This window comes from Aquabacterium sp. A3, from assembly GCF_038069945.1.
Taxonomy (GTDB): Bacteria; Pseudomonadota; Gammaproteobacteria; order Burkholderiales; family Burkholderiaceae_C; genus Aquabacterium.
In genome coordinates this window covers 172203-1081267 of the sequence record NZ_JBBPEV010000001.1, presented here as the reverse complement: position 1 = coordinate 1081267, position 909065 = coordinate 172203, and the positions used below count along the sequence as shown (strand labels likewise).

Annotated in this window: 793 protein-coding genes, 16 tRNA genes, 1 other RNA gene, 1 pseudogene and 2 riboswitches (2 of these 813 cut by a window edge); of the genes and pseudogenes, 441 read left to right on the top strand and 370 right to left on the bottom strand. The window is 64.2% G+C overall.

Annotated elements, in window-relative coordinates; translation table 11 throughout:
* From WNB94_RS04775 to WNB94_RS04750, 6 genes are all read left to right on the top strand, one after another.
* Nucleotides 1-87 carry the 3' end of a hypothetical protein gene (locus WNB94_RS04775; RefSeq protein ID WP_341388741.1) on the top strand. It extends 1764 nt beyond the left edge of the window, so the window shows 87 of its 1851 coding nt (coding positions 1765-1851); its start codon lies beyond the left edge, outside the window; the stop codon is at nucleotides 85-87.
* Nucleotides 84-1106, top strand: coding sequence for a glycosyltransferase family 2 protein (locus WNB94_RS04770; RefSeq protein WP_341388740.1), 1023 nt, complete (start codon nucleotides 84-86; stop codon nucleotides 1104-1106). The genes WNB94_RS04775 and WNB94_RS04770 overlap by 4 nt, the downstream gene beginning before the upstream one ends.
* Nucleotides 1076-2206 carry an ATP-grasp domain-containing protein gene (locus WNB94_RS04765; RefSeq protein ID WP_341388738.1) on the top strand — a complete coding sequence of 377 codons (1131 nt, stop codon included), beginning with the start codon at nucleotides 1076-1078 and terminating at the stop codon, nucleotides 2204-2206. Before WNB94_RS04770 ends, WNB94_RS04765 begins: the two co-directional genes overlap by 31 nt.
* Nucleotides 2203-3078 (top strand): NAD-dependent epimerase/dehydratase family protein, encoded by an 876-nt coding sequence (locus tag WNB94_RS04760; protein WP_341388737.1) that lies wholly within the window; start codon nucleotides 2203-2205, stop codon nucleotides 3076-3078. The genes WNB94_RS04765 and WNB94_RS04760 overlap by 4 nt, the downstream gene beginning before the upstream one ends.
* A gap of 200 nt (nucleotides 3079-3278) precedes the next feature.
* On the top strand, nucleotides 3279-3764 hold the full coding sequence (locus tag WNB94_RS04755; RefSeq protein WP_341388735.1) for a CatB-related O-acetyltransferase: 486 nt from the start codon (nucleotides 3279-3281) through the stop codon (nucleotides 3762-3764).
* Nucleotides 3764-4750: a lysylphosphatidylglycerol synthase transmembrane domain-containing protein gene (locus tag WNB94_RS04750; protein WP_341389952.1), complete on the top strand. Its 987-nt coding sequence runs from the start codon at nucleotides 3764-3766 to the stop codon at nucleotides 4748-4750. Before WNB94_RS04755 ends, WNB94_RS04750 begins: the two co-directional genes overlap by 1 nt.
* On the opposite strand, the gene WNB94_RS04745 is transcribed toward WNB94_RS04750, so the two are convergent.
* The 3 genes from WNB94_RS04745 to WNB94_RS04740 are packed head-to-tail and all read right to left on the bottom strand — an operon-like array spanning nucleotide 4706 to nucleotide 6150.
* Nucleotides 4706-5242: a beta-1,6-N-acetylglucosaminyltransferase gene (locus tag WNB94_RS04745; RefSeq protein ID WP_341388734.1), complete on the bottom strand. Its 537-nt coding sequence runs from the start codon at nucleotides 5240-5242 to the stop codon at nucleotides 4706-4708. The two genes, WNB94_RS04750 and WNB94_RS04745, sit on opposite strands and share 45 nt — an antisense overlap.
* A complete protein-coding gene (locus tag WNB94_RS17190; protein WP_445819020.1) occupies nucleotides 5212-5598 on the bottom strand; it encodes a beta-1,6-N-acetylglucosaminyltransferase in 387 nt (128 codons plus the stop codon). The genes WNB94_RS04745 and WNB94_RS17190 overlap by 31 nt, the downstream gene beginning before the upstream one ends.
* 18 nt (nucleotides 5599-5616) lie before the next feature.
* On the bottom strand, nucleotides 5617-6150 hold the full coding sequence (locus WNB94_RS04740; protein WP_341388733.1) for an alpha-1,2-fucosyltransferase: 534 nt from the start codon (nucleotides 6148-6150) through the stop codon (nucleotides 5617-5619).
* A gap of 520 nt (nucleotides 6151-6670) precedes the next feature.
* Between WNB94_RS04740 and rffA the strand changes: the two genes are divergently transcribed.
* Complete coding sequence (rffA, locus tag WNB94_RS04735; protein ID WP_341388731.1) at nucleotides 6671-7846, top strand: dTDP-4-amino-4,6-dideoxygalactose transaminase; 1176 nt, start codon at nucleotides 6671-6673, stop codon at nucleotides 7844-7846.
* A gap of 31 nt (nucleotides 7847-7877) precedes the next feature.
* On the top strand, nucleotides 7878-8951 hold the full coding sequence (locus WNB94_RS04730) for an acyltransferase family protein (RefSeq protein ID WP_341388729.1): 1074 nt from the start codon (nucleotides 7878-7880) through the stop codon (nucleotides 8949-8951).
* A gap of 10 nt (nucleotides 8952-8961) precedes the next feature.
* Here the strand turns inward: WNB94_RS04730 and WNB94_RS04725 are convergent, their stop codons facing one another.
* A complete protein-coding gene (locus WNB94_RS04725; RefSeq protein ID WP_341389951.1) occupies nucleotides 8962-10614 on the bottom strand; it encodes an ABC transporter ATP-binding protein in 1653 nt (550 codons plus the stop codon).
* 168 nt (nucleotides 10615-10782) lie between these two features.
* Here WNB94_RS04725 and WNB94_RS04720 point away from each other — a divergent pair, with 168 nt between their 5' ends.
* Nucleotides 10783-11652 carry a glycosyltransferase gene (locus WNB94_RS04720; protein ID WP_341388728.1) on the top strand — a complete coding sequence of 290 codons (870 nt, stop codon included), beginning with the start codon at nucleotides 10783-10785 and terminating at the stop codon, nucleotides 11650-11652.
* A gap of 13 nt (nucleotides 11653-11665) precedes the next feature.
* Here WNB94_RS04720 and WNB94_RS04715 read toward each other — a convergent pair whose 3' ends face one another.
* The 4 genes from WNB94_RS04715 to WNB94_RS04700 form a co-directional block, all read right to left on the bottom strand.
* Nucleotides 11666-12415, bottom strand: a complete 750-nt coding sequence (locus WNB94_RS04715; protein ID WP_341388727.1) for a DUF5672 family protein — start codon at nucleotides 12413-12415, stop codon at nucleotides 11666-11668.
* Nucleotides 12416-12526: 111 nt separating this feature from the next.
* Complete coding sequence (locus WNB94_RS04710) at nucleotides 12527-13561, bottom strand: glycosyltransferase family 2 protein (RefSeq protein ID WP_341388726.1); 1035 nt, start codon at nucleotides 13559-13561, stop codon at nucleotides 12527-12529.
* Nucleotides 13562-13564: 3 nt separating this feature from the next.
* A complete protein-coding gene (gene rfaD, locus WNB94_RS04705) occupies nucleotides 13565-14545 on the bottom strand; it encodes an ADP-glyceromanno-heptose 6-epimerase (protein WP_341388725.1) in 981 nt (326 codons plus the stop codon).
* Between the two features lie 21 nt (nucleotides 14546-14566).
* Nucleotides 14567-15580 carry a glycosyltransferase family 9 protein gene (locus WNB94_RS04700; RefSeq protein WP_341388723.1) on the bottom strand — a complete coding sequence of 338 codons (1014 nt, stop codon included), beginning with the start codon at nucleotides 15578-15580 and terminating at the stop codon, nucleotides 14567-14569.
* Between the two features lie 89 nt (nucleotides 15581-15669).
* Between WNB94_RS04700 and WNB94_RS04695 the strand changes: the two genes are divergently transcribed.
* The 4 genes and pseudogenes from WNB94_RS04695 (at nucleotide 15670) to gmhB (WNB94_RS04680) (ending at nucleotide 18225) form a co-directional block, all read left to right on the top strand.
* Nucleotides 15670-16239: a D-sedoheptulose-7-phosphate isomerase gene (locus WNB94_RS04695; RefSeq protein ID WP_341388722.1), complete on the top strand. Its 570-nt coding sequence runs from the start codon at nucleotides 15670-15672 to the stop codon at nucleotides 16237-16239.
* Between the two features lie 4 nt (nucleotides 16240-16243).
* The gene (gene rfaE1, locus WNB94_RS04690; RefSeq protein ID WP_341388721.1) at nucleotides 16244-17179 is read left to right on the top strand and encodes a D-glycero-beta-D-manno-heptose-7-phosphate kinase; all 936 of its coding nucleotides are present in this window, start codon (nucleotides 16244-16246) and stop codon (nucleotides 17177-17179) included.
* Between the two features lie 53 nt (nucleotides 17180-17232).
* Nucleotides 17233-17652: pseudogene (gene rfaE2 / locus WNB94_RS04685) on the top strand (D-glycero-beta-D-manno-heptose 1-phosphate adenylyltransferase); the annotation flags it as partial.
* A complete protein-coding gene (gene gmhB / locus WNB94_RS04680) occupies nucleotides 17635-18225 on the top strand; it encodes a D-glycero-beta-D-manno-heptose 1,7-bisphosphate 7-phosphatase (protein ID WP_341389949.1) in 591 nt (196 codons plus the stop codon). The pseudogene rfaE2 and the gene gmhB (WNB94_RS04680), both read left to right, overlap by 18 nt.
* 23 nt (nucleotides 18226-18248) lie before the next feature.
* Here gmhB (WNB94_RS04680) and WNB94_RS04675 read toward each other — a convergent pair whose 3' ends face one another.
* The 11 genes from WNB94_RS04675 to WNB94_RS04625 all read right to left on the bottom strand — a co-directional run bounded on the left by WNB94_RS04675 (nucleotide 18249) and on the right by WNB94_RS04625 (nucleotide 29854).
* Nucleotides 18249-19349 (bottom strand): glycosyltransferase family 4 protein, encoded by a 1101-nt coding sequence (locus WNB94_RS04675; RefSeq protein WP_341388720.1) that lies wholly within the window; start codon nucleotides 19347-19349, stop codon nucleotides 18249-18251.
* Nucleotides 19346-20428 (bottom strand): glycosyltransferase family 9 protein, encoded by a 1083-nt coding sequence (locus WNB94_RS04670; RefSeq protein WP_341388719.1) that lies wholly within the window; start codon nucleotides 20426-20428, stop codon nucleotides 19346-19348. Before WNB94_RS04670 ends, WNB94_RS04675 begins: the two co-directional genes overlap by 4 nt.
* A 12-nt stretch (nucleotides 20429-20440) precedes the next feature.
* Nucleotides 20441-21517: a glycosyltransferase family 4 protein gene (locus WNB94_RS04665; protein WP_341388718.1), complete on the bottom strand. Its 1077-nt coding sequence runs from the start codon at nucleotides 21515-21517 to the stop codon at nucleotides 20441-20443.
* A gap of 14 nt (nucleotides 21518-21531) precedes the next feature.
* Nucleotides 21532-22296 carry a polysaccharide deacetylase family protein gene (locus WNB94_RS04660; RefSeq protein WP_341388716.1) on the bottom strand — a complete coding sequence of 255 codons (765 nt, stop codon included), beginning with the start codon at nucleotides 22294-22296 and terminating at the stop codon, nucleotides 21532-21534.
* Between the two features lie 73 nt (nucleotides 22297-22369).
* Nucleotides 22370-23620, bottom strand: coding sequence for an MFS transporter (locus tag WNB94_RS04655; protein WP_341388715.1), 1251 nt, complete (start codon nucleotides 23618-23620; stop codon nucleotides 22370-22372).
* Nucleotides 23621-23720: 100 nt separating this feature from the next.
* Nucleotides 23721-23796: transfer RNA gene (locus WNB94_RS04650), tRNA-Phe, on the bottom strand.
* 53 nt (nucleotides 23797-23849) lie between these two features.
* The gene (locus tag WNB94_RS04645; protein ID WP_341388714.1) at nucleotides 23850-24728 is read right to left on the bottom strand and encodes a response regulator; all 879 of its coding nucleotides are present in this window, start codon (nucleotides 24726-24728) and stop codon (nucleotides 23850-23852) included.
* Between the two features lie 18 nt (nucleotides 24729-24746).
* Nucleotides 24747-27053: a sensor histidine kinase gene (locus WNB94_RS04640; RefSeq protein ID WP_341388712.1), complete on the bottom strand. Its 2307-nt coding sequence runs from the start codon at nucleotides 27051-27053 to the stop codon at nucleotides 24747-24749.
* A 6-nt stretch (nucleotides 27054-27059) separates the two neighbouring features.
* Nucleotides 27060-27638, bottom strand: a complete 579-nt coding sequence (locus tag WNB94_RS04635; protein WP_341388710.1) for a DUF4390 domain-containing protein — start codon at nucleotides 27636-27638, stop codon at nucleotides 27060-27062.
* An 8-nt stretch (nucleotides 27639-27646) separates the two neighbouring features.
* Nucleotides 27647-28981, bottom strand: a complete 1335-nt coding sequence (gene rsmB, locus WNB94_RS04630; RefSeq protein WP_341388709.1) for a 16S rRNA (cytosine(967)-C(5))-methyltransferase RsmB — start codon at nucleotides 28979-28981, stop codon at nucleotides 27647-27649.
* A 15-nt stretch (nucleotides 28982-28996) separates the two neighbouring features.
* Nucleotides 28997-29854: a GNAT family N-acetyltransferase gene (locus WNB94_RS04625; protein WP_341388707.1), complete on the bottom strand. Its 858-nt coding sequence runs from the start codon at nucleotides 29852-29854 to the stop codon at nucleotides 28997-28999.
* A gap of 156 nt (nucleotides 29855-30010) precedes the next feature.
* On the opposite strand from WNB94_RS04625, the gene ptsP reads away from it, so the two are divergent.
* The gene (ptsP, locus tag WNB94_RS04620) at nucleotides 30011-31816 is read left to right on the top strand and encodes a phosphoenolpyruvate--protein phosphotransferase (protein ID WP_341388705.1); all 1806 of its coding nucleotides are present in this window, start codon (nucleotides 30011-30013) and stop codon (nucleotides 31814-31816) included.
* Here the strand turns inward: ptsP and WNB94_RS04615 are convergent.
* On the bottom strand, nucleotides 31806-33695 hold the full coding sequence (locus WNB94_RS04615; RefSeq protein WP_341388704.1) for an ATP-binding cassette domain-containing protein: 1890 nt from the start codon (nucleotides 33693-33695) through the stop codon (nucleotides 31806-31808). The genes ptsP and WNB94_RS04615 overlap by 11 nt on opposite strands.
* Before the next feature lie 112 nt (nucleotides 33696-33807).
* Between WNB94_RS04615 and WNB94_RS04610 the strand changes: the two genes are divergently transcribed.
* Nucleotides 33808-35715: a sensor histidine kinase gene (locus WNB94_RS04610; RefSeq protein WP_341388703.1), complete on the top strand. Its 1908-nt coding sequence runs from the start codon at nucleotides 33808-33810 to the stop codon at nucleotides 35713-35715.
* Nucleotides 35712-36449 carry a response regulator gene (locus WNB94_RS04605; RefSeq protein WP_341388702.1) on the top strand — a complete coding sequence of 246 codons (738 nt, stop codon included), beginning with the start codon at nucleotides 35712-35714 and terminating at the stop codon, nucleotides 36447-36449. The genes WNB94_RS04610 and WNB94_RS04605 overlap by 4 nt, the downstream gene beginning before the upstream one ends.
* Here the strand turns inward: WNB94_RS04605 and gshB are convergent.
* The 6 genes from gshB to glnK form a co-directional block, all read right to left on the bottom strand.
* Entirely contained in the window at nucleotides 36434-37399 is a 966-nt protein-coding gene (gene gshB / locus WNB94_RS04600; protein WP_341388701.1) for a glutathione synthase, read from the bottom strand. The genes WNB94_RS04605 and gshB overlap by 16 nt on opposite strands.
* Nucleotides 37400-37405: 6 nt before the next feature.
* Nucleotides 37406-38569 (bottom strand): benzoate/H(+) symporter BenE family transporter, encoded by a 1164-nt coding sequence (locus WNB94_RS04595; protein WP_341389947.1) that lies wholly within the window; start codon nucleotides 38567-38569, stop codon nucleotides 37406-37408.
* A gap of 52 nt (nucleotides 38570-38621) precedes the next feature.
* Complete coding sequence (locus WNB94_RS04590; protein WP_341388700.1) at nucleotides 38622-40523, bottom strand: potassium transporter Kup; 1902 nt, start codon at nucleotides 40521-40523, stop codon at nucleotides 38622-38624.
* An 89-nt stretch (nucleotides 40524-40612) separates the two neighbouring features.
* Nucleotides 40613-41908, bottom strand: coding sequence for a glutamate--cysteine ligase (gene gshA, locus WNB94_RS04585; RefSeq protein ID WP_341388699.1), 1296 nt, complete (start codon nucleotides 41906-41908; stop codon nucleotides 40613-40615).
* A 156-nt stretch (nucleotides 41909-42064) separates the two neighbouring features.
* The gene (locus WNB94_RS04580) at nucleotides 42065-43468 is read right to left on the bottom strand and encodes an ammonium transporter (protein ID WP_341388698.1); all 1404 of its coding nucleotides are present in this window, start codon (nucleotides 43466-43468) and stop codon (nucleotides 42065-42067) included.
* A gap of 87 nt (nucleotides 43469-43555) precedes the next feature.
* Nucleotides 43556-43894, bottom strand: coding sequence for a P-II family nitrogen regulator (gene glnK / locus WNB94_RS04575; protein ID WP_341388696.1), 339 nt, complete (start codon nucleotides 43892-43894; stop codon nucleotides 43556-43558).
* Between the two features lie 397 nt (nucleotides 43895-44291).
* Here glnK and WNB94_RS04570 point away from each other — a divergent pair, with 397 nt between their 5' ends.
* Both WNB94_RS04570 and WNB94_RS04565 read left to right on the top strand, forming a co-directional pair.
* On the top strand, nucleotides 44292-45818 hold the full coding sequence (locus tag WNB94_RS04570; RefSeq protein ID WP_341388694.1) for a YifB family Mg chelatase-like AAA ATPase: 1527 nt from the start codon (nucleotides 44292-44294) through the stop codon (nucleotides 45816-45818).
* A gap of 60 nt (nucleotides 45819-45878) precedes the next feature.
* Nucleotides 45879-46445 (top strand): copper chaperone PCu(A)C, encoded by a 567-nt coding sequence (locus tag WNB94_RS04565; RefSeq protein WP_341388693.1) that lies wholly within the window; start codon nucleotides 45879-45881, stop codon nucleotides 46443-46445.
* Here the strand turns inward: WNB94_RS04565 and lapB are convergent, their stop codons facing one another.
* From lapB to gyrA, 10 genes are all read right to left on the bottom strand, one after another.
* The gene (gene lapB / locus WNB94_RS04560) at nucleotides 46446-47603 is read right to left on the bottom strand and encodes a lipopolysaccharide assembly protein LapB (RefSeq protein ID WP_341388692.1); all 1158 of its coding nucleotides are present in this window, start codon (nucleotides 47601-47603) and stop codon (nucleotides 46446-46448) included.
* A gap of 9 nt (nucleotides 47604-47612) precedes the next feature.
* Nucleotides 47613-47984 carry a LapA family protein gene (locus tag WNB94_RS04555; RefSeq protein WP_341388691.1) on the bottom strand — a complete coding sequence of 124 codons (372 nt, stop codon included), beginning with the start codon at nucleotides 47982-47984 and terminating at the stop codon, nucleotides 47613-47615.
* Nucleotides 47985-47988: 4 nt separating this feature from the next.
* Nucleotides 47989-48297, bottom strand: coding sequence for an integration host factor subunit beta (locus WNB94_RS04550; RefSeq protein ID WP_341388689.1), 309 nt, complete (start codon nucleotides 48295-48297; stop codon nucleotides 47989-47991).
* 128 nt (nucleotides 48298-48425) lie between these two features.
* Nucleotides 48426-50111, bottom strand: coding sequence for a 30S ribosomal protein S1 (gene rpsA / locus WNB94_RS04545; RefSeq protein ID WP_341388688.1), 1686 nt, complete (start codon nucleotides 50109-50111; stop codon nucleotides 48426-48428).
* Nucleotides 50112-50311: 200 nt separating this feature from the next.
* Nucleotides 50312-52378 carry a bifunctional 3-phosphoshikimate 1-carboxyvinyltransferase/cytidylate kinase gene (locus WNB94_RS04540; RefSeq protein ID WP_341388687.1) on the bottom strand — a complete coding sequence of 689 codons (2067 nt, stop codon included), beginning with the start codon at nucleotides 52376-52378 and terminating at the stop codon, nucleotides 50312-50314.
* Nucleotides 52379-52408: 30 nt separating this feature from the next.
* Complete coding sequence (locus tag WNB94_RS04535; RefSeq protein ID WP_341388686.1) at nucleotides 52409-53290, bottom strand: prephenate dehydrogenase; 882 nt, start codon at nucleotides 53288-53290, stop codon at nucleotides 52409-52411.
* A gap of 1 nt (nucleotide 53291) precedes the next feature.
* Entirely contained in the window at nucleotides 53292-54428 is a 1137-nt protein-coding gene (gene pheA, locus WNB94_RS04530) for a prephenate dehydratase (protein WP_341388685.1), read from the bottom strand.
* On the bottom strand, nucleotides 54421-55539 hold the full coding sequence (gene serC / locus WNB94_RS04525) for a 3-phosphoserine/phosphohydroxythreonine transaminase (RefSeq protein ID WP_341388684.1): 1119 nt from the start codon (nucleotides 55537-55539) through the stop codon (nucleotides 54421-54423). The genes pheA and serC overlap by 8 nt, the downstream gene beginning before the upstream one ends.
* 52 nt (nucleotides 55540-55591) lie before the next feature.
* Nucleotides 55592-56188 carry a DUF2059 domain-containing protein gene (locus WNB94_RS04520; RefSeq protein ID WP_341388683.1) on the bottom strand — a complete coding sequence of 199 codons (597 nt, stop codon included), beginning with the start codon at nucleotides 56186-56188 and terminating at the stop codon, nucleotides 55592-55594.
* A gap of 75 nt (nucleotides 56189-56263) precedes the next feature.
* The gene (gene gyrA / locus WNB94_RS04515; protein WP_341388681.1) at nucleotides 56264-58915 is read right to left on the bottom strand and encodes a DNA gyrase subunit A; all 2652 of its coding nucleotides are present in this window, start codon (nucleotides 58913-58915) and stop codon (nucleotides 56264-56266) included.
* 263 nt (nucleotides 58916-59178) lie between these two features.
* Here gyrA and ompA point away from each other — a divergent pair, with 263 nt between their 5' ends.
* A complete protein-coding gene (gene ompA, locus WNB94_RS04510) occupies nucleotides 59179-59823 on the top strand; it encodes an outer membrane protein OmpA (RefSeq protein ID WP_341388680.1) in 645 nt (214 codons plus the stop codon).
* An 85-nt stretch (nucleotides 59824-59908) separates the two neighbouring features.
* On the opposite strand, the gene WNB94_RS04505 is transcribed toward ompA, so the two are convergent.
* Both WNB94_RS04505 and WNB94_RS04500 read right to left on the bottom strand, forming a co-directional pair.
* Nucleotides 59909-61522, bottom strand: a complete 1614-nt coding sequence (locus tag WNB94_RS04505; protein WP_341388679.1) for a GMC family oxidoreductase — start codon at nucleotides 61520-61522, stop codon at nucleotides 59909-59911.
* Nucleotides 61519-62055, bottom strand: coding sequence for a hypothetical protein (locus WNB94_RS04500; protein ID WP_341388678.1), 537 nt, complete (start codon nucleotides 62053-62055; stop codon nucleotides 61519-61521). The genes WNB94_RS04505 and WNB94_RS04500 overlap by 4 nt, the downstream gene beginning before the upstream one ends.
* Before the next feature lie 293 nt (nucleotides 62056-62348).
* On the opposite strand from WNB94_RS04500, the gene WNB94_RS04495 reads away from it, so the two are divergent.
* Complete coding sequence (locus tag WNB94_RS04495) at nucleotides 62349-64049, top strand: long-chain-fatty-acid--CoA ligase (RefSeq protein ID WP_341388676.1); 1701 nt, start codon at nucleotides 62349-62351, stop codon at nucleotides 64047-64049.
* Here WNB94_RS04495 and WNB94_RS04490 read toward each other — a convergent pair whose 3' ends face one another.
* The 6 genes from WNB94_RS04490 to WNB94_RS04465 all read right to left on the bottom strand — a co-directional run bounded on the left by WNB94_RS04490 (nucleotide 64050) and on the right by WNB94_RS04465 (nucleotide 70612).
* Nucleotides 64050-65831, bottom strand: coding sequence for an ATP-binding protein (locus WNB94_RS04490; protein WP_341388675.1), 1782 nt, complete (start codon nucleotides 65829-65831; stop codon nucleotides 64050-64052).
* A gap of 135 nt (nucleotides 65832-65966) precedes the next feature.
* On the bottom strand, nucleotides 65967-67178 hold the full coding sequence (gene hemW, locus WNB94_RS04485) for a radical SAM family heme chaperone HemW (RefSeq protein WP_341388673.1): 1212 nt from the start codon (nucleotides 67176-67178) through the stop codon (nucleotides 65967-65969).
* Nucleotides 67175-67843: an RdgB/HAM1 family non-canonical purine NTP pyrophosphatase gene (gene rdgB / locus WNB94_RS04480; protein WP_341388672.1), complete on the bottom strand. Its 669-nt coding sequence runs from the start codon at nucleotides 67841-67843 to the stop codon at nucleotides 67175-67177. Before rdgB ends, hemW begins: the two co-directional genes overlap by 4 nt.
* Nucleotides 67844-67868: 25 nt before the next feature.
* A complete protein-coding gene (gene rph / locus WNB94_RS04475; RefSeq protein WP_341388670.1) occupies nucleotides 67869-68609 on the bottom strand; it encodes a ribonuclease PH in 741 nt (246 codons plus the stop codon).
* An 80-nt stretch (nucleotides 68610-68689) separates the two neighbouring features.
* Nucleotides 68690-69625: a PP2C family protein-serine/threonine phosphatase gene (locus WNB94_RS04470; RefSeq protein WP_341388669.1), complete on the bottom strand. Its 936-nt coding sequence runs from the start codon at nucleotides 69623-69625 to the stop codon at nucleotides 68690-68692.
* An 18-nt stretch (nucleotides 69626-69643) separates the two neighbouring features.
* A complete protein-coding gene (locus WNB94_RS04465; RefSeq protein WP_341388668.1) occupies nucleotides 69644-70612 on the bottom strand; it encodes a serine/threonine protein kinase in 969 nt (322 codons plus the stop codon).
* 29 nt (nucleotides 70613-70641) lie between these two features.
* On the opposite strand from WNB94_RS04465, the gene WNB94_RS04460 reads away from it, so the two are divergent.
* The 5 genes from WNB94_RS04460 to WNB94_RS04440 all read left to right on the top strand — a co-directional run bounded on the left by WNB94_RS04460 (nucleotide 70642) and on the right by WNB94_RS04440 (nucleotide 77094).
* Nucleotides 70642-71580: a YicC/YloC family endoribonuclease gene (locus WNB94_RS04460; protein WP_341388666.1), complete on the top strand. Its 939-nt coding sequence runs from the start codon at nucleotides 70642-70644 to the stop codon at nucleotides 71578-71580.
* A 71-nt stretch (nucleotides 71581-71651) separates the two neighbouring features.
* A complete protein-coding gene (locus tag WNB94_RS04455) occupies nucleotides 71652-73799 on the top strand; it encodes a hypothetical protein (protein WP_341388665.1) in 2148 nt (715 codons plus the stop codon).
* An 87-nt stretch (nucleotides 73800-73886) separates the two neighbouring features.
* The gene (gmk, locus tag WNB94_RS04450) at nucleotides 73887-74507 is read left to right on the top strand and encodes a guanylate kinase (RefSeq protein WP_341388663.1); all 621 of its coding nucleotides are present in this window, start codon (nucleotides 73887-73889) and stop codon (nucleotides 74505-74507) included.
* A gap of 28 nt (nucleotides 74508-74535) precedes the next feature.
* On the top strand, nucleotides 74536-74739 hold the full coding sequence (gene rpoZ / locus WNB94_RS04445; protein ID WP_341388662.1) for a DNA-directed RNA polymerase subunit omega: 204 nt from the start codon (nucleotides 74536-74538) through the stop codon (nucleotides 74737-74739).
* A gap of 150 nt (nucleotides 74740-74889) precedes the next feature.
* Nucleotides 74890-77094 carry a RelA/SpoT family protein gene (locus tag WNB94_RS04440; protein ID WP_341388660.1) on the top strand — a complete coding sequence of 735 codons (2205 nt, stop codon included), beginning with the start codon at nucleotides 74890-74892 and terminating at the stop codon, nucleotides 77092-77094.
* Between the two features lie 2 nt (nucleotides 77095-77096).
* On the opposite strand, the gene greB is transcribed toward WNB94_RS04440, so the two are convergent.
* A complete protein-coding gene (gene greB / locus WNB94_RS04435) occupies nucleotides 77097-77663 on the bottom strand; it encodes a transcription elongation factor GreB (RefSeq protein ID WP_341388658.1) in 567 nt (188 codons plus the stop codon).
* Nucleotides 77664-77883: 220 nt separating this feature from the next.
* On the opposite strand from greB, the gene WNB94_RS04430 reads away from it, so the two are divergent.
* From WNB94_RS04430 to WNB94_RS04415, 4 genes are read left to right on the top strand one after another with little or no spacing between them, the layout of a single operon-like run.
* On the top strand, nucleotides 77884-78489 hold the full coding sequence (locus WNB94_RS04430) for an excisionase family DNA-binding protein (RefSeq protein ID WP_341388657.1): 606 nt from the start codon (nucleotides 77884-77886) through the stop codon (nucleotides 78487-78489).
* Between the two features lie 10 nt (nucleotides 78490-78499).
* The gene (locus tag WNB94_RS04425) at nucleotides 78500-79615 is read left to right on the top strand and encodes an ATP-binding protein (RefSeq protein ID WP_341388656.1); all 1116 of its coding nucleotides are present in this window, start codon (nucleotides 78500-78502) and stop codon (nucleotides 79613-79615) included.
* Entirely contained in the window at nucleotides 79612-79989 is a 378-nt protein-coding gene (locus WNB94_RS04420) for a response regulator transcription factor (protein WP_341388655.1), read from the top strand. Before WNB94_RS04425 ends, WNB94_RS04420 begins: the two co-directional genes overlap by 4 nt.
* Before the next feature lie 5 nt (nucleotides 79990-79994).
* The gene (locus WNB94_RS04415) at nucleotides 79995-82745 is read left to right on the top strand and encodes a PAS domain S-box protein (protein WP_341388654.1); all 2751 of its coding nucleotides are present in this window, start codon (nucleotides 79995-79997) and stop codon (nucleotides 82743-82745) included.
* A gap of 6 nt (nucleotides 82746-82751) precedes the next feature.
* Here the strand turns inward: WNB94_RS04415 and WNB94_RS04410 are convergent.
* The 11 genes from WNB94_RS04410 to WNB94_RS04360 all read right to left on the bottom strand — a co-directional run bounded on the left by WNB94_RS04410 (nucleotide 82752) and on the right by WNB94_RS04360 (nucleotide 91554).
* Nucleotides 82752-82828: transfer RNA gene (locus WNB94_RS04410), tRNA-Arg, on the bottom strand.
* A 65-nt stretch (nucleotides 82829-82893) separates the two neighbouring features.
* Nucleotides 82894-82970, bottom strand: a tRNA-Arg gene (locus WNB94_RS04405).
* 31 nt (nucleotides 82971-83001) lie between these two features.
* Nucleotides 83002-84276 (bottom strand): heme biosynthesis HemY N-terminal domain-containing protein, encoded by a 1275-nt coding sequence (locus WNB94_RS04400; RefSeq protein WP_341388653.1) that lies wholly within the window; start codon nucleotides 84274-84276, stop codon nucleotides 83002-83004.
* Nucleotides 84277-84290: 14 nt separating this feature from the next.
* Nucleotides 84291-85424, bottom strand: coding sequence for a uroporphyrinogen-III C-methyltransferase (locus tag WNB94_RS04395; RefSeq protein WP_341388652.1), 1134 nt, complete (start codon nucleotides 85422-85424; stop codon nucleotides 84291-84293).
* On the bottom strand, nucleotides 85421-86284 hold the full coding sequence (locus WNB94_RS04390; protein WP_341388651.1) for a uroporphyrinogen-III synthase: 864 nt from the start codon (nucleotides 86282-86284) through the stop codon (nucleotides 85421-85423). Before WNB94_RS04390 ends, WNB94_RS04395 begins: the two co-directional genes overlap by 4 nt.
* Nucleotides 86285-86299: 15 nt before the next feature.
* A complete protein-coding gene (gene hemC / locus WNB94_RS04385; RefSeq protein WP_341388650.1) occupies nucleotides 86300-87289 on the bottom strand; it encodes a hydroxymethylbilane synthase in 990 nt (329 codons plus the stop codon).
* A 21-nt stretch (nucleotides 87290-87310) separates the two neighbouring features.
* Nucleotides 87311-88036, bottom strand: coding sequence for a flagellar brake protein (locus WNB94_RS04380; protein ID WP_341388648.1), 726 nt, complete (start codon nucleotides 88034-88036; stop codon nucleotides 87311-87313).
* Between the two features lie 6 nt (nucleotides 88037-88042).
* Entirely contained in the window at nucleotides 88043-88393 is a 351-nt protein-coding gene (locus tag WNB94_RS04375) for a flagellar protein FliT (RefSeq protein ID WP_341388647.1), read from the bottom strand.
* Complete coding sequence (gene fliS, locus WNB94_RS04370) at nucleotides 88390-88872, bottom strand: flagellar export chaperone FliS (protein ID WP_341388645.1); 483 nt, start codon at nucleotides 88870-88872, stop codon at nucleotides 88390-88392. Before fliS ends, WNB94_RS04375 begins: the two co-directional genes overlap by 4 nt.
* 114 nt (nucleotides 88873-88986) lie before the next feature.
* Nucleotides 88987-90429, bottom strand: a complete 1443-nt coding sequence (gene fliD / locus WNB94_RS04365) for a flagellar filament capping protein FliD (RefSeq protein ID WP_341388644.1) — start codon at nucleotides 90427-90429, stop codon at nucleotides 88987-88989.
* A gap of 123 nt (nucleotides 90430-90552) precedes the next feature.
* Nucleotides 90553-91554 carry a flagellin N-terminal helical domain-containing protein gene (locus WNB94_RS04360; protein WP_341388642.1) on the bottom strand — a complete coding sequence of 334 codons (1002 nt, stop codon included), beginning with the start codon at nucleotides 91552-91554 and terminating at the stop codon, nucleotides 90553-90555.
* A gap of 51 nt (nucleotides 91555-91605) precedes the next feature.
* Here WNB94_RS04360 and WNB94_RS04355 point away from each other — a divergent pair, with 51 nt between their 5' ends.
* On the top strand, nucleotides 91606-91755 hold the full coding sequence (locus WNB94_RS04355; RefSeq protein ID WP_341388641.1) for a hypothetical protein: 150 nt from the start codon (nucleotides 91606-91608) through the stop codon (nucleotides 91753-91755).
* Nucleotides 91756-91797: 42 nt separating this feature from the next.
* On the opposite strand, the gene WNB94_RS04350 is transcribed toward WNB94_RS04355, so the two are convergent.
* From WNB94_RS04350 to WNB94_RS04320, 7 genes are all read right to left on the bottom strand, one after another.
* Nucleotides 91798-92760, bottom strand: coding sequence for a flagellin N-terminal helical domain-containing protein (locus WNB94_RS04350; RefSeq protein ID WP_341388640.1), 963 nt, complete (start codon nucleotides 92758-92760; stop codon nucleotides 91798-91800).
* A 300-nt stretch (nucleotides 92761-93060) separates the two neighbouring features.
* Nucleotides 93061-94113, bottom strand: coding sequence for a glycosyltransferase family 2 protein (locus WNB94_RS04345; protein WP_341388639.1), 1053 nt, complete (start codon nucleotides 94111-94113; stop codon nucleotides 93061-93063).
* A 3-nt stretch (nucleotides 94114-94116) separates the two neighbouring features.
* Complete coding sequence (locus tag WNB94_RS04340) at nucleotides 94117-95253, bottom strand: deoxyguanosinetriphosphate triphosphohydrolase (RefSeq protein ID WP_341388638.1); 1137 nt, start codon at nucleotides 95251-95253, stop codon at nucleotides 94117-94119.
* 24 nt (nucleotides 95254-95277) lie between these two features.
* The gene (gene aroB, locus WNB94_RS04335) at nucleotides 95278-96402 is read right to left on the bottom strand and encodes a 3-dehydroquinate synthase (protein ID WP_341388637.1); all 1125 of its coding nucleotides are present in this window, start codon (nucleotides 96400-96402) and stop codon (nucleotides 95278-95280) included.
* A 110-nt stretch (nucleotides 96403-96512) separates the two neighbouring features.
* Nucleotides 96513-96611: signal recognition particle sRNA small type (ffs, locus tag WNB94_RS04330), an RNA gene on the bottom strand.
* Nucleotides 96612-96656: 45 nt separating this feature from the next.
* Nucleotides 96657-97784 (bottom strand): AIR synthase-related protein, encoded by a 1128-nt coding sequence (locus WNB94_RS04325; protein ID WP_341388636.1) that lies wholly within the window; start codon nucleotides 97782-97784, stop codon nucleotides 96657-96659.
* 85 nt (nucleotides 97785-97869) lie between these two features.
* The gene (locus WNB94_RS04320) at nucleotides 97870-98334 is read right to left on the bottom strand and encodes a hypothetical protein (protein ID WP_341388634.1); all 465 of its coding nucleotides are present in this window, start codon (nucleotides 98332-98334) and stop codon (nucleotides 97870-97872) included.
* 265 nt (nucleotides 98335-98599) lie between these two features.
* Between WNB94_RS04320 and rpsP the strand changes: the two genes are divergently transcribed.
* The 6 genes from rpsP to WNB94_RS04290 all read left to right on the top strand — a co-directional run bounded on the left by rpsP (nucleotide 98600) and on the right by WNB94_RS04290 (nucleotide 102692).
* Entirely contained in the window at nucleotides 98600-98857 is a 258-nt protein-coding gene (rpsP, locus tag WNB94_RS04315; protein ID WP_341388633.1) for a 30S ribosomal protein S16, read from the top strand.
* 35 nt (nucleotides 98858-98892) lie between these two features.
* Nucleotides 98893-99507 carry a ribosome maturation factor RimM gene (rimM, locus tag WNB94_RS04310; RefSeq protein WP_341388631.1) on the top strand — a complete coding sequence of 205 codons (615 nt, stop codon included), beginning with the start codon at nucleotides 98893-98895 and terminating at the stop codon, nucleotides 99505-99507.
* A gap of 17 nt (nucleotides 99508-99524) precedes the next feature.
* Nucleotides 99525-100319: a tRNA (guanosine(37)-N1)-methyltransferase TrmD gene (gene trmD, locus WNB94_RS04305; protein WP_341388630.1), complete on the top strand. Its 795-nt coding sequence runs from the start codon at nucleotides 99525-99527 to the stop codon at nucleotides 100317-100319.
* Between the two features lie 117 nt (nucleotides 100320-100436).
* On the top strand, nucleotides 100437-100793 hold the full coding sequence (rplS, locus tag WNB94_RS04300) for a 50S ribosomal protein L19 (RefSeq protein WP_341388629.1): 357 nt from the start codon (nucleotides 100437-100439) through the stop codon (nucleotides 100791-100793).
* A 155-nt stretch (nucleotides 100794-100948) separates the two neighbouring features.
* Nucleotides 100949-101638 carry a CoA pyrophosphatase gene (locus WNB94_RS04295; RefSeq protein WP_341388628.1) on the top strand — a complete coding sequence of 230 codons (690 nt, stop codon included), beginning with the start codon at nucleotides 100949-100951 and terminating at the stop codon, nucleotides 101636-101638.
* Nucleotides 101639-101693: 55 nt separating this feature from the next.
* Nucleotides 101694-102692 carry a CobD/CbiB family protein gene (locus tag WNB94_RS04290; RefSeq protein WP_341388626.1) on the top strand — a complete coding sequence of 333 codons (999 nt, stop codon included), beginning with the start codon at nucleotides 101694-101696 and terminating at the stop codon, nucleotides 102690-102692.
* 27 nt (nucleotides 102693-102719) lie between these two features.
* On the opposite strand, the gene WNB94_RS04285 is transcribed toward WNB94_RS04290, so the two are convergent.
* From WNB94_RS04285 to WNB94_RS04270, 4 genes are read right to left on the bottom strand one after another with little or no spacing between them, the layout of a single operon-like run.
* Nucleotides 102720-102983 carry a hypothetical protein gene (locus tag WNB94_RS04285; RefSeq protein WP_341388625.1) on the bottom strand — a complete coding sequence of 88 codons (264 nt, stop codon included), beginning with the start codon at nucleotides 102981-102983 and terminating at the stop codon, nucleotides 102720-102722.
* Between the two features lie 18 nt (nucleotides 102984-103001).
* Nucleotides 103002-103976: a ribosome small subunit-dependent GTPase A gene (gene rsgA, locus WNB94_RS04280; RefSeq protein WP_341388624.1), complete on the bottom strand. Its 975-nt coding sequence runs from the start codon at nucleotides 103974-103976 to the stop codon at nucleotides 103002-103004.
* The gene (locus tag WNB94_RS04275; protein ID WP_341388623.1) at nucleotides 103973-104311 is read right to left on the bottom strand and encodes a 4a-hydroxytetrahydrobiopterin dehydratase; all 339 of its coding nucleotides are present in this window, start codon (nucleotides 104309-104311) and stop codon (nucleotides 103973-103975) included. Before WNB94_RS04275 ends, rsgA begins: the two co-directional genes overlap by 4 nt.
* Complete coding sequence (locus tag WNB94_RS04270) at nucleotides 104308-105600, bottom strand: M48 family metallopeptidase (RefSeq protein ID WP_341388622.1); 1293 nt, start codon at nucleotides 105598-105600, stop codon at nucleotides 104308-104310. Before WNB94_RS04270 ends, WNB94_RS04275 begins: the two co-directional genes overlap by 4 nt.
* A 26-nt stretch (nucleotides 105601-105626) precedes the next feature.
* On the opposite strand from WNB94_RS04270, the gene orn reads away from it, so the two are divergent.
* Entirely contained in the window at nucleotides 105627-106232 is a 606-nt protein-coding gene (orn, locus tag WNB94_RS04265) for an oligoribonuclease (protein WP_341388620.1), read from the top strand.
* Nucleotides 106233-106262: 30 nt separating this feature from the next.
* Complete coding sequence (locus WNB94_RS04260; protein WP_341388619.1) at nucleotides 106263-106619, top strand: cupin domain-containing protein; 357 nt, start codon at nucleotides 106263-106265, stop codon at nucleotides 106617-106619.
* Nucleotides 106620-106740: 121 nt separating this feature from the next.
* Here WNB94_RS04260 and gluQRS read toward each other — a convergent pair whose 3' ends face one another.
* Both gluQRS and WNB94_RS04250 read right to left on the bottom strand, forming a co-directional pair.
* Complete coding sequence (gene gluQRS / locus WNB94_RS04255) at nucleotides 106741-107628, bottom strand: tRNA glutamyl-Q(34) synthetase GluQRS (RefSeq protein WP_341388618.1); 888 nt, start codon at nucleotides 107626-107628, stop codon at nucleotides 106741-106743.
* A complete protein-coding gene (locus tag WNB94_RS04250; RefSeq protein ID WP_341388617.1) occupies nucleotides 107625-108572 on the bottom strand; it encodes a LysR family transcriptional regulator in 948 nt (315 codons plus the stop codon). The genes gluQRS and WNB94_RS04250 overlap by 4 nt, the downstream gene beginning before the upstream one ends.
* Nucleotides 108573-108736: 164 nt before the next feature.
* Between WNB94_RS04250 and WNB94_RS04245 the strand changes: the two genes are divergently transcribed.
* Nucleotides 108737-109438 carry a pirin family protein gene (locus WNB94_RS04245; protein ID WP_341388616.1) on the top strand — a complete coding sequence of 234 codons (702 nt, stop codon included), beginning with the start codon at nucleotides 108737-108739 and terminating at the stop codon, nucleotides 109436-109438.
* Between the two features lie 30 nt (nucleotides 109439-109468).
* On the opposite strand, the gene WNB94_RS04240 is transcribed toward WNB94_RS04245, so the two are convergent.
* Nucleotides 109469-110335, bottom strand: coding sequence for a 23S rRNA (adenine(2030)-N(6))-methyltransferase RlmJ (locus WNB94_RS04240; RefSeq protein ID WP_341388615.1), 867 nt, complete (start codon nucleotides 110333-110335; stop codon nucleotides 109469-109471).
* A 58-nt stretch (nucleotides 110336-110393) separates the two neighbouring features.
* Between WNB94_RS04240 and WNB94_RS04235 the strand changes: the two genes are divergently transcribed.
* Nucleotides 110394-110951 (top strand): flavodoxin family protein, encoded by a 558-nt coding sequence (locus WNB94_RS04235; RefSeq protein WP_341388614.1) that lies wholly within the window; start codon nucleotides 110394-110396, stop codon nucleotides 110949-110951.
* A gap of 3 nt (nucleotides 110952-110954) precedes the next feature.
* Nucleotides 110955-111557, top strand: a complete 603-nt coding sequence (locus WNB94_RS04230) for an NADPH-dependent FMN reductase (RefSeq protein WP_341388613.1) — start codon at nucleotides 110955-110957, stop codon at nucleotides 111555-111557.
* Here WNB94_RS04230 and WNB94_RS04225 read toward each other — a convergent pair.
* Genes WNB94_RS04225 through WNB94_RS04210 form a run of 4 tightly spaced genes read right to left on the bottom strand, consistent with a single transcriptional unit; the run spans nucleotide 111545 to nucleotide 115867 of the window.
* The gene (locus WNB94_RS04225; protein ID WP_341388612.1) at nucleotides 111545-112519 is read right to left on the bottom strand and encodes an alpha/beta fold hydrolase; all 975 of its coding nucleotides are present in this window, start codon (nucleotides 112517-112519) and stop codon (nucleotides 111545-111547) included. The two genes, WNB94_RS04230 and WNB94_RS04225, sit on opposite strands and share 13 nt — an antisense overlap.
* Nucleotides 112520-112543: 24 nt before the next feature.
* Nucleotides 112544-113410, bottom strand: a complete 867-nt coding sequence (locus WNB94_RS04220; RefSeq protein WP_341388611.1) for an SDR family NAD(P)-dependent oxidoreductase — start codon at nucleotides 113408-113410, stop codon at nucleotides 112544-112546.
* Nucleotides 113411-113453: 43 nt separating this feature from the next.
* A complete protein-coding gene (locus tag WNB94_RS04215; RefSeq protein WP_341388610.1) occupies nucleotides 113454-114356 on the bottom strand; it encodes an alpha/beta hydrolase in 903 nt (300 codons plus the stop codon).
* Nucleotides 114353-115867, bottom strand: coding sequence for a flavin-containing monooxygenase (locus tag WNB94_RS04210; RefSeq protein WP_341388609.1), 1515 nt, complete (start codon nucleotides 115865-115867; stop codon nucleotides 114353-114355). The genes WNB94_RS04215 and WNB94_RS04210 overlap by 4 nt, the downstream gene beginning before the upstream one ends.
* Before the next feature lie 90 nt (nucleotides 115868-115957).
* Here WNB94_RS04210 and WNB94_RS04205 point away from each other — a divergent pair, with 90 nt between their 5' ends.
* On the top strand, nucleotides 115958-116608 hold the full coding sequence (locus tag WNB94_RS04205) for a TetR/AcrR family transcriptional regulator (RefSeq protein ID WP_341388608.1): 651 nt from the start codon (nucleotides 115958-115960) through the stop codon (nucleotides 116606-116608).
* Nucleotides 116609-116991: 383 nt separating this feature from the next.
* Here the strand turns inward: WNB94_RS04205 and WNB94_RS04200 are convergent, their stop codons facing one another.
* From WNB94_RS04200 to WNB94_RS04185, 4 genes are read right to left on the bottom strand one after another with little or no spacing between them, the layout of a single operon-like run.
* A complete protein-coding gene (locus tag WNB94_RS04200; RefSeq protein ID WP_341388607.1) occupies nucleotides 116992-117912 on the bottom strand; it encodes a hypothetical protein in 921 nt (306 codons plus the stop codon).
* A 50-nt stretch (nucleotides 117913-117962) separates the two neighbouring features.
* The gene (locus tag WNB94_RS04195) at nucleotides 117963-119006 is read right to left on the bottom strand and encodes a restriction endonuclease (RefSeq protein WP_341388605.1); all 1044 of its coding nucleotides are present in this window, start codon (nucleotides 119004-119006) and stop codon (nucleotides 117963-117965) included.
* Nucleotides 118982-119557 carry a PIN domain-containing protein gene (locus tag WNB94_RS04190; RefSeq protein ID WP_341388603.1) on the bottom strand — a complete coding sequence of 192 codons (576 nt, stop codon included), beginning with the start codon at nucleotides 119555-119557 and terminating at the stop codon, nucleotides 118982-118984. The genes WNB94_RS04195 and WNB94_RS04190 overlap by 25 nt, the downstream gene beginning before the upstream one ends.
* Nucleotides 119547-120689, bottom strand: coding sequence for an ImmA/IrrE family metallo-endopeptidase (locus WNB94_RS04185; protein ID WP_341388602.1), 1143 nt, complete (start codon nucleotides 120687-120689; stop codon nucleotides 119547-119549). The genes WNB94_RS04190 and WNB94_RS04185 overlap by 11 nt, the downstream gene beginning before the upstream one ends.
* 187 nt (nucleotides 120690-120876) lie before the next feature.
* On the opposite strand from WNB94_RS04185, the gene WNB94_RS04180 reads away from it, so the two are divergent.
* From WNB94_RS04180 to ppnP, 6 genes are all read left to right on the top strand, one after another.
* Nucleotides 120877-121536: a glutathione S-transferase gene (locus WNB94_RS04180; RefSeq protein ID WP_341388600.1), complete on the top strand. Its 660-nt coding sequence runs from the start codon at nucleotides 120877-120879 to the stop codon at nucleotides 121534-121536.
* 72 nt (nucleotides 121537-121608) lie between these two features.
* Nucleotides 121609-122544: a GSU2403 family nucleotidyltransferase fold protein gene (locus tag WNB94_RS04175; protein WP_341388598.1), complete on the top strand. Its 936-nt coding sequence runs from the start codon at nucleotides 121609-121611 to the stop codon at nucleotides 122542-122544.
* Nucleotides 122545-122595: 51 nt separating this feature from the next.
* A complete protein-coding gene (dnaE, locus tag WNB94_RS04170) occupies nucleotides 122596-126135 on the top strand; it encodes a DNA polymerase III subunit alpha (RefSeq protein ID WP_341388597.1) in 3540 nt (1179 codons plus the stop codon).
* A gap of 42 nt (nucleotides 126136-126177) precedes the next feature.
* Nucleotides 126178-127329: a PA0069 family radical SAM protein gene (locus WNB94_RS04165; protein ID WP_341388596.1), complete on the top strand. Its 1152-nt coding sequence runs from the start codon at nucleotides 126178-126180 to the stop codon at nucleotides 127327-127329.
* A gap of 67 nt (nucleotides 127330-127396) precedes the next feature.
* Nucleotides 127397-128803: an argininosuccinate synthase gene (locus WNB94_RS04160; protein ID WP_341388595.1), complete on the top strand. Its 1407-nt coding sequence runs from the start codon at nucleotides 127397-127399 to the stop codon at nucleotides 128801-128803.
* Nucleotides 128804-128825: 22 nt separating this feature from the next.
* On the top strand, nucleotides 128826-129143 hold the full coding sequence (gene ppnP, locus WNB94_RS04155) for a pyrimidine/purine nucleoside phosphorylase (RefSeq protein ID WP_341388593.1): 318 nt from the start codon (nucleotides 128826-128828) through the stop codon (nucleotides 129141-129143).
* Between the two features lie 21 nt (nucleotides 129144-129164).
* Here ppnP and murB read toward each other — a convergent pair whose 3' ends face one another.
* Nucleotides 129165-130226 (bottom strand): UDP-N-acetylmuramate dehydrogenase, encoded by a 1062-nt coding sequence (gene murB / locus WNB94_RS04150; RefSeq protein WP_445819019.1) that lies wholly within the window; start codon nucleotides 130224-130226, stop codon nucleotides 129165-129167.
* A gap of 30 nt (nucleotides 130227-130256) precedes the next feature.
* On the opposite strand from murB, the gene WNB94_RS04145 reads away from it, so the two are divergent.
* The 12 genes from WNB94_RS04145 to WNB94_RS04090 all read left to right on the top strand — a co-directional run bounded on the left by WNB94_RS04145 (nucleotide 130257) and on the right by WNB94_RS04090 (nucleotide 145662).
* A complete protein-coding gene (locus WNB94_RS04145) occupies nucleotides 130257-130748 on the top strand; it encodes a YajQ family cyclic di-GMP-binding protein (protein WP_341388592.1) in 492 nt (163 codons plus the stop codon).
* 7 nt (nucleotides 130749-130755) lie between these two features.
* Entirely contained in the window at nucleotides 130756-131418 is a 663-nt protein-coding gene (locus WNB94_RS04140; RefSeq protein ID WP_341388590.1) for a retropepsin-like aspartic protease family protein, read from the top strand.
* A 10-nt stretch (nucleotides 131419-131428) separates the two neighbouring features.
* Complete coding sequence (locus WNB94_RS04135; RefSeq protein WP_341388588.1) at nucleotides 131429-132154, top strand: pseudouridine synthase; 726 nt, start codon at nucleotides 131429-131431, stop codon at nucleotides 132152-132154.
* Between the two features lie 38 nt (nucleotides 132155-132192).
* Nucleotides 132193-133179 carry a bifunctional riboflavin kinase/FAD synthetase gene (locus tag WNB94_RS04130; protein WP_341388587.1) on the top strand — a complete coding sequence of 329 codons (987 nt, stop codon included), beginning with the start codon at nucleotides 132193-132195 and terminating at the stop codon, nucleotides 133177-133179.
* 143 nt (nucleotides 133180-133322) lie between these two features.
* Complete coding sequence (gene ileS / locus WNB94_RS04125) at nucleotides 133323-136247, top strand: isoleucine--tRNA ligase (protein WP_341388585.1); 2925 nt, start codon at nucleotides 133323-133325, stop codon at nucleotides 136245-136247.
* 2 nt (nucleotides 136248-136249) lie between these two features.
* On the top strand, nucleotides 136250-136780 hold the full coding sequence (gene lspA / locus WNB94_RS04120) for a signal peptidase II (protein ID WP_341388583.1): 531 nt from the start codon (nucleotides 136250-136252) through the stop codon (nucleotides 136778-136780).
* Nucleotides 136781-136889: 109 nt separating this feature from the next.
* Nucleotides 136890-138056 carry an aminotransferase class V-fold PLP-dependent enzyme gene (locus WNB94_RS04115; protein WP_341388582.1) on the top strand — a complete coding sequence of 389 codons (1167 nt, stop codon included), beginning with the start codon at nucleotides 136890-136892 and terminating at the stop codon, nucleotides 138054-138056.
* 111 nt (nucleotides 138057-138167) lie between these two features.
* Nucleotides 138168-139367 carry an efflux RND transporter periplasmic adaptor subunit gene (locus WNB94_RS04110; RefSeq protein ID WP_341388580.1) on the top strand — a complete coding sequence of 400 codons (1200 nt, stop codon included), beginning with the start codon at nucleotides 138168-138170 and terminating at the stop codon, nucleotides 139365-139367.
* A complete protein-coding gene (locus tag WNB94_RS04105; RefSeq protein WP_341388578.1) occupies nucleotides 139367-142447 on the top strand; it encodes an efflux RND transporter permease subunit in 3081 nt (1026 codons plus the stop codon). The genes WNB94_RS04110 and WNB94_RS04105 overlap by 1 nt, the downstream gene beginning before the upstream one ends.
* 54 nt (nucleotides 142448-142501) lie before the next feature.
* Nucleotides 142502-143518 (top strand): DUF2189 domain-containing protein, encoded by a 1017-nt coding sequence (locus WNB94_RS04100; RefSeq protein ID WP_341388576.1) that lies wholly within the window; start codon nucleotides 142502-142504, stop codon nucleotides 143516-143518.
* A 110-nt stretch (nucleotides 143519-143628) separates the two neighbouring features.
* Entirely contained in the window at nucleotides 143629-144564 is a 936-nt protein-coding gene (locus WNB94_RS04095) for a DUF4394 domain-containing protein (RefSeq protein WP_341388575.1), read from the top strand.
* Between the two features lie 111 nt (nucleotides 144565-144675).
* Nucleotides 144676-145662: a DMT family transporter gene (locus WNB94_RS04090; protein WP_341388574.1), complete on the top strand. Its 987-nt coding sequence runs from the start codon at nucleotides 144676-144678 to the stop codon at nucleotides 145660-145662.
* On the opposite strand, the gene WNB94_RS04085 is transcribed toward WNB94_RS04090, so the two are convergent.
* Complete coding sequence (locus WNB94_RS04085) at nucleotides 145623-146231, bottom strand: rhomboid family intramembrane serine protease (protein ID WP_341388573.1); 609 nt, start codon at nucleotides 146229-146231, stop codon at nucleotides 145623-145625. The genes WNB94_RS04090 and WNB94_RS04085 overlap by 40 nt on opposite strands.
* A gap of 133 nt (nucleotides 146232-146364) precedes the next feature.
* Between WNB94_RS04085 and upp the strand changes: the two genes are divergently transcribed.
* From upp to WNB94_RS04060, 5 genes are all read left to right on the top strand, one after another.
* The gene (upp, locus tag WNB94_RS04080) at nucleotides 146365-147021 is read left to right on the top strand and encodes a uracil phosphoribosyltransferase (protein WP_341388571.1); all 657 of its coding nucleotides are present in this window, start codon (nucleotides 146365-146367) and stop codon (nucleotides 147019-147021) included.
* A gap of 14 nt (nucleotides 147022-147035) precedes the next feature.
* Nucleotides 147036-148307, top strand: coding sequence for an amidohydrolase family protein (locus WNB94_RS04075; RefSeq protein WP_341388569.1), 1272 nt, complete (start codon nucleotides 147036-147038; stop codon nucleotides 148305-148307).
* A gap of 30 nt (nucleotides 148308-148337) precedes the next feature.
* Nucleotides 148338-148422, top strand: a tRNA-Leu gene (locus WNB94_RS04070).
* Nucleotides 148423-148436: 14 nt separating this feature from the next.
* Nucleotides 148437-149339 (top strand): cysteine synthase CysM, encoded by a 903-nt coding sequence (gene cysM / locus WNB94_RS04065; RefSeq protein ID WP_341388568.1) that lies wholly within the window; start codon nucleotides 148437-148439, stop codon nucleotides 149337-149339.
* Between the two features lie 55 nt (nucleotides 149340-149394).
* Nucleotides 149395-149634: a sulfurtransferase TusA family protein gene (locus WNB94_RS04060; RefSeq protein WP_341388567.1), complete on the top strand. Its 240-nt coding sequence runs from the start codon at nucleotides 149395-149397 to the stop codon at nucleotides 149632-149634.
* A 3-nt stretch (nucleotides 149635-149637) separates the two neighbouring features.
* Here the strand turns inward: WNB94_RS04060 and ruvB are convergent, their stop codons facing one another.
* Nucleotides 149638-150726 carry a Holliday junction branch migration DNA helicase RuvB gene (ruvB, locus tag WNB94_RS04055; RefSeq protein WP_341388566.1) on the bottom strand — a complete coding sequence of 363 codons (1089 nt, stop codon included), beginning with the start codon at nucleotides 150724-150726 and terminating at the stop codon, nucleotides 149638-149640.
* A gap of 181 nt (nucleotides 150727-150907) precedes the next feature.
* On the opposite strand from ruvB, the gene WNB94_RS04050 reads away from it, so the two are divergent.
* Nucleotides 150908-151921, top strand: coding sequence for a porin (locus tag WNB94_RS04050; protein ID WP_341388565.1), 1014 nt, complete (start codon nucleotides 150908-150910; stop codon nucleotides 151919-151921).
* A gap of 195 nt (nucleotides 151922-152116) precedes the next feature.
* The gene (locus WNB94_RS04045; RefSeq protein ID WP_341388564.1) at nucleotides 152117-153400 is read left to right on the top strand and encodes a porin; all 1284 of its coding nucleotides are present in this window, start codon (nucleotides 152117-152119) and stop codon (nucleotides 153398-153400) included.
* An 80-nt stretch (nucleotides 153401-153480) separates the two neighbouring features.
* Here the strand turns inward: WNB94_RS04045 and lysA are convergent, their stop codons facing one another.
* Nucleotides 153481-154749, bottom strand: a complete 1269-nt coding sequence (lysA, locus tag WNB94_RS04040) for a diaminopimelate decarboxylase (RefSeq protein WP_341388562.1) — start codon at nucleotides 154747-154749, stop codon at nucleotides 153481-153483.
* Nucleotides 154746-154904 carry an LPS translocon maturation chaperone LptM gene (lptM, locus tag WNB94_RS04035; RefSeq protein WP_341389944.1) on the bottom strand — a complete coding sequence of 53 codons (159 nt, stop codon included), beginning with the start codon at nucleotides 154902-154904 and terminating at the stop codon, nucleotides 154746-154748. Before lptM ends, lysA begins: the two co-directional genes overlap by 4 nt.
* A gap of 62 nt (nucleotides 154905-154966) precedes the next feature.
* Between lptM and cyaY the strand changes: the two genes are divergently transcribed.
* A complete protein-coding gene (gene cyaY, locus WNB94_RS04030) occupies nucleotides 154967-155320 on the top strand; it encodes an iron donor protein CyaY (protein ID WP_341388561.1) in 354 nt (117 codons plus the stop codon).
* Here cyaY and WNB94_RS04025 read toward each other — a convergent pair.
* Nucleotides 155273-157720, bottom strand: a complete 2448-nt coding sequence (locus WNB94_RS04025; protein WP_445819018.1) for a penicillin-binding protein 1A — start codon at nucleotides 157718-157720, stop codon at nucleotides 155273-155275. The genes cyaY and WNB94_RS04025 overlap by 48 nt on opposite strands.
* 287 nt (nucleotides 157721-158007) lie before the next feature.
* On the opposite strand from WNB94_RS04025, the gene WNB94_RS04020 reads away from it, so the two are divergent.
* From WNB94_RS04020 to WNB94_RS03995, 6 genes are read left to right on the top strand one after another with little or no spacing between them, the layout of a single operon-like run.
* Nucleotides 158008-159045, top strand: coding sequence for a pilus assembly protein PilM (locus WNB94_RS04020; RefSeq protein WP_445819040.1), 1038 nt, complete (start codon nucleotides 158008-158010; stop codon nucleotides 159043-159045).
* Nucleotides 159042-159668, top strand: coding sequence for a PilN domain-containing protein (locus WNB94_RS04015; RefSeq protein WP_341388557.1), 627 nt, complete (start codon nucleotides 159042-159044; stop codon nucleotides 159666-159668). Before WNB94_RS04020 ends, WNB94_RS04015 begins: the two co-directional genes overlap by 4 nt.
* Nucleotides 159669-159671: 3 nt before the next feature.
* Nucleotides 159672-160367 (top strand): type IV pilus inner membrane component PilO, encoded by a 696-nt coding sequence (locus WNB94_RS04010; RefSeq protein ID WP_341388556.1) that lies wholly within the window; start codon nucleotides 159672-159674, stop codon nucleotides 160365-160367.
* Nucleotides 160364-160900, top strand: a complete 537-nt coding sequence (locus WNB94_RS04005) for a pilus assembly protein PilP (protein WP_341388555.1) — start codon at nucleotides 160364-160366, stop codon at nucleotides 160898-160900. The genes WNB94_RS04010 and WNB94_RS04005 overlap by 4 nt, the downstream gene beginning before the upstream one ends.
* Before the next feature lie 26 nt (nucleotides 160901-160926).
* On the top strand, nucleotides 160927-163122 hold the full coding sequence (locus tag WNB94_RS04000; RefSeq protein WP_445819017.1) for a type IV pilus secretin PilQ: 2196 nt from the start codon (nucleotides 160927-160929) through the stop codon (nucleotides 163120-163122).
* 9 nt (nucleotides 163123-163131) lie between these two features.
* Nucleotides 163132-163713: a shikimate kinase gene (locus WNB94_RS03995; protein WP_341388554.1), complete on the top strand. Its 582-nt coding sequence runs from the start codon at nucleotides 163132-163134 to the stop codon at nucleotides 163711-163713.
* On the opposite strand, the gene galU is transcribed toward WNB94_RS03995, so the two are convergent.
* Nucleotides 163694-164581: a UTP--glucose-1-phosphate uridylyltransferase GalU gene (gene galU / locus WNB94_RS03990; protein WP_341388553.1), complete on the bottom strand. Its 888-nt coding sequence runs from the start codon at nucleotides 164579-164581 to the stop codon at nucleotides 163694-163696. The genes WNB94_RS03995 and galU overlap by 20 nt on opposite strands.
* A gap of 29 nt (nucleotides 164582-164610) precedes the next feature.
* Entirely contained in the window at nucleotides 164611-167469 is a 2859-nt protein-coding gene (locus tag WNB94_RS03985) for a valine--tRNA ligase (protein WP_341388552.1), read from the bottom strand.
* A 213-nt stretch (nucleotides 167470-167682) separates the two neighbouring features.
* On the opposite strand from WNB94_RS03985, the gene WNB94_RS03980 reads away from it, so the two are divergent.
* Genes WNB94_RS03980 through WNB94_RS03960 form a run of 5 tightly spaced genes read left to right on the top strand, consistent with a single transcriptional unit; the run spans nucleotide 167683 to nucleotide 170657 of the window.
* On the top strand, nucleotides 167683-168129 hold the full coding sequence (locus WNB94_RS03980; protein WP_341388551.1) for a universal stress protein: 447 nt from the start codon (nucleotides 167683-167685) through the stop codon (nucleotides 168127-168129).
* A 26-nt stretch (nucleotides 168130-168155) separates the two neighbouring features.
* Complete coding sequence (locus tag WNB94_RS03975; protein ID WP_341388549.1) at nucleotides 168156-168467, top strand: ElaB/YgaM/YqjD family protein; 312 nt, start codon at nucleotides 168156-168158, stop codon at nucleotides 168465-168467.
* Nucleotides 168468-168477: 10 nt separating this feature from the next.
* A complete protein-coding gene (locus tag WNB94_RS03970; RefSeq protein WP_341388548.1) occupies nucleotides 168478-168945 on the top strand; it encodes a phage holin family protein in 468 nt (155 codons plus the stop codon).
* Nucleotides 168935-169297 (top strand): YqjK family protein, encoded by a 363-nt coding sequence (locus tag WNB94_RS03965; RefSeq protein WP_341388547.1) that lies wholly within the window; start codon nucleotides 168935-168937, stop codon nucleotides 169295-169297. The genes WNB94_RS03970 and WNB94_RS03965 overlap by 11 nt, the downstream gene beginning before the upstream one ends.
* A 1-nt stretch (nucleotide 169298) precedes the next feature.
* A complete protein-coding gene (locus WNB94_RS03960) occupies nucleotides 169299-170657 on the top strand; it encodes an MBL fold metallo-hydrolase RNA specificity domain-containing protein (RefSeq protein WP_341388546.1) in 1359 nt (452 codons plus the stop codon).
* A 7-nt stretch (nucleotides 170658-170664) separates the two neighbouring features.
* On the opposite strand, the gene WNB94_RS03955 is transcribed toward WNB94_RS03960, so the two are convergent.
* Nucleotides 170665-171744 (bottom strand): M48 family metallopeptidase, encoded by a 1080-nt coding sequence (locus tag WNB94_RS03955; protein ID WP_341388544.1) that lies wholly within the window; start codon nucleotides 171742-171744, stop codon nucleotides 170665-170667.
* Nucleotides 171741-173042 (bottom strand): YjgN family protein, encoded by a 1302-nt coding sequence (locus tag WNB94_RS03950; RefSeq protein ID WP_341388543.1) that lies wholly within the window; start codon nucleotides 173040-173042, stop codon nucleotides 171741-171743. Before WNB94_RS03950 ends, WNB94_RS03955 begins: the two co-directional genes overlap by 4 nt.
* 95 nt (nucleotides 173043-173137) lie before the next feature.
* Between WNB94_RS03950 and WNB94_RS03945 the strand changes: the two genes are divergently transcribed.
* Entirely contained in the window at nucleotides 173138-175615 is a 2478-nt protein-coding gene (locus tag WNB94_RS03945; RefSeq protein WP_341388542.1) for a UvrD-helicase domain-containing protein, read from the top strand.
* Between the two features lie 129 nt (nucleotides 175616-175744).
* Nucleotides 175745-176293, top strand: a complete 549-nt coding sequence (locus WNB94_RS03940; protein WP_445819016.1) for a Dps family protein — start codon at nucleotides 175745-175747, stop codon at nucleotides 176291-176293.
* A gap of 3 nt (nucleotides 176294-176296) precedes the next feature.
* Here WNB94_RS03940 and WNB94_RS03935 read toward each other — a convergent pair whose 3' ends face one another.
* Both WNB94_RS03935 and WNB94_RS03930 read right to left on the bottom strand, forming a co-directional pair.
* On the bottom strand, nucleotides 176297-176926 hold the full coding sequence (locus WNB94_RS03935) for a response regulator (protein WP_341388540.1): 630 nt from the start codon (nucleotides 176924-176926) through the stop codon (nucleotides 176297-176299).
* Nucleotides 176923-178131 (bottom strand): ATP-binding response regulator, encoded by a 1209-nt coding sequence (locus tag WNB94_RS03930; RefSeq protein WP_445819015.1) that lies wholly within the window; start codon nucleotides 178129-178131, stop codon nucleotides 176923-176925. Before WNB94_RS03930 ends, WNB94_RS03935 begins: the two co-directional genes overlap by 4 nt.
* A 216-nt stretch (nucleotides 178132-178347) precedes the next feature.
* Here WNB94_RS03930 and WNB94_RS03925 point away from each other — a divergent pair, with 216 nt between their 5' ends.
* The 5 genes from WNB94_RS03925 (at nucleotide 178348) to WNB94_RS03905 (ending at nucleotide 182543) form a co-directional block, all read left to right on the top strand.
* On the top strand, nucleotides 178348-178800 hold the full coding sequence (locus WNB94_RS03925) for a hypothetical protein (RefSeq protein WP_341388539.1): 453 nt from the start codon (nucleotides 178348-178350) through the stop codon (nucleotides 178798-178800).
* A gap of 66 nt (nucleotides 178801-178866) precedes the next feature.
* Complete coding sequence (locus tag WNB94_RS03920) at nucleotides 178867-179229, top strand: response regulator (protein WP_161649114.1); 363 nt, start codon at nucleotides 178867-178869, stop codon at nucleotides 179227-179229.
* Between the two features lie 74 nt (nucleotides 179230-179303).
* Complete coding sequence (locus tag WNB94_RS03915) at nucleotides 179304-181487, top strand: chemotaxis protein CheA (RefSeq protein ID WP_341388537.1); 2184 nt, start codon at nucleotides 179304-179306, stop codon at nucleotides 181485-181487.
* A gap of 30 nt (nucleotides 181488-181517) precedes the next feature.
* Nucleotides 181518-181994, top strand: a complete 477-nt coding sequence (locus WNB94_RS03910; protein WP_341388535.1) for a chemotaxis protein CheW — start codon at nucleotides 181518-181520, stop codon at nucleotides 181992-181994.
* A gap of 87 nt (nucleotides 181995-182081) precedes the next feature.
* On the top strand, nucleotides 182082-182543 hold the full coding sequence (locus WNB94_RS03905; RefSeq protein WP_341388533.1) for a cache domain-containing protein: 462 nt from the start codon (nucleotides 182082-182084) through the stop codon (nucleotides 182541-182543).
* A 26-nt stretch (nucleotides 182544-182569) separates the two neighbouring features.
* Here WNB94_RS03905 and WNB94_RS03900 read toward each other — a convergent pair whose 3' ends face one another.
* Nucleotides 182570-183013, bottom strand: a complete 444-nt coding sequence (locus WNB94_RS03900; RefSeq protein WP_341388531.1) for an HIT family protein — start codon at nucleotides 183011-183013, stop codon at nucleotides 182570-182572.
* Nucleotides 183010-187029 (bottom strand): DUF3683 domain-containing protein, encoded by a 4020-nt coding sequence (locus WNB94_RS03895; protein ID WP_341388529.1) that lies wholly within the window; start codon nucleotides 187027-187029, stop codon nucleotides 183010-183012. The genes WNB94_RS03900 and WNB94_RS03895 overlap by 4 nt, the downstream gene beginning before the upstream one ends.
* A gap of 246 nt (nucleotides 187030-187275) precedes the next feature.
* Between WNB94_RS03895 and ugpQ the strand changes: the two genes are divergently transcribed.
* Nucleotides 187276-188076, top strand: a complete 801-nt coding sequence (gene ugpQ, locus WNB94_RS03890) for a glycerophosphodiester phosphodiesterase (RefSeq protein ID WP_341388528.1) — start codon at nucleotides 187276-187278, stop codon at nucleotides 188074-188076.
* Between the two features lie 31 nt (nucleotides 188077-188107).
* Here ugpQ and mpl read toward each other — a convergent pair whose 3' ends face one another.
* From mpl to thiD, 3 genes are read right to left on the bottom strand one after another with little or no spacing between them, the layout of a single operon-like run.
* Nucleotides 188108-189496, bottom strand: a complete 1389-nt coding sequence (gene mpl / locus WNB94_RS03885) for a UDP-N-acetylmuramate:L-alanyl-gamma-D-glutamyl-meso-diaminopimelate ligase (RefSeq protein ID WP_341388527.1) — start codon at nucleotides 189494-189496, stop codon at nucleotides 188108-188110.
* Between the two features lie 4 nt (nucleotides 189497-189500).
* The gene (hemL, locus tag WNB94_RS03880; protein WP_341388526.1) at nucleotides 189501-190793 is read right to left on the bottom strand and encodes a glutamate-1-semialdehyde 2,1-aminomutase; all 1293 of its coding nucleotides are present in this window, start codon (nucleotides 190791-190793) and stop codon (nucleotides 189501-189503) included.
* Nucleotide 190794: 1 nt separating this feature from the next.
* Entirely contained in the window at nucleotides 190795-191751 is a 957-nt protein-coding gene (thiD, locus tag WNB94_RS03875) for a bifunctional hydroxymethylpyrimidine kinase/phosphomethylpyrimidine kinase (protein ID WP_341388524.1), read from the bottom strand.
* A gap of 165 nt (nucleotides 191752-191916) precedes the next feature.
* Here thiD and WNB94_RS03870 point away from each other — a divergent pair, with 165 nt between their 5' ends.
* From WNB94_RS03870 to WNB94_RS03840, 7 genes are all read left to right on the top strand, one after another.
* Nucleotides 191917-192069 carry a rubredoxin gene (locus WNB94_RS03870; RefSeq protein WP_341389937.1) on the top strand — a complete coding sequence of 51 codons (153 nt, stop codon included), beginning with the start codon at nucleotides 191917-191919 and terminating at the stop codon, nucleotides 192067-192069.
* Nucleotides 192070-192123: 54 nt separating this feature from the next.
* Complete coding sequence (locus WNB94_RS03865) at nucleotides 192124-192534, top strand: response regulator (RefSeq protein ID WP_341388523.1); 411 nt, start codon at nucleotides 192124-192126, stop codon at nucleotides 192532-192534.
* A 56-nt stretch (nucleotides 192535-192590) separates the two neighbouring features.
* Nucleotides 192591-192956, top strand: coding sequence for a response regulator (locus WNB94_RS03860; protein ID WP_341388522.1), 366 nt, complete (start codon nucleotides 192591-192593; stop codon nucleotides 192954-192956).
* A gap of 10 nt (nucleotides 192957-192966) precedes the next feature.
* Complete coding sequence (locus tag WNB94_RS03855; RefSeq protein ID WP_341388521.1) at nucleotides 192967-193512, top strand: chemotaxis protein CheW; 546 nt, start codon at nucleotides 192967-192969, stop codon at nucleotides 193510-193512.
* 48 nt (nucleotides 193513-193560) lie between these two features.
* A complete protein-coding gene (locus WNB94_RS03850) occupies nucleotides 193561-195900 on the top strand; it encodes a methyl-accepting chemotaxis protein (RefSeq protein ID WP_341388520.1) in 2340 nt (779 codons plus the stop codon).
* Nucleotides 195901-195903: 3 nt separating this feature from the next.
* The gene (locus WNB94_RS03845) at nucleotides 195904-201918 is read left to right on the top strand and encodes a hybrid sensor histidine kinase/response regulator (protein ID WP_341388519.1); all 6015 of its coding nucleotides are present in this window, start codon (nucleotides 195904-195906) and stop codon (nucleotides 201916-201918) included.
* Between the two features lie 70 nt (nucleotides 201919-201988).
* The gene (locus tag WNB94_RS03840; protein ID WP_341388518.1) at nucleotides 201989-203026 is read left to right on the top strand and encodes a GGDEF domain-containing protein; all 1038 of its coding nucleotides are present in this window, start codon (nucleotides 201989-201991) and stop codon (nucleotides 203024-203026) included.
* On the opposite strand, the gene WNB94_RS03835 is transcribed toward WNB94_RS03840, so the two are convergent.
* Nucleotides 203023-204555: a cryptochrome/photolyase family protein gene (locus WNB94_RS03835; protein WP_341388517.1), complete on the bottom strand. Its 1533-nt coding sequence runs from the start codon at nucleotides 204553-204555 to the stop codon at nucleotides 203023-203025. The genes WNB94_RS03840 and WNB94_RS03835 overlap by 4 nt on opposite strands.
* A gap of 53 nt (nucleotides 204556-204608) precedes the next feature.
* Between WNB94_RS03835 and WNB94_RS03830 the strand changes: the two genes are divergently transcribed.
* The 9 genes from WNB94_RS03830 to WNB94_RS03790 all read left to right on the top strand — a co-directional run bounded on the left by WNB94_RS03830 (nucleotide 204609) and on the right by WNB94_RS03790 (nucleotide 212591).
* Entirely contained in the window at nucleotides 204609-205196 is a 588-nt protein-coding gene (locus WNB94_RS03830) for a YqgE/AlgH family protein (RefSeq protein WP_341388516.1), read from the top strand.
* On the top strand, nucleotides 205193-205630 hold the full coding sequence (gene ruvX, locus WNB94_RS03825) for a Holliday junction resolvase RuvX (RefSeq protein ID WP_341388514.1): 438 nt from the start codon (nucleotides 205193-205195) through the stop codon (nucleotides 205628-205630). Before WNB94_RS03830 ends, ruvX begins: the two co-directional genes overlap by 4 nt.
* On the top strand, nucleotides 205631-206140 hold the full coding sequence (gene pyrR / locus WNB94_RS03820) for a bifunctional pyr operon transcriptional regulator/uracil phosphoribosyltransferase PyrR (protein WP_341388513.1): 510 nt from the start codon (nucleotides 205631-205633) through the stop codon (nucleotides 206138-206140).
* A complete protein-coding gene (locus tag WNB94_RS03815; RefSeq protein WP_341388512.1) occupies nucleotides 206140-207123 on the top strand; it encodes an aspartate carbamoyltransferase catalytic subunit in 984 nt (327 codons plus the stop codon). Before pyrR ends, WNB94_RS03815 begins: the two co-directional genes overlap by 1 nt.
* On the top strand, nucleotides 207120-208463 hold the full coding sequence (locus WNB94_RS03810; protein WP_341388511.1) for a dihydroorotase: 1344 nt from the start codon (nucleotides 207120-207122) through the stop codon (nucleotides 208461-208463). Before WNB94_RS03815 ends, WNB94_RS03810 begins: the two co-directional genes overlap by 4 nt.
* Nucleotides 208439-209257, top strand: a complete 819-nt coding sequence (locus WNB94_RS03805; protein ID WP_341388510.1) for a lysophospholipid acyltransferase family protein — start codon at nucleotides 208439-208441, stop codon at nucleotides 209255-209257. The genes WNB94_RS03810 and WNB94_RS03805 overlap by 25 nt, the downstream gene beginning before the upstream one ends.
* A gap of 205 nt (nucleotides 209258-209462) precedes the next feature.
* Nucleotides 209463-210791, top strand: coding sequence for a hypothetical protein (locus tag WNB94_RS03800; protein ID WP_341388509.1), 1329 nt, complete (start codon nucleotides 209463-209465; stop codon nucleotides 210789-210791).
* Between the two features lie 19 nt (nucleotides 210792-210810).
* A complete protein-coding gene (locus WNB94_RS03795; RefSeq protein WP_341388507.1) occupies nucleotides 210811-211242 on the top strand; it encodes a type 2 periplasmic-binding domain-containing protein in 432 nt (143 codons plus the stop codon).
* Nucleotides 211243-211364: 122 nt separating this feature from the next.
* Nucleotides 211365-212591: a DesA family fatty acid desaturase gene (locus tag WNB94_RS03790; protein WP_341388506.1), complete on the top strand. Its 1227-nt coding sequence runs from the start codon at nucleotides 211365-211367 to the stop codon at nucleotides 212589-212591.
* A 146-nt stretch (nucleotides 212592-212737) separates the two neighbouring features.
* On the opposite strand, the gene rpmG is transcribed toward WNB94_RS03790, so the two are convergent.
* The 3 genes from rpmG to trxB all read right to left on the bottom strand — a co-directional run bounded on the left by rpmG (nucleotide 212738) and on the right by trxB (nucleotide 214360).
* A complete protein-coding gene (gene rpmG, locus WNB94_RS03785) occupies nucleotides 212738-212908 on the bottom strand; it encodes a 50S ribosomal protein L33 (protein ID WP_109037199.1) in 171 nt (56 codons plus the stop codon).
* Between the two features lie 16 nt (nucleotides 212909-212924).
* Complete coding sequence (gene rpmB, locus WNB94_RS03780) at nucleotides 212925-213158, bottom strand: 50S ribosomal protein L28 (RefSeq protein ID WP_341388503.1); 234 nt, start codon at nucleotides 213156-213158, stop codon at nucleotides 212925-212927.
* Nucleotides 213159-213403: 245 nt separating this feature from the next.
* Complete coding sequence (gene trxB / locus WNB94_RS03775; protein WP_341388502.1) at nucleotides 213404-214360, bottom strand: thioredoxin-disulfide reductase; 957 nt, start codon at nucleotides 214358-214360, stop codon at nucleotides 213404-213406.
* A gap of 235 nt (nucleotides 214361-214595) precedes the next feature.
* Between trxB and WNB94_RS03770 the strand changes: the two genes are divergently transcribed.
* The 3 genes from WNB94_RS03770 (at nucleotide 214596) to lolA (ending at nucleotide 218687) form a co-directional block, all read left to right on the top strand.
* Nucleotides 214596-215267, top strand: a complete 672-nt coding sequence (locus WNB94_RS03770) for a Crp/Fnr family transcriptional regulator (protein WP_341388501.1) — start codon at nucleotides 214596-214598, stop codon at nucleotides 215265-215267.
* Nucleotides 215268-215372: 105 nt separating this feature from the next.
* Nucleotides 215373-217841, top strand: a complete 2469-nt coding sequence (locus tag WNB94_RS03765) for a DNA translocase FtsK 4TM domain-containing protein (RefSeq protein WP_341388499.1) — start codon at nucleotides 215373-215375, stop codon at nucleotides 217839-217841.
* Nucleotides 217842-217955: 114 nt separating this feature from the next.
* The gene (gene lolA, locus WNB94_RS03760) at nucleotides 217956-218687 is read left to right on the top strand and encodes an outer membrane lipoprotein periplasmic chaperone LolA (RefSeq protein WP_341388498.1); all 732 of its coding nucleotides are present in this window, start codon (nucleotides 217956-217958) and stop codon (nucleotides 218685-218687) included.
* Between the two features lie 19 nt (nucleotides 218688-218706).
* Here the strand turns inward: lolA and WNB94_RS03755 are convergent, their stop codons facing one another.
* A complete protein-coding gene (locus tag WNB94_RS03755; protein WP_510166941.1) occupies nucleotides 218707-220740 on the bottom strand; it encodes a DEAD/DEAH box helicase in 2034 nt (677 codons plus the stop codon).
* 466 nt (nucleotides 220741-221206) lie between these two features.
* On the opposite strand from WNB94_RS03755, the gene WNB94_RS03750 reads away from it, so the two are divergent.
* Nucleotides 221207-222535, top strand: a complete 1329-nt coding sequence (locus WNB94_RS03750) for a replication-associated recombination protein A (protein ID WP_341388497.1) — start codon at nucleotides 221207-221209, stop codon at nucleotides 222533-222535.
* Between the two features lie 14 nt (nucleotides 222536-222549).
* Here the strand turns inward: WNB94_RS03750 and icmH are convergent, their stop codons facing one another.
* From icmH to tssJ, 3 genes are read right to left on the bottom strand one after another with little or no spacing between them, the layout of a single operon-like run.
* On the bottom strand, nucleotides 222550-223335 hold the full coding sequence (gene icmH, locus WNB94_RS03745; protein ID WP_341388496.1) for a type IVB secretion system protein IcmH/DotU: 786 nt from the start codon (nucleotides 223333-223335) through the stop codon (nucleotides 222550-222552).
* Nucleotides 223336-223347: 12 nt separating this feature from the next.
* Complete coding sequence (gene tssK, locus WNB94_RS03740) at nucleotides 223348-224706, bottom strand: type VI secretion system baseplate subunit TssK (RefSeq protein ID WP_341388495.1); 1359 nt, start codon at nucleotides 224704-224706, stop codon at nucleotides 223348-223350.
* A gap of 1 nt (nucleotide 224707) precedes the next feature.
* Nucleotides 224708-225469, bottom strand: coding sequence for a type VI secretion system lipoprotein TssJ (gene tssJ / locus WNB94_RS03735; RefSeq protein WP_341388494.1), 762 nt, complete (start codon nucleotides 225467-225469; stop codon nucleotides 224708-224710).
* Between the two features lie 384 nt (nucleotides 225470-225853).
* On the opposite strand from tssJ, the gene WNB94_RS03730 reads away from it, so the two are divergent.
* From WNB94_RS03730 to tssH, 8 genes are read left to right on the top strand one after another with little or no spacing between them, the layout of a single operon-like run.
* Nucleotides 225854-226468 carry a hypothetical protein gene (locus tag WNB94_RS03730; RefSeq protein WP_341388492.1) on the top strand — a complete coding sequence of 205 codons (615 nt, stop codon included), beginning with the start codon at nucleotides 225854-225856 and terminating at the stop codon, nucleotides 226466-226468.
* Between the two features lie 22 nt (nucleotides 226469-226490).
* Nucleotides 226491-227009: a type VI secretion system contractile sheath small subunit gene (gene tssB, locus WNB94_RS03725; protein WP_341388491.1), complete on the top strand. Its 519-nt coding sequence runs from the start codon at nucleotides 226491-226493 to the stop codon at nucleotides 227007-227009.
* A 4-nt stretch (nucleotides 227010-227013) separates the two neighbouring features.
* The gene (gene tssC, locus WNB94_RS03720; RefSeq protein WP_341388490.1) at nucleotides 227014-228495 is read left to right on the top strand and encodes a type VI secretion system contractile sheath large subunit; all 1482 of its coding nucleotides are present in this window, start codon (nucleotides 227014-227016) and stop codon (nucleotides 228493-228495) included.
* Between the two features lie 58 nt (nucleotides 228496-228553).
* Complete coding sequence (locus WNB94_RS03715; protein ID WP_341388489.1) at nucleotides 228554-229060, top strand: Hcp family type VI secretion system effector; 507 nt, start codon at nucleotides 228554-228556, stop codon at nucleotides 229058-229060.
* A 58-nt stretch (nucleotides 229061-229118) separates the two neighbouring features.
* Nucleotides 229119-229601, top strand: a complete 483-nt coding sequence (gene tssE, locus WNB94_RS03710) for a type VI secretion system baseplate subunit TssE (protein WP_341388488.1) — start codon at nucleotides 229119-229121, stop codon at nucleotides 229599-229601.
* A 12-nt stretch (nucleotides 229602-229613) separates the two neighbouring features.
* Nucleotides 229614-231554, top strand: a complete 1941-nt coding sequence (tssF, locus tag WNB94_RS03705; protein ID WP_341388487.1) for a type VI secretion system baseplate subunit TssF — start codon at nucleotides 229614-229616, stop codon at nucleotides 231552-231554.
* Nucleotides 231518-232642, top strand: coding sequence for a type VI secretion system baseplate subunit TssG (gene tssG, locus WNB94_RS03700; protein WP_341388486.1), 1125 nt, complete (start codon nucleotides 231518-231520; stop codon nucleotides 232640-232642). The genes tssF and tssG overlap by 37 nt, the downstream gene beginning before the upstream one ends.
* A gap of 37 nt (nucleotides 232643-232679) precedes the next feature.
* Nucleotides 232680-235352 (top strand): type VI secretion system ATPase TssH, encoded by a 2673-nt coding sequence (gene tssH / locus WNB94_RS03695; RefSeq protein WP_341388484.1) that lies wholly within the window; start codon nucleotides 232680-232682, stop codon nucleotides 235350-235352.
* Between the two features lie 24 nt (nucleotides 235353-235376).
* On the opposite strand, the gene WNB94_RS03690 is transcribed toward tssH, so the two are convergent.
* On the bottom strand, nucleotides 235377-235640 hold the full coding sequence (locus WNB94_RS03690) for an oxidoreductase-like domain-containing protein (protein WP_341388482.1): 264 nt from the start codon (nucleotides 235638-235640) through the stop codon (nucleotides 235377-235379).
* Nucleotides 235641-235713: 73 nt separating this feature from the next.
* On the opposite strand from WNB94_RS03690, the gene WNB94_RS03685 reads away from it, so the two are divergent.
* The 4 genes from WNB94_RS03685 to WNB94_RS03670 all read left to right on the top strand — a co-directional run bounded on the left by WNB94_RS03685 (nucleotide 235714) and on the right by WNB94_RS03670 (nucleotide 240024).
* The gene (locus WNB94_RS03685; protein WP_341388481.1) at nucleotides 235714-236550 is read left to right on the top strand and encodes a hypothetical protein; all 837 of its coding nucleotides are present in this window, start codon (nucleotides 235714-235716) and stop codon (nucleotides 236548-236550) included.
* Nucleotides 236550-237263: a hypothetical protein gene (locus WNB94_RS03680; RefSeq protein ID WP_341388480.1), complete on the top strand. Its 714-nt coding sequence runs from the start codon at nucleotides 236550-236552 to the stop codon at nucleotides 237261-237263. The genes WNB94_RS03685 and WNB94_RS03680 overlap by 1 nt, the downstream gene beginning before the upstream one ends.
* Nucleotides 237264-237547: 284 nt before the next feature.
* Entirely contained in the window at nucleotides 237548-238786 is a 1239-nt protein-coding gene (locus tag WNB94_RS03675) for a GGDEF domain-containing protein (RefSeq protein WP_341388479.1), read from the top strand.
* Entirely contained in the window at nucleotides 238783-240024 is a 1242-nt protein-coding gene (locus tag WNB94_RS03670; RefSeq protein ID WP_341388477.1) for a GGDEF domain-containing protein, read from the top strand. The genes WNB94_RS03675 and WNB94_RS03670 overlap by 4 nt, the downstream gene beginning before the upstream one ends.
* Here WNB94_RS03670 and WNB94_RS03665 read toward each other — a convergent pair.
* On the bottom strand, nucleotides 240006-240575 hold the full coding sequence (locus WNB94_RS03665) for a PadR family transcriptional regulator (RefSeq protein ID WP_341388476.1): 570 nt from the start codon (nucleotides 240573-240575) through the stop codon (nucleotides 240006-240008). The genes WNB94_RS03670 and WNB94_RS03665 overlap by 19 nt on opposite strands.
* Before the next feature lie 175 nt (nucleotides 240576-240750).
* On the opposite strand from WNB94_RS03665, the gene WNB94_RS03660 reads away from it, so the two are divergent.
* Both WNB94_RS03660 and WNB94_RS03655 read left to right on the top strand, forming a co-directional pair.
* Nucleotides 240751-242772, top strand: coding sequence for an oxidoreductase (locus WNB94_RS03660; RefSeq protein WP_341388475.1), 2022 nt, complete (start codon nucleotides 240751-240753; stop codon nucleotides 242770-242772).
* 28 nt (nucleotides 242773-242800) lie between these two features.
* On the top strand, nucleotides 242801-243643 hold the full coding sequence (locus tag WNB94_RS03655) for a crotonase/enoyl-CoA hydratase family protein (protein WP_341388473.1): 843 nt from the start codon (nucleotides 242801-242803) through the stop codon (nucleotides 243641-243643).
* On the opposite strand, the gene WNB94_RS03650 is transcribed toward WNB94_RS03655, so the two are convergent.
* The gene (locus WNB94_RS03650) at nucleotides 243644-244693 is read right to left on the bottom strand and encodes an AraC family transcriptional regulator (RefSeq protein ID WP_341388472.1); all 1050 of its coding nucleotides are present in this window, start codon (nucleotides 244691-244693) and stop codon (nucleotides 243644-243646) included.
* A gap of 96 nt (nucleotides 244694-244789) precedes the next feature.
* On the opposite strand from WNB94_RS03650, the gene WNB94_RS03645 reads away from it, so the two are divergent.
* Nucleotides 244790-246301, top strand: coding sequence for a cytochrome P450 (locus tag WNB94_RS03645; RefSeq protein ID WP_341388470.1), 1512 nt, complete (start codon nucleotides 244790-244792; stop codon nucleotides 246299-246301).
* Here WNB94_RS03645 and WNB94_RS03640 read toward each other — a convergent pair whose 3' ends face one another.
* On the bottom strand, nucleotides 246302-246889 hold the full coding sequence (locus WNB94_RS03640; protein WP_341388469.1) for a histidine phosphatase family protein: 588 nt from the start codon (nucleotides 246887-246889) through the stop codon (nucleotides 246302-246304).
* A 120-nt stretch (nucleotides 246890-247009) separates the two neighbouring features.
* On the opposite strand from WNB94_RS03640, the gene WNB94_RS03635 reads away from it, so the two are divergent.
* Nucleotides 247010-248140: a metal-dependent hydrolase gene (locus WNB94_RS03635; RefSeq protein ID WP_341388468.1), complete on the top strand. Its 1131-nt coding sequence runs from the start codon at nucleotides 247010-247012 to the stop codon at nucleotides 248138-248140.
* Nucleotides 248141-248147: 7 nt separating this feature from the next.
* Here WNB94_RS03635 and dmeF read toward each other — a convergent pair whose 3' ends face one another.
* From dmeF to flgB, 23 genes are all read right to left on the bottom strand, one after another.
* Nucleotides 248148-249113: a CDF family Co(II)/Ni(II) efflux transporter DmeF gene (dmeF, locus tag WNB94_RS03630; protein ID WP_341388467.1), complete on the bottom strand. Its 966-nt coding sequence runs from the start codon at nucleotides 249111-249113 to the stop codon at nucleotides 248148-248150.
* A 71-nt stretch (nucleotides 249114-249184) separates the two neighbouring features.
* Nucleotides 249185-252304 carry an efflux RND transporter permease subunit gene (locus WNB94_RS03625; RefSeq protein WP_341388466.1) on the bottom strand — a complete coding sequence of 1040 codons (3120 nt, stop codon included), beginning with the start codon at nucleotides 252302-252304 and terminating at the stop codon, nucleotides 249185-249187.
* 11 nt (nucleotides 252305-252315) lie between these two features.
* Nucleotides 252316-253464 (bottom strand): efflux RND transporter periplasmic adaptor subunit, encoded by a 1149-nt coding sequence (locus tag WNB94_RS03620; protein WP_341388465.1) that lies wholly within the window; start codon nucleotides 253462-253464, stop codon nucleotides 252316-252318.
* 8 nt (nucleotides 253465-253472) lie between these two features.
* Nucleotides 253473-254711, bottom strand: a complete 1239-nt coding sequence (locus WNB94_RS03615; RefSeq protein ID WP_341388464.1) for a TolC family protein — start codon at nucleotides 254709-254711, stop codon at nucleotides 253473-253475.
* A 298-nt stretch (nucleotides 254712-255009) separates the two neighbouring features.
* On the bottom strand, nucleotides 255010-255378 hold the full coding sequence (locus tag WNB94_RS03610) for a hypothetical protein (RefSeq protein WP_341388463.1): 369 nt from the start codon (nucleotides 255376-255378) through the stop codon (nucleotides 255010-255012).
* Nucleotides 255379-255423: 45 nt separating this feature from the next.
* Complete coding sequence (locus WNB94_RS03605; protein WP_341388462.1) at nucleotides 255424-256050, bottom strand: class I SAM-dependent methyltransferase; 627 nt, start codon at nucleotides 256048-256050, stop codon at nucleotides 255424-255426.
* A gap of 25 nt (nucleotides 256051-256075) precedes the next feature.
* Entirely contained in the window at nucleotides 256076-256618 is a 543-nt protein-coding gene (locus tag WNB94_RS03600; RefSeq protein WP_341388461.1) for an OsmC family protein, read from the bottom strand.
* 30 nt (nucleotides 256619-256648) lie between these two features.
* Nucleotides 256649-258016, bottom strand: coding sequence for a CmpA/NrtA family ABC transporter substrate-binding protein (locus WNB94_RS03595; protein ID WP_341388459.1), 1368 nt, complete (start codon nucleotides 258014-258016; stop codon nucleotides 256649-256651).
* A 36-nt stretch (nucleotides 258017-258052) separates the two neighbouring features.
* On the bottom strand, nucleotides 258053-259255 hold the full coding sequence (locus WNB94_RS03590; RefSeq protein WP_341388458.1) for an acyl-CoA dehydrogenase family protein: 1203 nt from the start codon (nucleotides 259253-259255) through the stop codon (nucleotides 258053-258055).
* 126 nt (nucleotides 259256-259381) lie between these two features.
* On the bottom strand, nucleotides 259382-261001 hold the full coding sequence (locus WNB94_RS03585) for a sigma-54 interaction domain-containing protein (protein WP_341388457.1): 1620 nt from the start codon (nucleotides 260999-261001) through the stop codon (nucleotides 259382-259384).
* 69 nt (nucleotides 261002-261070) lie between these two features.
* The gene (locus WNB94_RS03580) at nucleotides 261071-262096 is read right to left on the bottom strand and encodes a serine/threonine protein kinase (protein WP_341388456.1); all 1026 of its coding nucleotides are present in this window, start codon (nucleotides 262094-262096) and stop codon (nucleotides 261071-261073) included.
* A 39-nt stretch (nucleotides 262097-262135) separates the two neighbouring features.
* Nucleotides 262136-263341, bottom strand: a complete 1206-nt coding sequence (locus tag WNB94_RS03575) for an EAL and HDOD domain-containing protein (RefSeq protein ID WP_341388454.1) — start codon at nucleotides 263339-263341, stop codon at nucleotides 262136-262138.
* Nucleotides 263342-263354: 13 nt separating this feature from the next.
* Complete coding sequence (flgL, locus tag WNB94_RS03570; RefSeq protein ID WP_341388453.1) at nucleotides 263355-264593, bottom strand: flagellar hook-associated protein FlgL; 1239 nt, start codon at nucleotides 264591-264593, stop codon at nucleotides 263355-263357.
* Nucleotides 264594-264615: 22 nt separating this feature from the next.
* A complete protein-coding gene (flgK, locus tag WNB94_RS03565; RefSeq protein WP_341388452.1) occupies nucleotides 264616-266334 on the bottom strand; it encodes a flagellar hook-associated protein FlgK in 1719 nt (572 codons plus the stop codon).
* A gap of 19 nt (nucleotides 266335-266353) precedes the next feature.
* Nucleotides 266354-267226: a flagellar assembly peptidoglycan hydrolase FlgJ gene (gene flgJ / locus WNB94_RS03560; protein ID WP_341388451.1), complete on the bottom strand. Its 873-nt coding sequence runs from the start codon at nucleotides 267224-267226 to the stop codon at nucleotides 266354-266356.
* Nucleotides 267226-268356: a flagellar basal body P-ring protein FlgI gene (locus tag WNB94_RS03555; protein WP_341388449.1), complete on the bottom strand. Its 1131-nt coding sequence runs from the start codon at nucleotides 268354-268356 to the stop codon at nucleotides 267226-267228. Before WNB94_RS03555 ends, flgJ begins: the two co-directional genes overlap by 1 nt.
* A gap of 42 nt (nucleotides 268357-268398) precedes the next feature.
* The gene (locus WNB94_RS03550) at nucleotides 268399-269073 is read right to left on the bottom strand and encodes a flagellar basal body L-ring protein FlgH (protein WP_341388448.1); all 675 of its coding nucleotides are present in this window, start codon (nucleotides 269071-269073) and stop codon (nucleotides 268399-268401) included.
* On the bottom strand, nucleotides 269073-269855 hold the full coding sequence (gene flgG, locus WNB94_RS03545; protein WP_341388447.1) for a flagellar basal-body rod protein FlgG: 783 nt from the start codon (nucleotides 269853-269855) through the stop codon (nucleotides 269073-269075). Before flgG ends, WNB94_RS03550 begins: the two co-directional genes overlap by 1 nt.
* Before the next feature lie 44 nt (nucleotides 269856-269899).
* Nucleotides 269900-270631: a flagellar basal-body rod protein FlgF gene (flgF, locus tag WNB94_RS03540; protein WP_341388445.1), complete on the bottom strand. Its 732-nt coding sequence runs from the start codon at nucleotides 270629-270631 to the stop codon at nucleotides 269900-269902.
* A gap of 40 nt (nucleotides 270632-270671) precedes the next feature.
* Nucleotides 270672-271934 (bottom strand): flagellar hook protein FlgE, encoded by a 1263-nt coding sequence (gene flgE, locus WNB94_RS03535; protein ID WP_341388444.1) that lies wholly within the window; start codon nucleotides 271932-271934, stop codon nucleotides 270672-270674.
* A 33-nt stretch (nucleotides 271935-271967) separates the two neighbouring features.
* Complete coding sequence (locus WNB94_RS03530; protein ID WP_341388442.1) at nucleotides 271968-272618, bottom strand: flagellar hook assembly protein FlgD; 651 nt, start codon at nucleotides 272616-272618, stop codon at nucleotides 271968-271970.
* Between the two features lie 31 nt (nucleotides 272619-272649).
* Complete coding sequence (gene flgC / locus WNB94_RS03525; RefSeq protein ID WP_341388441.1) at nucleotides 272650-273060, bottom strand: flagellar basal body rod protein FlgC; 411 nt, start codon at nucleotides 273058-273060, stop codon at nucleotides 272650-272652.
* A 26-nt stretch (nucleotides 273061-273086) separates the two neighbouring features.
* The gene (flgB, locus tag WNB94_RS03520; protein ID WP_341388439.1) at nucleotides 273087-273521 is read right to left on the bottom strand and encodes a flagellar basal body rod protein FlgB; all 435 of its coding nucleotides are present in this window, start codon (nucleotides 273519-273521) and stop codon (nucleotides 273087-273089) included.
* A gap of 138 nt (nucleotides 273522-273659) precedes the next feature.
* Between flgB and flgA the strand changes: the two genes are divergently transcribed.
* The 3 genes from flgA to WNB94_RS03505 all read left to right on the top strand — a co-directional run bounded on the left by flgA (nucleotide 273660) and on the right by WNB94_RS03505 (nucleotide 275277).
* Entirely contained in the window at nucleotides 273660-274469 is an 810-nt protein-coding gene (flgA, locus tag WNB94_RS03515) for a flagellar basal body P-ring formation chaperone FlgA (RefSeq protein WP_341388438.1), read from the top strand.
* Nucleotides 274470-274598: 129 nt separating this feature from the next.
* Nucleotides 274599-274898, top strand: coding sequence for a flagellar biosynthesis anti-sigma factor FlgM (gene flgM, locus WNB94_RS03510; protein ID WP_341388436.1), 300 nt, complete (start codon nucleotides 274599-274601; stop codon nucleotides 274896-274898).
* A gap of 25 nt (nucleotides 274899-274923) precedes the next feature.
* Nucleotides 274924-275277, top strand: a complete 354-nt coding sequence (locus WNB94_RS03505; RefSeq protein ID WP_341388434.1) for a hypothetical protein — start codon at nucleotides 274924-274926, stop codon at nucleotides 275275-275277.
* On the opposite strand, the gene recJ is transcribed toward WNB94_RS03505, so the two are convergent.
* Both recJ and WNB94_RS03495 read right to left on the bottom strand, forming a co-directional pair.
* Complete coding sequence (gene recJ / locus WNB94_RS03500; protein WP_341388432.1) at nucleotides 275268-277013, bottom strand: single-stranded-DNA-specific exonuclease RecJ; 1746 nt, start codon at nucleotides 277011-277013, stop codon at nucleotides 275268-275270. The two genes, WNB94_RS03505 and recJ, sit on opposite strands and share 10 nt — an antisense overlap.
* A 35-nt stretch (nucleotides 277014-277048) precedes the next feature.
* A complete protein-coding gene (locus tag WNB94_RS03495; RefSeq protein ID WP_341388431.1) occupies nucleotides 277049-277957 on the bottom strand; it encodes a hypothetical protein in 909 nt (302 codons plus the stop codon).
* Nucleotides 277958-278103: 146 nt separating this feature from the next.
* On the opposite strand from WNB94_RS03495, the gene WNB94_RS03490 reads away from it, so the two are divergent.
* The 5 genes from WNB94_RS03490 to WNB94_RS03470 are packed head-to-tail and all read left to right on the top strand — an operon-like array spanning nucleotide 278104 to nucleotide 281890.
* Entirely contained in the window at nucleotides 278104-279357 is a 1254-nt protein-coding gene (locus WNB94_RS03490) for a lipoprotein-releasing ABC transporter permease subunit (RefSeq protein ID WP_341388429.1), read from the top strand.
* Nucleotides 279350-280117, top strand: a complete 768-nt coding sequence (locus WNB94_RS03485) for a DUF2189 domain-containing protein (protein ID WP_341388428.1) — start codon at nucleotides 279350-279352, stop codon at nucleotides 280115-280117. The genes WNB94_RS03490 and WNB94_RS03485 overlap by 8 nt, the downstream gene beginning before the upstream one ends.
* A gap of 1 nt (nucleotide 280118) precedes the next feature.
* Entirely contained in the window at nucleotides 280119-280328 is a 210-nt protein-coding gene (locus tag WNB94_RS03480) for a DUF2788 domain-containing protein (RefSeq protein WP_341388426.1), read from the top strand.
* A gap of 15 nt (nucleotides 280329-280343) precedes the next feature.
* Complete coding sequence (locus WNB94_RS03475) at nucleotides 280344-281036, top strand: ABC transporter ATP-binding protein (RefSeq protein ID WP_341388425.1); 693 nt, start codon at nucleotides 280344-280346, stop codon at nucleotides 281034-281036.
* Entirely contained in the window at nucleotides 281033-281890 is an 858-nt protein-coding gene (locus WNB94_RS03470) for a TatD family hydrolase (RefSeq protein WP_341388423.1), read from the top strand. Before WNB94_RS03475 ends, WNB94_RS03470 begins: the two co-directional genes overlap by 4 nt.
* A gap of 20 nt (nucleotides 281891-281910) precedes the next feature.
* On the opposite strand, the gene WNB94_RS03465 is transcribed toward WNB94_RS03470, so the two are convergent.
* Complete coding sequence (locus WNB94_RS03465; protein WP_341388422.1) at nucleotides 281911-282471, bottom strand: DNA-deoxyinosine glycosylase; 561 nt, start codon at nucleotides 282469-282471, stop codon at nucleotides 281911-281913.
* Between the two features lie 27 nt (nucleotides 282472-282498).
* Between WNB94_RS03465 and WNB94_RS03460 the strand changes: the two genes are divergently transcribed.
* Complete coding sequence (locus tag WNB94_RS03460) at nucleotides 282499-283353, top strand: spermine/spermidine synthase domain-containing protein (protein ID WP_341388420.1); 855 nt, start codon at nucleotides 282499-282501, stop codon at nucleotides 283351-283353.
* Nucleotides 283350-285164: a type IV pilus assembly ATPase TfpB gene (tfpB, locus tag WNB94_RS03455; RefSeq protein ID WP_341388418.1), complete on the top strand. Its 1815-nt coding sequence runs from the start codon at nucleotides 283350-283352 to the stop codon at nucleotides 285162-285164. The genes WNB94_RS03460 and tfpB overlap by 4 nt, the downstream gene beginning before the upstream one ends.
* 7 nt (nucleotides 285165-285171) lie before the next feature.
* Here the strand turns inward: tfpB and WNB94_RS03450 are convergent, their stop codons facing one another.
* Entirely contained in the window at nucleotides 285172-287448 is a 2277-nt protein-coding gene (locus WNB94_RS03450; protein WP_341388417.1) for an ATP-binding protein, read from the bottom strand.
* An 8-nt stretch (nucleotides 287449-287456) separates the two neighbouring features.
* A complete protein-coding gene (locus WNB94_RS03445; RefSeq protein ID WP_341388416.1) occupies nucleotides 287457-288161 on the bottom strand; it encodes a LuxR C-terminal-related transcriptional regulator in 705 nt (234 codons plus the stop codon).
* 174 nt (nucleotides 288162-288335) lie between these two features.
* On the opposite strand from WNB94_RS03445, the gene surE reads away from it, so the two are divergent.
* The 4 genes from surE to rlmD are packed head-to-tail and all read left to right on the top strand — an operon-like array spanning nucleotide 288336 to nucleotide 292351.
* Nucleotides 288336-289085, top strand: a complete 750-nt coding sequence (gene surE / locus WNB94_RS03440) for a 5'/3'-nucleotidase SurE (RefSeq protein WP_341388415.1) — start codon at nucleotides 288336-288338, stop codon at nucleotides 289083-289085.
* Entirely contained in the window at nucleotides 289082-289936 is an 855-nt protein-coding gene (locus WNB94_RS03435) for a protein-L-isoaspartate O-methyltransferase family protein (protein ID WP_341388413.1), read from the top strand. The genes surE and WNB94_RS03435 overlap by 4 nt, the downstream gene beginning before the upstream one ends.
* Before the next feature lie 47 nt (nucleotides 289937-289983).
* Nucleotides 289984-290883, top strand: coding sequence for a peptidoglycan DD-metalloendopeptidase family protein (locus WNB94_RS03430; RefSeq protein WP_341388411.1), 900 nt, complete (start codon nucleotides 289984-289986; stop codon nucleotides 290881-290883).
* Nucleotides 290884-290914: 31 nt separating this feature from the next.
* On the top strand, nucleotides 290915-292351 hold the full coding sequence (gene rlmD / locus WNB94_RS03425; protein WP_341388410.1) for a 23S rRNA (uracil(1939)-C(5))-methyltransferase RlmD: 1437 nt from the start codon (nucleotides 290915-290917) through the stop codon (nucleotides 292349-292351).
* On the opposite strand, the gene WNB94_RS03420 is transcribed toward rlmD, so the two are convergent.
* The 4 genes from WNB94_RS03420 to WNB94_RS03405 all read right to left on the bottom strand — a co-directional run bounded on the left by WNB94_RS03420 (nucleotide 292342) and on the right by WNB94_RS03405 (nucleotide 296798).
* Nucleotides 292342-293643: a GGDEF domain-containing protein gene (locus WNB94_RS03420; protein ID WP_341388409.1), complete on the bottom strand. Its 1302-nt coding sequence runs from the start codon at nucleotides 293641-293643 to the stop codon at nucleotides 292342-292344. The two genes, rlmD and WNB94_RS03420, sit on opposite strands and share 10 nt — an antisense overlap.
* A 152-nt stretch (nucleotides 293644-293795) precedes the next feature.
* On the bottom strand, nucleotides 293796-295541 hold the full coding sequence (locus tag WNB94_RS03415; RefSeq protein WP_341388408.1) for a PhoH family protein: 1746 nt from the start codon (nucleotides 295539-295541) through the stop codon (nucleotides 293796-293798).
* Nucleotides 295542-295807: 266 nt separating this feature from the next.
* Complete coding sequence (locus WNB94_RS03410; protein WP_341389935.1) at nucleotides 295808-296287, bottom strand: peroxiredoxin; 480 nt, start codon at nucleotides 296285-296287, stop codon at nucleotides 295808-295810.
* Between the two features lie 133 nt (nucleotides 296288-296420).
* Nucleotides 296421-296798, bottom strand: a complete 378-nt coding sequence (locus WNB94_RS03405; RefSeq protein WP_341388407.1) for an Mth938-like domain-containing protein — start codon at nucleotides 296796-296798, stop codon at nucleotides 296421-296423.
* A gap of 105 nt (nucleotides 296799-296903) precedes the next feature.
* On the opposite strand from WNB94_RS03405, the gene WNB94_RS03400 reads away from it, so the two are divergent.
* From WNB94_RS03400 to WNB94_RS03385, 4 genes are all read left to right on the top strand, one after another.
* Nucleotides 296904-298127: a pyridoxal phosphate-dependent aminotransferase gene (locus WNB94_RS03400; RefSeq protein ID WP_341388405.1), complete on the top strand. Its 1224-nt coding sequence runs from the start codon at nucleotides 296904-296906 to the stop codon at nucleotides 298125-298127.
* 111 nt (nucleotides 298128-298238) lie between these two features.
* Nucleotides 298239-299555 carry a homoserine dehydrogenase gene (locus tag WNB94_RS03395; RefSeq protein ID WP_341389933.1) on the top strand — a complete coding sequence of 439 codons (1317 nt, stop codon included), beginning with the start codon at nucleotides 298239-298241 and terminating at the stop codon, nucleotides 299553-299555.
* Nucleotides 299552-300973, top strand: a complete 1422-nt coding sequence (thrC, locus tag WNB94_RS03390; protein WP_341388403.1) for a threonine synthase — start codon at nucleotides 299552-299554, stop codon at nucleotides 300971-300973. Before WNB94_RS03395 ends, thrC begins: the two co-directional genes overlap by 4 nt.
* A gap of 70 nt (nucleotides 300974-301043) precedes the next feature.
* Entirely contained in the window at nucleotides 301044-302198 is a 1155-nt protein-coding gene (locus tag WNB94_RS03385) for an HPP family protein (RefSeq protein WP_341388402.1), read from the top strand.
* A gap of 99 nt (nucleotides 302199-302297) precedes the next feature.
* Here the strand turns inward: WNB94_RS03385 and WNB94_RS03380 are convergent, their stop codons facing one another.
* A complete protein-coding gene (locus WNB94_RS03380; RefSeq protein WP_341388400.1) occupies nucleotides 302298-304595 on the bottom strand; it encodes a nitric-oxide reductase large subunit in 2298 nt (765 codons plus the stop codon).
* Nucleotides 304596-304640: 45 nt separating this feature from the next.
* Nucleotides 304641-305294 carry an iron-sulfur cluster repair protein YtfE gene (ytfE, locus tag WNB94_RS03375; RefSeq protein WP_341388398.1) on the bottom strand — a complete coding sequence of 218 codons (654 nt, stop codon included), beginning with the start codon at nucleotides 305292-305294 and terminating at the stop codon, nucleotides 304641-304643.
* A gap of 177 nt (nucleotides 305295-305471) precedes the next feature.
* Between ytfE and norR the strand changes: the two genes are divergently transcribed.
* On the top strand, nucleotides 305472-307025 hold the full coding sequence (gene norR / locus WNB94_RS03370) for a nitric oxide reductase transcriptional regulator NorR (protein WP_341389930.1): 1554 nt from the start codon (nucleotides 305472-305474) through the stop codon (nucleotides 307023-307025).
* Between the two features lie 308 nt (nucleotides 307026-307333).
* On the opposite strand, the gene WNB94_RS03365 is transcribed toward norR, so the two are convergent.
* The gene (locus WNB94_RS03365) at nucleotides 307334-308782 is read right to left on the bottom strand and encodes an IS1182 family transposase (protein ID WP_341388396.1); all 1449 of its coding nucleotides are present in this window, start codon (nucleotides 308780-308782) and stop codon (nucleotides 307334-307336) included.
* A gap of 500 nt (nucleotides 308783-309282) precedes the next feature.
* Here WNB94_RS03365 and WNB94_RS03360 point away from each other — a divergent pair, with 500 nt between their 5' ends.
* The 14 genes from WNB94_RS03360 (at nucleotide 309283) to ubiT (ending at nucleotide 325752) form a co-directional block, all read left to right on the top strand.
* Nucleotides 309283-309885, top strand: a complete 603-nt coding sequence (locus tag WNB94_RS03360; RefSeq protein ID WP_341388395.1) for a TetR/AcrR family transcriptional regulator — start codon at nucleotides 309283-309285, stop codon at nucleotides 309883-309885.
* Nucleotides 309882-311033 (top strand): efflux RND transporter periplasmic adaptor subunit, encoded by a 1152-nt coding sequence (locus WNB94_RS03355; protein WP_341388393.1) that lies wholly within the window; start codon nucleotides 309882-309884, stop codon nucleotides 311031-311033. The genes WNB94_RS03360 and WNB94_RS03355 overlap by 4 nt, the downstream gene beginning before the upstream one ends.
* Nucleotides 311030-312232, top strand: a complete 1203-nt coding sequence (locus tag WNB94_RS03350; protein ID WP_341388392.1) for an ABC transporter permease — start codon at nucleotides 311030-311032, stop codon at nucleotides 312230-312232. The genes WNB94_RS03355 and WNB94_RS03350 overlap by 4 nt, the downstream gene beginning before the upstream one ends.
* Before the next feature lie 2 nt (nucleotides 312233-312234).
* The gene (locus WNB94_RS03345; protein WP_341388390.1) at nucleotides 312235-312945 is read left to right on the top strand and encodes an ABC transporter ATP-binding protein; all 711 of its coding nucleotides are present in this window, start codon (nucleotides 312235-312237) and stop codon (nucleotides 312943-312945) included.
* Between the two features lie 633 nt (nucleotides 312946-313578).
* Entirely contained in the window at nucleotides 313579-315618 is a 2040-nt protein-coding gene (locus WNB94_RS03340; RefSeq protein ID WP_341388389.1) for a ribonucleoside triphosphate reductase, read from the top strand.
* 10 nt (nucleotides 315619-315628) lie between these two features.
* Nucleotides 315629-315829 carry an anaerobic ribonucleoside-triphosphate reductase gene (nrdD, locus tag WNB94_RS03335; RefSeq protein ID WP_341388388.1) on the top strand — a complete coding sequence of 67 codons (201 nt, stop codon included), beginning with the start codon at nucleotides 315629-315631 and terminating at the stop codon, nucleotides 315827-315829.
* On the top strand, nucleotides 315771-316532 hold the full coding sequence (locus tag WNB94_RS03330) for an anaerobic ribonucleoside-triphosphate reductase activating protein (protein ID WP_341388385.1): 762 nt from the start codon (nucleotides 315771-315773) through the stop codon (nucleotides 316530-316532). Before nrdD ends, WNB94_RS03330 begins: the two co-directional genes overlap by 59 nt.
* Nucleotides 316533-316738: 206 nt before the next feature.
* A complete protein-coding gene (locus WNB94_RS03325) occupies nucleotides 316739-317758 on the top strand; it encodes an HlyD family secretion protein (RefSeq protein ID WP_341388383.1) in 1020 nt (339 codons plus the stop codon).
* A 10-nt stretch (nucleotides 317759-317768) separates the two neighbouring features.
* Nucleotides 317769-320519, top strand: a complete 2751-nt coding sequence (gene rbbA, locus WNB94_RS03320; protein WP_341388381.1) for a ribosome-associated ATPase/putative transporter RbbA — start codon at nucleotides 317769-317771, stop codon at nucleotides 320517-320519.
* A gap of 1 nt (nucleotide 320520) precedes the next feature.
* Nucleotides 320521-321648: an ABC transporter permease gene (locus WNB94_RS03315; RefSeq protein ID WP_341388379.1), complete on the top strand. Its 1128-nt coding sequence runs from the start codon at nucleotides 320521-320523 to the stop codon at nucleotides 321646-321648.
* 56 nt (nucleotides 321649-321704) lie between these two features.
* Complete coding sequence (locus WNB94_RS03310; protein ID WP_341389929.1) at nucleotides 321705-323249, top strand: TolC family protein; 1545 nt, start codon at nucleotides 321705-321707, stop codon at nucleotides 323247-323249.
* Nucleotides 323250-323333: 84 nt separating this feature from the next.
* Entirely contained in the window at nucleotides 323334-324347 is a 1014-nt protein-coding gene (gene ubiU, locus WNB94_RS03305; RefSeq protein WP_341388378.1) for a ubiquinone anaerobic biosynthesis protein UbiU, read from the top strand.
* A 14-nt stretch (nucleotides 324348-324361) separates the two neighbouring features.
* Entirely contained in the window at nucleotides 324362-325270 is a 909-nt protein-coding gene (locus WNB94_RS03300; protein WP_341388377.1) for a U32 family peptidase, read from the top strand.
* Entirely contained in the window at nucleotides 325267-325752 is a 486-nt protein-coding gene (gene ubiT / locus WNB94_RS03295; RefSeq protein ID WP_341388375.1) for a ubiquinone anaerobic biosynthesis accessory factor UbiT, read from the top strand. The genes WNB94_RS03300 and ubiT overlap by 4 nt, the downstream gene beginning before the upstream one ends.
* Here ubiT and WNB94_RS03290 read toward each other — a convergent pair.
* From WNB94_RS03290 to WNB94_RS03240, 11 genes are all read right to left on the bottom strand, one after another.
* Nucleotides 325723-326937 carry an NnrS family protein gene (locus WNB94_RS03290; protein ID WP_341388374.1) on the bottom strand — a complete coding sequence of 405 codons (1215 nt, stop codon included), beginning with the start codon at nucleotides 326935-326937 and terminating at the stop codon, nucleotides 325723-325725. The two genes, ubiT and WNB94_RS03290, sit on opposite strands and share 30 nt — an antisense overlap.
* The gene (locus WNB94_RS03285; protein ID WP_341388373.1) at nucleotides 326934-327641 is read right to left on the bottom strand and encodes a Crp/Fnr family transcriptional regulator; all 708 of its coding nucleotides are present in this window, start codon (nucleotides 327639-327641) and stop codon (nucleotides 326934-326936) included. Before WNB94_RS03285 ends, WNB94_RS03290 begins: the two co-directional genes overlap by 4 nt.
* 77 nt (nucleotides 327642-327718) lie before the next feature.
* Complete coding sequence (locus WNB94_RS03280) at nucleotides 327719-328414, bottom strand: carbonic anhydrase (RefSeq protein WP_341388371.1); 696 nt, start codon at nucleotides 328412-328414, stop codon at nucleotides 327719-327721.
* Between the two features lie 22 nt (nucleotides 328415-328436).
* Nucleotides 328437-329219, bottom strand: a complete 783-nt coding sequence (locus tag WNB94_RS03275) for a peptidylprolyl isomerase (protein WP_341388370.1) — start codon at nucleotides 329217-329219, stop codon at nucleotides 328437-328439.
* Nucleotides 329220-329248: 29 nt separating this feature from the next.
* Nucleotides 329249-329950 (bottom strand): respiratory nitrate reductase subunit gamma, encoded by a 702-nt coding sequence (narI, locus tag WNB94_RS03270; RefSeq protein ID WP_341388368.1) that lies wholly within the window; start codon nucleotides 329948-329950, stop codon nucleotides 329249-329251.
* On the bottom strand, nucleotides 329947-330678 hold the full coding sequence (gene narJ, locus WNB94_RS03265) for a nitrate reductase molybdenum cofactor assembly chaperone (RefSeq protein ID WP_341388367.1): 732 nt from the start codon (nucleotides 330676-330678) through the stop codon (nucleotides 329947-329949). The genes narI and narJ overlap by 4 nt, the downstream gene beginning before the upstream one ends.
* Nucleotides 330679-330681: 3 nt before the next feature.
* Complete coding sequence (narH, locus tag WNB94_RS03260; RefSeq protein WP_341388365.1) at nucleotides 330682-332205, bottom strand: nitrate reductase subunit beta; 1524 nt, start codon at nucleotides 332203-332205, stop codon at nucleotides 330682-330684.
* Nucleotides 332206-332224: 19 nt separating this feature from the next.
* Nucleotides 332225-336040: a nitrate reductase subunit alpha gene (locus tag WNB94_RS03255; RefSeq protein WP_341388364.1), complete on the bottom strand. Its 3816-nt coding sequence runs from the start codon at nucleotides 336038-336040 to the stop codon at nucleotides 332225-332227.
* A 26-nt stretch (nucleotides 336041-336066) separates the two neighbouring features.
* Nucleotides 336067-337518, bottom strand: coding sequence for a NarK family nitrate/nitrite MFS transporter (locus WNB94_RS03250; RefSeq protein WP_341388362.1), 1452 nt, complete (start codon nucleotides 337516-337518; stop codon nucleotides 336067-336069).
* Between the two features lie 19 nt (nucleotides 337519-337537).
* Nucleotides 337538-338809: an MFS transporter gene (locus tag WNB94_RS03245; RefSeq protein WP_341388361.1), complete on the bottom strand. Its 1272-nt coding sequence runs from the start codon at nucleotides 338807-338809 to the stop codon at nucleotides 337538-337540.
* Nucleotides 338810-338910: 101 nt separating this feature from the next.
* The gene (locus WNB94_RS03240) at nucleotides 338911-339615 is read right to left on the bottom strand and encodes a response regulator (RefSeq protein WP_341388360.1); all 705 of its coding nucleotides are present in this window, start codon (nucleotides 339613-339615) and stop codon (nucleotides 338911-338913) included.
* Between the two features lie 148 nt (nucleotides 339616-339763).
* Between WNB94_RS03240 and WNB94_RS03235 the strand changes: the two genes are divergently transcribed.
* Nucleotides 339764-340912 carry an NAD(P)H-dependent flavin oxidoreductase gene (locus WNB94_RS03235; RefSeq protein WP_341388359.1) on the top strand — a complete coding sequence of 383 codons (1149 nt, stop codon included), beginning with the start codon at nucleotides 339764-339766 and terminating at the stop codon, nucleotides 340910-340912.
* On the opposite strand, the gene WNB94_RS03230 is transcribed toward WNB94_RS03235, so the two are convergent.
* The gene (locus WNB94_RS03230; RefSeq protein WP_341388358.1) at nucleotides 340913-341458 is read right to left on the bottom strand and encodes a hemerythrin domain-containing protein; all 546 of its coding nucleotides are present in this window, start codon (nucleotides 341456-341458) and stop codon (nucleotides 340913-340915) included.
* A 138-nt stretch (nucleotides 341459-341596) separates the two neighbouring features.
* Here WNB94_RS03230 and moaA (WNB94_RS03225) point away from each other — a divergent pair, with 138 nt between their 5' ends.
* The 9 genes from moaA (WNB94_RS03225) (at nucleotide 341597) to WNB94_RS03185 (ending at nucleotide 352201) form a co-directional block, all read left to right on the top strand.
* Complete coding sequence (moaA, locus tag WNB94_RS03225) at nucleotides 341597-342577, top strand: GTP 3',8-cyclase MoaA (RefSeq protein WP_341388357.1); 981 nt, start codon at nucleotides 341597-341599, stop codon at nucleotides 342575-342577.
* A gap of 27 nt (nucleotides 342578-342604) precedes the next feature.
* Nucleotides 342605-344587 (top strand): type IV pili methyl-accepting chemotaxis transducer N-terminal domain-containing protein, encoded by a 1983-nt coding sequence (locus WNB94_RS03220; protein ID WP_341388355.1) that lies wholly within the window; start codon nucleotides 342605-342607, stop codon nucleotides 344585-344587.
* A 33-nt stretch (nucleotides 344588-344620) separates the two neighbouring features.
* Nucleotides 344621-345901, top strand: a complete 1281-nt coding sequence (locus WNB94_RS03215; RefSeq protein ID WP_341388354.1) for a molybdopterin molybdotransferase MoeA — start codon at nucleotides 344621-344623, stop codon at nucleotides 345899-345901.
* Nucleotides 345898-346155, top strand: coding sequence for a molybdopterin converting factor subunit 1 (moaD, locus tag WNB94_RS03210; protein ID WP_341388353.1), 258 nt, complete (start codon nucleotides 345898-345900; stop codon nucleotides 346153-346155). Before WNB94_RS03215 ends, moaD begins: the two co-directional genes overlap by 4 nt.
* 3 nt (nucleotides 346156-346158) lie before the next feature.
* Entirely contained in the window at nucleotides 346159-346695 is a 537-nt protein-coding gene (locus tag WNB94_RS03205) for a molybdenum cofactor biosynthesis protein MoaE (protein ID WP_341388352.1), read from the top strand.
* Entirely contained in the window at nucleotides 346689-347072 is a 384-nt protein-coding gene (gene crcB / locus WNB94_RS03200; RefSeq protein ID WP_341388351.1) for a fluoride efflux transporter CrcB, read from the top strand. The genes WNB94_RS03205 and crcB overlap by 7 nt, the downstream gene beginning before the upstream one ends.
* Nucleotides 347073-347168: 96 nt before the next feature.
* A complete protein-coding gene (locus WNB94_RS03195; protein WP_341388349.1) occupies nucleotides 347169-348359 on the top strand; it encodes a GGDEF domain-containing protein in 1191 nt (396 codons plus the stop codon).
* Between the two features lie 91 nt (nucleotides 348360-348450).
* Nucleotides 348451-351045: an ATP-dependent chaperone ClpB gene (gene clpB, locus WNB94_RS03190; RefSeq protein ID WP_341388348.1), complete on the top strand. Its 2595-nt coding sequence runs from the start codon at nucleotides 348451-348453 to the stop codon at nucleotides 351043-351045.
* 205 nt (nucleotides 351046-351250) lie between these two features.
* Nucleotides 351251-352201 carry a hypothetical protein gene (locus tag WNB94_RS03185; protein WP_341388347.1) on the top strand — a complete coding sequence of 317 codons (951 nt, stop codon included), beginning with the start codon at nucleotides 351251-351253 and terminating at the stop codon, nucleotides 352199-352201.
* Here WNB94_RS03185 and WNB94_RS03180 read toward each other — a convergent pair.
* Both WNB94_RS03180 and WNB94_RS03175 read right to left on the bottom strand, forming a co-directional pair.
* On the bottom strand, nucleotides 352198-353265 hold the full coding sequence (locus WNB94_RS03180; RefSeq protein WP_341388346.1) for an MBL fold metallo-hydrolase: 1068 nt from the start codon (nucleotides 353263-353265) through the stop codon (nucleotides 352198-352200). The two genes, WNB94_RS03185 and WNB94_RS03180, sit on opposite strands and share 4 nt — an antisense overlap.
* Nucleotides 353266-353277: 12 nt before the next feature.
* Complete coding sequence (locus WNB94_RS03175) at nucleotides 353278-354804, bottom strand: fumarate hydratase (RefSeq protein ID WP_341388344.1); 1527 nt, start codon at nucleotides 354802-354804, stop codon at nucleotides 353278-353280.
* A gap of 111 nt (nucleotides 354805-354915) precedes the next feature.
* Here WNB94_RS03175 and WNB94_RS03170 point away from each other — a divergent pair, with 111 nt between their 5' ends.
* The 11 genes from WNB94_RS03170 to WNB94_RS03120 all read left to right on the top strand — a co-directional run bounded on the left by WNB94_RS03170 (nucleotide 354916) and on the right by WNB94_RS03120 (nucleotide 366659).
* A complete protein-coding gene (locus WNB94_RS03170; RefSeq protein ID WP_341388342.1) occupies nucleotides 354916-355461 on the top strand; it encodes a DUF2062 domain-containing protein in 546 nt (181 codons plus the stop codon).
* 84 nt (nucleotides 355462-355545) lie between these two features.
* Nucleotides 355546-358386, top strand: coding sequence for a monovalent cation/H+ antiporter subunit A (locus tag WNB94_RS03165; protein ID WP_341388340.1), 2841 nt, complete (start codon nucleotides 355546-355548; stop codon nucleotides 358384-358386).
* A gap of 2 nt (nucleotides 358387-358388) precedes the next feature.
* Nucleotides 358389-358730: a Na+/H+ antiporter subunit C gene (locus WNB94_RS03160; protein ID WP_341388339.1), complete on the top strand. Its 342-nt coding sequence runs from the start codon at nucleotides 358389-358391 to the stop codon at nucleotides 358728-358730.
* The gene (locus WNB94_RS03155; RefSeq protein ID WP_341388338.1) at nucleotides 358727-360355 is read left to right on the top strand and encodes a monovalent cation/H+ antiporter subunit D; all 1629 of its coding nucleotides are present in this window, start codon (nucleotides 358727-358729) and stop codon (nucleotides 360353-360355) included. Before WNB94_RS03160 ends, WNB94_RS03155 begins: the two co-directional genes overlap by 4 nt.
* Nucleotides 360352-360864: a Na+/H+ antiporter subunit E gene (locus WNB94_RS03150; protein ID WP_341388337.1), complete on the top strand. Its 513-nt coding sequence runs from the start codon at nucleotides 360352-360354 to the stop codon at nucleotides 360862-360864. The genes WNB94_RS03155 and WNB94_RS03150 overlap by 4 nt, the downstream gene beginning before the upstream one ends.
* Nucleotides 360861-361130 carry a K+/H+ antiporter subunit F gene (locus tag WNB94_RS03145; RefSeq protein ID WP_341388335.1) on the top strand — a complete coding sequence of 90 codons (270 nt, stop codon included), beginning with the start codon at nucleotides 360861-360863 and terminating at the stop codon, nucleotides 361128-361130. The genes WNB94_RS03150 and WNB94_RS03145 overlap by 4 nt, the downstream gene beginning before the upstream one ends.
* On the top strand, nucleotides 361127-361480 hold the full coding sequence (locus WNB94_RS03140) for a Na+/H+ antiporter subunit G (protein ID WP_341388334.1): 354 nt from the start codon (nucleotides 361127-361129) through the stop codon (nucleotides 361478-361480). The genes WNB94_RS03145 and WNB94_RS03140 overlap by 4 nt, the downstream gene beginning before the upstream one ends.
* A gap of 215 nt (nucleotides 361481-361695) precedes the next feature.
* Nucleotides 361696-363675 carry an acetate--CoA ligase gene (gene acs, locus WNB94_RS03135; protein WP_341389927.1) on the top strand — a complete coding sequence of 660 codons (1980 nt, stop codon included), beginning with the start codon at nucleotides 361696-361698 and terminating at the stop codon, nucleotides 363673-363675.
* Between the two features lie 399 nt (nucleotides 363676-364074).
* Nucleotides 364075-364335 (top strand): DUF4212 domain-containing protein, encoded by a 261-nt coding sequence (locus WNB94_RS03130; protein ID WP_341388333.1) that lies wholly within the window; start codon nucleotides 364075-364077, stop codon nucleotides 364333-364335.
* A gap of 14 nt (nucleotides 364336-364349) precedes the next feature.
* Nucleotides 364350-366203 (top strand): sodium:solute symporter family protein, encoded by a 1854-nt coding sequence (locus tag WNB94_RS03125; RefSeq protein WP_341388332.1) that lies wholly within the window; start codon nucleotides 364350-364352, stop codon nucleotides 366201-366203.
* 69 nt (nucleotides 366204-366272) lie between these two features.
* Nucleotides 366273-366659, top strand: a complete 387-nt coding sequence (locus WNB94_RS03120; RefSeq protein WP_341388331.1) for a hypothetical protein — start codon at nucleotides 366273-366275, stop codon at nucleotides 366657-366659.
* A gap of 54 nt (nucleotides 366660-366713) precedes the next feature.
* On the opposite strand, the gene WNB94_RS03115 is transcribed toward WNB94_RS03120, so the two are convergent.
* Entirely contained in the window at nucleotides 366714-367034 is a 321-nt protein-coding gene (locus tag WNB94_RS03115; protein WP_341388330.1) for a c-type cytochrome, read from the bottom strand.
* A gap of 117 nt (nucleotides 367035-367151) precedes the next feature.
* Here WNB94_RS03115 and WNB94_RS03110 point away from each other — a divergent pair, with 117 nt between their 5' ends.
* Together WNB94_RS03110 and ilvD are read left to right on the top strand one after the other, a co-directional pair.
* Nucleotides 367152-367418, top strand: a complete 267-nt coding sequence (locus WNB94_RS03110; protein WP_341388328.1) for a TIGR04438 family Trp-rich protein — start codon at nucleotides 367152-367154, stop codon at nucleotides 367416-367418.
* 59 nt (nucleotides 367419-367477) lie between these two features.
* On the top strand, nucleotides 367478-369328 hold the full coding sequence (ilvD, locus tag WNB94_RS03105; RefSeq protein ID WP_341388326.1) for a dihydroxy-acid dehydratase: 1851 nt from the start codon (nucleotides 367478-367480) through the stop codon (nucleotides 369326-369328).
* Here the strand turns inward: ilvD and WNB94_RS03100 are convergent.
* Nucleotides 369319-370251, bottom strand: coding sequence for a mechanosensitive ion channel family protein (locus WNB94_RS03100; RefSeq protein ID WP_341388325.1), 933 nt, complete (start codon nucleotides 370249-370251; stop codon nucleotides 369319-369321). The two genes, ilvD and WNB94_RS03100, sit on opposite strands and share 10 nt — an antisense overlap.
* Nucleotides 370252-370361: 110 nt before the next feature.
* Here WNB94_RS03100 and otsB point away from each other — a divergent pair, with 110 nt between their 5' ends.
* Nucleotides 370362-371165, top strand: a complete 804-nt coding sequence (otsB, locus tag WNB94_RS03095) for a trehalose-phosphatase (RefSeq protein WP_341388323.1) — start codon at nucleotides 370362-370364, stop codon at nucleotides 371163-371165.
* Here the strand turns inward: otsB and WNB94_RS03090 are convergent.
* Nucleotides 371047-372498 (bottom strand): chloride channel protein, encoded by a 1452-nt coding sequence (locus WNB94_RS03090; protein WP_341388321.1) that lies wholly within the window; start codon nucleotides 372496-372498, stop codon nucleotides 371047-371049. The two genes, otsB and WNB94_RS03090, sit on opposite strands and share 119 nt — an antisense overlap.
* Nucleotides 372499-372565: 67 nt before the next feature.
* Between WNB94_RS03090 and WNB94_RS03085 the strand changes: the two genes are divergently transcribed.
* On the top strand, nucleotides 372566-373045 hold the full coding sequence (locus tag WNB94_RS03085; protein ID WP_341388320.1) for a MarR family winged helix-turn-helix transcriptional regulator: 480 nt from the start codon (nucleotides 372566-372568) through the stop codon (nucleotides 373043-373045).
* A gap of 165 nt (nucleotides 373046-373210) precedes the next feature.
* Nucleotides 373211-374014: a prolipoprotein diacylglyceryl transferase gene (gene lgt / locus WNB94_RS03080; RefSeq protein ID WP_341388319.1), complete on the top strand. Its 804-nt coding sequence runs from the start codon at nucleotides 373211-373213 to the stop codon at nucleotides 374012-374014.
* Between the two features lie 134 nt (nucleotides 374015-374148).
* On the opposite strand, the gene WNB94_RS03075 is transcribed toward lgt, so the two are convergent.
* Genes WNB94_RS03075 through WNB94_RS03065 form a run of 3 tightly spaced genes read right to left on the bottom strand, consistent with a single transcriptional unit; the run spans nucleotide 374149 to nucleotide 378427 of the window.
* Nucleotides 374149-376029 carry an ABC transporter ATP-binding protein gene (locus WNB94_RS03075; RefSeq protein ID WP_341388318.1) on the bottom strand — a complete coding sequence of 627 codons (1881 nt, stop codon included), beginning with the start codon at nucleotides 376027-376029 and terminating at the stop codon, nucleotides 374149-374151.
* Between the two features lie 12 nt (nucleotides 376030-376041).
* Nucleotides 376042-377004, bottom strand: coding sequence for an ABC transporter permease (locus WNB94_RS03070; protein WP_341388317.1), 963 nt, complete (start codon nucleotides 377002-377004; stop codon nucleotides 376042-376044).
* Nucleotides 377005-377056: 52 nt separating this feature from the next.
* Nucleotides 377057-378427 carry a CmpA/NrtA family ABC transporter substrate-binding protein gene (locus WNB94_RS03065; RefSeq protein WP_341388316.1) on the bottom strand — a complete coding sequence of 457 codons (1371 nt, stop codon included), beginning with the start codon at nucleotides 378425-378427 and terminating at the stop codon, nucleotides 377057-377059.
* A 265-nt stretch (nucleotides 378428-378692) separates the two neighbouring features.
* On the opposite strand from WNB94_RS03065, the gene tsaD reads away from it, so the two are divergent.
* The 22 genes from tsaD to WNB94_RS02955 all read left to right on the top strand — a co-directional run bounded on the left by tsaD (nucleotide 378693) and on the right by WNB94_RS02955 (nucleotide 399941).
* Nucleotides 378693-379778 (top strand): tRNA (adenosine(37)-N6)-threonylcarbamoyltransferase complex transferase subunit TsaD, encoded by a 1086-nt coding sequence (tsaD, locus tag WNB94_RS03060; RefSeq protein WP_341388315.1) that lies wholly within the window; start codon nucleotides 378693-378695, stop codon nucleotides 379776-379778.
* 171 nt (nucleotides 379779-379949) lie between these two features.
* Nucleotides 379950-380219 carry a 30S ribosomal protein S15 gene (gene rpsO, locus WNB94_RS03055; RefSeq protein WP_341388314.1) on the top strand — a complete coding sequence of 90 codons (270 nt, stop codon included), beginning with the start codon at nucleotides 379950-379952 and terminating at the stop codon, nucleotides 380217-380219.
* Nucleotides 380220-380433: 214 nt separating this feature from the next.
* Nucleotides 380434-382713 carry a polyribonucleotide nucleotidyltransferase gene (gene pnp / locus WNB94_RS03050; RefSeq protein ID WP_341388312.1) on the top strand — a complete coding sequence of 760 codons (2280 nt, stop codon included), beginning with the start codon at nucleotides 380434-380436 and terminating at the stop codon, nucleotides 382711-382713.
* Nucleotides 382710-383480 (top strand): triose-phosphate isomerase, encoded by a 771-nt coding sequence (gene tpiA / locus WNB94_RS03045; protein WP_341388310.1) that lies wholly within the window; start codon nucleotides 382710-382712, stop codon nucleotides 383478-383480. Before pnp ends, tpiA begins: the two co-directional genes overlap by 4 nt.
* A gap of 38 nt (nucleotides 383481-383518) precedes the next feature.
* Nucleotides 383519-383872 carry a preprotein translocase subunit SecG gene (gene secG, locus WNB94_RS03040; protein WP_341388308.1) on the top strand — a complete coding sequence of 118 codons (354 nt, stop codon included), beginning with the start codon at nucleotides 383519-383521 and terminating at the stop codon, nucleotides 383870-383872.
* A gap of 175 nt (nucleotides 383873-384047) precedes the next feature.
* Nucleotides 384048-384132, top strand: a tRNA-Leu gene (locus WNB94_RS03035).
* A 249-nt stretch (nucleotides 384133-384381) separates the two neighbouring features.
* Nucleotides 384382-384741: an NADH-quinone oxidoreductase subunit A gene (locus tag WNB94_RS03030; protein ID WP_341389926.1), complete on the top strand. Its 360-nt coding sequence runs from the start codon at nucleotides 384382-384384 to the stop codon at nucleotides 384739-384741.
* 43 nt (nucleotides 384742-384784) lie between these two features.
* The gene (locus WNB94_RS03025; RefSeq protein WP_341388307.1) at nucleotides 384785-385261 is read left to right on the top strand and encodes a NuoB/complex I 20 kDa subunit family protein; all 477 of its coding nucleotides are present in this window, start codon (nucleotides 384785-384787) and stop codon (nucleotides 385259-385261) included.
* A gap of 18 nt (nucleotides 385262-385279) precedes the next feature.
* Nucleotides 385280-385891 carry an NADH-quinone oxidoreductase subunit C gene (locus tag WNB94_RS03020; RefSeq protein ID WP_341388306.1) on the top strand — a complete coding sequence of 204 codons (612 nt, stop codon included), beginning with the start codon at nucleotides 385280-385282 and terminating at the stop codon, nucleotides 385889-385891.
* Between the two features lie 18 nt (nucleotides 385892-385909).
* A complete protein-coding gene (locus tag WNB94_RS03015; RefSeq protein ID WP_341388305.1) occupies nucleotides 385910-387163 on the top strand; it encodes an NADH-quinone oxidoreductase subunit D in 1254 nt (417 codons plus the stop codon).
* Between the two features lie 37 nt (nucleotides 387164-387200).
* Nucleotides 387201-387686, top strand: a complete 486-nt coding sequence (gene nuoE / locus WNB94_RS03010; protein ID WP_341388304.1) for an NADH-quinone oxidoreductase subunit NuoE — start codon at nucleotides 387201-387203, stop codon at nucleotides 387684-387686.
* A 10-nt stretch (nucleotides 387687-387696) separates the two neighbouring features.
* Nucleotides 387697-389040 (top strand): NADH-quinone oxidoreductase subunit NuoF, encoded by a 1344-nt coding sequence (nuoF, locus tag WNB94_RS03005; RefSeq protein ID WP_341388303.1) that lies wholly within the window; start codon nucleotides 387697-387699, stop codon nucleotides 389038-389040.
* 14 nt (nucleotides 389041-389054) lie between these two features.
* Complete coding sequence (gene nuoG / locus WNB94_RS03000; RefSeq protein WP_341388302.1) at nucleotides 389055-391373, top strand: NADH-quinone oxidoreductase subunit NuoG; 2319 nt, start codon at nucleotides 389055-389057, stop codon at nucleotides 391371-391373.
* A gap of 18 nt (nucleotides 391374-391391) precedes the next feature.
* Nucleotides 391392-392450, top strand: coding sequence for an NADH-quinone oxidoreductase subunit NuoH (gene nuoH / locus WNB94_RS02995; RefSeq protein ID WP_341388301.1), 1059 nt, complete (start codon nucleotides 391392-391394; stop codon nucleotides 392448-392450).
* Between the two features lie 9 nt (nucleotides 392451-392459).
* A complete protein-coding gene (nuoI, locus tag WNB94_RS02990) occupies nucleotides 392460-392954 on the top strand; it encodes an NADH-quinone oxidoreductase subunit NuoI (protein WP_341388300.1) in 495 nt (164 codons plus the stop codon).
* Between the two features lie 3 nt (nucleotides 392955-392957).
* Nucleotides 392958-393599 carry an NADH-quinone oxidoreductase subunit J gene (locus WNB94_RS02985; protein ID WP_341388299.1) on the top strand — a complete coding sequence of 214 codons (642 nt, stop codon included), beginning with the start codon at nucleotides 392958-392960 and terminating at the stop codon, nucleotides 393597-393599.
* Nucleotides 393596-393907 carry an NADH-quinone oxidoreductase subunit NuoK gene (gene nuoK / locus WNB94_RS02980; RefSeq protein ID WP_341388298.1) on the top strand — a complete coding sequence of 104 codons (312 nt, stop codon included), beginning with the start codon at nucleotides 393596-393598 and terminating at the stop codon, nucleotides 393905-393907. Before WNB94_RS02985 ends, nuoK begins: the two co-directional genes overlap by 4 nt.
* A 28-nt stretch (nucleotides 393908-393935) precedes the next feature.
* Nucleotides 393936-395933 (top strand): NADH-quinone oxidoreductase subunit L, encoded by a 1998-nt coding sequence (gene nuoL / locus WNB94_RS02975; RefSeq protein ID WP_341388296.1) that lies wholly within the window; start codon nucleotides 393936-393938, stop codon nucleotides 395931-395933.
* A gap of 24 nt (nucleotides 395934-395957) precedes the next feature.
* Entirely contained in the window at nucleotides 395958-397436 is a 1479-nt protein-coding gene (locus WNB94_RS02970) for an NADH-quinone oxidoreductase subunit M (RefSeq protein WP_341388294.1), read from the top strand.
* A 13-nt stretch (nucleotides 397437-397449) separates the two neighbouring features.
* Nucleotides 397450-398931 carry an NADH-quinone oxidoreductase subunit NuoN gene (gene nuoN / locus WNB94_RS02965; protein ID WP_341388292.1) on the top strand — a complete coding sequence of 494 codons (1482 nt, stop codon included), beginning with the start codon at nucleotides 397450-397452 and terminating at the stop codon, nucleotides 398929-398931.
* A 5-nt stretch (nucleotides 398932-398936) separates the two neighbouring features.
* Nucleotides 398937-399248 carry a DUF2818 family protein gene (locus tag WNB94_RS02960; protein ID WP_341388291.1) on the top strand — a complete coding sequence of 104 codons (312 nt, stop codon included), beginning with the start codon at nucleotides 398937-398939 and terminating at the stop codon, nucleotides 399246-399248.
* A gap of 24 nt (nucleotides 399249-399272) precedes the next feature.
* Entirely contained in the window at nucleotides 399273-399941 is a 669-nt protein-coding gene (locus tag WNB94_RS02955) for an NUDIX domain-containing protein (RefSeq protein WP_341388290.1), read from the top strand.
* Here the strand turns inward: WNB94_RS02955 and WNB94_RS02950 are convergent.
* Both WNB94_RS02950 and WNB94_RS02945 read right to left on the bottom strand, forming a co-directional pair.
* Nucleotides 399886-401355, bottom strand: a complete 1470-nt coding sequence (locus WNB94_RS02950; protein ID WP_341388288.1) for an FAD-binding oxidoreductase — start codon at nucleotides 401353-401355, stop codon at nucleotides 399886-399888. The two genes, WNB94_RS02955 and WNB94_RS02950, sit on opposite strands and share 56 nt — an antisense overlap.
* A complete protein-coding gene (locus WNB94_RS02945; RefSeq protein WP_341388286.1) occupies nucleotides 401352-401801 on the bottom strand; it encodes a DUF2069 domain-containing protein in 450 nt (149 codons plus the stop codon). The genes WNB94_RS02950 and WNB94_RS02945 overlap by 4 nt, the downstream gene beginning before the upstream one ends.
* Nucleotides 401802-401820: 19 nt before the next feature.
* On the opposite strand from WNB94_RS02945, the gene WNB94_RS02940 reads away from it, so the two are divergent.
* From WNB94_RS02940 to aroC, 3 genes are all read left to right on the top strand, one after another.
* A complete protein-coding gene (locus tag WNB94_RS02940) occupies nucleotides 401821-403062 on the top strand; it encodes a YihY family inner membrane protein (RefSeq protein ID WP_341388284.1) in 1242 nt (413 codons plus the stop codon).
* 136 nt (nucleotides 403063-403198) lie between these two features.
* Entirely contained in the window at nucleotides 403199-403666 is a 468-nt protein-coding gene (locus WNB94_RS02935) for a CBS domain-containing protein (protein WP_341388283.1), read from the top strand.
* A gap of 68 nt (nucleotides 403667-403734) precedes the next feature.
* A complete protein-coding gene (gene aroC, locus WNB94_RS02930) occupies nucleotides 403735-404838 on the top strand; it encodes a chorismate synthase (RefSeq protein ID WP_341388280.1) in 1104 nt (367 codons plus the stop codon).
* A 17-nt stretch (nucleotides 404839-404855) separates the two neighbouring features.
* On the opposite strand, the gene gloA is transcribed toward aroC, so the two are convergent.
* The 5 genes from gloA to WNB94_RS02905 all read right to left on the bottom strand — a co-directional run bounded on the left by gloA (nucleotide 404856) and on the right by WNB94_RS02905 (nucleotide 408835).
* Nucleotides 404856-405260 carry a lactoylglutathione lyase gene (gloA, locus tag WNB94_RS02925; RefSeq protein WP_341388279.1) on the bottom strand — a complete coding sequence of 135 codons (405 nt, stop codon included), beginning with the start codon at nucleotides 405258-405260 and terminating at the stop codon, nucleotides 404856-404858.
* A 74-nt stretch (nucleotides 405261-405334) separates the two neighbouring features.
* Nucleotides 405335-405889: a fasciclin domain-containing protein gene (locus WNB94_RS02920; RefSeq protein WP_341388278.1), complete on the bottom strand. Its 555-nt coding sequence runs from the start codon at nucleotides 405887-405889 to the stop codon at nucleotides 405335-405337.
* Nucleotides 405890-406027: 138 nt separating this feature from the next.
* Complete coding sequence (locus tag WNB94_RS02915; protein ID WP_341388277.1) at nucleotides 406028-407896, bottom strand: chorismate-binding protein; 1869 nt, start codon at nucleotides 407894-407896, stop codon at nucleotides 406028-406030.
* Nucleotides 407889-408371, bottom strand: coding sequence for a disulfide bond formation protein B (locus tag WNB94_RS02910; RefSeq protein ID WP_341388275.1), 483 nt, complete (start codon nucleotides 408369-408371; stop codon nucleotides 407889-407891). The genes WNB94_RS02915 and WNB94_RS02910 overlap by 8 nt, the downstream gene beginning before the upstream one ends.
* Before the next feature lie 5 nt (nucleotides 408372-408376).
* On the bottom strand, nucleotides 408377-408835 hold the full coding sequence (locus WNB94_RS02905; protein WP_341388273.1) for a RidA family protein: 459 nt from the start codon (nucleotides 408833-408835) through the stop codon (nucleotides 408377-408379).
* A gap of 145 nt (nucleotides 408836-408980) precedes the next feature.
* On the opposite strand from WNB94_RS02905, the gene WNB94_RS02900 reads away from it, so the two are divergent.
* Nucleotides 408981-411587, top strand: coding sequence for a DNA internalization-related competence protein ComEC/Rec2 (locus WNB94_RS02900; RefSeq protein ID WP_341388272.1), 2607 nt, complete (start codon nucleotides 408981-408983; stop codon nucleotides 411585-411587).
* On the opposite strand, the gene WNB94_RS02895 is transcribed toward WNB94_RS02900, so the two are convergent.
* Together WNB94_RS02895 and WNB94_RS02890 are read right to left on the bottom strand one after the other, a co-directional pair.
* Entirely contained in the window at nucleotides 411541-412848 is a 1308-nt protein-coding gene (locus WNB94_RS02895) for a hemolysin family protein (protein ID WP_341388270.1), read from the bottom strand. The two genes, WNB94_RS02900 and WNB94_RS02895, sit on opposite strands and share 47 nt — an antisense overlap.
* Nucleotides 412849-412889: 41 nt before the next feature.
* The gene (locus tag WNB94_RS02890) at nucleotides 412890-414512 is read right to left on the bottom strand and encodes a GMC family oxidoreductase (protein WP_341388269.1); all 1623 of its coding nucleotides are present in this window, start codon (nucleotides 414510-414512) and stop codon (nucleotides 412890-412892) included.
* Between the two features lie 62 nt (nucleotides 414513-414574).
* On the opposite strand from WNB94_RS02890, the gene WNB94_RS02885 reads away from it, so the two are divergent.
* The 5 genes from WNB94_RS02885 to WNB94_RS02865 all read left to right on the top strand — a co-directional run bounded on the left by WNB94_RS02885 (nucleotide 414575) and on the right by WNB94_RS02865 (nucleotide 419107).
* Nucleotides 414575-415249 (top strand): TetR/AcrR family transcriptional regulator, encoded by a 675-nt coding sequence (locus WNB94_RS02885; RefSeq protein WP_341388268.1) that lies wholly within the window; start codon nucleotides 414575-414577, stop codon nucleotides 415247-415249.
* A gap of 18 nt (nucleotides 415250-415267) precedes the next feature.
* Nucleotides 415268-416095 (top strand): symmetrical bis(5'-nucleosyl)-tetraphosphatase, encoded by an 828-nt coding sequence (locus WNB94_RS02880; protein ID WP_341388266.1) that lies wholly within the window; start codon nucleotides 415268-415270, stop codon nucleotides 416093-416095.
* Between the two features lie 24 nt (nucleotides 416096-416119).
* Nucleotides 416120-416209 (top strand) — tRNA-Ser (locus WNB94_RS02875).
* Between the two features lie 171 nt (nucleotides 416210-416380).
* A complete protein-coding gene (locus tag WNB94_RS02870) occupies nucleotides 416381-417109 on the top strand; it encodes a PEP-CTERM sorting domain-containing protein (RefSeq protein WP_341388264.1) in 729 nt (242 codons plus the stop codon).
* Nucleotides 417110-417559: 450 nt separating this feature from the next.
* Nucleotides 417560-419107, top strand: coding sequence for an NAD(P)H-hydrate dehydratase (locus tag WNB94_RS02865; protein ID WP_341388262.1), 1548 nt, complete (start codon nucleotides 417560-417562; stop codon nucleotides 419105-419107).
* 9 nt (nucleotides 419108-419116) lie between these two features.
* Here WNB94_RS02865 and WNB94_RS02860 read toward each other — a convergent pair whose 3' ends face one another.
* The 3 genes from WNB94_RS02860 to WNB94_RS02850 are packed head-to-tail and all read right to left on the bottom strand — an operon-like array spanning nucleotide 419117 to nucleotide 427139.
* Nucleotides 419117-420898, bottom strand: coding sequence for a GGDEF domain-containing protein (locus WNB94_RS02860; protein ID WP_341388260.1), 1782 nt, complete (start codon nucleotides 420896-420898; stop codon nucleotides 419117-419119).
* 8 nt (nucleotides 420899-420906) lie between these two features.
* Nucleotides 420907-423132: a putative bifunctional diguanylate cyclase/phosphodiesterase gene (locus tag WNB94_RS02855; RefSeq protein WP_341388258.1), complete on the bottom strand. Its 2226-nt coding sequence runs from the start codon at nucleotides 423130-423132 to the stop codon at nucleotides 420907-420909.
* Nucleotides 423129-427139: a response regulator gene (locus WNB94_RS02850; protein WP_341388256.1), complete on the bottom strand. Its 4011-nt coding sequence runs from the start codon at nucleotides 427137-427139 to the stop codon at nucleotides 423129-423131. The genes WNB94_RS02855 and WNB94_RS02850 overlap by 4 nt, the downstream gene beginning before the upstream one ends.
* 291 nt (nucleotides 427140-427430) lie before the next feature.
* Here WNB94_RS02850 and WNB94_RS02845 point away from each other — a divergent pair, with 291 nt between their 5' ends.
* Nucleotides 427431-428576: a sensor histidine kinase gene (locus tag WNB94_RS02845; RefSeq protein ID WP_341388254.1), complete on the top strand. Its 1146-nt coding sequence runs from the start codon at nucleotides 427431-427433 to the stop codon at nucleotides 428574-428576.
* Between the two features lie 26 nt (nucleotides 428577-428602).
* Here the strand turns inward: WNB94_RS02845 and WNB94_RS02840 are convergent, their stop codons facing one another.
* From WNB94_RS02840 to apbC, 3 genes are read right to left on the bottom strand one after another with little or no spacing between them, the layout of a single operon-like run.
* Nucleotides 428603-429307 (bottom strand): response regulator, encoded by a 705-nt coding sequence (locus WNB94_RS02840; protein ID WP_341388253.1) that lies wholly within the window; start codon nucleotides 429305-429307, stop codon nucleotides 428603-428605.
* A gap of 12 nt (nucleotides 429308-429319) precedes the next feature.
* Nucleotides 429320-431923: a PAS domain S-box protein gene (locus WNB94_RS02835; RefSeq protein WP_341388251.1), complete on the bottom strand. Its 2604-nt coding sequence runs from the start codon at nucleotides 431921-431923 to the stop codon at nucleotides 429320-429322.
* 39 nt (nucleotides 431924-431962) lie between these two features.
* Entirely contained in the window at nucleotides 431963-433084 is a 1122-nt protein-coding gene (apbC, locus tag WNB94_RS02830) for an iron-sulfur cluster carrier protein ApbC (RefSeq protein ID WP_341388249.1), read from the bottom strand.
* A 122-nt stretch (nucleotides 433085-433206) separates the two neighbouring features.
* Between apbC and metG the strand changes: the two genes are divergently transcribed.
* A complete protein-coding gene (gene metG, locus WNB94_RS02825; protein ID WP_341388247.1) occupies nucleotides 433207-435282 on the top strand; it encodes a methionine--tRNA ligase in 2076 nt (691 codons plus the stop codon).
* A gap of 69 nt (nucleotides 435283-435351) precedes the next feature.
* The gene (locus tag WNB94_RS02820) at nucleotides 435352-437139 is read left to right on the top strand and encodes a SulP family inorganic anion transporter (RefSeq protein ID WP_341388246.1); all 1788 of its coding nucleotides are present in this window, start codon (nucleotides 435352-435354) and stop codon (nucleotides 437137-437139) included.
* Here the strand turns inward: WNB94_RS02820 and WNB94_RS02815 are convergent.
* Nucleotides 437117-438172, bottom strand: coding sequence for a CYTH domain-containing protein (locus WNB94_RS02815; RefSeq protein WP_341388245.1), 1056 nt, complete (start codon nucleotides 438170-438172; stop codon nucleotides 437117-437119). The two genes, WNB94_RS02820 and WNB94_RS02815, sit on opposite strands and share 23 nt — an antisense overlap.
* Before the next feature lie 87 nt (nucleotides 438173-438259).
* Between WNB94_RS02815 and WNB94_RS02810 the strand changes: the two genes are divergently transcribed.
* Together WNB94_RS02810 and WNB94_RS02805 are read left to right on the top strand one after the other, a co-directional pair.
* Nucleotides 438260-438463 carry a DUF3460 family protein gene (locus WNB94_RS02810; protein WP_341388244.1) on the top strand — a complete coding sequence of 68 codons (204 nt, stop codon included), beginning with the start codon at nucleotides 438260-438262 and terminating at the stop codon, nucleotides 438461-438463.
* Between the two features lie 32 nt (nucleotides 438464-438495).
* Nucleotides 438496-439329 carry a segregation and condensation protein A gene (locus WNB94_RS02805; RefSeq protein ID WP_341388243.1) on the top strand — a complete coding sequence of 278 codons (834 nt, stop codon included), beginning with the start codon at nucleotides 438496-438498 and terminating at the stop codon, nucleotides 439327-439329.
* Between the two features lie 3 nt (nucleotides 439330-439332).
* On the opposite strand, the gene WNB94_RS02800 is transcribed toward WNB94_RS02805, so the two are convergent.
* On the bottom strand, nucleotides 439333-440583 hold the full coding sequence (locus tag WNB94_RS02800) for a PQQ-dependent sugar dehydrogenase (protein WP_341388242.1): 1251 nt from the start codon (nucleotides 440581-440583) through the stop codon (nucleotides 439333-439335).
* Between the two features lie 83 nt (nucleotides 440584-440666).
* Here WNB94_RS02800 and panB point away from each other — a divergent pair, with 83 nt between their 5' ends.
* Both panB and panC read left to right on the top strand, forming a co-directional pair.
* A complete protein-coding gene (gene panB / locus WNB94_RS02795; protein WP_341388241.1) occupies nucleotides 440667-441491 on the top strand; it encodes a 3-methyl-2-oxobutanoate hydroxymethyltransferase in 825 nt (274 codons plus the stop codon).
* A gap of 30 nt (nucleotides 441492-441521) precedes the next feature.
* Nucleotides 441522-442406: a pantoate--beta-alanine ligase gene (gene panC, locus WNB94_RS02790; RefSeq protein ID WP_341388240.1), complete on the top strand. Its 885-nt coding sequence runs from the start codon at nucleotides 441522-441524 to the stop codon at nucleotides 442404-442406.
* Nucleotides 442407-442431: 25 nt separating this feature from the next.
* Here the strand turns inward: panC and WNB94_RS02785 are convergent, their stop codons facing one another.
* The 14 genes from WNB94_RS02785 to WNB94_RS02720 all read right to left on the bottom strand — a co-directional run bounded on the left by WNB94_RS02785 (nucleotide 442432) and on the right by WNB94_RS02720 (nucleotide 462010).
* On the bottom strand, nucleotides 442432-444564 hold the full coding sequence (locus WNB94_RS02785; RefSeq protein ID WP_341388239.1) for an ATP-dependent DNA helicase: 2133 nt from the start codon (nucleotides 444562-444564) through the stop codon (nucleotides 442432-442434).
* Nucleotides 444565-444786: 222 nt separating this feature from the next.
* The gene (locus tag WNB94_RS02780; RefSeq protein ID WP_341388238.1) at nucleotides 444787-446937 is read right to left on the bottom strand and encodes a TRAP transporter large permease subunit; all 2151 of its coding nucleotides are present in this window, start codon (nucleotides 446935-446937) and stop codon (nucleotides 444787-444789) included.
* A gap of 100 nt (nucleotides 446938-447037) precedes the next feature.
* Nucleotides 447038-448087, bottom strand: coding sequence for a putative solute-binding protein (locus WNB94_RS02775; RefSeq protein ID WP_341388236.1), 1050 nt, complete (start codon nucleotides 448085-448087; stop codon nucleotides 447038-447040).
* A gap of 213 nt (nucleotides 448088-448300) precedes the next feature.
* Nucleotides 448301-449326, bottom strand: a complete 1026-nt coding sequence (locus WNB94_RS02770; protein WP_341388235.1) for a hypothetical protein — start codon at nucleotides 449324-449326, stop codon at nucleotides 448301-448303.
* A 237-nt stretch (nucleotides 449327-449563) separates the two neighbouring features.
* Entirely contained in the window at nucleotides 449564-451228 is a 1665-nt protein-coding gene (gene ettA / locus WNB94_RS02765) for an energy-dependent translational throttle protein EttA (protein WP_341388233.1), read from the bottom strand.
* A gap of 118 nt (nucleotides 451229-451346) precedes the next feature.
* Nucleotides 451347-451538, bottom strand: coding sequence for a hypothetical protein (locus tag WNB94_RS02760; RefSeq protein WP_341388232.1), 192 nt, complete (start codon nucleotides 451536-451538; stop codon nucleotides 451347-451349).
* A gap of 210 nt (nucleotides 451539-451748) precedes the next feature.
* Entirely contained in the window at nucleotides 451749-452246 is a 498-nt protein-coding gene (locus WNB94_RS02755; RefSeq protein WP_341388230.1) for a histone, read from the bottom strand.
* Between the two features lie 156 nt (nucleotides 452247-452402).
* Nucleotides 452403-453551 (bottom strand): ribonucleotide-diphosphate reductase subunit beta, encoded by a 1149-nt coding sequence (locus WNB94_RS02750; RefSeq protein WP_341389923.1) that lies wholly within the window; start codon nucleotides 453549-453551, stop codon nucleotides 452403-452405.
* Between the two features lie 216 nt (nucleotides 453552-453767).
* A complete protein-coding gene (locus WNB94_RS02745) occupies nucleotides 453768-456659 on the bottom strand; it encodes a ribonucleoside-diphosphate reductase subunit alpha (protein WP_341388228.1) in 2892 nt (963 codons plus the stop codon).
* A 253-nt stretch (nucleotides 456660-456912) separates the two neighbouring features.
* The gene (gene ampD, locus WNB94_RS02740; RefSeq protein WP_341388227.1) at nucleotides 456913-457488 is read right to left on the bottom strand and encodes a 1,6-anhydro-N-acetylmuramyl-L-alanine amidase AmpD; all 576 of its coding nucleotides are present in this window, start codon (nucleotides 457486-457488) and stop codon (nucleotides 456913-456915) included.
* Entirely contained in the window at nucleotides 457481-459037 is a 1557-nt protein-coding gene (locus WNB94_RS02735; RefSeq protein ID WP_341388225.1) for a sigma-54-dependent transcriptional regulator, read from the bottom strand. The genes ampD and WNB94_RS02735 overlap by 8 nt, the downstream gene beginning before the upstream one ends.
* Nucleotides 459034-460881 carry a sensor histidine kinase gene (locus WNB94_RS02730; RefSeq protein ID WP_341388224.1) on the bottom strand — a complete coding sequence of 616 codons (1848 nt, stop codon included), beginning with the start codon at nucleotides 460879-460881 and terminating at the stop codon, nucleotides 459034-459036. Before WNB94_RS02730 ends, WNB94_RS02735 begins: the two co-directional genes overlap by 4 nt.
* Nucleotides 460874-461149, bottom strand: coding sequence for a PP0621 family protein (locus tag WNB94_RS02725; RefSeq protein ID WP_341388223.1), 276 nt, complete (start codon nucleotides 461147-461149; stop codon nucleotides 460874-460876). Before WNB94_RS02725 ends, WNB94_RS02730 begins: the two co-directional genes overlap by 8 nt.
* 3 nt (nucleotides 461150-461152) lie before the next feature.
* Nucleotides 461153-462010 carry a cytochrome C assembly family protein gene (locus WNB94_RS02720; protein WP_341388222.1) on the bottom strand — a complete coding sequence of 286 codons (858 nt, stop codon included), beginning with the start codon at nucleotides 462008-462010 and terminating at the stop codon, nucleotides 461153-461155.
* Between the two features lie 34 nt (nucleotides 462011-462044).
* On the opposite strand from WNB94_RS02720, the gene ffh reads away from it, so the two are divergent.
* Together ffh and WNB94_RS02710 are read left to right on the top strand one after the other, a co-directional pair.
* Nucleotides 462045-463424, top strand: a complete 1380-nt coding sequence (gene ffh / locus WNB94_RS02715; RefSeq protein ID WP_341388221.1) for a signal recognition particle protein — start codon at nucleotides 462045-462047, stop codon at nucleotides 463422-463424.
* Nucleotides 463425-463661: 237 nt separating this feature from the next.
* Nucleotides 463662-464651, top strand: a complete 990-nt coding sequence (locus tag WNB94_RS02710; RefSeq protein ID WP_341388220.1) for a DUF2726 domain-containing protein — start codon at nucleotides 463662-463664, stop codon at nucleotides 464649-464651.
* On the opposite strand, the gene ftsY is transcribed toward WNB94_RS02710, so the two are convergent.
* The gene (gene ftsY, locus WNB94_RS02705) at nucleotides 464633-465751 is read right to left on the bottom strand and encodes a signal recognition particle-docking protein FtsY (RefSeq protein WP_341388218.1); all 1119 of its coding nucleotides are present in this window, start codon (nucleotides 465749-465751) and stop codon (nucleotides 464633-464635) included. The two genes, WNB94_RS02710 and ftsY, sit on opposite strands and share 19 nt — an antisense overlap.
* Nucleotides 465752-465797: 46 nt before the next feature.
* On the opposite strand from ftsY, the gene rsmD reads away from it, so the two are divergent.
* The 3 genes from rsmD to WNB94_RS02690 all read left to right on the top strand — a co-directional run bounded on the left by rsmD (nucleotide 465798) and on the right by WNB94_RS02690 (nucleotide 467238).
* Nucleotides 465798-466394, top strand: coding sequence for a 16S rRNA (guanine(966)-N(2))-methyltransferase RsmD (gene rsmD / locus WNB94_RS02700; RefSeq protein ID WP_341388216.1), 597 nt, complete (start codon nucleotides 465798-465800; stop codon nucleotides 466392-466394).
* A 71-nt stretch (nucleotides 466395-466465) separates the two neighbouring features.
* Nucleotides 466466-466969: a pantetheine-phosphate adenylyltransferase gene (coaD, locus tag WNB94_RS02695; RefSeq protein WP_341388214.1), complete on the top strand. Its 504-nt coding sequence runs from the start codon at nucleotides 466466-466468 to the stop codon at nucleotides 466967-466969.
* 17 nt (nucleotides 466970-466986) lie between these two features.
* Complete coding sequence (locus WNB94_RS02690; protein ID WP_341388213.1) at nucleotides 466987-467238, top strand: YfhL family 4Fe-4S dicluster ferredoxin; 252 nt, start codon at nucleotides 466987-466989, stop codon at nucleotides 467236-467238.
* A gap of 24 nt (nucleotides 467239-467262) precedes the next feature.
* On the opposite strand, the gene WNB94_RS02685 is transcribed toward WNB94_RS02690, so the two are convergent.
* The 8 genes from WNB94_RS02685 to WNB94_RS02650 form a co-directional block, all read right to left on the bottom strand.
* Nucleotides 467263-467709, bottom strand: a complete 447-nt coding sequence (locus tag WNB94_RS02685; RefSeq protein WP_341388212.1) for a hypothetical protein — start codon at nucleotides 467707-467709, stop codon at nucleotides 467263-467265.
* Nucleotides 467710-467724: 15 nt separating this feature from the next.
* Nucleotides 467725-468330, bottom strand: a complete 606-nt coding sequence (pth, locus tag WNB94_RS02680; protein ID WP_341388211.1) for an aminoacyl-tRNA hydrolase — start codon at nucleotides 468328-468330, stop codon at nucleotides 467725-467727.
* A gap of 117 nt (nucleotides 468331-468447) precedes the next feature.
* On the bottom strand, nucleotides 468448-469071 hold the full coding sequence (locus WNB94_RS02675; protein ID WP_341388210.1) for a 50S ribosomal protein L25/general stress protein Ctc: 624 nt from the start codon (nucleotides 469069-469071) through the stop codon (nucleotides 468448-468450).
* 85 nt (nucleotides 469072-469156) lie between these two features.
* Nucleotides 469157-470119, bottom strand: a complete 963-nt coding sequence (locus WNB94_RS02670; protein WP_341388209.1) for a ribose-phosphate pyrophosphokinase — start codon at nucleotides 470117-470119, stop codon at nucleotides 469157-469159.
* 147 nt (nucleotides 470120-470266) lie between these two features.
* A tRNA-Gln gene (locus tag WNB94_RS02665) sits at nucleotides 470267-470343 on the bottom strand.
* A 136-nt stretch (nucleotides 470344-470479) separates the two neighbouring features.
* Nucleotides 470480-471424: a 4-(cytidine 5'-diphospho)-2-C-methyl-D-erythritol kinase gene (ispE, locus tag WNB94_RS02660; RefSeq protein WP_341388208.1), complete on the bottom strand. Its 945-nt coding sequence runs from the start codon at nucleotides 471422-471424 to the stop codon at nucleotides 470480-470482.
* Between the two features lie 28 nt (nucleotides 471425-471452).
* Entirely contained in the window at nucleotides 471453-471884 is a 432-nt protein-coding gene (locus tag WNB94_RS02655; protein WP_341388207.1) for a lipoprotein insertase outer membrane protein LolB, read from the bottom strand.
* Nucleotides 471885-472065: 181 nt separating this feature from the next.
* Nucleotides 472066-473901, bottom strand: a complete 1836-nt coding sequence (locus tag WNB94_RS02650) for a tetratricopeptide repeat protein (RefSeq protein WP_341388206.1) — start codon at nucleotides 473899-473901, stop codon at nucleotides 472066-472068.
* Nucleotides 473902-473956: 55 nt separating this feature from the next.
* On the opposite strand from WNB94_RS02650, the gene mutM reads away from it, so the two are divergent.
* The 3 genes from mutM to mutY all read left to right on the top strand — a co-directional run bounded on the left by mutM (nucleotide 473957) and on the right by mutY (nucleotide 477974).
* The gene (gene mutM, locus WNB94_RS02645; protein WP_341388204.1) at nucleotides 473957-474784 is read left to right on the top strand and encodes a bifunctional DNA-formamidopyrimidine glycosylase/DNA-(apurinic or apyrimidinic site) lyase; all 828 of its coding nucleotides are present in this window, start codon (nucleotides 473957-473959) and stop codon (nucleotides 474782-474784) included.
* Between the two features lie 71 nt (nucleotides 474785-474855).
* Nucleotides 474856-476856, top strand: coding sequence for a dynamin family protein (locus WNB94_RS02640; protein ID WP_341388202.1), 2001 nt, complete (start codon nucleotides 474856-474858; stop codon nucleotides 476854-476856).
* Nucleotides 476853-477974 carry an A/G-specific adenine glycosylase gene (mutY, locus tag WNB94_RS02635; RefSeq protein WP_341388201.1) on the top strand — a complete coding sequence of 374 codons (1122 nt, stop codon included), beginning with the start codon at nucleotides 476853-476855 and terminating at the stop codon, nucleotides 477972-477974. The genes WNB94_RS02640 and mutY overlap by 4 nt, the downstream gene beginning before the upstream one ends.
* Here the strand turns inward: mutY and WNB94_RS02630 are convergent.
* From WNB94_RS02630 to tsaE, 13 genes are all read right to left on the bottom strand, one after another.
* On the bottom strand, nucleotides 477943-478311 hold the full coding sequence (locus tag WNB94_RS02630) for a chorismate mutase (RefSeq protein ID WP_341388200.1): 369 nt from the start codon (nucleotides 478309-478311) through the stop codon (nucleotides 477943-477945). The genes mutY and WNB94_RS02630 overlap by 32 nt on opposite strands.
* Nucleotides 478312-478525: 214 nt before the next feature.
* Entirely contained in the window at nucleotides 478526-479305 is a 780-nt protein-coding gene (locus tag WNB94_RS02625) for an exodeoxyribonuclease III (RefSeq protein WP_341388198.1), read from the bottom strand.
* A gap of 11 nt (nucleotides 479306-479316) precedes the next feature.
* Nucleotides 479317-479835, bottom strand: a complete 519-nt coding sequence (locus WNB94_RS02620; protein ID WP_341388197.1) for a dihydrofolate reductase — start codon at nucleotides 479833-479835, stop codon at nucleotides 479317-479319.
* Nucleotides 479836-479837: 2 nt separating this feature from the next.
* Entirely contained in the window at nucleotides 479838-480668 is an 831-nt protein-coding gene (locus WNB94_RS02615; RefSeq protein WP_341388196.1) for a thymidylate synthase, read from the bottom strand.
* Nucleotides 480669-480774: 106 nt separating this feature from the next.
* Nucleotides 480775-481458 (bottom strand): YiaD family glycine zipper/OmpA-like lipoprotein, encoded by a 684-nt coding sequence (locus WNB94_RS02610; protein WP_445819014.1) that lies wholly within the window; start codon nucleotides 481456-481458, stop codon nucleotides 480775-480777.
* Nucleotides 481459-481568: 110 nt separating this feature from the next.
* Entirely contained in the window at nucleotides 481569-483386 is a 1818-nt protein-coding gene (locus WNB94_RS02605; RefSeq protein ID WP_341388195.1) for an ABC transporter transmembrane domain-containing protein, read from the bottom strand.
* A gap of 79 nt (nucleotides 483387-483465) precedes the next feature.
* Complete coding sequence (locus WNB94_RS02600) at nucleotides 483466-484236, bottom strand: oxygen-binding di-iron domain-containing protein (RefSeq protein ID WP_341388194.1); 771 nt, start codon at nucleotides 484234-484236, stop codon at nucleotides 483466-483468.
* A 77-nt stretch (nucleotides 484237-484313) separates the two neighbouring features.
* Nucleotides 484314-485300 (bottom strand): tRNA (adenosine(37)-N6)-dimethylallyltransferase MiaA, encoded by a 987-nt coding sequence (miaA, locus tag WNB94_RS02595; protein ID WP_341388193.1) that lies wholly within the window; start codon nucleotides 485298-485300, stop codon nucleotides 484314-484316.
* Nucleotides 485297-486565: a multidrug effflux MFS transporter gene (locus WNB94_RS02590; RefSeq protein WP_341388191.1), complete on the bottom strand. Its 1269-nt coding sequence runs from the start codon at nucleotides 486563-486565 to the stop codon at nucleotides 485297-485299. Before WNB94_RS02590 ends, miaA begins: the two co-directional genes overlap by 4 nt.
* Nucleotides 486552-487622: a pseudouridine synthase gene (locus WNB94_RS02585; protein WP_341388190.1), complete on the bottom strand. Its 1071-nt coding sequence runs from the start codon at nucleotides 487620-487622 to the stop codon at nucleotides 486552-486554. Before WNB94_RS02585 ends, WNB94_RS02590 begins: the two co-directional genes overlap by 14 nt.
* Nucleotides 487623-487632: 10 nt before the next feature.
* The gene (gene mutL / locus WNB94_RS02580) at nucleotides 487633-489570 is read right to left on the bottom strand and encodes a DNA mismatch repair endonuclease MutL (RefSeq protein ID WP_341388189.1); all 1938 of its coding nucleotides are present in this window, start codon (nucleotides 489568-489570) and stop codon (nucleotides 487633-487635) included.
* Between the two features lie 37 nt (nucleotides 489571-489607).
* The gene (locus WNB94_RS02575; protein WP_341388188.1) at nucleotides 489608-491095 is read right to left on the bottom strand and encodes an N-acetylmuramoyl-L-alanine amidase; all 1488 of its coding nucleotides are present in this window, start codon (nucleotides 491093-491095) and stop codon (nucleotides 489608-489610) included.
* Nucleotides 491092-491652 (bottom strand): tRNA (adenosine(37)-N6)-threonylcarbamoyltransferase complex ATPase subunit type 1 TsaE, encoded by a 561-nt coding sequence (gene tsaE, locus WNB94_RS02570; protein WP_341388187.1) that lies wholly within the window; start codon nucleotides 491650-491652, stop codon nucleotides 491092-491094. The genes WNB94_RS02575 and tsaE overlap by 4 nt, the downstream gene beginning before the upstream one ends.
* Between tsaE and queG the strand changes: the two genes are divergently transcribed.
* Nucleotides 491647-492834: a tRNA epoxyqueuosine(34) reductase QueG gene (gene queG, locus WNB94_RS02565; protein ID WP_341388186.1), complete on the top strand. Its 1188-nt coding sequence runs from the start codon at nucleotides 491647-491649 to the stop codon at nucleotides 492832-492834. The two genes, tsaE and queG, sit on opposite strands and share 6 nt — an antisense overlap.
* Nucleotides 492835-492858: 24 nt before the next feature.
* Here the strand turns inward: queG and WNB94_RS02560 are convergent, their stop codons facing one another.
* Nucleotides 492859-493836 carry an NADPH:quinone oxidoreductase family protein gene (locus WNB94_RS02560; RefSeq protein ID WP_341388185.1) on the bottom strand — a complete coding sequence of 326 codons (978 nt, stop codon included), beginning with the start codon at nucleotides 493834-493836 and terminating at the stop codon, nucleotides 492859-492861.
* 113 nt (nucleotides 493837-493949) lie between these two features.
* Between WNB94_RS02560 and WNB94_RS02555 the strand changes: the two genes are divergently transcribed.
* Nucleotides 493950-495536 (top strand): glycosyltransferase family 39 protein, encoded by a 1587-nt coding sequence (locus WNB94_RS02555; protein ID WP_341388183.1) that lies wholly within the window; start codon nucleotides 493950-493952, stop codon nucleotides 495534-495536.
* Nucleotides 495537-495583: 47 nt separating this feature from the next.
* Entirely contained in the window at nucleotides 495584-497236 is a 1653-nt protein-coding gene (nadB, locus tag WNB94_RS02550; protein WP_341388182.1) for an L-aspartate oxidase, read from the top strand.
* 31 nt (nucleotides 497237-497267) lie between these two features.
* On the opposite strand, the gene WNB94_RS02545 is transcribed toward nadB, so the two are convergent.
* Complete coding sequence (locus WNB94_RS02545; protein ID WP_341388181.1) at nucleotides 497268-497552, bottom strand: late competence development ComFB family protein; 285 nt, start codon at nucleotides 497550-497552, stop codon at nucleotides 497268-497270.
* A 172-nt stretch (nucleotides 497553-497724) separates the two neighbouring features.
* On the opposite strand from WNB94_RS02545, the gene WNB94_RS02540 reads away from it, so the two are divergent.
* Together WNB94_RS02540 and WNB94_RS02535 are read left to right on the top strand one after the other, a co-directional pair.
* Nucleotides 497725-498819 carry an amidohydrolase family protein gene (locus WNB94_RS02540; RefSeq protein ID WP_341388180.1) on the top strand — a complete coding sequence of 365 codons (1095 nt, stop codon included), beginning with the start codon at nucleotides 497725-497727 and terminating at the stop codon, nucleotides 498817-498819.
* Nucleotides 498820-498859: 40 nt separating this feature from the next.
* On the top strand, nucleotides 498860-500062 hold the full coding sequence (locus WNB94_RS02535; protein ID WP_341388177.1) for a serine hydrolase domain-containing protein: 1203 nt from the start codon (nucleotides 498860-498862) through the stop codon (nucleotides 500060-500062).
* Here the strand turns inward: WNB94_RS02535 and WNB94_RS02530 are convergent.
* From WNB94_RS02530 to WNB94_RS02510, 5 genes are read right to left on the bottom strand one after another with little or no spacing between them, the layout of a single operon-like run.
* Entirely contained in the window at nucleotides 500022-500654 is a 633-nt protein-coding gene (locus tag WNB94_RS02530) for a TetR/AcrR family transcriptional regulator (RefSeq protein ID WP_341388176.1), read from the bottom strand. The two genes, WNB94_RS02535 and WNB94_RS02530, sit on opposite strands and share 41 nt — an antisense overlap.
* Nucleotides 500655-500679: 25 nt before the next feature.
* Nucleotides 500680-501585 (bottom strand): carboxylating nicotinate-nucleotide diphosphorylase, encoded by a 906-nt coding sequence (gene nadC / locus WNB94_RS02525; protein WP_341388174.1) that lies wholly within the window; start codon nucleotides 501583-501585, stop codon nucleotides 500680-500682.
* Nucleotides 501586-501610: 25 nt separating this feature from the next.
* A complete protein-coding gene (gene nadA, locus WNB94_RS02520) occupies nucleotides 501611-502732 on the bottom strand; it encodes a quinolinate synthase NadA (protein ID WP_341388172.1) in 1122 nt (373 codons plus the stop codon).
* 3 nt (nucleotides 502733-502735) lie between these two features.
* A complete protein-coding gene (locus tag WNB94_RS02515; RefSeq protein WP_341388170.1) occupies nucleotides 502736-503482 on the bottom strand; it encodes a phosphatase PAP2 family protein in 747 nt (248 codons plus the stop codon).
* On the bottom strand, nucleotides 503475-505277 hold the full coding sequence (locus WNB94_RS02510; RefSeq protein WP_341388168.1) for an ArnT family glycosyltransferase: 1803 nt from the start codon (nucleotides 505275-505277) through the stop codon (nucleotides 503475-503477). The genes WNB94_RS02515 and WNB94_RS02510 overlap by 8 nt, the downstream gene beginning before the upstream one ends.
* Before the next feature lie 217 nt (nucleotides 505278-505494).
* On the opposite strand from WNB94_RS02510, the gene rraA reads away from it, so the two are divergent.
* Entirely contained in the window at nucleotides 505495-505992 is a 498-nt protein-coding gene (rraA, locus tag WNB94_RS02505; protein ID WP_341388167.1) for a ribonuclease E activity regulator RraA, read from the top strand.
* Between the two features lies 1 nt (nucleotide 505993).
* Here rraA and serB read toward each other — a convergent pair whose 3' ends face one another.
* Nucleotides 505994-506689, bottom strand: a complete 696-nt coding sequence (serB, locus tag WNB94_RS02500; protein ID WP_341388165.1) for a phosphoserine phosphatase SerB — start codon at nucleotides 506687-506689, stop codon at nucleotides 505994-505996.
* A gap of 65 nt (nucleotides 506690-506754) precedes the next feature.
* On the opposite strand from serB, the gene WNB94_RS02495 reads away from it, so the two are divergent.
* Complete coding sequence (locus WNB94_RS02495; RefSeq protein WP_341388163.1) at nucleotides 506755-507423, top strand: TfoX/Sxy family DNA transformation protein; 669 nt, start codon at nucleotides 506755-506757, stop codon at nucleotides 507421-507423.
* A 2-nt stretch (nucleotides 507424-507425) separates the two neighbouring features.
* Here WNB94_RS02495 and mfd read toward each other — a convergent pair whose 3' ends face one another.
* A complete protein-coding gene (gene mfd, locus WNB94_RS02490; protein WP_341388161.1) occupies nucleotides 507426-510920 on the bottom strand; it encodes a transcription-repair coupling factor in 3495 nt (1164 codons plus the stop codon).
* 92 nt (nucleotides 510921-511012) lie between these two features.
* Between mfd and ispD the strand changes: the two genes are divergently transcribed.
* A complete protein-coding gene (gene ispD, locus WNB94_RS02485) occupies nucleotides 511013-511765 on the top strand; it encodes a 2-C-methyl-D-erythritol 4-phosphate cytidylyltransferase (RefSeq protein ID WP_341388160.1) in 753 nt (250 codons plus the stop codon).
* On the opposite strand, the gene WNB94_RS02480 is transcribed toward ispD, so the two are convergent.
* From WNB94_RS02480 to WNB94_RS02470, 3 genes are all read right to left on the bottom strand, one after another.
* Nucleotides 511710-512399: an ATPase gene (locus tag WNB94_RS02480; protein WP_341388158.1), complete on the bottom strand. Its 690-nt coding sequence runs from the start codon at nucleotides 512397-512399 to the stop codon at nucleotides 511710-511712. The genes ispD and WNB94_RS02480 overlap by 56 nt on opposite strands.
* 131 nt (nucleotides 512400-512530) lie before the next feature.
* Nucleotides 512531-512869 (bottom strand): type II toxin-antitoxin system Phd/YefM family antitoxin, encoded by a 339-nt coding sequence (locus WNB94_RS02475; protein ID WP_341388157.1) that lies wholly within the window; start codon nucleotides 512867-512869, stop codon nucleotides 512531-512533.
* Nucleotides 512870-512935: 66 nt separating this feature from the next.
* The gene (locus WNB94_RS02470; RefSeq protein WP_341388156.1) at nucleotides 512936-514138 is read right to left on the bottom strand and encodes an ammonium transporter; all 1203 of its coding nucleotides are present in this window, start codon (nucleotides 514136-514138) and stop codon (nucleotides 512936-512938) included.
* Between the two features lie 269 nt (nucleotides 514139-514407).
* On the opposite strand from WNB94_RS02470, the gene WNB94_RS02465 reads away from it, so the two are divergent.
* Together WNB94_RS02465 and ispF are read left to right on the top strand one after the other, a co-directional pair.
* Entirely contained in the window at nucleotides 514408-515769 is a 1362-nt protein-coding gene (locus WNB94_RS02465; RefSeq protein WP_341388155.1) for a hypothetical protein, read from the top strand.
* A gap of 68 nt (nucleotides 515770-515837) precedes the next feature.
* On the top strand, nucleotides 515838-516326 hold the full coding sequence (gene ispF, locus WNB94_RS02460; RefSeq protein ID WP_341388154.1) for a 2-C-methyl-D-erythritol 2,4-cyclodiphosphate synthase: 489 nt from the start codon (nucleotides 515838-515840) through the stop codon (nucleotides 516324-516326).
* Nucleotides 516327-516344: 18 nt separating this feature from the next.
* Here ispF and WNB94_RS02455 read toward each other — a convergent pair whose 3' ends face one another.
* Nucleotides 516345-517673 (bottom strand): sensor histidine kinase family protein, encoded by a 1329-nt coding sequence (locus WNB94_RS02455; protein ID WP_341388153.1) that lies wholly within the window; start codon nucleotides 517671-517673, stop codon nucleotides 516345-516347.
* Between the two features lie 3 nt (nucleotides 517674-517676).
* Nucleotides 517677-518414, bottom strand: a complete 738-nt coding sequence (gene ompR / locus WNB94_RS02450) for an osmolarity response regulator transcription factor OmpR (protein ID WP_341388151.1) — start codon at nucleotides 518412-518414, stop codon at nucleotides 517677-517679.
* A gap of 306 nt (nucleotides 518415-518720) precedes the next feature.
* Here ompR and WNB94_RS02445 point away from each other — a divergent pair, with 306 nt between their 5' ends.
* Nucleotides 518721-519356, top strand: coding sequence for an SIMPL domain-containing protein (locus tag WNB94_RS02445; protein WP_341388149.1), 636 nt, complete (start codon nucleotides 518721-518723; stop codon nucleotides 519354-519356).
* A gap of 38 nt (nucleotides 519357-519394) precedes the next feature.
* Here the strand turns inward: WNB94_RS02445 and WNB94_RS02440 are convergent, their stop codons facing one another.
* From WNB94_RS02440 to WNB94_RS02430, 3 genes are all read right to left on the bottom strand, one after another.
* Nucleotides 519395-520162, bottom strand: coding sequence for an arginyltransferase (locus WNB94_RS02440; protein WP_341388147.1), 768 nt, complete (start codon nucleotides 520160-520162; stop codon nucleotides 519395-519397).
* Nucleotides 520163-520184: 22 nt separating this feature from the next.
* Complete coding sequence (gene aat / locus WNB94_RS02435; protein WP_341388145.1) at nucleotides 520185-520934, bottom strand: leucyl/phenylalanyl-tRNA--protein transferase; 750 nt, start codon at nucleotides 520932-520934, stop codon at nucleotides 520185-520187.
* Nucleotides 520935-521149: 215 nt separating this feature from the next.
* Nucleotides 521150-521698, bottom strand: coding sequence for a phasin family protein (locus tag WNB94_RS02430; protein ID WP_341388144.1), 549 nt, complete (start codon nucleotides 521696-521698; stop codon nucleotides 521150-521152).
* Between the two features lie 246 nt (nucleotides 521699-521944).
* Here WNB94_RS02430 and ppa point away from each other — a divergent pair, with 246 nt between their 5' ends.
* Nucleotides 521945-522481: an inorganic diphosphatase gene (gene ppa, locus WNB94_RS02425; RefSeq protein WP_341388143.1), complete on the top strand. Its 537-nt coding sequence runs from the start codon at nucleotides 521945-521947 to the stop codon at nucleotides 522479-522481.
* A gap of 83 nt (nucleotides 522482-522564) precedes the next feature.
* Here the strand turns inward: ppa and WNB94_RS02420 are convergent, their stop codons facing one another.
* Complete coding sequence (locus WNB94_RS02420; RefSeq protein ID WP_341388141.1) at nucleotides 522565-523365, bottom strand: PEP-CTERM sorting domain-containing protein; 801 nt, start codon at nucleotides 523363-523365, stop codon at nucleotides 522565-522567.
* A 123-nt stretch (nucleotides 523366-523488) separates the two neighbouring features.
* A complete protein-coding gene (gene prsT / locus WNB94_RS02415) occupies nucleotides 523489-526296 on the bottom strand; it encodes an XrtA/PEP-CTERM system TPR-repeat protein PrsT (RefSeq protein WP_341388140.1) in 2808 nt (935 codons plus the stop codon).
* Between the two features lie 159 nt (nucleotides 526297-526455).
* Here prsT and aceA point away from each other — a divergent pair, with 159 nt between their 5' ends.
* The 11 genes from aceA to WNB94_RS02360 all read left to right on the top strand — a co-directional run bounded on the left by aceA (nucleotide 526456) and on the right by WNB94_RS02360 (nucleotide 537231).
* Nucleotides 526456-527772, top strand: a complete 1317-nt coding sequence (gene aceA, locus WNB94_RS02410; protein ID WP_341388139.1) for an isocitrate lyase — start codon at nucleotides 526456-526458, stop codon at nucleotides 527770-527772.
* Nucleotides 527773-528061: 289 nt separating this feature from the next.
* Nucleotides 528062-529981, top strand: coding sequence for a threonine--tRNA ligase (gene thrS, locus WNB94_RS02405; RefSeq protein WP_341388138.1), 1920 nt, complete (start codon nucleotides 528062-528064; stop codon nucleotides 529979-529981).
* A gap of 108 nt (nucleotides 529982-530089) precedes the next feature.
* Entirely contained in the window at nucleotides 530090-530638 is a 549-nt protein-coding gene (gene infC / locus WNB94_RS02400) for a translation initiation factor IF-3 (RefSeq protein WP_341389920.1), read from the top strand.
* A 146-nt stretch (nucleotides 530639-530784) separates the two neighbouring features.
* Nucleotides 530785-530988 carry a 50S ribosomal protein L35 gene (rpmI, locus tag WNB94_RS02395; RefSeq protein WP_161650429.1) on the top strand — a complete coding sequence of 68 codons (204 nt, stop codon included), beginning with the start codon at nucleotides 530785-530787 and terminating at the stop codon, nucleotides 530986-530988.
* Nucleotides 530989-531042: 54 nt separating this feature from the next.
* On the top strand, nucleotides 531043-531402 hold the full coding sequence (rplT, locus tag WNB94_RS02390) for a 50S ribosomal protein L20 (RefSeq protein ID WP_341388136.1): 360 nt from the start codon (nucleotides 531043-531045) through the stop codon (nucleotides 531400-531402).
* A 121-nt stretch (nucleotides 531403-531523) separates the two neighbouring features.
* A complete protein-coding gene (locus tag WNB94_RS02385) occupies nucleotides 531524-532561 on the top strand; it encodes a phenylalanine--tRNA ligase subunit alpha (protein WP_341388135.1) in 1038 nt (345 codons plus the stop codon).
* A gap of 10 nt (nucleotides 532562-532571) precedes the next feature.
* Nucleotides 532572-533615 carry an NADPH-dependent aldehyde reductase Ahr gene (ahr, locus tag WNB94_RS02380; RefSeq protein WP_341388133.1) on the top strand — a complete coding sequence of 348 codons (1044 nt, stop codon included), beginning with the start codon at nucleotides 532572-532574 and terminating at the stop codon, nucleotides 533613-533615.
* Nucleotides 533616-533661: 46 nt separating this feature from the next.
* Nucleotides 533662-536091, top strand: a complete 2430-nt coding sequence (gene pheT / locus WNB94_RS02375; RefSeq protein WP_341388131.1) for a phenylalanine--tRNA ligase subunit beta — start codon at nucleotides 533662-533664, stop codon at nucleotides 536089-536091.
* Between the two features lie 19 nt (nucleotides 536092-536110).
* A complete protein-coding gene (locus WNB94_RS02370; RefSeq protein ID WP_341388130.1) occupies nucleotides 536111-536470 on the top strand; it encodes an integration host factor subunit alpha in 360 nt (119 codons plus the stop codon).
* Between the two features lie 68 nt (nucleotides 536471-536538).
* Nucleotides 536539-537090, top strand: a complete 552-nt coding sequence (locus tag WNB94_RS02365) for a MerR family transcriptional regulator (protein ID WP_341388128.1) — start codon at nucleotides 536539-536541, stop codon at nucleotides 537088-537090.
* A 64-nt stretch (nucleotides 537091-537154) separates the two neighbouring features.
* Nucleotides 537155-537231, top strand: a tRNA-Pro gene (locus tag WNB94_RS02360).
* A 74-nt stretch (nucleotides 537232-537305) separates the two neighbouring features.
* On the opposite strand, the gene WNB94_RS02355 is transcribed toward WNB94_RS02360, so the two are convergent.
* The 3 genes from WNB94_RS02355 to WNB94_RS02345 are packed head-to-tail and all read right to left on the bottom strand — an operon-like array spanning nucleotide 537306 to nucleotide 540236.
* Complete coding sequence (locus tag WNB94_RS02355; RefSeq protein WP_341388126.1) at nucleotides 537306-538139, bottom strand: MerR family transcriptional regulator; 834 nt, start codon at nucleotides 538137-538139, stop codon at nucleotides 537306-537308.
* A gap of 39 nt (nucleotides 538140-538178) precedes the next feature.
* Complete coding sequence (ubiE, locus tag WNB94_RS02350) at nucleotides 538179-538910, bottom strand: bifunctional demethylmenaquinone methyltransferase/2-methoxy-6-polyprenyl-1,4-benzoquinol methylase UbiE (protein WP_341388125.1); 732 nt, start codon at nucleotides 538908-538910, stop codon at nucleotides 538179-538181.
* A gap of 36 nt (nucleotides 538911-538946) precedes the next feature.
* Nucleotides 538947-540236: a BaiN/RdsA family NAD(P)/FAD-dependent oxidoreductase gene (locus WNB94_RS02345; protein WP_341388123.1), complete on the bottom strand. Its 1290-nt coding sequence runs from the start codon at nucleotides 540234-540236 to the stop codon at nucleotides 538947-538949.
* Nucleotides 540237-540381: 145 nt separating this feature from the next.
* Between WNB94_RS02345 and WNB94_RS02340 the strand changes: the two genes are divergently transcribed.
* From WNB94_RS02340 to WNB94_RS02300, 9 genes are all read left to right on the top strand, one after another.
* The gene (locus WNB94_RS02340) at nucleotides 540382-541197 is read left to right on the top strand and encodes a TIGR00266 family protein (RefSeq protein ID WP_341388122.1); all 816 of its coding nucleotides are present in this window, start codon (nucleotides 540382-540384) and stop codon (nucleotides 541195-541197) included.
* Nucleotides 541194-542051, top strand: coding sequence for an EI24 domain-containing protein (locus WNB94_RS02335; RefSeq protein WP_341388121.1), 858 nt, complete (start codon nucleotides 541194-541196; stop codon nucleotides 542049-542051). The genes WNB94_RS02340 and WNB94_RS02335 overlap by 4 nt, the downstream gene beginning before the upstream one ends.
* Nucleotides 542039-542836: a competence/damage-inducible protein A gene (locus tag WNB94_RS02330; protein WP_341388119.1), complete on the top strand. Its 798-nt coding sequence runs from the start codon at nucleotides 542039-542041 to the stop codon at nucleotides 542834-542836. The genes WNB94_RS02335 and WNB94_RS02330 overlap by 13 nt, the downstream gene beginning before the upstream one ends.
* A 295-nt stretch (nucleotides 542837-543131) precedes the next feature.
* A complete protein-coding gene (gene glnA, locus WNB94_RS02325; RefSeq protein WP_341388118.1) occupies nucleotides 543132-544550 on the top strand; it encodes a type I glutamate--ammonia ligase in 1419 nt (472 codons plus the stop codon).
* 149 nt (nucleotides 544551-544699) lie between these two features.
* Nucleotides 544700-545236 carry a hypothetical protein gene (locus WNB94_RS02320; protein WP_341388117.1) on the top strand — a complete coding sequence of 179 codons (537 nt, stop codon included), beginning with the start codon at nucleotides 544700-544702 and terminating at the stop codon, nucleotides 545234-545236.
* 58 nt (nucleotides 545237-545294) lie between these two features.
* On the top strand, nucleotides 545295-546392 hold the full coding sequence (gene glnL, locus WNB94_RS02315; protein ID WP_445819039.1) for a nitrogen regulation protein NR(II): 1098 nt from the start codon (nucleotides 545295-545297) through the stop codon (nucleotides 546390-546392).
* Nucleotides 546393-546437: 45 nt separating this feature from the next.
* Nucleotides 546438-548042, top strand: a complete 1605-nt coding sequence (ntrC, locus tag WNB94_RS02310) for a nitrogen regulation protein NR(I) (RefSeq protein ID WP_341388116.1) — start codon at nucleotides 546438-546440, stop codon at nucleotides 548040-548042.
* A 107-nt stretch (nucleotides 548043-548149) separates the two neighbouring features.
* Nucleotides 548150-548653: a glycine zipper 2TM domain-containing protein gene (locus WNB94_RS02305; RefSeq protein ID WP_341388115.1), complete on the top strand. Its 504-nt coding sequence runs from the start codon at nucleotides 548150-548152 to the stop codon at nucleotides 548651-548653.
* Complete coding sequence (locus WNB94_RS02300) at nucleotides 548653-551412, top strand: M16 family metallopeptidase (protein WP_341388114.1); 2760 nt, start codon at nucleotides 548653-548655, stop codon at nucleotides 551410-551412. Before WNB94_RS02305 ends, WNB94_RS02300 begins: the two co-directional genes overlap by 1 nt.
* A 74-nt stretch (nucleotides 551413-551486) precedes the next feature.
* Here the strand turns inward: WNB94_RS02300 and WNB94_RS02295 are convergent, their stop codons facing one another.
* The 4 genes from WNB94_RS02295 to WNB94_RS02280 form a co-directional block, all read right to left on the bottom strand.
* Nucleotides 551487-551825, bottom strand: coding sequence for an H-NS histone family protein (locus tag WNB94_RS02295; RefSeq protein ID WP_341388113.1), 339 nt, complete (start codon nucleotides 551823-551825; stop codon nucleotides 551487-551489).
* A gap of 197 nt (nucleotides 551826-552022) precedes the next feature.
* Nucleotides 552023-554176: a transglutaminase TgpA family protein gene (locus WNB94_RS02290; protein WP_341388112.1), complete on the bottom strand. Its 2154-nt coding sequence runs from the start codon at nucleotides 554174-554176 to the stop codon at nucleotides 552023-552025.
* Entirely contained in the window at nucleotides 554173-555201 is a 1029-nt protein-coding gene (locus tag WNB94_RS02285; protein WP_341388111.1) for a DUF58 domain-containing protein, read from the bottom strand. Before WNB94_RS02285 ends, WNB94_RS02290 begins: the two co-directional genes overlap by 4 nt.
* Nucleotides 555198-556148, bottom strand: coding sequence for an AAA family ATPase (locus WNB94_RS02280; RefSeq protein ID WP_341388110.1), 951 nt, complete (start codon nucleotides 556146-556148; stop codon nucleotides 555198-555200). The genes WNB94_RS02285 and WNB94_RS02280 overlap by 4 nt, the downstream gene beginning before the upstream one ends.
* Nucleotides 556149-556217: 69 nt before the next feature.
* Here WNB94_RS02280 and WNB94_RS02275 point away from each other — a divergent pair, with 69 nt between their 5' ends.
* The 6 genes from WNB94_RS02275 (at nucleotide 556218) to WNB94_RS02250 (ending at nucleotide 563293) form a co-directional block, all read left to right on the top strand.
* Complete coding sequence (locus WNB94_RS02275; protein WP_341388109.1) at nucleotides 556218-557153, top strand: histone deacetylase family protein; 936 nt, start codon at nucleotides 556218-556220, stop codon at nucleotides 557151-557153.
* 35 nt (nucleotides 557154-557188) lie between these two features.
* Nucleotides 557189-558535 carry a mechanosensitive ion channel family protein gene (locus tag WNB94_RS02270; RefSeq protein ID WP_341388107.1) on the top strand — a complete coding sequence of 449 codons (1347 nt, stop codon included), beginning with the start codon at nucleotides 557189-557191 and terminating at the stop codon, nucleotides 558533-558535.
* A gap of 38 nt (nucleotides 558536-558573) precedes the next feature.
* On the top strand, nucleotides 558574-559179 hold the full coding sequence (locus tag WNB94_RS02265; protein WP_445819038.1) for a phosphatidylserine decarboxylase: 606 nt from the start codon (nucleotides 558574-558576) through the stop codon (nucleotides 559177-559179).
* A gap of 59 nt (nucleotides 559180-559238) precedes the next feature.
* Nucleotides 559239-560018 carry a CDP-diacylglycerol--serine O-phosphatidyltransferase gene (gene pssA / locus WNB94_RS02260; RefSeq protein WP_341389918.1) on the top strand — a complete coding sequence of 260 codons (780 nt, stop codon included), beginning with the start codon at nucleotides 559239-559241 and terminating at the stop codon, nucleotides 560016-560018.
* Between the two features lie 284 nt (nucleotides 560019-560302).
* Entirely contained in the window at nucleotides 560303-561844 is a 1542-nt protein-coding gene (locus WNB94_RS02255) for a 2-isopropylmalate synthase (RefSeq protein WP_341388105.1), read from the top strand.
* Between the two features lie 108 nt (nucleotides 561845-561952).
* Entirely contained in the window at nucleotides 561953-563293 is a 1341-nt protein-coding gene (locus WNB94_RS02250; protein WP_341388104.1) for a serine hydrolase, read from the top strand.
* Between the two features lie 33 nt (nucleotides 563294-563326).
* Here WNB94_RS02250 and WNB94_RS02245 read toward each other — a convergent pair whose 3' ends face one another.
* Nucleotides 563327-564031 (bottom strand): IclR family transcriptional regulator, encoded by a 705-nt coding sequence (locus WNB94_RS02245; RefSeq protein WP_341389917.1) that lies wholly within the window; start codon nucleotides 564029-564031, stop codon nucleotides 563327-563329.
* Between the two features lie 171 nt (nucleotides 564032-564202).
* Between WNB94_RS02245 and WNB94_RS02240 the strand changes: the two genes are divergently transcribed.
* Nucleotides 564203-565447, top strand: coding sequence for a TIGR03790 family protein (locus tag WNB94_RS02240; protein ID WP_341388103.1), 1245 nt, complete (start codon nucleotides 564203-564205; stop codon nucleotides 565445-565447).
* A gap of 9 nt (nucleotides 565448-565456) precedes the next feature.
* Here WNB94_RS02240 and WNB94_RS02235 read toward each other — a convergent pair whose 3' ends face one another.
* Nucleotides 565457-566347 carry a phytoene/squalene synthase family protein gene (locus tag WNB94_RS02235; RefSeq protein WP_341388100.1) on the bottom strand — a complete coding sequence of 297 codons (891 nt, stop codon included), beginning with the start codon at nucleotides 566345-566347 and terminating at the stop codon, nucleotides 565457-565459.
* Between the two features lie 112 nt (nucleotides 566348-566459).
* Between WNB94_RS02235 and WNB94_RS02230 the strand changes: the two genes are divergently transcribed.
* From WNB94_RS02230 to WNB94_RS02185, 10 genes are all read left to right on the top strand, one after another.
* A complete protein-coding gene (locus WNB94_RS02230; RefSeq protein ID WP_341388099.1) occupies nucleotides 566460-567593 on the top strand; it encodes an efflux RND transporter periplasmic adaptor subunit in 1134 nt (377 codons plus the stop codon).
* A 36-nt stretch (nucleotides 567594-567629) separates the two neighbouring features.
* Complete coding sequence (locus WNB94_RS02225; RefSeq protein WP_341389916.1) at nucleotides 567630-570782, top strand: efflux RND transporter permease subunit; 3153 nt, start codon at nucleotides 567630-567632, stop codon at nucleotides 570780-570782.
* 88 nt (nucleotides 570783-570870) lie between these two features.
* Nucleotides 570871-570957, top strand: a tRNA-Leu gene (locus WNB94_RS02220).
* Between the two features lie 38 nt (nucleotides 570958-570995).
* On the top strand, nucleotides 570996-572312 hold the full coding sequence (gene tig, locus WNB94_RS02215; RefSeq protein ID WP_341388098.1) for a trigger factor: 1317 nt from the start codon (nucleotides 570996-570998) through the stop codon (nucleotides 572310-572312).
* Between the two features lie 233 nt (nucleotides 572313-572545).
* Nucleotides 572546-573154: an ATP-dependent Clp endopeptidase proteolytic subunit ClpP gene (gene clpP / locus WNB94_RS02210; protein ID WP_341388097.1), complete on the top strand. Its 609-nt coding sequence runs from the start codon at nucleotides 572546-572548 to the stop codon at nucleotides 573152-573154.
* Nucleotides 573155-573288: 134 nt separating this feature from the next.
* On the top strand, nucleotides 573289-574566 hold the full coding sequence (gene clpX, locus WNB94_RS02205) for an ATP-dependent Clp protease ATP-binding subunit ClpX (protein ID WP_341388096.1): 1278 nt from the start codon (nucleotides 573289-573291) through the stop codon (nucleotides 574564-574566).
* A gap of 113 nt (nucleotides 574567-574679) precedes the next feature.
* Entirely contained in the window at nucleotides 574680-577103 is a 2424-nt protein-coding gene (gene lon, locus WNB94_RS02200) for an endopeptidase La (RefSeq protein ID WP_341388095.1), read from the top strand.
* A 100-nt stretch (nucleotides 577104-577203) separates the two neighbouring features.
* Nucleotides 577204-577279, top strand: a tRNA-Gly gene (locus tag WNB94_RS02195).
* A 110-nt stretch (nucleotides 577280-577389) separates the two neighbouring features.
* Nucleotides 577390-577463, top strand: a tRNA-Cys gene (locus tag WNB94_RS02190).
* Between the two features lie 129 nt (nucleotides 577464-577592).
* Nucleotides 577593-578393: a class I SAM-dependent methyltransferase gene (locus WNB94_RS02185; protein ID WP_341388094.1), complete on the top strand. Its 801-nt coding sequence runs from the start codon at nucleotides 577593-577595 to the stop codon at nucleotides 578391-578393.
* Here WNB94_RS02185 and WNB94_RS02180 read toward each other — a convergent pair.
* Nucleotides 578394-578485, bottom strand: a tRNA-Leu gene (locus tag WNB94_RS02180).
* A gap of 165 nt (nucleotides 578486-578650) precedes the next feature.
* On the opposite strand from WNB94_RS02180, the gene WNB94_RS02175 reads away from it, so the two are divergent.
* The 4 genes from WNB94_RS02175 (at nucleotide 578651) to WNB94_RS02160 (ending at nucleotide 583760) form a co-directional block, all read left to right on the top strand.
* A tRNA-Gly gene (locus WNB94_RS02175) sits at nucleotides 578651-578726 on the top strand.
* 143 nt (nucleotides 578727-578869) lie between these two features.
* A complete protein-coding gene (locus tag WNB94_RS02170; protein WP_341388092.1) occupies nucleotides 578870-581152 on the top strand; it encodes a type I secretion system permease/ATPase in 2283 nt (760 codons plus the stop codon).
* A 9-nt stretch (nucleotides 581153-581161) separates the two neighbouring features.
* On the top strand, nucleotides 581162-582385 hold the full coding sequence (locus tag WNB94_RS02165) for an HlyD family type I secretion periplasmic adaptor subunit (protein ID WP_341388090.1): 1224 nt from the start codon (nucleotides 581162-581164) through the stop codon (nucleotides 582383-582385).
* A gap of 7 nt (nucleotides 582386-582392) precedes the next feature.
* Nucleotides 582393-583760 (top strand): TolC family protein, encoded by a 1368-nt coding sequence (locus WNB94_RS02160; protein WP_341388089.1) that lies wholly within the window; start codon nucleotides 582393-582395, stop codon nucleotides 583758-583760.
* A gap of 38 nt (nucleotides 583761-583798) precedes the next feature.
* Here WNB94_RS02160 and WNB94_RS02155 read toward each other — a convergent pair whose 3' ends face one another.
* From WNB94_RS02155 to WNB94_RS02140, 4 genes are read right to left on the bottom strand one after another with little or no spacing between them, the layout of a single operon-like run.
* The gene (locus WNB94_RS02155) at nucleotides 583799-584593 is read right to left on the bottom strand and encodes a glycosyltransferase family 2 protein (protein WP_341388087.1); all 795 of its coding nucleotides are present in this window, start codon (nucleotides 584591-584593) and stop codon (nucleotides 583799-583801) included.
* Nucleotides 584590-586503, bottom strand: a complete 1914-nt coding sequence (locus tag WNB94_RS02150) for a glycosyltransferase family 4 protein (protein ID WP_341388086.1) — start codon at nucleotides 586501-586503, stop codon at nucleotides 584590-584592. Before WNB94_RS02150 ends, WNB94_RS02155 begins: the two co-directional genes overlap by 4 nt.
* 5 nt (nucleotides 586504-586508) lie before the next feature.
* Nucleotides 586509-587627 (bottom strand): O-fucosyltransferase family protein, encoded by a 1119-nt coding sequence (locus WNB94_RS02145; RefSeq protein WP_341388084.1) that lies wholly within the window; start codon nucleotides 587625-587627, stop codon nucleotides 586509-586511.
* Nucleotides 587628-587630: 3 nt separating this feature from the next.
* Nucleotides 587631-589526 carry an O-linked N-acetylglucosamine transferase, SPINDLY family protein gene (locus WNB94_RS02140; protein WP_341388082.1) on the bottom strand — a complete coding sequence of 632 codons (1896 nt, stop codon included), beginning with the start codon at nucleotides 589524-589526 and terminating at the stop codon, nucleotides 587631-587633.
* Between the two features lie 373 nt (nucleotides 589527-589899).
* On the opposite strand from WNB94_RS02140, the gene WNB94_RS02135 reads away from it, so the two are divergent.
* Nucleotides 589900-598812, top strand: a complete 8913-nt coding sequence (locus WNB94_RS02135; RefSeq protein WP_341388080.1) for an SPM autocatalytic domain-containing protein — start codon at nucleotides 589900-589902, stop codon at nucleotides 598810-598812.
* Between the two features lie 20 nt (nucleotides 598813-598832).
* On the opposite strand, the gene murI is transcribed toward WNB94_RS02135, so the two are convergent.
* Nucleotides 598833-599678, bottom strand: a complete 846-nt coding sequence (gene murI / locus WNB94_RS02130) for a glutamate racemase (RefSeq protein WP_341388078.1) — start codon at nucleotides 599676-599678, stop codon at nucleotides 598833-598835.
* A 147-nt stretch (nucleotides 599679-599825) separates the two neighbouring features.
* Here murI and WNB94_RS02125 point away from each other — a divergent pair, with 147 nt between their 5' ends.
* From WNB94_RS02125 to WNB94_RS02110, 4 genes are all read left to right on the top strand, one after another.
* Nucleotides 599826-600575, top strand: coding sequence for an electron transfer flavoprotein subunit beta/FixA family protein (locus WNB94_RS02125; protein ID WP_341388076.1), 750 nt, complete (start codon nucleotides 599826-599828; stop codon nucleotides 600573-600575).
* Nucleotides 600576-600588: 13 nt separating this feature from the next.
* Nucleotides 600589-601521: an electron transfer flavoprotein subunit alpha/FixB family protein gene (locus WNB94_RS02120; protein WP_341388074.1), complete on the top strand. Its 933-nt coding sequence runs from the start codon at nucleotides 600589-600591 to the stop codon at nucleotides 601519-601521.
* Nucleotides 601522-601652: 131 nt separating this feature from the next.
* Nucleotides 601653-603458, top strand: a complete 1806-nt coding sequence (locus tag WNB94_RS02115; RefSeq protein ID WP_341388072.1) for an acyl-CoA dehydrogenase — start codon at nucleotides 601653-601655, stop codon at nucleotides 603456-603458.
* Entirely contained in the window at nucleotides 603458-604414 is a 957-nt protein-coding gene (locus WNB94_RS02110) for an NAD(P)H-dependent flavin oxidoreductase (RefSeq protein WP_341389915.1), read from the top strand. Before WNB94_RS02115 ends, WNB94_RS02110 begins: the two co-directional genes overlap by 1 nt.
* Before the next feature lie 31 nt (nucleotides 604415-604445).
* Here WNB94_RS02110 and WNB94_RS02105 read toward each other — a convergent pair whose 3' ends face one another.
* Both WNB94_RS02105 and WNB94_RS02100 read right to left on the bottom strand, forming a co-directional pair.
* Complete coding sequence (locus WNB94_RS02105; RefSeq protein WP_341388070.1) at nucleotides 604446-605153, bottom strand: response regulator; 708 nt, start codon at nucleotides 605151-605153, stop codon at nucleotides 604446-604448.
* Between the two features lie 172 nt (nucleotides 605154-605325).
* A complete protein-coding gene (locus tag WNB94_RS02100; RefSeq protein ID WP_341388069.1) occupies nucleotides 605326-606171 on the bottom strand; it encodes an urease accessory protein UreD in 846 nt (281 codons plus the stop codon).
* Between the two features lie 239 nt (nucleotides 606172-606410).
* Here WNB94_RS02100 and WNB94_RS02095 point away from each other — a divergent pair, with 239 nt between their 5' ends.
* The 3 genes from WNB94_RS02095 to WNB94_RS02085 all read left to right on the top strand — a co-directional run bounded on the left by WNB94_RS02095 (nucleotide 606411) and on the right by WNB94_RS02085 (nucleotide 609029).
* Nucleotides 606411-607472: an aromatic ring-hydroxylating dioxygenase subunit alpha gene (locus WNB94_RS02095; RefSeq protein WP_341389914.1), complete on the top strand. Its 1062-nt coding sequence runs from the start codon at nucleotides 606411-606413 to the stop codon at nucleotides 607470-607472.
* A 64-nt stretch (nucleotides 607473-607536) separates the two neighbouring features.
* Complete coding sequence (locus WNB94_RS02090) at nucleotides 607537-608082, top strand: DUF1415 domain-containing protein (protein WP_341388068.1); 546 nt, start codon at nucleotides 607537-607539, stop codon at nucleotides 608080-608082.
* Complete coding sequence (locus tag WNB94_RS02085) at nucleotides 608079-609029, top strand: prenyltransferase (RefSeq protein WP_341388067.1); 951 nt, start codon at nucleotides 608079-608081, stop codon at nucleotides 609027-609029. Before WNB94_RS02090 ends, WNB94_RS02085 begins: the two co-directional genes overlap by 4 nt.
* Here the strand turns inward: WNB94_RS02085 and WNB94_RS02080 are convergent.
* The 10 genes from WNB94_RS02080 to WNB94_RS02035 form a co-directional block, all read right to left on the bottom strand.
* Nucleotides 609015-609524, bottom strand: coding sequence for a nucleoside deaminase (locus tag WNB94_RS02080; RefSeq protein ID WP_341388066.1), 510 nt, complete (start codon nucleotides 609522-609524; stop codon nucleotides 609015-609017). The two genes, WNB94_RS02085 and WNB94_RS02080, sit on opposite strands and share 15 nt — an antisense overlap.
* A gap of 34 nt (nucleotides 609525-609558) precedes the next feature.
* Nucleotides 609559-610941, bottom strand: coding sequence for an amidohydrolase family protein (locus tag WNB94_RS02075; RefSeq protein WP_341388065.1), 1383 nt, complete (start codon nucleotides 610939-610941; stop codon nucleotides 609559-609561).
* Nucleotides 610938-611747 (bottom strand): ABC transporter permease, encoded by an 810-nt coding sequence (locus WNB94_RS02070; protein ID WP_341388064.1) that lies wholly within the window; start codon nucleotides 611745-611747, stop codon nucleotides 610938-610940. Before WNB94_RS02070 ends, WNB94_RS02075 begins: the two co-directional genes overlap by 4 nt.
* A complete protein-coding gene (locus tag WNB94_RS02065) occupies nucleotides 611744-612574 on the bottom strand; it encodes an ABC transporter ATP-binding protein (RefSeq protein ID WP_341388062.1) in 831 nt (276 codons plus the stop codon). The genes WNB94_RS02070 and WNB94_RS02065 overlap by 4 nt, the downstream gene beginning before the upstream one ends.
* Nucleotides 612549-613496, bottom strand: coding sequence for an isopenicillin N synthase family dioxygenase (locus WNB94_RS02060; RefSeq protein WP_341388060.1), 948 nt, complete (start codon nucleotides 613494-613496; stop codon nucleotides 612549-612551). Before WNB94_RS02060 ends, WNB94_RS02065 begins: the two co-directional genes overlap by 26 nt.
* Nucleotides 613493-614509 carry an ABC transporter substrate-binding protein gene (locus tag WNB94_RS02055; RefSeq protein ID WP_341388058.1) on the bottom strand — a complete coding sequence of 339 codons (1017 nt, stop codon included), beginning with the start codon at nucleotides 614507-614509 and terminating at the stop codon, nucleotides 613493-613495. Before WNB94_RS02055 ends, WNB94_RS02060 begins: the two co-directional genes overlap by 4 nt.
* 34 nt (nucleotides 614510-614543) lie before the next feature.
* A complete protein-coding gene (locus WNB94_RS02050) occupies nucleotides 614544-615140 on the bottom strand; it encodes an NAD(P)H-dependent oxidoreductase (RefSeq protein WP_341388057.1) in 597 nt (198 codons plus the stop codon).
* A 188-nt stretch (nucleotides 615141-615328) separates the two neighbouring features.
* Nucleotides 615329-616102, bottom strand: a complete 774-nt coding sequence (locus WNB94_RS02045) for an ABC transporter permease (RefSeq protein WP_341388056.1) — start codon at nucleotides 616100-616102, stop codon at nucleotides 615329-615331.
* A complete protein-coding gene (locus WNB94_RS02040; protein WP_341388055.1) occupies nucleotides 616099-616926 on the bottom strand; it encodes an ABC transporter ATP-binding protein in 828 nt (275 codons plus the stop codon). Before WNB94_RS02040 ends, WNB94_RS02045 begins: the two co-directional genes overlap by 4 nt.
* A 67-nt stretch (nucleotides 616927-616993) precedes the next feature.
* Nucleotides 616994-618046, bottom strand: coding sequence for an ABC transporter substrate-binding protein (locus tag WNB94_RS02035; RefSeq protein ID WP_341388053.1), 1053 nt, complete (start codon nucleotides 618044-618046; stop codon nucleotides 616994-616996).
* Between the two features lie 104 nt (nucleotides 618047-618150).
* Between WNB94_RS02035 and asd the strand changes: the two genes are divergently transcribed.
* Nucleotides 618151-618996 carry an archaetidylserine decarboxylase gene (gene asd, locus WNB94_RS02030; protein ID WP_341388051.1) on the top strand — a complete coding sequence of 282 codons (846 nt, stop codon included), beginning with the start codon at nucleotides 618151-618153 and terminating at the stop codon, nucleotides 618994-618996.
* 41 nt (nucleotides 618997-619037) lie between these two features.
* Complete coding sequence (locus tag WNB94_RS02025) at nucleotides 619038-619904, top strand: c-type heme family protein (protein ID WP_341388049.1); 867 nt, start codon at nucleotides 619038-619040, stop codon at nucleotides 619902-619904.
* On the opposite strand, the gene WNB94_RS02020 is transcribed toward WNB94_RS02025, so the two are convergent.
* Genes WNB94_RS02020 through WNB94_RS01995 form a run of 6 tightly spaced genes read right to left on the bottom strand, consistent with a single transcriptional unit; the run spans nucleotide 619905 to nucleotide 626467 of the window.
* Nucleotides 619905-620822, bottom strand: coding sequence for a pseudouridine synthase (locus tag WNB94_RS02020; protein ID WP_341388048.1), 918 nt, complete (start codon nucleotides 620820-620822; stop codon nucleotides 619905-619907). It abuts the gene before it with no gap.
* Between the two features lie 40 nt (nucleotides 620823-620862).
* Nucleotides 620863-621720: a CHAD domain-containing protein gene (locus WNB94_RS02015; protein ID WP_341388047.1), complete on the bottom strand. Its 858-nt coding sequence runs from the start codon at nucleotides 621718-621720 to the stop codon at nucleotides 620863-620865.
* Nucleotides 621721-621749: 29 nt separating this feature from the next.
* Nucleotides 621750-623012 (bottom strand): M20 family metallopeptidase, encoded by a 1263-nt coding sequence (locus tag WNB94_RS02010; RefSeq protein ID WP_341388046.1) that lies wholly within the window; start codon nucleotides 623010-623012, stop codon nucleotides 621750-621752.
* On the bottom strand, nucleotides 623009-624787 hold the full coding sequence (gene uraD / locus WNB94_RS02005) for a 2-oxo-4-hydroxy-4-carboxy-5-ureidoimidazoline decarboxylase (protein ID WP_341388045.1): 1779 nt from the start codon (nucleotides 624785-624787) through the stop codon (nucleotides 623009-623011). The genes WNB94_RS02010 and uraD overlap by 4 nt, the downstream gene beginning before the upstream one ends.
* Nucleotides 624788-624803: 16 nt before the next feature.
* Complete coding sequence (puuE, locus tag WNB94_RS02000; RefSeq protein WP_341388043.1) at nucleotides 624804-625769, bottom strand: allantoinase PuuE; 966 nt, start codon at nucleotides 625767-625769, stop codon at nucleotides 624804-624806.
* Between the two features lie 11 nt (nucleotides 625770-625780).
* Nucleotides 625781-626467, bottom strand: coding sequence for a GntR family transcriptional regulator (locus WNB94_RS01995; protein ID WP_341389913.1), 687 nt, complete (start codon nucleotides 626465-626467; stop codon nucleotides 625781-625783).
* A gap of 253 nt (nucleotides 626468-626720) precedes the next feature.
* On the opposite strand from WNB94_RS01995, the gene uraH reads away from it, so the two are divergent.
* From uraH to WNB94_RS01975, 4 genes are all read left to right on the top strand, one after another.
* Nucleotides 626721-627143, top strand: a complete 423-nt coding sequence (gene uraH / locus WNB94_RS01990; RefSeq protein ID WP_341388042.1) for a hydroxyisourate hydrolase — start codon at nucleotides 626721-626723, stop codon at nucleotides 627141-627143.
* Between the two features lie 10 nt (nucleotides 627144-627153).
* Entirely contained in the window at nucleotides 627154-628398 is a 1245-nt protein-coding gene (locus WNB94_RS01985) for a urate hydroxylase PuuD (protein ID WP_341388040.1), read from the top strand.
* A gap of 74 nt (nucleotides 628399-628472) precedes the next feature.
* The gene (locus WNB94_RS01980) at nucleotides 628473-629657 is read left to right on the top strand and encodes a serine hydrolase domain-containing protein (RefSeq protein WP_341388038.1); all 1185 of its coding nucleotides are present in this window, start codon (nucleotides 628473-628475) and stop codon (nucleotides 629655-629657) included.
* 443 nt (nucleotides 629658-630100) lie between these two features.
* Complete coding sequence (locus tag WNB94_RS01975) at nucleotides 630101-632101, top strand: tetratricopeptide repeat protein (protein WP_341388037.1); 2001 nt, start codon at nucleotides 630101-630103, stop codon at nucleotides 632099-632101.
* 51 nt (nucleotides 632102-632152) lie between these two features.
* Here WNB94_RS01975 and WNB94_RS01970 read toward each other — a convergent pair whose 3' ends face one another.
* From WNB94_RS01970 to xdhA, 4 genes are read right to left on the bottom strand one after another with little or no spacing between them, the layout of a single operon-like run.
* Complete coding sequence (locus WNB94_RS01970) at nucleotides 632153-633559, bottom strand: 8-oxoguanine deaminase (RefSeq protein WP_341388035.1); 1407 nt, start codon at nucleotides 633557-633559, stop codon at nucleotides 632153-632155.
* Nucleotides 633556-634512: a xanthine dehydrogenase accessory protein XdhC gene (gene xdhC / locus WNB94_RS01965; RefSeq protein WP_341388034.1), complete on the bottom strand. Its 957-nt coding sequence runs from the start codon at nucleotides 634510-634512 to the stop codon at nucleotides 633556-633558. The genes WNB94_RS01970 and xdhC overlap by 4 nt, the downstream gene beginning before the upstream one ends.
* Nucleotides 634512-636845, bottom strand: a complete 2334-nt coding sequence (gene xdhB, locus WNB94_RS01960; protein WP_341389912.1) for a xanthine dehydrogenase molybdopterin binding subunit — start codon at nucleotides 636843-636845, stop codon at nucleotides 634512-634514. Before xdhB ends, xdhC begins: the two co-directional genes overlap by 1 nt.
* 57 nt (nucleotides 636846-636902) lie before the next feature.
* On the bottom strand, nucleotides 636903-638423 hold the full coding sequence (gene xdhA / locus WNB94_RS01955) for a xanthine dehydrogenase small subunit (RefSeq protein WP_341388033.1): 1521 nt from the start codon (nucleotides 638421-638423) through the stop codon (nucleotides 636903-636905).
* Nucleotides 638424-638540: 117 nt separating this feature from the next.
* Between xdhA and WNB94_RS01950 the strand changes: the two genes are divergently transcribed.
* From WNB94_RS01950 to WNB94_RS01920, 7 genes are all read left to right on the top strand, one after another.
* Nucleotides 638541-639530: a LysR family transcriptional regulator gene (locus tag WNB94_RS01950; RefSeq protein WP_341388032.1), complete on the top strand. Its 990-nt coding sequence runs from the start codon at nucleotides 638541-638543 to the stop codon at nucleotides 639528-639530.
* Nucleotides 639527-640879: a guanine deaminase gene (gene guaD, locus WNB94_RS01945; protein ID WP_341388031.1), complete on the top strand. Its 1353-nt coding sequence runs from the start codon at nucleotides 639527-639529 to the stop codon at nucleotides 640877-640879. The genes WNB94_RS01950 and guaD overlap by 4 nt, the downstream gene beginning before the upstream one ends.
* Nucleotides 640880-640946: 67 nt before the next feature.
* Entirely contained in the window at nucleotides 640947-642467 is a 1521-nt protein-coding gene (locus tag WNB94_RS01940) for an ABC transporter ATP-binding protein (RefSeq protein ID WP_341388030.1), read from the top strand.
* Nucleotides 642454-643527 carry an ABC transporter permease gene (locus WNB94_RS01935; protein WP_341388028.1) on the top strand — a complete coding sequence of 358 codons (1074 nt, stop codon included), beginning with the start codon at nucleotides 642454-642456 and terminating at the stop codon, nucleotides 643525-643527. The genes WNB94_RS01940 and WNB94_RS01935 overlap by 14 nt, the downstream gene beginning before the upstream one ends.
* The gene (locus WNB94_RS01930; protein ID WP_341388027.1) at nucleotides 643524-644471 is read left to right on the top strand and encodes an ABC transporter permease; all 948 of its coding nucleotides are present in this window, start codon (nucleotides 643524-643526) and stop codon (nucleotides 644469-644471) included. Before WNB94_RS01935 ends, WNB94_RS01930 begins: the two co-directional genes overlap by 4 nt.
* Nucleotides 644472-644541: 70 nt before the next feature.
* A complete protein-coding gene (locus tag WNB94_RS01925; RefSeq protein ID WP_341388025.1) occupies nucleotides 644542-645699 on the top strand; it encodes a BMP family ABC transporter substrate-binding protein in 1158 nt (385 codons plus the stop codon).
* A gap of 88 nt (nucleotides 645700-645787) precedes the next feature.
* The gene (locus tag WNB94_RS01920; RefSeq protein ID WP_341388023.1) at nucleotides 645788-646831 is read left to right on the top strand and encodes an adenosine deaminase; all 1044 of its coding nucleotides are present in this window, start codon (nucleotides 645788-645790) and stop codon (nucleotides 646829-646831) included.
* On the opposite strand, the gene WNB94_RS01915 is transcribed toward WNB94_RS01920, so the two are convergent.
* The gene (locus WNB94_RS01915; protein WP_341388021.1) at nucleotides 646794-647546 is read right to left on the bottom strand and encodes a YoaK family protein; all 753 of its coding nucleotides are present in this window, start codon (nucleotides 647544-647546) and stop codon (nucleotides 646794-646796) included. The two genes, WNB94_RS01920 and WNB94_RS01915, sit on opposite strands and share 38 nt — an antisense overlap.
* An 82-nt stretch (nucleotides 647547-647628) precedes the next feature.
* On the opposite strand from WNB94_RS01915, the gene WNB94_RS01910 reads away from it, so the two are divergent.
* Entirely contained in the window at nucleotides 647629-650256 is a 2628-nt protein-coding gene (locus tag WNB94_RS01910; RefSeq protein WP_341388019.1) for an ABC transporter permease, read from the top strand.
* 21 nt (nucleotides 650257-650277) lie between these two features.
* On the opposite strand, the gene WNB94_RS01905 is transcribed toward WNB94_RS01910, so the two are convergent.
* The 3 genes from WNB94_RS01905 to WNB94_RS01895 all read right to left on the bottom strand — a co-directional run bounded on the left by WNB94_RS01905 (nucleotide 650278) and on the right by WNB94_RS01895 (nucleotide 653212).
* Nucleotides 650278-650790: a chemotaxis protein CheW gene (locus tag WNB94_RS01905; protein WP_341389911.1), complete on the bottom strand. Its 513-nt coding sequence runs from the start codon at nucleotides 650788-650790 to the stop codon at nucleotides 650278-650280.
* 159 nt (nucleotides 650791-650949) lie between these two features.
* On the bottom strand, nucleotides 650950-651636 hold the full coding sequence (locus WNB94_RS01900) for a PA4824 family protein (protein ID WP_341388018.1): 687 nt from the start codon (nucleotides 651634-651636) through the stop codon (nucleotides 650950-650952).
* A gap of 10 nt (nucleotides 651637-651646) precedes the next feature.
* Complete coding sequence (locus tag WNB94_RS01895; RefSeq protein WP_341388017.1) at nucleotides 651647-653212, bottom strand: methyl-accepting chemotaxis protein; 1566 nt, start codon at nucleotides 653210-653212, stop codon at nucleotides 651647-651649.
* Nucleotides 653213-653420: 208 nt separating this feature from the next.
* Here WNB94_RS01895 and WNB94_RS01890 point away from each other — a divergent pair, with 208 nt between their 5' ends.
* A complete protein-coding gene (locus WNB94_RS01890) occupies nucleotides 653421-655157 on the top strand; it encodes an AMP-binding protein (RefSeq protein WP_341388015.1) in 1737 nt (578 codons plus the stop codon).
* Nucleotides 655158-655160: 3 nt separating this feature from the next.
* Complete coding sequence (locus WNB94_RS01885; RefSeq protein ID WP_341388013.1) at nucleotides 655161-656066, top strand: bile acid:sodium symporter family protein; 906 nt, start codon at nucleotides 655161-655163, stop codon at nucleotides 656064-656066.
* A 7-nt stretch (nucleotides 656067-656073) separates the two neighbouring features.
* Here WNB94_RS01885 and ychF read toward each other — a convergent pair whose 3' ends face one another.
* Nucleotides 656074-657168 (bottom strand): redox-regulated ATPase YchF, encoded by a 1095-nt coding sequence (gene ychF, locus WNB94_RS01880; protein ID WP_341388012.1) that lies wholly within the window; start codon nucleotides 657166-657168, stop codon nucleotides 656074-656076.
* Nucleotides 657169-657312: 144 nt separating this feature from the next.
* Here ychF and WNB94_RS01875 point away from each other — a divergent pair, with 144 nt between their 5' ends.
* The gene (locus tag WNB94_RS01875) at nucleotides 657313-658470 is read left to right on the top strand and encodes an FAD-dependent monooxygenase (RefSeq protein WP_341388011.1); all 1158 of its coding nucleotides are present in this window, start codon (nucleotides 657313-657315) and stop codon (nucleotides 658468-658470) included.
* A 38-nt stretch (nucleotides 658471-658508) separates the two neighbouring features.
* Nucleotides 658509-659306 carry a DsbC family protein gene (locus WNB94_RS01870; protein WP_341388010.1) on the top strand — a complete coding sequence of 266 codons (798 nt, stop codon included), beginning with the start codon at nucleotides 658509-658511 and terminating at the stop codon, nucleotides 659304-659306.
* A gap of 14 nt (nucleotides 659307-659320) precedes the next feature.
* On the opposite strand, the gene WNB94_RS01865 is transcribed toward WNB94_RS01870, so the two are convergent.
* Genes WNB94_RS01865 through WNB94_RS01845 form a run of 5 tightly spaced genes read right to left on the bottom strand, consistent with a single transcriptional unit; the run spans nucleotide 659321 to nucleotide 664353 of the window.
* Entirely contained in the window at nucleotides 659321-660520 is a 1200-nt protein-coding gene (locus WNB94_RS01865) for a DUF3108 domain-containing protein (protein ID WP_341388008.1), read from the bottom strand.
* A 1-nt stretch (nucleotide 660521) separates the two neighbouring features.
* On the bottom strand, nucleotides 660522-662336 hold the full coding sequence (locus tag WNB94_RS01860; protein ID WP_341388007.1) for a M61 family metallopeptidase: 1815 nt from the start codon (nucleotides 662334-662336) through the stop codon (nucleotides 660522-660524).
* A gap of 36 nt (nucleotides 662337-662372) precedes the next feature.
* Nucleotides 662373-662888 carry a DUF3429 domain-containing protein gene (locus WNB94_RS01855; protein WP_341388006.1) on the bottom strand — a complete coding sequence of 172 codons (516 nt, stop codon included), beginning with the start codon at nucleotides 662886-662888 and terminating at the stop codon, nucleotides 662373-662375.
* Nucleotides 662889-662933: 45 nt separating this feature from the next.
* Nucleotides 662934-663737, bottom strand: a complete 804-nt coding sequence (locus WNB94_RS01850; RefSeq protein WP_341388005.1) for an SAM-dependent methyltransferase — start codon at nucleotides 663735-663737, stop codon at nucleotides 662934-662936.
* Nucleotides 663727-664353 (bottom strand): Maf family nucleotide pyrophosphatase, encoded by a 627-nt coding sequence (locus WNB94_RS01845; RefSeq protein WP_341388004.1) that lies wholly within the window; start codon nucleotides 664351-664353, stop codon nucleotides 663727-663729. Before WNB94_RS01845 ends, WNB94_RS01850 begins: the two co-directional genes overlap by 11 nt.
* Nucleotides 664354-664411: 58 nt before the next feature.
* On the opposite strand from WNB94_RS01845, the gene WNB94_RS01840 reads away from it, so the two are divergent.
* The 21 genes from WNB94_RS01840 (at nucleotide 664412) to nagZ (ending at nucleotide 683722) form a co-directional block, all read left to right on the top strand.
* On the top strand, nucleotides 664412-665035 hold the full coding sequence (locus WNB94_RS01840; protein WP_341388003.1) for a YceD family protein: 624 nt from the start codon (nucleotides 664412-664414) through the stop codon (nucleotides 665033-665035).
* 202 nt (nucleotides 665036-665237) lie between these two features.
* The gene (rpmF, locus tag WNB94_RS01835; RefSeq protein WP_341388002.1) at nucleotides 665238-665420 is read left to right on the top strand and encodes a 50S ribosomal protein L32; all 183 of its coding nucleotides are present in this window, start codon (nucleotides 665238-665240) and stop codon (nucleotides 665418-665420) included.
* A 156-nt stretch (nucleotides 665421-665576) separates the two neighbouring features.
* The gene (plsX, locus tag WNB94_RS01830; protein WP_341388001.1) at nucleotides 665577-666695 is read left to right on the top strand and encodes a phosphate acyltransferase PlsX; all 1119 of its coding nucleotides are present in this window, start codon (nucleotides 665577-665579) and stop codon (nucleotides 666693-666695) included.
* A gap of 12 nt (nucleotides 666696-666707) precedes the next feature.
* Nucleotides 666708-667754 carry a beta-ketoacyl-ACP synthase III gene (locus tag WNB94_RS01825; RefSeq protein WP_341387999.1) on the top strand — a complete coding sequence of 349 codons (1047 nt, stop codon included), beginning with the start codon at nucleotides 666708-666710 and terminating at the stop codon, nucleotides 667752-667754.
* A 22-nt stretch (nucleotides 667755-667776) separates the two neighbouring features.
* Nucleotides 667777-668712, top strand: a complete 936-nt coding sequence (gene fabD / locus WNB94_RS01820; protein WP_341387997.1) for an ACP S-malonyltransferase — start codon at nucleotides 667777-667779, stop codon at nucleotides 668710-668712.
* The gene (fabG, locus tag WNB94_RS01815; RefSeq protein ID WP_341387995.1) at nucleotides 668712-669479 is read left to right on the top strand and encodes a 3-oxoacyl-ACP reductase FabG; all 768 of its coding nucleotides are present in this window, start codon (nucleotides 668712-668714) and stop codon (nucleotides 669477-669479) included. The genes fabD and fabG overlap by 1 nt, the downstream gene beginning before the upstream one ends.
* Before the next feature lie 117 nt (nucleotides 669480-669596).
* Entirely contained in the window at nucleotides 669597-669836 is a 240-nt protein-coding gene (gene acpP, locus WNB94_RS01810) for an acyl carrier protein (RefSeq protein WP_341387994.1), read from the top strand.
* Nucleotides 669837-669911: 75 nt separating this feature from the next.
* Nucleotides 669912-671156, top strand: a complete 1245-nt coding sequence (gene fabF / locus WNB94_RS01805) for a beta-ketoacyl-ACP synthase II (RefSeq protein ID WP_341387992.1) — start codon at nucleotides 669912-669914, stop codon at nucleotides 671154-671156.
* Nucleotides 671157-671195: 39 nt separating this feature from the next.
* On the top strand, nucleotides 671196-671927 hold the full coding sequence (locus WNB94_RS01800) for a hypothetical protein (protein ID WP_341387990.1): 732 nt from the start codon (nucleotides 671196-671198) through the stop codon (nucleotides 671925-671927).
* The gene (gene rpoE, locus WNB94_RS01795) at nucleotides 671924-672610 is read left to right on the top strand and encodes an RNA polymerase sigma factor RpoE (RefSeq protein ID WP_341387988.1); all 687 of its coding nucleotides are present in this window, start codon (nucleotides 671924-671926) and stop codon (nucleotides 672608-672610) included. The genes WNB94_RS01800 and rpoE overlap by 4 nt, the downstream gene beginning before the upstream one ends.
* Before the next feature lie 119 nt (nucleotides 672611-672729).
* Complete coding sequence (locus WNB94_RS01790; RefSeq protein ID WP_341387987.1) at nucleotides 672730-673407, top strand: sigma-E factor negative regulatory protein; 678 nt, start codon at nucleotides 672730-672732, stop codon at nucleotides 673405-673407.
* 188 nt (nucleotides 673408-673595) lie between these two features.
* A complete protein-coding gene (locus WNB94_RS01785; protein ID WP_445819037.1) occupies nucleotides 673596-675101 on the top strand; it encodes a DegQ family serine endoprotease in 1506 nt (501 codons plus the stop codon).
* Nucleotides 675102-675454: 353 nt separating this feature from the next.
* Entirely contained in the window at nucleotides 675455-677263 is a 1809-nt protein-coding gene (gene lepA / locus WNB94_RS01780) for a translation elongation factor 4 (protein WP_341387986.1), read from the top strand.
* 15 nt (nucleotides 677264-677278) lie between these two features.
* On the top strand, nucleotides 677279-678250 hold the full coding sequence (gene lepB, locus WNB94_RS01775; protein ID WP_341387984.1) for a signal peptidase I: 972 nt from the start codon (nucleotides 677279-677281) through the stop codon (nucleotides 678248-678250).
* An 18-nt stretch (nucleotides 678251-678268) separates the two neighbouring features.
* A complete protein-coding gene (locus tag WNB94_RS01770) occupies nucleotides 678269-678649 on the top strand; it encodes a DUF4845 domain-containing protein (RefSeq protein WP_341387983.1) in 381 nt (126 codons plus the stop codon).
* 35 nt (nucleotides 678650-678684) lie between these two features.
* Nucleotides 678685-679422 (top strand): ribonuclease III, encoded by a 738-nt coding sequence (gene rnc / locus WNB94_RS01765; RefSeq protein ID WP_341387981.1) that lies wholly within the window; start codon nucleotides 678685-678687, stop codon nucleotides 679420-679422.
* Between the two features lie 18 nt (nucleotides 679423-679440).
* Complete coding sequence (era, locus tag WNB94_RS01760; protein WP_445819013.1) at nucleotides 679441-680502, top strand: GTPase Era; 1062 nt, start codon at nucleotides 679441-679443, stop codon at nucleotides 680500-680502.
* 25 nt (nucleotides 680503-680527) lie between these two features.
* On the top strand, nucleotides 680528-681334 hold the full coding sequence (gene recO / locus WNB94_RS01755) for a DNA repair protein RecO (RefSeq protein WP_341387980.1): 807 nt from the start codon (nucleotides 680528-680530) through the stop codon (nucleotides 681332-681334).
* Complete coding sequence (locus WNB94_RS01750) at nucleotides 681331-682182, top strand: pyridoxine 5'-phosphate synthase (RefSeq protein ID WP_341387979.1); 852 nt, start codon at nucleotides 681331-681333, stop codon at nucleotides 682180-682182. Before recO ends, WNB94_RS01750 begins: the two co-directional genes overlap by 4 nt.
* A complete protein-coding gene (gene acpS, locus WNB94_RS01745; protein WP_341387977.1) occupies nucleotides 682179-682586 on the top strand; it encodes a holo-ACP synthase in 408 nt (135 codons plus the stop codon). Before WNB94_RS01750 ends, acpS begins: the two co-directional genes overlap by 4 nt.
* Entirely contained in the window at nucleotides 682583-683722 is a 1140-nt protein-coding gene (gene nagZ / locus WNB94_RS01740) for a beta-N-acetylhexosaminidase (RefSeq protein ID WP_341387976.1), read from the top strand. The genes acpS and nagZ overlap by 4 nt, the downstream gene beginning before the upstream one ends.
* Before the next feature lie 8 nt (nucleotides 683723-683730).
* Here nagZ and WNB94_RS01735 read toward each other — a convergent pair whose 3' ends face one another.
* The gene (locus WNB94_RS01735) at nucleotides 683731-685587 is read right to left on the bottom strand and encodes an AMP-dependent synthetase/ligase (protein WP_341387975.1); all 1857 of its coding nucleotides are present in this window, start codon (nucleotides 685585-685587) and stop codon (nucleotides 683731-683733) included.
* Between the two features lie 161 nt (nucleotides 685588-685748).
* Nucleotides 685749-688619 (bottom strand): Rne/Rng family ribonuclease, encoded by a 2871-nt coding sequence (locus tag WNB94_RS01730; RefSeq protein ID WP_341387973.1) that lies wholly within the window; start codon nucleotides 688617-688619, stop codon nucleotides 685749-685751.
* Between the two features lie 800 nt (nucleotides 688620-689419).
* Between WNB94_RS01730 and WNB94_RS01725 the strand changes: the two genes are divergently transcribed.
* The 4 genes from WNB94_RS01725 (at nucleotide 689420) to WNB94_RS01710 (ending at nucleotide 692514) form a co-directional block, all read left to right on the top strand.
* The gene (locus tag WNB94_RS01725; protein ID WP_341389908.1) at nucleotides 689420-690394 is read left to right on the top strand and encodes an RluA family pseudouridine synthase; all 975 of its coding nucleotides are present in this window, start codon (nucleotides 689420-689422) and stop codon (nucleotides 690392-690394) included.
* 67 nt (nucleotides 690395-690461) lie between these two features.
* A complete protein-coding gene (locus tag WNB94_RS01720) occupies nucleotides 690462-691136 on the top strand; it encodes an HAD-IA family hydrolase (protein ID WP_341387972.1) in 675 nt (224 codons plus the stop codon).
* Nucleotides 691129-691509, top strand: a complete 381-nt coding sequence (locus WNB94_RS01715; RefSeq protein ID WP_341387970.1) for a Rieske (2Fe-2S) protein — start codon at nucleotides 691129-691131, stop codon at nucleotides 691507-691509. Before WNB94_RS01720 ends, WNB94_RS01715 begins: the two co-directional genes overlap by 8 nt.
* A gap of 48 nt (nucleotides 691510-691557) precedes the next feature.
* Nucleotides 691558-692514 carry a S49 family peptidase gene (locus WNB94_RS01710; RefSeq protein WP_341387968.1) on the top strand — a complete coding sequence of 319 codons (957 nt, stop codon included), beginning with the start codon at nucleotides 691558-691560 and terminating at the stop codon, nucleotides 692512-692514.
* 9 nt (nucleotides 692515-692523) lie between these two features.
* On the opposite strand, the gene WNB94_RS01705 is transcribed toward WNB94_RS01710, so the two are convergent.
* Entirely contained in the window at nucleotides 692524-693366 is an 843-nt protein-coding gene (locus tag WNB94_RS01705; protein ID WP_341387966.1) for an HDOD domain-containing protein, read from the bottom strand.
* A gap of 116 nt (nucleotides 693367-693482) precedes the next feature.
* Nucleotides 693483-694064, bottom strand: a complete 582-nt coding sequence (locus tag WNB94_RS01700) for a chalcone isomerase family protein (protein WP_341387965.1) — start codon at nucleotides 694062-694064, stop codon at nucleotides 693483-693485.
* A gap of 146 nt (nucleotides 694065-694210) precedes the next feature.
* Between WNB94_RS01700 and WNB94_RS01695 the strand changes: the two genes are divergently transcribed.
* A complete protein-coding gene (locus tag WNB94_RS01695; protein ID WP_341387963.1) occupies nucleotides 694211-694990 on the top strand; it encodes a type III pantothenate kinase in 780 nt (259 codons plus the stop codon).
* Here the strand turns inward: WNB94_RS01695 and hslU are convergent.
* The 5 genes from hslU to WNB94_RS01670 form a co-directional block, all read right to left on the bottom strand.
* Nucleotides 694980-696311 (bottom strand): ATP-dependent protease ATPase subunit HslU, encoded by a 1332-nt coding sequence (gene hslU, locus WNB94_RS01690; protein ID WP_341387961.1) that lies wholly within the window; start codon nucleotides 696309-696311, stop codon nucleotides 694980-694982. The genes WNB94_RS01695 and hslU overlap by 11 nt on opposite strands.
* A 25-nt stretch (nucleotides 696312-696336) precedes the next feature.
* On the bottom strand, nucleotides 696337-696885 hold the full coding sequence (hslV, locus tag WNB94_RS01685; protein WP_341387960.1) for an ATP-dependent protease subunit HslV: 549 nt from the start codon (nucleotides 696883-696885) through the stop codon (nucleotides 696337-696339).
* A gap of 68 nt (nucleotides 696886-696953) precedes the next feature.
* Complete coding sequence (locus WNB94_RS01680) at nucleotides 696954-698660, bottom strand: STAS domain-containing protein (RefSeq protein WP_341387959.1); 1707 nt, start codon at nucleotides 698658-698660, stop codon at nucleotides 696954-696956.
* A gap of 42 nt (nucleotides 698661-698702) precedes the next feature.
* Complete coding sequence (gene dksA / locus WNB94_RS01675; protein WP_341387958.1) at nucleotides 698703-699371, bottom strand: RNA polymerase-binding protein DksA; 669 nt, start codon at nucleotides 699369-699371, stop codon at nucleotides 698703-698705.
* Between the two features lie 187 nt (nucleotides 699372-699558).
* Nucleotides 699559-700620 carry a CobW family GTP-binding protein gene (locus tag WNB94_RS01670; protein WP_341387957.1) on the bottom strand — a complete coding sequence of 354 codons (1062 nt, stop codon included), beginning with the start codon at nucleotides 700618-700620 and terminating at the stop codon, nucleotides 699559-699561.
* A gap of 102 nt (nucleotides 700621-700722) precedes the next feature.
* Here WNB94_RS01670 and WNB94_RS01665 point away from each other — a divergent pair, with 102 nt between their 5' ends.
* From WNB94_RS01665 to WNB94_RS01640, 6 genes are all read left to right on the top strand, one after another.
* Nucleotides 700723-701631, top strand: a complete 909-nt coding sequence (locus WNB94_RS01665) for a CorC family transporter (protein WP_445819012.1) — start codon at nucleotides 700723-700725, stop codon at nucleotides 701629-701631.
* A gap of 7 nt (nucleotides 701632-701638) precedes the next feature.
* Entirely contained in the window at nucleotides 701639-703210 is a 1572-nt protein-coding gene (lnt, locus tag WNB94_RS01660) for an apolipoprotein N-acyltransferase (RefSeq protein ID WP_341387955.1), read from the top strand.
* Nucleotides 703211-703287: 77 nt separating this feature from the next.
* A complete protein-coding gene (glyQ, locus tag WNB94_RS01655) occupies nucleotides 703288-704208 on the top strand; it encodes a glycine--tRNA ligase subunit alpha (RefSeq protein WP_341387954.1) in 921 nt (306 codons plus the stop codon).
* 2 nt (nucleotides 704209-704210) lie between these two features.
* Entirely contained in the window at nucleotides 704211-706394 is a 2184-nt protein-coding gene (gene glyS, locus WNB94_RS01650; protein ID WP_341387953.1) for a glycine--tRNA ligase subunit beta, read from the top strand.
* 33 nt (nucleotides 706395-706427) lie between these two features.
* Nucleotides 706428-707045: a D-glycero-beta-D-manno-heptose 1,7-bisphosphate 7-phosphatase gene (gene gmhB / locus WNB94_RS01645; protein ID WP_341387952.1), complete on the top strand. Its 618-nt coding sequence runs from the start codon at nucleotides 706428-706430 to the stop codon at nucleotides 707043-707045.
* Nucleotides 707046-707188: 143 nt separating this feature from the next.
* Nucleotides 707189-707929 (top strand): M48 family metallopeptidase, encoded by a 741-nt coding sequence (locus WNB94_RS01640; protein WP_341387950.1) that lies wholly within the window; start codon nucleotides 707189-707191, stop codon nucleotides 707927-707929.
* Here the strand turns inward: WNB94_RS01640 and WNB94_RS01635 are convergent.
* Nucleotides 707913-708989 (bottom strand): MBL fold metallo-hydrolase, encoded by a 1077-nt coding sequence (locus tag WNB94_RS01635; protein WP_341387949.1) that lies wholly within the window; start codon nucleotides 708987-708989, stop codon nucleotides 707913-707915. The genes WNB94_RS01640 and WNB94_RS01635 overlap by 17 nt on opposite strands.
* 80 nt (nucleotides 708990-709069) lie before the next feature.
* Here WNB94_RS01635 and can point away from each other — a divergent pair, with 80 nt between their 5' ends.
* A complete protein-coding gene (gene can, locus WNB94_RS01630; RefSeq protein WP_341387948.1) occupies nucleotides 709070-709729 on the top strand; it encodes a carbonate dehydratase in 660 nt (219 codons plus the stop codon).
* 44 nt (nucleotides 709730-709773) lie between these two features.
* Nucleotides 709774-711672 (top strand): bifunctional isocitrate dehydrogenase kinase/phosphatase, encoded by a 1899-nt coding sequence (aceK, locus tag WNB94_RS01625; protein WP_341387947.1) that lies wholly within the window; start codon nucleotides 709774-709776, stop codon nucleotides 711670-711672.
* A gap of 10 nt (nucleotides 711673-711682) precedes the next feature.
* Here the strand turns inward: aceK and WNB94_RS01620 are convergent, their stop codons facing one another.
* On the bottom strand, nucleotides 711683-712498 hold the full coding sequence (locus WNB94_RS01620) for an outer membrane protein assembly factor BamD (RefSeq protein ID WP_341389906.1): 816 nt from the start codon (nucleotides 712496-712498) through the stop codon (nucleotides 711683-711685).
* A gap of 134 nt (nucleotides 712499-712632) precedes the next feature.
* Here WNB94_RS01620 and WNB94_RS01615 point away from each other — a divergent pair, with 134 nt between their 5' ends.
* The 20 genes from WNB94_RS01615 to WNB94_RS01520 all read left to right on the top strand — a co-directional run bounded on the left by WNB94_RS01615 (nucleotide 712633) and on the right by WNB94_RS01520 (nucleotide 733462).
* Entirely contained in the window at nucleotides 712633-713760 is a 1128-nt protein-coding gene (locus tag WNB94_RS01615; RefSeq protein ID WP_341387945.1) for an RluA family pseudouridine synthase, read from the top strand.
* 298 nt (nucleotides 713761-714058) lie between these two features.
* Complete coding sequence (scpB, locus tag WNB94_RS01610) at nucleotides 714059-714757, top strand: SMC-Scp complex subunit ScpB (protein WP_341387943.1); 699 nt, start codon at nucleotides 714059-714061, stop codon at nucleotides 714755-714757.
* A gap of 17 nt (nucleotides 714758-714774) precedes the next feature.
* Entirely contained in the window at nucleotides 714775-716664 is a 1890-nt protein-coding gene (gene rluB / locus WNB94_RS01605; protein ID WP_341387942.1) for a 23S rRNA pseudouridine(2605) synthase RluB, read from the top strand.
* Between the two features lie 113 nt (nucleotides 716665-716777).
* The gene (gene ndk, locus WNB94_RS01600) at nucleotides 716778-717203 is read left to right on the top strand and encodes a nucleoside-diphosphate kinase (RefSeq protein ID WP_341387941.1); all 426 of its coding nucleotides are present in this window, start codon (nucleotides 716778-716780) and stop codon (nucleotides 717201-717203) included.
* A gap of 24 nt (nucleotides 717204-717227) precedes the next feature.
* Nucleotides 717228-718370 carry a dual-specificity RNA methyltransferase RlmN gene (gene rlmN, locus WNB94_RS01595; RefSeq protein ID WP_341387939.1) on the top strand — a complete coding sequence of 381 codons (1143 nt, stop codon included), beginning with the start codon at nucleotides 717228-717230 and terminating at the stop codon, nucleotides 718368-718370.
* A 56-nt stretch (nucleotides 718371-718426) separates the two neighbouring features.
* Nucleotides 718427-719278: a type IV pilus biogenesis/stability protein PilW gene (gene pilW / locus WNB94_RS01590; protein ID WP_341387938.1), complete on the top strand. Its 852-nt coding sequence runs from the start codon at nucleotides 718427-718429 to the stop codon at nucleotides 719276-719278.
* Complete coding sequence (locus WNB94_RS01585; RefSeq protein WP_341387936.1) at nucleotides 719271-720218, top strand: helix-turn-helix domain-containing protein; 948 nt, start codon at nucleotides 719271-719273, stop codon at nucleotides 720216-720218. Before pilW ends, WNB94_RS01585 begins: the two co-directional genes overlap by 8 nt.
* 2 nt (nucleotides 720219-720220) lie before the next feature.
* A complete protein-coding gene (ispG, locus tag WNB94_RS01580; protein ID WP_341387935.1) occupies nucleotides 720221-721492 on the top strand; it encodes a flavodoxin-dependent (E)-4-hydroxy-3-methylbut-2-enyl-diphosphate synthase in 1272 nt (423 codons plus the stop codon).
* A gap of 17 nt (nucleotides 721493-721509) precedes the next feature.
* Nucleotides 721510-722811, top strand: coding sequence for a histidine--tRNA ligase (gene hisS, locus WNB94_RS01575; protein ID WP_341387934.1), 1302 nt, complete (start codon nucleotides 721510-721512; stop codon nucleotides 722809-722811).
* A 45-nt stretch (nucleotides 722812-722856) separates the two neighbouring features.
* Entirely contained in the window at nucleotides 722857-723525 is a 669-nt protein-coding gene (locus WNB94_RS01570; RefSeq protein WP_341387933.1) for a YfgM family protein, read from the top strand.
* Between the two features lie 12 nt (nucleotides 723526-723537).
* Nucleotides 723538-724680, top strand: coding sequence for an outer membrane protein assembly factor BamB (locus WNB94_RS01565; protein ID WP_341387932.1), 1143 nt, complete (start codon nucleotides 723538-723540; stop codon nucleotides 724678-724680).
* A gap of 26 nt (nucleotides 724681-724706) precedes the next feature.
* Nucleotides 724707-726047 (top strand): ribosome biogenesis GTPase Der, encoded by a 1341-nt coding sequence (der, locus tag WNB94_RS01560; RefSeq protein WP_341387930.1) that lies wholly within the window; start codon nucleotides 724707-724709, stop codon nucleotides 726045-726047.
* Between the two features lie 114 nt (nucleotides 726048-726161).
* Nucleotides 726162-726401 carry an RNA chaperone Hfq gene (hfq, locus tag WNB94_RS01555; RefSeq protein WP_341387929.1) on the top strand — a complete coding sequence of 80 codons (240 nt, stop codon included), beginning with the start codon at nucleotides 726162-726164 and terminating at the stop codon, nucleotides 726399-726401.
* A 71-nt stretch (nucleotides 726402-726472) separates the two neighbouring features.
* The gene (gene hflX, locus WNB94_RS01550; RefSeq protein ID WP_341387928.1) at nucleotides 726473-727693 is read left to right on the top strand and encodes a GTPase HflX; all 1221 of its coding nucleotides are present in this window, start codon (nucleotides 726473-726475) and stop codon (nucleotides 727691-727693) included.
* 95 nt (nucleotides 727694-727788) lie between these two features.
* The gene (hflK, locus tag WNB94_RS01545) at nucleotides 727789-729042 is read left to right on the top strand and encodes an FtsH protease activity modulator HflK (RefSeq protein WP_445819036.1); all 1254 of its coding nucleotides are present in this window, start codon (nucleotides 727789-727791) and stop codon (nucleotides 729040-729042) included.
* A gap of 25 nt (nucleotides 729043-729067) precedes the next feature.
* Complete coding sequence (hflC, locus tag WNB94_RS01540; protein ID WP_341387926.1) at nucleotides 729068-729943, top strand: protease modulator HflC; 876 nt, start codon at nucleotides 729068-729070, stop codon at nucleotides 729941-729943.
* A 108-nt stretch (nucleotides 729944-730051) separates the two neighbouring features.
* Nucleotides 730052-730222: a DUF2065 domain-containing protein gene (locus tag WNB94_RS01535; protein WP_341387925.1), complete on the top strand. Its 171-nt coding sequence runs from the start codon at nucleotides 730052-730054 to the stop codon at nucleotides 730220-730222.
* 109 nt (nucleotides 730223-730331) lie between these two features.
* Nucleotides 730332-731528: an ATP phosphoribosyltransferase regulatory subunit gene (locus tag WNB94_RS01530; RefSeq protein ID WP_341387924.1), complete on the top strand. Its 1197-nt coding sequence runs from the start codon at nucleotides 730332-730334 to the stop codon at nucleotides 731526-731528.
* Between the two features lie 34 nt (nucleotides 731529-731562).
* On the top strand, nucleotides 731563-732918 hold the full coding sequence (locus tag WNB94_RS01525; RefSeq protein WP_341387923.1) for an adenylosuccinate synthase: 1356 nt from the start codon (nucleotides 731563-731565) through the stop codon (nucleotides 732916-732918).
* A gap of 19 nt (nucleotides 732919-732937) precedes the next feature.
* The gene (locus tag WNB94_RS01520; RefSeq protein ID WP_341387922.1) at nucleotides 732938-733462 is read left to right on the top strand and encodes a phosphoribosyltransferase; all 525 of its coding nucleotides are present in this window, start codon (nucleotides 732938-732940) and stop codon (nucleotides 733460-733462) included.
* Nucleotides 733463-733582: 120 nt separating this feature from the next.
* On the opposite strand, the gene WNB94_RS01515 is transcribed toward WNB94_RS01520, so the two are convergent.
* Nucleotides 733583-733667, bottom strand: a tRNA-Leu gene (locus tag WNB94_RS01515).
* A gap of 291 nt (nucleotides 733668-733958) precedes the next feature.
* Nucleotides 733959-734043: transfer RNA gene (locus tag WNB94_RS01510), tRNA-Leu, on the bottom strand.
* A gap of 197 nt (nucleotides 734044-734240) precedes the next feature.
* On the opposite strand from WNB94_RS01510, the gene rnr reads away from it, so the two are divergent.
* The 19 genes from rnr to trxC all read left to right on the top strand — a co-directional run bounded on the left by rnr (nucleotide 734241) and on the right by trxC (nucleotide 753563).
* Complete coding sequence (rnr, locus tag WNB94_RS01505) at nucleotides 734241-736556, top strand: ribonuclease R (protein WP_445819011.1); 2316 nt, start codon at nucleotides 734241-734243, stop codon at nucleotides 736554-736556.
* A gap of 156 nt (nucleotides 736557-736712) precedes the next feature.
* Nucleotides 736713-737456, top strand: coding sequence for a 30S ribosomal protein S2 (gene rpsB, locus WNB94_RS01500; protein WP_341387918.1), 744 nt, complete (start codon nucleotides 736713-736715; stop codon nucleotides 737454-737456).
* Between the two features lie 106 nt (nucleotides 737457-737562).
* Nucleotides 737563-738459: a translation elongation factor Ts gene (tsf, locus tag WNB94_RS01495; RefSeq protein WP_341387917.1), complete on the top strand. Its 897-nt coding sequence runs from the start codon at nucleotides 737563-737565 to the stop codon at nucleotides 738457-738459.
* Between the two features lie 126 nt (nucleotides 738460-738585).
* Nucleotides 738586-739296 carry a UMP kinase gene (gene pyrH, locus WNB94_RS01490; RefSeq protein WP_341387915.1) on the top strand — a complete coding sequence of 237 codons (711 nt, stop codon included), beginning with the start codon at nucleotides 738586-738588 and terminating at the stop codon, nucleotides 739294-739296.
* 74 nt (nucleotides 739297-739370) lie between these two features.
* Nucleotides 739371-739931, top strand: a complete 561-nt coding sequence (gene frr, locus WNB94_RS01485; RefSeq protein WP_341387914.1) for a ribosome recycling factor — start codon at nucleotides 739371-739373, stop codon at nucleotides 739929-739931.
* A gap of 90 nt (nucleotides 739932-740021) precedes the next feature.
* Complete coding sequence (gene uppS, locus WNB94_RS01480) at nucleotides 740022-740801, top strand: polyprenyl diphosphate synthase (protein WP_341387912.1); 780 nt, start codon at nucleotides 740022-740024, stop codon at nucleotides 740799-740801.
* A complete protein-coding gene (locus WNB94_RS01475) occupies nucleotides 740801-741727 on the top strand; it encodes a phosphatidate cytidylyltransferase (RefSeq protein ID WP_341387910.1) in 927 nt (308 codons plus the stop codon). Before uppS ends, WNB94_RS01475 begins: the two co-directional genes overlap by 1 nt.
* 8 nt (nucleotides 741728-741735) lie before the next feature.
* Nucleotides 741736-742923, top strand: a complete 1188-nt coding sequence (locus WNB94_RS01470) for a 1-deoxy-D-xylulose-5-phosphate reductoisomerase (RefSeq protein ID WP_341387909.1) — start codon at nucleotides 741736-741738, stop codon at nucleotides 742921-742923.
* A 41-nt stretch (nucleotides 742924-742964) separates the two neighbouring features.
* Nucleotides 742965-744359, top strand: coding sequence for an RIP metalloprotease RseP (gene rseP, locus WNB94_RS01465; protein ID WP_341387908.1), 1395 nt, complete (start codon nucleotides 742965-742967; stop codon nucleotides 744357-744359).
* A gap of 11 nt (nucleotides 744360-744370) precedes the next feature.
* Nucleotides 744371-746674: an outer membrane protein assembly factor BamA gene (bamA, locus tag WNB94_RS01460; protein ID WP_341387907.1), complete on the top strand. Its 2304-nt coding sequence runs from the start codon at nucleotides 744371-744373 to the stop codon at nucleotides 746672-746674.
* A 2-nt stretch (nucleotides 746675-746676) separates the two neighbouring features.
* Entirely contained in the window at nucleotides 746677-747189 is a 513-nt protein-coding gene (locus WNB94_RS01455) for an OmpH/Skp family outer membrane protein (RefSeq protein ID WP_341389905.1), read from the top strand.
* A 20-nt stretch (nucleotides 747190-747209) separates the two neighbouring features.
* Nucleotides 747210-748256: a UDP-3-O-(3-hydroxymyristoyl)glucosamine N-acyltransferase gene (gene lpxD, locus WNB94_RS01450; RefSeq protein WP_341387905.1), complete on the top strand. Its 1047-nt coding sequence runs from the start codon at nucleotides 747210-747212 to the stop codon at nucleotides 748254-748256.
* Nucleotides 748256-748693, top strand: coding sequence for a 3-hydroxyacyl-ACP dehydratase FabZ (gene fabZ, locus WNB94_RS01445; protein WP_341387904.1), 438 nt, complete (start codon nucleotides 748256-748258; stop codon nucleotides 748691-748693). The genes lpxD and fabZ overlap by 1 nt, the downstream gene beginning before the upstream one ends.
* A 4-nt stretch (nucleotides 748694-748697) precedes the next feature.
* Nucleotides 748698-749486 carry an acyl-ACP--UDP-N-acetylglucosamine O-acyltransferase gene (lpxA, locus tag WNB94_RS01440; protein ID WP_341387902.1) on the top strand — a complete coding sequence of 263 codons (789 nt, stop codon included), beginning with the start codon at nucleotides 748698-748700 and terminating at the stop codon, nucleotides 749484-749486.
* A gap of 43 nt (nucleotides 749487-749529) precedes the next feature.
* Nucleotides 749530-750684, top strand: a complete 1155-nt coding sequence (gene lpxB, locus WNB94_RS01435; protein WP_341387901.1) for a lipid-A-disaccharide synthase — start codon at nucleotides 749530-749532, stop codon at nucleotides 750682-750684.
* Between the two features lie 13 nt (nucleotides 750685-750697).
* Nucleotides 750698-751348 (top strand): ribonuclease HII, encoded by a 651-nt coding sequence (rnhB, locus tag WNB94_RS01430; RefSeq protein WP_341389904.1) that lies wholly within the window; start codon nucleotides 750698-750700, stop codon nucleotides 751346-751348.
* Nucleotides 751345-752214, top strand: coding sequence for a TrmH family RNA methyltransferase (locus WNB94_RS01425; protein WP_341387899.1), 870 nt, complete (start codon nucleotides 751345-751347; stop codon nucleotides 752212-752214). The genes rnhB and WNB94_RS01425 overlap by 4 nt, the downstream gene beginning before the upstream one ends.
* An 81-nt stretch (nucleotides 752215-752295) precedes the next feature.
* Complete coding sequence (locus WNB94_RS01420) at nucleotides 752296-752994, top strand: Bax inhibitor-1/YccA family protein (protein WP_341387897.1); 699 nt, start codon at nucleotides 752296-752298, stop codon at nucleotides 752992-752994.
* A 131-nt stretch (nucleotides 752995-753125) separates the two neighbouring features.
* The gene (gene trxC / locus WNB94_RS01415) at nucleotides 753126-753563 is read left to right on the top strand and encodes a thioredoxin TrxC (RefSeq protein WP_341387895.1); all 438 of its coding nucleotides are present in this window, start codon (nucleotides 753126-753128) and stop codon (nucleotides 753561-753563) included.
* Here trxC and dnaB read toward each other — a convergent pair whose 3' ends face one another.
* The 6 genes from dnaB to ppsA all read right to left on the bottom strand — a co-directional run bounded on the left by dnaB (nucleotide 753564) and on the right by ppsA (nucleotide 759232).
* On the bottom strand, nucleotides 753564-754997 hold the full coding sequence (gene dnaB, locus WNB94_RS01410) for a replicative DNA helicase (RefSeq protein WP_341387894.1): 1434 nt from the start codon (nucleotides 754995-754997) through the stop codon (nucleotides 753564-753566).
* 183 nt (nucleotides 754998-755180) lie between these two features.
* Nucleotides 755181-755633, bottom strand: a complete 453-nt coding sequence (gene rplI, locus WNB94_RS01405) for a 50S ribosomal protein L9 (RefSeq protein WP_341387892.1) — start codon at nucleotides 755631-755633, stop codon at nucleotides 755181-755183.
* A 12-nt stretch (nucleotides 755634-755645) separates the two neighbouring features.
* Entirely contained in the window at nucleotides 755646-755939 is a 294-nt protein-coding gene (gene rpsR / locus WNB94_RS01400; RefSeq protein WP_161650976.1) for a 30S ribosomal protein S18, read from the bottom strand.
* 21 nt (nucleotides 755940-755960) lie between these two features.
* Nucleotides 755961-756251: a primosomal replication protein N gene (gene priB, locus WNB94_RS01395; protein ID WP_341387888.1), complete on the bottom strand. Its 291-nt coding sequence runs from the start codon at nucleotides 756249-756251 to the stop codon at nucleotides 755961-755963.
* 22 nt (nucleotides 756252-756273) lie between these two features.
* Entirely contained in the window at nucleotides 756274-756639 is a 366-nt protein-coding gene (gene rpsF / locus WNB94_RS01390; protein ID WP_341387887.1) for a 30S ribosomal protein S6, read from the bottom strand.
* Nucleotides 756640-756826: 187 nt separating this feature from the next.
* Nucleotides 756827-759232, bottom strand: coding sequence for a phosphoenolpyruvate synthase (gene ppsA, locus WNB94_RS01385; protein ID WP_341387886.1), 2406 nt, complete (start codon nucleotides 759230-759232; stop codon nucleotides 756827-756829).
* Between the two features lie 205 nt (nucleotides 759233-759437).
* Here ppsA and ppsR point away from each other — a divergent pair, with 205 nt between their 5' ends.
* Both ppsR and WNB94_RS01375 read left to right on the top strand, forming a co-directional pair.
* Entirely contained in the window at nucleotides 759438-760256 is an 819-nt protein-coding gene (ppsR, locus tag WNB94_RS01380) for a posphoenolpyruvate synthetase regulatory kinase/phosphorylase PpsR (RefSeq protein ID WP_341389903.1), read from the top strand.
* Between the two features lie 5 nt (nucleotides 760257-760261).
* A complete protein-coding gene (locus tag WNB94_RS01375) occupies nucleotides 760262-761089 on the top strand; it encodes a fused MFS/spermidine synthase (protein WP_341387885.1) in 828 nt (275 codons plus the stop codon).
* On the opposite strand, the gene gcvP is transcribed toward WNB94_RS01375, so the two are convergent.
* The 6 genes from gcvP to WNB94_RS01345 all read right to left on the bottom strand — a co-directional run bounded on the left by gcvP (nucleotide 761090) and on the right by WNB94_RS01345 (nucleotide 769103).
* Entirely contained in the window at nucleotides 761090-763990 is a 2901-nt protein-coding gene (gcvP, locus tag WNB94_RS01370) for an aminomethyl-transferring glycine dehydrogenase (protein WP_341387883.1), read from the bottom strand.
* 61 nt (nucleotides 763991-764051) lie between these two features.
* Nucleotides 764052-764426: a glycine cleavage system protein GcvH gene (gene gcvH / locus WNB94_RS01365; RefSeq protein WP_341387881.1), complete on the bottom strand. Its 375-nt coding sequence runs from the start codon at nucleotides 764424-764426 to the stop codon at nucleotides 764052-764054.
* 66 nt (nucleotides 764427-764492) lie between these two features.
* On the bottom strand, nucleotides 764493-765620 hold the full coding sequence (gcvT, locus tag WNB94_RS01360; RefSeq protein WP_341387879.1) for a glycine cleavage system aminomethyltransferase GcvT: 1128 nt from the start codon (nucleotides 765618-765620) through the stop codon (nucleotides 764493-764495).
* Between the two features lie 89 nt (nucleotides 765621-765709).
* Nucleotides 765710-765847, bottom strand: a riboswitch (glycine riboswitch).
* Nucleotides 765848-765855: 8 nt separating this feature from the next.
* Nucleotides 765856-765976: riboswitch (glycine riboswitch) on the bottom strand.
* A gap of 120 nt (nucleotides 765977-766096) precedes the next feature.
* Nucleotides 766097-767377, bottom strand: a complete 1281-nt coding sequence (locus tag WNB94_RS01355; RefSeq protein WP_341387878.1) for a TRAP transporter large permease — start codon at nucleotides 767375-767377, stop codon at nucleotides 766097-766099.
* Between the two features lie 11 nt (nucleotides 767378-767388).
* Complete coding sequence (locus WNB94_RS01350; protein ID WP_341387876.1) at nucleotides 767389-767994, bottom strand: TRAP transporter small permease; 606 nt, start codon at nucleotides 767992-767994, stop codon at nucleotides 767389-767391.
* Nucleotides 767995-768077: 83 nt separating this feature from the next.
* Nucleotides 768078-769103 carry a TRAP transporter substrate-binding protein gene (locus tag WNB94_RS01345; RefSeq protein ID WP_445819010.1) on the bottom strand — a complete coding sequence of 342 codons (1026 nt, stop codon included), beginning with the start codon at nucleotides 769101-769103 and terminating at the stop codon, nucleotides 768078-768080.
* Nucleotides 769104-769293: 190 nt separating this feature from the next.
* Between WNB94_RS01345 and WNB94_RS01340 the strand changes: the two genes are divergently transcribed.
* The gene (locus tag WNB94_RS01340; RefSeq protein ID WP_341387874.1) at nucleotides 769294-771252 is read left to right on the top strand and encodes a sensor histidine kinase; all 1959 of its coding nucleotides are present in this window, start codon (nucleotides 769294-769296) and stop codon (nucleotides 771250-771252) included.
* On the top strand, nucleotides 771249-771884 hold the full coding sequence (locus WNB94_RS01335) for a response regulator transcription factor (RefSeq protein ID WP_341387872.1): 636 nt from the start codon (nucleotides 771249-771251) through the stop codon (nucleotides 771882-771884). The genes WNB94_RS01340 and WNB94_RS01335 overlap by 4 nt, the downstream gene beginning before the upstream one ends.
* A gap of 5 nt (nucleotides 771885-771889) precedes the next feature.
* Here the strand turns inward: WNB94_RS01335 and WNB94_RS01330 are convergent, their stop codons facing one another.
* The 3 genes from WNB94_RS01330 to pmbA are packed head-to-tail and all read right to left on the bottom strand — an operon-like array spanning nucleotide 771890 to nucleotide 774700.
* Nucleotides 771890-772156, bottom strand: coding sequence for an SWEET family transporter (locus WNB94_RS01330; protein WP_341387870.1), 267 nt, complete (start codon nucleotides 772154-772156; stop codon nucleotides 771890-771892).
* 29 nt (nucleotides 772157-772185) lie between these two features.
* Nucleotides 772186-773268, bottom strand: a complete 1083-nt coding sequence (locus WNB94_RS01325; protein WP_341387869.1) for a TRAP transporter substrate-binding protein — start codon at nucleotides 773266-773268, stop codon at nucleotides 772186-772188.
* A gap of 25 nt (nucleotides 773269-773293) precedes the next feature.
* Nucleotides 773294-774700, bottom strand: coding sequence for a metalloprotease PmbA (pmbA, locus tag WNB94_RS01320; RefSeq protein WP_341387868.1), 1407 nt, complete (start codon nucleotides 774698-774700; stop codon nucleotides 773294-773296).
* 66 nt (nucleotides 774701-774766) lie between these two features.
* On the opposite strand from pmbA, the gene yjgA reads away from it, so the two are divergent.
* From yjgA to WNB94_RS01300, 4 genes are all read left to right on the top strand, one after another.
* Nucleotides 774767-775363, top strand: coding sequence for a ribosome biogenesis factor YjgA (gene yjgA / locus WNB94_RS01315; protein ID WP_341387866.1), 597 nt, complete (start codon nucleotides 774767-774769; stop codon nucleotides 775361-775363).
* Nucleotides 775360-775959 carry a molybdopterin adenylyltransferase gene (gene mog, locus WNB94_RS01310; RefSeq protein ID WP_341387865.1) on the top strand — a complete coding sequence of 200 codons (600 nt, stop codon included), beginning with the start codon at nucleotides 775360-775362 and terminating at the stop codon, nucleotides 775957-775959. The genes yjgA and mog overlap by 4 nt, the downstream gene beginning before the upstream one ends.
* A gap of 141 nt (nucleotides 775960-776100) precedes the next feature.
* The gene (locus WNB94_RS01305; RefSeq protein WP_341387864.1) at nucleotides 776101-777186 is read left to right on the top strand and encodes a phosphotransferase family protein; all 1086 of its coding nucleotides are present in this window, start codon (nucleotides 776101-776103) and stop codon (nucleotides 777184-777186) included.
* A 23-nt stretch (nucleotides 777187-777209) separates the two neighbouring features.
* The gene (locus tag WNB94_RS01300) at nucleotides 777210-777992 is read left to right on the top strand and encodes an SDR family oxidoreductase (RefSeq protein WP_341387862.1); all 783 of its coding nucleotides are present in this window, start codon (nucleotides 777210-777212) and stop codon (nucleotides 777990-777992) included.
* Between the two features lie 28 nt (nucleotides 777993-778020).
* Here the strand turns inward: WNB94_RS01300 and WNB94_RS01295 are convergent, their stop codons facing one another.
* The 3 genes from WNB94_RS01295 to WNB94_RS01285 all read right to left on the bottom strand — a co-directional run bounded on the left by WNB94_RS01295 (nucleotide 778021) and on the right by WNB94_RS01285 (nucleotide 780255).
* On the bottom strand, nucleotides 778021-778536 hold the full coding sequence (locus WNB94_RS01295; protein ID WP_341387861.1) for an SH3 domain-containing protein: 516 nt from the start codon (nucleotides 778534-778536) through the stop codon (nucleotides 778021-778023).
* Between the two features lie 77 nt (nucleotides 778537-778613).
* Nucleotides 778614-779414 (bottom strand): serine O-acetyltransferase, encoded by an 801-nt coding sequence (cysE, locus tag WNB94_RS01290; RefSeq protein WP_341387860.1) that lies wholly within the window; start codon nucleotides 779412-779414, stop codon nucleotides 778614-778616.
* A 67-nt stretch (nucleotides 779415-779481) separates the two neighbouring features.
* Nucleotides 779482-780255 (bottom strand): RNA methyltransferase, encoded by a 774-nt coding sequence (locus WNB94_RS01285; RefSeq protein WP_341387859.1) that lies wholly within the window; start codon nucleotides 780253-780255, stop codon nucleotides 779482-779484.
* Nucleotides 780256-780447: 192 nt separating this feature from the next.
* Here WNB94_RS01285 and WNB94_RS01280 point away from each other — a divergent pair, with 192 nt between their 5' ends.
* The 4 genes from WNB94_RS01280 to WNB94_RS01265 all read left to right on the top strand — a co-directional run bounded on the left by WNB94_RS01280 (nucleotide 780448) and on the right by WNB94_RS01265 (nucleotide 785688).
* Nucleotides 780448-781407, top strand: a complete 960-nt coding sequence (locus WNB94_RS01280) for an inositol monophosphatase family protein (protein WP_341387858.1) — start codon at nucleotides 780448-780450, stop codon at nucleotides 781405-781407.
* Nucleotides 781408-781599: 192 nt separating this feature from the next.
* A complete protein-coding gene (locus WNB94_RS01275) occupies nucleotides 781600-782649 on the top strand; it encodes a UDP-glucuronic acid decarboxylase family protein (RefSeq protein ID WP_341387856.1) in 1050 nt (349 codons plus the stop codon).
* Between the two features lie 20 nt (nucleotides 782650-782669).
* Nucleotides 782670-783563, top strand: coding sequence for an FkbM family methyltransferase (locus tag WNB94_RS01270; RefSeq protein ID WP_341387855.1), 894 nt, complete (start codon nucleotides 782670-782672; stop codon nucleotides 783561-783563).
* Nucleotides 783556-785688, top strand: a complete 2133-nt coding sequence (locus WNB94_RS01265) for a family 43 glycosylhydrolase (protein ID WP_341387854.1) — start codon at nucleotides 783556-783558, stop codon at nucleotides 785686-785688. The genes WNB94_RS01270 and WNB94_RS01265 overlap by 8 nt, the downstream gene beginning before the upstream one ends.
* A gap of 7 nt (nucleotides 785689-785695) precedes the next feature.
* Here WNB94_RS01265 and WNB94_RS01260 read toward each other — a convergent pair whose 3' ends face one another.
* The 10 genes from WNB94_RS01260 to WNB94_RS01215 are packed head-to-tail and all read right to left on the bottom strand — an operon-like array spanning nucleotide 785696 to nucleotide 797261.
* Nucleotides 785696-786940, bottom strand: a complete 1245-nt coding sequence (locus WNB94_RS01260; protein WP_341387853.1) for a WcaI family glycosyltransferase — start codon at nucleotides 786938-786940, stop codon at nucleotides 785696-785698.
* A gap of 3 nt (nucleotides 786941-786943) precedes the next feature.
* Nucleotides 786944-787915 carry an NAD-dependent epimerase/dehydratase family protein gene (locus WNB94_RS01255; protein ID WP_341387852.1) on the bottom strand — a complete coding sequence of 324 codons (972 nt, stop codon included), beginning with the start codon at nucleotides 787913-787915 and terminating at the stop codon, nucleotides 786944-786946.
* Nucleotides 787912-789165 carry a glycosyltransferase family 4 protein gene (locus WNB94_RS01250; protein WP_341387850.1) on the bottom strand — a complete coding sequence of 418 codons (1254 nt, stop codon included), beginning with the start codon at nucleotides 789163-789165 and terminating at the stop codon, nucleotides 787912-787914. Before WNB94_RS01250 ends, WNB94_RS01255 begins: the two co-directional genes overlap by 4 nt.
* Entirely contained in the window at nucleotides 789162-790706 is a 1545-nt protein-coding gene (locus tag WNB94_RS01245; protein WP_341387848.1) for a lipopolysaccharide biosynthesis protein, read from the bottom strand. The genes WNB94_RS01250 and WNB94_RS01245 overlap by 4 nt, the downstream gene beginning before the upstream one ends.
* Nucleotides 790707-790711: 5 nt before the next feature.
* Complete coding sequence (locus tag WNB94_RS01240; protein ID WP_341387846.1) at nucleotides 790712-791821, bottom strand: FAD-dependent oxidoreductase; 1110 nt, start codon at nucleotides 791819-791821, stop codon at nucleotides 790712-790714.
* Nucleotides 791814-792554, bottom strand: a complete 741-nt coding sequence (locus tag WNB94_RS01235; RefSeq protein WP_341387845.1) for an SDR family NAD(P)-dependent oxidoreductase — start codon at nucleotides 792552-792554, stop codon at nucleotides 791814-791816. Before WNB94_RS01235 ends, WNB94_RS01240 begins: the two co-directional genes overlap by 8 nt.
* Complete coding sequence (locus WNB94_RS01230; RefSeq protein WP_341387843.1) at nucleotides 792538-793950, bottom strand: undecaprenyl-phosphate glucose phosphotransferase; 1413 nt, start codon at nucleotides 793948-793950, stop codon at nucleotides 792538-792540. Before WNB94_RS01230 ends, WNB94_RS01235 begins: the two co-directional genes overlap by 17 nt.
* The gene (locus WNB94_RS01225) at nucleotides 793947-794987 is read right to left on the bottom strand and encodes a class I SAM-dependent methyltransferase (protein WP_341387842.1); all 1041 of its coding nucleotides are present in this window, start codon (nucleotides 794985-794987) and stop codon (nucleotides 793947-793949) included. The genes WNB94_RS01230 and WNB94_RS01225 overlap by 4 nt, the downstream gene beginning before the upstream one ends.
* Complete coding sequence (locus WNB94_RS01220; protein ID WP_341387840.1) at nucleotides 794984-796150, bottom strand: glycosyltransferase family 9 protein; 1167 nt, start codon at nucleotides 796148-796150, stop codon at nucleotides 794984-794986. The genes WNB94_RS01225 and WNB94_RS01220 overlap by 4 nt, the downstream gene beginning before the upstream one ends.
* A 4-nt stretch (nucleotides 796151-796154) precedes the next feature.
* On the bottom strand, nucleotides 796155-797261 hold the full coding sequence (locus WNB94_RS01215; protein ID WP_341387839.1) for an acyltransferase family protein: 1107 nt from the start codon (nucleotides 797259-797261) through the stop codon (nucleotides 796155-796157).
* 342 nt (nucleotides 797262-797603) lie between these two features.
* On the opposite strand from WNB94_RS01215, the gene WNB94_RS01210 reads away from it, so the two are divergent.
* Genes WNB94_RS01210 through WNB94_RS01200 form a run of 3 tightly spaced genes read left to right on the top strand, consistent with a single transcriptional unit; the run spans nucleotide 797604 to nucleotide 801181 of the window.
* On the top strand, nucleotides 797604-799103 hold the full coding sequence (locus tag WNB94_RS01210; RefSeq protein ID WP_341387837.1) for a GumC family protein: 1500 nt from the start codon (nucleotides 797604-797606) through the stop codon (nucleotides 799101-799103).
* Between the two features lie 2 nt (nucleotides 799104-799105).
* Nucleotides 799106-799762: a P-loop NTPase family protein gene (locus WNB94_RS01205; RefSeq protein WP_341387835.1), complete on the top strand. Its 657-nt coding sequence runs from the start codon at nucleotides 799106-799108 to the stop codon at nucleotides 799760-799762.
* A gap of 9 nt (nucleotides 799763-799771) precedes the next feature.
* A complete protein-coding gene (locus tag WNB94_RS01200) occupies nucleotides 799772-801181 on the top strand; it encodes an O-antigen ligase family protein (protein ID WP_341387834.1) in 1410 nt (469 codons plus the stop codon).
* Between the two features lie 4 nt (nucleotides 801182-801185).
* Here the strand turns inward: WNB94_RS01200 and WNB94_RS01195 are convergent, their stop codons facing one another.
* Nucleotides 801186-802064 carry a polysaccharide biosynthesis/export family protein gene (locus WNB94_RS01195; RefSeq protein ID WP_341387832.1) on the bottom strand — a complete coding sequence of 293 codons (879 nt, stop codon included), beginning with the start codon at nucleotides 802062-802064 and terminating at the stop codon, nucleotides 801186-801188.
* A gap of 202 nt (nucleotides 802065-802266) precedes the next feature.
* On the opposite strand from WNB94_RS01195, the gene mutS reads away from it, so the two are divergent.
* Both mutS and WNB94_RS01185 read left to right on the top strand, forming a co-directional pair.
* The gene (gene mutS / locus WNB94_RS01190; protein ID WP_341387830.1) at nucleotides 802267-804993 is read left to right on the top strand and encodes a DNA mismatch repair protein MutS; all 2727 of its coding nucleotides are present in this window, start codon (nucleotides 802267-802269) and stop codon (nucleotides 804991-804993) included.
* Complete coding sequence (locus WNB94_RS01185; protein WP_341387828.1) at nucleotides 804990-805814, top strand: proteasome-type protease; 825 nt, start codon at nucleotides 804990-804992, stop codon at nucleotides 805812-805814. The genes mutS and WNB94_RS01185 overlap by 4 nt, the downstream gene beginning before the upstream one ends.
* 2 nt (nucleotides 805815-805816) lie before the next feature.
* Here WNB94_RS01185 and WNB94_RS01180 read toward each other — a convergent pair whose 3' ends face one another.
* Both WNB94_RS01180 and WNB94_RS01175 read right to left on the bottom strand, forming a co-directional pair.
* Nucleotides 805817-807070 carry an MFS transporter gene (locus WNB94_RS01180; protein WP_341387826.1) on the bottom strand — a complete coding sequence of 418 codons (1254 nt, stop codon included), beginning with the start codon at nucleotides 807068-807070 and terminating at the stop codon, nucleotides 805817-805819.
* A gap of 22 nt (nucleotides 807071-807092) precedes the next feature.
* Nucleotides 807093-807830 carry a lysophospholipid acyltransferase family protein gene (locus WNB94_RS01175; protein WP_341387824.1) on the bottom strand — a complete coding sequence of 246 codons (738 nt, stop codon included), beginning with the start codon at nucleotides 807828-807830 and terminating at the stop codon, nucleotides 807093-807095.
* A 132-nt stretch (nucleotides 807831-807962) separates the two neighbouring features.
* Between WNB94_RS01175 and pyrG the strand changes: the two genes are divergently transcribed.
* The 3 genes from pyrG to eno all read left to right on the top strand — a co-directional run bounded on the left by pyrG (nucleotide 807963) and on the right by eno (nucleotide 811845).
* Nucleotides 807963-809621 (top strand): CTP synthase, encoded by a 1659-nt coding sequence (pyrG, locus tag WNB94_RS01170; protein WP_341387823.1) that lies wholly within the window; start codon nucleotides 807963-807965, stop codon nucleotides 809619-809621.
* Nucleotides 809622-809626: 5 nt separating this feature from the next.
* Nucleotides 809627-810481 carry a 3-deoxy-8-phosphooctulonate synthase gene (gene kdsA, locus WNB94_RS01165; protein ID WP_341387822.1) on the top strand — a complete coding sequence of 285 codons (855 nt, stop codon included), beginning with the start codon at nucleotides 809627-809629 and terminating at the stop codon, nucleotides 810479-810481.
* 80 nt (nucleotides 810482-810561) lie between these two features.
* On the top strand, nucleotides 810562-811845 hold the full coding sequence (gene eno, locus WNB94_RS01160; protein WP_341387821.1) for a phosphopyruvate hydratase: 1284 nt from the start codon (nucleotides 810562-810564) through the stop codon (nucleotides 811843-811845).
* Nucleotides 811846-811912: 67 nt separating this feature from the next.
* Here the strand turns inward: eno and ggpS are convergent, their stop codons facing one another.
* Nucleotides 811913-814141, bottom strand: a complete 2229-nt coding sequence (gene ggpS, locus WNB94_RS01155) for a glucosylglycerol-phosphate synthase (RefSeq protein WP_341387820.1) — start codon at nucleotides 814139-814141, stop codon at nucleotides 811913-811915.
* A gap of 156 nt (nucleotides 814142-814297) precedes the next feature.
* Between ggpS and ftsB the strand changes: the two genes are divergently transcribed.
* From ftsB to WNB94_RS01135, 4 genes are read left to right on the top strand one after another with little or no spacing between them, the layout of a single operon-like run.
* Nucleotides 814298-814630 carry a cell division protein FtsB gene (gene ftsB, locus WNB94_RS01150; RefSeq protein WP_341387819.1) on the top strand — a complete coding sequence of 111 codons (333 nt, stop codon included), beginning with the start codon at nucleotides 814298-814300 and terminating at the stop codon, nucleotides 814628-814630.
* A complete protein-coding gene (pnuC, locus tag WNB94_RS01145; protein WP_341387817.1) occupies nucleotides 814627-815268 on the top strand; it encodes a nicotinamide riboside transporter PnuC in 642 nt (213 codons plus the stop codon). Before ftsB ends, pnuC begins: the two co-directional genes overlap by 4 nt.
* 1 nt (nucleotide 815269) lies before the next feature.
* Nucleotides 815270-815902 carry an AAA family ATPase gene (locus WNB94_RS01140; RefSeq protein ID WP_341387816.1) on the top strand — a complete coding sequence of 211 codons (633 nt, stop codon included), beginning with the start codon at nucleotides 815270-815272 and terminating at the stop codon, nucleotides 815900-815902.
* Entirely contained in the window at nucleotides 815899-816690 is a 792-nt protein-coding gene (locus WNB94_RS01135) for a pseudouridine synthase (RefSeq protein WP_341387814.1), read from the top strand. Before WNB94_RS01140 ends, WNB94_RS01135 begins: the two co-directional genes overlap by 4 nt.
* On the opposite strand, the gene hslO is transcribed toward WNB94_RS01135, so the two are convergent.
* Nucleotides 816673-817650 (bottom strand): Hsp33 family molecular chaperone HslO, encoded by a 978-nt coding sequence (gene hslO, locus WNB94_RS01130; protein WP_341387813.1) that lies wholly within the window; start codon nucleotides 817648-817650, stop codon nucleotides 816673-816675. The genes WNB94_RS01135 and hslO overlap by 18 nt on opposite strands.
* Nucleotides 817643-818191: a gamma carbonic anhydrase family protein gene (locus tag WNB94_RS01125; RefSeq protein ID WP_341387811.1), complete on the bottom strand. Its 549-nt coding sequence runs from the start codon at nucleotides 818189-818191 to the stop codon at nucleotides 817643-817645. The genes hslO and WNB94_RS01125 overlap by 8 nt, the downstream gene beginning before the upstream one ends.
* 114 nt (nucleotides 818192-818305) lie before the next feature.
* Between WNB94_RS01125 and yaaA the strand changes: the two genes are divergently transcribed.
* Both yaaA and WNB94_RS01115 read left to right on the top strand, forming a co-directional pair.
* Nucleotides 818306-819082 (top strand): peroxide stress protein YaaA, encoded by a 777-nt coding sequence (gene yaaA, locus WNB94_RS01120; RefSeq protein ID WP_341387810.1) that lies wholly within the window; start codon nucleotides 818306-818308, stop codon nucleotides 819080-819082.
* A complete protein-coding gene (locus WNB94_RS01115; protein ID WP_341387809.1) occupies nucleotides 819082-819747 on the top strand; it encodes a 2OG-Fe(II) oxygenase in 666 nt (221 codons plus the stop codon). Before yaaA ends, WNB94_RS01115 begins: the two co-directional genes overlap by 1 nt.
* Nucleotides 819748-819805: 58 nt before the next feature.
* Here the strand turns inward: WNB94_RS01115 and WNB94_RS01110 are convergent, their stop codons facing one another.
* Nucleotides 819806-821110, bottom strand: coding sequence for a DEAD/DEAH box helicase (locus WNB94_RS01110; RefSeq protein WP_341387807.1), 1305 nt, complete (start codon nucleotides 821108-821110; stop codon nucleotides 819806-819808).
* Between the two features lie 277 nt (nucleotides 821111-821387).
* Between WNB94_RS01110 and dnaX the strand changes: the two genes are divergently transcribed.
* The 3 genes from dnaX (at nucleotide 821388) to recR (ending at nucleotide 824256) form a co-directional block, all read left to right on the top strand.
* Nucleotides 821388-823256 carry a DNA polymerase III subunit gamma/tau gene (gene dnaX / locus WNB94_RS01105; protein WP_341387806.1) on the top strand — a complete coding sequence of 623 codons (1869 nt, stop codon included), beginning with the start codon at nucleotides 821388-821390 and terminating at the stop codon, nucleotides 823254-823256.
* A gap of 79 nt (nucleotides 823257-823335) precedes the next feature.
* A complete protein-coding gene (locus WNB94_RS01100; protein ID WP_341387805.1) occupies nucleotides 823336-823662 on the top strand; it encodes a YbaB/EbfC family nucleoid-associated protein in 327 nt (108 codons plus the stop codon).
* A 6-nt stretch (nucleotides 823663-823668) separates the two neighbouring features.
* On the top strand, nucleotides 823669-824256 hold the full coding sequence (recR, locus tag WNB94_RS01095) for a recombination mediator RecR (protein ID WP_341387803.1): 588 nt from the start codon (nucleotides 823669-823671) through the stop codon (nucleotides 824254-824256).
* A 20-nt stretch (nucleotides 824257-824276) separates the two neighbouring features.
* Here the strand turns inward: recR and WNB94_RS01090 are convergent, their stop codons facing one another.
* Both WNB94_RS01090 and gloB read right to left on the bottom strand, forming a co-directional pair.
* Complete coding sequence (locus WNB94_RS01090; protein ID WP_341387802.1) at nucleotides 824277-825941, bottom strand: transglycosylase SLT domain-containing protein; 1665 nt, start codon at nucleotides 825939-825941, stop codon at nucleotides 824277-824279.
* Nucleotides 825941-826720 (bottom strand): hydroxyacylglutathione hydrolase, encoded by a 780-nt coding sequence (gene gloB, locus WNB94_RS01085; protein ID WP_341387797.1) that lies wholly within the window; start codon nucleotides 826718-826720, stop codon nucleotides 825941-825943. Before gloB ends, WNB94_RS01090 begins: the two co-directional genes overlap by 1 nt.
* Here gloB and WNB94_RS01080 point away from each other — a divergent pair.
* Together WNB94_RS01080 and rnhA are read left to right on the top strand one after the other, a co-directional pair.
* Complete coding sequence (locus WNB94_RS01080; protein ID WP_341387796.1) at nucleotides 826719-827549, top strand: class I SAM-dependent methyltransferase; 831 nt, start codon at nucleotides 826719-826721, stop codon at nucleotides 827547-827549. The two genes, gloB and WNB94_RS01080, sit on opposite strands and share 2 nt — an antisense overlap.
* Nucleotides 827546-827995, top strand: a complete 450-nt coding sequence (gene rnhA / locus WNB94_RS01075; protein WP_445819009.1) for a ribonuclease HI — start codon at nucleotides 827546-827548, stop codon at nucleotides 827993-827995. The genes WNB94_RS01080 and rnhA overlap by 4 nt, the downstream gene beginning before the upstream one ends.
* 24 nt (nucleotides 827996-828019) lie before the next feature.
* Here the strand turns inward: rnhA and WNB94_RS01070 are convergent, their stop codons facing one another.
* From WNB94_RS01070 to queF, 15 genes are all read right to left on the bottom strand, one after another.
* Nucleotides 828020-828565, bottom strand: a complete 546-nt coding sequence (locus tag WNB94_RS01070; protein WP_341387794.1) for a GNAT family N-acetyltransferase — start codon at nucleotides 828563-828565, stop codon at nucleotides 828020-828022.
* Nucleotides 828552-829187, bottom strand: coding sequence for a molybdenum cofactor guanylyltransferase MobA (mobA, locus tag WNB94_RS01065; protein ID WP_341387793.1), 636 nt, complete (start codon nucleotides 829185-829187; stop codon nucleotides 828552-828554). Before mobA ends, WNB94_RS01070 begins: the two co-directional genes overlap by 14 nt.
* On the bottom strand, nucleotides 829180-830250 hold the full coding sequence (gene moaA / locus WNB94_RS01060; RefSeq protein ID WP_341387791.1) for a GTP 3',8-cyclase MoaA: 1071 nt from the start codon (nucleotides 830248-830250) through the stop codon (nucleotides 829180-829182). Before moaA (WNB94_RS01060) ends, mobA begins: the two co-directional genes overlap by 8 nt.
* 170 nt (nucleotides 830251-830420) lie before the next feature.
* Nucleotides 830421-831224, bottom strand: a complete 804-nt coding sequence (locus WNB94_RS01055; RefSeq protein WP_341387790.1) for a C40 family peptidase — start codon at nucleotides 831222-831224, stop codon at nucleotides 830421-830423.
* Between the two features lie 73 nt (nucleotides 831225-831297).
* A complete protein-coding gene (locus tag WNB94_RS01050) occupies nucleotides 831298-831720 on the bottom strand; it encodes an organic hydroperoxide resistance protein (RefSeq protein ID WP_341387788.1) in 423 nt (140 codons plus the stop codon).
* 129 nt (nucleotides 831721-831849) lie between these two features.
* Nucleotides 831850-833817 carry an ABC-F family ATP-binding cassette domain-containing protein gene (locus WNB94_RS01045; RefSeq protein ID WP_341387786.1) on the bottom strand — a complete coding sequence of 656 codons (1968 nt, stop codon included), beginning with the start codon at nucleotides 833815-833817 and terminating at the stop codon, nucleotides 831850-831852.
* A 22-nt stretch (nucleotides 833818-833839) separates the two neighbouring features.
* Nucleotides 833840-834721: a 50S ribosomal protein L3 N(5)-glutamine methyltransferase gene (gene prmB / locus WNB94_RS01040; protein WP_341387784.1), complete on the bottom strand. Its 882-nt coding sequence runs from the start codon at nucleotides 834719-834721 to the stop codon at nucleotides 833840-833842.
* Nucleotides 834718-835866: a succinyl-diaminopimelate desuccinylase gene (dapE, locus tag WNB94_RS01035; RefSeq protein ID WP_341387783.1), complete on the bottom strand. Its 1149-nt coding sequence runs from the start codon at nucleotides 835864-835866 to the stop codon at nucleotides 834718-834720. Before dapE ends, prmB begins: the two co-directional genes overlap by 4 nt.
* A gap of 18 nt (nucleotides 835867-835884) precedes the next feature.
* Nucleotides 835885-837063, bottom strand: a complete 1179-nt coding sequence (locus WNB94_RS01030) for a PilT/PilU family type 4a pilus ATPase (protein WP_341387781.1) — start codon at nucleotides 837061-837063, stop codon at nucleotides 835885-835887.
* A 60-nt stretch (nucleotides 837064-837123) separates the two neighbouring features.
* Nucleotides 837124-837948 carry a 2,3,4,5-tetrahydropyridine-2,6-dicarboxylate N-succinyltransferase gene (gene dapD / locus WNB94_RS01025; RefSeq protein WP_341387779.1) on the bottom strand — a complete coding sequence of 275 codons (825 nt, stop codon included), beginning with the start codon at nucleotides 837946-837948 and terminating at the stop codon, nucleotides 837124-837126.
* Nucleotides 837949-837990: 42 nt separating this feature from the next.
* Entirely contained in the window at nucleotides 837991-839217 is a 1227-nt protein-coding gene (dapC, locus tag WNB94_RS01020) for a succinyldiaminopimelate transaminase (protein WP_341387778.1), read from the bottom strand.
* A gap of 51 nt (nucleotides 839218-839268) precedes the next feature.
* Nucleotides 839269-840540 (bottom strand): GGDEF domain-containing protein, encoded by a 1272-nt coding sequence (locus tag WNB94_RS01015; RefSeq protein ID WP_341387776.1) that lies wholly within the window; start codon nucleotides 840538-840540, stop codon nucleotides 839269-839271.
* Nucleotides 840459-841634 (bottom strand): GGDEF domain-containing protein, encoded by a 1176-nt coding sequence (locus tag WNB94_RS01010; RefSeq protein WP_341387775.1) that lies wholly within the window; start codon nucleotides 841632-841634, stop codon nucleotides 840459-840461. Before WNB94_RS01010 ends, WNB94_RS01015 begins: the two co-directional genes overlap by 82 nt.
* 89 nt (nucleotides 841635-841723) lie before the next feature.
* Entirely contained in the window at nucleotides 841724-842380 is a 657-nt protein-coding gene (locus WNB94_RS01005) for an energy-coupling factor ABC transporter permease (RefSeq protein ID WP_341387774.1), read from the bottom strand.
* A gap of 56 nt (nucleotides 842381-842436) precedes the next feature.
* Nucleotides 842437-842859 (bottom strand): preQ(1) synthase, encoded by a 423-nt coding sequence (queF, locus tag WNB94_RS01000; RefSeq protein WP_341389900.1) that lies wholly within the window; start codon nucleotides 842857-842859, stop codon nucleotides 842437-842439.
* Nucleotides 842860-843129: 270 nt separating this feature from the next.
* Between queF and smc the strand changes: the two genes are divergently transcribed.
* From smc to ligA, 3 genes are read left to right on the top strand one after another with little or no spacing between them, the layout of a single operon-like run.
* Entirely contained in the window at nucleotides 843130-846645 is a 3516-nt protein-coding gene (gene smc, locus WNB94_RS00995) for a chromosome segregation protein SMC (RefSeq protein ID WP_341387773.1), read from the top strand.
* A 12-nt stretch (nucleotides 846646-846657) separates the two neighbouring features.
* The gene (locus WNB94_RS00990) at nucleotides 846658-847713 is read left to right on the top strand and encodes a cell division protein FtsZ (protein ID WP_341387772.1); all 1056 of its coding nucleotides are present in this window, start codon (nucleotides 846658-846660) and stop codon (nucleotides 847711-847713) included.
* 7 nt (nucleotides 847714-847720) lie between these two features.
* Entirely contained in the window at nucleotides 847721-849802 is a 2082-nt protein-coding gene (gene ligA, locus WNB94_RS00985; RefSeq protein ID WP_341387771.1) for an NAD-dependent DNA ligase LigA, read from the top strand.
* Here ligA and WNB94_RS00980 read toward each other — a convergent pair.
* Genes WNB94_RS00980 through WNB94_RS00970 form a run of 3 tightly spaced genes read right to left on the bottom strand, consistent with a single transcriptional unit; the run spans nucleotide 849788 to nucleotide 851590 of the window.
* Nucleotides 849788-850180: a DUF2237 family protein gene (locus WNB94_RS00980; protein WP_341387770.1), complete on the bottom strand. Its 393-nt coding sequence runs from the start codon at nucleotides 850178-850180 to the stop codon at nucleotides 849788-849790. The two genes, ligA and WNB94_RS00980, sit on opposite strands and share 15 nt — an antisense overlap.
* Nucleotides 850181-850201: 21 nt before the next feature.
* A complete protein-coding gene (locus WNB94_RS00975) occupies nucleotides 850202-851116 on the bottom strand; it encodes an SPFH domain-containing protein (RefSeq protein ID WP_341387769.1) in 915 nt (304 codons plus the stop codon).
* Nucleotides 851117-851152: 36 nt separating this feature from the next.
* Complete coding sequence (locus WNB94_RS00970) at nucleotides 851153-851590, bottom strand: NfeD family protein (protein WP_341387768.1); 438 nt, start codon at nucleotides 851588-851590, stop codon at nucleotides 851153-851155.
* A gap of 175 nt (nucleotides 851591-851765) precedes the next feature.
* Here WNB94_RS00970 and WNB94_RS00965 point away from each other — a divergent pair, with 175 nt between their 5' ends.
* Nucleotides 851766-854051, top strand: coding sequence for an Orn/Lys/Arg family decarboxylase (locus WNB94_RS00965; RefSeq protein ID WP_341387767.1), 2286 nt, complete (start codon nucleotides 851766-851768; stop codon nucleotides 854049-854051).
* Here the strand turns inward: WNB94_RS00965 and WNB94_RS00960 are convergent.
* The 8 genes from WNB94_RS00960 to WNB94_RS00925 all read right to left on the bottom strand — a co-directional run bounded on the left by WNB94_RS00960 (nucleotide 854032) and on the right by WNB94_RS00925 (nucleotide 863744).
* Nucleotides 854032-854655 (bottom strand): sensor histidine kinase, encoded by a 624-nt coding sequence (locus WNB94_RS00960; RefSeq protein ID WP_341387766.1) that lies wholly within the window; start codon nucleotides 854653-854655, stop codon nucleotides 854032-854034. The two genes, WNB94_RS00965 and WNB94_RS00960, sit on opposite strands and share 20 nt — an antisense overlap.
* Nucleotide 854656: 1 nt before the next feature.
* The gene (locus WNB94_RS00955; protein ID WP_341387765.1) at nucleotides 854657-856297 is read right to left on the bottom strand and encodes a tetratricopeptide repeat protein; all 1641 of its coding nucleotides are present in this window, start codon (nucleotides 856295-856297) and stop codon (nucleotides 854657-854659) included.
* A 201-nt stretch (nucleotides 856298-856498) separates the two neighbouring features.
* A complete protein-coding gene (gene dnaJ / locus WNB94_RS00950; RefSeq protein WP_341387764.1) occupies nucleotides 856499-857641 on the bottom strand; it encodes a molecular chaperone DnaJ in 1143 nt (380 codons plus the stop codon).
* A gap of 100 nt (nucleotides 857642-857741) precedes the next feature.
* Nucleotides 857742-859688: a molecular chaperone DnaK gene (dnaK, locus tag WNB94_RS00945; protein ID WP_341387763.1), complete on the bottom strand. Its 1947-nt coding sequence runs from the start codon at nucleotides 859686-859688 to the stop codon at nucleotides 857742-857744.
* Nucleotides 859689-859798: 110 nt separating this feature from the next.
* Entirely contained in the window at nucleotides 859799-860344 is a 546-nt protein-coding gene (gene grpE, locus WNB94_RS00940) for a nucleotide exchange factor GrpE (RefSeq protein WP_341387762.1), read from the bottom strand.
* A gap of 92 nt (nucleotides 860345-860436) precedes the next feature.
* A complete protein-coding gene (locus WNB94_RS00935; protein ID WP_341387761.1) occupies nucleotides 860437-860883 on the bottom strand; it encodes an Hsp15 family ribosome-associated heat shock protein in 447 nt (148 codons plus the stop codon).
* 12 nt (nucleotides 860884-860895) lie between these two features.
* Nucleotides 860896-862965 carry a bifunctional tRNA (5-methylaminomethyl-2-thiouridine)(34)-methyltransferase MnmC2/FAD-dependent 5-carboxymethylaminomethyl-2-thiouridine(34) oxidoreductase MnmC1 gene (gene mnmC, locus WNB94_RS00930; protein WP_341387760.1) on the bottom strand — a complete coding sequence of 690 codons (2070 nt, stop codon included), beginning with the start codon at nucleotides 862963-862965 and terminating at the stop codon, nucleotides 860896-860898.
* Nucleotides 862962-863744, bottom strand: coding sequence for a 3-hydroxybutyrate dehydrogenase (locus WNB94_RS00925; protein ID WP_341387758.1), 783 nt, complete (start codon nucleotides 863742-863744; stop codon nucleotides 862962-862964). The genes mnmC and WNB94_RS00925 overlap by 4 nt, the downstream gene beginning before the upstream one ends.
* 76 nt (nucleotides 863745-863820) lie before the next feature.
* Here WNB94_RS00925 and WNB94_RS00920 point away from each other — a divergent pair, with 76 nt between their 5' ends.
* The 5 genes from WNB94_RS00920 to phaR all read left to right on the top strand — a co-directional run bounded on the left by WNB94_RS00920 (nucleotide 863821) and on the right by phaR (nucleotide 868882).
* Nucleotides 863821-864756, top strand: a complete 936-nt coding sequence (locus WNB94_RS00920) for an alpha/beta fold hydrolase (protein ID WP_341387757.1) — start codon at nucleotides 863821-863823, stop codon at nucleotides 864754-864756.
* Nucleotides 864753-867008 carry a RelA/SpoT family protein gene (locus WNB94_RS00915; protein WP_341387756.1) on the top strand — a complete coding sequence of 752 codons (2256 nt, stop codon included), beginning with the start codon at nucleotides 864753-864755 and terminating at the stop codon, nucleotides 867006-867008. The genes WNB94_RS00920 and WNB94_RS00915 overlap by 4 nt, the downstream gene beginning before the upstream one ends.
* A gap of 20 nt (nucleotides 867009-867028) precedes the next feature.
* Nucleotides 867029-867105, top strand: a tRNA-Val gene (locus tag WNB94_RS00910).
* Nucleotides 867106-867431: 326 nt separating this feature from the next.
* Complete coding sequence (locus WNB94_RS00905) at nucleotides 867432-868259, top strand: hypothetical protein (protein WP_341387754.1); 828 nt, start codon at nucleotides 867432-867434, stop codon at nucleotides 868257-868259.
* A gap of 59 nt (nucleotides 868260-868318) precedes the next feature.
* Entirely contained in the window at nucleotides 868319-868882 is a 564-nt protein-coding gene (gene phaR / locus WNB94_RS00900; RefSeq protein WP_341387752.1) for a polyhydroxyalkanoate synthesis repressor PhaR, read from the top strand.
* A 6-nt stretch (nucleotides 868883-868888) separates the two neighbouring features.
* Here phaR and WNB94_RS00895 read toward each other — a convergent pair whose 3' ends face one another.
* Nucleotides 868889-869578, bottom strand: coding sequence for an arylesterase (locus WNB94_RS00895; protein ID WP_341387750.1), 690 nt, complete (start codon nucleotides 869576-869578; stop codon nucleotides 868889-868891).
* Nucleotides 869579-869611: 33 nt separating this feature from the next.
* Between WNB94_RS00895 and WNB94_RS00890 the strand changes: the two genes are divergently transcribed.
* Entirely contained in the window at nucleotides 869612-870337 is a 726-nt protein-coding gene (locus WNB94_RS00890; protein WP_341387748.1) for an ABC transporter ATP-binding protein, read from the top strand.
* 10 nt (nucleotides 870338-870347) lie between these two features.
* Entirely contained in the window at nucleotides 870348-871097 is a 750-nt protein-coding gene (gene rlmB, locus WNB94_RS00885; protein ID WP_341387746.1) for a 23S rRNA (guanosine(2251)-2'-O)-methyltransferase RlmB, read from the top strand.
* Here rlmB and WNB94_RS00880 read toward each other — a convergent pair.
* The 5 genes from WNB94_RS00880 to bfr form a co-directional block, all read right to left on the bottom strand.
* Nucleotides 871067-872224 (bottom strand): MFS transporter, encoded by a 1158-nt coding sequence (locus WNB94_RS00880; protein ID WP_341387745.1) that lies wholly within the window; start codon nucleotides 872222-872224, stop codon nucleotides 871067-871069. The genes rlmB and WNB94_RS00880 overlap by 31 nt on opposite strands.
* A gap of 51 nt (nucleotides 872225-872275) precedes the next feature.
* Complete coding sequence (locus WNB94_RS00875) at nucleotides 872276-873283, bottom strand: D-2-hydroxyacid dehydrogenase family protein (RefSeq protein WP_341387744.1); 1008 nt, start codon at nucleotides 873281-873283, stop codon at nucleotides 872276-872278.
* A gap of 61 nt (nucleotides 873284-873344) precedes the next feature.
* Nucleotides 873345-873827, bottom strand: a complete 483-nt coding sequence (locus WNB94_RS00870) for a hypothetical protein (RefSeq protein WP_341387742.1) — start codon at nucleotides 873825-873827, stop codon at nucleotides 873345-873347.
* A 103-nt stretch (nucleotides 873828-873930) separates the two neighbouring features.
* Nucleotides 873931-874152 carry a (2Fe-2S)-binding protein gene (locus WNB94_RS00865; RefSeq protein ID WP_341387741.1) on the bottom strand — a complete coding sequence of 74 codons (222 nt, stop codon included), beginning with the start codon at nucleotides 874150-874152 and terminating at the stop codon, nucleotides 873931-873933.
* 110 nt (nucleotides 874153-874262) lie between these two features.
* Nucleotides 874263-874742, bottom strand: coding sequence for a bacterioferritin (gene bfr / locus WNB94_RS00860; RefSeq protein ID WP_341387740.1), 480 nt, complete (start codon nucleotides 874740-874742; stop codon nucleotides 874263-874265).
* 267 nt (nucleotides 874743-875009) lie between these two features.
* Between bfr and carA the strand changes: the two genes are divergently transcribed.
* The 4 genes from carA to WNB94_RS00840 all read left to right on the top strand — a co-directional run bounded on the left by carA (nucleotide 875010) and on the right by WNB94_RS00840 (nucleotide 880548).
* Nucleotides 875010-876188, top strand: coding sequence for a glutamine-hydrolyzing carbamoyl-phosphate synthase small subunit (carA, locus tag WNB94_RS00855; RefSeq protein ID WP_341387738.1), 1179 nt, complete (start codon nucleotides 875010-875012; stop codon nucleotides 876186-876188).
* Nucleotides 876181-879456, top strand: a complete 3276-nt coding sequence (gene carB, locus WNB94_RS00850; protein ID WP_341387737.1) for a carbamoyl-phosphate synthase large subunit — start codon at nucleotides 876181-876183, stop codon at nucleotides 879454-879456. Before carA ends, carB begins: the two co-directional genes overlap by 8 nt.
* Nucleotides 879457-879593: 137 nt before the next feature.
* Complete coding sequence (gene greA / locus WNB94_RS00845) at nucleotides 879594-880070, top strand: transcription elongation factor GreA (RefSeq protein WP_341387736.1); 477 nt, start codon at nucleotides 879594-879596, stop codon at nucleotides 880068-880070.
* A 10-nt stretch (nucleotides 880071-880080) separates the two neighbouring features.
* Nucleotides 880081-880548 carry a DUF4149 domain-containing protein gene (locus WNB94_RS00840; protein WP_341387735.1) on the top strand — a complete coding sequence of 156 codons (468 nt, stop codon included), beginning with the start codon at nucleotides 880081-880083 and terminating at the stop codon, nucleotides 880546-880548.
* Nucleotides 880549-880555: 7 nt separating this feature from the next.
* Here WNB94_RS00840 and WNB94_RS00835 read toward each other — a convergent pair whose 3' ends face one another.
* A complete protein-coding gene (locus WNB94_RS00835; protein WP_341387734.1) occupies nucleotides 880556-881026 on the bottom strand; it encodes a YhbY family RNA-binding protein in 471 nt (156 codons plus the stop codon).
* A 17-nt stretch (nucleotides 881027-881043) separates the two neighbouring features.
* Here WNB94_RS00835 and WNB94_RS00830 point away from each other — a divergent pair, with 17 nt between their 5' ends.
* The 4 genes from WNB94_RS00830 (at nucleotide 881044) to glmM (ending at nucleotide 886150) form a co-directional block, all read left to right on the top strand.
* The gene (locus WNB94_RS00830) at nucleotides 881044-881727 is read left to right on the top strand and encodes an RlmE family RNA methyltransferase (RefSeq protein WP_341387733.1); all 684 of its coding nucleotides are present in this window, start codon (nucleotides 881044-881046) and stop codon (nucleotides 881725-881727) included.
* A 224-nt stretch (nucleotides 881728-881951) separates the two neighbouring features.
* Nucleotides 881952-883856, top strand: a complete 1905-nt coding sequence (gene ftsH / locus WNB94_RS00825) for an ATP-dependent zinc metalloprotease FtsH (protein ID WP_341387731.1) — start codon at nucleotides 881952-881954, stop codon at nucleotides 883854-883856.
* A gap of 73 nt (nucleotides 883857-883929) precedes the next feature.
* The gene (gene folP / locus WNB94_RS00820; protein WP_341387730.1) at nucleotides 883930-884769 is read left to right on the top strand and encodes a dihydropteroate synthase; all 840 of its coding nucleotides are present in this window, start codon (nucleotides 883930-883932) and stop codon (nucleotides 884767-884769) included.
* Between the two features lie 46 nt (nucleotides 884770-884815).
* Nucleotides 884816-886150 (top strand): phosphoglucosamine mutase, encoded by a 1335-nt coding sequence (gene glmM, locus WNB94_RS00815; RefSeq protein ID WP_341387729.1) that lies wholly within the window; start codon nucleotides 884816-884818, stop codon nucleotides 886148-886150.
* Nucleotides 886151-886164: 14 nt separating this feature from the next.
* Here glmM and WNB94_RS00810 read toward each other — a convergent pair whose 3' ends face one another.
* Entirely contained in the window at nucleotides 886165-886680 is a 516-nt protein-coding gene (locus tag WNB94_RS00810; RefSeq protein WP_341387728.1) for a fasciclin domain-containing protein, read from the bottom strand.
* A gap of 225 nt (nucleotides 886681-886905) precedes the next feature.
* On the opposite strand from WNB94_RS00810, the gene pstS reads away from it, so the two are divergent.
* From pstS to phoR, 7 genes are all read left to right on the top strand, one after another.
* Nucleotides 886906-887943 (top strand): phosphate ABC transporter substrate-binding protein PstS, encoded by a 1038-nt coding sequence (gene pstS / locus WNB94_RS00805; protein ID WP_445819008.1) that lies wholly within the window; start codon nucleotides 886906-886908, stop codon nucleotides 887941-887943.
* Between the two features lie 184 nt (nucleotides 887944-888127).
* Entirely contained in the window at nucleotides 888128-889087 is a 960-nt protein-coding gene (gene pstC / locus WNB94_RS00800; RefSeq protein ID WP_341389898.1) for a phosphate ABC transporter permease PstC, read from the top strand.
* On the top strand, nucleotides 889084-889941 hold the full coding sequence (gene pstA, locus WNB94_RS00795) for a phosphate ABC transporter permease PstA (RefSeq protein ID WP_341387727.1): 858 nt from the start codon (nucleotides 889084-889086) through the stop codon (nucleotides 889939-889941). Before pstC ends, pstA begins: the two co-directional genes overlap by 4 nt.
* A gap of 36 nt (nucleotides 889942-889977) precedes the next feature.
* Complete coding sequence (gene pstB / locus WNB94_RS00790; RefSeq protein WP_341387726.1) at nucleotides 889978-890763, top strand: phosphate ABC transporter ATP-binding protein PstB; 786 nt, start codon at nucleotides 889978-889980, stop codon at nucleotides 890761-890763.
* Nucleotides 890764-890819: 56 nt separating this feature from the next.
* A complete protein-coding gene (phoU, locus tag WNB94_RS00785) occupies nucleotides 890820-891527 on the top strand; it encodes a phosphate signaling complex protein PhoU (protein ID WP_341387725.1) in 708 nt (235 codons plus the stop codon).
* 17 nt (nucleotides 891528-891544) lie between these two features.
* Entirely contained in the window at nucleotides 891545-892246 is a 702-nt protein-coding gene (gene phoB / locus WNB94_RS00780; RefSeq protein ID WP_341387724.1) for a phosphate regulon transcriptional regulator PhoB, read from the top strand.
* 94 nt (nucleotides 892247-892340) lie between these two features.
* Nucleotides 892341-893660: a phosphate regulon sensor histidine kinase PhoR gene (gene phoR / locus WNB94_RS00775; protein WP_341387723.1), complete on the top strand. Its 1320-nt coding sequence runs from the start codon at nucleotides 892341-892343 to the stop codon at nucleotides 893658-893660.
* Nucleotides 893661-893672: 12 nt separating this feature from the next.
* Here the strand turns inward: phoR and WNB94_RS00770 are convergent, their stop codons facing one another.
* The 4 genes from WNB94_RS00770 to trxA all read right to left on the bottom strand — a co-directional run bounded on the left by WNB94_RS00770 (nucleotide 893673) and on the right by trxA (nucleotide 897740).
* Complete coding sequence (locus tag WNB94_RS00770; RefSeq protein WP_341387722.1) at nucleotides 893673-895361, bottom strand: hypothetical protein; 1689 nt, start codon at nucleotides 895359-895361, stop codon at nucleotides 893673-893675.
* A 98-nt stretch (nucleotides 895362-895459) separates the two neighbouring features.
* The gene (locus tag WNB94_RS00765; protein ID WP_341387721.1) at nucleotides 895460-895717 is read right to left on the bottom strand and encodes a type B 50S ribosomal protein L31; all 258 of its coding nucleotides are present in this window, start codon (nucleotides 895715-895717) and stop codon (nucleotides 895460-895462) included.
* Between the two features lie 156 nt (nucleotides 895718-895873).
* A complete protein-coding gene (rho, locus tag WNB94_RS00760; protein ID WP_341387720.1) occupies nucleotides 895874-897142 on the bottom strand; it encodes a transcription termination factor Rho in 1269 nt (422 codons plus the stop codon).
* Nucleotides 897143-897410: 268 nt separating this feature from the next.
* Nucleotides 897411-897740 (bottom strand): thioredoxin TrxA, encoded by a 330-nt coding sequence (trxA, locus tag WNB94_RS00755; RefSeq protein WP_341387718.1) that lies wholly within the window; start codon nucleotides 897738-897740, stop codon nucleotides 897411-897413.
* A 116-nt stretch (nucleotides 897741-897856) separates the two neighbouring features.
* Here trxA and WNB94_RS00750 point away from each other — a divergent pair, with 116 nt between their 5' ends.
* From WNB94_RS00750 to WNB94_RS00740, 3 genes are all read left to right on the top strand, one after another.
* Nucleotides 897857-900745 (top strand): PD-(D/E)XK nuclease family protein, encoded by a 2889-nt coding sequence (locus tag WNB94_RS00750; protein ID WP_341387716.1) that lies wholly within the window; start codon nucleotides 897857-897859, stop codon nucleotides 900743-900745.
* A complete protein-coding gene (locus WNB94_RS00745) occupies nucleotides 900742-904140 on the top strand; it encodes a UvrD-helicase domain-containing protein (RefSeq protein WP_341387715.1) in 3399 nt (1132 codons plus the stop codon). Before WNB94_RS00750 ends, WNB94_RS00745 begins: the two co-directional genes overlap by 4 nt.
* Before the next feature lie 152 nt (nucleotides 904141-904292).
* On the top strand, nucleotides 904293-906143 hold the full coding sequence (locus WNB94_RS00740; RefSeq protein ID WP_341387714.1) for a serine/threonine protein kinase: 1851 nt from the start codon (nucleotides 904293-904295) through the stop codon (nucleotides 906141-906143).
* Here the strand turns inward: WNB94_RS00740 and WNB94_RS00735 are convergent.
* Nucleotides 906133-907167 (bottom strand): quinone-dependent dihydroorotate dehydrogenase, encoded by a 1035-nt coding sequence (locus tag WNB94_RS00735; protein WP_341387712.1) that lies wholly within the window; start codon nucleotides 907165-907167, stop codon nucleotides 906133-906135. The two genes, WNB94_RS00740 and WNB94_RS00735, sit on opposite strands and share 11 nt — an antisense overlap.
* Nucleotides 907168-907280: 113 nt before the next feature.
* Between WNB94_RS00735 and WNB94_RS00730 the strand changes: the two genes are divergently transcribed.
* A protein-coding gene (locus tag WNB94_RS00730; RefSeq protein WP_341387710.1) for a Tex family protein crosses the window boundary here: on the top strand, nucleotides 907281-909065 show its 5' portion. 564 nt of this gene lie beyond the right edge of the window; the window shows 1785 of its 2349 coding nt (coding positions 1-1785); it begins with the start codon at nucleotides 907281-907283; its stop codon lies beyond the right edge, outside the window.

Below are 909065 nucleotides of genomic sequence, written 5' to 3'. Positions count from 1 at the left end.
CAGGCGTCCCGGGCTTGTGAGTTGGCCAGGGCATCGCAAGCCATTCAAGGCGTCAGCGAACCCGAGCTGGAAAGGTATATGAAATGACGGCAAGGCATTTGATCCGGCCAGAGGAGCGGCGCAGGCCCCAGCCAACTGATGCTGAACTGGGTGAGGGCAGCCTGAGTGTGGTCGTGCCAGTCTATGGTTCTGCACGCATCCTGCCTTTGCTGCATGAGCGTTTGTCCACGGTGCTCAAATCCATGAACTGTCCTTACGAGATCATCTTTGTGGATGACTGCGGGCCGGGTGAAACATGGTCTGTTTTGAAGGACTTGTCTGCCCGTGATCCTGCTGTTGTCGCGGTTCAGTTGATGAAGAATGTGGGCCAGAGCAGTGCGACGTTGTGCGGATTGGCGCATGCCAGAGGTTCCACGCTGATCACCATGGACGACGACTTGCAGCACCTTCCCGAGACTCTGCCGGGGCTTGTGCAGGCCTTGAACGACGACACGGATGTGGTCATGGGCGTGCCTGAGCGACCTCGTCACAGTTGGTTTCGCAGGCTTGGTAGTGATGCAATTCACCACCTGAATGCGCTCATGCTGGGCCGCGACTCGGACCTTCGTTTTTCAAGCCTCAGGGTGATGCGCCGCGAGGTTGCTCAGGCCCTCTTGGGCATGAGTACGCTGAATCCAGCGTTGGGTATGTTGATCGATACCGTCACCCATCGCATTGTCAATGTTCAGGTGGCACATGCAGATCGTCATGAAGGGCGCAGTGGCTATACCTTGCGCAAGTTGTTGTCGATGACCATGAGCAATCTGGTCGGGCAGTCGATGTTGCCCCTGCGTTTTTTGGCACTCATTGGTGGGCTCGGGATCGTCCTTAGCGTGGTCTTTACCATTGTCTTGCTGTTGCGTTATTTTTTGGGGGGTATCGGCGTGCCAGGTTGGACCTCCACGGTGCTGTTGATCTTGTTTTTGTCTGGCTTCAATTTTTTTGCATTTGCGGTGTTGGGCGAGTACGTGCTGCGCATCTTGCAGCAATCCAATCACACCCCGCAGTACACGGTTCGTGATCTCAGGCAAGCGCAGTGCGGACAACAATCGGAGCGATCGACATGACAACACTGCGGTTTTTGGTGTTGGGCATTGGCCATGCTCAGGTCGATCTGCTGCGCCATCTGCAGGGCCGCTGTGAACTGCACGCCGTGAGCAACAGTCGTCATGGTCGCGGATTTCCGCTGGTTGATCGTTTTGCAGAAATTGACATCACCGACCAACAGGCAGTTTTGAGCTACGCGCGAGCGAATCACATCGATCAGATATACACCGTTGGCTCGGATGTGGCCATGCCCACCGTCGCACATGTGGCGTCAGAAATGGGTCTGAGTTTCCTGGTTGCGCCCAGTGTGGCGGCGACGTGCAACCACAAAGTGGCCATGAGAACGGCCCTCAAGGAGGTCTATGGTGCTGTGCCTTTCGAACTGGTGGCTGGTCCAGGTTCCGACGTGACGCTGGGGTGGCCGGTGGTTGTCAAGCCGGTGGACAGCCAGGGGCAGAGGGGCGTGTCCATGATCGGCGACCCCCAGGTCTTTGATGCTGCAGTGGTGGCCGCGATCGCCCATTCTCGGGCTGGTCAGGCCATTGTCGAACCATTGATAGATGGACCAGAGATTTCCGTGAACGCGTATCTGCGCGATGGCGAGTTGATTTTCTTTCTGCCTTCGGCAAGAGTGTCCTGGCCTGACTTTGACGGTGGCCTCATCCATCAGCACCTGCTGCCAGCCTCATTGACGGACACGGAGGTGGCTCGTGTTCGACGCTTGGTGGTCGAAACACTGAACACGCTGGGGCTGCGGCAAGGTCCTGCTTACTTCCAGATCAAGATGTCTGGGGGGCACCCGTGGCTGATCGAGGTCACACCAAGGCTGGATGGTTGCCACATGTGGCGTTTGATCGAAGCCGCCACGGGGGTGAATCTGCTGAGCATGGCCGTTTCGCACCTGCTGGGTCATGCCCCGGATGAGGTGCAGGCTTTCACGACTCGGTCGGCTCGGCTGGAGTTCTTCTGTCAGCCACCTGATACGTTGGTGCACCATGTTGAGCCGCATCCGTCCGCTGTTCACGTCGAGTGGTACTACGAGCCTGGGGAACGGGTGCGGCGCATGAACGGCAAGATGGAGAAGTGTGGGTATCAGATCATTCTCGAGGGCACGCCATGAAGATTGCGATCACGGGTGCCAACGGATTCCTGGGGCGGCACCTGCTTCGGTGCTGGGTTGACCGATTTGAGTTGGTTGCGATCAGTCGCCATGCAGCGTCACTGAGGGTGCCGTGCCGCATCTCTGACTACACATCTGACAGCCTTACACCGCTGATGGAAGGCTGTCAGGCGGTTGTGCACCTGGCCGCCCGCCGCCCCCTCGGCCTCAATGGTGCAGAGGTGATGCCCAACGTCTTGCTGGATCAGTGTGTATTTGAGGCGGCTGAGCGCGCCGGGGTGCGCCATGTGGTCTTGGCGTCGACCCGAGGCGTGTACGGAGGTATGCCTGCGCCGTGGTGTGAGTCCATGCAGCCTGAGCCGCTCACCTTGTATGCCTTGGCCAAGCTCCAGTCTGAGCAATTGGCGGCCTTCTATCGCCGGAGGGGCATCACTGCGACGGTGTTGAGGCTGTCGCAGTTGTTTGGTGAAGGCGAATATGAGGGCGGTGCGGTGAATACGTTCATCACCCATGCGCAACACAAGCGCACGGTTCGCATCAGCGTGACCGGACTGAGGCGAGAGTACACCTACGTGGACGATGTCGCGCAAGCCATCGGTCGTGTGCTGGACAGTCCTGCTGACGGTGTATTCAACCTGGGCAGTGGCGAGGTGGTGAGCATGCTGGACATGGCCACCCAGGTGTTTGAGGCATTTGGGCGACCTTCGGCCGATGTGGTGGTGGCCGACGATGCCAGTGTATCGACCGAGTTCTCTTTGATGGACAGCAGCCGCTTCAGGCGGGCGTTCGACTGGCGGCCTCAATTCACTTTGCGCCAAGGAGCTCTGGCCGTGGCGGCGCGGATGGGGCATGCAACGTCGGGGGTGTCATGAGCTATCAGCAGATCGACAGTGAAGTACCTGATACGGTTTCTGTGTACCCCGGCGCTCGCGTGCTCCGGTCTAGGCTGGGTGCCCATTGCGTTGTGGGTAACCACAGCCGTGTGGACGATTCTGTGCTGGGTGCCCACGCTCGCATTGATCGCAACAATCACTTGACGCACGCCGCAGTCGGAGCACACTCGTATACAGGCATGGACACGGTGATCATGCATGCCACGTTGGGTGCTTTTTGCGCGGTCTCGTGGCATGTGTCGATTGGGGGCGCTGATCATGATGTCAGCCGAATCGCGCAGCATTCGTTTCTGTATAACCACCATGATGGATTGCGCCCTGCAGAAGCCGACATTCCGTATGACCGATTTGCCCCGCCTGTACTGATTGGCTCTGATGTTTGGCTGGGGTCTGGTACAGCGGTCTGTCGCGGCCTCACCATCGGACACGGCGTGGCGGTTGGCGCCAATTCGGTTGTGACTCGCGATGTGCCTGATTTCGCTGTGGTGGTGGGCGCACCTGCGCGAGTGATTCGAATGAGGTTTACCGACGCAGTGATCGAGTTGTTGCTGCGGCTGCGGTGGTGGGACTGGGATGACGGCTTGATTCGCCAGCACTTTGCCGTACTTTCGTCTCAACCTGACGTCGGTCGGTTGAGGGAGTTGGTGGCGGAGTTGAGGGCTTGATGGCGCGGCTGCCTTTCACATGGCCCCGGCTGCTCAAGGCGCTTGTATCGCTGTGCCTGCTGGCTTATGTGGTGTGGCTGGTGGATTGGCACCAGGTTGCAGCACTTTGGCGGGACGGCCGCTTGTACCAGTTGTGGCCTGGACCGTTGCTCTTGACCCTTGGCTTGTGGGTGGCTGCTGCGCGCTGGCGGCTGATGCTGGCGGCTCAGGGGGTCGAGATTTCCCATCGCCAGGCCCTGACCCTTTATTGGCGAGCAACCTTCTTTGGGGTGTTTTTGCCCGGGGTGATTGGTGGTGATGTGGTTCGTGCCGTGCTGTGTCAGCGAGCCACGGGTGCCAACCCCGCTGTCATTGCGTTCGGCATCGCCGCCGAACGGCTGGCCGGGATGTGGTGCTTGGCAGCCATCGGCACCATTGGGGTCTTGTTGTTGCCAGACGCCCTGAAGTCGGCCTTCAGTGTTTCATTGATCGGTCTGACCCCCGCCATGGCCTTGCTGATACCGCTGCTGGTGTGGGCAGCGTTGTGTGGTCGTCATGTGCTGGCCAAGTTGACCCGGCCTCTCTGGGTGGCGACTCTGTCGGCAGCCGTCGTGAGGATGATGGATTCGCTCGCACGAGTGCCGGCTGGCGTCTTCTCGAAAGTGCTGGTTGCGGGCCTGGTGTTTCAGTTCAGCGAAATTCTCGTGTTTGCCTTGTTTGGGCACATCCTTGGCTTGACCGTTCCCTGGCACGTCTGGATGTTTGTCGTGCCTTTGGTTTATCTGGCCACGGTACTGCCAGTCTCCGTTGGTGGGTTGGGTGTGCGAGAGGGGGCCCTGGTGTGGTTGCTGGCACAGGCCGGTGTTGTCAGTGCTTCGGCGGCCTTGCTGGCATTGTTGATCTACTTGAATCGTGTTGTCACGGCGAGTGTCGGGGCCGTGCTAGATGGCACAGATGAGCGATTAACTCTCAAACCCCCGCCGCTCTTTGATCAGCTCGATAAGTGACTCGGAGTCATCTTCGAACTTGCGGCAGAAGAGGGCCTCGCCTGGGCCATAAAAGTCGCTGACAACGCTTGTGGATTGTGCGGTAAGGTCTTGTACGTGTTTCATTGTGATCACAGCCGGATTCGCGCCGCCTTGGGACCAGTCTGTGTATGTCAGGTTGCGTTTGATTCGGTCACTGAACCGCGAGTTGGATATGATGGTGTGGAAGAATGATTCGTCCGGGCATTGAGTATTTTCAAAGAAGCGCACAATTTTCTTCTCACGCTCGGTGAATCTAACAATGTGCTCGGCAGATTGGCGGGTCAGGCACCACCAGGTGCTGCCTCCATAAGGTTTTATTTCTCCAAGGTGTTGGTGTACGCTTCGGGTTTTTGGTGTCATTCCAATAAATAGCTTTATTCTCTCTGGAACAGTTTCAAGAGGGTTGCGTCCTGGCCTTTTTTTGTATTTTTCAAGCCGGCTCAACGGTTTTCCTGCCTGCTCTGATGGCATGGCAACGGTGTTAATAAACTCGGCCCCTGCATTTTTTTCAAAAAGCTTCTGATGTATGTCTGCGACTGAAGCGGGTAGTCTGCCCCGCTCAAAAGACAGAGGTAATCGGCTGCAGGGTTTTTGTCCAGCGCGGTGCGAATCAATTCTAGACAGGCCTCTACTTGGGAGAAATCTCCCCAATATACTTTATATCTATTTTTCGTGGCCATATCTCCAAGCCACGAAAACTCATGCGTGATGACTTTCGCGTCGAGGTGGACGTGGCACGATGAGTGATCGGATTGTAATGCATTTAAAAGTCTGCGTAGATGGTTTGGATTTTGGTGTGCAAGAATGAGGTAGGCTATTTTTAGCATATTTAATTCGTGTTTGGCTTAAATGCATTCCCATTGCTGCGGTGCAATTTTTGGGCGCTGAACACTGGCGTCTTGTTTTCTGGTCCATTGTTTAGGGCATATAGTCATCCCTGCTCGCGTTGAAAGCCACGCTGCCCACCAACTGAATGTGCTGTTGGCAATAATGTGGTGATGACAAAGGGACATTAGCCAAAGGTCATGTGCGGGTATGCTTGCGTCGGATTTGACTGCTGTATAATCAAATCCAAGATCTAGGTTTTGAGTGACCCAATCTGGGTCGTCAGAAAAAACAAGACAAGTTGTTATTTCTGTTTTCGATCTTATTATTTCTGCCGCATTCTTGTAGAAGAGGGCGTCACATGTGCCGTGATGCGCATTGGCGTTTGGGTTGCTTACGTAATCTCCTCGCCTTACATGTAAGCCAAGGCTGTTTGGTTTTTGGGCTTCTGATACCAGTTCGTTGGGGAATTTGATGGTTGATTTTGGCGAGAACTCTTTGAGTAATTCATTTCGAATATCGCGGAAGATATTTGGGTCTTGCCAAAAGCCCATGAGTCTGCCACTTTTTTTGTGGATTTATTGCTAATGAAGGGGTCTTCGTTGGTGCCTTCTCTTAGCCATGGTTGGCGTTTTAATATGATTCTTGGTATTTTGTCCACGCCTGCCGTGATGTTCCATGCGTTGAGTTCGAATGCGCGCTGTGTGTAACCTGATGCTTTGCGACTCAGGAAAGATGTATCTAAGTTGAGTCGCATGTCAAATTTTCGGGCCAAGGTCAAGCCGGCAGCATATTGGAACATCTGGTTGCCAAGTCCTCCTTGTAGCTCAACTGAAATTGTCCGGCTGTATGGGAGTTGGGGTAAATGCATTTTGTTTCAAAAGTTGCGTTATGTTGCGTGGTCGTGCGCTGCCTTAGCTTTTGCTTCTTGCCTGTTGATCTTGCGTGCTGTGCCTGTTGTGGGCAGCACGGCCCCTCATTGTTCAGATCAGAAGCATACAGACGATGTGAATTGCTTGGCCATAAACTTTTTCTTTAAGGCGGTCTTAAGGTGGATGCACTTATAGTGCTGTCATGTTGGAGTTTAAAATGATGAGCATTCAGCAACAGAGCTTTGATCAGCATATTCCCTTCAACCGGCCGTACATGACCGGGAAAGAACTGCATTACATAGCAGAAGCCAAGTTTGGGAATATGCTGGCGGGCGATGGGCGGTTCACCCAGGTTTGTCATGGCTGGTTTGAGCAGCGCACAGGGTGTGACAAGGCCTTGCTGACTCATTCGTGCACGGCGGCGCTTGAAATGGCAGCCCTGCTGCTTGATCTTGAGCCAGGTGATGAGGTCATCATGCCTTCGTACACCTTCGTGTCGACCGCCAATGCGTTCGTGCTTCGTGGTGCGGTCCCAGTGTTTGTGGATGTGCGTGAAGACACGTTGAACATCGACGAAACGTTGATCGAACAGGCGATCACATCGCGAACCAAGGCCATTGTGCCGGTTCATTATGCGGGGGTGGCCTGTGAGATGGACGCCATCATGGCGATCGCACAGCGGCATGGGCTCAAGGTGGTCGAGGATGCTGCCCAGGGTGTGATGTCTAAGTACAAAGGCCGCGCCTTGGGGACCATCGGGCACCTGGGAGCGTACAGCTTCCATGAGACCAAGAACGTGATCTCGGGGGAAGGTGGTGCGCTGCTGGTGAATGAGCCGACACTGGCGCTGCGGGCCGAGATCATTCGTGAAAAGGGTACCGATCGCAGTCGATTTTTTCGGGGTGAAGTAGACAAATACACCTGGCAAGAGGTGGGATCGTCTTTCTTGCCTGGCGAGATCATTGCCGCATTTTTGTGGGCGCAATTGCAGGAGGCAGACGACATCACTCGTCAGCGACTGAAGCTGTGGTCTGGGTATCATGCGGCGCTTGAGCCTTTGGAGCGGCAGGGGCTTTTGCGTCGGCCTGTGGTGCCGGTCAGCTGCCAGCACAACGCCCACATGTACTACGTGTGCATCAATCCGAAGCTGGACCGGCAGGAGGTGCTTAGCCTAATGAAATCGCACGGCGTGCATGCCGTATTTCATTATGTGCCATTGCACAACGCCCCTGCGGCACAGCGCTATGCACGGGTTGCTGGCAGCATGTCAGTAACAGATCGACAGGCGGCTTGTTTGATCAGGCTGCCCTTGTGGATTGGGATGTCTGAGGCTCAGCAGCAGCGTGTGGTCGCCGCGCTCAGGTGCTCTATCCAATGATCGGCGATATCGCAAAGACGACCGAGTGGATATGTTGACCGCAGATCAGGGTAGTGCGGTCAAGTCTGCTGCAACCAATGTCAAGCCTGGGTTTGAGCTTGACGCCACCAATGCCTGCAAGGGGGTGGCTTTGCTGCTGCTGCTATGGCATCACCTGTTCTATAAACATCCAGAATATGGTGTGTGGGTTTACCAAAGCGCGTTGTTCGCCAAAGTATGTGTGGCCATTTTTGTGCTGTTGAGCGGTTACGGCTTTTCCAGGTCAGTCAGTGCCGCTCCAGCAGGCGTTGCGCACTTCTATAGAACCCGACTTGTCCCCCTGTACATGAACTACTGGTTTGTGGCGCTGATCTTTGTGACGATCGGTGTCTGTGCGGTGGGAGTGAGCCTGCAGGGCGCCTACAACGGGCAGCCGTACCTGAAGTTCCTTGTGCAGATGACGGGGCTGCATCGCTACGTCTATCCAGAGTATGGCTACAACGCGACCTGGTGGTACATGAGTGTGATCATTCCGCTCACGTTGTTGTTTCCACTCTTGCATCCACTGATGAAGGGGCACGGCGCCAAGGTGCTGACCGTGTTGCTGTTGCTCCTGCTGATCAAGAGACCCGTTGTACCGGTGCTTAACGAGTGGCTGTTTCCCTTCGCGTTAGGCATTTACATGGCGCAGCGCGAGACGATTTCCTTGATCGCCGCATACCTGCAGCGTCTGGGGCCGACCCGCTTTGCTGTTTTGTTCCTTGGGCTGGCGTTTGTGATGCTGTTCAGAACTTACAGCCCTGTGCTGTCAGGCACACGAATAGATTGGCTGTTCGCAGTCCTGATCATCGTGTTGACCTACGAGGTTGGGCGCCTCAGCAGGTTGCTTCAGCGTTCATTGGCTTACCTGGGCGGCCATCTCTTCAACATTTTCCTGTTTCACACATTCGTCTATGCGTACTTCTGGCGCGACTTCATTTATGCGTCGGGTCACCCAGCAGCCATTTTCGTGACCTTGCTGCTCGTCTGTTTGGCGGTGTCTGAAGTGCTGGAGAGAATCAAGCAGGCCATCGGATTTCACGTTGCAGTCCGCCGCCTCAGAGGACGGCCCGCAACAGAGTCTTGAATGCACTTGATCAGGTCGTGGCCTGGAGTCGTACCAGGCTGGCGTACAGTCCGTTGCGCTCTACAAGGGCGTCGTGGGGGCCCTGCTCGGCAATGCGGCCTTCCGACATCACGCAGATCTGATCTGCGTTTCGGATGGTGCTCAGGCGATGAGCGATCAGGATGAGTGTCTTGCTGCCGCGTAACGATTGAATCGAGCGCTGGATGACAGCCTCTGATTCTGAGTCGAGGGCCGAGGTGGCCTCGTCGAATATCCACACCGCAGCGTCACGATAGAGGGCGCGTGCGATGGCCAGCCGTTGGCGTTGGCCCCCGGAGAGTTTGCTGCCGTTGGTGCCGATCTCCGTGTCCAGGCCTGAGGGTTGCTCGGATACGAATGTCCACAAATTGGCGGCTCGCAGGCATTCTTCCACCCGGCGGCGGTCAACCGGTGTTTTGCTGGCGTACGCCACGTTCTCCGCGACCGTACCGTCAAACAGGATGATGTCTTGTGATACCACCGCGAAGTGCTGGCGAAGGCTGGCCAGTTTCAGTTCCGTGATGGGCGTACCGTCAAGCTCTATCCGTCCTTGAGACAACTCCGAAAAGCGCAGAAGCGTGTTGACCACGGTGGACTTGCCCGCCCCCGAGGCCCCTACCAACGCGATGGTTTGCCCAGGTGCGATGCGGAGGTTGAAGCCTTGCAGGGCAGGCGAAGGGGCGCCTTCGTAATGCACCCACGCATCCTTGAAGTCGATGCCGCCTTGACACGTTTGCATGATGCGCTGGCCATCGTCTCGTTCAAGTTTGGCGTCGAACAACTGAAAAGCCCCGGTGAGCGTGATCATGGCGCTGTTGAGTGGCTGAATGACATCGGTCAGATGGCGCAACGGCGAAATGGTCATCAACAAGGCGGTGAGGAACGAAACGAATTCGCCTACCGTGGCACCTCCTTGGGAGGCCTGGTGCAACGCGAGCATCAGAATGAAGGACACGCCAATGGCTGCGATGACCTGGGTGGTTGGCGTGATCAGGGAGCTGGCTGACACCTGTTTCATCAGCATGCGGCGCTGATGAAGGGCTTGCTCATCAAACCGGCGCATCTCAAAATCTGCTGCGTCAAAGGTTCTCACCACACGCCAGGCCCTGGCGTTGTCGTCGACGGTTCTGACCAGACGCTGGTTGCCGTGGTAAGCGGCATGGCCGATGCGTTGTAGCCGCTTTCTGATGAGCCGCACTGAAATGGCCAACAAGGGCATGCTGATGAACGCCAGCAGCGTGAGTTGCCAGTTCAGATAAAACAGGTAGGCCACCAGGAAGACCAGCGTGAAAAAGTCCCGTATGACACCAATGGCTGTGCTGCCAAGGATGCTGGAGGCAGATTGCGGTTCATTGACCACCTTGGCCACAAGCTGCCCTGAGCTCAGTCGTGTGAAAACGCTGGCATCGGCATGAACCAAAGCACGCATGAGGTCTTGTCGCATTGACAACACCACGGCACTGGTGGCGTAGTTCATGGTGAAGTTGCCCGCGTAATTGGCCAGACCTCGCACCAGAAACAGGCCAATCACCACCACTGGCACCATCCACAGTGGGTAATCGAGGCCATCCTGAAACCCAGAATCCAGCAGTTTTTTGAACAGCCATGGCACGACAGGCTCAACTGCGGAGCCAATGATGAACATGCCGATGGCAGCTCCAAACAACTGCCAGTGTTGCTTGGCGTAGGTAAGAATGCGTTGCCGGGTGGCTTTGAAATCTGAGTCGGTCATCTGATGGAAGCCTTAAGGCCAGCATGCGAGTTTAGCTGCTGAGGGATAATTTCCATGGGTGATCCGCACCTGAGAACGTCTGTGACCATCAAGCTTCCACTGATCTCTGTTTACATCGCAACGCGCAATCGTGAGTCGTTGCTGCAGCGTGCGATGTCATCTGTGTTGTCTCAGTCCTATCCGAACCTGGAGTTGCTGGTGGTGGACGACGCATCGACCGACGGTACATCCCGGGTGTTGGCAAATTGGTCGGAGCGTGATCCGCGTGTTCGCTTCAGCGTGCTCAGCGCTCCGGCTGGCGCTCCGTTCGCCAGAAACCAGGCCATCCGAATGGCCACTGGAGACTTCGTCACTGGCCTCGACGATGACGACATCTTTCTGCCCCAGCGCCTCGAGCTCTTCTTGAGCCATTGGCAAACCTTGAAGCCAGATCAAGACAAGGCATTTCTTTACTCTCAGACCCGGGCGGTCGGCCCTGGAGGGGCCGTGGAATCGCGGATGCCTGCCCAGGCGACCGTAGATTTGCTTTGCGTGAGCAATTGCATTGGGAATCAGGTATTTGCCCCTCGTGAGGCATTTTTGTCGGCAGGGGGCTTCACCGAGGGGCTTCCAGCCTGGCAAGACCTTGATTTGTGGCTGTCCATGATGCGTTTGGGTCTCAAGGGCCATCTTGTTGATGAGGTGACGATGGAGCTGGACGCGTCGCCTCGTGGGGACCGGATTTCAGACCAGGCCAGGACCCGCATTGAGGCAGCCCGTGACGCCTTGTTGGCCCGCCATGTGTGGCTCAGCCATGCTCAACGCCGAGATCTGTACCTTCAGTCCTTGTCCAGGCATTACAACTTCGACATTCGGTGGCGTGATGTCGCTACGGTCTGGCGCCTCGACCCCACTCGTCAGACCACCCGACGGGTACTCAGTCTCTGGTGGCGGAGACTGAGAGGGCGATGACGTCTCCCCATGGTCAGTTTGGATGGCGCCGACGCAGAGCGCTTGCGAGCGCGCGGGCCTTCAGAACATAGTGATCTCGGTGCCGTCCCAAGATCTTCTTGCGCAGATGAATGAGGTGCAAGGCGTCAGCTGCGCGGCCTGCAGCCATGAGGCTTTTGATCAGCTTTCTGGCATGCTGGCCAGCGATGATTTCAGCAGGGGCTTCATCAAGCCAGGCGCGAAGCTCGGCAGGCTCCATGGCGTGTGCGAAGTTGTGCATGCCATGAAATCCAAAGCTGCGGCGATAAGGACCGTATTCACAGGCGAAGGCTTGGGCCATAGGCAATGGGGCCAGTCTGATGCCATGCTTGGTTTCAAGTGCGTGCCGCTGATGCACACAGATGGTCATGTCTTCGGGCTCGCCAGCAGGGCTGGGCAGGTGCCGGCTTGCGTCCAGCAGCTTTCGTGATCGAAGAGAGAAGCCGCCGTTTCCGACCAGTCCAGGGTGACCTCCGTGGTACCAAGGTGCACCGATGTAATCTACCGTCAGATATTCGTCGCGCCACAGTTCTGGATGGGAGATGAACCCGTCCCATTGAATGACGAGCACATGTTCAGTGTGTACGTGCGCGTGAAGCTCATGCAACATGAATCGGGAGTAGTCATCAATGTTGCGCAGGGCAGGGATGGCGCCAAATCTGATTCCAGTGTGTTGAAGGTCTGGATGGTGGCTGAAACCGACATCGCCCAGAAACAGCACGTCACCGAAGTCAATGAAGCGCATGCTGTGCTTCAAAGCGTGGATGGCTTGCGCCGCCGCACGGGTATCCACACAGCAAAGTGTGACCCCCGAGAGATTCAACCTTGATGACGACATGGCGTGACGATGGCTCTCTCAGGTTCGGAGAGTTGGCTGGCGCATTTGTTTCCACCTGGCCATCAGCCAGCGTGCCAGCACGTAGCGCTTGGGATGCAGCAGCATGCCCCGGGCATGCTTGCTCAGTTTGGCGTGCCTGGTGTCAGCTTGTTGTGCCGCTGCCAGCAGGGCAGGAGTGTTCATGGTGAGCGAAGACAAGCCGGCAGCAAGAAGGGCTTCCAAGTCAGCCCGACTCACCCGTGGAATGGCCCCGGCATGGCGAATGGCAATCACCACGTTCGACAGCACGGCCACGTTGGCTTGTTGCTCGAGCTCTTGACTTTCGTTCAGCATCTTGATGGCACGCAGCGGAGAAGCCAGGGAGGTGGCCTGATCCATGCAGCGAGAGAACGTCTGGTGTCTGGTGATGCTGCCAGGCCGCACCCGGTACCGAAAAAGTGCATGTGGCACATACATGATCGTGCTTGCTTTGGCGATCAGCAAAGGGACCGTGATGTTGTCTTCATAGCACCGTCCTGGAGGAAAGATCTGAGGAGCCATGCTCTCAAGCAGCGAGCGACGAAATATTCGACAGCATGAGGACATGAAGTTGTCTCGGAATGCGGCGATGAGGGCGTGTTGCGCCGAGACAGTTTGCAGCGCAGGCAGAGAATGACGCAGGGGCTCGTCATGCTCGCCGGAGCGCCACAAGATGGCATCCATCGTGAGAATGTCAGGCTGACGTTCGCGAAGATGTTGTCTCGCGACGGCGATGGCCTCGCTGCACAACACATCGTCAGAATCGATGAAGCATACGTAGTCGCCGTGGCAGTGCGCATAGGCCACGTTGCGCGCCACGGAGAGTCCCTGGTTCGGTTGATGCACCACTTGGATCAAGTCAGGGTAACGCGCCGCCCATTTGTCGCACACGCTCCCTGACTCATCCGTGCTGCCGTCGTTGATCAAAATGATTTGATCGGTGTTTGCGCAGGCCGTCACCACGCTGGCAAGGCAGTCGTCCAGAAAGCTCTGGACGTTGTAAACCGGGATCAGGAACGAAATGTTGGGCAGCATGTGTCAGCGGAATGGGTCGGGCTGAGCCAAGTGCTGCTGCACATAGTCCGCCACGCCCTCATCCAGGGAGTGAAATTTCTCGCTGAAACCTGCTTGTCGCAGCTTGTCCATCCGCGCCTCTGTGAAATATTGATAATTGGGCCTGATGCTCTCAGGCATATCGATGTACTCGATGCTCACAGGTTTGGCCAATGCCTTGCCAATGGCTTGCACCAAGTCCACGAAGCTACGCGCCTGCCCCGTTCCCAGGTTGAATATCCCGGATGCCTTTGGATTGTCCAGCAGCCACATCATGACATTGCAGCAGTCTTTGACATAGACAAAGTCTCGCAGTTGGCCGCCGTCCTCATAGCCCTCCTTGTGAGACTTGAAAAGGCGAATCGTCTCGCCACGTGCCACCAGCGCCGTGTTCTTGGCCACCAGGCTTTTCATGTCCCCCTTGTGGTATTCATTGGGGCCATACACATTGAAGAACTTCAGGCCAGCCCATTGAGGTGGGGCTTTTCCTTCGGCCGCCCGTTCAACTGCCCACTTGTCAAACTGGTGTTTTGACCATCCATAAAGATTCAAGGGGGACAGCTTGTCAAGCGCGTCGGGATTCTGGTTGTCCGCGAAGCCTTGCGCGCCGTCACCATAGGTTGCAGCCGACGATGCATAGATGAACGGCGTGCCGTGGAGCGTGCACCATCGCCACCAGGCCATCGTGGCGTGCAGATTCACGTGGAGAATCTCGTCGCCATCGGTGGAAGTGGTGGAAGAGTTGGCCCCCATGTGAAAGACCGCGTCGGCTCGCTCGAGTTTGGGCAGCAGTTGGTCCAACGACCGATAGTCCACCAAGTCCAAGAAGCGCCGTTTGGCGATGTTCTTCCACTTACCTTGGGTACCAAGATCGTCCACCAGGAGCAAGTCGGTACGGCCTCGGGCGTTGAGGTCGGCCACGATGTTCGACCCGATGAAGCCTGTGGCGCCTGTGATGATGATCATGGTGGCAGGCCCTTCAAAAGTTCAATGGTGAATGAGCGGTGACAGCAGCCCCACCACCTCATCCACCGAGATGGCGGCAAGGCTGGTGGCCTTCACGTTGTGCAGTGTGGCCGGATCATGATCCAGCGTGGCGCGTGCGCCGATGATCACATGGGTGGGTGTGCCCACTGCGGCCGATACGTTGACCATGCCGGTGTCGTTGCCCACGCAGTGGTCACAGAGCTTCAATGCGGCGGCGCTGCCCATCACGGGCGCGTCGGTGATCACCATGAAGCCGGCCTTGAGGTCGTTGGGCACTTGCGCGGCCAGGTCTTGCGCCATGGCTTTTTCGGCGGGGCCGCCCAGCACCAGCACGCCACAGCCGGCCTTCAACAAGCGGCAGGCCAGTTGCGCATAGCGATCGATGCCCCACTGCTTGTGGGTTTCGCTGGTGCCGATGGCCAGTGCCACCCGCGGGCGGGGCAGCGACGCCAGACGTGCTTGCATCGTGGTCATGGCACTGTCAGGCACGTCCATCTTCGGCGCAAATGGCGCCGGGATGAAGCCATGCGCCAGCATGAAGGCCTCCGACTCTGGAAACACTGCCAGCGACGGGCCCTGGTACGGCTGGATGTAGGGCCCTTGCGTGAGAAAGACGCGCTGCAGCCAGCGGTAGCCAAAACCCAGGCGCACCGGGATACCGCTCAGCCCGGCGATGAGGCCCCGGCTGGCCCGGCCAGAAAACAAGACGAGCCGGTCATAGCGACCGGCTTTGAGTTCTTGGGCCATGCGCCACATGCCGCGCAGGCCAGCATGGCGCCCTCGGCGCTTTTCGCCCCGGCGTGGACGGTGGTCGTGGTCGATCACGGCCTCCACCCAGGGCTCGTGGCCAATGAAATGCTTGGCCAGGGTGGAGGGTTGCGCCACCACGGTGACCTTGCCGTTGGCGCTGAGCTCGGCCAGGCGCTTGAAATAGGGGATGTGCCACACCAGATCGCCAATGCCGGTGTATTGCAGCAGGACGACGGTGCGTGGTGGGTGCTGGGGGGAACTCATGAGTCAGGGCAGCGTGAAGCCGCTATTGTGCCAAGCGTTGCGGGTGTTCTATTTCGTTGGACAATCCGGGTTGGATTTGTGGAGCGCCCATGTCAACCCTGTTTCTGGACAATCTCAAGGAGCACGCGGCCGTGTTCGAGGCCCTGCCGGCCCTCTTGCCCCTGGTGAACGAAGCGGGGGCGCTGATGGCGCAGGCGGTCAAGGCCGGGGGCAAGGTGATGTTTTGCGGCAATGGTGGGTCTGCCGCAGATTCGCAGCATCTGGCTGCCGAGTTCACCGGGCGCTTCATCAAAGACCGTGCGCCGCTGGCCGGTCTGGCCCTGTCCACGGATTCGTCGGCGCTCACCTGCATCGGCAACGATTACAGCTTTGACGAGGTGTTTGCCCGTCAGGTGTTGGGCTTGGGTCGCGCCGGGGATGTGCTGGTGGCGATTTCCACCTCGGGCAACTCGCGCAATGTGTTGCGTGCGGTGGATGAGGCCCGTGCCTTGGGCATCAAGGTGGTGGGTTTTCTGGGGCGCGATGGCGGCGCGCTGAAGCCGCTGTGCGACGTGGCCATCGTGGTGCCCAGCCAGGTCACCGCGCGCATCCAGGAGGCACACATCCTGATCGGCCACACCTTGTGCGGCCTTGTTGAACAACACCTGGACCTGGCCTGAGCCCATGCCGATCATCGTGAACAAAGACCTCTTGGGGGCCCGCCGTGTGCTGGTGGTGGGCGATGTGATGCTGGACCGCTACTGGTTTGGCGCGGTTGAGCGCATCTCGCCCGAGGCACCGGTGCCGGTGGTGCGCGTGGCCCAAGAGCAAGAGCGCGTGGGCGGCGCGGCCAACGTGGCCTTGAACATCAAGACGCTGGGCGGGCAGGTGACGCTGTTGAGCGTGGTGGGGCAAGACGAGCCTGCGCGCCGCCTGCAGCAGTTGCTGGAGGGGCATGGCGTGGCCACCGTGCTGGGCCAAGACCCTCGCATGCAGACCATCGTCAAGCTGCGCGTGATCGGGCGCAATCAGCAGCTGCTGCGCGTCGATTTTGAGCGCGAGCCCGACCACGAGGTGCTGGGGCAGATGCTGGGCGATTTCGAGCGCGAACTGGCCAGCCATGACGTGGTGCTGTTTTCGGACTACGGCAAAGGCGGGCTGGCCCACATTCCGCGCATGATCGAGCTGGCCCGTCAGGCCGGCAAGGCCGTGCTGATCGACCCCAAGGGCAGCGATTACAGCCGCTACGCGGGGGCCACCGTCATCACCCCCAACCGGGCCGAGCTGCAGCAGGTGATTGGCGCCTGGAAGGACGAGGCCGAACTGGTGGCCAAGGCCCAGGCCTTGCGCGCCCAGTTGAACCTGCAGGCCCTGCTGCTGACCCGGTCCGAAGAGGGCATGACCCTATTTGAAGCCGATCACGTGGCCACGGTGCAGGCCCAGGCCCGTGAGGTGGCTGATGTGACCGGTGCGGGCGACACCGTGATCGGCACCCTGGCCCTGATGCTGGCCTGCGGCCTGTCGCTGGAAGACGCCATGGGCCACGCCAACCGCGCTGGCGGCCTGGTGGTGGCCAAGTTCGGCACGGCCACGCTCACGTACGAGGAGTTGTTTGCGTGAGCGACCATGACTTGATCGACAAAATCTGCGCCCGCGAACACATCGCCGCGCGCATGGCCGAGCTGCCCAAGCCGGTGGTCTTCACCAACGGCGTGTTTGATGTGCTGCACCGGGGCCATGTGAGCTACCTGCATGCCGCCCGCCAGCTGGGCGGCTCGCTGGTGGTGGCGGTCAACAGTGATGCCTCTGCGCGCCTGCTGGGCAAGGGACCTGACCGCCCGCTGAACAAGGACATCGACCGCGCGGCCGTGCTGGCCGGGCTGGCGTCGGTGTCGCTGGTCACGTTCTTCGATGAGCGCACCCCCGTCGATTTGATCAAGGAGGCGCGCCCCGACATCTACGTCAAGGGCGGCGACTACGACATGGAAACGCTGGAGGAGACCCGCGTGGTGCGCTCGTGGGGTGGTGAGGCCCTGGCGATTCCGTTTGTGGACGGTTTCTCCACGACCTCGCTGGTGCAGCGCATCCGTGCCGGACAGTCAGCGCCGGCGGCGCGCAAGGCCGCCTTTCTGGACCGCGACGGCGTCATCAACCTGGATCGGGCCTATGTGCACCAGTGGGACGAGTTCGAGTTCGTGCCCGGGGCCGTGGACGCCATGCGCCGCCTGCGCGAGGCCGGCTATGCGCTCATCGTGGTCACCAACCAGTCTGGCCTGGCGCGCGGCATGTACACCGAGGCGCAGTTTCAGACGCTGACCGCGCGCATGTGCGAAGCGCTGGCCGCCGCTGGCGCGCAGGTCGAGGCGGTGTACCACTGCCCGCATCACCCCAAAGGCAAGGTGCCCGAGCTGGCGGTGGACTGCGACTGCCGCAAGCCCGAACCCGGCATGATCTTGCGGGCGGTGCGCGAGCACGGCCTGTCGCTTGAGCAATCGTTCATGGTGGGCGACAAGCCATCAGACATCGAGGCTGCGCGCGCTGCGGGCCTGGGGCGCGCTTACATCGTCCAGTCTGACAATGCCGAGTCAACCGACGGGCTGGCCGGGGCCGACGCGGCTTATGCAGATTTGGCCAGCTGCGTGGATGCGTTGCTGAAGTCGGCCTGAACCTGAAGCAGCGGCATCTGGCATCAAGCCGCGCGGCGCTTGCCGGTGGCCCGCTGATACACCCCCAGGTTGCCCTCAACCATCGCGTCCACCGAGAAGCGATCGATCACCCACTGGCGGCCAGCCGCCCCGTAGCGTTGGCGCAACTCGGCCGAGCCCAGCACCTTGTTGAGTTCGTGCACCAGCGCGGCGGTGTCTCCCGGCGTGATCAGCTCGCCATTGAGCCCAGGCTGGATGATTTCAGGGATGCCACCTGCCCGCCCGCCCACAAGCGGCACCCCGCAGGCGGCGGCCTGCAGCAGCGACACGCCCAGGCCCTCCATGTGGGCCGGGTGGGCCAGCACATCCAGGCAGGGCAGGATGCGGTCGAGGTCTTTGCGAAAGCCCGGCAACTGCACGTGCTTGGCCAGCAAGGGGTCGGATTGCACCCGCGTGTGGATCTCGTCCCACAGCGGCCCTTGGCCGAACAGGATCACCTTGAGGTGAGGGTGCTGGGTCAGCACCTCGGGCAGGGCGTCCAGCAGCGTGACATGCCCCTTGCGGGCGATGAACTGCGCCACCATGCCGATGGTCAACTCGTGGTCGGCCACACCGAAGGTCTGGCGGAACCAGGCCAGGTGCGAGCGATCGGGTCGGTAGCGCTCGGTGTCGACCGCGCTGAGCACGCAGTGCACCTTGGCGGGCGGCACACCTTCGGACAGCAGCACCTGGCGGATGCCGTCCGAGATGGTCACCACCTCGTCATAGAGGCGGTATTTCAGGCTCACCACCCAGCGCGCCTCTGGGTTATCAACCCGGCGGCTGAGCACCACGGGCACGCCTTCAAGCCGGCCGGCCAGCGCGCCCCACAGGTCGCTGCCACGCCGACTGTGCAGGTGCACAACATCGGGCTTCACGGCGCGGATCAGCCTGCGCAGGCGACCCGTGAGGCCCATGTCGGCATCGCCGCGCATCGTCATCTCGACCACCTGGGCGTGTGGTGCGGCCTCAGCGGCGATGGCGCTGCCGGTGGGGCAGGCCAGTACGCAGTCAATGCCACGGGCTTTGAGGCCGCGCAACAAAAAGACCACCTGCAGCGCACCGCCATACAGGTGCATGCCGGCTTCGACGTGCAGCACCTTCATGACTGCGTCTCCAGCTGAACGATGGCCGCTTGCAGCACGCGCTCGGTGGTCAGCCCCGTCATGCAGGTGAAGGCGCCGTTGCAGGTGGGGCGACGGCGGCAGGGTGAGCAGGGCAGGGCGTCGTACAGGATGCGTGTTCGGGCGGTCGGGCCCTCCCGATAGGGACGCGTCGAGCCGAAGAGCGCCACGGTCGGGATGCGCAGCGCCGAGCCCATGTGTGTCAGGCCCGTGTCCACCCCCACCAGCAGCTGCGCGTCGGCGATCAGCGCCACGCTTTCATCGAGCTTCAAGGCGCCGGCCAGGTTCAGCAACTGCGGTTGGCCCGCGCAGATGCGTTCGGCCGCTTCGCGGTCGGCGGGGCCGCCCAGCACCACGGGTTGCAGCCCACGCGCCAGCATCTGCCGGCCGAGTTCGGACCAGTTGGCTTCCACCCAATGCTTTTGCGGGCGGGTGGTGAAGGGGGCCAACACCACCAAGGGCCTGGCGCCCGGGGCGTTCTCCCCAGCCGCCTGCAGGCGCTCACGCAGCACCTCGCGAGCGCGCGCGCGCTGCGCTTCACCCACGGCCAGGTCGTGCACAAAACTGCCCTGTGGCGCGCCCAGGTAATGGGCCACGTAGCGGTACTCCGAGCCCATCACCGGGTCGGCCCCAGGCGGTGGCGTGACCACCTCGTGAACCAGCCGGTGGCTGCCCTCTCGGGCGATGATGCTGACGCGCCGGGGCGCGCCGGTGAACCAGGCCACCAGGCCGCTCTTGAGCAGGCCCTGGCCATCGAGCACGAGGTCGAATTGCTCGGCCTTCAGTTGGGCCCGGAAGGTGCGGATGGCGCGCCACAGCGCCAGGTAGCGCCTGGCCTTGAGCAAGGCTTGCCACTCGCCACGCGGCCAGATGATGACCTGCTTGAGGCGCGGGTTGTGCTTGAGCAGCGGTGCGCACACCGGTTCGCACACCCAGGACACCTCGGCCCGAGGAAACCGCGCTTTCAGGGCGGGGATGAGGCCCGAGGCCATGACGATGTCGCCCAGGGCCGAGAGGCGGACGACAAGGATGCGACGGGGCTCGGGGTGCTTGGTGCTCATGGCATCAATGCCTCAGCGGGTGCTGGTCAGGCAGCGCTGATACAGCGCCAGCGTGTGGTTGAGCATGCTCTGTGCGGTGAGCTGTTCACGGTAGAGTCGCCCGCCTTGGGCCACCAGGTGGGCGCGCAAGGGCGCATCGGCCTGCAACCGATGGATGCCGCCTGCCAGGGCGGTGGCGTTCTCGGTGGGCACGAGCAGCCCTGTGTCTTCGTGGCGCACGATTTCTGGCACACCGCCCACATCGGTGGCCACCACGGGCAGGCCTGCCGCAAAGGCTTCGATCACGGCGATGGACAGGGCCTCGCGGCGAGATGCCAGTGCAAACGCATCAAAGGCGGGCAACAGTTGGGGTACGTCTGGGCGAAAGCCCAGGCTGTGCACGCGGGCGGCCAAGGCAGGCTGGCTGGACAGTGCCGTCAGCACGTTTCTGCCGTAGTCGGTGTCAGGGTCGCCCACCAGGTAGAGGTGCACGTCTGCGGGCAGGGAGTTCATGGCCTCGATCAGCAGATCCTGGCCTTTGTCGCGCACGAATCGCCCCACGTGGACCACCGCAAACGCCCCATCAGGGATGCCCAGCGCCCGCCTGAGGGTTTGCCGTTGTTCGGCGCTTGGCGATGGCGGCGCCTCGGGCACGCCGTTGTAGATGAGGCTGACGTCGTCTGGCGCATAGCCTGCCTTCAGCAGGCCATCGCGCACGGCACCCGACACCGCGATGATGTGCGCACAGCGCTGCATGTGCGTGCGCGCCGTGGTGGCGTGGGCGGTGCAGAGGGCCACCGGGGCGCGGTGGCGGTGACCCGCGCGACCGGCATACATGGCGCCACGGATGAGGTGGCCGTGCACGATGTCTGCACGAAAGCGTTTGAGCAAGGCCCGAAGCTTGTAGTGTGACCACAGATCGAACAACCCATGCATGGGAATGTGTTCGCTGGGGATGCCGGCTGCCTCGCATTCACGGCCCAGCCACGAGTCCAGCGGTCCTGCATAACAAACATCGTGCCCTGTCTGGCGCTGCAGGGTCATCATCAGCAAGGCGTGGTTTTCAGCGCCACCGTAGCCATGGCTGTGCAGGACGTGGACGATGCGCATGCTTTCGTCAAGCTTCACGCGGCGACGCGGTCGGGCAGTGCGGCCTGGCCCTTGCGCGCGTGTTTGGCATGCAACTTCCACGCGAACCCGACGAGGTTGTCGCCATATGAAATGGCTTTGCGCGTCAGCTCGTACGGGTTGTCTGAAAAGTTGGCAGCGCCACGGATGCAGGTGGTGGCCGTGCGGTAGCCGGCTTCTTGCACCATGTCGCGTGAGCGTTCGGTGTAGTCACCAAAGGGATAGCAGAAGTGCTCAACGCCTTCGCCCAGCAGGTCTTCGAGGGCTTGCTTGCTGCCCATGATCTCCTGGCGTTGCTGGCCCGCGCTGAGTGTGGACAGGCGCGGGTGCGTCATCGCGTGCGAGCCGAAATCGCAGCCTTCTCGCCGCAATTGCCTGATGGCCCCCGCGTCCATGAGGCGAGGCAATTCAGGGCGGTCTGACAACCAGTCGGCCTGTTTGCCCACCAGCGCGCTCACCAAATAGACCATCGCCGGAAATCCATGGGCTTTCAGGGCAGGCCAGGCGTGCTCTCGAAAGTCGTCATAACCGTCATCCACCGTGATGACCACAGCACGGCGTTTCAGTGGCCGCCCCTCGAACAAGCAGGCGTGGGCCTGGTCCATGGACAGCACGTCCACGCCCATCCATTTGAAATAGCTCAGTTGGGCCTTGAACCGATCGATGTGGCAAAACAGCGCGCGATGTGCCGACGGGCGCGGGTAGCGACCAATCTGGTGGTACATCAAGATCGACAGGGGGGGCGCGGCGGGTGGGCGCATGGACGAGGATCGTTCGGGCACGGCCGGCGGATGTTAACAGAGCGCAGCGTTGGCCTGGGGCGGGCTGGGGTGGTCAGGCCGATGGTTTGCCTGCCCCGGCGTCCTGGGCGGCGGGCTCCAGCATTTCCATGGCCGTGGGGGAGGTTCTGAACATGGGCGTGAACGCCGTTTGATGGCCGATGTCGGCAGGCACGCGGCGTGACAGGTACCAGGCCGACAAGCCCAGCAGCAACTCCACCCCGGTGAACCACGCGGTGAGTGCGGGTGGGCCAAACTGTTGCATGAGCCCGCCCGCCACGATGGGGCCGATGGCCGCACCCACGCCGTGCATGAGCAGCAAGCTGGTGCAGCCGGCCAGGATTTCGGTGGGCTGCAGGCGGTCCATCATCCGGGCCATGGCCATGGGGTAGAGCGCGAAGGCAAACCCCCCATACAGAAAAGCAACCGCCAGGACAGCGTTCAGCCCATGGGGGCTGGCCAGTTGCAGCAGTGCCGCACACAGGGCGGCCCCCACGGCCACGAAGGTGATCACGTGGCCACGGTCCAGCCGATTGGTGATCTGCCCGATGGGCCACTGCAGCAGCGCGCCGCCCACGATGACCGCGGTCATGAACCAGGCCACCCCGGTGGTACCCAAGCCGCTTTTGTCGGCCCACACCGCGCCCAGCCCCCAGAACGCACCTTGAGAGAAACCGGACAGGAAGCTGGCCGAGCAGGCCACGGGCGCCTTGGCGTACAGTGATTTCAAGCCCAGGCCGGCAATGCCTTCGATGGCCGGTTGCGCCAGACGGGTGGCGGCCAGCGGCATGATGGCTGCGCAGATGCTCAAGGCGGCAATCGAAAACAGCACGTGGCCGCCCGGGTTGCTCCAGTGCAGCATTTGTTGCGACAGCGCCAGGGCGCCCAGGTTGACGGCCATGTAGACGGCAAAGACCCGGCTGCGGTGTTCAGGCAGGGCATGGCTGTTGAGCCAGCTTTCGACGATGGTGTAGAAGCCCACCATGGACATGCCGGTGAGCAGCCTCAGCACAAGCCACATCACGGCGGTGGGCACCAGCTCGTGCAGCAAGGCCGAACAGGCCACCAGCGCCGTGAAGAAGGCGAATGCCCGCACGTGCCCGACGCGCTGGATCATCCGGGGCGCCAGGTAGGTGCCCACCAGGAAGCCCACGAAGTACATGGCGCCGATGGCGCCCAGCGTCTGGCTGCCAAAGCCCTCCAGCCCGCCGCGCACGGCCAGCACGGTGCCCAGCAGGCCATGGCCCAGCATCAGCAGGGCCACGCCGGCCAGCAGCGCAGCCAGGGGTTCAAACGTTCTCAGCATCAGACAGGTGACAGGTTGAGGTCATCCTAGCAGCCTGCGAATCACCTGACGCCGTTGGGGGCAGAAATGAAAAACGCCCAGCGGTGCTGGGCGTCGAATTTGGTGGCCAAGGGCGGAATCGAACCACCGACACGCGGATTTTCAATCCGCTGCTCTACCAACTGAGCTACTTGGCCTGTTTCGTTGATGTGCCTGAAGGGCAGTGATCAGCGAAGACCTAGACTATACATCAATTTGAAGCCGATTTTTTGGCGCGTCCCAGATCAACGCCCAACTGTTTCAATTTTCGATACAGGTGGGTGCGCTCCAGGCCGGTCTTCTCGGCCACACGGGTCATGCTGCCGCCTTCGCGCGCCAGATGGAACTCGAAGTACGCGCGCTCGAAGTCGTCACGCGCTTCGCGCAAGGGGCGGTCCAGCTGGAACAGCTGCTCGTGAGAGGGCCCGGTGCTGACATGCAGGGGCGCGTGGTGCATGGCCGGCGTGGCCGCGCCCATGGCGTGGGGGTGGGCCGATGCATGGTGTGCTGGCGCGCCATAGGCATAGGCTGGTTGTGGCGCCACAGGTGCATGGTGAGCTGCGGGGTGGGCGTGGGCCACTTCGGCAGCCACCATCGGGGCCACCATCTCGGTGCGCAGGGGGCTGGCGTGCTGGGTGGCCAGGCCCTGGCTGTACGAGGAGGCGGCCGTGATGGGCGTGACGGTGGCCAGATGCACCGGGGCCTGACCACGTGCAGCCGGCGTGGCCGGTTTGCTCAGGGCCTGTTCGACCGTGCGCAGCAGTTTCTGCATGGTGATCGGCTTCTCGAGGAACGAGTGGGCCCCAAATTTGGTGGCCTCGACGGCGGTGTCGATCGTGCCGTGGCCGGACATCATGATGACCGGCATCGTCAGTTGACCGCCCGCTGACCACTCTTTGAGCAGCGTGACGCCATCGACATCGGGCATCCAGATGTCGAGCAAGACGAGGTCGGGCTTGACCCGCTCGCGCTGGATGCGGGCCGTGGCCGCGTTTTCAGCGACTTCGACCGTGTGGCCTTCGTCGCTCAGGATTTCGCTCAGGAGGGCGCGGATGCCCAGCTCGTCGTCTACTACAAGAATGGTGGCCATGAAATGTCGGTACGCCAGTCAGGCATGTTCGTCGTGTGTGCCCGATGGTAAATGGGATTCTGATGACAGCACCGAAAATGATAACGAAACTTGCGCCCCGATCACCGGCTGGCCGTCGGAGGGATACCCTAGGGCGGCGTTCGATTCGGTGGCGTGGCGGTTGCGGAGCTTGACCAGGGCGTGGTGCTCGTCGGCCACTTTCTTGACCACGGCCAGGCCCAGGCCGGTGCCTTTGGCTTTGGTGGTGAGGTAGGGCTCGAAGGCGCGTTTGAGCACCTTGTCTGTGAAGCCTGGGCCGTTGTCGCGCACGCGCAGGCGCACGGCGCGCACCGTGCCTTGCTCATTGAGGGGGGCATCGGTGATCAGCTCCACCCGGGCGGGTGACTCGGGGGTGGCGTTTTCGGTCGTGGCATCCAGCGCGTTTTGAACCAGGTTGTGCACCACTTGCCGCAGCAGCGTGGCGTCGCCCTGGATGGGCGGCAGGTTGGGGCTGAGCTGCAGCACAAGCCGCCCTTGTTCCAGTGCATCGCCGTACAGTGCGGTCACCTCGTGCACCAGCTCATTGAGGTCCAGCGGGGCGAGCTGGGCCGTGGGCAGCCGGGCAAAGTCCCTGAATTCATTGATCAGGGTCTTGAGCGCCTGAACCTGCGTGACGATGGTGTTGACCGAGCGGTTGAGCAGTTGCTGCCCAGGCTCGGGCAATTGGGATTCCAGCTTCATCTGCAGTCGCTCGGCAGACAGCTGGATGGGGGTCAAGGGGTTCTTGATCTCGTGGGCCACGCGTCTTGCCACCTCGCTCCAGGCCTGGGCGCGCTGGGCAGACACGACCTCGGTGAGGTCATCGAACACGATCAGTCGTTCGTCTGGCGGCAGGTCGGCGCCGCGCACCAGCAGGGGCAGCGGTTCGCTTTGCTGGGGCAATTGCAGGGTGTAGGGCTGCTGCCATTGTTGGCGCTCGCCGGGGGTTGGGTCGCGGGCGAGGTCGTCGAACCGCAGCTGGATGTCGCGCGCAAATTCCTGCAGCTCGGCGACGTCGGTCAGCGGGCGGCCGATGTAGGCCGACATGGGCAGCCGCAAGATGCGGGTGGCACCGGGGTTGACCAGCACGAGGCGCCCGGCGGCGTCCAGCACGAGCACGCCAGCGCTGAGGTTGTCCAGCACGGTTTGCAGGTGGGCGCGGGCACTGTCGAGCTCTTGCACGCTGTCGTCGGCCAGCTGTCTGGCATCGGCCAGTTGCTGGGTCATGGCGGCGAACGCGCGCGTGAGGCCGCCCAGCTCATCTTGGGAGGTGAAGATCGTTTTGGGCCGCAGGTCGCCGCGGGCCACTTCTTCGACGCCTTCGGCCAGCAAGAGCAGGGGCCGGGCCAGTTGCTGCCCCAGGATCGCGGCCAGCAAGAAGGCGCCAAACACCGCCAGCACCAGCGTGAGGGTGAGGATGCCGATGTACATGCTGCGCAGGCCTGCGCGCCCCAGGGCGCGTTGCTGGTAGTCGCGGTAGGCGGTCTGCACCTCCAGGGCGTGGCGCACGATGTCGGGGGGCAGGTTCTGGCTGACCAGCAGGTAGCGTTGCTGCTGCTGCAAGGCAAAGCCCTGTTCGGGGATCCAGGCCAGTGCCACGATGCGGGCGGTGGTGCCAGGGTCGTCCAGGCCCTCGATTTCAACCGTCACGCGGTCTTGGCGGGCGCGGTCGCGCAGCGTGGTGCCGATGCGCTCGGTGCGCAGCGCCGACGCCCCCATGGCCTCGGCACTGAGGATGAGCTGCCCGTGTTCGTTGACGACGGCGGCGTATTCGGCGCGCACGCGCTCGCGCAGCATTTCCAGCTCCAGCAGGCTGGGCGTGCGCTCGCCTGTGCGGTCGTTGAGCACGTGCTGCTCAGCCGCCAGGCGGGTGGATTTGGCCAGGTCGGTGCTCAGGGTGTCGAGGGTGCCTTGTGCCAGGCTCAGGCCGGCGTCCAGCGCGCCTTCAACCCGCACGTCAAACCAGGTCTCGATGCTGCGTGACACGAATTGGTACGACACGGTGTAGATCAGCACGCCTGGCACCAGGGCCACCAGCGCAAAGATGCCGGCCAGCTTGAGCAGCAACTGGCTGCCGAACTTGCGGCGGCGCAGGCGCAAGGCCAGCCGGCCCAGGGCCAGCAGGATGACCAGGCTGAGCAGGGCGGCAATGGCGATGTTGCTCCACCACAGCCAGCCGAAGTAGGGCTCGAACCGCTCCTGGTTCTGCGTGGTGAGCACCAGCAGAAAGCCCAGCACCAGTCCGCCACCCAGCAAGGCGATGCTGGCGATGATCCAGGCCCAGCGGTTGAGTTTGATCGGGCCCATCGTGGCTCAGTTCCGAAGCTGCACTTGCCGCTCCAGTTCCAGGTCCCAGGTGTCCTGATTGCCCATGCCGATTTGCAGCGGGCGGGGCAACTCTTTGGTGTCCAGGCGGAATCCGAAGTCAACGTAGTGCTGGTCAGCGTCTCCGCTGGGGCGATCACCGATGCGCCAGCGGGTGCTGCGTCTCAGAACGTCCAGGGTTTCTTCCAGCGAGGCGTAATTCCGGGTGAAGGCCCCGATGCTGAGCCGCCATTGGCGGGTCAGGGGCTGGTAGGTCACGCGCCAGCGGCGAGTGGCCTGGGCACGCAGTCGGTCTGTCCAGTACCAGCGCTGCTCAAGCAGCCGCGCCTCGGCCACAAACACCACCGACACGCCGCGCTGCAGTGCGTTTTTGAGGTCGTCGGACAGGCCGACCTCGATGTCGTAGTCGAGATAAGCCCCGTCGTCGTCCACATGGGCCTGCAGGGTTTGCAGGCTGAGCCCGGCTCGCGTCTCATTGGCCCAGCTCAACGACGGCACCCCGGCGGTGAGGGCCAGGGCAGCCATCACGGCCGAGGCGCTGCGGGTGAGCAGGTCTCGTCGGCGCATGGGGTGTGTCAAGCCGGATCGGTGTGACGGGTCAGGAGTGCATAGTAAAAGCCGTCCCCCCTCTCATGGGGGGCAGTGTCGGGGTATTCGACCACAGGCAGCAGGTGCCCGGGGGCGGCTTGCCGACAGGCCTGGGCTTGTCGTTGCAAAAATGCGTCGATGCGCTCCTGCCCTTCTTGCTTGAAGACCGAGCAGGTGCAATACAGCAGCCGACCACCCGGTGCCAGCAGGGGCCACAGGGTGTCCAGCAGGCGGTCCTGGGTGCGCTGAAGGGCGTCGAGGTCGCTTTCTCTTCGCAGCCAACGCACGTCAGGGTGTCGCCGCACGATGCCCGAGGCGCTGCAGGGGGCGTCCAGCAAGATGGCGTCGAAGGGGCGGCCATCCCACCAGGTGTCGGGCTGGCCCGCATCCCCCACGCTCACGTCGGCATGCAGCTTGAGTCGCGCCAAGGTGTCATGGATGCGCGCGGCGCGCTGCGGGTCGATCTCCAGCGCCTGGAGCGACAAGTCTGCATGCTCCAGCAGGTGGGCCGTTTTGCCGCCGGGGGCGGCGCAGGCGTCCAGCACGCGGGCCCCGGCAGGCAGGGGGGGCAGGCCCGGCGGATGCAGCAGCCAGGTGGCGGCCTGTTGTGCCGAGAGGTCTTGCACCGACACATCGCCATCGGCCCAGCCGGGCAACTGGTCTACAGGGGCCGCCTGTGGCAGCACGATGGCATCACCCTGGGCGGGGGGAACGCCTTGCCATCCGGCCGCCAGCAGCCGCTGCCGATACGCCTCGGCGCTGCCATGGCGGCGGTTGACGCGCAAGGTCATGGGGGCGGGGCGCTGGTTGGCGGCCAGCAAGGCCTCCCACTGGTCGGGCCAGTCGCGTTGCAGGCGCTGGACCCACCAGGCGGGGTGGTTGAAGCGACCTGCCAGGTCGTTGTCGGCCAGTGCCGGCAGGGCCTGCGGCTCACGCAGCACCCGTCGCAACACGGCATTGACCAGGCCGCTGGCGGGACGGGCGCGTCGCTTGCAGGCTTCGACAGCCTGGCTGACCAGGGTGTGGGCCGGATAGCGTGGGCCGGGCAGCAGCGCCAGACAGGTGAGCAGCAGCGATTCAACCCAGGGCGCTGGCTTGCGCGGCACCAGGGCCGCCATTTGGGATTGGGCGCGGCCCAACTCACGCAGGGTGTCAGAGGCCAGCGCTTGCACGCCAGGCCTCAGCGAGGCGGGCACCTCGCCCAGGGCGTCAGGCAACGACCGCCCCTGACGCACCAGCCCGATCACCTCGGCGGTGGCTTCAAGCTGGCGATGCAGGGCGGGGGTTTGCGGGTGGGATGAGGGGGGCGTGGCGCGCGTCATGGCGCGCCGATTATGTCAGTCACCCAGGAAATGACGGCGGTAGCGGGCGGGCAGGTCGTCGATGCGCATGAGCATGGGCAGGTCGGCGGTGTTGAAGTCGGGGTCCCAGGCGGGGGCGCCCAGCACCTTGGCGCCCACACGCAGGTAGCCCTTGATCAGGGCCGGGGCCTCGACCTGAAGGTGGCGATCCAGTTCGTCCACCGGCAGGGGCAGGCGCGGGCGCACCTGCAAGTCGATGGGCGCCAGGTGGCTGTGGCGCAGTTGCTCCCACAGGCTGGCGGCCACATGGCCACCGTCGCGCATGCTGATGCTGGCGCAGCCGATCATGGTGTCAAGCTGGTTGCGCACCATGAATTCGGCCAGGGCCCCCCACAGGGCCATGATGGCCCCACCCGTGCGGTGATCGGGGTGCACGCAAGAGCGCCCCAGCTCAACCATCTTGCCGCGCAGGTGGCGCAGCCGCGTGAGGTCGAATTCGGTTTCGCTGTAGAGGCCCCCCACGCGCCGCGCGGCGTCCGGCGTCAGAACGCGGTAGGTGCCAATGACCTCGCCAGGCTCGCCGTCGGCCCCTTCCAGTCGCACCAGCAGGTGCTCGCAGTAGGGGTCGAACAGGTCGATGTCGTGCCCGGCGGGGCTGCCATGAGGCACGCTCAGGCGCGCCCCCATCTCTTCAGCGAAAACTTCGTGTCTCAGGCGTTGCGCAGCGCGAACATCTTCTTCAGTGCGAGCCCAAACGACTTGAAAACCGGTGCGCGATCGTTCGCGAGTCCCGTCCGAGCCCGGATGAAGTGACCTCCGTGCGGCGCGCGGGGCGACCGAAGGGGTGGCAGGCAGGTCGGCCAGAGGCATGGTCGGCAAGGGCAGCTCGCGCATCGCGGTCTCCGTGCAGTGGTTGTTCGATGCCTGCCAGTCTGGTCTGAAGGGGTGACGTCCCGGTGACGGGTGCGTGACAGTCTTGTGACGCCAAGCAGCCGGCCCCTGGCAAATCCGTACGCCGCTCATGGGCTCTCGCTGGTAGCATCGCAGGGTATGAGCATTCAGGTTTTCGGCTTGCCGGTGTCGCGTGGGGTGGCCATAGGCCGCGCCGTGCTGGTGGCATCCAGCCGGGTGGACGTGCCCCACGTCTTTGTCGATCCCGACGACCTCGAAGCCGAAGTGGCGCGCCTGCACGCCGCGCGCGACCACGTCTCCACCGAGTTCGACAACCTCAAGCGCGATTTGCCGGCCGATGCGCCAGCTGAACTGGCCGCCCTGCTGGACGTGCACCAGATGCTCTTGCAGGACGAAGCCCTGATCGGCGCGGCCGGAGAATGGGTGCGCACGCGCCACTACAACGCGGAGTGGGCCTTGTCGGCGCAGCTGGAAGTGCTGGCCCGCCAGTTCGACGAGATGGAAGACGCCTACATCCGTGAGCGCAAGGCCGATCTGGAGCAGGTGGTGGAGCGCCTGCTGCGCCAACTGGCCCAGGCCGATGCCTCGCGGGTGCCCGATGCCCAGCGGCATCCCCGCGATTTTGGTGGTGAAGAGCCCCTGGTGCTGGTGGCCAGCGACATCGCCCCCGCCGACATGCTGAGCTTCAAGCGCAGCGTGTTCACCGGCTTCGTGACGGACGTGGGTGGCAAGACCTCGCACACGGCCATCGTGGCACGCAGCATGGACATCCCGGCCGTGGTGGGCGCTCGCCAGGCCAGCAGCCTGATCCGTCAGGACGACTACATCATCGTGGACGGCGACGCCGGGCTGGTCATCGTGGACCCGTCTCCCATCGTGCTGGAGGAGTACCGCTTTCGCCAGCGCCAAAGCGAGCTGGAGCGCGGGCGCCTGGCCCGCCTGCGGCACACCCCGGCGGTCACCCTGGACGGCGAGCGCGTGGAGTTGCTGGCCAACATCGAGATGCCCGACGATGGCCAGGCGGCCCTGGAAGCCGGCGCCGTGGGCGTGGGGCTGTTCCGCAGCGAATTCCTGTTCATGAACCGGGGCGGCAAGCTGCCTGACGAAGAAGAGCAGTACGAGGCTTATCGTCGCGCGGTCGAGGTGATGAAAGGCATGCCCGTGACCATCCGCACGGTGGACATCGGTGCCGACAAACCGCTGGATGGCCTGTCAACCTCCGAGCTGCGACACGAGTCGGTGCTGAACCCTGCCCTGGGGCTGCGTGCCATCCGCTGGAGCCTGTCAGAGCCCAGCATGTTCCGCAAGCAGTTGCGCGCCTTGTTCAGGGCGGCGCACCATGGGCCGGTCAAGGTGCTCATTCCCATGCTGGCCAGTCAGCGCGAGATTCGCCAGACGCTGGACAACATCGCCCATGTGCAGCGGCAATTGACTGACGCGGGCAAGCCTTATGGCCAGGTCGAGCTGGGGGCGATGATCGAGGTGCCAGCCGCGGCGCTGACCCTGCCGATTTTTTTGCAGCACTTCGATTTCATCTCGATCGGCACCAACGACCTCATTCAGTACACCCTGGCCATCGACCGTGCCGACGAGGCCGTGGCGCACCTCTACGATCCCTGGCATCCGGCGGTGTTGTCCCTCATTCGTTCGTGCATCGAGCAGGCCCGGGCCGCAGGCAAGGGGGTGAGCGTGTGCGGTGAGATGGCGGGTGATCCGGCCTTCACCGAGCTCTTGCTGGCCATGGGGCTGCGCAGCTTTTCGATGCATCCCACCCAGGTGGCGTCCGTGAAACAGCGGGTACTGCGGGCCGACACGCGGCGTTTGCTGCCCCTGGCCAACGTCGTGATGCAAGCCGCCGATCCCGAGCAGGCTTGCGCCGACTGGCTGTTGTCCGGCGGCGCCCCGCCCGCCAGCGTGGCGGGGCCGGTGGTCGTCAACGGCTGAGCGTTTCCCAGCGCTCCAGCAAGGTCATCAGCTCGGTGTCGATGGCCTGCACGCGCTCGTGCAGCTCAGCCACCTTCGAGCCCTCTTTGCGGTAGGCCTCCGGGTCGGCCAGTCGGGCGTTCAGCGCGCTTTGCTCGGCCTCCAGGGCCTCGATCCGCGAGGGCAGCTCGTCGAGTTCTCGCTGTTCTTTGTAGCTCAGCTTGCGCGGCTTGGCCGGTGTGGCCGCAGCGGCGCCTTGGCTTGCGGCGGCAGGCGGGGCCATGTCCGTGGCCGATGGCTTGGCGTTGTCCTTTTTGCCGGCCAGCGCCTGGGCACGGCGCGACTGCGTCAGCCAGTCTTCCACGCTGCCTTCGTACTCGCGCCAACGCCCCTGGCCTTCGGCCACGATGGTGCTGGTGACCACGTTGTCCAGAAAGCGCCGGTCGTGGCTGACCAGGAAGACCGTGCCAGCGAAATCGGCCAGCAGGTCTTCGAGCAGGTCCAGTGTTTCAATGTCGAGGTCGTTGGTGGGTTCGTCCAGCACCAGCACATTGGCGGGCCGGGCAAACAGGCGGGCCAGCAGCAGGCGGTTGCGCTCGCCACCGCTCAAGGTGCGCACCGGCGAGTTGGCCCGCTGGGGTGAAAACAGGAAGTCGCCCAGGTAGCCCATCACGTGCTTGCGCGCGCCGTTGATCTCGATCCACTCGCTGCCCGGGCTGATGAAGTCGGCCAGCGTGGCGTCGAGGTTCAGGTTGTCTCGCATCTGGTCAAAGTAGGCCACCTGCAGGTTGGTGCCCAGTTTGACGGTGCCCTCGTCGGGCGTCAGCTCGCCCAGGATGAGCTTGAGCAGGGTGGTCTTGCCCGCGCCATTGGGGCCGATCAGGCCCACCTTGTCGCCGCGCAAGATGGTGGCGCTGAAGTCCTTGACGATGTCGCGCTCGCCATAGCGCTTGTGCACATGCTCCAGCTCGGCCACGATCTTGCCGCCGCGCTCGCCCTGGGCCACGTCCAGTTTGGCGCGGCCCACCACATCGCGGCGGGCGGCCCGCGCCTCGCGCAGGCCTTCCAGGCGCTTGATGCGGGCCACGCTGCGCGTGCGGCGGGCCTCCACGCCCTTGCGGATCCACACCTCTTCCTGGGCCAGCAGCTTGTCAAAGCGGGCGTTGTTGAGCGCTTCGTCTTGCAGTTGCTGGGCCTTGAGGGTTTCGTAGGCGGCAAAGTTGCCGGGGTAGCTGCGCAGCACGCCTCGGTCCAACTCGACGATGCGCGTGCACACCACGTCCAGAAAGGCTCGGTCGTGCGAGATCAGCATGACGCTGCCCTTGAAGCCTTTGAGCAAATCTTCCAGCCACGCGATCGAATCCAGGTCCAGGTGGTTGGTGGGCTCGTCCAGCAGCAGCACGTCGGGCGCGGCCACCAGCGCGCGCGCCAGGGCCACCCGCTTGCGCAGGCCGCCCGACAGGCGCTCCACCAGCACGTCGGCGTCCAGCTGAAGCCGCTGCAGCGTTTCCTGAACGCGTTGCTCCCAGGTCCAGCCGTCGCGGGCTTCGATGGCGGTCTGCAGGGCGTCCAGGTCGTCACCGTCGGCGTGCGCCTCAAAGCGCGCCCGCAGGGCCCTGACGTCGGCGAGGCCATCGCTGACGGCTTCGAACACCGTGGCCCCGGGCACGAAGCTCGGCTCTTGGGCGACGTAGTCCAGTCGCAAGCCGTTCTGGCATTGCAGTTCGCCGTCATCGGGCTTCTCCAGCCCCGCCACAATCTTGAGCAGGGACGACTTGCCCGTGCCATTGCGGCCAATCAGTCCGACGCGTTCGCCGGCCTCCAGCGTCAGATCGGTGTGGTCCAGAAGGGCCACATGGCCGAAAGCCAGGCAAGCGTTGGACAGGGTGAGCAAAGACATTTTGCTGGATGAAAAGATGCGGGGTGCAGGGCCTTGATTGTCGCCCAGTCTCACCCGGTCTCAGGGAGTGTCATTCCAGGGCCGCGCAGCGACAATCCACGCCATGACTTGGATGCGACGGATTGCATGGGGGGTGTTGGCCCTGCTGTGGTGCTGCCTGGGCGGGCTGAGGCCGGCATGGGCGGGAGCCACCCCTCAGGCGTTGGAGGCCGCCGCCGCACCCACGGTGTGGTTGCCCTTGCATGAGGTGACCACCCTGGATGCGGCCTGCCTGGTGGTGGGCGCAGGTGCGCGCCCCCCTGATGACGATGCGGCGTGGTTGCATGCGCGCCTGCCTCACCTCTGGTCGCGAACGCACCCTGGTTTTCAGGGCACCATGTGGTATCGATTCAAGGTGCGATTGCCGTCCACACCCACGGACACGTGGGCGGTCCACCTGCCTCGCGTCGTGATGAACGCCCAGGTGTGGGTGAACGGCACGGCCATGGCCTACACCGGCTCCCTGGTTGATCCTGTCACTCGCAACTGGTACACGCCTTTGCTGGTCAATGTGCCGTCCAGTGCGTGGGTGCCCGGAGACAACGTCATCCACGTGCGCGTGGTCAGTGGGCAGTTGCGTCGTCACGGGCTGGCGCCCATCCAGGTGGGGCCTGCAGCGCAGCTTGCCCAGGTGCATGATCACCGCCGCTGGTTGCAGGCAGACGGTGTCACGGTGGCCAACATCGCCTTGTTTGCGCTGGGTGTGGTGATGGCCATCATCTGGCTGCGAGATCGGGCTCAGGTGTCGGTGGGCTACATCAGCGCGGCCGCGCTGATGTGGAGTACAGGCACTTCGGTGATGGTGGCGCCCAACCCATTGAGCCCGGTGGTGTTGTGGGAGAACCTGGCTTTTTTCCTCACGGCGTGGTCCTTGTTGTTGATCTGCATGTACTACTACCGCTATGGTGGCGGCCGCGTGGTCTGGCCGGAGCGCCTGGCGTGGATCATGATCGTGGTGTCACCGGCGGCGCTGCTGATGTCGCCCACCACGCGCACCCAGACCATCATCTATGGCGCCATCTACCTGCTGGCGTTGGGCGGGGTGGCACGGGCGATCTATTCGATCGTTCGACAAAAGCAGGCCGAGGGCCTGTGGCTGCTGCTGGGCATTGGCCTGATGATGGCCGCCGCCAGCCACGACCTGTCGATCGAGCTGGGTTGGCTGGGGTTTGACGAGATTTACATCCTGCCCTTCATCGCGCCGGTCAATGTCTGCCTCATCTTTGTGCTGCTGGCCGGCGAATTCGGCCGCTCCAGGCGGGCCCTGCATGAACTCAACCGCACCTTGTCGGCCCGTGTGGCCCAGCGCGAACGAGAGTTGCGCGACAGCTTTGCCAAGCTGGCGGCCATGGAGCGCAGCCAGGCCGTGTCGGCGGAGCGAAGCCGCATCTTGCAGGACATGCACGACGGCGTGGGGGCTCACCTCAGCTCGGCCCTGCGGCAACTGCAGGTGTCTGCGCACGATGATGTGGATTTGCCCTTGGTGACTCAAACCTTGCGTGACTCGCTGGACCAGCTGAAGCTGTCGGTCGATGCCATGCAACTGCAACCCGGCGACATGGTGGGCCTGCTGGCCAGCCTACGCTACCGCATGGCCCCCAGGCTGAAGGCCTCGGGCATTGAGCTGGTCTGGGACGTGCCTGAGCTGTCGTCGTGGCCGCTGGGCGCGCCCCCCGCGTTGCGGCAGGTTCAGTACATTTTGTTCGAGGCCATGTCCAATGCCTTGCAGCACGGTGGTGCCACCCGCCTGGTGCTGATGGCCAGACAGGATGCAGACCACCTGGTGCTGAGCCTCATCGACAACGGCCGTGGGCTGAGCGCTGAGCATGTGCCCGGACAAGGCCTGCAAAGCATGCAAGGGCGGGCGGCCGTCCTCGGTGCCGAACTCTCGTTTCTGCCTCTGGCCCAAGGCGGGTTGGAGGTTCGGTTGAGCCTGCCCTGGGAGTTCGCGGGGCAGAGTGGTTTATCCTCCGCAGCATGAGCGATTTTGCTGGCCAGACGTGGCGGGTGGTCATCGTTGAAGACAATGCCCACACCCGTCATCACCTGGAACAATGCGTCCGGCACAACCCCCAACTCGTGCTGGCCGCCTCGTTCGGCACCTTGTCACCTGCCCTGACCTGGTTTGGGCGGCAGGGCGCTGATCTGTTGTTGGTGGACCTGGGCTTGCCAGACGGCAGCGGGCTGAGCTTGCTGCAGCACGTGCGAGACCGGTGGCCAGGCTGCGACATGCTGGTCGTGTCCATGTTCGGCGATGAAGCCAGTGCCGTGGCCAGCATCGAGGCCGGTGCCGTGGGCTATGTGCACAAGGATGACGACGCCACCGACATTGCGGAAACCTTGTTGGCTGTGAAGCGAGGCGCCTCACCCATTTCGCCCATGATCGCCAGGCACCTGTTGCGGCGCATGCAGCCCCAGCAGACCTTGGCCGGTGCCACGGGCTCGGCGACCCCACCAAACAAGTCCTCGTCAACGGGGGCGGGGCAAGAAGACCCCCACGTTGCACTCAGCCCGCGCGAGCACGAGGTGCTGGGCTACATTGCGCGCGGCTTTTCGTATGCCGAGATTGCCCGTCAGCAAGGCATCACCGTGCACACGGTGCAGACCTACATCAAGAAGCTGTACGGCAAGCTGGCCGTGCATTCGCGCGGGCAGGCCGTTTACGAGGCCAGTCGGCGAGGCTTGCTGGGGGCGCTGGATCAACCGCCCGCCTGAGCCCCCGCTGCCAGCTGTTGTTCGAGTGCGTCCACGAACCGCTGGGCCACGTTGTAGCCCGTCTGATCGGTGATTTCCTGAAAGCACGTGGGGCTGGTGACGTTGATTTCGGTCAGGCGGTCGCCGATGATGTCCAGGCCCACCAGCAGCAAACCACGCGCCGCCAGGATGGGGCCCAAGTGCCTGGCCAGCGCCCAGTCGCTGTCGCTCAGGGCCTGGGCCACGCCTTTGCCGCCAGCGGCCAGGTTGCCGCGCACCTCGCCGCCTTGCGGTATGCGGGCCAGCGCGTAGGGCACGGGTTCGCCGTCAATCAGCAGCACGCGTTTGTCGCCGGCGGCGATGGCGGGCAGAAAGGCCTGCACCATGATGGTCTGGCGGCCATCCCGTGTGAGGGTCTCGGCGATGCTGCCCAGGTTGAGCCCATCGTCTTTCACCCGAAAGATGCCCATGCCGCCCATGCCATCCAGCGGCTTGAGGATGACATCGCGGTGTTGCGCGTGGAAGGCCCGAACCGCGTTGATGTCGCGGGTCACCAGCGTGGGTGCGATGTGCTGCGGAAATTCCAGGATGGCGAGCTTTTCAGGGTGGGCGCGCAAGGCGTCCGGGCGGTTGAACACCCGCGCACCTTCTCGTTGTGCCTGCGTCAGCAGGTGCGTGGCGTAGACGTATTCAGCGTCAAAGGGCGGGTCTTTGCGCATCAACACGGCGCCCACCTCATGCAGTGACAGCACGCGCGTGTCTTGCACCGTGAACCACTCGGGCGCCTGCCCCGTCAGCCGGATTTCGCGTGCCTGGGCCTGTACCGTCGAGCCCTTCTGCCACACCAGATCCTGCGGCTCGCAGGCCCACAGCGTGTGTCCGCGCGAGGCTGCTTCGCGCATCATCGCGAACGTGCTGTCCTTGTGGATCTTGAATGTATCGAGGGGGTCGGCAACAAAGAGCAGTTTCATGGCGTTTCAGGGCATGTTGTCCAGCGCGTCCGGACGGCTTCGATAGTGTTCCACGAACAGCGTCAGGCCACCGGCCACCAGCCCCCAGAATGCCGAGCCCACGCCCAGCAGCGTCACGCCCGACAAGGTGACCAGGAAGGTGATGATGGCCGCCTCACGGCTGCGGGGTTCGGCCAGCGCAGAAGCCATCCCGTTGGCGATCGTGCCCAGCAAGGCCAGGCCCGCCACCCCCAGGATGAGTGCGGCCGGGAAGGCGGCCAGCAAGCCTGCCACTGCACCACCCAGCAAGCCCATGCCAATGTAGAACAAGCCTGCCCAGACGGCGGCGGTGTAGCGCTGGTGGGTTTGTGGGTGTGCATGGGGGTTGAGCACGATGGCAGCGGTGATGGCCGCCAGGTTGAAGGCGTAGCCACCCAATGGGGCCAGCAGCACCGTGGTGATGCCAGACCAGCTCATCAGTGACGACACGGGCGGACGGTACCCCGAGACGCGGATCGCCGAGACCCCTGGTACTGCTTGCGACGCCATGGTGACGATGAACAGGGGCAAGCCCATGCCCAACATCGCCTGCCATGACCAGGCTGGGGTGACCCACACGGGTTGAGCCAGCTGCAGCGTCATCTGGCGCGTGTCCAGCAGCCCTTGGAGGCCGGCCACCACACTGCCCCCGATCAACACACCCAGCACCGCGTAGCGCGGCCACCACCGTTTGCCCACCAGGTAAATGAGCAGCATGCTGATGATCATCAGGGGTTGCGCCGTGGCTGCGGCGAAGGACATCAAGGCAAATTTGGCCAGAATGCCCGCCAACAGGCTGGAGGCCAGGGCCAGGGGGATGCGGTTCATCAGGCGCTCGAACCACCCCGTCATGCCACTGAGCGCCATCAGCACGCCACACAGCACGAACGCTCCCACCGCTTCAGGCAGACTCACGCCGGCCGCAGCACTGGCGATCACGGCCGCACCAGGCGTGGACCAGGTGATCAGTATGGGGATGCGTGTCCACAGGGACAAGCCGATGGTGGCCACGCCCATGCCCACACCCAGCGCCAGCACCCATGAGGTGATCTGATCGGCCGAGGCACCCAGCGCGCTGGCGGCATGAAAGATCAGGGCGATCGTGCTGGTGAAGCCCACCAGGGTGGCCACAAAGCCCGCCGACACGGCCATGGGATGGCTGTCTCGCCAGGCCTGGTGCAGTGGGCCGGTGCCAGCCAAGGTGTCAGAGCTCCACCTTGGAGCCCAACTCGACCACGCGGTTGGTGGGCAGGCTCAGGAAATCAGCCACGCCAGACGCGTTGCGGTGCATGCTGGCAAACAGCTTTTCGCGCCACGGGGCCATGCCACTGCCGATCGTGGGGATCACGATGTCACGAGACAGGAAGTAGCTGGTCTCCATGTCGTCGAGCTGGATGCCTTGGTGCTTGAGCAACTTCAGCGCCTCGGGCACGTCGGGTTCATTCTTGAAGCCGAAGTGCAGCATCACCTGCCAGCAGTTGTGCCCCAGCGACTCCACCTCCACGCGCTTGTTGAACCCGATCCATGGCACCTCGTGGGATCGCACGGTCACGAACAGGTTTTGCTGGTGCAGCACCTTGTTGTGCTTCAGGTTGTGCAGCAGCGCATTCGGGGTGGTGCCTGCGTCGGCATTGAGGAACACCGCCGTGCCGGCCACCCGTTGCGGCGGGCTGATGAACACGGCCTCCAGAAACGATTTCAACTCGATCGCGTCACTGCGCAGGCGTTCACTGAGCAGGTGCCGTCCGTCGCGCCACGTGGTCATGAGGGCGAACATGATCACGCCGATCATCAGCGGGAACCAGCCACCATCGGCGATCTTCAGCACGTTCGCAGAGAAGAACAGCAGGTCGATCACGAAAAAGAAGCCCGTGGCACCGATGCAAAGCCACAAGGACATCTTCCAGGCATGACGAATCACGAAGAAGGTCATGACCGTGGTGATGAGCATGTCGATCGTCACGGTGATGCCGTAAGCCGCGGCCAGCTTGGTGCTGGAGCCGAAGAAGCCCACGGCCAGCACGATGCAGCCATACAGCGCCCAGTTCACGAAGGGGATGTAGACCTGTCCGGCGGCATTCACCGAGGTGTGCAGCACGCGCAGCCGGGGCATGTAGCCCAGCTGGATCACCTGTTTGGTCACCGAGAAGGCCGCCGAGATCAGTGCCTGAGAGGCGATCACGGTGGCGCAGGTGGCCAGCCCGACCAGCGGGTACAGCGCCCAGTGCGGCGCCATCTCGTAAAACGGGTTGCTGACGTTCTCGGGGTGGGCCAGCAGCATGGCCCCTTGTCCGAAGTAGTTCAGCAGCAGGGCGGGCATCACCAGGCTGAACCACGCCAGGCGGATGGGCTTCTTGCCGAAATGGCCCATGTCGGCGTACAGCGCCTCAGCACCGGTAGCGCACAGGATGAGGGCGCCCAGCGCCAGGAACGCCAGCCCGGGATGATCGAGGATGAAGCCCAGCGCATAGTGCGGGCTGACCGCCACCAGCACGGCCGGGTTCTTGGCCACATGAACCAGCCCCAACACCGCCAGCACCAGGAACCACACCAGGGTGATGGGGCCGAAGAACTTGCCGATGCCACCGGTGCCATGCCGTTGCACCACAAACAAGGCGGTCAACACTACCAGGGTCACCGGCACCACGAATCGTTCAAGGCCCGGCGCGGCCACTTCCAGCCCTTCCACGGCCGACAGCACCGAAATGGCGGGGGTGATCACCCCATCGCCAAAGAAAATGGCCGTGCCGAAGATGCCCAGCAACAGCAGCTTGCTGCGCAGGGCGGGCTTGTCGGCCACGGCCGTGGAGGCCAGCGCCAGCATGGCGATCAAGCCCCCTTCGCCGTTGTTGTCGGCACGCAGGATCAAGGTCACGTATTTCAGTGACACGATGATGGTCAGCGTCCAGAACATCAAGGACAAGATGCCCATGATGTTCTCGGGATTCAGTGGCAGCCGACCATGTGCAAACACCTCTTTGAGTGCATACAGGGGGCTGGTGCCGATGTCGCCATAAACGACGCCGATGGCGCCCAGGGTCAGGGCGGCCAGCTGTTTGCCGCTCAGTGAGGCCTGATCAGGATGCTGCACGGACGTGAACCACAAGTCTTCAAGCCTGCCATTGTGCGCGCGAACGGCCCTGAATCTCACCCGGAGTGAGGGGTTGTCAGGTACAAAGCACGCAGGCAGACACCTCAGGTGTAGGTTTCGGCGTCGGGGTCGGTCGCCTCCAGCTCGTAGCTGGCCGCCAGCATCGCCAGCCGCCCGATCACGCCGTACATGTAGAAGCGATTGGGTGCACTGGCGCCGGGCTTGACCCCAGGGCGCGGCAGGTGGCTGGGCTCGGCGAAGGCCAGAGGCACAAAGCTCGATCCTGGTGCGTTCAGGTTCTCGTCCACACCCCGTTCGGCGTGCACGCGGTAGAAGCCGCCCACCACGTAGCGGTCGATCATGTAGACCACCGGTTCGGCCACCGCATCGTTCATCTGCTCGTAGGTGGGCACGCCTTCCTGGATCAGCACCTTGCTGACCGCCTGCCCATCCTTGACCACCGACATCTTGTTGCGCGTGCGGCGGTTCAGGTCCACCACCTCCTTGGCGTCGCGCACCGTCATGATGCCCATGCCATACGTGCCATTGTCGGCCTTGACCACCACGAACGGCTTTTCATTGATGCCGTATTCCTTGTACTTGCGCCGCACCTTGCCCAGCAAGGTGTCCACCTGGGTCTGCAGGCACTCCATGCCCGTGCCTTCCTGAAAATCAACCTCGTCGCACACGGCATACATGGGGTTGATCAGCCAGGGGTCCATGCCCATGAGCTTGGCAAACTTTTTGGCCACTTCTTCGTAGGCCGCAAAGTGCTGGCTCTTGCGGCGCACGGCCCAACCGGCATGCAGCGGTGGCAGCAGGTATTGCTCGTGCAGGCCTTTGAGCACCTCGGGGATGCCGGCAGACAGATCGTTGTTCAACAAGATCGTGCAGGGGTCGAAGTGTTTCAGGCCCAGGCGGTGGCGCGTGCGGATCAGGGGCTCCAGGGTCAGCACCTGCCCCTCGGGCAAGGTGATGTCCATGGGCTCGGTGATCGCTTCATCCAGCGTGCCCAGGCGCACGTTGAGTCCGGCCTGCGTGAAGATTTCCATCAGCCGCGCCACGTTCGTCAGGTAGAAGGTGTTGCGCGTGTGTCGCTCGGGAATGAGCAGGAGGTTCTTGGCCTCAGGACAGATTTTTTCGATGGCCGCCATGGCCGCCTGGACGGCCAGGGGCATCATTTCCTGGGTGAGGTTGTTGAAGCCACCCGGAAACAGGTTGGTGTCCACCGGTGCCAGTTTGAAGCCCGCGTTGCGCACGTCCACCGAGGTGTAGAACGGCGGCGTGTGCTCCATCCACTCCAGCCTGAACCACCGTTCGATGGCCGGCACCGATTCCAGCATGCGCTGTTCCAGTTCGTTGATGGGACCGGTGAGGGCGGTGATGAGATGGGGAACCATGGATGAGGGCTGTGCTGAAGTCGGTTGCCCATTCTAGATAAAGCCTGCCGTTGCTGCAGGACGGCGTGCGTTGCCAGTGGCCTCGCCATGAAAAAGGCCACCCGAAGGTGGCCTTTGGAGGGTGTCTGTCAGCCGGCGGGCCGGCCGACAGGCGCATCACTTGTGATACGCAGTTTCGCCGTGCGAGGTGATGTCCAGACCTTCGCGCTCTTCTTCTTCAGAGACGCGCAGGCCGATGACCAGGTCGGTGATCTTGTAGGCGATGGCAGCCACCACGCCCGACCAGATGATCGTGATCACGACACCTTCAGCCTGCACCAGCAGTTGAGAGCCGATCGAGAAGTCTTCGGCGCCGGTGCCACCCAGGCCAGGGGCAGCGAACACGCCCACCAGCAAGGCACCCACGATGCCGCCCACGCCGTGGACGCCGAACACGTCCAGCGAATCATCGGCACCCAGCATCTTCTTCAGACCGCTCACGCCCCACAGGCACAGGAAGCCCGAAGCCAGACCGATCACGATGCCGCCCATCGGGCCCACCGAGCCGCAAGCCGGGGTGATGGCCACCAGACCAGCCACAGCACCCGAAGCGGCGCCCAGCATCGAAGCCTTGCCCTTGAGCAGCAGCTCACCCACAGACCAGGCCAGCACAGCAGCGGCGGTGGCGAACAGCGTGTTGGCGAAGGCCAGACCGGCGCCGCCGTTGGCTTCCAGGTTGGAGCCGGCGTTGAAGCCGAACCAGCCCACCCACAGCAGGGCAGCGCCCACCATGGTCAGCGTCAGCGAGTGAGGCGTGAAGGCCTCTTTGCCGTAACCGATGCGCTTGCCCACCATGTAGGCGCCCACCAGACCGGCCATCGCGGCGTTGATGTGCACCACGGTACCGCCGGCGAAGTCCAGCGCGCCCTTGTCGAGCAGGTAGCCGCCCACGCCCCACACCATGTGAGCGATGGGGATGTAGCTGAAGGTGAACCACAGCACCGAGAACAGCAGCACGGCACCAAACTTGATGCGCTCGGCGAACGAGCCGACGATCAGGGCGCAGGTCAGACCGGCGAAGGTGCACTGGAAGGCGATGAAGATGAACTCGGGGATCTTCACGTTGTCGGTGAAGGTGTCGGCCAGCGAGTCAGCGGTCACGCCACTGAGGAAGACCTTCGACAGGTCGCCGATGATCAGGCCCTCGCCACCAAACGCCAGGCTGTAGCCGTAAACAGCCCACAGCACCGAGATCAGCGAGAACACCGTCAGCACCTGCATCAGCACCGACAGCATGTTCTTGCTGCGCACCAGGCCGCCGTAGAACAGGGCCAGGCCCGGCACCATCAGCATGACCAGCACGGTCGAGACCATCATCCAGGTGACGTCGCCTTTGACGACGATGGGGGCGGCAGCTTCTTCAGCCGCTGGTGCGGCCTCAGCCGGGGCAGCTTCGACAACGGTTGTTTCCACGGCGATGGCCGCGGCGGGCTCGGCGACAGCAGCATCTTGAGCGTGCGAAGTGCTCAGGAAACCGAAGGCGGCAAGTCCCAGTGCGATGGACGCAATGAGCTTTCTCATGTAAGGCCTCTTGGAAGGACAGAAAGTTGGGTGACAGCACTCACACCAAAACGGTGTGGGCCACAGGGTACGAAGGCGTGCGCTGGATCAGAGCGCATCCTTGCCGGTCTCGCCGGTGCGGATGCGGATGACCTGTTCCAGTTCAGTGACGAAGATCTTGCCGTCGCCGATCTTGCCGGTGCGGGCAGACGACTCGATGGCTTCCACCACGCGGTCGAGGATGGACTCGTCCACAGCGGCTTCGATCTTCACTTTGGGCAGGAAATCGACCACGTACTCCGCGCCACGGTAAAGCTCGGTGTGGCCCTTCTGGCGACCGAAGCCCTTGACTTCGGTCACGGTGATGCCCTGAACGCCGATGGCAGACAGGGCCTCACGCACTTCATCAAGCTTGAATGGCTTGACGATGGCGGTCACCATTTTCATGGTTGTTTCTCCGGTGAGGTTGGCAAAAAAATCGGACGAAGCGTTTACTGCATGAACCATGCCAGGGCCGCTGACCCAGGGGCACGCCGAGGAAATGACCACCTTGCCGCGCGACTGGCTGCATTGAGCGTCAAGCTGGTGCAGGCGCACTAAATTGGTGCAAAAGTGTGTCTGTGTGCTACCCGGTGCAGCGCAGACGCTCAGAAACGCAGCGTTGCACAGATGTTGTGCGTTGCGCATGGCGGTAAACGCCCAGGTCACTGTTGCGGTGCACGTTGGTGGGCGTGCTGGCCGGCGTGTGGGTGCCTGAGGCGCCGGTGTCGCCGTTGTTGCCATGGGGGCACACGCCCTTCAGGGGGCTGTCCGGGCAAAGGGGCACTGACTAGCATGCGGCAGCATGTCTTTAGCGATTGTTCACAGTTGTGCCCTGGATGGGCTGCATGCTCCGCGTGTGACGGTCGAGGTGCACCTGGCCAACGGCCTGCCCTCATTCACCCTGGTGGGGCTGGCCGACACCGAGGTCAAGGAGGCGCGTGAGCGTGTGCGTGCGGCCCTGAGCAATTGCGGGCTGTCGTTTCCCTTCAATCAGCGCATCACGGTCAACCTGGCGCCGGCAGACCTGCCCAAGGAGTCTGGTCGCTTTGACCTGCCGATCGCCGTGGGCATCCTGGCGGCGATGGGCGAACTCGATGCCGCACGCCTGCAGGGTCTGGTCTTGGCCGGTGAGCTGTCGCTGGGTGGTGAGCTGCGCGCCATCCGGGGCGGCTTGCCCATGGCCCTGGGCCTGAGCCGTGGCGAGCCGGCGCGTGCGCTGGTGCTGCCCATGGCCAGTGCCCAGGAGGCCGCACTGGTCGATGGTGTGACCGTGTACGGTGCGAGCCACCTGGCCGATGTGGTCGCGGCCCTCAAGCCCGGCGATGCCGGCGGGGCTCAGGGCTGGGTGCGTGTGGCGCCCGCCGCGCGCCCGCCTGCGGCGGCCAGCGGCCCTGATTGGCGAGACGTGCGCGGGCAGGGGGCTGCCAAGCGCGCGCTGGAGGTGGCTGCCGCGGGCGGACATTCGGCCCTGCTCGTGGGGCCACCAGGCACGGGCAAGTCGATGCTGGCCCAGCGACTGGCCAGCATCTTGCCCCCGTTGTCATCACAAGAGGCGCTGGAGTCGGCGGCCGTGCTCAGTCTGGCGGGTCAGTTTGACGCGGCCGCCTGGCAACGACGCGTGGTGCGCAGCCCCCATCATTCGGCCTCGGCGGCGGCCTTGGTGGGGGGCGGTGCGCCGCCGCGACCCGGCGAGATCTCGCTGGCGCACCACGGAGTGCTCTTCCTGGACGAGTTGCCCGAGTTTCCCCGTCCGGCCCTGGAGGCCTTGCGTGAGCCCCTTGAAACCGGTCACATCGCCATCGTGCGTGCTGCGCGTCGTCAAACCTTTCCGGCGCGGTTTCAGCTGGTGGCGGCCATGAATCCCTGCCCCTGTGGCCACCATGGCAACCCCCTGAAGGCCTGCCGCTGCACGCCCGAGCAGGTGGGGCGTTACCAGTCCCGGTTGAGTGGGCCGCTGCTGGATCGCATCGATGTGCAGGTGGAGGTGCCGGTGCTGCCGCCTGCCGTGCTGGCCGCCGCACCCGATGGCGACACCACCGAGACCGTGGCGGCGCGCGTGAAGTCCGCCCGTGAGCGGCAGTGGCGACGCCAGTCGTGCCTCAACACCGATCTGGCTGGAGAGGCGCTGGACACCCATGCTGGCCTGACCGAGCCCGCCCGGGCGCTGCTGGCCAAGGCGTGCGAGCGGATGGGGTGGTCGGGCCGGGCTTACCACCGCGTCATGCGACTGGCGCGCACGATCGCCGACCTGACGGCCGACGATCAGGTGCAGCCGGCGCACGTGGCAGAGGCCGTTCAGTACCGTCGCAGCCTCGGTGTGAGCCCCTGACGCCTGGTGCCACGTGCACTAAACTTATCGGGCAATTCGCGTCAAGAATGGAGACTGATCATGCGTGGTGTGCGTCGTGTGTCTGCGGTGGTGGTTCGCCCTGTGGTGATGGGGCTGTTGATGGCCTCAGCGGGGCTGTTGGTGCCGTGCTCGGTGGCGCGTGCCCACGATGGCCATCACCCCGAGGCGTCCGCCACCGAGGCGGCGCCCGTGTTGGTGCAAGGGGCCTGGATCCGGGCCACGGTGCCTGGCCAGACGGCCACGGGCGGGTTCATGACCTTGCGCGCCCAGCGCGACCTCACGCTGGTGGGCTTTCGCAGCCCGGCAGCGCCTCATGCCGAACTGCATGAAATGGCCATGGACGGCGACGTGATGCGCATGCGGGCGGTGGCCCAACTGCCTTTGCCTGCTGGCAAGGACGTGGCCTTGCGTCCTGGCGGGCATCACCTGATGTTGATGGGTTTGACCCAGGCGCTGCCTGCCGGTCAGGATGTGACCCTGGAGCTGCTACTGAAAGACGCCCAAGGCAAGACCGTGGTGCAGTCGGTGAAGGTGCCGGTGAGCGGCAAGATGCCTGCGCCGCAACCTGGTGGCGCCTCGGACGGTGCGCACATGCACCATCACTGATCACTGTTCTTCAAGGCGTCTGGGGGGGTAGGTGTCCCAGCCGTGGCACCCCGGGCATTGCCAGAAGTGGTGCTGGCTTTCAAACCCGCAAGCCGCGCAACGGTAGCGTTGCAGGGGCTTGGCTGCTGTGGCCAGGGCTTGCTGCAGGCGTTCGATTTCGGGCTCGTCCAGCGGCACGTGGGTCAGCAGGCGTTCCCGGATCAGCTCTTGCGCCGCAGACAGTGACGGTTGCTGGCTGATGTGCGCCATCAGGGCTTGTCGCCGCTGCAAGGCATCGTCTTGCAGGCTGTTCATGGCGTTCAGCACCGACACGGACGGTGCACGTTGGTACAGGGCGGTCAGGCGGGTCAGGGCGCGATCCACCTGACCTTGTTCGCGTGCCACCTGTGCGTAGTCGTGGGCCACCAGCGCAAAACTGTCGGGCTGCACGGCCATCAGGTCTTCCCAGACCTGCAGGGCCTGGGCCGCTTGTTGCAGGCGCATGAGGCGCTGCCCCATCATCACCATGGGCCGCGCGGCGTGCGGCTCGGCCTGCCTGGCCTGCTGCAGGGCCTGTTCGGCACGTTCGTCCTGGCCTCGGGCTTCGGCTTCCTGGGCGATCTCGCACCAGTGGTGCGCCATGCGGCGTGCAAACGATCCGCGGCCAGCGGCTTCCAACTGGCGGGCCACCTCGATGGCCGGCAGCCAGTTGCGCGAACGCTCGTACAGCGACAGCAGTGCCAGTCGTGCGTCGGTGGCGAAAGCCGTGCCGTCCAGCGCCTTGAATGCTTCTTCGGCCCGATCGAACAGCCCGGCCTTCATGAAGTCCTGGGCCAAGGCGTGTTGCGCACGCTCCCGGGCGTCGCGACTGATGTCTGCACGTGCCAGCAGGTGCTCGTGCACCCGGATGGCCCGCTCGTACTCGCCACGGCGTCGAAACAGGTTGCCCAGCGCGAAGTGCAGGTCTGAGGCCTGTGGGTCGTGCTGTACCGCTTCAATGAAGGCGTCGATGGCGCGGTCCTGCTGTTCGTTGAGCAGCAGGTTCAGCCCCTTGAAATAAGCCTGAGGAGACGCCGATTCGTCCCGCCGCAATTGCCTCAGGTCCAGCCGAGAGGCGGCCCATCCCATGAAGAAGACGGCGGGCAGGGCCAGGAGCAGCCACTGGTAGTCAAGATCCATGGTGCGGTGTCAGCGAGCGGGCTTGCGGGGCGCCGGCATGTCCGGTGGGAAGGGCAGCGAGGTCAGACCTTCGGCCGCAGCGGCTGCGTTGGACGAGCCGCTCGACGATGGCGTGCTGTTCGAAGGCTCCGGGCTGACCGGGTCAGGCAGGAGCATCTCACGTTGTCGCGCGCCCCGACGATGCCGCCACCAACTGGGCAACATGGCGAGCACGCCCGTGGCACAGCCCAGGGTGAACACGATCAGCACGACGTACACCATGGGGGCCCGCCATTGATGCCCGAAGAACCAGCGCAGCTCGACCACATGCTGGTTGTTCAAAGCGAAGGCAAACAGCACGAAAAACAGAGCGGCTCGCCACAACCAGTTGAACACGCGCATGGGCTCAGCTTTCCGGTGTGGGGGTGGCTGGCGGCGACTGGTCCACGCCTTCGCGCAGTGCCTTGCCTGGTTTGAAGTGGGGCACCAGCTTTTCAGGGATCAACACCTGCTCGCCCGAGCGCGGATTGCGCCCCATTCGAGGCGGCCGTCGGTTGATCGAAAAACTGCCAAAGCCACGGATCTCGATGCGGTGCCCGCGCGCCAGCGCATCGGACATGGCATCCAGGATGGTCTTGACGGCGAATTCGGCGTCACGTTGCGTCAACTGGCCAAATCGTTCGGCCAGTCGGGCCACGAGGTCGGATCGGGTCATGTCGGGTGATGCTGGCAGAGGCTGTGATCAGGTGTCGGTGTGGTCACCGGCGTGACAAGGGACAGCTGATCACAGCCCCTGCGGGCCGTTCGGCTCAGTGCCGAACAGTCGCAGGGGAGGCAACGGCATCAGCCGTTGTTCTGGTCGAGCTTGGCCTTCAACAGGGCGCCCAGGCTGGTGGTGCCGGAGCCTTCCTTGGTGGTGTCGGCGCGCAGCGACTGGATGGCTTCTTGCTGTTCGGCGCTGTCCTTGGCCTTGATCGACAACTGGATCGAACGCGACTTGCGGTCGATGTTGGTGATCAGGGCGGTGACTTCGTCGCCTTCCTTCAGCACGTTGCGAGCGTCTTCCACGCGGTCGGTGCTGATTTCGGAAGCACGCAGGTAGCCGGTGATGTCGTCACCCAGGGAGATTTCAGCACCCTTGGCGTCCACGGTCTTGACGGTGCCGGTGACGGTGGCGCCACGGTCGTTCAGGGTCGTGAAGTTGGTGAAGGGATCAGAATCCAGCTGCTTGATGCCCAGCGAGATGCGCTCGCGCTCGACATCGATGCCCAACACGATGGCTTCGACTTCCTGGCCCTTCTTGTAGTTGCGCACGGCGGCTTCGCCAGGCTCGTTCCAAGACAGGTCGGACAGGTGCACCAGGCCGTCGATGCCGGCCGTCAGGCCCACGAACACGCCGAAGTCGGTGATCGACTTGATGGGGCCCTTGACCTTGTCGCCACGGTTGAAGTTCTGAGCGAACTCGTCCCAGGGGTTCGGCTTGCACTGCTTCATGCCCAGCGAGATGCGACGCTTGTCTTCGTCGATCTCCAGGACCATCACTTCCACTTCGTCGCCCAGGTTGACGATCTTGTTGGGCGCGATGTTCTTGTTGGTCCAGTCCATCTCGGAGACGTGCACCAGGCCTTCGATGCCGGGTTCGATCTCGACGAACGCACCGTAGTCAGCGATGTTGGTGACCTTGCCGAACAGGCGGGTGCCCGAGGGGTAGCGGCGCGAGACGCCCACCCAGGGATCGTCGCCCATTTGCTTCAGGCCCAGCGAGACGCGGTTCTTCTCGGCGTCGAACTTCAGGACCTTGGCGGTCAGCTCTTGACCCACGGTCACCACTTCAGACGGGTGACGGACACGGCGCCATGCCATGTCGGTGATGTGCAGCAGGCCGTCGATGCCGCCGAGGTCCACGAAGGCACCGTATTCGGTGATGTTCTTGACCACGCCGTTGACGATCGCGCCTTCGCGCAGGGTTTCCATCAGCTTGGCGCGTTCTTCGCCCATCGAGGCTTCGACCACAGCGCGGCGCGACAGCACCACGTTGTTGCGCTTGCGGTCCAGCTTGATGACCTTGAACTCCATGGTCTTGCCTTCGAACGGCGACATGTCCTTGACAGGGCGCGTATCGAGCAGCGAGCCGGGCAGGAAGGCGCGGATGCCGTTGACCAGGACGGTCAGGCCGCCCTTGACCTTGCCATTGACGGTACCGGTCACGAAGTCGCCAGACTCCAGAGCGGTTTCCAGCGACAGCCACGAGGCCAGACGCTTGGCCTTGTCGCGCGACAGGATGGTGTCGCCGTAGCCGTTTTCGATGGCGTCCACGGCCACCGAGACGAAGTCGCCCACTTGGACTTCGATTTCGCCCTGGTCGTTCTTGAATTCCTCGATGGGCACATAGGCCTCGGACTTCAGGCCGGCGTTGACGACCACGAAATTGTGGTCGAGGGCCACCACCTCGGCGGTGATGACTTCGCCGGTGCGCATGTTGGCGCGCTGCAACGACTCTTCAAAAAGGGCGGCAAAAGATTCAGACATGGAGTTTCCTGTGCCGGGATGAGCCGGCGGTGACGCCCAGGCCGACAGGAACGACCGGGGCGGGTAGGGTTGAAGAACATGACGCCCGAACCGGCTTGGGGCCGGTCTGAATGCTCATGTCCTTGCCTGGCAGCAAGGACCGAACGTCACAGCCTTGGTGGTTGGCTTGGGTGAAAGTGCATCGCCGAGGCTCTGGGCCTTCAGGGGCGCGCCATCACGTGCGGCCAGCCCGCATCCCACCACGCCAGCACCGTGTCCACCGATTGTTCGATGGTCAGTGCCGAATTGTCGAGGCTGCGGGCATCTGCAGCAGGCTTCAGCGGGGCCACCACCCGGTTCATGTCCCGGTGGTCGCGCGCCTCCAAATCTGCGCAAATCTCTTCTAGGGTAACAGAAAACCCCTTGGAAATCAATTGTTTATGTCGCCGCTCGGCGCGCTGTGCCACGGTGGCGGTCAGAAACACCTTCAGTGCCGCGTCCGGAAAGACCACGGTGCCCATGTCCCGGCCGTCGGCCACGAGGCCTGGCAGCCCCCGAAAGTTCTTCTGCAGGTCCATGAGCGCCTGCCGCACCCCGGGGTGGGCTGAAATCCTGGAGGCGGTTTGGCCCACATCCTCTTGCCGCAGGTCGGCGCTCACCTCTCGCTGATCGACCCAGATGTGCTCACCGTCAAAGCGCAACGGCGTGGTTTCGCCCAATTCCCGCGCCAGTTGTTCCAGTGCGGGGGCATCGTCGGGCGCGATCTCGTGTTCGATGGCCAGCAGGGCCGTGATGCGGTAGAGCGAGCCCGAGTCCAGAAAGCGGTAGCCCAGGCGGGTGGCCAGCGCGCTGGCCAGGGTGCCCTTGCCCGAGGCGGTGGGACCATCCACCGTGATCACCGGGATCCAGTCGGCCAGGGTGTCGGCCACCTGGAAGAGACACTCGAAGTAGTCGGGGAAGGTTTTGCCCACGCAGCGGGGGTCTTCGATGCGCACCGAAATGGGCTGCCCTGCATGGCCACGCGGCTGACCGGCTGCCGCCGTGGGGGCCAGCGGGTTGAACGCCGCCAGCGAAAAGCACATGGCCATGCGGTGGTCGTCGTAGGTGTGGATGCTGGCGTGCTGCCAGCACCCCACCGCGGGCGCCGTGACTTCGATGATGTCATCACCTTCGACCACCGTGGCGCCCAGCTTGCGCAGTTCGCAGGCCATGGCCGCGATGCGGTCGGTTTCTTTCACCCGCCAGCTGGCGATGTTACGCAGGCGGGTGGTGCCTTGGGCATACAGCGCCATCACCGCCAGGGTCATGGCCGCATCGGGGATGTGGTTGCAGTCCAGGTCAACGGCCTTCAGGGGCCAGTCACCGCGACGCACCTCCAGCCAGTTCGGGCCGGACACCACGTGTGCGCCCATGGCCTGGGCGGCCTCGATGAAGCGGATGTCACCCTGGATGGACTGCGCGCCCACGCCCTCGATGCGCACGGGCTCGTCGATGCCGGCGATGGCCCCGGCCGCGATGAAGTACGAGGCCGACGAGGCATCGGCCTCGACGTGGATGACCCCCGGCGACCGGTACTGGCTGCCCTGGGGGATGGTGAAGCGCTGCCAGCCCTCGCGCTGCACCTGGATGCCAAAGCGGGCCAGCAGGTTCAGCGTGATGTCGATGTAGGGCTTGGAGATCAGCTCGCCCACCACCTCGATGGTCAGGGCCTGGGCTTGAGACACCAGGGGCAGGGCCAGCAGCAGGGCGGTCAGGAACTGGCTGGAGACATCGCCGCGCACCTGGATCGGCCGGCTCAGGTCGAGCTGGCCACCGGCCAGGCGCAAGGGTGGATAGCCTTCGTTGCCTGTGCATTCGATGGTGCAGCCCAGCGGGCGCAGGGCGTTCACCAGATCGCCGATGGGGCGCTCGTGCATGCGCGGCACCCCACTGAGCGTGAAGACGCCGCCTTGCGTGGCCGACAGCAGGGCCAGTGCGGCCGTCAGGGGGCGCATGGCGGTGCCGGCATTGCCCAAAAACAGATCGGCCTGCAGCACCTTGAGTTGCCCGCCCAGGCCGGTGATGTGCACGGTATCGCCGTCCTGGTGCAGGTCGCAGCCCAGGGCGCGCAGGGCGTCCAGCATCACGCGGGTGTCGTCAGACGCCAGCAGGTCATGCACGACGGTGGTGCCTTCGCTCAAGCCGGCCAGCAGCAGCACCCGGTTGGAGATGCTCTTGGAGCCCGGCAGGCGCACGGTGCCTCCGGCAGACAGCAGGGGCGGGAGGTCAAGGAAGGCGGTGGTGTACATGTGGCGGTCGGTGCGGCCCAGGCCGCAGTCTCAGCGAGCAGCGTTTGGCTTGCCGCCCAGGCTCCATTGGCTGCGGGCATCCGAAGCCGATCGGATCTGCTCTTGCAGGGCGGGGCCGTTCCATTCACGCATGTGTCGCTCCATCTGCTCCAGCGCATGACGGAACGCCTCTGATTGTTTCAGGATTTCTTCGCGATTGGACAGCAGGATGTCACGCCACACGGTGGGGTCGCTGGCGGCAATGCGTGTGAAATCGCGAAACCCGGGGCCGGCCAGCGTCAGGTACTCCTGACCCCGTGGCTGGTCGGCCATGGCGTTGATGTAGGCGAAGGCCAGCAGGTGCGGCAGGTGGCTGACGGCGGCAAACGCCGCATCGTGGTGCTCGGGCGTCATCTTGAGCACCTGACAGCCGATGGCCGCCCACACGTCGGTGGCTTTTTGCACCAGGGTGGCGTCGGTTTGAGGCAGGGGCGTCAGGATGACCTTGCGGCCCTGGTACAGCCCCGCGTCGGCATGCTCGATGCCCGCCACCTCGCGCCCGGCGATGGGGTGGGCCGGCACGAACGAAGGCAGTCGCTCTTTGAGCACGCGGCGCGCCGCATCGACCACGTCGCGTTTGGTCGAGCCCACGTCCATGAAAAGCACCCCGGGGTCGACCAGATGGCGGATGGCCTTGAAGGTGTTTTCACTGGCGGCCACCGGCACGGCCATGAGCACGATGTCAGAGCCAGAGACGGCCAGCAGGGCCGACTCGGCCATGACGTCGATCACGCCCAGCCGCCTGGCCTTCTCCACCGTGGAGGGTGACTTGCTGTAGCCCACCACGCGGCGCACCAGCCCCGCCTTTTTGAGGGCCAGGGCAAATGAGCCGCCCATGAGGCCGCAGCCAATCAGTCCGAGCTGGTTGAACATGTCAGAGGGGGTCCACAGGGAAGGTGCCCAGCACCTTGACGAAGCTGCACAGCGCTTGCAGCTCGGCCAGGGCCGCTGCCACCGGGGCATCGTCCAGGTGGCCGGCCAGGTCAATGAAGAAGACGTATTCCCACTGGCCAGAGCGGGCAGGGCGCGATTCAAAGCGGGTCATGGACACCCCATGGCGCTTGAGGGGCGCGAGCAGGTCGTGCACGGCACCGGGTCGGTTGTCCACCGACACGATCAGGCTGGTGCAGTCATGGCCGGTGCGTTGCGATGGTGTGTGATGCTCGGGGCGGGTCAGCACCACGAACAGGGTGCGATTGTGTGCCTCGTCCTGCACGGCGTGGCGCACCACGTGCAGCCCAAAAATCGACGCTGCACGTTCGCTGGCCAGCGCGGCGATGCCAGCGTCCTGTGCCGCCAGCCGCGCGCCTTCTGCATTGCTGGCCACCGGCCGGCGTTCGGCCTGGGGCAGGTGCTGGCTGAGCCACTGATGGCATTGAGCCAGGGCCTGTGGGTGCGCGCACACCGCCTGGATGTCGCTCAGGGCGGGTGTTTGACGCAGCAGGTTGTGGGTGATCAGCAGGCTGGTTTCGCCCACGATGGTGAGGTCGGATGCCAGCAGCAGGTCCAGGGACCGGGCCACCACCCCCTCGGTGGAGTTTTCAACGGGCGCCACCCCGAAATCAGCCGTGCCGGACAAGGTGGCGCGAAAAACTTCATCGATGCTGGCGCAGGCGATGGGCTCGATGGACGAGCCGAAGAACTTCAAGGCGGCTTGTTCGCTGAAGGTGCCTTCCGGGCCCAGGAAGGCGACCCGCTGGCGGGCTTCCAGTGCGCGGCAGGCCGACATGATCTCGCGCCAGATGGGGCCGATGCTCTCGGGCATCAGGGGGCCGGGATTGGCGGCCTTGACCCGTTCGATGACCTGAACCTCACGGTCAGGACGGAACACCGGCGAGCCATCGATCTTTTTGACCTCGCCCACGGCATGCGCCAGCCGGGCCCGCTCGCTCATGAGCGCCAGCAGTTGCCGGTCGACCGAGTCGATCCGCACCCGCAGGTCGGCCAACTGCTCGTCGACCGGACGATCGTCGGGCTGGTAGGCGTGAGGGGCTTGAGGGGTGTCAGCCATGGCGCAAGGCAAAGTCTTTCAGGTAGCCGACCAAGGCCTCCACGCCGGCCAGTGGCATGGCGTTGTAGATAGAGGCCCGCATGCCGCCCACGCTCTTGTGGCCCTTGAGTTGCAGCAGTCCTGCCTCTTTGGCGCCAGACAGGAAGGCCTCGTTCAGCGCGTCGTCAGGCAAAAAGAAAGGCACGTTCATGCGAGAACGGCAATCGGCCTGCACCTTGGTGCGGTAAAAGCCCGACTGGTCCAGGTAGCCGTAGAGCAACTCGGCCTTGGCGATGTTGCGCGCCTCGATGGCCGCCAGGCCTGTCAGCTCACCGGCCGGTGTCACTTCACGCTGGCGTTTGATCCACTGAAACACCAACCCGGCGATGTACCACGCGTACGTGGGGGGGGTGTTGTACATCGACTCGTTGTCAGCCACCGTTTGGTAGTTGAACCCCGAGGGGGTGATGGGCAGGGCGTGGCCGAGCAGGTCTTCGCGCACGATGACCAGGGTCAGCCCCGACGGACCGATATTTTTCTGGGCGCCACCGTAGGCCACCCCCACGCGCGTCCAGTCGATGGGCCGCGAGGCGATGTGGGACGAACAATCGATCACCAGCGGTGCGTCGCAGCCCAGGGCCCGCAGGTCCGGCAGCTCGTGCATCTCTACGCCATGGATGGTTTCGTTGCTGCACACGTGCACGTAAGCCGGGCGCTCACTGAGCTGCCAGCCGCCGTAGGCAGGCAGGCTGGTGTGGCCATCGGCTTCGTTGGTGGCCGCCACATGCACGTCACAGTACCTGCGTGCTTCCTTGGCCGATTTTTGTGACCACGATCCGGTGACCACGTAATCGGCGCGCGCCCCGCGAGACAGGTTCATGGGCAGGATGGCGTTTTCGCCAATGGCACCGCCTTGCATGAACAGCACCTTGAAGTGCGCAGGGATGGACAGGATGTCGCGCAGGTCGGCTTCGGCCTGATGCGCAATCGACAGGAATTCCTTGCCCCGGTGGCTCATCTCCATGACGCCCATGCCCGAGCCGCGCCAGTCAAGCATCTCTCGCGCGGCCTGTGCCAGCACGTCTTCGGGCAAGGTGGCCGGGCCGGCAGAAAAATTGAACGGACGGGACATGGTGGGTCAGCCGGGACAACAGGGAACGCCGGGCACCTGGCCCGGCCACGAATCACTTCTTGGAGGCGGGTTTGGCTGCGGGCTTGGCCTCGCCATTGCCACTCAGCTTGCCGCCGGTTGCCTTGTCGAGGATGTTGCGGATGTTGGTTTCAGCCGTTTGCAGCTTGGGTTGCACCTGGGGGCGGGCGTCTGCCACCACCTTCTCCAGCATGGTGTTGCTCATCTCGGGCAGCAGGCCCTGGTACTTCTTGAGCACGGGGGAGTCCAGCATGGCCACCAGATCTTTCAGTTCGTCTTCAGTGAACTTTTCTTCCAGCAGCGGTGCCAGGGTGGATTGGCTGAGCTTGGTGGCGCTGGCACGAACCGCCGGCACGGCGGCGTCCAGGTACTTCTTGATCTCGGCATCGATCTGCTTGGCCGTGGCTTCGCGTTTGTCGTCCGGCACGGCCTGGGCCATGATCTGGCGCACGCTGGCGGCCATCTGCAGGGCAGGACGCTCGGCCACCGAGCGCGCCATGTCTTCCAGCGCAGGCTGCTGCAAGGTCAGGATCTTCTGCACATCGGCCTTCTTGTCGGCGTGGGCAGCCAGGCTGGTGAGCATCAGGGCCGTTGCCACGGCGGTGGCCAGGGTGTTGCGAATCAGGGTCATGTACTTTCCTTGCGTCCTAGGGTGAGCGAACCCGCCTGCCTCGGCGGTCGGGTGTGTCAACTTGGTGTCCGATGATCAGGATTCGGTTCCACCCAGCTCGTCAGGGCTGTCAGCGGCTCCGGCGCCCGTTCCGGCATCGTCCTCATCGGCGGGGGCGTTGGCGTCATTTTCGACGATGCGCTGCAGGCCGATCAGCTTGGCGCCTTCGTCCAGCGCGATCAGGGTCACGCCCTGCGTGGCGCGGCCCAGTTCACGGATTTCGGCCACCCGGGTGCGCACCAGCACACCCTTGTCGGTGATCAGCATGATCTCGTCTTCCGGGCGCACCAGGGTGGCCGCGACCACCTTGCCATTGCGCTCGGATTGCTGGATGGCGATCATGCCCTTGGTGCCACGGCCGTGGCGGGTGTACTCGACGATGCTGGTGCGCTTGCCGTAGCCGTTTTCGGTGGCGGTGAGCACACTTTGCGATTCGTCTTCGGCCACCAGCATGGCGATGACCGACTGGCCTTCTTCCAGCATCATGCCGCGCACGCCACGGGCCGAGCGGCCCATGGGGCGAACGTCTTCTTCGTCGAAGCGCACCGCCTTGCCGCCATCGCTGAACAGCATCACGTCGTGCTTGCCATCGGTCAGGGCGGCGCCCACCAGCACGTCGCCCTCGTCCAGGCCCACGGCGATGATGCCGGCCTTGCGGGGGTTGCTGAAGTCGGTGAGCGGGGTTTTCTTCACGGTGCCCAGGCGGGTGGCCATGAAGATGTAGTGGTCTTCAGGGAAGGTGCGGAACTCGCCGGTCAGCGGCAGCACCACGTTGACCTTCTCGTCCTTGTCCAGCGGGAACATGTTGACGATGGGCTTGCCGCGCGAGTTGCGCGAGCCTTGCGGCACTTCCCACACCTTCAGCCAGTACACGCGGCCCCGGTTGCTGAAGCACAGGATGTAGTCGTGCGTGTTGGCGATGAAGAGCTGGTCGATCCAGTCGTCTTCTTTGGTGGCGGTGGCCTGCTTGCCGCGGCCGCCGCGCTTTTGGGCGCGGTACTCGCTCAGCGGCTGGCTCTTGATGTAGCCGGTGTGGCTGAGAGTGACCACCATGTCGGTGGGCGTGATCAGGTCTTCGGTGCCCAGCTCTTGCGCGTTGTGCTCGATGGTGGAGCGGCGGGCGCCCAGCTTGGTCTGGCCGAACTCGGTGCGGATGGCTGTGAGTTCGTCGCCGATGATGGTGGACACGCGCTCGGGCTTGGCCAGGATGTCCAGCAGATCGGCGATCTGGGCCATCACGTCCTTGTACTCACCAATGATCTTGTCTTGCTCCAGGCCCGTCAGGCGTTGCAGGCGCATCTGCAGGATTTCGCCGGCCTGGTCTTCGCTCAGGCGGTACAGGCCATCGGGCTGCATGCCGTAGTTGGGCGACAGGCTCTCGGGGCGGTACAGCTGCGGGTCACCCTCGACGCGCGAGAGCATTTCGCGCACCAGCGACGAATCCCAGCTCTTGCTCATCAGGGCCTGCTTGGCCACCGGGGGCGTGGGCGAGGTCTTGATGGTTTCGATGAACTCGTCGATGTTGGCCAGCGCCACGGCCAGGCCTTCGAGCACATGGCCACGCTCGCGCGCCTTGCGCAGCTCATACACTGTGCGGCGGGTCACCACCTCGCGGCGGTGCTCCAGGAAGACCGTGACCAGGTCCTTCAGGTTGCACAACTTGGGCTGACCGTCGATCAGCGCCACCATGTTGATGCCGAAGGTGTCCTGCAGCTGCGTCTGCTTGTACAGGTTGTTGAGCACCACCTCGGGCACTTCACCGCGCTTGAGCTCGATCACCACGCGCATGCCGGACTTGTCGGACTCGTCCTGGATGTGGCTGATGCCTTCGATCTTCTTCTCATTGACCAGCTCGGCGATGCGCTCGAGCAGGTTCTTCTTGTTGACCTGGTAGGGGATCTCGTCGACGATGATGGCCTGGCGGTCGCCCTTGCCGATGTCTTCGAAGTGCACGCGGGCGCGCATGACCACGCGGCCACGGCCGGTGCGGTAGCCTTCACGCACGCCGCTCAAGCCGTAGATGATGCCGGCGGTGGGGAAGTCGGGCGCAGGGATGATCTCCATGAGTTCATCGACCGAGCACTCGGGGTTCTTCAGCGCATGCAGGCAGGCATCCACCACCTCGTTGAGGTTGTGCGGCGGGATGTTGGTGGCCATGCCGACTGCGATGCCGGCCGAGCCGTTGATCAGCAGGTTGGGCAGGCGCGCGGGCAGCACCAAAGGCTCTTTTTCGGAGCCGTCGTAATTGGGGCCGAAGTCGACGGTTTCCTTGTCGATGTCGGCCAACATCTCGTGGGCGATCTTGGCCAGGCGGATTTCCGTGTACCGCATGGCAGCGGCGTTGTCACCATCGACCGAACCGAAGTTGCCCTGGCCGTCGACCAGCATGTGGCGCAGCGAGAAATCTTGCGCCATGCGCACGATGGTGTCGTACACCGCCGAGTCACCGTGCGGGTGGTACTTACCGATGACGTCGCCGACGATGCGAGCGGACTTCTTGTAAGGCCGGTTCCAGTCGTTGTTGAGCTCGTGCATTGCGAAGAGCACGCGCCGGTGCACGGGCTTGAGGCCGTCACGGGCATCGGGCAGGGCACGGCCCACGATCACGCTCATCGCGTAATCGAGGTACGAACGCCGCATCTCCTCTTCGAGGCTGATGGGCAGGGTTTCCTTGGCGAATTGAGTCATGCGCTGTGTGGCGGTGGTACCGAACCAAAGCGAGATTGTAATTGGCCCGACCTTGTCGCCCTACAGCAACATACTTGAGCGTGTTGGCCGCCGGCGATCACGCCCGCCCTCGACAAACTTGAGCATTCGGGTGGCTATGGCACAATGTTTCACGTCTGAGGCCCTGGGGTGAACCCTGATCAACAGGTCAGTCTTTACATCAGTGCTCTGCCTTCGGGCTTGTTGCGGCCCTTTTGCCGCGCCTTACACATGCGAGGATCTAGATGAACAAATTGAATCGAGTGGCCGCCCTGTTCGCCTCTGCTGCCATGGTGACCGGCGCTTTCGCCCAGAACGTTGACAACTGGCGCGGCACCGATGGCACCGTGTGGAAGAACGGCACCAATGAATACTGCTGGCGCGACAACTTCTTCACGCCCGAAACCGGCGTGCAAGGTTGTGATGGCGTGCCTGCTCCTGCCGCTCCGGCGCCTGCGCCTGTGGCTGCGCCTGCTGCGCCGGCTCCGGCACCTGCTCCCGCCCCTGTGGTGGTGCCTGCAGCCCCGACCACTGAAAAGGTCAGCTTCGCGGCCGACGCCTTCTTTGACTTTGACAAGGCCGTGCTGAAGGCCGAAGGCAAGGCCAAGCTGGACGACCTGGCCGAGAAGGTCAAGGACCTGACCCTGGAGGTCATCATCGCCGTGGGTCACACCGACTCGGTCGGTCCTGACGAGTACAACCAGAAGCTGTCGATCCGTCGCTCGGAAGCCGTCAAGGCCTATCTGGTCGACAAGGGCATCGACGCTGCCCGCGTGTACACCGAAGGCAAGGGCGAGAAGCAGCCCGTGGCCGACAACAAGACATCCGATGGCCGCGCTCAAAACCGCCGCGTGGAAATCGAAGTGGTGGGCACCCGCACCGTCAAGTGAGTTCCGGGCCAGCGCTTCAGCGCTGGTTGAGAACACAAAAAACCCGCCAGCTGGCGGGTTTTTTCATGGGTGGCCGGGGCGTGGCTCAGGCCAGCAGCACGTCCTTGCCGCTGAGTCGTTTGCTCAGCTGCGCTGCCATGCGGTTGACGATGCCGTAGATGGACAACTGCGGGTTGGCGCCGATGCTGGTGGGGAACACCGAGCCGTCGTGCACCGAGAGGTTCTCGACCTGCCAGTGCACGCCATCAGGGCGAACCACCCCTTGCCGCTCGCTGCCGCCCATGTGGCAACCGCCCATGACGTGGGCACTGCCGGCGCCCGTCAGGTAGGGTTTCATGTCAAAGCGCTCGATGGCTTCTTTGGCGGCGGCCCAGGTGCTGTAACTTTGCCCTTGCTCGTGCCATGGGGTGACGGTCTTGGCGCCAGCGGCGAACTGGATTTCGGCCATCGTGAGGTACGACCGGCGGAACCCGTCCAGCAGGTAATCGCTCATGGGGTAGTGCAGCAGTGGCGAGCCGTCCAGGTTCAGCATCACCGTACCGCCCTCCGATTCCGGGTGGAATCCATCGCGCATCAGGGCCAGCATCATCTGCGTGTTGGGGTACTGCGCAAACCGCTCGGCCAGGGTGCTGCCGAACCCGCCCAGCAGAATGGAGGCCAGTCCAGGGTGGATCGGGGTGGCTTCCAGCTTGTAACCGATGGGGCCGTTCAGGGGCGAATGTTCGATGAAGTGGTCGGAGTAAATGGACTGGGGAGCGCCCGCCCAGCCTTCGATGCGCTGGTCGAACACGCCACTGGAGAAGGCCACTGGGTGCAGGAAGGTGCGCTTGCCCAGCAGATCGTGTGGGTCGGGGGCCTTGGAGCGCTTGAGCAGGGCAGGCGAGTTGATGGCGCCGCCCGACACCACAAAGTGCCGAGCTTTCACGCGCATCACCTGATCGCTGGTCTTGCCTCCGTTGACCCGGATGGGGACGCACACCAACTCTTGGACCTGACCCTTGTGGATCACGAGCTCCTGGGCGCGGGTTTGGTAAAACAGGCGCGCACCAGCGTCCAGTGCCGCCGGGATGGTGGTCACCAGCATGGACTGCTTGGCGTTGGTGGGGCAACCCAGTCCGCATGAGCCCAGGTTCCAGCAGCCGCGCACATTGCGCGGAATCACTTCGGCCGAGATGCCCAGTTTGTGCGCGCCCGTGCGCAGCAGTTCGTTGTTGGGGTTGGGGGGCACGGGCCAGGCATGGATGCCCAGGCGACGCTCGGCCTGTTCGAACCAGGGGTCGAGGGCATCGCGGGTGAAGTCGTTCAGACCGTACACCTCACGCCAATGGCCGAGGGTGGCTGAGGGCGTGCGAAACGAACTGGTCCAGTTGATGACCGTGGTGCCACCCACGCAGCGGCCTTGCAGGATCGTGATGGCACCGTCCATGGTGCGGCGTCCGGCGCCATCCTGGTACAAATCGGCATAGGCCTCGGACTCGCGCTGATTGAAGTCTTTGCTGGTGCGCAGGGGGCCCTCTTCAATCAGGACGACGTCCAGCCCGGCCTTGGTCAGCAACTCGGCCGTGATGCCCGCGCCCGCGCCGGTTCCGATGATGGCCACGTCGCAGCTGACGGATTCAGGCAGGCCTTGCTCGCCACCGTTGGTGGCTTTCCAGCCTCGCGCCAGGCCGTCACGGAAAGGATCAGGTAATTTGCTCATATGGCGATGGGGCCCGGGTAGCCGGTCAGGCTCCAGTTGTCTTGTTGTGTGAAGAACGACATCAGGGTGATGCTGCGCATCACCTGGTAGCTCAGACGGTGGCTGGGCAGGTCATTGAGTTGCATGTAGGCCAGCGCTTGCGCCACGTCCTGATCGGTGGCTTCTTTCCAGTTGCTGCTCAAGCCCGTGACGAGGTAACGGGTGGGCTTGTTGCCCAGCAGCCCCACCAGGGCGCTGACCTGGATTCGCAAGGCATCAGGCAAGGTGTTGAGGAAACCTTCTAGCCGCTCGATGTGAAGCGAGAGGTAGCGTTCACGCGCCGCAGGATCGGCGGGCAGCATCGCGCCCAGGAAACCCCGCGCCAGGCCATGAAAGACGTCTTTGCCGGCGTCGGTGAGGCGGCCGTCACTCATGCCGCGATTCCAGTACACCAGCCCGCCCAGGGCCGAGCCCAAAGCGCCCAGGGCCACGGCGGTCTTGAGGAACCAGCGGCGCTTGGGGGTCAGGGGGTGATTGATTGCAGGATCTGCCATGTCGTTGGTGGGGGGTGAGACACCCGTCGAAGCAGGAAACAATGAGACTCACATTTTCCTTCGATTTCGACTGGGGGCAGGATGGGGTGTCTCCCTTGACGGCGGCGTGAACCGAGTCCTGGGCGCTTTCTGGCGTTTTGCTGGGGCGATCCGGCGTTGCGCTCGATCGGGAATACCCTTGGTCGCGAATGTTGCAGAATGCATGCAGCGAATGACGCTATTTCACCCTATCCGTGTGACGCACCCGACCTGCCATGGGTGCGTCAATCGACGTTGATGAGAGGACGATCAAGATGACCACATCCAAGCCATGGCTGGCGAATTACGAACCGGGCGTTCCGGCCGAGATCAATGCCGACGAATACAACTCGTTGGTGGACTTGCTGGAGCAGGCGTTCAAACAGCATGCCCGTCGCAACATGGCCGCTTTCATGGGCGCGCACTGGACGTTCGAGCAAGTGGATGAGCTGTCGCGTTCTCTGGCCGGTTATTTCCAGTCATTGGGCTTGGCCAAGGGGGCCCGCGTGGCCTTGATGATGCCCAACGTGCCGCAGTACGTGGTGGCCATTGCCGCTGTCTTGCGCGCCGGTTATGTGGTGGTCAACGTCAATCCGCTGTACACACCCCGTGAGCTGGAGCACCAGCTGAAGGATGCTGGCGCCGAGGCCATCGTCATCCTCGAGAATTTTGCAGTGACGCTGCAGGAGGTGGTGTCGCGCACCCCGGTCAAGCACATCGTCGTGGCCGCCATGGGGGACATGCTGCCGTTCGTCAAGGGCGCGCTGGTGAACTTTGTGGTGCGCAACGTCAAGAAGATGGTGCCGGCCTACACGCTGCCCAACACAGACAAGTGCCGCACGGTGAGCTTCAAGGATGCGCTGGCCAAGGGGGCGTCGGCCAAGTACAGCCGCCCCAGCCTCAAGGCGGACGACGTGGCCTTCTTGCAGTACACCGGCGGCACCACGGGCGTGTCGAAGGGGGCCACCCTGTTGCACCGCAATGTGGTGGCCAACATCCTGCAAAACGAGGCGTGGTTCAAGCCGCAGCTCAGCAAGCTGGGCAACGAGCCCCTGGTGGCTGTGTGCGCCTTGCCGCTGTATCACATCTTCGCGTTGACGGTGTGTTACTTCATGGGCGCACGCATGGGCTCGATGAACATCCTCATCCCCAATCCGCGTGACCTGCCTGCGGTGATCAAGACCCTGAGCGCGTACAAGATCAACCAGTTCCCAGCCGTGAACACCTTGTTCAATGCCCTGGCCAACCACCCTGACTTTGCCAAGCTTGATTTCTCGGGCTTGAAAGTCTCGATGGGCGGGGGCATGGCGGTTCAGCAAGCGACCGCCGAGAAGTGGCTGAAGTTGACGGGGTGCCCGATCGTGGAAGGCTATGGCTTGTCGGAGACCTCGCCGGTGGCCACGGCCAACCGCCTGGACAACCAGACCTTCAATGGTTCGATCGGCTATCCGGTGCCGTCCACTGAAGTGGCCATCCTGGATGACGATGGCAACCAGCTGGACATCGGTGGCGTGGGTGAAATCGCCATCCGCGGTCCTCAGGTGATGGCCGGCTACTGGAACCGCCCTGATGAAACGGCCAAGGTGATGACCAGCGATGGGTTCTTCCGCACCGGCGACATCGGGGTGATGGACGCCACCGGGCAGGTCAAGATCGTGGACCGCAAGAAGGACATGATCCTGGTGTCGGGCTTCAACGTGTACCCCAACGAGGTGGAGCAGGTGGTGAACCTGCACCCGGGCGTGCTGGAGTGCGCCGCCGTGGGCGTGCCGGACGAGAAGTCGGGCGAAGCTGTCAAGCTGTTCGTGGTGCGCAAGGATGCCACTTTGACCGAGGCCCAGTTGAAGGCCTATTGCCACGAGCAACTGACCGGCTACAAGTGCCCGAAGTACGTGGAGTTCCGCAACGACCTGCCCAAGACCAACGTGGGCAAGATTCTGCGCCGCGAACTGCGCGACGAGAAGAAGGCCGCCTGATCAGGCCGGTGCTGAAGCGATCTCTCTGGAGCTGAACTTCAGCACCACCGCCCTGAGGTCGGCCCTGTCGAAAGGTTTGGCCAGGTAATCGTTCATGCCGGCGGGCTGACAGCGCTGGTCATAGGCATCGCGCCCGTTGGCGGTCAGTGCCACGATGGGCACCGGCTGGTGCCCCAGCCGTCGCTCACGGGAGCGAATGGCTTGCGTGGCGGCAACGCCGTCCATGCCCGGCATCTCGCAGTCCATGAGGATGAGGTCGGTGCGGCGGTGCTCCAGCCAGTCCAGCGCGCTTTGGCCGCTGCTGGCGGTGTTCACGTCCAGTCCAAGCAATCGCAGCTCGGCTTCAGCCACCAGCGTATTGACCGGATTGTCGTCCACCAGCAGCACGTGCGAGATCCCTGAGACAGATGCGACGCTGTCGCTCTGAAGGTCGACCTGGGCCTGGTGGTGGGGGATGTGCGCGGACCCGAGCCTGCTTGGCTCGGTGCCTGGCAGCGGCAATGTGCACTTGAACACCGATCCTTGTCCCGGCGCACTCTGACAAGTCAGGGCGCCCCTCATCGCGCCACAGAGTTCTCGCGAGATGGTCAGGCCCAGCCCGCTGCCGCCAAAGCGTCGTTCGTAGGTGCCTTCGGCTTGCTGAAATGGCTGAAAGATGCGGTCGATGTCGTCGGCCGGGATGCCGACGCCCGTGTCTTGCACGCTGAGCTCGGTTCGCCCGGTGATTTCGTCGCGTGTGACCTTCAGGCGCACTTCGCCGTTTTGGGTGAACTTGATCGCATTGCCCATCAGATTGAGCAGGACCTGGCGAATCCGGGTGATGTCACCCATCACCCACGTGTCGGCAGGCAGGGCCGAGTCCAGCGCCAGCGTGAGCCCTTTGGCCTCTGCGTTGAAGCGGATGGTGTCCACCAGCTCGTCGAGCATGGTGTTGAGGCAGAACGGCGCAGGAGCAATCGGCAGGCCCGTGGTTTCCAGCTTGGCGAAGTCCAGCACGTCGTTGATGACCTGCACCAGGTGTTCACCCGCGTGGTGCATCAGCATGAGGTGTCTTGGGTCAGGCGGTCGGTCGGCGTGCTCTCGAACCAGCCGCAACAGCCCCAGCATGCCGTGCAGTGGCGTGCGCATTTCATGGCTGATCGTGGCCACGAAACGGCTGCGCATGTCGGCCAGCTCCTGCACCTTCTGCAAGGCTCTTTTCTCGGCCTCGTGGGCCAACTCGCTTTCGAAGCGCAGCCGCAAGGTGGTCATGAATCGACGGTTCAGCCGCTGTCCTTCGAACAGCAGGATGCCGGTCAAGCCCAGGAACCCGGCGAAGCAGAAGTAGCCCAGGTCATCTCCTCGCTGAAGGGCGTAAACCGCGTTGGGGACCAGCCCGGCCACCACAAATGTCCAGTTGGCTGTCGAGTGGATGTGCAGCATGATCACGCCCAGGCTGGCCGCCGAGATGCCCACGCTGATCGTGACGATGGCCACACTGAGGTCCATGACCGGCGTCAGTCCCCAACCCATGGCGCCCCATAGCATGCCGTCCACCACGGCCAGCCCCACGTAGGCCTGATCTGTGTGTCGTGTCGGCTGCCGAACACAGGCTTGGGAGTACCAAATCCGGGTCAGGCTGATGGCCAGGCGCGCCGCCAACCAGGGCAGCAAGGCAGCAAGGTCAACGCGTTGCCACAAAACGATCGCGACCGCCAAGGCGCACACCAGCGAGGCGCATTGCGCCAATGGCATGACCTCGTGCATGGCCAGCACCTGGGCGTGACGAATGCGCGTGTCCACGCCAGCGTGGTGATGGGACGCAGAGGATACCCCGGTGGATGACGGCATCCCAGGACTATCGGCCGCGATGGGCGGGGTGAACAGGGGGCCACCCCCGGGGGCGGCAGACCGAACCGTGACGGATTGCTGGTCGGCTCAGTCTTTGAGGAACAGGCCTTGCAGATCGCTGAGGAAGTCAAAGCCCTTGTCGGTGGGCCAGGCGCGCACCAGATCGCGCGCCAGCAGGCCCTTGGTTTCTGCCTCGGTCAGGGCGGTCTGGATGCTGGCCAGGGTGAGGCCCGTGCGCTCGGTGAACCTCGCCAGCTCGAAACCGTCCTTCAGGCGCAGCGCGTTCATCATGAACTCGAACGCCCGGTTGGGGAGATCGATCTCGTGTTCGTTCGAGCAGGCTTGTCCTGCCAAGGCGTGCGCCATGTAGCTGCGGGGCTCGCGCCAGCGCACCTGCCGCACGATGCGGTCAGGAAAGCTGATCTTGCCGTGGGCGCCTGCGCCGATGCCGATGTAGTCGCCAAACATCCAGTAGTTGAGGTTGTGGCGGCTTTGGTGACCCGGTCGGGCGTAGGCCGAGACCTCATAGCGTTGCAGGCCGGCCTGCGCGGTGACCGCCACGAGGTGATCCAGCATGTCGAAGGCCGTGTCGTCGTCGGGCAGGCCCGCGGGCGGCTGGGTGGCAAAACGCGTGTTGGGCTCCATCGTCAGGTGATAGAGCGACAGGTGAGGGGGCTGGAATGACAAGGCCGTGGCCAGGTCGCGCTGCAGATCGGCCAGGCTTTGGCCTGGCAGCGCATACATCAGGTCGATGTTGAAGGTGTCAAAGCAACTGGCCGCCTCGGCGACGGCGGCACGGGCCTGGGCGCCATCGTGAACGCGCCCCAACGCCTTGAGTTTGGCGTCATCGAAGCTTTGAACGCCAATGGACAGGCGATTGACACCGGCTTCACGGAAGGCGCGGAATCGGTCTTTTTCAAACGTCCCCGGGTTGGCCTCCAGCGTGATTTCTGCGTCGGCCTCCAGAGGCAGGCGGGCGCGAACGTCGGCCAGCAGTCGGTCGATGCCTTCGGGCGAGAACAGACTGGGCGTGCCCCCGCCGATGAACACCGTGTACACACGGCGCCCCCAGACCTGCGGCAGCACCGACTCGAGGTCGGCCCGCAAGGCGTCCAGGTAGCGGCCCTCCACATCGGGTGGGAGGTGCGCACTGCCGCCCAGGGCCGACCGCTGAGGCGCGTTGACTTCATGCGAGTTGAAGTCGCAATACGGGCATTTCTTGAGGCACCACGGCAGGTGCACATACAGCGACAGCGGTGGCAGCGTCTGCAGGCTGCCGGGGCGGCTCAGGGTGATCATGGGCGTTGCCAGGGCCAGTGGTGTTCGGCGCTCTGCAAGGGGCCCCACTGCTGGCTGATCAGTTCGCGCAGGCGCACGCAGGCCTGGGCGCGGTGGCTGATGTCGTTCTTCACTTCGGGGGGCAGTTCGGCGGCGCTGGCACCATGGGTGTCGATCCACAACAGCGGGTCGTAGCCAAAACCATGCTCGCCACGGGGTGCCGCCAGCAGGGTGCCGGCCCAGTGGCCCACGGCCACCAGGGGCTCGGGGTCATCTGCGTGTCGCACGGCCACCAGCACCGAAATGAAATGGGCGCGGCGGTCGCTTTGCCCCTTCATCACCTCCAGCAGCCACGCGTTGTTGGCGGCATCGATCTGTTCGCGGGGCAGGCCTTCGGCGATGCGCCCGGCGTCCACGGCGTAGCGCGCCGATCGCACGCCCGGCGCGCCACCCAGCGCGGCCACGCACAAGCCCGAGTCGTCGGCGACGGCCGGGCCTCGACCTTCTCGCGCCGCATGGCGGGCTTTCGCCAGGGCGTTTTCAACGAAGGTGATGTGGGGCTCTTCAGCCTCCGGGATGCCCAGGCTGCCCTGGGTCACCAGGGCGATGTCCAGGGGCTGCAGCAGCGCCTGCAGCTCTTTGAGCTTTTTGGCGTTGTTGGAGGCGAGGATGAGGGTCTTGCTCATGATGGCCGTGGGTCGTTCAAACGATTCAGCCCTTGTTCAGCGGCAGCGCCAGGGCGGCAGCCTGGGCCGCAATCAGTTCGCGAATGCCCTTGTCGGCCAGGGCCAGCAACTGGTCCATCTCGGTGCGCGTGAAGGCCACGCCTTCGGCCGTGCCCTGCACCTCCACGAAGTGCCCGGCGCCCGTCATCACCACGTTCATGTCGGTGTCGCAGGCCGAGTCTTCGGTGTATTCCAGGTCCAGCAAGGGCGTGCCTTCGACAATGCCCACGCTGATGGCGGCCACCGGGTGCAGGATGGGGCTGCTGCTGATCTTGCCGCTGGCCAGCAGGCCGTTGATGGCGTCCACCAGAGCCACATAGGCGCCGGTGATGGCCGCGGTGCGGGTGCCGCCGTCGGCCTGGATGACGTCGCAGTCGATGACGATGGAGCGCTCGCCCAGCTTGGCCAGGTCAACCACGGCGCGCAGGCTGCGGCCGATCAGGCGCTGGATTTCTTGTGTGCGGCCGCTTTGTTTGCCACGGGCGGCTTCTCGGTCGCTGCGGGTGTGGGTGGAGCGGGGCAGCATGCCGTATTCGGCCGTGACCCAGCCTTCGCCGCTGCCGCGCTTGTGGGGCGGCACCTTTTCTTCGACCGAGGCCGTGCAGAGCACTTTGGTGTTGCCAAAGCAGATCAGCACCGAGCCCTCGGCGTGGATGGTGTAGCCACGGCTGATGGTCAGCGGGCGCAGGGCATCGGCGGCGCGGGCGTGGGAGCGTTGGTAGGCCATGGGGCTTCTCCGAGGTCAAAAAGGAAACAAGGCAGACCGACGTGGGCCGGTCTGCCGCGCAGCGTCCCGAGGGGACGGGATCAGCTTTTTCGGGCTGCGTTGGCCGATCGCCGGATCGCTTCGTTGATCTCGCGGATGGAGCGCTCGATCTCGGCTTCGTCCAGCTCGTCGGCACCCACGCTCTGTCCGGGCGTTCCGGTGTTGCCCATGCTGGCCTGGATGGTGGACGCAAACACCTCTTCGCCCAGGGTCTCGGTCAGCACCGAGCTTTGTTCGTCGTGGCCCGTGCCTTCCCATTCCATGGCCAGCACGGTCACGTTGTCGCACTTGGGGCCACCATTGCGCAGGGCCACCTCCACCAGTTCGGGCACAGCATCTGAAATGGAGCGCGTGGCCAGGTGGTTGGTGATGAGTTCATCTTCCACCGTGCCCCACAAGCCGTCCGAGCACAGCAGCAGGCGGTCGCCTTCTTGCAGCAGCAACGGGCCGGCGGTGTCGACCACCGGCTTGCCGGGGCTGCCCAGGCAGGTGAACAGCACGTTGCGGTTGTAGCGCTCGTTGACCGGCACGACCGACGACAGCGAGCTTTGCAACTCGGAGTAGGAGTGATCGCGCGTGCGGGCAATCAGTTTTTCGCCCCGCACGAAGTACAGCCGGGAGTCCCCGCAGTGAGCCCAGTAGGCCGTGTTGCCCTGCAGGATGCAGGCCACGATGGTGGTGCGGGGGGTGTCGATCAGGCCTTTTTCGCTGGCATAGCGCAGCAACTGGTGATGACCTGCCATCACGGCGTCTTGCAAAAAGCGCAGGGGGTCGGCCAGTTTGGGGCGGGCGTCACGCTGAAACAGCGCCGCCATCGTTTGCAGCGCCAGTTGCGAGGCCATCTCGCCTTCCGGGTGGCCGCCCATGCCGTCCGCCAGGGCAAACAGGCCGGAATCCCGCGTGTAGCAATAGCCCATGCGGTCTTCGTTCTTTTCGCGGCCGCCCTTGCGGCTGATCTGATAAACAGAGAATCTCATGCCAGTGCAGTGCCTTCCTTATGCCTTGGCTCCGGACTTGAGGTTTTCAAGTTGCAGGCGCACGCGCTCGCTCAGCGTGAGCTTGGAGTAGCGACGCTCGGTTTCGCGGGCGAGCTCTTTTTGCAGCGCAAAGACGCTTTGCGGGCGGGCCAGCGGATCCAGCGACATGCACCACTCGGTCACTTCCAGCAGGTTGTCTGAATAGACGTTGCGCAGCCTGGACAGCGACAGGTTGAGGCGGTCTTTTTCAAGCCGCTGGGGTGCGTCATTGGGTGGGTAGCCTTGCATGCACGCATAGATGCACGCGCCGATGGCGTAGATGTCCGTCCAGGGGCCCAGCGAGCCGTCGCGGCGGTACATCTCGGGGGCGGCAAAGCCCGGTGTGTACATCGGGCGGATGAAGTTGCCCTCTTTGCTCAGCACCTCGCGCGCCGCGCCAAAGTCCAGCAGCACCGCCTTGTTGTCGTTGGTGATGAAGATGTTGGCCGGCTTGATGTCCAGGTGCAGCATCTTGTGCTGGTGCACGATGCGCAGGCCGCGCAGGATCTCGTCGAAGAGGCTGCGGATGGTGGACTCGCGGAAGACCTTGTCGCGCTTGAGGTCGCGCGCGGTGACGATGAAATCCTGCAGGGTGTCGCCTTGCAGGTAATTCATCACCATGTAGACGGTTTCGTTTTCGCGGAAGAAGTTCAGCACCGACACCACCGACGGGTGGGCGATCTGGGCCAGCGAGCGACCTTCTTCGAAAAAACTCTTCAACCCCAGGCGGTACAAGGGTTGTTTGTCGGGTTTGACGCGGGGGATGAGCTCGCCAGGCGAACGCTCTGCCAGCGAAGCGGGCAGATATTCTTTGAGCGCCACCAGGTGTTTGTCGGGGTCTTCGGCCAGGTAAACCACCCCGAACCCCCCTGCGGCCAGCTTCTTGACCACCTGATAGCCGCCCACGACGGTGCCCGGAGGCAACGGAGCGGGTTTGGGCTTTGACATAATCGGATTTTGTCTGGTGTCAAGTAACCATGTCAGTCTACTCCATGACCGGCTTTGCCAGTGCCGTCTCGTCGGCTCCCGACCACGCCGGGGAAAACACTGAAGCGGCTGAATCGTCCACTGGTTCACGCCGCCAGGCCTCCGGTGCGGTCGGCGCCGAACTGCGATCGGTGAACAGCCGCTTCCTGGACTTGAGCTTCAAGCTGGCCGATGAGTTCAGGGCGCTGGAGCCCGCCCTGCGTGAGTTGCTGACGGCGGCCTTCAAGCGCGGCAAGATCGAGATCCGCCTTCAGCCTCAGCGCGCCTCGGACGCCGGCTGGCCGCAGCCCCAGCCCGAGCAGTTGCACACCCTGGCCCGGCTGGAAAGCACGGTTCAGAACTGGTTGCCCAAGGCGGGCGCATTGTCGGTCAACGAAGTGCTTCACTGGTGTCGCGCGGCGGCGCCGGCCGTGCGCCTGGAAGACGCCGCCTTGCAGGCCGCGCGGGATTGCGTCGAGGCGCTGAAAGAGGCCCGGCAGCGCGAGGGCGCCCGCCTGGTGGCGGTGCTGCAAGACAAGCTCAAGGCCTTGCGGGCCCTGGCCGATCAGGCCGAGCCGCTGGTGCCTGCGGCGGTGCAGCGGCAGCAAGAGCGGTTTGTTCAGAAGTTCCAGGAGGCCCTGCAGGCCGTGGGCGGCACCGTGACCCCGGAAGCCGCCCAGGATCGGGCCGTCAATGAAGCGGCCGCCTACGCGCTGCGCATTGACGTGGACGAAGAACTGCAGCGCCTGAAGGCCCACCTCGATGAGATCGGCCGCCTGCTCAAAAAAGGAGGCGAAGTGGGCAAACGACTGGACTTTCTGATCCAGGAACTGCACCGCGAGGCCAACACCCTGGGTTCCAAGGCTGCGGCGTTGGAGTTGACGCAGATCTCGGTGGACATGAAGGTGCTCATTGAGCAGATGCGCGAGCAGGTTCAGAACATCGAGTGAATCTCTGAGGGGCAAGTCCCCAGCGTCATGGTGGACAATCCGTGGCATCCGTCACAGCCCAACACCCCACCATGACGAGTTCTTCTGCACGCTCTGCACACCAGTGGCGCTTTTTCCGCGCTGGCGGTTTTGACCAGGTCCACCTGCAAACCGGCGCTGACCTGGCCCACCTGGCCGACCTGGACCAAAAGCTCTGGGTCGCGCTGTCGTGCCCCACGAAGGGTGTCGAGTTTGACCGTGCGACCCTTGCGCTGGTGGACACCGATGCGGATGGGCACGTGCGTGCGCCAGAGTTGCTGGCGGCCCTGTCGTGGGCATTCACACGGCTGACCTCGCCAGATGTGCTGATGCGAGGCGGTGAGCTGGCCTTGTCTGACATCTCTGCGCAGAGCGAAGAGGGCGCGCGGCTGCGGGCTGCGGCCCAGCGCATCCTGGCCAGTCTGGGCAAGCCCGAAGCCACCCACATCAGTGTGGCCGACGCCGCCGACAGCGGGCGCATCTTCAGCGGCATGCCTTGCAACGGCGATGGCGTGATCACGGCCGCCGCGCTGGACGAGCGGGCCGCAGGGGTGTTTGCCTTGATCGCCAGCACCCTGGGCACCGTGCCCGAACGCTGCGGCGAGCCAGGGCTCAACCGTGCCCTGATTGAGCGCTTCTTTGCCGAGGGCGCCGCACTGCGCGCCTGGCGCCAGGATGGTCGCGCCACCGTGGAAGGGCTGGATGGGCAAGAGGCCTCGGCCTACGAGGCCCTCATCGCCGTCAAGGATAAGGTGGACGATTACTTCAGACGCTGTCGCCTGGCAGAGTTTGACCCCAGGGCCGCGGGGCTGCTCAATGGCAGCGAAGATGATTTGCGCCGCATCGGTGCCCAACTGCTCACCCAGGCCCTGGATGGTGAGGTGGGCGCCTTGCCCTTGGCCTATGTGCGCAGCGGCGCCAGCCTGCCGCTGACCGAGCAGCTGAACCCGGCATGGGCCCCGGCGGTGCAGGCCTTGCGTGATCGGGTGGTTCAGCCGATCTTGGGCGAGCGCGCCGAGTTGTCCGAGGCTGAATGGACGGCGCTGCAGTCGCGTTTCGAGGCCTACGGGGCCTGGCGTGCCGCGCAGCCCGACACCCCGCTGCACGATGTGCCGGTCGAGACCCTGGACGCCGCCCTCGACGGTGGTGCGCAAGAGCCCCTGCTGGCACAGGTGGCGCAAGACGAAGCGGCCGCCGAAGAGGCCGCCTTGATCGGTGACGTGGAGCGCCTGACGCGCTATGTGCGTGATCTGGCGGCCTTGTGCAACAACTTCGTGGCGTTCAAGGATTTCTACACCCGCCAGGGCAAGGCCACCTTCCAGGCAGGCACCTTGTACATGGACGGGCGCAGCTGCGAGCTGACCGTCAAGGTGCTGGACCCGGCCCGACATGCTGCCCTGGCGGGGCTGTCTGGTGCGTTCCTGGCCTACTGTGACTGCGTTCGCAAAGGCGAGAAGATGACCATCGCCGCCGCCTTCACGGCGGGCGATTCCGAGCAGTTGATGGTGGGCCGCAATGGCGTGTTCTACGACCGGGACGGGCGCGACTGGGACGCCACCATCGTCAAGGTGGTGGACCACCCGATCAGCATCCGCCAGGCGTTCTGGACGCCTTATCGCAAGGTGGCCCGCCTGATTGGCGAGCAAATCGAGAAGTTCACCGCCTCGAAGGCCCAGGCCTCCACCGACTTCACCACCCAGGCGGTCACCAAGGCGGGCGACAAGGTGACCACCGCTCCGGCCGCGGGGGCCCCGGCTGCAGCCCCGGCCCCGGTGGATGCCGCCCGGTTCGCGGGTATTTTTGCCGCGGTGGGCCTGGCCATCGGCGCCATTGGCACAGCCCTGGCAGCGCTCGTCACGGGCTTTCTGGGCTTGCAGGCCTGGCAAATGCCGCTGGCCCTGCTGGGCCTGATCGCCCTGATCTCCGGCCCGTCGATGCTGATGGCGTATTTCAAGCTGCGCAAGCGCAACCTCGGCCCCATCCTGGACGCCAATGGCTGGGCCGTGAACACCCGCGCGCGCATCAACATCGCCTTCGGCACGGCGCTGACCCAGCGTGCCGAACTGCCCGAAGGGGCCGAGCGCTCGGTGGTTGACCCGTTCGCCGACCAGCGCACCCCGTGGAAGCGCTACGTGCTGCTGGTGTCCGTGGTGGCCGGCGGGCTGGCCTGGGCCTGGTGGTCCGGAAACTTGATGGGTTAAATTCCGCGCTTCGCGCTTTTTTTGATTCAAAACGCCCGCATGAACGCCGATACGACTTCTCAACACCCGTCCACGGAGGTGGCAGACATGGATCACCCTGGGAACCTGTTCGTCGTTTCGGCGCCCAGTGGCACGGGCAAGTCCAGCCTGGTCAAGGCCTTGCTCGAACTGGACTCGCGGCTGCAAGTCAGCATCTCGCACACCACCCGCCCCCCCCGGGGACAGGAGCAACATGGCCGCGAGTACTGGTTTGTCGGCAAGGACGATTTCCAGTCCATGATCGATCGCGGCGAGTTTTTCGAGCACGCCGAGGTGCATGGCAACTGCTACGGCACGTCGCGCAAGGCCATCGAGGAGCGCATGCAGCGCGGCGAGGATGTGGTGCTGGAGATCGACTGGCAGGGGGCCTTGCAGATCAAGAAGATCTTTCCCAACGCCGTGCTCATCTTCATCTTGCCGCCCAGTTATGAAGAGCTGTTGCAGCGCCTGAACCGCCGTGGCGAAGACAGCCCGGAGGTGATCGAAACCCGCATGCGCAATGCGCGCATCGAAGTGGCCCAGGCCCGATTTTTTGATTTTGTGGTGGTCAATGCCCTGTTTGAGTCGGCTTTGTTCGATTTGAAAGCCATTGTTCACTCGCAGCGGTTAAAATACGCTGCTCAGCTGAGAAACAAGGCGGCGGTGTTCCGTGCCCTTGACCTGTGCTGATCCCATCCTGACCCTTTCGGAGCGTTTCATGGCCCGTATCACCGTTGAAGACTGCCTGCAGAAGATCCCCAACCGCTTCCAGCTGGTGCTGTGTGCCACTTACCGCGCCCGCATGCTGAGCCAAGGCCACGCTCCCAAGATCGAAACCCGCAACAAGCCCAGCGTGACGGCCCTGCGCGAGATCGCTGGTGGCCACGTGGGCACCGAGATGCTGCGCAAGGTGCCGACCTGAGCCACGGCTCGCGGAGCCCGGTGCGCGCCTGAGCGCGCGTCCCGCCTCCAACTGGTTTGCTGCCCAAGGCCCGTCAGTGACGGGCCTTTGCCATTTGTTTGAACGATCCATGCCATGACGAGGGCATGGCAGTCGCGGTAAAGTGTCTACATGACCCTGGTGACCGATGCGGCGGCGGCGTCCTTTGCTGCCCTGACCCACAAGCTCGATTACATGGACGAGGCGGACATCCGCCGTGTCCGCGATGCCTATCGTTTTGCAGACGAGGCTCACCTGGGGCAGTTTCGCGCCAGTGGCGAGCCCTACATCACCCACCCGATCGCGGTGGCGGGTCTGTGCGCCGACTGGAAGCTCGATGCCCAGGCCATCATGGCCGCGCTCATGCACGACGCCATGGAAGACTGTGGCGTCACCAAGATCGAGCTGATCGAGCGATTCGGGGCGCCCACCGCCGAGATCGTCGATGGACTGACCAAGCTGGACAAGCTGCAGTTCTCGACCAAGGAAGAGTCTCAGGCCGAGTCGTTTCGCAAGATGCTGCTGGCCATGGCGCGCGATGTGCGAGTCATCCTCATCAAGCTGGCCGATCGCTTGCACAACATGCGCACCATGGACGCCATGGCCGCGCACAAACAGGCCCGCATCGCCCGCGAGACCCTCGACATCTATGTGCCCATCGCCCACCGGCTGGGCCTGAACCAGACCTACCGCGAGCTGCAGGAGCTGTCCTTCCAGTACATCAAGCCCTGGCGCTACGGGGTGCTGGCCAAGGCGGTGAAAAAAACCCGCGGCAACCGGCGTGACCTGGTCGAACGCATCCAGACCGAGGTCGAGAAGGCTTTTGGCGCCGCCGACATGCAGGTCGAGGTGTACGGTCGCGAAAAAACCATCTACTCGATTTATCACAAGATGGTTGAAAAGAACCTGAGCTTTGCCCAGGTCAGCGACATCTTCGGTTTTCGCATCGTCACGCAAGAGTTGCTGGACTGCTACCGTGCGCTGGGCGTGCTGCACCAGCTCTACAAGCCCTTGCCCGGACGCTTCAAGGATTACATCGCCATCCCGAAAGCCAATGGCTACCAGTCCCTGCACACCACCTTGGTGAACCCGGTGGGCACGGCCGTCGAGTTTCAGATCCGTTCGCAGGCCATGCACGCGGTGGCCGAAAAGGGCATTGCCGCCCACTGGATGTACAAGGAGAACGACCACTCCGAGCCCGGCACCTCGCCTCAGGAAGGGGCCGTGTGGCTGCAGTCGCTGATCGACATTCAGCAGGAAACCCGAGACTCAGCCGAGTTTCTGGAGCACCTCAAGATCGACCTGTTCCCGGAGTCGGTGTATGTCCTGACGCCCAAGTCGCGCATCGTGGCCTTGCCCAAAGGCGCCACGCCGGTGGATTTTGCCTACGCCATCCACTCGGGCGTGGGCGATCGCTGCGTCTCGGCGAAGGTCAACGGCGAGCCCGCGCCCCTGCGCACCGAGTTGCGCAGTGGTGACGTGGTCGAGATCGTGACGGCCGCCAGTGCCCGCCCCAATCCCAACTGGCTGAATTTCGTGCGTACCGGACGGGCGCGCTCGAAGATCCGCAGCTATCTCAAGAACATGGAGACCGAGGAGTCGCTGGCCCTGGGCCTCAAGCTGCTGAGCCAGGCCTTGCGCGCCGAGGGCATGGCCTTGCCGGCGGGCGCCGAAGACAGCCCTGGCCGCGACGGTGCGCTGTGGCAATCGCTGGTTCGCTGGGGTGGCAATCGCACGCGCGACGAACTGCTGGTGGACATCGGGCTGGGCCGAAAGATCGCCACGATGGTGGCCAAACGGCTGGCGCAGTTCATGGCCGAGTCTGGCGAGCGCCCTGACGCACTCACCCTGACCCTGGGCCGATTCTCTGACGACGCACCCACGCAAGGTGCCGTGGTGCTCGATGGCAGCGAGGGCGCCACCGTGCAACTGGCGGCGTGCTGCACGCCAGTGCCGGGCGATCACATTGCCGGTTACCTGGGCCGTGGCGAGGGCCTGGTGGTGCACCGCCACACCTGTGGCGTGGGGCAACGCCTGTTCGAGCGCGACCCGGATCGCTGGATCGAGGTGAGCTGGTCCGAAGAGCCCACCCGCCTGTTCGAGACGGTGCTGCGCATTCTTGTGAACAACGGCAAGGGCGTGTTGGCCCAGGTGGCTGCCGCCGTGAGCCGCGCCGAAACCGACATCACCCACATCGAGATGGGCAATGAACGCTTGGGCGAAACCGCCGAGTTGCGCCTGACGGTGTCGGTGCGGGACCGACTGCACCTGGCCGAGGTGATGCGCATGCTCAAGCGCTGCGCCGTGGTTCTGCGCGTGGAGCGCGCCTGCGCCTGAGCTCAGTGCCCCACCGGTCGCGGTGGGTAACGCACGGCCAGGACTTCCAGCCGGTCCAGTCCGCCGGGGGTCATCAGGCTGACCTCATCGCCCTCGCGCGCCCGCAGCAGTGCGCGCGCAATCGGTGACACCCAGCTCACCTCGCCACGCAAGTTGTCGACCTCGTCGATGCCCTTGATGGTGATGGTCCGTTGCTCGCCCTGCTGGTTTTCGTAGGTGACGGTGGCCCCGAAGAACACCTGGTCATTGCCATGGTGCAGGCTGGGGTCCACCACCTCGGCCACGTCCAGCCGTTTGGTGAGGTAGCGGATGCGCCGGTCGATCTCGCGCAGACGCTTCTTGCCGTAAAGGTAGTCGCCGTTTTCAGAGCGGTCACCGTTGGAGGCCGCCCAACTCACGATATCGACCACCTTGGGGCGCTCCACATCGATGAGGTGGAGCAACTCGGTGCGCAGGCGATGGTAGCCATCCGGGGTCATGTAGTTTTTGCCACCGGCAGGCAAGGGCGGCAGTCCCGCGCCCTCATCGTCGTCGTCGTGCTCGTTTTCCTTGGTGAAGGCCTTGCTCATGGACGGATTGTGCCCAATTCCCGAGGGCATGGTGACTGGCCAGGAAAGCGGGACAAGTTCACGCCTGCACCAATTTTTGCACCGAATCTGGTCACACAGGGATGGTGGTATCTCGCAAAAATGAAATACCTGCCGATAACCCAGTCATGTGGTTGGTTGTATCAGGCAGTAGGAGATGTTGGCCATGTCTCGTGTGATCCCTCTGGGCCCAGGGTCCCGCATGCTGACTACCCGTGAGGCGGCTCAACGCCTGGGGGTGTCGCTCAGAACCGTGCAGTTGTGGGTGGAGGCAGACATCCTGCCGGCCGCGCGCACGCCCGGTGGGCACCGCCGGATTCCCTACAACGCCGTGGAAGCGCTGGCACTGAGCACCGGGCTGGGCGGCGATCCTGCGGCCATGGGCGGCATGGTGGCCGAGCCGCCGCCGGCCGACACCCATGCCGCCATGGACGTGCTGCTGGTGGCCGACGACGCCAACTGGCAGGTGCAGTGCGAGCAGGCCTTGTCGCCCTTTGGCGGGGCGGTGAACTTGCGCTTTGCAGAAACAGGCTACCTGGCCTTGCTGCAGATCGGCCAGCAGGCGCCCGACCTGCTCATCACCCACCTGGACCTGCCCGGCATGGATGGCGTGGCCATGCTCCGCACCCTGGAGCGGTGCGAGAACCTGACCGGTCTTCGCGTGCTGGTGCTGACACCCCAAAACGAGCACGAAGTGGCCCGCCGAGGGGGCCTGCCCCCCTCCGTGGAGATGATGCCCTGGCCGGTCTCGGCCGAGGCTGTGGCCGTTCGAGTCGGTCGATTGCTGTTGGGGCAGCGGGTGTCCTGAGGAGAATCGCATGAACGAAGCCTTCAAGTTGCTGTTTGACCAGGTGAAAAGCGGCATCGTGTGGGTGCAGCGCAATGGCGCCGTTCGCTACGCCAACAAGGCGGCCGTGCAAATGACGCCGGTCATGTTGGGTCAGGCGATGATGGACCCGGTGGCAGAGCGCACGGTCAAGGCGGCAGGGCAGGGCATGTTGAACCTGCCGTTTTCGTTCGAGCTGACCACGCAGGAAGCTCACCCGGACACCATCCGTGCCGTGCTGATTCCTGCGCCGGTCGGGCAGGACCTGATGGTGGTGCTCAACAACGTCTCTGAAGAGCGCTGGTATTCGCAGGCCCTTGAAAACCTGATCGGCTACATCGAGGCGGAGATGGCCGCGCCCATTGAACAGCTGGCCAGGCGCCTGCCCGACATGGAGCGCGTGGTTCGACAACCCACGCCGCAGGACGTGGAATGGCTGACCAAGGACGCCCGCGCCCTGTCGGTCAAGCTGGGCAAACTGAGAGACCTGGTGGCGGTGTTTGGTGAAAGCGCCATTCAGCGCGATGAACGCATCCTGGTCAATGAGTTGCTGCAAGAGGCACTGGCCAACGTGATCGGGCAGGCCAAAGGCCGCAACATCACCGTGGCCACGCAGGGCCTGGACGCCGAGCTGCCCGTCGTCTATGGCAGCAGGCATTGGCTGTCGATCGCCGTGGCCGAGTATCTGGAGCAATCCATCCGCAGTGCGCGGCCTGGCGGCCTGATCGAGTTGTCGGTGCAGGCGGTGGGCACGCGCGTGATCGTGCGGGCGCGCAACCAAGGCCTGTTCGTCTCCAACCACGAGCGGCGCAGCGCCTTCGTGCCGTTTGGTGTTGGCGACTCTGCCCGCACCACCGATGAGCGCACCAGCATCGGCCTGGCCCTGAGTGAGCGCATCGTGGCCCAGCACGGCGGCACGGTACGCATCGAAGACGAGTTTGATGCCGTGGATTTCGTGCTGGAAATACCGGCTGGTGCGCCCGCCAGCCAGGATGCCCAGTTGTCGGTTGAGCAGGCTCAGCGATACGCCCGAGACATGGCACAGCTCATGGCACGCAGCATGAGCAAGCGCGTGGCCCCCAGCGGGGCCGACAGGAGTGAATCATGACCCATCGCATTCTGATCGTGGAGGACCAGCCTGACATCTGCAAGCTGATCCGCATGACCCTCGAGTTCGGTGACTTTGAAATCCATGAGGCCCACGATGGCGAGACGGGGTTGAACATGGCCCGCGCCATCAAGCCGACCGTGATGCTGCTGGACGTGATGATGCCTGGCTTGCTGGACGGCTACCAGGTGTGCAGTCGCATCAAGGCCGACCCCGAGCTCAGCAAGATCCGGGTGGTCATGCTGACCGCCAGAGGGCAGGTGACCGACATCGCGGCGGGAGAGGCGGCAGGCGCCGATGCCTACCTGGTCAAGCCCTTCAGTCCGCTGGAGTTGATCGAGCGCGTTGAGTCCATTGCAGCTGAGGCTGCCTGACGCCCATGGCCGACCGCCAGCCTCTCGAGGACGTGCCCGAGCAGGTGCTGCGACTGATGGGGCGCCTGGAGCGCTTCACAGGCCGCATGCCGATGGGGCAGGTGGTGTCGGCCATCGTGGTGCTGGGCGTCTTGCTCACGGCACTGATGACGGGGGCCGTCTGGTGGGCCGAGCGGTACCGGCAAGGTCAGGCCTTCCGTGCTGAAGCACGGTCGGTGCAGGCGCAGGTGCAGGATCGCTTGTCCCACCGGCTGCTGCAGTTGCATCAGATGAGCGCCCTGAGCTGGATGGGCGGTGGCACCCAGGCCGAGCTGGCATGGCTGCCCGACGATGTGATCCGACTGGTGGTCCATCAGGCGTCGGCACGCCAATCGCATTCCTTGTTGCTGCAGTGCCTGGCCAGACAACAGGCTGGCGAGCAAACGCGCTTTTGCCCCACGGTGGTCAGATCGTCTGACGTGATCGGCGCACTGGCTGCGCCCGTGCCAGGCAAAGAGGGCGAATGGCTGGTGTGGTCGATCAAGGCCTCGGCCTTGTGGCCACCGTCTCGCGCTGACAGCGCCTGGCAGATCGCCGGGCGTTTTCTGCTGAACGGCGACCAGGGCAGCGACTCGGTCACCGATCAGGCCATCACCTTGAACGTGAGCCTGGCAGGGCGCCAATTGCCCTTGCAGATCACGGGACGCTATGCCCCGCGCGATTGGATGGGTGCCGTGTCCACGTGGGCCGGGGTGGCCGTGGCGGCCACCGCAGGCCTGCTGTTCACCGCCGCCGGTCTGCACGTGTACTTGCTGTTGATCTCCACCCGGCGCCGCGCTCGGGAGATGGCGCGGGAAATGAACTCCGCCCTGCAGCGCACGCAATCGCGCAACCAGGTCGTCATGGATGCCGCCCCGGATGCGATCGTGATGACCGACGCCCATGGTGTGGTGCAGTGGTGCAATCAGGCCTGTTCCAGCATTTTCGGGCGCCCGCCAGAGGCCATGATGGGCCACGGGCTGGCCGAGGTGCTGCCGGTCTTGGGCGAGGCGCCCTTGCAATCATGGTTCGATCAGCATGGATTTTCCAACCGGGTGATCGGCTACGAGGCCTTTGGCCGACGCAACGAAGGCACCGCGTTTCCGGTCACCGTGTCGGCCAGTCGGGCCGAGCTCGAGGGTGAGTGGATCATCACCTTCATCGTGCGCGACACCACGGACGCCAAGTGGGCCGAGCAGGAGTTGCTCTTGCGCGATCGCGCGATCGCCTCGTCGGCCGAAGGTGTGGTGATCTCGTCCATGACCCTGCCCAACCAGCCCATCATTTATGCCAACCCGGCGTTCGAGCGCATCACGGGTTACGAAGGCCACGAGGTGCTGGGCATGAACTGCCGCCTCTTGCAAGGCCCCGAGCATGAGCAGCCCGCCGTGGAGGTCATGAGGCAGGCGATCGCCCGCGGCGAGGCCTGTCATGTGGTGCTGCGCAACTTCCGCAAGGACGGCAGCCTTTTTTACAACGAGCTGGCGCTGTCGCCCGTGAGCAATGCCGACGGGCAGGTCACCCACTACGTGGGGGTGCAAAAGGACATCACCGAGCGCATGGCCGCCGAGCAGGTGCTGCAGTTACGAACCGAGCGGCTCAATGCGGTTTTCGAGCTCAGTCCCGACGGCTTTGTCGTGCTCGACAAGCGCGGTGAGGTCAGCATCGTCAATCCATCGTTTGAGCGCATGACGGGCTTGCTGGCGGCCGATCTCGTGGGGCTCAGCGGCGAGGCCTTCGACGAGCTGCTGTGGACGCGCTCCGAGTCGGTCGAGTCATCGGCCGTCAAAGCCGGAGGCATGCTGGGTGCCCGCGATGAGGGCGATGACCCGGCAGGCATGCAGCGCAGTGTTTTGCAGCTGCACACGCCCAAGCCCCGCACCCTGGTGCGCATCGTGCGGCAGGGCGGGCAAGACAGCGAGACGGTGATGTACTTCCGGGACATCACCCACGAGCTGGAGGTGGACCGCATGAAGAGCGAGTTCCTGGCAATGGCCGCGCACGAACTGCGCACGCCCATGGTGAGCATCTTCGGTTTCACCGAGCTGTTGCTCAAGCGCAGCTTCTCAGATGAGCGCCGTGCCGACATGCTGGGCACCATCCATCGGCAAGCGTCGGTGCTCATCAACCTGGTCAACGAGCTGTTGGACCTGGCCCGCATCGAGTCGCGGCAAGGCAAGGATTTCAAGCGGGCGCGTCAGCACCTTCAGCCACTGGTCGCCTCGGTGCTGGACAGTCTGTTGGTGCACAACGATCCGCGAAAGGTGCGCTGCGAGTTACCCGGCGAAGCCGTGTGGGTGGATGCCGATGCTGAAAAGCTGTCGCTGGCCTTGACCAACGTGCTGTCGAATGCCTACAAATACTCGCCCGAGGGTGGCGACATCGAGCTGGACCTGGTGTGGCGCCTGCATGAGCAGCGTGATCAGGTGGGCATCCGCGTGACCGACCACGGCATCGGCATGACGCCTGAGCAACAAGAGCGTTTGTTCGAGCGCTTCTACCGCGCCGACACGTCGGGCAACATCCCAGGCACCGGGCTGGGCATGACGATCGTCAAGGAGATCATCGAGTTGCACGGCGGCCAGGTGACGGTGCTGAGTGCGTTCGAGGTGGGCACCACGGTGACCTTGTGGCTGCCAGCGCAGGCGGGGGCAGAGCCAGGCTCGCCCGCTGGAGATGACCACGAACACGCCGGCGATGCCCAAATAAAAAGCCGCAGTCCGGAGACTGCGGCTTGACATGGTTGGTGCGGCTGGCAGGATTCGAACCCACGACCCCTTGGTTCGTAGCCAAGTACTCTATCCAACTGAGCTACAGCCGCATACCTTGGTGATGTCGATCACCACAGCACGGTGGCCGGTGTGTCGATGCATCTCCGAAATGATCTGGTGCGGCTGGCAGGATTCGAACCCACGACCCCTTGGTTCGTAGCCAAGTACTCTATCCAACTGAGCTACAGCCGCAACGACAGAAGACCAAGACTATAGCACGAATTCAGTGGTCGTGCGCGGAATGACGTGTGTCGGACACGGTGGCGGCCTGACGGTAGCACCGTGCGGCCTCGTCGACCTGCTGGTTTTGTTCCGCCAGCCGTCCGAGCGCAGCCCATGCCTGGCGCCGGGCCTGAGGCGCCAGCCCATCGTGGTGAACCGCCGACATCAACAGGGTGCGCGCCTTGCCCCACAGCTGGCGCTCCATCAGGGCCAGGCCCACGCTGAGCGCCAGCCTGGGGTGGCGCAGCGCCAGGGTGTGGGCCGCATCCAGCCGGGGCAGCCAGTGGCTTTCCAGGCCGGTGCGTGATTCGGCCAGGGCATCGGCCAGGGCGTCCACCGCCTCGCCTGACACCTTGTCCAGCTTGTCCCACCAGGGGGCCAGCCATTGACGGGCTTCGTCGGCCTGACCAAGGCGGGCCATGCGCACCGCAGCATGGGCGGTGACCAGCGCGTCTTGCCGATCCTGGTGATCGAGTTCGTGCCATCGGGCCCGAAGCTGATCAACGTCCCGCGCGTCGTTCAGGGCGTCCAGCGCGAGCGTGCGCAGCAGGCCTTCGGCCGCTCCCAAGGTGAAGCCTTGGTGCTTGGCCAGCAGGCGGGCGGTTCGCAGGGCTTCCATGGGCTGTCTGGCCAGTCGCGAGGCTTGCAACTTCAGCCTCAGGGCCTGCGTGCGCCGAGACACGCCTGGCGGCAAGTCGGCCAGATCGCGCAGGGCCCGCTCGGCATCCCGGTCGTCCAGCGCGCACTCTGCCGCCAGCAGGCGCGCGCCTTCTTCTGCGGCTCGGGTGCCTTTGGTCAGGCGCCCCAGCTCGATGGCCCGCTGCAGGTGGTCATCGCGCCTGGTGCGGTCTTGCAGCCGGTGCAGGCTGCCCGCCGACAGCATGTGGGCCAGGGCGGTGAATTCGGGGTCCAGTTTGAGCTCGGGCGTGTCGGCCTGGATGGCGATGGCACGCTGGCAGGCTTTGTGCGCGCGGGTGTACCGGCCCGCCATGTACAAGGCCAAGCCATCGCGCAGCGCCGATTGGGCCTGCCGGTCGCGCTGATTGAGTCTCCAGCGTCGCGCCTTGTCCGGCAGGTTGAACAGGCCGTCCAGCCCCTGGATGAGCGAGTAGGTGGCCACAAACGCCACGGCCAGCAGGAGCAGGAACAGGTTGAACGAAATGTCGGCGCGCCAGCCCAGCCAGTGGATGCTGACCACGCCATCGTTGTGGCCCAGCACCGTGGCCGCCACCACCGCCAGGGCGGCGAGGAAAATCAACCAGATCACGGCACGCATGAGGGTGATCTCCGTCAGCGCAGGCCGCCAACCGCAGCCAGTGCGGCCAGCGTGTCGTCAGGGCGAGGTACGGCCGTTTTCTGGGCTTGGGTGCTGGTGTCCTGGATCAGCTGAGTCAGGCGCTGGGCCTTGCCAGAGCGCATGTCGAAGTACCGGGGCAAGGTGCTCTGAACCTGCCGCAGGTCGTTGAGCGCCGTGGGTGTTTGCCTGCTGAGTAAGGCCAGCCTGGCATTGAGCAGCCGGAGTTTGAGGTTTTCGCGCAGAAAGAAGCTTTCTTCAGGGGCCACGAGCATGCTTTCGGGGTGCTCGATGCGGCTGAGCCGGATCAGGCCACGCGTTTCATGCCAGGCCGCCCGCGCCCATTGGCGAGACCACTGCCACGCCTGGTCTGACCAGGTGCCGTCAGAAGGGGCTGTTGGCGTGCTGCTGGCCGCAGCATCGCCTGGCGTGGCCTGCTCCTGGGTGCGGGGCTGGGCGCTGCGACCGGGGGGCGCGCTGGCGGCAGCCCGCGTGTCCGAGGGCGTGTTGAGCAGCGGCACCTCGTCGATCAAGCGGATGGCGTCATCCAGGCGGCCGCTCAACACGGCCAGATCGGCCACCCGCGTGCCTCTGAGGCGGTCAAGGTCTTTGCCCACCGCGCGCTTGACGTTTTCCAGGCCGGGCAGTTGCACCCGATCCAGCCGTTCTTGCGCCGATGTCAGTGCCAGGATCATGGGCTCGGCACTGCCCGTCAGCGTGGTTTGCTGACTGGCCACGCGCAGGGCCGCCTCGATCTCTGCCACGACGCTTTCGTCTCGCGAGAGGTTGACCGAACGGATGAGCTCTTCCACCTGGCTGCGCTGCAGGGCCACTTCGGCCACTCGCGCCTCCAGCAAAGAGGCGCGGGCCGCCGCATCGCGTGACAACTCCTGGGCCTGACGGGCGGCCACCTTGGCTTCCAGCACCTCAGCCTGGCTGTCTTGCTGGCGACGCACCAGTTCTTGTTCCAGCGTCTGGGTGCGGTGGTGTGTTTGCCAGGCGGTCCAGGCGCTGACGGCGCTCAGCAGTGCGGCGCCAACCAGCGTCGGCGCCATCCAGCGGGGCGCGGAGCGGGCGCCAGCGTCGGTGGCGTTCGCGGTGATGGGGGCGGGGGCGGTGGGCTCGGTCACGGTGAAACGATTGTATCGGGCGTCGGCCCGCCCGCCTGGATGATGCGCCATTGCGCCAGCACCGCAGGCAGCGTGGGCTTGCAGGTCCAGCAGCGGCTCACACCGGCCTGCTGGGCCTGATGTGCCACGCGAGGATGGGTGCACAAGGCCTGCAGGTGGCTCAGTGTGTGTGCTGGCTGCGGGAGCTCGTCGGACAGGCGGGGCAGGTGGTGGCGCAACAGCAGGTCGATGGCTTCCGAGGCGCTGAACATCCACAGGTGGCGATCGGGCTGGTGCAAGGCCGTGACCGCCAGCGCGCGTTCAGCGGCGGACCAGGAGGCTGCGCCCCGTTGGTAGCACACCAGTGCGCGCACGGTCGCCCCGTGCTCCCGCCACCGCTGCGCCAGCCACTGTCGTCCCCGGGCTTGCTCGCCCTGCCCGCCACTGGCGATCACCACCTGCTGGCCAGCCCAGGCCAGGTGCTGCATCACGGGCCACAGGTGTTCAGAGTCAAATTGTTCGGCGTCTGCGGCGGGGCTGAGCACTTGGGCGGTGTGCAGTCCTGCTGGTGCACCCAGCAGCAGCAACTGGCTGGCGGTACCAGGGCCCGGTGCCGCAGCCAGGGTGTGGGCCGGCCAGCTCAGACCGGGGGGGCGCGCATCGAAAAATTGCTGCACAGCCGCCGGGCTGACAAACATCACCAGCCGCACGGTGTGCAGCGTGTGCCACAGGGCTTGAACGGCGCTCGGGTTCGCTGGTGGTGTGGTGCTGATCAATGGCAGCGCCAGCGCCTGAACGCCGTGCTGCCGCAACTGATCAACCCACGCATCCGCCTGAGGCTGCGGGCGCGTGACCAACAAGAATGAGGGGGCAGCGTGCACGATGGGGCGACGGCCTCACTGCTGCAGGGCGGCCAACCAGTCCGGGCCGGCCTGGTCTTTCAAGGCCTGGGCCACCGAGGTGCCCAGCGCCTGCGCCTGGTCGGTGTGCGTGACGGTGGCGGTGGCTTCGGCCTCGACCCAGCGGTCTTGCACAGGATGACCCAGCAGGGCGCGCAAGTGCAGGGTGCCGGCCGTGCCAGGCAGCCATTGTGCGTGCGCGGCCAGGGGCATGGAGCAACTGCCGCCCATGGCCCGTGACACGGCCCGTTCCGCCTGGCACGACAGCCATGTGGCGGGGTGGTTCAGGCGCGCGAGCGCCTGGGTCCAGAGGGCCTGGTCGGGGCGGTCACTGCGTATCTCCAGGCCCAGGGCTCCTTGGCCCGCGGCGGGCAGCATCTGGTCGGTGGGCAGGCTGCACCGAATGCGGCCTTCCAGCCCCAGGCGTTTCAGCCCGGCGGTGGCCAGCACGATGGCGTCGTAGTCGCCCTCATCCAGCTTGCGCAGGCGGGTGTCAAGGTTGCCTCGCAGGGGCTCGATGCGCAGGTCTGGCCGCCAGCGCCGAATCTGCACCATGCGCCGCAGGCTGGAGGTGCCCACCACCGCGCCATCGGGCAGGCTGCTCAGGTCGGCGTGGTGGTTTGACACGAAGGCGTCCCGTGGGTCTTCGCGTTCCAGGATCGCCGCCAGGGTGAATCCGGCCGGCAGGTCCATCGGCACGTCCTTCAGCGAGTGCACCGCCAGGTCGGCCCGCCCGTCTTCCAGTGCCATCTCCAGTTCTTTGACGAACAGCCCCTTGCCGCCCACCTTGGACAAGGTGCGGTCCAGGATCTGGTCGCCCCGGGTGGTCATGCCCAGCAATTCGATGCGGGCCCCCCAACGTTCGCTCAGCAGGTCGCTGACATGGTGGGCCTGCCACAGCGCCAGGCGGCTTTCTCGCGTGGCAATGACGCAGTGGGCAGGGTGGGGTTGACCGGGGGCGGCGAGGTCTTCTTCAAATCGGCTCATGTGCCGATGCTAACCCGGATGTCACGGGCGCACGGCCAGTGTCAGCTGCCGTTTCTGTGTTTGGTGGATGTAGCTTTGCAGCGTCCGTTCGTCAGCGCCCAGCCGCACGAATTCGCACCCCAGGCGGGCGCCTGCGGGGGTGGCGTTCAGCGGCGTCACGTGCAGCACCCGCACGGCGGTTTCCAGCTCCGTGGTGTCGTCCAGCCGGATCTGGCAGCGGTCGAGTTGCAGGCCGGGCTCGACCCCCTGCATGTTGGCGGGCAGCCACAGGCCCACCCCCGTCAGGCTGATGTCCAGGATGCGCAGGCTGATCGCGTCGTCTGGCGACGCTGGGGTCGTGAACGTGGCGCAGGGTGACTGGGTGACGAAGGGGCGAACACGGAACGCCTCGCGCCGCTGGAATCGATACACGACCTTGGGCAACCGTGCGTGCAGCACGGCATCGTGGCCGTGCTGGACCAGCATGGGCGATTCCACCTCGAACTGCAGCTTGATGCTGTCGAGGTACGCCACGGCCTGCACTTCGCCAGAGGCCTGGGATTGCTCCAGTGACAGGCGGTCCAGTGGCGCGTCCAGCACGATGATGCCGCGAGCCCGGTCGGTCGCCCTCAGCAGGGTGGCGCAATGCTGCCCCTGCGGGTTGCTCAGACTGACCAACGCCCGCTCTGACAGCAGGCGTTGGAGCAGTTCGTCAATCTCGGCCTCGGAAGTCAGCCGAAAGTCGTCTTGCATCGCTGCGGCTGCCATGAGGCCTCAATGCATTTTGCCGGGATCGGTCTGGCCGTCGATCATGCGGCTCAGGTCGTTCAGCCAGGGCTCGGCCAGGTTACGGATCTCGGCATCGTTGAGCAAGATGCGCTGCATGATGCGGCTCTTGAGCGCCAGTTCATCGGTGTTCAGCGGGTGCTCGTTGGCGGCGTGCTTGAGTTGCGAGATCAGCACGGCGCAGGCGCCTTCCAGCTTCACCACCGTGTCCCAGTCGCCTGCACGGGCTGCGTGCAGCATGTCGTGGCTGGCGTGTTCGATGGCTTCGTAGTAGGTGATCAAGTTGGCGGCTCCCAACAGTTCTTCTTCGGGTGCGGTGAGTGTTTCGGGGGCGTTCATGCTTTCACCTCCATACCGCCTTGCGCGGCCTGGGCACTTGCGGCGGGCTTGATGGCCAGCCAGGCCTCGCGCACCGGCTGAATCAGCTGGGTGCATTCGTCCAGCGCCTGGTGGTCGTTGCGCAGGTTGGCCTGGGTCAGGCGCAGGCTGATGTAGGTGTACAGGTCACGCAGGTTCAGCGCCAGTTCGCCGCCGGCCTCGACGTTGAGGCAGGCCTTGAGGCCTTCATCGACGATGCGGATGGCGCGAGACAGTGCGCGTGCTTTGGCGGCCATGTCCTTGGCCAGCAAGGCGCCGCGTGCTTCGGTCAATGCATCCAGGAAGCCATCGAACAGCAGCGTGACCAGGTGATGCGACGAGGCGCCGGTGACACTGGTTTCAAGACCGACCTGGCGGTACATGCCCGACAGGGCATTGGCGCCTGCGGGAATGGGGCGGGAGAAGGGGCTGGCAGGTGCGTACATCGGTGTGCTCTGCATGGTGACGTTGATGTATGTGTTATCGGCTGCCGCCTGTGCCACTTGAACCGGTTGCCTGTTGAACAGGGCCTGCTTGCCTGCGCATTTTGTTCAACCCGCAGGCCGCTGAACGGCTCAAGAAGATGAGTTGTTGGTCAGTGCTGCCAGTTGGGCCGTGACGTAGCTCTGAAGCGCTGTGAGGTTGCCCATGCTGGTGTCGAGCGCGGTGTACTGCTTGCGCAGTCGCGCTTCGACCAAGGCCACACGGTCTTCCAGGCGCTCGATCTTTTCGTCGTTTCGCTTGATCGACGCCTTGATGCCTTCCTGGCGCGAACTGATGATGCCGTCGGTGTCCACAATCTGCGCCGCCAGCGACTGGAAGCGCTGCGCAATGCCTTGGGCCGCCACATCTTCACTGTCATTGGCAAAGAGCTTTTGCAGCTCTGGCAGGTTGTCCATGGCGTCATCGAGCTTGCTGCTGTTGATGGACAAGGTGCCATCGGTGCCGATGTCAAAGCCCACGGCCGACAGCCGGTTGAAGGTGGATGAAGCCGAGGTGGTGGTGCTGGCGAGGCTGCGAATCTGCCTCAGCAGCCCGTTGGCGGTCGAGTCGCCCTGCAGCGGCCCGGCGGTCTTGCTGTCGGCGTCGTACAGCGTCTGCACACGGATCAGCCCGACCAGGTCGTTGTAGGCGGTTTTGAAGGCCTCGATGCCCGTTCGGATGCTGGCCTTGTCTTCGCTGACAGAGATGTCCACCGACGATGTGGTGACCTTGTTGAGTTGCAGGGTCAGGCCATCGAGCACATTGCTCAGGGTGTTGCTTTCCGAGGAAATCTCGATGCCATTGATGGTGGCCTTGGCATTGGCGGCCATCTGGTTGTTGGTCATGCTGCTGGTCGCGCCCGTGCTGGCGTCAAAAGCCAGCGCCGACAGACCGGGCGTGGTGCCCTCTGCGACATCCACCTTGAAGCCGTTGCTCTCTCCGTTGGGGCCGCGCATCACCAGGCGCGTGCCGGCAGCGTCGGTGACCAGTGAGGCCGTCACGCCCGCGTTGGCGGCGTTGATGCGGTCTCGGATCTTCTCCAGCGTGTTGTCGCCAGGGCCGATGGGGATGTCGATGGCCGCCGCCGCCGCCTTGGCCGCGAACGTGATGGCAGGGGGCTCGCCCCCGTCGGATTCGTAGGTGCCAAAGGTGATGGTCAGCGTGCCGTCGCCCACCACGGCGGTTTTGTCAGCGTAAGCGTTGGAGCTGATGAACTGGGCCGTGGCCAGGGAAGTGACATTCACCGAGTAGGCGCCCGAAGGGGTACCGGCGCTGGTGGTCACAGACACCGATGCGCTGTCGCTGCTGGTGGCCGTGGTGGCGTTCCAGAAGCTGTCTTTGTTGAGCGCCGATGCGGCGTCTTTCAGGGCAGAGAAGGAGCTTTGCACGCGGCCCCAGGTCGACAGCTTCGTGTTGAGCTTCGTGGTTTCGCTCAGGATCTTTTCTGCGGGAGCTTTCTCCAACGACACCAACTTGGTGACGAGAGACTCCGTGTCAAATCCGGCGCCAACGCCCAGTGAACTCAGTGTGGCCATGATGGGTACCTCCAATGCACATTCGTCCAGGGCTCATTCGAGACACCTGGACGACGGGAGAATCGGCTGCATCGGCAGAAACTTGAGCGGAGATCTTCGCCGTCCGCTGACTGCCGTGCGTATTTATCGGCCCAGCAAGCTCAGCACCTGCTGTGGCAACTGGTTGGCCTGAGACACCATGGCGGTGCCCGCCTGCTGCAGGATCTGGGCACGCGACAGGTTGGCGGTTTCGGCCGCGAAGTCCGCGTCCATGATCCGGCCGCGGGCGGCGGCCTGGTTCTCGACGTTGATCTGCAGGTTGGCGATCACGGCCTCGAAGCGGTTCTGCGCAGCACCAAAGGTGGCCCGGGCATCGTTGATCTTGTCCAGTGCGCCATCGATCATGCGGATGCTCTGGTCGATGATGTCACCATCCACCGGGGTGGTGTCGTCGGCCTGATAGCCGCCGATGGCCAGGCCTTCCGCGTCGCCTGCGTCGGCGCCATCGGTGCCCAGGTTCTTCACCACCGTTTGCATCACATCGGCGATGCTGGCGGCGGCAATCGGGGGCGGATCGGTCAGGTTGTCGCTCAAGGTGGTGCGAGCCGCGGCGACCGGGGTGGTGTCGCCTGCGGTGTTGCTCACCATGTTGATCGACCCCAGGTCGATGCGATCGTATTCGGTGGTGCCGGCGCCGACCTGGAAGGACATCGTTTCTTCAGCCGAGCCATCAAACAGGGGCTTGGCGTTGAACGATGTGCTGTTGATCGTGCGGCTGATTTCTTTTTGCAGCTCGCGGAATTCTTTCTGCAGGTTGGCTCGGTCGCCGTCACTGTTGGTGGCGTTGCGCGACTGGATGGCCAACTCGCGCATGCGCTGCAGGTTGTCGCCGATCTTGCCCAGTGCACCTTCTGCCGTCTGTGCCAGCGAGATGGCGTCGTTGGCGTTGCGGATGGCGACATTCATCCCACGCACCTGGCTGTTCATGCGCTCGGCAATCGCCAGGCCGGCCGCGTCGTCCTTGGCCGAGTTCACCCGCAAGCCTGAAGACAGGCGTTGCATCGACGTCGCCAGCGACGTCTGCGAGGTGTTCAGGTTGCGCTGAGCATTCAGCGAGATGATGTTGGTGTTGATCGTCTGGGGCATGGTGCACTCCTAAGAACTCATGACTCCCGGCCGAGAAGGCCGGCCTGCGGTATGCAGGCCAAAGTCGTCATGAACCGTTGCTTCGACCTGTTGTCATCAGTATTCGGCAACTTCGAGGGGTGCAATGCGGCGATGAAAAGCCCTTTCTCCGCCCAATTCTCAACTGATCAAAATGAAAAAGCCGACCCGGAGGTCGGCTGAGTGACGCCACCGCAGGGTGGCGTTCGAGGGCTTGAGCCGTGCTCAGCGCAGCAGGGACAGAACCTGCTGGGGCAGCTGGTTGGCCTGGGCCACCATGGCGCCGCCAGCCTGCTGCAGGATCTGCGAGCGAGACAGGTTCGAGGTTTCGGTGGCGAAGTCGGCATCCATGATGCGACCGCGGGCAGCCGACTGGTTCTCGATGTTGACCTGCAAGTTCGAGATCACGGCTTCGAAGCGGTTCTGGGCCGCACCGAAGGAGGCGCGCTTGTCGTTGACGATGTCCAGGGCCTTGTCGATCACGTTGATGGCGTCATCGATGTCTTGCATGGAGGCATCAGCGCCGGTGCTGTCCACACCGCCGATGCCGATGCCGGTGGCGCCGGTGGCCCACGCGGTGTCGATGACGGAGGCCATGATGTCGACCACCGCCGTTTGACGGCTGGCGTCATCGGTGGCGTTGTCGTAGGCATCGATCACGGTCTGGGCCGCGCCGGTGGTGCCGCCGTTCAGGGTGGCGCCGGTCACGGTGATCTTGTCCTGGGCGGTGGTGCCTGCACCCACCTGGAATTCCAGGTCGGCGCCTTCACCAGCGAACAGGGCCTTGCCGTTGAACTTGGTGCCTTCGATCGTGCGGCCGATTTCTTCCTGCAGTTGCAGGAATTCCTTTTGCAGGTTGGCGCGGTCGCCGGTGCTGTTGGTGGCGTTGCGGGACTGCACCGCCAGTTCACGCATGCGCTGCATGTTGTCACCGATCTTGCCGAGGGCGCCTTCAGCGGTTTGCGTCAGCGAGATGGCGTCGTTGGCGTTGCGCACAGCGACGTTCATGCCGCGAACCTGGGCGCTCATGCGCTCGGCAATGGCCAGACCGGCGGCGTCGTCCTTGGCAGAGTTGACGCGCAGACCCGAGGACAGGCGTTGCATCGAGGTGGCCAGAGAAGACTGGGAGGTGCTGAGGTTGCGCTGGGCATTCAGCGAGATGATGTTGGTGTTGACTGACTGTGCCATGGTGGACTCCTATTTCGTAAACCAAACTGCAAGATGACTGCGTCTAAGAACAGCTTGCCCGACGCTAGTCATCCAGTGCTTCTTGCATCGCTGCCCGAAACGTCTGGCCGGCTAACCGGACCCCGGTGCCTTGTCAAGCACCGTTGGTTTGGTTATCGATCAAAGTGGCGCTGACTTAAGTGCTTTATTTCTCGAATTGCCCGGGATCTTGATCTGGCTGACGCAAGACGCGAGGCCCGGTCTGATGTTGTCGGCCACTCGGGCAGGGACTTGAGGCTGCCGGCCTCCAGGCCCCTCAAATCAGCGGGTGTTGGCGGAGGCTGCCACGATGCGCCAGGGTTCGGCGCGCTCGGGCAGCCCCAGGCTTTCGTAGAACACCACCAGGTTGTGTGCAGCCAGGTGGCTGCCACGTCCCTTCACGGCACCCTCAAGGGTGAGGGTGTCACCCAGCTCCATGCAGCGCAGCCAACAGGCTTCGATCAGCGGCAGCACCTCCTGGGCCTCTTCGGGCGGCAGGCTCACCGCATGACTCAAGAGCACATCGCCCACCGTGAAGTGAAAGTCGGCAGAGTGTGACCAGTGCGGCATCTCTTGCTGGGCCAGGTCGATGGCCTCTGGCAGGCGGTTCAACTGCTTGAGCGCGTGCAAGGTGCGCAGCACCAGGTCATGGCGGTAAGGCGCCTGCGCGGGGCAGAAGGCCAAGGCCTTCAGCAATGCGTCGCAGGCCGGTGCGTAGCGGCCATGCACATCGTGGTCTTTGCCCAACTGGTAGAGCAGATAGTCGTCATCGGGCGTGTCGCGCAAGGCCTGCGCCAGCAATCGCTGGTTGCGCTCACCTTTGCGGGCCATGGGCTCAGGCAGGTAACCATCGTGTCCCACCACGATGGGCACATGACGAACGGGCAGTTGGTGCGCTGGCTGCTCGTGGATGCGGCCGGTGTAGCGAACCGTGCCTGGCAGCACCCGTGACTGGTGCGAGGGCGACCAGCTTTGTGGCCCGATCGCCTGCTCGAAGACGCTGTCCACGGTGAGCGTGCCCACGAACTCCGGCGGCTGTTCGCGCAGCGCGGCCAGCGCCTCGCCGCCTGATATCAACCACTCATCTGCATCCAGCACCAGATGCCAGTCACACCCGCCCAGCGCCAGTGCCTGGTTGCGTGCGGCAGAAAAATCGTCTGACCAGGCGGCCTCATGAACCTCTGCCCCGCATGCGCGGGCGATCGCCATCGTGTCATCGGACGATCCGGTGTCCAGCACCACCATGCGGTCCACCCAGGTGCGCACGCTGTTGAGGCAACGCGCGATGCAGCGGGCCTCGTTGCGCGCAATCATCACCAGGGCAACGGTGGGCATGGGTCAGTGGTCCTGAAACAGGCGTTGCCCCGTGAGTCGCTCGTGCTCGCGGATGGCGAATCGGTCGGTCATGCCCGCGATGTAGTCGGCCACCGCGCGATGCCGGTCACCACGCTGGGCAAAGTCGTCTGGCATGTCCTGGGGGCGATCGACGTACACCTCGAACAACTCGACCACCACCTGTTTGGCGCGCGCTGTGGTGTCGTTGACCTGTTCGTGGCGGTACAGCGCCTTGAAGAGGAAGCGCTTGAGCTGGGTGCTGGCATCGCGCATCTCGGCGGTGAAGCGCACCAGGGGCGGGCAGGTTCGTGCCTCATCGGCCGTCAGCGGCATGTATTCGGCAATGCGTGCCTGCGTGGCGTCGATGACGTCGTACACCTGCTGGGACAGCATGCGCCGGATGGCATCGAACAACAGGCGGCGGCCCTGCACGTGCGGAAATTCCTTCAGCGACTCGTCACGGAAGCGTGTGAACAGCGGCACCACATCCAACTGCTCCAGGGTGATCAGTCCCGAGCGCACACCGTCGTCGATGTCGTGGGCGTTGTAGGCGATCTCATCGGCCAGGTTGCACAACTGTGCCTCCAGGCTGGGTTGCGTGCCTTGCAGAAAACGCTGGCCGACCCCACCCGGCTCGTGGGCCTCCAGCATCTCTGCGTGCTGGCGAGAGCAGTGCTTGAGGATGCCCTCACGCGTTTCGAAGCTGAGGTTCAGACCGTTGTAAGCCGGGTAGCGCTCTTCCAGCTCATCAACCACGCGCAGCGACTGCAGATTGTGTTCGAAGCCGCCATGCGGCCTCATGCAATCGTTCAGGGCATCCTGCCCGGCGTGACCGAAGGGGGTGTGCCCCAGATCGTGGGCCAGTGCAATGGCTTCGACCAGGTCTTCATTGAGGCCCAAAGAGCGAGCGATGGAGCGCCCCAGCTGGGCCACCTCCAGTGAATGCGTCAGCCGCGTGCGAAACAGATCGCCCTCGTGGTTCAGGAACACCTGCGTCTTGTACACCAGGCGCCTGAAGGCCGTGCTGTGCACGATGCGGTCGCGGTCGCGCTGAAAATCGCTCCGGGTGGGCGCGGGCGCTTCCGCATGGCGGCGCCCCTTGGTCTTCTCAGGATGACTGGCGTAGGGGGCGAGCCACATGGTGCGTGCCTGCTTGGTGCGGTGTCAGCACGTGTGCGCCGCAATGACCTCGCGCACGAGGCGCTCGGGCGCGGGACGCATGCCGGCGGTGCCCAGCGGGCCGATCACCACAAAACGGATTTCGCCACCCTCGGCTTTTTTGTCCACCTGCATCAGCTCCAGGTAGCGGTCGGCACTCAGGGCCGGGCCCTTGACGGGCAACCCGGTGCGCGCGATCAAGGCCTGGATGCGCTGTGAGGTGGTCTCGTCGATCAGGCCCAATCGGGCCGACAGGTCGGCCGCCATCACCATGCCACAGCCCACGGCCTCGCCGTGCAGCCATTCGCCGTAGCCCAGGCCCGCCTCGATGGCGTGGCCGAACGTGTGGCCGTAGTTGAGGATGGCGCGCAGGCCAGACTCTTTTTCGTCTTGCCCCACCACCCAGGCCTTGATCTCGCACGAGCGCTGCACGGCGTACTTCAGGGCCTGCCGGTCACGCGCCAGCAGGGCGTCCATGTGCGCTTCCAGCCAAGCCAGAAACTCCGCATCGGCGATGGGGCCGTACTTGATGACTTCGGCCAGGCCGGCCAGCAACTCGCGCTGCGGCAAGGTGTCCAGCGTGGCGAGGTCGCACACCACGCGCAGGGGCTGGTAGAAGGCCCCGATCATGTTCTTGCCGGCCGGGTGGTTGATGGCGGTCTTGCCGCCCACGCTCGAATCCACCTGGGCCAGCAAGGTGGTGGGCACCTGCACGAAGGGCACGCCGCGCATGTAGCACGCGGCGGCAAAACCGGTCATGTCGCCCACCACGCCGCCCCCCAGGGCATACAGCACGGTCTTGCGGTCGGCGGCTTCTTCCAGCAGGCGGGTGAAGACCTGGTTCAGCGCGGGCCAGTCTTTGTACTGCTCGCCGTCGGGCAGCTCCACATCCAGCACCTGCTGGTAGAGCGGTGCGATGGCCTGGCGCAGGCGCGCTGTGTACAGCGGGCCCACCGTGGTGTTGGTCACGATCAGCGCCTTGCTGGCGCGCGGCAGGCCAGCGAAGGTGTCGGCCGCCTCCAGCAAACCCTCGCCGATGAGGATGTCGTAGCTTCGGTCGCCCAGGTCGATGGACACCGTGCTGGTGCCTTCAGGGGCGGGGCGTGCTGCAGAGAGGGTGGTCGTTGCCATGAATGCCGTCAGCTGAGGGACGGATGGCCCGACCAGACGGCGCACCGTGTCGCGGTGGCAGGCATCCAGACCCGAATGAATCAGGAGGAAGAATCGGGGAAAAGAGAGGGGGTGACGAGCCTTAACCCCGGCACTGAAGGCAAACGGTTAGGGCTGCTTCGTTCCCGATCTGACCCGGTTGGCCGCGCCCCCATGCGGGGAGGCCCGTCACCGTGGATTGTAGGCGATCCCGAGCGCCCGCCTTGTCAATGTGGTCAGCGCAGTTGCAATTCATCCGCACCGTAGGTGACGCCCAGCGGTTCGATGATCACCTGTTTGGGGCCGTCTTCCACGCGGCCCGCCACCCAGGCGTCGATGCCCAGGCCCTTGGCCACGGCCACCACGCGCTCGGCGTGCTCGGGCTTGACGTACAGCGCAAAGCCGGCGCCCATGTTCAGCGTGCCATAGGCCTCGTGGTCGTCCAGGCCGCATTCCTTCTGCATGAAGGCCAGCACCGGGGTTTTGGGCGGCACCTGGGTGATGCGGTAGGTGAGTTGCTTGGGGTGGCGCAGCAGCTTGCGCCAGCCGTGGCCGGTGACGTTGGCGCAGTAGTTGGGGATGATGCCTTCTTTGGCCAGCGCTTCGGTGACGGGCGAGTACAGCACGGTGGGCGCCAGCAGGGCCTCGCCGTAGCTTTGGCCGTTGCCGATGTCGGTGAGGTAGCCCTGGGGCAGGCGCTCGGCCAGCTTGCGCGCCAGCGACAGGCCGTTGGCGTGGATGCCGCTGGAGGCCAGGAAGACGATGGCGTCGCCGGCGCCCAGTGCATCGCCCACCGACAAGCGGGTCTTGGGGCTGATGATGCCGGTGCAGGATGCCGCCAGATCAACCCGGCCATCGGCCACGATGCCGGCCAGGGCAGGCGTTTCGCCGCCGCCCCAGGCCACGTTGCAGACCTCGCAGGCCTTTTTCCAGCCGGCCACCAGGGCGTTGGCGCGCACCTTGTCGCCAAACCAGTCCGAGCCACCGGCGGCCCAGTAGGCCTGCACCACCAGGGGCGTGGCGCCCACGGTGATCAGGTCGTTCACCGCCATGGCGATGGTGTCTTGCGCGATGCTGTCGTAGTAGCTCTTGCCCGTCAGGGTGGCCATCTCGTCGGCCACCAGGGTCTTGGTGCCCAGGCATTCCACGATCGAGGCCAGGTACATCGGGCCCACATCGACCACATAGGCCGATTCGCCGCGGGATGCCAGCACCTCGCTGAAGCCATGGCTGGCCAGGTGCGAGCCCGTGGCGGCGGCAGCACGCTGTGCGGCCACCTTCAGCGGGTCGATCAGGTCGTAGTTGACGCCGGCCTGGTCGTAGGTGAGGGGGGCATTCTGGTTCGGGGGCGTGGCGGCGGTCATGGGCGGTCAGCGTCGGGGTGCAGAAAACCCGTGATTATCCTGCACACCGTCGCCGTGTGGCGCCGCACGATGCCGTGGCGGTGTGTCATTGGCTGATCTTCAGGGCCTCTTCAATCTGGTATTCGAAGTAGCGCTGTCCCGAGTAGGCGATGGTCGACATCAACACGGTGGCCCCCACCAGCAAGGCCGTCACGATGCCAATGACCACGCCCCAGCCGCTGGCAGGACGCTGTGCGGGCGGCACCAGGCGGTTGTGGCGTGCGTGCCAGGCCTCGTCTGGCGTGAGCCCGTAGATGATGGCCTGCAACATGCACGCCGCCACCATGAAGCCCAACACCGGCAGCAGCACCCAGGCCAGTTGGTCGTTTTGGCCCAGCTCAAACACCCGGCGCACGCCCCAGGCCCCGGCCAGTGTCGGGATGGGGCACAGCCAACCCAGGCGGTCATTCAGCCCATACAGGTAAAAACGGTGCAGGCCGAAGGGGCCGCCCAGGACGGCGGCCCAGGTGGCCAGCGCCTTGGACTTGATGGAAGACGAGCTGGAAGACATGGCAGGGGCAGGGCGTCAAGAAATCGAACAAGAGATCGAAAAAGGGGAATGTGGGCCGCGCGGGACGAGGGACTACCCAAATCGCCGGTTGCTGACTATAATGCGCGGTTTTCCGGCCTACGTGGGGTGAATGCCCTGCGCGTATCTAAGTGGGCTGAAAACCTGTGGTGTGCGGCGAGGCCTGGGCCTTGTGTGCACCGCCTGGCCTGATCGCCCGAGTGTCTCCCGGCGGGATGGTCGATTGAACCCAACTGAAGGACACATCATGGTCGTGATTCGACTCTCGCGCGGCGGCTCCAAGAAGCGCCCGTTCTACAACATCGTGGCTGCTGACAGCCGTTGCCGCCGTGACGGCCGCTTCCTGGAGCGCGTGGGTTTCTACAACCCCGTGGCATCTGGCCAGGCTGAAACCCTGCGTGTCTCCACCGACCGCATCGAACACTGGGTGAGCAATGGCGCCCAGATGTCCGACACCGTGGCTCGCCTGCTGCGCGAAGCCAAGGCCAAGGCCGCTGCGGCCTGATCGACGTTCGTCGATCGCCTTGCCTGCCCTGCCGCATGAGTGAGCCCACCACCGCCAAAGCCCCTGTGCTGATCGATGGCGAGGTGTGGCCCGACGATGCGGTCGAGGTGGGGCGTGTGCTGGACGCCTGGGGCATCAAGGGTGGCTTCAAGGTTCTGCCTTTTTCGCCCGATCCCCAGGCCCTGTTCTGCACCAAGCGCTGGTTTCTGAAACCGGCCGAATTTCCGGGTGGCGTCAAGCGGCCGGCGGTACCCAACTTGCTTGGCCAGCCCAGGTTTCTTCAGGTGCGCCAAGCCCGAGAGCAGGGTGACGCCATCGTGGTGACCGCCCAAGGGGTGGACGATCGCAGCACCGCCGAGTCGCTCAAAGGCGCTCGCGTGTTCGTGTCGAGATCCGCGTTCCCAACCCCCGACGATGACGAGTTTTACTGGATCGACCTGATCGGTCTGGACGTGCTCAACCGTGAGGGTGAGGCCCTGGGCCGTGTGGCTGGTTTGATTGAAACCGGGCCGCATTGTGTGCTGCGCTGCGAGGCCCAAGCCGCAGACGGCAGCGCGATCGAGCGTCTGATCCCCTTTGTTTCGGCCTACATCGACAGCGTCAGCCTGGCGGAGCGTCGCATCGTGGCCGACTGGGGACTGGACTACTGAGTCCGGTGACAGGCGCCGTGCGCTTCGACATCATCACCCTGTTTCCTGAGCTGTTCGGGCCCTTCCAGCAGGTGGGCGTGACCCGCCGCGCCTTTGAGCAGCGCCTGGTCGAGTTGCACCTGTGGCCCTTGCGCGATCACGCCGAGGGCGCCTATCGGCGGGTGGATGACCGGCCCTTTGGCGGCGGCCCCGGCATGGTCATGCTGGTGGAGCCCCTGGTGCGTTGCCTGCAGGCGATTCGCCAGCACCAGGCCCAGGCGGGGCTGGGGCCTTTGCCGGTGATCTTGTTCAGTCCAGCCGGACGGCCCCTGACCCAGGCGCGCGTCGCCGAGTTGGCGGCCTCTCCCGGCTGTGTGTTGTTGTGCGGGCGCTATGAAGGCGTGGACCAGCGCTTCATTGACGCCTTTGTGGACGAAGAGATCAGCCTGGGTGACTATGTGCTGTCCGGCGGAGAGTTGCCCGCCTTGACCCTGGTGGATGCGGTGGCACGCCTGCAGCCCGGCGTTCTGCATGACGCCGCATCGCACGAGCAGGACAGTTTTTCCAACGGCCTGCTGGATTGCCCTCATTACAGCCGGCCAGAGGTCTTGACCCTGGGTGGGCCGCAGGTCGGTGGCGAGCAGGCGCACCCCCTGGACATGTCGGTGCCTGCCGTGTTGATGTCGGGGCACCATGCAGAGATCGCGCGGTGGCGCCGGCAGCAGCAATTGGCGATCACCGCCCGCCGCCGCCCCGAGCTGATCGAGGCCGCGCGGGCCCGCGGAGAGCTGTCCAAAAAGGATGAAGACTTTTTGCGCGGACTTGCGCTATAATCTTGGGTTTTCCGATCCTCTACCCGACCGCATCGGTCTGGAAGCCCAGGGCGCTGCCCTGTAGCCGCCAGCCCACCATTCATCAAGGTGCGGGCAAGATCATCTAGGAGCCCATTGATGTCCAACATCATCCAGCAACTCGAGCAAGAAGAAATTGCTCGTCTGAACAAGACCATTCCTTCGTTCGCCCCTGGCGACACCGTGATCGTCAGCGTCAAGGTGGTTGAAGGTACCCGCAAGCGTCTGCAAGCCTATGAAGGCGTCGTGATTGCCAAGCGCAACCGCGGCCTCAACAGCAGCTTCATCGTGCGCAAGATCTCCAGCGGCGAAGGCGTGGAGCGTACGTTCCAGCTGTACAGCCCTCTGATCGCCAACATCGAAGTCAAGCGCCGTGGTGATGTGCGCCGCGCCAAGCTGTACTACCTGCGTCAGCGTTCCGGCAAGTCCGCACGCATCAAGGAAAAGCTGGCCTGAGCGAAGCGAAGCCACTCAGCGTCAGGCTGAGTGGTGCCATGCACCGCATGGCAAACCGGCTTTCGCCCAAGGCAAAAGCTGGCCTGAGCCGATATCACCGCTCGGATATTTCAAGCCGCCCTCGCACTCGCGTCGGCGGCTTTTATCATTGACGCATGGCGCTGACCATTGACCCTCGTCTGGCCGAACTGCTCGGCCACGATCTCCACCTCCCCGCCCTGGATGCGGCACGCTGGAGCCGACCGGCGCTGGCCGAGCGTTTTCGCACGCCGCCCATCTGGCAGCCCGACATCGAGGTCGAGCGGTGGTACCAGGCCCCGGATCCGGTGGCGGCTGCCGTGCTGGTGCCGCTGGTGATGCGGCAGCAGCCAGCGGTGCTGCTCACCCAGCGCACCGCCCACTTGAAAAAACACGGCGGCCAGATCAGTTTTCCTGGCGGGCGCAGCGAGCCCTCTGACCTGACCCCGGTGGCCACGGCGCTGCGGGAGGCCCAGGAAGAGGTGGGCCTGGCGCCAGAGCGGGTGGAAGTGCTGGGCACCTTGCCCACCTACACCACGGGCACGGGGTTTGTGGTCACGCCGGTGGTGGGGCTCATCGATCCGGTGCCTGATGAGCTGGACCGGCTGAACCTGGTGCACGACCCCAACGAGGTCGACGAGGTCTTCGAGGTGCCGATGTCGTTCCTGATGGACCCACGCCATCACCAGCGGCGGGCGTTCGACCTGGCAGGCACCAAACTCGAGTTTTATTCCATGCCCTGGCAGTCCTCGCCCGACAAGGAGTATTTCATCTGGGGTGCGACCGCCGCGATGTTGCGCAATCTCTACCGTTTCCTGTCGGCGTGAGCTCGGGCGGTGGTTCACTGCATGGCGGCTCGGGCGGGGCCGCTATGATGCGTTCATGAGCTTTTTTGCCGTGTTGTTTGCGCTGTTGGCCGAACAACTCAAGCCCTTGTCCAACCTCAATCCCATCCACCACGCGTTGGTGGGGTGGGTGCGCTGGGCTGGCCGCAATTTTGACGCCGGTGATGCGGTCCATGCCAAGGTGGTCTGGGCCATCACCGTGATCGTGCCGGCCGCGCTGACGGGCGTGCTGTTCATGGTGGTTGACCGCTACAGCACCGTGCTGGCGCTCGTGTTCAACGTGGTGGTGCTGTATTTCATGCTCGGTTTTCGGCAGTTCAGCCACCACTTCACGGCCATCCGTGATGCCATCGAGCAGGGGCGGGAAGACCGCGCCCGTGAATTGCTGGCCCAGTGGCAGAGTGTGGATGCCTCGGAGTTGCCCCGCACCGAAATCCTGCGCCACGTGCTGGAGTACTCGCTGCTGGCGGCGCATCGCCATGTGTTTGGCGTGTTCTTCTGGTTTGTGGCGCTCTCCACCCTTGGCCTGGGCCCGGCTGGTGCCGTGCTGTTTCGCATGGCCGAGTTTGCCAGCCGCTATTGGTCTTACAAGAGCCAGGTCACGGGCACGCCCACGCACGATCGTTTGATGGGCCTGTCGCAAGACCTGTTTGCCGTGCTGGACCACGTGCCCGCCCGACTGACCGCGTTTGGCTTTGCGGTGGTGGGCAATTTTGAGGATGCCGTGGATGCCTGGCGCCGTCATGCGGTGCTGTGGGTGCGGCCCAACGAGGGCATCATCCTGGCCGCCGCGTCGGGGGCCCTGGGGGTGCGTCTGGGGGGCCAGGTGGCGCCGGCCGTCAGCGAGGTGACCCGGGACGTCAGCCGCACCATGACCCAGGGCGATTCACCCGATGTGATCATGGCCCAGGGCAGCACACAGGGAGCCGACCCACAACCGGCGCACTTGCGCAGCGTGGTGGGCCTGATCTGGCGTTCGGTGGTGCTGTGGATGTTGCTGCTGGCGCTGCTGTCGCTGGCCAACCTGATCGGCTGAGCCCTTCGTGTCAGCGCCTGGCGGGCCTCACAGGGCCTGCGCGCGTGCCAGCCAGTCCCGCAGGGCGCCGATCATGTCGCCCTGGCTGAACGAGCAGCTTTCTTCGGTGAACAGTGCCGCGCTTTCCAGTTGGTTCAACACGCGCTCCAGCACTTCCAGGTAACGCGCGGGCAGCGCTGGCTGGTGGGCCTGGGCGGCGTCTCGCCAGGTGCGTGCCAGTGCGTGCAGGGGCATGTCGCCACGGGCGTAGGCGTCCAGGGTGGGGGCCAAAGGGCTGAGGTGGTCGCTCATCGGAAACTCGTGTGGGGCTCACCAGCGGGGCTGGCTCAGTTCTTCAAACAGGTCGGCGTACAGGCGCAAGCGCAGTGGGCTGATCTCGCCGCGCTCGGTGGCGGCGCGCACGGCACAGCCCGGTTCTTGCCGGTGCGTGCAGTTGTGAAACCGGCACTCGCCCAGGTGCGGCGCCAGATCGGGCATGAGGCTGGCCAGGGCCATGGGCTCGATGTGGTGCAGGCCGAATTCCTGAAAGCCCGGTGAATCGATCACGGCGGTGGCGCGGGCGTCGTCCAGCCAGTACCACAGCGAGCTGGTGGTGGTGTGGCGCCCCGAGTTCAGGGCTTGCGAGATCTCGCCCACCTGGGCCCGTGCTTCGGGCAACAGGGTGTTGATCAGCGTGCTCTTGCCCGCGCCGGAGGGGCCCAGCACCAGGCTGGCCTGGTTTTGCAGCAGAGGCATGACCTGGGCGCGGGCCGCTTCGGCCTCGTGTTTCAGCGACAACTCCACCACCGGGTAGCCCATGGCCCGGTAGGGCGCCAGGCGTTCGCGGGCGGCGGGGGTGCCGGGCAGATCGACCTTGTTGAGCACGATGGTGACCGGGATGTCGGCCGCCTTGGCCGCGATCAGCGCACGCGTGAGCTGCACCTCGCTGAACACGGGTTCGACCGCGATCCACATCAGCAACTGATCGAGGTTGGCCGCGAAGGATTTGCTGCGCCATTCGTCCTGCCGGTACAGCAGGTTGCGGCGTTCATCCACGGACAGGATCACGCCCTCGTCGCCACCCTCCAGGGTGGGCTCCCAGCGCACGCGGTCGCCCACCACGGCCTCGGATTTTTTGCCCCGGGGGTGGCAGATCAGGCGCGGGCCCTCGGCGGGCTCCACCACGAGGTGGCGGCCATGGGTGGCCACGACCAGCCCCGATCGCCCGGCGGGCTCACCCGAGTCCTTGGGCCGACGATCTGGACGGCGATCCGGACGGCCTGAAGCCCCTTGCGAGCGCTTCATTGCGCCAGGGCATCTACCCGGGCGGCGCAGATGAAGTCGTTGATCGACAGGCCGCCCACCGAGTGGGTGGACCAGCGCAGGGTGCAGGTCTTGTAGCCCACGAGCATGTCGGGGTGATGGTCTTGCTGGTGCGCCACCCAGGCCACCGCGTTCACGAAGGCCATGGTGTGGTGGAAGTCTTTGCACTCCACGGTGCGGGTCAGCACGGCTTGAGCGCCAGCGCCCTCGACACGCCAGCCGGGCAGTTCGGCCAGCAAGGCGGGCAGGGCGTCGGCCGACAGGGCCGGGCCACTTTGGTGGCTGCAGTGTTGTTGGGCCAGTGGCTGGGTGCTCATGGGTGGGCAGGCGTGGGTTGGGGAGACAAGGCGCGCATGGCCGCCAGCCGCTCGGTGGCCGGTGGGTGCGAGTAGTGGAAGCGCACGTACAGCGGGTCGGGCGTCAGTGTGGATGAATTGTCTTTGTACAGCTTGATCAAGGCCTGGGCCAGGTCATGGCCGCTGGCCTGGGCACAGGCGTAGGCATCGGCCTGGTATTCGTCACGACGCGAGAAGTGCGAAAACACCGGCGCCACGAAGAACATCACCGGGGGCAGGGCCAGCATGAACAGCAGCAGGGCCAGGGCGTCGTTGGGGGCTTGCAGGTTGGGCATGACGCCCAGACCCTGGTAGAACGCCACCTGGGTGGTCAGCCAGCCCAGCAAGGCAAAACCCAGCAGGCTGATGATGAACATCGTCACCATGCGCTTGAGCACGTGCTTGTGCTTGAAATGCCCCAGCTCGTGGGCCAGCACGGCTTCAACCTCGCCATGGCTGAGCTTGTTCAGCAGGGTGTCGTAAAACACCACGCGCTTGGATTGCCCCAGGCCGGTGAAGTAGGCGTTGGCGTGCGCCGAACGGCGGCTGCCGTCCATCACGAACAGGCCCTTGGCCTGAAAACCGCAACGCTGCATGAGTTGCTGAACACGCTCGGCCAAGGACATGTCCTTGAGCGGCTCGAACTTGTTGAACAAGGGGGCGATGAACAAGGGGAAGATGACCATGAGCAGCAGGCTGAAGCCCACCCAGGCCCCCCAGGCCCACAGCCACCACATCTGGCCGGCGGCACCCATCAGCCACAAGATCAGGGCCAGGATGGGCGCGCCCAGCAGCACACCCACCAGCACGCTTTTGAGCTGGTCACCCAGCCACATGCCCCAGCCCATGCGGTTGAAGCCGTGGCGTTGTTCGATGCGGAAGGTGTTCCACGCCTCCAGTGGCAGGTCGATCAGGCCGCTGACGAGCATGAAGGCGCCAAACAGCGCCAGCTGGTAGGCCATGGGGCCCCAGCTGTCCAGTGTCCATTCGCGCACCACCACATTGAGCAGGCCCAGGCCACCCAGCAGCGTCCAGCCGATCAGCACGGCCGTCGACACGGTGGCCGACACCAGGCCGAAGCGGAGTTTGTCCAGGGTGTAGCGGGCGGCGCGCTGGTGGCTGTCCAGGCTCACGTCACGTGCGAAGGCCTCGGGCACGGCGTGCTGGTGTTGGGCCACATGGCGGCCCTGCCGCGCATCCAGCCACAAACGCGTCAGCAGTGAGGCCACGACGAAGAACGCAAAAATGAGGGTCAGGGCAAGGGCATCCATAGGGCAGGAGTGTACGATTCGGTCCCATGAGCGACACGTCCCTGCCCCAAAACCCTGCCGACGCCTCTGCCGCCGTGGTCCCCACCTTGGCCAAGAGCGAGAACAACCTCATCTGGATCGACCTGGAGATGACCGGCCTGAAGCCGGAGAGCGACCGCATCATCGAGATTGCGGTGGTGGTGACCGACCCGCACCTGGGCGTGCGGGTGGAGGGGCCGGTGTTTGCCGTGCACCAGAGCGACGCTGCGCTCAACGCCATGGACGCCTGGAACAAGGGCACGCACGGCCGCAGTGGCCTGATTGACCGCGTGAAGGCCTCGACCGTGGATGAGGATGCTGCGGCCGATGCGGTGATCGCCTTCCTGAAGCAGTATGTGCCGGCGGGCAAGTCGCCCATGTGCGGCAACTCGATCTGTCAGGATCGCCGGTTTTTGGCCAATTACATGCCCAAGCTGGAAGCCTTCTTCCACTACCGCAACCTGGACGTCAGCACCTTGAAGGAGCTGGCCAAGCGCTGGAAGCCGGGCCTGGCCGAGGGCTTCAAGAAGGCCCAGAAGCACACGGCCATGGCCGACATCCACGAGTCCATCGACGAGCTGGCGTACTACCGCGAGCACTTCCTGGTGAAGTGATGCGGGTGAGCGTTGGTTGTTGAGGTGCTGGTGCCCCACATTGTGCGACTGGATGCGCCGGCCACGCCGGGGGTGATCGACCATCCTCGGCCCGATCGGCTGGAGTCGGGCAACCCGCGACGCGAGACCTGGACGCTGTACGAGTCGGCCGATAGGCAGATGAGCGCGGGCATCTGGGCTTGCGAGGTGGGGCGCTGGCGCATTGTGTTTCCGCCTGGCAAGGACGAGTACTTTTTTGTGCTGGAAGGCTGGGTGCGTTTGCACGACCGCGATGGCGGGTACACCGATGTGCGGGCGGGGCAGGGCGCAGTCATTCCGGGTGGCTTTGAAGGCGCGTTTGAGGTGCTGGAGGCGGTGCGCAAGCACTTTGTGGTGGTGGAGCGCTGATACCGAGCGGGCTCAGCCTCGCCGCGCGACCCACGCCGCTCATGTCCCCCGGGCCGTTGGCCCTCCTCCTTGACTTCGCTGTGTGGGTCGCACGGCGAGGCTGGCTGGCAAGGTGGCTGTTCTAGCGCCAGTGCCAGGCTTGTGTGGCTTGCGATAACGCCTCGCCCAGTGTCTGGCCCTCGACTTTCAATCCAAGTGCCTGGGCGGCCTGGGTGACGGCGGCCACGGGGTCGTCCAGGTTCAGGGGCTCTGCGCCGTTCTGTTTGGAGAGTTTTTCGCCGTTGGCGCCCATCACCAAGGGGGTGTGCAGGTAGTGCGGGGTGGGCAGGCCCAGGGCCTGTTGCAGCCAGATCTGGCGGGGGGTGTTGTCGCTCAGGTCTTCGCCGCGCACCACGTGGGTGATGCCCTGGGCGGCGTCGTCCACCACCACGGCCAGCTGGTAGGCCCACAGGCCGTCGGCGCGGCGCACCACGAAGTCGCCCACGGCCTCGCCCAGGTCTTGCTGTTGCGGGCCCAGGCGGCGGTCGTGCCAGTGGATGAGGCCGTCGGGCTGGCCTGCATCGGGCACGCGCAGGCGCCAGGCGCGGCCTTCGCGTCCGTTCAAACCGCCGCGCTCGGGGCGGCAGGTGCCGGGGTAGCTCAGCTCGCCATGGCGCGGTTTGACGCGGCCCAGGGCCTCGTTGGTGCGGGCGATGTCGGCCCGCGTGCAGGCGCAGGGGTAGGCGTGGCCGGCGGCGATCAACTGGTCCAGCGCAGTCTGGTAGGCGGCTACGCGCTGGCTTTGCCACCACACCTCGCCATCAGGCGCCAGACCGCATTGCGCCAGTTGCGCCAGGATGCGCTGGTCGGCCCCGGCGATGCAGCGCGGGGTGTCCACGTCTTCGATGCGCACCCGCCACTGGCCGCCGTGTGCGCGGGCGTCCAGCCAGCTGGCCAGTGCCGCCACCAGTGAGCCCGCGTGCAGCGGGCCGGTGGGTGAGGGTGCAAAGCGGCCGATGTAGGCGCTCACAGCATCAGGCCCTCATGCAGGTCGAGCAGGGCACAGCGCGTGGCGGCGCTGCTGAGCTGATGCAGCCACCAGCTGAGGGCCTTGCCCGGTGGCAGCTCGCCTTGGCGCCAGGCGTAGTGCGGATGGGCCACGCGGGCTGGCCCTTCGGCCTGCCGGGCCACCAGGCGGCCGGCCTGGATGTGGGGCCGCACCATGGGTTCGGGCAGAAAGCCACACCCCAGCCCCCGCAGCTGGGCTTCCAGCTTGGCGGGCATGGAGGGCACGGTCAGCACGTCCTGGCCGGGCAGGATGCCCACGGTGGTGGGCTCCAGCCCCCGCGCCGTGTCGGCCACCGCCACCACCCGGTGGCGTGCCAGTTCGGCCATGCTCAGCGGCTCTGGCTGCTGGGCCAGGGGGTGGTGCGGGGCCACCGTCAACATGAAGGGCAAGGGGCCGATCGCCTCGCTGCGGATGCCCGGCATGGCAGTCCGCTCGCCTACCACGCCAATGGCCAGGTCGGCCTCTCCAGAGGCCAGGGCCTCCCAAGTGCCTGTGAGCACCTCGCTGCGCAGTTTGAGCCTGGTGGGCGGCGTCAAGGCATAAAAGGCCTCGATCAGGTCAAAGACGGCGTGTGGCGCGATGGCCTTGTCCACCGCGATGGTCAGCTCCGACTCCCAGCCCGAGGCCACTCGGCGCACCCGGTTGGCCACGGCATCCATCTGCTGCAACAGCAAACGACCTTCTCGCAGCAGCTCTTCGCCGGCGGTGGTCAGGCGGGCCTGTCGGCTGCTGCGGTCAAACAGCAGCACGTCCAGGGCGTCTTCCAGTTGGCGCACGCTGTAGGTCAGGGCTGAGGGCACCTTGCCCAGTTCGCGCGCGGCAGCGGCAAAGCTGCCCGTGCGCGCGATGGTCACCATCATCTGCAGGGCCTCGGGGGTGAGCACGTGGTGGCGGTCGGTGGGCATGTCGGGCGCGTCAGAAAGGTGGGTTCGTTCAATTCATTTGAATGATGCCGTCAGTGTGCCTCAGCCTCAAGAGGGGCATGGTTCCATACAGTGGAATCCATGGCGGAGACGTCAGCCCCGATGGATGGGCTGGCGCCAGACCCCGCCCACGAAAGGAGCCCACCATGATGACCCTGCGCCGCGCTGACGACCGAGGCCATGCCGACCACGGCTGGTTGCAGAGCCACCACAGCTTCTCGTTTGCCGAGTACCAGGACCCGGCCCACGTGTCGTTTGGGCCGCTGCGCGTGATCAACGACGACATCATTGCCCCTGGCGCCGGTTTTGGCATGCATGGCCACCGCGACATGGAGATCGTCACCTATGTGCTGGAGGGCGCCATCGCCCACAAGGACAGCCTGGGCAATGGTGCTACCGTGCGGCCCGGCGAGGTGCAGCGCATGTCGGCGGGCCGCGGCATCCTGCACAGTGAGTTCAACCCCTCGGTGAACGAGCGTACCCGGCTGTTGCAGATCTGGATTCACCCCATCGAAACCGGGCTGCGCGCCAGTTACGAGCAAAAGCACTTTGACGACGCCGACAAGCGCGGGCGACTGCGCGTGGTGGCCTCACCGGATGGCCGGGAGGGCTCGGTGTCGTTCCATGCCGATGCCGTGATGTACGCCGGCTTGTTTGATGGCGATGAGGCGTTCGAGCTGGCGCTGGACAGCGCGCGCAAGGTGTATGTGCACGTGGCCCGCGGCGAGCTGCAGGTCAATGGGCAGACGCTGCGCGATGGCGACGCCCTGAAGCTGGAGGCCGAAAGCCAACTGCACCTGGGCCAGGGCCGTCAGGCCGAGGTGCTGGTGTTTGACCTGGCGGCCTGATCCGCCACTCCCGAGCAGGCGCCGACCATGTCAGTTCTGCTGCGCTTCCAGGCTGTAGGCGGCATGGTCGTCCTGCCCCAGGTGCTCCACCAGCCAGGGCAGGGCTTCATTCAGGCGGTCGTACAGCGTGTACGGCGGGTTGATGATGAACATGCCGCTGCCAAACAGGCCCCGGCCGCTGGGGTCGGCGCGCTTGACGCGCAGCGTGGCGTGCAGCCAGTCCACCTTGTCGAGCTGACCCGCCAGGGCCTTGAGCTGGTTGGGCAGCTGTTGCGATTCGTGGCGCGCCACCTGGGGGTACCAGATGGCGTAGGTGCCGGTGACAAAGCGCGGCAGCATCTCGCGCAGCGTTTGCACCACGCGGCGGTAGTCGTCCTTCATTTCATAGGGCGGGTCGATGTGCACCAGCCCACGGCGAGGCGGGGGCGGCAGGCAGGACTTCAGGCCCGCAAAGCCGTCTTCGGCGTGGATGGTCACGCCCCGCTTGACGTCACCAAAGTGCCGGCCCAGCAGGCCCAGTTCGGTGGGGTGCAGCTCGAACAGCCGCAGGTGGTCGCCTTCGCGCAGCATCTGGGCGGCCAGTTGTGGCGAGCCGGGGTACCAGGCCAGGTCGTCACCATGGTTGATGTGGGCCACCTGCTCCAGCAGGGCGCGCACGGCGGTGGGCAATTGCGTGTCTTGTCGATGCGGCCAGAGCTGGGCGATGCCGCTGACAGCCTCGCCGCTGGTGCTGGCGTGCTTGCCGCCCAGGTCGTACAGGCCGCTGCCCGCGTGCGTGTCGATCACCCAGAAGGGTTTTTCTTTGTGCAGCAGGTGCTTGATGACCTGCACCAGCACCATGTGCTTGAGCACATCGGCGTGGTTGCCCGCGTGGAAGCTGTGTCGGTAACTGAACATCGCGCAAGGGTAGCCTGATTTTTTCTCTCTGACCTCTTACTTCGAAAGGAAATTCACCATGAGCAAGAAGATCGTGATCGTGTACTTCAGCGGCTACGGCCACACCCGCCGCATGGCTGAATCCGTGGCCCAGGGCGCGGGCGGCACCTTGTTGGAAGTGGACCAGGAGGGGCAACTGCCTGAGGGCGGCTGGGACACCCTGGCCGCGGCCGATGCCATCATTTTTGGCGCACCCACCTACATGGGCAGCGTGCCCTGGCAGTTCAAGCGGTTTCTGGATGCCAGCTCCAAGCCCTGGTACACCCAGGCCTGGAAGAACAAGATCGCGGCGGGGTTCACCAACTCGGCGTCGATGAACGGCGACAAGCTGTCCACCCTGCACTACCTGTTCACCGTGTCCATGCAGCACAGCATGATCTGGGTGGGCACCGGCATCATGCCCAGCAACAGCAAGGCCGCCACGCGCAATGACGTGAACTATGTGGCCTCGTTCAGCGGCGCCATGGCCTCCACCCCGTCGGATGCCAGCGTGGATGAGATGCTGCCGGGTGATCTGGAGACCGCCCGCCTGTTTGGTGAGCGCGTGGCCCAGGTGGCCCAACGTTTTCAGGGGTAAGGCATGAGCAGCACCACCCCTCGTTTGTTGGTGATCGCGGGCAGCGCCCGTGAGGGCTCATTCAATGGGCAGTTGGCGGCGATTGCTGCGCACAAGGCGCAAGCGCTGGGCGCTGAAACCACCACCGTGGACCTGCGAGAGCTGACCCTGCCGGTGTACGACCAGGATCTTTTGCAGTCCCAGGGCATGCCCGAAGGCGCTCGTCGCCTGCGTCAGCTCTTTGCCGAGCACGACGGCCTGCTCTTGAGCAGCCCCGAGTACAACGCCCTGCCCACGCCGCTGTTCATCAATGCCTTCGACTGGATGTCGGTGGTGCAGGCCGAGGGCGATCTGCCCTCGGGCACGGGCGCCACGGAGGGCAAGCCGGTGGGCTTGATGGCGGCATCGCCCGGCGCGCTGGGTGGCATCCGTGCGCTGCCCATCGTGCGCACCTACCTGAGCACCAACTTTGCGATGGTGGTGGTGCCCGAGCAGCTGGCCTTGTCGGCCGCCGACAAACAGCTGGGTGGGCCCCACGCGCTCAAGGATGAGCGCATGGACCAGATGCTCGACAAGCTGGTGGCCTCGGTGGTGCGCCAGGCGCGTTGGCGTCGTCAAGAGGGCTGATCAGCGGGCCTGCGGCCCGGTCGTGCCAGAAACTCGCGCAGCGGCAACAGCGTCGCGCGCGGGTCTTCTTCTTGAGGCAGGTGCCCCAAGCCGGGCAGCATCACCAGGGTGCAGTCGGCAATGTCGCGGCAAAACAATTGCCCCTGATCGGGCGAAATCATCTCGTCTTTGTCACCCCACAGCACCAGGGTGGGCTGTTGCACGCGCCGGATCAAGGCCGCGTTGCTGCCAAACTGAGCCTGATCCATGCGCTGAAACAGCGCGCGGCGGTTGCCCACGCGCAATGCCAGCTCGAAGTATCGGTCGATCTTGTCCGGGGTGGCGCGCTTGGGGTCACCAAACACGCTGCGCACGCTCGCGGCCACCAGCGATTTGGGCAAGATGCGTTCGGACACCCAGCGCAGCCAGCGCGAACTGGCCACCTGGAACGCAATCGGCATGGACAGCACCGAAGGCTGGTAGCCATCGGAGTCGATCAACACCAGCCGCTCGACGCGGTCGGGGGCCAGCACGGCCGTCTGCCACGCGACTTCGCCACCCAGCGCATTACCCACCAGCACCACCTGCTTGAGTTGCAGCGCGTCCAGCAGCCGCAGCACAAAGCGGGTGTAGGCATCGATGCGGTAATCACCTTGCGGGCTGGGGCCGGTGAGCCCGAAGCCCGGCAGATCGACGCTGATCACCCTGCGCTCGGTCTGCAGCGATTGCTGCCAGCCTTCATAGGTGTGCAGGCTGGACGACATGCCGTGCAGCAGCACCAGGGGGTGAGGATCGTCTCGGGGGCCGGTGTCGCGCACATGCACCTGCATGCCATCCATTTCCAGGAAGGTGGACGGGTCGGCACCCCAGCGCGCCACCAGGGCGCCCAGTTGGCGGTCAGGCTCCCAGGTGGTGAACACCACCGCGGCCAGGCCAATGGCAAACAGCACCGCCGTCCACCACAGACGTTTGAACCATTTCATGTCGTCGTGCAGGCGCGAGGCGGCTCAGGCAGCGGTGCGTGCGCGCGTGCGCGGCTTGCTCATCTTGCGCATCTGGCGAATGATCAGCACCTGGTAGCTGGCACCCAGCAGGCGTACCACCTTGTCCAGGAACTTGGCGTCCGGCCCCACCAGCACGCGGCGGGCGTTTTTCTCAACCGCCGACAAAATCTGCAGCGCAGCCGATTCGGCCGTGGTGGTGCTGATCATCTTGTTGGCCCGGCGCTTTTGCTGCTCTTCGGTCACGCCGGTGAGCTTCTCCATCACCGGGTCCACCTTGCCGGCCATGGCGATGTTGGTGGCGATGCCGCCCGGGTGCACGCAGGTGGCGCTGACACAGGCGCCTTCCAGCTCCAGCTCCATGCGCAGGGCTTCGGTGTAGCCGCGCACCGCGAACTTGGTGGCGTTGTAGCAGCCCTGGGTGGGCACCGACATCAGGCCGAACAGGCTGGAGGTGTTGACGATGTGGCCATCGCCCGAGGCCTTCAAGTGCGGCAAGAAGGCCTGGGTGCCGTAGACCACGCCCCAGAAGTTGATGCCCACGATCCACTCGAAGTCACTGTGCTTGACGTGCTCCAGCGGGGCCGTGAGGGCCACGCCCGCGTTGTTGAAGATCAGGTTGACCTTGCCGTGGTCGCGCGCCACCTGGTCGGCCCAGGCGTACACGGCCTCCTTGTCGGCCACGTCCAGGCGGGTGATGGTGACTTTCACGCCATGGCGGCCCGCCAGTTCGGCGGTCTTCACCAGTTCGGTTTCATTCACGTCGCTCAGGGCCAGGTGGCAGCCCCGTTTGGCCAGTTCCACCGCCAGGGTGCGGCCCATGCCCGATGCGGCGCCGGTGATGGCCGCCACCTTGTTCTTGAAGTCTTTCACGCGTGTCTCCGGTGTGGTTGTTCGACAAGGGGCCGACCTGGGGTCAGCGTGTGCGCGCAGCGATGAATTCGCCGCAGGCCTTGAGCGTTGCGCGCGCCTCGGGCAGCATCAGCATGGTGGGCCACACATGCGGCATCTTGGGCTTGAGGTGCAAGGTGCTTTGTACACCTTGGGCCTTGGCGCGTTCGTGAAGGCGGGTGGAGTCCGACAGCAAGATCTCGTGCTCGCTGGCGTAGATCAGCAAGGGGGGCAGGCCCGCCAGATCGCCAAACAGGGGCGATGCCAAAGGCGTGTTGGCCGGTTGGCCGGCCAGGTACAGGGCCGCCGCCTCGGGCAGGGATTCGGGGTTGAACATCACGTCGGCGTCGGCCTGGGTCTTCATGGTCTCGCCCGAGCAGCTCAGGTCCGTCCACGGAGAGAACAGCACCGCGCCTGCAGGCAGCGGCAGGCCTTCGGCCTTGGCCGCCAGCATGCAGGCCAGCGTCAAGCCGCCACCGGCCGAATCACCGGCAAACACCACCGTTTTGGGATCGATGCCTTGGGCCAGCAAGGCCTTCCACCAGGCCAGGGCATCGTCCACCGCCGCCGGGAACACGTTCTCGGGCGCCAGGCGGTAATCCACCGACAGCACCTGGGCCTCGGCCGTGCGCGCCAGGTAGGCGCAGGTGGGGCGGTGGGTTTCCAGGCCGCAGAAAAAATAGCCGCCGCCATGGAAGTACACCACCGTGCGCTTCGGGTTGGCCACGCTCAGCCATTCGGCCGGGCACAGGCCCTTGTCTGGCTGGGCCGCCACCGGCGTGTGGCGAATGCTCTTGGGCGGCGGCGGGTACCGCTTGGCCAGGTGGTTGATCTTGCTGCGCGCTTTTTGCACATTCAGCGGGCCACGCCCAGCGCGCTTGAACTGCCAGCGCAAGACGAGGTTGGTGATGACGGCCTGGATGCTCATGCGCGTTCAGTCTGATAGGGGTTGAGCCGGAAGCGGCGGGTCTTGAGGCGGTATGCAAATGTAAAGCCTGGCCAGGCTGCGGTGTTGCGGCCCTGCTCGTTGAGGTACCAGCTCTTGCAGCCCGAGTTCCACACCGTGCCCGTCAGGGCTTGCTGCACCTGGCCCACGAATCGCTTCTGAGCCTCTGGCTTGACCTCGATCGTGCGCAGCCGCTGTTCTTTCATGGCCTTGAGCGCCTCCACGATGTAGTGGGCCTGCGACTCGATCATGTAGACCATCGAGTTGTGGCCCAGGCCCGTGTTGGGGCCCATCAGGATGAAGAAGTTGGGAAAGCCCGCCACCGTGATGCCCAGGAAGGCCTCGGGGCCCTGGCGCCACAGGTCGACCAGGTCGGTGCCGCCCTTGCCAAAGATGGCGCCCTTGGGGATCGGATCCTGCACCTTGAAGCCGGTGCCGTAAATGATCACATCCACCGGGTGCTCGCGGCCATCGTTGGTGACCACGCCGCGCGCCGTCACCTCGCGGATGCCCTCGGTGACGACCTCGACGTTGGTGCGCGCCAGGGCCGGGTAGTAATCGTTGGAGATCAGCAAGCGTTTGCAGCCCGGCGTGTAGCTGGGCGTGAGCTTGGCTTGCAGGGCCGGATCTTTGATGTGCTTGCGGATGCGGTGCTTGCCCACCTTGGCCACCAGGTTCATCCACTCGGGCTTGTACTTGAAGGCTAGGAAGCGCGCCTCCAGCATCCAGTAAAGCTTGTTGCGCGCCATGCGCTGGCGCCAGGGGTTGGCCAGAAAGTCCGCGCGCTCGCGCGTCGTCACGGGCCGGTCCATCTTGGGCACCACCCACGGCGGCGTGCGCTGAAAGTAGCTCAGGTGCGCCACCTTGGGCGCGATCTGCGGCACAAACTGGATGGCGCTGGCGCCGCTGCCAATCACCGCCACGCGCTTGTCGTTCAGGTCCACATCGTGGCGCCAGGTGGCCGAGTGGAACTGAGGCCCTTCAAAGCGGTTCAGCCCGGGGATGTTGGGGTAGGCCGGGTTGCTCAAGCCACCCATGCCCGACACCAGCACCTCGCCCTCGAACACCCGGCCGTCTTCGGCCTTCACCACCCACAGCTTGCGCGCTTCGTCCCAGCGGGCGCCCACCAGGTTGGTGTTGAAGCGGGCGTGCCGCATCAGGTCGTACTTGCGGGCCACGTGGCGCAGGTAGGCAAAAATCTCGGGTTGCGGCGCATACAGCCGCGACCAGTTCGGGTTGGGCTCGAACGAGAACGAATACAGGTGCGATTCGACATCGCAGGCGCAGCCCGGGTAGGTGTTGTCGCGCCAGGTGCCGCCCACCTCGCTGGCGCGCTCCAGCAGCACGAAGTCTTCCTCGCCTTGCTCTCGCAGTTTCACGCCCATGCACAGGCCCGAGAACCCGGTGCCGACGATGATGATGCGGTGGCGCTCGATGCCATCGGGGGCCGGGGCAGGGCGATGGGGGGCAGCCTGAGGGTGGTGCGCTGTCATGTGAGGGGATTCCCAGGAGGAGCTTGACTTTTGACAAAGAATCTTGTCAGAATAACTTTGACAATGATCCATGTCAATATAGGGATCTCCATGAACGCCTTGACGTCTGCCCCCACGCCTTCACCGCGCCGCCGGTATGGCGGCGTGCTGCCTGAAGAGCGGCAACGCCTGCGCCGCGCCAAGCTGATCGAGGGCGCCATCGAGGTGTTCGGCACCAAGGGCTTTCATGCGGCCACGGTGCGCGAGGTGTGCGTGGCCGCCCACCTGACCGAGCGCTATTTTTACGAATCGTTCAAGACCCTGCCGCAGCTGTTCATGGCCACCTATGGCGAGCTGCGCGACCAGCTCATGGCCCGCACGCTGGCCGTGCTCAAAGAGGCCGAGCCCACGCCTTTGGGCATGCTGGAGCCGGCCATCCGCGTGTTTCTGGAATTCATTCGCGACGACCCCCGGCGCGGCCGCATCATGCTGGTGGATTCGCTGGGCGTGAACGACGAGGTGGCCGCGCTGAGCGGCGCCACCGCACGCGACTACTCCAACATGATGCGCCAGCACCTGCACCTGCTGGTGCCCGACGCCCGGGCCGATGAGGTGAACCTGGACCTGCTGGCCGACGGCATGATCGGCCTGAACGTGCTGCTGGCGGCGCGGTGGATGCAGGATGGGTTTGCCGAGCCGCTGGACAAGGTGGTGCGGACCAATTTGTTGCCGTATCAGGGCTTGTTGACGCTGATGGCGTGAGGGCCACTGCCCTTCGGTGCGCTGTGCGGGCCACGGACGCCGGGTAGACAACTACGCTCGTTGCCTGGGGGCAGAGCCCCAGGCGCTCGCCATGCACAAACAGTCCTCAGGACTGTTTGTGTCAGGGCTCTCTCCCCCGGGGCGGACTGCGTCCCCCCCTCCTCCTTTACCTCGCTGCGTTGTTTACCCGACATCCGCGGGCTGAAACATGGGTGGCGTGCGACGGGCGGCTTTGCAGCGGTTGCCGCCATTAGTGACCCGCGCCTGAAAGCTCGCTCTAGGCCGGATTTCCGTCATTGGACAGATGGGGCTGTAGCAGGAGTTCATCCCCCCGTACAGCCCGGAGCACAACTGTACAGTCGCACGCAGATGGGATGCCTGAACTAGTCCTCTATCCCAGCGGGAACCACTTCATCCGCTTGCTGCGCCGCCTCTTGCTCGTCGGGGCGCGGCGGCTGGGTGTCGGGTGACTCCGGCAGGATGGCCAGACGTGCTGCCAAGAATGCGGCAATCTCGGCTAGACCATCCTCCGATTGAGTGATCGTTCGGTCGGCATCAATCGACACTGTGTGCCGCGCAAGACTTGCGTCGACCTTATCGATACGGGTGAGCCAACACCAATAGACCGGACGATGCTGAACGTGTAGCGGACCTGCGTGAAAGTTTGTGACCTTGAGCCTCACATCAAGGCCGGGAAGGTCACCGATTAGTCTCTTGACTGCTGCAGGCTCATCTTCCAATCCGGATACATGGATTTCCTGCTCTCCGACACTTACCAAGGACTTGCACCAAGGGCGGCCGCGGAAGGTTAGGTAGAACTTCGGGTCGGCGTCATAGACATGCAGAAAGTAGCGGCTGCTGTGGGTCTTGTTCGCTGTCTCCGGAATGAGCAGAGCCAATCGAAGTAAGTCTGCCAATATCGAACCCGTAGCTGGGGACTTGTTCCCTGCATGCTGGTTCCCCTCCGCGCCCGCCTGACCTCGAAGGAACTTGCATTCGAGCCACAGATGATGACGCCAGCCGTATTGGCTCAGCCGCTTGTTTGCAACAAATAGGCGATTTATATCGGCGAACAAGTCTGCACGCAGATATCGTGGATTCCCTCCCTGCTGATAAATTCCATCAGAGCGATATAGCCGCTCGCTTTGCAAGCAACCAATGGGGTTCGGAACATTGCGCCCGTTCAAGACCTGGAGGAGTGAAAGGGTTAGCGCGGAAACAATCCCAGATTCATAGCTTTGTGACTGGTAGCCAGTTCCGTGGAGGACCTCTGGCAGTGAAAAGAAGGCCTGTTCAATAAGCACTCGTCAAATCCCCCTCAAAAACTAAGTTGGTTGATGCTACTCATCGAAGCCTACGCCGATGGCTGCAAGAATTCTGGCATAGCATGGGGCTGAAAGTGGAAGATGTGGGACACCACCTTCTGCCGGAAGGCCGCATCTAGCGCAGCAGAGAAGCTGGCGACGTTGGCGGTGATCTGCTCCTTCCGCAGGATTCCGCGCCAGTGCGGTCTGTCATCGTGGGGTGACTCCCAGCTCAGCAAGTGGATCAAGGCCGTATGGGCAAACTGCACACCTTCGGCCCCGGCTACAAAGTGTAGATTGATGTGGGAGTCGGTGTGCTCCTCCTTCTCCGCCAAGTCCCACGCGGTGAACAACGACTGGACCTCGTCGTCGAGGTCCGTGCGACGCGCTCCTTCGCGATCTGTGAAGCTCACGTCGTCGATTGTCATCATCCATTGCTCCGCGTACCCCTCATTGGTCTTCTCGGTGCCAAGCAGTTTGTCCTTTCGAATGCGTAGGTGTATGCCTGCGCCAGCGCCGATTTTGTAGGCGACGTCGCCAGCCATGACGCCTAGGAGGTTCTCCCGCAACGCCGTCTCCAGATTAATGTTGAAGTTCTTGTCGGCCTTCTTCATATGCCTTGCCTCGAACAGCGTCCAGAGGCTGTGGAACTTCCACGCTACCAGCAATGGCATGCCCACCAGATCGGCGTAGTTCTGCAGGCGGCCCATGTATTCGGCCTTGAATGACAAGACCTTTTCTTTCTTCGACTTCACCTCGATCAGCACAGGGGACTTGCTGGTCTGGGTAGAGAATTTCGCCAGCAAGTCGGGGACTTGAAACTCCTGCCTGGAGGCAATGGGCACCTGATGCTGGTCCAGCTTGTGAAGTAGCTGGCACTTCCCGAGCCAGGCGCATACGACCGAGAACTCGTCCTCAACCGGCAGGCCAATGTCCAGACGGCGAACTCGCTCGGCCACTGCCGCGGCATCCGCGTCATATCCCAGCTCTGCCAGAGCGTCCTGGATGAGCCTCGGCAGGTCAGGCGGCGCAACGTCCCTCATTGTCGGCTTAGTTTCCACGGTGCGCCTCACGGCATCGAATTGAGCCTGCATTGCAGCGCAATCTCGTAGGCCTTCTCGAAATGCGGGGCGAGCGGGCGCTCCATCGACTGATGCTGCGCTATGACGGTCGCCTTGTCTGAGTCGCCAAGGCGTCCTTTGAATATCAGCCATGAAAACAGATGCGAAGTGGTTTGCGCGAGGGCATGGCCTGAATCTTCAGCCAGCTTGCGCGCCTTCATGTCGTCGGTGATAACGGCTTGACCGATCTTCATGGCGAAAGCGATAGATGACAGCTCACCCTTGCCCAGCTTTTTCCTGCTTTCAAGGAGCTTGATGGCTTGTAGGTCACCGATGTCGCAGGAATGGGCGGCAAAGCCGCCTCGAGCTTGCTCTTGGTTAAGCCGTCGCATAAGCTCGGTCTCCGCTTGAGTCGGGGCTTTCCGCGGCTTAATCAGGCATTCGTAACGCACGAAGCTGGTCATGCAGAATTCGCAATGCGCTTCGTTGGCGGCCGAATGCAGACGAGCTGACGACAACACGTTCCACACCGAGCAGGTGTCGGCAACATTGATTAGATGAAACTTTGATGGATCAATGGCCATGGAGGGTCCGGCCATAGAGGTTTGCAAGTTCGAAGAGCTCGCCGTGGCTGCAAAGCAGGGCTTCAGCCAAACGACCGATGCTGATCACCCCGGCGCTAAAGCCCTCGAAGCACAGACCCACGTAGAAATCCGAGAGCCCGAGCTCCAGCAGGTGTGCCTTGCGTTGGCGCTGCGTGGGATTGAGGCTGTCGGGCAATTCGGGGTCGATCTTGGCTTCGCGCGGCACGCGCAATCGGCGGATACGGTCGTAGTTGGCCTGTTCGATGAGCTTGGCCTCTTTGAGAGCGATGGCAAGCGCAACGCAACTCACTCGCAAATCGTTGGCCCACCTCTGTGCATCCGCGTCGCTCCACTGGCTGGGCGACGGCAGTTTCTTCAAGAAGGCGGGTGGCATCAAAAAGCACGATGCAAATCGATTGGCGCGAAGCTCCAAATAATCCGCCCCACTGGGGCGATCAAAACTGACGCTAGCGCCTTGCGCAGAGTCGAAGATGGCGTGGGCCATTTCGTGAGCAGCGCTGAATCGCTGGCGGTAAATGTCCTCGCTGTGGTTGACCAAGGCGCACTTTCCAGCAACCGGATGCATGATGAAAAGGCCGGAGATGTTCGAGTTGCCTAACTTGTGGCGGAAGACATGGACGCCAACGCTGCGAAATTCCGCGTAGACATCGCGTGGGACCACGCGGTCGTCATGTCCCAGAGCGGCGCGCAGTCGCGCTGCAGCGCTCTCTCCGTGGCCTTTAAAGAAATCCCCGCTTGGCGAAAAGAAAAAGTCCTTGGGCGGACGCCCCAACTCCCTCATCAGGAAGTCTTCGGTCTCGCACAGGTATAGAAAGTCTTGGATGGCCCGGCGATCTTCCTTCGTAAAGTCGTTGCCATGGGCTCGGTAGAGCGTCTCGGTTTGCTCGAACGGCGCAACCTGTTCGTTTGAGATGAAGAACTTGAAGTCGCAGCGATAGTGGTCGGCCAGGATCAGCACGTCGTCGCCCGTCGGTTCGACCAGGCCCGCTTCGATATCCTTTAGACGCGCTGCGTCAATGCCAGTCGCGGACGCGACCTCAACGATGGACTCTTTGAGCTGTCCTCGGTATTTGGCGAGTTTGGATCCTAAGGTTTTCAGGTCGATGGCCATGGCACTACATCATAGGCGGACTGGCGCTTGTATCAACCTCAGCGGTCACCTGCTCGCCAAAGCTGACCGGCTGCTATCAGCCTAAACCAGCCCATCCAACAAAGATCAGTCGCTCGCCATCAAGTGGCGCCTAACCCCCCCACCAGCGCATACTGCCCCTCGTCACGCCCAGTCCAGGAGCCCGCCCATGCCCCCCTTCCGCCTCATCGGCATGCTCGATTCGCCCTATGTGCGTCGTGTGGCCATCTCTCTGCATTGCCTGGGTGTACCGTTCGAGCACGAGGCCGTGTCCGTCGTCAGCACCTTTGCGCAGTTTCAGCGCATCAACCCTGTGGTCAAGGCGCCCACCCTGGTCTGCCCTGATGGCGAGGCGCTGATGGATTCGTCGCTCATCCTGCAGTTCATCGAGGCGGCGCACAGCCAGGGGCGCCATCTGTGGCCCACCGATGCCCAGGCACTGCAGCACGACTTCCGCGTGCTGAGCCTGGCCCTGGCCGCGTGCGAGAAGGGGGTGCAGTCCATCTACGAGCGCAATCTGCGCCCGGCCGACAAGCAGCACGGCCCCTGGCTGGCGCGTGTGCAGGGGCAATTGGTGGCCGCGCTGGCGGGGCTGGAGCACGCAGTGGCCTCCCGGCCCGAGGCGCTGGCGCCATCCCAGGGGCAACCCACCCGGCAGGCGGGCATCACCGCCGCCATCGCCTGGCGGTTTGTGGGCGAGGTGGAGCCCGCGCTGGCCCAGGCGGCCCAGCACCCGGCGCTGGCAGCCCTGGCTGCACAGATGGAATCCACCGAGGCCTTCCGGCGCTTTCCGCCCGTGGGGCCGGGGGTGAACCCACCTGCGGCGTGACTGTTTGTTCTCTTAAGTCATTGATTTAATTTGATTCACCGTACAAAATGCAAAAACAATATTTGTACGGTGATGAATTACTTACCCCTCTCTGACAATGCTGCTCGGCAGGCCATCGATGGCGAGGCCATTCATCAAGAATGGCTGCGCGCCGCGCAATCGGCCCGGCAAGTGGCAGGGGGCATGTACTTCAAGCGCGAAGGCGATTACGAGTACCTGGTCAAAACCTTGCCAGACAATCGGCAGCAGCGCCTGGGGCGCCGCACCCCTGATACCGAGGCCACCTACCAGGCCTTCATGCAGGCCAAGCACCAGGCGGAGGCGCGCAAGCGCTCACTGGACGACGCCCTGCGTGAGGCCGAGCGCCTGAACAAGGCCCTCAAGGTGGGGCGCGTTCCCAATGTGGTGGTCAGCGTGCTCAACACGCTGGAGGCGGCGGGGCTGGGCGAGCACTTCACGGTGGTCGGCACGCATGCCTTGTACGCGTACGAAATGGCGGCGTCGGTGCGCATCCAGGCCGGCGCCCTGGCGACGCAAGACGTCGATTTGCTGTGGGATGCCCGCAAGCGGGTGCAGTTCATTGGCCGCATGAATCGGCTGGACGGCTCCATGCTCAAGGTGCTGCAAGGGGCTGACCGCTCTTTCAGGCGCATGGACAACCAACTGGAATCGGCCATCAACGACAAGGGGTTCATGGTGGACTTTCTGCGTCGGGTGGCCGTGGACGGCGACCCTCATCCGTTTCGGTTCACCGACGATGAGGACGACATCTGGCCAGTGCAGGCCCAGCGGGCCGAGATGTTTCTTCAAGTGGCGCGGTTTGAGCAGACCGTGGTGTCGGTCACCGGCCGCATGGCCTTGATGCGCACCATTGCGCCGTCGGTGTTTGTGGAGTTCAAGCGGTGGATGGCCGGGCTGGCATCGCGCCCGGCCGCCAAGCGCCGCCGGGACGTGCTGCAGGCCAACATCGTTCAGCAGATGCTGGATGAGGGCTTGCTGGTGGCCTGATTGCCAGACCTTCCCCGGCGATCCCCCCAGCGGCTTCTTACAATCCTGCCCATGGCCTTTGTTCACCTGCGATCCCACTCCGAGTATTCCGTCGTTGACGGCACCCTGCGCATCGACGACCTTGTCAAGGCGGCGGCCAAGGACGGCCAGCCGGCGGTGGCGGTCACCGACCTGAGCAACCTGTTCGGGGCTGTCAAGCTCTACAGCGGGGCGCGCAAGAAGGGCGTGCAGCCCATCATCGGGGCCGATGTGTGGCTGGAGCCGGAAGAGGGCGCCAAAGCGCCCACGCGCCTGCTGCTGCTCATCCAGAACCGCCAGGGCTACCTGCGCCTGTGCGAGCTGCTGGGCGAGGCCTGGACGGCCCCCGGGCAACGCACCCACGCCTGGGTGTTCTGGCAGTCGCTGGTGGCCAACAACGACGGCCTGATTTGCTTGAGCGGCGCCGACCTGGGCCCCGTGGGCCAGGCCCTGCTGATGGGCGATGCGGGCAAGGCCGAGGCCTGGGCGCGCAAGCTGGCCGAGGCCTTTCCGGGCCGCTTCTACATCGAGCTTCAACGCGGCGGACACGCCACCAACGAGCCCCACATCCGGGGTGTGGTGCCGCTGGCGGCCAAGCTGCAGTTGCCCGTGGTGGCCACCCACCCCATCCAGTTTCTGGAGCCCGACGACTTCGAGGCCCACGAGGCCCGCGTGTGCGTGGCCGAAGGCGAAACCTTGGGCAACCCCAAGCGTATCAAGCGCTTCACCAAAGAGCAGCACTTCAAAACGGCCGCGCAGATGGAGGCCCTGTTCGCCGACATCCCCTCGGCGATTGCCAACACGGTGGCCATTGCCCGGCGCTGCTCGCTGACGCTGGTGCTGGGCAAGCCGCAGCTGCCCGACTTCCCCACGCCGATCATGCCCGACGGCCAGCCTCAGCCCATGGAAGACTACTTCCGCGAGCTGTCGCACCAGGGGCTGGAAGAACGGCTGCTGCACCTGTTCCCCGATGCGGCCCAGCGCGATGCCGAGCGCCCGCGTTATGTGGAGCGCCTGGACTTCGAGATCAACACGATCCTGAAGATGGGCTTTCCGGGCTACTTCCTCATCGTGCAGGACTTCATCAACTGGGCCAAGAACAACGGCTGCCCGGTGGGGCCGGGCCGGGGCTCGGGGGCGGGCTCGCTGGTGGCTTATGCGCTCAAGATCACCGACCTCGACCCGCTCAAGTACAACTTGCTGTTCGAGCGCTTCCTGAACCCCGAGCGGGTGTCCATGCCCGACTTCGACATCGACTTCTGCCAGGGCAACCGCGACCGCGTCATCGACTACGTGAAAGACCGCTACGGCCGCGATGCCGTCAGCCAGATCGCCACCTTTGGCACCATGGCCGCCAAGGCCGCGCTGCGCGACGTGGGCCGGGTGCTGGGCATGGGCTATGGCCATGTGGACAGCATCGCCAAGCTGATCCCGGCGCCACCGGGCAAGACGGTGACGCTGGCCAAGCTGCCGCCCGACTTCGACCCCGACAAGGCCAAGGTCATCTACGCCCGCCACGAGGCCCCCGAGCTCAACGAGCGCGAAAAGGCCGAAGAAGAAGTGGCCGCGCTGCTGGAGCTGGCCGAGCGCGTCGAGGGCATGGTGCGCAACATCGGCATGCACGCGGGCGGCGTGCTGATCGCGCCCGGCAAGATCACCGACTTCTGCCCGCTCTACCAGCAGCCGGGCAGTGACTCGGCCGTGAGCCAGTACGACAAGGACGACGTCGAGCAGATCGGCCTGGTGAAGTTCGACTTCCTGGGCCTGGCCACGCTGACCATCCTGGAGACGGCCAAAGAGTTCATCATGGCCCGCCACCCGGACCAGAAGGACTTCGACTTCGCCAAGATCCCGCTGGACGACGCGGCCACCTACCGGCTGCTGTCCGAGGGCAAGACCGTGGCCGTGTTCCAGCTGGAATCCCGTGGCATGCAGGGCATGCTGCGCGACGCCAAGCCCAGCGTCTTCGAGGACATCATCGCGCTGGTGGCGCTGTACCGTCCGGGCCCCATGGACCTGATCCCCTCGTTCTGCGCCCGCAAGCACGGCAAGGAAGAGGTCACCTACCCGCACCCGCTGATGGAGACGGTGCTCAAGGAGACCTACGGGATCATGGTCTACCAGGAGCAGGTGATGCAGGTGGCCCAGATCGTGGGGGGCTACTCGCTGGGCGGCGCCGACCTGCTGCGCCGCGCCATGGGCAAGAAGAAGGTCGAGGAGATGCAGCACCACCGCGGCTTGTTTGCCGAAGGTGCGGCCAAGAACGGCATCAGCGAACAACTGGCCAACGAGATCTTCGACTTGATGGAGAAGTTCGCGGGCTACGGCTTCAACAAGTCGCACGCGGCCGCGTATGCCTTGCTGGCGTACCACACGGCCTGGCTGAAGCAGCACTACACCGCCGAGTTCTTCGCAGGCAACATGACGATTGCCAGCGACGACACCGACAAGCTCAAGATCTTCCACGACGACGCCACGCAGAACTTCGGCATCCGCTTCACGCCGCCCGATGTGAACCAGGGCCAGTGGCGCTTCATCCCGATCGACAGCAAAACCATCTGCTACGCGCTGGGCGCCGTCAAGGGCACGGGGCAGGGCGCCATCGAGGCCATCGTGCGCGAGCGCGAGGCCAACGGCCCATTCAAGAGCTTCTTTGATTTCTGCTGCCGGGTGGACCGCAAGCTGGTCAACAAGCGCGTGGTCGAGGCCCTGATCAAGGCCGGCGCCTTTGACAACCTGGTGCCCCACCGCGCCGGTTTGCTGGCCAGCGTGGGCCTGGCGTTTGAATACGCCGACACCCTGGCCGCCAACGCCGACCAGGGCGGCCTGTTCGACTTTGGTGACAGCCACGCAGCATCCACCAACGAGCCCGACCTGGTGCCCACCGAGCCCTGGTCCACCAAAGAGCAGCTGACGCTGGAAAAAACCGCCATCGGCTTCTACCTGACGGGCCACTTGTTTGACGAGCACGAGCGCGAGGTGCGCCGCTTTGCCAAGCGCATCAGCGACCTGCAAGACAGCCGCGAGCCGCAGATGGTGGCCGGCATCGTCAGCGAGATGCGCATCATCAACGGCCAGCGCGGCCGCGTGGCCATCTTCAAGCTGGACGACAAGAGCGAATCCATCGAGGCCGTGGCCAACCAGGACACGCTGGACGCCAACAAGGACACCCTGAAAGACGACGAGCTGCTCATCATCCAGGGCAAGGTGCAAACCGACCGATTCTCAGGCGGCTTGCGCCTGAACGTGCAGCAGGTGATGAGCCTGGCCGCGGCCCGGTGTCGTCATGCCCGCTTTGTGCGCCTGGTGGCGCGCGACCAGGCCCTGCCCATCGACACGCTGCTGCAAGAGTTCCCGGCCAAGCGCGTGCCTGCGGCTGAGCCCGACCTGCCCGACGCCGTGCAGGGCCTGCCCCTGCGCGTCATCGTCGAGCGCCACACGCCCGAGATCTCGGCCCGGGGCGAGCTCGACCTGGGCGACCGCGCCCGCGTCTTCCCCAGCGATCAGGCGCTCAAGCGCCTCAAAGAGCTGATGCCCCAGGCCGAGCCGACGGTGGTGTACGGGGAGGGGTGAGCAGGGCTTGCTGATCGGCTGCATACTGTATAAAAATACAGTATGCAGCCAGATGACCATGACCCACCCCTTGCCTGGCCCGACCTGAGGCAGCGGGCCCAGCCCAGCAAAGGCCGAGGCACGGCCACGCGCCTGCCACATCGCTTCATGGGCGATGCCCGCGAGGCCGAGGGCGATGGCTGGCCGGTCGATGGGCGCGATGGGAGCGATGCCGAGGATGCACCCTCGGGGGCGCGCTGGCTCACCGAGGTCGTGCCCGAGCAAGCGCGCAGCATTTTGTCGCGCAACGACTCGCCCGACATCCCCTTCGAGTGGTCGCTCAACCCCTACCGGGGCTGTGAACACGGTTGCATCTACTGCTACGCCCGCCCCACACACAGCTACCTCAACCTGTCGCCAGGGCTGGACTTCGAAACCCGCCTGACGGCCAAAGTCAACGCGGCCGAGTTGCTGCAGCGCGAGCTGTCTCGGCCTTCGCATCGCTGCTCGCCCATCGCCATCGGCGCAGCCACCGACTGCTACCAGCCCATCGAGCGCGAATGGGGCATCACGCGGGCCGTGTTGTCCGTGCTGCAGGCCTGTGGTCACCCCTACACGCTGGTCACCAAGTCTGCCGGGGTGGAGCGTGATCTGGACATCCTGGCCCGCTCGGCGGCGGCGCAGCAAACCTACGTCATGGTCAGCCTCACCACGCTCGAATCGGGGCTGTCTCGCATTCTGGAGCCCCGGGCTGCTGCGCCACATCGGCGCTTGCGCACCGTGCAACGGCTGCGTGAGGCGGGCGTGCCCGTGGGCGTCAATGTGGCCCCCATCATCCCCTTCCTCAATGAGCCCGAAATCGAGCGCCTGATCGAGGCGGCCGCCCAGGCGGGGGCCCAGGCCATCCACTACACCATCGTGCGCCTGCCCTGGGAGGTTGAGCCCCTGTTCACCGAGTGGCTGCAGCACCATGTGCCACTCAAGGCCGAGCGCATCCTGGCCCGCATCCGCGACCTGCGTGGTGGCAAGGTCTACGAGTCGTCGTTTGGATTGCGCATGAAGGGGCAGGGCGTCTGGGGCGAACTGATACGGCAGCGGGTGCGCAAGGCGGCCGCCCGCCACGGTCTGGGGCACGCCGGCCCCATGCTGGACACCAGCGGCTTTGATCCTTCGGTGTGGCGTCCGGCGTCTGCCCAGGGTGAGCTGTTTGGGTGAGTGAGGCGCGGCAGCCCACCACAGCGAGACTAGAATTCGGGGTTTCGTTCTTCACTTCTGCCTGACCATGTCCAAATCCACGAAGGCCTCTCCAGTCACCAAGGCCACCAAGCCTGTCAAGGTCGCCGCTGCGGCGCCTGTTGCTGCCCCTGCCGTGGCCCAGAAGGCCGCCTCCGGCGTGAAGAAGGTCGTGCTGGCCTACTCTGGCGGCCTGGACACCTCCATCATCCTGAAGTGGCTGCAAGACGAGTACGGCTGCGAGGTCGTCACCTTCACCGCCGACATCGGCCAGGGTGAAGAGATCGAACCCGCGCGCGCCAAGGCGCTGAAGATGGGCATCAAGCCCGAGAACATCCACATCGAAGACCTGCGCGAAGAGTTCGTGCGCGACTTCGTGTTCCCCATGTTCCGCGCCAACGCGCTGTACGAAGGCGAATACCTGCTGGGCACCTCGATTGCCCGTCCGCTGATCGCCAAGCGCCTGGTCGAGATCGCCAAAAAGAGCAAGGCCGACGCCATCTCGCACGGCGCCACCGGCAAGGGCAACGACCAGGTCCGCTTCGAGCTGGGCGCCTACGCGCTGCTGCCCGGCGTGAAGGTGATCGCCCCCTGGCGCGAGTGGGACCTGCTCTCGCGCGAGAAGCTGCTGGCCTACGCCGACAAGCACGGCATCCCGGTGGAATTCAAGAAGCGCAAGGGCGGCGCCCCGTACTCGATGGACGCCAACCTGCTGCACATCAGCTACGAAGGCGGCGTGCTGGAAGACCCGAACTTCGAGCCCGAAGCCAATATGTGGCGCCTGACCGTGTCGCCCGAGAAGGCGCCCAACAAGGCCGAAACCATCGAGCTGACCTACGCCAAGGGTGACGTGGTCGCCATCAACGGCGTGAAGATGACCCCCGCGCAAGTGCTGACCAAGCTCAACGAGCTGGGCGGCAAGCACGGCATCGGCCGCCTGGACAAGGTCGAGAACCGCTACGTGGGCATGAAGAGCCGCGGCTGCTACGAAACCCCCGGTGGCACCATCTTGCTGACCGGCCACCGCGCCATCGAGTCCATCACGCTGGACCGCGAAGTGCTGGCGCTCAAGGACGACCTGATGCCGCGCTACGCCCGTCTGGTCTACAACGGCTACTGGTTCAGCCCCGAGCGCGAACTGCTGCAAGGCCTGATCGACAAGAGCCAGGAAACCGTCAACGGCACCGTCAAGCTCAAGCTGTACAAGGGCACCATCATGTGCACCGGCCGTGATTCCAAGACCGACAGCCTGTTCGACGCCAAGATTTCAACCTTTGACGACGACGGCGGCGCCTACAACCAGGCCGATGCCGCTGGCTTCATCAAGCTGAATGCCCTGCGCCTGCGCATCGGTGCCAACGTGAAGGCCAAGCGCGCGGCCTCGGTTCGCGCCAAGCCTGCCGCCAAGAAGCCTGCCGCCAAGAAGGCCGCCCCCAAGGCCGCCAAGGCCAAGTGATCGATTTCAAGGAGTTTCAAGCATGAGCACCACCACCCTGGCCGGCACCGTCAACACGCAGGCCAATGTGTACTTCGATGGCAAGTGCGTGTCGCACACCGTCACCCTGGCCGATGGCACCCGCAAATCCGTGGGCGTCATCCTGCCCGCCAGCCTGACGTTCAACACCGGCGCGCCCGAGATCATGGAAACCGTGGCCGGCCAGTGCACCGTCAAGATGGCGGGCTCGGACGAATGGAAGACCTACGGCCCGGGCGAAAGCTACAACGTGCCTGGCAATTCGTCGTTCGAGATCAAGGTGGAGGGCGAGCCCTACCACTACATCTGCCACTTTGGCTGAGCAAGGCCTGAGGCGACGGCCTCACACCACCACCGGCTCCGGCTCCAGCCGGATGCCGAAGCGGCCGTACACGCTTTCTTGAATGGCCCTGGCCAGGGTCACCACCTCGGCGCCGCTGGCGCCGCCTCGGTTGACCAGCACCAGGGCCTGCTTCTCATACACACCCGCACGCCCGATGGATTTGCCCTTCCATCCACAGGCGTCGATCAGCCAGCCTGCTGCCAGTTTGAAGCTGCCATCGTCCAGAGGGTAGTGCACCACGTGCGGGTCGCGTCCGATGATGTCACGGCATTGTTCGGCCGTCACCACGGGGTTCTTGAAGAAGCTGCCCGCATTGCCGATGACGGCAGGGTCTGGCAATTTGGCCCGCCGGATGGCGCACACCCAATCGAAGATCTGGCGTGCATCGGGCGCCGAGATGCCGGTCTCCAGCACCTTGCGCTCCAGTTCCAGGTAGCCCAGCATGGGCGTCCAGGGTCTGGGCAGGCGCAGCCTCACGGTCGTGATCACGCTCTTGCCCGCCAGCCCTTGCTTGAAAATGCTGTCGCGGTAGCCAAAGCGGCACTGGGCAGCGTCCAGGGTCACGGTGCGGCCTGTGACGAGGTCCACGGCGTCGAGCGACTCGAAGCGGTCCTTGAGCTCGACCCCATAAGCACCGATGTTCTGCACCGGAGCGGCGCCCACCGTGCCCGGAATCAGGGCCATGTTCTCCAGTCCTGGCAGCCCGTGGTCCAGGCACCAGGCCACCAGATCGTGCCAGACCACCCCCGCACCGGCCTCCACCACCCAGGCGTCCTCATGGGTGTGCAGCAGCCGGATGCCTTCGATCTCCATCTTCAGCACACAGGCCGGCACGTCACGGGTCAAGACCAGGTTGCTGCCACCGCCCAGGACGAATTTGGGCGCACGGCCCAGCTCGGGGTGGTCCACCACGCGACGCACGTCCGCCGTCGATCGAATCCGCACCAGCGTCTGGGCGTTGGATGGCAGGCCGAAACTGTTGAAACTGCGCAGGCTGGCGCCTCGTTCCATCGGTAATTCGACAGAAACAGCGGTGGCTGGGGTGGACGGCGACAGGGACATGGCAGAATTTTCGCAGACAAAGGAGAACCCATGCCCAGCTTTGACACCAAACTCGACCCCAATCTTGAATCCGTTGGCAATGCGGTGGACACCGCCATGAAGGAAATCGGCACCCGATTCGACTTCAAGGGCACCAGCGCCGCGCTGGAGTTCAAGAAGAAGGAAAAGCAGGTGATTGTTTACGGCGACAGTGATTTCCAGATCGACCAGGTTCGTGACGTGCTGTACAACAAGCTCACCAAGCAAAAGGTGGACATTCGGTTCATGGACGTGGGCAAGGTCGAAAAGATCGGCGGCGACAAGGTCAAGCAGATCGTCACGATCAAGGCCGGCATCGAGTCCGAGTTGGCCAAAAAAATCGTCAAGGTGATCAAGGACAGCAAGATGAAGGTCAATGCCAGCATCCAGGGCGAAGATGTGCGCATTCAGGGCAACAAGCGCGATGACCTGCAGGCGGCCATGGCCCTGATCCGCAAGGAGTTGCCAGATCATCCCTTCTCGTTTGACAACTTCCGGGATTGAGCCCCGCATGGCGATGCCCCTCTCGTGCCTTCGGGTGACATGCCTTTTGACCGCCCTGGTGCTGGGCGCAGGTGCCCAGGCGGCCAGCGTGGCCATGACGGGCCACATGGGCGGCAAGGCCCTGCTGGTCATCAATGGTGGTGCGCCGAAGGCCTTGGCCGCAGGCCAGTCCCACCAGGGCGTGAAGGTCGTCAGTGTTCAGAGCGACCAGACCGTGATCGAGGTCGATGGCCAGCGTGACACCATCACCCTGGGTGGTGTGCCCACCATCATCATGGGCCAGGGTGGCGGCGGTGGTGGCGCGCGCGAGATCGTGCTGATGGCCGGCACTGGCGGGCACTACTTTGCACAGGGCGCCATCAACGGGCGCAGCGTGCGCTTTGTGGTCGACACCGGGGCCACGTCGGTGGCCATGGGCGCTGAAGAGGCCCGGCGCCTGGGCATCAAGTTCGAGAATGGCACCCCCATCCAGATGGGCACAGCCAACGGCGTGGTCCGGGCTTACCGTGTCAACTTGCGTTCGGTGCGCATCCAGAACGTCGAGGTGTTTGATGTCGAGGCCTCGGTGGTGCCGATGGCCATGCCCGTGGTTTTGCTGGGCAATTCCTTCCTCGGTCGATTCCAGATGAACCAGACCAACGAAACATTGCGGCTGACGCGCCGCTATTGACGACGATCTCGTGGCCAAAAAACAAAGACTTCCTGCCGGGCACCAGCACCTGTGCGACATCCTGTTCGATCAGGGTTTTGGCGAGCGCCGCACCTGCGATGGCCTCATCCTCCATGGCCTGGTGCAGGTCAACGGCCAGACGGTCGATGACCCCGAGGCGGTGTTCCCCGCCGACGGGCTGGACATGGTGGTGGAGGGGCAGCCCTGGGTCAGCCACGTGCGTGCCCTGATCATGCTGCACAAGCCGGCGGGCTACGAGTGCTCGCTCAAGCCCGGGGCCTGGCCGGGCGTGCACAACCTGCTGCCGCCGCCGCTGCGCCGCCGGGGCCTGCAGCCCGTGGGCCGGCTGGATCAAGACACCACCGGCCTGCTGCTGATGACCGACGATGGCCCTTTGCTGCACCAGCTCACTTCGCCCAAGAAGAACGTGCCCAAGGTGTACGAGGTGGGCTGCAAGCACCCGGTGACCCAGGCCATGTGCGACAAGCTGCTCAAGGGCGTGGTGCTGGACGACGACCCCGAGCCGGTGGCGGCCGCGGCCGCCGAGGCCGACACCCTGCACCTGCGCCTGACCCTGCTGCAGGGCAAGTACCACCAGGTCAAGCGCATGGTGGCGGCGGTGGGCAACCGGGTCGAGACCCTGCACCGCAGCCAGATTGGCCGCCTGACCCTGCCAGACGATATGCCCGCCGGGCAATGGCGCTGGATTGACGATCCCGCCATCGTGCTGCCTTGAGCGCTCAGGGGCTGGTTCCGGTCGATAATTCGCGCACCATGCAAGTCTTTCGCGGTTTCCACCATGCGGCATTGGCGCCGACCTGTGCCCTGACGATCGGCAATTTCGACGGCGTTCACCGTGGGCACCAGGCCATGCTGGCCCTTTTGCGCAACGAGGCGCTGCACCGGGGCGTGCCCGCCACCGTGCTCACCTTCGAGCCCCACCCACGCGATTACTTCGCGGCCCTGGCCGACAAGCCCGAGCTCGCACCAGCCCGCATCGCCACGCTGCGCGACAAGCTGTCCGAGCTGGAGCGCTGCGGGGTCGATCAGGTGGTCATCCTGCCCTTTGACGCACGCCTGGCGGCCCTCAGCCCCGAGGCGTTTGTGCAGCAGGTCATCGTCGACGGCCTGCGTGCCCGCTACGTGCTGGTGGGCGATGACTTCCGTTTTGGCGCCAAGCGGGCCGGCGACTACGCCATGCTGGACGCCGCCGGGCAGGCCCAGGGCTTTGAGGTGGCCCGCATGATGAGCTACGAGGTGCGCGGCTTGAGGGTGTCGTCGTCGGTGGTGCGTGAAGCGCTGACCGCGGGCGACATGGCCCAGGTGGCCACCCTGCTGGGGCGCCCGTACACCGTGAGCGGTCACGTGGTGCACGGCCAGAAACTGGGGCGCAGCCTGGATTGCCGCACGCTCAACGTGCGCTTTGGGCACGAGAAGCCCGCCACCACCGGCATCTTCGTGGTGCGCACCCACGGGCTGGCCGATGAGCCTCTGGAGGGCGTGGCCAGCCTGGGTGTGCGCCCCACGGTGACCGAAACCGGTCGCGTGCTGCTGGAAGTGCATTGCTTTGATTGGCCGGCCCACCTCGGCCTCGAAGGGGGCTACGGTAAAATCGTGCGCGTGGAACTGCTGCACAAACTCCGAGACGAAGCCCGCTACGACGGGCTGGAGGCGTTGCAGGCCGCCATTCACAAGGACATCGCTGACGCGAAGGCCTTTTTCCAGGCGCAGCGCCGCCAGACCACGCGCGACCGAATTTGACGCTCGCACGATGCTCGGCCGCTGCATGGCGCCCGTGCTGCCCTTGCCACCGGGCCTGTGTGCCTGCCCGGCGGCCTGCCTCCTGACCGCACCCCCCAATCCCTGAAGTCCGGCGCCCGAGCCGGTCTTTGTCGAGAACTGCCATGAGCCAAGACCCACAAGCCAACCCCAAGAAGGGCGGCGCCAAGCCTGCCGACGCGGCCCCCGAGTCCAAGTACCGGGCCACGCTGAACATGCCCGACACCCCCTTCCCGATGCGCGGCGACCTGCCCAAGCGCGAGCCGGGCTGGGTGGCCGATTGGGAGTCCCAGGGCCTGTACGGCCAACTGCGCGCCGCGCGCCAGGGCGCCAGGAAGTTCGTGCTGCACGATGGCCCCCCCTACGCCAACGGCAACATCCACATCGGTCACGCCGTCAACAAGGTGCTCAAGGACATGATCGTCAAGGCCCGCCAGCTGGCCGGTTTTGACGCCATCTACGTGCCCGGCTGGGACTGCCACGGCCTGCCCATCGAAAACCAGATCGAGAAGACCTTTGGCCGCAACCTGAGCCGCGACGACGTGCAGGCCAAGGCCCGCGTCTATGCCGCCGAGCAGATCGACGGCCAGCGGGTGGACTTCAAGCGCCTGGGCGTGCTGGGCGACTGGTCGCATCCGTACCGCACCATGGACTTCGGCAACGAGGCCAATGAAATCCGCGCCCTGAAGAAGATCATGGAGCGTGGCTTCGTGTACCGGGGCCTCAAGCCCGTGTACTGGTGCTTCGACTGTGGCTCATCGCTGGCCGAGTTCGAGATCGAGTACATGGACAAGAAGTCCAGCACGCTGGACGTGGCTTTCTTGTGCGCCGAGCCCGAGAAGCTGGCCGCCGCCTTCGGCGTGGGCAGCCTCGCCAAAGAGGCATTCACCGTGATCTGGACCACCACCGCGTGGACGATCCCTGCCAACCAGGCGCTGAACATGCACGCCGAGTTGAGCTACGCCCTGGTCGACACGCCCAAGGGCCTGCTGGTGCTGGCCGAAAGCCTGGTCGAGAAGGCGACGCAACGCTACGGCTTCGAGCCCGATCAGATCAAGGTGCTGGCCACCACCCCCGGCGCCAAGCTGGAGGGCCTGAAGTTCAAGCACCCCCTGGCCCATGTGGATGCTGGTTACGATCGCCTGAGCCCGGTTTATCTTGCCGACTACGTCAGCGCTGAAGACGGCACGGGTATCGTGCACGCCGCGCCCGCCTACGGCGTGGACGACTTCAACAGCTGCATCTCCCACGGCCTGAAGTTCGACGACATCCTCAACCCGGTGCAGGGCAACGGCGTCTACGAAGCCGATCTGCCCCTGTTCGGCGGCCAGCACATCTGGAAGGCCGTGCCGGTCATCCTGGAGGCGCTGAACAACGCCGGCCGCCTGCTGGCCACCAAAGAGATCACCCACAGCTACCCGCACTGCTGGCGCCACAAAACGCCGGTGATCTACCGTGCGGCGGCGCAGTGGTTTGTGCGCATGGACGAAGGTGAGGGCGTGTTCACCGCCGACAAGGCGCCCAAGACCTTGCGCCAGACGGCACTGGACGCCATCGACCAGACCACCTTCTACCCCGAGAACGGCCGCGCCCGCCTGCGCGACATGATCGCCAACCGGCCCGACTGGTGCATCAGCCGCCAGCGCAACTGGGGCGTGCCGCTGCCCTTCTTCCTGCACAAGGTGACGGGTGAGCTGCACCCCGACACGCCGGCGCTCATGGACCGCGCCGCCGCGCTGGTGGAGCAGGGCGGCGTCGAGGCCTGGGCCAAGCTGGACCCGGCTGAGTGGCTGGGTGAGCAAGCCAGCGAGTACAGCAAGTCCACCGACATCCTGGATGTGTGGTTCGACTCGGGCACCACCTTCTTCCACGTGCTCAACAGCGAGCGCGGCAGCCACGCCCTGGCTGGCCACGCCGATGGCCCCGAGGCCGATCTGTACCTGGAAGGCCACGACCAGCACCGAGGCTGGTTCCACAGCTCGCTGCTGGCCGCGTGTGCCATCTATGGTCGCGCGCCTTACAAGGGCCTGCTCACCCACGGCTTCACCGTGGACGGCCAGGGCCGCAAGATGTCGAAGTCGGTCGGCAACGTGGTGGCGCCGCAAGAGATCAGCAACAAGATGGGCGCCGAGATCATCCGCCTGTGGGCGGCCTCGACCGACTACTCGGGCGACCTGGGCATCGACGACAAGATCCTGGCCCGCGTGGTGGACGGCTACCGCCGCATCCGCAACACCCTGCGCTTTTTGCTGGCCAACACGTCGGACTTCAACCCGAAGACCGACGCCGTGCCACTGAGCGAGCTGCTGGAAATCGACCGCTACGCCCTGGCCCGCGCCTCGCAGCTGCAGGAAGACATCCTGGCCCACTACGAGCGTTACGAGTTCCACCCCGTGGTGGCCAAGCTGCAGGTCTACTGCTCGGAAGACCTGGGGGCCTTCTACCTGGATGTGCTGAAAGACCGGCTCTACACCAGCGCCGCCAAGAGCCACGCCCGCCGCGCCGCGCAAACCGCGCTGTGGCACATCACGAACGGCATGCTGCGCTGGATGGCGCCCTTCCTGAGCTTCACGGCCGAAGAGGCCTGGAAGATCTTCAACGCGGGCCACGGTCAGACCGACACCATCTTCACCGAAACCTACTGGGATTTCCACGAGGCCGACAAAGACACCGAGCTGTTGGCCAAGTGGTCGCGCATCCGCGCCTTCCGTGAAGAGGTCAACCGCCAGATCGAAGACGTGCGCACCCGTGGTGAGGTGGGCGCTTCGTTGCAGGCCAATCTGTTCGTCACCATCAACGCCGACGACCAGCGCCTGCTGGCCGACCTGCGCAGCCTGGGCGATGACCTGAAGTTCGTGCTCATCGTCTCCAGCGTCGAGTTGGCCGAGGGGCATTCCACCCAGATCGAGGTCAATCCCTCCAAGGCCGTGAAGTGCGAGCGCTGCTGGCACTACCGCGACGACGTGGGCGTCAACCCCGAGCACCCGACGATCTGCGGCCGTTGCAACAGCAACCTGCACGGCGCCGGCGAACACCGCGAGCACGCTTGATCATGGCTGGCAAGAAGTCATCGCCGTCTTCATCGGCTTCCCATGGCCTGCTGCCCTGGCTGGGCATCGCGGTCATCATCATCTTGCTGGACCAGTTCACCAAGACGCTGATCGTGGGCTACTTCCAGTTGGGCGACAGCCGCGAGGTGTTCTCGTTCTTCAACGTGGTGCGGGTGCACAACCACGGCGCCGCGTTTTCGATGCTGGCCACGGCGGGGGGCTGGCAGCGCTGGTTCTTCATCGGGCTGGGCTTCGTGGCGGTGGGCTTCATGCTCTACATGCTGCGCCAGCATGGCGGGCAACGCCTGTTTGCCTGGGCGCTCACGCTCATCATCGGCGGGGCCCTGGGCAACGTGATCGATCGCCTCATCCACGGCTACGTGGTGGATTTTCTGGATTTCCACTTCCGCTTCCTGGCGCCGATGTTCCACGGCGGGCATTTCCCCTCGTTCAACATCGCCGATGTGGCCATCTCGGTGGGGGCGGCGCTGCTGATCCTCGACGAGATCCTGCGCGTGCGGCGCGGGGGCTGAACACCGCACCGGGCAGGGGATAGCCTGCAATGCAGGCGTCAAGGGCCTGTGCTAGGCTGAAGGTCAACCTTAGACCTTCCGCTCAGGCCCTGACCTGAGCCTTGCTGCCATGCCCGGACTGCTCTCCAACATCGACCCTGACGGCCTGCTCGAATTCTCGGTGGTCTACACCGACCGCGCCCTGAACCACATGTCCAAGCGCTTTCAGGGCGTGATGACCGACATCTCGGCCATGCTCAAGCGCGTGTACAACGCCCACTCGGCCGTGCTGGTGCCGGGCAGCGGCACCTTCGGCATGGAATCGGTGGCGCGCCAGTTTGCCCAAGACCAGCACGTGCTGGTCATCCGCAACGGCTGGTTCAGCTACCGCTGGACGCAGATCTTCGACATGGGCCGCATCCCGGCCAGCCACACCGTGCTCAAGGCCCGCCGCATCGCCGAGGGTGCTCAGGCGCCTTGGGCCCCTGCGCCCATCGACGAGGTGGTGGCCACCATCGCCCGCGAAAAGCCCGCCCTGGTATTTGCGCCTCACGTGGAAACCGCCGCTGGCATGATCCTGCCCGACGACTACCTGAAGGCCGTGGCCGACGCCGTGCACGCCGTGGGCGGCCTGTTCGTGCTGGACTGCATCGCCTCGGGCGCCATGTGGGTGGACATGAAAGCCACGGGTGTGGACGTGCTGATCAGCGCGCCGCAAAAGGGCTGGAGCAGCTCACCTTGCTGTGCCATGGTCATGCTCAGCGAGCGCGCCCGCCAGGCGATTGACGCCACCCAAAGCAGCACTTTTGCCATGGACCTGAAGAAGTGGCTGCAGATCATGGAAACCTACGAAGGTGGCGGTCACGCCTACCACTCCACCATGCCCACCGATGCCCTGGTGCGTCTGCGCGAGGCCATGGCCGAAACCGAAGCCTACGGCTACGACAAGGTGCGACAAGAGCAGGTCAATCTGGGCGCCGAGGTGCGCGCCCTGATGGTTCAGCACGGCTACCCCAGCGTGGCGGCTGAAGGCTTCCAGGCCCCGGGTGTGGTGGTGAGCTACACCACCGACCCCGACATCCAGAACAGCAAGAAGTTCCTGGCCCTCGGCCTGCAAACCGCAGCGGGCGTGCCCCTGCAGTGCGACGAGCCGGCCGACTTCCGCACCTTCCGCGTGGGGTTGTTTGGCCTGGAGAAGTGGCACAACGTGCAGCGCTCGGTGCAGCAGCTGGCCCAGGCGCTGGACGCCCTGGACGCGCCTCAGGCCAGCGAAGTCACCGCGTCGCGAGCGGCCTGAACGGGGGCGTGGGGCCTGTGCATGGCCCCCGACGCCGCCCGGGAATAAAACGCATCGCCTCGCAACCGGGCCGATGGCCGTTAGCATGAACCGCTCAACGTGGAGCATGCGATGGCCTTGAGGCACCCCCGATCTTTCTTTCACCGACGGCTGACCTGGCTGGGGCTCGGGGCCCTGGGCCTGGTCGCGCTGGCCTGGTTGATGACCGATCGCGAGGCCCGTGCCACCTCGGGTGAGCGCAAGTCGGCGCCGGCCGTGGTGGTGCGGGTGGCCGAGGTCGTGCAGGACGACGTGTCCATCGACGTGCAGGCCGTGGGCATGGTGCAGGCGTCGGCGCAGGCGATCGTGCGCGCCCGGGTGGCGGGCCAGCTTCAAGCGGTCAAGTTCCAGGAGGGCGCCCGGGTGCGTACGGGGCAGGTGCTGGCGCAACTGGATGACCGGGAAGCGCGTGCCGAACTGGCGCGCTGGTCGGCCACCGTTGACCAGTTGGCTGCCCAGTGGCGGCAGGCCCGTGACGATCTGCAGCGCTACGAGGACCTGGCCCGGCAATCGGCCATCTCGGTTCAGCAAAGAGACCAGCAGGCCAGCCAGGCCAGCCAACTGGAGGCCCAGTGGCGCGCGGCGCAAGCCAGCCGGGATGCCGCCCGCGTGCAACTTGAGCACACCGTGGTGCGGGCACCACTGGACGGACGCGCCGGCTTGCGACAAGTCGATGCCGGCAACCTGGTGGGGCCGGCAGACGAGCAGGGCCTGGTCACCATCACCCGCCTGGACCCGATCCACGTGGTGTTTGCCGTGCCCCAGGCGCGTTGGGCGGACGTGCGCGAGGCCCTCCAGGCCCGGCCGGACACCCCGGTCACTTTGCTGGAGTCAGCGCCCCTCGCGCCGCAGGGCGCCCGCCAGCCGCTGCAGGGCAAGGTGCTCACCCGCGACAATCAGATTGACCCAGCCTCGGGCACCTTGAAGCTCAAAGCCGCGTTTGCCAATGGCGACGATCGTCTGCTGCCTGGGCAGGCTGTCAGCGTCCGTTTGCCTGTGCGTCAGCTGGCGGGGGCCTTGGTGCTGCCAGCCACCGCCGTCCAGGCCGGGCTGCGTGGTGACATGGTCTGGCGCCTCACGCCCGCCAGTCCCGCCAGTCCCGCCCAGGTCGAGCCCGTGTGGATCGAGGTGATCTGGCGCGACGAACAGCGGGTGGCGATCAAAAGCGGGCTGGCCTCGGGCGACCGCGTGGTGGTTGACGGCCACGCGCGCTTGAAGCCGGGGGCCAGCGTGCGCGTGCTGCCGGCCGCCGACGCCGGGGAGGCCGGTTGATGACCCGTTGGTCTCAGTGGTGTGTGTCTCACCCGGTGGCCACCACGCTGCTGACGCTGGCCGTGGCCATCCTGGGGGTGCTGGCCTTTCCCCGCCTGCCGGTGGCGCCGTTGCCGCAGGCAGAGTTTCCCACCATCCGCGTGAGCGCCAGCCTGCCGGGTGCCAGCCCCGACACCATGGCGTCGGCCGTGGCAACCCCGCTGGAGGTGGCGCTCAGCGCGGTGCCGGGCATCACCGAGATGACTTCATCGAGCAGCCAGGGCCGCGTGAGCATCACCTTGCAGTTCTCGCTCGACAAGGACATCGATGTGGCCGCACAAGAAGTGCAGGCCGAGCTGGCGGGTGTTCAGCGCCGATTGCCTGAGGCCATGACCTCGCCGCCCTCGTGGCGCAAGGTCAATCCGGCCGACAGCCCGATCCTGGTGCTGAAGGTTCAGTCCGAGGTCTTGCCCATGACCGAGTTGAGCGATCTGGCAGAAACCGTGATCGCGCGACAGATCACGCAAATCGATGGCGTGTCCGAAGTGGGCATCACCGGCCAGAAGCGACCGGCCATCCGCATCCGGGCCGAGCCCTCCGTTCTGGCGGCCCAGGGGCTCACGCTGGCCGACATCCGGGAGGCCGTCAGCCGCACCACCCTCAACCAGCCCTCAGGCACCTTGATGGGCGCTGACCGGGCGGCCACGCTCCAGGTCAATCAACAACTGCTTGACCCCCAGCCCTATGCGGACCTGGTGTTGCGCAGTGCATCCGGTCTGCCCGTTCGCCTGGGCGACGTGGCTCAGGTGAGCTGGGGCGCAGAAAACGACCATGTGCAGGCCTGGCAGGATGGCCGAGAGGGCCTGAACCTCATCATTCGACGGCAGCCCGACGCCAACATCGTGGCCACCGTGGACCGCATCCTGGCGGCCTTGCCTGATCTGGCCAACCGGCTGCCTGCCAGCGTCGAGGTCAATGTGCTCAATGACCGCACCCGCACCATCCGGTCGTCGCTGCATGAGGTCGAGATCACCCTGGCCCTGACCGTGGTGCTGGTGGTGGCGGTCATGGGCGCCTTTTTGCGGCAGTGGTCCGCCACGGTGATCGTGGCCACCGTGCTGGGCGTGTCGCTGACGGCCACCGTCGGGTTCATGTACCTGCTGGGCTTCAGCCTGAACAACCTCACCTTGGTGGCCCTGATCATCGCCGTCGGCTTTGTGGTGGACGACGCCATCGTGGTCGTCGAGAACATCCACCGTCAGATGGAGCGTGGCCTGGGCATGCCCCAGGCGGCCATCGCCGGGGCCGGAGAGATCGGGTTCACGGTCGTGTCCATCAGCCTGTCGCTGGTGGCCGCCTTCATTCCTTTGCTGTTCATGGACGGCGTCGTGGGCAGGCTCTTCTTCGAGTTTGCCGTCACCGTGGCCCTGGCGGTGCTGTTGTCGGTGCTGGCCGCCTTGACGCTGGCGCCCATGATGGCGGCCTACATGATGAAGGGCGTGCCGTCTCATGAGGACTCGGGCTGGGTGAACCGGCTGGTGGCGGCGTACGGGCGCAGTCTGGCCTGGTCATTGCGCCATCCGCGCACCTTGATGAGCGTGTTTGTGCTGGGCGTGGCCGCGGCGGTCTGGGGCTATGTGGTCATTCCCAAGGGGTTTTTCCCGCTGCAGGACACGGCGTTCGTGTTCGGCACCACCCAGGGGCCGCAAGACGCTTCGTTCGACGACATGAAAGCCCGCCACGCGGCGTTGGCCAAGGTCGTGGCGCAAGACCCGGCGGTGCAGTCTTATGCGCATGCGGTGGGGGCCACGGGGGGCAGCACGGACATGTCCAGCGGCCGGTTCTGGATCGTGCTCAAAGACCGCTCAGACCGGGACGTGTCGGCCCAGCAGTTCATCGATCGGTTGCGCCCTCAGTTGGCTCAGGTGCCCGGGGTGACCCTGTTCCTGCGGGCCGCCCAGGACATCAATCTGGGCACGGGCCCCGCTCGCACGCAGTACCAGTATGTTTTGCGTGCCGCCGACAGCGGCGTGCTGGGCGCCTGGACGCAGCGCCTCACCGATCGGCTGGCGGCCTTGCCCGCCTTGCGTGACGTGTCCAACGATTTGCAGATGGGCGCCGGGCTGGTGCGCATCGAGATCGATCGGGATGCCGCCGCTCGCCACGGTTTGACGGTCGATGACGTCAATCAGGCCTTGTACAGCGCCTATGGGCAGCGTCAGATTGCCGAGGTTCAGACCGAGGTGAATCAGTACCCGGTCTTGCTGGACATCGACGCCGGCTTGCGTGGCCGGATCGACAGCCTGGAGTGGCTGCACCTGCGATCTCCCACCACCGGGGCCATGGTGCCCTTGCTGTCGGTGGCCCGCGTGTTGCCCCGCAGCACCGGGCCCGTGAGCATCGGCCGCGACGGCATGCAACCAGCGGTCACCATCGCGTTCAACCTCGCCGAGGGCGTGTCCCTGGGAGAGGCCGTCGAGTTGATCGAGCGCGCGCGGCAGCAAGAGGGGCTGCCTGCCGACGTTTCTGGCGAGTTCAGGGGCGCAGCGCAGGCCTTCCAGGATGCCTTGCAAAGCCAGCCCTGGCTGATCCTGGCGGCGCTGGTGGCCGTCTACATCATTCTTGGCGTGCTGTACGAGAGCTTCGTGCATCCGCTCACCATCCTGTCCACGCTGCCGTCGGCCGGGGTGGGGGCCTTGGCCATGTTGTGGCTTGTTGATGAGCCCTTTTCAGTGATGGCACTGATCGGCGTGGTGTTGCTCATCGGCATCGTCAAGAAGAACGGCATCTTGCTGGTGGACTTTGCCTTGACCGCCCAGCGGCGGCAGGGCGTCGATGCGTCCCAGGCCATGCAGGCTGCGGGCGTGGCACGGGTGCGCCCGATCATGATGACCACGCTGGCGGCCTTGCTGGCGGCCATCCCGCTGATGATCGGCCTGGGCACCGGCGCCGAGCTGCGCCAGCCGCTGGGTTATGCCGTGGTGGGGGGCTTGCTGGTCAGCCAGTTGCTGACCCTGTACACCACCCCCGTCGTGTACGTGATGCTGGACCGGTTCGTGCGGCGCCCGGACCACCCCCCCGCAGTTCCACCAATGACGTGAATCCGTCACAGGTATACCTTGTGAGACACCGCAACGCTCCGGAGGAGTCGTCTCATGGGTACTGCAAGCAGATTGCCCCAGCATGTCGTGGTGTCGCGGCGGCGCAGCCCGCGGCGGCGCACATCGTTGCGACGTCCGCCAGACTGGCCGGCGCTGGCCCAGGTCAGAGAGGCTGCTGACCCCTTGCCATCGGCTTTTGTGACGCCGCTGGCCGAAGCCCCCATGAAGCCCTCGATGGCGCTGGCCCACACCGCCGGCCAGGTGGCCTTGTCGGGCGTGATCGAAGCCGATGGCGATCCGCAGGGCGGCCCAAGCGTGCTCGACATGCCCCTGGCCCCATTGAGCTGGCGGGACCCATTCCGCTGGGTGGCCCTGGGTTGGCAAGACTTCGCGCGCGCGCCCTTCATCGGCTTGTTCTACGGCCTGTGCTTTGTGCTGATGGGCTGGGGTTTGCTGGCCACCTTCAATTACGCGCCTGAATACACCCTGGCCTTGTCTGCCGGCTTCTTGTTGATGGGGCCGTTCTTGTGCCTGGGGCTTTACCAGGCCAGTCGAAGCCTGGGGCAGGGACGGCAGCCACGCCTGTGGACCTCTCTGACGGCGTGGCGGTTCAGCAGTGCACAGCTCGGCATCTTTGCCGGGGTCTTGCTGGTGCTCGAAATGCTCTGGGGGCGGGCCGCCATGATCGTGTTCGCCGTCAGTTTTTCAGGCGTGCCTGATTTCAGCGTTCCGCTGGCCGAACTCATGACCGAAGAGTACCTGGTCTTCTTCGTCAGTTACCTGGCGGTGGGCGCCGTTTTTGCGGGCCTCATCTACGCCATCAGCGTCATCAGCATGCCCATGATCATGGACCGGGCCGTCGATGCGATCTCGGCCGGTCTGGCCAGCCTCAGGCTGGTCACCACCCAACCCGGGGTCATGATGCTGTGGGGGGCGCTCATCACGGTGTCGATCGGGCTGGCCATGCTGCCAGGCTTCCTGGGCCTGCTGGTCGTGGCGCCGGTGTTGGGGCACGCCTCCTGGCACGCCTACGCAGCCGCCACCCTCCGCGCCCCCGATGAGCATGGTTAAAACCTTTTGATGGATGGGGTTTTTGCGCATCCAGTGTGAATTCCTGCACGTAGGGCTTGATGGCAGCGAGCTTTCGCTGTCATCAACCACACACCAGCTAGGAGTTCACCATGTCTCGACCCTTTGCGGCCCTGTCCGCCGCGTGCATCGCCGGCCTGTTCATGGCTTCCCAGGCCCATGCCGAGAACCTCATCGGCCTGACCACCACCAACCAACTGGTTCAGTTCGACAGCGCCAACCCCACCATGGGCTATGCCGCGGTCAGCGTGTCGGGCCTGGCACTCAACGAGCGCTTGCTGGGCATGGACCGTCGGCCCTCCGATGGCATGCTTTACACCCTCAGCGATGCCGGTCGCCTCTACACCCTTGACAGCCAGACCGGTGCTGCCAGCCTGGTGGGGGTCCTGTCGGCCGGGGCGCCCGCCACGGCCAATGGCGCTTACACCGGCCTGATGGGCTCGGCGTTTGGGGTGGACTTCAATCCCGTGCCTGATGCCGGCATGAGCGCGCCGTCCCTGCGTGTCGTCAGCAACGCTGGACAAAACCTCCGCGTCAACGTCAATGCAGCCAACGCCGGCCAGGTGTTTGTGGACGGCCCGCTCAATGGGGCCACCATGACCATCGTGGCATCGGCCTATACCAACAACGACACCGATCCGGCCACCGGCACCATGTTGTACGGCATCGACAGCAATGCGGACGCGCTCTATGTGTCGTCGTCCCCGAACGCCGGCACCATGCTGAAGGTGGGCGACCTGGGGGTCAATGCCCTGGGCATCACGGGCTTCGATGTTTCTGGTGCCGGCATGGCTTATGCGGCCCTGACCGATGGCGACACGGGTCTGAGTGCCCTGTACTCGATCAACCTGAGCACGGGCGCAGCCATGAGCCTGGGCGCGTTCGGTGTTCAGGGCAACGCCTTGCAGGCGCCGCTGATTGGCCTGACCGCGATCCCCGCCGTGCCTGAGCCAGGCACCTGGGCGATGATGCTGTCAGGGCTGGTGCTGGCCGTGGGCGCCGCCCATCGCCGCCGCCGCGCCGCCTGACGCCAACGCCTGACGCCAACGCCGTTGATCGGCGAGACCAGCCCCGCGCGCCAGCATCCGGTGCGCGGGGCTGGTCTAATGCAGCCTGCTCTCTCCTCCTGCAGGTTGACCGTGCCCCTCACTTTGCCGCTGTCCCATCGCCTGACCTGGCGCGTGCTGGCCTTCCTGCTGCTGCCGCCCATCCTGTGGTCGGCCAATGCGGTGGTGGGGCGCCTGATGGTCGGCATCCTGCCGCCTGTCACCATGAACGCGGTGCGCTGGTTGCTGGTGGGCTTGATCCTGCTCCCGCTGGCCCGCCGCGCGTGGCGCCATCCGGGCGAGTGGCTCAAGCGTTGGCGGCACCTCATCTGGCTGGGGGGCTTGGGGGTGGGCTGTTACAACGCCATGCAGTACCTGGCCTTGCACACGGCGTCGCCCGTCAATGTCACGCTGATTGGCGCCAGCGTTCCGGTGTGGATGATGCTGGTGGGCCGGCTGGCCTACGGGCAAGTGCTGCAAACGCGCCAACTGGTCGGCGCCGCGTTCTCGATCGCCGGGGTGATGCTGGTGATGTCCCAGGGCGCCTGGGCCACCTTCGCACACTGGCAATGGGTGCCCGGCGACCTCTACATGCTGGCCGCCAGCCTGGCCTGGGCGGTGTACAGCTGGATGCTGGCCAAACCCCCAGCCGACATGGTGGGGCCCCAGCGGCCAGCCTGGACCTGGGCTGATTTTTTGTGGGTGCAGATCGTTTTTGGCCTGCTCTGGGGGGGCTTTGGCACCGCGCTCGAGCACACCCTGGGCGACCACGTGCTGGGTTGGGCCTGGCTGGCCGACCCGTGGGCCTGGGCTGCGCTGATTTTCGTGGCCATTGGCCCCTCCATCGTTGCGTACCAGTGTTGGGGCCAGGCCGTTCAGGCCGTGGGGCCCACCATGTCGGCGTTTTTTGGCAACCTCACGCCCTTGTTCGCCGCCCTGTGGTCATTGGCTCTGCTGGGCGAGTGGCCCCGCTGGTACCACCCCGTGGCCCTGGTGATGATCCTGGCAGGCATTGCCCTGTCATCGGGGTTGGTTCGCCTTCAGCGTCGTGGCCCCTTGAGGCCGCCAAAGGGCGGTTGACCGCGCCAGTAGCGCAGCATCAACCAGCCGCCCAGCATGCCGCCCAGGTGGGCAAAGTGGGCCACGCCAGACTGCGTGCCCGTGACCCCGAAAAACAGCTCCAGGCCGCCATACACCGCCACAAAGACTTTGGCCTTCATGGGAATGGGCGGGAACAGCGGCATGATGGTTCGGTTGGGAAACATCATGCCGAACGCCAGCAGCAAGCCGAACAGGCCCCCAGAGGCGCCCACCGTGGGGCTGGGCGAGCCTGCGAGCGCCGAAATCACCAACTGGGCCAGGGCGGCCGTCAGGATGCTGGCGGCGTAAAACTGCATGTAACGCTTGGGCCCCCAGATGCGCTCCAGTTCGGAGCCAAACATCCACAGGCCAAACATGTTGAAGAAGATGTGCGTGAACGAGCCATGCAGGAAGGCATAGCTGACCACCTGCCAGGGCAGGAAGAACTGGCTCTGAACCGGCCACAGGGCAAAGTAGGCCGACAGCATCTTGTTGAGGGCGATGTCCAGGCAGAACACCGCCACATTGATGAGGATCAGGGCCTGGGTGATCGGGGGCATTGGAGGCATGCGTGCACTGTCTACAACGTGGCTGGGCCGTTTCCGGTTCGAGACTGCATCATAGGGGCATCGCAAGCTGGCATGCATTTCGCAGGTCATCGGCGAAGATGAGTCCGGGCACGCTGTCACACGAAAGGTTTGCATGAACGCCACGTTCCCCAACGCCGAGTTCCCTCAGCTCACCGTGGTCACGCACCCACTGGTCCAGCACAAGCTGACCTGGTTGCGCCATGAAGACACCAACACCGAGCAGTTTCGCAACCTGCTGCGCGAAGTCAGTCAGTTGCTTGCCTATGAGGCCACCCGTGGCTTGCCCACCGAGCTGATGCGCATCCGCACCCCGGTCACCGAGATGCAGTCGCCCGTCATCAGTGGCAAGAAACCCTGCCTGGTGTCCATCCTGCGCGCCGGCAATGGCATGCTGGATGGGGTGCTGTCGGTGCTGCCCCTGGCGAAGGTGGGCCACATCGGCCTGTACCGCGACCACGACACCCTGCAACCGGTCGAGTACTACCTCAAGCTGCCCACCGACATCGCCGAGCGCCACGTCATCGTGGTGGACCCCATGCTGGCCACCGGCAATTCGGCCGTGGCCGCCATCGACCACGTCAAAGAAACCGGGTGCACCCAGATCACCCTGCTGTGTCTGTTGGCCGCCCCGGAAGGTGTGCGCAACATGCAGGCCCACCACCCCGATGTGCCCATCGTGACGGCGGCGCTGGACAGCCACCTCAATGAGCACGGCTACATCGTGCCTGGCCTGGGCGACGCGGGCGACCGCATCTTTGGCACCATGTGAGCCCGGGAGTCGCCATGCTCGACCTCATCATCCGCCACGCCAACCTGCCCGACGGTCGGCAGGATGTGGACGTGGGCATTCAGCAAGGTCGCATCGTGGCGGTCGAGCCTGGCCTGGCCGCCCAGGCTGCCGAAGAGCTGGACGCCGCCGGCCAGTTGCTCAGCCCGCCCTTCGTGGACGCCCACTTCCACATGGACGCCACGCTCAGCCACGGCCTGCCTCGCGTCAACCAGTCCGGCACCCTGTTGGAGGGCATCGCCCTGTGGGGCGAGCTCAAACCCCTGCTCACGCAAGAGGCGTTGGTGGAGCGTGCCCTGGCCTACTGCGACTGGGCGGTGGCCAAAGGCCTGCTGGCCATCCGCACCCATGTGGACGTGTGCGACCCGCGCCTGCTGGCCGTCGAGGCCTTGCTGCACGTGCGCGAGCGCGTCAAACCGTACCTTGATCTGCAACTGGTGGCCTTCCCGCAAGACGGTGTGCTGCGCTCGCCCGGGGCCTGGCAGCACCTGCAACGCGCGCTCGACATGGGCGTGGACGTGGTGGGTGGCATCCCGCACTTCGAGCGCACGATGGAGCAGGGCGCCGAATCGGTGCGCCTGCTGTGCGAACTGGCCGCCGAGCGCGGCCTGCGGGTGGACATGCACTGCGATGAAACCGACGACCCGCTGTCGCGACACATCGAAACCCTGGCCTTCCACACCCAGCGCCTGGGCCTGCAGGGCAGGGTGGCCGGTTCGCACCTCACGTCCATGCACAGCATGGACAACTATTACGTCAGCAAGCTCTTGCTGCTGATGAAAGAAGCCGGTGTGGCCGCCATCGCCAACCCGCTGATCAACATCACCCTGCAGGGACGCCACGACACCTACCCCAAGCGCCGCGGCATGACCCGCGTGCCCGAGTTGCTGGCGGCCGGGGTGCCCGTGGCCTTTGGCCACGACTGCGTGATGGACCCCTGGTACAGCCTGGGCAGTGCCGACATGCTGGAGGTGGCCCACATGGGCCTGCACGTGGCTCAGATGACCAGCCAGGCCGCCATGCGCCAATGCTTCGAGGCCGTCACCACCACGCCGGCCACCATCCTGGGCCTGGACGGCTACGGCATCGCCCCCGGTTGCCGGGCTGATTTGGTGCTGCTGCAGGCGCGCGACCCCATCGAGGCCATCCGCCTGCGCGCCACCCGCCTGGCGGTCTTCCGCCGTGGCCGTTGTGTTGCCCGCACACCGGCGGCCATCAGCCAGCTCTCATTGCCCGGTCGGCCCGCCCAGACCGGCTTCCAGCCCTGAGCTGTGCTATCCTTTCAGGCTGACTGCTGTGCCCTGGTGGTGAAATTGGTAGACGCGCCGGATTCAAAATCCGGTTCCGCAAGGAGTGCCGGTTCGAGTCCGGCCCGGGGCACCACGCAACAAGTCAACATGAACTACCCCACCCTCGAAGACGCCATCGGCAAAACCCCACTCGTGCGATTGCAGCGCGTGCCTGGGGCCGACAACGAGGCGCGTGGCAACGTCATCCTTGCCAAGCTTGAGGGCAACAACCCGGCCGGCTCGGTCAAAGACCGCCCCGCCATCAACATGATCCGCCGCGCCGAAGAGCGCGGCCAGATCAAGCCCGGCGACACCCTGATCGAAGCCACCTCCGGCAACACCGGCATCGCGCTGGCCATGGCCGCCGCCATCCGCGGCTACCGCATGGTGCTGATCATGCCGGAAGACCTCTCCATCGAGCGCGCCCAGACCATGAAGGCCTTCGGCGCCGAGCTCATCCTCACGCCCAAAAGCGGCGGCATGGAGTACGCCCGCGATCTGGCCGACCAGATGGTGCGCGAAGGCAAGGGCGTGGTGCTGGATCAATTTGCCAACCCCGACAACCCGGCGGTGCACTACGACACCACCGGCCCCGAGATCTGGGCTGACACCCAGGGTCGTGTCACCCACTTTGTGAGTGCCATGGGCACCACGGGCACCATCACCGGCGTGTCGCACTACCTGAAAGAGCAAAACCCCGAGGTGCGCATCGTGGGTGCCCAGCCTCAGGAAGGCTCACGCATCCCCGGCATCCGCAAGTGGCCCGAGGCCTACCTGCCCAAGATCTACGACGCCACCCGGGTCGACGAGATCATCCATGTCAGCCAGGCCGAGGCCGAAGACATGGCCCGCCGCCTGGCGCGCGAAGAAGGCTTGTTCTGCGGCATCTCGGCCGCCGGCGCTTGCTGGACCGCCCTGCAACTGGCGCAGCATGTGCGCAACGCCACCATCGTGTTTGTGGTGTGCGACCGAGGCGATCGCTACCTGTCCACAGGCGTCTTCCCCGCATGATTCTCCCCGCCTGATGCGCTAAGCTGAGCCACGCACACCTCTGCCGGACTGCAAGATGGACATCCACAAGGAAATCGACACCCGCGGCCTGACCTGCCCGCTGCCCATCCTCAAGGCCAAAAAAGCCCTGGCCGACATGCACAGCGGTGAGGTGCTCAAGGTGTGGGCCACCGACCCCAGTTCGGTGCGCGACTTCCAGGCCTTTGCCCGCCAGACGGGCAATGAGCTTGTGGGTCAGGAAACCCTGCCCACGGCCCAGGCCGAAGAGTACGTGCACCTCTTGCGTCGTCGCTGAGCCTCACTCACTCAACAAGTTGCCGCCCTGAAGCGATTGCGGGGCCAGCAGCCCCAGGTGTCGGTACGCGGCGGCCGTTGCCGTGCGTCCCCGAGGGGTGCGCTGCAGGTAGCCCTGCTGAATCAGGTACGGCTCGATCACGTCTTCGATCGTTTCCCGCTCTTCGCCAATGGCGGCCGCCAGGTTGTCCAGGCCCACGGGCCCGCCGTCGAAACGGTGAATGATGGCCTCCAGCAGCTTGCGGTCCATCACATCCAGGCCCAGTGGGTCCACGTCCAGCATGGCCAGGGCCTTGTCGGCCATCGTGCGGGTGATGTGGCCATCGCCCTTCACCTCGGCATAGTCGCGCACCCGGCGCAGCAATCGGTTGGCGATCCGGGGGGTGCCGCGAGATCGACGCGCCACCTCCATGGCGCCATCCGGGTCGATCGGGGCGCCCAGCAAGCCCGCCGAGCGCGTCACGATGCGCTGCAATTCGGGCGCGGTGTAGAACTCCAGGCGCGCCACGATGCCAAAGCGATCGCGCAGCGGGTTGGTCAGCATGCCCGCGCGCGTGGTGGCGCCCACCAGGGTGAAGGGCTGCAAATCCAGCTTGATGGACCGGGCCGCCGGCCCCTCGCCAATCATGATGTCGATCTGATAGTCCTCCAGCGCGGGGTAGAGGATTTCCTCCACCACCGGGCTCAGGCGGTGGATCTCGTCAATGAACAGCACATCGTGCCGCTCCAGGTTGGTCAGGATGGCGGCCAGGTCCTTGGGCTTTTCCAGCACGGGGCCAGAGGTTTGCCGCAGGTTCACGCCCAGCTCGGTGGCGATGATGTGGCTCAGTGTGGTCTTGCCCAGCCCGGGGGGGCCAAACAGCAGCACATGGTCCAGCGCCTCCTGACGTTTGCGGGCCGCCCCGATGAAGATCTCCAGCTGCTCTCGCGCCTTGGCCTGGCCCACATATTCATCGAGGTCCTTGGGGCGCAAGGCGCGCTCCAGCGCCTCTTCGCCACCAGACGCTGGCGCACCGCTCACCACCCGGGGTGGTGTCCGATTTTCTTTGTCCTCACGGTCAAAGGGCGCCAGGTCGTCGGTGTGGATGCTCATGTTTTGATTATCACCGCCCCGAATGTGTTGCCTTTGGGCAACGCTGATCCGTGTGGATCGCCGTATGTGACAGGGTTGTCATCAATCAACGCAGAAAAGTCTGTTGGAATACATGCAGTTTCATACGGACCCACCCCGCTGAGGGTCTGCTGAAGCCTCTGAACCAACTTTGGAGAAGTCTATGAAAAAGACCCTGATTGCTCTGGCTGCCGTGGCTGCTTCGTCTGCCGCTTTTGCTCAATCGTCCGTGACCCTGTACGGTTCGCTGGACCTGTCCGTTGAAAGCGTGAAGGGCGAGAAGTCCGTCACCCGCGTGACCTCCGGTAACCACACCACTTCGCGTTTCGGCGTGAAGGGTACCGAAGATCTGGGCGGTGGTCTGAAGGCCAAGTTCAACTTGGAAGCTCCTGTGAGCGCTGACACCGGTGCCGTCTCCGGCAACTTCTGGAACCGCCAAGCCTGGTTGGGCCTGCAAGGTGGTTTCGGTGAACTGCGTCTGGGCCGTCAAGACACCCCGATCGGCGCCATCGCCGGCAACACCTCGCTGCTGGGTGGCCAGGCTTATGACGACTTCAAGATCGCTGGCACCCTGGCCGGCAACGACGCTCGTCGCACCGACAACGCCATCACCTACATCCTGCCGAAGCTGGCCGATGGCCTGACCGCTACGCTGCAGTACAGCACCAAGCTGAGCGGCGCTGAGGCTGCCAACGACGACGAAGGCAAGCACTACGGCCTGAGCGTGCAATACGCTGCCAACGGTTTCGGCGCTGGCCTGGGTTACGTGAACGCCAAGGCTGACACCACCGGTGACACCAAGGCCAAGGGCGTGCTGGTTTACGCTTCGTACGACTTCGGCATGGCCAAGCTGACCGGTTACTACAACCGTGACAGCGTGTCCGGTGCTGCTGAAGACCTGAAGCTGTACGGCGTGCGCGTGGACGTGCCTGTGAGCGACACGTTCGCTCTGCAAGCTTCGCTGTCGCAAGCCAAGGACGTCGACATGGACGGTTCTGACGACAACGACGCCACCATCGTTGCTCTGAAGGGTACCTACAGCCTGTCGAAGCGTACTGCTGTGTACGGTCTGCTGACCAATGTGTCGAACGACAAGGGTGCTGGCATCGGCATCGTGTCGACCCCGACCGACAAGACCTCGCGCGGCCTGGCCGTGGGCGTCGTCCACAAGTTCTGATCTGCCTCGCAGACCAGCAAGAAAAGGGCCTTCGGGCCCTTTTTTCATGGGCCTTCGTCACGAACTGCTTGAGCCGGAACAATCGCCAATGTCGTCATTTCACGACAGATCAGGTCAAACCCGGTGCGGGCTGTCACCCCAGCATCAGACAATCTCCTGACCCCCTCACTCAAGGGGTAACCAAGGAGATACTTCATGCAAAAGACCGTCCTGACCCAAGCCGTCGCGGTGGCCCTGGCCACCCTCGGTGCGGGCGCTGCATTCGCTCAATCCAGTCTCACGCTGTACGGCAACGCCGATGTGAGCGTGGACCATGTCAAAGGCACTGCCGGCACGGCATTGGTTCCTGCCCTGGGTGCTGCAACTGAAAAGCTGTTCAACAAAGGTGGCGTGACTCGAGTCTCCCCGAGCGCGACATCTCAAACGTCTTATGGCATCAAGGGCACCGAAGACCTCGGCGGTGGCTACAAAGCTTCGTTTGTCCTGGAGGGGCAACTCTCGCACGACACTGGCGCCTTGTCCCAGGATGGCCGATTCTTTGGTCGTCAGAGCTACGTCGGCCTGACCACGCCGTTTGGTGAAGTGCGACTGGGTCGCCAGTACGCTCCGATCTTCTACTCCACCGCATTCATCACCGGTGAACGTTTTGGTGCCACAGACCTGTTCATTGAGGGCGGTGCCACCAACAACCTGATGGTCCGTCAGGACAATCAGGTGAGCTATTGGCTCAAAGCTGGCGGCTTGACCGCGTCTGTCGCTTACTCGCCCAATGCGGGCTCATACCGCACCGTCACCTTTGCTCGCGGTGGTAACGCCAACTCCACCACCGGTGGCATTCTGGGCGCTGCAGGCGCCGGTTCCGAGTCGGCCGAGAATGACACTGGCGAGTCGGTGGGTCTGTTTGCCAACTATGCATTCAGCCCCGCTTTGAATGCCACGTTCGGCTATCACCAGAACAAGTTTGATGGTGCTGGCTTTGCTGTGTTGACCAATCCTTCGTCCTTCACGCTGGATGACTACACCGCCTACAACCTCGGTGTGAAGTACATCGTGCCAACCAGCAACATCATGCTGAGCGCCACTTATGGCACGGGCAAGTACGACATGGAAGATGGCAACGGCAGTCTCAAACTGCAATTCGCCGCCGCTGGCATCCGGGTGCCTGTGGATGCCTGGACCATTTCGGCGCAAGTGTCTCAGGTGAAGTTCAAGAACTTCACCGAAGGTAAGGACACAGGGTTTGGCCTGGGTCTGGAGTACGCATTGTCCAAGCGCACCGTGTTGTACACCCGTTGGGTGCAGATCAAGGACGACGAAGGCACGGCGGCCGATGCCGGTCTTGGGGTGCCCGTGGTTGGTGGTCCTGACGTGATTTCGTTTGCCACCGGCTTCCGCGAAACCCCGATCTTTGCCGGCGCGGGCATCAACCCCGGCGGCAAGACTACCTACATCGGCGCCGGCGTCCGCCACACGTTCTGATTCACGTCGAATCAGCCCGAAAAGAAAACCGCCCTCGGGCGGTTTTCTTGTTTTCAGCCCCAGCGTGGCCCATCAACCCATCAACCCATCAACCGCTCCATCTTGAACAGGTCTTCCACCCGCTCACGCTCGCGCACCACACTCACCTGGGCGCCGTCCACCATCACTTCGGCCGCGCGGCCTCGGGTGTTGTAGTTGCTGGCCATGGTCATGCCGTAGGCGCCGGCCGACAGCACCGCCAGCACATCGCCGGGCTTGACCGCCAGAGATCGATCACGGCCCAGCCAGTCGCCAGATTCGCACACCGGGCCCACCACGTCCCAGGTGTCCGTGGGTTCATCGGTGCCTTGCGTGTTGACGATGCCCATGTAGGCTTCGTACAGGGCAGGGCGCATCAGGTCGTTCATCGCGGCATCGACGATGCAGAAGTTCTTGTGTTCGCCACGCTTCAGGTACATCACCTCCGTCAGCAGCACGCCGGCGTTGCCCACCAGCGAGCGCCCCGGCTCAAACAGCAGTTCGCGATGGCCATGTCCGCGCGCGTCGATGCGGGCCAGCAGCGCGGCGATCAGGGCATCTGCCGCTGGCGGTGTTTCGTCGGTGTAGGTGATTCCCAGCCCGCCACCCAGGTCCATGTGGTGCAGGGTGATGCCTTCGGCCTCGATGGCTTCGACCAGGTCAAGCACCCGGTCCAGGGCGTCCAGGTAGGGCGCCACCTCGGTGATCTGCGAGCCAATGTGGCAGTCGATGCCCACCACCCGGATGCCCGGCAGGCTGGCGGCCCGTCGGTAGCTGGCCAGGGCCTGTTCGTGGGCCACCCCAAACTTGTTGCCTTTCAACCCGGTGGAGATGTAGGGGTGGGTGCCGGCGTCCACATCGGGGTTGACGCGCAGGCTCACCGGGGCCCGGAGGCCCAGGCCGGCCGCCACGTCGGACAGCACTTCCAGTTCGGCCGTGCTTTCGACGTTGAAGCAGCGCACGCCGGCTTGCAGGGCTTGGGCCATTTCGGCCCGACTCTTGCCCACACCCGAGAACACCACCTTGGCGGCATCGCCGCCTGCGGCCAGCACACGGGCCAGTTCACCGGCAGACACGATGTCGAAACCGCAACCCGCCTGGGCAAAGGTTTGCAGCACCGCCAGGTTCGAGTTGGCCTTCACGGCATAACACACCAGGTGAGCCCGCCCGACCAGGGCGCGCTGGTAGGGCGCCAGGGCGCTCAACATGGCCTGGCGCGAATAAACGTACAAGGGCGTTGCATGCTGGTGAGCCAGTTGAGTCAGGTCGTGGCCATCCAGGCACAGGCGACCGTCTTGGACGGCCAGAAAAGGTGAGCCGGGCAGGTTCATGGGGCGGTACTGGGTTGGGGTAGGGGGGCAGAGGCAGCCGGGGCACTTGGTGTCGCCGCAGGGGCCGATTCGGGGCCTGGAAGGTACAGGGGGCCTTTGAGCCCACATGCCGACAGGGTTGTCAGGCCCACGGCCAGGGCGGCAGCGGTGCCCATCCTTACAATGGAGCGGCTTTGATCAAGGCTTTTGTTCATTCGCCTATTCTAAGGAAGCCCACATGTCCGCCGCAGCCACCTCTACAGGCTTGTCCGATGCGCAATACGATGAGGCGGTCCGCTCCATGTTGGCGCACCTGGAGCGCACCGCCGACACCTGGTTGCAAGACGACATCATCGACATCGATACCGCCCGGACGGGCCAGATGCTCACGATGACCCTGCCCAATCGCAGTCAGTTGATTGTCAACGCGCAGCCGCCTTTGCACGAGCTGTGGCTGGCAGCCCGGCAAGGTGGCTTTCATTTTCGACTCACACCCGAGGGCCACTGGGTAGACACCCGCTCGGGAGAGCACTTCCTCGCGGTCTTATCGAGGTGTGCCACCGAGCAGGCTGGCTGCCCGCTGAGCTTCTGAGGCGGGCTGTGCTGCGCCCTTGAACAGGTCGAGGATGTTCTGTTTTTCTTCCTCGGTGCTGGGCTCCATGCCTTCTTCGGGCAAATCTTCTGGCAACACCAGTTCGCGCACGCCTGTGGCGGGCGTGTACTCTTCGTAGTACCACTCGCCGTCGATGTTGACCACGCCCTCCGGTGGGGTCATCTCTTGCACTGGCGCCCCCTTGAGTGCTTCGCGCATGTAGTCAATCCACACGGGCAGCGACAGGCCGCCGCCGGTTTCGCGGTCTCCCAGTTTTCTGGGCTTGTCGTAGCCGATCCACACGACGGCCACCTGGTGGTCCGAGTAGCCGGCAAACCAGGCGTCCATTGAATCGTTGGTGGTCCCCGTCTTGCCGTACACATCGGGACGTTTCAGCAAGGCCTGCGCGCGTGCAGCGGTGCCCGAGCGGGTGACCTCCTGCAGCAAGCTGCTGGTGATGTAGGCATTGCGCGCATCGATCACGCGCATGCGCTCATCCTTGGTTTGCTCACGGCGTTCGGCCAGCACCCGTCCGGCGCTGTCGGTGATCTTCACGATCAGCTCGGGGTTCAAACGATAGCCACCGTTGGCAAATACCGCATAGCCCGTGGCCAGTTGCAGCGGCGTGACCGTGCCCGCACCCAAGGCCATGGTCAGGTAAGCGGGGTGTCGCTCGGGTTCGAAGCCGAAGCGGCTGATCCATTCCTGGCCGTACTCCGGGCCGATCGAGTGCAGCAGGCGGATGGAGATCAGGTTCTTGGACTTCGCCAGTGCCCGACGCATGGTCATGGGGCCTTCGAACTTGCCATCGTAGTTCTTTGGCTCCCAGGGCGTGCTTCCCGTGGCGCTGCCAGGGAAAAACAAAGGGGCGTCGTTGATCAGGCTGGAAGGCGTGAAGCCCTTCTCCAGCGCTGCCGAGTAGATGAAGGGCTTGAAGCTGGACCCCGGCTGACGCCAGGCTTGCGTCACCCGGTTGAACTGCGCGCGGTCAAACTCGAAGCCACCCACCATGGCAGTGATCATGCCCGTGTCAGGGTTGAGCGACACCAGCGCCCCTTCGACCGCCGGCATTTGCACCACCGACCAGTTGGCTTTGTCGCCCGGCATGACCCGGATGATGGCGCCTGCGCGCACCTGGGTTTTGGGGTTGGCCTTGTCGGTCAGGGCATTGCCCAGCGCGCGCAGGGCCTCGCCCGTCAGGGTCAGGTGTTCGCCCGACTGCAGTGCCACCTTCAGTTTTTTAGGGTCGGCTTCCAGCACCACGGCGGCCTGGATCTCGCCACTGGCAGGATGCTCCTCCAGCGCCTCGGCGATCGCCGTGTCCCATTGCCGCGCATCTGCCGGCAGGTTCAGATGTCCTTCAGGACCCCGCCAGGCTTGCCGCCTGTCAAAGGCCAGCAGCCCCTTGCGCAGCGCGTTGTACGCCGCCACCTGGTCGGCCAGCGGCACCGAGGTGGTCACGTTCAGTCCGCGTGTGTAGGCGTCTGCGCCATAACGGTCATGCATCAGCTGCCGGACCGATTCAGCCACATAACGAGCCTCTTCCGGCACGCTGGTCTTGCGCCGGTAGGTGAGGGGCTGCGCCTTGGCTTCGTCGCGCTCCTGAGGGGTGATGAAGCCGTTTTCGACCATCCGATCCAGGATGTACTTCTGGCGGATGGTGGCGCGCTGCGGGTTGCGGATCGGGTTGTAGGCCGAGGGTGCCTTGGGCAGGCCGGCCAGCATGGCCGCCTCGGCGATGCTGATGTTCTGAAGCGGTTTGCCAAAGTAGATCTCGCTGGCCGCCGCAAAGCCGTAGGCGCGTTGCCCCAGGAAGATGTGGTTCATGTAGAGCTCGAGGATCTGATCCTTGCTCAGCTGGCTCTCGATCTTCAGGGCCAGCAAAATCTCGTAGATCTTGCGGGTGAAGGTCTTTTCGGTGGGCAGGTAGAAGTTACGGGCCACCTGCATGGTGATGGTCGATGCGCCCTGGCTACGCGCTTCTCCGAAGTTGGCCAGCCCGGCACGAAGCACGCCGATGTAGTCGACGCCATGGTGTTCGTAAAAGCGTGCGTCTTCGACCGCCAGCACGGCGTTGCGCATGATCTTCGGGATCTGATGGATGCGCACAAAGTGGCGTTTTTCTTCGCCAAATTCGCCAATCAGCACGCCATCGGCCGAGAACACGCGCAGCGGCTGCACCGGACGGTAGGCGCTGAGGCTGTTCAGGGGCGGCAGTTGGGGGTAGGCGATGCTCAGGCCAATGCCCACCAGCATGGCGCCAGCCAGCACACCCGCCATGCCAAGGGCCACGACGGCCAGCACAGGGCGCAACAAGAGGCGCCACCACCAGGCGGCGCGCAGGCGCCGGAGGGCGCTTGTGGCGCCAGAAGCGCCTTGGGAGGTCTCGGGGGAGGTCATGGGTTCGACGTCACTGCAGAACGGCGATTATAGAAATGCCCCCGAAAACCGATTTGTAAAGTGACGGACCAGGCTTTGGCCGGGTTTGACTGCATGCTTTGAAACTGTTTGTAAGGCGTGTGCATCGCGCAACGAGCGCGGGGTTTCACCTGCTTTCTCCGCGTTCATGCACATTTTTTTTGCTGATAGCATTCAAAGGGTTTCTTTAACGTTCCTGCGCCATTGGTTGGCGCATGGAGGATGGTGTGAGTTTTCTTGACACGCTCCTGGGCCGCAAACACCCGCCCATGATCGGTTTGGACATCAGTTCGTCCGGCGTCAAGCTGGTCGAGTTGAGTCAGGCGGCGTCCGGCGAGTACATGCTGGAGCGGTTCGCGTCCGAATCGTTTGAAAAAGGGTGGATCGCCGATGGCCAGATCGAGAAGTTCGATGAGGTCGCCGAGGCGGTGCGCAAGGTCGTGACCAAGAGCGGCACACGCACCAAGCACGTGGCGATGGCCATGCCCCAGTCGGCCGTGATCACCAAAAAGATCATGCTGCCGGCCGGCTTGCGCGAAGAAGAAATGGAAATGCAGGTTGAGGCTGAAGCCAACCAGTACATCCCTTTCAGTCTGGACGAAGTGAGTCTGGACTTCTGCGTCATCGGCCCCAGCCCCACGTCCGCTGGCGATGTCGAGGTGATGATCGCCGCGTCGCGCAAAGACCGGGTTCAGGACCGTCAAGGGCTGGCCGAGGCCGCCGGGCTGAAGCCGGCTGTGCTGGACATCGAGTCGTATGCTTCGCGTCTGGCCATGCAGCGCCTCACCGATGCGCTGCCAGGGCAAGGCAAGGATGCCTTGGTCGCCTTGTTCGAGATCGGTGCGGAAAACACCAGCCTGAAGGTGCTGCGAGACAATGAGTTGCTGTACGACCGCGATCAGGCCTTTGGTGGCGCGCAACTGACGCAACTGATCTCGCGTCAGTATGGGTTCTCGTTCGAAGAGGCCGAGCAAAAGAAGCTCTCCGGTGACCTGCCTGAGGACTATCAAAGTTCACTGCTGTCACCCTTCGTCGACAGCCTGTCCCAAGAGATTGGCCGAGCCTTGCAGTATTTCTTCACCAGCACGCCGCATCACAAGGTGCACTACGTGATGCTGGCAGGGGGCACAGCCGCCTTGCCCGGGCTGAAAGACCGCGTCACGGAGTTGACCGGGTTTGCCTCCATGGTGGTCAACCCCTTCGATGGCATGAAGCTGGGCTCTGCAGTGCGTGAGAGCAAGCTGCGTCGAGAGGCCCCGTCCTACCTCACGGCCTGTGGCCTCGCGATGCGGAGGTTCCTGGCATGATTCTCATCAACCTACTGCCTCACCGCGAAGAAAAGCGCCGTTTGCGCAAGCAGGCGTTTTTCGCCGGCCTGGGGCTGTCTGCTGCTGCAGGCCTCGCGATGGTGGTGCTCTGGTACGGCGTGCAGATGCAGATGATCAGCAGCCAGCAGGCCCGCAACGGCGTCCTCAAGGACGCCATCGCCAAGCTGGACGTTGAAATCCGTGACGTGGCCACCCTCAAGGGCGAGATCGAGGCCTTGAAGGCCCGCCAGCGCGCCGTTGAAAACCTGCAGAGCGACCGCAATGCGCCCGTCCACCTGCTCAATGAGCTGGTGGCTCAGACGCCCGAAGGCATTTACCTCACCAGTGTTCGTCACTCCGGCCAGAATGTGCTGGTCACCGGCCTGGCCCAGAGCAATGAGCGGGTGTCCGAGTTCTTGCGCAACACCAATGGGCCATCGCCCTGGTTCGAGCGCCCCGAACTGGTCGAGATCAAGGCCTCTGGGCGCCCTGGCGCACGCGATGCGGGCAATGCCCAGCGTCTGTTCGAGTTCTCCATGCGCCTGTCGCTGAAGCGGCCCCAGGAATCCCTTCCTGAGGTCGAGCAAGGCAAGCCCGCCGCCAAGCGCGCTGCAAAGGGGTGATGGATGGCCAAGATGAATGCCAATGTCGACCTGAACGCGTTCTTCCAGGACGCGCAGGATCAGTTCCGTGGCCTGAACGTCAACGAGCCCGGTCAGTGGCCGCTGCTGCCCAAGCTCGCGGCGTTTCTGGCAACGGGGGCCGTGGTGGTGCTGTTGGGCTGGCTGGGCTTGCTGTCCGGGCAGCGGGAAGAGTTGCAGCGAGAGCGCGACCGCGAACCTGCCCTGAAGCAGGATTACCAGAACAAGGTGGCTCAGGCGGTCAACCTGGACGCGTTGCGCAAGCAGCGCATCCAGGTAGAGGAGTACGTCAAGCAGATGGAAAAGCAGCTGCCGGGCAAGGCTGAGATGGATGCGCTCTTGTCAGACATCAACCAGGCGGGCCTGGGGCGCGGCCTCGATTTCGAGCTGTTCCGCCCGGGGCAGGTGGTCGTCAAGGACTACTACGCCGAGCTGCCCATCGCCATCCGCGTGACCGGCGCCTACCATGACATTGGCGCATTCACCGCCGACGTGGCCAACCTCTCGCGCATCGTGACCCTGCACGACGTGGTGATCGGCAACGTGTCCGGCAAGGACGGCGGTGGCGGCAAGCTGTACATGGAGGCCAAGGCCCGAACGTACCGCTACCTCGATCCCGCTGAAATGCAGGCCAATCGCGATCAGCAGAAGAAGAAAAAGGCGGGGGGCAAGAAGAAATGAGCACACGCATCGTTTTGAGCTCTGCCCTGGTGCTGATGGCGGCCGCATCGCTGACCGCATGCAGCGGACCGGAAGACGAGCTGCAATCGTGGATGAATCAGCAGCGGCAGCAAGTGCGGCCCAATGTGCAGCCCTTGTCGGCGCCCATGACCTTCACGCCAGAGCCTTATTCGGGCATGGAGGGCACCGAGCCCTTCAGCCCACGCAAGCTCACGGGCGCCCTCAAGCAAGAGGCCGCACAGCCGAATTCACTGGTGGCGTCTGAGTTGAACCGCCGCAAGGAGCCTCTGGAGGCCTTCCCCCTGGACAGCATGTCCATGGTGGGCAGCGTGAACCGGCGAGGTGTGCCTCACGCCCTCCTGAAGGTGGACAACCTGCTCTACCAGGTCAAGGTGGGTGAGTACATCGGCCAGAACTACGGGAAGATCATGAAGATCACCGAGACCGACATCGAATTGAGAGAGATCGTGCAGGACGCCGCAGGCGAGTGGATTGAACGCACCGCCACCCTGCAATTGCAGGAGACACGGTAATGAGCACCAAGCTGGAGAACCGACACATGACCCATCGTACAAACTGGCTTGCCGGTCGTGGCTGGCGCCTTTCGATGGCGGCGGCTTCGCTGGCCCTGGTCTCGCCCCTGACCTGGGCAGCCTCGGCCATTCAGGCCATCACCAGCACGCAGCAAGCCGGCTCGGACGTGATCCGGGTTGAGCTGTCCGAACCCCTGGCATCGTTGCCCGCCGGCTTCGTGGTGCAAGCGCCCCCCCGGGTGGCCATTGACCTGCCGGGGGTGACCAACGGCCTGGCGCGCAATGTGGTCGAGATCAATCAGGGCAATGTGCGTTCGGTGAACGTGGCCCAGGCCGGCGAGCGCACGCGCTTGGTCCTCAACCTGCGCCAGCCCACGACCTACCGGGCACAGGTGCAGGGCAAGACCTTGCTGCTGATGCTGGACCCGTCGGCATCGGCGGCGCCTGAGCCTGCGCCGGCGGTGCAGGCCTCTGCCGAGGCCGCACCGGTGGCCGAGGCCACGCCGGTCAAGGACAGTGCGGTTCACTTTGCCGACAACCACAACGCCATGCCGCTGGCCTTGAAGGACATCGATTTCCGTCGTGGCACGGACGGCGCTGGTCGCGTGCTGGTGGAGTTGCCCAACAACCAGGTGGGTGTGGACATCCGCCAGCAAGGCAAGAGCCTGGTGGTGGAGTTCACGGGCGCCAACCTGCCTGAGCGACTGCGTCGCAAGTTCGATGTGGCCGATTTCGGCACCCCGGTGCAGGACATGACCGCCACGCAACTGGGTGATCGCATCCGCCTGAACGTCACGCCCACCGGCGACTGGGAGCACTCTGCTTACCAGAGCGACAACCAGTTTGTCCTGGAGGTGCGTCCCCGCAAGGTGGACCCCAACAAGCTGACGCAGGGGCCGGGTTATGCGGGCGAAAAGCTCTCGCTGAACTTCCAGAACATCGAAGTTCGTGCCCTGCTGCAGGTGATCGCCGATTTCACCAACTTCAACGTGGTGACCAGCGATACCGTGACAGGCAATGTCACCTTGCGCCTGAAAGACGTGCCATGGGACCAGGCGCTGGACATCATCCTGCAGGCCAAGGGCCTGGGGGTGCGCAAGTCGGGTAATGTGCTGTGGATCGCCCCCAAGGACGAGATCAACGCCAAGGAAAAGATGGACCTGGAGGCCCAGGCTCAGATCGCCGCGCTGGAGCCCCTGCGCACCCAGTCGTTCCAGCTGAACTACACCAAGGCCGAAGAGATCGCCAAGGGCCTGACGGGCAGAAATACGTCGGGCGGCGGTGGCAACAACAACAGCACCCGCATCCTGTCGCCCCGTGGTAGTGTGATTTTCGAAACGCGCACCAATCAGCTGTTCGTCAGCGACATCCCCAGCAAGCTGGAAGAAATCCAGCAGATGATCAGCAAGATCGACGTGCCGGCCCGCCAGGTGCTGATCGAGGCGCGCATCGTCGAGGCCGATGACTCGTTTGGCAAGACCCTGGGGGTTCGTTTGGGCACCTCCAACCGCACGGCGGTGGCCACGTCTGGCCGACTCAACCTGGGCCTGTCTGGCAGCTACTCTGGTGTGGCGGCCCAAACGGGCCAGGGTCTGACCGGGGCAGCCGCCACGGTGGCCAACAGCTACTTCGTGAACCTGCCGGCCAACGGCCTCAACGGGTTTTCGGCCGCCACGATGGGCGTGTCGCTCTTCTCGTCCAGCGTCAACCACGCGCTGAACCTGGAGATCTCGGCCCTGGAAGCCGATGGCCGGGGCAAGATCGTCTCCAGCCCACGGGTCATCACCGCAGACCAGGTCCAGGCCTTGATCGAGCAGGGTACCGAGTTGCCGTACCAGGTGGCCACCTCCAGTGGTGCGACGTCCATTGCGTTCCGCAAGGCCAATCTGAAGCTGGAAGTCACGCCGCAGATCACCCCCGAGGGCAACATCATCCTGGATGTGGACGTGAACAAGGACAGCGTCGGGCAGATCACCACCGCGGGTTTCGCCATCGACACGAAGCACGTGAAGACCCAGGTGCTGGTTGAAAACGGTGGCACCGTGGTGATCGGTGGCATCTTCCAGCAGCAGGAATCCGTGACACAGCAAAAAGTGCCGCTGCTGGGCGACATCCCGGGTGTGGGCGTTCTGTTCCGCAACCAGGAGCGCAGCAGCCGTCGCTCCGAGCTCCTGATCTTCCTCACGCCCAAGGTGGTGTCTGACCGTTCTGGCCTGCGCTGAGAGCACACCTTGACCCAGGTCCCAGACAAAGTGATTGCCCTGGTGGGTTTGCCCGGTGGTGGCAAATCCACGGTGGGTCGTCAACTGGCGAGGCGGATCGGGGCCAGGTTCATCGATGCAGATGCCGAACTGGAAACCCGATTCGGCATGCCCATCAAGGCATTTTTTGCCGAGTTCGGTGAGTCGGCCTTCCGTGACCAGGAAGAGCAGGTGCTGGAGCAACTCACGGCAGCGGGCAGCGAGCCGGTGGTGCTGGCCACGGGAGGTGGCGCGGTGCTTCGCCCCGCCAACCGGTCGCGTCTGAAAGACCGCTGTACCGTGGTGTACCTCCGGTCGACGCCGGATGAGCTGTTTCGGCGCCTCAAGCACGACACCCAACGGCCGTTGCTTCAGGTGGCAGACCCGAAAGCCAAGCTCAAGGCCCTGTACGACGAGCGCCATCCTTTGTACGAGGAGGTGGCTCACTACAGCATTGACACGGGGCGGCCGTCGGTGGCCACCTTGGTGAACATGATCACCATGCAGCTGGAAATGGCCGGTTTGTTGCCCCTGGCGAACGCCTCGGCGCCGCTCAATCCGTCTGCTGCATGAGTTGACGCAGGTAGGCGCTGAAGCCAGGGCCGATCTGTGGGTGCTTCAAGGCCAACTCCACGTTGGCCTCCAGAAAGCCTTCCTTACTGCCACAGTCATGGCGTTTGCCCACGTAGCGGTAGGCGTAAACCGGCTCGGTTTTCAGCAGGCCCGCGATGCCATCGGTGAGCTGAATTTCGTTGCCCACACCGCGTGGCTGTCGCCGGATCTGCTCGAACACCGCGGGGCTGAGAATGTATCGCCCTGCCACGCCCAGCAGAGAGGGCGCCTGGTCGGGGGAGGGCTTCTCGACGATGCGATTCACGGCCATCACGCGCTCTGACACGGGGCTGCCCGCCACGATGCCATAGCGTCGGGTGTGTTCGGCAGGCACCTCTTGAACGGCCAGGATGGAGCCCCGCCACTCGCGGTACTGTTCCACCATCTGCGCCAGCACGGGGGGCTCTCCCACCATCAGGTCGTCGGCCAGCAGCACGGCGAAGGGTTCGCCGCGCACCAGTCGCTCGCCGCACAGCACGGCGTGCCCCAGGCCCAGGCTCTTGGGCTGGCGCACGAAGACGCATTCCATGTCCTCTGGTTTGATGGACTGCACGGTGCGCAGCAGTTCGTGCTTGCCTGCCAGCTCCAGTTCGTGCTCCAGCTCGAACGCCATGTCAAAGTGGTCTTCGATGGGGCGCTTGTGGCGGCCCGTCACGAAGATCATTTCGCGGATGCCGGCGGCATAGGCCTCCTCGACCGCGTACTGGATCAGGGGCTTGTCCACAACCGGCAGCATCTCTTTGGGCTGGGCCTTGGTGGCGGGCAAGAAGCGCGTGCCCAGCCCAGCCACCGGAAAGATGGCTTTGGTGATCTCCGGGGGACTGCTCATGATGGTGTGTTCCTGACGTGCTGCCGTGATCAGCCCAGGCGGGCCAGTTGTCCCTGGATGCGCTCCAGCGTGGCGGTGAACTCGGCCACGCGCTGCTTTTCCTGGTCCACCACGGCCGCTGGCGCGCGGGCCACGAAGCTCTCGTTGCCGAGCTTGGCCTGGGCCTTGGCGATCTCGCCTTGCAGCCGCGCCACTTCTTTGCCCAGACGGGCCTTCTCGGCCTCGACGTCGATCTCCACGTGCAGGGCCAGACGGGCTGCGCCTTGCACGGCCACAGGCGCCATCTGGGTGGCGGCGGCGAAGGCGGCCTCATCCAGCAGCTTGACCTCGCTGAGCTTGGCCAGGGCCTGGATGACCGGGGCCGCCTGCTGCATGAACTCGGCATCGCCCGTGGTCAGCAGCGGCATGCGCTCGGCGGGCGAGAGGTTCATCTCGCTGCGCAGGTTGCGCGTGGTGCCCACGACGGCCTTGAGCTTGGCCACCCAGGCATCGGACTCGGCGCAGACGCGGCCCAGGTCTGCACGGGGGTAGGCGGCCGTCACCAGGGTCTCGTCGCCACCCGGCTGTTTGCGGCCGGCCACGGGGGCCACCACCTGCCACAGCTCTTCGGTGATGAAGGGCGTGATGGGGTGCAGCAGGCGCAGCACGGTCTCCAGCACGCGAATCAGCGTGCGGCGTGTGGCCCTTGCAGCGGCTTCGTTGCCCGATGCCTTGGCGGCGTTGAGCTGGGCCTTGGCGATCTCGATGTACCAGTCGCAGTACTCGTCCCAGACGAACTGGTAGATGGCGTTGGCCACGTTGTCCAGGCGGAAGTCGGTGAAGCCTTGCTCCACGGCGGCTTCGACGCGCTGCAGTTCGCTCACGATCCACTTGTCAGCGGGGCTGAAGTCCAGGTAGCCACCGGCGGCGCACACGCCCGGCTCGTGCGTCTTGAGGCCACAGTCCTGGCCCTCGGTGTTCATCAGCACGAACTTGGTCGCGTTCCAGAGCTTGTTGCAGAAGTTGCGGTAGCCCTCGCAGCGCTTGGAGTCGAAGTTGATGGCGCGGCCCAGGCTGGCCAGCGCGGCGAAGGTGAAGCGCAGCGCGTCGGCGCCGTAACCTGGGATGCCTTCGGGGAATTCCTTCTCGGTGGCCTTGCGCACCTTGGGCGCGGTCTCGGGTTTGCGCAGGCCGGTGGTGCGCTTTTCCAGCAGGGGGCTGAGTTCGATGCCGTCGATCAGGTCGACCGGGTCGAGCACGTTGCCTTCGGACTTCGACATCTTGTTGCCCTGCGCGTCACGCACCAGGCCGTGGATGTAGACGTGCTTGAAGGGCACCTTGCCGGTGAAGTGCTTGGTCATCATGATCATCCGGGCGACCCAGAAGAAGATGATGTCGTAGCCGGTCACCAGCACGGACGAAGGCAGGAACAGGTCCATCTCCTTGGTCTGCTCGGGCCAGCCGAGGGTGGAGAAGGGCACCAGGGCCGACGAGTACCAGGTGTCGAGCACGTCGGCGTCGCGGGTGAGCTCGCCGGTGTAGCCTGCGGCGGTGGCCTTGGCGCGGGCGTCGGCCTCGCAGCGGGCGACGAAGATCTCGCCGTTGCTGCCATACCAGGCCGGGATCTGGTGGCCCCACCACAGCTGGCGGCTGATGCACCAGTCCTGGATGTTGTTCATCCACTGGTTGTAGGTGTTGACCCAGTTCTCGGGCACGAACTTGACGTCGCCGGAATCGACCGCCTCGATGGCCTGCTCGGCGATGGATTTGCCGCCAGCGCCGGGCTTGGTCATGGCCACGAACCATTGGTCGGTCAGCATGGGCTCGATGACCTGGCCGGTGCGGGCGCAGCGCGGCACCATCAGCTTGTGCTTCTTGACCTCGACGAGCTGACCGTCGGCTTCGAGCTGGGCGACGATCTGCTTGCGGGCCACGAAGCGGTCCAGGCCGACGTATTCGGCGGGGATGTCGGTGGCCTCGTGCGCGCTGACCTTGGCCTCCAGGTCGAAGATGGTCAGCATGGGCAGGCCGTGGCGCAGGCCGACCTGGTAGTCGTTGGTGTCGTGCGCCGGCGTGACCTTGACGACGCCGGTGCCAAATTCTTTGTCCACGTGCTCGTCGGCGATCACGGGCACCAGTCGGCCGGTGATGGGCAGGCGCACCTGCTTGCCGATCAGGTGCGTGTAGCGCTCGTCTTCGGGGTGCACCATGACGGCGGTGTCGCCCAGCAGGGTCTCGGGCCGGGTGGTGGCCACGACCAGGGTTTCATCGCTGCCCTGGTCATCCGAAACAACGGGATAGCGGATGTGCCACATCGAGCCGTCTTCTTCTGCGCTCTCGACTTCCAGGTCAGAGACGGCGGATTTCAGGATCGGGTCCCAGCTCACCAGGCGCTTGCCACGGTAGATCAGGCCTTCTTCGTGCAGGCGCACAAAGGTCTCGACCACCACCTTGGAGAGCTTGTCGTCCATGGTGAAGTACTCGTGCTCCCAACTGACCGAGTCGCCCATGCGGCGCATCTGCTGGGTGATGGTGGAGCCGGACTTCTCTTTCCATTCCCACACCTTGGCCACAAACGCCTCGCGGCCAAGATCGTGGCGGCTTTGACCTTTTTCCTGCAGCTGGCGCTCCACCACGATCTGCGTGGCGATGCCGGCGTGATCGGTGCCGGGGATCCACAGGGTGTTGTGGCCCAGCATGCGGTGGTAGCGCGTCAACGAGTCCATGATGGTCTGGTTGAAGGCGTGGCCCATGTGCAGGGTGCCCGTCACGTTGGGCGGGGGCAGCTGGATGCAGAACGAGGGCTTGGCCGCGTCCAGGGTGGGCTGGTAGAGGCCACGTTGCTCCCACAGCGGGCCATACTTGGCTTCGATGGGGCCGGGTTCGAAGGATTTGGCGAGTTCGGTCATCCGGGTATTTTAGGCGGCGGCGCTCCCCATCACGCGTGGTGGTGTCGGGCGACACACCCGGCCGGCGGGAACTTGCTTTCCTGATGTGAATCAAAAGGCCTTGTGTCACAGACGGGCTTGTGCCACGAGCGGCTTGGCGCGGCCCGCAGGTCGACGTACGATGAAACTGGTCCGTCGCAAGGCGGTGATGAAACCCTGGTCGAGGAGGACGCCATGTACGAACACTTGCTGGTGCCGGTAGACGGTGGAGATCTGTCGCAAAAATCCATGGACCATGCGATTGGTTTGGCCAAGATGCTGGGGGCGCGCATCACGGGCTTCACGGCCGAGCCACCGTTGCCGGTGATGGTGGTGGAGACGGCCGCCGTGGCCTATGACGTTGAAACGTTCCAGGAGCACGAACGGCGCTGTGAAGAGCATGCGCGTGAGTTGCTGGGGGGCTTTGCCGAGCAGGCCCGCCACGCGGGGGTCGAATTCGATGGCCAGTTCGTGATCACGGACAACGTGGAGCAGGCCATTGTCGACGCCGCACAGGAGCATGGCTGTGATCTCATCGTGATGGCCACACATGGCCGCCACGGACTGGACGCACTGATCCATGGCTCGCTCACCAAAAGCGTGCTCGCCCACAGCGAAGTGCCCTTGCTGGTCTTGCATTGATGGCTTTTTTTGATGGAGAGTTGCAAATGAGTGAGCTGACCACCGCCCAAAAAGAAAAGCTGATGGCCGACCTCAAGCTGGTCATGGCCGACGCCGAAGCCTTGTTGGCCGCCACATCGGACGATGCCAGTGCCAGCATGGCGCAACTGCGCACCCGGGTCACCGAGACGCTGTCGAAGGCGAAAGACGGATTGATCGAGGCGCAGGAGTTGGTGTCCGATCGCGCTCGTGCGGCGGCCAAGGCCACCGACCATTACGTGCACGATCACCCCTGGAAGGCGGTGGGCATCGCTGCGGGTGTGGGTTTGGTGCTGGGCATGCTGATCAGCCGTCGCTGAGCACGGCGGCATGAGCGCCGGTGAACCCGACGCCACTGACCGGCCAGCGGCTGGCGCGGCCTTGCAATCGTCCTTGCGCGCCTTGGGCGGTACCCTGCTGAGCATGGCTCACACGCGGCTGGAGCTGCTGGCCATCGAGCTGGAGGATGAGAAGCGCCGTCTGCTGGGCGTGCTGGCCTGGGGGGCCCTGGCCATCCTGATGGGGGGCTTCGGCCTGATGTTCATGGCCGTCTGGCTGACGGTCATGCTGTGGGACACCCACCGTCTGTTGGCCCTGGGGATGTTCGCCCTGTCGTTTCTGGGCTTGGCCGCGTGGTCAATCTGGCGTGCGCAGTCCCTGTTGAAAGGCTCTCAAGGTTGGATGTCGGCCACGCTGAACGAGCTGGAGGCTGATCGGCAGGCCCTGACAGGGAGCTCGCCAGCGGTGGCCAGCGCGACGTCCCGGCCTCCTGCCCACGGAGCACCTCATGATTCATGATGAGGCCGAACGCGCCGCGCGCAAGCGCTTGTTGTTGGCGCGATCAGCCGTGTTGCGGCTGAGTTTGAGTCAACAACTACACCAGGGCTTGCAGCCCGCCTGGCGCACGCTGGACCGTGCTGACCAGGGGTGGCGGTGGCTGCGCGCCCACCCTTGGGTGTGGGCCGGGGCCGCTGCCGTGTTGCTGGTCTGGCGACCCAAAGCGGCGCCAGCGGTTGCGAGCCGGGCCTGGGGTGTCTGGCGGTGGTGGCGTCGCATGTCGCCCGTGGCCATGCCTGTGTTGCTCAAGTTGGTGAAGGCGTTGCCCGCCACACCCGTTTCCCAGACTGGTGACCGCACCACCAAGGAGTGAGATGGACCTGACCTTTTATGGCGCCACCGGCACCGTCACCGGCTCCAAGAGCCTGCTCGACATCGATGGTCTGCGCATCCTGGTGGATTGCGGGCTCTTCCAGGGCTTCAAGACCCTGCGCGAACGCAACTGGGCACCTTTGCCATTCGATCCCGCATCTCTGGACGCGGTCTTGTTGACCCATGCCCACATTGATCACAGCGGGTGTTTGCCGTTGCTGACGCGCCATGGCTTCAGGGGCACCATCTGGACGTCGGCTGCTTCGGCCGACCTTTGCGACATCTTGTTGCAAGACACGGCCCATCTGCAAGAAGAAGAGGCGCGCTACCGCAACCGGCACAAGGCCACGCGCCATGACCCGGCCGAGCCCTTGTACACCGTGCGCGATGCGGAGGCCTGCCTCAAGCACATCAAGGCCGTGCCCGCCCATGGTGAGCTGGAATTGGCGCAGGGTGTGGTGGCCCGGTTCAGCGGTGCGGGGCACATCCTGGGCGCCTCCAGCATCCAGGTGCGGTCAGATGCCCGCTCGGTGCTGTTTTCGGGCGATCTGGGGCGTGATGATGACCTGGTGATGTGGCCGCCAGCCGCCCCACCAGCGTCGGATTGGGTGGTGATCGAATCCACCTACGGCGACCGATTGCACCCAGAGGTGGACCCGATCGAGCGCTTGGGCGACGTGGTGCGACGCACGGCAGCCCGCGGTGGGGTGGTCATCATCCCCGCTTTTGCCGTGGGACGCACCCAGGGGCTGCTGTACGCACTGTACCGACTCCTGCAGGCGCAGGCCATTCCCGCCTTGCCGGTGGTGCTGGACAGCCCCATGGGCATCTCTGCCACGCAGTTGTACCTGAAGCACCATGACGGACACCGGCTCACGCAAGCGGAGTGCGAGGGCATTGCCCACATGACCCGTTTCGTGCGCAGTGTGGAAGAGTCCAAAGCCTTGCTGCAGCAGCGGTATCCGATGGTGATCGTCGCGGGCAGCGGCATGGTGACGGGCGGGCGGGTCTTGCATCACATCCTCCACCACGGGCCACACCCCCGAAACAGCATCGTGCTGGGCGGCTTCCAGGCGGGCGGCACCCGTGGTGCCGCGCTGGCCGGTGGAACAACCTCGTTGAAGATGTTCGGCGAGTACGTGCCCATCCGCGCAGAGGTGAGCCAGATCGAGGGCTTGTCAGCTCACGCCGATCAGCAAGGCTTGCTGGATTGGCTGGGGCAGATGCCCACCGCGCCAAGGCAGGTGATGGTCACCCACGGAGAGCCCGCCGCGGCGGACACCTTGCGCTTGCGCATCGAAGAGCGCCTGGGCTGGCCTGCCAGGGTGCCCGACTATCGCGAGACCCTGCGCCTGGGTTGACGACCCTTCAAGGGCCAAGCCCCTGGCTTGCCTCGCGGAAGCGGGCCATGCGCTCTTCATCGGCCGGGTGGCTGCTCAGGGCGATGCCCAAGCCACCTTCGTCCTGGTCAGGTGGCCGTGACGGGTCATCGTCTCGCAGCCGTTCGAACAGCGTCACCATGATGCTGGGAGGCATGCCGTTGGCCTTCAAGAAGCGAATGGCCGTGTCGTCGGCCTCACGCTCCATTTGCCGCGAGTAATGCAGGTGGCCCAGCACCGCAGGGGCACTGACCAACAAGCCGCTCATGTCGCCCAGGGCCAAGGTGGTGACGGCACCCAGCAAGGTGGATTGCACCACGGCACGCATGCCATGCCGCGCCTCAACATGCCCGAGTTCGTGGCCCAGCACCCCGATGAGGACGTCTTCCCGGTCGTCAAGCAAGGCCACCAGCTCGTCGGTCAAGACCAGGCTGCCGCCGGGCAAGGCAAAGGCGTTGGGCCCCAGTTTGGAGGCGCGAAAGTACACGCGCACGGCCGGTGGGGCTTGATGCGGCGATGGATGGGCTTGGCGGTAACGTTGAACAGCTTGTTCGAAGCCCTGCGCAATGCGCCGCTGGGTGTCGTGTGGCAAACGGCTGGGGTGCAGCCATTGGCCGTCCATGCTGTCAAGCGCACGTTGTCCGATCTGGGCGTCCACCGTGATGGGCACCCAGTGCAGCACGCCTGAGGTGGCCCAGGGGAGCCCCCATCGGTACATGACGGCCCCCATGGCCACCAGCATGACCACGGCCAGCAGGGTGGCGCGCCAGCTTTGCTGGGCGCGCACCACCCAGCTTTCGCTCACCTGGTGTGCACGCAGCCAGGCGTCCCATGCCGGGCCATCGGCACTGTGCAGACTGCCGCCCGATGCCAGGTGGGCGGTGCGGCCGCCGTGCCGAGTCCGTTCAGGCCACTCGATGTCCTGCCAGGGCAGGCGCAGTTCACCTTCTGGCGTGGTCAATACCGCCTGATCGCCTTCACGGCGCAGGGTGGATGTCAAGGGTTTGGCGCGCCGCCCGTCAAAGTAATCGACGCACAAGCCTTGGGGGGTGTTTTTGTCTGGACTCACAGCCCCACGTCCAGGCCCATCAGGTCGCCAGCCATGTCGCCCGCGGCGTCTTTGTAGGTGTGCTGCGCATGAACGATGAGTTCATCGGGGTGCTGACGGGTGTGGACCTGGATGGCTTCCAGCTTCAGTTTGGCCATGGCCACGGCCGCAAAAGGCCAATACAGCCCCAGGGTCAGGCCCGTGAGCACCATGTTCTTGAGCATCAGTGTCATCAGGCGCCAATGCGAAAGCTCGCTCTTGAACCGGATCTGCCGGTTGCCGGTGCGTGTCCAGACCAGGTTTTGCAAAGAGGCGGTCAGGTGGGCACTGTAGAGCAGCTGCACCAGAAAAAAGCCCACGAACATCACGGGCAACATCCTGATCAAGGCGCCTTTGGTGCCCGCAGATGTGTCCGTGTCCATGCTGCCAGAAAGCCATGACCACACGCCGGCCAGCGCCACCACCAGGACGCCACCGGCCAGCAGCACCATGCTGGAGCGAAGGAATACACGCCACATCTCGCCGAAGGTGGCCGTGAAGGTGGTCTGCCAGGGGCCCAGCGCGTAGTGGCGATGCTGATACGCCTTGAGCCGCCACAGGAGGTAGGGCATCAGGCTCATGAAGGCCGCCAGCAGCAACAGCGAGAGCAACCCGGCCATGCCCAGTTGGTGCGGCGCCATGGGGCCCTGGGCGGCGCGCCCCGGCAGCAGCACGACCATCAGGATGCCGAAGACCACGAGCGCCCCCACCATCATCAGCCCCGGCACCAGGAAGACCATGTAAGCATCCTTCATGGAGCCCCGGAAGCTGAAGCGAAGCCCGCGCCAACTGGTTTGAGCCAGCCTGAATTGCAAGGAGGCGCGCAACAGGGCTGGCCACACCAGTGCCAGGATCAAACCAGCGATGGCTCCGGCCGTTTCGCTCACGTTACCGGCCAAGCCATACGCCAGCAGCAGGGCCGCCATCAGCAAAAAACCCCGCAGCATCTGGCGCGGGTTGCCATGAAAATCAAAGGGGTGGCCAGCGACCTCGGTGTGGTTGTAGAAGTAGCGCAGCTTGCGCACTTTGGCCCAGGGGTAATACAGGCCGAACGTGACGATCAGCAGCAGCAGGTTGACGATCCAGATGCGGAAGTATTCGCTGCCTGAGCCGCTGAAGTTCACGCCAAAACGATGCACCTTGGCGGCCTCACGGGCGTGTCGACCCACGTGGGCCCCCGTCATCATGGACTGGTCGGAGACGTAGTCGTACGAGGACGCCATCCCCGAATCGGCGTGGGTGGAGTCGGGTTGAGTGGAGGGGTGACTGGACGGTGTCATGGGGTTCCCTGATGCTGTTGTGGCGGTCGACCAAGGGTGACAAGAGCGACGGCCCGTGTTTTTGATGGTGCGCAGCCTACAATTTTCACATGACCATGTCCGCACCCCCGCCCGCCATCTTTTCTCATCCCGCTGCTGGCGGCAACTCCCCCTTGCTGGTGGGGCTCAACCCTGAGCAACTGGCTGCGGTCACGGCCCCGGCCGCGCCGGTGCTCATCCTGGCAGGCGCCGGCTCGGGCAAGACGCGGGTGCTCACCACCCGCATCGCCTGGCTGCTGCAGACGGGCCAGGTCTCGCCCGCCGGCATCATGGCGGTCACCTTCACCAACAAGGCGGCCAAAGAGATGCAGGCCCGCCTGACGGCCATGCTTCCCGTCAACACCCGCAGCATGTGGATCGGCACCTTCCACGGCCTGTGCAACCGTTTTTTGCGGGCCCACGCGCGCCTGGCGGGCTTGCCACAGGCCTTTCAGATCCTGGACACGCAAGACCAACTCTCTGCCGTCAAGCGGGTGATCAAGGGTTTGGGGCTGAACGAAGAAAAGTGCGTGCCCAAGCAGACCACCTGGTTCATCGCCAACGCCAAGGAAGACGGCCTGCGCCCCAAGGACATCCAGCCACGCGATGAGCTGGGCCGCATGCAACTGGCCGTGTACCAGGCCTATGAAGACCAATGTACGCGCGAAGGCGTGGTGGACTTTGCCGAGCTGATGCTGCGCAGCTATGAGCTGATGCGCGACCACCCCGAGGTGCGCGAGCACTACCAGCGCCGCTTCAGGCACATCCTGGTTGATGAGTTTCAAGACACCAACCGCCTGCAGTACCTGTGGCTGAAGATGTTCGCGGGCGACCCTGGGCGCAGCGGCAACAGCGTATTTGCGGTGGGGGACGACGACCAGAGCATCTACGCCTTCCGAGGCGCCCGGGTGGGCAACATGAGCGACTTCGAGCGCGAGTTCGGCGTGCAGCAGGTCATCAAGCTGGAGCAGAACTACCGCAGCCACGGCCACATCCTGGACGCGGCCAATCAGCTGATCGCCCAGAACAGCCGCCGCCTGGGCAAGAACCTGCGCACCGACGCGGGCCTGGGCGAGCCCATCCGCGTGTACGAATCGGCCACTGATTACGCCGAAGCGCAGTGGATGGTCGATGAGATCAAGAACCTGCGCCGCGAAGGCTGCGACCTGCACGAGATCGCGGTGCTGTACCGCAGCAACGCGCAGTCGCGGGTGATCGAGTCGGCGCTGTTCAACGCGGGGGTGTCGTACAAGGTGTATGGCGGCCTGCGCTTCTTCGAGCGGGCTGAAGTGAAGCACGCGCTGGCCTATCTGCGCCTGCTGGAGAACCCCAACGACGACACCAGCTTTTTGCGGGTGGTGAACTTTCCGGCGCGGGGCATTGGTGCGCGCACCATCGAACAATTGCAGGATGCCGCCCGTCAGAGCGGGCGCAGCCTGTCGCAAAGCGTGACGGCCGTGCCGGGCAAGGCGGGCGCCAACCTGGGCGCCTTCGTGGCCCTGATCGACGCCATGCGCGAGGCCACCACCGGCCTGACGCTGCGCCAGATCATCGAGCACGTGGTGGAGACCTCCGGCCTGGCCGACTTCTACCGCAACGAGAAAGACGGGCAGGAGCGGGTGGAGAACCTGGCCGAACTGGTGAACGCGGCCGAGGCCTTCGTGACCCAAGAAGGCTTTGGCAAGGACGCCGTGGCCCTGCCAGCCGACGACACGCCTGTGGGCAGCCTGGCGCCCGGCCTGCCGGCGGCCGTGGCCACGGTGGACGTGCTGCCCGATGCCGAGACGGGCGAGATCATCTCGCCGCTGCTGGCCTTCTTGACCCACGCCTCGCTGGAGGCGGGCGACAACCAGGCCCAGGCCGGGCAGGACGCCGTGCAGCTGATGACCATCCACGCGGCCAAGGGCCTGGAGTTCATCAATGTGTTCTTGACCGGGCTGGAAGAGGGGCTCTTTCCGCACGAGAACGCCATGAGCGACGCCGATGGCCTGGAAGAAGAGCGCCGGCTGATGTACGTGGCCATCACCCGCGCACGCCAGCGCCTGTACCTGACGTTCAGCCAAACGCGCATGCTGCACGGCCAGACGCGGTACCACATCAAGAGCCGCTTCCTGGACGAACTGCCCGAAGAGGCCTTGAAGTGGCTGACCCCGCGCAACCAGGCCTTTGGGTCGGGCTTTGCGGGCGCCTACCAGGATGCCTGGGCCAGCGGGCGCGGCATGGGCTCGATGGTGGGGGCGGGGGCGCAGCCTTATCGTTCGGGGGGCTATGGTGGTGGCCAGGGCAGTGGCCGCACCGCGCCCGCCTGGCGTGGCGGCGCCCGTGCTGAAGACGCCTTCAAGGACCTGACCGCGCCCCTGCCCAAGGCCATGAGCGAGTCTCGAAGCGAGGCCGGCCTGCGGGTGGGCCAAAGCGTGTTCCACAACAAGTTTGGCGAAGGCCTGGTGCTGACGCTGGAAGGCTCGGGCAACGATGCTCGGGTGCAGGTCAACTTCGGCCGGCATGGCACCAAGTGGCTGATGTTGAGCGTGGCCAAGCTCACGCCGATCGAATGAGACCTGATGCCCATGGAATGGATGGAAGACTGTGATCGTCAGGATTCATCGCCCGTCATCACTGGGCCATGTCAATGGGGGTACAGTGCTTGTACCGAATGACACACCCACGCATCAGGAGTGCGCCTCATGACCAAAGCCGACAAAAAGACCACCAAGACTGCAGCCCCCAAGACAGCCACCAAGGCGCTGGCCGCCAAAGGCATGCCCATCGACATCGGCATGTCGGCCAAACACCGTGAGGCCATCGCCAAGGGCCTGAATGGTTTGTTGGCCGACACCTTCACCTTGTACCTGACCACCCACAACTTCCACTGGAACGTGACGGGCCCGATGTTCAACTCCCTGCACACCATGTTCATGGACCAGTACACCGAGCTGTGGAATGCGGTGGACCCGATCGCCGAGCGCGTCCGTGCACTGGGCTATCCCGCCATGGGTTCGTTCGCCGACTACGTCAAGGCCTCGACCGTGGCCGATGCGCCCACCCAGCCGCCCAAGGCGAAAGAGATGATCCGCATCCTGGTGGCAGGGCATGAAGCTGTGGCCCGCACGGCCCGCTCGCTGTACCCCCTGGTGGACGAGGCCTCGGACGAGCCCACGGCCGACCTGCTCACCCAGCGCCTGGACATCCACGAGAAGACCGCGTGGATGCTGCGTTCGTTGCTGGAAGAGTGAGCCTTACACCAAGCCATTACGGATGGCGTACACCGTCAGCTCGGAGTTGTTGCTCAAGCCCAGCTTCTCCAGCACCCGGGCGCGGTAGACGCTGACCGTTTTGGGGCTGAGCAGCAATTGCTCGGCGATGTCCGACAGGCGCTTGCCTGACGCAATCATCACGAGCGTTTGCAGCTCGCGGTCTGACAGCTTCTGGTGCGCCTCTTCGGGCGCGGGGGCGGTCAGGTTGTCCACCAGCATCTGCGCCATCTCGGGCGTGACGTACTTCTTGCCCTGAGACACGGTGCGCACCGCCTGCACGATCTGGGCGGCGTCGCTGCCCTTGTTCAGGTAGCCGCTGGCGCCGGCCTTCAGGGCCCGCATGGCGTACTGGTCTTCGGGGTACATCGACACCACCAGCACCTTCACCGGGTTGCCTTCTTCCTTGAGCACGTGCAGCACGTCCAGGCCGCTGCGGCCCGGCAGGTTGATGTCCAGCACCAGCACGTCGCAGCGTTTGTCGCGCATCAGGGTGCGCAGCTCGCCGTAGTCGCCAGCTTCGCCCACCACCTCGATGTCGTCGGCGTCGGCCAGGGTGTCTCGAATGCCACGCCGAATCAGCGCGTGGTCGTCACACAACATCACTTGGATCATAGTTTGCCCCAGGCGGTGGGGTCGTCTCGGTCGTCGTCTTGCGTGGGCTCGGCGTCCAGGTCGGGCAGAAGCCGGTCGATGAAACCATTTTCAGGGCCGGACAAGGGCACTGACAAGATCAGGGTTGTCCCATGCGGGTTGCTGGAAATGTCCACCCAGCCCCCCACGGTCTCGGCCCGTTCGTGCAGGCCCCGGATGCCAAACGATCGGGCCTTGGCCAGATCTTCGGTGCTCAGTCCTCGGCCATTGTCGGTCACTTCGATGGACAACACCCCGCCGGCCTGCGTCACGTCCACGCTGACGCGGCTGGCCTGGGCGTGTTTGGACACATTGGTCAGCGCCTCTTGCGCAAAACGGTAGGCCACCAGGGGCACGCCCGGTGGCAATACGATCTTTTCCTGGCTGGTGCGGAAGGCCACCTGCAGGCCTGTGCGCTTGGCAAAGCGGTCGGTCATCCACTGCAGCGCGGCCACCAGGCCCTGCTCCAGGATGGCCGGGCGCAGGTTGTGCATGATGCGCTGGCTGGCTTCGTGGGCGTGGTTCACGGCCTCCAGGGCCTGTTGCACCCGCTCGGCGATCTGGGGTGAGCCCGCGTGGCGTGCGATCCACGCCAAGTCGAACTTGACGGCGGTGAGTGCGCCGCCCACGTCGTCGTGGATTTCACGGGCGATGGCGGCCCGCTCTTGCTCGATGCTGGTTTGCAGGTGTTGCGCCAATTCACGCAATTGCTGGCGTGAGCGGCTCAGGGCGTGGTCGGCCCGCTGTTTGGCGATGCGGGTGCGGTTGGCTTCGATGGCCAGCAGGGCGGCGGGGGCCAGGCGGGCCAGGTTGCTTTTGAGCAGGTAGTCGTTGGCGCCGTTGCGCATGGCTTGCACGGCGATGTCTTCGCCGATCTCGCCAGAGACCAGGATGAAAGGCACCAGCTTGCCCATGGCGCGCACCTTGTCCAGGGCAGCCAGGCCCGAGTAGCCCGGCAGGTTGTAGTCGGACAGGATCAGATCCCATTCCTGCTGAAGCGCGTCGGCGAACGCCGCCTCGGTGTCCACCCGCTGGATGTCGGCACGGATGCCGCCACGGTGCAGGTGAATGGCGACCAGTTCGTGGTCTTCCTCGTTGTCTTCGAGGTGCAGCACCCGCAATCGAACCCCATGACTCGACGCCGATGGCTGGCTGTGAAGGGGGGCAGAGGCAGAGGGCTGCGACACGTGTGAGCTTTCAATCTGGCGATTTACGCCAAGTTTTACCGCGTCATCACCAACCAGAAGCTGGTGAAAGTGGAAAAAATTCTAACAAGTGCTGATTCGACACCTGACCGGGGCGGGAAGTATTAAGGAATTCTCTCGGTGTGCCGAAACCAACCCTGTGATCTGGCGAGGCGTTGTGCCGACCCGATTCAACAGAACCGCTTGAGTGGAGTCAAGATGAGCCACGACGAAATCGTCGATTCACCGCCGCCGCCAGAGCTCTCCCTGCTGCTTGCGGCGGAGCTTCAGGACCACTTGATGACCGCCACCAATGATCTGGAGCGTCTTCAGCGTTTGCTGGACGATGCCTGCGTGGCCCTGATGGATGGGTTCCACACCTCGGCGGGCGCCCTGGGCGAGGTGATAGACCAGGGCCACACGATCACCCCCAGCCTGATGGCGGTGCGTCAGGAGCTGTTCAAGACCGTCACGGCCTTGCAGTTCCAGGACATGGCCACCCAGTTGATCGCCCACACCAACCAACGCTTGCGCAGTTGCGCAGACCAGATTGCCAGAGACGCCCTGGGGGACGACGATCCCGATGGCGCTGCCGTGGTGGATGAGGGCCCGCTGAAGCCCAACCCCGTCACTCAAGATGAGATGGATGCCGGCTCTGTCGAGCTGTTTTAAAGATTCCATCCCATCTGCCGAAAACCAGTCCGACACCTGCACCTCATTGAAGCCCCGGAGAGCGACATGCACTCGATCCTCGCTGTTGACGATTCCGCATCCATGCGTCAAATGGTCTCCTTCACGCTGAAAAGCGCCGGCTACAACGTCGTTGAAGCCGTGGACGGGCAGGATGCCTGGGAGAAGGCCGGCAGCCGCAGCTTCGACCTGGTGCTGACCGACCAGAACATGCCGCGCATGGACGGCATCAGCCTGACCAAGAAGCTGCGCGAGAGCCCCCAGTTCAAGAGCACGCCGATCCTCATCCTGACCACCGAGTCCAGTGACCAGATGAAGCAGGCGGGACGCGCGGCCGGCGCCACGGGGTGGCTGGTCAAGCCCTTTGATCCCAACAAGCTCATTGAAGTGATCCAGAAGGTGATTCGCTGAGGCCCAGGGCCCGCTTCACCGCCTTTCTCACAGCCTTCCCCGTTTGAGCGAACCACCACGATCAGGAGCCTCTCATGGCAGAGACCAGCACCGACGCCAGCGCCGCAGCCGGCATAGACCTCAGCCAGTTCTACCAGGTCTTCTTTGAAGAGGCGGGTGAGAACCTTCAAAACATGGAGCAGTTGCTGCTCGAACTGGACATCGAGGCGGCTGACGACGAAGAGCTCAACGCCATCTTCCGGTGTGCGCACTCCATCAAGGGGGGGGCGGCCACTTTTGGTTTCTCGGATGTGGCCGAGCTGACCCACCAGATGGAGACGCTGCTGGACAAGCTGCGCCGCCACGAGTTGACGCCGACCGCGCCCATGGTGGATGTGCTGCTGCAGTCCGGCGATGCGCTCAAGGCCATGCTGGCGCGCCACCAGGGCGCCGGCGGCGAGGTGGTCGACACCACCGAGCTGTTGTTCAACATCCGGGCCATGTCTGATGGGCAGGCGCCGGTGACGCCGGTCACGGCAGCCACCGCCCCGGCCAACACAGCGGCCACCACACCGGTCGCTGTACCGGTTGTTGCCACCGCCAGCATGGCCTGCGCACCCAAGTCCGGCAAGCGCACGGTGGAGCTGCGTGTGGGCCCGTTGAACGATCCTGCGCAGGCCGACAACCTGGTTGATCTGTTCAAGGAAATCGCCGACCTGGGCACGATCGAAGCCCTGCCCGACATGGCGTCGCTGGCGGGCGTTCGCCGGTTCAAGGTCAGCACCAGCACGGACGAGTCCGAGCTGATGGACCTGTTTACTTTCCATGTCGCACGTGAGCAAGTGAGCTTCGTGGCCATGGAAGGCGAGACCGGGGCCACAGAGCCCGCCAAAGATCCTGGCTACGGCTTCTTCAACGACGCAGCCGCCACGCCGCCTGCCGCTGCAGCGGCGCCCGAGCCCAAGGGCTACGGCTTCTTTGACGATGCGCCTGGCGCGCCGCAGGCGCCGACGGCGCAGCCGGCCGCCGTGACCGAGACCGTCAGCGCCCCCAAACCGGTGCCGGTGGCCAAGCCCGTGGCGCCCAAGGCGGACAAGCCTGCCGCTGCAGGTCTGGAAGCCTCGACCATCCGGGTGTCCGTCGAGAAGGTGGACCAGCTCATCAACCTGGTGGGCGAACTGGTCATCACGCAGGCCATGCTGGCCCAAAACAGCCGTGGACTGGATCCGGTGCTGTACCAGCAACTGGTGTCAGGGTTGACCGATCTGGACCGCAACACCCGCGACCTCCAGGAGGCGGTGATGTCGATCCGGATGATTCCGATGTCGACGGTGTTCAGCCGCTTCCCGCGCATGCTGCGCGACCTGGCCAACAAGCTGGGCAAGAAGGTGGAACTTGTCACCCTGGGTGAAGCCACCGAGTTGGACAAAGGCCTGGTCGAAAAGATCACTGATCCGCTGACCCACCTGGTGCGCAACAGCTGTGATCACGGCATCGAAATGCCTTCAGATCGGATCGCTGCCGGCAAGCCCGAGGTCGGCACCATCACCCTGGCGGCATCGCACCAAGGTGGCTCCATCGTCATTGAGGTGCGCGATGACGGCAAAGGCTTGTCTCGTGAGAAGCTGCTCAGGAAGGCCCGAGAGAAGGGCATTGACGCACCCGACACCCTGACTGATCAGGAGGTCTGGAACCTGATCTTCGCGCCAGGCTTCTCGACCGCCGAAGAAGTGACCGATGTGTCTGGCCGCGGCGTGGGCATGGACGTGGTCAAGAAGAACATCACCTCGCTGGGTGGAACGGTCGAGATCGATTCGGCCGAAGGCTATGGCATGCGGGTGGCGGTTCGCCTGCCCCTGACCCTGGCCATCATGGATGGCATGAGCGTGGGCGTGGGCGAAGAGGTCTACATCCTGCCCTTGTCGTCGGTGGTCGAGTCGTTCCAGGTCACGACCGAAATGATCAAGACCGTGGGCGGCTCTGGCCGCGTGGTCGAAGTGCGGGATGAGTACATGCCCGTCATCGAGCTGGAGAAGGTGTTCAATGTGCCCCGGTTTGACTGGGAGCACAACAGCGGGATCATGGTGGTGGTCGAGGCCGAGAGTGGGCGTGTGGCCCTGCTCGTTGATGAACTGCTGGGGCAACAGCAGGTGGTCGTGAAGAACCTCGAGAGCAATTACCGCAAGGTCAACGATGTGTCTGGCGCCACGATCATGGGCGATGGCCGTGTGGCGCTGATTCTGGATGTGGGCAGCCTGGTGCGCCGGTCGCGTCACTGAACCTGCCATCCACCACTGGAGCGAAGAATCATGGGCATGATGGAAAAACTGGACGTTCAGACCGAGCTGGCGAGGGAGTACCTCACCTTCCGTCTGGGCAACGAAGAGTACGGCATCGACATCCTCAAGGTGCAAGAGATCCGTGGGTACGAAAACCCCACCCGCATCGCCAACGCGCCGCATTTCCTCAAAGGGGTGGTCAACCTGCGAGGCACCATCGTGCCCATCGTGGACCTGCGCTTGCGGTTTGGTTGCGAGTCTGCCGAGTACAACGATTTCACCGTCTCCATCGTCTTGCACATCGGCAACCGCACGGTGGGCACGGTGGTGGATTCGGTCAGCGACGTGATGGAAATTCCGGTGGAGGCCGTTCGCAACGCGCCCGACCTCAACTCGGCCATCGACGCCACCTACATCCGTGGTTTGGCACAGGTGGGTGAGCGCATGGTGATCCTGCTGGACATTGAAAGCATGTTGTTGAGTCCAGACATGTGTCTGATCGATTGAGCACCACCCGTTGGGCGGGTGTCTCATGTCCAGGTCTGTGCTGCGTTTTCCAGCGAGCAGACCACCACTTCTGCATGGAGCAATGCAATGAGCAAGATGATCAAGTCGGTGTGTGTGGGCGCGGTGCTGGCCCTGTGTGGTTCGGCCGCGATGGCCGATGGCGGCGCCAACAAGGACGAAGCCGTGGCGATGGTCAAGAAGGGCGTGGCCCACGTCAAGAGCGCAGGGGCTGCCACGGCGTATGCCGAGTTCAGTGACAAGGGCAACGCCGCCTGGCGTGACCGCGACCTGTACCTGGTGGTCTATGGCCTGGATGGCACCGTGCACGCGCATGGTGCCAATGGCAAGATGATCGGCAAGAACCTGATCGACCTCAAGGACATCGACGGCAAGCTGTTCATCAAGGAACGGGTGGAGCTGGCCCAGGCCAAGCCCAATTTCTGGCAAGACTACAAGTTCACCAACCCGACCACCAAGAAGATCGAGCCCAAGACGATGTACTGCGAGCGACTGGAGCAGACCGTGGTGTGCGGCGGCGTCTACAAGTGAGCCATCGCCTCACGGCGTGAGCGAGGTCAGCGGGCCTTCACTGCGAAGGCAATGCGCTGATCCAGTTCCTTCAAGGGCAGGGCCAGACGCTGTGCGGCGTCGGGCACCTGCCTTTGTTTTGGTGCCCACACAGGTGCAGGCCACCGGGCATCCCAGTCAAAGCGCGCAATCACGTGCCAGTGCAGGTGCGGCACCACGTTGCCCAGGCTGGCCAGGTTCACCTTGGTGGGTTTGAGGCAATTGCGCAGCACCGTCTCCACCTTGGCCACGGTCTGCATCAGGCGGCTGCGGTCAACGGGGGGCAGATCGGTCCATTCGGCCACGTGCGCATTCCAGATCACTCGGTAAAAGGCCGGGTGGTCAGCGCTTTGTTCATCCCCTGTCGCGCGGATCACGCGCAGCACCTCGTCACGAAAGACGAGGGTGCCGCCATCATGCTCGCACAACTCGCACGCTGCGTGCGCCGTCACACCAGCACCCGTTCGATGCCGCCGTTGTTGGCCCGGTCCACATACTCGCGCATCCAGTTCTTGCCCAGGATCTGGTTGGCCATCTCCACCACGATGTAGTCGGCTTCCAGCAGTCCGTTCTGCGTGTCTTCGCCATAGCGGCTCAAACCCTGCAGGCAGGCCGGGCAGGACGTCAGGATCTTGACGTTGTCCTTCTCGCCCAGCAGGCCCTGACCGCGCAGCGCGGCCTCGCCCTTGCGGATTTCTTCTTCCTTGCGGAAGCGGACCTGGGTAGAGATGTCAGGCCGGTTGACGGCCAGCGTGCCGGCCTCGCCGCAGCAGCGCTCGGACTTGACGACGCCGTCGCCCACCAGGGCCTTGACGGTCTTCATCGGGTCTTGCAGCTTCATGGGCGTGTGGCAGGGGTCGTGGTACAGGAAGGCGCCTTTGCCTTGCAGCGTCACGCCCTTTTCCAGCAGGTACTCGTGGATGTCAATGATGCGGCAGCCCGGGAAGATCTTGTCGAACTGGTAGCCCTGCAGCTGGTCATAGCAGGTGCCGCAGCTGACCACCACCGTCTTGATGTCCAGGTAGTTCAGCGTGTTGGCCACGCGGTGGAACAGCACCCGGTTGTCGGTGATCATCTTCTCGGCCTTGTCGAACTGGCCGGCACCGCGTTGCGGGTAGCCGCAGCACAGGTAGCCCGGTGGCAGCACGGTCTGCACACCGGCGTGCCACAGCATGGCCTGCGTGGCCAGGCCCACCTGGCTGAACAGGCGCTCCGAGCCGCAGCCGGGGAAATAGAACACCGCCTCGGTATCGGCCGTCGTCTGCTTGGGGTCGCGGATGATGGGGACGTAGTCCTTGTCCTCGATGTCCAGCAGCGCGCGCGCCGTTTTCTTGGGCAGGCCGCCCGGCATCTTCTTGTTGATGAAGTGGATGATCTCTTCTTTGAGCGGCGCCTTGCCCACCGTGGCGGGCGGTGCGCTGGTCTGCTTGCGGGCCACCACCTTCATCACGTCGTTGGCCACGCGCTGCAGCGGCATGGCCACGTCCACCAAGGCTGTGCGGATCAGCTTGATGGTTTGCGGGTTGTTGGTGTTGAGCATGGCCATGCCCGCCGCGCCCGCAGGGCGGAAGCTCTTCTTGCCCATTTTGTTGAGCAAGTTGCGCATGTTCATCGACACGTCGCCGAAGTCGATCTTGACCGGGCAGGGCGTCAGGCACTTGTGGCAGACCGTGCAGTGGTCGGCCACGTCCTCGAACTCGGACCAATGCTGGATGGACACGCCACGGCGCGTCTGCTCTTCGTACAGGAAGGCTTCGACCAGCAGCGAGGTGGCCAGGATCTTGTTGCGCGGGCTGTAGAGCAGGTTGGCGCGCGGCACGTGGGTGGCGCACACGGGCTTGCACTTGCCGCAGCGCAGGCAGTCCTTGACCGACGCAGCGATGTCGCCGATGTCCGACTGCTGCATGATCAGCGACTCGTGCCCCATCAGGCCGAACGAAGGCGTGTAGGCCTCGGTCAGGTCGGCGGCGTGCACGTCGTCGCCCAGGGCCTTCAAGGCGGCGCCGCGCAGCAGCTTGCCCTTGTTGAAGCGGCCTTCCGGGTCCACTTTCAGCTTGTAGGCCGTGAAGTTGGCGATCTCTTCGTCGGTCAGGAACTCGAGCTTGGTGATGCCGATGCCGTGTTCGCCCGAGATCACGCCGTCGAGCGACCGCGCCAGCTTCATGATGCGGGCCACGGCTTCGTGCGCCGTCTGCAGCATCTCGTAGTTGTCGCTGTTGACGGGGATGTTGGTGTGCACGTTGCCGTCGCCGGCGTGCATGTGCAGGGCCACCCACACGCGGCCGCGCAGCACCTGCTTGTGGATGCGCTTGAGCTCGTCGATGACGGGGCTGAGTGCCGCGCCGTTGAACACCTTGGCCAGCGGCTCGCGGATCTCCTTCTTCCAGCCGGCGCGGATGGACCACGTCTGCAGCAGGTTGAAAACCGTGTCTCGGCCAGCGGTGACCTCGTCGGGCACGTAGGTGCCGTCCTGGTGCTGGGTGTAGCCCAGGGCCACCAGATCACCGCTGACATCGGTCAGCGGGGTGTCGAGGTGCTGGTACAGGAAGCCCCAGCGGGCGCGCGTCTGGGCCAGCAGGCTTTGAGCAGCCTGCACCTTCTCGGTGAGCTGTTCGTCGCTGGGCAGCTCCGACGGGTCGTCCGCCTTGCCCATGAAGGCGGCGATGGCCGCGTTGCCGCCCTTGAAGAAGGCGTCGAACGCATCCAGCAGGGCCAGCTTGTTGCGCAGGCTCAGCTCGATGTTGATGCGCTCGATGCCCAGGGTGTACTCGCCCATGCGCGGCAGCGGGATCACCACGTCTTCATTCACCTTGAAGGCGTTGGTGTGCTTGGCGATGGCGGCGGTGCGCTTGCGGTCGGCCCAGAACTTCTTGCGAGCATCGGCGCTCACGGCCACGAAGCCTTCGCCATTGCGGCCGTTGGCCAGGCGAATGACCTCGCTGGTGGCGCGGGCCACGCGGTCCTCATCGTCGCCGACGATGTCACCGATGAGGACCATCTTGGGCAGGCCGTTGCCACCGACTGTGCGCTTGCTCTTGGTGGCGTAGCCCACGGCCTTCAGGTAGCGGTCATCCAGGTGCTCCAGGCCGGCCAGGATGGCGCCGCCCGGTTGCGCCATCTCGGCGAACATGAAGTCCTTGATCTCGACGATCGATGGCACGCACAGGGTCGGGTTGCCGAAGAACTCCAGGCACACCGTGCGGGTGTGCTTGGGCATGCGGTGCACCACCCAGCGGCAGCTGGTGATCAGGCCGTCGCAGCCTTCCTTCTGGATGCCGGGCAGGCCCGCCAGGAACTTGTCGGTGACATCTTTCCCCAAGCCTTCCTTGCGGAAGATGCGGCCGGGGATGTCGAGCTTTTCGGTGCGCAGGTGGGTCTTGCCGTCTGCTGCGTAGTAGTGCAGCTCGAAATTGGCCACCTCCACATCGTGGATCTTGCCCAGGTTGTGGTTGATGCGAACCACTTCCAGCCATTCGGCGTTGGGCGTGACCATGCGCCAGCTGGCCAGGTTGTCCAGCGCGGTGCCCCACAGCACGGCCTTCTTGCCGCCGGCGTTCATGGCGACGTTGCCGCCCACGCACGAGGCCTCGGCCGAGGTCGGGTCCACGGCGAACACATAACCCGCGCGCTCGGCCGCATCGGCCACGCGTTGGGTGACCACGCCGGCGCCCGTCCAGACGGTGGGCACCTTATGCTGCACCCCCGGCAGGTCGACCAGCTCGACCTCGGTCATGGCTTCGAGCTTTTCGGTGTTGATCACCGCGCTCTTCCAGGTCAGGGGCACGGCGCCGCCCGTGTAGCCGGTGCCGCCTCCGCGCGGGATGATGGTCAGGCCCAGCTCGACGCAGCCTTTGACCAGGCCGGCCATCTCTTCTTCGGTGTCCGGGGTGAGGACGACGAACGGGTACTCGACGCGCCAGTCGGTGGCGTCGGTCACGTGGGCGACGCGGCTCAGGCCGTCGAACTTGATGTTGTCGGCGCGGGTGACGCGGCCCAGGGCCTCGGCGGCGCGCTTGCGCAGGGCGGCCATCTGGTCGAAGGCTTTGGCAAAGCGGTGCACGGCCTGGCGGGCGGCCTCCAGGAGTTCAGCCACCAGTTTGTCGCGGCTGGCGTCGCTGCTCGGGGTGCGGCGCTTGTCCACTTCAGCCAGTCGGTGATGCAGCGCATCGATCAACTGGGTGCGCCGCTTGGGTGTGTTCAGCAGGTCATCCTGCAGGTACGGATTGCGCTGCACCACCCAGACGTCGCCCAGGACTTCGTACAGCATGCGGGCAGAGCGGCCCGTTTGCCGTTCGGTGCGCAGCAGGCTGAGCACCTCCCAGGCGCGCTGGCCCAGCAATCGCTGAACGATCTCGCGGTCGGAGAACGAGGTGTAGTTGTAGGGAATCTCGCGCAGGCGGGGCTGGCCGTCGGCATGGACGTCGGCGGCCTGGGCGGTCATGTGGGTCAGCTCGGTGGGTGCGTTCATGAGGGCGCCAGTCGCACAAGCACATCGGCTTTGGGGCAGGATCAACGAGAAAAGGCGCCGTCTCCGCAGAGAGACGCCGCTTGGGGGAGACGGTTGTCGCGACTGAGGCGAGATGGTACCGCACCCGCCCCACCCCTTCCTCGGAAAAGGGCTCTTCTGGTGGGCTTGTGTGGGCGTTATTCAATGCGTTGCCTTGCTATGCTGAGCGCCTGAACTAACGCTGAACGAACCGGACTGGTGATCTCGATGTCGGAATGGCCCTATCCCTGCTGGATTGCGCATCGTGGTGCGGGCACCCTCGCGCCTGAAAACACCCTGGCCGCGTTTCGTCTGGGGGCCGACCATGGCTTCGCCATGTTCGAATGTGACGTCAAACTGAGCGCAGATGGCGAGCCCTTCTTGCTGCACGACGATGAGCTGGACCGCACCACCAACGGCCAGGGGGCCGCGCGGGTGCAGAGCTGGGATGCCTTGTCACGCCTTGACGCTGGCAGCTGGCACGGTCGCATCTACGCGGGTGAGTCGCTGCTGCGTCTGGAGGCACTGTCGCGTTGGCTGCAGGCCCTGGGGCTGATGGTGAACCTGGAGCTCAAGCCGGCCATGGGCGAGGAACGCCGAACCGGCCAGGTGGTGGCCCAGCGGGTGGCCCAGTGGTGGCGCGACAGCGAGGTCAAGCCCCTGTTGAGCTCTTTCAGCGTTGAGGCGCTGGAGGCTGCGCGTGACGCTGCCCCCGCCTTGCCGCGCGCGCTGCTGTTGGACCGCTGGCAAATCGATGGGGTTCAGCAGGCGGTTCAACTGGGTTGCGTCGCCATGGTGGTTCACCACAGCTTTCTGGACGCCCGGCGCATCGACGCCATCCACGAGATGGGGCTCAAAGCACTGGCGTACACCGTCAACGAGCTCGATCGGGCCGAGGCCTTGTGGGCCGCTGGACTGGACGGGCTCATCACCGACGAGGTCGAAACGTTCGAGCCTCAGGCTCGTTTGGGCGTGAACCCGGGGCGTTTGCTGGACGTTTCCGCCCTGGTGGCCGACCTGGATGTGTGACGCGCCCGCTGGCCAGCGCGCCCGGGTTGGCTCAGCCCAGTGCGCTCAGCAGCTTGGCATGAATGCCGCCAAACCCGCCGTTGCTCATGCACAGGATGTGGTCGCCAGGGCGGGCCGCTTTGACCACCTTGCTCACCAGGTTGTCGATCGCATCGACCACCACCGCGCGCTCGCCCATTTCGGCCAGCGCGTCGTTGGCATCCCAGCCCAGCCCTCCCGAGTGGCAGAAGGCCAGGTCGGCCTCTTCGAGTGACCAGGGCAGTTGCGCCTTCATCGTGCCCAGTTTCATGGTGTTGGAGCGGGGTTCGAACACCGCCAGGATGCGGGCGTCGGGCCCGATTTTCTGGCGCAAACCGTCCACCGTGGTGCGGATGGCGGTGGGGTGGTGTGCGAAGTCGTCGTACACGGTGATGCCGCGCACCTCGCCTTTGATCTCCATGCGGCGTTTGACGTTGGCAAAACGGCACAGGGCCTCGCAGGCCTGCTGCGGCGACACGCCCACGTGCTCGGCGGCGGCGATGGCGGCCAGGGCATTCATCTGATTGTGCTCACCCAGCAGCGCCCACTCCACACGCCCCACCAGCACGCCGGCCTTCAGCACGTCAAAGGCGTGCGGCTCGCCACGGGCGCGGAAGCCCGGGGTGTCACCGCGCACACCAAAGCGCGCCACATCGCTCCAGCAACCGCGTGTCAGCACGCGCTCCAGGGCCTCTTCGCGGGCGTTGACCACGAGGCGGCCCGAGGCTGGCACCGTGCGCACCAGGTGGTGGAACTGGGTCTCAATCGCCGCCAGGTCGGCAAAGATGTCGGCGTGGTCAAACTCGAGGTTGTTCAGCACCGCCGTGCGGGGGCGGTAGTGGACGAACTTGCTGCGCTTGTCGAAAAACGCGGTGTCGTACTCGTCGGCCTCGATCACGAAGGGGAAACCGCTGGCGGGGCGCGAGGCCCCATCACCTGACGCCTCGGTGCGTCCCAAGCGGGCTGACACGCCAAAGTTCTCGGGCACGCCCCCCACCAGGAAGCCCGGCTCAAGCCCTGCGGCTTCCAGAATCCAGGTCAGCATCGAGGTGGTGGTGGTCTTGCCGTGGGTGCCTGCCACGGCCAGCACATGCCGCCCTCGCAGCACGTGCTCGCTCAGCCATTGCGGGCCGCTGGTGTAAGGCAGGCCGGCATCCAGGATGGCCTCCATCAGCGGGTTACCCCGGCTGACCACGTTGCCGATGACGAAGAGGTCGGGCTTCAGCTCAAGCTGGTCGGCGGTGTAGCCCTCGATCAGGTCGATGCCCAGGGCCCGCAACTGGTCGGACATGGGTGGGTAGACACCCGCATCGCAGCCGGTGACCCGGTGGCCCGCCTCACGGGCCAGAGCCGCGAGGCCCCCCATGAAGGTGCCGCAGATGCCAAGAATGTGGATGTGCATGAGCTCAGAGCTTTCGGAAGGCGTTCGCCGCAGCCGCGAGGGTGTCGGCGATGTCCTGTTCGGTGTGGGCGGCGCTCACGAAGCCGGCTTCGTACATGGCGGGCGCCAGGTACACGCCCTGGTCCAGCATCAGGTGGAAGAAGCGATTGAAGGTGTCCGTGCCCTTGGCCATGACCTGCTGGTAGTTTTGCGGCAGCTCGCCGGCAAAGAAAAAGCCGAACATGCCGCCTTCGCTGTCGGCCGTCAGTGTCACGCCGGCGTCAGCCGCCACGCGCACGAAGCCGTTCATCAGTTGCTGGGTGCGGGCGGCCAGTTGTTCGAAGAAGCCAGGCCGCTGGATCAGCTTGAGCGTGGTCAGGCCACAGGCGGTGGCCACCGGATTGCCCGACAGGGTGCCGGCCTGGTAGACCGGGCCCAGCGGCGCCAGCTTGGACATGACCTCGCGGCTGGACGCGAAGGCCGCCAGCGGCATGCCGCCGCCGATCACCTTGCCGAACACGCTGAGGTCGGGCGCAAAGCCCGGGATCAGCTTGGCATAAAGACCCTGGGCGCTGCCCAGACCCACCCGGAAGCCGCTCATCACCTCGTCAAACACCAGCATGGCGCCGTGCTGCGAACACAGCTCGCGCACCCGCTTCATGAAGGGCACGCTGGCGCGCACGAAGTTCATGTTGCCGGCGATGGGCTCGATCATCACGCAAGCAATGTCGCTGCCCTGGGTGGCAAACGCCTGCTCGATCTGCTCGATGTCGTTGTAGGTCAGCACCAGGGTGTGCTGCACCACCTCGGCCGGCACGCCGGCACTGGTGGGGTGGCCGAAGGTGGCCAGGCCCGAGCCGGCCTTGACCAGCAGGGCGTCGGCGTGGCCGTGGTAGCAGCCCTCGAACTTGATGATCTTGTTGCGGCCCGTGGCGCCCCGCGCCAGGCGGATGGCGCTCATGCCCGCTTCGGTGCCCGAGCTGACCAGGCGCACCTGCTCGGCGCTGGGCACCAGCTTCAGGATTTCTTCGGCCAGTTCGATTTCGCGCTCGGTGGGCGCACCGAACGAGAAGCCGTCCAGGGCCGCTTTCTGCACGGCCTCGACCACCTCGGGGTGGCCGTGTCCCAGGATCATCGGCCCCCAGGAGCCGATGTAGTCGATGTAGCGCTGGCCATCGGCATCCCAGATGTAAGGGCCCTGGGCGCGCTGGATGAAGCGGGGCGTGCCGCCGACGGCCTTGAAGGCGCGCACGGGCGAGTTCACACCGCCCGGGATGACGCGCTGGGCGCGCTCGAACAGCTGATCGTTGCGGGACATGTCAGTGGATGTGTCGGGTGGGGGTGGGCGGATGTTTGCCGTCGGCAGGATGGCCATCGTCGGTGTCCGCTTCGGCCGGGGCGGCCTCGCCATCGGCTTCGCCAGGTGGCAGCGCCCAAAAGAAGCGGTCGGGCACCACACTGCCCATGCCCGGGCGGAAGCCCGCATCCAGGGATTGATCCAGGAAGCTCAGGGCTTCGGACACGGCTGCGTCAAGCGGGGTGCCGCTGGACAGTGTGGCCGCCAGTGCAGCGGACAGGGTGTCGCCGGCGCCCACAAAAGCGGCCTCGAAGCGCTCGAACCGTTCTCCGGCAATGGCACCTTCTGGCGACGCCAGCACGTTGTCGATGAACTGGTCTGGCAGGTGGATGCCCGTCACGAACACATAGCTGGCGCCATGCTCTGCCGCGGCCACGGCCAACTCGCGCGCCGAGGGTTGGCGCTCGGCATCCCACTCGGGCAGCAGGAAATCGGTGAGTGTCTTGTGGTTGCCCGACAACACCAGCGTGCCCGGAAGGATCAATTCACGGAAGGCGTCCAGGTAGGCCATCTGCTCGTCGTCGTTCAGCCACGACAGGCTGGGCAGGTGGGCCACCAGGGGGATGTCGGCGTAATCCGAGACGATTTCTGCGACGGCGCTGATCACATCGGCGCTGCCCAGAAAGCCCAGCTTCCAGGCCATCGGGCTGGCGTCTTCCAGGACGGCGCGGGCCTGCTCGACCACGAGGTCCGGGTCTAGCGCCTGGGACTCGAACACCTCGGCGGTATCGCGCACGATCACCCCGGTGCACACGGGCAGGGCATGCGCGCCCATGGCTGAGATGGTGGCGATGTCTGCGCCCAGCCCGGCCGCGCCGGTGGGTTCACTGGCGTTGAAGCACAGCACGCAGGCGGGGGCGCCGCCGTCCTGCTCGGTGGCGGCGGATGCGTCGTCTGGTGCGGAGTGGAGTTCTGTCATGCGCAGTGGCCTTGCGGGCCTTCAGTGAATGACCCATGCGGGTCGATCTAGGGGGTAACCTTGCCCACAAACCCTTGCATTTGGGCAGATGAGGGCTGGCTACAATGGATTCATTGCATTGTATTCAAGCCGGTTCGAGACAAGGTGAGCGATTTGAAGACTTGGATGTGTCTGATTTGCGGGTGGATTTACGATGAGGCTGCGGGTTTGCCCGAGGAGGGCATCCCGGCCGGGACCCGGTGGGAAGATGTGCCCATGAACTGGGTCTGTCCTGAATGTGGCGCACGCAAGGACGATTTCGAGATGGTGCCCGTTTGAACGGGTGCCCGCCCATGAACCGGCGTGAACGCCGCCACGAGGAGGACTCTGTCCGTGTCAGAAGCCGTACAAGTTGACGCTGAAGGTGCCGTGCAGGCGGTCACGAAGGTGCTCGTGATCGACGACAGCAACACCATCCGCCGCAGCGCCGAGATATTCCTGAAGCAGGGTGGCTACGACGTGGTGTTGGCCGAAGATGGCTTCGATGCGCTGTCGAAGGTCAATGACCATGCCCCGCACATCATCTTTTGCGACATCCTCATGCCGCGACTGGACGGTTACCAGACCTGCGCCATCATCAAGCGCAACCCGCGTTTTGCGCGCACGCCGGTGATCATGCTGTCGTCCAAGGACGGTTTGTTCGACAAGGCCCGCGGACGCATGGTGGGCTCTCAGGATTACCTGACCAAGCCCTTCACCAAAGATCAGTTGTTGCAGGCCGTGGCTCAGCACGCGCTTGCGTGAGTTGCGACGCCTCGTGCGCTCCCCCCTGGGTGAGCGCCAAGTTATGTGAGTCAGCCATGCCCATTCACAAGATATTGCTCGTTGACGACTCCAAAACCGAACTGCACGTTCTGTCGGAGTTGCTGACCAAAAAAGGATTCCAGGTCCGAACCGCCGAAAATGGCGAAGAGGCTTTGCGCCGCCTGCAGGAAGAGACACCGGACTTGATCCTCATGGATGTCGTGATGCCTGGGCAAAACGGTTTCCAGTTGACCCGAACCATCACGCGCGATCCGCGATTCACCAATGTGCCGGTGATCATCTGCACCAGCAAGAACCAGGAGACAGACCGCGTCTGGGGCATGCGCCAGGGGGCCCGCGACTACGTGGTCAAGCCCGTCAACCCTGACGAACTGCTCTCCAAGATCAAGGCCTTCGGCTGAGCGCACCACCATGGCAAACAAGGAAGCGCTGAAAGCCCTCCAGGAGCGACTGGCGCAACGCCTGCAAGATGCGCGGCAACAGGCGCCGGCGCGGAGCTGGCTGGCCGTCGACATCGCCGGACAGGGGTTTTTGTTGCCCCTCGATCAGGCCGGCGAGATTTTTTCCCCGGGCGCCTTGCAAAACGTGCCTCACAGTCAGCCGTGGTTTCTGGGTGTGGCCAACCTGCGGGGGCAACTTCACGGGGTGGTGGACCTGGCCCGTTTCCTGTCCATGCCGCGGGCGGTGCCTGCGGGGGCTCAGTTGTCCGAAGGCGTTCGTGACGCATCGCGGCTGGTGGCCTTCAACGCGGCCCTTCAGGTCAATGCCGCCCTGTGGGTGGACCGCTTGATGGGCTTGCGCAACGCCTCGGCGCTGCAGTTGATGCCCCCGGTTGCCGGTGAAGGCAAGCCTGCTTTTGTGGGGCAGTGTATGCGTGACGAGCAAGGCCGCAGCTGGTATGAGTTGAATCTGGCCGCCCTGGCGGCCGATGAGTCTTTTCTGAAAATCGATGCGTGATCGGACCGGTCGGTTCCGACGCGCACAACCGTCTGTTTGGAGTGGGACATGAGCTTCCTGAGTCGCATCAAGGAACTGGGTAAAAAGCACGACGACGACGAAGTGCAACCCGAGGCGCTGAGCACCGAAGGCCTGGTCACGGTCAACGGGCCACAGGCGGTTGACACCCAGACCCAGGCTGGCAGCTCGACCCTGCAGTCGCCAACGACCACGGCGTCTCACAGCGAATCGATCATCTCGGAATCGGCCCCGTCCGAGTTCCCGCCCGACTACCTCGATGCGCGCAACGAGATGCCCGGGGATGTCACCCTCTCGGAGCCCCGCACCGGCCTGCCCCTGATCGGCCACCTCCGGCTGGATCGGCAGCAGCGCACGCTGGCGACCCTGGTGGGCGTGGGGGTGCTGGGCCTGGTGCTGGGGGCGTTTCTCTCGGTCAACGCCGCCGACCGTCGTGCCGCGCAGGCCGGTGCCACCGGTCAGGCGCTGATGCAGTCGCAGCGACTGGCCAAATCGGTGTCGCAGGCCTTGATCGGTCGCGAACAGGCCTTCCAGGAGGTGCAGGAAAGCTCGTCGGTGCTGGCCAGCAACGTTCGCGGCCTGTCGCAGGGTGATCGCGAGATGGGCATCGCCAAGCTGGGTGCCGAGGCTTCAGAGGCCCTGGCGCCCTTGCTGCCCCTGGTTGACCGCGCCGAAAAGAACGCCAAGTTCGTGCTGGAGCAAAAGCAGACGCTGACCCAGGTGAGCGCGGCCCTGCGCGAAGTGAACACCCAGTCCTCCGAGTTGCTGGACCTGGCCGAAGGCATCGCCACCTCGCGCATCGAAAGCGGCGCGCTGACGGCGGCTGAGGCCTCGGCATTGAATCAGCTTGTGATGCTCACGCAGCGCATCGGCAAATCAGCCAACGAGTTCCTGACCGTGGAAGGCGTGTCCACCGAGGCCGTGTTCTTGCTGGGCAAAGACCTCAATGCCTTCAAGGAACTGGCCGAGGGCTTGCTCAACGGCAACGCCGACCTGGGCTTGTCGCCTGCCCGCAATCCGGACATCAAGGCCCAGTTGGATGACCTGCTGAAGATTTTTGAAGACACCCGCGCGCAGTCGTCGTTCATTCTGGGCTCCTTGCAGGGGCTGGTGGCGGCCCGCGACGCCCAGGTGGCGGTGATCGATGACAGCGAACCACTGCGCAAGGGCCTGGAGACGGTGCAGCAACGCCTGGCCGATGGTGCTGGCATCGGTGGCCTGAACGTGGCCATCATCTTGGTGTTCCTGCTGCTCACCGCCGGTGCCTCTTACGGTCTGCTGCGGGTCTTCCTGACGGACCAACGGCACCGCGCCCAGGTGGCCGAGTTCCAGCGTCAGGAAGCCGAACGCCAGGAGCGTGAGGCCAAGCGCGTGAACGACGCCAACCAGGCGGCCATTCTGCGCCTCATGAACGAACTGCAGATGGTGGCTGAAGGTGACTTGACCCAACAGGCCACCGTGACCGAAGACATCACCGGCGCCATCGCCGACTCGGTGAACTTCACCGTGGAAGAGCTGCGTACCCTGGTGGCCCAGGTGCAAAGCACGGTGTCCCGGGTGACGGACACGACAGGGCAGGTGGAATCCACCTCGACCGAACTGCTGGCCGCGTCTGACGAACAACTGCGCGAGATCCGCGAAACGGGCGAGTCGGTGCTGCGCATGGCCGGCCGAATCAACGACGTGTCCGGTCAGGCCCAGGAATCGGCCGAGGTGGCCCGTCAATCGCTGAGCGCGGCCGATCAGGGCCTGAAGGCGGTGCAGGATGCCATCGGCGGCATGAACACCATCCGCGAGCAGATCCAGGAAACCTCCAAGCGCATCAAGCGGCTGGGCGAATCGTCACAAGAGATCGGCGAAATCACCGAGCTGATTTCCGACATCACCGAGCAGACCAACGTGCTGGCCTTGAACGCCGCCATCCAGGCCGCATCCGCTGGTGAAGCAGGCCGGGGCTTCTCGGTGGTGGCCGAAGAAGTTCAGCGACTGGCCGAACGCTCGGCCGACGCCACCCGCGAGATCGCGGCGCTGGTGCGCACCATTCAGACCGACACCCAGGATGCCGTGGCCGCCATGGAGCGCTCCACGCAAGGGGTGGTGGAAGGGGCCCGCCTGTCTGACGCGGCGGGTACAGCCCTGAACGACATCGACCGCGTGTCTCGCCGACTGGCCGAACTGATTGAAGAAATTTCGTCGCAGGCGCTCAAGGAAGCCGAAAGCGCCAACGTGGTGGTCTCCAACATCCAGCACATCTTTGCCGTGACGGAACAGACCGGTGAGGGCACGCGCTCGACCACGCAGTTGGTGCGAGAGTTGTCCAAGACCGCCCAGGAATTGCAACAGTCGGTGGCCCGATTCAAGATTGCCTGATCCATGGACAGCCTGCACCAAGACCCCGCAGCCCCGTCGGCCGACGACCTCAGCGCCCTGGCCTGGGTGCAAGAGGAACTGCGCCGCTCGCTGGACGCCACCCACAAGGCCCTTCAGCGCTGTCTGAAGGATTTGACGGCCACCCAGGTGTCCGATCTGGATGCCCTCGATCCGTCCGTGCTGCGCACGGCCCGCCAGCAACTGCATCAAAGTGCCGGTGCGCTGGAGTTGGCCGGGCTGACGGCGGGCGCCACCTTGTTGCGCGCCAGCGAAAGCCTGGTGCAGAAGTGGGTGTCTCGCCCGCAGTCCATGGATGCTGCGGCCGTGCACGACATCGAGCGGGCGTCTTTCGCCCTGATGGACTACATCGGCCGCAAGCTGGCGGGCAAGGCCGTCACGGCCGTGGCCTTGTTCCCCCAGTACGAGGCGTTGATGAATCGCCTGGGGCAGGGGCTGCCCCGTCCGTCCGACCTTTGGAGCCAGGACTGGCCCACGCTGTCCCTGGAGTCCGTGCTGGCGCCACCCGATACGGTGGCCGCCAGGGCGCCCGATGCCATCACGATCGACGACTTTGAGCGCGATCTGCTGAGCCTGCTCAAACGCAATCAGCCTCAGGATGCAGACAATCTGGCTGCCCTGTGCGGTGCGCTGGCCAAAGACGCCGATGGGCGCCGCGCACACCGTGAGTGCGCCACCTGGATGCTCGCGGCCGGGTTCCTGGAGGGGTTGGCTCAACGTCAGGTGCCCCTGGGCGTGCACGCCAAGCGGGTGTTGTCGTCCTTGCTGAGTCAGTTGCGGCAATTGGCGCGGGGGCAGGGCGGCCCATCTGACCGTTTGGCCAACGAGTTGCTGTTCTTTTGCGCGCAGGCGGCCAGCTCGCCGGACGAGGCCCCGGACTCCATCCTGGCCAAGGTGCGTCAGACCTTCGGGCTCGCGCGCCACCGTCCCGTCGATCTGTCCCAATCTGCGCTGGGCCGACACGATCCCGGCGTCATCCAGCAAGCCATCAAGCGCGTCGCGGGTGCCAAGGAGGGGTGGTCCGCTGTGTGCGCTGGCGAACTGCTGCGCATCGGTGGCTTGAACGAACAGTTCAGTCTCGTGGGTGACTCGCTGCAGCGTCTCTACCCTGATGGCGTGGTGCTGGCAGACAGTCTGGCGGGGGCGGTCACACAGACGGTGGCGTCTGCCAAAGCGCCAGACACCACCCTGGCCATGGAGGTGGCCACCGCCATCTTGTACCTGGAGGCCAGCCTCGAAGACGGCGAGTTCGACCACCCTGAACAGCAGGCACGTGTTCGGCGCCTGGCCGAGCGCATCACCCAGGCCCGATCGGGCGCCGATGCAGCGCCCCTGGAAGGCTGGATGGAAGACCTCTACCGCCGGGTGTCTGATCGCCAGACCATCGGCAGTGTGGTGCAGGAGTTGCGCAGCAGCCTGTCCGACTGCGAAAAACAGATCGACCAGTTCTTCCGTGACCCCGGCGACCGCTCACCCCTGGTGCCGGTGCCGGCGCAACTGCAAAGCATGCGTGGCGTGCTGGCGGTGTTGGGCCTGGACATGGCCGAGCATGCGGCCGTGCGCATGCGTGAAGATGTGGACCATCTGCTGCGGGACGACCTTGACGTGGACGCCGCCGGGCAGGCAGGCGTGTTCGACCGACTGGCCAACAACCTGGGCGCCTTGGGGTTCCTGGTGGACATGATGGGCGTGCAGCCCGCATTGACCCGACACCTCTTCACGTTTGACAGCGCCTCGGGCCTGTTGTCGCCATTGATGGGGCGCGAAAAAAAAGGCCGCCCAGTCAGCCTTGACGACCCTGTCGAGGCGGCGGTTCAGCATGTGCACGCGGTCAACCTCAACGAGGCACAGGCCGTGGCCGAAGACCTCTCTCAGGCACTGCAGCAAGATGCGCCGGCCGAACTGCTGGGGCAAGAACTGCAGCGACTGGCCGACACCGAGCTGGTGCAGGATCAGCCCGAGTTGGCCGGGGTCCTGACCCAGGCGCAGGAGACCTTGACGGCGGGAGACGACCCCGAGGCCATGGCGCAGGCCCGCGAGCAGATTGAACAGGTGATCGCCGGCATCACGGCAGAGCCCGAAGCCGAGCCCGAGCCTGAGGCGCCGGTATTGGCCCCCTTGGTGCCCGAGGCGCCTGAACCGGCGCAGCCCACCGGCCTGGAAGACGACCATGAGATGCGGTCCATCTTCCTGGAGGAGGCGCACGAGGTGCTGCACGATGCGCATGGGGTGCTGTCACAGCTGCAGGCCGCGCCCGATGACCTGGCCGCCATGACGGCCATCCGACGAGCGTTCCACACCCTCAAAGGCAGTTCCCGCATGGTGGGCCTGAGCGCTTATGGCGAAGCCGCCTGGGCGTGTGAGCAGCTCTACAACGCCACGTTGGCGGCGCAAGACCCTGCATCGCCTGATTTGCTGGCCCTGACGGTCGACCTCTTGGGCGCCTTCTCGGCGTGGACGGCCGACATCGCAGCCGGCCAGCCAGGTGACTGGCGTTCAGTGCCCGTCACGGAGGCCGCCAACGCCTTGCGAGAACGAGGGGAGCGGCTGCCCTTGGGGGAGTCCTGGCCGGTGACTCCGTCGGCGGAGGCTGAAGCTCCGACGACAGAGGCACCGGTTGACGCCTTGCCGACCGCGATTGAAGTGGCCCCAGTGGCCCCAGTTGAGCCTGAGGACCAGCCCGTGGACCAGCCTGAGGACCAGCCCGTGGACCTGGTGTTGGACCTCAAGGAGCTGGGCGGTGAGCCTGAACCGGCGCCCGACGAGGATGGCCCTCAAACAGAGGCCGCCGAGCTGCTGGAGGTTTTGCCCGAGCATGAGCGCATCGTGCTGGCACTTGAGCCTGAACCTGAGCCCGAGCCTCAAGACGAGCCCGAAACCGTACCAGAGCCCGAAACCGAACCCGAACCGCTGGATGAGCAGGTGAAGGTGATCGGCGATCTGCGCATCAGCATTCCTTTGTTCAACATCTACCTCAACGAGGCAGATGAACAATCGCGTCGCCTGTGCACCGCCCTGAGCGAGTGGTCTGTGGAGCCTCACCAGCCCGTGTCTGACGAGATGGTGGCCCTGGCCCACTCCTTGGCGGGCAACTCTGCCACGGTCGGCTACACCGACCTGTCGCAACTGGCGCGCCTGCTGGAGCACACCTTGTCGCATTGCCAGCCCCTGGGGCAGGTGCTGCCTGACGAGTTGGCGCTGTTCAATGAGGCTGCTGAAGAGGTGCGCCGCTTGCTGCACCAGTTTGCAGCCGGTTTCCTCAAATCGGCCCCCGAAGACCTGCTGACCCGCCTGAGCGAGGCCAATCAGGCCGCCGCGCGCCGGATCGAGGCCCAAAGCCTGGCGGCCCAGCCCACCGACGATGTCGAGCCGCCTTCGGTTCAGCGCGGGCACCTGTCGCTGGTGCATGACGCCCAGGCCCTGCCGGCCGACGACCTTGATCAGGCCATGGCGCCGGTCGAGCCTCCCCGGCCCTTGTCGGCCCTGTTGCCTTCGGCGCAGTGGGACGATGACAGTGACATCGATGCCCAGGATGCGGTTGACCAGGACCTCTTCCCCATTTTCGAGGAAGAGGCTCAGGAGCTTTTGCCTCAACTGGCCGTGCAGGCGCGGCAGTGGCTGGACATGCCCGACCATCCTGCGGCCGCCACGGCGTGCATGCGCACGTTGCACACCTTCAAGGGTGGCGCGCGCCTGGCCGGCGCCATGCGCCTGGGTGAGATGGCCCACCGCATGGAGTCTGCCATCGAGCGCTTGCTGGCGCAGCCCGAAGTTCTGGCCGATGACCTGGCGCCCCTCGAGACCCGTGTGGATCAACTGATCGAGGTGTTCGAGGCCTTGCGCCGTCAACAGGCGGAGTTGGCCAGCGCGCCTGTGGCCACGCCGGCAGCGCCCGAGCTGTCGCCTGAGGAGATGTCGGCATCGTTGCCTGACGTGCAGCAGCACCCTGTTGATGGATTCTCGGCGGTCGAGGTCATCGATGGCACGGTGCCGACAGGCCCCGAGTCCGGCCCCGAGTCAGGCGCTGATGCCGGTCACACCGTGCCGTGGGCTCGGTATGAAGCCCCGGTGACCGATGGGGCCGTGGCCTTGTCGTCTGCCCATAAAGAGCCCGCGGTGGCGCAGGCTGCCGTGCGGGTGCGCCCCCAGCTGCTGGACCGCCTCGTGAACCACGCCGGTGAGGTGGCGATCACGCGCACACGACTGCAGTCCCAGGTCGAGCACATCCGTGGTTCGCTCACGGACCTGACCGATAACCTGGATCGTCTGCGGCACCACCTGCGCGACATCGAGTTGCAGGCAGAAACCGAAATGAGCACGAAGATGGAAGCCGCTCGTGCTGCGCGCCAGGATTTTGACCCACTGGAGTTCGACCGCTATACCCGGTTCCAGGAGCTCACCCGCATGATGGCCGAGTCGGTCAACGACGTGGCCACCGTGCAGCGAACGCTGCAGCGCAACCTGGAAACGGCCGAAGACCAACTCGCGGCGCAAGCGCGGCTCACGCGTGACCTGCAAGACGATCTGTTGCGCACCCGCATGGTCGAGTTCGAGAGCCTGTCGGATCGCCTGTACCGTGTGGTGCGCCTGGCGGGCAAGGAAACCGGCAAGCAGGTTCGGCTGGACATCGTGGGCGGCAACACCGAGATCGACCGCGGCGTGCTGGAGCGCATGGTCGGGGCCTTCGAGCACCTGCTGCGCAACTGCGTCACGCACGGCATCGAGCTGCCAGACGCTCGTCAGGCCGCGGGCAAGGACGCCAGCGGCCAGATCACGGTCACCTTGCGCCAGGAGGGCAACGAGGTCGGCATCGAAGTGCGCGACGATGGCGCGGGGCTTGATTTGCTGCGCATCCGTGAGCGCGCACAACGATTGGGCCTGCTGGCCCCGGGCAGCGTGCCCTCAGACCGCGAGTTGATGCAGTTCATCTTCACGCCCGGGTTTTCGACGGCCGAGCAGGTCACGGAGCTGGCCGGTCGGGGCATTGGCATGGACGTGGTGCGCTCAGAGGTCAATGCCATGGGTGGACGCATCGAGACCCAGACGTCGATCGGCGAAGGCACCTGTTTCACCCTGATCCTGCCGCTGACCACGGCGGTCACCAAGGTCGTGATGCTGCGATGTGGTGGCGTCAACCTGGCCGTGCCCACCCATCTCATCGAGATCGTGCGACGGGCCAGACCGGCCGAGGTCGAGCAGGCCTATCGTCAGGGCTGGATGCCATTCGGTGATCAGCAGTTGCCGTTCCATTGGGTGGGGGCCTTGCTGGACCACAGCCCCTTGGGCCTGGAGTCGGGGCGCAGCTTGCCCGTGGTCATCGTGCGCTCGGCGCAGCAACGCATCGCCATGCACGTCGACGAAGTCCTGGGCAACCAGGAAGTCGTGGTCAAGAACCTGGGGCCGCAGTTGTCGCGCATGCCAGGCCTGGCCGGCATGACCTTGCTGGCGTCCGGGGCGGTGGCGCTCATCTACAACCCGGTGGCCCTGGCCACGGTGTATGGCGAGGCCTCGCGCGCGGCCACCTCGCTGGCCTTGCAGGCCCAAGGGGATGCATCGTGGCTGTCGCCCGGCATGGCTTCAGCGGTGGTGGCCGACCCCCATGAAGCCGCGGCATCCAAGGTGCCTGCGGTGCTGGTGGTGGATGATTCGCTGACAGTGCGCAAGGTCACTCAGCGCTTGCTGGTGCGTGAGGGCTATCGCGTGGTGCTCGCCAAGGATGGCCTGGAAGCCCTGGAGTGGCTGGCCAAAGAGGTGCCGGCACTGGTGCTGTCCGACATCGAAATGCCCCGCATGGATGGCTTCGATCTGGTCCGCAATGTGCGTGCCGATGCGCGATTGGCCGGCCTGCCGGTGATCATGATCACCTCACGCATTGCCCAGAAGCACCGAGACTACGCGCAGCAACTGGGCGTGAACCACTACCTGGGCAAGCCCTACAGCGAAGAAGAGCTGCTGGCCCTGGTGGCGCGCTACGCGGCGGTGAACGCGTCCACGACCTGATTCCATGGCCCAGCAGCAGTCCCGCGCCCACTCGCCGCTCCCGGGGGATGAGGCCTCTGCGGGCGATGCCATGTCTCATCTGGCCGCGTTGACGGCCCAGCGTGATCGCGAGATGCTGGATGTATCGTTGGCGCAGGGCGTTCAAGATTTGCTGGGCGCGCTCAGTGCGGGCGTGCACCGGCTGGTGGGCCGGGAGGATGAGCCCCGGCACTGGTTTCGTTGTGGGGTGGCCCGCCGGGGAGAGCTCACCTTGAGCGACCCGCCCTGGGCGGACCTGCACCAGCTCCCGGCCGAGTCAGCCTGCCCTTTGCGCGTGCAGGTCATGCGCTCGCGTGCGTGGGGGCATCAGGCTTTGCCGAGTGCCGAAGGGGCAATGCAGTGGGTCACGGTCATGCCACTGGACGTGGAAATCGGCATGCCCGGGGTGCTGGAGGTACACACCGACGAGCCATTGCCACCCTCTGCGCTGCGCTCCATCCAGACCTTGCTCAAGGTGTTCGGTAATTTCCAGAATCTGCTGGAGTCCAGCCAGCGTGACACGCTGACCGGCTTGCTCAACAGGCAGACCTTTGACGCCACCTTTCTCAAGACCTCGATGCCGATGGCCGCTGCATCGTCGGTGGTTCAGCAAGGCGAGCGACGCACCTGTGCGGCCACCACCCACTGGCTGGGTGTGGTCGACATTGATCATTTCAAGCAGGTCAATGACCGCTTCGGGCACCTGATCGGCGACGAGGTGCTGGTGCTGGTGGCGCGAATCATGCGCCAGTCTTTCCGGCATTACGATCGTCTGTACCGATTTGGTGGCGAGGAGTTCGTGGTGCTCTTGAGGGGCGGCACCGAAGAGGAGGCTGGCCGTGCCTTTGATCGATTCCGCGCCAACGTGGCCAGCTACCCGTTTCCGCGGGTGGGGCAGATCACGGTCAGTGTGGGCTACACCGGCGTGCGCCCTCAGGACACGCCCAACGAGGCCTTCAAGCGTGCCGACGAGGGCGTGTACACCGCCAAGCACCTCGGGCGTGATCAGGTGCAGTGCCATGAGGCCTTGGTGCGTCAGGGCCGCCTTCAGGCCGATGACGCGGTGGCCGGCGACATCGAGCTTTTTTAGCCTTTGGCGTCGCGCTGGCTGTCACCCTTGGCGGCCTTGACCACCGAGAAGCGCTGCAGGGTTTCTGCGCGGGCCTCGTCGTGCTGCACGATGGGGGCCGGGTAGTCGCGGCCAAGCACCACATCGTCGCTGGCGGCCAGGTCGGCCGGGCGCGCCAGCCAGGGGGCGTGGAGGGCTTTGTCGGGCAGGCTGGCCAGTTCGGGCACGTAACGGCGGATGAACTTGCCCTGCGGGTCGAACTTCTCGCTTTGGTTGATGGGGTTGAAGATGCGGAAGTAAGGCTGTGCATCACACCCGGTGGAGGCGGCCCATTGCCAGCCTCCGTTGTTGGCCGCGAGGTCAAAGTCCAGCAGCTTTTCGGCGAAGTAGGCCTCCCCCCATCGCCAGTCCACGCCCAAGTCCTTCGTGAGGAAGCTGGCCGTCACCATGCGCAGTCGGTTGTGCATGTAGCCGGTCTGATTGAGCTGCCGCATGGCGGCGTCCACCAGCGGGTAGCCGGTACGACCCTCACACCAGGCCTGGAACCAGGCCTTGGCCCGGGTGCCATGCGCCCACTTGATGAGGTCGTATTCGCGCTTGAACGCGTGGCCCACGACATGGGGGTGGTGGTGCAGGATCTGGTGATAAAAGTCGCGCCAGATCAGCTCGGACAGCCAGGTCTCGGCGCCTTCGGAGCCGGCTTGCATGCGGGCCCACGCCAGGCTCGCCAGGTGCCGAACCGACACCGTACCGAACCGCAGGTGGGGTGACAGGTAGCTCGGTCCCTTGGTGCCCGGAAAGTCGCGCGTCTCGCGGTAGCGGTCCAGCCGGGGCAAAAAGTCGTCCAGCAAGGCCTGGGCACCAGACATCCCCGGGGGCACCTTCAGGTCCGTCACGGGTTCGAAGTCCATGTCGGGCAGGGTGGGGACGGCGGGCGCGTCGAGGGCCCCGGCGGGCCGCACGTCAGGCGGGGTGGGCGCCAGGTGCCGGGCGTAGCGGTCCACCGGGTAGGCTTTCAGGTAAAACGGCTCCAGCTTTTTCAGCCAGGCGCGTTTGTAGGGCGAAAACACGCTGTAGGGCGTGTCGTTGCCCGTCATCACCTCGCTGCGCTCAAAGATCACGTGGTCTTTGAAGGTGTAAAGCATGATGCCGTCGTCACTCAGGCGCCCCCGCACGGCGGCATCCCGGGCCAGGGCGTCAGGCTCGTCGTCGTGGTTGGCATAGACGTTTTGCACGCCCAGTTGTGCGGCCAGCTTCGGTATCTCCACCCGACTGGCCCCATGGCGCACGATCAGCCCCACCTGCTCGGGGTGAGGCACGCCGGCTGCCAGTGCCAGCTCGCGCAGCGCCTGGTCCAGCTCCACCAGCGATTCGCGGATGAAGGCCACCCGCCGATCCTGGCGGGGCAGGGCGTCCAGGATCTCGGTGTCGAACACGAACGCACACCACACCTTGCGGCAGCCTTTCAAGGCGTGGAAAAGGGCGGCGTGGTCGGTGTGACGCAAATCACGCCGAAACCACACCAGACCAGACAGCATCGGTTCGCTCATGGTGTTGTGATCATGTTCGTGGCGAAAGAGGGCAGGGCGACTAAAATCGGGGGATGTCTGCCGGCTCATCACATCCCATCGACCTGACCAATCAGTTTCTCATTGCCATGCCCAGCATGCGCGATGACCATTTTGCCGGCACCGTGGTGTACCTGTGTGAACACAATGAGCGAGGCGCTTTGGGCCTCGTCATCAATCGTCCCACGGAGATCGCGCTGACCAAGCTCTTCGAGAAGGTTGACCTCAAACTGGCGCGAGACGACCTCAACGAGGCCCCGGTGTTTTACGGAGGGCCCGTGCAGACCGAACGTGGTTTCGTGCTGCACGAGCGGCTGGACGAAGAAGGCGGGCACTACGCGTCCACCCTCAAGATTGACGGTGGCCTGGAGATGACCACCTCGCGCGATGTGCTGGAGGCCTTGTCGCACGGCGCAGGGCCCCGCAAGGTGTTTGTGGCCCTGGGGTACTCGGGCTGGAGTGCGGGGCAGCTGGAAGAGGAAATCGGCCGCAATGGCTGGCTGACCGTCGCGGCGCAACCCGAACTGATCTTTGACACGCCGATCGAGCAACGCTATGACCAGGCGCTGTCACTGCTGGGGGTTGATCGGAGCTTTCTGATGGGTGAGGCGGGCCACGCATGAGCCTGGCCAGCACCGGACCGGTCCAGACATTCCTGGCGTTTGACTTCGGGCTCAAGCGGGTGGGGGTGGCCACGGGCAACAGCTTGATGCGTCAGGCCCAGCCTTTGCGTACGATCGCCGTCGAGGGCGATGCACGCTTCAAGGCCATCGGCCAGTTGATAGCCGAGTGGTGTCCGGATGCGCTGGTGGTGGGGGTGCCTTTTCACCCCGATGGCGCCGAGCACGACAACACGGTTCGCGCGCGCAAGTTTGGCCGCCAACTGGCCGGGCGTTTTCAACGTCCCGTCATCGAAGTCGACGAACGTTACTCCACCACCGAGGCACAGGCCGGTGGCGCCCGTGATCTGGATGCGGCCTCGGCGGCCATCATCCTGCAACAGTATTTCAACGCGCTGTCCGCCCCAGGGTCCGGCAGCCCGCAAGGAGAGGCTTGAGTGAACACCCCCCACACCCTGCGCCTGGACGCCGAGGCGCTTTACACCAACCTGCTGGCCGGCGTGCGTCGCCTGGTCACGCCCGACACCGTGCTGGTGGGCGTGTGGTCGGGGGGCGCCTGGTTGGCCGAGCGCCTCAATCAGGACCTGGGCCTGAGCACCCCGCATGGTGTGATTTCGTCGGCCCTTCACCGCGATGATTTCAGCTCTCGTGGCATGGTGGCCAGCAAGGACGCCACGCAGTTGCCTTTTGAGGTGGAAGGTCAGCGCATCTTGCTGATCGACGATGTGCTTTACACGGGACGCACCACGCGGGCCGTGATCAATGAATTGTTCGATTTTGGTCGGCCAGCCAGTGTGACCCTGGCGGTGCTGGTCGATCGCGGTGGTCGTGAACTGCCCATCGAGCCTGCTTACTCTGCCGCCCGCATCACCCTGCCTGCTGAAGAGCGCGTGTCGCTCGACCGGGCCGAGGACGGCCGCTTCCAGTTCCATTTCGAGAGGGTGTGATGACCACCTCCCTGCCCATCAGAAAGCCCCAGCGCAATCCCCAACTCAACAAGAACGGTGAGTTGATTCACCTGCTCTCCACCGAGGGCCTGCCCAAGGCCATCATCCATCAGATCCTGGACACGGCCGAGCAGTTCGTCAGCGTCAACGAGCGCGAAGTCAAAAAGGTGCCCTTGCTGCGCGGCAAGAGCGTGTTCAATCTGTTCTTCGAGAACAGCACCCGCACCCGCACCACCTTCGAGATCGCGGCCAAGCGCCTGAGCGCCGACGTCATCAACCTGGACATCGCGCGTTCGTCGGCCTCCAAGGGCGAGAGCCTGCTCGACACCATCGCCAACCTCAGCGCCATGAGCGCCGACATGTTCGTGGTGCGCCATAGCGAATCGGGCGCGCCTTACCTGATCGCTCAGCATGTGGCGCCCCACGTGCACGTGGTCAACGCCGGTGACGGTCGCCATGCGCACCCCACCCAGGCCTTGCTGGACATGTACACCATCCGGCATTACAAAAAAGACTTCACCAACCTGACGGTGGCCGTGGTGGGGGACATCGTTCACTCGCGCGTGGCGCGCTCCAACATCCACGCGCTGACCACCCTGGGTGTGCCCGAGGTGCGCGTGGTCGGCCCTCGCACCCTGGTGCCGGGCGATCTGCGCGAGATGGGCGTGCGCGTGTGCCACAGCATGGAAGAGGGCATCCGCGATGCCGACGTCATCATCATGTTGCGCCTGCAAAACGAGCGCATGAGCGGCGGCATGCTGCCCAGTTCGGGCGAGTTCTTCAAGGCCTTTGGCCTCACGGAAGACAAGCTGGCCCTGGCCAAGCCTGACGCCATCGTCATGCACCCCGGGCCCATCAACCGGGGCGTCGAGATCGCCTCGTCGGTGGCCGATGGCCGGCAAAGCGTCATCCTGCCGCAGGTCACCTTCGGCATCGCCGTGCGCATGGCGGTGATGTCCATCATTGCGGGCAACGAAGCATGAGCACCATCCTGATCCAAAACGGTCGCCTGGTCGACCCCGCTTCCGGCCTGGACCAGGTCGGTGACCTGGCCATCACCTCCGGGCGCATCAGTGCCATCGGGCAGGTGAGCGCCGACTTCGTGGCCGACCGCACCATCGATGCCTCGGGCCTGATCGTGGCCCCTGGCCTGGTGGACCTGGCCGCGCGCCTGCGCGAGCCGGGCTACGAACAAAAAGGCATGCTCGAATCCGAGTTGGCGGCGGCGGCGGCCGGCGGCGTGACCAGCGTGGTCTGCCTGCCCGACACCGACCCCACGCTGGACGAGCCCGGCTTGGTGGAGATGCTCAAGCTGCGCGCGCGCAAACTGAGCCGCTGCCGCCTGTTCCCCCTGGGGGCCTTGACGCGCGGCCTGCAAGGTGAGGCCCTCACTGAAATGGCCGAGCTGACCGAGGCCGGTTGCGTGGGGTTCTCGCAGGCCGAGTCGGCCATTGCCAACACCCAGGTGCTGCAGCGGGCGCTGCAATACGCGGCCACCTTCGGCTACTCGGTGTGGCTGCGTCCGCAGGATGCCTGGCTCGGCAAGGGGGTGGCGGCCAGTGGTGCCGTGGCCACCCGCCTGGGCCTGGCGGGCGTGCCCGTGGCCGCCGAAACCATCGCCCTGAGCACCATCATCGAACTGGTGCGGGCCACTGGCGCCCGCGTGCACCTGTGTCGCCTGTCCAGCGCAGCGGGGGTGGAACTGGTGCGCCAGGCCAAGAAGGATGGGCTGCCCATCACGGCCGATGTGAGCATCAATTCCCTGATGCTGACCGATGTGGACATCGGCTACTTCAACCCCGCCATGCGCGTGACACCGCCGCTGCGCCAGGGGCGTGACCGCGACGCGCTGCAGGCCGGCCTGGCCGACGGCACCATCGACGCGCTGGTGTCTGACCACACGCCGGTGGATGCCGACGAGAAAACGCTGCCCTTCGGTGAGGCCACGCCGGGTGGCACCGGGCTGGAGCTGCTGCTGAGCCTGGCCCTGAAGTGGGCCGGGGCCGATGAGCGCGATCAGCCCGAGCCCGCCGCCTTGCGGCGCGCCCTGTCGGTGGTGACGCAGGGGCCCGTCAAGGTCTTGGGTGAGGCCCTGGGTTCGCTGGCGTCCAGCGCCGGGCGGCTTGTTCAAGGTGGCGTGGCCGACCTGGTGCTGTTCGACCCCGCAGAGCGCTGGGTGGTGCAGCCCGAGGGGCTCATCAGCCAGGGCAAGCACACGCCGTTTGCGTTTGAGATCACCGGCTTCGAGCTCGCGGGGCGCGTGCGCACCACCTTGGTCGCCGGGCAGGTGGCACATGAGTGCCCGCGCGTGGCCCGCGCATGAGCGCCGAGCAGCCTGAGATGGCCGCCTGGCAGGGCGTTCAGCGCTCCCGTTGGCCGTGGCCGCTGTCGGTGTTGGTGGCGTCGTGGCGGCTGTTCAGGGTGCTGCTGCATGTGCTGCTGGCGCTGGCCAAAAGCTACACCGTCTGGGAAGGCTTGTCGCGGTCACAACGAGACGCTGCCAACCGGGCCTGGTCAGGCCAGCTGCTGCGCATCCTCGGTTTGCATCTGCGCGTGGAGGGGCAGCCCAGGCCGGGGGCCAAGCTGGTGGTGTCCAACCATGTCTCCTGGCTGGACATCGTGGCCATCAATGCGGTCGTGCCTTCGCGCTTTGTGTCCAAGGCCGAGGTGGCGCACTGGCCTCTGATCGGGCGCCTGGTCACTTACGCCGGCACACTGTACCTGGTGCGGGAGCGCCGACGCGACGCCATGCGGGTGCTGGGCCTGATGTCTCAGGCCATGAAAGATGGCGACACGGTGGCGGTGTTTCCCGAGGGCACGACGGGCCCTGGGGATCACCTCATGCATTTCCATCCCAACCTGCTGCAGTCGGCCATTGACGCGCAGGTGCCGGTGCAGCCGGTGGTGATCCGGTACAGCGACCCCTTGCACCGATTCAGTCCTTCCCCGGCCTATGTGGGTGACATGACGCTCATGCAATCCCTTTGGTGGGTGGTCAGCGCCAAAAAGGTGACTATTCACGTCAGTCTTTTGGCCGCGCACTCGGTGTCACATGCGGATCGTCGCGCCCTGGCAACACTTCTTCACCAAGAGATGGCGCTGCAACTGGCGGCCTGAGCCTCTTGAGCGCCTGAATGTGCGGAATTGCACACTGCGCAAGGGCCTTTTCGGACATTCGCTGTCAAGTGGGATCACTACCCTGACGACAACCGCTGAGCCCTTCGGCAAAGTGGTTGTGCATTCGGTCTGACACGTCTTCCGGCTGTGGTGGGAGCGATGGATGGGCCGCGGCACACCATCAACCTAGTTGAGGAGTCCCTCCATGTCCTACAAGAAACTTCGGCGCCTGCCCCTGGCTGCCGCGGCATTGCTCGCCTGCATGAGTGCGCAAGCCGACTACACCTCACCCGATGGCAAATTCCGCATGTCGGGGTTTGGCACGATCGGCTACAGCCGCGCGTCCACCGACGACGTCTACTTCAATTACAAAGGGCAGGGCGGCGGATCAAAGAAGTCAGGGAGCCTGAATCCCGACTCCAAGATCGCGGTGCAAGGCACCTACAAGATCACCGACACGGTGTCCGGTACCGGCCAGATCATGGCCAAGTACGACGCTGACGGCGACTACATCCCCACCTTTGAATGGGCTTTTGTGAAGTGGCAGGCGATGCCTTCGCTGTCCTTCCGAGCCGGCCGCATGGGCGCGCCTTTCTTCATGATCTCGGATTTCCGCGACGTGGGCTACGCCAACACCACCGTGCGGCCGCCGCTGGACGTGTATGCGCAAGTGCCTGTCAGTAATTTTGAGGGCGTGGACGCGACCCACCAGCTCTCGCTTGGATCGGTGACGCTTACGTCGAGCGCCTTGTATGGTGAAGCCAATGCGGATTATGCGAATGCCTTGTTCAGTGATGGCTCGCCTGCAACTCCCGCCCAGATCAAACTGAAAGGTCTCACGGGCTTGAATTTCCTTGCTGAGTTGGACAACGGCTTGATGCTGCGACTTGGACATGTTCGCGGCAAGCTGACCATCAGCTCCGCCTCCTCCAATACTATCAAGGCGGGGTTGGCGCCTGTCATTGCGGGTACTGCCGGACCAATCAATGCGTTTTTCCCAACGGCCGCCAGTGATGCGGCGGCTTTGGCCGCTACCGTGACCCAGGCGGATACAGATGCCTCATTTACTGGAGTGGGCCTGTCGTACGATCAAAATAACATCGTGGTGGCCGCTGAGTACACGAAGCGCCGGATAGATGGCGGCTACGTCTCGGACACCACAGGTTGGTATACAACGATTGGATATCGCTTTGGTGCTTGGCTACCTTATCTGGGATATGGCAAGGTAAAAGTTGATGATCCCAATGCAACCGTGCCTGCGGTCAACTCTCCGCTGACTACGGCAGTTAATGGTGTTCAAGCCACCCTTAACACCCAAAAGGTTTCCCAAAAGACGGCCACGGTAGGTGTTCGTTGGGATGCCAAGCCCGGTCTGGCCATCAAGGCCCAGTACGACCACATCAGCAAGCCCGTCGATTCGTACGGCATGTTCCTGGCAGCCGACCCGCTGAGGGATGTGGCTACCGGCAGCACCTTCCTGAACGCCAAGAAGTCCATCAACGTCGTGACCCTCTCGGTCGACTTCGTGTTCTGAGTCGAAGGGAGCACACATCATGAAAACCAAGCACACCCTTCACACCCTGGTGGCCGCCAGCCTGCTGGTGATGGCCCAGGCCGCATCGGCTCAGATCGCCGTCATCGTCAACCCCAAGAGCCCTTTGGCCTCCATGACGCCCGACCAGGTGTCGGCCATCTTCATGGGCAAGAGCGCTCAGCTCCCCTCTGGTGCCACGGCCCAGCCGGCCGACCTGCCTGAATCCAATGCGATCCGCGAGCAGTTCTACAGCAAGGCCGCCGGCAAGACCTCGGCACAGGTCAAGGCCACCTGGGCCCGCCTGACCTTCTCTGGCAAGGCCACGCCGCCGCGCGAACTGTCATCGGCGGCCGATGTCAAAAAGCACGTGGCGGGCAACGTGGACGCCATCGGCTACATCGAACAGTCGGCGGTGGACGCCAGCGTCAAGGTCGTTCTGGTCGTCGAGTGATCAGGATTTCACGGTCTGACAGGGGGTGTGCGTGCCTGGGGCATGCACACCCCTTTGTTCTGGGGCAAGCTTCATTCACCGTCAGCGCCTACAATCGCGCGTCCTCTCACAGGTAGTCCAGCATGTTCGATTTTTTCCTGTCCAGTCCGGTGCATGATGCCCTGGTTCAATGGGCCGCCTCCGGGCTCACCGACGCCAGTTGGTGGCAGGTGGTGCTCTACACCCTGGTGCTGACGCACATCACCATCGCATCTGTCACGATCTTCCTGCACCGTGCGCAGGCACACCGCTCACTGGAGCTGCACGCCGCCCCGTCTCACTTCTTCCGTTTCTGGCTGTGGCTGACCACGGCCACCGTCACCAAGCAATGGGTGGCTGTGCATCGCAAGCACCACGCCAAGTGCGAAACCGCAGAAGACCCCCACAGCCCGGTCGCTCATGGCATCAAGACCGTGCTGCTGCAAGGCCGCGAGCTGTATGCCGTCGAGGCGGCGAATGCCGACACCTTGAAGAAGTTTGGTCACAACACGCCAGACGATTGGCTGGAGCGCAAGTTGTACACCCCGCGCGCCGTTTGGGGCGTGTGGATCATGCTCGCCATCGACCTGGCCCTGTTTGGTGCCATCGGCATCACCGTGTGGGCTGTGCAGATGCTGTGGATCCCGGTCACCGCTGCCGGCATCATCAATGGCCTGGGCCACTGGTGGGGCTACCGCAACTTCGAGGCCCCGGACGCCTCCACCAACATCTCTCCGTGGGGCATCATCATTGGCGGTGAAGAGTTGCACAACAACCACCACACCTACCCCACCTCCGCCAAGCTCTCCGTCAAGCCTTACGAGTTCGACATCGGCTGGGGATACATCCGCGGGATGGAAATGCTGGGCCTGGCCAAGGTGCGCAAGACACCCCCGCGCCTGCAGTTGGGTGACATCAAGCCAGTGGCCGACGCCAAGACCCTGGAGGCCATTGTGGCCAACCGCTATGAGCTGATGGCCCGCTATGCCCGCGAGGTGCGCATGGCCTGCCGTGCTGAAATGGACCGTTTGAAGGCCACCGGAGAAACCGGCGCTGCGCTGCGTCTGGCCAAGGTGCGCCGTTGGTTGCACCGGGATGTGGAGCAGATGCCGGTGGGCATGCAGCAACAGGTGGCAGACGCTTGCGCAGACAACCCCCAGCTGGCCAAACTTCTGGCCATGCGCGAAGAACTTCGCGCCCTGTGGACCCGCACGAACGTTTCTGCAGAGCAGTTGGTTCATGATCTGCAGGCCTGGTGTCACCAGGCAGAGGCCAGCGGCATCCAGGCTTTGCAAGAGTTTTCTCGCAAGCTGCGCGCTGCACACGCCTGAGCCCGAGTCACCTTGCTTCCCTCAGCCGCCTTCGGGCGGCTTTTTTGTGGGTGCCAGATGCTGGGTGTGTGTGGTGGGGTCATGCATGGGCAATAAAAAACCCGCCGTGGCGAACCAGGGCGGGTTTTCAGAGGGTGAGGCCTGAATTACTTCAGCTTCACTTCCTTGTACAGCACGTGCTTGCGGGCCTTGGGGTCGAACTTCATGAATTCCAGCTTTTCGGGCGTGGTCTTCTTGTTCTTGGCCGTGGTGTAGAAGTGGCCGGTACCCGCAGTGGATTCCAGCTTGATCTTTTCGCGTCCGCCTTTAGCAGCCATGGTTCACTCCTTCAGATCACAGTTCGCCGCGGGCGCGCAGGTCCGACAGAACCTGATCGATGCCCACCTTGTCAACCAGGCGCAGGCCGGCGGCGCTGACGCGCAGACGAACCCAGCGGTTTTCGCTTTCGACCCAGAAACGGCGGTACTGCAGGTTGGGCAGGAAACGACGCTTGGTCTTGTTGTTGGCGTGGGACACATTGTTCCCGACCATCGGGCCCTTGCCCGTGATTTGACAGACGCGTGCCATGACGCTTCTCCGTTCGCTTGTATGCGCTAGTGTTGCGGTTCGGTGCCTAGAGCAGGAGGGGTTCGCATCACCTTGATGGTGTCTGATCCCGGGCCTGGTGGAGCACCCTTCCGGAAGCTTTACCGGCCTCAACCTGTGTGGTTGTGGCCCGTGTGCTCCGGGGCGAATTAGCAAAAACCGAGATTATAGCCAGTTTTTGGCTGCTTGGCAAAGTGGCAAAGCGATCCTGCCCCGGGCAGGGCGCCTCAAGCGCCACCTTGCTCCAGGAAGCGCTGCGCATCGAGTGCGGCCATGCAGCCGGTGCCTGCGCTGGTGATGGCCTGGCGGTAGATGTGGTCCTGCACATCGCCGGCGGCAAACACACCCGGCACACTGGTCATGGTGGCAAAGCCATTCTGCCCGCTGCGCGTGACGATGTAGCCGTCCTTCATCTCCAACTGCCCTTTGAAGATGTCGGTGTTGGGCTGGTGGCCGATGGCGATGAAGCAGCCCTGGAGCTTCAGCTCTTTGGTGCTGCCGTCATCAACGTTCTTCAGGCGCACGCCGGTCACGCCACTTTGGTCGCCCAGCACCTCGTCCAGCACATTGAACAGGTGCAGCTCGATCTTGCCGGCCGCCACCTTTTCCATCACCTTGTCGATCATGATGGCTTCGGCGCGGAACTTGTCGCGGCGGTGAATCAGATGCACCTTGCTGGCGATGTTCGACAGGTAGAGCGCTTCTTCCACGGCGGTGTTGCCGCCTCCCACCACGCAGACCTCCTGGTCGCGGTAGAAGAAGCCGTCGCAGGTGGCGCAGCCGCTCACGCCGCGTCCCATGAAGGCTTCTTCCGAGGGCAGGCCCAGGTACTTGGCCGAAGCGCCCGTGGCGATGATCACGGCATCGGCCGTGTAGGTGCCCGCGTCGCCCTTGAGGGTGAAAGGCCGCTTGGAGAAGTCCACCTCGTTGACGTGATCGAACACCATCTGGGTGTTGAACCGCTCGGCATGCTCCAGAAAGCGCTGCATCAGCTCGGGGCCCTGAACGCCGTGCACGTCTGCAGGCCAGTTATCGACTTCGGTGGTGGTCATCAGCTGCCCGCCCTGCGCCATGCCGGTCACCAGGGTGGGCTTGAGGTTGGCGCGGGCCGCGTAGATGGCGGCGCTGTAGCCGGCGGGGCCAGAGCCCAGGATGAGGACTTGGCTGTGCTGGGGGTTGCTCATGGCGATACCTTTTTTGCGATGCAGCATGGGCGCTGCGCTACGAAATGTGCGGCCTTTGGGCCTTTCCTCGCGCCTCACCGCTTGGCAAGGCACACTAAAGTGCTCAATATTTCCGCACCAATGCCGAAAATTGTAGAGACAGGTTCTATGTCACACGGGGAAGCGGGTGAAAAGTCGTCGAAGCTTCCAAATTTTCCTTGACAGGCCACCCTATCTGATGAACTGAGGAGCTGCCATGGCCATGTTGTCCAATCTTGATCTGATCCGCCGCGTACCGTTGTTTTCCATGCTCACCCAGGCGCAGGCCGAGGCCATCGCCGACGGCGTGGTCAAACGCCGATACCGCCGTGGCGAGCTGATCGTAGAGCGGGGGCGCAAGACCAATTCCCTGTTCATTTTGCTGACGGGCCGCGCCCGCGTGGTGGCGTCTGACGAGCGTGGCCGCGAGGTCATTCTGGCCGTGCTCGAAGCAGGCGATTACCTGGGCGAGATGAGCCTCATCGACAACGAGCCTCACTCGGCCACGGTTCGTGCAGAAGTGCAGACCGACGTGCTGGTGCTGGGGCGCACCGAGTTCGCCCGCTGCCTGCCTGAGAACTCGTCGCTGTCCTACGCCATCATGCGCGGCCTGGTGGCCCGCCTGCGCAACGCCGACCGCCAGATCGAGTCACTCGCGTTGCTGGACGTCTACGGACGTGTGGCCCGAGCCCTGCTGGACATGGCCGACGACGACGCCGGCGAGAAGATCATCCGTGGCAAGGTGTCTCGCCAGGACCTGGCCAAGCACGTGGGTGCTTCGCGCGAGATGGTGTCTCGTGTGATGAAGGACCTGGAAGAGCGGGGCCTGATCGAAACCCAGGAAACGGGCAGCGTGGTGCTGAAAGACCGGCTGGCCGCCACGGCCTGAGGTGTCGGCTGGGCAGGGGCCCGCCCGGGTCCTGACAGTTTGCCCGGATGGTGAGCGGCAGCAATGTTGTCGCACAATCCGGGCATGACCTTTCCTCTGGGATCCATGTCCGATGAAACGCCCGCACCCCGCAAGAAGTCGCGCGGTGCGCAGCGTGCCCCTGAAAAACAAGCCGATGCGGGCGCACGTCCGGTGACCCGATTGAACCGGGTGGCAGGCGGGGCTTCCGCCCCGACCACGTCTGCGGAGGCCACCCCCGGCGCCGCCTTGCGCACACAGGCTGGTCTGCTGGCGGGGGCCGTGCTGTGGTTGCTGCTCGTGCTGGCCATGGTCAGCCATGACCGGTTCGACCCCGCATTCACCACCACGGGCGAGCGCGTCCTGCCGCTCAACTGGGTGGGCGCTTTTGGCGCTCACGCGTCTGATCTGCTGCTGTTGGCGTTCGGGTGGTCGGCCTGGTGGTTGCTGCTGGTTGGCGCCAGGGCCTGGTTGGCTGCGTTGGCTCGCTGGTTGCGAGGACAAGAAGGGCGCCTGGTGGGGCCCGCCATTGGCGACGCCCCCGAGACGCGCCCGCGGTGGATGACCACCCTGGGGATCCTGCTGCTGATGTCGTCCAGCTGTGCCCTGGAGTGGTCTCGCCTGTACCGTCACGAGGCGAGTGTGGCTGGCGAGCACGCCGGCGGTGTCTTGGGTTACACCCTGGGGCAGTGGGGGCAGCACTACCTGGGCTTCAATGGCTCCGGGGTGTTGTGGGTGGCCCTGTTCGTCGCCGGACTGGCCTTGGCGTTTCGCTTCTCGTGGTTGAAGGTGGCCGAGGGCATCGGCGAGCGCATCGAGCGTCTGCGCCAGCGTCACGAAGCCCAGCGCGAGGTCGAGCAAGACCTGCGCATCGGTGAAAAGGCCGCCATCGAGCGTGAGCGCGTGGTCGAAGAGGTTCGCCACGAACTGCCGTCCGAGCCCGTGCCCATCATCATCGAGCAGCCCGTCATCGAGGTGCCCAAAAGCGAACGCGTGGTCAAGGAAAAGCAGCAGCCGCTGTTCGTCGAGATGGGCGACACCAAGCTGCCACAGATCGATTTGCTGGACGCGTCGACCAGCCGCATGGAAACCGTCACCGCCGAGTCCCTGGAGATGACCTCTCGCATGATCGAGAAGAAGCTCAAGGACTTTGGCGTGGAGGTGCGCGTGGTTGCGGCCTCACCGGGCCCCGTCATCACCCGCTACGAGATCGAGCCAGCCACGGGCGTGAAGGGCTCGCAGATCGTCAACCTCGCCAAAGACCTGGCGCGCTCGCTGTCGCTGGTGTCCATCCGCGTGGTCGAGACCATCCCTGGCAAGAATCTGATGGCGCTGGAGCTGCCCAACGCCAAGCGCCAGATGATCCGCCTGACCGAGATCCTGGGCTCGCAGGTCTACAACGACGCGCAGTCCATGCTGACCATCGGTCTGGGCAAAGACATCGTCGGTGCGCCGGTGGTGGCCGATCTGGCCAAGATGCCGCACTGTCTGGTGGCCGGCACCACGGGCTCCGGCAAATCGGTGGGCATCAACGCCACCATCTTGTCCTTGCTGTACAAGGCCGAGGCCCGCGACGTGCGCCTCATCCTCATCGACCCCAAGATGCTGGAAATGAGCGTCTACGAAGGCATCCCGCACCTGCTGTGCCCGGTGGTGGTCGACATGAAGCAGGCCGCCAACGCGCTGAATTGGGCCGTGGGCGAGATGGAGCGTCGCTACAAGCTCATGTCCAAGATGGGGGTGCGCAACCTGGCCGGCTTCAACAAGAAGATGGACGAGGCCAAGGCGCGGGGCGAGCTGGTCCCCAATCCCTTCAGCCTCACGCCTGAAGAGCCTGAGCCGCTGGACCGCCTGCCGCATGTCGTCATCGTGATCGACGAACTGGCCGACCTGATGATGGTGGTGGGCAAGAAGATCGAAGAGCTGATCGCCCGGCTGGCCCAGAAGGCCCGTGCCGCAGGCATCCACCTCATCCTGGCCACGCAGCGCCCGTCGGTGGATGTGATCACGGGCTTGATCAAGGCCAACATTCCCACGCGGATTTCATTCCAGGTCAGCAGCAAGATCGACAGCCGCACCATCCTCGACCAGATGGGGGCCGAGGCGTTGCTGGGACAGGGTGACATGCTCTATCTGGCCCCGGGCACCGGGCTGCCCATGCGGGTGCACGGCGCCTTCGTCAGTGACGATGAAGTGCACCGCGTCGTCGAGTACCTCAAGACGCAGGGTGAGCCCAACTACATCGAGGGCATCCTGGAGGGCGGCAATCTGTCGGATGAGGGCAGCAACCTGGATGGCTCTCCGGCGGGGGGCGGTGATGGCGAGCAAGACCCCATGTACGACAACGCCGTGGCCATCGTGTTGCAGCACCGCAAGGCCTCGATCTCGCTGGTGCAGCGGCACCTGCGCATTGGCTACAACCGGGCAGCCCGCCTGCTGGAACAGATGGAGAAATCAGGCCTGGTCTCCAGCATGGCCACCAATGGCAACCGCGAACTGATCGTGCCTGCGCGGGGTGGGGAAGGTGGTGCCACCGCCGCACCCTGGGATGCCTGATCCCTGTGGGCAAGCTGCAGGTGCACTCACAAGCATGTCGGCCGACATGCCCTGTGCTGCGTTGAAATGAGCAGGCCGTTGCGCGTGTGTCGACGGCGTCAGGACTGGATGCTTATGAGTTCAAGACTTGTCAACCTCTCGCGGCGTCGCGAGCTGGTGCGTGGGCTGTCGGTGGCCGTGGTGGGCGGCAGCGTCCTGGTCGCACCCCTGCTGGCGCAGTCGGCCACCGCTGGCAAAGCGTCATCGAACGCGGTGCAGACCTTGCGCAGTTTCGTCAAGCAGGCACAGACGGGGCAAGCAGAGTTCACCCAGGTGGTGATATCGCCGGATGGGCAGCGGCAACGACGCTCCGCCGGCACGCTGGCGTTTCAGCGCCCAGGCCAGTTCAGGTTTGCCTACACCAGCCCGAGCGAACAGCTGATCGTGTCCGACGGTAAACAGGTGTGGTTGTATGACGTGGACCTGGAGCAGGTCACGGTGCGGCCCATGAGTCAGGCCGTGGGCAGCACCCCGGCAGCCATCCTGTCATCGGCGGCGCTGGAGCGCGACTTCGTGCTCAAAGCCATCCCGGCGCCGACGGCGGGTGCGGTGACCGCGACCCCTGCGTCGGCCCCGGGGGGCATGAAGTGGGAGTGGGTGCAAGCCATCCCCCGCCAGAAAGACGGGGGCTTCCAGTCGGTGGAAGTGGGCTTCGTCCAGGGCCGTTTGGCCGCACTGGACATACTGGATGGTTTTGGGCAGCGCACCCGATTGAACTTTTCGAAGTTCGAAACCGGGGTGCGGTTGCCCGCTGATCAGTTCAAGTTCACACCCCCGGCAGGGGTGGATGTGTTGAACCAGCCCTGAGTCCACTCAGGGCTGTTGATCAGCCTTCGCGCTTGCCGAAGCCAGGGCGCTTGCCGGCGCCCGGCTTGCCGCCGTGCTTGAAGCCGGGCTTGCTGCCAAAGCCTTTGTCAAAGCCCTGGCCGAAGCTCTTGCCTGCAGGCTTGCCACCCGTGGGCTTGCCGAAAGGCTTGGCGCCGTGCGGCTTGTCGCCAAAGGCGCGATCACCGAAGGGCTTCTCACCAAAGGCCTTGTCGCCAAACGACTTGCCCTTGTAAGGCTTGTCGCCAAACGAGCGGTCGCCCGCAGGACGGTCACCGTACGGGCGATCACCTTGGGGACGGTCACCGAAGGCGCGATCGCCAAACGGACGATCACCACGCGGACGGTCACCAAAGGGCTTGGCGGGGCGGTCATTCCAGGCGCCCTGGTTGCGGTCGCCAAACTGCTCCGAGCGGCGTTGTTCACGCGAGTTCATCGGACGTTGCTCTTGACGGGCGCGGAACGGTGCACCGTGCTCGCCCGAAGGGGCCTCGCCCTGACGGTCAAAACGCGGGTCGCCATTCTGGTTGAAGCGGGGCGTGCTGCGCGGGTCGTATTGCGCATCGCGCGGAGCGCGGGCCGGGCTGTCACCGAAGCGGTCGCCATGGCCGCGGTCGCCACCGAACGAGCGCTCCCCCTGGAAGCGGCCTTCGCCACCGTGCCGCGGGCCACGGCCGTCACCGCGACCGTCGCCAAAGCGAGGGCCACCGCGACCAGGCTTGGCGCCAAAGCGGGGGCCACCACGGTCTTGCGGCATGCTCATCTTGGGCTCCAGGCCGGCGATGGTGGCCTCAGGGATGCGCTGCGTGGTGAAACGCTCGATGCGGCGCACCATGGGGATGTCACGACGCTCGGCCAGGGTCACGGCCAGACCACTGCGGCCGGCACGGCCAGTGCGACCGATGCGGTGCACATAGTCCTCGGCCTTCATGGGCATGCCGTAGTTGATCACGTGGGTGATGGTGGGCACGTCGATGCCACGGGCGGCCACGTCGGTGGCCACCAGCACGCGCAACTGGCGGCTGCGCAGGGCTTGCAACACGCGGTTGCGGCGGCCCTGGGGCATGCCACCGTGCAAGGCGGCCACGGCGTGGCCCATGTCGGCCAGGCGCATGGCCAGCACGTCGGCGTCACGCTGGGTGCTGGTGAACACCACGGCCTGGTCCACCTCACGGGTGGTCAGCACGTGGTCCAGCAGTTCGTTCTTGTGGCTCAGCGAATCGGCCAGGTGCAGGCGCTGCTCGATGTTGTCGTGGCTGTCGGTGTGCGAGGTCACCGAGATGTCTTGCGCGTTGCGCGTCATGCGCTGGGCCAGTTGGCCCACATGACCAGCGAAGGTGGCGCTGAACATCCACGTCAGGCGCTCGGCAGGCGTTTGCTCGGCAATGGCTTCGATGTCTTCGATGAAGCCCATGTCCAGCATGCGGTCAGCCTCGTCCAGCACCAGCACTTCCAGGTTGCTGAGCACGGCGGCACCAGTGCCCAGGTGGTCCAGCAAACGGCCGGGGGTGGCGATCAGCACATCCAGCGGGCCCTTCAGGGCCTTGAGCTGGTAGCCGTAAGGCACGCCACCCACGATGGTGGCCACGCGCAGACCTTGCACGTGCTTGCCATACGTGCTGGCGGCCTTGGCCACCTGCATGGCCAGTTCACGGGTGGGCGTCAGCACCAGCACGCGGGGGCCTTGCACCACGCCCTTTTCGCGGCGCTTGTTGTTCTCGCCACGGGCGGCCAGGATGCGGGCCAGGGCCGGCAGCATGAAGGCGGCGGTCTTGCCGCTGCCTGTTTGCGACGCCACCTTCAGGTCGGCACCGTTCATGGCGGCCGGGATGGCCAGCGATTGCACGGTGGTGGGGTGGGTGTAGCCCGAATCCGTCAGGGCGCGGCACAGCACCTCGGGCATGCCCAAGTCGGTGAAGCGCACGGCGTCATCGGCCTCGACCTCATCAGACGGCAAGGCCAGATCGGCACCATCGTCATTCAGGCTGGCAGCCAGCTTGTCGATCAGCGACTCGGGGTGTTGGTGTTGGGTCATCTCAAACTCTTTCAAGCAATGAACAGCCTGCCTGGCCGGGAAAAAGGCCAAGACAGACCACGACGCAGCGTCGGTTCCAGCACGGAACGCGCGTCAGATCAGGTCGCTGTGGAACGTGTCCAGACTGCGTGGCATTGGGGCCAGCCATCCAAAGATGCTGGGGAGCCCATGTCGGGGCCACGTGGAGTCCGCTGTGTAGCGACGGCATCGCCGCCAACCGGAACTCAAGACACGCGAACGTCGGTTGCTCGATACCGTCCAGCGCTGTGAAAAATCACGGCCACACGGGCAACCCGGCTTGAAAAAGGTCAGAGGGGATGAACGAACTGCACCGTCTAAATCAGTGCAGATTTGTATTGTGACAGGTTTCAGTGTGTTTGCCTAGGGGTAACCCCAGACGGTAGCCCCAGATGCGGCGCACTGAGACAATCGCCACATGCAAGACAGCCTTTCTCTGGACCTTCCCATGCCACCCGAGCCTGGCACCCCAGGTCAGTCCAAGGCCGCCGGCGCCCGTGCCGCCGCCGCGCAGGCGCCCCTGGCCGAGCGCCTGCGCCCTCGGGCGCTGGACGACGTGGTGGGGCAAGATCATTTGCTTGGCCCTGGCCAGCCTTTGCGCGTGGCCTTCGAATCAGGTCAGCCCCACTCCATGATCCTGTGGGGACCTCCGGGCGTGGGAAAAACCACCCTGGCGCGCCTGATGGCGACAGCCTTCGACGCGCAGTTCCTGGCCATTTCGGCCGTGCTGGGGGGGGTCAAGGACATCCGAGAGGCGGTAGAGCAGGCTCAGGTGGCCCAAGCCCACGGTCGACGAACCATCGTGTTTGTCGACGAGGTCCATCGATTCAACAAAGCCCAGCAAGACGCCTTCTTGCCGCATGTGGAGTCCGGCCTGTTCACCTTCATTGGCGCCACCACCGAAAATCCGTCGTTCGAGGTGAACGCGGCGCTGCTGTCGCGGGCCACGGTCCATGTGCTGCGCGGCATGGACGATGTCGCCATGCAGCAGTTGCTGCAAAAAGGGCAACTCGCGTTGCAGGGCCCTGGTTTGACGCCCGAGGCCCAGGCGCGCCTGATCGCCTATGCCGATGGCGATGCCCGCCGCTTGCTCAACACCTACGAAACCCTGGCTGCCTTACTCAAGGGGCAGGCACTGATCGACGAGGCCGCCCTCTTGCAATCGCTGGGCGAGCAACTTCGCCGTTATGACAAGGGCGGCGACCAGTTCTACGACACCATATCGGCCTTGCACAAGTCGGTCAGGGGCTCCGATCCCGATGCCGCGTTGTACTGGTTCGTGCGCATGCTGGACGGCGGGGTGGACCCGCGCTACATCGTGCGCCGCCTGATCCGCATGGCCAGCGAAGACATCGGCCTGGCCGACCCGCGCGCCCTGCGCATGGCGCTGGATGCTGCGGAAACTTACGAGCGACTGGGTTCGCCCGAAGGTGAGTTGACCTTGGCCCAGTGTGTGATTTACCTGGCCATGGCCCCCAAGAGCAACGCAGCCTACGTGGCTTACAAGGCCGCCCGTGCCTGGGTGCAGAAAGACGTCAGCCGCCCTGTGCCCATGCACCTGCGCAACGCCCCCACCAAGCTCATGAAAGAGCTGGGGCACGGCGAGGGCTACCGCTACGCCCACGATGAGCCCGGCGGTGTGGCGGCCGGTGAGCGCTACCTGCCTGAGGGCATGGAGGGGCAGACCTTTTATCAGCCGGTGAGCCGTGGGCTGGAGATCAAGATTGGTGAGCGGTTGGCGCAGTTGCGGCAAGCCTGGCGCGAAGACGCCGACTGACGAGCCGGGCGGGCTCAGGGCAGGGTGATCGTGACGTGCGCCACCTTGGGCGGCATCTGAACCACGTGATGGTGTTCGCCCAGAGTGCTGCGCGCGTGGCTGGTCAGATCCCAGCGCAAGCCCAAGAACCCCGCCAGCGCCAGCGTCGCGAACACCGAGCCCATGACCCACAAAGGTACTTCGTTTTTGAGCTGATGCTGAACGCGGTCAGGCGGTGCCCAGTGAGGGGCCAGACCGCCTTGGTGGCCTTTGAATCGGGCAATTTCATCACCCAATCGCGATGTCAGGTAACTCAGCTTTTCGCTGCCCTCGATCAGGTATTTGCCTTGAAAGCCCAAGAGCAGGCACATGTGGAAAACCTCCAGCACCTGCAGGCGTGAGGCGCCTTCGTGTCGCAGGGTTTCCAGCTTTTCAAAAAACTGTTCGCCAGCCAGTTGCTCGCCGAAGAACTGCACTTGCAAGGGCAGTCGCTGCCATGCTTCGCGGGCCTTGAAGCCCGACATCAGCACGGCTTCGTCCACCGTGGCGCAAAACGCGTACTTGCACAGGTACACGTCATCTGCATGGGCTTGCAGGCGCGTGGCGCCTCGCTCGAATGAGGTCAGAAAGCGCTTGATGCGCTCACGAAACTCTTCGGCGTCTGCGGGGGCGTGCTTGGCCTTGAGCAGAAACAGCAGGTAGAAACCGTCGTACATGAGGTCCAGCAGCGACTGTGCATCACCGCTGACCGAGTGGCTGGGGCGAGCAGAGCCCTGTTGGCCAGAGCCCTCGAACAGTTGGGGGGGAGTGGCGGTGGTCATGGTGTCTGGCGATCAGGTGTTCACGGCGATCAACTCAAGCCGGAGGTCGGGCATGCCGCTGGGCGCATACAGGGTGATGGCCTGTGCTTGCAGCATGCGTTCATACAGAGGCCCCTTGGCTTCAAGGGTGAAGTAGAAGCTGCCGGGCTTGACCGGCACCGCCGCCGGCACCTGAGGGGCGTGCACGAGCTTCACGCCGGGCATGGCCGAGAGCACCAGCTTTTCAACGTCATCAGGCGCCCCCACCTTGAAGCGCAAAGGCACGGTCTCCACCAGTTCGCTGGGGGACAGCGCCGCCGAGACACCAAGGTAAAGCTGTGTGTGCGCTTGCACCTGCTCCGAATCCAGCCGCCCCTGGTGAAACGACGGGACGGACTCCTGCAAAACGATGGAGAAGTAGCGGGTGGAGATGACCGTCTCCAGCAAATCACGAATGATTTGATCGAGGCGCTGGAAACACGGACCAGGTTGTTGATGGTCGTAACTGGGAAGATCGGCCAGCTGGTGATTTTTCGAGAACGTCAGCAAGGCCCCAGCGAGCTCCAGCAATCGCTGAAACAGACGTTCAGGGTGCAGTGCCTGGTGTTTGAGCAGGTGTGACAAGCCGGCAAACGCGGTGCTGGCCGTGTGCAGCAGCCAGAAAGATGCCACATCGCCAGATCGAAACTCGATCACGTTCTTGCTGGGTTCGCGGTGCAAACCGTACAAGGCCTCCACCTTGGCCTGCAGCACGTCCATCAGCCGTCGCAGATGCAGCACCAGCGCCGGTGACGCCTGGATGCTGACGCAAGGCGGTACGAACCGGCCGTCCAGTTCGTGACCACCGGTGGCTGTTTTCTTGACCCGCAGCAGCGGCATGCTCACCAGGTGAGACCGCGGCGCTTGCTCGGGCATCAGGCGGGCTGACTTGCGCAACACCATCACCTCGGCCGTGACGGCATCGGTGAACATGTCGGGTGTTTGTGCGGGCGCCCTGTAGTAGCGCATGGCGGTGTCTGCCTCAGATGCCGAGGCCGACATGTTGCTGCCTTGTGCACGCAAGGGGGCCATGGCCACATGAAAGACCCACATGCCCGGATGCCCCGGCATTTCATCGAGCGTGTTCAGCGCCACGGGTGGGGGCAACTCGTCTTCAAACGGCGCATTGAACAAGTCGCCATCCGGGGTGACCATCTGCAGCTCTGTCAGTCGGAGCACGCCGTTGTGCAGGGCATCTGTGTCGATCTTGACATGACGCACACCCCAGGCATAAGGGTGCAGCGCACTGCGCATCTGTGCCAGACGAGCCTCGTGATAAGCGTCTTGCTGTTGAAAATGTTGTGGGCGCAGAAAGAGGCCTTCGCCCCACAGGATCTTGGATGAAGACAGCACATCAATTCTCGGTTGAGGCGGGTGTGGCCAGCTGGCTGGCAGGGCAGCGCACCGACGCGCGGCGTGCCTCGTCGGTGGACATGTCCACGGGTCGGCCGGCATGAACGCTCAGGGCACAGGCATGAACGCCCAGGTGGATCCCGGTCAGCTCTGCCCGCCGGGTGTCAAAAGCATGTCGCCAACGCCCCGCGGCAGGCGAGTGGAATAGGGCGATCACGCCCACAAAACCGACATCCCTGGGCAGGCGTTCCGTCAAATCATGCTGGCGGCCGGGCACCAGCAAAACTTCACGAACCGAGATCAGGTCATCACCCAGCGCGTCCTGTTCGGTCTGGGGTGTGTTGAAGGCTTCCCTGGGCGCAGACAGAAAGGCTTCAGGCGACTTCAGGCGATAAAAGCGCGTGACCACCGCCAGCGAGTCACCGGCATCGCTGACATTCAATGCGGGGCTGGCATGAACACGCCAACGAATTCGACGATCCGGCAGTTGCTGTGCCGGCAGCGTGCTCTCGTCGGCCTGAACCGGCTTGTCTTTCAGTCCCACCGCTTCCATGGCCTTGCTTGCCATGGCGCTCAGGCTGCCCAGCATACCCTGATCATTCGTGGCTGCTGCGCCTGACTGGGCTTCAAGGTCGATGCCGTCGATGGGCAAGTCGGTGACCTTGGGCTGCTGCACCTGACCACACGCCATCAGGGCAACAGCCGTGAAGGCCGAGGCCAGCGCCCGAATCAGCCAGGCGAACGCCGACCCGCGCCGGGTCATGACGCGACCGATGGTGCGGGGTGTGGTCCCTGGTTGAATGTATGAAAGGGGGCGCATGCAGATCAGATGGTGCCCATGACAGCCGCGTAGTGTAGGGAGCCTCTCACGGCCTTGATGAGTTGCTCCCCCGTTAGAGGGATGCTGCATTTGCAACCGAATGAAAGAGTGTGTAAACACCCCCGCAAGGGGGGAAGCACGCTGAACGATTTCGGCTCTAATCGCCCTCGTTGCGCCGCATCCATCGGGATTGACGGCCGCATTCATCAACATAAATCAGGAGTCACCGTGACATTGGTTCATGGTCGCCGCGGCAGTTTGTGCGCGGTCATTCTTGTCGTCGGCTTGTCCCTTGGGGGGTGCGCCTCAGCGCCGAAGTCTGATGCCATGAAAGCCCAGTTGCGTCAGGCGCTTCAAGAGCGCCTGGATGAGAAGCTGGCTGCCGCTGACCAGGCCCTTGATCAAGGTAAATCCGATCAGGCCCTGGCTCTGCTGGACGACGCAGCGCGACTGGACCCTGCTGCCAAACAGCCGTGGCTGAGGCGCGCGCAGATTCGTTTCGATGCACGTCAATACGGTGAGGCCATCACCAGCGCGCACGAGGTTCTGCAGCGCGACGTGAACGACCTCACAGCGCAGAGCATCCTGGCGGTCAGCGGTTTGCGTGTGAGTGCTCAGGCGCTGGACGAGCTGCGAAAAGCCAATGAGGTCACAGGTTCGGCCCGGTCGGAGGCAGAGACCGTGGCCAGGCTCATCAAAGAAGTGCTTGGCGAGCCCATTCTGGTTCCCTTGGCAGAGGCTGCGCCGCGAACGTCGCGACGGGCCACCAGGCTCAGGCGAGACGTCGACGAGGCCTCATCGGCGGTCCAGTCAACGCCGTCGGCCGAGGCCGTGCCTGCGGCCAACCCGACTTCAACCCGTTCTCGTTCCGCAGCCCCGTCTGCACTTCGTAATGCCCCTGCGGCCAGCAGCCGCGGCAACCCCTTCGGGGCTTTGCAGTAACCATCCAGGAAGGAGCCTTGTCATGGCCAAGAAAGACAGTGTTCAGAAACGCCTCGAGCGCGTTCGTCCCCCGCGCGTGCAACTGACCTACGACGTCGAGATCGGTGACGCCATCGAGCAGAAAGAGCTGCCCTTCGTCATGGGTGTGATGGGTGACTTCACCGGTCAGCAAGACCCGGACAAGCCCCTGCCCAAGCTGAAGGACCGCAAGTTCGTCAACGTGGATCTGGACAACTTCGATGAAGTCATGTCGGGCATGGCGCCCCGTGCCAGCTACCGCGTGAAGAACAAGCTCAGCGAAGACGGTGGCGAGTTCGCCGTCAACCTTGAGTTCAAGAAGATGGAAGACTTCCGGCCCGAGGCCGTGGTGCAGCAGGTGGAACCGCTGCGCAAACTGCTGGAGGCGCGCACCAAGCTGTCCGACCTGCGCAACAAGCTGGCGGGTAACGAGAAGCTGGAAGACGTGCTGGCCGAGGTGCTCACCAACACCGAGCAGCTGAAGAAGCTGGGTGCGGAAGCCACCCCTCAAGAGCAGGAGTAAGAGCATGAGCGCACAACTTCAAGCCCAACCCGCCGGCCTTCACGAGGGCCTCAGCCTGCTCGACGACATCGTCTCTCGCAGCAAGGTTGCCAAGTCCGATACCGAGCATGCCCGCGCCAAAGACATCATCAGCGAACTGGTGCGTGAGGTGCTGCACGGCACGGTGGTGGTCTCCGACAACCTGGCCGCCAACATCGACGCTCGCATCGCCGAGATCGATCACCTGATTTCTCAGCAACTCAGCGAAGTCATCCATGCCGCCGAGTTCCAGAAGCTCGAGTCTTCGTGGACAGGCCTTCACTACCTGTGCAAGCACACCTCGACCGGCGAGCAGCTCAAGATCAAGGTGTTCAACACCACCAAGCGCGAGTTGGTCAAAGACTTCAAGACGGCCATCGATTTTGACCAGTCCGCTCTCTTCAAGAAGGTCTATGAGGAAGAGTTCGGCACGTTTGGTGGCGCGCCGTTTGGTGCCTTGGTAGGTGACTTCGACGTGGGCCGCTCGGCCGAAGACATGTACTTCGTCGAGCAGATGTCCCATGTGGCGGCGGCAGCGCACGCGCCGATGATTGCGGCAGCATCCCCTGAGTTGTTCGGCCTGGAGTCATTTACTGAACTGGGCAAGCCTCGCGATCTGGCCAAGGTGTTCGACACCATCGAGTACGCCAAGTGGAAGTCCTTCCGTGAATCCGAAGATTCACGGTATGTGGGCTTGACCGTGCCCCGTTTCCTTGGGCGTCTGCCTTACAACGCCAAAGACGGTAACGTGGTTGAAGGTTTCAACTTTGTCGAGTCGGTGGACGGCACGGATCACAGCCGCTACCTGTGGGTGAACACGGCCTATGCCTTCGCCGCGCGTTTGACGTCCGCCTTTGAAAGCTACGGCTGGTGCGCCGCCATCCGTGGTGTTGAAGGCGGCGGCTTGGTCGAAGACCTGCCCACGCACACTTTCAAGACCGATGATGGTGAAGTGGCGCTGAAGTGCCCGACCGAGGTGGCCATCACCGACCGTCGTGAGAAAGAGCTGAGCGACCTGGGCTTCATGCCCCTGGTGCATTGCAAGAACACTGATTACGCAGCATTTTTTGGTGCCCAGTCGGCCCAGAAGGCCAAGAAGTTTGACAGCGATGCGGCCAATGCCAATGCCCAGTTGGCCGCGCAGATGCAGTACATCTTCGCCGTGTCGCGTGTGGCGCATTACCTCAAGGCCATGATGAGGGACAAGATCGGCAGCTTTGCCTCGGCGGGTAATGTTGAAGAGTTCCTCAATCGCTGGATTTCGCAGTACGTGTTGTTGGACGACGGCGCCAGTCAGGAAGCCAAGGCTCAGTTCCCCTTGCGCGAAGCTTCCGTGAAGGTGACGGAGACGCCAGGCAAGGCGGGTGCGTATCGCGCAGTCGCCTTCTTGCGGCCGCACTTCCAGCTCGATGAGCTGTCGGTGTCGCTGCGACTCGTGGCGGAGCTGCCGCAGTCGGCTAATGGCTGACTTCAGGCAATTCAGTCAACCTTGGTCACCTGTGACCATTCATTAATTTGAGGGAAACATGAAAGATATCTACATCAAGTTCGAAGGCAAGTACAAGATCGAAGGCGAGTCGAAGGACGCTGAACACGCCAAGTGGCTGGAAGTGGGCTCGTGGGCCCATGACATTCGCCAGCCCAAGTCGGCGACCTCTTCGACGGCGGGTGGTCACACCTCAGAACGCTGCGAACATGGTGACATGGTGTTCACCAAGGATCTGGACCTGACCAGCCCCAAACTGTGGGAAGCTGCATCTGCTGGTTACACCTTTGACTCCATCACGATCGACTTCATGCGTGCCGACGGCAGCAAACGCGTCAAGTACTTGACGATCAAGCTGAAGCACGCCCTGATTTCCCGTGTGACGCCTCAGGTCAGTGCCGAAGGCCTGCCCACTGAATCTTTCGCGCTGAAGTACGCGTCGGTGCAATGGCAGTACCAGCAGCAGAAGATCGAAGGCGGCGGCACCTCGGGCAGCAACCAGACTGCATGGAGCCTGGCCAAGAACACCAACACCTTTGGTATCTGACGCCGAATTTTGCTGTTAGCAGCGAAGCCGCGGCCTGCCGCGGCTTTTTTCTGAGGGTATGACATTGAAGTTCGACCCATTTCTGCTTGATCGTTTGACTGGATGTCGCCAGGTGGAAGGGCACGATGGCATGCGCCAGCAGTTGACGCTGTCGCAGGTCAAAGACAGCGTGGCCCGTGATCTGGAGTCGCTGCTGAACACCCGTACAGGATTGCAGCCGCATGAGTTGCGCGATCGTCCTCATGCGGCCCGATCGGTGATCACTTTCGGTTTACGCGATTTTGTGGGATTGAGCTTAGACAATCCCGAACATCGCGAAGGCATCTGCCAATCCATCGCGTCTGCCATCCAGTGCCACGAGCGTCGCCTCACCTCGGTGCGCGTGCGTCTGATCGACACCCAGCAGCTGGGTTTGGGCCTGCGGTTTGCCATTCACGCCACGTTGGTGATCAACCCGGCCATCGAGCCGGTCAGTTTCGACGCCATGCTCCAGCCCACCACGCAGCGGTACGCTGTTCGGCAAGCCTCTTTGCGTAATTGATTGCGAACTTTCATGGATGAATTGCTGCCCCACTACGAGCGTGAGCTCGCCTTGCTGCGCGAGCAAAGTCAGGAGTTCGCCGCTCGTTATCCCCGAGTAGCGGGTGCATTGCATTTGCGTGGCGACACGGCGCAGGACCCGCATGTCGAGCGCATGATCGAGTCTTTTGCCTTGTTGGCCGCGCGCATCCACAAGCGTCTGGACGACGATTTCCCGTTGTTCACGGAGTCGTTGATCGAGGTGCTGTATCCGCACTACCTGCGTCCGTTTCCCTCGTGTTCGATCGCCCAGCTGGATACCGGAGGCGTGCTGCAGAACAGTTCTGTGAATGTTCCTCGTCACACCGAGGTGGTCTCTCGCCCCATCAAGGGCGTGCCGTGTCAGTTCAGAACCTCGCAAGAGGTGGTTTTGTTGCCCATCCAGCTCTTTACTGTCACCTACCGACAAGCGTTGGCGGCTCCAGCGGGGACGCGCCTGCCCAAAGACGCGACCTCGGCCATCTCGTTCACTTTTGAGTTGACCAACCCGCGGGCCAGTTGGGATTGCCTGACGGATCAACCCGTGCGAATCTATCTGGATGGCGAGCCATCACAGGTGTCCGTGTTACGAGAGGCCTTGTGTCGCAAGGCGGTTCGCTTGATGGTGCAGCTCGGTGAGCACGAGGCCTGGCAGGAAGTAACCGACCGTGATGGTTTGCCGCTGATGCCCGAACTGGTCGGGTTTGAGGACGACGAATCGTTGATCGATCTCGATGCTCGCTCTCATCCTGCCTATCGATTGCTGACCGAGTACTTCGCTTTCCCTGAGAAGTTCAACTTCATTGATCTGCCGGTGCGCCTGCCTGCCCACCTCTCGCTGGTGGATCAAGCGCCGTCTCAGGCGCCCGGCCGCCAGATGCAACGCATCATGTTGCATGTGCTGCTGACCCAGGTTCGATCCGACTCCGAAGAGTCCAGGCAACTGGAGGCCGTGCACCAGCGAAACGTGCTGCTGGGGTGTACGCCGGTGGTGAATGTGTTTGCGCATGCCGCTGACCCCATCCGCTTGACTCACCAGGAAGTGGCTTATCCGGTGGTGGTGGACGGGCGACGAGCCCATGCTTACGAAGTCCACGCCATCAAGCGCGTGTACCGGCTGCAACAGACGCCGCAAGGGGAGTCAGTGCAGGAAGTCCGCCCTTTCTTTTCGGTACGCCATCACGAGGGTCGGGATGATGGGGTGTTGTGGGCCGCGAATGAGGGCAGGGCTGGGGCGTTGCGAGAACATCATCAAGGGGCGGTGTACTGGTCTGCCTCGCGCGATCCTGTGCTGGCCGCCGCCAGTCCGGGTCATGAGCTGTCGTTGACCTTGGTCGATGGCGATATGGCCCCCGCGCAGCCCATGGCCGAGACCTTGTCGATTGACGTGATGGCCACCAATCGGGATCTGCCCACCATGCTGCCGATTGGTGCAACCGGTGGGGATCTGTTCATGCCTGGCGGTGGTGTGGCCCGGGAGATTCGCTTGCTGCGTCGTCCCTCGGCGCCAGTGCGGATGTCGCGCGGCCCAGGGATGTTGTGGCGCTTGATCTCGCATTTGTCGCTCAATCACTTGTCACTCAGTGCCTCGGGCATCGACGGGCTCAAGGAAATGCTGCGGTTGTATGACTTTGGTCGTCAGTCTGCCAACCAGCGGCAGGTCGATGGCCTGGTTGCGGTGGAGTACTTGCCCAAAGTGGCCTGGTTACCAGGCGAGCCTTATGCCACTTTTGTCCGGGGCACAGAGGTGCGGTTGACCGTTGATGAGGACAGCTTTGTGGGCACGGGCTTGGGCCTGTTTTCCATGGTACTGGACCGTTTTTTTGGTCTGGCTGCCCATCTCAACAGCTTCAGTCAGTTGACCGTCTTGTCTTCCAGAACCCAAGAGGTGCTGTGTTCATGTCCTCCACGCAACGGCGATCTCAAACTGCTGTGATCCAGCGTCTGCTGGAGCATCCTCAACAGTTCAGTTTCTTCAGCGCGGTAAGGGTGCTGGATCACTGGCTGGCCGATGCCCAACAGGGTAAGCCGGGGTTGTCGCGTATCCGCTTTCAGAACTCCCTGTCCCTTTCGTTTGCGCCTAGCGAGATTGAGGCCTTGTCAGCTCGTCCGTCGGTATCGTCAACGACAGTGCATGTCCCCAGCGTGGGGGGCAGCGATCATCAGTCCTGGATTGCTGGCGGCATGTCGGCTGGTGTGCTGCCAGCACAGATTGATCGCATTGAAATGACGCCGGCGTTCATGGGGCTGTTGGGGGTGTCGGGGGCATTGCCCTTGTACTACACCGAATCGATCCTGGCGCAACAGTTGATGCACCGTGATCAGGCCCCGAGAGCGTTCATGGATGTGTTCAGTCATCGCGCTGTGAGCCTGTTTTACGAGGCATGGCGCAAACATCGCCTGGCCTTGCAGTACGAGCGCGCTGCTCACCGTGGCTTCCTGCCGGCGGTCATGTCGCTGGGAGGGCTGGGCCCGCTGGCGGCAAAAGCTACCGCGCGGGGTGCCGAGGCCTGTGAGTCTCTGGCGTTTTACGCCTCAGCCTCGCAGCAGCGAGCCATGTCGGCGTGGCGGCTGAGCGCCATTTTGTCGGAGCGGTTCGGCGTCACGGTCAAGATTCGGCAGTTTGTCGGCCGCTGGTGTGGTGTACCCAGGGGGGAGCGCCCGGTGCTGGGTAGCGTCAATCAGGGTCTGAGACTAGGTAAAACTGCCTTGTTGGGCGAACGCGTCTGGCAGCGTGATTTACGTGTAAGGGTGGTGTTAGGGCCGTTGTCGTCCCGCGATTACGACCGCTTCCTGCCGGGCGCCGCTGGGTCGAGGGCTTTGGGGCACATGTTGCATGTGCTGTCCGGCACCCACCTTGAGTACGAACTGCAGCTTCTTCTCAAGAAGGAGTCGGTCAATTCTAGTGCACTGCTGTCCTCACGTCCGGAAACCCAGGGGCGTCTGGGGTGGGACACCTTCCTCACGACGCGACCATCTGAGCAAGATCGCGCCGATGTCTGCTTTGGCTTGAGCCTGGCGTGATGCGGCGTATTTGTATAAATATCCAGGAGTTCCTTTCATGAGCCAGAACCTTAAAACCCTGATTTCCAAGCTCAATGACACTACCCGTCAGGCTGCAGAACGTGCAGCCGGTCTGTGCATGGGGCGAGGTCATCACGAGGTGGACATAGAGCATTTTTTGCTGGCCTTGCTCGAAGATGGGCAAGGCGATCTGGCTGTGCTGTGTCAGCGCTATGGTGTGCCGGTGAGTGGCTTGCAGCGTGATCTTGAGGCGGAGTTGGCGCGCTTCAGGACAGGCAACACACGAACGCCGGTTTTTTCGGAGCGCCTGCCTCAGTTGCTTGAGCACGCGTGGCTGATATCTTCTTTGGAGTCGCACGCGGCACGCATCCGTGGGGTGCATGTGGTGCTGGCGTTGTTGACCGAACCTGCGCTGAGCCAGATGGCGCATCGTGGCTCACCCCTGTGGGCCCGCTTCCTGTTGGACGAGCTCAAGCACAAGACGGCTGAGACCACGAGTGGCTCTCGTGAGGCCTCGCAGGTGAGATCGGCAGCTCAGGACGAGGCGAATGCCGGTGTGCCGGGTCAGTCCCTGGCACTGGGGCCCAGCAAAACGCCTGCGCTGGACCAGTTCACCACCAATCTCACGCAGCGTGCCCGTGACGGGCTGGTGGACCCCGTCATCGGGCGTGATGCGGAGATCCGCCAGGCCATCGACATCCTGATGCGTCGTCGCCAGAACAACCCCATCCTGACGGGCGAGGCGGGTGTGGGCAAGACGGCGGTTGTGGAAGGGCTGGCGCTGCGCGTGGCGCTGGGCGATGTGCCCGATCCCCTCAAGGGCGTGGACATCCATGTGCTGGACATGGGGCTGCTGCAGGCGGGGGCGTCGGTCAAGGGCGAGTTCGAGAACCGGCTGAAGACTGTGATCGATGAGGTCAAGAAAAGCCCGCATCCGGTCATCCTGTTCATTGACGAGGCCCACACCATGATCGGCGCCGGTGGGCAGGCAGGGCAAAACGATGCGGCCAACCTGCTCAAGCCGGCGTTGGCCCGGGGTGAGTTGCGCACGATTGCCGCCACCACCTGGGGTGAGTACAAGAAGTATTTTGAGAAGGATGCGGCCTTGGCGCGGCGCTTCCAGGTGATCAAGGTGGAAGAGCCCACCGAAGATCTGGCAGCAGCCATGCTGCGCGGCATGGCGCCTTTGATGGAGAAGCACTTTGGGGTGCGCCTGATGGACGAGGCCATCACCGAGGCGGTGCGCCTGTCGGCCCGCTACATCAGCGGCCGCCAGTTGCCCGACAAGGCGGTGAGCGTGCTGGACACGGCCTGCGCCAAGGTGGCCTTGGGGCAGAGTGCCACGCCCGCGCGCATTGATGAGGCCCGCAAGCATCTGGAGCGACTGGACGCGGAGCTGGCCGCGTTGCAGCGCGAGGTGGCGACGGGCGCGCGCCATGGTGATCGCCTGGACGAGTTGACGCAAATGCGTCAGGCCATCGAGGCAGGGCTGAAGTCGGATGAGCAACGCTGGAGCCATGAACAGCAGTTGGTGCAAGACATCCTGGCCTTGCGCACCCAGCTGGAAGCCTCGCCGGGCGGTCTGGCTTCCGAGCGTGAGTTGTTGGCCGGCAAGCAGGCCGAGCTGGCCGCCCTGCAAGGCGAGGCCCCGCTGGTGCCCGTGCAGGTGGACGCCCATGTGGTGGCCGAGATCATCGCGTCGTGGACGGGCATCCCGCTGGGCAAGATGGTCAAGGATGAGATCAAGACCGTGCAGCAGTTGCACACCCTGCTGCAAGAACGCGTGATCGGTCAGGACCACGCGCTGGCGGCCATCGCGCAGCGTGTGCGCACGGCCCGCGCGGGTCTGGAAGACCCGAACAAGCCCAAAGGCGTGTTCCTGTTTGTGGGCCCCAGCGGGGTGGGCAAGACCGAGACCGCCCTGGCCCTGGCCGACATCCTGTACGGCGGTGAGCGCAACCTCATCACCATCAACATGAGCGAGTATCAGGAGGCTCACAGCGTCAGCGGTCTGAAGGGCTCGCCCCCGGGTTATGTGGGTTATGGCGAGGGCGGTGTGTTGACTGAGGCCGTGCGCCGCAAGCCCTACAGCGTGGTGTTGCTGGACGAGGTGGAGAAGGCCCATCCGGACGTGCTGGAGATGTTCTTCCAGGTGTTCGACAAAGGCGTGATGGACGACAGCGAAGGCCGCGAAATCGACTTCCGCAACACCATCATCATCCTGACGTCGAACGCGGGATCGCAAGGGATCATGCAGGCGTGCTTCGCGCATGACGAGACCCTGGGCGGCACGGTGATGAAATCGCCCGACGCGCTGCCTTCAGCCGATGAGCTGGCCGAGGCCCTGCGGCCCACCCTGTACAAGGTGTTCAAGCCCGCCTTCATCGGGCGAACCAAAGTGGTGCCGTACTACCCTCTGGGCGATGAGGTGCTGGCCAGCGTGATCCGCTTGAAGCTGGACCGCATCGCGGCGCGGGTGAAGGCCCATCACCAGGCCGAACTGCGTTACGACAATGCCCTGGTGGAGGCCGTGCTGGCCCGCTGTACCGAGGTGGACACCGGCGCACGCGCTGTGGACCACATCCTCAACGGCAGTCTGCTGCCGGAGGTGGCCGATGCCGTGCTGTCTCGCATGGCTGAAGGCGCCCCGATCCAGCAGATCAAGGTGACGGCCGCCAAGGACGGGCGATTCAAGTTCAAGGTGAGCTGAACAGCGTCAGTCTGCTGGAGCGCCTCAGTCGCTCAACAGCAGGCTGGCTTCGTCGCGCCAGTAAAGCGCCGCGGCAAAAAAACCCTCCCAGACGCAGCCGTTGCAGCCTCGGCCGCAGCAGGTGGTGGGCTCAGGCGGCGGTGCGCGCAAGGGCACCCCTTGACGGGCCGCAAGGGCTTGCAGACCCGCGAACACGCGCTGTGCACTGCTGGCGTCCACCAGTGGGTGGGCCAGCCAGTCCGCCAGTGTGTGGGGGGCTGGTGCTTGCGAGAGATTGCGTTCACTCATGCGTGCCTTCTTTCCGGGCCGCATCTTAGCGCCGGACGGGCGTGGCATAGTCGGTGGTGTGAACAAGCCCCCGATGTCTCCAGCAGATCTGCCTGACACCAGCACCGTGCCTGGCGTGGCGCCTGGCCCGGCCGCCATGTTGGCGGTCTATGGCCGCCCGGTCACCTGGCGCATGCTCTTGCTCACGGCGGCGTTGCTGCTGGTGCTGATGGCCACATCTGCGGTGGGTGTGGTGTGGTGGGTGTGGAACAACCTGGCCGCGCAGGTGGTGATCCAGGAGCAGCAGGCCCTGGTGGAGTTGCCGAGGCAACTGGCGGTGCACGCCACCGTGTCTGAGCAGGTGCAGGTGCTGGTTGACGAAGTGCTGCCCGTGTCGGTGCCCATCGATCAGACCTTGACCATCCCCCTGGATGAGCGCCTGCCTGTGCGTGTGAGCATCGACACCCAGGTGCCGATCGCCGTTGATGTGCCGGTCAAGCAGACCATTGCGGTGGACCAGGTGGTGGACATCGACGCGATGGTGCGCACCCGGGTGCTGGGCATCCCGATGTCTGTGCCCGTCCGGGGACGCATCCCGATCAAGGCCGATGTCCCGATCGATGTGGTGATTCCGGTGCGCCACACCTTGCCTCTGGTGATGAGCACCGATGCGCAGGTTCGGCTGCAAGAGCCGCTTCGCGTGAAGGTCAACACCTTGATTCAGACGCAGGTGCCCATCCAGCGCAGTTTGTCGCTGCCCATCACCGAGCCGGTACAGGCCAATCTGACCTTTCCTCAGCGCACGGTATCGGCGGGTCTGCAGTTGCTGGATTTGACGGTGCCCTTCACGGCGGTGAGCTTTGCGCCCAGGAAGGGCACAGCCGCCGCCGATTGGTGGTCTGATCACATGGTGGACAAGGAGCGGCGCTGATGGCGTCGGTGGCGCGAGGCTGGCACCGACCTGTGCGTTGGCAGGCGCTGTTGTGGGTGGCCGGTGGCCTGGTGGTGGTGTGGGTGCTGCTGGTGGCGGGGGCCATCTGGTACTTGTATGGGCACTGGGAGAGCCGTGTGCATTTGCAGAGGCAAGCCCTGTTGCTCAGGCTGCCTGCGGGCACGGTGGCCCAGGCCGAGATCCGTGCCCCGATCGCCACTCGGCTGACGGCCCATCCGACGTTGATGGTGCCCCTGCACCAGACCGTCAGGGCCCAAGTGAGCGATCAGTTCCTGGCGCGATTGACCACGAGCACCACGGTGAACATCGACACCAAGGTGCGGGTGCAGCATCAGGTGCCGGTGCACACCACTTTGGAGGCCCGTGTGGACCTGGGGCGATGGCTGCCCACGCTTGACGTCACCGTGCCGGTGTCGCTGGTCGTGCCCGTGGACATGGTGGTGCCGATCAAGACCTCGCTGCCGGTCAGTCTGGACGTGCTGGCCAGTGGCCAGTTCAACGCCTCCTTGTCCTTGCCTTTGAATCAGGTGTTGCGACTCCAGCCGGTTGTGGATGCGCCCTTGGAGGCGCAACTCACCCGCCAAATCCGCTTCGCGCTGGACCGCCCGTTGCCGCCGGTGCCCATGCAGATCGTGGAGGCTCGCCTGAGCGTGCCATTCGATCTCACCTTTCTGCGGCAGCCTTCACGGTGATCCAGTGCCACAGGCCGTAACGTGAATTTTTCACTTGGCGGCATTTCAATGCGGGCGTCTGTTGACCGAAAGACCAGGGGTGGGGTCTGGAGCACCCCGACCGAGGGGGCGCTGCCCGGTAATTTGTCTCATTGGCCGGCGACTCACCACTGCGCCGTCAGCATTTTCACGGGGTGTTTTTCGTGACTTGTCCCCCAAGATGTGTAGCAAGCCCATGCAGTGGGTGGGGGGCCATGCAGACCACGTTCTGACATGGGGCAGACTGTGATGCACGAGGATGGGGCATGAAGGATCACGCAAATAGTCAGCATGATGCGCGCAGCGATGCCGCGATGGCTGACGCTTGCCTGGTTCGCCCGTGGTGGTTTCTGGAGTTTCCAGAGCCGCTGGAAGCGCGTTTCCGTCGTCAGGGTCTGCATCGTCGCCTGGAAACCATCACTGCTTTCGGTGGGCTGGCCATCGCTTTCTTCCTGGCCTTGGTGTTGCCAGACTTGCTGATGACCCCGTCGGTGATGCCGGTGTCGCTGTGGATGCGACTGGTGGTGTTTCCTGCAGTTGTCATTGCGGGTTTGTGGTGGATTCGCCGGCACCCCTCTCCACGCGCCTTGGAGAACATGGTGGCGATGGCAGGCATGCTGGCCGCCGCGCTGGAAGTGGGCATCTTGTACGCAGCCCAACACATGTGGGCCTACCCGCGGGTGGTGGAGTTGAACATCGTGGTGGTGTTTGTGTGTGCGATTGCGCGGTTCCGGCCGGCCGTGTACACGTGTCTGTTCGTTTTGGGCATGCATTTCGTGGCTTCTGCGGTGTTGCCGGACCCCACCTCGGTGTTGGGCGTCAGCACGACGGTGCTGCTGGTCACCACCATCGCCTTTTCTTTGTCCGCGGCGTTCAAACTGGAGCGTGACGAACGCCTGGCGTTTTTGATGGACGTGCGCGAGCAGGCGCTGGAGGCCGAGCTGCAACAAGCCAATGAGCGTCTGGCCAAGGTGGCCACCACCGATCCGCTGACCGGGGTGCCCAACCGGCGTGCCTTCGACGCGTTTCTGGCCGACAGCTGGTCACGGTCCACGCAAGAGCGGCGCCCGTTGGGCCTGATCATGCTCGACATTGACTGGTTCAAGCGCTACAACGATCTGCACGGACACCAGGCTGGTGACCGCTGCCTGATGTCGGTGGCGCAAGCGGCACAGACCTGCCTGCGACGCACCGGTGACCTGGTGGCACGTTTAGGGGGCGAAGAATTTGCCGTGGTGATGGCCGATGCCGATGCCGCAGCGGTGTCGGCGGCGGCTGAGCGGATCCGCCAGGCGGTGTCTCAACTGGCCTTGCCGCATGGCGCCTCGCCGTTTCAGGTGGTCACCGTGAGCGTGGGACTGTCTGCGCTCGCTGGGGCCGATGTCGAGCCGGCCTATGCGTCGCCACAGGATCTGGTGGCCGCGGCCGACGAGGCCCTCTACCAGGCCAAGCAGCGGGGGCGCAACCGCGTGGCGGATGCGGCCTGGCAGGAGCAGGCAGCATGAGCCCCGGCCAGGCCTTGATCAAGGGGCTGATGGACCCCGCTCGCTGGACCCCACCGCGTCTGGAGTTTTCAACGGACCAGGAGCGTCGCTACATCCAGGCCACCCGTGCAAGCCGCCTGACGCATTTCATGCGCAGCGGCTGGATTGCCCTGATTTGCTACAACCTGTTTGTGTTTTCTGACCGATTGATGGTGCCTGATGTGTTTGATCAGGCGCTGCAGGTTCGCTTGTTGATCTTCACGCCCGTGGCCCTGTTCATGCTGGCCCTGGGCAGTTGGGGGCGATCCTGGATGCTGCGCCTGCCGGATGCCGTGACCGAGATTTTTGTGGGGTTCAGTGGGGTGATGGCTGCCTTGAGCCTGGTGTACATCCTTGCCTTGAGCCAATCTGATGTGGCCCTGCTGTACCGGACGGGGCTGGTGCCCATCCTGGTGTACGGCAACCTGGTTCAACGGTTTCGTTTCCGCTGGGCGGTGTGTTTCACCGTGGCGGTGTTGTTGGTCTATGGCGTGGGGTACTTCGCGCACGCTGGCGATCACGGGCCGTACGATGTGTTCGAGTTGTCACAGTTCCTCTTTGTGGTGGCCATCGGGGGCTACACCTTGGTGGTCAACTACCGAATCGAGCTGGAAGACCGGCGTCGGTTTGACCGATCGGAACGCGCTGCCCAAGCCCGGGCCCGTCTGGAGGCGTCGCAGCAGGAGCTGGATGCCTTGTCCCGGCGTGACGCCTTGACCGGCGTGCCCAATCGGCGTCATCTGGACGAGTATCTGGCTCAGCAATGGCAGGCCACGCGCAACCAGGGGCAGGCGTTCAGCGTCATGCTGCTGGATGTGGACCACTTCAAGGATTTCAACGACCGGTACGGGCATCCTGCTGGCGATCAATGTCTGCAGCATGTGGCCCAGGCACTGATGAAAGCGGTGGGGCCGGTGCGGGGCTTGCTGGCGCGCTGGGGCGGTGAAGAGTTTGTGGTGGTGCTGCCTCACACGGGGGCGTCGGTGGCTTTGCAGGTGGCCGAAAATCTGCGAGCCACGGTGGAGGCCCTGTGTTTGCGGCATGAGGTGTCCGCCAATGGGGTGGTGACCATCAGCGCCGGGGTGGCCACCGCCGCCGTGGACGCCGACCCCGCCAGCCTGGAGCGCCTGCTGTCCATGGCCGATGGGGCGCTGTACCAGGCCAAGGCCGCCGGCCGCAATGCGGTGCGCAGCGCCGCGGGCTACAACGCGCTGGAATGATCCTGGCTGCTGGCCTGGGGTTCGCGCAGCACCGCCAGGGCTTCGCGACACCAGTCGTGCCAACTGGCCTCGTACATGATCCCGGTTTTGAGGATGAGGTGTTGCAGCCGGGCTTCGCGGCTCAGGGATTGCTGGGGCGGAAAATCGCGTGCCTCGATGGCCTGGTAAATCTTCAGGCGCGTCGCGTGCAGGCTCATGCGACGTTCGATTTCAGCGTCCATGCCCAAAGGGCCGATCACGGCATCGGCGCGCAGCCGCACCATGAGTTCGTCACGCAACTCGACCATGGGCGCCGGTTCACGCGCCCAGCGGACGAGCTCTGCCTGGCCCGCTGGCAATACTTGATACAGCTTTTTGCGGGTGCGACCGCCGTCGGGGGCCGTGTGGGAGACGATCCACCCGGCTTTTTCCATGCGCGCCAGTTCGCGGTAAATCTGCTGATGGGTGGCGTGCCAGAAAAATCCGATGGACTTGTCGAAGCGGCGGGCCAGTTCGTAACCAGACGAAGTGCGCTCGAGCAGAGACGTCATCAATGCGTGGGCCAGGGACATGAGCGCAGTCTAAACGGGATGCGTTCAACTATGCAACCAGTTGCACATCGGGGGCGCTTGGGTTAAATTCATGCAACTGGTTGCATATTGCGCTGGCCGCGCCAGCGTGCAACCGTGCCAGTCCCCACTGGCCGTTTTGTTCTCACCATCATCCACACACCGAGAGAGACTGACGATGAGCGCCTATCCCCACCTGCTGCAACCCCTGGACCTGGGCTTCACCACGCTGCGCAATCGCGTGTTGATGGGCTCCATGCACTTGGGCCTGGAAGAAGCTCCCAATGGCTTTGCCCGGATGGCGGCCTTCTATCGCGAGCGCGCAGCGGGTGGCGTGGGCCTGATCGTGACGGGGGGCATTTCGCCCAACGATGCGGGCCGCGCCTACATGGGGGCCGCCAAGCTCACCACAGACGAAGAGGTGGAAGAGCACAAGCCTGTGACCCAGGCTGTGCATGAGGTGGGCGGCAAGATCGCCATGCAGATCCTGCACACCGGGCGCTACGCCTTTCACCCGGCGCTCGTCGGGCCCAGCCCGATCAAGGCCCCCATTTCGCCGCTGCCGCCGCATGAGTTGACGAGCGCGGAGGTGGAGCAGACGATTGAAGACTATGCGCACTGCGCGGCTATGGCCCAAAAGGCAGGTTACGACGGCGTGGAGATCATGGGCTCTGAGGGCTACCTGATCAACCAGTTCATCGCGGCCTGCACCAACCACCGCACGGACGAGTGGGGTGGTTCTTACGAGAACCGCATGCGTTTTCCCGTCGAGATCGTCAAGCGAGTGCGGGAACGCGTGGGCTCTGATTTCATCATCATCTACCGCTTGTCGATGCTGGACCTGGTGGAAGGGGGTTCGACCTTTGATGAGATCGTGCAACTGGGCGTGGCCATTGAAGCCGCAGGCGCCACCATCATCAACACCGGCATCGGTTGGCATGAGGCCCGCGTGCCCACCATCGCCACCAGCGTGCCGCGTGCGGCGTTTGCCTGGGTGACCCAGCAGATGAAGGGCAAGGTCAAGATCCCGCTGGTGACCACCAACCGCATCAACACGCCCGAGGTGGCCGAGAAGATCCTGGCCGATGGTCAGGCCGACATGGTGTCGATGGCGCGGCCCTTGCTGGCCGACCCCGACTTCGTGAACAAGGCCGCGGCAGGCAAGGCCGACGAGATCAACACCTGCATTGGGTGCAATCAGGCCTGTCTGGACCACATCTTCAGCGGCAAGATCACCTCATGCCTGGTCAATCCCCGCGCCTGTCACGAAACCGAGATCCAGATCGTGCCCGCCACCCGTGCCAAACGCGTCGCGGTGGTGGGGGCCGGTCCGGCCGGTCTGGCGGCGGCCACGACGGCAGCGCACCGTGGCCATGACGTCACCTTGTTCGAGGCGGGCGCCGATCTGGGCGGGCAGTTCAACATCGCCAAACAGGTGCCAGGCAAAGAAGAGTTCTATGAGACCTTGCGTTATTTCCGCAAGCAGATCGAGGTCACCGGAGTGAAGGCGCATTACAACACCCGGGTGTCGGCACAAGACCTGGTGCAGGGGGGCTTTGACGAGGTCATCCTGGCCACCGGGGTGGTGCCGCGCACGCCTGCCATCGACGGCGTGGATCACCCCAAGGTGCTGAGCTATCTGGATGTGCTGCGCGACAAGAAGCCGGTGGGGCAGCGGGTGGCCGTCATCGGCGCCGGTGGCATCGGTTTTGACGTGTCTGAGTACCTGACGCATGAGGGAGAAAGCCCCTCGCTGAACGTCCAGAAGTTCAATGAAGAATGGGGCATTGCCTCGACTCAGACGCACCGCGGCGGTCTGGCAAAGCCTCATCTGCCCACCCCACCACGCCAGATCTACCTGCTGCAGCGCAAGACCAGCAAGGTGGGTGATGGCCTGGGCAAGACCACGGGCTGGATCCACCGCACCTCGCTGAAGAACCGCAATGTGGAGATGATCGCCGGCGCGAGTTACAACAAGATCGACGATGCGGGCCTGCACATCACCGTGGCCGGCAAGGACGTGGTGCTGCCAGTGGACCACGTGGTGCTGTGCGCCGGGCAGGAGCCTTTGCGCGAATTGCAGGCCGGCCTGGAGGCCGCTGGTGTGAAGGTGACCCTGATCGGCGGGGCCGATGTGGCCGCCGAGCTGGACGCCAAGCGTGCCATCAAGCAAGGCACCGAAGTGGCCGCCGTGCTGTGATGGTGACCCCACCCATTCAGGAGACACCATGAGCACCGACAATCACGCGGCCATCCCGCAGCTGGAGACGCTGAAGATCGACCTGGCCGGCAAGGTGGCCACCGTCATGCTGAACCGCCCGGACAAGGCCAATGCCATGAACTGGGCGATGTGGCAGGACATCCGCAGCGCCATGCAGTGGGCCGACCGCACGCCCGAGGCGCGCGTGGTGGTGCTGCAGGGCGAGGGCAAGCACTTCACCTCGGGCATCGACCTGCAGATGATGATGGGCCTGCAGGCGCAGATCAAGGACGACTGCGATGGCCGCAGCCGTGAAAAGCTGCGCCAGCTGGTGCTGGAGCTGCAAGACACCTTGAGCAGCATCGAGCGCTGCCGCAAGCCGGTGCTGGCCGCCATTCATGGCGGTTGTGTGGGCGGCGGGGTTGACCTCGTCAGTTGCACCGACATGCGCTATTGCTCGGCCGAGGCCTACTTCACCATCAAGGAAATCGACATCGGCATGGTGGCCGACGTGGGCACGCTGCAGCGCCTGCCCAAGCTGATCGGCCACCAGGGCATCGTGCGTGAGATGGCCTTCACGGGCCGCAAGGTGCTGGCCGACGAAGCGCTGCGCATTGGGCTGGTCAACCAGGTGTTTGACAGCCGTGAGGCCTTGTACGCAGGCGTGCGTGAGCTGGCCGAGATGGTGGCGGCCAAGTCGCCACTGTCCATCCGTGGGACCAAGGAGATGTTGAACTACAGCCGCGACCACTCGGTGGCCGATGGGCTGAACCACATCGCCACCTGGAACGCCGCCATGCTGATGTCGGGTGACCTGATGACGGCCATGATGGCCCACATGAGCAAGCAGACGCCCGAGTTCAAGGACTGATCAGCTTGCGCCTTCCTGGCGCACGGCCAGAGGGGTCATGCCTGTCCAGCGCCGTACGGCGCGGTGCATGGAACTGGGTTCGGCATAGGCTGCCCGGCTGGCCACCTCGGTCAGGGGCAGGCCGGTGTGTTTGAGTTCGTGCAAGACCTGGTCGCGCCGCACTTGCTCGACCAGGTTCTTGAAACTCAGCCGGTGTTCAGCCAGTCGGCGTTGCAGTTGTCGCGCGGAGCATCCCAGGGCGTCTTCCAGCGCTGGCGAGATGTCGTCCAGCAAGGGAACCCGTCCCTTTTTCAGTCGCGCGCTGATGTGCTGTCGCAGCAAGGCCACCAGGCGGTGCTCGTCTTGCACATGACGAGCCCATTGCATGTCGGTCATGGCGCCCATCACGCGGTGCAGTTGCTCATCAGCGTTGGGGTTGGGCAGGGCAAGCCATGCGGCCGGCACCCGTTCGGTGGCCGCAAGCGCATCAAACTGCAACGCACAGCCGAACCAGCGGTTCAGCACCACGACCTGGCTGGCCGGTGGTGCAGGGCAGGGCAGGCAGACTTGTTCAGGCTCCAGCCTGCGCCCTGACACCCAGCGTGCGAACGCCAGTCGTGACGCCATGGTGAACACCCACAGGCCGGTGTGGCGCGGCACGTCACCCACCGTGCTGAGGTGGCTCACCAGGTGACTGCCCTGGAACTGGTGCACGGCGTGCAATTGGGTGCAGACCATGCTTTGCAAACGCTCGAACAGGGCGAGACCGCCTTCAAACTGGGTGCAACTGATGAGCGTGTAACCCAGGGCGCCCAGGTGGGCGGGCCGAACCTGTTGGGCCATGTGCAAGGTCACCAGCGGGTCGCCTGACAGTGCGATCGCACAATCCAGTGCCTGGGCCAGGGACGATGCCGGTACCCAGCGTCCTGCGAGCTCGCCACCGAGGTCCTCCTGCGCCAGACCCAGGGCTGCCAACACGCTGTCCGTCGGCAGGTCCAGGGCCGACACATGGTCGGCCACCAGGCGTGCATAGCTGGCGGCAAAGCCCAAAGAGATGGTCTCGGTGTTCACCTCCGGGATGGTAGGGCAAATGCCTTGGTGCTTACTGGTAACGTGGTGGCGTCTGCGGTCAATGACCCCCGGTTGAGGGTCGGGCACCATGTGCTCATGCCCCCAACCTCATTGCCTGACGTCAGTCCGCCAGATCCGTCTTCCAACCATGCCTCCAGCGAGCAGCCGGCGCCTGGCCGGCGACTCAAGGCCTTGCCTGGTCCACGCCCGTGGCCGGTGGTGGGCAATGCCTTGCAGGTAGAGCTGCACCGCATGCACCAGAACCTGGCCGACTGGGCGGCTGAGCATGGCCCGCTGTTCAAGGTGACGCTGGGCGGGGTGAAGGTGCTGGTGGTGTCAGACGCGGAGTTGATCGGGCGCTTGCTCAGACAGCGCCCCGAGACCTTCAGGCGTCCATCCCGCATGCAGGCTGTCATGCAGGAAATGGGCATTCACGACGGCGTGTTCGTGGCCGAGGGAGAGGCCTGGGCCCGTCAGCGGCGCATGGTCATGGCCAGTTTTGCGCCGCAGCAGGTTCGCGCGTATTTTCCGGCCTTGCTGGACGTGGCCCAGCGCCTGCATGCCCGCTGGACACGCGCGGCCGATCAGCCGCGCGTGGAGGATGGTTTCATCGATCTGCAGGCCGATCTGATGCGCTTCACGGTGGATGCGATTGCGGGGCTGGCGTTTGGCACGGCGGTGAACACGCTGGCGTCGGACGGGGACGTCATTCAGCGGTATCTGGACAAGATCTTTCCTGCCATCTGGCGCCGTTCGCTGGCGGTGCTTCCATATTGGCGGTGGGTGAAACTGCCAGCAGACAAGGCGCTGGACGACAGCGTGCGCCAGGTGAACCTGGCCATCCGGCAGTTCGTGGCAAACGCCCGCATGCGGCTGCACGACGACCCTGCGCGCCGCCTGGCCCCCCCCAACCTGCTGGAGGCGATGCTGTTGGCCGCCGACGCGCCAGACAGCGGCATGAACGATGACGATGTGGTGGGCAATGTGTTCACGATGCTGCTGGCAGGCGAGGACACCACGGCCACGAGCCTGTCGTGGATGCTGGACTTGTTGTGGCGCAACCCCGATGCCCTGGCCCGCGCCAGGGTGGAGGTCGACCAGGTGTTGTCGCCCAAAGCCAGCATGGCCGAGTGGACGCCCGAGGACCTGGCGCAACTGGACTGGCTTGAAGCCTGCGTTCACGAAAGCATGCGGCTGAAACCCGTCGGCCCGTTCAATGTGGTGGAGGCCTTGCAGGACACAGTGGTGGGGGATGTGTCGGTGCGCGCCGGAACACCTGTGTTGCTGCTGATGAGGCACGACACGGTGAGCGATGACCACTTTGCGCGCGCGGCAGAATTTTTGCCGCAGCGCTGGTTGCCAGAGGGCAGTGACCTGGCACCGACGAACGCCCGCAAGCTGTCCATGCCATTTGGCGGCGGGCCGCGCATCTGCCCGGGACGCTTCCTGGCCTTGCTGGAGATCAAGCTCGCGGCCGCCATGCTGCTGCGCCATTTCGACATCCAGGCCATCGACACGCCCGATGGCGCGCCGCCGGTTGAACACATGGCGCTGACCATGGTGCCCGTGGGGCTGCGCATGCGCCTGAAGCGTCGGCGAATGGCCTGATCACCCAAATTGCCAGGTGTCCATCACGACGACATCGCTTGGCGTGCTGTGCTGGACGAGCAGGCCCTGACCTGACGCCGTGCTTTGGCCCGTCAGGTCTTGTTGAACGAACATGTGGGTGACCCAGACCTGCAGTCCACCTTGCGCCTTCACGGCGGCCAGTCGCTGGCGAAGATCCTTCAGTTGTTCCTGGCGTTGAGAGGGAGACAGCGACACGGGCGAGCCCAGCGCACCCCAGGCTTGCACTTGGCCGAAGGCGAGTTGCGCGGTGTCCATGCACCGGCACCAGGGGCTGCTGAGCACGGCATCAACGGCCAGGCGCTGGCGCTTGAACCATTGGCTGATGGCCTGCGCCTGAGCCCGTCCGGTGGCATCCAGGTTGCGTTGGGTGCTGCAGTCGCCCGGTGTGAACCCCGGGGGATCGAAGGTGCCGGGGGCCCGAGCGTGTCGCAACAGCAGCACCTTGCCGTCGCCAGGGGACGGTCGGGTACCCTGCCTACCAGACGCCCACGCCAACGGGGCGTTCATGCCGATGGCGGTTGCGCACGCTGCGCGCAGGCATCCAAGCAGGTGAGTGCGACGGTTCATAGATCGTGCATGGTGCGTGGTGCTCAGCTGTTTGCAAGGCTTCACAGCGCATGACCGGCTTTTGTCGCGGACTTGCCTGCCGCGGGCAAGGGGTTTGGCTTCGCCACTATGCTGCACGCCATGGACACCTTGACCCACGCCCTGTCAGGGGCCTTGATGGCCCGACTTCTCCATGTGCGCCAACCTGCACCGTTGGCCGGTGGCGTGCCGTCGGCCACCGCCGTGCCGCTGTGGGCAGGGGTGCTGGCGGGCACGGTGGCCGGTGCATTTCCGGATGTGGACATCGTGGCCCGGTGGTGGGGGGATGTGGCGTACTTGCTCAACCACCGGGGGGTGACGCATTCGCTGTTGCTGGCGCCAGTCTGGGCAGCGCTGGTGGCCTGGGTGATGGCCCTCCTGCTGGGACGGCGGGGGCGATCGCCGTCCGGGGCGGCGGCACAGACAGGCATCACCTGGCGATCACTGTATGCCGTGTGCCTGGCCGGGATCCTCGTCCACATCGTTGGTGACTGGATCACCCAGTTTGGCACCATGCTGTGGGCGCCCTTGAACCACACCCGCCACGGTCTGGGCACCGTGTTCATCATTGACCTGTGGTTCACGGGGGCCTTGTTGCTGGGCACGGTGCTGGCGGCCATCTGGCCCCATCGTCGCTGGCCCGCCGCCTTGGGTTTGGGCTTGGCCATGGGCTGGGTGGGGGTGACCTGGTTGGGCCAGCAAGAAGCCCTGGCGGTGGGGCTTGCGAAAGCGCAAACCCTGGGTGCGCCACAGGCCCGCGTGGTGGTCATGCCCCGACCTGCGTCGCCCTTCAACTGGACGGTGGCGGTGCTACACGACGGGCGTTATCACCTGGCCCATGTGAACACCCGCCGCACTCAGCCCCTCGCGCTGACGTCTGACAGCGGGTGGATACGACGGCTGTCAGCGCCTTATCTGCCGGTGTCACAGGCCCCCTGGCAAGTGCTTGAGCAGTGGGGTGGGGCAGATGCCCCGGCCTGGGTGCGACAGGCCTGGGATCACCCCTCGTTTGCCTTCTACCGCTGGTTTGCCGAGGTGCCTGCGCTCACGCACACCACCCAGGCCATGGGCACTGACGGACCAGCCGAGCGCTGCGCCTGGTTCCGCGACCTGCGTTTTGGCTTTCCGGGGCGTGACGGCACGCCATTTCACTACGGGCTGTGTTTGCAGGGCGAGGGTGTTGGCGATGCCCAGGTGTACCGCCTGCAAGGCCGGCAGCGTCATCCGGTGTGAGCCGCCCTCATGGCGTCCAACGGTTCACTTCGATGGTGGTGTGCACGATTTCTTCATGCACCGCCAGTCGTTGCCGCAGGTGATCAGCGCTCAGCGCGTCGTCTCGTGTGACGACGCTGAGGGCGCAGGCGTAGGCCTGCTGGCCCACACGCCACACGTGCAAGTCAGTGAGTTGCGTTTGGTTGGGTGGGCTGCTGGCGGCCACCACCTCGCGAATCTCAGCCACCACGGGCGCGTCCATCTCGCGGTCCAACAACACCTTGCCGGTGTCGATGATCAGGCCTTTAGCCCACCAGGTCACCAGAACAGCGCCAACCACCCCCATCAGCGGGTCCAGCCACCCCCAGCCCAGCATCCAGCCCCCCAGCAGGGCGACGATGGCCAGCACCGAGGTGGCGGCGTCGGTCAGCACGTGCACGTAGGCGGACCTCAGGTTGAGGTCGTCATGGTGGTCATGATGATCGTGGCCATGCCCGTGATGGTGTTCGCGGGCATGCCCGTGTGCGTCTCCATGGTGGTGGGCCTGACCAAGGATGAGCGCACACACGATGTTCACCACCAGGCCGAGCGCGGCCACCACGATGGCCTCCTGAAAGCGGATGGGCTCGGGCGTGACCAGTCGCGCCACCGACTCCACCGTCATCAGGGCAGCCACACCCAGCAACGCCAGCGCGCTGGTGTAGCCCGCCAGCACCTCGATCTTCCAGGTGCCAAAGGCAAAGCGGGGGTCGCGCGCGTAGCGCCGCGCCATGGCATACGCCAGGGCGGTCAAGCCGATGGCCAGGGCATGCGAGCTCATGTGCCAGCCATCGGCCAGCAAGGCCATCGAGTTGTACCACCAGCCCGCCGTGATCTCGACCACCATGGTCACCACGGTGATCGCCAGCACCCAGAGGGTACTGCGCTCGGCGGCGGGCTTTCCGCCATCAAACACGTGCTCGTGGCGCCAGGGGGACAGGTTGTCTGAGGGCATGGGCGGCTTCGTCATCAGGCCCGTGGGGTGGGCAGTGGCTTGATGATGCCTCAAGGACCATGCTCCAGCGCTCAGAACACCTCGCTTTCATGGGTCTTCTGAAGTCGTTCTGCAGCACGATGCCCCCACAGCCAGAACATGGCCGGGGTCATGAAGGTGTCCAGCAGGGTGGCGCTGATCAGACCGCCAAAGATCACCACCGCCACGGGGTGCAGGATCTCGGTGCCGGGCTGCTCGGCCTCGAAGAGCAGGGGCGCCAGCGCCAATGCGGTCACCAGGGCCGTCATCAGCACGGGGCTGAGGCGCTCCATCGAGCCCCGAACGATCATGGTCTGGTCGAAGCGCTCGCCTTCCAGCCTCATCAGGTTGAGGTAGTGACTGACCTTGAGGATGCCGTTGCGCACCGAGATGCCAGCCAGGGTGACGAAGCCCACCAGGGCCGCCACCGACAGGGGCTGACCTGACAGCCACAGGCCCAGCACCGCGCCCACCAGGGCCAGCGGGATGTTGGCCATGATCAGCACCGACAGCGTGGCCGATTGGTAGCGGGTGTAGAGCACCGCCAACATCAGCGCCATGGACACCAGGGCCAGGCCAGCGATGAGTCGACTGGCTTCTTCCTGCGCCTGGAACTGCCCACCCAGGGTGATGAAGTAGCCCTCGGGCAAAGGCGTGCGCTCCACCGCCGCGCGGATGTCGGCCACCACGTCGGACAGGGGGCGTCCTTGTGCATTGGCCGACAGCACGATGCGCCGTTTGCCATCGTCCCGGCTGATCTGGTTGGGACCGTCACTGTCTTCGATGGTGGCCACGCGCGACAGCGGGATGCGGCCCATGGGCGTGTCCAGCATGAGCTGCCCCAGGGTGTCAGGCGTGCGCGCCTCGTCAGGCAGACGCACCACCAGGGCAAAGCGGCGGTGCCCCTCGACCACCTGGGTCACCTGCTGCCCACCCACCAGGCCTTGCAGCGCCGCCAGAATCTGGCCGCTGGATACGCCGTGCTGTGCCGCCGCTTCATGGTCCACCCGTACCTTGATCTGGGGCGCCAGCACCTGCTTTTCCACCTCCAGATCGGCCACACCGGGCACCTCGGCCAGCTGCAGACGCAGGGCCTCGGCCTGCGAGCGCAGGGTGTCCAGGTCTTCGCCAAACAGCTTGATGGCGATGGGCGAGCGCACACCCGACAGCATGTGGTCGATCCGGTGCGAAATGGGCTGACCGATGGCCACCGAGCCTGGCAGCACCGCCAGGCGCGTGCGGATGTCGGCACGGATCTCGTCCATGCTGCGCGTCAGTTCGTGCGCGGGCTGAAGCCCCACGTCCAGCTCGCTGACATGCACGCCCTCGGCGTGTTCGTCCAGCTCGGCGCGGCCGCTGCGACGCCCCACGTGGGTCACCTCGGGCACCTCGCGGATCAGGGTTTCAGCCTGCTGGGCGATGGCGGAGGATTCTTCCAGCGTGACGCCCGGGTTCAGCCTCAGCCCCACCAACAGGGTGCCTTCATTGAAGGGGGGCAAGAAGGTGGTGGCCATGAACGGCACGGATGTCGCCGCCGCCACGGTGGTCAGCGCGCCCAGCATCAGCACCTGCTTGGGGCGTTTCAACACAGCCTGCAAGGCTGGCTGGTAGTGGCGCTTGAGCCAGGCCAGCACGGCGGTGTCGCCGTGACCGAGTCGCTTCATGCCCGGCAAGAGCCCCGAGGCCAGCACCGGCGTGAGGGTGACCGACACCAGCAGCGACGCCAGGGTGGACACGATGAAGGCGATGCCCAGGGGCACAAAGAGCCGCCCTTCAATGCCCGGCAGGGCCAGCAAAGGCAGGAACACCAGCACGATGATGGCCGTGGCGTACAGGATGCCCGAGCGCACCTCCATCGAGGCCTGCCGTACCACCTCCAGCACGGGCAGGCGCTCCGCCTCGGGCTTGAGCCGCTCCAGTCGCAGGCGTCGCATCACGTTTTCGACGTCGACCACGGCGTCGTCCACCAGGCCACCGATGGCGATGGCCAGCCCACCCAGCGTCATGGTGTTGATCGACAGCCCGAGGTAGCGAAACACCAGCGCGGTGATCAGGATGGACACCGGGATGGCCACCAGGGCGATCACCGTGGGGCGCCAGGTGCCCAGGAACATGAACAGCACCAGGGCCACGCACACCGAGGCCCCGATGAGTTTGCCTTGCAGCGTGCTCACCGAGGCTTCGATGAAGCTGGCCTGCCGGAAGGTCACGCGGGGGGCCTCCATGCCGGCCGGCAGCGAAGCCCGAAGTTCGCCCAGGGCGGCTTCGATGCGGCGGGTGAGTTCGATGGTGTCGGCCGTGGGCTGCTTCTGGATGCCCAGGATCACGGCAGGGCGGCCTTCAAAGCCCGCGTCACCTCGACGGGGTGCGGCGGCGAATCGCACATCGGCCACCTGCCGCAGGCGGATGACCTGCCCCTCACGGGCGCCCACCGCCAGGTTCTGCAAATCGTCCAGGCTGGACGTCTGTCCCAGGTGGCGGATCAGGTACTCACGGCCTTGCAGCGACAGGAAGCCGCCCGAGCTGTTGCTGGAATGGCCTTGCAGGGCGGCCACCAGTTGCTCGTGGCTGATGCCCAGGCTGCTCATGCGCATGGTGTCGGGCTGCACCTGAAACTGCCGCACCTCGCCACCGATGGGGATGACCTGGGCCACGCCCGGGATGGCCATGAGCCGGGGGCGCAGCACCCAGTCGGCGTACTCGCGCACGGCCATGGGCGTGGTCTGGCGCGTATCGATCGGGATGGCGATCTGCATGATCTCACCCATGATCGAGCTGATCGGGCCCATCTTGGGGGTGAGCCCCGAGGGCAGGCTTTCGTCCATGGCCGTCAGGCGTTCAGCCACCATCTGCCGCGCGCGGTAGATGTCGGTCTGCCAGTCAAAGCTCACATAGATGAAGGACAACCCTGCGCTGGAGGTCGAGCGCACCGTCTGCACCCCTGGCAGGCCGTTCATGGCCGTTTCCAGCGGGAAGGTGATCAGCTGCTCCACCTCTTCGGCGGCCATGCCGCCGGCCTCGGTCATCAGGGTGACCGTGGGTTGGTTCAGGTCAGGAAAGACATCCACCGGGGTGCGTGACAAACTCAGTGCACCATAGATCATCAACACAGAGGCGGCCATCAGCACCATCAGCCGGTGTTGCAGGCTGCGGTCCAGCAAGAACTTGAACATGGCGCGTCCTTTCAGCGAATCTGCTGCAGCAGGTTGGCGGCGTGGATCACCACGCGCTCGCCATCACGCAGGCCCGAGGTGACCAGCACATGGGCCCCATCGAGGGGCTGCGACATCACCATGCGGGGCTCGAAGCGTTCTGCCGACACCTGCACCCAGACCATGGGCTGGTTCGTGGCGTTTTTGAGCAGCGCGGCACTTGGCACGCGGTACCCCGCGGTGCGCTGATGGGATTGCACCCACACCGTCACGGGCTGTCCCACCGCCAAGGATGACAAGGCTGGCCCTTCGGCGGCAAACAGCAAGGGCAGAGCCTGTTCTCGCAGGCTGCGGCCGCCTCCGATGAAGCGCAGGGGCAGCGCTTGCCCACTCACCACGATGGATGCGCTGGCGACCTGCCCGGCCAGTGCAGGGTCATGCGCCAGTGCTTCGATGCGCAGGCGTGTGGGGTTCACGATCTCGAACACACGTTCGCGCGCATCCACCACCTGGCCCGCCACCGCACGCGAGGCTGCCACCACGCCAGACACCGGGGCTTGCAAGGCCTCGCGCGCGTCCAAGCCTTGGCGCAAGGCTTGGGTTTGCGCGTCCAGGCTTTGCAGCGTTAGGCGTGCAGCGTCGATCTCTTTGGCGGGCACGGTATCGCTCAGGGCTTGCAGACGGCTCAGTTGCTGTGCGGTCAGCGCACGTGAGGCCTGCAGTTGGGCCAGTTGCGCACGCTGGTTGCCGCGCTCCAGTGCACTCTGGCTGGGACGGACGTAAGCCAGCACCTGGCCCCGTCGCACTGTCTGACCGAGGGTGGGCAGGCCCTGGGGGCCGGGCTCCAGCCGACCCGCCTGCATGGCCTGCACCACGCCGCCGGCGTTCGGGTCCATGACCACGGTGCCCGGCAAGGTGTGCGCGCGCGCATGCTGGGCCTGGGCGACTTTGGCTGTGCGCAGGCTCCACGTGGCCTGGGTGGGCTGGGGCACCAGGACGCTGCCATCGGCCTGGCGTCGCGGTGCGAGTGGGTGGGTGACGGCGGCCGTCGAGGGCCCGTCTTGATCGTGATCGTGGTCGTGTCCCGGGCCGGCATGGGCCCCGGTGGGCGACAGCGACAGCAGGGCCAGGCACAGCGCCCAGCCGCGCGATGGGGTGCAAAGGGGATGGAGGATGTTCATGGGGGATCTCATTCGGTCGGCAGTTGACCCAGGGCGTGTTGCCAGTCAGACCAGGCAGCCCGTAGGTCGATGCGGGCGCGGTGCAGGGCGTGCTGAGCCTGGGCGGCTTCGTGGTCGATGCGCAGGCGGGTGGGCAGGTCGGTCTGACCCATTTGGAAGGAGCGCTCGAAGAACGTGCGTGTTTCCGAGGCGAGGCGCTGATGATCCTGGGCGGCGGCCCATTGCGCTTGCGCACTCCGCAGACGAGCTCGGGCCTGGGCGATGTGGGCCCGCAGTTGCTCATGCACCAGCACGCGCTCGGATTCGGCCTCGTGGGCGGCCGACCACGCGGCCAGCACCTGGGCCTCGGCCTGGGCGGCGGGCCCGCCCATGGTGAAGGGCCACTGAATGCCCACCGTGACGCTGCGCCGGGCCGGCTCACCGGCCGGCCCGGTCGCGCGGGTGCTCAGCAGCGTCAGCTCGGGGGGCGAGGTGCGTGAGACCTCAGCCTGTCGCGCCTGGGCGCGCGCCAGCGTTTCACGGGCCTGGGCCGCGATCAGCCAGGGGTGCGTGGGGGGCACGCTGTCTGGTAGCTCGGGCAGGTCAGGCATGTCGGTGCGGTCCAACGGCGGCGAGCTCAGTGACCAGTCACCGCTGAGTTGCCGCAGTTGCTCCAAGGCCGATTCTTGAGCGCCCTGGGCCTGCGCCAGGGTCCACAGGGCCTGGGCCACGGCGCTTTCGGCCTGGTGTTGATCGGCCCGGGCCAGATCCCCGGCCTGCACCCGCCGGGCCACATCGTGCGCCAGCGCGCGGGCGTTCTGTATCCGAGCTTGCGCTTGCAGCAGGTCCGTGTGGGTGCGTTGCGCGTGCCACCAGGCCTCGCGCACCACGCCGGCCAGCCGCCAGCGCTGCAGGTTCAGTTGGTGTTCATGCGCGGTGGCTTCGGCCTCGTGGGTGGCCTGGGTTTGGGCCGACTGGCCGGGGCGCCACAAGGGCAGGGCCAGGCCCACCTCCAGCTCGCGTTCGCCTTGGCCGGTTCCTGGGCGGTCGGTCTGGGCCTGCAGCAGCAGGCTGGGTGCGCCAGCCAGCCAAGAGCGGCTGCCCTCGCGGGCTAGGGCCAGCGACTGCCGTCGAAGATCAGCCGAACGGGCCTCGGGTTGGCGGGCCCATGCCCGCGCGAACAGTCCCGCCAGGCTGAGCATGGGCGCTGCAGGCACGTCCGTGGTGCTGGGGGAGGCAGAGATGGATGACGAGACCGGCGGAGCCATGTCTGTCGATTGGGGGTGTGACTGTGCTGATGCGCCTGAACCGATCAGCCAAGTGCTCAGCCACATGGCCAGCCTGAGGCTGGACCCGGACGCCAGTGATGATCCCCGTGAAGGGGTGTGATGACACCATCGCATGCGATGTTTCCTCGCCATGGGGCCTGGACAGGCCCGTGAAGATCAAACAGGGGCGAGGGTGCGCGAGCGCAGGGTCCCGAGCGAAGATGCTCGAATGAAGGGGCTCGAATGAAGGGCCCCGAGCAGATCGCTGGGACGTCAGCGCGCGACAGATCCTCGCCGGTCAGAGGACGGCGAGGTCGGCCCAGTTGGGGCGGTCAGGCAAGGCCACCGGCGCGGAAGGCCAGGGGGCCTGGATGGCGTGCGCCATGCCGTGCTGAGGCGGAGCGGCAGGCGATGCGGTCTGGGCCTGCGGTAATGCCGCGCAATGCCCATGACAGGCATGGCAGTTGGCGTGTTCAGCGCAGGAGCTTCCTGCGCCATCGGGGCTGGCCTGGCTGGCATCAGCCAGGTCGTCGTGAGCATCATGCTCATGGTGCCCCAGGTGCGTGGCCGGTGTGGAGCGTTCGTGCGCGCAGTACGGCGCGGCCACAGCCCACAGGGACTGCAGCGGCATCCACACCAGCAAAAACACCATCAACCAACGACGCATGCCGAAAAGTGTAGCAGCGCCGTCGCGCCCCTGTGGTGGGCAAGGTCACGCGAAGCGCAACAGGGCGTGGTTGAACGCCTGTGGCATGCCGCCGGGGGTGGTGTGCAGTTCATGCTCATGGGCCAGCAGGCTGAAGCGTGGCCCCAAGGCCTTCAGCAAGTCCTCGCGCGAATAGCGCTGCACGGGCAAGCCACTGCAGCGCTCGGGGCCGTCGTCGGCGAAGGTGGACATCACCACGTGGCCCCCGGGCTTCAGGGCATGTTGCAGGGCCAGCAGGTAGGCCGTGCGTTGCTCGGGCGTGGTCATGAAATGAAACACCGCCCGGTCGTGCCACAGGTCGTAGGCCTGCGCTGGCAAGGCCACCTGGGTGATGTCACCCACCAGCCAGGTCACCTGGCTGGCACGCTCACCCAGGCGCTGGCGGGTCAGGGCCAGCGCGGCCTCGGCCAGGTCCAGCACCGTGATGGACCCCACCGAGGCATCCAGCAAGGCATCCACCAGGCAAGAGGTGCCGCCGCCCACGTCGATCACCGCACTCTGCGGCCCTAAGCCGCCCTGGCAAAGCAACGCCAGGGATCGGGCCGCCGTGGGCTGGTACCAGCTCACGCTGTCAGGGGCTTTGGTCTGGTAAACCTGTTGCCAGTGCGCTTGGCTGCCGTGGCCGTGATGCATGGCGGTGCTGATGGGCTGCCTGAGCTCAGGCGTCCAGCAGTCCGATTTCGAAGGGGATCGGGTTGCGCATGCTGTTGGCCACGGGCGAGAAATGGTTGGCGCGTTGCACGATGTCGTTGAGTTCCTCGCGCGAGGCCTCGCCCTCGATCGCCACCTTCACCCGGATGGCCTGGAAGCCCATCTGATGCGGTTCGCGCTCGGCACCGCCAGCGCCCCAGGCGGCTGTGTTGCCAATGTCGGCCTCCAAGTGAATCTCCAGCCTCGAGAGCTTGACCTGGCGCAGCGTGGCCACGGCCGTGATGCCCACGCCCAGGCAGCCGCCCAGGGCCGACAGCACGATCTCGCCGGGGGCTGGGGCGGTGTTCTCGCCGAACAGGTGCAGGGGCTCGTCCACCACCACGGGGTTGTGGATGCCCACGAAGCTCCATGAACGGAACTGGCCCTGCATCACGGTCTTGACCTTGTTGGTGCCCTTGCGTTCGGGGTTCTCGCGGCCGGCTTCGGCAAACTTCAACAGGCCATCGCGGTCGATGGGGCGCAGGTAGGTGCTCACGGTGGTGGTGCTCATGGTCATTCCTTGTGGTGTGGGTGAAAGGGGTCAGCGGGCCGTCGAAGAGGCCAATGAGGCCAGGTAGGCGTCGGGCTTCATGGGGTCGAAGGTTTGGCCCATGATGGTGTGGGTGCGGTAGGTGCTGGCCGGTGCGGGCAGGCCCAGCTCGGCCAGGCGCTTGCGGGCATCGGTGGCCAGGAAGACGCGCTCGGCAATGTCGCGGTAGTTCACATCGCCCTTGATGTAGCCCCAGCGCTTCATCTGTGTGAGCATCCACACGGCCATCGAGTGCCAGGGGAAGGGCTCGAAGGTGATGCGGTCGGGGTCGTTGCGGATCTTGCCCAGCCCGTCGGCGAAGCGTCCGGTCAGCACCTGCTCGACCACAGCAGGAGGTTGGTTCAGGTAGTTGGGCGGCGAGATCAATTCGGCCACGGCCTTGCGGCTGCCGGCCTCGTTGGCAAACGCGGTGGCGCGCATGATGGCGCGCACCATGGCCGCAAAGGTGTTGGGGTGGCTGTTGACGAACTCGCGCGTGGCGGCAAAGGCGCAGCAGGGGTGGTTGTCCCAGATCTCGCTGGTCAGCAGGTGGATGAAGCCCACCTGATCAAACACCGCACGCTGGTTGAAGGGCTCGGCCACGATGAAGCCGTCGATGTTGCCCGAGCGCAGGTTGGCCACCATGTCGGGTGGGGCCATCACGCGCAGTTGCACGTCGCGGTCAGGGTCCAGCCCGTGAGAGGCCAGGTAGTGCCGCAGCAGGAAGTTGTGCATCGAGTACTCGAAGGGGATGGCAAAGCGCATGCCCTTCCAGTTTTTCGGGTCGCGGTTGTTCTGGTGCTTGACGTGCAGGGTGATGGCGTTGCCGTTGGTGTTCTCCATCACGGGCATCACCATCGGGGTGGGGGTCGCGCCCAGCCCCATGGTCAGGGCCAGCGGCATGGGCGACAACATGTGCGAGGCATCGAACTCTTTGGCCAACACCTTGTCGCGCACCACCGCCCAACCGGCGGTTTTTTGCAGAGAGACCTTCAGCCCTTCTTTCTCGTAATAGCCCGCCGCACCGGCCACCACGATGGGGGTGGAGCAGGTGATGGGCAAGAAGCCGATCTTCAGGTCGGTCTTCTCCAGCGGGCCCCGTTCTTGAGCCATGGCCTCCAGCGCGCTGAACGGCACCACCGAGGCGATGGCCGCCATCGCGGTGCGTGACCCCACCGCACGCAGGAAGTTGCGCCGGTCTGCATCGCGTGGAAACAGCGCCCGCATCAACGTTTGCTCCAGCAGGCTGCGGCCCACGGGCGCGTCAGCATCGTGGGTCGTTGATGCGGCCTGCTCGTGTTCGGCCTGACTCGCGTGGCGGCCACAGGCGCAGGCGCTGCGCAGACGCACATGGGGATCGAACGGATCTTGCTGGGACATGGGCAACTCCAGGGTGGTTGAGGTGATCCAGAGGGGTCAGGCCGCCACGGCCTGGGCGCTGAACTCGGGCGTCGTGCGCGTCAAGCGCGCGATCTCTCGCCGCAGGTGCTTGGTGGCGGGGGTGACGATGCCCACGAAGTAGGCCTCGCGCAGGCGGCGTTGGGCCGGGCTGCGCATCAGGTAGCCCTTGGCGCCCAGGTGCAGCATGGCCGCGTGGGCGCAGCGCATGGCCAGCTCGCCCCCGGCCAGCCGGGTGCGCAGCACGTCCACCACCACCTCGGCCAGTGGGTTGTCCAGCAGGGCCTGCGCCAGGGCGTGGGTCGTCTCCAGCGCCTGGGCCAACAACGGGGCCAGGTCGTCCACCTGGTCGTCCAGGTGACAGTTCACGTGGCCATGCGTGCGGTTGGACTGGCGCATCAGCTCGATGCAGGCCTCGGCCAGCCCCAGCCCCATGCCCATTTGCCCCAGGATCATGCCGGGCTTGATGCGGCGCACATAGGCGCGCGACTCGGCCGGGTGGGCCAGCACCCGGCTGTCAGGGATGAACACATCCTTGAAATGGCAGGCCATGGTGCGGGTGGAATCCAGCGCCAGGAAGTGCGCGCATTCCACCAGCTTGAAGCCCGGCTGCGCGCAGTCCACCACCACGAACACCGGTCCCTCGCCGTCGGCGGCGTTCACCACCGGGCAACCCGTGGTGAAGAGGTGATCGGCCCCCAGGTTGGACACCCAGGGCAACACGCCGTTGATCTCGTAGCCGCCGTCCACGCGACGGGCCGACAGGCGGTAGGCCTCGATTTCGTCGTACGACTTGATGGTGTTGGACAGGCCGGTACCCACCATCTGCTCGCCGCTGAGGATGCGGGGCAGCAGTTCGGCCTTGAGCGCCTCGTTGCGGGATTGGTCGATGTAGCGTGCGCAGGCCGTCTGGCACCACACCAGGAAGCCGGTGGACACGCATTCGCGGGAGACGGCCGTCATGGCCGCGATCACGTGCGGCAGGCCCAGACCATTGCCGCCATGCTCTGGGCTGGCGGCCCCTCGGAAAGCGCCTGCCTGGCCGAGCGCTTTCATCACGTCATGGGGGTAGTGGGCGTCGGTGTCGATCTTGGCCACCTGCGGCACCAGCAGTTGGCGGATCACTTCCTGAACCGGGGCCAGGGCGGCGTCCATCGCGGTGGCGGTGGCGGTGGCGGTGGCAGGGCTGGTGTCAGGCGGGGCGGACAAGACGGCGTTCATCGGGCGGGCTCCTGTGCGGTGATGAATCACTCAGCGCAAGGGCTGTGCCAGGATGAAAGCTCAATGAAATCAATGACTTAGGATTTTTGTTCTTCGGTCATGAATGACAATGTGTTGACAATTTGTCTACACATTGTTGATGTCGGCGCGGGTTTTGCGAGGGGTTGCCAGGGCCTCACGCAGTCCCAGCACCTGGATGCGGTAGTTGAGTTGGCGCAGGGTCAGCCCCAGGGCCTGTGCCGCCCTGGATTTGTTGCCGCCATGGCCGCGCAAGGCCTGGGTGATGGCCTCTCGTTCGTGCGCCTGCACATGGTCGTACGATCTGATCGACGAGGGCATGGTCGGTGTCGTGGCTTCGTGCAGGGGCGGGGTGGTGCCCCCTTCGGCTTGCAGCACCCAGTGGGCGGTGGCCTCGTCCACCTCGTCGCGGTGGCTGAGCAGCACCAGGCGCTCCACCACGTTGTAGAGCTGGCGGATGTTGCCCGGCCAGGGGTGGGCCACCAGGCGGGCCAGGGCGGCAGGGTCCAGCAGCACATTGCGCTGATGCCGCTGGTTGAGCTGCGACAGGAAGTGCTGCACCAGCAGCTTGATGTCATCGGGCCGCTCGCGCAGGGCGGGCAGGCGGATGGGGATGACGTTCAGGCGGTAGAACAGATCCAGCCGGAAGCGGCCCGCCTGCACCAGGGCCATCAGGTCGCAGTGGGTGGCCGTCACGATGCGCACGTCCACGGGCCGCTCGCCGCGCCCGCCTAGGCGCTCGATCACGCGCTCTTGCAGCACCCGCAGCAGCTTGACCTGCACTGGCAGGGGCAGGTCACCGATCTCGTCCAGGAAGAGGGTGCCGCCATCGGCCTGCTCGAAGCGCCCGATGCGCTGGGTGCTGGCGCCCGTGAAGGCGCCTTTCTCGTGGCCAAACAGCTCGGCCTCGAACAAGGATTCCGGGATGGCGGCGCAGTTCACCTTGACGAAGGGGCGGTCGCGTCGTGGGCTGTGCAGATGCAGGGCCCGTGCAAACAGCTCTTTGCCCGTGCCGGATTCGCCCAGCAGCATCACGGTGGCGTCGGTGGGGGCCACCTGGTCGAGCTGGCGCAAGGCAGCCATCAGGGCCGGGGCCTCGCCCACAATGCCCCAGGCGGCAGCATGCGGGTGCTGCTCTTGCAAGGCGGCGCGCAGTTGCTGGTTTTCGGCCGTCAGGGCGGCGGTGCGCCGCTCAATGAGTTGGTGCAGCCGAAACACTTGCCCGATCAGCTCGGCCATGGTGCGCAGCAGTTGCAGATCGTCGCCCAGTGAACGTTTGCGCGAGCGCAGCCGGTGCACCCCCAGCACGCCGGTCACACGCCGCTCCACCCGGATGGGCAGGGCGATGTACGAGACGGTTTCGGGTGGCAGGCTGCGGCGGTCCACTGCGCGGGCCAGGTAGCCCGGCTCGTTGTCGATGTCCTGCACGATCAGGGTTTCGCCCGTGCGCATGACCTGGCCCGTGATGCCCTCGCCCAGGCGGTAACGCCCGCGCGCCACCTCGTGGCAGGTCAGGCCATAGGCATGGCGGATGCGCAACTCGCCCGTGTCGGCATCGGGCAGCACCACCCGCCCCCGGTTCAGTCCCACCAGCTCGGACAGCAGGTGCAGCATCTCGCGAATCGCCGTGTCTGGCGACGCGCCCCGACCCAGCAGGCGCACGCTTTCGCGCAGCAGCAGTTGCTCTTGGGCGATCAGGGACTCGTCGGTGTTGGGGGTGCCGGGCATGCCCGGAGGCAAGCAGGCGGCGTGCCAGCGGGGCGCCTGCGGGGTGCAGGCGCGTCGCAGCGCGCAGGCTCAGCCCTCGCGCATCACCAGGGTTTGCTGGTTCAGCAACTCGACCTGCTGCAACCAGTAGGCTTCGGTGCCGAACCATGGAAAGGCGGCCGGGAAGGCCGGGTCGGCCCAGCGACGGGCTAGCCAGGCGCTGTGGTGCAGCATGCGCAGGGTGCGCAGGGGTTCGATCAGGGCCAGGGTGTGCCAATCGAATTCGGCCAGGCTTTCGTAGCCGTCCATCAGCGCATCCATCATCGGGCGGCGTTCGTCGCGGTCGCCGGGCAGCAGCATCCACAGGTCTTGCACGGCCGGGCCCATGCACGCGTCGTCCAGGTCCACGAAGTGCGGGCCTTCGGGCGTCCACAGCAGGTTGCCCGAGTGCATGTCGCCGTGCAGGCGCACCTGGCGCACGGGGCCTTGCCGGTCAAAGGCCTCGCGCGCCTGCGCCAAGGCCTCGTGGGCGGCGTCCAGCCAACGCTGGCGCACACCCAGGGGCAGGGCGTCGTCCGCGTTTTGCAGATGGTCGATGGCGCTTTGGCCCAGGGTGTCCGGACTCAGCGTCAGCCGGTGCTCGAAGCGGCCTTGGGCGCCCGTCTGGTGCAGTCGCGCCAGAAAGCGGCCGAGCCAGCGCAGCACCTCCGGGTCGTCCAGTTCAGGGGGGCGTCCTCCACGCCGTGGGCTGACAGCGATGCGGTGGCCTGCCACGTTGCCCAAGGTGTGATGACTGCCGATGACGTGGGCCTCAGGGTGCTGAGCGCTCAGGGCCAGCGGGGCCACGACCGGCACCTCGTCAGCCTGCAGATCGTGCGCGAACTGGTGCTCTTCCAGGATCTGCGCGTCGGTCCAGCGCCCTGGGCGGTAGAACTTGGCGATCACCGAGTCGCCACCGTCCAGTCCCACCATGAAGACGCGGTTTTCGTACGAGTTGAGCGCCATCAGGCGGCCATCGGCCACCAGGCCCAAGGCCTCGACGGCGTTCAGCACCGCGTCGGGCGTCAGATCGGCAAACGGCAGGGGCGAGCCAGCGGGGGCATGTGGTGTGGACATGCCCGATCTTAGCCCCTGGCCGCCCGAGGGCGAGGAGACTCAATCGAGTTGCGAGGCCGAAGTCATGGCACGCAGCAGTGCGGCATTGATGTCATCGAAGCTGAGCATGAGGCGCTCGGCCGATTCGCGGATGTCGTAGACGATGCCGTTTTCCATGGCCTGCACCAACTGGAAGTATGGCTCGTAAGGACCCGTGTGCTCGGCCAGGGCCTGGAACACCTGCTCCGGAACGGGAATGGTGCGAAGCAACTCACTGAAGGGCTGGTTGAACATGCGGTCCAGCAGCGAGAACACCCCGCAGATGAAGAGCTCGCTGCGCAACTCGTCGTTGCCGCTGCATCGGCCCAGCTCTTCCATCAGCAGGCCCCGGCGCACCGAGGCGTACATGACCGGGCGCATATTGGGATCCTTGCTGGCGGTGGCCAGCAGCAAGGCCAGCCAGCGCTTCAGACGGTTGTAGCCCAGGATCATGATGGCGTGGCGAAACGAGCTGATCTCCACCGACAGGCCGAAGGCGGGTGAGTTGATGTAGCGCATCAGCTTGTACGCCAGCGGGGGGTCACGCTTGAGGGTGTTTTCCAGGTCATCGATCTCATCCTGGCGGTGCACCTGATCGATCAGTTGCACGATGACCTGCAAGGCCGGTTGATCGGCGGTTTTCTGCCCAGCCTGGATGACGCTGTCTATGGGCCAGCCCAGCACCGCCGCCACGCCACGTCGGAACGACGCTTCCATGTCTTCCACGCTGCACACCCCGCTTTGCACCACCGAGATGCCCCGGTAGACGGCGGCACCGCCACCAGGCGCGGCAGGCACATGACCATCCACCCGGCGGTCCTCGCTCAGGTCGACGATGGCGTGCTTGAAGCACGGCAGAACCTCTTTGGACAACTCGCTCAAGGGGCGTCCCTTGAGCACCTGGGTGCCGCCATTGGCGTGCAGGGTGCACAGGGCGTCGGTGTAGCGGGCATCCGTCGCCATGAAGGCGGGCACCTCGATGATCATGTGGCTGCCCAACTGGGATTGCAGCATGTCCATCAGCAAGCCTTCGTGCGTGATGTTGAGCCACAGTTGGCCACTGCCGGCTGGCCACACCTGGTCGAGGGCCTCCAGCACGGCGGCGGCTTTGGGCGGGGCGTCTGCGTGCAGCGGTGACAAGGTCAGCCGCGTGGCAATGACCGCACGATTTCGGTCGATGACCGGGCTGTACGCCAGGGCGAGCTGGCCAAGTGCAGGGTGGTGCATGGTGTGTGATGACTCAGACGTTCAGGTACTGGAACAGCGAGAGCTTTTGCACGGCGGCGTAACTTTGCAGCGCCGCCTGGTAGCCCGTTTGCTGATTCTGAAAACGGGAGATGGCCTCAACCATGTCCAGGTCTTCGGCATTGGACCGCTCGGTTTCTGCAGCGAGCTTCAGGGCACCGATGCGGCTTTCGATGCCTTCCATGCGGTTGAGCGATTCGCCCACGGCCGACCTGGCCGACTGCACGTTGCTGAGCACGCTGTCGATTTCGGTCATGCCGGTGTTCACGGCCTGCTTGACCACCCCGCCCGTGGCGTTCTGGCTGCTGAGGGCGGCGATGGTGCGGTCCAGGCTGTCGAAGATGCTCAGGCTGCTTTCCGACTCTCCGACGCGGAAGGTGTCGCCATTGGCGGGCACGCCCGAGATGGTGACCGACATGCCGCGGCCCGGGATGTCGATGGTCTTGCCGTCGGCATAAGGCTCACCCGAGGCGATCGGATTGCCATCTTCCAGCACGTCGTAGGTGATGCCGCTGCCGGTGTCGGTGAACTCGATCGTGTAGCTGGGGCCGGGTGGTGTGGCGGCGGGGTAGGGCAGTGTGGCCGGGTCGGTGATGCTGCCTGAGCCGATCCATGCCGTGCCCTGGTTGCCGCCACCGCCCAGGTTGCCATCAGGCCCCGTGGTGAAGACACCATTGCCGGTGCGGGCCATCAGCCAGGTTTGCTCGCCATCGACGGTCAGGGCCAGGCGCTCACTGGATGACGCCAGAATTTCACCGCCTTGCCCGCGGAAGGTGACCCCGGTGGGCGTGTCGACAAAAGGAGGCGAGGATGCCCCCTGACCGCCAAACACGTACCCACCACCGCCGTCGGCGCGGTTCACGATGGACATCATCTGGTTGCGGATCTCTCGCAGCTTGACGGCCAGCGCGCGGCGCTCACCATCGGTGTAACTGCCGTTGCCTGCGGCCACCAGGGTTTCGCGCGCGCTCTGGATCAGCTCGACCGCGTCGCCCAGGGCCGACTCAGTGATGGTCATCACATTGCGGCTGGCGTCCAGCGAGCGTTGATTGGCTTCATTGCGCGCGGCCGCTGCCAACGCGCGTTCGGCACGAGCCGCCGACGTGGGGTCATCGCTGGCTTTGTTGACCCGTTTGCCGGAGGTCAGTTGCACCTGCGATTCGGCCAGGGCCTGCTGACGCTGCTGCAGGTTGAAGATTGTTTGGTCATAGGCGAAGGCGGTGGCGATGCGCATGCTCAGGACTCCTTGCGGCGGATCAACGTGAGGTTTCCAGCAGGATGTCAAAGACCTTCTGGGCCACCTGCAACATCTTGGCGGCCGCCTGGTAGCTTTGCTGGTACTGGATCAGGCGCGCGGCCTCTTCGTCCAGGTTGACGCCCACCTCACCGGTTAGCGTCTGTTGCGAGTTGGTTGACAGCGTGCTGGAGATCTCGGCCGATGTCTTGCCGCTTTGCACCAGCACCCCCAGGCTGCCCACCATCTGCGAGTAGGCGTCGGTGACCGTGGCATACGAGGCGCCGTCGACCGTCACGAAGGTGGCGTCATCCCGCAAGGCCAACATGGACAGCGCATTGCCGTTGTTGCCCAGGAAGTAGATCGTTTCCGACACCGTCAGCGTGTCGCCCGGCGAACCACCCGTGGGCGTGCCAGCAATCAGCATTTCGAAGCTGGCGGTCTCCACACCGGGCGTGGGATCCCCGTCGGTGATGGGCTCGCCCGGGTCCCAGTTGGCGGTCCAGTAAGGCGCGCCACCGCCTGCTGCAGTGACCTCGTAGCGCAAACCGCTGGGTGAGCCAGCATCTTCATAGAACTGGATGCTCACGGGCGCCGTCACCCCGGAGGGCAGGGTGGTCTGCAGCATCCTGAACGAGTCCACCGTGGCGGTGCCCTTGTTGGCCACATCGGTGGTGGCCACGAAGGGCGAGGCCGCGGCGATGCCCTTGGGCACGTTCAAGGCCAGTCGAATGCCTGCGGCCGTGGTGGTGTTGGAAAACAGGTCGGTGCCCATCACCCCTTCGGCATCCAGACCCAAGCGCTGCTGCTCATTGAGTCGGTCGGCAAACGATTGCACGAAGGCGTTGAGCTGAGTTTCCGTCTGGACGATGTCGGTGTCCTGGAAGGTCAGCAGGCCATGAAGGGCGCCACCAGTGATCTGGCTCTGGTCCAGTTCGCGGTCGGTGTTGTTGATCGGGTTGTGCAGTGCGATGCGGCGAAAGGCCGAGTTGCTCGCATCGGCAATGACGCTGAGCTCTTGCGTTTCGTTGCCCAGCACCAGCAACTGTCCGCCGCCCAGAAAGACGTTCAGGCCGCCATCGTCGGCCTTGACGGTGGTGACCTGGGCCAGCTCGCTCAGGTTGCGCACCAACTGGTCGCGCTTGTCCATCAGGTCGTTGGGGGTGTGGCCGACACCCTTGTAGCTCGCGATCGCCTGGTTGGCCTTGGCAATTTCTTCCGCCAGGGCGTTGATGCGGTCCACCGTGTTCTCGATGTCCATGGCCACGCCGCGCTGGATCTCGACCAACTGCTGACCGGCCGTGTTGACGCGGCTCACCCACTCGCGGGCGCGCGACAGCACCACCTGCCGAGCGGCCATGTCCTGGGGCTGGTTGGCCACGTCAACGAAGGCGTTGAGCATTTGACCTGCGGCATAGCCCAGGCCACTTTCGCCGGTGGGCAAGACCTTCTCCAGCTGCAGCAGCTTGTCCAGGCGGGTCTGGTCTGACGACTCGGCCGCCAGGTTACGGTTGACCTCTTGCGACAGGAATTCGTTGGTGGAGCGGGTGATCGTGACCACCTGCACCCCGCGACCAAAGAAGCCGGCCCCGGTGAACATGCCGTTTTCTGTGGCCAGTTGAACATCCTGACGCGAGTAGCCAGGCGTGTTGGCGTTCGAGATGTTGTGGCCGACCGTGTCCAGCATGGTCTGGGCCGCGAACATGGCCCGGGTGCCCATTGAGAAGATGCCGGTTCCCATGGTCTTGTCTCCGTGCCGCTCAGGCCATGTCACGCTGCACGCGCAGCGCGGTGTGGATCACACGGGTCAGCTTGTCGGCGTACGCCGGGTCGGTGGCGTAGCCACCTTTCTGAAGCCCCTTGGCAAAGTCGGCCGGCGTGTCGGCCTTGGCAGCAGTTTCACTGTAGCGCGGGCTGGTGGTCAGCAAGCGCGCATGGTCCTTGAAGGCCTCTTCGAACGAGTCATATGCACGGAACTTGGCCGTCACCTTGCGCGCCACGCCCCCGATGTATTCGGTGGTGGTGACCTCGGCCACCTTGCCCTTCCATGACGAGGTGGCCTTGATGCCAAACAGGTTGTGGCTGGAGCTGCCATCGGGCATGCGGATGTCGCGTTTGCCCCAGCCCGACTCCAGGGCAGCCTGACCCAGGATGTGTTCGGCGGGGATGCCGGTGGCACTTTCGGCGGCCTTGGCCGCCGCCTGATGTTGTTGGATGAAGGCTTCCGGTGAACTGGGGCGTGGGCTGGCCGACGTGCCCACACGGGTCTTGCCGGACGGGGGGCGAACGGCCTCGGCCGAGGCGGTCGACCCGGAGGGTGTGACCACGCCCTGTAGCTGCCGCTCAAGCTGGCGGGCGATCATGTCGCTCAGCCCGCCGGGCAGCCCGGTCATCTGCTGTGAGAGTTGGGTGTCCAGCATGCTGGTGCCCAGTTCGGTGCCGCCGTTGTCCAGCATGCCCGAGGCCATGGTGGTGGCCCGCATGCTTTTCATGAGCTCCTGCATGAACAGGCCTTCAAGCTGGCGCGCCACTTCCCGCACCTGGCCGCGCGCATCACGCGCCGAAGCACCTTTCAGTTGGTCCAGTGACCGCAGGTCAACCGTGACGCCCTGGGATGGGGTGTTGATGCTCATCAGATCACCTCCAGATCGGCCTGGAGGGCCCCTGCAGCTTTCATGGCCTGCAGGATGGCCACCAGGTCTTGCGGGGTGGCGCCCAGGGTGTTGAGCGCCTTGACCACATCGGTCAGCTTGCTGCCGGCGGGCATCTGAATCAGGCTGCCCGGTTGCTGGTTGATCTGGATGTCGGCTTTTTCCGTCACCACCGTTTCACCCTGCGACAGCGGGGCAGGCTGGCTGATCACCGGCGTGGAGTTGATGGTGACCGACAGGCTGCCATGGGCCACGGCGCACGGGCCGAGGGTCACACTTTGGTTCAGCACGATCGAGCCGGTGCGGGCATTGATGATGACCTTGGCAGCCGGGGTGGCGCGGTCGATGTTGAGGTTTTCCAGGTCGGCCAGAAAGGCCACCCGTGCACCGGGGCTGTCGGGCAGCTTCACGCTGACGCTGCGACCACTGAGCGCCTCGGCCGTGCCCGCACCTTTGAGGCGGTTGATGGCGTCGGCCACCTGGCGGGCGGTGTTGAAGTCATCGGCCTGCAGGTCGTACTGGATGAAGGGTTGCTGCATCCACGGCGTGGGGACGCCGCGCTCCACGGTGGCGCCATTGGGCACGCGCCCGGCGCTGAGGTGGTTGATCTGTACCTTGGAGCCGCCGGCCGAGGCGCCTGCGCCCCCCACCAGCAGGTTGCCCTGGGCCATGGCGTAGATCTGGCCGTCGGCGCCTTTCAGCGGGGTGGCGATCAGGGTGCCCCCGCGCAGCGATTTGGCGTTGCCCAGTGAGGACACCGCCACGTCAATGGCCTGGCCAGGTTGCGCGAACGGGGGCAGGGTGGCGGTCACCAGCACGGCCGCCACGTTCTTGAGCTGCATGGGGGTGCCGGCTGGCACGCTGATGCCCAACTGCTGCAGCATGGCTTGCACGCTCTGGGCGGTGAAGGGGGTCTGGGTGGTTTGATCACCGGTGCCGTCAAGCCCGACCACCAGGCCGTACCCGACCAGCTGGTTGGAGCGCACACCCTGTACCGAGGCGATTTCCTTGAGGCGGATGGCCTGGGCATCAACGGGCCACCACAACGCGGCTGAGGCCGCGGCGAAGGCCAGCGTGATCAGCAGTCTCAGGAGGCGGTCGGTGGTGGTCATGGAGCCAGAATCCTTGGGGGTTCGGCTCCATTGTTCGCGCCTTTAGAAGGGCGCAAGACTCAAAAAGAAGCGGGCAACCCACCCTATTCCCTGGGCTTCTTGCTGCGCACCGCGTCCCACTTGGGCCACGCGCACGTTGGCCACCTGCGTCGAGGTCACCGTGTTGCCCGGCTGGATCGTGATGGGGTCGACGGTGCCTGAGAAGCGCAGCACGTCCACGTTGTGCCCCACGCCGATCTGTTTCTCGCCCGAGATCACCAGGTGGCCGTTGGGCAGCACCTCGATGACGGTGGCGGTGATGGACCCGGTGAAATTGCCCACGGCCTGGGTGCTGCCCTTGCCGTCGAACTTGTTGTTGCTGCTGCCTGAGGCGCTGAGCCTAGCCAGGCGAGAGCTGTTGATGAAGGGGATGGCATCGACCTCGCTGGAGACGCTGCCCTTCTTTTCAATGGAGCTGGTCGTTTCCTGTTTGGCCGAGACGGTTTCGGTGATGCGCACCGTGATCACATCGCCCACCATGCGTGCCCGGTGGGTTTCGTAGAGTGGCCGATAGCCCGTGGCTTGAAAAATGGCGCCATTGTTCAAGGCGGGTGGCGCGGTGGGCACGGGCCGGGCTTGCGTGGGCTCGACCACGTCCACCTTGGGCGCGGTGGCCATGCAGCCGGCCAGCACGAAGGCGCATCCCGTCACAGCCATGAGGTGGGCGGCGCGCTTCATCACAGTTGCCCCAGCTTCTGCAGCATCTGATCCGAGGTCTGAATGGCCTTGGAGTTGAGCTCATACGCGCGCTGGGTCTGGATCATGGTCACCAGCTCCTGCACCACGTTGACGTTCGACGTCTCCACGTAGCCCTGGGCCAGCGCCCCCATGCTGTTCTCGTTGGGCACCCCGGTCACCGGTGGGCCTGAGGCGGCGGTTTCCACAAAGATGTTCTGGCCGCGCGGGTCCAGCCCGCCCGGATTCACGAAGTCGGCCAGCTCGATTTGCTGCAGCACCTCGGGCGTGGGGTTGGGCGGGCGCAGGAAGCTGACCGTGCCATCCTGGCCGATGGTCACGTTGGTGGCTTCGGTTGGAAACTGGAATCCGGGCAGCACGCGGTAGCCGTTGTTGGTCACCAGGTTGCCCTGGTTGTCCAGCTTGAACGAGCCGTCTCGGGTGTAGCCGATGGTGCCGTCTGGCATCTCGACCTGAAAGAATCCCTTGCCCTGGATGGCCACGTCCAGGCCGTTGTCGGTTTGTTGCAGGTTGCCCTGGCTGAACTGGCGCGACGTGGCCACGGGGCGCACACCCAGGCCCACCTGCAAGCCGGTGGGCAGTTGCGTGCCCTCGGCCGTGTTGGCCCCGCTTTGCCGGAGGTTCTGGTACATCAGGTCTTCAAACACGGCATGGGCCTGCTTGAAGCCGTTGGTGCCACTGTTGGCCAGGTTGTGGGAAATGTGATCCAGCTGCATCTGCTGGGCTTCCATGCCGGACTTGGCAATCCACAGTGAGCGCATCATGGTCGGTCTCCTTCGGCCCTCAGGCCCGCATCAGGTCAAACGGCTCAGCCGTTGTTGGACAGCAGCTGCGCCGCCTGGCGCTCTTTGGCTTCGGCGGTCTGCATCAGCTTGATCTGTGTTTCGTACTGGCGAGCGGCAGCGATCATGGCCACCATCGTTTCAATGGCGTTGACGTTCGAGCCCTCCAGGGCTCCGTCTTGCACGCGGGCATTGGCATCTTGTGGCAGTTCGGCGCCGTCTTCGCCCCTGAACAGCCCATCCTCGCCACGCACCAGCTTGGCCTCGGGTGTCACCAGCTTGAGCCGCCCCACGGCTTGCACCGTGCCATTGGGCTGGCGCACGCTCACGGTGCCATCGGCGCCAATGCTGGGCTGGGCATTGGCCGGGATCGCGATCGGGCCACCATCGCCAATGATGGGCAGTCCGCTGGGGCTCATGAGCGTGCCATCGGCCGACACCTGCAAGGCGCCTGCGCGCGTGTAGGCTTCGGTGCCATCCAGTGCCTGCACGGCCAGCCAGGAGCGACCTTGAACGGCCACATCCAGGGCTCGCCCCGTGAAGTTGATCGGGCCGGCCGTGTCGTCGTAGCCCACGGTGGTTTCCAGCGCGTAAGCGCGGGTGCTGGCGCCATCGCCGCGGATGGGCACGGCGCGCACGGCCTGAAGCTCGGCCCGAAAACCGGTGGTGCTGACGTTGGCCAGGTTGTGCGACAGCACTTCCTGCTGTTGCATGTTGGTCTTGGCACCCGTCATGCTGAGGTAGATCATCCGGTCCATGTCTGACTCCTTGTCCCGGTGAGGTCAGCGCCGCAGTTCATCAGCGCAGGTTCACCAGGGTTTGCAGCACCTGGTCTTCTGTCTTGATGGTCTGTGCGTTGGCCTGGTATGAGCGTTGGGCCACGATCATGTTGACCAGCTCGCCCGTCAGGTCCACGTTGGACTCTTCCAGAGCACCCCCCTGGATGAAACCGAAGCGGCCGCTGCCGGGCGCGTCGATCTGCGCCGTGCCGGAGGCGGCCGTCACCGCCCATTCGTTGCCGCCCATGGGCTGCAGCCCTTGGGCGTTGGCGAAGCGCGCCAGCACCAGTTGACCTTCGGTCACGGTTTGTCCGTTGGTGTAGCGCACCAGGATCGCGCCGGTGGCGTCCACATTGAAGCTGGAAAACTCGCCCTTGGGAAACCCATCCTGCATCAGCGCATTCACGTTCGATTTGCCGGCAAATTGGGTCAGGTCGCTGAAGTCGATGTTGAAGGTCAGCTCCGACTGCGTCGCCGAGGACGTGCCGCCGGGAATGGTCGGGAAGGGCACGTTGCGGAAGTCGGCCACGGCGTTGCCGTCGGCGTCCGTCATCGACAGGGGCAGGCTGGTGGCCGGGTCAAACTCGATGGTCACGGCGGGCTGGCCCTCGGCCGGCAAGGCGGTGTCGCCCACGTACGCAAACACCTCCCACGAGTCGGTGCCGCTCTTGCGGAAGTAGTACTGCAAGGGGATTGGCTCACCCGAGACGTCATACAGCGTCTGTGTGGTCGTGAACGAATACCAGTCATTGGCGGTGGTCGAGAACGCGGCATCCGTTTCTTCTGCCGCGTTCAGGTTCACCTGGGCGGTGATCATCTGCGTGGGCTCGGCCGAGCCGCCGTTCAGGTTGAGCTGGATGGGCTGGTTGCCCACCCCCAGCACCTTGCGGTCCTGGTTGTTGGTGATGTAGCCACTGCTGTCGACCTTGAACTGGCCGTTGCGGGTGTAGAGCACCTCGCCGGCTGGCGCCAGGGCGCCGCTGCCTGCGACCTCATCCCAACGCTGCACCTGGAAGAAGCCGTCGCCGTTGATGGCCAGGTCCAGGTTGTTGGCGGTGGTGGAGACGTTGCCCTGGGTGAACTGCTGCGCCACGTTGGCGATGCGCGCCCCGATGCCGATGCCGTTGTTGCCGGCGCCGCCCAGTGAGGCTGCGTACATGTCGGCAAACTCGGCCCGCGCCGATTTGAAGCCGTAGGTGTTGGCGTTGGCCACGTTGTTGCCAATCACCTCCAGGCTCTTGCTGGAGATGTTCAGGCCGGAGAGTCCTTGCTGAAAGCCCATGATGGTGTTCCTTTCTGTGACTGCAAGTGAGGATCAGGAAACAGCCTTGACCAGGCTGTAGGGCGTCTGGCCACCACTGGCCAGCTCCAGCGTCAGGGTGCCGCCAGCGGTGTTGACGGCGGTGACTGCGTCGAAGGTGAGGGTTTTGGCCTCGATGTTGGCGGCCCCGGTGTTGGCCGTGACCTTGAAGGTCAGGCCTTTGGTGGAGACGCCTTCGGGCGCTTCCCACTCAAAACCCTGGCGACCTGCGGCCTTGTCGGTCAGGCTGATGGTGTCGATGGTGGAGCCGGCAGCATCCAGGATGTCGATCCGCACGGATGCCGCATTGCTGCTCAGCTCGAAACCCCCGTAAGCCTTACCCTCTTCGTCCACCACCAGGTTGTTGCCATCCAGCAGCACCGAGCGGCCCACCAGGCTGGCGCCTTGCAGCATCTGCATCTGCGAGAAGCTGCTGGCCATGGTGGCCATCGACGTGTTCAGTTTTTCGATGCCGGTCACCGTGTTGATCTGGGCCATCTGGCTGGTCAACTCGGCGTTCTCCATGGGGTTCAGCGGGTCCTGGTTCTTCAGTTGGGTCACCAGCAGTTTGAGAAACCGGTCGGACATCTCTGCCGCCGTGTTGAGCTGGTTGCTGGCGCCACTGGCGGCGCTGCCGGTGGTGGCGTTGATGGCGGCGGTACTCATGATTCAGTGGCCTTTGGTTGGTGCGTGAGCGTCAGTTGCCTTGACCCATCTGCAATGTCTTCATCAGCAGCGAGCGGGTGGTGGTCATCACTTCGATGTTGTTCTGGTACGAACGAGAGGCCGAGATCATGTTGACCATCTCCTCCACCGAATTGACGTTGCTGTAAGTGATGTAGCCCTCGGCATCGGCCTGCGGGTGTTTGGGCTCGTACACACGGCGACCGGGCGTGTTGTCTTCCACCACCTGCGTGACGGCCACACCCGTGGCCCCCACATTGCCCATGGCTTGTGAGGTGAAGACCACCTGGCGCGCCTTGTAGGATTGACCATCGGGCCCGGCCACGGTGTCGGCGTTGGCCAGGTTGGACGCCACCACGTTGAGCCGCTGCGACTGCGCGCTGACGGCGCTGCCTGAAATGTTGAAGATGTTGAACATCGACATCGTTGCACTCCTTCAGGGCTCGTTGCTCACTGACCAGTGATGGCCGAGTTCAGCGTTCGAATCTGCGAGTTGATGAACCGCAGCGCGGCTTCATAGCGCACGGTGTTGTCGGCAAAGCTGGCCCGTTCGCGGTCCATGTCCACCGTGTTGCCATCCAGGTTGGTTTGCGACTGCGTGGCGTAGTTGAGTTCAGGCTCGCTGCGCGCGCCGGCCAGGCTGCCGTTGCGCGCCATGTGCAGGGGGCTGGAGGCGGTCATCGTCACCCTGGGTGCCGAGGTGCCCGGGGCCTGACTTTGCCGCCCTGTGGCATCGGCCAGGGCGTTGGCAAAGTTGAAGTCACGGGCGACGTAGCCGGGCGTGTCGGCGTTGGCGATGTTGCTGGCGATCAGCCGCTGACGCTCCGACCGCAGGCGCAGGGCTTCGGCGTTGAAGTTCAGTGAGTCGGTGATGCGGTTCAGCATGGTGGGCCTCCTGCCGGTTCTTCCGGCGATTGCATGGGATGTTGAATCTGCTCGGGCCCCAACATGAGCCGAAATAGCGGCCTCTTCGACGGGCATTTCCAACGGCGCATGGCCGTCGCTTGTGACTAGAGTGCGCTCATGAATTCCTCGCGCCCTGTTCGCCCTGTTTCGTCCCTGCCATGGTTTCAGGCCCTGCTGGCCTGGCTCACCTGGCTGCTGTTGTGTGTGGTGGCGGCCCTCAGCTCGGGCGCTCAAGCCCAGGGCTTGCCGGTGCAAACCCACGCGCAGTTACAAGCCACCCTGCAGCAGTGGTTGGCCGCCCGCGACGCCGATACCGCCACGGCCCAGGGCATGGCTGACGCGCAAAAGTGGCAGAACCCGCAAGACGCCTCACCACAGGTCGAGGTGATCATGGGCGAGCTGGATCCACGCCTGAAACTGGCCCCGTGCTCGCGCATCAAGCCCTATCTGCCACGGGGGGCCAACCTGTGGGGGCGCTCTCGCGTGGGCTTGCGCTGCGAAGAGGGCGCGCGCTGGAACGTGTTCTGGCCCGTGACGGTGAAGGTCTGGGCGCCCGCCCTGGTGGTGGCGCGCACGGTGCCGGCCGGCACCGTGCTGGAGGCCACCGACCTGACCGTGGCCCGTGTGGACCTGGCTGGCGGCGGCTCGCCCGCACAGCGTGATCTGACCGAGGTGGTCGGCCGCACACTGGTGCGCACCCTGACACAAGGGGCCGAAGTGCGCGAGGCCGATCTCAAGGTGCGGCGCTGGTTTTCGGCAGGTGAACCGGTTCGGCTCATCGTGAAAGGATCTGGCTTTCAGGCGGCGGCCTCGGGTACCGCGCTGGGCCATGGTGATGAAGGGCGGTGCGCTCGGGTGCGCATGGACACCGGGCGGATTCTCTGCGCTCAACCGGTGGGCGACGGATTGGCCGAATTGACCCTGTGATCCCCACTTGTTTCGTGGATGCTCCCCCTTGTTCGTGGGGGATGATGCAATCGAGATTAAAGTCCGTCAGGACCGCGTCGATATCGCGGATGTGACCACCCGGAATGTTCCGGGATCAAGGAGTGCATCATGAAAATTGGCAACCCGTTGGACAAGGCGCTTGGGCTTGGTCTTCCGACCGAGGGGGCCGCTTCGACCCGTGCGCCCGGCAAAACATCTTCACTGGATGGTGGTGTCAGCCAAAGCGCGAAGGTGACCCTGTCCCAGGCCGCTGCTGGCATGGTTGAAACGCCGCAAGGCGAGTTCGATGCGGACAAGGTGTCTCGCGTCAAGCAGGCCATCGACGACGGCAGCTACCAGGTGGACGCCGAGGTGATCGCCGACAAGCTGATCGCCAACGCCAAGGAACTGTTGGGCCGCGCGGCCTGACCAGACCATCGTGGGCGCGTGCACCATGCAGACCCTGGACGACCATGTTCACCTGATCGAGGCCCAACTGGACGCGCTTGAGCGCGCCCTGGCCTCGTCGGATCTGCAGGGCATCGATCAGGGCAGTCAGGCGCTTCAGCAACTGCTGAGCGACGCCGTGGCGCAAGTGCGGCGTGCCCGTCAGCGGGGCAGTCAGGCCCTGGATGAGCCGCTGCGTCAACGTTTGCTGCTGGCCCAGACCCGGGTTCAGCAGCAGTGGGCCCAGGCCCATCGCGCGTCGGCCTCGGTCGAGCGTGTGCTCAAGATCCTGCTGCCTCAGGAAGAGGCCGTCACTTACGGCAACCCCGCAGCCGCCAAACACCTCAGCGCTTACCGCTGAGCGCCGCTGCTCGCTGCGCACGGTTCGCAGCCCTCAACCACCATCTGGACGCGCCGCCGCCCCTGGAACTCATCCACGCTGACGCGGTAGGCCAGGCGAACACGCCCTGGAAGGGGCTCGGTGTGGCCAAACCAGATGCCATCGCGCACCTGCCCTTGCAGCCGCAAGCTGAGCTTCAGATGACGCTCGCCCACCAGGCGCTGGCCCAGCACATCCACCTCGTCACAGAAAACAGGCGCTTCAAATCCAGGGCCCCACACCGCTTCATCCAGCTTTTCCACCGTTTCTGGCGTGAACCATTGAGGCTCCAGTGGGCCGTCGCTCATCAGCTGGCGTGACAAGGTGGCAGCATCCAGCCCTTCTCTGGCCACGCGCTGCAGCGCAGCGTCGAATACCGGGAAGTCCGACTCCGACAGGGTGCAGCCAGCCGCCATGGCATGCCCGCCAAACTTGTGCAACAGGCCGGGATGGCGTTTGCTGACCAGGTCGAGCGCATCGCGCAGGTGGAATCCGGGGATGGAGCGTCCCGAGCCCTTCAACAGCCCATCCTGACCTCTGGCGAACACAAACGTTGGCCGATGCAGGCGGTCCTTGAGCCGCGAGGCGACGATGCCCACCACACCTTCGTGGAATTCGGCGTCGAAAAGTGCGAGGGCATAGGGTGGATCGCCCTCGGGCATCAAGGCCTCCAGGCGCAACTCGGCTTGTTCTCGCATGCCCGACTCCAGCTCCCGGCGCTCGCGGTTGATGGCGTCGAGTTGGCGGGCCAGGGCCTCGGCCCGGCCGGGGTCATCGGTGCTCAGGCATTCGATGCCCAGGCCCATCTCGGCCAGGCGGCCGGCGGCGTTCACGCGCGGGCCCAAGGCGAAACCGAAGTCCATGCTGGAGGCTCGTCGTGGGTCTCGTCCAGCGGCGGCAAACAAGGCGGCGATGCCCGGCTGCATGCGCCCGCTGCGAATGCGCTTGAGCCCCAGTGCCACCAGGCGGCGGTTGTTGTCGTCCAGGCGCCCGACGTCGGCGATGGTGCCCAGGGCCACCAAGTCCAGCAGGGCATCCAGCCTGGGCTGGGATGCCGCATCGAAGTGGCCACGCTGGCGCAACTCGGCACGCAGCGCCAGCAGCACGTAGAACATCACGCCCACGCCCACCAGCGCCTTGCTGGCGAACGGGCAGTCTGGCTGGTTGGGGTTCACGATCACGTCGGCCTCCGGGAGGCTCACGCTGCCGTCATCGTGCACCACAGGCAGGTGGTGATCGGTGATCAGCACCTGCATGCCCAGGGCCCGAGCCCGCAGCACCGCCTCGTGACTGGCCATGCCGTTGTCCACCGTGATCAATACCCGCGCGCCCTTGGCAGCCACCAGGTCCACGATGGGCGGTGTCAGCCCATAGCCGTGCAGTGCGCGGTCGGGCACCACGTAGCTCACCTGGTCGGATCGCGCGCCCAGCATGCGCAGGCCCCGAAGGCCCACGGCACAGGCGGTCGCGCCGTCGCAATCGTAGTCTGCGACGATGCACATCGCTTGGCCCGCCTCGAGGGCGTCGGCCAGCAAGTGCGCCGCCTGCGTGGCGCCGCGCAAGGCACTGGGTGGCAGCAATCGCGCCGCCTGGTCGTCCAGTTCATCGGCCTGGCGCACGCCGCGCGATGCAAAGAGCCGAGCCAGCAGCGGGTGGATGCCGGCCTGCTCCAGCTGCCAGGTGGTGCGTGGAGGAACGTCTCGAACAATGATCTGCATGGGGGTGGGGCAGGTGGGCGCCCTGAGCGCCTGGGTCACAGGCCCGCCAGCCAGGGGCCGACGGGGCGCGTTGGGGTGGAGCGTGGCGACAGCGCCCCGCGCAAGCGCAACCACCAGCCTTGCGGGGAATCTGGGGCGCGACGCCCCAGGGTCACGGCATGGCGCTCGCCACACAGGCTCAGTCGCACAGCATCGCCAGCGGTGACCCGCGCCGAGAGTTCGGCCAGCAGGGTTCGATCGAGCTCGGCCCAGGCCTCCAGCCATGCGGGCATGTCGTCGCGCAGCAGCGCAGGCTTCAGCCGCTCGACCAGGTGGGGGGTGCCAGGAACGGCGCCATCGGCCGTCGACGGCCAACCCGCACCGCTGAGCCAGAAAGAGTTGATGCTGGGCAGTCCCTGGGCCTCTCTGGCTTCGTTGATGGGGTGCTGGTACAACAGCATTTGCACCTCGCTTTGAAGGCGTCGCACGCCTCGGGCGTGTGGGTGATCGGTCAGCCACACGTCAGGGTTGCGTCCCGTCACGCGGTCCAGCGAGGCGCAAGGGTAGTTCATCAGGCTGGGGTGAGACGCGTACCAGCGCAGGGCCGATCCCCAGACCAGGGACCAGCCGTCTTCTTCAAAAAAAGGCCGCACGGTGTCCATCAGGCTGTTCGAGTCGGCATCGCTGAGCTGCAGCCCCGAGGGCTCGAGCACGGTCAGGTGGTCGCGGCCCATCAGCCAGTGCCCCGGGCTCAGCAGCGCCCAGGCCTGTCCTCCCGCCAGGGTCACCCCATCCTGGGCCGCCCACCAGGCAGACCAGGGCACGAGCCCATCCGCCTCAGGCCAGCCCCAGGCGCGCGCCAGCAAGCGCTCGTGCGGCATGTTCAGGGCGTATTCATCGCCAGTCACGCGGTCGACTTCATCCAGCGTGTTCAGCAGCGCACGCAGGTGAGGGAGTTCAGGCATGGTGCCCAAGGTCTGCAGACAGGGCTCTGACTGGCTGCTGGCCCCTGCAATCACCCAGTGCTGGGTGGGTGCTGGCAGGTGGCTCGAGGGGGATTCTTCTGGGCGCGGCATGGTGTGCATTATCGAATGGGTACACTTCCCGCACCATGAACGTGCCTTATGAATGGCGCATCGGGTGGCGATACACCCGCGCCAGCCGGTCTGCTCGCCGCAACGGTTTCATTTCTTTCATCTCCGGGGTGTCCGTGCTGGGCATTGCGCTCGGCGTGGCGGCGTTGATCATCGTGCTGTCGGTGATGAACGGCTTTCAGAAAGAAGTGCGCGACCGCATGCTGTCGGTGATCGCCCATGTCGAGCTTTACGAACGCTGGGGCGGGGCCTTGCCTGACTGGACCCAGCTGGCCGCGCAGGCGCGCCAGCACCCCGAGGTGGTGGGGGCGGCGCCGTTTGTGCCCGCCCAGGCCCTGATCGCCCGCGGCGAAGACATGCGCGGCGCCATGGTCCGTGGCATCGAACCCGTGGCCGAAGCCACGGTCACCCCCCTGGCCGCCAGCATGAAAGACACCTTTGCCCGCCTCAAGTCTGGCGAGTGGGGCGTGTTGATCGGGGTGGAGCTGGCCAACGCGCTGGGTGTGCGCGAAGGGGACGCCCTGACCTTGGTGGCCCCCAGCGGCCAGGTGACGCCTGCGGGTGTGGTGCCCCGGCTCAAACAGGTGACGGTGGCGGGCATCTTCAGTGCCGGCCATTACGAATACGACAGCGGCCTGGTGCTCATGCACGTCGACGACGCGGCCCGGTTGTTCCGCACGGGCGGGCCCACAGGGGTTCAGCTCAAACTCAAGGATGCGCAGCAGGCCCGGCAGGTGGCCGCCGAACTGGCCGCTCAGCTGGGGCAGCAGGTGGTGGTGCGCGACTGGACGCAGACCAACCGCAACTGGTTCGATGCCGTCCAGATCGAGAAGCGCATGATGTTCATCATCCTCACGCTCATCGTGGCGGTGGCCGCGTTCAACCTGGTGTCCACGCTGGTGATGACCGTCACCGACAAGCGTGCCGACATCGCCATCTTGCGCACCCTGGGCGCCAGCCCCCGCTCCATCATGGGCATCTTCATTGTGCAGGGGGCCTTGTCGGGTGTGCTGGGCACCCTGGCAGGGCTGGGCTTGGGCTTGCTGGTGGCGTTCAATGTCGATGTCATCGTGCCCTTCATTGAACAGATTCTGGGCGTGCACTTCCTGCCGGCCAGCATCTACTTCATCAGCAGCATGCCGTCTGATCCGAAGTCGTCCGACATCATCCCCATCGGCGTGATATCCCTGCTGCTGGCCCTGCTGGCCACCCTCTACCCCAGCTGGCGCGCAAGCCGCGTTCAGCCTGCCGAGGCCTTACGCTATGAGTGATCGTTTGAATGTGCGCTCGTTGCGCGTTCGCAAGGTCCATTCTTTGCGCACCTTCCTGTGGTTGGCGCGGGGGTGGAAGGACTTCACCTCCACGCCCTGGGTAGGGGTCAGCCATGGGCTGCTCATGGGCCTGTTCGGCGCCTTGCTGCTGTGGCAGGCCTGGGACCGATTCTGGGTATTGGCCGGTGCTTTTTCAGGTTTTTTGCTGGTGGCGCCCATCTTGAGCACGGGCTTGTATGCGGTCAGCCGCGCCCTGTTGCGGGGCGAGCGGGCCAGCTTTGCCACGGTGTGGCAGGTGTGGGCATCGCTGGATGCGCGTCTGGTCCGTTTTGGCTTGCTCTTGACCGCACTGGGCACGGGCTGGGTGGTCACCTCGGCGGCGCTCATCACCCTGGGTTTGCAGCCGCCGGCCACCACACCGGATGATTTTTTGCGCCGTGTGGTGCTGGCCACCGACCCCGGGTTGTTCGAGCTGTGGCTGGTGGTGGGCGGAGCGATGGCGGCGCCCGTGTTCGCCTCCAGTGTGGTGGCCATTCCGCTGCTGGTAGATCGGCAGGTGGGCGTGCAGCAGGCCATCCTCACCAGTTGGAGCGCGGTCGCGGCCAACCCGGTGTGCATGAGTCTGTGGGCCTTTCTGGTCATGCTGTTGACCCTGGTGGGCCTGGGCACCTGTTTGTTGGGCTTGATGATCGTGATTCCGGTTCTGGGGCATGCCACCTGGCACGCCTATCGTGACCTGGTGGTACGCGAAGCGGTGTGAGATGGACGGATTCACGGAAGAACAGATCGCCCAGTGGGGGCTCACCTTTGGTGTGGGGGGGTTCATCCTCTACATGGTGTTCATCATTTTTCAGCTCGCTCGCGAATCTAAGGCGGGCAAGTTCGGCACCTTCGTGCTGTTTCTGGTGCTGGGCTTTGGCATGCTGGGTTATGTGGCCAAGCAGATCATCGCCTGGGTGCTCAACATCTGAGGCAGGAAGAACACCATGAGCAGCTCTGCGCCCATCTTGCAGGCCGATGGCCTGGTCAAGCGCTTTCATGAAGTGGCCGCGTTGGACGTGACCGTGCTGGACGGCGTGAGCCTGACCGTCGATCGAGGGGAGACCGTGGCCATCGTGGGCACCTCGGGCTCGGGCAAAAGCACGCTGTTGCACCTGCTGGGCGGTCTGGATGCACCCACTCAGGGGCGGATTCAGTTGATGGGGCGTGACCTGGCCAGCATGGGGCCCGCCGAGCAGGGTGCCTGGCGCAATGTGCATCTGGGCTTCATTTACCAGTTTCACCATCTGCTGCCCGAGTTCTCGGCCTTGGACAATGTGGCCATGCCCCTGATGATTCGCCGCCAGCCCCTGGAACAGGCGCGTGTTCAGGCCGCGCAGTGCCTGCAGCGCGTGGGTCTGGCCCACCGCACTGCCCACCGCCCCGCAGAGTTGTCTGGTGGTGAGCGGCAGCGGGTGGCGGTGGCTCGGGCCCTGGTCACGCAACCCGCATGCGTGCTGGCCGACGAGCCCACGGGCAACCTGGATCGCCACACAGCCGACACGGTGTTCGACTTGTTGTTGCAACTGGCTGCCGACCAGGGCACGGCGGTGGTGATGGTGACCCACGATGCCGAACTGGCGGCGCGTTGCGGGCGGCAGCATCGGTTGGTGGCGGGGCGCTTCACCGAGCCGGGATGAGCGGCTGGATCGACACCCACAGCCACCTGGACGCGCCAGAGTTCGACATCGATCGTCAGGCCGTGATCCAGAGGGCTCGGCAGGCCGGCGTGGCCCTGCAGGTGGTGCCGGCCGTCATGCCCTCCACATTCGACACCGCACGACAAGCCGCCCACGCGTGCGAGGGCGCTTATGCCCTGGGCACCCACCCGCTGTACGTGGCCCGTGTGGGGGCTGAACAGGCGGCGGCGGCCCTGGAGGCAGCCCTGGCCCAGCATGCCCATGACCCCCGCCTGGTGGCGGTGGGCGAGATCGGTCTGGACGGGTTCGTGCCCGAGTTGCAGACCCCTGAGGCCTGGGCCGAGCAGGTGCGCTGTTACGAGGGCCAACTGGCCGTGGCGGCTCGGCTGGGCTGGCCCGTCATCCTGCATGTGCGGCGCAGCGCCGATCCGCTGCTCAAGGCCTTGCGGGCCTTGAAGGCGCAGGGCCGGCCGGTGCCGGGCGGCATCGCCCACGCGTTCAATGGCAGCCGCCAGCAGGCTGAAGCCTTTATCGACTTGGGGTTCAAGCTGGGGTTTGGCGGGGCCATGACCTTCGATCGGGCCCTGCAGATCCGCCGCCTGGCGGTCGAGCTGCCCGACACCGCCCTGGTGCTGGAAACCGACGCACCCGACATCCCGCCCCACTGGCTGTACCGCACGGCGGCCGAGCGGGCCCAGGGGCTGTCCAGCCGCAACGAGCCGGCCGAGTTGCCCCGCATTGCGCAGACCCTGGCCGAGCTTCGTGGCTGGACGCCGGCGCACACCCAGCGCATCACCCGAGACAACGCGGTGGCGGCCTTGCCTCGGTTGGCGGCCTTGATCGGCGGCGCCTGAGGGCGCTTTCCATCGGCGTGTCAGCCCGCTGATGGGCCAGGCAAGGGCTGCATCACGCCCGCCTGCTCGAAGGCGGCACGCCATGCCGCCAGCTTGCGCTCGAACGACCAACTGGCGTTGGCCGGGCTGGTGGAGGGCAGGCTCATCACCGGCAGGCCCAGGGCTTGGGTGATGCGCCGGTGCCGGGCCGATTCGCCCCCGTTGTGCACGATCAGGCACAGGTCGGGCGAGCGCTGCACCAGGCCGGCCAGGTCGTTGAGCTGGGCCTCGCGAATGGCGCTGTCCAGGCTGCCCGGGCGGATGCAGGTGGCGTACACATCCCAGATTGTCACGCCATGGGCCAGGGCCTGGGCCACGCGCTCAGGGTAGGGCGCAGAGGGCAGGGTGGACAGCCCCCACACAGCCGACAAGATGGGCCAGAACTGGTTGCGCGGGTGGGCGTAGTACTGCTGCGCCTGCAGCGAGGCCACGCTGGGAAAGCTGCCCAGCACCAGCAGGCGAGCATGGGGCGCCCACACCGGCGCCAGCCCCTGCAGCCTGGGCTCGGATGGAGGATGTGGGGTGCCCGTCGCGCCGTTCATGCGGCCGACTGTGCCACACTCGCCAGCGTGAAACGACCTGCTGCTGCCCCCCGAACCCGTTCCGACACCGCCCGCCGCACTGGGCGAGGCGCCACTCGATCAACGGCCCAGCCCGAGTTGGCCGAGGCCACCATCTCCGAAGGCGATGGCGTGCGCTACCTGCACCTGGGCACGCCCTGGATTCAGGGCGCCATGCGCATCCGCAAGCCCCTGAAGCTGGAGCTGGACTACATCCAGCGCATGATGGCCTGGCTGCTGCTGCGCGACCCTGACACCCTGGCCCAGACCCGCACCCTGCAACTGGGTCTCGGTGCCGCGGCCATCACCAAATACTGCCACGCGGTGCTCAAGCTGCCCACCACCGTGGTCGAGCTCAACCCGCAGGTCATCCACGTGTGCCGCCAGTGGTTTCACCTGCCGCCCGATGACGATCGGCTGACGGTGGTGCATGGCGATGCCGCCGCCCACGTGAACGACCCCACCAACCTGGGCAGCGTCGATGCCTTGTGCGTGGATTTGTACGACCACGAGGCCGCCAGCCCGGTGCTGGACGACGAAGACTTCTACCGCGCTTGCTGGCAGGTGCTGGACGATGGCGGTGTGATGAGCGTGAACCTCTTCGGCCGTGAGGCCAGCTTTGACCGCAGTGCCGTGTCGATTGCGGCGGCCTTCGGGGTTGACTGCATGGCCATGCTCAAGCCCACGCCCGAGGGCAATGTGGTGGTGCTCGCCTGGAAAGGCCTCGCGCTGCCCCCGCGAGAGATCCTGCAAGCACGTGCGGAAATCCTGCAGTCCCGTTGGGATCTGCCCGCGAAAAAATGGGTCAAACTGCTGTCTGCCTTCCAGACGCCGACCCCGTCCGACCCCCAGCCCACACCATGAGCGCCCAGCCCGCCACGTCCAGCCCCTCATCCGCCAGTCAGAAGTCCGGGCAGGCCTTGCCGCGTGGCCCGCTCGACTGGCGCATGCTGCTGACCTGGCTGGGTGACGATGGCCTGTTGACGCCGAAAGATGCCGAGGTGGTCACCCAGCGCTTCAGCGCGGGCAACAGCGCCCAGCACCCGCTGGTGCGTTTGGCGGGCATGGGCCTCACACGGGCTGACACCGGCGCCATGCTGGAGCTCGAGCCCCTGACCGAATGGCTGGCGCAGCGCGTGGGCCTGCCCTACCTGCGCATCGACCCGCTCAAGGTGGATGTGGGCCGGGTGGCCGAGGTCATGTCCATCAACTACGCCGAGCGTCGCAAGGTGCTGCCGGTGCAGGTGGGCCTGACGGACATCACGATCGCCACCTGTGAGCCGCTGGACACCGACTGGGTGGGCGAGATCTTGGGCCACACCAAGAAGACCGTGCGCCTGGTGGTCTCCAGCCCGCTGGACTTGCAGCGCTACCGCACCGAGTTCTACACCCTGGCCAAGTCGGTGAAGGACGCCAACAAAAAGGCCGGCGACAGCGGCACCACCCACAGCTTCGAGCAGCTGGTGGAGCTGGGCAAGACCAACCGACAGCTCGATGCCAACGACCAGGGCATCATCCAGGTGGTCGATTGGCTGTGGCAGTACGCCTTTGACCAGCGCGCCTCCGACATCCACCTGGAGCCCCGCCGCGAGATGGGCGCCATCCGCTTCCGCATCGATGGTGTCTTGCACACGGTGTACCAGGTGCCCCTGTCGGTGATGCAGGCCATGACCGCCCGCATCAAGCTGCTGGGCCGCATGGACGTGGTGGAGCGCCGTCGTCCGCTGGACGGCCGCATCAAGACCCGCAACCCCTCGGGCGACGAGGTGGAAATGCGCCTGTCGACCATGCCCACCGCCTTCGGCGAGAAGCTGGTCATGCGCATCTTCGACCCCGACAACACCGTCAAGTCCTTCGAGGCCCTGGGCTTTGCCCCCAGCGAGATCGCCCAGTGGGAGCAGATGGTGGCGCGCCCACACGGCATCATCCTGGTCACGGGCCCCACGGGCTCGGGCAAGACCACCACGCTGTACTCCACCCTCAAGCGCCTGGCCACCGACGAGGTCAACGTCTGCACGGTGGAAGACCCGATCGAAATGATCGAGGCCTCCTTCAACCAGACGCAGGTGCAACCGGCCATCGATCTGGGTTTTGCCGAAGGCCTGCGGGCGCTCATGCGGCAGGATCCGGACATCATCATGGTGGGCGAAATCCGCGACCTGGAAACCGCCGAGATGGCCATCCAGGCCGCGCTCACCGGCCACCTGGTGTTCTCAACCCTGCACACCAACGACGCGGCCTCGGCCATCACCCGCCTGACCGACCTGGGTGTGCCGCCGTATCTGATCAGCGCCACGCTGATCGGGGTGCTGGCGCAGCGCCTGGTGCGCACCCTGTGCCCCCATTGCAAGCAGCCTGACGAGGGGGTGCAGCTCGACACCCTGGCCGATGCCATCAAGCCCTGGCGCATGAGCGGCAAGGGGCTGCCCTACAAGCCGGTGGGCTGCCTGGACTGCCGCATGACCGGATTCAAGGGGCGGGTGGGCCTGTACGAGTTGCTGCCCGTGTCTGAAGCCGTGCGCGGCGCCATGCACCCTGCGGTGGACATGGCCTCGCTGCGCCGTTTTGCGGCCAAGGAGGGCCTGCGGCCCTTGCGCCTGTCTGGCGTGATGAAGGTGGCCGAGGGTCTGACCACGCTGGACGAGGTCTTGCGCAACACCCCTCAGTGGGAGTGAGGGCGCCTCAGTCGCTGCCGATGGGGGGCAGGCTGTCCGTGTCCACCGTCGCGGCCATGAACGGGTGCACATGCACCTCGCAGACGATGCCGCATGGCACGTTTTCAGACCATTTCACGCTGCCACCCAGTTGCTTGACCCGTTTGCGGATGCCACCCAATCCAAGCCCGTGCGACCAAGTATCTGGCGCGCGGCCTCGACCGTTGTCGCTCACGCGCAGCACCATGGTGTTGTCGTTCAACTGAAGCTGCACCTGGATGTGGCTGGCCTGGGCATGTCCCAGGGCGTTGCTCACCAGCTCGCGCAGGATCCGCGTCAGGGCCGACCACTGCACCATGCTCAGCAAGACATCCTCGTCCCAACTCGCGTGCCAGCTCAACTGGCAGCCTGCCGCATCGATCCGGTGGCTGAGGTCTCGCTTCCATTCGCTGGCCGCATCGCTGAGTGCATGAGACGACGCAGCCAAGCCCCGGGTGAGGGTTTTCAGATCCTGGATGGTGTGACGGATGTAGTCTTCGATGTCCGGGTTGGGCGCCTGGTACATCAGTGTCAGCAGCCGGGCGCCAATGTCGTCATGCAGGTCTTGCGCGATGCGCAGACGCTCTTCGCTGCGCCCTTGCTCCAGCGCCGCGTCCAGTCGGCTGGCCTGCTCCAGTTGACGAACGATGTACTGCGCCAGGCGCACGTCCCGCGTGGTGAACAGGCGTTGCCCGTGCTGGGCGTGTCGCAATACCAGGCTGCGACCTGACGCACCCTCTCGGTCGGCATGAGGCAGGTTCACCAGCAGCACCGTGCCTTGTCCCTTGAGGCTGACCACCTCCTGTGGTGCCGCAGGCAGCGCGGCCCAGTGCAACTCCATGGGTTCAAACACCTCTCTGAGCAAGGTGCGCACCGCATCGGTCAGGCTGTCTGGCCTGCGCTCGACCTGCCGCGCTGCGCCATACAGCCGTTCAAACAGATGCTCTCTGGAGAGGTGGTGTCCCGCGGGCAACTGGTGCAGCAGACTGCGCCTGAGGCACAGGTAAACGCCAAACGCCAGAAACAGCGACAGGGTCATCGACGTGAACAGCCCCAGCGAGAAGACCGCCACGAACAGCAAGTCCAGCGAGGCCGCCACCGTGCTGGAGACGGCCAGCCAGGAAAACTCCTGAAACACCGAACGCGTGCGCGCCAGGAACGGCATGGTCAGCACCAGGGAGGCCGCAAACGCCTGCCATGCCACCACGCCATAGCGCGCCAGCGCCAGATGGAGGTCTGCGCGCGCCTGCCCGAACGCCAGGGCCACACTGATGAGCGTGATGGCCAAGGCGCTGACGCTCAGAAAAAGAATCAGGACCCGTCGAACCGGGTGCGCCTGTTGCCTTTGTGCGCGGCGCATCAGCGCCACCATGGCCAGGATCAGTCCCACCATGGTGGCTTGCGGCAACCACCAGGGGCCCCCTTGCAGGCTCCAGACACCGCCCGCCGCGGCCACCAGCAGCAGGCCGGCGCCCATGAGCACCGTCATCACACGCCCACCCAGTGGCGTGGGGTAGTGCAGCACGGCGTAGCCCAGGGCGGCCACGCTCAGCAGCTCGGTGCCCCAGCGCATGACCGGGTCCAGCATCAGCCAGTCAGGCGGTGTGGCCAGGCCCAGCACCAGTCCGCATGAGGCCCACGACAGACCTGCCGCCATCGACAGCGCCAGCACGGCCTGTGCCGCGCTGAGGGGGGTGGGGGTGCTCAGCCACACCAGGCCGCCCACGCACGCCAGGGCCACGGCCAGCACAGAGATCACCGCATGCAGGCCACCGATGCCCCACCAGCCCATGGGCGACAGCAGCACCCGTTCTGGCGCGCCTTGCTCCGGGTAAATCCAGACATAGACGTCCTGCTCGTGCGGCCCCGTTGGGGCGGTCAGCTCGGCCAGGGCCGTGCGTTGGGCCTTGAACTGCGCCCGATCGGCCGGCTCGGTGATCCAGCGCTCGCTGGGATACAAGGCCCAGGCATTGAGCCGCAATGCAGGGTTGGGCTCCAGCTGCCGGCTGACGCCCAGCAGGGCTTGTCCGTTGAGGTGCGACAGCTCTTGTGGGGCATCGTGCATGGTCAGCGCCCCATCAGGGCTGACCCGCACCGTCACGGGAAGCCGCCATTGTTCGCTCAGCCACCAGCCCTGCAGCAACACGCTGGCCAGCAGCAGCAAGGTCCATACCGCCACGGCCCGCCAGCGCCAACCCGCCAGGGATGGCATTCGTCCCACGGCCTCCAGCACGTCGTCCAGCGAGCGCAGAGGCGTGGTGTTCATGCTGACCGTCAGACCAGACCTTGCTTGCTGGCCAGGACCGCCGCTTCTGCGCGGCTGGACACGTTCAGCTTGCGGTAAATGGATTTGATGTGGTCATTGACCGTGAACCACTTGATGCCCATCAGCGAGGCAATTTCCTTGATCGTGAAGCCCTTGCTGAGGTAGGTGAGCACCTCGCTTTCGCGAGGGGTCAGCCGCTCGTGGTCCAGCACGGCGGGGGCGGGGGCAGGCGCCTGGGGCGGCGCGCCCCCGGGCACGGACTCGCTGGTGCGAAAGTGCGTGAGCAGACGTCGGGCCACGGCGGGTGACAGCGGAGGCTGCCCGCGAACGATCTTCTGCAGCTCTTCGACCAGCACCTCGAACCGGTCTTCCTTCAACAGGTAACCGTCAGCGCCGCACTGCAGTGCCGGAAAGAGGTGCTCGTCGTCCGAGTACAAGGTGGTGACGATGCGCGTGGCCGGGTACTGGCTCAGCTCGGTCAGCAACTCCAGGCCGCTGCCATCCGGCAACTCCAGATCGACCATGATCAGCTGGAACGCCTCCCCCCGGGCGGCCGCTTTGCCGCCGGCTGGATGACCCAGCAGCCGACGCGCCGCATCCAGGTCACTGACCTCGACGATCTCGCCCACGTCGCTGAAACTCTCTCTCACCACCCTGGACAGGAAGGTCCGGGCCACTGGGTTGTCTTCCAGTATCAATACCTTGACGGACATGCTCGTATCTCCAGCAGCCAGACAGCAGCCCATACAGCACTGCCGACAGTGGCTCTCCCGCTTGCAGTGCCACCACTAAGTTGAGATTATCGGTCAGGCGCCTGAGCGCTCACCACGGTGTATTCAACCCCCAGTTTAGCCAGCCCAGGGCGCGAGCCCTCCTACAATCGCATCATGCGAATTCTCATTGCCAATGATGATGGTTACCTGGCGCCTGGCATTTCGGCGCTGGTAGAGGCGTGTCAGGGCCTGGGCCACATCGACGTGTTTGCGCCCGAGCGCAACGCCAGCGGAACCTCCAACGCCCTGACCCTGCACGCCCCATTGAGCCTGCACACGGCATCCAACGGCTATCGCTATGTCAGCGGCACGCCTTCGGATTGTGTGCACCTGGCCCTCACGGCCGGCTTGATCGAGCCCCCGGACCTGGTGCTTTCAGGCATCAACAACGGCGCCAACATGGGTGACGACACCCTGTACTCCGGCACCGTGGCTGCGGCCACCGAAGGTCACCTGTTTGGCGTGCCAGCCATCGCTTTTTCACTGGCTGACAAAGGCTGGCGGCACCTGGACCAGGCCGCGCGTGTGGCCCGTCGCGTCGTCGAGCAGGTGCTGGCGCGGCCACCAGCGGCGCGGCCTTTTTTGCTCAATGTGAACATGCCCAGCATCGACACGCTCGAGCAGGCGCCCTGGGTGCTGACCCGTCTGGGCCGGCGCCACGCCAGTTTCCCGGCCGTGGCCCAGCACAACCCCCGTGGCGATCTGTTTTACTGGATCGGCTCGGCGGGAGAAGCCCGCGAAGAAGGGCAGGGGACCGACTTTCACGCGGTGCGTCATGGCCAGGTGTCCATCACGCCTTTGCAGGTGGACATGACCGACCACACCCGCATGCCTCAGTGGCAAGGCTGGCTGGATCAGGCATGAGCGGCACGCCCCCGCGCCCGCGTCGATTTCCGGCGTCAATGCCGACGACCGGCGGCACGCCCCAGGACCGGTTGCTGCGGCCACAGGCGCACCTGCACCAGATCGAGCGTGAGCGACGCGTTCAGTCCGTGCCCCAGGGCGTGGGGCTGGATTCGCCCCGGGTTCGGCAAAAAATGGTCGAGCGCCTGAAGGCCGACGGCATTTCTCACCCCTCCGTGCTGGACGCCTTCCTCCAGGTACCCCGGCACCTGTTCGTGGACACAGCGCTGGTCAACCAGGCTTACGAAGACACCAGCTTGCCCATCGGCCTGGGCCAGACCATTTCCAAGCCGTCTGTGGTGGCCGCCATGATGCAACTGTTGTGCGCGCGCCCCGGCCTGGGCGCCCTGGGCGGCCCAGGCAGCGGTTTTCGCCCCGACAGGCCCCTGGGCCCTTGCCTGGAAATTGGCACCGGGTGCGGGTACCAGGCGGCCTTGCTGGCCTGTCTGGCGACCCGCGTGGTGTCGATCGAGCGGATTCGAGAGCTGCATGTCAAGGCGCGCCAGCACCTTGACGCCGTGGCACCCCTGATGGGCCGCTCGCTCATGGATGTCCGACTGGTGCACGGTGATGGCATGCTGGGGCACGCGCCCTCGGCGCCGTACCACACCATCATCGCCGCAGCGGGCGGCGCGGCCGTTCCGCCGGCGTGGCTCGATCAACTGGCGCCCGGCGGGCGGCTGGTGGCGCCGGTGGCGGTTTCGGGGGGCACGCAGGTGCTCACGGTGATTGATCGCCTGGCCGATGGCAGTTTGAAACATGCCCAGGCGGGGGTGGTTCTGTTCGTGCCCCTAAAATCAGGCTTGTCGTAACGATGACGCGCCCTTGGGTTCCAAGCCCGACGGCAGTGAGCAGACCGATGCATGTGACACAAATCTCCAGACTGGCCCTGTCTTCTGTGCTGCTGGCCACGTTGGCCGGCTGCGCTACACAACACCAGCGTGCGCCCGTCGAGCAGCGGGTCGTTCGATCGGCGGACGGCTCTTTGACGCCGGTTCGCTTGCCCCCTGGCCACGAAAACGCCGGCAAGCCTGGCTACTACACCGTCAAGCCGGGCGACACGCTGATCCGCATCAGCCTGGAGACCGGGCAGAACTGGCGCGACATTTCGGCCTGGAACCAGCTCGACAACCCCAACGTCATCGAGGTGGGGCAGGTGCTGCGCGTGGAGCCCCCCGCCGACACGGCGGTGGCGGCCGTGGTGCCGGGTACGGCAGCCAAGCCCATCGCGGCGCCCCAGATCGAGTCTCGCGGGCTGGAGCAGCCCCGCCCGGTCGCTGCGGCGAGCGCGCCATCGGCCCCGGCGGCCGCCAAGCCGGCGCCTGGTGGTGCGGTGCCCCCAGTGGTCGCCCCGGCGGCACCTGCGGCACCCAAGGCAAGCCCTTCTGCAGAGGATTCAATGTGGTCCTGGCCGGCCAACGGCCCCTTGCTGGGTGGCTTTGACGAAGGCCGACGCAAGGGCCTGTCCATCGGCGGCAAGGCCGGTGACCCGGTGATGGCGGCCGCGGCAGGCCAGGTGGTCTACGCCGGTTCTGGTTTGCGCGGCTACGGCAACCTGGTCATCATCAAGCACACGGGTGATTTCCTCACGGCGTATGCGCACAACCAGAAGCTGCTGGTCAAGGAAGACCAGTGGGTGCGGCGAGGGCAGACCATCGCCGAGATGGGCTCCAGCGACTCTGATCGAGTGCAACTGCATTTCGAGTTGCGCAAGCAGGGCAAGCCCATCGACCCGGCCACCGAGTTGCCCGCACGCTGAATTTGGTGTGCACACCTGAGACAATCGGGGGATGAGCGATTCATCCCCCGTTTCTCTTTCTGATCAGCAGCCTCCAGAGCCCCATCTGCAATGGCTTGACGTTGAATCTCTGGACCTGGAGGCCCAGGGCGTGGCCCACCGTGCCGATGGTAAGGTGGTCTTCATTGAAGACGCCTTGCCGGGCGAACAGGTCCGGGTCAAGGTGGTGCGGCGCAAGAACAACTGGGAGCAGGCCACCCTGACCGAGATGCGGCGTGAAAGTCCGCAGCGGGTGGTGCCCCAGTGCCGCTATTTCGGCCTGTGTGGTGGCTGCAAGATGCAGCATTTCCACCCTTCAGCGCAGGTGGCCGTCAAGCAGCGAGCGCTGGAGGACAACCTCTGGCACCTGGGCAAGGTGCGCCCCGACACCATGTTGCGGCCCATCGAAGGGCCGGCCTGGGGCTATCGCTACCGCGCACGGCTGTCGGTGCGCTATGTGGCCAAAAAAGGCGCTGTGTTGATCGGCTTCCACGAGCGCAAATCGCGTTATGTGGCCGACATGCAAACCTGCGAGATCCTGCCGCCTCATGTCAGCAAGCTGTTGATGCCCTTGCGGGACCTGATTCACGGCATGGATCAGCGTGAGCGCCTGCCGCAGATCGAGGTGGCCGTGGGCACCCGGGTCACCGTGCTGGTGCTGCGTCACCTTGAGCCACTGACAGAAGCTGACAAAAACCGGCTGCTCGAATTTGCGGTGCGCCACAGCCCTGCAGACGGCGGACAGCAAACCCTGTCGTGGTGGCTGCAGCCCAAAGGCCCTGACACGGTTCATCCTCTGGACCCTGCCCTGCCGACGCTGGACTACACCCTGCCGGAATTCGGCATCCACATGCCGTTTCGGCCCACCGACTTCACCCAGGTCAACCATGCCATCAACCAGGTGCTGGTCGGGCGTGCCTTGCGTCTGTTGCAGGCCCGCCCTGACGAACGCGTCATCGACTGGTTCTGCGGGCTGGGCAACTTCACCTTGCCCTTGGCAACCCAGGCGCGAGAGGTGCTGGGCATTGAAGGCAGCGAAACCCTGGTGGCCCGGTCGCGAGAGAACGCGCAGGCCAACGGGCTGGCCGACAAGACCGGTTTTGTGGCTCGCAACCTGTTTGAGATCACGCCCCAGGAGCTGGTCTCCTACGGGACTGCGCAGCGGTGGCTGGTCGACCCGCCCCGCGAGGGCGCTTTTGCCTTGGCCAAGGCCATGGCCGATCTGCACCAGGATCCGTCCTTGGTGCCCGCCACCTGGCAGTGGCCACAGCGCATCGTTTACGTGAGCTGCAATCCAGCCACCTTGGCACGGGATGCGGGCTTGCTGGTGCACCAGGCAGGCTACCGCTGCACCGCAGCCGGTGTGGTCAACATGTTTCCCCACACCGCCCACGTCGAGAGCATGGCGGTGTTCGAGCGGGTGGGCACGGCGCCCGAGCCTCAGGCCTGAGCCGTGGGGGGGCTTTCCTGAGGCGCCACGTGCACGCGGTTGCGCCCTTGCGCCTTGGCGGCGTACAGGGCCACGTCCGCCTGCGAGATGCTGTGTTCCAGGCTGTCGTCCACGACCAGCGGCGCCACCCCGGCGGAGAAGGTCACCCGCAAGCCCGCGGGCATGGTGGCCGCGCGCGCCAGCCTGGCCTGAATCCGCACCAGCACGGCGCGTGCATCGTCGGGCGTCGTGTCCGGGAACAGCATCAGAAACTCTTCACCACCCCAGCGTGCCAGCGTGTCTGATTCGCGCAGCCCTTTGCGCATGACGTCTGCCAGGGCCTTGAGCACCTCATCACCCACGCCATGGCCGTGGCGGTCGTTGATCGTCTTGAAGTGGTCCACATCCACCAGGGCCACCGACGTGGGCCCCCCCTGGCGACGCTGACGCTGCTGCTCCTGGGTGAGCCGCTCCAGCATGTGGCGACGGTTCGAGAGTCCCGTCAGCTCGTCTTGAATCGCCAGCTCCTGAATGCGTTGCAAGGCCTTGTGCAGCTCCTGGCGTCGCCGCCGCGCCGTCTCGCGCAGCCTGGCCAGCTGCCCCACCAGCAAGGACACGCTCACCAGCATCAGCAGCAGCGTCAGGTAATAAACCAGTTGCAACTCCGGGCCGTGCTTCACATGACGCTGTGCTTGCGCCACTTCCCACATCGCCCACCCGAAGGATGCCGCGGCCAGGATGCTGGCGCGCCGGAGCTCGCGCGTTGTGCTGGTGAAGATGCTGAACATCAGGATGACGAAGAGCAACAGCAGCGCCACCGCTCGACCTGGGCCACCAATGACGTAGCCCCACGCGAGAAAGAACACACTGAGTGCCGTCGCCACGCCGCCCATGCTCGGGTCGGCCAGACGCTGGTTCAGCCCGGAGCGAAAGACCGCGTACAACACCAGCAGCACGCTCAGGGCGACCACGGTCATGAGCAGACAGTCGTGAGGGTCGATGACGCCCTGCCAGCTGCCGTAGTTCAGCGCCAACAGGCCGGCCAGGCAGTTGGCGGCGCCGATGGCAAACCGGCGGCCGACCACCTGTTGCTCGGCAACGCCCGAAAACAACAGGCGGTCCACACCACTGAGGTGCAGCCAGCTTGGCCACCACGTGGGCCAGGATGAGCGTGTGTGGTCAGGGCGATCACGCCAGCCCGCCAGCACCACCACCACCACCACGATGAGGAACACAAACAGCACCGAAAACACGGCGGTCTGTGCCCACGCGGTTTGCGCGGGGAGGGGGGTGGAGGTGAGGGCGGCTGACATCGTGCCCTCATTGTCTGACGCAAGATGATCCCGGCAGGCGCGGGATCATCCTTTGGCTGTGCTGATTTCACGCCCCCGTTCCCCATGTTTGCGGGGAGTACATGAAAAAAGCCGGGCGTACAAACCCGGCTTTTTCGTCCAGTGAAACCTCGTCAGAGCACTTCAGAGGCGTAGTCGGCCAGTCGAGAGCGCTCGCCCCGTGCCAGCGTGACATGGCCGCTGTGAGGCCAGCCCTTGAATTTGTCCACGGCGTAGGTCAGGCCCGACGAACCTTCGGTCAGGTAGGGCGTGTCGATCTGCGCCAAGTTACCGAGGCAGACGATTTTGGTGCCAGGGCCCGCCCGCGTGATCAAGGTCTTCATCTGTTTGGGCGTGAGGTTCTGGGCCTCGTCAATGATCAGGAACTTGTTCAAGAACGTGCGTCCCCGCATGAAGTTCATGCTCTTGATCTTGATCTTGCTGCGCACCAGTTCGTTGGTGGCCGCACGACCCCATTCACCTGCGCTGTTGTCGGTGCGTGACAACACCTCCAGGTTGTCGTCGAGCGCGCCCATCCAGGGAGACATCTTCTCTTCTTCGGTGCCGGGCAGGAAGCCGATGTCCTCGCCGACGGGCACCGTCACGCGGGTGACGATGATCTCCGTGTAGCGGCGTTCATCGAGCACCTGACTCAGGGCCGATGCCAGGGTCATGAGCGTTTTGCCGGTACCGGCCGACCCCGTCAGGGTGACGAAATCGCATTCCGGGTCCATCAGCAGGTTCAGGGCGAAGTTCTGCTCGCGGTTGCGGGCCGCCACACCCCACACGGCGTTCTTTTGATGGGTGTAGTCCTTCAGCGTGCGCAGCACGGCGGTCTTGCCGGTGATCTCCGTGACCTTGCCATACCACGGGCTGGCGCCTGGGCTTTCCAGGTACACAAACTGGTTGACCAGCAACATCGGCACCATGGGCCCGGCCAGGCGATAGTAGGTGGAGCCACCTTGCTGCCAGCTCTCCATGCCCTTGGCATGCTGCTCCCAGAAGTCGTCGGGCAACTGCAGCACACCGGTGTAGAGCAGATCGCCGTCGTCCAGGGTCTTGTCGTTGTGGTAATCCTCGGCGGGCAATCCCAAGGCACGGGCCTTGATGCGCATGTTGATGTCCTTGGACACCAGCACCACGTCGCGCCCGGTGTGGGCCGCGCGCAAGGCCTGCACCACCCCCAGGATCTGGTTGTCGGCCTTGCCTGGTGGCAAGCCCGTGGGCAGCTCCACCGCCATGCCCGTGGTCTGGAAGAACAGGCGGCCCGTGGCCTCGACGTGGCCCGTCTTGTCCAGCGCAATGCCCGTGTCGATCTGATTGGCCTTGGCCGTGCTCATGTCGGCCGCCAGCGCATCCAGGTCACGGCTGACCTGGCGTGCGTTGCGCGCGACTTCGGTCATGCCTTTCTTGTGACCGTCCAGCTCCTCCAGGGTGATCATCGGGAGGTAGATGTCGTGTTCTGCAAAGCGGAACAGGGACATCGGGTCGTGCAGCAGCACGTTGGTGTCCAGGACGAACAGCCGCGGCGGGCCACTGTCGACCAGCTTTCGCCGACCACGGCCGGCGCTGGCACCCGTGGTGGTGCGGGCCTTGGTGGGCGCCGGTGGCGCCTGACGTGCTTCAGGGGTGCGCGCTTCAATCACCGCTGATTTGGCGGTGGTGGCCGTCACGCGTGGAGCGGGCTCCTGGCGCGCTGGCTTGACGAGCTCCAGAACAGGGGCGGTCTGCACCACGGGCGGTGGTGCAAGTGGGGCGGACACGGGTCGGGTTGAGCTTGCGCTGGTTCGCACGGTTTTGCGAACAGCCTTGGGCTGGTTGCGGATGTCCTCTTCGGTCAGCATGTCGGCGCGTTTGGCGGGCGGCTTGGGCAGGGGCATCTTGGCGATCCATCAAAAGTGGCAAGGCAAGAAAAAAGGCCGCACAGCGTTGTGTGCGGCCTTGCTCGGGGCAGCTTGAGCGGCATCAGCCGGTTGGGGCAAGCTCAGGTGCATGCGATTGATTATGCACAAGTCGTGCCTTGAACCAACTCCCTGATAACGATGTGCGCGGGGCACAACATTCAGGTTTTGCAAGAAGAATCTTCTGTCAGACTGGCAGATGGTGTCTGGCCTTTTGCGGGGGCGCTGCAGCACCCCATTCACGCTCAGGCGGCTTCGCGCTGAAGGTCTTGAACCGAACGCAGGACTTCGTCCACGTGGCCCGCCACCTTGATGCCGCGCCATTCGGCACGCAAAACGCCATCAGGGCCAATCAGGAAAGTCGAGCGCTCGATGCCCTTGACCTTCTTGCCGTACATGATCTTGTTCTTCACCACACCAAACATGTGGCAGAGCTTTTCTTCGGTGTCAGCGATCAGCTCGAAAGGCAGGTCCAGGTTTTCCTTGAACTTGTCATGCGAGGCCAGGTTGTCGCGCGATACGCCAAACACGACAGCACCAGCCTTGGTGAATTCCTTGTGTTTGTCACGGAACTGCATGGCTTCGGTGGTGCAGCCAGGGGTGTGATCCTTCGGGTAGAAGTACAACACGACGGTCTGGCCGATGAACGCCTGGGGTGTGAACTTCACTTCGCCGGTGGCGATCGCTTCAAATTCCGGCAGCGGTTTGTTGAGGGCGGGTGTCATGTCTTCCTGATCAGCAGACTGCGTGGATAGCCCATGATTATAAAGTGCTTCCACAAATGCATTCCGCCACGGGGCATCCCCCTCAAGGTGGAAGCGCAGAAGCGCCCTTTTTTGACCATTCACGACGGCCTGATCAGGCCCCTGGCAACAAGATGGCCGCCATCACCCGGCGGCCTTCGCCCACCAGGAAATTGAAGGTGCGACAGGCCGCCGCCGAGTCCATGGTTTCGATGCCGATGCGTGCATCGATGAGCGGGCGCAGCAGGGCAGGTTTCACGAACCGCAATGTGGCGCCACTGCCGAACACCACCAACTCGGGGGCCGCCTCGGCAATGCGCTGGAAATGCGCTTCGTTCAGGGCATCCCACGAGGTGGCCTCCCAGCCGATCACGTCGCCCGTGTGGGGCACCAGCACCGCCTGGGTGTGGACCACGCCATTGACGGACACCGAGTCGGGCGTGTAGGCATGGATGACGTTGACGCCTTCGGCGCGGTCAGGTTGGAGTTTCATGGCTGAATCTGGGCGCAGTCACCACCATTGGCGGGGCTGCCGGTGGTGGCCGGGTGTGGTTAAATTCTAGCTTCGCCGAAAATCCCCCTGCTGACGGAGCCCGTTTTGAAACCGATTGCCAAATCCAGCAAACTCGCCAATGTCTGTTACGACATCCGTGGGCCCGTGCTGGAGAAGGCGCGGCAGATGGAAGAAGACGGGCACAAGATCATCAAGCTCAACATCGGCAACCTGGCCGTGTTCGGGCTGGAGCCGCCCGACGAGATCGTGCAGGACATGATCCGCAACCTCTCGGGTGCGGCCGGCTACACCGACAGCAAGGGCCTGTTTGCGCCGCGCAAGTCGGTGGTGCACTACTGCCAGGAAAAAGGCATCAAGGGTGTCACCGTCGATGACGTGTACCTGGGCAATGGCGCGTCCGAGCTGATCGTCATGGCCATCAATGCCCTGTGCAACGAGGGCGATGAAGTGCTGTTGCCGGCGCCCGATTACCCGCTGTACACCGCTGCGGTGGCCTTGTCGGGCGGTCGGCCTGTGCACTACATCTGCGACGAGCAGCAAGAGTGGTACCCGGACATCGCCGACATCCGCGCCAAGATCACGCCGCGCACGCGCGCCATCGTGGTCATCAACCCCAACAACCCGACGGGCGCGCTGTACCCCGAAAGCCTGCTGCGCGAGATCATCGAGGTGGCCCGTGAGCACCAGCTCATCGTGATGGCCGACGAGATCTACGACAAGACGCTGTACGACGGGCACAGCCACACCTCGATCGCGTCCTTGGCTGAGGATGTGCTGTTTCTCACCTTCAACGGGCTGAGCAAGAACTACCGTTCGTGCGGTTATCGCGCGGGGTGGATGGTGGTCTCGGGCGAGAAGCGCCATGCCAGGGACTACATCGAAGGCCTCAACATGCTGGCATCGATGCGCCTGTGCGCCAACACGCCCGGTCAGCTGGCCATCCAGACGGCACTGGGTGGCTATCAGAGCATCAAAGACCTGGTGCAGCCGGGCGGGCGCCTGTGCAAACAGCGCGATCTGGCCTACGACATGCTCACGCAGATTCCGGGCGTGAGCGTGGTCAAGCCCAAGGGCGCGCTGTACATGTTTCCCCGCCTGGACCCCAAGCTCTACCCGATCGCCGATGACCAGCAGTTTGCCTACGAGTTGCTGGCCGAAGAAAAGGTGCTGATCGTGCAGGGCACGGGCTTCAACTGGCCGCAGCCTGATCATTTCCGCCTGGTCTTCCTGCCCAACGGCGATGACCTGACCGACGCCATCAACCGCATCGCGCGCTTCCTGGACGGCTACCGCAAGCGCCACGCCTGAGGTGGGCGCTTGAGGGCACGCAGGGCGCCCGAGCATACTGATTTGAACCCCGCAGCGGCCCAGGAGGCTGCCTGCAGCACACCAGAGACTTTGATCATGAGCCAAGAACAATTGCGCCCCGTGCGCGTCGGCCTGCTGGGCATCGGCACCGTCGGCGGCGGCACTTTCACCGTGCTGAAGCGCAACCAGGAAGAGATTCGCCGCCGCGCCGGCCGTGGCATCGAGATCGCCATGGTGGCCGATCTCAACACCGAGCTGGCCCAAAAGGTGGTGGGCGATGCCGCCCAGATCGTCTCTGACGCACGCGCCGTGATCGCCAACCCCGACATCGACGTGGTGGTGGAACTGATCGGTGGCTACGGCATCGCCAAGGCCCTGGTGCTGGAGGCCATCGCCGCCGGCAAGCACGTGGTCACGGCCAACAAGGCCCTGCTGGCCGTGCACGGCACCGAAATCTTTGCCGCCGCGCGCGACAAGGGCGTGATCGTGGCCTTCGAGGCCGCTGTGGCTGGTGGCATCCCCATCATCAAAGCGTTGCGCGAAGGCCTGACGGCCAACCAGGTGCAGTGGGTGGCCGGCATCATCAACGGCACCACCAACTTCATCCTGTCCGAGATGCGCGACAAGGGCCTGGACTTCGACGTGGTGCTGAAAGAAGCGCAACGCCTGGGCTATGCCGAAGCCGACCCCACCTTCGACATCGAAGGTGTGGACGCCGCGCACAAGGCCACGCTGCTCAGCGCCATCGCCTTCGGCATCCCGGTGCAGTTCGACAAGGCGCACGTGGAAGGCATCACCCAGCTGTCGGCCACGGACATCAAGTACGCCGAGCAACTGGGCTACCGCATCAAGCTGCTGGGCATCGCGCGCCGTCGTGACCAAGGCATCGAGCTGCGTACCCACCCCACGCTGGTGCCCATGAAGCGCCTGATCGCCAATGTGGAAGGTGCCATGAACGCCGTGCTGGTGCAGGGTGATGCCGTGGGCACGACCATGTACTACGGCAAGGGCGCGGGCTCGGAGCCCACCGCGTCGGCCGTGGTCGCCGACCTGGTGGACATCGCCCGCCTGATCGACGCCGCGCCTGCGGCACGCGTGCCTTCGCTGGCCTTCCAGCCTGACGCCATGTCGGCGCTGCCCATCCTGCCCCTGGAGCAGGTGGTCACCTCGTTCTACCTGCGTCTGCGCGTGGCCGACAAGGCCGGTGTGCTGGCCAAGATCACGGGCATCCTGGCCGACGAGGGCATCAGCATTGACGCGGTCATCCAGCGCGAGGCCGATGAGGTGAGCGAAGGCAGCCAGACCGACCTCATCATCCTGACGCACGACACGACCGAAGGTGGCATGAACCAGGCCCTTGCGGCCATGCAGGCGCTGCCGACCGTGCTGGCCCCGATCGTCAAGCTGCGCAAGGAGGAACTCGCATGAAGTACATCTCCACGCGGGGCGATCAGACGCAGCGCGGCTTCTCCGAAATCCTGCTGGAGGGCCTGGCGCCAGACGGCGGGCTGTACCTGCCCGTGTCCTACCCCCAGGTGGACGACGCCACGCTCACGAAGTGGCGCGGCCTGTCGTATGCCGAGCTGGCCTTCGAGATCCTGTCGCTGTACATCGACGACATCCCGGCGGCCGACCTGAAGGCGCTGACGGCCAAGACCTACACCAAGGCGGTGTACGGCTTTGACGAGATCACGCCGCTCAAGCACCTGGAGCCGGGCCTGTGCCTGGAAGCCCTGTCCAACGGCCCGACGCTGGCCTTCAAGGACATGGCCATGCAGCTGCTGGGCAACCTGTTCGAGTACGAACTGGGCCGCCGCGGCGAGCAGCTCAACATCCTGGGGGCCACCTCGGGCGACACCGGCAGCGCGGCCGAGTACGCCATGCGTGGCAAGAAGGGCGTGCGCGTGTTCATGCTGAGCCCGCATGGCCGCATGAGCCCCTTCCAGCAGGCCCAGATGTTCAGCCTGCAGGACCCGAACATCCACAACATCGCCGTCGAAGGCGTGTTCGACGATTGCCAGGACATCGTCAAGGCCGTCTCCAATGACCTGGCCTTCAAGCGCCAGTACAAGATCGGCACGGTCAACTCGATCAACTGGGCGCGCCTGCTGGCCCAGGTGGTGTACTACTTCGCCGGTTACTTCTACGCCACCAAGTCGAACACCGAGAAGGTGAGCTTCACAGTGCCCTCGGGCAACTTTGGCAACGTCTGCGCCGGCCACGTGGCCCGCATGATGGGCCTGCCCGTTGATCAGCTGATCGTGGCCACCAACGAGAACAACGTGCTCGATGAGTTCTTCCGCACCGGCACCTACCGCGTGCGCGGCTCGGCCGAGACGTACGAGACCTCGTCGCCCTCGATGGACATCTCCAAGGCTTCCAACTTCGAACGCTTTGTGTTCGATCTGCTGGGGCGCGATGGCGCGGCCTGCAAGGCCCTGTTCAAGGACGCGGTCGAGAAAGAAGGCGGTTTCACGCTGCCAGCGGAGGTGTTCGCCAAGGTACCCGGCTACGGCTTCGCCTCGGGCACCAGCAACCACGCCAACCGCCTGACCACCATCCGCGACACCTTCGAAAAAGACGGCACCCTGATCGACACCCACACGGCCGATGGCCTGAAGGTGGCCAAGGAGCACCTGAAGCCCGGTGTGACCATGATCGTGCTGGAAACCGCCTTGCCGGCCAAGTTCGAAGAGACCATCATCGAAGCCACTGGCCAGCGTCCTGCGCGTCCGCACTGGATCCAGGGCCTGGAAGGGCTGGAAGACCTGCCCAAGCGGTTCGTGGTGTGCCCCAAGGACACGCAGTGGGTGAAGGACTACGTGGTCCAGCACTGCCAGGACTGACGGGTTTGACGTGGGGATGCCGGTGCTGGCTGCTTCGGTTCTCGGCATGGACTGACCGAGTCAGAGCGACATGCGGCCCCTGTTTTTTCGCCTGAAGGCATCGGCCCGCGCATGGTGGCTCGGCCTTCAGCCTGCCGCCCCTTCGGTGAACGCCCGCGAGCAGTGGCGTGCCTTGCTCGGCGCTGGCGTCGGCATCCTGGTGACCGCGCTGCTGGCCCGCTGGATGGGCACCGCCTTGCCGACAGGCGGCGCCGCCTGGATCGCGGCCCCGCTGGGCGCCAGCGCGGTGCTGGTGTTCGCCGTGCCGGCCAGCCCGCTGGCCCAGCCCTGGTCGGTGGTGGGCGGCAACGCCTTGTCGGCCCTGGTGGGCAGCGTGTGCGCCATGTTCATCCCCGATCCGGCCTGGGCCGGGGCGGTGGCCGTCGCCGGAGCGATCGCTGTGATGTTCCGCTGTCGTTGCCTGCACCCGCCAGGCGGCGCATCGGCCTTGCTGGCGGCGCTCACGGGCGCGAAACCCGAGTTCGCGCTGTTCCCCATGCTCACGGATTCGATGCTGCTGGTCATGGCGGGCATGGTCTACAACGAGCTCACAGGGCGGCGCTACCCGCACCGTGGCGCGGCGCAGCCTTCCGTCAAGCCGGGCAGCCGCTTTTCGGGAGCCGACCTGGACGCGGCGCTGGCCCACTACAACCAGGTGCTTGACGTGAGCCGAGACGACCTGGAGGGCATCCTTGAATTCGCCGAGGCGGCGGCTTACGAGCGCAACTTCGGGCACCTGCTGTGCGCGGACATCATGACGAAAGCGCCGGTGACGGCGCGTTTGAGCACGTCGCTGGAAGAAGCCTGGCGCCTGATGCGCGAGCACCGCATCAAGGCGCTGCCCGTGATCGATCAGTCGCAACGGGTGGTCGGCATCCTGACGGTGGCCGACTTCATGCGCCACGCCGGCCTCGACCAGCATGAGGGCATGGCCAACCGCTTGCTGGCCCTGGTCAAGCGAGACGCGAAGGCAGCATCGGCCATGCCCGACACGGTCGGCCGCATCATGACGCGCGGCGTGCGCGTGATCAGTGGCGACAGGCGCGTGGCCGAGCTGGTGCCGTTGTTCTCGGAGGTCGGTCACCACCACATCCCGGTGATCGACGGGGACAAACAGCTGGTGGGCATCATCACCCAGTCCGACCTCGTGAAGGCACTGTACAAAGCAACACGGCCTGCCGATTGATCGAATCGAGCAGGCCGTGAGGCGTTTGAGTTGACTTCGGCCGACCCCAGCCGGATGTCAGATGTGGCCGGGGTCGGTGAGGTCAGGGCGGCATGAACATCAGCCGCGAACCAGCCTGGCGTCGGCCGGAGCCTGCCGCGAGGATTGCCCCTTGTTCGCCAGCCCCAGCACCACCTGCAGGGCCAGGGCCACGGCGCCACCGATGAAGACGAGGTCGCCGAAGGTGCGCACCCAGCGCAGCGTCTGCAGCAGTGGCTGCTGCATGAAGGCTTCGCTGCGGGCATACCACAGACCCTCGCTGGCGCTGGCGGCGAACTGGATGATGCCAATGGGCAGCAGGCTGGTGGCGATCATCAGCACCAGGCCACCGTTGAGGCCCCAGAAGGCGATGGTCATCAGCCGGTCGTTGAAGGCGAACTGCGGGCGCACATAGCGCAGCACCAGCAGCGTGAAGCCCAGCGCCAGGAAGCCGTACACCCCGAACAGCGCGGCGTGGGCGTGCACCGGCGTGGTGTTGAGGCCCTGCACGTAGTACAGCGAGATCGGCGGGTTGATCATGAAGCCGAAGACGCCTGCGCCCAGCATGTTCCAGAAGGCCACGGCCACGAAGCACAGCAGCGGCCAGCGGAGGCTGTCCATCCACGGTGCACGGTCCTTCAGGCGCCAGTTCTCCCAAGCCTCGTGGCCCAGCACGATCAGCGGCACCACTTCGAGCGCGCTGAAGGCGGCGCCCACGGCCATCACCGGCGTGGTGGTGCCCGCGAAGTACAGGTGGTGGAAGGTGCCGGGGATGCCGCCCAGCATGAACAGCGAGGCCGATGCCAGGCTGGCCGTGGTGGCCATGTTGCGCGAGACCAGGCCCATGCTGCTGAAGACGAAGGCCAGCGCCGTGGTGGCGAAGACCTCGAAGAAGCCCTCGACCCAGAGGTGGACCACCCACCAGCGCCAGTACTCCATCACCGACAGGCTGGTGCGCTCGCCATAGAACAGGCCGGCGCCGTAGAACAGGCCGATGGCGCCGACCGATGCGGTCAGCAGCGCGAGCAGGTTCTTGTCTTCACCCTTGCCATCCGTCGAGCGCTTGAGCAAGGCGGGCAGCACCCCGCGCAGCATCAGCACCAGCCACAGCAGGATGCCGACCCACTTGAGGATCTGCCACAGGCGGCCCAGGTCCACGTACTCGTAGCCCTGGTGGCCCAGCCAGAAGTTCCACTCGGGCGGCAGCTTTTGCGCAATGGCCAGGTAGTTGCCGGCGAAGGAGCCGACGCACACCGCCACCAGCGCCCAAAAGAGCACGTCCACGCCCAGCTTCTGAAACTTCGGATCTTTGCCGCCGTTGATGACGGGGGCGAGGAACAGACCGACGGCCAGGAAGCCCGTGGCGATCCAGAACAGCGCGGCCTGGATGTGCCAGGTGCGCGTGAGCGAATACGGGAACCACTGCGACACATCGATGCCGTAGAAATGCTGCCCCTCCACCGTGTAGTGGGCGGTGAAGCCCCCCAGGAACACCTGGAAGACGAACAGTGCCACGACTAGGAACAGGTACTTGCCCAGTGCATGTTGCGAGGGCGTGAGCGCGAAGCAGGTCAGCGGGTCGCGAGAAGGCGCTTTCGGCAGAGGCTCTTCGTGATCGCGCAGGAAGGACCAGCCCCAGACCAGGAAGCCGACACCGGCCAGCAGGATCACCACGCTGGCGATCGACCACACGATGTTCTCGCCACTGGGCGTGTTGCCGATCAGTGGCTCGTGCGGCCAGTTGTTGGTGTAGGTCACGTGCGTGCCTGGGCGTTCGGTGGCGGCGGCCCAGGCGGTCCAGAAGAAGAACTGAGTCATGGCCTGGCGCCGCTCGGCGCTGGGCAGTGTGTTCTCCTTCATGGCGAAGCTCTGGCGGCTCTTGCGCAGCGCGGGCGCGTCGGAGAAGAGCTGATCGTAGTAGGCCGCCGTTTGTGCGATGGCCTGCGCACGTCGGTCGCTCACTTGCAGCGTGCCGTTCGCATCCGTGCGGTTGCCTCGGTACTCGGCCTTGAGCTCGGCGCGCAGCGCGCCTTGCTCGCCCACGCCGAGTTGATCGAAGGCCTTGCCGTGGCGCTCGTGGGCGGCCAGGTCGAGCCAGGCGCTCAGCTCGCGGTGCAGCCAGTCGGCCGTCCAGTCGGGGGCCTGGTAGGCCCCGTGGCCCCAGATGGAGCCCAGCTGCATGCCGCCGACCGATTGCCAGGCGGTCTGCCCGTCGAGGATGTCGTCCTGCGTGAACAGCTTTTGCCCGCTGGCAGAGCTGACCTGGGTGGGGATCGGCGGTGCCGAGCGGTAGACCTCGGCGCCGAAGTAGCCCAGCAGCGAGAACATCACGATGCACACGCCGATCAGCGCGCACCAGTGCTTCTTGTACGGACCCATGTTGCTTCTTTCTGATGGATGGGTGGGATGGGTGCGGCCACGCGCTCAGGCGCGTTCGAACAGCACGTTGTTTTCAAGGTGGATGTGGGCCATCAGGTCCTCGCGCAGGGTCTGCAGGCCCAGGTAGAGCGCGCGCCAGGTGTTGCAGGCGCCGCGAGGCAGGGTGATGCCGTTGGTCAGCGCTTCGAGCTTGGCGAGCTCTTCGCCGTGGTGGTCGTGCTCCATGCGCATCACGTGCACGGGTGGCAGGCTCGGGTTGCCCATGCCGCGCTTGTAGATCGGAAAGAGCACCATCTCTTCCTTCTGCATGTGGCTTTCCAGCTCCTGCTGCATGGTCTCGAGGTGGTCCGCCAGGCCCAGCGGGCACTCGGGGCGGTCGCCGTGCACGTGCTCGACGCGGCGGGCCAGGCGGATCAGCTCGGGCAGTTGCTCGCGGTGGCGGGCGTGGTAGCGCGCCAGGATGTGATCGACCAGGTCGGGCGTGGCGGCTTCCGTCCAGTCCACGACCTCGTCGGCGCCGTCTTGCAAGGCGTCGAGCTGGGCCGCGATTTGCGATGCGTCCAGGCCAGCCTTGTCGGCGGCGGTCTGCAGGGTTTGCTTGCCACCGCAGCAAAAGTCGAGGTGGTGGGCGTGGAAGACGCGGGTGGCGCCGGGGATGGTGCGGGCCAGCAGGCCCAGGGATTGTTCGGCGTGGCTCATGGTGGGCTCCTTTTGAAAGTGGGGGACCAGGTTGGACTTGCCTGTGACATCGCAAACCGCAGACCAGCCCATGGCGCCTTGCAAATCAAGCACTTGCAAAATATGAGGGTAAAATAAACCCAATTTTTTTGGGTATGAATGACCGTGCAAAAGGTTGAAAACACCCTGATCGATCACATGGCCCTGGCCGACCTGACGGTGAGCCTGCCGCGCGCGGTGCGGCTGCAAAGGCTGGTGGGGCAGCTCAAGGCGCGCTTTGGTTGCGAGGCCGTGGTGCTGCTGCAGGAAGAGGACGAAGCGCTTCGCCCGGTGGCCGCCGAGGGGCTCAGCCGCGAGGCCTTGGGCCGGGCCTTCGAGGTGGCGCAGCACCCGCGGCTGTCGACCATCCTGCTCAGCCGCGAGGTGGTGCACTTCGAGCACGCCAGCACCTTGCCCGACCCCTACGACGGCCTGGTCGAAGGCATGGCCGGCCACCCGCTGCCCGTGCACGACTGCATGGGCGCGAGCGTGCACATCGACGGCCGGCGCTGGGGCGCGCTCACGCTCGACGCCTTGCAGCCCGGCACCTTCGATGACGAAGCCCGAGAGGCCTTGCGCGCCTGCCTGCCCTGGGTGGGCGCGGCCGTGAGGGTGAGCCTGCTGGAGCAGGAGGTGCAGGTGCTGCGCCAGGCGAGGGTGACCGCATCGGGGGCCTCGGATGCGCCCATGCCCGGCGTGCGCACGGGCATCATCGGCCACAGCGCGGCCCTGCTGCGGGTGTTGCACGAGGTGGACGTGGTGGCGCAGTCTGACCTGCCGGTGCTGCTGATGGGCGAGACGGGCACGGGCAAGGAGCTGTTCGCGCAGCGCGTGCACGAGTGCTCGGCGCGGGCCAAGGGGCCGATGGTGCACGTCAATTGCGCGGCGCTGCCCGAGTCGCTGGCCGAGAGCGAGTTGTTTGGCCACGTGCGCGGTGCGTTCTCGGGCGCGACCATTGACCGGGCCGGGCGCTTCGAGGCGGCGCGTGGCGGCACCATCTTCCTGGACGAGGTGGGCGAGCTGCCGCTGAGCATCCAGGCCAAGTTGCTGCGCACCTTGCAAAACGGCGAGGTACAGCGCCTGGGAGCCGACAAACCCGTGAAGGTGGACGTGCGCGTGGTGGCCGCCACCAACCGCGCCTTGAAAGACGCGGTGAGCCATGGCGGTTTCCGCGCCGACCTGTACCACCGTCTGTCGGTCTACCCCGTGCACGTGCCGCCTCTGCGCGAGCGCGGCGACGATGTGCTGCTGCTGGCGGGGCACTTTCTGGAGGTCAACCGCGCGCGGCTGAGCATGCGCAGCCTGCGGCTGGATAGCGGCGCGGAAGCGGCCTTGCTGCGCTACGGCTGGCCGGGCAACGTGCGCGAGTTGGAGCACGTGATGGGCCGCGCCGCGCTCAAGCTGCTGAGCCGGGGCGTGAACCGGCGCGACATTGTGACCTTGACCGAAGACTTGCTGGATCTGGATGAGACACCGGGGGCACGGCTGGGGCAAGCTGACCTGGTGAGCGCGGGCGATGCGGCGCCTTCATGGGGCGAGGGCGTTGCCGGGCCGGACATGGCGGGCTTGCGCGAGCAGGTGACGCAGTTTGAGCGCGCCCTGGTGCGCCAGTCCTTGCAGGCCGCAGGTGGCAACTGGGCCGAAGCGGCCCGCTGGCTGGGCATCGACGCGAGCAACCTGCACAAGTTGGCCAAGCGGCTGGGGGTGAAGTGACGGGGTTGGCTCGCCCGTGCGGACTCAATGGCGCAGCGCCGTATTGATCGAGGCGATGTCGCTGCCAGAGGGGATGGTGTTTTTCTGGGCGCCGCAAGTGTGAGTTGAGGTCGAGCGTTGGGGTGACTGCGTTGCAGCGAGGCTGTGTGATAACGCTTCAGATGCCAGACACGTGAACCCGGCATCAGGTTTAGACCAAGCTCAATTCAACTGAGGCCATACTGAGGCCATACTGAGGCCTCCGAGCCTCTCAGGAACGTTTGGAGCCCGTCGTAGATCGGCATGCGCTGCCCAGCGGCAAATGGGCTTTACGCCCCAAGCAGCCTCATCGCCTTTTGGGCCCTCTCAAAGCCAAGAATGCTGAGGACGCACTTGAAGTTGTACGCGAGCACGCTGAGGTTCATCTCCGTCTCAACGTGCTGCATCCCTCGCGTCAGGAAATGGGTCCAGCCCATCCAGTGCTTGAGCGTGCCGAAGACGTGCTCGACGGTGCGCTTGCGTACCGTCATGGCCGTTGGCATTTGGTCCAATCGCTGCTGCACCGCGTCCATCACGCTTTCATGCTCCCAACGCCGGATACGCCGGTAATCACTCGTCGTGCACTGCGTCTTCATGGGACAGGTTGGGCAGGCGCTGGACCAATAGATGTGAATCTGGAGGCCCGCTTCCTCTCGGCTGAACCTGTGAATGGCTCTTTCCCCGGCAGGGCATTGGTACTCGTCGGCATGCGCGATATAGACGAAGTCTGTTTTATCGAACCGCCCCTCCGCTCTGGCATTGGATGTCATGGGTTTAGGAACAATCGCCGCGATGCCAGCATCCTCGCAAGCCTTCAGCCCCAGGCCGCTGTAGTAGCCGCGATCGGCTATGGCCTTCATCTTGCGTTTGCCCATCGCCTCGCGTGCGGCCAAGGCCATGACACTCAACTGCGCCCGATCATTTCCGTTGTTCGTCACTTCGTGAGCAACGATCAGGTGGTTCTTTGTATCGACGGCGGCCTGCACGTTGTAGCCCACCAGGGCGGTGCCCTTCGCGCTATACGTGGTCATAGCGCGTGCATCGGGATCCGTCTGGGATAGTTGCCGGTCTGGCAGGGTCTCCAACTGAGCCTTCATCGCCTGCAGCTCCTGCAGACGCTGGCGCATCTTCTGGATCTTGCCTTGCAGCCGCTCGGTCTTGGCCTGCACTTCAACGGGCTGGGTTCGGTCTGCCGTATCCAGAGCCTCGAGATAGCGCTGGATGCTCTCCTCCAACTCCCGCTCGCGACGCTCAATCTTGCCAGGCGTGTAGTTGCGCTCGCGGTTGTTGACGGCCTTGAACTTGCTGCCGTCGATGGCGACTGCGGCTTCGGTGAACAGCTTCAACTCACGGCAAAGCGTCACGAAGCGGCGACAGACGTTGCGAATGCCTTTGCCGTTCTCGCGGCGGAAGTCCGCAATGGTCTTGAAGTCAGGGGCCAGCCTGCCGATCAGCCACATCAACTCGACGTTACGCTGGCACTCACGCTCCAGCCGGCGACTGGACTGGATGCGGTTCAGATAGCCATACAGGTACAGCTTCAACTTCATCGCCGGGTGATACGAGGGCCGCCCTGTTGCCGCCGGATTCGCACCGTCGAAGCCCATGGCCACCAGGTCCAACTCACCGATGAAGACATCCACGATCCGCACCGTGTTGTCTTCTGCAATGAAGTCGTCCAAGCACTCAGGCAGCAAGGTAACTTGGTGCCTGTCTTGTCCCTCGATGAATCTGGGCATACCTGACCTCCATATGGGTCAGGGTGCACGCAAGCGATGGGCCAGGTCTCAGCGAATCAACGAGTTTTCACACAGCCTCCAGCGATTGCTGCCGGTCACTGTTTCAGGCGGAATTCACGGGAGCGTCAGCATGCGGTCATTGAGTAAACGCACCCGCGGCAGCGGAAATGACCGACATCGGGGTCACTGCTGACATCAGCACCACCCCCGGTCAGCAAGCAGCGCTTTACTCCATCCCATTGCTGGCCCTAAAAGGCATCGACTGACCATGCCCTCTCTAAAGTCATTCGGCTTCATCACACCGGCCAGATGTTTTGGTTTCAAAGGCGGCACCGCTCATTGAGCGAACTCACTCCAGAGGGATTCCTGATCAAGAACTTGGGTCAGTTTTCCGCCGCAGCCACCATCAGGGGATCCCGTGACCGTCATGTGTCTGTGGCCTCGACCTTGACGCACGGCGATGGTGTTCGTTAAGATGGTAATAACTCACTATCTTTGACATGAACTCCAAACACCTGCCCGCAGACGAGCGCCGCGCCGCCACGGTCGAGGCGGTGGTGCAGTTGGCCGCGCAGCACAACCCCAGCGACATCACCACCACCCGCATCGCCCAGCATATGGGCGTCACGCAGGGGGCACTGTTCAAGCATTTCCCGACCAAGGCAGCCATCCTGGAAGCGGTGATGGGCTGGGTGGCCGAGCGCCTTCTGGCACGCATCGACCAGGCGACGCTAGGCTGCGCGTCGCCGCTGGCTGCCCTGGAGGCCATGTTCATTGCCCACATCGGCTTTGTGGCCGAACACCCTGGTGTGCCACGAATGCTGTTCGGCGAGTTGCAGCACCAGGGCGACACGCTGCCTAAAAAGATGGTCCAGAAGCTTGTTCGGCAGTACCGTGAACGGCTGCAACTGATCCTGACGCAAGGTCAGGCGGCGGGAGAGATTGATGCCCGCCTGGACGTCGATGCGGCAGCCGTGCTGTTTATTGGCACCATCCAAGGCTTGGTGATGCAGTCTCTCATCGCCGGTGATGTGGCGCGACTGCGGGACGACGCCCCGGAGGTCTGGGTCATTTACCGTCGCGGCATCGGAGGTGTGCGATGACGTTTCCCCGCCTTCAACGACGCACGCTTGCCGTCATTGCCGTGGTGCTGCCGTTGCTGCTGGTGTTCGGGTACGTCGCGCTGCGCTCGGGCCCCTTGGCCCCGGTGTCGGTCACCGTGACCACGGTCGAGAACCGCTCGATCACGCCCGATTTGTCTGGCATCGGCACTGTGCAGGCACGTTTCACGCACAAGATCGGCCCCACGGCCGCGGGCCGTCTATTGCGACTCGACGTGCATGTCGGGGACAGGGTGCGCGCCGGCCAGGTGATGGGGGAGATGGACGCTGTGGATCTTAACGATCGCATCACCGCGCAACATGCAGCCATTCAGAGTGCGCAGGCCGCGCTGCGGCAGGCCGAAGCCAAGCGGGCCTTCGCGCAAAGTCAGGCCCAACGATACGAAAACCTGCTGCCCGCCCGCGCCGTCACCGAAGAGTACGTAGCGAGCAAACAGCAAGACCTGTTGCTCGCCGACAGTGCGCTGGTCGCCACTCGCGAAGACCTGCGCCGATTGCAGGCCGAGTTGCAGGCCTTGCAGGCCCAGCGCAGCAACCTGCAACTCACCTCACCGGCGGCTGGCATCGTCGCGGCGCGCCAGGTGGATCCAGGCTCCACCGTGGTGGCCGGGCAGTCGGTGATCGAAGTGTTCGATCCAGCCAGCGTGTGGGTCGATGTGCGTTTCGATCAGATCAGCGCCGAAGGACTGGCGCCTGGGTTGACCGCGCAAGTGATGCTGCGCTCGCGCCGCAGTCAGCCCATCGCCGCACGCGTGCTGCGCATCGAGCCCCGTGCCGACGCGGTCACCGAAGAGACCTTGGCCAAGCTCGTGTTCGACTCCTTACCATCGCCGCTGCCGCCTCTGGGAGAGCTTGCCGAGATCACCGTGCGGTTGCCGGCGCTGCCTGCCGTGCCCGTGATAGGCAATGCCGCCATCCACACGGTAGAAGGTCGCCGCGGCGTATGGAAGGTAGACGGCGACGATCTCACCTTCACCCCCATCACCCTGGGTCGCACAGACCTCGAGGGCCGCGTCCAAGTCATCCAGGGCTTGAAGTCCGGTGACCGTGTGGTGCTCTACAGCGAGAAGGCGCTGAAAGCGCGCAGCCGACTTCACATTGTCGAGCGCCTGCGCGGAGTGGCGCCATGATCAGCCTGGCCGGGCGCGACATCCTGCATGCCTGGGGCAAGTTCGTCTTCACCGGCATCGGGCTGGGTCTGCTCATCGGTGTGACACTGACCATGGCCGGTGTCTACCGTGGCATGGTCGATGATGGCAAGGTGCTGCTCGACAACAGCGGCGCTGACCTGTGGGTGGTGCAGCAAGACACGTTGGGCCCGTATGCTGAATCGTCGAGCATTCCCGATGATCTGTGGCGCAGCATCCGCGTCATGCCCGGTGTGGCGCAGGCCGCCAACATCTCCTACCTGACGATGCAGGTCGGCAAGGGTGACCAGGACGTGCGTGCCATGGTGGTCGGCATCATGGCCGGTGAGCCGGGCACGCCGGGCTGGCCGCCGCAGCTCATTGTCGGGCGCCAGATCACGCGCAGCCACTACGAAGCTGTGGCCGATGTGGCAGCGGGCGCGCAACTGGGCGATGTGCTCAAGATTCGCCGCAACCACTATACGGTGGTGGGCCTGACCCGGCGCATGGTGTCATCGAGCGGTGACCCGATGGTCTTCATCCCCTTGAAAGACGCGCAGGAGGCGCAGTTCCTCAAGGACAACGACGCCATCTTGATGCAGCGCCGTCGCACTGAGGCCAACCCTGCATTCAACCGACCGAACGTCCCCGGCCTGCTCAATGCCGTGATCGACTCGCAGACCCGCAACAGCGCGGTCAATGCCGTGCTGGTTCGCATCCAGCCTGGCGCCTCGCCCGATGAGGTGGCCGAGCCCATCCGCCGCTGGAAGCGCTTCACCGTGCATGTGCGCGCGCAGATGGAGAGCATCCTGGTGGGCAAGATGATTGCCACCTCGGCCAAGCAGATTGCCATGTTCCTCGTCATCCTGTCCATGGTCAGTGCGGCCATTGTCGCTTTCATCATTTACACGCTGACCATGGACAAGATCCGCGAGATCGCGGTGCTGAAGCTGATCGGCACACGCAACCGCACCATCGCCGCCATGATCTTGCAGCAGGCGCTGGTGCTGGGGGTGATCGGCTTTGTCGTCGGCAAGATTGCCGCCACCTTTGCGGCCCCGATGTTCCCCAAGTACGTGCTGCTGGCGCCGGGTGATTCGATCCTCGGCTTCTTCATCGTGCTGGGCATCTGCATGGTGTCGAGCCTGGTGTCCATCCGCATGGCCCTGCGTGTTGACCCTGCTGAAGCGATTGGGGGCTGAGCATGTCGCGCAAGGGCATCCACATTGAAGGGTTGAGCAAGCGCTATGGCGAGGGCGACACCGCCCTGCTGGCCTTGAGAGAGGTCAACATGCATGTCGAGCCCGGTGAAGTGGTGGGTCTGATCGGCCCCTCAGGATCGGGCAAAAGCACCTTGCTCAAATGTCTGGGGGCTGTGATCAACCCTACCGCCGGGCGCATGCAATTGGGTGAAGACGTGATCTTTGACAACAGCTGGAAAGTGCCCGATCTGCGTGCCTTGCGCCGCGACAAAATCGGTTTTGTGTTCCAGGCGCCTTACCTGATCCCCTTTCTGGATGTGACCGACAACGTAGCCCTGCTACCCATGCTGGCCGGCATGCCCAATGACCAGGCACGGCAGCGCGCGCTGGACTTGCTGACCGCGCTGGATGTCCACCATCGAGCCAAGGCCATGCCATCACAGTTGTCAGGGGGCGAGCAGCAGCGCGTGGCCATCGCTCGAGGGCTGGTCAACCGCCCGCCGGTGATCCTGGCCGACGAGCCCACAGCTCCCTTGGATTCCGTGCGAGCGATGTCAGTGGTGCGCATCCTGAATGACATGGCGCAGCGTTTCGAGACCGCCGTCATCGTGGTCACGCACGACGAGAAAATCATCCCGACCTTCAAGCGGATTTATCACATCCGTGATGGAGTCACCCACGAAGAGGCAGGCGAAGGGCGCGCGCTGAGCTGAGGATGGCTTGATGCTCGATCGGGGCAGGAGTTTTTCCCGGACAGATGTGGATGTGGCGCACAGCCCATGCCGAACGAGCGACGCCCGTTCTTTGGGTTGTTCCTGCGGTCTCCAAGGCACTTGGCTGGGCACTGCGACCTTGGTGTCTCTTTGACCAAGGAGCGAAGCATGAAAATCGTTCGAATGATCGTTTTGACATCCTTCATCGGATTGCCAATGTGTGCCGCTGTGGCTCAGCGCGGCGGTGGCAAGGGACTCGGTGCAGGTCCAGGTATGGGCCCGGGTCCGATGGGCGCCAGCCCGGTCGCCAGTGCGCCCGGCATGGGTATGGGCACCGGCAGTGGTCACGGCGCTGCGCTGAGGTTCGGGCTACATCCCAGGCTGGGCGTTCATGACGGAACAGGAGCGTAACGAACACCGCGAGCGCATGCGTGCGATGAAGGCGTACGAAGAGTGCGAACGTCTCAGATCAGCCTGAGGCGGGGAGTCTATTCCGAGTCGTGGCGGACCACTCTCGTCCGCCAACACAAGCCACTGCCCACTTGACCCCCGTCAAAACCCTCTCAGCAGCATGCCGAAACACTGGCCTTGGTGTCTGGTACTTACGCCAGCCACTGAATGTGTGGAGACCGCATGCATACCAGCGACAGCCAGCCAGCCGCCAATGCCCACCGTGCCACGCCTGTGGCTGTCTTCAAACGAAACGGCGGCACGGCTGGCTTTAAGCCAGAGCGTATCGCGCGGGCCATGGCCGCGGCGGGTGATGCCACGAAGTCTTTTGATGTTGATGAAGCTTGGCGACTGACCGATACCGTCATCCAACGACTCAGCGAGCGCGTTCCTACTGTTGAGCAGATCCAAGACGTGGTCGAGCAGGTGCTGATCGATGCGGGTCACACCCAGGCCGCGCGCGCCTACATCGTCTATCGCGAGCAGCACCGCGCGCTGCGCGAAGACCGCCGCACTGCGGTCGATGTTGAGCGCTCGGTCAACGAATATCTGTACCGTCAGGACTGGCGTATCCACGCAAACGCCAACCAGGGCTATTCCCTGGGTGGGCTCATCCTCAATGTGTCGGGCAAGGTGATCGCCAACTACTGGCTCAGCCATGTCTACCCGCAGCAGGTCGGGCAGGCGCACCGCGATGCCGACTTCCATATCCATGACCTCGACATGCTCTCAGGCTACTGCGCGGGCTGGTCGCTGCGCACGCTGCTGCACGAGGGCCTCAACGGCGTGCCGGGCAAGGTGGAGGCAGGGCCACCCAAACACCTGTCGTCTGCCGTGGGGCAGATCGTCAACTTCTTGGGCACGCTGCAGAACGAGTGGGCGGGGGCGCAGGCCTTCAGCTCCTTCGACACCTACCTGGCACCCTATATCCGCAAGGATGGCTTGCCTTACGAGCAGGTGCGCCAGTGCCTGCAAGAGCTGATCTACAACCTCAATGTGCCTTCGCGCTGGGGCACGCAAACTCCCTTCACCAACCTCACCTTCGACTGGGTCTGCCCTGAGGATCTGCGCGAGCAGGTGCCCGTCATCGGTGGCGTCGAGATGCCCTTTGCCTATGGCGACCTGCAAGCCGAGATGGATATGATCAACCGCGCCTACATCGACGTGATGATGGCAGGCGACGCGCGTGGCCGGGCCTTTACTTTCCCGATCCCGACCTACAACATCACCAAGGACTTCGACTGGGAGCACCCCAACACCGAGGCCTTGTTTGAGATGACGGCCAAGTACGGCCTGCCGTACTTCCAGAACTTCGTGAACTCAGAGTTGCAGCCGCACATGATCCGCTCGATGTGCTGTCGGCTGCAACTGGATCTGCGCGAGCTGCTCAAGCGGGGCAACGGCCTCTTCGGCTCGGCCGAGCAAACGGGCTCGCTGGGCGTGGTCACGCTGAACTGCGCTCGGCTGGGTTATCTGCATGCCGGTGATGAGGTGGCCCTGCTGGCGCGCACCGATCACCTGATGAACCTGGCGTGCCAGAGTCTGGAGATCAAACGCAAGGTGATTCAGGGCCACATGGATGCAGGCTTGTTCCCTTACACCAAGCGGTACCTGGGGACCTTGCGCAACCATTTCTCGACCATCGGCGTGAACGGCATCAACGAGATGATCCGCAACTTCACGGGTGATCTGGAAGACATCACGACCCCCTGGGGGCATGATTTTGCGCTGCGCTACCTGGACCACATCCGTTCCCGGATCACCGAGATGCAGGAGCGTACAGGGCACCTCTACAACCTGGAGGCCACCCCGGCCGAGGGCACCACCTACCGCTTCGCCAAAGAAGACCGTGCCCGGTTCCCCGGCATCTTGCAGGCTGGCAGCGATCACGAGCCGTACTACACCAACTCATCACAGTTGCCTGTGGGCTTCTGCGATGACCCGTTCGACGCGCTGGCCCGTCAAGAGCCGCTGCAGATGAAGTACACCGGCGGCACGGTGCTGCACCTGTACCTGGGCGAGCAGGTGTCGTCGGTGCAGGCGTGCAAAAACCTGGTGCGGCGTGCGCTGGGGCGTTTCCGCCTTCCCTACATCACGGTCACGCCCACGTTTTCGATCTGCCCGACCCACGGCTATCTGGCCGGCGAGCACGCGTTCTGCCCGCGCTGCGACGAAGAGGCTCTGGCCCGTCGCGCGCGCCAAGCTCTTCCCAACCCCGCCTGAAGGAGGCACCATGAACACCACGAACTTCACCCCCGACACCCCACATGCCGTGCTGGCCGAGCACGAGCGCCAGCGTTGCGAAATCTGGACCCGTGTGATGGGCTACCACCGCCCGATGGCTTCATTCAATGTCGGCAAGAAAGGCGAGTTCCATGAGCGACGCTACTTCCTTGAGCCCGAGCGCGCCACCGCCGAGCCCTGCGTCGCCTGACGCAGCGGCCATCCCCACCGCCGACCTGGAGGTGGGGGGCTTCGTGCCCATGAGCACGGTGGACTGGCCTGATCAGCTGGTGGCGGTGGTGTTCGTGCAGGGCTGCCCCTGGCGCTGCCACTACTGCCACAACCCGGCCTTGCAGCCCCGTGGGGACCACCACCCTCAGGTGTGGCAGCGGGTGCTGCAGACCTTGCAGGTCCGTCGGGGCCTGCTGGACGGCGTGGTGTTCTCGGGCGGAGAGCCCACACTGGATCGCGCCCTGATACCGGCCATCCAGCAGGTGCGGGACATGGGGTTCCGCGTGGGGCTGCACACAGCGGGGCTCTACCCTGATCGGCTGGCAGAGTGCCTGCCCCTGGTGGATTGGGTGGCCCTGGACATCAAGACCGAGTTCGAAGACTACAAGGCCGTCACGGCCGTGCCCCGCAGCGGGGATCCTGTGCGCACCAGCCTGTCGTTGGTCTTGAACAGCGGCAAACCCTGCGAGTTCAGAACCACTTGGCATCCGGATTTGATCAGTGATGCCGCCTTGCTTCGTTTGGCGCGCCACCTCAAGGTGCTTGGGGCGCGGCAGTGGGTGCTTCAGCCTTACCGGCCCACGCCAGCCACTCAGGCGGGCCTGGGCTCGGTCATTCGCACGCCGCCTGACGAGTTGGTGGCGCAATTGCGGCGGGTGGGGCCAGCCGTGTGGGTGCGCTGAGGGCGCACCCCGATCCAACCTGGATCAAAGCGGCGCGAGCCCTGTCCAGAGCGATTCCCGCTCAATCGGGGGGAGAGTCACTTGGCTCGACTTGAGTTTGACGACGCTCAATGTCAGATCTATTTCCCCACCAACAATGACCCCATGCATGACCCATGCACCAGTGCGTGAATGCGAGCTGGTCACTTGACGAGGAGATCGTTGCCATGAACAACCTGACTGCAAAGCTGGGCCGCTACAAAGGCTTCATCCTGGGGGTTGGGGTCTCGGCCCTGGCTGTGTCGGCCGCCTGGGGAACCTGGGCCATCCTGGGTAGCAGCACCCCCGCGCACCAGCTCTTCAAGGGCAATGGTCGCCTGGAAGTGCAGCGCGTGGAGATCGCCACCAAGTTCCCGGGCAAGGTGGTCACCGTTGAGGTACAGGAAGGCCAAAGCATCAAGGCTGGCGACGTGATCGCCCGCATGGACACCACCGACCTGGAGGGGCAACTGGCTGGCGTGCAGGCCATGCGCCAGCGGGCCATTCAGGCCATGGGTCGGGCCCAAGGTGAGGTGCAGGTGCAGTCGATCAAGGCCCGCGTGGCGCAACTGGAACTCGACAACGCCAGCGACCTGCATCATGACGGCCTCATCTCTCAGTCGGAGTTGCAAAAGCGGCAGGCCCAACGCGATGGTGAGCGCGCGGGCATTTCCATCGCCACCTCGGCTGTGGGTGAGGCCCGCGCTGCCAAGGAGGAAGCCGAGGCCGGTATCTTGCGTTTGCGCCAGGCGATCGCCGATCACACCTTGCGCGCACCCATGGATGGGCGCATCGAGCACCGGGTGGTCGAGCCCAGTTCGGTCATTCCTGCTGGCGGTCGTGTGGCCACGCTGCTGGACGTGAGCCAGGTGCACATGACGATCTTTGTGCCGTCGGCGATCGCCGGTCAGTTGCGCATTGGCGATGAGGCCCGCATCGTGCTGGATGCCGCTCCGGATGTGCCGCTGCCTGCGAAGGTGGCCTTTGTGGCCTCGGATGCACAGTTCACGCCCAAGCACGTCGAGACCCAGAAAGAGCGCGACAAGCTGAGCTACCGCGTCAAGCTGGCCCTGCCCGAGTCCGTGGCCTTGCAGCATGCAGCCTTGCTCAAGGGCGGTTTGACGGGCATGGGTGTGGTGCGCACCAGCGTTGCACCGGCTGATTCAGCCTGGTCCGAACAGCGTGATGAGTTCCTGGCCCTGAAGTGAAGGACTCACCATGTCGTACGCGGTGCAGATCGAGGCAGTGACCCACCGCTACGGCGCGGTGCTTGCACTGGATGGCGTCAGTCTGAATCTGCCGCAGGGGCGGACCATCGGGCTGGTCGGACCCGATGGGGTGGGCAAATCTACCTTGCTGGGCCTGATCGCCGGTGTCAAGCGATTGCAAAGTGGCCGTGTCACGGTGCTGGGCACCGATGTGCAGAAAGCCGATGCCCGCCAGGCGCTGCTGCCCCGAGTGGCCTTCATGCCGCAGGGGCTGGGCCGGGCGCTGTACCGTTCGCTGTCCGTGTATGACAACATCGACTTCGCCGCACGGCTGTTTGGTGTACCCGAAGCCGAGCGTGATGCCCGCATTCGCAGCCTGCTGGTGGCGACAGGGCTGGATCCCTTCCCCGAACGCCCAGCCGGCAAGCTCTCGGGCGGCATGAAGCAGAAGGTGGCGCTGTGCAGCGCGCTGGTGCACAACCCCGATCTGCTCATTCTGGATGAGCCCACGACGGGGGTGGATCCGCTCTCACGTCGGCAGTTCTGGGCCCTGGTGGAGGGGCTGCGTGTGCAGCGCCCACACATGACGGTGCTGGTGGCCACGGCTTACATGGAAGAGGCTGAGCGATTCGAGCACCTCATCGCCATGGCGGATGGCAGGGTGCTGGTCAACGCCCCGACCATCGACGTGATGATGCAGACCCGCGCAGCCACGCTGGAGGATGCGTACGTGAAGCTGGCCGGGCAGGGCGATGGTGAGCCCCTGGTCATCCCTCCGCTGCCTCACCGGGACGGTCCACCGGCCATGGAGGCCCATGGCCTGACGCGCCGGTTTGGTGACTTCACGGCCGTGCATGACGTCAACTTCCGCATTGAGCAAGGCGAGATCTTTGGCTTCCTTGGCTCCAACGGTTGTGGCAAGACCACCACCATGAAGATGCTGACGGGCTTGCTGGACATCACTGAAGGACAGGCCAGCCTCCTGGGCCGCCCTGTCAATGCGGGCGACCTGACCAACCGATTGAACATCGGGTACATGTCGCAGGCCTTCTCCTTGTATGAAGAGCTGTCGGTACGGCAGAACCTGGTGCTGCACGCGCGCTTGTACCGCATGGATCCGCGCACCGCCGACGCCGAGATCGACCGTGCGCTGCAGGTGTTCGAACTCAGCCGGCACGTTGACAAGGCCCCGGCCGACCTGTCGCTGGGGATTCGCCAGCGGCTGCAGCTGGCCGCCGCCTGCCTGCACAAGCCGGCTGTGCTGATCCTGGACGAACCCACCTCCGGGGTGGACCCGGCGGCCCGCGACATGTTCTGGCGACACCTGATTCGTCTGTCGCGTGAGGAGGGGGTGACCCTCTTTGTGTCCACCCACTTCATGAACGAGGCGCAGCGCTGCGACCGCATCTCCTTGATGCACCATGGCCGGGTGTTGGCGGTGGGCGCCCCGCAGGCTCTGTGTGAGGCGCAGGGTTGCGAAACGCTGGAGCAGGCCTTCATCGACTACCTGGAGGCCGATGCCGAGCTCACGCATGTGCCCAAACCTGATACCACGCACGACCCGATGGACACTTCTCCGGGCATCGTGCCGGGCGATGCAGCGGGCTGGACAGCGCCGACCGGCCTGGCCGCCTGGTGGGCCCGCATGTGGGCCTTCGCCCGGCGAGAGGCCATGGAGTTGCGTCATGACACCATCCGGCTGACCTTCGCATTCCTGGGGCCGCTCATCCTGCTGTGCGCCGGATCCTGGGGGCTGAGTTTTGACGTGGACCGCATTGCTTATGCCGTGCTGGACCGAGACCAGAGCAGCGAAAGCCGCGGGCTGATCGCCCACTTTGATGGCTCGACTTACTTCGATCAGCAGGCCCCTCTGCACCATGTCGATGACATCGATGCCACCTTGAAGAGCGGGCACACCTGGCTGGTCATCGACATTCCCCCAGGCTTTGGTCGCGATCTGGTGGGCATGCGCCAGCCTGAGGTGGCGTTCTATGTGGATGGCGCCGATCTGGTGCGTGCCAACCACATCGCCAACAGCGCCAGGGCCGTGGCGTTGTCGCATGCCTTGGCGTATGCGCGGGCAATTCCCGGGGCGGAGATTCCGGCCTTGCCGGTGCGCACCGAGCCGCGGCTGTCCTTCAACCAGGATTACCGCAGCATCCACACTTTCGCGCCGGGGGTGCTGATGCTGGCCATGACCCTGGTGCCGGCCATGTTGACCGCGTTGGGGGTGGTGCGAGAAAAAGAGATGGGCACCATCACCAACCTGTACTCGGCCCCCGGCACCATCAGCGAGTTTCTGGTGGGCAAGCAACTGCCCTACATCGCGCTCACCTTCCTCAGCTTTCTGACCTTGGTGCTGGTGCTGACGTTGGTGTTCGACGTGTGGGTGCAGGGCAGTCTGCTGGGCCTGGCCATCGGGGCCCTGGCCTACGCCGTGGCCATCACGGGCATGGGCATGCTGGTGTCATCCTTCGTGCAGACCCAAGTGGCGGCACAGTTTCTGACGGCCATCTTGTGCGTGATCATCACCACCAGCTTTGCGGGGCTGCTCAGCCCCACCTCCACCCTGGAGGGACTCAACAGCGCGCTGGCCCAGTTCTTCCCGGCCTCGTGGTTCCAGCAGATCAGCCTGGGCACCATCACCAAGGGGTGGCCGTTGTCCTGGCCCGCGCTGTGGACATCCACCGCAGCGCTGCTGGGCTTTGGGGTGCTCTATGTGGCACTGGCCCGATCACTGGTTCGAAAGCAGGAGCGCTGACATGGCCTTGTGGTTCTACAACGTCTGGCACCTGGGGCTCAAAGAGCTGCGCTGTGTGCTCAAGGATGTCACGATGATGGCCGCCATCCTCGTGTCCTTCACGGTGGCGGTGTACGTGGTGGCCGTGGGCACCAAGACCGACGTCAACCATGTCGGGGTCGGGGTCATCGATCGGGATCAATCTTCCCTGTCGGTTCGCTTGCGCGACGCGATCCGTCCCCCTCTGTTTCAGTCACCCGTCATGGTTCAGGAAGAGGAGGCCATGCGGGGGCTTGAGACGGGCCGATTCCTGTTTGTGGTGGACATCCCCGAGCACTTCGAGGCGGATGTGCACGGCTACCGCTCGCCCGCCATCCAGATCCACATGGATGCCACGGCCATGGCGCAGGGCCGCCTGGGCAATGCCTACCTGGACGAGATCATCCTGCGCGAAACGCTGGCCCACCTGAGGGTTGACGGCATCGATGCGCGCCTGCCCACCAGGCCGGTGGTGCATGTGCAGTTCAACCCCAACCATACCTCGTCATGGTTCACCTCGGTCATGCAGTTGATCAACAACGTGACCGTGCTGTCAGTCGTGCTGGTGGGCGCGGCGGTCATCCGTGAGCGCGAGCGCGGCACCATCGAGCACTTGCTGGTCATGCCCGTGCGGCCCAGCGAGATCGCCATGGCCAAGATCCTGGCCAACGGTCTGGTCATCCTGCTGGCGGTGGGACTGTCCTTGCAGTTGGTGGTGCAAGGCCTGTTGGCGGTGCCGCCAGCAGGCTCGGCCACACTGTTCCTGTCCGGTACGGCGCTCTACCTTTTTTCACTGACCGCACTGGGCATCCTGCTGGCCACCATGGCCTCGTCCATGCCGCAGTTCGGCCTCTTGGCCGTGCCGGTCTTCGTGATCATGTATTTGCTGTCGGGCTCGGCCACGCCGCGCGAGAACATGCCGCAGTGGTTGCAATACGCCATGCAGCTGTCCCCGTCCACCCACTACACCTTGTTGGCTCAGGGGGTGCTGTATCGCGGCGCCGGTCTGGGCATCGTGTGGCCGCAAATGCTCACCATGCTCCTCATTGGAGGAGCCTTTCTGGGGGTGGCCTTGCTTCGCTTCCGTGTGATGTTGGCGCGTCAGGGGTGATCCCTGCCGGCACGACCTGATCTTGTGCTCATTCTTTCATGAGGTGTACCGTGTCCATGATTCCCTCCACCTTGTCGCGTGTGGCCATGGCGGCCGCCCTGCTGGCCCTCGGGGGCTGCACCACCATCCAGGTTGATGTGCCTCCGGTCAGTTTTGCCGTACCTGGTCAGTTTGACGCTGTGGGTGAGCCCACATCGGGCGATCCCGCCATCGACATCGCTCGCTGGTGGAAGGGGTTTGGCGACCCCGCCTTGAGCGAACTGGTCGAAGCAGGGCTGCGGCACAACAGCGATGTACGCATTGCCCTGGCCCGCCTGGCTGAGGCGCGCGCCTACCTGGATGTGGCCGACTCCACCCGTCAACCGGCGGTGGAGGCCGGTGCCAGCGTGTCCCGTGGCAAGCAGGATGCCACCACGCCCAGCGCAGCGGGGCTGAGTCTGCCAGGCCCCTTGCCGCTGCCCATTCCGATTCAGACGGGTGATCTGCCTTCGGCCAACATCCCCTGGGGGAACGCCCGCAGTCATGGGGTCGTCATGGCCTGGGAGCTGGATGTGTTCGGTGGGCTGAGGGCGCAATCCGACATGGTGGCCAGTCTGGTGCTGGGCGCCCAGGAGCAAGTCCATGGGGCTCGATTGCTGGTGGCGGGTGACATTGCCAGCAACTACATCGAAGCCCGCGCCGCCATGCAGCGGATGGCCTTGCTGGATGAGGCCATTGGGGTGGCTACCCGTTTGAAGGCCTACGCACAAGGGCGATTCAATGCCGGGCAGGCCACGTCCTCCGATGTGGATCGTGCCGAGATCGAGTGGCTGCACGCACAGTCCAAGAAAGAGCCCTTGCAGGCCCTGTTGCATCGGCATCTGAAGCGGCTGGCCGTGCTCACGGGCCGTACCCCTCAATCCATCCAGGTATTGCCCGTGAGTGCCAAGTCGTTGGTGGCACCCCCTTTGCCCCCGCGTTTGCCCGGTCAGGTTCTGGAGCGACGGCCTGATGTACGAGGCGCCGCCTACAAGCTGCGTGCGCAGGCCAGTAAGCTGGGTGCAGCCAAGTCCGAGCTCTTTCCCAAGTTCTATCTGGGCTTGAGTTCCGTGATCGGGCGGGCCTATCCGGATGATGCCGACAGCGGGGGCTTCTCGCTGCAGCGTATCGGCGTGGGCGTGCGTTTACCCATCTTCCATGGGGGGCGCATCCGCGCCAACATCGCGGCGAATCAGGCGCAGCTGGATGGATTGGCCGTGGAGTACGAGAAGGCCATCCTGTCGGCATTGGAGGACGTTGAAAATGCTTATGTGGCCAAGAAAGCCTTCGACAGTCAGCATCGGCATCTGGTGCGCACCGCCGAGCTGGCCCGGCGTGTGGCCGACCAGCGTGAGGCCTTGTTCATGCGGGGGCAGGATCTGCTGCAGCCTGCGCTGGAGGCTCGGGTCAAGGCGTTCGAGCGCGAAGACGAGCGCGTGAGGGCGGATACCGATCACCTGCTCTACACCGTGCAGCTGTACAAAGCCTTGGGCGGCGGCTGGCGGGCTGAAGAGCCGCAGGTCGAGGCCGCCAAGGAGCGTGTGGAGCCCTTGCCATCTGGCGAGGAGGTCCGTGGTTTGTGAGTCCGTGGGTTGATGCGTCGCAAAACCACGCTCGTATCAGGTGTCTACATTCGCGGGGCCGTTGTAATCACCTGAGCACCCCACATGAATGATTTTTCCAAGCCGGAGCTGGTCTGCCCAGCCGGCTCGCCCCGAGCCTTCGACAAGGCCCTGGAGGCCGGGGCCGACGCTGTTTACCTGGGTTTGCGTGACCCCACCAATGCGCGCAACTTTGCGGGCCTGAACTTCACACCCCGCGAAGTGGCTGATGCCGTGGCCCGCGCCCATCGCCACGGGCGCAAGGTCTTGATGGCGTTGAATACCTTTGCGCATGCCACCGATCCCGCACCGTGGTTCAGGGCGGTTGACGCTGCCGCGCAAGCTGGGGTCGATGCCTTGATCGCCGCCGACGCGGCGGTACTGGCCTATGCGTGCCGGGTGCATCCTGATCTGAGGCGACACCTGTCGGTTCAGGCGTCTGCCACCAACCACGCGGCCATCGCGCTCTACCATGAGCGCTATGGCATCCAGCGTGCGGTACTGCCGCGCGTGCTGACACTGCCGCAGGTGGCGCATGTGGTGCGCAACACACCCGTCGAGATCGAAGTGTTTGGCTTTGGCAGCCTGTGTGTCATGGTCGAAGGGCGCTGCGCGCTCTCGTCTTATGCCACCGGGTGCTCACCCAACAACGCCGGGGTGTGTTCCCCGGCCGAGGCCGTGCGTTGGGATGAACAGCAGGGGGTGGTGAACGCTCGGCTGGGTGGTGTGCTCATTGATCGATATGCGCCCGATGAGTCGCGAGCGTATCCCACCCTTTGCAAGGGGCGCTTCGAGGTGGCGGGCCAGGTCGATCACGCGCTGGAGGAACCCACCAGCCTCAACACCCTGGACGTGTTGCCCGATTTATGGCGAGCGGGGGTGCGGGCCATCAAGATCGAAGGGAGACAGCGCAGCGCGGCGTACATCGAACAGGTTACGCGGGTGTGGCGGCAGGCCATTGATCGCCTCAGCCCGACAACGTCTGACTGGGCACCGAACGCCCAGTGGCATGACACCCTGGCCCGCTTGTCCGAGGGGCGGCAGACCACCCTTGGGGCGCTCAGCCGGCCCTGGCAATGAACCTGGAGAATGGCATGACCATGGATCTGACCGTGGGGCCGGTGCAATACCACTGGCCACGAGAAACCCTGCTGCGCTTCTATGCTGATCTGGCCGACCAGCCCGTGCAGCAGGTGGTGTTGGGTGAGGTGGTGTGCTCTCGCCGCCGCGATCTGAAGACCACCGACTGGCTGGCCTTGGGGCGCGAGTTGCGTCAGGCGGGCAAGCGCGTGTGGATGGGCACCCTGGCCTTGATCGAAACCGAGGCCGAGTTACGCGCGGTGCGGCACTGGGCCGAGCAGGACGATCTGGGCCTGGAAGCCAACGATGCAGCGGCGGTCTACCTGGCCTGGAAAAGCGGCCGCCCCTGGCGCATTGGTCTGCACGTGAATGTCTACAGCGTCGATGCCTTGCGGGAGTACCGTGCCATGGGGGCGGTGGCGTGGGTGCCGCCCGTCGAACTGGACTTGGACACCATCGCCCACGTCCTTCGCGTGGGCCCTGAGGGCCTGGAGGGCGAAGTCTGCGCCTTTGGGCGCTTGCCGCTGGCCTTGTCCGCTCGGTGCTTCACGGCGCGCCACCATGGGGTGCAGAAGGATCACTGCGGATTCATCTGCCAGAACGATCCCGACGGCCTGACCATGCTGTCGCAAGAGGGTGAGCCGTTTCTGGCCATCAATGGCATCCAGACACAGTCTGCAGCGGTGCAGTCCTGGCTGGGAGACCTGCCCGCCATTCGGGAGGCCGGGGTGAACAGCCTGAGGCTGTCGCCTTGCTCCAGGGATTTCTTCGAGGTGATCGGTTGGCATCAGCGCGCCCTCGCGGGGGAGTGCTCCGCTGAAGACGCGGTACAGGGCCTGCGCACTCTGGCGCTGCCCGGGGTTCTGGCCAATGGCTATCTGCGCCACCGAACACCCGGTATGCAATGGAGTCTCTACGCATGATGCGACATCAAGACGCACTCTGGCAGGCCCTGGCCTGCGGTGCCCCGGTCTTCCGCCGCTTGCCCACGTGGCCCCTGGCTCAGTTGGCGGCCCGCGCCCTGACGGAGCGGTGGTGGCCCTTGGTGCCGCCAGATGTGCAGGTGCAGTTGTCCGGCGGCACGGTGGAGGTGGTCGTCACCGATCTGGGGCTGTGTGTCCGACTGGTGGCGGGCGCGCGAGGGATCTCGGCAGCGCCCGTGTCGAGCACGCACACCCTGCGCATTCAAGCGCAGGCTCGGCACTTCATGGCTCTGATGCAGGGCGATGAAGATCCGGATACCTTGTTCTTCGACCGTCGCCTGGTGATGGAGGGTGACACGGCCTATGGCTTGCTGTTAAAGAATACGCTGGACGCCCTCGGGCCGATCGACTGGCGTCCATGGCATCCTCCTGGTCGGACGAGCGGGCCGCGCTCATCGAGCTGGATGACGGGCGCGCAGTGACCAACCCATCAGCCGCCAGGCCCAGCCGATCATGATCAGAGACCAGGCCATCAAGGCGATTTGCATGAGTGGCGTGGCCAGGAGCGCCGACATCCACCCAGCGGCCAGTCGCAGCACCACCACGAGCTGCAAGGACAGAAAGCTCCACCACACCCATTGGTCAGCCACCACAGGCTGACCGCCATGGGTGCAACTCACGCGGGTGACCATCGCCAGCATCAGTGAGCCCATGGCGCCCAGTGCCATGGCGTGGTGAGCGGGGCGTCCATCCTGTGCCAGCGACAGCCACAGGGCCAACCCCATCCAGAAACAGCCCAGGCACAGCATGGACAGCATGCGCTGTTGCAGGTTCTGTACGCGGCGCCAGCGGCAGGCCATCCCCACCAAAGCCAGCCCCGCCACCAGGGTGCTCCCCGTGTGAAGCATTTGCCACGCCCGCCAAGGCTCCACACTCAGTGCGGCCATCACACGCTGGCCAGCGTGCATCGCCAGGGCCGGCAAGACCAGCCACAGTAAGGCATGGGGATGTTGACGCGCTGGCCACGACCAAGGCCACATCGACAGATACGGGATCATGCGGTGCAGGGCCGTCAGGAAGATCGGGGCCAGACAGGCCCACAGGATGAGCATGACTCCCGCCTGCAGGCAGCCTTGCCCAGGCCACCAAGGCTCCAGCATGGCCATCGCCAGACCGCCGGCCCCCGCAAGCCATGCCACGAGGATGAGCCAGGTGTGTCCTTGATCGGGGGCCTTGCTGCGCCATGCTGCACGTCCGTGATGCCACGCCAAACGGAGCCAGCCCAGCAGCACCACGCCCACGGCTGCCGTGAAACCGCCCGCAGGCGCAGTCGTCGGTGGGCTGGGCCACATCAGGGCCACCAACGCCCCCCACCAGCCCACGGCCATGGCGCAGATGCCCGGCACCAGTCTGCCCATCGACACAGGGTGAATGGCCAGCCATCGCGGCAGGGTGGTGAACACAAAGCCTGCGATGAACAGCGGCATGAATCCGCCACTGAGCAGCAACGCGTGAACCGAGTGAGGCGGCACGCTGGGCAAGCCCGTCGTCCAGCGTGTCCCGGCATGCACCATGACCCACCAGGTGGCCAGCAGCATGAGATTGACGCTGCCCAGAAAGAAGGCCAGTCGATGTGGAGCGGACCACAACAACCGCCAAGAGTTCATTCGCAGGCTGCCAGCCGCTCCGGATCCATGATGCGGATCGTGCGTTGCTGCATCTCGATGAGGCCCTTGTCCTGCAACTCGCGAAGGATGCGCGAGAAGTGCTCGGGTGTGATGGACAGCAGAGATGCCACCGTACCCTTGCTGACCGGCAGTGATACCACCACCGAGTGGTCATGGCCATAACCACCATCGTCCAGTGCCAAGGCCGGCTGGCGCAGCAGGAACTGGGATGCTCGTTGCCGTGCAGACCGCAAGGTCGTGGCTTCCAGCTCTCGCATCATGCGACGCAGGTGCCGGCTGGTGTCATCCAGCAGTCGCTGCGCCATGCCCACATCGGTGCACAGTTCATTGCGCAGCAGCGTATAGGGCACCACCAGCACCGTCGATGTTGCCAGGGTGCGTGCATGGTGGGTGTGCTGCGTATCTCCCGTGGGCTGCGTGCCTGGCAGGGTCTGGCCACGTCCGATCAGATCGATCACCTTTTCGTGGCTTTGACCATCACGGGCATACACCTTCAGCATGCCGTCCAGCACGGCGTGCAGACCTTCACAACGCGCGCCTGCCTCGAACAGGACCTCACCCCGCGGCAGTCGACGAATCAGGCTGTGCTTGATCAGGTGCTCGGCGCGGAGTGGATCCAGACCGGAGAACACAGGGTTCTCTTTCAGTCGGGCGCTCATGCGTTCAACAAAGGTCTGCATCATGGTCTCCAATGGGTGGTGTGTGCAGTCTGGAAACACGTTGGCAAGAGGGCTTTGATCCTGAGCAAGCGTCGAGCAGCTTATTGGCGAGACCAGCGTGCATCGATCTCATTGAAGATCGCTTCGCTGGATTCCTCGCTCTCCTTGTAGGGGCCTGTGCCGCTGTGATCAACTCGTGAGGCTGGCAAGAAGCCGCCGGATCGCACGTCAAAGACGTGCACTTCTCCGTCTTCGATCACATAGTGCCAACCGTGCAGGGTCACCTCTCGCTTCTCTACACGTTCACGCACCATCGGGTAATCCATGAGGCGCTCTAGTTGCAAGACCACTGCTCGTTGCTCTGTGCGTCTGAGCGCTTCGTCACTCACCTGCACAGGCAATGTGGCCTCGCGCGCCATGTCCAGCCAGCCTTTGAGATTCTTGGCGGCGGCTGGCACCTCCTCATACAGCGCCTTCATGGCGCCACAGTGGGAGTGTCCGCACACCACAATGCGTGACACCTTGAGATTCAACATGGCGAATTCAATGGCGGCTGCCGTGCCGTGAAGGCCATGTAGGCCGTCATAAGGGGGCACCAGGGCGCCCACGTTACGCACGATGAAGAGCTCGCCAGGGCCGCTGCCAGTCAGCAGGTACGGAACCAGCCGAGAGTCAGAGCAGCCGACGAACAGCGTGGTCGGGTGTTGGCCGTCATGAACCAGGTTCCTGAATCGTGACTCGTACTGCGGGAAGTAGTCATCGTGAAACTGACGCAAACGTTGGAGTAGCTCATCCATGGCCTGGGCTCACGATCGTTGCTCACTGTAGCAGCGGCGATGCCGCTGCATCGATGTCAGCCCCTTCCACCTCGTGACGGGCTGCGAGCAGGCTGCAAGCCTGCTTGACCGCCGTGGTGAAGGTTTGCTGACGCAGTGTTTGAGCCACCGCTTCACGGACCGCATCAAAGGGCTGCATGTCGCCAGCAATGCGCTCTTGTACCTCCACCACATGCAGGCCGAATCGGCTGTGCACCAGGCGTGGCAGCACGCCAATGTGGGCTTGCGATTCGTCCTGACCGAACAATTCGCGGGCGAATTCCGGTGCGCAGTCTGCGGCATCCAGCCAGCCCAGTTCACCACCCTGTTCACCGCTGGGGCAGTTCGACTGTGTGCGTGCCTGTTCGGCAAAGCTGTCGGGATCGGCGCGCACGGCAATCAACACCTGTTCTGCACGTTGGCGAAGGGCCTGGATGTCCACGCCGTCTGTGACCGCAAACAGAATGTGTCGGGCGCGAACCCGCTCGCCCTGCGAGTACTTCGCACGATGAGCAGCGTGGTAGCGACGGCAGGCCTGCTCATCAGGATCAGGCACCTGGATGGACAGCTCCAGCCATTGATCGATGGCATCGGCGGCGGCCTCGCTCATGACGCCATCCTGGGGTGGAGGATCGTCGGCCGACAGCAGCCCCGCCTCGATGGCTGCCAGGCGCAACAGCGCCAGACTGGCCACCTGACGACGCTCGGCCTCGGTCAGTTGCTCCGGATGCGGGTGGAGGATGTCATCCCCCACGCGCAAGACGGTGTGTGTGATGGTCTCGGACATGAAAACTCCTGTCTGCGCGGTGGGCTGACTCAACGGGGCAGGCCAGTACGGCGGCTGCGCACGACTTGCCAGGGGCGGATCACGTAGCCGACCGATGCGAAGCCGCTCCACACGTGCACCAGGCGAGTGAACGGGAAGATGATGAACAGCGTCATGCCCGCCACCATGTGAACCTTGAACAGCAGGGATACGTCGGCGATCAGGCTGGCGGCGCCGCTGCGGAAGGTGACGATGTGTTGCGCCCAGGCCATCAGCTTGAGCATGGTTTCGCCATCACGGTGCTCCAGTGACAGAGGCACGGTCGACAAGCCCAGCAGCAGGGTGCCCAGGATCCAGAACAGCACCAGAAAATCCCGGGGCTTGCTGGTGGCGCGCACACGCTCATTACCCAGGCGACGGGTGATCAGCAGCAGCAAGCCGATCAGACAGACCACCCCCAGGATGCCGCCGGCCACCACAGCCAACATCTGCTTTTGCGCGGCGGTGATGCCCAGTGCATGCACCAGATCGGCCGGCGTCAGCATGCCGAAGAAGTGGCCGAAGAACAGGCCGATGATGCCCAGGTGGAACAGGTTCGATCCAGCTCGAAGCATGCCGGTGGACAGCATCTGGCTGGATTCACTGCGCCAGGTGTACTGATCGCGGTCAAACCGAACCAGGCTGCCCAGCAGGAAGACCACCATGACGATGTAGGGGTAGATGCCGAAGAAGAACTGATGGGTGAGGCTCATGATGTCGCTCCTCGTGTGGGTGCGGCCTTGTTCGTGCGCACGATGTGGATGGGTTGGGGTTGGTCAGCCCGCTGCTGACCACGGGTGGAGCAGCCGTCAAAGGCCGGGGGCTCGCTCCAGGCGTCGTCAAGGGCCTCGTCTTCCGGCACCTCAGTGGGTTCGATGGGGTGTCCCATCAGCTCCAGCAAGGCGGCCGGAACGTGGGCGTACAGGCTGCGACGCTTCAGCAGGGCGGCGTACAGCGCGTTCAGGATGTGAGCGAACTCACCCGTGAACTCGCGAGCTTGCTCGGCGGGCTGGGTGGAGACGAACTCCAGCACCAGCGGCAGATAGTCGGGCAACTCGCCCCCGTTGTCGGGGTTGAGTTTGAGGCCAGCCTGTTCGTAGGTCTGGACCAGATCGACCATGGCCTGCCCGCGATCGCGCGAATCACCGTGCACGTGCTCAAACAGGTGCAGCGACGTGGCGCGACCCCGATCGAAAAGCTCGACGTAGTCTGATTCGATCTCGAACGCTTCCGTGCGGGTCAGTTGTGAGACCAGGCGCTCCAGACCAGCAAGGCGCTCAGCACCCACTTGACCTTCGTTGCGGATGGCTTGCAGCACCTCATGGGCGTGCTCGCGCAAGGCTTGGTCCGGGTAGGCCAGCAGGCGAGCCAGCCCCCGCAGTGACAGGGTGGGCGTGGGCTGGATGCCCAGCGCCCTGACGTAACTCAGAACACTGCTCATGGCTCAGATCTCCGACTTGATGGGGATGGTGCGCTTCTTCTTGGCACCAAACAGGCTGGCCTCGGTTTGACCGTCCGAGCAGCCATTACCGAACGAGAAGCCGCATCCGCCACGAAGATCAAAGGCGTCTTCCGCGTACTCGCGGTGTGCCGTCGGGATCACGAAGCGGTCTTCGTAGTTGGCAATGCCCATGATGTGGTACATGTCTTCCACCAACGCGGGGGTGAGGCCCACCTGTTCGATGGCCCTCATGTTGGGGCTGCCGTCCACGTGCTTGCCCCGCATGTAGGCGCGCATGGCCAGCATGCGTTCCAGCGCACGTGACACGGGGGCCACGTCGCCAGCCGTCATCAGGTTGGCCAGGTACTTCAGCGGAATGCGCAACTGGTTCACGTCCGGGATTTCGCCGTTGGTGCCCACATGGCCCGCGTGGGCAGCTGCCTGGATGGGCGACAGTGGCGGCACATACCAGACCATGGGCAGCGTGCGGTATTCCGGGTGCAGCGGCAGGGCCACCTTCCAGTCCACGGCCATCTTGTAGACGGGGCTGTTGCGGGCGGCGGTCAGCCATGCTTCTGGCACGCCATCGGCGCGGGCCTGCTCGATCACCTTCGGATCATTCGGATCCAGGAAGATGTCCAGCTGGGCCTGATACAGATCGCGGTCATGCTCGACGCTGGCGGCTTGTTCAATCCGGTCGGCGTCGTACAGCAGCACGCCCAGGTAGCGGATGCGACCCACACAGGTCTCAGAGCACACCGTCGGCTGACCCGCCTCGATGCGCGGGTAGCAGAAGATGCACTTCTCAGCCTTGCCGCTCTGCCAGTTGTAGTAGATCTTCTTGTACGGGCAGCCGCTGACGCACATGCGCCAGCCGCGGCACTTGTCCTGGTCGATCAGCACGATGCCATCTTCCTCGCGCTTGTAGATCGAGCCCGAGGGGCACGATGCCACGCACGCCGGGTTCAGGCAGTGCTCGCACAGGCGAGGCAGGTACATCATGAAGGTGTTTTCGAACTGACCGTAGATGTCCTTTTGAACATCTTCGAAGTTCGCATCCTTGCTGCGCTTGCTGAACTCGCCACCCAGGATTTCCTCCCAGTTCGGCCCCCATTCGATCTTCTCCATGCGCTTGCCCGTGATCAGGCTGCGCGGGCGGGCCGTGGGGGCCGCCTTGGTCTTTGGCGCCGACTGCAGGTGGTCGTAGTCGAAGGTGAAGGGCTCGTAGTAGTCGTCGATCTGCGGCAGGTTGGGGTTGGCGAAGATCTTCATCAGCAGGCTGAGCTTGCCACCCTGCCGAGGCTGGATCGTGCCATCCGGCTTGCGAATCCAGCCACCTTTCCACTTTGCCTGGTTCTCCCATTCCTTGGGGTAACCGATGCCAGGCTTGGTCTCGACGTTGTTGAACCAGGCGTACTCAACGCCGGGTCGGTTGGTCCAGACGTTTTTACAGGTCACCGAGCAGGTGTGGCAACCGATGCACTTGTCCAGGTTGAGGACCATGCCAATCTGTGCGCGAACTTTCATGTTGTGTGCTCCTTCGGTCTCAGGCGTGAGTGGGGGTGGCGGCAACTTCGCCGTCCAGCCAGTCGACCTTGTTCATCTTGCGCACCAGCACGAATTCGTCGCGGTTGGTGCCGATGGTGCCGTAGTAGTTGAAGCCGTAGCTCAACTGGGCGTAGCCACCGATCATGTGGGTGGGCTTGAGCACCACACGCGTCACCGAGTTGTGGATGCCGCCGCGCGTACCCGTGATCTCCGAGCCCGGGGTGTTGATGATCTTTTCCTGGGCGTGGTACATCATCACCATCCCGGGATTGACCCGTTGGCTCACCACCGCGCGAGCGGCAATGGCCCCGTTGGTGTTGAACAGCTCCACCCAGTCGTTGTCCACGATGCCGGCTTTCTTGGCGTCGTCTTCACTCAACCAGATGACGGGGCCGCCACGGTTCAGTGTCAACATCATCAGGTTGTCGGTGTAGGTCGAGTGGATGCCCCACTTCTGGTGTGGCGTGATGAAGTTGAGCGCAATCTCCTTGTGGCCGTTGGGCTTGCGGCCGGCGATGTCGTCAAGCGTCTTCAGGTCCACCGGCGGGCGGTAGCTCACGAAGCCTTCGCCGAAGGCCTGCATCCAGGGGTGGTCCATGTAGAACTGCTGACGACCGGTCAGGGTGCGCCATGGAATCAGTTCGTGCACGTTGGTATAACCGGCGTTGTACGAAACCTTTTCGCTCTCCAACCCTGACCAGGTGGGCGACGAAATGATCTTGCGCGGTTGGGCCTGGATGTCGCGGAAGCGGATCTTCTCGTCTTCGCGGTGCAGGGCCAAGTGGGCATGCTCACGGCCGGTTTGCTTGGACAGCGCTTCCCAGGCCTTCACAGCCACGTGGCCGTTGGTCTCGGGCGCCAGCATCATCACCACTTCAGCAGCGTCGATGTCGGTCTCGATCTTCGGCATGCCGTGAGACACGCCTTCTTCACGCACGATGCCGTTCAGTTCGCCCAGTTGGTGAACTTCGTCTTGGGTGTTCCAGCCAATGCCCTTGCCACCGTTGCCCAGCTTGTTCATCAGCGGGCCCAGCGAAGTGAAGCGCTTGAAGGTGTTCGGGTAGTCGCGCTCGACGACCGTGATTTGCGGGGCGGATTTGCCCGGGATCAGGTCGATCTCGCCCTTCTTCCAGTCCTGCACGCCAAAGGGTTGGGCCAGTTCAGCCGGGGTGTCGTGCATCAGCGGCGACATCACGACTTCCTTCTCGACCCCCAGGTGTCCCACGCAGACCTCGCTGAACTTCTTGGCGAAGCCCTTGTAGATCTCCCAGTCTGAACGGGCTTCCCAGGCCGGATCCACCGCAGAGGACAGCGGGTGGATGAACGGGTGCATGTCGCTGGTGTTGAGGTCGTTCTTCTCGTACCAGGTGGCTGTGGGCAAGACGATGTCGGAGTACAGGCAGGTGGTGCTCATGCGGAAGTCGAGCGTGACCAGCAGGTCCAGCTTGCCTTCGGGCGCCTTGTCATGCCAGACGACTTCTTCAGGCTTGGCGTCATCGGCACCCAGGTCCTTGCCTTGCACGCCGTGCGTGGTGCCCAGCAAGTGCTTGAGGAAGTACTCGTGACCCTTGCCAGACGAACCCAGCAGGTTGGAGCGCCAAACGAAGAGGTTGCGCGGCCAGTTGTCGGGATGGTCAGGGTCGGTGCACGACAGCTTCAACGAGCCATCCTTCAATGAGGCCACCACGTGGTCCTTCGGGTCCAGGCCCTTGGCGGCTGCATCCTTGACCACCTTCAGGGGGTTGGTCTGCAGCTGCGGTGCCGAGGGCAACCAGCCCATGCGTTCGGCGCGCACGTTGTAGTCGATCATGCTGCCGCCGAACTTGGACTTGTCGGCCAGGGGCGAGAGGATCTCGTCCACGCCCAGCTTCTCGTAGCGCCACTGGTCAGTGTGGGCGTAGAAAAAACTGGTGGAGTTTTGCTGACGAGGGGGACGTGACCAGTCCAGCGCGAACGCCAGAGCCGTCCAGCCGGTTTGTGGGCGAAGCTTTTCCTGACCCACGTAGTGGGCCCAGCCGCCGCCGCTTTGGCCGATGCAGCCGCACATCATCAGCATGTTGATGATGCCGCGGTAGTTCATGTCGCAGTGGTACCAGTGGTTCATGGCCGCACCGATGATGACCATGGACTTACCCTTGGTCTTGTCGGCGTTGTCGGCGAACTGGCGCGCCACGGTCAGAACCTGATCACGCGGCACGCCGGTGATCTGTTCTTGCCACGCGGGGGTGTAAGGAACATTGTCGTCCAGGCTACGGGCGCCATCGTCGACCAGCACACCTTCGCGGTCGGTCAGGCCACGGAACACGCCGTAGCTGGCCACCTGCAAGTCGTACACCGTGGCCACCCACACGTCGCGACTCTGACCTTGTTCTTGCACAGTCAGGCGCTGCATGGGCACGCGGCGCACCATCACATCGCCTTGCTTGTTTGACTTGAAGCCCGGCGAGTCGATGCCACCGAAGTAAGGGAAGGCCACGGGTTGCACGTCAGTCTTGACGGTCTCGGCGTGTTGTTCGTCTTCAAGCACGGACAGCTTGAGCTTGACGTCGCGTCCCTCGACAGCCTCCTTGGCCTCCAAGTTCCACTTGCCCTGGTCTGAGTGACCGTCTGTGCCCCAGCGGAAGCCGATGGAGCCTTGCGGCACCACCACGCGGCCGGCGCCGTCATAGGCCAGCGTCTTCCACTCGGCGTTGTGGCCTTGCCCCAAGTTCTCTGCGGCCAGATCGCTGGCACGCAGGTAGCGCTGGGGTACCAGGGCCTTGCCAGCGGGTGTGTCCTGCTCCTGCAGCATCACCAGCATGGGCAGGTCGGTGTAGCGGCGAGCGTAGTCGTCAAAGTAGGCGCTGCGCTTGTCGATGTAGAACTCGCGCAGGATGGTGTGGCCCATGGCCATGGCGACAGCCGCATCGGTGCCCTGCTTGGGGTGCATCCAGATGTCGGCCAGCTTGGCCACTTCGGAATAATCGGGCGTGACGGCGACCGTCTTGGCGCCCTTGTAACGAACCTCGGTGAAGAAGTGGGCGTCGGGCGTGCGTGTTTGTGGCACGTTCGAGCCCCAGGCAATGATGTAGTTTGAGTTGTACCAGTCGGCCGATTCCGGCACATCGGTCTGCTCGCCCCAGATCTGCGGGCTGGCAGGGGGCAGGTCGCAATACCAGTCGTAGAACGACATGCACACGCCACCGATCAGGCTCAGATAGCGGCTACCAGCGGCATAAGACACCATCGACATCGCCGGGATGGGCGAGAAGCCGATGATGCGGTCAGGGCCGTGCTGCTTGATGGTGTACACGTTGGCCGAGGCGATGATTTCATTGACCTCTTCCCAGGTGGTGCGCACAAAGCCGCCCAGACCACGTTGTTTCTGCCAGCTGCGGCGGGTGTCATCGCTGGACATCAGGCTGGCCCAGGCATCCACCGGGCTCTTGGCCACGGCACGCGCCGCACGCCAGTGCTTGAGCAATTCACCCCGCACCATCGGGTGCTTCACGCGGTTGGCGCTGTACAGGTACCAGCTGTATGAGGCGCCACGGGCGCAGCCGCGGGGCTCGTGGTTGGGCAGGTCTGGGCGCGTGCGGGGGTAGTCGGTCTGCTGGGTTTCCCAGGTGACGATGCCGCCCTTGACATAGATCTTCCACGAGCACGAACCCGTGCAGTTGGTACCGTGGGTCGAGCGCACGATCTTGTCGTGCTGCCAGCGGCTGCGGTAGGCGTCTTCCCAGGTGCGGTCTTCGCCTGTGGTGACGCCGTGGCCATCGGCGAATCCTTCCTTGGCTTGCGCGAAGAAGGTCAGTCGGTCCAGAAAGTGACTCATGTTGTGTGACTCCGTGGGGAAGGTGTTCAGCAAGGTTGCTCGGCGTCGCGGCGGGCGTAGTACCACCAGGTCAGCCCGATGCACACCAGGTAGAAGGCGATGAAGGTGAGCAGCGCCAGTTCAGGGCCACCGGTGGCGGCAATCGCCGAGCCGTAGCTCTTGGGGATGAAGAAGCCACCGTAAGCTGCGAAGGCGGCGGTGAAGCCCAGCACGGCGGCTGCTTCGGTGTTGGCTTCCTTGATGGCGTTGGCCTGGGCCACGTCGTCATTGCGTGGCACCCGTTGAGTCTTCAAGTTCATGAAGATCACCGGGATCATCCGGAAGGTCGAGCCGTTACCGATGCCGGTGGTCATGAACAGCACCAGGAACATCAGGAAGAAGCCGGTGAAGCTGCCTTCATGCGGGCCGAAGGGCAGGGCGAAGACGCTGCCGCTGGTCTTGGGCAGGAAGTACAGCACGCCCACCACAGCCACAGCCATGACGATGAAATTCCAGTAGGTGACGCGGGCGCCGCCCAGCTTGTCGGCCAGCCAGCCGCCCACGGGACGAATCAAGGCGCCCACCAGCGGGCCGATCCAGGCGTAGGCCAGCGGGTTGACCTCCGTGAACTGCGACTTGATCAGCAGCGGGAAGCCGGCGGCGTAACCAATGAACGAACCGAAGGTGCCCAAGTACAGCACGCACATCAGCCAGTTGTGCTTGTTGCGGAAGATCGCGGCCTGTGCGGCAAACGACGCCTTGGCATCAGCGATGTCGTTCATGAAGAACCACGCCACCACCGAGATGATCACGATCCAGGGCACCCACACGAAGGCGGCGTTTTGAGCCCAGACCTCCACGGTCTGGCCTGCCTTGTTCACAATGGTTTGTGATTCGCCGCCGAGGAAGCCGAACATGCCGACCGAGATGATGATGGGGCTCAGGAACTGCACCACCGACACGCCCAGGTTGCCCAGGCCAGCATTCACGCCCAGGGCCGAGCCCTTGCGCTCCTTCGGGAAGAAGAAGCTGATGTTGGACATCGACGACGAGAAGTTGCCGCCACCCAGCCCGCACAGCAGGGCCAGCAACAGCATGGTGGGGTAGGGGGTGGTGGGGTCTTGCACCGCAAAGCCGATGCCCACCGCCGGGATCAGCAGCGAGGCGGTCGAGATGGCCGTCCAGCGGCGACCGCCAAACACCGGCACCATGAACGAGTAGAAGATGCGCAGCGTGGCGCCTGACAGCGCCGGTGCGGCCGCCAGCCAGAACAGCTGGTTGGTGGAGTAGTTGAAGCCCATCTGTGGCAGGTTGACGGCCACCACACTCCACAGCTGCCAGACGGCGAAGGCCAGGAACAGTGCGGGGACTGAGATCCACAGGTTGAGCTTGGCAATGGCCTGGCCTTGAGAATCCCAGAAGGCCTTGTCTTCCGGGGTCCACACGGTGAGCGTGCTGCCCGGACGGGCCTGGGCCCTGATGCTTGTTGGCGCTGACATGATGTGTCCTTTCGGTGAATCAGCTGCGTTGGCCCACGACTGCGCCCTGGGGCTCGCCGCCCAGAACATCGCGTGTGCGCACTTCGGTGAGGTACATCCAGATCAGCGACACCCAGACCACGCCGTAGAGCAGCATGAAGGCGCTGGATCGGATGCCAGTGAGATCGAGCAGGTAGCCGAACATGATGGGCAGCACGAAGCCCCCCAGGCCGCCGGCCAGGCCGACGATGCCGCTGATCGTGCCGATGTTGTTCGGGTAGTCGTTGCTGATGTACTTGAACACGCTGGCCTTGCCAAACGCCCAGGCAATGCCCAGCACAAACATCAGCGCTGTGAAGCTGTAGACGTTCAGACCGATCTCGAAGGTTTGCGGGCCGGTGATGGTCTGGATGGTGAATTCGGTTTGCGGGTAGCTCAGCAGGAACAGACAGATCCAGCTCACCCACATCACCCACCAGGTGACCTTGTGGGCGCCATGCTTGTCAGACAGCCAGCCACCTATGGCGCGCAGCACGCCGCCTGGCAAGGAGAAGCAGGCAGCCAGCAGTGCGGCCACGCGGATGTCCAGACCATATTCGCCCACGTAGTACTGCACCATCCACAGGGCCAGGGCCACGTAGCCACCGAACACGATGCTGTAGTACTGGCAGTACTTCAGCACGCGGGGATCCTTCAGCGCTTGCATCTGCGCCATGAAGCCCCCCTTGGTCGCAGGCACCAGGTGAGCAGGGTCATGGGCGCTACCCAGCCAGAAGATGATGGCCGTCCCCAGCATGATGGCTGCGTAGACCTGGGGCACCATGGTCCAGCCCACGGCGACCACGATCACCGGGGCAATGAACTTGTTGACGGCGGCACCTGAGTTGCCGGCGCCGAACACGCCCATGGCGAAGCCTTGTTGATCGCGGGGGAACCAGCGCGCCACGTAGGGGGTGCCTACCGAGAAGGTGCCACCGGCCAAGCCCACAAACAGGCCTAGCACCAGGAAGTGCCAGTACTCGGTGGCGTAGGCCATCAGCCAGATCGGCACCACGCACAAGAGCATGGTGATGAACAGCACGATGCGCCCACCGAAGCGGTCGGTCCAGATGCCCAGCGGAACGCGCACCAGCGAGCCGGTCAGCACCGGGGTGGCCATCAACAGGCCGAACTGGGTGGCCGAGAGGCCGAGTTCCTTCTTCAGCGGGATCCCGATGACCCCGAACATCATCCAAACCATGAAGCACACCGTGAAAGCCAGTGTGCTGACGATGAGGACGGAGAGCGCTTGTTTGTTCTTTCCGCTAGACATGGTCAATTCCTTTCCATGTCCGGCAGTGTCAGAATTTAGGCGCTAGGCGAATATCCTTCTGTGGGTTTGTCGGGGTCGTTCTGAAGAACTAGTCCCTGGGGTCAGGGTTGATCCAGATCAGACGAGGCCATCACGGCGGCCTGCACTCTTGAACTCAGATTCAGTTTGCGCAGGATGTGTTGCACGTGGATCTTCACGGTGGTTTCCGCGATGTCCAGCGTGCGTGCGATCTCCTTGTTGCTGGCGCCCCGGGCGATCTCACGCAGGATGTCGCGTTCGCGTGGCGACAATTTCTGCAGCGGGCTGACTGGGACCTCCGGGGGGGCTACTGGCGCAGCAGGGGGAGGGCTGATGCTGCTGGCGTTGTTGTCTGCGCCCTGAATGGCCTGCTGGTAGGCCAGCACCAGTTTGGTGGTCATCTCGGTCGACACCACAGATTCACCCTGGTGCACGCGAACAATCGACTGGATCAGTTCGGCGCCCTCGGCCGTTTTCAGCAGGTAGCCGGCCGCTCCGCGGGACAGGGCCTGTGCCAGGTCGTTGGCGTCTTCGCTCACCGTCAGCATCAGCACCCGGCTTTGGGGGCTGGCTTGCAACAATTGCGGCAAAGCGTCAATGCCATGCACCCCCGGCAGGTGGTTGTCCAGGAGGATCACATCGGGTTGATGGGTGGTGGCGCTGCGCAAAGCCTCACCCGCATCGGCGGCCTCGGCCACCACCGCCACTTCGGGTGACTGGCCCAGCAGGGCAATCAGCCCTCGGCGGAAAAGAGTGTGGTCATCCACAACCAGAAGGCGCACAGGCATGGGCAAATCCATTCATCGTTTGACACAGGGCAAGTCCACAACGGTCGTGGGCCACGTACCCTGCGCTTCTCACGATCCCGGATTGTCCATCATGCCTTCGATACCGTCTGACTTGCTGCAACACCTATCCAACAGCCCTGTACGGCCCATGCAATTGGGTGGACGAACCTTGCTGCCCATTGTTCAAGGTGGCATGGGTGTGGGCGTGTCAGGCAGTCGCCTGGCCGGTACCGTGGCGAGTCTGGGGGGCATGGGCACACTGTCATCTGTCGATGCCCGTCGTCATTACCCGGATCTGATGGCGCAGACCACCGGCCTGCCACCTGGGGATGCCACCAAGGCACGCATCGACGCGGCCAACCTGGAGGCCATCGACCGGCAGATCCAGACCGCCCGAACCCTGGCAGGACCGACCGGTTTGCTGGCCCTGAACATCATGCGCGCCGTCACGGAGTACGCCTCGTCGGTCAAGCAGGCCCTGGCCTCGGGCATTGACGCCATCGTGGTGGGGGCGGGCTTGCCGCTGGATCTGCCCGATCTGGCCAAAGACCACCCCAAGACGCTGCTGATTCCCATTCTTTCCGATGCGCGGGGCATTCAGTTGATCGTCAAGAAGTGGGAGCGCAAAAAGCGCCTGCCTGATGCCATCGTCATTGAGCACCCGCGCTTGGCCGGAGGGCACTTGGGCGCGGCTCAGGTGGCTGATTTGAACGACCCACGGTTTGATTTCGAGCGGGTCATCCCTGACACATTGGCGTTCTTCCGCAGCGCGGGCCTCGAGCGGGAGATCCCGCTGATTGCTGCCGGAGGCATCCGCAGCCAGGCCGACATCGTGCGGGTGCAAAACCTGGGGGCTGCGGGCGTGCAACTGGGCACGCCCTTTGCTGTCACCACCGAGGGCGATGCCCACCAGGCCTTCAAACAGGTGCTGGCCGAAGCCCGCGATGAGGATCTGGCCGAGTTTGTCAGCGTGGCCGGCTTGCCGGCCCGGGCGGTGCGCACACCATGGTTGCAATCCTATCTGAAGGTGGAGGGCAAACTGCAGTCGGTGGCCCATGTCAAAGACCGTTGCACCAAGGCTTTCGATTGCCTCGCCCAGTGCGGTCTGCGCGACGGGCTCAACACCTGGGGTCAGTTCTGTATCGACAACCAGTTGGCGGCGGCCTTGCGTGGCGATGTGAAGAAGGGCCTGTTCTTCCGTGGGGTGGGCGCCTTGCCGTTCGGCAGCCAGATTCGTTCAGCTCGTGACCTGATGGTGTGCCTGTTGACCGGGCAGTCACAACCTGTATCGGTGTGATCAGGCGGTGCGCCGCGCCACCATCGCGGCGGCCACCTGGGCCAGGGCATCGGGGGGCAGGCGCTGCGCGTGTGGAAACACCTGCGCTTCCTCCAGTCGGGCGTGTGCCTGGTAACCCGTGCAGAACGCCTGAATCGCGTCGATGGGGATGGGCAAAGATACAGAGTCGCCCTGAGTCAGTGCCTGCAACCACGACGCCACCTGCAGCCAGATCACGCCCAGTTGGTCGTGTTGAAGGCTGAGTTGGGCCATGGTGTCGTTCAGTGCGCTGTCGTTCAATCGCATCAGCGCCGGAAACAGGTCCTGATCTTCGTCGGCGTGGTGTTTGGGGGCGGCCATCTCGAAGTAGCGCAACACGGCGCGTGCTGCATCCTGGGCCTGGGTGTCAGCCCCAGTGCTGCGCACATGCGCCTCCAGGCGCTGCAGCAGACCGGTGAAGTGCCGCACCTTGTCGTGGCAGGCCAGCAACAATTCCAGCGGGTCGGAAATCTGAGGGCCACTGGGTGGCAAGGCGGTGCGAGGGGCGCGAGAGGGCAAAGCAGGCATGCACTGGATTGTGCGCCGCACGGCTGTGTGCTGCCGAGGTGCCCGTGATGCACGAAGGGAGTAGTGCCACAGGAGGATGTTCAGGCAACGCTGCCCTCCCTAGACTGGTGGTTATCTGGATCACCCTTCTTGCCCACCATGCCCACCCTGATTGACGGACACGGCCGCGTCATCGACTACTTGCGGGTGTCCGTGACCGACCGCTGTGACCTGCGGTGCACCTACTGTCTGCCCCAGGCTTTCAAAGGCTTTGAAGAGCCTGCCAACTGGTTGACCCATGAGGAGATGGCCCGCCTGGTGAGCCGATTTGTAGCCCTGGGTGTTCGCAAGGTTCGACTCACGGGTGGCGAACCCCTCTTGCGCCGTGGTGTGTGCGACCTGGCGGCGCGGATCAAGGCCATGCCAGGGGTGCGCGATCTGTCGGTGTCGACCAATGCCACCCGCCTGGATCGCATGGCCTCGGGCCTGAAAGAGGCTGGCGTCGACCGTCTGAACATCAGCCTGGACAGTCTGGACGAGGCCTGCATGACGCGCATCACCGGGCGCAATTGCCTCAACGAGGTGCTGGCGGGCATTCGTGCGGCCAGTCAGGCCGGATTTCGACCGATCAAGCTGAACATGGTGGTGCAGGATGGGGTGAATGACCAGGAGGTCATGCCCATGGTGATGTTCGCGCGTGAACATGGTTTGGTGCTGCGCTTGATCGAGCCCATGCCGGTGGGTGACACCGGCCGTGCCACGACGGGGCGAAACCTCAGCGCTCTCGGCGATGCGCTGGCGCGTGAACTCGGGCTGGTTCCGCAAGTGCTGGGGCGTGGGGCGGGGCCCGCTCGTTACTGGCAAGATCCGCGCAGCGAGATGAGCCTGGGGGTCATCACGCCCATGAGCCAGCATTTCTGTGAGGCGTGTAACCGCGTCCGCCTGGGTGTCGATGGCACCCTGTATCTCTGTCTGGGGCAGAATGATCAGGTGCCCTTGGGGGCCTGGTTGCGCGACGGCGCCACAGACGCCGACCTGGACGACGCGATTCACGCAGCGATGGCTCGCAAGCCCGAGCGGCATGAATTTCAGGAACGCCCCGAGAAAATCATCCGGTTCATGGCCCAAACCGGTGGTTGAACACGCTTGGCCTGAGCCGTGAATCCCATGAGTCTGCCCTCATCTGATCCCCTCATCTCCAACGCTGATGAGTCGCCGTCGGTGAAAGAAGAGACTCGTCTTCGCCGGCCTCGACTGACCCTGGCGCGTAAGCTGGCGGCCATCGGCAGCGTATTCCTGGCCGTGGCGCTCTCCACCGTGGGGCTGTCCATGTGGATCACCTGGCAACTGGAGGGGGGCGCGGCCGCCATCAACGAGGCCGGGCGCATCCGGATGATGTCCTACCAGATCGCCTTGCAGTTGCGTGACGAGCATGTGCCAGTACCTCCGCCTGTGTCAGATCAGGTGGCTCAACGCCTGAGCGATATTGATACCACTTTGGCGTTGCTGACCTGGGGTGATGGCGTGCGTCCCCTGACAGTGCCCACCAGCATTGAGGTTCAGAGCCAATTGGCCCGCGTGCAACAAGGTTGGCGGCTCTTGCGCCAACAGATCGAGGCGCAGTTGCTCAGCGCTCAGCCCAGGCCCTTGCTGAATGTCGGCCCGTTTGTGCACGAGGTCAACGAATTGGTGGGGCTCATTGAGCAGCGCTTGGAGGCGCGCACCTCGACCTTGCATAACTTCCAGTTGGTCATGATGCTGCTGGCCGTGATCAGCTCCTTGCTGATCCTGTATGCCGCTTACATCGTCGTCCTGGAGCCCGTGGCGCGGTTACGCGCCGCCGTGGACCAGGTGGAGCAGGGTGACTTTAGCATCCGTGTCGTTCCCGGCGCAGACGATGAGTTGGGCGATTTGTCGCGGGCTTTCAACCGCATGACCGATCGCCTGGCGCAGTCTTACGGCGACCTGGAGGCCAAGGTTCAGGAGAAAACCCGCCGGCTGCAGGACGAGCAGGTGCGTCTGGAGGCTTTGTATGAGGTGTCGACCTTTGTGGCTGCGGCCGATCAACTGGGGCCACTGACACAGGGCTTTGCGCGACGCATGCGCCAGGTGGCACTGGCCGATGCCGTGGCCATTCGCTGGTCTGACGAGGCCAACGACCGCTACATGCTGCTGGCCAGCGACAGCCTGCCCCAGGTGCTGGCCAAGGAAGAACAGTGCGTGCTGACCGGTGACTGTTTCTGTGGTGCGCGCATGGATGCGGGTGTCATGCCATCGGTTCGGGTCATCCCCATCGTCGAGGCGATGGTCCCCGAGTCGGGTGTCGCTCACCCCGTTCAGCGCTTGTGTGCCCAGGAGGGCTATGCCACCTTGGTCACCATTCCCTTGACCTTGCAAAATCGGTTGCTGGGCGAGATCGAGCTCTTTTACCGCCACGACGCCCAACCCGTGACCGAAGACCGCGAACTCTACGCCGCCCTGTCCAGCCACCTCGCGGGGGCCATGGAGAGCCTGCGGATGACGGCACTCGACCGAGAGTCTGCGGTGGCACGCGAGCGCAAGCTTTTGTCACAAGAGTTGCATGATTCGATCGCCCAGTCACTGGCCTTCCTGAAGATCCAGATGGGTTTGCTGCGAGGGGCCGTCACACGCGGCGACCAGGCCGCCACCGAGCTGGCCATGGCCGAGCTGGATACCGGGATCAAGGAGAGCTACAACGATGTCCGTGAGCTGCTGCTGCATTTCCGGGTGCGTACCGACAGTGGAAAACTGGATCTCGCCTTGCAGGAAACCTTGTCGAAGTTCGAGTTGCAGGCGGGCGTCAAGACGCACCTTCAGGTCAGTGATGATGGCGTACCCCTGCCGGCTGATGTCCAGATCCAGGTGCTGCACATCGTGCAGGAGGCCTTGTCCAACGTGCGCAAGCACGCACAGGCGCGGGAAGTCTGGGTGAACATGCAGGCCCAGCCGAAGTGGCGCATCCAGGTGCGCGACGATGGTCGGGGTTTTGATCCCGAAGGCTCGGCGCCCGATGCCAACCATGTGGGCTTGAGCATCATGCGCGAGCGGGCTACGCTGATCGGTGCGCAACTGGATGTGCGGTCCAGCGAGCAAGGTACCGAATTGACGCTGACCCTGAATGAACTTTAAGAGTGCCTTGTGTCGAAATCTCCGAAACCCTTGATGCTCCTCGATGATGCTTGGAGCCGCCTGGCTCAGGCCCTGCAGGCACAGTCTCCATCCCCTGGCACCGAGACCCTGCCCACCGAGCAGGCCCAGAACCGTGTGCTGGCCCAGGATCTGGTGTCCGGGGTGGATGTGCCACCGCATGACAACAGCGCCATGGATGGTTATGCCGTGCGCCAGGCCGACGTTCAGGCCCTGATGGCCGCCGGCGCGACCGCTGGCCTGCCCCAGGCGCAGCGCATCGCGGCCGGTCAGGTGGGTGAGGCCTTGGCCCCGGGCCACTGTGCCCGCATCTTCACTGGTGCCCCGGTGCCCCCTGGCGCGGATGCCGTGGTCATGCAAGAGCACACCGAACCAGGGGCCGATGGCACCGTGCGGTTCACACAGCCCGTGCGCCTGGGGCAGAACATCCGCTTGCGGGGCGAAGACATCGCCAACGGCCAGACCGTGTTGCGCGCGGGCACCTCGCTGGGGCCAGCGGCCCTGGGGGTGGCGGCGTCGGTGGGGGCCGCGGAGCTGCCCGTGTGGCGGCGCCCTCGTGTGGGCATCCTGACCACGGGCGACGAACTGGTGATGCCGGGCCAGCCATTGCCCCCCGGCGCCATCTACAACAGCAATCGCCACACCCTGATGGCGCTGGCTCAGGCCAGCGGTGCGCAGGTTCATGGCCTGGGGGTGGTGCCCGACCGCCTGGACGCCACCCGTGAGGCGTTGCGTCAGGCGGCTGAATGCTGTGACCTGGTGGTCACCAGTGGCGGTGTGTCGGTGGGCGAAGAAGACCATTTGCGCCAGGCCGTCGAGGCCGAAGGCAGCCTGGATTTCTGGGCGCTGGCCATCAAGCCGGGCAAGCCTTTTGTGTTCGGCACCTTGCGCCGACGCGATGGCGGTCAGGCCCTCTACATGGGGCTGCCAGGCAACCCGTCGGCCAGTTTCGTCACCTTTTTGTTGCTGGTGCGCCCCGTGATCGGCCACCTGGCCGGCCTGGGCTGGCAAGTGCCTGAGCCATTGATGCTCAAGGCGGCGTTCACCTGGCCCACGCCCGACAAGCGACGCGAGTTTCTGCGTGCCCGCCTGGGGCCGCAGGGCGCCGTGGAGATCTACCCGCACCAGGGCTCGGGCGTGCTCACGTCGGCCGCGTGGGCGGATGGCCTGGTGGATGTGCCTTCCGGCACGACCATCCAGCCGGGCGACGATGTGCGGTACCTGCCGTTGAGCTGGTTGTTGCAACCACCAGGGACGTGTCGGCAAGCCGCGTCGATGCCGCAGGAGCTGATGTGATCACCGTGCGTTATTTCGCCGCCTTGCGTGAAAAACTGGGTGCCCAGGATGAGGTGAGCCTGGCGGACTGGCCTGCTCCCCACACCGTGGCGGCCCTGCGGGCACACCTGTGCCAGAGATCGGCCGGCCATGCGGCAGCCTTTGACGGGGTCAGGGCGTTGCGTGCGGCACGCAATCAGCAGATGTGCGATGACGACGAGGCGCTGACCGATGGCGACGAGGTGGCTTTTTTTCCACCCGTGACGGGGGGGTGATCCATGAGCCTGGACACGCGGCCTGAGCAAGCTGACATCGACTGGCAGGCTGAGTTGGCCGGTGTGCGCGTTGACGCCGAGGATTTCGATCTGAGCACCGAGGTGGCGCGCTTGCGGGCCGGCGACACCCAGGTGGGTGCGGTGGTGGCGTTTGTGGGCACCGTGCGGGAGTGGGCCGCCGCGCGCGGGGCGGACCCTGCCAGCCTGGGGTTTGAGTTGGAGCACTACCCGGGCATGACCGAACGCAGCATCGCCACCCTCATGGCCTTGGCCCGGCGCCGATTCGATGTGCGCGGCCTGCGGGTGGTGCACCGGGTCGGGGCCCTGGCGATGGGCGATCAGATCGTGCTGGTGGCGGTCACGTCGGCGCATCGTCAGGCGGCTTTTGCCTGTGCTGAGTTTCTGATGGACTGGCTCAAGACCGAGGCGCCGTTCTGGAAGAAAGAGTCGGTGGGCGGCGTGGGTGCGTGGGTTGAGGCCCGGGACACGGACGTGGTGGCCGCCCAGCGCTGGCACGCCCAGGAGGACCCTTCATGCTGACCCCGATCCATGCTGCGTTGGCCGTGGGCGTGGGGGCCATGGTGGGTGCACTGATGCGCTGGGGGGCCGGGCTGTGGCTGAACCCGCTGTGGGCTGGATTCCCGCTGGGCACCTTGCTGGTGAACCTGCTGGGGGGGCTGGTGGCCGGCGGTGCCGTGACGTATCTGCAGCGAGAGCCGAACGACCTGCTGCGCCTGCTGCTGATCACCGGAGGCCTGGGGGCGCTCACCACGTTTTCCACGTTCTCTGTGGAGTCGCTGGCCCTGATCGAGCGTGGGCGTCTGGGCATGGCCCTGGCCCACACGCTGCTGCACGTGCTGGGGGCCCTGGCCTGCGCCGCACTGGGTGCCAGGCTGGTGCGCCTCTGGATGGGTTGAGGCCCGGGCGCAGGCTGTGGCCAGCGGTGCTACAGACCGGCGCTGGTTCGCCGATAACGAGGGCATCTTTCGGCTGGCAAAAAGCACATGGCGGGCGTGGACATTTTCACCAGTTACGCATTGGCGGGTGCCGGGGCACTTGTGGGCCTGGGCTTGATGGGTTTGGTGCGCACGGATCAGCCGCGCATTCGCCAGGCCGTGCACCTTTACCGGGCGGCGTTCGTGTGCCTGGCGGCCATGTTGCTGCTGGCTTTCGGGCCCGCGGCCTGGCAGCCCACCCTGGGACAGTTCGCCATCGGGCTGGCGGCCATGGGCGTGTGTTTGCTGGCCTGGGCGTTTCGCCAGCTCAATGGACGACGCACCCATCCTGCCTGGGGCGGCGCACTGACCCTGAGCGCCGGGGCGCTGCTGTGGGGCGTGGCGTGGTGGGGTGACGCCGCTGCATTCGTGCTGGCCGTGTCGTCGGTGTTCGCCATCGTCAGCGTGGTCTTGCTGCTGGACCAGGGTTGGTTGATCCTTCGCAGCCCCCGGGTCACCCCCAGCGAGTTGGGGTTGTTGGTCGTGGCGGGGGGCTTTGCCACCCTGTGGTTGCTGATGCTGTGGCATGGCCTGACCGTGCCGGGGCCGTATCCCGCGCATTGGTTGCATGCACCGGCCTGGCTGCTGCCATGGTCGGGCGTGTCGTTCGCGCTGCTGCCACTGTCGGTGGCGGCCGTGGTGTTTGCCATCATCAACGACAGGCTGGTTCAGCAGTTGCACGCTCGGGCCCTGTCCGACGACCTCACCGGCGCCTTGTCCCGCAGAGGGTTGCGCGAACTTGGCGAGCGCATGTTGGCCCTGCAGGCGCATCAAGCGCATCAGGTGGCGGTGCTGATGATGGATGTGGACCACTTCAAACTGATCAATGACCGCCATGGACACCTGGTGGGCGACGAGGTCCTGCGGCACCTGACACGCATCGTGCGCGAGCAATTGCGCGACGATGCGCTGCTCGCCAGGTATGGAGGCGAGGAGTTCACCGTCTTGCTGCCCATCCGCGGGCGAGGTGAAGCGCGGGTGGTTGCCGAGCGATTGCGGCAACTGGTGGAGCGAACGCCGTGCATGACGCGTCAAGGGCCGGTGCCCGTCACCGTGAGCATCGGGGTGAGCTTTCACAGCGAGGGCGCCTCGCTGGAGCCAGACCTGCGCCGGGCAGATGATTGCCTGTACGTGGCCAAGCGTGCTGGGCGTAACCGTGTGGTTTTTGACGACGCGCAGCAGGCGCCCGCCGTCCCCGCCCGTTCTTGACGTGACGCAAGCCGCTGCCCCTTGAAAACAGCCGCAGCTGCCTTATCTTCATGAGCAACAGGGCGCCATGGAGGCGCCACCAGGAGTGCTCATGCGACTCGACAAACTCACCAGCAAATTTCAGGAAGCGCTGACCGAGGGCCAGAGCTTGGCCATCACCCGCGACAACCCCTACATCGAGCCCGCCCACATTCTGCTGGCCATGATCCAGCAAGATGAAGGCCCCCGTTCGCTCATGGAGCGGGCTGGCGTGCGCGTGCCTGCCTTGGCTGGCGCCCTGGAAAAGCAGATCGACAAGCTGCCCCAGGTGCAAGGGGCCGACCAGGTCCAGGCCGGGCGAGACACCGTCAGCCTGCTGCAGGCCTGCGAAAAAGAGGCGCACAAACGGGGCGATGCCTACATTGCCAGCGAAATGTTCTTGCTGGCCCTGTGTGACCACAAGGGCGATACCGCCGCGCTGGCGCGCGACCATGGCCTGAACCGGGCTGGCCTGGAAACCGCCATCCAGGCGGTGCGCGGCGGCCAGAAGGTGGACAACGCCGACTCCGAAGGCCAGCGTGAATCGCTCAAGAAGTACACCCTGGACCTGACCGAGCGCGCCCAGCAGGGCAAGCTGGACCCGGTGATCGGCCGCGACGAGGAAATCCGCCGGGCCATCCAGGTGCTGCAACGCCGCTCCAAGAACAACCCCGTGCTGATCGGCGAGCCGGGCGTGGGCAAAACCGCCATCGTTGAAGGCCTGGCGCAGCGCATCGTGGCCGGTGAGGTGCCTGACAGCCTGAAGGACAAGCGCGTGCTGGTGCTGGACATGGCGGGCCTGCTGGCCGGTGCCAAGTACCGCGGCGAGTTTGAAGAGCGCCTGAAGGCCGTGCTCAAGGAAGTGTCGGCCGAAGAGGGGCGCATCATCCTCTTCATCGACGAGTTGCACACCATGGTGGGCGCCGGCAAGGCCGAAGGCGCCATGGACGCCGGGAACATGCTCAAGCCCGCCCTGGCGCGCGGCGAGTTGCACTGCATCGGCGCCACCACGCTGGACGAATACCGCAAGTACATCGAGAAGGACGCCGCGCTGGAGCGCCGCTTTCAGAAGATCCTCGTGGGCGAGCCCACGGTCGAGGCCACCATCGCCATCTTGCGCGGTCTGCAAGAAAAGTACGAAGTGCACCACGGGGTGGAGATCACCGACCCGGCCATCGTGGCCGCGGCCGAGCTCTCCAACCGCTACATCACCGACCGCTTTTTGCCCGACAAGGCGATCGACCTGATCGACGAGGCCGCCGCCAAGATCAAGATCGAGATCGACTCCAAGCCCGAGGCCCTGGACCGGCTGGACCGCCGCCTCATCCAGCTCAAGATCGAGCGCGAGGCCGTGAAAAAGGAGCAGGACGAAGCCTCCATCAAGCGCTTGGGCCTGCTGCACGACGAGATCGGCAAGCTGGAGCGCGAATACGCCGACCTGGAAGAGGTCTGGAAGGCCGAGAAGGCCCAGGCCCAGGGCTCGGCCCATGTGAAGGAAGAGATCGACAAGATCAAGTTCCAGATCGAAGAGTTCAAGCGCAAGGGCGACTTCAACAAGGTGGCCGAGCTGCAATACGGCAAGCTGCCCGACCTGGAAAAGCGCCTGAAGGAAGCGCAAGACAAAGAAAGCGCCAAGGGCCGCGACGACAGCAAGCCGCAGTTGCTGCGCACCATGGTGGGCGCCGAAGAAATCGCCGAGGTGGTGGCGCGCGCCACGGGCATCCCCGTGAGCAAGCTGATGCAGGGCGAGCGCGACAAGCTGCTCACCATGGAAGACAAGCTGCACGAGCGCGTGGTGGGCCAGGAAGAGGCCATCGTGGCCGTGAGTGACGCCATCCGGCGTTCACGCGCCGGCCTGTCGGACCCGAACCGCCCCTACGGCTCCTTCCTGTTCCTGGGCCCCACCGGCGTGGGCAAGACCGAGCTGTGCAAGGCCCTGGCCGGCTTCCTGTTCGACAGCGAAGACCACCTCATCCGCATCGACATGAGCGAGTTCATGGAGAAGCACTCGGTGAGCCGCCTGATCGGCGCGCCCCCGGGCTACGTGGGCTATGAAGAGGGTGGCACCTTGACCGAAGCCGTGCGCCGCAAGCCCTACAGCGTGGTGCTGCTCGACGAGGTCGAAAAAGCCCATCCGGACGTGTTCAACGTGCTGCTGCAGGTGCTGGACGACGGCCGCCTGACGGATGGACAGGGCCGCACCGTGGACTTCAAGAACACCGTCATCGTGATGACCAGCAACCTGGGCTCGCACCACATCATGCAGATGGCGGGGCAGCCTTCAGAAGACATCAAGGACGCCGTGTGGGTGGAGGTGAAGCAGCACTTCCGTCCGGAGTTCTTGAACCGCATCGACGAGGTGGTGGTGTTCCACGCCCTGGACCAGGCCAACATCCAGTCCATCGCCAAGATCCAGCTCAAGGGCCTGGAAGCGCGCCTGCAGCAGATGGACATGCGCATCGACGTGGCGCCCGAAGCGCTGGCCGAGATCGCCAAGGTCGGCTTCGACCCGGTGTTTGGTGCGCGGCCCCTCAAGCGCGCCATCCAGCAGCGCATCGAGAACCCGCTGTCCAAGCTGATCCTGCAGGGCAAGTTCGGTCCGAAGGACGTGATTCCGGTGACGGTGAACGCCGAAGGAGAGTTTGCGTTCGAGCGGACGGTGCATTGACCGTCTTTCGCAGGCGCATCTCCAAGGCCACCTTCGCGGTGGCCTTCTTTTTGTAGTGCAGAGGCTTCGAAACTGTGAATTCAGACCGATGAAGTCCGGTAGTTTTCCACGGTAGTTCTGTCAGCGATACGCCATCAGATGGATATGATTGTCAAGTGTTTGCCGGCTCTAGGCATCACGATTCGAACAGATTCAGGAGAGATGGATGCGCAAGCTCAGGGTGATTGCTGCCGCCGTGGCTTTGATGGCTGCGTCAGGTTCCGCGTCGGCATTTTCTTCTGCCTCGGCATCGATCAGCAGCGTCACGCTCAAGCTGATTGACCTGACGCCTGATGATGGCGTGGCTCCGAGCTTCAGTTTCATCGACGGAGAGAACGTGACCGTCATTGACGGGTGGGTTGATGACGACAGTCGTGAGACCCCCGGTATTGTGCGAACGGATGAGGTGCTTGCCGGCTGGTTGTCCGCTTCCTCCGGTGTCGCGACAACGCCTGCGGGCAACGCCACCGCAACATGGGCGACCACGTCCGACAGCATGACTCTGTCCGCCATCGCCATGGGGCCGGGCGGGGAGTACAACTGGAACATGTCGACGGGGCCGGAGTCGTCGGGGGAGTATTGGCTGCGCAACATCCAGTTGTCTGCCAACAGCTATCTGGCGATCGAGCTGGCTTACTCGTTGGACGTTGAAGCAAGCAATGCCATCCCGTGTCTCGCGAACACATTTTGCTCAAACGCCCCGCTATTGGAACTGGCGGGTGCCAGCGCTGGCATGAGCTTGGCGTACAGCTATTCGGACGACGGCCTGAGCGTTTCTTACAACAGATCTGCGTACGCCGATTCATTACTGGCCATTGCCCAGCCCGCTGTCCAGGCAGGTTCCGCGTACATCGATGCTGGCATGATCAAGTTTCATGAGTTTGACCAACCGGGAGTCGATGAGGCATTTCACGAGGACGGTGTCCTGCGCCTCGCCTTCGTCAATGCAAGTGATTCGGATCAGACTGCGCGGTTGCGTGTTGGCATGTCCATTTGGGGGCAGGGCGCCACACCGGCCATCCCTGAGGCCAGTACCTTCGTGCTGTATTCCGTCGGCCTGCTCGCATTGCTTGGGGCCGTGCGGCGCAGGCGCTTGGGTGAAACGGCGTCGAACTAGTTGGAGCGTTGTCTAGGCTTGACGTGGATCGACGACCCTACCGCGATGGCTTGAAAAACGCCGTCTGGCAGTGACGCCGCCGCGCAGGAACGCCTCAGTTCCCTCGGCGGCTCATCCAGCGCCTCATCCGTCAGCTGAAATGTGCCCCAGTGCACCGCGATGGCCTGTTTGCAGCCCAGGTCTTGAAAGATCTGCACGGCCTCTTCGGGGTTGCAGTGCTGGTCTTTCATGAACCAGCGCGGCTCGTAAGCGCCGATCGGCAGCAAGGCCAGGTCGAAACCGCCGCCGTTTGCAGGTGTGTGTTCACGTGCAAAGTGCTGGCGAATGTCGATAAAGTCCTTGGAGTAAGCCGTGTCGCCCGAGAAAAACACATGGCAATCGGGTGATCGCACCACAAAGCTGCCCCAGAGGCTGCGCAGGGCATCGGTGGCGGTGCGGGCCGACCAGTGCTGGGCAGGTGTCAGCGTCACCGGGATGCGGTGGTTTCGCTCGGTGGCGTTGATCACATGCGTGTCCCACCAGTCCAACTCAATCACATGGTGGATGCCCCGGCGCGCAAACCAGTGCTTGTGGCCCAGCGGGGTGATGAACAGCGGCGGGCCGCCACGTTGCGCGGCCAGGGTGACCAGCGAGTGCTCGTCCATGTGGTCGTAATGGTTGTGCGACAGCAGCACCACGTCGATGCGCGGTAACTGCGCCAGTGACAAGCCCGGTGGGGTATGCCGCTTGGGGCCGGCCCATTGCACCGGAAAGCACCGCTCAGAGAACACCGGGTCGGTCAGGATGTTGAGCCCACCCACCTGCAGCAGCACGGTGATGTGCCCAATCCAGGTGGCGGCGGGCTGCATGTGCAGCCCGGCCTGAGCATTGCCGTGGATGAAGGCCAGATCGGGCGCCACCACGGGAATGGGCTCACGCAGCGGTTGGGGGTGCCCCGCCCGCCAGGCCTGCCAGCGCCAACGCAGCAACTCGCCCAGCTTCTTGCCCCGGAACGACTGGTAGTTGTTCTGGAAGCCATCTGGGCGATGGTGCCGCTTGGCGGGGTTGAAGTAGGGGTTCTTCACGCCCCGCCGCCGTCAGGCCACCGTGACCGGGATCTTGCCGATCTTGGCCTGCCAGGTCTTGGGCCCTTCCATGTGCGCACTGGTGCCCCCCGCGTCCACGGCCACGGTCACCGGCATGTCGACCACGTCGAACTCGTAGATGGCTTCCATGCCCAGGTCTTCAAAACCCACCACCTTGGCGGCTTTGATGGCCTTGGACACGAGGTAGGCCGAGCCACCCACGGCCATCAGGTAGGCGCTCTTGTGTTTCTTGATGGCTTCGATGGCGGCGGGGCCGCGCTCCGCCTTGCCCACCATGGAAATGAGGCCGGTTTTCTCCAGCATCATGTCGGTGAACTTGTCCATGCGGGTGGCGGTGGTGGGGCCGGCGGGGCCAACCACCTCATCGCGCACCGGGTCCACCGGGCCCACGTAGTAAATGACGCGGTTGGTGAAGTCCACGGGCAGCTTCTCACCCTTGGCCAGCATGTCCTGGATGCGCTTGTGCGCGGCGTCGCGGCCGGTCAGCATCTTGCCGTTGAGCAGCAGGGTCTGGCCCGGCTTCCAGCTGGCCACTTCTTCGCGGGTCAGTGTGTTCAGGTCCACGCGCTTGGACTTGTTGTAGTCGGGCGCCCAGTGCACGTTGGGCCACAGGTCCAGGCTGGGCGGATCCAGGTACACGGGGCCGCTGCCATCCATCACGAAGTGCGCGTGGCGGGTGGCCGCGCAGTTCGGGATCATGGCGATGGGCTTGGAGGCCGCGTGCGTGGGCCAGGTCTTGATTTTCACGTCCAGCACGGTGGTCAGGCCACCCAGGCCTTGCGCGCCAATGCCCAGGGCGTTGACCTTCTCGTACAGCTCAATGCGCAGCTCTTCAAGCTTGTTCTGCGGGCCGCGGGCCAGCAGCTCGTACATGTCGATGTCGTCCATCAGCGACTCTTTGGCCAGCAGGGCGGCCTTCTCGGCCGTGCCACCCACGCCGATGCCCAGCATGCCGGGCGGGCACCAGCCGGCGCCCATGGTCGGCACGGTCTTGAGCACCCAGTCCACGATGTTGTCTGACGGGTTGAGCATGTAGACCTTGGACTTGTTCTCCGAGCCGCCACCCTTGGCCGCCACGATCACGTCCACGGTGTCACCCGGCACCAGCTCCATGAAGACCACGGCGGGCGTGTTGTCTTTGGTGTTCTTGCGCTCGAAAATCGGATCAGACAGCACCGAGGCACGCAGCTTGTTGTCCGGGTTGTTGTAGCCACGGCGCACGCCTTCGTCCACCGCATCCTGAATGCTCTTGTTGCCAAACCCTTCCCACTTCACGCCCATCCCGATTTTCAGGAAGACGTTGACGATGCCGGTGTCCTGGCAGATGGGGCGGTGGCCTTCGGCGCACATGCGCGAGTTCGTCAGGATCTGGGCGATGGCGTCTTTGGCCGCAGGCGACTCTTCGCGCTCGTAGGCACGGGCCAGGTGGGCGATGTAGTCGGCCGGGTGGTAGTAGCTGATGTACTGCAGCGCGGCTGCGACGCTTTCAACGAGGTCGTCGTGTCGGATGGTGGTCATGGTGGGGCCTTCGTGGGGCGGTTTGCTTAGCCAAAAGATTTTACGCCGCCAGGCTGCAGCCTCGATAGAATTCTGCCGCGGCGACCTGGCCCTTGTGGCCACGCCGATCTGATGGAACGCCTTCGAAAACACCTGCCCAAGCCCGAGCACCTGCAGCAAAGCCCCTGGCTGAAGTGGTTGGGTCCCACGCTTTTTCAGCCTCGCCTGTGGCATGTCAGCCGACGAGGTCTGGCCATGGGCATGGCGCTGGGCATGTTTTTCGGCCTGCTGGTGCCGATTGCACAGGTGCCTTTGAGTGCCGCTGCGGCGGTCGTGCTGCGTGCCAACGTGCCGGCGGCCATCGTCAGCACCATGGTCACCAACCCGGTGACCTTCGGGCCCATTTATTACGGGGCGTGGCGTCTGGGCACCATGGTGCTGGGTCGCAGTGAGGCCCGCTACACCCCGCAAGACCACCCGGTGATGGACGACCAGATCCCGGCCAAGGACTGGTGGAGCTGGTTCAAGGGCTGGGTGTCCGGGGTGGGCAAGCCATTGGTGCTGGGGCTGGCGCTCCTGGCCTGTGGTGTGGGGCTGCTGACGTATTACCTGGTTTCTCTGGTGTGGGTATTGCGTGTGCGCCGCAAGCGTCGCTTGCGCCAACGTGTACGAAAGTAAACCAACGCTTTCGTTTGGCCGCAAATCTGATGGGGCCTTGGTGACGCCGCCTACAATCGGCGCTCCACTGATGGATGTGTACCCATGGATCTGCTGGTTCTCACGGTCCTGTTGCCCCTGCTCGTGGGCACCTTGGCCTGCTTTGTCTTGGGCAAGAACAATTCGGTTGCCGGGCGGCGTCTGACTGCACTGGCGGCTGGTGCCGTGACCTTGGCCGCCCTGGGGTGCCTGCTTTCCATGGCCCCGGCGGTGATGGCCGGGCAGACCCTGCTCAGCCAGTACGAATGGGTGCCTGACCTCGGGCTGACCATCGGATTCCGTCTGGATGGGCTGGCCCTGATGTTCGGTTTGCTGATCACGGGCATTGGCAGCCTGATCGTGCTGTACGGTCACTTCTACCTGGGGCCCGACGACTCGGCGGGCAAGCTCTACACCCTGTTGATGCTGTTCATGGCCGCCATGTTGGGCGTGGTGCTGTCGGACAACCTGCTCTTGCTGGTGGTGTTCTGGGAGCTGACCAGCATTTCGTCGTTCTTGCTGGTGGGCTACTGGGGCCACCGCGCCGATGCGCGGGCTGGCGCCCGCATGGCATTGGCCATCACTGGCGGCGGCGGCCTGGCCATGCTGGCGGGCATCGTGGTGCTGGGGCAGATCGCCGGCACCTACGAACTCAGCGCGATGCTGGACCAGGGCGAGCGCATCCGTGCGCACGCCCACTTTCCGCTGGCATTGGTGCTGATTCTCCTGGGTTGCTTCACCAAAAGTGCCCAGTGGCCGTTCCACTTCTGGCTGCCCGACGCCATGGCCGCGCCCACGCCTGTGTCGGCCTACCTGCATTCGGCCACCATGGTGAAGGCGGGGGTGTTCATGCTGGCGCGCATGTACCCGGTGCTGGGCGGCTCAGGCCTGTTCGAGACCCTGGTGGCCGGTGCCGGCCTGATCACCCTGGCGTTCGCCGCCTATGTGGCCATCTTTCGCCACGACCTCAAAGGCTTGCTGGCCTACTCCACCATCAGTCACCTGGGCCTGATCACGTTCCTGATCGGTCTGGCCTCGCCCTTGTCGGCGGTGGCTGCCGTGTTCCACATCCTGAACCATGCCACCTTCAAGGCGGCCTTGTTCATGACGGCCGGCATCATCGACCACGAAACAGGCACCCGCGACATGCGCCGCCTGGGTGGTTTGATGTCGGTGCTGCCCTGGACGGGCACCTTCGGCATCATCGTGGCGGGGGCCATGGCTGGCGTGCCCCTCACCAACGGCTTCCTGTCCAAAGAAATGTTCTTTCTGGAGGCTGTAGAGGCCCACTCCACCTGGGCCATGGGCTGGTGGTTGCCCGTGGTGGTGACGCTGGCCGGGGCCTGCTCGGTGGCGTATTCGGTGCGGTTCGTGCACGACGTGTTCTTCAACGGTCCTGCCAAAGACCTGCCCCATGCCCACCCACACGAACCTCCCTGGCCGATGCGCCTGCCGGTGGTGCTGTTGGCCGTGGTCAGCCTGGTGGTGGGCGTGATGCCTGCCATCACCCTGGGGCCGCTGGTCGACGTGGCCGCACGGGCCGTGCTCAATGGTCCGACGCCGGAGTACCACCTCTCGATATGGCATGGCTTCAACCTGCCGCTGCTGATGAGCGGGTTGGCCGTGCTGGGCGGTGTGCTGTTTTACATGGCCTTGCAGCGTCGGGGCTGGTTGCATGGTTACCAGCCCCAGCGCTTGACGGGCCGCGGGGTGTTTGACGCCTTGATGAGTGGCTTGACTGGCGCGGCACGCGCGTTGGTGCAAGGCACTGAAACGGGGTCGCTGCAACGGTATGTGGCCTGGACCGTGCTTTCGGCCCTGGTGGTTGGCGCCTGGCCGTTCATGCAGACCACGCTGCCGCTGGTGGCCGGCGACCGCGAGCTGCTGCCCGCGCCGGGCGTGGCGGTGGCCGTGTGGCTCGTCTTGCTGGCCAGTGGCGCAGCGCTGGTGACGGGGCATCACGATCGTTTCAAGGCCGTGCTGCTGACCGGTGCCATCGGCATGGTCACGGCCTTGGCCTTCCTGGCATTTTCTGCCCCCGATCTGGCGCTCACCCAACTGTCGGTCGAGCTGGTGGCCACGGTGCTGATGCTCATGGGCCTGGCCCTGTTGCCGGCGCGCACACCCCACGAATCGTCGTTGCCACGCAAGGTGCGTGATGGCTTGCTGGCTGGTGTGACGGGCCTGGGGGTGGCGTTCCTGTGCTGGATGGTGCTCACGCGCAACCACGACTCACTGTCGTGGTTCTTGCTGGCGCAGTCGATCCCGGGAGGCGGGGGCACCAACGTCGTCAACGTCACGCTGGTGGATTTCCGCGGCTATGACACCTTTGGCGAGATCACGGTGTTGGGCATCGCCGGCATTGGCGTGCTGGCCATGCTGGAAGGGCTCAAGGTGCGCCGGCCTGCCCAAGACGCCGATGGCCGAGCCTGGTCGTTCGATCAGCAGCCTTTGATGCTGCGTGTGGCCGCGCGCCTCATATTGCCGATGGCGTTGGTGATGTCGTTGTACATCTTCTGGCGTGGTCACAACCTGCCAGGTGGCGGGTTCATCGCCGGGTTGATCACGGCGGTTGCCCTGGTGGTGCAGTACATGGCGCAGGGCCAGGCGCGCGTTGAGGCCCTGCTGCACGGCGCGCAGGGGCGGCGCTTCACCAAGTGGATCGGTTCGGGCCTGGCCATCGCTGGCCTGACGGGTGTGGCCTCGTTCTTCTTTGGGCGCGGCTTCCTCACCAGCGCCCACGGACACCCCCACGTGCCGGTGCTGGGCGACGTGCCGCTGGCCAGTGCAGCCGTGTTTGACCTGGGCGTGTACATCACCGTGGTGGGGGCTACCTTGCTGACCCTGTCGGTGCTGGGCCAGGCCAGCAAGGAGCCTGTTGTTTCGACCGAAAGGAGCCGCGCGTGAACGTGAGCCTCGAATTTCTGGTGGCCAGCGGCGTGGGCTGGGTCACCGCCTGTGGCGTGTACCTGATGCTGCGTGGCCGCACCTTCCCGGTGGTGCTGGGGCTGTCTCTGCTGGGCTACGCCGTCAACATGTTCATTTTTGCCATGGGACGCTTGTGGTGGAACGCGCCAGCCATCGCTGGCAGCGAGCGCATGGCCGATCCTTTGCCTCAGGCGCTGGTGCTCACCGCCATCGTGATCGGCTTTGCGACCACGGGCTTCATCATCGAGATGGCGTTGCGCAGCCACCATGAGTCTGGCACCGATCACGTCGACGGTGCGCGCGGCGGGGAGGGGCGTCCATGAACGCTTTGCAGTCCTTGCTGTATACCCATCTGCCGGTCTTGCCGGTGTTGTTGCCAGCGTTCACGGGCATGTTGCTGCTGTTGATGGGCGATGCCCCGAGCGGCCACGGTAGCGGCCGGCTCAAGTGGGGTCGTCGCATCAGCCTGCTGTCGGTCGGGCTGGGGCTTGTGCTGGGGCTGGCCCTGGTGGCCGAAGCGGCCGGGGGTGGTTTGCATGTCTACCGCCTGGGCGATTGGCCTGCGCCATTTGGCATCGTCTTGGTCATCGACCGGCTGTCGGCCCTGATGGTGCTGCTCACCTCGCTGGTGGCGGTGCCCGTGCTGTGGTACGCCAGTGGTGGCTGGGATGCCCATGGACGGCACTTTCATCCGCTGTTTCAGTTCCAGCTGATGGGTTTGTGCGGCGCCTTCGTCACGGGTGATCTGTTCAACCTGTTTGTGTTTTTCGAGATCCTGCTGATCGCGTCGTATGTGTTGATGGTGCACGGGCAAGGTCGGCAACGCTTTCAGGTGGGGGTGCAGTATGTGGCGCTCAACCTCCTGGCATCTGCCTTGTTCCTGGTCGGCGTGTCCTTGCTGTACGGTGTGACCGGTACGCTCAATCTTGCTGATCTGGCCCTGCGGGTGGGGCAGCTGTCCGGCATGGAGGCCGTGCTCGCCCGCAGTGCAGCCCTCATCTTGCTGGTGGTCTTTGGCTTCAAGGCCGCTTTGTTGCCCCTGTCCTTGTGGCTGCCTGGCACTTATGCCGCGGCCAGCGCGCCGGTGGCCGCCTTGTTTGCCATCATGACCAAGGTGGGGGTCTATGCCATCTTGCGTGTGCACGGTGTGGTCTTTGGGGATGCCGGCGGCGACACGGCGCTGGTGGCCGAGCCCTGGCTCTTGCCGCTGGCGATGGGCACCAGCGTGCTGGGGGCGCTGGGGGCTTTGTCGGCCCGGACCTTGCCTCGGCTGGTGGCCTGGTTGACGGTGGCCTCGGTGGGCACCATCCTGGCAGCCATTGGCTTGTTCACGCCCGAGGCCTGGTCTGCCGCCTTTTACTACCTCGTGCACAGCACCCTGGTGGTGGCGGGCCTGTTCCTCCTGGTTGAACTGGTGGCCGCCCAGCGGGGTGATGTGGCCGAGGCGCTGGCGCCAGCCAGCCCCGTGGCGCAGCCTGTGCTGTTGGGCCTGATGCTGTTGCTGGCGGCCGCCTCGGTGGCCGGGCTGCCGCCGCTGCCGGGGTTTCTGGGCAAGGTCATGCTGCTCAAGGCCGCTTGGGTCAGCCCCTGGCAGCCCTGGGTCTGGACGGTGGTCTTGCTGGTGGGGTTCATGAGCCTGGTGGCCCTGGCGCGTGCCGGCAGCCTGCTGTTCTGGAACGTGCGCCCTGAGTTGTCGTCGGCCTCGTCCGGGGCCAGCCCTCAACTGGTGATTCCTACCCTGGGTTTGCTGATGCTGGGCGTGGTCATGAGCGTGAGCGCGGCGCCCCTGAAGCGCTACACCGAAGCCATGGCCCATCAGCTTCTGGACCGCCCCGCTTACGCGCGCGCCGTCCTCGGGGTGGACGAGGCCACGGGTCAGCCCCCCGTCACAGTGCGGCCCTACCGCATGCCGGCACCGTCGGCGCTGCCTCAGGAGGTTCAGCCATGAGCGTCAATCCTGCCGTTCTTGACCAGTGGCGCCGTGCGCGCCGGCCGGTGCTGTCTGTGCTCCTGGGGGCCAGTTGGCTGTTGCTTCAGCAATCGGTCGATCCGGGCAACCTGATCACGGCCGTCGTGCTGGGCTGGGGGCTGCCCCGCCTGGTGGGCGGTTTCATGGGGCCAGCGGCCCGACCTCGCGCGTGGGTCCGGGCGGTCCGCCTGGTCATCACCGTCACCCGCGACATCGTCGTCTCCAACATCACGGTGGCCAAATTGGTGCTGGACCCGCGCCGCCAGCCCCAGCCTGCCTGGGTGAAGGTGCCCCTCACGCTTGAAGAGCCGCTCTCGCGCGCGCTGCTGGCCTCCATCATCACGATGACGCCCGGCACCGTGTCGGCCGTGGTCGATGAAGAGGCTGCGGTCATCTGGGTGCATGCCCTGGATTGCGACAACCCCCAGGCCGTGGCCGACGACATCGACGCGCGGTATCAACAGGCGCTCAAGGAGATCCTGGGATGATCGAGTTGGCCTTGCAAATTGCGCTGGCGGCCGTGGCGCTGTCCATGCTGCTGTGCACCTGGCGCCTGTGGCGTGGGCCCACGATGCCTGACCGCATCCTGGCCATGGACACCCTCTACATCAACGTGGTTGCGCTGGTGATCTTGCTGGGACTCACCTGGCAGACTGCCCTGTTGTTCGAGGCCGCCCTGATCGTGGCCATGCTGGGTTTTGTGTCCACCGTGGCCCTGGCCCGTTTTCTGACCCGTGGAGACGTGATCGAATGAACCTCACCGTCTTTCTGGAAGCGTTGGCGGCGGCCCTGTTGGTGCTGGGCGCTGGTTTTTTGATGGTCGGTGCCCTGGGCATGGTGCGCTTCCGTGATTTTTTCATGCGCCTTCACGCGCCCACCAAGGCCTCCACCCTGGGCCTTGGCGGCATTTTGCTGGCGAGCTTGCTGGTCAATGCCCTGCGCGGCGACTGGACGGTGCATGAAGTCTTGATCACCTTCTTCATCTTCCTGACGGCGCCGGTGTCGGCCAACCTGCTGGCCAAGGCCGCATTGCACTTGCGCGTTCGCTCCGACGCCGGGCACGCACCCGTTGAACGTGGTCCTGGGGACTCGACCAAGGCTTGAGGCCTGCCGCTCGGCCCCTGGGGGGTGTCAAGCGCCGCAGCGCTTGTTGCAACAATGACCTGTGTCAAAAAGGGACAGGGATATTACGAAGCAACAAACGCCTGAGACAGGCGCAATGTCTGGTCTGTGCAGACACTCGGTGCATTTGCGGGTGCCTGCTGGATACCGACAAGGCGCCACAAGCGCAAACACAACGGAGTCACCCCATGACCGCCATGCTGCAGAGCGACAACCCGATCGCACCGAAAACCGTGCCCGTTCCAGAGGCATTTGCCCGTCAGGCCCATGTCAGTGGCCGCCAGGCCTACGACCAGCTGGTGGCCGAGGCCCAGGCAGACCACCAGGCCTACTGGGCCCGGCTGGCGAACGAGCTGTTGGTCTGGAAGCGCCCCTTCACCCGCGTGCTCGACGACAGCCAGGCGCCGTTTTACAAGTGGTTTGACGATGGTTTGCTGAACGTGTCGTACAACTGCCTCGACCGCCACGTCGAGGCCGGGCTGGGTGGCCGCACGGCCATCATTTTCGAGTCTGACGACGGGGTGGTGACCAAGGTGTCTTATGCCACCTTGCTGGAGCGTGTGTGTTGCCTGGCCAATGCACTGAAGGCGCAAGGCGTGAACAAGGGCGACCGGGTCGTCATCTACATGCCCATGTCGGTCGAGGGTGTGGTGGCCATGCAGGCCTGCGCCCGCATCGGGGCCACGCACTCGGTGGTGTTCGGCGGGTTCTCGGCGCAAAGCCTGCGCGACCGGGTGGAAGACGCCGGCGCCGTGATGATTCTGACGGCCGACGAGCAGGTGCGCGGCGGCAAGACCCTGCCGCTCAAGCAGATCGTGGACGAGGCGCTGGCCCTGGGCGGCTGCGACTCGATCAAGAGCGTGCTGGTCAACCAGCGCACGGGCGGCAAGGTGGCCATGACCGAAGGGCGCGACATCTGGTTGCACGATGCCCTGGCCGGTCAGCCCAGCACCTGCGAGCCCGAGTGGGTTGGTGCCGAACACCCCTTGTTCCTGCTGTACACCTCGGGCTCGACCGGCAAGCCCAAGGGCGTGCAGCACAGCACGGGCGGCTACCTGTTGCACGCGGCGCTGACCATGCGCTGGACGTTCGATATCAAGCCCAGCGACGTGTTCTGGTGCACGGCCGACATCGGCTGGGTCACCGGCCACACTTACGTGGCGTATGGCCCGCTGGCCAACGCCGCCACCCAGGTTGTGTTTGAAGGTGTGCCCACCTATCCGGATGCGGCACGGTTCTGGCGCATGATCGAGGCCCACAAGGTCTCGATCTTCTACACCGCACCCACGGCCATCCGGGCGCTGATCAAGGCGGCCGAGACCCAGGCCGAGGTGCACCCCCGGCAGTTCGACCTGTCCAGCCTGAGGCTGCTGGGCACGGTGGGCGAGCCGATCAACCCGGCGGCCTGGACGTGGTACCACAAGGAGATTGGCGGCGGACGCTGCCCGATCGTGGACACGTTCTGGCAAACCGAGACGGGCGGGCACATGATCACGCCGCTGCCCGGCGCGCACGACCTCACCCCCGGCTCCTGCACGCTGCCGTTCCCGGGCATCGATGCGGCCGTGGTGGACGAAACCGGCAAGGAATTGCCGTGGGGGCAGGGCGGCGTGCTGGTGGTGCGCAAACCCTGGCCGTCGATGATTCGCACCATCTGGGGCGACGCGGAGCGGTTCAAGAAGAGTTATTACCCGGCGGATTTTGGTGGCGAGTATTACCTGGCGGGCGATGGCGCCATCCGGGACGCCGAGACCGGGTATTTCACGATCACCGGCCGCATTGACGATGTGCTGAATGTCTCAGGTCACCGCATGGGCACGATGGAGATTGAATCGGCCCTGGTGTCGCACCCCCTGGTGGCCGAGGCGGCCGTGGTGGGGCGCCCGGACGACCTGACGGGTGAGGCGATTTGCGCCTTCGTGGTGCTCAAGCGCACACGCCCGGAAGGCGACGAGGCCAAGGCGCTGGCCAAACTGCTGCGCGACCACGTGGCGCAAGAGATTGGCCCGATCGCCAAACCCAAAGACATCCGGTTTGGTGACAACCTGCCCAAAACTCGCTCGGGCAAGATCATGCGCCGCCTGCTGCGCGTGATCGCCAAGGGTGAAACCGTCACGCAGGACACCAGCACGCTGGAGAACCCAGCCATTCTCGACCAGTTGGCACAAAGCAACTGACGGCTGTTTATATTGGGGCCATATATTCCCGGTTGCCTTGCGACCGGGAATGGTTTAGTGCGCCCTGAATTTATACCGCTTCAGGGTTGTGTCTGTGATGTGACAAGGTCACGGTTTTTCCCTGATACCCCGTATTCACCCTGATCACAAAGCGGTTGATTCCCCCCAAGATGAGGGTGTCAAAAATACCTTTATTGGGTTTTGTATGGTTTTTGAGGGATTTGAAACCCTCTGTTTCCGGATGGCTGTTGCAGTACGCAAGCACGCGAAGCAGCCAAGCCGGTTCACCAAGTCCCTGACAGCGGCTTCATCGCACACAAGGCGACAAGGCTGGTTTTCGGGAAGCCCGGCGGAAAGCGCCGGTTCACAGGCGTATCACATTTCGAGGAGATGACGCTCATGTCTGACGATCAAAACGCAAAGGCCTACTGGTCTGCAACGCTGAGTCTGTTGACCAAAGTACTGGTCATCTGGGCGGTGGTTTCTTATGGGGCGGGCATCCTGCTGGCCCCTGCGCTCAACAGCATCCATCTCGGAGGCTATCCGCTGGGATTCTGGTTCGCCCAGCAGGGCTCCATCTACATCTTCATCGCGTTGATCTTCTGGTACGCCAAGAAGATGCGTGACATCGACCGCCAGTTCGGCATGCAAGAAGACTGAACAAGGGGCACATCATGGATCTTCAGACACTCACTTACCTGGTCGTGGGCGCCACGTTTGCGCTCTACATCGGCATTGCCATCTGGGCGCGCGCCGGCAGCACCAAAGACTTCTACGTGGCTGGCGGCGGTGTGCACCCCGTCACCAACGGCATGGCCACAGCGGCTGACTGGATGTCGGCGGCATCGTTCATTTCAATGGCCGGCCTGATCTCGAACATGGGTTACGGTGGCGCCGTCTTCCTGATGGGGTGGACGGGCGGCTACGTCCTGCTGGCGTGCCTGCTGGCGCCGTACCTGCGCAAATTCGGCAAGTTCACGGTGCCCGAGTTCATCGGCGACCGGTACTACTCGTCGATGGCGCGCAACGTGGCGGTGATCTGCCTGCTGGTGGCCTCCATCACCTACATCATCGGTCAGATGACGGGCGTGGGTGTGACCTTCTCGCGCTTCCTGGGTGTCACCAGCGACCAGGGCATCTACATCGGCATGGCCATCGTGTTTGCCTATGCGGTGTTTGGTGGCATGAAGGGCATCACCTACACCCAGGTGGCTCAGTACATCGTGCTGATCCTGGCCTACCTGGTGCCAGCCTTCTTCATCTCGCTGAACCTGACGGGCAGCTTCCTGCCGCAGCTGGGGCTGGGCGCCAACCTGGCCGGCACCGACGTGTCGTTGCTGAGCAAGCTGGACCAGGTCGTCACCGATCTGGGCTTTGGTGCGTACACCACCACGGCGGCTGGCAGCACCATCAACATGGTGTTCTACACGATCTCGCTGATGATCGGCACCGCCGGTCTGCCCCACGTGATCGTGCGCTTCTTCACCGTGCCCAAGGTGGCCGATGCACGTTCGTCGGCAGGTTGGGCCCTGGTGTTCATTGCGCTGCTGTACACCACGGCCCCTGCCGTTGGTGCGATGGCCCGCCTGAACCTGTTCGGCACCACCAACAGCGCGGTGGGCATCACCCAGGGCCCCTCGGGCGAGCTGGTGGTCAACCCCGAGGCGGTCAAGGCCAATGGCGACCTGTATGCCAAGGAGGCCAGCCTGGTCTATGACGAGCGCCCCGAGTGGATGAAGCGCTGGGAAAAGACCGGTCTGCTGAAGTGGGAAGACAAGAACGGCGACGGCCGCATCCAGTTCTACAAGGACGACACCAAGAACGCTGAAGCCGCTGCCAAGGCCGAAGCCGCGGGCTGGAAGGGCAATGAGTTGACCGTGAACGCCGACATCATCGTGCTGGCCAACCCGGAAATCGCGCAGCTGCCCAACTGGGTGATCGCGCTGGTGGCCGCTGGTGGTCTGGCGGCTGCGCTGTCAACCGCTGCGGGTCTGCTGCTGGCCATCTCGTCTGCCATTTCGCATGACCTCATCAAGGGCGCCATCAACCCCAACATCAGCGAAAAGAACGAGCTGCTGGCGGGCAAGATTGCCATGGCGGGCGCCATCTTCGTGGCAGGTTACCTGGGGCTGAATCCTCCGGGCTTCGCAGCGGGTACCGTGGCCCTGGCCTTCGGTATCGCGGCCTCGACGATCTTCCCGGCACTGATGATGGGCATCTTCAGCAAGACCATCACCGACAAGGGTGCCACCGCAGGCATGCTGGCGGGTCTGTCGGTCACGCTGTTCTACGTGTTCGCGCACAAGGGCATCTTCTTTGTGAAGGGCACCGAGTACCTGGATGTGATCGGTGGGGCCAATGCGTTCTTCACCGTCACGCCTGAGGCCTTCGGTACCGTGGGCGCGATCGTGAACTTCGTGGTGGCCTTCCTGGTCAGCAAGATGTCGGCGCCGGTGCCGTCGCATGTGGCGGCCATGGTGGACTCGGTGCGTGCGCCGAAGGGTGCCGGTCAGGCGGTGGCCCACTGATCGTGGCAAGATGTCCGGGCGGCTTTTCTCTCCACGGGCCGCCCGGGCATGTCACTTCAAGAGACTTCCATGAGCATCTTCATCTTCAACTGGGTTTTTTTGCTGGTGCTGATCCCGGTGGCGTTTTTCTGGCTGCGTCGAGCCTGGCGCATCGGTGTGAAGGGTGATTTGTCCGAGGTGGCCTTGAAAAAAGGCATGCCCGCACCCAACGCAGCACGTTACGCCAGGCACGAGTTGTTGATCAACCTGACCGGCGGGTTGGTGCTGGTGGGGGTGCTGGTGGCTGTCTTGGGGTTTCAGGCCCTGGAGCGTGACGACTGGGTGGCCATTGCCGGCTCTACCCTGTGGCTGAAGTTTTTTGCGTCGTTCGCCTTGGGGCGCCACGCCCACGGCCTGCCTGGCGCACGCAGCACAGGTGGCGCCGCGAAAGCCGGTCGCAAAACTCGCACCGCATGAATGAAAAAACCCCGACATGTCGGGGTTTCTTGATGGGCGACGCTCAGGCGTCAATCACTTCAAGGACAGGATCCATTGGGTCAGTTGCAGGGCTTCGGCTTCTTTCACCTGAGCCTGAGGGGGCATGGCACCCATGGGCATGTTCCAGACGCCACCGCCGCCCTTGATCACTTTTTGAGCCAGTTTGGCGTCCATGCCCTTTTGACCACGGTACTTCGCGGCCACAGCCTTGAAGGCCGGACCCAGAGAAGGCTTGTCCACACCGTGGCAAGCCAGGCAGGCCTTTTGCTGTGCCAGTTGTTCGTTGGCCAAAGCGGGAGACATCGAGGCTGCAGACAGCGCAGCAACAGCCAGGATGGAGGACAGGAATTTCATGGGGAATCCTTCCGTGCGGTCCATTAAAGTTGAGGTGTCCTTTATAAACGTTTTCCAACAGTGGGAGGTTGACATGTTGCAGCAACTGCCCCTGTTGCCCGTGTTTTGACGAGGTGAATGATGTGGTTCGTCGGTTTGGGCGTGTTGCTGCTGGTGATGAACCTGGCCGACATCGGTCCGGTCGGAGCGTGGACGTGGGCGGATGACTGGTGGCTGATGCTGGCGCCTTTCGCCCTGGCGGTCGTCTGGTGGACCTGGGCCGATGCCACCGGCTGGAACAAGCGCAAGGCCATGGAAAAGATGGCCAACAAGCGCGAAGAGCGCCGGCGCAAGAACCTGGATGCCCTGGGTCTGGGTGGGGCTGACAAGCGCAGAGACCGCTGAGCACCCTGGCGGCACTAAAATCCGGGTTTCGCATCACCGATCCCTCCGGAGCCGCTTTCATGCCCCAATACCGTTCCCGCACCTCGACCGCCGGCCGCAACATGGCGGGTGCCCGCGCCCTGTGGCGCGCCACCGGCATGAAGGACGGCGATTTCGAGAAGCCCATCATTGCCATTGCCAACAGCTTCACGCAGTTTGTGCCCGGTCACGTGCACCTGAAGGACCTGGGCCAACTGGTGGCGCGCGAGATCGAGGCCGCCGGCGGTGTGGCCAAAGAGTTCAACACCATCGCCGTGGACGACGGCATCGCCATGGGCCATGGTGGCATGCTGTATTCGCTGCCCTCGCGCGACCTGATCGCCGACAGTGTCGAATACATGGTCAATGCCCACACGGCCGACGCCCTGGTGTGCATCTCCAACTGCGACAAGATCACCCCCGGCATGCTGATGGCCGCGCTGCGCCTGAACATCCCGGTCGTGTTCGTGTCTGGCGGTCCGATGGAGGCCGGCAAGGCCAAGATCGAAGGCAAGGTCATTGCGCTGGACCTGGTCGATGCCATGGTCAAGGCGGCTGACAAGAACTGCTCCGACGAAGAAGTCGAGATGGTGGAGCGTTCGGCCTGCCCAACCTGCGGCTCTTGCTCCGGCATGTTCACGGCCAACTCGATGAACTGTCTGACCGAAGCCTTGGGCCTGTCTTTGCCCGGCAACGGCACCATCGTTGCCACCCATGCAGACCGCGAGAAGCTCTTCCGCAAGGCCGGTCGCACGGTGGTTGAATTGGCCAAGCGTTACTACGAGCAGGACGATGTCAGCGCGTTGCCGCGCAACATCGCCACGTTCAAGGCCTTCGAAAACGCCGTGGCCCTGGACGTGGCCATGGGTGGCTCCACCAACACCGTGCTGCACCTGCTGGCGGCGGCCCGCGAAGCCGAGGTGCCCTTCACCATGGCCGACATCGACCGCATGTCGCGCAAGGTGCCGTGCCTGAGCAAGGTGGCGCCTGCCGTGCCCGACGTGCACATTGAAGACGTGCACCGTGCGGGCGGCATCATGGCCATCCTGGGCGAGCTGGCCCGTGGCGGCTTGTTGCACACCGATGTGCCCACCGTGCACAGCAAGTCCATGGCCGATGCCATCGCCCAGTGGGACGTGACCGTCACCCAGGACGACTCCGTGCACACCTTCTACAAGGCAGCGCCTGGCGGCATCCCCACCCAGGTGGCTTTCTCGCAGGACAGCCGCTGGAAGGCGCTCGACCTGGACCGCGCCAAGGGCGTGATCCGCTCCAAGCAGCACGCCTTCACCCAGGACGGTGGACTGGCCGTGCTGTACGGCAACATCGCCGAGAAGGGCTGCATCGTGAAGACGGCCGGCGTTGATGAATCCATCTGGAAGTTCACCGGCAGCGCGCGCGTTTACGAAAGCCAGGACGACGCGGTTGAGGGCATCCTGGGCGAAGAGGTTCAAGCCGGCGATGTGGTCATCATCCGCTACGAAGGCCCCAAAGGCGGCCCCGGCATGCAGGAGATGCTCTACCCCACGTCTTACCTGAAGAGCCGCGGTCTGGGCAAGGCCTGCGCGCTGCTGACCGACGGTCGTTTCTCGGGTGGCACGTCGGGCCTGTCCATCGGACACGCATCGCCTGAGGCCGCTTGTGGTGGCGCCATTGCTTTGGTCGAAGACGGCGACCGCATCGAGATCGACATCCCGAATCGCCGCATTCACCTGGCCATCAGCGACGAGGAGATGGCCCGCCGTCGTGCGGCCATGGACGCCAAGGGCCCTCAGGCCTGGAAGCCTGCCAACCGCCAGCGCCACGTGTCGGCGGCCCTGCAGGCTTATGCCTTGCTGACCACCTCGGCCGACACCGGGGCGGTGCGCGACCTGAGCCAGCTTCAGCGCTGAGCGCTCTCTTGGCTGGCGCCTTCGGGGGTGACACCCTGGCGCTGGCCCAGCAACAGCCCCATGGTCAGGTCATTGGCCTTGGGCACCACGGTGACGTGCGGGAAGGGGATTTCGATCTCCTTGGCGTCGAACGCCTCCTTGAGCTTCTTGAGGTAAGCCCGCCGCACCGTCCACTGCTGCAAGGGCGCGACCTTGAACCGTGCCCGGATCACCACGGCTGAATCCGCCCACTGGTCCACGCCGGCAATCTCCAGGGGCTCCAGAATCTGGGCATTGTGAGGCTCTGCGGCAGCCAACTGCTGGCCCACGTCTTCCATGGTGCGTATGGCCAGGTCCAGATTGGTGTCATACGACACGCCGATGTCCACCACCGCGAACGCGAACTGTCGGCCCATGCTGACCACGCTGTCGATGGTGCCGTTGGGCACGAAGTGAACATTGCCATCGTAGTCTCGCAAGCGCACGTAGCGCAGGGTGACTTCTTCCACCACCCCGGCGTGTTCGCCCAGTTTCACCACATCACCCTGGCGCACCTGGTCTTCCAGCAGGATGGACAGACCAGCAAAATAATCCTTCACCAGGCTTTGGGCCCCGAAGCCGATGGCCACGCCCGCCACCCCGGCAGCCCCCAGCAGTGGTGCCACGGAAATACCCAATTCCGACAAGACCAGCATCAAGGTCAGGGCGCTGATGACAACGCTGGCCGCATAGCGGAGCGCGCGCCCCAAGGTTTCTGCCCGCTGAATGGCCTCGCGGTCGCTCATGCGGGCCGTCAATTTGAGGCGAAAGCCCCGGATGACCCGGTGCGACACGGCGATCGCCAGCCACGCGATCACCAGGATCAGCACGATGCGCAGGCCGGATCGGGCCGCGTCATCCATGCCTTGTACCAGGTTGGACAATAGGGTTTGCAGTTGGTCCATGTGAAGAGCACTCCGTTTTTATATATATTTGCACAAATGTAAAAGCCCTGGGCCGGGGTGCGGCACTCGGCGCTCCGCCAGGCCTTCACCCATGAGGATCACCCCCTTTGATGACCACTTCACCCACCGCGCACCTGGCCGCGCTCAGCGCGGCCGGCCTGCAGCGACTTCAGTCGTTCTTGAACGACGGGTCGTGCCTGCTCGCCTTCGATTTTGATGGCACGCTGGCGCCCATCGTGGCGCACCCCGAATCCGCCCGCACGCCCTTGCCAGTCATTCGGGCCATGGAACCCTTGCTGCGCACGCACGAAGTCGCTGTGTTGTCGGGCCGCTCGGTCGAGGACCTGATGACCCGCCTGGGCTTCGAGGCCCACCACCTGATTGGCAATCACGGTGCCGAAGATCCGGCGTGCCCGCTCAGCCTGCAGCGAGCCCCCGCCTACAGGGCTCGACTTGACGGCATTCGGGCGGCGGTGGCCAGTACCTGGTCGGCGGCGTTGGTGGCGCAGGGCGTCCGCATGGAGGACCGTGGGCTCTCTCTGGGGTTCCATTACCGCCTGTCCAGACAGCGCGACGCCGCTCGGCGTCTGATCGCTGAACTGCTCGCTGCCGAAGGGCAGGGCATCCGTGCCTTTGACGGCAAGCTGGTCATCAATGTGGTGTCGGTGGACGCCCCCGACAAAGTGCAGGCCCTGCAAAGTCTGATGACCCGGCGTGGTCTGACGCGCGTTCTTTACGCCGGTGACGATGCCAGCGATGAACAGGTGTTTCGCCAGCACCAAGACCCCGACTGGTTCACGCTGAGGGTGGGGGGCGATGCGCGTCTGTCGGCGGCGACGTTTCACCTGAATGCGACGTCTGACATGCCGATGTTTCTGGCGGCGTGTCAGCGCCGTTGCTCGCGGCTTCAGTGATGGGGCCTGGATCCCGCAGGGGTGCGAGCATGGCGTGAGCCAGGGCCGGGTACATGGGCGCGCTGATCATGCGCGAAATGGTGCTCGCCACCATGGCGCAGGCCATCAGGCTCAGCACCAGGGCATGCCCCTCGACCATTTCCATCACGATGATGAACGACGTGATGGGCGCCTGTGTGGCTGCGGCCAGGAAGCCCACCATGCCCAGCGCAATCAAGGCCGGTTCATGCAGAAAGCCTGTCCACAATGCCACGTCGGCACCGATGCCTGCGCCGATGGCCAGGGATGGTGCGAACACGCCACCAGGCACCCCCGACCAGGTCGACAGCCATGTGGCGATGAAGCGCAGCAGCGCGTTGAGCGGCTGTGTCGTGGCTTCGCCGGCCAGCAGGGCCTTGGTGGATTCGTAGCCGCTGCCGAAGGTGGCGCCCTGAGTGGCCAGGCCAATGACCGCGACGGCCAGCCCGCAGCCGGCGGCAAAGCGGATGGGGTACTGACGCCGCCAGCGGCTGAAGCGGTCTGTGCCGCCTGTCAGTGAGCGAATGACCAGCCTGGAAAACACGCCGCCAGCCGCTCCGCACATGAGCGTGACCAGCAGTCCTGGCCAGAAGATGTCGGCTGGCACCGCCTGGGTCTGGATCTCTCCGAAGTAGGCCGTGTCGCCATAGATCGACACGGCGATGAGGCCCGCCAGCACGATGGCGGCGATCAGCAGGCCGCTGGAGCGATCCTCAGCCCGCCTTGAGAGTTCTTCAATGGCAAACAGCACACCACCCAGCGGGGTGTTGAAGGCCGCAGCAATCCCGGCCGCACCGCCCGCCACCATCAGCCCGCGCTCGCTGATCTGGGTGCCCTTGGGCAACCAGCGGCGGGCGTGGTGCATGACGCCGGCCGCCACCTGCACGGAAGGCCCCTCACGGCCGGTCGACAAGCCCGCCAGCAGGCTGCCTGTGGTCAGCAGCAGCTTGGCCACCGACAAGCGCAGCGACACGAAGCGGCGGCGTTCGCTTTCCGGTGTGCCTGCATCGAGCGCCGCCAGCACCTGCGGGATGCCCGAGCCCGCAGCCCCCGGGGCCCAGCGCCGTGTCAGCCAGACGATCAGTGCCGTGAGGGCGGGTGTCCACAGCAAAGCCCACCACAAGCCATGCGCCGTGACCTCGAAGAATTTCTCCAGCGCCCATTCCGACAGGGCCGTCAACGCCACCACGGTCAGTCCTGCAAGAATGGCAAACCCGATGACCACCGCCCGTGCAGCCCACCGCCTCCAGTCGGATAATTCGGCCTTGACCGAGTCAGCCACCTCAGAGGCTGGTGCGTTAACCTGTTCGTTCACAACAGTGGCCTTTTCTATGTCAGATATTTCAAACGGCGCCAAGCAGGGCGATGCTGCAGCCCCGATCGTGTCGGATTTGTCTCCCGAGGCCGCGGTGGTGCTTCGGCAGTTTCGGGTGGTGTTCAACACCGTTCGCAGTCATTTTCAGCAAATCGAACGTCAGTCTGGCCTGGGGGGCGCGCAGTTGTGGACGCTCAGCATCCTGGCCCAGCGACCTGGCATTGGCATTGGCGAGCTGGCCGAGGCCATGGACGTGCATCAGTCGACGGCCAGCAACCTCGTGCGGGTGCTGGTGCGCAAGGGGCTGGCGGTATCGAGCCGTGACCTTGAGGACCGACGTGCCGTCAATCTGGTGGTCAGTGAGGCCGGGCAGCAGGTGCTGGCGGCAGCGCCTGGGCCCTTCGCCGGTGTCTTGCCTGACGCCTTGGCCAAGCTGGACCCGGTCACCCTTGGCAAACTTTCGGCCGGCTTGGCCGTGCTCATCACCAGCCTGGACGTGGATGTGACGGATGCGGCTGCAAAAACTCCGCTCGCCAACATGGGTTGATTGTGTTTGCACACATATAATTCTGACAGTAACGTCGATGCTGTGCAGCAGGGCGTTGCAATCAGGAGTGTTCATTTTGCAGCCCCGCCTTGTGCGGGGCTCTTTTTTGACTCGGCCGCTCGCCTCGCGCCGGGATGAACCCGATGATGCGCTATCGTTCGCGCCATGCTGATCCATCCTCAATTTGACCCAGTGGCCCTTTCCTTGGGGCCTGTGCAGGTGCATTGGTACGGATTGATGTACCTGGTGGCCTTTGGTTTGTTTTACTTCTTCGCGGCCCGCCGTGCGGCCCAGGCGCCCTATGCCCAGGCGGGCTGGAATCGCCAGGCCATTGAAGACCTGCTGTTCTTTGGCGTGATGGGCGTCATTGTGGGCGGTCGCCTGGGTTACGTGCTGTTCTACAAGCCCGCGCATTACCTGGCGCACCCTGGCGAAATCCTGGCGGTCTGGCAAGGCGGCATGGCCTTTCATGGCGGCCTCCTGGGCGTCATCGTGGCCATGATGGTCTACGCCCGCCTGCGTCAGCGCACCTTCCGTGAGGTGGCCGACCTGGTGGCGCCTTGCGTGCCCGTGGGCCTGGCTGCGGGGCGCCTGGGCAATTTCATCAATGGCGAGTTGTGGGGCAGGGTGGCCGACCCCGCTTTGCCGTGGGCCATGGTCTTTCCCCAGTCTGGCAGCGACCTGCCTCGCCACCCCTCGCAGCTCTACCAGTTCGCCCTGGAGGGCTTGCTGCTGTTTGCCCTCTTGCAGTGGTACGGGCGGCGGCCCCGCCCGCTCGGCCGGGTGGCGGCCTTGTTCCTGATGGGCTACGGCGCTGCACGATTTGCGGCCGAGTCGTTCCGCGAGCCCGACAGCTTCCTGGGTTTGCTCGCACTGAACCTGAGCATGGGGCAGTGGTTGTGCATCCCCATGTTGGTGGCCGGTGCCCTGATGTGGGTCACGGCTGAAAAAAACGCCCCCCGGTCCTGAAACCGGGAGGCGTGAAGAGGTCTGTGGACATTCGCGGACCCACTGACCCCCGCTGAGGAAGACCGCCTGGCTCTGGCGAAACAGGCGGTCAATGAATCTCATGCAAGGGGTGTGCCAGGCCGCGCAGACCATACTCAATGCTGTCGGCCGCAGTCCTCCAGGAACCCGATCAGCTCTTCACGCAACTCGTAGTAGCGTGGGTGAGCGAGCAAGTCCTTGCGTGTCCGGGGGCGTTCCAGCGGCACGTCCATGATCTTGCCGATCTTGGCGCGAGGACCATTGGTCATCATCACCACCCGGTCGGCCAGAAGAATGGCCTCGTCCACATCATGGGTCACCATCACGGCGGTGATCTTGTTGCGGGCCCAGACCTCCATCAGCACTTCCTGCAAATCCCAGCGCGTGAGTGAGTCCAGCATCCCGAACGGCTCGTCCAGCAGCAGCAGTTTGGGCTGCAGCGCAAACGCACGGGCAATCCCCACGCGCTGCTTCATGCCGTTGGACATGTCGGATGCGCGCTTGTGCATGCCGTCGGCCAGCCCCACGCGCCCCAGGTAATACGCCGCCATGTCTTGTCGCTCCGACTTGCTGGCATGCGGGAACACGCGATCCACCCCCAGCATGACGTTGTCAAAGGCGGTCAGCCAAGGCACCAGGCTGGGCGACTGAAACACCAGGCCGCGGTCCGGTCCAGCGCCACGAATCTCCTTGCCGTCCAGGATGATGGCCCCCTCCGTGATGTCGGTCAGCCCGGCGATCATGGACAACACGGTGGACTTGCCGCAGCCTGAGTGACCAATCAGCGAAATGAACTCGCCCTTGTGCATCTTCATGTCGAAGCCATCCACCACGGTCTGCGGTCCCTTGGGCGTGGGGTAGACCTTGATCACCTTCGAGAAGTCAACAAAGCTGTTGTCGTGCAGGCGGGCGGGCTCGGGCGTGTGCGCTTCACCGGGCATGAGGGGCGTTGCATGCCCCTGGGCCAGACCGTCTTCAATGGACTCGGCCAAGGCGGCGTGACGCATGCCCAGCACGCTGGCCAAGGTGGGTGTGCGTGCGGACTCCACTTTGCGAGGGTGCACATTGGGCAGCTGCACGACGTTGCTGCTCTGCGCCGATTGCCGCTGACTCGACAGGCCGATCAGGTGCTGAGTGATCTCGGCGCGCAGGGCCTGGAAGCGCTCATCGTGGTTCATCGCGCGTCGGTCACGAGGGCGCGCAATGTCCACCGTGAACGACGGCCCCAACCGTGCTTTGGGCCCGATCTCCAGCGGGATGATGCGGTCGGCCACCATCAGGGCCTCGTCAACGTCGTTGGTGATCAACAGCACGGTCTTGCGATCGTCGCTCCAGATCTTGACGATTTCGTCCTGCAGGGTGGCGCGCGTCAGGGCATCCAGGGCAGACAGCGGCTCGTCCAGCAACAGCACATCGGGATTGGTGGCCAGGGCCCGCGCCACCGACACCCGCTGGCGCATGCCGCCAGACAGTTGGGCCGGCTTTTTGTCGATGGCGGCGCTCAGCCCCACCATCGCCACATAGCGTTTGACCCGTTCGGCCCTTTCTGCCGACGATTCAGTGGAATAGACACGATCGACCGCAAGGGCGACGTTGTCGCGCACGCTGAGCCATGGCATCAACGAGTAGCTCTGGAACACGATGCCACGATCCGGGCCGGGTCCCGTCACGGGCAGACCGTCTTTGAGCACCTCACCGCTGTCCGGTGTGGTCAGACCCGCCAGCAGGTTGATGAGCGTGGTCTTGCCGCTGCCAGAAAAACCAACGATCGCCACGAACTCGCCCTGTGCAATCGACAGGTTGATGTCGTGCAGCACCTCCGAGCGTTGGCTGCCCTGGCCATAGCCCTTGCAGACATGACGCAACTCCAGGGCCACCCCGCTGGTGGCGGCCGCAGGGGGGGGCGTGACGCTGCGAGTCTCTTCAGCGACCGAGGAGGTGGCCAGTGTGGACGTCATGCCGGTGGGCAGGGCCATTTTCAGGCTGGTGGATGTCATGAAGCCTCCCGATCAGCGGCGCGATGCCAGGTTCTGAAGCACCAGCATGAGTCGGTCCAGCGCAAACCCGATGAGGCCGATGGTGAACACCGCGACCATGATGCGACTCAGGGAGTCCGAGCTTCCGTTTTGGAACTCATCCCACACGAACTTGCCCAGCCCCGGGTTTTGCGCCAGCATTTCTGCCGCGATCAGCACCATCCAGCCCACCCCCAACGACAGGCGCATGCCCGTGAAGATGTACGGCAGGGCCGACGGCAGGATGATCTTGCGGATGCGGGTGCCCAAGGGCAGTTGCAGCACCTTGCCCACGTTGACCAGGTCCTTGTCCACCGAGGTCACGCCGACGGCGGTGTTCAGCAAGGTGGTCCACAGCGAGCACAGTGTCACCGTGATCGCAGAGATCAGGAACGACTTCTCGAACATCGGCTTGCCCGATGTCACGTACAAGGCGCTGACGATGAGGGTGACGATGGGCAGCCAGGCCAGCGGCGACACGGGTCGGAACACCTGCACCAAGGGATTGATGGCCGACTGGAATACCGGCGAGGCGCCGGCCAGGATGCCAAGCGGCACCGCCACGACCGTGGCCAGCATGAACCCGACGAACACGGTTTTCAGGCTGGTGATGATCTGGTCGAGGTAGGTTGGCTTGCCTGTCCATTGAAACTGGCGGGGCTCGTAGGTCGGGTCCTCGGCCATGCGCTTGCGGTTGCGCTCTTCCTGGCGTTCATAGAACGCCGCACGCTTTTCGCGTTCCTGGAAGTGATCCTGAATCAGCACCTGTGTTTGCTCCAGCACCTGCACCGGTCCCGGCACCGCGCCCAGGCTGGTCTGGATGCGTGCCGCTGAGAACGACCACAAGATCAGAAAGATGACAAAGGCGGTCAGGGGCACGCCCAGGCCCATGACCAGTTTGCGGCCCATCTCACGTGAGTCGCCGGCCGTGCCGAAGAGTTTGAGGACTTGTTCCATGGCGGTTTCCTTTGAGTGCCGCCCCGGTGGGGCGGCCTCGTTCGTGAGGTGGTCAGACCTTGTCTTTGGACTTCAGGCCAATCTTGAACTTCTCCAGGTAGGCGTTCGGCTTGCGTCCGTCGTAGACGACACCGTCGATGAAGCCATCCTGCGGACCCTTGAAACCGTCCGTGCTGGGGAAGTCGGTGGGCTTGGCCTTGCCATCGGCAATCAGCGCCTTGGCCGCCGTCATGTAGATGTCGGGGCGATACACCTTCTTGGCCACGTCCATGTACCAGCTGTCGGGCTTGGCCTCGGTGATCTGGCCCCAACGGCGCATCTGCGTCAGATACCAGATTGCGTCGCTGAAGTACGGGTAGGTGGCGAAGTAGCGGAAGAAGACGTTGAAGTCGGGCATCGGGCGCTTGTCACCCTTCTCGAATTCGAACGTGCCCGTCATGCTGTTGCCGATCACGGCGGCATCGGCGCCCACGTAGTTCGACTTGGACAGGATCTTCACGGCTTCGATGCGATTGGCCATCGAGGCGTCCAGCCACATGCAGGCACGGATCAGCGCCTTCACCACGGCGACGTGGGTGTTTGGGTACTTTTCCGCCCAGGCCCTGGAAACACCAAACACCTTCTCGGGGTTGTTCTTCCAGATCTGATAGTCGGTGATCACCGGCACGCCAATGCCCTTGAACACGGCTTGCTGGTTCCAGGGTTCACCCACGCAGTAGCCGTGAATCGTGCCGGCTTCCATGGTGGCCGGCATCTGGGGCGGCGGGGTGACCGACAGCAGCACGTCGGCTTTGTTGGTGCCAGTGGTGTCGTTCGAGGTGTAGTAGCCGGGGTTCAGGCCGCCTGCAGCCAGCCAGTAACGCAACTCATAGTTGTGCGTGGACACCGGGAACACCATGCCCATCTTGAACGGCTTGCCCTGGCTCTTCCATTTGTCGACGACCTTTTTCAGTGCATCGGCCTTGATCGGGTGCTTGACCTTGCCGCCTTCCATGGGCAGGTGAGGCTTCATCTCGTTCCACACGGCATTGGACACGGTGATGCCATTGCCGTTGAGGTCCATGCTGAAGGCGGTGATGATGTCCGCCTTGGTGCCGAAACCGATCGTGGCGCCCAGGGGTTGGCCAGCCAGCATGTGCGCGCCGTCCAGTTGGCCGTCAATCACGCGGTCCAGCAGCACCTTCCAGTTGGCTTGAGCTTCCAGGGCGACGTTCAATCCTTCGTCTTCGAAAAAGCCCTTTTCATAGGCGATCACCAGTGGTGCGCAGTCAGTGAGCTTGATGAAGCCGAACTTCAGGCTTTCCTTTTCAGGGTACCCCTTGGCGCGAGCCAGTCCGGGCAATCCCAGCGCGGTGGAGCCGACGAGTGCGCTGGCGCCGGCCAGAAACCGGCGGCGTTGATGGCGGCGGATCGGGTTGGACATCTGGGTAACTCCTTCAATGTTGAGCGGATGATCGATGTGAGCGGATGCGGAGACGACGACGTCATCAGGCAAAGAAAAAAGGTGCCACCGCAAACAGCGTGGTAAACCACTGCTGGCGTTGACACCTTTGTCTTGTTGAGCCCTGAGGCTCCTGAGGGAGATCGCCGTTGATCTCTTGCCCAACAAGCACGCAAGTGGTGTGCCAGCCCGGATGCCGTGCCTTGGTGCGTACGGGCCCCGGATCGGGACCGTCTACACTTGATGCATGAGTTCCGATCTGCAAAAAGGCACGCGTCTGGTGCTTGGCGTCGAGTCATCGTGTGACGAAACCGGCCTGGCGCTGGTGCGCATTCAGCCTGGGCAGCCCCCAGAGCTGCTGGCGCACGCCCTGCACAGTCAGATCGACATGCATCAGGCTTATGGCGGCGTGGTGCCTGAGCTGGCCTCGCGTGATCACATCCGCCGCGTGGTACCCCTGGCCCGGCAGGTGCTCGGGCAGGCGGGGCAGGTGCTGCAGGACATTGATTTGATCGCCTACACCCGCGGGCCCGGTTTGGCCGGGGCCTTGCTGGTGGGGGCCGGGTTTGCGGCAGCCCTTGGGGTGGCGTTGGACAAGCCACTGCTGGGGGTGCATCACCTGGAGGGCCACCTGCTGTCGCCTTTTTTATCGGTCGACCCTCCCACTTTTCCGTTTGTCGCGCTGTTGGTCTCTGGCGGGCACACCCAACTCATGCGCGTGGACGGGGTGGGCCGCTACACGCTGCTGGGCGAGACCGTGGACGATGCGGCGGGCGAGGCCTTTGACAAATCCGCCAAGCTCATGGGCTTGCCATACCCGGGCGGCCCCCACCTCTCCCGATTGGCGCAAGAGGGGCGGGACGACGCCTTCGACTTGCCGCGCCCCATGATGCACTCGGCCAACCTGGATTTTTCGTTTGCGGGCTTGAAGACCGCTGTTCGCACCAATCTGGTGCGAATGGGGTGGCTTGACGACGAGCTTCGTCTCAAAGACCCTGCGTCCCGGCCGGTGCTGGCCGACCTGGCGGCCTCCACGCAGGCGGCCATTGTGGAGGTGCTGGTGCGCAAGTCCCTGGCCGCGCTCAAGCGCACCGGCTTGCAGCGCCTGGTGGTGGCCGGGGGGGTTGGCGCCAACCAGCGCTTGCGCGACCAACTCGACGAGGCCGCCCGCCGGCGGGGGGGGCGGGTGCATTACCCCGAGCTTCACCTGTGCACCGACAACGGCGCCATGATCGCTTTGGCCGCGGCCATGAGGGTGCAGGCCGGACTGGCGCAGCCTCAGCATGCGGCGACGTTTGACGTGATGCCCCGCTGGGAGTTGGCGTCCATTTGAGTTCGGTGGCGGCTTTGGGGTATACTCCAAGGCTGCATTGTGAAAATCAATGCGGTATCACGCACGACCTGGGTTGGTTTCACCCGGGATCGCAAGTTCAACGCCGAAACCCTGCTTCCCGCCGCTGTCTGGTGGGGCGCCAGGCTCGGCACAGCCCAAGACTGGAAACACATGTCCATCGCTGACCTCAACAAGGCCGAGATCATCAAGGCCAACGCCCGTGGCCAAGCCGACACCGGCTCTCCCGAAGTGCAAGTGGCCCTGCTGACCGCTCGCATCAACGAACTGACCCCCCACTTCAAGGCCAACAAGAAAGACCACCACGGTCGCCGCGGCCTGCTGCGCATGGTCAGCCGTCGTCGCAAGCTGCTGGACTACCTCAAGTCCAAGGACTACGACCGCTACGCTGCGCTGATCCAGAAGCTGGGCCTGCGCAAGTAAGCACCACATGACGACAAAAAGCCTGTCTGGTTCGTTTCCAGCACAGGCTTTTTGTCTTTGAACGCCAAAGCTTCACTCGATCGGGCGAACGCTGTGTCATTCCAAGGGCCCTGTCCAGCAGGGTGCAGGGCAGGGCCCCTGGAATGGCATCGCGCATGAGTGGCGCAGGCGACCCGGCGGCCAAGGCCGTCATCCAACACAGGAGCATTCACTCATGACCATGTTCAACAAAGTCACCAAGACCTTCCAGTGGGGCGGCCGCACCGTCACCATGGAAACCGGCGAAATCGCACGCCAGGCCACCGGCGCTGTCGTGGTTGACATCGAAGGCACCACCGTGCTGGCCACCGTCGTGTGCGCCAAGACCGCCAAGGCCGGTCAGGATTTTTTCCCTCTGACCGTCGACTACATCGAAAAGACCTACGCCGCCGGCAAGATCCCGGGCAGCTTCTTCAAGCGTGAAGCCAAGCCCAGCGAGCACGAAACCCTCACCTCGCGCCTGATCGACCGTCCGATCCGCCCGCTGTTCCCCGAAGGCTTCTACAACGAAGTGCAGCTGGTCATCCACGTGCTGTCGCTGAACCCTGAAGTTCAATCCGACATCGCCGCCATGATCGCCTCCAGCGCTGCGTTGAGCATCGCTGGCATCCCCTTCAATGGCCCCATCGGTGCGGCGCGCGTGGCCTACATCAACGGCGAGTACGTGCTGAACCCCAGCCTGGCTCAGATGGCCGATTCCAAGATGGACCTCATCGTCGCCGGCACCGAAACCGCCGTGCTGATGGTGGAAAGTGAAGCCGACCAGTTGTCTGAAGAAATCATGCTGGGCGGTGTGGTGTTTGGCCACGAGCAAGGCAACGTCGCCATCAGCGCCATCCATGACTTGGTGCGCGACGCCGGCAAGCCCATGTGGGATTGGCAGCCGCCCGCCAAGGACGAAGCCTTCATCGCCACGGTCAATGGCCTGGCCGAAGAAAAGCTGCGCGCCGCCTACCAGATCCGCTCCAAGCAAGCCCGCACCCAGGCTTGCCGCGCCGCCTATGCTGAAGTCAAGGATGCGCTGACCGCCCAGGGCATCGAGTTCGACGGCGTCAAGGTTGAAGGCCTGCTGTTCGACATCGAAGCCCGCATCGTGCGCAGCCAAATTCTCGAAGGCGAGCCCCGCATCGACGGTCGCGACACCCGCACCGTGCGCCCCATCGAGATCCGCACCGGCGTGCTGCCCCGCGTGCACGGCTCGGCCCTGTTCACCCGTGGTGAAACCCAGGCCCTGGTCATTGCCACCCTCGGCACCGAACAAGACGCCCAGCGCATCGACGCCCTGACCGGCGACTTCCGCGACACCTTCCTGTTCCACTACAACATGCCTCCGTTCGCCACCGGCGAAACCGGTCGCGTGGGCTCGCCGAAGCGCCGTGAAATCGGCCACGGCCGCCTGGCCAAGCGCGCCCTGGTGCCGCTGCTGCCGCCGAAGGACGAGTTCGGCTACACCGTGCGTGTGGTCTCCGAGATCACCGAGTCCAACGGCTCGTCGTCGATGGCCTCTGTGTGCGGCGGCTGCCTGGCCATGATGGACGCCGGTGTGCCCATGAAGGCCCACGTGGCGGGCATCGCCATGGGCCTGATCAAGGAAGGCAACAAGTTCGCCGTCCTGACCGACATCCTGGGTGACGAAGATCACCTGGGCGACATGGACTTCAAGGTGGCCGGTACCACCGCTGGCGTGACCGCCCTGCAGATGGACATCAAGATCCAGGGCATCACCAAGGAAATCATGCAGGTGGCGCTGGCCCAGGCCAAGGAAGCCCGTCTGCACATCCTGGGCAAGATGAGCGAAGCCATGGGCGGCGCCCGTCAGGAGATCTCCGAGTTCGCGCCCCGTCTGTACACGATGAAGATCAATCCGGAGAAGATCCGTGACGTGATCGGCAAGGGTGGCGCCACCATCCGTGCCCTGACGGAAGAAACCGGCTGCCAGATCAACATCGCTGAAGACGGTGTGATCACCATCGCCTCGACCGACGCCGGCAAGGCCGACGACGCCATGCGCCGCATCGGCGAGATCACGGCCGAGGTCGAAATCGGCGCCATCTACGAAGGCGCGGTCACCAAGCTGTTCGATTTCGGTGCTCTGGTGAACCTGCTGCCCGGCAAGGATGGTCTGCTGCACATCAGCCAGATCGCCCACGAGCGTGTCGAGAAGGTGTCCGACTACCTGCAAGAGGGTCAGGTCGTGCGCGTGAAGGTGCTCGAGACCGACGAGAAGGGTCGCGTCAAGCTGTCCATGAAGGCGCTGCTGGAGCGTCCTGAAGGCATGCCTGAGGAACAGCCTCGGGAGCGTCGTGACCGTGGTGATCGCGGTGATCGTGGCGAGCGCCGTGACCGTGGCGATCGTGGCGAGCGCCGTGATCGTGCGCCCCGTGCCGACCAGCAGCCCCTGGACATGGGTGGCGAGTCTGCTGACGGTCAGGCCCAACAGCAACAACAGCAGTGATGGCCATGAAGAAGCTGGTGGTGGGCAACTGGAAGATGCACGGCAGCCGTGCCTTCAATGCCGAACTGATCGAGGGCCTCAAGGCGGCTGACCTGGCGAGCACCGCGCCGCGCGCCAGCGTGGCGGTGTGCCCTCCGTTCGTCTACCTCGCCGAGGTGGCTGCGGCCTTGCAGGGCAGTGGCATTGCGGTGGGCTCGCAAGACGTGTCCGTGCAGACGCAAGGCGCCTACACCGGTGAGGTGGCGGGCCCCATGCTGGTGGATGTGGGTGTGCGCTATGCCATCGTTGGGCATTCCGAGCGCCGCAGCTACCACGCTGAAAGCGATCAGCTCGTTGCCGACAAGGCCAAGGCCGCGCTGGCCCACGGTTTGACGCCCATCGTCTGCGTGGGTGAAACCTTGGCAGAGCGTGAGTCTGGCCAGACCGAAGCGGTTGTGGGGCGGCAGTTGCAGGCCGTGATCAGCACCTTGGGTGCTGATCTGGTCCGCATCGTGGTGGCCTACGAGCCCGTTTGGGCCATCGGCACCGGCAAAACCGCCAGCCCCGAGCAGGCCCAGGCGGTGCATGCATTCCTGCGGGCCCAATTGGGTGCGGCGCAGTCGGGTGCGGCGCAGGCGCAGGCCGCATCGGTGCCCTTGCTTTATGGTGGCTCGGTCAAGCCTGACAACGCCGCCCAGCTCTTCGCGCAGGCCGACATCGATGGTGGCTTGATTGGCGGTGCCGCCCTGAAGGCGGCTGATTTCGCCGCGATTGCCCGTGCCGCTTGAGGTGGCCGGGTATCTGATCGAATCCGGAGTATTCAAACATGCAACACGCTTTCGTCACCCTGGTGGTGCTATTGCAGGTGGCTTCGGCCCTGGCCATGATCGGCCTGGTGCTGGTGCAGCACGGAAAGGGGGCCGACATGGGGGCCTCGTTCGGTAGTGGCTCATCGGGCAGCCTGTTCGGCGCGTCCGGCAGCGCCAACTTCCTCTCGCGCTCAACCGCCGTGGCCGCCACCGTGTTTTTTGCCTGCACCCTGGCATTGGCCTATGTGGGCAACTTGCCCGCAGACGCGTCCAAGCCGTCCAGCATCCTTGACCAGGCTGCTTCGGCGCCTGCTGCTGCTTCGGTGCCGGCCACGCCGGCGTCGGGGGCTGCGCTCATCCCCGGGCAGTGAGCTGCACGAGTTGGCCCCGGCGGTGAATCTGGCGCAGAAACTGACGCGCCAGCCATACATCACCCTGGGGTTGGCCCTGAATTCAGGTTAGAATTTGAGTCTCCGGTGAGCCATCCTCACGCAAAACCGGGGGCTCACCCAAGCCGTTACGAGCGGCTCGTGGTGACCCAAGCATGCCGACGTGGTGAAATTGGTAGACACGCTATCTTGAGGGGGTAGTGGCGAAAGCTGTGCGAGTTCGAGTCTCGCCGTCGGCACCAAAACAGATACAACGAGTCCTGTGCCCTCCCCATGACCAGCGCCGTTTGTCAGATCGAAGCGGATGTCTGGGACAAGTCCCTCTGGTGTTTGTGCCTGAGGGCGACGGGGTGCAGAGGCTCTGGTGAGCGCGCTGTGGGTGGTGGTGTCAAGTCAGGTTCGGTCTGGCATGACGCTGCATCCGGCGCGCTTTTTTCATGGTCCGTTGTGGTCCAATCACGCGGTGAGTCCTGACAAGGTCGGTCGGCATGGTGAACATCGAAGAATATCTGCCCGTCATCCTCTTCATTCTGGTGGGCGTGGGTGTGGGCGTGGCGCCCCAGTTGCTGGGTTTTCTGTTGGGGCCTCGCCGCCCTGATGAAGCCAAGAACTCACCCTACGAGTGCGGCTTCGAGGCTTTTGAAGACGCCCGGATGAAGTTCGACGTGCGTTACTACCTGGTGGCGATCCTGTTCATCCTGTTCGATCTGGAAATTGCGTTCCTGTTCCCCTGGGCTGTGGCGCTCAAGGATGTGGGCATCGCGGGCTTTGCCACCGTCATGCTCTTCCTGACCATCCTGGTGGTGGGTTTCGTCTACGAATGGAAGAAGGGCGCGCTGGACTGGGAGTGATCCCGGCCGGTCTGTCACACCTGCATCGATTGAGGTAAACAAAATGGGCATTGAAGGCGTCTTCAAAGAGGGCTTCATCACCACGTCCGTGGACACGTTGATCAACTGGTCCAAAACGGGTTCGCTGTGGCCGATGACCTTCGGTCTGGCCTGCTGCGCCGTCGAGATGATGCACGCCGGTGCGGCGCGCTACGACATCGACCGTTTCGGCATGCTGTTCCGTCCCAGCCCGCGTCAGTCCGACCTGATGATCGTGGCCGGCACCCTGTGCAACAAAATGGCGCCCGCCCTGCGCAAGGTGTACGACCAGATGGCCGAGCCCCGCTGGGTGCTGTCCATGGGCTCGTGCGCCAACGGTGGCGGCTACTACCACTACAGCTACTCGGTGGTGCGTGGATGCGACCGCATCGTGCCGGTGGACGTGTACGTGCCCGGTTGCCCCCCCACGGCCGAAGCCCTGCTGTATGGCATCTTGCAGCTGCAAGCCAAGATCCGCCGCGAAAACACCATCGCCCGCTGAGCAGAAAGCCTGAGAGCCATGAGCCAGAAACTCGCCAACCTGCAAGCGGCCCTGGAATCCGTCCTGGGTGACCAGATCAAGAAGCTGGTCAGCGACCGCGGTGAATTGACCATCACCGTGTCGGCGGCCGATTACCTCGCCGTGTGCCAGACCCTGCGCGATCATGCCGAGCTGCGCTTCGAGCAACTGATCGACCTGTGCGGCCTGGACTACTCCACCTACAAAGATGGCGCCGAAAGCGCTTTCTCTGATGGGCCCCGATTTGCCGTGGTGTTGCACCTGCTGTCGCTGAGCAAGAACTGGCGTCTGCGTGTGCGTGTGTTCGCACCCGAAGACGACCTGCCCCTGCTGGCCTCGGTCAACGAGCTCTGGAACGCCGCCAACTGGTTCGAACGTGAAGCCTTCGACCTGTACGGCATCGTCTTCGAGGGGCACGTGGACCTGCGTCGCATCCTGACGGACTACGGCTTCATCGGTCACCCCTTCCGCAAGGACTTCCCCACCTCGGGTTACGTCGAAATGCGCTACGACCCCGATCAAAAGCGCGTGATCTACCAGCCCGTCACCATCGAGCCGCGCGAGATCACCCCGCGCATCATCCGTGAAGACAACTACGGTGGTCTCCACTGATGCATTGAGGTTCAAGCCATGGCAGAGATCAAGAACTACACCCTGAACTTCGGTCCTCAGCACCCGGCAGCCCACGGCGTGCTGCGTCTGGTGCTGGAGCTGGACGGCGAAGTCATCCAGCGCGCCGACCCCCACATCGGCCTGCTGCACCGCGCCACCGAGAAGCTGGCCGAGTCCAAGACCTACATCCAGTCGCTGCCCTACATGGACCGCCTGGACTACGTCTCGATGATGTCCAACGAGCACGCCTACTGCCTGGCCATCGAAAAGATGCTGGGCGTGGACGTGCCCGTGCGTGCGCAGTACATCCGCGTGATGTTTGCCGAGATCACCCGCATCCTGAACCACCTGCTGTGGCTGGGCTGTCACGGGTTCGACTGCGGCGCGATGAACATCCTCATCTACTGCTTCCGCGAGCGCGAAGACCTGTTCGACATGTACGAAGCCGTGTCGGGGGCCCGCATGCACGCGGCCTACTTCCGTCCGGGTGGCGTCTACCGTGACCTGCCGGATGTCATGCCGCAGTACAAGGTCAGCAAGATCAAGAACGCCAAGACCATCGCTCGCCTCAACGAGAACCGTCAAGGCTCGCTGCTGGACTTCATCGAAGATTTCACCCAGCGCTTCCCCAAGCTGGTCGACGAGTACGAAACCCTGCTCACCGACAACCGCATCTGGAAGCAGCGCACCGTGGGCATCGGTGTGCTCACGCCCGAGCGCGCCATGAACCTGGGTTTGTCGGGTGCCATGTTGCGCGGCTCCGGCATTGTGTGGGATCTGCGCAAGCACCAGCCGTATGACGTGTACGACCGGGTGGATTTCGACATCCCCATCGGCAAGAACGGCGACTGCTACGACCGTTATCTGGTGCGTGTGGAAGAACTGCGCCAGTCCAACCGCATCATCAAGCAGTGCGTGGACTGGCTGCGTGCCAACCCCGGTCCGGTCATCACCGACAACCACAAGGTGGCACCACCGTCGCGCGTGAAGATGAAGTCGTCGATGGAAGAGCTCATCCACCACTTCAAGCTCTTCACCGAAGGCTTCCACGTGCCCGAATCCGAGGCCTACGCCGCGGTCGAACATCCCAAGGGCGAGTTCGGCATCTACCTGGTGTCTGACGGTGCCAACAAGCCCTACCGCCTGAAGATCAGGGCGCCAGGGTTCCCGCATCTGGCCGCCCTCGACGAAATGACCCGTGGTCACATGCTGGCCGACGCCGTGGCGATCATCGGCACGATGGACATCGTGTTCGGCGAAATCGACCGCTGAGCCGGCAACGCAGAGCAAACAGCGAGACACCGTCCCCATGTTGAGCGAACACACCAAAGCGCGGTTCGACCGCGAACTGGCCAAGTACCCGGCCGACCAGCGCCAGTCGGCCGTCATGGCCTGTCTGACCATCATCCAGCAAGAGCGCGGCTGGGTCTCGCCCGAGAGCGAGCAGGAAGTGGCTGATTACATCGGCATGCCCGCCATCGCGGTGCACGAGGTCACCACCTTCTACAACATGTACAACCAGAAGCCCGTGGGTCAGTTCAAGATCAACGTGTGCACCAACCTGCCGTGCCAGCTGCGCGATGGCCAGAAGGCCCTGCAGCATCTGTGCGACAAACTGGGGGTTGAAGACGGCGGTACCACCGCCGACGGCCTGTTCACCGTGCAGCACTGCGAGTGCCTGGGCGCCTGTGCCGACGCGCCGGTGGCCCTGGTGAACGACCGCCAGATGGTCAGCTACATGAGCAACGAGAAGCTCGATGAGCTGATCGATGTGCTCAAGGCCAACGCCAAGTGAGGTGAACCCGATGCTCGACCTCTCCAAATTCCAGGCGACCGGGGCAGAAACCTGCTTTCACGACCGCCACATCAGCCCCCAGATCTATGCCGGCCTGGATGGCAAGAACTGGGGTCTGAAGGACTACGAAGCCCGCGGTGGCTACGCGGCCCTGCGCAAGATCCTGGGCCAAGACGGCGGCGAAGGTCTCACGCAGGACCAGGTGATCGCCGAAGTGAAGGCCTCGGGCCTGCGCGGTCGTGGCGGCGCCGGCTTCCCCACGGGCCTGAAGTGGAGCTTCATGCCCCGCGCGTTTCCCGGGCAGAAGTACCTGGTGTGCAACTCCGACGAAGGCGAGCCCGGCACGGCCAAGGATCGCGAGATCCTGATGCACAACCCCCACATCGTGATCGAAGGCATGGCGATTGCGGCTTATGCCATGGGCATCTCGGTGGGCTACAACTACATCCATGGCGAGATCTTCGAGGTGTACGAGCGCTTCGAGGCTGCCCTGGAAGAGGCCCGCGCGGCCGGTCTGCTGGGCAACAACATCCTGGGCAGCAATTTCAGCTTCCAGCTGCATGCGCACCACGGCTTCGGCGCCTACATCTGCGGCGAAGAAACTGCGCTGCTGGAGTCGCTGGAAGGCAAGAAGGGGCAACCCCGCTTCAAGCCGCCGTTCCCGGCCAGCTTTGGTCTGTACGGCAAGCCCACCACGATCAACAACACCGAAACCTTCGCGGCGGTGCCCTGGATCATCCGCAACGGTGGCGAGGCTTTCCTGGCCGTGGGCAAGCCCAACAATGGTGGCACCAAGTTGTTCACCGTGTCGGGCGACGTGGAGCGTCCCGGCAACTACGAAATCCCGCTGGGCACGCCGTTTTCGACCCTGCTGGAGTTGTGCGGTGGCGTGCGCGGTGGCAAAAAGCTCAAGGCCGTCATCCCCGGTGGCTCGTCGTCGCCCGTGATCCCGGCACACATCATGATGGAGTGCACGATGGACTATGACTCCATCGCCAAGGCCGGCTCCATGTTGGGTTCGGGCGCCGTCATCGTGATGGACGAAACCCGCTGCATGGTCAAGAGCCTGCAGCGCCTGTCGTACTTCTACATGCACGAATCCTGCGGCCAGTGCACGCCGTGCCGCGAAGGCACGGGCTGGCTGTGGCGCATGGTGGATCGCATCGAGAACGGTCAGGGCCGTCCCGAAGACATCGAGATGCTCGACAACGTGGCCGAGAACATCCAGGGTCGCACCATTTGCGCCCTGGGCGACGCGGCAGCCATGCCGGTGCGCGCCTTCATCAAGCACTACCGCGATGAGTTCGTGCACCACATCGAAAAGAAGACCTGTGTGGTCCCGGCCTACCTCTGAACTGGACGACAGTCATGGTTGAAATCGAAATCGACGGACGGAAAGTCCAGTGCCAGGAAGGCAGCATGGTGATGCATGCGGCCGAGCAGTCCGGCACCTACATCCCCCATTTCTGCTACCACAAGAAGCTGTCGATCGCGGCCAACTGCCGCATGTGCCTCGTGGACATCGAGAAGGCGCCCAAGCCCATGCCGGCCTGTGCCACCCCGGTGACGCAGGGCATGATCGTGCGCACCAAGAGCGACAAGGCCATCAAGGCTCAAAAGAGCGTGATGGAGTTCCTGCTGATCAACCACCCACTGGATTGCCCGATCTGCGACCAGGGCGGTGAGTGCCAGCTGCAGGATCTGGCCGTGGGCTACGGCGGCAGTGGTTCGCGCTACGCCGAAGAAAAGCGCGTGGTGTTTCCCAAGGATGTGGGCCCGCTGATCTCGATGGAAGAGATGAGCCGCTGCATTCAGTGCACCCGCTGTGTGCGCTTCGGTCAGGAAATCGCCGGCGTCATGGAGCTGGGCATGGCCCACCGTGGCGAGCACTCCGAGATCATGACCTTCGTCGGCCAGTCGATCGACTCCGAGCTGTCGGGCAACATGATCGACATCTGCCCCGTGGGCGCGCTGACCAGCAAGCCCTTCCGCTACAGCGCCCGCACCTGGGAACTGTCGCGCCGCAAGAGCGTGTCGCCGCATGATTCCACCGGTGCCAACCTGATCGTTCAGGTCAAGAACGGCCAGGTGCTGCGCGTGGTGCCGCTCGAGAACGACGCCGTCAACGAGTGCTGGATCGCCGACCGTGATCGCTTCAGCTACGAGGCCCTCAACAGCGAACAGCGCCTGACCAAGCCCATGATCAAGCAGGGCGGTCAATGGCGTGAGGTGGACTGGACCACCGCGCTGGAATACGTGGCCAACGGCCTGAAGGGCGTGAAGACCGAGCATGGCGCGGCCGCCATCGGCGCGCTGGGCTCGGAGCACCAGACCACCGAAGAGCTGTACCTGCTGGCCCAACTGCTGCGTGGCCTGGGCAGCGACAACATCGACACGCGCCTGCGCCACAGCGACTTTGCCGCAGGGCAGGGCGTGCGCTGGCTGGGCCTGCCCGTCAGCGAACTCAGCACGCTGGACCGCGCGCTGGTGGTGGGCTCGTTCTTGCGCAAGGATCACCCCCTGTTCGCCACCCGCCTGCGCCACGCCGCCAAGCGCGGTGCTCAGATCAGCGCCATTGGTGGTGCCCAAGACGACTGGCTGATGCCGCTGGCTCAGCGCATCACCGTGGCGCCCAGCGCCTGGGTGCAGGCCCTGGCCGATGTGGCCGTGGCCGTGGCCGAACAAACCGGCGCCGCCGCACCCGCACAGGGCAATGCGACCGAATCTGCCCAGGCCATCGCGGCCTCGCTGTTGTCAGGACAAAGCAAGGCCATCTTGCTGGGCAATGCCGCCGCACAACACCCGCAAGCGTCCAGCCTGCAGGCCCTGGCCCAGTGGCTGGCTGAGCAGACCGGCGCACGCTTTGGCTTCCTGGGCGAATCGGCCAACACGGTCGGCGCACAGATCGTGGGCGCCCAGCCTCAGCAGGGCGGCTTGAACGCCGGCCAGATGTTGAATGGCTCGGCCCTGAAGGCCCTGGTGCTGATGGGCGTGGAGCCTGAACTCGATGCCGCCAACCCCTCGGCTGCCCTGGCTGCGGCCCAGGCCGCCGAGATGGTGGTGGTGATGTCGTCCTTCCGCTCTGATGCCGCCGCCGAGTACGCCGACGTGATGCTGCCCATCTCGCCGTTCACCGAAACGGCCGGCAGCTTCATCAACGCGGAAGGCCTGGTGCAAAGCTTCCACGGCGTGGTCAAGCCCCTGGGCGACACCCGCCCGGGCTGGAAGGTCTTGCGCGTGCTGGGCACCATGCTGGGCGTGGACGATTTTGCCTTTGAAACGGTCGAAGAGGTTCGTGCCCGTGCCCTGGGCGATGTGTCGGCCCTGCCGGCCCGACTGAACAACCAGACCACGGCTGTGGTGCAGGCCTCGGCCGCCACGGGGGGCCTGGAGCGCTTGGCCGATGTGCCCATCTACAGCACTGATGCGCTGGTGCGTCGCTCGCCCGCGTTGCAGGCCACGGCCGATGCTGCGGCGCCAGTGGCCAGCCTGCCGTCGGCCTTGTGGGCCGAACTCGGCTTGAGCGAAGGTGCCCAGGTCAAGGTCAGCCAGGACGCTGGCAGTGTGGTGCTGCCCGCCGTGCTGGACGCCAGCCTGCCGGCCAATGTCGTGCGTGTGCCCACCGGTCATCCGGCGACGGCGGCGCTGGGTGCTGCATTTGGCGCGATCCGCGTCGACAAGGCTTGAAGGGCAGGGAGCTGAACCATGATTGACACCCTGTACAACGCCGGAGCAGACACGCTGGGCGGTGCCTGGCCGGTGGTCTGGAACCTCATCAAGATCGTGGCGCTGTTGCTGCCACTGTTGGGCTGTGTGGCTTACCTGACGCTCTGGGAGCGCAAGGCCATTGGTTGGTCGCAGGTGCGTCCGGGACCCAACCGCACCGGCCCGGGCGGTCTGCTGCAGCCCATCGCGGATGCGGTCAAGCTCATCTTCAAGGAAATCATCGTCCCGGCAGCCGCCAACAAGAGCCTGTTCTTCATCGGTCCGATCATGACCATCATGCCGGCCCTGGCGGCTTGGGCGGTGGTGCCTTTCGGTCCTGAAGTGGCCCTGGCCAACGTCAACGCCGGCCTGCTGTTCCTGATGGCCATCACCTCGCTGGAGGTTTACGGCGTGATCATCGCCGGCTGGGCCTCCAACTCGAAGTACGCCTTCCTTGGGGCCATGCGGGCCTCGGCGCAGATGGTGTCGTACGAACTGGCCATGGGCTTTTGCTTCGTGGTGGTGCTGATGACGGCAGGCTCGCTGAACATGTCCGACATCGTGCTGAGCCAGAACAAAGGCCAGTTTGCCGACATGGGCCTGAGCTTCCTGTCCTGGAACTGGCTGCCGCTGCTGCCCATCGTGGTGGTGTACTTCATCTCGGGTCTGGCAGAGACCAACCGCCACCCCTTCGACGTGGTGGAAGGCGAGTCCGAGATCGTGGCCGGTCACATGATCGAGTACTCGGGCATGGCCTTTGCCATGTTCTTCCTGGCCGAGTACGCCAACATGATCCTGGTGTCTGCGCTGGCCGCCACCATGTTCTTCGGCGGCTGGCTGCCCCCGGTCGAAGCCCTGAGCTTCATCCCGGGTTGGATCTGGCTGGGTCTGAAGACCTTCGTCATCGTCACGCTCTTCCTGTGGGTGCGTGCCTCCTTCCCGCGCTTCCGCTACGACCAGATCATGCGTCTGGGCTGGAAGATCTTCATCCCGCTCACCTTGGTGTGGCTGGTGGTGGTGGGCGCCTGGATGGTGTCACCCTGGAACATCTGGAAGTAAGGGGTCAACATGGCTGCGACATCCATCAAGGAATTCGTCTCGAGCTTTTTTCTGCTCGAGTTGTTCAAAGGCATGGCCATCACTGGCCGCCACTTCCTGAAACCGCACATCACCGTGCAGTTTCCGGAAGAAAAGACCCCCATGTCCCCGCGCTTCCGTGGCCTGCACGCCCAACGCCGCTACGACAACGGCGAAGAGCGCTGCATTGCCTGCAAGCTGTGCGAGGCGGTGTGCCCTGCGATGGCCATCACCATCGAGTCGGCCGTGCGTGACGACGGCCAGCGCCGCACCACGCGCTACGACATCGACCTGACGAAGTGCATCTTCTGTGGCTTCTGCGAAGAAAGCTGCCCAGTCGACGCCATCGTCGAAACCCACATCTTCGAGTACCACGGAGAAAAGCGTGGCGACCTGTACTTCACCAAGGACATGCTCCTGGCGGTGGGTGATCGCTATGAAAAGGAAATCGCCGCGAACAAGGAGGCGGACGCCAAGTACCGCTGAACCATGGATACATTGAGCCTACTTTTCTACGCCTTCGCCTTCGTTCTGGTCTACGCGGGCTTCCGCGTGATCACCGCGAAGAACCCCGTCACGGCCGCACTGCATCTGGTGCTGGCCTTCTTCAGCGCCTCGTGCGTGTGGATGTTGCTGCAGGCCGAGTTCCTGTCCATCACCCTGGTGCTCGTGTACGTGGGTGCCGTGATGGTGCTGTTCCTTTTCGTGGTGATGATGCTGGACATCAACATCGACTCGCTGCGCCAGGGCTTCTGGAAGCACTTCCCGGTGGCGGGGTTGATCGGTGCGGTGATCGCCGTGCAGATGGCATTCGTGCTGACCCGCGGCTTTGACCTGCCTGAAGCGCGCCCGATGGCGCCTGAGCTGGCAGAGATGTCCAACACCAAGGCGCTGGGCGTGCTGATGTACACCGAGTATGTCTTCCTGGTGCAGGTGGCTGCCGTCATCCTGCTGGTGGCCATGATCGCCGCCATCGCGCTGACGCTGCGCAAGCGCAAGGATTCGCGCTACCAGGATCCCTCGGAGCAGGTGCGGGTCAAAAAGGCCGATCGCCTTCGCCTGGTGAAGGTGGCGCCACAGGTCGACGCCCCCGTCCAGCCTGAAAACAACCCCAACGGAGGCCAGGCATGACCTCGATCACCCTCGGACATTACCTCTCGCTGGGGGCCATCCTGTTCGCCATGTCGGTGATCGGGATCTTCCTGAATCGCAAGAACCTGATCGTGCTGCTGATGGCCATCGAGCTGATGCTGCTGGCCGTCAACCTGAACTTCATCGCGTTCTCCCATTACCTGGGTGACATGCATGGTCAGGTGTTCGTGTTCTTCATCCTGACCGTGGCGGCCGCCGAGTCGGCCATTGGTCTGGCCATCCTCGTGGTGCTCTTCCGCAACCGCGCGTCCATCAACGTCGATGAACTCGACACCCTGAAGGGTTGAGCGGCCTCGCCAGAAGAAACATACAACCATGTCAGAGATCACTCAAAACTCGCTGCTGGTCGTGGCGCTGGCGCCGCTGGTCGGCTCCATCGTGGCGGGCCTGTTCGGCAATGTGGTGGGCCGCCGTGGCGCCCACCTCATCACCATCCTTGGGGTGCTGGTGTCCTTCATCGTGTCGGCCATGACCTTGAAGGCCGTGGCCATGGATGGTGCCAGCTTCAATGCCACCGTCTATGAATGGATGACACTGGGCTCCCTGAAGATGGAGGTGGGCTTCATGGTCGATGGCCTGACGGCCATGATGATGTGCGTGGTGACCTTCGTGTCGCTGATGGTGCACATCTACACCATCGGCTACATGGAAGAAGACCCTGGCTACCAGCGCTTCTTCTCGTACATCTCGCTGTTCACCTTCTCGATGCTGATGCTCGTGATGAGCAACAACCTGCTGCAGCTGTTCTTCGGCTGGGAAGCGGTGGGTCTGGTGTCGTACCTGCTGATCGGCTTCTGGTTCAAGAAGCCCACGGCCACGTTCGCGAACATGAAGGCCTTCCTGGTCAACCGTGTGGGTGACTTTGGCTTCATTCTGGGCATTGGCTTGCTGCTGGCCTACACCGGCACGCTCAACTACACCGAGCTGTTTGCCAAGGCCAACGACCTGACGGCGTTGACGCTGCCCAAGACCGACTGGTCGCTGATCACCGTGATCTGCATCTGTCTGTTCATCGGTGCGATGGGCAAGTCGGCACAGTTCCCGCTGCACGTGTGGCTGCCCGATTCAATGGAAGGCCCCACGCCCATCTCCGCGCTGATCCACGCCGCCACCATGGTGACGGCCGGCATCTTCATGGTGACGCGCATGTCGCCCTTGTTTGAATTGTCGGACGCGGCGCTGAACTTCATTTTGGTGATTGGCTCGATCACGGCGCTGTTCATGGGTTTTCTGGGCATCATCCAGAACGACATCAAGCGCGTGGTGGCCTACTCCACGCTGTCGCAGCTGGGTTACATGACCGTGGCCCTGGGCCTGTCGGCCTACAACGTGGCGGTGTTCCACCTGATGACCCATGCGTTCTTCAAGGCGCTGTTGTTCCTTGGTGCCGGCTCGGTCATCATCGGCATGCACCACGATCAGGACATCCGCAACATGGGTGGCCTGTGGAAGCGCATGCCCATCACCTGGATCACGTCCTTGCTGGGCTCGCTGGCCTTGATCGGTACGCCGTTCTTTGCTGGCTTCTATTCCAAAGACTCGATCCTGATCGCCGTGGAATACAGCCACCTGCCGGCAGCCGGGTTTGCGCAGTTTGCCGTGATGGCTGGTGTGTTCATCACCGCCTTCTACAGCTTCCGGATGTACTTCCTGGTCTTCCATGGCAAGGAAAACTTCCACCACAAGCCGTTCCCGGGTGAGCATGACCACCACGATGACGGTCACCACCATGAGCCGCACGAGTCGCCCTGGGTCGTCACCGCGCCCCTGCTGCTGCTGGCCGTGCCGTCTGTGGTGATAGGTTTCCTGGCGATCGAGCCCATGCTGTTTGGCGATTTCCTGAAGTCGGCCATCCATGTGGACGCGGCCAAGCACCCGGCCATGGCCGAGCTGGCCCATCACTTCCATGGCGCCACCGCCATGGCCCTGCATGGCTTCCAGACGCTGCCGTTCTTCCTGGCGCTGGGCGGGGTGGTCACGGCCTATGTGTTCTACATGGTCGCCCCCCAGATCCCGGCGATGTTCGCCCGTGTGCTGCGCCCGCTGATCGTCATCGGCGAGAACAAGTACTTCATGGACTGGATCAACGAGAACATTTTCGCAGCCGGTGCCCGCCTCCTGGGCCGCGGCTTGTGGAAGGTCGGTGACCAGACCCTGATCGACGGCCTGCTGGTCAACGGTTCGGCCAAACTGGTCGGCCTGTTCGGCTCGCTCATCCGTTTGTTCCAGACGGGTTATCTCTATCACTACGCGCTGGTCATGATCCTGGGTGTTTTCGCCCTCATGACCTGGTTCGTGTTCATGCAGCCGTAAGCGCGAGGCCGGTTCATGCAAAACATGCCCAATCTTCTGTCCATGGCCATCTGGATTCCGGTGGCCTTCGGGGTCCTGTTGCTGGCCCTGGGCCGTCAGGCCAATGCCAATGCCAGTCGCTGGTTCGCCCTGGTGGGGTCCGTCGTCGGCTTTGCCGTCACCGTTCCTTTGATGCTGCAATTCGATGGTGGGACCGCCGCCATGCAGTTCGTCGAGCAGGCGGTCTGGATCGAGCGCTTCAATGTCATGTACCACCTGGGGGTGGACGGCATCTCGATGTGGTTCGTGCCGCTGACCGCCTTCATCACCATCATCGTGGTGCTGGCGGGCTGGGAGGTCATCGAGGATCGCCCTCATCAGTACTACGGCGCGTTCCTGATCCTGTCCGGTCTGATGATCGGTGTGTTCTCGGCGCTGGACGGCCTGTTGTTCTACGTGTTCTTCGAGGCCACGCTGATTCCCATGTACATCATCATCGGTGTGTGGGGTGGTCCGCGTCGCGTTTACGCCGCCTTCAAGTTCTTCCTGTACACGCTGCTGGGCTCTTTGCTGATGCTGGTGGCCCTGATCTTCCTGTACTACAAGGCCGGTGGTTCGTTCAGCATCCTTGAGTGGCACAAGCTGCCCCTGGGCGCCACGCCGCAGGCGCTGTTGTTCGGTGCGTTCTTCGCCGCGTTTGCCGTGAAGGTGCCCATGTGGCCGGTGCACACCTGGCTGCCTGACGCCCACGTCGAAGCCCCCACAGGTGGTTCGGTGGTGCTGGCCGCCATCATGCTGAAGCTGGGTTGCTATGGTTTCTTGCGGTTCATGCTGCCCATCGTGCCGGATGCGTCGCACGAGTTCGCGCCCGTGGTGATCACCCTGTCGCTCATCGGCGTGATCTACATCGGGCTGGTGGCGCTGGTTCAGCAGGACATGAAAAAGCTGGTGGCCTATTCCTCCATCGCGCACATGGGTTTTGTCACTCTGGGCTTCTTCATCTTCAATGAACTTGGCGTGATTGGTGGCCTGGTGCAGATGATTGCCCACGGCTTCGTGTCGGGTGCGATGTTCCTGTGCATCGGCGTGTTGTACGACCGTGTGCACTCGCGTGAAATTGCGTCGTACGGTGGGGTGGTCAACACCATGCCCAAGTTCGCCGCCTTCGCCCTGCTGTTTGCCATGGCCAACTGCGGTTTGCCCGGCACCGCCGGGTTCGTGGGCGAGTGGATGGTCATCCTGGGGGCCGTCGAGTACGACTTCCTGATCGGTCTGCTGGCCGCCACCGCACTGATCTTTGGTGCGGCCTACACGCTGTGGATGTACAAGCGCGTGTATTTTGGTGACGTCACCAATGACGATGTGCGCGCGCTGACCGACATCAACGCCCGCGAATTCCTGATCCTGGCCGTGCTGGCGGTCGCTGTGCTGTGGATGGGCATCCAGCCCAAGCCATTCACCGACGCGATGCACGTGTCGGTGGTGGAACTGCTCAAGCACGTCTCGACCAGCAAACTGAACTGAGGGCCGCAAGAAAATGACTGATCTGAATTGGCTCGCCCTGTCTCCGGAGATCGTGCTGTTCGGGCTCACCTGCCTGGTGACCCTGGCCGATCTGTTCGTGTCCTGCCCGCGCCGCCGGCCGACCTACATCCTGTCGATGTTGTCGCTGGCGGTGGTGGCTGCCCTGCATCTGGTGGCGCTGGACCAGCCCGCCTCGGTCTATGCCATGAACAACATGGTGGCCACCGATGCCATGGGTCACTTGCTGTCGCTGTGCGCCACGCTGGCCGTGATGGCCACGCTGACCTACGCGCAAGCCTATGCGGGTGACCGCGAGATGCTCAAGGGAGAGTTGTTCTCTCTGAGCATGCTGGCGTTGCTGGGCATTCAGGTGATGATCGTCAGTGCCAACTTCCTGACCATCTACCTGGGGCTGGAGCTGATGTCGCTGTCGCTGTATGCCCTGGTGGCCTTGCGCCGCGACCATGCGCAGTCGACCGAAGCCGCCATGAAGTACTTTGTGCTGGGTGCGCTGGCTTCGGGCTTCCTGCTGTATGGCTTGTCGATGATGTACGGCGCCACCGGTTCGCTGGACCTGCGCGAGGTCTACGAGGCCACGCTGGCCGGTGAGGCCAACAAGCAGGTGCTGGTGTTTGGCGTGGTCTTCATCGTGGCCGGTCTGGCTTTCAAGCTGGGTGTGGTGCCGTTCCACATGTGGGTGCCTGACGTGTACCAGGGCGCGCCCACGGCCGCCACGCTGATGGTGGCTGGTGCGCCCAAGCTGGCGGCGTTCGCCATCACCATGCGTTTGCTGGTGGAAGGCCTGATCAACCTGGCCACCGATTGGCAACAGATGCTGCTGGTGCTGGCCGTGGCGTCGATGGCGCTGGGCAACCTGGCCGCCATCGCGCAGACCAACCTCAAGCGCATGCTGGCGTACTCGGGTATTGCGCAACTGGGCTTCATGCTGCTGGGCTTCGTGCCCACGGTGGTGGCAGGCAACACCGTGTCCGCGGGCAACGGTTACGGCTCTGCGCTGTTCTACATCATCACCTACGTGCTGACCACGGTGGGCACCTTTGGTTTGATCATGTTCCTGGCGCGGCCGGGCTTCGAGTCGGAGCAGATCAACGACCTGGCGGGTCTGGGCAAGCGCAGCCCGGCGATGGCTGCCGTGATGGCCATCTTCATGTTCTCGTTGGCCGGCATTCCGCCGACGGTGGGCTTTTATGCCAAGCTGGCTGTGTTGCAGTCGCTGATCACGACCAACTCGCCGTTCCTGCTGCAAATCGCCGTGGTGGCGGTGCTGCTGTCGCTGATCGGGGCGTTTTACTACCTGCGCGTGGTCAAGGTGATGTACTTTGACGAGCCCACCGACCCGGCGGCCGTGCCTGAAGCTGGTGGACCCCGCGTGCTGCTGTCGGTCAACGCCCTGGCCGTTCTGGGCCTGGGCATCTTGCCCGGAGGCCTGATGGCCCTGTGCGCTGAGGTGATCCAGCGCTCGCTGGCTGGGTGAGCGTCATGAGTGGTGGACTGGTTCCGGCCTGGTCGGTGGTGGTGATCCTGCTGCTGGCGGTGCTGGCCGCCAATCTGCCGTTCTTGAACGAACGCATTTTCGCTGTGGGGCCGCGGCGATCGCCCAAGTCCATCTGGTGGCGGTTCGTCGAACTGTCTGCTTATGCCCTGATCGTGGCTTTGGCTGGACGTGGTCTGGAGTCTTACCTCGGACAGGCCAGCGCACTTCGCTGGGAATTCGTGGCGGTGTGGGTGTGCGTCATGGCCACCCTGGCGTTTCCCGGGTTCGTCTGGCGGCACCTTCGCCGCGGCACCTGATGAAACCTGTGCCTGCCGACGGTCATGAATCCTGACGAGCCCGTGCCTGCATTGCCAGCGACGCCTCTGCTCGTGAGCGAGGACGCTCACTTGCGCGAAAGCACCCTGGAGACCGTCAAGGTCTATGAGGGGCATTTTCTGACGGTGCGGCGAGACACGGTGCAGCTTCCCGATGGACGCCAGGCCGCCCGCGAGTATGTCAATCATCCCGGCGCGGTCATGATCGTGCCTTTGCTGCCCGATGGTCGCCTGGTGCTGGAGCGCCAGTACCGGTATCCAGTACAGCGCGTGATGATCGAGTTCCCGGCAGGCAAGCTGGATGCAGGTGAGGGTGGACTGGTGTGCGCACAACGTGAGTTGTGGGAGGAAACGGGCTACCGCGCTGCGCGCTGGGCCCGTGCGGGGGTGATGCACCCTGTCATCGGGTATGCCGATGAGGTCATCGAGATCTGGTTTGCCGATGAGCTGCAGGCTGGCGAGCGGCACCTTGACGACGGTGAGTTTCTGGATGTCTTTGCGGCCACCCAAGCCGACCTGGAATCTGGTGTGCGCGATGGCGTGGTCACCGATGTCAAGACCATCGTGGGTCTGATGTGGCTTCAACAATGGCGAGCCGGCACTTGGCCGCTGGTGTGGCTCACGCCAGAAGGCGCCCCGGATTCAAGAGACACGCGGGGTCCAGGGCCTGTTTGATGGCCCGCATGAGGGGCAGGGCTTCGGCCGGCGCCCTGGCCGCCAGCGCCTCGCGGCGAAGGGCCCCGATGCCGTGCTCGGCCGATATCGTGCCACCGTGGGCTTGCACCAGATCGAACACGATGTCGTTGACATCGCTTTCAAAGCGGGCCCATGGCGGGCCACTGCGCAGGGTTGGCGGTGGCTGCACGTTGTAGTGCAGGTTGCCATCGCCCAGGTGCCCGAAGCACACGATGCGGCAATCCGGCCAGCGTGCGCGCAACGCCGTACCGCATTGCGCCAGCCAGGAGGCAATGGCCGAGGTGGGCAGACCGATGTCGTGCTTGACCATGAGGCCTTCGGTTTTTTCAGCCAGGGGGATGCTCTCCCGCAGTTGCCACATGGCCTGCCGTTGTGCCACCGTGTGCGCCATGATGGCCTCGGTGAGCAGGCCCTTGGCCTGAGCATGCGCCAGCAGCCTGCCCAGCTCGTCGTCGATGTGGGTCTGATCCTGGGGCCCCTGGTGTTCCATCAAGATCAACCATGGCGAGGCGGGGCCCGTGGTCGCGGATGCGGAGGGCCAGGCCCTGGCCATGTGAGGTAGGTGTTGCTGAACCAGTTGCAAGGCCTGCGATTCAATGGCTTCAAAGGCCACCAGTCCGGCGTCCAGGGTTTGCCTTGCCAGGGACAGCAAGGCAACCGCTGACTGAGCATCAGGGCAGCTCAGCAGCGCGGTGCCACATCCCTGCGGCGCCGGAAACAGTTTGAGCGTGGCCGCAGTGATGATGCCCAGCGTGCCTTCGCTGCCGATGAACAGGTCTCTCAAGTCGTAGCCGGTGTTGTTCTTGCGCAGGCCGCTGAGCTCACTCCAGCACGCACCACTGGCGGTAACGACCTCGAGCCCCAGGCACAGTTCTCGCGCGGTGCCGTAGCGCAGCACCTGCGTGCCCCCGGCGTTGGTGGCCAGTGTGCCCCCGATGGTGCACTGGCCTCCGGAGGCCAGGCTGAGGGGGTAGAGCATGCCGGCGTCTGCTGCGTGCTGGCGCGTGTGGTCGAGGGTGCAGCCAGCTTCGACCGTCAGGGTGAAGTTGTGGGCGTCCAGGTGACGCACTTTGTTCAGCCGCCCCAGGTGGAGCAGCACCTGCTGGCCGCTGCCGTCGGGCACCGACCCGCCCACCAGGCTGGTGTTGCCGCCTTGGGGCACGATGGGCCATCCCCATGCGGCGCACAGGCGAACGATGTGTTGTGTTTCTTCGGTGCTGCCCGGTGAAACGATGGCCAGGCATTGGCCTTGGTAGCGCCCCCGCCAGTCACGCAGGTGCCTGGCCTGCAGCGACGCGTCCAGTTGCTGACCGTGTAGCACGTGGGCTGCGCCGACGGCCTCGCGCAATGCGCTCAGCCGGGCATCGTCCAGCGGCGCCTGAGGTGCGTTCATGGGCCTGGGCTGGTGCTGGCTGTTTGCTTGGCCGGCAGCACCTTCAGGCGCAGGCGCACATAGGCGGAGCAAGCCACGAACAGACCCACCGACAACACGACCTCCACGCCGGCCAGCCAGGCCGACAGACCCGGATCGCCACTGGCCCGCACCAGCCCTTCGGCCACGTACAGCCAGATCAGCAAGGTGGTCCAGCGGTAGGTGTACATGCGATGGCGCCACATTCCGCCAATGGTGAAAAGCAGGGGCACCACCTTGAGCGCCAAGGCGCCTGTGCCGCCAGGCAGCGGCGCGAGCCACAGCTCCCAGGCCACGCCCAAGGCGATCAACGCGAACACCTGCCCCAGACAGAGCAGGCGCAATCGCTCGATCAAGGCCATGCGCTCGGGTGGATGGCGGCCGACGATGACCTCGTCGGTGGAGTTTTCGGGAACCGTGTCAGACATGGGTGGCATCATAGCCACCATGACGCAAGTTTCGACGTCCTCGTCCTTGATGAAGCCGTCTTGGCGCGAACGCTGGCAAGCCCTGCAGGACTGGCCCTGGCGGCGAACGTTTCACACCTTGAGGGTGCGGTTTCGTGAGGATCGCCTGGGCCTCACGGCGGGCAGCCTGACGTTCACCACGACGATCGCCCTGGTGCCCTTGTTCACGGTGATGCTGGCCTTGTTCAGCGCGTTTCCGGTGTTCGCGCGTTTCAGGAAGGTGCTGGAAAAGCAGGTCTTGACCGGTCTGGTGCCCGAGGTGATTGCCAAGCCGGTGCTGGTGTCGCTCAACAGCTTTGCGGCCAAAGCCAGCCAGTTGGGTGGTCTTGGCCTGGTGGTGCTTGGCATCACGGCCATGGCGTTGATGCTCACCATCGACCACACCCTCAACAACATCTGGCGTGTGCGGCGCAAGCGACCTTTGGCCCAGCGCGTGCTGGTGTACTGGGCTGCCCTGACCTTGGGGCCGTTGTTGTTGGGCGCCAGCCTGTGGCTGACGTCGTACGCGGTGTCGGCGTCCAAAGGCCTGGTGGGCGAGTTGCCCGCCGCGCTTGGAACCTTGTTGGGGCTGTTGGTCTTTGCCTTGCAAGCCTTGGGCTTTGCCGCGCTGTTCAGGTTTGTGCCCAACACCCATGTGCCCTGGAGCCATGCCTGGTGGGGCGGGCTGTTCACGGCCTTGGGCCTGGAGTTGGCGCAGCGAGGACTGGCCCTTTACCTGGGCAAGGTGCCGGTTTACGCCACCATCTATGGGGCTTTTGCCGCTGTTCCGATCTTTCTGATCTGGCTGTACGTGAGCTGGGTCATCGTGTTGCTGGGTGCGGTGGTGGTGGCCTATACCCCCAGTTTGCTGGCAGGGGCGGCGCGTTGGTCCGAGGGGCCTGGCGCCCGATTTGGTCTGGCCGTGGCGGTTTTGCGATCCCTGCATGGCGCGGCCGGCGGCGCCCGGCGAGGCCTGAACGCCCAGGAAGTGGCGGTGCAGTTGCGCACAGACCCACTGCAGGTGGAGCCCATGCTGGCACTGCTGCGTGAGCTGGACTGGGTTGGGCTGCTGGACGAGGCGGCCCTTGAGCACGGCGGTCGTTACGTGCTGTTGTGTGACCCTGCCAGCACGCCGGTGGCGCCCTTGCTGGGCCACACCTTGCTCAAGCCGGATGGCCATTCCATGGCCTTTTGGGCGCGGGCGGGGCTGGACGACATGACCCTGGCGCAGGCCATGTACTGATCTGGTGCACACAGACCACGCGCGCGGTGTGCTTTTTCATGTTTTCGAGGGCTTTCCCGCTGTTCATGCGACCATTCGTCTGTCGGAATGTGACAGAGTGCCTTGTGTTCAACCCGTTCCTTCAGGAGACCAGACCATGAAAGTCAGCGACATCCTTCGCGTCAAGGGCAGTACCTTGTTCACGGTCACGCCAGATCAGAACCTGTCTGATGCAGCCGCCACCATGGCCGAGCACGACATCGGGTCTCTGGTGGTCATGGAGCATGGCGACCTGGCCGGGATGCTCACGTTCCGCGAGGTGATCCAGGGCACGGTGCGCAACGGTGGGACGTTTGGCAATCTGTCGGTTCGCGCGGTGATGGACGACCACCCCATGACCTGCACCCCCGAGACGGACATCGACGAGGTGCGCCGCATGATGTTGAACCGGCATGCCCGCTACATGCCCGTCATGACCGACAAGACCCTGATGGGCGTGATTTCCTTTTACGACGTGGCCAAGGCCGTGGTGGACGGCCAGGACTTCGAAAATCGCATGCTCAAAGCCTACATCCGTGACTGGCCTGTGGAAGAAGACGCTGGCGAGCGCAAGGCCTTGCTCTGAGCGCCTGCAGGCTCTGCTGGATGGGGGACAATACGCTTTTGCGTTCTTGATTGATCTGGATCCCCCGCATGGCTGGCAGCACATTTGGTCTTCTGTTTTCGGTCACCAATTTTGGCGAGTCTCACGGTCCGGCCATCGGTTGTGTCATCGATGGCTGCCCTCCAGGCATGAGCTTGTCAGAGGCCGACATCCAGCCTGATCTGGACCGACGTCGCCCCGGCACGTCACGTCACGTCACGCAACGCAACGAGGCCGATGCCGTCGAGATCCTCTCAGGGGTCTATGAAGGCAAGACCACGGGTGCGCCCATTGCACTGCTGATCCGCAACACCGATCAGCGCAGCAAGGATTACGGCAACATCCTGCAGACGTTTCGTCCCGGGCATGCCGACTACACCTACTGGCACAAGTACGGCATCCGCGATCCACGCGGTGGTGGGCGTTCGTCTGCCCGATTGACGGCACCCATGGTGGCGGCAGGTGCCGTGGCCAAGAAGTGGCTGCGCGAGCAGTTCGGCACCGAAATTCGCGCCTGCATGACCCAGCTGGGCACCATGCCCATCGCTTTCGAGGGCTGGGAACATGTGCCCAACAACCCGTTTTTTGCGCCCAATGCCAGCCAGATCGAGCAACTCGAGGCCTACATGGACGAGTTGCGCAAGGACGGGGATTCCTGCGGTGCCAAACTCATCGTGGAGGCCTCAGGCATGCCGGTGGGCCTGGGCGAGCCCTTGTTTGACAAGCTGGATGCCGACATCGCCTACGCGATGATGGGCATCAATGCCGTCAAGGGCGTGGAGATTGGTGCCGGTTTCGAGAGCGTGTCGCAGCGGGGTACCGTGCACGGCGATGAGCTGTACCCGGACGGCTTCGCATCCAACCACGCCGGCGGGGTGCTGGGAGGCATCTCCACAGGCCAGGACCTGCGTGTGGCCATCGCCATCAAGCCCACCAGCTCGATTCGCACGCCGCGTCAGTCCATCGACCTGAATGGTCAGCCGGCCACGGTTGAAACCTTCGGCCGACATGATCCCTGTGTGGGCATCCGTGCCACGCCCATTGCCGAGGCCATGCTGGCCCTGGTGCTGGTCGATCACGCGCTGCGTCATCGCGCCCAGTGTGGGGATGTTGACGTGAGCACGCCCCAACTCGCAGCACGCCGCCCGGCTTGAGCAACGCGCTGGCGGGCTCACATCGGTGAGCCGTGCTGGATCAACTCAACCTTGTAGCCATCCGGGTCGGTCACGAAGGCGATCAGCGTGTTGCCGCCTTTGACTGGTCCGGGCGCGCGGGTCACTGCGGCGCTCAGGGCTGCTCCTTTTTGCTGCACCTGGTCACAAACCGCCTGGATGTCGTCCACGCCCAGCGCGATGTGCCCGTAAGCGGTGCCCAGTTCATACCGCTCGACACCGTAGTTGTAGGTCAACTCCAGCTCGGCATGTTCCGGGTTGCGGCCGTAGCCCAGGTAGGCCAGGGTGTATTGCTGCTCCGGGCGATCCACGGTGCGCAGCAGGCTCATGCCCAGGGCCTGGGTGTAGAAATCGATGGCGCGCTGGAGGTCTCCAACGCGCAGCATGGTGTGCAGCAGTCTCATGGTGATGTCGAGGTGTTCAGCAATGACGCTCGACAGTGTGCCGCAGCCGCGCCATGGGCGCGGCTGTGGGGGCATCACTTGAACTGGGGCAGCAGCACGCTGTCGATCAACCAGACCGTGCCGTTGGTGGTTTTGACGCCCTTGCACGAGGCCACCGATTGATTGACGGAGGCGCCGTCCTTGTCATAGCCCACAAACAAGGTTTGCCCTTGCAGGGTCTTGACCTGCGTGGGGATGAGGTTGCGTCGTGGGTCGACCGTGCCGGGGCTGACGTGGTAGGTCAGCACCGAGGTCAGCAGGGCGGGGTCCCCGCCAATGAGGCCCAGCAGGGGCGCAGGCACCTTGCCAAAGGCATCGTTGGTGGGTGCGAACACCGTCAGGTTGCCTGGCGCCGACAGCGCGCCCACCAGATTGGCCGACACCACGAGGTTGACCAGGGTGCTCAACTCGGGCGTGGCGATGGCGGCGTCCACGATGGTGCCCGGAAAGCTGACCAGCTGGGTGTGGCGGCACTCGATGTACGACTTGAAGTTCACCAGGCTGGCCTGGGCGGTGCCCGCGGCGCTCAGGGACACGGCAAGGACGGCGCTGAGTCCGATCTGGCGCAGGGTGTTCGCGGAAGTGATCATGCTGGCTCCTGAAAAGGTGGTTGCGAAGTGACTGGTTGGTGCAAAAGTGACTGCACGGTCGCGATTGTGCGCAACTCGGTCCGCTTTGCAAGTGCCCACGCAGGTGTCAGGGGATTTTTTGGCGAGGACTGACCGGCGTCAGTTTGAGGTCGGTGTGCTCAGGTTGACGGCAACCCAGCCGCGCACGCTGTTGAGCAAGGCCACGCCTGCGGCCTGTTTCAGATCGTCCAGGGTGAGCACACGCTCGACCAGGCGGCCTGACTTGAGCAGCTCCGACCGCATCACACCGGGCAGCAGCCCGCACGACAGCGGCGGGGTGTACCACTGGGCGCCCAGTTGCATGGCCACGTTGCCTATGGTGAATTCGGTCAGTTCACCCTGGCCGTTGTAGAGCAGGGTGTCGACGCAGCCATCAGGTGGCGCAAAGGCGGCATAGGCTTGTCGGCGCGTGGTCTTGTGGCGTATGAAGTCGTCTGCCACGGGCATGGCGCGCTCGGCCAAGGCCACCGATGGCGACGATGACCAGGGGAGCAAGGGCGCGCATTCGGTGTGAACCTGCCCGCGCACATCCACCAGCAGCCGCAGTTTGTAGACGCCCTCGGGGTGTTGCCGGGCGTGTGCTTGCAGGGCCTGCGTGGCGCGCGCCAACACCTGCGTGTGCCGCGGGCCGTCTGCCCATGGCCAGTGAAAGTGCGCCGCGCTGCTGTGCAGCCGGTTCAGGTGTTGTGCGAGGCGGTGAACTTCACCCGACTCCAGGCGCAGCGACTCCAGCAACTCGAACGGCTGGTCGGCCCGCCGCAGAAATGCCTGTTTGGCTTGCCACTCGGCGATTTCTCCCTCGGGGTGGGCGTCCAGGGTGATGCCGCTGCCGATGCCGCACCGGGCCACCCAGGGGGCCGGCGGTGGGGGCGTGTTCATGGTCACGGTGCGGATGGGCACGTTGAACGTGACCCTGCCGCCAGGTTGCATGACGCCGACCGCGCCGCAGTAAACACCTCGCGGACCTTGTTCCAGACGTGCGATGTGGTGCATGGCCTGGCGTTTGGGCGCACCGGTGACCGATCCGCACGGAAACAAGGCCTCGAAAAGCGCTGACAGTCGCAGGCCGGGGTGGCTGAGCGCCGTGATGGTCGACGTCATCTGCCACACCGTGGGCCAGGCCTGCACATCGAACAACCGCGGTACTTGCACGCTGCCCACCTGGGCCACCCGAGAGAGGTCGTTGCGCAGCAGGTCGACGATCATCAGGTTTTCAGCCCGCTCTTTGGGGCTGGTGCGCAAGTGATCGGCGGCGGCCTGGTCTTCGTGCGGGTCTCGGGCCCGCGCAGCGGTGCCTTTCATCGGCCGGGTGGTCAGCTGTGCGCCATGCCAGTCGACAAACAATTCAGGCGAGACACTAAGCACCACCCCGGGATGCCTGGCCACCGCCCGGCTGTCCAGCAACAGGCTGTAGGCTTGTGGCTGACTGCGTTGCAGTGCTTCGAACCATGGCATCAGCCCACGCTGAGCAGGTCCCTTGGGGTTGCTCCAAGGGCTCTCAAGCCGGCCTGTCAGGTTGATCTGGTAGACCTCGCCTGCACGGATGAGGTCACGGATCGTTTCGATCTGGCGGCCGATGTCGTCATGGCTCTGGTCTGCCTGCCAGCCATGCGCAGACCAGCTGGCGTCCGGGGGCATCTGGTCGGGTGCGGCCAGACCATCCGGCCAGGGCTCAGCCTGCTCGTAAATGGCCCAGACGGCATAAGGTTGGCCGGGAGGGAGCGCCTTGACAGGCAGGTGGGCGTTCAGCCCCGGGGCGGCCTCGTAGGCCACCCATCCAAGGCACCAGCAGCCTTGTCGTGCAGCGTCGTGTGCCGCATCCAGCAGGCCAGGCACCTGATGGGCGTCATGGGCCACCAGCCAGCGCCTGGGTTGCCCAAAACGCCAGCGCCAGCGCGGGGCCTGAGGGTCCAGCGGATCGGGAAAATCAAGCAGCGCGGTGGGCGCGGCAGGGTCTTGGTCAAGCACGGCGCGACGGTGTCAGGCAGGTGCTGATCAGCACCACCCCGGCCACGGCGAACAAGGCCAGGCTCCAGAATTCGAACGGGACGCCCAAGAGGTCCACGGCGGCGTCTGCACATGAGGCGCGCACCTCAAACGCTTCGGGAAAGTGCAGGTCCAGGCCGCTGGCACCGATGATCTTGTCGGCCAGGGTGAGGGCGCAGGATTGGGTTTGCGCCGCCACGAAGTGCTGCCACAAGGCGGCGGCCGCTCCGCCGACGGCCAGCGGCAGGCTCAGCCCGGCGATGACGCGCCGCCCCAGGCCAGAGGGCTGCGCAGCGGCCACCAGGGCCAGCACGCCCAGCACCACAAACAACAGGCGCTGGAGGATGCACCAGGGGCAGGGCTCCATGCCCCATCGATGTTGGGCCAGCAGGGCCAGACCGACGCCAGCCAGGCAGGCTGCCCCCAGGAGGCCCATCCACAGACGGGGTTGGCGCATGCGGCTCATCCTTGTACTTCGGCAATCAACTCGATTTCGACGCACGAACCCAGCGGCAGTTGCGCCACACCAAAGGCGCTGCGCGCGTGCACGCCGACGTCACCCAGCACCTGGCCGAGCAATTCAGAGCAGCCGTTGGTGACCAGGTGGTGTTCGGTGAAGTCGGGGCTGCTGTTGACCAGGCTCATGACCTTGACGATGCGCACCACCTTGTCGAGGCCTCCGGCCGCCACATGCAGGGTGCCCAGCAGGTCGATGGCCACCGCTCTGGCCGCTTGCTGGCCTTCGGCCGTGGTCATCGAGCGCCCCAACTGGCCGGTCCAGACCTGTCCGTCTTTTTTGGCAATGTGTCCAGACAGAAACACCAGCTGCCCGGTGCGGGTGTAAGGCACATAGGAGGCGGCGGGGACGGCGACGGGCGGCAGGGTGATGCCCAGGTCTTGGAGGCGTTGTTCGATCGACATGGTTCAGCGGCGTAGGTTCAGCGGCGAAATTCAGCGGCGTAGAGCGGGGGATGGTCTTGCGACAGGTGCCCCCCTCTAGGGGGCGCATGCGCTTCAAGGGCAATCCTACACTGGGCCTCATTCATTAAACGATTCAGGGGTGTTCATGCAGGCTTGGCTGCTCGCGGCCATGGCGTGGACCGCCGGTGTGGCCTTGCAGCTGTCGTCTGACGCGGCGGTGTCGGCACCATGGTCGGTGGCGGGCATGGGGCTGGCGGGCGTCATGGGCCTTGTGGCCGCGCTGCGCCTGCGCCTGCACCGGCCAGGGTACGCAGCCCAGGCGGGGCTGATCATGGCGATCGCGCTGATGGCCTGGGCCAGCACCGGCTGGCGTGCCCAGGCGCGGCTTGCAGACCTGGCCGGCGGCGCATGGCCGCAGGACGCGCAGCGCCTGGTGGTCAAAGTGGTTGACTTGCCGGCCCGTCTGGGCAGCACCTGGCGGTTCGAGGGCGTGGTGCTGGACGCCGATCACCGCGCCCAGGGCGTGCCTGGGCGTTTGCGGCTGTACGCCAACACCGGCCTGATGGCGGCGCCAGCCCCGGGCCAGGTGTGGGCGCTGACGGTTCGCTGGCGCCCGCTGGACGGAATGTACAACCCCGGCGGCTGGGACCCGACCAGGTCATTGTTTGCGCGAGGGGTGCAGGCCCAGGGCACGGTCGTGGCCGAGCCTGCACCCGTCTGTCTGCACACCGAAGCCGGCGGCATCGACGCCGTGCGCCTGGCCATTCGCCAGGCCATTGAACGGCGGGTGCCTGAGGCCGGCAATGCGGGTGTGTTGGCCGGCTTGTCTGTGGGCGATCAAAGCGCCATCGAGCGCGCAGACTGGCTGGTGTTTCAGCGCACGGGCGTGGCCCATTTGGTGAGCATCAGTGGCCCCCACGTGCTGATGGTGGGCTGGCTGGCGGGATGGCTGGGGCGCCGGCTTTGGTCTCGGTCTGCCGGTTGTTGTCGGTGGTGGCCTGCGCCATTGGCCGCAGCCTGGATGGCCGTGGGTGCGGCACTGGCCTACGCGGCACTGGCAGGCTGGGGCATCCCGGCGCAGCGCACGGTGTGGATGATGGCCACGGTGACGGCGCTGCGCACCTGGGGCGTGCGGTGGCCCTGGCCATTGGTGTGGGCCTGCGCAGGGGTGGTGGTGCTGGTGATCGATCCGTGGGCCCTGTGGCAGGCCAGCTTCTGGCTGTCGTTCGTGGCCGTGGCCACCATGATGATCATGGCGCCTGCCATGGACGCGCTCAGCGCACGGGCCAGCACCGATGGCCTGCACGATGCCCTCCAGGGGCCGGTTGCGGCAAGCGCCTTGCCCCAGGCGACCCCGTCTTGGCCGATGCGCCTGTGGCGGTGGTTGTCGCCCCCGGCCGCGTCATTGTGGGCCACGCAGTGGCGCGCATCGCTGGTGCTGGCGCCGGTGGCCTTGATGTGCTTTCAGTCGATTTCGCTGGTGGGCATGGCGGTCAACCTGTTGGCCATCCCGTGGGTGGGCCTGTTGATCGTGCCTCTGAGTCTGCTGGGTGTGTTGTGGGCGCCCGCCTGGGATGCGGCCGCCATGGCCGTAGAAGTGATGCGGGTCGTTCTGACTTGGGCCTCTGCCCCACATTGGGCGCAGTGGTGGCTGCCTTTGTTTCCGGGGTGGCTGGGGGCCTGGGCGCTGTTGGCCGCCCCTTGGTTCATTCTTCGGGTGCCAGCGCGGTGGCGCTGGTGGGCGGCACCACCCCTGGTGGCTTTGTGCGTGCTGCCTCCGGGGTGGCGGACCTTGCCGCCCCCCGCACACGGCCACTGGGCGGTGTTGGCCGCCGATGTGGGGCAGGGCACGGCGGTGGTCGTGCAGACGGCTCGACACCAGCTGCTGTTCGATGCCGGCGTGCGGTTCCCATCCGGGAGCGACATGGGTGAGCGGGTGGTGGTGCCTGCCTTGCGTGCGCTCGGCGTCGATGCGCTTGATCTGATGGTGATCAGCCACGACGATCTGGATCATCACGGCGGCACAGCATCGGTGTTGAAGGCCATGCCCATCCGCGCCCTGTCATCGTCATTGCCCGATGGGCACGCCTTGCTGAATCGGCCTGACGCCCAGGGGCACGTGCCACACCATCTTCCCTGCGTGGCAGGACGGTTCTGGGTGTGGGATGGCGTGCGATTCGAGTGGCTGCACCCGGCGGCTGAGGCGCATGAGGTGCAGGGCGAGGGCGAGGGCGAGGGCGAGGGCGAGGGCGAGGGCGAGGGCGAGGGCGAGGGCGAGGGCGAGGGCGAGGGCGAGGGCGAGGGCGACAACGCGCGCTCGTGTGTGCTGAGGGTGCAGGCCCTTAACGGCATGGGGCCCGCAGCGCTGTTGACGGGCGACATCGAGTCGGCACAAGAGGCCGCGCTGATCGAGTCTGTGGGTGCCAGCGGATTGCGCTCGGAGGTGTTGATCGTGCCCCACCACGGCAGCGCCACATCCTCCACCGAGGCCTTCCTGGACCTGGTGGAGCCTCAAGAGGCGGTCATCCAGGTGGGGCGCCACAACCGTTATGGGCATCCCCATCCCGCCGTGCTCCAGCGTTTGACGGCCCGCGCGACGCGCGTGCTGGACACGCCCCACTGCGGCGCGTATTGGCGGCACAGTGATCAGCCTCAGGGCCTGTGCTGGCGACAGCACGAGCAGCCCTATTGGCATGCCGATCGGCTCAGGGGCTCAGCGCAGGCCAGTCTTGCGGCAGGCGTGAGGCCATGACCTTGTCCACCCGTTTGCCGTCCATGTCGACGATTTCGAACCGCCAGCCGTCCCACTCCACCGTGTCGGTGATTTGCGGCAGGCGGCCCAGCAGCAGCATCATCATGCCGGCCAGGGTGTTGTAGCGGCCGCGGTCTTCATCTGGCAGGGTCTTGATTTCCAGGCGGTCCTTCAACTCGGTGGCCGGGATGAGTCCATCCACAAGCCAGGAGCCGTCCTCGCGCTGCACGGCCCATGCGTCGTCCGGCTCAGAGGGGGTGAACTCGCCCGTGATGGCCTCCAGCACGTCGCGCAGGGTGATCACACCTTGCACTTCGCCGTATTCGTCGACCACGAACACCATTTGCGTGTCCGAGCCACGGAAGTGCTCCAGCAACTCCATGCCCGACAGCGTTTCGGGCACGAACACGGCCGGCAACATGCCCACGGCCAGATCCTGCACCTGGCTTTGCGTCAACTGGTGCAGCAACTGCTGGGCGGTCACCACGCCCATGACGTCGTCCAGGCCGCCTCGGCACACGGGGTAGCGCGAGTAGCCGTGTTCGGCGATGGTGGCCAGGTTGTCGGCCAGCGGGGCCTCGATGTCCAGCCATGCGATGTCGCTGCGCGGAATCATCATCGAGCTGATCAATCGCTCGTCCAGGCGAAACACATTGCGCACCATCTGGTGCTCGTGGGCTTCGATCACCCCGGCGTCCAGGCCTTCTTCCAGCTGGGCGGCGATTTCTTCTTCCGTCACGCTGCGGTTGCCGTTGTCCTTGATGCCCAGCGCCCGCAAAATGCCTTCGGTGGAGGCGGCCAGCAAGCGCACAAAGGGCTTGGCGAACAGCGACAGCCACGTCATGGGCTTGGCGATGGTGCGTGCCACCATCTCGGGATGCATCTGGCCCACGCGCTTGGGCACCAACTCACCAAAGATGATGGTGACGAAGGTGATGATCATCACCACCAGGCCGGTGGCCGTGATGCCGGCGGCCGGTTCGGGCAGCGACAGCTGAGCTTGCAGCCAGGTGGACAGCGGTTTGGAGAAGGCCGCTTCACCAACGATCCCGTTGAGCACCCCGATGGAGGTGATGCCGATTTGTACCGTGGACAGGAACTGCGTCGGGTTGTCGTGCAGGTTCATGGCGGCGCGGGCACCTTCATCACCCGCTTCGACCAGCACTTGCAGCCGAGCCTTGCGGCTGGCCGCCAGGGCCATCTCCGACATGGCAAACAGCCCGTTGAGCAGGATCAGGAAAATCAGTAGCGCTACGTCCATGGTCGGCGCCGGGCAGGGCCGGGCCATCGGTTGGCAGACCTTTAGCGTAGCACGCTCGCGCCTTGCAGCCAGGCCGCAGCGCGTTCGCCGATCATGATGGCCGGCGCATTGGTGTTGGCGCCGACCAGCGTGGGCATGATGGATGCATCTGCCACGCGCAGGCCCTTGATGCCGTGCACCCGCAGTTGGGCGTCCACCACGGCCATGGGGTCGGGGCCCATTTTGCAGGTGCCCACCGGGTGGTAGATGGTTTCTGCATGCTCGCGAATGTAGGCGGCCAGGGCCTCATCGGTGGCCACCTGAGCGCCCGGGGCCATTTCATCGCCCCGCAGGCCATTCCATGCGTCAGACGCGAAGATCTCGCGGGCGCGCCGCACGCCCTTGACCAAGGTGCGCAGATCGTCAGGGTGGCTCAGGTAGTTGGCCTCGATCAGGGGCGCGTCGGTGGGGTTGGCCGATCGCAGGCTGATGCGTCCTCGACTCTTGGGGCGCAGTTGGCACACGTGCATGGTGTAGCCCTCTTGCGCCAGGAAACGCAGGTCCCTGCCATGGTCGCGCAAGGCCGCGGGCATGAAGTGCAACTGCAGGTCCGGAATGGGCTCGTCGGGGGACGACTTGATGAAACCGGCGCCTTCGGCGCCATTGCTGGCCAGCGTGCCGGTGCCTTTGAGCGCGTAGACCAGCGCATCCCATGGCCCTTTGAGCCAGTTGCGCCAGGTCAGGCCTGCCGACACCGGCCGATTGCAACGGTGCGTGAGCGTCACGTCCAGGTGGTCTTGCAGGTTCTGCCCCACGCCGGGCAGGTGATGCAGACACTCGATGCCGTGTTGGCGCAATTGTTGCGCATCGCCAATGCCTGACAGCATCAGCAACTGAGGCGACTGCACGGCGCCGGCCGACAAGATGATCTCGCCATCGGCGTGCAGGGTGCAGGCCTGCCCCCGATGCAGATAGTCCACCGCCACCGCCTGGTGACCGGACAATTGAACCCGCGTGACGTGTGCGCCCGTGATGATGCGCAGGTTGGGCCGTTGTCGCACGTCCGGTGTCAGAAAGGCCTTGGCGGTGCTGCAGCGGCGGCCGCGCCGTTGGGTGACCTGATAAAACCCCACCCCTTCTTGCTCGGGGCCATTGAAGTCGTCATTGAAGGGGTGTCCCACCGCCATGCCGGCCTGCACGAAGGTCTGTGTCAGCGGGTGAGGTTGGGCCTGGTCCATCACGTGCAATTCGCCCTCGGCGCCGTGAAAGGCATTGCCCCCTCGGGCCTGCTGTTGTGACTGGCGGAACCAGGGCAGCACATCGTCGTAGGCCCAGCCCGGGTTGCCCAGCGACGCCCAGTGGTCGTAGTCCTGCCGGTGGCCACGCGTGTACAGCATGGCGTTCATGCCACTGGAGCCCCCCAGCATCCTGCCGCGTGGCCAGAACAACTGCCGTTGGGCCAAGCCGGCCTCGGCGTGGGTGTGAAACTGCCAGTTCAGCCGTTTGCTGCGCATCAGCCACAGCATGCCCATGGGCACGTGGATCGTTGGGTGCCAGTCGTCCGGCCCCGCTTCGAGCAGGCACACTTGCACATGAGGGTTGTCGCTCAGACGCTTGGCCAGCACGCAGCCGGCCGAGCCGCCGCCCACGATGATGTGATCGACACGGTGGTGGTTGGTGGGCATGGGGTGCAGGCCTTTATCGTACCGGTGGAATGTTTGATACTGATAGTATGTCAAAAGTGCCCATGAAACGCAAGACGTTCAATCAAAACCATTCTGCAGGTGCGGAAGGAGGGCGCGCGCCCGCGCCCAAAGAGGGCACACGCCGTGGCGGCTTGAGAGAGCAGCATGCAGAAGCCACGCGCCAGGCGCTGGTCACGGCGGCGGCGTTGCGGTTTGCGGCGCACGGCTATGTCGGCACCAGCCTGGACGATGTGGCGGCCGATGCCGGGTCCACCAAGGGCGCGGTTTATCATCACTTCAAGGACAAGCGCGCGTTGTTCGAGGCCACCTACGAGCATTTGTCGTCGTCCCTGGTTCATCAACTGGTGCAACACCCCTTGATGGCCTCAGGCGCCGTGGGCGATGCGATCGCCGTTTTTCTGGCCCTGGCGCCAGACCCCTCGTACAGCCGGGTGCTGTTCCTGGAGGGGCCCGCAGTGCTGGGCCCGGCCTTGTGCCGGGACATCGACATGCGGCACGGCCTGGGGCTGATGGAGGCCCTGGTGTCTCGCTTGATCACGCCCGAGATGAAAGCGCAGGTGTCCAGCACCGTGCTGACCCGCCTGATGCTGGCCACCCTGATCGAGGCCGTGCAGATGATTGCCATGGCGGCAGACCAGACCGAGGCCGACGCCCTGGCGCGACAAGCCAGCCTCGTGCTCAGTCGATCGTTCGGTGCCTTGAGTGCCGGTGCCTGACCGTTTGGAGACCACCCCATGAACTACCTGATCGGCGATGTGCAGGGCTGTTGTGCGCCCCTGCAGGCCCTGCTGGACCGCCTGGGCTTTTCGCCGTCGCGTGATCACGTGCATGTGCTGGGTGATCTGGTCAACCGGGGGCCGGATTCTCTGGGGGTGCTGCGTTTGCTGCGCCAGCTGGAGGGCAGCGCCACCTGCTTGCTGGGCAACCATGATCTGCACTTGCTGGCCGTGTCGTGCGGCATCCGCGCGCCGCACCGCAGCGACACGCTGATGCCCATCCTGGAGGCGCCTGACCGCGACGACTGGCTGGACTGGTTGCGCCACCGGCCGCTGGCGGCCTGGGATCGAGGTTGGCTGATGGTGCACGCCGGGGTGCTGCCTCAATGGACCTGCCAGCAAACGCTGAGCCTGGCGGCGGAGGTGGAGCAGGTGCTGCAAGCCCCGGACTGGCCCCGCCACCTCCAGACCATGTACGGCAACACACCCGAGCAGTGGCACGACACCTTGCAAGGCGATGACCGCCGCCGCTGCATCATCAACGCCTTGACGCGACTGCGTTTTTGCGATGCGCAAGGACGCATGGAGTTCGCCACCAAGGAGGGCGCGGGAGGGGCCCCCGAGGGATACATGCCATGGTTTGATGTGCCGGGCCGCTGCACGGCGGGCACCCCGATCGCCTTTGGGCACTGGTCCACGCTGGGCTTGATCCAACGAACGGACCTGCTGGCCCTGGACACGGGTTGCGTGTGGGGTGGAAGCCTGACGGCCGCCAGCCTGGACGGCGAAGGCCGGGTGAGTGTTGTGCAGGTGCCATGCCCTCAGGCCATGAAGCCTGGGGTGTGAGCTCGCGATAGAATGGGCAGTTGAGGGTGTGTGGCCGAGCGGTTTAAGGCACCGGTCTTGAAAACCGGCGAACGTTTGCGCGTTCCGTGAGTTCGAATCTCACCGCACCCGCCACCTGGTCCAAGGTGGCCACGGCGGCATCCGTGACGAAAATCATGAATTCGTTCAATATGCGGTGCCTTGGCCACCTGAACGCGGGGGGCTTGGTGTCACATGCTGTCACACATGGCGGCTACCATGGGAACCAATCGAGCACACGCTCTGTCCCAACATCAGGAACCCACCATGAAGCGCACCGTTTCTTCCATCGCCGCAGCCGCTGGCTTGTCGTTCGTGCTGGCTTCGTCGGCCTCGGCTGACACGCTCATGTTCACCACCTCCAACCTGACCTCGCTGCCCAGCAGCATGGTCGTGGGTGCTGGTGGCGCCTCGTGTGAAGACCCCCGCACCGATGTGGTGGGTGTGTGCGGTGCCTCGCTGAAGTTCAACACCACTGCTGGTGAGTTGACCGTGACTGCCGGCGATGGTGAGTCGCATCCGGGCGCCTATGTGTTCCAGGGTGGTGGCACCACCGGTCTGGGTGTGGTCGAGGGCTACACAAAGAACGGTGCTTTCAAGGTCGACGACAGCAACTATTCGCTCGACACCAGCAAGGAAACGCTGACGCTCAGCTTTGCTTCTGCCGTGAACCTGAGCCAGCTGTATTTCTTCGCGGATGACCGCACCAACACCCTGAAAGAACTCGACAAGATCGACGGGTTCACCGTGTCGGTGGACGGTGGCTCCAAGCAGGAGTTTTCGTTTGGTACCAACTTTGGCCTGCCTGTGAGCCTGGCCCTGACGGGCACCACGTTCACGTTCGGTTATGCCCACAAGCTCAGCGGCGAAGACTACTTTCTGGCCGGCGTGGGTTTTGCGCCTGTGACACCCGCCATCCCTGAGCCTTCCACCTACGCCTTGATGGGCCTGGGGTTGGTTGGCCTGGCCTTGGCGGCCCGCCGTCGCCGCGCCTGAACCCGGACCCTCACGCCTGCTCAACGAGCTGCCCTTCGGGGCAGCTTTTTTTTGGGCTGCGCTGGTTGTTTGGCTTCTGGCCAATAAAAAACCCCACGCCGCAAGGGTCGTGGGGTTGTGGGCGGTGTACCTCACCGGCACACCTGATGGTGCGAGGGGCCTGCACCATCTGTCCGCCCTCAAGGAGCGGTGCCATCTCACCGATGGCGGGTGTGGCACGATCCCCATGCCTGCGCGTGCTGACCGCATGCGCTGTACACCCTGTTGAGGCCGTCACCCGGCACTCCTGCGTTGCAGTGATCACTTCACTCAACGCCATTGCAGTGTGCCACCAGCGCGAGGCCTGTGCACGTCGCAGATCAAACATGGGCCGCGTTGAGCGTGAGTTCGTCACGATGAGGGCATCTGAGTGCACACTGTCTTGCTCATCGATCCAAAGAGGATGAACGGATGTTGGATGAACATGCCCTGTTGACGGTCACGCAGATGCGCCAGGCGGATCAGGCCAGCATGGCGTCGGGGCGTTCAGGTTTGATGCTGATGGAGGCTGCGGGACAGGCCGTGGCCCGAGCGATCATGCACCGTTGGGCCCCGCGTCCGGTGTGTGTGCTGTGCGGGCCCGGCAACAACGGTGGCGATGGCTGGGTGGTGGCGCAGCGTCTGCAGTCCTGCGGTTGGCCGGTGACCGTGGTGTCGCTGGTGCCCCGATCGTCATTGCAGGGCGATGCTGCCGTGGTCAGCCACCAATGGTCTGGGCCCGTGACGGTGCTGGACGCAGAGAACCATTTGCAGCAAGGCGCCGAGGCCTGGACAGGTTTTCAGGCCGACGAGGGTCTGGTGGTGGATGCGCTGTTCGGGGCGGGGCTGAGCCGCACGCTGGATGCGCCTGTGGCAGGCATGCTTCAGCAAGCCAGGATGCATGCTTGTGCGATGGTGGCGGTGGATGTGCCCAGTGGTGTGTGGGGCGACTCTGGCGAGGTCGGCGGAGCGCCACGTTGTGATTTGACCGTGACGTTTTTTCGCATGAAGCCCGCCCATGTGCTCATGCCTTCCAGGGGGTACTGCGGCGAGGTGGTGGTGGCAGACATCGGCATTCAACCGGACGCCGTGCCCGAGGGCGTGGTACAGGCCTGGGACAACCACCCTGACCTGTGGCGGCACTGCTGGCCGGCCTTGGGCGAGGCGGGGCACAAGTACGACCGCGGGCATGCCGTGGTGTGGGGTGGGGCCCGCATGCCGGGCGCGGCCAGGTTGTCAGCCCGCGCGGCCGCACGCATCGGCGCGGGTTTGACCACCCTGTGCGTGCCACTGGCCGCCTGGCCCGTTCATGCTGCGGCGCTGGACAGCATCATGGTGCACGGCGTGCCTGACGACGACGCCGACGCCATGGCGGAGGGCCTGACCTGCTTGCTCCACGACGCGCGGCACCGGGCCGTGCTGGTGGGGCCAGGCGCTGGTGCGGGCCTGGGGATGCCCGGTGTGAGGGCGCTGGTGGCGTCGGCCTTGCACAGCCAGCGTCAGGTGGTGCTGGATGCCGATGCGCTCACGGCCTGGCAGGATGCGCCCGACATGCTGGCCCAGGCCATCCAGCAATGGCCCGCGCGTGAGGTGGTGCTGACCCCTCATGACGGCGAGTTCGCCCGTCTCTGGGGGCCGATTCGAATGGGTGATGGCGGCCGCTTGCATCGGGCACGATGGGCGGCTCGCCAGATGGGGGCGGTGGTGGTGCTCAAAGGCTCCGACACCGTGGTGGCGGCGCCCGACGGCAGGGCTTGCGTCAATCGCCATGCCTCGCCCACGCTGGCCACGGCCGGTGCCGGGGACGTGCTGGCCGGGCTGGTCGTGGGCCTGTTGGCGCAGGGCATGCCTGCTTGGGAGGCGGCGGCCGCGGCCGTGTGGGTGCATGGCGACGCAGCCTTGCGCCTGGGGCGGGGGCTGGTGGCCGACGATCTGCATGGCATGGTGCCGTCGGTGCTGCAGGCCCTGTGGCCGCGTTGATCGACGAACTCAGGCCAGGCAGGTTCGGTTCTTGCCAGTTCGTTTGGCCTCGTACAAGGCCACGTCGGCCCGTTCCAGCGCGGCTTCGATGGGCTCGCCTCGACGGTACAGCGTCACGCCGGCAGAGAAGGTGATGAAGACTTTCTTGTCTTCATGCGTGAAGAACTCGGCACTCAAAGCCCGTTGCAGTCGGGTCAGCACCTGCTGCCCCTCCTCGGCAGGCGTGTCGGGCAGCATCACGACGAATTCTTCGCCGCCGTAGCGGGCCACCACGTCCACCGGCCGCAGGCGTTGTCCGACTTCCCGAGCCAGGAACTTCAGGGCCTCATCGCCGGTCTGGTGCCCCAGGCTGTCGTTGAGCTTCTTGAAGTTGTCCACGTCCAGCAGACCAATGGCCAGGGGGCTGTCCTGGCGGTCTGCACGTGCCTGCTCGGCCTCGAAGGCCCGCATCATGCCCCGTCGGTTGGCGATCTGGGTCAATGGATCGGTCGACACCTCGTCGGAGAGCTTGCGTATTTCGTCTTCCAGTTCGCGCACGCGCTCGGTGAGTGCTGTGGCGCGCTCATGCTCTTGGTGCAGGCGGTGCTGGGCCTGTGACACGACCGACTGCACGGCTCTGCTTTCTTGCACCATCTCGCGCACCACGCCCGTCAGGCTCTCCAGGCTGTCGGCCTGACCGATGGTGTCGGCATACCGGCCCAGGTTGTCCTGGAATCGGTCGGTGGTGTTGCCCAACTCGGCCAGCTCCTGAAGCATGGTGTGGATCAACGCCTTCAGGGCGTCACGCGCTTGTGCCCGCTCTTGTTTGAGCTGTCGCTGACGGGCTCGCGTGTCGTCCAGCAGTTGCTGAACGTGGCGCACACCTCGGTGGTGCAGGCCATCGTCCAATTGGTGCCGCATGGCCACGCACTGCCCTTGTACCCAAGAGTCGTCTTCGGCCAGGTCGCTCAGGCTGTCGGTCAGGGCGTGAACCAGTTCGGTCAGCCGCTCGTGCAGGTGGTGTCGGTGCTCGATCACCTGCCGTGCGTTTTCGCAGGCTTGTGCCAGCTCCTGCGCCAGCGCCTGTTGTGCCGCAGGCACTGTGCTGTCGTCGGTGCGTGTCGACAACGGCGTGATGGCCTCACTGAGGCGTCTTGCGGCTTCGGCACTGGGCGCAGGCTCTGAGGGCAGGGCGCTCAGCAATGTGCGGTGCAAATGGTCCAGCCCCCAAGCAGCGATTGCGGGCCACTGGCCTGGTTCGTCTGACGGCGCCTGCCCCGGCGGCGCATCGGGGGCCTGTGTGGTGTCAGGTGCTGAGGCGGCGGCGGGCTCGGTGGTTGCAGGCGAGGCCAGTGCTTCCAGCAAGTTGGGGTCGTCGCTGTCGCTTCGCCAACTGCCCACCAACTGACTGAGCCGCTGATGCAAGCGCTGCCCGGATTGCCGGCTGCCTTGCAGAACGCGCTGCAGGCTGTCCTTTTTGCGTGCACTGGTCCATTGTCGGCCGCCCCGTTCAGCCCCTTTGACGATCTGTTCGATCAGCGTGGACCATCGGCTGCCGGCCTCTTCATCACTCCAGGCACCGGAGGCGCTGGCGGGTGATGTCGCGGCAGATGCGGCCGCGTTGGCCACGCCCGCCTGCTGGGCTTCTTTCTCGTAGGCTTGTCTGAAGTTTTCGGGGGTGGGCTCTTGCCTGGCTTGGGCCAATCGCCTCAGCGCCGCCTTGGCCAGCATGGCTGGCGAACTGGCCAGGTCCGTGCCCGGCGCGCTCAGGGCGGTGTCCTTGCTGGGGGGCGCTCCGTGGGGGGCTGGCATGTGTGTGGTCAGGTGCGAGCGGGCGGGGGGCTGGTGGGCCGGTCAGCGTCATCTCCGCCGATGCACGGCAGTGAGCGTTTTGACAACACATCCACCACCCAGTGTTCCAGCTCGGCGGCCGGCATGGGACGAGCGTACAGGAATCCCTGACAGATGTGGCAGCCCAGCTTGTAGAGAACCTCCATCTGCGAGACCTTCTCCACGCCCTCGGCGATGACGCGCAAGCCCAGAGCGCGTGCCAGCGCAATGATGGCCGAGACCACGGCCGTGCTTTGCGGTGTGTCGCCCAGGTCGTGCACAAATGACCGGTCGATCTTGAGTTCGCTGATGGGCAGGGTGGTCAGGTAGGCCAGGGACGAGTAACCGGTGCCGAAATCATCGATGGAGATTTCGGTGCCGAGTTGATTGAGCCGATGCAAGGAGGGCACCACCCCCTGCAGGTCCTTCATCAGCCCCGTTTCGGTGATTTCGAGTTCGATGGCGCGGGCGTTGACCTCGTGTCGAGCCAGGATGGCCTCGACCTTGTCCACCAGGTCAGGTTGTTCGAACAGCCGGCTGGGCAGGTTGACCGCGATCGAGGCGTCGAATCCCAGGCGAAGCTCCCATTCCTTGGCCTGCCGTGCGGCCTCGTCGATGGCCCACAGGCTCATGTCGTTGATGAGTCCGGTGGCCTCGGCCAGTGGAATGAAGTCCGCAGGCGACACCAGTTGCCCTTCGCGACGCCAGCGCATGAGGGCCTCGGCGCCGACCCAGCGCCCCGTCTGCACATCCACCTTGGGCTGGTAGTACAGCACCAGCTCGTTGCGCTCCAGGGCCTTGTGCAAGGCCGTGTCCAGGTCCAGTCGCACGCGGCCCTTGCTGGCCAGTTGCGGGTCGTAGCGCATCACGGTGTTGCGCCCCTGGCTTTTGGCCAGGTCCATGGCCACGTCGGCATGGCGCAGCAGGTCGGCCACGTTCAGGCCATGGGCCGGAAACAGGGCCACGCCCACACTGGCCGTGATGAAACATTCCTGGCCTGCCGCGATCATGGGCTCACGCAAGGCTTCCAGCAGGTGGTTGGCTGTGGCCATGGCATCGGCTTCGCCATTGATTTCGGGCAACAGCACCACGAACTCATCGGCACCCAGGCGCCCGACGGCCTCCAGGGTGCGGTGGCTGCGTTGCCCGGGGGCGTCTCCGGTGCCATCCATGACCTGCTCGGAGTGTTTGACGCAGTTGCGCAGTCGCCGTGACACCTCGATCAGCAGTTCGTCGCCGGCGTGGTGTCCCAGGTTTTCATTGATGATCTTGAACCGGTCCAGGCCAATTTGCAGCAAGGCCACGCTGTGGTTGAGCCGCTTGGCGTACTCGATCGCACGTTCGGCCCGCCAGAACACCTGCCGGCGGTTGGGCAAGCCCGTGAGCGTGTCGAAGTTGGCCAGGTGGTTGATCTTGTCTTCAGCCACCCGGCGATCGGTCACATCCTGCACGATGCCGGTGTAGCCGGTGAGGCTGGCCAGCTCGTTGAATTCGGGCTCGGCCTCCAGGTGCAGGATGCGCTCGCGCCCATCGTGCAGGTTGATGCGGATGTCGTTGCACAACACCGTGCCGTGGTCGATGACCTGCCGCAGGATGCGCAGCATGCCGCGCCGATCCTCTTTGGGCATCATGCGAATGATCTTGCGCAGGCCCAGCGGGTCACCAGGGCCCAGTCCAAACACGCGCAATCCTTCGATGGAGAAAGCCAGATCGCCATCGCCCTTGCGCCAGTCAAAGCTGCCCATGCGCGCCAGATCTTGTGCGCGGGCCAGTTTGGATTTGCTGCGCTCCAGTTCATGGCGGGTGCGTGACGCGCGCAGCAGGTAGCGCAAGCGTCCGGCCAGCAGGCTCCACTGGGTGCTCTTCACAAAGAAGTCGGTGGCCCCCACCTCATAGGCTCGGGTGATGGAGGCGTCGTCGTCCAGGCCTGTGAGCATGAGCACCGGCACGGACTCGTAGCCGGGCAGGCCGCGCAGTTCCTGGCAGGTGGCAAAACCGTCCAGTCCAGGCATCACGGCATCGAGCACCACCACGTCGGGCAGCCAGTCGGTGATGACCTGCAAGGCCTGTTCGCCCGACGCCGCTTCGGTGATGGCAAAGCCACGCTCGCGCAAGGCGATCGAGGTCAGCAGCAGATTGACTTCGTCATCATCGACCAGGAGCACGCGGGGTTGGTCCATCAGGTCGTTGTCGGCGAAGGCAGCCTGTTGAGTCATGGTCGTTGCTCCAGCAGACATCGAAGGCCCACGAGCACACGATCGACTTCCTGCGGGATGTCGCTGAGGTGCGTGCTCAAGTCTTCTCCTGTCTGGCGCCGGATCATGGTCTCGATTTCGGCACACATTTGTGACAACTTGAGTGCGCCGATGCTGGCTGAAGAAGACTTGAGTGTATGCGCGACATGCAGGATGCCTTGCATGTCTTGTTGGCGGATTGCATCTTCGAACTGGGGCATGAGGCGTCCCACCGACGTTTCAAAGGCACTGGCCACCCTCTCGAACAGGCGGTTGTCCCCTTTGGGGTCGAGTTCCTTGAGGCGCCTCAGCGCCTCCTGGTCGAACAGGCTCAGCGGATCCATGGTGGGAGTCTCCTCTCGAACCGCCTCCGCTGATGGGGCGATGCGCTCATGTGTTGCGCTTGCAACAGCTGCGGGTGGTGGCAAGGTGGGCACCGAGGGTGAGCCCTCTGCCGAAGACGGTGGGTCTGTGCGCAGGTGCTCCATCAGCACTTTCTGCAACTGGCTTTGCCGGAACGGCTTGGACAGGTAGTCGTCAAAGCCCAGGCCGAGGAACCGATCTTCATCACCTTCCAGCGCATTGGCGGTGACCGCGACGACGGGCGTGTCGGTCGCGGTGAGGAAGGTGAACCTGGACGATGAGCCACGACGGAAGATGTCCAGTGCTTCGACCCCGTCCATGCCTGGCATCTGGATGTCCATGAGGATGAGGTCGAAGCGGGCCTCGCCCAGTCGACGCAAGCCTTCCAGTGCAGAGCTGGCCACCCGCACATCGCAGCCCAGGCGCTTGAGCATCTGGGTGCAGACTTCCTGATTGACCGGGTTGTCTTCCACCACCAGCACGTGCTTGTGCAGTTTGGGCAGCTCGGGTTGGGTGTCTTGCGCCATTTCAGCCGTGATGCCCAGAATGGCCTGCCGCAACTCTGCCTTGCGCAGGGGTTTGGGTACGAACCGCTGGAAGCCGGCCTCCTGGGCCCGTCGCACGTCATCCGGAGAGGACACGGATGACAGGAGCACCATCTTGAGCTGCGGGTAGCGCCCACTGCCGCGCACGGCCCGCGCCAGTCCGATGCCATCGAGCTCAGGCATGTTCATGTCCACCAGCGCCAGGTCAAAATCCTGATCGCGCTGTTGATCGTCCATCAACATTTCAAGGGCTTCACGCCCATTGCGGGCCTGCGCCACGTGCATGCCCCAGGCCGACAGCATGTTTTCGATGACGGTACGGTTGGTTTCGTTGTCGTCCACCACCAACACGCTGAACGCGGGCATGTCCGGCTCTTCAAGCATGGCCATGTCGGCATGGCTGTCGCCGGTGCGCACGGGTACGCTGAACATGAACTCCGAACCCACACCTGGTGCGCTGTGCACGTCGATCTGGCCGCCCATCAGTTCAACCAGTTGTTTGGAGATCGCCAGCCCCAGGCCCGTGCCGCCATAGCGTCTGGCCATGCCGCCGTGGGCCTGGATGAAGGCGCTGAAGAGGCGCGGCAGGGCGTCGGTGGCGATGCCGATGCCGGTGTCGCGCACGATGAACTCCAGCACCATGTGCCCAGCCGGGTCGGCCTCGGTGGATGCTGCCGGGGCCGCACTCACGCGGATGTCCACGACCACTTCGCCGTGCTCGGTGAACTTGATGGCGTTGGCCACCAGGTTGGTGAGCACCTGACGCAACCTCAGTGGATCGCCATGGATGACGCTGGGCAGGCCGGGTTGTTCGCGGAAGCTCAGCTCCAGCCCCTTTTCATGGGCGCGGGGGGCCATCAACTCCAGGGTGTCTTCAACCAGTGTGCGCAGCACGAAGTCGCAGGTGGCCAGCTCCAGCCGGCCTGCCTCGATCTTGGCGAAGTCCAGAATGTCGTTGATGATTTCCAGCAGGCTTTCGCCAGAGCGGTAGACCGCTTGGGCAAACCGGCGTTGCTTGTCATTGAGCGAGGTGCCCAGCAAGAGCTCCGTCATCCCGAGGATGCCGTTCATCGGGGTCCGGATTTCGTGGCTCATGTTGGCCATGAACTGGCTTTTCGCCTGGCTGGCGCTTTCAGCTGCATCTCGGGCACGCTGCAATTCCAGTGCCTGTGTGTGCTCGTCGGTCACGTCCGACAACAGCCCGTACACCCGTACCTGCCCATCGTCCAGGCGCCTGGGTCGGGTGCGGTGCCGCATCCATCGCAGGCCTTTGCCCGGCACGTCCAGTCGCACGATGGCGTCGGTGGGGAAGCCCTGAACCTCCTGGTGAGCTTGCAGGTTCCAGGCCTCCCGGTCTTCGCTCACGAGCAGTGCGTCGAGTTGTTGCGGGCTGCTCATCAGCGAGTCGGCCGACAGGCCCAGCAGCTCATTCGTTCGGGGGCTCAGGTAATGGAATTGCTGGCGCTTTTCGGTGGCCACATAGACCAGGTCGTCCATGGACTCGACCAGCTCGCGGAAGCGCCGTTCGGACTCTTCCAGATCCCATTGAGCCTGTCGTGATTCAGTGATGTCGCGCAGCAGCGAAATCAGCAGGCGAGGCCTGCCATTGGCGTGTCGGAGGGCGAAGTGCCGGGCGTTGACGGTGCGCGGCCCCGTGGGGCTGTCCCAATGCACGTCATGTTCGATGGTGCCACCCTTGTCGATGGCTTCTGCCATGCGGGGGCGCACGCGGTCCATGGCCTCATGCCCCAGGGATTGCTCCAAGGGGCGGCCGACGACGCTGTCACGCTTGAGGTCGAATTCGATCTCCGTGTAGCGGTTCACCGCGACGACGTTGAAGTTCACCGGGTCCAGCACAAACAGGCTCACGGGCAGGTTGCCCAGCAGGGCCTCCAGAAATTCCCGCTCTTGTTCTCTGATTCGCTCTTGCGATTGCCGGCGAGTGATGTCGTTGAACAGGCACACGTACTGTCCACGACCTCCGGCCTCGTCGAGCATCTGGATGGCATCGATCTCACCCCAGTAACGGGTGATGGTCTGCGGCCCCTTGCGCCCGGCCTCGAAGGCCATGCGAAACGGTGTGCCACGCTGAAGGCAGGCCCTCAGCTCCCGAGCAGCGTCCTGGTCGCCTTCCTCCTGGGCCATCAGGTCAGGCAGGCTGCGCCCCACCACCTTGTCGTCTGGCCAGCCGGTCAAGGCCGTGAAGGCGCTGTTGACCCACTCCACCACGCCATCACGGTCGGTGATGGCCACGCCGCTGCTGATGCGGGTGGCGACCTGGGCCAGCCGCCCCAGATGCTGGGTGCTGCTGGCCATGCGCGCCAGCTGTGCTTCACGCTGGGCCACAAAGCCCAATTGGGCCGCCGCAATGTGGAGCACCGGGTCCAGTTCGTCTGGCGCAGGCGGGCGTCGGGGGTCATCAAACTCCAGCAAGGCCACGGGCCAGCGATCGACCACGATGGGCACGGCCAGCACCTGTCGGGTGCAGGCCTCCCGCCATGGTCCGGACTGAGGGCGGTCCAGTGGGAGGTGGCCCAAGGTGGGGCGCAAGGCATGCAGTGCCGTGCCCAGGGGCGGGTCGTCGCGGTGTACCGTGGCGATGGCGCTGACATCGATCAGGTCGGCACTTTCACTGCCCGTGTCCACCCACGGGCGCAGCAGCGCCGATTCGCCGTTCCAGCCTTCCACGCGCAGCCCCACCCACGCCCTGGAGCCCAGGTGGGCGTGCAGTGCTTCGCCGATGCGGTGCATGGCTTGAGACAGGCTGGTCGTGCCTTGTGCCAGGTCCACGATGCGCTGGCTGAGCGCCAGCAGCCGGGCCTGGTGCTGCGCCAGCTCCTGGGCTTGTTGGTTGGCGAGGGTGGTGGCGGCGCCCTCGCTGGGCAGCGAGTCTGGTGGCAGCGTGCTGCCCTCATCCGTGCCGACCGAGGGCGCCAGGCGGCTGCGGGCCAGGTAGCCGATGCCGGCCGAGGTGAGCACTGACAGCGCCAGACCAGCACCACCCAGCCCCCATTGCCATCCGGCTGCCAGGGTCATGGCAGCGGACGAGGTGATGTACAGCACGATCCAGGGGGCGGGCATTGAGGTGTTTCCGGCGGCCGGCCAACCGGCGAGCTGTCCGTGTTGAACGCACGAACCAGGCCGCCGATTGAGTCAATTTGTTCACGAACTTTACAAGGTGAATGAAAACAGCGGCCAGCAGAACAAACCCCCTCCAGGCGTCCTTACAATGGTTTGGATGCGTCAACTAGCTGACACTGTGGTCTGGTCAGGCGAGACGGGGGCGGCCCGGGCGAAAGCCGTGGGGCAACGCGCCCGTCACTGGCGACAAGCAGCCTGTCGTTTTCCTGCGACGGGGGTGGGGGTGTGGGCATGACGCCGCTCCAGCACGGCTGGCACGCCGGGTGGTACTGGCAGACCGATGCAGCCCACCGGCTGACCGAACTGCGACCCGGGGCCGATCTGCCTGATTGGCTGACGGTGGACTGGGATGCCTTGGCGGCTCAACTCGACGGCGGGCTGATGCTGTGGCAGATGTGGGCGGCGGCAGACACCAGCGCGCGCCTGAGGTACCACCTTCAGCACCAGCAGGCCTGGGCCGACGCCTTGGCCTTGCCGTGGCCTGATGCCATGCCCGCCTGGCGCGTGGCCGATGGCGTTGTGGATGCCCGGTGCCATGTGCGTGCCCACGTCCGGTTGGACGAGCAAGCTCGTTTCGCAGGCTTTCAGGGTGTTTTGGTGCCGCAATGTGCGGCATGGGGTGGCGCTGAGGTGGCGGGCGCCCACGATGGTGAGTCATCTGACACCCTTCAGCTTCGCCTGGCCGAACAGGAGGCCTTGCGCTATGCACTGTCTCACGATCTGCGCGCGCCTTTGCGGGTGATCGACGGATTTGCACGCATCGTCAAGGAAGACTACGCATCGTCGCTGGGCAAGCTCGGCGCCGATCACCTGGATCGGGTGCTGGCCGCCGCCGCCCGGATGAACGGCATGATCGATGCGGTGCTGGCCCAGGCGCAATTGTCTGGCGAAGCCTTGTCTCGCAGCGATGTCGATCTCTCGGCCATGGCGCATGACATCCTGGCCGACTTGCTGGCGGTTCGGGCGCCCGATGCGCCGTCCGTGCAGGTGGTGGTGGCCGAGGGCATGTTGGCGTCGGCCGACGAGCCCCTGCTGCGGCGCGTGCTGGAGAATTTGCTGGGCAATGCCTTGAAGTACAGCGGCAAGGTGAGCGCACCCCGCGTGGAGATGGGGTGCATGCCCGCGACCAACCCGGCCGTGTACTTCGTGCGCGACAACGGGGCAGGCTTTGACATGCAGCACGCCGACAAGCTGTTCGGCATGTTTCAAAGACTGCACAGTGCCAAGGAGTTTCCGGGCTCTGGGGTGGGTCTGGCGGGTGTGCAGGCGATCGTCAGGCGCCATGGCGGCCGCATCTGGGCGGAGGCCGCACCTGGACAGGGCGCGTGCTTTTACTTCACCCTCATGGGCAGCCGTGCGCCGCAAGGCCCGCGTTGAACCTGGGCGGGCTTGAGCTCAAGGCGTCAGAGCGGGCCCAGACCAGCCAGCACTTCCTGGGCTGTGAGGATGCGTTCACTGACCGTCAACACCGTGGCGCCCGATTGCGCAGCCTGTTGCTCCAGGCGAGCCATGGCGTCGTGGCGGTTGAGTGAGTGGCGGTGCATGACGATCCCCAGGGCAATGGCGATGGTCTGCCCCTCTGGCGCCACGGCGATGTCCGCATCGGTACCAGGCTTTGGGGCAGCGGGCGGGGTGTCCGCCGGCGCCGTCACGGTGGCTGCAGCACGGGCGGCCTGGGCCTGTGCCAGTGCTTGTGGCCGGTTCGCGAATGCCGACTCGACCGCCGGCACGATCTGCTGGATGTCCAGCGGCTTGACCAGGTAGGTGAGCGCGCCCAGTTCCTTGACCTGATTGACCGTGGCCTCATCGGAGAACGCCGAGAGGAACATGAACGGGATCTGGCAGTACTCGCGCAGATAGGCGGCCACGTCGAAGCCGCTTTTGCCTTCCATGCGGATGTCCAGCAAGGCCAGCTCCGGCTTGTGCTGGCGCGCCAGCAAGATGGCGTCGTCGCCGTTGTCGGCGTCAATCACCTCGTAGCCCGCTTCGGCCAGGCCGTGCGTGAGCGTGGCAAGCACCAGCCGGTCATCATCGACGACCAGTATCTTGCCTTTGTGATGCGCGTCCTGGCTCACGTTGATCGGGGCTCCGGGGCTGAGGGTGGACAAATCCAAAAGACCTTATTGTGGCCAAAGAGCGATCTGATGACCAGTGGGTTCCCCCGTCGAGGGGGGAGGCGGTGCCAGATGAATGCCCGGTGGCGTGAGCGCCACACGCGCGCGCACCTGACCGATTTCATTGCTCAGGGTGAGTTTGGCGCTGCGCCGGGGCAGCAAGGCGCGCACCAGACCCAGGCCTGACACGCCGCCGCGCACGCGCTCCAGGCTGAATCCCTCAGGCAGGCTGCCTGGGTTGTCGATCAGGATGTCCACGCCCGCCTCGCTCGAGTGCAGGGCGCACACCAGCGCCTGGCTGCCCGGACCATGTTTGTGTGCGTTGGTCAGCAATTCATTGAGGCACAAGGCGATGGGGATCGACTCGGCCTCTGGCAGCAGCCATTCGCTGGCGTGGGGGCCATCCACCTGCAGTCTGATGGTGCGGCCAAAGGTGCGCTGGACCGACTGCGCAATCGCATCGATCACCGCCTGGAGCTTGAGCGGGCCGCCTGCGCCCACTTGCAAGCCATACACCTGTGCAATGGCCTGTACCTGCCCCACCACTTCGGAGATGGCTGGGGCCACCTCGGGCTTGCGTGAGGCAATCTGCTGCAGCAGGCCTGCCACGCCCTGAAGGTTGTTCTTGATGCGGTGGTGCACTTCACGCACCAGCATCTCGCGCTGGGTGATCGCCGCTTCCAGTCTGGCCTGTTCGGCCGCGCGCAAGTCGGTGATGTCGGAGGCCACCACCAGCACCTGGTCACTTCCCTGCGATTCCCGTGAGAGGGGCAGGTAGGTCACGTCCCAGATGCGCTGGCCGTGAGGCTGGCTGAGGCTGTATTCGCGGTGCAGGCTTTGCCCCGCATCCAGGCAGGCCCGCAGGTCCGACTCGGTCAGGCGGGCACGCTCGGGCGGGTACAGGGCGGCGGGCGTCAGACCCAGGGCATGGCCTGCATCCTTGCCCATGTACATGGTGGCCGCCTGGTTGGCCTGCAGCAAGGTCAGGTCGTGGGCGTCGAGCACCTGGATGGCCATGGGGGCCGTTTCAATGATGCGCTGCAAGGTGGCCTGGGCTTCTGCCGACTGTGCCTCGGCCTGGCGCCGGCGGTCGATGTCCAGCAAGGCGTAGGTGGTGTGGCGCTGGTTGGATTCATCCAGCGTCACCACGGCGTTGCCCACCACCCAGAACACGCGCCCGTCACGCCCCACCACCTGGCACTCGAAGGTGTGGGACTGACCGTCTTCCAGCTCGTCAAGGTAGTCGGTCAGGCGGAACGGGTGGTCCAGGTCGGGCGGGGCCACTGTGCTCAGGGGCTGGCCCAGGAAATCGGCCAGATCGCCCCCGAACATCCGTCGGGCAGAGCGGTTCATCCACGCGATGCCGTGGGCGTCGAGCGTGACGATGCCCACGAAGACCGAATCCAGGATGGCGCGCGTGCGATCAGCCTGCAGGGTCAGGTTGTGTTCCGCGCGGTGGCGCGCATCCACGTTGACGAACGAGGCGATCAGACCGTCTTCAGGGCGCCCGGGCTGCACCAGTCGCAACGCCACTTCGGCCCACAGACCTTGTCCGCCACGGGCATGGCGCAGGGCGCGCTCGCCCTGCCAGTGACCCAGGCTGCGCAACACGCTCATGACATCCGCGTCCAGCTTGGGGTCCATGTCGCTGGCGTAGAGGCTGAGCAGGGGGCGGCCCGTCAGGTCAGCACCGTCTTCGCCCAGCAACTGAGACAACGCGGGGTTGGCGCTCTGGATCAGACCATCCTTGACGAACGCGATGCCCACCCCGGAGAGTGAAAACATCAAGTCGCGGTCTCGGCCCAGGGATTCCAGCTGTGCCTGTTGCGAGCGGATACCCGTGATGTCGGACAGGACCACGATGATTTCATCGCGGCCTTGAACCACACCGATGCGTCGAACCGACAGCGCATACCAACGCGTGGGCAGGGCCGGGATGACGATTTCCAGCTCGCTTTCAAACTGCCCGCTGTGTTGCAATTCCTGGGCGGTCTCGGCCACCACGCGGTCAATCCGCGGGTCGGCTGCCAGCAGGGCGTCGAGGCTCTGTCCGGCCATGGTGCCGGGCGTGAGGCCCAACATGCGCTCGAATCGTCGGTTGCAGCGCACGAGGGTGTTGCCATGTAGGTAGGCGATGCCCGAGGGCGTGCTCTCCAAAATGGTGCTCAATTCGTGCAACAGCTGGGCCTGATCGGGCACAGCGGCCGCATCGGCGTCTGAGCTGATGCCAATGCCCGGCGACGCCGTGCCGTCATGGTCGTCGTCGAGCACGCTGTCGCGGATCGCACACAGAAACCGTCGTGGATGATCGGCCTGCGTTTGCGCCTGTGCCCAGACCTGGCTGCGCAACAGCGCGGGACGCCCTTGCATTCGCGCCTGCGTCACCTGTGCCTGCAAGGGGGCGTCTTCGGGTCCGTGGGCCAACAAGGTCAGGGGCGCGTCCCATCCGCACAGGCGCTGCAGCGCTTGCGGGCTGTCCGACAGGTTGCTGCCCGCCGGCGTGGCGTATCCCAGCAGCGCACTGAGGGCCGAATTGCCACGCAGCACGCGGCCGTGTTCGTTGAATTCCAGCAGCGCCAGGGGCACCAGGTCAAACCAGGTGTCGTCCATGGGGCCGGCTTGGGCGGACGGGTGGCTTGCCATGGTTCATCAGGCCGGGGTCTGTACAGACACGCCAGGCATCTTGTCGGAGTAATCCTTGGGCAGTTGCGACAGGCGTGCGGCCACCTGCCGGGCCATGGCCTTGTACAGGCCAGCCACGGCGCCGTCCGGGTCGGCCACGAGGGTGGGCGTGCCGCTGTCGGCCTGCAGGCGGATGTTCAGGTCCAGCGGCAGGGCGCCCAGCAGGGGCACGCCGCATTCTTCGGCCATGCGCTTGCCGCCATCCTGGCCAAAGATGTGGGCTTCGTGCCCGCAGTTGGGGCAGCAGTACACCGCCATGTTTTCGACGATGCCCAGCACCGGCACCGACACCTTCTCGAACATCTTGAGGCCCTTGCGGGCGTCCAGCAGGGCGATGTCTTGCGGGGTGGTCACGATCACAGCGGCCGTCAGCGGGGCGCGCTGGCTGATGCTCAGATGCACGTCGCCGGTGCCGGGCGGCAGATCGACCACCAAATAATCCAGGGGCTCGCCGCCTTCTTCCGGCGTCTGCCCCCAGTTGGTCAGGCGCAGCAACTGGTCAAAGGCCTGGCTGGCCATGGGGCCACGCCAGATGGTGGCCTTGTCTTCGTCCACCAGCAGGCCCATGGACATGGCCTGCAGCCCATGGCTGACGGGCGGGGTGATGGTCTTGCCGTCCGGGCTGTCAGGTTTGCCGCTGAGCTGCAGCATCTTGGGCTGGCTGGGGCCGTAGATGTCGGCGTCCAGCATGCCCACGCGGGCGCCTTCGGCCGCCAGGGCCAGGGCCAGGTTCACGGCGGTGGTGCTTTTGCCCACCCCGCCTTTGCCCGAGGCCACGGCCACCAGGTTTTTCACGCCCGGCAGCAGGGCCTGGCCACGCGAGGCGGCATGACGCTGGACCTGGGTGGACCAGTTCACCGTCACTTCGCGCACGCCGTCCAGACCCTGCACGGCCTGGCGCACCAGCTCGGTGTAGGCCGGCCACTGTGAACGGGCGGGGTAGCCCAGGGTGATGTCCAGGTGCAGGTGACCATCCTGCAGGTGCACGCGCTTGAGTTGCCGCCCACTCACCCAGTCCTGGCCGGTGAGGGGATCGGGGAGGGTGCGCAGGGCGTCCTGCACGGCGGCGTCAAAGGGGGTGGAGCTCATCTCGGACTACAGCGGGTCGAATCCAACAAAAAAGACAGGCCGGCAAGGCCAAGTCGTTCAGTCTAGCCCGGAAGACGCTCACCCCCTAAAATCCCGCACTCGTTCACCGGTTCCACCCCACCATGCCCCGTCAGCTCTTCGTCACCACCGCGCTGCCCTACGCCAATGGCCATTTCCACATCGGCCACATCATGGAGTACATCCAGGCCGACATCTGGGTGCGTTTCCAGCGCATGCAGGGCAACCAGGTGCATTTCGTGGGGGCAGACGACGCCCACGGCGCGCCCATCATGATCGCCGCCCAGAAGGTGGGCAAGACGCCGCAGCAGTTCGTGGCGGACATCGCCGCAGGCCGCAAGCCGTATCTGGACGGCTTTCACATCAGCTTCGATCACTGGTCGAGCACCGACAGCCCCGAGAACCACGAGCTGGCGCAGAGCATCTACCTGGCGTTGAAAGACCAGGGCCTGATCGATGTGCGGCCCATCGAGCAGTTCTTCGACCCTGAGAAGGGCATGTTCCTGGCCGACCGCTTCATCAAGGGTGAGTGCCCCAAGTGCGGTGCCAAGGACCAGTATGGTGACTCGTGCGAGGTGTGCGGTGCGGTCTACGCGCCCACCGAGCTGAAGAGCCCGTATTCGGCCCTGTCGGGTGCCACACCGGTGCTCAAGACCTCGGACCACTACTTCTTCAAGCTGTCCGACCCGCGCTGCCTGAGCTTTCTGGAGCAATGGACGCAAGACGGCAAGCTGCAGCCGGCCGTCAGCAAGAAGATCAAGGAATGGTTCACCAAGGACGAGAACGGCGAAGGGGGCCTGGGCGACTGGGACATCAGCCGCGATGCGCCTTACTTCGGCATCGAGATCCCCGGTGCGCCTGGCAAGTACTTTTACGTGTGGCTGGACGCGCCCATCGGTTACCTGGCCTCGCTGAAGAGCTACTTTTCGGCCGGCGGCCCGCTGGCCAGGTATGGCGAAACCCGCTCGTTCGATGAGTTCATGGCCGACCCTTCCGTGGAGCAGATCCACTTCATCGGCAAGGACATCACCTACTTCCACACCTTGTTCTGGCCCGCGATGCTGAAGTTCAGCGGCCGCAAGCTGCCGAACCAGGTGAACGTGCACGGCTTCATGACCGTGAACAACGGCGAGAAGATGTCCAAGAGCCGGGGCACGGGGCTGGACCCACTCAAGTACCTGAGCCTGGGCATGAACCCCGAATGGCTGCGCTACTACATCGCGGCCAAGCTGAACGCCAACGTCGAAGACATCGACTTCAACAAGGACGACTTCATGGCCCGGGTCAACTCTGACCTGGTGGGCAAGTTCGTCAACATCGCCAGCCGTGCGGCAGGCTTCCTGGCCAAGCGTTTTGAAGGTCGCACCACGGCCGCCATCGCCGATGAAGGGCAGCAACTGCTGGCCACCCTGCAGGCCGGCCGCGCCAACATCGTCGAGCTGTACGAAACCCGTGAGCTGGGCAAGGTGCTGCGCGAGATCATGCTGCTGGCCGACCGCGTGAACGAGTACGTCGATGCCAACAAGCCGTGGGAGCTGGCCAAGCAAGAGGGCATGGATGCCCGCCTGCAAGAGGTGTGCACGGTGTGCATCGAGGCCTTCCGCCTGCTGAGCATTTACCTCAAGCCGGTGCTGCCGGCCGTGGCGGCCAACGTGGAGGCCTTCCTGAAGGTGGAGCCCCTGACCTTTGCCAGCGCGGAGCGCCTGCTGGGCGAGCACACCATCGGCACCTACCAGCACCTGATGCAGCGTGTGGATGTGAAGATGCTGGACGCCCTGTTCGAGCCGCCGCCCGCCCCAGTCGCGGAGGCCCCGAAGCCCGGCGGCGAGGACATCGCTGAAACCATCACCATCGACGACTTCGTCAAGGTGGACCTGCGCATCGCGAAGATCGTCAACGCCGAGCACGTGGAGGGCAGCACCAAGCTGCTGCGCCTGACGCTCGACGTGGGTGAAGGCCGCACGCGCAACGTCTTCAGCGGCATCAAGGAGGCCTACCAGCCCGAGCAGCTGATCGGCAAGCTGACGGTGTTGGTGGCTAACCTGGCACCGCGCAAGATGAAGTTTGGTGTCAGCGAGGGCATGGTGCTGGCGGCCTCACATGCGGACGAGAAAGCCAACCCGGGCGTCTATGTGCTGGAGCCCTTCCCGGGCGCCGAGCCGGGCATGCGCATTCGCTGACGTCGGTCGCCAGCAACATCGGGCGTGACGCCTTGACCTGCGCATGCCCTTGCGGTGCAATGCTTCGGCATGGACCAGCCTGAGCCACCTTCCAGAGCGTCTGTTTACCACCGCTCGTCAGCCACCTTCAGATCGTGGTGGGCTCAACTGCCTCTGGCTCCTTTTCGGCCTCGCTTGCTGGATGCCTGGCAGGGCTACGACCGGCATCGGTTTTTGAAAGACTGTGGTGCCGGGCTCACCGTGGGCATCGTGGCCTTGCCGCTGGCCATGGCCTTTGCCATCGCCTCGGGCGTGCCCCCTGAATCGGGCTTGTTCACCGCGATCATCGCGGGCTTCCTGATCGCGCTGTTGGGGGGCTCGCACGTTCAGATCGGCGGTCCGGCCGGGGCCTTCATCGTCATCGTGTATGGCATTGTCGAGCGCTATGGCCTGGCCAATCTGCTGATTTCGACCATCCTGGCCGGCGGATTGTTGTTCCTGATGGGCTGGCTGCGCCTGGGGGGGCTGGTGCGTTACATCCCGGTCAGCATCGTGATCGGGTTCACGAATGGCATTGCGGTGCTGATCGCACTCTCGCAGTTGAAAGACCTGCTGGGCCTGAGCCCGGAGCGCATGCCGGCCGATTTTGTCGGCCAGATCCAGACACTGGCCGCTCACATGCACCAGCTGGATGTGTTGTCGCTGTTGATGGGCCTGGCCACCCTGGCGCTGGTGACCGTCTGGCCCCGCATGGTGGGGCGCGATGGCGTGGCGCCGCCCGCCTGGCATGCCTCGCGGGTGTTCAGGGCGGTCTCCCACCTGCCCGGGCCCATCGTGGCGCTGGTGCTCTTCAGTGTGGTCACGGCCCTTTTGGCGCTGCCCGTGGCCACCATCGGGTCGCGCTTTGGTGGCATCCCCCAGGGCTTGCCCAGTTTCGCCTGGCCCGCCTTCACCTGGGATGGCGTTCGTCAGCTGTTCATTCCCACCATCACGATCGCCATGCTGGGCGCCATCGAGTCGCTGCTGTGCGCCCGGGTGGCCGACAACCTGAGCACCTTGCCGCGCCACAACCCCAATCAGGAATTGATGGCCCAGGGCGTGGCCAACATGGTCACGCCGTTTTTTGGCGGCATCCCCGCCACCGGCACCATCGCGCGCACCGTCACCAATGTGCGGGCGGGGGCCACGTCACCCGTGGCGGGCATGGTGCATGCGGCCGTGCTGCTTTTGATCGTGCTGGTTGCTGCGCCCTTGGCGGTGCACGTGCCCTTGCCAGTGCTGGCGGGCATTTTGTTGTCCGTGGCCTGGAACATGGGCGAATGGAAGGCCTTCGCCCACCTGAAGCAATACCACTACACCTACCGCACCATCCTGGTGGGCACCTTCTTGCTCACCGTCATCTTTGACCTGACGGTGGCGGTCGAGGTGGGGCTGGTGCTGGCGTGCGTGTTCTTCATCTACCGCATGAGCACGCTGTTTCGCATCGAGCGCGACGAGTTGGCACCCGGTGTGCTGTTGTGCCGGCTGTACGGCTCGCTGTTCTTCGGCGCCGTGGGCAAGGTGGAAGACCTGCCCGAACAGCTGCCGCCCGGCGTGCGCGTGCTGGTGCTGGAGGCCTCACGCCTGATCTCGATGGACACCTCGGGGCTGGATGCCCTGGTGCAGTTGCAGCGCACCCTGGCCCGCCAAGGGGTGCGGCTGGTGCTGTGTGGGCTCAACGAGCAGCCCGCCAGCCTGCTGCAGCGCAGCGGGCGGGTGGCCGATACCTTTGGTGTCGATAATGTGATGAGCGATCTGTCTGCCGTGCAGCAGGCCGTGGCCTCAACCGTTGTGTCGCCTCAGGCAACACCGCCGGTCACACCGCCAGCAACACCGTGAACACGGCCAGGGCCAGGCGGGTGGCCTCAGCGCTGCGTGCCAGGGCCGTGAGGGTCTCGGGCTGTGTGGGTTCTGACGCTGCCATGCGTTGAGCCAAGGCCTCCGCTTGCGCCGCCAGGTCATGGGCCCAGGGCTGGGCGCTTTCCGTGTGGGCCACCGCCGCGATGGCACGGTTGGCGTCACGCCAGGACAGGACAGTGTCTGGTGCGACCGGGCCTGATGGCGAGGCCAGCGCACTCATGGCGCGGGTGTAGCGCCCCAGGGCCGACTCCAGCGCGATGGGCCAGGGCGTGGGCGGGGTGTCAGGTGGTGAAGCTGGCGCTACTGGCCTGTCAGGCATGGGCAGCACCTGGCGCGCCAACCGGTCGCCACGGTGGGCCTTGGTCTGGGTGTCCAGCCACAGGCCAAAGCGCGCCACCCAGGCGTCGGCCGCGAGGATGACCGCCTGGGGGGCGCCGCTCAGCAGTTCGATTTCCAGCTCGCAGACGGCTTCGCAACGCTGCTGCGGCCCCTCGCCAGCCAAGATGGCGCCTTCGTCCAGCGCCAGCTCCACCATGCCTTCATGCGGGGTGCCTTCGGCCACCGTCAGTCGGGCGCGGGTGCGGCGCATGTCGGTGCGGTACAGCGCCATCAGGCCGCTGTGATGCCCTGGCGGGTCGCGCTCAGGCTGCCAGCCCAGTGCCTGCATCAACACCTGCCGGGCGGCCTCGTGGTGACGGCTCAGGTCGGGCTGCAAGGCCTCACCGTCCGCTGAGCCATGGGCTGAACTGGCGGGCGGTGTGGCAGGCTGGTTGTCCTCCACCCGCACCATGGTGTTGAGCCCGGCACTTTTGAAGGTCTGCACCCACTCGTCGTCCTCCCGGCGCACGCGCAGGGCCGCGCGGGCCTGGGCCAACCGCCGGTCGGGGGTGTCGAAGTAGGCCGCTTGCAGGATCTGAGGCCGGGCGATGTCGGCCCCCAGTCGTGCCAGCTCAGCGCGCACGGTGTCCAGTTGGGCCGCGGGCAGGCCGAATTTCAGTTCGATTTCGTGCATGGCCTGCATTGTCTCGCCCCATCGGGCCTGGAAAGCGCCCGAGTCTCGTAAAATGGCGGGCTGAACACATTCCCCACGCGAGCCACCATGCCCCTGTTCTGGAAGCCCTACAAGTCTGACGTGACCCAGTTCATCGACAGCCTCAAGCAGCGCGACCCGCAGCTCGAAGACCGCCAACGCCAGGGCCGCGCCCTGCTGTGGGACAAGGCCCCTCAGGACACCGATGCCCAGCGCGCCGCGCGCGAGGCCCGCGTGCCTCAACAGCCGTACGTCTACCAGACCAAGGCCTGAGGCGGCCTGGTCGCCAGGCAGGGGCCCCTGAGGTGTCCGAGACCCTGACCCCGCTGGACGACCAGGGCGTGCCCGAGGTGGTCGACCACATCGCCGTGGCCCGGCTCTACGGCGAGCCCCTGTTCGACCTGCCCACCGACCTCTACATCCCGCCCGATGCGCTGGAGGTCTTCCTCGAAACCTTCGAGGGCCCGTTGGATCTGTTGCTCTACCTGATCCGCAAGCAGAACTTCAACATCCTGGACATCCCGCTGGCCGATGTCACGCGCCAGTACCTGGCCTATGTGGACCAGATCCGCAAGCGCAATCTGGAGCTGGCCTCGGAGTACCTGCTGATGGCGGCCATGCTCATCGAGATCAAGTCTCGGATGCTGCTGCCGCCCAAGAAAACCGACGACGGCGAAGAGGCCGAAGACCCCCGTGCCGAGCTGGTGCGCCGGCTGATCGAGTACGAGCAGATGAAGTTGGCCGCCGCCGGCCTGGATCAGTTGCCTTTGCTGGGCCGGGATTTTCTGCGCGTACAGGCTTACAGCGACCCCTCGCTGAATGTGCAGTTGCCCGAGGTGACCCTGGTGGACCTGAAAGAGGCCTGGATGGGCATCTTGCAGCGCGCGCGCCTGCACAAGCACCACACCATCAGCCGCGAAGAGCTCTCGGTGCGAGAGCACATGAGCATGGTGCTCAAGACCCTGCAAGGGCGCCGATTCGTGGAGTTCGAGGCCCTGTTCGAGCCCAGCCGGGGCCCGCAGGTGCTGGTGGTCACCTTCATCGCCATGCTGGAGCTGGCGCGTGAGCACCTGATCGAGATCACCCAGGCCGAGGCCTTCGCGCCCATCTATGTGCGCCTGGCCTACCAGCCTGTGTGAGGCTCACGACCCCGATGGTGTCAGCCTGATCACCCGCCCGTCATCGGCGGCGTCGGTCAACACGTACAGCAGGCCGTCCGGGCCCTGACGCACATCGCGCACGCGGCCCAGCTCACCTTCGTACAGCGCTTCACGCCCCGTCACGCGGTCGCCATCCAGGGTCATGCGCCACAGGGCCGCACCCCGCAAAGCCCCCACGAACAGGCTGCCTTGCCAGCCCGGGTAACGGTTGCCGGTGTAGAACGCCATGCCGCTGGGCGCCATTGACAGCGGCACCCAGGTGGTGATGGGCTCGATGAAGCCCGGGCCGTGCTGGCCGTCGCCCACCTGGCAACCCTTGCCAGGCAGCGAGCCATACGGGCAGCCGTAGCTGTGCAACGGCCAGCCGAAGTTGCCGCCGGCCGTGACGATGTTGAGCTCATCTCCCCCTTGCGGGCCGTGCTCGGCCACCCACAGCGCGCCGGTTTGAGGGTTCAGCGCCGCGGCCTGGATGTTGCGGTGTCCCAGGCTCCAGATACCGGGCAGGGCGGCTTGCCCATTCCAGCTCGGGTTGCCCGGCGCGGGCGAGCCGTCGCGCTGGATGCGGATCACCTTGCCCAGGTGGGCGCCCAGGTTCTGAGCGAAGCGGGTGTCGGGCGAGCGTGGGTTGTCTTGTTGGCGATCGCCCAGCCCGATGAACAGGGTGTTGTCGGGGCCCAGCACGATGCGCGAACCAAAATGGTTGCCGTGATCCACCTTGGGCTGCTGACGGAAGATCACCTGAACGTCTTGCAGTTGTGTGCCCACCAGGCGCCCCCGGGCCACGGCCGTGCCCGCCAGACCGGCTTCGCGGCCGGTGCCTGGCTCGGCGTAGCTCCAGTACACCCAGGGTTGGTCGCCACTGTCGGCCACCACGTCCAGCAAGCCGCCCTGGCTTTGGGCCCAGACCGGGGGCACCCCACGCACAGGTTGGCGCTGCTGCCCATCGGCTGACAAGCGCCACAGTTGCCCACCGCGCTCGGTCACCAGCATCTCGCCGTTGTCCAGAATCGCCAGGCCCCAGGGGTGTTTCAGGCCCTGCGCCAGGGTCTCAGCGCTGGGCCGCGCGGTGGTTTGCACCGTGGGCACCGGCGTGGGCGCGGCGCTGGCGCTGTCGGCGGGATTCACGGCCTGGCCACCCTCGCAGGCGCTCAGCAACATCGTGGCCGCGATCAGCGATGCCAAGGTGACGCGGGGTGGCTGGGGCAAGGTTCCCAGGCGCCGGACAGTGTGCATGTCGAGTCTCCTGTTCATCCGAGGGTGTGGCCTAGAATCGGGCTCATCAATGGTTGAGCCGTGGCAACGCGGCACAGTACAGCATGAATCCAGCATCCGCGTCTGCCCGCAAGCCCATGACCCTGCACCGCCTTCGGGAGATGCACGCCCAGGGCGAGAAGATCACCATGCTGACCGCCTACGACGCCATGTTCGCCCGTCTGGTGGACGATGCTGGCGTGGACACCATCCTGGTGGGCGACTCGCTGGGCATGATCGTGCAAGGCCATGGCAGCACCGTGCCCGTGAGCCTGGACGACATGGCCTACCACACCCGCTGTGTGGCCCGTGGCAACCGCACGGCCTGGATCATCGGTGATCTGCCCTTCGGCAGCTACCAGGAAGGCCGCGAACAGGCCCTGCGCAGCAGCGTGGCCCTGATGCAGGCTGGCGCCCACATGGTCAAGCTGGAAGGGGGTGGCTGGACCGCCGATACCGTGCACTTCCTGACCGAGCGCGGCATTCCGGTGTGTGCCCACCTGGGGCTGACCCCGCAGAGCGTGCATGCCCTGGGTGGCTACCGCATCCAAGGCCGCGACGAGGCCGGTGCGGCCACCTTGCGCCGCCACGCGCGAGAGCTGGCCCAGGCCGGTGCCGCCATGATGGTGCTGGAGCTGATGCCTTCGGCCGTGGCCCGCGAGGTGCAGGCCGACAACCCCGGCATGATGACCATCGGCATTGGCGCTGGTGCCGGCACGGCAGGCCAGGTGCTGGTGCTGCACGACATGCTGAACGTGACGCGCGGCAAGCTGCCTCGCTTTGTGCGCAACTTCATGGCCGACGGTGGCAGCGTGGAAGACGCGGTGCGCCGTTATGTGGCCGCCGTCAAGGACGGTTCGTTCCCTGACGAAGCCGTGCACGGTTACTGAGTTGTTTCGCCTTGGATGCTTGAGCCTGCGATGAAGACTGTTCACACCCTGGCCGATCTGCGTGCCTTGTTGACTGCCGCGCCTTCGGCCCCTGTGTTTGTGCCCACCATGGGCAACCTGCACGAGGGCCATCTGGACTTGATCCGGCAGGCCCGGGCCATCTCGGACTCTGCCGCGATCCAGGGCAGCCCGGTGGTGGCCAGCATCTTCGTCAACCGGCTGCAGTTCGGCCCGAACGAAGACTTTGACCGCTATCCCCGCACGCTGGCGCGCGATGCCGAGCTGCTGGCCGGGGCGGGCTGCGACATCCTGTTTGCACCCGATGAGGCCGAGCTGTACCCCGAGCCTCAGGGCTACAAGGTGGTGCCTCCTCCTGAGCTGGCCGACATCCTGGAAGGTGCGTTCCGCCCGGGCTTCTTCACCGGCGTGTGCACCGTGGTACACAAGCTGTTCAACATCGTGCAGCCGCGTGCGGCCGTGTTTGGCAAGAAGGACTACCAACAGCTCATGGTGATCCGCAACATGGTGCGCCAGATGGGCTTGCCCATCGACATCGTGGGTGGCGAGACCATGCGCTCCGCCGAAGGCCTGGCCCTGTCATCCCGCAATGGCTACCTCAGCGATGCCGAGCGCGCCGAAGCGCTCACGCTGATCCGCCTGCTGCGTGGGGTGCAGACCGAGCTGCGCGCCAGCGAGCGCCTGACGCCCGAGTTGCTGCAGCGCTGCGAAGAGTCGGCGATGGCCGAGCTGCGCCAGCGCGGCTGGGCCCCGGATTACGTGATGGTGCGTCGCCAGAAAGACCTGCACCATGCCACCGCCGATGAGCTGGCGGTCGGGCTGGCCAGCACGCCCTTGGTGACCCTGGTGGCGGCCAAACTGGGTGCCACGCGACTGATCGACAACCTCGAGGTGTGAGCTGCTGAGGTCGCCAAGGGCGACCTCACAGGCTGGCCAGGAAGGCCGTCACCTCGGCCTCGGCCCGGGTGCGCTTCATGGGCGGCAGGCTTTGCCAGATGCGGCGACCGTAGGGCTTGTCCACCAAGCGGGTGTCGCAGATCATCAGCACGCCCCGGTCGGTTTCGCTGCGGATCAGGCGGCCCGCGCCCTGCTTGAGCGCAATGATGGCCTGAGGCACCTGGTGGCTCATGAAGGGGTTGCCCCCCGCTTGTGACAGCAGCTCCAGGCGCTTGGCCAGCACCGGATCATCCGGGGGCGCAAAGGGCAGCTTGTCGATCACGACCAGGGTCAGGGCGTCGCCCTTGACGTCAATGCCTTCCCAGAAGCTGTGGCTGCCCACCAGCACGGCATTGCCGGCGCGGCGGAAATCATCCAGCAGGGTGGGGCGGGGCGCATCGCCCTGGCGCAGCACGGGGAAGGGGTCGCCTGCCGCCTCCAGCAAGGACTTCAGCCGGGCTGCGGCGGCTTCCACCGCGCGCAAGCTGGTGCACAGCACAAAGGCCCGCCCCCGGTTGGCGCGGATCAAGGGCAGGGCGGCATCCACCACGGCGGCCGTGTGCCCTGCGTGCGATGGCAGGGGCAGGCCCGGCGGCACGTAGAGCATGGCCTGCTCTGGGTAGTTGTAGGGGCTGGACCATGACTGACATTCGGCGTCTTCCAGGCCCAGCGCATCGGTGAAGTGGCGGAAGTCGTTCTTCACGGCCAGGGTGGCCGAGGTGAAGACCCAGGCCTGGTGGCGTCGGTGGGCGGGCTGTGGGCTTCCAGCGTGCTCGCCAGCGCTCGCGCCTCCAGCGTTGTCGGTGGGCGCATCGGCAAACAAGGCCTGCAGATCAGCCAGGTCCTGGGCGGCCTCGTCATCCATCAGCCCGTCGGCCGCGTCGTTCAGCGTGTCGTCTGGTTCATCGCCTGCGCCATCCTCGGCGTCCTCCCCGGCGTCCTCCCCCAGGCGCTGACGGCGAAACACATCGGCCACGGAGATCGGTGTGCGGTGCAGTTGCACCCCATGGCTGCCCACATCCACCCAGCACAGCTCGGGCTCGTGTGCGCGCTCGGGCGCGCCCCAGGCGATCAGTCGTTGCAGCAACTCCTGGCTGCGGCGGTGCAGTTGTTGCAGGTCGACGCTGCGTTCGGCCTGCTGATCCAGCGCGTCGCGCACCTGGCCCAGGGCCTCGCGCAGGGTGCCCAGTGCGGGCAGCAAGGGGTGATCGGCCCCCAGTTGATCCATGGACAGGCGCTGCTGCGCCTGTCCAAAGCACAGCCGCAGATCGCGCGCGGCGCGGTCCAGCGGCGCCAGCACATCGTTCCAGTTGGCGGCGTCGCGGGCCTGGGCCTGGCCGATGGCCAGGGTGTCGCGCAGCAGGTCCAGCAATTGCGCGGTGGACACCGTGTCGCCAAAGAACAGCGTGGCCGTGTCGGGCAGCTGGTGCGCTTCGTCAAAGATGATGGTTTGCGCCTGGGGCAGCAGTTCGGGCACGCCTTCTTCGCGCAGCATCAGGTCGGCAAAAAACAGATGGTGGTTGACCACCACCACATCGGCATCCTGCGCCTCGCGGCGGGCGCGCACCACAAAACAATCGGCATAGCGGGGGCAGTCGCTGCCCAGACAGTTCTCGCGGGTGGAGGTGACCCGTGCCCAGATGGGTGCGTGCTCGGGCACGGTGGGGCATTCGGCCTTGTCACCCGTGGCGCTGAGGGGCGCAAAGCGGTTGATCTCGGACAGGTCACGCACCTCTTGCCGGCTGCCCAGCAGGGTAGCGTCCTGGTTGGTGCGCTCCAGGTGGTGCCAGCACAGGTAATTGCTGCGGCCCTTGAGCAGGGCCACCTTCACGGGCACGGCCAGGGCATCGCGCACGGCGGGCAGGTCGCGGTGAAACAGCTGGTCTTGCAGGGCCTTGGTGCCGGTGGACACGACCACCTTGCCCCCTTCCAGCAGCGCGGGCACCAGGTAGGCGGCGGTCTTGCCCACGCCAGTGCCGGCCTCGAGCACGACGGTGCGGCCATCGCGGATGGCGGCCTGCACGGCCTGGCTCATCTCGATCTGTTCGTGACGAACGCAATAGCCGTCTAAGGCGCGGGCCAGCGGGCCGCTGGCAGAAAACAGGGTGGGCAGGTCCATGATGATGCGACCGATTGTCGATCAAAAGTGAGGTCGTGCCGCGGTGCGGTGGGCCACCTGACTCACCCTGAAGGGGGCACCTTGATGGGTGACGCAAGCGCCACCACTGCGACTGCACTTGCCGGCCGGAGGGCCATCGCACAAGAAAAAACCCGGTGCACCGAAGGCACACCGGGTTGGTGAGGTTCATCCGGGCTCCCGCCCGTTCAAAGCCTCACAGCATCATTGCGGTACGGCAGGGAACCAGTCCTTGATGAAGGCCAGCGATTCGAAGTCCTGCACCGCCAGCGGGCCGAAGCCCACGATCATGAGGCCGGAGGCCATCACGATCAGCGGCAGGATCCACCGCTCGTAGCGGCGGAAGAATCGCATGTGCTTGACCTCCTGGTCGGCAAGGTGCACTTCATCCTCGCCCACCACCTGACGCGTCAACAGCTGGTTCAAGGCCACGGGCGGCGACAGGTAACCCAGCTCGAAGGCCACCAGCACCATCATCCAGAAGTGCACTGGGTCGATGTTGTTGGCGTAGGCCACCGGGGCGAGGGTGCCCGACACCAGGATGGCAGCACCGAGCGGATCCATCGACATGCCCACGACCACCATGATCACCATCAGGAAGGCCATGGCCGTCCAGCGGCTGTCAAAGACCTGCGGGAAGTAATGCATGATGTCCGAGCGTTCGATCACGCCACCCACGGCCAGCGACAGGGTCATCAGGGCCAGCAGGGCGCCGATGTGGCCAATGGTTTCGGTGGTGGCATAGCGCACCGAACGTTCGACACCTTCTTGCCGATGGCTGGCGTAGTCCGGTGTGATCTCGGCCTTGCCCTTGTTGAGCACCTTGTCGAAGATCAGGATCAGCAACAGCATCACCGGGATGATGGTGGGCGCCGTGATTTCATTGAGCTTGGTGTCCAGACCGTACTCGTACAGGGCGATGATCACCACGGTCACGCCAATGTAGGGCAGCAGGGGGATCAGCTCACGTAGCATGCCTGGGATGGCGACCACCGGTGATTCGATGGCGGCACGCTGGGTGCGCAGCATCTGAGACACCAGGAAGAACAGGGTGGACGTCAGCAGGAAGACGTAGAAGCCCCAGTGGTACAGGCCGTTGGTGGTGACCTGCTTGTTCAGCGCCGCAATCATCACCACCAGCAGGCAGGGCCGCAGCACCACACCCAGCGAGCCGGACATGGCCGTGGCGGCCAGGGCGAACTGTCGTGTACCGCCGGCGGCGCGCACTTCGTGGTAAATCACCGCGCCAGCGGCGATCACGAAGATGCCGGAGGCCCCTGTGTAAGCCGTGCCGATCGAGGCGATGATCAGGATGATGTAGGTCAGCAGCTGTGGCGACAGGTTCCACGGCCGGATCACGTTCAGCACCAGGTCAATCACCCGGCTTTGCTTGAGCAGCATGCCCGCCCAGATGAACAGGGCCAGGTTCATGAAGATGCTGGGCAGGGCCATCAACTGGTTGATGTAGATGGCCAGACCTGCAGGGTGATCAATGCTGAGGAAGTACACACCGGCATTGATCGACATCACCGCGTACAGCGGCGTGGCCAGCAACGCCTTGCCCCAACCGCCATCGCCTTTGGCCGAGGCCTCACGCGGCTTGAACACACGCCACAAGTTGATCAGCAGGATCGCGGCGAAGGTGGCGATCCAGATGTAGTGCAGGTGCGGGGCATCCACCTCACCGCCAGATTTCAGGATCTGGTAGTAGCGGACGCACGAGTACAGCAGCAGGCTGCTGGCGATCACCTGAGACCAGGTGACCACGATGTGATCGCGGGTGTACAGGGCGCCACGGATCCCGATGTGGTGCCAGCCCAGGGTGGTCACGATGCAGCCGATCGACACCATGATCAACAAGATCAGTGGGCGGTTTTCCATGCCCAGCTTGAACAGACCGAAGAAGCTGGTCTCCAGCGTGCGATAGGCCTTGACCTCTGGCGTGAGGTTGGCCTGCACCCGCTCGTACATGTCGTGTTTGGCTCGACAAATCGTCTGCGCCTGCTCGATGGACTGTCGCAGCACGGCCGGGTCGGCGGGGCCACTGTCACCGAACAGGTCGTCCAGGTCGTCGGTGCTGGGCGCCTTCGACTCGGCCAGCTTGCGCTGGACCTCGGCGTCAACGTCGACGTTGCGGTTGCACTCGGGCTTGACCGGGTCGGCCCGCAGCATGAAGTACTGGACCTGCTGATCGGGGTTGCCGAACATGGATTCGCCCAGTCTCAGCAACTGGCCGTGGACCATTTCCCCTGTGCCGATGATCAGGGTGAGCAGCAGCAAGGCGAACACAGGCAGGGTGGCGAACCATTCCTGCAGGGTCCGCCCGAGAAGTTTGCGTGAATCAGGTGCGTTCATGGATGTCAGTCATCGTTGGGTTGGTCGGCGACCGATCAAACCCTAAAAAAAGAGCGCACGTCGTGGGGCGTGCGCACCTTGCGGCCATGTGGCCGGTCGTTCATTTCCAGTCTTCTTCAGACTTGGTTGAGCATTCCGGATCGGAGGGGTTCACGTTGCAGCGCACCTTCTTGATGATGCGCAGACCCTGTTTGTCGTACAGGCCTTGCTTGGCGATGTCGATGCGAGACTCCCGCAGCATGAGGGTGTACTTGTAGGAGTCGGAGGCCGACAGGTCCATCCACACACCCGGCGGGATGCTGGCGTCAGCCTGTTTGACCAACTGCAGCGCCCGATCGAACTGCCCGGCCCAGTACTGCCGAGACTTCAGACCAAATCCTTCCGGGAATTTGGTGCTGTTGAGGATGACCTGGTAGGTCAGGATCATGATCGGGAACCGCGCCATGGCGCCCTTCGTGCCCACGCCTTTGTGGAGTTCCAGCGGCCGATAGGCCATCGTGGGTGCAGCAATGAAGTCGACCGAGCCGTTGTTGAACTTCGTGGCGAAGTTGGTGATGTCGGCAGACACCGGTTGTGCGCCGATGCGCTGGATCATCACCGCCTGCGCCTTGTCATGGTCGAACGACGCAATGCGTTTGCCCGCCAGGGCCTCAACCGAGTTGATCTTGCGGTCGTTGACCACAGGGTAAGCCGCCCCCAGCGGAATGATGCCGCCCACCTCGTGCTGGCCGTTGACCATGAAGCGATTGGCCGCCGGCGTGGCGAACGTCTGCACCAACTTGCGCACCACGTCGTAACTGCCATTGATGTCGATCTTGCCGTCACGCACGATCGTGGTGGCCCCCAGGGTGTCGATGGAGCCGGCCGTCGGGTTGAATTGACGCGTACGGAACGCGGTGGCCACAAACCCGGCGCACTGTCCGGTGCGGTACTCCTCAGAGGCCACGCGCTCGTCGGTGAAGCCCTTGAGTTCGATGTTGACACCATGACGCTGCATGGCCACCTGGTAGTCCTTGGCCATGTTGAACAGGTCCCCAGCGGCGCCCAACAGGTCGTACACACAAAGGCGCTGTGCATGTGCCTGGGATGAAGCCCCTGCGGCCGCCAGCGCCAAGGCGCAGACGGCCCCCAACTTCTTGACCGAATTCATGATGTCTCCTCGGATCCGAAAAACGGAGGGCCCCAACAGCGGGCCCTCTTTGGTGTTCAGTGCCTCAGGGTCAGACCACGGTCTGTCGTCGCGGTGCGTCAACCCATGACACTTTGTAACTATATCGGGGGTGAAGTTGCTCCAGGGTTCCCCTAGCCCACACGCATAGGGGAAGGGAATTCCCTAGCGTGCGGGAGAGTCCCTGGCGACACATCAGTTCAGGAAGCTTTCGGCGTCGATGTCGCCGCCCACCTTGTCGTCCCAGAACTTGCCCAGACCCAGGATGGGCGTGCGGGTTCCGGTGTTTTGGGTCCACATGCGGTCCGACATGTTGGTGATCTGCGATTCGGCGATCGCATCCAGCAGTCGGTACTCGCTGTTGGGCTTGAACTTGGGCACCGAGCTGAAGCGCTTGATGATGCTGCGCAGGCGAGCCTTGTCGTCGGCCGACTGGGCGGCCACGGCGGCCATCACGTGCGGCAGTCGAATCCCCATCTTCTCACCCAGGGCCATCGAGCTTTCAAAGGTGCCGGCCACGTCTTTGCCCTCTGATCCGCCAGGGATGATGCTCCAGACCACGGCTTGTGTGGCGCGAGGAACGCCCCACCACTTGTTGTTGTCCAGGCAGCCCATGGCTTTTTCAACCAAGGGGGCGGTGTCGGTGGGCACGCCCACGGTCTGCTGCGCAGCGATGTCGTTTTGCATGGCCTGCAGGCCAGCCACCGAACCCAGCATGTAGACCATCTCGTCAAAGTCTCGCTTGAAGCGCGGGCAGCTCTTGCCGTACTTGATGAAGTACTTCTGCTCCATCTTGGTCTTCATGCGGAAGAAGGCGGTGTACTGGCGTTCTGCGGCGGTGGCCAGCAAGCGCTTCTGGGCCACGCGGGCATCAATGGCTTCATCCGAGCGCTTTTCGCGTGAGGCACGCAGGTAGCGCATCTCTTCGTCCAGTGCGGCGTTCTCGGAGCACACACCGGCCGACGACAGCAGCACCGTTTCCATCAGCGAGGGGTCGCCGTAAAAGTTGCGGGCAGCCCCCACCAGCGGCGTGTTCACGGCCGAGAAGGTGCACACCATCTGCACGTCGCTCATTTCAAGCGTCGGGGGTGTGAATCCATCTTCCAGGATGCTCAGCGTGGTGCCGCTGACGTTCGATTGAATCAAGGCACAGCCACCCAGCGAGAGGGCCGATGTGGCCACTGCCAGCAAGGTGAGCAGACGAGGCATCCGAGAGGTCATGGAAGGGTTCTCCAGAGAGAAGGTGCGTGATGAGCAAGCGGGGCGTGGTGAGCGATCCGCGCTGGTTGTGGCGCAAGATGTCATCACACCACAAGACCGGGAAATTCTAGCCCTGCAAGCCGTGTTGACCACGGGCCCAAGCACTAGGGATAGCCCCCGATCCCGTCCAATCAGATTGGACGCCTGACATGAAAAAGCCCGTCGAGGGACGGGCTTTCACGGGATCGAGGCCGAGGTTCAGCGGATGGGCTTGAAGCGCACGCGCTTGGGGCGCGCGCCTTCTTCACCGAGGCGCTTCTTCTTGTCGGCTTCGTACTCCTGGTAGTTGCCGTCGAAGAAGAACCATTGCGAGTCACCTTCGCACGCCAGGATGTGCGTACAGATGCGGTCGAGGAACCAGCGATCGTGGGAGATGATCATGGCGCTGCCGGCGAATTCCAGCAGAGCTTCTTCCAGTGCGCGCAGGGTTTCGACGTCCAGGTCGTTGGAGGGTTCGTCGAGCATCAGCACGTTGCCGCCCTGGGCCAGTGTCTTGGCCAGGTGCAGGCGACCGCGCTCACCACCGGAGAGGTTGCCCACCAGCTTTTGCTGGTCGTTGCCCTTGAAGTTGAAGCGGCCGATGTAGGCGCGCGAAGGCATCACGAACTTGCCCACGACGATGTTGTCGAGGCCGCCCGAGACGTCTTCCCACACGGTCTTGCTGCCGTCCAGGCCTTCGCGACTTTGATCGACAAAGGCCAACTGGGCCGTCTTGCCGATGCTGACCTCGCCGCTGTCGGGCTGCTCGACGCCCTGAATCATGCGGAACAGCGTGGATTTGCCGGCGCCGTTGGGGCCGATGATGCCGACGATGGCGCCCGCGGGAATTTTGAAACTCAGGTTGTCGATCAGGCAGCGGTCACCGAAGGACTTGGTGACGTTCTTGAACTCGATGACCTCATTGCCCAGGCGCTCGGCCACGGGGATGAAAATTTCGTTGGTCTCGTTGCGCTTTTGGTATTCGACGTCGCTCAGTTCTTCGAAGCGGGCCAGGCGGGCCTTGCTCTTGGCCTGGCGGCCTTTGGTGTTCTTGCGCACCCATTCCAGCTCTTGCTTCAGGGCCTTGGCGCGAGCGTCTTCGGTTTTCTGCTCCTGCTCCAGCCGCTTTTCCTTGGCGTCGAGCCAGTCAGAGTAGTTGCCCTTGTAGGGGATGCCCATGCCGCGGTCGAGTTCAAGGATCCACTCGGCGGCGTTGTCGAGGAAGTAGCGGTCGTGGGTGATGGCCACGACGGTGCCCGAGAAGCGGCTGAGGAACTGCTCCAGCCAGTCCACCGATTCGGCGTCCAAGTGGTTGGTGGGCTCGTCAAGCAGCAGCATGTCGGGCTTGGACAGCAGCAGGCGGCACAGGGCTACGCGGCGCTTCTCACCGCCGGACAGCGGTCCGATCTTGGCATCCCAGGGCGGCAGGCGCAGCGCGTCGGCGGCCAACTCCAGTTGCAGGTCGGTGTTTTCTGAGCCGGCGGCGGCAATGATGGCTTCCAGCTCGCCTTGCTCTGCGGCCAGGGCATCAAAGTCGGCGTCGGGTTCGGCGTAAGCGGCGTAGACCTCGTCCAGGCGCTTCTTGGCGGCCAACACGCCGCCAATGCCTTCTTCCACGGCTTCGCGCACGGTCTGTTCGGGGTTGAGCTCAGGCTCCTGCGGCAGATAGCCGATCTTGATGCCGGGCATCGGCACGGCGTCGCCCTCGATGTCCTTGTCCACGCCCGCCATGATCTTGAGGAAGGTGGACTTGCCCGAACCGTTCACGCCCAACACGCCAATCTTGGCGCCGGGGAAAAAGCTCAGGGTGATGTCTTTGAGGATCTGCCGCTTCGGGGGGACGATCTTCCCGACGCGGTTCATGGTGAAAACGTATTGGGCCATGGTGACTCTGCTGTAAGAGAGTGGCGCGCAGCAAGCAGGCGCCAAACCCGTTAGTGTAGCCAGTCAACCAGGGCGCAAACCGGATTCGTACGTTTCACCCGTGGGTTTCAGCAATGCATCAGCCGCGCAAGCGCATCAGCAGCTTGTGGGTTTCGTCCTGTGCTGCTTGCTGTGCGGCTTCATCGGTCATGTGTGCCAGGTCCAGCAAGGACATCTTCAGGTTCATCAGGCTGTCACGCAAGGTGAAAAGCGCGGCCTGCATCTCCGCCACGGACGAGGCATCCGGGTTGTGGGGGGTGTTGTCTGACATGCTGCTGCTCCTGGGCCCCGGAAGTCGTGAGCGGCCCTCGGGGCCAGGGCGGCCGGTGGGGTAACCTGCACGCCAGACTTCACTGTATCGGGGCCCATGCAAGAGGCATAGCGCCTGATTGCGGGGGGCGCATTGCACCATGAAAAACCCGGCCGAAGCCGGGTTGAATGTCCAACGCTCCGCCGGTCATGGCGGAGGGCTGAATGCCTGTCAGGGCTTGTTGCCGGTCGGGAACGGCCAGGCAGCCTGAGGGCTCAGGGTGGTTTTCGCTGCAGGGGCAGGCTTGGAAGGTGCAGGCTTCTTGGCGGCGGCTTTCTTGGCCGGCGCAGCCTTTTTGGGCGCAGCCTTCTTGGGGGCGGCGGCCTTCTTCACTGCGGCCTTCTTGGGGGCTGCAGCCTTCTTCACCGGTGCTGCCTTTTTGGGTGCAGCGGCCTTCTTGGCGGGCGCAGCGGCCTTCTTGGCCGGTGCAGCCTTCTTCACGACGGCCTTCTTGGCGGGTGCTGCCTTTTTGGGTGCAGCGGCCTTCTTGGCGGGCGCAGCCTTCTTCACCACGGCCTTTTTGGCGGGTGCGGCCTTCTTCACGGCGGCCTTCTTGGCGGGTGCAGCCTTCTTGGCGGGCGCCGCCTTCTTGGCCGGTGCAGCCTTCTTCACAGCGGCTTTTTTAGCCGGGGCAGCCTTCTTGGGTGCCACTTTTTTCGCAGTTGCCATACGGATCTCCTTGATCAAGTTGCAAAGAGCACTGCACCACCAACTGGTGATACAGGATCCACCACCCGACACCCCCTAGGATCTGAGTGCGGTGTGATGAATGGGGTACGCCAGGGGCTCATGTGCTGGTGGCTTTGTGCTCTTTGCGGCACTTGCTCAATCCCAGGACAGGGCGCCGCCCGACTGGTATTCAATGACTCGGGTTTCGAAGAAGTTGCGTTCCTTCTTCAGGTCAATCATTTCGCTCATCCAGGGGAAGGGGTTCTCTTCGTTGGGGAAGAGCTCGTCCAGTCCGATCTGGGTGGCACGACGGTTGGCGATGTAGCGCAGGTAGCCCTTGAACATCGAGGCGTTCAAGCCCAGCACGCCGCGCGGCATGGTGTCTTCAGCGTAGCGATACTCCAGTTCGACTGCCTTAAGGAAAAGCGCCTTGATTTCGGCCTTGAATTCGGCGGTCCACAGGTGCGGGTTCTCGAGCTTGAGCTGGTTGATGAGGTCGATGCCGAAGTTGCAGTGCATCGACTCATCGCGCAGGATGTACTGGTACTGCTCGGCAGCGCCCGTCATCTTGTTTTGACGACCCAGGGCCAGAATCTGTGTGAAGCCGACATAGAAGAACAGGCCTTCCATCAGGCAGGCGAACACGATCAGCGACTTCAGCAGCGTCTGGTCGTTCTCGGTCGTGCCCGTCTTGAAGTCGGGGTTCATGATCGCCTCGATGAAGGGGATCAGGAACTCGTCCTTGTCGCGGATGGATTGAACTTCGTTGTAGGCGTTGAAGATCTCGGACTCATCCAGACCCAGGCTTTCAACGATGTATTGATAGGCGTGGGTGTGGATGGCTTCTTCAAACGCCTGGCGCAACAGGAACTGGCGACACTCGGGTGCCGTGATGTGGCGGTAAGTGCCCAGCACGATGTTGTTGGCGGCCAGCGAGTCGGCGGTCACGAAGAAGCCGAGGTTGCGCTTGATGATGCGTCGCTCGTCTTCGCTCAGGCCGTTGGGATCTTTCCAGAGGGCGATGTCGCGAGACATGTTGACCTCTTGCGGCATCCAGTGATTGGCGCAGGTGGCGAGGTACTTTTCCCAAGCCCACTTGTACTTGAATGGCACCAACTGATTCACGTCGGTCTGGCCATTGATGATGCGCTTGTCAGCCACGTTCACGCGCCGGGTGCTGGCGCTGGTGGTGCCTGATGCAGCGTGCGCTGCGGAGGCGACTGAGCCCACACCGACCGGCGATGTGGAGGCGAAGCTTTGAGGCTTCTGCGAGGATTTGGACGATTCGTCTTCCCAGACCAACATGGTGGACATCCTATGAAGCTGGATTATGAAAGGGTGTTGCGAAAAACACCAAGCACTTCTTGACATTCGCCATCAGTGCTTGTTGTTGGCTCGCATCGAAATTGTCGGTGACCGATGGCCCTGCATCAAGGCGTTGGTGGTGATCACGCATCACGCGATCGGCTTGAAGCCTCGATGAACAGGGCCTTTCAAGGCGATGGGCCTTGAAGAGGGCACTTACTGGCAGGCCTCGCAGTCAGGGTTGTCGATCGAGCAGAACTTCACGTCGGTGGCAGGCTCGCTCATCGGGGTTTCTGCTTGGGGTGCCGCATTCATGCCGCCGCCCACGTTGTTCGACACCGCGTTGAGCTGACCACGAGACACCGTCGATTTTTCAGCGTGGGTGGCGCCGATGGTGCGCAGGTAGTAGGTGGTCTTCAGGCCACGCAACCAGGCCAGCTTGTAGGTTTCATCGAGCTTTTTGCCCGATGCGCCGGCCATGTAGATGTTCAGTGACTGAGCCTGGTCGATCCACTTCTGGCGACGCGAAGCGGCTTCGACCAGCCACACCGGCTCAACTTCAAAGGCCGTGGCGTACAACTGCTTGAGGTCTTCAGGCACGCGGTCGATGCGGCGCAGCGAGCCATCGAAGTGCTTGAGGTCCATCACCATCACGTCGTCCCACAGGCCCAGCTTCTTCAGGTCGCGCACCAGGTACTCGTTGATGACGGTGAACTCGCCCGACAGGTTGGACTTCACCGACAGGTTGCCGAAGCAGGGCTCGATGGAGGCGTCCACACCAATGATGTTGGAGATGGTGGCCGTGGGGGCGATGGCGATGCAGTTGGAGTTGCGCATGCCGTGCTGTGCCACGCGGGCACGCAGGGCATCCCAGTCCAGGGTGGTGGAGTCGTCAACTTCGACATAGCCACCGCGTTGCTCAGCCAACAGCTTGACCGAGTCGATGGGCAGGATGCCGCGGTCCCACAGCGAGCCACGGTAGCTGCTGTAGCGGCCACGTTCTTCTGCCAGTTCGGTCGAGGCCCAGTAGGCGTGGTAGCAGATGGCTTCCATCGAGCGGTCGGCGAACTCGACCGCGGCCTGGCTGGCGTAGGGTGTGCGCAGTTGGTACAGCGCGTCCTGGAAGCCCATCAGACCCAGGCCCACCGGACGGTGGCGCAGGTTCGAGTCGCGGGCCTTCTTGACGGCGTAGTAGTTGATGTCGATCACGTTGTCGAGCATGCGCATGGCGGTGCGCACGGTCTTCTTGATCTTCTCTTGATCGATGGCGCCGTCCTTGATGTGCTGGGCCAGGTTGACCGAGCCCAGGTTGCACACGGCGATCTCGCCACCATTGGTGTTCAGGGTGATCTCGGTGCACAGGTTGGACGAGTGCACCACGCCCACGTGCTGTTGCGGCGAGCGGATGTTGCAGGGGTCCTTGAAGGTGATCCAGGGGTGGCCGGTTTCGAACAGCATCGACAGCATGCGGCGCCACAGGTCGACGGCCTTGATGCGCTTGAAGGGCTTGATCTCGCCACGGTCGGCCTTGGCTTCATAGCCGGTGTAAGCCTCTTCGAAGGCCTTGCCGAACTTGTCGTGCAGGTCGGGGCAGGACGAGGGCGAGAACAGCGTCCACTCGCCACCTTCCATCACGCGCTTCATGAACAGGTCGGGGATCCAGTTGGCGGTGTTCATGTCGTGGGTGCGGCGGCGGTCGTCACCCGTGTTCTTGCGCAGCTCCAGGAATTCTTCGACGTCCAGGTGCCAGGATTCCAGGTAGGCGCAGACGGCGCCCTTGCGCTTGCCGCCCTGGTTCACGGCCACGGCCGTGTCGTTGACCACCTTCAGGAAGGGGACCACGCCTTGCGACTTGCCGTTGGTGCCCTTGATGTGCGAGCCCAGGGCGCGCACCGGGGTCCAGTCGTTGCCCAGTCCGCCGGCAAATTTGCTCAGCAGGGCGTTTTCCTTGATGGCCTCATAGATGCCGTCGAGGTCATCGGGCACGGTGGTCAGGTAGCACGACGACAGTTGCGAACGGCGGGTGCCGGCGTTGAACAGCGTGGGCGTGGACGACATGAAGTCGAACGAGGACAGCAGTTCGTAGAACTCGATGGCGCGGGCTTCGCGGTCGATTTCGTTGAGCGCCAGCCCCATGGCCACGCGCATGAAGAAGGCCTGGGGCATCTCGATGCGGGCGCCATCGACGTGCAGGAAGTAGCGGTCGTACAGGGTTTGCAGACCCAGGTAGTCAAAGTTCAGGTCGCGTTCGAACTTCAGGGCGGCACCCAGGCGAGCCAGGTCGAACTGGCCGAGCTTGTCGTCCAGCAACTCGGCTTCGATGCCCTTCTTGATGAAGGTGGGGAAGTAATCGGCATAGCGCGTGGCCATGTCGGCGTGCATCACCTCTTCGCCGAGGATTTCGCGGCGGATGGTGTGCATCAGCAGGCGGGCGGTGGCACGGGTGTAGGCCGGGTCGTGCTCGATGCGGGTGCGGGCGGCCAGGATGGCGGCCTTGTAGACCTCGTCGATGGAGACGCCGTCGTAGAGGTTGCGCTGGGTTTCGGCCAGGATGGGGGCGGGCTTGACGTCTTCGCCCAGGCCTTCGCACGAGGATTCGATCAGGGCTTGCAGGCGGGCCAGATCGAGGGGCACGCGCTGCCCCTTGTCGATGACGTGCAGCGTGGGCAGGGCGGCGGCTTGTTGCTCGCTGGCCTGTTTGGCGCGCTCTTGGGTGCGACGTTCGCGGTACAGCACGTAGGCGCGGGCAATCTCGTGGTGGCCGCCGCGCATCAGACCCAGTTCGACCTGGTCTTGCACGTCTTCGATGTGGAAGGTGCCGCCACCCGGACGCGAGCGCAGCAGACCGCGCACGACGGCTTCGGTCAGTTGGTCCACCGTTTCGCGGACCGAGGCCGATGCGGCGCCCTGGGTGCCGTGCACGGCCAGGAAGGCCTTCATCAGGGCCACGGCGATTTTGCTGGGCTCAAACGAAACGACCGCACCGTTGCGTCGGATGATCTGGTAGGCGGCATACGCCGACTGACGGGGCTGAGGTGCCGCGTCAGATGGGAAGCCAGTGGCAGCAGATGGGTGAGACGACGTGGTGCTGGGCGTGGACGTTTGCATGTGATTCCCTTTGATGGCGTCGGGGCGGCAGCGGATGGCTGGCGGCCCGTCGGACGAAGGCCTCGATGGTGTACGAGGGTAAAACGCTGACACTATATATGGTGTCGCGACCTGTTTTGGACGCTACCGGTAGTGTCTGGTTGGCACTATAACGCCTTTTTTCGAGCGAGGCGACTGTGGTGTGCAAACTGCGGGAAATTGCGGATCGGGCAGTCCCGTTTGACAGCCAGAGACACCTTTGGCGTGCCGATTTTCAGCCTGCGAATCGCTGTCGATCCCACCCTGTCAGGGCCTGCAGCCGCGCCCAATCGAAGCCTGCCCCAGGGTCTTGTTTGCGCCCTGGCGCGATGTGCTCATGCCCCACCACCGCAGAGAGTGGCCACTGTTGGTGGAGATCACGCAACAAGGTGCTCAAGGCCTTGTATTGCGCAGGCTCAAAGGTGTCGCCCTCCAGCCCTTCCAGCTCAATCCCCACACTGAAATCATTGCAGTTGTCACGGCCACACCACGTCGAGGCACCGGCGTGCCAGGCGCGGTCGTGCACCGACACGAACTGCACCAGTTCGCCTGTGCGTCGGATCAGGAAGTGGGCCGACACCTCCATGCCCCGGATCTGATCAAAGTAGGGGTGGGCGTCCCAATCCAGCCGGTTGGTGAAGAGTTGTTCGATCTCGGGGCCACCATATTCACCGGGGGGCAGGCTGATCGAATGCACCACGGCCAAGTCCACAGTGGCATGCCCAGGGCGTGGCCCGAAGTTGGGTGATGGGCAGTGCCTGGCGTGCGCCAGCCAGCCGTCGCGCCAAGTGGGTGCCGGCCGATCACTCATGGCCCGCGCCTTCGCTGTCCGGGTCAAATCGATCGCCCAGCACGATGCCCTGCTCGTTGACCTGAACGCCAAGGCGGGCCATGCGGTACCGAATCTGTCGCAGCGACAGACCCAGACTGGCCCCCGCCGCAGTGCGGTTGTAGCGGTGGTGCTCCAGGGCCTTGACCAGCACGTCTCGTTCAACCTGATCCAGGTAGGCCACCAGGTCAGACGGCAGGGGCGGCTGGCTCACCGTGGTAGCACTCTGGTGGCCGACCGGTTCGGAGGGGTGCGCGGGGGACAGGTCGTCCAAGGTTGCTGCAGGCCCGGGCGGTGGGGGCGGCACGAGGCCGAGGTCGGTGGCCTCCAGCATGGGGTGATTGCTCAGGGCCACCGCGCGCTGCAAGAGGTTCTCCAGTTCGCGCACGTTGCCCGGGAATGGGTGGGCCTGCAAGGCTGCCAGGGCGCTGGCACCCAGTCGGGGCACGACGCTCAGGCCGTTGTCTTGCGCAATGCGTTCCAGGATGCGCTGGCTGAGCAGAGGCAGGTCGTCCAGCCTGTCCCGCAAGGGCGGCAGTGTCAGCTGGATCACATTCAGCCGATAGTACAAGTCTTGCCTGAAGCGCTGTTCCTGGATCTCGTCGGGCAAATGCTTGTGGGTGGCGCTCAAGATCCGGACATCGATCGGGACTTCGTGAGTCCAGCCGATGCCCCGTACCGCGCGCTCCTGGATGACGCGCAACAGCTTGCTTTGCATGGCCAGCGGAAGATCGCCGACCTCGTCGAGGAAGAGGGTGCCGCCTTGCGCCGCTTGAAAGAAGCCCTCCCGGTCTTCCTGCGCACCGGTGAAGGCCCCCTTGCGATAGCCAAAGAACTCTGCCTCCAGCAGGTGTTCCGGGATGGCGCTGCAGTTGACGGCGAGGAATGGCGCGTGCCGGCGGTGGCTGGCTTCATGGATGGCGCGGGCCACCAGTTCTTTGCCGGTGCCTGATTCGCCGAAGATGTGCACGGGCGCCATGTTGCGCGCCACCTTGTCGATCAGCACACGCACCTGCTGGATGGCCGGGCTGTGACCCAGGAGCTGGCGCGCGGCATGGGCGCCGGCACTGGGCGCCCGTTCTGCCACCGATGCCGTGGTGCCAGGCTGGGGCGCCCCATCTGGGTCCATCGTCTCCACGCCGTGGGACGGGGGGGGGGCAGCAGCGCCGAGCGCCGAGGCCACCACCGAGCGGAACTGCTTGAGGTCCACGGGTTTGGTCAGGTAGTCATACGCCCCCGCCTTGAGCGCGCTCACGGCATTCTCAGCCGAGCCATAGGCGGTGATCACGATGACCTTGTCACTGCGTTGCTGGGCCTCCAGCCACCGGATGACGTCCAGTCCCTGGCCATCTGGCAGCCGCATGTCGGAGATGACGCAGGCGTACGGGCCGGCCTGCAGGCACTGCATCGCTTCGGCCACCGTGCCTGCGGTGTCGACGTCGTAGCCCTCCCTCAGCAAGGTCAGCTCGTACAAGGTGCGCAGATCGGGCTCGTCATCAATGACCAGCAGCTTGTGACTCGATGGGCTCATGAGGCGCGGGACGTGTTCGTCTCAAGAGGGGCGACCGGCAGGGTCATGAAAAACTCGTTGCGGTGGCGCACGCTGGCAGGGTGTTGGCGGTAGTCGATGCTGGCGCCATGACGTTCACACAGTTCACGGCAAATATACAGGCCCAGCCCGGTGCCTCTGCTGCTGGTCGAGAAAAAGGGTTCGAACAAGGCCCGTTCGGTGTCCGGGCTGATGGGCTCGCCGTCGTTGCACACCGACACCATCAATTGGGCTGGGCTGTGTCCCTGATTCAGCAGGCGCAGGCTCACGAGCAAGGCCCCGGGTTCGCCGCTGTGGTAGCGCAAGGCGTTGTCCAGCAAATTGGTGATGACCCGGTGGAGGTGCTCTGGCTCGAAGCGGCAACGGATGGGGCCGTGTCGAACGGTGTTGCCCGGATCGATCTCCAGGATGCTGTCGGAACCTGCACCCAGGGCATGAACCCCTCGCCATTCATTGCAGATGGCGACGACCTGCTCGATCGGTTCGATGAGTGGCGCCGGCGGCCTCAAACCCGGTGCCACGGCGAGGATGTCGTTGACGATGTGTTTGAGTCGGCCGACGTTGTCGGCAATCATGCGAGTCAGGCGACGTTGTGTGGGCGACAACGGGTCTTCTTCCAGCAAGGCGTTGGCCTGGGCAATGGCCGCCAGGGGGTTGCGGATCTCGTGTGCGATGCCGGCCGACATGCGTCCCATGGCGGCCAGCTTGGCCTGCCGCTCACGCGCGCGCACGCTGCGCAGGTCTTCCAGCAGCACCACACACATGTCTTCGACCTGCCGGGGCGATTGCTCGCGTGTGAATCGCAGGCGCACCCGCAGGTCTCGGCTGCTCTGGTCGTCAAAGCGCAGGCTGATCTCGATGCCGTTGTCACCCAGGCCGCCTTGCTGTTGCCCCTGGCCGATCGCCCTCACCAGCGGGGCCCAGGCCGGCACGCCATGCAGTTTGAATGGCGCCGGCGCGGCCTGTCCCTGCGCAGACAGCAAGCGCCGGGCGGCGGGGTTGGCGGTTCGCACGCGGCCTTGGCGGTCGACCACCATGACGCCATCGCTCATTTCTTCGATCACCAGGCGGTTCAGTCGAGCCTGCTGGCGTGCCAGCTCCAGGCTGCCGCGGGCGCTGCGTTCTTCTCTGGCCAGCCGGGTGGACAGTTCTGACGCCAGCATCGACATCACGAACAGGCCAAAGCCGGTGACCCCTGCCTGAACCAGCAGCGAGGCCGTCTGACCGCCTTCTTGCCCTTGTATCCAGGCGGCACTCAGCAAGGTGATGGTCACGGTGGCCGCCACGCCCATGGCCATGAGCCTGGGCAACAGGACGGCGGCCATCAGCACGGGCAGCACCAGCAGGGCCTGTGAGTTCAGATGGGGACCCGTGAGGTGGTGCAGCAGGGCAAACAGGCTCAGGTCCACCCCCACGGTGGCCAAAGCCTGCCCGGTGTTGAGGCCTCCGCCGTCACGCCCGCGGGGCTCTCGCAGGCCAGGCCACATCCATGCCGCGAGGGTCAGCACCAGGTGACCGCCAATCAGCATCAGCAACCATCCCGGGGGTGCCGTGCCCAGCGCCGCAGCCAGCATGACCAGACCGGAGAGCACCGCTGACACGGCCACCCGTGCCCCCAGAAACGCCCGGTGCACGCGTTGAAACGAGGGCCACTGTGGCGAGATGCCCGTTTTGACCGAGGACGATGGTGATGCCGATGCGGCCGTGGGCTCAGGGCCCTGAACGCTGGCCGGCCACACCGTCGGCGACGCCTCATCGATCGCACCGAACCAGGAGCCCTGCTGGTCGGCCCCCTGGGGGCCCTGTGCGCGCGGGCGGTCAGCCATGGTGGTCTTGGGGATGGTCTTGTTGTTCGGCACGTGTGCCCCGAGAACAGTGCGAGGCAGAGCAATACAGCGATCCCTCGGGCGAGCGCACGGCATCGCTTTCAGGCAGGTGGATGCCGCAGTGTGCGCAGCGCACCATGCGTTCGGGCAGGTTGGCGCCGGGAGGCCTGGGCTTGTCGCCAGGGCGCCACAGACGGCGCAGTGCGGGTGAGTACCACAGCCACAGGCCCACCACGATGACCAGCAGCAGCTTGAGGACGGCGCCCATGCATCAGCCTCCTGCGGCGCGCGACAGCAGCACTTCCAGGACGAAGCGGGAGCCCACGTACGCCAGCAGCAGCAGGCCCGATCCGGCCAGCAGCCAGCGGCTGGCTTGTCGTCCGCGCCAGCCAAACCGCAGCCGCCCCACCATCAATATGGCAAACACCACCCACGACAGCACCGAAAACACCGTTTTGTGGTCCCATCGCCATGGCTGAGCAAACACCGCCCCCAGCGCCAGGGTCAGGCTGAGCATCAGGAACCCCGCGCCAACGAACTTCATGGTCAGGGATTCCAGCTGAAGCAAGGGCATGCCCAGCGCCCCAGGGGCTGGCGGTGGCGGCGTGAGGTGGGCGACCGGCAGCGTCGAGTGACGCTGCCTGAGCTGTCGTTCGGCGCGCCTCAGAAACACCGCGTGCAGCAGTGCAGCACCGATCAGTCCGTAAGCAGCCAGCCCCGTCAGCCAGTGCACGGGCGCCCAGATGGCCGTGACGTCGGGCTGAGTCTGCCCCGGAAAGAGCCAGGCCACCGCCACAGCCAGCATGGCCAGCACCGCCAGCCCACGGCGCACCGAGGGCCAGCCCAGCCGGCGACTCTCCAGGCCATAGACCCCGACCACCACCCACAAGGTCATCGACAAGGCGGGGGCAAAGCCGAAGCGGCTGGAGGCGCCGGGTTCAGGTGGGAAGATGTCCAGCGCCAGGGCGATGCCTTGCGCCAGCCAGGCCACGGTGAGGGCCAGCCACACCCCTCGATCGTCCTGTGGCGCGGGTCGCTCGGGGCGCACCGGCCACAGGGCGGCGACCAGATAAGCCAGGACAGCCAGACCGGCTGGCCAACTGGTGTGTAGGGCGGGCGATAAAATCATGGCTCCAGTTTAAAAGAGCAAGCGCGACCATTTCATGGCATCGAACCTCACCGAACGGCTGAGCCGTCTCGTCAAGACCATGCGGGGGCAGTCCCGCATCACGGAATCCAATGTGCAGGACATGCTCCGTGAGGTCCGCATGGCCTTGCTGGAGGCCGACGTGGCCCTGCCCGTGGTGAAGGATTTCATCGCCCGCGTCAAGGACAAGGCACTGGGGCAGGAGGTGGTGTCCTCGCTGACGCCCGGGCAGGTGCTCGTCAGCATCGTTCAAAAGGAGCTGGCCGCCACCATGGGCGACGGTGTGGCCGACCTGAATCTGGCGGCGCAGCCACCGGCGGTCATCCTCATGGCGGGTTTGCAGGGGGCGGGCAAGACCACCACCACGGCCAAGCTCACACGGCACCTCATCGAGAAACGCAAGAAAAAGGTGCTCACCGTGTCGGCCGACGTGTACCGGCCCGCGGCGATCGAGCAGCTCAAGACCGTCACAGGCCAGGCTGGGGGGGAGTGGTTTCCGTCCAACCCCGAGCAGAAACCTGCCGAGATCGCGGCGGCCGCGCTGGACCACGCCCGCCGACACTACTTTGACGTGCTGCTGGTGGACACGGCCGGCCGCCTGGCCATTGATGAGGCCCTGATGGCCGAGATCAAGGCCTTGCACGCCCAACTGAATCCGGTCGAAACCCTGTTCGTGGTGGATGCCATGCAGGGGCAGGACGCGGTCAACACCGCCAAGGCCTTCAAGGAGGCGCTGCCCCTGACCGGTGTGGTGCTGACCAAGCTGGACGGCGATTCTCGCGGTGGTGCGGCCCTGTCGGTGCGGCAGATCACGGGCGTGCCCATCAAGTTCGCGGGCGTGTCGGAAAAGATCGATGGCCTGGAGGTGTTCGATGCCGATCGCCATGCGGGCCGCGTGCTGGGCATGGGCGACATCGTGGCCCTGGTCGAAGAGGTGCAAAAGGGCGTCGACATGGCCGCCGCCCAGAAGCTGGCCGAGAAGGTCAAGTCGGGGGTGGAGTTCGACTTCAACGACTTCCTCATGCAGCTCGGCCAGATGAAGAAGATGGGCGGCCTGTCCACCCTGATGGACAAGCTGCCGGCCGAGATGGCGGCCAAGGCCGGCCACGCCGACATGGACCGTGCCGAGCGCGACATGCGACGCATGGAGGGCATCATCAACGCCATGACGGCCAAGGAGCGCCGCCAACCCGCCTTGCTCACCGACGGCAAAAGCAAGGCCAGTCGCAAGCGCCGCATCGCGGCGGGCGCCGGGGTGCAAATCCAGGATGTGAACCGCCTGCTCAACCAGTTCGGCCAGATGCAGGACATGATGAAAAAGATGAAGGGCGGCGGCCTCTTCAAGATGATGAAGCGCATGGGCGGCATGAAGGGGCTGCCCGGCATGGGGCGCTGAAAAGCGCTGACCAGCCCTGCTACGCTCCCTCACAATTTTCACCTGCTGCCAGGTCGGTTTCCCCCTTGTTCGCAGGCAGGGCGGATGTTAGGGTCTGAAACTGCGGTCACGGGTCGTCACGCGCACTTCAGTTGCGCCGGCGTGCAGCCGAAATAGTCGGCGAACCCCAAGGTCAAGATGTCCCACGGGACGGTTGGCCTGCAGTGACCACTTCAACGACACCTGGAAGGCTGGACGATGGATTTGATCTCGATGTGGCCGCTGATCCTGGCAGCTGCGCTGGGGTCGGCAGGCTTGATGGGCGCGTGGTGGTTTCAGCGCCAGAAGTCTGGCCGCGATGCGCGCCGTTCGGCCTCGGACGGAGATGCCGGCGGGCGACGCAGTCGGCGCCGGCGTGTGCGTCGCGCCGTTGAGCATGACGAGCAACTCGACACCCTGGCCGCCTGGGAACCCCTGGCCACCCGGGTGCTCAAGTCTGGAGAACGTGAGGCTTATCACGTCTTGCGGCGAGCCTTGCCGGATCACATCATCCTGGCGCAGGTGCCGGTGGCCCGTTTCGTCAAGGTTCCCACCAGGAACTCCTACGCCGAATGGCTGCGGCGGGTGGGCTCTTTGTGCGCCGATCTGGTGGTTTGTGACATGTCGTCGCAGGTGGTGGCCGTGGTCGAGGTGCGCCAAGGGCATGCGGGCACCAAAGAAAGCGCCTTGAAGCGGCAGCAACGCATGGACAAGGTCTTGCACGCCGCCCGCATTCCCGTGCATGTCTGGCTGGAAGGTGCGTTGCCCGGGCCGGCCGTGGCCCGTGAGGCCATCCTGGGCTCTGCTTTGCAGACCTCGGGGCGCTCGGGCTACCAGGATGCCAGCCTGGCCCGACGCGATGCGGAGGCGGCTGCCGTGGTGGCGTCGATGCAGTCTGGATTGTCGTCGGCCCGTGCGCCGGAGCCGCCAGCGCATCAGGCGCTGGATTTTGACATCCACGCCTGGACGCAGTCAGAGGATGACGGGCACGCGCAGATGGACGCTGACGAGGCGGGTGCGCAAGAGGGCGAACGCAAGGAGCCCCCACCGTCGACCTGGTTTGATGACCTTGACACCGACCCTGCCACCGGCCTGACGCCGGACGATGACGCGCCGCGGTCCTCGCGTCCATCGGGCATGGCCCTCATCGAGGATCGGCCCAACAAGCCGCGGCTGGTGAGTGTGGCGCCTCAGGCCAGGAGGGCTTGAGCAAATTCGCGGGCGCTGAACGTCTGCAGATCTTCCAGCTTTTCTCCGACCCCGATGAAGTACACGGGCACGGGCGCCTGCCGCGTCTGCGACCACAGCGCAATCGCCGCCAGCACCCCGCCTTTGGCCGTGCCATCCAGTTTGGTCACGATGAGTCCGGTCAGCCCCAGCGCTTCGTCGAAGGCCTTCACCTGAGACAAGGCATTCTGTCCGGTGTTGCCGTCGACGACCAGCAGCACCTCGTGCGGTGCGCCCTCCATGGCCTTGCCGATCACGCGCTTGATCTTGCGTAGCTCGTCCATCAGGTGGAGTTGGGTGGCCAGTCGGCCCGCCGTGTCGGCGATGACGACATCACAGTGCCGGGCCAGGCCAGCCTGCACGGCATCGAAGGTCACTGCCGCCGGGTCTCCGCCCTCCTGACTGACGATTTCCACCTCGTTGCGGTTGGCCCAGACCGACAATTGCTCTCTGGCGGCCGCACGAAAGGTGTCGGCGGCGGCCAGCAGCACTTTTTGCCGTGCATCGGCCAGATGACGGGTCAGCTTGCCAATGGTCGTGGTCTTGCCCGCGCCATTGACACCGGCCACCATCATCACGGTGGGCGTGTGTTCACCCACCGACAGCGGCTTTTCCAGGGGCTCAAGCAGGTCTGTGATGGCCTCGATCAGCAGCGCTTTGACCTGTTCGGGGGCCGTGGCCTTGGTCTCTTTCACGCGGCGTTTCAGGTCCTTCAGCAGGTGTTCTGTGGCGGCCACGCCAGCGTCGGCCATCAGCAAGGCGGCCTCCAGCTCTTCGTAAAGGGCGTCGTCGATCTGCGTGCCCGTGAACACCTGTGCGATGCTGCTGCCGGTCTTGCGCAGGCCCTGACGCAGCTTGTCCAGCCACGAGCGACGTTCGATCGGGGCCGTTGCCTGGGGGGGCGAGCTTGCCAAAGGCTGTGCCGCGGCCGGTGGCATGGCGGCGGGTGCCATCACCTTGGGCGCTTCGGGCATTTGTGGCGCTTGGGGCGCCTCTGGCACCGCCTTGGCCGCTGGTGTCTCCGGGGGGCTGGCGTCCTCGGAGGCACCCCAGCCCAGCTTTTTCTTGATGAAACTGAACATGATGTCGAGATTGTAGGCGCGCGGCTTTTTACAATCGCAGCTTCACATGAGTCGCCGCACCCCACCGTCTTCCGCACCACAGCAAGTCCGCATCATGGGCGGGCAGTGGAAACGCACGCCATTGAACGTGCCCTTGATCGATGGATTGCGGCCCACCTCAGGCCGCGTACGCGAAACACTGTTCAACTGGCTGGGGCAAGACCTGTCCGGCTGGCGGGTGCTGGATGCCTTTGCCGGCAGCGGCGCCCTGGGCCTGGAGGCCGCGTCTCGCGGCGCAGGGTCGGTGGTGCTGCTGGAGCAGCACCCCGTGCTGGCCAAGGCCTTGCGCGACGTGGTGCAGCGGCTCAAGGCCCCGCAGGTGGCGGTGCATCAGACCGACGCGCTGACCTGGATGGCCCAGGCCGGGGCCCGCGCAGCCTTTGACCTGGTCTGCCTGGATCCGCCTTTCGCGCAGCAGTGGTTCGATCGCGCACTGGCCTTGGCCATCGACTGTGTGCCCCCGGGGGGGTGGATCTACCTGGAGTCGCCCACGCCCATGCAGGCCCCCGAGCCCTTGACCCTGCGTCGCCAGGGTCAGGCAGGGCAGGTGGCTTTTCACCTTTTTCAGCGCAAGGACGCCACAGATTCGGGCACCCCGGCCTGAGCCGTGGTCGCTACACTGCTGAGCAGGCGCCTGGCAGGTGCCTCATTTCTTCGAAGAATTCTGGAGACTTCATGTCCGATTCGCCTTCCCTCACTGCGGTGTATCCCGGTACGTTTGACCCCATGACCTTGGGTCATGCCGACTTGATGCGCCGTGCCAGCCAGCTCTGGGATCGGCTGATCCTGGCGGTGGCGGCAGGGCACCACAAGAAGACGATGTTTTCGCTGGAAGAGCGGCTCGACATGGCCCGCGAACTGGCCCGTGACTACCCGAATGTCGAGGTGATCGCGTTTTCGGGTTTGCTGCGCGACTTCGTGGTGGCCCACGGTGGCAAGGTGGTGGTGCGCGGACTGAGGGCGGTCAGTGACTTCGAGTACGAGTTTCAGATGGCGGGCATGAACCGCCAGCTCATGCCGGACGTCGAAACCGTGTTCCTGACGCCGTCGGACCAGTATCAGTTTGTCTCTGGCACCTTTGTGCGCGAAATTGCCATGCTGGGCGGTGATGTGTCCAAGTTCGTGGCGCCCAGCGTGCTTGACCGTTTGAGCGCGCGCGTCGCTCGACGCGTCAACTGACCCCAGGAGTGTCCACCATGGCACTGAAGATCACGGCCGAATGCATCAACTGTGATGTGTGTGAGCCCGAGTGCCCCAACCAGGCCATCTCGATGGGCGACGAGCACTACATCATCGACCCCGACAAGTGCACCGAGTGCGTGGGCCATTTCGATGAGCCGCAGTGTGTGCAGGTGTGCCCGGTGGAGTGCATACCGGTGAACCCGGATCGCGTCGAGACCCCTGAGCAGTTGCTGCAGAAGTACCGACGCCTGCAAGGAAGACGGTGAGCCTGGCGTGGCGCGCAGGCCGGCTCAAGGCGTGACGCGTGCGGTGTTTTTGGGCTGCACGGCCCTGAAGGTGCGCTCCGCCTGATCGGTGTCCTTGGTCAGGTGTTTGCGTCGGCGGGGTGGCTTGTCGCGGGCCTCGGGCTGTCCCACAGACACCTGCCGCACGGGCCCGTCGATGGCGGTCGGGTGCTCCTTGCGTCGCGCGCGCGCCTCCTGGCGCATGCGGCGGTCAAACTGTTTGGCCACCTTTTGGGCCTGTGCGTGGTCGCGCCGGGCCTGCGCGGCCTGTTGGGGCGAGCGCGGGTCGTCCACCTTGATGGGTTGGCCCCGGGCCTCACAAGGCCATTGGCTGTAGGTGGGCGCCTGTCCTGGCAGTGCTGCGCAACGATAGACCGCCCAGGCTGGTGTGTTGATGATCAAACCTGCCAGCAGCATGGGCATCATCTTGGTCAGTGCGTTGCAGCAGGGCATGGCAGGCGTGGCCTCTCAACTTGGGGTGGGACGTGGGGGTTTGGGGCGCTGGGGCTGGGCATGCACCTTGTGGATGGCGCCCGGCAGGTCGCCCGACAGAAAACAGGCGGTGGCGTCCAGCGACTGCTGGATGCATTTCTCGATGGCTTCGCGTTCGGCCGCTGGAGGCTTGCGCAACACATAGGCCGCCACCTCCGACTTGATGCCTGGGTGCCCGATGCCCAGGCGCAGACGCCAGTAGCCCGGATCACCCAGTTGCGCATGGATGTCACGCAGCCCGTTGTGTCCGGCATGGCCACCACCCTGTTTGAGTTTGACTTGCCCAGGCAGCAGATCGAGCTCGTCATGGGCCACCAGCACTTCGGCAGGCGCCACCTTGAAAAAACGGGCCAGGGCCGCCACCGACTTGCCCGAGAGGTTCATGAACGTCTGCGGCTGCAGCAGCCACACCGGACCTTCGGGCGTGTTCGCGCGCGCCACCAGACCGTGATAGTTGCGGTCGGGCTGCAGGCTGACGCCAAGCTGACGGGCCAGGGCATCGATGTACCAGAAGCCGGCGTTATGGCGGGTGTCTTCGTACTGGGGGCCTGGGTTGCCCAGACCAACGAACAGGCGAATCATGATGGATGACAGTGAAGCAGGGACGATTGCACACGACAAGCGCCCAAAACAAAAGCCCCGCCAAAGCGGGGCTTGACGCAGGCCTGTCTGCACAGGCCTGAACGCAGGGGCTGAAGATTACTTCTTGCCCTTCTTGCCCTTGGCGGGTTCGGCCGTGGTGGTGGCCGCCACAATGACTTCCTCGACCGGCTCGACCACCGTGGCGATGGTGGGGTTCTTGCGACCGTGGGTCAACACCTTGATGTGCTTGTCCAGCTTGAGGTCTTCCACGTGGATGGTCTGACCCTTGACGGCGGTCGACAGGTCCACGGTCAGGAACTCGGGCAGCTGCTCGGCCAGGCACTCGATTTCCAGCTCGGTCACCACGTGGTTGATGATGCACTTGTCGATCTTGACGGCTTGCGATTCAGCCTCGTTGACGAAGTGCAGGGGCACCTTCTTGCGGATGCGGGTGGTGGCGTCGATGCGCTGGAAGTCCACGTGCAGCACCAGGGGCTTGAAGGGGTGCTTCTGGAAGTCGCGCAGCAGAACCTTCTCGACCTGGCCGTTGATTTCCATGTCCAGGATGGACGAATGGAAAGACTCTTTGCGCATGGCGTGGTAGAGGGCGTTGTGGTCCAGCTCGATGTTCTGGGGGGCCTTGCCGGCGCCGTAGACGATGCCGGGGGTCTTGCCAGCGCCACGCAGGCGGCGGCTCGCTCCGGTCCCCTGCAGTGAACGCTCGAATGCGGTGAATTTCATGGATGACTCCAAGTTGATGTGAAGCGCCCGCGACCAGGCGCTGAGAAAAAGGCCGCGCTGTGGTCAGCGCAGCCCGGGAAACCGATCAGAAGTTGTTGTTCTGCTCGGCAAACAGGGACGTGACCGATTCGCCATCGGTGATGCGGCGGATGGTCTCGGCAAACAGGAAGGCGGTGCTGAGCTGGCGGATCTTGGGCGTGCCCTTGGCCGACTCGTTCAGCGGGATGGTGTTGGTGATCACGACTTCGTCCAGGTGCGAGGCCTTGATGCGCTCGATGGCCGGGCCAGAGAAGACAGCGTGTGTGCAGTAGGCGTACACGCTCTTGGCACCACGCTCTTTGAGCACTTCGGCGGCCTTCACCAGGGTGCCGGCGGTGTCGATCATGTCGTCCATGATCACGCAGTTGCGGTTTTCGATCTCGCCAATCACGTGCATCACTTCAGACACGTTGGCCTTGGGGCGACGCTTGTCGATGATGGCCAGATCGCAGCCCAGTTGCTTGGCCAGGGCGCGTGCGCGCACCACACCGCCCACGTCGGGCGAAACCACCACCAGGTCTTCGTAATTCTTGGCTTGCAGGTCGGACAGCAGCACGGGCGACGCATAGATGTTGTCGACCGGGATGTCAAAAAAGCCCTGGATCTGGTCGGCGTGCAGGTCCATTGTCAGCACGCGGTTGACCCCCACGGCTTCGAGCATGTTGGCCACGACGCGGGCCGAAATCGGCACCCGCGTGGAGCGCGGGCGGCGGTCTTGGCGGGCGTAGCCGAAGTAGGGAATGACGGCCGTGATGCGTTGTGCCGACGCGCGCTTGAGGGCGTCGACCATGATCAGCAATTCCATCAGGTTGTCGTTCGTGGGGGCGCAGGTGGACTGCACCACGAACACCTCGCGCCCACGCACGTTCTGCTGGATCTCTACCGTGGTTTCACCATCGGAGAAGCGACCCACGGCCGCCTGGCCCAGACCAAGTCCAAGGATGGAAGCAATTTCCTGGGCAAGGGCCGGATTGGCGTTGCCAGTGAACAGTACGGTGTCGGAGAGCATGGGCGGGCTGCTGGACGTTGAACAATGACGTCTGCCCTTCACCTCGCCCGCGGTAGACGCCAACCGTCGGTTGGTTTGAATCAGCCTTCGAGGAAGGTGGCGGGCAGGTGCGCCTGAAACAGGCGATGAAGACTTCTGCAAAAACTTTGGCAGGGGAGGAAGGACTCGAACCCTCGCATGTCGGAATCAAAATCCGATGCCTTAACCAACTTGGCGACTCCCCTACACAGGACACAGTCTGCAAATTGCCGACTGCAACCTAGTAGCTGCACTCTTGATCAGAGCCTCACATTATAGCCGGGTTTTTGATGCTTTTGCAAGCTGTTGCTCGGAACCATCAGGGCGTCTGATCAGGCTGTTTCAGCCCGACAGTCGCGCATGAAGTGGATGCCGATCCAGCGTGCGACACACTCGACCCAGCCACTGCGATCCAGGCAAACCATCCAGGGTCACTGAGCCGACGGGACTGGATGGCGTGACGAGATTTGGTGGGGCTACCCACGCAAACACCGCGCTGCCTGAACCTGTCATCCGGCTGTTGCCGTAGCGGTTGTGCAAGATCGCGAGAGCTTCGGTTAATTGCCCCGCCTGCTCAGGGTGTTCGCCAGGCACGTAGGCTTCGGCGGCCCCTTGCAGATCGTTGCGCCCAAAGCTCTGAGGCGCTGCAAGAAAGTCCGCGACTATAGCATGAGGCGTGTCGCGTTTCAGGTGCGGTGAGCCAAAAATGGCGGGGGTGGGCACGCTCACGGGCGGCTTGAGGATGGCCACAGCGCTTGAATACACCTGCGCCAGGGCCGGGTGAGCCGGGAGCGGGCTGATGATGTCGCCAATACCCGACACCCAGGCGGTCTGGCCATGGATGAAAAACGGCACGTCGGCCCCCAGCCTCAAGCCCAGGCCGGCCAGGCGGGTGGTGGGCCAGTGCAGTTGCCAGAGGTGATTGAGTGCCATGAGCACGGTGGCAGCGTCCGAACTGCCTCCACCCAGTCCTGCGCCAGAGGGCAAAGATTTGTCCAGGTGGATGTCGCATCCCAGCGATGTTCCGGCTTCTTGCTGAAGCAGGCGTGCCGCCCGAACGCACAGATCGTCGGGCGGTAGCTGGGGCGCGGGGGCAGTCAACGACGTCGACCGCAGGTCATGCCGTTGAATCTGACCGTCGCTGCGGGTTTCGATGTGCAGTGTGTCGTGCCAGTCGGTCAGGGCAAAGACCGACTCCAGCAGGTGGTAGCCATCGGCCCGCCGTCCCACCACGTGCAGGAAGAGGTTGATCTTGGCGGGGGCGGGCAGGTCCAGCAGTGCAGGCATGGTGGGTGACAGTCAAACTGCAGGGGGCTCAGTGCAGCAGGCGCGCCCGCAGGGTGATGCCTCGCTGCTCGACGCTGGCAGGGCGGCGCGCCACGATCAGGTCTCGTGCCTGGCCACTGAGATCGATGTGCCAGCCCAGCTGTTCGAAGCCTTCGGCCTGGGGGCTGGGGGTCGAGGGGGTGGCCGGGTCGGCCTGGCCGTCCAGCCAGTACGGCAGCACGGCCAGCGGAAGCACTTCGCCCAGCAAGGCCGCACTGAGTTCTTCCAGGCTGGGGTATTGCTGCTCGCCTTCGCTGTCGCGCAGCACGGCTTGTTGGGCATCCCAGCGAATCTCGGCCATCTGGGTGCCCAGCGGGGTCATGAGCGACAGTTGACCGGCTTCGCCTTGCAACTGAAGGTGAAAGGCCAGGCTGAGCCCTTCAGGCTCACGCCCTTCATGGGCATCGAGCTTGATGCTCATGCGCCCCTCCCACTCACGCAAGGGCACTGCCACGGGTGAGGCCGCAGGCGCTGGCTCGGCCACAGTGGCTGGCGGCGCTGGAGGGACGTGCTGACAGGCGCTGAAAAGGGCCGCGCTGCTGATGGTGACGAGGCTGTGCGCGGCCCAGCGCGCGCGCGCCGATCGACAGTGGGCTGCCATGTCAGAAGCTCACGCCGAAACGTTTGAGCGTGTCTTGCAGCACGGTGTTGTCGCTGTCGCGCTGCCAGGCGTCTCGCCAGATCTGGCGTGCGCGGGTTTGCTCGTTCAACTGCCAGAGCACCTCACCCAGGTGCGCGCCAATTTCGGCGTCCTGACGGCTGTCCCAGGCCTGCTGCAGCAGTTTCCGGGCTTCGGGCACGTTGCCTTCGCGGAACGCCAGCCAGCCCAGGCTGTCCGTGATGAAGGGGTCACCGGGCTTGAGGCTGATGGCCTTGTCCAGCAACTGTCGGGCTTCATCCAGCCGCACGCCGCGATCAGCCAGGCTGTAGCCCAGGGCATTGAGCGCATTGGCGTTGTCGGGGTCGATCTCGATCAGCCGCTTGAGCAAGCGTTCCATGTCGTCGTGATCGCCAAGCTTGTCGGCCATCATGGCCTGGTCATAGAGCAGCTCGCTCACCTCGGGGAAGCGCTCGACGCCTTCGCCCAGCACCCGATGGGCCTCGCGCCATTGCCGTGCGTCGCGCAGCAGGCCGGCTTCGGCCTGAACCTTGGCCACACCGTCGCGGGGCTCGTCTTCTGGCAGTGCGCGGATCAGTGCCCTTGCGCTGGCCAGTTGGCCCTGACTGGCCATGAGGCGCGCCCGCTGTGCCTGCACGCTCATCTTCTTGCCTGTGGGGTCGGCGCGTTGCAGCCAGTTCAGGGCCTGCCCGAACTGCTTGCGCTGCTCGGCAATCTGGGCCTGCATCAGGGCGGCTTGCTCCAGCTCGGGGCTGAGCGCCTCGGAGGCCTCCTGGCGCGCCTTGGGGATCAGTTGTGCCAGCGGGCGGAGGGTGGCTTCGGCCTCGTCCAGTTTTTTGCGTTCAAGCTGGACGGCCGCCAGCAGGATGCGTGTGCCTTGTGCTTGAGGCTGCAACTGAATCAATTGCTTGAGTTCGCCCTCGGCGGTTTCGAATTGACCACGTGCCGCCAGCTTGCGGGCGTACGCCAGCCTCACCAGGGGAGGGGCGTCACTGCGCAGCAGCTGCGCATCCACCAGTGCCTGGGCATCCGGGTTCTGATCGGTGAGCTCGACGGCCTGGAGGCCGGCCATGATGTTGACGGGGTCCAGTGTCAGCGCGCGTTTCAACGCCGCAAGCGCCTTGTCGGGCTGGCGTGCCTGTGCCCATCCTTCGCCACTGGCCACCCAGGCCTCGACCTTCTCCTTGTCACCTTCGCGCCACGGCGCAGTAACCTGATCGATGAGCGTGGCCGCGGCCTGTCGGTCTTTGATGCGCTGCAAGCTGCGTGGCAGCGAGCCCAGCACCTGGGCCTGCTGGTCGGCAGGCGTGAGCGTGATCAGGTCAGACAGGGGCGGCGCCAGTTGATCCACCCGGTTGAACACCAGCAGCAACTGGGACACGAACTGAGCGGCCTCCAGCGAGCGGGGGTTGGCGTCGCGCCAGGCCTGTGCGGCGCTCAGGGCCTGCTCGCCCGCGCGGGCTTGCAGTGCGATGTCCACCGCCCTGCGAAACAGCTGATCGTCACCCCGTCGGCGAGCGGTCTCCAGGTAAATCTGGTAGCCCACCCCCGGTTGGCCCTGGCGCACCTGCATCTCTGCCACCAGCGACTGGTAGAAGAGTTGTGCGTCCATCTCGGAATTGCGCACCCCTGGTTTGGCATCGCCTGGCAGCTCGATGGTGTTGGCCGATGGCGTGGCGGGGACAGGCTCCACCGCTGGTGCCGGAGGTCGCGCCACCGCCGTGCTGGACAAGGCCGCCATCACCAGGCTTGCGCAAAGCCCCGACAGGCCCATGACCATGGGGCGATGCAGGGCGGGGGGCAAAGACAAACGACGCATGAGGTCTCCGAAGTTCTGCAGACATTCTATGGATCCAGCGTTCGATAATCGGTTCATGCCGGAATTGCCAGAAGTTGAAGTCACCCGTTTGTCCCTGTCTGATCGTTTGACCGGGGCCCGGGTTGAGGGTTTGCGCCTGGGGAAAGCGCTGCGGTGGCCGCTGGGATGCTCGGCCGAGCAGGTGTTGGGTGCGCGCGTCGACGCCGTGGAGCGCATGGGCAAGTACCTTTGGCTGCCGCTGTCTGGCGAGGCCGCGCCGGCCGGTGGTCTGTTGTGGCACCTGGGCATGTCGGGTTCCTTGCGCCTGGTGGCGAACGGCACGCCCCCCGGGGCGCATGACCATGTCGATCTGCTCACCTCGGCCGGTGTCTTGCGTTTGACGGACCCCCGCCGTTTCGGGGCCGTCGTGTGGGGCGCTTCGCGACACGAGGGGCTGCCGGGCAAGCTCTTGTCCCGGCTGGGCCGCGAGCCTTTTGACCCGGCGCTGTCCGGGCCGGTGCTGCGGCAGGCGTGGCGCGGGCGTCGGGCTGCGATCAAGCCGGTGTTGATGGCGGGCGATGTGGTGGTGGGGGCGGGCAATATTTACGCATGCGAGGCCCTGTTTCGGGCCGGCATCGACCCCCGACTGGCCGCCGGGCGGCTCAGCGGCCCACGCTGCCAGCGTCTGTTGCAGGCTGTTCAGGACGTGCTCATGCAGGCGATTGCCGCGGGTGGCTCCAGCCTCAAGGATTTCAGCGCCGATGGCCATCTGGGCAATTTTCAGAACCTGACGGCCGTCTATGGCCGGGAAGGGCAGCCGTGTCGGATCTGTGCCACGCCAGTCAGGCGGGTGGTGCAGGCGCAGCGCGCCACGTACTTTTGCCCGAGGTGTCAGAAACGGTGAGAGTTGCATCGTCGGGATTCCTGACGCAGTTCCGTCTATCGGGATCCATCACGATGCGATAGCATGCGCCCATGATGCCCTCCTTTGTCAGCCAACTGGATGCCCTTGGGCAGTGGCGCAGCGACACCGATGCACGCCTGGCGGCGCTGGCGCGTTTTGCCCGCGAGCACGATCTGCTGGACGACGCCTCGTCCGAATGGTTCGAGGCCATGCGCCACCGGCTGTCGGGCGAAAAGCTCATGGTGGCGTTCGTGGCCGAGTTCTCTCGGGGCAAGTCCGAGCTGATCAACGCCATCTTTTTCTCGGACAAGGGGCGGCGGATCATGCCGGCCTCGGCGGGCCGCACCACCATGTGCCCGGTGGAGTTGGGCTACGACGCCGATGAGCCTGTGGGCCTGAGTCTGCTGCCCATCGAGACCCGGCTTGAAGCGCCATCGCTGAGCGAGTATCGCCGGGTGCCGGGGGCATGGCAGCGCTTCGATCTGGACCTGTCCAACCCGGATCAGATGGCCGAGGTGCTGGGCGAGGTCATGCGCACCCGTCGCGTGGACACCGATCAGGCCATGAAGCTGGGCTTTTGGCATGCTGAAACGCCCGAAGACAACCCGCCTCAGGATGCCGAGGGCTTGGTGGAGGTGCCGGCGTGGCGACATGCCCGCATCAACCTGCCCCACCCCTTGCTCAAGCGCGGCCTGGTGGTGCTGGACACGCCCGGCCTCAACGCGATTGGCACCGAGCCCGAACTGACCCTGGGCTTGCTGCCACAGGCACACGCCACGGTGTTCATCCTGGGCGCAGACACCGGCGTCACCAAATCCGACCTGGCCATCTGGCGAGACCACCTGTGTGGACCGGCGCTGGCCCGGTTTGTGGCACTCAACAAGATCGACTCCCTGGCCGACCCCTTGAGCACGCCCGAGCAGGTGCAGGCGGTCATTCAGCGGCAGTGCGAGAGCGTGGCCCACACCCTGGAGATCCCCGCCTCGCATGTGTTTCCGATATCGGCGCGCCAGGCCTTGGCCGCGCGCCTGCAGGGCGACGCCGATGCCTTGAACGGCAGTCGGCTTGAAGACTTTGAGCAGGCCCTGTCGGAGCGCCTGCTGCCCAAGCGGCGCGAGCATCTGGCGCAGTCGGCCTGCGACGGTGCGCAGCGCTTGCAGCAGCAACTGCAACGTCGCTTCGGTGAGATGCGGCGGCAGTACGCTGATCAGTTGCTGGAGCTGCGTGGACTCAAGGGCAAAAGCGCGGGCAAGGTTCAGTTGATGCTGCAGCGCGTGCAGGCCGAGGCCAGCGAGTTCGAGCAGTGCACCGCGCGTTTGCAAGCGATGCGGTCAGTTCATGCGCGCATGTTGCGGCATGCCTTGCAGGACCTGTCGGCCGACCGCCTGCGTCTGGAGGTGGACCAGTTGCAGCAGGTGCTGGGCGGCTCGTGGCTGCCGTTGGGGGCCAAAAAGGCGTTCCTGGAGCTGTGTCAGCGGCTTGGCGCCCTGATCGAAGAAGCCCAGCAGCGCAGCGACGAGATTCACGCCATGCTGTCGGCGTCGTATGCCAAGCTCAATGCCGAGTTCGGCTTCAGCCTGGCGGTTGAGGCGCCGCTGGAGGTGCGCAAGTACACCGAGGATCTGCAACTGATCGAGCGCAACTATGTGCAGTACTTGGGCCTCAGCCAGGCGTTTCGTCTGGCGCAGCCCGGTTTTCAGGAGCAGTTCCGTCGCATGCTGGTGTCCCGTTTGCGCGTGGTGTTTGAAACCGTGAGCAACGACATCGAGTTGTGGAACAAGACCGCGTCGTCGCAGGTGGACAGCCAGTTGCGCGAGCGACGCCGCAATTTCAAGCGACGTTACGAGTCGCTGGACCGCATCCAGACGGCGTCCACCGAGCTCGATGCCCGTTTGCAGGAAGTGCAGGCCATGGACGAGCGCGTCTTGCAGTTGCAGACCCGTTTGCAAACCCTGGTGGGTGAGGTGATCGTGCAGGCGCAGCCCACGACCGCCGAGGCCGCAGCGGCGCCGGATGAGTCCGGCATGCCTGATGCACACACCGAATCCGTGGGGTCGATGGCCAGCTCATGAGTGCCGATGATGTGCAGGGCCTGCTGGCGCGAGCCCAGGCCCTGAGCCCCGCGCTGGCTGATCGGCTGGTGGCTTGGCAGCGTCAGGAAGGTCGGCACCACCTGCCATGGCAGCAAACACGCGACCCCTACCGGGTGTGGCTGTCAGAGATCATGCTGCAGCAGACCCAGGTCAGCACGGTGCTGGGCTACTACGATCGTTTTTTGAGGGCGTTTCCGGACGTGCAGGCCCTGGCCACCGCCTCGTTGGACGAGGTGTTGGCTTTGTGGGCGGGCCTGGGTTACTACAGCCGGGCGCGCAACCTGCACCGTTGTGCGCAGGTGGTGGTCAGCGACCACGGTGGCCTCTTTCCTGGAAATGCCCAAGCTTTGGCGCAACTGCCGGGCATCGGCCGATCCACGGCCGCGGCCATCGCAGGCTTTTGCTTTGATGAACGCACGGCCATCCTGGACGGCAATGTGAAGCGGGTGTTGACCCGTGCATTGGCCTGGGGCGGCAACCTGTCGGTGGCTGCCCATGAGCGCGCCTTGTGGGAGGCCGCCGAGTTGGTGCTGCCCCAGCGGGCTGCGGACATGCCGGCCTACACCCAGGGCGTGATGGATTTGGGGGCCACCGTGTGCAGCCAGCGCAAGCCCAGTTGCCTGGTGTGCCCATGGAGCGACCTGTGTGAAGCCCGCCAGCAAGGCCGCCCCGAGGCGTTTCCGGTCAAGACCCGCAAGCTCAAGCGCTCGAAGCGCGAAAGCTGGTGGTTGTGGCTGGAGCATGACGAGCACGTGTGGCTGATTCAGCGCCCGGACACTGGCGTGTGGGCCGGGTTGTGGACCTTGCCCTTGCTGGACACCGAGTTGGCGGCGCTGGCCTTGACCCAGGCCTTGGGCGAGGGCGATCCTGAACCTCAACCGCCCATCGACCACGTGCTGACGCACCTGGACTGGCGTTTGCACCCCCAGCGCCTGGTGTTGGCGCGACCTGCCAGGCCGGCCGTGATGGGCACCCTGGCAGGGCCTGCCGTGGGGGGGGATGCCGCAGGCACCGGCCGGTGGGTGGCGCTGGATCAGTTGCACAGCGTGGGCTTGCCCGCGCCGCTCAAGAAGCTGCTGCCTGTGCATCGACCTTGACCGTCCGGTCGGCCAGCCGGTCGAGCTCGCGGGCTTCTTCCTGCACAAACGCCGTGATCATCGCGCGGTAGGTGGCCTCGACCACGGCCGGTGGAGCACCCACCTGGCGCGCCTGCGCCAAGGCCTGGCCGATCACGGTTTGCACCCGCTGAGGCGCCTGGACGTCCGCAGGCGTTTGTTTGAACCGGGCCGCCTGGCGCACGTAGTGGGCGCGTTCGGCCAGCAAGGCCACCAGCAAGCGATCCGCCTGGTCGATGCGCAGCCGCACTTCGGCAAGGCTGTCGCATTGAGCAATGAGGGGGGGAGCGATGTGCGGAGAAGGGGTCGATGAGGTCATGTCAAGCTCCTGAGGGTGTGCCCATCTCAGGAATGCCTACATGAAAAAAGCCGCCTGGATGGGCGGCTGTCGGTGGGGTGGCCCATCAGGGCCCGAAATCACGAACGCATGCCGCCTGAAACAAGGCAGCGCCACCACGAACCGGTGACCATGAGGTTGGCGTTCAGCATGCGATCCATGATGTGCCCATGCTACGCCGCAGTCCCGCCTGGCGTCAAGCGAGCGTGACCACCACGGGCGCGTGGTCGCTGGGGCGCTCGTTTTTGCGCGGCACCTTGTCGATCACGCAGGCCGTGGCGCGGGGCTGGAGGGCTTGGCTCAACAGGATGTGGTCGATGCGCAGGCCCTGGTTCTTGCGGAAGGCTAGGTTGCGGTAGTCCCACCAGCTCCACAGTCGAGGGGCTTGTTCAAACTGCCGGAAGGCGTCCGACAGGCCCAGGCCCAGCAGGCGCTGGAAATGCTCGCGTTCTTCCACCGTGCAGTGGATCTGGTCTTTCCAGCCCACCGGGTCGTACACGTCGTCGTCGGTGGGGGCGATGTTGTAGTCGCCCATCAGCACCAGGTTCGGGTGGCGCTGCAGCTCGTCTTTCACCCAGGCGTTCAGGGCCTCCAGCCAGGCCATCTTGTAGGCGAACTTGTCGCTGCCCGGGGCCTGGCCATTGGGGAAGTAGGCGCCAATCACCCGCACGGTGCCCAGCGTGGGGTGGGGCACGGTGCCGGCGATCACGCGGGCCTGTTCATCTGCAAAGCCCGGGATGTTGCGCACGATGTCGGTGGCCGGTTCGCGGCTGAGCAGGGCCACGCCGTTGTAGGTTTTCTGGCCGAACCACTGGGCGTGGTAGCCCGCCGCCTGCAGCTCGGCCGCCGGGAACTTGTCGTCGGTCAGCTTGGTTTCCTGCAGCACCAGGGCATCGACCGGGTTGGCGGCCAGCCAGTCCAGCAACTGGGGCAGGCGCACAGACAGGGAGTTGACGTTCCAGGTGGCAAGTTGCATGGGGAGGGTGCTCAATCGATCAGACGGCGGTAGGTCACGAAGGCAAAGCCGGGCTCGCCGGCAGGGCCTGCGGGGTGGGCTTCACGGCGCACGGCTTCGAACTGCGCGCGAGGCCAGCTTGGAAAGAAGGTGTCGGCCTCGAAGGTGGCGTCCACCTCGGTCAGCTCCAGCTCGTCGGCCAGGGGCAGGGCCAGGGCGTAGAGCTCGCCACCGCCCATCACGAAGGCCTTGGGGGCCTCGGCCACCAGGGCCAGGGCCTCGTCCAGACTGTGGGCCACCTCGGCGCCGGGGGCCTGCCAGGTGGTGTTGCGGGTGATGACGATGTTGCGGCGGCCGGGCAGGGGGCGGAAGCGCTCGGGCAGCGAATCCCAGGTGCGGCGGCCCATGATGACTGGGCAGCCCAGGGTGGTGGCGCGGAAGTGCTTCTGGTCGCGGCTGTCGTGCCAGAGCAGGTCGTTGTCGCGACCGATGGCGCCGTTGGCGGCCACGGCGGCGATCAGGCTCAGCACCTGGGGGCGGGCGGCAGCCATGCTCACACCGCCACCGGGGCCTTGATGGCCGGGTGGTGCTCGTACTCCAGCACTTCAAAGTCCTCGTACTCGTAGTCGAAGATGGAGTCGGGCTTGCGCTTGATGTTCAGCACCGGGTAGGGGTGGGGCGTGCGGCTGAGTTGCAGCTCGACCTGCTCGGTGTGGTTGCTGTAGATGTGGCAGTCGCCGCCCGTCCAGATGAAGTCGCCCACGTCCAGGTCGCACTGCTGGGCCAGCATGTGGGTGAGCAGGGCGTATGACGCAATGTTGAACGGCACGCCCAGGAAGATGTCGGCGCTGCGCTGATAAAGCTGGCAGCTGAGCTTCGGCTTGGCGCCTTCCGTCTGCGGCGGGGCCACGTAGAACTGGAAGAAGGCGTGGCAGGGGGGCAGCGCCATCTGGTCGATCAGGCCTGGGTTCCACGCACTGACGATGATGCGGCGCGAATCAGGGCTGGTCTTGAGTTGCTTGACGACTTCGGCAATCTGGTCGACATGGGTGCCATCGGGCTTGGGCCAGTTGCGCCACTGCACGCCGTACACCGGGCCCAGCGAGCCATCTTCACGGGCCCACTCGTCCCAGATGGTCACGCCGCGCTCTTGCAGCCACTTGACGTTGTCATCCCCACGCAGAAACCACAGCAGTTCGATGATGATGGATTTCAGGTGAACCTTTTTGGTGGTCACCAGGGGAAAGCCTTCGGACAGGTCAAAGCGCATCTGGTGGCCGAACACGCTGCGCGTGCCGGTGCCGGTGCGGTCGGTCTTGAGCACGCCGGTGGTGTGCACGTGGCGCATGAAGTCTTCGTACTGGCTGCGGACGGGTCGGCTCATGGGTGTTCTGGGCGTGAAAAGACAAACAGCCGGCCCCCAAAGGAAACCGGCTGTCTCATTGTCTCATCAGCCATGCGGTCCCGAGGGTGGCATGGCGATACGGCGATCAGGATTGACCCGGTTCGCGCAGGAAGATTTCCACGCGGCGGTTCTTGGCCTGTCCGGCGGCGGTGGCGTTGCTGGCGATGGGCTCGCGTGAGCCACGGCCGGCGGTTTCGATGCGGCTGGCTGACACGCCCCGATCGCTGAGATAGTCGCGAACGCTGTCTGCGCGGCGCTGCGACAGCGGATCGTTGATGGCATCGGTGCCGGTGCTGTCGGTGTGGCCGACCACGCGCACGATCATGCTGCCGTTCTGGCTGGCACCGCGTGCGAAGGCGTCGAGCACGCTGCGCAGTTCAGGCTTGATGGCGGCGCTGTTGCGGTCAAAGGAGATGTCGCTGGGGATGTCCAGCTTCAGCTGGTTGTCGGCCGTGCGTGTCACTTCGACTGGCGTGCCTTGGGTGGCGGCCTCCATCGCACGCTTTTGCTCTTCCATGTTGCGGGACCAGACATTGCCAGCCACAGCGCCAATGACGCCGCCAATGGCTGCGCCCGTGGCGGGCTTGCCGCCAGTGACCTTGCCCAGCACGGCGCCCGTCACGGCACCGATGGCGGCCCCCTTGGCCGTGGCCTGTTGCTCGGGCGTCATGTTGGCGCAGCCCGCCATGGCCAGCGCCACCAGGGCGGGCGCCAGCATCAGGGCGCGCGGCAGGCGTTGCATGCGAGACGACATTGCGTAGGGCTTCATGTGATGTTCTCCTTGGTGGGTGGCGTTTGCCGTTGCGTGTTCACATAACGCGGCAAGCACATGCCAGGATGACGGGTGGGCGACGGCCTTACCTTTCTTCACGTCCTGGGTCACGTGGGGCCACTGGCTGGCGTTGTGGGGGCTCCAAACTGCATGGATGCCAGTCGGGCGTACAGGCCGCTGCGGTCCATCAGTTCCTGATGGGTGCCGCTGTCGACCATCTTGCCACCGTCCATCACGATGATGCGATCGGCGTGGATGACGGTGCTCAACCGGTGGGCAATGACCAGGGTGGTGCGCCCCTTCATGGCCTGTTCCAGGGCGGCTTGCACCGCGCGTTCGCTTTCAGTGTCCAGTGCACTGGTGGCCTCGTCCAGCAAGAGCAGCGGTGCATTCTTGAGGATGGCCCTGGCGATGCTGATGCGCTGGCGCTGTCCACCAGACAGGCGCACGCCACGCTCTCCCAGGAAGGTCTGGTAACCCTCAGGCAAGGCCTGGATGAAGCCGTCGGCATGGGCTGCACGGGCGGCGGCCATCACCTCGTCGTCGCTGGCATCGGGGCGGCCATAGCGGATGTTCTCCAGCGCGGTGGTGGAAAACAGGGTGCTGTCTTGCGGCACGATGGCGATCCGCTGGCGCAGGTCTTCCAGCCGCAGGCGCTGGATGGGGGTGCCGTCCAGTTGCACTTCGCCATGCTGCGGGTCGTAGTAGCGCAGCAGCAACTGAAACACCGTGCTTTTGCCAGCGCCACTGGGGCCCACCAGGGCCACGGTTTCACCGGGGTAGATGCTCAGCGCCAGACCCTGCAGCGCCAGTTGCCCGGGACGCGAGGGGTAGTGGAAGCTGACCGCGCGCAGGTCCACGCGGGCACCGTCGGCCTGCGCGGGCAGCGTGGCTGGCTGGTCTGGCGAGGCGATCGGAGAGCGGCTGGCCAGCAGCTCCATCAGGCGCTCGGTGGCGCCAGCCGCTCGCAGGATGTCGCCATACACCTCGGACAAGGCGGCCACCGAGCCCAGCAGCAAAATGACATAGACCACCGTCTGGCCCATGTGTCCGGCCGTGATCTGGCCGGCCAGCACGGCCTGTGTGCCCTGGTACAGGCCCCACAGCAGGGCGCCGGTGGTGGCGATGATGATGAAGGCCACCAGCATGGCACGGGCGCGGATGCGCCGCTCGGCCGTGCGGAAGGCCTGCTCGGTGGCGTCATCAAAGCGCCGGGCTTCGCGGGCCTCGGCCGTGTGGCTTTGCACCACGGGCACGGCGTTGAGCACCTCGGCGGCGATGGCGCTGGCGTCGGCGATGCGATCCTGGCTGGCGCGCGAGAGTTTGCGCACCCGTCGTCCGTAGACGAGGGCCGGCAGCAGCAACAGCACCAGGCCGCCGATCACCTGCGCCATCACCACCGGGTTGGTGATGACGAGCATGACCAGGGCGCCGATGCCCATGATGGCGTTGCGCAGGCCCATGGACACGCTGGCGCCCACCACGGTCTGGATGAGGGTGGTGTCGGCCGTCAGGCGCGAGACCACCTCGCCAGTCTGCGTGGTTTCAAAAAACTCCGGGCTTTGCCGCAGCACGTGGGCGTACACGGCTTCTTTCAGGTTGGAGGTGATGCGTTCGCCCAGCCAGCTCACCATGAAGTAGCGGGCGGCCGAGAACACCCCCAGCGCCGCGCCCACGCCAAACAGCGCCAGAAAGTGTTCGCGCATTTGCATCAGGCGTTCACCGGGGTCGCTGGAGACCAGGCCCTGGTCGATCAGCAGGCGCAGCGCCATGGGCAGCGCCAGGGTGGTGAGTGCGGCCAGCACCAAAAACAAGGCCGCCAGCACCAGATGCCCTCGGTAGGGGCGCATGAAGGGCCAGAGCGCAGACAGGGCGCGCGGGGTGGTGCCCATGGGGGCGGTACGGCGAAGGTTGTCGTTGGTCATGGCAGGCTGAGAGCGTGCCAGATTATGGTCGAGCCTGCTTGAAGAGGCTTGCTTGCCGCTGACCTTGGACTTGGGTGCTTCAGGCCGGCACGGCGTAGTGGGCCGGCCCCATGAGGTCAATGCCGCAAGGCAATTGTTCAATCCAGTTGATGAACTGGCCCACGGCGGCGCCTCGCATCGGGGCACCGTGTTGCGGCACGATCATGTCGATCGGCAGGGTACGCACCATCTGAGCCCACAGGCGCAATACCTTGTTGGACACCATGTAGCGTTGGTGAAAGGCCTGCATGCCGTGGGGCAGGGTGTCCAGCGACTCGATGAATCGGCTGCACTCGCCGGGGGGCAGCATGGACGCGCCCAGATCGCCCGAGAACAGGATGCGGCTGACGGGGTCGTAGAACTGGAAGTTGCCTTCGGCGTGCATGAAGTGGGCGGGCAGGGCGATGAGTTCGCCCCGGCCAATGGGAATGCGCATGCCCTGATCGGGAATGCCCGCCACGCGCCCCGTGGTCTTGCCGGGTTTGCAGAAATGGGGCACGAAGCGCTCCCAGAGGGTCGAAACGTACAGCTTGGCTGTCGGCGTGGCCGTCATCCAGCGGTCCAGCGAGGCGATGATGTCGGGGTCGGCGTGAGAGGCGAGGATGGCCGACAGGCGTGAGGGCGCGAAATGCCGGGTCATGCCCAGGTACAGCTCGCTGTAGGCCAGGTTGCCACCCGGATCGATGATGGCGCCAGTGTCGTCATTGACCACCAGAAACTGGTTGGCCTGAACCGCCTCGCCCCCTTCGGTGCACAGGTCAGAAAACATCAGGCAGACATGGCCGCGACTGCGGAAGAGTTCGTGAGGCATGGATGGGCTCTGGAGCAAGGCGCCCAGCATAGGACGCCACCGCGCCACCCTCCTTAATCCAGATCAAGCCGAGCGAATCAGTCGGCTTGAAAAGCGGCCAGTGCGGCCTTGAGCATGTCGCGCTGAGATGTCGAACCCATGGCCTCGGATGGCCCCACCAAGTCGCATCGCACCACATGGCGTTGCGGCATGCTGCGCAACCAGGTGATCTGGCGTTTGGCCAGTTGACGGGTGGCCGCGATGCCCTGTTCCACCACCTGGGCCAAGACGGCAGCTTGCCGCAGGTCGTGCCCTGCATCCAGGGCTTCCCACACTTGGCGGTAGCCCACGCAGCGGATGGAGGGCAGACCCACGTGCAGATCGCCTCGCGCGCGCAGGCGATGCACCTCGTCGATGAAGCCTTGCTCGATCATCTGTTGAAAGCGCAGCGCCACACGTTGATGCAGCCAGGGCCGGCTGTCGGGCTCCAGCGAGACCAGGCGCGCAGGCACCTTCGGCGCGTCGCTGGCTTGCCGGCGGTGAAAGCTGGACAGCGGCCGTCCGGTGCTGTGCCAAACCTCAAGGGCGCGCTGAATGCGCTGGGTGTCGCCTGGCGCCAATCGCTGCGCGGTCACGGGGTCCACCAATGCCAATTGCTGATGCATGGCCGGGCTGCCTTCTCGCGCGAAGGCCTCGTCCAGACGGGCTCTGATGGCCGGGTCGGCGGCCGGCATGTCGTCAAGGCCCTCCAGCAGGGCCTTGATGTACAGCATGGTGCCGCCCACCAGCAGGGGGGTGCGCCCCCTTGCCCTGATGTCGGCCACCAGCCTGTGCGTGTCGGTCACGAACCGGGCAGCGCTGTAGTTGTCCCTCGGGTCGAGGATGTCGATGAGGTGATGGGGCACTTGCTGCCGCTCTTGTGCCGTGGGTTTGGCCGTGCCGATGTCCATGCCCTGGTAGATCAGGGCCGAATCAACGCTGATGATCTCCAGATCGATCTGCTGTGCCAGCGCCAGTGCCAGCGCGGTTTTGCCGCAGGCGGTGGGCCCGGCCAGAATCCACAAGGGCGGTTGGTGCTTGTTCATGCCGCACCGTCAGGCAGGCCGTGGCGCTGCACACGCCTCAGCGCGGTCCACGCGGTCAGGGTGCCTCCGAGCGCCACACCCAGTGTCATGGGGTGGACGGTGCCGGCCCATCCGGGCTGCGCAGACCACCACGCCAGCACCGCACCCACCACAAAGGCCAGGCTGGACAGCACGAAACCAGAGAGGGCGGAAGCAGCCCCCGCTTGCCGGGGAAAGGCCGCGACGACGCCCGTTTGGCCACAGGGTTGATGGATGCCGTGAGCGAAGGCGTACAGCCACATGCCCGGCAGCAGGGCGTAGGCTGACAGGGGCCAGCCCAGCACCCCTTGCCACACGGACAGGCCGGCCATGCACAGCCCCCCTGCCAGCGAACACCAGCCGGCCACGCGCACCGTGCCTGGCAGCCCACGCGCAGGCAGCACCTTGCGGCAGTAGATGGTGCCCAGCAGGTAGCTCAGGGACAGGGTGGCGCCCGACAGGCCGTACCAGGTGCGCGATTGCCCCAGCATGTCAATGAACACGAAGGCCGACAAGGCCAGATAGACGTACAGGCCCGCATAGGTGGACGAGGTCAGCAGCGTATGGGCCCGGAAGGTGGGGTGGCCGGAAATTTGCCACCATTGCCTGATCAGCAGCCCCCACCGCAGGTGCGGTTGTCGCCGGTCGTCAGGCAGGGTTTCAGGCAAACGACGCCACACGAACACCAGCAGCGCCAGCCCCGAGATCAGCATCAGCGACACGGTGGCGCGCCAGCCAGCCAGGGTGGCGGCCAGCCCACCCAGGACGGGCCCGACCAGCGCCAGGATGCCCAGCACGCTCATGCCCCGGGCCATCACGCGGGCGCCATCTTCAGGGGGGTACAGGTCACGCACCATGGCCCGGCCACACACCACGGCCGCCGACAGGCACGCACCTTGCGCCGCCCGCGCCAGCAACATCATGCCGGTGTGCACCGCCACGGTGGCCATCAGGCTGGCCAGCACGTAGCCTGCCAGGCCCCAACGCAGCACGGGTTGACGCCCGAAGCGGTCGGCGATCGGGCCGGACACCAGTTGCCCGATGCCGAACGCCATGATCAGCACCGACAGGGTCCATTGCGCGGTGGCGTTGCTCATGCCCAGGCCACGTTGCATTTCTGGCAACGCGGGCAGGTACATGTCGGTGCTCAGGGGTTGAAGGCCCGTCAGGCAGCCCAAGGCCGCCACAACCACCCAGGCGGGCAGGCCCTCACGCGAGGGCCCGGGGGCGGGCTCAGAAGCGTTCATGGGGGCCCAGGTAGCGCCATTGACCCAAAGGCAGCTTGCCCAGGGGGATGCGGCCCATGCGCACACGCTTGAGCCCGACCACCTTCAGGCCCACCAATTCGCACATGCGGCGAATCTGACGCTTGCGTCCTTCCTTGAGCACGAAGCGCAGTTGATGCTCGTTCTGCCAAGACACCTTGGCGGGCTTCAGGGCCCGATCGTCCAGGTGCAGGCCATGACGCAGGCGGTCGATGACCTCTGCGGGCACCACGGCAGAGACATCCTGGGCCTCGGGGTCGGCCAGCCATTGCACCCGAACCAGGTACTCTTTTTCGATCTCGGTGTCTTCGCCGATCAGCTGCTTGGCCACCCGGCCATCTTGCGTGAGCACCAGCATGCCGGTCGAGTCGATGTCCAGACGCCCCGCCGGCGCCAGCTTGCGCAGGTGCGCACGGTTGAAGCGGATGGGGGTGCCGTCATCCTTCCAGTGGTTGTCTGGCGTGATGAGCACCACCGCAGGTTCGTGGCCGTCTTCGGCCTGCCCGGACACATAGCCAATCGGCTTGTGCAACAAGATGGTGACGCGCTGGGCCTGCTGATCCCGCGCAGCCGGGTCGATGCTGATGTGTTGATGAGGGAAGATGCGCACGCCCAGCTCGCTGACCACTTCACCGTCCACGCGCACCCAGCCCTGCTCGATCCAGGTGTCGGCCTCGCGCCGTGACGCCAGCCCCTGCTCGCTCATCAGTTTGGACAGGCGCACCCGCCCATCGTCTTCACGCACGGGTGCGGGCGGCGTGGGTGCCTGGGTGGGCCGGGGCTGGGCGGGGCGAGGGCGGTGCTCTGTGCGGAGCTCTCCACGCGCTGGCCGCTCGGAGCGTTCGTGACGGTCTGGGTAGGCTGGCTGTGCCTGGCGTTCGGCGCGCTCTCGGCGTGCCTGCTCGGCCTGGGCGGCCGTGGGGCGCTGTCGTGGCGCGGTGCCACGCACTGGCGGTTTGAATCGCTGCTGAGCGGGCTCATCGCCGGCTGGCGAAGCCGCTGGGCGCGCAGGCAGCCCGATTTTTTTACGTTCGGTCATGGTGTGGGGTTCAGCGTCCGCGCAGGAACAAGGCGTCCAGCTCGCGCACGCTGAGCTGGCGCCAGGTGGGGCGTCCATGGTTGCATTGATCGGCGCGCTCGGTGGCTTCCATGTCGCGCAACAGGGCGTTCATCTCGGGCAGGGTCAGGCGCCGGTTGGCACGCACCGCACCGTGGCAGGCCATGGTGGCCAACAACTCGTGCTGCGCGCGTTGAATCACGTTGCTGGCGTCCACCTGGGCCAGTTCGGCCAGCACCGAGCGAGCCAGCTCAACGCCATCGGCCTGGCTCAGTGCCATGGGCAGTGCCCGCACGGCCAGCTTGCCTGGCCCCAGGGCATCGACGTCGAGCCCCAGCGTCAGCAAGGTCTCGCGGTGGACTTCGGCGGTGGCCATCTCGGCCGGGGTCGCCGCGAAGCTCAGTGGAATCAACAAGGGTTGACTGTCCAGTCGATCCTGGGCCATCTGGGTCTTCAGGCGCTCGTAGACCACGCGTTCGTGCGCAGCGTGCATGTCCACGATGACCAGCCCCTGGGCGTTTTCGGCCAGCACGTAGATCCCGCCGATCTGTCCGATGGCCCGTCCCAGCGGCCATTGCTCTTGCGTGGCGGCGTCGGTGGGCCACGGCGACTGGCTTGTTGTGGCCAACACCGAGAGGGGCTCATCGGCCGCAGGCGCTGCCGGCACCGCACGAGGCAGGCTCAGTCCCATGAAGGCATCTGGCGCAGAGGCCTGTGGTGCTGCGCGGTCGCTCTGGGGCCATCCTCCCCAGCGTTGTGTGGGCGCTTCGTCTGGCGTGGCGCGCCAGGGCAGTGGCGCCTGTTCGGCGGCTGTCAGCGCGGCAGTGGGGGCCTGGGTGGAGGGTGGCGTTTGATCGGGCGACGGGAGCTTGCCCTGGGTGTCGGCCTTCGAGACCGACAAGGTGGCATCCACCGCGCGCCGCACCGCCTGGTGCACCTCGCGCGAATCACGGAAGCGCACTTCGATCTTGGTCGGGTGCACGTTCACGTCCACCAGCTCTGGTGGGATGTCGATGAACAGGGCATAGGTGGGCTGGCGTTGCCCATGCAGCACGTCTTCATAGGCCGAGCGGATGCCATGGGCGATCAGCTTGTCTCGCACATAGCGGCCATTGACGTAGCAGTACTGGCCGTCGGCCCTGGCGCGTGCGGCTTCTGGCAGACCCGCCCGTCCGTGGACACGCACCGGCCCGACCTGCATCTGCACCTCGCGGCTGTGGCGTATGAAGTCATCGCCCAGCACGTCCTGCAGTCGCTGTGCGGCGGTGCCCGCGCGGTATTGCTCCACCAGCTTGCCTTCGTGCCAGACACTGAAGGCCACCTCGGGCCGTGCCAGCGCGTGGCGGCGCACCGCTTCCACGCAGTGGGCCAACTCGGTGGCGTCGGATTTCAAGAACTTGCGACGCGCCGGCGTGCTGAAGAACAGCTCGCGCACCTCGACACTCGTGCCCACCGAACGCGCCGCAGGTGACAGCTCACCCGATCGGGCATCCAGCCGATGGGCATGGGCGTCGGCCTCGGTTCGGCTGCACAAGGCGGTTTCCGACACCGACGCGATCGCGGCCAGTGCTTCGCCACGAAAACCCATGGTCAGCACGTGCTCCAGGTCGTCAAGCGACCTGATCTTGCTGGTGGCGTGGCGGCGCAAGGCCAGCGGCAGCTCGTCGGTGGGGATGCCGCAACCATCGTCTTCGACCAGAATCTGCCGCACGCCGCCGGCCAGCAACTTGACCGTGACCTGGGTGGCGCCGGCGTCCAGCGCGTTGTCCACCAGTTCACGCACCACCGAGGCCGGCCGCTCGACCACCTCGCCTGCGGCGATCTGGCTGATCAGCTCGTCGGGCAGTTCGCATATCACGCGACGAGGCTGAGCCTGTTCACGCACGGGCGGCTGGTCGTTGGAGGGGGCGTTGGCACGCGTCAGGCTCATCGCCGTATTGTAGAAGCGCGTCCGGCTTTGGGGGGCGTCAAAGGTTGCGTTTGCGGGCCAGCGGTGGGTTCTTGTCGAAATAGCGCTTGATGCCCGCCATCAGGGCATCGGCCAGTTCGTTTTGGTAAGCCTCGTTTTTCAGCTTGGATTCTTCTTCGGGGTTGGTGATGAAGCCCGTCTCCACCAGAATGGATGGAATGTCCGGGGCTTTGAGCACCGCAAACCCTGCCTGCTCGACGCGGGGTTTGTGCAGTCGCCCCACCTTGCCCAGGTGACCCAGCACGGCGTGCCCCAGTTTCAGGCTGTCCTGGATCTGCGCGGTGGTCGACATGTCCAGCATGGCGCGCATCACATGCGCGTCTTGCACCCGGATGTTGACCCCGCCGACCAGGTCAGAGGCGTTCTCCTTCTTGGCCAGCCAGCGTGCGGCGGTGCTGGTGGCCCCCTTGTCAGACAGTGCAAACACCGAGGCGCCCCGAGCCTGAGGGTTCATGAACGCGTCGGCGTGGATGGAGATGAACAGGTCGGCTTGTACGCGTCGGGCCTTGTTGACGCGGTCATGCAGTGGCACGAAGTAGTCTGATTCGCGGGTCAAGAAGGCCCGCATCCCCGGCTGGGCGTTGATGCGCGCACGCAGCTTTTTGGCCACCGACAGCACCACGTCTTTTTCGTAGAGACCCGAGGGGCCGATGGCGCCGGGGTCTTCCCCACCGTGGCCGGCGTCCAGCGCCACGATGATCAGGCGCTCTGCCTGCGCCAGTCGTTTGCCCGGCGTGGCTTGACGTGCGTCGGTTTTGCCGTTGCTGCGGTTGGCCACGCGGGGGGGCTCACCAGCTGGCCCCGGCGCCGTCGAGGCGGGGGGTGTGGAGGCCACGGTGCCGCCGGCCTGTTGGTTGAGCTTGTCCAGGAACTCGCCCAGGGCGTCATTCATGGCCTCTGCCGCATCGTTGGATGCTGCCTGGCTGCCTGCCGACGCGGTGGCGCCCGGGCCGTCCGATGTGGGCGAGGAGACCACCGGGGTCAGCGGCTTGCGTTCGGCGTGCTCGGCCTGCAGCAGCGCCAACAAGGGGTCAGGGGCGTGCTTGGGGTGCAGGTCAAACACCAGCCGATGCTGGTACGCGGCCACCGGCGGCAAGCCAAACACCTGGGGTTCAATGGCCTGTTTGAGGTCCAGCACCACACGGACCACTTTGGGGCGATTTTGTCCTGCACGCACGCCCGCGATGAAGGGGTCGTCTGCACGCACCTTGCTCACCAGCTCCTTGAGCTGGTTGTTCATCTCGAGGCCCTCGATGTCAATGACCAGGCGATCCGGGTGGTCCACCTGGAAGAAGGTGGCATTCAAGGGCACGTCCGATTCGAGCGTGACACGCGTGTAGTCCTGGGCCGGCCACACGCGCACCGCCAGCAACTGAGCGCCCCAGGCCAGTTCGTGCGGGCCCAGCACCAGCAGGGCCACGCCGCCCAACCCGTGTTGCAGCAGGCGGCGGCGCGCAGACTGGGGCGACCCGGGCCGATGGCTCATGTCTGGTGCTCCTGTGCGGTGACGGGCGCGGTGGCCGGCGCGGAGCGCTGCATGTCGGCCAGCAGCGCGGCGCCTTCGGGGGTCAGGCTTTGCAATGTGATGGTCCGCCGGTGCTCGTCCACAGGCTCAATGTGCAGGCGCAAGGCCGGGGTGGGCAGCAGCCCTTGGGCTTTCTCGGGCCATTCCACCAGGCGCAGTCCTGTGGCGCCGAACACGTCACGAAAGCCCGCGTCTTCCCATTCATGGGGGTCGTTGAACCGGTAAAAGTCAAAATGGTGAATGTCGAACTCGGGCGATGGGTGGCTCTCAACGACGGCGTAGCTGGGGCTTTTGATGCGGCCCTGCACGCCCAAGGCCCTCAGCAGGTGCCGTGTGAACGTTGTTTTGCCCGCGCCGAGGGTGCCGAGCAGGTGAATGTCCAGAGAGCCTCCGGCGATCAAAGAGGGTCGAACGAAGGCGGCCAGGCGTGTTGCCCAGTCGCAACACGCCGGCTCGTCAGGCCAATCGGCCTGCAGGGATGGCGCAAGGTCTGCGCTTGCTAGGATCTGTGCATGCATCGTCAACGTCAAACCCCTGTTATCAGTGCCGATCAGGCGGGCTCAGGCCTGAAGCGCGCGGCACATCCGGACGCATCAGCGCTGCTGCAGGCTCTGCGTGTGAAAGGGGCCGAATTGGGATTTTCTCAGATTGGCGTAGCTGGCGTGGATTTGTCAAGTGCCGAGCCTGGTTTGTTGGCCTGGCTGGCGCAGGGCTTTCATGGCGAGATGCACTACATGGCCGCCCATGGGCTCAAGCGCGCGCGCCCCGCCGAGCTGGTGCCGGGCACCGTGCGTGTGATCACGGCGCGCATGGACTACCTGCCCGCCAGCGTGCCCGATGGCTGGCAGGCCATCGAATGGGCCCGTCTGCGCCAGCCCGTCAGCGCGACGGTGTCGATGTATGCCCGAGGGCGCGACTATCACAAGGTTTTGCGAGCGAGGCTGCAGAAGCTGGCCGACCACCTGGCGGCGATGGTGGGGCCTTTCGGCCACCGTGTATTCACCGACTCGGCCCCGGTGCTGGAGGTGGAGTTGGCCAGTCGCAGCGGTGTGGGCTGGCGTGGCAAGCACACGTTGCTGCTGTCGCGCGAGGCGGGGTCGACCTTCTTTCTGGGTGAGATCTATGTGGACCTGCCCCTGCCGGAGACCGACCCGGTGTCAGCCCATTGTGGAGCTTGTCGCGCGTGCATGGACCTGTGCCCCACCCAGGCCATCGTGGCAGAACATCAGGTGGATGCGCGCCGCTGCATCTCTTACCTCACCATCGAGCATCCTGGGCCGATTCCCCCGGCGTTGCGGCCCTTGATGGGCAACCGCATCTACGGCTGCGATGATTGCCAACTGGCTTGCCCCTGGAACAAGTTTGCGCAGCGCGCCCGCGTACCTGACTTTGATGTGCGTCCGGCGCTGGACGGCCCCACCTTGTTGGACTTGTGGTCCTGGGATGAAGCCATGTTCTTGCGCCACACCGAAGGCAGCCCGATCCGCCGCATCGGCTTTGTGCGCTGGCAGCGCAATCTGGCGGTGGCCATGGGCAACGCGCTGGCCGCGACCGACAGCGCCAGTGAGCACCACGGTGCTCTCTTGACGGCCTTGCACGCCTGGTCAGCACGTGGCCTGTTCACGGCGCTGGGGCGTGAAGATGAAGGTGCGCTGGTGGCCGAGCACGTGCAGTGGGCGCTCGGCCAGGCGGGACCGTGACGTACTTCGACGTCCTGCGATCAATCACTCGTTGAGCAGCACGACCTTGCCGCGCACCTGGCGCGAGCCCATCAGGGCAAAGGCTTGTTTGAGCTGGCTCATGGGCAGCGTGTGCTCCACCACGGGCTTGATCTTGCCTTCCATGTACCAGGCGGCCAACTGCATCAGGCAGGCGGCGTTGTTTTGCGGCTCGCGCTTGGCAAACTCGCCCCAGAAAACGCCCATCACCGAGGCGCCTTTGAGCAGCGGGAGGTTCAGGGGCAGGGCCGGGATGGGGCCATTGGCAAAGCCGATGATCAGGTGCCGGCCTCGCCAGGCGATCGAGCGGAAGGCTTGTTCGGTCATCTCGCCACCTACGGGGTCGTAAATGACGTCGGGGCCCGTGCCCTCGGTCAGGGTCTTGATGGCGTCGCGCAGGTTCTGTTTGCTGTAGTTGATGGTGGCATCGGCGCCCAGTGCGGTGCACAAGGCGCATTTGTCATCGGTGGAGGCGGCTGCAATCACCTTGGCGCCTGCGGCCTTGGCGATCTGGATGGCGGCCGTGCCCACGCCGCCAGCGGCGCCCAGCACCAGCACGGTTTCGCCGGCCTTGAGGGCTGCACGGTCCATCAGCGCGTGGTAGGTGGTGCCATAAGTGCACAAGAACGCTGCGGCATCGCCGAACGAAAACACCGGGGGCAGGGGCATCAGCGTGAACGCGGGCGCCACCACGTGGGTGCCAAAGCCACCCGTTCCGGCAAAGCCGGCCACCTGCGTGCCCACGGCCAGGTGCTTCACACCATCGCCCACGGCCTCCACCACACCCGCAAACTCGGCGCCTGGCACAAAAGGCAGGGGGGGCTTCATCTGGTACTTGCCTTGCACGATCAACAGGTCCGGAAAGTTCAGGCTGGCGGCCTTGATGGCCACGCGCACCTCGCCCTTGCCGGGCTCAGGTGTGGCTTGTTCTTTCCATTGAAGCGCATCAGGGCCGTCAAGGGCCTCGCAAATCCAGGCGTGCATGGGGTCTCCTCGTGGGCCGGTGGGCCAGCCGTTGTTGCTCAATGGGCTCATGTTATCAGCGGCACCTACAATCGCCGGGCCTGCTAACTGACCCTCGTCGAGCGCCTGACTTCATGGCTTTTGTTGCCCATTCTTCTGCCCCGGCGGCCACGCCGTTTGCCGCCATGCCACCGGCGGGCTGGCTCTGGGCGGTGGCACTGGGTTCGCTGGCCGTGCGCCTCATGCTGGCGGCCGGCTTGCCATTGACGGGCGACGAGGCCCTGTTTTACTGGTGGTCGCGTTTTCTGGATTACGGCTACTACGACCATCCGCCCATGGCGGCGTGGTGGATCGCGGGCTCACGGTGGTTGCTGGGCGAGGCCGAATGGGCCGTGCGCATGCCTGCCGTGCTGTTGCCTTTGGCCGTGGGATGGCTGATGTGGTGGGCCTGGGCTCCGGTAGACCGGGTGCGCGCGGCCTGGGCCGTGCTCTTCTTCTGGCTCACGCCCTTCAACTGGCTGGTGTCGCTCATGGCCACCGACACGCCCTTGATTTTCTGGGCGGTCGCCTCGGTGGCGTGTCTGGCGCGGGGCGAGCAGCGAGCCGTCTGCGGCCAGCCCGCCACGCTGTGGTACGCACTGAGCGGTGTGTGCATCGGTGCGGCGTTTTTGTCCAAGTACTTTGCCGTGCTGCTGGGGGTGGCTTACCTGGTCTACTTCGTGGTGTGGGCGCGGTCGAGGTGGTGGGGGCTGGTGTGGCTGGTGATCTTTGCCTTGCCCGCCGCCGCGCTCAATGTGTGGTGGAACCTCCACCACTGCTGGACGAACATCATGTTCAACCTGGTCAACCGCAACCAGGGCAGCGACTGGGGCTGGGACGGCCCGGCGGCGTTCCTGGGCATGATGCTGTACCTGCTGGGCCCTGGCCTGCTGTGGTGGTTCTGGCGTGGCCGTGCGGGTCTGGGGGCCCTGGTGCGTGGGCAGGCGCTGATGGTGTGTGTGGCGGTGGTGCCCTTGTTGTGCTTTGCCTGGGTGTCGCTGCGCAAGGACATCGGCCTGCATTGGGTCATGGCCTTTTACCCCTTTCTCTTCCTCATGGCGGCATGGTCCGGAGAGCCCGAACGTCGGCGTTCGCTGGCCAAGGTCATGGCCGCGTTTCTGGCCGTGCACCTGATCGCGGTGCTGGTCTTGGCGCTCACGCCCTTGTCCACCTGGGAGAACAGCCGCGTGTACCCTCGGGTGATCAACGCCGTCGAGGCCCCTGCGGTGGTGCGGGCCTTTGAGGCCCCCGGGGTGGTGATGGGGGCCAGTTCATATGCATCGGGTTCGGTCTATGGCTACGCCCTGGGCCGGCATGTTCCCGTCATTGGGCCGGGCAGCAAGTACGCCCGGCAGGACGACCTGAATGTCGATTACGCCGCGTTTCACGGGCGCACCGTCCGCATCGTGCAGGCCCGTGAGCCTGCATTGGCAGACTACGCGCCTTACTTTCGTTCGGTGCGTGTCCTGTCGGCCGAGGTGCGTGGCGTGACGTTCTACGCGGTTGAGGGCGAAGGGTTTGACTACCCGGCTTACCGGACGGCGGTCCAGGCCCCGGTCAACGCGCGGTATTACGCCTTCCCGTCATGGCTGCCGGTGTGGGGGTGCCCCTTCTGCCAGCGCTTTTGTGGCCAGCCGCGCTGTCCAGCGTCCGACCAGGCTGGCGCGACGCCGCAGCGATAAAATCGACAGCTTCATCCGCCTCGGGGTGCGTGACACCCTGCCCATCTATGCCGTCTGCTGGAACCGATTCTTCACTGCCCGTGGTGGTCATTGGCGCCGGACTGGCAGGCCTCACGGTGGCTTTGCACCTGGCCGACAAGCAACCCGTGGTGGTGCTGGCCAAGCGCCGCCTCGAAGAGGCGGCCACGGCCTGGGCCCAGGGCGGTATCGTGGGCGTGCTGGGCAGCGACGACAGCGTCGAGTCTCATGTGCGCGACACGCAAGAGGCGGGTGCCGGCCTGGTGGACGAGCGCACGGCCGAGTTCATCGCCCGGCACAGCGCTCAGGCGGTCGAGTGGCTGGTAGAGCGGGGCGTGCCGTTTTCGCCAGACCCGACCGGGCCGCTGGGCCTGCACCTCACCCGCGAAGGTGGTCATGCCGTGAGGCGCATCGCCCACGCCGCCGACGCCACCGGCAAGGCCATTCATGACGTGTTGCTGGACGAAGTGCGCAAGCACCCCAACATCACCTTGCGTGAAAAATGGATGGCGATCGACCTGATCACCAACCGCCACCTCAAGCGCTCACAGCAAGACCCGACGATGGTGCGTTCGCTGGACGCAGGTCGCTGCCACGGCGTGTATGCCCTGGACATCGAACACGGACGCGTCGAGACCCTGGCCGCATCGGCTGTGGTGCTGGCCTCCGGAGGCGTGGGCAAGGTGTACCGCTACACCAGCAACCCTGATACCTCGACAGGCGACGGCATCGCGATGGCGTGGCGGGCCGGGTGCCGGGTGTCGAACATGGAGTTCATCCAGTTTCACCCCACGTGCCTGTATCACCCGCAAGAGCGCAGCTTCCTCATCACCGAAGCGTTGCGGGGCGAAGGCGGCATCCTGCGCCTGCCCGACGGTACGCGGTTCATGCCCGACCATGATGAGCGTGGTGAGTTGGCCCCGCGAGACATCGTGGCCCGCGCCATCGACTTCGAGATGAAAAAACACGGCCTGGACCACGTCTGGCTGGACGCCACGCACCTGGGCGAGGCCTTCCTCAAAGAGCACTTTCCCACCATCCATGCGCGGTGCATGAGCCTGGGTATTGACATCGCCCGCCAGCCGATTCCGGTGGTGCCGGCCGCGCACTACACCTGCGGCGGCGTGGTGACCGACCTGCATGGCCGCACCGACCTGCCGGGTCTGTATGCCGTGGGCGAGACCACCTACACCGGCCTGCATGGGGCCAACCGCCTGGCCAGCAATTCCTTGCTGGAGTGCGTGGTGCTGGGCCGCACCTGCGCCGAAGACATCCAGGCCACCTTGCCCGATCAGGTGCCGCGCGTGCGTGACTGGGACGAAAGCCAGGTGACGGATGCCGACGAAGAGGTGGTCATCTCGCACAACTGGGATGAGTTGCGCCTGCTGATGTGGAACTACGTGGGCATTGTGCGCACCACGCGCCGCCTGGAGCGCGCGTTGCACCGCATCAAGCTGCTGCGCAACGAAATTGACGATTACTACGCGGCCTTCCGCGTGAGCCGCGACTTGCTGGAATTGCGCAACCTGGTGGACTGCGCCGAGCTGATCGTGCGCTCGGCCTTGTCGAGGCAGGAAAGCCGCGGGCTGCACTTCAGCCGCGATTACCCGCGTACGTTGCCGGTGAGCTTTCCCACCATCCTGTGCAAGAAGCCCAAGCGCAAGGACGCCTGGCAGCCCTGAATCGGCCGCCGTTCAGTCCTGTTCGCCCCATTCAGCGCCGCGCCCGCATGGCGTAGCGCGCTTGCACGAACTCGAACGCAAACTCGACCGCCTCGCGCACCAGTTGCTCATTGTCGTTGCGCTCTTTCTCGGTCATGTGAAAGGCCAGGTCCACCTTGTGTCGGATGTACCTGGGAGGCAGTCGGTTCAAGGCCACGCAGGCCACGTCCGGGTGCTGATCCTCGGTGAGCAGGGGGTAGCGTGGCGACAGGTCGATCACCAGTTGCAGCACCTGTTGCTCGTGGTAGTTGTGCAAGGACGTGAAGTCGGCGGGCATGTGAACAACACACTCTGAAAGATCTTGGCATTTTCTGCCAAGTCGGGTTGAGCCGTGGAGGGCAAGCCGAGCACAAGTTATCGCAAGGCGCGGTAATCGGTGAAATCCCGCCTAGGTACCTTGATGCGCAATGTGTACATTTGTACTCATCTTGTGTTTTCAGGGGTGTTTCATGTCACAGGCACATGGGGTGGGCAGCATCACGCGCCGCAACTCATTGCGGTTGCTGTTGGGTGGGGGCATGGGGGCCGTGGGTGCCTTGGGGGGCGTACGCAGCGCGGCGGCAGCCACCGGCAACAGTCGCATCGACGTGCATGCCCACTTCATTCCCGACTTTTTCCGTGATGCGCTTCGGGCCTATGGCGTGCAGGGCGATGGGGGCATTCCCTTGCCATCCTGGTCGATTCAGGAGGCGGTCAGCTTCATGGACAAGTTCAGGATCGCCGCCCAGGTGGTGTCGCTGTCCGAGCCCGGGCTGGGTTTCTTGCCCGACCTTGATAGCCGGGTGTACATGGCCCGTCAACTCAACGACTACGTTCGACAGGCCTTGCTGGGCGCGCCAGCCTACAGTGAGGCGCACCGCCGCTTCGGCGCGTTCGCGGTCTTGCCGCTGAGCAACGCCACCGACGAGCGCGAAGTCGAGGCCGCGTGTCAGGAAGCGCATCGGGCCGTGACGGTGTTGGGTCTGGATGGCGTGGGTTTGTATTCGAACCATGGTGGCACCTACCTGGGCGACCCGCTGCTCGCACCGTTGATGAGAACCCTCAACGACCTGGGCGCCTTCGTGTTTGTGCATCCGGTGGCGCCGCCAACCCGGCCCGAGGTGGACATTCCCAACTTTGTGCTCGAGTTCCCGTTCGAGACAACGCGCGCGGCCACCAACATGCTCTACAAGGGCATCTTCTGGCGGTATCCACGCATACGGTGGATGTTGGCGCATGCTGGCGGCGCCATTCCATTCTTGTCCTACCGAGCAGGTCTGTTGGCGCTGCACCTGGACGCCCGCAACAGTGCGTTCTCCAGGTTGTACTTCGACACGGCGCTGTCAGCGGCTCCGCCTGCCATGGCGGCCGCCCGCAAAGTGACAGACACCGGCCACATCCTGTTCGGATCGGACTTCCCGTACTCGAAGTTGGTGTACTCCCTCAAGTGGCCTGGTGATCCGAACGCCGAACTCAATGACACCTTCTCGTCCAGCGAACGGGCGATGGTGGACCGTGCCAATGCCTTGGCCCAGATGCCTCGCTTGAAAGCCCGTCTGGCGTGATGCCTGTGCGGGCGTTGTTTGACTTGCCAAAGGAGACATGATGAACAGATTGATCGCTGCGCTTCGCCGAACGGTGGCGCCTGTGTTGTTGCCCGTGTTGTTGGGCACGGTAACCGTGGCCACTGCGCAGAGCCTGCCACCATCCTTGTTTTTGCCCGAAGCCGTGTTGCCCCGCCAGACCGTCGAGGCCGCACCTTACCCGGTGGCCTTGCCCACAGGCCAGCCCCGGGCGCCCATTTCGAAGTTCAGGTACGAGTTCAAGGGGCAGACAAAGTCCTTGGACCAATACCTGAGCGAGGCCAAGGTGCGTGCGCTGCTGGTGCTCAAGGATGGCAAGATCGTTCACGAGTTCAACCGTTTCCCGTACCACCGGCGGTCATTGCATCAATCGTGGTCCATCGGCAAGCAGGTGCTGTCGGCCCTGGTGGGGGTGGCGATCGCTGAAGGTGCCATTGGCTCGGTGGACGACCGAATGGACGCCTACGATCCTTCGCTGGCGCTCAACGGCTTTGCCGGCGTGACGTTCAAGCAGGCTCTGCAGATGTCGTCCGGGGTGGCGTACGATGAAGAAGCTGATCGCTTCAAGCTGTTTCTGGACGTCATCACCAACTTCTACACCTTCGGGCGGCAAGGGCAAAATCTTGCGCAGAAGACTTACGACGCGGCCCTGACCTCGGCCTACGTGCCTGGCAGCCGCTACGAGTATGCGAGCATCAATTCCCAAGCCATCAGCAGCGCGCTGGAGAAAGCCGTGGGGATGCCGTACAAGGACTACCTGCAGCGCAAGCTTTGGCAACGCATGGCCATGCCCGATGACGCGAAGGTGTTGGTGGACCGCGAAGGCCAGGCCTTTACTTTCTGCTGCCTGTACGCCACCACCCGCAGCTATGCCGCGTTCGGCCTGATGTATGCGCGTGGCGGGGCCTTGTATGGACGCCAACTGGTGCCTCAGGACTGGGTGCGGCGTTCAACCCGCCTGGATGCCGATACGGGCAACTGGGCCAACGTGCCGCGTGACGGCAACGAATTCGGCCTGTACGGCTTTGGCTACCACTGGTGGCCACTGGCGGGCGAACGCGGAGATTTCTCGGCCCTGGGTGTGTTTGGTCAGGCCATTCACGTGCTGCCTGAGCAAGACGTGGTGATCGTTCGCATGAGCGGTGACTTCGACACGCCGGGGGCCCATGCCGAAGAGAACGTGTTCATGGGCCGGGCTTTGGCAGATTACCTGTCGCGGCCGTGAGCGCGGCGCCGCTGAGCACCCAGGTGAAGCCCTGCTCGGCGCGCACGAGCAGGGCCTCGCGTTGCTGGGGCGCCTCGATGCAACGGATGCACAGCGTGAAGGTGTGTTCGATGATGATGGCCAGCGCGGTCTCCAGATCGGCGGCCGAGATGCTGGGCAGCATGCCCTTTTGCATCAGTTGCGTTTGCATGTCGCGTCGCACCTCGTCGAGGTGTGACTCCAGCAGGTCGCGTGCAGCACCTGGGGGGCCCTGCCGCGTCATCTGAGCGGCTTTGAAATGGGCCGGGTGCTGCAAGGCAAAGTCGAACAACCAGCCCACCACGGCCCGGGTCGGCGCTTCACCGGGCTTCAGTGTGGCGCGAGCGTCAGCCAGCCCCTGACGCAGTTGCTGGACAAAGTCGGCCGCCAGGTCCATGGACATGTCTTCAACCGACCCATAGTGCCGGTAGATGGCGTTGTGACTGACGCCGGCCGCCGCCGCCAGGGCCCTCAGCGTGAGTCCGGCCAGGCTGCCATGCTCGGCCATCCACTCTGCTGCCGCCGCCAGCAGCCTGGCCTTGCCTTCGCCGTAAGGTACCCGTTCGCTGCTCAAGGGCGTGCCTTTGTCTGCCAGCGCATCAGCCCAGCCGCTCCAGCACCCGCAGCGAAAAATCGATGGCGCGCACGTCCTTCGTCAGCTTGCCCACCGAAATGCGGTCCACGCCGGTCTCGGCGATGCCGCGCAGTTGGTCCAGCGTCACGCCGCCAGACACCTCCAGCATGGCCACGCCGTCAGCCACCTCCTGATTGATGGCGACCGCGTCGCGCATCATTTGCGGGCTGAAGTTGTCCAGCAGCACGCTGACAGCGCCCGCCTGTAGCGCTTCACGCAATTGCGCCAGCGTTTCCACTTCGACCTGGATCGTGATCTGTTCGCGCAGCGGTGAGGCCTGTGCCGCCACCAGCGCCTGGGCGGTCTTCACGGCGGCGGTCACGCTACCGGCCGCGGCAATGTGGTTTTCTTTGATGAGGATGCCGTCGTACAAGGCCAGGCGCTGGTTGGCGCCGCCGCCTACGCGCACCGCGTACTTTTGCGCCAGGCGCAGGCCGGGCAGGGTCTTGCGGGTGTCCAGCACCACGCAGCCGCGCGGGTTGGGCGAGGCGCCCTCGATGGCTTCCATGTGCCGGCGGGTCACCGTGGCCACGGCCGACAGCGTTTGCAGGAAGTTGATGCCGGGGCGCTCGGCCGTCAGCAGGGCGCGGGCATCGGCCTCGATCAGGCAGACCTCGGTGTCGGCGGCCATCCAGTCACCTTCGGCGTAGGCCCAGCGCATGATGGCGGAGGGATCGAGTTGCAGCAGGCCGGCCTCAAACCAGTCACGGCCGCAAAGCACAGCGGGTTCGCGCACGATCAGCCGTGCTTTCACGCGCTGGCCAGCGGGCACCAGTTGGGCGGTCCAGTCGCACACGCCCACGTCTTCAAACAGGGCATCGCGCACATTGCGCGCGCGGGCGTCTTCCAGGGTCTCGTTGTGGTCGAACATGATGCGCAGGGCGGCTATGGGCGGCTCAGGCCGCGCCGATGTTGGGCACGAAGCCTTGGGCAGGCTTGGCAATCGCAGAAGGGTTCTGGGCCACGAAGGCCAGCATGCGGTCGATGCAGCCGTGGGCCTTGGCACGGATGTCTTCGGGCACGGTGATCTCGCCCGTGCCTTGCTCCAGGCAGTCCAGGATGCCCTGCAGGGCGTTCATGGCCATCCAGGGGCAGTGGGCGCAGCTCTTGCACGTGGCGCTGTTGCCCGCCGTGGGGGCCTCGATCAGCACCTTGTTCGGGGCCATCTGGCGCATGCGGTGCAGGATGCCGTTGTCGGTGGCCACGATGAATTCGGGCGCATCCATCTCAACCACGGCCTTGAGCAACTGCGAGGTGGAGCCCACCACATCGGCCTGGGCCACCACGCTCTCGGGCGACTCGGGGTGCACCAGGATCTTGGCCTTGGGGTGCTCCTTGCGCAGCAGGTCCAGTTCGAGCGCCTTGAACTCATCGTGCACGATGCAGGCGCCGTTCCACATCAGCATGTCGGCGCCGGTCTGCTTCTGGATGTAGCGGCCCAGATGGCGGTCAGGCGCCCACAAGATCTTCTCGCCCTGGGCCTTGAGGTGCTCGACGATGGCCAGCGCGCATGACGATGTCACCATCCAGTCGGCGCGGGCCTTCACGGCGGCGCTGGTGTTGGCATAGACCACCACCTTGCGGTCGGGGTGGGCGTCACAGAAGGCGGTGAAATCCTCGGCGGGGCAACCCAGGTCCAGCGAGCAGGTGGCGTCCAGGTCGGGCATCAGCACGCGCTTCTCAGGGCTGAGGATCTTGGCCGACTCGCCCATGAACTTCACGCCAGCTACGATCAAGGTCTGCGCGGCGTGGTCGCGCCCGAAGCGGGCCATCTCCAGCGAATCCGACACGCAGCCGCCGGTTTCCAGCGCCAGATCCTGGATGTCGCCATCCACGTAGTAATGGGCCACGAGCACGGCGTTGTGCGCCTTGAGCTGCTCTTTGATGCGCTGGCGCACCGAAGCCTTGGTTTCTGCGTCCAGCGCGGGGGGCACCTTGGCCCAGGCGTGGGCCGTGCAGGTGGCGCCCTGGGCGTCTTGCCGGTCGTAATCGAAAGTGATGGTGACGGGGGAGGTCATGGATCAGTGGGTTCGCGGGGGAAACCAGGTGTCGGCCACCCAGGCCAGCAGCAGTTGGCTCAGCCACACGGCGTAAAACGCAAACACGACGTCACTGAAGAAGTGGGCGCCTTGCATCACGCGGGCCATGCCCAGGACGCTGCCCGTCACCAGACCGATGATCCACCATCGGCGGCGCCAGACAGGTCCGCAGGCCAGGCCCAAGCCCATCAGGGCAAATCCGGCCGCGGCCGTGGTGCTGAAAAAACTGCGGTGCTCTGCCGGATTGTCGCCGATCTGGAAAGGCCCCTGAAAAGGCTGCGTGCCGCCAAAGAGCTCGGTTTGCACCGGGCGCGGACGCCCCATGGTTTGTTTGGCCAGGCCCTCACCCAACAGGCCGGGGCCCACCAGCGCCAGCAAGAGTGCCAGCACGGCCGTGCGGCGGCCAAAGCCCATGAGGCGCGCCGCGCGTTGTCGCAGCAGCCAGGCCAGCAGCGGGCTGATCGCCAACCAGGCCAGCAGCAAGGCCACGAGTGCCAGGCCGACCCGTGGTGTCCATGTGTGCAAGGCGCCCAACACGGGGGATGAGGCCAGCACGAACCCCTGACCCGGTTGAAAGTACCGGGCGCTGATCCACACGTCGAGCAAGGGGAACTTGGCGTAGATGGCCAGCAAAAAGAACAACGCCGCCCCCAGGGTGTATTCCAGGGGGCGGGCTTCAGGAGGGGCTTCGGTGGGGCGAGGGTGTCGGTTTCCTGGGCGGTCAATCATTGACCGGGGTCTCCATCGATGGGGCCTGACCACCGCTTTGGCGGCGGTAGGTGGCGTCATCGTAGCCCAGGAAGCCCCGCAACAGCACCAGGCGCATGCGCACCTCCGTGCCGGGACCGGTGGGCACGCTCACTTCTTTGAGCGGCCGCACCCACGCAAATCGGCCGGTGATGTCCTCGTCGGAGGCGTTCTGCGACAGCAGAACCACATCCGCCCCCACCCGGTTGGGCAGGCTTTGTTCGGCGGCGTAGTGGTGGTTCTTCAGTTGTTCGGGGTTCCAGTAAAAGGTGCGCGCCTTGAGGTGCCGCAGGTGGTACTGGCTTTGCGCGATCAGTTCGGGGTCGCTGGACAACAGCGGCAGGCCTTGCACCACCGGGTCGGTGAGGGCGGGCTCGAGCTGCTGGAAGGCGGTGTCCCAGCCTCTGAGGCGAGAGAGCACGTCCAGTCGCTCTGACAGGGTGGTGCTGCTCATGTCGCGCAGGTGCAGCATGCCGGCGGTGAGCGCCAGGTTCAGCACGATCACGATGATGAGCCAACCGTTCGGTCTGGGCGCGGCCAGGGGCACCATCGGCTGGCTCAGGCGCGAGGCCACCAGCAGCGTCAATCCCACCAGAGACGGTGCCGCCCAGTGGATGAAGGCCTGGGCGAAAAAGGCCTGAGCGATGGCCACCAGCAGCAGCGGAAGGCTGGCCGCCCACAGATAGCGGTAGCTGCTGACGGCGGCCATGTAATACGCCGAGCCCTTGGCAACCGAGCGTTTCACGGTGCCGGCCGAACCAGGCTGGGTGATCAGGGTGGAGGGCAACGCCGAAGCGCCCTCCAGGCGAGACGACAGGTGCGTGCTGCTTGCCCATCGGCTGGAGCCGGCGCTGGTGGCAGGCTGGCTGTTGCCGTCTGCGGTGCGTGCCGGCATGGCCGGAACCGGCTTGCGCCACAGCCAGACCGCAGCCAGCAGTGTCAGCGGGCCGAACATCAGCATGAGGCTGACCAGGTAGGTCAAGCCGCCTCGGAAACCCCCGCCTTGCCCGGCTTGCGTGGCCGCCTGCGCGGTGTATTGAAGGGTGGGGTAGCCGTGCTGCATGTTCCACCACACGTGCGGGGCCATGATCAGTGCCGCGAGCGCCAGGGCCAGCCAAGGACCGGGGCGGAGCAGGCCTTTGCGGGGGCCGTGAATGCCCCACAACGCCCACACCATGGTCACCGCGAAAGCCGCCATGCTGTACTTGCTCAACATGCCCAGCCCCAGCACCACGCCCAGTGCGCCCCAGTACTTCAGCCGATCGGTGACCTGCGCGCGCCACAAGGCCCATGCTGCCAGCGTCCAGCACAGCAGCAAGGGCGCATCGGTGCTGGCCAGCAGGCCCAGCAACCCGATGGCGGGCAGCGAGATGAAGACGGCGGCCGCCACGATGCCGGTGCGCACGCCGCTGCTGGTGGGCCAAAGCGCCCGGGCAAAGCCCACCAGGCACAGCGCCGTGATGGGGTACAAGGCCATGGCCAGGGCCTTGACCCCCAACTCGCCAGAACCGAACAGCGCGGTGCTCAGCGCCACCAAGGCGACGATCAGTGGGGGTTTGTCGTGAAAGCCCCAATCCAGGTGGCGTGACCAGTCCCAGTACTGGGCCTCGTCCATGAACAGGGTGATCCCATAGCCTTCGACGACCACCACCCGCACCACAAAGAGCAGCAACACAAACAGCAGGAGCATCCAGAAGCGTGAGCCAGTGATGCGGGGCCAGCGAGCGGGCTTTCGGGCAGGGGTGGGGCGGGTGACGTTTGCTTCTGTGGAGGCCATGAATTCAAACTCTGGACCGCTTGGAGGGCGGTGAACATCGGCAATAGTGCCTAGAGGCCACTCACTTGAGGGGGCATCAGGCCATGGCATTGTGACCCATGGCGTTCACGCGAGCGGCTTCTCGCGCAACTGAGGGGTGCGAGCGCGATAATCCTGACCATTGAGGGCCTCGCCTCCCCAGGGGCGGTGGTCATTGTGTGATCAACCGACGACAACCATGAGCCTGAGTTTTGCCACTTGCGACCTGTGCGATGCACACAAGAACGACACCGATGGCGACTTCCGCGTGCTGCCTCCTGTATTCAAGGACTACGGGCAGCGCCTGAAGTTTGCGGGCCCGGTGGCCACGGTGAAGTGTTTCGAAGACAACACCCTGGTCAAGGCCGCGGTGGACTCGCCTGGCCAGGGCCGCGTCCTGGTGGTGGACGGCGGCGCCTCGCTGCGCCGTGCGCTGGTGGGGGGTAACCTGGGCAAGGCCGCAGCCAAGAACGGCTGGGCCGGTGTGGTGGTGGATGGTTGCGTGCGCGATTCGGCCGAACTGGCGGCGTGCGACGTGGGCATCCGCGCCCTGGGGCTGATGCCCCTGCCCACCGAGAAGCGCAACGAAGGCCAGAGCGACGTGGCCGTGCAGATCCAGGGTGTGTGGGTGCGCCCGGGCGATTGGCTCTATGCCGACGAAGACGGCATCGTGATCGCGTCCAAGCCCCTGATCTGATTCAGCTGAACAGTTCGAGCACGCGGTCCAGGCCACCGGCCTGGATCGAAACCATCGCCTGTTCTCGCACCTTGGGCTTGGCGTGGTAGGCCACGCTCAGTCCCGAGACCCCCATCATCGGCAGGTCGTTGGCGCCGTCGCCCACGGCGATCGATTGGCGGGGGGCGCATCCCAGCCGTTGGCACAGGGCCAGCAGGTGTTGCTGCTTGGCGGCGCCATCCACGATGTCGCCCAGCACCTGGCCGGTCAGCAGGCCGCCGTCGATCTCCAGCGTGTTGGCGTGGGCCTCGTGCATGCCCAGGCGCTCACGCACACGGTCGGCAAAAAACGTGAAACCGCCCGAGACCAGCAGGGTTTGCAAGCCGGCGGCTTTGGCGGCGTTGATCAGCTCAGGAGCGCCAGGGTTGATCTTCAAGCGCTGGTCGTACACCGTTTGCAGCGCTTCGGCGGGCACGCCCTTCAACAGGGCGACGCGGCGGCGCAGGCTGTCCTTGAAGTCGGTGATTTCACCGCGCATCGCGGCTTCGGTGATGGCTGCCACCTCGGCCTTTTTGCCCACGGCATCGGCGATCTCGTCGATGCACTCGATGTTGATGAGCGTGGAGTCCATGTCGAAGGCGATGGCCTTGAAGTCAGCCAGGCGCAGCGGTGGCGTGAAGTGCTGAATGATCAGACCAGGGGCGAATTCGGAAGACATGGCGCGCGTCGTGTTGGCGAAGCCGCGATTATCGCTGTTTCATCCATCGGCGCCACAATGGGCGCATGAGCACCGCCAGCACCGCCGCCGCCCGGGCGGCCTTTGTTCAGCACCTGGTCGATCTGATGAAACGGTTCGGCCCGGTGCGCTCGCGCGCCATGTTTGGTGGGCACGGGCTGTACCGCGAGGGCTTGATGTTTGCCCTGGTGCTGGACGAGCGCCTGTACTTCAAGGTGGATGATCAGAACCAGGCTGCCTTTGACCAGCACGGGCTGAAAGCCTTCAGCTACGTCACCAAGGCGGGCAAGACGGGGCAGTTGCGCTACCACGAGGCCCCTGCCGAAGCATATGAAGACCTCGATGCCATGGCCGTGTGGGCTCAGCGTGGGTATGAGGCGGCGCTGCGGGCGCAAGGCGCTCGCCGCCCGGGGCGCAAGGCCAGCTCACCGGCAACGGTGGCGCCCTCGGCGGGCGTTGCTGGCCTGCGCAATCTGGGGGCTGCCAGTGGCGCCATGCTGGCACAGGCCGGCATCCACACCGAGGCGCAACTGCGTGAGCTGGGGGCGGTGCGCGCCTACCTGGCCACACGTCGCGTGTGCGGTTCAAGGGCGTCACTCAACCTGCTGTGGGCCCTGGAGGGCGCGCTGAGCGGCCGGCCCTGGCAGCAGGTGGCCGAGACCGATCGCGTCAGCCTGCTCATGGCCCTGGAAGACCTGGAACGCCTGTCTGATTGAGTTCAGGACGCCAGCGGTTGCCCCAGCTGCCGCATCAGCTCGCGCACGTACTGCGCGCGGTCCTTCGGGTCTTTCAACTCTTTTTCGATGCGCAGCTTCTCGTTGCCGGCCAGCTTGATGTGGCGGTTCTTTTGCACCAGCTCGATGATGCGCATCGGGTCCACCGGCGGGTTGGGACGGAAGGTCACGTTGATCACGCCGGGGGCCGCGTCGATCTTGATCACGCCATAGGGCTTGCACAGCACACGCAGCTTGTGGGTGTCGAACAGGGTTTGCGCCTGGGCCGGCAGCTTGCCAAAGCGGTCCACGATCTCTTCCAGCATGGTCTCGATCTTGTCGACCGAGTCGGCCGTGGCCAGGCGCTTGTACAGGCTCAGGCGCACATGCACATCGCCGCAATACGCATCGGGCAGCAAGGCGGGGGCGTGCAGGTTGATGTCGGTGTTGCTGCCAAACAAGCCTGAGGGCGAGAGCAGATCCGGCTCTTTGCCTGACTTGAGGGCGCGCACGGCCTCGCCCAGCATCTCGTTGTACAGCTGGAAGCCCACCTCCATCATGTTGCCGCTCTGGTTGTCGCCCAGCACCTCGCCGGCGCCTCGGATCTCCAGGTCGTGCATGGCCAGGTAGAAGCCGCTGCCCAGCTCTTCCATGCTCTGGATGGCGTCCAGGCGCTGCGCGGCCTGCTTGGTCAGGCCTTCCACATCGGGCACCAGCAGGTAGGCGTAAGCCTGGTGGTGCGAGCGCCCCACGCGGCCACGCAGCTGGTGCAGCTGCGCCAGGCCAAACTTGTCGGCGCGGCTCATCACGATGGTGTTGGCGCTGGGCACGTCGATGCCGGTTTCGATGATGGTGGAGCACAACAGCACGTTGTGGCGCTGGGCCACAAAGTCGCGCATGACGCGCTCCAGCTCACGCTCGGGCATCTGGCCGTGGGCCACGCCGATGCGGGCCTCCGGGATGAGTTCCTGCAGTTTGTCGCGCCGGTTCTCGATCGTGTCCACCTCGTTGTGCAGGAAGTAGACCTGGCCACCGCGTTTGAGCTCACGCAGCACGGCCTCGCGGATGACGCTGGAGTTTTCGCTGCGCACAAAGGTCTTGATGGCCAGGCGGCGCTGGGGTGCGGTGGCGATCACGCTCAAATCACGCAGGCCCTCCATCGCCATGCCCAGGGTGCGAGGGATGGGTGTGGCCGTGAGCGTGAGCACGTCGATGTCGGCGCGCATGGCCTTGATGGCCTCTTTGTGGCGCACGCCGAAACGGTGTTCTTCGTCGATGATGAGCAGGCCCAGGCGCTTGAACTTCACGGTGTCGCTCAAGAGCTTGTGGGTGCCCACCACGATGTCGATGGTGCCGTCTTCGATGCCTTGCATCGCCTGCTTGATTTCCTTGGCCGATCTGAAGCGCGACATCTCGGCCACCTTCACCGGCCATTGGGCAAAACGATCCGAGATGTTGTTGTAATGCTGTTCGGCCAGCAGGGTGGTGGGCGCCAGCAGGGCCACTTGCTTGCCGCTGGTCACGGCCACGAACATGGCGCGCAGGGCCACTTCGGTCTTGCCAAAGCCCACATCGCCGCACACCAGGCGGTCCATGGGGCGGGGGCTGATCATGTCTTGCACCACAGCGTGGATGGCGGCGCGTTGGTCGGGCGTTTCTTCAAAGCCGAAGCTGGTGGCAAAGGCCTCGTAGTCCTGCGCGTTGAAGCGGAAGGCGTGGCCTTCGCGGGCTGCGCGGCGGGCATAGAGGTTGAGCAGCTCGGCTGCGGTGTCGCGCACCTGCTCGGCGGCCTTGCGCTTGGCCTTGTCCCACTGCGGCGAGCCCAGCTTGTGCAGCGGGGCCTCGTCGGCGCTCACCCCCGTGTAGCGGCTGATCAGGTGCAGTTGCGACACGGGCACATACAGCACGGCCTTGTCGGCGTACTCCAGGTGCAAGAACTCTGATGGCCCTTCGCCCAGGTCCAGGTTGATCAGTCCCTGGTAGCGCCCGATGCCGTGGTTGCTGTGCACCACCGGGTCGCCCACGTTGAGTTCCGACAGGTCCTTGACCAGGGTGTCGATGTCGGTGGCCTGGTCGTTCTTGCGGCGTCGGCGCGTGGCGGGGGCGGCGTCGAACAGCTCGGTCTCCGTCACCAGGTGCAGGCTACGCTCGGGCTGGGCCGGGTCGTGCCAGATAAAGCCGGCCGCCAAAGGCGCCACGGTGATGGCATGGCGGTGATCACTCTCCACGAAGGCCTGAAGGCCATCCAGGCTGGGCAGGTCGATGCGGTGGTCGCGCAGCAACTCCATCAGGCTTTCGCGTCGGCCAGGGCTTTCGGCCACCACCAGCACGCGTGCGGGCGTCTGGGCGATGTGCTGCTCCAGCTTGCGCAGCGGGTCTTGCCCGCCACGCTCCACGCTCAGCGCCGGCAGGGGGCGGGCCCAGTCCACCGGCTCGCTGCCGCGCACCACCAGTTGCGCATGGGCGTTGGCCAGGGTGAAGAAGTCTTCAGGCTTCAGGAACAAGGCCTCGGGTGGCAGGATGGGCCGTTCGGGGTCGTGCTGCAGGAAGCGATGCCTCTCGCGCGTTTCGGTCCAGAAGCGGCGCAGCGCTTCGTCGATGTCGCCGTGCAGCACCACGGCCGCGCCGCCTTGAGACGGATCGCCCAGGTGGGTGAAGAAGGTGGCCGTCTCGTCAAAGAACAGCGGCAGGTAGTACTCGATGCCCGCTGTGGCCACGCCACTGCCGATGTCTTTGTAGATGCGTGATTTGGTCGGATCGCCCTCGATGCGTTCGCGCCAGCGGTCGCGGAAGGCACCGCGCGCCGTCTCGTCCATCGGGAACTCTCGGCCCGGTAGCAGCCGCACCTCGGGCACGGGGTAGAGGCTGCGCTGGCTGTCGGGGTCGAAGGTGCGGATGGAATCCACCTCGTCACCAAACAGGTCCACCCGGTAGGGCACGGGCGAGCCCATGGGGAAGAGGTCGATCAGCCCACCGCGCACGGCGTATTCGCCCGGCGACACCACCTGGCTGACGTGGTTGTAGCCCGCCAGCGTGAGCTGGGATTTGAGCGCGGCCTCGTCCAGCTTCTGCTTTTGCTTGAAATGGAAGGTGTAGGCCGCCAGGAAGGACGGTGGCGCCAGCCGGGTCAGGGCGGTGGTGGCGGGCAGCAGCACCACATCGACGCCCGTGTCGCCTTCGCCCTTCACGCCCTGCTGCATGCGCCACAGCGTGGCCAGACGTTCCGAAATCAGGTCCTGGTGCGGCGAAAACGTGTCGTAGGGCAGCGTTTCCCAATCTGGAAACACCGCGCAGCGCAGACCGGGCGCAAAAAAGACCATTTCGTCCAGCAGCCGCACGGCGTCGGCTGGATCGGCCGTCATCAGTGCGGTCAATTGGCCTTGTGCTTTGCGAGCCAGCGCAAACTGCGCCAGCAGCAGGGCGTCGGCCGAGCCGGTCGGGCGGGGCACGGTGTGGCGTTTGCCGTGAGCGATCGAGGGCAGGGGCAGGGCGGGCAGCATGGCGTTCACAAAAGACAAAGCGCCCGGGCACAGGGGTGGCCGGGCGAATCGGTTCGACGTGGCCTTGATTGTAGGTGGGCGAGAATGACGCCATGTCATACACCGTCGAGTCACCCACGTTTCAGCCCCGTTGTTTTGCCCTGGTGCCCTGTGCCGGCGTGGGCGAGCGTGCCGGTGTGGGTGGGCCGAAGCAATACCACCCGGTGGCTGGGCGGGCGGTGGTGGCGCACACCCTGGCAGCCTTGCAGGCCGTGCCGCGTCTGGCGGCCACCCTGGTGGTGTTGTCGCCGGGTGATGCGGCCTTCGAGCAGCACGCCCCTGGCTTCACGGGCGATCGGGCCTGGGTGGCGCGCGTGGGTGGCGCCAGCCGGGCCGAGAGTGTGGCCAACGGCCTGAACGAACTGCTGGCGCGCGGCGCCCATCCACATGATTGGGTGCTGGTGCACGACGCGGCTCGTTGCCTGTTGCGCCCGGAGTGGGTTGATCGTTTGATCGCGGCCTGTGATGACGATGAGGTGGGTGGGCTGCTGGCCCTGCCGCTGGCAGACACCCTGAAGGCCGCAGCCCCGGGCCCCCAGGGCGAGCCCCGCGCCCAGCAAACGGTGGACCGCACGGCCAAGTGGGCCGCCCAGACGCCACAAATGTTCCGCCTGGGCCTGCTTCAGCCCGCGCTGGCGGCGGCCTTGTCCGACCCCGCCACGGCGGCGGCCGTGACCGATGAGGCCAGCGCCATCGAGATGTTGGGCCACACGCCGCGCCTGGTGACCGGCGACTTCGAAAACATCAAGCTCACGTGGCCGGGCGATTTCGCTTTGGCCGAGCGCCTGTTGTCGACACGCGCTTGAGCGCCGCCATCACGATGGGCTTGGCCCAGTCTGGGGTGGTTGCCAGCGAGGCGGCGTCGGCCGGCGCCAACACCCGCCCGGCTTGCCAATGCAGCACCAGTGTCGGACGGGGGGCCAGACCCTGCTGTGGGTCGGCCTCGACGCTGTTGTCATAGACCCGCAGCTCCCTCAGGTGTGGCAGCAAGCTGATCAGTTGCAGGCGGCTTTGGTCGAATCGGCGCCGGATGTCGGTCTCAGGGATGTCGTGTCCCCCCTTGCGCACCCGCGCTTTGACCCGCGCCAGGTGCTGCTCAGGACTGGACAGCCCCACGTACCAGATGCGCACTTCAAAGCCCGCATCGGCCGCCTGCTTGAGCAGCCTGACAAAGCTTTGCCCACCCAGGGTGGTTTCGAAGTTGTAGTCCAGTCGCTGCGCAATCGCATGCTGCAGCAGACGTTTGCCTTCGTGCCAGGCTGCACTGTTGGCCTGTGTGCTGCTCAGGTGGGGCTGCGCCGCGCGGATGCGGGCGGCCGCCTCATCGGGGTTGAAGTAATGGGCGCCACTGGCGCGGATCATGACGCCTCCGATGCTGCTTTTGCCGGCGCCATTGGTGCCCGCCAGCACGAACAGGCGGGGGCAGTGCGGGGTGTCCACAGGGGGTCTCTCTGGGTGTTTTGAGTTCATCAGCGACAAGGCGCACCTGCTGTGCGCCTTGGTTTGCTTGGGGTCAGCCCCAGCCAGCGGCGTGGGGACATCGTCAATGTGCTGTCGATGGGCTGCGACGCTCAGGATGCATTCAAGGCCGCCTGTCCCAACGCATCGGGCGAGGCATCAAACGCATCCATCATGCCCTGACGGGATGCCGGACTCTGCATGTGCTGCAACAAGGCATCAAACTCGTGGCTCAGGCTGCCCAAGGCCTGATCTCGGGCATCCAGAAGGGCCTGGTAAGCGTCCAGCGACAACACCACAGCGGTGGGGCGATCGCGCTTGGTGATGGCCACCATGCCCTGACTGAAGGCGGTGTCCAGCACCCGGCCAAAACTGTTTTTGGCTTCGGTGGCCGAGAACTCGGGCACATCAACGTCATTTCCCAGGGGGTTACGCAGGTGCAGGGCGGTCATCGTGGTCTGCCTTCAGCTATGGTTTGGCCATTTTAGCCAAAATGGCCATTTTCTGCAACCTGGGGCTCACCAGTTGGCGTCGTGCTCGGGGGTGGCCTTGATGCGGTGGATGGACAGGTCGGCGCCATCGTATTCCTCCTCATGCGTCAGGCGCAGCCCCCAGACCTTGCTCAGCAGGCCATAGACGACCGCCCCCGTCACCAGGGCAAACAACACTACGCCCACCGTGCCGGCCGTCTGTGTCAACAAACTCACGCCGCCCATGCCACCCAGCGCCGTCTGCCCGAAGATGCCCGCAGCGATGCCGCCCCAGGCTCCGCACAGACCGTGCAGTGGCCAGACACCCAGCACATCGTCGATCTTCCACTTGTTTTGAACCAGGGTGAACAGCCACACGAAGATGGCGCCCGCCACGCCGCCCACCACCAGCGCGCCGGCGGGATGCATGATGTCCGATCCCGCGCAGACGGCCACCAGGCCAGCCAGCGGACCGTTGTAGGCAAAGCCCGGGTCGTTGCGACCCATCATCACCGCCACCAGCGTGCCACCCACCATCGCCATCAACGAGTTCACGGCGACCAGGCCGGAGATCTTGTCGATGGTCTGTGCGCTCATCACGTTGAAGCCAAACCAGCCCACGGCCAGCACCCACGAGCCCAGGGCCAGGAAGGGGATGCTGGACGGTGGGTGGGCCGACATGGCGCCATCCTTGCGGTAGCGGTTGCGCCGGGCGCCCAGAATGAGCACCGCAGGCAGAGCGATCCAGCCGCCGAACGCATGGACCACCACCGAGCCCGCGAAGTCGTGCATGGGGGTGCCATCCAGCGATTGCAGCCAGTCGGCCACTCCGAACTTGTTGTTCCAGATGGCGCCTTCGCACAATGGATAAAAAATACCCACGATGAGGGCCGTGGCCATCAGTTGAGGGCCGAATCGTGCGCGTTCGGCAATGCCGCCAGAAACGATGGCCGGGATGGCTGCCGCAAACGTCAGCAAAAAGAAGAACTTCACCAGGCCGTAGCCATTGCCTTGGGCCAGGGTGCCTGCATCAACGAAGAAGTCAACGCCGTAGGCCACCGTGTAGCCCACGAAAAAATACACCAGGGTGGAAACGCAGAAATCCACCAGGATCTTGACCAGGGCGTTGACCTGGTTCTTGTGTCGCACGGTGCCCAGTTCAAGGAAGGCAAAACCTGCGTGCATGGCCAGCACCATCACGGCGCCCAGCAGAATGAAAAGCGCATCGGCGCTTTGTTTGAGTTGTTCCATGATTCGAATGCGTGAAAGAACAGTACAAGCACCACGTCAATGCGAGAACGCATCATGGTGGTGATCACGCACCAAATGAATGCAATAAATGTGCCTGAATTGGGGCACTCAGCCGCGCTTTGCCCACGGATTGTTTGCACGTTTATGGTGCGCGCATGCTGTGTTGCACCGCATTTGTGCCTTCAGGGGCGCGTGCTCGATCTGCCCGTGTCATGAATCAGTTTGTCGTGCGTATGATCTGGAATGTTTAATCTGTAGAGTTCTTTGTCATGCAAAGAGATCATGGTGGCAGCGTCATCGCGCTGAACTATTCGGAACACGGCTACCTGTCGGTTGAAGGTCTGATGGGCAGCACCATGCTGCCTTACCTCATGCGGCTGGACGCGCCGGTACCCGCCGACACGGTCAGGGCGGTGGTGCGAGAGCTGCTGTCTGCGTTCCCCCGCCTGCGGGCTGTTGTCGAGCCCGGATGGCACCTGCACCGATTGCGCGTGCTGCCAGACGACGACATCCTTGATCAACTCTTTGACATGGCCTGGCGTGTGGAGGCGCACCTTGACGCCGGGGACCGGGAGGCCCTCGAAGACGAGCAAAACAGGCTGGTCAACGAGGTGCTGCCCATGGAGCGTGGTCTGCTGTGCCGCTTTCGGTACATACCCCATGCGCACACCCCTGTGTTGTTCATGTCGGTTCACCATCTGCTGGCCGATGGGCGCACCATGCAGCGGCTGGTCACGGAGATCATGCACCGCCTCAATGGCGGGCCCCCCATGAGCCAGCAACCGCTGGACGCACCGTCGTTGCTTGATGCGGTGCGGCCCCTTCATTGGTGGCAGTGGCCACGTCAGATGTGGCGATCTCGCCGGCACGCCGTCGCGCTGGCCAAGCGGCTCGCGCCCCTGCACATTCAACGCGTCGGTACCCCTTGGCGCACCGTGCCGTCCTACCATTGCGTCAAGCACTACGTGTTGCCCGTCCCTGCCAGCACACTGAGGCAGGCGGCCCGCAGCCTGGGGGTGTCCGTGAATGTCTTCATCACGCTGGTGCTGACTGAAACCTTCCTGGCCAAGGCGCCACACGATCCAGCCGCCGCCGCAGTCATTCGCACGTCCATCGACCTGAGGCGTTTTCATGCGCCGGACGTGGCCAGCCGGCCCTTGTGGGGCAACCATGTGGCCACCTTCCTGATCATCGAATCAGGGCGCAAGACCTTGCACGAGCGTGCTGCCTCCATCAAGGCGCAACAAGACGAGTTCGTGCGCAGGTTCGAGCAGCGTGAATCTTTCTGGCTTTATCTGTTCTACGAGGCCGTGCCCTACCTGGGGCGCACGATGCTCACCCGCATCCTGCGCAACGTGCGCGCGCGCAACGCCATGCCGCAGAGTTGCCATGCCACCAATGTCGGCAACGCCAACAGCGCGATGCCGCCAGATGCACGCATTCGCCTGATCGAACTGGTGCCCGCCGTTGCCAACCTGGATCATCTCCAGATGATCGTCGAACTGGATGACCGCATTTACATGCCGGTGATGTGGGAGCGCGCCGAAGCCTCGCGAGACGAGATCGTCGCCCACCTGCAGGCGCTGGACGCCACTTGCCTGCGCATCGTCGACGAGCTGACACGGCCGTGAAGGGGTGAGGCCTGAGCGGGGCAGCCCGCGCGGGTGTGCGCCAGTTTGGCGTGTCAAAATGTTGCCCCATGAACGGCTTTCCTTTCCGCATCGGGGAGGGCTGGGATACCCATGCCCTGGTCATCGGTCGTCCGCTGATACTGGGTGGTGTCACCATCCCTCATACCCATGGTCTGCTGGGGCACTCTGATGCCGACGCGCTCTTGCACGCCATTACGGATGCGGTGCTGGGCGCTGCAGGTTTGGGCGACATCGGTCGGCACTTCCCTGACACCGACCCGGCTTTCAAAGGGGCCGACTCGGTGGTGTTGCTGCGCGAGGCCGCAACCAGGGTCAGGGCCTCAGGGTGGACGGTGGTCAATGTCGACGCCACCATCGTGGCCCAGGCCCCGAAAATGGCGCCCCACATTCCCGCCATGTGCACTCACATTGCCGAGGCCTTGGGCGTCCCCACGGCGCATGTCAACGTCAAGGCCAAGACGGCAGAAAAAATGGGCCCCGTGGGCGAAGGCCGCTCCATCGAGGCGCGCGCAGTCTGTTTGCTGGCGGCAGCCTGAGGCCCTTGCGCCGATCGATCAGGCGGCGCGCTTGAGTTTGATGTGGGCCACCAGGCCGCCCCCCTGGGCGTTGGCCAGCTCAAAGCCGCCACCCATGCGTTGCAACGCCTTTTCCACAATGGCCAGGCCCAGGCCTGCGCCAGTGGCGGCCGTGCGCGCAGCGTCTCCCCGGAAGAAGGGGGTGGTCAACTGGGCCAGCTTTTCAACCGCCACGCCAGGCCCATGGTCGCGCACGCTGAGCACCACCCACGAGCCTGAGCGCGTGTAGTTCACCTCGACGTTGGTCACGCCGGTGTAGGTGTTGCGCCCATAACGGCGAGCGTTCTCAAACAAGTTGGTCAGCACACGGCTGAGTTCGGTTTCATCGGCCATCACCCGTGTGTCGATGGGCAGTTTGGCCGTGATGCGGATGCGCTTGGTGTCACGGAACTGGCTGATGGCCTTGTCCACCACCGATGACAGGTGCACAGGCACCAGCTCGACCTCGCCTGGCCGGGCGTAGTCCATGAACTTGTCGATGATGGCGTCGAGCTGGTCGATGTCGGCGGCCATGTTGCGCTTGGCCTCTTCATCCACCACGCTCATCTCGGCCTCCAGGCGCATGCGGGCCAGCGGGGTGCGCAGGTCATGCGAGATGCCTGCCAGCATCACGGCACGGTCTTCTTCCACCTTGGCCAGCTCGCGCGCCATGCGGTTGAAGCCCTGGTTCACCTCACGAATCTCGCGCGTGATCATGGACTCATCCAGCACAGAGTCGTATTCACCCTCTCGTATGCGGCTGGCCGCGAACGAGAGTTCTTTCAAGGGCTGGTTGATGAGGCGGGCGATCACGGCCGAGCCCAGCAGCGTGGCCACCATGGCAATGCCCACCCACACAAACCAGGTGCGCCCGGTCATGGGCTCGATGCGCCGCGTGTCGGCTTGCAGCCAGTAGGCGTCCCGTTCGATCTGAAAGCCCACCCACAAGCCCGGCACGCCATTGACGCTGCCGGCCACCACGGTGTTGGGCCCCAGTCGAGAGCGCAACTCTTCGCCAATCGCTCGGCTGAATCGGCTGACTTCGAACGCCTCCCACTGGTCTGTGGGTTCGCGTGGCTTGAGCACCAACGATTCCTGATCTGACAGGGTCTTGATCAGGGTCACCCGGTTGATGCTGTCGGCATAGCGCAAACCCGCCCGCGTGAGGTTGACCAGGCTGGCAATCTGCTGGGCCGCCTGGACCGAGCGGGGTTCGAACTCCAGGGCCCGAAACGTTTGCACCCAGGCCACGATGCCGGCGATCAGCAGCAGACCCAGCAGGATGAAGGTTCGCCAGAACAGACTCAGCGCGAAGCGCTTGCGCGGCATTGATCAGGCCCCGCCATCCGGCACAAACACATAACCCACGCCCCAGACGGTTTGAATGTAGCGAGGTTGTGCAGGATCGGGCTCGATCATCTTGCGCAGCCGCGAAATCTGAACGTCCAGGCTGCGGTCAAAGGGCTCGAACTCGCGCCCGCGCGCCAGTTGGGCGAGTTTGTCGCGGCTCAAGGGCTGACGCGGGTGTCGCACCAGGGCCTTGAGCATGGAGAACTCACCCGTTGTCAGTGCAATGGGCTCGCCTTCCTTGCTGAGACGGCGCAGCGCCAGATCGAACTCGAATGGCCCGAAGGCCACCGTTTGCGCTTCTTTGGCTGGTGCGCCAGGCGCCTCAGGGGCGGGGCGGCGACGCAAGACCGCATGGATGCGCGCCAGCAGTTCTCGTGGATTGAAGGGCTTGGGCAGGTAATCATCGGCGCCGACCTCCAGACCGACGATGCGGTCCACATCCTCCACCTTGGCCGTGAGCATGATGATGGGGGTGATGTCATTGGCGGCGCGCAGGCGTCGGCAAATGGACAAACCATCTTCGCCGGGCAGCATGAGGTCCAGCACGATGAGGTCGACCGTTTCACGCGTGAGCAGGCGGTTCAGTGCCTTGGCATCTTCTGCCAGCAGCACGTCAAAGCCCTCCTGGCTCAGGTAGCGGCGCAGCAGGTCTCTGATGCGCGCATCGTCATCGACGACGAGGACCCGATCGGGCCGCGGGTTGCTGGAAACGGAGGTCATGGATCTTCCTCGGCATTTGTAACAAGCGCGGATTGTGCGCAGGTTTTGGGCGTGATTTCGGGCTTGCCTGACCGCTTGTTACAAATATTGCGGCTGGATCGAAGCTGCGTCAAGTCTGTACACCTGCGCGTGGTGCGCGCGGTCCACCGTTGCAGCCGTTCGAGCGTTAAGACTTCATCTCAATGTTGTGGGGAACCCATGCATCAAGTTCATTTCAGCCAACGTGCGCGTCAAGTCTTGTGGCTCGGCTGTGTCTGGTCCGCCTTGTCGCTGCCGTGGGCAGGGGCGTCGGCTCAGGAGGCGTCCGTGCGCGCCAACACCATCAGTTTCAGCGCCTCGGCCTCTGAAGAACTCACGCAAGACTGGATGAGCGTGACCATGCATGTGCAGCGCGACGGCACCCAGGCCAACGAGGTTCAGCAGGCCGTGCGGCAGGCGCTGGACACCGCCCTGGCCGAGGCCCGCAAGGCGGCAAAAGGACACGAGGGCATGGAGGTGCGAACCAGTGGTTTCTCGGTGCAGCCCCGCTACAGCAACCAAGGGCGCATTGCCGGCTGGCAGGGCAGCGCCCAGCTGGTGCTGGAGGGCACGGACGGTGCCCGCATCGCCCAGACAGTGGGCCGTCTGGGCACGCTGCAGGTGGGGCAGGTGCAGTACGGCCTGTCCAGGGCCCTGCGCGAGCGCCAGGAGTCTGCGCTCACACAAGAAGCCATCCGGCAGTTCAAAAGTCGGGCACAAGAGATGGCTCAGGCCTTTGGTTTCAAGGGCTACAGCCTTGGCGAGATTTCGGTGTCGTCCACCGATCCTGGTGTGCAGTATCGTGCGCCCATGATGGCGATGCGGGCCAAGGCCATGGAGGCGGCCGATGCACCACTGCCCGTGGAGCCGGGCAAGGGCACCCTGAGCGTCACCGTCAGCGGCACGGTCATCCTCAGCCCATGAGCCTCTTTCAGGCTGGCTGAGGCGTGGTCCGCCGCCCCTCAGCCGGCCGTGCTGGAAAACAGCGGGCCAGCGGCATCCTGCCACTGTCCGCCGACCAGCAACTGATGTGGATGGAACTGCGACTTGTAGGCCATTTTGCGGCTGTCGGCAATCCAGTAGCCCAGGTACAGGTTGGACAGCCCCAGGGCGCGTGCCTGTTCGATCTGCCACAGGATGTTGTAGGTGCCGTAACTGCGGCCATCCTCGGGCTCATAGAAGGTGTAGACCGCCGACAGCCCGTCATTGAGGATGTCCAGGATCGAGACCATCTTCAAGGCGCCCACGCTTTCGCCGGCCTGCGGTGGTGTTCTGAATTCCACCAGCCTTGAATTCACCCGGCTTTGCAGCAGGAACTGGGAATACTGATCCACCGAGTCATGGTCCATGCCACCACCCGCATGGCGCCCAGCTTGATAGCGCAGGTACAGCTGGTAGTGTTCGGGGGTGAAGCACAAGCGCAGCACGCGTGCCTCCAGGTCCTGGTGGTCTCGCCATGCTCTGCGCTGACTGCGGTTGGCCTTGAACCGGTCTACAGGGATGCGCAGGGGCACACAGGCACGGCATCCGTCACAGTATGGCCGGTAGGTGAACATGCCGCTGCGGCGAAAGCCGTTGGCGACCAGGCCGGAGTACACATCGGCATTGATGATGTGGCTGGGCGTGGCCACCTGCGAACGTGCCGTTTTGCCTTCAAGGTAACTGCACGGGTAGGGTGCGGTGGCGTAGAACTGCAGGGACGCCAGCGGAAGGTCTTTGAGGTGGGTCACGGGCAGCTCATGAGGTCGCAGTTCAGGGGGCCACGGCGGTGGCAACATCCTCGCTCATCCAGTCCGACAGATCATAGGACCATTCTGTGGGCGGTGGCAGATCAACCACCTGTCTGAGGTGCGCTTCGAAGCGTTCTCTGGGCCAGGGGCGTGCGCCCAATGACCCCAGATGACGTGTTTGCTGCTGACAATCGATCAGGGCAATTCCCTGGGTCTTGCAGAAACCGACCAAGGCCGCCAGCGCAATCTTCGATGCGTCTGCTTGCAGGCTGAACATGGACTCGCCGTAAAACATGCGGCCTTGACACACGCCGTACAGCCCACCCACCAGGCGCCCATCCACCCAGGTTTCAAAAGAATGAACATCGCCTTCGCGGTGCCAGGCGCGGTAGGCGGCTTGCATTTCCGGCACGATCCAGGTGCCCGATTGCCCTTCACGCGGTGTGCCGGCGCACAAATTGAGCACCAGGTCGAAGGCGTGGTCCACCCTCACTTCATGGCCCGGACTGCGCACGAACTTGCGCAAGGTCTTGCGCAGCGAGCGCGACACCCTGAATTCATCCACTGGCAGCACCATGCGGGGCGCGGTACTCCACCACAGCACGGGCTGTCCTTCGCTGAACCAGGGAAAGATGCCCCGGCGGTAGGCCTGACGCAATCGCGTCGTGCTCAACCCACCACCGACCGCCAGCAGGCCAGGGGCCTCCGACCCAGGGCCCAGGGCCTCGCGGGTGTCGGGAAACGGGGTGTCTGCGTCCAGCCAGGGAATCATCTGCCAATCATAAAAAAAGCCCGATGGCAGAACCACCGGGCTTGAAAGGTACCTTAGAAAGGTTCATGGGGTACCGAGGAGACAACCTTTCAGGGAGTGCCGCTTGTCCAGGGCGGCATCCGTGTGATCCTTCCAGGGACAGACAGTTCAGGCTGGCGGTCGGCTTGCAATGCAAAGTTGTGTAAGCCGAAGGGCAGCGCAGTGTCCCTGCAGGATCAAGCAGCCTTGCGAGGCTTGGCGGCTTGCGAAGCCTTCACGGCCGTGCTGGTGATGGCCTGGAAGTTGGCTTCAGCCACGTCGGCGGCTTGCTTGGCGGCTTTTTGAACCGAGTCGAAAGCGTTGTTGGCGGCGGCCACAGCCGACTTCACCAGCACCACAGCGTTTTCAGTGCCGGCAGGGGCATTCTTGACGGCGTTGTCCACCACCGACATGAACTTTTTCTGGGCATCTGCCACTTGGGACTCGGCCAGCTTGCTCACTTCGCTGCCGGTGCTCGAGGCGATGTCGTACAGATGACGGCCATAAGCGGCAGCCTTCTCAGCCGAGGGCTGCAGCAGGGAAGCCTGCAGCGCCATCAGTTCTTGAGGATCTTTGGCAGCCATCACGGCCTTGGCATGCTCGGCAGCTTCGTCCATCGAGGTCTTGGCAACCTGCATGTTCAGTTCGACCAGCTTTTCCACGCCTTCAAAAGCCTTTTGGCTCAGGTCAAACAGGGTGGCGATGTTGGCTTTGTGGGCGGCCATCAGTTGTTCAGCGGTCAGCATGTGGATCTCCGTCAAGGTTGATGATCAGTGGCTTGTTGCATGAATGCTGCGTTGCAACATGACTCTTAGTATATGGATCCTGAATCGGATTGCAAGTGTTTTTTGTGCGGCGCAGCAAAAAAGTGTTTCTGTCGTGCTGGCCACCTCCGCGAACGGGGTGTCAAGCTGCGCGCGTGGTGTCCAACACAGGGTCGCCTGGCCTACACTTGAGGGCTTGAACCGATCTACAACTTGTTGAGCCCCTCCATGAGCCTGCTGAACGTACCTGCTGGCGCCAAGGCGCCTGATGTCTTCAACGTCATCATCGAAATTCCTGCCAACGCTGATCCGATCAAGTACGAGATCGATCACGAAACCGGTGCCGTCTTCGTGGATCGGTTCATGGGCACGTCCATGCACTATCCCTGCAATTACGGCTACGTGCCCCAGACGATCGCCGCCGACGGTGATCCCGTGGACGTGCTGGTGGTCACGCCGTTCCCGCTGCAGCCCGGCGTGGTCATTCCCTGCCGTCCTTTGGGCATCCTGAAAATGGAAGACGAGGCCGGCGGTGACTCCAAGCTGGTGGCTGTTCCCACCGAGAAGATCTGCGCCATGTACAAGGGCATCCAGTCGATGGAAGACCTGCCCGAACTGCTGGTGAGCCAGATCAAGCACTTCTTCGAGCACTACAAGGATCTGGAGCCCGGCAAGTGGGTGAAGGTCGTGGGCTGGGATGGCATCGAAGCCGCCAAGGACGAGGTGCGCACGGGCTTGAAGGCCTTTGCGGACAAGGGCCACTGATGGCGCTGAGTCGCTCCTGGCCCCCGTTGGTGGGGCCATGAAAAAAGCCCCGCGATGCGGGGCTTTTTGCTGCGCCGGTCGGCTCAGGTGCCCTGACGCCGCCGACGGCTCAGACCCAGACCAACGGCCACCGCGCCCAGCAGGGCCAGCGAGGCAGGCTCGGGCACCTGGTTGCCAGGCGGCGTGGTGGTGTCGCTTTTGGTGCCTGCCACCGCCAGCAGCTTGAAGGCGTCAGCACAGTAATCACCCGATGTGTACGCGGCGATCATCCAGTAGCTGGAGGTGATGCCGCCGTTGCTGAAGCTGGCCTGATTGCCAGACAGTGACCCGATGTTGGGCACCTTGGCCACCAGCTGCCAGCCGCTCCAGGGTGTCAGGTCCAGCGGCTTGGCATTGTCGCCAGGGTCGGCGCTCACCCAGGCCAGCACGGCCAGGTCGGAGTCGTTGTAGGTGCCGGAGCTGTTGCTGGTGCCCGAGTCGGTGGCATTCCAGCCCACCTTCACGGAATTGATGGACACGTTGTCGCTGAACTTCAGGACCAGTGAATCCATCAGGCCGATGTTGTCAATGGCGTGCGAGCCGGTAGCGCCAGAGTCGAGCGACGAGATCACGCCCAGGCCGCTGGTGCCGTACGACACCACGGCGGCGTTGCTCGGCGAGGCCGAGCTGCTCCAGGCGATGGCACCAGCCTTCACGTCCACACCCCCCTGTTCGAGGGGGCACGATGCGTTCAGCGAGCTGCTCCAGTTGCCTGCGCTGGCGATCGTGCCTTGTGCGCACCCTCCGAAGTTGGCGCTCCAGTCGGTGGCGGCCAAGGCTGGCGACACGAAGGTGGCAGCGAAGACACCAAAGGCCAGCAGAGATTGAAGGGCTGATTTTTTCATGATGTTCAAAAAGCAAGTTGAATCATGGTGTTGCGCTTGATACCAAAGCAATCAGACCCTTTAAAAGCGTCGTTTTGATGAAATTTCAAGCACGTGACCAGAATCCGGCGCCAACTGGCGGGCTCACTGCAACGATTGCAGCAGTGCTCTCGCGTCGTCGGCACCTTCGAATTTTGTAGCAAGTCGCAACGCTTCTTGCAATTCACGCTTAGCTTCGCTCTTTCTGCCAGTCGCCGTCAACACCCTGGCTAGGTGGTATCGAATCTCGGCGTTGCCTGGGGCCCTCAGTCGGGCATCCCGCAAAAGGGGGAGTGCCTCCTCGAATTTTCCCTGCTTAAAGAACACCCAGCCCAAGGTGTCGATCACCATCGGGTTCTCCGGGGCCAGTTCATGCGCCGCCCGGGCCGTGGCCAACGCTTCCGGATGATTGAGCTTGAGCAGGGCATTGGCCAGGCTGTTGAGCGCTTCGACGTGCCGCGGGCGTTGTTTCACCACCTCTCGGTAGACGGCCGCAGCGTCGGCGTAGCGCCCCATCTGGGCGTGCAGGTGGCCCAGCGTCATGCGGGTGGCCAGGTCTCTGGGGGCCTGCTTCAGTCGCTGCTGTGCAATTTTGACGGCTTCCGGCCGGGCGTCCATGCGCGCCAGCGATCCAGTCAGGGCCACGGTGGTCACGCTGGAAGGTTCGACCTGGTGCGCCTGGCGGTAGGCCGCCACCGCCTGGGGCAGGTCGTTGCGGCTCAGGGCCACATCACCCAGCAGGCCATGGCCGGCGGCGTTCTTGGGGTACTGTTTGATGACTTGTCGGGCTCTGGCCTCCGCCTGCGCGGTATTGCCCCGGCGCAGTTCGATTTGCACCATCATGGATTGGGCTGCCAGGTGCTCTGGGGTGTCGCTCAGTGCCTTCTCCAGGCTGTAGGCGGCACCGTCCACGTCGCCAGCCATGAATTGCAACTGGGCCACCTCGGTGAGGGTGTTGGCGTTGAACTCTGCAAATCGGGTGGCGGAGCCCAGCGTTGCGCGCGCCCCAGGCGCGTCGCCAAGGCCGAGCTGGATCCGGGCGTGCAGCAGCAGCGCCGGGATGCTTTCGGGCTGCTTGGCCAGCGCAATCTTGCCCTCTTCCAGGGCGTCTTTGAGGCGCCCCTGGCGCATGTGCCACTCCATCAGGGCCAGGTTCCAGCGCAGATCACCTTTGGTGCTGGTCTCGCGGGCACGCAACAGCCACCGCAAGGCCTCATCGTTGCGCCCGCGACGCTCATGGATGCGGGCCAGTTCGGCCATGGCGTCGCTGAACCGGGGTGATTCGCGCAACATGTCATTGAGGCGTTTCTCTGCCGCGTCCAGTTGGCCTGCCTGAACGTCCAGGCGGGCCAGTTGCAACTGTGGGCCCGCCATGTCGGGGGCCAGCGACATGGCTCTTTCGTAAGACTTGCGCGCCTCCTCGGCGAGGCCGGCCTTCATTTGCAGATCGCCCAGCAGGCTCTGCAAAGGCGCATGTTCGGGGTGGCGTTTGACCAACTCCTTGCTGACCTTGAGTGCCTCTTTGTGCTGCCCTTGCCGGGAGTACAGGTTGGCCAGCGCCATGCCCGCCTGCAATTGCTTGGGATCTCGGCGCCAGGCGTTCTCAAGCTCGCTCATGGCTTCGGCCTGCTGACCGCTTTGCAAGAAGCTCAGACCCAGGGCGGTGCGGTACTCCGGGCGATCTTCCTTGGTCAAGGCCTCCTGCAGCAGGCGGCTGGCGCGTGCCGACTTGCCTTGGGCCAGGTTGGCGGCCGCCAACAAGGTCAGCGCCATGCCGTCGTCCGGGTGCGCGCGCAAATAGGCTTCCAGCAGCGGGACGGCCGCAGCCGGGTTGCGCTCCTTCAGGTGAATCCCGGCCACCACCCGCACGGCGGGACTGCCAGGTTGAATCTTCAGCACCGCTTCCAGGTACTGCCGTGCCTTGGCCCACTGTCCCAGGCCGTGGTGCGCCAGGCCATTGAGCATCAGCGTCTGAGGACGAAAGCGCAGGAAATTCACCGGCACAGGGTCTACGAGCCTGGTGATTTCCTGCAGCGCCGCGCGGGCTTCATCGGTGCGGCCCTGTTGCTGTGCCAGCAAGGCCCTGAGGTAAGCCCCTCTGGGCTCCCGGGGGGAGCTTTCTTTCAGCCGGGCCAGCGTCTCTTGGGCGGCGGCCCAGTCTTTTTTGTCAATCTGCAGGCCCGCTTTGGCCACCAGGGCCTCGCGGTGGCCGCGCTCCAGGGTGAGGGCCTGCTCGTAGTCGGCCATGGCCGGTCCCAGGCGGCCTTCGCTGTGGTGCACGGAGCCGCGAACATAGTAGGCTTCGGCATCCCCGGGGGACAATTCGAGTGCCCGGTTCGCCGCCTGCATGGCCAGATCAAACTGCCCATTGCGGATGCGCAAAGGTACTTCCGTGAGCCAGCTCTCAGCCTGTCTGGGGTCGATGGCTCGGGCTTGCTGGATGGAAGACAGTGCTTCGCGGGCCGAGCCCATGTCCATCCAGGCCCTGGCGCGCACCAGCAACAACTCCTGGGTGACCCTGTCGGGCAATCCCGAGGGCTGGAGTTGCGGGTGGGCCAGCATTTCACGCTGTCGGCCTTGGTCTACCAAGGTCTGCGCCAGGGGCACCACGACTTCCGATCGGCTGATGCCCAGGCGCAACGCCTCGCTCAAGGCTTCTTCTGCGCCCACGGCATCGCCGGTCTGCTGCAAGGCCAGCCCCATCTGGAACTGGATCGCCAGTTGATTGGGCTCTTTCTGCAGGGCGTTTTTCAGCTGAATGATGGCGCCGTCGTAGTCCTTGTTCTCGTAGCGCTGGAGCGCGTCTTCATAAAAGCTTTTTCCGCTGGCGTGACCGGCCACGCTCATCAAGAGGGCGGTCAGCCAGGCGGCAGAGCGGACGGACAGGGGGCGTTGGGTGGCTGGGCTAAGCATGGCCCGATTTTGGGCCAAGTGGAGGGACTCGTGTCCATCACGGCTGAAACCACCGATTTGGTGGGTGTCTTATATAAGACATAAGTCTTTGCTGTTCGCCTCAGTTGTGACTACAATTGCGGGTTTTCTAGCACCTCCCACCAACCCCCGGAGATCGTCATGACTCAACTCACCCGTGAACAGCAAATCGCTGCCCTGGAAAAAGACTGGGCCGAAAACCCCCGTTGGAAGCTCGTCAAGCGCGGCTACTCTGCCGCTGACGTGGTTCGCCTGCGCGGCAGCCTGCAGCCTGAGTACACCCTGGCCAAGCGCGGCGCTGAAAAGCTGTGGGAAAAGGTCAACGGCGGTGCCAAGAAGGGCTACGTGAACGCTTTCGGCGCCATCACCGCCGGTCAAGCCATGCAACAGGCCAAGGCTGGCCTGGAGGCCGTGTACCTGTCGGGCTGGCAGGTTGCTGCCGACGGCAACACGTCTGAGACCATGTACCCCGACCAGTCGCTGTACGCGTACGACTCGGTGCCCACCATGGTTCGCCGCATCAACAACACCTTCAAGCGCGCTGACGAAATTCAGTGGGGCCGCGGCGTCAACCCCGGTGACGAAGGTTTTGTGGACTACTTCCTGCCCATCGTTGCTGACGCTGAAGCCGGTTTCGGTGGCGTTCTGAACGCCTTCGAACTGATGAAGAACATGATCGCCGCTGGCGCGGCCGGCGTGCACTTCGAAGACCAGCTGGCCGCTGTGAAGAAGTGCGGTCACATGGGCGGCAAGGTGCTGGTTCCCACCCGTGAAGCCATCGAGAAGCTGATCGCTGCTCGTTTCGCTGCCGACGTGATGGGCGTGCCCACCATCGTTCTGGCCCGCACCGACGCTGAAGCAGCCAACCTGCTGACCAGCGACTGCGACGACAACGACAAGCCCTTCATCACCGGTGAGCGCACCCAAGAAGGCTTCTACCGCGTGAAGAACGGCCTGGAGCAGGCCATCAGCCGTGGCGTGGCTTACGCCCCCTACGCTGACCTGGTGTGGTGTGAAACCGGCGTGCCTGACATCGGCTTCGCCCGTGAATTCGCCCAAGCCGTGCACGCTGCCTGCCCCGGCAAGCTGCTGTCGTACAACTGCTCGCCTTCCTTCAACTGGAAGAAGAACCTCAACGACTCGCAGATCGCCTCCTTCCAGGAAGACCTGTCGGCGCTGGGCTACAAGTACCAGTTCATCACCCTGGCTGGTATCCACGTCAACTGGTACAACACGTTCCAGTTCGCCCACGCTTACGCCCGCGGCGAAGGCATGAAGCACTACGTCAACATGGTGCAAGAGCCCGAATTCGCTGCTCGCGAAAAGGGTTACACCTTCGTGTCGCACCAACAAGAAGTGGGCGCAGGCTATTTCGACGACGTGACCACCGTGATCCAAGGTGGTTCGTCTTCCGTGAAGGCCCTGACCGGCTCGACCGAAGAAGAACAGTTCCACTGATCTGCGCGGGCCGCAAGGCCCGTTGCCTGACCGGCTTGAACAAAGACGGCGCCTGCGGGCGCCGTTTTCATTGCAGGCCTTATAATTTCAGTCCATTGTTCGCCCTTCATGGGCTCGCTGGTAAGGAACGTAGAAAGGCACGCTCGGTTATGACACCGCGAACTTCGACCACCACGCTCACCTCGTCCGAGGTCTAGTCGGCTGGCCGCTGCTTTCGCATCTTGTCTTCCTGAGAAAGCGCGGCGCCCACCGCGCTTTTTTATTGCCATCAACACAACGCTGAGCACCCATGATCTCCATCCAACTGCCCGACGGCTCGAAGCGAGAATTTCCTCAACCGGTTACCGTGGCCGAAGTCGCTGCTTCCATTGGCACCGGCCTGGCCAAGGCCGCGCTGGCCGGCCGGGTGGGGCAGGGCGACGCCGCCCGCCTGGTCGACACCTCCTACCGCATCGACGGTGACACGCAGTTGGCTATCGTCACCGACAAGGACGCTGACGGCCTGGACATCATCCGTCACTCCACCGCGCACCTGCTGGCTTATGCGGTCAAGGAGCTCTTCCCCGAGGCGCAGGTCACCATCGGCCCGACCATCGAAGACGGCTTCTATTACGATTTCGCCTACAAGCGCCCCTTCACGCCCGAAGACCTCGAAGCCATCGAGAAGAAGATGGGCGAGCTGGCCAAGAAGGATGAGAAGGTCGAGCGCAAGGTGCTGCCGCGCGATGAGGCTGTGGCGTACTTCAAAAGCCTGGGCGAGCACTACAAGGCCGAGATCATCGAGAGCATCCCGGCCGACCAGGACGTGTCGCTCTACAGCGAAGGCGCCTTCACCGACCTGTGCCGCGGCCCGCACGTGCCCAGCACCGGCAAGCTCAAGCACTTCAAGTTGATGAAGGTGGCCGGTGCCTACTGGCGCGGCGACCACCGCAACGAGCAATTGCAGCGCGTGTACGGCACCGCCTGGACCAGCAAGGACGACCTGCAGCTGTACCTGACCCGCCTGGAAGAGGCCGAGAAGCGTGACCACCGCAAGCTGGGCCGCGAACTTGACCTGTTCCACATCGACGAGCACGCCCCTGGCGTCGTGTTCTGGCACCCCAAGGGCTGGACGGTGTGGCAAGCGGTGGAGCAGTACATGCGCCAGGTGTATCGCGACAACGGTTACCAGGAGGTCAAGGGCCCGCAGATCATCGACAAGACGCTTTGGGAGAAGACCGGCCACTGGGACAAGTACCGCGAGAACATGTTCACCACCGAGTCGGAAAAGCGCGATTACGCGCTCAAGCCGATGAACTGTCCCGGCCACATCCTGATCTTTAATCAAGGCATCAAGAGCTACCGCGACCTGCCCATCCGCTACGGCGAGTTCGGTCAGTGCCACCGCAACGAGCCCACGGGCGGCCTGCACGGCATCATGCGCGTGCGCGGCTTCACGCAGGACGACGGCCACGTCTTCTGCACCGAAGACCAGATCCTGCAGGAGTGCGTGGACTTCACGGCCCTGCTGCAGAAGGTGTATGCCGACTTCGGCTTCACCGACATCATCTACAAGGTGGCCACGCGGCCCGAGAAGCGCATCGGCTCCGACGAGGTGTGGGACAAGGCCGAGAACGCCTTGATGGAATCCCTGCGAGCCACGAACAGCGAGTTCACCATCGCCCCAGGCGATGGTGCCTTCTATGGCCCCAAGATCGAGTACACGCTGAAGGACGCGCTGGGCCGCCACTGGCAGTGCGGCACCATCCAGGTTGACTTCTCGATGCCTGAGCGCCTGGGCGCCGAGTACGTGACCGAATCCAGCGATCGCAAGCACCCGGTGATGCTGCACCGCGCCATCCTGGGTTCGCTGGAGCGTTTCATCGGCATTTTGATCGAGCAGCACGCCGGCGCCTTGCCGGTTTGGCTGTCGCCGGTGCAGGCTGTGGTGCTCAACATCACCGATGCGCAGGCCGATTACGCGCAAGAGATTGCCAAAACGTTGCAGAAACAAGGACTTAGGGTTCAGTTGGATTTGCGCAACGAAAAAATCACGTATAAAATCCGCGAACATGCATTGCAGAAGGTGCCGTACTTCATCGTTGTCGGTGACAAGGAGAAGGCTGACGGCACCATCGCCGTGCGCGCCCGGGGCAATCAGAACCTCGGTGTGATGTCACTCGACGACTTCTCCCTGAAGATCTCTCAAGACATCGCCAGCAAGGCCTGAGGGGCCGCGCTTTGTCCGGCAGGAATGGACGAGGCGCCCCTTCGCGTTGGGCGCGTGTGAACTTGGTTAACCGGTTCGGGCAAAAGCCCGTGGCCTGAGGAATTCGACATCGCTAACTTTTTCGACCGCCGGACGCGCAACGACGAACGCAAGCACCGGCTGAACCGCGAAATCACCGCACCCGAAGTCCGTCTGAACGGGCCTGAGAACGAACCGCTGGGCATCGTCAGCATCCAGGAAGCCTTGCGCATGGCTGGCGAGGCCGACGTGGATCTGGTCGAAATCTCGGCCCAGGCCGATCCGCCGGTCTGCCGCCTGATGGACTACGGCAAGTTCAAGTACCAGGAACAAAAGAAGGCCCACGATGCCAAGCAGAAGCAAAAGGTCATCGAGGTCAAGGAAATCAAATTCCGCCCAGGTACGGACGAGGGCGACTACCAGATCAAGCTGCGCAACCTGCGGCGCTTCCTGGAAGAAGGCGACAAGGGCAAGGTGACGCTGCGGTTCCGTGGTCGCGAGATCACGCACCAGGAATTGGGCATGCGCCTGCTTGAGCGTGTGCGCGATGACCTGACGGATGTCTCGGTGGTCGAGAACATGCCCAAGCTGGAAGGGCGCCAGATGATCATGGTGCTCGGCCCGAAGAAGAAGAAGTGATTTTGTGAACATGGCGCCGGGCAACCGGGGCCATCACCCTGGTGGGGTTTGGTCGCCCCATCCGGGATCCAAGTGCCTGCAGGCCATCAAGACCCGGAAGTGGTATTTCGGGCGCCTGGTAGGAACAAACCATAAGGAGCATCAACATGCCCAAGATGAAGACCAAGAAGAGCGCTGCCAAGCGTTTCCGTGTGCGTCCAGGTGGTACCGTCAAGCGCGGTCAAGCCTTCAAGCGTCACATCCTGACCAAGAAGACCACGAAGAACAAGCGTCACCTGCGTGGTGCTGTGAACGTGCATGACAGCAACATGGGCCACATGGCTCAGATGCTGCCGTTTGCCGGCCTGTGATCGGCTGAGCACGTCGTCTTTTTGTCCAGATAGTCAACGCCGAAGGAGTCACTCATGCCTCGCGTCAAACGTGGTGTAACAGCCCGCGCTCGTCACAAGAAAGTTCTCGCCCTGGCCAAGGGTTTCCGTGGTCGTCGCAAGAACGTCTACCGCATCGCCAAACAGGCGGTCATGAAGGCAGGTCAATATGCCTACCGTGACCGTCGCGCCAAGAAGCGCGAGTTCCGCCGTCTGTGGATCGCTCGTATCAACGCCGCCAGCCGTTCGCTGGGCCTGACCTACAGCCGCTTCATGGCTGGCATCAAGAAGGCTCAGATCGAAATCGACCGCAAGGTCCTGGCTGATCTGGCCGTCAACGATCCCGCTGCATTTGCCAGCATCGTGGAAAAGGCCAAGGCTCAACTGGCCGCCTGAACGGGCAGCCAGAACGATCAGCAGACAGCAAGATGCTGCACCGGCCGTCACCGTGGGCAACCCGGTGGCCGGTGATCCAAAGGCCAACCCCACGGTTGGCCTTTTTTTTCGACACGAATCCATGAACGACCTCGATCAACTGGTGCAATCGGCCCAGGCCGCCTTCGCTGAAGCCGCCACCCCGGCCGACCTGGAAAACGCCAAGGCCCGCTTTCTGGGCAAGTCCGGCAGCCTGACCGAGCTGCTCAAGGGTATGGCCGCCCTCAGCCCTGAGGACAAGAAAACCCGCGGCGCGGCCATCAACCAGGCCAAGCAGCAGGTCGAGGCCTTGCTGAACGCCCGGCGTCAAGCCCTGGCCGATGCCGAGCTGGCCCAGCAACTGCAGGCCGAGCGACTGGACGTGACCTTGCCGGGGCGCCGCCGAGGCGAGGGCGGTTTGCACCCTGTCTCGCTCAGCATTGAGCGCCTGGAGGCCATTTTTGGCTCCATGGGCTTTGCCGTGGCTGACGGCCCGGAGATCGAGACCGACTGGCACAACTTCACCGCGCTGAACACGCCTGAAGACCACCCGGCGCGCTCCATGCACGACACCTTCTACGTGGAAGGCGGTCACCTGCTGCGCACGCACACCAGCCCGATGCAGGTGCGTTACGCCATGCAGCACGTGCGCGACCATGCCGAGGCCCTGGCGCGCGGCGAGCGCATGCCCGAGATCCGAGTGATCGCACCAGGGCGCACCTACCGGGTGGACAGCGATGCCACGCACTCGCCCATGTTCCATCAGTGCGAAGGCCTGTGGATTGGCGAGAGCGTCAGCTTCACCGACCTCAAGGCGGTGCTGGGCGATTTCTTCAGCACCTTCTTCGAGACCGACGAGCTGGACATCCGCTTCCGCCCCTCGTTCTTCCCCTTCACCGAACCGTCGGCTGAGGTGGACATTGCCTTTTCATCGGGCCCCTTGAAGGGCCGGTGGCTGGAAGTGGGCGGTGCCGGCCAGGTGCACCCGAATGTGGTGCGCAACTTTGGGCTGGACCCGGAGCACTACATCGGCTTTGCATTTGGCCTGGGCCCGGACCGCCTGACCATGTTGCGCTATGGTGTGAACGACCTTCGTTTGTTCTACGAAGGCGACCTGCGTTTCTTGCAGCAATTCAACTGAGGATGCCCGCATGACCACCACCAGTGCCACCCCCGCCACCACCATCCGCGCCTGGGCCGCCCACGAGGCCGCCAAGCCTCTGACGCCGTTCACTTTTGAGCCCGGCCCTCTGGGTGTGGAGGAAGTGGAAATTCAGGTGGAGCACTGTGGCCTGTGCCATTCCGACCTGTCCCTGATCGACAACGAGTGGGGATTCTCGGCCTACCCGATCGTGGGTGGGCACGAGGTGGTGGGTACCGTGGTGGCCCTGGGCGGCCAGACCAAGGGCCTGAAGCTGGGCCAGAAGGTGGGCGTGGGCTGGATGGCCGCCAGCTGCATGGCCTGCGCCAGTTGCCTGGGTGGCGAGCCGCAACTGTGCCGCGCCGGGCAGCCCACCATCGTGGGCCACCATGGTGGGTTTGCCGATCGGGTGCGGGCGCACTGGCTGTGGACCTGCCCCATCCCCGAAGGCCTGAACCCGGCCAAGGCCGGCCCGCTGCTGTGCGGTGGCATCACGGTGTTTTCGCCCTTCCTCACCCACAACATCAAGCCCGTGCACCGCGTGGGCGTGGTGGGCATTGGGGGGCTGGGCCACCTGGCCTTGAAGTTCGCGCGGGCCTGGGGCTGTGAGGTCACGGCCTTCACTTCCAGCGAGTCCAAGCGTGACGAGGCCATGGCACTGGGCGCGCATCGCGTGGTCTCCAGCACCGATCCCAAATCGATGAAGGCCGTGGCTGGTCAGTTGGACATGGTGCTCGTCACCGTCAACGTCATGCTGAACTGGAAGGCGCTGATGAGCACGCTGGCGCCCAATGGCCGCCTGCACCTGGTCGGCATCCTGCCGCAGCCCATGGAGGTCGAGGCCTTCCCGCTGATCGGTGGGCAGCGCAGCGTGTCGGGTTCGCCCACCGGCTCGCGACAGGACATCGACACCATGCTGGCCTTTGCCGCCCGCCACGGCATCGAGCCCCAAACCGAACATTACCCCATGAGCCGCATCAACGAGGCCCTGGACCACCTGCGCGCCGGCAAGGCCCGCTACCGCGTGGTGCTGGACGCCGATGCGGCGCCATGAGTTGAGCTGTCACAAGCACTGAACCGAATCCCCGAGGATCTTCTCCATGCAATTCCCCGAGTCCTGGCTGCGCACGTTCTGCAACCCTGATCTGAACACGCAGCAACTGGCCGATCTGCTCACCATGGCCGGTCTGGAGGTTGAAGAGCTGCAACCTGTGGCGCCTGCCTTCACGGGTGTGGTGGTGGCCCAGGTGATGGAAGTGGCCAAGCACCCCGATGCCGACCGCCTGAACGTGTGCAAGGTGGACGCTGGCACGGGCGAGTTGCTGCAGATCGTCTGCGGGGCGCCCAATGTGCGCCCGGGCATCAAGGTGCCTTGCGCCACGGTGGGCGCCGAGTTGCCCCCCGGGGCAGATGGCAAGGCCTTCGTCATCAAGAAGGGCAAGCTGCGCGGGGTGGAGAGCTTCGGCATGCTGTGCTCGGCCAAAGAGTTGGGCATTGCCGAAGAGTCCAATGGCCTGCACATTCTGGCCGATGAGGCCCCCGTGGGCGTGAGCATCCGCGATCACCTGCGTCTGGACGACACCCTGTTCACGCTCAAGCTCACGCCCAACCTGGCGCATTGCCTGAGCGTGGCCGGCATCGCGCGTGAGGTGTCGGCCCTGACGGGCGCGCCGCTGACCCTGCCGACCACGCAGCCGGTGCAGCCAGCCATCGACGCCACGGTGCCGGTGCAGGTGGCGGCGCCCGATCTGTGCGGCCGCTTTGTGGGTCGTGTCATCCGCGGGGTCAACCCACAGGCCGCCACGCCCGACTGGATGGTCGAGCGCCTGGCCCGTTGCGGTCAGCGCCCCGTGTCGCCGCTGGTGGACATTTCCAACTACGTCATGTTCGAGCTGGGCCAGCCCTCGCACGTGTTCGACCTGGACAAGATCCAGGGCGGCCTGACGGTGCGCTGGGCGAAGGCGGGCGAGACGCTGAAGCTGCTCAACGGCAACACCGTGTCGCTGGACGAGCAGGTGGGCGTGATCGCCGATGCGCAGCAGGTGGAATCGCTGGCCGGCGTGATGGGCGGCGACAGCACGGCAGTGGGTGACGACACCCGCAACGTCTACCTGGAGGCGGCCTTCTGGTGGCCCAAGGCCATCGCTGGTCGCGCACGCCGCTACAACTTTTCGACCGATGCCTCGCACCGCTTCGAGCGCGGTGTGGACCCGGCGCCCACGGCCCAGCACCTGGAGCGCATCACGCAGCTGATCCTGGAGATCTGCGGCGGTGACGCCGGCCCGGTGACCGACCAGGTGGTGCGCCCGGTGGAGCGCCCGCCGGTGACCTTGCGCCTGTCGCGCGCCCAGCGCGTGATCGGCATGCCCGTGAGCCAGCAAGACTGCGAAGGCGTGTTCCAGCGTCTGGGCCTGTCGTTCCAGACCCAGGCCACGAATGGCGATGTGCACCTGGTGGTGAACCCGCCCAGCTGGCGCTTTGACCTGCAGATCGAAGAAGACCTGATCGAAGAGGTCGTGCGCGTGATCGGCTTTGACAAGCTGCCGCGTCGCGCGCCCAAGGCGCCGGTGGTGTCCGAGGTGCGCCCCGAGGCTCAGCGTGGTCTGTATGCCGTGCGCCGCGCGGTGGCCGCCCGGGGCTACCAGGAAGCCATCACCTTCAGCTTTGTGGAAGCCCGCTGGGAGGCCGACTTTGCCGGCAATACCCAGCCAATTCAGCTGCTGAACCCCATCGCCAGCCAGTTGTCGGTGATGCGCTCGACGCTGATCGGCTCGCTGGTGGAGGTGCTGTGCACCAACCTGTCGCGCAAGGCCGAGCGCGTGCGCGTGTTCGAGTTGGGTCGCGTGTTCCAGCGCGATGCCAGCGTGAACGATGGCGCACAAACCGTGGCCGGTTTGCACCAGCCCGTGAAGCTGGCGGGCCTGGCTTATGGCCCTGCCGACGCCGTGCAGTGGGGTGTGGCCCAGCGCCCGGTTGATTTCTTTGATGTGAAGGGCGATGTGGAGGCCTTGCTGGCACCACGCGAGGCCCGCTTCGTGCCGTTCGAGCACCCCGCCTTCCACCCTGGCCGCTGCGCCCAGGTGATGCTGGATGGTCAGCCCGTGGGCGTGATTGGCGAGCTGCACCCCAAGTGGCGTCAGGCCTACGACCTGCCGCAGGCGCCCGTGCTGTTCGAGCTGGACGTGCCCGCCTTGGCGGCGCGTCAGGTGCCGCGCTTCAGCAGTGTGCCCAAGATGCAGTCCGTGCACCGCGATCTGGCCCTGGTGGTGGCGGATCAAACCTCCTTCGATGCCCTGATGGCCGCCATCCACGAGGCGCCCACCGAGGGGCTGGTGCGCGACGCCCGTTTGTTCGACATCTACAAGCCCAAGACGCCCGTGGCCGGGATCGGTGACAATGAGCGCAGCTTGGCCGTGCGGGTCTCACTGCGCGACGACGAGCAAACCTTGACCGACGAGCGCATCGACGCCGCGATGAAGGCCGTGCTGAACAGCCTGTCGGAGCGCGTGGGCGCCCGGGTGCGCGCGTGAGCCAGGGGAGGGCTCGCCCATGAACGACAAGATCAGCGATCTGACGGTGCTGTTGCCGTCCATCGAGACGCCGACGCTGACCAAGGCCGAGCTGTCCGAACTGTTGTTCGAGCGGCTGGGCCTGAACAAGCGCGAGTCCAAGGACATGGTCGAAGCGTTTTTCGAGTTGATCAACGACACCCTGGTCGAAGGTCGTGACGTGAAGCTGTCGGGCTTTGGCAACTTCCAGATCCGTCGCAAGGCACCTCGCCCGGGGCGCAACCCCCGCACGGGTGAGGCCATCCCCATCAAGGCCCGTAACGTCGTCACCTTCCACGCCAGCGCCAAGCTCAAGGGGCTGGTGCAAGGTGATGCCGCCGATGGTGAGGACTTGGAGTAAAGTCCGAAGTTCTGCCCCAGGTCACGCCGGTGATCGGGAGTTTCTGACGGGTGCAACCCAAGTTGTCCATGGCCAATCACGAGCGCTCTGAGTCCGGGCGGATCGAGGGGGTGTTGCCCCCCATCCCTGCCAAACGCTATTTCACCATCGGTGAAGTCAGCGAGCTGTGCCTGGTCAAGCCTTACGTCTTGCGCTACTGGGAGCAGGAGTTCGCGCAACTGCGACCCATGAAGCGCCGAGGCAATCGCCGTTATTACCAGCACCACGAGGTGCTGTTGATTCGTCGCATACGCGAGTTGTTGTACGAACGCGGATTCACGATCAGTGGCGCGCGCAACGAGTTGGCGGTTCATGGCATGGAGCCCGAAACCGAAGAAGGGCTTGCGGATGCGCTTGAGCCTGTGGTCGATCGCGATCGGTCTGTGGGCACTGGTCACCGATTGCCCGCCCGCCCAGGGGCATGGGCGCATGCAGCATCACAGCCGTTGATGGCCTCCGGTCTGGCGTCGGCCGATTCGCAACTGCCCGCGCCCGACTTGACGGGGCTGGAGGCGGCGTCGCCTGAGGCGGTTGCAGCCCTGCGTGCCACCTTGTTGTCGATTCGCGACTTGTTGTCGTGACCGAGCAACCTGGGCGGTGCGCTGGCGCTGAAGCCTCAAAACATGCTATAGTTCAAGTCTTCGTCGGGGCGTAGCGCAGCCTGGTAGCGCACTTGCATGGGGTGCAAGGGGTCGCGAGTTCGAATCCCGCCGCCCCGACCATTGAAGGACACGAGCCCAGCAGAGCAATCTGCTGGGCTTTTTGTCTTGTGTGGTCTGGCCTGAGCGTGCGCCACTCAAGACCTGCTGCGTGCGCCTTTGGTGTGCTTTGATTTGATGTGTTTTTGCAGCGTGCGGTCAAATTCTTGTTGAAGCACCACCGGAAAGGCCGCGCTGACCGAGCCGATGGCCAGTGGCCTGAGTCGCTCGAACAGGGTGAGCATGCCGGCCAGCGCCTGAGGGTCTGGTGGCAGGCCTTGTGCCTTGGCTTGCGCCTGTGTCTCGGCCAGACGCTGCAGCAGCGTCATGAACAGCTCATCCACATAACTGCGCGCCAGTGCACGGCAGTGTTTGATCAGAACGTCCTGCAAGTCCAGCACGGTGTCCAGTGGCACTTGCAACTCGGCCAACTGCACGCCGATGCGCTCCAGTGACGGGCTGAGCATTTCCACCTCGTCTGGCCCGACCTCGCGGTACAGACCATTCTTGCGCAAGCGCTCTTTTTGCGCCGGGGTGGCCGCAGTGTGCCAATGGGCGGCCATGTCGGCGATGGCTTTGCGTTGGGGGGGCTCCACCGTGAAGAATGTGGTCGAGAACAGCTCGCTGATCAGCGAATACTCCGACCACGCGCCTTCAGGCGTATGCGAGAGCATGCGCTTGATGGCCTCCAGCCGAAACCCTTGTGCGCGCAGATCGCGGATCAACTCCAGCTTGCCCTGGTGTGCCGCGTCATACAGGCCAAGGCGGCCCTTCAGGCGTGGCGGCGGCAGCAGTCCGGCGGTTTGATAGGCGCGGATGTTGCGCACGCTCACGCCTGTGCGCGCGGCCAGCTCTTCAACATTGAACTCCGGACCCGGCATGCGCGCCTGTCTGGCGCGCACCCTGGATCGCGGTGTGGACGACTCTGGCATGAATCAAGACAGCTCAGCGGTGCCGCATGCCGATCAGGGTCAGCACTTGATGCCCATGTGCAGGGCCACCACACCGGCGGTCATGTTGTGCACATCGACGTGACCAAAGCCCGCATCCTTCATCATGGCTTTGAGGGTGGCCTGATCGGGGTGCATGCGAATGGACTCGGCAAGGTAGCGGTAGCTTTCTTCGTCATTGGCCACCAGCTTGCCCAGCTTGGGCAGGATGTTGAAGGAGTACCAGTCGTAAGCCTTCTCCAGTGGCTTGGCCACCTTCGAGAACTCCAGCACCAGCAGTCGGCCGCCCGGCTTGAGCACGCGGCACATTTCCTTGAGGGCCAGGTCCTTGTGGGTCATGTTGCGCAGGCCAAAAGCCACCGACACGATGTCGAATGTGTGCGCCGGAAAGGGCAGCTTTTCAGCATCGCACAGCGTGGTCGGCAGGGCCATGCCGCTGTTGATCAGGCGGTCCCGTCCGGTGCTCAGCATGGCCAGGTTGATGTCGGTGTGCACCACCATGCCGGAGGGGCCCACCCTCTTGGCGAATGCCTCGGACAGATCGCCTGTGCCGCCAGCGATGTCCAGCACTTTATGACCAGGTCGAACGCCGCTGGCCGTGATGGTGTAGGCCTTCCACAGCCGGTGCATGCCGGCCGACATGAGGTCGTTCATCACGTCGTACTTGTTGGCCACCGAATCGAACACGCCGCGAACGCGGCTGGCCTTTTCTGATTCGTCGACCTGCTGGAAACCAAAGTGTGTGCGGCTCATGGCGGCAGTTTACCGGTTTGTTGGGCGCCGTCGGTCTCAGGCCACCTCTGGCAGGGGCTGCAGCGCCCTGGCACAGGCCATGGCCGAGGCCCATGCCCATTGGAAGTTGTAGCCTCCGAGCCACCCTGTCACGTCCACCACCTCGCCGATGAAATGCAGACCGGCCACCCGCTTGCTCTCCATGGTCTGGGAGCTCAGCTCGCGCGTGTCCACACCGCCTGCAGTCACCTCGGCCTTGGCGTAGCCCTCCGTGCCTGCCGGCAGGATGTGCCAGTGGTTGGCCGACGCGCCCAGTGCCTCCAGATCCTTGTCCTTGTGCTCGGCCAGAGGGGCGCCAGGGCGCAGGCCCACGACCCCGCCTGTGCTGCCTTGGCAGAACTGCTCCAGCCATGTCTGGGCCAGGCGCTGTGGCGCTGCGTCTCCCAGGGCCAAGGCCCACTCGGTGGCCAGTTGCTTGCGAGAGCCGACCTTGGCCTGCTTGAGCAGGCCTGCCAGCTCATGCTGCGGCGCCAGGTTGATCTGCAGCGTCTGCCCCGGTTGCCAGAAGCTGGAGATTTGCAAGATGGCGGGGCCGCTCAGGCCCCGGTGCGTGAACAACAGGTCCTCCAGAAAGCTCACGGTGTGGTGCCTCGAGCGTTTGCCGCCATCCACCACCTCGGCGCTCACCAGCACTTCCAGCGAAATGCCCGCCAGGGGCACGAATGGGGACCAGGTGTCGGCAGAGAACGTCAGCGGCACGAGGGCAGGGCGCAGCGGCACGATGGCGTGGCCCCATTGGGCTGCCAGTCGCTGCCCGAAATCCGTGGCCCCGATCTTGGGAATGGACAAGCCCCCCGTGGCGATGACCAGTTGGTGGGCGCGTACTGGCCCGCGCTCCGTGTCCAGCTCGAATCGGCATCCGTCATCGGCCAGGGTGCGTCTGATGTCCTGCACCGCACAGGGCTGCCACCGGGTGACACCGCCTTGATCGCATTCGGCCAGCAACATCCGGATGATGTCGTCGGCCTTGTGGTTGCAAAACAGCTGCCCCTTGTGCTTTTCATGCCAGGCGATGCCATGTCGTCCCACCAGCGCCAGAAAATCCTGCGGGGTGTAGCCGGCCAGTGCAGAGCGACAAAAGTGCGGGTTCTCGGACAGGAAGTTCGTGGGCCCGACCTCGCGGTTGGTGAAGTTGCAGCGACCTCCGCCGGAAATGCGCACCTTCTCGGCCACTTTCGCGGCGTGGTCGATGAGCAGCACGCGCAGGCCTCGCTGCCCGGCCACGCCAGCGCAGAACAGGCCCGCCGCTCCGGCGCCCACCACGATCACATCAAACACATTGGACATGCGCACATTGTCGCCGCTTGGTGGCCGGTGCATGGGCTTGCCACCCACATGGGGCGATGAACTGCGCCACAATCAGCGCCGAGGTCGACCGCCTGACAGGTGGGCTGGTTGACGTGATGACCCCAGTTGAAGGAGCAGCAAGGCCATGGCCATGGATGTGGTGGATTACGAAATCAAGGGCGCCGAGATGCAGTTTGTCGAGGTCGAACTCGACCCCGGCGAAGCAGCCATCGGTGAGGCTGGCAGCATGATGTTCATGGACATGGGCATCACCATGGACACCGTGTTCGGTGACGGCTCTCAGCAAACCGGTGGACTGTTCGGCAAATTGCTGGGGGCTGGCAAGCGGCTCATCACTGGCGAGAGCCTGTTCACCACCATCTACACCAACCAGGGGCAGGGCAAGCGCCGCGTGGCATTTGCGGCCCCCTATCCGGGCAAGATCGTCCCGATGGACCTGCGTGAACTGGGCGGTACCTTGATTTGTCAGAAGGACTCGTTCCTGTGTGCTGCCCGGGGCGTTTCCCTGGGCATTGCGCTACAGCAGCGCCTGGGCACAGGCTTTTTTGGTGGCGAGGGCTTCATCATGCAGAAGCTCGAAGGCGACGGGCTGGCGTTCGTGCATGCCGGTGGCACCGTGGTGCGCCGTGAGTTGAAAGCGGGCGAATCGCTGATGATCGACACGGGCTGCGTGGTCGCTTACACCGGCGGCGTCGATTTCGACATCCAGTACGTCGGCAAGGTCAAAACCGCGCTGTTCGGCGGCGAGGGCCTGTTCCTGGCGCGCCTGACAGGTCCCGGCCACGTCTGGCTGCAGAGCCTGCCGTTTTCTCGACTGGCGTCGCGCATCTTTGCTGCAGCGCCCCAGACCGGCGGCGGTACGCGCGAACAAGGTGGCCTGCTGACCGGTGTGGCCGGCGGTGGTTTGCTCGGAGGTCTGCTGGGAGGCGATCAAGAATGAGCGTGGCCGAGGCCGCCTCGCGGTGGGGCGACGTGTGGGGGGCGGCCTGGCGTGCGGTGCTCTACGGTTTGTTGTGGCGTGTCCAGTGGATCAGCGCCGCTCCGTTGCTGTTCAGTGCTGTGCTGCTGGGGGGGCTGGCGTGGTGGGGATGGACGCCGGCCAATGAGGCGGTTCGCCAGGCCCTGGACCAGTGGGGGTGGAGTCAGGCGGCGCTGGACTGGCTGGACGCCATGGGCTGGTCGTCTTTGAGGGCTGCGCTGGTGCCCTTGCTGATATCGCTCATCTCCATCCCGGTGATCATCGTGGTGTGTTTGCTGGCGGTGGGGGCGCTGGCCGCGCCAGCGATGGCCAAACTGGTACAGCAACGGCGCTTTGTGGCGCTCGTGCCTCAAGGCCAGGTGCCTTGGTGGAAATCGCTGGGTGAATCGTTCCGGCTCACGGCGGTGGCCGTGTTGGCCTTCGTGCTGACCCTGCCCTTGTGGTTGTTGCCGCCAGTGGCCGGCCTGGTGGTGCCTTTGGTCTGGGGTTGGCTGGCCTATCGTGTGATGACCCTGGATGTGCTGGCGGACTGGGCCAGTGAGCAGGAGTTGGCTGCCTTGCTGAAGCAGCACCGCGGGCCGCTGATGTTCATGGGGGTGGCCTCAGGTTACATGGGGTCGATGCCTGCGATGTTGTGGGCGGCCGGCGGTGTGCTGTCATTCGCGCTGGCCCCCGTGCTGGTGCTGGTGTCGGTGTGGCTTTACACGCTGGTGTTCTGTCTCACCGGATTGTGGTTTGCGCATTACCTGATGCAGGCGTTGCATCAACTGAGAAGTCGGCAGGTGCCGGTGGAGGGCAGGGCATGGTTGGGCTGATCATCATCGGCGACGAAATCCTCAGCGGGCGTCGCCAGGACAAGCACCTGACCAAGGCCATCGACGTGCTGTCCCAGCGCGGCATGGCCGTGTCGTGGGCCCACTACGTGGGTGACGATCCGCCGCGCATCACGCAGCGCTTGCGCGAAGCGCGTCAATCCGGCGAGGTGGTCTTTTCGTTCGGCGGCATTGGTGCCACCCCGGATGACCACACCCGCGCCTGCGCTGCCCGTGCGTGGGATACCTCACTGGTGTCGCACCCGCAGGCCCGAGCGTTGATCCTGGCCCGCTGCGAAGAGATGGCGCAACAAGAAGGCGTGGTCATGGACGTTGACAGCGAAGACGTTCAGCGTCGCCTGCAGATGGGTTGCTTCCCCGCCGGGGCAGAGATCATTCACAACCCCTACAACCGCATCCCCGGGTTCTCCATGGAGCGGCGGGTGCATTTTGTCCCTGGCTTTCCGGTCATGGCCTGGCCCATGATGGAGGCGGTGCTGGATCAGTGGCATCAAGACCTGCATGGCAGCGCCGTTCAGCGAGAGCATGCCGTGGTGGTTCGCCGCGGCATCGAGTCACGGCTGACGCCGCTGATGTTGGACATCGAGGCGCGCCATCCAGGCATCAAGGTGTTCAGCCTGCCCAGTGTGGACCATCCCGAGCATGGGCGGCACGTTGAGCTCGGGGTCAAAGGACGGCCAGAGCTGGTGGCGGCGGCGTTTGAGGATCTGCGCGCCGGCCTTTCCCATCTTGGTGCGGACATAGGCCCCGAAATGGTGCGAAACTGAGGTTGGCTTTTTTGTGCACCAACATGGCGCAAATGCGGGCCTTCTGGCGAGCGATTCCCTGAGCGCTCAGGGTGAAAATGGTGCAGCGCAGCATCTTGCGCACGCCTCCTGTGCGACCATCGCGCCGTTGGCTTGTTGTCGCAGGCCACATTTTTGGGCCGCGCTGGCAGCGACGAGGTGTCGGCCCGATTTGGGCACGGATTCTGCTATTACACTGCCGTGCGGTTGTTTCAATCCGAAGCAGCCCCCCAACAATCCTCTTGTATTCATTCAAGCCTCTCGCTAGGAGCACCTGATGGCCAACAAGACCGTCGCCGACGTGATGAAGATGGTGAAGGACAACGAAGTCAAGTTCGTTGATTTCCGCTTCACCGATACCCGTGGTAAGGAACAGCACGTGTCTGTGCCTGTTTCCCACTTTGACGAAGACAAGTTCACCTCGGGCCACGCGTTCGACGGTTCCTCCATCGCCGGCTGGAAGGGCATTGAAGCCTCCGACATGCTGCTGATGCCGGACCCCAACACCGCCAACATCGACCCCTTCTTCGAAGAACCCACCCTGCTGCTGACCTGCGACGTCATCGACCCGCACGACGGCAAGCCCTACGAGCGCGACCCCCGCTCGCTGGCCAAGCGTGCTGAAGCCTACCTGAAGGCCTCGGGCCTGGGCGACACCGCCTACTTTGGTCCTGAGCCCGAGTTCTTCGTGTTCGACAGCGTGCGCTGGAACGCCGACATGTCCGGCTGCTTCGTGAAGATCGAGTCCGAAGAAGGCGCCTGGAACACGGGCAAGGACTACGAACACGGCAACAGCGGCTACCGTCCCACCGTCAAGGGCGGCTACTTCCCCGTGCCTCCGGTCGACAGCGGCCAGGACATGCGCTCGGAAATGTGCCTGATCCTCGAATCGATGGGCATCCCGGTTGAAGTGCATCACCACGAAGTGGCCAACGCCGGTCAGATGGAAATCGGCACCAAGTTCGCCACGCTGACCCAGCGCGCCGACTGGCTGCAACTGCAAAAGTACATCATCCAGAACGTGGCCCATGCCTATGGCAAGACCGCCACCTTCATGCCCAAGCCCATCGTGGGCGACAACGGTTCCGGCATGCACGTTCACCAGTCGATCTGGAAGGACGGCAAGAACCTGTTCGCTGGTGACGGCTACGCTGGTCTGAGCGAATTCGCGCTGTACTACATCGGCGGCATCATCAAGCACGCCCGTGCCCTGAACGCCATCACCAACCCCGGTACGAACTCGTACAAGCGTCTGGTGCCTGGCTTCGAAGCCCCGGTGAAGCTGGCCTACTCGGCCAAGAACCGCTCGGCCTCGATCCGCATCCCGTACGTGGCCAACCCCAAGGGTCGTCGCATCGAAGCTCGCTTCCCCGATCCTTCTGCCAACCCCTACCTGGCCTTCGCTGCACTGATGATGGCCGGTCTGGACGGCGTGGAAAACAAGATCCATCCGGGCGAAGCCGCCACGAAGGACCTGTACCACCTGCCGCCGGAAGAGGACAAGCTGATCCCGACCGTGTGCCACAGCCTGGATCAGGCTCTGGAAAACCTGGACAAGGATCGCGCATTCCTGACCAAGGGTGGCGTGTTCACCGATGCTTACATCGATGCCTACATCGACCTGAAGATGCAGGAAGTCACCCGCTTCCGCATGACGACTCACCCGATCGAGTTCGACATGTACTACTCGCTCTGATTCCTGATCAGAGTGTCTGTAAAGGGCGACGCAAGTCGCCCTTTTTCATTGGGGCCGATCGCTTTGGCGTGGATGGTTTCATGGTGTCACCGCGCTCATCCCGCTTGCGGGCATACTTGGGTGTGAGGCCAGACCAACGGAGACCGAGCGTGAGTTCATTGCCAACGACCCTGTCATCGCCCCTGCAGGGGGGGCGCGCGTTTGCCTGTTGGCTGATGCTTGGCGTGTTGGCCGCAGGCGCGGCGCATGCCCAGGACAAGCCGGTGTACAAGTGCCCCGGCAATCTGTACACCGATGCCTTGTCGTCCAAAGAGGCCCAGTCGCGGGGGTGTCGCACACTGGACGGCGCGCCCATCACCGTGATTCAAAGTGTGCAGCGAACGGCGCCCACGCGCTCGTCGGCCGCCGCGCCCAGCGATGGCGAGCGCATCAGTGCCGACAAGCAGAAGTCCATGGACACCGACGCCCGTCGCATCCTGGAAGCCGAGTTGCGCAAAGAAGAAGAGGCGCTGACCGGCTTGCGCCAGGAATACAACAACGGGCAGCCAGAGCGCCGTGGGGATGAAAAAAACTACCAGAAGTACCTGGACCGCGTCGAACAACTCAAGGCCGAGATCGCCCGCCGTGAGTCCAATGTCGCATCGCTGAAGCGCGAGCTTGGCAAATTCTCTTCAGCGTCCCAATGAAAGTCATTCTGTGAGCCGAGTCCAGCAAGTTCCTGCCACCGCCAGCAGATCTCCCCGGCTGGGGCTGACGGCGGGCGCCCACCGGCTGCCCGATGACGCCGATCAATGGTCTGTGCTGGATCACCTGGCCTCGATGGTGGCCATCGTCGAACCCGATGGGCGTTGCCTGTTCGCCAACACCACTTTCGAGGAAGTGCTGGGCCTGTCCAGGCGGGCCGTTCTGGGTGAGTCCATCTTCGACTGGTTTGCCGACTCGGCCATGCTGCGCGAAATCGTCACGGCGGTGGCCCGCAACGAGTACGCCACCAGCCGCCTTCAAGCCGAACTCAAGCGCCACCCCAATCTGTATGCCGACGCCCTGCACGTGCAGGTGATCGTCACCCGCTATGGCCATGGCGACCAGGTGCTGGTCGAGCTGGTTGAAATTGAGCAGCAAACCCGCCAGGATCGTGAGGAGCGTGCACTGGATCAGGTGCAGGCCAACAAGGAGCTCATTCGCAACCTCGCGCACGAAATCAAGAACCCGCTGGGCGGCATCCGTGGTGCGGCACAGTTGCTCCAGATGGAGCTGGATGACAAGTCGCTCATCGAATACACGCAGGTCATCATCCATGAGGCGGATCGCCTGCAGTCTCTGGTGGACCGGTTGCTGGCCCCGCATCGACGTCCCCACCTGGTGGGCGACGTCAACATCCATGAGGTGTGCGAGCGTGTCCGCTCGGTCATCCTGGCGGAGTTCCCCAAAGGGCTGAAGGTCTGGCGGGACTACGACACCTCCATCCCGGAGTTCCGGGGTGATCGTGAGCAACTCATCCAGGCCCTGCTGAACATCGCGCACAACGCCGCCCAGGCCCTGTCCGAGCGCTTGGCCACGCATGATGCGCGCATCGTGTTCAAAACACGCGTGGCCCGTCGGGTGACCATCAACCGGCAGCTGTATCGCCTGGCACTGGTCTTGCATATTGAGGACAACGGGCCGGGCATCCCCGAGACCTTGCGTGACCGCATCTTCTACCCGCTGGTATCGGGGCGAGACGGTGGGTCGGGTTTGGGTCTCACCCTGGCGCAAACCTTCGTTCAACAGCACCAAGGCACCATCGAATGCGAGAGCGAGCCAGGGCACACGGTCTTCAAGATCACCATTCCCTTGCCCTGACGCCCTCATTGACGTGTGACTGGGTGCGCCTCATTGACTGCCAGCATGAAACCCATCTGGATCGTTGACGACGACCAATCCATTCGCTTCGTTCTGGAGAAAGCGCTTGCGCGCGAAGGGCTGCCGGTGCGCAGCTTCACCAATCCGCGCGATGTGCTGAGCGCGCTCGATGAAGACGAGCCCCAGGTGCTGGTGTCGGACATCCGGATGCCGGGCGGTTCGGGCATCGACTTGCTGGGCAAGGTCAAGGCGCGGCTGCCGGGCTTGCCCGTGATCATCATGACCGCCTACTCGGACCTCGATTCGGCGGTGTCGGCGTTTCAAGGGGGGGCTTTCGAGTACCTGCCCAAACCGTTTGACCTGACCAAGGCGGTGGAGCTCATTCGGCGCGCGGTCGAAGAAAGCCTGCGTGAAGAGGTGGTCGACGAGCGGGTGGCCCAGATGCCCGAAATGCTCGGACAAGCTCCCGCGATGCAGGATGTGTTCCGCGCCATCGGCCGGCTCAGCCAGAGCAACGTCACGGTGCTGATCACCGGCGAATCGGGCGCTGGCAAGGAGTTGGTGGCCCGGGCACTGCACAAACACAGCCCCCGCGCCAACGGACCGTTTGTGGCCATCAACACGGCCGCCATTCCTAAAGACCTGCTGGAATCCGAGCTGTTCGGGCATGAGCGTGGCGCGTTCACTGGGGCGCAAACCATGCGCCGCGGACGATTTGAGCAGGCCGATGGCGGCACCTTGTTCCTGGATGAAATCGGCGACATGCCCTTCGACCTGCAAACACGGCTGTTGCGGGTGCTCAGCGATGGCCAGTTTTATCGCGTGGGCGGACATCAGCCACTCAAGAGCAATGTGCGCGTGATTGCCGCCACCCACCAGAACCTCGAAGATCGGGTGCGGCACGGTGTGTTTCGCGAGGACTTGTTCCACCGCTTGAACGTGATCCGCCTGCGTTTGCCCGCCCTGCGCGAACGCCGCGAAGACATCCCCACGCTGGCGCGATTCTTCCTTCAGAAGAGCGCAAAAGACCTGGGTGTTGAGGCCAAACGCATCTCTGAGACGGCCTTGACGAGGCTTCAGGGCTTCGACTTTCCTGGCAACGTCCGGCAGCTTGAAAACATCTGTCACTGGTTGACGGTCATGGCGCCCGCGCAGGTGATCGAGGTCAAAGACCTCCCGCCTGAACTACTGGACATGGCCGCCGGCGTGCCGGCTGTGCCGACCGAGGCACCATCGCCGGCTGCTGCCCCACCCGTGGTTGTACCGGCCATGCCCTCGGAGGCGCCAGAGGCCTGGACACCACCAGAGCCGTCTGTGACGTGGCCGCCTGCACGTGCCGACGTGGCCCCCCTCGGAGATCGGGCCATGGGCGCCGCCTGGGCCAGCGAAGCTGGGAGCGGTGATGCAGTGCAGGCCGCTTCTGCCAGTGGGGTGGCGCGCTGGCTGGCGGACCTGGAGCGCGACGCCCGTGCGCGACTTGAGTCTGGCCAAACGGATGTCTGGGACAGCTTGACGCGGCAGTTTGAGGCGCAACTGATCCACACCGCACTGGAGCTGACCCGGGGGCGGCGCATCGAAGCAGCGCAAAAGTTGGGAATTGGGCGCAATACCATCACCCGCAAGATCCAGGAGTTGGGCTTGGACGACTGAGTCCGACCCTGCTGGTGACTTTACAAGTCAGAAGCACGGCGTGGCGGGCGCTGCGCTACGATCAAGGTCTTGGGCCGTTCTGGGCCTGTTGATCACTTGAGGTTCTCATGCGTCTGACTTCTGCATCCTTGTCTTGTCCTGGCGTGGCTCGCCGTGTCGCTGCCGGCGTGCTGGTGGCTGCGGCCCTGGGCGCATCGGGTTGCTCCACCACCAACCCCGATGTGATCAAGCCGGGTGACGCACAACGTTTGTCGCAGGTGGCTGATGCGGTGGTGCTGAACGTGCGGCCCGTGGTCGTCGAAGGCAGCCAGAGCGGTGCCGGTGGCGCCACCGGTGCCGTCATCGGCGGCGTGGCCGGGGCCGGCTCCACAGGCAACAGCCGTGGTGCGGTACTCGCCGGTGTGGCTGGCGCCGTGGTGGGCGCGGTGGTGGGCAATGCCGTTGAGCGCTACGGCACCCGTGAAGGCGCCCTCGAAATCCTTCTTCAACTCAAGAGCGGTGAGCGCCGCGCCATCGTGCAGGCTCAGGGCGAGGAGTCCTTCAAGCCTGGGGACAAGGTGATCCTGGTGACCACCGGCGGCAAAACCCGTGTGATGCTGGCACCCAAGTGATGAGCATGCGCGCGTGGGGTGGTGGCTGGCGTCGTTGTGCCATGGCCCTGGGCCTGGCGCTGGGCATGGTGGGGTGGCCCATGGCCGTGTCGGCAGCCAGCAAGCCGGCGGTGGGCCTGACCTTGGTTCAGCAGGTAGAAGGCATTCGCGAATACCGATTGCCCAATGGCCTGCAGGTTTTGCTCATACCTGATCAAAGCAAGCCGACCACCACGGTCAACGTGACCTACCGGGTTGGCTCGGTGCACGAGAACTATGGTGAAACCGGCATGGCTCACCTGCTCGAACACCTGATTTTCAAAGGCTCGCCTCGCCATCCTCAGGTATGGGCTGAATTCAACAAGCGTGGCCTGAGCGCCAACGGCAGCACCTGGCTGGACCGCACCAACTACTTTGCCAGCTTTGCGGCCAACGAGGCCAACCTGGCCTGGTACCTGGGGTGGCAGGCCGATGCCATGGTCAACAGCTTCATCGCCCGCCGCGACCTGGACAGCGAGATGACCGTGGTGCGCAACGAGATGGAAATGGGCGAGAACAACCCAGGCCGCATCTTGTTGGGCAAAACACTGGCCACCATGTACCAGTGGCACAACTACGGCAAGTCCACGATCGGCGCGCGCACGGACGTCGAAGGCGTGGACATTGCCCGGCTGCAGGCCTTCTACCGTCGGTATTACCAGCCCGACAACGCCACCCTCATCGTGTCGGGGCAGTTCGATCTGGCCAAGGTGCAGCGCTGGATTGCGCGTGACTTTGGCGCCATCCCCAAACCTCGACGAACCTTGCCGACACAGTACACACTCGATCCCGCGCAGGATGGGGAGCGTGAGGTCACTCTGCGCCGTGTGGGCGGCGTGCCTTTGCTGTACGCCGGCTATCACACCGTGGCAGGGGCGCACAAAGATCATGCGGCCATTGAGCTGCTGTCGCTCATTTTGGCCGACACCCCGTCGGGGCGTTTGCACCAGCGGCTCACCGAGCAGCGCCTGGCTGCTGGGGTGTTTGGCTTCACGGAAGGGTTGCGTGATCCTGGCTTTTTGCTGCTGGGCGCCCAATTGGCCCCTGAGCAAGATGCCGAGCAGGCACGTCGCGTCTTGCTGGAGACCATCGAATCATTCCGCAGCGAGCCGATCACGGCGGCCGAACTGGAGCGCGCACGCGCCAAGTGGTTGAAGGATTGGGACCAGGGCTTTGCCGACCCGCAGCATGTGGGGGTGGCCCTGTCAGAGGCGGTGGCCCAGGGCGACTGGCGCTTGTTTTTCCTGACCCGCGACCGGGTTCGAGCCGTCACGCTCGCTGATGTTCAGCGCGTGGCCCAGGCTTACTTGCTGCCCAGCAACCGCACCTTGGGTCGTTATGTGCCCACGCAGGCGCCTGAGCGTGCTCCGGCGCCAGAGCGCGTCGATCTGGCGCAGGCGCTGAAGGAGTTCAAGCCGGCCCAGGCTGCGGCCGAGGTGGCGGCCTTTGACACCAGCCCCGAGCACATCGACGCCAGCACCCAACTGTCTCGACTGCCGGTTGGTTTGCAATTGGCCTTGTTGCCCAAGCCCACCCGCAGCCAGGTCGTGCAAGGACGGCTGGTGTTGCGTCATGGCACGGTCGAGAGCCTGGCGGGGCAGGGTGAGGCTGACGCGGCACTGGCCGCCATGCTGGACAAGGGCACTCAGCAGCGCTCGCGCCAGGCCTGGCAGGACCGGCTGGACGCACTGCAGGCCGACGTTGGCTTCGGGGCGGCCGCAGGGCAACTCAGTGTGGCCTTCACCGCGCGTCGAGACACCCTGGCCGAAGTCCTGGGGCTGATTGCCGAAGCCTTGCGCACACCTGCCTTGTCGCAAGCGGCCTTGGACGAGGTGAGGGACCAGGCCTTGTCGTCCATCGCTGCTCAGCGCAAGGAACCACAGCATGTGTTGATGGAGGCACTGGCCCGGCGAGACAACCCTTATCCCCGTGGTGATGTGCGCCATGCCCGCAGTTTTGATGAGCAGGTGCAAGACTGGCAGGCGCTCACGCTGGCGCAGGTGCAAGCCTTCCATGAGCGTTTCTTGTCCGCCCGTGTGGGCCAACTCTCTCTGGTGGGCGATTTTGAGCCCGTGCAAGCCCGGGCCGTGATCGAGCGGCAGTTCGGCAACTGGTTGGGCGCCGCGACAGCGCAAGCGCCGATCCCGGATCCTTACGTGGCCTTGACGCCCGGCATGATCAAGCTCAACACCCCTGACAAGCAGAATGCGACCCTGGTGTGGCAACTGGCCTTGCCCATCAACGATCGGCACCCTGATTACGCTGCGTTGATGATGGCCAATCACCTGTTGGGGTCGGGGGGCAACTCTCGGTTATGGAATCGCCTGCGGGAAAAGGAAGGCCTGTCTTACAGCGTTTACAGCGCGGTGGATTGGTCATCTCGCGATGCCAACACGCGCTGGTTTGCCTCTGCCATTTTTGCGCCACAAAATCAGCCACGCATCGAGCAGGCCATGCGTGAAGAACTGGCGCGTGCTTTGGCTGACGGTTTCACCCAGGCAGAACTGGATCAGGGGCGTGCAGGATTGTTGTCGTTCAGGAAACTGGGGCGGGCACAAGATGCCCGTCTGGCCGGTGCCTGGGCGGCCCTGATGGATTTGGGGCGGCGGTTTGATGAGTCCAGCAAACTGGACAAGGCCTTGTCTGAGCTCACGCTGGAGCAGGTCAATGCCGCCTTGAGGCGTTATTTGCAACCCGACCGAATGGTGTGGGGTTGGGCAGGAGATTTCAGTCGCCCATGACAAAGGCCGGCATCTGCCGGCCTTGTCATTGACGCGTCAGTGTGTTGCTGGGTGCAACACACTGCATCAACGCATCAAATGGCGAAATCTTCGAGTTTCTTGCCGCCAGCGATGGCGGCTTGAATCCACTTGGGTTGCAGGCCACGACCGGTCCAGGTCTCGCCCGTTGCCGTGTTGCGGTACTTCGGGGCCACCTTGCGGCCTGTGCCGGCGGCGGCACCGGACGCAGCCGACTTGCCAGGCTTCAGACCCAGATCTGCGACGGTCAGGCCATGCTCGGACAGCAGGGATTTGATCTGATTGATCACGGCGGCGCGCTCGGCACGTCGTGCCTCGGCCAGTTGCTTGTCCAGTTCAGCGGCTTGTTTGGCCAAGGCTTCTTTTTGTGCCAGCAGTTCTTGGTAGTTGCTCATGGGTGTCCTTGTGACTGTGTCGGTATCTGAGGTTGACGATAAGGCGTCGCGTTATTCTCAAGGCAGGTCGTGCAGGCACAGGTAAGCCATACACCACCATGCGCATATTCTATACACGCCTTTCGCGTTTGCGCAAAACCTTCTCGTTTTGGCCTCCAACGGCCCCCATGAATCCTGATAAATGTGGCTTGGTGACCTTATTTGTGGTGTTTTGAGGTCTGCTTGCCAGAGCGTCTGTTGATTTTGCTTAAATGTTCAATATGGGTGGTTACTTCACGCACCACCTGCATCCTGGTGGAGTTTCCAGGTATTTGGGGTGCGTAACGAAGGCTGTCCAGCTTATTGAGTCCATCGACGAGGCTTTGTCTGGCCATGGCCTGTTCCGGCGATGGAGGCGACTGTGTCGCCCACAGTTGGCGCAGGTGTGCAGCCCAGGTGGCAGCGGGTGCAGGTGCAGGGCAGTGGGTAGGCGGTGGTAAATCAGCCCGCAACAGGGCTTGGTGAATGCCCATCAATTGACGCGTCCACGGCGATGCGCGGCGCCATGGCGCCCACGGCCACCACATGAACAAGGCCCCTGCCAGGCCCGCGATGGCCACGGTCATCGCGGTCAAGCGGATGAGGTCGGTGGTGTCGGGGCGGCTCATGCCCCATTGGCGCAGCAAATCCATCTGGTTTTGTCGGGAGTAAGACAGCACCCACACATTCCAGCGGTGGTTGCCGGCATCCATGTATGCCCGAAGTGTTCCCCACAGCGCCTGATCCACCGCCCTCATGGCGCGTGAGGCTTCTTGTGGAAAGCGCAGGGCCGGTCGGGTGCGGTCAACGCGCTCTGGCGCCACCGCTGCCGTGGGGTCCACCCGCACCCAGCCGCGTCCAGGATCCCAGTATTCAACCCAGGCGTGGGCGTCGCTGTTGCGCACCACCAGCAAGCCATCCACGGGATTGCGTTCGGCCCCCTGGAAGCCCGTCACCACGCGTGCCGGAATGTCCATGGCCCGCAATACCACCACGAAGGCCGAGGCGAAGTGCTCGCAAAATCCCGCGCGGGTGTCCAGCCAGAATCGATCGATGCTGTGCAGGGTGGGCGCTTGAGCGTCACGCGGCATCAGCGTGTATCGAAACTCGTTGGTGCGTATGTACGCCAACAGCCGGGGCACCACCACGGATGCCGGGGCGGTGGCCCATTCCGACTGGCGTCGCTGTTTGAGCGCCCACGCCAGCGTGCGGGGGTTGTAGCCTGCTGGCAGCTGCAGCCAATCTCTGATGCTCAGCGCATTTTCTTCAGAGGCTTGCAGTTGCTCGGGCTGCACGGCCAAGGCATCGAGTTGCGCGCGCTGTTGCAAGGGCTTGTCCAGCACCCACTCGCGTCCTCGCGCCTGTGGTCGCGGTTGTTCAAAAGGGGGGCTCGGTCTGGCCTGCAAGGTCGCGTCCAGCAAAGGCAGGTAGGCGATCGACTGAGGCTCCAACGTCAGCTGATATCGGTAGGTGGAAGGTGTCGCGCCCGGCTTCAGCGCGGGCGGGCTGTCCATCAGTGCCGATGGTGCCGCTCCGGGGCGTCGTGGCAACCACGTGCGGCCATCGAACTGCCCCAGTACCAAGGCCCTGAAGTACAGCTGTTGAGGCGGTGGCATGGCGCCATCGAAGCGCACACGCATGGCGATGCTGTCGTCCAGTGCCAGCTCTGACACTTGCCCCATCTCCATGCGGTCTGACAGGCCGGTGCGCCCACTGTTCAAGCTGGGGTTGCTCCACAGCGGCCCCAGTCGCGGAAACAGCACGTACAGCACCAGCATCACGGGCAGCCCCATGAGCATGGTGCGTGCGGTGGCCCGCCCCACCACCATGATGGGCGGGCGGCCCAGTGGCCGCTGGGCCAGCACCAGCGATGTCAGCAGCCCCCACACCACCACCAGCATCATCAAGGCCATCCAGGGGCTTTGCGAGTGGATGAATTGCGTCAGCACCAGAAAAAAGCCCAGGGAGGTGATCACGAAAGCATCGCGCCGCGCACGAAGCTCCAGCGTCTTCAGGCTGGCCAGCACCGTCACCAAAGTGATGCCTGCTTCTCGGCCGACGATGGTGTGGTGGCTCCACAAGGTCAGCCCGATGCTGGCCATCAAGGCCAGGGTGAGCACCCAACGGGAGGGCAGGGGCCGGTCGCTCCATGCCAGGTAGGCGCGCCAACTCAGCGCCCCGAGCGCGCCGGCGGCGCACCACAGTGGCAGTCGCGCCAGATGGGGGGCCATGCTCAGCGCCAGAATGCCCAGCAGCCAGATGGTGTCCCTTCCTTCGCGGCTGAGCCTGGCGCTCCAGCCGGACCACGGCAGGCGTTCGGTGAGTCCGCTCATGCCAGCCCTCCGGGCGGCTGAGGCCAGCATGCCAGTGCATCCAGACAGTGCCGCAGGTGCTGGTCACCGTGACCGGGCGACACACGGTAGCTGCCCAGAATCAGTCCATAGGCCGCGCCACCGTCTGCGTGTTGCGCTTCGGCCTGCAGGAGCCAGGTGGTCAAACGTGACAGGCGGGCTTCCATGGTCAGCCCTGCCAGTCCGGGGCTGTCGTCCAGGTTCAGCCAGAGGTCAGGGCTCTGGTGGTGCGCGGGTTCGCGAGCCACCAGGCCGGTCCCGGCGGCCAGGGCATGGGTCGATTTTCTCCAGGCCACCCACTTCATCGGGTCTCCGCGCTGATAGGCGCGCAAGCCATCCAGTTGACCGTCTCTGCCCATGTGCGCCTGCAGTGGCATGTGCGTGTCCCCATGGCCGCCATCGCCGGGCAGTGGAGGGGCTGCCGGGTCCGGCGCGGGCCAGACCAATGCGGTGCCAGCGGGGCGCCAGTAGCCCCATGCCCGAAAAAGCCCCAAGGGGTAGCGTGTTTCCACCGTCAGCCGCTCGATGTGCAGCGGCCCGCGGCCATGGGTGGGCACGTCGAGTTCGCAACGCAGTGATTCGCCAGCGTTCACCTCCAGGGCCACCGCATGCTGCGCATCCCAGCGGGCGGTCACACCATACCGATGACGGCGTCGGTGCGGATTGTGAACCTGCAGTTGCAGCGACAAGGCCTGCCCGGCGTGCACGCGTGCCGGGGCCAGCCAGCGCCACTGCAGGCCGTGCAGGTTGGCGTGTGTCTGGTGAAGGCCCACCATGGCCGCGCCACCAAGCAGGAAGGTCAGGGCGTAGCCCAGGTTCAGTTGTTCGTTGATGGACGCCAGCAACAAGACCACCACCACCACGGCGTAGGCCAGTCCAGCCCGCGTGGGCAGGATGTAAAGGTTGCGGTGCGTGAACTCGATCGAGTCCCGTGGTGGCAGGCGGGCGGCCCACCATGCAGCGATCCGTTGACGCCAGCGTTGGCGAACACCTGCCACTGTCTTCATGGCACGGCAGTGGCTTCCAGCAAGGCGCGGGCTTGGGCTGCGGCACCACGCCCGGCCGACGACACGGGCTGCAGGCGGTGGGCGACCGCGGGTGCCCACAAAGCCTGGATGTCCTCGGGGGACACGTGTGCACGCCCGTGCAACAGCGCGCGCGCGCGCGCCAGGCGCAGCAATGATTGGCCCGCACGGGGGCTGAGGCCCTGCACAAACCAGCGGCCATCCCGTGTGGCGCTGATCAGTGCCAGCAGGTAGTCCAGCAGGGCGTCAGCGGCATGGACTTCCGTCACCCGGGCTTGCCAGGCACGCCAGTCTTCCAGGGACATCACTGGGGCCAGGCTCTGCAAGGCGTCACGCCGATCGTGCCCAGACAGCAGTGCGCGTTCGTCTTCGGCGGTCGGGTAGCCCAGCGACAAGCGCAGGGCAAAGCGGTCCAGTTGGGACTCTGGCAGGGCGTGCGTGCCCAACTGATCGGTGGGGTTTTGGGTGGCGATCACGAAAAACGGCCATGGCAGGGGGTGTGTCACGCCATCGACCGACACCTGCCGCTCTTCCATCGCCTCCAGCAGCGCGCTTTGGGTGCGCGGCCCTGCCCGGTTGACCTCGTCGGCCAGCAGCACCTGAGCAAACACCGGCCCGGGGTGAAACACGAAGGCGTCTTTCTGCCGTTCAAACACGCTGACCCCCAGCAGGTCGGAGGGCAGCAGGTCCGATGTGAACTGCACCCTCGAAAACGCCAGTCCCAGACTGCGTGCCAGTGCCTGGGACAGGGTGGTCTTGCCCACCCCGGGCACGTCTTCAATCAGCAGGTGGCCGCCGGCCAACAGGCACGTCACGCACAGGCTGATCTGTTCTCGCTTGCCCACAATGATCGTGCTAACCTGATCAATGAGCATGGACAGCGACGGCATCGGGGTGTGCCGAGGGCCTGGGTCGGCAGGTCGGGGCATCTGAAGTTCGTTGCGCAGCATCATGGAACCATAACGTAAACGCGCTAGGCGTGCAGAGCGAGACACACCATGGCCACCGGCTATTTCTCACACCCCGATTGCCTGGCGCATGACATGGGTGCCGGGCATCCTGAATGCGCTCAGCGCATTCACGCGATTGAAGACCAATTGAGGGCGCATGGGCTGGATGCCTTGCTCACCCATGGTGAGGTGCCCTTGGCCAGCAATGACGATCTGGCACTGGCCCACGACCTCAATTACGTGCTGACCCTGGACGACTTTCTGCAGCAACTCGAAGCCAGCGGCGACACCCGGGCATTGGATCCGGACACCTGGGCTTGTCCGGGTACTCGCTCGGCAGCCTGGCGGGCAGCTGGAGCGGCGGTGGCCGCCACCGATGCCGTGCTGGACGGGCGACTGGACAACGCGTTTTGCGCGATCAGGCCGCCCGGCCACCATGCCCTGCACAACCAGACCATGGGCTTTTGTTTTTTCAACAACGTCGCGGTGGCTGCACGCCACGCGCTGGACCGCCGAGGACTCAACCGCGTCGCCATCGTCGACTTTGATGTGCACCATGGCAATGGCACCGAAGACATCATGGCCGGCGACGATCGTGTGTTGATGGTGGGCTTGTTCCAGCACCCCTTTTATCCGCATTCCGGTGCCGACAGCCGGGCCGGCAACATGGTGAATGTGCCGGTGCCTGCGCGCAGCGATGGCCGATTGATCCGCGATGTGATCGAGAGTTACTGGCTGTACCGGTTGGAGGATTTCAAGCCGGAAATGATCTTCATTTCCGCCGGCTTCGACGCCCACCGCGAAGACGACATGGGCGGCTTGGGCCTGGTCGAGGCCGATTACGCCTGGATCACTGAGAAAATCATGGATGTGGCCAGACGGCATGCCCAGGGGCGCATCGTTTCTTGCCTGGAGGGTGGCTATCACCTCAGCGCCTTGGGGCGCTCGGTGGCCGCTCATGTCAAAACCTTGATGGAGTGCTGAGCGCAGGGCCGGCTGGCCCGTGCTCGGGTGTGTTCATGTCCATGGCTCTTGTTTCGCAGGGCGCGACAGCATCGTCTGCGCCCGTATCGTCCGTGTTGACCCCGGCCATCGCATTTCAGGATCTGGCGGCCTTGACGGCGCAGTTGGGTCATCCCGACAACCTTCGTGATCTGGGCGTGCTGGCGCTGTGTCTGGCGGCTGCATGGCTGATGATTCGCGCGTGGCGAGGCCGTGAGCCGGGTGATGTGGCGTCCATCTGGTTGGGCCACCATGTGGTCGACGGCGTGCTGTTTCCTGTCATGGCCCTGACCTTCACTTACGTGGCCAGGCGCTTGCTGGGGCAGGGAGATCCGTCCACCGTGTTGCGCGTGGCCGTGCCCATGCTGGTCTCGCTCGTGGTCATCCGCCTGACCGTGAAGGTGTTGCGGTTCATCTTCCCTGACTCCAGCCATGTGCGCATCGTGGAGCGCTCCGTGTCATGGATGGCGTGGCTGGCCTCCATCATGTGGATCCTGGGATTGCTGCCCATGGTGCTGGCCGGCATGGACGAGATCCGCTGGACCATGGGCTCCACGGAAGTCAGTCTGCGCAACCTGGTAGAAGGGATCATCAGCGCCGTGCTGGTGCTGATCTTGTCGCTCTCCCTGTCGTCGGCCATCGAGTCGCGGCTGCTCAAGGGCGCCGGCGACAACCTGTCATTGCGCAAGATTGCCGCCAACGCCATCCGCGCCATATTGTTGGGTGTCGGCCTGATGATGGCCCTGTCCGCTGCCGGGGTGGACCTGACCGCACTGTCGGTGGTGGGCGGTGCGGTGGGCGTGGGTATCGGCTTTGGCCTGCAGAAGCTGGCCGCCAATTACGTCAGCGGGTTTGTCATCCTGGCCGAACGCAGCTTGCGCATCGGTGACCTGGTTCGCGTGGACAATTTCGAAGGGCAGGTCACCGACATCAAGACCCGCTACACGCTGTTGCGTGCCCCGAATGGCCGTGAGTCGATCGTGCCCAACGAGTTGCTCATCACCCAGCGCGTCGAAAACGCGTCGCTGGCCGATCGGCTGTTGTTGCTCAATACCGTGGTGCAGGTGGCTTACGGTTCCGACGTCGAGCGCCTGCTGCCCGCTTTGCGGTCCACCGTGGCCGAGGTGCCGCGGGTGCTGGCAGACCCCGCGCCCAACGTGTTCCTGACAGCGTTTGCCGCTGACGGGCTGGAGCTCACGTTCTCGTTTTGGATCGGTGACCCCGAGAACGGGCAGATGTCCGTGCGCTCGGCGGTCAACATGGCCATCCTGAGCAAACTCAATGAATGGGGCGTTGAAATCCCCTTCCCGCAGCGGGTGGTGCACCATGTGCCTGCACCTGGGGTATCCTCCGCGTCACGATGATGACGCCTTCTGCATTGATCCTGGCCAGGCAGTACCCCATGTGGGGCCTGGCGCTCGGCTTGACCTGCTTGCTCGTGACATGGCAGTGGCCGGTGGTGGGCGTGCCCCTGGTGCTGGCGGCTGGTTTGGCGCTGCTGTGGCGCTGGCGCCAGCGGCCCAGGGTGGTGCCCGCCGTGCCCGGCGCCGTGCTGGCGCCCACCGATGGCCGGGTCGTCAGGGTGGACCGGGTCAGAGACCCCTATGCCGATCGCGAGGCACTGCGCATCAGCTTGACCTCCAGTTGGGTAGATGGCCCATCCAGCCGCGCCAGCGTGGACGGTGTGGTCCGTTCCGTGCAGTACCATGCGGGCCCCATGTTCCACGCCAGCCTGGATCCGGCCTCGCCGCTGCACGAGCGCAACGCCGTGGTCATCGATTCGGCTGGGCACACGGTGACGCTGGTGCAGGTGGCCGGCTGGCTGGCCCGCCGCATCTTGTGCCAGATCCAGCCCGGCCAGACGGTCACGCGGGGCCAACGTTATGGCCACGTGCGGTTCGGCGCTCGTCTCGAGGTTTACCTGCCGGTCACGGCGGTGCCCCGTGTCGCTCCGGGCGACCGAGTCAGCGCCACCACCTCCATCCTTGCTTCTCTTCAGTCTGCATGAATCCCCAGTCCAACCAGGTGCCAGAGCCCGACGCCTCTGCCGAACACGAGGGTGATGACATGCCGCGCCCACGTCGCAAAGGCATCTACATCCTGCCCAATCTGTTCACGGTGGCGGCCCTGTTCGGCGGGTTCTACGCCATCGTCATGGCCATGAATGGCCGGTTTGAGCTGGCCTCCATTGGTGTGTTCTGTGCCATGGTGCTGGACAGCCTGGATGGCCGCGTGGCCCGCATGACCAACACCCAGAGCGCCTTTGGCGAACAGATGGACAGCCTGTCGGACATGGTGTCCTTCGGGGCGGCGCCTGCGCTCATCATTTATGAGTGGGCGCTGAAAGACCTGGGCAAGTGGGGCTGGATCGCTGCGTTCGTGTACTGCTCTTGTGCTGCGCTGCGCCTGGCCCGCTTCAACACCAACATCGCGGTGGTGGACAAGCGCTTCTTTCAGGGGCTGCCCAGTCCGGCTGCGGCCGGGCTCGTGATGGGCATGATCTGGGTGGTCACCGACCTGGGCGAAAGTGCGCTGACCTTGCCATGGATGGTGTGGCTGGCGTTCGCCGTCACCTTGTACGCCGGTCTGACCATGGTCACGAACATCCCGTTTTACAGCTTCAAGGATGTCAACTTCCGTCGCACCGTGCCCTTCATCGTGGTGGTGGCCATCGCCCTGGGCCTGGCGGTCATCACCATCCACCCGCCGATCGTGCTGTTTGCAATTTTCGTGATTTACGGCACCTCGGGGTATGGCGTCTATGTCTGGAAGCGGCTCAAAGGCAAGCCGGTGTCCGTGATTTCCACCTCAACCGACGAGCCCGATGAAGCCGGGCTACACCGCTGATAGAAAAATCCGCACAAGCCCGCCTGCCGCGCCCTGAGCGCCCATGCTATATTGATTGCCATGAACACGTTCAACGCATCGCTGCTGCTACTACTGGGAGTGCCCCGGGCGCGTTGATCGCTGACGTCTGTACTTCAGTCCCTTTGCATCACGGCCCGCCAAGCGCTTCTTGCGGGCCGTTTTGTTTGGCGATTGCCTGAACGTGTTGCACACGACAGAAAGTCTCCCAGCCATCCGAATCGCAATGCGGCAGGCGGCGGCCACTTTCTCTCACGGAGACCACCATGACCGACAAGCTCATCATTTTCGACACCACCTTGCGCGATGGCGAACAATCGCCCGGCGCCTCGATGACCCGTGAGGAGAAGCTGCGCATCGCCCGCCAGCTCGAGCGCATGAGGGTGGACGTGATGGAGGCGGGCTTTGCTGCATCGTCCAATGGCGACTTCGAAGCCATCAAGGCCATCGCCGATGTCATCAAGGATTCCACCGTGTGCTCGCTGGCCCGCGCCAATGACCGCGACATCTCGCGTGCCGCCGAGGCCCTCAAGGGTGCCAATGCCTGGCGCATCCACACCTTCATCGCGACCAGCCCCCTCCACATGGAGAAAAAGCTGCGCATGTCGCCCGAAGAAGTGCTGGAGCAGGCCAAGCGCTCGGTGCGTTTTGCCCGCAACCTCACCAGCGATGTCGAGTTCTCGGCCGAAGATGGTTATCGCTCCGAGATCGATTTTCTGGCCCGTGTGTGCGAGGCCGTGATTGCCGAGGGTGCCACCACCATCAACATCCCGGACACGGTGGGCTATGGGGTGCCGGAACTGTATGGCAACTTCATCAAGACCTTGCGCGAGAAGGTGCCCAACTCGGACAAGGCCATCTGGTCCGTGCACTGCCACAACGACCTGGGCATGGCCGTGGCCAACTCGCTGGCCGGGGTGAAGATCGGCGGCGCTCGCCAGGTGGAATGCACCATCAACGGTCTGGGCGAACGTGCGGGTAACTGCGCCATGGAAGAAATCGTCATGGCGGTGCGCACCCGCCGCGACTACTTCGGCCTGGAGGTGGGCATCGACACCCAGCAGATCGTGCCGGCTTCTCGCCTGGTGTCCCAGACCACGGGGTTTGTGGTGCAGCCCAACAAGGCGGTGGTGGGTGCCAACGCCTTTGCCCATGCCTCCGGCATCCACCAGGATGGCGTGCTCAAGGCGCGCGACACCTACGAGATCATGCGTGCCGAAGACGTGGGTTGGGCCGCCAACAAGATCGTGCTGGGCAAACTCTCGGGCCGCAACGCCTTCAAGCAGCGCCTGGAAGAGCTCGGCATCGACCTGGACTCCGAGACCGAAATGAACGCCGCGTTCGCCAAGTTCAAGGAGCTGGCAGACCGCAAGAGCGAAATTTTTGACGAAGACATCATTGCCCTGGTCGGCGACGAGAGTGTGACCAGCGAGCAAGAGCATTACCGACTCTTGTCGCTGTCGCAGCACTCCGAAACTGGCGAGCGCCCACAGGCCAGCGTCGTCTTTGCGGCGGGCAGCGCCGAGCACAAAGCCAGCAGCCAAGGCAATGGGCCGGTGGACGCCAGTCTCAAGGCCATCGAGTCTGTCGTGAAAAGTGGCGCGGAAATCGTCCTGTACTCCGTCAATGCCATCACCTCGGGAAGCACAGAATCCCAAGGTGAAGTGACCGTTCGGCTGCAACATGGCGGCCGCGTGGTCAATGGGGTTGGCGCTGATCCGGACATCGTGGTGGCCTCCGCGAAGGCCTATCTGGCAGCCTTGAACAAGCTGCACAGCAAGGCTGAGAAGGTGGCGGCACAGGGTTGACCCTGGGGCAGGTGGTCTGGTGTGACAGACCACTTTATAAAAGGCGCGTAAGTACTTGATCTTGCGCGTTTTTTATATACACTGAGGCCAAGACGAAGGGGCTGTGCCGTGCGTAATCCGTTGCTGACGTTCAAAAGGCTCACACAACTGCTGTTGTGTGCGGTCACCTTGGGTTTGTGGTGGCCCGTGATGGGGCACGCTGCGGCAGAGCGACCGTCTACCCAGTCGGCCAAGGTCAAGAAGTCTGACACCAAGGCCAAGGTGCGTGCCTCCGAGGCCAAGTCATCCAAGGCCAAGCGCGACGACAAGCGCCTGGCCAGCAAGGTCAACAAGGCCAGCAAAGCCAAAAAGGACGACCGCCTGGCCAAGCGCAACGCCCAGCGCGCCGATCGGCGTGTGGCCAGCAAAAAATCAAGTTCCAAAGCCAATACCCGCCAGGCGCGCGTGTCTCAACGCAACATCCTGGTGGCCAGCAAAACACGTCCTGCCCAGGTTGAACGCGCCGCGCTGGTGACCCCAGTGGCCGCTGCCTTGCCAGCCTTTGCGCCGATGACGGTGTCGGCCGACATCGTGCCGCGCTCACCGGCCAGCAGCATGGCGCAAGACAGCCAACTGCAGCGTGCGTCGTTTGGTCGCCTCTACGGCCTGCATGAAACGCGCGATCCGCTGGAGTTGCAGTCCAGCGTGGCCCTGGTGGTTGACCAGGACACCAACGAAGTGGTGTTTGCCAAAAACTCCGATGCCGTGCTGCCCATTGCCTCGCTGACCAAGCTGATGACGGCCCTGGTGGTGACCGAAGCCCAGCTGTCGCTCGACGAGATGCTCACCGTCACATCGGACGACGTGGACACGATCAAGCACAGCAGCTCTCGACTGCCGGTGGGGGCCACCCTCACGCGGGGTGAATTGCTGCACCTGGCCTTGATGTCATCTGAAAACCGGGCCGCCCACGCCCTGGGGCGAACCTACCCAGGTGGCTTGTCGGCCTTCGTCAGCGCCATGAATGCCAAAGCGCGTCTCATCGGCATGCACGATTCGCGTTTTGCCGATCCGACCGGCTTGAGCAACCTCAATCAGTCCAGTGCTCGTGATCTGGCCACCCTGGCGCGCTTTGCGTATCAGAACCAGCTCATTCGAGAGCTGTCCACATCGCCCGAACACGCGGTGTCGATCGGCCATCGGCAACTGCAGTACCGCAACACGAACAGCCTGGTGCGCAGCTCCGATTGGGACATCGGTTTGCAGAAGACCGGCTACATCGTTGAAGCCGGGCGCTGCCTGGTGATGCAGGCGCGCATGGCGGGCCGCAAGTTCATCATGGTGTTTCTTGACTCGGCAGGCAAGCGTGCCCGCTTGTCAGACGCCGAGCGCATTCGCCGGTGGATCGAGATGGCCGCCGAAGAAGGCTCGCTGGGCGTGTACCTTCCCCGGGCCAAGCTCACGTCCTGAGCCGTGCTGGCTGAGCCACCTGGTGTGGGCGGCTCAGGCGGATGAACCGGCGTGGCCCAGAGCGGCCGACACCTGACGGGCAGCAGCCTTGAGGTGCTCAATCCAGTCCGCTGGGCACAGTCGATTGCTCAGGTGCAGGCACAGGCTGGCGCACACCTGCCCCTGATCGTTCAGCACCGGGGCCACCGCATGGTGCGGCTGTGCGTCGTCCGCGTGTTCCAGGTCCATCAAAACACCGTGTTGGCGCAGCGTCGCGAGGTCTGACTGCACGGTTTCCAGGCGGGTGCCTTGTGATTGGGTGAGTGCGTGCACGGTGAGGGTGCCGTCGTCCAGCAGAAGCACTCTGCCTATCACGTGGCTGCACAACGGCAGCCGCACGCCATTGACCCGCGCCACACCAATGCCTTGACGTTCCACGGTCGTGCGTTGAGCGCACACGGCATCGTCATCCTGCCGGACATACAGCGACACGGTTTGTCCGGTTTGGCGGTGCAGTTCCTGCATGGATCGTGCGGCCAGATCGCGCACATCCAGCCGGGCCCTGACCAGGTTGCCAAAGGCCATCATCTTCAGGCCCAGGCGGTAGGCCCCGGGCCCCGATCGCTCCACCATGCCCCCGCAGGCGAGGTCGTTGAGGATTCGATGTGCGGTCGACGGGTGCAGTCCGGTGCGCTCGCTGATCGATTTCAGTGACATGGAGCCGCCTTCATGGGCGAGGGCGTCCAACAGCGAGAACATTCTGCCGATCACCTGGATCGATGTGTTGTGGGGACTCGGATCGCTCATGGGGGTTTTCCTCTGTGGGAACGGTTTTTAGAAAGTGAGATCCCTCATCAATCGGCGAAAAAACGGTGGGCTTGAGTGCACTTCCGGTTTTGCATGGTGGCTTATTTGGCATTTCATACACCCATGAGCTCTGAACAAATGACATCGGCGCGGTGGTGCGCCCGAGCACGTCTGTGCAGCGTGCTGCTGGCTTTGTGGCTGGGCGGGCTGCAGGCCTCTGTGGGGTGGTGTGCTTCTGCCGGCGAGGTCGTGGATGCGGCGCCTCAGGCCTCTGACGCAGGCAGCGCACCCGAGGGGGATGGCGATGAGGCCAGCGGTGAGGCGGCTTTGCCGCCCTGGAGTGTCATGCCCAGGCGCCAGTGGATGCGCGCCCCCAGGGTGCTGGGCCGCCTGTCCGCCCGTGACCTTGGCCTCGTCATCAACGAGGACGATCCCTATTCGGTTCAGGTGGGCGCTTACTACGCGCGCATGCGACAGATACCGCCGGAGCGCATCCTGAGGGTGTCCCTGCCGATCAAGGGCACACTGAGCGCGTCAGAGTTTGCGCAACTCCAGTCCCGCGTGGATGGGTTTTTTGGAGACCGGGTGCAGGCTCTGGCCCTGGCCTGGAAGCTTCCCTTTGCCGTCGATTGCAATTCCATCACCGGGGCGTTGACCATGGGCTTCGACCCCAGCTTGTGCCAAACCAGCACTTGCGCCAGGTCCAGAAACTCACCGTATTTCGGCTCGGCGTCGTTGCGCCCCTGGCGCGATCATGGCATGCGCCTGAGCATGTTGCTGGCGGCGCCCGATGTGGCCCAGGCCAAGGCCTTGATCGACCGCGGGGTGCAATCGGATGGCACTTTGGGGCTCAAGGGGGCTGCACCAGCGCAGGTGCATTTCGTCACCACCAGCGACAAAGTACGCAGCGTGCGTGAGCGGCTGTTTCCGCCTGCCGGACTGGTGCCGCCGCTGGGCGTGTCGGTGTCGCTGGACAAGACCGACGCGCTGCGGGGTGTCGACCGAGTCATCATGTACCTGACCGGCGCGGTCGATGTGCCCTATCTGAACGAGGTCCGGTTTCTGCCTGGCGCCCTGGCAGACCACCTGACCTCGTTTGGCGGGCTGCTGGACCGTCCGAGCGGCCAGATGTCGGTGTTGTCCTGGATCCAGGCGGGCGCCACGGCCACGTACGGCACCACGAGCGAGCCTTGCGCGCACCTGCAGAAGTTTCCTCATCCCCAGTTTTTGTTGCTGTTTTACGCACAAGGCGTCACCGCCATCGAGGCCTATTGGCGCAGCGTGTTGTGGCCCCAGCAGGGCCTGTTCGTGGGCGAGCCATTGGCCGCGCCCTTCGTGCCGTGGAGCATCAGCGCCTCCCGGCGCTGAGCGGCTCATTCATGCCAGTCCGCCCAGTCCCCACCTGGTTTGCCAGGTCAGCCAGGCCTTGCGCAGCGGCGTGAGCACCATGCGCTGGTGCAAGATGGTGTCGCCGCCATGCCCGACCTCGGTGGCCAGCGCGTGGGCGCACCGCGCCAGGGCCAGCAGCGGCAGCAAGTGGTGGCGCTGCGCGGGAGGCAGTTGCTGAGCCTGGCGCCACCCGGCGGCCAGCGCATCCTGCGCAGACGTCGTCAGGCTTTGCAACAACCCCGGCCAGCCTTCGGGTGCGACCGTGCCGGGGCGGCTGAGTTGGTGCGCCTTCACATCGTGCCGTTGCAGCAGGTCGATGCCGATCATCACCCAGCCTGCGCGGGCGTCCTGCCCCAGCCGGGCCAGCAGGTGGGCCCGCCGGATCCCGACACCCAGTTGATGAGCCGCCTCCAGCGCTTCGGCTGAGGTGGCCCCACACAGGCGGGCCCACAGGCGTGCAGCCTGACCCGTGGTGGCATCCACATGCTGATCCAGCGTGCTTTGGTCGAGCCACCGGTTCTGGTGGGCCAGTTGTGTCCAGCCTGCGAACTGGGATTTCCACATGGCGGCATCCGGCCAGGGTTGCGACGTGCCCTGAAGCTCGCGCACCAGCACCTGCATCAGCGGGTGCTGAGGGGCTTGGCCCTCCGCTGCACGCTGCCATTCTTGTTGCCACCAAAGCAGTTTGGCCTCGGCGATGCCCGGGTCGCTCATGTTCAGCGGAATGCGCGCCATGGTGAGCCACACCTGCAAGGCCGCATGGATGAGGGGTCGTCGACGTGGGGGAACCAGTTGCAAGGCATAGTGCAGACTGGTTCCGGTGCGCAGAGGCGGGGCCAGATCATCGCCTGGCGTGGGGTCGGGGGCAGATGTGGACATGGTGTGTGAGTTCAGGGCGCCATTGTCGCAACACATTGCATTGACAGCGCTGGATGGCTTTGCCTACATTACTGACCGCTCGGTCAGTTATTGACCTGTTCCAGTTCATCTCATGATCATTTCACCTTCTCACAGGGCTTTGTTGTCCCTGAGCCTGGCCTTCGTCGTGTTGTTGTCCGCCTGTGGCAAGCCTGCAGAGACACCGCAGCCGGTTCGCGCCGTTCGCACGATGATCGTCAACGATGTGGGGGGCTCCAGCGAACGCGAGTACTCAGGCGAGGTGAGGGCGCGTGTGGAGTCCCAGATGGGCTTTCAGGTGCCCGGCAAAGTGGTGCGCCGGCTGGTCAACGTGGGCGATGTGGTCAAACCGGGGCAGGTGTTGGCCGAACTGGACCCGTCCGATCTGAAGTTGGGTGCTCAAGCGGCCATGGCGGCCCTGGCGGCGGCCCAGGCCCAGGCCAGTCAGGCCGAGGCCAACCTCAAGCGCTTCACCGAACTGCAGCAGCAGGGGTTCATCAGCGAAGCCCAATTGGACACCTACGTGACGGCAGCGCGTGCAGCGCGCGCGCAACTCGACCAGGCTCGGGCGCAGTCCGGCGTTCAGTCCAACCAAGCCCGGTATGCCCGTTTGATGGCCACCGCCGCCGGTGTGGTGACGGCCGCGATGGTCGAGCCCGGTCAGGTCGTCAGCGCTGGCATGCCGGTGATCACCCTGGCCCATGACGGTCCACGTGACGTGGTGTTCTCCGTGCCTGAAGATCTGGTGGACGCCGCGCGCGCTTTGCTGGGCAAGTCGGGGGTGGTGAGTGTGCGACGTTGGGGCACCTCAGAGTGGCTGCCCGTGGTGGTTCGGGAGGTGGCATCGTCGGCCGATCCTCTGGCGCGCACGTTCCAGATCAAGGCTGATCTGGGCAAGGCCCCTTTTGCCCTGGGGCAAACGGCCACCGTGCGCATCCAGGCGCCTGCCCGGGTGGCCACCGGCCTGCACGTGCCCTTGCACGCCGTGGCCGAGCAGGGGGGGCGCTCGGTGGTCTGGCTGCTCAATCCATCGGCGATGACGGTGCAGCCGGTGCCGGTGGTGCTGGGCGACGTGCTGGGCAACATCGTGCTGGTGGCGCAGGGTCTCAAGCCTGGTCAGGAAATCGTCACTGCAGGGGCGCACGTGCTGCAGCCAGGGCAGAAGGTCAGGCGCTATGACCCCACGGTGGCGCCACAGGCACCGGCTTCCGCCGCCTCTCAACCCTGATCCCGGTCATCGACAGAATCCGAGCACCGCATGAGCATGCCCGACCACGAGGGAGCGCCGTCTGGCGCCTCGCAGCCGTCCGACCGCGGCGGCCGTTTCAATGTGTCCCGATGGGCCCTGGAGCATCCAGCCCTCACGCGCTACCTCATGGTGGTGCTGATGTTGCTGGGCGCCGCCGCTTACTTCCAGCTTGGACAAGACGAAGATCCCCCTTTTGCATTCCGCATCATGGTGGTCAGTGCGTTTCTGCCAGGGGCCACAGCCCAGGAAATGGCCGAGCAGGTCACTGACAAGATCGAGCGCACGCTGCAGCAGGTGCCTTACGCCGACAAAATCCAGTCCTACACCAAACCGGGTGAGTCCTACACCCTGCTGTTGGTCAAGGACTCATCGCCTCCGGCCGAGATTCCCAACCTCTGGTATCAGGCGCGCAAGAAAATTGGCGACATGCGCCACACCTTGCCCCAAGGCGTGGCAGGCCCCTTCTTCAATGACGAGTTCGGCGACGTCTACGGCTCGATCTACGCGCTGTCTGCCGACGGCTTCTCGCAGGAAGAGCTCAGGCGCTTCGCTGACGATGTGCGCTCCGAGCTGCTGCGGGTGCGCGGTGTGGCCAAGGTCGAGATGTTCGGTGTACAGCCCGAGAAGATCTACATTGAGCTGCCGGCGCTGAAGCTGGCTCAACTGGGCGTCAGCGGTGCCAGCATCGTGGCGCAGCTCAATGCCCAGAACGTCATTGAAAGTGGTGGCACGCACACCAGCGACAAGATCAGTGTGCCGGTGCGCGTGGATGGCGCCCTCAGGTCGGTGGATGACCTCAAGCAACTGCCCATCCGTGCGGTGGACCAGCGCACGGGTGAAGGCCGCAACCTGAAGCTCGGCGATGTGGCTGTGATACGGCGCGCCTACCAGGAGCCGCCAGCGCCCAAGGTGCGCCACCAAGGGCAGCAGGTCATTGCGCTGGGCGTGTCGATGGCCAAGGGCGGCGACATCATCGCGCTGGGCAAAGCCCTGCAAGCCACCACAGAGCGTTTGCGTCACCAACTGCCCGTGGGCATCGAACTCTCGCAGATTCAAAACCAGCCGGCGGCCGTGTCGGCCTCGGTGGGCGAATTCGTGAAGGTGCTGATCGAGGCCGTGGTGGTCGTGCTGGTGGTCAGCTTTCTCAGCCTGGGGCTGCACACCAAGCCGCTGCGCCTGGACATCTGGCCGGGCCTGGTGGTGGCCATTTCCATTCCCCTGGTGTTGTCGGTCACCTTCCTGGTGATGTACTTCTGGCACGTGGGCTTGCACAAGATCTCGTTGGGCGCCTTGATCATCGCGTTGGGCTTGCTGGTGGATGACGCCATCATTGCTGTGGAGATGATGGTTCACAAGCTGGAAGAGGGCTACGACAAGTTTCGCGCAGCGATCGCCGCGTACGAGATCACGGCCATGCCCATGCTCACCGGCACGCTGATCACCGCGGCGGGCTTTTTGCCCATCGGCATGGCCAACTCGGCGGTGGGTGAATACACCTTTGCCATCTTTGCCGTGACCGCCGCGGCGCTGATCATCTCGTGGTTCGTGTCGGTTTACTTTGTGCCGTACCTGGGGCTGCGCTTGCTCAAGGTCCGTCCCAAGGTGGCTGACGGCGCCGGCCACCACGACCTGTACGACACGCCGTTCTACAACCGGTTTCGCGCCCTGGTGACGTGGTGCGTCACCCACCGGTGGATCACGATTGGCATCACCATGCTGGCCCTGGTGCTGGGTGTCATGGGCATGGGCAAGGTGCAGCAGCAGTTCTTTCCCGACTCCAGCCGTCCGGAGTTGATCGTTGACCTGTGGATGCCGGAGGGCTCCAGCATCCATGCCACGGAAGAGGTTGCCAAGCGGTTCGAGGCCCGCATGATGAAAGAGGCGGGGGTGAAGACGGTCAGCAGCTGGATTGGCTCAGGCCTGCCTCGGTTCTACCTGCCCATGGACCAGATCTTCCCGCAAAGCAACATCGCTCAGGTGGTGGTGCTGCCCGACGACCTCACCCAACGCGAGGCCCTGCGGCGCCGCTTGCCCGAAGTCCTGGCTGCCGAGTTCCCCGAAGCCCGTGGGCGGGTGCGTCTGCTGCCCAACGGTCCTCCTGTGCCCTATCCCGTGCAGTTCAGGATCGTGGGGCCTGACATCCAGGTCCTGCGGGCTTATGCCGAACAGGCGAAGAACCTGCTGCGCGAGCATCCGGACCTGTATGGCGTGAACGACAACTGGAACCAGTCCATCAGGGCCGTTCGTCTGGTGGTGGACCAGGACAAGGCGCGCGCGCTGGGCGTCAGCACGCAGTCCATCGCGCAATCCAGCCGGGTTCGCAACACCGGCAATGTGGTGGCGCAGTACCGGGAAGACGATCGCCTCATTGACATCGTGTTGACGGCCCCATTGTCCGAGCGAGAAACCCTTGAAGACCTGGCCAGCGCTTATGTGCCCACGGCCAGCGGCCGCATGATCCCGGTCAGCCAGGTGGCCAAGCCCCAACTGGTGTGGGAGCCCGGCGTGCTGTGGCGCGAGGGGCGTGAGTTCGCCATCACGGTGCAGGCCGATGTGCGCGATGGCGTTCAGGGCCCCACCGTCAGCCTGGCCCTGTGGCCCCGCCTGCAAGCCCTGCAAGCCGAGATGCCGCCGGGGTACCGTGTCGAGCTGGGCGGCACGGCCGAAGAAAGCTCCAAGGGCCAAGGGTCCATCTTTGCCAATGTGCCGGTGATGCTGTTCATCATCTTCACCCTGCTGATGCTGCAGCTGCAAAGCTTCTCTCGGGCCATGCTGGTGTTTCTCACGGGGCCCATGGGCATCGTCGGGGTCGCTGCCGCCTTGCTGCTGCTCAACCGGCCGTTCGGCTTCGTGGCCATGCTGGGCGTGATCGCCTTGACGGGCATGATCATCCGCAACTCCGTCATCCTGATCGACCAGATCGAGAGCGACCGTGCGCGCGGAGTCCCGGACTGGCAGGCTGTGGTGGACGCTGCCGTCCGCCGGTTCCGCCCCATCGTGCTGACGGCGGCGGCCGCTGTGCTGGCCATGATTCCGCTGAGCCGAAGCGTGTTCTGGGGCCCCATGGCCGTGGCCATCATGGGGGGGCTGATGGCCGCCACCGCCCTCACGCTGCTGGCCCTGCCGGCCATGTACGCGGCGTGGTTCAGGGTGAAGCGTCCGGACTGAGTCGCTGATGGGGGCAGTTCTTGCCCTTACAATCATGGGTTCTGTACGAATTGCCTGTCCGGGCCTGGCCCGGGCACTCCTGGTCAGTGCGCGGGTGGCGAAATTGGTAGACGCACCAGGTTTAGGTCCTGACGCCAGCGATGGTGTGGGGGTTCGAGTCCCCCCCCGCGCACCAGACTGTTTTCTGTTCAATCCAATCTGAGAGTTCACATCATGGCGATCACCGTGGAGACCCTCGACAAGCTGGAGCGCCGCATCACGCTGTCGCTGGCAGTCGACGTCCTCAAGAACGAAGTCGATGCCCGACTGAAAAAGTTGGCCCGCACCACCAAAGCCGACGGTTTCCGTCAGGGCAAGGTGCCGATGAACATCGTGGCACAGCGCTACGGCATGTCCGTGCAGTACGAAGTCGTCAACGACAAGCTGGGCGAAGCCTTTGCCCAGGCCGCTCAAGAAGCGCAACTGCGCGTGGCCGGTCAACCCCGCATCGCTGAAAAAGAAGGCGGCCCGGTGGAAGGCGTGCTGCAGTTCGACGCCACATTCGAGGTGTACCCCGAAGTGACCGTTGGCGATCTGGCCAGCCTGGACATCGAACGTGTGGCGGCAGACATCGACGACGCGGCCATTGACCGCACGGTCGAAATCCTGCGCAAGCAGCGCCGCACCTTCAATCAGCGCGCAGCTGATGAAGGCGCTCAGGATGGTGACCGCGTCACCATCGACTTCGAAGGCAAGATCGACGGCGTCGCCTTCGAAGGCGGCAAGGCTGAAGGCTTCCAGTTCCTGGTGGGCGAAGGCCAGATGCTCGAAGCCTTCGAGAAGGCCGTGCGCGGCATGAAGACCGGCGAGTCCAAGACCTTCCCGCTGAAGTTCCCGGACGACTACCACGGCAAGGATGTGGCCGGCAAGGAAGCCGATTTCCTCGTCACCGTCAAGAAGGTTGAAGCTCAGCAACTGCCTGAAGTCACTGAAGACTTCATCAAGGGCCTGGGCCTGGCCGATGGCTCGCTGGACAGCCTGCGCGCCGACATCAAGAAAAACCTGGAGCGCGAGGTCAAGTTCCGCGTGGCCGCCCGCAACAAGGCTGCCGTGATGGAAGGCCTGCTGAAGGTGGTGTCTTTCGATCTGCCGCAGTCGCTGGTGGCGGCTGAAGCCGATCGCCTGGTGGAACAGGCCCGCGCCGATCTGAAGGCCCGTGGCATGGCCGACGCCGACAAGGCGCCGATTCCTGCTGAAATGTTCCACCCTCAGGCCGAGCGCCGCGTGCGCCTGGGTCTGACCGTGGCCGAGCTGGTCAAGGCCAACAACCTGCAAGCCAAGCCCGAGCAGCTGCAAGCCCACATCCAGGAGCTGGCGCAGAGCTACGAGCAGCCCGCGCAAGTGGTGGCCTGGTACATGAGCGACCGTCAGCGCATGGCCGAGGTCGAGGCCGTGGTGATCGAGGCCAATGTGGCTGATTTTGTTCTGTCCAAGGCCAAGGTGACCGACAAGTCGCTGAGCTTTGAAGAGCTGATGGGCCAGCAAGGCTGATCACGCCCGTGGCGAAGACACCCCTTGGGGTGTCTGATGGCACCTGCAATCCCGAGTGGAGGCAGGTGCTTTTTGTTTTGTGACAACGTTTCGCTGCCGTGGCGCAACGCTTTGACGACAGGCGAGGGCAGGCGTCTTTTCCTCGCATCGGAGCGTGCGTTGTGCACGTCATAATGAATCGAACTGTCTTATGCCCGCTGCAGTGGTGCGGGTCAACCTTTCCGAGGAAGCACATGAGCGCACTGGACATTCAGAACCTGGGCATGGTGCCCATGGTGATCGAGCAATCCGGCCGTGGCGAGCGCGCCTACGACATCTACAGCCGCCTGCTGCGCGAGCGCGTGGTGTTTCTGGTGGGTCCGGTCAATGATCAGTCGGCCAACCTCGTGGTGGCGCAGCTGTTGTTCCTGGAAAGCGAAAATCCTGACAAGGACATTTCCTTCTACATCAACTCGCCCGGTGGATCGGTGAGCGCAGGCATGTCGATTTTCGACACCATGCAGTTCATCAAGCCTGACGTGTCTACCCTGTGCATGGGCATGGCCGCGTCCATGGGCGCGTTTTTGCTGGCCGCGGGCGCCAAAGGCAAGCGGTTTGCCTTGCCCAACAGCAAGATCATGATCCACCAGCCCCTGGGTGGTACACAAGGCCAGGCCACCGACATCGAAATCCACGCCCGCGAAATCCTCAAAACCCGCGAGCAATTGAACAAGATTCTGGCCGATCGCTCGGGGCAAACGCTCGAGAAGATCCAGGCCGACACCGAGCGCGATTACTACATGTCTGCGGCCGAGGCTGCAGACTACGGTCTGATCGACAAGGTGCTCGAAAAGCGCCAATGAAGCGGATGGCAGGCGAGGGTTTGACCGGATGACTGGGGAAATGCCCCAGCACCCGGGTCCAGTTCACCCAGACCAGCCCTCGCTCAATTGACTTATCATCTTTTTCACCCGCCGCTTCCTTGACAGGCCGCACCATGCCAGAGAAAAAAGGCTCCTCCAGCGAAAAAATCCTGTACTGCTCCTTCTGCGGGAAGAGCCAGCACGAGGTCAAGAAGCTGATCGCCGGCCCGTCTGTGTTCATCTGCGATGAATGCATCGAGTTGTGCAACGACATCATCCGTGACGAGGTGGCTGCAGAAGCCGAGCAATCGCGCCCCGCCAAGAGCGATTTGCCCACGCCGTCCGAAATCAAGACCACCCTGGATCAGTATGTGATCGGGCAGGACGCGGCCAAGCGCACGCTGTCGGTGGCGGTGTACAACCATTACAAGCGGCTCAAGCACATGGGCTCGGGCGAGGGCAAAAAGCCCGACATCGAGCTCTCCAAGAGCAACATCTTGCTGATCGGGCCCACGGGTTCGGGCAAGACCTTGCTGGCGCAAACCCTGGCGCGCCTGCTCAATGTGCCTTTCGTGATCGCCGACGCCACCACCTTGACCGAAGCCGGTTACGTGGGTGAAGACGTCGAGAACATCATCCAGAAGCTGCTGCAAAACTGCAACTACGAGGTGGACAAGGCCCAGCGTGGCATCGTCTACATCGACGAAATCGACAAGATCTCGCGCAAGTCCGACAACCCCTCCATCACGCGTGACGTGTCGGGTGAGGGTGTGCAGCAAGCCCTGCTCAAGCTCATCGAAGGCACGATGGCCTCGGTGCCCCCGCAAGGTGGCCGCAAGCACCCGAACCAGGATTTCCTGCAGATCGACACGACCAACATCCTGTTCATCTGCGGTGGTGCGTTTGACGGCCTGGAGAAGGTCATCCAGAGTCGCTCGGTCAAATCGGGCATTGGCTTCGGTGCCGAAGTGCAGAGCAAGGAAGAACGCAAGGTGGGTGAGGTCTTCCGCGAAGTCGAACCCGAAGACATCATCAAGTTCGGTCTGATTCCCGAACTGATCGGCCGGATGCCGGTGGTGGCCACCTTGGGTGAATTGACGGAAGACGCCATGGTGCGCATCCTGACCGAGCCCAAGAACGCCCTGATCAAGCAGTACCAGCAATTGCTGCAGATGGATGGGGTCGAGCTGGAGATCCGGCCGGCCGCGTTGTCGGCCATCGCCCGCAAGGCGCTGGCGCGCAAGACCGGTGCCCGTGGCCTGCGGTCCATCCTGGAACAGGCCTTGCTGGACACCATGTTCGAATTGCCCGCCAAGGAAGGTGTGCAGAAGGTGGTGGTGGACGAGTCCACCATCGAAGAAAACGCTCAACCCCTGCTCGTGTACCGGGAGCAAGCGAAAGCCAGCGCCTGACGCATGTCAGTGGCGCTAGGGTGAGTCTGGCGCGCATCGTTGCGCCAGATGCCTGGCCACCCTTGTGATTCGTGGACAAGGCCCCAAGTAGGCATCAGAGAAAGTGAGCCATCATGTCAGGACATCCCATTCTTCCCTCTGATCCCATCACGCTGCCGCTGCTGCCTTTGCGTGACGTCGTGGTCTTCCCCCACATGGTGATCCCCTTGTTCGTGGGGCGCCCCAAGTCCATCAAGGCCCTCGAGTCTGCGATGGAAGCCGGCAGGCAGATCATGCTGGTGGCCCAGAAAGCCGCCGGCAAGGACGAGCCGACGGCGGAAGACATGTTCGAGATCGGTTGCGTGTCCAGCATCCTGCAGATGCTGAAGCTCCCTGACGGCACCGTGAAGGTGCTGGTGGAGGGGGTGCAGCGCGCCAACACCGTCTCGATCAGCGATGAGGGTGAGTTCTTCACCGCTGTGGTCGAGCCCGTGCAGCCGGAAGGCGAGCCCTCGCCCGAGGTTGAGGCCCTGCGCCGAGCCGTCACTCAGCAGTTTGACCAATACGTCAAGCTCAACAAGAAGATTCCCCCCGAGATCCTCACCTCGATCGCTGCGATCGATGACGCAGGTCGCCTGGCTGACACCATCGCCGCGCACCTGCCGCTGAAGCTGGAGAACAAACAGGCCGTGCTGGACCTGTTCTCGGTCAGCAAGCGCCTGGAGCGTCTGCTGGAGCAGCTGGAGCACGAGGTCGACATCCTGCAGGTGGAAAAGCGCATCCGTGGCCGCGTCAAGCGCCAGATGGAGAAATCCCAGCGCGAGTACTACCTCAACGAGCAGGTCAAGGCCATCCAGAAAGAGCTGGGTGAGGGCGAAGAAGGCGCCGATCTGGAAGAAATCGCCAAGAAGATCGAAGCCGCCCGCATGCCCAAAGAGGCTCGCAAAAAGGTTGAAGCCGAGTTCAAGAAGCTCAAGTTGATGTCACCGATGTCGGCCGAGGCCACGGTGGTGCGCAACTACATCGACACGCTGGTGAACTTGCCCTGGAGCAAGAAGTCCAAGGTCAAGCACGACCTGACCCTGGCCGAGTCGGTGCTCAATGAAGAGCACTACGGCCTGGACAAGGTCAAGGAACGCATCCTTGAGTATCTTGCTGTGCAACAGCGCGTGGACAAGGTCAAGGCGCCCATCCTGTGCCTGGTTGGCCCCCCTGGCGTGGGCAAGACCTCGCTGGGCCAGTCCATCGCCCGTGCCACCGGCCGCAAGTTCGTGCGCATGGCTCTGGGCGGCGTGCGCGACGAGGCCGAGATCCGTGGTCACCGCCGCACCTACATCGGCTCCATGCCGGGCAAGGTGCTGCAAAGCCTGTCCAAGGTCGGCGTGCGCAACCCGCTGTTCCTGCTCGACGAGATCGACAAGCTGGGCATGGACTTCCGGGGCGACCCCTCATCGGCGCTGCTGGAGGTGCTCGACCCCGAGCAGAACCACACCTTCGGTGACCACTACATCGAGGTCGACTTCGACCTGTCCGATGTGATGTTCGTGGCCACCTCGAACTCGCTGAACATCCCGCCGGCACTGCTGGACCGGATGGAAGTGATTCGCCTGGCCGGCTACACCGAAGACGAGAAGGTGCACATCGTTCAAACCTACCTGCTGCCCAAGCAGATCAAGAACAACGGTGTGAAGGACGGTGAGCTGGAAGTCGCTGAAAGCGCCATCCGCGGCATCATCCGCTACTACACCCGCGAGGCCGGCGTGCGCTCGCTGGAACGCGAGGTCTCCAAGATCTGCCGCAAGGTGATCAAGGGCTTTGCGCTCAAGCAGTTCACCGAGAAGGTGGTCGTCACCGACGAGAACCTGCATGACTTCCTGGGTGTGCGCAAGTACAGCTACGGCGAGGCCACCAAGGACAACCAGGTGGGTCAGGTGGTGGGCTTGGCATGGACCGAAGTGGGGGGCGATCTGCTCACCATCGAGGCCGCGATCATGCCGGGCAAGGGCAACATCATCCGCACCGGTCAGCTGGGCGACGTGATGAAGGAGTCGGTCGAGGCCGCCCGCTCGGTGGTGCGTTCACGCGCCCGCCGCCTGGGCATCACCGATGACCTGTTCGAGAAGCGCGACATCCACATCCACGTGCCGGATGGCGCCACGCCCAAGGACGGACCGTCTGCCGGCATCGCGATGACGACGGCTTTCGTGTCGGCCCTCACCGGCATCCCCGTGCGTGCGGACGTGGCCATGACGGGTGAGATCACACTGCGTGGCGAGGTCACGGCCATCGGGGGCTTGAAGGAAAAGTTGTTGGCTGCTCACCGCGGTGGCATCAAGACGGTGCTGATCCCTGAGGAGAACGTCAAGGACCTGGCCGAGATCCCCGAGAACGTGAAGAGCTCGATCGAGATCGTGCCCGTGAAGTGGATCGACAAGGTGCTGGAAGTGGCGCTGGAGTCGCAGCCTTCTCCGCTGCCTGACGAGGAAACCAAGGTCGAAGCCAAGCCCGAGACCAAGGAAGCCGCGTCGGCTGTTAGCAACGAGGTGTTGAAACACTGACACACCCAGCGAAGGCTTGAGCGACACATCAAAAATGTTGTATAGTTCAGGTCTTCGCTGATCACTGCACCAACAGTGAACACAAGTCAGTGAAACCCCTGCGGGATTAGCTCAGTTGGTAGAGCGATACCTTGCCAAGGTATAGGTCGAGAGTTCGAGCCTCTTATCCCGCTCCAAATTCAAAGGGAAGCCCTTCAAAGCTTCCCTTTTTTCCAGGTGGCCTGCAAAGGCTCGCCAGTTCAGGTACAACAGCGCCTGGACAGTTGTCAGATACGCATCGGTTTTTGGCGCGGTAGCAAAGCGGTTATGCACCGGATTGCAAATCCGTGTAGGTCGGTTCGACTCCGGCCCGCGCCTCCAGACACCCCGTTCCAGTTCTGCTGGGACGGGGTTTTTTTCTGATGCGGCTGATTTGTGCCTCATCTCGCTCATTTGTGCTTCAGGGCGCAGCGGCACACTGCATGCGTTTCATCCCTGGAAGGGCCTTGCATGCAGCAGATCGAACGCACCGTGCTGGAGATGGTCAACCATGTGTTGTCCAGGCACCCTGAATTGGCGCCCAACGTGGAGGCGCTGGCGGCTCGGGCCCAGGGAAGGTCCGCGCAGGATTGGCACAGCTTTCAGGAATGGCTCACGTTCAAAGGCATGAACACCCAGGAGGTGTTCAGCAAGATTTACGAAGAGGGCCATTGGGGCCGCAGCGCAGACCCTCACGACCGGTTTTATTCGGGCACGGGCTCACGCGATGCTGCGGTCGTCACCCCTTATGTGCAGGCCGTGACGGCCTTTCTGGAGCGTTTGGGGCGTCGGCCAGACGTGGTGGACCTCGGCTGTGGTGACTTCAGGGTGGGCGCTCAGATACGCCCGGCCTGCGCGCGTTACACCGCGTGCGACATCGTGCCGGCACTGATTGCGCACCACCGTCAGGCGCACGCCCACCTGGATGTGGATTTCCGGGTGCTGGACCTCAGCGCGGATGAGTTGCCGCCCGCCGAGGTGGTGTTCGTGCGCCAGGTGTTCCAGCACCTCTCCAATGCGCAGATTGCCGCAGCACTGCACAAAATCCAGCAGACCTACCGTTACCTGGTGCTGACCGAACATTTGCCCGCACACGAGCCGTTTGTGCCCAACCTGGACAAGCCGGCTGGGCGCAACATCCGCCACGGGATCGACAGCGGGGTGGTGTTGACCCATGCCCCCTTTGATCTGCGGCCAGTACAAGAGCAGCGCCTGTGTGAGGTGCCTGAAACCGGTGGGGTGATTCGCACCACCTTGTACCAACTGAGCTGATGGTGCCCCGGGCCGGAATCGAACCGGCACGCCCCATTTCTGGAAGCGGCGGAGTTTAAGTCCGCTGTGTCTACCGGTTTCACCACCGGGGCCTGGGTCTGAAGTGTACGTGCCTGGCGCGAGGTGACCTTTGCGCAACAGCGGTGTGTTTTTTGTGCAGCGCCTGGCCTGGCTTGCGTAAGCCCGGAAAATTGTTGTATAGTTCAGGTCTTCGCTGATCACTGCACCAACAGTGAAAACAAACCAGTGAACCCCCTGCGGGATTAGCTCAGTTGGTAGAGCGATACCTTGCCAAGGTATAGGTCGAGAGTTCGAGCCTCTTATCCCGCTCCACATTCAAGAAGAGCAGCTCACCGAGCTGCTCTTTTGCTTTGTGGCTCCTTGAATTGCACCCCAATCCGGCCGCTTTTGAGCGCGGTGGGGGCGCATGGTCTTCCCTAGGATCCGTTGTACGTCGACATGGAACGCCGTACACCGTGGAATCTCCCATCGAACCGCAACTGCCAGACGAGTCTGTCGCACCTGATCCAGGTGCGTCGCCCGTGGCCGCGCGCGACGGCGTCGATCCGCTGCTGGAAGCGGTGTCCTGGTTGTGCCGTCACCACGGCCTGGAACGCTCGGAACATGCGCTGCTGGAGGGGGTTTCGGTCGATGGCGTCCTGACGCCACCGCAGGCCTTGACCGTGCTGCGCCAGGCCGGATTCAGTGCGTCGCTGGTCAAGCGGCCGCCGGGCAAGATCCTGAGCCTGTTGATGCCGGTGGTGTTGCTGTTGCGCAATGGTGATGCGTGCATCGTCTTGCGTCGCGTGCCTGGCAAGGGGCGGCGCGAGCCGGTCCGCTATGAGGTGTTGATGCCAGGCGCCGGTGGCAACGAGGTGTGCTCAGCGACCGAAGAGGAGTTGCTGGCCGAGTACTCGGGCTACGCCTTGATTGCCGCGGTCAAGCCGGGCGCCCGTCAGGGCCGTCAGGAGGCGCCGGACAGCGGCCAGCACTGGCTGTGGAGCACCTTGCGTCGGTTCCTGCCGTATTACCGCTCGGCGATGCTGGCGGCCATGCTCAGCAATGTGATGATGATCGCAACCAGTTTGTTCACCTCGGTGGTGTACGACCGCGTCATTCCCAATCAGGCCTTTGTCACCCTGTGGTCCTTGGCGGCGGGGGCCTTGCTGGCCATCGTGTTCGACTTGACGGCGCGTCAGATGCGCAGCCATTTGCTGGACACGGCGGGCAAGAAAGCAGACCTCAAACTGGCCTCCATGCTGTTTCAGCATGCGCTCAACATCCGGCTGGAGCATCGGCCCGAGTCGGCGGGGGCCTTTGCACATCGATTGCAGCAAATCGAAGTGGTGCGTGATTTCTCGGCCTCCGCCTCCATTGCGGCCTTGACCGATGTGCCGTTCGTGTTGCTGTTCATCGTCGTGATCTGGCTGGTGGGCGGGCCGATGGTGCTGGTGCTGCTGGTGGCCGTGCCTGTCTTGTTGGCCATGACCTGGGGCATCCAGAGTGTCTTGCGGCGGCACATGAGCAACAACATGCACCTGCAGGCGGATCTGCATGGCACCTTGATCGAGGCCGTTGAAGGCATCGAGGACGTGCGTGCGGCCGGAGCGCAAGGGCACTTCACCCAACGCTACGAAGAAGCCAATGCGGCGGCGGCGGTGTCTGCCTTGCGGGCGCGATCACTGGCCAGCTGGATCAACAACTTCGCCATGGTGGCGCAGCAACTCATCACGGTGATCATGCTCGTGTGGGGGGTGCACCTCATCAACGATGGTCAGCTCACGGCGGGTGCCTTGATCGCATCGGTCATGCTGGGCATGCGGGCGGTGGGGCCCCTGGGCAGCATCGTCAACCTGGGTTCCAGGTACCAGGCGGCCAAGGCGGCCTTGATCTCTCTGAATCAGATGATGGCCCTGCCGCTGGAGCGTGACCCGTCCAGGCAGTACCTGCCCAGGCCGTCCTTGCGTGGGCAGATCGGCCTGCACGACGTGCGTTTTGCTTATCCGCAGGGATCGCGTCAGCACGCCCCCACGGTGCTCAAGGGCGTGAGCATCGACATCCAGCCGGGCGAGCGGGTGGCCCTGCTGGGACGCATCGGCAGTGGCAAGTCCACCATTTTGCGTCTCATGGCGGGGCTGTACCAGCCCAGCGATGGCTTTGTCGAGGTCGATGGCATCGATCTTCGGCAGATCGAGCCTGCAGACTTCCGGGCCAAGGTGGGCTTTGTTTCCCAGGATCCCAGGCTGTTTCAAGGCACGCTCAAGGAAAACGTGTTCCTGGGGCGTGCGCATGCCGACATGGACATCTTCCTGGACGTGGCCAAGCTCACGGGGCTTGAGCGCATCGCGGCGGCCCATCCGATGGGCTACGACATGCCCGTGGGAGAGTCCGGGTTCTTGTTGTCGGGTGGACAGCGTCAACTGGTGGCCCTGGCGAGGTGTCTGGTCACCAAGCCTCAGGTGCTGTTGCTCGATGAGCCCACCAGCTCCATGGATGCGCAGGCCGAAACCAGTTTCATTCGCCACCTCAAGTCGGCCGTGGGTGATCGAACCTTGGTGGTGGTCACCCACCGGCCCGCGATGCTGGACGTGGTTGACCGGGTGATCGTGGTGGACGGCGGGCGCATCCTGGCGGATGGCCCCAAGGCCCAGGTGCTGGCAGCGTTGGCGGGTCAGGCGGCCAAGCCCTCGCCGGTGCGGCCCGTGCCAACGCCGGAGTCTCGCGAGCCTGAGCCTGTGGCCATGGCGGCAGGGGGCTGATCCGTGGCAATGCGCTGGCGTTCGCGCGATGGGGTGTTGCACCCCGGTGATCAGGAGTTTCTGACCGGCCTCAAGGATGCAGAACTGGTGGAGCGCACCCCCCGAGGCACCTGGGCGCTTTACCTGATGTGCGCGGTGGTGGTGGTGGGGCTGGTGTGGGCCGGACTGGCGCGCGTTGACGAAATCACCCGGGCAGAAGGACGCATCATTCCGGACGGGCGCGAGCAGGCGATCGCCAGTCTGGAGGGGGGCATCCTGAGTCAGATCCTGGTGCGCGAGGGCGATCTGGTTCAAATCGGGCAGCCTTTGCTGCAACTCGACCCCACCCGCGTGGAAGCTCAGCAAAACGAAGGCGAGGCACGCCGCCTGGCGCTGCTGGGCGCCTTGGCCCGGCTGTCGGCCGAATCCAGCGGACAGCCGCTGGAGTTCGATGCAGCGCTCGACGAGCAAACGCAGATCATCGCGGGTGAGCGCGAAGCGTTCATGACCCGGCGGCAGGCCCTGGACGAGGCCATCGAGGTCAACCGCCGAAGCCTGGCCCTGATCCGCCGAGAGCTCGAGATGGCGCAACGAATGGCAGCCCGGGGATTGATGTCCGAGGTGGAGGTGATGCGCTTGCGCCGCCAGGCCAACGACTTCGAGTTGCAGATCCAGGATCGCGTCAACCGATTTCGGCAGGAGGCGAGCCTGGAGGCTGTGAAGGTGCGCAACGAGCTGGCGCAGCTTGACGAGCAGATGGTGGTCAAGCAGGATGTGCTCAAGCGCACGGTCATTCATTCACCAGTGCGCGGCATGGTCAAGGACATTCGCCTGGCCACGGTGGGGGGGGTGGTGCCCGCCGGTGCCACGATCATGGAGATCGTGCCCGTGACGCCCAAGGTGCTGGTGGAGGCCAGGGTGAAACCCGCTGACATCGGCTTCGTGAAGGTGGGCTTGCCGGCTGAGGTCAAGCTCACCGCGTTTGACTACTACACCTACGGTGGCCTGAAGGGCACCGTGGAGTACATATCACCGGATGCCCTGGGTGATGATCCCAAAAGTGGGGCCCCAGACCGGACTTATTACCGGGTTTTGATTCGTTCCGAGCAGCCTAGGATCGAAGCCAGGGGAAAAGCGCTCGACGTGATCCCCGGCATGACGGCGCGCGTGGAAATCCGCACGGGCGAGCGCTCCGTCCTGCAGTTTCTGCTCAAACCCGTGCTTCGCTCCAAGGAGGCGTTCCGTGAGCGTTGAGTGCTTGATGAGTAAGGCAGGGCGGCTGCTCGTGACGCTGGGGCTGGCCGTGGGCATGGTGTCGGCGCATGCGCAAGCCGGTTGTCCCATTCCTTTGAAAAAGGGGCTGCGCGACATCATCCAGTCCGGGCAGGATGCTGATGCGCCACTGCGCGCCATCGATCAGCGGCCACCTGCAGAGCAATTGCAAGGCCTGGCCGATGCCGCTTTGCGCCGCAGCGCCCAGGTGGGCGCGCAACGGCTGTTGGCCGAGGCCGCCGAGCTGGACCTGCAGGAGGTCATCGCCCGTGCGCGCCCACAGGCTTATGTGAACGCCACGGTGGGGCCCACCGTCTGGCGTGAAACCGGCAGCCCCCGCGATCAGGCCTTGCAGGCCCAGGGGGGCGTGAACGTCATGGGCGTGTTGTATGACGGCGGACGTCAGCAGCAGCTCGCCTTGTGGCGCCAGCAGTTGAGCAAGGCCGCACGTGCGGGCCTGTTTCAAGCGCAAGAGCAGGTGCTGCTGGAGACCATCAGCACGGCGCTGGAACGCAATCGCTACCGCATGCAAGGGCAGGTGTTTCAGCAGCATGTGCGCAAGATGGCCTGCCTGGTGGGCATGCTGGAGGACATCGTTTCTGAAGATCGCGGCCGAGCCAGTGAGCTCAACCAGGCTCGCAAGAGCTTGTCGCAGGCCGAGTTGGCGCGCGACACGGCGCTGTCTTTGTCTCGCCAGCTGGAGGCGCGCCTGAGCCGCTATGTCGGGGCAGAAGCCGCGGCCGGAGACGGAATCGCTGGCGCCTTGGTGAAGATCCTGGATTCGGGCGAGGTGTTGCGCAAGCTGGATCAAGGCTACGACTTCCAGTCCTTTCGGGCGCAGGTTCAGGCCAGCGAGCATCTGGCGGCGGTGACCTCGGCAGCGCAGCGGCCACAGCTGAACTGGGTGGTCACCGGCTCGGGCAGTTGGCGCGGCGAAGACAAGGCAGCCAGTGTGCAGGCCGGCGTCTCCTTGAGCTACAACCTGTTTGACGGCGGCGCCACCGAGTCGGCGTCACTGGCCGCGGTGCGTCGGGCAGAGGCTGCGCGCTTTCAGTATGAAGAGTTCACCAATATGAGGGTGGCCCGGGTGGGCGAGCTGCATGAGGCTGCCACGTCGGCCTTCGACCGTGCACGGCGCCTGGTGGACGTGCTTCGCGAAAGCGACAGGGTGCGCCAGGCCACGTTTCAACAATGGGCCCAACTGGGTCGCCGCTCGCTGTTCGATGTGATGTCTTCTGAAAGCGATCACTTCAACCTTCGGGTGGCCTACGTCAATGCGCTGTATGACGGCTACCTGGCCAATTCGCAGATGCGGTCGCTGGGTGGTGGTGTGCTGGGCTGGTTGCGGCCCCAATGAACCAGGGCGCCGGTTGGCGCCCTGTCGTCACGCACGGATCAGAGCCATTCCAGTGGCGGCGTGAAGCCCACGCTGGTGAGCAACTTTTGACGCTCCAGCTTCAGTGCTTCGGTCGGGGCGCGCCACTTCTTGTAGATGCTGAGGTAATCCGAAATGACGGTGGCATCTTTGGCTTGTTGCGTGGTGCTGCGCCGATTGCCGGGGTTGACGCGATCCTTGTAGATCACTGCACCCAGTACCGGGCAGTGGCGCACCGGAAACTCGTGCTTCACCGACAGCAGGAAGTCCCAGTCCTCCAGGCTCGACAGGTACACGTCCTGCCGTTTGCCCTGCAGCATGTGCCGGGGAAACACGGCCGTGTGGTTGTGTATGAAGTTCTTGACATAGATGGTCTCCGGATTCATTCCTTCGACGCTGTAGTCTTGAACGGACAGCGCTGGAGCCTGGGGTTGTTCGCGGTCTTCCTCGATGACGCGAAAGTCGCCGTACAAGATCTCATGGGGATGGCGCTCGCACAGCGTGTGCATCTGCCCCAGGTAGTGAGGCAGAAACGCGTCGTCGTCGTCCAGAAAGATGATGCGCTGACCTTGAGCCAGGTCCATGCCAAGGTTGCGGCTGCCGGCGGGGCCTTTGGGTCCACTGCGTTTGATGAACAGATCGTCATCGCCCAGCAACTCGGCCGCCACCTGCATGGTGGCTGCGTCCGTCTCATCGGCCACCAGGATGATCTGGAAGTCTTTGAAGTCGTTGGATCGCAGACTGCCCAGTGAGCGTCGCAAGAGCGCAGCGCGCCGGTGCGTGGGCATGATGATGGTGAAGTAGGGTGTTTTCATGCAGCCAGTCTTTCTGTCAGATCGACGTGTGAGCTCGATTCTGGGACGAGGACGTGTTCGCGCGACAGGTGCTGCGTGGCGGCCTGATGGCACACCGCGCAGGCCGCGTCCCGGCACGACAGGATGTCCAGTTGGTAGATGCTGCGGCTGGCGTGGCCGTTGGCCTGCCGGTCCAGGTAGTCGCACAAGGCCAGCACGGCCTCGATCGATGCGGTCTGCAGCATGAGGTTGCCGTAGTTGTCGAACACCCAATGCTGCGCCATGTGCCACTCGGGCAGCTGCGAAATCACGGCACGCTGCGGCGCGCTGGCGGCGCCACCGCGGTAGGCGGTTTGAACAATGTCTGGCTGCAGCGCCTGCAGCCATGCTGCAGTGAGCTCAAACTCCAGGGCACCTGATTCTCCGCACACACGCAGCCAGGTACAGCCCGCCGGTGTGGGCGACCGATCACGCAGCGTCAGGGCAGGGTCCAGTACCTGGTGGCGCGACAGCACCACGGGGGCTTGCTGCAACTCGTGCGCCATCCGATGAAGGTTGATGTCCAGGAAGGACATGGCCCGTGCATCCAGCTCGTGGCATGTGAGGTGAATGTCTGACCGTTCGGAGCTGATCAGGGCCAACAACTCGCCATGCCCGGCTTCCAGGTCCCAGACTTCGCTGTGCGCTGGCAAGCTGCGTGCAAGGTGGCGCCACATGCCCGTGAAGAGCGGGTGCTCTCGCCGTGCCGATTCGATGTCGTGCGTGCGAGGCAGCCACTGAGCAAAACGCCCCACCCGGGTGAGGTGCCCACGCTGTTGGGTGGCGGCATCCGGGTGCAGTTCGTCGTGGAGGTGTTGGGCGCGGCGCATGACATGTTCAGCCATGCTGGCCCATGAGAAGCTGGCAGCCTGGATCAACCCCAGTGCGATGCGTTCTTCGCGAACCTGGGCGTGCTGAACGGCGCGCAGCTGTTCGGTCAACTGCTCAATGGCCTGGTCTTCGAGGTCGATGTACAGGGGCGCTGGCCCACCGACTTCAGGCAAGGAGGCCGCATTGGAGCAAATCACCGGTGCGCCACAGGCCATCGCCTCCAGCACCGGCAGGCCAAAGCCCTCGTACCGAGACGGGTAGACCAGTGCCAAGGCGCCGCTGTAGGCGGCCATCATGTCGTAATCGTTCAAGATGGTGCCGCGCACCTCTGCCGGCCCGGCCAACTGGATGAAGGCGGGATCGATGTCGCCCCCTCCGGTGCACAGCACGCTCAGCTTGGCGCGTTCGTCTCCCAGGTTGGCAAACGCCTCGAAGAACAGGGCGGCGTTCTTGTAGTCGGTGCGGGTGCCCGACAACATGAAGTAGGGGCGCTCCAGTCCAAGACGATGCCGCAGCTCTTCGACGTGCTCCAGTGGGGCAGGGCGGAAGTCGCAACCTGCTCTGGCCACCTGAATGTCCGGGTTCGTTCGGTTCAGGCAGCCGGCCAGATGGCTTTGCAGATCGGAGGCCGTGTTGTGTGACACCGCCAGGTAGCCGCTGGCGTATTGCAGGGCCTCCTGCTTTTGGCGCCACATGGGCTCGTCAAGATTCCATTGCAGCACTTCTGGAATCATGTCGTGCACCATCATCAACGACGGGGTGTACACCGGCATCGTGTAATAGGTGGACATGAACACGGTGGCGCCCGCCGCATCACAGGCTTGTTGCAGCAGTAGTCGATCACGCGCCTGGTGGGCATAGTCAAACCCAGGCAGCGACATCGTGATCAGGCCCGGCATCCTGGGCAGGGTGCCGGCCCGGTCCAGCACCACCACGTGCTCGCTGAAGCCCGTTCGGATCCAGTGCTCGAAGATCTTTTGCCATACGCGCGCGATACCGGATCGCCCGATCTGGAAGAACACGCCATCGATCACCAACCTGAGTGCCTGTTTCTGACTCATGTGTGTCACCAGTCGTGCAGTGAGGTGTCGAGCTGGTCGAGAAAGTCGGCCCCCAGCAAGAAGAAGCTGCCGGCAGGCCAGTCCTTGAGGTGTCGGATGCCGGTAGAGACGTTGGAGGCGCCGTTGCCCAGGAACATGTCACACCGCGCGGCCAGGAACGCATCCGTGAGGACCTGTTCGCCCATCAGTAGTCCGGGATGGCCTGATAAGTGAACGCCCTGCAGGCCCTGTCCGCGCAGGGCATCCAGGCAGGTGATCCGGTCACCCCAGAGGCCCTGAAATTCGCTGACCGTTTCGGTGCTGTCGGTGAGCAGGAATATCTTCAGATCGGGGTTGACCGACAGGATGCGGTCGATGGAGCGGTGGTAGGCCCGGTTGACCTCGCTCAGTTGCGTGAGCTCCAGTGCCTTGTCGGTACCCCTGACGTGCACGGCCAGCCACTGATGTCCTTCAAACAGACGCTGCCACACGGCGTCGATCGCCTGTTGTCGTGCAGGTTGAAGCCGAATGTATCGGCTGACCAGCCGCCGGTAGATGGCCTGGCGACTCATGCCATGCCATTCGGAGCCTTCAGGAATCCAGGGCATGAGGTCGTTGACTTTGATGTGAAAGTCCGAGACCACCACATGCTCGGGCCGACGCAGGAAGTACAGGCCCGTCATCCGAGAACCCGGGCCGGACCACTTGTCGAGCTCCTCAACGTGCAGGTTGCCCGCATTCCACTTAGGGGGGTAGTAGCTGGTGCCTGGTGCCATCAGGTTGGCCAGCGTGGTGGACGATACCGGTTGAAAGTAGTGCTCGAAGGCGTTGGGGGTATCGGGGTCGCGAAACAGGCTGTTGCGCCCCCAGTGAACCACCGGTGTCCGCCCGGTCAGCTCGGCCAGCAACAGGCTGCCCAGCACGTGATCAAGATCTGACCAGAAACCGAAGCCCCAGGCCTTGATCAACAAGAAGTGTTGGTCGTCCGCGTGCCACTGCGGTTGACCCACCGCGGCGACCAGTGCCTTGCGCACTTGCAGGGCCTGAGGGTGCTCAGGTTCTTGCATCAATATTTGGCGCGTGATCAGATCGGTCAGCTGCAGGTTGCCCTTGAGCAGCGCATGTTGTGCCTTGTTGATGCTCATGGCTCAAGCACCCAGTTGATCGCCCAGCCTACCCAGTTGTTGCTGACGCCACATGCTGGTGTAAATGGCTTCGAGGTGGCGGCAGAACTGCCGAGTGTCGAACAGCGGGCTGTGCTGCTTGTTCTGGGCCAGCTTGGCCCGCAGCGCTTGGCGCTGGTTCGCGTCCAGGGCCAGTTCCACCGCACGGCGTTGATAGTCGTCCAGGCTGTGGGTGATGAGCTCGGGCAGCCCGATGGTGTGCAACAGGCTGCCGGCCACCCGGGCAGGGAACGCTTCGCCCATGTAGGTCAGCACGGGCAGCCCGGCCATCAATGCGTCGGCGGCCGTGGTGTGTGCGTTGTAGGGGTGGGTGTCCAGGAAGAGGTCGGCTTGACGGTAGCGGGCCAGGTGGTCTTCCACCCTTGGCACGCGCTTGGCAAACACCAGACGTTCTGGATCGACACCGTGGGACTGTGCGTGTTGACGCAGGTTGCGCTGAGAAGTGTCGTTGCGCGACATGAGCCACAACACGCTGTGGGGCACCTGTTTGAGGATGTTCATCCACACCGCAAAAACATGGGGTGCGATTTTGTAGTCGTGGTTGAACGAGCAGAACACCACGGCGTCGTCAGGCAGTCCGCATGCGGCCCTGCTGGGCGTGTCTTCGGCAATTTGAATGCTGACATCCGTCGGCAGGTAGGCGTCAGGCAGGTACACCACCTTTTCGTCATAAAACTGCTGATGTTCTGGCGGGATCACCTGGCGGTCGGCAATGATGTAGTCCATGTACGGCAGACCCATGGTGCCTGGGTAGCCGAGGTAGTTCACCTGGGCGGGTGCAGGTCGCCACGCGAAAATGTCCGAGCGCGAGTCGGAGGTGTAGCCGCCCAGATCGATCGCGATGTCGACCTCCATGTCTCGCATCTTCTGGGCGATGTCGCGTGTGTTCATGCCCCGGGCGTCGATGAAGTGTTCGAAGGCGTTTTCCATGCGGTGACGCAAACGGGACTGGTCATTGATGCCGATCGAGATGGCGACGGTTTCGAAGCGCTCACGATCGTGATGCTCGAAGATGCCCGCCATGAGGTGGCCAACCGGGTGCTCGCGCAAGTCTGCCGAGACGTAGGCGATGCGTATCCGGTCGTGGCGATAGCGCTGACCTTGCCACAACGGCGTGTCCATGGCGGGAAATCGCTGCGCGAACGTGCGTGCGCAGGTCTGGTGGTCCTGTGCCTCGTCAGACAAGGCCATGAAACCCAGCGACTTGCATGTGCGGTGCCCTGCTTTGACGCCCGCCATGATCTGCGAACGTGTTTCATCGAAATCGGTCCAGTCGCATACGTGCATGCGCTCGTAGCACAACATGCCCAGGCCATAGTCGTAATCCGGATTGATGCTCAGCAGACGCTGGAACATCGCGATGGATTCTTCTGCGCGCTTGAACTCGGTCAGCAAGATGGCGCAGTTGCCGATGGCGTTTTGGTGGTCTGGCTTGATCTCCAAGGCTTTCTGGAAGCGCTCCAGTGCCTTGGCGTGTTGGTGCGTTTCACGCAGCAAGGCGCCGCTGTTGATCAGCGCCTCGATGTAGTCGGGTTTGATGCTCAGGGCGTGTTCATACGCGCTGATGGCACGGTGTCGGTCTCCTTTGGCCTGAAGGGCCGAGCCGTAGGCCACCCACACCGGCGCAAAGGAGGGGTTCTGTGCCGCACATGGATTCAACAGGGCCAGCGCCTCGTCAATGGCGCCTCGCTTCATGAGGATCACGCAAAGGGAATACACCGCCAGCGGGTCCAGCGGCGTGAGCGCCAGTTTTTGCCTGAACTTGGCTTCGGCGGCAACGTCTTGCCCCTGGCTTTGCAGCTGAATGCCCTGCATCACCAGATCGGTCGGGGCGGCGGGCTGTTCCGGATTGGTTTTCATGCGCGGGCTGATCACGGTGTCGGACATGGTGCGAAGGCGTTCTGGAGGTACTTCCGACATCTTGTGACGGCCCCCGCGTCGTGAAACGCTGAAAAAGCCCCCGATGCCCCGTTTGATTCGTGCACTTTTTTGCACCTCGGCATGAACTTTTGGGGCCAAGTTTTTTTCATCTCGCCTCAAGTGCCCCGCCACGGCGTCGATAAGCCGACAGGAGTGTCGAAGTTGACAGATCGCCATACGGGATAGCGCGGCATTGGCCCAGCTTATTCCGCGATGCCAGCAGGTCATCTGTTCGTACGCTGCCACAGATCGTTGACCCAGTCATGCTTGTTTGACTGGATTTTGAGTTTCCATCGGCCCATCAGGGGGAATCATGGCGTCCATCATCGAGTCGTTGAGCACCGACCAGATTGCAGCACTGTCGACCACGTCGATCATCAAACTCACCACGGAAGACTGGGCGGCGTTCACGACCGATCAGATTGCGGCACTCACCACCACTCAGGTCAAGGTGATCGAAACCGCCGACATTGCGACGCTGAATTCATCGCAGATTCAGGCCTTTGGAACCGATCAGATCCGGACGCTGTCGACCATCCAGGTTCGTGCGCTGAGCACCGATGCGGTCGAGGCCCTGACGACCGATCAGGTCACTGCACTGACATCGCGCCAGGTGGGCGCCTTCACGACAACCCAGATCGCTGCCATCGAAACCGATGACATCGCGGCCATGGGAACCGAGCAAGTCAAGGCCTTGACCAGTGTTCAGGTCAAGGCCCTGTCGACGGACCAGATCGGCGCCATCGGAACGGACGAGATTTCTGTCATCACGACCGCAGCACTCAAAGGCCTGACCACTGATGGGGTGGTGGCCTTGAGCACGGATCAGGTCGCGGCACTCAGTACCACGCAGGTCAAGTCGTTGTCGACGGCACAGGTCGCGGCGGTCGAGACCGACGATCTGCAGGCCATGAGCACTGATCAGATCAAGTCCATGACCTCGGCGCAGATCAAGGCCCTGGTGACGGATCAGGTAGAGGCCCTGACCACCGATCAGATCAGCAGCCTGACGAGCGCGCAGACCGCAGCATTCACGACCACGCAGATCGGCGCGATCGAGACCGATGACATCGCCGCCATGGGTACCACCCAGATCAAGGCGTTGACGTCATCCCAGGCCGCTGCATTGAGCACGGATCAAGTCCAGGCCATTGAAACCGATGACATCGGGGCGTTGAGCACCGCAGCGGTTCGCGGCTTGACCACAGATGGGGTGGTGTCGCTGACCACTGACCAGGTGGCCGCGTTGGGTACGGCGCAGGTCAAAGCGTTGAGCACCACGCAGGTGGCTGCGATCGAGACAGATGACGTGGCAGCCTTGGGGACGAGCCAGTTTGCGGTCCTCAGCAGTGCTCAGGTTGCAGCCTTCAACACAGACCAGGTTCAGGCGGTCGAAACCGATGACCTGCGCGTGCTGACCACCGCTGCGCTCAAAGGGCTGAGCACCGACGGCGTGGCTGCGCTGACCACTGATCAGGCCGCCGCCTTGACAACGACGCAGGTGAAGTCGCTCAGCACCACTCAGGTCGCAGCGATCGAGACTGATGACATTCAAGCCCTGACCACCGACCAGATCAAGGCAGTGACCACGGCCCAGATCCGTGCCCTGACCACCGACCAGGTCGTTGCGCTGACGACCGAGCAGGTGGGGTCTTTGGTCAGTGCCCAGGCGGGTGCGTTCACCACCACCCAAGTGAGCGCCATTGAAACCGATGACGTCGCTGCGTTTACCAGCGTTCAGTTGCGTGGCATGAATTCAGCCCAGGTGGCTGCCTTGACGACGGATCAAGTCGCTGCCATCGAGACCGACGACATCGGTGCACTGACGACGGCGGCCATCCGTGGCCTGACCACCGACGGCATCGCCGCACTCACCACCGACCAGGTGGGTGCGCTGGGCACGGCGCAGATCAAGGCGCTGACCACCACGCAGGTGGCGGCCATCGAGACCGATGACCTGCAGGCGCTGAGCACCAGCCAGACAGCTGCCCTGACCACCGCCCAGGTTCGCTCGCTGACCACCGACCAGATCGAGGCGCTGACCACCGACCAGATGGGCGCACTGACCTCTGCGCAAGTGGCCGCGCTGACCACCACGCAAGTGGCGGCCATCGAAACCGACGACATCGCCGCGATGGGCACGAACCAGATCAAGGCGCTGACTTCGGCCCAGGCCGCAGCGCTGACCACCGATCAGGTGGCCGCGATCGAGACCGATGACATCAAAGCCCTGACCACGGCGGCCGTGCGCGGCCTGACCACCGACGGCATCGCCGCACTGACCACCGACCAGGTGGGTGCGCTGACCTCGGCCCAGGTGGCGGCGCTGACCACCACGCAGATCGCTGCGGTGGAGACCGACGACATCGCCGCGCTCAACAGCACGCAGGTCAAGGCCCTGAGCTCGGCCCAGGCCGCAGCCTTGACGACGGATCAAGTCGCCGCGATCGAGACCGACGACATCGGTGCACTGACGACGGCGGCCATCCGTGGCCTGACCACCGACGGCATCGCAGCACTGACCACCGACCAGGTGGGTGCGCTGGGCACAGCGCAGATCAAGGCGCTGACCACCACGCAGGTGGCGGCCATCGAAACCGATGACCTGCAGGCGCTGAGCACCAGCCAGACCGCTGCCCTGACCACCGCCCAGGTTCGCTCGCTGACGACCGACCAGATCGAGGCGCTGACCACCGACCAGGCCGGTGCGCTGACCTCGGCCCAGGTGGCGTCCATGACGACCGACCAGATCGCTGCGATCGAGACCGACGACATCGCCGCGATGGGCACCAACCAGATCAAGGCGCTGACCTCGGCCCAGGCTGCAGCGCTGACCACTGATCAGGTGGCCGCGATCGAAACCGATGACATCAAAGCCCTGACCACGGCGGCCGTGCGTGGCCTGACCACCGACGGCATCGCCGCACTGACCACCGACCAGGTGGGTGCGCTGACCTCGGCCCAGGTGGCAGCCTTGACCACCACGCAAGTGGCGGCCATCGAGACCGACGACATTGCCGCGCTCAACAGCACGCAGGTCAAGGCGCTGAGCTCGGCCCAGGCCGCAGCCTTGACGACGGATCAAGTCGCCGCGATCGAGACCGACGACATCGGTGCACTGACGACGGCGGCCATCCGTGGCCTGACCACCGACGGCATCGCCGCACTGACCACCGACCAGGTGGGTGCGCTGGGCACAGCGCAGATCAAGGCGCTGACCACCACGCAGGTGGCGGCCATCGAAACCGATGACCTGCAAGCCCTGAGCACCAGCCAGACAGCTGCCCTGACCACAGCCCAGGTTCGCTCGCTGACGACCGACCAGATCGAAGCCCTGACCACCGACCAGGCCGGTGCGCTGACCTCGGCCCAGGTGGCGTCCATGACGACCGACCAGATCGCAGCCATCGAGACCGACGACATCGCCGCGATGGGCACCAACCAGATCAAGGCGCTGACCTCGGCCCAAGCCGCAGCGTTGACCACCGATCAGGTGGCCGCGATCGAAACCGATGACATCAAGGCCCTGACCACGGCGGCCGTGCGTGGCCTGACCACCGACGGCATCGCCGCGCTGACCACCGACCAGGTGGGTGCGCTGACCTCGGCCCAGGTGGCAGCCTTGACCACCACGCAAGTGGCGGCCATCGAGACCGACGACATCGCCGCGCTCAACAGCACGCAGGTCAAGGCCCTGAGCTCGGCCCAGGCCGCAGCCTTGACGACGGATCAAGTCGCCGCCATCGAGACCGACGACATCGGTGCACTGACGACGGCGGCCATCCGTGGCCTGACCACCGACGGCATCGCCGCACTGACCACCGACCAGGTGGGTGCGCTGGGCACAGCGCAGATCAAGGCGCTGACCACCACGCAGGTGGCGGCCATCGAAACCGATGACCTGCAAGCCCTGAGCACCAGCCAGACAGCTGCCCTGACCACAGCCCAGGTTCGCTCGCTGACGACCGACCAGATCGAAGCCCTGACCACCGACCAGGCCGGTGCGCTGACCTCGGCCCAGGTGGCGTCCATGACGACCGACCAGATCGCAGCCATCGAGACCGACGACATCGCCGCGATGGGCACCAACCAGATCAAGGCGCTGACCTCGGCCCAAGCCGCAGCGTTGACCACCGATCAGGTGGCCGCGATCGAAACCGATGACATCAAGGCCCTGACCACGGCGGCCGTGCGTGGCCTGACCACCGACGGCATCGCCGCGCTGACCACCGACCAGGTGGGTGCGCTGACCTCGGCCCAGGTGGCAGCCTTGACCACCACGCAAGTGGCGGCCATCGAGACCGACGACATCGCCGCGCTCAACAGCACGCAGGTCAAGGCCCTGAGCTCGGCCCAGGCCGCAGCCTTGACGACGGATCAAGTCGCCGCCATCGAGACCGACGACATCGGTGCACTGACGACGGCGGCCATCCGTGGCCTGACCACCGACGGCATCGCCGCACTGACCACCGACCAGGTGGGTGCGCTGGGCACGGCGCAGATCAAGGCGCTGACCACCACCCAGGTTGCGGCGATTGAAACCGATGACCTGCAGGCCCTGAGCACCAGCCAGACAGCGGCCCTGACCACCGCCCAGGTTCGCTCGCTGACCACCGACCAGATCGAGGCGCTGACCACCGACCAGATGGGCGCACTGACCTCTGCGCAAGTGGCTTCGCTGACCACCACGCAAGTGGCGGCCATCGAGACCGACGACATCGCCGCGATGGGCACGAACCAGATCAAGGCGCTGACCTCGGCCCAGGCCGCAGCGCTGACCACCGATCAGGTGGCCGCGATCGAAACCGATGACATCAAGGCCCTGACCACGGCGGCCGTGCGTGGCCTGACCACCGACGGCATCACCGCACTGACCACCGACCAGGTGGGTGCGCTGACCTCGGCCCAGGTGGCGGCGCTGACCACCACGCAAGTGGCGGCCATCGAGACCGACGACATCGCTGCCATGACCACCGTGCAGTTCCGTGCACTGAGCAGTGCTCAGACGGCTGCTTTGACCACAGACCAGATTGTGGCCATCGAGACCGATGACCTGGCGGCGCTGACCACTGCCGCGGTGCGAGGGCTCAGTTCGCTCGGAATTTCTGAAATGTCCACCGATCAGGTGGCGGCGCTCACCACGGCCCAAGTGGCAGCCTTGCTCACCACCCAGGTGAATGTCCTCAGCACTGATGGCATCGCAGCGCTGACCACCGACCAGGTCAAGGCGCTCACAACAGCTCAAGTCAAGGCATTGTTCACGCATCAGATCGAGGCCCTGACCACCGATCAAATGGGCGCGCTGACCTCGGCCCAGGTTGCGTCCATGACGACCGACCAGATCGCAGCCATCGAGACCGACGACATCGCCGCGATGGGCACGAACCAGATCAAGGCGCTGACCTCGGCCCAGGCGGCCGCGCTCACGACGGATCAGGTTGCTGCGATCGAAACCGATGACATCAAGGCCCTGACCACGGCGGCCGTGCGTGGCCTGACCACCGACGGCATCGCCGCACTGACCACCGACCAGGTGGGTGCGCTGACCTCGGCCCAGGTGGCGGCGCTGACCACCACGCAGATCGCTGCGGTGGAGACCGACGACATCGCCGCGCTCAACAGCACGCAGGTCAAGGCCCTGAGCTCGGCCCAGGCCGCAGCCTTGACGACGGATCAAGTCGCCGCGATCGAGACCGACGACATCGGTGCACTGACGACGGCGGCCATCCGTGGCCTGACCACCGACGGTATCGCCGCACTCACCACCGACCAGGTGGGTGCGCTGGGCACAGCGCAGATCAAGGCGCTGACCACCACCCAGGTGGCGGCCATCGAGACCGATGACCTGCAGGCGCTGAGCACCAGCCAGACCGCTGCCCTGACCACAGCCCAGGTTCGCTCGCTGACGACCGACCAGATCGAGGCGCTGACCACCGACCAGATGGGCGCACTGACCTCTGCGCAAGTGGCTTCGCTGACCACCACGCAAGTGGCGGCCATCGAGACCGACGACATCGCCGCGATGGGCACCAACCAGATCAAGGCGCTGACCTCGGCCCAGGCCGCAGCGCTGACCACCGATCAGGTGGCCGCGATCGAGACCGATGACATCAAAGCCCTGACCACGGCGGCCGTGCGTGGCTTGACCACCGACGGCATCACCGCACTGACCACCGACCAGGTGGGTGCGCTGACCTCGGCCCAGGTGGCAGCCTTGACCACCACGCAAGTGGCGGCCATCGAGACCGACGACATCGCTGCACTCAACACCACCCAGGTCAAAGCCCTGAGCTCGGCCCAAACCGCTGCACTCACCACCGACCAGATCACGGCGATTGAAACCGATGATCTGGCGGCCTTGACCACCGCCGCAGTGCGTGGCCTGAATACCGTCGGCATCTACGAGATGTCCACCGATCAGGTGGCCGCGTTCACCACCGCTCAGGTTGCTGCGTTGACCACCAGTCAGGTGCTGGCCATCAACACCGACGGTCTCGCGGCGATGACCACCAACCAGATCAAGGCATTCACAACGGCGCAAATCAAGGCCTTGTCAACTGATCAGATCGAGGCGCTGACCACCGATCAAATGGGCGCACTGACCTCGGCGCAGGTGGCCTCGCTGACCACCACGCAAGTGGCGGCCATCGAGACCGACGACATCGCCGCGATGGGCACCAACCAGATCAAGGCGCTGACCTCGGCCCAGGCCGCAGCGTTGACCACCGATCAGGTGGCCGCGATCGAAACCGATGACATCAAAGCCCTGACCACGGCGGCCGTGCGCGGCCTGACCACCGACGGCATCGCCGCGCTGACCACCGACCAGGTGGGTGCGCTGACCTCGGCCCAGGTCGCAGCCTTGACCACCACGCAAGTGGCGGCCATCGAGACCGACGACATCGCCGCGCTCAACAGCACGCAGGTCAAGGCCCTGAGCTCGGCCCAGGCCGCCGCCTTGACGACGGATCAAGTCGCCGCGATCGAGACCGACGACATCGGTGCACTGACGACGGCGGCCATCCGTGGCCTGACCACCGACGGTATCGCCGCACTCACCACCGACCAGGTGGGTGCGCTGGGCACAGCGCAGATCAAGGCGCTGACCACCACGCAGGTGGCGGCCATCGAGACCGATGACCTGCAGGCGCTGAGCACCAGCCAGACAGCTGCCCTGACCACCGCCCAGGTTCGCTCGCTGACCACCGACCAGATCGAGGCGCTGACCACCGACCAGGCCGGTGCGCTGACCTCGGCGCAGGTGGCGTCCATGACGACCGACCAGATCGCTGCCATCGAGACCGACGACATTGCGGCGATGGGCACCAACCAGATCAAGGCGCTGACCTCGGCCCAGGCTGCAGCGCTGACCACCGATCAGGTGGCCGCGATCGAAACCGATGACATCAAAGCCCTGACCACGGCGGCCGTGCGTGGCCTGACCACCGACGGCATCGCCGCGCTGACCACCGACCAGGTGGGTGCGCTGACCTCGGCCCAGGTCGCAGCCTTGACCACCACGCAAGTGGCGGCCATCGAGACCGACGACATCGCCGCGCTCAACAGCACGCAGGTCAAGGCCCTGAGCTCGGCCCAGGCCGCCGCCTTGACGACGGATCAAGTCGCCGCGATCGAGACCGACGACATCGGTGCACTGACGACGGCGGCCATCCGTGGCCTGACCACCGACGGTATCGCCGCACTCACCACCGACCAGGTGGGTGCGCTGGGCACAGCGCAGATCAAGGCGCTGACCACCACGCAGGTGGCGGCCATCGAGACCGATGACCTGCAGGCGCTGAGCACCAGCCAGACCGCCGCCCTGACCACCGCCCAGGTTCGCTCGCTGACGACCGACCAGATCGAGGCGCTGACCACCGACCAGGCCGGTGCGCTGACCTCGGCGCAGGTGGCGTCCATGACGACCGACCAGATCGCAGCCATCGAGACCGACGACATCGCCGCGATGGGCACCAACCAGATCAAGGCGCTGACCTCGGCCCAGGCCGCAGCGTTGACCACCGATCAGGTGGCTGCGATCGAGACCGATGACATCAAAGCCCTGACCACGGCGGCCATTCGTGGCCTGACCACCGATGCCGTCGAGGCCTTGAGCACCGACCAGGTCGCTGCGCTGAGCACCGCTCAGGTGGCTGCGATGACCACCGCGCAAGTGGCGGCCATCGAGACCGATGACCTGCAGGCCCTGGGGACGGCGCAAATCGCTGCCTTCACCACCAGCCAGATCGCGGCATTGACCACGGATCAGTTCGAGTCACTGACGACCGACCAGATCGTGGCCCTGACCACGGCACAGGCTGCGGCATTGACCACCGACCAGATCGTGGCCTTCACCACCGATCAGATCACGGTGCTGCAGACCTCCGACATCGCCGCCATGTCCATGACCCAGGTCTCTGCCTTTGAGACCGATGATGTCGCGGTGATGAGCGGGGTGCAGCTCGACGCCATGATTGGTGCCACACCGATCGTGCTTGACCTGGACGGAGACGGTGTGGAAACACGCTCGCTGTCGGACGGCGTCAACTTTGACCTCAATGCCACGGGCAATGCCAGCCAGGTGGGCTGGGTGGGCAAGGACGACGGCCTGTTGGTCTGGGATCGCAACGGCGACGGCATCATCAACGACGGCAAGGAGCTGTTCGGTGGTGCGATGGAGCTGGAAAACGGCCAGCGTGCCGGGCATGGTTATGCTGCGCTCGCCCAACTCGACAGTGACGGCAACGGCGTCATCGATGCCTCAGACGCCAAGTTCAATGAACTGAAGGTCTGGGTAGATGCCAACAGCGATGGGGTGACCGGCGCCGGTGAGCTCAAGTCTTTGGCCGACCTGGGCATCCTGTCGATGGACCTCGGGGCACAGCAGGGCACCGAGACGGACAACGGCAACCTGTTGGGCCTGGTCTCCAGCTACACCACCACCGAAGGCGAGACCCGCGACATGGCCGACGTCTGGTTCCAGAAGGCACCGGGTGAAGCCACCAGTCTGGAGGAGTTGGCCATGGGCGATGTCCTGGCCGCTGGTCCGGAAAGCGAAGCCCTGGCGGCGCTGGACAACACCCCTGACAGTGCGGCCGCCGAGGGCGAGGGCGCAGATGCTTCGGCCGCTGTCCCGGCAACGTCCGATGGTGGCGCTGCGGTCTCAGTGGTCAGCGATCCGCTCAAGGGCCTGGTGGACGATCAGAATGGCAATTTGCTGATCTGAGGCATGCGCTCCAGCCTCTGTCAAAGAGGCTGGGCCGTCAACGAGGGCTGAGACAGCCAGCGGCGGGCGACCTCTTGCAGATGCAGGGGGTCGCCCGTGGTCCAAAGTCGCAACGAATCGCTGGTGTCACGCGCATTCACCCCATGGGCATGGATGACTTGGGCCAGGCGTCGCGCATGACGGGCCACGGCGCCTGACGTGTCCAGTATCTGCACGCTGGCCGGCAAGGCGTCTTCGAACAAGGGGCGAACCAACGGGTAGTGCGTGCAGCCCAGCACCACCGTGTCGACCTGGTCCACGGTCATGGGGGCGCAAAAGCGGTCGACCAGCGTGCGCAACGCCGGCGTGTCCAAAGCACCTTTCTCAATTTCTGCGGCCAGACCAGGGCAGGGCTGCAAGACGAGGTGCACCCCTTGCGCATGAGCGTCTATCAGATCGCGAAATTTCTGACTCGACAGGGTCATGGGCGTGGCCAGCACGCCGATGCGACCTTGCGGCGATACCGTGATCGCGGGTTTGATGCCGGGCTCCACGCCAATGAACGGCACCCCCGGCCAGGTTTGCCGCAAATCTCGTATGGCCACCGCGGTGGCGGTGTTGCAGGCCACGACGATCAGGTCGGCGCCCCGGTCCAGCAGGCGCTGAGTGATCTGATGGCAGCGGCCCAGGATGTAGCGGTCGTCGCGTTCGCCGTACGGTGCGTGCCCCGAGTCCGCCACGTAATCCATGCCTGCCCCCGGCAGTTGGTGACGCAGGGCTTCGACCATGGACAGGCCACCCAGACCGGAGTCGAACACCCCCACCCTGAGGCCGTCAAACGACGTCAGTTCGAGGTCCTGGCTGGTGCTGGAGTCGTGGGCTGTCATGGATGCACGGTATAAACCGCGTATTTTCTTCCTTTCTCACGCCGGGATTGCCCTGAGGCGCCCCACATTGCGTTAGAATCGAACGATCGTGCTTTTTTGGCGCGTCTTATTCATTCAACTCTTCCTCATGACGCAGGAGAACATCGCATGAAGGTTCTGGTTCCGGTCAAGCGGGTTGTGGACTACAACGTGAAGGTTCGCGTGAAGTCCGACGGCTCTGGTGTCGACATTGCCAACGTCAAAATGAGCATGAACCCCTTCGACGAAATCGCCGTCGAAGAGGCCACCCGCCTGAAGGAAAAGGGCGTGGTCACTGAAATCATCGCCGTCTCCATCGGCCCGTCGCAGTGTCAGGAAACCCTGCGCACCGCCATGGCCATTGGCGCCGACCGCGGCATCCTGGTCGAAACCACGGACGAAGTGCAGCCCCTGGCCGTGGCCAAGGTGCTCAAGGCCCTGGTCGACAAGGAACAGCCCCAGCTGATCATCCTGGGCAAACAAGCCATCGATGACGACAGCAACCAGACCGGTCAAATGCTGGCTGCCCTGGCCAACCTGCCCCAAGGCACCTTCGCCTCCAAGGTGGAAGTCGCTGGCGACAAGGTCAACGTGACCCGTGAAGTTGACGGTGGTCTGGAAACCGTGTCGCTGAAGTTGCCCGCCGTGGTGACCACCGACCTGCGTCTGAACGAGCCCCGCTACGTGACGCTGCCCAACATCATGAAGGCCAAGAAGAAGCCCCTGGACACCGTGAAGCCGGCTGACCTGGGTGTGGACGTGGCCCCCCGTATCAAGACCCTGAGCGTGGCCGAGCCGCCCAAGCGTTCTGCTGGTATCAAGGTGCCCGACGTGGCCACCCTGGTTTCCAAGCTGAAGAACGACGCCAAGGTGATCTGAGGAGACTGACAACATGACCGCACTCGTCATTGCTGAACACGACAACGCCTCCATCAAGAGCGCCACGTTGAACACCATCACGGCTGCCAAGGCCTGTGGTGGCGACGTACACGTGCTGATCGCTGGCTCGAACGCCGGTGCCGCCGCTGCCGCTGCCGCCCAGATCGCTGGCGTGGCCAAGGTGCTGCACGCCGATGGCGCCCAGTTCGCCGACGGTCTGGCCGAGAACGTGGCAGCCCAGGTGCTGGCCGTGGCTTCGGGCTACAGCCACCTGGTGTTCCCCGCCACCGCCGCTGGCAAGAACGTGGCCCCCCGCGTCGCAGCCAAGCTGGACGTGGCCCAAGTGTCGGAAATCACCAAGGTGATCTCTGCCGACACCTTCGAGCGTCCCATCTACGCCGGCAACGCCATCGCCACCGTGCAATCGGCTGATTCGGTGAAGGTGCTGACCGTTCGCGGTACCGCCTTCGACGCCGCTGCCACCACCGGTGGTTCGGCCGCCGTGGAAACCGTGGCCGCCGTGGGCGATTCGGGCTCCTCGAGCTTCGTGGGCCGCGAGGTCACCAAGTCCGAGCGTCCTGAACTGACCGCTGCCAAGATCGTGGTCTCGGGTGGTCGCGCCCTGGGCTCGGCCGAGAAGTTCAACGAAGTGATGTCGCCCCTGGCCGACAAGCTGGGTGCCGCGCTGGGTGCCTCACGCGCTGCCGTGGATGCTGGCTACGCCCCCAACGACCTGCAAGTGGGTCAAACCGGCAAGATCGTGGCGCCTCAGCTGTACGTGGCCGTCGGCATCTCCGGCGCCATCCAGCATTTGGCCGGCATGAAGGATTCGAAGGTCATCGTGGCCATCAACAAGGATCCCGAAGCCCCGATCTTCCAGGTGGCCGATTTCGGTCTGGAAGCCGACCTCTTCAATGCAGTGCCTGAGCTGATCAAGGCCCTGTGATGATGGTCTGAGGATGGCCTGTCGAACTTGAGCGTCGACAGCCCCTCATCAAACGGGGCGTCTTGCGAGACGCCCCTTTTTTCCTTGCGAATTCCTGCGTTTTAAACGCCGTTCCCCCTGGAGCACACACCATGGCATTCAAGGCCCCCGTCAAGGACCAGCTGTTCTGCATGAAGGAGCTGGCTGGCATCGACAAGATCGCCCAAATCCCCGGTTTCGAAGAAGCCGGTTTCGAGACCGCCCAGGCCGTGCTGGAAGAGTCGGCCAAGTTCAACGAAGGCGTGGTCGCCCCCCTGAACTGGTCGGGTGACCAGGACCACGGTTCGTGGGACAACGGTGTGGTGCGCGCCTCCAAGGGCTTCAAGGAAGCCTACGCTGCGCTGGCCGAAGGTGGCTGGCAAGGCCTGGGTCAACCCGTTGAGTACGGCGGTCAAGGCCTGCCCAAGATCATCGGTGCCGCCTGCGTTGAGCAAACCATGGCTGCCAACCTGAGCTTCTCGCTGTGCTCCATCCTGACGGCCGGCGCCATCGAGGCCTTGCTGACCGCTGGCAGCGACGAACTCAAAACCCGCTACATCCCCAACATGGTGTCCGGCAAGTGGACGGGCACCATGAACCTGACCGAGCCTCAGGCCGGCTCGGACCTGGCCCTGGTGCGCTCCAAGGCGGTCAAGCAGGCTGATGGCACCTACCGCATCAGCGGCCAGAAGATCTACATCACCTACGGTGAGCACGACATGACCGAGAACATCGTTCACCTCGTGCTGGCCCGCACCCCCGACGCGCCCGAAGGCGTCAAGGGCATCTCGCTGTTCGTGGTGCCGAAGTTCATGGTCAATGCCGACGGCTCGCTGGGCCAACGCAACGACGTGTACTGCGCCTCGATCGAAGAAAAGCTGGGCATCAAGGCCTCGCCCACCGCCGTGCTGGTGTATGGCGACGACAAGGGCGAAGTGGGCCCGGGCGCCATCGGCTACCTGGTGGGCGAAGAAAACCGTGGCCTGGAGTACATGTTCATCATGATGAACGCGGCTCGCTACGACGTGGGTGTGCAGGGCATCGCCGTGTCCGAGCGCGCCTACCAGCACGCGGTGGCCTACGCCAAGGACCGCGTGCAATCGCGTCCGGTGGATGGTTCGGCCAAAGAGTCTGTGGCCATCATCCATCACCCCGATGTGAAGCGCATGCTCATGACCATGCGTGCCCTGATCGAGGGCGAGCGCGCCATGGCCATGGTCGGTGCCGCTGCGTATGACACGGCCCACAACCACCCCGATGCCGCGGTGGCCAAGCAGGCCCAGGCCTTCTACGAATTCCTGGTGCCCCTGATCAAGGGCTTCAGCACCGAGAACTCGGTGGAAGTGACCTCGCTGGGCGTGCAAGTGCACGGTGGCATGGGCTTCATCGAAGAAACCGGTGCGGCCCAGTACTACCGCGACTCGCGCATCCTGCCGATCTACGAAGGCACGACCGCCATTCAGGCCAACGACCTGGTGGGCCGCAAGACCGCCCGTGATGGTGGCGCCACGGCCAAGGCCGTCGCCGCTCAAATCGCCGACACCGAAGGTCAGCTCACCGCCCGCAGCAGCGAAGCCGGCAAGAAGCTGGCCAAGCAACTGAAGGCCGCCCGCGAGTCCTTCCTGCAGGTCGTGGATTTTGTGGTTGCCAACGTCAAGGCCAATCCGAATGCCGTGTTTGCCGGATCGGTGCCTTACCTGATGCTGACGGGCAACCTGGTGGCCGGCTGGCAGATGGCCCGTGCCCTGATGGCCGCAGAAGACCGGTTGGCAGCGGGTGAAGACGCCGAGTTCATGACCGCCAAGATCGCCACGGCACGCTTTTATGGCGACCACATCCTGGCTCGCATTGCATCGCTGCGCGACACCATCCTGGAAGGTGGCGACAGCGTCACGGCCATGCCGTTGGATGCGTTCTGATCATGGCACTGCCTGGCGCGCTGCAACGCGTTGCGTTTCCTGTCATCGCGTCGCCGATGTTCATCATCAGCACGCCCAAGCTGGTGATCGCTCAGTGCAAGGCAGGGGTGGTGGGCTCGATGCCCGCCCTCAACGCGCGTCCTGCTTCACAGCTGGATGAGTGGTTGGCCGAGATCACCGAGACGCTGGCGGCCCATGACCGCGCCCATCCAGAGGCCCCGTCGGCGCCTTTTGCGATCAACCAGATCGTGCACAAGAGCAATGACCGTCTGGAGCACGACATGGAGGTGTGCGCCAAGTACAAGGTGCCCATCATCATCACGTCACTGGGCGCGCGTGAGGACGTCAACCACAGCGTGCATGCCTATGGCGGCGTGGTGCTGCATGACGTGATCAACAACCGCTTTGCCCACAAGGCGGTCGAGAAGGGCGCCGACGGCTTGATCGCGGTGGCGGCCGGCGCTGGTGGGCATGCCGGCACGCTCAGCCCGTTTGCCTTGGTCCAGGAAATCCGTGAATGGTTTGATGGGCCCTTGGCGCTGTCCGGCGCCATTGCCCATGGCCGCTCGATTCTGGCGGCGCGGGCGATGGGCGCCGACTTCGCCTACATCGGCTCAGCCTTCATCGCCACGCAAGAGGCCCGCGCCGTGGATGCCTACAAGCAGATGGTGGTGGACAGCAGCAGCGTCGACATTGTCTATTCCAGCAAGTTCACGGGGGTGCATGGCAATTACCTGCGCCCCTCCATCGTCGCGGCAGGACTGGACCCTGACCATCTGGGCGACGGTGACCCCAGCCAGATGAGTTTTGGCAGCAAGAACGCTGGTGAGGCCAAGGCCTGGCGCGACATCTGGGGGTGTGGCCAGGGCATCGGTGCGGTCAAGTCCGTGGACTCGACGGCGGCACTGGTGGCCCGGCTGAAAGCCGAATACGCGCAGGCCAGGGCGGCGCTGTGAGCCCCACGGTAGGCCGTGGGGGCAGGGCGCTTCAGCGAAGCGCCATCATCGGGTCTACCACGCCGCCCTGACGGCGCAGGATCTGGCTGACGGCAATCACCGCTTGCGTGCGGGAATTGACGCCCAGCGCGCGCAGCACGGCCGCCACGTGGTCCTTGACGGTTTCCACCGACAGGCCCAGTTCGCGGGCGATCAGTTTGTTGGGCTGCCCCTTGAGCAGCAGATTCAGCACATCGGTTTGTCGCGGGGTGAGGCTGAGGTCGGCCAGTGAGGGCGCCGTCTGGTAGCCCGCCTGCACCGCCTGTCCTTGCACGCCGGACATGCCGTCGGCCCCAAAGCCTGCTTCGCCCATGTTCATGGGGGGCACGTACACCCCGCCAGACAGCACCTGCTGAAGGGCTTCGAACAGCGTTTCGTTGCTGGCGCGTTTGGGCACAAAGCCCATGGCACCCAGGTCGATGGCGCGGATGACGTCGCTGGGGCGGTCTGAGGCCGAGATGACCACGATCGGCAAGGCCGGGTAGCGTGTCCGGAACTCGACCAGCAGGTCAAAGCCGTCCGCGTCGCCCAGCTGCAGGTCCAGCAGCACCAGTTGGTGTTGCGGGTCATTGACCAAGGCCTCGCGGGCGGTCCGCCCGCTGTCGGCAGCGGTCACCTTCACATGGTCGCCCAAGCCCTGGATGACGGATTGCAGTGCCGCCAGGATCAGCGGATGGTCATCAATCAACAGGACTTTCATGGGGCCTCCTCGCCGCGTTTATTGTCAGGAACGTGCGCCAGGATCACCCACCAAGGGGGGATGACGCGGCCGCCATGATACTGTCACGGCTTGACACAGTTCGCCCCCTCTGCAGCGCGATGTGTCAGAAAAGGTATCAGATGTGTCCGTTGCGAGCAGCGCCTGGCGGGCACTACATGCGCCAGATGCGGGGTGTGTGCGGAGGCAACTGCCAGCGTTGCTGACGCCACTGCTGCCAGACCTCGGTCAGCAGCTGGATGGCCGGCTCAACCCGGTCTGCCAGCACCCTGAGCACCACCACGCGATCGTCCGGACTGGTCACCCCCGCGGTGGCCCGCAAGGTGCTGGATTGAACGCACTGGCGCGCCAGCTCCTTCAGTTGTTCTCGATCCGCGCCGCCCATGGCCTGGCCACTGCTGAGCCACAGCGTGCCCATCACGCGGCGCCCGGCCCAGCCCAGGGGGCTGTCCAGCAGGCGTCGGTCGTTGGCTTGCACGGTGCCGCGCTCCAGCCACACGCCGGGCAGCTCGATTTCTTGCGTGTAGTGCCCGTGCACCCACTGCGGATCGTCGAAGTGTTCGTTGGCGGCCGGCAGGCCCAGGGCCAGCACGTCCCAACCGATCATCTCGGCGCCTGGGGCCAGCTCAAAACGCATCCGGTTGTGCGCGGCACACCCACGGTAGGCCAGCGTTTCCAGGGGCAGCCATTCCAGCCGGCTGTTGGCCGCCAGCTTGACCAGGGCATGTTGTTCGGCCCGTTCGCCCGTGCTTTTGTAAAAGCGCGTGGCGCCAGGTGTGGTGATCAGTGCATGGCTGTCTGGCGCGAGTTCGGCGTCGATGTGCAGCGTGTCGCCACCCACGATGCCGCCGGGGGGGTGCACCAGCACATGGTGGCAAATGCCAGGGCCTTCGGGATAGAGCCGCTGCAGCACCCGCAAGGGGCCGTGGTGGCGGTCGTGTGCGATGGTGCGCTCGCCATCGCGTTGGTAGCGCAGGGTCAGTTGGCCTTGCCAGCTCATGGGCGTGTCGTCACGTGGGCAGAAGGGCAGTATCGCGCAGCGATGCATGGCAGCACACCAAGGCGTGCACATAAAGGCATGCAGATTGCATACACTGTAGAGGCGGAGTAGAAGCGTTCAGTCGCATGCCGCCAGTTGGTGCACTTTCTGTGCCAGCCTGGTGCGCGGCGGGTCATTGCTCCCTCTTGTTCAACCCTTGCGGCCTGCGTGCCGCCATGTTCGACCTTGAGGAGCTGTCCATGCTGACCACGCAGCAGCCTGTGTTTCGCCGTTTCTGGCATGCCGTCATGCCTTTGTCCGATCTGCAAGACGGACCCCGCCCGTTCACCCTGCTGGGTGAGTCCATCGTTGTCTTTCTGGACGAGCATGGGCAGCCCGCTGCACTGCGCGATCGGTGTTGCCATCGCACGGCCAGACTGTCCAAGGGCTGGTGTGCCAAGGGGGGGCTTCAGTGTGGCTATCACGGATGGGTGTATGACCGCAGTGGCCGGGTCACCCACGTGCCGCAGTACGAAGAGGGGCGCCCCATCCCGGCGGATTTCAAAACCACCGCGTACCATTGCCAGGCCCGCTATGGCTATGCCTGGGTGGCCTTGGAAGACCCGGTGGCCGACATCCCCGAGGTGCCTGAGTTCGACATGCCAGGTTGGCGCACCATCTTCCAGTTCTATGAGCGTTGGGAAACCAGCCCCATGCGCGCGCTTGAGAACTCGTTTGACAACTCGCACTTCAGCTTCGTGCACCGAGCCACCTTTGGTGTGGCCGATCGACCCCGCCCCAGCAAGTACGAACTGGTGGAAAACGAAGACGGCTTTTACGCCGAAACGGTGATCGAGGCGGTCAATCCACCCGCGTTCCAGCAGGTCAGTGGAGTCAGCGATCCGGTGACCACCCGGCACATGCGCAACGCCTACTTCCAGCCCTTCTCACGTCGGCTGGACATCGAGTACCCCGGCGGTGTGCGGCATGTGATCATCAATTGCTTCACGCCCATTGACGATGGCAGCATGCAGTTGTGCCAGTGGTTGTTCCGCAATGACACCGAGGCCGATTGCCCGGCGCAGCTGCTGATCGACTTCGACGCAGAGATCACCCGCGAAGACAAGGAGATTCTGGAGTCGACCGACCCGGACGCCTGGCTGGACACGCGGCGGCGCGGGGTGGAGTACTCCATGGACAGTGACAAGCCTGGCATGCTGATCCGCAAGCGACTGATGGCCATCTTGCAGGCCCACGGTGAAGAGGAAGTGCATCGGGGCTTGCCTGGCGTGAGCATCCGGCTGGTGCCTGTCGAGGGCTGATTCACGCGCGGGGCGAAGGGGGCCTTGCCGCGATGGGGGGCATGAGTTCAAGCACAATGAGGCCATGCACCCTGATCACGACTCCATCGTTCAAGACACCCAGCGCTGGTTGACCCAGGCCGTCATCGGCCTGAATTTGTGCCCCTTTGCCAAGGCGGTGCATGTGAAGAACCAGATCCGATATCACGTCTCGCAGGCCACCAGCGCCGAAGCCTTGCTGGAGGACCTGGTGCAGGAGTTGATTCGCCTGCGTGACGCCGACCCGCAAGAGATCGAGACGACGTTGCTGGTGCACCCGGACGTCCTGAATGATTTTCTGGATTTCAATGATTTCCTGGATGTCGTGGACGCGGCCATCGACGAGCTGGACCTGGAGGGCGTGATCCAGGTGGCCAGCTTCCATCCCGACTATGAGTTTGGGGATGAGGAGCCGGGCGACATCACCCACTACACCAACCGCTCACCGTATCCGACCCTGCACCTGCTGCGCGAAGCCAGCCTGGAACAGGCGATCGACGCCATTCCAGATGCGGCCGATATCTTCGAGACCAACAAGGAAACGATGCGCCGCCTGGGTGACGAGGGCTGGCAGGCCCTGTGGAAAGAATGACCTCTGGCAGGACAGGCATGGGCATGGGCCGCCCGGTGGTGGCGGTGCCCTGGTGGGGCGTGTTGCGCCCGCCCTTTTTGCTGCTCACCATCAGTTGCATGGCGCTGGCTGTGGCCTGGAGCGCATGGTGGCTGCGCATGGAGGGGCAGTCTCTGGCGGCGGTGCCTGCTTTGCTGTGCGTGCTGGGTGCCTTGCTGGCACACGCCGGGGTGAACGTGCTCAACGAGGTGCACGATTTTCGCAGCGGGCTTGACCAGCACACCTGGCGCACGCCATTCAGCGGCGGCAGCGGGGCCTTGTTGTCGCATCCCGACAAAGTGAAGACGGCAGCCACACTGGGCTGGACTTGCGTGGTGCTGACCGCAGCGATCGGGCTGGGCCTGTGGTGGTGGCGCCCTGCGGCCCACGGCCCCCTGATGGCGCTGGGTGGGTTGGGCCTGTTGCTGGTGGTGGCGTACACCCCCTGGATCACCCGTCACCCGTGGTGGTGCCTGGTTGCGCCGGGCTTGGGGTTCGGGCCCTTGATGCTGCTGGGCACGGAGGTGGTGCTGACTGGACAGTGGTCGTGGCAGGGCCTGGCCTTGTCGGTCTTGCCGTTTGCCTTGGTCAACAACCTCTTGTTGCTCAATCAGTTTCCGGATGTGGATGCGGATCGCCGTGTGGGGCGGCGCACGCTGCCCATGGTGATCGGGCGTGGGCCCGCGGTGGTGGTGATGGGCGTGCAGCAGATGGCCGCCTGGCTGTGGCTGGGCGTGGGCGCCTGGCAAGGTTGGTGGCCGCCTGGTGTGGCCCTGGCCGTGCTGGCTTTGCCCCTGTCGATGTGGGTGCTGCAGCGGGCCTGGCAGGCCCGCGACGATCTCGGTGCCCTGCAGCCCGCCATGGCCCTGAACGTGGCGCAATGCGTGCTGGTGCCCGGCTTGATGGCCGTGGGTTCAGGGGTGTCCTGAGCCAGACCACATGTCGCGGTGCAGGGCCACGATCTCGTCTTCCACCTCGGGCACCGGGCCGATGACCTCGACGGGTTTTTGTCCGCGCGCAAACACCTCGCGGCAGGGCAGGTTCATGGTCGGGTTCTCGGCGTGGTCGCCTGTCAGGCTCAGCAAGCGTTCTTCGGTGATGCCATACACCACGCGGCCGATGTGGGCCCAGTACTGGGTGCCCGCGCACATGGCGCAGGGCTCGGCGGTTGTCACCAGCGTGCACTGCCAGAGGTAATCGGGCGGATAGTTGAGCACCGCCGTGCGGGCCAGCACCGATTCGGCGTGGTTGACCGTGTCCACATTGCCTTGTTCGGCCAGCACCGTGTGGCCGTCGGGGGCCACCAGCAGCGCGCCAAACGGGTGGCGGCCCAGGGTGCGGGCGCGCTGAGCCACTTCGTTGGCGCGGCGCAGCAGGGCGATGATCTGGTCTTGCGACAAAGGGGTGTGGGGGGCAAAGCTCATCGTCAACTCCTGAAGCGTCGTTGGGCCACCGGCATCAACGCGAGGCCATCATCACACGCACTGCCGCTGCGGCATCGGCCTGCAACTGGGCCATGTCCAGGCCCGGAATCTGGCCGTCGTCCACCACCACACGGCCGTGGCACAACACGGTGCGCGCGCGGTAAGCGCCGCTGGCCACGGGTGCCACGCCCGGGTCGTGCAGGCCCCAGTGGCGGGCTTCGTTCAGCGGCACCAGCACCAGGTCGGCGGCCTGGCCCACCTGCACGGTGCCCACGCCCGGCAGGCCCAGCACGCGGGCGCCACCGGCCGTGCCCATGTGCACCACCTCGTCGGTGGTGAGCGCCGAGGCCCCGCCAACAGCGCGGTGCACCAACCAGGCCATGTGGGCCTCGTGGGCCATGTCGGCGGCTTCGTTCGAGGCGGCACCGTCCACCGCCAATGACACGGCGCCCCCGGCGCGCATCATCGCCGGCGCAGGCGCCACGCCCGAGCCCAGGCGCCCGTTGCTTTGCGGGCAATGCGACATGCCCGTGCCCGTACGCACCAGGGTGTCGATCTCGGCCGGGCTCAGGTGCACCAGGTGGGCATACCAGACGTCCTCGCCCAGCCAGCCATGCTCGCCCACAAAATCAACCGGGCTGCAGCCATGCACCTCGCGGCAGTAGTGCACGTAGTCGGCCGTTTCGCTCAGGTGGCTGTGCAGGCGGATGCCCAGGCTGCGCGCGTGCTCGGCGATGGGGCGCAGGTGGCCCACCTCCACCGACCAGGTGGGCGTGGTGGGGGCGCTGACGACCCGGCGCATGCTGGTGGGCGAGGGGTCATGCCAGCGCCGCACATCGCGCTCGATGGCGGCCATGAACTGGTCCAGCGTTTCGGGGCGCACCTGGGGTGGTGGGTTCACGTCGATGGCGCGGGTGATGGTCTGGCCACCCCGGCACAGCACAAAGCGCAGGCCCAAGGCGGCTGCTTCGTCAAACACGGCCGCCGACGCGTCAAACGGCATGCCCGGGTAGTAGTGGTATTGGTGGTCGGCCACCGTGGTGCAGCCTGACAGCAGCAATTCGACCATGCCCAGGCGGGCCGCCAGCCGCAACACGGCTTCGTGGTCGAAGTGGCGGCGGTAGGCCACGGGCACGGCCGACAACCAGGCCATCAGCCCGGCGTCGATGCCGGCCGGGATGCCCTTGAGCAGGCTCTGGAACAGGTGGTGGTGGGTGTTGACCCAGCCGGGCATGAGCACGCAGTCGCTGGCGTCGATGACACGCTCGCCGTCGCGCGGTGTGAGCGTGCCGATCTCGTGGATCAGCGGGCCTTGCACGCGCAGGTCTTGCCCTTGGGCGGGGTCGATGCGGGCTTGCTCACCGGGCAGGCCGGTGAGGATGGTGCGGGCGTTCTTGATCAGCAAGGAGGTACTCATGGGTTCATCTCGCTTTCGTGCCAGCCGCTCAGGGCCCAGCGTGATAGGGCCGACAGGAAGGCAAACACGGCCACACCCGTCACCGAGATCAGCACCAGTGCGGCAAACAGCCGGGGAATGTTGAGTTGGTAGCCTGCCTGCAGGATCTGGTAGGCCAGGCCCGTGCCCGTGCCGCCGGTGCCCGCGACGAACTCGGCCACCACGGCGCCGATCAGGGCCAGGCCGCCCGAGATGCGCAGGCCCGCAAAGAAGTAAGGCAGGGCCGAAGGGATGCGCAGGCGCACCAGCGTTTGCCAGCGCGTGGCGCGCTGCAGCTGAAAGTACGCGGCCAGCCCGGGGTTGACGCTGCGCAGGCCCACCGTGGTGTTGCTGATGATGGGAAACAGCGCCACCAGGGTGGCACACACCACCAGCGACAGGGTGGGGTCTTTCACCCAGATGATGATCAGCGGTGCGATGGCCACGATGGGTGTGACCTGCAGCAGCACGGCATACGGGAAGAACGCCGCCTCGATCCAGCGGCTTTGCACGAAGGCGAAGGCGATCAGGGCGCCGATCACCGTGGCCGCGATGAACGACAGCACGGTGATTTTGACCGTGACCCACAGCGAGCCGATCAGCAAGGCCCAGTCTTCCACCAGCGTTTGCGCGATGGCCCAGGGCGAGGGCACCAGGTACGTGGGTACTTGCTGGATCACCGTCCAGGCCTGCCACAGGCCCAGCAGCACGGTGGTGACCAGCAGCGGCAGAAACCATTGACGCGCTCGCTCGGTGCGCGCTTGTCGACGTTGTTGCGGGGTGCTCATGCGGCGGCCTTCGGGGTGGGTTGAGCGGTCGAGGTGAGGTCGTGGCTGGGCTGCCCTTGCTGGCTGGCGCTGGTCAGGGCCTCGTGCAGCCGGCGCACCAGGGCGTTGAACTCGGGCGTGGTGCGGTACAGGTCGTCACGCGGGTAGGGCGATGACACCGCGATGTCGTCCACCACGCGCCCCGGGCGTGCGGCCATCACGATCACCCGCGAAGACAGGAAGGCGGCTTCGGTGATGCTGTGGGTCACGAACACGACGGTCAGGCCTTGCCGCTTCCACAGTTCCAGCAGGTCGGCGTCCAGCTTGTTGCGGGTGATCTCGTCCAGCGCGCCAAAGGGCTCGTCCATCAGCAAGAGTTTGGGGCGGGTCACCAAACCCCTGGCGATGGACACGCGCATCTGCATGCCGCCTGACAGCTCGCGCGGCAGGCTCTGGCCAAACTTGTCCAGGCCCACCAGGGCCAAGGCTTCTTGGACGCGGGCGTCGGCTTCGGCGCGGGGCACCCCGGCCAGGTCCAGCGGCAAGCGCACATTGGACTGCACCGTGGCCCAGGGCATGAGCGTGGCCTCCTGGAACACGAACGACAGGCCGTGGTCGGCATCGGGCGCGTGCACCGGCTTGCGCGACAACAGCAGTCGCCCATCGCTGGGCTCCAGCAGCCCCGCAATCATCTTGAGCAGCGTGCTCTTGCCGCAGCCCGAGGGGCCCAGCAGGGTCACGAACTCGCCGGGCTGGATGCTGAGGTTGACCGGCAGCAGGGCGCGGGTACCGTTGGGATAGACCTGTTCGGCCGACAGGACTTCAATGGCTGGCACGGGTTCGTTCATACATCTCGATGATGTGCTGTCCCGCCGTCACCGGCGGGTAGCGGGGTGGATTGGCATCGTCAAAGCAGCCGGGCAGGGCGCTGACGACGGCGTGGTAATGGATGTCGAAGAAGTACGCCAGCGAGTAGCGTTCGCGCCCATGCGGGTTGAGCACCCGGTGTGGCGTCGAGCGGTAGCGGTCGTTGGTCCAGCGGGCCATCATGTCGCCCAGGTTGACCACATGGCTGTCGGGCAGGGGCGGGGCGTCAAACCAGTGGCCATCGGCGGCTTGCACTTGCAGGCCACCGGCCTCGTCCTGGGCCAGCAGGGTGACCGTGCCCCAATCGGTGTGGGCACCACAGCCGATCTGGCCGGGCTGCACCGCCTCGGCGGGGGGCTGGGGCGGGTAATGCAGCAGGCGCAACACGGGCATGGGGTCGTTCAGGAACGACTCAAAGTACGTGCGTGGCAGACCCAGCCCTTCGGCCATCAAGCCCAACAGCCGGGCCGACAAGCCGGCCATCGCCTGTTGATAGGCCTCCACCGTGGCCCTGAACCCGGGCACCAGGGCTTCGTCGGGCCATTGATTGGGGCCATGGTTGGGCGTGCCGGCCCGCACCAGCGGGTCATCGGCCTGGCGGTCCACCCCCAGGTAAAAGCTCTCTTTCAGGTCGGCGGGTTGGCCGGGCTCCAGCGCCTGCCAGCCGATGGGATCGAACCCCCGGTGGATGCCACTGCGCTCGATGTGCCAACGGGCTTTGGTGGCCTCGTCCAGCGCGAAGAAGCGCTGGGCCGCATCGAAGGCCGCAGACCGCAAGGCCGACGGCACGCCATGGCCCACCACATAAAAAAAGCCATGGGTGCGGCAGGCCTCGTCGATCATCTGCGGCAGGCCCTCAGACACCGACAGGTCGATCACGGGCAATTGGCGTGGCGTGCTCATGGCATGACCTTCAGGCCGCTGACGAACCGCGTGGTGTAGGTCTTGCGCACATCCACCTTCTTCGGGTCGATCAGCTCGTGCTTGACCAGCATGTCGAAGGTCTGCTTCATGCGGTCATCGGTGATGATGCCGATGCCCTGGCTCGCGGCATCACCACCTGTCACCAGGCCCACGTCCTTCATCTTCTGGATGGCATGGGCGATCTTGTCATCCGTCATGTTGGGGTTGTCTTTTTTGATCAGCGCATTGGCCGGTGCCGGGTTGCCGCTCAGGTAGCTCTTCCAGCCCTGCATGGAGGCCTTCACAAAGGCGGCCACGGCCTGGGGCCGACGCTCGATCGTCTGCTGGGTGCAGACGATGGTGGTGGCGTAGGGCGGCCAGCCGTGATCGGCCATCAGCAGCACGGTGGGCTTGATGCCGCTTTCCTGCTCGATGGCATAGGGCTCGGACGAGAGGTAGCCTTGCTGAGCCACGTTCTTGTCGGCCAGGAAGGGCTGGATGTTGAAGGTGTAGGGCCGCATCTGCGCATCGGTGAAGCCGTAGCGGTCTTTCAGCCAGGGCCAGTAGGTGACCATGCCTGCGCTGCCCACCAGGATGGTCTTGCGCTTGAGGTCTTCAAAGCGCTTGACGTCAGGGCGGGCAATGATGACGGCCGGGTCTTTCTGGAAGGCGGCGGCCACCGTCACGGCCGGGATGCCTTGCTCCCAGGCCTTCATGGTTTGCACGTCGTAGCCCATGATGCAATCGGCCTGACCGGCCAGCATGAGTTGCATCAGGTTGACCTGCGGCCCGCCCATGCGGAGGCTCACCTCCAGCCCGGCTTGCCGGTACAGGCCCGTGGCCTGGGCCTGATAGAAGCCACCGTGCTCGGCCTGGGCATACCAGTTGGTCAGGTAGGTGAACTTTTCCAGGGCCTGGGCCTGCACGGGCCCGCTCAGCAGACCTAGCAGGCTCGCGGCCACGGTGATGCTCAAACGTCGGTGAAGGTGTTGGTGCAGGGTGAAAGCCGTCATCAGATCCTCCGGTGTGGGGGCACGATCACCTGATTCAGTCCAGGCGGGTCAACTGCTGTTGTACCCGAGCCAGAAAGCGCTGGCGAGCCTCATCCGACTGGTAGTTCATCGAATGCAGTTGCAGCCACCGCGCTCGGCACCGGCGCGCAAACAGCGGGCGCAAGCCCTTCATGAACAGACTGCGGCCCGGGTCGCCCACCACCCGCAGCCACCACCAGGGCGCACCCGAGGTGGTCACCCCCACGAAGCGGTGGATGTTCTGCAGTGCGCCGCGGATGGGAATGAGCGGATGACCGCTGAGCTCAAACGCCACGCCGGGCAGCATCACCCGGTCCAGCCAACCCTTGAGCATGGCCGGGGGGCCGTACATCCAGGTGGGGTAGATGCACACCAGGGCCTCGGCCCAGCGCAGGGCGTCCACGTGCGCTTGCAGGCCGTCGATGTTGTGCTGGGTGTTGCTCAGGTAGCTTCGGCGCTCGGCCAGGCTCAGCACGGGGTCGAAGCCCATGGCATACAGGTCAAGATGGCGCACCTCGTGCCCGCCGGCGGCCAGGCCTTGCAAGGCCGTGCGCGTCAGGGCCGCACCATAGCTGTCGGGCAAGGGGTGGCAGGTGAGCAGCAGGCACCTCATGAGAGGCCTCTGCTGGCGATCACCCCTTCGGCAGGGGCGGGTTCATGGTTGAAGCAGGTCATGGCATGGCTTGAGCAAGGTGTGCGCCGCAGGGAACACATCGGTCTCAAGAGCAATTTCCCGCCATGACCACCCAACGGCAGCCCAGGTGAACGCTTCTACTCTTGCGTCAAACGTTGAATCAGGTGTCAGTGGTTCTGGCTGCCTCGATGCGCCCAGGCGGTGGTGTGGCCTTCAATGTAAGAAAACAGCTCGTACATGACCATGGCCATGGCGCCTACCACCACCAGGCCGCCGAAGGCCAGGCCCATCTGCATGGCCGAGCCGGCACTGATCAGCAGGTAGCCAATGCCTTCGTTGGCGGCGGTCATCTCGGACACGGTGGTGCCCACAAACGCCAGGGTGATGGCCACCTTCAGCGAGCCATAGAAGTAGGGCATGGAGCGGGGCAGGCCCACCTTGATCAGCACGTCCCATCGGCGGGCACCCAGCACCCGCAGCACGTCTTCCAGCTCGGGCTCGAGTGTGGCCAGGCCGGTGGCGATGTTGACCATGATCGGGAAGAAGCTGATTAGGAAGGCCGTGAGCACCGCCGGGCCCACGCCGATGCCGAACCACACCACCAGGATGGGGATGAACGCGGCCTTGGGCAAGGCATTGAAGGCGGTCATCAGCGGGTAGATGGCGGCGTAGGCCAGGCGCGAGCTGCCGATCAGGAAGCCCAGCATCACCCCCACCACGATGGCGATGCCAAAGCCCACCATCGTCACCCACAGCGTGCGCCAGGCGTGCTTGAAGATTTCGGTGTGAAACTCCACCAGTTGTTCGGCAATGCGCCAGGGGCTGGGAAAGATGAATTCAGACACATCCAGCGCGCTGCAGATCAACTGCCACAGCAAGATGATCAGCACCAGCAGGCCCCAGGGCGCGATGGTTTCCAGCTTTTTATCAGAGAGCTTCATTGGGCGGTGTCCGCAGAGGCGACGATGGTGGTGGGTTTGCGCATGGCACCAATGTGCGCACGCAGCTCGTGCACGATGTCGGTGAAGTGCGCGCTGTAGGTCACTTCCAGGTCACGGGGCCTGGGCAGCTCGATGTCCCGCTTGGCCAGGATGCGGCCCGGGCTCTTGCTCATCACGTACACGGTATCGGCCAGAAAGACCGCCTCGCGCAAGTCGTGTGTGACCAAAATGACGTTGAACTTCTGTTGTGCCTGCAGGTCGCGCAGCGCGCACCAGAGCTCTTCGCGGGTGAAGGCGTCCAGCGCACCAAAGGGCTCGTCCAGCAAGAGCATTTTGGGCTCGTGGATGAGTGCCCGGCAGATGCTGGCGCGCTGCTGCATGCCGCCTGACAGCTGCCAGGGGAATTTGTCTTCATAGCCGCCCAGGCCCACGCTTTGCAGCAGTGCCCGCGCTTTTTCTTCGTACTGCTTGCGCTTGGCCTTGAACGTGGAGCGGTAAGGCTCCACGATCTCCAGCGGCAACAGCACGTTGTCCACCGTGGTGCGCCAAGGCAGCAAGGACGGCGCCTGAAACGCCATGCCGGTGATCTTCAGCGGCCCGGTGACGGACTCGCCGCCGATGGTGACGCTGCCTTTTGATGGCATGCGCAGCCCCGTCGTGAGCTTCATGAAGGTGGACTTGCCACAGCCCGAAGGGCCCACGATGGCCACGAACTCGCCTTCGCGGATTTGCAGTGAAATGTCTTCCACCGCGAACTGGCCCTTGGCCAACAACTCTTCGTTGTAGGCCAGCCAGACGTTCTTGAAATCAACAAAGGCGCTCATGACCGGGTGTCCTGCTGGAAGTCGTGATGCATGAAGTCGGGCGCAGAGGCATTCAGGCGCATGGGTGTCACTTGCGTGGCAACACGTTCAACTCGGCCGCCGTGGGTAGGAAGCCGGGGTTCCACACGGCATCCGGGTTCACGCGGGTCTTGGTGTTGAAGGCGTCACCCACCTGAGAGGCCATCAGCGCCAGGCGCGGCGCCTTCACCTGGCCGAAGCCTTCAGCGCGCGCATCCGGGCTGTTGACCACCTGGTCGATGGCCATCTTCAGGCGGCGGGTTTCCAGCGGCACATTGATGATGCCGTCGCGCGCCTTGACCGAGGCGATGGCCACCTCGGGTGCGGCGATGACCTCTTTCGCCCCCTTGGCAAAGGCCTTCAGGAAGGCTTTGATGGCCTCTGGATTTTCCTTGATCATCTTGGGCGAGGCGATGATGGCGTTGCCGTACAGCTTCACGCCGTACTGGGCATAGGGAAACATCACGATCTCATCCGGTTTGGCGCCACGGGCTTCCAGGTTCAGGATGGAGGTGAACGAGAACCCGGTGATCGCGTCCACATCGCCGCGCACCAGCATGGTTTCGCGCAGGGGCGGGTCCATGCTGGTCCAGGTCACGGCCCCCAGCTTGTTGGCCTTGGCAAAGATGGGCCACGACTTGCGGCCCGAATCGAACACGGGTGCGCCCAGCTTCTTGCCCACCAGATCGGCCGGGGTCTTGATGCCCGACTTCTTCAGGGCAAAGGCGGCGGCCGGGGTGTTGTTGTAGACCATCATCACGGCCACCGGCTTGTTGGGGGCGTCGGGGTTGTTGGCGTGAAACTCCATCAGCGCGGCCATGTCGGCAAAGCCCATGTCGTAGGTGCCCGAGGCCACCCGGGTGATGGTGCCGCCCGAGCCGCTGCCGGCGTCGATGCTCACGTCCAGGCCAGCCTGCTTGAAGTAGCCTTTGGCCTCGGGGTGCAGAAACAGCGCGGACGGGCCTTCAAAGCGCCAGTCCAGCTGGAACTTGATCGAGGTTTCGGCGTGCACCGCAGTGGGGAGTGTTGCGCCCCAAATGAGTGCGGATGAGGCGATGAGGCTGGTCAGAATTGAACGGCGTGCGCGCAGGATCGAAGGCATGTGAGTGGGCTCCATCGGCTGTTGAAACTGTATACAGTTCCATTTGCGAGAAGCGTGCCAGCGCCACCTACAATTCGGGCCTTTCGTGTTTGACGGGGGCCGCTGTGTCCGATCGATTGTTTGTCTGGCTTCAATACGTGCTGCCCAAGCAGGCGCTGACCTCGCTGGCAGGGTGGGGTGCCTCCGCCCGTGGCGGCGTCTTGACGACGGCCTTCATCCGCTGGTTCATTGGCAAGTACCAGGTCAACATGGCCGAGGCGGCCAACCCTGACCCGGCCGTGTACCCCACCTTCAACGAGTTTTTCACGCGTCCGCTCAAGGCCGGTGCACGCCCCTTGTCGGATGCGGACTGGGTGTGCCCGGTGGATGGCGCCGTCAGTGCCTGTGGCCCCATTCAGAAAGACCAGATCTTTCAGGCCAAGGGCCACCACTACAGCACCACGGCCCTGGTGGGTGGTGATGCCGCCTTGGCGCGCCAGTTCGAGGGGGGGCATTTCGCCACCATCTACCTCAGCCCCAAGGACTACCACCGCATCCACATGCCCTGTGATGGGCGTTTGCGCCGCATGATCCACGTGCCGGGCGATCTGTTTTCCGTGAACCCCGCCACCGCGCGCGGCGTGCCGGGGCTGTTCGCCCGCAATGAGCGTGTCGTGTGCGTGTTCGACACGGCACACGGACCGATGGTGCTGACCCTGGTGGGCGCCACGATCGTGGGCAGCATGGCCACGGTATGGCATGGTGTGGTCAACCCGCCTCGCCCCGGCACGGTGCGCGAGTGGCGTTATGACGACCAGACCATCACCCTGCGACAGGGCGATGAAATGGGCCGTTTCCTGCTGGGCTCGACCGTGGTGTTGTTATGGCCTCAACAACGTCTGCAATTTAACCCTGAATGGGGGGAGTCTTCGCCGGTTCGTCTGGGCGAGCCCATGGCAAGATCCGCGTGATTTCACATGGTGTGAATCGCAGTCGTTGAAGAGGTCAGGCAGTGAAGCAAGTATGGGCGTGGTCGGTGGTGGTATTGACCATGGCAATGGGGGGCGCAGCCGTCCTGGGCGGCAAGTCGCTGCTGGAGTCGGCCGTCGTGGCGCACACGGTCAGCGAGAGCCGCACGGTGGCCGACATGGCCGACACCGTGGGTCGCTGGGCGTCTCAGTATGGCGGGGTGCATGCGCGCACCGTGGGGGCTGGTGCTGCCATTCCAGGCTCTTTCCTGACGCGGTCGGTGTATGCCGGTGAAGCCAGCGACAGCGCGGTCTTGCAGGGCAACGCCACCGGGCAGCGCGCGGCAGAGCTTGAGGCGCTGGCCCGGCTGGAGGTGTACCACTGGAAGAACCCCGCCCTGATCCAGCGCGAGGTGGCCGATGTGCTGCTGGCCGGCGGCAATCGGGCGCAGTACCGGCTCACCGCACGCACCGTGCTGAACCCGAACAACGCCCCCACCCCTTTCGAGATCGAGGCACTGGACGCCATCCAGGCCCAGAGCAAAACCGATGGTGCCGCCAACAAAGCCCTGGAGTACTGGCGCGTGGATGGCAACCGCATGCTGTATGCGCGTGCGGTGATTGGTCAGAAAAGCTGCATGGCCTGCCACGACAGTGCCGACAAGGCGCCCGAGTTCTTGCGCACCAACCAGCAGTTCAATGGCGGTGGTGGTTTTGGCTACAAGGTGGGTGAGCCTGTGGGCCTGATCAGCGTGAGGTTGCCCATGCCGGGCCCCCAGGCCGTGCTCAGCGAAACGCTGCCTCAGCAAGCCTGGGGTTGGCTGTTGCTGGCCGCAGGCGCAGGTGTTGGTTTGCTGGTGCTCGGGGCCCTGGGCGTGTGGTCTGCCCTGCGCTCGGGTCGGGCCGGCTGATCAGGCGTCGGGCGGTGCGTCGTCTGGCCAGTCCAGATGGCGCCGGCTGCAAAACCGCCGTGCTGCCCCGGTGATCGGGTCGGTGAAGCTCAACTCGCGTGCCAGCAGCTTCAAGGGCTTGCTGAAATCAAGCGCGGCATTCAGGGGCTCTGCGGGCTGCAAAACGGGGTAAATCCGATCCCCATGGATCGGCAGCCCCAGGGCGTTCATGTGGGCCCGCAGCTGGTGTTTCTGTCCGGTCAGGGGCTTGAGTTCGTAGCGCCCCCATGCCCCTGCGGTCTCTTGCAGGCACATCCATGTGTGCGCGTTGGGTTCGCCCTCTACCTCGTGCATGGCCATGAAGCTGGGGCTTTCTTGCAGGCGCGTGCGTCGCCACATGGGCCAAGTCAGCCCGGGCCGGTGGGGCGCAATGGCTTCGTACACCTTGTTGACCAGGCGGTCTCGCAGCAGGCTTTGATAGGCATGGCGCGTGTGTGCTTGCACCGTGAAGACCACCAGGCCAGCGGTTTCGCGATCGATGCGGTGCATGGGCACCAAGGTGTCGATGCCCAGTTTTTTCTTCAGCCGCACCAGCAGCGTTTCGTGCAGGTAGCGCCCCTTGGGCGTGACCGGTAAAAAGTGGGGTTTGTCGGCCACCACCAGCCATTCATCCTGAAACACCACCTGCTCTTCAAAAGGAATGGGCTGCTCGCTGGGCAGTTGCCGCCAGTAATAAAGCTTGGTCTGGGGCATGTAGGGCGCATCGGGCCCAACCGGCGTGCCGTCGGCCTGCACCAAGCCACCAGCGGCCATGCGTTCGGCCCAGTCGTCGCGGCTGACCGCCGGGATGCGCTGGACCAGAAAGTCAATCACCAGGGGCCATGGGCCACTGGGCAAAGCAACGCAACTGGGGCTGACGCCGTTTCGGGTGGGCAACATCGCCCTGGATTGTCCCATGCTGGCCCGGACATGGGCAGGGCTACCAAAGGCTGGGCAGGTCGGTGTACAGGCAGCCCAGCAGGGTTTTGGCCCTGGCGCGTGCCTGCGCCTGCTGAAAATCAAGCCATGCCAGGCAGGTGGCCTGGTCTGCCGAAGGGCGCCATCGCGCGCAGTGGTGCATGGCCGTGTGGGCGTCGTTGAAATCACCCAGCGCCTCTTGCAGGGGCGCCAACTGGCGCAGGTAGGCCTTGACGTCGGGGCGGGCGTGCTGCTGGTACAGAAAATTCAACGCGTAGCGCAGTCGCTTCAGGCGTTTGCGCAAGCGGTGCACGGCCTCAACCTCCATCTGGTCGAAGCCGAGCGCGTCCGATTGCACACGCCGGTGCCACTGCTGCAGCCGTTTTTGCAGGTGTTGTCGCCATGGCTTGCCCCTTGGAGCGGTCTGGGACTGAGGCAGCGCCGTCCAGGCCCTCAAGGCGTTGAGGGCCATGCGGTGGCGGGTGTCATGCACCAGCGTCTGGCGGTCTGCGGGGTGGGCCTTGGGTGTGGCCGCGATTTGCGTCATGGCCCAGTCAGACCATCGCTGGCCCAGCATGCCGCTCAGCAGGCTTTGCTGCATGTCGTTGTCGCGGTGCGTCCCAAGGCCTCTGAACAGGGCCACCAGCGGGTCTTGCGTCTGGATGGGCGCCGTGTGCGGGCAGCCTTCAACGAGGCTGAACGCCACCCGGATCCGCCGCAGCGCCACGCGGGCCTGATGCACGGCCTCGGGGTCCATGGAGCCTGAGGCAATCAGCGCCAGCGCCGGGTCCAGGCGCTCAAGGCAGGTGCTCACCCAGGTGCGCAGGTCGTGATCGGCGTCGCTGCGCAGGCGTTGTCGGTGATGTGAATGTGCAACCATGAGGCCGTCCAGCGTGCCTCAAGATCGCGTCAAGGCGATGACAGCAAATCCAGCAGCGTGCGCGCCACCACCTTGGTGGCCCGGCGCAGGTCGTCCAGCACCAGGTGTTCGTCGGCGCGCTTGGCATTGGATTCGCGCACGGTGCGGGGCCCGGCGCCATAAATCACGGCCGGGATGCCCTGGGCGCAATACAAGCGCACATCGGTGTACAGCGGCGTGCCGCTGGTGGGGATGGGCTCGCCAAAGATGGCCTGGCCATGGCGTTGCAGCGCGTCCACCAGAGGCGCGTTGCCCGCCAGCGGCTTGAGCGAATGGGCCAGCAGCAGGCGCTTGATCTCAACCCGGATGCCAGGGAAGCTGGCGGCCGCATCGGCAATCACCTGGCGGATGCTGGCCTCCACCGCCACAGGGTCTTCTTCAGGGATCATGCGGCGGTCCAGCTTGAAGACCACCTTGCCGGGCACGACGTTGGTGTTGGTGCCGCCTTCGATGCGGCCCACGTTCAGGTAGGGGTGGGTGATGCCGGGCACCTGTGAGGTGACCTGCTGGTACAGCGTGTTTTGCTGGTACAGCGCGTTGAGGATGCTCACGGCGCCTTGCAGGGCATCCACGCCCGTGTGCGGAATGGCCGCATGGGCCATCTCGCCGTGCACCGTCACTTCCATCTGCAGGCAGCCGTTGTGCGCAGTGACCACCTCGTAGCTGAAGCCCGCCGCGATCAGCAGGTCGGGGCGGGTCAGCCCTTCGCGCAGCAGGTAGCCGGGGCCCAGCTCGCCACCAAACTCTTCGTCGTACGTGAAGTGAAGCTCCACCCCGCCTTGCAGGGTCACGGCCTGCTGGGCCACCAGCGCGTCCAGTGCCCGCAGCGCAAAGGTGAAGGTGGCAAAGTCGCTTTTGGACACGGCCGCCGCCCGGCCATACAGCTTGCCATCGACCACCTCGCCGCCATAGGGCGGGTGCGTCCAGCCTTCGCCCGGGGGCACCACATCGCCATGGGCGTTGAGGGCCACGGTGCGGCCCTGCTCGGAAAACCGCCGCCGCACGATCAGGTTGGTCAGGCTTTGGAGCCCATAGGCCTGCACCTCGGCGGCGGGCACGGGGTGCTTTTCGGCCACATAGCCCCACTGGCTCAGCAGCTCGGCCGTGCGTTCAGCGTGGGGTGCGTTGTTGCCAGGGGGCGTGTCGGTGGGCACCTGCACCAGGGCCTGCAGGTAGCGCACTTCGTCATCGAAGTGGGCATCGATCCAGGTGTCCAGCTGGGCGTACAGCGAATCGGTGGGCAAGGCAGTCATGGTTGTTGCAGCAGGTGCATGAAGGCGTCGACGCACAACTGCGCATCGTCGTTGGTGATGGTTTCCAGCGGGTTGTGGCTGATGCCCTGGTTGCCGCCGCGCACAAACAGCATGGCCTGGGGCATGGCCTCGTGTAGCTTCATGGCGTCGTGGCCGGCTCCGCTGGGCAGCGTGAACACGGGCAGGCCCAGGGCCTGAACCGCCTGAGCCCAACGGCCCTGCCAGTCAGGGTGCGACGGTGCGGCCGAGGCCAGCAGGCTGCGCTCCAGTTTCAGCACCACGCCGCGCCGCTCGGCAATGCCTTGGGCCAGCGCCAGCACATCGTTCACCAGCGCGTCGCGTTGCGCGTTGGTGGGCGCACGCAAGTCCAGCGTGAAGCTGCAGCGCCCAGGCACCACGTTCACCGAGCCCTGCGGCACCTGCAGCACACCCACCGTGCCCACCGAGGGGCCATGGGGCGATGCCGCATCTTGCGCGGCGCGTTGTTCTACCGCCAGCACCAGCTCGGCGGCAGCGGCGGCGGCGTCCAGGCGCTGGCCCATGGGCGTGGTGCCTGCGTGGCTGGCCTGGCCGATGAACTCGCCCGTGTAGCGGGCACTGCCGTTGATCGAGCTGACCACGCCCAGGGGCTGGTCCAGCGCATCCAGCACCGGGCCTTGTTCGATGTGCACCTCGACAAAGGCGCGGTACTGCGTGGCGTCTCGCTTCAAGGCCTGGATGGAGGCCAGATCACCCGGCAGTCCGGCGGCGGTCATGGCCTCTTGCAAGCGGATGCCGTGAGCGTCGGTCTGGTCCAGCCAGGCGGGGTCGAACTGCCCCACCAGCGCGCCCGAGCCCAGGAAGGTGGCCTTGTAGCGCTGGCCTTCTTCTTCGGCAAAGCCCACCACCTCCAGGGTGTAGGGCAGGCGCTGGCCTTGCTGGCGCAGGCGTTGCACGCAGGCCATGGGCACCAGGATGCCCAGCCGCCCGTCGTACTTGCCGCCGTTGCGCACCGTGTCGTAGTGCGAGCCCGTCAACAGCCTGGGCGCGCTGGGGTCGGTGCCCAGGTACAGGCCCACCACATTGCCCACCGCATCGATGTGAACCTGGTCGAATCCGCAGGCCAGCATGGTGTCTTGCAGCCACCGCGCGCAGGCCTGGTGCGCCTGCGTGCCGTAGGTCACGGTGAGCACGCCGGGCGTGTCGGCCTCGGTGTGCTGTGCCAGGGTTTCGGCCCAGTCCCACACCAGGTTGCCCTCGGTGGGCGTCACGCCAAACTTGTCGTTCAGGCGAATCTCGGCAATGCGGTGGATGTTGCGCAGGCACTCGGCGCGCTCGATCTCGGCCGGCTGCTGCAGGCGGCGGGCAAAGGTGTCGATGATCTGCTGGCGGCTCAGGCCCTCGCCACGCGGCCCGCGCACGGCCAGGATGAACGGAAAGCCAAAACGCGCGTTGTAATCGGCATTCAGCTGCTGCAGCCGCGCAAACTCGTCGGCGGTGCAGTGCGTCAGGCCGGCCTTGCTTTGCTCGTTGGTCGATTCGGCCGTCAGCTCGCCGGCCACGGCGGCTTTGCCTGCCAATTCGGGGTGGGCGCGAATCAGGCCCAGTTGCTGATCCAGCGTGGCCTGGCGCACCACCTGCGCCAGGGCATGTTTGAGGTGGGGCAGGCTGCGAAAGGGCCGCTGTGCAAAGGCGGTCTGGGCAATCCAGGGCGAATGCTCATACACGCCATCCAGCAGGGCCACAAAGCCCGCTTCGTCGGCCGCGTTGAGTTGGTGCAGGGTGAGGGTGCTCATGGTGGCGCAGGCCTGCTCAAACGGTGGGGGTGGCCACGGGGCCGCTGTAGGGGTGCACCTGCTTCCAGTGCCGGGCGATGTCGATGCGACGGCATACCCACACATGCTCGTGCGCGGCCACGTGGTCCAGAAACTGGCGGAAGGCCTTGAAGCGGCCAGGGCGCCCCAGCAGGCGGCAGTGCATGCCCACGCTCATCATCTTGGGGCGGTCCAGCCCCTGCGGGTCGCCTTCTTCGTACAGCTGGTCAAAGGTGTCGCGCAGGTAGGTGAAAAAGTCGTGCCCCTGCGAGTAGCCCTGGGGCAGCGCAAATCGCATGTCGTTCACGTCCAGGGTGTAGGGCACCACCAGGTGGGGCACGGTCTGCCCATCGGTGCGCTGCACTTCCGTCCAGAAGGGCAGGTCGTCGCCGTAGTGGTCGCTGTCGTACTCGAAGCCGCCGTGGTCCACCACCAGGCGCCGGGTGTTGGGGCTGTCGCGGCCGGTGTACCAGCCCAGAGCCCGCTCGCCGGTCAGGCGCTCGATGATTTCCATGCCGATGCGCAGGTGCTCGCGCTCGGTGGCTTCGTCCATGTTCTGGTAATGAATCCAGCGCCAGCCATGGCAGGCGATCTCGTGGCCCAGCTTGACGAAAGCGCGCGTCAGCTCGGGGTGGCGCTCCAGCGCCATGCTCACGCCAAAGATGGTGAGCGGCCAGCCGCGCTGCTCGAACTCGCGCAGGATGCGCCACACCCCGGCGCGCGATCCGTATTCATAGATCGTCTCCATGCTCAGGTGCCGGTCAGGGTAGCTGGCCGGGTTGAACAGCTCGCTCAAGAACTGCTCGCTGCCGGCATCGCCATGCAGCACGCTGTTTTCGCCGCCTTCTTCGTAGTTCAGCACAAACTGCACGGCAATGCGCGCGCCCGATGGCCATTGCGCATGGGGCACGTCGGGGCCGTAGCCGATCAGGTCGCGGGGGTAGTCAAGCGGAATGGAGGCCATGGTGTGCACTGTCAACTGGGTACAAAGGGCAAGCCCGGTGCCCGAGGTCTCTCGGTCAACTGGCGTTCAACCGCCAGCAGGTGATCATTGAGGGCGGCCACCGCACGGTCGGCATCGCGGTCTTCAATGGCCTGCAGGATGTCGACGTGTTCGGCGTTCGACACTTCCGCATCGTCGGCCGACTGGTACATCAGCGTGATCAGCGAGCACCGCGACACCAGCTCTTGCATGAGGTCGATCAACACCTGGTTGCCCAAGACCTCGGCCATGCGCACGTGAAAGTCAAACAGCAGCTTGGTGCGCGTGGGCACGTCAATGCGCTTGACCGCTTCGCGTTCGGCCTTGATGTGGGCGCGCAGGGTGCGCAAATTGGCCGGCGTCACGCGGGCAATCAGCTCGCGCAGCATCTGGGCTTCGACCATGCGGCGCACGGCAAACACCTCGCGCGCTTCTTTCACCGAGGGGGCCGAGACGAAGGCCCCCCGGGCGGGCTCGAGCTTGACCAGCTTGAGCTCGCTGAGGCGAAACAAGGCTTGCCGCACCAGCGTGCGCGACACACCAAAGCGATCGGCCAGTTTTTGCTCGACCAGCTTGTCGCCAGGCAGCAGGCGGTGCTCAACAATGGCCCGCGTGACCGCATTGACGATGTGCTCGGTGCTGGAGGCTTCGTTGTCGCCGCTGGTGTCTGCACCGTCCATGGTGATCGCCAGGGGGTCTGCCTTGCGCAGCCGCGGTTGCCGGGGCGTGGTGTTGCGCCGAGGCCCATCGGTGTCCTCTGGCAAGGCTGGGGGCGTCTTGCGTGTCTCGCTCATCGTGGTTAAAGTGTATACAGTTTCATTGCCTGATCGCAAGCAATCTTCGTCTCAGTTCGTCTCGATTCGCCTCAGGTGGGCATGACGCGGGCCCGCCATTTGCTAGACCTCTCAGGCACAAGCCGTGCCAGCCCACACCATGACAGCGCCATCTCAGCCCACTTCTTCGGCCACCTCCGCGCCCACTTCGGGCCGGCTCACCACCCATGTGCTGGACACCGTGCACGGCACCCCCGCCGCCGGCATGGCGGTGGCCCTCTACGTACGCCAGGCCTCGCCCGACGGATGCGCCGACGGGCGCTGGCTGCTGTTGCGCAGCGTGATCACCAACGCCGATGGCCGGGTGGATGGCCCCCTGCTGGCGGGCGATGATTTCAAGCCCGGTTGTTACCGCTTGGTCTTTGACGTCGAGGCTTATTTTCTGGCCAGGGGCGTGAGCCTGCCGCAGCCTGCTTTTCTGGGCAAGGTGCCGCTGGATTTTGGCATCGCCGATGCGTCGTCGCATTACCACGTGCCGCTGCTGGTGAGCCCCTGGTCTTATTCCACCTACCGCGGCAGTTGAGTACCCACCCATGATCGACCTGGCACCCTGGGGGCATTACGCCCTGGACTGGCTGAACCTGCTGCTGCGCTGGGCCCACGTGATCGTGGCCATCGCCTGGATCGGCTCGTCGTTTTACTTTGTGTGGCTGGACAACACCCTCACCCCGCCTGAAGACCCCAAGCTGAAGGCGCAGGGTGTGGGCGGCGAGTTGTGGGCCGTGCACGGCGGGGGCTTTTACAACCCCCAGAAGTACCTGGGCGCGCCACCGCGCCTGCCCGCGCACCTGCACTGGTTTTACTGGGAGAGCTATTCCACCTGGCTGACGGGCTTTGCCCTGTTCACGGTGCTGTACCTGTTCAACGCCGGCACCTTCCTCATCGACAAGACGGTGTACGACTGGCCGCCGGTGGCCGCCATCCATGCGGCGCTGGGTTTTCTGGTGGGCTTTTGGTTGATCTATGACGTGTTGTGCCGCACCGTGGGGCGCATGCCCGGGCGTGACGGCCTCTTGGGCGCGCTGATTGCCGTGGTGGTGGTGGCGGCCACCTGGCTGGCCTGCCAGTTGTTTGCCGGCCGCGCGGCCTTTTTGCTGGTGGGCGCGATGATGGCCACGGCCATGAGCGCCAACGTGTTCTTCTGGATCATTCCGGGGCAGCGCAAGGTGGTGGCCGCCATGAAGGCCGGTGAGCCGGTGGACCCGGTGCATGGCCTGCGCGGCAAGCAGCGCAGCGTGCACAACACCTACTTCACGCTGCCGGTGTTGTTTGCCATGTTGAGCAACCACTACGGCTGGGCGTATGGGCACGCGCACAACTGGCTGGTGCTGGTGCTGATCATGCTGGCCGGTGCGCTGATTCGGCAGTTTTTTGTGGCGCGCCACAAAACCGAGGTGGCTGGCCAGCGTGCCCCTTGGGGCTGGGCCGTGGCCTCGGTGGCCGTGTTGCTGGGCGTGGCCATCTGGCTGGCGCCAGCGCCTGTCATGCGCCCTGCGGCCACGGCTGATTCGGGTGCCATCAGCGCGCCAGAAACCGCCGCGTCCCTGCTGCCTCAGGTGGAGGCCATCGTGGCCCAGCGTTGTGCCATGTGCCACAACGCGGCCCTGGCCCAAAAGGGCGTGGCCCTGCACACCTTGCCGCTCATCGAGCAGCATGCGCAGCAGATCTACCAGCAGGCGGTGGTGCTCAAGGCCATGCCCATGAACAACGCCACCCAGATCACCGACGCAGAGCGCGCGGTGCTGGGCCGCTGGTTTGAGTTGCGAAACAACCCGTGAGCCTGCCCAGAACCTGAGCCAAGCCGCTACAGTGGTGGTTTGTCTGCTTCAAAAGGCCTGAAGGGCCGGTGCTCATGCGAATGGTTCACCTGAAGGGGCTGCTGGCCCTGGTTTTGTGTGCGTGGCTGGGCGTGGCGGCGGCCATGCCCCCGCAACTGTTCAAGCCCGAGTGGTTTTTGCCGCTGGCGCGGTTGTCGCCAGCCGATGGCGCGCGCGTGGTGCTGCCACAGGCGCCGGTGGACGTGTCGGCCGTGCGCTACGTGGCCCAAGACCGCGGCCTGAGCCTGCAAGACTTTCAGCAACGTGCCCGTGTCAAAGCCCTGCTGGTGGTGCACCGTGGCCACGTGGTCTATGAACACCACCGCTGGCCCTACGGCCCACAAAGCCGGCACCAGTCGTGGTCGGTCATGAAGCAGGTGCTGTCCACCCTGGTGGGCCAGGCGGTGATGCGCGGCGACATCCGCTCGCTGGACGAGCCCATGGACCGCTACCTGCCCACCCTGGCCACCAATGGCTTCGCGGGCGTGAGTTTTCGGCAGGCCTTGCTGATGACAGCGGGCGTGCGCTACGTGGAAGACGTGGACCGCGTGCGCCTGTTTCAGTCCACCATCCTGCGCCGCCTCAGTGGTGGCCTGGTGGGCGAATCACTGGCCCAGCAGGTGGCATCGCCCAAGCTGGATCAGGCTTACCAGCCGGGCAGCCGCTACGAATACGCCAGCATCGTGTCGCAGGCCGTGGGCATGGCGCTGGAGGCGGCCACAGGCCAATCGGTGCGGGCGCTGGTGCAGCGCGACGTGTGGCAGGCCCTGGGCGTGCCCGACGAAGGGCGGCTGCTGGTGGATGGCGACGGCCAGAGCCTGGCCCTGTGCTGCCTGTATGCCACGCCGCACACCTACGCGCTGTGGGGCCAGTGGGTGATGCAAGACGGCGTGTGGCAAGGGCAGCGTTTGCTGCCCGAGGGCTGGATGGGCCGCTCAGCTGGCTTTGACGACCCCCTGGCCTGGCGATCCACCGCCGTGCCACGCCCCGCCAAAACCCAAGAGCTGTTTGGCTTTGCCTACCACTGGTGGCCGCTGGAAGGCGGGCAGGGCGACTTCACCGCCCTGGGCATCCATGGGCAGATGGTTTACGTGTCGCCCCGCCAGCAATTGGTGGTGGTGCGCCTGAGTGATGACTACGAAGAAGGCGCCCACAACGAAGAGGCGATTGCGGCATTCAGGGCGCTGGGGGCGCATTTGAACAAGTCCGCGCCCCATTAAAGCCATCTTTACTCAAGCGGCTTCATCCAGCTCGTTGCCAAACACCTCGTTGTGAACCGGCCCCGGGATCGCAGAGGCCGATTGATTGACGTCGATCAGTCGCAGCTTGATCGGCGCGTCATCTATGGTAGTTGCGATAGCGTTCACCCGGACGTCACCCGCACAGGCAGCATCATCAAACAACTGCTCTGCGCGCTAGACCGGTCGTTGGGGGCGATCCGGCTGTAGCCTGGATAACCGGGAGGCTGCAAGGACCGTTTGCTAGACACGCAACTCGGACCGACCGCTCCCGCTGCTAATCAGACATTCATACTTGCTTAGCCACAAGCCCGTGTTGGATTGCATCCATGTGGCATGAACAACCGTTAACGATTTTGGGCGGTTCATTGAGTGTCGTGTCGTCATAATTTGTGACCACTGCGACCACACCCCAGCGCTCTCTCATGTTCAAGCAATTCATCAAGGCTCTTTTTGGTCGCAATCAGGAACCCGCTGCCGCTGGTGGCAATGGTTCCCCTCCCGCGGTAATCCCTTCGTCGGGTGGCGAAGAGCTGATCACGGTCTTTGACGCGTATGGACGCGAGGTGCAGATCACACGCAGTGATTGGCGCGACAAAGTCTTCATGCCGAACCTCGAAAAGAACTGGAATAACGCTGACCAGCTCTACAGCCTGATTGTCTCGGGGCTGAACGATGGTTTCGGAAGCGACCTGCTGCCTGCAGCGCAACGCTTGTTGGAGATTGACGGCAACGAAGAGCGCAGCCACACGGTTCTGAGCATCGTGTTGATGAAGTCCAATGATCTGGATAAGGCAGAGGCCACGCTGCGCGCGGGTATGGCGAAAGTGGGTGAGACAGGGACTTTGCTGACCAATCTGGCCAAGGTTTTCGCTGAGCGAGGGGATCAGTTGCGTGCTGATGAAACTCTCTGGCAGGCGGTGCAGGCCGATCCCAATCAGGAAAACGGCTTGCTGTGGTGGGCGTCCGTGCAGCGTGAGCGCGACGGTGACGCTGGGTATCTTCAGGCCCTGCGAACAGCGGCGGCTCTGCCGGGCAGCTGGCGGGCTCAGCTCTGGTTGGCCCGGCATTGCCTGGGTGAGCAAGACGTCAGTGCTGCCCGCGCCTTGTACCAGGAGGTGCTGGCCAGCGGGCTGTATGACGGTGGGGCGCTGATGATGATGTCAGGCGACCTGGGTAACAGCGGTCAAATTCAGCTGATTCTGGAACTCATTGCCCCCGCCTACGATGAGCGCAAGCACGACCCCATGGCGGGACTCAATTTGTTGCGCGCATGTCAGCAACTCGGCAAGCTGGATGAGGGGGAGGCCTTGCTGGCGCGCATGTATGGGCTTTCTTTGGCGCCCCTCAAGCAGCACCTGGACCAGTTTACGCACCACTTTCAAGAGATGCGTAAAGGGGAGGTGCACGGCACGCCCATCAATGAGGCTGAGTTGAAGATAGACACGATTGCGTTGAATCAGCCGATATGGCAATACGGTCTGAGCAATCCAGATTGGTTTTTCGCCCAGAAAGATGAATCAGCACCAGGCATTGGCTTCTTTGCGTTGTCCAAAATTGTGGACGCTGCATCAACCGCAGAGGAGCAACGTGAAGACGATGTGGGGCGCTTGACGCGTGCTATTCCGCTCTACTTGGCGGAGGCCGCGCACTATTGGAGCGACTACACCTCAAGCTGCTATTTCCAGATCGTGGAGGGTGGTGGGCCTGTTGTGTCTGGGGCAGCGGTTGACGGTAACCCTCTGTTTGACATCGTGCCGAGCGAGATGAAGTACTTTGTCACCGGCGAGATCAGTGGCACTGCTGAGGGTGCTGATGCCGAATGGCGTGTCTCTCTGCATCTGTGGAACTGCAGTACCCGCACAAAACAGGCCACTGAAAGCGGCGCTGCGAAGCAGTCAGAGCTTGGCGCCTTGGTGCTTTCACTGGAAGAGCGTCTGCTGTTGATGGTGGGCCTGGCGCGCGAGCAAGCTTTTGACGAGTTCTATCTGCGGCCTACACCCGAAGTCATCGGCTTGTATCTGACCGAACTGGGGCAGGCCTTCATGTTGACCTTGCTTGCAAACAACATGGTTCCCAAGGATAGGATGTGGGGCGAGCGCGCCATGCTCGACTGGCCACTCAACATGGCCCTGCAGTGGCCGGGCGTTGATGTGCTCAAAGTGATGTACATCTCTGGCCTGGGCAAGGCCGTGGGCTACCAATCCGACGTGCTCCCAGAGTACAAGGAACGTAGTCTTCAGCTGTTGCGTGATGCATCAGCCGTCCAAAGTCCGGCGGCTCGATTAGCGCCAATTGTTTGGAAAGCGTTTGGCATGTCAGATGATTTGCAGGCGCATGTTCAGTCTCTGCCGCATGATACGCATCCTGCCTACGTAGCATGGCTGGACCGGCTGGTCGGGTCGAACAAAACCCCTCCGGGTTGATGTCGGTTTCAGGCGGCACTGTCGGGTGTGGTCTTGCCCCACAGTAGCTGGTCACCCCACCGCCAGCACCCTCGCCAACTGGTTGTGCCTCTCCACTACCACCCCCATCTCCACCGTGGTGACGCGCCCGTGGTCAGCCACCACGCGCCCATTCACGATCGTCCAGGCGGTGGGCTCGCCATGGCACATCAGCAAAGCCGCCACCGGGTCATGCACCGCCGCCCCAGCCACGCCTAGGGTGCGCGTGTCAAAGATGGCCAAGTCAGCCGCATAGCCGGGCGCAATCTGCCCGATGTCCGTGCGCCCCAGCACTTCGGCGCCACCGCGGGTGGCCACGCGCAAGGCCGCGCGCGCGCTCATGTCAGCCGGCCCGTGGTCGCACCCGAAGGGCTCCAGGCTGCGACCCACGCGCGCCAGCAGCATCGCTTGCCGCGCTTCGGCCAGCATGTGGCCGGCGTCGTTGCTGGCTGAGCCGTCCACGCCCAGGCCCACGGGCACGCCGGCGTTGAGCATGCGGCGCACGGGCGCGATGCCCGAGGCCAGGCGCATGTTGCTGCAGGGGCAGTGCGCCACGCCCGTGCGGGTGGCGGCAAAGCGGCCGATGCCGTGGTCGTCCAGCTTCACGCAGTGGGCGTGCCACACGTCGTCGCTCAGCCAGCCCAGGCTTTCGGCGTATTCGGTGGGCGTTTGCTTGAACTTCTCGCGGCTGTAGGCGATGTCGTGGTCGTTCTCGGCCAGGTGGGTGTGCAGGCGCACGCCGCGCCGGTAGCTGCGCGCCAGGCTGGCCGATTCGCGCATCAAATCCGGGCTGACTGAAAACGGTGAGCACGGCGCCAGCGCGATGCGCGTCATGCTGAAGTCGCGCTCGTCGTGCCAGGCCTCGATCAGGCGTTGCGAGTCTTTCAGGATGTCGGCTTCGCGCTCGACCAGGCGGTCGGGCGGCAGGCCGCCATTCGATTCGCCCACGCTCATGCTGCCGCGGCTGGCATGAAAGCGCATGCCGATTTCGAGCGCCGCTTCGATGCTGTCGTCCAGCCGGCAGCCGTTGGGGTACAGGTACAGGTGGTCGCTGCTGGTGGTGCAGCCACTCACCAGCAGCTCGGCCATGGCCACCTGGGTCGATACCCGCACCATCTCGGGCGTCAGGCCCGCCCAGATGGGGTAGAGCGTGCGCAGCCAGGTGAAGAGCTCGGCATCCTGCGCGGCGGGGATGGCCCGCGTCAGGCTTTGGAACATGTGGTGGTGGGTGTTGACCAGGCCGGGGATGACGACGTGGCCACGCGCGTCGATCACGTCGGTGGCCTGTGCCAGCAGGGCGGGGTCGAGGTCGGCCGTGGGGCCGCAGGCCACGATGCGCGGGCCCTGGATGAGCACGCTGGCGTGGCGCCACTCGGTGCCGGCGTCGTCCATGGTGGCCACACAGTCGGCGTCTTTGATCAGCAGGAGGGGCTCGGTCATGGGGTGGCTTGGGTGGCGATGGCGGGTGCGGTGGGCGCAGTAGGCATGGCTGGCGCAGGGCACTGCAGCAACAACTGCGCCACGACCGACACGGCGATCACGGCGGGCTCTTTGCCCGACAGCTCGGGCAGGCCGATGGGGCAGGTGAGGCCCGCCAGGGTGCGGCTGGACAGCCCCATGGCCTCCAGCCGGTGCAAGAACTTGGCGCGCTTGGTTTGCGAGCCGATCAGGCCGGCAAAGCGCACATCGTGCTGCTGCTGGCTGCGCTGCAGCACGGCGCTGATGATGCGCAGGTCCAGATCGTGCCGGTGGGTCAGCACCAGGTGGCAGGCGTGCGCGGGGGCGTGGGCCACTTCGTGGTCGGCGGCCTCGGTGGGGGTCCAATGGATGTGGGGCGGCAGGGTGGCCAGCCAGGCGGGGTCGGGCAGGCCGGGGGCATCGCCCATTGAGCGGCCAGAGGCATCGCCTGTCGCCTGTGCGTCATCACCCCGTTCGTCGATCCAGCGCACGGTGCAGTCCAGATCGCACAGCAGGCGCACGATGGCCTGGCCCACGTGGCCGGCGCCATGCAGCTCCAGATGAAAGCGGGCGGGGCTGTCAGGCCATTGGGCCAGGCTGGTGTGGTTGAGGGGCTCAAAGCCCAGTACCACCACGCCACCGCAGCATTGGCCCAGGGTGGGGCCCAGGGGGTAGGTTTTTTGCAGGCGTGGCCCGGTGGCGGGTGTGGTGGGTGTGGCTTCGGCCAGCAGGTGCCGCGCCAGGTCGATGGCCTGCCATTCCAGGTGGCCACCGCCGATGGTGCCCAGCACGGCATCGGCCGCCACCAGCATGCGCGTGCCGGTTTCGCGCGGGGTGGAGCCCTTGATGTCGTCCACCTGCACCACGATGGCTGGCCGTCCGGCGGCCAGCCACTGCCGGGCCGTGTGGCGCAGGGCTCTGCCGCTGAGGCTCATCAGGCGGCGGCCTTCACCGCATCCACCGCGTCCAGGATGGCCTCGGGCGTGGCGGGCGCGCGCAGGGGTGGGTCCACCCGGTGCTGGCCCACGGCCGAAATGGCGTCGCGGATGGCAAAGAACACCGAAAACGGCAGCAGCAGCGGGGGCTCGCCCACGGCCTTGGACCGGTAGATGGTGTCTTCCACGTTCTGGTTTTTGAACAGGCGCACGTTGAAGTGGGCAGGGCAGTCGCTGGCGGTCGGGATCTTGTAGGTGCTGGGCGCGTGCGTCAGCAGCTTGCCGGTTTGCGGGTGCCACACCAGCTCTTCGCTGGTCAGCCAGCCCATGCCCTGGATGAAGGCGCCTTCGACCTGGCCGATGTCCAGCGCCGGGTTGATGGACTGGCCCACGTCGTGCAGCACATCGGCCTGCAGCAGCTTCCATTCACCCGTGAGGGTGTCCACCAGCACCTCGCTGACGGCCGCGCCATAGGCGTAGTAGTAGAAGGGCCGGCCCTGCATGCGTTCGCGGTCCCAGCTGAGTTTGGGCGTGGCGTAAAAGCCGTCTGACCACAGCTGCACGCGGGCCATGTAGGCGCTCATGACCACCTGCTGGAATGTCAGCGTTTCATCGCCCACGTGCACCAGGCCGTTGGCAAACTGGATGTCATCGGGCTCTGCCCCGTGCAGGGTGGACAGGTGCGTGACCAGCCGGCGGCGGATTTGCTGGGCCGCGTCGGCGGCGGCCTTGCCGTTCAGGTCTGAGCCGGTGGAGGCGGCCGTGGCCGAGGTGTTGACCACCTTGCTGGTGTCGGTGGCGGTCACGCGCACCTGCTCCAGGCTGACGCCCAGGGTGTGGGCCACCATCTGGGCCACCTTGGTGTTCAGGCCCTGGCCCATCTCGGTGCCGCCGTGGTTCACCAAGATGCTGCCATCGGTGTACACATGCACCAGCGCGCCGGCCTGGTTCAGGTGCACCACGTTGAACGAGATGCCAAACTTCAGCGGCGTCAGCGCCAGGCCTTTTTTGAGCACGGGGCTGCTGGCGTTGTAGGCCTGGATGCTGGCGCGGCGCTGGCGGTATTGGCTGGTGGCTTCCAGCTCGGCGATCAGCTCGTGCAGCACGTTGTCTTCCACCACCTGGCCGTAGGGCGTGGTGTTGCGCTCGGTGGTGCCGTACAGGTTGGCCAGGCGCACGTCCAGCGCGTCTTTGCCCAGGCGGCGGGCCACGCTGTCCATGATCACCTCCACCGCCAGCGCGCCTTGCGGGCCACCAAAGCCCCGGAAGGCGGTGTTGCTTTGCGTGTTGGTGCGTGCGCAGTAGCCATTGATGTCCACCGCGGGCAGCCAGTAGGCATTGTCGAAGTGGCACAGGGCGCGGGCCATCACCGGGGCCGACAGATCGGCCGAGAAGCCCGCGCGCGAGATCATCTCCACATCGGCGGCCAGCAGGCGGCCTTCGTCGTCGTGGCCCACCTCGAACTGGTGCACAAAGCAGTGCCGCCGGCCGGTGATCATGAAGTCGTCATCGCGGTCGGGGCGCAGCTTGACGGGGCGCTGCAGGCGCTGCGCGGCCACCGAGGCAATGCACGCAAAAATGGCCGACTGCGATTCTTTGCCGCCAAAGCCGCCACCCATGCGGCGGCATTCCACCTGCACGTCGTGGGCGTGCAGGCCCAGGGCATGGGCCACGGCGTGCTGCATCTCGCTGGGGTGCTGGGTAGAGCAGTGCAGCCAGATGCCGCCGCGCTCTTGCGGAATGGCGTACGAGATCTGCCCTTCCAGGTAAAACTGTTCTTGCCCGCCCTGGTCAAACCGCCCTTTGAGGCGGTGCGGGGCCTGGCTGAGCGCGGTGGGCACATCGCCCCGGGTCAGCCGCATGGGCGGCACCACGTACTGCTGGGCGGCGTGGGCGGCCTCGGGCGTGAGCAAGGCGGGCAGGGGCTCGATGCGCACAAAGTCTTTGGCGCGGGCGGCGGCGCGGCGAGCAGCCTCGCGGTTATCCGAAAGAACAGCGAACATGGGCTGGCCCAGGTACATCACCGTGTCATCGGCCAGGATGGGGTCGTCGTGCACGATGGCGCCACAGTCGTTGACGCCGGGGATGTCGGCGGCGGTGAGCACATCCACCACGCCGGGCAGGGCCTTGAGGCCGGCCACATCGATGTGAAGCAGGCGGCCATGTGCCACGGGCGACAGGCCCAGGGCGGCGTGCAGGGTGCCGGCCAGCTCGGGCAGGTCGTCGATGTAGGGCGCGCGGCCGGCCACGTGCATCATGGCCGATTCGTGCGGCAGCGAGCGCCCGGCGGCCGAGGCGGGCTGGGTGTTGGATTGGCTGGCGGCGGTGGTCATGAAGGCTTCAACCGTCTGGTTCATGGGGTTCTCCGTGAGGCGGTGTCTTCAGACGCGTCAGGCCTGGGCGGGCCAGACCTGCACCTGGTCGGCCGCCAGGGGTGCGTTCGGGCGGGTTTCCAGCCACAGGCGTTCCAGAAGGTTGGCGGCCACCTTCAGGCGGTAGGTGTTGCTGGCGCGCAGATCGGTCAGCGGGGTGAAGTCTTGAGCCAGCGTAGCCTGGGCAGCGCGCAGGGTGGCTTCGGTCCAGGGTTGGCCACGCAGCGCGGCCTCGGCATGGGTGGCGCGCCGTGCGGTGGCGGCCATGCCACCCCAGCCCAGGCGGGCCTCGGTGATGGTGTCGCCATCCATCTGTAGCATCAGGCCGGCGCACACGGCCGAGATGTCGCTGTCGCGGCGTTTGGAGATCTTGTAGGCGCGCACCACCTGATGGGCAGCGGGCAGCGGCACCTTCAGGGCCTGCACCAACTCGCCGGGCTGCAGCGCGTTCTTCATGTAGTCCAGGTAGAAGGCGTTCAGGGGCAGCTCGCGCACGGTGTCGCCGTGGCGCAGCACCAGTTGGGCATCCAGCGCCAGCAGGATGGGGGCGCTGTCGCCAATGGGTGAGCCGTTGGCGATGTTGCCGCCCAGGGTGCCGGCGTGGCGCACCGGGGGCGAGGCAAAGCGCAGCCAGATCTCGCGCAGGCTGGGCACGGCATGGGTCAGGGCCTGCCAGGCGTCTTCCAGCGAGGCGCCAGCGCCGATGGTGAGCACCCCTTGCGTGGCGTCGGTTTGTATGGTTTGCAGCTCGGCCACGCGGCCCAGGTAAATGATGTCGCCCAGGGCGCGGAACTGCTTCGTCACCCACAGGCCGATGTCGGTGCTGCCGGCCAGCAGGCGGGCGGCGGGCATGTCGGCACGCAGGCGGGCCAGCTCGTCCAGGCTGCGCGGGGCCCAGAAGCGAGCGCGCTGGCCCGGTGTGGCGGCATCGGGGCCTTCGTACACCAGGGGCGCATCGCCCGCCAGGGTGTTGAGGGCCTGCAGCCAGGGCTGGGGGTCAAAGGCCACGCGGGGCGCGTCAAACATCTGTTGCCCGGCGTCCAGGATGGGCCGGTAGCCGGTGCAGCGGCACAGATTGCCCGACAGGGCATCGGCCAACTCGGGGCGGGTGGGGGCGGTGTCGTGCTGTTGATACAGGTTCCACAGGCTCATCACAAAGCCCGGGGTGCAGAAGCCGCATTGCGAGCCATGGCAGGCCACCATCGCCTGCTGGCAGGGGTGCAGCTCGCGCGGCGAGGGGGCCACGTCTTCCACCGTCAGCAGGGCCTTGCCATCCAGCGTGGGCAAAAAGGCGATGCACGAGTTGACGGTGCGCTGCTGCCAGGCCCCGGTGACGGGGTCGGCCTCGCCCACCACCACGGTGCACGCACCACAGTCGCCCTCGGCGCAACCCTCTTTGGTGCCGGTGCAGTGGGCGTGTTCGCGCAGCCACTGCAGCACCGTGGTGGTGGGCGGCAGGTGGTCAACCTGCTGCACTTGGGCCCGGTGTACGAAGCGGATGGGGCGGGTGGGGCTGGCAGGGGTATCGGGCGTGGTCATGGCGGTGTCCGGCAAGACGGAGGGCGGCGGGTGCCGTGATCAATTGTCGTTTGAGCGTAGCGCCATGGCAAGCAAACGGTATACCATTTCAGTGATGACCGACATCATGGTGCGCGTATGAGCAAGGCTTCGCTTTTCGAGAAGATCGACCTGTCTCTCATCCGTGTTCTGCACACCGTGATCACTGAACGCAGCGTGTCTCGGGCGGCCATCCGCCTGCAATCCAGTCAGCCCGCCGTCAGCGCGCAACTCAAGCGCCTGCGCGAGCTGACGGGCGACCCCTTGCTGGTGCGCTGCGGGCAGGGCATGGCCCCCACGGATGTGGCCCTGGGCCTGCTGGAGCCCGCCGCCATCATCCTGCATCAGGCCCAGACCATGTTTGGCGGCAAGCGCCATGGGCGGGGGTTTGATCCGGCCAAGTCCTCGCTCACCTTTCGCATCGCGGCCACCGATTACCTGGACCCGTGCTTTTTGCCTGAGCTGATCCTGGCGGTGCGCCGCCAGGCGCCCGATGTGCGCGTGGAAATCGTGCCTTTGAATGCCGACCTCGATTACCGCCAGCGCCTGGCGCGCGGTGATCTGGACCTGGTCATTGGCAACTGGCTGGAGCCCCCGGGCGATTTGCACCTGGGCCGCCTGCGCAGCGACGAGGTGGTGTGCCTGGTGTCTGAAGACCACCCCGCCGCCCGCTTGCCGCGCGAGGGCAAGCGCGCCTGGACGGTGGAGCAGTACCTGGCGGCCGACCACGTGGCGCCCGCGCCCTTCCATCCGGGCGGGCAGGGCGTGGTGGACGACTGGCTGTCGGCCGCCGGCCTGCAGCGCAAGATCGTGGTGCGCACGCCGCACTTTGCCCAACTGCCGCACCTGGTGGCGGGCTCGCTGCTGGTGCTGACCACCGGGCGCCGCTTTTGCGAGCGCTACACCCAGCAGTACCCGGTCAAGATCCTCAAATGCCCCGTGGCGTATCCCACCATGAACTACTATCAGCTGTGGCATGACCTGACCCACCATTCGGCGGCCAACCGCTGGCTGCGTGAGCAGGTGCGCGATGTGGTGCGCAACCTGCCGCAGTTGAACCCGCCCCGCCCACCGAGACCCCAACCATGACCGTGCCCACTCACGCCCCCCAGCGCCGCATCCTGCAAGGCGACCTGCTGGACTTCACGGCCGACCCGGGCTTTGCGGCGCCGCAAGAGGCCGCTGGTGTGCGCTGGCGCCCCGACCACCGGGTGCTGATCGATCAAGGCCGCATCCAGCAGGTGCTGGCCCCGGGCGAGGCGCTGCCTGAAGGCTGGCAGGGCGTGGCCGTCGAGGCCTACCCCGGTCAGCTGATCATGCCTGGCTTCATCGACACCCATGTGCATTGCCCGCAGCTGGACGTGATCGCCAGCTTTGGCACCGAACTGCTGGACTGGCTCAACACCTACACCTTCCCGGCCGAGCGGCGTTATGCCGACCCGGCCGTGTCGCACGCCGGGGCCGAGCGGTTTTTGAACGCCCTGTGGGCGCATGGCACCACCTCGGCCGTGGTGTTCCCGACCGTGCACAAGGTGAGCGCCGAAGCGCTGTTTGAGCAGGCCGGGGCCCGCCAGATGCGGCTGGTGACGGGCAAGGTGCTGATGAACCGCCACGCGCCCGATGGCCTGCGCGACGACGTGGAGCAGGCCGAGCGCGATTGCGAAGACCTGATCGCGCGCTTTCATGGGCAGCACCGCCAGGCCTTTGCCGTGACCGTGCGCTTTGCGCCCACCAGCACGCCCGAGCAGTTGCGCATGGCCGGTGGCCTGTGCCAGCGCCATGCCGGCACCTACATGCAGACCCACGTGGCCGAAAACCGCGACGAGGTGCGCTGGGTGGCCGAGCTCTACCCTGATGCGCGCAGCTACCTGGACGTGTACGACCGCGATGGCCTGATCGGCCCGCGCGCCGTGCTGGCCCACGGCATCTGGCTGGACGAGCGCGACCGCGCCGTGCTGCGCGAGCATGGCGCCCAGATTGCCCACAGCCCCAGCTCGAACCTGTTTTTGGGCAGCGGCCTGTTCGATTGGGCCCAGGCCCAGCGCGAGGGCCTGGCCGTGAGCCTGGCCAGCGATGTGGGCGGCGGCACCAGCCTGTCGATGCTGCGCAACATGGCCGATGCCTACAAGATCCAGGCCCTGCAAGGCACCCGCCTGACCGCCTGGAAGGCGCTGTACACCGCCACGCTGGGGGCCGCACGCGCCCTGGGCCTGCAAGACGAGATGGGCCAGATCGAGCCCGGCCGTTTTGCCGATGTGGCCATCTGGGACTGGGCGCGGGGGCCGGTGGCCAGCCACCGCGATGCCCTGGCACGCGCCTCGCATGCCGGTTTGCACGAGCGCGCCTTTGTGTGGATGACCCTGGGCGACGAGCGCAATCTGGTCAGCACCCTGGTGGCCGGCCAGACGGTGTTTGAAGCCCTGGGTGATACCCACTGAGCCCCGCCCGGAGACGGCCCCACAATCTTTGACAGACCGACAGCCCCCCACAGCCCATCCTCACAGCATGACCCTCAGACTTGAACTGCGCGGCATCACCAAGCAGTACCCCAGCGTGCGTGCCAACGACGCCGTCAGCCTGAAAGTGCGGCCCGGCGAGATCCACGCCGTGCTGGGCGAAAACGGTGCCGGCAAATCCACCCTGATGAAGATCATCTACGGCTCGGTCAAACCCGATGCGGGCGAGGTGTTCTTCAACGGCCAGCCTGTGCGCATCAAGTCGCCGCAAGAGGCGAGGGCGCTGGGCATCAGCATGGTGTTCCAGCACTTCTCGCTGTTCGACACCCTGACGGCGGCCGAGAACGTGTGGCTGGGCCTGGACAAAAGCCTGAGCCTGGCCGACGTGACCCGCCGCATCCGCGAGGTGTCGGCCGAATACGGGCTGGAGGTGGACCCCTCTCGCCCCGTGCATTCGCTGACGGTGGGCGAGCGCCAGCGCGTCGAGATCGTGCGTGCGCTGCTGACCAAGCCGCAGTTGCTGATCCTGGACGAGCCCACCTCGGTGCTCACGCCCCAGGCCGTTGAGAAGTTGTTCGTCACCTTGCGCCAACTGGCGGAGCAGGGCTGCGCCATCCTCTACATCAGCCACAAGCTGGACGAGATTCGCGCCCTGTGCCACCACTGCACGGTGCTGCGCGGCGGGCGCGTGACGGGCGAAGTCACGCCCGCCCAGGAAACCAATGCCAGCCTGTCGCGGCTGATGATTGGCTCGGAGCCGCCTGAGCTGCACCGGGCCCAGCCCGTGCTGGGCGAGGTGGCCATGTCGGTCAAGCAGCTGTCGGTGCCCCGCAACGACCCGTTCGGGGTGGACCTCAGCGACGTGAGCCTGTCCCTGCACAGCGGCGAGATCCTGGGCATTGCCGGCGTGTCGGGCAACGGGCAGCAGGCGCTGATGGCGGTGCTCAGTGGCGAAGACCCCCGCGCTGCGCCCGGCACGGTGCATTTGTTCGGCCACGACGTGAGCCGGGCCACGCCCCGCCAGCGCCGCAAGCTGGGCCTGCACAGCGTGCCCGAAGAGCGGCTGGGCCGCGGGGCCGTGCCCACCATGTCGTTGGCGCAAAACACCCTGTTGACGCGCACCGATGCCGTGGCGCCCACCGGGTGGCTGCGCACTGCAGGCATGCAGGCCATGGCCGCCGACCTGATCGCGCGCTTTCATGTGAAGGCGGGTGGGCCGGATGCGCTGGCGCGCAGCCTGTCGGGCGGCAACCTGCAGAAGTTCATCATGGGCCGAGAGATTGATGCCGAGCCCCGCGTGCTGCTGGTGTCCCAGCCCACCTGGGGCGTGGACGTGGGCGCGGCCGCGCAGATCCGGGGCGAGTTGTTGAAGTTGCGTGACGCTGGCTGCGCCGTGCTGGTCGTCAGCGAGGAGTTGGACGAATTGTTTGAAGTCTCAGATCGCCTGATGGTGATGGCCCAGGGGCGCCTGTCGCCCAGCGTGGCCGTGGCGGACGCCACGGTCGAACAGATCGGGGCCTGGATGAGCGGCCTGTGGCACGGCCAGGAGGCAGCGCATGTTCAGGCTTGAACCCCGTCCCGCACCGTCCAAGGTGCTGATGCTGGCCTCGCCGCTGATCGCGCTGGCCATCACCGTGCTGGTGGGCATCGCCTTGTTCACCGTGCTGGGCAAAGACCCGGTGGCCGGGCTGCGCATGTTCTTTGTGGAGCCGCTGCGCAACGCCTATGCCATCTCGGAGCTGACGCTCAAGGCCACACCGCTCATCCTCATCGCCCTGGGCCTGGCCGTGTGCTTTCGGGCCAACATCTGGAACATCGGCGCCGAGGGGCAGTTCATCATGGGCGCCATCTTTGCCGGTGGGGTGGCCTTGCGCGCCACGCCCGAGAGCCCGGCGGTGTACGTGGTGCTGGTGTTGCTGGCAGGGCTGCTGGGCGGCATGTTCTGGGCGGCCATCGTGGCGGCCCTGCGCGACCGCTTCAATGCCAGCGAGATCCTGGTCAGCCTGATGCTGGTGTATGTGGCCGAGATGATGCTCAGCTACCTGGTCTATGGCCCCTGGAAAGACCCGCAGGGCTACAACTTTCCGCAAACCATCACCTTTCTGGAGATGACGCGGGTGCCGCGCCTGATGGACGGCCTGCGCGCCAACGTGGGGGTGATGCTGGCACTGGGCACCGTGGCGGTGTTCGTGGTGTTTCTGTTTCGCACCTACCAGGGCTTTCAGCTGCAGGTGGGCGGGGTGGCGCCCTTGGCCGCCCGTTATGCCGGTTTCTCGTCGCGCAGCGCCTTGTGGACGGCGCTGCTGGTGTCGGGCGGCATGGCTGGCCTGGCCGGTGCGCTGGATGTGGCCGGCCCGCAAGGGCAGCTCACGCCCTATGTGCCGGTGGGCTACGGCTTTGCCGCCATCATCGTGGCCTTTGTGGGGCGCCTGCATCCGGTGGGCATCGTGTTCTCGGCGGTGCTGATGAGCATGTTCTACATCGGGGGCGAGCTGGCCCAGTCTCGCCTGGGGCTGCCCAAAGCGCTGACGGGCGTCTTCCAGGGCCTGTTGCTGTTCGCGCTGCTGGCGTGTGACACCTTCATTCACCAGCGCCTGCGCTGGGTGTCTGCCCGGGGGGCCGCCGCATGATCGAACTGTTTGCCAACCTCACCCCCGAGACCCTGGCCCTGCTGGTGGCCGCCACGCTCAGCGCGGGCACCGTGGTGGCCCTGGCCTCGCTGGGGCTGTTGATCAACGAGCGGGCTGGCGTGCTTAATCTGGGCGCCGAAGGCACCATGCTCGTGGCCGCCATCGCGGGTTACGCCGCCGGCGTGCACACGGGCAGCGACTGGCTCGGTTTTGCCGCTGGCGCCGCCGCCGGTGCCGCCATGGCCGCCTTGTTTGGTGTGCTGGTCATCTGGCTGAACACCAACCAGTACGCCACCGGCCTGGCCCTGAGCCTGTTCGGGGTGGGGCTCAGTGCGTTCCTGGGCATTTCTTACACCCAGCAGCGCCTGCCCGAGCGGCCCCACTTTGCGATCCCGGGTCTGTCAGACCTGCCCTTTGTGGGCACGGCCCTGTTCAAACACCATCCCCTGGTCTACCTGGCGTTCATCCTGGCGGTGTTCCTGACCTGGTTCCTGCTGCGTTCGCGCGCCGGGTTGGTGTTGCGCGCCGTGGGCGAATCGCCGGAATCAGCCCACGCCCTGGGCTACCGCGTGCGCCCGATCCGCATGTTGGCCGTGGTGCTGGGCGGTGCGCTGTGTGGCGTGGCGGGGGCCTACATCTCGCTGGCCTACACACCGATGTGGGTTGAGGGCATGGTGGCCGGCAAAGGCTGGATCGCACTGGCCTTGACCACCTTTGCCACCTGGCGCCCCATGCGGGTGATGCTGGGGGCCTACCTGTTTGGCGGCGTGACCATGCTGCAGTTCCACCTGCAAGGGCAGGGGGTGCAGATTCCCAGCCAGTGGCTGACCATGTTGCCTTACCTGGCCACCATCGTGGTGCTGGTGCTGATCTCGCGCAATCCGACGTGGATCCGCATCAACATGCCCGCATCGCTGGGCAAGCCCTTCCATCCTGGTGCCTGAATGGGCATCATGTTTGCTGATTTGGTTTTTGTCCCCTTTGTTTCGAGCCGTTTTCAACCCTGGAGATGACATGACCTCTTTGTCCAAGCGCTCATTGCTGAAGTTGGGTGGTTACGCCACCTTGGCCACCGCCGCCGCCCTCGTGGGCTGCGGCAAAAAAGACGAAGCGCCCGCAGCGGCTTCGGCCCCGGCGTCTGAAACCGCCGCAGCAGCGCCCAGCGAACCCCTCAAGATCGCCTTTGCCTACGTGGGCCCGGTGGGCGACGCCGGCTGGACCTTTGCCCACGACCAGGGCCGCAAGGCCATCGAGGCCGAGTTTGGCGACAAGGTGCAGACCATGTACGTCGAGAAGGTGCCCGAGGGCCCCGAAGCCGAGCGCGTGATCCGCGATCTGGTGGGGCAGGGCAACACCCTGATTTTTGGCACCACCTTCGGCTACATGGAGCCCATGCTCAAGGTGGCCGCCGACAACCCCAACGTGAAGTTCGAGCATGCCACCGGCTACAAGACGGCCGCCAACATGCGCACCTACGACTCGCGCACATATGAAGGCGCCTACATGGCCGGCGTCATCGCGGGTGCCATGACCAAGACCAACACCCTTGGCGTGGTGGGCTCCATCCCCATCCCCGAGGTGATCCGCAACATCAACTCCTTCACGCTGGGCGCCCAAAGCGTCAATCCCAACATCAAGACCCGCGTGGTCTGGGTGAACAGCTGGTTTGATCCTCCCAAGGAAGCCGAAGGCGCACAAAGCCTGCTGAACCAGGGCGCCGACGTGCTGTTCCAGAACACCGACTCGGCCGCCGTGCTGCAAACCGCCGAGAAGGCGGGCAAGTACGCCTTTGGCTGGGATTCCGACATGCGCCTGTTTGGCCCGAAGGCCCACCTGGGTTCGGCCATCATCAACTGGGGCCCCTACTACGTGAAGGCCACCAAGGACGCGCTGGAAGGCACCTGGAGCACCGGCGGCGTGTGGTGGGGCGTGAAGGAAGGCGCCATCGACATGGTGTCCATTTCTGACGCCGTGCCCGCCGACGTCAAGGCCAAGGTAGAGGCCATCAAGGCCGGCCTGAAGGAAGGCACCTACAACATCTGGAAGGGTCCCATCGTGGGCCAGGATGGCAAGGAAGTGCTGGCGGCTGACGTGGTGGCCGACGACGCCTTCCTGGGCGGCATCAATTTCTACATCAAGGGTGTGGAAGGCGCTGTGCCCAACAGCAAGTGATCAAGGTGTTCCGGCCGAGAGGCTGAACCGATCGGGCCACCCTGCGGGGTGGCCTTTTTGCCCAACCGCCAGATTCACCAGGTGCCCGATGACTGCCAAGTTCTCTTCCATCCCCGCCGACCGCCTGCCCGATTTGTTGCAGGCCATGCCCAAGGCCGAGTTGCACATGCACATCGAGGGCTCGCTGGAGCCTGAGCTGATCTTTGCGCTGGCCCAGCGCAATGGCGTGGCCTTGAGCTACCCCAGCGTCGAAGCCCTGCGCGAGGCCTATGCCTTCACCGATCTGCAGAGCTTCCTGGACATTTATTACGCCGGGGCGTCGGTACTGCTGAAAGAGGCCGACTTCCATGACATGGCCTGGGCCTACTTTCTGCGGGCCAAGGCCGACAACGTGGTGCACGCCGAGTTGTTTTTTGATCCGCAAACCCACACCGAGCGCGGCGTGGCGTTCGAGACCGTGATCCGGGGGCTGACCAGCGCCTGCGAGCGGGCCCGATCCGAGTTGGGCATCAGCTCGGCGCTGATCATGTGCTTCTTGCGCCACCTGAGCGAAGAAGACGCTTTCAAGACCCTGGAGCAGGCGCTGCCTTACCGCGAGCACTTCATCGGGGTGGGCCTGGATTCGAGCGAGCGGGGCCACCCGCCCGAAAAGTTTGCCCGCGTGTTTGCCAAGTGCCGCGAACTGGGCCTGCGCTTGGTGGCCCATGCCGGCGAAGAAGGCCCACCCGAGTACATCATCAACGCGCTGGACGTGCTGAAGGTCGAGCGCATCGACCACGGTGTGCGTTGCGTGGAAGACCCTGCGCTGGTGCAGCGCCTGGCGCAGCAAGGCACGCCGCTGACCGTGTGCCCGCTGTCCAACATCAAGCTGTGCGTGTTCAAGACCATGGCCGAACACAACCTGCGCACCTTGCTGGACGCAGGCTTGAAGGTCACCATCAATTCAGACGACCCGGCCTACTTTGGTGGCTACGTCAACGAGAACTACCTGGAGACGTTTGCGGCCTTGCCGCTGGACGCCTCGCACGCTTACACACTGGCACGCAACAGCCTGGAGGCCAGCTTCGTGGATGAGGCCCACAAGGCCGGCTGGATCAGCCAGCTCGACGAGGTGTTTGCCCGCGCGGCATGAGCGTGCCTGACGACAGCACCGCCAGGGCCAGGGCCAGGGGCAGGGTGGCGATGTAGCCCGCGTGCTGAAAGCCCAGGGCCCCCACCACGCCCCCCACAAAAAAGCTCAGCACCAGTGAGGCGTGCAGTCGCAATTTGCTGCGGTTGGCCTCGATGCGTGGCTGGCTGCTGGCGGCACTGCCCTGGTTCCAGTACACCAGCTTGCCCAGCTCGATGCCAATGTCGGTCACCAGGCCGGTCACGTGGGTGGTGCGGATTTCAGCGTGCGACACCTTGGTGATCATGGCGTTTTGCAAGCCCATGATGAAGCACAGCAGCATGGCCGTCAGCATCACCAGGTTGCCGATGCCATGCTGCAAGGCCCCCAGCAGGCCGAACATCAGCAGCAAAATGGCTTCCAGCATCAGGGGCAGGGCGTATTCATGGCGTGAGCGCAATCGCCGGGCCCAGTTGATCAGCACCGATGACGTGGCAGAGCCCACCATGAAGCTCAGCAACGAGGCCAAGCCCAGTCGCGCCAGCGACCATCGTCCCAGCACGAGCTCATCGGCCATGCTGGAGACCACGCCCGTCATGTGCGAGGTGTAGGTGCCGATGGCCAGAAATCCGCCGGCGTTGATGGCGCCGGCAATGAAGCACAAGGACAGCCCCAGGTGCACATTGGCTCGGCGGCTGCGTTCAACAGCGGTCAGCGACCGCAGGTAATCCACGGGCATGGCGACTCAGTCAGGCAAGGCCATTCGAAAGATGACATCATGCCCCGATCTGTCGTGATCGGATAGGTGGCTTGTGTCTGAGATGTCCAAATCAATGGTCGCGCCCTCGGTGTGGATGTGGGCGTGGACGCAGACGTGGCGGGATTTCCGCGGCGGCAGCATGCGTCTGTTGCTGGTGGCCGTGGCACTGGCGGTGGCGGCCCTGACGGCCGTGTCATTTTTTGCCAACCGCATCGAGCGCGGATTGAGCCGCGATGCGGCGCAGTTGCTGGGCGCCGACGTGGTGGTGGTGGCCGATCAGCCCATCGCTGACGCGTGGGAGCGGCAAGCCCGATCTGATGGTCTGCGAACCAGCCGCACCTGGGTGTTTCCCAGCATGGCGCGTGCGCCAGACGAGCGCGGCGGAGAGTCCAGGCTGGTGGCCATCAAGGCCGTTGACCAGGCCTATCCCTTGCGCGGGCGCCTCACCATCGCCATGGCGGATGCCCAAGGGGCCCCCGGCGCGCCGCAGCCTGCCCCCGCCGGAGGACCCGCAGCGGGGCACGCCTGGGTGGACCCCGGCTTGCTGGACATCCTGGGCTTGCAGCTGGGTGACGAGCTGTGGCTGGGCGAGGCCGCCTTGCGCATTGAGGCGGTCATCGTCAGCGAGCCCGACCGGGGCGCGGGGTTCGTGAACTTTTCGCCGCGGGTCATGATGAGCCAGGCCGATCTGGCGCGAACCGAGCTGATCCAGCCGGCCAGCCGCGTGACCTACCGGCTGCTGGCCGCCGGGCCCCTCAGGCCCATGGATGCGCAGCCTGCGCAAGCGCCGCGCCCTGATCGCCCGGCCACTGGTGATGCCGGGGATGCCGGTGCCGAGCCCAGACTTGAGGCCTTCACGCGCTGGGCACAACAACAGGCACAAGAGGCGCGCGGCGCCCGGGTTGAGACCCTGGAGCAGGGGCAGCCGCAGATGCGCACCACGCTGGACCGCGCCAGCCTGTTCTTGCGCCTGGTGGCCTTGCTGGCGGCCTTGTTGTCGGCCGTGGCCGTGGCCGTGGTGGCGCGTGATTTTGCGCAGCGGCGGCTGGACGACTGTGCCCTGCTGCGCGTGTTTGGCGTGCCGCAAAGCTTCATGGCCAAGGCCTATGCTTTGCAATTTTTGACCGTGGGCGTGCTGGCCAGCGTGCTGGGGTCGGTGCTGGGCTGGGCATTTCACCTGGTGTTCGTGTCCTTGCTGGGCAGCCTGGTGTCGGTCAGCCTGCCGGCCGCCGGTGTGGCGCCGTGGTTGCTGGGCTTGTCGGTGGGCGTGTTGTTGACGCTCGGGTTTGGCTTGCCGTCGGTGCTGCAGTTGGCGCAGGTGCCACCTTTGCGGGTGTTGCGCCGCGATCTGGGTGAACCCAGAACCGCCTCCTGGCTGGTGGCCGGTCTGGGCCTGGCTGCACTGGTGGGCTTGTTGTTGATGGTGGCTGGCGACCTCGTGCTGGGTGGCATTGCCCTGGGCGGCTTTGCGGCGGCGGTGGCGGTGTTTGCCTTGGCGGGCTGGTTGTTGGCGCAGGGCCTGCGTCGGCTGGCCGCATCATGGGGCGAGCGCTGGCCGGCCTGGTGGAGTTTGTCGGTGCGCCAGCTCACTGCGCAGACGGCGCAGACCGTGGTGCAGGTGGCGGCCCTGGGGGTGGGCCTGATGGCCTTGTTGCTGCTCATCCTGATCCGCACCGACTTGGTGGACAGCTGGCGAGCGGCCACCCCCGTTGACGCCCCCGACCGCTTCGTCATCAACATCCAGCCCGACCAGGTGCAGGCCTTCCAGGCCACCTTGCGGCAGGCCGGGGTGCAGGACTTCGACTGGTATCCCATGACGCGTGCGCGCCTGCTGGCCATCAATGGCGAGGCGGTCAGCGGCGATCGCTATGCCGACGATCGGGCCCAGCGCCTCGTCGAGCGGGAGTTCAACCTCAGCTTTGCGGCCCAAATTCCCGCACACAACCCGGTTGTGGCCGGGCGCTACCAGGCCGGCGGCAGCGATGGGTTCAGCGTCGAAGAGGGGCTGATGCAGACCCTGGGGCTGCAACTGGGTGATCGACTCCGATTCGAGATGGCCGGGGTGATTCACGAGGGGCGCATCACCAGTGTGCGCAGGGTGGATTGGGCCTCGATGAGGGTCAATTTTTTCGTGATGGCGCCCAGCGACGAGATGCCCATGTGGCCGGTCACCTACATCACCGCCTTCAAGGTGCCCGCCAACACCTCACTGGATCGCCAACTGGTGCAGCAGTACCCCAATGTCACGGTGATCGATGTGTCGGCCACGCTGGCGCAGGTGCAGTCGGTGATGACGCAGGTGATCTCGGCGGTGGAGTTTTTGTTTGCGTTCACCCTGGCTGCCGGCCTGGTGGTGCTGGTAGCCGGGATGATGGCCTCTCGCGAGCGCCGTGCCCGGGAATGGGCCATCTTGCGATCGTTGGGCGCCACCCATGCCTTGATGGCGCGCGTTCAACGCACCGAGTTGCTGGTGCTGGGCGCCTTGGGTGGTGGGCTGGCCGGCCTGGCCTCGCTGGCCATGGGCTGGGCCTTGGCCCATCAGGTGTTCGAGTTTGCCTGGCAGGCCCCCTGGTGGTGGCCAGTGCCGGGTGCCGTGGCGGGCGCCTGCCTGGCATGGCTGGCCGGCTGGTGGACCTTGAGGGGCGTCAGCCGACGCCCCGTGGTCATGACATTGCGCCAGGTGGAATGAGTGCGCGCCGGGCGGTGCGGCTCAGTGCTGCTCGGCCAGTTGCTTGATCAGGCCCATCTCGGCGCTGCTCATCAGCGACTCGATGTCCATCAGGATCAGCAGGCGCTCGTTGATGTTGGCAATGCCGGTGATGTAGGTGGTGTCGACCAGCGCATCGCTCATTTCCGGGGCCGGCTGGATCATCTGCTCCGACAACTGCATCACGTCGCTGACCGAATCCACCACCGCGCCCACGATCCGGCCCTTCACATTCAGCACGATCACCACCGTGAAACTGCTGATTTCGGCCTGGCCGTCGTCGCCCACGCAATTGAACTTCACCCGCAGGTCCACGATGGGCACGATCACCCCGCGGAGGTTCACCACCCCCTTGAGGTAGGCCGGCGCGTTCGCGATCTTGGTGGGCGGCTCGTAAGAGCGGATCTCCTGCACCTTGAGGATGTCGATGCCATATTCCTCGGTGCCCAGGCGGAACGTGAGGTATTCACGGCCCGCAGGCACATGGCGAACCTGGCGGTTGACGCTTTGCCGCATGCCCAGGCCCGCCGTCGAGGCGGAGGACTCGGGGCGTACCGAGGTGCTGCTTTGGGGGGGCGCTGCTTGCAGGGTGTCCATGGTGGTCCTCAAGAAAGGTCTTGCTTCGGGGTTTATCGTCCCGCGACAGAAAAACTGAAGCGCTGTTGCAAGGAGTTTTCAGAACTTGATGCCGTACCACCCCAGGCCCAGGCCCCAGATGGTGCGCGCGCCCGGGGTGGTCGGGCGTGTGAGAGTGGCATCCAGGCCCAGCGTGCCCGGCCAAGGCCACCAGCGCGCCCCCATGCCCAGCACCGGGCGTTCGCGACCTTCGCCCAGGGCTTCAACGAACAGGTTCCATCGCTCGTTGGGTGTCCACAGCAGGCCCAGGCCGTGCGTGGTGAGCGGACGGCTGGATTCCAGCTGGTGGGTGTGGCCCAGGTTCAGCAGCAAGGTCACGCTGTCGTTGAGCGACCTGGCTGCCATCAAGCCCAACGACCAGTCCACCGATGACCAGGCGCCGCCCGCTGGGGCTTTTTCTTTGAGCCAGCCACCTCGCAAGGCCAGACTCCAGTGCTCGAACTGCCAAGCCGACGGCGCCCAGCGGAACCCCGCAAACGCGCCTTGAGCGTGCTCTGAGGAAGGCCTGCTGTGGATCGTCTCCAGGTTGATCTCCAGTCCGGGCCACACGCCGCAAGTGGGCGCCACATGAAGGTGCCGATCGCCGGCCTCGTGTTCTTGCCACACTTCCACCTGACAGGTGCCGGGGTCGTTCACCCCGGTGTCGTCCACGGCCATGGGCCTGGCGGCATGAGCGCATGGTGCAAAGCACCCGATGGCAGCGCTGATCAAGGCAAGTTGTCGCATGTCGGTGTCCTCACAGCCGGAAGGTCTGAACCGTCTGGCTCAGGCGCTCAGCCTGATCCTTCAGGCTGGAAGACGCCGCCGCCGATTGTTCGACCAGTGCGGCGTTTTGTTGGGTCATTTGATCCAGTTGGTTGACCGCCTGACCGATCTGGCCGATGCCGGTGCTTTGCTCGGAGGCGTTGATCGAGATGGCGCTGATGGTTTCGCGCACATGCCGGACGTGCTCGATGATGCTGTTCATGGCCTGCCCCGCATCGGTCACCAGCCGGGATCCCGAGGACACTTTTTCGCCCGAGTCTTCAATCAACTGCTTGATCTCGCGCGCTGCACTGGCACTGCGCTGCGCCAGACCGCGCACCTCGCTGGCCACCACGGCAAAGCCGCGGCCTTGTTCTCCGGCGCGGGCCGCCTCCACGGCCGCATTGAGGGCCAGGATGTTGGTCTGGAAGGCGATGCCATCGATCACGCCGATGATGTCGTGGATGCGCTGGCTGGTGCGCTGTATGTCTTCCATGCTGGACACCACCCCGTTCATGATGCCCTGGCCACCATTGGCCGCCTGCTCAGCCTGCTGTGCCATGCCATTGGCCGCTTGGGCCGCATCGGCGTTTTGCTTCACCGTCTGGGTCAACTGCTCCATGCTGCTGGCGGTTTGCTGCAAGCTCGATGCGGCGTTTTCTGTGCGCCCTGACAGGTCCATGTTGCCCGAGGCAATCTCGTGAGAGGCCAGGGAAATGGCCGACGCCGCGTCCCGAACGTCCTGCACGATGGACTTCAGTCCCGACTGCATCCGGTCCAGCGCCATCAGCAGGTTGCTGCACTCATCACGGCCGCCGGCATCAATGCGGTTGTCCAGTTGTCCGCCTGCGATGGACAGGGCAACGTTTCTGGCCGCTTCGATGGGTTCACAGATCGAACGCTGGTTGGCCACTGTGAATGCGCTTACCAACACCATGGACACGAGCGTGGCGCCTGCGTAAAGCAACTCCATCAGACGGGCGTTGTCGGTCAGCGTATGCTGCCCCTCTTCGGCTTCGTCCACCATCACCTGGGTGATGGCGTCCAGCCGTCCCTGCATGGGGGCGGTCAAGGCCAGTGCTTGCGTGATGCCCTCGGCCATCTCGGTCGGAGAGCTGAGGGCGCCGGACTGCACCCGATCCAGCAGGGTGTCCATGGCCCGCTGATGGGCGGCCAGGTCGGTGAGCAAGAGCCGCGCATGCGCATTGTCTTCATCTTCTTCGCCTTCCAGCATCGATTGCGCTGTGGCCGTCATCCGCGCCACCTCGGCCCGCCACCGTTCGGCGATGGCCTGGGTTTGGGGGCCCCAGCCTTGCTGTGCCTGCGCGCTCAGGCGCATGCTCTCCAGCTGCAACAGCGCGGCGCCTTCGCGCAACTGCCCTAATTCGTTCAGTTCGGCAAAAGCATGTTCGGCGTGTTCGTTGGCGTGGGTGATGGTGCGCTCCAGGCCCATCAGCCCGATCAAGCCGACCAACAACAGCATCGCCAAGGTGACGCCCACCATGGCGCGCATCCGCGCCTGAATGCTGAACAACCTGATGGCGTTTTTCAAAGACATGGCGTCCTCCATGGGTGACCTGTGGGCGTCACCTTGCAACCCTGAGGTGCCAGCAACGCATCAGTGCTGTCTATCGGTTGTCATGGAGGCGGCTTGAGTGTTTTCCCTCTTTTCAGCCATTACGCCCACGAATCGTGTGCTTTTGGCTTGGGATAAACGGACAAGTCGTCTATCGTGGCAGGCACGGTACGACTCATTGTGCGGATGCATGAACGCTCACACCTCGCCCTATGACCTCAAGCCCTGGCTGCAGCAGTACGGCCAGCACATCCCGGCGCAACTGGAGGCGCCCGTTCACCCCAGCTTGCCGGCGATGGCCAGCGAGGCCATGCGCCAGTTTGCGGCCCAGACGGCCTTCACCACGGTGATGCCCAATGGCATGTATGGTTCATTGACCTACGCCCAACTCGATGAGATGAGCGATGCGTTTGCGCGCTACCTGCGCCTCACGCTGGGCCTGGCCCGCGGAGACCGGGTGGCGCTGCAGATGCCCAACTGCCTGAGTTACCCGGTGGCCTTGCTGGGGGTGCTCAAGGCTGGATGTGTGGCGGTCAACACCAACCCGCTGTACACGCCGCACGAAATGGCGCACCAGTTCAATGACAGCGGGGCCAAGGCCATCGTCATCGTCGACATGTTTGCCGACAAGCTGGAGTCCATCCTGGCCACGACAGGTGTTCAGCATGTGGTCATGACCCGGGTGCCCGAGTTTTTCCCCCCGGTGGTCAAGCAGGTGGTGTACGGCGTGATGAAGTACTGGAATCGCCTGGTGCCCGCCCATGGTTTGAAGGTGGTGAGCCTGCCCGATGCGCTGGCGCAAGGGCGCCAGGCCTCGGGTGGCGCTGCATCCACCTTCTGGGCCGACATGACACACGCCGACCTGGCTTTGCTGCAGTACACCGGCGGCACGACAGGGTTGTCCAAAGGCGCCATGCTGACCCATGGCAACCTCTTGTGGAACCTCGATCAGATGCTGGGCATGACCCGCAGCCACATCGACCCCGGCAAAGAGGTCGTGCTCACGGCGCTGCCGCTGTACCACGTGTTTGCCTTCACGGTGAACTTCCTGTGCATGTTCCGCATGGGCGCGTGCAACATCCTGGTGCCCAGCCCACGCCCGATCCAGAACCTGCAACGTGCGTTCGAGAACTACCGCATCACCTGGCTGACGGGCGTCAACACCTTGTACAACGCCCTGCTCAATGAAGAGTGGTTTGCTGCCTTCCCGCCCAAGCACATCAAGGCGGCAGGCGGTGGTGGCGCGGCCATGCACCATGCGGTGGTCAAGCGCTGGGAAGAGATGGTGGGCTGCCCCCTGGTGGAAGGCTATGGATTGACCGAGTCCTCACCCGTGGTGTGTTTTCAGCCCTTGAACGCCCCCCGGCAGCACGGCAGCATCGGCATCCCGGCGCCCATGACGGCGGTGCGCCTGGTGGACGACGATGGCCACGACGTGCCGGTGGGCGAGCGTGGCGAGCTGATCGTGCAGGGCCCGCAGGTGATGCAGGGTTACTGGCAGCGCCCCGATGAAACCGCCAAGACCCTGCGTGACGGCTGGCTGTACACCGGGGATGTGGCGGTGATGAGCGCCGATGGCACCTTCACCATCGTCGATCGCAAGAAGGACATGATCCTGGTCTCAGGCTTCAACGTGTACCCCAACGAGGTCGAGGACGTGCTGACGGCGCACGACAAGGTGATGGAAGCGGCCGTGATCGGTGTGCCCGACCACAAGACCGGGGAGGCCGTGTGGGCCTACGTGGTCAAGCGCGACGACAGCGTGACCGAGGCCGAGTTGATGGCGCATTGCCGGGCCGAGCTCACGGCGTACAAGATGCCCGTGCGCATCCACTTCCGCGACGAGCTTCCCAAGACCCCGATCGGCAAGATCTTGCGCCGCGAGTTGCGCAATGAGGTCCTGGGCCACACGAAGAAGGGGGCATGAACCATGTTGAGCGAACTCGAAACCAGGTTGCTGGGCATCATGATGATGGTGATCATGCTGGGCATGGGCGCCAGCCTCACCTTCAAGGATTTTGCGATCGCGCTGCGCAAGCCCCAGGGCATATTTGTGGGCCTGGTCTGCCAGTACGGGCTGATGCCGTTCATCGCTTTCTTGCTGGCCCGGGCGCTGGAGCTGCCGCCAGCCTACATGGTGGGGCTGATCCTGATGGGGTGCATGCCTGGAGGCACCACCAGCAACATCTTCACCTACTTCAGCAAGGGCGTGTTGAGCCTGTCCATCCTCATGACCATGGGCTCCACCCTGGTGGCCATCGTCATGGTGCCCATCACGCTGGCGTTCTACTCTCAAGGCATCGAGGGCAACTGGCAGATTCCGCCAGGTAACGTCATCCAGGTGCTGTTCGTGCTGCTGGTGCCCACCGTGATCGGTATCGCCTTGCGCAAATGGAATGCCAACGTGGGCGCCGTCATCGAGCTGATCGGCGGCGTGCTGGGTGTGGTCGTGATTGTGTTCCTGGTGGGCTCATGGGTGCCGCGCAACTGGCCCCTGTTGCTGAGCACCGGGTTCCCGGTGTACGCGGGCTCCATCGGCCTGGGGCTGTGCGGATTCGCCCTGGGCTATGGCCTGTCGCGCATGCTCAGGCAAGACACCCACCGCGCGCGCACCATCGCTTTGGAGACCGGTATTCAGAACGGTCCGCTGGCCGTGCTGATCGTCACGCTCACCTTCACGGGCACCCAGCAGCAAGAGGTGCTGCTGATCCCGGTGCTGTACTCGCTGTTCATCGTGCTGAGCTCATCGGCCGTGACGGTGTGGTTCCGCGGCATCACCCGCCGAGAGCAGCTCTCGCGCGACGCCGCCAAGATCGGGGCGGTGCAGCGCGCCTGAGCAGGGCTTAGACGTTGAACAGGAAGTTGAGCACATCGCCATCCTTGACGATGTACTCTTTGCCTTCAGCGCGCATCTTGCCGGCGTCTTTGGCGCCCTGTTCGCCCTTGTACTGGATGAAGTCTTCAAAGGCGATCGTCTGAGCGCGAATGAACCCGCGCTCAAAATCGGTGTGGATCACGCCGGCGGCCTGCGGGGCGGTGGCGCCCACCGGCACCGTCCAGGCGCGCACTTCCTTCACCCCGGCGGTGAAGTAGGTCTGCAGCCCCAGCAGCTTGAAGCCTGCGCGAATCAGGCGGTTCAGCCCCGGTTCGCTCTGGCCCATTTCGGCCAGGAACATGGCGCGGTCCTCGTCGTCCATCTCGGCCAGTTCGGCTTCCGTCTTGGCGCAAATGGCCACCACTTCGCCCTTCTGGGCGGCGGCGTATTCGCGCAGGCGGTCCAGGAAGGGGTTGTTGTCAAAGCCGGTTTCAGACACATTGCCCACGAACATGGCGGGCTTGGCCGTGATCAGGCACAGCGGCTTGAGGATGGCCAGTTCTTCCTTGCTGAAATCGATGGTGCGCACAGGTTGGGCCTGGTCCAGCGCGGCCTGGCACTTCTCCAGCACCTTCACCAGGGCCGCCGCTTCCTTGTCATTGCCCGAACGGGCAGCCTTCTGGTAGCGGTGCAGGCTTTTCTCCACGGTGCCCAGGTCGGCCAGGCACAGCTCGGTCTGGATGACCTCGATGTCGGCGATCGGGTCGACCTTGCCGGCCACGTGGATCACGTTGTCGTCCTCGAAGCAGCGCACCACGTTGACGATGGCGTCCGTCTCGCGGATGTGGCTGAGGAACTGGTTGCCCAGGCCTTCGCCCTTGGAGGCGCCAGCCACCAGGCCTGCGATGTCCACGAACTCCACGATGGCCGGCAGGATGCGCTCGGGCTTGACGATCTCGGCGAGGGCCTGCAGGCGGGGGTCGGGCACTTCCACCACGCCCACATTGGGCTCGATTGTGCAGAAGGGGTAGTTTTCAGCCGCAATGCCGGCCTTGGTCAGCGCGTTGAAGAGGGTGGACTTGCCGACGTTGGGCAGACCCACGATGCCGCATTTGAGGCTCATGGATGTTCCTGGTAGAGGTTGCTTGAGAGGTGCACCGCGTCTGACGCGCCGCAAAACCCTTGATTTTACGCGGTCGGCCCCGGCTTTCCGTATTAGATTCGGGGTCTGTTGGAACCAGCGGGCCCCAAGGTGGTCCCACACGACATGTCTGCAAAAGGATTCGAGGTGTGTGTCAGTGGCTCGGGTGCGGTGGCGATGAGCCTGTCGCTGGCCCTGGCGGCGCAAGGCTGGCGGGTGGCCTGGGCTCGGCCCGAGGCCTCTGCGACAGCCGAGCGCGCGGACGTGCGCACCTACGCGCTCAATGCACGGGCCATTCAGCTGCTTGAGCGCCTGCGCATCTGGCCTGAGCTGCAATCGCACGCCACCCCGGTGTGGGACATGGTGATTCGGGGCGACGATGGCGGGCGCCTGGCCTTTTCGGCCTGGCAGCAGCAGGTGCGCGAGCTCACCTGGATCGTGGACGCGGGCGCCCTGGAGCGCCTGCTGACCCAGGCCTTGCGCTATGCCGCCGGTGTGCAGGGCGTGGCGCCGGTGCTGACGCTGGACGCATCACCCGCGCCCCTGCTGGCGGTGTGCGAAGGCAAGCACTCCGGCACCCGCAGTGCGCTGGGCGTGAGCTTCGAGCGCCAGGATTACGGCCACATGGGTGTGGCGGCACGGCTGAAGGCCGCGCATCCGCACCAGGGGGTGGCCCGCCAGTGGTTCAGATCCCCCGAGATCCTGGCCTTGCTGCCATTCCATGACCCGGTGCCGGGGGCCAGTTATGGCCTGGTGTGGTCGGTGCCCACCGCCCAGGCACAGGCCCTGATGGCCTTGCCTGCTGAGCAGTTCGAGCAAGCCCTCATGCAGGCGCTGCAAGCCAGCGACCCCGAGGGTGCGGCGTTGGTTGGCCACTTGAGCCTGGCCTCCGAGCGCGCCGCGTGGCCCTTGGCCCTGGCGCAGGCCGACCGCTGGTGTGGTCCGGGGTGGGTTTTGCTGGGCGATGCCGCGCACCAGGTGCACCCTTTGGCGGGCCAGGGCCTGAACCTCGGCCTGGCCGATGTGGATGTGCTGGTGGGTGAGCTGGTGCAGGCCCGTCGACAGTCGCCGTGGCGTTCTCCGGGCGATGAGCGCACCCTGCAGCGTTACGTGCGTCGCCGTCTGTGGCCCACCCGCGCCATGTCGGGCGTGACCGATGGGCTGCTGCACCTGTTTGCCGATCCGCGCGCACCGGTTCGCGACCTGCGCAATGTGGGCATGAGCCTCGTGCAGCGCACGGGGCCACTCAAACGCTGGCTGGTGAGCCAGGCACTGGACGCCTGAGCCCCAGGCACCCTCTCAAGAAGCAAGGAACCCCGTACATGTTTTCAGCACCCTCTTCAGGCCCGCGTGCCTCCCTGATCCGACTGCTGGGCACGCTGGTCCTTGGTGCGACCGCGTGGGCGTTCAGCGCCGGCGGTGCCATGGCCCAGACCGATCTGCCGGCGGCTCAGGTGCAGGCCCTGGCTGCCAAGCTGTCGCAGCGCTTGCAGGATCTGCCGCCCATTCAGTCGGCGCGCACCACGTCGTTTCCCGGGCTGATCGAGCTGCGCTCCGGAGACAACATCTTCTACACCGATGCCAATGGCGATTACCTCATCGTCGGGCAGATCATTGACACCCGCAGCCAGCGCAACCTCACCGAAGAGCGCATCCAGGACATCACCCGCATCGACTTCGCCAAACTGCCACTCAAGGACGCCGTGGTGTGGCGCAGTGGCAATGGTTCGCGCAAGGTGGCGGTGTTCTCCGACCCCAACTGTGGTTACTGCAAGCGGCTGGAGCGCGAATTCCAGTCCATGAAAGACATCACCGTCTACACCTTCATGGTGCCCCTGCTGGGGCCGGACTCTCGCAGCAAGGCCGAAAGCATCTGGTGCATGAAGAACCGCACCGATGCCTGGCTGGGCTGGATGCTGCGTGGCGAGCAGCCACAGCGCCCGCTGGGCCAATGCCCCACGCCGCTGGAGCGCAACGCGGCCATGGCCCAGAAGATGGCGGTGCGAGGCACCCCGGCGATCTTTTTTGAAGATGGCACCCGCTTGCCAGGTGCCGCATCGGCCGCACAGATCGAGCAACGCATTGCGCGTGCCGCAGAAGCCCAAGCGGGCAAACGCTGACCACCGACGTGGTCTCAGGGCGCCTGGGGGGCGGCTTGCTGCTCGGGCAGCTTGGCCAGGGTCAGTTGCATGAACGTGGGCTGGTCGGCCGCCTTCACCAGGATCTTCACGGGCAGGTACTGCAGCGAGGGCGCAAACCACATGTCGGCCGGGGCGCTTCCTTTTTCCTCCACCTGCCGCTGAGGCTTCACGTGCAGCGTTTCGATGCGGCCCACGGGGGTGTCCAGGGTTTCCCGGGCCACCACGTCAAAGCGCAGTGATTCAACCTTGCGTGTCGTGACCACGGTCATGTCCAGCGCCTGTCCGGGCCGTGCGCGCTCGGGCTGCGTGATGAATATGTAGGCGATCTGAATCAGCAGGCTGGCAGGGTCTTGCATGCCGGGCGGGCGTTTCAGTTCAGTGCCATCGTTGAGCCGCACGGTGTCATCGCCAAATTCGCTGGTGCGTGTGCGCGTGCCACGGATGACCACTCGATCCAGGTTCTCGTGGCGACGCGGCACCAGGCCATCGGCGGTGATCTGACCCTCGCTGCTCAGACGCCACGAGCCGATGGGGGCGAACGATGGGCCGACGATGGCATCGACGTGCACCTGGTAGTACGGCCCCAGGCTCAACCATTCCACCGTGGCCTGGCCGTGAACAGGGCCTCGGTAATGGCCTTCCAGCGAATAACTGACCCGCGTGGCCAAGGGCCATTGGAACGATTCGTCGTCGCCTGACGCCACATGACGCTTGTCCGATCCTGACAGCAATGGCTGTGAGGCCGTCGTTGGTGCCTCGGGTTCAGACGGGCTGCTCATCACCTCGGCTACGGCCTCTTCACTGGCCGATGGCGCCGCTGCAGAGGGCGGCTCATCCATGGTGAGGGGCTCGGGTGGCGGCTCTGGTGTGGGCTCCAGCACAGGCTCCAGCATGGGCTCTGACGTGGGCTCAGGTGGCGGCTCGGGGCTGGACGCGGCCGAGGCCGGCGCCTGGGGCACAGGGGGCGATGGCCGCGGCACGGCCGGGCGCTTCACGGGCGGCGGTGGTGACCGCACCGCCTGGGGCGGGGCGCTGAATCGCAGCTCGGCCTCGTAGACAGCGCTCAGGCGCTGTATGCCCTGATCGGCGGTGGCATGGCGTGGCACCTGGTCGCCCACCCAGGACGCGAACCACAGGTGCAGGGCCACCACGGCCATGCACAGCATGATCAGGCCCACGCGGTGCTGACGCATGTCAGGCGGACAGCCAGGCCTGGCGTCGTGAGCGCTTGTCGGTCACATCGGTGTTCGACAGGCCCAGCGCAACCAGCGCGGGCGGCTTGGCTTGCATGGGCGCCAGGCTCAGGTTGAGCAGCCGACCATCGCGGCAAATCACCAGCGTTTGCCCGCCGCGCTTCACATCCAGCCATTGCTGAATGTCATCTGCCTTGCGCACGCGCCAGCCGTCCAGCCCCAGCCATTCATCACCGGCCTGTAGCCCGGTCGATTCGGCCACGCTGTCGCGCATCACGGCCATCACTTTCAGCACGCCACCTTGGTCTGACAGGCGCAAGCCCAGCCGCTGAGGCATCGGGGCTGGCTTTTCCAGCCATTCCACCGCCAGCGCATCCAGGGCCGCGCGCAGCGGCAACTCTTCGGGCGTTTCTGTCCAGCGGTATAGCAGGTCGGCCCAAGGTTGCAGGGTGTTGCGGCCACCTTGACGGGGCTGGGTCCAGGCTGGTGGCACCAGCGTGCCTGCCTCCTGGGCCACGGCTTCTGCCACATCGGCGTGGGTGATGGGGCGTTTCAAGTGCCAGAGCCGGGCCATCACGCCATCCAGGCTGGCGGCAGGCTGTGGCGCCTGCTCAGGCAGGCTGCGCAGCGCCAGGTCCAGACACAAAGCCACCAGTGCGCCCTTGGTGTAGTAATTGACGGTCGCGTTGGCCGTGTTCTCGTCCGGCCGGTAATAACGAATCCAGGCATCAAAGCTGGCTTGCGCGGCGCTGTGGTGCTCCCGTCCAGGGGTGGCCAGCACCTGGTTGACGGTGCGTCCCAACAGCTTCAGATAGGCCTTGGCGTCCAGCAGCCCGGTGCGCAGCAGAAACTGGTCGTCGTAATACGACGTGAACCCTTCAAAGAACCACAGCATCCGGGTGTGGTTCTCTCTGGTGTAGTCGTAGGGGGCAAAGTCAGTGGGCTTGAGCCGTTTGACATTCCAGGTGTGGAAGTATTCGTGGCTGATCAGCCCCAGCAGCGTGGTGTAGCCCTCGTCGTTGACTGCGCGCCCAGTGCGCGGCAGGTCTTTGCGGCTGCAGATCAGTGCGGTGCTGCGGCGGTGTTCCAGCCCTCCGTAACCGTCGTCCACGGCGTTGAGCAGGAACACGTAGTGTTTGAAATCCGGTTTGCCGCGACCATGCCAGAACTGGATCTGTGCCTCACAGATGCGACGGCAGTCGGCCAGGAGCTTGTCGCCATCAAAATCTGGCGGTGCGCCAGCCACCACCCAGTCGTGGCGCACGCCGCGCACGCTGAATCCTCCCTGCCAGAACGGCCCCATCTCAACCGGGTGGTCCACGAGCTCGTCGTAGTCACGGGCCTCGTAGGCGCCCCAGCCTTGCGCATTGACCTTCAGCGGCGACAGGGCGGTGCCCACGCGCCAGCCTTTGGGGGCGCCCATCAGGTGCAGGCGGTGCACCTGCGTGTCTTGGCCTTCGACGCGCAAGAAGACGCTGGTGCCATTGAAGAACCCACGGCCACTGTCCAGAAAGGCCGCTCTCACCGAGGTGTCAAAGGCGTACACCTCATAGCTCACCATGACGGCTTCGCGGTCGGAGCAATCCAGCTCCCAGGTGCTTTTGTCGATCGGCGTCACGCCGATCTCATGCGCGCCCTGTCGTGCCGTGATGGGTGACAGGTGGCGGGCAAACTCCCGAACCAGGTAGCTGCCAGGAATCCACACCGGCAGGCTTAGCCGTTGTTTGGCCTGAGGACGGGCGATCTTTAGCGTGACGCTGAACCGGTGGGTGTGGGGCGCTGGCAGGCGAACCTGGTAGTCGATGCGTTGGGGCATGCCGTGTGGGGTGCTGCAAAGAGGTTGGTGGGCTCGTCAGATCTGGGCCGCAGCGAACCAGCAACTGATGCTGGCCACGCTGGACAGCCTGAAGCGCAGGGTAAGCCATGGCGCGGCGCCCAGGGCAGGGTAGAGGCGCCGATCGTTGAGGTAACACCCCAGCAACAAGGCACCCAGCACCACCAAACCGGCATGTGGTGGCATCAGCACGGCCACCCAGGCCAGCAGGCTGTAGGCAATGCCAGACCACAGTGCCCGCGCGCGCACGGCCAGGGCGGCTTGGTCGCCCGCAGGCCAGCGCATGGACAGGCCCCAGGGCAGCCCCCCCAGAAAGGACACGATCAGTGCGGCATAGCTCACCAGGGCCTGCACAGCAAAGTGTAATGGTTCGGGGTCTGCGCGCCCCGAGAGCAGCCATGTGAGCACGGCGCCGGCCACGAAGGGCAGCAGTCCCGCGTAGCCCAGGCTGGAGGCCAGGGCGTCTGGCGCGGCGAGCGGCGCGGTGGCAGGGCCGTTGGCTTCAGCGGGTTGGTGAGGGGTGGGGCTTGTCATCGATCGACATTCTGTCTGTAAAAAAGTGCACCGGCAGGGTGTTTGTCAGCGTGCCAGCCAGGCAAACACGGCCGGGATGCCGGTGGGCAGAACGGGCGGTGCTTTGCGCCACGCGCCAACCGTGTCGGTTCGGCTCCAGCCATCGGCCAGGGTCAGGCCACAGCTGATGCTCAGCCAGGTTTCGGTCTGCAAGGTGTTGAGCAGGGCCTGACACAGTGCCGGGTTGCGGTAAGGGGTTTCGATGACCAACTGCGTCTGCTGTTGTTTTCTGGACCACTGCTCCAGCTCGCGAATGCGCTGCTGGCGCTCGGTGGGCTCCACAGGCAGGTAGCCCACGAACGCAAAGCTCTGGCCGTGTAGGCCGCTGGCCGCCTGTGCCAGCAGCAGCGAACTCGGCCCTGACAGGGCCTGCACTTTCAAGCCCAGCCGGTGGGCCGCCAGCACCACATCGGCGCCCGGGTCGGCGACAGCCGGCAGGCCCGCCTCCGAGATCAGCCCCACGTCGTGCCCGGCCAGCGCAGGCGCCAGCAGTTCCCGCCAGGCCGCAGGCCCGCGTGGCTTGTCGGCGCGGCCTTTGCCAGGCCTTGGGATCACCTGAATCTGGTGTTCTTGCAAGGGGCGCGACAGGGGCACGACGCCGTCCACACGTTTGAGGAAGGCGCGTGTGGTCTTGGCGTTTTCTGCGATCCAGTGCGTCAGACCGGCGGCGATGCGGAGCACCCCCATGGGCAATACATCTTGCAGGTCGGGCGGGGGGGCGTCCTCCGCAATGCACCCCAGGTCCAGGGTGTTGGGGATCAGCCATAGCCGGCCGGGGGGCGGCGTGGTGGTGTTCAGTTCAGTGTCCATCTTGGGCCAGGGCGGCAAGTACATCCAGTCCGGCCTCGCGCAGCAGCCGGTTGGTGAGGATCAAGGGCAGGCCCACCAGCGAGGTGGGGTCCTGGCTTTCAATGGCGTCCAGCAGGGCGATGCCCAGGGTCTCGCATTTGGCGCTGCCGGCGCAATCGTAGGGTGTTTCCAGGTGCAGATAGGCTTCTATCTGGGCGTCATCGAGGTTGCGCATGCGCACCGTGACGGTGTCCAGCGCGGTCTGCAGGTAGCCCGTGGCAGGCCGCCACACGCAGACGGCGGTGTGAAACTGCACTGCCTGGCCCCGCATGGCCCGCCATTGCGCCAGGGCACGCTCGTGGCTGCCGGGCTTGCCCAGCGGCGTGCCGTGGAGGTCTGCCACCTGGTCCGAGCCGATCACGACCACATCAGCCACGCCGGCCGCCGTGTCACGGGGCACGGCCAGCGCCTTGGCCTGCGCCAGCCGCAGCGCCAGTGCGGCAGGACGTTCGCCCGGGTGGGGTGTCTCGTCCACCTGGGGCGACACGGTGTCGAACGGGTATCTCAGTCGGCCCAGCAACTCACGGCGGTAGGGCGACGTCGATGCCAGGATGAGCCGGGGCAAAGAAATGTGCATGGACGTGATTGTCGCCAAACCGGCGCCTCACTGCTGCGCAGCCCCTACACTTGCGCGCATGAAACAGCGCGTATTCCATCCCCGCAAAATGGATGTGGGGGTTTTCATCGAATCAGGCGAGCCGCTGGCCGGTGACACGCCCGTGGCCGAGTTGTCTCGATTGTGTGCGGGGCTGCCCCAGGAGGCCGACGTGGCGGCGCTGGGTCCGGTTCGCTGGCAGGTGCAGGGCCGCACCGTGCCGCAACGCGTGGGGGCGCCCCAGTGGTGGCTGGACGTGCGTGCTCAGGCCCGTTTGCCTTATGAGTGTCAACGGTGCCTGCATCCGGTGATGCTGGACGTCGAGGTGGACCGTGACATCAGGTTCGTGGCCGACGAAGCCGCCGCCGCCCAGTTGGACGCGGAGTCCGACGAGGACGTGCTGGCGGTATCGCGTCAGTTCAACCTGCTCGAATTGATCGAAGACGAGCTGATCATGGCCGAGCCCATCTTGCCCAGGCATGACGAGTGCCCGGTTGACCTGAACTCGTGGATGCAGCCAGGCTCTGAAGAAGTGGCCGGCGCAGCGTCGAATCCGGGGGGCTCCCCCGACCCTGCCGAGTCGGGGGCGACCGACCGGCCCAACCCGTTTGCCGTGTTGGCCGCGCTCAAAAACAAGAAAACCCCAGACTCGTCAGACCGCTGAGCTGACTTTCAAGTTTGGCTTCATTGTGTTTTCATGCTAGAATTGAGAGTTTTCCGGGTCATGCCGGAATTTTGATCAACAACTTGCGGGCTGCAAACCGGATTTGAGCGCACGTCCAGTGGCGTCGCCTCCCGGCTCAAGTGGTCCTGCAAGGTCAGGTAAATCTGCAGGCAGTTGACTGCCTGCCCATCCGGAGTCCATCATGGCCGTTCAGCAAAACAAGAAGTCGCCCTCCAAGCGTGGCATGCACCGTTCGCACAATGCCCTGAATACCCCGGGCACCGCCGTCGAACCCACCACCGGCGAAATCCACCTGCGTCACCACATCAGCCCCACCGGTTTCTACCGTGGTCGCAAGGTCCTGAAGACCAAGGCTGACGCCTGATACTGGCCCGGCCCTCGCGCCGGGTTGCGGAGCCTCACAGTCTCCACCCCCAGGGCTGGACAACCCGACGCTGACGTCGGCTTGCCGGCCCTTGTTGTTTGTGTCGTTCAGCCTGTCGGCCGACAGCGGCCATTGTGGCCATTGCCCTGGTGACCCATGAGCATTCCCAATTCTTCATCATCTGCAACCCTGGCGGCCTTGTCGCCTGTGCGCATCGCCGTGGATTGCATGGGGGGCGATCACGGCCCGTCCATCACGCTGCCGGCGGCCCGGGCCTTCCTGGATCAGCACCCGGATGCCGAGTTGCTGCTGGTCGGGCAGCCTGATGCGCTGGCGGAGGCGCGCGCCTGGCCGCGTTGCCGCATCGTGCCGGCCACCGAGGTGGTCACCATGGACGACCCGGTTGAGGTGGCCTTGCGGCGCAAGAAGGATTCGTCCATGCGCGTGGCCATTTCCCAGGTAAAGGCCTCTGCCGATGCTCCAGCGTCGGCGCACGCCTGCGTGTCTGCCGGCAACACGGGCGCGCTCATGGCGCTGGCCCGCTACCTGCTCAAGACGGTGGAGGGCATTGATCGGCCTGCGCTGGCCACGGTGATGCCCAACCAGAACGATGGATTCACCACCGTGCTGGACCTGGGGGCCAATGTGGATTGCACGGCGGCGCACCTGCTGCAGTTCGCCGTCATGGGCAGCGCCCTGGTCTCGGCCGTGGATGGCAAGGACAGCCCCAGCGTCGGGTTGCTGAACATCGGCGAAGAAGTGATCAAGGGCAGCGAGGTCATCAAGGCCGCCGGAGAACTCTTGCGTGATGCCCACAACCGTGGGCTCATCAACTTCCACGGCAACGTGGAAGGCAACGACATTTTCAAGGGCACCTCGGACATTGTGGTGTGTGATGGTTTCGTGGGCAATGTGGCGCTCAAGACCGCTGAGGGTCTGGCCGGCATGTTTGCCGCCTTCATCAAACAAGAGTTCACCCGCAACATCTTCACCAAAATGGCTGCTTTGGTGGCCATGCCGGTGCTAAATCACTTTAAAAAGCGCGTAGACCACCGTCGCTACAGTGGCGCTGCCTTGTTGGGTCTGCGCGGCCTGGTGTTCAAGAGCCACGGTTCTTCTGACAAGCTGGCCTTTCAGGTGGCGCTGAATCGGGCGTATGATGCGGCCCGTCATCGACTGCTGGATCGGGTACACGACCAGATTGCAGCCACGCTGGTCAGCATGCCTTCCAAAGAGGCGGCGGGCGAGAAGGCGGATCTGGGCCAGGTGGCCTGAATCCCCTTTTCAATGTCCCCAAGACCGACGAACGATCACCATCGTTCTGACGCCGCGGCGGGGCGCGAAACCCAGGCCACCAGCCGTCGGTTTGCGCGCATCGCTGGCACTGGCAGCCACCTGCCGCCAGACCGCGTCACCAATCAGGATCTTGTCGAGCGGCTCGCCCGCGACGGCATCGACACCTCCGACGACTGGATCGTGGAGCGCACCGGCATACGGGCGCGACACTACGTTCAGCGTGGTGTCACCTCCAGCCAGCTGGGGGTGCTGGCCGCCCGTCAGGCCCTGGACGCTGCGGGGTGCACGGCACAAGACATCGACCTGATCATCTGCGCCACCTCCACGCCCGACATGGTGTTCCCGTCAACCGCCTGCCTGATTCAGCGGGCCTTGGGGGTGCACGGCTGTGCCGCCTTCGATGTGCAGGCCGTGTGCTCCGGGTTCATCTATGCCCTGACCGTGGCCGACTCGATGATCCGCACGGGTGCGGCCCGACGCGCCCTGGTCATCGGTGCCGAGGTGTTTTCCCGTTTGCTCGACTTTTCAGACCGGACCACCTGCGTGTTGTTTGGCGACGGGGCCGGCGCGGTGGTGCTGGAGGCCAGTGACCAGCCTGGCGTGGTGGCGTCCCGCTTGCACGCGGACAGTCGCCACGTTGACATCCTGAATGTGCCCGGACAGATCGCCTATGGCGAGATCGTGGGCTCCCCTTTGCTGAAAATGGAGGGCCAGGCGGTCTTCAAGCTGGCGGTGTCGGTGCTGGATCAATGCGCACACGAAGTGCTGAGCCTGGCAGGGCGTGAGCCGCAGAGCATCGACTGGCTCATTCCGCACCAGGCCAACCTGCGCATCATGTTCGGCACGGCGCGCAAGTTGCATCTGCCGCTGGACAAGGTGATCGTCACGGTCGATCAACATGGCAACACCTCGGCGGCGTCCATTCCACTGGCGCTGGACGAGGGCGTGCGCAGCGGCCGCATACAGCGTGGCCACAGCCTCATGCTGGAGGGCGTCGGAGGCGGGTTCACGTGGGGCGCTGTGCTGGTTGATTACTGAGATAAAGAATGAAAGACAACGCATGACTGCATTTGCATTCGTATTTCCTGGTCAAGGCTCACAGTCGGTGGGCATGCTCGACGCCTGGGCCGACCATCCCGCGGTTCGCGACACGCTGGTCGAGGCCTCGGACGTGCTGGGCGAAGACATGGCCGCGCTGATTGCGCAGGGCCCCAAAGAGCGCCTGGACCTCACGACCACGACCCAGCCCGTGATGCTGACCGCGGGTGTGGCCTGCTGGCGGGCGTGGCTGGCGGACACCGGGTTGAAGCCCGCCGCCGTGGCCGGACATTCACTGGGTGAATACACCGCGCTGGTGGCCTCGGGCGCCCTGGCGCTCAAAGACGCTTTGCCCCTGGTGCGTTTTCGTGCGCAGGCCATGCAAGAGGCCGTGCCCGTCGGGGTGGGTGGCATGGCGGCCATCCTGGGCCTGGACGCCCAGGCCGTGAAGGCGGGTTGCGCCCAGGCGGCCGCCGAGGTGGGCGAGGCCGTCGAGGCCGTGAACTTCAACGACCCCAAACAAACCGTGATTGCCGGCACCAAGGCGGCTGTTGAAAAGGCCTGCGAGGTGTTGAAGGCCGCAGGCGCCAAACGTGCGCTGTCGCTGCCGGTGTCGGCCCCGTTCCACTCCAGTTTGATGAAGTCTGCGGCTGAACGGCTCATGCAGCAGTTGGCCGCCACGCCTTTTGCGGCGCCCGGCATCCCGGTCATCAACAACATCGATGTGGCCGCGGTGGACGAGCCGCAGGCCATCCGGGACGCGCTGTACCGGCAGGCCTTTGGCCCCGTTCGCTGGGTTGAGACCGTGCAGGCCCTCAAGGCCAGGGGCCTGACGCACGTCTTCGAGTGCGGGCCCGGCAAGGTGCTGGCGGGAATGATCAAAAGAATCGATGCAGACCTGATCACGGCCACCGTGCTGGATCCGGCCACGCTGCAGGACGTGAAAGGGATGCTGTGATGACTGCCGCGACCCACAACGCACAGGACAATGTCCAAGGCCAGGTCGCCCTGGTCACTGGCGCCACCCGGGGAATCGGGCAGGCGGTGGCACGAACGCTGGCCGAGCGCGGCATGATCGTCATCGGCACCGCCACCAGTGAAAGCGGTGCGGCTGCGATCAACGACACCCTGGGTGCCTTTGCCGGCTGCCGGGGGGTGGTGCTGAACGTGACCGACGCTGCGGCCGTGGATGCCCTGATCGACACCATCGTCAAAGAACACGGCGCCTTGCATGTGCTGGTGAACAACGCCGGCATCACCCGCGACACCCTGTCCATGCGCATGAAGGACGACGACTGGGATGCCGTCATCGACACCAACCTCAAGGCAGTGTTCCGCCTGTCGCGGGCCGTCACGCGGCCCATGATGAAGCAACGTCACGGCCGAATCATCAACATCACGTCGGTGGTCGGGGCTGCAGGCAACGCCGGCCAGGCCAACTACGCCGCCTCCAAGGCGGGTGTTGCCGGCATGAGCCGCGTGCTGGCCAAGGAGTTGGGCAGCCGAGGCATCACCGTCAACTGCGTGGCGCCTGGCTTCATCGACACCGACATGACCCGCGCGCTGTCTGAAGAACAGCGCGCCGCCTTGAACAGCCAGATCCCGTTGGGGCGTCTGGGTCAGCCTCAGGACATCGCCAATGCGGTGGCCTTTCTGGCCTCGGCGCAGGCGGCGTACATCACAGGCATTGAACTGCACGTCAACGGCGGCATGTTCATGGTTTGAACGAAGTCAATGAGATCGTTCCGGGGAATCTCTTTGCTCGTTTTCGGCTCGTCGATATATTGACACGATGAGCCGGTAAAATCCCCGGTTTGTTTGCACTACCCTCCTGGAGGAGTCATGAGCGATATCGAAGCACGCGTCAAGAAGATCATTGCAGAGCAACTCGGTGTGGCCGAGTCTGAAGTCACCAACGAGAAGGCTTTCGTGGCCGATCTGGGCGCTGACTCGCTGGATACCGTCGAGCTGGTGATGGCTCTCGAAGATGAGTTCGGCATCGAAATCCCCGATGAAGAAGCTGAAAAGATCACGACAGTGCAATTGGCGATCGATTACGCCAAGGCACACGTGAAGGCCTGAGCGTGCTGAGTCCGGCCCGGGGTGCCTTCTGGCCCCCGGGTCCTCATCCCTCGTCAATTTACTGATTCATAGAGCATGAGCCGTCGTCGTGTCGTCGTCACTGGCCTGGGGCTGATCACTCCGGTGGGTAACACCGTGCAGGAGTCCTGGACCAACCTGGTGGCCGGTCAATCCGGTATCCAGACCATCACCAAGTTCGACGCTTCGGCGTTCGCCTGTCAGTTCGCAGGCGAGGTCAAGGGCTTCAACATCGAGGATTACATCCCCGGCAAAGAAGCCCGCCACATGGATACCTTCATTCATTACGGCCTGGCGGCCAGCATGCAGGCCGTGCGTGACGCCGGGCTGCCCACCGGCGAGGCGCTGACCCCTGATGTGGCCGAGCGCATTGGCGTCATGGTGGGCTCGGGCATCGGCGGTTTGCCGATGATCGAAGCAACGCACACGGACTACAAAGAACGTGGTCCGCGGCGCATTTCTCCGTTCTTTGTGCCGGCCTCGATCATCAACATGATCTCTGGCCATGTGTCCATCCAGTACGGATTCAAGGGGCCCAACCTGGCCGTGGTCACGGCATGCACCACCGGTTTGCATGCCATTGGTCTGGCGTCGCGCCTGATCGAATACGGTGACGCCGATGTCATGGTGGCCGGTGGCGCAGAGGCCACGGTCAGCCCCCTGGGCGTGGGCGGCTTTGCCGCAGCCCGTGCGCTGTCCACGCGCAACGATGATCCCGCCACGGCCTCTCGGCCCTGGGACAAGGACCGCGATGGTTTCGTGCTGGGCGAGGGCGCTGGCGTGATGGTGCTCGAAGAATACGAGCACGCCAAGGCACGCGGTGCGCGCATCTACGCCGAGGTCTCTGGCTTTGGCATGAGCGGCGATGCCTACCACATGACCGCTCCTGACGTGGATGGCCCCAAGCGCTCCATGCTGGCGGCCATGCGCAATGCGGGTCTCAACCCGGACCAGGTTCAATACCTGAACGCCCATGGCACGTCCACTCCCTTGGGCGATGCCAACGAAACCAACGCCATCAAGGCGGCTTTTGGTGATCACGCCCGCCAATTGGTCGTGAACTCCACCAAATCCATGACCGGGCACTTGCTGGGTGGTGCGGGTGGCATCGAGTCGGTCTTCACGGCCCTGGCGGTGCACCATCAGATTTCGCCGCCCACGATCAACATCTTCAATCAGGATCCTGAGTGCGATCTGGATTACTGCGCCAACACGGCGCGCGAGATGAAGATCGACGCGGCCTTGAAGAACAACTTCGGCTTCGGCGGCACCAACGGCACCCTGGTGTTCAAGCGTGTCTGAGGGCGCCCGCTGAGCGCCGCACCACCACTCCATCGGCCCATGCACACGGCCAGTGCGTTCAGTGCCCCGCCGCTGACGGCGCCAGGGCAATGGCATTTGCGTGGTGGGCTGCCGCCAGTGGCCTGGCTGCGTGTGCTGGTGCATGCCCTGCTGGCCGGCACGCTGTTGCTGGCCATGGCGTGGGCCTGGGCTTGGGCTCAGGCAGGCATGGCCGGGCAGGTGCATGGGGCTGTGGCGGCCACGTGCGTGCTGGTGGCCATGGCCTGGAGCGTGGTGGCCCTCAGGGTGGCCTGGCGGTTGAGGCGGCCGGCCGCCGCCCTCTGTCTGCGCTGGTGTCCGGGCGATCGTTCGGGTACGGCAGCGCAGGCACATTGGCGCGTGCTGCACTGGGGTGATCGACCCGTGTCCCTGGCCGTGGTCATGCAGTTGTCGGGCTGGCGCTTGTTGCGGGTGCGTCAGGCCAGCCCGGATCCTCGACTGCATCGCCTGGCCTGGTGCTGGTTGCCGCCCATGTTGGCGGGCTCCGACCCCCAGGATCTGCACCGGCTGAGCTGTTTGCTCACGCTCAATCTGGGGCAGGCCAGCGGTCGGGCGCCAGCGATGGCATCATCAGGGCCTCGCGATCAGAAAGTCCCCGTGCCGCTTCCGTTTCCTGCCACTTCAGCCCCTGAAACCCAGTTCCCTGACACGGTGTTTGCCGACACAGTCTGGATGGGCGAGCCTGGTTTGGGCTCAGACGCTGCGGCGCACGACGCTCGGAGGCTGGCATGACAGCCCATGAGCCGCAGCCCCCGGAGGGCTTGACCACGCCCGTTGAGGCCACCGTGACCGAGGCGGCCGTCAAGCCGGTGGTGGACGTCGACGCCGCGCTCGTTGAGCGCGTGCAGCGTGGCGATCAGCGGGCATTCGAGATGCTGGTGGTCAAGTACCAGCGCCGGATCGAGCGCCTGATCGGACGCATGGTGCGTGATGTCGACCTGGTTGAAGACATTGCCCAGGAAACCTTCATCCGGGCTTACCGGGCGTTGCCGGCTTTTCGGGGCGAAAGCGCGTTTTACACCTGGCTGTACCGCATTGCGGTGAACACGGCCAAAAAGGCCATGATCGGGCTGCAGCGCGATCCAGTCATCACCGAGTCGGCGGTCAGTGCCGCCGTCGGTGACGATGATGAGGGCTCCCGTGTCGAAAACGAGCTGACCGATGGGGAAACCCCTGAGTCGGTGCTGGCCAGCCGGCAGGTGGCCGAAACCGTGCACAAGGCCATGGCGGAGCTGTCTGAAGACCTTCGGCAGGCCATCACCCTGCGCGAGATCGAGGGACTCAGCTACGAAGAGATCGCCGAGATGATGAATTGCCCGATTGGCACCGTGCGCTCGCGCATCTTCAGGGCGCGTGAGGCCATCGCGACGCGACTTCGCCCCCTGTTGGACACCCGACGGGGCGAACGCTGGTGAAGTTCTGTGAACTTTTTGTGGCGAAGGCGACTCGGAGCATCAGCGACGCGGAACCTGGTGTTGAGGTCAGTGTCTGACCGACATCGCTGGCGCGTCTGGCCCAGTCAGGAGCTACCTTCATGAATGAACAGTCTGTGGATCACAACACCCGCTATCAGTCTCTGTCTGCCCTGGCGGACGGTGAGGCCACGGCCTCGGAAGTGACCGAGGCCTGTGCAAACTGGTGTGACGATGACGGTGCGCGCCAGGTGTGGGCGTCCTATCAGCTGATCGGTGATGTCCTGCGGTCTGAAGAGCTGGCCAGCACGGCCCAGCACGATCATTTCTTGAGCAAACTCCGCCAGCGGCTGGCCGATGAGCCTGTGGTGCTGGCCCCGCGAGCTGCCGCGCAGGTGGCGGCGGCTGCTCAGCCTTCTGCGGCGCCCATGACGCCGGCACGCTCGCGCCGCTGGTCGGGCCCTCTGGCGGTGGCGGCTTCTTTCGTGGCCATCCTGGCGGGCGTTTTGACTCTGCAAGGCCAGTGGGCCACAACGCCGGGCGCATCCAACCTGGCCATGAGCCAGGGGGGGGCATCTTCCGCGCTGCAGCCGTCTTCGGGCGGTGCCATGGCGCTCGTGGGTGCGGTGCCGGTCAATGCCGGTCTGGCCTGGGGGCCTGCAGGCGAGCCGATGGCCAAGTCGTTTTCGGCACAGGCCACGCGCACGTCGGTGCTGGCCGATGGCGCCATCGCTGAATCACCGATGTCTGCCGTGGGTGCAGATGCCACGCCGACCGACCTCGTCTGGATGATTCGCTGAACGCGGCGTGATGCTGCGCTTCACTTCACGCTTCACTTCACTTTACGCCCCGCTCACATGAGCTTAGCGCTGTCGGCTTAACATTCGGCCCATGCGTTAAGAACGCGTCGTCTTCTTTTCGAATCATTCGTCGAGGTATGAACGCCATGTCAGCCATGCTCAAGAGCAAAGCGGTTGCGGGGTCGTCGCTGGTGCGACGCACGCTGGTGGTCGGTGTTGTGGTGTCAGCAGTGGGGTTCGTGTTGAGCTCCAGCCTGTTTCCCCATGCGTCTCAGGCCCAACTCAGCCAGCCGCCAGCCACGTCGGCGGCGCAGCCCCCGGTGCTTGTCAAGGGCTTGCCCGACTTCACCGATCTGGTGGAGCGTGTGGGTCCGTCGGTCGTCAGCATTCGCACCACGCAGCGCGTGGTGATGAACCAGGCAGGCAATGACGAGATGGACCAGCAGATGCAGGAGTTCTTCCGTCGTTTCTTTGGCATGCCCATGCCAGGGCCTGCGCCCACGCCGCGACGGCCCGCACCGCAGGACGACTCTTCGCAAGGTGAAGAGCGGCCACGTGGGGTGGGGTCGGGCTTCATCCTCACGCCGGATGGCTACGTGATGACCAATGCACACGTCATCGATGGGGCCGATGAGGTGTACGTCAACCTCACGGACAAGCGTGAATACAAGGCCAAGGTGGTGGGCGTTGACAAGCGCACCGACGTGGCGGTGGTCAAGATCGAGGCCAAGGGTCTGCCGGCCGTCACCATCGGTGATGTGAGTCGCCTCAAGGTGGGCGAGTGGGTCATGGCCATCGGCACGCCGTTTGGTCTCGAAAACACCGTCACGGCCGGCATCGTCAGCGCCAAGGCCCGCGACACCGGAGAAGAGATTCGCTTTATTCAGACCGATGTGGCCGTCAACCCCGGCAACTCGGGTGGCCCGCTGATCAACATGCGCGGCGAGGTGGTGGGCATCAACTCCCAGATCCTCAGTCGATCGGGTGGGTTCATGGGCATCTCGCTGTCCATCCCGATCGACGATGCCATGCGGGTGGCCGATCAGTTGCGCACCGATGGCAAGGTGACCCGTGGTCGCATCGGGGTCTCGATCGGGCCGGTCACCAAGGAGGTGGCTGACTCGCTGGGGCTCAAGCGGGCCATGGGGGCCATGGTTCAGGGGGTGGAGGCTGGTTTGCCCGCCGACAAGGCTGGCCTGGAGGCCGGTGACATCATCACCCGCTTCAATGGGCAGGGCATAGACTCGCCAGCCGACCTGTCCAGGCAGGTGGCGGCCACCCGGCCCGGCACCAAGGTGAGCGTGCAGGTGTTCCGTCGCGGCGCCTACAAGGACTTGAGCCTGACGGTGGCGTCCATGGAAGTGGCCGAGGCAACACCAGGCAACAAGCCGGCGACACCTTCGCGCAGCAACAGCGTGGCGCAGGCCGTGCTGGGCTTGGTGGTCAGCGACCTGACGCCCGATCAGAAGCGCGAACTCAAGTCGGACGGCGTGCTCGTTGACCAGGTTGATGGGCCAGCTGCCAGGGCAGGTTTGCGTCCGGGGGATGTGGTGCTGGCCTTGGCCAATGTGCAGATCACCAGCGCCAAACAGTTCGATGCGGTGACGGCCAAGGTGGACCGCCAGCGCCCTGTCAGCTTGCTGGTGCGCCGGGGTGAGTGGGCTCAGTACGTGGTGATTCGCCCCAATCGCTGAGTGAGGCCCTGCTTACCTGACTGCAGGTAAGGGTTTTTGTTGCGTTGCAGCGAAGTGGCCAGACCCCCTGGGGTCTGGCTTGCTGTTGATAACTGCGTGGCGCTGACCGGTTTGTCGGTACAATCCGGCTCCGCCTCGCGAACCGACGCCCTCGCGTGCGGCCCCCGTTTTTATCCACACAAGCATGTGGATAACCTGTTGATGGAAATGAGCCGGTCGGCCTGAAAGCCCCTGCCCATCGACATTCAGGGGCTTGCACCCCGGACCTTTTCTGTACAATGAAGGTCCAACAAGCAGTTGCCATACGTTTTTGTTGGAAGGCGCGTCATGCATCTTGGACGTGCCTTTTTTTTATGAATCACATCCGTAATTTTTCGATCATTGCCCACATCGACCATGGCAAATCCACCCTGGCCGATCGCATCATCCAGCGCTGTGGGGGGCTGAGTGATCGTGAGATGGAAGCCCAGGTGCTGGACTCGATGGACATCGAGAAGGAGCGGGGCATCACCATCAAGGCCCAGACGGCTGCTTTGCAGTACACGGCCAAGGATGGCCAGGTCTACAACCTCAACCTGATCGACACCCCGGGCCACGTGGACTTCTCCTATGAAGTCAGCCGTTCGCTGTCTGCCTGTGAAGGCGCGTTGCTCGTGGTCGATGCGTCGCAAGGCGTTGAAGCGCAAACCGTGGCCAACTGCTACACCGCGCTCGATCTGGGTGTGGAGGTGATTCCGGTCCTCAACAAGATGGACTTGCCGCAGGCCGACCCGGATCGCGCCAAGGCCGAGATCGAGGACGTGATCGGCATCGACGCCACCGACGCCATTCCTTGCTCGGCCAAGACGGGCATGGGCATCGACGAGATTCTTGAGATGGTGGTGGCCAAGATGCCGCCCCCGAAGGGCAACCCGGATGGCCCGCCTCGCGCCATGATCATCGACGCCTGGTTCGACAACTACGTGGGCGTGGTGATGCTGGTGCGTGTGGTCGACGGCGTGTTGAAGAAGGGCGAGCGCATCCGCCTGATGGCCACCAATTCGGTCTACCCGGTGGATCACCTGGGTGTGTTTTCGCCCAAGTCAGTGGACCGGCCCGAGCTGCGGGCGGGTGAAGTGGGCTTTGTGATCTGCGGCATCAAAGAGCTTGCGGCCGCCAAGGTCGGTGACACCGTCACGGTCGAAAAGAAATTGCCCAATAACGCCGGCCCGGCCACCGAGCCGCTGCCGGGCTTCAAGGAAATCCAGCCGCAGGTGTTTGCAGGCCTGTACCCCAGCGAATCCAGCGAGTACGACTCGCTGCGCGACGCGCTGGAAAAGCTCAAGCTCAACGACAGCTCGCTGCGTTACGAGCCCGAGGTGTCGCAGGCGCTGGGCTTTGGCTTCCGCTGCGGCTTCCTGGGCCTGCTGCACATGGAGATCGTGCAAGAGCGCCTGGAGCGCGAGTTTGACCAGGATCTGGTCACCACCGCGCCCAGCGTGGTCTACCAGGTGGAGCTCAATGGGGGCGAGGTCATCGAGGTGGAGAACCCCTCGAAGATGCCCGAGGTGGCCAAGATCGCCGAGATCCGCGAGCCCATCGTCACGGTGCATCTGTACATGCCCCAAGATTATGTGGGCCCGGTGATGACGCTGGCCAACCAGAAGCGTGGCGTGCAGATGAACATGGCCTACCACGGCCGTCAGGTCATGCTGACCTACGAGATGCCGCTGGCCGAGATCGTGCTGGACTTCTTTGACAAGCTCAAGTCGGTCTCGCGCGGTTATGCCTCGATGGACTACGAGTTCAAGGAATACCGCGCCTCTGACGTGGTGAAGGTGGATCTGCTGATCAACGGCGACCGCGTGGACGCCTTGTCCATCATCGTGCACCGCATGCAGTCGCAATACCGCGGCCGCGCCGTGGCGGCCAAGATGCGCGAGCAGATCCCGCGCCAGATGTACGACGTGGCCATCCAGGCGGCCATTGGCGGCAACATCATCGCCCGAGAAAACATCAAGGCCTTGCGCAAGAACGTGCTGGCAAAATGCTACGGCGGTGACATCACCCGCAAGCGCAAGCTGCTTGAAAAACAAAAGGCCGGCAAGAAGCGAATGAAGCAAATCGGTACCGTCGAGGTGCCGCAGGAAGCCTTCCTCGCCATCTTGCAGGTGGACGACTGACCTGGAATTACATCAATGAGTCTGATCACAGGACTGTTGTACGCGGCGCTGGCCGTGTACCTGGGGGGCTGGTACGTTGGCCAATGGCAGGGCAACTTTTCGCTCGTGCTGTTTGTCATGACCACGGTCACGCTGGTTTACTGGTTGGCAGAGCGCTACAAGTTCAAGCCTGAGCGCGAGGCAGCAGCGGCCCGCGTGGCCGAGCAAGACCAGGCCCGCCGTGCGCAACTGGCCACCAAGGGCATCACCCAGGTGGACGGCGACGTGGCCCAAGCCCAGCAGCGTTTGCTGGCACAACCGTGGTGGCTGGACTGGACGGCAGGCCTGTTTCCGGTGATCTGTGCCGTGTTCTTGATGCGCTCGTTTCTGTTCGAGCCCTTCAAGATCCCGTCAGGGTCGATGATTCCCACCTTGCTGGTGGGGGACCTCATCCTGGTCAACAAGTTTCACTATGGTGTTCGCCTGCCGGTGATCAACAAGAAGATCGTTGGCAACAACGACCCGCAACGCGGTGATGTCATGGTGTTTCGCTACCCGGTCAATCCGTCCATGGATTACATCAAGCGCGTGATCGGGGTGCCGGGCGATGAGGTGGCCTACATCAACAAGCAGCTCACGATCAACGGTGTGCCCGCCCCCATCAACCCCTTGCCGGAGTTTTACGAGCGTGAAACCCTGAGCTACCTGTCTCAATACGAAGAGCAGGTGGGCGCGGTGGCCCATCGCATTTTGGTGGACCCCAAGCGGCCGCCATTCGTGCCGCCGCAGGCCATTGACAATTTCCCCCACAAGGACGCTTGCCGCTACAGTGGCGAGGGTGTCGTCTGCAAGGTGCCCGCAGGACACTACTTTGTGATGGGCGACAACCGCGACAATTCTCTTGACTCCCGTTTCTGGGGTTTCGTGCCCGATGACCACATCGTCGGCAAAGCGTTCATGATCTGGATGAACTTCTCCGACATGAAGCGCATCGGTTTCTTCCACTGATCCAAAGAGGAGACTGACGTGAACACGACACAGTTGAAGCGCGTACGCCCGCATCACCTGCGGGGCGTCACCATGGTGGGCCTGGTGTTCTGGGCGGTGTTGGTGGCCATGGCTGCCCTGCTGGTCATGAAGGTGGTGCCAGCGGTGACCGAGTACCGTACGGTGCTGAGCATGGTCAACAAGGTGGCGCAGTCCGGCGGCAGCACCATCCCCGAGATCCGGGCCGCCTTTGAGCGCGAAAAACAAGTCCAGTACGGTGTGGAGTCCATCTCTTCGTCGGACCTCGACATCAGCAAGAACGACGAAGGTCGGGTGATCGTGAGCTTTGCGTATGAGCGCGAAATCGAGCTCGTCGATCCGGTTTATCTTTTGCTCAAGTTCAAGGGGCAGTCACGCTGACGAACCGTTCTACCTCGCGGACGGCGACCCTTCCCATGGCCTTGCAAGAGTTGCAGCGCCGGCTGGGGCACGAGTTCACGCAGCCTGAACTGCTGGTGCGTGCGGTCACGCACAAGAGCTTCGGCAGCGGAAACTACGAGCGCCTGGAGTTTCTGGGCGACGCGGTGTTGAGCCTGTGCGTTTCGGCGCTGTTGTACCGTCAGTTCGACCAGAGCGACGAGGGTGACCTGACCCGTGTGCGTGCCCATCTGGTGCGCCAGGACATGCTGCATCGCCTGGCGGTGCAGATGGGCCTGCCCGCGCTGTTGCGCCTCAGCGAAGGTGAGGCCAAAGGTGGTGGTGCGCAACGCCCGTCCATCCTGGCCGACGCGTTGGAAGCCATTTTCGGGGCGGTGTACCTTGACGCCGGTTTCGAGCGTGCCCGTGCCGTGGTGGACAGCCTGTTTGCCCCCTTGCTGCATGAATCGACCCTGGAGGTCTGGACCAAGGATGCCAAGACCGCCTTGCAGGAGTGGCTGCAGGGGCGCAAGCTGCCGGTTCCTTCGTACCGCATTGAATCCACCCGAGGCAAGGCCCACGAACAGGTGTTTGTGGTGGTGTGTGAGGTGCCGGACCTGGCCGTGCAGGCCCGTGGAGAGGGCACCTCTCGACGGGCCGCCGAGCAGGCCGCTGCCGCCCAGACCTTGCAAGAACTTCAGTCTCTGCCCGCAGAGCGCACACGCGGTGCGGCCCCTGTGGTGGTGGTCAAGAAGGCCCGGCCTCGACAGGCCTGAACTCAAAGAAAGCCAGGCATGGCCCAGCGCAAACAACCTTCCTCATCTGCCGGCGATGCTCCGCCGCCATCCACCGAGCCGCTCAACCCCGAGCTTGATGCCATGCTGGCGGGCCTGAGCATGGCGCGTCAAGGAGGGGATGATCGCGGCGTGGATCCTTCAGCGCAGCGTTGCGGCCTCGTGGCCATCGTGGGGCGGCCCAACGTGGGCAAGTCCACCTTGATGAACGCCATGGTGGGGCAGAAGGTGTCCATCACCTCGCGCAAGGCCCAGACCACGCGCCATCGCATCACCGGCATCTGCACCGAGGGCGACACCCAGTTTGTGTTCGTCGACACGCCCGGTTTTCAGACCCGGCACACCGTCAAAGGCACGGCGGCCTTGAACCGCAACCTGAACAAGACCGTGCAGTCCACCTTGTCGGACGTGGATGTGGTGTTGTTCCTGGTCGAGGCAGGGCGCTTCGGGCCTGATGACGCCAAAGTGGTCGGGCTGTTGCCCAAGGACAAGCCGGTCATTCTGGTGGCCAACAAGCAGGATCTGGTGAACCGTCGCGAAGACCTCCTGCCCTGGATGCAGTCGATGCAGGCCCATCATCCGTTTGCCGAGTTCGTGCCCTTGTCAGCCCAGAAGGCCAACGATCCGCAGCGGCTTCTGAGCATCGTGCGCCCCTATTTGCCGCAGCAAGGCTGGTGGTACGACGCCGACGCCCTGACGGACCGCACCGACCGCTTCCTGGCCAGCGAGATCATCCGTGAAAAGCTGTTCAGGCTCACGGGCGACGAGTTGCCTTACACCTCCACGGTGGTGATTGACGCTTACGCCGACGAGCCGCCCCCGCCTGACAAGCCTCGGGCCAAAGGCCTGACCCGGATCGCCGCCACCATCATCGTCGAGCGCGATCAGCACAAGGGCATGGTGATCGGGGACAAGGGCGAACGACTCAAGCGCATTGGCACCGAGGCGCGCACCGAGCTTGAGCGCCTCACGGGCGTGAAGGTGTTTCTGGAGTTGTGGGTCAAGGTGCGCTCTGGCTGGGCCGACGACGAAACGCGCCTGCGCGCTTACGGTTACGAATGAAGGCGCCCTGGGGCCAGGTGTCGACATGGTACGCGCCGCATCCCGGTTGACCCCGGCCTTTGTGCTGCACAGCCACGACTGGAGTGAGTCCAGCCTGATTCTGGATTTGTTCACCAAAGAGCAGGGCAGGGTGGTGGCTGCGGCCAAGGGGGCCAAGCGGCCCCATTCTCAGCTGCGACCTGTGTTGTTGCCGTTTCAACGCATCCAGGTGGCTTTTGGCAGCAAGCGTGGTGAGGATGCCGAGGTGGCCTTGTTGCGTCATGCCGAGTGGGCGGGCGGCACGGCCTGGCCGGGTGGCCCCGCCTTGTTGCCGGGGTTCTACCTCAATGAGTTACTGATGCACATGCTGGTGCGCCATGAGCCTCAACCCGTGTTGTTCGAGGCCTATGCCCAGACCTTGCAGGCCATGGCCGACCCCCTGTTGTTGCAGGCGGCCCTGAGGGCTTTTGAGCTGGTGCTGTTGCGGCAGTTGGGCCACTTGCCGGATCTGTCGGTGCAGACCCTGGATGCGCAGCCTGTGCGCGATGGCCAGGCTTATGAGGTGTGGCCTGACATGGGCGTGATGCCAGCCCAGCCGTCGGATGGACAAGGTCCGCCGGGTGTGGCCCTGGGCGGGGTGCACCTGCTGGCCCTGGAAGGCGGTCTGCGTCAATGGCTGCCCGGTGCGGGTTCATCGGTGCCTGCCTGGCATCGTGGCATGCCGCACTTGATGTCGGTGTGCTTGCCCGTGCAAAGTGAGCTCAAGGCCATTTGCAGGCAACTGATTCACTATCATCTCGGTACCCGGACGCTGCGCACCCGCCAGCTGATGATGGAACTGCAACAACCATGAGCTTCTCTGTCTCGCCTGCCGCGCAATTGACGGCACACGATGCGCCTTTGCTGGGCGTCAACATCGACCATGTCGCCACCTTGCGCAATGCCCGTGGCGGTGCATTCCCGGACCCGGTGGTGGCGGCACAGTGGGCCGTGGAGGGGGGCGCAGACATCATCACCTTCCACCTGCGCGAAGATCGCCGCCACATCCGCGACGACGATGTGAGTCGGCTGAAGGCCGCGTTGTCGGTGCCCTTGAATTTCGAGGCGGCCATCACCGATGAGATGCTCGACATCATCGAACGCACAGCACCTGAGCACGTGTGTCTGGTGCCAGAGCGACGCCAGGAGGTGACCACGGAAGGTGGGCTGGACGTGCAGGGCCAGTTTGGTCGTGTGCAAGAGGCCTGTGCCCGGCTGGCACGGGCTGGCTGCCGCGTGTCCTTGTTCATCGGTGCCGACCCCGTTCAGATCGAGGCCGCTGCCCGGGCAGGCGCTCCCTGCATCGAGCTGCACACTGGGCCTCTGGCCCATGCCTGGTGGGACCGTGACACCTCGGCGATCGCGCGTGAGCAGGCCAGGTTGCTGGCTGGCTTGCGCCTGGGGCAAAGCCTGGGCTTGCGCACCCACGCGGGTCATGGCCTTGCGCTGGCCGTGAGCCGTGATGGATGGCCCCAGTCTGGCCTGACTGGCGCGGCCGTTGCCACTGAGCCCAGCAGCACGGCCATCGTGGCCGCCATGCCCGAGGTGGCCGAGCTCCACATTGGCCATGCCTTGGTGGGCCACGCCGTGCTGGTAGGGCTCAAGCAGGCCATCGCCGATTTCAGGGCCGAGTCCATTGCGGCGCGCAGGCGGGCCACGTGATTGCAGGCATCGGCACCGACCTGTGTGATGTGCGCCGCATCGATGCGGCGCTGCAGCGTCACGGGCTGCGGTTTGCACGCCGCATTCTTGGCCCCTCGGAGTGGCAGACCTTTGAGCAACGTTTGCAGACCTCGTCGGCGCATGCCCATCGTTATGTGGCGACGCGTTTTGCGGCCAAAGAGGCCTTTGCCAAGGCCATCGGACTGGGCATGCGTCATCCCATGGGCTGGCAGGCCTGTGAAGTGATCTCTGGCGCCCTGGGGCAGCCGACCTGGCAGCTTCATGGCGAACTGGCCGACTGGTTTGCCCGCCAGCACTGGCGTGCGCACCTGTCCCTGAGTGATGAGGCCCATCACGCCCTGGCTTTTGTCATCATCGAACACCAACCCCCGACCGCTTCATGAAATCGCCTCGCCGCCCCCGTTCTTCCCGCCAGACCGTGCCCACCCATGCACCAGTCCATGCCCACGCGCCAGTGGTGCTGGACGTGCCTGGCCTGAGCCTGGATGAGTCCGATCGCCGTCGGCTGCTGCACCCCTTGACGGGCGGGGTCATCTTGTTTGCCCGCAATTGGCACAACCGCGCCCAACTCACCAGCTTGTGTGCCGAGATCAAATCGGTGCGTGACGACCTGCTCATCTGTGTCGACCACGAAGGTGGACGCGTGCAGCGCTTCAAGACGGACGGCTTCACCCACGTGCCCGCCATGCGCCGCCTGGGCGAGATGTGGACCGATGACTGTCAGGGGCGCGCACAGGTCGAGGGGCTGGGCGCCATGCGCGCCATGGCGGCGGCCACCGCTTGCGGCTATGTGCTGGCCAGTGAGTTGCGCGCGTGTGGTGTTGACCTCACCTTCACCCCGGTGCTCGACCTGGACTGGGGTGAAAGCGGCGTGATCGGCGACCGGGCTTTTCACCGCGATCCACGGGTGGTGAGCATGTTGGCCAGGGCCGTGATGCAGGGCCTGCAACAGGCGGGCATGTCCAACTGCGGCAAGCATTTCCCGGGGCACGGTTTTGTGAAGGCCGATTCGCACGTGGATGTGCCTGTGGACCGGCGTTCGCTCAAGGCCATCCTGGCCGACGATGCGCGGCCTTACGAATGGCTGGACCTCTCCTTGGGCAGCGTCATGCCAGCCCACGTCATTTACCCGAAGGTCGATGCGGCGCCCGCAGGCTTTTCTCGACGCTGGCTGCAAGACATCTTGCGTGCCCAGATGGGGTTCACCGGTGCCATCTTCAGCGACGACCTGAGCATGGAGGGTGCCAGCGTGGCCGGCAATCACACCCAGGGTGCCATCGCAGCACTCAATGCGGGGTGTGATCTGGTGCTGTTGTGCAACCAGTCGGTTCAAGGCGGCGCCCCCGTGGATGCCTTGCTGGACGGGCTGTTGCAGGCCCAGGCGGATGGCCTGTGGCAGGCCAGTCCCGACAGCGAGGCGCGCAGGCTGGGCTTGTTGCCCCAGCATCATCCCGTGCCCTGGGATGACCTGATGCATCAGCCCGCCTACCAGCAGGCCCTGGCCCGTTTGCCCGCGTGAGTTGAGCCTCAGTCCTGGTACATGGCCTCGATCAGCCCCTGATGGCGTTCGAGCACCACTTTGCGCTTGACCTTCATCGTGGGGGTCAGTTCGCCCCCCTCGATGCTCAACGCATGCGGCAGCAGGCTGAACTTGCGGATGTGGGCCACGCGTGCCTGGCGGGCGTTGACCGCCTCCACATCGGCCTGCAGTGCCGCCAACACCTGAGGGTGCTGACGCAGTTCGCCCTGCAGGCCGTGCTGCCGGCCGAAGGCCTCCAGCGCGGCCTGGTCCAGTGATATCAGGGCCGTCAGAAAGTGCCGCCTGTCTCCACAGACCACGGCGTGCTCGATGAGGTGCGTGTCCATCAACGCGGCCTCGATGTTGGCCGGCGAGATGTTCTTGCCTCCGGACGTGATGATCAGGTCCTTTTTGCGGCCCGTGATGAACACGAAGCCGTCTTCGTCGATGTGGCCCAGATCGCCTGTGCGCAGCCAGGGGCCGTTCATCGCTTCGGCCGTGGCGCTGGCCTGGCCCAGGTAGCCTTGGAAGATGTGGGGGCCACGCACCAGCAATTCGCCATCGTCGGCCACCGTCATCTCGGTGCCGGGTAGCGCCTGGCCTACCGAGCCGATGCGGGTGAGGCCCGGCAGGCTGAGTGTGGAGGGGCCACAAGCCTCTGACTGACCATAAAGCTCTCGCACCACCAGGTTCAGCCCGGTGAAGAACGCGAGGCTTTCTGGGGCGATGGGGGCTGCACCGGAGGTGAGCAAGCGTGCCTGATCAAACCCCAGTGCCGCTTGGACTTTTCGGTAGATGAGGCGGTGCGCCAGGGACTTTTGCAGCGTCAGCCACGGACCTGCGGCCTGCCCGGACAGGTCGCGTGCATGCCAGGCCTGCCCCACGCGCAAGGCCCAGCGCGCCAGGATGGCCTTCATGCCGGTGGCATCGGCCAGTTTGCTCTGAATGGCCGATTGCATTTTCTCCCACACGCGGGGCACCCCGAAGAACACCGTGGGGTGCACCTCTTTGAGGTGGTCCCCCAATTCTTCCAGGCTGCGTGCGTAGAACACCTCGAAGCCGGCATGGGCCTGGTTGTGCATGCTGCCCATCTGTTCGGCGATGTGCGCCAGTGGCAGGTAGGAGATCATGCGATCCCGGTGGTCAACGGCAAAGGTCTTTTGCATGGTGGTGGCGGTCCACCACAAGTTGCCCTGACTGAGCACCACCGCTTTGGCCGGTCCGGTGGTGCCTGAGGTGTAGATCAATGTGCCCACATCCGAGGCACGCAGTTGGCCCATGCGTTGTTGCAGGGCGGGCTCTGGCGTGTCTTGTGCCAGCGCCAGGAAGTCTTGCCAGGACATCAGGTGCTTGTCGCCACAGGCGACGCCTTGCGGGTCACCTTTGAGCAAGACGATGTATTTCAGCGTGGGGACGAGGGCCAGGACAGGGCTCAGCGCCTCAAGGCGTGCACGGTCGTCCAGTATCAGCACGGGGGCCTGGCAGTGGCGCAGGATGTAGTCCACATCGGTGGTGGAACTCGTCCAGTAGAGCCCCGCAGGTGCCGCACCAATGGCCATGGCCCCGAACCCCATGACTGACCAGGCCGGGCAGTTGAAGCTCAGGATCGACACCGCCTGACCGGGCCGCACGCCCAGCGTCAGCAAGGCCCGTGCGGCCAGACGCACTTCGGCGCCGTAGGTTTGCCAGGTGGTGTGTTGCCAGCCTTCGGGCGTGCGAACCGCGTAGGCGGGTTGCCCGGCCAGTCGTTCGGCCGTGCGCAGCAGCACCACAGGTGGTGGCACAAAGGCCGTCAGGGGGTCGGTTTGGCGTGCACCCTTGGAGGAGGGAGGCTGTTGACTCGCCTGAGGTTGGGGTATGGCCATGTGTGCTCCTGTCGTTTCGTCCATTACAGGAGAGCTTGACGTTAACGTCAACCTGGGGTTTTAACGGTGTACGCAGCGCATCACATCTGGCGGGCAAGAAAAAACCCACCCCGGGGCAGGCCCTGGGGTGGGTTGGCAGGCGAAAACCTTGGAAGCGGTGCTCAGGCCGCTGCGTCAAACGGCAGGGTGACCTGGTTCAGGTCCTTGCGCGTTTCCACCAGAATCAGCGGGCCATCGTCCACGACCACGGCCGGCTTGCGTTCACGAGGAACATGCACGGGACGCGGCTCGCGGGCAATCGCTTCTTGCACCGCCTGGATCTTGGCGGGGTCGGAGTTGACCCACTGCAGCCCAGCCTCGGCAGCCAGTGCTTCCAGATCTGCCATGGCCAGGACGTAGGGCTTCACAGGCTCAGCACTGGCTTCGGCCGCCTCAGGGCCCGCCGTCGCCGCCACTTCGGCAGGCCTGTCGGCTGGCGTGGGCTGAGCGTCGTGGCCGCTGTCCGCCGTCTCGATGGGTGCCATGGTGACCGGCGCATCGCTGACGGGTTCCGCATCGGCGATCAGGGTCGGCGCATCTGCGCCTTCCGTCAAGGGCATGTCGGCAGGCGCCTGGTCGGCGCGCTCGCGTCGGCCGCGGCCACCTCGGCTTCGACCACGGCGAGCGCCTTCACGACCGTCCTCGCGGGCTTCATCAGGGGCTGTCGCCACGTCATTTGGAGTCGCTTGCTCGCTCGCGTCACGCTCGGCCTCGACGATGCCGGCTGTCACGCCCACGTCTTCCATGGCGCCTTCGGTGCGCGCGTTCTGAGCGTCGTCGCGATCACCTCGGCCGCGTCCACCGCGGCGGCGACGGCGGCTACCTTCGCGCTCGCTTTGCTCTGCCGCGCCGGTGTCCAGCGTGACCTCAGGGGCGGTCTGCCCCAGGGCGGCGGCTTGCGCGGCGATGTCTTCGCGGTTGATCACGGGGCGATCCCCTTGGGGGCGCTCAGTGCGATCTTGTCGACCGCCCCGACCGTTGCGTCCGCGTTGATCGCCGCGTGCTTCTTCCCCGTTGCGCTGATCGGCCTGGTCGGAGCGCCCGTCACGGCGCTGACCACGGCCCTCGCGGCCTTCCCGGTTTTCGCCACGCTCACCATGTTGACGTTCGCGGCGCTCGTTGCCACCTCGGCGAGCCTGTCCGTCACGGCGGTTGCGGTTGCCCGACTTGCCGGTTTCCTTAGCAGGACTTTCTTCGGTGGTCTCAGGGGCAGGGGCGGGTGTGAACACCGGCGCGCTCGGCGCCGGCTCGCCGGTGAACAGGCGCTTGATCCACCCAAAGAAGCCGCCACCCGAGGCAGGCGCAACGGGTGCAGCCACCGGCGGCACAGGCCGAGCGACGGGCTGCGCCACCTCGGCCACGGGCTCGGGCTTGGGCGCGGCCACCGGTGCCGGCTGATCGGGCAGCACGCCCTTGATCACCGGCTCTTGCTTGGCCTTGGCTTTTTCGCGGCGGGTGAAGCCCACCTCGTCGTCCTGCTCCTCGATCATGGTGTAGCTGGCCTGGATGTTTTCCAGGCGCGGGTCGTCGTGACGCAGACGCTCCAGCTTGTAGTTCGGGGTTTCCAGGCGCTTGTTGGGCACCAGCAGCACGGTCACGCGCTGCTTGAGTTCGATCTTGGTGATCTCGGTGCGCTTCTCGTTGAGCAGGAAGGAGGTCACTTCCACCGGCACTTGCACGTGCACGGCGGCGGTGTTGTCCTTCATCGATTCTTCTTGAATGATGCGCAGGATCTGCAGCGCCGACGACTCGGTGTCGCGGATGTGGCCGGTGCCGTTACAGCGCGGGCAGGTGATGTGGCTGCCTTCGCTCAAGGCGGGGCGCAGGCGCTGACGCGACATCTCCAGCAGGCCGAACTTGCTGATCGAGCTGAACTGCACGCGGGCGCGGTCGGTGCGCAGGGCGTCACGCAGACGCTGTTCGACCTCGCGGCGGTTCTTGCTGTCCTCCATGTCGATGAAGTCCATCACGATCAGGCCGCCCAGGTCGCGCAGCCTCATCTGACGAGCAATTTCATCAGCCGCTTCCAGGTTCGTGCGAAAGGCGGTTTCTTCGATGTCGCCGCCGCGCGTGGCGCGTGCCGAGTTCACGTCCACAGCCACCAGGGCTTCGGTGTGGTCGATCACGATGGCGCCGCCCGAGGGCAGGTTCACCGTGCGGCTGAAGGCGGTTTCGATCTGGTGCTCGATCTGGAAGCGCGAGAACAGCGGTGCGTCGTCGCGGTAGCGCTTCACACGGTTGGCCGTCTCGGGCATGACGTGCAGCATGAACTGCTTGGCCTGCTCGTAGATGTCGTCCGTGTCGATCAGGATCTCGCCGATGTCGGCGGTGAAGTAATCGCGGATGGCGCGGATCACCAGGGAGGATTCCTGGTAAATCAGGTACGCGCCTTTGCCAGCCTGGGCCGCCTCGTCGATGGCGGTCCACAGCTTGAGCATGTAATTGAGGTCCCACTGCAGCTCGGCGGCCGTGCGGCCGATGCCGGCGGTGCGGGCAATCAGGCTCATGCCCTTGGGATACTCAAGCTGGTCCATGGCCTCCTTGAGTTCTTCGCGGTCTTCGCCCTCGATGCGGCGGCTGACGCCACCCCCGCGAGGGTTGTTGGGCATCAGCACCAGGTACCGACCGGCCAGCGACACGAAGGTGGTCAGGGCCGCGCCCTTGTTGCCACGTTCTTCTTTTTCAACCTGGACGAGCAGTTCCTGCCCTTCCTTGATCACGTCCTGAATGCGCGCCGAGCGAACTTCGACGCCTTCCTTGAAATACTGGCGTGAGATTTCCTTGAACGGCAGGAAACCATGCCGGTCTTCGCCGTAATCAACGAAACAGGCCTCCAGCGAGGGTTCGACCCGGGTGACGACGGCTTTGTAGATGTTGCCCTTGCGTTGTTCGCGGCCTTCGATTTCGGTTTCGAAGTCGAGCAGTTTTTGTCCGTCAACAATGGCCAGGCGCCGTTCTTCCGGCTGCGTGGCGTTGATCAGCATGCGCTTCATGTGGTCTCCACATTCAAAGCGGGGCCTGACCGGGATGGTGGCCGGTCAAACCCCGAGTGGCCTGAGGTGTTGCCACCCCCGACCGCCTGAATGCACGAGCAACGAAGTCTGAACCGGTGAAGGAATTGCCTGGGGCCTCACGAGCGCGCAGAGCGTTCGAGGGGCAAGGGCGCGTGTGCCAGGTCGGAACGCCATGTCCACCACTCTGGCCTGATGCCGCCCGCCTGCGCCCGAATACGGACGGCCACGGCGAGAGAGGGGGCAGGGCAGGAAGGAGGGCGTCCCGGTGTCACTGGTCTGTGCGCAGGATGCGCCAGACGACACAGCACAGCGCGCTCACGATGGGCGCGGTTGTGGCTGTGGCCCTGCAAGAGGGAGCAAAGTGACGGGAGGGACACGGGTTCTTGTTTGACACGGTCCGCAGCGCGCGGTGCCGGAAAAAAGCACGGTTGCGCTGCCGACCCTCAACCTTGGATCTTGGTTCAATCGACGTTGGCTCTGACAAGGCCGTTCAGGCGGCAAAACCACACCTTGGGTGGTTTTCTCCGGCATCACGCCCTTGCTGCATCACCATCAAATTGGCAGGACACCCTGCCTGGCCCGGTCCGGCGCCCCTAGGGATTGTCGAGAAGTTAAAATGCAATCCTGTTGGGTCGGTATTCGCAGATGAAAAGGCCCTTGCCGAATCACCAAACGCATTCCATTCCGTGGCTCAACCCATTATAGGTGTGAAATCTGTATCCCGTCGTTCTGAAAACGACGCCGGAAAACCCGCCAACATCACGCCTGCCACCCCCGGCGTGCAGCGGCTGATCATCGATGAGGGTTCGGCCGGTCAGCGTCTGGACAACTTCCTCATTCGTGTGCTCAAGGGTGCCCCCAAGACCCTGGTGTACCGCATCATCCGTTCGGGTGAGGTGCGGGTGAACAAGGGCAGGGCGCAGGCCGATACTCGGCTGGCCCTGGGTGATGAGGTGCGTGTGCCGCCGTTGCGCCTGGCGGAAAAAGACGAGTCTCAACTGGCGGCGGTGCCCGCGCGCGAGTTCCCGGTGATCTACGAAGACGAGGTGATGCTGGCGATCAACAAGCCCGCCGGCGTGGCCGTGCACGGGGGCAGTGGCGTGAGTTTTGGCGTGATCGAACAATTGCGCAGAGCTCGGCCTCAGGCACGTTTTCTGGAGCTGGTGCACCGGCTGGACAAGGAAACCTCAGGCATCTTGTTGATCGCCAAGAAGCGAAGCGCCTTGACGACCTTGCAAGACGTGTTTCGCCACCGCCAGGCCCACAAGACCTACGCCGCACTGGTGCAAGGGGCGTGGCCAGCGCGTAAAAAAATCATTGATGTGGCGCTGCACAAGTACCTGACAGCCGAGGGCGAGCGCCGCGTGAAGGCGGTCAAGGCGTCGGATGAAGTAGGGCGGCGCTCTATTTCGCTGGTGCACGTGGTGCAATCATTCGCGGGCTTTTCTTTGCTGGATGTGACCATCAAGACCGGGCGGACCCACCAGATTCGGGTGCACCTGTCCAACGAGGGCCATCCCATCGTGGGCGATGACAAATACGGTGACTTTGCCCTCAACAAGGCCTTGGCCCGCGGCGAGGGCGTGTGGCCGGGTCTGCACCGGGCGCGTTTGCCGCAGGGGCGTTTCGAGCGCATGTTCCTGCATGCGCGTTACCTGCGACTGGCCCATCCCGTCACCGGGCAGGACCTGGTGCTGGAAGCCCCTTTGCCCGCCGACTGTCAGGGCCTGATCGCTGCCCTGGATCCCTTGTGAGCCTCCAGGCTTTGCGGTCGCGCTACAGTGGAGCCATGGGTGGTGGCTTGGAGCTCATGTGATTGGTATGTCTGATGGTGGTGCGCGTCCTCGCACCTATGACCTGATCGTGTTCGACTGGGATGGCACGTTGTATGACTCGACGGCCCTCATCGTTGGATGCATCCAGGCGGCGTGCGCAGACCTTGGGCTGTCGGTGCCTCCGCGATCGGAGGCCGCCTACGTCATCGGCCTGGGCCTTCATGACGCGCTGGCCCATGTGGCACCGGGTCTGGCGCCCGAACGCGTGCCCGAGTTGGGCAGGCGCTATCGCCACCACTATTTTCAGCGCCAGCACGAGCTGAGCCTGTTTGAGGGTACCTTGCCCCTGCTGGAGGCGCTCAAGGCGCGCAACCACTGGTTGGCCGTGGCCACGGGCAAGTCGCGTCAGGGGCTCAATGAGGCCTTGGCCCATGTGGAGCTCAGGGGTGTTTTCGATGGCACCCGCACGGCCGACGAGACGGCTTCAAAACCCCACCCGCAGATGTTGCAGGAGTTGATGGCCGAGTTTGGCGTGGAGCCCGAGCGCACCTTGATGATCGGCGACACGACCCATGATCTGCAACTGGCGCTCAATGCCGGAACCCACAGCGTGGCCGTCAGCTACGGCGCCCACGAGCCCTCTACCTTTGCCCAGTACCCCACCCGCCATGTGGCCCACTCCATGCAGGAGCTGAGCGACTGGCTTCAGCGCCATGCCTGAACCGGTGTGTCTTCCGCAGCGTGTGTGCGCATCGGACGAGCTGATCGAGGCCGGTGATGCGGTGGTGTTTGACGTGCTGGAGTTTGGGCGGCCGGCTTCTGCGTTCGTGCTGCGCCATCAGCAAAAGCCTGTGGCTTACCTCAATCGCTGCGCTCACGTGCCGGCCGAGATGGATTGGCAGCCCGGCAAGTTCTGGGACATGGAGCGACGCTTCATCATCTGCTCGGTCCATGGCGCGCTCTATGACCCGCCATCGGGCGTGTGCGTGAGCGGGCCCTGCCGAGGCAAACGTCTGCAGACCGTTGAGGTTGAAGAGCGTGAGGGCGTGGTCTATTGGTATCCTTCCACTCACATACAGCCGGTGCCCGCCTGAAGTGGGCACCATGTTTTTGGTTCTGCCTGCTGCGATTTGCGCCACATCATGAGTGTCAACGATTCCTCCTGCCCGGTTTCAAGTGCTGCCCAAAATGCGGTGCTGACGCAGTTTGCGAGCGCTTACCTGGCGCAACAGCGACGAGAGCAGCGCTGGCGCTGGTTCTGGCGGCTGGTGTGGCTGGGCGTGGCCGGGGCGTTGTTGGCGCTCAATTGGCCAGGCATGACGGCACACAAAGCCCCCAGCGCCTCCCACACGGCCTTGGTGGAGGTGCGCGGTGCCATCAGCGCCGATGCCGAAGCCAGTGCCGATCGTTTGATGGCCTCGCTGCGCGATGCCTTTGAAGACCACGGGGCGCAGGCGGTTGTGTTGCGCATCAATTCCCCTGGCGGCAGCCCGGTGCAGGCCGGCTTGGTGAATGACGAGATCCGCCGCCTGAAGGGCTTGCACAAAAAGCCGGTGTATGCGGTGTGCGAAGAGATGTGCGCCTCTGCGGCGTACTACATCGCCGTGGCTGCCGATGAAATTTACGTCGACAAGGCCTCCATCGTGGGCTCGATCGGCGTGCTGATGGATGGCTTTGGTTTCGTCGGGATCATGGACAAGCTCGGTGTTGAGCGCCGCCTCATGACCTCGGGCAGCAACAAGGGCATGTTGGACCCCTATTCGCCGCGCGACCCCCAGCAAGAACAGTACGCCCAGTCCATGCTGGACCAGATCCACGAGCAGTTCATCGAGGTGGTCCGCGCTGGACGGGGCAAGCGCCTCAAGCAAGACGACACCACGTTCTCGGGCCTGTTCTGGAACGGGCAGCAGGCCGTGGGCTTGGGCCTGGCCGATCACCTGGGCAGCCTGGATCAAGTGGCGCGTGACGTGGTCAAAGTGGAAGACATCGTCGACTACACCCAGCGCGAGGACCTGACCGAGCGGCTGGCCAAGCGGTTCGGTGCGGCCATGGGCCTGGGTGCGGTGGAGGCCTTGCGCGGTGGCTGGCAGTGGCGCTGAGGCCTGCCCTCAACCGTCAATGTCCTGAATGAGGCGCCATGTTGCGTCTTTGGACAAATTGATCAGCGCAGCCACATCAGCGATGTCGTCAGGCCAGGCCGCTTGCGCGTGAGGATCGTCCCAGCCATGCTGTGAGTGCCGAGCCAGGCGCACCGCCAGTGTGGTGGTCCGGATGCGGGGATGGTGGGCAAGCCGGTCGTCGGTGCACTCGATCAGCAGGGGCGGCAAGCTCCATTGCTGCATCAACTGGATCGCCAGGTCGTCCAGGCTGATGCCCAGCACGTCCTGCTGCACGTCTTTCGATCTCAGGCGGTGATCGGCATTGAGTTGATCCGACACCTGCTGCATGAGCGCAGGGGCGTGACACCACATCAGCATCTCTGCAAAGTCGTGCAGCAGCGCCGCCTCCTGGATGATGAGGGCGTCTTCGTCTTGCCGACGCAAGGCAAAGTTGACGGCGAACCGGCTTGCACGGCGTCCCCGCGTGATGACCTTGAGCAGGCCACTGGTGGCCGCAGGGTGCTCATGCAGCCAGTCAAGGATGGACACGGGTTGCTCATAGGCCCTGAAGAAAGGGCCGATGCCCAGCATGACGATGGCGCCAACCAGGGTCTCTGGTGGTTCGGCGCCAGACGAGCGGCAGTGTCGGGCCACCCGCTTGAGCACGTCCAGCGTCATCAGCGGGTCGTGTGAAAAGGCTTCCGACAGCGTGTGGGCGTCCACGCTGCCGGTGCGCTCTTCGATGTCACGGAACTGATGGAGGTCGGCCAGCGTGCCAGGCAGCACCGGGATCAGGGCATCGCGGTAGGCATCAACCCAGGCCGAAATGGAGGGCAGGCGGCGATCGATCATGCGCAAGGTGCTGGTTCACTGATGTCCTCAGGTTATGCGCCTTTCGCGCGGGTTGCGCAAGAAGGTAACCACGGTATACGGCCCACCCGTATGCCTTTCGTCACATGACAGAGATGTCAGGGGCGCTTCAGCAGGTCTGACTTGAGGTCTTTGTCCACCGCCGAGGTGCCCAACCAGATGCGCAAGATGCCCGCTTGAAAGTCGGTGCCCGGGATCGCGGCCGTTCGCGCTTGGCCATTGACCAGCACGCGCAAGCCCGTTTCGGGCAGCATGTGGATGTCCACGACCGTGCCTTTTTTGATCTCTCCGAACGCACGCATGGCCCCACTGAGTTCATCCAGCCTGGCTTGCATGGCCGACAGTTCGTCGGCGTTGTGGTTGCTCTTGAACCCCTTGACCAGGGCCTCTGCAAAGTCCTCGCCGTCCAGGTTGCGCATCATCACGATGCGGATGTTCTTGGGGCCGCCGGCCTTGATGAGCACCGACGGATCCTGGCTTGCTTGCACGGTGTACAGGCCCATGGCATAGACGTCCACGATGATGCGAACGCGCTTGCCTGCCCCATTGAGTTGCAGGGTCTGCCCCTGAAGGCTCATGGTGTCTTCAAACGCGATCCCGTCGACGTTGACGGCGGCTTGTGCCATGGTGGCAACACTCAGGACGAGGCCCAGGAGCCATGAGCGAACAAAGGTGGTCATGAATGGTGATCCCAGGCAACAGCGTGCCAGTTGTGATGGGATCATTATCTGCCATAACGATCGGGCTGTTTTAAACATCGTGCGCGCGTCCTTCTTGCATGACAATCCATGGATGTTTGTATGCGCCGGTCGGCCGGCGGTTTTTCATGGCTTCCTTGCTCATTGACATCGGCAATACGCGGCTCAAATGGGGAATTTATGAACAGGCCCGTCCCGGGGCTCGCTTGCTGGCCCATGGCGCGGTGGTGCTGGAAGACATCGACCACTTGTGGGATTTGTCATGGAAGTCCTTGCCGGAGAGGCCCACTGACATGCTGGGGTGCGTGGTGGCCGGTGAGGCCATCAAACGGCGGGTGGAAGAACAACTGATGTCTGGTTGGGCGCTGGCGCCGCGCTGGGTGTCAGCGTCGGCCCACGCTGCGGGCGTCGTCAATGGCTATGAGCACCCTCAACGGCTGGGTGCCGACCGTTGGGCCGCCATCGTCGGTGCACGACAACATGTGCTGAGCCGCCATCCGGAGGATCCACCGCCCACCGTCGCCGTGATGGTGGGCACGGCCGTGACGGTCGATGCCATCGACGCGGGGGGACGGTTTCTGGGGGGGCTCATCCTGCCGGGCTTCGGTCTGATGTACCGGGCCCTGGAGAGTGGCACCGCCGGTCTGAAGGTGCCCACCGGCGAGGTGCACAGTTTTCCCCGCAACACCAGCGACGCCTTGATGAGTGGCGGCACCGATGCCATCGCAGGCGCCATCGAGCGGATGATGCGACGCCTGCGTCAGCACACAGGGCGTGAGCCCCACCTCGTGATGTCAGGTGGCGCGGTGTCCCGTCTGGCTCACATCGACACCTTGCCCGCCGTCGTGGTCGAGAACCTCATCTTTGAGGGGCTGCTGTCGTTGGCGGTGGACGCGATCAAAGAATGAAGCGTGAGAGGTCTTCATCGCCGGCCAGCGCATTGAGGCGCTGATTCACCTCGGTGGCATCGATCAGGCGATCCTGCCCTGACAGATTCGGCGCCTGAAAGGACAGCTCTTCGAGCAAGCGTTCAAGCATCGTGGCCAGTCTTCTGGCCCCGATGTTTTCAGTGCGCTCATTGACCTGACAGGCCAACTCGGCAATCCGCCGGATCGCGTCGTCAGTGAATCGCAGGCTCACCCCTTCCGTGGCCAGCAGGGCCTGGTACTGCTTGATGAGGCTGGCCGATGGCTGGGTGAGGATGGCCTCAAAGTCGTCCACGGACAAAGCCGACAACTCGACCCGGATGGGAAAGCGTCCCTGCAGTTCGGGAATCAGGTCACTGGGGCGGCTCAGGTGGAAGGCACCTGAGGCGATGAACAGCATGTGGTCGGTCTTGACCATGCCGTATTTGGTGTTGACCGTGGTGCCTTCGACCAAGGGCAGCAAATCGCGTTGAACGCCTTGTCGAGACACGTCGGCGCTTTGGTTTTCCGAGCGCGAGGCCACCTTGTCGATTTCATCGATGAAGACAATGCCGTTTTGCTCGGCACGCTCAAGTGCCTTGGCACGAATCTCGTCCTCGTTGAGCAACTTGGCGGCTTCTTCTTCAATCAACTGGGTGCGCGCCTCGGCCACGGTCACCTTGCGGGTCTTGCGTTTGCCTTGCCCCAACTGGGCGAACATGCCTCGAATTTGTTCGGCCATGTCCTCCATGCCTGCCGGGCCCATGATTTCAACGGCGGCGGGCTTGGCATCGGCCAGCTCGATTTCAATGTCCTTGTCGTCCAGCGTGCCTTCGCGCAGGCGCTTGCGCATCACCTGACGCGCCGTGTTGTCACCGGTGGCGCTGGCGCCGAACCCCACCTCATGGCGTGGCTGTGGCACCAGCACGTCCAGGATGCGATCTTCGGCGGCGTCTTCGGCGCGCACGCGTTGCTGTTGCATTTGCCGCGCACGTTCTTCCTTGATGGCTGCCTCCACCAGATCACGGATGATCGTGTCGACATCCTTGCCCACATACCCCACTTCGGTGAACTTGGTGGCTTCGACCTTGATGAACGGTGCGTCGGCCAGTTTGGCCAGGCGTCGGGCGATTTCGGTCTTGCCCACGCCCGTCGGGCCGATCATCAGGATGTTCTTGGGCGTGATTTCACTGCGCAGCCGGTCATCCACCTGCTGGCGGCGCCAGCGGTTGCGCAAGGCGATGGCCACGGCGCGCTTGGCATCTCGCTGGCCGATGATGTGGCGGTCCAGCTCGCTGACGATTTCCTGTGGGGTCATGCTCATGGTGTCGGGGCCTGGTTGGCCAGGATCAGTCCAGGGTCAGCAGGGTGTGCTGCTGGTTTGTGTAGATGCACAGATCGCCCGCGATCTCCAGCGAGCGCTTGACCACGTCGGCCGGGGGCAGGGCGGTGTGGTCGATCAAGGCGCGCGCCGCTGCCTGGGCATACGCACCGCCGGAGCCGATGGCGATGATGCCGTGCTCGGGTTCGAGCACATCACCATTGCCGGTGATGATCAAGGACGTGTCTCGGTCGGCCACGGCCAGCATCGCCTCCAGCCGGCGCAGCACCCGGTCTGTGCGCCAGTCGCGCGTCAGTTCGACCGCTGCGCGGGCCAGATGGCCCTGGTGTTTTTCGAGCTTGGCTTCAAAGCGCTCGAACAGTGTGAAGGCGTCTGCCGTGGCACCGGCAAAGCCGGCCAGAACCTGGTCTCTGTAAAGCTTGCGTACTTTGCGGGCACTGGCTTTGACCACGATGTGGCCCAGGGTCACCTGGCCGTCGCCGCCCATGGCCACCTGCCAGCCTTGTTCGGTCTGGCGCCGAACGCTCACGATGGTCGTGCCGTGATAAGAATCCATGGTGTGTCATTGCTGCTGTCAGGCAGCGGCAGTTGAGGGCTGCCCCCTTGATTTCAAGAGGGGAAGGTTCAGACGGTCTGCAGTCTGACCCGGGCATGCTCGTTGATGCCCATGGCCCCGAAGAACAGGGCCAGCAGCCGATGGGGCTGCAAGAAAATGACCTGTCGCCCCTCGCCGCGTCGCGACAGCACCCAGTTGAGCAGGTCGCCGGCCGCGATGAAGTCCACGCGCAAGAGGTGCTGACAATCGATCTCCAGCGTCACACTGGCGCCCAACTGGTCATCCAGGTGGCGCAAGGTGTCCCCGATGTCACCCAGCAGTTGTCCCGACAGGTTCAGGCGTGCGACCTGAACAAACTCCACCTCTTCATGCATCTGGGATTCGATGAAGCTGGTGGTGACTTCGCTGACGTGGGACAGCGGGCGGGTTGGGGGGCTGATGCCCTCTTCGGTGTGCTGAACCAGGCCCTTGGGGGGCTCCCAAGAGGGCGGCGACTGCTCATAGGTGATGCAGTAATCGATGGCCACCTCGTCGAAACGATCAGGGCGGTTGCACAAACGCAGTACCGCCAGCTTGAGCATCCAGAAAGCCGGATCTTCGCTGCGAACGCCGGTAGGGCTGCGCTCTTCCAGCACATGGAGCAGGTGCTCGGCGCCGCGCCAGACCAAAGTCTGCCCGTCCTGAGCCCACTGGCCCATCAGGTGCCCCAGCAAAGCCGCGCCTTCAGGGGTCACATCCTGCACCAAATGCCACGACATCGTCCATGGGCGGGGCAGTTGCAAGCAGGCCATGCGCAGGTTGGCCACGGCCTCGGTGTCAATGCCGGTGGGCGCCACCCAGCCTTCGAGCTGGCCCTCTGAGTCGGGCGCCAGGTCTTCATCGGGGTGCGCGACCGGGGTGTCTGCCTGCGTGGCGTTCAAGAAGGCGCTGACTTTGGCAGGCAAGGAATACCACTGTGGCGCCGACATCCCGAACTTCTGAACGAACGCCAGCGCCAGTTGCTCGAACTTCTGGGGCACGTCCAGCGCACGGTACAGATCGAACAACACCATCCAGGTGTCGACGTGATCGTGGCGGGGTGCACCGGGCTGAACCAGGTCCAGCAGGCTTTTCTCGCATTGGTCAAAATCCGCATTCGCGAAGGCGATGACGGCTTCGTCCAGCTCGGGGTCCTGCATGACCTCGATCACCTCCAGCTGCGCGTCCAGGGTGGGGACGCCCAGGTGCGGTGAAAGGCTGCTGTGGCCGTCGCGGGTTGACCCTGGCAGGCCCATGCGGGCCGCGTCCAGCACCGCTTGAGAGATCTCTGGCGGAGGCTCTTCATACGGCAAGGTCATCGGGCTGGAATCGGGCTGCGCGGGCACGTCTTCCAGGCGAATGGCATGGTGTGCCGGACGCTGAACCACCGCATCAGGCGCACGGTTGCTCAGGCCCACCATCTGCTGCTCGATGGCGTCGATCTTGGCCTTCACCGTCACGTCCGAGCGGGCGCCCGCCTGTGGCGACGATTCGGGGTCCAGATTGGATGGGTTGCCCAAGGCCAGCGCCGCATCGGGTGTGAGACCCTCGCGGCGAATTTTGCGCAGCATGTCGAGTTCGCGCTTGCGCACAAAGTCGTTGCGCCGCTTGCGTTCGATCATGGCTTTGATCTCGCTTTTGGCGAAATCACTGTCACCGGAAGCGCCTTTGGGCTTGTCCAGGTCGGCCCAGTCCGTGGTCGGATTGGCCACAAAACGAGCCACCTTCTTCAAAAAGCCGCCGGCCTCTTTGGTCACCTCTGGGTTCCTCTGCCTTGTCAGGTGCTTCACGTTCGGGGGTCAATCCCCGAACATTTTCTGTTTGAGTTCGCGGCGTTGTTGCGCTTCCAGCGACAAGGTGGCGGTGGGGCGTGCCAGCAGGCGGCCCAGGCCGATGGGTTCACCGGTTTCGTCGCAGAAACCGTAGTCGCCTGCCTCGATGCGTGCAATCGCCTGTCCGATTTTCTTGAGCAGCTTGCGCTCGCGGTCGCGTGTGCGCAGTTCCAGGGCATGCTCTTCTTCGATCGTGGCGCGGTCAGCCGGATCGGGCACGATGGAGGTGTCTTCCCGCAGGTGTTCGGTGGTTTCGCCGGCATTGGACAGCAGGTCTTCCTTCTGGGCCTCCAGGCGGGTGCGGAAGAACTCCAATTGCTTGTCGTTCATGTACTCGGCATCTGGCATCGCCAAGAGTTCGGCTTCGCTCAAGTCGCGGCCGGCTTTGGTTTTCCAGGCGTTGGCAAGTTTGGTGTCAACCTTGGTGGCTGTGGACATGGTGTCGTTCAAGGGGTTGGTGGCGCGAGCAGACGGGCTTTTGGCGCGGCTGGTCGTGGAGGTTGCCGATGTCGTTTTTTCGGTAGCGCCCGCCTCAGCTTGAGCAGCTTTCTTGGCGGCAGGCTGCCGGGTGCTGCTGCGGGTGCGGGACGTGCTACCGGATGAGGCAGTCTTGGCCGATGTTGCGCTTTTCGTCACGGTGAACCTCCTGTGCGATGGGCGTGAGCCGCAAGGTGACGGATCGGGCGGGGGTACTGCATGCCCGCAGCCTGCGCATGCGCCGACCCCAGGATGGGGTGGTTGGACAGTGCAGCAGGCGCGCGGATTGTAGCCATGGTTCAGACGCGCAGGCGGTCAGGACATCCCTCGATGGGGTGGATACCGTTCAGTTCAGGCATTGATCCAGCCCAGCCTGGAACAGATCCTGGGGCAGGTCGATCCCGATGAACACCATCTTGCTGACTTTGTGTTCGCCAGGGGTCCATTTGGGCCCCAGGTCGCTGCCCATCAGTTGATGGACGCCCTGGAAGATCACCTTGCGGTCCATGCCGGCCACGTGCAGCACGCCCTTGTAGCGCAGCATGCGGGGGCCATAGATTTGCACCATCGAGCCCAGAAAGTCTTCCAGCTTGGTCGCATTGAAGGGCTTGTTGGCCTTGTAGACGAACGATTTGACGTCGTCATCGTGAGCGTGGTGGTGCGGGTGGTCGCAATGATCATGGCCACAATCGTGGTCGTGATCGTGGTGGTCATGGCCGTGGCCGTGGCCGTGAGCGTGGCCATGGGCATCGTCTTTCAGGAAGTCGGGGTCGATGTCCAGTTTGGCGTTCAGGTTGAAGCCGCGGATGTCAAGGAACTCCTGCAGGGGCACTTCACCAAAATGCACGCGCTTTTGCGGTGCCCGGGGGTTCATGTGCTTGATGCGGTGCGACAAGGCATCGGCTTCGGCCGGCGAGACGAGATCGGTCTTCGACAGAAAGATCTGGTCGGCAAAGCCCACCTGCCGCTGGGCCTCTTGCCGGTCGTTGAGTTGCTGTTGGCCGTGTTTGGCGTCCACCAGGGTCACGATGGCGTCCAACAGGTACAACTCGGCAATTTCGTCGTCCATGAAGAAGGTCTGCGCCACTGGGCCCGGGTCAGCCAGGCCGGTGGTTTCGATCACGACGCGTTCGAACTGAAGCTGCCCGTCGCGACGCTTGTGCGCCAGCTCGGACAGCGTGGCCCGCAGGTCTTCACGGATGGTGCAGCAAACACATCCATTGCTCATCTGGATGATTTGCTCGTTCGTGTCGGCCACGAGGATGTCGTTGTCGATGTTTTCTTCGCCGAATTCGTTCTCGATCACGGCGATGCGTTGACCATGTGATTCGGTGAGGATGCGTTTGAGCAGCGTGGTTTTGCCGCTGCCCAGAAATCCGGTGAGGATGGTGACGGGGATCATGCTCATGCCTTCAGTGTAGCCCCCTTGCCAACCCCTTGTTGCGGGGGGCGCAGCTTTTGTCAGGCTGCTGGGTTATTCTTGGGGCATTGCAACCACGACACCCCTGCCGTGTCCGACCACCCTCCTAGTCGCCCGCAGCGGGCAGATCGCCAGGCCGGCCAGCCCTGGTCTGCCCCCCGTCCCAAGGATGCCCGCAGCCTGTTTGTTCGTCTGGTCGAGTTCTTGTCACCCGGCCCTGACTCCACGGCCGAGTTGATCAAGACCCTGGCTGATGCAGAGCACCGCGATCTGATCGAGCCTGAGTCCAGGGTGATGCTGGAAGGCGTCATCCGCATGGCCGGCATGACCGCCGGCGATGTGATGGTGGCGTTCAAGCGCATGGATTTGCTGGACATCGATGCCCCCTATGACGAGTTGCTGGGGCAGGTGATCGAGACCGCGCATTCACGCTTTCCCGTGTTCGAGGGGCAGCGTGACAACATCATCGGCATCCTCATGGCCAAGGACCTGCTCAAACTGCAGCGGGCGCCTGAATTGAATCTCCGCACCTTGTTGCGTCCGCCCTTGTTCGTGCCCGAGTCCAAGGGGCTCAATGAGTTGCTGCGCGAGTTCCGTTCCAACCGGAGCCATCTGGCCATCGTCATTGATGAATTCGGCAAGACGGCGGGCCTGATCACCATTGAGGATGTGCTTGAGGAAATCGTTGGCGAGATCGAGGATGAATTCGACGACGAGGATGGCGATGCCAGCATCTTCACGCTGGCCGATGGCAGCCAGCGCGTGGCGGGCGACGCTTCCATCGATTCGGTCAATGAGGTGTTCGAGACTTCCTTGCCGGCCGAAGATTTCGACACCATCGGCGGCCTGGTGGCGCACGAACTGGGGCGCGTGCCCAGACGTGGTGAACAGGTGGACATCCAGGGCCTGCGCTTCACGGTCATGCTGGCCCGGGGCGGTGCTGTTCGATGGTTCAAGGTCACGCGGGCGCTGTCTGACGGCGACACGCTGACGTCTTGAGCAACCCATGCCGTTGACCAACAGGAGGGCGGCTGTCCTGGCCGTGCTGGCCGGCGGCGTGCATGCCTGTGCGCTGGCACCCGTGGTGGCGCAGTGGGGGCAGGGGCTTCCTGCCCTCATGCAAAGTCTGGCGCTCAGTGCCTTGATATGGCTCCTGGTGCACAGCGAAACGACCTGGCAGGGCGCCTGGCGTGCCTGGCTGTATGGCTCCGTCTGGCTGCTGGGTGCCACCGGCTGGATGTTCGTCAGTCTGCACCATTTTGGCGGCCTGCCGGCATGGTTGTCTGCCCTGGCCGTGTACCTGCTGTGTGTGGCCTTGTCTTTGTACCTTGCTGCAGCGGGATGGGCCTGGGTGCGATGGCGGCGGCGCCATGTGGTGGCCGATGCAATGCTGTGGGCCGCGTTGTGGCTGCTGGCCGAGTTGGCGCGGGCCTGGTTGTTCACGGGCTTTCCGTGGGGTGCCAGTGGTTATGGGCTGATCGACAGCCCCTTGGTGGCGCTGGCCCCCTGGCTTGGCGTGTATGGCATGGGCGCCGTCTGGGCGGGCCTGCTGGCCGGCCTGGTGCTCGCGGCACGGCGGCAGCGCCGTATGGTGCTGGCCTGGCTGGGCTGTTTGGTGGCGCTGGCCCTGGGCGGCGGCTGGACGGTGCGCGCACACACCCAGCCGCATGCAGCGCCGCTGGAGGTGGACCTGCTGCAGAGCAATATTCCGCAAGATGAAAAATTCAGCCCGGCGCGTCAGTGGGATGCCCTGAATTGGCATGCGCAAACCCTGTTGGGCAGCCAGGCTGACCTGGTGGTGGCGCCCGAGACCGCCATACCGCTGTTGCCAGACCAGTTGCCTGATGGCTACTGGGCGTCCCTGCGTCAAGGGTTTCTGGGCGAGCGGCATGCCTTGATCGGCATCCCTTTGGGCGATTTTGAACAGGGCTACACCAATTCAGTGGTGGGTCTGTCCGGGCCTGCGGCCCAAGGCGGTGGGGCGGAAGAGTTTTATCGGTATGACAAGCACCACCTCGTTCCTTTTGGCGAGTTCATCCCCTGGGGTTTTCGGTGGTTTGTCAACCTGATGAACATGCCGCTGGGCGATTTCAGCCGGGGGCCGCTGAATGCGCCCTCGTTTGGCGTGCATGGCCAACGCGTGGCACCTACCATTTGTTATGAAGATCTGTTTGGTGAAGAAATTGCCGCGCGTTTCGTGAATGCCGCCACGGCACCGACCTTGATGGTCAATGTCAGCAACTTGGCCTGGTTCGGTGAGTCGGTGGCCATCCACCAGCACCTGCAAATTGCCCGCATGCGGTCGCTGGAATTTCAGCTCCCCACGGTGCGCTCCACCAACACGGGGGCCACGGTGTTGATCGATCACCTGGGGCAGGTGCGTGCAGCGATGCCCGCCAACACCCGCGGTGTTTTGCGTGTTCGCGTGCAAGGTTATGCGGGCGTCACCCCGTTTGCCTGGTGGGCCGGGCGTTGGGGGCTGCTGCCATTGGCGTGCCTGGGTGTTTCTCTGGTTTTGCTGGTGGCGTGGGCACCGATCCGTCGCGCCCGCTCGTCCCCTGCACTTGATCATCACTAAAATCATGGGTTACGCGGCGATTTGCCGCGAGCCTTCATTCACCCATTGCTGTTGCCCTTGGCAACCAAGGCCTGACCATGCTGACCTTCCAGCAACTGATTCTTCGACTCCAAAGCTACTGGGACGCACAGGGCTGTGCGCTGCTGCAGCCCTATGACATGGAAGTCGGGGCCGGTACCAGTCACACCGCCACCTTCCTGCGTGCCCTGGGCCCAGAGCCCTGGAAGGCCGCGTATGTGCAGCCCAGCCGTCGTCCCAAAGATGGACGCTATGGCGAGAACCCCAACCGCCTCCAGCACTATTACCAGTATCAGGTGGTGCTCAAACCTGCGCCAGCCAACATCCTGGAGCTGTACCTCGGGTCGCTTGAGGCCCTGGGTTTTGACCTCAAGAAAAACGACATTCGCTTTGTCGAAGATGACTGGGAGAACCCCACGCTGGGCGCCTGGGGCCTGGGCTGGGAGGTGTGGCTCAATGGCATGGAAGTCACCCAGTTCACCTACTTCCAGCAGGTGGGCGGCATCGACTGCAAGCCCATCACTGGCGAGATCACCTATGGTCTGGAGCGACTGGCCATGTACCTCCAGGGCGTCGAGAACGTCTATGACCTGGTTTACGCCCCTGGCATCAAGTACGGCGATGTGTTCCACCAAAACGAAGTCGAGCAATCAACCTACAACTTCGAGCACAGCAACGTCGAGTTCCTGCTTGGGGCCTTCGGCAGCTACGAAGCACAGGCCAAGTACCTGATGGAGCAGCAACTGGCGCTGCCGGCCTACGAGCAGGTGCTCAAGGCCGCCCACACCTTCAACTTGCTGGACGCCCGTGGCGCCATCTCTGTGACCGAGCGTGCTGGCTACATCGGTCGCATCCGCAACCTGGCGCGAAGTGTGGCGGCCAGTTACCTGGACAGCCGCGCCCGCCTGGGCTTCCCCATGGCGCCCAAAGCCTGGGCCGATGAAGTGATCGAACAACTGAACAACAAGAAGGCGGCCTGAGCATGACCACCCCGCAACACACCGCCAACCTGCTGGTTGAATTGTTCGTTGAAGAGCTGCCGCCCAAAGCCCTGAAGAAACTCGGTGAAGTCTTTGCCCAGGTGCTGGCCGACAGTCTGAAGGCGCAAGGGCTGGCCCAAGAAAACAGCATCGTCACGCCGTATGCGTCACCGCGCCGGTTGGCCGCGCACATTTCTGAGGTGATGGGGCGCGCCCTGGATCAGGCTGTTCGCACCAAGCTCATGCCGGTGGGCGTGGCGCTGGATGCCGCTGGGCAGCCCACGCCAGCGCTGTTGAAAAAACTGAGCGCCATGGGCCTGGGTGCCGAGGTGGTGCCCACGCTGCAGCGCGCGCCAGATGGCAAGGCTGAAGCCCTGTTTCTTGACAGTGTCAAGCCCGGCGCTTCGCTGGCCGAAGGGCTGCAAAAAGCATTGGATGAAGCGCTCGCGCGTCTGCCCATTCCCAAGGTGATGACCTACCAGTTGGAGCAAGGCGACGGCAGTGATTTCCAGCCGGGATGGACCAGCGTCAATTTTGTGCGTCCTGCCCACGGGCTCGTGGCTCTGCATGGCAGTGAAGAGGTCCAGGTGTCGGCGCTGGGGCTCAAGTCCGGGCGCGTGACCCGCGGACACCGTTTTGAGGCCAAGGTCGACAAGATCATCGTGCTGACCGCAGACACCTATGCCGAGCAGTTGAGCCGCGAGGGTGCGGTGATTGCGTCGTTTGCAGAGCGTCGGGCAGACATCGTGCGCCAGCTGGACGCCGCAGCCGCACGTGCGGGTAAAGACCTGCGCCCCATCGATGATGAGGCTTTGCTGGACGAGGTGACGGCCCTGGTGGAGCGCCCGAATGTCCTCATCGGGCAGTTCGAAGCCGCGTTTCTGGAGGTGCCCCAGGAGTGCCTGATCCTGACGATGAAGGCCAACCAGAAGTACTTTCCCTTGTTGGCGCCGTCCGGCAAATTGACAAACCAGTTCCTGGTGGTCAGCAACATCTGCCCTGAAGACCCCAGCGCCATCATTGGCGGCAACGAGCGCGTGGTGCGTCCTCGTCTGGCCGACGCGAAGTTTTTCTACGACCAGGACCGCAAAAAAACCCTGGCGTCCCGCCAGCCTGGGCTGGCCAAGGTGGTTTATCACAACAAGCTGGGCACCCAGGCAGAGCGCTCGGAGCGTGTGCGTGCCATTGCCCACGCCATCGTGAACCAGTTGCGTCTGTCCACCGTGCCCTACACCGTGGACGACAAGGATCATTTCGACGTCCTGGACAGCAAGGCCCAGCAGGCGGCCAGCCTGGCCAAGACCGACTTGCTGACCGACATGGTCGGCGAGTTTCCCGAACTGCAGGGAATCATGGGCGCGTACTACGCGCGACATGAAGGCTTGCGTGACGGCGTGGCCATCGCGATTGAAGACCACTACAAGCCGCGCTTTGCCGGCGACAGCCTGCCGCGCAACCACACCGGCACGGTGGTCGCTCTGGCAGACAAGCTCGAAACCCTGGTGGGCTTGTTCGGCATTGGCCAGTTGCCCACGGGCGACAAAGACCCGTTCGCGTTGCGACGCCATGCGCTTGGCGTCATTCGCATCCTGATCGAGAAGGACTTGCCGCTGTCCCTGCCAGCCCTGATCCACGATGCGGCAGCCACCTTCGGCGAGCTCATCGTGGACCCCAGCGACGCCTTGCTGGGCTTCATGGCAGACCGCTTGGCGGTGTCCCTGCGCGAGCAGGGGTTCACCGCGCAGGAGGTCGATGCCGTCTTGGCCCTGCGGCCTGCCCGGCTGGGCGAGGTGCCCCGGCGCTTGGCCGCCGTGAGGGCGTTTGTGGCCTTGCCTGAAGCGGCGGCGCTGGCCGCGGCCAACAAGCGTGTGGGCAACATCCTGAAGAAGGCCGATGAGGCGGTGCAGCCTCAAGTGGATGCAGCCCTGCTGCGCGAGTCTGCAGAGGTGTCGCTGTATGAAGCGCTGCAGTCTGTGACCCCTTCAGCCCAGCTGGCTTTTGATCGAGGGGATTACACTGCGTCATTGCAAGCTCTGGCCTCGTTGCGTGCGCCTGTTGATGCATTTTTCGACAGCGTCATGGTCAACGCCGACGAGCCTGCACTGAAGGCCAACCGTCTGGGTTTGCTGAGCGTCTTGCACGACGCCATGAACCGGGTGGCTGATCTGGCGCGGCTGGCCGCCTGATCACACATGCGCAGCGCCAGCCCTGGAGAGGGCATGAAGATCGTCATCCTCGACCGAGATGGGACCATCAACCACGAGCGTGAGGACTACATCAAGTCCGCCGACGAGTGGGTGCCTCTGCCGGGGGCGCTGGATGCCATTGCCCGGCTCAACCATGCCGGGTGGCATGTGGTGGTGGCCACCAATCAGTCGGGCATTGGGCGGGGGCTGTTCGACATGGTGGCCCTCAATGCCATGCACGCCAAGATGAACCAGATGCTGGCTCGACTGGGTGGTCGGGTCGATGCCGTGTTCTTCTGTCCTCACACGCCCGAAGACCTGTGCACCTGTCGCAAGCCGCAGCCGGGACTGTTTCAGATGATCGGGCAGCGATTCGGCGTCAGCCTGCAAGGGGTTCCCATGGTGGGCGACCTGCCGCGTGACGTGCTGGCGGCGCAGTCGGTGGGTTGCGAGCCCCATCTGGTGCGCACCGGACAGGCTGCCACCATGAGCGAGGCCGAGCTTCAGGATTTGCGGCGTCGGGTTCCCGACCTCACCATTCACCCGGACCTGTCTTCTTTTGCTGATTTTCTGGTGCTCAGAGAGCGGCAGATCCACGGCGAAGACAGCCCGGTGGCCACCCACATGGGCGAGCTTGGAGAGCTCAATTGACGCCCCTGGAGCCGATTCAGCTGTCGCTGTGGGGCGATGACCCCGCGCCGGCTCCGCGCTCCGAGGTGCCCACATCCGCTGCCCCGACCGACGGTCGATCTGCAGCGGTACCGCTGGATGTGGCGGGCCATCATGAACCTTCCGTGTGCACGCTGCCTTGCTTTCGCCACCCGCTGGCCGATCGAGAGATCCGTCTGGGAAAGGCCATCATCGCCTATGAGTTCAAGCGGGCCCACCGGCGGAGCATTGGCATGGTGGTCGGGCCCGAAGGTCTGAGCGTTCGGGCACCTCGCTGGGTCAGCGTCGCGGATGTGGAGGCCGCGCTCAGATCCAAAGAACAATGGCTGTGCAAGAAGCTGCTGGAGCAGCGCGAACGAGTGCAACGCGAGGCACAGGCTCGCATTGAGTGGGTGGACGGTGGCCTGGTGCCGTTCTTGGGTCAGCCCCGCCGATTGGTTTTGCAGCCCGACTTGAATGGCGTGGCCTTGTCCGCCGATGAGCGCAACCTGCTGGTGGGTTTGGGGCCGCAAGCCACACCCGCCCAGGTGAAAGACCAGGTGCATGCGTGGCTGCAGCGTGAAGCCCGCCACATCTTTGCAGCCCGGGTTGCTCATTTTGCGCAGCGCCTGGGCGTGACCGTCACGCGCATCAGCCTCTCGTCAGCGCGTACCCGTTGGGGCAGTGCCAGTGCCGACGGATCCATTCGCCTTCACTGGAGCCTGGTTCATTTCAGTCAGGACATCGTTGACTATGTCGTGACCCATGAACTGGCGCACCTCCGCGAAATGAACCACAGCCTGCGATTCTGGGAAGTGGTGCGTTCTGTCTTGCCCGACTACGACGAGCCGCGGCAGAGCCTGCGACGCCTTAGCGTGCCGCAGTGAATCGCCACACGCCCTGATCGTCGCGTTCGCGTCTCAGTTCGCCCTTGAGCCACAGGTGGTTCAGGTGAGCCAGGGCCTCGCCCATGGCGAATGTGGTCTGGTGCAGGTCCAGCGGACGCTTGAACAACACCGGCAAAAGATCCGCTGCACACACCGGGGCCTGCCTGGCGTGCGTGACCACATCGGTCAATCGCTCGGCGTGATGAGCCTGCAAGGCATTGATCCGGGCGTGGATGCCCCGAAAGGGCAGGCCATGCGAGGGCAGGGCCAATGTGTCAGGTGGCAGATCCCGCATGCGCTCCAAAGAGCGGAGAAACAGCCCCAGAGGATCAGCCTCTGGCTCCATGTCAACCACGCTGACATTGGTCGAGATGGTGGGCAACAGCATGTCACCAGAGATCAGCACGCCATCGCGTTCGTCATACAGCGAGATGTGTTCCGGGCTGTGTCCATGGCCGCTCAGGCATCGCCATTGACGACCACCCATGCGCAAGACGTGACCATCCATGAGTCGGTGAAAGCTGCGTGGGACGTCCGGCACCATGGATGCGTAATAGTCGCCTCGCGCCTGTATCTTGCTCAGGGCCTGGGGGTCTGCCAGACCGTGCGCTGCAAAGTGCGCAGACGCCCGAACACCGCCATAGCCGGTGGTTTCCTTGCAGGCCAGTAAGGCAGCGAGGTGATCGGTGGCGCTCATCCAGAACTGCGCACCCTGGCTGCGGCCAAAGTTTTCCATCAACCAATGGGCGTTGCCGACATGGTCGGGGTGCATGTGCGTGACCACCATGCGCAGCAGCGGCTGTGGTGTCCACGCTGTGGACCACAGGGCTTCCCAGGCGGCGCGTATCTCTTCGGTGGCCACGCCAGAGTCCACCACTGACAGTCCGACTTGGCCATCCAGGTCGTCATCGAGCACCCAGAGGTTGATGTGGTTGAGCGCAAAAGGCAAGGGCATGCGCACCCAGTGCAGGCCAGGCAAAAGTGTGGTGAAGCTGCCTGTCGACGGGCGGTGATCGCCCCAGGGGTAGCTCAGTGTGGGGTGAGCTGATGATGTGGACATGATGGTTTGGATTGTGCACGACTGTGCAATTCGCGCAGGGTGGGGGCGGATCAGGCCCGCAGCTTGTCTACACTGGCTGCATGAAGATCGACGCATTGTTTGAGAAAAACCGCGCCTGGGCGCACGACATAGAGCAACGCAGCCCCGGGTTTTTCACTCGCCTGCAGCAGCAGCAATCGCCAGAGTACCTCTGGATCGGCTGCAGCGACAGCCGTGTGCCAGCCAACGAGATCGTGGGGCTGTTGCCGGGCGAGCTGTTTGTGCATCGCAACGTGGCCAATGTGGTGGTGCACTCTGACCTCAACTGCTTGTCGGTGATGCAGTTCGCCATCGATTCCTTGAAGGTCAAGCACATCATTGTCGTGGGCCACTATGGCTGCAGCGGCGTGCATGCCGCCATGGTCAATCGCAGGGTGGGCATCGCAGACAACTGGTTGCGCCATGTTCAGGATGTTCACCATCAGCATCGGGGCTGGCTGGACGAATTGCCCTCCGAAGGGTCGGCGCGCCTCGATGCCTTGTGCGAACTCAATGTGCTGGAGCAATGCCGAAACGTTTGCCACACCACGGTGGTGCAGGACGCCTGGGCCCGCGGCCAGGAGGTGCGTGTCCATGGCTGGGTATACGGCTTGCATAATGGGCTGATCAAGGACTTGCGCATGTCGGTCCGTTCGGCGGAAGAGGTGGCGCCCGCGTATCAGGCCGCCCTCGACGGGCTTCGACAGCGCCACCAGTCTTGACCCCAGGCCGAACTGCGCCGCCATTGTCATTCGGAGCCCATCGCATGTTTCCGCAACAGATCACCGATCCCCGCGTATTCGATATCGCTCGGGCCTTGCTCGACGGTTTTGATCGGCATTACCGAATTTTCAGTGAAACCACTGCGCAGTCCAAGCGTCGCTTTGAGCAGGCAGACTGGGTGGGGCAGCAGACGGCCCAGCGGGCCCGCATCGAGTTCTATGACCTGCGGGTCGACGAGGCGGTCGAGCGGCTGGAGTCCGACCACGGCGCCAGCACCTTGCCCATGGCCGTGTGGCATCAGGTCAAGCTGCTGTACATCGGCTTGCTCACGGGCCATCGGCAGCCTGAGCTGGCCGAGACGTTCTTCAATTCGGTGACCATCCAGATCTTGCATCGCAAGTATTACCGCAACGATTTCATCTTCGTGCGGCCGGCGGTGTCCACCGAATACATCGACGATGACGACGGGCAGGGCGGCAGCACCTTCCGGGCGTATTACCCCACGAGAGAAAACCTGCGCGAGACCATCAAGACGGTCGTGCAAAGCTATGACCTGCAGGTGCCGTTTGTTGATCTCGATCGCGACATCGGGTTCGTTTACGACGCGCTGCTGGAAGAGGTGGGCAACGTTCGCTTGCGCACCAACTTCCAGATCCAGGTGCTGTCATCGCTGTTCTACCGCAACAAGGGTGCCTACATCGTGGGCAAACTGGTCAACGGTTTCCGCAGTTTGCCGTTTGCCATCCCGATTTTGCACAATGCCCGCAACCAGCTCTACATCGATGCCGCCTTGTTCGGCGAGGATGACCTGTTGGCCCTGTTCAGCTTTGCCCGAGCCTATTTCATGGTGGACATGCTCGTGCCCTCGGCGTATGTGCAGTTTCTGCGCAGCCTGATGCCGCGCCGTCCCCGCAGCGAGCTGTACAGCGCCATTGGCCTGCAAAAGCACGGCAAGAACCTGTTCTACCGTGACTTTCTTTTCCATCTGCGGCACTCCAGCGACAAGTTCCGCATCGCTCCAGGCATCAAGGGCATGGTCATGCTGGTGTTTGACCTGCCGTCTTATCCGTTCGTGTTCAAGGTCATCAAGGATTACTTTCCTCCACAAAAGGAGACCACCCGCGAGCTCATCATGAGCAAGTACCAGCTCGTGAAACAGCACGACCGCGTGGGGCGCATGGCCGATTCCCTGGAGTTCACGAACGTGGCCTTTCCCCGCGATCGATTCGACGACGAATTGATCGCCGAGTTGCAGAAGTTTTCGCCCAGCGTGATCGAGGAGGATGAGGACGGTCAGGTGCTGGTGCTCAAGCACCTCTACATCGAACGTCGCATGGTGCCTCTGAACATTTACATTCAGGAGGCCGAAGGTGAGGCGCTTGAGCATGCCGTCATCGAGTACGGCAATGCCCTGAAAGACCTGGTGGCCGCCAACATTTTCCCCGGCGACATGCTGTGGAAGAACTTCGGCGTCACGCGCAACGGCAAGGTCGTGTTCTACGACTACGACGAAATCGAATACATCACCGATTGCAACTTCCGCAAGGTGCCCGAGCCGCGCAATGAGGAAGAAGAGATGTCAGGCGAGATCTGGTACACCGTCGGGCCCCGAGATGTCTTTCCGGAGACGTTCGGTCCCTTCCTGCTCGGGGATCCACGCGTGAGAGGCATCTTCATGCAGCACCACGCCGACCTGCTTGAGCCCGCCTTCTGGCAGCAATACAAGGACCGGATCCTGGACGGCTATGTGCACGATGTATTTCCGTACGACCGGTCTCGGCGGTTCATCCACAAGATCCGCCAGATGGGGCTGGACCCGGACCTGCCATCATCTGACATGGTGCCTGCCGAGGAGCCCGTGGACGTGCCACCCCTGGGGCCGGATGTTCACGACCAGGGGCGTTTGACAGGATTTGCGTCCGGAGGCGCTGGCGCCGACTGAGCGCCCAGGCTCACCAGAGCTGCCACCAAGGCTTGGGGGCAGCTTCTGTGTTGCCGCCGGTGTCGGCGTTGGGCGTTGTATCGGCCGAGGCGGTCTGGGTCAGGAAGCGGCTGCCTGGAAAGCTCTGACGCAGCACGCGCAGGGCGCCATCACGCAGCTCGGTCAAGCCCAACTGATCATAGCTTCGCGCCATGAGCGAAAGCGCCTCTTCAACCGCCGGCGACTGCTGGTAGTCGACCACGGCCTGCTGCGCCCGGTTGGCGGCAGCCAGGTAGGCCCCGCGCCGATAGTAGTAACGCGCCACGTGCACTTCGCCAGCCGCCAGCGAATTGACGATGTGATTCATGCGCAGTCGGGCGTCTTCGGCATAGCGAGACTGAGGGAAGCGTTCGATGAGCTGGCGGAACGACTCATAGGCGTCTTTGGACGCTTGTTGATCGCGCTCGGACAAATCCTGCCGGGACAGGCGCCCGAACAAGCCGAGGTCTTCATTGAAATTGATCAGGCCTTGCAGGTACAGGGCGTAGTCCAGGGCCGGGCTCGTGGGGTGCAGCCGCATGAAGCGCTCCAGCTTGGCCAGCGCCTGGGCCTTTTCCCCGGTCTTGTAGTAGGCATACGCCAGATCGATCTGGGCCTGCTGAGACAACAAGGTGCCAGATGCACGGGCTTCCACCCGCTCCAGTTGCTTGATCGCGGTCTCAAAGTTGCCTTCAGTCATTTCGTCGCGGGCGTCCGCGTACAATTTTTCAGGCTGAATGTTGGCGTATTCGTCCCGCGGCGCGGTGCCGCATGCCGCCAGGCTCACACACAAGGCCGCTGCGGCCATCCGCATGGCATGCCGCCCAGTCAGTGGGTGGCAAGATGTTTTCTTGAACAGTTTCACGTTGTTTAGGGCGATCGGGTCTACAGGACGGCTCGCCGACGAGCGCTGGAAAGCGCAGTATATAGAAGCAAGCCTGCATGGCCACGAGAACCCCCCCCACGAAGCTCCTTGCGTCTGATGTTCGCACCGACGCCGCTGGCGACATCGGCGACCTCAATGAGGCCGTGGACCTGCTGGACGATGTGCCTGATGAGGCGTCCGAAGCCCTGGCAGACCAGGGGCAGGCGGCGGCAGGCCTGTTGGCCGCCCCCGACATCCGGCGCTGGGAGCTCATGCCTGCGCACCGGGGCAAGCGGCTGGACCGCTTGCTGGCAGACCTGGTGCCAGAGCACTCCCGCAGCCACTTGCAGACCCTGATCGAGGACGGCGCCGTGACGCTGGACGACGTTCCCGTGACGTCTCCCTCCAAAAAGGTTCTGCCTGGGCAGATGCTCGGCATCCATGTTCGTCCCACAGCCCAAAGTCAGTCGTTCAAGCCAGAGGCCATGCCGCTGGAGGTGCTTCATGAAGACGCCCACCTGCTGGTGATCAACAAGCCGGCCGGACTGGTGGTGCACCCGGCGGCAGGGCACTGGCAAGGCACGCTGATGAACGGACTGCTGGCCCACCATGCAGGGGCCTCGGCCTTGCCCCGCGCTGGGATCGTTCACCGCCTTGACAAGGACACCAGCGGCCTCATGGTGGTGGCCAAGTCATGGGAAGCCATGCATGCCCTCACCCAGGCCATTGCCGAGCGAACCGTCAGCAGGCAGTACCTGGCGATTGCCCATGGTGAATGGAGCAGGGCGCGCCACATTGACGCTCCGGTCGGGCGTGATCCGGTGTCTCGCGTTCGCATGGCGGTGGTGAGCCAGGGCAAGCCGGCGCAAACGGATGTGCTCCCGGTGGCGGTGGCAGGTGGATCGGACGGCGAAGGGTCGGTGTCGGCCGTCCGGTGCATTTTGCACACAGGGCGCACCCATCAGATCAGGGTGCACCTGGCTCACCAGGGGTGCCCGCTGGTGGGGGATGCCACCTACGGCGGGCGCCCTCTGCATGGGTTGACGCGGCAGGCCTTGCACGCCGCACGCCTGTCATTCAGGCACCCGATGACGGGCAGCGAGTGCGTGTTCACGGCGCCCCTGCCCGAGGACATGGCGGCATTTTTTGCCGCGCTCGGCTGGGTGGCGCCAGATTTTTCATCCTGGTCGGCTTCTGGTGCATAATGTCTCCAGTGAAAAGCCATGTTGCGCGTCGAGCACAGCCGGGCTGCTCACCAAGGTAGGCGGTGTTGAAGATTCGCACTGCAGTGCGATCTGGCACATCTCCAGAGCCATGCCCGGCACGCGCGTGAGGCGCAGGAGCCCGGCCCCGAACGTTTGATTGATTTTTTCGGCGCGCCCGTCTGTGGGCAGCGACCGCGGTGCACAGGCAGCATGGCCGTGCACCCATGCATTCAACCCGTATGGATGGAGTGGGTATCGAGCGCAGCCAAGGCGGCGCAGCACCACGCAGTTGATGACGATGGACCTTCCCAGCGATCAGGAAGCACGGCGCATTCTGGAGGCGGCCTTGTTGTGCGCGCACCAGCCCATGTCGGTGCGTGACATGAAGCAGTTGTTCGACGGCGCGCTGTCGACCGACGCGATCATCGCCTTGCTGGGTGGCCTTCAGGAATCGTGGCAGGGGCGCGGTGTGGCCTTGGTTGAGGTGGCCACCGGATGGCGGTTCCAGACCTGTGGCGATGTGCAGGCGCACCTGGACCGCCTTCATCCTGAAAAGCCGCCGCGCTACTCCCGGGCCACCATGGAGACGCTGGCGATCATTGCGTACAAACAGCCGGTCACCCGCGGTGACATTGAAGACATCCGTGGTGTGACGGTCAGCTCTCACATCATCAAGCAACTGGAAGATCGCGGCTGGATTGAAGTGATTGGTCACCGCGAGGCGCCTGGCAGGCCAGCCTTGCTGGCGACCACGCGCCAGTTTCTGGATGACCTGGGCCTGTCGTCTCTGGCCCAGTTGCCCACGCTGGAAGGGCTGCCGTTGGGGCAGGCCTCCTTGCCTGGGCTGGACGAGACGCTCGCCCTTGATGGGCGGGCTGACGAAGACCTCGATGCCTCTGCGCAAGACGAGGCCCCTTCACCCCAAGACGTTGCCGGGCTCGCGCCTGGCGCCACCGAAGAACCTCCCCGCGCCGAGTCGGCGCAGATTGCGCCATGAGTCAAGAGCAAGAGCCTATGCAAGATCCTGATACCCCGGGCGCCGTGCCCGTCGAGGCCGAAGCCTCCAGCCCCGCCAAACCGCGCGCCCGCCGGCCGCGCGCCGCGTCTCCGGTGGTGGAGCCAGCGCCTGCCGGGGCCGAGGAGGCGCTCAAGCCTGCACGCAAGACGACCCGTCGCCGCAAGGCTGACGACGTGGTGCCAGCAGAGGCCGAGGTCGCCGCCACGGTGGCGGCGGAGGCGACTGCAGTTGACGAGGCTGCGGTGGCCGAGGTGGTGCCCAAGCCTGCTGCCCGCAGCCGCCGCAAGGCGCCGGCAGTGGTCGCCGATGCGCCGCTGGCCACGGCGGCTGAGGCCGCGACGCAGGATGTGGTGGTGGCCGCAGCCGACGCAGGGCAGTCGGATTTGGCTGAGCAGAAGCCTGTTGCTGCTGAGGCCAGTGCCGACGCCAATGTCGAGGCCAGTGCCGACGACCATGCTGATGTCATGGCCGAGCCAGAGCCCGGGGTGGGGCCGCGTCGAGCGGCGATGGCCGCCCAACAGGCCGAAGAGATGGTCCAGGTGCTGCTGACGGGTGATTTCGACCGTGAGCAGGAAGCCGAGGTCGTGCAGGAATCTGAAGCCTACAAGCGCGTTTTGCGGCCAGAGCCGGATGCGCCCAAGCTTCAAAAAGTGCTGGCCCAGTCGGGTGTGGGCTCTCGACGCGACATCGAAAAGATGATCGAAGACGGCCGCATTGAGGTCAATGACCAGGTCGCGCACATCGGACAACGGGTTTCCTTTGGCGACCGCATCAAGCTGGACGGCAAGCCGATCCGCGCGCGGATCACGCCTCCGCCAGCACGCATCCTGGCGTACCACAAGCCAGTGGGCGAGGTGGTGACACGTGACGATCCGGAAGGGCGCCCCACCGTTTTCCGCAACCTTCCCAGGCTGCAGCACGGCAAGTGGATGTCTGTGGGTCGGCTGGACCTCAACACCGAAGGGCTGTTGTTGTTCACCACCTCGGGCGAATTGGCCAACCAGTTGATGCATCCGCGTTTCGGGGTCGAGCGCGAGTACGCGGTTCGGGTGCTGGGCACCCTGGACGACGCGTCGCGTCAACGCTTGCTCGATGGCGTCGAGATCGATGGCCAGCCCGCCTCCTTCACCTCGATCTCGAACGGTCTGGGCGAGGGTGTCAACCAGTGGTACCGCGTGGTCATCATGGAAGGTCGCAACCGCGAGGTGCGCAAGTTGTTTGACACGGTCGGGCTGACCGTGAGCCGGCTGATCCGCGTTCGCTATGGCGCCATCGTGCTGCCGCGCGGATTGCGTCGGGGCGTCTGGGTTGAATTGGGTGAGTCCGATGTGCGTGCGATCAAGGCGCTGGTTGGCGTGGATCGCCACGAGCAGGGGCGCGGCGGCAAGGGCAAGCCTGGTGGCAAGGGCGCCAAGCCACAAGATCGTCAGGACCGTCAAGAACGTCAGGCCCAGGGGCAAGGTCGCGGGCCACAAGGCGGGCAGGGGCGTGGGCCTCAGCAGGGCCAGCCTGGACAGCACAAGGCCGGTCGCCCTCCGGTGGAGCGCGAGCGCGCCGCACCCCGCGATGAGTTCGATGATGACGACATCGACAACATCGGTCGCATTCCCAACCCGCTGGAGCAAACCTTTGACCGTCGCTTCGTCAAGGGCTCCAAGCGCATCGTCTCCGGGTTCGGGCGCCCTGATCACGAGGGGGCTGCTCAGCGCAGCGCTGCTGGTGGCAAGCAGAAAGGTCCGCGCCAACCCGATCCCATGCAGACATCGGTTGGCTATATCGGTGCCGATGCCTACTTTGGCGGTGGCGGCGGCCGCCGTGGTCAGGGGGGCGGGAACAGCGGTGGCGGTGGTGGCAGCGGCGGCGGTGGCCGTCGTGGGCGCCGCTGATCATTTCTGATCGTTGAAGGGATGAGGCCGTCTCAGGCGTCATCCCGACACAGTACAATGCTGGGTTTTGTCAAGCCTGACGGCACCTTATTGAATATTTCGGAGAAACAAGAATGGCCATCGAACGCACCCTGTCCATCATCAAGCCCGACGCCGTTGCCAAGAACGTCATCGGCCAGATCATCGCCCGCTTTGAAGGCGCCGGCCTGAAGGTTGTCGCCGGCAAGCTGGTGCAACTGTCGCGCGCAGAAGCCGAGCAGTTCTACGCTGTGCACAAAGAGCGCCCCTTCTTCAAGGACCTGGTGGACTTCATGGTCTCCGGTCCGGTGTTCGTGCAGGTGCTGGAAGGTGAAGGCGCCATCGCCAAGAACCGCGACCTGATGGGCGCCACCGATCCCAAGAAGGCTGCTCCCGGCACCATCCGCGCCGATTTCGCCGATTCCATCGACGCCAACGCCGTTCATGGTTCGGACGCTCCTGAAACCGCAGCCGTGGAAGTGGCATTCTTCTTCCCCGGCATGAACGTCTACAGCCGCTGAGCGCGGCCTGAGGCTGTTGTATCCATGAGTGCGGTCAACCTGCTCGACTTCGACCTCGACGGGCTGACCGCCTACTGCGAGCAGCTGGGTGAAAAGCGCTTTCGCGCCACGCAGCTCTTTCGCTGGATTCACCAGAAAGGCGCTTCTGATTTCGATCAGATGTCCGATCTGGCCAAGTCCCTTCGTGCCAAGCTGCAAGGCAGCGCGGTCATCGAGGGACTCAAGCCCATCAGCGAGCACGTTTCGTCTGATGGCACCATCAAATGGTTGTTCGATGTGGGCGATGGCAACGCTGTCGAGTCGGTGTACATCCCCGAAGACGACCGCGCCACCTTGTGCATCTCCTCTCAGGCAGGCTGTGCCGTGGGCTGCCGGTTTTGTTCGACAGGCCACCAAGGCTTCAGTCGAAACCTCAGCACCGGTGAAATCATCGCGCAGTTGTGGTTTGCAGAGCACGCCTTGCGCAAGCGGCTGGGCACTTCAGATCGAGTCATCAGCAACGTCGTGATGATGGGCATGGGCGAGCCATTGCAGAACTACGCCCAACTCGTGCCGGCCTTGCGCACCATGCTCGATGACCATGGGTATGGCTTGTCTCGGCGCCGGGTCACGGTTTCCACCTCAGGTGTCGTGCCCATGATCGAGCGCTTGCAGCAGGATTGTCCTGTCGCATTGGCGGTGTCCCTGCACGCGCCCAACGATGTCTTGCGCGACGCTTTGGTGCCCATCAACAAAAAGTACCCCATTCAGGAGTTGATGCAGGCCTGTTTGTCCTACCTCAGTGCGGCGCCGCGCGACTTCATCACCTTCGAGTACTGCATGCTGGATGGTGTCAACGACAGCGATGAGCACGCCCGGGAACTCATCGCCCTCGTCAAGGGTCGCATCCCGTGCAAGTTCAATCTGATTCCTTTCAATCCGTTTCCGCAGTCGGGGCTTCATCGCTCGGCGATGCCCAGGGTGCAGGCCTTTGCCCGCATGCTTCAGGATGCAGGCATTGTCACCACGGTGCGCAAGACCCGTGGTGACGACATCGATGCCGCATGCGGTCAGCTGGCAGGCGAGGTGCAAGACCGCACCAAGGTTCACACGCGCTTGCGCCGTGAGCCTGTCATCATGCCTGTCAGTGTCGTCCGTCGGCCGACCAAGGGTGACCGGACGGTTTGATGCCCGTGTTGCCGGCAGGCAGCGGATGTGTGTACCCACAACAAAGGAGACTGCGCATGATCTCGTCGCTTTTTCGCACCTTCACGCTGAGCGGTTTGTTGCTGTCCATCCTGGCGTTGGCAGCGTGCGTGCAGGTGCCTGTGGAAGGCGGCGCCTCCTCTGCGTCCATGAACAGCAACCAGGTGCGCTACACGCCGCGCGCTGATTTGCCCACCGCCTCAGACGACTCGGAAGTCAGGCGTCGTGCCCGCATTCGACTTGAGTTGGCCGCCACCTATTACGCCAAGGGCCAGTTCACAACCGCGCTTGACGAAGTCAAGCAAGCCGAGTCCATTGATCCGCGCCTGGCGGCGACGCATGAAATGCGGGCGCTGATTTACGACGCGCTGGGTGACGCCGGACGTGCTGAATCGGCGTATCGACAGGCCCTGGACCTGGAGCCCAGCAACGGCAGCGTGATGCACAACTACGCCTGGTTTTTGTGCAACCAGAGCCGATTCGCAGAGGCGGATGGTCTGTTTGAGCGCGCCCTGAGGTTTCCCCAGAGCATGGATGCCAGCCGCACCTGGCTGGCCCGAGGCGTTTGTCAGATGAGGGCGGGGCTGTTTGCCGAGGCAGAAAAATCCTTGCTGAGCGCTTACGAGATCAACACGGCCAACCCAGCCACCGCGTACAACCTCGCGTCGGTGCTGCTGCGCCGCGGTGAACTTGATCGTGCCCGGTTCTACATCCGACGCGTCAACAATGTGCAAGAGCAGGTGACGGCAGAGTCTCTGTGGCTGGCGGCCCGGATCGAACACCGACTGGGGAACCTGGAGGCGCGCAACGAACTGGGTGCTCAGATGCGCAGTCGCTTCCCGAATGCCCGGGAAACAACCGCTTTCGAGTTGGGGCGTTTCGATGACTGAGGCCGGATTCACTGCATTGCGTCAGCAAGACGAGTCGCAGCGCAGCGCCGGTGAGCAGTTGCGTGTGGAGCGAGAGCGCCAAGGGCTCTCCATTGAGGTTTTGTCGTCGATCATCAAGGTGGTGCCCGCCAAGATCCAGGCGCTGGAAGCCGGCGACCTGACGGCCCTGGGCGATGCCAATTTCACGCGTGCGCTGGCACAGACCGTGTGCCGAACCCTGCGCATGGACCCGTCCCCGGTGATGGCGGCGTTGCCGCCGGCACAGCCGGCGCGCCTGCATGATGAACACGCGCCGCTGAATCAGCCCTTGCCCCAGCCCGGTGCCACCGCCTTGTTCTCGGTTCGAGGCGTGGGCAGTGGCGTCTCGGATTTGCTCAAGCGAAAGTGGTTCTGGCCCCTGTGCATTTTGTTGGCCGCCGTGCTGGTCTGGTGGTGGCCTGAGGCATGGGAAGGGCCAGCGGCCTGGTGGACGTCCGATTCAACGGTGACGTCATCGTCGCCGGTGCAGACCATCGTGGTGCCACCAGCGCCAGCCGTGACGGCTGCGATCACCCCCACGGCGAGCGCGCTGCCCCAGAATGTTCAAGCGCCACTGGCAGCCAGCGAGCCGGTCGTGTCGACCGTCGTTCAGCCGGTCGTCCCGGTGGTCGTCCAGATGGCCGAGACGGTGGCTGAGGCTGGGTCACTCTCGGAAGTGTCGGTTCGCCTGGAAGCCACCCAGCCGAGTTGGGTCGAGTTGACCGAGACACAGGGCGGACGCAAGCTCTTCTCACGCCTGATGGCCGCTGGCGAAACCGTGGACCTCATGGGCGCGCCTCCCATCGAGGCCGTCATTGGCAATGCCGAGGGCGTGCGCGTCATCGTGGCGGGCCAGGTGACCGATCTGGCGCCGCATGTGCGCAACAATGTGGCCCGTTTGACCTTGCCTCGAAGCGAGTGAACATGTCTGCTGATCTGATCGAAGTCGCATCGCCCGAACCCCGCCGGGCACTGCAGGCCCGTGTGGTCTGGGGCAGTCGCGTGGTCACGGTGGGCGGCGACGCGCCTGTGCGCGTGCAGTCCATGACCAACACCGACACCGTGGACGTGATCGGGACGGCCATTCAGGTCAAGGAGCTGGCGCTGGCTGGCTCCGAGATGGTGCGCATCACCGTCAACACGCCTGAGGCGGCCGAGGCGGTGCCACACATCCGCGATCAACTTGATCGCATGGGCATTGACGTGCCGCTGGTCGGCGATTTTCACTACAACGGCCACCGACTGCTGACCGATCATCCGGCCTGTGCCGAAGCCCTGTCCAAGTACCGCATCAACCCTGGCAACGTGGGCAAAGGCGACAAGAAGGACAGGCAATTTGCGCAGATGATCGAAGCTGCGCTGCGCCATGACAAGGTGGTGCGCATCGGTGTCAACTGGGGCAGCCTGGACCAGGAACTCATGTCCAGCCTCATGGACGAAAACGGCCGGCGCGCGCAGCCCTGGGACACCAAACAGGTCATGTATCAGGCGTTGGTGACTTCTGCCCTGGAGTCGGCTCGCATGGCGTGTGAGCTGGGCATGGCGCCTGAGCAGGTCATCTTGTCTTGCAAGGTCAGCGGCGTGCAGGATCTGATCTCGGTTTACCGGGCACTGGCTCGCCGTTGTCGTCACCCGCTGCACCTGGGGTTGACCGAGGCTGGCATGGGCACCAAGGGCACGGTCGCTTCGGCCACGGCGCTGTCCATCCTGTTGCAGGAGGGCATTGGCGACACCATTCGGGTGTCGCTGACACCACAACCTGGCGAGGCCCGCACCCAGGAGGTCGTCGTGGCGCTCGAGATCCTGCAGGCGCTGGGCTTGCGTGCCTTCGTGCCCAGCGTCACGGCCTGCCCGGGCTGCGGCCGCACCACCAGCACCACGTTCCAGGAGCTGGCCAAACAGATTGACGATTTTCTGCGCGCCCAAATGCCGGTCTGGCGTGCGCAATACCCTGGTGTTGAAGGCCTCAAAGTGGCCGTGATGGGCTGCATCGTCAATGGCCCCGGAGAAAGCAAGCACGCTGACATCGGCATCAGCTTGCCAGGCACCGGTGAAGCACCTGCCGCCCCCGTGTTCATTGATGGCGAAAAGGCCATGACGCTGCGTGGGGAGGGCATTGCGGCCGAATTCCAGGCCGTGGTGGAAAACTACATCGAGCGCCGCTTCGGCGCAGCATCGACTTCTTCTGCAGCCTGAACAGGCCTATCTATTCCATGGCAGAACAACTCAAGGCCATCAAAGGCATGAACGACATCCTGCCGCCCGATTCGGCGCGGTGGGAGTGGCTGGAAGACACCGTGCGCCGCCTCATGCGTCGCTACGGTTACCACAATGTTCGCACGCCCATCGTTGAACCCACGGCCTTGTTTGTGCGCGGCCTGGGTGAGGTCACCGACATCGTCGAAAAAGAGATGTACTCATTCGAGGACAGCCTCAATGGCGATCGACTCACCTTGCGGCCCGAGGGCACTGCAGGCGTGGTTCGTGCCATGAACGAGCACAACTTTCTCTACGAAGGTGGGCGGCGTCTTTATTACATCGGCCCCATGTTCCGCCATGAGCGGCCTCAGAAAGGTCGGTATCGGCAGTTCCATCAGGTGGGGGCCGAAGTCCTGGGTTTTCCGGGACCTGATGTGGATGCGGAAGTCATCCTCATGACCGCAGCGCTGTGGCGAGACCTCGGGCTGGCCGTGGGCAAAGACGTGTGTTTGCAGCTCAACAGCCTGGGACAGCCTGCTGAGCGCCTGGCCCATCGCGAGGCGCTCATCCGTCATCTGGAGGCCCATGCAGACCAACTCGATGACGACGCAAGAAGGCGTTTGCACAGCAATCCACTGCGCATCCTGGACACCAAGAACCCGGCGATGCAGGCCATCGTGGAGGCCGCGCCCAAGCTGATGGATTTTCTGGGCGACGAATCTGTGACGCACCTGCGTGCGGTGCGTGATGCACTGGATGCCGTGGGGGTGCCTTACGAAATCAATCCCCGACTCGTTCGGGGCATGGACTACTACAACCTCACGGTGTTCGAGTGGGTCACCGACCGCCTGGGTGCTCAGGGCACGGTCTGTGGCGGTGGTCGGTATGACGGGCTCATCGAACAGCTGGGGGGCAAGCCCGCCCCCGCCGTGGGCTGGGGTCTGGGCATGGAGCGCCTGTTGCTGCTGCTGCAGGAGGTCGGTGCGTCCTCGCCCTCTGTGGCCCCCGATGCCTATGCCGTGGTCATGGCAGGTGCGCCCATGGCGCAAGTGCTCCAGACATTGGAGAACCTGCGCGATGCAGGCGTGTGCGTTCAGCAACACCCCCTGGGCAAGGACGGTCCCCCCAGCGTCAAGTCACAGTTCAAAAAGGCGGACGCCAGTGGCGCCCGTTTCGCCTTGGTGTTTGGCCCCGACGAGCTGGCCCAAGGGCAAGTGACCATCAAACCGCTGCGGGACGGGGGGCAGCAAGTTGCCCAAGATCTGTCGTCGCTGACCACCTGGGCCGACGACCTCAAGGCTGCCACGCAGTCATAATCGTCACTTCAGTCATTGAACTCACACGCCGCAAGGCAAGCGCACATGGCCACTTTCGATTCAGAACAGCAGGAGCAGCTTGACCAGGTCAAGCATTTCTGGAAGCAATACGGCAACCTGATCACCTGGGGCTTGGTGCTGGTGCTGGCCGCTTACGCGGCATGGACCGGCTACCTCTACTGGCAGCAACAGCGCGCGGAGGGTGCCGCCGGCCTGTACGAAGAAATGGACCGTGCGGCCCAGTCCGGGCAGGCCGATAAAGTACGCCAGGCGTTTCTGGACCTGAAAGATCAGTACGCCGGAACCACCTATGCCGAGCAAGGCGCCTTGCTGGCCGCCCGCATGGCGGTTGAATCCGCCCAGGAAGAGCGCGTGCGCGAAACCCTCCAATGGCTGGTTGACCATGGCAAGAATCCTGACTTGGTGGCCATCGCTCGGCTGCGACTGGCAGGGGCCCAACTGGACGCCAAACAGCACGACGAAGCCCTCAAGACCCTGGAGGCCAAGTTGCCGGACGAGTTCACCGCCCTGGCCGATGACCGCCGAGGCGATATCCTGCAAGCACAAGGCAAAACCGATGAAGCGGTGAAGGCCTACCAGGCTGCGTGGCAAGCCATGGATCCCACGGTCGAATACCGGCGCCTGATTGAAGGCAAGCTGACCGCGCTGGGCCATGCGCCCCAATCGAGTCCTGTCCCACCGGCCGCGTCCTGATCGGAGCCACAGATGATGCACAAGCAGCGAGCGTCGTGGGCGCGTTTTGGTGGTTGGGCGGTGTCCTTGGCGGGGGCCACCCTGGTGCTGACAGCCTGTGGCTCCAGCAAACCTGAGCCGGCCAAGCTTGAAAGCTTTCAGCCTTCAGCGCGTGTCAGCGTGGTGTGGCAGCAGCGAGTTGACTCCACCTCGGCCGATCTCACCCCCGTGCTGATCGACAACACCGTGGCCCTGACCAGTGACCGCGGCGAGGTGGTGGCATGGGACGCCATGACCGGTGCCGAGCGCTGGCGTGCTGCACTTGGTGCGTCCATCTCTGCCGGTGTGGGCACCGATGGACGTCGCGCGGCCGTGGTGTCCGAAGCCAATGAACTGCTGGTGCTCGACCAGGGCAAACTGCTGTGGCGTCAGCCTTTGCCGGGGCGCGTCACGACGCCGCCCTTGGTGGCTGGCGAGCGGGTGTTCATCATGATGCTGGACCGCCAGGTCCGGGCGTATGACGCCGTGGACGGGCGGTGGCTGTGGCAGTACCAGCGGCCGGGCGGTGACACCCTGGCACTGGCCACGCGCGGCATACTGGCTGCGTTCCGTGACACCTTGCTCGTTGGCCAAGGATCGCGCCTGGTGGGCCTCGACCCCACGCGCGGCACAGTGCGCTTTGATGTGAACGTGGGCACGCCTCGTGGCACCAACGAGGTCGAGCGGCTGGCCGACCTTGTCGGCCCGCTGGCACGTGCCGATGACGAAGCCTGTGTTCGCACCTTCCAGCTGTCTGTGGCCTGCCTCGAGCTCAATCGCGGCTCGGTTCGCTGGTCTCGTCCTCAGTCGGGCATCCGCGGTGTGGCCGCCGATGAGCGCATGGTGGTTGGCGCCGATGGGGCCGACCGTTTGTCGGCATGGACCATGGAGAACGGTCAGTTGCAATGGCGTGTTGACCGCTTTGCACGACGCGGGCTGTCCACGCCTGTGATGTGGGGCAGCCATGTGGCCGCCGCAGACGATCAAGGCTATCTGCACGTGCTGTCGCTGGAGGATGGGCGCACGGTGGCTCGTTATGAGCTCGATGCGCCACTTGCGGGTGCTCCACTGGTCCACCGGGACATGCTCTTGGTGGCCACACGCAAGGGCTCCATGCTGGCCCTGCGTTTGAATTGATGCCCTGAGGGGCTGCTGAAGGACTCATGAAACCTGTCATCGCGCTGGTCGGGCGCCCGAACGTCGGCAAGTCGACCCTTTTCAACCGGCTGACCAAGAGCCGCGATGCCATCGTGGCTGATTTCGCCGGGCTGACGCGTGATCGTCACTACGGTGAAGGTCGGCAGGGGCAGCGCGAGTTCATCGTGATCGATACCGGGGGCTTCGAGCCTGATTGCAAGTCCGGCATTTTTCAGGAAATGGCCAAGCAGACACGGCAGGCCGTGGCGGAGGCCGACGTCGTCATGTTCGTGGTGGATGCGCGGCTGGGCCTGTCAGCGCAGGACCATGACATCGCCAACTACCTGCGCGCTTCTCGCAAGAAGGTCCTGCTGGTTGCCAACAAAGCAGAAGGCATGCAAGAGGCGCCTCAGTTGGCCGAGTTCCACGAACTGGGGATCGGCGAGCCCCTGGCGGTTTCGGCCGCCCACGGCCAGGGTATGCGCAGCCTGCTGGAGTTGGCGCTGGAGGACATCCCCGAGCCCGAAGAAGACGATGACCTGGCCGATGGCAGTGCTGAGCGCCCCATCCGGCTGGCCGTTGCTGGCCGACCCAACGTGGGCAAGTCCACCCTGATCAACACGTGGCTGGGCGAAGAGCGCCTGGTGGCGTTTGACCTGCCTGGCACCACCCGTGACGCCATCACCGTGCCGTTTGAGCGGCAAGGACAGCGTTACGAACTCATCGACACCGCCGGCCTCAGGCGCAAAGGCAAGGTTTTTGAGGCCATCGAGAAATTCTCGGTGGTCAAGACACTCCAGGCCATCTCCGATGCTCACGTGGTTCTGCTGCTGGTGGACGCCACCCAGGGCATCACCGAGCAAGATGCGCACATCGCAGGCTACATCCACGAAACCGGACGTGCCGTGGTGGTGGCGGTCAACAAGTGGGATGCGGTTGACAGCTATCAACGTGAGATGCTGCAGCGCTCCATCGAGCACCGTCTGTCCTTCCTGAAGTTCGCCCAGGTGCTGCACATCTCGGCCATCAAGCGTCAGGGTCTGGGGCCGCTGTGGAAAGCGCTGGGCGATGCCTGGTCGTCTGCCACGCGCAAGATGCCGACGCCTGTCTTGACCCGATTGTTGTCCGAGGCGGTGGCCTATCAGCAACCCAAGCGTGCCGGCGTCGTGCGCCCCAAGTTGCGCTATGCCCACCAGGGCGGACAAAACCCGCCCATCATCGTGATCCATGGCAACGCGCTGGAGCACGTCACGGACGCCTACAAACGGTACCTCGAAAGCCGCTTCCGCGAGCACTTCAAGCTGCAGGGGACGCCCTTGCGCATCGAGATGAAGTCCGGGCACAACCCCTTCGACGACAAAAACTGAAGCCGCTCTTGGAGGCTTCACACTTTTTGACCGTTTATCCCAGGGGGAGAAACCCTGGGCGCACCCGCCTGTGTTAAGGTGGCATCTCTGAAACTTTTCAACACGGAGCATATCGTGAGCAACAAAGGGCAACTTCTACAAGACCCCTTCCTGAACCTTCTGCGTCGTGAGCACGTGCCAGTGTCCATCTACCTGGTCAATGGCATCAAGCTGCAAGGGCACATCGAGTCCTTCGACCAATACGTGGTGCTGCTGCGCAACACCGTCACTCAGATGGTTTACAAGCATGCCATCTCCACCGTTGTGCCCGGCCGTGCGGTCAACTTCCACGCCGGTGAAGCCAACGAAGGGTGAGCACCACACACACTGCTCATTCGCAATCCGGTGATGCTGCCGCGGTCGTTCCAACGACGCGGAACACCGGATTGCAAGCCCCCCAAGTCATCCTGGTGGGGGTCGACCTCGGACCGTCGTCGTCATTCGATCCCACCCTGGACGAACTGGCGTTGCTGGCCCAGTCTGCGGGGGACGCCCCCATCGCCCGCGTCACTGCCAAGCGGCGCGCACCTGACCCCGCCTTGTTTGTCGGGTCGGGCAAAGCCGACGAAATCAAGCAACTGGTGACCCTCTACCAGGCGCAGGCGGTGATATTCGACCAGGCGTTGTCGCCTGCGCAGCAGCGCAATCTGGAGCGCCACCTGGGCGTCGAAGTGCTGGACCGCATCGGATTGATCCTCGAAATTTTCGGCGCCAGAGCGCGCAGTCACGAGGGCAAGCTTCAGGTCGAACTGGCCCGTCTCGAATACCTGTCTACGCGCCTTGTGCGCCGGTGGTCTCACCTTGAGCGTCAGCGTGGCGGGGTGGGGCATCGCGGTGGGCCAGGCGAAACCCAGATCGAACTGGACCGACGCATGATCGACCAGAAGATCAAGTCGCTCAAAGAGCGGCTCATCAAGGTCAAGCGTCAACGCAATACCCAACGGCGCTCTCGCGAGCGTGCGGGCACGTTCAGGGTGTCACTCGTTGGCTACACCAACGCGGGCAAGTCCACCCTGTTCAATGCCTTGACCAAGGCGTCGAGTTACGCCGCCGACCAGTTGTTTGCCACGCTGGACACCACCACGCGCCAGCTTTATGTCGCCGAAGTGGGGCGCAGCATCACGGTGTCGGATACCGTGGGGTTCATCCGCGATCTGCCGCACACCCTTGTTGAATCGTTCGAAGCCACCTTGCAAGAAGCTGCCGAGGCCGATGTGCTGTTGCACGTGGTCGATGCCGCCAGCCCCGTGCTGGAGGAGCAACTGTCCGAAGTGCTGCGGGTGCTCAATGAGATCGGCGCCGGGCAGGTGCCTCAGGTGCTGGTGTTCAACAAGGTGGACTTGCTGCCCGAGTGCCAGCGCCCCTTGCATGTGCAAGACAGCTACGAATTGCCCAGCCGTGATGAGGTGCCTCGTGTCTTTGTCAGTGCCCGTGACGGGCAGGGGCTTGATACCTTGAGGCAGGTCATTGCCGATTGGGCCGTAGACCGTTTGAGTCGTGCGGAGATGTCCCCTCAAGCGCGAGATCCGCGTTTTGACAGGCACAATGCCACAGATGTCCTGACCAGCCCGGAGGCTGGTGTCCTTCAACCTCCCATCCGAACATGAACCTGTCTTCTCAAGCTGAAAACCGGCGGTCGGTGCCGCCGCTGCCCAAAGCCCTGCATGTGGTGGCTTTGGCGGCCCAGTTGTCCTTGAGTGTGATGCGTCGGCTGGCCTGGAAGGTGACCGACGCCTTGCGGGTCGGGCGCGATCCGTTGCAGACCGGGCAAGCCATTTACAACAACCGCAACGACGGCCCGCCCGATCTCGATGAGTTGTGGCGTGATTTCAATCGCAAGCTCAGTGGCGTGTTTTCCGGGCGTGATGGCGGCGGCGGTCAAGATCAGGGGCCTGGCGGCAGCATGAGCCCCGATCCGCGCAGTGCCGGCATCGGCATCGGGGTGGTGGTGGGGCTGGTGGCGCTGGTGTGGGCTGGAAGCGGCATCTTCATCGTTCAGGAAGGGCAGCAGGGCGTGGTGCTCACGTTCGGGCGCTTCAGCCACACGGTGGAGGCAGGTCTTCGCTGGCGTGCGCCTTACCCATTCCAGCAGCACGAGGTCGTCAACCTCACCCAACTGCGATCGGTGGAGGTGGGCAACAACTCGGTGGTTCAAAGCACGGGGCTGCGCGACAGCTTCATGCTGACCCGCGACGAAAACATCGTGGACATTCGCTTCACCGTGCAGTACCGGCTCAGCGACGCCCGGGATTACCTGTTCGAGAACCGCAGCCCCGACGAGGCCGTGTTGCAGGCAGCCGAGTCTGCGGTGCGAGAAATCGTTGGCACCAGCACCATGGACTCCGTGTTGTATGAGCAGCGCGACGCCATCGCCACCGAGCTCGTCAAATCGATTCAAGCCCAGGTCAACAAGATCAAGGCGGGCGTGCTGATCTCTAACGTGAACGTGCAAAGCGTGCAGGCCCCAGAACAGGTGCAGGCGGCGTTCGACGACGCCTTCAAGGCCGGCGCTGACCGCGAGCGCCTCAAGAATGAAGGCCAGGCCTACGCCAACGAGGTGATCCCCAAGGCCCAGGGCACCGCAGCGCGCTTGCGCGAAGAGGCCGCTGGTTATGCCGCACGTGTGGTGGCTCAGGCAGAGGGTGATTCGCAGCGCTTCAAGTCGGTGTTGGCCGAGTACCAAAAAGCCCCGGGTGTGACGCGAGACCGCCTCTACATCGACGCGATGCAACAGATCTACAGCAATGTCAGCAAGGTGCTGGTGGATTCTCGGCAGGGTAACAACCTCTTGTACCTGCCGCTGGACAAGTTGATGCAGTCCGCCGGTGCGCCGGCGCCGACGCAAGCGCCCGCAGGCAATGACGGCATGTCTTCGCTGCCGAGCTCTACGGCGCCGGTGGTGCCCGATGCGCGTTCTCGTGACGGCAGCCGCAGTCGCGACCGCGACGTCCGTTGAACACCGCGCTGCAAGGAACTAGACCATGAATCGCATTGGAACCTTTCTGGTGGGCGCCCTGCTGTTGCTGGTGTTCGCCTCTTCAACCCTCTTTGTGGTGGACCAGCGGCAATTTGCCGTGCTGTATGCCTTGGGTGAAATCAAGGACGTGATCAGCGAGCCCGGACTGAAATGGAAGGCGCCCGCACCCTTTCAGAACGTCGTCTACCTGGATCGTCGCATCCAGACGCTGGACAGTCCTGACCCCCGCCCCATCTTCACCGCCGAGAAGAAGAGCCTGGTCATGGACTGGCTGATCAAGTGGCGCATCACCGAGCCGCGTCAGTTCATCCGAAACAACGGGGTGGACATCCGGAACGCGGAGCTTCGCCTGTCGCCCATCGTGCAGGCCGCGCTGAACGAAGAGGTGACCCGGCGAACCGTGTCGGCCGTGTTGGCCACCGATCGTGAGCGCGTCATGCAGGGCGTGCTGGCTCGTCTTGCGGACGATGCCAAAAACTTCGGTATCGAGATCATCGATGTGCGCATTCGCCGTGTTGACTTCTCCGCGCAGATCACTGATGCGGTCTATCGCCGCATGGAGTCCGAGCGTAAGCGCGTGGCCAACGAACTGCGCTCGACCGGGGCAGCAGAAGGCGAAAAGATCCGCGCCGATGCCGACCGCCAGCGAGAAATCATCGTGGCCGAGGCCTACCGTGATGCACAGAAGATCAAGGGTGACGGTGACGCCAAGGCCTCAGCCCTCTACTCTGAGGCGTTTGGTCGTGATCCTCAGTTCGCTCAGTTCTACCGCAGCCTGGATGCCTACCGGATGTCCTTCCGCAACAAGTCGGACGTGATGGTTCTGGACCCTTCCAGCGATTTCTTCAAGACCATGCGGGGCGGTGCCACCGCTCGATGAGGGTGCTGGCGTGGGGCTGGCGGCAGTCTGGTGTGCCTGCCGCAGCCCCGCGAGTCGCCCATCCTTGGGTCCCTGTCAAGGCTGCAAGCTGTGAATGATGCGCTGTGGATGGCACTGGGCTTGTTCCTCGTGCTCGAAGGTTTGATGCCTGCCCTGAACCCTGCTGGCTGGCGCAAAATGTTTGAGCAGATTCTCAAGCTGGAGGACGGTCAGTTGCGCTCCGTTGGCTTGTTCAGCATGTGCCTGGGGCTGCTGATCTTGTGGTTGATGACCACCTGACACGCTGTCCGCAAGGGCTGACGCCCACTTGCCGCTCGGGGTGCATTTCAGTCCCGAGCCTTGCATTCCGCCGGTAGAATGGCGGTTTTAACCCCCACCCGTTTTCCCTATGTCGTCTGCTTGGCTATTGCCAGAGCACATCGCTGATGTTTTGCCTGCGCAAGCTCGCCGTGTGGAGGAGTTGCGCCGTGTGTGGCTTGACGCTGCGCGCAGCTATGGCTACGAGCTGGTCATGCCCCCCATGCTCGAGCACATCGAATCTCTGTTGTCTGGCACGGGTCACGCGCTGGACCTGAAGACATTCAAGCTGGTCGATCAACTCAGTGGTCGAACCTTGGGCTTGCGCGCCGACATCACCCCGCAGGTGGCCCGCATTGATGCACACCTGTTGAACCGCGAGGCGGTGACCCGGCTGTGCTATTGCGGGCCGGTGTTGCACACCCGCCCGGGCAGTCCCCATGCCAGCCGCGAGCCTTTGCAGCTGGGCGCAGAAATCTATGGACACGGTGGCCTGGAGGCCGATCTGGAGGTGGCCGAACTGGCCCTCCAGGGTCTTCAGGGCAGTGAGCTGGGTCACGGTCTGGTGATGGACCTGGCCGATGTCCGTCTGGTGGACGGTGTGCTTGAAGGCCTGGGGGTTCAACTCGACAAGGCCGCTCGTGAGGCGGTGGTTGCTGCGCTCACGGCCAAAGATGTGGCCGTGCTTCGTGAGCTGGCCCGCAACCTGCCTGGCTTGGCCAAGGTGCCTCACGCCGCCGAGACCCTGGTGATGCTCACCTCACTGTATGGCGGTGATGAAGTCATCGAGCGGGCGCGTGCGACGCTGCCCCAGCACCCGCTGGTGACCACGGCGCTGGCCAGCCTCCAGTCTCTGGCGATGTCGCTGCGACAGGGGCATGACCAACTGACAGTGGGTTATGACCTCTCAGACCTGAGCGGTTATGCCTACTACAGCGGCACCCGCTTTGCCATTTATGGCGCAGGTCACGCCGATGCCCTCGTGCGCGGTGGTCGCTATGACGAGGTGGGGGCCGTGTTTGGGCGCCGTCGTCCGGCGGTTGGCTTCAGCCTGGACCTCAAGCTGTTGGCGGATTTGCTGGCCTCCCGTGTGGGGCTGGCCGTTCGCCATGCCATCCGGGCGCCGTGGGGGCAGGATGTCGCTTTGCGGCAGGCCGTGCGCGAACTGAGAGGGCAGGGGCACACGGTGGTGTGCGTGCTGCCCGGACATGAACATGACGTCCAGGAATTCGACTGCGACCGTGAGCTCGCCTTGGTCGATGGACGTTGGACGCTGCGTGCGCTTTGAGCGCACGGGTGCGATCTCGAAACAGGAATCTGTCATGCATAGCAATCAAGCGTCGGCGCGCGCCGGCAATCCTGCAGCCCGTAACGTGGTGGTCGTCGGTACCCAGTGGGGTGACGAAGGCAAGGGCAAGGTCGTCGATTGGTTGACGGACCACGCAGCGGCTGTGGTCCGTTTTCAGGGCGGTCACAACGCTGGCCACACACTGGTCATCAATGGCAAAAAGACGGCGCTGCAGTTGATTCCCTCGGGCATCATGCGCGAAGGTGTGGCCTGCTACATCGGCAACGGTGTGGTGGTGGACCCGACTCACTTGCTGTCCGAGATCAAGCGCCTGGAAGAGGCGGGCCTGAATGTTCGCTCGCGCCTTTACATCAGCGAGTCTTGCCCGCTGATCCTTCCGTTCCACGTGGAGGTTGACAAGGCCCGCGAGGCCCTGCGCGAGTCCAGTGGCAGCGGCAAGATCGGCACCACAGGCAAGGGCATTGGCCCGGCTTATGAAGACAAGGTGGCCCGTCGCGCTTTGCGCGTGCAGGATCTGAAGCACCCCGAGCGCTTCGCCAAGAAGCTGGCCGAACTGCTGGAGTTGCACAACTTCGCCTTGTCCGGGTACCTCAAATCCAACACGCTGGAGTTCCAGCCCATTTACGACCAGGCCATGACTGCGGCCCAGGAGATCCTGCCCATGCTGGCCGACGTGGGTGTGCGCATCCATGCGCACAACGTGGCCGGCGGCAGCGTGCTGTTTGAGGGCGCTCAGGGCACCTTGCTCGACATCGATCACGGCACCTATCCCTACGTCACCTCGTCCAACTGCGTGGCGGGTAACGCCGCGGCAGGCTCTGGTGTCGGTCCTGACAAGTTGCACTACATCCTTGGCATCACCAAGGCCTACACCACCCGTGTGGGCAGCGGACCGTTCCCGACCGAGCTGGACTGGGACACGCCGGGTACCGTCGGGCACCACCTGTCTACGGTGGGGCAAGAGCGCGGCACCGTCACGGGGCGCGCGCGTCGCTGCGGTTGGCTGGATGCCGCAGCGCTGAAGCGTTCGGTCCTGATCAATGGCATCTCTGGCATCTGCCTGACCAAGCTGGATGTGCTGGACGGCCTGACAGAGATCAAGGTGTGCACTGGCTACATGCTGCGCGGCGAGCGCGTCGACATCTTGCCTCTGGATGCCGATGACATCGTGGCCTGCGAGCCCATTTACGAGTCATTTCCCGGCTGGGAGGGCACCACATTCGGTCTGACCGAGTGGGATCAACTGCCTGCCAACGCGCGCGCTTACCTGGAGCGTGTGCAGGCCTTCATTGGCGCCCCCATCGACATGGTTTCCACGGGGCCGGACCGCGATCACACGATCTTGCTGCGCCACCCTTACAAGGCTTGAGCTAGAAGGAGTTCACGACATGCTGACCGACGACGGCAAACACCTCTATGTTTCATGGGATGAATACCATCGCCTGATCGAGAAGCTTGCGCTCAAAGTGCATGCGTCCGGTTGGGAGTTCGATCAGATCCTGTGTCTCGCTCGGGGCGGCATGCGGCCAGGTGATGTGTTGTCGCGCATTTTTGACAAGCCGTTGGGCATCATGTCCACCAGCTCTTATCGCGACGATGGCGGTACCTTGCAGGGGCGGCTGGACATGGCCAAGTACATCACCATGCCCAAGGGGGAGTTGGCTGGGCGGGTCTTGCTGGTGGACGACCTGGCTGATTCGGGGGTGACCCTGCGTGCGGTCGTGGACCGCTTGCGCGCCATGCCTGCGATTTCCGAGTTGCGCTCTGCGGTCTTGTGGGTCAAGGGGGTCTCGACCTACACGCCGGAGTATTTTGTGGAAACGCTGCCCACCAGCCCCTGGATTCATCAGCCGTTCGAAGAGTACGACACCATGCGCCCGGACGTGGTGCTCAAGCGGCATCAGGAAAGCTGATCAGCTCAACCCGCCCACCGTGGCGGGTTTTTTGTGTCGAATTGGTGTGGCATGCCTGTTGGCTGACCAACGTTGACCAAGAAAAAAGCCGACAGATTCAGAAATCTGTCGGCTTTTTATTGGTGCCCAGGAGAGGACTCGAACCTCCACGGAGTTACCCGCTAGTACCTGAAACTAGTGCGTCTACCAATTCCGCCACCTGGGCAGGTACTTGTCAGGTCGATGCTTTGTTTGCTTTTCAGCTGTGCGCTGCATCAACCAAGATCGCAACTATAGCATGATTTTTCTGAAGATCGGCATTCGGGCGGCCTGTTGGTGTTCGGCATCATGGATGTGGGGCGCTCGCCACAAGTGAGCCTCTCCCTTGGGTCTGGTGTGGAAAGCCTGCCAATCATGTACCCTGATGCCATGCGGATGATCTATCGCGGCAGGTCGGTTCCACGGCAGGCCAGCAACGAAAAAAGCCGACAGATGAAACATCTGTCGGCCTCGATCTTGGTGCCCAGGAGAGGACTCGAACCTCCACGGAGTTACCCGCTAGTACCTGAAACTAGTGCGTCTACCAATTCCGCCACCTGGGCAAATACACATCGCTGCATCAGTCGCTTGCCATCACCATGCACCCATCTTCTGTCTGTTGGCGCCCAATGGTTGTTGTGTGGTGCGGCCGCTGCGAAAGACAAATGAAAGACAAAAAATCTTCCCGATCAGCGAAGACCAAAACTATAGCATCAAAATACAAAGCATGACAAGTTCATCCAATCTTTCTGTGGGCCTGATGAGTGAAATCGTGGGCACGGTCCAGGGGCATCGCGATGGCCACGGTTTTGTGGTCACCGACGACGGTGCATCGTCTGTTTTTTTGTCGCCACAAGAGATGCGTGCAGTCATGCACCGCGACCGCGTGAAGGTGCGGGTGGTTCGATTCGACCGCAAAGGGCGGCCTGAGGGTCTGGTGCTGGACATCCTGGAGCGCAAATCCACCCGCATCATCGGGCGCTTGTTGCACGAGGGCGGCATGTGGCTGGTGGCGCCCGAAGATCGGCGTTATGGCCAGGACGTCATCGTGTCACCCAAGGCACTGGGAGGGGCGCAGCCGGGACAGGTGGTGTCGGTCCAGTTGACCGAGGCGCCCACCTTGCACGCCCAGCCGGTGGGGCGCATTGCCGAAGTCCTGGGTGACATCGACGACCCCGGCATGGAAATCGAAATTGCCGTGCGCAAGTACGAGGTGCCGCACCGCTTTGGCGATGACACGCTGTCACAGGCCGAAAAGCTGCCTGACAAGGTGCGGCCTGCCGACAAGCGGGGCAGGGTGGATTTGACCGATGTCCCGCTGGTGACGATCGATGGCGAAGATGCCCGGGACTTTGACGATGCGGTGTATTGCGAGCCCGCCAAGATCGGCCGCTCCCGTGCGCCCAACGGGTGGCGCCTGATCGTGGCCATCGCTGACGTCAGTCACTACGTCAGACCCGATGCGGCACTGGACCGAGATGCCTATGAGCGAGCAACGTCGGTCTATTTTCCCAGGCGCGTCATCCCCATGCTGCCCGAGAAGCTGTCCAACGGATTGTGTTCATTGAACCCTGACGTTGAGCGGCTTTGCATGGTGTGTGACATGGTGATCACCCACGATGGTGAATTGCACGCCTACCAGTTCTATCCGGCGGTCATGTATTCACATGCGCGATTCACCTACACCGAGGTGGCGGCCATTTTGGGCAATACACGTGGACCCGAGGCCATGAGGCGAGAGGCGCTGGTGCCTCATTTGTTGCACCTCCACGAGGTGTATCGGGCCTTGCTCAAGGGGCGCACCCACCGCGGAGCGGTTGATTTCGACACCACCGAAACCCAGATCATCTGTGACGACAATGGCCGGATTGCCAAGATCGTTCCGCGCACGCGCACGGAGGCGCATCGCTTGATCGAGGAATGCATGCTGGCGGCCAACGTGTGTTCGGCGGATTTCATCCTGCGGGCCAAGCACCCGGCGCTCTATCGGGTGCACGAAGGCCCCACGCCTGAAAAACGAGAAACCCTCAAGAACTACCTCAAGGCGCTGGGGCTGGGGCTGAGCCTGGGCGAAGAGCCGCGTCCAGGTGATTTCCAGGCCATTGCCGAGGCCACCAAAGATCGGCCCGACGCCACGCAGATTCACACCATGTTGCTGCGGTCCATGCAGCAGGCCGTGTACACCCCGGTCAATGCCGGGCATTTTGGTTTGGCCTATGAGGCTTACACCCACTTCACCAGTCCCATCCGTCGCTATCCGGATTTGCTGGTGCATCGCGTGATCAAGGCCTTGCTGGGCAAGGATCGTTACAAGCTCGTGTTGCCGGCCTCGGTGGTGTCGTCCGTGGGCACGGTGCGCAAGGGCAGCAAGGGCGGCAAGGGGCTTGTCACTCAGGGCCTGGACAAGGCGATCATCAAGGCCAGCAAAGGCAAGTTGTCGCCGGCCGAGGCGCAGGCCTGGGAAACTGCAGGCATTCACTGCAGTGCCAACGAGCGCCGGGCTGACGAGGCCACGCGTGACGTGGAGGCCTGGCTGAAGTGCATGTTCATGCGTGAGCGCCTGGGCGAAGAGTATGGCGGCACCGTCACGGCGGCCACCTCATTTGGTTTGTTTGTGCAGCTCGACGGCTTGTACGTCGAGGGGCTCATCCACGTGACGGAGTTGGGCGGCGAGTACTTCCGTTTTGATGAGGCGCGCCAGGAGCTTCGTGGGGAGCGCAGTGGCATTCGTTACGGCATCGGTGCGCGCGTGCGGGTCCAGGTCAGCCGGGTGGATCTTGATACACGAAAAATCGATTTCCGCATGGTGACAGAGGGCGAAGAGCCTCGCAGTGGGGGCTCCAGGCGCAAGGCCAAGGCCGGTGGCATGGGCTCCTGGTCTGCCCAGGACGAGTTGGCTGATGTCCGGGAAGAAGATCGCCTCGTCAAGCGCGGTGGTGCGGCGCCCGACGCGGCGCGGTCACGTGCAGGCGCGAAGGTGGCGAAGACCGCAGCGGCTGCCGGGAGTGGGCGTCGCAAAGACACCAGTGGTGGACGCAAGACGGCGAGCCGCAAGAACGCCAGGACCAAGCGCTGAGCCTGGGTTGACTGGCGGTTTTGTGCTATATTCTCAGGGTTTGCCTGAGTGCAACAATTTTTCTAAACCCAGAACCCGTCATCCAAGGTGTCGCCTGCTTGTACGCAAGGGCAGGTGATCACGACAGGTTCTCAGACCTAACCTCTGGAGCTACACATGTCTGTGTCCATGCGCGAAATGCTGGAAGCTGGTGTCCATTTCGGCCACCAAACCCGCTTCTGGAACCCCAAGATGGCCCCCTTCATCTTCGGCCATCGCAACAAGATCCACATCATCAACCTTGAGAAGACCCAGCCCAAGCTGGAAGAAGCTCTCAAGTTCATCAAGCAACTGTCGGCCCGCCGCGGCACCGTGATGATGGTTGGCACCAAGCGTCAAGCTCGCGACATCATCGCTGAAGAAGCTGGCCGCGCTGGCGTGCCTTTCGTGAACCAGCGTTGGCTGGGCGGCATGCTGACCAACTTCAAGACGGTCAAGGGCTCGCTGAAGAAGCTGAAGGACATGCAGGTTCAGGTCGAAGCCGGCCTGGACGGTCTGAAGAAAAAAGAAGGTCTGCTGTTCCAACGCGATCTGAACAAGCTGGAAAAAGACATCGGCGGCATCCAGGACATGGGTGCGCTGCCTGACGCGCTGTTCGTGATCGACGTGGGTTACCACAAGATTGCCATCGCCGAAGCCAAGAAGCTGGGCATTCCCGTGATCGGCGTGGTCGACACCAACCACTCGCCCGAAGGCATCGACTACGTGATCCCTGGCAACGATGACTCGTCCAAGGCTGTGGCTCTGTATGCCAAGGCCGTCGCTGACGCGATCCTCGAAGGCAAGGCCAATGCCATCAACGAAGTGGTGGCTGCCGCTTCTGAAGGCGACGAATTCGTCGAGGTTGACGAGGCCGCCTGAGTCGCTGTGACCCATCAAGAAGGGGGCTGAGCATCAGCCCCTTTTTTTCAACAGAATTTGAACATTCGGGCGCGCCTGGTGGCGCCCCTCTCAACGGAGAATAGAAATGTCTGCAATCACCGCCAGCATGGTGTCCGAACTGCGCGCCAAGACCGATGCCCCGATGATGGAGTGCAAGAAGGCCTTGACCGAAGCCGGTGGCGACATGGCCAAGGCTGAAGAAATCCTGCGCGTCAAGCTGGGCAGCAAGGCTTCCAAGGCCGCTTCGCGCGTGACCGCCGAAGGCGTGGTGTCGGCCGCTGTGGACGGCGCCGTCGGTGCGTTGGTTGAAATCAACTGCGAAACCGACTTCGTGTCCAAGAACGAGTCCTTCCTGGCTTTTGCCAAGTCCGTGGCTGACCTGGTGGCCAAGAACAACCCTGCCGATGTGGATGCCATCGGTTCGTTGCCGCTGTCGCAAGACGGCTTTGGCCCCACCGTGGAGGACGTGCGCAAGGGCCTGATCGGCAAGATCGGCGAGAACATGTCCATCCGTCGTTTCAAGCGCTACGCTGGTGGCGGCAACCTGGCCGCTTACCTGCACGGTGTGCGCATTGGTGTGATCGTCGAGTTCAATGGTGATGCCGTTGCCGCCAAGGACGTGGCCATGCACATCGCCGCCATGAAGCCCGTGTCGCTGTCGTCGGCCGACGTGCCTGCCGCGCTGATCGAAACCGAGCGTAATGTGGCCACCGCCAAGGCCGCCGAGTCTGGCAAGCCTGCCGACATCGCTGCCAAGATGATCGAAGGCGCCGTGCAGAAGTACCTGAAGGAAGTGTCGCTGTTCAACCAGGTGTTCGTGAAGGCCGCCGATGGCAAGCAGACCGTCGAGCAGTACCTGAAGTCGGCCAGCACCGAAGTCAAGTCGTTCACCATGTTCGTGGTGGGCGAGGGCATCGAGAAGAAGCAGGATGACTTCGCCGCCGAAGTGGCCGCCACAGTGGCAGCCGCCAAGGGTCAGTGATCCGGCGCTGAACAAAGGGGGCTTCGGCCCCCTTGTGCTATGCGGCATGTGGTTTTCATGCGCGCACTGCAACTGCGGATGCAAAACAAGATCAATACAACAACGACACCCAAAGGACACACGGTCATGGCTGCTTACAAGCGCATTCTTCTGAAACTCTCTGGCGAGGCCCTGATGGGCGACGATGCTTATGGCATCAACCGGGCCACCATCGTTCGCATCGTGCGAGAGGTTCAGGAAGTGACGGCGCTGGGTGTTCAGGTGGCGGTGGTCATTGGCGGCGGCAACATCTTCCGTGGTGTGGCGGGTGGATCGGTGGGCATGGACCGTGCAACGGCCGATTACATGGGCATGTTGGCCACGGTCATGAACTCGCTGGCCTTGGCCGATACCATGCGCCAGGAAGGCATGACCGCGCGGGTGATGTCGGCCATCAGCATCGACCAGGTGGTCGAGCCTTATGTGCGTCCCAAGGCGCTCCAGTATCTGGAAGAGGGCAAGGTGGTCGTGTTTGCCGCAGGCACGGGCAACCCCTTCTTCACCACCGACACGGCTGCAGCGCTTCGTGGCGCCGAAATCGGGGCGGAGATCATGCTGAAGGCCACCAAGGTTGATGGCGTTTACACGGCCGACCCCAAGAAGGATGCTGGTGCCACGCGTTATGCCACCATCACCTTCGATGAGGCGTTGATCAAGAACCTGCAGGTGCTGGATGCCACCGCCTTTGCGCTGTGTCGCGATCAGAACCTGCCGCTCAAGGTATTCTCGATCTTCAAGCAGGGTGCGCTCAAGCGTGTCGTGCTGGGTGAGGATGAGGGCACGCTGGTGCACGTCTGAGCCCACTGTCGGCGCGTTCATGCGCGAAGACGTTGAAGGGATGAGGTTTTCATCCCCCCGCACGGAGTTATGAAATGAGCATTGCAGACATCAAAAAGAACACCGAGCAGAAGATGCTCAAGTCGATCGACGCGTTCAAAAACGAACTCAGCAAGATTCGAACGGGTCGCGCCCATCCCGGCATCCTGGATCAGGTGCAGGTGGACTACTACGGCTCGATGGTGCCCATCAGCCAGGTGGCCAACGTCACGCTGATGGACGCCCGCACGATCAGCGTTCAGCCTTGGGAAAAAGGCATGGGGGCGAAGATCGAGAAGGCCATTCGCGAGTCTGACCTGGGGCTCAATCCGGCCACGCAGGGTGACCTCATCCGCGTGCCCATGCCCCCGTTGACCGAAGAGCGCCGCAAGGAGCTCACCAAGGTGGTGCGAAGCGAGGGCGAGGATGCCAAGGTCGCCATCCGCAACCTGCGACGTGACGCCAACGAACAGGCCAAAAAACTGCTGAAGGACAAGCAGATCACGGAAGACGAAGAGCGTCGCTCGCAAGACGAGGTGCAAAAGCTCACCGACCGCACCATTGCAGAGATCGACAAGCTGGTGCAGGCCAAAGAGGCTGAGGTCATGGCGGTCTGATCGGCCGGCTTTGTCATAATCGCGTGCCATGTGCGCACCCTGCGAGGCGGCTTGACCGCCTCGTTTCGTTTTCCAGGCATTCTTTCGGTCATGAGCACTGATTCCTCTCGTCACTCCGTCGTGCCCCGACACGTGGCCATCGTCATGGATGGCAACGGGCGTTGGGCCCGCAAGCGTTTCATGCCGCGCGGCGTCGGGCACAAGGCCGGGGTGGATGCGCTGGTCAATGTGGTGCAGGCCGCCGCAGATCGGGGCATCCGCTACCTCACGGTGTTTGCGTTTTCATCTGAGAACTGGAAGCGCCCGGAAGAAGAGGTCTCGGGGCTGATGAGTTTGTTGTTGGTGGCCTTGTCCAAGCACATTGCTCGGCTCAAATCAGACGGTGTTCGCATCCGGGTGATTGGCGACCTGCAGTCGGTCAACGAGCGCATTCGTCAAGCGCTGGAGGAGGCACAGGCCTCCACGGCGGGCAACGACCGCCTGACCCTCACGGTGGCGTTCAATTACGGCGGGCGCTGGGACATCTTGCAGGCCTGCCGTCGTGCGCTGCAGCAAGGCCTGGCGCCAGAGCAACTCGATGAGGCCACGTTGTCACGCTTCATGGCCACGGCCGACATGCCCGATCCTGACTTGTTCATTCGCACTGGTGGAGAGGTGCGCCTGTCCAACTTCCTGCTCTGGCAGAGCGCGTACGCTGAGTTTCATTTCACCGATTGCCTGTGGCCTGATTTTGATGCCAGGGCGCTGGACAAGGCCTTGCATGACTACGCCCAGCGAGAGCGTCGCTTTGGCGACGTCGGCGAATCTGGCCAGGGGCATGGCGCGTTGGGGATGGGCAACGAGGCCCAGGCCTCGGAGGGCCCGCGCTGATGCTCAAGCAACGTATCTTGACCGCACTGGTTCTGGTGGCCGTGTTGCTTCCGGCGCTGGCCGCCCAGGCGGCGTGGCCTTTTGCCCTGTTGACGCTGCTGTTTGTGGGGGCCGCTGGGTGGGAGTGGTCTCGCCTGAATCAGGCGCCTGGCTGGCGAGCCTGGGTGTTGGCAGGTGCCGTCGTTGGCGCTGGTGTGTTCATGGCCCATCGCCTGGGCTTGCCGGTTTGGCAAGCCCATGTTGGCCAGACGATGGCCAGTGTGTCAGCGCACATCCATGCCTGGGGTGAGGCGCCGGTTGGCTTTCTGGTGCCCGGGTGGGTCTGGTGGCTGGGCGCGGCACTGTGGATTCCCTTCACCGCCCTGATGTTGCGCTGGGGCTCGGCCCATTGGATGTCGGTGCCCCAGGATCTGCGCCGTGTGCTGGGCCTGGTGTTTCTCGTGCTGGCCTGGCTGGCGCTGGTGGATGGGCGAGCCCAAGGCCTCAATTTCCTGCTGTCCGTGTTCTGCCTCGTGTGGGCAGCCGACATCGGTGCCTATTTCGGTGGTCGCGCTTATGGCCGACGCAAGCTGGCGCCCACCATCAGCCCCGGCAAGAGCTGGGAAGGGGTGTGGGCGGGCGGCGTGACCGTGTTGTTGGTGGCCGCCCTGTGGGTCTTGGTGGACCGACACGGATTCGCAGACTCCCCCAGTCTGTACAGTCGGCTCTGGTCCGGTCTGGGGCCAGTGGGTGCTGTGTTGGCGCTGATCGTTCTGATCGCCATGAGCGTGGCTGGCGACCTGGTTGAATCCCTGGTCAAGCGTCAGGCTGGGGTCAAGGACAGCAGCCAGTTGTTGCCAGGCCATGGCGGTGTGCTGGACCGCGTGGATGCGCTGTTGCCCGTGCTGCCGCTGGCGATGGCGGCCATGACCCTCTGCCACGGATGATCAATGCCATGACCAGTGTTCAACGAGTGTGTGTGCTGGGGGCCACCGGTTCCATCGGTGGCAATACCCTGGATGTGCTGTCCCGTCATCCTGGACGGTTCGAGGTGTTTGCCTTGACCGCCGGCACTCGCTGGGAAAGTCTGCATCAGCTGTGCGTGCAATGGCGGCCGCGTTTTGCGGTGATGTCGTGTGCCACCGGGGCTGCATCATTGCGCAGCGCTTTGCAGGCCTGCGGCATCCAGACCGATGTCTTGTGCGGCGAGGAGGCCCTGGTGCAAGTGGCATCCCATCCTGATGTGGATGTGGTCATGGGTGCCATCGTCGGGGCGGCGGGTCTGCCGCCTTGCCTGGCCGCGGCCAAAGCCGGGAAGCGTTTGTTGCTCGCCAACAAGGAGGCCCTGGTGGTGGGCGGCGCTCTGTTCATGGCGGCGGTGGCAGAAGGGGGCGCCACCTTGCTGCCCATCGACAGCGAACACTCGGCCATTTTTCAGTGCCTGCCCGAGCGGCCTGAGGATTGGGCCCAGCGGATTGACCACATCGTGCTCACGGCGTCGGGTGGTCCTTTCCGGCAGCGAGATCCGGCCACGTTCTCGAGCATCACGCCCGAAGAGGCATGCGCTCACCCCAACTGGGTGATGGGCCGTAAGATTTCTGTGGACTCGGCCACGATGATGAACAAGGCGCTGGAGGTGATCGAAGCGCGCTGGTTGTTCAATCTGGCGCCTCGGCAGATCCGCGTCGTGCTACACCCCCAAAGCATCGTGCACTCGATGGTGGTGTGTCGCGACCGTTCCGTGCTGGCCCAACTGGGCACACCCGACATGCGCGTGCCGATCGCCTATGGTCTGTCCTGGCCTGAGCGCATGGAATCCGGGGCTGATTTGCTGGACCTGACGAAAACCGGCAGCCTCACCTTCGAGGCGCCGTGTTCTCAACGGTATCCAGGCCTGGCGCTGGCCTGGGAGGCCTTGGAGGGTGTGGCTGGCAGTACCTGCGTGCTCAATGCTGCCAACGAAGTCGCCGTGGAGGCGTTCTTGTCCCGGCGCATCCGCTTTGATCAGATCCATGCTGTGAACGCAGACACCCTGGCCAACTGCGTGCCCGAGGCCGACGTGGCACACTCGCTGGAGGCGTTGTTGGCGCTTGACGCCAGAGCCCGCAGGGCGGCAGCCGATGTGGTTGCAGGCCTGACGTGATGAGTGCCTTCGTGCCACCTGGCCTGAGCAAGGAGTGATTGATGTTGATGACCGTGCTGGCATTTCTGGTGACGATCGGCGTTTTGGTGGTGATCCACGAATATGGCCATTACCGGGCTGCTGTCGCCTGTGATGTGAAAGTGCATCGCTTCTCGGTGGGCTTTGGTCAGGTCATCTGGAGCCGCATGCGCGGTGAGACGGAGTTCGTCATCTCGGCGCTGCCTTTGGGTGGCTACGTCAAGATGCTCGACGAACGGGAAGGGCCGGTCGCGCCGTCTGAGCAGCACCGTGCCTTCAACCGCAAGCCAGTTCGCCAGCGTGCCTTCATCGTGGCGGCCGGACCCGCAGCGAATCTGTTGTTGGCCGTGGTGCTGTATGCCGCCGTCAACTGGGTGGGTGTTCCGGAGTTGAGCCCCTGGATGGCGCAGCCGCAGCCTGGCTCCATGGCCGATGAGGCGGGCCTGCAGGCCGGGCAGCAGGTCTTGGCGGCACGCACGCTTCAGCAGGCGGAAGACGCCGAGGACTGGACGCCGGTGCGCTCCATGTCTGATCTTCAATGGCTGATCACCGAGGCTGCGCTGGCTGGTCACGACCTGGAACTGGAGGTGGGGCGTCGCGACCGCGTGGACCAGGAGCCGCATTCACCGGTGTCGCTCAGGCTGCCCTTGAGCCGCTTGTCGGCTTCGGATGTGGACGCCGGTTTGCTGGACCGTGTGGGGCTGACCGGCCCCTATGGCGAGCCGCTCATCGATGAGGTGGTGTCGGGCGGGCCTGCGCAGCGGGCCGGATTGCAGGCGGGAGATCGTGTGATCCGCATCAATGGGCAAACGCCGCGCGACGCGGGAGAGTTGCGCGGGGTCATTCGCGCCAGTCTGGCCGATGGGCAGCCACAACCCATCATGTTGGACATCGAGCGTGGTGGCCGCCTCATGCAGTTCACCCTGGAGCCGGTGCTCAAGGATGTTCAGGGGCAGATGATTCCCCGGATCGAGGCGGCGATCGGCTCTGCGCCGGCCATGATCACGGTGCGTTATGGCCTGTGGGAAGGGCTGGAGCGCGCGGTGACCCGGACCTGGGACGTGTCTGTCCTGAGTCTTCAGATGCTGGGCAAAATGCTGATTGGCGAGGCCTCGCTGAAGAACCTCAGTGGGCCGCTGACCATTGCAGACTACGCCGGTCGCACGGCCGAGATGGGTTGGGTTCACTACATCGGTTTTCTGGCCCTGGTCAGCGTCAGTCTGGGGGTGCTCAATCTGCTGCCGCTCCCGGTCTTGGACGGGGGACACCTCATGTATCATCTTTTCGAAGCGGTCACGGGCCGTCCGGTGTCCGACCTTTGGCTGGAAAGGCTCCAGCGAGGCGGCCTGGCCATCATGCTCCTGATGATGTCGCTGGCCCTTTATAACGACTTCGCACGCCTGTTTGGCGTGCATTGAACTGTCTGCGCATGCACAAGCCTTCCTGTTTCGTGGGTTCCTTGCGGCCCAAACTGATTGCGGCCCTTGTTTCTTCGGCCCTCTTTGCCTCAGCCTTCGCTGTCGAGCCCTTCGTGTTGCGAGACATTCGGGTCGAAGGTCTGGAGCGCACCGATGCCGGCACCGTGTTTGCGTCGTTGCCGTTTCGCGTGGGCGACACCTACACCGATGACAAGGGTGCGGCCGGTCTGCGCTCCTTGTTTGCCACGGGCCTGTTCAAGGACGTGCGCATCCAGGTGGATGGCAATGTGGTGGTGGTCGTCGTCGAAGAGCGGCCCGTCATCTCGAACGTCGACTTCGTGGGCACCCGGGAGTTCGACAAGGACGCCCTGGTCAAGGCCTTGAAAGATGTGGGCATCGGCGAAGGCCAACCGTTTGACCGCGCCCTGGCCGACCGCGCCGAGCAGGAACTTAAGCGCCAGTACCTGACGCGCAGCCTGTATGGCGTGGAGGTGGTGACCACGATCACCCCGGCCGAGCGCAATCGGGTCAACGTGACCTTCACCGTCAACGAAGGTGCGATCACGAAGATCAACAACATCCGCATCACGGGCAACAAGGCCTTCTCTGAAGGCACCTTGCTGTCGCAGATGGACCTGACCACCGGGGGATGGCTCACGTGGTACACCAAGTCTGACCAGTACGCCCGCTCCAAGCTCAACGCCGATCTGGAGAAGATCAAGGCCTACTACCTGAACCGTGGTTACCTGGAGTTCAAGATCGAATCGGCCCAGGTGGCCATCTCTCCGGACAAGCAGGACATTTCCATCGCCATCCAGGTCAATGAAGGGCCGCTGTACACCGTCACGGCCGTTCGTCTTGAAGGCGACTACCTGGGCAAGGAAGAGTCGTTTCGCCAGCTGGTGACGATCCGTCCCGGGCAACCGTACCAGGCCGATGAAGTGGCCACCACCGTGCGTGCGTTCTCGGACCGCTTTGCCGAATTCGGTTACGCGTTTGCGCGTGTCGAGTTCCGCCCAGAGCTCAACCGTGACAAGGGTCAAGCGGTGGCCGTGCTGGTGGCGCAGCCTCAACGCCGTGTTTATGTGCGCCGCATCAATGTGGCCGGCAACTCCCGCACCCGCGATGAAGTCATTCGCCGAGAGTTCCGCCAGTTCGAATCGGCATGGTATGACGGTCAGAAGATCAAGCTGTCGCGCGACCGTGTGGACCGCCTGGGCTACTTCAAGCAGGTGTCGGTGGACACGGCCGAGGTGCCCGGTACCGTCGACCAGGTGGACTTGACCGTCACGGTGGAGGAAAAGCCCACCGGCAACCTGATGCTGGGAGCGGGTTTCTCCAGTGCCGAGAAGTTCACGTTGACGGCTTCGATCAAACAGGACAACGTGTTCGGTACGGGCAACTACCTGGGCATTGACCTGAACACCAGCAAGTACAACCGCACCATCGTGCTGAGCACCGTGGACCCGTATTTCACCGACGATGGCATCTCGCGCTCGGTGGACGTGTTCTATCGCACCTCACGCCCCTTGAACACGCAAGGCGGTGATTACGAGGTCACCACGCCGGGCGCGGCGTTGCGCTTTGGTGTGCCGTTCACCGAATACGACACCGTGTTTTTTGGTCTGGGTGTCGAGCAGACGGCGATCAAAGGCAGCAGTGGCTTGCCGGTGAGCTACCAGGAACACAAGTTGATCTTCGGTGAGCGCAGCCTGTCGGTGCCCCTCACCGTGGGTTGGGCCCGTGATGGACGTGACAGCCTCATTGCCCCGACGCGTGGTCGCTATCAGCGGGTGAACCTGGAGTTGGGCCTGGTCGGCGACACCCGCTATGGGCGTGCAGACTACCAGTTCCAGCAGTACGTGCCCCTGACCAACCGCTACACCCTGGGCTTCAATGCCGAGCTGGGCTACGGCAAGGGATTTTCTGGCAAGCCTTACCCCGTCTTCAAGAACTTCTATGGCGGTGGCCTGGGTTCGGTTCGCGGTTTCGAGCAGAGCACCTTTGGGCCTGTCGACATCGAAGGTGCATTCGTGGGGGGCTCCAAGCGCATCAACCTGAACTCCGAGTTCTATGTGCCCTTCCCGGGCGCGGGCAATGACCGCACCTTGCGACTCTTCTCTTATGTCGATGCCGGTTACGTGTGGGGCGAAAAAGAGTCGGTGAGCCTGGATGAGATGCGCGCATCGGTCGGGGTTGGCATCAGCTGGATTTCACCCGTGGGGCCGCTGAAGCTGAGTTTTGGCAAGCCCATCCGCTACTTCGACCAAGATAGAATTCAACGACTCCAGTTCCAGATTGGCTCGGTGTTCTGATGATGCGTGCATTCCGCAAGATTCTGCTCGTCCTGGGTCTCGCATTGTCCCTGTGCGGGGTGGTTCCTGCGCAGGAGCTGAAGATCGGCTATGTGAACCTCGACAGGGTGTTGCGCGATGCATCGCCGGCCAAGGTCGCTCACGCCAAGCTGGAGACCGAGTTTCTGCGCCGCGACAAGGAGCTGGTCGATGCCGAGGCCCGACTCAAGACCGTGTCCGACCGTTTTGAGAAGGACTCGCCGACCCTCAGCGAGTCTGAGCGACTCAAGCGGCAACGTGAGTTGCTGGAGCAAGGCCGAGAGCTGCAGCGCAAGCGTCGCGAAACCCAGGAATACATGAACCAGCGCAAGAATGAAGAGCTTGCCGCCTTGATCGATCGTGCCAATGTGGTGGTTCGGCAAATCTTCGAGCAAGAGAAGTACGACCTGATCCTGCAGGAGGCGGTGTTCGTCAGCGCCAAGGTGGACATCACCGACAAGGTGATCCGCGCGATGAATGCTGCGCAAAGCAAGTGAGCCGCGACGATCAAACAGCGGTGGCTGAGCCGTCCCTGGAGCCCGCCCGTCTGGGCGAGTTGGTGGCGGCCCTGGGGGGCGAGCTGGTGGGCGATCCTGCCGTGCTCATCGCGTCCATCGCGCCGCTGGAGAGCGCTGGCCCCGAGGCCATCAGTTTTCTGTCCAGCGCCAAGTATCGGTCTCAACTGGCCGTGACGCGCGCTGCGTGCGTCATCGTGGCCGAGGCCTTGCGTGAAGAAGCCGCCCAACGCGGCGCAGCCATCGTCACCGACGATCCGTATCTGTACTTCGCCCGATTGACCCAGTGGTGGGCGGCGCGATGTCGTCCCCGTCCGTCTGCAGGCATCCACCCCTCAGCGGTGGTGCATGCATCGGCCGTGCTGGGGGCAGGGGTGTCGGTGGGCCCCCTGGCGGTCATCGAAGCTGGGGCCATCGTCGAAGACGACGTGGTCATCGGGCCGCACAGCGTGGTGGGGGCGAGGGCGCGCATCGGGTCAGGCACACGCCTGGCGGCCCATGTCACCATCGGTTTTGATTGCGTGGTGGGCAGCCGCTGCATTTTCCACAGCGGGGTGGTTGTGGGGGCGGATGGCTTTGGCTTTGCGCCGCACCAGGGTACCTGGGTCAAGATTGAGCAGTTGGGTGCCGTGCGCATTGGCAACGACGTGGAATTGGGTGCCAACACCTGCGTGGACCGTGGCGCGCTGGACGACACCGTGATCGAAGACGGCGTGAAGCTCGACAACCTTGTGCAGATTGCGCACAACGTTCACATTGGCGAACATTCGGCCATGGCAGGCTGTGTGGGAGTGGCCGGCAGTGCACGCATCGGCAAACATTGCACCGTGGGCGGTGCCGGCATGATCCTGGGGCATTTGACGCTGGCCGATCATGTTCATGTCTCATCCGGTACCTTGATTTCGCGCTCGGTGCTCAAGCCGGGTTTGTACAGCGGGGCCTTCCCCTTTGACGACAATGCCTCATGGGAAAAGAATGCGGCCACCTTGCGCCAGCTTCATGCGCTGCGCGACCGCATCCGGGCCCTTGAGAAAGAAGTGAAGAAGTAATGGACATCCACAAGATTCTGGCCAAGTTGCCGCACCGCTATCCTTTCCTGCTGGTCGATCGGGTGCTGGAAGTCGTGCCTGACGTGCGCATTCGGGCGCTCAAGAACGTCACCATCAACGAGCCGTTTTTCCAGGGGCACTTCCCCAACCGCCCGGTGATGCCGGGTGTGTTGATGCTGGAGGCCCTGGCCCAGGCCGCCGCTCTGCTGGCGTTCGAGTCCATGGGTAAGGGTGTGGATGAAAACTCGGTGTACTACTTTGTGGGCATCGATGGTGCACGGTTCAAGCGCCCTGTGGAGCCTGGCGATCAGCTGTTCCTGGACGTCCAGATGGACCGGAACAAGGCGGGCATTTACAAGTTCAATGCCCAGGCGCTCGTGGGCGAAGAGCTGGCGGTGTCTGCCCAGTTGATGTGCACCGTGCGCAAGGTGAGCTGAGCCCATGGCCCAGATCCACCCCACGGCACTTGTGGACCCCCATGCCGAGCTGCATGATTCGGTCAGCGTGGGGCCGTTCACCACCATCGGCCCCCATGTGCGCATCGGCGAAGGCACCACCGTTGGCGCCCACTGCACGATCGAAGGCCACACCACGATCGGTGCCCACAATCGCATCTATCAATTCGCGTCGCTGGGTGCCGACCCGCAGGACAAGAAATACAAGGGCGAGCCCACGCAGTTGATCATTGGTAATGGCAACACCATCCGCGAGTTCACCACCTTCAACACGGGCACGGTTCAAGACAAGGGGTTGACGCAGATCGGCAATGACAACTGGATCATGGCCTATGTGCATGTGGCCCACGATTGCGTCATTGGAGACGATAACGTGATCGCCAATGGCGTGCAGTTTGCCGGGCATGTGTTGGTGGGCCATCACACCCTGATCGGCGGCATGAGCGGGGTGCACCAGTTCGTGCGCATTGGTGATTTCGCCATGTGCGGCTTTCAGACGCGCTTGTCACAAGACCTGCCACCGTTCGTGATGGCTGCCGGCAATCCCGCGCAAGCCCAGAATGTTCACCAGGAGGGGCCGCGCCGCAAGGGTTACACCTCGCAGCGGCTGACCGTGCTCAAGCAGATGTACAAGCTGTTGTACCGCAAGGGCCTGACGCTGGATGCCGCAAGCAAAGAGATCGAGGCCCTCAAAGGCCAGGTGCCCGAGGCTGCGCCTGACGTCGACATGATGCTGGATTTTCTGGCTCAAGCCCAGCGCGGTATCGTGCGTTGACCGATGGCACCCGCAGCCACGATGATTTTGCTGAAAGAGCGGCATGCCTGACAAGGTGCCTCATGTGGCCATGGTGGCCGGAGAAACCTCTGGTGACCTGCTGGCCGGGTTGCTGCTTGGCGGTTTGCGGTCGCGCTGGCCAGGGTTGACCTCGGCCGGCATCGGTGGCCCCCGGATGGCGGAGCATGGCTTCGACGCGGCGTGGCCCTATCAGAAGCTGGCCGTGCATGGCTTCAACCTCGAGGTGCTGCGGCGATTCCGTGAAATCTGGGGCATTCGCAGACAGCTGGGCGATCGCCTTCTGGCGCATCGGCCAGACGTGTTCATTGGCGTGGACGCGCCAGACTTCAACCTGGGGCTGGAAGCCCGCCTGAAGGCGCAAGGCATCAAGACGGTGCACTTCGTCAGTCCCTCGATCTGGGCTTGGCGGGGCGGGCGCATCCACAAGATTCACCGCTCGGTGGATCACATGCTCTGCCTGTTCCCGTTTGAGCCGCAGATCTATCACGACCATGGCATTGCCGCCACGTTCGTGGGCCATCCCTTGGCCGACACCATCCCGCTGGAGGTGCCACGCGCGCAATCCCGTCAGGCCCTGGGGATGGCTGAAGGCACCCCGCTGGTGGCGGTGTTGCCTGGCAGCCGAGGTGGCGAGATTCGGTTCATCGCGCCGGCCTTTTTGCAGGCCGTGGCCCTGATGGCCCGCCAGCGTCCGGATGTGCGCTTTGTGCTGCCTGTGGTGCCGGGCTTGCGTCACATGGTGGAGCCGCTGGTGCGTCTGCATGCACCCCAAGCGCCCATCACCTTGCTGGACGGTCAGTCCCACGAGGCGCTGGCTGCCTGCGATGTGACCTTGATTGCCAGCGGTACGGCCACGCTGGAGGCCGCACTGTTCAAGCGCCCGATGGTGATTGCCTACAAGCTCGCGGGCCTGAGCTGGCAGCTCATGAAACGCATGGGCTACCTGCCGTGGGTGGGGTTGCCCAACATCCTGTTGCGAGACTTTGTGGTGCCCGAGCGATTGCAGGATGATGCCAACCCTGCGCAACTGGCGGCCGATACCTTGGCCTGGCTGGATGACCCCGCGCGCTGTGAGCGGGTCTCGCAGTGTTTTCTTGAACTTCATCACACCTTGAGGCGGGACACGGCCCGCACCGCTTGCGATGCCATCGCCCAAGTTCTCGAAGCGCCGCGTTGATCAGGCCTCTCCCATGCTGGCGGGCGCACCCGTGCAACTGGACCTGCTGATGCCGGTGCCCACCGTGGGCCTGCTGGCTGGTGTGGATGAAGCCGGTCGTGGGCCATTGGCCGGCCCCGTGGTGGCTGCTGCGGTGATCCTGGACGACCAGCAACCCATCGCAGGGCTGGCAGACTCCAAAAAGCTCAGCGCCAAGGCGCGAGAACGCTTGTTTGATGAGATCCGGGCCAAGGCCTTGTGCTGCTGCATCGCCGAAGCCAGCGTAGAAGAAATTGACCGGCTCAACATCTTGCACGCCACCATGCTGGCCATGCGCCGTGCCGTGGAGGGCTTGCGTCTCAAGCCCGCCCTGGTCCAGGTGGACGGCAACCGTGTCCCCCCGCTGACCATCCCTGCAGAGGCCATCGTCAAGGGCGACTCGAAAGTGCAGGCCATTTCCGCAGCCTCGATCCTGGCCAAGGTGCACCGTGATCGCTTGTGTGATGCGCTGCACATTCGCTACCCTCACCACGGTTTTGACAGCCACAAGGGCTACCCCACTGCCGAGCATCTGGCCGCATTGACCCAACACGGCGCAACGCCTGAGCATCGGCGCAGTTTCGGACCGGTCAAGGTGGCGCTCGGGCTGGTGCCAGCCCCGTCGCTGACCAGGGGAGGCGCATGACCGGTCAGACGTCCTCTGCACCTCGCCGCGTGCTGTCGATCAGCTCGCGCGATAACGCCCTGATCCAGCTCATCCGTAAACTGAGCCAGGACGCCACCGCCTACCGCAAGCTGGGGCAGGTGTGGCTGGAGGGCGACCATCTGGGCCTTGCGGCGCGTGAGAGAGGTCGTTGCCTTGGGCGGGCGGTGATCGCTGAAAGTGTCTGGTTGGGCGAACATGGGCGCGCTCAGACCGCTGACCCTCATGCGATTCACCTGACCCAACTGGCGTGCAGGGCTGACGAGGTGGTGGTGGTTCCTGATGCGCTGTGGCGACATTTCAGCGGACTGGACACCCCGGCGCGGATTGGCTTTCTGACGTCCTTGGTGTCGATACACTCAGATCACAGTGGTGCCAGCTCGGGGGTGCGCCCGGGGGTGCCGACGGTGGTGCTGGACCGCGTTCAGGATGCCGGCAATGTGGGCAGCATCCTGCGCACAGCGGCGGCCATGGGCGTGCGCCAGGTGTTGGCGCTCAAGGGCACGGCCGCCCTGTGGTCGGCCAAGGTGCTGCGTGCGGGCATGGGCGCGCATTTTGGCTTGCACCTGGTCGAGCAGGCCTTGCCGGACGATTTGGTGGCCTTGCAGCTTGCCTGCGTGGCCACCAGCTTGCAAACCCCCCACACGCTGACTTCTTTGACCCTGCCGACTCCGTGTGCGTGGGTGTTTGGGCACGAGGGGCAGGGCGTGGCACCCGAGGTGCTGGCGCGTTGCGAATGGCAGGTACGCATTCCTCAGCCAGGGGGCGAGGAGTCGCTCAATGTGGCCGCCGCCGCCGCGATTTGCCTGTATGAGAGCATGCGGCAAGGGGCACACGGCAGGCCATAAAAACCTGATGGGCCTCATGGCCGTGCCCTTCTGACCGAATTCCCCTAAAATCACCTCACTGATTGAAACAATGGAGGACACATGAACCAATCCATGCGAACCGTTGAAGCGGTTTATGGCAATGCCTTGGGCGCACAGGCACGACAACGTGTGCTGCGCAACACTTACGCCCTGTTGGCCTTGTCGATGGTGCCCACCGTGCTGGGGGCGTGGCTGGGCATGGCCATGGGCTTCACGTTCTTTGCCGGCAAGCCACTGATTGGCCTGATGGTGTTCATGGGCGTGGCGTTCGGCTTCTTTTTTGCCATCGAGAAGTTCAAGAACTCCGGCATTGGCGTGGCGCTGCTATTGGGCTTCACCTTTTTCATGGGGCTGATGCTGTCTCGCATGCTGGGCTACGTCACCAGCCTGTCCAACGGCACCCAGATCATCACCCTGGCGTTTGGCACCACCGCTGTCATTTTTGCGGCCATGGCCACCCTGGCCGGCAGCATCAAACGTGATCTGTCGGGCATGGGCAAGATGCTGTTCGTGGGCATGCTGGTCATCCTGGCCGCCATCGTGGCCAACATCTTCCTGCAGATCCCCGCGCTGTCTCTGACCATTTCTGCGCTGGTGGCGGTCGTGTTTTCGGCTTATTTGCTCTACGATCTCAAGCGCATCATCGATGGTGGCGAGACCAACTACATCACGGCCACCTTGGCGGTGTACCTTGATGTTTACAACATCTTCTCGTCTTTGCTGCACTTATTCACCGCATTTGGCGGCAGCGATGACTGAACGCTCGGTGATGGCCAGCTGACGCGCTGGCCGCCGACACAAAGCCCGCTCGGTGTTCACACCCAGCGGGCTTTGCTTTGTACTCTTGAAATCTGACCACCAGAAACCACCTGGGGTATCAGGAGGGTCTCATGAGCGAATCATTGGAACTGGTCTGCCCGCACTGTCAGGCCATCAACCGCGTTCCGACGGCAAGATTGCACGATGGCCCCAGTTGCGGCCGCTGCGGTGGTGCCATCCTGCCGTCTGAGCCGGTGTCTGTGGATGGCGCTGGTTTGCAGCGGCTCTTGACCCGCGACGGCTTGCCGGTGCTGGTGGACTTCTGGGCTCCCTGGTGCGGACCGTGTCGTGCGTTTGCGCCCACATTTCAACAAGCCGCAGCCACCTACGCAGGCCTCGTTCGCTTCGCCAAGCTGGACACCGAGGCCCACCCGGACGCCGGCGCACGCCATCAGATTCGCAGCATCCCGACGCTGGCGTTGTTCAAAGGCGGGCGGGAACTGGACCGGGTGTCGGGCGCCTTGCCTGCACCACAGTTGCGAGCCTGGCTGGCCCGTCACGGGCTGTGATCAGTACTGATCACCTTCGCCGACGTAGGTGCCCGGTGCCAGGTTCTCGAACCGTGTGTTGGCCTTCAGGAAGGCCAGGTGCATGCTGCCCACCGGGCCGTTACGCTGTTTGCCGATGATGATCTCGGCCGTGCCGGGAATCTTCGATTCCTTGTTGTAGTACTCGTCGCGGTAGATGAACATGATGACGTCGGCATCCTGTTCGATGGCACCGGATTCGCGCAAGTCGGACATCATGGGGCGCTTGTCCGGGCGGGTTTCAACCGAACGGTTGAGCTGCGACAGCGCGATCACCGGGCATTGCAGTTCTTTGGCGAGGGCCTTCAAGCCCCGCGAGATTTCACCGATCACGGTGGCGCGGTTTTCTTCGTTGCCTCCAGAGCCGCTCATCAGCTGCAGGTAGTCGATGATGATCAGGCCCAGTGTGCCGCCGAACTGACGCGCCAGGCGTCGTGCACGGGCACGCAGCTCGTTGGGGGAGAGCCCCGGCGTTTCGTCGATGAAGACGTTGGCCGTGCGCAGCTTCTCAACGGTTTCGCTCAGGCGGCTCCACTCGTCGTCGCTGAGGCGGCCGGTGCGCAGGTTCTGCTGGTTGATGCGGCCGATGGAGCCCACCATCCGCAGTGCCAGTTGCGAGGCGCCCATTTCCATCGAGAACACCGCCACGGGCAGCCCCTCGTTGACGGCGACGTTCTCACCGATGTTCAGCGCGAAGGCTGTTTTACCCATCGAGGGACGGGCCGCCAGGATGATGAGGTCGCCTTTTTGCAGGCCGGCCGTCATCTTGTCGAGGTCGATGAAGCCGGTGCGTACCCCGGTGACGTCTTCGGCACCGTTGTCGGCCAGCTCCTGAACGCGGTCGAGCAGGTCAACCACCAGGCCATCCATGGCGTGGAAGCCCTGCTTGTTGCGGCTGCCTTCCTCGCCGATCTTCATGATCTTGGCTTCGGCCTCGTCCAGGATGTCCGACACCGTGCGGCCTTGCGGATTGAAGGCATTGGTGGCGATCTCGTCGGAGGCCGAGACCAGTTTGCGCAGCACCGCGCGCTCGCGGACGATCTCGGCGTAACGGCGGATGTTGGCCGCGCTGGGCACCGACTGGGCCAGCGCGTTGAGGTAGGCTAGCCCACCCACATCGTCGCCTTTGCCCATCATCTGGAGCTGTTCGTACACCGTGATCACATCGGCTGGTTTGGAGGCGTTCACCAGTTTCTGAACGGCCACGAAGATCAGCTGATGCTCAAGGCGATAGAAGTCGCTGTCGTGAAGGATGTCCGAGGCGCGGTCCCAGGCGCTGTTGTCCAGCAGCAGGCCTCCCAGCACGCTCTGTTCAGCCTCGATGGAGTGTGGTGGCACCCGCAGCTTGGCCACTTCGTCTGAGGTGGAGTTGGGTGAGCCCGAGGCAGGAAATGAGGTTGGAAATACGGCAGCCATGGGGTGTGATCATAGGCGGGAAGTCCGCACACGCCTGTGGGCAAGGCTGTGGACATCCCTGGGGTTTCCTGGGGAACTGTGTGGATAAGCGCGCAGGCACCAGGAAGGGCCAGAAATGACAAAGCCGGCTCAAGGCCGGCTTTGTGAGGCACCCCGAGGGATGCCGAGGGGGACCCAGGGGGATCAGGCGGTTTCGCCGACCACGGCCACGGTCACGTCAACGGTCACGTCGGTGTGCAGCGACACGGTCACAGCGTGCTCACCCGTGGTCTTCAGGGGACCATTGGGCATGCGCACTTGCTGCTTGGCCACGTCGAAGCCAGCGGCCTTGAGGGCGTCAGCCACGTCGTGGTTGGTGACCGAGCCAAACAGGCGGCCATCCACGCCAGCCTTTTGGGTCAGCGAGACGGTCTTGCCATTGAGCTTTTCGCCCAGAGCTTGGGCAGCGGCCAGCTTTTCAGCCTGCACCTTTTCCAGCTCGGCGCGACGGGCTTCGAATTCCTTGACGGCAGCGTCGGTGGCACGACGGGCCTGGCCGGTGGGGATCAGGAAGTTACGGGCATAGCCGTCCTTGACCTTGACCACATCACCCAGGTTGCCCAGGTTGGCGACTTTTTCCAGCAGGATGATTTGCATGACGAGAACTCCTTAGACCTTGTGCTGGTCGCTGTAAGGCAGCAGAGCCAGGAAACGGGCGCGCTTGATGGCGGTGGTCAGCTGACGCTGGTAGATCGCGCGGGTGCCGGTCAGGCGTGCGGGGATGATCTTGCCGTTTTCAGCGATGAAGTCGCGCAGGGTGTCGACGTCCTTGTAGTCGATTTGTTCGACGCCAGCGACGGTGAAGCGGCAGAAGCGCTTGCGGCGGAACAGCAGGGATTGCGAATTGCGCTTGCCCTTGCGGTCTTTGGAGAACTTGCCGTTCTTGGAGCGGGGAGCAGCCATGATGGACCTCTCAGAATATGGTTAAACGATGTCGTGGATGTCGGTGATGTGAAGCAACACGCCGCGGCCGTTGCGAGGGGCACCCAGAAAGCCGGTGAGCCTGAAAGGCTTGCCAGCGTCCATCCGGTTGAGCAGCTCGGCCATGGGGCCAAGTGCCACAGCCCTGAGTTCCAGCTTGACCTGACGGCTTTGCTGGGCTTCGGTCACCTCGGATTCGTGCGCAAGCACCAGATCCAGGGCGGGCAGTCCGGCGGGGGTGTATCGCAGCGCCTTGCGTTCGATGATCTGCGCGGACAACTCAACGCGGTTCATGAACAGCCGGCGTCAACGCCAATCAGGCGGTGGCTTGCTCCTGCTGGGCCTTGCGGGCCTCTTCACGCTCGACTTGCTTCATCATGACGGACGGGGCGGTTTCAGCCTTGTCCTTCAGCACGGTCAGGTGACGCAGCACGGCATCGTTGAACTTGAAGCCGGTTTCGAGTTCAGCCAGGGTTTCCTTGCTGATTTCGATGTTCAGGCACAGGTAATGGGCCTTGGCCAGCTTGTTGATCTGGTAGGCCAGTTGGCGACGACCCCAGTCTTCAACACGGTGAACCTGGCCACCATTGCTGGTGATCAGGGTCTTGTAGCGCTCCAGCATGGCCGGAACCTGTTCGCTTTGATCCGGGTGGATCAGCACGATGATTTCATAGTGACGCATGGTGACTCCTTGTGGATTCCCCACCGAAGACGGTGGGATGGAAGCCGTCGCGAAGCGTCAAACCCGCAGACGGCAAGGGTTGTGGCAGCAGGCGAAAAAAGCCTGCCGCCCAACATTTGGGAAAGCCCGCTAGTATAGCAACAAAAAGCCGCCCGTTGGGCGGCCTTTCACTGGGCAGTGCCAGAACTCATCGGGCGGCCAGGCGTTGCCAGGTGTCGACCACGGTGTCTGGGTTCAGCGAGATCGACACAATGCCCTCTGCGGCCAGCCAGTCTGCAAAGTCGGGGTGATCAGACGGGCCTTGACCGCAAATGCCAATGTATTTGCCGGTGGCCCGGCAAGCGGCGATGGCGCGTGAGATCATGGCCTTCACGGCGGGATCCCGTTCGTCGAAATCATGGGCCAGCAACTCCAGCCCCGAGTCGCGGTCCAGGCCCAGGGTGAGCTGGGTCAGGTCGTTCGAGCCGATGGACATGCCGTCGAAGAACTCCAGGAACTGCTCGGCCAGGATGGCGTTGCTCGGCACTTCGCACATCATGATCACGCGCAGTCCATCGGTGCCGCCCTTGGCTGCACGCACCAGGCCGTGATCGGCCAGCATCTGGGTGACACGCTCGCCCTGCTTCAAGGTGCGCACGAAGGGCACCATGATCTCGACGTTGTTCAGGCCCATGTCGTTGCGCACACGCTTGAGCGCTTCGCATTCCATGGCAAAGGCCTCGCCAAACTCTTCCGAGATGTAGCGCGAGGCGCCACGGAAGCCCAGCATGGGGTTTTCTTCTTCGGGCTCGTAGCGTGAGCCGCCGATCAGCTTCTTGTACTCGTTGGACTTGAAGTCTGACAGGCGCACGATGACCGGCTTGGGGTAGAACGCGGCCGCGATGGTGGCCACGCCTTCGGCCAGTTTGTCCACATAGAAGGCGCGGGGTGATGCGTGACCACGCGCCACCGATTCGACGGCTTTTTTGAGGTCATTGTCGACGTTGGGGTAGTCGAGGATGGCCTTGGGGTGCACGCCGATGTTGTTGTTGATGATGAACTCCAGCCGCGCCAGACCCACGCCACTGTTGGGCATCTGGCAGAAGTCGAAGGCCAGTTGCGGGTTGCCCACGTTCATCATGATCTTCAGGCCGATGTGGGGCATTTCACCGCGGGTCACCTCGGTGATTTCGGTTTCCAGCAGGCCTTCGTAGATGTAGCCCGTGTCACCTTCAGAACAGGCCACGGTCACCAGGGTGCCATCGAGCAGGCGGTCGGTGGCGTTGCCGCAGCCCACCACGGCCGGGATGCCCAGTTCACGGGCGATGATGGCGGCGTGGCAGGTGCGGCCACCACGGTTGGTGACGATGGCGCTGGCGCGCTTCATCACCGGCTCCCAGTTGGGGTCGGTCATGTCAGTGACCAGTACGTCACCGGGCTGCACCTTGTCCATCTCGGCGATGTTGTGCACGATGCGCACGGGGCCGGTGCCGATCTTCTGGCCGATGGCGCGGCCTTCGGCCAGCACGGTGCCCGAGCTCTTGAGCTTGTAGCGCTGCTCGGCCTTGCCTTGTTGCTGACTCTTCACGGTCTCGGGGCGAGCCTGCAGGATGTACAACTTTCCGTCGGTGCCGTCCTTGCCCCATTCGATGTCCATGGGGCGGCCATAATGCTCTTCAATGATCAGGGCATAGCGGGCCAGCTCCATCACATCGTCATTGCTGAGGCTGTAGCGGTTGCGGGCTTCCACCGTGGTGTCCACGGTTTTGACCAGCTTGCCGGTGGCGGCCTTCTCATCGGGCGTGGAGAACTCCATCTTGATGAGCTTGGAGCCCAGGTTGCGGCGGATGACCGCCTGCTTGCCGGCCTTGAGCGCGGGCTTGTGGACGTAGAACTCGTCGGGGTTGACGGCGCCTTGCACCACGGTTTCACCCAGGCCATAGCTGGAGGTGATGAAGACCACGTCCGAAAAACCGGACTCTGTGTCGATGGTGAACATGACGCCCGCAGCACCGATGTCCGAGCGCACCATGCGTTGCACGCCGGCCGACAAGGCCACCACGTCGTGCGCGAAGCCCTTGTGCACGCGGTAGGAGATGGCGCGGTCGTTGTACAGCGAGGCGAACACTTCCTTCATCTTGTGCAGGATGTCGTCAATGCCCACCACGTTCAGGAAGGTTTCTTGCTGGCCGGCGAACGAGGCGTCGGGCAAGTCTTCGGCCGTGGCTGACGAACGCACGGCGAATGACGCATCGGGGTTGTCGCCGGCCAACTTGGCGTAGGCGGTGCGGATGGCTTGTTCCAGATCGGCCGGGAAAGGTTGTGCCTCGACCCAGCCACGGATTTCGGCGCCGGCGGCGGCCAGGGCGCGAACGTCGTCGGTGTCCAAGGTGGCCAGGCGCTGGCTGATGCGCTCCGTCAGGCCATCGTGTTTCAAAAATTCGCGGAACGCGTGAGCAGTGGTGGCAAAGCCGGTGGGCACGCGGACGCCCTCGGGCAGCTGGGAGATCATTTCGCCGAGCGAGGCATTCTTGCCCCCGACGGCTTCAACGTCGTCCATGCGCAATTGCTCGAAGGGCACGACCAGGGCGGTCGGCTCAAAGCGTTGGGTCATACAAAAGCTCCAGGATGGTGAAAAAAACCGGTGGCGTCATGGGTTGCAAGCCTGTTGTTCTGATGTGGGCACGCAATGACATGACGCGAATGTGGATCTGATTGTAGGGTCAGGCCTATCATCACGGCTCCACCGATTTCACACCCATGCGCCGCTTTGTGGAAATCTTCCCTTGGCGCCCCCCTCAGACAGGCGATCCATGCACATGCCCGACCGCAGCGTTTTTTTCATCTCCGATGGCACTGGTATCACCGCAGAGACCATGGGTAACTCCGTGTTGGCTCAGTTCGCCGTCAAACCACGCCATGTGCGACGTCCATTCATCGACACGGTGGACAAGGCGCATCAGGTGGTGCGTGAGATCAACGCAGCGGCCGAGCGCGAGGGCAAGCCCCCCATCGTGTTCAGCACCATGGCGAATGACGAGGTGCTGGACATTCTCAAAGGATGCCGCGGCAAGGTGTTTGACGTGATCAAGACCTTTGTCGAGCCGCTGGAAGAAGAGTTCAACATGAAGTCCAACCACCGGGTGGGGCGCTTCAGCGATGCCAGCCAGGACCGCGAGTACAACAACCGGATCGAGGCCATCAACTTTGCCCTGGAGCACGACGACGGTCAGTCGGCTCGCAATCTGGACGAGGCCGATGTGGTGCTGGTGGGCGTCAGCCGATGTGGCAAGACACCCACATCGCTGTACCTGGCCATGCAACATGGCATCAAGGCGGCCAATGTGCCGTTGATCCCGGAGGACTTTGATCGGGGCTTTCTGCCCACGATGCTCAAACCCTATAAAAAGAAATGCTTTGGCCTGACGATCGACCCGGAGCGTTTGAGCCAGATCCGCAATGAGCGGCGGCCCAACAGCAAGTACGCCAGCTTGCTGAACTGCCGCACCGAGGTGAGTGCGGCCGAATCCATGATGCGCCGCGAGGGCATTGCCTGGCTGTCGTCCACCCACAAGTCGATTGAAGAAATCGCCACCACCATCTTGCGCGACATCCGCCCGGATCGCCTCATTTATTGATCTTCATGCCCCAACAATCATCTGCATCCTCTGCCACCCCCGATGTCGAGCGCGACGACCATACGCTGACCATGTCCTTCGATGGTGACCTGATCCAGAGCCGCATGCGCCTGGACGACCCGACGGCCCTGGACCTGCAGTACAGCCAGGTGATGATGGCCTTCACCATGTTTGTGCCGCAGCCACGTCGCGCCTTGATGATTGGTTTGGGCGGTGGCTCGCTGGTGCGGCACCTGTTGCACCATTTTCCCGGCCTGCACCTGACGGTGGTGGAGATCAACCCTGGCGTGCTGGCTGCACGCGATACTTTCCAGGTTCCGCCTGATGGGCCGTCGCTGCGGACGGTGTGTGCGGATGGTGCCGCCTTCGTGAAGGCCGCCACACCTGGGGCCTACGACCTGATCCTGGTGGATGCGTTTGATGAGGTGGGCGAGCCGGACGCCTTGAGCAACTCGGCCTTTTACCGCGCGTGTCGCGATGCGCTGGCACCTGAAGGGGTGTTGGTCGTGAACCTGCTGGACCGCGAGCCCCGGTGCAGCACCTTGATTGGCCGCATCTGGTCGGTGTTTGGCGAGCCGGTGTTGCCGCTGGAGGTGGAGTGCGAGGGCAACCGCATCGTGCTGGCCAGCTCGGACGAGGTGTTCAGGCACTGCGCGCGCAATCTGCTCCAGCAATGGCAGCAGTTGCTGCCCGTGCACCAGGAAATGCTGGACGGGCTGCAAGATGAGCTGGCGGAGGTGTTGCAGCCCTGGGCCGCCCGGCCCAAGGCATCGCCACAGCCCAGCAAAGGCAAGCGCAGGGGCAAGGGGGCGGCGCCTAAGCCGCGCCCCTGATCACTGGTACTCGCTCAGGGGCACGCAGGCGCAGAACAGGTTGCGGTCGCCATAGACGTTGTCCACGCGGCCCACGGGCGACCAGTACTTCTGCTTGCGCAGGCTGGCCACCGGGTAGGCGGCCTGTTCGCGGCTGTAGGCGTGCGCCCAGTCGGCCTTGAGCAGGCTCTCGGCCGTGTGCGGCGCGTTCTTCAGCGGGTTGTCGTCCTGCGGCAGCTGGCCTTGTTCCACCTGACGGATCTCGTCGCGGATGGCGATCATGGCGTCGCAGAAGCGATCCAGCTCGGCCATGGATTCGCTTTCGGTGGGTTCGACCATCAGCGTGCCGGCCACAGGGAAGCTCAGGGTGGGTGCGTGGAAGCCGTAGTCGATCAGACGCTTGGCCACGTCTTCGGCGCTGACGCCGCTGGTGTCCTTCAGGGGGCGCAGATCCAGGATGCACTCGTGGGCCACGCCGCCACCCTTCACATTGGCCTGGCCGCTGCTGAAGTGGATGTCGTAATGATCGGCCAGGCGGGCGGCCACGTAATTGGCATTCAAGATGGCCACCTCGGTGGCGGCCTTCAGGCCGTCGGCGCCCATCATGCGGATGTACATCCAGCTGATGGGCAGCACGGCGGCATTACCCAGCGGTGCCGCTGACACGGCACCCACCTGTTGCTCAGACCCGATGCCCGCCGAGCGGTGGGCGGGCAGGAAGGGCTTGAGGTCTTCGACCACACACACCGGGCCCACGCCAGGGCCGCCACCGCCGTGCGGGATGCAGAAGGTCTTGTGCAGGTTGAGGTGGCTGACATCGCCACCGAACTGCCCGGGCGCCGCCAGGCCCACCAGCGCGTTCATGTTGGCGCCGTCCACGTAGACGCGGCCGCCGTGCTGGTGCACCAGGGCGCACAGCTCGGTCACGCGCGTCTCGAACACGCCGTAGGTGGACGGGTAGGTGATCATCACCGCAGCCAGGTTGGCGCTGTGCTGCTCGCATTTGGCCTTGAGGTTGTCCAGGTCGACGTTGCCCTCGGCATCGCACTTGGTGACCACCACCTGCATGCCCACCATCTGGGCCGAGGCGGGGTTGGTGCCGTGGGCGCTTTCGGGGATCAGGCAGATGTTGCGGTGGCCTTCGCCACGCGACTCGTGCCAGGCCTTGATGATCAGCAGGCCAGCGTACTCGCCTTGCGAGCCGGCATTGGGCTGCAGGCTGATGCCAGCGTAGCCGGTGGCCTGTGACAGCCAGTTGCACAGCTGATCATTCAGCAGCTCGTAGCCGCGCAGCTGGTGGCGTGGGGCGAAGGGGTGGATCTGTGCGAACTCGGGCCACGTGATGGGAATCATCTCGCTGGTGGCGTTGAGTTTCATGGTGCACGAGCCCAGCGGGATCATGGTGCGGTCCAGCGCCAGGTCCTTGTCGGCCAGGCCACGCAGGTAGCGCAGCATCTCGGTTTCGCTGTGGTAGCGGTTGAACACCGGGTGCGTCATGTAGGCGCTCTGGCGCTGCAAGCCCTCGGGGATGCCCAGGCTCACGCCGCGCTCGAAAGCCGCGAACGAGGGCAGGGCCTTGCTGCCGGCAAACAGCGTCCACAGGTCGATGATGTCGTCGCGCGTGGTGGTTTCATCCAGCGAGATGCTGATGCTGTCGGCGCTGGCGTCACGCAGGTTGATGCCCATTTTCTCGGCTGCCGCCAGGATGGCGGCGCGGTCTTCGGCCAGCACCTGCACGGTGTCGAACCAGGTGTCGTGCACCAGGGTGCGGCCCAGGGCCTTGAGGCCTTCCGCCAGGATGGAGGCGTAGCTGGCCACGCGTCGAGCGATGCGCTGCAGTCCGTCGGGGCCGTGGTACACGGCGTACATGCTGGCCACGACTGCGGGCAGCACTTGTGCCGTGCAGATGTTGGAGGTGGCCTTTTCGCGGCGGATGTGCTGCTCGCGGGTTTGCAGGGCCAGGCGGTAGGCGGTGTGGCCGTGGCTGTCCACGCTCACGCCCACCAGGCGGCCGGGCAGCGAACGCTTGAACTCGTCCTTGGTGGCCAGGTAGGCGGCGTGCGGGCCGCCATTGCCCATGGGCATGCCGAAGCGTTGGGTGGTGCCGCACACGATGTCGGCGCCCAGCTCGCCCGGGGGCGCCAGCAGGGTCAGGGCCAGCAGGTCGGCGGCCACGATCGCCAGGGCGCCCTTGGCGTGCAGGGCATCAATCAGGGGCTGAATCTGGCGGATCTGACCGTTGACGCCGGGGTACTGCAGCAGTGCCGCAAAGCAGTCGTGGGTTTCCAGGTGGGTGGCCAGGTGTGCCGCGTGCACCACGTCCACGGTGATGCCCAGCGGCTCGGCGCGGGTCTGTACCACTTCCAGCGTTTGCGGGAAGACGTCGTGGCACACCACGAAGCGCAGCGATTTGCTCTTGCCCACGCGGGCCGCCAGGGTCATGGCTTCGGCGGCGGCGGTGGCCTCGTCCAGCATGGATGCGTTGGCAATCGCCATGCCGGTCAGATCGGTGACCATGGTCTGGAAGTTGACCAGGGCCTCCATGCGACCCTGCGAGATCTCGGCCTGGTACGGCGTGTAGGCCGTGTACCAGGCCGGGTTCTCGAGGATGTTGCGCAGGATGACGCCGGGGGTGAGAGTGCCGTAATAGCCCTGCCCGATGAAGTTGCGCATCAGCTTGTTTTGCTGCGCGATGCCCTTGAGCTCGGCCAGCGCCTGGGCTTCGGTCAGCGGCGCAGGCAACTGCATGCCTTCGGTGCGACGGATGCTGGCAGGCACGATGCTGTCCATCAGGGCCTGGCGCGAGGCCACGCCGATGGCGGACAGCATCTGGGCTTCGTCCGCCGTATCGGGCCCGATGTGGCGGGCACGGAAAGCGGTGGCGTCTTCAAGGTGGGCGAGAGAGTGCAGGGCGTTCGGCATGGTGTTCGGCGTCGGCAAGAGGGGCGGTGGGTGCACGCGGGTGGCGTGCACAGGGCCCGAATCAGGCGTTCTTCAGCAGCTCGTCGTAGGCGGTCTTGTCCATCAAGGCGTCAAGCTGAGCCGGGTTGGACAGCTTGACCTTGAAGAACCAGCCTGCGCCCGTGGGGTCGCTGTTGGCCAGGGCGGGGTCGTCACGCAGGCCTTCGTTGACCTCGACGATCTCGCCGTCCACGGGCATGTAGACGTCAGCGGCGGCCTTCACCGACTCGACCACACCAGCCACGTCCTTGGCCTGGAAGCTGGCGCCCACAGCGGGCAGGTCCACGAACACCACGTCACCCAGGGCGTCCTGGGCGTGGTGGGTGATGCCCACGATGGCGGTGCCATCGGCTTCGATCTGGAGCCATTCGTGGTCGGGCGTGTACTTGATGGTCATGGTGAGACGTCCTTGGATGTCAGGAATTCAAAAAATGAGGGGATGCCGAACGGCCGAGATTGTCGCTCAGCCGCGGTGGTAGCGATTGGGCACAAACGGGGTGCTGGCCACGGTCATGGGCACCTTCTTGTCGCGCACCAGGGCGAACACGGCGGTGCCCACGGTGGCGTGGGCGGTGGCGACATAGGCCAGGGCCACCGGCTGGTTCAGGCTGGGGCCCAGAGAACCACTGGTGACCACACCGATCTCGGCCCCCGTGGCATCGACCACCTTGGCACCTTCACGAACGGGCATGCGTTCGGTGCTGATCAGACCCACGCGCTTGCGGGTGGCGCCTTCGGCCAGTTGCTGGTCGATGATCGAGGCGCCTGGGTAGCCACCGGCACGCGCACCGCCCGCGCGGCGCACCTTCTGGATGGCCCAGGTGAGGGCCCCTTCCACCGGGGTGGTGGTGGTGTCGATGTCATGCCCGTAGAGGCACAGTCCAGCTTCCAGGCGCAAGGTGTCGCGTGCGCCCAGGCCAATCGGCTTGACTTCGGGTTGAGCGAGCAGGGCACGGGCCAGTTGCTCGGCCTGGGCGGCGGGCACCGAGATCTCGAACCCGTCTTCGCCGGTGTAGCCCGAGCGGGTGACGAAGCACTCGATGCCATCCAGCGGAAAATGGCCGCCGGTCATGAACACCAGTTGGCGCACGCCGTCGTTCAGGCGCGCCAGGGCCGTGACGGCCTCGGGGCCTTGCAAGGCCAGCAGGGCTTGCTCAGGCAGGGGCGTGACCGTGCACAGGTGGCCGATGCGGGCCTGCAGGTGGGCGATGTCTTGGGCCTTGCAGGCGGCGTTCACGACCAGAAAAAGGTCGTTGGCGCGTCGGGTGACCATCAGGTCGTCCAGGATGCCGCCTTGCTCGTTGGTGAACAGCGCATAACGCTGCTTGCCCACCGCCAGGTCAACGATGTCGACCGGCACCAGGGTTTCGAGCGCGGCATCCGCGCCCGGGCCGCTGAGCAGCACCTGGCCCATGTGCGAGACATCGAACAGGCCTGCAGCGGCGCGGGTGTGCTTGTGCTCGGCCAGGATGCCGGTGGCGTACTGCACGGGCATGTCATAGCCACCAAACGGCACCATCTTGGCGCCCAGTTCGATGTGCAGGGCGTGCAGCGGGGTGGTCAGCAGCGTGGCGGAAGAGGTGTCGGACATGGCTAAAGCCGGCACTGAGGCCGGGAGGGCAGGGTGTTGATGTCAACCGCGCCCCCTGCCTGGTTCAAGCCTGAGGTGAGGATGATCCGCTTGCCCTCGCTGTCCGCTTTACCTGAGAGATTGACCCCTCGCGAGCCTGCTGGCCGCGTTCAAGGCTTGCCCCTTCGGTGGTGTGGCTGGCCCCATCAAGGCGACGTGGCTACCAGACTCTCTCCAGTGAGGATCACGGCCAAGGCCGTGTTTGCCAGTCCTTTTGCCTGAGCGTTCGGATGGATGCATCGCTGCAAGACACCCTGCGCCTTCGGCGGCCAGCCTTCACACCGAGGTGTGAGCCAGCGCTCTCCTGACAGGTTCGCAGTGTAGCAGCGTCGCTGCGCCGGCACCATGAAAAATGCCGCACGGGTGGAGTTCCGTGCGGCAGTCGGAGGGCGCTGCCTTGTGGGCAGCGTTTCAGACTCGGTTCAGGCCTTGATCACTCAATAGCCCAGCATGCGTGGCAGCCACAGCGAGATTTCAGGCACATACGTCACCAGCCCCAGGAAGGCCAGCATGGTCAACAGCCAGGGGCTGACGGCCTTGGTGATCTCGGTCATGCCCATTTTGGCGATGCCCGAGGCCACGTACAAGTTCAGGCCCACGGGTGGTGTGCACAGGCCGATTTCCATGTTCACCACGATCAGGATGCCGAAGTGAATGGGGTCGATGCCCAGTTGCACGGCCACGGGGAACAGGATGGGCGCCAGGATCAGGATGATGGACGAGGGCTCCATGAAGTTGCCCGCGATCAGCAACAGGATGTTGACCACCAGCAGGAAGGCGATGGGGCCCAGACCCATGTTGATCAGCCAGTCGGCCAGTTGCTGAGGCACGTTCTCGTTGGCCAGCACGAAGCTGAACAGCACCGCGTTGGTGATGATGTACAGCAACATCGCACTCATGTTGGCGGAATTCAGCAACATGCGTGGCACGTCTTTGATGCTCAGGTCTTTGTAGACGAACACCGCCACGATGAACGCGTAGACCGCGCTCATGGCCGCTGCTTCGGTGGGCGTGAACATGCCGCTGTAGATGCCCCCCATCACGATGACGATCAGCATCAGGCCCCAGATGGAATCCTTCAACGCCTTCAGCCGCTGCCCCCAACTGGCCTTGGGCAGGCGGGGGTAGTTGTTACGGCGAGCGATCCACCAGGTGGTCAAGCCCAGCAGCGTGGCCAGCATGGCCCCGGGAATCACGCCGGCCATGAACAGGGCCCCCACGGAGGTGTTGGTGGTGACGGAGTACATCACCATCACGATGGACGGTGGGATCAGGATGCCCAAGCCGCCAGAGGTGGTGATGACGCCGGCACCAAACTTCTTGGGAAATCCTGCCTTGACCATGGCGGGCAGCAAGATGGCGCCAATGGCCGCCACGGTCGCGGGCGAAGACCCTGAGACCGCGGCAAACAGCGCGCATGCCACCACGGCCCCCAGGCCCAGCCCGCCGTGCCAATGTCCCACCATGCTGGTGGCGAAATTGATCATGCGTCGTGCCACACCGCCGTGGGTGAGGAAGTTGCCGGCCAGGATGAAGAACGGGATGGCCATGATCTCGAACTTCTCGATGCCGGTGAACAGCTTGAGGGCCACGGCTTCAATGGGCACCTGCGTGAACAGGAAAATGAAGCTCAGCACGGTCAGGCCCAGCGAGATACTGACCGGCATGCCGGTCAGCATGAGGACCAGCAGGATGGAAAAAATGATGATTCCGCTCATGATGGGGGTCCTCAGGCCTTGGCCGCTGTGTCGGCGTCATCCATGCCTTCCACGTGGCCGTGGTCGTGATGGGGCAGCTCACCAGTCTTGTAATAGCTCCACGCCACCTGCAGGAATCGGAAGCACATCAGGGCGGAGCCCAGGGGGATCGCGCTGTAGATGATCCAGGTGGGCCACTCCAGGTCCGGGGTCACGGGGCCTTCGATGTATTCAGACGTGTCCAACCCGAAGAAGTCGTGGAAGGCGAAATTGGCGCCGTTGTGCCACACGAAGTAAGCCCCCATCGAGGCAATGCAGGCGGTGAAGAATGCGCCAGCCAGCAGACCAAACAGCACAAAGAAGCGGCGACGCGGCTCGCTGAGTTGGTTGATCAACACGTCAACGCCCACGTGGATGCCCGTGCGAACGCCGTAGGCTGCACCAAATTTGGCCATCCACACAAACAGGTAAATCGTGGCTTCCTGGGCCCAGGCCATGTTCAGGCTGAGCAACCAGTCTTGAAGTGGGGTGTTGAAGCCTGAGCCATAGCGGTGGATCACCGCGGCAAAGATGATCAGAGTGGCCAGACCCATCAGGGCAGCAATCAGCCACTCCTCAAGCCGGTCGAGCCATTTCATGGGGCTCTCCTTGAAGAGAAGAAATCGTTTTGAGAAAAAGCCCACACAGGGGTGGGCTTCGTGATCAGGGTGTCAGGCGCCGATCACAGCTTGCTGGGGTCGAAGCCGGTGACCTTGTAGATCTCGTCGATCGTGTCCTGACCGATGCGCGATGCCATTTGCTTGTGAACCGGCATCATGGCTTTCTTCAGCAGGAACCGCTCGCCCATCGTGGGCTGGTAGATCTCGGTCTTGCCTGCCGCCTTCACCTTGGCCAAGGCCTCTTGGTTGTCCTTGAGTGCCACATCGTTGGCCACCTTGGTGGCTTCAGCCATGGCCTTGTCCAGGGCAGCACGCACATCACCAGGCAGCCCGTCCCAGAACTTCTTGTTGACGACCACCGCGTAGCCCAGGTAACCGTGGTTGGTCACGCTCAGGTGCTTTTGCACTTCATGCATCTTCTGGGTGTAGAGGTTTGACGGTGGGTTTTCGGTGCCGTCTACCACGCCGGTTTGCAAGGCCTGGTAAGTTTCCGAGAAGGCCATCACCTGAGGCATGGCGCCCACAGCGCGCATCTGGGCATCCAGCACCTTGGACGACTGGATGCGCATCTTGATGCCCTTGTAGTCTTCAACCGCCTTCAGCGGCTTGTTGGCCGACATCACCTTGAAGCCGTTGTCCCAGTAAGCCAAGCCCGTGATGCCGCGAGACTGCAGCTTGCTCAGCAGCTTCTTGCCCACCGGGCCGCCGGTCACGGCATGCAAGTCGGTGTAGTCGTCAAAGATGAAGGGCAGGTCGAACACTTCGAACTCTCGAACCCCCAGCGGCGCAAACTTGGATAGCGACGGTGCCAGCATCTGGACGGAGCCCAGCTGCAGCGCTTCCATCTCTTCCTTGTCTTTGTACAGTTGGCTGTTGGGGTACACCTCCACCTTCACGCGGCCTTTGGTGAGCTCTGCTGCGCGCTTGGCGAAGAAGTCAGCAGCACGGCCTTTGGGTGTGTCACTGGCCACCACGTGGCTGAACTTGATCACAATGGGGTTCTGTGCCATGGCGGCGGGCACCATCGTGGCCAGCGACAAGGCCAGCAGGGTGCGACGCAGGACGGGGGTTTGACCGAGCAGTTTCATGGTGGTGTCTCCGGATCAGTGTTGGTAGGCTCATTGTTCAACGCTGAACCATGGCCGACGATTGTGGAGTTCCACATTTGAGGCCCAGCAGGGTGCTTGACCGACATGGCGCCCCTAGACTTGGAGCATGGTTGACATCATGGTTTCCCCTAGGCGCCGTTGGCGTCACCCTCAGAACGTGGCCCCAGCCATGGCCGCACCACAGCGGCCCGCACACTGGCTGGGTGGTCGCTCACCCTTGATGAAGTCCCTGTGGGCCTGGCCGCTGGTGCTGTCGCTGGTGTTCGTGATGGGCGTGGCCCGGTGGCTTCATGCTGAGCAAGAAGATGCGCAGGAGGCCTTGCGCCAAAGTCTGATCACCGATGCCTTGTCGCTGGAGTCACAACTCAATGCCCGGTTGGAGGCTGAAGCAAACAGCTTGCGCGCGCTGGCCGATGCCCTGGCCGGTCAGGCCATGAGTGCCGAGGGCTTCCAGCAACATCCACTCGTGCTGGATGGCTTGCGTCGGTTCTGGATCAGCGTGAGCTGGGTGGATGCACAAGGACGGCTCAGGGCCCACGCGCCCAGCGATGTGGTGCCCCCTCGCGCGCGGGTGCGGGGGCTGGAAGACGAGGGGGGGCTGACGGGGCACCTCAGCGTGCCGATTCAGTCGGCGCAGGCCGCCGAAATGGCGTCCCGTGCCGCGCCATCGCAGGGGCAACTGGTGGCCCGGTACTCGCCTGCATCGATCCTGAGGCAGAAGCTGCCATGGTGGCTGGCCTCGAAGTACGACATCCGCCTGGTGGACCTCGATGACGATGTCATCGTCTCCACCACGACCGGCCTGCGTCAGCCCGATCAACCGTGGTATCGGGTGCCCATGGGGGCGTCGTTGCCCAACGCCTGGCTGGAGCTGACCGCGCGCCAGCGCGTTCCACTGTGGTGGCAGTCCATGCCCATGGCCTTGATGGGCGGCTTTTTGCTCTTGGTGGCACTGGCGGCTTTGATGCTGCGTCAGCAGATGCGGTCGGTGTCACGCGCAGAAGAGGCCTGGCGCACCGAGGCCGCGTGGCGCAGCGCCATGGAAGACTCGCTGGCGGTGGGAATCCGGGCCCGGGACATGGACGGTCGTTTGATCTATGTGAACAAGACCTTGGCCGACATGGTGGGCTACCGGCCCGATGAGCTCGAAGGCCTGTTGCCACCCATGCCATATTGGGTGCCTGATGACCTTGAGGACAGCATGAAGCGGCATCGGCGCAACATGGCAGGGCAGGCTCCGCGTGAAGGTTATGAGTCGCGTTGGCAGCACCGCGACGGCTCGGCGGTTGATGTCATGGTGTTCGAGGCGCCTTTGGTGGATGCCAAAGGCCATCAGATCGGCTGGATGGCGTCCATCTTGAACATCACCGAGCGCAAGCGGCTGGAAGAGCGCGAGCGCAAGCAGATGGAAACCATGGCCCACCACGCTCGGCTGACCATGATTGGCGAGGTGGCCTCCACGCTGGCGCACGAACTCAACCAGCCCTTGTCAGCGATAGCAAGCTACAACGCGGGTGTGCTCAATTCATTGAAGGCCTCGCAGGCGCCAGAACCGCGCGTGCTGCAGGCGCTGGAGCGCATGGGTGAACAGGCGGCCCACGCGGGGCGCATCGTCCGACGGATTCGAGAGTTCCTGACGCGACACGAGCCGCAGCTTGAACCTTGTGCCATGCCGGAGGTGGTGCACTCTGCCGTGCAACTGCTTCGCCGGGACATCGCCCGCCATCAGGTGCAGGTCGATCTGCTGCTGGATCCCCAACTGCCAGAGGTGAGGGCTGATGCCGTTCTGGTTGAACAGGTGGTGGTCAATCTGATTCGAAATGCCTGCGATGCCGTGGGCAGCATGGGACGCCCTGGCTGCATACGGGTGGGTGCAGAACTGTCAGGTCAGGGGCGGTTTGTGAAGGTGACGGTGGCCGATGATGGCCCGGGGGTGGCAGGCGGCACGATCGACGCCTTGTGCGCGCCGTTCTACACCACCAAAACGGAAGGCATGGGCATGGGGCTGGCCATCTGCCGCTCCATCATTGAGTTGCACTGTGGCGTGCTGGACGTCGAGTGCAGTGTGTTGGGCGGGGCAGCGTTCTCATTCAGTTTGCCGGTGTATCAGGGGGACGAAACTTCATGAATGCATTCAACTCGGGCGCGCCCGGTGGCGTGGTCTACCTGGTCGATGACGAGAGCGTCGTGAGAGACGCGCTGGTGTTTTTGCTGGGCTCTCGTGGACTGGTGGTTCATGCCTTTGATGGTGCGGCCGCCTTGTTGTCATTTCTGGCATCGCAGCCTAAACCCATTCGCGGCATCTTCTTGCTGGATGTGCGCATGGAGCCCATGTCCGGACTTCGTCTGCACGAAGCCCTGATTGAGCAAGGCATCCGAAACCCTGTGCTGTTTCTCAGCGGCCATGGCGACATTCCCATGGTGGTCGAGTCTCTGAAGAAGGGGGCCTTTGACTTCCTGGAGAAACCTTACAGCGACAACACCTTGGCCGACCGCGTGCAGCAGGCCTTGGCCGTCGAGGCCTCGTCATATGCAGAAAACGCGCGTGCAGCCGAGCGTGAGGCACGCCTGGCCAGCCTCAGCGAGCGTGAGAGAGAAATCATGCTGCGTGTGGCGGCGGGCAAACTCAACAAGGTCATCGCCGACGAACTGCACATTGCCATTCGCACCGTGGAGGTACACCGCGCCCGCGTGTTTTCAAAGTTGGGGGTGCGTTCGGCGGCTGAACTGGCGGGGCTGTTGGCCGCCGCTCAGCCCTGACCCGCTCAAGCGGGGCGGATGGCGGTCACCAAGGCAGCCAGGCCCAAGGCAATGCCCGGGATGTTGGCCGCTGCGATGGGCCAGTCCTTGCGCGGTCTGGCCAATGCATACGTGGTCCACAAGACGCAGTTCAGCACCGTGGCAGCGGGCTGCCAGACAGAGCCCGGATGCCCTGACAGGTTCAACCTGATCTGATCCGCGTAAGACACGAACATCAGGATGGCCGTGATCGAGGCGATCCAGCCCACGACACGAAGGTGTTCTTCTTTCATGGGTGTCTGTCACATCCGGCGCACGGGCATCAGAGCTTGGCTGCCTGAAGGTAGCGATCGTAGGTGGCCTCGGTGAAGCGGAACCACATGTTCTGGTCGGCTCGGAACTTGGCGTAGTCGCTGTACACCTTGCGCCATGCCGGGTTCTTCTCATTGAGCTCGCCGTAGATGTCCATGGAGGCCTTGAAAGCTGCGTCCAGCACCGGTTTCGGGAATTGCACCAGCTTGGTCTTGGCGGCCACCAATTGCTTGAGCGCAGCGGGATTGCGCGCGTCGTATCGCGCCTGCATCTCGACATGGGCGTGCGAGGCGGCGGCCTCGATCATGGCCTTGTACTCGCTGCTCAGGCTGTTGAATGCCTTGGCATTGATGTAGAAGTCGAGCTGGGGGCCGCCTTCCCACCAGCCTGGGAAGTGGTAATACGGCGCCACCTTGTGAAACCCCAGTTTTTGATCGTCGTAGGGCCCCACCCATTCAGCGGCGTCGATGGTGCCCTTCTCGAGGGCTTGATAGATTTCCCCGCCAGGCAGGTTCTGGGGGACGGCCCCCAGGCGCTCGACCACCTTGCCCGCAAATCCGCCAATGCGGATCTTCAGGCCTTTCATGTCCGCCAGGCTCTTCACGGGCTTGCGGTACCAGCCGCCCATCTGGGCGCCGGTGTTGCCCCCCGGGAAATTGATGATGTCGTACTTGGCATAGAACTCGCGCATCAGCTTCAGGCCATTGCCTTCGTACATCCATGCCGACATCTGCCGCGAGTTCAAGCCAAAGGGGATGGTGCAGCCGATGGCAAAGGTTTCGTCTTTGCCCACAAAGTAATAGGGCGCAGTGTGCGCCATCTCCACGGTGCCTTTTTGCACCCCATCGACCACACCGAACGGGGGCATCAGCTCGCCCCCGGCGTGGATGGAGATCTGGAACTTTCCGCCAGACATCTCGGAGACCTTCTGCGAGAAGACTTCGGCCGCTCCGTAGATGGTGTCCAGAGACTTGGGGAAACTGGAGGCCAGGCGCCAGCGCAGTTGCGTTTGAGCGTGAACCACCGCAGGTGCAGTGCCTGCGGTCAGAATGCCGGCCATACCGGCGTGATGAATGAATGAGCGGCGTTGCATCAAGGGTTCTCCTGCCTGTGTCTGTTCAATGCCCCGCCACCTTCATGCGCTCGATCAGCACCGACCCCACGGTCTTGCTGCCGTAGGTGTAGGCGTCGGCGCCAATCGCCACGATCTGGCGGAACATCTCGCCCAGATGCCCGGCGATGGTGATTTCGTGCACCGGGTACTGAATGACCCCATTTTCAACCCAGTAGCCGGCCGCGCCACGAGAGTAATCACCTGTGACGTAGTTGACACCTTGTCCCATCAGCTCCGTCACGAACAGGCCCGTGCCCAGCTTCTTCAGCATGGCTTTGAGGTTGTCTTTGGGATCGGTCAGCCGGCTGGTCATGGTCAGGTTTTGCGAGCCACCGGCGTGACCTGTGGTGCGCATGCCCAACTTGCGAGCCGAATAACTGGACAAAAAGTAGCCTTGAACCACGCCCTGCTTGACCACCCGGCGCTTGCGGGTGAGCACGCCCTCATCGTCGAACGGTGCGCTGCCTTTGCCCTTGAGGATGTGTGGATCTTCAAGCACATCGATGTGCTTGGGGAAAATGGGCTGTCCCAGGCTGTCCAGCAAGAAGGTGGCCTTGCGGTACAAAGCGCCACCACTGGTGGCCTGGACGTAGGCGCCCAGCAAGCCCGCTGCCAAGGTGTTCTCGAACAGCACGGGCACCTCGCACGTGGCGATCTTGCGAGACTTGAGCCGAGCCAGTGCGCGCTCGGCCGCATAGCGACCGACCGCTTCCGGACGGGCCATGTCGCGTGCATCGCGCTCGGAGCTGTACCAGAAGTCGCGTTGCATGTCTTTGCCCCGGCCGGCGATGGGTGAAACCGACAAGGAATGCCGAGAGCTGGCGTACCCACCCCTGAAACCGGCCGTGTTGCCCGCAAAAAAATGCGACTGCTGGGCCGAAACGCCCGCACCTTCGGAGTTGGTGATGCGCGGATCGACGACCAAGGCGGCATCTTCGCATCGCCGAGCCAGATCGGCAGCGGCTTCGGCGTCCACGGCCCAGGGGTGGAAGAGGTCCAGATCGCGCCGCGCCGCCCGGCCCATGGCGAGATCGTCTGGCGAGGGCAGACCGGCGGCTGGGTCTTCTGCGGTGTATCGGGCGATGTCATAGGCCGCCCGCACGGTTTGCTCCAGGGCCTGCGCAGAGAAGTCGGACGTGCTGGCATTGCCGCGGCGCTGCCCCACATAAACGGTCACGCCAATGGTTTTGTCGCGGTTGCGTTCAACGTTTTCCAGTTTGCCCTTGCGCACCGACACCGACAGCCCAACGCCTTCGGACACTTCGGCGGCTGCATCGGTGGCCCCCAAGGTGCGAGCCAGGCCCAGCGCGTCTTCAATCAGTTGCTGAAAATCGGCTTGACTGTAGGCAAAGCCATCATGCGCTTTGGCGCTGGTGTTCTTGGAGGAGGGCGTGCGAGAAGTGGTGGCCATGAAAATCAGGCGCAAGGCCTTCGGGTTGAGAGGCGCCCACACGGGCCCCCGTATCATAGCGAGGCCATGAACCGATCACATCAACCCCCTGTACTCGCTGTCGACGACGACGGCGGCCGCCCCAGCCGTAGCGCGCTCAAGCGTGAAAGTCACGCCTTGCAAAGCCTGGGAGAGCAACTGCTGACGCTACCGGACAGCCATCTGAATGACCTGGCCATGCCGGATCGGCTGAGGGAGGCCATCCTGGACTGCAAGAAAATGAAGCTCGGCGAAGGCCGCCGCCGCCAGATGCAGTTCATTGGCAAGTTGATGCGCGATGCAGACCCCGAACCTCTGCGTGAGGCCGTCGCCGCGTTCGAGTTGGGCCATGCGCGCAATGCCCTGGCGCTTCACCAGGCCGAACGCTGGCGCGCCGACCTGATCAGCGAAGACAAGGATGCACTGGGGCGCTGGCTGGAAGTGCACCCAGACTGCGATGTACAGAGATTGCGCACCCTGATACGCAACGCTCGCAAAGACGCCGCCGCCACACCGGAGCAGCGCAATGGCCGGGCGTATCGCGAGTTGTTCCAGTTCATCAAGGAGGCGCAGGCCCAAGCTCAGGCCCAGGCACGTGCGCCGGATGCAGCACCCCTTTCAGATGGGGAGGTTGATGAGTCATGAGCGCTGTCTACGAGCCGGTGCGCGTTGGTGTGGTCTCCATCAGCGATCGTGCCAGCACTGGGGTGTACGAAGACAAAGGGCTGCCGGCGTTGCAAGATTGGCTGGGGCGCGCCATCAAGAATCCCATCACCTGGGTGCCGCGGTTGATTGCCGACGAGCGCTCACTGATCGCCGACACCTTGCGCGCGTTGGTGGATGACGAGGGGTGCCATTTGGTGTTGACCACCGGTGGCACGGGCCCGGCCCCCCGCGATGTGACGCCCGAGGCCACGCGGGATGTGGCCGACCGGGAAATGCCGGGTTTCGGCGAGCAGATGCGCCAGATCAGCCTGCGGTTTGTGCCCACGGCGATCTTGTCGAGGCAAACGGCGGTCATTCGCAAACAAGCCCTGATCCTCAACCTGCCGGGTCAACCCAAGTCGATCGCAGAGACATTGGAAGGGCTGCGGGATGCCGAAGGGCGCAACATCGTGCCCGGGATTTTCGCGGCGGTGCCTTATTGCATTGACTTGCTCGGCGGCCCCTATCTGGAAACCGATGACCGGGTGTGTGAGGCGTTCCGGCCAAAGTCGGCGCGCCGTGTCGTGAGCACGTGAGCTGAACGTCGCCTTTTGACTATTCATTTTGTGAATGTGTTTGGATTCGAAGCCTGCATTTGATTCATCTGTTGTGGTCTGCCTAAACTTGACGTATCAATTGCCCTGACTTGGAGCAGGCATTGCATCAGGAGACATCGCGTGAGCGAATCAGACAACAACACATTGATTGACCAGGCCGTGCAGGTGCGCAGTGGCGAAGAGCTGGACGTCACGAAGGTCACGGCCTTCCTGCTGGGGCAGGGGCTGAACCTGGAGGGTGAGCCTGGGCTCAAGCAGTTCCCCGGCGGCGCCTCGAACCTCACGTACTTGCTGAGTTACGCCAACGTCGACCTGATCCTGCGTCGCCCGCCTTTTGGGCACATTGCCAAGTCGGCCCACGACGTCGTTCGCGAGGCCGAGATCATGCGCAAGCTCAAGCCGGTCTACCCCAGGGTGCCGGTCATCCACGCCATCTGCGAAGACGCCAGCGTGATCGGTGCGCCTTTCTACGTGATGGAGCGACTGGTGGGCAACATTCCACGTCAGAACCTCTCGCCCGAGTTGGGGTTGGACGAGCCCAAGACTCGTCAGTTGTGCCTCAATGTGCTTGACACCTTGATTGACCTGCACAAGCTGGACCCCAAGGCCGCCGGCCTCGACACGCTGGGCAAGGGCGAGGGCTATGTCGCACGCCAGGTGGAGGGCTGGACCAAGCGCTACCGAGCAGCCCGTACCGACGATGTCGGTGATTTTGAGTCGGTGATGGCGTGGCTGGCTGCCAAGCAGCCAGCGCAGGAAGTGGCCATCCGGCTCATTCACAACGACTTCCGGTTTGACAACGTCGTGCTCGATGTGAGCGATCCGTTGAATGTCATTGGGGTGCTGGATTGGGAAATGGCCACCTTGGGTGACCCGCTGATGGACCTGGGCAGCTCACTGGCGTATTGGGTTCAGGCCGACGACGACATGTTCATGAAGGGTTCGCGACGCCAACCCACCAATGCCAAAGGCATGCTCACGCGGGAAGAGGTGATCCGGTATTACGCCGAAAAGACCGGTTTCAGCGTGGACAACTTTGACTTCTACACGGTGTATGGCCTGTTCCGACTGGCCGGCATTGCGCAGCAGATTTACAAGCGATTCAAGGAAGGCCACGCCCGCAACCCTGTCTTCGCCACCTTTGGCCCGTTTGTGAGTTACCTGGAGCAACGGTGCCTGGGCATCATCGCCCAGTCGACGCTGTGACACCCACCAGTCAACCCGATACCATGAGCAACACACTGAATCTGAGCAACCCGTTTGACCTGACCGGCAAGGTCGCGCTGGTCACTGGATCGAGCCGCGGCATTGGTGAGGCCGTTGCGCGTTTGCTGGCCGCCCAAGGCGCTCACGTCATCATTTCCAGCCGCAAGGCAGAGCCTTGCGAAGCCGTGGCTGCCTCCATTCGCGCGGCTGGCGGAAAGGCCTCGGTGCTGGCCTGCCACATTGGCGAGATGGCGCAGATCGACGCGACGTTTGAGGCCATTGACAAAGAGTTTGGTCGGCTGGACATCCTGGTCAACAATGCTGCCACCAACCCATACTTTGGCCACATCACCGACACCGACCTGGGCGCTTTCCAGAAGACGGTGGATGTCAACATCCGTGGTTATTTCTTCATGTGCGCCCGTGGCGCCAAGCTGATGGCCAGGCAAGGCGGCGGCTCCATCATCAATGTGGCATCGGTCAATGGCGTGATCCCTGGCATGGCCCAAGGCATTTACTCCATCACCAAGGCGGCAGTGATCTCGATGACGCACGCGTTTGCCAAAGAGTGTGCACCTTTGAAAGTGCGTGTGAACGCCTTGTTGCCAGGGGCCACCGACACCAAGTTCGCCTCGGCGCTGACCGCCAACGAGATGATCCTCAAGACCGTGCTGGCCCATGTGCCAATGAACCGTGTGGCCGATCCTTCAGAGATGGCCGGTGCGGTGCTGTACCTGGCCTCGGATGCCGCCAGTTACACCACGGGCACCTGCCTCAACGTGGATGGCGGCTACCTGCTGGCCTGATCTTGAATGGCCGAGCGCCTGACGGGACTCACCAGCCCCACAGCAGGGAACGCGCCACCCAGCCTGACAGCCCATCGGTGGTCTCCACCTTCACCCAGCGCGCTGTTTTTTGGCGTGTGCGCAGCACCTCGCCCTGGTTCAAGGTGGTGATGCGCGCGTGTTGGGTGCCGGGGCCTTTGCGCAGGTTGGCACGTTCGGCCTTGACCACGTGGTGGGGAGTCTTGTTGGTGAGTGATCGGTACACCCAGCCCTGATCACCTTCAAAATCGCGCACCTTCAGCCACGAGCCCCGACGCTGGACCACCTGCAAGGGGTAGCCTTTGGACAACACCCATTCTGCAGGGTGGTTGGTGCCTGGACCGGATCGCAGGTTGACCTGGTCCCTGGAAATGCTCACTCGCTCGGCCGCGTGGGCCTGGGGGCCGCTCAGCAAGGTGGCGGCCATGATCAATGCGGTGAGTGCGGCTCGTGCCAGTGGCATGTAGGCTCCTGAGTGAGCGCGGCGCTGGCCCACGGCGTGGCCCATGCCGCAGATGAACGACATGCCCACGATGATACATTTGTGCAAATGTTTATGGGCGGGCTCAGGGGGGCTTTACACACTGAAACCCAGCTGGGCGCCTACTTCACCAATCGGTTGAGGCCATCCGCGTCAAACTGTTCGGTGGTGCGGGCGTCGTCTGGCATGCAGTCACGGCCCAGTTCACTTTCCGCACAAGAGGCCAGTTTTTCGACGGCCCGCCACAGTTGCGCAATTTGATGCTCGTGCCCCGCAGCGTGGTCAATGAGCCCTCGCAGGGCCTGGGACAGCGGATCATCGCCCTCTGTCACGCCATAGGCTGAAAAGCCCATGCGGGCCGCCACGGCTTCGCGTTCGGCCTGCTTCTCGTCCAGCACCTGCTGCTTGGCCACGATGATGCGCGCAGGGTTGCCCACGGCCGTTGCATTGGGGGGCACCGGTTTGGTCACCACCGCGTTCGAGCCCACCCGCGCGCCATCGCCCACGGTGAAACCACCCAGCACCTGAGCGTTGGCCCCCACGATCACCCCGCGACCCAAGGTGGGATGCCGTTTGGCCCCTTTGGACAGCGACGTGCCCCCGAGAGTGACACCTTGGTAAATGGTGCAGTCGTCGCCGATCTCTGCGGTTTCGCCCACGACCACGCCCATGCCATGGTCGATGAACACGCGCCTGCCGACCCGAGCCCCAGGATGGATCTCGATGCCTGTGAGGAAGCGCCCCCAATGGGAAATCCATCTGCCCAGCCACTTCAGGCCATGGGTCCAGCACCAGTGGGCAGCGCGATGGAATCCCAGGGCGTGCAGCCCGGGATAGCACGTCAGCACCTCCCAGGCCGTGCGTGCGGCGGGATCACGCTCAAGGATGCAGGCGATGTCTTCTCGCAAACGGGCAAAGAACATGAGGCTATGCAAAGGCTAGAGGGTGCGAGTGTACCGGCGGGGGGCGAGCGCGTCGGCCGCGCAGGCCTCAGCCCCGGTCCTTGCCATGGTCAAGAATGGATTTCGCCATGCCCCTGAGGATGTGCACCTCTTCGACACGCAGGGCGGCGCGGTTGAGCAGTTGGTGAAGCCTGGGCAGCAGCTTCTTGGGTGTCTGCGGGTCCAGGAACCCGGTGGCCTCCAGGACTTGCGCCCAATGGTTCAGCACCCCTTGCACGGCCGCGCCATCGGCCAAGGCGGGGTTGGGTGTTCGGGACACCACCTCAAACCCACCCAGCGCCTGACGCCATTCATAAGCCACCACCTGCACCGCCTGGGCCAGGTTCAATGATCCATAGTCTGGCGCCGTCGGGATGCTGAGCACCGCGTGACATTGGTACACGTCCTCATTGGCCATGCCGTGGCGTTCGCTGCCGAACACGAAGCCAAGCCGATGGCCTTCGGGGCCGCGCGCCAAGGCCGCCAGTCCGTCGCGGGGCTGAAGGGTGGGCGGACCGAAGTCGCGGGGCGTCATGGCGGTGGCGACCGCTTGTGTGACGCCCTCCAGCGCCTCCGACAGCGAGTTGACGATGCGTGCCCGAACCAGGATGTCGGCCGCGCCGCTGGCCATGGCAATGGCCTCTTCGTGCACCAGCACATCGTGGAAGCGCGGCTGCACCAGGACCAGGTCATGAAATCCCATGACTTTCATGGCCCGTGCCACCGCACCCACATTGCCCGGGTGGCTGGTGCCGATCAGGATGAAGCGGGTGGGGTCGGGCGGTCGAACAGATGAGGTGCCGGCGTGTGGGGTGGGTTGCATGCCTGTGTGAGGGAAAACGTGCACAAAGTGCTGAGGCTTGGATACAATCCGCCATTCTCGCTCTTTGTTCATCGTTGCGTCCTCGCCTGACGTCTGGTGCATGTCCGTGCAGCCAGCTCTCTGGTTCGGTTTTTTGTCTGCAGACGCCCCCTGGTCGGGCGGCTGTGGCGCTTTCTGGTTCAAGGCCCGTCCATGTCTCAAACCCTGCATCCCATGCTCAACATCGCCATCAAGGCGGCCCGCGCCGCTGGGGCGATCATCAACCGGGCCTCGCTTGACGTCGAGCGCCTGACCGTGACGGCCAAGTCTCACAACGACTTCGTGACCGAGGTGGACCAGGCGGCAGAGGACACCATCATCGCCACCATCCTGGAAGCCTATCCGGGTCACGGCATCCTGGCTGAAGAGTCGGGTCGCAGCCATGGTGCCAAGAACAGCGAGTACGTCTGGATCATTGATCCGCTCGACGGCACCACCAATTTCATCCATGGGTTTCCGGTGTACGCCGTGTCGATTGCGCTGGCATTTCGCGGGCAATTGCAGCAGGCGGTGGTGTACGACCCCACACGCAATGACCTGTTTTATGCCTCCAAGGGCAAGGGCGCTTACCTCAACGATCGACGCATCCGCGTGTCAAAGCGCACGCGCATGCTTGAATGCCTGATTGGCACGGGCTTCCCATTCCGCAAGGGCGACAATTTTCAGCGTTACCTGAAGATGTTCGAGGAAGTGATGGTGCAGTGTGCTGGCGTGCGCCGCCCGGGCGCCGCCTCTTTGGACCTGTGCTACGTGGCGGCAGGCTATTACGATGGGTTTTTCGAGACGGGTCTGAGCCCGTGGGATGTCGCCGCGGGTGCGCTGATCATCACCGAGGCCGGTGGCCTGGTGGGCAACTTCACGGGTGAGCCTGACTTTTTGTATCAACGTGAAGTCGTGGCGGGCAACCCGCGCATTTACGGCCAACTGGTCAAGACGCTGGCGCCTTACACCCGTGTGATTGCCGATGAGCCGGCCGCCGATGCGGATCTGGCCGCTGGTGACGACGGTGCTTCTGCATCCTCGTCCTCATCGCGTCGTCGGCTCAGTGCCCGTCCCAGCGCAGGCACCGACAGCAACACGATGGATGAGCGCGGTCAAGACGCACCGTTCTGAACTCAAGGCACTGACTCCCCCTAATACTTGGGGTTGGTGTCCACCGTGTCCCCTCCTACAGTAGCTGCAAGACGCTTTACCTGACAGCAACATGCGGTGTCTGGTTCTGGTGCAGTGATTGGCGTGCCTGCGTGACTGGTTGCGGCTGCGTGCCGCCGCCCGGTGTGCGCGGGCTCTACGTGAGGGATGGACATGGCACCACGCAAAGCACCTTTGGCCGGGGTACCCCGGCGAACCCTCGTCACCGGAGGCGCAGGTTTCGTGGGGTCCCACCTGTGCGAGCGCTTGCTCGCCCGTGGTGAACAGGTGGTTTGTCTGGATGACTTTTCCAGCGGTTCGCGTGCCAATGTGGCTCACTTGCTGGCGCATCCAGCCTTTTCTTTGATTGAACACGATGTCATCCAGCCCATTGATCTGGATGTGACCCATGTGTTCAACCTGGCCTGCCCGGCCTCTCCACCGCAATACCAACTCGATCCGGTACGGACCTTCTACACCTCGGTGCTGGGGATGATGAACATCCTCAACCTGGCGCAACGGCATGGTTGCCGTGTGCTGCAGGCCTCGACCAGCGAGGTCTATGGTGACCCGCTGGTGCACCCCCAACCTGAGCGCTACTGGGGCCATGTCAACCCGATCGGCCTTCGATCTTGTTATGACGAGGGCAAGCGAGCAGCAGAGACCATGCTGTTCGACCACCACCGCCAGTATGCGGTGGACATCAAGGTGGCCCGAATCTTCAACACCTACGGCCCTCGCATGCATCCTCATGACGGCCGGGTGGTTTCCAACTTCATTCGCCAGGCCTTGTGCAACGAACCCATCACCATCTATGGTGAAGGGCGTCAAACCCGTTCGTTCTGTTATGTCGATGACCTGGTGGATGGACTCGTCCGGCTGATGGACTCGCCCGCAGGGATCACAGGGCCGATCAATCTCGGCAATCCCCAAGAGTTCACCATGCTGGAGCTGGCCACCGAGGTGATCTCCCAGACCGGAGCCTCCTCCCGCTTGGTCTTTGAGCCCTTGCCGTCGGATGACCCCAGACAGCGCCGCCCGGACATCGCCCTGGCCCAGTCCGAACTGGGGTGGCAGCCTCGTGTGCGGCTGGATGAGGGTGTGGCCAAGACCATCGCGCACTTTCGGCAAGTGCTCGGCGTGGACCAGGCTCGAGATGGTTCTGCCATCGCGCCCGTGCCCGAGGGACCTTGGTCTGCCGGGCTGGTCATGCAGGGGGTGTGATGGCGCTTCACATGCCGGGCATGGGCAATTCTGTTTGGCCAGATGTCTTGCTGCGGTGGCTGGGGCACCAGCGCTGGCTGCGCTATGGCGTTCGCCGTCGTGTGCTGACGTGGCTGGTGGACCCCGCCAAGGCGCCTGATCGCCCGTTCGAGGCGCAGTTTGCAGGCTTCGTCTACCCGGGCAACCTGCGACGCTGGATCGACTGGATGGTGTATTTCGAGGGTGGCTACGAACTCGACGAACTGGAGTTGATGCGCACGCTCATGCAGGGGCGGCCCGAGCCCATCGCGCTGGACATTGGGGCCAACGTGGGGCACCACACCTTGTACCTGGCTTCTTTTTGTCATCAGGTGCACGCCTTTGAGCCCTATGACGCGGTCGGGCGCTGCATCGACGAGAAGATCGCGCGCAACCAGCTTCAACACATCACCGTACACCGGGTGGGCCTGGGTGAGACCGATCAGGAGCTGGAGTATTTTGCGCCCCAGGGGCACAACATCGGCACCGGCAGCTTCGTGCCCGGGCACGAGGCATCCAACAATGTGTTGATGGGGCGTTTGCGACTGGTGCACGCAGATCCTTACCTGGATGCCCTGCATCTGCCGCGAATCGATCTCATCAAGATCGATGTCGAGGGGTTTGAAATGTCGGTCATTCGCGGATTGACCAATACCTTGCAGCGCCATCGTCCGGTGATCGTGATGGAGTTGGCCGATGCCACGCGCGCATCGTTCAAGACGGCCCGCGAGTTTCTGAGCCACTTTCCGACGGGCTACCGCGTTGACGAGGTGCGCTCGATGAGGCACCACTGGGGGGTGCTGGGCCGCCGGGGTTGTGTGCTGGTCAAGCCAGACTTCGGCGCCGCGGCGAAGCCCGGGCATTACATGAACCTGTTGCTTCGCCCCGATGCTTGAATTGACGCGTTGGGCCATCCTGGCCGTGCTGTGGGTCTTGGTGCCGTTGCGGGCGGATGCGCTGCCACTGAGCGACTTTGAGTCCACCCTGGATGGCTGGGTGGTGCTGGGTCAGCCAGGCAGCGTGACCCGCGTCAGCGGTAAAGGCCAGGCCAGGCGTGGTCAAGGCGCGTTGGCCTACCGCTATGAGGTTCGTGAAGGCGCCGTGCAGGTCCTCCTGAGCCCTCTTCAAGGGGCTTCATTGGTCGGTGCTCAGTCGCTGACACTGTCGGTCAAGGTGTCTGAGTTGACCACGGTGCTGCTGTCCCTGGAAGAGCAGGGCGGTGGTCGGTGGACTGTGCCTGCCGTGGTCGTGCCAGGCGCCTGGAATGACCTGAAGATTCCCTTGAGTGCCTTGGTGCTGGCGCGTGGGGCCGATGACCCGGTCGACCCCAATGGACGGCTGGACCTGGAGCGGGTGCGCCAGATCAGCGTGCTGGATGCGGCGGCAATGCTGGTGGCCCGCTCGGAGCGCATGGCCCGCATGTTCAGTGTGCCGCTGGGCGAGCGACAGATGTTGCTCGATGACATCGGCTTCAGCAAAGAGGCTGCCGGGGCGGCCACGCAGCCTGGTGCGGGCGATGCATCCAGCGTCAGGCGCATTGACCGCCTGGCGCAAGCTGGTTTTGGCGGCATGGCCTTGGGCATCAATGACCTCCGCAGGGCATCGACCTCGGGTGCTGATCAGGTGGTCATGACCTATCCCAAAGGTCCGGGGCTGGTGATGACCTGGATGCAGCCCGTGAGCCCTGGAACGTTTCGGTCGGGCGACACCGTGCGCCTGACACTGGGCGCCAGCATGGCCACCGAGTTGGTGTTCAAGGCTGAACAGGCCAACGGCGACAAATTTGAAACCCGCCTGAACGTCGCGGCCAGTGAATCGCCGCAAACGCTCAGCGTGACGCTGGCCGACCTGGAGCGCAGCGACGACAGCGGCTCTCGGCGATCCCAGGCGCGGCCTGAAGAGATCAACCAGATCGTGTTGATGGATGCGGGGGGATGGTTCGCCTCCAAGGGGGTCAACCGGCTGAGCTTGTGGGCCATGAGCGCGCAAGGCGGGGCTGCACCGGCTGCCAACACACAGGCCCGCAACGATGAGGGTTCGGCCACGGCGGTGCCGACCGCCCAGGTGCGAACCCCGGGGTGGTCGACATGGACCAAACGATCTCAGCCCATTCATTCCGGGCCTTACTCGCTGGTGGGTGACCCCAGTGTGATCAAGGACGGGCAACGCTACCGCATGTACTACACCTGCTTTGATCCGCGTCGCAAAGGCCCGGCCATCTGCCAGGCCACGTCGGAGCATGGCTATGACTGGACGGATGTGCAGGTCTCCAAACCCGTGCCCGGTTTGATGATCGAAGCGCGGCCAGGGCGTTGGGATGATGCGCATGAGACGCCCTACGCCATGAAGTACCGTGGCACCTACTTCTTGTACTTTGTGGGGTACCGCGACAAGGGAGGATTTGCCAAGTCGTTCCCCGCCTATCTGGGTTTGGCCACTTCCACGGACGGGGTTCACTTCACACGGGAGGATGAGCCCATTGTCAAAACCACGCCCCAGGGTTACGACAATGACGCAGTGTTCAGCCCCAGCATCGTGCCCTATCAGGGAGAGCTGGTGATGATTTACACAGGGCACTGCTGGACCAACTGCCCCAAGGGCAAGGGCGTGTTCTTGATGGCCGCCACGTCGAGCGATGGAAAAAACTGGGTCAAGCGGCCTGCTCCGATTCTGGACAAAAAGGCCTTGCCCGCCGAGGTCAAGGATGGTGCTGCTGAATCAGAGATCGTGCTGGGGCCCGATGGCATGTACTACCTGTTCATGAGCTGGCTGTACGGCAATGGAACCCACGACATCGGTGTGGCCCGGTCTGCCAGTCCGTTCGGCCCCTGGGTGGTCAATCCCCTGCCCATCGTGAAACGGCCTGCCGAGCAAAAAGGTTTTGATGACGTGGGGCCCATCGCGCCTTCCGTGCTGATCGAGGACGGCAAGGTCCGCATGTGGTTTCATGGGTTCAGCAAGCGCAAGTCCATTGAAATCGGCTACGCGCAAGCCCCATGGCCACTCAAACTGCCGCCGTGACGGGGCGTCAGTGGCCGGTGTGCTGTTTCAATGCATCTTCAAACTGCGACAGCACCGCGTCTTGCATCAGCGATTGCCGCACGTAGACTCTGGCGGCCTCGCCCATGGCCTGGGCTTCGGCTGGTGAGCTCAACATGCGGTGGATGCCGGCCATCAAAGCCTCAGCGTCTTCCGGTGGAACAATCAGCCCCCGGCCTTCAAGCACCGTGGCGATTTCGGTGTCGTGACGGGTGCAGGCCACCACCGGCTTTCCGCTGGCCATCATGCCCGCCAATTTGGAAGGCATGACCAGGTCTGCCGCGGCCAGGCGTTGTGGCAACAAGTGCACATCGGCTGATGCCAGCAGGGTCATCAGCATGTCGGCTGGCTGCAGCGGCAGAAAGTGCACACGGACCAGGCCGTGTGCGCGGCTTTGGAGCGCTTGCCTTGCCGGACCATCACCCACCAGCAAGAAGTGCACATGGGCGTGCGTCTGCATGAGTCGGGCCACGTCCACCACCACTTCCAGGCCTTGTTTGGCAGCCATGTTGCCGGCGTACATGACCAGTTGATCTCCGGCCTGCAACCCCAGCAGCTGTCGATAGTGATCCGTCGCGGGCGGCTGCGGGGCCGCTGGTGCCTGCGTCACAGGCGACGCTGACGTCACCCAGTTTGGAAACAGGAAGAGGCGTTCATCGTCGATGCCCTTGGCGCGCAATCGGTCCATCATGCGCGAAGAGATGGTGGACACCCGGTGGCATCGGCGCATCAACCAACGCTCCACGCCCAGGGCCAGGCGGCGCATCCACTGGCCCTGTAGAAGGCCCAGATCGAAGGCTGCGTCCACCTCCAGGTCTTGCACATGCAGCCACAAGGTGCTGCCAGACAGGCCCTTGAGCACCAACGCCGGCATCATCAGGAACAGGGGGGGCTCCACCACGACGACCACATCGGGGCGCCATGCGGCTTGCCTAATCAGCACGGGCAAGCTGCTGAGCGCGAACAATCCCATGGACACGAGCCTTCTGAGCCCTCCGGGCTGCCGAGGAATCCAGGTGGGGCAGCGCCAGATGTCGATGCCTTGCTGTTGGTCCTTGGCGTAGCGCCATGCACGATACCCCGGCCAAACCTGCCAGGCGGGGTAGTGCGGAGGCATGCAGACGACCCTGACTTCGTGTCCTCGGCCCTGCAGCCACACCGCCATTTCGGTGTTGTATTTGCCAATCGAGACAAGCTCTGGCGCGAAGTAGGCAGACAGCAGCAGGATGCGCATGGCTCAGCTCGACGCCTGCTTCATCCACGCCACGGTGATCGGCACGCCTTGTTCGGCGGTGTAGGGCAGATCCCCGCACACCGCGTGAAGGTTGTCGGTGTCGTGGAGCATTTCGGTCGTGAGGTTGTCCAGCCTGAAGCTGGTCAAGGGCACGTTCTTCCAGCCCAACGCAGACAGGCCATCGCCCACCTTGGCCAGCCCTTGCATGACGCCCATGGGCACATCGCGAATCGGTGGTGCAGCAAACTCGCGTCTGATCAGCTCACCCCACTGGCGAACCTCGATGGGCTCATGGTCGGCGAGATAGAACATCTTTTCGTGCACCGCGCTGGCGGGTGCCTGCATGAGCCGCGACAACTGGTGAATGCTGTTGCCGACAAAGCCAAACGACTTGAGGATGCGTTGGCCACGAGGGTGGATGTAGTGCCCCCGGCGAATGGCGTCAAAGAAGTTGCGGTACGGCACATGAAACCATGGGCCCCAGATGGAGGTGGGACGGACCATGAGCCACTCGTACGCGCCATGGCGGTGGCCTCTGACCAGCTTTTCTCCGATCACCTTGCTCTCGCCATACGGGGTGGTGGGCAGGTAGTCTGTGTCTGACCGGGGCTGGTAACCGATTCGGCAGACCAGCCGGGACGAGGCGAACACCACGCGCTGAAGCGCGTCGCTGGCGGGCAGCGCCGCCAGCAGGTGGCTCACACCATCGGTGTTGGCGCGGTAATCTGACACCGTGGCGCCGTGCATGTCCGTTCTGGCCGCCAGGTGATAAACCCATTCGGGTTGAAACCGCTCCACCGCATCGACCAGGGCAGGCTTGTCCAGAATGTCGACCTGCCGCCACGCCGGCCGGTGGTGTGCAAGTGCCGGTGCGCGAACATCGACATTGCACAGCTCGTGACCTTCCTGAAGCAGCTTCTCGATGAAGTTGGTGCCGATGAAGCCCGAGCCACCCGTGATCAGTATCCTGCTCATGTCGGAGCCATCCTCTCGTGTTGTCGATTGCCGAATGTGGACAGCACGCGCTCGTACAAGTTGGCCAGGTCACGCGCGTGCTGCTCTGGCGTGGGCGGGTGGCGCCAGAAGTCTTCCCGGGCTTGTGTGCCTAAGCGTTGGGCCAGCTCTGGCTCGTCTGTCAATCGGCGCAGTGCCTGTGCCAGCAGGTCAACTCGCCCTTGGGGAACCACCAGCCCATTGCGCTCGTGCTGGACAAAATCCACCGCGGCGCAGCCGTCATAGATCACCGATGGCAAGCCCAGTGCAGCGGCTTCAGCGCAGACCAGGCCCTGCGTTTCATCCCAGATGGAGGGCATGACCAATGCACGTGACGCGCTGATATGGGCGATCACCCCTTCGCGGTCCAGCGGGCCGGTGAACGTGCTGTGTGGGTGCCGTGCGCTGAGCGCAGGCAGGTCAGGGCCATCGCCAACGCAGGTGGCATGCACACCTGCCAGGTCGCAGGCTTGAAGGAATTGGGCTTGATTCTTGGGCGGGTACAGACGTCCTACCTGCACAAAGCCATGATTGGCCAGCACGGGCGCGGCAGGACGGTGCGGCACCTCGATCGGGTTGCGGATGTGGTGCAAGTGCATGCTTGCGGGCAAATGGGGTGCCAGCAACCGCTGGCTGTACCGAGACACCACGATGCCGTGCTGCACGCCTGACGGCAGCCGGCCCAGTTGTGACTGAACGCCATGGCGGACGACGCGATAGGCCTTGTGGATGCTTTTGCGGGCATCGCAGTGCGTGAACACGCAGCCCATCGACATGGGTTGCTTGCCGCATTTGTGCCCTGTCTGAAAATTGAACAAGGTGCCGTTGGGGCACATGGCAAAGTAGTCATGCAAGGTCAACACCAGGGGGAAGCCTGATCTCAGGGTTTGATGCACCACGCTGCTTGACAAGGATTTGGTCCAGCTGTGCAGGTGCACCACCGTGTCACGGGGATCGTGACGTGACAGCAGCTCGGCCAGCATCCTGGCGGCGTTCAGATTCCAGAAGCCCTGGAGGGCGGCCTGCACTCGGTTGGTGTTGCTCAGCAAGTCTCGTTGCCCTGCCGACACCAAGGTGGCCAGGCGCTTGGTGTGGTCGTCTGGCCGAAGGGCATCGCCCACAAACAGCGTGACCTGCATGCCCAGTTCGGCACAGGCTTGCGCCGAACTCAGGGCCACGACGTCGGCCCCGCCGTCCGGGTAGAGGTGGTCATTGAGTACGATGAGCTTCATGCGCCAACCTCGCGGGCCACCGGTGACCTGAGTCTCCGCCATACCGACAAGATGCATTGCCCGCCCGGGTGCAGCCACAGGATGCACACGGGCAGCGCCACGAGAAGCACGCCGCGCGACACCGCATGCCATTGTTGTTGCGCATGGCTCCAGTGGTGGGTGTCCAGTGTCGACCAGATGATCACCGCGACCGACGCCAACAAGGTGCCGATGGTCGCCAGTGGCGCCAGAGCCTCCCAGGACAAGCGCTCATGTCGGTGGGCCATGAGCAACATCCACGCACAGCCTGCCACCATGGACAAGGCCACCGCGGCGACGACCACTCCGGGGGCGGCTTGATGAGGCAAGGCCAGCACGATCAGCCCGGCGAGCACCACTTTGATCACATGACCACGGAACGCCCAGCCCATGCGTCCGATGGCCATGGCGTGGTTGAGGGCAGGGTCGATGAAACAATAAGCCAACCAAGGCGCGCATGCCAGGATCAAGATGAGGCTGAACTGCGGGTCGATGACTCCGACGATCAGCCAGGACATCAGATCGGCCGATGCCAGCACCGCTGTGTACATGGGGATGGCGATGGAGGTCACCAGCAGGAATGAGCTGGCGTAGATCGCTTGTGGATGCCCCTCGATGTGCAGTCGGGTGACGATGCGTGGCACCAGAACCCGCAGGGCCGAGGCCAGCAGCCCGCGCAGGCCTTTCCCGATCCGGAATGCGAGGTCGAAGTAAGACGCTGCGGCGAGAAAGCCGTGTCGAGTCAACAGCAGCTTGCAGCCACTTTCCAGCAATGCATACGCCAGCACCATGCCTTGCAGCGAGGTGCCATACCGGATCGCCTCTGTCAGTATGGATCGACGAAACCGCGGTCGCCACCAACGCACATCGGGCTGGGCCTTGTGAAGCAGGACCAGATTGACCAACAGCACGAATGCGTTCTGAATGGTGAACGACATGGCCGCACCCAGCAGGCCCCAGTGGGGCACCAGGAGCACTGTCAGGGTCAGGCCCATCAGGAATGCCACGGTGCCTGCGGTACATCTGGCCACGTACCATTGCAGGCCTTCCAGGGCGCCTCCCGCCGCATCAGCCAGCCGGTTCAGCCACAGACCGGCGCACATCCAGGGCAACAGGCTTTGCGCCAGGAGGGCGTGTTGGTGTTCGAGCCTGAGCCAGCCTGACCACACATCAAAGCTGATGTAGGCCAGCGTGAAGGCCAGGCCAACAACCATGGCCGTGCTGAGCAGCAGCGTTTCCATAGTGACCGCAGCGGACGACGGACCCGATGGTTGGTGTCGTGACAAGGCCACCAGCCTCACCAGCGCCTGGTTGAGTGCCAGATCGCTCATGCAGGCGATCATGCCCACGGCCATCAGCGACACCCACACGCCCACCACTTCTGCGCCCAGTGCCCGGATCAGGTAGGCATAGACGCCCAGCCCCACCGCCGTCTGCGCCGTGGTGTAGACCACCGCGGCCACGGCGTTGAAGAGCAGTTGCCTTTGAGGGGGGGCGCCGGCCGGCGCTTCCGTTGCACGCATGGGGGTCAATGGCGCATGGCGGCGTTCAAGGTGTTGGTCACGTCATCGGCCACCCACATGCAGTGGTCTATTTTTCCGGTGAAGACCGACAAAAAGGTGGGTTCGTGTTGTCTCAGGATGGATGGTCGGGCGTCTGTCTTGTCTTTGTGCGCCAGCACCACCCGAGGTCCTTCAAGGAAGCCGGTCAGCTTCGCGTCCATGACAGATGGCACGAACTCGGCGCAGGCCGCCTGCATCTTGCGAAACAGAGCCTGCTGATCCACCTGGGTCGACGGGCGCGTGGCGGGGTCTCGCCACGTGGATGGCATGAGGTGCGTCACTTCCGAGGCCACCACGGTGTGGCTCACGTGGTACATGAGGAACCGACCGCTTTTGCCAAAGGGCAACAAGGTCATGAACCGACCATCCATCACGGTGATGCCCAATGGCGGTTGATCCCATTCCAGGATGGGCACCATGGTGTACTCGTACTGATACTCGGGTACCGCGTGCCCCAGTTGCGATGTCAGGCGGTTCACATCGGCGTAGGTGCAGTTGACCACCGCGTCATGACGACCCAGGGGTCGCCCGCCTGCGTCCAGGCGGTATCCATGACCATCCCGCTGGATGCCTGTCACGTCGCAGTTGAACACCGGCTTGATGCCGCTGTCTTGAAGACGTTGCAGGATCAGGTGTCGAAGGATCGCGCAGTCGTACACCACCTCGTCGCACAGCAGGCCCAGGCTCACGCCCTGTAGTCGAGGCTCGAACGCGTCGAGCGACAGCAGCGTGTAAGGCAGCCCCACCCGCTGGCAAAAGGCGAGGTAGTCGCCCGGGGTGGTCATGGAGCCCTGTTCGGCAATGAAGTAGGCGTTCGGGAAGCGGTCAAGGATGCACTCGGGGAACGTCTGTTTGAAGTGCTCGAAGCCACGGATGCATTGCCGTGCCGTTTCATCGTCGCGGGGGTAATGAAAGCCCAGGTGCAGACGGTTCTGATTGTTGAACGAGCTGCCTTGCAAGGCGGTGGGAAGGCGCTCGAAAATGGTCACGTCCCAGCCGGCTTCTGCAAGCCTCAGCGCGGTCATGGCGCCAAAGATGCCGCAGCCGATGACCGCCGCACTGCGTTGTTCAGACATGCAGTCCTCCGTTGATTCTGATGACCTGGCCGTTGAGGTTGCGCCAATGCTTGCCACACATGTCCACCACCACGCCAGCGATTTCCTCTTTGGTGCTCAGGCGCCCGGTGGGCGATTGCGCCCGATGATGTGCCCGACGTTCAGTGCTCATGGCGTCGTGCATGGTGCTGTCTTCGATCAGCGCAGGGGCCAGGGCATTGAACCGGATGCCAGGGGCGAGCCAGGTGGCCATGGATTTGACAAAGGCAATCTGCGCGGCTTTTGATGCGGCATAGATGGGGTCGAAACTGCCCCGCTCGCCCGAGATGGACGACACCATGATCACGTGCGCCTGGGCAGCCAGGTGCGGCATGAGTCGCTGAATCAGCCGCGCCTGGCCCGTGAAATTGGTGCTCATCACCCGGTCCATGGTGTCGTCGCTGTAGTCTTTCAGCGATCGGCCCGGCAAGATGCCTGCGAGCATCACAACAACGTTCAGCGGCGCCAGTGGGGCCAGGTGATGCGACACGAATGCATCGATCGATGCGGCATCTGTCAGGTCGAGTGGCGCCATCGGACACAAGGGGGGCGGATCGTCTGTGGGCGCGCATGTTCTGGCCGTGCCCGTCACGACGTAGCCCGCCTCCATGAAGGCCTGAACCACCGACGGCCCAATCGACGCCGTGGCACCCACCACCAGCACGCGCGGGGCTGTGAGTGGGTGCTCATGTGGTGCGTCAGTAGGCGTTTTCATGCACAAAGCCTTTGAAGAAAGTCATCAACACGATGCGCAAGTCAAACCACAGCGACCAGTGCTCGATGTAGTACAGGTCGTGCTGTACGCGGCGCTCCATCTTGTCGGGTGTGTCCAGCTCACCTCGCAGTCCGTTGACCTGGGCCCAGCCAGTGATGCCCGGCTTGACCTTGTGGCGGAGCATGTACTTGTCGACACTGTCCTTGTAGGCGTCATTGATCTCGATCGGATGAGGGCGCGGCCCCACGATCGACATGTCGCCCCGAAGCACATTGAAGAACTGGGGCAGTTCATCCAGGCTGGTTCGACGCAGGAAGGCGCCGACGCGGGTCACCCTGGGGTCATGCCGTGTGGCCAGCTTGATGCCGTGTGAGGCGTCATGCAGGCGCATGGTTCGAAACTTCCAGACCTCGATGGCGCGGCCATTCCAGCCGTGACGCTTCTGCTTGAAGATCACCGGCCCAGGGGAAGACGCCTTGACCGCGGCGGCAATGATCAGCAACAAAGGGCTGATGAGGATCAGGATCAGTGCAGACAGCACACGGTCTTCGACCGCCTTCAGCCACCGATTGAGGCCCTGCATGGGCGTGGCCGTCAGGGTGTGAACAGGAATTCCCCCGATCTCGTCCAGCGCCTGGTTCATGAGGAAGAACTGAAAGACATCAGGCACCAGCTGGATGTCGACGGTGCTGTGACGGAGCTCATGCAGGATGTGGCGAATGCGTTCTTCGGCCCGAAAGGGCATGGCCAGCCAGACCTGATCCAGGTCGTGTTGCTGCGCCAGTCGCGCAATGTGGTCCACCGTGCCCAGAACAGGCGCATCCAGTGGCGCGGACAGCCGCTCCGGTCCGCGGTCATCGATGTAGCCAACCACGTCGATGCCCAGGCCCGGCTGCGCCTTGATCTGTGCGCTCACGCTGCGCCCCAGGTCGCTGGCGACGGCGATGGCAATGCGTTTGCGGTTGAATCCCCTGGCCCGCAGGCTGCGCAGCGCGCGTGCGCTGAGATCCCGAAACACCAGTTGACAGACGAATGAGGTGGCGGCGGTCAGCGGCATCCACCAGGGGTGAGGCAGGTTCGCGTCCAGTCCGGTCAGCCAGTTCACCACCAAATAAGCCATGAACAGCGCGCCCCATGACATCAGGAGCATTTCCAGTTCGCGCAGCAGTCGGCCGCCCCGTGTGGAGCTTCGGTACAGCCCCGAGAGGTCAAACAACACCACCCCGCCCAGAAGGGTGTACAGCATCAGCTCTCGGGTGGCGCCGTCCATCTCCCACTGGCCATCGAGCAGCCGGTGCACCACCAGGCCGCACAGCAAGGTCAGACCCAGGTCGGCCAGTCGTTTGATCATCAACACGGCATAGGGCCGTTCCCTGAGCAGGCCACGACGAATCATGCGCCTGCCCCCGGTTCGGCCTGGCGCCGCGCCACCACCACGAGGTTGTCGCCCAGGCAGGCGGCGCTGCGCGGGTGCGATCCGTCAGTGGTGGAGAAGTAGGGCGGGCGCTGGCGCAGTTCCTGTGCTGTGTGGCGAACAGCGTCGGGCAATGACAGGTTTTTGCCGTGGGGTCCGGCTTCGCTGGCAGATGGCTTGTGCGCCATGACGGCGCGCACGATCGCCATCAGCCCTGTGGACTGAAGCCCGCGGCGAGCGAATTTCTTGAGCGGAGAGTCCTGGGGCATCAATGGTGGCGGGTCATCGGTGTTGTTGCAGGTGTAGGCCTGTACCACTTCAAACCCATGGCGTGCCAGCAAAGTGCCCAGGTTGTGCCGGTTGAAGAGGAAGATGTGAAAGGGGTTGAAGCCCAGCCAGCGTTCGCCTTGGCGGTGTCGGTGAATCGAGTCGGCATTGGGCGTGCCCAGCAACAGCAGGCCACCGGGTGCCACCGCCCGGTGGCAGGCCCGAACAAACCCCTCCAGGTCGGTGACGTGCTCGATCACGTCGGTGCTCACCACCAGCGGATAGGGGCTGAACTGATCTGAAGTGACGTGTGCCTGCAGCGTGCCCGTGTACACCTGTTGACCCAGTTGATGCCTGGCGTGCTCGGCCGCGTCTTCAGACAGCTCGACACCCGCCACGGTCCACCCCAGCTCGGCCATGATGGCCAGCAAGTAGCCTTTGGCGCAACCTACTTCCAGCATCCGCTTGTCAGGCACCTGAGCCGAGACCGTGGCCACCGTTTGGTGCATCAATGTGGCCACCCGACTCAAGGCGTCGGTCGGGGGTTCGAGAAACACGTAGTAGTTGCCGTCATACAGGCGCACGATGCCGTCGTCGGTCAGCCGTGGCGAGTTGAAGATCAGCCCGCAACCCTGGCACTGGCGTATCTGAAACAAGCCTGGGTACGAGAAACGCTGGTAGTCGATGGCGTGCAGCAACTGGCTTTCGCTGCCGCCACAGACCGTGCAGGGAACATTGACCTCGTGCTTCATGGCAAGGCCTGCCGCCGGGCAGGGGGCTGATCTTGATGTTGGGTGGCGTGTTGCAGGATGCGTGCCGCGTGCTGGCTGACCTCTTGCACCCCGATCAGGGTCAGGCAGCGGCGCTCGTGTTCTTCACAGCGCACCAACATGCAGCCCTCGCACGGAACGGATGAACGCATGACGGTGTGGCCGCTGCCCAAGGGGTGCCACTTGCCTGGCAGGTCTCGGGCCGAGAAGATGGCCACACAGGGCACGTCGGCCGACGCCGCCAGGTGCATCACGCCGGTGTCATTGCCGACGTACAGGATGCAGTGCTGCAAAACCGCCGCCGACTGACGAACACTGAGGCGGTTGGCCGCCAGCGTGCCCCGCCCCCATTGGTTCAGCAGGTGTTGGGCGTCGTCCACGTCCTCTGCGCCCCCCATCACCACAGGCCACATGTCGAATTCCTGCATGAGGTGTTGCCCAACCTCGGCGAATCGCTCCAGCGGCCATCGCTTGGATGGCAGGTTGGTGCCCGGCGCCAGCGCAACCCATGGGCGGTCGCTCGGGGCGCCTTGGGCATGCATCCATTCGAGGGCCTGTTGAAGCTCCAGCGTCGACAAAGCGAGATCCCGGCGTGCCTGCGTCAACGCAGGGGGGCGCACCTCGGATCCGCTCAGGCGGTCCAGCATCCATTGCGCTTCGCGGGGATGCATGGGCAGAGGGGGCGTGGCTGGCTGCCGCGACAGGTTCACCGCCTCCAGTTCACGCGCGCCGATGACATGGGTGATGCCCGCAGCGCGGAAGAAGCGCAGGTCACGCTGGATCTGGGCCCGATCACGCACAGAGGGGGCCAGGTACACGACGGTGTCGAACCGCTGCTGGCGCAACCACCACCACAGGCGCAGCGCCTCGCGCGCTTTCTCCCAGGCCGAGAGGTTGCGACCATAGGCGTGGTAGTCGCCGTTGAACAGCTTGTAGGCGTCAAAGAGCGGACTGCCCTGGAGTATGTCTTCGCCCACGGGGATGCCCGGCCTGGCGCTGGTCTTGGTCAGCAAGGTGATGTGGGCCTGCGGATGATGCGTGCGCACCGCCCACATGGCGGGCAGGGCGATCAAGGTGTCCCCCAGGCTGCCGACGTGGAACACCAGGATCTTGGGCTGTGCGTCAGACGAGTACTTCAAGGCCATGCTGTCAGGTGGCTTGTTTGACGCTCGGAACCCTTCGGGTCTGTTCAAGTCGTCTGAACCATTGGATGGTGGGGCGTTCGATGAGGCGGTACGCCATCACACCCACGGCCAGCGAGATGCCCGCCGTCACCACCAGAAACAGCAGGTGCGCGGGCCATCCCTCGATGCCGACGCGCTGCCAGATCTTGCCGATCAAGGCCATGGTCAGCAAATGCGTGAGGTAGATGGAATAGGCCGCGTCACCGAGGCTGATGGCCCAGCGGGCGATCACCTTGCCTTGCCCCAGTTCAAGCACCACAAATCCATAGGTGATCAGCGCCGCTGGCAGACCCAGGGCAGGGATGCGCCAGGGATCGCTGATCCAGTGAACCCCGTGGGTGCTGTAGAACCAGACCTGGGCGATCAACAACCACGCCACGCCCAGCGCGATGGCCGATGCCCCATGCTTGTGATAGCCCCGTCCGATCACCAGTGCCAGCGCCATCCCCAGCAAAAACTCCAGGTTGATGGGGTTGAACAGCACCTTCTCGAAGCCGCCTTGTTCAGGCCGTGGGATCTGGCTGCCCATGGCGATCAGCACCAGACTGACCATCAGCCAGCACAGCATGGCTTTGGGCAATGCCCGCTGCGGCAGCATCAGCATCAAGCCAAACACGATGTAGAAGTAGGCTTCGTGGTGCAGGGTCCAGGCCACCGGGATCAGTGGCAGGTTGACGTCCGGCAGCATCAACAGTGAGCGCAGCAAGTTCACCTGACCGCCCTCACTGGCGTTCACCATGCCAGGCATCATGAGGTAGACCGGCACCACCGCCAGCGTGTAGAGCAGGTAGATGGGATAGACCCGTGTCACCCGTGCGTAGGCATAACGACGCAAGTAGTCGCGGTCGTTGAAGTGGCCAAAGGCCAGCAAGGTCAGCACCAGGCCGCTGATCACCAAAAACAGATCAACGCCGACCATGAAGGTGTGCGCCCAGTTGTCCAGCAATCGCGGGCCCAGTGTGTATTTGCGCTCGGTTTCGTACAGGTGCACAAACAGCACACACAGCAAGGCCAAGCCCCGCAACGACTGAATGCCCGACAGGCGCGACGTGAACTTGGCAATGTGTTCCATGCGCAGACGAGGGCCCAGGGTTTGAGGGGAATCAAGGTCGACACGGCAAGGCCGACCGAGCGCAACTTGATCATAGCGACGCACTTCAAAGTGTTGTAGTGCTGTAGCAGCGTCAAATTAGGGGGGTGCCTGTTGGCGCCGACTCAAGCAATATCCACGGGCGAGCCCAATAACAGCGCCAGTGCGTGCAGGAGGCGGTCGTTGTCAGTTCCAGGTTCCAGTTATCCGCCACCGGCGCTCATTGATCCCCCTGCCTCTTCGGGTGCGTCGTCATCGCCTTTGAGTCAGCAAAAAAGCACCTTTGGCGGCTCCTTGCTGGGTGGTGCAGGGCTGGATTGGGTCATGGTGATCCTGGTCAGGCGCTGGCGGTGGGTTCTGGCCTCGGGTCTGCTCGCCGGTGTGGGCGTGCTGGCGGCGTTGCCCTTCCTGACACCTCAGTATGAAATCCACGCCAGCCTGCTGTACAAGCTGGGGCGCGAGCAGACACCACCACAGATCTCCGGGGTGCCGCAGACACAGGCCGCGTTCAAGCGCCCGGAAGACGTGGCCTCCGAGATCGAGATCCTCAAGCGCCAGTCCTTGGTCGAAGAGCTGGTGCGGTCCTTTGGCGTGGATTTCTTTCTGGCCCAGCCCGAGCCCCAGACCTTCTTTCAGTACGTCAAGGCCATGGCCCGATCGGCGGTGCGCATGTTGCAGGATGCTTTTCGCGAGGTGCTGATCCTGATTGGCCTTGAAAAGCGCCTGACGCCGTTCGAGCGCGTGGTGTCCACCATGCAGCTGTCGATCGAGGCCGATGCCGTCAAACGCGCGGATGTCATCGAGGTGACGATGAAGTTCCCCGACCGGCAGGCGGGCGTGCAGGTCATGAGCAAACTGATCGACCTGTACGTGCAGGCTCACATCGAGGCCTTCAAGACGCCGGGCGCCACTCAGTTTCTCACCCAGCGTCTGACGGAGCTTGACAAGACGATTTCTCAACTGGAGGCGCGGCGTCGTTCCTTCAGCCATGAAGAGTCGGTGTGGGATCTGGAAGAGCAACGACGCAACCTGTTGAGCCGCCACCGTGAAGTGCACACGGCCATCGCCCGCACCCGCGAAGAACTGGCCCGAGTCTCGGCAGAGCTGGGGCAGGCGCGCAGCGTGCTGCAGGCGCTTCCGGCAGAGCGTTTGTCGAGCCGGGTGCAGCAGCCCAATCCGCTGGCACTTGAGGTGGAGCAGCGCCTGGCCGAGCGGCGTGTGCAGTTGGTGCGCGCGCTGTCAGCCTATGGTGACCAGAGCCAGCGGGTTCTGGACCTGAAGGAAGAAATTCAGGAGCTTGAGGCCTTGCTGGCCAGCCACCGCAAGCCGGTGACGAGCTCCGAAACCTACGAGCTGGCGGGAACCTATCGCGATGTTGAGCGTGCCTCCATCGAGAAGGCCAATCAGTTGGCGGGGCTCAAAAGTGCCGAAGAACGGCAGCGGCAGGTGCTGGCCCACATCGAGTCTGAACTGTCTCGCCTGGAGGAAGGTGGTGAAGAGGCCCGCCGTGTGCAGCGCGAAATTGCCCAGGCCGAACAAAGCTATCAGCTTTACGCGCGACGGCTGGAAGAGGCGCGCATTTCTGAAGCGCTGGACGAAGCACGCATTTCCAACGTCTCGCCGCTGGGCCCACCAACGGCCAGCATTCGGCCGGTGTCTCCCAAGGGCAAGTTCCTGTTCTTGATTGCCGTGGGGGTGGGTTTGCTGGGGGCGGTGGGTGTCTTTCTCTTGCGTGACGCCTTGCGCCCGGTGGTGCACTCCAAGGACACGGCCATTGACATCCTGGGCGCACCGGTGCTGGCGCGTCTGCAGGAGGTTCGCTGACCATGGACCGCGAAATCGTCCTCATGTCGTCGGCCTTGGCCGAAGAGTTTGTTCGGCTGCGCGGCACGCTGTTGGCCATGGAGCCGATGCCCCGCAGCGTGGCCGTCATTGGCGTTTCGGGTGGGGAAGGCGCGTCGGTGGTGGCGGCGCGGTTGGCGTTCTCGCTGGCAGCTGCCAGGTCACTGGGCAAGGTCTTGCTGGCCGAAGGCAATGTGCGTCAGCCCTCACTGGCCAAAACTCTCGGCCTGGCCGACCATCCGGGCCTGCTGAACTGGGATGGCAGCGGCCCGCTGCCGACACAAGAGCTCACGCGTCCGCAGTCACTGACCGTGATGGTGGCGGGTTGCCGTGCCGAGACCGCACCGCTGACGGCCCTGGACGAGCACCTCCACACCGCAGCCCAACGAGCGCGGCAGGACCACGACATGGTGGTTTGGGATGCGCCAGCCATGACCCAATGGTCTGATGCCGTGCCACTGGCGGCGGCGTGTGACGGCGTCGTGGTGGTCATCGAGATGGACGAAACCAGGGTGGATGCCCTGCGGTTTCTCAGAGACACACTGGCGCGACACCGAATTCCCATCCTTGGTTCGGTGCTGAACCGCTCCGGGCGGTATTGGCCTTTGCGACGCGCTCATCCCGCGGCGAGCAAGGATTGAGGCACGGGCATGGGCGGTGGCTCGGCGGTGCTGCGCTCCGTGCTCGTGGGAGGGCTGATCTTTGGTCTGTCTGCTGCCTCGGTGTTGCTGGGCGGAGGCAAGCCCCTGGTGCTGGCGGCGCTGGGCCTGTTGGTGGTGTGCTGGGTCATGGAGGCGCCGATCGTCGGTGTCTGGTTCACCGTCATCACCCAGGTCATCTGGCTGATCGGCAATTACGCACCCGGCGGCGTGAGTTTGCTCAGCCCGTCCAAGCTCGCATCGCTGTTGACCCTGATGGGGTGGGCCTTGTGGGCCATGCGTCATCGCGTTGCAGTGACCTACGCCCCGCACATGGTGCCTCTGGGCGGCTTCTGTCTGCTGGTGTTGCTGGGGCCGGTGCTCACCCCGGCTTTTGAAGATTCCATCGTCGGCGTGGGCAAGTACGCCATGATGGCCTTGCCCTATTTCCTGGTGGCCAATCTGGCCGTCACCCCGCGCTGGGTGCTGTGGTCGGCCATGGCGATCAGCGCCACCGCCACGCTGTCGGCCGTCCTGGCGATCACCGAGTTTTTGCTGCCCGGCATCGAGCTTCAGTTTGAGGGCGTCAGTTTCGGTGCGCACACCGATGCGCTGTCCATCGACGGGGCCACGATCAAACGCGTGACCGGCGGCATTGGCGACGCCAACTGGTTTTCATACACCATGGCCACCGCCTTGCCGTTGTGCGTGTTCTGGTTTCGTCTGTATCCCACGTTCTGGCCGCGCCTGATCAGTCTGGGCATGGCCGGCCTCCAACTGCTGGGCCTGGTGCTGTCATACACCCGAACCCCCTTGGTGGGGCTGGTGGGCGCCGTGGCATTTCTGGTCTGGAAGCGCCGCATCCCGTTGATGCCCTTGGTGGTGGCGGCCACCTTGGGGGCCATGACCTCCCCCTTGTGGCTGCCGGACGGGTTCCTTGACCGGTTCTTTTCGGTGAAGTACATCAAGGAGGGCAGCACGCCAATGCGCCGCGAGATCTACGAGATGGCGGTGGTGTTGATCAAGGAGCGCCCCGTGCTGGGGCATGGTTATCAGCAGTACGGCCCCCAGTTCATCCAGCACTCGCGCACGGAGATGGGGCTGGAGTGGGAGCGACGCGACATCACCGGCGAAGAGCCCGCACACCTGCTGCGAGCCCACAACCTGTACCTGGACATCTGGGTGATGCATGGCCTGGTGGGGTTGCTGTTGATCCTGGCGTTTTACATGGCCCTCATGAGGGAAATGGCCCAGGTGTCGGCGCACGGACGCCCGTGGGAGCAAGACCTGGCGGTCTGCATCATGGCCAGCCTGGTGGCGTTCTTTCTGTGCGGACTGGGCGGGCACTCCCAAGAACTGAAGATCTTCTGGGTGCTGGCCGGGTTGGCCGCCGGTCTCAGGCGGGTGGCCTGCCAGCCTTGAGCCATCAGGGGTTGGTTGGGGGCGTGGAGGTCACGCTGCCAGAAGTCCGTGTCTTGACGGTGTTGGTGTAGTACACCATGCTGAAGCCCAGGTTGCGCCACAGGGGGATGATGTTGTTCACGTAGCGGCTGAAGAAATCAGCCACCGTGGCGATGCGCGTGGGTGCCACATAGACGACGTCCATGGGCTCCAGCACCACATCCTGCTGGGCGTGCAATGGGTTCTCTGCTGACGTGGCACGAGACGCGTCGATCATGGCGCCCGCGTCCAGGGTGATGAACTCAGGTCCTTGTGGGCCTTTGTAGCGAAGAATCACCACCTGACCGGTCTGGGCATCCGGGGTGAAGAAACCGGCTCGGGCGATGGCTTGCAGCGCGGTGAGGTCCCCGTTCATGGTTTGTTCGCCAGGAGAGCGAACTTCTCCTGCCACAAACACCCTGGAGGGCGAAAACGTTCGAACAATGACGGACACCGTGGGGCGCCGAAGCTCCTGCGCGTACAGCGTTCGAAGCGACTGCTCCAGTTCGGGCACGCTCAGACCGGCCGCTTGCACCTCGCCCACGAGTTGCAGAGAAATCTTGCCATCTGGTCGAACCACCACCGATTCGTTCAACTCCGGAGTTCTGAAAAACTTCACGTCGAACGTGTCTGCCACTTGCAGCAGGTAGTTTCGCTGTGGCGCCGTGGGTTGCGGCGCCGCGGCCCCGTGGGTTGGAGGCGTCAGAGAGGGCGGTGGCGGATGGGGGGTGCCGCAAGCCGTCAAGCCCACCAGCACAGGCAGTGACACCCACAGCATGGCAGCGAGCGACCGTGGTCCCAACGCCTGACCATGGGGCGTGTGTGGCGTGGTGGGCGAGGGCGTGGAGGGCTCGGATTCGCGCATGAGGGATGATGGTGACGACGGGCATCCCGATGCAACAAGTTTCACGTCGGGCTCTGTTTGACTATAGGGCGCCATGACCCCAGGCTGTCAAGCCGTCGGGGGCTTCAATCTGGGGGGGTGTTGATCTCCGCAGGTGTCGGGTGTGGCCTGCCGTACACTTTTGCCCCGTCTTCACCGTCACCACCAAAGGCGTTTTCAAGCCATGGACAGTTCCCCCAAGCGGCCAGCCAGCGCTTCTGCACAGGAGTTTTCTGGTCACACGCCGATGATGCAGCAGTACCTGCGCATCAAGGCCGAGTACCCGGACACCCTGGTGTTCTACCGCATGGGGGATTTTTACGAGCTGTTCTTTGACGATGCGCGCAAGGCCAATCGCCTGATCGACATCACGCTGACCGTGCGCGGTCAGTCGGCGGGCGAGCCCGTGGTGATGGCTGGTGTGCCCGTGCACGCGGTGGAAACCTACCTGGCCAAGCTGATCCGCCTGGGCGAGTCGGTGGCGATATGCGAGCAGGTGGGTGAAGTGGGTGCCAGCAAGGGCCCCGTGGAGCGCAAGGTGGTGCGGGTGGTCACGCCCGGCACCTTGACCGACAGCGAATTGCTGTCAGAGCGCGCAGACGCGCTGCTGCTGGCCGTGGTGATGGACAAGCGTGGCCGCCATGCCGAACACGCGGTGCCCTGTGCGCTGGCCTGGCTGGGCCTGGCCAGCGGCAAGCTGGGCGTCACCGAATGCACCGAGCGCGAGCTGTCCGGCTGGCTGGCCCGGCTGCAGCCGGCCGAGGTGCTGTACGACCGCGAGCGCATTCCGCCCTCCCTGCAGCCCTGGCTGACGCAGGCCCGTGGTGTGGCCATGACGCCCAGGCCCAGTTGGCAGTTCGACAGCGGGCTGGGCCTGCGCAAATTGTGCGAGCAACTGCAGGTGAGCAGCTTGCAAGGCTATGGCGCGCAAGACATGGCCCTGGCCCATGCCGCTGCAGCCGCCTTGTTGAGCTTTGCCGAACACACCCAGGGCAGGGCGTTGGCCCACGTGAGCACCCTGGAGGTGCCGCGCACGTCGGAGTTGCTGAGCCTGCCGCCCGCCACCCTGCGCAACCTGGAGCTGACGCAAACCCTGCGGGGCGAAGATGCGCCCACGCTGCTGTCCTTGATCGACACCTGCCGCACCGGCATGGGCAGCCGCGCCCTGCGCCAGTGGATGACGCAACCCCTGCGCGACCGCGCCATGGCCCGCGCCCGTCACGATGCCATCGCGGCCTTGCAAAGCGCGCCCAGCCTGGACCAGGGGCATGAAGCGCTGCGTGAGGCCCTGAGGCAGGTGAGCGATGTGGAACGCATCACCGCCCGCATCGCCTTGCGTCAGGTGCGCCCGCGTGAATTGGCCGGGCTGCGCGACACCCTGCTGGCCATGCCCACCCTGGCCACCCGGGTGCCCCAGGGCGATGCGCTGCTGAGTCAACTGCACACCGCGCTGCACCCGGATCCGGCCCTGGCCGATCGCTTGAGCCACACCTTGGCCGAAACCCCGGCCGTGCTGCTGCGCGATGGCGGGGTGATCAACACGGGTTTTGATGCCGACCTGGACGAGTTGCGCGCCATCTCGCAAAACTGCGATGCCTTCCTGCTCGATCTGGAGGCCCGCGAGCGGGCCCGCACGGGCATCCCCAACCTGCGGGTGCAGTTCAACAAGGTGCATGGCTTCTACATCGAGGTCACCCAAGGCCAGGTGGACAAGGTGCCGCTGGACTACCAGCGCCGCCAGACCCTGAAGAACGCCGAGCGCTACATCACGCCCGAGCTCAAGGCCTTTGAGGACAAGGCGCTGTCGGCCCAAGAGCGGGCGCTGGCGCGCGAAAAGCTCTTGTACGAGCAGCTCATCGACTTCCTGCAGTCGCACCTGACGGTGCTGGGCACCTTGGCGCGGGCCCTGGCCACGCTGGATGCCTTGGCCGCCCTGGCCGAGCGCGCCGTCACCCTGGGCTGGAGCCGCCCCGAGTTCTGCGCCCATCCCTGCATCGAGATCGAAAAAGGGCGCCACCCGGTGGTCGAGGCCCGTTTGCAAGAAACCAGTGGCGCGTCTTTCATCCCGAACGACTGCCGGCTGGATGTGAACCGCCGCATGCTCATCGTCACCGGCCCGAACATGGGCGGTAAGTCCACCTTCATGCGGCAGGTGGCCTTGATCGTGCTGCTGGCGGCCATGGGCTCGTATGTGCCGGCGGCCTCCTGTCGCCTGGGGCCGATCGATGCGATCCACACCCGCATCGGCGCGGCCGATGACCTGGCCAATGCCCAGTCCACCTTCATGATGGAGATGACCGAGGCGGCGGCCATCGTGCACACCGCCACCGAGCAGTCGCTGGTGCTGATGGACGAAATCGGGCGTGGCACCTCCACCTTTGATGGTCTGGCCCTGGCCAGCGCCATTGCCAGCCACTTGCATGACAAGAACAAGGCGTTCACGCTGTTTGCCACGCATTACTTCGAGCTGACGCGCCTGCCTGAAAAGCACCCGCGCGCGCTGAACGTGCACGTGGGCGTGGCCGAGGCTGGCGACGACATCGTCTTCCTTCACGAGTTGCAGCATGGCCCGGCCAGCCGCAGTTATGGCGTGCAGGTGGCCCGCTTGGCGGGCATGCCCCACAGCCTGATCCGCCAGGCCCGCGTGACGCTGGAGGCGCTGGAATCGCAACAGCAGTCGGCGGATGAGCAGATCGATCTGTTTGCGCAACTGGACACGGCCGCAGGCAGCGCGCCACTGGACCAGTGGGTGAGCCAGAGCGCCGTGGTGGCCAGCGCCGGCGCCGCCGATGCCTTGAGCGCTGCCGAAGCCCAGGCCTTGAACTTGCTCGCCAGCATCGATCCGGATACCCTGACCCCACGTGAGGCGCTGGATGCGCTCTACAAACTCAAAACGGTGATTTCATCATGACCTACTGTGTGGCCATGCGGCTCAATGCCGGTTTGGTGTTTCTCTCTGATTCCCGCACCAACGCGGGCATGGACCAGATCAGCACCTTCCGCAAGATGACGGTGTACGAGAAGGCCGGTGAACGTGTGCTGGTGTTGTTGTCTGCCGGTAACCTGGCCATCACCCAGGCGGTCAAACAATTGCTGGCCAGCGAAACCATCGAGGGCTCGGATGGCGAACCCTGCACCATCTGGACGGCGCGCAGCCTCTTTGACGTGGCGCGCATTGTGGGCAGTTGTGTGCGCAAGGTGCACGCGCGCGACGCCGAGGCGCTCAAACAGCACGGCATCGACTTCAATTGCAGCCTGATCATCGGCGGCCAGATCAAGGGCGAAACCATGCGCCTGTTCAATGTGTACGCTGCCGGCAACTTTGTCGAGGCCGGCATTGATGGCGTTTGTTATTTCCAGATTGGCGAATCCAAATACGGCAAGCCCGTGATTGACCGCGTGGTCACGCCCACCACGCCTTTGCAGGAAGCAGCCAAGTGCGCACTGATCTCCATGGACTCGACGCTGAAGTCGAACCTGTCGGTGGGCTTGCCGCTGGATTTGCTGGTGTACGAGGCCGACAGCCTGGCGGTGGACAAGCTCATCCACATTGACGAGTCCAACAGCTACTTCCGCATGATTCGAACCACCTGGGGCCAGCGTTTGCGCCAGGTGTTCGACTCCATTCCAGAACCCAGCTGGACCGGGCAGGACGCCGACTTGTCATCCCAAGTGCCCACCCAGGCCCAGGCCATGAACCCGCTGGGGAAGATCCGCGCCCCACAGGGCTGAGCTCAAGCGCGACGCCAGGCCTGCATCATGCGGGGGTGCGGAGGCCGCGTGTCGAGCCAATGAATCACCACCAGCGTGCCGGCCGCCGCCAGCAAGGTGGCGATCGTGAACGTTGGGGCATAGCCCCAGGCGTCGCCCATCACGCCGCCCAGCAGGTTGGCCAGTCCGCTGGCCACGGAGGTCATGCAGGCCAGGATCGTGAAATCGGTGCCTGCATGGTCTGGATCGGTTGCGTCCATCATCAAGGTGTACAGCGCCACGGTGGCCATGGTGCCAAAAAAGCCTTCAAGGGCCGTGGCGGCCCACAGCGCAGGCATCCCGCCCCACGACAAGGCTGCGGCGATGTAAAGACCCAAGCCGGCAGCCTGGGCCAGCCCGCCAATCAGCAAGGCCGCGCGGCGCCCCAGCTGAAACGCCAACCAGCCGCCCAGCAAAGCCCCGGCCAGGCTGGCGCCAGAGCCAATCACGCCGCGCAACATGGCAATGCTGGCCTTGTCCACCCCGATGTCTCGCAGGAATGGGCCGGTCAAAGAGCCCAGCAACTGATCACCCAGCCGATACACCACGATCAGCGCCGCCATGGTCAGCATGCCTGGCGACCGCAGGCGGTGCCACCAGGCCCACCCCAGCCGAAGCCCCGTGGCGGGGGGGGGTGTTCGGGCTGGCGGTGGCTCGGGCGGATTCCAGGCGAGGGCGGCCAGCAGGGCCAGCATCGCTGCCATGGCCAGGAACATGGTTGACCAGTCGGTGCGTGCAAACAGCCACAACAGCGCCCCTCCGCCCAGGATCATGCCCACCCGAAAGCCGCCGATCTGCAAGCCATTGGCCAGGCCACGCTCCTGCACCGGCACCATCCTGACGGCCAGACCATCGGTGACCACATCTTGAGAAGCCGCCATCAGGTTGAACAGCAGCACGGCCGCAAACAAGGCCCAGGCCGCGGTGCTCAGGTCCATCAGCGACAAGATGATGGCCAACACGCAGGCGCCTGACTGAAACACGCGCAGCCATGTTCGTCGGCTGCCGTGGTGGTCCAGCACTGGCGCCCAGAGAAATTTCAGCGCCCAGGGCAAGGCCAGAAACTGCAAAAAGCTGATGGCCGTCAGCGACCAGCCAGCGTCTCTCATCAGCACCGGCAGTGCCACGGTGAAAAAACCAAACGGCAGGCCCTGGGCCACGTACAAGGCGCCCAGCAACTGGAGTTGCTGCCCACGACTCATGGGCGCTGCAGTCAAGGGCGGTGGTGCCGTGCGCATGGCTCAGGCTCCTGTGGGCAGTTCATGCGTGCGCTGGCTGTGGTGGGCTGGCGGCCTGATCGAGTTGATCGATGCAGGCCTTCATCTGGGCATGGCAGCGATCCATGAGCTCTGGCATGTCGTCCAGCGTCAAACCCGTGGTGCTCAAGGGGGGGAGCGCTTTGAGCGCGATGGTGCCGCTGTGCCAGCGATTGAGGTTCCAGTGGCGTATGTACTGGCTGGCGCACACCGGCACCACAGGCACGCCGGCATTGATCGCCATCTGGAAGGCGCCTTTTTTGAGTGGCCCAAGGCCTCTGCCATGGCTGCGGGTGCCCTCGGCAAACACCCAGATCGACATGTCGCGTTCCTGCAGTGTCTGGGTGATGGTGGTCATCGCGCGTTTGGCAGATGCGGCGTTGCCACGGTCCAGCAACACGTTGCCAGCCAGCCAGTAGATCTGGCCGAACAGGGGCAACCACTTCAGGCTTTTTTTGCCCAGGCTCACGGTGCGTGGTGGCACCACCTGGCCAAACACAAACAGATCGTAATTGGAGAGGTGGTTGGCCACGATCACGGCAGGTCGAGGCACGCCATGAAGGCTTTGCATGTCCAGCACCGTGCGCACGCCGAGGATCTTCAGGGCTGGCAGGGCGTACAACTTCGCGCACAGGCGTGTGTTGTCAGGGTTGAATGGGCGACAAATGCACAACAGCAAGCCCAGCAGGCTGGCCAGTACGAAGTGGACGCACAGCAGCAGCATGCGCAAGGTGATCAGCACGTGAACTCCGAGAGGGAAACGGCGGCGCCGATGATACGGCGGATTGAACTCCTCTCCCCGTCACGGCCTCAAGCGCCTATAATGCCTCTTTACCACCGCAGTGCCCGCTCATGCAGCGGGCGTTTTTGCGCAATGACCAAGTTTGTCTTCGTCACGGGCGGTGTGGTGTCCTCGCTGGGCAAGGGCATCGCCGCTGCGTCACTGGCCGCCATTCTCGAATCGCGTGGCCTCAAAGTCACCCTCATCAAGCTCGACCCGTACATCAACGTGGACCCGGGCACCATGTCGCCGTTCCAGCACGGTGAAGTCTTCGTCACCGACGACGGTGCGGAGACCGACCTCGACCTGGGCCACTACGAGCGCTTCATCACCACCCGGATGAAGAAGGCCAACAACTTCACCACCGGCCAGATCTACAAGTCGGTGCTGGAGAAGGAACGCCGTGGTGATTACCTGGGCAAGACCGTGCAGGTCATTCCCCACATCACCAACGAGATCCAGGATTTCGTGCGCCGTGGCGCGGGTGTGGGCTCGCCCGATGCGGTCGAGGTGGCCATCGTGGAAATCGGTGGCACCGTGGGCGACATCGAATCGCTGCCCTTCATGGAAGCCGCGCGCCAGATGAGCCTGAAGCTGGGTCCCAGCAACACGGCCTTCGTGCACCTGACCTACGTGCCCTTCATCGCGGCTGCGGGTGAGCTGAAAACCAAGCCCACCCAGCACACCGTGCAGAAGCTGCGCGAAATCGGTATCCAGCCCGATGCCTTGCTGTGCCGTGCCGACCGTGCCATTCCCGAGGATGAACGCGAGAAGATCTCGCTGTTCACCAACGTGCCCGAGTCGGGTGTGATCTCGGTGTGGGATGCCGACACGATCTACAAAGTGCCGCGCATGCTGCACGAACAGCACCTGGACGACCTCATCTGCCACAAGCTGCAGCTGCAGACCAAGCCCGCCGACCTGTCGCGCTGGGACAACCTGGTCTACGAGGTGGAGAACCCGAAGGGCTCGGTCACCATCGCCATGTGCGGCAAGTACACCGAGCTGTCGGACTCGTACAAGTCGCTCAACGAGGCCCTGCGCCATGCCGGCATCCACAACCACGTGCGTGTGAACATCGAGTACGTGGACTCCGAGTCGCTGACGCCCGAAACCGCAGGCACGCTGCAGAAGTACGACGCCATCCTGGTGCCCGGCGGCTTTGGCAAGCGTGGCGTGGAGGGCAAGATCATCGCGGCCCAGTACGCTCGTGAGCATGGCATCCCTTACCTGGGCATCTGCCTGGGCATGCAGGTGGCCACCATTGAGTACGCTCGCCACAAGGCCGGTCTGGAAGGTGCCAACTCCACCGAGTTCGAGCCGCAAGGCCCGCACCCCGTCATCGCGCTGATCGACGAGTGGCTGGACGCCGACGGCACCGTGCAAAAGCGCGATGCCAGCTCGGACCTGGGCGGCACCATGCGCCTGGGCGCGCAAAGCTCGGACGTGAAGCCCGGCACCATCGCGCACGAGATTTACGGGCCGGTGGTCACCGAGCGTCACCGCCACCGTTATGAGGCCAACGAACGTTATCTGGACAAGCTGCAAGAGGCGGGTCTGGTGATCTCGGCCATCACGCAGCGCGAAAAGCTCACCGAAATGGTGGAGTTGCCCAAGGCAGTGCACCCCTGGTACGTGGGCGTGCAGTTCCACCCCGAGTTCAAGTCCACCCCTTGGGATGGCCACCCGCTGTTCAAGGCCTACATCAAGGCTGCGCTGGACCACCAGGCCGTTGTTGGCAAGAAGGTGTGATCGCCATGAAGCTCTGCGGATTCGACGTTGGTCTGAACCACCCTTTCTTCCTGATCGCCGGCACCTGCTCCATTGAGAGCCTGGAGCTGTCGCTTGAGGTGGCGGGCCGCCTTCAGGAGGCTTGTACGCCCCTGGGCATCCCGCTGATTTACAAGGGCTCGTTCGATAAGGCCAACCGATCCTCGGGCACCACCGCCCGTGGCTTGGGGCTGGACAAGGGCCTGCAGATCCTTGACGAGGTTCGCCGCCAGACCGGTCTGCCGGTGCTGACCGATGTGCACGACGAATCGCAGGTGGCCGAAGTCGCCAGCGTGGTCGACGTGCTGCAGACGCCGGCCTTCCTGTGCCGCCAGACCGACTTCATCCGTGCGGTGGCCAAGTCGGGCAAGCCCGTCAACATCAAGAAGGGCCAGTTCCTCGCGCCCTGGGACATGAAGAACGTCATCGACAAGGCCCGCGCTGCCGCGCAGGAGGCTGGCCTGTCGACGGACCGCTTTCTGGCCTGCGAGCGCGGTGTGAGCTTCGGTTACAACAACCTCGTGGCCGACATGACGAGCCTGGCCGAGATGCGCAAGTCTGGCGCACCGGTGGTCTTTGACGTGACCCACTCGGTGCAAAAGCCCGGCGGCCTGGGCGGCGCCAGCGGCGGTGCCCGCGAGATGGTGCCGGTGCTGGCGCGTGCTGGCGTGGCGGCCGGAGTGGCGGGCCTCTTCATGGAGACCCACCCCGATCCAGCGAAGGCCTGGAGCGACGGCCCCAACGCCGTGCCGCTCAAGCACATGAAGACCTTGCTGGAGACGCTGGTTGAGCTCGACCGCATCACCAAGAAGAACGGTTTCCTGGAAACCGACTTCAACTGAGCCCTTAAAATCTGCGGTTTGCCTCACCAGGGCAAGCCGCTTTTTGCATTCCAAACCTTCTACACATTGAGGAACAACGGATGAGCGCCATCGTTGACATCATCGGCCGCGAAGTGATCGACAGCCGCGGAAACCCCACCGTCGAGTGCGACGTGCTGCTGGAAAGCGGCGTCATGGGCCGTGCGGCCGTGCCGTCGGGCGCATCGACCGGTTCGCGCGAAGCCATCGAGCTGCGCGACGGCGACAAGAGCCGCTACCTGGGCAAGGGCGTGTTGAAGGCCGTTGAGCACATCAACACCGAAATCTGCGAAGCGGTGCTGGGCCTGGACGCTGGCGAACAAGCCTTCCTGGACAAGACCCTGATCGACCTGGACGGCACCGAAAACAAGAGCCGCCTGGGCGCCAACGCCATGCTGGCGGTGTCGATGGCCGTGGCCCGTGCCGCCGCTGAAGAATCTGGCCTGCCCCTGTACCGCTACTTCGGTGGCATGGGTGCCGTGCAGATGCCCGTGCCGATGATGAACGTCATCAACGGTGGCGCGCATGCCAACAACAACCTTGACCTGCAGGAATTCATGATCCTGCCCGTGGGCGCGCCGACCTTCCGTGAAGCCATCCGTTATGGCGCCGAGGTGTTCCACGCCCTCAAGAAGATCATCCACGACAAGGGCATGAGCACCGCCGTGGGCGACGAAGGTGGTTTCGCCCCCTCCGTGGCCAGCCATGAGGCCGCCATCCAGCTGATCCTGGAAGCCATCGAAAAGGCTGGTTTCGTGGCCGGTGAGCAGATCGCTCTGGGCCTGGATTGCGCTGCTTCCGAGTTCTACAAGGACGGCAAGTACCACCTGGAAGGCGAGGGCCTGGTGCTGAGCGCCGAGCAATGGACCGACATGCTGGCCACCTGGTGCGACAAGTACCCGATCATCAGCATCGAAGACGGCATGCACGAAGGCGACTGGGCTGGTTGGGCTCACCTGACCGAGCGTCTGGGCAAGAAGGTGCAACTGGTGGGTGACGACCTGTTCGTGACCAACACCAAGATCCTGAAAGAAGGCATCGACAAGGGCATCGCCAACTCCATCCTCATCAAGATCAACCAGATCGGCACCCTGAGCGAAACCTTTGCCGCCATCGAGATGGCCAAGCGCGCCGGCTACACCGCCGTGATCTCGCACCGCTCGGGCGAAACCGAAGACAACACCATCGCCGACATCGCCGTGGGCCTGAACGCGGGTCAGATCAAGACCGGTTCGATGAGCCGTTCGGACCGCATCAGCAAGTACAACCAGCTGCTGCGCATCGAAGAAGATCTGGGCAATGTGGCCGTGTACCCTGGCCGCAGCGCCTTCTACAACCTGCGCTGATCGTCCACCGATTCACGCATGACAAAGCCCCCGGCGCCTTGTGGCACCGGGGGCTTTTTTTCCGGGGTCAGCGCGCCTTTTGCACCGCGTCCAGGAACTCTCGGCCCCAAGCGTCGATGTCGTTGTGCTGCACCACGGCAAACGCCTCGCGGATGCGCCCCTGTGCTTCGCTGTCGTCCATCGTCAACGCCTGGAAGCAGGTGTTGACCAGGTCATGGCGGTCATGTGGATTGGTCAGCAGGGCGCCACGCAGTTCGGCGGCGGCACCTGCAAACTCTGAGAGCACCAGCACACCCTTGCCCTGGATCATGCCTTGCGTGGCCACGAACTCCTTGGCCACCAGGTTCAGGCCATCGCGCAGCGGGGTGATCCACATCACGTCGGCCATGCTGTAGAAGGCCACCAGTTCTTCGAACGGGAAGTTTCGGAAGAAGAACTGCACCGGCGTCCAGCCCACCCGCCCGAACCGGCCGTTGATGCGGCCCACCGTTTGTTCGATCTGCGCCTGCAGATCCTGGTAGATCGTCATTTCTTTGGCCGCTGGCACGCAAATGGTGACCAGCGTCACATCCCCGATCAACTCGGGGTGCTGCGCCAGCAGCATCTCGAAGGCCTCCAGCTTGGGCAGGATGCCCTTGGTGTAGTCCAGGCGCTCGACCGACAGGATGACTCGGTTGCCGCTGAGTTTGCTCTTGAGCTGGCGCGCCTTGTCTTGCATGCCTGGCTTCTTGAGTGAGCGCTCAACCCGTGTCAGGTCCAGGCCCACAGGCAAGGCCGACAAGGTGATCTTGCGCCCATGCACCTCGATGCGGGTGGCCATCTCGTCGATGCCCACAGCGCACCCATAGGTCAGGAAGCGGGGTGCGCAGTTGGCCTTTTCCAGCACCTTGACGGGGGTGACGCCCATGGCCACGTCCAGGAAGTTCTGAGACTGTCTGGGGATGTGAAAGCCGATCAGGTCGCACTGCAGCAGCGAGCCCACGATGTCGCGCCGCCATGGCAGCACGTTGAAGACATCGGCCGATGGGAAGTAGGTGTGGTGGAAGAACGCGATGGTCAGGTCCGGGCGCATTTCTCGCAGAAAGGCCGGCACCATCCACAGGTTGTAATCATGGATCCACACCGTGGCGCCCTCAGCGGCTTCGCGCGCTGTCTGCTCGGCAAACAGGCGGTTGACCGTCAAAAACACCTTCCAGTGGTCGTATCGGAAGGTGGCTTGCTCCCAGAAGGTGTGCAGCGTGGGCCAGAAGGCCTCTTTGGAGAACTTCTTGTAGAAGATGTCTACCTGCTCGTGCGTCAAAGACACTTTGGCGCAGGTGAGCTGGGGGTACATCCGGTTGTCCACCGGGGTGCGCGGCTCAAAGCCAGCGGCATTTTGATCGGCCGTGGACCAGGCAATCCAGGATCCCTTTTTGCCGTCGGCAAAGAAGCTCAGCAGGGTGGGGATGATGCCGTTGGGTGACCGGTGCGGACGTTGGCGCAGCTGGCCTTTTTCTTCATATTCTTCAAAAGGCAGGCGGTGGTAGACGATGACGAGCTCGGCTTCGCCTGGCGGGTATTTGTGGCGGGTGACCGAGTGCATGCTGTGGATGGGCAGCAACTGGAAGTGGCCAATGGCCTCCAGAATGCCCGCACAGCCCGCACCTTTCGCATGCAGCACGTGGTCGAGGCCTCGCGTCGCTTCCAGCAGTGCGGCTTCGGACCGGCCAACGCACACACCCTGGAAGCCCACACCATACATCGACAGATCGTTGAGTGTGTCGCCCGCCACCAGCACGTCTTTGTCCGAGGCGCCCAGGTGCTCAATCAGCGCACGCAAGGTGCTGCCTTTGTTCACGCCGCGTGGCAGAAAATCAAGGTAACGGTCTGCCGAATACAGTAGGTCGCAGTCCAGCTCTTGGGCAATGCGGTGCACATCGTCAGAGATGGCCCCGGGCTCACAGAAATAGGAGCATCGACGTTGTTGGGGCACGTCTTGCCGCGAGAACTGGGGGTACTCCGACATGATGCGCTCGATGGCGTGCTCGCCCGGCCAGCGTTGCTCGATGTCGGACTGCAGCGGTTGTACCGGTTGCAGGGTGGCGCCTTCCACCACGGTGGCCCCCACATCGCAGATGATGTATTTGGGCTGGGGAATGGTCGGATCGGACAGCAACGGGAGTACAGATTCCAGGCCCCGTCCAGTCACGAAGATCAGGTCGACATCAGCGTGAAGGGAAACCAGTTGGTACAGGCGGTGGCGGGTGGCAGCGTCTCCAGCGAGAAAGGTGCCGTCAAGGTCGGTAGCGAGGATCATCCGGTCTCCAGACGGTTAAAAACATTTGCACAAATATATATAAACGTGAAGAGCTTTGCTGCGCTGCAAAAAGATCTCCGACCTTGAAGCCGGGTTTTTGTGGATGAAGGGCGCTGGATCGGCTGGCCACGCATTGGCGCGGTGGATAATCTCAGCATGCGCATTGCCACCGTTTTGCTGCTCATCTTGTTGGGCGTGGTCCATGCCGAGCTGTGGTTCGGCAAGGGTGGTTTGCCGCGCGTGTGGGCACTTCAGGAAGAGGTGACCGCGCTGAAGAAGGCCAACGCGCAGGCCGAAGTGCGCAATGATCAATTGGCCGCCGAGGTGCGCGATCTGCGTGAAGGCCTCGACATGGTGGAAGAGCGCGCACGGATGGAGTTGGGCATGCTCAAGGCCGATGAGCTGTACGTGCACTTCAGCGACGAGCCTGCGCAGCAACGCGGGCCTGGTGGCGCAGCCCCACCCCAGGACCGCCCCCAAGCCCGATGAGTCTGTTTGATCCCTGGCTGGTGCCGTGGTTTCACTGCCTGGGTGCGCCAGTCACCCGCCTTGAGGTGGTGGCCGTGGTGTTGTCATTGGCCATGGTGGCCATGAACCTGCGTGTCAATCCCTGGGCGTGGCCGTTGGCCATCGCCGCATCGCTGCTGTACGGCGTGTTGTTTGAGCACTATGGGCTGTATGGCGAGGCTTCGCTGCAGTTGGTGTTTGTGGTGGCCTCATTGTGGGGGTGGTGGCAATGGCTTTGGGGCACCGATGAGCAACAACAGGCTTTGCGGGTGCGCCCCTTGACCCGGCAAGGCTGGGCAGGGGGCTTGCTGGCATGGGCGGTGCTGTGGGCCCTGACCGGATGGTTTCTGGATCGCTATACGGACTCTGATGTGCCATATTGGGATGCCTTGCCCACCGCTGGCAGCTTGGTGGGGCAGTGGTGGTTGGCGCGCAAATGGATCGACAACTGGATGGTTTGGCTGGCCGTGAACCTGCTGAGCATTGGTTTGTTTGCGTACAAGCAAATGTGGCTGACCGCGCTGCTGTATGCGGTGTTCGCGCTGCTGTCGGTGATGGGCTGGCTGGCATGGCGTCGCCTGCACCAACAGGCCCTGTCTCATCAGGCCGCCGTGGTGTGACATGGCCCATGTGATTGCAGTGCTGGGCGCTGAAAGCACCGGCAAGACCCAACTGAGCCTGGCTTTGGCCCGTTTGCTCAGCGACCGGGGGCGGCAGGTGACGGTGGTGCCAGAGGGCCTGCGCCAGTGGTGTGTGGACCACGGCCGCACACCACGTGCTGATGAGCAGCAAGCCATTGCCCGGGCGCAGTCAGATGCCATCACTGAGGCGGCTCGCCAGTCAGAGGTGGTGGTCGCCGACACCACGGCGTTGATGACCGCGGTGTACTCTCATTGGCTGTTTGGTGATCAGAGCCTGTATGCCGAAGCCATCGCGGCGCAACGCCGCATGACCATCACCTTGCTGACCGGCCTGGACTTGCCCTGGGTGCCCGACGGAATTCAGCGCGACGGTCCGCACGTGCGTGGCCCGGTAGACAACGCCTTGCGTGAGGTGTTGTTGCGCGAGGGCTTGCCGCATGCGGTGATTTATGGCCATGGCGATCATCGGGCATGGCAGGCGCTGGCGGTGGCCGAGGCCTGTCTGGCGCGCCTGGCGCTGCCACCCGCCCCGCCATCTCAGCCACGCTGGCGCTGGATCTGCGAGCGCTGCGACGATGGCGATTGCGAGCAGCACTGGTTGCCCCGCGCATGAGCGACCTCGGCCCACTTGACTTGACAGCTCAGCCGCTGCCCCCGCTGTCGGTGTTGTGGCAGGACGACCATCTGGTGGTGGTGCATAAACCAGCCGGATGGCTGGTGCATCGCACGGGTCTGGATGCGCACGAATGCCGTATCGTGCTGCAGGTGCTGCGTGATCAACTCGGGCGGCACGTGTACCCGGTGCATCGTCTCGACAAGGGCACCTCAGGGGTGTTGTTGATGGCGTTGTCGCCTGAGGTGGCCCGGGCGTTGTCAGACCAGTTCGAGCATCGTCAGGCCCATAAGCGGTACGTGGCCATGGTGCGTGGCTGGCCACCCGAGCGCTGGCGGGTTGAGCATCCGCTGCGCCCGGACGACGCACCGCCGCAGGTCCCCCTGCAAGACGCTCAAACTGATTTCATGACCCTGGCGCGCTGGAGCCTGCCCGTGCCGGTGGATCGCTACCCCACCACCCGGGTGGCCCTGGTGCTGGCCGAGCCGCACACTGGCCGTCGCCACCAAATCCGTCGCCATCTGAAGCACGTGGCCCACCCGATCATCGGGGATGCCAACCACGGCAAAGGCGCACACAACCGCTGGTGGGCGCAGCACCTGGGGATGCAGCGTTTGTGGCTGCATGCCGCGTCATTGAGCTTGGTGCACCCGGTGAGCCACCAGCTCATGCGCTGGCATTCGCCCGCGAGTGACGGGCAACTCAACGCCGATTGGAACGCGCTGTTGGCCCGCGGTGACTGGCAGTGGCTGGCCGGTCACTCGGCGGCATCACTGCAGTCGATCTGAGCCAGGCGCTGCATCGTTGGTGAAGAGTTCTTCAGCGTCGATGGCGTCGAAGTGGTAGAGCTGGCCGCAGAAGTCGCAGCCGATCTCGACCCGGCCTTGCTCGGCCACGATGCTGTCGATCTCTTCTTTGCCCAAACCGCGCAGCATGTTGGCCACGCGCTCGCGGGAGCAACTGCAGGCGAAGTTGGGGCCATTGGCACCCTGTTGCGGCTCAAAGCGACGCACGTCCTCTTCCCAGAACAGTCGGCGCAAGATGGTGTCGGCGTCCAGCCCGAGCAGCTCTTCGGCCTTCAGGGTGGAGGCCAGGTGGGCAATGCGGTTGTAGTGCTCGTTCAGGCCGATCTCGTCTTCGTGGTGAGCGCGGCCCGCCAGGTTGCCTTCGCCCTCTACCGGGATGCGCTGGATGAGCAGGCCGGCAGCCACCTCGTCATTGGCCGCCAGCACCAGCTTGGTGTCCAGTTGCTCGGACTGCAGCATGTAGTGCTCCAGCACCTGGCTGAGTTCATGCAAAGGCTCATGGTGATCGCCGTGCAGGGGCACCACCCCCTGGTAAGGGTTCTGGCCTGGCAAGCGGTCTTGGGGGTCGAGCGTGATGGCGCAACGGCCCTGGCCGTTCACGTTCACCATGACCTCCAGAGGAAGCTTGCCGGTGTCGGTCGCAGGCAGTTCACCCACGAGTTTGGCGGTCGATCGAAAACTCAGGTTGGGCTGCACTTCGGTGACAGCCAACTTCACCGGTCCATCACCAAAAATCTGCAGCACCACGGCGCCATTGAACTTGATGTTGGCCTGCATGAGCACGCCGGCCGCGCTCATCTCGCCCATCAGGCGGCGCACGGGCGCCTCGAAGTTGTGCCCGCCTTCGCGACGGCGCAGCAGTTCTTGCCAGCTGTCGGTCAGTCGCACCAGCATGCCCCGCACGGGCAGACCTTCGAACAAAAATTTATGAAGTTCACTCATGAGATGGGTTGGTGGCGGCGTCGATCCGCACCATGTCTTGTCGGTACTCGGCGGCCTTTTGCACGTACAGGCCGGTGCCCACCCGCATGCGGAAGAAGTCGGCCTCGGTCAGCGGGCGCACCGCCTTGGCGGGCGAGCCCATGATCAGCATGCCGTCTTCAAACACCTTGCCCTCGGTCACCAGTGCGCCGGCGGCCACCAGGCAGTTCTTGCCGATCACGGCGCCATTGAGCACCACGGCCTGGATGCCGATCAAGGCGCCATCGCCCACGGTGCAGCCATGCAGCATGGCCTGGTGCCCCACGGTCACGTCTTCGCCAATGACCAAGGGGTGACCGATGTCGGTGTGCAGCACCGAGCCCTCTTGCACGTTCGAGCGGGCTCCGATGGTGATGGGTTCGTTGTCGCCCCGCATGCTCACGTGCGACCACACGCTGCTGCCTTCCTTCAAAATGACTTGGCCGATCAAGTCGGCCGACGGCATGACAAAGGCACTGGGGTGAATCTCGGGTTGCTTGTCCTTGATGCGGTACAGGGCCATGGTGTGAGGCAGCGCGCTGCAGGATAGGGAAGTCCTGATTTTAGGTGGGCTGGCGCGGCGAGGCTATCATCAGGGCCATATTTCATAGTCTTCATTCATTGCCTCGCTTCAGCCATGCTGTTTCTGCTATCGCCTGCCAAGAGCCTGGACTACGACACGGCACCCACCACCCAGCGGCACACCCTGCCTCAGTTCATCGACGAATCGTCGGCGCTCATCGAGGTGATCAAGCCCTACACGCCTGCGCAAATCGCATCGCTGATGGATTTGAGCGATGCCCTGGCCACCTTGAACGTGGCCCGCTATGCAGCGTGGTCCAGGAAGTTTTCAGCCCGCAACAGCAAGCAGGCGGTGCTGGCTTTCAATGGTGATGTGTACGAGGGGCTGGATGCCAACAGCCTGGGGCCAGACGATCTGGACTGGGCTCAAGATCACCTGCGCATCCTCAGTGGGCTGTATGGTCTCTTGCGCCCGCTGGACTGGATGCAACCCTACCGCCTGGAGATGGGCACCAAGCTGGCCAATCCTCGCGGCAAAGACCTCTACGCCTGGTGGGGCGACACCCTGGCGCAGCACCTGAACCAGGAACTGACCCAACAGGGCGATGACGTGATCGTCAACCTTGCCTCACAAGAGTACTTCAAGGCCGTCAAGCGCAAGGCCTTGAAGGCGAGGGTGGTGGAGTGCGTGTTCGAAGACTGGAAGGCGGGGCAGTGGAAGGTGATCAGCTTCCACGCCAAGCGCGCCCGCGGGTTGATGGCGCGACACGCGATTGTTCGGCGCGCCCGCACACCCGAGGATCTGTTGAGCTTCAGCGCCGAAGGCTACGCGCACGACGTTCAGGCGTCTGAAGCGGATCGCCTGGTGTTTCGCCGGCGGGTCGAGGCCTGATGCCCGAGTCGGTCACGCACCCCTGGCTGCGTGAGGCGCCAGGCGCCAGGCGCTGGGCACACGATCGGTGGGTGGAGGTGGTGTTGTCCGCACAGCGCCCGCCGTTGTGGGTGGTGGACGGCGTGCTCTCGTCGGAAGAATGTGATGAGCTCATCGGCCTGGCCCGGCTGCGGCTTCAACCCTCAGAAACGGTGGTGGAGGTCACGGGTGGAAGCCAGGTGCATGTGGCACGAACGAGCGAAGGCATGTTTTTTCAGCGGGGCGAGTACCCGGTGTGTCAACGGCTGGAGCAGCGTCTGGCCGAGCTGATGTCGTGGCCGTTGGACCATGGGGAAGGACTTCAGGTCTTGCGGTATGGCGTTGGTGCAGAGTACCGGCCTCACCACGATTATTTTGACCCCGAGCAGGCCGGCACCGATCGCATCTGCCAGCGTGGCGGGCAGCGCGTGGCCACGGTGGTGGTGTACCTCAACACGCCAGAGTCAGGCGGCGAAACGGTCTTCCCGTCTGCCGGGCTGAGTGTCGTGCCGCGCAAGGGCAGCGCCGTGTGTTTTGTGTACCCCAGCCCTGTGCCGGACACACTCACCTTGCATGGCGGTGCACCCATCCTTGCTGGTGAAAAATGGGTGGCCACCAAGTGGCTGAGACAGCGGCCTTTCGACTGAGGTTTGACTGAGCAGCCCGGCGGGTTCATCCGTCAGGCTGGGCCGCGCATTGGCCTGCTCAGCGGCTGCGAGATCGCGCTGGTCGGTCATCCGCCTTGCGCGGCGTTCCTCTGCCATTGCGTGGGGCGGCGCTGCGTGGCGAGGGGCTGCGCGCAGGCTCGCTGCCGCGCGCACCAGGCGCACCATGAAGCACACGTCGCCCAAGCTGAATGGGCTCGGCCTTGGCATGTGGATCAGGCTCGAACCCGGGAACGACCTCTCTGGGCAGCGGGCGCTTGATCAGGCGCTCGATGTCGGCCAGAAAACCTTCCTCGTCAACGCACACCAGCGACACGGCTTCGCCTTCTGCACCGGCCCGACCCGTGCGGCCGATGCGGTGCACGTAGTCCTCCGGCACATTGGGCAGCTCGAAGTTGACCACATGCGGCAGTTGATCGATGTCGATGCCACGCGCGGCGATGTCGGTGGCCACCAGCACGCGCAAGGTACCTGCCTTGAACTCGCTCAAGGCCCGCGTGCGGGCGCTTTGGCTTTTGTTGCCGTGGATGGCCATGGCGCTGATGCCATGTTTGTCCAGGTACTCCACCAATCGGTTGGCGCCATGCTTCATGCGGGTGAAGACCAGCACCTGATGCCAGTCATGGCGCTCGATCAGGTGCGTGAGCAGTTCGCGCTTGCGGTCGCGGTCGACGGGATGCACCTTCTGTGCAATCGTGTCGGCCGTGGCGTTGCGGCGTGCCACCTCGATGATGCGGGGTGACTTCAACAAGCGCTCGGCCAACGCCTTGATCTCGTCAGAGAACGTGGCTGAAAACAGCAGGCTTTGCTTTTCGGGCGGCAGGATGGCCAGCACTTTGCGAATGTCGTGGATGAAGCCCATGTCCAGCATGCGGTCGGCCTCGTCCAGAACGAAGAACGACACGTGACGCAGGTTGACCTCACCTTGCTGATGCAAGTCCAGCAGTCGGCCAGGCGTGGCCACCAGGATGTCCACACCGCGACGGAGGGCGTCGATCTGGGGGTTCATGCCCACACCACCGAAGATCACGAGCGACTTCAGGCTCAGGTACTTGCCATACACGCGAACCGACTCTTCAACCTGGGCAGCCAGTTCACGGGTGGGGGTGAGGATCAGGGCGCGAATGACGCGAGGATGGGCAGGGCCCGCCGATGCCAGTTTTTCGAGCAAGGGCAGTGTGAATCCAGCCGTTTTGCCTGTGCCGGTCTGAGCCCCTGCAAGCAGGTCTCCTCCGGTCAGAACAGCGGGAATGGCTTGCGACTGAATGGGAGTCGGCGCGGTGTAGCCCGCATCTGCAATGGCCCGCAACAGCGGTGCAGACAAGCCCAAGTCTTCAAATGACATACTTCTGGCCCATGAAATGGCGTTCGATCACAGCAACCGTGCCTTCCGGGCCGGGAAGATCAACGGTTGATCGAACAAAGAACCTTGCGTACAACCAGGGCAGTTGCAGGCAAGTCACAAAATATCACGTACATGAAATTGTAGGTGGCGGTGTCAACCAGATGTGGGGGACCCCCGAAGTCAGGGGTCAGTTCATGACGTCTGTGGCCTGCGTTGCGCGTCATGAATCGATTCGCGCCATCGATTCTCGGGCTTGCTCCACCCCTAGAATCAGGCAATGACGTCCACCGTTCTCGCTCGCAAGTACCGGCCCCATGGTTTTGATGCCATGGTGGGCCAGGAACATGTTGTCCAGGCGCTGCGCAATGCCTTGTTGCAAGGGCGTTTGCACCATGCCTATCTGTTCACCGGAACCCGTGGCGTGGGCAAGACCACGGTCTCGCGCATCCTGGCCAAAGCGCTGAACTGTGTGGGGCCGGATGGCCAAGGCGGCATCACTGCCGAGCCCTGCGGGCAGTGCCAGGCCTGTCGCGACATTGATGCAGGACGGTTCGTCGACTACGTTGAACTGGACGCGGCATCGAACCGCGGTGTGGACGAGATTTCCCAGTTGCTGGAGCAGGCGGTCTACAAGCCTGTGGCGGGCCGCTTCAAGGTCTACATGATCGATGAAGTGCACATGCTGTCGACCACGGCCTTCAATGCGATGCTCAAGACGCTGGAAGAGCCACCCGACTACCTGAAGTTCGTGTTGGCGACCACCGACCCGCAGAAAGTGCCGGTCACGGTTCTGTCGCGCTGTCTGCAGTTCAACTTGCGCCCCATGCCTGCCGAGACCGTGCAGGCCCACCTGTCCAAGGTGCTGGGGGCCGAGGGCATCGAATTTGATGCCGCCTCTTTGCGCCTGCTGGGGCGTGCAGCCAGGGGCTCCATGCGAGATGCCTTGTCGCTGACCGATCAGGCCATTGCCTTTGGCAGCGGCCGCTTGCAAGAATCGGGTGTGCGCCAGATGCTGGGGGCCGTAGACCATCAACATGTGATCAGGCTGTTACAGGCGGTGGTCCGTGGTGATGGTGCGGCCCTGGTAGACCAGGTGCACGGCCTGCAACGTGAAGGTGTGTCGGCGGCCAGCACCCTGGAAGAGCTGGCCTCGGCGTTGCAGCGCATGGCCGTGCGGCAACTGGCGCCGGGAGCCCATGTGGACGAAGACGGCGACGCCAATCAGTGGCAGGAACTGGCCCTGGCGCTGGCGCCAGATGAAACGCAGCTGTTCTACAGCCTGTGTTTGCAAGCCAGGGCCGAAATGGCCTGGGCTCCTGATGAGCATGGGGCCCTGTTGATGACCTTGTTGCGGATGCTGGCATTCAAGCCGGGCACTGCAGTGGCCCTGGGCACGATGGAGACCCCACCGCCCCCAAAAGCGGCGGGCTCGGGCAGGGCATCGGCCCAGCCTGAGCCCAGCAGCCCGGCGCATCGCGCAGAACGCAGCCTGGAGGCTGTCGTGCCACCCGCGCCACCCGCACCGCCGGTGCCGCCGGTGCCGCAGGTGCCGCAGGTGTCACCTGACCGGCCTGCGCAGCGTGCAACACCGAGCCCGGTGGCCGACGAGTCCGAGCCTCCTCCTTGGGTGGATGCCGAAGAACTGGCGGCCCAGGAGATGGACACCGCGCCGGTGGTTCGTGAGCCCCAACCGCCATCGGCCCCAGAGGCCGTGGCTCAGCCACCGCTGCCGGTGCTGGCGGCCGATCCAGTGCGTGACGCCTGGACGGCCTTGGTGACGCAGATGGTGGACGAAGGGCTGATCTCTGCCCTGCTCAGGGAGACGGCCATGCAGTCGGAGTGCGTGGGGCGGCGACAGGACGGTCAGGTCAGTCACTGGACCTTGCGCGTCGCCCGTGACAGCCTGTGCACCGAAGCGCACCGCGAGCGCCTGGAGAAGGCGATGGCGCAGTGTCTCCATGCCCCCGTGTGCCTGGTGCTGGACAAGGGTGCCACCAACGATACCCCCGCCGTGCGCGAGCAACTGGCCCGAGCACGGCGACAGCAACAGGCGCAGGCCTTGATCCAGTCAGATCCGTGGGTGGTGGATGCCCTGCGGCGCTACCCGGGGGCGCGTCTGGTGCCCGACTCCATTCGCCCGCTTTGAGGTGCGGGTGTGTCAGGTGTGGGTGTGGCCGCCGCGCCGTTCGTTGGACAATGTTGGTTTGTGATTGAAAGGAATCCCGATGCTCAAAGGACAATTGGCCGGCCTGATGAAACAGGCCCAGCAGATGCAAGACAACCTGAAGAAGGCCCAGGATGAGCTGGCCTCGGTTGAGGTTGAAGGTCAATCTGGCGCTGGCCTGGTCAAGGTGGTCATGACGTGCAAGAACGATGTCAAGCGCGTGACGATCGACCCGTCGCTGCTGGCTGATGACAAGGACATGCTGGAAGACCTGGTTGCTGCCGCCTTCAATGACGCCGTTCGCCGTGCCGAGGCCACTTCGCAAGAGCGCATGTCCAAGCTGACGGCCGGCATGCCCTTGCCGCCCGGCATGAAGTTTCCGTTCTGACGATCGATGCACGACTCATCGCTGGACGCGCTGATCGAGGCCTTGCGCTGTCTGCCCGGCGTTGGCCAGAAGTCGGCCCAGCGCATGGCTTATCACCTGCTTCAACACGATCGGCAGGCAGGTTTGCGCCTGGCTGAAGCCCTGGCGTCGGCCATGAGCGATGTACGGCATTGCGAACGCTGCCATACGTTCAGCAGCGAACCCTTGTGTCTGATTTGCCAGGACGACACGCGTGAGCAAGACCAGCTTTGCGTGGTGGAGACGCCGGCCGACCTCGCGGCGCTGGAGCGCACTGGCAGCTACCGAGGGCAGTACTTTGTGCTGCTGGGGCGCCTGAGCCCACTGGATGGCCGCGGCGTGCGCGACATCGGGTGGTCCAAGCTGCTGCAGCGGGTGGACGACACCGCCGTGCGAGAAGTCATCTTGGCCACCAGCTTCACCGCCGAGGGTGACATGACGGCCCTGGCACTCACTGAGGCCTTGCAGGCCCGAGGCTTGAAGGTCACGCGTCTGGCGCGCGGCGTGCCCGTGGGCAGCGAGCTGGAATACGTGGACCTCAGCACCATCGCACACGCCATGCTCGACAGGCGCTGAGAGCGCCTGCGATGGGGGGCTCAGCGTGCGCTGGCCACCCTGACCTTGGATTGTTTGCCGCTCTTTCGAGCCATCTTCGTTGACGACTTGGCGCTGCGTGAGCTCTTGGCCACCTTGCGAACCTTGCCAGACTCGGCAGCCAGGTTTCGCTTGCTGACGGGCAGGTACAGCACCACGCGATGACCCTTGGCAAAGCTGGCTCTGGTGCCCACCTTGTTCCACTGCGCCACCTGGCTGGCCGGCACGCCATAGCGTCGGGCGATGGACTTCACGCTGTCCTTGGCTCGGGCGCGCACAACGCGGCGCTTGGTGCTCGGGCCGTCAGGCGCCAGCGCGATCATGGCCGAATCGGCCAGGCGCTCCGAGACGTCGCGATCGTGCTCTTTACCGCGCGGCACCAGCAGCGTCGAGCCGGCCTTGACCAGCATCCGCGGGGGAATGCGGTTGACCTCGCGCAGTTCACGCTCACTCATGCCCACCTGCTTGGCCGCATCGGCCGGGCGCATGGTGCGCCTAACCTGCCATGCTGTCCAGCTGGCCAGCGGGCCCTGGTGTGTGCGCAGGTTTTTGGAGAACAGGCTCGCGTTTTCGTAGGGCAGCAGGATCTGCGGGGTGCCGGCAGCCAGGATGACGGGCTTGTTCATCGACGGGTTCAATGCCCGGAAGTCGTTCATCGACAGACCAGCCAGCTCGGCCGCCAGGGCCACATCGATGTCTCGTTCGATGGGCACACTGAGAAAGTAGGGGTGGTTCTCGATGGGGGCCAGGGTCACCTGATGAGACTCTGGCGAAGCCACCAGGCGCCTGACGGCATGCAGCTTGGGCACATAGTGCCTGGTTTCTGCAGGCATGTTCAAGCTGAGGTAGTCGGTTGGCAAGCCTTGTTGCGCGTTGCGGCGGATGGCGCGCTGGACGTTGCCTTCGCCCCAGTTGTAGGCCGCCAGCGCCAGGTGCCAGTCGCCAAACATGCGGTGCAGTCGCTGCAGATAAGACAGGGCGGCATCGGTGGATGCCAGGACATCCCGTCGATCGTCTCTGAAGAGGTTCTGGCGCAAGTCAAAGTGCTTGCCGGTGGCGGGCATGAACTGCCAGATGCCGGATGCGCGCGCTGACGACAGCGCCTGTGGATTGAACGCGCTTTCAATGAAAGGCAGCAAGGCGAGCTCGGCCGGCAGGCCGCGACGCTCGACCTCTTCCACGATGTGATAGAGGTAGCGGTTGGCCCGCTGGGTCATGCGGGTCACGTATTCAGGCCGGGCGGCGTACCACTGCACGTGCTGATCAACCAGTTCAGACTCCAGTTCGGGCAGCTGAAAACCGCCACGAATACGCTGCCAAAGGTCCTCTCGGGCGCGGTCGTCGTCCAGGTTGACCACGCTGCCAGGATTGAGCGGGTCAATGGGGTGGGCCTCGACCACAGGTTCGGCGGGCAGGCTGAGTGACTCACGTGCAATCGCCGCCGGAGGGCTCAATTCCACTTTGAGCCCCAGGGATGACTCTGGCCGGGTGTCAGGCCGCGACAGCACCGCCTTGGCCGTGCTCAAGACGGGCGCTTTGGTCTGGGCCTGTTGGCCTGTGCTGCTGGCAAAGGGGGTGAAGGTGCTGCAGCCGCTCGTCCACACGGACACGACCGCCACGGAGGCACACAGCGCGAGTCGGCGCAGAGACTGGAGATGGAGTGTCATCAAAACTGGTTTTTCCAGGCGCGCAGCGCCACAAAGACATCAGGGGCGGCATCGGTGGCTGCCCCATGGCTGGTGGCCGCCGCCTTCACAGCGGGCACGTCCACGCGCAAAAACGGATTGATGCGCCGCTCCAGCCCCATGGTGCTGGGCAGGGTGGCTTGTCCGTTCGATCGCAGCCATTCGCAGTGCCGAAGATGCCCTTCGACGTCTGGATTGTCAGGTTCGACCGCCTGCGCAAACCGCAGGTTGGCCAGGGTGTATTCGTGTGCGGCGCACACCCGAGTCGCGTCGGGTAACTGCGCCAGCGTCTGCAGGCTCTGGTGCAAGGCTTCGGCGGTGCCGTCAAATACCCTGCCGCAGCCTGCGCTGAACAGTGTATCGCCAACGAACACGATCGGATCAGGGTTGTCTGCACCCAGACCCCGGGGAAGAAAGTAGCTCAGGTGCACCTGCGTGTGACCTGGCGTGCTCAACACGTGGATGGGCATGCCGCGCCATTCAAAAACGTCACCGTCATGATGCGGATGACTGATCTGGGGTACCTTGGGGTCGATGGCGCCGTGGATGGCCACGGTGTCGGGTGACCACGCACTCAGTCCGCCCACATGATCAGCGTGATGGTGTGTCACTAGAATGTCGGTCAGTCGCAGTCCCAGCGCCGCCAGTGTGCGCTGCACGGAGGCGGCATCTCCTGGATCCACCACGAGTGCATCGCATCCGTTGTGGATCAGCCAGACATAGTTGTCCGTGAAGGCGGGTAGAGCAAGCAGTTGATTCATGACCCAGGCAGCCCCCATTATAGAGTTGCACCCCTGGCTGGCGCTGCCGCCTGGGCAGGCGCTGCTGGACTGGGAACAGGCGCAGATGGATCGGCTGGTGGCGGATCTGTTTGGTTTTCACGCGCTTCAATTGGGTTTGCCTGAACTGGATGCGCTGCGCGCCAACCGGATGCCTCACCGATGGATGGCGTTGGACGCCAGTTACGCGGGGTGGGCCCCGGCGCCCGGCATGATGGGCCAGGAATCGGGCGAGGTTCCGCTGGGGTTGCGCTGCGAGTTTGAGGCCTTGCCCTTCCCAAGCCAGTCGCTCGACCTGGTGGTATTGCCTCACGCGCTCGAACTGGCCCACGATCCGCACGACACCCTGCGCGAGGTTGAGCGGGTGCTGATGCCCGAGGGCCGCGTGGTGATCGCGGGCTTCAACCCCGCCTCGCTGTGGGGCCTGAGGCAGCGCATGAGCCACCTTGGTTTGGCTCATCAAGGGGTGTTGCCACAGGGCGACTTCATCGCTTACTGGCGTCTCAGGGACTGGTTGCGTTTGCTGGATCTGGAGGTAGAGTCCGGGTTTTTCGGCTGTTACCGTCCGATGGTGTCCCGTGCGCGCACCTGGGATCGACTGCAGTGGATGGAGCATGCCGGCGATCGCTGGTGGCCTGTCTTTGGGGCCGTGTATTTTGTGGTGGCGGTCAAGCGCACCCGGGCCATGCGACTGGTGGGCAAGGTGCGGCACCGTCGCGCGCAGACCTCGCCCAAGGCGGCGGTGGTGACACAGCGAGGACATTTCAGTCCGTCGGCAGATGCCGCGCGGGCTCAACAAAGGATCAGATGACGGACAAGACGATGCCCGCGGTGGTGATGTACACCGACGGCGCCTGCAAGGGCAACCCGGGGCGCGGTGGATGGGGGGTGTGGATGAGCAGCGGCGCCCACCAGAAAGAAATGTGTGGCGGCGAACCGCAGACCACCAACAACCGCATGGAGTTGACCGCGGTCATCGAGGGGCTGGCTTCGCTCAAGCGCCCCTGCGACATCACCATCTACACCGACAGCGAATACGTGCGCAAGGGCATCACGGAGTGGCTGGCCTCGTGGAAGCGGCGCGGGTGGAAGACCGCCGACAACAAGCCCGTCAAAAACGTCGACTTGTGGCAGCGGCTTGAGACCCTGGCCGCCGCCCACCAGGTCACCTGGCGTTGGGTGAAGGGGCACGCTGGCGACCCCGGTAACGAGCGTGCCGACGCCCTGGCCAATCGGGGAGCCGAGCAGGCACGTTGAGCCCGCAGGGATGGCCCACCGGGCTTACAGCACCAAGACCATGGTCAGTTTGTCAAAGTAGCGACTGCGGCCAGGGCCATCGATCAGCTTGATCGCGTGGGGAACCACGCCACAACCCTGAAAACCTGCACGCTCGTACAGACGAATGGCGGATGGACTCGAGGTGCTCACCCGCAGTGTCAGCACCTCCAGGCCCAACGCCTGCCTGGCTTGAGCCACGGCCGCCTGCACCAACTGGATGCCGATGCCCCGCCCGGTGTGGCTGGGGCGCACCATCATGGAGTTGAGCTCGGCGCTGTGCCTCAATTTTTGCAAGGCCTGGCGCTCCAGGCCCACCATGCCCACCAACTCGGCGCCGCTCCAGGCGCCCAGCAAAAACGTGCCGCCCAAGGTCTCGGTGAGCCCGAGGCGCCCAAGGTAACTCTCGGGGGGGCGGGCCTGCTCACTTTCCAGGTCGGCATCAAAGGCGTCCGGGTAAAGGCGCAGCGCTTCGTCACGAAGCCGTTTGTACGCACTCAGATCGGAAGGGCCGAGCCTGGCGATTCGAACTGACGAGTCAGTCTCGACCATGGGTTGTCTCCGGCGTGTTGATGTTCATGAAAGCCTGCGCTTCGGGAAAGCATACGGCTTGCCAGCGCAGGGATTGCATCCACTGTCCGATTTTCCGTTCGCCTTTCACAAAAGCGGCCTCAGTGTGCGGGCAAACCCGCTTGCTGATCAAGCAGCACAACCAATGTTGACGCCATTCGGAGGGGTTCTCTGACGTCGCGGCCACCACCGCGTCCAGTTGCTGTTGCCGCGCCACCTGCGCCAGCGCTTCCAACAGCTTGTCGGGCAGGGCAGGGGTGTCGCAGGGGTTCAGCCACAGCCAGGGAGTGTCAGCATGCCGGAGCGCGGTGAGCACGCCCGCCATCGGGCCACTTTGGGGCGGCAGATCGGCGTCGTCTGGCAACACACGCCCTGGAAGGGCTGGCCCTGCGGTGGTCGCGCGGTCGAGGATGGACTCGTATTCGGTCTGATGCCTGTTGGCGATGATGTTGACGCTGTGGGCTTGCGCACTCATGTGCCTGGCCACCCATTCCGCCAGCGGGCGCCCTTGATGCATCACCAAGCCTTTGTCGCGCCCCCCCATTCGGCGGCCTTCACCGCCTGCCAGCAGCCAGGCGCTGACGTGGTCCAGTGGATCAGCCACCGATGTAGCTCATTTCAATGCGCGAGCCGGTCGAGCTTGTAGGGGCAGCGGGCGCGTGGTGTGCAGGCACATGCTGGTGTCGAAGCTCGGAGTACCGGTCCTGGCGGGCTCGCCACAATCCGCTCAGGTGTGCAGCCACCGCCTCATCAGGAAGCGCCTGCTCACGCACCAGCGCCCGCAGATCGTATCCCCGGTGTGCAAACAGGCAGGTGTAAAGCATGCCCTCTGTGGACAGGCGCAGGCGCGTGCAATCACCACAGAACGCCTGAGTGACGCTGGCAATGAATCCCAGCTCGCCGTGACCATCGGCAAAGCGCCAGCGCAGGGCGGTGGCAGCCGGGTCGTGTCGGTCCAACGGCTCCAGGGGGTGGGCCTGGTGGATCAGGGCATGGATGTCTTGCCAGCTCAGCACCTCTCGCAGGTTCCAGCCGTTGGTCTGACCCACATCCATGTACTCGATGAAGCGCAGTGTCACTGGCCGGTGCCGAAAGTAGCGGACCATGGGCAGGATCTGGTCGTCATTGCGCCCTTTTTGCACCACCATGTTCACTTTGACCGGGCCCAGGCCGGCGTCCATGGCGGCGTCGATGCCGCGCAGGACCTGTTTGACGTCGACATCGGTGTCCGCCATGGCCTGAAAGCGTGCGGGATCCAGCGCATCCAGGCTGACAGTCACCCGGTGCAAGCCCGCCTCACGCAGGCGATCGGCCATGCGCTCCAGCAACACACCGTTGGTGGTCATGGCCAGTTCGACGGGGGCACCCTCCGGCGTGCGCAGCGTGGCCAGCTCGCGAATCAGCGTGTCGAGACCGCGACGCAAGAGTGGCTCACCGCCAGTCAGGCGTATCTTGGTGACCCCCAGCTTGACGAAGATGCCCGCGACCCGCCGAATTTCTTCAAATGTGAGCAAGGACCGTTGCGGCAAAAAGGCGTGGTCGTGCCCAAACGCTTCGCGCGGCATGCAGTAACCACACCTGAAGTTGCACCGATCGGTCACGGAAATGCGCAGATCGCGCAGCGGGCGCCCGAGCCGGTCGTGCAACGGGCCGCTCAGGGGCGGCATGGCTGGCTCGGGCCATGGGGTTCGCGCCACCACGGTCGAACCAACGCCGTCGGGCAGAACCGGGACGACGCGAGCGGAGGTGACGCGGGAAGGCGATGCGGACGAAGAACTCACGTGCAGATTGTGACGTGAATCGTGGTCATTGCGCTGAGGAAGGTCTCAGGAGGGTCTCAGGGGGTGGGCGCCGTGGCGTCCCGCTGCGACAGGGTGTCGGGCGTGGCGCGTCGGGCGCCATCAAATCGTTGGCGCCAATAATTCAAGCGCATGTCTTCGATGCGAACCTTGGCACCAGACCTGGGCGCATGAATGAATTTGTCGTCACCGATGTAGATGCCGACGTGGGAGAACGTGCGACGCAAGGTGTTGAAAAACACCAGGTCACCGGGTTTGAGATCGTGACGGGCCACCGGCACCAGGCCGGGGGCGTGCGCCTGCTCACTGGCTCGACGAGGCAGGATCAGTCCCAGGCTGTTTTCGAACACGTGGCGTGTGAAGCCGCTGCAATCAAAGCCTTCTTCGGCGCTGTTGCCCCCCAGGCGGTACGGCACCCCCAGAAACTCCATGGCGGCGATGACCATGTCCGCGGCCAGGTCAGACGCCCGGTCTTTCACCTGGCCGGCCAGCGACGTGGCCTGGGCTGGAGGTGGCATCAGGCCTCGGTCTACCAGCAACCGCAAGACCGGGTCTTCGCTGGGCTGGGGCGGGGCGGGCGGCGTGGTTGCAGCGGTCTTGGCCGGGGTGGGCACCCAGTCGGCCCCTTCAAGCAGCGCTTGAGGCGATGGGCGCGATGTGGACGCCACCGGCGTGGCCACCCCCTGCGGTGCGGCGACCGTTGGCTCGGCGCTGGCATGCGAAGCGCACACCATCAGCACCACACCCAGACACCCAACCCACCTGGGTTGAGGGTGATCGCATGACGGTGTTCCGGGCGTGTTGGGCGTGTTGGACGCCGCGCGCTGCTGAACCGATCGCATGGCCGGCAGATTAAGCGGTCATGCGGTCAGAGTCAACCTTGGAAATCCCTTTTTTATCAGGGACTTGCGTCATTCAGCGGATGTTGAGTGTGACGTCGATGTTGCCACGGGTGGCGTTCGAGTAGGGGCAGACCTGATGCGCTGCATCGACCAGGGCCTGCGCGGCATCGCGGGCCATGCCGGGCAGCGAGATGTTCAGCGTGACCTGGATGCCAAATCCGCCGGGGATCGGGCCAATGCCGACTTCCGATTCGATGGAGGTGCCGGCAGGCAGCAGTTTCTTGTCTTGTGCGGCCACAAAGCCCATGGCACCCAGGAAGCACGCGGCATAACCTGCAGCGAAGAGCTGCTCAGGGTTGGTGCCCTGTCCGTTGCCGCCCATTTCTGTGGGCCTGGCCAGGGCGACATCCAGCTTCTTGTCGGACGAGACAGCCCGGCCATCGCGACCTCCGGTGGCGGTGGCATGGGCGGTGTAGACCACTTGTTGCAATGTCATCTTGAGCTCCGTTGGTGAGTGGTCGATCAGTTTGCACGCAATCGAATGGCCCGTGTTGTGACCGAGGGATCCGGATGTGCTACGGGTTTGGCTGTCTGCAGGCGCCGATCAAGCCGGTCGCGCCGACGTTCAGGCCAGGCGGTCCAGCTCGTCGGTCAGTTCCAGCCAACGGGTCTCCAGAGCCTCCTCGGCCTCCTGCAAGGCCTTGAGGCGCTTGCCAAGTTCTGCCCGCTCGGAAGGGGGGACATCGAGCAGCCCCAGTCGCTCGTTGATGCCGCTGGCTTCGGCCTGCGCGGCAGCCATCCGCTCTTCGACCACTTTGAGTTCGGCCTTCAGTGGTTTGGCCTGCTCGGCCAGGCGTTGTCGGGCTTGAGCGGCCGCCTTGCGATCTTCTCGACGCGCAGCCGGTGCATCGCCGGGCGTGACCTGCACGGATCCGGTGGCGGAGGGTTGGCGCTGCAATTTGGCGGCCAAGGCCACATCACGCGCCTGTTCCTGCAGCCATCGTTGGTAGTCGTCCAGGTCGCCGTCAAAGGTGCTCACGCCACCGCGGGTGACCAGCCAGAACTCGTCGCACACTTCGCGCAGCAAGGCGCGATCGTGGCTGACCAGCATCACCGTGCCTTCGAATTCGTTCAGTGCAATGCTGAGCGCTTCGCGGGTGGTGAGATCCAGGTGGTTGGTGGGCTCATCGAGCAGCAGCAAGTTGGGGCGCTGCCACACCACCAAGGCCAGCACCAGGCGGGCTTTTTCGCCACCACTGAACTGCCCCACGGGCTGCGCAACCATGTCGCCCGTGAAGCGGAAGCGGCCCAGAAAATCGCGAAGCTCTTGTTCACGGGCGTGGGGCGAGACCTCTTTGGCCAAGCGCAGCATGTGGGCCAATGGCCCTTCATCAGACCGCAGCACATCCAGCTCTTGCTGTGCAAAGTAGCCAATGCTCAGGCCCTTGCCCTCGGTGACCGCCCCTGCGATGGCCGGCAGCATGTGCGCCAGTGTTTTCACCAGCGTGGATTTGCCTTGGCCATTGGCGCCCAGGATGCCGATGCGCTGCCCGGGCAGCACCGAGCGGTTGACGCCGCGCACGATGGTGGTGGGCTCGGCTCCATCGGAGCCCAGGTAGCCGCAGTGCAGGTCTTTCATCACCAGCATGGGGTTGGGCAGGCTGGCAGGCTCGGGGAAGCTGAATTCGAAGTCGCTGGCCGTGAGCACAGGCGCGAGCTTTTCCATGCGCTCCAGGGCCTTGACACGGCTTTGCGCCTGACGGGCCTTGGTGGCTTTGGCCTTGAACCGGTCGATGAACTTCTGCAGGTGGGCGATGCGGTCTTGCTGCTTGTCGTAGGCGGCCTGGTGTTGGCTCATGCGTTCGGCGCGCATGGCCTCGAAGGCCGTGTAGCCGCCGGTGTACCGTGTGAGCTTGCCTTCATCCAGGTGCAGCGTGACCTTGGTGATGGCATCGAGGAACTCTCGGTCGTGGCTGATGATGATCAACGTACCCTCATAGCGCTGCAGCCAGCTCTCCAGCCAGACCAGGGCGTCCAAGTCCAGGTGGTTGGTGGGTTCGTCGAGCAGCAGCAGCTGCGCAGGGCACATCAGCGCACGGGCGAGTTGAAGGCGCATGCGCCAGCCACCCGAGAAACTGTTGACCGGGGCGGTGGTCTGTTCAAGCTGGAAGCCCAGGCCCAGCATCAGGGCTTGAGCGCGCGCGGGGGCGTCAAAGTCGCCGGCATCGGCCAGGGCCATGTGGGCTTCGGCGATGGCGTGGCCGTCGTTGGCGGCCTCGGCCTGCGCCAAGGCCTGGCGGGCGGCCATCAGGCGGGTGTCGCCTTGCAGCACGAACTCGGTGGCGGGCTCGTCGGTCTCAGGCATGTTCTGCGCGACCTCGGCCATGCCGCCCGGCTGCAACCAGCTCGGCGGAATCTCGACGTCGCCAGCGTCGGGGTGCAGGCGGCCAGCCAACAGCGAGAACAGCGAGGATTTGCCCGCGCCATTGCGGCCGATCAGGCCCACCTTCTCGCCGGGGTGCAGGGTGGCGCTGGCGCCGTCGAGCACGGGCTTCGTGCCCCGCAGCAGGGAAACGTTTTTAAGTTGGATCATGGGGTGCTTTGCAGGCGGACGGTCAATCTGCCAGCAGCAAGGCGTCGCGGGTGATGAGCAGCAATGGGTCATCGCCCGCTGACGTGGGGAGCCAGATCACGGCCAGATCGGGGAAGGCGCGCTCGAAGTTCGGGCGCTCGTTGCCGATCTCCAGCACCAGCACGGCGTCTTCGCTCATGTAGCGATCGGGATGCGCGCGCAGCGAGGCGAACAGGGCGCGCGTGAAGTCCATGCCGTCATCGCCCGACGCCAGGGCCATCTCGGGCTCGGCGCGGTACTCGGCTGGCAGCTTCGACATCGAGTCGGCATTGACGTAGGGCGGGTTGCACAAGATCAGGTCGTAAGGGCCGTTGACGCTGCTCAGCCCATCGCTTTGAAGCAGGGTGATGCGGTCTTGCAGGCCGTGCTGATCGACGTTGATGCGGGCCACGGCCAGCGCGTCGGGGCTGAGGTCTGCGCCATCAACGATGACATCAGGGTAGGCCATGGCCGCGAGCACGGCCAGGCTGCCATTGCCCGTGCACAAATCGAGCACGCGGCGGGTGTGCTCGCCAAGCCAGGCGTCGATGCTGCCATCGGCCAGCACCTCGGCGATGAAGGAGCGCGGCACGATGGCACGCTCGTCCACGTAGAAGGGCACGCCTTGCAGCCAGGCCTGCTGGGTGAGGTAGGCCGCGGGCTTGCGGCTGGCGATGCGTTCGTCGATCAGGGCTTGGGCCTGCTCCAGCTCGCCGGTGCTGACAGCACGTTGCTCGTGTTCGTCGAGGGCATCAATGGGCAGGCCCAGGCGCCACATCACCAGCCAGGCGGCTTCATCAAAGGCATTGGTGGTGCCGTGGCCGTAGCCGACCTGTGCGGCATCCAGGCGCGCTGCGGCCTGCTCGATCAGTTCGATGAGGGTCACGCCAGCAGCCTTTCCAGGGTGCCGAGGTAGATGTCTTTCAGGGGCTCGATGTCGGCGACACGCACGTGCTCGTCGATCTTGTGGATGCTGGCGTTCACCGGGCCGAACTCGACCACCTGCGGGCAGATCTGGGCGATGAATCGCCCGTCGGACGTGCCGCCCGTGGTGGACAACTCGGTGGTGACACCCGTGACCTGCTGAATGGCCGCCGAAATGGCGTCGACCAGCGGGCCCTTGCGGGTCAGGAAAGGGCGGCCGCCCAGCGTCCAGTCGATGTGGAAGTCCAGGCCATGCTGGCGCAGCACGCCTTCAAGCCGCTGCTGCAGCGATTCGGGCGTGGACTCGGTCGAGAAGCGGAAGTTGAAGTCGACCACCACCTCACCCGGGATGACGTTGTTGGCGCCCGTGCCCGCGTGGATGTTGGAGCACTGCCAGGTGGTGGGTGGGAAGTGGTCGTTGCCCTGGTCCCAGGTGATGGTGACCAGCTCTGCCAAGGCGGGCGCGAGCAGGTGGATGGGGTTTTGGGCCAGGTGCGGGTAGGCGATGTGGCCCTGCACGCCCTTGACACGCAACTTGCCTGATAACGAGCCGCGCCGGCCGTTCTTGATCATGTCGCCCACTTGTTTGACCGAGGTGGGCTCGCCCACGATGCAGGCGTCCAGGCGCTGGCCTTGCTGCTGCAACCACTCGCACACCTTGACGGTGCCGTCAACAGACGGACCTTCTTCGTCGCTGGTGATGAGATAGGCGATGCTGCCGGCGTGATCGGGATGGCGGGCCACAAAGGCCTCGGTGGCCACGACCATGGCCGCCAGCGAGGTTTTCATGTCGGCGGCGCCGCGCCCATAGAGCAGGCCATCGCGGTGGGTAGGCACGAAGGGCGGAGAGGTCCATTGATCGAGCGGGCCGGTGGGCACGACGTCGGTGTGGCCAGCGAAGGCCAGCACCGGTGCTGCGGCGTCGCGGCCGCGCTTGATGGCCCACAGGTTGGTCACTGGTGCCGTGGAGGGCCCAAAGACCAGCGTGTGGCATTCAAAGCCCAGGGGTTTGAGTCGATCAATCAGCATGGCCTGACAACCCGCGTCTGCGGGCGTGACAGACGACTGGGCCATCAAAGCCTCTGTGAGGCGCAAGGTGTCGGTCATGTACGTTGGCGTGTGCAATCAGCGGCCAAAGCCACCTTGGTCTTGTGGGTTCACATCCAGCGTGATGTCGGTGAATGAGGGGCCATCTTCAACCTCCTCCGTCTTGGCGAGCAGCTTGGATCGGGTGCCACTGTCGTTTTGCATGCGCCACATCAGGTTCGTGGGCGAGTCGGCGTTGACCAGGCCTTCGTCGCGCGACACCAAGCCTTCGGTGATCAGGCGGGCGATGTCGGCCTCGTAAGTTTGAGAGCCTTCGGCCAGGGACTTCTCCATGGCTTCCTTGATGCCGTTGAAGTCGCCCTTTTCAATCAACTCGGACACCAGTTGGGTGTTGAGCAGCACTTCCACGGCCGGGATTCGGCCTCCGGTGACGGACTTGAGCAGGCGTTGAGACACGATGGCCTTCAGTCCGGAGGCCAGATCGCTCAGCAATGCCGGACGGGCTTCAGGGGTGTAGAACGACAGGATCCGACCCAGCGCGTGGTAGCTGTTGTTGGCGTGCAGCGTGGACAGCACCAGGTGTCCCGACAAGGCGTACGACAGGGCGGCCGTCATCGTCTCGCGGTCGCGGATTTCGCCAATCAGAATGCAGTCGGGGGCCTGGCGCAGCGCGTTTTTCAGGCCCACTTGGAGGCTTTGCGTATCGCGCCCCACCTCACGCTGGTTGACGATGGACTTCTTGTTGGAGAACAGGAATTCCAGCGGGTCCTCGATGGTGAGGATGTGGCCCGTCATGCGCTGGTTGCGGTGCTCCAGCATCGCCGCCAGGGTGGTGCTTTTACCGGCGCCGGTGGCACCCACCACCAGGATCAGTCCCCGCTTTTGAAGAATCAGGTCGCTCAGGACCGGGGGCACATTGAGCGTCTCCAGCGGAGGGATGTCAGACGGGATGTACCGAAACACCGCAGCCACCGAGCCGCGTTGCTTGAAGGCGCTGAGACGGTAAATGCCCGTGCCAGGGATGGTGATGCCCAGATTGAGTTCGCCGGTGTCGTCCAGCTCTTCCATCTGCGTGGGGGTGACCATCTCCGACAGCAACTGACGCGGTTGTGAGGGCGTCAGCGGCTGATCGGTCAGGGCCAGGATCTGCCCGCTGATCTTGATGAGGATGGGCGTGCGCGCCGAGAGGAACACGTCCGAGGCCTTTTTCTCGGCCATGAGGCGCAGGATGCGCTCCAGGTTACCGCCACCGCTCATCAAGAATCTCCCGGTTCAGGGTTGGGGACACGTCGCTGGCTTGCGCCTGTGCGTGGGCACTCAGGCGCCGCGCAGCAGGTCGTTGATGCTGGTCTTGGAGCGCGTCTGGGCATCCACGCGCTTGACGATCACGGCGCAGTACAGCGAGTACTTGCCATCGGCCGAGGGCAGGTTGCCCGACACCACCACCGACCCTGCCGGGATGCGGCCATACGACACCTCGCCCGTGGCGCGGTCATAGATCTTGGTGGACTGGCCGATGTACACGCCCATGGAGATGACCGAGTTTTCTTCGACGATCACGCCTTCCACGACCTCGGAGCGCGCACCAATGAAGCAGTTGTCTTCGATGATGGTGGGGTTGGCCTGCAGGGGTTCCAGCACGCCGCCGATGCCCACACCACCCGAGAGGTGAACATTCTTGCCGATCTGGGCGCACGAACCCACGGTGGCCCAGGTGTCGACCATGGTGCCTTCGTCCACGTAGGCGCCAATGTTCACATAAGAAGGCATCAGGATCACATTGCGGGCCTGGAACGAACCGCGGCGCGCCACGGCCGGCGGCACCACGCGCACCCCGGTGTCTGCCAGTTGAGCGGCGCTCATGCCGGCGTACTTGGTGGGCACCTTGTCGTAGAACTGCAGAGGGCCGTCACCCATGGGCACGTTGTCGTTGAGGCGAAAGCTCAGCAGCACGGCCTTCTTGACCCACTGGTGGGTTTCCCACTGGCCGTTGATCTTCTCGGCCACGCGCAGCTTGCCCGTGTCCAGCGCATCGATGATGTGGTTGACGGCGTCACGCACTTCGGCGGGGGCACTGGCGGCAGACAGGCTGGTGCGCTGTTCCCAGGCGTTGTCGATGATGGTTTGCAGAGCTTGGGTCATGGTGTTCTCTTGATCAATGAAAGGGTAGGGCGGCCTGAATGCTCACGCACGCTCGGTGATGAACTGGCGGATGCGTTCGGCAGCCTCAATGCATTCGTCCACGCCAGCCACCAGGGCCATGCGGACGCGACCAGCACCCGGGTTCCACCCCTGCGCCTCTCGGGCGAGGTAACTGCCGGGCAAGACAGTGACATTGTATTGAGCCAACAACTCGCGGGCGAACCATTCGTCGCTGCCTCCACCCAAGTTTTCCGGCACCTGGGCCCAGAGGTAAAAGCCTGCGTCGGGCAAACCAACGTTCATCACAGCAGACAGGATGGGCGTGACGCGTTCGAACTTCTCGCGGTACAAGCGGCGGTTTTCGACCACGTGGTCTTCGTCGTTCCAGGCCGCGATGCTGGCCTGTTGCACGGCCGGGCTCATGGCGCTGCCGTGATAGGTGCGGTAGAGCAAAAAGTCCTTGAGGATGGCGGCATCGCCCATCACGAAGCCCGAGCGCAGGCCGGGCACGTTGGACCGCTTGGACAGGCTGGTCAGCGCGATCAGGTTTCGGAAATCATGCCGACCCAGTTGTGCCGCAGCTTGCAGGCCGCCCAGGGGGGCGGCGTCGGGCCCCTCGCGGAAGTAAATCTCGCTGTAGCACTCGTCCGACGCGATGACGAAGCCATGGCGGTCGCTCAAGTCGAACAGTCGCTGCCATTCGCTCAGGGGCATCACGGCACCCGTGGGGTTGCCAGGCGAGCACACAAACAGCAGTTGGGTGGTGGCCCACACCGATTCGGGGATGCTGGACCAATCAGCGGCAAAGTTGCGCGCCGGGTCGGAGTTGGCGAACACGATGCGCGCGCCCGCCAGCAGGGCAGCACCCTCGTAGATCTGATAAAAGGGATTGGGGCTGACCACGGCGGGTCCTCCCGCCTCGGCATGCTGGTGGGGGTCGATGACCGACTGCGCCAGCGAAAACAAGGCCTCTCGCGAGCCGTTGACCGGCAGGATCTGGGTGTTGGCATCCAGCGTCAGGCCGTAACGGCGCTGCACCCAGGCTGCGCAGGCTTTGCGCAAAGCGGGGTCACCGGCCGTGGCGGGGTAACTGGCCAGACCGTCCAGCGCGTCGGTCAGCGCTTGTTTGATGAACACTGGCGTGGGGTGCTTGGGTTCACCGATGCCCAGGCTGATGGCCGGATACGCAGCGTTGGGCTGGACGCCAGCCAGCAGTTTTTTCAGCCGCTCGAAGGGGTACGGCTGCAGACGTGTCAACAGTGGATTCATCCTGCAATTATCGCCCTGCGACGCCATCTCACACGGCCAAATCCCTCCGGATCATCCGGGGGCGCGAACCAGGGTGATGGCGTCGGTTTGTGGGGGCAAGGCCAATTCGCTGCGGTTTCTGCCGCCCTGTTTGGCCGCATACAGCGCCTGATCGGCCCGCTCCAGTGTGCGGTGCAGGGGCATCGGCACATCATGGACGGCGATGCCGGCAGAAAAGGTCAAGCGCAGGTCAGGCACGCTGAGGCTGATCGTGCAGGTTTTCAAGGATTCACGCAGCCGCTCCACCGCCACGCCAGCTTTGTGCGCGTGGGTGGCTGGCAACAGGAACAAGAACTCTTCACCACCCCAGCGGCTCAGGCAGTCGGTCTCTCGCAACACCAGTTGGGCCGCCGAAGCAAACGACTGGAGCACCTGATCACCCACCTTGTGCCCATGGGTGTCATTGATCCGCTTGAAGTGGTCCAGATCGATCAACACCACGGTGAAGGCCTCACCATAGCGCTCGAACCGCTTGACGCAGTGTTCCAGCCGGTCTTGCATGTGGCGTCGGTTGTGCAGTCCGGTCAATCCGTCTCGGATGGCCAACTGCTCGACCTGTTCCAGGGCTTCTCGCAGGGCGCGGCGCTGCTCGGCCACCCGGTTGCGCCACGAAGAAATCTGATAGGCCGAGTAGATCAAGGCCGGCAAGGTGCCCATCATCAGCTCAAACCTCAACAGCTCCAGCACCGGAGGGTAGTACACCGGATCCCATTGGGCCAGCACGCCCATCGTGATGCCGATCACCAGCATGGCCGCCACGCCCATGATCACAGATTGGCGTGGTGTGTGGGTGTACATGCCAAACACCATCACCAGGGCCACCAGCACCAACACGATGCCTCGATCTGCAGGGCCGACGGCTGTGTAGGCGTAGGCGATGGCCATCAATGCGAAGATGGTCTGGGGCATCATCAGCGTGGGGTCTTTCAGCCGCTTGCTTCGGCCACTGCGCACCAAGCCGTAAAAAACCCCGTAGGCGGGCAGGGTGGTCCACAGCAGCACCAAGGGCGCCTCGGCACGCATCACCCCGATGTCGGCGGCCTGGAAGGCGGCCGAGCAGCACACGACATACATCAGCGCGCACAAGAGAATGGCTGCGGTGCGCGCACGGGTGGCCCGGTCTGGCCCGAACACGAACGTGGTCAGGCGCCCCATGGCGTCGACGATGGGGTCAGACTGATTGCGTTGCCACCGTCTGGCGCTCATGCGGGGCTCCCCTGCATCGTCGTCGTCATCGGCGTCGTCGAGTTCGCCCCAGACATGGGCTCCTGGCAGATCAAGCATCGGTTCCGCCCCTGATGTTTGGCTTGGTACAAGGCCCGATCTGCCCGCTCAATCCATTGGTCCATGGTTTCGCCTGAGCGCGCTTGGGCAATGCCCGCCGAGAAGGTCACACGCAGGTCGGCGTGCGCAGGAATGCGCGTCTGCTGAAGCGCCTGTCTCAGGCGGTCCATGGCCGACAAGGTTTCTTCAGCGTTCACGCGCGGCAGCAGACATAAAAACTCCTCGCCGCCCCAACGCGCCATGCGGTCAACCTCGCGCAGGTTCACCTCGGTGATCCGCGCAAATGTCTTGAGCACTTCATCGCCAACGTGGTGGCCATGTTGATCGTTGATGAGTTTGAAGTGGTCCAGGTCAATCAGGGCCAGGGTCACGGTGTGGCCCTGACGCTCCATGAGCTTCAATTCAGCCTCCAGGGCGTCGATCATCACGCGCCGGTTCATGAGTCCGGTGAGCATGTCCTGGGTGGCCATCTGACGCAGCGTGGTCACGGTGGTCGACAACTCTTTGGCTTGATCACCAATGCGAATGCGGATGTCACTGACCCACTTGGCGATGAGCGACAGCGTCAGCAGCGTGGCGCCACCCACCACAAAGTGCGTGAGGCCTTTTTGCCAGGGGTATTGCTGCACGTCGTACATGCTCAGCCCCACCACGGCTGCCAAAAAGATGGCCACGGTGTACAAGCCCAGGCCCAGCACCTGGACGGGTTGAAGCCTGAACATGGAAATCACGATGGCTTGCGCGATCAGGATCAGAACATCGCCGCGGGTGTCACCCATCATCGTGTAGGCGCCCACGCACATGGTGATGGACAGCACCGCGTGCGGCAAGGTGAGCACGGGGTCAGGCAAGGACTGCGTCAGACCACTGCGAACCAGGGCGTAAAACACCAGGAACATGCCACAGGAGGCGACGCTCAAGGTCTTGGCAAAGCCGGTGTCCAGCACCCCCAGGTTGGTGGCATGCCACACCACCCCGAGGCAGACCAGGTACAGCTGCAGGGTGACCAGCACGAACAGCACGTGCCGCCTCACACGGGGTGGGCGTCCCAGGATCAGGTCGCTCAATGGCACAAGCCAGTCAGGTGTTTGCATGGGTGTTTGTGGCGCTTTGGGTCTGTATCGGCGCGCCAGCGCGTAACCTGAGCGTCAATGTCGCCCAGGCTTCCCATGATTGGAGGGGGTCAGTGGGGCGAGGGCCGCTCTGGCGGCGGGAGGTACCGCGCGTCCGAGTAGGTCAGGAGCCATTCAGGCTTGAACGCCACAAAAATGGACGTGAGCATGCCGGTGCTGATGGCCTCGCCCCAACCCAGCAGCCAGTGCCCAAGCAGCCACTCTTCCGTGGACAAGGTGTCAGGCTGGCGTCCCAGCCACCACGCCAGCACGCCCATGAGACTGACCGCCAGGGCTGTGCTGATGAAGCCCCGCCCCAGGATGTAGACAAACAGGTGGTGAGGCAGCCATCGGCGAATCATCAAACCCAGCCCCAGGCCCAGCGTGCCTGGCAGCAGTCCCATCCAGACGGTGTGGCTCACCCATGAAGTCCACGCTGGCAGGCTGCCGATGGCCACCGTGTCGGCCACCAGGGCGACCAGGGCCATCGTCCACATGGCCAGCGGCCATCCGAACATGAGCACGGCGAGGCAGGCACCCGACAGGTGCAGCCCAAACCCACTGGGCAAGAGGTGTTGCGTCCACCATGCCAGGGGCAGGATGGCCAGGGCGGCCAGCCACGGGCTTTGCAGGGGGCCGTGACGCAAGGGCAACCATGGCCGAAACAACAACGCCGTGCCCAAGATCCCGCCCATCACGATGGTCTCCAGCCAGTTCAGCAAGGTCATGACAGTGGCCAGAGATGGGCGGCAAGCCGACGGAACCGGTGTGTTGAGTCTGGGCGTCAGCCCAGCAAACCTGTTTCAGCCTGGTGTTGGGGCAGATCCACTTTCGGTGCCGGCTTCCAGCCCTTTTTGCGGTGCTCGACCACCACGTTGGTGTAGATGCCGCCACGCACATACCACTTGGCCGTGATGCGCAGGTACCGCGGCTGGATGGCCTTGACGATGTCGCTCAGGATGTCGTTGGTGACTTTTTCGTGGAAGGCACCCTCGTTGCGGTAGCTCCACATGTACATCTTGAGGCTCTTGAGCTCGACGCAGAGCTTGTCGGCGATGCAGTCGATGGTGAAGTGCGCGAAGTCAGGCTGCTTGGTCAGCGGACAAAAGCAGGTGAACTCGGGCACCTGGAACTGGATCACGTAGTCGCGCTCGGGCGCGGGGTTGGGGAACACATCCAGGTGACGCGAAGGCACCGAGGGCGCCACCACGGGTTTGGCGCGCTCGCCCACCACCAGCGCGGCCGGCGCTGCGTTCTTCTTGGTGGCCTTGGAGACCTTGGGGGCCATCGGCTTGGCGGTCGGGTTTTTGGTGGGGGCGATCTTGGCCATGGTCAAACAGGTGAAACAGCAGGCAACACCCTGGGCGCGCGGGCTTCGGGCAAAACCTCAATGCTATCATCGTCAGGCTCAAGTTGCTTGGGCATGATCACACTTTGCCTTGAATAATCAACAACTTAGCGCGATTCTCGCCCCAGCATGCGCCTGACGTCGATCAAGCTCTCCGGCTTCAAGTCGTTTGCCGAGCACACGCATTTCCAGCTGCCGGGGCAGTTGGTGGGTGTGGTGGGCCCCAATGGTTGCGGCAAGTCCAACATCATGGATGCCGTACGCTGGGTGCTCGGTGAATCCAAGGCGTCCGAGCTGCGTGGCGAATCCATGCAGGACGTGATCTTCAATGGCTCGACCAACCGCAAGCCGGCCAGCCGCTCCAGTGTGGAACTGGTCTTCTCCAATGAAGAGGGCCGCGCAGGTGGGCAGTGGAACCAGTTCAGCGAGATCGCCGTCAAGCGCGTGCTGACCCGTGACGGTACCTCCAGCTACTTCATCAACAACCAGCCGGTACGCCGCCGCGATGTGCAGGACGTCTTCCTGGGCACCGGCCTGGGCCCGCGCGCCTACGCCATCATCGGTCAGGGCACCATCAGCCGCATCATCGAATCCAAGCCGGAAGAGTTGCGCCTGTTTCTGGAAGAGGCGGCCGGTGTGTCCAAGTACAAAGAGCGTCGCCGCGAGACAGAGAACCGCCTGAAGGACACCCGCGAGAACCTGACCCGGGTGGAAGACATCCTTCGCGAGCTGAACAACAACCTCGAACGCCTGGAAAAGCAGGCCGAGGTGGCCGCCCGATATCACGCCCTGCAAGAGCAGGGCACCACCAAGCTGCACCAGCTGTGGTTCTTGAAGCACCGTGATGCCTCGTCCGAGGCCACCCGTGTGAAGCAGGCTGTGCTGGAGGCCACCAACGCGCTGGAAGCCCGCATGGCCGAGCTGCGTTCGGTCGAGGCCCAGTTGGAGCAGGTGCGTCAGGATCATTACGCGGCCAGCGACGCCCTGCACGCTGCTCAGGGCGAGCTGGCCCAGGCCGCTCTGGAGGTGAGCCGCCTGGAAGAGCGCATCCGTTATGTGGTGGAAGGACGCCAGCGGGTGGCCCAGCGTCTGGATGAGCTACGGCAGCAAAACGCCCAATGGGCCGACCGTCGCCAACAGGCCGAAGACGAGCTGGAGGCCCTGGCCGAGAAAATGGCCGCAGCCGAAGAGCAGGCCGAGGTTTTGGCCGCCCAGGCTGAAGAGCTGGCAGGCAACATTCCACAGCTGGAAGACGCGGTGCGCGCAGCCACCCAGCGCGCCAACGAACAACGAGTGTCGGTGACGCAGGTGCAGCAGCAAATTCAGCTGCTGGCCGCCGAATCGCGCAATGTGGATGAGCAGTCTCGCCAGCTGACGCTGCGCCGTGAGCGCCTGCACACCGAGCTGCAGGGGCTGGCCGCGCCGGATGATCTGCGCCTGGCAGACCTGAAAGGCCAGCTGGCTGTTCATGAAGAAGAGCACGGGCTGCGCGAAGCCCAGCTGGGTGAATTGAGCGAGACCGTGCCTACCCTGGACGAGGCGCGGCAATCGGCCCAGGCCGAGGCCACGTCACAGCAGGCCCGTCACCATGAATTGAGTGCCCGCCTGGAGGCCTTGCGCGCCTTGCAAGACAAGGTGCAAACCGAAGGCAAGCTCAAGCCCTGGCTGGCCAAGCACGGGCTGGATGGCCTGCAGGGTTTGTGGCAGCGCGTGCACATCGAGCCTGGCTGGGAAAACGCACTCGAATCGGCCCTGCGCGAACGCCTGGCGGCGCTGGAGGTGGGCCGCATGGAAACCGTACGCGCGTTCGAGCACGACGCGCCCCCGGCCAAGCTGGCGTTCTACAGCCTGCCGTCCAGCGCGGTGGCCCACGGCCACACCACCTTGCCGAGGCTGTCGGATCTGCTACGGCTGACCGATGCCGGGCTCAAGGCGTTGATGAGCGACTGGCTGGAGGGCGTCTACACCGCTGCCCACCTGGAAGAGGCTTTGTCGCACCGCCAGAAGCTCACCCATGGCGAGGTCATCATCACCCCGGCGGGGCATTGCGTCAGCCAGTTCGCAGTGAGTTTCTACGCGCCCGATTCAGAACAGGCCGGCATGCTGGCCCGCGCCCAAGAGATCGAGAACCTGGACAAAGAGGTGAGGGCACAGGCCCTGATCGCCGACCAGGCCCGGTCGGCCGTGGTGCGCGCCGAGGCGGCGTACACCGATGCCGCCCAACGCCTGGCCCATGCCCGTCGCGAGGCGAGCGAGTCCCAGCAGCGCGTGCACCAGTTGCAAGTCGAGGTGCTGCGCCTGACCCAGCAGGCCGAACAAACCCAGGGACGCCGTGGCCAGATCCAGGGTGAGATGGCTGAGCTGGATGCGCTGCTGGACGAACTGCAGGAGCGCCGCGCCACGGGTGAGGCCCGCTTTGAAGAGCTGGACATCAGCCTGGGCGAAACGCAAGAGCGCCACGCCCAGCTGGAGGAAACCGTGATCGAAGCCGAGCGCCGCTTGCAACAGGCCCGCGAACAGGCTCGCACGCTGGAACGCCAGGCTCAGGAAGCCCAGTTCAGCGCCCGCAGCCTGGTGGCTCGCCGAGGCGAGCTGCAGCGTGGCATTGAAACCGCCGCGCAACAAATCCAGACCAACCAGGCCTCGATCGAGCAGCTTCAGACCGAGCAGGCGCAGCTGGACGATGCCTCAGCCCAGACCGGGCTGGACGAGGCCTTGGCCCAGCGTCTGGCCAAAGAGCAGGCCTTGTCGCTCACGCGTCAGCGGTATGACGAGTTGGCTGCCCAGTTGCGCCAGGCCGACGAGCAGCGCATGGCCTTTGAGCGCAGCCTGCAGCCCCTGCGTGACGACATCACACGCCTGCAACTGGAAGAGCAAGCCGCCTCGCTGGGCGGTGCGCAGTACATGGAACAGCTCACGGCCGCTGAAGTCGACCTGGCCGTGCTGGCCGAGACGATCGAGCGTGATGGCGTGAAGCTCTATGGGCTGCAAACCGAGATTGACCGCATTCAGCGAGACATCGCAGGCCTGGGGGCGGTCAACCTGGCCGCGCTGGAAGAACTCACCTCTGCCCGCGAGCGCAAGGGCTTCCTCGATGCCCAGATGGCCGACCTGATGGACGCCATCAACACGCTCGAAGACGCCATCCACAAGATCGACCTGGAAACCCGCGATCTGCTGGGGGCCACCTTCAACACCGTCAACGAACATTTCGGGCGCATGTTCCCCAGCCTGTTTGGCGGGGGCAGTGCCAAGCTGGTCATGACGGGCGACGAAATCCTGGATGCCGGCGTGCAGGTCATGGCCCACCCGCCCGGCAAGAAGAACAGCACCATCCATTTGTTGTCGGGTGGCGAGAAGGCCTTGACGGCCATCGCCCTCGTGTTCGCCATCTTCCAGCTCAATCCGGCACCGTTTTGCCTGCTGGACGAGGTGGACGCGCCCCTGGACGACGCCAACACCGAACGCTACGCCCGCCTGGTGCGCAGCATGTCCGCCAACACGCAGTTCCTCTTCATCTCGCACAACAAGATCGCCATGGAGATGGCCGATCAACTGGTGGGCGTGACCATGCAGGAGCAGGGTGTGTCACGCATCGTGGCCGTGGACATGGAAGCCGCGCTGGGCATGGCGCACGCCGCCTGAGGACATTCGCGCATGCAAGACTCTTTGACCCTTTACCTGGCCGTGCTGGGGGCTGTTGTGTTGTTGGCGGTGCTCTTGCACGGCTGGTGGCAGTCTCGGCGAGTCTCTGTTCGCCAGCCGCGCTGGGCGCCGCAAGAGCCCACAGACTCCACGGTCAGCACCGATGCGCTGAGTGGCGAACACACCTCGATGGTGGACGCAGCGGTGTCGCCGACCCTGCCTGGGGCCCCGCCGGTGCGCAAAGGCATGGCCCGGCTGGACCCCCTGGTCGATGCGATCGCCACCATCACCCTGGAGGCGCCCGTCAGCGGGGATCATGTGCTGCTGCACATGCCGACCACACGCCGCGCCGGCAGCAAACCCATGCTCATCGAGGGACAGCGAACCGATGGTGGCGAATGGGAGCCGCCACAGCCCGGCGTCACGTACCGCGAACTGCAGGCCGGTGTCTTGATGGCCAACCGCACCGGTGGGCTCAATGAAATCGAGTACTCCGAGTTCGTGCAAAAAGTTCAGGCCATGTCTGATGCCATGAGCGCGGCGGTGGAGTTTCCGGACATGCTCGACATCGTGGCCCGGGCCAAGGAGCTGGACGCCTTCGCTGGCGCCCATGATGCGCAACTGGCCCTGCGCCTGCAAGCCAGGGGCAGCGCATGGTCGGTCGGCTACGTGCAACAGCAGGCCGCACGGCATGGATTTGTGGCAGGGGCCCTGCCGGGGCGCCTGGTGCTGCCCGGTAGCGAGGACGGTGCTCCGCCCGTGCTGTCCCTGCAGTACGACCCACAGGTGGCGTTCTCCGACGACCCCGAAGACGCCACCCTGCGCGAACTGGTGCTGGCCTTTGATGTGCCACAGACTCCTCAGGAGCAACAACCGTTCAATGCCTGGTGCGCCGCCGGCGAAGCCCTGGCGCTGGTGCTGGACGCCAGCATGACCGATGACCAAGGGCAGCCATTCACTCCCGCTGCGTTCGCCTCGATCGCGGGCGAACTGGAGCGGCTCTACCAGGCCCTCGCGGCGCGAGACCTGGCCGCGGGCAGTCTGTCGGCCCGTCGCCTGTTCAGCTGAGCGTGTCATGAGCACCGATACCCCGCCAGGGCAGACCGATCTGTTCGGCGACGTGGGCGCTGAACTTCAGCATCTGCGCGCGCTGTTGCACGAGCACGCCCACCGCTACTATGTGCTGGACGCACCGATCATCCCGGACGCCGAGTACGACAGGCTCTTTCAGCGACTTCAGGCCCTTGAGGCGGAACATCCCGCCTTGCTGAGCCCGGATTCACCCACCCAGCGGGTGCTGGGCAAGGTGCTGGATGGATTCGTTGCCGTGCGGCACGCGCTGCCCATGCTGTCCATACGAACCGAAACCAACACGGAGTCGGGCGGGGCCGAGGCTTTTGACGCCAGGGTTCGGCGTGAGCTGGGCCTGGACGAGCGGGATCCACCCGTTGATTACGCTGCCGAGTTGAAGTTTGACGGATTGGCGATCAACCTTCGTTACGTTGACGGTGTGCTCACGCAGGCCGCCACGCGTGGGGATGGTGAGGTCGGTGAAGACGTCACGCAGAACATTCGAACCATCGGTCAGATTCCCTTGCGCTTGCGCGCCGAGGTGCCAGCCCGCGTGCTGGAGGTGCGCGGTGAGGTTTACATGCGGCGTGATGACTTCGAGGCGCTCAACGAGCGCCAACGTCAGCGGGGCGACAAAACTTTCGTGAACCCACGCAACGCGGCGGCCGGTGCAGTGCGACAACATGATCCGGCGATCGCGGCGCAGCGTCCCTTGAAGTTTTTTGCGTACGGCCTGGGTGAGGTGCAAGGCTGGCTGCCGCCAGACAGCCACGCCGGCGTGCTGGACGCCTTGCAGGGCCTGGGCCTGCCCGTGTGCGAGCACCGCACTGTGGCCCGCGGGGCAGCCGAGTTGGTGGCGTTTCACCAGGCCATGGGTGCGCTGCGAGACCGCCTTCCGTTTGACATCGACGGCGTGGTCTACAAGGTCAACCGCCGTGACTTGCAACAGCAGCTTGGCTTCGTCACCCGCGAACCGCGTTGGGCGGTGGCCCACAAGTACCCGGCGCAAGAGCAACTGACGCAGGTCGAAGGGATCGACGTTCAGGTGGGGCGCACCGGCAAGCTCACGCCGGTGGCCCGACTCAAGCCCGTGTTTGTGGGTGGCGTCACCGTCACCAACGCCACCTTGCACAACCTCTTCGAGCTGCGTCGCAAGCGTGTGCGGGTGGGCGACACGGTCATCGTGCGTCGGGCCGGAGACGTCATCCCCGAGGTGGTGGGGGTCGTGCCGGGTGAGCGCCCCGTGTACGTGCCCAACTTCCGCATGCCCTTGCACTGCCCCATTTGTGGCAGCACGGTGCTGCGTGAGCCCGGCGAGGTCGATCACCGCTGTATTGGAGGCTTGTTTTGCGCCGCTCAGCGCAAACAGGCGTTGCTGCATTTTGCGCAGCGCCGCGCCATGGACATTGAAGGCCTGGGCGAAAAGCTGGTAGACCAACTGGTGGATGGCGGCTTGGTCAAAACCCTGCCCGAGCTGTACAAGCTGGGCGTGGCCCGCCTGGCCGCCCTGGAGCGCATGGCCGACAAGAGCGCCATGAACGTGGTGGCCGCGCTGGACAAGAGCAAGCAAACCACCTTGCCACGTTTTTTGTTCGGGCTGGGCATTCGCCATGTGGGCGAGGCCACGGCCAAAGACCTGGCCCGACACTTTGGCCAGATGGACCGGATCATGGACGCCACCGAGGCGCAGCTGCTGGAGGTTCGCGACGTGGGGCCCGTGGTGGCGCACAGCATCCGCACCTTTTTTGACCAGCCCCACAATCGCGAAGTGGTCGAGCAATTGCGGGCTGCAGGCGTGCACTGGCCTGAAACTGAACCCCAGGCCCAGCCAGATGCCACTGCCTTGCCATTGCACGGCAAGACCCTGGTGCTCACTGGCACCCTGCCCAGTCTGTCTCGCGACGACGCCAAAGCACTCATCGAAGCAGCTGGCGGCAAGGTGGCGGGCTCGGTGTCCAAGAAAACCAGCTATGTGGTGGCCGGCAGCGAGGCCGGCAGCAAATTGGACAAGGCCCAGGAGCTGGGCATTCCCGTGCTGGACGAGGCCGGTCTTCAGGCCTTGTTGGCGAACTCAGCGCCCGCTTGAGTCCGTCAGGGCAAACGACTGCAGCAGCTCGATGGGGATGAGCTCCAGCGCCGCCTCGTGGGTGGCTTCCAGCACCACTGGCGGTGCCACGCCAGCCCGATAGGCTTCCAGCCAGCGCTCGGCGCACAAGCACCAGCGGTCTCCGGGCTTCAGTCCCACAAAACGCCATTCCGGGCGGGGGGTGATCAGGTCATTGCCCCGGCTCAGAGAAAAGCTCAGGAAGTCCGGGGTCATGCGCGCGCACACCACATGGCGCCCCGAATCATCCTGTCGGGTACGGCAGCACCCATCGCGGAAGTAGCCGGTCAACGGCGAATACGAGCAGGCCCGAAGCGGTCCGCCCAGCACATTGCGCCCTGGTGTCAGCTCGATGGACATGGTGTTTGCCGCTCGCCCTGTTCAGCTTTTCGGTGCGGATTTCTGCATCAGCGTCATGGCCGTGCCAATCAGCCCAGACAGGTCGCTCATGTTGCTGGGCACGATGAGGGTGTTGTTTTTCTGGGCCAGTTGCGCAAAGGCGTCCACCGCGCGCTCGGCCACCTTCAGGTTCACAGCCTCCTGCCCGCCTGGCGACTGGATGGCGGCGGCCACCTTGCGCAGCGCTTCAGCGGTGGCCTCGGCCAAGGCGGTGATGGCCGCAGCCTCGCCCTCTGCCTTGTTGATCTCGGCCTGTTTCTCACCCTCGGAGCGGGCAATGAAGGCTTCCCGTTCGCCAGTGGCGATGTTGATCTGCTCCTGGCGTCGGCCCTCAGAGGCCGCGATCAGGGCGCGTTTTTCACGCTCTGCCGTGATTTGCGCCTGCATGGAGCGCAGGATCTCTGCCGGTGGTGTCAGGTCCTTGATTTCGTAGCGCAGCACCTTCACGCCCCAGTTCAAGGCGGCTTCGTCCAGCGCGTTCACCACCGACGCATTGATCAGGTCGCGCTCTTCGAAGGTCTTGTCCAGCTCCATGCGGCCAATGACGCTGCGCAGCGTGGTTTGGGCCAGCTGGGTGATGGCCATGATGTAGTCCGACGAGCCATAACTGGCCCGCATCGGGTCCGTCACCTGAAAATACAGGATGCCATCGACCTGCAGCTGAGTGTTGTCCTTCGTGATGCAGATCTGACTGGGCACGTCCAGCGGGATCTCCTTGAGCGAGTGCTTGTAGGCCAGCCGGTCCACAAAGGGCACGATGATGTTCAGCCCCGGCTTCAGGGTGGCGTGGTACTTGCCCAGGCGCTCCACCACCCAGGCGTTCTGCTGCGGCACCACCTTCAGTGATTTGACGATGAACAAGACGGCGATGACCAGCAGTACGACGGCGATTTCCATGGGGTGACTCTCTCTGTTGATGTGTTGGGCGTGGCTTCAGGGGGTGGTCACGGGGGTCAGCACCAGGTGATTGGACGCCACGGCCACGATGCGATGCGGCCCGGTGGCCTCAGAGGTGCCTGGCGCCCGATGGGCCAGCCATTCACTGCCTCGGTAGTGCACACGGGTCTGGCCATCGGGTTGCCAGGCTTGCACCATGACCACCGCGCCCACGTCCAGCTGATTGGGGTCGGCCGGCGCATCAGATTCAGGCGCCTGAACGGCGCCAGCCCGGCGCCGGTGCCACCACCACACGGCGCCACCGCCCACCAGGGCCGACACCGCCAACTGAACCGCCAAGGGGGCGCCCAGCCACGCCGTTGCCGCGCCAGCCGCAGCACCCAGGGCCAGCATCAGCAGGTAAAACGAACCCGTGACCAGCTCAAGCGCCACCAGGGCACCCGCCAATATCCACCAGACCATGGTTTCAGACATGGTGCGACCGCGTGTTTGAACTCATGGATGCAGTGTAGGACATCGTTTTGCTCCCATGTGACCGTGCGGATTCGGAGAACTCTCGTACCGATGGCATCCTGTCAACAAAATCGGGCGTCAAAAACCCTACACTTCGCGCTTCTGCGCGTCGCGCACTGAGATTGAAAGTCTGGCCATGCTGCGTTTCCATTTTCCCGTCGTCATCATTGACGAGGATTTCCGCTCCGAGAACACCTCGGGTCTGGGCATCCGTGCCCTGGCCGACGCCATCCAGAAGGAAGGCTTTGAGGTGCTGGGCGTCACCAGTTACGGCGACCTGTCGCAGTTTGCGCAGCAGCAAAGCCGGGCCAGCGCCTTCATCTTGTCCATCGACGACGAAGAGTTTGGCGCCGGCTCGAAAGACGAGGTCGATTCCGCGCTCAAGGCCTTGCGCGCGTTCGTCAGCGAAATTCGCTTCAAGAACGCCAACATCCCCATCTACCTGTACGGTGAGACGCGCACCTCCGAGCACATCCCGAACGACATCCTGCGCGAACTGCACGGCTTCATCCACATGTTCGAAGACACGCCGGAGTTTGTGGCGCGCCACATCATCCGCGAGGCCAAGAGCTACCTGGATGGCCTGGCGCCCCCGTTCTTCAAGGCGCTGATGGACTACGCGCAAGATGGCTCGTACTCGTGGCACTGCCCGGGGCACTCGGGTGGCGTGGCGTTTTTGAAGAGCCCCGTGGGCCAGATGTTCCACCAGTTCTATGGTGAGAACATGCTGCGCGCCGACGTGTGCAACGCCGTGGAAGAGCTGGGCCAGTTGCTGGACCACACCGGCCCCGTGCATGAATCAGAGAAGAACGCCGCGCGCATCTTCAATGCGGACCACTGCTTCTTTGTCACCAATGGCACGTCCACGTCCAACAAGATGGTCTGGCACCACACCGTGGCGCCGGGCGACATCGTGGTGGTCGATCGCAACTGCCACAAGTCCATCCTGCACAGCATCATCATGACGGGGGCCATCCCCGTGTTCCTGACGCCCACGCGCAACCACTACGGCATCATCGGGCCCATTCCCAAGAGCGAGTTCGAGCCCGCCACGATCCGCAAGAAGATCGCCGCCAACCCCTTGCTCAAAGGGGTGGACCCGAAGAAGGCCAAGCCTCGCATCCTGACACTGACGCAGAGCACCTACGACGGCGTGCTCTACAACACCGAAACCATCAAGGCCACCCTGGACGGCTGGATCGACAACCTGCACTTTGACGAAGCCTGGCTGCCGCATGCCGCTTTTCACAAGTTCTACGGCACCTACCACGCCATGGGCAAGGGGCGCGCACGTCCAAAGAAGGCCGTGGTGTACTCCACGCAGTCCATCCACAAGCTGCTGGCGGGCATTTCGCAGGCCTCTCACGTGCTGGTGCAGGACTCGCAGAACGTCAAGCTGGACCGCCACCTCTTCAACGAGGCCTACCTGATGCACACCTCCACGTCGCCGCAGTACGCCATCATTGCGTCGTGCGACGTGGCGGCGGCCATGATGGAGCCCCCGGGCGGCACGGCCCTGGTGGAAGAAAGCATCAAGGAAGCGCTGGAGTTTCGCCGCGCCATGCGCAAGGTGGCCAAAGAGTACGGCAAGGACTGGTGGTTCAAGGTGTGGGGGCCTGACAAGCTGGTGGCCGAAGACATCGGCAAGCCCGATGACTGGGTGCTCAAGGCCAACGAGAAGTGGCACGGCTTTGGCAACCTGGCCGATGGCTTCAACATGCTCGACCCCATCAAGTCGACCATCATCACGCCGGGGCTGGACGTGTCGGGCAAGTTCGCCAAATCGGGCATTCCTGCGAGCATCGTCACCAAGTACCTGGCCGAGCACGGCGTGGTGGTCGAAAAGACGGGCCTGTACAGCTTCTTCATCATGTTCACCATCGGCATCACCAAGGGCCGCTGGAACACCATGCTGGCGGCGCTGCAGCAGTTCAAGGACGACTATGACAAGAACCAGCCGCTGTGGCGCGTGTTGCCCGACTTCTGCAAAAAGCACCCGCGCTACGAGCGCATGGGCTTGCGTGACCTGTGCCAGAGCGTCCACGAGGCCTACGCAGAGGGCGACATCGCCCGCCTGACCACCGAAGTCTATCTGTCGGGCCTGGAGCCGGCGATGAAGCCATCGGATGCCTACGCCTGCATCGCCCGCCGCGAAACCGAACGGGTGGACGTGGAGGCTTTGGAGGGGCGCATCACCACCTCGCTGTTAACGCCATACCCGCCAGGTATTCCTCTGTTGATCCCGGGCGAGCGGTTCAACAAGAAGATCGTGGAATTCTTGAAGTTCACAAAGCAGTTCAACGCCCGCTTCCCGGGCTTTGCCACCGATGTGCACGGCCTCGTGGGCGAAGAGCAGCCTGACGGCTCTACACGCTACTACGTGGACTGCGTCAAGGCCGAGGTCACGGCAGGCTCAGTGTGAACGTGGCGCCCTGAGTGGGGCCAGACTGCAGGTCCGTGTGGCCGACGCGATCGCCCAGTCGGTGAGCCTGGGCCACCGCTTGGGCCAGGGCCGTGCCCAGGCCGGTGGCATGGCTGTGACCGGGGTCGGCAGCGCCCAGGCCCTCGCCATCGTCGCTGATGGTCCACACCAGCCAGCCGTCGCGTTCGATCACGCGCACTTGCACCAGACCGCGCGCAAAACGCGTGGCGTTGTGAATGGCGGCGTCCAGTGCCAGTTGCACCAGTCGGCGATCGAAGTACCAGAAATCCGGGGCATCGTCGCTGTCGACCATCTCGACGCGCACGGCGTGGTGATCGGCCTGCATCTTGAGTTGCCAGGTGCGGGCCATGGACAGCAGAAAGTCTTTCGGTGACTCGTCTTCGCACAGGGCTTTCAACCCGCCATGTTCCGCCCCGTAGAGCGTCAGGAACTGGATGAACTGTCTGCGCAACTCGCTGCAATGCAGGTGTGCGCGCTCGGCCAGCACCGGGCTGGGTTCGTCGATGAGGTGAGCAAGCTCCGACTCCAGTCCGCCCAGGGCGTTTTTCAGGTCGTGGGCAATCAGGGCCAGGGCGTCGCTCATGTCAGTCCTGAAGGCTGGTGGCTTCCAGCAGGCCGAGGGTCTCGCGGAAATAACGGCGCATGGTGTTGACCCGGTCGTGTCCGGGCAGCAGCTTCTCCAGCCGTGTCAGGTAGGTGCGAATGCGCTCGATGCGCGTGGCGTCCAGATCCTTCTTCAGGCGCAAGGCCATGCAGTTGATCTGGGCGGCCTGCAGCAGCACCCCGGTGTTTTCTGGGTACTCGCGAACGGCGGCCTCGATCATGGCCACGGCATCGTCGATCTTGCTGTCGCGCAAGAGCTTGCGCGCGTCGCTGACCTTGCTTTGCAGGCCCGCGGCGGCAGACTCGATCACTGATTCGATCTTGTCTTCATGGCCCGTGTCGCGCAGTGCCTTGCTGATCATCTGCTTGATGCGCCGGTTCTCATGGTCGGCGCTGATGGCACTTTCCAGCAACTTGAATCCTGCATCTTCATTGCCGGTCATGATTTCGGCCTTGGCCAGGGCCACGGTGGCGAAATCAGCCTTGCCTTTGCGCATGGTTTCACGCGCCCGTGCCACCGTTTTCAGGGCTTGCTCTGTGGCGCCGGTGCCCACTTCAGCCTGGGCTTGCACGGCCAGGGCCACGTTGTCAAAGCCAGGGTTGCTGCGGAAGGCCGTCTGTCCTTCCTGCAAGACCTTGAGGGCGTCTGACGGGGTGCCCATGTCCACCAGGGTTTGAGCCAGCAGCAGGGTGTCCTGGGGCTGCGCCATGACAGAGCCCTTGCTGGATTTGGTGGCCTTGCCCAGGGCATCCTTGGCGGTGTCCAGGTCGCCGTTGCGGTAGGCGCTTTCGCCCAGCAAGCGCTGGCGCCGGGCGGACGGGACCACCTGTGCGGCATCCCGTAACACCCACATGGCGCCCTCGGGGTCGCCCAGGGCCTCCAGTGATTCGGCAATCACATCGTAGGCAGCCACGTTTTTGTCGCCGTCACGAGATTCGATGATGTCGCGCGCCAGCATCTGGGCTTCCTGGAACTGCCCAGCAGCCTTGTGCGCGCGCGCCAGGCCCAGTCGCGCCCAGGTCAGGTCGCTGCGCACGTCCAGCGCGGCACGGTAGATGGCCTTGGCTTCTTCATGTCGACCCAGTTTGAGCAACACACTGCCTTTGGTCTGCATGGCGCTCATGGTCCAGCGGTTCTTCTGGGCCAGCACCGCATCACATTCAGCGAGCGCGCCCACCAGGTCGTCTTTGCTCAGCTTGGTGTGGATGGCCAGCAAGGCATCCCGCTTGTCCAGCATCACTTTCAGACGCTCTTCGATGTCGGTGGCCGTGATGGGTTTGAGCAGGTAGGCGTCGGGATGCTGCTCGGTGGCCGCCGCCACCGAGGCGTAGGTGCTCTCTGCGGTGATCATGAAGAACAGCGTGTCCGGTGGCAGCAGCTGATTGTCCCGGGCGTATTCGAACAACTGCTGCCCGTCGGTCTTGGCATTCAGGTTGTAGTCGCACAGCACGAGGTTGTATTTTTTGCCGCGCAAGTTGCGCAGGGCATCCTCCGGTGTGCTCACCATCTCCACCTTGGAGATGCCCAGCAGGTTCAGGTGACCGCGCAGCGTGCTTTGCTGCGTGGCCATGTCATCGATGATCAATGCGCTGAGGTTGGAATACGGGGTCACGGTGGCCATGGCGTCTCTCAGGCGTGGTCAGAGAAGTGAGGTGTACATCCGGTCGTACTGCGTGTCATCAGCCTTATCGGTTGTGCGTGCCCACGACTTGAACCTGGGCCGTACCGATGATGCGTCAGCCTTTTCAGATTTCATGCAAAGAAAAAGGCGCTCGAAAGCGCCTTTTCATGTTGCAACGCCCTGATCGGGCGCCGTTCAGCGTCATTTGAAGATGTTCTTGACGCGATCTGTCCAGCTCTTGGTGTTGGGCGAATGCTTTTCCCCCCCTTTGCGGAAGGATTCGTCCAGCTCCTTGAGCAGCTTGCGCTGGTGCTCGGTGAGCTTGACGGGCGTCTCGACCACGATGTGGCAGTACAGATCACCCGGGTAGCTGGAGCGCAGGCCCTTGATGCCTTTGCCGCGCAGACGGAAGGTCTTGCCGTGTTGCGTGCCTTCGGGGATGTCGATCTCGGCCTTGCCGCCCAGGGTGGGCACCTCGATGCTGCCGCCCAGGGCCGCGGTGGTCAAGGGCACGGGCACCTGGCAGTGCAGGTCGTCGCCATCACGCTCGAAGATGTCGTGCGGCTTGATGCGAATCTCGATGTAGAGGTCGCCAGGGGGGCCGCCATTGGTGCCCGGCTCGCCGTTGCCGGCCGAGCGGATGCGCATGCCTTCGTTGATGCCCGCCGGGATCTTGACTTCCAGGGTTTTGGTTTTCTTGACGCGGCCCTGGCCATGGCAGGTGGTGCAGGGCTCGGGGATGATCTTGCCCGTGCCGTGGCAATGCGGACAGCTTTGCTGCACGCTGAAGAAGCCCTGGCGCATGTGCACCGTGCCCGAGCCGTTGCAGGTGGGGCAGGTCTTGGGCTGGGTGCCCGGCTTGGCGCCAGAGCCGTGGCAGGCGCCGCATTCTTCCCACGAGGGGATGCGGATTTGTGTGTCCTTGCCCGCAGCCGCCTCTTCCAGGCTGATCTCCATGGCGTAAGACAGGTCGCTGCCACGGTAGACCTGCGGGCCGCCGCCACCGCGGCGGGGCCCACCGCCCTGGCCAAACAGGTCGCCAAAGATGTCGCCAAAAGCGTCAGCGAAGCCGCCAAAGCCTTCAGGCCCGGCGCCTCGGCCACCCATGTTCGGGTCCACGCCCGCGTGCCCGAACTGATCGTAGGCCTGGCGTTTCTTGGGGTCAGAGAGCATCTCGTAGGCCTCTTTGACCTCTTTGAATTTCTCTTCGGCCTCCTTGGCCTTGTCACCCTGGTTGCGGTCCGGGTGGTACTTCATGGCCAGCTTGCGGTAGGCCTTTTTGATGTCGTCGTCCGAGGCGCCTTTGGCGACCCCGAGCACGTCGTAGAAATCTCGTTTTGCCATGATGGTGTCCAGATCCGACAAAGGCACAGGGCATGAGCGTGGTGCTCACACGGCCTGTGCCCGGTCGGCGAAGGGGCGCAAAGCCCCGAACAGTTCCCGATCAGTCCTTCTTGACTTCCTTGAACTCGGCGTCGACCACATTGTCGTCGGCGGGCTGGCCCTGTGCGCCGGCATCGGTGCCGGCACCGGCAGCCCCTGCAGCACCGGCTGCGCCTTGGGCGGCCTGCATGTCGGCGTACATCTTCTCGCCCAGCTTCTGGCTGGCCGTCATCAGGGCGTTGGTCTTGGCCTCGATGTCGTCCTTGTCCTCACCCTTGAGCGACTCTTCCAGGTCCTTGATGGCGGCCTCGATGGCCTCCTTCTCGGCACCTTCGAGCTTGTCGCCGTATTCGGTCAACGACTTGCGCACGCTGTGCACCAGGCCATCGCCCTGGTTCTTGGCTTGCACCAGCTCCAGCTTCTTCTTGTCTTCGGCGGCATTCAGCTCGGCGTCCTTCACCATCTTCTGGATCTCGTCTTCCGACAGACCCGAGTTGGCCTTGATGGTGATCTTGTTTTCCTTGCCGGTGCCCTTGTCCTTGGCGCTCACGTGCAGGATGCCGTTGGCGTCGATGTCGAAACCGACTTCGATCTGGGGCACGCCACGCGGGGCGGGCGGGATGCCTTCGAGGTTGAACTCACCCAGCATCTTGTTGCCAGCGGCCATCTCGCGCTCGCCCTGGAAAACCTTGATGGTCACGGCCGGCTGGTTGTCGTCAGCGGTCGAGAAGGTCTGTGCGAACTTGGTCGGGATGGTCGTGTTCTTGGCGATCATCTTGGTCATGACACCGCCCATGGTTTCGATGCCCAGCGACAGCGGGGTCACGTCCAGCAGCAGCACGTCGGTGCGGTCGCCCGACAGCACCTGACCTTGCACGGCGGCGCCCACGGCCACGGCTTCGTCAGGGTTCACGTCCTTGCGGGGATCCTTGCCGAAGAACTCCTTGACCTTTTCCTGCACCTTGGGCATGCGGGTCATGCCACCCACCAGGATTACGTCATCGATGTCACCCACGCTCACGCCGGCATCCTTGATGGCGGTGCGGCAGGGCGCGATGGTGCGCTCGATCAGGTCTTCAACCAGGCTTTCCAGCTTGGCGCGGGTCAGCTTGATGTTCAGGTGCTTCGGGCCAGAGGCGTCGGCGGTGATGTACGGCAGGTTGACGTCGGTCTGCGAGCTGTTCGAGAGTTCGATCTTGGCCTTTTCAGCGGCTTCTTTCAGGCGCTGCAGGGCCAGCACGTCCTTGGTCAGGTCAACGCCTTGTTCTTTCTTGAACTCGGCGATGATGTAGTCGATGATGCGCTGGTCGAAGTCTTCGCCACCCAGGAAGGTGTCGCCGTTGGTCGACAGCACTTCGAACTGCTTTTCGCCGTCCACGTCGGCAATTTCGATGATGGAGACGTCGAAGGTGCCGCCACCCAGGTCATACACGGCGATCTTGCGGTCGCCCTTGCCGGTCTTGTCCAGGCCAAACGCCAGGGCCGCCGCCGTGGGTTCGTTGATGATGCGCTTGACCTCCAGGCCAGCGATGCGGCCGGCGTCCTTGGTGGCCTGGCGCTGCGCGTCATTGAAGTAGGCGGGCACCGTGATGACGGCCTCGGTGACTTCTTCACCCAGGTAGTCTTCGGCCGTTTTCTTCATCTTGCGCAGCACTTCGGCCGACACTTGAGGCGGCGCGTATTTCTTGCCACGCACTTCCACCCAGGCGTCGCCGTTGTCGGCCGCGGCGATGGTGAAGGGCATCAGGTCGATGTCCTTTTGAACTTCCTTTTCGCTGAACTTGCGGCCAATCAGGCGCTTGACGGCGTACAAGGTGTTGCGAGGGTTGGTGACGGCCTGACGCTTGGCGGACGCACCCACCAGCACTTCGCCATCTTCCTGATACGCAATGATGGACGGCGTGGTGCGTGCACCTTCACTGTTTTCGATGACCTTGGTGGTGTTGCCCTCCATGATGGCCACGCACGAGTTGGTGGTGCCGAGGTCGATACCGATGATCTTGCCCATGTTGATGTGCTCCTAGGGAATTGGTGGTGCAGGTCAGGCCTGCGCTGAATGCTTGTTGTTCGATATCTGGCCAGCGGCGAGGATTTCAAGACTCGGCTGGCGCGATTTGTTCATTTGGGCGCTGCAACGGTGACCAGGGCAGGGCGCAACACGCGCTCGGCGATGGTGTAGCCCTTTTGCAGCACGCCCACCACGGTGTTGGCTTCCTGTTCGGCGGGCACCATGCTGATGGCCTGATGCAGGTTCGGATCGAACTTGTCACCCGCGGCGGGATTGACCTCCAGCACCTTGTTGCGCTCGAGCGCAGCGGCCAGTTGACGCAAGGTGGCGTGCACGCCCTCCAGCACGGTTTCGACCGGGGTGTCGGGCTTGGCAGCGTGTGACGAAATGGCGGCTTCCAGGCTGTCTCGCACGGGAAGCAGGCTCTCTGCAAACGACTCCACAGCGAACTTGCGGGCCTTGCTGACTTCTTCTTCTGCGCGGCGACGGATGTTTTCAGCCTCGGCCTTGGCGCGCAGGTAGGCATCTGACACGTCTGCATGCTTGGCTTGCAGTTCAGCCAACTGTTGCTCGACGGTCAGATCGGCGTTCGCGGACTCAGGGGCCTCGGGCGTGCCGGCACCCTGGGGTTCAAGGGCAGGGGAGGTGTCGCTCATCGTGTGTGGTTTGTGAATTTTTGAAAACCCTGCTGATGTCAGGGCGCTCTGGTTCAATTCAAGGGGTGGTCGCGCGTTAATTTGTAACAAAATCAATCCAGGCTGGCCGACCACCGTTGCCATTCAGTGAGTGAGCGCCTGTCCCTTTTGGTGGGGCGCCCCTGGGTGATGGCTTGCGCTGGTTCGGCGCCCAGGCGCCTGGCTTCCTGTTGTGCCAGGCGTTGGGCGACGCTGTCCGCCGTTTCGCTGTACAGCCTTTGCGCCTGGGCTGCAGGACCTCGGACGGTGCTCAAGGCCTCTACCACCACCACCCGCGTGATGGGGCCTTGCTTGAGTGCGACCTTGTCGCCGCAGCGCAGTTCTCGCGAAGGTTTGGCGGTTTGGCCATTGACCTGGATGCGGCCCTTGTCCGCCTCGTCGGCCGCCAGGCTTCTGGTTTTGTAGAACCTGGCTGCCCACAGCCATTTGTCCAGGCGCAAACGATCGGTCAGCCCAGGCAAGGTGGCTTCGGTGTCGTGAGGCGGTTGGGGTCTGGCCATGGTCAAGCGGGGTCACGCAGTGGAAGCGTCAGAAGGGAGGTGGCTGGCAGGCGATGCGTGCAACCTGAATTGTCGGGCCACAAAGCGCGCGGGGTCGAGTGCATCCCGCAACGACACCTCGACAGGGCAAGGCGTTGCGCTCATCCAGTGGACCAGCAACTCCGCCGCCATCACAGACCACGTGATACCACGCGAGCCCAGGCCAGACAGCGCGTAAAGGCCCCCGGCGGCGTCGCGTTGTCGGGGAATGAGCCTGGGTTGATCCAGCCTGAGCCGCTGGCCCGCGCGGTGCAGACGCTCTACAGACCAGGGCAAGGCGCCCACGATCGGCAGCCGGTCCGGGGTGGTGGCGCGCCAGCCCACGCGGCCGGTCAATGGCGGCACATCTGCAGGTAACACACCCAGTTGCTGCGCGACTCGAACGTTGTGGTCGTGGTCTTGCGCCCTGGCATTCGGGTCGTCGTCATGGTGCTGTGTGGTGGCGCCAAACAGCAAGCTCTCCTCGTCCAGCGACAGCGCGTAGCCGCCGCCCGCCACCGGCAGCCTGGGAAGGCGGGCGCCGGGCACCTTGGCCACCCAGCTCACTTGGCCGCGAACCCTGGACATCGGCAACGGCGCGCATGCCAGCTCCTCAGGCAGCCCTTGCAGCAGGGCCGACACGCCATGGGCACAGGCCAACACCACATGGGGTGCCTCATGGATGAGCTCACCTTGTGGGCCCAAAGCCTGCCAAAGACCGGCCGCCGACCGACGGAGGCTGGCCACCACCTGCCCGCCAGAAAAAGCAAGACCCCCACCTCGCAGGGCCGTTTGACGGGCCTGGTTCAGCAGCCAGTCACATAGGCCGGCAGGGTGCACCCATCCGGCCTGATGGAACAACCAGCCACCGCTGGGCACGGGCACGTTCAGGACGGCCGCGACCTCATCTTGCGTCAGCCATTGAACGTGGTCTTGCGGCATGCCAACTCGCTGCAGCAAGGCCTGCGCCTCTTCGACGTTGGTCTTGGCGTCCAGCCTCACCAGGCCGTCCACCGATCCACGCACACCAGCGTTCACCGCCTGTCGGATCACACGCCATGCCGACAGCGCAGCGGCGCGATGGGCTCGGGCGTGGATGCCGTCATCGGCATGCAGCACGCTGTGAAACAGGCCGCCTGGGTTGCCCGATGTCTCGCTGCCAGGGGCAGGCTGGCGGTCCAGCACATGCACCGTCCAGCCTTCGCGGCACAAGGCCCAGGCCGCAGAGCAGCCTGCCAGGCCCGCACCTATCACCAAGGCACGTCGGTGCGTCGGCGTGGGTGGCGGACCCAAGCCGCCCGGAGGCGGTGGCGGCACATACCGAGGGGCATGGTGGGCCCGAATCATCTCGCGTTTGCCTGTGACCACGGGGGCCCTTGACACCTCAAACCCTGCTTGCGCCAGCCCGTCTCTGACCACTCGCGCGCACGACCACGTGGCGGCGGTAGAGGAGGGTGCGGCCAGCCGCTGCAGTCGCGCCAATCGCTGAGGCTCCCACATGTCAGGGTTCTTCGCCGGTGCAAAGCCATCCAGATAAAACGCATCGACCGACGCCATCAGCTCTGGCAGCAGCGTGGCCACGTCGCCCAGTCCCAACATCAGGCTGACGGATTGGCCCTCGGGCGCATCGAAACGCAAAGAATGCCAGCCTGGGGTCAACGTCGGCCAAGCGGCGGCAAGCTGAGCACCGAGCTGGCGTCGGCGCTCGCTGTCGGCGTCGACAGCGTCGATGTGATGAACCCTGGACAGGTCGTCGCGGGTCAGCGGGTGTTTTTCGACAGAGATGAAAATGAGGTGATCGCAGCGCTCTGGATCGTCCAGCCAGGCAGACCATGTGGCCAGGAAGTTGTTGCCCAGACCAAAACCGGTCTCGAAGATGACGAACCGGTCGCGACCTTGCCAGCGCTGTGGCAGGCCGTTGCCCTCCATGAACACATGCTGCGCCTGTGCCCAGGCACCGGCCACCGGATGGTAAATGTCGTCGTACCGTGCAGAGTACGGCACCCCAGGCGCCTGGCCCGTCGGGCTCTCGCCCAGGGTCGCAGGCACCAGGGCGTTGCTCATTGGGCCAGCCAGCCGCCGTCCACGTTCCAGGCCACGCCACGCACGTTGTCCGCGGCAGGCGAGCACATGAACACGGCCAGATCGCCCAGTTGCTCTGGCGTCACGAACTGCAGCGACGGTTGCTTTTCACCCAGCAGTCCTTTTTGGGCGTCATCGACCGTGATGCCTTCTTTGTCTGCTCGGGCCTCAATCTGCTTTTGGACCAGTGGCGTGAGCACCCAGCCCGGGCAGATGGCATTGACCGTGACGCCCGTGGTGGCGGTCTCCAGCGCCACGGCCTTGGTCAGGCCAACCAGGCCATGTTTGGCCGCCACATAGGCTGACTTGCCGGCCGAGGCCACCAGCCCGTGAGCGGACGCCAGGTTGATGATTCGCCCCCAGTTGCGGGCGCGCATGCCGGGCAGTGCCAGTCGCGTGGTGTGGAACGCCGAGCTCAGATTGATGGCCAGCACGGCATCCCATTTTTCGACAGGAAACTCTTCCACCGGCGCCACAAACTGAATCCCGGCGTTGTTGACCAAAATGTCCACGCCCCCAAACGCCTGCTGTGCATAAGCAAACAGGTCTTCGATGGCCGAAGGCTGGCTCATGTCGGCTCCGTGAAAGCCGACGCGAACCCCATGGGCGCGACCGGCCTCGACCACGGAGGCCTTGGGCGCCTCGGCATCGCCGAATCCGTTCAGAATGACGTCAGCGCCCTGCGCGGCCAGCCGTTGGGCAATGCCCAGCCCGATGCCGCTGGTGGATCCGGTGACGAGTGCGGTTTTTCCTTTCAACATCCAGGGCCTCCAGTTCGCGTTACACAAGACAATTCGGTTGCATTCATTATCCACAGTCCATTGCATGAATCAGGCCATGACCTTCAACCACGAACCCGCCGCTCAGCCTCAACTTCGCCACGTCGAATGCCCTGGCGCTTCGAAGTCCAACGACCAGACGCACCGGATGGCGTATTGGTCGTGGGGCGACGAATCCGACCCACGCGTGCTGATCTGCGTGCATGGTCTGAGCCGACAGGGGCGTGACTTCGATGCGCTGGCACGGATGATGTCGCCTCATTACCACGTGGTCTGCCCCGATGTGGCAGGGCGTGGCGAGTCGGACTGGCTGGCCAATCCCCAGAACTATCAGATTTTCTCTTACGTCAGCGACATGGTCACCTTGATGCAGCACCTTCGTGCCGCCCGAGGCGCCACCGAGCCCTTGTCGATCGATTGGGTCGGTACCTCCATGGGGGGGCTCATCGGCTTGGGCTTTTCCAGCCTGCCGGCTGAAGTCTCCGGGGCTCGTTTGCGCCGGTTTGTGCTCAATGACGTCGGCCCGCGCCTGCGTCATGAGGCCCTGGTGCGCATCGGCGATTACCTTGGGCAGCCCATGCGTTTCAAGGATGAACAAGAGGCAGCAGCGTACCTGCGCAGCATCTCGCCTGGGTTTGGCCCCCACACGGACGAGGTCTGGATGGCCTTGTCCCGTCCGTTGCTGCGTGCGGCGCCCGATGGGGAGGGGCTGGTGTTGCACTACGACCCGGCCATCGCCGAGCCTTTCAAAACCATGAGTGCGGAAAGTGCAGCCAGCGGTGAAGCCATGCTCTGGCAGGTTTATGACGCCCTGACGTGCGACGTCTTGCTGCTTCGCGGCAAAGACTCTGATTTGCTGGACGAAGACACGGCGCGAATGATGACCGAACGTGGCCCCCGCGCCCGCTTGGTGCAGTTCGAGGGGGTGGGCCATGCCCCCACCCTGGTGTCCAGCGATCAACTCAACGTGGTCAGCGAGTTCTTGCGTGCATGAAGACGGGATCCCTGCAGCCCGACAGCCGGCCAGCGAACACCTCAGCGATTGTTGAGTTGACGGCGCACGGCCAGGACACGCTGAGTGGGGTGCCCCTGCTGGCGCGCGCTCGCACGTTTGCCGAGCCCTTGCTCACCGGCCAACGATTTGACACCGGTGAAGACGGTCTGGCCCATGCCGACGGCGTCAGTGTCATCTTGCAGGGCATTGGGGCCTCGCCGTCTTTGAGGGCGGCCGCTTATCTGGTGTATGCCAGTGAGTACCTGAGCCAGCCTGAAGAGGTCATTGGACGCGCTTTTGGTGCCGAACTGGCGGGGCTGGTCACTCACACGCGTGCGCTGGTGCAGGTGCAGCGCAATGCCCGCGATGCCTGGGCAGACGATGTGGACGGACCATGGCCGGCCGAGCAGGTCGAGCGCATTCGCAAGATGCTGCTGGCTTTCTCCAGAGACCTTCGGGTGGTGTTGATGCGCCTGGCGTCCCGCTTGCAGACGCTGCGCTACTTCGCTCATGAAGGACGAGCATGTCCGCGGGCACTGGCACGCGAGTCGATGCAGGTGTTTGCGCCCTTGGCCAACCGCCTGGGCATCTGGCAGATCAAATGGGAGCTGGAAGACCTGTCGTTTCGCTTCCTGATGCCCGATGTCTATCGCCAGATTGCGCGCTCGCTGGATGAAAAGCGGCTAGAGCGCGAGCAGCACATCGAACACATCCGCCAGACCCTGTCGCGTGCGCTCAATGACGCGGGGGTGGGTGCGCTGGTACAAGGGCGTCCCAAGCACCTCTACAGCATCTGGAAGAAGATGCAGGGCAAGGGCCTGTCGATCGACCGGGTGTTCGACATCCGGGCCCTGCGTGTGATCGTGGCCGATGTTCCGGCCTGTTACGCCGCCCTCAGCCGTGTGCATGAACTGTGGTCGCCACTGCCAGACGAGTTTTCCGACTACATCGCCCGTCCCAAACCCAACGGCTACCAATCACTGCACACCGTGGTGCGTGACGAACAAGGCCGCAGCATCGAGATCCAGATTCGCACGCAGGCCATGCACGAGCACGCCGAAAGCGGCGTGGCAGCGCACTGGGCGTACAAAGAGGCCGGCGCCAAAGGGTACGCCGGTGTGCAGGCCAGCGGCGATTTCGAAGCCCGCGTCGCCGAAGCTCGCAAAACCGTGTTGCGCCAGCTGTTGGCCTGGGAGCGCGACCTGGCGGCATCCGATGCCGATGCGCCCGGCGACACCTCCGGGCTCTTTGATGACCGCATTTATGTGTTCACGCCGGGGGGCGAGATCATCGACCTGCCCAGGGACGCCACGCCCGTGGATTTTGCCTACACCCTGCACACCAGCCTGGGGCACCGTTGTCGTGGTGCGAAGGTGGACGGTGCGATGGTGCCACTCAACACCCCTCTCAAGAGCGGGCAGACGATCGAGATCGTGTCGCTCAAGGAGGGGGGGCCTTCTCTGGACTGGCTCAATCCCGAGCTGGGCTATTTGCGCAGTACACGAGCGCGCTCGAAGGTGCGTGCATGGTTCAACGCCCTGGCGCAGCAGGCCACCATCGCCAGAGGGCGTGAGGCGGTGGAAAAGCTCTTGCAGCGCGAGGGCCGAACCTCGGTCAAGCTCGAAGAGTTGGCCACCCAGCTGGGTTTTCGCAGTGCCGATGCGCTGTTCGATGTCGTTGGCAAGGACGAGTACTCTTTGCGACACATCGAGCAATGGCTGAATCCCAGCCCACAAGAGCTCGATCCCGACACGCTCATTGCCCAGCGACTGGCTCGCAGCGCCGAGCAGACCCCGGGTGGCGCGGGCAAGGGCGTCCTCGTGGTCGGCATGGATTCATTGCTGACCCAGTTGGCGCGCTGCTGCAAGCCTGCCCCCCCAGATGCGATTGGTGGTTATGTCACCAGGGGCAAAGGGGTGGCGGTTCATCGGCAAGACTGCCCCAACTTCAGGCAGATGGCCTCTCGCGATCCGGAGCGGATCATCCCGGTCACCTGGGGGAGCCAAGCCGCCGGTGAGGCCCGCTACGCAGTGGACCTGGTGGTGGAAGGGCAAGACCGCTCAGGCCTGCTGAGGGATGTCTGTGATGTGTTGGCCCAAGGCAAGACCCACGTTCACGCCATGCACAGCCAAACCGTGCGCGACAAGGTTCACATCACCCTGACGGTGCACACAGGCGACACCACACGCCTGAGCCAACTGCTCAACAAGGTGTCGCAAATCAGCGGCGTCTTGCGTGCGCGCAGAAAATGATGCTATAGTCATGGTCTTCCAGGCGCGTAGCTCAGCTGGTTAGAGCACCACCTTGACATGGTGGGGGTCGGGGGTTCGAGTCCCTCCGCGCCTACCAAAATCTGGAAATATTCAGCGCATCGTTTCAACGTCAGTTGAATTTTGCGCACTCGGAACCCGGTGCAGAAATGCCCCGGGTTTTGTTTTTTCCGGCGTGCCTTTGTCAACTGATCACACTGCCCTCACCAGCAATCAAGGGGGCCAGCCGTGACGCGCCTTGCAACCGTGCAGAATCTGCCCATCTTCAAACATGAGCGGGAGGCGCTTGTGCACAAAAGGGCTGTTGGCTCGGTCAATGGGCGTTGGTTCTTGCTTGTGGCGGCGGTGTTGCTGTCCGGGCTCGCGTTGGCCGTGGCAGGCGCCTGGTATCTGGCGAACCGTCCCATGCCGCCGGTGACCCCTGAGGAAATTGCCCAGCATCGGGCCAAGGCGATGCAATGGCTCAAACAACACGAGCCGCAGGTATTGGCGGATCCCAATGCGGCCCTGTGGTGGATGCTGCAAAAGGCGGCTCAGCACTCGGGTGATGCCTATCTGCAGGACTTGACCGGCAAGGCGCTGCAACGTCACTTTTCAGGCTTTTATGCCAAAGAGCCCTGGCGTCGGATGATGGAGCCGCAAGCCGAGATCAGTGCCTATGCGATCGGGGTCGAACGCCTGGTGGATTACCAGCGCTTTTTCCATCACGCCATGACATGCAGGCCGATGGATCTGCCGCAGGGTGACACCAGCCTCTTCCTGCAGCAAGACATGTGCTCTCCGATGTGGTCGGCGGTCTTCCTCACGGACGCGGTTTGCACCACGCACCAGGTCGTTGGCCTGATGCTGATTCGCCAGACAGGTTGCGCAGGCTTGCCCGACCTGGGGCCGCTGACCGGCCATCTGCTGGATGACGTCGAGACCCAACTCACCTGGGACCCGTTGGTGCGCGACCCCCATTATCAAAGGTTGCTGGTGTTGGCACTGAATCAACGTCAAGCGCACATCAAGCCCGTCTGGTTGCGGCGAATGCTGCAATCCCAGGAGCCTGACGGTGGCTGGCTGGGTTACCGTCGCATACCGGAATTGCCTGCTTTGATGCAACCTTGGCACTGGCGCGAAGTGCTGGCCAGCCACAGGCCAGACTGGTTTGCGCCGGATCGCAAAACATTTGACTTTCATGCCACCGCACAGGCCATCTTGTTGCTGACCTTGCTGGATGGTCAGCGTTGACGGGATGGAGGTCGCATGTCACTACAATGCATCAGCAGATCAACGTACCGGAGCGCGACATGAGCAAAGCAAGCAGAAGTGGCAGCCGCCAACAAACTGGTGGTGCTGATGAAGCGGCCCCGGAAACCCCAGCCACCGATGCAACGCAGCGGGTCATCAAGAAATACCCCAACCGGCGTCTTTACGACACCCGCACCAGCAGCTACATCACGCTGACCGAGGTCAAAGAGCTGGTGATGAGCTGTGAGCCCTTCATCGTGCTGGACGCCAAGACTGGCGAAGACCTCACGCGCAGCATCCTGTTGCAGATCATCCTGGAGGAAGAAACCGCGGGCATGCCCATGTTCTCCACCCAGTCACTGGCCCAGATCATTCGCTTCTATGGTCACACCATGCAAGGCATGATGGGCAATTACCTGGACAAGAACATCCAGGCCTTCATCGATCTTCAGTCGCGCTTGACTGAAAACTCGGTCAAGAACCTCCAGCAAAACCCCATGCAAAACCTCATGGGCAACTACCTTGAGCAGTCGCAGAAATTGTTCGTGCAAATGCAAGAGCAGATGAGCAAGCAGGCCGAAACCTTGATGGGCAACCTCACCGGCTTGCGCAAGGACGACTGAACCGCGCTATCTGGTGCGGGTCTTCAACTGAGCATCAAGGGCTGGCCACACGTTGTCCAGCATCACCGGGTGGGCCTTGGCCAGAGGGTGAATGCCGTCTGCCTGAAACCACTCGCGCGCATCTGCGCGATCGGCCACCCCTTTCAGCAGGAACGGCACCAAGTCAGCCCCTGTGCGCTGAGCGGCCTGCTCGAATGTACGGGCAAAGTCCTGGGCGTATCGGCGCCCGTAGTTGGGCGGCAGTTGCATGCCCACCAACAAGACCTGGGCACCCGCCGATTGGGCAGCCTTCACCATGGCCACCAGATTGGCCTGGGTGGTTTGCAGCGACCAACCCCGCAAGGCGTCGTTGCCGCCCAACTCGATGATCACATGGGTAGGACGGTGCGCCTGCAACAACCCGGGCAGTCGCGTACGGCCCCCTGCGGTGGTCTCGCCACTGATGCTGCCATTGACCACCAGCGCCGAGTGACCCCGGCTGCGCAGGCGCTGCGCCAGCAATGCCACCCAGCCCGTGCCACGCGCGATGCCGTACTCGGCAGACAGGCTGTCGCCCAGCACCAGCACCCGAAAGTCGGCGCGCTCGGCGCGATGGGCAGGATCGGTCACGCCTTGGGCGCCAATGGCGGGCGCCACCGCCAGCAATGCGCTAATCCCCCAGGCCTTCAGGGCGGCCCGCCGTCGCTTAAAGTGCATGGTCAACCACTGCCTTTCATCAAGTTGGATCTCATGACGAGCCACTCTTTTGCTACAGGCCATCCACGCACATCTGCCTCCAACTCGACGAGGGCATTGGCCCTGGATGTTCAGGGCATCAGCAAGGTGGTCACCGACAGCGGTGGCCCTCTGACCATTCTGCATGAGGTCGATCTTCAAGTGGGGCAGGCGGAAACCTTGGCCATCGTAGGGGCTTCAGGGTCAGGCAAGAGCACCTTGCTGTCGATCCTGGCTGGCCTCGATACCCCTTCGGCCGGTGATGTGTCGCTGTGCGGTCAATCCCTCTTCAACATGGGAGAAGACGAACGCGCAGCGCATCGTGCGCGGCATGTCGGCTTTGTATTCCAGAGCTTTCAGCTGATCGGACACCTGTCTGCGCTGGAGAACGTCATGCTGCCGCTGGAGTTGAGAGGAGACCGCCAAGCCCGACACAAAGCCATGCACATGCTGGGGCGTGTGGGCCTGGCGGAGCGCGTCAACCACAAGCCCATGCTGTTGTCGGGTGGCGAGCAGCAGCGCGTGGCGCTGGCGCGTGCGTTCGTCGTCGGCCCCGACATCCTCATGGCCGACGAGCCCACCGGCAGCCTGGACCATGCCACCGGGCAGTCGGTCATGGACCTGATGTTCGAGCTCAACCGAGAAAGCAAGACCACGCTGATCCTGGTGACCCATGATCCGCAGATCGCTGCGCGTTGTGAGCGCACCGTCAGAATCCAGGGCGGGCGCTTGAGCGGTTAGGATGCCGGCCATGAGCCTCAAACCCTTGTTCGGCTTTCATGCCGTCACCGTGCGCCTCAAGGTTGCGCCGCAGTCCATCCGCGAACTCCACATCGACGCCACGCGCCGAGACCAGCGGATGAAGCAGTTTCTCATCCGCGCCGAAGAAGCTGGCGTCAACATCATCGCCAGCGATGACGATCGGCTCAGCAAGTTGTGCGGCAACCACCGTCATCAGGGCATCGTGGCCCGTGTTGAGTCCTTGCCTCAGGCCCATTCACTGGACGATTTGCTGGACGGCCTGTCCGAGGCGCCGTTGTTGCTCGTGCTGGATGGCGTGACCGACCCTCATAACCTGGGTGCCTGCCTGCGGGTGGCCGATGGCGCAGGCGCACACGCCGTCATTGCACCCAAAGACCATGCGGTGGGCATCAACGCCACCGTGGCGAAGGTGGCCAGCGGTGCCGCCGAAACCATGCCTTACTTCATGGTGACCAACCTGGCACGCACTTTGGGCGAACTCAAAGAGCGAGACATCTGGGTTCGCGGCACCTCTGACGACGCGCCTCGCACCCTGTTTGAGGCCGACTTCAAGGTGCCCACAGCCCTGGTGCTGGGCGCCGAAGGGGCCGGCATGCGTCAGCTCACCCGCAAGCACTGTGACGAACTGCTGAGCATTCCCATGATGGGGGCCGTGGAAAGCCTGAATGTGTCGGTGGCCAGCGGTGTGTGCCTGTATGAGGCCCGCCGTCAGCGTCTGGCGGCGCCCAGCCTGGCCTGAACGTTCATGGCCCAAAAGCTCAGACAGAGGGCCACGGCCATCCAGGCCAGCGACAGCCAGTGAAGATCGGTGTAGTGGTGGTGTGTCAACACCCAGCTCCCGCCAGAGGCGCCAACGGCGTGCCCCAGGTAAATGGCCGATGTATTCAACGCCATGAGGGCAGGGGCCAATCGGGGCGACAGGCCACCCAGTCGCGCTTGCTGACCTGAGTTGGTGGCAAAGCCGCTGATTGCCCAGGGCACCAGCACCAGCGCCAACATGGGCAGGGTGCCCGCCAGTGGCCACAAGGCCAGGCTGACCGACATCAATGCCAAGGTGATGGTCACCGCCTTGGCGGCGCCCATGCCATCCACCACCCGGTTGAGGATCACATTGCCCAGCAAGGCGAGGCTGCCAAACCAGGCAAACATCAAGCTGATCTGTTCGGGCGAGGCACCAAAAACCTGCTTGTAGTAAGGCGCTGCGTAAGCCAGCAGACTGAACTGGCCGGCGCTTTGACACGCGGTGACCGCGATCAAGGCCACCAGCAGGGGCGATCGAAACACCTTGCCCCACGACCGCCACGACAGGGCAGGGGGGTGCAGCCCCTTGGGCACCGTTTTCCAGACCAGCCAGGCGGCCGACAGAGAGCCCAGGGCCACGAGCAGCATGGCCACCCGCCAGCCCATGCGCTCGCCCACCCAGGCGGCCAAGGGCATGCCCGCCACCGATGCCATGGACCACCCCATGAACACGAAGGTGATGTGGCGGCCGCGATGGGCAGGGGTGCTCATGAAGCCGATGGTGGCGGCGGCCTGCGGCGTGAACACGGCGGCCGACAAAACCGTCAGGGCACGGATGGGCCACAGCCAATCGTACGAGGGGGCCATGGCGCTCAGGGCGTGGCCCAGCGCATACCACAGCATGGCCAGCGCCAACAGCCGACGCCGATCCATGCGGGCCACCAGGGTGGCCAGCACCGGAGCACCCACGCCCATCATCACCGCGGCAATGGCCAGCAGCTCGCCGGCTTTGGCCACCGATATCGACAGGGCGGCCGTCAGGTCGTTCATGGTGCCCCCCACCACCATGACACCACAGCCGATCATGAAGTTGCCGGCCAGAAGTGCCCAGGAGGTGGCGCGCATGCCCTCGCGGCTCAGGACTCGCTCAGCTTCCACGTTGATCCAGCAGAGGTGTCAACGCTGCACCTTCAAGGCCTCAGGGTTCACGATGTGGGTCGGACAACCGGCCATGTAGTTGAGCAGGTTGTCGAACGCCGCATTGAACATGGCATCGTAGTTGTTCAGCTCCACAAACCCGATGTGCGGCGTGCACACGGCATTTTCCAGTCGCAGCAGCGGGTGCCCTTGCAGAATGGGCTCACTTTCGAAAACGTCCACCGCAGCCATGCCAGGGCGGCCGCGGTTGAGCCCGGCCACCAGTGCACCTTCTTCGATGAGCTCGGCCCTGGATGTATTGACCAGCAAGGCCGTGGGTTTCATTCGGGCCAGATCATCCGGTTTGACGACGCCGCGCGTGGCCTCCGACAGCCTCAGGTGCAGGCTCAACACATCCGCAGCGGCAAAGAAGCTCTCACGGGAAGGTGCGGCAATGTGGCCGTCGTTGACCGCCTGAGCACGCGAAGATTCGCTGCCCCAGATCACCACGTGCATGCCGAATGCCTTGCCATAAGCCGCCACGCGTTGACCAACCCGTCCGTAGCCCCACACGCCCAGCGTCTTGCCCTGCAGGGTCAAGCCCAAGCTGAAGTTGGTGGGCATCGAGGCTGACTTGAGGCCGGATTGCTGCCAGGCGCCATGCTTCAGATTGCCGATGTACTGAGGCAGTCGACGCATCGACGCCATCACCAGCGCCCAGGTGAGCTCAGCGGTGGCCACCGGATCTCCTGGACCTTCGGCCACGGCGATGCCCAACCTGGTACAGGCCTCCAAGTCGATGTGCTGCCCCACCGGGCCCGTCTGGCTGATCAGCCTGAGCTTGGGCAGCTTTTCGAGAAGCGCCTTGTTGAAGTGGGTTCGCTCGCGGATCAGAACCAAGGCTTCGGCGTCGCGCAGGCGCACCGCCAACTGGCCAGTGCCTTTCACCGTGTTGGTGAAGACTTTCGCCGACAAGCCGTCCAGCTTGGCAGCACAAGGCAGCTTGCGGACGGCGTCCTGATAGTCGTCCAGAATGATGATGTTCATGGCAGGTCGCGTTTGACCTGCCATTGTGCATCGTCACAGAAGCTTTCGCGTGGTGCGGGGCTCACCAGGTCGTCACATGGGCGTGACGAGTGTTGCCATGCTTGAACGAACGCACTGGAAAGTGGTCGTCCAGGTGATCGATGCGCAACTGTGCTTCGATCTGGCCTCGGTGCACGGCGATGGCCTTGAACACATCTGCGCGCAGGTGCCAAAGCTCACGCAGTGATCGAGCCCGTTCGATCTGTTCACGCACCTGGTCGGCCCGGGCCGATTGAAGATCCCACAGCGCATTGCGAAATTCTGCGCGCACCCGGTTCAAAGGCGTCGGCTGAACGTCACTCAACTCCGGCTCATCCAGGTCCCACAACCAACGCCAGGCAGCGCTCAACCATCGCTGCCACCGGGGCTGCGAGCGCCAGAACAGCGCCGGAGGCGCCGCTCCTTGCCGTCGAAAGTCAGAGGGGAGGTGGTCCAGCGCGGCATCGCTCAGGGGCGTGTCCCGGGCGTCACGGGGCGCATCATGGGGTGAAAAGAATCGGGCCATGTCAACCTCTCGAACAATCTGCCCGTGTGGCGGGCTTGTTCAGAGGTATCGGCCGGAGTCTGCGGAGCTTGAGGGGCTCCAAAACCAAGGGTGGCGGTGGCGCTCAAGCCGCCATGGGCATCTGCGTCATCCATTGAATCGGCTGAGACGCGGCACGTTGATGGTGCCGTGCATCGTCAAACGCCTCACGCGCGCACGACTCGCAACAACCGCAACAGGTGGCCACGCCGGTGTCGGCCTGAAGGCTCTCGAATGAGGTGCAGCCATGTTGCACATGGCGGGCAATGTCCTTGTCCGATACGCGGTGGCACACACAAACGATCATTTCGGGGCTCCGAAAGCAGATGCCGCATTATCGAATAGGAATGATTCGCATGCAACACCCATCTGGGTGCCCCTGATCCGAGCAGGTCTATCGCAGGTCGTGCGTCCTCCTCAGGACGCCGGCGACCCCATGATGGACTGCAGGTAGTTTTGCTCCCCGACCTTGCCGATCAACTCGATCTGGGTTTCAAGGAAGTCGATGTGCTCTTCGGTATCGTCCAGGATGTCTTGCAGCAGATCGCGAGAGACGTAGTCCCGAACCGACTCGCAGTAGGCGATCCCATCCTTGATGGTGCCTTGAGCCCCCGTTTCCAGCTTCAGGTCACAGGCCAGAATCTCGGGCACCGACTCCCCGATCATCAGCTTGCCGAGATCCTGCAAGTTGGGCAGCCCGTCCAAGGTGAAGATCCGCTCCATGAGGCGATCGGCGTGTTTCATTTCACCAATCGACTCCTCATATTCCTTCTTTGCCAGCTTGTCGAACCCCCAGTGTTTCAGCATGCGGTAATGCAAGAAGTACTGGTTGGTGGCCGTCAACTCGTTCTTGAGTTGAGCATTCAGGTGCTGGATGACGGTGGGGTCGCCTTTCATGGCAGGTCCTTTCAGGTCGGTTCGTCAGGCAATGTCTCATTGTGGTGCAACTTCGCGACGAGCCGCCCGACCTTTGCGCAGACAAACCAGGGTGTCAAGCTTCAGTTATAATCCTAAGGTTTACCCGCAACAACCCCCCGCCTAGCGAAACCCGACCGTTTCCTGAACCGGACTCGATCTGTCACGCCCGTGTGCGCCCGCCGTGAAAGCGAGGGCGCCAGTCGTACAGGGCCAGCTGGGCGCGCACAACAAACGGAGAATTAACCCGTGCTGCCCGTTCTGCCCCAAGCTCTTCTGGCCCTTGCAGACGGCACGGTCTTCGTAGGCACCTCGATCGGCGCAGCCGGTCATACCGTCGGTGAAGTGGTGTTCAACACCTCCATCACCGGGTACCAGGAAATCCTCACCGACCCGAGCTACTGCCGGCAGATCGTCACCCTGACGTATCCGCACATCGGCAACTACGGCGTCAACGGTGAAGACATCGAGGCCTCGAAGATCCATGCCGCTGGTCTGATCATCAAGGATCTGCCCATCCGCACGTCCAACTTCCGTCAGGCCCGCACCCTGTCTCAGTACCTGCAGGACGAAGGCACGGTCGGCATCGCCAACATCGACACCCGCAAGCTCACCCGCATCCTGAGGACCAAGGGTGCGCAAAACGGTTGCATCGTGGCCCTGGCGGCCGGCGAGGCCGTGACCGAGTCCGTCATTGCTGACGCGGTGACCAAGGCTCAAGGCGCGCCCAGCATGGCCGGCCAGGACCTGGCCCAGGTCGTCACCCGCGCTGACGTCACCGTGTGGGACGAAACCGAGTGGAAGCTGGCCCATCCCCAACTGGGCGGCAAGCCTGGCTTCGGCAAGCAGACGTCGCCCAGGTTCCACGTGGTGGCTTATGACTTCGGCGTCAAGCGCAACATCCTGCGCATGCTGGCCGAGCGCGGCTGCAAGGTCACCGTGGTGCCCGCCAAGACGCCGGCGGCCGAAGTGCTCAAGCACAACCCGGATGGCATCTTCCTGTCCAACGGCCCCGGGGACCCGGAGCCTTGCGACTACGCCATCGCTGCCGCCAAGGAGCTGATCGAAACCGGCATCCCGACCTTCGGCATTTGCCTGGGCCACCAGATCATGGCCCTGGCCTCTGGCGCCAAGACCTACAAGATGCCCTTCGGCCACCACGGCGGCAACCACCCCGTGAAAGACCTGGACAACGGCCGCGTGAGCATCACCAGCCAGAACCACGGTTTCGCGGTCGATGCCAAGACGCTGCCCGCCAACCTGCGCGCCACGCACGTGTCGCTGTTCGACGGCACGCTGCAAGGCCTGGCCCGCACTGACAAACCCGCCTTCTGCTTCCAGGGCCACCCGGAAGCATCGCCCGGACCGCATGACATCAGCTACCTGTTCGACCGCTTCGTGGCATTGATGGAGAAGAAGAATGCCTAAGCGCACCGACATCAAGAGCATCCTCATCATTGGCGCCGGCCCGATCATCATCGGCCAGGCCTGTGAATTCGACTACTCCGGCGCCCAGGCCTGCAAGGCTCTGCGCGAAGAGGGTTACAAGGTCATCCTGGTCAACAGCAACCCTGCGACCATCATGACCGACCCGAGCACGGCGGACGTCACCTACATCGAGCCCATCACCTGGCAGGTGGTTGAGCGCATCATCGCCAAGGAGCGCCCTGACGCGATCCTGCCCACCATGGGCGGTCAGACCGCGCTGAACTGCGCGCTCGACCTGCACAAGCATGGTGTGCTGGACAAGTACAAGGTCGAGATGATCGGGGCCAACGAGCACGCGATCGAGAAGGCTGAAGACCGCCAGAAGTTCAAGGAGGCCATGACCTCCATCGGTCTGGACTCCGCGAAGTCGGGCATTGCCCATTCGATGGAAGAGGCCTGGGCGGTGCAAAAGCGCATCACCGCCGAAATCGGTGGCGCGGGCTTCCCCATGGTGATCCGTCCCAGCTTCACGCTGGGCGGCACGGGCGGCGGCATCGCCTACAACCCCGAAGAATTTGAAGAGATCTGCAAGCGCGGCCTGGACCTGTCGCCGACCAAGGAGCTGCTGATCGAAGAGTCGCTCATCGGCTGGAAAGAGTACGAAATGGAAGTGGTCCGCGACAAGGCGGACAACTGCATCATTGTGTGCTCGATCGAAAACCTCGACCCGATGGGCATCCACACCGGTGACTCGATCACCGTGGCCCCGGCTCAAACCCTGACCGACCGCGAATACCAGCTGCTGCGCAACGCCTCGATCGCCATCCTGCGCGAAATCGGCGTGGAGACCGGCGGCTCGAACGTGCAGTTCTCGATCAACCCGGACAACGGCCGCATGATCGTGATCGAGATGAACCCCCGTGTGTCGCGCTCTTCGGCCCTGGCGTCGAAGGCCACCGGCTTCCCGATCGCCAAGATCGCAGCCAAGCTGTCCGTGGGCTACACGCTGGATGAGCTCAAGAACGACATCACCGGCGGTGCGACTCCGGCCTCGTTCGAGCCCTCGATCGACTACGTCGTCACCAAGATCCCTCGTTTCGCTTTTGAGAAGTTCCCGGCTGCCGACTCCCGCCTGACCACGCAGATGAAGTCGGTGGGCGAGGTGATGGCCATGGGCCGCACCTTCCAGGAGTCCTTCCAGAAGGCCCTGCGCGGCCTGGAAACCGGCATTGACGGCCTGACCGAGATCAGCACCGACCGCGAAGAAATCATCCAGGAGATTGGCGAGCCCGGTCCCGAGCGCATCCGCTTCCTGGGCGATGCCTTCCGCATTGGCATGAGCCTGGACGAGGTCTTTGAAGAAACCAGCATCGACCCCTGGTTCCTGGCCCAGATCGAAGACATCATCAAGACCGAAGGCGACATCAAGGCCCGCAAGCTGGAGACGCTGACCGCGGCCGAGTTGCGTTATCTGAAGAAAAAGGGCTTCTCGGACCGCCGCCTGGCCAAGCTGATGGGCACCGACCAGCATGCTGTGCGCAAGGCCCGTCACGCCCTGGGCGTGCGCCCGGTCTACAAGCGCGTGGACACCTGCGCCGCCGAGTTCGCCACGCAAACCGCCTACATGTACTCGTGCTACGAGAACGAAGGCGGCGAATGCGAGGCCGAGCCGACGACCAAGAAGAAGATCATGGTGCTGGGCGGTGGCCCGAACCGCATCGGTCAGGGCATCGAGTTCGACTACTGCTGCGTGCACGCCGCGCTCGCCATGCGCGAAGACGGCTACGAGACCATCATGGTCAACTGCAACCCCGAGACCGTCTCGACCGACTACGACACCTCCGACCGCCTGTACTTCGAGCCCGTGACGCTGGAAGACGTGCTGGAAATCGTCGACAAGGAAAAGCCGGTCGGCGTGATTGTGCAGTACGGTGGTCAGACCCCGCTCAAGCTCGCGCTGGATCTGGAAGCCAACGGCGTGCCCATCATCGGTACCACGCCTGACAGCATCGACATCGCCGAAGACCGCGAACGCTTCCAGGCCCTGCTGCACAAGCTGGGCTTGAAGCAGCCGCCCAACCGCACGGCCCGCAACGAAGAAGACGCCATCAAGCTGGCCAACGAGATCGGCTACCCGTTGGTGGTGCGCCCCTCGTATGTGCTGGGTGGCCGCGCCATGGAAATCGTCCACGGCGACAAGGACCTCGAGCGCTACATGCGCGAAGCCGTGCGCGTCTCCGAGAAGTCGCCCGTGCTGCTCGACCGCTTCCTGAACGACGCTGTCGAAGTCGACGTGGACTGCATCGCCGATGGCGAAGCCACGATGATCGGCGGCATCATGGAGCACATCGAACAAGCCGGTGTTCACTCCGGTGACTCGGCCTGTTCGCTGCCTCCGTACACGCTCAGCGCCGAGTTGCAAGACGAGCTGCGTCGCCAGACCGCGCTGATGGCCAAGGCTCTGAACGTGGTGGGCCTGATGAACGTGCAGTTTGCCATCCAGGGCGACGTGACCAAGGGTCTGAACGACGCCACGGTCTACGTGCTGGAAGTGAACCCCCGTGCCTCGCGCACCGTGCCCTACGTGTCGAAGGCCACGGGTCAGCCCCTGGCCAAGATCGCTGCGCGCTGCATGGCTGGTCAGAAGCTGGCCACCCAGAAGTCGCCCGATGGCAAGGCCCCGCGCGAAGTCGTGCCGCCTTACTTCACCGTCAAGGAAGCCGTCTTCCCGTTCAACAAGTTCCCGGGTGTGGACCCCGTCCTCGGCCCTGAAATGCGTTCGACCGGCGAAGTCATGGGCGTGGGTGCCACGTTCGGTGAGGCCATGCTGAAGTCTCAGCTCGGTGCCGGTTCGCGCCTGCCCGATGCCGGCACGGTCTGCATTTCGGTCAAGGATGGCGACAAGGCCCGTGCGGTGGATGTGGCTCGTGACATGGTGGCGCTCGGCTTCACCGTCGTGGCCACCAAGGGCACGGCAGCCGCCATCGCGGCTGCGGGCGTGCCGGTCAAACCGGTGAACAAGGTGAAGGACGGCCGCCCACACATCGCGGACGCGATCAAGGCTGGTGAGATCCAATTGGTGTTCACCACCGTGGACGAAACCCGCACCGCGATTGCCGACTCGCGCAGCATCCGGCAAGCCGCGCTGGCCAACCGTGTCACCTACTACACCACCATGGCCGGCTGCGAGGCCGCCGTGGAGGCGCTCAAGCACCAGGATGACCTGGCGGTGTACTCGGTGCAGGAACTGCACGCCAAACTGCACTAAACTTCGACTCAATGAGCGGAGTGCCCAAGCCCTCCGCTGCTGCGAACCAGAGGGCCGCACCCGGCCACCGTCTGCACAGACGGCTCACCGGGCGCGGCTCTCGTCCATTCACGAGAACTTTTTAGCGAGACAAATCCATGTCGACCATTCCTCTTACCAAGCGTGGCGCCGAGATACTCAAGGAAGAATTGCATCGGCTCAAGCATGTGGAGCGTCCTGCGGTGGTCAACGCCATCGCAGAGGCCCGCGCGCAGGGTGACCTGTCCGAGAACGCCGAATACGACGCCGCCAAGGACAAGCAGGGCTTCATCGAAGGCCGCATCATGGAAATTGAAGGCAAGTTGTCGGCGGCCCAGATCATCGACCCCTCATCACTGAATGCGGGCGGTCGCGTGGTGTTCGGGGCCACCGTCGATCTGGAAGATGAAGACAGCGGCGAGGCCGTCACTTACCAGATCGTCGGTGAGGATGAAGCCGACATCAAAAAAGGCCTGCTGTCCATCAACTCGCCGATCGCGCGGGCGCTGATCGGGAAAGAGGCGGGCGACGTGGCCACCTTCCAGGCGCCTGGTGGCACGCGCAATTACGAAGTGATCGCGGTTCGATACGTCTGAGGTGCCAGCGATGTCGTCTCCAGCACGCATGGCGCAGACTCAAGGCTGGCTGGCCGGCCTGTGGGCTGGCGTGGTGCTGGCGCTGGGCGGTTTGGCTGCGCCCGCCTTGTTCTCGGTGCTGGAGCGTTCCGTGGCGGGCACTGGCGCCGGGCGCATTTTTGCCTTGGAAGCCCATGTCAGCCTGGGCATGTGCCTGCTGATGTTCGTCCTGGAGCGCCGCAGAGTGCGCGACGCGGTGGATGCCGGGCAACTCCAGTCAGCGATGTCGGCCACGCTGCTGATGGTGCTGGCCGTGTTGTTTTTGACCATCTTCGGGCAGCATGTGCTGCATCCGATGATTCAGGCGGCCCGATCAGGCCATGACACCGCCCTCTCATTCGGGGTGTTACATGGCATGTCGGCCGTGCTGTATTGGTGCAAAGCCGTGTTGTTGCTGGTCATGGCCTGGCGGCTCAGTGGCGCCAGGCCTGCAGCGTGAGGCTCACTCAGACCTTTTTCTTGCTGCTCAGACGCGGCTTGGCACGTTTGATCAGGCCGCCGGCGGTCACGCGCTGATTGCCCAGCACCTTGACCTTCTTGATTTCAGGGCGGCGCGTCCCACTTTTGGAGAACTTGAGGATCTTGACCTCCTTGGGGCCTGCGCCACGACCTTCGCGGCGCTCCCCGTCGGCGTCCTTCTCGGGAATCGGTCGCCACAGCACCAGAAGTTTTCCAATGTGCTGAATGGGGGCGGCGCTCAACTGGTCGCACAACTGAGCGAAGATGGCTTCGCGTGCAGCTCGGTCATCCCCAAGTACCCGCACCTTGATCAGGCCATGGGCCTTGAGTGCAGCGTCTGTCTCTTTGACGACGGCGGGGGTGAGCCCGTCGTTGCCGATCATGACAACGGGGTCCAGATGGTGCGCATCCGCGCGGTGGGCACGGCGCTCGGCCGTGGTGAGTTCAATTGCAGGCATCCCTCTATTATCGAGCCATGAAAGTACAGACGAAAAGCAAAAAGGTGAACAAGGCCTGGTTGAATGACCACGTCACCGATCCTTACGTGCGCATGGCGCAAAAAGAAGGCTACCGATCCCGCGCCGCCTACAAGCTCAAAGAGATCGATGAAGCGCTCAAGCTCATCCACCCCGGGCAGTTGGTGGTCGATCTGGGGGCGGCACCCGGCGCCTGGAGTCAGTACATTCGGCGCAAGTTCGCGCCCAAGGACGCCGGCGCCGGTGGCGCTGCGGTGGGTGCGCTCAATGGCACCATCATTGCGCTGGACTTGCTGGAGTTCGAACCCGTGGAGGGGGTGCAGTTCATCCAGGGCGATTTCACCGAGCAAACTGTGCTGGATCAGCTCGAAGCAGCGGTGGGGGATCGGCCCGTGGACGTGGTAGTGTCTGACATGGCGCCCAATCTGTCCGGTATTTCAGACACTGACGGCGCACGGGTGGCGTACCTCATCGAGCTGGCCGTCGACTTTGCGGTTCACCACCTGAAAAAAGACGGGGCCTTGGTGTGCAAGGTTTTTCACGGTGGGGGGTACGAAGAGTCTGTGGCGCGCTTTCGGGAGCACTTCCGGGTGGCCAAGGCGATCAAGCCCAAGGCCTCTCGCGACCGGTCGGCCGAGACTTTTCTGGTGGGCATTGGGCTCAAAAATGCGACAAAAACCTGATCACAGGTGCAAATAGCCCGGCCAGACACAGAAATCCAGTGTTTCAAAGGGTATTGACAAAACGCGCAGGGGCCTTGTCTGTTCTAGAATGATCCTCACATACCGCGAAAGCAGACGTGCGGTTCGAATTGCAAGAGCCTGTCTGTTTTTTTGAGATCCTGCGCTGGTGTGGGGATGCATCCAGCATCAGCCGACGCAGGTGGGTTTGGGTTGAAGGAGACGCGGTGAACAATCAATGGTTCTCGAAAGTGGCAGTTTGGCTGGTGGTGGCCCTGGTGCTGTTCACTGTGTTCAAGCAATTTGACCGTGCCGGTGTGGGCACCGGGCAGATGGCCTACTCTGACTTCCTGGAAGAGGTGCGCGCCAAGCGCATCAAGAGCGTCACGCTGCAGGAAGGCCCCAGTGGCACCGAAATCGTGGCGGTCACCACCGACGATCGCCGTGTGCGCAGCACAGCTACCTACCTGGACCGTGGTCTGGTGGGCGACCTGATCAACAACAACGTCAAGTTCGACGTCAAGCCCCGCGAAGAGCCCTCGCTGCTGATGAGCCTGCTCATCTCCTGGGGCCCCATGCTGTTGCTGATCGGGGTGTGGATCTACTTCATGCGTCAGATGCAAGGTGGTGGCAAAGGCGGCGCCTTCAGCTTCGGCAAGAGCCGCGCTCGCATGCTGGACGAAAACAACAACTCCATCACCTTTGCCGATGTGGCTGGTTGTGACGAGGCCAAGGAAGAGGTCAAGGAGTTGGTGGATTTCCTGCGCGATCCCCAGAAGTTTCAGAAACTGGGCGGGCGCATCCCACGCGGCGTGTTGATGGTCGGCCCTCCGGGCACGGGTAAAACACTGCTGGCCAAGTCCATCGCTGGCGAGGCCAAGGTGCCGTTCTTCACCATCTCGGGCTCCGACTTTGTCGAAATGTTCGTTGGCGTGGGCGCAGCCCGCGTGCGCGACATGTTCGAACAGGCCAAGAAAAACGCCCCTTGCATCATCTTCGTCGACGAAATCGACGCTGTGGGTCGTCACCGTGGTGCTGGCTTGGGTGGCGGCAATGACGAGCGTGAGCAGACCCTCAACCAGATGCTGGTGGAGATGGACGGCTTCGAGACCAACCTGGGTGTGATCGTGATTGCCGCGACCAACCGCCCTGACATCCTGGATCCGGCCCTGCTGCGCCCCGGTCGTTTCGACCGCCAGGTATATGTCACCTTGCCGGACGTGCGTGGTCGTGAACAGATCCTCAACGTGCACATCCGCAAGGTGCCGGTGGGTCAAGACGTGCGCGCCGACATCCTGGCGCGGGGCACCCCTGGCTTCTCGGGGGCTGATCTGGCCAACCTGGTCAACGAAGCAGCGCTCTTTGCCGCCCGTCGCAACGGCCGCGTGGTCGAGATGAACGACTTCGAAAAGGCCAAGGACAAGATCATGATGGGCCCCGAGCGCAAGTCCATGATCATGCCCGAGGAAGAGCGCAAGAACACCGCTTACCACGAAGCAGGCCACGCCCTGGTCGCACGGCTGTTGCCCAAAACCGATCCGGTGCACAAGGTCACGATCATCCCTCGCGGGCGCGCGCTGGGTGTGACCATGCAACTGCCTGAGGGTGATCGCTACAGCATGGACAAGAGCCGCATGCTGGACACCATCTCGGTGCTGTTCGGTGGTCGCATTGCCGAAGAGGTCTTCATGAACCAGATGACCACTGGTGCATCCAACGACTTCGAACGCGCCACCGCCATCGCCCGCGACATGGTCACCCGTTACGGCATGACCGATGAGCTGGGCCCCATGGTGTATGCCGACAATGAGGGCGAGGTGTTCCTGGGCCGCTCGATCACCAAGACCACCAACATGTCTGAAGAGACCATGCAAAAGGTGGACAAGGAGATCCGCAAGATCATCGATGAGCAATATGCCGTGGCGCGCAAGCTGATCGAAGATCATCAGGACAAGATGCACGCCATGGCCAAGGCCCTGCTGGAATGGGAAACCATCGATGCCGAGCAGATTGAAGACATCATGGAAGGCCGCGAGCCCCGTCCCCCCAAGGACTGGACGCCGCCCAGCAATCGGCCCAGCAGCGGTCCCAAGCCACCGATGAGCACGGATGGTGCACCGGCGGCCGTCTGAGACGTCAAATCAACTGCGCTGCTGATCACTCGGCGGCAACGGGGCTTCGGCCCCGTTTTTTTTGTGCATCCCCATGAGCCACCAGCCTGTCTGGCAAACCCGCCGCTTTCGTCTTGACCTCAGCGTTGCCCGCGTCATGGGCATCGTCAATGTCACCCCGGATTCGTTTTCGGACGGTGGGCAGTTCGCGCACGCTGCGCAGGCCTTGCGGCATTGCGAGCAACTGATCGCCGACGGTGCCGACATTCTGGACATTGGCGGCGAATCGAGCCGCCCCGGCGCGCCCACCTTGACGGTTGACGAGGAGTGGGCGCGGCTGGCCCCGGTGCTTTCTGTGGCCACCACACTGGGCGTGCCCATTTCGGTCGACACCTGCAAGCCCGAGGTCATGCGACGGGCGCTGGACCTGGGCGTGGACATCGTCAATGACATCCGTGGATTGACGTCAGATGGCGCTGTACAGGCCGTTGCAGCGGTACCGGACTGTGGTGTGTGTGTGATGCACATGCGTGGTGATCCCGCCACAATGCAGGCGCAAACCAGTTACACCGATGTGGTGACCGAGGTGTGTGAATTCCTGCAAGGGCAACGTCAGGCGCTGAACGCGGCAGGGGTTGCCGATGCCCGCATCGTGCTGGATCCCGGGATCGGTTTTGGCAAAACACCCGCCCAGAACATCGCCCTGCAACGAGGGCAGGCCGAACTGATGGCGCTGGGTCTGCCGGTGCTGGTGGGCTGGTCCAGGAAGTCCACCCTGGGCGTGATCACCGGTCGCGCCGTCGAAGACCGTCTGGCCGCCAGCCTGGCGGCGGCCTTGAGCGGCGTTGCCTCAGGCGCCAGGGTGGTGCGTGTGCACGACGTGAGGGCCACGGTCGATGCGCTCAAGGTTTGGCAGGCTTTGCATCAAGTTTGAGCCCATGGTGGGCGATAATTTTCTTTTGCCCACAAGAAATACCCAGATGAGCAGACAGTACTTCGGCACCGACGGCATTCGTGGCACGGTTGGTCAGGCCCCGATCACCCCCGATTTTGTCCTCAGGCTGGGGCACGCCGTTGGTCAGGTGCTGCGCAAAACCACCAGCCGCCCGACGGTGCTCATTGGCAAGGACACCCGAATCTCTGGCTACATGCTGGAGTCCGCGCTGGAGGCCGGATTTGCCTCCGCCGGCGTCGATGTGGTGTTGACCGGCCCTCTGCCCACGCCTGGCGTGGCCTACTTGACCCGCGCATTGCGGCTGGACCTGGGCGTGGTGATCAGTGCGTCCCACAATCCCTTTGCCGACAACGGCATCAAGTTCTTCTCGGCTGAAGGCGAAAAACTGCCCGACAGCTGGGAACTGGCGGTCGAGCAAGCCCTGGAGGCCGCGCCGGCCTGGGTAGATTCTGCCAACCTGGGCAAAGCGCGCCGTCTGGAAGACGCCCGTGGGCGCTACATCGAGTTTTGCAAAAGCACGTTTTCGCCACAACTGTCGCTCAAGGGCCTCAAACTGGTCGTGGACGCCGCGCATGGCGCCGCCTACCAGGTCGCCCCCCATGTGTTTCACGAGCTGGGCGCGGAGGTGGTGTCCATCGGGTGTGCGCCAGACGGCTACAACATCAATGAAGGGGTCGGGGCCACCCACCCTGAAACCTTGCAAGCCGCCGTTCGCGCCCATGGCGCCGATTACGGCATTGCGCTGGATGGCGATGCAGATCGATTGCAGTTGGTGGACGCCTCGGGGCGCCTTTTCAATGGCGACGAGCTGCTCTTCGTGATGACGGCGGATCGGTTGGCGCAGGGGCACGCAGTGCCCGGTGTGGTGGGCACCCTGATGACCAACATGGCCGTGGAGATGGCCCTCAAGCGCATGCAGGTGGAGATGGTGCGCGCCAAGGTGGGGGATCGGTATGTGCTGGAAGAACTGCAGCGCAGAGGCTGGAGTCTGGGCGGCGAAGGCTCTGGGCATTTGTTGGCCCTGGACCGCCACACCACCGGCGATGGCCTGGTGAGCGCACTTCAGGTGCTTCAGTTCATCGTGGGGCAGCAGCGTACGCTGGCCGACGCCTTGTCGGGGGTCGATCTGTTTCCCCAGAAGTTGATCAACGTGCGCTTGCCCGTGGGCTTCGACTGGGCCTCGCATGCGCCATTGGCGCAAGCCCGTGAGGCGATTGGCGCGCAGTTGGGGGATCGAGGCCGAATCCTCATCAGAGCCTCGGGCACCGAGCCTGTGCTTCGGGTGATGGTGGAGGCTGCAGATGCCGATTTGGCAAATTCTGCAGCCCAGGCCCTGGCGGACAGCCTGCCCAGGGCTTGACCCACCCGGATCGATTACTTCTTGGGCTTGGGGGGCAGGGCCACCGCATCGATGATGTGCAGCACGCCGTTGCTGGTCTGGATGTCGCCCTTGATCACCAGACCGGACTCCACCGTCAGGTAATCACCGGCCTTGGAGATCGGCAACTTCGTGTCCGCCACGGTCGACATCATGACCGCGCCCTGGATGCTGGCTTGGGTGTGCACACCAGGCACAACGTGGTGCTTCAACACCTTGCGCAACTCATCCGGGTTCTTGGACAAGGCCTCCAAGGTGGCCGAGGGCAGGGCCTTGAAGGCCTCATTGGTCGGCGCAAACACGGTCATGGGTGCGCTACCCTGAAGCGCGTCTTGCATTCCGGCTTGCTGAACCAGTTGATTGAAGGTGCTGAGCTCCGACTCCTGCATGGCTGCGGCCGCCAGGTTGGCGGGTTGCGCAGGGGCACGGTGGGTGGCACAGCCAGCGAACACGATGGAGGCTGCCAGCGCGGCAGCCATCAGGGTGTGTTGTGAAACTCGGTGAAAGGTCATGGATTCTCCTGTAAGGCCCCAGGACAAATGGAGCACGTCGAGAAGATAGAAATGTCATGTGACAATCCTGTGACCCGTGTGTGACGGCTGCGATTTGCGGATCATGCAAATCAGCGCGTCGTTGTTTATGACAACCCCCGGAGAACTGTCATATTGGCGTCACAAACGCTTCTTACAGTCCAGTTGCTCTCAACTGATCTGTCTGTTGACAAGAAAGGCGTTCACATGAACTTCAAGATGATTCGCACTGCCGCCGCCGCCATCACCGTGGCCGCTCTGTCTGGCGCCGTGATGGCCCAGAGCGTGACTGGTGCAGGCGCCAGCTTCCCGGCTCCGCTGTACTCCAAGTGGGCATCGGCCTACGCAACTGAAACGGGTGTGCGCATCAACTATCAGTCCGTGGGTTCGGGTGCCGGTTTGCGCCAGATCCGTGGCAAGGTGGTGGATTTTGGTGCCTCCGACATGCCCCTGAAGGACGACGAGCTGGCCAAAGACGGCCTGATGCAGTTCCCGACCGTGATCGGTGGCGTTGTGCCCGTGGTGAACATCAAAGGCATCCAGCCTGGTCAGCTGCGCCTGACCGGCGAAGTGCTGGGCGACATCTACCTGGGCAAGATCACGCGCTGGAATGACGCTGCCATCAAGGCACTGAACCCCGGCCTGTCGCTGCCCGACGCAGCCATCGCCCCGGTGCGCCGCGCTGATGGTTCTGGCACCACCTTCATCTTCACCAACTACCTCTCGAAGGTGAATGCCGAGTGGCAGTCGAAGGTGGGTGAGGGCACCGCCGTGAACTGGCCTGTGGGCGCCGGCGGCAAGGGCAACGAAGGCGTGTCGGCTTTCGTCATGCGCCTGCCCAACTCCGTGGGTTACGTTGAGTACGCCTACGCCAAGCAAAACAAGATGTCGCACGTTCAACTGCGCAACGCCAGCGGCAACTTCGTGCAGCCCAGCGATGACGCCTTCAAGGCGTCGGCCGCTGGTGCTCAGTGGGACAAATCGTTCTACCAGATCCTGACCAACCAGCAAGGCAAGGATGCATGGCCCATCAGTGGCGCCACGTTCATCCTGATGCACCTGAAGCAGGACAAGCCCGCTCAAGCCACCGAATCGATCAAGTTCTTTGACTGGGCCTACAACAAGGGTGACAAGGCCGCTGACGATCTGGCCTATGTGCCCCTGCCTGCCAACGTGAAGGACCTGATCCGCAAGGAATGGACCAAGGTCACCGACAGCGCAGGCAAGCCGGTCTGGACCAAGTGATCCTGGACTTGACCCTGTGAAACAGCCGGACACCCCCTCAAGAGGTGTCCGGTTTTATCGTTGAAGTGCCCTCACTTGGCCAGACAACATCGACTCCAGCCGGAGGCCCGTGATGACCGCGATATTGCCCGCAGGCATGGATGATTCCAGCGCCAACAACAACTCAGAATCCAAGCGCCGACAGATGAGCAAACCACCAGAAAGAAGAGTGAATGCCCCATGGGCGGACGCCGTGTTCGCCTTGCTGGCGAAATCGGCTGCGGTGATCACGCTGCTGTTGTTGTTCGGCATCATCGCGTCACTGGTGGTGGGCGCCTGGCCCGCCATCAAGGAATACGGCATCAGCTTCTTGTGGCGCAGCGAGTGGGATCCCGTGCAGGATCAGTACGGTGGTCTCGTGATGATCTACGGCACCTTGATGACCTCGTTCATCGCCTTGCTGATCGCGGTGCCCGTCAGTTTCGGCATCGCCTTGTTTCTGACCGAGTTGTCGCCAGGGTGGCTCAAGCGGCCGCTGGGCATCGCCATCGAGTTGCTGGCGGCTGTGCCTTCCATCGTCTACGGCATGTGGGGTCTGCTCGTGTTCGGTCCGTTGTTGGCCGAGTATGTTCAGCAGCCCTTGCAGTCGGCCACCGATGGCATTCCGTACCTGTCTGCCTTGTTCTCCGGCCCTCCGGTGGGCATCGGCATCTTGTCGGCCGGCATCATCCTGGCCATCATGATCATCCCGTTCATCGCATCGGTGATGCGAGACGTTTTCGAGGTGACCCCACCTCTGCTGAAAGAATCCGCTTACGGCCTGGGCTCGACCACCTGGGAGGTGGTCTGGAAGGTCGTGCTGCCTTACACCAAGACCGGTGTGGTGGGCGGCATCATGCTGGGCCTGGGCCGTGCGCTGGGCGAAACCATGGCCGTGACGTTCGTGATCGGCAACATGAACCAGCTGGGTAATTTGTCGCTGTTCGAGGCCGCCAACAGCATCACCTCTGCCTTGGCCAACGAGTTTGCCGAGGCCAATGTGGGCCTGCACCAGGCGTCGTTGATCTACCTGGGCCTGGTGTTGTTCTTCATCACGTTCGTGGTGCTGGCGTTCTCGAAGGTGCTGCTGGCCCGTCTCAAGAAATCCGAAGGAGCGCGTTCATGAGCGCAGAGTTGCATATTCAGCGTGCGCGCATGCACGCCTCACGCAAACGAGTCAACATCCTGGCCCTGACCTTGTCCCTGGGGGCCATGGCTTTCGGGCTGGTCTGGTTGATCTGGATTCTGTTTGAAACCGTTCGCCTGGGCATTGACGGCCTGGCGCTGGCCACCTTCACTCAGATGACACCTGCGCCCATGGAGGACGGTGGTCTGGCCAATGCCATCGTGGGCTCTTTGATCATGGTGGGCCTGGCCACCGCCATCGGCACGCCGGTGGGCATCCTGGCAGGTGTGTACCTGGCCGAGTACGGTCAACATGGCTGGCTGGGCAGCCTGACACGGTTCATCAACGACATTTTGCTGTCGGCCCCCTCCATCGTGATCGGTTTGTTCATCTACTCGGTGGTGGTGGCGCAGACCCTGACGTTTTCTGGATGGGCTGGTGTGCTGGCGTTGGCGCTGATCGTGGTGCCTGTGGTCATCCGCACCACCGAAAACATGTTGTCGTTGATTCCGGCCGCCTTGCGTGAGGCCGCTTACGCCCTGGGCACGCCGAAATGGAAGGTCATTCTCAGCATCACCCTGAAGTCGGCCCGCGCCGGCGTGATCACCGGCATCTTGCTGGCCGTGGCCCGCATTGCTGGCGAGACCGCACCGCTGCTGTTCACGGCGCTGTCCAACCAGTTCTGGACGACCAACCTGGGCGAGCCGATGGCCAGCCTGCCGGTCACCATCTTCAAGTTCGCAATGAGCCCCTTTGAAAACTGGCAGAAGCTGGCGTGGGCAGGCGTCTTCCTCATCACCATCGGTGTGCTGGCGCTCAACATCATTGCCCGTACCTTGTTCCGCCAGCGCTGATTGGCGCGGCACTTCAGTCTGACGGAGATTCTCACCATGGACACCAAAGTTCAAACCGCTGCGCCCGCCAAGGCCAAGCTGGCTGTGCGCAACCTCAATTTCTTCTACGGCAAGTTCCACGCCTTGAAGAACATCAACATGGAATTGCCTGAAAACAAGGTGACGGCCTTCATCGGTCCGTCCGGTTGCGGCAAATCCACCTTGTTGCGCACTTTCAACCGGATGTTCGAGCTCTATCCCGAGCAACGGGCAGAAGGGCAGATCTTGCTGGATGGCCAGGATATCCTGACCAGCAAGGAAGACGTGTCACTGATCCGTGCCCGTGTGGGCATGGTGTTTCAGAAGCCGACGCCATTCCCCATGTCAATTTACGAAAACATCGCATTTGGCGTGCGCTTGTTTGAAAGCCTCTCGCGCAGCGAGATGGACGAACGTGTGGAGTGGGCGCTGAAGAAGGCGGCCTTGTGGAATGAGGTCAAGGACAAGCTCAACCAGAGTGGGTCGGGCCTGTCGGGCGGGCAACAACAGCGCCTGTGCATCGCACGCGGCATTGCCATCAAGCCCGAAGTGCTGCTGCTGGATGAGCCGTGTTCGGCGCTCGATCCCATCTCCACGGGCAAGATCGAAGAGCTGATTCACGAGCTCAAGAATGACTACACCGTGTTGATCGTGACCCACAACATGCAGCAGGCCGCGCGTTGCTCGGACTACACCGCCTACATGTACCTGGGCGAGCTGATCGAGTTTGGCGCCACCACCGACATCTTCATGAAACCCAAGCGCACCGAAACCGAGGACTACATCACCGGCCGCTTCGGTTGATGCCTTGCCCTGGCCACCGTCAAACACCACCCAACAACAAGACAACGGAGTAGCCCATGACTGAAAAACACCTTTCCAGCCAGTTCGATGCCGAGCTCAGCGGCGTTTCCACCCGCGTGCTGGAGATGGGCGGGCTGGTCGAATCTCAAATCGCGCAAGCCATCTACGCGTTGACGCACTTCAGCGGTGAGGTGGCCAGCCAGGTCATCACCACCGAGGCGCGGGTGAACACGATGGAAATGGAAATCGACGCCGATCTCTCCACCATCATTGCCCGCCGTCAGCCCACGGCGCGTGATCTGCGCCTGCTGATCGCCATCTCCAAGACCATTGGCAACCTCGAGCGCGTGGGCGACGAGGCCGCTCGCATTGCCCGCACCGTGCAGCGCCTGATCAACACGGGGGTGTCCAGCCGCCTGCGCCTGCCCGTGAGCGACGTGTCTTTCGAGGCCAATCTGGCCACGGCATCCCTGCGCCGCTCGCTGGACGCTTTTGCCCGGCTTGACATCCAGGCTGCCGTCGAGGTGATCAAGGCCGACAACGAGATCGATGCCGAGTTTGATGGCCTGATGCGCAAGCTGATCACGTACATGATGGAAGATCCGCGCACCATTTCTGCGTCGATCGACCTGGTGTTCGTGGCCAAGGCCATCGAGCGCGTGGGTGACCATGCCAAGAACCTGGCTGAGCAGGTGATCTACATCGTCAAGGGTACCGACGTGCGTCACAACACGCCCGAGACGGTCGAATCCATCGTCAAGTAACCTCCGGAGCCGTTCTCATGAGCCGAGTACTGGTAGTGGAAGACGAGCAGGCGATTGCTGAACTGATCGCGCTGAACCTGCGTCATGCAGGGTTTGACGTGACCGTGGCCCCCGATGCCGAACGTGCCCAGGAAGCGATCGACAAGGTGCTGCCAGATCTGGTCTTGCTGGACTGGATGTTGCCCGGCCAATCGGGCCTGGCCTTGGCCAAACGCTGGCGCGCTGCGCAACGGACACGTGACTTGCCGATCATCATGCTGACGGCCCGTGCCGAAGAAGTGGACAAGGTGGCGGGTCTGGATGCGGGTGCCGATGATTACCTGACCAAGCCATTTTCCACCCACGAACTGATGGCGCGTGTGCGCGCGGTGCTGAGACGCAAGGCCCCCCAGGCGCTGGACTCGGCCGTGGAAGTGGCTGGTTTGCGGCTGGATCCTGCCACTCGCCGCGTGAGCCGCGGTGAGCAGGAAGTGAAGATCGGCCCCACCGAGTTCAAGCTGCTGCACTTCTTCATGACGCATCCCGAGCGGGTACACAGCCGTTCGCAATTGCTGGACCGTGTCTGGGGTGACCATGTGTTCATTGAAGAGCGCACGGTGGATGTTCACGTCAAGCGTCTGCGCGAGGCGCTGCAGCCCGTGCAGCGCTCGCAGCTCATCGAGACCGTGCGTGGCGCGGGCTATCGCCTCACCCAGCAGGTGAGTGACGTGGTGGCCTGAACAGGGCTGCTGACTGGTGTCATAGACAACGGCAGATCCAGTGATCGTTGATTCGAATTCTTCATGGGTGTGGTCCCGTGTGGGTACCCGTCTCTTGTCTGCCCTGGCGGGCGGATTGGGCGGTTGGGCATTGGGCCGCTGGTTGGACTACCCCGTCACGCTGGCCTGCGCAGGCGCTGGTCTGGCGGTTTTGGCCTTGTCGGTCACAGACACCCTCAAGGGCCACGACCTGCTCGACTGGTTGAGAAACCCCGAGGCCGAGCCGCCTGCGCTGCCTGGCTTGTGGGGAGAGGTGGCCCACCGCATTCATCGGGTGGTGGCACAACGGCGGCAAAGCATCCAGGATGAGCGTGCCCGTCTGGACCAGTTTCTGTCGGCCATCGAGGTGTCGCCCAACGGCGTGATGCTGCTGGATGCCAGTGAGCACATCACCTGGATGAGCTCGGTGGCGGCGGATCATTTTGGGCTCAACGCCCAGCGTGATCTGCAGCAGCGCATCACCAACCTGGTTCGATACCCCACCTTCGTGCAATACCTGTCGGCCGGCGATTACCGCGAGCCGGTCAAGTGTCTGGTGGCGCGGGGTAGCCTCACGCACCTGCAAATCCAGGTGCGTGAATATGGCGAGGGGTTGAAACTGGTGGTGTCTCAGGACATTTCCGAGCGCGAACGCGCCGACACCATGCGCCGGGATTTCGTGGCCAATGTGTCCCACGAGATCCGCACCCCCTTGACGGTGCTCAGTGGCTTCATCGAGACCATGGGGGCCTTGCAGCTCACCGATGTGGAGCGCCGCCGGGTCATCGAGCTGATGACGCAACAGGCTTCCCGGATGCAGACGCTGGTGTCTGATTTGCTGACCTTGGCGCAGATCGAAGGCAGCCCACGTCCAGCGTCCGATCGATGGACGGCGTTGGACCAACTGCTTCAACGCATTCAGACAGACGCACAGGCGCTGTCAGCCGGTCGCCATCGCTTGAGCTTTGCGTTTGATCATGCCGAAGGGCAGTTCTTGTCCGGTGTCGAAGCTGAATGGCTCAGCGCCATGAGCAACCTGGTGTCCAACGCCATCCGGTACACGCCAGAGGGTGGCGAAATCGCGGTAGCCTGGCATGTGCGCGAAGACGGCTCGGGCGAATTCAAGGTGAAGGACTCCGGCATCGGCATCGATGCGGAGCACATCCCCCGCCTGACCGAGCGCTTCTACCGTGTGGACGGTAGCCGGTCCAGAGACACCGGGGGCACGGGCCTGGGGCTGTCGATCGTCAAGCACGTGATTCAGCGGCACGGTGGCGATCTGCGCGTCACCAGCGAGCTGGGCAAGGGCTCTGTGTTCACCCTCGTGGTGCCAGCCACCCGGCTGCGTAGCGGCAATCCGGCATCCAGCGCGCCCCAGGCGGCTGAGGCGCACTGATCACCGGCAGCGTCACTGGCGGCGGTACAGCACCAGTTTCTCTGAGTTGCGTGTGCGCTGGTTGTAAACCCCGACTTTGGTCCAGCCAGGCAAATGCTGGCTGCGCACATCACCGGGCAGGCGCTGAACCAGCCATTCACACCGCGGTTGCCGTTGGGCGGCATCAGCGCGTCCATCCACCGGGTGCTCACCAAAGTAGCTCAGGGCTGTGAGGATGGAGGCAGGGGCCCCCGGAGCGCACACCGCCGCGCCGCGTGGCAGCTGGCTGCCGACGCGGTCCATCAGCAGGCGATGGCTGCGTCCCTGGTCCAGCAGGGGAAGCAACAAGGTCAGCAGCAATAACCAGCTGAGGGTCACGCCACTGGCTGGCAAGACCAGGCTCTTCCAGAGGGCGTGACTGCGGCGAGCGGTGCGCCAGCGCACAATCGCCAACCACGCCAGGGTGCCAGCCGTGGCCAGCACGAGGGCCAGCCAGGAGAAGCTGGCGTCGTAGTCGGGCACGCGCTTGTCCAGGTTGGCGGCCAGGCGAGCCGGGATGCCGGTGTGGATGGCGGCATAAGCCAGCCAGATGTACAGGGCCACCAGGGTGAAGAACAGGACCGAAAACCAGTCGATGGCGGCACCCAGACCGCGAAGCAGGATGGGCAGCGCGAAGGCGGCCAGCACAGCCAGGGCAGGCAAGGCCAACAGCAAGGCCTGCTGATCAGCCCCCATCAAGAGCGATGCCATCAAGACGAACACGGTGATCAACAAGGGCACGGCCATGTGACGGCGCTGCCACTGGCGCCGCCAATGCCACAAGGTCAAGAGCGCCAGCGGAAGCGCAGGCCAGGTGAACCACAGCAGCAGTTGGGCAAAGTTGGCGACTTGCAGTTGATCAGACAGCTTCCAGCCCCAGCGCGCGCTGCCTTGCAGTACCAGGCCCCCGGTCACGGCCGCTGCCAGCACCATGGCCAAAGCCACAAAGGCCATTTGCCTGGTGCGGTTGGGATGGTGCGAGCGCCAGCACACCAGCAGACCCACGGCGCCCAGGCCCTGGGCGATGGTGGGGCTGCCGCTGGCCGCGAGTATCGGCAAGCTCAGCAGTGCGGCGCATGCGGCTTGACGAGGATGTTGGTCCATCGCGGCCATGCCATACAAAAACGCGCCAGCCCCCAGCAACTGCAACAACTCGGGGGTGGTTTCATGGCCCAGTTGCAGCAGGCCCAGCGTGGCCACCAGCGCCAGCAGGGCGCCATCGGCCATGGCTCTGGCGTAATCGCGCGGCTGAGCCTCACCGCCAAAGGCCAATGGCAGTGGTCGGGCGGCTTCGGTGTGGGCCAGGTGGTAGGTGGCGTACCAGGTCAGCGCCAGCACGCCCGCCAAGGCCAACGCAAACGGAATCCGGGCTGCCAGAGCCGGGTCAAGCCACCCTTGCGTCAACCAGATGAACAGTCCGCCCAACCAGTAAGGCAAGACGCCACCCGAGCTGGGAGGCACACCGCCGATCTGCAGGTTGAACCACGTGGCATCGCCCAGCGCCAGGCTCCACATCTGACCAAATGAGGCGATGTCAGCGTTCTTCCAGGGGTCACGACCAAAGACGCCGGGCAGCACATACGCCGCGCACAGCAACAACAAAGCCCAGCGGGGCAGCGGCTGAACCGACTTCTGGGTGACAAGGGCTGGAGAGGCCTTGGGTCGGGCAAAGTCCTGGTGCATGGAAAAGTGTGGCGCTCAGAAACACCAAAGGGCAGCTTAAGCTGCCCTTTGGAACGCAAGTCACATCAGCCCGACATGAGGCCAGGCTGTACCGCAGATCACTTGCGGAACTGGGCGAACTTGTTGCGGAACTTCTCGACGCGGCCACCCAGGGTGTCCACGCTCTTTTGCTGGCCTGTGTAGAAGGCGTGCGATTCGGACGAGGTTTCCAGCTTGAACAAGGGCAGTTCACGGCCGTCTTCCATCTTGATCATCTCCTTGGTCGGAGCGCAAGAACGGGTCACGAACTTGAAACCGTTGGATTGGTCCACGAAGCAAACATCGCGGTAATTGGGGTGAATACCTTCTTTAGGCATGACTGGAACCTCTTGCTGTGTGCCATATCGGGAGCCACCAGACCCCATGTCTGGCACTTTCCGACAGCCGGAAAACCCGAAATTATAAGCCGAATTTTGAAGGGAATGCAAAAGGCGACCCGCAGGTCGCCTTTTGTCTGAAATCCACGGCAGTGATCAACCACCGCGACGCATCATGTCGAAGAAGTCGTGGTTGTTCTTCGTGGATTTCATCTTGTCGAGCACGAACTCCATCGCCTCGATCTCGTCCATCGGATAGAGCAGTTTTCGCAAAATCCAGCTCTTCTGAAGGATCTCGGGCTTGAGCAAGAGCTCTTCGCGGCGGGTACCCGAACGATTGATGAGGATCGAGGGGTAGACGCGCTTTTCAGCCATGCGACGATCCAGGTGGATTTCGCAGTTGCCGGTGCCCTTGAACTCTTCGTAGATCACTTCGTCCATCCGGCTGCCGGTGTCCACCAGGGCGGTGCCGATGATGGTGAGCGAGCCGCCTTCTTCCACGTTGCGGGCGGCGCCGAAGAAGCGCTTGGGGCGCTGCAGGGCATTGGCGTCCACACCGCCGGTCAACACCTTGCCGGAGCTGGGCAGCACGTTGTTGTAGGCGCGGGCCAGGCGGGTGATCGAGTCCAGCAGGATCACCACATCTTTCTTGAGTTCAACCAAACGCTTGGCGCGTTCGATCACCATTTCAGCCACCTGGACGTGGCGCTGAGCGGGTTCGTCGAACGTGGAGCTGATGACTTCGCCGCGCACGGTGCGCTGCATTTCGGTCACTTCCTCAGGGCGTTCGTCCACCAGCAGCACAATCAGGTGCACATCCGGGTGGTTGGCCACCAGGGCGTGCGCCAGGTTTTTCATCATCACGGTCTTGCCGCTCTTGGGCGGAGCCACCAACAAAGCGCGCTGGCCTTTGCCAATGGGCGCGATCAGGTCGATGATGCGGCTGGTGATGTTGTCGTCGTTGCTCTTGACGGTCTCGCGCTCCAGCTTGAACTGCTCTTCAGGGAAGAGGGGCGTGAGGTTCTCGAACATCAGCTTGTTTTTGCTGACTTCGGGTGCCAGGCCGTTGACCCGATCGACCTTGACCAGTGCAAAGTAACGCTCGCCATCCTTGGGCACGCGCACTTCGCCTTCGATCATGTCGCCGGTGTGCAGGTTGAAGCGGCGCACCTGGCTGGGTGACAGGTAAATGTCGTCCGTGCTGGCCAGGAAGCTGGTGTCCAAGGAGCGCAGGAAGCCGAAGCCGTCAGGCAGCACTTCGAGCACACCGTCACCAAAAACCTGTTCGCCCGCTTTGGCGCGCTTTTTCATGATCGCGAACATCAGCTCTTGCTTGCGCATGCGAGCGACGTTTTCAATCTCCAGCTCTTCAGCCATCTCGACCAGTTTGGAGATGTGAAGGGCCTTCAGTTCGGAAAGATGCATGGATGAGTACCCTGAACAAACGCGCGAGCGCCGGGCAAAGACAGGCCAGGCTGGCGGTCAACGCGGAAAGCGTGAGAACTGTCTGAGGGGGAGGGGAGTTGCCGACAGGCCGCCACGGAACTTCCGTGGCACACAGCATCAAGGGCTCGCGTAGAGGCTTTTTGCTGTTTTGACATCCACCTGACCATCAGGTGGACATCTCGGCCATCATCTGCCTGGCATTGCAGCAGATGACGGCCTCATTATAGGCGCTGAAAAGCGCCGTGAATCACAGACTTGAATCAATGAAGGCAGTCAGTTGGGCCTTGGACAGCGCCCCGACCTTCGTGGCGGCCAGTTGACCGCCCTTGAAAATCATCAAAGTGGGGATGCCGCGGATGCCGAACTTGGCAGGGACTTCGCGATTTTGATCCACGTTCATTTTGGCGATCTGCAACTTGCCTTGGTAATCCTTGGCCACTTCGTCGAGGATCGGGGCAATCATCTTGCAGGGGCCACACCACTCGGCCCAATAATCCACCAGCACCGGCTCGGTGGACTGGAGGACGTCAGCTTCGAAAGAGGCGTCGGTGATGTGCTTGATCAGTTCGCTGCTCATGGAAAATCCTTGAAGATGCCAATGCGCATGACGGCGGGCGCCACAAACACTGGGGTTAACCAGATTCTGACACAGAAGATACGGGCGTCAGCCCTGGACACAAGAGACCTTGTTCAATGAGTCTGATAGAAGAAAACTCTGAGCCTGATCGTTCGCCGGGGTGGGGTGGTGCCGTGCCAACCGGGCTGACGCCCATGCTGTGGGCTTGGCCACGCGGCGTGGACGCCAGGCAACAATGGCAAGCCTGGGCGCACGATGCTGACGCCTGGCTCAAGGCTCAAGGCCGCGATGTGCGCGACGCCATCGTGGTCGTGCCCGTGGGCGCCTTGCTGCCCTTGGTGCGTCAGGCCTGGGCCGATGCTGTGGGTGGCTGGATGCCCCAGATTGACACCATTGCAGGGTTGATGGAGCAACACGCCTGGCGATACACGCCAGCGCCAGCAGGGGCGTGGGGGCCTGCGATGACCCTGGACGTGGTGATGGACCGTCTGGCGGTGAAGGCGTCATTGCGTGCGGTCCCGTGGCTGGACGCCTGGGTGCGCCCATCCCCGGCAGCGCTGGACTTCGCGGTTGATCAGGTGGTTCAGGCGGGGCACGCCTGGTGGCGCCGGCTGCAGACCTCGGCGCCATCCGAACGGGCCAGGCTCATCGGGTGCTGGCAGGAGGAGTTTCCGCCACCGACGTGGACGCCAGTCCCAGAGACTGACACCCCTGGTCAGCACGAACGCTGGTTGCTGGCATGGGCCCTCCAGTGGGCCTTGGGCAATGCCTCTGCGGGGTTCCCGTCCGATGCCTTGTTCACCTTGCAGCCGTCGGCGTGGCTGGCGGTCAGCGCAGGCACCAGTGTCTTGCCCGGCAGCGAAGGCGCCTTGACCCTGTCCGTGTTGGGACACGCGCAAAGTGGTGCCGGCGCAGGCCACGGGGCGGCTCCCGCCGTCGCTTGGTGGGCGGCGCACGCAGTGGCCAACACAGACGCCGATGCGCCAGTCCTGCTGGCCACACAGGGGCTGGAAGACGAAGCACGACAGGCCACCGCACAGGTCATGAAGCACGTCGCGATCGCCAGACAAGCGGGTGCGGCGGCGGCTCGTTTGCCTCAACCGCCTGTGGCGCTGCTGGCCTTGGACCGCAGTGTGATCAGACGCATGAGGGCGATGCTGGACGAGCACGGTGTGTCTGTGGCTGACGAGACCGGCTGGAAGCTGTCGACCACACGGGCGGCTGCCGCGCTGACGCGTTTTGTACGCGCAGCCCCGACGCATGCCAGCTCGGATGATGTGCTGGACTGGCTCAAATCGGCGTGGACCCGGTGGATGCACGACACGCAAGAGCCATCGCCGCTGGCCGAGCTTGAGCGTTGGTGTCGACGGCAGTCCGTCCCACGGCTGTGGCTGGTGTTGAACGACCCTGCGCCTGATCATCTGACGCCTGGTGCGTGGACCACGCTGCAAGAGGCCCACACGCAATTGGCACCCTTGCGCGACGCGTGGTCGGGCGGGCGTCTGCCCTTGTCCGCATGGCTGAGTGCCCTGGAGGCCTCGTTGGTTTCCACGGGCGCATGGGATGGGTTGGTGAACGATCCGGCTGGCTTGCTGGCCTGCGAATGCTTGCGCTTGCCGGGGGCAGGTGTCGACGCCGGCCCAGGCTGGGGCGGGCTGTGCCAGCGAACCATGCTGGACGGCGGTGGATTCCTGCGATGGATGCAGGATGTGATGGAGGCGGTGGTGTTTCGACCAGCGCCGCCACCGGGGCAGCCACCCGAGGTGGTCGTCACGACCCTGGCGCGGGCGGCGCTGCGTCCGTTCTCGGCCATCGTGATTCCGGGCGCCGATGAACGGCAGTTGGGCGCTGCATCCCCATCGACGGGGTGGTTGTCCCAGGCCCAGCGAACCCGATTGGCACTGAGCGGACAGGCCGAGCAACAAGCCGCCCAATGGGATGCTTTCTCGCTGGCGATGCTGCACGCTGGCGTCGTGTGCCTGCACCGCAAGGACCAGGAGGGGGAGCATGTTTCAGCCAGCCCCTGGATTCAACGCTGGCGTGAACTGATGCGACAAGACTGGGCGACCGCCTCGTCTGCCTTGGTGCAGCGCGGCGTGCCGGTCCGACCAGTGACCCAGCCGTCGCCCACGCTGCTGGGGCATGAGGATTTGCTGCCGATGAAGGTGTCGGCCACCCGCTACGAAGCACTGCGTCAGTGCCCTTACCAATTCTTTGCCCGCTCAGTGCTGGGCCTGCAGGAACAAGACGAGCTGGAAGAGGGGGTGGATGGCGCCGATCATGGCGAGCTGCTCCATGCCGTCTTGCAGCGATTCCATCAGGAGCGCAATGCATGCCTTGTCCAGCGATCACCAGCGCAGGACGTGGCCGCCTGGTTGTCGGCGGCAGAGGCGGTGATCCGGGAGCATGGGCTGGACAGGGACAGCACGCGGCCCTATTTCAGGCCCTACCAGGCCCAATTGCCGCGCCTGGCCGAGGCCTATGTCGATTGGTGCTTGGCGCATGAGCAACAGGGCTGGCGCGTGCAGCACATGGAGTTCGACGCCCGGTTGAACCTTTCGCTGGAGTCGGGCGCCTTGGTGTGCCTGGAAGGGCGGCTGGACCGCGTGGATGTGCGCAGCCAGGCTGACCATGAACCTCACAAGCTGGTGATCGACTACAAGTCTGGCAACAAAGACAAGCTGAGCAAGCGGCTGAAAGCGCCGCTGGAAGACACACAACTGCTGTTTTATGCCGTACTGGCCGCCCCTGATGCGCAGGTCGAGACCGCTTACCTGCATTTGGGCAAAGACACGGGCACCCAGGCCGAATCGGGCGACATGAAAGCCACCATGCTGGCGCACAAGGACATCGAGTCGCACACGGAGCGTTTCCTCCAGGGTTTGGCGCAAGACTGGACGGCCTTGATGAGTGGGCACGGCATGCCTGCGCTGGGCGAGGGGGAGGCGTGCGAGTACTGCCAGGCGCGGGGCCTTTGCCGCAAAGACGATTGGACACCTGCATGAGCCATGCCGCCTACTGGATCAATGGCCGACAAGTGCCTCCCGCCAGCTTTTACGAACTGGCCTGTGATCCCGCGCGCAGCGTGGTGGTCGAAGCCTGTGCTGGTGCGGGCAAAACCTGGATGCTGGTGTCGCGCATCTTGAGGGCACTTCTGGAGGGCACCCCCCCCGAGCAGGTTCTGGCCATCACCTTCACGCGCAAGGCCGCCGGCGAAATGCGCGAGCGTCTGGCCTTGTGGCTGGACGAACTGGTGTCGGCATCGCCGGACAAACTGCGACACGAATTGTTCATTCGTGGCGTGACATCGCCCGACATCACCCACGTTCAGAAGGTTCTGCAGACACTGCAAACCAGGCGCCTGGAAGGTGGGCGCGGTGTGGGCGTTCAGACCATACACGGCTGGTTCGCCCAGTTGGTGAAGGCCGCGCCACTGGCCGTGCTGACGGAGCTGGGCTTGCCACCCGAGTTGGCCCTGTTGGAGTCTCATGAAGACATCTGGGATGACTTGTGGGCACGATTTCTAAAACGCGTGGACCAAGATGCCGCTCGACCTTTGGGCGAGCGCGAGGTGGCAGGCTCGTTTGATGTGATGCTGCGCGAAGTCGGCTACCACAACCTGGTGGAGTGGCTGAAAAAGGCCCTGGCACAGCGCACCGAACTCACGCTGGCAGCCCATGCAGGAACCTTGTTGAACAGCGTGCCCAACGCGGCGCAATGGGACGAAGCCTGGGCGACTTGGGACAGCCCCGAACAGGCCCTGCAACACCCCCAGATCGTCAAACGCTTTCATGACCTGGCTGCGGCACTCGCACAGCAAAAAGGCAAGACGCCGCAAGACGCCGCAGCCAGCATCATCTCGGCCTTTGAATTGCCTGACCTGGCGGCGCGGGCCCGGGCATTGACCCGATCGGTGCTCAAGCTCAATGGCGAGCCCAAGGTGCACCTCGCCAAGTTCGTTGACAAAGTGGACGCGCTGGGATGGGCATTCGACTGGTTGATGAGCCTGTTGAAGGCCCAGCGGCAACAGGCGGCGCATGAGCAGCATGTGCACATGATCGTGTTGAGCCAGTCGCTCTTCAATGAATATGCGCGCTTCAAACTCGAGCGCGGCCTGACCGACATGAGTGAACTGGAACTGGCGGCTGTTCGCCTGTTGTCAGATCCGGTGCTGTCAGGATGGGTGCAACAGAGGCTGGACAGCCAGGTGCGCCTGGTGTTGATGGACGAGTTCCAGGACACCAGCCCATTGCAATGGCAGGCGCTGCAGGCCTGGCTGTCGGCTTACGCTGGCGCCGGCGGCGGTCGAAGCGGGCAGGTGCCATTGAGCGTATTCCTGGTGGGGGACCCCAAACAGAGCATTTACCGCTTCCGACGGGCAGATCCCAGGGTGTTTGCGGCCGCCAGGACGTTCGTGCTGGAGAGCCTTGGCGGCGATTTGCTGGCCTGCGATCACACCCGGCGCAATGCCCCGGAAATCATTGAGGCGCTGAATCGGGTCATGCAGCCCGCAGCGTCCCAGGGCCTGATGACCGACTTCCGTCCGCACACCACCGACTCGGACACCGCCGGAAAAATCACCGTGCTGGCCCAAGACGAAGGCATGACGTCTGATGAGGACGATGACGGGCGCACAGACGACCAGTCGGTCACCCACGAAACAGATGCGTTGCCATGGCGTGATTCATTGACGCAAGCTCGGGTGCAGCCGCTCTCAGGCGCCATGGAGCGCGAGGCAGAGATGGTGGCCAGGGCCGTGGCCGCCATGGTGCATGGCCTGGGAGGCGCCCAGGCGGTGGCGCCCCAAGACATTTTTGTGCTGGCACGCAAACGTGCCAATCTGGTGGAGGTGGCCAAGGCACTTGAGCGCCATGGCATTCCTCATCAGGCGCCCACCGACACCCTGCTGGCCGACGTGCCGGAGGTGAGGGATTTGCTGGCTTTGCTGGACGTTCTGGTCTCGCCGCAGCACGATCTGTCGCTGGCGCAGTCGCTCAAAAGTGCCTTGTTCCATGCCGACGACGAAGCGCTCATGCGCTTGGCAGCCCGCGCCCGCTTGGCAGGCACCAGTTGGTGGACTGCCCTGATGAGCTTGGCTCCCAGCGGCGAACGAACTGCACCCAATGACGCGGGTGAGGGCACCTTGCTGCGTGCCCGCGCTCTGCTGGCGGCTTGGCATGCGCAGGCGCAGATCCTCCCTCCGCATGACCTGCTGTCACGCATCGTGCATGACACGGACCTGCGTGCAAGCTTGCTGGCCCGGCTGCCCGCCAGCCGCCGTGGGCCTGCGATTGCGCACATCGAGGCACTGCTCCAGGCCGCACTGGCCATGGATTCAGGCCGTGACGCCACCCCTTATCGCTTCATCAGGGCGTTGCGCAAGGCGCGACTGAAAGTGCCGGTGCGCGCCGCCGATCACGCGGTGCAACTGCTCACCATCCATGGCGCCAAAGGGCTGGAGGCCGAGGTGGTCTTTCTGGTCGATACGCTGCCGTCGCGCACCAAATCAGACCACTATTCCCTGGTGGTGGACTGGCCCCAGGACCAAGGTCATCCAGCCCGAGTGGCGTTCATGCGCTCCAGCAGCCGACCACCCCCCGCACTGGAGGCGCTGCAGCTGACAGAAACGCATGAGCAACTGCGAGAGCAATTCAATGCCTTGTATGTTGCGATGACCCGCGCCAAACGCCAACTGGTGATCAGCCGCGCACCTCGTGCCCCACGGTCGGTGTCGTCGGAGCACGCCTGGTGGACATGCCTTGTGGATGCTGAAGCGATACGGCCCGACGAGGCCTGGGTGCCAGAGGTGCCGGCAAACGATGAGGTGCGCTCGGCGCATGACGCCGACGACGTCGCACTCTGGGACTGGCCTGAGTTGCCGCCGGCTTTGCCGACCCAGGCGATGGTTGCAGAAGATGATCCTCAGCACCTGAAAGCCTTGGGGGAAACCGTGCACCGCGCCATGGAGTGGCTGACGGCCATGCCCCGGACCGCACGCGATGAAGGCGCTGTCGGACGTGCGGTTCACCAGGCCGCCGCCACTTGTGCGCTGCCCGGCAGCGAGCGCGAACGTGCCATGGAGCAGGTTCGGTGCCTGCTGTCTCAGCCCGCGTTGCAGCCTTGGCTCGACCCTGAGCAGGTGCGTTGGGCGGGCAATGAGGTGGCCCTGCACCACGACGGCCAGGTCTTGCGTATCGACCGGTTGGTGCAGATTGACCAGCCCCACGGGCGCCAATGGTGGGTGATCGACTACAAACTCGGCCACCGCCCCCAGGATCAACTGGCGTATCAGCGGCAACTTCAGCGTTATGTCGAGGCCGTCCGGTGTCTGCAGCCCGGTGACGATGTTCGCGCTGCGTTCATCACGGGACGGGGTGAATGGGTGCCATTGCCTGACTGAAGCTGTGAATTGGCGGTGATAAGTGGCGGTTTGACGGCATTCATCACCCTGTTCCATGGTGTGCAATGCGGAGGTAGCAGCGCATTTGTAACAACGGGTTGTCGGCAGTCAGCCCGGTCGGTTACTTTGAGGAACGCACCTTGTCACACGCCATGGCCGTACCGCCTCCAACGACGCCATCCACCCCCACCCGCATGATCGGGCGGTTTGAGTTGCGCCAGATGATTGGCCGCAGCCACGCGTCGAGCACCTGGCTGGTGAATGACCCGCGACTGGGTCAAGAGCTGTTGCTGTGCGTGCCACGGGCCTTGCCCGGCACCAATGCCGAGCGCGATGCGTGGACGCAGGATGTGCTGACCGGTACACGCCTGAAGCATCCGCGCATCGCTGAAGTGCTGGAAGTGGGCGTGCACGAAGGGTGGCCATTCGTGGCGTGCGAACGCGCCGGTGGCACCTTGCAAGAGCGTATCCAGTCTGGCTCGCCCCTCACACCTCAGGAAGTGGCCCAACTCACCGTCGACCTGCTGGACGGCTTGGCATACGCCCACGAAGCGGGTGTGGCACACCGTGACCTGGGCTTGCACAGCATCACCCTGGATCAACAAGGCCGCGCCCAACTGGTGGGCCTGGCCGTTGGCCTGGAGCAGCTCCCCCCTCATCAGACCGCAAGACCCACCCGCAATCGCCAGGAGACGCGAGAAGCCGCCGAGCGAGACCTGCTGATGGTCGGTCTGCTGATGTACCGGCTGTTGGTCAACCACCCACCTTTGGATGAAGCGGACCTGGGGCACGCTGCCAAGCGGGTGGGCCCGGAGATCGTGCGGCTGCCGTGGACAACGCCACACCCGGTGCCTGACACGCTGCGGGCCATCGTCAACCGGGCGACCGATCGGCAACAACGACAGCGGTACCTCAACGCCCGCACCTTGCTGAGCGCGCTGCAGGGCTGGATCAAGACCAACTCGCAAGAGGCCGGTGGGCCCTTGCTCTTGTTGCTCGACCGCTTGAATTCGGTAGGAGCGCTGCCTGGGCGTGAGCGAACCGAGCGTGCATTGCTGGGCGCCTTGTCTCAGGAAACGCTCAGGGTCGATGACTTTGTGGACGTGGTGGTCAAGAACCCGGCATTGGTCTGGGAGATGCTGCGCTCGGTGAACACCGCCCGCTTTCAAAGCCGAAGCGCCGACGACGGCACCACGACTTTGTCTCGCGCGATCATGCTGTTGGGGCAAGAAGGGCTGCGCAAGGTGATCTCGTCGGTGCGTCCATGGCCAGGTGTCCTCAGCGCACAACAATCACGGGCCAATGATGGCGGGGCCGCGGCCTTGCAGGCCCTTGAGAACGAACTCTGGCTGTGCTGCCTGGCCGGCCACATCGCCCGCCTGATGGCACCGTTTTCCATCCATGACGAAGAGGCCGCCGTGGCGGCGATGTCTCAAAGGCTGGGCTGGCTGCTGGTGCTGTACCATTTCCCGGAAGAGGCCGCTCAAGTTCAGCGCCTGATGCAACCCGGGCCACCGGCCAGTGCAGGGGGGGCGCCGACACCAGGCATGTCATTGGAAGCAGCCGCCGGTGCCGTGCTGGGCATCAACCTGGATGACCTCAGCGCTGCGGTGCTCAAGCACTGGGGGCTGCATGAACGCCTGATCAAAGGCGCCAGGCCCTTGCCGCTCAATACCCCGGTTCGCCATCCTGGCACCCCGGAAGACACGGTGCGTGTGGTGGCCAGTCTGGGCAACGAGCTGGCCTCGTGCGCGCGCCTGCCCACCGAGAAACAGTCGGCGGCCATCCATCAGGCTTACTTGCGGTATGTCCGGCCTCTGCAGCTCACGCCCAAAGAATGCGTGATCACCATGGACCACGCCATGCGCCTGCTGGAAGGTCGGCAAACGGATCCGGAGGTGGTGGCGCAGCGCGCCGCTGCCAGGGCAGAAGCTGCCGCCAAGGCGGCTGCACAGGCTGCCGAGCTGGCTGGCGACACCAGCGCCGGGCCCGTCAGCGCTTGAGCGCCAGCGCGCATTCGCGGACCAGGTCCGGGCCCTTGTAGATCAAGCCCGTGTAGATCTGCACCAGATCCGCCCCAGCATCAAGTTTGCTGCGCGCATCGGCCCCACTCATCACCCCGCCCACCCCGATGATGGGAAAGCGCGGTCCCAGGGCCGCGCGCAGTTGCCGAATCACCTGGTTGCTTGTCTGCAGCACCGGCGCGCCGCTCAGCCCGCCGGTTTCCTCTGCATGAGGCTGCCCCTTCACCGCTTCTCGCGAGAGCGTGGTGTTGGTGGCGATCACGCCATCGATCCCGTTTTTCTCCAGCGTGGCGGCGATCACGCTCACCTGCGCCTCGTCCAGATCAGGGGCGATCTTGACGAACATGGGCACCGTGCGACCATGTTGCTGGATGAGTTGCTGGCGGCGCTCTTGCAGGGTGCCGAGCAGGGCGTCCAGCGCCTCATCGCTTTGCAGCGCTCGCAGGTTCTTGGTGTTGGGGCTGGAGATGTTGACCACCACGTAATCCGCGTGGGGATACACGCCGTCCAGGCAGATCAGGTAGTCGTCCACCGCGTTCTCGATGGGCGTGGCGGCGTTCTTGCCAATGTTCAGGCCCAGGATGCCGCCATTGGCACGGAACTTGGCTTGCTTGACGTTGGCCAGAAAGCTGTCCAGGCCCTCGTTGTTGAAACCCAGGCGGTTGATCAGGGCGTTGGCCTGCGGCAGCCGGAACATGCGCGGCTTGGGGTTGCCCGGCTGGCCCTTGGGCGTGACGGTGCCCACCTCGACAAAACCGAAGCCCATGGCGCCCAGGCCATCGATCACCCGCCCGTTTTTATCCAGCCCAGCGGCCATGCCGATGCGGTTGGGAAAGCGCAGGCCGGCCACCTCCACCGGGTCGTCCACGCGGCGTGCGCCCCACAGGCAGGCCAGGGGGGTGTTCTGGAACTGGGCCAGGGCACTGATGGTCAGGTCGTGGGCGGTTTCCGGGTCCAGATTGAACAGGACGGACTTGGGGAGGGCGTAAGGAATCAGGGCCATGGCCGTGTGGATCAGTGCAGGGCAGGTAACCGAGTATTGTCGCGCATTCGGCGGCCATGGCCTGTGGCAAACTGCGCCCCCGCTGTGTGTGCGACTCTCGACGAGGTAATCGCTTGGACAAAATCCTGATGCAAATTGCGGCCGAACTGAAGGTGCGGCCAGCCCAAGTCAATGCAGCCGTGGAGTTGCTGGATGGGGGAGCCACGGTGCCCTTCATCGCCCGTTACCGCAAAGAGGCCACCGACGGCCTGGACGATACGCAACTGCGCGATCTGGAGGCCCGACTGGGCTACCTGCGCGAGCTGGAAGACCGCCGTGCCGCCGTGCTGAAAAGCATCGAAGAGCAAGGCAAGCTGACGCCCGAACTGCGGGCCGCCATCGAGGCCGCACCCACCAAGCAAGAGCTGGAAGACCTGTACCTGCCGTACAAGCCCAAGCGCCGGACCAAGGGCATGATCGCCCGCGAGGCAGGCCTGGAGCCCCTGGCCGACAAGCTGTTTGCCGACCCTTCACTGGACCCTGTGTCCGAGGCCGCCGCCTTCATCAATGCCGAGGGCGGCTTTGCCGATGCCCTGGCCGTGCTGGATGGCGTGCGCGACATCCTGTCGGAGCGATGGGCCGAAGATGCCGCCCTGGTGGGCAAGATGCGCGACTGGCTGTGGGAAGAGGGGCTGTTCAAGTCCAAGCTGATGGACGGCAAGGACGAGCACAACCCGGACGTGGCCAAGTTCCGCGATTACTTCGATTACGACGAGCCCATCCGCACGGTGCCGTCTCACCGTGCACTGGCCGTGTTTCGGGGCCGAGCGCAAGAGATTCTGGACGCCAAGCTGGTGCTGGATGAAGAGGTGGTGCCGGGGCAACCCACGCTGGCCGAAGGCCGCATTGCCCATCACCTGGGCTGGCGCCATGCCAAACGCCCGGCGGACGAGCTGATCCGCAAAACGGTGGCCTGGACGTGGAAGGTCAAGCTCTCGCTGAGCCTGGAACGCGACCTGTTTGCCCGTCTGCGCGAGCAGGCCGAGGCCACCGCCATCAAGGTGTTTGCCGAAAACCTGCGCGACCTGCTGCTGGCCGCACCGGCTGGCAAGCGCGTGGTGATGGGCCTGGACCCAGGCATCCGCACCGGTGTGAAGGTGGCCGTGGTGAGCGACACCGGCAAGGTGCTGGACACCAGCACGGTGTATCCGCACGAGCCCAAGCGAGACTGGGAAGGTAGCATCCACACCCTGGGCCGCCTGTGCGCCCAGCACGGCGTGAACCTGATCGCCATCGGCAACGGCACGGCCAGCCGCGAAACCGACAAGCTGGCGGCCGACCTGATCAAGCGCATCCAGCAGATGGCGCCCGGTACGCCCATCGAAAAGGTGGTGGTGAGCGAAGCCGGGGCCTCGGTCTATTCCGCCTCCGAGTTCGCCAGCAAAGAGCTGCCCGAGCTGGACGTGAGCCTGCGCGGCGCCGTGTCGATTGCCCGCCGTCTGCAAGACCCGCTGGCCGAGCTGGTGAAGATCGACCCCAAGAGCATTGGCGTGGGCCAGTACCAGCACGACGTCAACCAGAGTGAGCTGGCACGCACGCTGGACGCCGTGGTGGAAGACTGTGTGAACTCAGTGGGCGTGGACCTGAACACCGCCTCGGCGCCGCTGCTGGCGCGGGTGTCGGGCCTGAGCACGGCCGTGGCCAACAGCATCGTGCGCTGGCGTGATGCCAATGGCGCCTTCCGCAATCGCAAGCAGTTGATGGACGTGGCCGGCCTGGGTGCCAAGACCTTCGAGCTGGCGGCAGGCTTTCTGCGCATCCGCGACGGTGACAACCCGCTGGACCTGAGCGGCGTGCACCCCGAAACCTACCCCGTGGTCGAAAAGATGATCGCCTCCACCGGCAAGCCAATTGGTGAG

What these genes read in the sequence shown, in the direction of transcription:
- WNB94_RS02240 (WP_341388103.1), top strand. Translation starts at nt 564,203, where the DNA reads ATGAGCTCTGAACAAATGACATCGGCGCGGTGGTGCGCCCGAGCACGT.
- WNB94_RS02675 (WP_341388210.1), bottom strand. Translation starts at nt 469,071, where the DNA reads ATGAAATTCACCGCATTCGAGCGTTCACTGCAGGGGACCGGAGCGAGC.
- pheA (WP_341388685.1), bottom strand. Translation starts at nt 54,428, where the DNA reads ATGGCTGACACCCCTCAAGCCCCTCACGCCTACCAGCCCGACGATCGT.
- WNB94_RS03155 (WP_341388338.1), top strand. Translation starts at nt 358,727, where the DNA reads ATGAACGCTTTGCAGTCCTTGCTGTATACCCATCTGCCGGTCTTGCCG.
- clpP (WP_341388097.1), top strand. Translation starts at nt 572,546, where the DNA reads ATGAGCGCACTGGACATTCAGAACCTGGGCATGGTGCCCATGGTGATC.
- WNB94_RS03965 (WP_341388547.1), top strand. Translation starts at nt 168,935, where the DNA reads ATGATTCATGATGAGGCCGAACGCGCCGCGCGCAAGCGCTTGTTGTTG.
- WNB94_RS03800 (WP_341388509.1), top strand. Translation starts at nt 209,463, where the DNA reads ATGTCCTACAAGAAACTTCGGCGCCTGCCCCTGGCTGCCGCGGCATTG.
- WNB94_RS02560 (WP_341388185.1), bottom strand. Translation starts at nt 493,836, where the DNA reads ATGCACGCCTGGATTTGCGAGGCCCTTGACGGCCCTGATGCGCTTCAA.
- WNB94_RS01570 (WP_341387933.1), top strand. Translation starts at nt 722,857, where the DNA reads ATGGCCACTTTCGATTCAGAACAGCAGGAGCAGCTTGACCAGGTCAAG.
- WNB94_RS04210 (WP_341388609.1), bottom strand. Translation starts at nt 115,867, where the DNA reads ATGACAGCGCACCACCCTCAGGCTGCCCCCCATCGCCCTGCCCCGGCC.
- WNB94_RS02800 (WP_341388242.1), bottom strand. Translation starts at nt 440,583, where the DNA reads ATGCACACTGTCCGGCGCCTGGGAACCTTGCCCCAGCCACCCCGCGTC.
- WNB94_RS01950 (WP_341388032.1), top strand. Translation starts at nt 638,541, where the DNA reads ATGAGCAAGGCTTCGCTTTTCGAGAAGATCGACCTGTCTCTCATCCGT.
- WNB94_RS01140 (WP_341387816.1), top strand. Translation starts at nt 815,270, where the DNA reads ATGGCCCATGTGATTGCAGTGCTGGGCGCTGAAAGCACCGGCAAGACC.
- WNB94_RS02815 (WP_341388245.1), bottom strand. Translation starts at nt 438,172, where the DNA reads ATGCACGAAATCGAACTGAAATTCGGCCTGCCCGCGGCCCAACTGGAC.
- WNB94_RS02055 (WP_341388058.1), bottom strand. Translation starts at nt 614,509, where the DNA reads ATGACGGCTTTCACCCTGCACCAACACCTTCACCGACGTTTGAGCATC.
- WNB94_RS01840 (WP_341388003.1), top strand. Translation starts at nt 664,412, where the DNA reads ATGAAACAGCGCGTATTCCATCCCCGCAAAATGGATGTGGGGGTTTTC.
- WNB94_RS03635 (WP_341388468.1), top strand. Translation starts at nt 247,010, where the DNA reads ATGGACACCTTGACCCACGCCCTGTCAGGGGCCTTGATGGCCCGACTT.
- WNB94_RS04095 (WP_341388575.1), top strand. Translation starts at nt 143,629, where the DNA reads ATGTCTCGACCCTTTGCGGCCCTGTCCGCCGCGTGCATCGCCGGCCTG.
- dnaE (WP_341388597.1), top strand. Translation starts at nt 122,596, where the DNA reads ATGGCCTTTGTTCACCTGCGATCCCACTCCGAGTATTCCGTCGTTGAC.
- pyrG (WP_341387823.1), top strand. Translation starts at nt 807,963, where the DNA reads ATGACCAAGTTTGTCTTCGTCACGGGCGGTGTGGTGTCCTCGCTGGGC.
- WNB94_RS01900 (WP_341388018.1), bottom strand. Translation starts at nt 651,636, where the DNA reads ATGCGACAACTTGCCTTGATCAGCGCTGCCATCGGGTGCTTTGCACCA.
- WNB94_RS03485 (WP_341388428.1), top strand. Translation starts at nt 279,350, where the DNA reads ATGAGTGATCGTTTGAATGTGCGCTCGTTGCGCGTTCGCAAGGTCCAT.
- WNB94_RS04580 (WP_341388698.1), bottom strand. Translation starts at nt 43,468, where the DNA reads ATGAGAAAGCTCATTGCGTCCATCGCACTGGGACTTGCCGCCTTCGGT.
- WNB94_RS02290 (WP_341388112.1), bottom strand. Translation starts at nt 554,176, where the DNA reads ATGAGCGGACTCACCGAACGCCTGCCGTGGTCCGGCTGGAGCGCCAGG.
- WNB94_RS01975 (WP_341388037.1), top strand. Translation starts at nt 630,101, where the DNA reads ATGTTCAAGCAATTCATCAAGGCTCTTTTTGGTCGCAATCAGGAACCC.
- WNB94_RS04360 (WP_341388642.1), bottom strand. Translation starts at nt 91,554, where the DNA reads ATGCCCCAGACGATCAACACCAACATCATCTCGCTGAATGCTCAGCGC.
- WNB94_RS01330 (WP_341387870.1), bottom strand. Translation starts at nt 772,156, where the DNA reads ATGAAAGAAGAACACCTTCGTGTCGTGGGCTGGATCGCCTCGATCACG.
- dmeF (WP_341388467.1), bottom strand. Translation starts at nt 249,113, where the DNA reads ATGCCCTCAGACAACCTGTCCCCCTGGCGCCACGAGCACGTGTTTGAT.
- WNB94_RS00935 (WP_341387761.1), bottom strand. Translation starts at nt 860,883, where the DNA reads ATGGCCAGACCCCAACCGCCTCACGACACCGAAGCCACCTTGCCTGGG.
- nuoI (WP_341388300.1), top strand. Translation starts at nt 392,460, where the DNA reads ATGGCTGCGACATCCATCAAGGAATTCGTCTCGAGCTTTTTTCTGCTC.
- mog (WP_341387865.1), top strand. Translation starts at nt 775,360, where the DNA reads ATGAGCGCTGTCTACGAGCCGGTGCGCGTTGGTGTGGTCTCCATCAGC.
- rph (WP_341388670.1), bottom strand. Translation starts at nt 68,609, where the DNA reads ATGGCCTACCAACGCTCCCACGCCCGCGCCGCCGATGCCCTGCGCCCG.
- WNB94_RS01730 (WP_341387973.1), bottom strand. Translation starts at nt 688,619, where the DNA reads ATGAAGCGCATGCTGATCAACGCCACGCAGCCGGAAGAACGGCGCCTG.
- eno (WP_341387821.1), top strand. Translation starts at nt 810,562, where the DNA reads ATGAGCGCCATCGTTGACATCATCGGCCGCGAAGTGATCGACAGCCGC.
- WNB94_RS03835 (WP_341388517.1), bottom strand. Translation starts at nt 204,555, where the DNA reads ATGAGCGAACCGATGCTGTCTGGTCTGGTGTGGTTTCGGCGTGATTTG.
- panB (WP_341388241.1), top strand. Translation starts at nt 440,667, where the DNA reads ATGAATCCAGCATCCGCGTCTGCCCGCAAGCCCATGACCCTGCACCGC.
- WNB94_RS02295 (WP_341388113.1), bottom strand. Translation starts at nt 551,825, where the DNA reads ATGAGCAACTACCAAGAACTGCTGGCACAAAAAGAAGCCTTGGCCAAA.
- mutL (WP_341388189.1), bottom strand. Translation starts at nt 489,570, where the DNA reads ATGAGCCTGACGCGTGCCAACGCCCCCTCCAACGACCAGCCGCCCGTG.
- WNB94_RS02870 (WP_341388264.1), top strand. Translation starts at nt 416,381, where the DNA reads ATGAAGCGCACCGTTTCTTCCATCGCCGCAGCCGCTGGCTTGTCGTTC.
- WNB94_RS04465 (WP_341388668.1), bottom strand. Translation starts at nt 70,612, where the DNA reads ATGTCAAAGCCCAAACCCGCTCCGTTGCCTCCGGGCACCGTCGTGGGC.
- WNB94_RS03070 (WP_341388317.1), bottom strand. Translation starts at nt 377,004, where the DNA reads ATGGAACAAGTCCTCAAACTCTTCGGCACGGCCGGCGACTCACGTGAG.
- plsX (WP_341388001.1), top strand. Translation starts at nt 665,577, where the DNA reads ATGAGCATTCCCAATTCTTCATCATCTGCAACCCTGGCGGCCTTGTCG.
- WNB94_RS02020 (WP_341388048.1), bottom strand. Translation starts at nt 620,822, where the DNA reads ATGTTGCCCACCCGAAACGGCGTCAGCCCCAGTTGCGTTGCTTTGCCC.
- WNB94_RS03550 (WP_341388448.1), bottom strand. Translation starts at nt 269,073, where the DNA reads ATGAAGCGCGCCGCCCACCTCATGGCTGTGACGGGATGCGCCTTCGTG.
- WNB94_RS02640 (WP_341388202.1), top strand. Translation starts at nt 474,856, where the DNA reads ATGATGCCCTCCTTTGTCAGCCAACTGGATGCCCTTGGGCAGTGGCGC.
- WNB94_RS02140 (WP_341388082.1), bottom strand. Translation starts at nt 589,526, where the DNA reads ATGAAAACCAATCCGGAACAGCCCGCCGCCCCGACCGATCTGGTGATG.
- WNB94_RS02890 (WP_341388269.1), bottom strand. Translation starts at nt 414,512, where the DNA reads ATGCCCACCAACCACCACCGTGTCGATCACATCATCGTGGGCGGCGGC.
- WNB94_RS02810 (WP_341388244.1), top strand. Translation starts at nt 438,260, where the DNA reads ATGCCCCTGTTCTGGAAGCCCTACAAGTCTGACGTGACCCAGTTCATC.
- WNB94_RS04565 (WP_341388693.1), top strand. Translation starts at nt 45,879, where the DNA reads ATGCGTGGTGTGCGTCGTGTGTCTGCGGTGGTGGTTCGCCCTGTGGTG.
- WNB94_RS03580 (WP_341388456.1), bottom strand. Translation starts at nt 262,096, where the DNA reads ATGTCCACACCACATGCCCCCGCTGGCTCGCCCCTGCCGTTTGCCGAT.
- WNB94_RS01255 (WP_341387852.1), bottom strand. Translation starts at nt 787,915, where the DNA reads ATGAGCAGGATACTGATCACGGGTGGCTCGGGCTTCATCGGCACCAAC.
- WNB94_RS02125 (WP_341388076.1), top strand. Translation starts at nt 599,826, where the DNA reads ATGAAGGTTCTGGTTCCGGTCAAGCGGGTTGTGGACTACAACGTGAAG.
- rplI (WP_341387892.1), bottom strand. Translation starts at nt 755,633, where the DNA reads ATGCAAATCATCCTGCTGGAAAAAGTCGCCAACCTGGGCAACCTGGGT.
- gshA (WP_341388699.1), bottom strand. Translation starts at nt 41,908, where the DNA reads ATGGTTCCCCATCTCATCACCGCCCTCACCGGTCCCATCAACGAACTG.
- WNB94_RS03285 (WP_341388373.1), bottom strand. Translation starts at nt 327,641, where the DNA reads ATGATGCAGACCTTTGTTGAACGCATGAGCGCCCGACTGAAAGAGAAC.
- WNB94_RS03670 (WP_341388477.1), top strand. Translation starts at nt 238,783, where the DNA reads ATGAGCCCCGGCCAGGCCTTGATCAAGGGGCTGATGGACCCCGCTCGC.
- rpmF (WP_341388002.1), top strand. Translation starts at nt 665,238, where the DNA reads ATGGCCGTTCAGCAAAACAAGAAGTCGCCCTCCAAGCGTGGCATGCAC.
- WNB94_RS03025 (WP_341388307.1), top strand. Translation starts at nt 384,785, where the DNA reads ATGGGCATTGAAGGCGTCTTCAAAGAGGGCTTCATCACCACGTCCGTG.
- WNB94_RS01260 (WP_341387853.1), bottom strand. Translation starts at nt 786,940, where the DNA reads ATGCGCATCCTGCTGCTGTCTGCCTACTTCGCGCCAGAGCTTGTCTCG.
- WNB94_RS04455 (WP_341388665.1), top strand. Translation starts at nt 71,652, where the DNA reads ATGACGAGTTCTTCTGCACGCTCTGCACACCAGTGGCGCTTTTTCCGC.
- WNB94_RS04345 (WP_341388639.1), bottom strand. Translation starts at nt 94,113, where the DNA reads ATGCCCACCGTTGCCCTGGTGATGATTGCGCGCAACGAGGCCCGCTGC.
- WNB94_RS03350 (WP_341388392.1), top strand. Translation starts at nt 311,030, where the DNA reads ATGATCAGCCTGGCCGGGCGCGACATCCTGCATGCCTGGGGCAAGTTC.
- WNB94_RS04635 (WP_341388710.1), bottom strand. Translation starts at nt 27,638, where the DNA reads ATGCGCCGACGAGACCTGCTCACCCGCAGCGCCTCGGCCGTGATGGCT.
- WNB94_RS01860 (WP_341388007.1), bottom strand. Translation starts at nt 662,336, where the DNA reads ATGCCCCAACGCATCGACTACCAGGTTCGCCTGCCAGCGCCCCACACC.
- rimM (WP_341388631.1), top strand. Translation starts at nt 98,893, where the DNA reads ATGAGTGAGCCCACCACCGCCAAAGCCCCTGTGCTGATCGATGGCGAG.
- WNB94_RS02855 (WP_341388258.1), bottom strand. Translation starts at nt 423,132, where the DNA reads ATGACTCAACAGGCTGCCTTCGCCGACAACGACCTGATGGACCAACCC.
- WNB94_RS02670 (WP_341388209.1), bottom strand. Translation starts at nt 470,119, where the DNA reads ATGCTCTCCGACACCGTACTGTTCACTGGCAACGCCAATCCGGCCCTT.
- rfaD (WP_341388725.1), bottom strand. Translation starts at nt 14,545, where the DNA reads ATGATCATCATCACAGGCGCCACAGGCTTCATCGGGTCGAACATCGTG.
- flgJ (WP_341388451.1), bottom strand. Translation starts at nt 267,226, where the DNA reads ATGAGCATCAACACCCCATCCCAGGGCGTCACGGTTGACCTGCGGTCA.
- WNB94_RS02750 (WP_341389923.1), bottom strand. Translation starts at nt 453,551, where the DNA reads ATGTTGGTCTGGGAAGACGAATCGTCCAAATCCTCGCAGAAGCCTCAA.
- WNB94_RS02365 (WP_341388128.1), top strand. Translation starts at nt 536,539, where the DNA reads ATGGCCAATCACGAGCGCTCTGAGTCCGGGCGGATCGAGGGGGTGTTG.
- glnA (WP_341388118.1), top strand. Translation starts at nt 543,132, where the DNA reads ATGGCCAACAAGACCGTCGCCGACGTGATGAAGATGGTGAAGGACAAC.
- WNB94_RS01220 (WP_341387840.1), bottom strand. Translation starts at nt 796,150, where the DNA reads ATGGCCTTGAAGTACTCGTCTGACGCACAGCCCAAGATCCTGGTGTTC.
- WNB94_RS04415 (WP_341388654.1), top strand. Translation starts at nt 79,995, where the DNA reads ATGGCCGACCGCCAGCCTCTCGAGGACGTGCCCGAGCAGGTGCTGCGA.
- tsaE (WP_341388187.1), bottom strand. Translation starts at nt 491,652, where the DNA reads ATGCATGCACAGATCCTAGCAAGCGCAGACCTTGCGCCATCCCTGCAG.
- priB (WP_341387888.1), bottom strand. Translation starts at nt 756,251, where the DNA reads ATGAACCGCGTTGAGTTGTCCGCGCAGATCATCGAACGCAAGGCGCTG.
- WNB94_RS02495 (WP_341388163.1), top strand. Translation starts at nt 506,755, where the DNA reads ATGAGCACCGCCAGCACCGCCGCCGCCCGGGCGGCCTTTGTTCAGCAC.
- WNB94_RS03585 (WP_341388457.1), bottom strand. Translation starts at nt 261,001, where the DNA reads ATGCCCGGCACCCCCAACACCGACGAGTCCCTGATCGCCCAAGAGCAA.
- WNB94_RS03185 (WP_341388347.1), top strand. Translation starts at nt 351,251, where the DNA reads ATGCGCAAGCTCAGGGTGATTGCTGCCGCCGTGGCTTTGATGGCTGCG.
- rsgA (WP_341388624.1), bottom strand. Translation starts at nt 103,976, where the DNA reads ATGAAGCGCTCGCAAGGGGCTTCAGGCCGTCCGGATCGCCGTCCAGAT.
- WNB94_RS04000 (WP_445819017.1), top strand. Translation starts at nt 160,927, where the DNA reads ATGACCCATCGTACAAACTGGCTTGCCGGTCGTGGCTGGCGCCTTTCG.
- WNB94_RS02770 (WP_341388235.1), bottom strand. Translation starts at nt 449,326, where the DNA reads ATGACCTCTCGGATGCCTCGTCTGCTCACCTTGCTGGCAGTGGCCACA.
- WNB94_RS02135 (WP_341388080.1), top strand. Translation starts at nt 589,900, where the DNA reads ATGGCGTCCATCATCGAGTCGTTGAGCACCGACCAGATTGCAGCACTG.
- pnuC (WP_341387817.1), top strand. Translation starts at nt 814,627, where the DNA reads ATGAGTCTGTTTGATCCCTGGCTGGTGCCGTGGTTTCACTGCCTGGGT.
- WNB94_RS02970 (WP_341388294.1), top strand. Translation starts at nt 395,958, where the DNA reads ATGCCCAATCTTCTGTCCATGGCCATCTGGATTCCGGTGGCCTTCGGG.
- murI (WP_341388078.1), bottom strand. Translation starts at nt 599,678, where the DNA reads ATGACAGCCCACGACTCCAGCACCAGCCAGGACCTCGAACTGACGTCG.
- dapE (WP_341387783.1), bottom strand. Translation starts at nt 835,866, where the DNA reads ATGACCGACACCTTGCGCCTCACAGAGGCTTTGATGGCCCAGTCGTCT.
- WNB94_RS04605 (WP_341388702.1), top strand. Translation starts at nt 35,712, where the DNA reads ATGAGCGATTTTGCTGGCCAGACGTGGCGGGTGGTCATCGTTGAAGAC.
- WNB94_RS02860 (WP_341388260.1), bottom strand. Translation starts at nt 420,898, where the DNA reads ATGCCAGCCCCCCACGGAGCGCCCCCCAGCAAGGACACCGCCCTGAGC.
- WNB94_RS02605 (WP_341388195.1), bottom strand. Translation starts at nt 483,386, where the DNA reads ATGACCAACGACAACCTTCGCCGTACCGCCCCCATGGGCACCACCCCG.
- WNB94_RS02910 (WP_341388275.1), bottom strand. Translation starts at nt 408,371, where the DNA reads ATGCGCCAACCCCGTCTGTGGATGGGCCTCCTGGGGGCAGCCTGCCTG.
- WNB94_RS01915 (WP_341388021.1), bottom strand. Translation starts at nt 647,546, where the DNA reads ATGCCCGTGGATTACCTGCGGTCGCTGACCGCTGTTGAACGCAGCCGC.
- ytfE (WP_341388398.1), bottom strand. Translation starts at nt 305,294, where the DNA reads ATGAGCCACGCCGAACAATCCCTGGGCCTGCTGGCCCGCACCATCCCC.
- WNB94_RS04085 (WP_341388573.1), bottom strand. Translation starts at nt 146,231, where the DNA reads ATGCCTCCAATGCCCCCGATCACCCAGGCCCTGATCCTCATCAATGTG.
- WNB94_RS02065 (WP_341388062.1), bottom strand. Translation starts at nt 612,574, where the DNA reads ATGAACGAACCCGTGCCAGCCATTGAAGTCCTGTCGGCCGAACAGGTC.
- WNB94_RS01925 (WP_341388025.1), top strand. Translation starts at nt 644,542, where the DNA reads ATGACCTCTTTGTCCAAGCGCTCATTGCTGAAGTTGGGTGGTTACGCC.
- WNB94_RS00870 (WP_341387742.1), bottom strand. Translation starts at nt 873,827, where the DNA reads ATGGCCCGATTCTTTTCACCCCATGATGCGCCCCGTGACGCCCGGGAC.
- fabD (WP_341387997.1), top strand. Translation starts at nt 667,777, where the DNA reads ATGACTGCATTTGCATTCGTATTTCCTGGTCAAGGCTCACAGTCGGTG.
- flgM (WP_341388436.1), top strand. Translation starts at nt 274,599, where the DNA reads ATGAAAATTGGCAACCCGTTGGACAAGGCGCTTGGGCTTGGTCTTCCG.
- WNB94_RS03655 (WP_341388473.1), top strand. Translation starts at nt 242,801, where the DNA reads ATGAGCACCGACAATCACGCGGCCATCCCGCAGCTGGAGACGCTGAAG.
- WNB94_RS01045 (WP_341387786.1), bottom strand. Translation starts at nt 833,817, where the DNA reads ATGATCCAACTTAAAAACGTTTCCCTGCTGCGGGGCACGAAGCCCGTG.
- WNB94_RS01875 (WP_341388011.1), top strand. Translation starts at nt 657,313, where the DNA reads ATGTCTGCAAAAGGATTCGAGGTGTGTGTCAGTGGCTCGGGTGCGGTG.
- WNB94_RS03325 (WP_341388383.1), top strand. Translation starts at nt 316,739, where the DNA reads ATGAACAACCTGACTGCAAAGCTGGGCCGCTACAAAGGCTTCATCCTG.
- ppsR (WP_341389903.1), top strand. Translation starts at nt 759,438, where the DNA reads ATGCCCGACCGCAGCGTTTTTTTCATCTCCGATGGCACTGGTATCACC.
- pstA (WP_341387727.1), top strand. Translation starts at nt 889,084, where the DNA reads ATGAGCGCAGAGTTGCATATTCAGCGTGCGCGCATGCACGCCTCACGC.
- rraA (WP_341388167.1), top strand. Translation starts at nt 505,495, where the DNA reads ATGAGCCTGAGTTTTGCCACTTGCGACCTGTGCGATGCACACAAGAAC.
- WNB94_RS01015 (WP_341387776.1), bottom strand. Translation starts at nt 840,540, where the DNA reads ATGCTTGATCTGCCAGGAGCCCATGTCTGGGGCGAACTCGACGACGCC.
- secG (WP_341388308.1), top strand. Translation starts at nt 383,519, where the DNA reads ATGCAACACGCTTTCGTCACCCTGGTGGTGCTATTGCAGGTGGCTTCG.
- WNB94_RS03940 (WP_445819016.1), top strand. Translation starts at nt 175,745, where the DNA reads ATGACCAAAGCCGACAAAAAGACCACCAAGACTGCAGCCCCCAAGACA.
- WNB94_RS02710 (WP_341388220.1), top strand. Translation starts at nt 463,662, where the DNA reads ATGGATTTGATCTCGATGTGGCCGCTGATCCTGGCAGCTGCGCTGGGG.
- WNB94_RS03505 (WP_341388434.1), top strand. Translation starts at nt 274,924, where the DNA reads ATGCAGACCCTGGACGACCATGTTCACCTGATCGAGGCCCAACTGGAC.
- WNB94_RS04555 (WP_341388691.1), bottom strand. Translation starts at nt 47,984, where the DNA reads ATGCGCGTGTTCAACTGGTTGTGGCGAGCCGCTCTGTTTTTCGTGCTG.
- puuE (WP_341388043.1), bottom strand. Translation starts at nt 625,769, where the DNA reads ATGGCCTCCATTCCGCTTGACTACCCCCGCGACCTGATCGGCTACGGC.
- WNB94_RS01230 (WP_341387843.1), bottom strand. Translation starts at nt 793,950, where the DNA reads ATGATTCGTCGTGGCCTGCTCAGGGAACGGCCCTATGCCGTGTTGATG.
- WNB94_RS04610 (WP_341388703.1), top strand. Translation starts at nt 33,808, where the DNA reads ATGCGACGGATTGCATGGGGGGTGTTGGCCCTGCTGTGGTGCTGCCTG.
- mutY (WP_341388201.1), top strand. Translation starts at nt 476,853, where the DNA reads ATGAGTGCCGATGATGTGCAGGGCCTGCTGGCGCGAGCCCAGGCCCTG.
- WNB94_RS03790 (WP_341388506.1), top strand. Translation starts at nt 211,365, where the DNA reads ATGTTCGATTTTTTCCTGTCCAGTCCGGTGCATGATGCCCTGGTTCAA.
- WNB94_RS03385 (WP_341388402.1), top strand. Translation starts at nt 301,044, where the DNA reads ATGCGGCCCCTGTTTTTTCGCCTGAAGGCATCGGCCCGCGCATGGTGG.
- WNB94_RS02745 (WP_341388228.1), bottom strand. Translation starts at nt 456,659, where the DNA reads ATGCAAACGTCCACGCCCAGCACCACGTCGTCTCACCCATCTGCTGCC.
- nadB (WP_341388182.1), top strand. Translation starts at nt 495,584, where the DNA reads ATGCCGTCTGCTGGAACCGATTCTTCACTGCCCGTGGTGGTCATTGGC.
- WNB94_RS02945 (WP_341388286.1), bottom strand. Translation starts at nt 401,801, where the DNA reads ATGTCTGACACGGTTCCCGAAAACTCCACCGACGAGGTCATCGTCGGC.
- WNB94_RS04105 (WP_341388578.1), top strand. Translation starts at nt 139,367, where the DNA reads ATGACCCGTTGGTCTCAGTGGTGTGTGTCTCACCCGGTGGCCACCACG.
- WNB94_RS03130 (WP_341388333.1), top strand. Translation starts at nt 364,075, where the DNA reads ATGTCTGACGATCAAAACGCAAAGGCCTACTGGTCTGCAACGCTGAGT.
- WNB94_RS03365 (WP_341388396.1), bottom strand. Translation starts at nt 308,782, where the DNA reads ATGCCCAGATTCATCGAGGGACAAGACAGGCACCAAGTTACCTTGCTG.
- WNB94_RS03345 (WP_341388390.1), top strand. Translation starts at nt 312,235, where the DNA reads ATGTCGCGCAAGGGCATCCACATTGAAGGGTTGAGCAAGCGCTATGGC.
- lspA (WP_341388583.1), top strand. Translation starts at nt 136,250, where the DNA reads ATGGCTGGCAAGAAGTCATCGCCGTCTTCATCGGCTTCCCATGGCCTG.
- WNB94_RS04740 (WP_341388733.1), bottom strand. Translation starts at nt 6,150, where the DNA reads ATGGGCTTTTGGCAAGACCCAAATATCTTCCGCGATATTCGAAATGAA.
- moaA (WP_341387791.1), bottom strand. Translation starts at nt 830,250, where the DNA reads ATGCCGCCCCTGAGCGGCCCGTTGCACGACCGGCTCGGGCGCCCGCTG.
- rpsP (WP_341388633.1), top strand. Translation starts at nt 98,600, where the DNA reads ATGGTCGTGATTCGACTCTCGCGCGGCGGCTCCAAGAAGCGCCCGTTC.
- crcB (WP_341388351.1), top strand. Translation starts at nt 346,689, where the DNA reads ATGCTGACCCCGATCCATGCTGCGTTGGCCGTGGGCGTGGGGGCCATG.
- WNB94_RS03480 (WP_341388426.1), top strand. Translation starts at nt 280,119, where the DNA reads ATGGACGGATTCACGGAAGAACAGATCGCCCAGTGGGGGCTCACCTTT.
- carB (WP_341387737.1), top strand. Translation starts at nt 876,181, where the DNA reads ATGCCTAAGCGCACCGACATCAAGAGCATCCTCATCATTGGCGCCGGC.
- ruvB (WP_341388566.1), bottom strand. Translation starts at nt 150,726, where the DNA reads ATGAGCATCCACACCGACGACCTGGCGCCCTTTGACCGTGAGGACAAA.
- WNB94_RS02150 (WP_341388086.1), bottom strand. Translation starts at nt 586,503, where the DNA reads ATGAGTCAGAAACAGGCACTCAGGTTGGTGATCGATGGCGTGTTCTTC.
- greA (WP_341387736.1), top strand. Translation starts at nt 879,594, where the DNA reads ATGTCGACCATTCCTCTTACCAAGCGTGGCGCCGAGATACTCAAGGAA.
- flgL (WP_341388453.1), bottom strand. Translation starts at nt 264,593, where the DNA reads ATGCGCATCGCCACCGCCTTCGCCTATGACCAAACAATCTTCAACCTG.
- WNB94_RS01350 (WP_341387876.1), bottom strand. Translation starts at nt 767,994, where the DNA reads ATGAAATGGCTCGACCGGCTTGAGGAGTGGCTGATTGCTGCCCTGATG.
- ppsA (WP_341387886.1), bottom strand. Translation starts at nt 759,232, where the DNA reads ATGACCCAACGCTTTGAGCCGACCGCCCTGGTCGTGCCCTTCGAGCAA.
- WNB94_RS02075 (WP_341388065.1), bottom strand. Translation starts at nt 610,941, where the DNA reads ATGAGTACCTCCTTGCTGATCAAGAACGCCCGCACCATCCTCACCGGC.
- WNB94_RS04075 (WP_341388569.1), top strand. Translation starts at nt 147,036, where the DNA reads ATGCTCGACCTCATCATCCGCCACGCCAACCTGCCCGACGGTCGGCAG.
- rpmI (WP_161650429.1), top strand. Translation starts at nt 530,785, where the DNA reads ATGCCCAAGATGAAGACCAAGAAGAGCGCTGCCAAGCGTTTCCGTGTG.
- WNB94_RS04540 (WP_341388687.1), bottom strand. Translation starts at nt 52,378, where the DNA reads ATGTACACCACCGCCTTCCTTGACCTCCCGCCCCTGCTGTCTGCCGGA.
- WNB94_RS02340 (WP_341388122.1), top strand. Translation starts at nt 540,382, where the DNA reads ATGGCCATGGATGTGGTGGATTACGAAATCAAGGGCGCCGAGATGCAG.
- WNB94_RS03840 (WP_341388518.1), top strand. Translation starts at nt 201,989, where the DNA reads ATGTCTCATCTGGCCGCGTTGACGGCCCAGCGTGATCGCGAGATGCTG.
- narJ (WP_341388367.1), bottom strand. Translation starts at nt 330,678, where the DNA reads ATGAGCAGTGTTCTGAGTTACGTCAGGGCGCTGGGCATCCAGCCCACG.
- WNB94_RS03245 (WP_341388361.1), bottom strand. Translation starts at nt 338,809, where the DNA reads ATGTCTAGCGGAAAGAACAAACAAGCGCTCTCCGTCCTCATCGTCAGC.
- dnaX (WP_341387806.1), top strand. Translation starts at nt 821,388, where the DNA reads ATGACGTCCACCGTTCTCGCTCGCAAGTACCGGCCCCATGGTTTTGAT.
- mfd (WP_341388161.1), bottom strand. Translation starts at nt 510,920, where the DNA reads ATGCTGCCCGCCCTGCCCCTGCCCTCGATCGCTCACGGCAAACGCCAC.
- WNB94_RS03230 (WP_341388358.1), bottom strand. Translation starts at nt 341,458, where the DNA reads ATGCCTGCTTTGCCCTCTCGCGCCCCTCGCACCGCCTTGCCACCCAGT.
- WNB94_RS01615 (WP_341387945.1), top strand. Translation starts at nt 712,633, where the DNA reads ATGGCCACGAGAACCCCCCCCACGAAGCTCCTTGCGTCTGATGTTCGC.
- xdhA (WP_341388033.1), bottom strand. Translation starts at nt 638,423, where the DNA reads ATGACCACGCCCGATACCCCTGCCAGCCCCACCCGCCCCATCCGCTTC.
- WNB94_RS04250 (WP_341388617.1), bottom strand. Translation starts at nt 108,572, where the DNA reads ATGCCCACCGACCGCCACCACGTGCTCACCCCCGAGGCCCTGCAGATG.
- WNB94_RS03415 (WP_341388408.1), bottom strand. Translation starts at nt 295,541, where the DNA reads ATGCCCCTGCCCAAGCCGCCCGCCAAACGCGCCGACATGCTGACCGAA.
- WNB94_RS03770 (WP_341388501.1), top strand. Translation starts at nt 214,596, where the DNA reads ATGGCCATGTTGTCCAATCTTGATCTGATCCGCCGCGTACCGTTGTTT.
- WNB94_RS00920 (WP_341387757.1), top strand. Translation starts at nt 863,821, where the DNA reads ATGACCTTCAACCACGAACCCGCCGCTCAGCCTCAACTTCGCCACGTC.
- WNB94_RS04440 (WP_341388660.1), top strand. Translation starts at nt 74,890, where the DNA reads ATGACCCTGGTGACCGATGCGGCGGCGGCGTCCTTTGCTGCCCTGACC.
- WNB94_RS03980 (WP_341388551.1), top strand. Translation starts at nt 167,683, where the DNA reads ATGTACGAACACTTGCTGGTGCCGGTAGACGGTGGAGATCTGTCGCAA.
- thrS (WP_341388138.1), top strand. Translation starts at nt 528,062, where the DNA reads ATGATCTCCATCCAACTGCCCGACGGCTCGAAGCGAGAATTTCCTCAA.
- galU (WP_341388553.1), bottom strand. Translation starts at nt 164,581, where the DNA reads ATGAGCAGTCCCCCGGAGATCACCAAAGCCATCTTTCCGGTGGCTGGG.
- WNB94_RS02730 (WP_341388224.1), bottom strand. Translation starts at nt 460,881, where the DNA reads ATGGCTGACCGCCCGCGCGCACAGGGCCCCCAGGGGGCCGACCAGCAG.
- WNB94_RS02430 (WP_341388144.1), bottom strand. Translation starts at nt 521,698, where the DNA reads ATGCTGACCGCTGAACAACTGATGGCCGCCCACAAAGCCAACATCGCC.
- flgK (WP_341388452.1), bottom strand. Translation starts at nt 266,334, where the DNA reads ATGGGAACCGGCATCTTCTCAATGGGCACCCGGGCCATGTTCGCGGCC.
- WNB94_RS03420 (WP_341388409.1), bottom strand. Translation starts at nt 293,643, where the DNA reads ATGTCAGCCGCCCTCACCTCCACCCCCCTCCCCGCGCAAACCGCGTGG.
- WNB94_RS03555 (WP_341388449.1), bottom strand. Translation starts at nt 268,356, where the DNA reads ATGACCACCACCGACCGCCTCCTGAGACTGCTGATCACGCTGGCCTTC.
- WNB94_RS01850 (WP_341388005.1), bottom strand. Translation starts at nt 663,737, where the DNA reads ATGGACACTGAACTGAACACCACCACGCCGCCCCCCGGCCGGCTATGG.
- WNB94_RS04180 (WP_341388600.1), top strand. Translation starts at nt 120,877, where the DNA reads ATGCCCCCCTTCCGCCTCATCGGCATGCTCGATTCGCCCTATGTGCGT.
- gshB (WP_341388701.1), bottom strand. Translation starts at nt 37,399, where the DNA reads ATGAAACTGCTCTTTGTTGCCGACCCCCTCGATACATTCAAGATCCAC.
- WNB94_RS01855 (WP_341388006.1), bottom strand. Translation starts at nt 662,888, where the DNA reads ATGACAAGCCCCACCCCTCACCAACCCGCTGAAGCCAACGGCCCTGCC.
- WNB94_RS02615 (WP_341388196.1), bottom strand. Translation starts at nt 480,668, where the DNA reads ATGAGCCGACCCGTCCGCAGCCAGTACGAAGACTTCATGCGCCACGTG.
- WNB94_RS04430 (WP_341388657.1), top strand. Translation starts at nt 77,884, where the DNA reads ATGCTGACTACCCGTGAGGCGGCTCAACGCCTGGGGGTGTCGCTCAGA.
- nadA (WP_341388172.1), bottom strand. Translation starts at nt 502,732, where the DNA reads ATGACCTCCCCCGTCACCATCACTTTCGATTACGACCGGCAAGACGCC.
- WNB94_RS01005 (WP_341387774.1), bottom strand. Translation starts at nt 842,380, where the DNA reads ATGACCTTGCTGAACTGGCTGGAGACCATCGTGATGGGCGGGATCTTG.
- WNB94_RS04175 (WP_341388598.1), top strand. Translation starts at nt 121,609, where the DNA reads ATGAATTACTTACCCCTCTCTGACAATGCTGCTCGGCAGGCCATCGAT.
- WNB94_RS00740 (WP_341387714.1), top strand. Translation starts at nt 904,293, where the DNA reads ATGGCCGTACCGCCTCCAACGACGCCATCCACCCCCACCCGCATGATC.
- WNB94_RS00745 (WP_341387715.1), top strand. Translation starts at nt 900,742, where the DNA reads ATGAGCCATGCCGCCTACTGGATCAATGGCCGACAAGTGCCTCCCGCC.
- WNB94_RS02305 (WP_341388115.1), top strand. Translation starts at nt 548,150, where the DNA reads ATGCGTCTGACTTCTGCATCCTTGTCTTGTCCTGGCGTGGCTCGCCGT.
- WNB94_RS02630 (WP_341388200.1), bottom strand. Translation starts at nt 478,311, where the DNA reads ATGACCTCATCGACCCCTTCTCCGCACATCGCTCCCCCCCTCATTGCT.
- WNB94_RS03115 (WP_341388330.1), bottom strand. Translation starts at nt 367,034, where the DNA reads ATGAAATTCCTGTCCTCCATCCTGGCTGTTGCTGCGCTGTCTGCAGCC.
- WNB94_RS01225 (WP_341387842.1), bottom strand. Translation starts at nt 794,987, where the DNA reads ATGAAGCACGAGGTCAATGTTCCCTGCACGGTCTGTGGCGGCAGCGAA.
- WNB94_RS03750 (WP_341388497.1), top strand. Translation starts at nt 221,207, where the DNA reads ATGCCACCCGAGCCTGGCACCCCAGGTCAGTCCAAGGCCGCCGGCGCC.
- WNB94_RS01265 (WP_341387854.1), top strand. Translation starts at nt 783,556, where the DNA reads ATGCTTGAATTGACGCGTTGGGCCATCCTGGCCGTGCTGTGGGTCTTG.
- WNB94_RS02280 (WP_341388110.1), bottom strand. Translation starts at nt 556,148, where the DNA reads ATGCCCCGACCTGCCGACCCAGGCCCTCGGCACACCCCGATGCCGTCG.
- rfaE1 (WP_341388721.1), top strand. Translation starts at nt 16,244, where the DNA reads ATGCCGATCATCGTGAACAAAGACCTCTTGGGGGCCCGCCGTGTGCTG.
- WNB94_RS03595 (WP_341388459.1), bottom strand. Translation starts at nt 258,016, where the DNA reads ATGTCCCAGCAAGATCCGTTCGATCCCCATGTGCGTCTGCGCAGCGCC.
- WNB94_RS01930 (WP_341388027.1), top strand. Translation starts at nt 643,524, where the DNA reads ATGATCGAACTGTTTGCCAACCTCACCCCCGAGACCCTGGCCCTGCTG.
- WNB94_RS03215 (WP_341388354.1), top strand. Translation starts at nt 344,621, where the DNA reads ATGCTCCTCGATGATGCTTGGAGCCGCCTGGCTCAGGCCCTGCAGGCA.
- WNB94_RS03945 (WP_341388542.1), top strand. Translation starts at nt 173,138, where the DNA reads ATGTCCGCACCCCCGCCCGCCATCTTTTCTCATCCCGCTGCTGGCGGC.
- WNB94_RS02515 (WP_341388170.1), bottom strand. Translation starts at nt 503,482, where the DNA reads ATGATTGACCGCCCAGGAAACCGACACCCTCGCCCCACCGAAGCCCCT.
- WNB94_RS03590 (WP_341388458.1), bottom strand. Translation starts at nt 259,255, where the DNA reads ATGAACGCCGTCTTGTCCGCCCCGCCTGACACCAGCCCTGCCACCGCC.
- WNB94_RS04290 (WP_341388626.1), top strand. Translation starts at nt 101,694, where the DNA reads ATGAGCTTTTTTGCCGTGTTGTTTGCGCTGTTGGCCGAACAACTCAAG.
- WNB94_RS03665 (WP_341388476.1), bottom strand. Translation starts at nt 240,575, where the DNA reads ATGTCCCTGGCCCACGCATTGATGACGTCTCTGCTCGAGCGCACTTCG.
- WNB94_RS03290 (WP_341388374.1), bottom strand. Translation starts at nt 326,937, where the DNA reads ATGAACTCTTGGCGGTTGTTGTGGTCCGCTCCACATCGACTGGCCTTC.
- gcvP (WP_341387883.1), bottom strand. Translation starts at nt 763,990, where the DNA reads ATGCCGAACGCCCTGCACTCTCTCGCCCACCTTGAAGACGCCACCGCT.
- WNB94_RS03065 (WP_341388316.1), bottom strand. Translation starts at nt 378,427, where the DNA reads ATGTCCAACCCGATCCGCCGCCATCAACGCCGCCGGTTTCTGGCCGGC.
- WNB94_RS00925 (WP_341387758.1), bottom strand. Translation starts at nt 863,744, where the DNA reads ATGTTGAAAGGAAAAACCGCACTCGTCACCGGATCCACCAGCGGCATC.
- lptM (WP_341389944.1), bottom strand. Translation starts at nt 154,904, where the DNA reads ATGGGCACCGCTGCCGCCCTGGCCGTGGGCCTGACAACCCTGTCGGCA.
- WNB94_RS00830 (WP_341387733.1), top strand. Translation starts at nt 881,044, where the DNA reads ATGAAAGTACAGACGAAAAGCAAAAAGGTGAACAAGGCCTGGTTGAAT.
- WNB94_RS02120 (WP_341388074.1), top strand. Translation starts at nt 600,589, where the DNA reads ATGACCGCACTCGTCATTGCTGAACACGACAACGCCTCCATCAAGAGC.
- tssJ (WP_341388494.1), bottom strand. Translation starts at nt 225,469, where the DNA reads ATGACCCGGCGCGGGTCGGCGTTCGCCTGGCTGATTCGGGCGCTGGCC.
- rho (WP_341387720.1), bottom strand. Translation starts at nt 897,142, where the DNA reads ATGCATCTTTCCGAACTGAAGGCCCTTCACATCTCCAAACTGGTCGAG.
- WNB94_RS03445 (WP_341388416.1), bottom strand. Translation starts at nt 288,161, where the DNA reads ATGTCCGTCAAGGTATTGATACTGGAAGACAACCCAGTGGCCCGGACC.
- norR (WP_341389930.1), top strand. Translation starts at nt 305,472, where the DNA reads ATGGCCCTGGCCGACCTGACGGTGAGCCTGCCGCGCGCGGTGCGGCTG.
- WNB94_RS01670 (WP_341387957.1), bottom strand. Translation starts at nt 700,620, where the DNA reads ATGAGCATGATCCCCGTCACCATCCTCACCGGATTTCTGGGCAGCGGC.
- WNB94_RS04205 (WP_341388608.1), top strand. Translation starts at nt 115,958, where the DNA reads ATGAACGCCTTGACGTCTGCCCCCACGCCTTCACCGCGCCGCCGGTAT.
- WNB94_RS03435 (WP_341388413.1), top strand. Translation starts at nt 289,082, where the DNA reads ATGAGCGGCACGCCCCCGCGCCCGCGTCGATTTCCGGCGTCAATGCCG.
- WNB94_RS01970 (WP_341388035.1), bottom strand. Translation starts at nt 633,559, where the DNA reads ATGACCGAGCCCCTCCTGCTGATCAAAGACGCCGACTGTGTGGCCACC.
- yaaA (WP_341387810.1), top strand. Translation starts at nt 818,306, where the DNA reads ATGCTGTTTCTGCTATCGCCTGCCAAGAGCCTGGACTACGACACGGCA.
- WNB94_RS02885 (WP_341388268.1), top strand. Translation starts at nt 414,575, where the DNA reads ATGAAACGCAAGACGTTCAATCAAAACCATTCTGCAGGTGCGGAAGGA.
- kdsA (WP_341387822.1), top strand. Translation starts at nt 809,627, where the DNA reads ATGAAGCTCTGCGGATTCGACGTTGGTCTGAACCACCCTTTCTTCCTG.
- can (WP_341387948.1), top strand. Translation starts at nt 709,070, where the DNA reads ATGAAGATCGACGCATTGTTTGAGAAAAACCGCGCCTGGGCGCACGAC.
- glnK (WP_341388696.1), bottom strand. Translation starts at nt 43,894, where the DNA reads ATGAAAATGGTGACCGCCATCGTCAAGCCATTCAAGCTTGATGAAGTG.
- WNB94_RS02475 (WP_341388157.1), bottom strand. Translation starts at nt 512,869, where the DNA reads ATGACCGCCCTGCACCTGCGTAACCCCCTGGGAAATGACGTTGATGTG.
- WNB94_RS02590 (WP_341388191.1), bottom strand. Translation starts at nt 486,565, where the DNA reads ATGAACGCTTCTGAGCCCGCCCCCGGGCCCTCGCGTGAGGGCCTGCCC.
- coaD (WP_341388214.1), top strand. Translation starts at nt 466,466, where the DNA reads ATGTCCGATTCGCCTTCCCTCACTGCGGTGTATCCCGGTACGTTTGAC.
- rnhB (WP_341389904.1), top strand. Translation starts at nt 750,698, where the DNA reads ATGCTGGCGGGCGCACCCGTGCAACTGGACCTGCTGATGCCGGTGCCC.
- grpE (WP_341387762.1), bottom strand. Translation starts at nt 860,344, where the DNA reads ATGAGCGACACCTCCCCTGCCCTTGAACCCCAGGGTGCCGGCACGCCC.
- WNB94_RS03125 (WP_341388332.1), top strand. Translation starts at nt 364,350, where the DNA reads ATGGATCTTCAGACACTCACTTACCTGGTCGTGGGCGCCACGTTTGCG.
- WNB94_RS01735 (WP_341387975.1), bottom strand. Translation starts at nt 685,587, where the DNA reads ATGGCCATACCCCAACCTCAGGCGAGTCAACAGCCTCCCTCCTCCAAG.
- rpoE (WP_341387988.1), top strand. Translation starts at nt 671,924, where the DNA reads ATGACAGCCCATGAGCCGCAGCCCCCGGAGGGCTTGACCACGCCCGTT.
- WNB94_RS03910 (WP_341388535.1), top strand. Translation starts at nt 181,518, where the DNA reads ATGGGCATGATGGAAAAACTGGACGTTCAGACCGAGCTGGCGAGGGAG.
- WNB94_RS03410 (WP_341389935.1), bottom strand. Translation starts at nt 296,287, where the DNA reads ATGACACCCGCCCTCAACAAACCGCTGCCGGAATTTGAAGCGATCGCC.
- WNB94_RS04770 (WP_341388740.1), top strand. Translation starts at nt 84, where the DNA reads ATGACGGCAAGGCATTTGATCCGGCCAGAGGAGCGGCGCAGGCCCCAG.
- rbbA (WP_341388381.1), top strand. Translation starts at nt 317,769, where the DNA reads ATGTCGTACGCGGTGCAGATCGAGGCAGTGACCCACCGCTACGGCGCG.
- WNB94_RS04185 (WP_341388602.1), bottom strand. Translation starts at nt 120,689, where the DNA reads ATGGCCATCGACCTGAAAACCTTAGGATCCAAACTCGCCAAATACCGA.
- gloA (WP_341388279.1), bottom strand. Translation starts at nt 405,260, where the DNA reads ATGAGACTGCTGCACACCATGCTGCGCGTTGGAGACCTCCAGCGCGCC.
- ffh (WP_341388221.1), top strand. Translation starts at nt 462,045, where the DNA reads ATGGCATCGAACCTCACCGAACGGCTGAGCCGTCTCGTCAAGACCATG.
- WNB94_RS04340 (WP_341388638.1), bottom strand. Translation starts at nt 95,253, where the DNA reads ATGTGGCTCGCCCCCTACGCCAGTCATCCTGAGAAGACCAAGGGGCGC.
- rseP (WP_341387908.1), top strand. Translation starts at nt 742,965, where the DNA reads ATGTTGATGACCGTGCTGGCATTTCTGGTGACGATCGGCGTTTTGGTG.
- WNB94_RS03935 (WP_341388540.1), bottom strand. Translation starts at nt 176,926, where the DNA reads ATGATCCAAGTGATGTTGTGTGACGACCACGCGCTGATTCGGCGTGGC.
- WNB94_RS01295 (WP_341387861.1), bottom strand. Translation starts at nt 778,536, where the DNA reads ATGTCGTTCATCTGCGGCATGGGCCACGCCGTGGGCCAGCGCCGCGCT.
- WNB94_RS03300 (WP_341388377.1), top strand. Translation starts at nt 324,362, where the DNA reads ATGACCATGGATCTGACCGTGGGGCCGGTGCAATACCACTGGCCACGA.
- yjgA (WP_341387866.1), top strand. Translation starts at nt 774,767, where the DNA reads ATGAACCGATCACATCAACCCCCTGTACTCGCTGTCGACGACGACGGC.
- WNB94_RS01790 (WP_341387987.1), top strand. Translation starts at nt 672,730, where the DNA reads ATGAATGAACAGTCTGTGGATCACAACACCCGCTATCAGTCTCTGTCT.
- WNB94_RS02225 (WP_341389916.1), top strand. Translation starts at nt 567,630, where the DNA reads ATGCCCGACCACGAGGGAGCGCCGTCTGGCGCCTCGCAGCCGTCCGAC.
- queG (WP_341388186.1), top strand. Translation starts at nt 491,647, where the DNA reads ATGCATCGTCAACGTCAAACCCCTGTTATCAGTGCCGATCAGGCGGGC.
- WNB94_RS02960 (WP_341388291.1), top strand. Translation starts at nt 398,937, where the DNA reads ATGAGTGGTGGACTGGTTCCGGCCTGGTCGGTGGTGGTGATCCTGCTG.
- mnmC (WP_341387760.1), bottom strand. Translation starts at nt 862,965, where the DNA reads ATGAGCAACGCCCTGGTGCCTGCGACCCTGGGCGAGAGCCCGACGGGC.
- rlmN (WP_341387939.1), top strand. Translation starts at nt 717,228, where the DNA reads ATGAGTGCGGTCAACCTGCTCGACTTCGACCTCGACGGGCTGACCGCC.
- WNB94_RS04665 (WP_341388718.1), bottom strand. Translation starts at nt 21,517, where the DNA reads ATGCGCATCGTCCACGTCCTGCACAGCCATGGCTACGGTGGCGCTGAA.
- WNB94_RS03680 (WP_341388480.1), top strand. Translation starts at nt 236,550, where the DNA reads ATGGCGTCGGTGGCGCGAGGCTGGCACCGACCTGTGCGTTGGCAGGCG.
- WNB94_RS03360 (WP_341388395.1), top strand. Translation starts at nt 309,283, where the DNA reads ATGAACTCCAAACACCTGCCCGCAGACGAGCGCCGCGCCGCCACGGTC.
- WNB94_RS01080 (WP_341387796.1), top strand. Translation starts at nt 826,719, where the DNA reads ATGACCCAGGCAGCCCCCATTATAGAGTTGCACCCCTGGCTGGCGCTG.
- WNB94_RS01470 (WP_341387909.1), top strand. Translation starts at nt 741,736, where the DNA reads ATGACCAGTGTTCAACGAGTGTGTGTGCTGGGGGCCACCGGTTCCATC.
- panC (WP_341388240.1), top strand. Translation starts at nt 441,522, where the DNA reads ATGAAGACTGTTCACACCCTGGCCGATCTGCGTGCCTTGTTGACTGCC.
- WNB94_RS02155 (WP_341388087.1), bottom strand. Translation starts at nt 584,593, where the DNA reads ATGAAAACACCCTACTTCACCATCATCATGCCCACGCACCGGCGCGCT.
- WNB94_RS03465 (WP_341388422.1), bottom strand. Translation starts at nt 282,471, where the DNA reads ATGAACGGCGCGACGGGCACCCCACATCCTCCATCCGAGCCCAGGCTG.
- pstS (WP_445819008.1), top strand. Translation starts at nt 886,906, where the DNA reads ATGAACTTCAAGATGATTCGCACTGCCGCCGCCGCCATCACCGTGGCC.
- WNB94_RS02270 (WP_341388107.1), top strand. Translation starts at nt 557,189, where the DNA reads ATGTCCATGGCTCTTGTTTCGCAGGGCGCGACAGCATCGTCTGCGCCC.
- WNB94_RS03355 (WP_341388393.1), top strand. Translation starts at nt 309,882, where the DNA reads ATGACGTTTCCCCGCCTTCAACGACGCACGCTTGCCGTCATTGCCGTG.
- aat (WP_341388145.1), bottom strand. Translation starts at nt 520,934, where the DNA reads ATGATTCCCTGGCTGGACGCAGACACCCCGTTTCCCGACACCCGCGAG.
- WNB94_RS01940 (WP_341388030.1), top strand. Translation starts at nt 640,947, where the DNA reads ATGACCCTCAGACTTGAACTGCGCGGCATCACCAAGCAGTACCCCAGC.
- WNB94_RS02330 (WP_341388119.1), top strand. Translation starts at nt 542,039, where the DNA reads ATGGTTGGGCTGATCATCATCGGCGACGAAATCCTCAGCGGGCGTCGC.
- WNB94_RS04020 (WP_445819040.1), top strand. Translation starts at nt 158,008, where the DNA reads ATGATCGGTTTGGACATCAGTTCGTCCGGCGTCAAGCTGGTCGAGTTG.
- WNB94_RS00835 (WP_341387734.1), bottom strand. Translation starts at nt 881,026, where the DNA reads ATGCCTGCAATTGAACTCACCACGGCCGAGCGCCGTGCCCACCGCGCG.
- WNB94_RS02185 (WP_341388094.1), top strand. Translation starts at nt 577,593, where the DNA reads ATGCAGCAGATCGAACGCACCGTGCTGGAGATGGTCAACCATGTGTTG.
- hisS (WP_341387934.1), top strand. Translation starts at nt 721,510, where the DNA reads ATGGCAGAACAACTCAAGGCCATCAAAGGCATGAACGACATCCTGCCG.
- nuoH (WP_341388301.1), top strand. Translation starts at nt 391,392, where the DNA reads ATGATTGACACCCTGTACAACGCCGGAGCAGACACGCTGGGCGGTGCC.
- WNB94_RS01235 (WP_341387845.1), bottom strand. Translation starts at nt 792,554, where the DNA reads ATGAAAACGCCTACTGACGCACCACATGAGCACCCACTCACAGCCCCG.
- WNB94_RS04550 (WP_341388689.1), bottom strand. Translation starts at nt 48,297, where the DNA reads ATGACCCGATCCGACCTCGTGGCCCGACTGGCCGAACGATTTGGCCAG.
- WNB94_RS03675 (WP_341388479.1), top strand. Translation starts at nt 237,548, where the DNA reads ATGAAGGATCACGCAAATAGTCAGCATGATGCGCGCAGCGATGCCGCG.
- nuoN (WP_341388292.1), top strand. Translation starts at nt 397,450, where the DNA reads ATGACTGATCTGAATTGGCTCGCCCTGTCTCCGGAGATCGTGCTGTTC.
- WNB94_RS01325 (WP_341387869.1), bottom strand. Translation starts at nt 773,268, where the DNA reads ATGCAACGCCGCTCATTCATTCATCACGCCGGTATGGCCGGCATTCTG.
- metG (WP_341388247.1), top strand. Translation starts at nt 433,207, where the DNA reads ATGCCCCGTCAGCTCTTCGTCACCACCGCGCTGCCCTACGCCAATGGC.
- WNB94_RS03450 (WP_341388417.1), bottom strand. Translation starts at nt 287,448, where the DNA reads ATGAACACCACGCCTCTGCGCTCGCTGGACGACGTGCTGGAGGCCGTG.
- WNB94_RS02845 (WP_341388254.1), top strand. Translation starts at nt 427,431, where the DNA reads ATGACGCCGCTCCAGCACGGCTGGCACGCCGGGTGGTACTGGCAGACC.
- WNB94_RS01070 (WP_341387794.1), bottom strand. Translation starts at nt 828,565, where the DNA reads ATGGTCGAGACTGACTCGTCAGTTCGAATCGCCAGGCTCGGCCCTTCC.
- lolA (WP_341388498.1), top strand. Translation starts at nt 217,956, where the DNA reads ATGAGTTCAAGACTTGTCAACCTCTCGCGGCGTCGCGAGCTGGTGCGT.
- WNB94_RS04570 (WP_341388694.1), top strand. Translation starts at nt 44,292, where the DNA reads ATGTCTTTAGCGATTGTTCACAGTTGTGCCCTGGATGGGCTGCATGCT.
- WNB94_RS02265 (WP_445819038.1), top strand. Translation starts at nt 558,574, where the DNA reads ATGTGGGGCCTGGCGCTCGGCTTGACCTGCTTGCTCGTGACATGGCAG.
- frr (WP_341387914.1), top strand. Translation starts at nt 739,371, where the DNA reads ATGAGCATTGCAGACATCAAAAAGAACACCGAGCAGAAGATGCTCAAG.
- ptsP (WP_341388705.1), top strand. Translation starts at nt 30,011, where the DNA reads ATGAGCATTCAGGTTTTCGGCTTGCCGGTGTCGCGTGGGGTGGCCATA.
- WNB94_RS03310 (WP_341389929.1), top strand. Translation starts at nt 321,705, where the DNA reads ATGATTCCCTCCACCTTGTCGCGTGTGGCCATGGCGGCCGCCCTGCTG.
- surE (WP_341388415.1), top strand. Translation starts at nt 288,336, where the DNA reads ATGCGAATTCTCATTGCCAATGATGATGGTTACCTGGCGCCTGGCATT.
- WNB94_RS01250 (WP_341387850.1), bottom strand. Translation starts at nt 789,165, where the DNA reads ATGAAGCTCATCGTACTCAATGACCACCTCTACCCGGACGGCGGGGCC.
- WNB94_RS02050 (WP_341388057.1), bottom strand. Translation starts at nt 615,140, where the DNA reads ATGAGGTGCCTGCTGCTCACCTGCCACCCCTTGCCCGACAGCTATGGT.
- aroC (WP_341388280.1), top strand. Translation starts at nt 403,735, where the DNA reads ATGGCTGGCAGCACATTTGGTCTTCTGTTTTCGGTCACCAATTTTGGC.
- WNB94_RS03275 (WP_341388370.1), bottom strand. Translation starts at nt 329,219, where the DNA reads ATGTCCGAGACCATCACACACACCGTCTTGCGCGTGGGGGATGACATC.
- WNB94_RS01355 (WP_341387878.1), bottom strand. Translation starts at nt 767,377, where the DNA reads ATGAGCGGAATCATCATTTTTTCCATCCTGCTGGTCCTCATGCTGACC.
- WNB94_RS02370 (WP_341388130.1), top strand. Translation starts at nt 536,111, where the DNA reads ATGAACGACAAGATCAGCGATCTGACGGTGCTGTTGCCGTCCATCGAG.
- WNB94_RS01420 (WP_341387897.1), top strand. Translation starts at nt 752,296, where the DNA reads ATGAACCAATCCATGCGAACCGTTGAAGCGGTTTATGGCAATGCCTTG.
- WNB94_RS02165 (WP_341388090.1), top strand. Translation starts at nt 581,162, where the DNA reads ATGCGCTGGCGTTCGCGCGATGGGGTGTTGCACCCCGGTGATCAGGAG.
- clpX (WP_341388096.1), top strand. Translation starts at nt 573,289, where the DNA reads ATGCCAGAGAAAAAAGGCTCCTCCAGCGAAAAAATCCTGTACTGCTCC.
- WNB94_RS03380 (WP_341388400.1), bottom strand. Translation starts at nt 304,595, where the DNA reads ATGGGTCCGTACAAGAAGCACTGGTGCGCGCTGATCGGCGTGTGCATC.
- rnhA (WP_445819009.1), top strand. Translation starts at nt 827,546, where the DNA reads ATGACGGACAAGACGATGCCCGCGGTGGTGATGTACACCGACGGCGCC.
- WNB94_RS01375 (WP_341387885.1), top strand. Translation starts at nt 760,262, where the DNA reads ATGCCCCAACAATCATCTGCATCCTCTGCCACCCCCGATGTCGAGCGC.
- WNB94_RS01100 (WP_341387805.1), top strand. Translation starts at nt 823,336, where the DNA reads ATGCTCAAAGGACAATTGGCCGGCCTGATGAAACAGGCCCAGCAGATG.
- WNB94_RS00905 (WP_341387754.1), top strand. Translation starts at nt 867,432, where the DNA reads ATGCCGCCGGTGACCCCTGAGGAAATTGCCCAGCATCGGGCCAAGGCG.
- WNB94_RS01115 (WP_341387809.1), top strand. Translation starts at nt 819,082, where the DNA reads ATGCCCGAGTCGGTCACGCACCCCTGGCTGCGTGAGGCGCCAGGCGCC.
- WNB94_RS02010 (WP_341388046.1), bottom strand. Translation starts at nt 623,012, where the DNA reads ATGACTGCCTTGCCCACCGATTCGCTGTACGCCCAGCTGGACACCTGG.
- recR (WP_341387803.1), top strand. Translation starts at nt 823,669, where the DNA reads ATGCACGACTCATCGCTGGACGCGCTGATCGAGGCCTTGCGCTGTCTG.
- WNB94_RS03815 (WP_341388512.1), top strand. Translation starts at nt 206,140, where the DNA reads ATGACCACCTCCCTGCCCATCAGAAAGCCCCAGCGCAATCCCCAACTC.
- WNB94_RS04660 (WP_341388716.1), bottom strand. Translation starts at nt 22,296, where the DNA reads ATGCGCCCACCCGCCGCGCCCCCCCTGTCGATCTTGATGTACCACCAG.
- ggpS (WP_341387820.1), bottom strand. Translation starts at nt 814,141, where the DNA reads ATGATCCTCGCTACCGACCTTGACGGCACCTTTCTCGCTGGAGACGCT.
- WNB94_RS01700 (WP_341387965.1), bottom strand. Translation starts at nt 694,064, where the DNA reads ATGACCACCTTTGTTCGCTCATGGCTCCTGGGCCTCGTCCTGAGTGTT.
- WNB94_RS02760 (WP_341388232.1), bottom strand. Translation starts at nt 451,538, where the DNA reads ATGTCAGACAACACCCCCCACAACCCGGATGCCTCGTCCGTGGCGGAG.
- rpsR (WP_161650976.1), bottom strand. Translation starts at nt 755,939, where the DNA reads ATGGCTGCTCCCCGCTCCAAGAACGGCAAGTTCTCCAAAGACCGCAAG.
- WNB94_RS02775 (WP_341388236.1), bottom strand. Translation starts at nt 448,087, where the DNA reads ATGAATTCGGTCAAGAAGTTGGGGGCCGTCTGCGCCTTGGCGCTGGCG.
- rsmB (WP_341388709.1), bottom strand. Translation starts at nt 28,981, where the DNA reads ATGACGCGCGCCACGCCCCCCTCATCCCACCCGCAAACCCCCGCCCTG.
- WNB94_RS02275 (WP_341388109.1), top strand. Translation starts at nt 556,218, where the DNA reads ATGGCCACCGGCTATTTCTCACACCCCGATTGCCTGGCGCATGACATG.
- WNB94_RS03905 (WP_341388533.1), top strand. Translation starts at nt 182,082, where the DNA reads ATGAGCAAGATGATCAAGTCGGTGTGTGTGGGCGCGGTGCTGGCCCTG.
- WNB94_RS01090 (WP_341387802.1), bottom strand. Translation starts at nt 825,941, where the DNA reads ATGACACTCCATCTCCAGTCTCTGCGCCGACTCGCGCTGTGTGCCTCC.
- pilW (WP_341387938.1), top strand. Translation starts at nt 718,427, where the DNA reads ATGATCTCGTCGCTTTTTCGCACCTTCACGCTGAGCGGTTTGTTGCTG.
- WNB94_RS01055 (WP_341387790.1), bottom strand. Translation starts at nt 831,224, where the DNA reads ATGCGATCGGTTCAGCAGCGCGCGGCGTCCAACACGCCCAACACGCCC.
- WNB94_RS03685 (WP_341388481.1), top strand. Translation starts at nt 235,714, where the DNA reads ATGTCTCCAGCAGATCTGCCTGACACCAGCACCGTGCCTGGCGTGGCG.
- WNB94_RS04760 (WP_341388737.1), top strand. Translation starts at nt 2,203, where the DNA reads ATGAAGATTGCGATCACGGGTGCCAACGGATTCCTGGGGCGGCACCTG.
- WNB94_RS04400 (WP_341388653.1), bottom strand. Translation starts at nt 84,276, where the DNA reads ATGCGTGCCGTGATCTGGTTGATTTTCCTCGCCGCCCTGGCGGTGGTG.
- WNB94_RS03950 (WP_341388543.1), bottom strand. Translation starts at nt 173,042, where the DNA reads ATGACACCGTCCAGTCACCCCTCCACTCAACCCGACTCCACCCACGCC.
- WNB94_RS01920 (WP_341388023.1), top strand. Translation starts at nt 645,788, where the DNA reads ATGACTGCCAAGTTCTCTTCCATCCCCGCCGACCGCCTGCCCGATTTG.
- scpB (WP_341387943.1), top strand. Translation starts at nt 714,059, where the DNA reads ATGGACCTTCCCAGCGATCAGGAAGCACGGCGCATTCTGGAGGCGGCC.
- WNB94_RS02865 (WP_341388262.1), top strand. Translation starts at nt 417,560, where the DNA reads ATGTTGGATGAACATGCCCTGTTGACGGTCACGCAGATGCGCCAGGCG.
- WNB94_RS02455 (WP_341388153.1), bottom strand. Translation starts at nt 517,673, where the DNA reads ATGCCGCGCAAGCGCTTCGCGCTGAGTCTGTTCTGGCGAACCTTCATC.
- WNB94_RS03925 (WP_341388539.1), top strand. Translation starts at nt 178,348, where the DNA reads ATGAGCCACGACGAAATCGTCGATTCACCGCCGCCGCCAGAGCTCTCC.
- cyaY (WP_341388561.1), top strand. Translation starts at nt 154,967, where the DNA reads ATGTCCGCCGCAGCCACCTCTACAGGCTTGTCCGATGCGCAATACGAT.
- uppS (WP_341387912.1), top strand. Translation starts at nt 740,022, where the DNA reads ATGAGCACTGATTCCTCTCGTCACTCCGTCGTGCCCCGACACGTGGCC.
- WNB94_RS03495 (WP_341388431.1), bottom strand. Translation starts at nt 277,957, where the DNA reads ATGCCTGAACTCCCTCACCTGCGTGCGCTGCTGAACACGCTGGATGAA.
- WNB94_RS01215 (WP_341387839.1), bottom strand. Translation starts at nt 797,261, where the DNA reads ATGGAACACATTGCCAAGTTCACGTCGCGCCTGTCGGGCATTCAGTCG.
- WNB94_RS00960 (WP_341387766.1), bottom strand. Translation starts at nt 854,655, where the DNA reads ATGAGCGACGCCCTGGCCCTGATTGCCCACGACCTGAAAAACGCCCTG.
- xdhB (WP_341389912.1), bottom strand. Translation starts at nt 636,845, where the DNA reads ATGACCACCGCCGCCAGCCAATCCAACACCCAGCCCGCCTCGGCCGCC.
- fabG (WP_341387995.1), top strand. Translation starts at nt 668,712, where the DNA reads ATGACTGCCGCGACCCACAACGCACAGGACAATGTCCAAGGCCAGGTC.
- WNB94_RS04025 (WP_445819018.1), bottom strand. Translation starts at nt 157,720, where the DNA reads ATGACCTCCCCCGAGACCTCCCAAGGCGCTTCTGGCGCCACAAGCGCC.
- rpsB (WP_341387918.1), top strand. Translation starts at nt 736,713, where the DNA reads ATGTCTGTGTCCATGCGCGAAATGCTGGAAGCTGGTGTCCATTTCGGC.
- WNB94_RS02920 (WP_341388278.1), bottom strand. Translation starts at nt 405,889, where the DNA reads ATGATCACTTCCGCGAACACCCTGCGCCAGATCGGACTCAGCGCCGTC.
- acpP (WP_341387994.1), top strand. Translation starts at nt 669,597, where the DNA reads ATGAGCGATATCGAAGCACGCGTCAAGAAGATCATTGCAGAGCAACTC.
- WNB94_RS04350 (WP_341388640.1), bottom strand. Translation starts at nt 92,760, where the DNA reads ATGGCACAGTCAGTCAACACCAACATCATCTCGCTGAATGCCCAGCGC.
- WNB94_RS03605 (WP_341388462.1), bottom strand. Translation starts at nt 256,050, where the DNA reads ATGCATCACGGCCACGGCAGCCAAGCGCACTGGCAACAGGTTTACCAG.
- phoU (WP_341387725.1), top strand. Translation starts at nt 890,820, where the DNA reads ATGACTGAAAAACACCTTTCCAGCCAGTTCGATGCCGAGCTCAGCGGC.
- WNB94_RS04325 (WP_341388636.1), bottom strand. Translation starts at nt 97,784, where the DNA reads ATGACCGCCGCCACGCCCCCGAACCAGAATGCCCCCCTCACCTACGAC.
- WNB94_RS01995 (WP_341389913.1), bottom strand. Translation starts at nt 626,467, where the DNA reads ATGGACGGTGCAGACACCAGCGGCGACAACGAAGCCTCCAGCACCGAG.
- pnp (WP_341388312.1), top strand. Translation starts at nt 380,434, where the DNA reads ATGACCATGTTCAACAAAGTCACCAAGACCTTCCAGTGGGGCGGCCGC.
- WNB94_RS03140 (WP_341388334.1), top strand. Translation starts at nt 361,127, where the DNA reads ATGAACCTCACCGTCTTTCTGGAAGCGTTGGCGGCGGCCCTGTTGGTG.
- WNB94_RS04675 (WP_341388720.1), bottom strand. Translation starts at nt 19,349, where the DNA reads ATGAAGGTGCTGCACGTCGAAGCCGGCATGCACCTGTATGGCGGTGCG.
- WNB94_RS04700 (WP_341388723.1), bottom strand. Translation starts at nt 15,580, where the DNA reads ATGAGTTCCCCCCAGCACCCACCACGCACCGTCGTCCTGCTGCAATAC.
- flgB (WP_341388439.1), bottom strand. Translation starts at nt 273,521, where the DNA reads ATGCTGAACCGCATCACCGACTCACTGAACTTCAACGCCGAAGCCCTG.
- WNB94_RS04710 (WP_341388726.1), bottom strand. Translation starts at nt 13,561, where the DNA reads ATGCTGCCCAACATTTCGTTCCTGATCCCGGTTTACAACGTCCAGAGC.
- WNB94_RS02935 (WP_341388283.1), top strand. Translation starts at nt 403,199, where the DNA reads ATGAAAGTCAGCGACATCCTTCGCGTCAAGGGCAGTACCTTGTTCACG.
- rpsA (WP_341388688.1), bottom strand. Translation starts at nt 50,111, where the DNA reads ATGTCTGAATCTTTTGCCGCCCTTTTTGAAGAGTCGTTGCAGCGCGCC.
- hemL (WP_341388526.1), bottom strand. Translation starts at nt 190,793, where the DNA reads ATGTCCCGCAACGATCAGCTGTTCGAGCGCGCCCAGCGCGTCATCCCG.
- WNB94_RS02955 (WP_341388290.1), top strand. Translation starts at nt 399,273, where the DNA reads ATGAATCCTGACGAGCCCGTGCCTGCATTGCCAGCGACGCCTCTGCTC.
- WNB94_RS03475 (WP_341388425.1), top strand. Translation starts at nt 280,344, where the DNA reads ATGAGCAGCTCTGCGCCCATCTTGCAGGCCGATGGCCTGGTCAAGCGC.
- tsaD (WP_341388315.1), top strand. Translation starts at nt 378,693, where the DNA reads ATGAGTTCCGATCTGCAAAAAGGCACGCGTCTGGTGCTTGGCGTCGAG.
- WNB94_RS04165 (WP_341388596.1), top strand. Translation starts at nt 126,178, where the DNA reads ATGCAGCCAGATGACCATGACCCACCCCTTGCCTGGCCCGACCTGAGG.
- rpsF (WP_341387887.1), bottom strand. Translation starts at nt 756,639, where the DNA reads ATGCGTCACTATGAAATCATCGTGCTGATCCACCCGGATCAAAGCGAA.
- trxC (WP_341387895.1), top strand. Translation starts at nt 753,126, where the DNA reads ATGAGCGAATCATTGGAACTGGTCTGCCCGCACTGTCAGGCCATCAAC.
- mpl (WP_341388527.1), bottom strand. Translation starts at nt 189,496, where the DNA reads ATGCACATCCACATTCTTGGCATCTGCGGCACCTTCATGGGGGGCCTC.
- ubiE (WP_341388125.1), bottom strand. Translation starts at nt 538,910, where the DNA reads ATGAGCCGCACACACTTTGGTTTCCAGCAGGTCGACGAATCAGAAAAG.
- ppa (WP_341388143.1), top strand. Translation starts at nt 521,945, where the DNA reads ATGAGCCTGCTGAACGTACCTGCTGGCGCCAAGGCGCCTGATGTCTTC.
- flgG (WP_341388447.1), bottom strand. Translation starts at nt 269,855, where the DNA reads ATGATGCGCTCACTGTGGATTGCCAAGTCCGGCATGGAAGCCCAGCAG.
- WNB94_RS02940 (WP_341388284.1), top strand. Translation starts at nt 401,821, where the DNA reads ATGACGCAAGTTTCGACGTCCTCGTCCTTGATGAAGCCGTCTTGGCGC.
- WNB94_RS01275 (WP_341387856.1), top strand. Translation starts at nt 781,600, where the DNA reads ATGGCACCACGCAAAGCACCTTTGGCCGGGGTACCCCGGCGAACCCTC.
- WNB94_RS03975 (WP_341388549.1), top strand. Translation starts at nt 168,156, where the DNA reads ATGAGTGAGCTGACCACCGCCCAAAAAGAAAAGCTGATGGCCGACCTC.
- WNB94_RS00810 (WP_341387728.1), bottom strand. Translation starts at nt 886,680, where the DNA reads ATGACCTTTCACCGAGTTTCACAACACACCCTGATGGCTGCCGCGCTG.
- fliS (WP_341388645.1), bottom strand. Translation starts at nt 88,872, where the DNA reads ATGCAGAGCACACCGATGTACGCACCTGCCAGCCCCTTCTCCCGCCCC.
- WNB94_RS02610 (WP_445819014.1), bottom strand. Translation starts at nt 481,458, where the DNA reads ATGAAGCCCTACGCAATGTCGTCTCGCATGCAACGCCTGCCGCGCGCC.
- flgC (WP_341388441.1), bottom strand. Translation starts at nt 273,060, where the DNA reads ATGTCGATGTTCAACATCTTCAACATTTCAGGCAGCGCCGTCAGCGCG.
- WNB94_RS03490 (WP_341388429.1), top strand. Translation starts at nt 278,104, where the DNA reads ATGAACGTGCCTTATGAATGGCGCATCGGGTGGCGATACACCCGCGCC.
- ispG (WP_341387935.1), top strand. Translation starts at nt 720,221, where the DNA reads ATGTCTGCTGATCTGATCGAAGTCGCATCGCCCGAACCCCGCCGGGCA.
- WNB94_RS03330 (WP_341388385.1), top strand. Translation starts at nt 315,771, where the DNA reads ATGAGCGACGCTACTTCCTTGAGCCCGAGCGCGCCACCGCCGAGCCCT.
- lpxA (WP_341387902.1), top strand. Translation starts at nt 748,698, where the DNA reads ATGGCCCAGATCCACCCCACGGCACTTGTGGACCCCCATGCCGAGCTG.
- WNB94_RS02465 (WP_341388155.1), top strand. Translation starts at nt 514,408, where the DNA reads ATGCAAAGAGATCATGGTGGCAGCGTCATCGCGCTGAACTATTCGGAA.
- ispD (WP_341388160.1), top strand. Translation starts at nt 511,013, where the DNA reads ATGTCATACACCGTCGAGTCACCCACGTTTCAGCCCCGTTGTTTTGCC.
- WNB94_RS02900 (WP_341388272.1), top strand. Translation starts at nt 408,981, where the DNA reads ATGCAGGCTTGGCTGCTCGCGGCCATGGCGTGGACCGCCGGTGTGGCC.
- dnaK (WP_341387763.1), bottom strand. Translation starts at nt 859,688, where the DNA reads ATGGGCAAGATCATCGGTATCGACCTCGGCACCACCAACTCGTGCGTG.
- WNB94_RS17190 (WP_445819020.1), bottom strand. Translation starts at nt 5,598, where the DNA reads ATGCTAAAAATAGCCTACCTCATTCTTGCACACCAAAATCCAAACCAT.
- WNB94_RS04140 (WP_341388590.1), top strand. Translation starts at nt 130,756, where the DNA reads ATGGCGATGCCCCTCTCGTGCCTTCGGGTGACATGCCTTTTGACCGCC.
- ychF (WP_341388012.1), bottom strand. Translation starts at nt 657,168, where the DNA reads ATGAGCCTCAAATGCGGCATCGTGGGTCTGCCCAACGTCGGCAAGTCC.
- WNB94_RS00770 (WP_341387722.1), bottom strand. Translation starts at nt 895,361, where the DNA reads ATGCACCAGGACTTTGCCCGACCCAAGGCCTCTCCAGCCCTTGTCACC.
- nuoK (WP_341388298.1), top strand. Translation starts at nt 393,596, where the DNA reads ATGACCTCGATCACCCTCGGACATTACCTCTCGCTGGGGGCCATCCTG.
- guaD (WP_341388031.1), top strand. Translation starts at nt 639,527, where the DNA reads ATGACCGTGCCCACTCACGCCCCCCAGCGCCGCATCCTGCAAGGCGAC.
- lapB (WP_341388692.1), bottom strand. Translation starts at nt 47,603, where the DNA reads ATGGATCTTGACTACCAGTGGCTGCTCCTGGCCCTGCCCGCCGTCTTC.
- WNB94_RS02540 (WP_341388180.1), top strand. Translation starts at nt 497,725, where the DNA reads ATGTCACAGGCACATGGGGTGGGCAGCATCACGCGCCGCAACTCATTG.
- WNB94_RS03645 (WP_341388470.1), top strand. Translation starts at nt 244,790, where the DNA reads ATGCCCCCAACCTCATTGCCTGACGTCAGTCCGCCAGATCCGTCTTCC.
- gyrA (WP_341388681.1), bottom strand. Translation starts at nt 58,915, where the DNA reads ATGACTCAATTCGCCAAGGAAACCCTGCCCATCAGCCTCGAAGAGGAG.
- WNB94_RS01885 (WP_341388013.1), top strand. Translation starts at nt 655,161, where the DNA reads ATGTTGAGCGAACTCGAAACCAGGTTGCTGGGCATCATGATGATGGTG.
- WNB94_RS02950 (WP_341388288.1), bottom strand. Translation starts at nt 401,355, where the DNA reads ATGAACGCACCTCAGGCGCCGCTGGACGATGCCCGGCTGAGCGCATTG.
- flgA (WP_341388438.1), top strand. Translation starts at nt 273,660, where the DNA reads ATGAATTCCTCGCGCCCTGTTCGCCCTGTTTCGTCCCTGCCATGGTTT.
- WNB94_RS02905 (WP_341388273.1), bottom strand. Translation starts at nt 408,835, where the DNA reads ATGTCGATCGAACAACGCCTCCAAGACCTGGGCATCACCCTGCCGCCC.
- WNB94_RS00875 (WP_341387744.1), bottom strand. Translation starts at nt 873,283, where the DNA reads ATGAACATCATCATTCTGGACGACTATCAGGACGCCGTCCGCAAGCTG.
- WNB94_RS01895 (WP_341388017.1), bottom strand. Translation starts at nt 653,212, where the DNA reads ATGTCTTTGAAAAACGCCATCAGGTTGTTCAGCATTCAGGCGCGGATG.
- WNB94_RS04190 (WP_341388603.1), bottom strand. Translation starts at nt 119,557, where the DNA reads ATGGCCATTGATCCATCAAAGTTTCATCTAATCAATGTTGCCGACACC.
- WNB94_RS04645 (WP_341388714.1), bottom strand. Translation starts at nt 24,728, where the DNA reads ATGGCCACCATTCTTGTAGTAGACGACGAGCTGGGCATCCGCGCCCTC.
- WNB94_RS00750 (WP_341387716.1), top strand. Translation starts at nt 897,857, where the DNA reads ATGAGTCTGATAGAAGAAAACTCTGAGCCTGATCGTTCGCCGGGGTGG.
- WNB94_RS03830 (WP_341388516.1), top strand. Translation starts at nt 204,609, where the DNA reads ATGTCTGCCGGCTCATCACATCCCATCGACCTGACCAATCAGTTTCTC.
- gcvT (WP_341387879.1), bottom strand. Translation starts at nt 765,620, where the DNA reads ATGTCCGACACCTCTTCCGCCACGCTGCTGACCACCCCGCTGCACGCC.
- WNB94_RS01110 (WP_341387807.1), bottom strand. Translation starts at nt 821,110, where the DNA reads ATGTCATTTGAAGACTTGGGCTTGTCTGCACCGCTGTTGCGGGCCATT.
- WNB94_RS02555 (WP_341388183.1), top strand. Translation starts at nt 493,950, where the DNA reads ATGGCTTTTGTTGCCCATTCTTCTGCCCCGGCGGCCACGCCGTTTGCC.
- WNB94_RS04745 (WP_341388734.1), bottom strand. Translation starts at nt 5,242, where the DNA reads ATGCCATCAGAGCAGGCAGGAAAACCGTTGAGCCGGCTTGAAAAATAC.
- ompR (WP_341388151.1), bottom strand. Translation starts at nt 518,414, where the DNA reads ATGACCTCCGTTTCCAGCAACCCGCGGCCCGATCGGGTCCTCGTCGTC.
- WNB94_RS04615 (WP_341388704.1), bottom strand. Translation starts at nt 33,695, where the DNA reads ATGTCTTTGCTCACCCTGTCCAACGCTTGCCTGGCTTTCGGCCATGTG.
- WNB94_RS02255 (WP_341388105.1), top strand. Translation starts at nt 560,303, where the DNA reads ATGACCGACAAGCTCATCATTTTCGACACCACCTTGCGCGATGGCGAA.
- rlmB (WP_341387746.1), top strand. Translation starts at nt 870,348, where the DNA reads ATGAGCCTCAAACCCTTGTTCGGCTTTCATGCCGTCACCGTGCGCCTC.
- gmk (WP_341388663.1), top strand. Translation starts at nt 73,887, where the DNA reads ATGGATCACCCTGGGAACCTGTTCGTCGTTTCGGCGCCCAGTGGCACG.
- WNB94_RS01335 (WP_341387872.1), top strand. Translation starts at nt 771,249, where the DNA reads ATGAATGCATTCAACTCGGGCGCGCCCGGTGGCGTGGTCTACCTGGTC.
- WNB94_RS04640 (WP_341388712.1), bottom strand. Translation starts at nt 27,053, where the DNA reads ATGGGCCCGATCAAACTCAACCGCTGGGCCTGGATCATCGCCAGCATC.
- ubiU (WP_341388378.1), top strand. Translation starts at nt 323,334, where the DNA reads ATGAATGATTTTTCCAAGCCGGAGCTGGTCTGCCCAGCCGGCTCGCCC.
- WNB94_RS02085 (WP_341388067.1), top strand. Translation starts at nt 608,079, where the DNA reads ATGACCTCTGGCAGGACAGGCATGGGCATGGGCCGCCCGGTGGTGGCG.
- WNB94_RS03240 (WP_341388360.1), bottom strand. Translation starts at nt 339,615, where the DNA reads ATGCCTGTGCGCCTTCTGGTTGTGGATGACCACACTCTTTTCCGCCGA.
- nadC (WP_341388174.1), bottom strand. Translation starts at nt 501,585, where the DNA reads ATGTTCGACCACAACGAGACCCTGGAAGACGCCCGCGCGCGCAATGTG.
- WNB94_RS04470 (WP_341388669.1), bottom strand. Translation starts at nt 69,625, where the DNA reads ATGAGATTCTCTGTTTATCAGATCAGCCGCAAGGGCGGCCGCGAAAAG.
- pstC (WP_341389898.1), top strand. Translation starts at nt 888,128, where the DNA reads ATGAGCAAACCACCAGAAAGAAGAGTGAATGCCCCATGGGCGGACGCC.
- serB (WP_341388165.1), bottom strand. Translation starts at nt 506,689, where the DNA reads ATGTCTTCCGAATTCGCCCCTGGTCTGATCATTCAGCACTTCACGCCA.
- lgt (WP_341388319.1), top strand. Translation starts at nt 373,211, where the DNA reads ATGCTGATCCATCCTCAATTTGACCCAGTGGCCCTTTCCTTGGGGCCT.
- WNB94_RS01585 (WP_341387936.1), top strand. Translation starts at nt 719,271, where the DNA reads ATGACTGAGGCCGGATTCACTGCATTGCGTCAGCAAGACGAGTCGCAG.
- WNB94_RS04420 (WP_341388655.1), top strand. Translation starts at nt 79,612, where the DNA reads ATGACCCATCGCATTCTGATCGTGGAGGACCAGCCTGACATCTGCAAG.
- WNB94_RS01245 (WP_341387848.1), bottom strand. Translation starts at nt 790,706, where the DNA reads ATGCGTGCAACGGAAGCGCCGGCCGGCGCCCCCCCTCAAAGGCAACTG.
- WNB94_RS02385 (WP_341388135.1), top strand. Translation starts at nt 531,524, where the DNA reads ATGAACGACCTCGATCAACTGGTGCAATCGGCCCAGGCCGCCTTCGCT.
- cysM (WP_341388568.1), top strand. Translation starts at nt 148,437, where the DNA reads ATGAACTACCCCACCCTCGAAGACGCCATCGGCAAAACCCCACTCGTG.
- dnaB (WP_341387894.1), bottom strand. Translation starts at nt 754,997, where the DNA reads ATGGCTGCCGTATTTCCAACCTCATTTCCTGCCTCGGGCTCACCCAAC.
- recJ (WP_341388432.1), bottom strand. Translation starts at nt 277,013, where the DNA reads ATGCAGATCATTGTTCGAGACGTTCCTCCACGCACCACCTGGCAGCTG.
- WNB94_RS02545 (WP_341388181.1), bottom strand. Translation starts at nt 497,552, where the DNA reads ATGCCCGCCGACTTCACGTCCTTGCACAACTACCACGAGCAACAGGTG.
- WNB94_RS01985 (WP_341388040.1), top strand. Translation starts at nt 627,154, where the DNA reads ATGATCGACCTGGCACCCTGGGGGCATTACGCCCTGGACTGGCTGAAC.
- hemW (WP_341388673.1), bottom strand. Translation starts at nt 67,178, where the DNA reads ATGATCACCCTGAGCCGCCCCGGCAGCCTGCAGACGCTGCCACCGCTG.
- WNB94_RS04295 (WP_341388628.1), top strand. Translation starts at nt 100,949, where the DNA reads ATGGCGCTGACCATTGACCCTCGTCTGGCCGAACTGCTCGGCCACGAT.
- WNB94_RS03850 (WP_341388520.1), top strand. Translation starts at nt 193,561, where the DNA reads ATGAGCTTCCTGAGTCGCATCAAGGAACTGGGTAAAAAGCACGACGAC.
- WNB94_RS01845 (WP_341388004.1), bottom strand. Translation starts at nt 664,353, where the DNA reads ATGCACATTTCTTTGCCCCGGCTCATCCTGGCATCGACGTCGCCCTAC.
- dnaJ (WP_341387764.1), bottom strand. Translation starts at nt 857,641, where the DNA reads ATGGCAAAACGAGATTTCTACGACGTGCTCGGGGTCGCCAAAGGCGCC.
- WNB94_RS02060 (WP_341388060.1), bottom strand. Translation starts at nt 613,496, where the DNA reads ATGAGCACGCCACGCCAATTGCCCGTGATCGACCTGTCGGTGTCTGAG.
- WNB94_RS03715 (WP_341388489.1), top strand. Translation starts at nt 228,554, where the DNA reads ATGAAAGATATCTACATCAAGTTCGAAGGCAAGTACAAGATCGAAGGC.
- nuoG (WP_341388302.1), top strand. Translation starts at nt 389,055, where the DNA reads ATGGTTGAAATCGAAATCGACGGACGGAAAGTCCAGTGCCAGGAAGGC.
- WNB94_RS04730 (WP_341388729.1), top strand. Translation starts at nt 7,878, where the DNA reads ATGTTGACCGCAGATCAGGGTAGTGCGGTCAAGTCTGCTGCAACCAAT.
- WNB94_RS04240 (WP_341388615.1), bottom strand. Translation starts at nt 110,335, where the DNA reads ATGTTCAGTTACCGACACAGCTTCCACGCGGGCAACCACGCCGATGTG.
- ileS (WP_341388585.1), top strand. Translation starts at nt 133,323, where the DNA reads ATGAGCCAAGACCCACAAGCCAACCCCAAGAAGGGCGGCGCCAAGCCT.
- rsmD (WP_341388216.1), top strand. Translation starts at nt 465,798, where the DNA reads ATGAGTCGCCGCACCCCACCGTCTTCCGCACCACAGCAAGTCCGCATC.
- WNB94_RS03765 (WP_341388499.1), top strand. Translation starts at nt 215,373, where the DNA reads ATGTCCGATGAAACGCCCGCACCCCGCAAGAAGTCGCGCGGTGCGCAG.
- WNB94_RS04725 (WP_341389951.1), bottom strand. Translation starts at nt 10,614, where the DNA reads ATGTTCATCATTGGCTCCGCAGTTGAGCCTGTCGTGCCATGGCTGTTC.
- WNB94_RS02470 (WP_341388156.1), bottom strand. Translation starts at nt 514,138, where the DNA reads ATGGAACAACTCAAACAAAGCGCCGATGCGCTTTTCATTCTGCTGGGC.
- WNB94_RS02510 (WP_341388168.1), bottom strand. Translation starts at nt 505,277, where the DNA reads ATGGCCTCCACAGAAGCAAACGTCACCCGCCCCACCCCTGCCCGAAAG.
- WNB94_RS01720 (WP_341387972.1), top strand. Translation starts at nt 690,462, where the DNA reads ATGTCTGATGGTGGTGCGCGTCCTCGCACCTATGACCTGATCGTGTTC.
- WNB94_RS02230 (WP_341388099.1), top strand. Translation starts at nt 566,460, where the DNA reads ATGATCATTTCACCTTCTCACAGGGCTTTGTTGTCCCTGAGCCTGGCC.
- WNB94_RS01185 (WP_341387828.1), top strand. Translation starts at nt 804,990, where the DNA reads ATGACCTACTGTGTGGCCATGCGGCTCAATGCCGGTTTGGTGTTTCTC.
- ampD (WP_341388227.1), bottom strand. Translation starts at nt 457,488, where the DNA reads ATGAGTGATCGGCCGGCACCCACTTGGCGCGACGGCTGGCTGGCGCAC.
- WNB94_RS04670 (WP_341388719.1), bottom strand. Translation starts at nt 20,428, where the DNA reads ATGAGCACCAAGCACCCCGAGCCCCGTCGCATCCTTGTCGTCCGCCTC.
- WNB94_RS03015 (WP_341388305.1), top strand. Translation starts at nt 385,910, where the DNA reads ATGGCAGAGATCAAGAACTACACCCTGAACTTCGGTCCTCAGCACCCG.
- WNB94_RS03920 (WP_161649114.1), top strand. Translation starts at nt 178,867, where the DNA reads ATGCACTCGATCCTCGCTGTTGACGATTCCGCATCCATGCGTCAAATG.
- WNB94_RS04230 (WP_341388613.1), top strand. Translation starts at nt 110,955, where the DNA reads ATGAGCAGCACCACCCCTCGTTTGTTGGTGATCGCGGGCAGCGCCCGT.
- WNB94_RS02835 (WP_341388251.1), bottom strand. Translation starts at nt 431,923, where the DNA reads ATGGACGACACCTGGTTTGACCTGGTGCCCCTGGCGCTGCTGGAATTC.
- WNB94_RS02070 (WP_341388064.1), bottom strand. Translation starts at nt 611,747, where the DNA reads ATGAGCACCCCGCAACAACGTCGACAAGCGCGCACCGAGCGAGCGCGT.
- pssA (WP_341389918.1), top strand. Translation starts at nt 559,239, where the DNA reads ATGCCGCGCCCACGTCGCAAAGGCATCTACATCCTGCCCAATCTGTTC.
- folP (WP_341387730.1), top strand. Translation starts at nt 883,930, where the DNA reads ATGAGCCACCAGCCTGTCTGGCAAACCCGCCGCTTTCGTCTTGACCTC.
- lnt (WP_341387955.1), top strand. Translation starts at nt 701,639, where the DNA reads ATGCCGTTGACCAACAGGAGGGCGGCTGTCCTGGCCGTGCTGGCCGGC.
- WNB94_RS04750 (WP_341389952.1), top strand. Translation starts at nt 3,764, where the DNA reads ATGGCGCGGCTGCCTTTCACATGGCCCCGGCTGCTCAAGGCGCTTGTA.
- WNB94_RS03255 (WP_341388364.1), bottom strand. Translation starts at nt 336,040, where the DNA reads ATGAGTCACTTTCTGGACCGACTGACCTTCTTCGCGCAAGCCAAGGAA.
- WNB94_RS02235 (WP_341388100.1), bottom strand. Translation starts at nt 566,347, where the DNA reads ATGTCCACATCTGCCCCCGACCCCACGCCAGGCGATGATCTGGCCCCG.
- WNB94_RS01340 (WP_341387874.1), top strand. Translation starts at nt 769,294, where the DNA reads ATGGCCGCACCACAGCGGCCCGCACACTGGCTGGGTGGTCGCTCACCC.
- WNB94_RS02335 (WP_341388121.1), top strand. Translation starts at nt 541,194, where the DNA reads ATGAGCGTGGCCGAGGCCGCCTCGCGGTGGGGCGACGTGTGGGGGGCG.
- WNB94_RS03755 (WP_510166941.1), bottom strand. Translation starts at nt 220,740, where the DNA reads ATGACCCAACACCAACACCCCGAGTCGCTGATCGACAAGCTGGCTGCC.
- otsB (WP_341388323.1), top strand. Translation starts at nt 370,362, where the DNA reads ATGACCACTTCACCCACCGCGCACCTGGCCGCGCTCAGCGCGGCCGGC.
- pyrH (WP_341387915.1), top strand. Translation starts at nt 738,586, where the DNA reads ATGGCTGCTTACAAGCGCATTCTTCTGAAACTCTCTGGCGAGGCCCTG.
- tsf (WP_341387917.1), top strand. Translation starts at nt 737,563, where the DNA reads ATGTCTGCAATCACCGCCAGCATGGTGTCCGAACTGCGCGCCAAGACC.
- tfpB (WP_341388418.1), top strand. Translation starts at nt 283,350, where the DNA reads ATGAGCGCCCAGCCCGCCACGTCCAGCCCCTCATCCGCCAGTCAGAAG.
- WNB94_RS01345 (WP_445819010.1), bottom strand. Translation starts at nt 769,103, where the DNA reads ATGAAACTGCTCGGTCAAACCCCCGTCCTGCGTCGCACCCTGCTGGCC.
- mutM (WP_341388204.1), top strand. Translation starts at nt 473,957, where the DNA reads ATGCCGGAATTGCCAGAAGTTGAAGTCACCCGTTTGTCCCTGTCTGAT.
- WNB94_RS03470 (WP_341388423.1), top strand. Translation starts at nt 281,033, where the DNA reads ATGAGCGGCTGGATCGACACCCACAGCCACCTGGACGCGCCAGAGTTC.
- WNB94_RS01980 (WP_341388038.1), top strand. Translation starts at nt 628,473, where the DNA reads ATGCGAATGGTTCACCTGAAGGGGCTGCTGGCCCTGGTTTTGTGTGCG.
- WNB94_RS02725 (WP_341388223.1), bottom strand. Translation starts at nt 461,149, where the DNA reads ATGGGCGCCGTCCTCAAGCTGCTGCTGGTCATCGTGGTGGGCCTGTGG.
- WNB94_RS04520 (WP_341388683.1), bottom strand. Translation starts at nt 56,188, where the DNA reads ATGACCCTGATTCGCAACACCCTGGCCACCGCCGTGGCAACGGCCCTG.
- serC (WP_341388684.1), bottom strand. Translation starts at nt 55,539, where the DNA reads ATGTCCCGTCCGTTCAATTTTTCTGCCGGCCCGGCCACCTTGCCCGAA.
- murB (WP_445819019.1), bottom strand. Translation starts at nt 130,226, where the DNA reads ATGTCCCTGTCGCCGTCCACCCCAGCCACCGCTGTTTCTGTCGAATTA.
- WNB94_RS03640 (WP_341388469.1), bottom strand. Translation starts at nt 246,889, where the DNA reads ATGAACCGTCGCACTCACCTGCTTGGATGCCTGCGCGCAGCGTGCGCA.
- WNB94_RS03165 (WP_341388340.1), top strand. Translation starts at nt 355,546, where the DNA reads ATGGATCTGCTGGTTCTCACGGTCCTGTTGCCCCTGCTCGTGGGCACC.
- smc (WP_341387773.1), top strand. Translation starts at nt 843,130, where the DNA reads ATGCGCCTGACGTCGATCAAGCTCTCCGGCTTCAAGTCGTTTGCCGAG.
- der (WP_341387930.1), top strand. Translation starts at nt 724,707, where the DNA reads ATGAAACCTGTCATCGCGCTGGTCGGGCGCCCGAACGTCGGCAAGTCG.
- uraD (WP_341388045.1), bottom strand. Translation starts at nt 624,787, where the DNA reads ATGAGCACCCTCACCCTGCACCAACTCAACGCGGCCGACGAAGCGGGC.
- tssG (WP_341388486.1), top strand. Translation starts at nt 231,518, where the DNA reads ATGTCCTCCACGCAACGGCGATCTCAAACTGCTGTGATCCAGCGTCTG.
- WNB94_RS03020 (WP_341388306.1), top strand. Translation starts at nt 385,280, where the DNA reads ATGAGCCAGAAACTCGCCAACCTGCAAGCGGCCCTGGAATCCGTCCTG.
- WNB94_RS03340 (WP_341388389.1), top strand. Translation starts at nt 313,579, where the DNA reads ATGCATACCAGCGACAGCCAGCCAGCCGCCAATGCCCACCGTGCCACG.
- tssF (WP_341388487.1), top strand. Translation starts at nt 229,614, where the DNA reads ATGGATGAATTGCTGCCCCACTACGAGCGTGAGCTCGCCTTGCTGCGC.
- WNB94_RS04005 (WP_341388555.1), top strand. Translation starts at nt 160,364, where the DNA reads ATGAGCACACGCATCGTTTTGAGCTCTGCCCTGGTGCTGATGGCGGCC.
- WNB94_RS02585 (WP_341388190.1), bottom strand. Translation starts at nt 487,622, where the DNA reads ATGACCGAACGTAAAAAAATCGGGCTGCCTGCGCGCCCAGCGGCTTCG.
- bamA (WP_341387907.1), top strand. Translation starts at nt 744,371, where the DNA reads ATGCACAAGCCTTCCTGTTTCGTGGGTTCCTTGCGGCCCAAACTGATT.
- acs (WP_341389927.1), top strand. Translation starts at nt 361,696, where the DNA reads ATGCTGCAGAGCGACAACCCGATCGCACCGAAAACCGTGCCCGTTCCA.
- fliD (WP_341388644.1), bottom strand. Translation starts at nt 90,429, where the DNA reads ATGGCCACACTGAGTTCACTGGGCGTTGGCGCCGGATTTGACACGGAG.
- WNB94_RS03120 (WP_341388331.1), top strand. Translation starts at nt 366,273, where the DNA reads ATGAGCATCTTCATCTTCAACTGGGTTTTTTTGCTGGTGCTGATCCCG.
- WNB94_RS01535 (WP_341387925.1), top strand. Translation starts at nt 730,052, where the DNA reads ATGGCACTGGGCTTGTTCCTCGTGCTCGAAGGTTTGATGCCTGCCCTG.
- WNB94_RS01010 (WP_341387775.1), bottom strand. Translation starts at nt 841,634, where the DNA reads ATGCAAACACCTGACTGGCTTGTGCCATTGAGCGACCTGATCCTGGGA.
- rpoZ (WP_341388662.1), top strand. Translation starts at nt 74,536, where the DNA reads ATGGCCCGTATCACCGTTGAAGACTGCCTGCAGAAGATCCCCAACCGC.
- ubiT (WP_341388375.1), top strand. Translation starts at nt 325,267, where the DNA reads ATGATGCGACATCAAGACGCACTCTGGCAGGCCCTGGCCTGCGGTGCC.
- rpsO (WP_341388314.1), top strand. Translation starts at nt 379,950, where the DNA reads ATGTCCATCGCTGACCTCAACAAGGCCGAGATCATCAAGGCCAACGCC.
- WNB94_RS03575 (WP_341388454.1), bottom strand. Translation starts at nt 263,341, where the DNA reads ATGCACCACCCTGCACTTGGCCAGCTCGCCCTGGCGTACAGCCCGGTC.
- ndk (WP_341387941.1), top strand. Translation starts at nt 716,778, where the DNA reads ATGGCCATCGAACGCACCCTGTCCATCATCAAGCCCGACGCCGTTGCC.
- WNB94_RS01050 (WP_341387788.1), bottom strand. Translation starts at nt 831,720, where the DNA reads ATGACATTGCAACAAGTGGTCTACACCGCCCATGCCACCGCCACCGGA.
- WNB94_RS00915 (WP_341387756.1), top strand. Translation starts at nt 864,753, where the DNA reads ATGAAGACGGGATCCCTGCAGCCCGACAGCCGGCCAGCGAACACCTCA.
- hslO (WP_341387813.1), bottom strand. Translation starts at nt 817,650, where the DNA reads ATGAGTGAACTTCATAAATTTTTGTTCGAAGGTCTGCCCGTGCGGGGC.
- WNB94_RS00735 (WP_341387712.1), bottom strand. Translation starts at nt 907,167, where the DNA reads ATGGCCCTGATTCCTTACGCCCTCCCCAAGTCCGTCCTGTTCAATCTG.
- WNB94_RS04145 (WP_341388592.1), top strand. Translation starts at nt 130,257, where the DNA reads ATGCCCAGCTTTGACACCAAACTCGACCCCAATCTTGAATCCGTTGGC.
- WNB94_RS00895 (WP_341387750.1), bottom strand. Translation starts at nt 869,578, where the DNA reads ATGCACTTTAAGCGACGGCGGGCCGCCCTGAAGGCCTGGGGGATTAGC.
- ruvX (WP_341388514.1), top strand. Translation starts at nt 205,193, where the DNA reads ATGAGCCTGGCCAGCACCGGACCGGTCCAGACATTCCTGGCGTTTGAC.
- mutS (WP_341387830.1), top strand. Translation starts at nt 802,267, where the DNA reads ATGGACAGTTCCCCCAAGCGGCCAGCCAGCGCTTCTGCACAGGAGTTT.
- WNB94_RS04045 (WP_341388564.1), top strand. Translation starts at nt 152,117, where the DNA reads ATGCAAAAGACCGTCCTGACCCAAGCCGTCGCGGTGGCCCTGGCCACC.
- rnr (WP_445819011.1), top strand. Translation starts at nt 734,241, where the DNA reads ATGAGTGAAATCGTGGGCACGGTCCAGGGGCATCGCGATGGCCACGGT.
- uraH (WP_341388042.1), top strand. Translation starts at nt 626,721, where the DNA reads ATGACAGCGCCATCTCAGCCCACTTCTTCGGCCACCTCCGCGCCCACT.
- WNB94_RS02355 (WP_341388126.1), bottom strand. Translation starts at nt 538,139, where the DNA reads ATGCCAGAGTCGTCCACACCGCGATCCAGGGTGCGCGCCAGACAGGCG.
- ispE (WP_341388208.1), bottom strand. Translation starts at nt 471,424, where the DNA reads ATGCCTGCACTGCTGGACCTGCCCGCCCCCGCCAAGATCAACCTCTTC.
- WNB94_RS01715 (WP_341387970.1), top strand. Translation starts at nt 691,129, where the DNA reads ATGCCTGAACCGGTGTGTCTTCCGCAGCGTGTGTGCGCATCGGACGAG.
- ligA (WP_341387771.1), top strand. Translation starts at nt 847,721, where the DNA reads ATGAGCACCGATACCCCGCCAGGGCAGACCGATCTGTTCGGCGACGTG.
- xdhC (WP_341388034.1), bottom strand. Translation starts at nt 634,512, where the DNA reads ATGAGCCTCAGCGGCAGAGCCCTGCGCCACACGGCCCGGCAGTGGCTG.
- WNB94_RS02095 (WP_341389914.1), top strand. Translation starts at nt 606,411, where the DNA reads ATGCTGACCACGCAGCAGCCTGTGTTTCGCCGTTTCTGGCATGCCGTC.
- WNB94_RS02575 (WP_341388188.1), bottom strand. Translation starts at nt 491,095, where the DNA reads ATGAGCCATCGGCCCGGGTCGCCCCAGTCTGCGCGCCGCCGCCTGCTG.
- WNB94_RS03620 (WP_341388465.1), bottom strand. Translation starts at nt 253,464, where the DNA reads ATGAACATCCTCCATCCCCTTTGCACCCCATCGCGCGGCTGGGCGCTG.
- miaA (WP_341388193.1), bottom strand. Translation starts at nt 485,300, where the DNA reads ATGAACAAGCACCAACCGCCCTTGTGGATTCTGGCCGGGCCCACCGCC.
- dapC (WP_341387778.1), bottom strand. Translation starts at nt 839,217, where the DNA reads ATGAATCCACTGTTGACACGTCTGCAGCCGTACCCCTTCGAGCGGCTG.
- WNB94_RS04050 (WP_341388565.1), top strand. Translation starts at nt 150,908, where the DNA reads ATGAAAAAGACCCTGATTGCTCTGGCTGCCGTGGCTGCTTCGTCTGCC.
- nuoF (WP_341388303.1), top strand. Translation starts at nt 387,697, where the DNA reads ATGCTCGACCTCTCCAAATTCCAGGCGACCGGGGCAGAAACCTGCTTT.
- WNB94_RS01750 (WP_341387979.1), top strand. Translation starts at nt 681,331, where the DNA reads ATGAGCTTCTCTGTCTCGCCTGCCGCGCAATTGACGGCACACGATGCG.
- greB (WP_341388658.1), bottom strand. Translation starts at nt 77,663, where the DNA reads ATGAGCAAGGCCTTCACCAAGGAAAACGAGCACGACGACGACGATGAG.
- WNB94_RS01565 (WP_341387932.1), top strand. Translation starts at nt 723,538, where the DNA reads ATGATGCACAAGCAGCGAGCGTCGTGGGCGCGTTTTGGTGGTTGGGCG.
- icmH (WP_341388496.1), bottom strand. Translation starts at nt 223,335, where the DNA reads ATGACCACCGCCACTCCCCCCCAACTGTTCGAGGGCTCTGGCCAACAG.
- lepA (WP_341387986.1), top strand. Translation starts at nt 675,455, where the DNA reads ATGAATCACATCCGTAATTTTTCGATCATTGCCCACATCGACCATGGC.
- glmM (WP_341387729.1), top strand. Translation starts at nt 884,816, where the DNA reads ATGAGCAGACAGTACTTCGGCACCGACGGCATTCGTGGCACGGTTGGT.
- WNB94_RS01210 (WP_341387837.1), top strand. Translation starts at nt 797,604, where the DNA reads ATGGTGATCCTGGTCAGGCGCTGGCGGTGGGTTCTGGCCTCGGGTCTG.
- phoB (WP_341387724.1), top strand. Translation starts at nt 891,545, where the DNA reads ATGAGCCGAGTACTGGTAGTGGAAGACGAGCAGGCGATTGCTGAACTG.
- WNB94_RS04500 (WP_341388678.1), bottom strand. Translation starts at nt 62,055, where the DNA reads ATGGCAGATCCTGCAATCAATCACCCCCTGACCCCCAAGCGCCGCTGG.
- WNB94_RS04380 (WP_341388648.1), bottom strand. Translation starts at nt 88,036, where the DNA reads ATGGCAGCCGCAGCGATGCAAGACGACTTTCGGCTGACTTCCGAGGCC.
- WNB94_RS01205 (WP_341387835.1), top strand. Translation starts at nt 799,106, where the DNA reads ATGGACCGCGAAATCGTCCTCATGTCGTCGGCCTTGGCCGAAGAGTTT.
- WNB94_RS03315 (WP_341388379.1), top strand. Translation starts at nt 320,521, where the DNA reads ATGGCCTTGTGGTTCTACAACGTCTGGCACCTGGGGCTCAAAGAGCTG.
- WNB94_RS04715 (WP_341388727.1), bottom strand. Translation starts at nt 12,415, where the DNA reads ATGCGCTTCATTGACTTCGGTGACGTGCTGTTTCTGGGCGATGTCGGT.
- WNB94_RS02160 (WP_341388089.1), top strand. Translation starts at nt 582,393, where the DNA reads ATGAGTAAGGCAGGGCGGCTGCTCGTGACGCTGGGGCTGGCCGTGGGC.
- WNB94_RS03075 (WP_341388318.1), bottom strand. Translation starts at nt 376,029, where the DNA reads ATGACATCCACCAGCCTGAAAATGGCCCTGCCCACCGGCATGACGTCC.
- WNB94_RS00990 (WP_341387772.1), top strand. Translation starts at nt 846,658, where the DNA reads ATGCAAGACTCTTTGACCCTTTACCTGGCCGTGCTGGGGGCTGTTGTG.
- ugpQ (WP_341388528.1), top strand. Translation starts at nt 187,276, where the DNA reads ATGTCGGAATGGCCCTATCCCTGCTGGATTGCGCATCGTGGTGCGGGC.
- WNB94_RS03690 (WP_341388482.1), bottom strand. Translation starts at nt 235,640, where the DNA reads ATGAGTGAACGCAATCTCTCGCAAGCACCAGCCCCCCACACACTGGCG.
- WNB94_RS02535 (WP_341388177.1), top strand. Translation starts at nt 498,860, where the DNA reads ATGAACAGATTGATCGCTGCGCTTCGCCGAACGGTGGCGCCTGTGTTG.
- WNB94_RS04215 (WP_341388610.1), bottom strand. Translation starts at nt 114,356, where the DNA reads ATGAGCATCCAGGCCGTCATCACCAACCTCGTCTTGCGCTGGCAGTTC.
- WNB94_RS01475 (WP_341387910.1), top strand. Translation starts at nt 740,801, where the DNA reads ATGCTCAAGCAACGTATCTTGACCGCACTGGTTCTGGTGGCCGTGTTG.
- ftsY (WP_341388218.1), bottom strand. Translation starts at nt 465,751, where the DNA reads ATGTTCAGTTTCATCAAGAAAAAGCTGGGCTGGGGTGCCTCCGAGGAC.
- WNB94_RS03985 (WP_341388552.1), bottom strand. Translation starts at nt 167,469, where the DNA reads ATGACCGAACTCGCCAAATCCTTCGAACCCGGCCCCATCGAAGCCAAG.
- WNB94_RS03615 (WP_341388464.1), bottom strand. Translation starts at nt 254,711, where the DNA reads ATGGCTCCGCCGGTCTCGTCATCCATCTCTGCCTCCCCCAGCACCACG.
- WNB94_RS02780 (WP_341388238.1), bottom strand. Translation starts at nt 446,937, where the DNA reads ATGAACGCACCTGATTCACGCAAACTTCTCGGGCGGACCCTGCAGGAA.
- flgF (WP_341388445.1), bottom strand. Translation starts at nt 270,631, where the DNA reads ATGGACCGGATGATCTACCTCAGCATGACGGGTGCCAAGACCAACATG.
- WNB94_RS03600 (WP_341388461.1), bottom strand. Translation starts at nt 256,618, where the DNA reads ATGAGCACCACCACCGTGAGCACCTACCTGCGCCCCATCGACCGCGAT.
- WNB94_RS00865 (WP_341387741.1), bottom strand. Translation starts at nt 874,152, where the DNA reads ATGATCGTTTGTGTGTGCCACCGCGTATCGGACAAGGACATTGCCCGC.
- WNB94_RS03430 (WP_341388411.1), top strand. Translation starts at nt 289,984, where the DNA reads ATGCATGTGACACAAATCTCCAGACTGGCCCTGTCTTCTGTGCTGCTG.
- ppnP (WP_341388593.1), top strand. Translation starts at nt 128,826, where the DNA reads ATGAGCACCACCACCCTGGCCGGCACCGTCAACACGCAGGCCAATGTG.
- fabF (WP_341387992.1), top strand. Translation starts at nt 669,912, where the DNA reads ATGAGCCGTCGTCGTGTCGTCGTCACTGGCCTGGGGCTGATCACTCCG.
- WNB94_RS04235 (WP_341388614.1), top strand. Translation starts at nt 110,394, where the DNA reads ATGAGCAAGAAGATCGTGATCGTGTACTTCAGCGGCTACGGCCACACC.
- gloB (WP_341387797.1), bottom strand. Translation starts at nt 826,720, where the DNA reads ATGAATCAACTGCTTGCTCTACCCGCCTTCACGGACAACTATGTCTGG.
- gcvH (WP_341387881.1), bottom strand. Translation starts at nt 764,426, where the DNA reads ATGACCATCAAGTACACGCCCGACCACGAATGGCTCCAGATCGAAGCC.
- WNB94_RS02035 (WP_341388053.1), bottom strand. Translation starts at nt 618,046, where the DNA reads ATGCCTTCGATCCTGCGCGCACGCCGTTCAATTCTGACCAGCCTCATC.
- narI (WP_341388368.1), bottom strand. Translation starts at nt 329,950, where the DNA reads ATGAGCCTCACCCATCAGTTCTTCTTCGGCATCTACCCCTACATCGTC.
- WNB94_RS03250 (WP_341388362.1), bottom strand. Translation starts at nt 337,518, where the DNA reads ATGTCAGCGCCAACAAGCATCAGGGCCCAGGCCCGTCCGGGCAGCACG.
- dapD (WP_341387779.1), bottom strand. Translation starts at nt 837,948, where the DNA reads ATGACCCAAGCTCTGCAAACCATCATCGACAACGCCTGGGAACAGCGC.
- WNB94_RS01270 (WP_341387855.1), top strand. Translation starts at nt 782,670, where the DNA reads ATGGGCAATTCTGTTTGGCCAGATGTCTTGCTGCGGTGGCTGGGGCAC.
- WNB94_RS01520 (WP_341387922.1), top strand. Translation starts at nt 732,938, where the DNA reads ATGCTGACCGACGACGGCAAACACCTCTATGTTTCATGGGATGAATAC.
- WNB94_RS01870 (WP_341388010.1), top strand. Translation starts at nt 658,509, where the DNA reads ATGTTTTCAGCACCCTCTTCAGGCCCGCGTGCCTCCCTGATCCGACTG.
- WNB94_RS00765 (WP_341387721.1), bottom strand. Translation starts at nt 895,717, where the DNA reads ATGCCTAAAGAAGGTATTCACCCCAATTACCGCGATGTTTGCTTCGTG.
- WNB94_RS03860 (WP_341388522.1), top strand. Translation starts at nt 192,591, where the DNA reads ATGCCCATTCACAAGATATTGCTCGTTGACGACTCCAAAACCGAACTG.
- WNB94_RS01530 (WP_341387924.1), top strand. Translation starts at nt 730,332, where the DNA reads ATGTCGTCTGCTTGGCTATTGCCAGAGCACATCGCTGATGTTTTGCCT.
- thrC (WP_341388403.1), top strand. Translation starts at nt 299,552, where the DNA reads ATGAAGTACATCTCCACGCGGGGCGATCAGACGCAGCGCGGCTTCTCC.
- pheT (WP_341388131.1), top strand. Translation starts at nt 533,662, where the DNA reads ATGCAATTCCCCGAGTCCTGGCTGCGCACGTTCTGCAACCCTGATCTG.
- WNB94_RS01200 (WP_341387834.1), top strand. Translation starts at nt 799,772, where the DNA reads ATGGGCGGTGGCTCGGCGGTGCTGCGCTCCGTGCTCGTGGGAGGGCTG.
- trxB (WP_341388502.1), bottom strand. Translation starts at nt 214,360, where the DNA reads ATGAGCAACCCCCAGCACAGCCAAGTCCTCATCCTGGGCTCTGGCCCC.
- cysE (WP_341387860.1), bottom strand. Translation starts at nt 779,414, where the DNA reads ATGTTCTTTGCCCGTTTGCGAGAAGACATCGCCTGCATCCTTGAGCGT.
- WNB94_RS01865 (WP_341388008.1), bottom strand. Translation starts at nt 660,520, where the DNA reads ATGCGTCAGCACCGCGTGGGCCTGATCATGCTGTGCATGGCCGTGGTG.
- WNB94_RS01705 (WP_341387966.1), bottom strand. Translation starts at nt 693,366, where the DNA reads ATGATCGATCGCCGCCTGCCCTCCATTTCGGCCTGGGTTGATGCCTAC.
- pth (WP_341388211.1), bottom strand. Translation starts at nt 468,330, where the DNA reads ATGATTCGCCTGTTCGTTGGTCTGGGCAACCCAGGCCCCCAGTACGAA.
- WNB94_RS02685 (WP_341388212.1), bottom strand. Translation starts at nt 467,709, where the DNA reads ATGCCCTGCTGCAACGCACTGACCAAGATGATGCCCATGCTGCTGGCA.
- pstB (WP_341387726.1), top strand. Translation starts at nt 889,978, where the DNA reads ATGGACACCAAAGTTCAAACCGCTGCGCCCGCCAAGGCCAAGCTGGCT.
- WNB94_RS02600 (WP_341388194.1), bottom strand. Translation starts at nt 484,236, where the DNA reads ATGCCTCACGAACTCTTCCGCAGTCGCGGCCATGTCTGCCTGATGTTT.
- WNB94_RS02985 (WP_341388299.1), top strand. Translation starts at nt 392,958, where the DNA reads ATGGATACATTGAGCCTACTTTTCTACGCCTTCGCCTTCGTTCTGGTC.
- nagZ (WP_341387976.1), top strand. Translation starts at nt 682,583, where the DNA reads ATGAAATCGCCTCGCCGCCCCCGTTCTTCCCGCCAGACCGTGCCCACC.
- clpB (WP_341388348.1), top strand. Translation starts at nt 348,451, where the DNA reads ATGCGACTCGACAAACTCACCAGCAAATTTCAGGAAGCGCTGACCGAG.
- WNB94_RS01125 (WP_341387811.1), bottom strand. Translation starts at nt 818,191, where the DNA reads ATGGCCCTGTACCGCATCAAGGACAAGCAACCCGAGATTCACCCCAGT.
- WNB94_RS04015 (WP_341388557.1), top strand. Translation starts at nt 159,042, where the DNA reads ATGATTCTCATCAACCTACTGCCTCACCGCGAAGAAAAGCGCCGTTTG.
- rluB (WP_341387942.1), top strand. Translation starts at nt 714,775, where the DNA reads ATGCAAGATCCTGATACCCCGGGCGCCGTGCCCGTCGAGGCCGAAGCC.
- WNB94_RS02100 (WP_341388069.1), bottom strand. Translation starts at nt 606,171, where the DNA reads ATGAGCTGGCAAGGCCAACTGACCCTGCGCTACCAACGCGATGGCGAG.
- WNB94_RS04375 (WP_341388647.1), bottom strand. Translation starts at nt 88,393, where the DNA reads ATGAACGCCCCCGAAACACTCACCGCACCCGAAGAAGAACTGTTGGGA.
- lepB (WP_341387984.1), top strand. Translation starts at nt 677,279, where the DNA reads ATGAGTCTGATCACAGGACTGTTGTACGCGGCGCTGGCCGTGTACCTG.
- WNB94_RS04245 (WP_341388616.1), top strand. Translation starts at nt 108,737, where the DNA reads ATGATGACCCTGCGCCGCGCTGACGACCGAGGCCATGCCGACCACGGC.
- WNB94_RS02735 (WP_341388225.1), bottom strand. Translation starts at nt 459,037, where the DNA reads ATGAGCCCATCGAGTCACAAGCTGCTGGTCATTGATGACGAGCCCGAT.
- WNB94_RS02145 (WP_341388084.1), bottom strand. Translation starts at nt 587,627, where the DNA reads ATGAGCATCAACAAGGCACAACATGCGCTGCTCAAGGGCAACCTGCAG.
- WNB94_RS03810 (WP_341388511.1), top strand. Translation starts at nt 207,120, where the DNA reads ATGAGCACCATCCTGATCCAAAACGGTCGCCTGGTCGACCCCGCTTCC.
- WNB94_RS04695 (WP_341388722.1), top strand. Translation starts at nt 15,670, where the DNA reads ATGTCAACCCTGTTTCTGGACAATCTCAAGGAGCACGCGGCCGTGTTC.
- WNB94_RS03845 (WP_341388519.1), top strand. Translation starts at nt 195,904, where the DNA reads ATGGACAGCCTGCACCAAGACCCCGCAGCCCCGTCGGCCGACGACCTC.
- WNB94_RS01710 (WP_341387968.1), top strand. Translation starts at nt 691,558, where the DNA reads ATGAGTGTCAACGATTCCTCCTGCCCGGTTTCAAGTGCTGCCCAAAAT.
- era (WP_445819013.1), top strand. Translation starts at nt 679,441, where the DNA reads ATGGCCCAGCGCAAACAACCTTCCTCATCTGCCGGCGATGCTCCGCCG.
- WNB94_RS03610 (WP_341388463.1), bottom strand. Translation starts at nt 255,378, where the DNA reads ATGCGTCGTTGGTTGATGGTGTTTTTGCTGGTGTGGATGCCGCTGCAG.
- WNB94_RS04100 (WP_341388576.1), top strand. Translation starts at nt 142,502, where the DNA reads ATGGGTACTGCAAGCAGATTGCCCCAGCATGTCGTGGTGTCGCGGCGG.
- WNB94_RS02755 (WP_341388230.1), bottom strand. Translation starts at nt 452,246, where the DNA reads ATGGCAACTGCGAAAAAAGTGGCACCCAAGAAGGCTGCCCCGGCTAAA.
- WNB94_RS00980 (WP_341387770.1), bottom strand. Translation starts at nt 850,180, where the DNA reads ATGTCCATCGAGCTGACACCAGGGCGCAATGTGCTGGGCGGACCGCTT.
- rffA (WP_341388731.1), top strand. Translation starts at nt 6,671, where the DNA reads ATGTTGGAGTTTAAAATGATGAGCATTCAGCAACAGAGCTTTGATCAG.
- WNB94_RS02045 (WP_341388056.1), bottom strand. Translation starts at nt 616,102, where the DNA reads ATGAAGCTCTCTGATAAAAAGCTGGAAACCATCGCGCCCTGGGGCCTG.
- WNB94_RS02015 (WP_341388047.1), bottom strand. Translation starts at nt 621,720, where the DNA reads ATGGTTGCACATTCACATCACCGACAACGCCTGCGCAGCGACGCCGAT.
- WNB94_RS02720 (WP_341388222.1), bottom strand. Translation starts at nt 462,010, where the DNA reads ATGATTTTATCGCCCGCCCTACACACCAGTTGGCCAGCCGGTCTGGCT.
- WNB94_RS03795 (WP_341388507.1), top strand. Translation starts at nt 210,811, where the DNA reads ATGAAAACCAAGCACACCCTTCACACCCTGGTGGCCGCCAGCCTGCTG.
- WNB94_RS01425 (WP_341387899.1), top strand. Translation starts at nt 751,345, where the DNA reads ATGACCGGTCAGACGTCCTCTGCACCTCGCCGCGTGCTGTCGATCAGC.
- nrdD (WP_341388388.1), top strand. Translation starts at nt 315,629, where the DNA reads ATGAACACCACGAACTTCACCCCCGACACCCCACATGCCGTGCTGGCC.
- WNB94_RS02345 (WP_341388123.1), bottom strand. Translation starts at nt 540,236, where the DNA reads ATGTCCAATGTGTTTGATGTGATCGTGGTGGGCGCCGGAGCGGCGGGC.
- thiD (WP_341388524.1), bottom strand. Translation starts at nt 191,751, where the DNA reads ATGACAGAACTCCACTCCGCACCAGACGACGCATCCGCCGCCACCGAG.
- WNB94_RS02895 (WP_341388270.1), bottom strand. Translation starts at nt 412,848, where the DNA reads ATGGACGTAGCGCTACTGATTTTCCTGATCCTGCTCAACGGGCTGTTT.
- WNB94_RS03235 (WP_341388359.1), top strand. Translation starts at nt 339,764, where the DNA reads ATGCAATTGGGTGGACGAACCTTGCTGCCCATTGTTCAAGGTGGCATG.
- rdgB (WP_341388672.1), bottom strand. Translation starts at nt 67,843, where the DNA reads ATGAGCAAGACCCTCATCCTCGCCTCCAACAACGCCAAAAAGCTCAAA.
- WNB94_RS02620 (WP_341388197.1), bottom strand. Translation starts at nt 479,835, where the DNA reads ATGGCTGCCGCCCGCCCCCAGGTGCTGAGCCTGATCGCCGCCGTGGCC.
- WNB94_RS01825 (WP_341387999.1), top strand. Translation starts at nt 666,708, where the DNA reads ATGTCCCCAAGACCGACGAACGATCACCATCGTTCTGACGCCGCGGCG.
- WNB94_RS03175 (WP_341388344.1), bottom strand. Translation starts at nt 354,804, where the DNA reads ATGACCACCATCCGACACGACGACCTCGTTGAAAGCGTCGCAGCCGCG.
- hslV (WP_341387960.1), bottom strand. Translation starts at nt 696,885, where the DNA reads ATGGATTCTTATCACGGCACGACCATCGTGAGCGTTCGGCGCCAGACC.
- WNB94_RS03205 (WP_341388352.1), top strand. Translation starts at nt 346,159, where the DNA reads ATGAGCCTGGACACGCGGCCTGAGCAAGCTGACATCGACTGGCAGGCT.
- WNB94_RS03170 (WP_341388342.1), top strand. Translation starts at nt 354,916, where the DNA reads ATGGAACGCCTTCGAAAACACCTGCCCAAGCCCGAGCACCTGCAGCAA.
- WNB94_RS01935 (WP_341388028.1), top strand. Translation starts at nt 642,454, where the DNA reads ATGTTCAGGCTTGAACCCCGTCCCGCACCGTCCAAGGTGCTGATGCTG.
- WNB94_RS02625 (WP_341388198.1), bottom strand. Translation starts at nt 479,305, where the DNA reads ATGCAACTTGCCACCTGGAACGTCAACTCCCTGTCTGTGCGCCTGCCC.
- trxA (WP_341387718.1), bottom strand. Translation starts at nt 897,740, where the DNA reads ATGAGCAGCGAACTGATCAAGCACATCACCGACGCCTCTTTCGAAGCT.
- hslU (WP_341387961.1), bottom strand. Translation starts at nt 696,311, where the DNA reads ATGAGCATGACCCCACAGGAAATCGTCAGCGAGCTGGACCGCCACATC.
- WNB94_RS04270 (WP_341388622.1), bottom strand. Translation starts at nt 105,600, where the DNA reads ATGGATGCCCTTGCCCTGACCCTCATTTTTGCGTTCTTCGTCGTGGCC.
- WNB94_RS02245 (WP_341389917.1), bottom strand. Translation starts at nt 564,031, where the DNA reads ATGTTCTCGCTGTTGGACGCCCTCGCCCATGAAGGCGGCTCCATGTCA.
- WNB94_RS02785 (WP_341388239.1), bottom strand. Translation starts at nt 444,564, where the DNA reads ATGGACCTGCCCACCCTGTTTTCTGCCAGCGGCCCGCTGGCCCGCGCC.
- WNB94_RS03150 (WP_341388337.1), top strand. Translation starts at nt 360,352, where the DNA reads ATGAGCGTCAATCCTGCCGTTCTTGACCAGTGGCGCCGTGCGCGCCGG.
- recO (WP_341387980.1), top strand. Translation starts at nt 680,528, where the DNA reads ATGGTACGCGCCGCATCCCGGTTGACCCCGGCCTTTGTGCTGCACAGC.
- WNB94_RS01455 (WP_341389905.1), top strand. Translation starts at nt 746,677, where the DNA reads ATGCGTGCATTCCGCAAGATTCTGCTCGTCCTGGGTCTCGCATTGTCC.
- WNB94_RS02300 (WP_341388114.1), top strand. Translation starts at nt 548,653, where the DNA reads ATGAGCATGCGCGCGTGGGGTGGTGGCTGGCGTCGTTGTGCCATGGCC.
- narH (WP_341388365.1), bottom strand. Translation starts at nt 332,205, where the DNA reads ATGAAAGTTCGCGCACAGATTGGCATGGTCCTCAACCTGGACAAGTGC.
- WNB94_RS04320 (WP_341388634.1), bottom strand. Translation starts at nt 98,334, where the DNA reads ATGTCTTCCAGCTCGTCTTCCATCAAGTCCAAGGCGCTGGCCACCTGG.
- tssC (WP_341388490.1), top strand. Translation starts at nt 227,014, where the DNA reads ATGAGCGCACAACTTCAAGCCCAACCCGCCGGCCTTCACGAGGGCCTC.
- WNB94_RS04595 (WP_341389947.1), bottom strand. Translation starts at nt 38,569, where the DNA reads ATGGCCGTGTCGGCGGGCTTTGTGGCCACCCTGGTGGGCTTCACCAGC.
- WNB94_RS04195 (WP_341388605.1), bottom strand. Translation starts at nt 119,006, where the DNA reads ATGCAGGCTCAATTCGATGCCGTGAGGCGCACCGTGGAAACTAAGCCG.
- WNB94_RS04110 (WP_341388580.1), top strand. Translation starts at nt 138,168, where the DNA reads ATGGCCTTGAGGCACCCCCGATCTTTCTTTCACCGACGGCTGACCTGG.
- glyQ (WP_341387954.1), top strand. Translation starts at nt 703,288, where the DNA reads ATGCTGACCTTCCAGCAACTGATTCTTCGACTCCAAAGCTACTGGGAC.
- WNB94_RS03145 (WP_341388335.1), top strand. Translation starts at nt 360,861, where the DNA reads ATGATCGAGTTGGCCTTGCAAATTGCGCTGGCGGCCGTGGCGCTGTCC.
- tig (WP_341388098.1), top strand. Translation starts at nt 570,996, where the DNA reads ATGGCGATCACCGTGGAGACCCTCGACAAGCTGGAGCGCCGCATCACG.
- rpmB (WP_341388503.1), bottom strand. Translation starts at nt 213,158, where the DNA reads ATGGCACGCGTCTGTCAAATCACGGGCAAGGGCCCGATGGTCGGGAAC.
- WNB94_RS04425 (WP_341388656.1), top strand. Translation starts at nt 78,500, where the DNA reads ATGAACGAAGCCTTCAAGTTGCTGTTTGACCAGGTGAAAAGCGGCATC.
- WNB94_RS00965 (WP_341387767.1), top strand. Translation starts at nt 851,766, where the DNA reads ATGCTGCGTTTCCATTTTCCCGTCGTCATCATTGACGAGGATTTCCGC.
- WNB94_RS03870 (WP_341389937.1), top strand. Translation starts at nt 191,917, where the DNA reads ATGTGTCTGATTTGCGGGTGGATTTACGATGAGGCTGCGGGTTTGCCC.
- WNB94_RS01030 (WP_341387781.1), bottom strand. Translation starts at nt 837,063, where the DNA reads ATGAGCGGTGGCGGTAACCTGGAGCGCATCCTGCGCCTCATGGCCGAG.
- rnc (WP_341387981.1), top strand. Translation starts at nt 678,685, where the DNA reads ATGGCCTTGCAAGAGTTGCAGCGCCGGCTGGGGCACGAGTTCACGCAG.
- WNB94_RS01695 (WP_341387963.1), top strand. Translation starts at nt 694,211, where the DNA reads ATGGCTTCCTTGCTCATTGACATCGGCAATACGCGGCTCAAATGGGGA.
- lon (WP_341388095.1), top strand. Translation starts at nt 574,680, where the DNA reads ATGTCAGGACATCCCATTCTTCCCTCTGATCCCATCACGCTGCCGCTG.
- WNB94_RS02285 (WP_341388111.1), bottom strand. Translation starts at nt 555,201, where the DNA reads ATGAAGACAGTGGCAGGTGTTCGCCAACGCTGGCGTCAACGGATCGCT.
- WNB94_RS03660 (WP_341388475.1), top strand. Translation starts at nt 240,751, where the DNA reads ATGAGCGCCTATCCCCACCTGCTGCAACCCCTGGACCTGGGCTTCACC.
- aroB (WP_341388637.1), bottom strand. Translation starts at nt 96,402, where the DNA reads ATGGCAACGACCACCCTCTCTGCAGCACGCCCCGCCCCTGAAGGCACC.
- WNB94_RS02115 (WP_341388072.1), top strand. Translation starts at nt 601,653, where the DNA reads ATGGCATTCAAGGCCCCCGTCAAGGACCAGCTGTTCTGCATGAAGGAG.
- tssH (WP_341388484.1), top strand. Translation starts at nt 232,680, where the DNA reads ATGAGCCAGAACCTTAAAACCCTGATTTCCAAGCTCAATGACACTACC.
- nuoE (WP_341388304.1), top strand. Translation starts at nt 387,201, where the DNA reads ATGTTGAGCGAACACACCAAAGCGCGGTTCGACCGCGAACTGGCCAAG.
- WNB94_RS03110 (WP_341388328.1), top strand. Translation starts at nt 367,152, where the DNA reads ATGATGTGGTTCGTCGGTTTGGGCGTGTTGCTGCTGGTGATGAACCTG.
- apbC (WP_341388249.1), bottom strand. Translation starts at nt 433,084, where the DNA reads ATGAGCTCCACCCCCTTTGACGCCGCCGTGCAGGACGCCCTGCGCACC.
- WNB94_RS04355 (WP_341388641.1), top strand. Translation starts at nt 91,606, where the DNA reads ATGCAGGCCAAAGTCGTCATGAACCGTTGCTTCGACCTGTTGTCATCA.
- WNB94_RS00970 (WP_341387768.1), bottom strand. Translation starts at nt 851,590, where the DNA reads ATGTCTGAAACCATGGTCTGGTGGATATTGGCGGGTGCCCTGGTGGCG.
- WNB94_RS02655 (WP_341388207.1), bottom strand. Translation starts at nt 471,884, where the DNA reads ATGAGCATCAAGCTCGATGCCCATGAAGGGCGTGAGCCTGAAGGGCTC.
- lysA (WP_341388562.1), bottom strand. Translation starts at nt 154,749, where the DNA reads ATGAACCTGCCCGGCTCACCTTTTCTGGCCGTCCAAGACGGTCGCCTG.
- gmhB (WP_341387952.1), top strand. Translation starts at nt 706,428, where the DNA reads ATGAAGATCGTCATCCTCGACCGAGATGGGACCATCAACCACGAGCGT.
- WNB94_RS00840 (WP_341387735.1), top strand. Translation starts at nt 880,081, where the DNA reads ATGTCGTCTCCAGCACGCATGGCGCAGACTCAAGGCTGGCTGGCCGGC.
- WNB94_RS04625 (WP_341388707.1), bottom strand. Translation starts at nt 29,854, where the DNA reads ATGCGCGAGCTGCCCTTGCCGACCATGCCTCTGGCCGACCTGCCTGCC.
- WNB94_RS04505 (WP_341388679.1), bottom strand. Translation starts at nt 61,522, where the DNA reads ATGAGCAAATTACCTGATCCTTTCCGTGACGGCCTGGCGCGAGGCTGG.
- WNB94_RS01800 (WP_341387990.1), top strand. Translation starts at nt 671,196, where the DNA reads ATGCACACGGCCAGTGCGTTCAGTGCCCCGCCGCTGACGGCGCCAGGG.
- aceK (WP_341387947.1), top strand. Translation starts at nt 709,774, where the DNA reads ATGTTTCCGCAACAGATCACCGATCCCCGCGTATTCGATATCGCTCGG.
- WNB94_RS01280 (WP_341387858.1), top strand. Translation starts at nt 780,448, where the DNA reads ATGTCTCAAACCCTGCATCCCATGCTCAACATCGCCATCAAGGCGGCC.
- WNB94_RS03405 (WP_341388407.1), bottom strand. Translation starts at nt 296,798, where the DNA reads ATGAAACTCCAACCTGACCGCGCCGAAGGCGTCAACGTCATCCATGCC.
- upp (WP_341388571.1), top strand. Translation starts at nt 146,365, where the DNA reads ATGAACGCCACGTTCCCCAACGCCGAGTTCCCTCAGCTCACCGTGGTC.
- ntrC (WP_341388116.1), top strand. Translation starts at nt 546,438, where the DNA reads ATGAAACCCATCTGGATCGTTGACGACGACCAATCCATTCGCTTCGTT.
- WNB94_RS00890 (WP_341387748.1), top strand. Translation starts at nt 869,612, where the DNA reads ATGACGAGCCACTCTTTTGCTACAGGCCATCCACGCACATCTGCCTCC.
- WNB94_RS02850 (WP_341388256.1), bottom strand. Translation starts at nt 427,139, where the DNA reads ATGCCCGCCCCCTGGATCGTGCTGTACATCACCTCGTCCGCTGCCATG.
- WNB94_RS03855 (WP_341388521.1), top strand. Translation starts at nt 192,967, where the DNA reads ATGGCAAACAAGGAAGCGCTGAAAGCCCTCCAGGAGCGACTGGCGCAA.
- WNB94_RS01905 (WP_341389911.1), bottom strand. Translation starts at nt 650,790, where the DNA reads ATGCGGCAAAGCGTCAACCGCCAGGTTCGCCATGTGCCTGCGGGCCGT.
- rplT (WP_341388136.1), top strand. Translation starts at nt 531,043, where the DNA reads ATGCCTCGCGTCAAACGTGGTGTAACAGCCCGCGCTCGTCACAAGAAA.
- phaR (WP_341387752.1), top strand. Translation starts at nt 868,319, where the DNA reads ATGAGCAAAGCAAGCAGAAGTGGCAGCCGCCAACAAACTGGTGGTGCT.
- orn (WP_341388620.1), top strand. Translation starts at nt 105,627, where the DNA reads ATGAGCGACACGTCCCTGCCCCAAAACCCTGCCGACGCCTCTGCCGCC.
- WNB94_RS04285 (WP_341388625.1), bottom strand. Translation starts at nt 102,983, where the DNA reads ATGAGCGACCACCTCAGCCCTTTGGCCCCCACCCTGGACGCCTACGCC.
- WNB94_RS02820 (WP_341388246.1), top strand. Translation starts at nt 435,352, where the DNA reads ATGGACCAGCCTGAGCCACCTTCCAGAGCGTCTGTTTACCACCGCTCG.
- WNB94_RS02650 (WP_341388206.1), bottom strand. Translation starts at nt 473,901, where the DNA reads ATGCGTCGTTTGTCTTTGCCCCCCGCCCTGCATCGCCCCATGGTCATG.
- WNB94_RS01890 (WP_341388015.1), top strand. Translation starts at nt 653,421, where the DNA reads ATGAACGCTCACACCTCGCCCTATGACCTCAAGCCCTGGCTGCAGCAG.
- WNB94_RS04495 (WP_341388676.1), top strand. Translation starts at nt 62,349, where the DNA reads ATGACCACATCCAAGCCATGGCTGGCGAATTACGAACCGGGCGTTCCG.
- WNB94_RS02690 (WP_341388213.1), top strand. Translation starts at nt 466,987, where the DNA reads ATGGCACTGAAGATCACGGCCGAATGCATCAACTGTGATGTGTGTGAG.
- prsT (WP_341388140.1), bottom strand. Translation starts at nt 526,296, where the DNA reads ATGCTTAGCCCAGCCACCCAACGCCCCCTGTCCGTCCGCTCTGCCGCC.
- ispF (WP_341388154.1), top strand. Translation starts at nt 515,838, where the DNA reads ATGAACGGCTTTCCTTTCCGCATCGGGGAGGGCTGGGATACCCATGCC.
- WNB94_RS01910 (WP_341388019.1), top strand. Translation starts at nt 647,629, where the DNA reads ATGTCCAAATCAATGGTCGCGCCCTCGGTGTGGATGTGGGCGTGGACG.
- pmbA (WP_341387868.1), bottom strand. Translation starts at nt 774,700, where the DNA reads ATGGCCACCACTTCTCGCACGCCCTCCTCCAAGAACACCAGCGCCAAA.
- WNB94_RS04115 (WP_341388582.1), top strand. Translation starts at nt 136,890, where the DNA reads ATGCCCGGACTGCTCTCCAACATCGACCCTGACGGCCTGCTCGAATTC.
- WNB94_RS03220 (WP_341388355.1), top strand. Translation starts at nt 342,605, where the DNA reads ATGAGTCTGCCCTCATCTGATCCCCTCATCTCCAACGCTGATGAGTCG.
- WNB94_RS02040 (WP_341388055.1), bottom strand. Translation starts at nt 616,926, where the DNA reads ATGAGCGCCTTTGTTGATTTCAAGAACGTCTGGCTGGCCTACAACGAA.
- WNB94_RS01135 (WP_341387814.1), top strand. Translation starts at nt 815,899, where the DNA reads ATGAGCGACCTCGGCCCACTTGACTTGACAGCTCAGCCGCTGCCCCCG.
- WNB94_RS04755 (WP_341388735.1), top strand. Translation starts at nt 3,279, where the DNA reads ATGGACACGGTGATCATGCATGCCACGTTGGGTGCTTTTTGCGCGGTC.
- WNB94_RS03730 (WP_341388492.1), top strand. Translation starts at nt 225,854, where the DNA reads ATGAAAGCCCAGTTGCGTCAGGCGCTTCAAGAGCGCCTGGATGAGAAG.
- rpmG (WP_109037199.1), bottom strand. Translation starts at nt 212,908, where the DNA reads ATGGCTGCTAAAGGCGGACGCGAAAAGATCAAGCTGGAATCCACTGCG.
- bfr (WP_341387740.1), bottom strand. Translation starts at nt 874,742, where the DNA reads ATGAAAGGCGACCCCACCGTCATCCAGCACCTGAATGCTCAACTCAAG.
- ompA (WP_341388680.1), top strand. Translation starts at nt 59,179, where the DNA reads ATGAACAAATTGAATCGAGTGGCCGCCCTGTTCGCCTCTGCTGCCATG.
- WNB94_RS04535 (WP_341388686.1), bottom strand. Translation starts at nt 53,290, where the DNA reads ATGTTCAACCAGCTCGGACTGATTGGCTGCGGCCTCATGGGCGGCTCA.
- WNB94_RS03915 (WP_341388537.1), top strand. Translation starts at nt 179,304, where the DNA reads ATGGCAGAGACCAGCACCGACGCCAGCGCCGCAGCCGGCATAGACCTC.
- WNB94_RS04060 (WP_341388567.1), top strand. Translation starts at nt 149,395, where the DNA reads ATGGACATCCACAAGGAAATCGACACCCGCGGCCTGACCTGCCCGCTG.
- WNB94_RS04275 (WP_341388623.1), bottom strand. Translation starts at nt 104,311, where the DNA reads ATGAGCACCCAGCCACTGGCCCAACAACACTGCAGCCACCAAAGTGGC.
- tssB (WP_341388491.1), top strand. Translation starts at nt 226,491, where the DNA reads ATGGCCAAGAAAGACAGTGTTCAGAAACGCCTCGAGCGCGTTCGTCCC.
- WNB94_RS04010 (WP_341388556.1), top strand. Translation starts at nt 159,672, where the DNA reads ATGGCCAAGATGAATGCCAATGTCGACCTGAACGCGTTCTTCCAGGAC.
- WNB94_RS01300 (WP_341387862.1), top strand. Translation starts at nt 777,210, where the DNA reads ATGAGCAACACACTGAATCTGAGCAACCCGTTTGACCTGACCGGCAAG.
- WNB94_RS03895 (WP_341388529.1), bottom strand. Translation starts at nt 187,029, where the DNA reads ATGAACGCACCCACCGAGCTGACCCACATGACCGCCCAGGCCGCCGAC.
- WNB94_RS02880 (WP_341388266.1), top strand. Translation starts at nt 415,268, where the DNA reads ATGAACTACCTGATCGGCGATGTGCAGGGCTGTTGTGCGCCCCTGCAG.
- WNB94_RS04655 (WP_341388715.1), bottom strand. Translation starts at nt 23,620, where the DNA reads ATGCTGAGAACGTTTGAACCCCTGGCTGCGCTGCTGGCCGGCGTGGCC.
- WNB94_RS01525 (WP_341387923.1), top strand. Translation starts at nt 731,563, where the DNA reads ATGCATAGCAATCAAGCGTCGGCGCGCGCCGGCAATCCTGCAGCCCGT.
- WNB94_RS01195 (WP_341387832.1), bottom strand. Translation starts at nt 802,064, where the DNA reads ATGCGCGAATCCGAGCCCTCCACGCCCTCGCCCACCACGCCACACACG.
- hemC (WP_341388650.1), bottom strand. Translation starts at nt 87,289, where the DNA reads ATGAGCCGATTTGAAGAAGACCTCGCCGCCCCCGGTCAACCCCACCCT.
- WNB94_RS04130 (WP_341388587.1), top strand. Translation starts at nt 132,193, where the DNA reads ATGCAAGTCTTTCGCGGTTTCCACCATGCGGCATTGGCGCCGACCTGT.
- rlmD (WP_341388410.1), top strand. Translation starts at nt 290,915, where the DNA reads ATGAGCGATTCATCCCCCGTTTCTCTTTCTGATCAGCAGCCTCCAGAG.
- WNB94_RS04160 (WP_341388595.1), top strand. Translation starts at nt 127,397, where the DNA reads ATGTCCAAATCCACGAAGGCCTCTCCAGTCACCAAGGCCACCAAGCCT.
- hflK (WP_445819036.1), top strand. Translation starts at nt 727,789, where the DNA reads ATGCGTCGGCTGGCCTGGAAGGTGACCGACGCCTTGCGGGTCGGGCGC.
- WNB94_RS01635 (WP_341387949.1), bottom strand. Translation starts at nt 708,989, where the DNA reads ATGTCCACATCATCAGCTCACCCCACACTGAGCTACCCCTGGGGCGAT.
- WNB94_RS01240 (WP_341387846.1), bottom strand. Translation starts at nt 791,821, where the DNA reads ATGTCTGAACAACGCAGTGCGGCGGTCATCGGCTGCGGCATCTTTGGC.
- ahr (WP_341388133.1), top strand. Translation starts at nt 532,572, where the DNA reads ATGACCACCACCAGTGCCACCCCCGCCACCACCATCCGCGCCTGGGCC.
- fabZ (WP_341387904.1), top strand. Translation starts at nt 748,256, where the DNA reads ATGGACATCCACAAGATTCTGGCCAAGTTGCCGCACCGCTATCCTTTC.
- ilvD (WP_341388326.1), top strand. Translation starts at nt 367,478, where the DNA reads ATGCCCCAATACCGTTCCCGCACCTCGACCGCCGGCCGCAACATGGCG.
- lpxB (WP_341387901.1), top strand. Translation starts at nt 749,530, where the DNA reads ATGCCTGACAAGGTGCCTCATGTGGCCATGGTGGCCGGAGAAACCTCT.
- WNB94_RS03280 (WP_341388371.1), bottom strand. Translation starts at nt 328,414, where the DNA reads ATGGATGAGCTACTCCAACGTTTGCGTCAGTTTCACGATGACTACTTC.
- WNB94_RS03100 (WP_341388325.1), bottom strand. Translation starts at nt 370,251, where the DNA reads ATGGACCAACTGCAAACCCTATTGTCCAACCTGGTACAAGGCATGGAT.
- WNB94_RS00955 (WP_341387765.1), bottom strand. Translation starts at nt 856,297, where the DNA reads ATGGCCACCGTGACCCCGTATTCCAACCTCAGCGCATTGATCATCGAT.
- flgE (WP_341388444.1), bottom strand. Translation starts at nt 271,934, where the DNA reads ATGGGCTTTCAGCAAGGACTCTCCGGCCTGAACATCTCCAGCAAGAGC.
- WNB94_RS03960 (WP_341388546.1), top strand. Translation starts at nt 169,299, where the DNA reads ATGGACCTGACCTTTTATGGCGCCACCGGCACCGTCACCGGCTCCAAG.
- WNB94_RS01180 (WP_341387826.1), bottom strand. Translation starts at nt 807,070, where the DNA reads ATGCGCACGGCACCACCGCCCTTGACTGCAGCGCCCATGAGTCGTGGG.
- WNB94_RS00975 (WP_341387769.1), bottom strand. Translation starts at nt 851,116, where the DNA reads ATGGAAATCGCCGTCGTACTGCTGGTCATCGCCGTCTTGTTCATCGTC.
- ftsB (WP_341387819.1), top strand. Translation starts at nt 814,298, where the DNA reads ATGCGCATTGCCACCGTTTTGCTGCTCATCTTGTTGGGCGTGGTCCAT.
- WNB94_RS04460 (WP_341388666.1), top strand. Translation starts at nt 70,642, where the DNA reads ATGTCAGTCTACTCCATGACCGGCTTTGCCAGTGCCGTCTCGTCGGCT.
- aceA (WP_341388139.1), top strand. Translation starts at nt 526,456, where the DNA reads ATGACTCAACTCACCCGTGAACAGCAAATCGCTGCCCTGGAAAAAGAC.
- WNB94_RS02090 (WP_341388068.1), top strand. Translation starts at nt 607,537, where the DNA reads ATGCACCCTGATCACGACTCCATCGTTCAAGACACCCAGCGCTGGTTG.
- WNB94_RS00880 (WP_341387745.1), bottom strand. Translation starts at nt 872,224, where the DNA reads ATGCGCGCCACCTCCTGGGCACTTCTGGCCGGCAACTTCATGATCGGC.
- ettA (WP_341388233.1), bottom strand. Translation starts at nt 451,228, where the DNA reads ATGGCCCAATACGTTTTCACCATGAACCGCGTCGGGAAGATCGTCCCC.
- WNB94_RS01285 (WP_341387859.1), bottom strand. Translation starts at nt 780,255, where the DNA reads ATGCAACCCACCCCACACGCCGGCACCTCATCTGTTCGACCGCCCGAC.
- moaA (WP_341388357.1), top strand. Translation starts at nt 341,597, where the DNA reads ATGCCCACCCTGATTGACGGACACGGCCGCGTCATCGACTACTTGCGG.
- WNB94_RS02105 (WP_341388070.1), bottom strand. Translation starts at nt 605,153, where the DNA reads ATGAAAGTCCTGTTGATTGATGACCATCCGCTGATCCTGGCGGCACTG.
- hflC (WP_341387926.1), top strand. Translation starts at nt 729,068, where the DNA reads ATGAATCGCATTGGAACCTTTCTGGTGGGCGCCCTGCTGTTGCTGGTG.
- WNB94_RS04225 (WP_341388612.1), bottom strand. Translation starts at nt 112,519, where the DNA reads ATGAAATGGTTCAAACGTCTGTGGTGGACGGCGGTGCTGTTTGCCATT.
- WNB94_RS03625 (WP_341388466.1), bottom strand. Translation starts at nt 252,304, where the DNA reads ATGTTCAAGTTCTTGCTGGACCGCAGCCTGCAACACCGGCTGATGGTG.
- WNB94_RS01620 (WP_341389906.1), bottom strand. Translation starts at nt 712,498, where the DNA reads ATGGCCGCAGCGGCCTTGTGTGTGAGCCTGGCGGCATGCGGCACCGCG.
- glyS (WP_341387953.1), top strand. Translation starts at nt 704,211, where the DNA reads ATGACCACCCCGCAACACACCGCCAACCTGCTGGTTGAATTGTTCGTT.
- nuoL (WP_341388296.1), top strand. Translation starts at nt 393,936, where the DNA reads ATGTCAGAGATCACTCAAAACTCGCTGCTGGTCGTGGCGCTGGCGCCG.
- WNB94_RS02420 (WP_341388141.1), bottom strand. Translation starts at nt 523,365, where the DNA reads ATGAAAAAATCAGCCCTTCAATCTCTGCTGGCCTTTGGTGTCTTCGCT.
- WNB94_RS02080 (WP_341388066.1), bottom strand. Translation starts at nt 609,524, where the DNA reads ATGAGCTTTGCCCCCCACACCCCTTTGTCGCAAGACCAGATCATCGCC.
- WNB94_RS03970 (WP_341388548.1), top strand. Translation starts at nt 168,478, where the DNA reads ATGAGCGCCGGTGAACCCGACGCCACTGACCGGCCAGCGGCTGGCGCG.
- tssE (WP_341388488.1), top strand. Translation starts at nt 229,119, where the DNA reads ATGACATTGAAGTTCGACCCATTTCTGCTTGATCGTTTGACTGGATGT.
- rplS (WP_341388629.1), top strand. Translation starts at nt 100,437, where the DNA reads ATGTCCAACATCATCCAGCAACTCGAGCAAGAAGAAATTGCTCGTCTG.
- WNB94_RS03530 (WP_341388442.1), bottom strand. Translation starts at nt 272,618, where the DNA reads ATGAGTACCGCCGCCATCAACGCCACCACCGGCAGCGCCGCCAGTGGC.